This window comes from Psychrobacillus sp. FSL H8-0484 (genome assembly GCF_038005325.1).
Taxonomy (GTDB): domain Bacteria; phylum Bacillota; class Bacilli; order Bacillales_A; family Planococcaceae; genus Psychrobacillus.
Genome location: NZ_JBBOSZ010000001.1, coordinates 3,347,501 through 4,138,003, shown reverse-complemented (window position 1 = coordinate 4,138,003; position 790,503 = coordinate 3,347,501). Strand labels below are relative to the sequence as shown.

The following is a 790,503-nucleotide window of genomic DNA, read 5'->3' as shown; positions in this document are numbered from 1 at the left end:
TAATCTTATCTCCTTTTTTACAGATTGATAAGAAAAAATTTCTTATCTATTTCTGTTTCTCCTCCAAATACATCAGACGATGTTTTAATATTGGTCGAAGCCTTTAAAATAATTAATATGTATAAATTATAAGGACATATACACAAATCCACTAGCTGTGGATAAATATTATAAACGTAAGTGGAAAAACTTATCCACAGATTACTAACAGTTGTGGATAAAGAAAAACAGGGAATTTCGTTTGAAAAAGTAAAACACAAACATCGTATCAAAAAACCGTTGTAATTACAAGCGTTTTTAAGGTTATCCACAATAATTAAATTATTAACAACTCAAGTTGTCCACAGTGTATGAGTATGTTTAAAACATGTTCATAAGCTATGTGGATAATTTTTGTGTGCTATTTTTTTATACACAGGTAAAAAAGTAATGAAGATATTTTTTGTGGATAAAGTAGAGTGCTGTTCCAAAGGGAGGATTTAAAAAAAAAATTGACAAAAGCGTACTAATTTATATATAATATCGGAGACTGTCTAAGGAACATTTTAAGATGATCAACTCAGGAGGTGTCATATAGATGAAACGTACATTCCAACCAAATAGCCGTAAACGTGCAAAAAATCACGGTTTCCGCGCACGTATGAGTACAAAAAACGGTCGCCGCGTATTAGCAGCACGTCGTGCAAAAGGAAGAAAAGTATTATCAGCATAAGTCCACTGACCATTTCAGTGGTCTTTTTTTTCTTTTAATACAACGATTAGTTGGAGCAGGTGAATGGATGAACAAGAAACAACGGATAAAAAAGAACGCAGAGTTTCAAACGATCTTTAAAAGAGGGAAATCATTTGCTAATAGACAATTTGTTGTTTATTGCTTAGATAATGAAGAAGACTTTTTCCGAGTTGGGCTATCTGTTAGCAAGAAAGTTGGTAACGCAGTAGTTCGTAATCGCATTAAACGGTATATACGTCAAACTTTTTTAGAATTAAATGATTATGTATATACAAATAAGGATTATATTATTATCGCCAGAAATCCGGCGGCCAAGTTAGACTTTCATGAAACAAAGAAAAGTCTTGAGCATGTATTTAAGATTGCAAAAGTAATGAAAAAGAAAAGCTAGTGTGAAGTCTTTATTTGAAGTGGTAAGATTAAAACTAGATATATTAGTTATAATAGGGGGAAAGAAGGTTGAAAAAGAGATTATCATTAGTACTTTTACTAATAGTTACAACCGCTTTACTTGCTGGATGTAATGAATTTAATGAGCCAATCTACTCTAATTCAAAAGGCTTTTGGAATGAATATATTGTTTGGCCGTTAGTCTCAGCTATTACTTATTTTAAAGGTTTATTAGGCACGTATGGATTAGGAATTATAATGGTAACAATTATTATTCGATTAGCAATTCTACCATTAATGATTAAGCAAACAAAAAGTTCTAAAAATATGCAGGAAGTTCAGCCAGAACTAAAAAAACTTAAAGAAAAATACAGTTCTAAAGACAGCGCAACGCAGCAAAAATATCAGCAAGAAATGATGGCACTATTTAAAGAAAGAGGAATTAATCCAGCTGCTGGATGTTTACCTGTTTTTATTCAAATGCCAATATTAATCGGCTTCTACCATGCAATTAGTCGAATGAATAACACACCAGAAATTAACTTGGGTGATTTCTTAGGCCTTACATTAGCGGAACCAAGTATTTTCTTAGCAATTCTAGCAGGGGTTATGCAATTTATCGTTTTACGTACAGGTCCAGCAATGGATAATCCGCAAATGAAAATAATGATGTATATTATGCCGTTTATGATTATGGGATTTGGTATTGCTTTACCTTCAGCACTAACATTATATTGGGTTATCGGAAATATTATCTCTATTATTCAAAATTTATTCATTTATAAACCTTGGAACAAGCGAAAAACAGAACCTGTTAAATCGGGAGGGGCAAAAAAATGAATCAGATTACGCAAACTGCACCTACAAAAGAAGAAGCTATAAATATTGCACTAGAAAAGCTTGGAGTTTCGAGAGAAGATGTGTCAATTACAGTAGTGGAAAAAGGTAAAAAAGGTTTTCTGGGATTTGGAGTAAAACCTGCAGTTGTTGAAGTAACTGTTTTAGAGAAAGAAGAAATAGTCGATGTAGCTTCCGAGGAACAAGAAGTTCAAAGAGTAGAAGTAGATGAGATGAACGATTTAGAAAAAGTAGTCGAAGTAGAATCAACACCACTACTTTCAGTAGAGAAAGCAGATCATCTTAAGAACACAAATGACTTAGCTGTAAAAGAAACCATTCAATATATTAATGAAATAGCTAAAGAGATGAAAATTGATGATTTAGTAATAACTGAGAAAAAAGAAGGGAAGTTTATCCACCTTCACTTAAATAGCGAGAAAGCAGCTCTACTAATTGGAAAGCGTGGACAAACATTGAATGCGTTAGAAAATTTATCTCAGCTAGTCGCGAATAAGTTTTCTCATTCATTTATTATTATTAAGTTGGATGTTGGAAATTACCGTGAGCGTAGACAAGAATCATTAGAACAACTTGCTGAAAGAATGGCGGACAAGGCTGTCCGTACTGGTAATAAAGTAGAGTTTGAACCAATGTCTTCTTTTGAAAGAAAGATAATTCATAATGCATTGTCTGTTCGCGTGGATATTGAAACATACTCGGTAGGTACAGATCCAAATCGTTATTTAGTTATTGAATCAATAAAATAAAGTAAACGGATTTTAGCTATTTATTAGCTGAAATCCGTTTCTTACTTTTAAGAATGATCGTTAAGTAGCTGCTACTTTTTGTTCAGATAAATAAAAGCTTCTATACTTCTGATTTTATATAATTTATGTTATTGTTATATGTTAGATAGTCATGTTCGTTTTAGTTATACACATGTGGATAACTAAAAAATTGTAAGGAGGTGGACACTTGTGGAATTTGATACAATAGCTGCTATTTCTACTCCTCTTGGAGAAGGGGCAATTGCAATAGTAAGACTTAGTGGAACTAGTGCAGTAGCAATAGCAAACAAAGTTTTTCAGTCACCAAATGGAAAAGATTTATTTAACCAAGCTTCTCACACGATACACTATGGACATTTAGTGGATCCCAGATCTAATGAAGTAGTAGAAGAAGTAATGCTATCCTTAATGAAAGGACCAAAAACTTTTACTAGAGAAGATGTAGTAGAGATAAATTGTCATGGTGGACTTGTATCAGTTAATCGTGTTCTACAACTAGTATTAATAAATGGTGCGCGACTTGCAGAACCTGGGGAGTTTACAAAACGTGCATTTCTAAATGGAAGAATTGATTTATCACAAGCTGAAGCAGTTATGGATTTAATAAGAGCAAAAACAGATAAAGCGATGAATGTTGCTTTAGGGCAAATGGATGGCCGATTATCTAGACTTATTAAAACTTTGAGGCAGGCACTACTTGAGACATTAGCGCAAGTTGAAGTGAATATTGATTATCCAGAGTACGATGATGTAGAAGAAATGACCATCCCACTTATGATAGAGAAAGGTTCTTGGGTGAGGGAAGAAATTGAAAAATTATTACTTACTTCATCTCAAGGGAAAATACTGAGAGAAGGCCTTTCCACTGCAATAATTGGAAGACCTAATGTAGGAAAATCATCTCTATTAAATAGTTTAATTCAAGAAAATAAAGCAATTGTTACAGATATAGCAGGAACTACAAGAGATATTATAGAAGAATATGTAAATGTACGTGGAGTTCCATTAAAATTAGTGGATACAGCTGGAATTCGCGAAACTGAGGACATTGTAGAACGGATTGGAGTCGAGAAGTCACGACAGGTATTAAAAGAAGCAGATCTGATTCTACTTGTATTAAATAACGCAGAGCAGCTGACGGAAGAAGACCGAAGACTGTTTGAAGCAATCGAAGGTATGGATTACATTGTTATTATTAATAAAACTGATTTACCAAATAAATTGGATTTTGACGAAGTAAAACAATTATCCGGAGATAAACGATTAGTCACGACTTCATTACTACTAGAAGAAGGAGTCGACGAATTAGAAGAAGCAATTGCATCTTTATTCTTTGAAGGTTCCATTGAAGCATCCGATTTAACCTATGTTTCAAATGCACGCCATATATCGTTATTGCATTTAGCGAAAGCAACAATAACGGATGCTATAGAAGCAGCATATATCGGAGTGCCAGTCGACATGATTCAAATAGATGTGACTAGAACTTGGGAAATATTAGGTGAAATTATTGGAGATACAATAGAAGAAAGCTTAATTGATCAGTTATTTTCACAATTTTGTTTAGGAAAATAAAAAATGAGAGGAAGTTACGAACATGCCAAACTTTGAAGCAGGCAAGTTCGATGTGATTGTTGTTGGAGCAGGACATGCAGGAGTGGAAGCGGCACTAGCATCAGCTAAAATGGGCGCAAAAACGCTTGTTTTGACAATTAATCTTGATATGATTGCATTTATGCCATGTAATCCATCCATCGGAGGGCCAGCAAAAGGAATTGTTGTGCGTGAAATTGACGCATTAGGCGGTGCCATGGGGAAAGTAATTGATAAAACACATATTCAAATGAGAATGCTGAACACAGGGAAAGGTCCTGCTGTTCGAGCACTTCGTGCGCAAGCAGATAAAGTATTATATCAACATGAAATGAAGCGTTTGTTAGAAGAGCAAGAAAACTTAACAATCCATCAAGCTGTAGTAGAAGAATTAATTGTTGAAGACGAAAAAATTGTAGGCCTCGTTACACAAGTAGGGGCTATATATAGAGCTGATGCTGTAGTCATTACAACAGGTACATTCTTACGCGGGGAAATTATTATTGGAGACCTGAAGTATTCAAGTGGTCCAAATAATCAACAACCATCGATTAAATTAGCAGATAGTATTCGAAACTTAGGATTTGACCTAGTGCGATTTAAAACAGGTACTCCTCCACGTGTTAATAGTAAAACAGTGGATTATAGTAAAACAGAAATCCAACCTGGAGATGATGTTCCAAGAGCATTCAGTTTTGAAACAACTGAGTTTATCATGGATCAATTACCATGTTGGTTAACATATACAACGGAAACAACTCATCAAATTATTAACGAAAATTTACACCTATCTCCTATGTATTCAGGTATGATTAAAGGAACTGGACCAAGATACTGTCCTTCCATCGAAGATAAAATAGTGCGTTTTAGTGATAAACCTCGCCATCAAATCTTCCTAGAACCAGAAGGAAGAAACACAAGAGAAGTATACGTTCAAGGACTTTCAACTAGTCTTCCAGAGCACGTACAACGTCGTCTGATTGCTTCTGTTCCAGGTCTTGAAAAAGCAGAGATGATGCGAGCTGGTTATGCAATCGAGTATGATGCAATGGTTCCAACGCAACTTTGGCCAACTCTTGAAACGAAAAAAGTTAAAAATCTTTATACAGCAGGACAAATTAACGGAACTTCTGGATATGAAGAGGCTGCTGGTCAAGGATTAATGGCAGGTATAAACGCAGCGTTACGAGTACTCAAAAAAGAAGAAAAAGTATTAAGTAGATCTGATGCGTACATTGGAGTATTAATTGATGATCTAGTAACAAAAGGAACAAATGAACCATACCGTTTATTGACTTCCCGTGCAGAATATCGTTTGTTATTACGTCACGATAATGCTGATTTACGCCTTCTCGAGGTAGGGTATGAAATAGGGCTTGTTCCACAAGAACGTTATGAAAGATTTTTAGAGAAAAAACAACGAATTGAAGATGAATTAAAACGTCTTCGTTCTTTCATGATAAAACCAAATGAAGCAACACAAGCACTAATTCGAAGTGTGGAAGGTAGCGAATTAAAAGATGGAATTCGTGCTGCAGACCTGCTTAAACGTACAGAAATGAACTACGATTTAGTTGTTCAACTAGCTCCTTCTGATGTAGAGTTAACGATTGAAGAGAAGGAACAAATTGAAATTCAAGTAAAATATGAAGGGTATATTGAAAAATCTCTTCAGCAAGTAGAAAAACTTAAAAAAATGGAAGACAAAAAAATTCCTGATCAAATTGATTATAATGCGATCTCTGGAATTGCAACGGAAGCGAAACAGAAATTAATGGAAGTACGTCCGTTGTCGATTGCACAAGCATCACGTATTTCAGGAGTAAATCCAGCGGATATCTCTATTCTACTTATTTATATTGAACAAGGAAAAATAGCTAAAATTACTGGATAGTCTAAAATGATGAGGAGAACTACATGAACGAAGAACAATTTAAACAAGCCCTTCATGAAAAAGGAATTGACCTAACTGGTACACAGTTGCAACAATTTAAAAAATACTTTGAACTATTAGTTGAATGGAACGAAAAAATGAATTTGACCGCAATTACTGATGAAGCTTCTGTCTATTTAAAACATTTTTTCGATTCAATTAGTGCTTCTTTTTATGAGGATTTTACTGGCTCTTTCTCCGTATGTGATGTTGGAGCAGGAGCTGGTTTTCCAAGTATTCCATTGAAAATATGTTTTCCAAATTTAAAAGTTACGATAGTTGATTCATTGAATAAGAGAATTCAATTTTTAACCCATTTGAGCAAAGAATTACAATTAACTGATGTACATTTTGTTCATTCTCGTGCAGAAGATTTTGGACAAAATAAAGATTATAGAGAACAATATGATATTGTAACTGCAAGGGCTGTAGCAAGACTTTCTGTTTTAGCTGAACTATGTGTTCCTCTAGTAAAAGTAGGAGGAAGATTCATAGCAATGAAAGCTGCTAGCGCTTCAGATGAGTTAAAAGATGCTAAAAAAGCACTAAATATTTTAGGTTCTGAAAAAAGTGCAGAATATTCTTTTCTTTTACCTATTGAAAACAGTGAAAGAACGTTATATGTCTTTTCTAAAACAAAAAGCACACCGAAAAGATACCCTCGAAAACCAGGTATTCCAAATAAAACACCTATTATTTAATGAGGAACGTTCCACGTGAAACATTATAGTATTGTCTTCTTTATCGTGAATATGAAGTATAAAGAGTTTCTAAAAGGTGGTGCTTGTTAGATGAAAAGTCCTTTTTCACGTTTTTTCGGAAGTTCTGAAAAGCAAGGACAAGATGATATTGTGGAGACTACACAAAATCATTTAGAAGAAGTAGTTAATGTGGCGATTGAAAAAATAGTGCCTAATAGATATCAACCGAGAACTGTTTTTGATGATGCAAAAATAGAAGAACTTGCACGCACTATTCATACGCATGGTGTAATTCAACCTATCGTCATTCGTAAAATGGACGATGAAAAATACGAGATAATTGCTGGAGAACGTCGTTTCCGTGCGATGACTAAACTAAAATGGACGGAAGTACCAGCAATAATTCGTAATTTGAGTGATAAAGAAACAGCTTCTATTGCATTAATTGAAAATTTACAACGGGAAGAGTTAACAGCTATCGAAGAGGCAGTTGCTTATCAAAAGTTATTAAAACTACACGAACTAACGCAAGAAGCGTTAGCTCAACGACTTGGTAAAGGGCAATCGACTGTTGCGAATAAACTGCGGTTGTTAAAATTACCTGAAGAAGTCCAGGATTCAATTATGAAAAAACAGCTGTCAGAAAGACATGCACGTGCACTAATGCAAATTAAGGAAAAAGAAGCACAAATAAAGTTGATGAATATGTCCATAGAGTATCACTGGAATGTAAAACAGTTAGAAGATAAAGTGGAGGAGATATTAAACCCTCCAACTAAAGATGAAAAGAAATTAGTAAAACCAAAAAGAAAAGCAGTTAGTAAGGATGTAAGAATTGCATTAAATACTATAAAGCAATCTTTATCTATGGTAACGAAAAGTGGAATAAATATTAAGACTGAAGAAGAAGATACGGAAGAATTCTATCAAATTACCGTAAGAATACCTAAAAAGAAATCATAATATTATATTTTAATGAAACTCTTACATGTTTTTGTAAGAGTTTTTTTTTGTAACAATAATAACATTCATTTTTCTGTAAAGTTTGATAGAATGGAATAGAGTTAATAAATTTTGATGAAAGTAGGTGCAAGAGTGGGAAGAATTATTGCAATAGCCAACCAAAAAGGGGGTGTAGGCAAGACAACTACATCCGTTAACTTAAGTGCCTGCCTTGCATACTTAGGGAAGAAAGTATTGCTTGTTGATATAGATCCACAAGGAAATGCTTCTAGTGGTGTAGGGGTAAATAAAGGTGATGTAAACCAATGTATTTATGATGTTTTAATAGATGATGTAAGTGTAATAGAAACTATTCAAGAGACAAAAGTAGAAAACTTATATATTGTTCCAGCTACCATTTCGTTAGCAGGCGCAGAAATAGAGCTAGTTTCTACAATTTCACGTGAAGTTCGTTTAAAAAAAGCATTACAAGAAGTTCAAAGTCAGTACGATTATATTATTATTGATTGTCCCCCGTCACTTGGCTTATTAACGATTAATTCACTAACAGCTTCAGATGCGATCATTATTCCAGTGCAATGTGAATTCTATGCTTTAGAAGGTTTAAGCCAACTATTAAGTACTGTTCGCCTTGTTCAAAAACACTTAAATAAGAACCTTGAAATTGATGGAGTTTTATTAACAATGTTTGATGCTCGAACTAATTTAGGCATTCAAGTAATCGATGAAGTAAAAAAATATTTCCAAGATAAAGTGTATAAAACAATTATTCCGAGAAATGTTCGTCTAAGTGAAGCACCAAGTCATGGTGAACCAATTATTATTTACGATCCGAAGTCTAGAGGAGCCGAAGTATACTTAGAACTAGCAAGGGAAGTGATTCGTAATGGCTAAAGGATTAGGAAAAGGTATTAATGCACTTTTTCCAGGGGAAGATTCGGTACAAGAAGAGAAAGTGGAACAAATTAGTTTAACCGATATTAAACCAAACCCTTTTCAACCGAGAAAGATTTTTGATGAAGAGGCGATGAAAGACCTTTCCGAATCTATTAAAGAACACGGGGTATTACAGCCTATTATTGTTCGAAAAAAGGGTTCGAAATATGAAATAGTAGTTGGTGAGAGAAGGTTTAGAGCCTCTCAAAAGGTTAGTTTGGATCTAATTCCTGCTGTCATTCGTGAATTTAATGATCAGCAAATGATGGAATTGGCTATTTTAGAAAATTTACAACGGGAAGATTTAACACCAATTGAAGAAGCAGAAGCATATCAAAATTTAATGGAACATTTAAATTTAACACAAGAGCAGCTTGCATTTAGATTAGGAAAGAGTCGTCCACATATTGCTAATCATCTTCGGTTACTGACTTTACCAGAAGTTGTTAAAAAAGCAGTTTCTAATGGAGTTTTATCCATGGGACATGGAAAGGCGTTACTTGGATTAAAAAAGAAAAAAACAATTCCTTTAATTATGCAAAAAACAATTAAAGAAAATTTAAATGTCCGTCAACTAGAGGCCTTAGTCCAACGATTAAACGAAAATGTTCCACGTGAAACAAAAAAAGAAGAAAAAGATATTTTTACAATTGAAAAAGAGTCTGAATTAAGAGATTTATTTGGCACAGCCGTCTCTATTACTAAAAATAAAGAAAAAAATAAAGGTAAAATTGAAATTGAATTTTACTCTAATGATGATTTGGAGAGAATTTTAAAATTATTAGAAGATTAAACCAACCTATTTCTAGGGTTCCTAGGAATAGGTTGTATTTTTACAATTGGAATGAGGAATAGAGATGGTATTGTTAGGTACACTTGTGAATGCAATATTAATAGTAGTCGGATCGATTATTGGGAGACTTTTAAAAGGGATCCCAGAGAACATGAAACAAACTGTTATGTACGCAATTGGTATTGCAGTAATAGTATTAGGAATTCAAATGGGAATAGAAAGTAAAAATTTTGTACTAGTTATTGTTTGTCTCGTATTTGGAGGAGTAATTGGAGAATGGATTGATCTGGATAAATGGCTAAATAGGCTAGGTCAATTTGTAGAAAGTAAGTTTGACACTAAAAAGCAAGGTGGTAGCCTTGCTCAAGGGTTTGTTACAGGAACACTAATATTTGTTATTGGAGCAATGGGAGTAATAGGAGCACTAAATGGCGGCCTTCAAAATGATCATGAGTTGTTAATTAGTAAAGGAATAATAGATGGATTCACTTCTATTATACTTGCTGCAACTTTAGGGATAGGTGTTTTATTGTCAGCGATTCCAGTATTTATTTATCAAGGTTTGATAGCCCTATTTGCAACACAAATTACAAAGTTAATACCAGAAGCTGCACTTGAATTGTTTCTGCAAGAAATGACAGCTACTGGTGGAATTATGATTATAGCAATTGGATTAAACTTATTGGGCTTAACGAAAATTAGAGTTGCTAATCTTTTACCAAGTTTAGTTGTTGTAGGTATCGCTGTTGCGATTATTTATAACTTTTAAATTGTAGCGATGCCAAGCTAAGAGAAGTGAACGCGAAATTACTTTCCCCATTTCGAATGTTAAATTGAGACGTGTACTTTGCAACACGTTATACTCCATAAAACCACCAATATTAACAATTGCTTTAATAGATACTTCCCCAATTGGAGGTAACTCTTTTTTAACTGCTTTACCTGGATAAAGCGGGCCAGGGTGTACAATAATTTGTCCAATATTGTTAGCATTTCCTAAACATGCATCAATGGCAATAATATAAGGCTTTTCTGGAGAATTAAGAAGTGCTTTTGTTGTTTCCTCCAGATTTAAAGCGTGCAACGGCGTGTCTAAAGTACCGACAATTTCGAATGGAAAAGAAACGAGTTGAGTTAAAAAAGAACCTGTCATTGGTCCAAGCGCGTCTCCAGTAGAGCGATCTGTTCCAATACAACAAAAAACAAGATTGGGATGATCAAAAGGAATTTGCTCTAAAAAAAAGTTACTTAATCGCCAAATAACACCTGTTTCTTTATAATAGATAGTAGATGTAGGTTGAACTGTAGTAGCTTGAGTATTCATACATAAGCTCGCTTTCTTTTTAGCATAGTATATGCATCTGTGAAATTATTTATTCAGTGAGGGTGATAAGGAATCTATGAACAAAATATTAGAAGGAATACAAAAATTCTTTTTTAACGAAGATACTTGGATAGCATTAGGAAAGACTTCTCTAAAAATAGTCGTTATTTTATTACTTACAGGGATTCTTGTAAAAGTTGGTGGGCGGGTAATCGAAAAAGTCTTTTTAATGAGGCAAAGAAGCCCGTTAGCATATTCAGAGAGAAGACAAAATACACTTTTGAAATTGATACAAAATATTTTGACATACGTTGTGTACTTCACAGCTATTATAACTATCTTATCAACGCTTGGTATAAATGTAGCTGGTCTATTAGCCGGTGCTGGTATTTTAGGGTTGGCAGTTGGTTTTGGAGCGCAAAGCTTAGTAAAAGATGTAATTACCGGTTTCTTCATTGTCTTTGAAGATCAGTTTGCTGTAGGGGATCAAGTACAAATTGGGCAGGCTATAGGAGCAGTGGAGGAAATAGGACTTCGCACGACAAAAGTGAAGAGTTACACAGGAGAACTTCATATCATTCCAAATGGGAATATTGCGGAGGTTATTAATTACTCCATTCATAATTCGCTCGCTTTAATCGATGTTAGTGTCTCTTATGAATCGGATATCCCAGTAGTTGAAAAACTAATAGAAGGATATTTGAAAGATTTATCAATTAAATATGAAGAACTTGTAAAGGATCCCGTTTTACTTGGAGTGCAAACCTTGGCTGCATCTGAAATAATTTTGCGAGTAGTGGCGGAAACAAAGCCAATGCAACAACATGGGGTAGCGAGGAATATTCGTAGAGATTTGAAAGAGTTCTTAGAGAAAAATGGTATTGAAATTCCATATCCGAAGATGGTTGTTTACCAAAGTAAATAATAAGTAGGTGAGTGAAGTGGGAAGCAAGCAATTTCAACTAAATGATATCGTTGAAATGAAAAAACAGCATCCATGTGGCACGAATGCATGGAAAATTATTCGTATGGGAGCCGACATTCGTATAAAATGCGAGGGGTGTCAGCATAGTGTAATGATTCCTAGAAATGAATTTGAAAAGAAGATGAAAAGGCTATTAGTTCAAGCAAATCCTGAGCAAGGATAGACTTTTATACGTAAAATCAATATAATGAACAGGTTATATAGAAAGAAAATGCTTTAAAAAATTGAAGGGTTGTGACATATATGGCTTTAACGGCAGGGATTGTAGGATTACCAAATGTAGGGAAATCCACATTATTTAATGCAATAACAAAAGCGGGTGCACTTGCTGCAAACTACCCGTTCGCTACAATTGATCCAAACGTCGGAATAGTAGAAGTTCCTGACGCTCGTTTAGATAAATTAACTGAGTTAGTAGTACCAAAGAAAACAGTTCCAACTGCATTTGAATTTACAGATATTGCAGGAATTGTAGAAGGTGCAAGTAAAGGAGAAGGTCTTGGAAACAAGTTCTTAGCTCATATTCGAGAAGTAGATGCAATATGCCAAGTAGTACGATGCTTTAATGATGAAAATATTACACATGTATCTGGTAAAGTAGATCCAATTTCTGATATTGAAGTAATTAATCTAGAGTTAATCTTAGCCGATTTGGAAAGCGTAGATAAACGTTTAGCACGTGTAGTAAAAATGGCTAAACAAAAAGATAAAGATGCAATGGTAGAAGAACCTATTCTTACTCGTTTAAAAGAAGCTTTTGAAGAGGGTAAATCTGGTCGTTCTGTCGACTTTACAGAAGAAGAGTTACGTGTAGTAAAAGGCCTTCATTTATTAACAGTAAAACCAATGCTTTACGTTGCGAATGTGTCGGAAGATGATATTATGGCTTCGGAAGAAAATGAATATGTACAAAAAGTACGTGCATTTGCTACAGAAGAAGGGGCACAAGTAATTGTTGTTTGTGCGAAAATCGAAGAAGAAATGGCTGCACTTGAAGATGAAGAAAAACAGATGTTCTTAGAAGAATTAGGAATAGAAGAGTCTGGATTAGATCAACTTATTAAAGCTTCTTATTCATTACTTGGACTTGCTACTTACTTTACAGCTGGTGTACAAGAAGTAAGAGCTTGGACATTCCGTAAAGGGATGAAAGCACCTCAATGTGCAGGAGTAATTCACTCTGATTTTGAAAAAGGATTTATCCGAGCAGAAACAGTTGCATATGATGATTTAGTTGCTACTGGATCTATGACAGCTGCAAAAGAAGCGGGTAAGGTTCGATTAGAAGGAAAAGAATACATTGTACAAGATGGCGACGTTATGTTGTTCCGTTTTAATGTATAAATCCTGTTAAATTAGGCTGTTGTTTTTTAGAAACATATATTTTGTGACGAAATCCATGCGACTCCTTCGAAAAAACGAGTCGCCAAGACCCCGGAACGAGCTTATAGGAACAAATCCTGAGTTTGCCACAAGGTGGCTTGGCAGTTCGTCCGCGAAAAGCAAGCGGTTTTTCGACAGGTAAAATATGATTGTTAACAATGCCAATATATAAAAACATCAGATTTGCAATTTTGCGAACCTGATGTTTTTTCATATTATTTCATAACGTATAATTTTGGTTTAACGGGATCATCCTTTATTAATATGTTGGGCGGGTATTTTCTTAAATCTTTATACATTGCAAAATCTCCTGCTGCACCAGCAATCAGCCAAGCCCCTAAAAGTACAAGCATAGGTGATTGGATGGAGTACCCAATGATTACTGGGAGTACACCAGTTGTCCAAAAAGGTAGTAGTAATGCTTTTTTCATAGCTCTATTAGGCAAAGGAATAGAAGTAGTTGCATATGCAATCCCCATTTTAAGATTTACTCCGTAGTTCATGCTACTCCAGGGAACTTTTCCAAAGAACCAAAACCCGACTAGATGAAAACATTCATGCAAAATAATAAGTAGTACATATCCGAAGAAGAATAATAGTAAATCCACGAATGAAAAAGTTATTTGAAAGCTACCGTACAAGGAAATATAAATGATCATTCCAATAATGGAAAATGAAAAAGTCATAATTAAGCTTGACCAAGCCACTTTTTTTAAATCAATTTCAATGACAGATAAGATATCTTCCTGTTCATAGTTTTCCATGAATAATCCCTCCAATATAATAAATATACATGAATTAACTTAATATAACACTCTGTTCTTGATACATAGATTATTATATGGTACAATTCATTGATGTGAGTAATATAATTACTTGCTCCTTGTCGGCTTTTCATAGTCGGCCAAAGACCATAGGGAGGTGTAAATAGATGAGAAAGTACGAATTAATGTACATTATCCAACCAGCAATTGAAGAAGATGCTAAGAAAGCTTTAGTTGAGCGTTTCCAAGAAATCTTAACTTCAAATGGTGCAGAAATCATCGAAGCAAAAGAGTGGGGTAAACGCCGCTTAGCTTACGAAATCAATGACTTACGTGAAGGTTTCTACCAAATCGTTAAAGTAAACGCTGATTCAAAAGCAATCGATGAGTATACACGTTTAGCTAACATCAATGAAGACATTATCCGTCACATTGCTGTTCGTATCGACGATATTAAAGTTAAAGCAAAAAAATAAAAATGACTAACAAAGCTGAACGAGGGAGGTTAAATACTGATGATTAACCGTGTCGTATTAGTTGGAAGACTAACAAAAGATCCGGAACTTCGCTACACGCCAAGTGGTGTTGCAATGGCAAGATTTACACTAGCTGTAAATCGCACATTCTCCAACCAGCAAGGCGAAAGAGAAGCTGATTTTATCAACTGTGTCGTTTGGAGAAAGCAAGCTGAAAACACAGCTAACTTTTTGAAAAAAGGAAGTTTAGCAGGTGTTGAAGGGCGTATTCAAACGGGTAGTTATGAAGGACAAGATGGGAAACGTGTTTATACGACGGATGTTGTTGCAGACAGCGTTCAGTTCCTAGAACCACGTAGTAGCTCTGGTGACCGAAGCCAAGGTGGACAAACACCATCATTTGGCGGCGGTGGACAGCAGCAAAACTCATATCCGACATATCAGCAAAACCAACCAATGAATCAGCAAAATTATACACGTGTAGATGAAGATCCTTTTGCAAATAGTAGTGGACCAATCGAAGTATCGGATGACGACCTACCGTTTTAAAAGAATCACACGCATGTTTACTTTAATCGAAAAGGAGGCAACCTATTATGGCACCACGTCGCGGAGGCAAAAGACGTCGTAAAGTATGTTACTTCACAGCAAACAACATTGCACACATCGATTATAAAGATGTAGATTTGTTGAAAAAATTCGTGTCAGAACGTGGAAAAATTCTTCCACGTCGTGTGACAGGAACAAGCGCGAAGTACCAACGTAAGTTAACACGAGCTATTAAAGTATCTCGTATCATGGCTTTACTTCCATTCTCTTCTGAAGAGAGATAAGTATAAATTGAAAGGACCGGGAAACCGGTCTTTTTTTGTTCCTCTTTTATATATAGGCTCTGTTAGATTAAGTCGTTGTTTTTTGGAAGAATATATTTTGTGACGAAAATCCGCGAGACTCCTTTGGAAAAACGGGGTGCCAAGACCCCAGAGCGGGCTTATAGGAACAAATCCTAAGTTCGCCACACCAAGGAGGAAACGGCTTCGTGACCAACATCCTGTTGCCCCGAGGAGGCTAGACAGTTCGTCCGTGGAAAGTGAGCGAATTTTCCTCCATAAAAACATTTATATAAAATACCAATGACCAATAGAAGGAATTTTAGTTGTAGTAGGAAATCTGTTACAATGGATAGATGATTACAACAAAGGAAGGTCCTGCATGCAAAAAAATAAAACAAACAATATAACATATGGATCCATGATGATTGCACTATTTGCTATTCTATTAGGCCTGACTTTCTATATACCATTTGTAGGTTTTATAACAGCTTTTATAGTGCTATTACCGATTGCTTGGTATAGTGCAAATTTTGAAAGAAAACAAGCTATTCTTGTAACTACCATTTCAATAATAATCTCTTTTATTATTGGAAATATTGGTGGTTTAATATTTGGACTCCTAATTGCTCCGCTTGGATTTATAATAGGAGACTCCATTCGAGGTAATAAGTCAAAGCTATATATGTTAATGGCTTCCACGATTTTTATATTATTCATGACGGCTGTTCAATACATAATTTCGATTTTAGTATTAAATATTAATGTTTTGGAGCAATTTTTAGAGAACATTGAAATATACTACGAACGACTAGGGAATATGATGTCCTCGGTAGGACAGTTGCCAGAAAATTACGATGCAATGGTTAATAAAAGCTTACAGCTTATTGAAGCAATTATGCCTACTTACTTTATTGGTGGAGCATTTATATTAGCTTTTATTTACTTAAGCATTAATTTACCTTTGTTGAAGAAGCTTAAATTAGACGTGCCAAAGTTTTCAAAATTCGTGGATTTTCGACTTCCAAAAGCAGTGTTATGGTATTATTTAATCGTATCCGTTATCACATTGATTGTGTCATTTGAAATAGGAACTTTTGGTTATTTACTCTTTATAAATGCAGCTTTGATTTTAAGAACTCTTTTGTTTTTACAAGGGGTTTCGCTTATTCACTATTATTTTTATGTGCGAGGATGGCCAAAATGGGCTGCTATTCTGGCAACATTTTTGGCAGTTCCACTTTATACGTTTACAATAATACTTGGTGTGTTAGATTTAGGATTTAACTTACGAGGATTTTTAAAAGACAGGTACAAAAAATAAGGAGCTGATCAAGTGGCGTCTTTTTTTAGAAAACGACCAATTCGATATCCACTCGTTTTATTTATGCTCCTTGGTGGAGTTGCGTCTTATTTACTTCTTTCGAACAATGTTTTAGTTGGATCGTTATTTCCTCTGTTGGTTATTGGAGTATCCATATATGCATGGAAGCTAGAACAGCGAGTATATGAAGAAACAGAAAAGCATATCGAAACTCTTTCTTACCGAATGAAAAAAGTAGGCGAAGAAGCTCTGTTAGAGATGCCTATTGGAATTATATTAATAAATGATCAATATATCATTGAATGGGCTAATCCATATATGATGCAAAAGCTTCCATTCGATACCATTATTGGTGAGGAGCTTGTTTCTATATCTAAAGATTTTCAGCAGCTTTTAAAGCAAGAGGATTCAAAGGAATTGGTTATATCCCTGGATGATAATAACTATAAAGTGTTCTACAAGGCGGAGGAAAAGCTACTTTACTTTTTCGACATAACGGAACAAGTAGAGATGGAGTCTTTATACTACGGTGATCGAACGGTAATTAGTGTGCTTTTTATTGATAATTACGATGAAATAGCACAAGGCATGGATGACCAAACACGTGGTCAGTTAAACAGTATCGTGACATCCTGTGTGAATAATTGGGGCGCGAAGTATGGAATATACGTGAAAAGAATTTCTTCCGATCGCTTTTTAGCGGTATATAATGAGTCTATTTTAGTTGAACTAGAGAAAAATAAATTTTCCATTCTAGATGATATAAGAGAAACAACTTCCAAATTTGGATTTTCTTTAACGTTAAGTGTTGGAGTAGGTGTTGGTTCTACTTCACTGGTTGAACTTGGAGAGTTAGCGCAGTCTAGCCTAGATTTAGTATTAGGTCGAGGCGGTGATCAAGTTGCTATAAAACAGCCAAATGGAAAGGTGAAGTTTTATGGTGGAAAGACAAATCCAGTTGAAAAAAGAACTCGTGTTAGAGCAAGGGTTATCTCACATGCACTTCGAGATTTAATACAAGATAGCGATAAAGTATTTGTAATGGGACATAGAATGCCAGATATGGATGCTATTGGTTCAGCTGTCGGAGTGAGAAAAATGGCGGAGATGAACAAAGTTGAAGGCTACGTTGTTGTTGATTTTAATGAATTCGATAGTAGTGTGCTTCGACTAATGGATGAAATTAAAGAAAAGCCGGACCTATATAATCGTTTTATTAGTCCAGAAGAGGCTATAAATAAAATGACAGATAAAACGTTGTTAGTTGTGGTGGATACACATAAACCTAGTTTAGTTATAGACGAGAAATTGCTTCAAAAAGCAGAAAAAATAGTTGTAATAGATCATCATCGACGGGGAGAAGAATTTATTTCAAATACAATGCTTGTGTATATGGAGCCATACGCATCATCTACTTCAGAACTTGTAACGGAATTAATCGAATATCAACCCAAAAATGAAAAAATATCCATGCTCGAAGCTACATCTATGCTTGCTGGGATAATAGTAGATACAAAAAGCTTTACGCTTCGAACAGGAGCCAGAACCTTTGAAGCAGCCTCTTATCTTCGGACACATGGTGCAGATACCATACTTGTTCAAAGTATATTGAAAGAAGACCTAGACACATATATTGAGCGATCTAAAATCGTGCAGACTGTTGAATTTTTTAAAAAAGGAATTGCGATAGCTCACGGAGAAGAAAGTATTTCATATAGCCAAGTACTACTTGCTCAAACCGCTGATATTTTATTAACAATGAACAACGTTACTGCTTCATTTGTAATAGGGCGGAGAAGTGAATCTACAATAGGAATTAGTGCAAGATCGCTTGGGGATGTAAATGTACAGTTGGTAATGGAAAGGCTTAATGGCGGAGGGCATTTAACTAATGCGGCATGCCAATTAGAAAATAAAACAATAGAAGAAGCAATTACACTTTTAAAAGATGCCATAATGGAAATAATTGAAGGAGGAAATGCAGAATGAAAGTAGTATTCTTAAAAGACGTAAAAGGAAAAGGTAAAAAAGGAGAAATTAAAAACGTAGCAGATGGGTATGCACATAATTTCTTATTAAAAAATAACCTTGCAGTTGAGGCAAACGCTGCAGCAATAAGTGCATTAGAAGGACAAAAGAAAAAGTCCGAAAAAGAAGCGGCAGAAGAGTTAGCAGAAGCAAAAAAACTAAAAGAAGTACTAGAACAACTAACAGTTGAATTAAAAGCAAAATCAGGAAGTGATGGCCGTTTATTTGGTTCTGTCACTACAAAACAAATTGCAGGACAATTAGAAAAATCACATGGTATTAAGTTAGATAAACGTAAAATGGAGTTAGACGATGCTATTCGTGCGTTAGGATATACGAATGTTCCAGTTAAACTTCATCATGAAGTAGTAGCGACACTAAAAGTTCATGTAACAGAAGAAGCGTAAGGAGAGAGGTCAATGAGCGATCCATTGTTGGACCGTGTGCCCCCACATAACCAAGAAGCTGAACAATCCGTCATTGGAGCAATATTTTTAGACCCGCAAGCATTAATAACAGCTGCGGAAATTGTAATGCCAGAGGACTTTTATCGAGTAGCTCATCAGAAAATATTCCAAACGATGCTACGACTAAGCGATCAAGGAAAAGCGATAGATGTAGTAACTGTTACAGAAGAGCTATCTTCCAAAAAAGAGTTAGAAGATGTAGGTGGTATTTCTTACATCAGTGAAATTGCAAATACAGTCCCTACGGCAGCGAATATTGGACATTATGCAAAGATAGTGGAAGAAAAATCGATATTACGTCGACTAATTCGAGTAGCTACAACAATCGTAGAAGATGGGTTTACTAGAGAAGATGAAGTAGAAGCCTTACTGTCAGAGGCTGAACGAAAAATGATGGAAGTTGCCAACAGAAAAAATGCTGGTGACTTTAAGCATATAAAAGATGTTTTGGTGGAAACATATGATAACATCGAAAAACTTCATACAAGAAAAGGCGATGTTACAGGTATTCCAACAGGGTTTCGTGATTTAGATAAAATTACTGCTGGCTTCCAGCGAAATGATTTAATCATTGTAGCCGCACGTCCATCTGTAGGGAAAACGGCTTTTGCACTTAACGTTGCACAGAATGTGGCGACGAAGACGGATGAAAATGTAGCTATCTTTAGTTTGGAGATGGGTGCGGAGCAATTGGTCATGCGTATGCTTTGTGCTGAAGGGAACATCGATGCTCAAGTACTTCGAACGGGTGCCCTTACAACAGAAGATTGGCGTAAACTTACAATGGCAATGGGTAGTTTATCAAATGCAGGTATTTTTATCGATGATACTCCTGGTATTCGAGTGAATGAAATTCGTGCGAAATGTCGCCGATTGAAGCAAGAACATGGACTTGGAATGATTTTAATTGATTATTTACAGCTCATTCAAGGGAGTGGTGGAAGTCAAGCAAATCGTCAACAAGAGGTATCTGAAATTTCTCGATCACTAAAAGGTTTGGCTCGTGAACTTAAAGTTCCAGTAATTGCACTTTCTCAGCTTTCACGTGGAGTGGAGCAACGTCAAGATAAAAGACCAATGATGTCCGATTTACGTGAATCTGGTTCTATTGAGCAAGATGCCGATATCGTATCGTTTTTGTACCGAGAAGATTATTATGATAAAGAAACTGAAAACCAAAATATGATTGAAATTATTATTGCAAAACAGCGTAATGGTCCTACTGGAACAGTGACGCTTGCATTTGTAAAAGAATTTAATAAATTTGTGAATATTGATTGGAGCCAGCATCAAGCCCCGCCAGCATCATAATTCAAACACGAACATATTAATGTTTATCCCATTAATCGTTCGTGTTTTTAACTGTTATTGGTTGACTCAGAGCTTGGTGCTTGGTACAATTACAATGTTTGAATCAGGACATAAAAATGTCTGACGGAGGTGTTGGCAATGCCATCAGTAGTAGTAGTAGGAACACAATGGGGAGACGAAGGTAAAGGGAAAATTACAGACTTTCTCTCTGAAAATTCTGAAGTAATCGCTCGTTATCAAGGCGGTAATAATGCAGGACATACCATTATTTTTGGAGGAGAAACATATAAACTTCACTTAATTCCTTCAGGGATTTTTTATAAGGACAAGATCTCAGTTATTGGAAATGGTATGGTAGTAGATCCAAGAGCTCTTGTGAAAGAATTAAAAGGTTTACATGATCGTGGAGTATCAACAGAAAATTTACGTATTTCCAATCGTGCACACGTAATTTTGCCATATCACTTAAAACAAGATGAAGTGGAAGAAGCGCGTAGAGGTGCTAACAAAATTGGTACTACAGGTAAAGGAATTGGTCCAGCTTACATGGACAAGGCTGCACGTGTTGGTATTCGTATGGCAGATCTTCTTGATTACGAAGTATTTAAAGAAAAATTAGAGCGTAATTTAGAAGAAAAAAATAGAATGTTCGAGAAATTTTATGAAACAGAAGGATTTACTGTTGAAGAAATTTTAGAAGAGTTCTATGGCTACGGTAAAGAAATTGAAAAATATGTTACAGATACTTCAAAAGTATTAAATGATGCTTTAGATGAAGGCCGTCGCGTACTTTTTGAAGGTGCCCAAGGTGTTATGTTGGATATTGATCAAGGTACATATCCATTTGTTACATCTTCTAACCCTGTGGCTGGTGGAGTAACAATTGGTGCTGGTGTGGGACCAACGAAAATTTCGCATGTTGTTGGTGTTTGTAAAGCCTATACTTCTCGTGTAGGAGATGGTCCATTCCCAACGGAACTATTTGATGAAGTTGGAAATCAAATTCGTGAAGTTGGTAAAGAGTATGGGACAACTACAGGACGACCACGTCGTATAGGCTGGTTTGATACAGTTGTAATTAGACATGCTCGTCGCGTTAGTGGTTTAACTGATTTAACGGTTAACTCCATTGATGTTTTAACTGGTTTAGAAAAAGTAAAAATTTGTACTGCGTACAAATACCAAGGTGAATTAATTACAGAATATCCAGCAAACCTTCGTACTCTTGCAGAATGTGAACCAGTATACGAAGAACTACCAGGCTGGAGTGAAGATATTACATCATGTAAAACACTAGATGAGCTTCCTGAGACAGCACGTCACTATTTAGAGCGTATTTCACAGCTTACAGGTGTACCAATCTCTATTTTCTCAGTAGGACCTGATCGTACTCAAACAAATATTATCTCAAGTGTTTGGAGATAAATTAAGTTAATAAATAAAAAACCGTCAAGAAATGCAACATTCTTGGCGGTTTTTTGTTATTTAATGACAAAAAAATTAATGTCATAGCAATATTAATCTTCTATTATTACAAATATAACAAAGACCATATGCAGACTTATGTATAAAAAAAGGATATTTTGGTGAAAACTAAAACAATATAAAAGCAAATATGAAACAGAAGTATAATATTTTACAAATTAGTAACGTTAATAGGAAATAATGGGACTTAAAATACATTTTGTTTACAAGATTGATTATTAGTACACTTCGCCATTTCAAATATGTTAAATTTAATTAAAGTGACGTTAATAAAGAGTGAAATATTTTAATTGTTTTGGAAGGGGCTTTATCATGTTTTGGAAAAGAATGAATGAGGAACAAAAGCAACTAATTGTTTCTTCAAACAGAAAGTCAAATATGGTTAAAAAAGCAGCCGTATCAGTTTTACTAATTTCAAGTGTTTCTTTTAATATGGCTTTTGCTAATGAACCTGAAAATACTACATTAAAAGAAATTTATCATATATATTCAAATGGGCAGTACATAGGTGCATTAGCTGATAAAACAGAAATGCAAGCAATAATTGATCAAAAAGTTAAAGATTCGAGCTCCCAGTATGAAAACCTCCCTTTAAAAGCAGGATCTAACTTATCAGTGGTGTCGGAACAAGTTTTTACACCATCTACAAATGATGAGGCAACACTTCAAAAGCTGGATGAATTAATTGAAGTAGAAGCAACTGCATTTGCACTGTTGGTTAATGACGAGATGGCGGTCTACGTCAAAGACCTGGATGCTTATCAAGAAGTTATTCATAAACTAAAATTACATTTTGTTTCAGAAGAAGAGTTAAACGTACTGGAAGCTCAAAAGAGTTCTACTGAAGTTTTACCCGAATTAAAAGAAGATGAAACACGTATTGCGGATTTAATATTAAAACAAAAAGTATCTGGCGTTACAGTAGATGTGGATCCAAATAAGATTGTATCACCAGACGACGCAGTTAAACTTCTACTAGATGGTACATTAGAACAAGAAACATATAAAGTAGCTGAAGGAGATGTATTGGGGACAGTTGCAAGTAAGTTTAATCTAACATCTTCTGAGCTTTTAGCGATTAATCCTGACATTACGGAGTCTAGTGTTTTGCAAATAGGTCAAGAGTTAAATGTAACTGTCTTAAAACCACTTATTAATGTAGAAGTTCATTATGAGAAAAAAGCTGTAGAAGAAATAAAACATACGAAAAAAGTAATAGAGATAGATGAGATGTATAAAGGTGATACAAAGGTAAAACAAGAAGGTTCTGACGGTAAAAAAGTAGCAACTTACTTAATACGTAAAGAAAATGGGGTTCAAGTAGGCCAATCTGTTAAAGAAGAAACGATACTTGTTCAACCAACAGATCATATTGTGCTAAAAGGAACAAAAGTGATTCCTTCTCGTGGTTCTGGTGTATTTACATGGCCTGCTGAAGGTGGATATATATCTAGTAAAATGGGACACCGCTGGGGCCGACAGCATGAAGGAATAGATATTGCTCGTCCTAATGGATTTAATATTAAATCTGCTGATAACGGCACTGTCGTAGCTGCTGGATGGGATGGAACATATGGTAAACGAGTGATTATAGACCATAACAATGGCTACAAAACAACATATGCTCATCTTTCTTCTATAAGTGTGGATGTAGGAGATGTTGTACCTCAAGGTTCCAAAATAGGTGTAATGGGAAGTACTGGCCGTTCAACAGGCACTCACTTACATTTTGAAGTGGATAAAAACGGGGTAACGATTAATCCATTAACTGTGTTAGACTAATATTATGTTAGAGACGGTCACTTGTTTGGCTGTCTCTTTTTTATATAGTTTACATAATGTTCTAGACAGATTATTTACCTACATAAAATTTCCTGGGAAATAATTCGACAATCGTCGACTTTATGAATTCTATCATGTGCCTATTTCCTTTAAGGATGCATAGAGTCTAAAAGCATGATAGAGTAAATATATATTATTTGTTTCAAAAAAATTATTTAAATAAAGGCTCTGTTATATTTTACTGATGTGTTTTAGCATATAATTTGCGGTAGAATTCGCGCAGACTCCTGCGGAAAAGCAATCAGATTCTACCAAATAACAACAATGTAGTTTAACAGCTTCTAAATAAAAGATAGACTATGAGTGCGAAAGGGGTTCTATACATGAGTAAAAAAATATTAGTAGTAGATGATGAGAAGCCAATTGCAGATATACTTCAATTTAATTTGAAAAAAGAAGGATATCAAGTGTTTTGTGCCTATGATGGCGATGAAGCTTTGAAAAAGGTAGAAGAAGTACAGCCTGATTTAATGTTACTAGATATCATGCTTCCAAATCGAGATGGTATGGAAGTTTGTAGAGAAATTCGCAAGAGATACGATTTTCCAATTATTATGCTTACAGCAAAAGATTCGGAGATCGATAAAGTACTTGGTTTGGAACTTGGAGCAGATGATTATGTAACGAAACCATTTAGTACAAGAGAGTTAATAGCACGAGTGAAAGCAAACATGAGAAGACATCAAACATTACAAGAAGATGCTGAAGTGGTAACGAATGACATAACTATTGGGCCACTAACTATTCAGCCAGATGCATATTTAGTGTTAAAAAGAGATGAAACAATAGAATTGACTCATCGTGAATTTGAGCTATTACATTATTTATCGAAACATATAGGACAAGTCATGACACGTGAACATTTACTACAAACAGTATGGGGATACGACTATTTTGGGGATGTCCGAACAGTGGATGTAACAATACGTCGTTTACGTGAGAAGATTGAAGATAATCCTAGCCATCCTACTTGGATTGTAACTAGAAGAGGCGTTGGTTACTATTTACGGAATCCTGAACAGGAGTAAAAAGAATGCAAAAGGTTGGTTATTTTAAATCCATTCACGTAAAAATTGTGTTTATATATATATTATTAATAATCATTGCGATGCAAATTATTGGTTTATATTTTGTTCGAGAACTTGAGCAAACATTACGAGAAAACTTTCAAGAGTCTATTTCCGATCGTATAAGCTTATTGGAGTTTAGCGCGAGGGAAGAGATATTAAAAGTAAGAAATGAGGAAGATGACGCAACTTTAGAGCAAAGCTTGCGTTCTATTTTGTCTGGTTTAAATTCTTACGATATAAAAGAAGTTCGTGTTATCGATGCTAAAAATCAAATTCTAGCAACATCCGATATAAATAATCAATCGATTGTCGGACAGAGGTCAACCGATGAACTCGTGAGATTGTCGATAAGTGCAGAAACACCCTTTGATAACATTACACTTGATTCTGATAGAAAACGCATATGGGTTTTAGCAACACCAATTAAATCTCAAGGGGAAGTAATCGGTTCTTTATATATTGAATCCAATATAGAAAATGTATTTGGTCAAATGAATGAGATTAACCTAATACTTGCTGGTGGCACAGCCGTTGCACTTGTTATTACGATTGTACTCGGGATATTGATAGCGCAAACCATTACTCGTCCCATTTCCGATATGCGAAAACAAGCACAGGCTATGGCAAAAGGTAACTTCTCGCGTAAAGTACGTGTTTATGGAAACGATGAAATTGGGCAGCTTGCAATAGCTTTTAACCATTTAACAAATAGATTACAAGAAGCTCAATCTACAACAGAAGCAGAAAGAAGAAAGCTTGCATCTGTCCTTACTAATATGACAGATGGAGTTATTGCAACTGATCGGAAAGGTAGAGTAATTTTAATAAACGATCCTGCCGTAAGATTATTGCGTATTCCTCGAGAGATGGTATTAAATCGCCCAATCATATCGGTATTAGGTATTGATGCAGCGCATTCTTTTGAAGACTTAATTCATTCCAAAGAATCGATGACACTTGATTTTAGTACTCATGAACGACCTTTTATTTTGCGCGCAAACTTTTCTGTTATTCAAAAGGAAACAGGATTTGTAAACGGCTTAATAGCAGTTTTACATGACAATACGGAGCAAGAAAAGATTGATATGGAACGAAGAGAATTTGTTGCAAATGTTTCGCATGAACTGCGTACTCCACTTACGACGATGAGTAGTTATTTAGAAGCACTTGCCGAGGGTGCTTGGAAAGATGAAGAAATTGCACCATCATTTTTACAAGTAACACAAACCGAAACACAACGAATGATACGATTAGTAAATGATTTGCTTCAATTATCTAAAATGGATAGTAGAGATTATGATTTAAATCGCGATATTGTTAACTTTAATCAGTTTTTTAATCGAATTATAGATCGATTTGAACTATCTAAATCTGAGCATGTATCGTTCCAACGGATGTTTGCAGATACGCCCTATTATGTTGATATTGATACGGATAAATTAACACAAGTAATTGATAATATTATTTCAAATGCTATTAAATATTCGCCAGATGGTGGAAACATTCGTTTTGGAGTTGTGGTAAAAGATAATTTACTGAAAGTCATGATCTCCGATGATGGAATGGGAATACCATCCGAAAATATAGACCGAATTTTTGATCGTTTCTACCGAGTGGATCGTGCAAGAGCAAGGTCAATGGGGGGAACTGGACTTGGTCTAGCAATTGCCCGGGAAATGATTGAGGCGCATGGAGGTACTATTTGGGCTGAAAGTGAAGAGGGTAACGGAACAACTGTATTTTTTACACTCGAAATTGAAATGGACGAGGAAGGTGAGTGGGATTGAAGTATATTGAACAAGTAAAATCAGTTATTTTACTCTTACTCATCCTACTTAGCCTTTCGCTGACTTTTACCATATGGACATATTCTCCATCTTATGACACGAATGAACCACCTATTGTTGACATTTCCATTGCGGAAAAAAAGAAAATTGAAGATGTGATAAAGCCATATCGATTAATACTTAGTCAAGAACACACGATAAATGGAACTATTAAAACTGTGAATATAGAAAGAGTATTAAATTCAATGAAAAGCTGGGAAATACAAACGGTAGAACTTCATAATAATAAAGTAAGTCCCAAACAAATAAACGAAATGATTAATACGCCTAATCGGGCTACTTTTTTCTATCAAGCAGAAGTTCCAATCGAAATCTTTGGTAGTATTTTAACTTTTGCCGATCATAATTTTCCGGATGCTTCCTTTAATCGTTTAGTGGTTGATTGGTCAGACTCATCCAATGGCATTAACTTGTATTTTCTTAATACGGTAAAACAAAAAGTGTATACTACCTCTGTCGAAAAGGTTGATAAGGAAGGTTTTACCGAACGCATCATTCAACAATCCGCTAATATGCCAGTGTATAATGAAATAGAAAGACCAGGTAGATTATCTTTATATGTTTCAACAATTCCTGAGGATACAGTAAAGTATACGTATTATTTAGAGGAGATTGCACCAGAAAGGTTTAAAAATGCTCTGTTTAGTAACCCAAGTTTAGTACGTAGTAATCCGGTAGGTACTAGTCAACAAGAATATACAGATGATACCGCACTAATGAAAGTGGATTTTCTATATAAAAGGCTTAATTTTGTTAATCCAGCGTCTGAAAGTGAAAGTGCCATTGATCCTGCAGACCTCATTTTAAATAGTGTCAATTTCGTAAACGAACATAACGGATGGACAGATGATTACCGTTACAGTAAGATCAACGCGACAACAGCTCAACAAATTCATTATCAACTGCACTTTCTTGGGTTGCCTGTGTTTAGCAATGATACTGAAACGGAAATTATTCAAAATTGGGGTGTTAATCAAGTATATCGGTATACAAGACCGTACTACACGTTGAATGCACTACCTATCAAACCGAGAGATGTACAGTTGCCGTCAGGACAGGCGACATATGATTTACTCACTTCCATTCCTGAATTAAATGTATTATCGTCTGTTGACGAAATGGTTCCAGGGTATTATTTATCACGTGATGATAATCAACCATTATTAACACTAGAACCATCTTGGTATTATTTAATAAATGGATCTTGGGTTCGCGTATCTCCAGATCTACTCGGAGGTGGCAAATTTGGATTGGAATAAAACAAAAACAATATTTATTATTGTATTTTCTATTCTAAACGTGTTTTTATTCTCTCTTTATTTAAATAGATATAATGAAGCCTCGGATGTTGTAGTTCCCAGGGATACACCTATTGAGGAACGACTAGTCTTAGATAATATAAAAGTTGAAAAAACAGAAGGTATTATTCAAGAAGCTTCTTATGTTTCTGGTAGTGTTCATATATTTAGCACAGAAGAATTAGGACAATTAACGAATCAGACCGTAGAAGTGAAAGAAGACTATCAGCTAATAGGTACCTTTAAAGAACCACTTCAAATAACGGAGGAAAATACATTAGAAAAACTACTACAGGAAAATATTATTCGTGGATCTTCTTATGAATTGTGGAAAGTAGATGAAGAAAATCAGTCTGCTACATTATTTCAAACAGTAAATAATCGACTAGTTTATTATAATCAAAATGCAAAAGTCGTTGTTTACTGGAATGATGAACAAGAAATTATTCGATATGAACAAACAATATTGGATAATTTAGAGGACTACAATGAGTCGAAAAAACTATTGCCTACTATGCAGGCGATTAATCTTTTATATTCCCGAACGTTAATAAAACCTGATTCTACGGTAAAAGAAATTAATTTGGGATACTCCACCCTAGCCCAACAGGCAGAAACGCAAGTATTTGCACCAACGTGGCATATTTTAGTAGAGCTTTCAAATGGAACAATAGAAGAACACTTTGTAAATGCAGTAGAAGGAAGAATTATTGAAATTCCCAAAAAAGAGGTAGAACAAGCAGTTGTAGAGTAAGGAGTTTTAACTATGAAGTTCAGTGTATTAGCTAGTGGAAGCAGTGGGAATGCAGTTTACGTGGAAAATGAAGAGCATTGCTTCCTAGTAGATGTAGGGCTAAGTGGCAAGAAAATGGAGCAACTATTCCATGAAATTGACCGAGACATGAAAAAACTGTCAGGTATTTTTGTTACTCATGAGCATAGCGATCATATTAAAGGTCTAGGAGTGGTTGCAAGAAAATATGGTATTCCTATTTATGCAAATGAAAAAACTTGGTTTGCCATGGATTCCCTTATTGGAAAAGTACCGGTAGAGCAGCGATTCCAATTTGATATGGAAACGGTTAAAACATTTGGTACAATGGATATCCAGTCCTTTGGAGTGTCTCACGATGCGGCAGATCCAATGTTTTATATCTTTCATGAAAATGGTCGCAAGCTTGTCCTGATTACAGATACAGGCTATGTAAGTGACCGAATGAAAGGCCATATAAAAGGAGCAGATTCGTTTGTCTTTGAAAGTAATCATGATGTCAGTATGCTTCAAATGGGACGCTATCCCTGGTCGGTAAAACGTAGAATATTAAGCGATGTAGGTCATGTGTCTAATGAAGATGCAGCTGTTGCAATGAGTGAAGTAATAGATTTAAAGAATACACATATTTATCTCTCGCATTTGAGTAAAGATAATAATATGAAGGATCTTGCACGAATGAGTGTTACACAAACTCTACAATCGTGTGGGATAGTTGCGGGGGAATATGTGCATCTACATGATACAGATGCCAATCATCCAACTGAGTTAGTCCTTGTCTAGTAAATGAAGTTCCAAAAGCTACTTATTAGCTTTTGGAACTTTTTTTATTTAACTTTTAAATAATTTTCATTTAATTTTAATGTGAAATGGGTAAATTAAAGACACGAACATATTGTTAAATGAAAGGGAGATGAACAATGGGCTATTATAATCCATACGAACCGCAAGAAGAACCAAAGAAAGAAAAGAAAAGGGGATTACCAGGATACTTCTTAAGCGCTTTAGCTGGTGTAATGGTCGGAGCACTTCTTGTATGGTTTCTAATACCATCTGTTGTAACAAATTTACCATCAGCTAAAACGGCGAAAAATGCAACAGAAACAAAACAGCTTTCAGTTGATATTACAACAGATGTTACGAGTGCAGTAGAAAAAGCATCGGCAGCAGTTGTTGGGGTTACAAATATTCAGTCCGTTACTAATTTTTGGAGTCGGTCACAATCAACACAAGAAGCTGGAACGGGTTCAGGAGTTATTTATAAAAAAGAAGGCGGAAAAGCTTTTGTTATTACAAATTATCATGTAATTGAAGGTGCAAAATCGTTAGAGGTAACATTAGTAGATGGAACAAAAGTACAAGCAAATCTCGTAGGAAGTGATATTTGGACGGACTTAGCAGTTCTTGAAATTGATGATAAAGGAGTAGATACTGTCTTAGAGTTTGGTGATTCAGATGCATTAAAGCAAGGGGAGACAGTTATCGCAATTGGTAATCCGCTTGGTTTAGATTTCTATGGATCGGTTACAACAGGTGTGGTATCTGGTAAAGATCGTGCAATTCCAGTGGATCTTAACCAAGATGGTGTAGAAGATTGGCAAGCAGAAGTATTACAAACGGATGCAGCGATTAATCCAGGAAACAGTGGTGGTGCACTGATTAACTTAGCCGGACAGCTTATAGGAATAAACTCGATGAAAATTTCTGAAGCGACTGTAGAAGGAATTGGGCTTGCAATTCCCATCAATTCGGCAATTCCAGTTATTGAGGATTTAGAGGTTAACGGACAAGTAAATCGACCATCTATGGGTATTACAATGATTGACTTGACGAATGTACCAGCAGTACATCAACGTGATACATTAAAATTACCGGCGGAAGTGACAACTGGGGTAGTAGTCGACCAAATAGTAGAAAATTCGCCTGCAGCTTTAGCGGAAATGAAAACATACGACGTAATTGTCGAAATGGATGGTCAAAAAATAGAAAACTCTATTGATTTAAGAAAGCATTTATACAATGAAAAAGAAATCGGAGACGAATTAAAAGTAAAAGTATATCGCCAAGGAGAATTGGTAGAGTTAACACTTACTTTAAAGGAAACAACTGAATTATAAACATGTGGATAACTTCGAATTGTAAATAAAACATTTACACAGCGAGTAGGTAAAGAAAAGCTTGTCTTTCCTACTCGTTTTTACTTTGGTAAAATAGGTTGTGGATAAGAACGAATCATTTGTGAATAACTACATTAATTATTCGGAAAAAGAAAGGATGTTAAAAATTGAGAATATTCAGTTGCGAAGTCCATATAAATCAAGCTTTAGACATGTTTGTTGCAGAACAAAAAACCTTCCCAATGATGGAAGAACTAAAAGAAGATAAAAAGTTATCCACAAAGTGTACATACTGCGATGGATCGGCAATATATATTGTGGCAAATGAAAATGACGACACAATATGTAGATAAGTGTTGTGGATATGTGGATAAATTATGTGTATAACTTGTTTGTAAATGAATTGTAAAGGTGGATAACCTGTGAATATACAAATTGTATCAGTTGGAAAGTTAAAAGAAAAGTATTTGAAAATGGGGATAGAGGAATACACAAAACGTTTAGGGGCTTACGCAAAAGTAGATGTAGTGGAAGTACCGGATGAAAAAGCTCCAGAACAACTAAGTCCAGCAGATATGGAAATTGTGAAGAAAAAAGAAGCTGACCGTATTCTAGCGAAAATTGGAGCCGATACGTATGTCATTGCTCTGGCTATTGAAGGAAAAATGAAATCCTCGGAGCAGCTTGCAAGTGATTTAGAATCACTGATGACTTATGGACGAAGCAAAATCGCATTTGTTATTGGAGGATCACTTGGTCTGCACGAAGATGTAATGAAGCGAGCGGATGAAAAGCTTTCATTTAGTAAAATGACTTTGCCACACCAGCTAATGAAGTTAGTACTGGTAGAGCAGATCTACCGAGCCTTCCGAATTATTAAAAACGAACCGTACCATAAGTAAGTGCGTTTTATGAAAAGGACCACCTAGAACGTTGATATGACAACGTTCTAGGTGGTTTTGTGATTTATTAAATTTTTATTTGGGAATGTTATTTAGGTTAAGGATACAACAATCATATAATGTTGGAGTAAAACGTGAGTAATTAACCTAAAATAAGAACTTTTATACAGATGTGATAAACTAACCATGAAAATACCTGGGAGGATTTTTCATGAAAAAAGTTTGGAGATGGATTGGTTCGTTTTTTATCATTCTATTTGGTGTTTTTCTTAGCTTAAGTTCTAGCACAAATCTTTTTACTTTCGGAAGTATCAGCTTAAATACAGTGAAAATCGAAAAGAATATAGAAAGATTAAAAGCTTTTTCATGGTTTAATGAGTTATATGAAAAAGAAGAACATAGACGTTCTTTTTTCATGAGTTTAAAAGTCAGAAGATATTTAGAAAGTTCTATTCGTGTCTCTAGGCTAATTAGAAGTGAGCGAGAAAAAGAAAGGTTAATCCTTTTGTTAGAAGAAGTTGCTCGACTGCGAAATAAAGCGTAGCATTTATATAATTTCAAAACCGCATATAGTCTAGTTACGGAGAGCCGTATCACAAGTAAATGAGGCTAATCAGACTTAAAAGCAGAAATATACAAAGTTGTATTTCTGCTAAAATTATGAAAAAATCTTATATTTTCTTACCAACTCTTTAGCGATTACCCTTTTTCATACAAATACCCTGACCTGTTTTATGATTAGTGAGACATCGATGCATTAAACATAGGTGCCTGTCCTGTCACCACCAGCATTTTGTCGAATCCTTCGACATAAATATATCTTATATTTTGGAAGTCTATGCTGATAGACAGTTCATATATGGGACTAGGAACATAGAGGGACATATAAAAGTATATCGTTTAATATATTATATTTATAAAAAATAAACAATTGTTTTAGTTATAAACAATTGTTTATTTTTTTATTGACGATACTTTAAATTGTTGCTATGATAAATGTAAATTTAATGTAGAATTATGTCGTATAATATTGGGAATATGGCCCAAAAGTTTCTACCAAGCTGCCGTAAAGGGCTTGACTACGAGGTAAGTGTTAAATGAAAGAGGGAGTCTCTTTCTTATTTACTCACGCCCTAGTCAAACGCTCCGGTAGATATCGGAGCGTTTTTTTATCGTTTAAGCAATATTTAATTCTAGATTTTATTATGCAAAGTGACATACCAAGAAAGTTTTCTTCGCTCTTAATGTGTAATAAAGTGTGATCCATTCCAGCGCTGGGAAAACAGTTGGATCAATTCGTAAGCTATAAATAAATTCAATGTGAAGGATTGAGAAAGAATGAAAAAGAAAATTTACTTTAATCATGATGGCGGTGTGGATGATCTAGTTTCTCTATTTTTATTACTACAAATGGATACCGTTGAACTAACTGGTGTTTCCGTCATTCCAGCTGATTGTTATTTAGAACCAGCTATGTTTGCAAGCCGAAAAATCATTGATCGCTTTGGAAAAGGCAGTTTAGATGTAGCAGAGTCAAATTCTCGCGGAAAAAATCCTTTTCCTAAAGATTGGCGTTTGCATGCTTTTACTGTGGATGCCTTGCCAATATTAAATGAATCCGGAAAGATTGTTACACCGGTAGCGGAGAAACCAGCCCATCTTCATATGATAGATGCAATTCACGCTTCAGATGAAAAAACTACTCTTTTATTCACCGGTCCACTTACGGATCTTGCTCGTGCACTTGATGAAGACCCTTCTATTGAAGAAAAAATCGATCGACTCGTATGGATGGGTGGCACATTTCGTGATGTAGGAAATGTAGAAGAGCCCGAACATGATGGGACAGCGGAATGGAATGTGTTTTGGGACCCTGAAGCAGCTGGTCGAGTATGGAAAAGTAGTATAGAAATTGATTTAGTAGCGCTTGAAAGCACTAGCCAGGTACCTCTTACAGTAGATATACGTAATCGTTGGGCATCTGAACGCAAACACCTCGGTGTTGATTTTATTGGCCAATGTTATGCGATGTGCCCGCCGTTGGTTCATTTTACAACAAACTCAACATATTTTTTATGGGATGTCTTAACAACAGCGTTTGTTGGTAATAGTGATCTTGTAAAAGTGAAGAGAATTAATAGTATCGTGCATACAGATGGGCCGAGTCAAGGGCGTACAGAAGAAAAAGACAATGGTCGCCCAGTAAATGTGGTTTATGATGTAAATTCTAGTGATTTCTTCGATTATATTACTGAATTATCTAAAAAAGCTTAAAGAACATTCGTGTTTGTGAACCATTGATCGTAGTACATTTAGAGAGAAGTTCTTAATGTATTACGATCAATACAATTGATAGTATTTTTTATAGAAAAAATTATAGAGTGAGTAAGTCAAATACTAATATTATAGATATAATTAACAGAATTTTCGGATAATTAATACATAGCTATAATTTAATATCAAGATTTTAAAAAAAGAGTTTAGAAAGTTTAGTTTCATCACAAAAAGCATTGTTGGAGGAAAAAATGACTATAAAATCACGACTTAAAATTATGATGTCTCTTCAGTTTTTTATTTGGGGATGTTGGATTGTTACACTTGGCTCATATATGTTCAATACTTTGCAATTTTCCGGCACACAAGTTGGAAGTGTTTATAGCACAATAGGGCTTGCTTCTCTTCTAATGCCAAGTCTTGTAGGGATTATTGCAGATCGTTGGATAAAGGCAAATAGATTATATGGAATTTGCCATTTCCTTGGAGCGGTTTTCTTATTTTCAGCAGCGGGGATTTCAGAACCTAATCTTATGTTTTGGGCTATGCTTTTTAACGCAATGGTTTACATGCCGACGATTTCTCTATCTTATACGATTTCATATTTTTGCTTAGAAAAAGAAGGGCTTGATACAACGAAAGGCTTCCCTTCTGTTCGTGTTTTTGGAACAATTAGTTTTATTCTTGCAATGTGGGTAATAAGTCTTGGTGGATTTGAGTTAAGCAACATCCAGCTTTATATAGCTGCGGGGGCTTCCTTCTTACTTGCACTTTATTCATTTACACTGCCAGATTGTCCAACATCAAATGTCAAAAAGGATAAGTCGTTAGTAAGTCTTTTAGGTCTAGATGCTTTCGTATTATTTAAGCAAAAGAGAATGGCTATCTTTTTCATTTTTGCTATGCTGTTAGGTGCTGCGTTGCAAATTAACATTGCATTTGCTGACCCATTTTTACATGATTTTGCGTCAATCAGTAATTATAAAGATAGTCTTGTTGTTAAATATCCAGCAATTTTATTATCAATGGGACAAATTGCTGAAGTATTCTTTATTCTTGCCATTCCTTTTTTCTTACGTAAATTTGGAATTAAGACGGTAATGTTGTTGAGTATGGTGGCGTGGACATTACGCTTTATTCTTTTCGCCTTTGGCGACCCATCTAATGTAGGAATCATTTTATTGCTATTATCAATGGTTGTATATGGTGCTGCATTTGACTTCTTTAATATTTCCGGATCTATGTTTGTTGAAAAGGAAGTGGATCATCGAATTCGTGGAAGTGCACAAGGCTTATTCATGACAATGGTTAACGGAATCGGTGCCTATGTAGGCGCTGTTCTTAGTGGGAAACTGGTGGATTATTTTACAATTAACGGAGTGAAGGATTGGCAAAATATCTGGTTAGTTTTTGCAGGATATACATTCGTCCTTGCAATCGTTTTTGCTGTAAGTTTTAAATACAAGAATGACCGTGATGCAATTAAGAATGTAAATAATGTTGCTTAATAGATATTCTTTATCATTTTTGTTTCTGCTTTGAAACGATATTTGGTTTGGAATGTAATAAAAAATATTACTAAAAATTGCATAAGAAACACAACCATTAGTAAGCACATAGTCAGTTTTTTTAATAGAAGTATCAAAGAACAACTAAACGTTCTTGATACTTCTTTTTTTAATTTTGTATAAAGGGATAACTGTAATCTCATTAATTATGCCATAGGAAGATTTTTGTTCTTCTGGGGATACAATAGGAAGCATGCCAAGCTTATGTTGCTTCCCTTTTCTGATGATTCTTTTAAACGATTTTCTTAAATGGAACTCGTGTATTTCTTCTTTTTTATAAATCTTTGTCCCAATAAATACTGTAAAACTTAATCCATAATATTGTCTGATTAATATGATATTATGTGAATAGAATGATATCAACGTAAAAGAGGGATAATATGACGATAGTACCTAAGCTAGCTTCGAAGTTACAACGTCGTGATGAAGAACCAAATATGGAACTAGCACAGGAGTTAGTTAGCGATCATAATCTTGAAGGTATAAAAGAAGTTATACAAAACTTATCTAATAAGGATAAAGGAATTCAGCAAGATTGTATTAAAGTAGCATATGAAATTGGAGAAGTTAAACCAGAACTTATAAGTGAATTCGCTTTAACCTTTATAAATTTACTAAAAAGTAGAAATAACCGTTTAGTTTGGGGGGCAATGACAGCATTATCTAGCATTGCAACAGTGTCATCTACGATTATGATGGAGCATCTTGAAACGATTTTTTCAACTATAAAAACTGGATCTGTTATTACTGTTGATAAAGGGGTATTAACTTTAGCAAAGTTAGCATCCGCAAGCAAGGAAAACAATGAACGAATTTTTCCTTTCCTGCTTCATCATTTAGAAACTTGCAGATCTAAAGAACTCCCACAACACGCTGAGAGTACTCTAATAGCTGCTAATAATGATAATAAAGAAGCATTTTTAACTTTGTTAAAGCGAAGAGAAAATGAACTTACAGCACCTCAATTAAAAAGAATTAAAAAAAATTATAAAGTACTAGGGCAGAATGGATAAAATGTGGAGGAACTATGATGAAAGAATATAAAAAATGCCAAAGCTGTTCCATGCCAATTAAGAAATCAGAAGATAGAGGTACTGAAAGAAATTCTGAAACCGTCATAAGATAACCTCATATTGATTTATAACGGGGAACAGTACCACAAGTAAGTGAGGTTTTTTGTTTGATTTAGTATTCTAGGAAGGAACTGAATGATATAAAGCCTGAAATAAACGGATTAGAATCAACAATAGCTAAACCTAGGTAATCTAATACTCTACGCTTTTCTATTAGAAAGAGTTAAGGTAAATTATAACCCAAGTTCATTATCCTATTTTTTGTAGTCTGTCCATAATCATTTCTCAAATATAGGATATCCAATAATGTTAGATATCCTGGGAAGGGATGTTCAGGTCCGGTTTTTTGTTTATTAGCTGTCCCCTTGTAGATAAAGGTATTTTCTCTTGCTAATAGCATCTTCACCTTTTTCTGACTTAAAGCATCAGTGGCTTTATATATTAGGAGGACTTAGAAATGAATTCGATTAAAACTACTATGTATTATCTCAAATGTACCCTCATGAACAGCAGCTAATTTTGTTCTAAAGTATATTTATCCATAAAAAACTACACCTCCAATTGATAGATGTGTCTAAAAATTGGGGTGCAGTTCATTTATTAGAGGAAAAGTGTCTGTTTTTTAATGTTATCTATGCCCTTTTTTATTTAAAAATCAAAGTTGTCAGGGTCTGGCCCTACTCGATGATTTTGATTTAGCTCATCAATTCGCTGCATCTCTTCTTTTGTTAGTTCGAAGTCAAATACAGTTGAGTTCTCAACAATTCGATATTCCTTCGTGGATTTTGGAATGGTTACAACACCATTTTGTAAATCCCATCGTAAAATAATTTGGGCAATGGTCTTGTTATACTTATTTGCAATTTCTTGTAATACTAGATTATCTAATAATTGACCTTGCATTAAAGGTGACCAAGCTTCTAACTGAATTCCATGTTCTTGACAAAAGGCTTGAATTTCTTTCTGAGTTAAACGTGGATGGTATTCTACCTGGTTGACCATCGGTTTAATTTCAGCATCCTTCATTAAGTCCTCTAGATGGTGGGCTTGGAAGTTACTTACTCCAATAGCCTTTACTCTTCCTTCTTTATAAAGAGTCTCTAATGCACGCCAAGCTTCCTTATATTTTCCTTCTACTGGCCAGTGAATAAGGTATAAATCTAAATACTCAAGATCAAGTTTCTTTAGGCTTGTTTCATAAGCTTCTATAGTTGATTCGTAACCTAAGTCAGAATTCCAAACTTTCGATGTTATAAATAGTTCTTCTCTTGGGATACCAGCTTCATTTATCCCTTCTCGAATAGCTTGTCCAACTCCTTCTTCATTTTCATAAATAGCTGCTGTATCAATACTACGATACCCATGTTTAATTGCAAATTTAACGGCATTAACCAGTTCAGGACCTTCTTCTACTTTAAACACCCCAATTCCAAACCAAGGCATTTTTACACCATTATGCAAAGTAGTTGTATCTTGTATGTTTTTAATCATTATAAATAAACCTCCAAATTTTTATTATGAGAAATGAGATCGTTCTATATTTGGTGATTTCACACATTTATTACTTAGGAAACCACCTCCTTCAATTTATCCCCTTTTTGGTCTTTTCTTTCCAGGGATGCACTCCAACCTGCAAGGATGGCAGCTATCAGTACCATAAGTGCTCCTACCCAAGAGGTGTGAATCAGTCCAATAGAGTCTGTGATAATACCACCTAAGTAGGATCCAATTGCAATTCCAGCGTTAAATGCAGCAATATTGATGGCCGACGCCATATCTACTGCAGTAGGTACAAATCGTTCTGCTAACATGACCACATACACTTGTAATCCCGGCACATTCATAAAAGCTAGAACCCCCATTAAGAAAATGGTAATCAATCCTGCTATTTTAAATGGTGCCGTAAACGTCAGGATAAATAGTATCACCGCTTGTACAATAAACATGTAAAATAATGCTCTAATCGGATTGTGATTAGACAGCTTTCCACCTACCATGTTGCCAATAGCGATCGCAATACCATATACAAGAAGAATCACAGCAACTGTTCCTTCTTTATATCCTGTTATTTCCTGTAGCATCGGTGATAGATAAGTAAAGACAACGAATGTTCCTCCATAACCTAAGGCAGTAATCATAAATAAAAGTAATAAGCGACCATTTGTCACTAATTTGAACTGATCACGAAACGTTGTACGAGTACCTTTTTGTAAACTAGATGGAATCAGGATACTATTCGCGATTAAGGCTATAACTCCGATGACAATGATGATGATAAAGGCCATTCTCCAACCAAATTGTTGTCCAATAAATGTTCCCAATGGTACACCTGTTACAGTGGCTACCGTGAGTCCTGAAAACATAATGGATATGGCACTAGCTCTTCGATTTTCTGGTACTAAATCTGCAGCGATGGTAGAGCCAATGGACATAAAAACTCCATGTGAAAAGGCAGAAATAACACGAGCAACAAGTAACACACCAATGCTTGTCGCACTAGCAGCAATACTATTGCCTATAATAAAAATAACCATAATCCAAAGTAGTAATGATTTTCGTGACATACTAGAGGTAATGGATGTTAGAATCGGTGCCCCAAATGTTACTCCTAATGCATATAAGGAAACTGTTAAGCCTGCTGTCGTAACAGATATTTGTAAATCATTCGCTATTAATGGTAATAGACCTACACTGATAAATTCTGTTGTTCCTATTGCAAATGCACTAATAGCTAAGGCTAACAGCGCTAATGTACTTTGTTTTTTATCTACAGACATTTTTCTCCTCCTTAATAATTGGGTAATGTATGAACGATCTTGTTTTAAGTAAACTAAAAAATAATTACATTAAAACTCAACCGATAAATGCTATTATGATACATATGAAATAAATAGAGAAGTACGCACTTAAAAGTACTATAGGTACTTTTAAGTTCCTATACATGAGGAGGAAAAATATATGAAGAAAAAGAAATACAATATTTCAGTAGAAGCGACGCTAGAAGTGATAGGAGGAAAGTGGAAATGTGTGATTCTATGCCATTTAACACACGGTAAGAAACGAACAAGTGAATTGAAACGTCTTATGCCAGATATTACACAGAAGATGTTAACCCAACAATTACGCGAATTAGAGGAAGATGGAGTCATTAATAGAATTGTTTATCACCAAATTCCTCCAAAAGTGGAGTATGAGCTAAGTGAATATGGATGGAGCTTACAAAGTATCTTAAATTCGCTATGTACATGGGGAGAAAAGCATATTATCAAAGTGTATGGCGATACATTTGATGTCCTGGAAGAGAACGTTCTAAATGAACATCTAAAATAATGAACTAGGGAATTTGAAAATATTTCTTTCCTATTCTGTATATAACAACCTATCAGGTGGCTGCTGTATCAGAATTGTTCCCTGCTTTGCTATCCTTCTATGGTTCAGGAGCGATCCTGATAAACATATGTTTCGAAAAAATTGTGCTACCAATAGGAAAAACGTTTAGGGTTTTTAAAAAAGGCTGTTTTCTAAATGATTGTTGTTTTTGAATGGGGTAGAAGCCTGAATATGTTAAAGTTATTGGTTGATTTTGAATAAACCATAATTTGTTTCATAGGCAAATAAAAATTCACATAAAAATAAGCTAGGAAATGTATCTCCAAGCTTATTGTATTTTCCTATCCATTTCCTTAACGAAGAATGGTCTTGACAAAGACCTTACTATTAATTGTCCCACTAAAAAAACAACTGCAACAATGATTACTGCAACATCTCTACCTACTGGCTTAAACCAGCCACCGTCGTTAGGGATAAAATACATAGCCAAAAACATTGATAATAACCCCGTTATAACATTAACCAAAATAACGTAACGAATTCTTATTTGACCCGATAAAAGCCCAATTATAATAACAAAGATTACAGAACCTAAAAATAGAAAAGATGCTTCTTCACGCTTAACATGTTGACCATATTCATAAAAGTGAAACAAGAATGGAGCAGGTATTAAAGTAAGTATTAACCACAAGGTCTTCATGTCGTCCTCCTTTGGATATATATAATTAATTGAACCTTTACTTTTAATAATTTCATATTGTGATTTTTAGGAAAAACTATTCAACTCTATTTCAGCGTTAGTTAAAATAGGTTCCTTCACAATCTTTTTCTTATTTTAATATTATTATCCAATTAAGCTAACCCATTTATTAATTTATGATAAATCAACCTTTTCATTTAACATAACCTTAAATTTTAAGTTGATGGAGATGGAGTCCCGCCCACATTTTAACGAAAACATACGCTAAACAAATTTCGATATAAAATGAGTCGAATCTTCTGCTCTAAGAGAGATTCAGCTCTGATTTTTTAGTCTACTAAATCCATAATTATTTTTTCCCCCATTTTGATTGAATAGGAAATTTGCTGCTAAAAATACTGAAGCTGCGTTAATTACAATGGCAACAATATTTAAAAAGTCAGTTGTCGGCATAAATACAATAATCAATGATGTTGCTGCGACAAATAATGGAATTACCTTATTTGTGCTTGTGACTAGTTGTTGCTTGTGAAAATGTCTTAGCATGAAATATATACCTATTAAGATTGGTGCAGTAAGGAATACACCTAAATATCCCCATGCATCTTCAATAAACCAAGGGAAAAAGCGCATACGTGAAGTAAAGATAAAAAGATTTAGTATGATAGTACCTACTAATAGTATGTTTAATATAACGACTTTCTTGTTTTTCTCCATTTTAATTACTCCTTAAAAATTTAATTACTCATTAGTTAATTCGTGAAAATGATTCATGACTTCTTCTACTTCAAACGTGCTATACCAACGATAATCACTATCATCTAAAATACGATAATGTTGGCTGATCACATTTTGTTGTACTCGAAATTTTCCTTTTTTCGCAATCTCATTCCAAAACATTTTTCCTCCTAATGTTTTTACTTTTGGAGTATTCATACCATCGTGAGCTAGTGTTTCAATTACTTCAAAAGGTTCTTCTCCTAAAATGTGTTCTAGGATTTGACTATCCTTAAATAAGGCACAAACTACAACTGCATTCGTCCAACCAATTGATGTTCTTTCTTTTTCAACTTGAACCAGTGTCTTTTTAGAAATTCCTAGAACAGTAGCCATTTTTTCTTGAGAATATCCTTTTTCAAGACGAATTAGTCGAACATTCTTAGAAATCAAAGCAATTACAGTTTCTTTATTCAATTAACATCACCTCCATTTAATAGTGTTAAATTCTACTAATAGTGTAATATTACACCGTTATTTACCTTTTGTAAATAGCGCATAACATATTAAAGGATGTTTTCTTAATTTTGATAACAACCTTCTTTTAGTTGTACAATGTGTGGAACAGATATAATCATTGGCTAAAAAATGAATCGAATAAAATTAATAGTATAGAAAAGGTCAGCTATTACCATAAAGTTTTAGACTGTTATGGTAATAGCTGACCTTTTTATGTCATATTAAATTGGTTAAAAGAAAATATTTATATTGTTGTGCATTTTTCTAATATGAGTTAATTTCATAAATAGTACTTTGTCATTAAAATACGAACATTTATCACTTCGTTCACCCCGCGGAAAGCGTCCGCCTATAGCGGGAATCAATTATGAAATTGACTCAACTATTTAAAAACAGAAACTTTTTTCAACAAAACACAAACTGGAATGGCTATAATGATCCCCACAACATTTTGAACTATGTTTCCAGGTATAGAAGCCACTGGTATAATCCAACTACCATATAGAACCCGTTCACAAATGTAATAAACAGCTAACATAAAGGGAATCGAAACGATGGTAGCTACTAAATTAAAAGCAATACTGTTTCCTTTGTGGCCCATCGACCAAGCAATTTTTCCAACTAAATATCCTTGCAAGCCACGTGCCACAATGGTGAAAGGTGCCCACAATGTCCAACCAGATACTAAGTCAAATAAACCCATACCAATAGCACCAGCGAGTGCTCCTTTTTTAGGACCAAAAAGAATAGATGCGATAAAGAGCATGGCTGTTCCAAGATGAACCAACCCGCCATTTGCAGCGATAGGTAGTTTGATATTTAAAGTGAGAGTTGCAACGAATACGAGTGAAATTAACATTGCTGTTATGATCAAATCAAAAGTGTGTGATTTTGAGTAACCTGTTGTTGTTTTCATAGTCATAAACCATCCTTTATTTTTTCTGTATAGGCATCAAGGAATAGTTATGCAAGGTTGACTTTTCCATTGAAATCCTTAGTTTGTAAATCAGTTTTTGAATTTACTGATTATCTTAGCAAAGGGTTGGTGTTTTTAAAAGTGTCAATTTAGCAAAAAACTTAGGTGTCAGTTTGTAGAAGAATCGGAAATTAGCTTAACAATACTCGGAAGTGTAAAATTACAAGAAATAGGGCAGAAACGCGCAGAGATGTGTGTTTAGGACGTTAGAAATTGATAAAAGTGGGTAAGTGCCTAAGGAAGGAAATAAAAATGAGCTTTGTGTTAAGTGAAACAAAGATTAAACAATTGTGTGGAGACATAGCTTTTAAAAAAGGGAAATCATATCATCAAGCTGGAAAAGTAAATATCCAGAATTATAGAGAGAACGAGTCTATTGTAGAAGCTAGTGTCAAGGGTGGGAGTATCTTTCATGTTCGTGTAAAACATGATATGGATGAGGAAGTCCTAGCAGAATGTAATTGCCCACCTTTAGTCTCTATTCAAACTTATTGTCAACATGTCGCTGCAGTTCTTCTGTCTATCCAAGAATTAGAACGTCAAGAGAGTAAGAAGGAAAGTCAGTTAGCGAAACAGGTGCTTGGCTTATTTAACAGTGAAAAAAAACGTCCCAGTGAAAGTCAAACCCTTTTTGATACAAGAAAAATTCTTACCGTTAAATTTATTTGCAAACCAATTTATACAAAAAGTGAGGGCTATTTAATTGGAGTTCAGTTAAAAGCAGGTCTTCAAGAGTTATACAACATCTCATCATTAAAAGAATTCTTAGAAAAAGTGGATAGTGGGGAAGTATATAATAGCTTTACTGGTTTTAGTTATAACCCTCTTATTCACAGCTTTCAGCAGACTACCAATATAGTACTAAAAGAATTAAGGGAAATTGTTGAAGATAATCATTCTGTAGAAAAAGATACTGTAATAATATCACCGTATAACTGGAAGTATCTTATGCCAGCACTTTTAGCTTGTCCATTCGTCAATGTTGAACAAGCTGGTGTTACTTATAAAGGTCTGCAAGTATCAAATGAAACATTACCTTTAGATTTTAAGTTGGAGGAAACAAAATCAGGACATTTCCAATTAGGAGTAAAAGGTCTCCAGCATATATTGATATTAAATGCATATGGATATGTTCTGTATAAAGGGGAAATGATTAAACTATCAGCAAAGGATTGTAAAAGGTTAGCAGATCTAAGTGATATGTTGAATCAATCAGGAACGCATCAGCTACTTATTCCAGTGGAACAGCTAAATCAATTTATGGATACAGTTATACCTGGTTTAATGAAGTTAGGACACGTACAGATTGCAGAGGAAATATCAGAAAGGTTTGTGAAAACACCCCTTAGAGTTAAATTATTTTTGGACAGAGTAAAAAATCGTCTGCTTGCTGGATTAGAGTTTCAGTATGGCAACCTAGTGATAAATCCTTTTGAAGAAATGGATAAACAGTTTCTATACAACCCTACCCTAAAAAGAGAAAGTGAAAAAGAGCAGCTCATTATGAAGATAATGAACGATAGCTTGTTTACTCAAACAGAGGGTGGCTTTTATATGCACGATGAAGAATCCGAGTATCATTTCTTACGTCACGTTGTCCCAACATTTGAAAAATGGGTAGTAATCTATGCAACTTCCGCTGTAAAATTGAGAATCCATAAAGGTTATATGGGTCCTAAAATCAAGGTAAATATGGATGAGCGAACGAACTGGTTAGCATTTACCTTTGATATGCAAGGTATACCTGAATCAGAAATCAAAAAAATATTGGTAGCGCTAGAAGAAAAACGAAAATTTTATAAATGGAGGAATGGTACTTTATTATCTTTAGAAACGAAAGAGTTTCAAAACCTCCTTCAATTTATACAAGAATTAAACATTTCCATAGAAGATATTAATAGAGGAGAAACCCAACTACCTTTAATAAGTGGATTACAATGGATAGATACACTTCAAGAAGGGAATATAGTTACAAAGGGGAAGGCTATACAAAAACTAGTGGAGAATTTAAAAAATCCTCACAATCTAGACTTTTTAATACCAGACAGTATAAGTCACGTACTTCGAGATTATCAGAAGGTTGGATTTCAATGGTTTAAAATGCTTGCTCAGTACAAATTCGGAGGTATACTTGCAGATGATATGGGACTAGGGAAAACTCTGCAAAGTATAGCTTATATTGTATCCGTCCTTCCAGAAATACGAGACCGTACCAAACCAATATTAATTGTTTCTCCATCCTCTCTTGTCTACAACTGGATGAATGAATTCAAAAAATTTGCACCTGAAATACAAGCATGCATAGTTGATGGTAGTAAAGAAAAAAGAAGTTCCATTCTAAAGGACGTGTTGGATTTCGATGTAATAATTACTTCATATCCATCGTTACGTGTCGATGCTACTTTGTACATGAAGCATTCTTTTCATACATTATTCCTAGACGAGGCGCAGACATTTAAAAACCCTGCTACGCTGACTGCAAAAGCAGTTAAAAAAATTAAAGCAAATCACCACTTTGCCCTAACTGGAACTCCAATAGAAAATTCCTTAGACGAACTATGGTCCATTTTTCATGTGGTCTTTCCAAAGTTATTGCCAGGTAGAAAAGACTTTAGCGAATTAACTAGAGCGCAAGTAGCTAAACGAGTACGACCTTTTATCTTACGACGTTTAAAAAAAGATGTACTAAAGGAACTGCCAGAGAAAATTGAAATAATTCAATCATCAGATTTAAATTTGGAACAGAAAAAATTATATGCAGCTTATCTAGCAGAACTAAAAGAGGATACCTTGAAGCATTTAAAAAAAGGCGATTTTCAAAAAAATCGTATAAAAATTTTAGCTGGTTTAACTAGGCTACGACAATTATGTTGTCATCCAGTTCTATTTGTTGAGGGGTATAAGGGGCGCTCAGCAAAGTTTGATCAACTAATGAATATTATAGAGGAATGTCGAATTGCTGGAAGGCGCGTATTAATCTTTTCACAATTCACTATGATGTTAGATATTATCGGAAGAAACTTGGGCTATCATGGAGTACCTTATTTCTATTTAGACGGTCAAACGCCACCTTCTGAACGGGTAGATTTATGCAATAGGTTTAATGATGGAGAAGGAAACTTGTTTCTGATCTCTTTAAAGGCTGGTGGGACTGGACTAAATTTGACTGGAGCAGATACTGTCATTTTATATGATTTATGGTGGAATCCTGCCGTAGAGCAGCAAGCAGCAGATCGTGCCTATCGAATGGGCCAGAAAAATGACGTACAAGTAATAAAACTTGTTGCACGTGGAACTATTGAAGAAAAAATGAATGACCTTCAAGAAAAAAAGAAAAACCTAATTGGAGAGGTACTTCAAGATGGAGAAGAAAGCTTATCTTCTATAACGGAACAGGATATCAGAGAGATTTTACTAATTGATTAATTCTATTAAAAGATTATGTTGTTACCTGCTGAAAATCCGCTTGCTTTCCACGGACGAACTACCAAGCCTCCTCGGATCAACAGGATGTTGGTCACGAATCCGTTGCTACATGGATGTGGCGAATTTAGGATTTGTTCCTATTCTCGTATTGTATTTTCTTGCCGTTGAAACTTAAGAATGAATGTAAAAATGTTATATAGGAGAATTCCATGTTTTCTACAAATAAGGTTGTACGACAAAATATATTCAATAAAAGTGGGTTGGCTCTAGTATTAACTGTTTTTCTAACAGTCATAGCAAGTGAGTTAAAAGTAGTTCCCTTTAATGGAGAAGCCTTTCGGTTTGGATTAGGAAGTATTGCTTTCTTTCTACTAATTTTAACTTTTCCTCCTGCTTCTCTCCTTTTAACTGGCTGCATAACGGGTATAGCGGTTGTTAGTGTACGAATTGCAGAAGATCTCCTCTTTCATCTAGATCCTTTTTGGACAAGTGTAACCAATCATGCTCCCGCATTTTTATTTTATTTTTTGTTTGCACTTGGATTTAGTATTGTAAAAATAGAAAGGTATAAAACTCTTCCTTTTGTCCTTGGGGCTTGGGCTATTGGATTTGAATTTATCGCAAATAGCGTCGAACATTTTATACGTTACTGGTTTCTAAATCATGAGATTATAGGGATTCGAGATTGGGCATTATTAATAGGGGTGGCTATATTTCGAGGTTATTTTGTAGTTGGCTTGTATAGCTCCATTACCATAACAGAACAAAAGAAACGCGTGGAGGAAATGCTTGGCGTTGGTGCTGAACTATATTCAGAAACCCTTTATTTACAAAAGTCGATGAATCATATAGAGCAAATTACAGCTTCCAGTCATGATTTGTATCGCCAATTAAAAAAGCATGAATTGCATTTGTTAAGTGTTCAGGCATTACATATCGCACAGGAAATTCATGAAGTAAAAAAGGATTCTCAGCGAATTTTAGCTGGATTACAAAAAATTACTGAAATAAAAAAAGAAACACCTCTTTTGCTTTCAGATGTACTGCAGCTTGTTATTCATGCGAATGAAAAATATAGTGAACTATTGAAGAAAGATATTTCCTTTCAACTTTCTATGTCTGTAGATTTTGAAACAGATCAACAAATCCCACTTTTAGCTTTATTGAATAATATAACTGCCAATGCGGTAGAAGCTATTATACAAAAAGGGAAAATTGAAATCGATGTTTATGAAGAATCGGTCAATACGTTGTTCATCATAAAAGATTCTGGAATAGGTATTACGAAAGAAGATATATCGATTGTTTTTGAACCGGGCTATACGACAAAATTTAATGAAAAAGGAGTAGCTGCAACGGGCATTGGCCTCTCTCATGTAAAAGAGATCATTCATACGTTAGCAGGTAAAATAGAAATTGAACCTTGTAAGCAAGGAACAGTTTTTCGTATTCATATTCCAACCAACCATATAAGAAAGTGAGTGGAAAAATACTGCGTTACTTTATTGTAGATGATGATACAGCGAGCAGAACGATGCTGAAAAGGATAATAGAAGAAGGAGAGCTCGGTTTAGTAATAGGGGAAGCAGAAAGTGGAGTAAAGAGTATTACGCCTATCCTTACAATGGACCCAGATGTTGTCTTAATAGATTTGTTAATGCCGGAGCTAGATGGTATGGAAACGATAGAAGAGTTAATTAAACAAAGATATCAAGGTAAATTTATTATGATATCACAAATTGTAAATAAAGAAATGGTCGGGGAAGCTTATGAAAAAGGCATTGAATTTTTTATACATAAGCCAATTAATCGGGTTGAGGTTCAAAGTATTTTAAAAAAAACAACGGAACAAATACGACTAAAGGATTCTTTATTAGCAATTAGAGAGTCCTTAGCAAAGATTGATCCTGCTAAAACAACTTTTAGAAAACAAAGCATAAAAGAGATTGTTCAACCCATATTAAGTGATATGGGAATTATAGGTGAAGTGGGTAGTAATGATATTATTGCTATTATCCAATATCTGATCAATCAAGATGAACATGATACTCAATTGCCACCATTAAAAGATTTATACAGAGCAATTGCAAAAAAATATGCCTTCAGTGAAGCAGATATAAAAAAAGAAAGTAAAGCAATAGAGCAACGATTACGTCGAACGATCTCACTAGCAGTTAATAATATAGCTTCCTTAGGTGCCATTGATTACACAAACCCTGAGTTTGAACATTATGGTCCAAGATATTTTGATTTTCAAGAAATAAGAACTCAAATGTTTCATATTCAAGCAGGTCAAAAGAAGCTTTTAAATGTAAAGATTAACAATAAGAAATTTCTACAAGTACTGTATTTAGAGGTTTTAGAAAAATATAAACAAAACTAAATAATTTCAAATTGTAAAATGATTAATTTAATAAAATGTCGGATTTTGTCGGATTATGTAAGTCTCCTTTAAAATGTTATAAAAGCTCTTCTGGATGTTAGAAAGCGTTTTCAATATTAAAAAGGGGTGACTTATTGATGAAGAAAAAATTTAAATTTTCATTGGCCTATCAAATTCTAGTCGGGTTAGTACTAGGAGTTGTTGTGGGAGCAATCTTTTTCGGAAATCCTGCAGTGGAAACCTATTTACAACCGATAGGTACAATTTTTATAAATATGATCAAAATGATTGTAGTCCCAATTATAGTTTCTACTTTGATTTTAGGGGTTGCAGGGACTGGCGATATAAAGCAGTTAGGTAAACTGGGTGGAAAAACTCTTTTATACTTTGAAGTTGTTACTACTATTGCTATTCTTGTCGGGTTACTAGCGGCGAATATCTTCCAACCTGGGGTAGGTGTAGACATGTCTACCCTTTCTAAAACGGATATTCATCAATATGTAGAAACGTCTGAAGAAGTACAAAACCATGGTTTTGCAGATGTAATTGTAAATGCTGTTCCAAGTAATGTTGTCCAGGCAATGGCAGAAGGAAATATGCTAGCCATTATCTTCTTTTCTGTACTATTTGGGCTAGGTATTGCTGCAATTGGTGAAAAAGGTAAACCAGTACTTGCCTTCTTCCAAGGTACAGCAGACGCGATGTTTTGGGTGACAAATCTTATTATGAAATTTGCTCCATTCGGTGTATTTGCTTTGATTGGCGTTACCGTGTCAAAATTTGGTCTAGAATCGTTAGTACCTCTAGGTAAGTTAATGGCATTAGTCTACCTTGCAATGATATTTTTCATTATTGTTGTATTAGGTGGAATTGCTAAACTAGTTGGCATTAATATTTTCCATCTTATTAAAGTATTAAAAGATGAATTACTATTAGCATATTCGACTTCAAGTTCAGAAACTGTATTGCCAAAAGTAATGGAGAAGATGGAGAAATTTGGATCACCAAAAGACATTGTTTCTTTTGTTATCCCGACTGGCTATTCTTTTAATCTGGATGGGTCAACACTATACCAGGCTATTGCGGCAATTTTTATTGCACAGATGTATGGGATTGATTTAAGTATTATGGAGCAAATTACTTTAGTTGTAGTATTAATGGTGACTTCTAAGGGAATTGCTGGTGTACCAGGAGTTTCGTTCGTTGTCCTATTAGCTACTTTAGGAACTGTAGGTATTCCAGTTGAAGGTCTTGCATTCATCGCTGGTATTGACAGACTTCTTGATATGGCTCGTACCGTAGTAAATGTAGTAGGTAATGCATTGGCTACAGTTGTAATGGCTAAGTGGGAAGGTAGATTTGATAAAGAAAAACAAGAAGCGTACTATGCTTCTTTAGACGAAATAGCATAAAACCAAATAAAACATGAAAAACCGGCTACTATCCATTGGGTGGCCGGTTTTATTGTGTCATTTATACATTGGGTGGAAGAATAGATTCAGTGGAAGTGGAGGTAGTTTTGACCTTCAGCATGCAGACTAATGCAAAAAGCATACTCCCTGCAGTAGCATTAAATAATATTCCAAAGCCAAATAAATCAATTAAAAACCCGAGAGCCGGTGGGGAAATGATGGCCGCTAATGAAGAAACTAAATAATATAGGCCAGTTCGTGTTCCAAAACTGTGTTCACTCCCAAGAGAAATAATATAAGGATAGGAATTGATATTTATACAAGCCCAAAACATTCCACCAGCTAATAGAATTGCGCGTAACGAAAAGACAGATTCTACCCAATTTAATAGAAAGAAAACGAAGAATAAACCGATGATCCCAATTAATATTACTTTTTTCTTTCCAAAATTTGCACCTAATAGCCCGCTTGGTATGGCGGAAAGCACAAAACTTAATGAAAAAAAAGCTAATGAAAATGCAGAAGCACCTTTGGATAATCCAAGCTCGTTTACTCCATATAAAGTAAATAAAGCCTCCATTCCCTGTATAGCCATAAACCAAAAAAAGATTGCAGCTAACAAGAAAACGGTAGGAGTATTTAATTCTACTTTATAGTTGATTTTTGGTGTGGTCGAGATGGGAAAAGGAATAGCATCTTGGTTTTCCTTAATATTTTTAAAAACAACTACTAAAGCTACTAAGAAAATAATTGAAACCACTAAGAATGGTAACGATTCTTCCATACTGAATAAGAATGAACCAGCACTAAACGCTAATATGCCGCCGCACCCACCCATGAAATTAATAACTCCATTTGCTTTTGTACGTTCTGGTTCAGGGGTAATATCTGGCATTAAGGATATTGTTGGGGAACGGAAAATGGCCATAGATAAATTCATACAAACCATAAAAATGATTAACGTAAGTAAACTAGTATGAAAAGGAATAAGACCATAGAATAAAGCGGTAATGGGGAGACCAATAAGCAAATAGGGCATACGTCGACCGAAACGTGTACTCGTTCGATCACTGCGGTTTCCGATATATGGCTGTAAAAAAAGGGCAAAGTAATTATCAATTGTCATCAGAAAACCAATTAATGCAGTACTTGTAATATAATTATCTAGAAAGAATGGAACAAAGCCGTTATACAATGACCATCCTAAACTTATGCTAAAAAAACCAAAACCTAAAAACCAGATTTTTTTCAACGCAGTTCTCCTTCGAATAACAATTTTTATGAATAAATCAACAGGATTTAATCAGTCGATAATACACTGGCATAACCGAATTCTTTGAAATAACTTAATCCATTAAAAAATGAAGTATACTTTTATATATATGGATTTGCTGAGGGATTGAGTCCTTTATCATACTCGGTCAGAGAAGTGTTTAATCTAGATAGATTGACAGAAAGAAATTGATATTGTAAACTATGAACAATAATTGAATATGACCTCACTTAGTATAGGTGAGGTAGAGGCGCGATATTTAACAGTCTTTAGTGGAGTTTGAGAAGCTATGATGCTAAAGAGAAGGGAATGTCGCCGAAGTTTGTAATATTTCTCCGTATTACTTGCTGGGTCTGTAGTTAAGAACTGCAGGACTGCCGTTATAATCTTCCCGGTTTATAATGGTGTGCTATCTCATTTGGGAAAAGTAGAGGATTTAGGGCAACTATACATATTGCGACCTGAGTTCATCTCAGGTCTTTTTTTGTACAAGTTGTCCTTTTTTAGATTTCATACGCATAGACTGAAAATAAAAGGAGAGTAATAGAAATGAAAAACAAACTATTATTATTATCAATATTTCTTACCGTAATTTTGGTATTAGCAGCATGTGGATCAGACAAAAAGGAAAACAGTGGATCTTCATCAGCTACAGATAAGGACAATACATTTACAGTAGGTTTAGAAGCAGGCTATGCACCTTTTAACTGGACGCAATTAAACGACTCTAACGGGGGCGTGAAAATTGATGGTAACTCAGAATATGCAGGTGGATATGATGTAGAGATTGCAAAAAGAATTGCAGATGGATTAGGAAAAGAATTAGTAATTGTAAAAACAGAATGGGACGGATTAGTACCATCATTAACTTCTGGAAAGATTGATGCAATTATTGCTGGGATGTCACCGACAGAAGAACGTAAAAAGACAATCGACTTCTCTGAGAACTACTACACATCTAACTTTGTAATGGTAGTAAAAAAAGGTGGACCTTTTGAAGGAGCTACTTCTATCCAAGATTTTAGTGGTGCAAAGGTAACTGGACAATTAAATACATCTCATTATGGTGTGATTGATCAAATTGAAGGCGTAAAGAAACAACCTGCATCGGATAATTTCCCTGCAATGCGAGTTGCTCTAGAATCAGGTGTGATTGATGGATACGTATCCGAACGCCCAGAAGGAATTAGTGCTTCTTCAGCCAATGATAAGTTTGCAATGGTTGAATTTACAGACGGATTTGTTGCACCAGAGGAAGAAACAGCGGTTGCAGTAGGACTTAAGAAAAATAGCGATTTAACTGAAAAAATAAATGAAATTTTAGCAAAAATCTCTGAGGAAGATAGACAAGAGATTATGGATGCTGCTATTCAAAATCAACCAGCGGCAGAATAAAGATGAAGTGACACGACACCGGCTGCATCTATTTGCAGTCGGTTTTAATGTTTAAGGAGGAAAAGTATGAGCTTAGAGTGGATTTTATCAATAATAGTAAATAACTGGCCAATGTTCCTTCGTGGAGCAGGTATGACACTTTTAATCTCCATAATTGGTACGATAATAGGAGCTGTTATCGGTTTATTAGCAGGCGTTATACGTACAATACCAGTGCCTGAAAGAAAAGCAAAACGAATTCTTTTGAAAATAGTTAATTTAATTCTTTCCATATATATAGAGTTTTTCCGTGGAACGCCAATGATCGTGCAAGCGATGGTCATTTTTTATGGGTCTGCTTTAGCATTTGGTATAGATATGGATCGAACCGTTGCAGCAATCGTTATCGTATCTATTAATACAGGTGCCTACATGGCGGAAATCGTTCGTGGTGGTGTAATTTCCATTGAAAAAGGGCAATTTGAAGCAGCTCAAGCAATTGGTATGAATCATCTACAAACTATGCTACAAGTTGTATTACCACAAGTTATTCGAAATATTTTACCAGCGACCGGCAATCAATTTATTATTAATATTAAGGATACGTCCGTACTGAATGTAATTGGTGTAACGGAGTTATATTTCCAAACAAAAACAATTGCAGGAATAAACTTTACGTATTTTGAACCATTTTTTGTTGCATGTATGTTGTACTTCATCATGACTTTTTCGGTAACATTAATTTTACGATATTTTGAAAGAAAATTAGAAGGTCCGACTAACTACAGTATGATTGGTCAACCTACACAAATAACTCTTCCCCCAAAAAATGAGGGAATTTAATAGCGAAGGAGGAAAACAAATGGAAAAAGTAATCGATATACAACATTTAAGCAAATCCTTTGGTAATCATGAAGTGCTAAAAGACATTGATTTCTCTGTGAATAAAGGAGAAGTTGTTTGCATCATTGGTTCCTCTGGATCTGGTAAATCCACTCTTCTTCGTTGCGTTAATCTTTTAGAAAAACCAAGTGGTGGTCAAATCATTTATAATGGAGAAAATATTCTAGAAAACATGCACGATATTCATGCTTATCGAACTAAGCTAGGGATGGTTTTTCAGCAATTTAACTTGTTTAATAATCACAATGTCCTAAGTAATTGTGTCGTGGGACAAGTCAAAGTATTGAAACGTTCCAAAGAAGAAGCGGAAAAAATAGCGTTAAAGTATTTAAAAGTTGTTGGAATGGATCAATACGTGAACGCGAGACCAACTCAATTATCTGGTGGTCAGAAGCAGCGTGTAGCGATTGCTCGAGCACTCTCGATGGAACCAGATGTCATGTTGTTTGATGAACCAACTTCCGCCCTTGATCCAGAGATGGTAGGAGAAGTTCTAAAAGTGATGAAAGAACTAGCAGCATCAGGACTTACAATGTTAATCGTCACACATGAAATGGAGTTTGCGAAAGAGGTTTCAGATCGTGTGGTATTTATGGATAAAGGCGTAATTGCAGAAGAAGGGCCTCCAAACCAAATCTTCAATAATCCGACGCAAGAACGAACGAGAGAATTTTTAAAACGCACGTTAAGATAACGTAAAATATTTTGATGGTCGTATTATCTCACGCATTGTATGCAGGAAATGAGGAGATACACAGGTGAATCTTTTTAGTCTGATAAAAAAAGACCGAGAGTACTGGCTTGTTGATCAAGTAAAAGGTGTCAAGAAGAACAACGAAGATTACTTAATTGCTTTTACAACTCTTTTAGATGAATGGAATGCAGAAAAGGTAGGGTACTTGTCCTTACTAATGGACGAAGAAAACGAAGACTGGCTCTTAAAACGTGGGTTTAATAAAGTTTCTTCTATTGTAGAGTATACAAGAAATTTAGAGGAGACATTTAACCCTACCATGGAAATTAAGGTAGATACACTCTCAGAAAGCCATTTAAGTGATTCAGCCTTCGCGGAGTTATATGAATCTTGTAGAAGTGGTTCCGCCAACAAAAATAAACTATTTTCTATTGACCAAATTATGGAGTCCTTTGTAAATGAACTTGGTTCTAAATGGCGTGAGCATTGTTATATATTTTCGAATGGTAAACAAGCTCTAGGTATTAGTATTCCCCATATAGAAGAGGGAACAAGAGATGAAGGAAGACTCTTTTATTTTGGTGTAGTTCCAGAACAGCGAGGAAAGGGTTACGGAACAGTGTTTCATTTACTTTCATTAGAAATAATGAAGCGTTTTGGAGCAAAATCTTATGTGGGAAGTACCGATGAAAATAACCAACATATGATTCGTATTTTTGAAACGAATGGATGTACGTTGCGAGATAAAAAAGGAATTTATCGTATAAATCGAAAACAATAAAAAAAAGTGGGTGGCTCAGAAAACGAGTCATCCACTTTTGTGTATTTAAATTATTTAGCTGGGATCGCTTCTACGGAAGCAGCGACTTTGGAAATAATTAATTGGCTTCCTAAGATTGGAGACTCCTCTGCAGCTTCAGCAGAACCTGGTTCTGGGCGTTTATGAGCTTGTTTAAAAATGTCGCTGTCTTTCCACGCTTGGAAGTTTTTTTCATTATCCCAATACATGTTCACATTCATTTCATCATATTCCGTAAGACCTACTGTAATTGCTACTTCTACCTTAATAAACCCTTCCATTTCTTGAAGAGGACTTGGCTTTGCAAAGGCTGGTGCCATTCTTTCCGCAAAACCTGATTTAGTTTTAATGCGATTCGTTACAATAATCATTGGTCATTCTCCTCTGTAAGATTTATTTGTTAATGTTAGTATACCATCTTCCATTTGGTATATCTTCCATTCACCATAAGTCACTATAATGGTAGTTATGTTCCTGTTCTTCACTTCTTTAGAAATAAGTTGTACCCCATTTTTATCAATGCTTGCAGTTGGTTCATCTGCTAAAATAATTGAAGTACGATTGCGGTACGTTGACGCTCCTCTCTGATAATTGATCACGAAGTCACAGAGTTCTACTGAAGGAAAAAATATACCTATTTCTAGTTTTCTAAGAAATTATTTAATTTCACTATTTTTGGTTGTTTTTTAATAGAACTTAATTGAATTTTATCGTCAAGTACTTCATTATTAACAATAGACAGTCTTTTAGTAATCAATGAATATAGGATTACGTAAAAGAAATACATTCTATGAAGGAAGTAGTTTATGTCGGAAGAAAATATTACTCGCATATATTTAGATGGCAAGGAAATTATTTTAATTGGAACGGCTCACGTTTCCAGACAAAGTGCAGACCAAGTAAAAGAAGTAATTGAAAGAGAAAATCCAGATTCGGTTTGTATAGAATTAGATGAACAAAGATATCAGTCTATAATGGATAACAATAAGTGGAAAGAGACGGACATCTTTAAAGTAATTAAAGAAAAGAAAGCCACCCTATTGTTGATGAATTTAGCTATATCTTCGTTCCAAAATCGAATGGCAAAACAGTTTGATATTAAGCCAGGACAGGAAATGATTCAAGGGATTGCAAGTGCGAAAGAGGTTGGAGCAGAAATAGTCCTAGCGGATCGAAATATCCAAGTAACGTTCTCTCGTATTTGGCATAATCTTGGTTGGATAGGTAAATCACAATTACTTACTTCAGTTTTCTTTAGTATTTTCAGCAAAGATACTATTTCGGAAGAAGAACTAGAGAAGATGAAGACACAAGATACATTGAATGCTGTACTTGCCGAATTTACGGCATCCTTTCCAAAGCTAAAAACACCTTTAATTGATGAGCGCGATCAATACTTGGCTCAAAAAATTAAAGACGCACCAGGAGAAAAGGTAGTGGCAGTATTAGGTGCAGCCCATGTTCCAGGCATTACAGTAGAAATTCATAAAGAGCAAGATTTAGAAAAACTTTCTGCTGTACCCCCAAAGTCGATTGTGCCGAAAATAATTGGCTGGTCTCTTCCTGTGTTAATTGTTGTATTAATGATATTTACATTTTCCGCTAATCCCTCTGCAGGATTGGACCAAGCAATTAGTTGGATTTTATGGACTGGTACGATGGCAGCGATTGGAGCAGCAGTTGCATTAGGTCATCCACTAGCTATCTTGTCAGCCTTCATCGCAGCACCAATTACGGCTTTACATCCTATTTTGGCGTCTGGTTGGGTATCAGGGCTAGTACAGGCCTTTATGAAACGACCAACGATAGCAGATTTTGAAACGTTGTCAGAAGACGTATTCACTATTAAAGGTTTTTGGAAAAACAAAGTGACTCGTGTATTACTAGTAGTAGTTTTAACCAACTTATTTGGATCCCTAGGTACTTTTATAGGTGGGGCAGATGTTATTCGAGTATTCTTAAAGAACTTTTAAATATGGTCCCCCCTTCCAATGGAAGGGGGGATTTTTTAGATAGAAGCAATTGAAATTTTAGAGATACAGTGGATCGGCGAAGTTAATTAATAAGGAGCAGCTAGTTTGTTATTATCAATCAATTATGCAAAATGGCTGCGGTTAGATATGCAGCTCCATTAAGAAAAAGGGTCTGTCCCTAAAGTCATATAGTGACTGAGAGATGGTCCCTTTTCCAATGTATTGATTACCGTTCCAGACGGACGCTTTCCGCGGGCATGGCTTCAGTCACCTCAGGCCAACACGATGTTGGTCACGAAGGCGTTGCCACATGAGGTGGCGTTCTTAGCCTTCGTTCCTTTGTTCGATCCTGCGGGGCCTTCAGCTCATGCACCTGCAGCTTCGCTTTCGGTGCAGAAAACATTTGCTATTCCCGCTGGAGTCGCCGTCCTCCACTACAATTAATTGCCTACAAAAAATAGTAGTTTAATGAACGGTATACAAAAAACAGGTGTAGAAAAAACTCGTTTTTCTACACCTGCTTCAATTTATGGGCTTATTGACAGCCCCTATACATAATTAGCGAATTGTTTTTAAAGCGCCGCTCCAAGCAATAACTTGATCAAGCATAGCATTAGCGTTACCTGCATGATAATCAGCTGGTTTAAATACGCTCATGTTTTCAAAATCAGACATTAGGGAGAATGTAACAGCAGTACGTACATCCGCAACTTGAAGTTCACCTAAGATTAGACGTAAGTTTTCGTGTGCACGAGTTCCACCTAAGCTACCGTATCCAACGAAGCCAGCAGCTTTGTTGTTCAATTCTGGGTTTAAGAAATCAAGTGCATTTTTAAGAGCACCACCAATTGCATGGTTGTATTCTGGAGTTACGAAAATAAAGCCATCAAAAGAAGCCATTTTATCTGACCAAGCTTTAATTGCAGCATTTGCAATTTCTTGTTCTGCTGAAGCAAGCTCTTCACCTAAGAATGGTAATTTAAATTCAGCAAGATCTACTACTTCATAATTAGCGTCATTACGTTTTGTAGCAAAGTCGTACATCCATTTTGCTACTGCATCTCCGTTACGACCTTGACGTACACTACCTTGAACTATAGCGATATTTAACATATTATTTTCCCCCTAAAATCTTATTTTCAAAATTACTTTTATGCAAAGAATCTTGAATTCAAAGTAAGTATAAAGCAATAAGTACTCTCTAGTCAACAAACATGTTTTAGAAACAAAAAAACCAGCTATTGTTTAAAATAGCTGGTTTAAGATATTATATTTTCTTTTTAGAATCCGCTTCTTTATCATCTAATTTAAATTCATCTGCTACTTCATCTACGATTTCTTTCGTAGAATTTCTGAATTCTTTTAGTGTTTGCCCAGCTGCTTTACCTAACTGTGGTAGTTTAGATGGTCCGAAAACGATTAAAGCAATGATTAAGATAATGATTAAACCTGGTACGCCGATGTTTGGCATAGGAAGTTCCTCCTCTAAGTTGTTTTCTATATAAGTCAAGTGGCGAAAGTTCATGAGTAGTTTACTATTTTATTATAACACGAATAAAAAGCAAAATTTATTCTTCTAAATTTTCTTGCTGAAGTGCTTGTTTTGCTTGCTGTTTTTTATAAGACCAGCTAGAAACGAGTATGCTTATTTCAAACAACAGTAGTAATGGTACTACGATGATAAAGTCTGAGATAAAGTCTGGAGGTGTAATAGAAACTCCAACAATTACTAGTATAAAGTAGGAAATCTTTCTCATCTTACGTAATCTATCCGGTGTGACAATTCCTAGTTTTGTTAAAAAAAGAATAATAACAGGTAATTCGAAAACGATACCTACAGGAATAATTAAATTAAACATAAACGTAAAGTATTGTTGCATACCGTAAGTTTCTAAAGCACCAATAGAATCATTAATGTTGGACATAAAGTTCAACATTAAAGGAAATAAGATAAAGTAGCTAAAACTGATACCAGCCAAAAATAGTAGAAAAGAAACAGGGATAAAATAAATCGTTCCTTTTGCTTCTTTATCCAATAAACCTGGTTTCACAAATAACCATAATTGGTACATTGCAATTGGTAAAGTAATTAATATAGCTAACACTAAAGCACATTTAACATAAATCATTAGTCCATCTGTGTAGCCAAAGACATTCCACTCGACATGGGCAGCTGTAGGTTGTTGTTTTAAGAAGGTTAATGTTTTTGGAGCCATCCAAAACCCTAAAGCAAGGGATAGGATAAAAGTTGTTGCTACAATAATGAGCCTTTTTCGAAGCTCGGTTAAATGTTCGACGAGCGTCAATTCCGGTTCTTGTGCCATTTTGTTTACCACCCCATCTAATCAAAAAAAGTGAAGCTTGTTTATTTTTATAAAGAAAATAAATATGTCTTTCTTGTATTGTTTTTGTAATCCCATACATCCTATCTTATGAGACATAGGATGTGAACAGAAATGTTGTATTGTATTACCTACACATTATACTCTTTCCAATGAATTTGTAAATAAAAGTAGTTTATATTTACTTATTTAAACTATAGTATATAATCAATTTGAATCTAATAAATGTATTTAAAATGTGGGAAGCTGAAAACGTTTTTGTTGTCGGTGCATCTGCATTTCCACATAATAGTTGCTACAATCCTACTGGTACACTCGGCGCGCTATCTTACCGTGCAGCAGAGGGTATTCAAGCTTATTTAAAACAAGGTGGATTACTTGTTAAATAATTTAATAAAAAGGGGCTGTCCCTAAATTCATATAAAGACTGAGAGATGGTCCCTTTTCCAATGTATTGATTTCCGTTCCAGACGGACGCTTTCCGCGGGCATGGCTTCAGTCTCCTCGTCGCTTTCGCTCCTGCGGGGCCTTCAGCTCATGCACCTGCCGCTTCGCTTTCGGTGCAGAAAACATTTGCTATTCCCGCTGGAGTCGCCGTCTTCCACTACAATCAATTGCCTACAAAAAACAGGTGTAGAAAAAGTGATCTGACCCAAAAAAGTTAGACATATATAGTTAAGCAACTTCTAAGACCTTAGTTCGGTACTCCACCGGGCTTAGGTCTTTTAATTTTTCCTTCATTCGTTTGTGATTGTAATAGTGAATATAGTCTTTGAGTTCCTGTTCAAAATGTGCCATGGATTCAAACTCTTGTAGATACAGGAGTTCAGATTTTAATAAGCCAAAGAAATTTTCAATGACTGCGTTGTCCAAACAATTGCCCTTACGGGACATACTCTGCATTATCCCATGTTGTTTTAATGTTTGTCGATACTTTTTCATTTGATAGTGCCAACCTTGATCCGAATGAAGAATGACTTGATCACTTGATTGAAGGCGCTCCAATGCTTGTTCTAGCATATCATGGACTAGTTTGTACACTGGACGACTCATTACTGTGTATGCAATGATTTCGCCATTGCATAAATCAAGGACGGGTGATAAATAGCGTTTCTCACCAAATAGATGGAACTCTGTCACGTCTGTTACCCATTTCTCGTTCATTTTTTTCGCTGTAAAATCGCGTTGTAATATGTTTGGGGCAATTTTTCCGACGTTTCCTTTATACGAACGGTATTTCTTCATGCGGACTTCACATTTTATGCCAATGGCATTCATCAAATAATTAATCGTTTTAGGATCATAATGAAAGCCGTATTTTTTCAGTTCTTTGGCAATCCTACGATAACCATAACGTCCCTTATGTTCAAGATAAATGGACTGAATTGCGACTTTCACTTCAGCGTATTTATCAGTACGATTCAAACGCTTTTCCCAGTAATAATACGTACTACGTGGAATATCAGCGACTTTGATTAATTCCACTACTTCATAGATTTCCTTTAGTTCATAAATTACTTGCGCTTTGATTTGATTGGTAATTTTTCTTGCATTTGAACTAAAGTATTCAACTTTTTTAAGTACGCATTCTCCATTTCTAATTGTTTAATACGTGCCTCTAATGCCTCAACAGATCCTTCAATTGGTGTTGGTTTCGTTGTTCTTTTTGTTTCTTTTTTCATGGATGGACGCCCCTTTTTCTTAGAAACAAGGGCATCATAACCACCAACCTCAAACTTCATTTTCCAATTCCGAATCATGCCAGGAGATGAAATATTAAATAATGCAGCTGTATTAATCGAAGATGTACCTGTCTCGTTCATATAATTAAGTACATTCATTTTATAGTCAGCTGAATATTTTGTATAGGACTTTAAGAAAGTCTCTACACCATTTTTTTGATAACGGCGAACCCATTCATTTACAACCCGGTCTGTCACTCCGATATCTTTTGCGATTTCAATCATAGATTCATTCCATTTAAGTATCGTTGAACTGCTTGAATACGTTGTTCAGCCCTTACTTTTGCCATAAAAAACCCCCGTAAAAGTTAGATTGGTGTCTAACTTTTACGGGGCAGTTCAAAGACTAGTTTTTCTACACCTGCTTCAATTTATGGGCTTATTGGACAGCCCCGTTTTTGTTTTTTATAGATTTAGCTTTGAGCAACTTCATCTTGATAAACTGGTACCCAACCTTCAGTAGTTACAAAGATTCGAACTGCAACAACTTTACGATCTTCCGCAAGCGTGAAGTAATGCGTAATGTTTTCTGGTACTGATATTAAGTCTCCTGGAGATAAATGCACTTCAAAGAAATTTTCGTCTTTTCCTTGGATAATAAAGACTCCATGGCCACTAACGATATATCGAACTTCATCATCTGTATGAAGATGTTTGCGCTCGAAGTTTTTCAATAATTCATCTAAGTTAGGGTTAGAATCAGATAAAGAAATTAAATCTGCTGCTTCATAGCCACGACGCTCTGAAATGTCATCAATTTCTGTTTTGAAAGCATTTAGAATTTCTTCTTTTTCTGCATCGCTAAGGTCGAATTTTTCGCGAAGATGTCCTGGTAATTTTTCGATATCCCAATGCTCATAAATAACTTCTTGTTTCTCTAAAAATGCTGCAACCTCGTTTTGTGCTTCAATTGTTTCGTTCGTTCCTTGAATTTTAATGATAGCCATTTAAATTTTCCTCTCTTATTTTGATTTTAGTTGATGTAATGCCAATTGATACTGAAATAAAAACTCACAAGCTTCTAGTAGCTTTTTGGCTTCGAATCCATCACTACCCCAAACAGTAATACCGTGGTTACGAATTAATACGGCACCTTTCTCAGCGAGTATATGAGACTTAAATTCTTCGGCAAGACTAGGAATGTGCGCATGGTTTGGAATGATAGGAATGGAGAGTACATCATCTTCCTCCCACAGTCCAAAAGCTTTAATGAGTTCTTGACCTTGAAAGTCGATTTTCCCGTTATCACCGTATAATTCAGAGATGACGTTATTTGCAACTGTATGGACATGGAGGCTACATCTAGCGGATGTCTTAGAATAGATGGCACAGTGCAATAATGTTTCTGCTGATGGCTTTAAATCCGTTTTTTCAACGGGATTTCCACTTGCGTTTACGAGTAAAAAGTCTTCTGGCGTTCTCTTCTTCTTATCTTTACCGCTAGCTGTAACTAGAAATTCTATTGGATTATCGTGCACTTTTATAGCCAAATTTCCACTAGTCCCCATAAACCAGTCCCGATCAGCTATTTCATCTTTTATGTCTGCTAACTCTTCCCATTTACTTTGGAGTGCGGTCATATTTCTACACCTAACTTTGCGTCAATAATATTCATGACATCTCGGAAATTTTCGAAAGGTTCATAAGGGATGTTCAATTCCTCACACTTTGTAATGAGAAAATCTCTTGCTATAACGAGATCTGCCATTTTGGCAGCTTCTAAATCTGTTATCGAGTCTCCAATTACAACACTTAGCGCATTATTATCTTGGAGTTGGCGAATGATGGAGGGCTTACAGCACCCGCAGCCTTGGCTGGTACATTGTTCATCACATCCATGTGGGAACTCGATTTGTATTGTCTCTCCTGAAAAATTGGATGCATTACAATAAACATCCGAAAATGGACCGAACTCTTTAAGCATCGGTTCTACAAAGAAATCAATACCACCACTAACGATATAGAGTGGTAGGTTGTGTTTTCTCGTATATGAAACAAATTCAGCAAATCCTTCTCGAATTTGTGCTTGCTCTAACAAATAGGAAACGATTTGATCCTTTAAAGAAGCGGGTAACAGAGCAAACATTTCTGCTACACCTTCACGGATAGATTGCTTTTGTCCTAAAATATTCTCTTTGATCGGCAAGTATTCGGGAGGAGCGAATTTTTTCATGATAGAGATAATATTGTCTTGAATTGTAATAGTGCCATCAAAATCACAAAAGATGACTAGCTTGCTCATAATGCTTACCCCCACAGTTCAATTGCTTTTTTTAATTCACTATATTGTTTTGCAGCTTCTGAAAGAGGAATTCCGTCAAGTACAGCCGATACAGCTTGCCTAAAAGCGAGTCCTCCTCCAGTAGCACCTGCAGGATGACCATGGACGCCTCCACCAGCATTAATAATGCTATCGATTCCATAGTCCTCGATTAATAGCGGAACTAAGCCGGGGTGAATACCTGCAGAAGGTACTGGAAAGCTTCGTTTTACTGTACTTACTTTGGTCAATTCTTCACCAAGCGAGAGTGCAGCTGTTTTTTCTAGTGCAACGCTACCATAAGGTGAAGGGAATAATGAAAAATCTGCTCCTGCATAACGTGTTAATTTTCCAAGTAGTAGTGGAGTCGCAACCCCGTAAAATGGGGAAGATGTGAATGCACCGCTATAAGCGGGATGCGCCATAAACGGTAATTGGATATTCGGGTCTTCCACTAGTTCTTGAAGTACATCAAGGCCATATGCATGGACGTTAAATAAAAGAGCATCTGCTCCAAGTTCTTTTGCTTTTTGTGCTTTTGCTTTTAATCCGGATGTTCGTCCAGATAAGTTAACGGCATAGAGCGTTCGGTGTCCGGTTTCTTCATACACTTGATGCAATACTTCTTGAGCAGTTGTGACACGTTTCTCAAAAGGAGTAAGCGGATTGTCAAAAAGAATTTCATCATCTTTTACGAGATCAACTCCTCCGAGCGCTTGGTGTCGAAGTTGATCTGCTAAGTAATTAATATCTCGACCAATTACTCCCTTGAATATACTCATGATGAGGGGGCGGCCATACACCCCTAGTAGCTCACGGATACTATCAATACCGAATCTTGGTCCTGGAAAGTTAGTCAAAAGCTCTGGAGAAAATTCTAAATCTAAAAGCTTCACTTCACCATCGAGCGATAGTTTGCCAAAAACAGTTGTTAAAATGGCTGGTAAATCTGCCGAGAAATTAGCACTAGGATATTCTATTTTTATTTCCGCTTTGATTTGGTCTGGTTTGAGCGGATGGTGAATATGCTCAAATTCTGTAATCGAAACAACATTTCCTTTATGCTGTTTTAATTGTTCCTGTTCAAGTAATGGTAAGTCCGTCCAGGATCCAACTGTTAAACCAAGTGCGATACCCTCTGCTTTTTTTTCAAAAGATCCGGGCTTACCGTACACCTGATAAAGAGAGGTTACACTACTCATTATTCATCACAATCCTTTAAGATAAAATCAACTTCACTTTGGCTCAAGGGCTTCTGCAAAGCTCGTCGCAGTTGCGGGCTAAGCCGGAGCCTTTCGCTTTTCTAGAAATAAAAAACCTCTTCAAATAAGAAGAGGTTAAAGGTTTAACGACTTCTTATTTCCCAGTCAATGGACTGCAAGAATTAGCACCGTGTCTAGTAACTAGACCGGTTGCCGGGTATCATAGGGCTTGTCCCTCCACCTGCTCTAAATAAGAAAAATTTATTCAATTGAGATTAGTTTTGTCAAATTAATTATGATTATTTCATGCAACAGAAACATTGTCAATAGAATTTTTAGAATGTTTTTTTTATTGAATTAAATTATTGACAACTCTTTTTCTAATATGCTAGGATTCATTTCAAATAGCATAAATTTGTAAGTAATAGCACTCTTATCAAGAGCAGGCAGAGGGTAATGGCCCGATGAAGCCCAGCAACCGACCATAATACCGTTGTGAAACGGGGCGCTTTTCGCGCTGAGATGAATATTCTCGTAAGGCACGGTGCTAATTCCATCAGAAAGGTAACTTTCTGAAAGATAAGAGGCGAGAAGTCTCTTATTCTACGCCTCTTTCTTTTGAAAGAGGCTTTTTATTTTGTAAATGAAAGGTAGAGAAGAATGATGATAACTACAAAAAATCAATATGAATCATTAACAGAAGATCGTGCAATTTTATATGCGAAAGAACTGAATTTCTTTCCAAAGGACTCGGAGTTAGATTGTCGCGAAATTGGGGATGGTAACCTAAATTATGTGTTTCACATAAAGGAATGTAATGGAGAGAAAAGTCTCATTATCAAACAGGCATTGCCATATGCAAAAGTGATTGGAGAAAGCTGGCCACTAACGTTAAAACGTGCCGTAATTGAAGCAAATGCATTAAAAAAACACGGTGAATTTGCGACTGGATTGGTTCCGACTGTATACGCGAGCGACGAGGAACTTGCAATTACGGTTATGGAGGATTTATCCCATTTAAAAATTGCACGGGAAGGATTAATTCATTATGAATCTTATCCGAAGCTATCAAAGGATATTGGGGAGTATCTTGCTCAAACGCTTTTCCATACATCTGATTTTGCATTACACCCGTTTGAAAAAAAACGACTAGTGTCCGAGTTTTCAAATCCAGAGCTATGTAAAATTACAGAAGATCTTATTTTCACGGATCCATTTTTTGATCACGATACAAATGACTATGAACCTTCGTTGAGAGAAGAAGTGGAAGCTATTTGGAATAATGGGCCCTTAAAATTGGAAGTCGCGAAATTGAAGAAAAGTTTCTTGACGGAAGCGGAAGCATTACTTCATGGAGATTTACATACAGGAAGTATTTTTGCTAGCGAAACTGAAACGAAGGTGATAGACCCAGAGTTTGCTTTTTATGGACCTATGGGATTCGATGTTGGGTTATTTTTAGCAAATATTATGGTGCAATCCATTACAAGAGAAGCGGAAGAGCGAATTGTGATTCTCGATCATATCGAACAAACGTGGAAAGTGTTTTCATCCAACTTTTCTACACTATGGAAATCAAAAGGTATTGAATCCTATAAAGATACTGAGGGATTTGAAGAGTACGTAGTGGATAAAATTTTCACCGATACACTAGGCTTTGCTGGTTGTGAATTAATTCGACGTACAATCGGGTTAGCACATGTGAAGGATTTAGATGGGATTGCAGATGACGAAAAACGAATCCTTTTCAAAAAACAGGCTTTACAAATAGGGGAAGCACTCATATTAAAACGCAATGAAATTAAATCTATTCATGCAGTAATTGCATTACTTGAGGAGTTACACAAATGAGTATTCCGTTATCGATAGAGTGGACCAATAAGAAACTTAGAATTATAAATCAGCAGAAATTACCTCTTGAAGTTGACTATTTAACACTAGAAACAATAGAAGATGTGTACGATGCAATTGTTACTTTAAAAGTACGAGGGGCTCCTGCTATTGGTATTACAGCTGCATATGGCTTAGCTAGAGCTGCTCAGCATTACGAAACAAATACATTGGAAGAGTTCTATCAGCATTTGGAAAAGGATGCCTTGTATTTAGGGGAATCAAGACCAACAGCCGTCAATTTAGTTTGGGCGTTAGATCGTTTGCAAAGAGTAGCTAAAGATGCAGCAACTATACAAGAAGCGAAGGAACTGTTGTTAGAGGAAGCTATCGTCATTCATAAGGAAGACGAAGCATCATGCCGAAATATTGGTGAATTTGCCCTCTCCTTACTTGAAAATCAGACGAAAGTTTTGACTATATGCAATGCAGGATCTATTGCAACAGCAAAATATGGAACTGCGTTAGCCCCTTTCCATCTTGGAAGCGAACGAGGAAAACGGTTTGAAGTATTTGCTTGTGAAACTAGGCCAGTATTTCAAGGTTCACGACTGACTGTTTGGGAACTTCAGCAATCAGGTGTTGACGTTACGCTGATAACAGACAGTATGGCCGCACATACAATCGGTGCAAAAGGAATTGAAGCAATTATAGTTGGAGCAGACCGAATAGTTGCAAACGGTGATACTGCTAATAAAATTGGAACACTTAACTTGGCTTTATTAGCGGCTGCATATCAAATTCCGTTTTATGTGGCTGCACCGTCTTCCACTTTTGATTTAACTATTGAAAATGGAAAAGAAATACCGATTGAAGAACGTCCATCAGATGAAATAACACATGTTGCAGGAAAGCAAGTAGCCCCATTAAATACAAAAGTATTTAATCCTGCATTTGATGTCACACCTGGCAAATACATTACAGCAATAATTACAGAAAAAGGAATTATCTATCCGGAATACACTAAAAATATTCCCGCTTTATTGGGAACAGAAAAAGGAGAAAGATCATGAAAACAAAAATACATTGGATCTTATCAGTACTATTAATAATTGGTGTCTTTTTAACAGGATGTCAACCAAAAGGAGAAACAAAGGAAGAAGCACCCGCTTCCATTAAATCGGCGGTTTCCGATAATCCATTAGCAGGTAAGAAAATTGCATTAGTTATGCAGCAAAACCTCGGTACTTTCTCGGCTCAGTACATTGAAGGTGTAAAAGAGCAAGTGGAGAAATTTGGTGGAACTGTCACGGTGTTTACTTCTGAAGGGGATCTAGCTAAAATGGCTTCCAACCTTGATGCAGCAGTAAACCAAGGTATGGATGGAATATTAATCGATCATGGAACAAAAGAAGCGCTTAACCAAGGAGTACAAAATGCTGTTGATAAAGGAATACCAGTAGTAGCTTTTGATGCAGGCGTGGAAGTGGAAGGAATAACAGTATTAGAGCAAGGTGATCAAAAGATGGCTGAAATGACTTTAGAAAAATTAGCAAACGATGCAAATGGAGAGGCTAACATAGTAAAAATATGGGTAGCAGGTTTTGCTCCAATGGAAAGAAGACAAGTTGCGTATGAGCAATTTTTAAAAGAAAATCAAGGGATTAAGGAAATTGCAACTTTCGGTGCAGCTACACAAAATACAGCACTAGACACTCAAGCGCAAATGGAAGCAATTTTAAAACAATATCCAAATGAGGGAGAAATTACAGCTGTTTGGGCGGCTTGGGATGAATTTGCAAAAGGTGCAGTACGTGCTATTGAACAAGCAGGTAGAACGGATATAAAAGTTTATAGTATTGATATGAGCGATGAAGATTTACAAATGATTCAAAAAGAAAATAGTCCATGGGCTGCTTCAGCTGCTGTAGATCCAATGGATATAGGGCGTATTCAAGTTCGCTATTTATTCCAAAAAATAAATGGAGAGACTCCAGAGGAAAGAGTTGTCCTAGAACCAGTTTTTGTTGACGCAGAAAAACTACCAGCAGAAACGGTGACAACAAATGACTTACATGAGTTTATCGAAGGCTGGGGAGCAAGCGAACAAGGTTACACAGATGCATTAAAAGAGTTAGAAAATCAATAACCTCAACTAATTGCAGCTGTCCTTAAAAGTGGACAGCTTCTTTTTTAGAAAGGAGTGTATTTATGGCAAATCCTTTTCTTTCAATGAATTCAATACGTAAATCATTTGGAAATGTGACAGCACTTGAAAACGCAGAGTTTCATCTAGCAAAAGGCGAAGTGCATGCATTGCTCGGTGTAAATGGTGCTGGTAAAAGTACGCTTATAAAAATTTTATCAGGCGTGTACGAACAAGACGAAGGTGAAATTCTAATAGACGGTGAAAATGTTCGACTCCGATCACCAAAAGCAGCAAAAGACCAAGGGATTTATTGTGTTTACCAAGAAGTGGATACAGCAATTGTTCCTGAATTATCCGTTGCTGAAAATATTATGCTAGATACAATTGCTACTACCAACCGTTTGTTCATCTCAACCTCGAAGTTATTCAAAGAGGCGAGCCATGCTCTGAAGCAACTGCAGGTGGAAAACATTGCAGTACAACAACCAGCATTTAAACTTACTTTAGCTGAAAAACAATTAGTATTAATTGCAAGAGCCCTTGTTAGCTCAGCAAAAATAATCATTTTCGACGAACCAACTGCCCCTTTGTCACTTCATGAATCAGATAAGCTTTTTTCGGTAATTAACAAACTGAAAACGCAAGGTGTTAGTTGTATATTTATTTCACATCGACTTCCAGAAGTGTTTGAAATAAGTGACCGAATTACCGTAATGCGTGATGGTAAGCTAGTTGAAACTTTTCATACAATAGATGCAGATCCAGAAATTATTATAGAAGCAATGCTTGGTGCTTCTTTTGATCAAGAGCGGGTAACGAGAAATTATACATTAGGAGAAACAATACTCGATGTAAAAGGATTATCAGATGGTCAAAAATTAAAGGATCTTTCCTTTACTGTTTCAGAAGGAGAAATTGTCGGCATTGTTGGACTCGTAGGTGCAGGTAAAACGGAGTTGGCCAAAGTCTTGTTTGGCTCAGGGGCAATAAAAAAGGGAAGTGTAATGCTTTCAGGTAAAAACTTAAACATAAAACATCCCGAGGATGCAATACGTGCCGGCATGGCACTTATTCCAGAGGAACGCAGAAAAGAAGGCCTTTTTGTGCATGAGTCTTTACAAACGAATTCTTCTTTTCCGAACTTAAAAAAATTTTCAGGCCTATTATTTATGAATAAAAGAGTCGAAAAAAGTTTTGCAAAGGATATCATTAATCGACTAAAAATTAAAACGGATCACACAGAAACACCGCTTGTCCATTTAAGTGGGGGAAATCAACAAAAAGTAGTTATTGGAAAATGGATGTCACGTAATTCCAAAGTCTATTTATTTGATGAACCGACCAAAGGTGTTGATATCGGTGCAAAAAAGGACATTTTTAAGCTAATTCGTGACCTAGCGGAGGACGGGAAAGGTTGCCTATACTTTTCTAGCGAGATACAAGAAGTAATCGGTATTTCGGATCGTATTTTAGTTATGTATAATGGTCAATTCGTGAAGGAGTTTTCACGTGCAGATGCGACCCAAGAAAGGATTTTGCTGTATGCAAGCGGGGGAAAAGAAGAATAATTTACAAGAGCAAAGTATTCAATTTATTTTTAAATACGGGGCCATCGTTTTATTATTTATGATTATTTTATATTTTAGCTCCATCAGTAATGCATTTTTTACATATGGAAATTTTACAGATATATTACGTTCCATTTCTATCGTTACTCTCTTAGCATTAGGTGTGACCTTTACACTAGTAGTAGGGGGTTTTGATTTATCTGTAGGTTCAACCATGTCTCTATCTACGGTCATAACGGCTTCTCTAATGGTATGGTATGAAATGCCACTTTGGCTTGTGTTAATTTTACCAATATTAATTGGTGTGTTAGTCGGATTACTCAACAGTTTTCTGATCGTCGTAATAGGAATTCCTGATCTACTCGCCACGTTAAGTATGATGTACATTGTTGCAGGTTTTCATCGCACGTACACAGAAGGCTATTCGATTTATAATAATATGCCTCTTACTGCCGGTGGAACTGCCCCAGGTCAATTGTCAGATGCATTCCTGTGGATTGGTCAAGGAAGAATGCTGGGATTACCAGTTCCGGTATGGATTATGCTTGTAATGGTGTTGCTCGCTTATGTTGTACTCCATCATACTCGTTGGGGACGTGTGCTATATATGACAGGTGGAAATGCGGAAGCAGCAACCTTGTCAGGAGTGAATATCCGAAAAGTAAAATGTGCGGCATACGTGATTTCTGGTATTTTTGCTTCTATGGCAGGTATATTGTTTACTGCACGTGTTGGTTCTGGTCAAATTGACGCTGGTGCACCGCTTTTAATGGAAGCTGTAGCTGCTGTCTTTGTAGGATATTCCGTCTTGGGAGCCGGAAAACCAAATGCAATTGGCACATTTTTTGGAGCCGCTGTTATTGGTATCTTACTAAATGGATTAACCATTTTAAACTTGCCCTATTATGCTTTTGATATTATTAAAGGAATGGTACTAGTTTCAGCTCTTGCTGTTACGTATGTTTATGCCAAAAAACGATTCACCCAAATATAATAAATTTTGTGTCTCGAAGTACTTGTTTTCTGTGCGTGCAAGTATATAATTCTAGCATATCCACTATTATTTATTGAATGGGCTGACAGAATGAGACCGTATAATGAAAAGGTTAGTATTTACCACGGCATGGCATCTACTATTGCACTTAACTTTTCGAATAATTTTTTTCCAATCTTCGCGATTACAATATTAGGCGCAACCAATTATCAAGTTGGGTTAATTAGTTCATTACCCCCTTTGATTGCTTTGCTAATGACAATTCCAGCAGCTATTTTACTAAACCGAGCGGAAGCTCAAAAGAAACTAGTTGCAATGTCTGTTTTACTTGCTCGACTCATGTTTTTGTTGATTGTAATCGTTGTTTATTTACCGTCACCTACGTTACAAGCTTGGGCATTTTTAGGTACTATTGCATTCATTAGTGTTCCGAACACGGTAGCCACTATTGGATGGCAAACTTTAATTAGTGGAATGGTCAGTGAATCTAGAAGAGGGCAATTCTTCAGTGATCGAAATCGTCTACTAACGATGGTTGGGCTTGTATCGACATTACTTATTGGTATCTTAATGAAAGATGCCTCTGAAAATGTTACTGCGTATCAAATTCTTTTTGCAATAGCTTTTGGTTTTGGATTGTTAGAGGTTTTATTCTTATTGAAGCATGAAGAAGATGTCGTGCCAGTAGAGAATAAACTAGTGAAAAAGAAATCCATGGACTGGAGCATTTTTAAACATGCCAACTATGTTTGGTTTTTAGCAGCTGCGTTATTTTTTAATTTTGCGTGGCAAATGGCATGGGGGTTATTCAATATATATAATGTACGGGTAGCAGGGGCAACAATCTTTTGGATTAGTATGTTTTCGGTTGGTAGTCTGCTTATGCAGTTTTTAACGTTTCCTTTATGGAAGAAGTGGGCGGATAAAAAGTCCAATATGCTTGTTTTTATATGGGCGGCAGTTGGAATGGCTACAACTCCTTTTTTAACTGTGTTATCTACAAACTTATATTATTTAACATTTATCCAAACGATATCTGGATTTTTCTTGTCGGGTACTGTGTTGATATTATTTAATTTATTATTGGAGCAATCACCGGAACAATCACGAACGTATTGTATTACGACCTATAATGTATTGCTTGCTTTTGTTGCATTCATCGCTCCACAAATAGGTATTTGGTTATTGGATCACTTAAGTATGGAAATAGCGATGGACATTAGCTCTGTATTACGACTTTTAAGTGCAGGTGGATTTCTTTTTGTATATCTACGATCAAAAAAGGTATGAGTGCGTATACTCATACCTTTTTATCTTTATCTTGGTAACGTATCCTTATATTTCTTCATCAATTCATTTAAATCTTCCAATTTTGATATAGAATGTTCTTTTTTACTCATGATGCAATGGTGTGCTCACAAGATAAGGGTGTGCACCAATTTTTATCATGTGTTTTTATTATCTTTTCCCTATCCCATGTAGGATAAATTGGACGGTACGCTCTGTCTCCAATTCATCATCCCATTGACTATCAGGGAATAAGATGTAACGAGAAATTAGGTAACCAAGAATACTGGTGGCGGCAAGTCTAGCCATACTTGCAGAAGGCATTTCAATTAATTGACCTTTATTTTGATAATCTTTAATGACAATCAAAATTCGATCGAATGTTTTTTTCGCAATCTGTTCTAGGAATTGCTCTTTCAATTCAGGATGAAAAGGGATTTCCTGAATCATTATTTTGATAACGGGAAGAAGCTTTTTAATAACCTCTCTTCGGTTTTCAATCGTTGCTCTTAAAAAGTCTTCGGCATTTTCATAAGGTTGATCTAGTACTTTGTGAAAATCTTTTACAATGAATGGACCAATTAGTGTTGTCATGAGTGGAGCAACAATGGAGACGAGCAATTCTTTTTTCGTTTTATAGTGTCGGAAAATGGTGCCTTCAGCGACTCCAGCTTTTTTAGCGATTTCACTTGTAGAAGTAGCAGCATACCCTTTTTCTGAAAATGATTCTATAGCAGCAAGGATAATCTTTTTTTGCTTATCAGTTAATTTTTCTTCGTCAAATAGTTGTTGTAACAATATTTCTTCTTCGGACATTGCTGACTCCTTTCACTCGATACTTCTTATCTTTAGATTTTTCGATACTTCTTTAAAGCAACTATATTTAACACGATAAAAACGAGTGCGAATCCTAACAATACAAATAGGTCACTCTTAATACTATCTAGCCCTAATCCTTTATACATAACGTCTACTAACGCATTTCCACCATAGTACATGGGCACACATTTAGCAATCATTTGCATCCATTCCGGCATTCCTTCTATTGGAAGAATACCAGCAAAAAAGACTTGAGGAATGATTGCGATCGGTATAAACTGCATCATCTGGAATTCTGAATTTGCAAAGGCGGATAATAAAATACCAAGTAATAATGCAACAAGCGCTAGTGATAAATTAATCAAGACAACATTCCATAGAGAACCGACAAGCATAATATCTAAAACCTTCACTGCATAAAAAACAACGATAAGTGTTTGAATAATAGCAAATAGTCCGTAACCGATTAAATAACCAAAAACAATATCTCTCCTTAGAATAGGTGTTGCCATTAATCGATCTAACGTGCCCGTAGTACGTTCTCGTAATAATCCAATTCCAGAGATGAGAAAGACAAAGAAGAAGACAAAGAAACCGACTAAAATAGGACTTAACTGATCAAAAAACGTTGTTTCGCTACTTCCATAAATATACGAAGTATGCATATCTGGTGTTTTCGTGTTGCCCAAATTTACTGGGATGTTTGGAAGGTCACTTTGAATATCTTGTAGAAATTTGGACAAGTTATTTGCTTGTTCCTTTGCACTTTCAAAGGAGATGGCCTGTAACACTTTTGTTTGTAAAACCTTGGATGTAGAAGGTTGATCATTTGTAAGTGTTAGATGGATTTCTTCTCCCTCTATTTGAAGAAATCCATCTAAGTGATCATGCTTCATGACTTGATTTGTATTTTTTAGTTGATCATACTGGATAACTTCAATTTCTTTGTCATTTAATTGTTCCACTAACTCCTCTTCAATCCCATTTACCCCTAGTCTAGGAGAGGAGGTATCAGCAGAAAGTAAGTAATGCAATAGAGTTAAAATGACTAATGGTGCAATCATCATTAAAGCAAGTGTTCGTTTATCTCTTACCATTTGGATACAAATTCGTTTAACTAATGCGATTGTTCTCATCTTTGTCACCTCCAGCTTTTAAAAATACCTCTTCTAAACTATGAATTTGGTAATGGTCTTTCAATTCGAACGGAGAACCACTTGATATTATTTCTCCCTCTCTAACCATGGCAAGTTGATCACATTTTTCTGCTTCGTCCATCACATGGGTTGTAATTAAAATAGTTTTACCTTCCTTTTTAAGACGAGTAATCTCTGCCCAAATAGACTTTCTAAGCTCCGGATCGATCCCTACAGTTGGTTCATCTAATATTAATATTTGTGGATCGTGAATTAATGCAACCGCTAGAGATAACCTTCTCTTCATTCCACCTGAATAATTCTGAACTTTTTTTGTTAAATGAGGAGTCAAATTAACTAAATTAGCAGCATATGCAATTCGCTTTTTTTGCACATCTTTGTTTAATTTATAGAGGGAAGCAAAAAAAGTAAGATTTTCTAGTCCAGATAAGTCATTGTATAAAGCATCTGCCTGCGCCATATACCCAATTTTTTGTAACAGATTCAAATTCGGAACTGGAGTATTTAGTACGTGAACTTGACCGCTGGAAGGTAGATCCATTCCTACGATAATTTTCACCAATGTTGTTTTACCAGAACCAGATGGACCGATTAAGCCGAATATTTGACCAGAACCTACTGAAATACTAATGTCATTTAACACATTTTTATTTCCGAAACTTTTACTTACTTGATGCAATACAATGGTTGAGTTCATATTTAGAAACCTCCTCATTAGTTTGAGAGTGAGTAATCACTCATCTTGTTTTTATTATATGCATTACGAAACAAAGTTCAATGGTGTATGCTTCTTATAAAAGAATAATATAATTTATGTATGCAATTAGGATTGTATAATCACTATGATTAAAGTAAATGATTGCAAGGGGGGATTTTGAATAAAAACTCTAATTTCATTCTTAGTATTATTGATTTCGGTCTTATTATATTTTAATTTGCAAATTACTACAGAACCTTTTAAGAAAGAGTTCCACGGGAAACAATTTTCGACATTTTATTTGGATTATGAAGAAAGTAAAATCGAGATTGGTATGATTGGAGATATTTTGTTGCATCTTCCATTATACAATTATGCAAGTTTTCTTCCTTCTTTTGAACCGGTAAGGGATGAACTGGAGTCATTAGATATTTTATTGGCCAATCAAGAATCTATTCCAGCTGGTGTTGAGTTTGGATTATCCGGATATCCTAACTTTTCAAGCCCTTCACATATTATTGATGATTTACAAACAGTTGGTGTAGATATAATATCGATGGCAAATAACCACACACTTGACCAAAAGGAAGCGGGTGTTTTGGCAGCCATAAACCATATGAAAACATACGATATGCCTTATATTGGCGCTTATGAATCGTTCGAGGATTTACAAACAGATCGTATCATTCAAGTGGATCATATTGACTTTGGATTTCTCAGTTATACTTACGGTACGAATGGTCATGAAACGCCAAGTGAAAAGGGTTATTTGGTGAACCGAATCGATGAAGAAAAAATTGCAAAGGATATTCGTTCCTTGAAGCCAAAAGTGGATTTTGTTGTAGTAAATATGCATTGGGGAAATGAGTATGAGCTTGAACCAACCGACAACCAGAAGCAACTAGCAAGTGCAATTGCGGATGCAGGCGCAGACATTATCTTTGGTCATCATCCTCATGTTATTCAGCCTTATGAGGTGATAACGACAGATAGTGGTCACCGAACGCATGTGTTTTATTCGTTAGGGAATTTCTTTTCAGCACAAAAAATGGAGAACACGAACGTCGGTGGAATTGCAAAGTTAGAGATTTTGAAAAAAATCATCAACGGCAAGCAAGTGTTAAGTATCGAGAATCCTACTTTCATATCAACAGCTGTTGTGAAGGGAGAACCTTATACGGTGAATTTGCTTGTAAACGTGGAAAATCAGATCGGCAAAACGGATAAATGGGTGCAGCAACATGTATTTGGTAATTGTAACTGCCAATATGAATGATTCTAAAAAAGGTTGTAGAAGCAAAACTCTGGCATGGTTATGAATGCTAGAGTTTTGTTTTTTGTCGTAACATATCTCTAAATGCCATTACATGTCGTTTGTTTTCCATCACAGGTGAGCATACACAGGAAAACAATCGCTTGAAGGCTGGATGATTAAGGGGAAGTATAGAAAGATTATGTTGCCGAACATCTCTGTCTATTGTGTGAATGGACAAAAGTGACAACCCTTGCCCGCTATGAATAATCGTTTCTTTAATCGCTTGGTTACTACTAATAGTAAGTATAGATTTCACCTTCAAACCATTGGAACGAATCATATGTTTTAAATATTCTCGTGTCCCAGAGCCTTCTTCCCTCATGAACCATGTTTGGTTTTGAAGATCTGCCATATTTACTGACTCTTTTGAAGCTAACTCATGCTGTATTGACCCAACGATGAATAATTCATCCTCCATGAAAGGCTCTACTAGCAATTCTCTATCATTTGTTTGACCCTCTATCAATCCAATATCGACATTAAGTAGTCGAACCGATTGCACAATTTCTTCCGTATTTCCTATAAATACTTCTAGTTCAAGATTTGGATACTTCGCATGAAGTTCCACGAGTAATGGCGGAAGAACGTATTCACCTATAGTAAAGCTTGCACCAATGACGAGCTTTCCAATAATGTCATGGTGATGTTCGAGAATATCTTTTTGCGTTTGTTCATACATGGAAAGTATTTGTTTAGCTCGCTCATATAAAATTTCACCAGTAGGGGTGATCTTTAATACCTTTGGTGAACGTATAAACAGTTCCGTTTGAAATTCGGCTTCTAAGTTTTTTATATGCACACTTACACTTGGTTGTGAGATGTGAAGGAACTCAGCTGCTCTTGTAAAATTTTTTGTTTCTACTAGCGTTACAAATGTTTTAAGGGCATCATAGTACACTTTCTCACATCCAATCATTAAAAATATTAATAATATCGATTATATATATGTATTTTACTAATAATAGAAAGTTCCGTAAAGTGAACTTCACATAGGGGGGATTATGGAAGATGAAACAGAAAGCTAATACATTTAAAATGAATCAGTCATTTTTTTACGGTATAGGTATTACACTGGTTATTGCTATATTAGCAAAATTATTATCCGGAGTTCCGTTTTTATCTATCATGGGACAATTAGTGATTGCTATTATACTAGGTGTGGTTTGGAGCGCAACAATTGGTGTACCAACGCAGTTTCAAAGCGGTGTTTCTTTTTCAAGTAAAAAGTTGTTACGATTAGGAATTATTTTATTGGGTATGCGGTTAAATTTAGCGGATATTTATCATGCTGGATTAAGTGTATTTTTAATTGCTCTTATTAATATTCTTTTTGCTTTATTTGTTGTATATGGATTTTCTCGTTTGTTTGGAGTAGATAAGAAGTTAGGTATTCTAACGGCTTGTGGGACAGCGATTTGCGGAGCGGCAGCAGTTGTAGCGATAGCACCGCAAGTGAAAGCGAATGACGAAGAAACTGCCATAGGGGTCGCAACAATTGCTATACTTGGTACGTTATTTACGTTAGTATATACTTTTCTTTATCCTATCATGAATTTAACTTCTAGCGGATACGGTGTATTTGCTGGTGGGACATTACATGAAATAGCACACGTAATAGCTGCAGCGGACCCAGGAGGAAGCAATGCTGTGGATCTTGCTGTAATTGTGAAGCTCACACGAGTAGCACTTTTAGTACCAATTGCTTTAGTTATAGGTTTTATTGTGCAAAAAGGAGAAAAAGGTGACTCGAAAAGTAAGTTTTCTATGTCCAGTATTCCTTGGTTTATCATTGGATTTTTAGTAATGAGTGGTATTCACACGCTAGGGATTATTCCTGAAGAACTTGCTAGTTTTATTGTTTCAGTTGCATATCTACTTATTGGAATGGCAATGGCAGGGCTTGGGCTGAATATTGACATAAGAACATTTAAAAAGTTGGGTGTAAAGCCTTTTGCTGCTGGTCTGATAGGCTCTATTTTATTATCTATTCTAGGGTACGCACTTGTTTTCGCATTTCATTTAAATGTTTAGAAGGGGGTCTCCATGAGAGAACAAGATCATGATCGATTACTACGTATTAAAACAGCAGGAATTCGTGAGTGGCAGCATCAATCTGCACATTACAATCGTTACGAAGCAACCCCTTATATGGCACTCGAGGCACTTTTTGATGAGTATATGTGTACAAATTCAGACAGATTTGTAGATTTCGGATGTGGTAAAGGTCGATTCCCATTTTACATCCATCACCATCTTCACGTTTCTGTAACTGGAGTTGAAATGAGTGGGCAGTTGTATCAAGAAGCACTGGAAAACCAAGGTAGATATATGGAGAAGGTAAAACACTCTAGAGCATCGATTAGGTTTGAACAAATTCTTGCAGAGGAGTATGAGGTTGAATCGAAAGAAAATCGGTTTTATTTTTTCAATCCATTTTCCATTCAAATTTTTCAAAAGGTCATCAGTAATATTCTTCTGTCGGTTGAAAATCATCCACGTTCAGTCGATGTAATCTTGTATTATCCTACTCCAGAGTACATCCAGTTTCTCGAAGTGAATACTGCATTCGAAATACTGAGAGAAGTAAGAGTGCCTGAGTTATATGACCAAAATAGCAATGAGCGATTTTTAATATTTAGATATGAATAGTTGAAAGCCCCCTACAATATAGAAAACTGTTGTAGGGGGCTTTCACGCCCCGCAGGAACTCAGTGACTGAAGTCATGCCTGCGAAAAGCGTCCGCCGTAGCGGAAATCTACGGTATTTCTATGGTTACCCTTCTTAAAAGGACCGGGCGTCTTTTTGCCCGGCTTTTCTTAACCCTTCCAGAAGCTCCTCGTATTTCACATACCAGGCTTTCCACTGATCTTTTCTAGACGCTATTGTGCGACCATCTAAAATGGCTTCAATGACATCTAGACATACATGCCAGCCAGCTAAATCTTTTACTGTTTGCTCGGAGAAAGATGAGATAGTTTCGATGAAGGTTAATTGACAACCGTTGTTAACAGACGATAATTCAAACCTGGCGATATCTTCTCCCCATTCAAAAGCCAAGACCTTGAAAGCTTCATAATCTAGAATTTTCATATCAATGAAAGTCCCGTCTTGCATATCAAATTTGATTAAGCCACCATTGCGTAAATCGACCACTTGAAGTTCTGTAAACCATTGTTGCAACTTCTCATTATCGGTCAACATCGACCAGACTTCTTCAACTGAATGATGGAAATGACGTTCATAACGAGCGGTATAGATTTCACTTTCTTTTTGAATCGTTGCAATCATTAGCAATTCCTCCTTAAAATTTCATTACAAGCAATGCATCGCATCTTCTGCTTCGTCCCAAGGAACTTTATAACCTTTTCCTTTTGCACAGAATATAGAAGTGGATGTGTATTCAGGGTCTGCTTCTTTATTATAACCAATTTTTTCTATGACATCTTCTGTGTTATGGCAACGATCGTATCCACCAAATAGTAAACTTAGCGTTCCTTTGCCATGTGTGAAAAAAGCAAAAGTCGTACTATAATTCATGAATGTTGCGACGGGTACCCTTCCTTTTACAATTACTTTGTCCCCAACAGTTTCTGGAGATTCAAAGGTTCCGTGCGCTTGTTGAATATCAGATAAGACTCGCCCGATGAGATCCATATCTACTTTTATCTTATAGTCGTAAAATGGTTCGAGTAGCACATTCTCTGCTTTTTCTATACCTTGCCGTAAAGCACGGTACGTTGCTTCCCTAAAGTCGCCACCAGATGTATGTTCGTTATGGCCACGTCCAGTAAGTAAAGTAATTTTCACATCTGTTAATGCAGAACCCGTTAGTAATCCATGATGATCTCGTTCCAATAAATGATGACGGACTAAGTTTTGATTGCCAATCGATAAATCATTTGCATGACATACATTTTCAAATGAAATACCGCTATCTCTCTCATTTGGTTCAATTAATAGATGCACTTCTGCATAATGTTTTAAGGGCTCAAAGTGACCATATCCTCGAATTGCACTGTCTATTGTTTCTTTATAAAGAATTCTAGGTTCACCAAAAGATACATTGAAGTGGAAGCGCTGTTGCACGATTTGTTCGAGCACTTCGAGCTGAATCACACCCATCACATGTACAAGTATTTCTTGGAAATGCTCATCCCAATAAACGCTTAGAGAAGGATCTTCTGCGTCTAATAGCTTAAAGCAACGCAATACTTCTTTGACATGGACAGAGGTGTCAAAAATGACTTTAGATTTTAGTGTTGGAATCATATCAAATGTTGTCTTGTCAGTGATAGCACCAAGGCGGTCACCGATAGAAGGTATTGTGAGTCCGGTTACAGCTACTAGTTCACCAGCAACTGCTTGGTCCACTGTTTTATATTTATTTCCACTATATATTCGAATTTGTGTTATTTTTTCTGATTGTTCTTCGTACTTCACTTCATCTCGAACTTTCAAAGTTCCACTCAAAACTTTTAGGAAGGTAACTCGATTTCCGCTTTCATCATGGCGAATTTTATATACTTGAGCAGCAAAATCACCTGATTTACTATAGGAAGTCTCTGTTAACATATCGAGTTTATCCAAAAACTCAATGATCCCTATGTCTTTCAGTGCAGAACCGCTAGAACAAGCAAAGATTTTATTTTCCTGAATCATGCATTTGAATGTCTGTATCCATAAATCTTGATCATAGCCAGTGTCCATATATTTTTCTAAAAGGTCTTCATCGCGCTCAGCAATAAATTCGATGAATTCATCGTTAAACGAATTCGTCAAATCATATACATCTTCGGATAAATTTGTACGAATTTCTTCTAAAACACTTGCTGCATTGGTTTCTTCATAATCGGTTTTGTTAATAAAGAAAAAAGTTGGGACTCGGTGTTTTCTAAGTAGCTGCCAAACGGTTTCCGTATGACCTTCTACGCCATCAACGGCACTAATAAGAATAATAGCGTAATCCATTACTTGAATCGCGCGTTCCATCTCTGGAGAGAAATCGACATGTCCAGGTGTATCGATTATATAATAGGTGGAATTGTTATAAGGGAATATTCCTTGATCTGCAAAAATCGTAATGCCTCTAGTTTTTTCTATTGAATGACTATCGAGGAAAGAGTCTTTATGATCCACACGACCTCTTTGTCTAATTGTTTTTGTATGATAAAGCAGTTGCTCGGAAAAAGTTGTTTTCCCGGCATCCACATGTGCAAGAATTCCAATCGTTTTGTGCATATTGTCACCTCTTGGCTCCATTATAGCAAATGAAAAGCCATCGGCATGCTATACTAAAAGGACAACTTTAGAATCAAGGAAGGAAATAAACCATGCAATATTCCAAAACAAAGATGCAAGAATTAGTAAAGTACAGTCCTGAACTTACTAAACGATTGAAAGAAGTAATGAAGGAACATGATTTGGAAAAAAGTTTTGCCTTAAAAGCTTTATACCACTCAGAAGTAAAAGACGGTGGAAAGTACCAAAGAGATTACCAAGATTTATAAAAAAAACTGCGATCAATATGATCGCAGTTTTTTTACGTATTAGAGATGGTTCTATAGTTATTATTGCAGGTTAAATTAACAGATAATTGAGGTTTAATAACACACTAGGAACTCTATGTATAGGCGCTTTTGGAGTGCTTGGAACTGAACGAGTTCTACACCATTATCGAGATTTCTTGATGCGGAGGGTAATCGTGTGGTAGTCATTCGTCCGTCGCTCTCCAAAAGCGATAGTAATAGAAGTGCCAAAGCTTTTGAAAATGAAAGAATAGCCACTTTCCTATTTATACAGTAAGCAGCCAAAGATGCAATTTTGGCTGCTCAGCCCTTCTCTATCGCATTTCCGCCTTTTCGATTGGAAGGAAGTGTCCTTTTTCTAAATAGCATTAGCCTATTGCCGGCATTAACTTTGCCAAAATAAGTAAGGAACGCATGCTAGAAAACGATAAAGTGCCCGAAATTGCATCTTCGGAGGCCCGCACGATGCGGGTTAGGCAGTCGTTGCGACACGATGTCGCGTACTTAGACTGTGCTCCTTTAACTATCCACAACAGGATAATCGAAAATAGTGTAGCAGGAAGTGACGCAGTCACTTCTTGCTACACTTAGCTCCTTGCGCATTTCTTGTGAAATAATAATGGAGAGAATTGGATAATAAGTAGCCGTGATTTAATAATAAATGACTTTAAATTCCAAAAAACTAAATATAAAGATAACAAATAATTTACAAAACTATCATACTATTTTAACAATTAAAAATTAAACTACGTATTGGAGATGTTTATTTTATGCAAGAGAGGAGAATTCCTGGGCGAGGAAGGTTTGATGAATAAAAGTACACTACTAAATGGAGGAATAGAAATGAAACGTAAAATTTCAAGTTTAGTTATGGCTACTGCTGTATTATCAGGAAGCGTCTTTACTCCTGTGGCAGTAACTAATGTAAGTGCAGCAACTATACAACAGCAGCAAAGTGCTCAAAAAGAAACAATTATTGTAAATGGCCAGGAAAAAGTAATCTCTTTTACACAAGTAAACAAGAAAAAGCTATATTCCATTGATCAATTATCTCAAATTATGGTTGCTACTGTGAAATACAATAGCAAAACGAAGGCATATGAAGTTTCCAAGAAAAGCGGTAAGCAAGTCAAAAAAATAGACTATAAAGCAAATGCTGCAGATGTAGTTATTAATGGTAAAAAAACCAAGCTAAGTACACCAACTAAAATGGTAGGGAAAACATTATTTGTAGAAGCGGATTCCTTTGTTAAAACATTTGGTGGTGATCTACTAATAGATAAAAGTCTTTTAATTACAGTTGCAGGAACTATTAATCTAGCGGAAAAATCATTAACTGTTGATGGAAATGATAAAAAGGTAAAAGGTCTAAGTATCAATGGAAAACAATTATACTCGGTACAAGATATTGCAAAATTATTTTCTGCTACTACAACAGTTAATAAAAATAACGAAGTATTAGTTACGAATAAAGATAAAACGATTAAATTGAAATTATCAAACAAAGCTATGACAGTAAATAATAAAGTGATCAATTTAAAAGAAAATCCTATTTTAGTTAAAAATGTGGTGTATGCGGATGTTTCCGATTTAGTTCATGCATTCAATGGAGACATTCTTCCAACTCAAAACAGCTACTTTGTTTCAACAACAGGACTAGTAAGTGGAGATACATTTAAACCACAATGGGTTGACAATAGTTCTATTCTTGTAACAAATGAAACGGAAACAGAAAGTCGTTCTATGGTTGTCAATACTTCTTCTAAAAAAGGATTATTTACAGTAAATGCAACCGAATTAGCGGTATCTCCTAATGGAAAACAAGCTATTTATTCAGACGAAAACGGTTATGTATACTTAGTGGATTTAGTTACTAAAAAAATAAATGGAATTAACTTGTCTGATGATTCTGTTAAATTGGAATTTGTTTGGTCACCAGATGGTCAAAAAGTTTATTTCTTACAAGGCGATAAGAGCGAGAAAGTTTCCTATATTAATGTGGTAGATGGTTCTATTAAGAAGGTCTTTGAAGACAAACTAATTTACAAAACGGATCTACGTTTGTCAATGGACGGTAAAAAAGTTCTTTATATTGTAGCTAAAGAAGGAATAACAAAAAATACTGAAGGTGAAAATCCAGAAGTAGATAGCATCGATTTAACAGACACAGAAGAACAAATATATGTAGTGAACTTAGAAGATGCTGAACCAAAGGCAATTCCAGTTACTATCACAAAAGAAAACAAAGTTTTCCCTAGCTTTTTAGCAGATGGAAGTATTGTGTATGTAAGCGCAGACCCTGAAAGTGACAAACTTCCAGATGTAAAAATGATAAGTGTAGATCAATCTGTTTCAACGCTTATTTCAAATAAAGACATTAATAATCTCGTTGTAACTTCTAAAGGAGAAGTAATGATTTTGGTAAGAGAAAGTAATGGGAATTCGGTTATTTATGAATGGAACAATGCAACGAAAAAATTAAAGAACATTGTTCAAACAAAATTAGAATTAACATCTTTCTCGGTTTCAAATGATGGAAAATCCATCGTGGCAACAACACCTGGAACAAATGGTGAAACATTGGTTTTATTTAAAAATGGTGTAATGGAATTATTAACAAAATAGGATAAGGGGTAGATTATAAATGAATATTATTAAACGTGTAGCGATTTTAACACTGTCATTAATTGTGGCTGTCAGTTTTGCATTCAGTGGTATTGCTTCTGCAGCAACAAAGGGAAAAATTATTGTAGCTGGATCAACAGCGTTACTACCATTGACACAACAAGCTGCTAAGGAATTTAAAAAGCTTAATCCTAAAGTGTCTGTATCAGTTTCAGGTTCATCCTCTATTGCTGGCCCACAATCCGTAACAAAAGGGGCTGCAACAATTGGCGCAGTCGATTGGGATGCTACGACAGACGTTCCAGGATTTAAAGCATTTTCAGGACTGAAAGCACACAAAATAGCAGTTATTCCTTTTGCAACAATTATTCATAAAGAAAATCCTGTGAAAAATTTAACAACAAAGCAATTACAAGATATTTATTCTGGAAAAATTAAAAACTGGAAAGAAGTTGGCGGAAAAGATGCAGCAATTGTTGTTGTAAACCGCAAACACGGTTCTGGTACACGCGTAAACTATCAGATGAAAGCATTAAATGGAGCAGCTTTTATGACGAAAGGCGATAACTATAAAGAAGTAGGGAAAAGTGGAGAAATGGTTACTGGCGTTGATTCCAATCCAAATGCTATTGGTTACGTAGACCTTGCTTATGTAAAAGGTGATATTAAAGCAGTTGATATCAATGGGGTAGCTGCTACAACGAATAACGTTATTAATGGAACGTACAAAGTTTGGAGTTATGGTTATCTAGTAACAAAAGGTGAGCCAAAAGGTGCTGATGCGGAGTTCATTAAGTATATCCAAAGCAGTAAATTTCAAAATGGTTCTTTAACTAAATTGAAGTTTATCCCAATAGCTAAAATGAAGTAAGTTCTAATTAATTTTAATAAGTCAAAATGCCAGCCGATTAACAGGCTGGCATTATGTTAGTATCTGGAGGATATTATGACAAAAATAGAGCAGGAGCTACTGGGATTACATACGTCAACAAACAAGAAGGAAAAAAGAATAAAGAAGAGTACTTACTTTTATAATCGATTGTTTCAGCTTTTTTGTTTATTAAGTGTCGTAATTTTAGGACTAGCCCTATTATCAATTATTATTTTTGTAGGTCGTACTGGATTATTAGTATTTTTGGATGTATCTTTTCAAGAATTCTTTTTTTCAACCATTTGGGAACCGTATGATGATAAATTCGGTGCAGCTACCTTTATATTAGGAACACTTGCTTTAACGGGTTTAACTTTACTATTTGCAGCACCCATTTCCATAGGAGTTGCAATATTTACTGCTGAAATTGCTCCCGATTGGCTAAAGCGAATATTACGTCCAGTACTTGATTTGTTAGTAGGAATTCCATCTATTGTTTACGGATATTTAGGATTAACAATACTTATTCCTTTTCTAAGAAATATAACGGGAGCTACTATGGGTGATGGGCTACTTGCTGCAGCTATTGTATTAAACATTATGGTGTTACCTACAATTTCAAGAATTAGTGATGATGCCATTTCTTCTGTCCCTATGGAGTTAAGAGAAGCAAGTTATGCACTTGGGAGTACGAGGATGCAAACGATTATAAAAGTGATTCTACCTGCCGCATCACCCGGACTCTTCACTGCTGTTATTTTGGGAATGGCACGTTCAATAGGCGAAACTATGGCAGTTGTTATGGTCATAGGTAACACTCCTCAACTACCATCCAATTTATTGACTCCAACTGCAGTATTAACAAGCAATATTGTAAATCAAATTATTGATGTAGAATTCGACTCAACTTGGAATTACGCCCTTTATATGATGGCATTTTTATTACTAATTATTTCAAACTTACTAATAATAATTATTAGAAAGCTTCGAGTAAAAGGAGCATGAGCATGAATGGAAGTTCGTCTAACAGATTATATAAAAAATTTAAAAAAACCAGTGATCAAGTATTCACATTAGGTTTATGGATCATTACGACACTTATCTTAGTGCTCATTTTTGGATTACTCCTATATATTTTATCTAAGGGATTACCTAAAATTTCTTTTAGTTTTTTAGTAGATCTACCTAGTGAAATTGATGTTGGTGGAGGAGTTGGTCCTTTTTTAATTAACTCTATTTATGTATTAATCATTTCGCTATTAATCTCCATTCCAATTGGAATTGGATCAGGAGTATATTTAGCAGAATATGCACCAAACAATAAAATGACGGATTTTATTCGAACTTGTGTGGAAAGCTTAGCATCAGTTCCTTCTATTGTTATTGGTTTATTTGGTTACATGTTATTTGTTGATATATTTAATGTTGGTCTGACCATAATTGGTGCAGGTATTACACTTTCTCTTTTAAACTTACCTGTTATAACTCGAGTTACCGAGGAAGCAATCCAGGCTGTACATAATGATTTAAGGGAAGCTTCCTATGCTCTAGGAGCAACCAAATCACTAACGATTACGAAAATAGTGATATCTGCAGCTTTAAATGGAATTGTCAGTGGAGTAAGTCTTGCCGCATGTAGAGCATTTGGTGAGTCTGCCTTAATACTATTAGTAGGAGGTACAGGAACTTCCGGTGAAATGTGGGATTGGAATTTCTTGTCTCAGGGAGGAACTTTACCAGTACACTTGTGGTATGTACAATCGGAAGCACTGGTAGAAGATGCATCCGAAATTGCTGAAAAAACTTCTGCTTTGTTAGTATTAATTACCCTTTTATTGAGTTTATCCATGAGACTTCCATTATGGATAAGAGATTTTCGCTTTCATTCTAAATCTAAAAAAGGATAAGCCCTTCATATAATGCATTTTCTTCTAAATAACCTTATAGTGTAGACTGTTTTCAAGTGTCTACGCTATAGGGTGCTTTTTATTAATGGTAGACTTTATTATTCACAATATTTATTATTGTTTGATTATAATGTTTTATAATTAAACAATAAGATACCAGGGAAAAGGGGGATATATAGTGAAAACACTTGTAAGTAGAATCGAGAATTTGATTGAACAATCAAAAGGTACATGGGGAATTGTTTTGGAAGATTTGGATTTAGGGGAGAAGTGGGAATTAAATGGAGATGAACTCTTTTACGCAGCAAGTGTTATTAAGTTACCTATAATGGTTGCAGTTTTCTCCGCTGTTGAACATGGGGAATTAGCGTTAACTGATCCAATTATTCTAAAGCAAGACGGCTTCGTAGGTGGTTCTGGTGTTCTTCAACACTTGACCCCGGGAACGTCTCTATCCATTCAAGACATTATTATGCTGATGATTATCCAAAGTGATAACACTGCAACGAATATACTGATTGATCTTGTTGGAATGGATAACATTGTACAGTCGATGAAAGAAGAGGGTATGGAGAAGAGTACAATTTATCATAAGCTAATGATGTATAATCCAAATCCAAAAGGCTTCAATCAAATTACAGCGAATGATATTGCAAAGGCTTTAAAACAGATGGCTACAGGGGGTCTAGTGTCTTTAGATGCTAGTGATCAAATGATTGATATGATGAAAAAGCAACAAATAAAAGATTGCTTACCAGAAAAACTACCTTCCCCATACTCCAATTTTAATAATGGCATGACTGCTTGGGAGTTGGCTCATAAAACAGGATGGATACCGGGTACTCGCCACGATGTTGGCATCTTTTTCGTTGGACAACGAAAACTAGTTGTAACAGTTCTATCAAAGGACGAAGACGACTTAATTTCCAAGCAAATCATATCTGATATCGGAGAAGAGATATATCACTATTTGCGATGAACGGAGGTTGTTCGGTGAAAAACCTGTAAATATGCTTCTTTTTCGTGTTATTAAAACAGTAGAAAGTCATTTCTAGCTCTCCTGAAACTTACTGTCATACTATTTTTTTGATGAATAACTATTCAGTTCTTGGTTCTGACTTAGAAAATATAGCGTGTTATAATGGAAGTAATATTGGAGGGAATACTTTGATGAATAATAGCCGCCAACCGGCATTTATCTATACATTTGCATACAATGATGCAGAACGCTCTCTATGTCACTTAGAGATGCGCTCTTTTTTTGGAAAAGACACAGAGGTAAAAATTATAAAGAGTAGTATAAAAATTGATCCAAGTAGAAGTCCATTTATGAAAGGAAGAGTGGAAGTTCTAGCAGAGGGTGACACTGTAGAGGAAATTGTTGCACAGGCTCCCGCTTTTGGATCGGAAAATGAAACAAACAAAGTGATCTTTTTAAAGATTAACGATCGACAAGGAAAAGATAAAATTGAAAATAGCGAACGTCTTCAAATAGAAAGAGCTATCGGGACTGAAATGCAAGGAGATTTCGATTTACATAATCCGAACCAACTTTACGCAATAGTTCCATACGAAGGTCGTTGGTATTTTGGTATGTATACAAAAAGTGAGCCAGTATGGTTTGCGCATATAAAAAAGCCGCGGGAGTATTCTACTGCACTTAGCACCCGAGTAGCACGTGCAGTAGCAAATATTGCGGTTCCTCATCCAGAGGGTGTTCGAGCAATTGATCCTTGTTGTGGTATAGGAACGGTTCTGGTAGAAGCGTTATCCATGGGTATCCATATTGTAGGGAGAGATATTAATCCACTCGTTTGCGATGGCTCTAGAGAGAATATTGCATACTTTGGTTTAACAGGAGATGTAAAGAAGAGCGCCATTGAAGAGATTACAGAGACGTATGATGTGGCAATTATAGATTTACCTTATAACTTATATACACATGTGTCGTGGGAAGATCAATTTACGATTTTAAAACATGCGAGAAGAATTGCGAAAAAGGTAGTTATTGTAACGATTGAATCAATGGACGACCGATTAGAGTCCGTAGGGTTACAGATCAAGGATCGCTGTATTACAAAAAAACAACAATTTACGCGTGAGATAGTTGTTTGCGAGTAGGTTAAGGGTAAGGGGGAACGAAGGATGAAAGACTTATCCATTGTTGCGCTATTAGATGTGATTGGTGAATTATTTTCAGATGAAATATCCATAGCAGTTTCTGACACGGAAAAATATATTTACTATCGGTCAAGTAAACGAGTTGATTTGAAAATATCTCCTGGGGATCCAGTAAAAGAAGGAACACTTGCTTATAAAGCCATGAAAAGTAAGCAAAATGTATCGGAATTTATTGATCGAGAGGTGTTTGGTGTCCCTTATCATGGAATGGCTGTGCCTTTTCAGCATAATGGCGAGTTAGAAGGCTGTGTATTAGCTATTCATCCTGCGTTTACCGATGGAAAATCTGTAATAACGATTAAAACACAAGACGGTTGGGTTCCTATTCCTTTTTCTGATGTTATTTATCTAGAAGCGAAAGATCGTAAAACACATATTGTAACGAAATCTTTCTCTGGAACCCATACTAGTTCCTTGCAAGACTTTGAATATCGGCTTCCAAGGGATTTGTTTATTCGTTGTCATCGTTCTTTTATCGTAAATGTTCATCATATAAAAGAAATCTATCCGGATACGCATTCTACGTTTGTGTTAGCGATGAATAATGAAGAAAAAATATCAGTAAGCCAATCGTATTCTAGTTATTTTCGAAAGTTATTAGGATTTTAATAAATGGCACTTGAATAAGGGGAAAACTCACCGCTATTCAAGTGTTTTTTTAAATTTACACAATAAATATAACGGGTAAAAAAATATAATAAAAAACAAATGCTGTTTTGGCATTTGTTTTTTCTGTTTCATTCAAAAAATAAGTAAGTTTATCAAGTTTTTTCGAAATTGTGACAAAACGCGATAAAATTATCTAAATGCACTTTTTCAAGGGGGATGAAATAAATGGAAAAGAATATTGGGCGTATTAAAGATACAAGTTTACATAGCTTTGTTGTTAGCGCAGAAAAGGCAGCTTCTTGGATTCAAGATGGAATGACCTTAGGTTTAAGCGGATTTACACGTGCAGGTGACGCGAAAGCAGTTCCATTTGCATTAGTGGAAAGAGCGAAAAAAGACCATTTTAAAGTGAATATATTTACAGGAGCATCTTTAGGTTCCGATCTAGATAAAGTGTTATCAGAAGCGGGTATTATAAATAAGCGTTTACCATTCCAAGCAGATGCAACTATGCGAAAAAATATTAATGCTGCTAACCACTTATTTGTCGATCAGCATCTATCACAAACAGCGGAAATGATTCGAGCAGGCGCTTTACCTGCAATTGACTTTGCAATTGTGGAAGCGGTTTCAATTACGGCGGATGGAATGATTATTCCAACTACATCTGTTGGAAACTCTTTAACATTTGTATCGCAAGCAAAAAATATTATTGTAGAAATAAACTTGGAGCACCCTGAATCGTTGGAAGGGCTACATGATTTGTATGAGCCAGCAGAGCAAGGGAAGAGAGAACCGATTCCTTTAACAAAAGTAGATGATCGAATTGGTACTGTTGGTATTCCATTTGATCTAGACAAAATAAAAGGAATTGTGTTTACAAAACAAGCAGATTCTCCTTCCACAATTATTCCTCCAGATCATGAAACAGGGGAAATAGCCGAGCATTTAATTTCATTTCTTCGAGAAGAAGTGAATGTTGGTAGATTGACTGAAAAACTCGCACCTATACAAGCAGGAATTGGTTCTGTGGCAAATGCTGTATTACATGGAATGATAGACTCTGAGTTTAAAGATTTACAGGTTTACTCGGAGGTTTTACAAGACTCTGTTTTCGAGCTAATAGACATAGGAAAGGTAAACTTTGCTTCTGGATGTTCTATTACACTTTCAGAAGAAAAAATGGAGCAAGTATATGGTGACTTTGATAAATACCGCGATAAATTAATCTTAAGACCACAAGAGATTACGAATCATCCAGAAATTATTCGTCGACTCGGCTTAATATCTATTAATACAGCTTTAGAATTCGATATTTATGGTAATGTCAATTCTACACATGTGTCTGGAACAAAGATGATGAATGGTATTGGGGGTTCTGGTGACTTCGCTCGTAATGCACGAGTAGCCATTTTTGTAACAAAATCAATTGCTAAAGGCGGCAATATTTCAAGTGTTGTTCCTTTCGTCGCGCATGTAGACCATACTGAGCATGATGTGGATGTAGTCGTAACAGAGCAAGGTTATGCCGATCTTCGTGGATTAGCGCCTAGAGAACGAGCAGAGTTAATTATTAATAACTGCGTACACCCTTCTTACAAGGAGCAACTACGAACTTATTACGAAGAAGCGCTAACTAGAGGTGGGCAAACACCGCATGTATTGGAAAAGGCATTTTCATTCCACACAAATTTAGCGAATAATGGAACCATGCTAGAGAAAGTAACAGTATCTTTGTAGAACCCATAAAAACCCGATTTCATCACTTGATGAAATCGGGTTTTTACGTCTGTTATTAGTGTATATCTTTCTTCTTAAATCTACCGCCTTGAACCTCTGCGACATTACCTACAGCTAAGAATGCATTATCATCAATTTCTTCCACAATGGATTTTAATTTAGCTTCTTCTAATCGTGTAATAACGGTAAAGATAACTTTTTTATTGTCACCTGTATAAGCCCCTTCACCATGTAAATACGTTACGCCACGTCCTAAGCGATCCATAATAGCATCACCAATATCTTCCACGGTATCACTAATGATGAAGACAGATTTAGACTCATCCAGCCCTTGAATAACGATATCGATTGTTTTAAAGGCTACAAAATATGCTAAAAATGAATACATTGCTTGTTCCCATGTAAATACAAAACCGGCAACAGAAAATATGACTAAGTTAATAATCATAATAATTTCACCAACAGAAAAAGGTAGAGCTTTGTTAAATAAGATAGCCAATATTTCAGAGCCATCCAAAGATCCGCCATTACGAATAACAAGACCCACTCCCATACCAAGAGTTACCCCACCAAATACAGTAGAAAGTAATAAGTCGGAAGTAAACGCATCAATATTATGTAAAAGTGACGTAAAGATAGATAGAACAGTTATACCAAAGAGTGTAGAGAGTGCGAAGGTTTTCCCTATTTGCTTATATCCTAGGAAAAAGAAAGGAATGTTAAGGATGAAAATAAAAACTCCAAGAGGGAGGCCTGTTAAGTGAGAGATGATAATGGAGACCCCAACAACACCGCCATCAAGAATTAGGTTTGGTACTAAAAATAGTTCTAAACCGATGGCCATTAATATTGCGCCTAGGGCAATCATAAAAGTACGTGCTACCACTGTTTTTTTGGGGGCTCTCTTATGTGGGGTTTTGACAGATTTAAGTTCGTTCGCTATGTCACTCAATAGAAATCTCCTCTTTTCTAAATTAATCTACTTATTATTTTATAGAATAATTCTAAATAATCAAAGAAGAAAGCTTTGAATTTTAAAAAAGTAGGAGAATTTGATGATAACTGTTATCTAAACGTTATCATTTACTTAATATGATAGGATTATTACAAAGTCTTAATAAGCATTGTAAATCATGCAATCTTTTTTATTGACAAAAATAACGGATGTAATTATGATGGTTACATCGGAAGGTGATAAGACATGAAAATCAGTAGTCGATTTACAGTGGCAGTTCATATACTTTCTTTAATAAATTTAGATAGAAATGTCATTTGTACATCTGAGTGGATTGCAGAAAGTGTTAATACAAATCCGGTAGTAATCCGAAGAGTAATGGGTAAACTAAAAAATGCTGGGATCATAGAGATTCGTCGTGGTCTAGGTGGAGCAACTCTTATAATGCCTTTACATGAAATAACATTATTAGATGTGTATCGTGCGGTAGAAGTAATGGATACAGGAGAGCTTTTTCAAATGCATGAAAACCCAAATCCTAATTGTCCTATCGGTGCCAATATTCAAGGTGTACTGGAATTAATCTTATTCCGTGCACAAGATGCAATGGAAGCGGTATTAAAAGAAGTTACGATGGAAGAACTTGTTCATGTATTAAATCAAAAAATTGGATAGGTATATTCAATTTTTTTGATATAGTTGTAACTAAAATGATTACAACGAATTTAAATTAGAATAATAGGAGGAAATAATAATGAAAATAGGCGTAATTGGAGCAACAGGTAAAGCAGGAAATATAATTTTTAAAGAGGCAGCAGACAGAGGGCATGAAGTAACTGCAATTGTAAGAGATGCTTCGAAATTGAATGACCGCAATATTCATTTTTTAGAAAAAAGCATATTCGATCTTTCATCAGATGATGTAAAACAGTTTGACGTAGTCGTAAATGCTTTTGGTGCTCCTCTTGGTGAAGAACAAGCACATGTAGATGCTGGGCATGCTTTAATTGAAGCGATTAAAGGAACAGATACAAGAGCAATTGTTGTAGGTGGCGCAGGAAGTTTATATGTGGATGAAGCGAAGACAATTCGTATAATCGATACACCTGATTTTCCAGACATATTTAAACCAACAGCAACAGGTCAAGGAAGAAACTTAAAAGAATTACAAGAAACAGCTGATATTAAATGGGCATTTGTTAGCCCTGCTGGCCACTTTGATCCGGAAGGTAAAAGAACAGGGTCATACCAATTAGGTAAAGATAATCTAATTTTAAACTCAAAAGGCGAAAGCTATATCAGCTATGCAGATTACGCAATTGCCATTGTAGATGAAATTGAAAATCCTAAGCATATCAATGAACGTTTTTCAGTTGTTTCAGAAGCGGAGTAAACAATGGAAATTGGAATTTACACATTAGGCGATTTAGGTCCTAATCCGCATACTGGAGAAACAATTAGTACAACGCAGCGTTTAAGAGAAATAATAGAACTAGGGAAATTGGCTGATGATGCGGGTCTTGATATTTTCGGAATTGGAGAACATCATCGACTAGATTACGCTACATCTTCTCCAGCAATTGTTCTTTCTGCCATTGCCCAAGTAACAGAGCGCATCAAACTAACGAGTACAACGTCTGTTTTAAGTACATTGGATCCTGTTCGCTTGTTTGAGGATTTTGCTACCTTAGATCAAATTTCTAAAGGAAGAGCTGAAATAATAGCTGGACGAGGAGCATTTGTGGAGTCTTTTCCCCTTTTCGGGTATGATTTGAACGATTACGATGCTTTATTTGAAGAAAATATTAAATTGCTCCAACAATTGAACAGGGAAGAAATAGTAACATGGCAAGGGAAATTTCGTTCTAACCTTAAAAATGCAATGATCTCTCCTAGGCCGATTCAAGAGGAGCTTCCTATTTGGATTGGTGTCGGTGGTACTCCGGAAAGCGCAGCTAGAGCTGGGAGACTTGGAACAGGATTAGCTTTAGCTATACTTGGTGGAAATCCAATGCATTTTAAACCGCTTGTAGATTTATATTATCAGGCTGCAATAGAAGCAGGCCATTCTCGTGATAGTTTACGTGTTGCAGTAACGGGGCACACATATATCGCCAAAGATACACAACAAGCAAAAGACGAGTTTTATCCATATTACTCAAATTATTGGGCTTACGTAAATAAACAAAGAGGAATGGGAACAAGAATGTCTCGTTCCGATTTTGAACATATGGCAAGTCCAGAAACTGCGCTATTTGTAGGTAGTCCACAGCAAATTACTGAAAAAATTCTTCATCAACATGAGCTATTTGGACACCAACGTTTTATTGCACAAATGGATATTGGTGGGCAATCATTTAGTGATGTTGCAAAAGGACTTGAACTTTTCGCTAATGAAGTTGTTCCTATTGTAAAAAGAGAGACAAGTAAATAGCCTTTTCACACGTGTTGATTAACCAAAAGTATCCAGTAAATTGCTTATTAAAATGGTGATAACACACTAGGCACTCTATATATAGGTGCTTTTGGAGTGCTTGGAACTGAACGAGTTCTATACCATTATCGAGATTTCGATGCGGAGGGATGCGAAAAAGTCGCATCCCTCCGCATTTTTTCGATAATCAACAGCCGTGTAGCTTTTTCTAAATGACTTGGGAACATTAAGTGTACTCAAGTCATTTTTAAAAATATAGTTAGAATAATTGAAATTATTAATAAATTATGCAAATATTAATATGAAGCTATTTTTATTTAAGTAGTTTTGTAAGCGCATACATAAATGCTTGTTTGCATAAGATGTGGAATGCGCGCAAAAAGATCCAAGGGGAGGAATTTTAGAATGGTTTATGCATTTCCTAATACAGAAGGCTCGAAGGTTTCGTTTAAGGACAAGTATGAAAACTATATTAATGGCGAGTGGACACCCCCGGTAAATGGTCAATATTTTGAAAACGTTACACCAGTAACAGGAAAAGTATTTACACAGGTTGCACGTTCAACTGCAGAAGACATTGAGCTTGCTTTAGATGCAGCACATGCTGCAAAAGATGCATGGGGCAAAACTTCAGTAGCTGAAAGATCAAATATATTAAATAAAATTGCAAATCGTATAGAAGAAAATTTAGAAGTGCTTGCAGTAGCAGAAACATGGGATAACGGGAAAGCCGTTCGCGAAACATTAAATGCAGATTTACCACTTGCTATTGATCACTTCCGCTATTTTGCAGGTGCTATACGCGCACAAGAAGGCGGACTTAGTCAGATTGATAACGACACGGTTGCATATCACTTCCATGAGCCACTAGGTGTTGTAGGACAAATCATCCCTTGGAACTTCCCAATTCTTATGGCGGTTTGGAAACTGGCTCCTGCTCTTGCAGCAGGTAACTGCGTTGTGTTAAAGCCAGCCGAACAGACACCAGCATCTATTTTAGTACTCATGGAGTTAATTGGTGACTTATTACCACCAGGTGTTGTGAATATTGTCAATGGCTTTGGTTTAGAAGCAGGGAAGCCACTGGCATCTAGTCCGCGAATAAGTAAAATTGCATTTACAGGTGAAACGACTACTGGTCGCTTAATCATGCAATATGCTTCTCAAAACTTAATTCCAGTCACATTAGAACTTGGAGGGAAATCACCAAATATTTTCTTTGAAGATATTATGGATGAAGACGATGCTTTTTTAGATAAAGCAGTAGAAGGATTTGTTCTGTTTGCTTTAAATCAAGGGGAAGTATGCACGTGTCCATCTCGTGTGCTTATTCAAGAATCTATTTATGACAAATTCATGGATCGCGTCCTAGCGCGTGTAGAAGCGATTAATATAGGAAACCCACTAGATCCATCTGTCATGATGGGTGCACAAGCATCTACCGAGCAGATGGAAAAAATCTTGTCTTACTTAGATATTGGGAAGCAAGAAGGAGCAGAGTGTTTAATTGGTGGTGAACGTAATACACTAGATGGTGAATTGGCAGATGGGTATTATATTAAACCAACCGTATTTAAAGGTAATAACAGTATGCGTATTTTCCAAGAAGAAATTTTTGGACCAGTAGTGTCCGTAACTACGTTCAAAACGAAAGAAGAAGCACTAGAAATTGCAAATGATACTTTATATGGTTTAGGATCTGGTATTTGGACACGTAATATGAACACGGCATACCGTTTTGGACGTAGTATCCAAGCAGGACGTGTGTGGACAAACTGCTATCACCAATATCCAGCACATGCAGCATTTGGTGGTTATAAAATGTCTGGTATCGGCCGTGAGAACCATTTAATGATGTTAAGTCATTACCAACAAACAAAAAATTTACTAGTAAGTTACAATGAAAATAAACTAGGATTCTTTTAATAAAGAGAGGGTGAGTGTAGATGGTTGAACGCGTTATCGCAACAGACGCCGCACTGAAACTCATTGAATTATTAAAAACTAAACATGGACCACTTATGTTTCATCAGTCAGGGGGCTGCTGCGATGGTTCTTCTCCCATGTGTTATCCAGATGGCGATTTAATCGTGGGAGACCAAGATGTATTATTAGGTTGTATTGGTGAAGTGCCCTTTTATATGCACAAAAATCAGTTTGATTACTGGAAGCATACACAATTAATCATCGATGTTGTGGATGGACGAGGTGGAATGTTTTCCCTTGAAGGAGTAGAAGGTAAACGTTTTTTAACAAGATCCCGTGCATTTACCACAGAAGAAAATAATCAATTACAAGCCTAAATAAAAGCGGATTAGAGGGTCTATTTGGACTTTCTAGTTCGCTTTTTATTACTTCGTTTCGTTAGATTCCGTTATACTATATATAAAATCTTGGGAATAAATGAGGGGATTTAAAATGGTTCAGGAATTGTTACGAGCTCATGCATCTGTTCGAAAATACAAAGATTATTCGTTATCGAGAGAAGAAGTTTCAGAATTAGTTAAAACTGCTCAACATGCAGCAAGCTCTCATTTTGTACAAGCATATAGCGTTATTTGGGTGACAGAAGTAGAGAAAAAAGAAGAGCTTGGCAGACTTTCTGGAAACCCTAAGCAATTCGAGACAGCAGGAGCAGCTCTATTACTTTGCGCGGATTTTCATCGTCTACAAGTAGCAGGTCAGTTACATGATACGAAGATTGAAATGGATACTACAGAAAACGTATTAGTTGGTACAGTAGATGTTGCTTTATTTGCACAAAATCTAGTCATTGCAGCGGAGTCTAAAGGTTTTGGAATATGCTACATAGGTGGTGTACGCAATGAACCAGAAGAAATCAGTCGTTTGTTTGATCTACCAGAAGGTGTTTTTCCGTTATTTGCAATTACTCTAGGGGTTCCCGACCAGGAAAATGAAGTAAAGCCGCGTCTACCGGTGGATGCAATATTACATGAGAACATATACGATAGCTCGAAATACGAAACCTTGTTAAAGGAATACGATCAAACAATGGAAGAGTATTATGCAAGTCGTGGTTCTAACCAAAAAGTAGCAAATTGGACAAAGCAAATGGCTGATTTCTTAGAAAGTCCTCGTCGCCCGCATATGGCTAAGTTCCTTGCGAGTAAAGGATTTCAATTGAAATGAGGGTTATGTATGAAATCTAATTGGACAACAGAGCTTGTAAAAAGCTATATGGAGCCGCATCGAAATGAGGAAAATGCAATACCAATGGCAAAATATATGAAAAACAAGTTCCCGTTTTTAGGAATTAAAACTCCTGAACGAAGAATGTTATTTCGTGCACTAATAAAAGAAAATAAGCTTCCTCCATATGAAGAGTTATATGAGGTAGTATGGGCGCTTTTTCAATTAGAGGAGCGAGAATATCATTACGTGGCAATCGAATTATTAGGTAAATATAAAAAGAACCTAACAGTAGAGGATTTACCTTTTTGCTTAAAGTTAATGGAGAGTCACTCATGGTGGGATAGTGTGGACGCTATTGCACCAACTATTGTTGGAGACATTGTGAAATCCAATAGAGTAGAAGGAGAAACAGTGATGCTTGAGTGGGCTAAGTCTTCAAATATGTGGACAAACCGGGCATCTATTTTACATCAGCTAAAATACAAAAATGCTACGAATGAAGAGTTATTATTTGCAACAATTGATCGCCACCATGCTTCCAAAGAATTTTTCATTCAAAAAGCAATAGGTTGGGTGTTAAGAGAATATGCAAAAACAAGTCCAGAAGTTGTTCGCCATTTTGTTGAAAGTACTCAACTTGCTGCTCTGAGCAAACGAGAAGCTTTGAAGCATATTAAATGAGATGCTCAGTTAGATTATCATGTTGTTACCTGCAAATACGCTCGCTTTCCGCGGAAGAACTGCCAAGATAACTGTTGCCTAAAGTTGTAGGAAGGCGGAAAGACAAAAGTCACAAAATTACCGAAAAAAGAGAGGAGGATCGTAACAGTTACGATCCTCCTCTCCTAAAAATCACACGGTAAAATGTAGCTAAAGTACATTCCATACCAATCAGGAACGTCTGTGAACAGGTTTTGCACTTAAAGGGCGCTATGCACTTTTTTTATTTTGTATAAAAGTTTTCCGTATAGTATGGAGTGGACTGTTCATTAAACGCAGTGCCTACTCCTAAGTTACGATAATCAGCACTTAGAATATTTTTACGGTGCCCAATAGAATTCATAAGTCCTTCATGAGCAAAGATGCTACTCGTTTGTCCGTAAGCTAAATTTTCTCCTGCATAGGAGAAGACTAAACCATCTTCTTCGAGACGATTGAATGGAGATTTGCCGTTTAAATTTTCATGACTAAAATAATTATGAATCGCCATATCCTCGCTATGTTTGCGAGCAGTGTCGCTAACTGCCTCATCGTATGTGAGTACAGAGAGTCCACGAAGAACTCGAGCAGCATTTGTTAGATCAAAAAGTTGAAATTCAAATCCTTTTTTTAGTTCCTCGGAAGGTATTCCGAATGTACTTTGATGGTTGTTCTCTACTGATTTTTTTACAATTTGGATTGCAGTAATCGTGTTATTTTCATGTAGGTCATAAAAGAATGTTACATAGTTTTCATCGATTAGAAACAAATCATACTCCCCAGCATCGGGTAGTATATAGATAATATTTCCTTTCTTTAGTTTCTTTATAGGCTCTCCAAGTTTAGAGAGAATATCATCTCTCGTACTATCCATGTTTAAGCCTAAAAAAGAAGATTCAGAAGGTTGATTTGTAAACATTGCATTCACTGTATTGTTTTTATCATACGAAACCATCATGAAATTTTGGTAATTTTCATGATACGTATGCCACACTAAATTATATTCATTCAAACTTACTCGTTTGGCATTCCCATGAATTTTTTCAATTTCACTTTTTTTCATGCCTATTGTCATTTGATCTAATTCAATGCCGATTCCAGGGAGTTTTTCTTGATTGGAGGAAATTTTAGTGGCTGGCTCATCCTTAATTTCCATCCAGTATGCTTTTGCTTCATTCAAATATTGAGCTACTTCAATAGAATCGATCCATTCATCTATAGGCTCGAGAAAAGAAAGGTCAACATATTTAACAGAATACTCTTCCCAAAGTGGCCTAGAGAAGAAAATCGCTAAAACGAAAAGGAGAAGCCAGCCTATTTTTCTCATAAGATTTAACCTCCAAACTATTTACTAATTTCCCCACATACAATTCGCTTTCCAGAATTCCCAGCGGGATCTGTTTTATAATCATCAGCATTTTCATGAATAATAATAGCGCTGCCATCTGCATCTAATAATGAATTACTTTTCCCTGCAGCTAATACAACTGCTGGTGAAATAGTTTCTAACTCTACTTTACCATCTTCGCCAACTTCTATGTTAGGCAAATCTCCAGCGTGATAGCCTTTTTCGTTTTGAAACCCATGCTCTTTTCCTTCGGGATTAAAGTGTTTTCCAGCTGTTTCAAAACTAGGCTTTTCACATTTAGCCGTTTCATGGAAATGAATACCCTTTACACCAGGTGTTAATCCCTCAGCTTTGAGGAGAATATGGACTCCCTTTGGGTTTTCTGTAAGTGTTGCTTTTCCTACTTCTTTCCCTTCTGTATTAATCAATGAAACTTGCACTTGTTCATTTAAATTGGCATCTACAGATGGAAAATTACAACCACTTAGTAGACCCAATGCCAAAACTAAAATAATCATATATTGCTTTTTCATATTGTTCCCTCCCAAAATATTTGTCCTCTCAAGTCTTACCAAATACAGGGTTTATATACATACATACACAATAAAAATAACTCTTCTATTAAAAGAAATTGTAGAAGAGGTTTAGTTTATGGGATAAAAAAACACAACGTCAGACTTAAGCCGGACGTTGTGTTATTCTTTGACGCAATATAAAAATTACGAGAGTAACTGCTATTATTACACTAGATACTAAATACAAAATTTGATAGCCAAGCTGAGTAGCAATGATGCCGAGTACATAAGAGCCGATAGCTAGTCCCGTATCAAATAGTGTGAAAAACGTTGCCGTTGCATAGCCACTTCGTTCGTTCTTGGTAGATTGAATGGCAAGTGTTTGAAAGCTCGGTACAACTGCTCCATACCCTAAGCCGATAAAGGCCCCAGAAAGTAAGAACATAAATGGACTATTCATATACGCAAGTAAAATTAAACCAATAATAAACGAAGCTAAACCGGGAATGACTATATACTTTGGTCCTTTTTCATCAAAAATTCTTCCGGTGAATGGTCTTGTTAAAAGCATAACCGCAGCAAAAACTGCAAAAAAGCTACTTGTGAGATGCAAGACCTCTTTTTCTTGTGAGTAGATCGATAAATAGGACAAAATACTTGCATAAGAAAATGCAACTAGACTTGCAATCAATGCAACTGGTACAGCTTTTTTCTCAAACAAGTCATTCCAAGTCATTTTCGTTTTAGCGGGAGGAACAGCAGGTTTGTTTTCCGCGGGTATGAATAACGAAGTCAATGCACCAATGACAAGTAAAATACTCATTGTTAGAAACAATGCGTCATACGAGAAATATTGTACAACGGTTAAAGCGATAAAAGGTCCAACTACAACTGCTAAATTTGTAGACATTGTAAAATAGCCTAATCCAGCTCCGCGTCTAGAGACAGGGATATTATCAGCTGCAAGAGAACCACTTGCTGTTGTGACAATACTAAACCAAATCCCTTGTACAAAACGTAAAACTAATAAAATACTAAAAGGTTCGATAAAGTAATATAGAACTGTACAAACTAAGTAGAAAAACAAACTAATCCATAGCATTTTTCTCTTTCCAGCAATGTCTAATAGCTTGCCGGTAAAAGGTCGCATAATGATGGCGGAAATTAAAAAGATGGTCATAAGTAAACCAGCATCTTCATCTGAACGAGACAGGATGTCTGTTGCATAAAGAGGAAGTACGGAAACTAGACCATAGAAAATAATAAATATGGTGAAGTTTGTGCTAAACAAACTTATAAAAGGTTTGGTCCAGATTGGTTCTTTCTTGTTCAACTGCGTAACTCCTTACCTAATTTTTTGTAAAAGCTCTAATAAGAGTTTCTCCTCTTCATTTGAAAGATTAGAGACCATTCGATCTTCAAACTCCATCACAGATGCTTTAATTGCTGGGAAATCTTGTAAAGCTCTTGCGGACAATTGAACAAATTTTTCACGTCGATCTTTTCCAGGTGTAATTTCTAACCACCCAAGATCAGCCAATCGATTAACTGTTCGAGTAATAGTGGGAGCTTCCACGTTTAAATATTTCCAAATTTGAGTTAAAGTCATTTTCCTATGTATTTGAATACAATTTAAAACTGACCATTGGGAAGAGTATAGGTCGTGTTTTTTTAAAGTGATATTTACTTCATAGGATAAAAAACGTGATTTCTGAAAAAGTTCATGAATAAGTGGATTCATTGTCTAATTGACCCCTCTAACAAGAATTATATTTACCTAGCTAAATTTAATTCTACTTCGCGACTCGAATATTGTAAAGTAAAATAGAAAAAAGTGGTATCGATTTCAGGATACCATACTTCATACAACCTCTAGTATTGACTATTGAAATTTTGTACATACTAAATAGAAAAATGTGAAAAGGGGAAAGTTAATAAAATGACAGAATTTCCTATTATACATACAAATATATGGGACTCAATTTGGGCTGTACCGGTCATCATAATTTTGACTGAAATTTTTAAAAAAATATTACCTATTCGACCCCAATACGTATCAACAGTTGCAACAATTATTGGACTAGTTATTTCGATTTTTATTAGCCATCCACATAATTTACCTGCTGGTATTTTTATGGGCTTTTTTTATAGTGGTGCAGCAGTTGGACTTTATGCTTCCCTAAAAACTTCTCTTAGAGCGTATCGAAATAGGCCATGAAAAAAGCGTACTAAAATGTTTAGTACGCAATTGCGCTTTTCCTAGAAGCATTGAAAAGATGAAATTCTATTTAAATCTGTTCCATAATAAGTCCATCTACGTCCAGTCCATCTAAAGCCTGCTACAGATTGTCTACCGACAAACGTAGGGAAGAACCAGAAAGAGTTTCCATTACGGAGCCAGATAAAAGTATTACGGAATAAGCAGCCTCTTATGGAACCAGGATCAACAGCGAAAGCACTTACAGATTGTTGCGGGACGAAGGATGGAGGTGGGCTGGTTGGAGCATTTCCTTCTGGGCTTTGCTGACCCGGGAACTGTCCTTGACCCGGGAATTGCCCTGGGAACTGCCCTTGACCCGGGAACTGACCTGGGAACTGCCCTTGACCCGGGAACTGACCTGGGAACTGCCCTTGACCCGGGAACTGTCCAGGAAACTGTCCTTGACCTGGGAATTGCCCTGATGGTGGCATCCCTGGCATTCCAAAGGGAGGTCCTTGTTGGCCTTGGGGAAACGGAAATTGATTAGTCATAGTTATTATTCCTCCTTTCACTACACATTCAACATAGTATATGTGAGGAGGATTTTTGTGGAACGGTTATTATGAGTGAATAAACTCGAGCGATTTTGCTAATAGTTGTTCGCTAGATAATAGAGCTTCTCCGCCGCCTTGAGCCATCGTATCATTGCCGCCACCTTTTCCATTGAAGAGAGGAAGCAAGCTTGTTATAAGTTCCTTCATACTTTGTTCCACAGAATTTCCTTTAGCCGCGACTATTTGTATGCGTCCATCATTTTCTGAAACAAGTAAACACAGTGTTTCGGGGGATTCTGCTACAAGTATTTTTGCTAATCTTTGAAGTTCTTGAATAGAACGATTCTGGAAAGCCGACGTAATGATTGACCCTTCTTCTTTTTCAATTAATTCTTTTGCTTCGTATTGTAGAAGTACTTCCTTCAATTCTGATACTTGCTTATCTGTTGATTTCCCATTTTCTAATAAAGTTCTTACTGCCCCACCTAACTTTTCTTCAGGCGAGCTTAATGCGCTAATTAAATCTAGGATCACTTGTTGTTTTCGATGTAAATGTGTAATAACTCTCTCACCACATACGAATTCCACTCGAGTCAATTGTTTTTGCTTCTCTGTTTGTAAAATCTTAATGAGACCGACTTGTCCTGTTTCTTTTGGATGTGTACCTCCGCAAGCATTGTAATCGAATTCTGGAATAATGACGAGTCGGATATCTTCCTTCACAGTTGTTGTTTTTCGAAGTGTAAATTGGTCGAGCTCTTTTTCTGTAACCCACTTTGTTTCGATAGGATGATTTTCCAAAATGATTTGATTAGCGTGTAGTTCCACCTCTTTTAATTGTTGCTCTGAAACTGCACTAATATCTAAATCAATGGTCGCACTATCTTTTCCTAAGTGGAAACTAACTGTTTTAAATCCAAAAAGATTGTCAAAAGCAGCGGTTAAAATATGTTGACCTGTATGCTGCTGCATATGGTCAAAGCGTCTTTTCCAATCGATTATTCCTTCCACTTCAAAGGTATTCTCAGGTAGCGCCTCTACAAGAAAGTGTCTTATCTCCCCATCTACTACCTCTACGTTCGTAACTGCAACACCATTTAGGTGGCCAAAATCATTAGGTTGACCTCCACCCGTAGGATAGAAAGCTGTATCTGAAAGGACAACATAATTCTGTTTCTGATCCACTATTTTTGCTGAAAATGATTGTAAATAAGCATCTTTATAATAAAGTTTATTTGTCATTAGATTCTCTCCTCTTTGGATTGGATAGTTTTATACATTCGTTTAAAGCTTTTCATCAATTTAGAAGATACTTCTATATCAAATAGAATACCATTTTGATTTTGAAAATACTTCATGACATGCAGTAAATTTTCTTCAGCCGTTTATTTTTTTTGTTCTTCTAATTCTTCATACATAGACAACGTATTGATTAAGTATTTGTTGAAAAGCTCTCGTGCAATTCTTAATAAGTCCACAATAGCCGGATCTCTCAAAGAATATAAAAATTTTTCCCCTTCCGCAATAATTTCTAGAATCCTTATTGGTAAAGGGTGGGAAAGTGCTTTAAAAAAATCTGCTTTAAATTGTTGTAAATCGCTCCACATAAACTTCACTCCTGTAATTAACATATTAAAATATTTGAATATGTTAATATCGTTTTTGTAAGATTTATTTTAATAATTATCAATAGTATTTTTAGATGTTGTTTACTATACTTTAATTATCTAAATTTTTAATGAATGAGGTATACTCTATGAATCAACAAGCACAAAATTATTGGAATAGTTTTTGGAAAGGAAAAGAAAAACCGTCATTTGTTACAGCATGGCAGTTTGGTGGAAATCCAGATGAACTAGCGCAGCTTGTTATGAATGGAGTGAAATCTGCGACGTGCTCTGGGCATATATTTTACGAAATAGAAAAAGAGCCTCTACCTAAAGTAGATGACTATAGTATTATCCTTAATAGCAAAGATGAACCTATTTGTATGATTCGAACTTCCGAGGTAACCGTAATTCCTATGAACGAAGTACCCGAAGAATTCGCATACGCAGAAGGTGAAGGAGACCGTACATACAATTATTGGAGAAATGTACATATTAAATTTTTTACAAAGGAACTAGAAGAAGTAGGGTTGGAGTTTTCAGATGATATGCTTCTCGTTTGTGAACGTTTTGAATTGATTGACATCAAATAATGGGGTGAGACCATGTTTAAGACGGTTACATTATATACAAATCAACTGAAACAGTTAAAAGGCTTTTACGCAAATGTGCTGGAGCTTACTATTCTTGCATCTAGTGATATTCATTTTGAGGTATCGATTGGCACCTCCACGCTCATCTTTCGCGAAACTACTCAAGCAACCTTGTATCACTTTGCTGTTAATATTCCTGGTAATCAGTTCACTCTAGCGAAACATTGGGCAAAAGAGAGAGTTTCTCTAAATAGAGAAGATGCAGTAGACGAAACCTATTATGCTCGTTTTGAAGCGGATGCCTTTTATTTTGAAGATCCTTCTGGAAATGTAATAGAGCTAATTGCAAGAAGGAATGTAGATAAATGGAGTGATTTTAGTGTAGATTCCTTGCTTAACTTAAGTGAGGTTAGTATTACAACGCCTTTTGTAGATGAGGTGGGCGAGCAGCTGCAGGATATAGGCATTCCTGTTTCAGGTCATGTGAGCATAGTGCCAGAAGAACTAAACTTCTTAGGAAGAAAGGATACATTTATATTGTTAGTTCCTCCTCAGCGGAGATGGTATTTTTCAAAGAGAATGAGTGAAACATCTCCATTAAAAATAGAGCTAATACATGGCCCAGAGATTATAGTATTGAAAGATGGAAAAGTAATAATAGAGAAAAGCGACTAATTTGCCTTTATTAAGTGCAATAGTCCCTTTTTATTTATTTTGCATGAATCTTTAAAGCATGCATCAAGGGGGAATAAATTTTTACATTATTCATTTCTATACCAAGAGGAACTGTAGTTTGTATCTACAATTCTATTAATTCATTGATAGTTTTAATTCTAGTGAGGTCTTTTTTAGTTAAGAAGGACACATATATAAATAGATTACAATTGAAATGTGGAAAGAAAATACATGAAAAAAGCAGGAGAAATTTGATTTGATGTGGAAGAGAAAATCTAAAGAAGTAATAATTATAGAGCTCGCATTTATTACTTAAGTTTTTCCTGATCAATGGAAAATGAGAAGCTATACAAGGGGGAATATGAATGGGAAGTAAATTAGTTGAGAATATAGTCAATACACAAAAAGAAATTCAATTTTCGGGGTCTACTTTTGTTAAACAGGGGAAAACAGTACTTGCTCGGTCTAGTTTTGGTTATGCTAATCGTGCTGATCAAATTGAAAATGTAGTGGGAACGCGATATGGAATTGCTTCGGGATGTAAAATTTTTACTGCGGTTGCTATAGGCCAGCTAGTAGAGAAGGGGAGATTATCTTTCGAGACAAAGTTAAATGAATGTTTAGATTTATCGTTTCCTCATTATCATGAAGATATTACTGTACATCATCTTTTAACGCATACTTCAGGTATTCCAGACTACTTTGACGAAGAGACTATGGATGACTTTGAAGAGTTATGGATAGAAAAACCAATGTATCATATGCGACGACTTCAAGATTTTCTGCCGTTATTTCAAAACGAACAGATGAAATGTAATCCAGGGGAAAAATTTCACTATAATAATGCAGGGTTTATTGTGTTAGGTTTAATTGTTGAAAAGTTAAGTGGACTTGTTTTTACAGACTATATACAAAAGTATATTTTTGAAAAAGCAGGAATGGAGAATTCAGGATATTTTGCTTTGGATTCTCTACCTGGAAAAACGGCAATTGGTTATATTGATAACGAAGATGGTAGTTGGAAAACAAATATGTATTCACTTCCAATACAAGGTGGATCTGATGGTGGAGCTTTCGTAACTGTTGAGGACATGGAGTCATTTTGGGACTCTCTTATTAATCATAAACTCCTAAGCAAATCCACGACAAATAAGTTACTCACTCCTTATGCACAGGAAGAAGATGGGGACTATTATGGTTACGGTGTGTGGATAAAGAAAAAAGAAGAGAACGTCTATAAGTATCACGTAATGGGATATGATCCAGGAGTAAGCTTTCACTCCGCGTATTACCCTACTTCAGACATCAGAGTTGTAGTATGTGCAAACAAATCCAAAGGTGCCTATAAAGTTATGAGTGAAATAGAAAAATCCTGCTGACATATGCAGGATTTTTACTTTCGATTTTTTCGCTCATTTCGTTGCTTTCGTAATAAAGAAAATGCGAGATATAGCATCGTAATTCCAAGTACAAATGAAAAAACGGAATAAAGTATAGTATTAAGTCCTTGTCCAAATACTAATAACAAAAGATAGAGTGGTACAATGATGTAAATAATTTTTTCAGCACTTAGTTTCAATATGTCCTCTCCTTTACAACCGTTTCTTTATTCATTATAACAAGAAAGATCTGTTAAATTATGCTGTTGTTCTTTAGAAGAATATATTTTGTGACGAAAATCCGCGGAAAGCGAGCGGATTTTCGTCCATAACAACATAATCATCTAACAGAGCCAACAAGAAAAAAAGAAAATGGATTAATTTCTATTTAAAAATGCTAAACTGTATAAACGGAGGTGGACTTTGTGAATATAACATCCTACGAGGTTGAAAAAATAAAAGATCCGACAGGTATCATCTTGGGAGATCGATATGAACTATTATTGGGTATCGAAGTACCGGAAGATGACGAGTTATTTGACGAACAAAATTCATTAGATTTACGCGTTATTTTAGCAGTAGTAGAGACAGAAGAACGTATCGTGCAATACCATTTCTTAAACCGAAGCAACGGCAAAGTATTAGATTTTGCCTTAGAAGAGGAAGAAGAAGCAACCATACTTGCTTTTTGTAAACAGCATTATAACGAAGCAATATAATAGAAAAATCGAGAAGGCTAATCTTCTCGGTTTTTCTATTTTTTTAAAGTAATCCAATTCATTTTCAGGGTGTCGCACATAAAGTGTTCAAACTGGGCTTTTAGTTCCCTTCTTTTCTGAATTGAGGTAAACTTGATTGAAAAGATTTTACAATAAAAGGTGGCTATTTTGATGGAAATTACAAAATTAATGAAGCATATACCTATTTTAGAAGCCAAAAATGCTCAACATATAAATATCACAGGACTCGCATACAACTCACGTAAAGTAGAAAAAGGACAAGTATTTGTATGCGTAAAAGGATTCAAAACGGATGGACATCAATATGCTGGACAAGCAGTTGAAAGTGGAGCAGTAGCACTTGTTGTAGAGGACTTTATAGAAGGTTTAGCAGTTCCTCAGTATAAAGTGGAAAGCGGGCGTCTTGCACTTGCAACACTTGCAGATGCGTTTTACGATCATCCAACTCGAAAATTAAAAACAATTGGAATTACTGCAACAAACGGAAAGACTTCTACTTCCTTTATGACCAATGCTATTTTAGAGAATCATGATCTGAAAACCGGATTAATGGGAACGGTTGTTGTAAAAATCGGTGATTATGCGGAGCCTTCTGAACTAACAACGCCAGAATCACTTGATTTGCAACGCTTTTACGCGCAAATGGTAGAAGAAGGGGTCACTCATGCAACGATGGAGGTATCTTCTTCTGCACTGGAATTAAATAGAGTAGGTTGTGTCGATTTTGATATTGTCACTTTAAATAATATCAGCCGTGAGCATATCGATTTACATTCGTCGTTTGAAAATTATTTTGAACATAAATCCAGTTTAATTCGCAATGCTGGAGCAGATAAAATTGCTATATTAAATCTAGATGATGCGTATTCAGCTTCACTTGTGAATCAAACAAAAGCGAAAGTTATTACAGTTGGTGTAAAAGAACAATCTGCAGATGTTATTTGTACAAATTTAGATTTATCCACGGGACGAGCAAAGTTTACAGTAAATATCACGAAGGACTTAGCAACAGCAGACGTGGTTATTCCAAAACAACAATTTAACATAGAGCTTTCTACACCTGGTTTCCACTCTGTGTATAATTCAATGGTTAGCATCGTCATCGGACTACTATGTGAAGTGCCAGTGTCAACAATCCAAAATAGCTTATCTGAGTTTGTCGGGGTTGAACGTCGTTTTGAAATCATTTTTGAGGACGATTTTAAAATCATTGATGATCACTTCGCAAACAGTGGGAATATAGATATCACGCTTGGTACATTAGAAAAAATGGATTTTAACCGTGTTTCACTTGTGTATGCAATTCGTGGTGATCGTGGAGTTACGGTAAATAAAGAAAACGCAGAGGCAATTGCAAGATGGGCTCCTAAACTAGGAATTCATGAAGTCATTGCAACGCTTAGTCGGTCTCATGTTACACAAAAGGATGTAGTTTCAGATGCGGAGCTTGCTATATTTAAAGAGGTAATGGATGAAAAAGGAATAAGTGTTCATTTATATGAAGAATTGCCAGAAGCAATTGAGCATAGCCTGAACGAAATAGCGGATGGGGATCTTTTACTGCTAGCCGGTTGCCAAGGAATGGACTATGGTGCAAAAATCGCATTAGAACAATTAGAAACCATTCGACCGAACATGGACAAAAAGAAATTATTCCAACCACTTCAAAAGCGTGTAGCTGGAAATTCTTAAATATAAAAACGGGGCTGTCCAATAAGCCCATAAATTGAAGCAGGTGTAGAAAAATGAGTCTTTTCTACACCTGTTTTTTGTATACTTTTTATTAATACTACTATTTTTTGTAGGCAATTGATTGTAGTGAAAGACGGCGACTCCAGCGGGAATAGCGTGAGCTGAAGGCCCCGCAGGAGCGAACAAAGGAACGAAGGCTAAGAACGCCACCTCGTGTGGCAACGCCTTCGTGACCAACATCGTGTTGGCCTGAGGAGACTGAAGCCATGCCCGCGGAAAGCGTCCGACTGGAACGGAATCAATACATTGGAAAAGGGACCATCTCTCAGTCAATGTATGACTTTAGGGACAGTTTAGTTAAAGTCATCTTCACTATCCTTCTCTACAACATGTTTAAGAATAGAAAGTTTGTTATTCCAAAATTGTTCGTAATAGGAAAGCCAGTCTTTTAATTCTTTAAAAGACTCTGGGTGAAGGCGATATCTTTTTTCTCTACCAACCTTATGCCCAGACACTAATTCAGCTTCAGATAGAACATGAAGATGCTTTGCAATTGCGGTACGGCTCATTGAAAAATGAGAAGTAATCTCGGAAATAGGTAACTCTTTTTCCGCAAGTAATTTTAAAACTTCTCTCCGAGTGGGATCTGCTATTGCCTGAAAGACATCATATTTCTGTGCAGAAGAAGACACTTAGTTTTCAACAACCTTTCTTAGACGACCTTGAACAATACCTTCCCAGCCATAAGCCATTCTTTCACGAATTACAGCACTATCCTCATTGGGTTTTGTGATAATGTCAGTTGATTGTTTCCAACCACCATGAATAAGAGTGAACTCCGTTTTGTCACCGATCTCTTTTAAAATAAATGATACAATCCAACCATCTGTGTCCCAAATAAAAGAAAGTTTATTTGGAGGGTTTACTTCTGTTACTTTACAAGGTGATGGACCAAAAGGTGATTGAATGTGAAATTCATGTCCCAATTCTAGTTGGAAGTCATTTGGCATAAACCAGTTTGCTATACCTTCTGAAGTCGATACGGTTTCCCACACTTTTTGAATTGGTGCATTTATTAGAACGGTTTGTATAATATCTTCTAGTTTATTTTCCATTAACACGCCTACTTTCTTAATAAAATAAAACCAAATGGTTTCGTTAAATTAATAATACGAAACCATTTGGTTCTATGTCAAGTGTCGCAGACATTCTGTTACCACTCGATATGTTCTGGATATTCTATATCTAGTCGTAAATCATGTATAGAGCATTTCGTTTTACTGGCTTCTGTCAGTACTTTTCTTTTAAAAGAATCGTATTCATTGTTATCGACAACAATATTATGAATGATAGCGGCAAAAGAGTTCGAACGCTGCTCTCTTGGCATTTCTATGTAAGATAAATTCAACGTATCAATATATTGAACGGCGTATTCCTGCACAGATGCATTTCGTGAAGAAACGGAGGAAAGGAAAAAGGTATACTCCTCTTTGGACATATTCTCCTTTAATCCTTTCGCGATAATGGCTTGAAACTTACGAGCATTTACGACATTTATATCATAATCTGTAGCTTCCTCCTCCTTTTTATAAAGTTTAATAAAATCATTAATTGCAACAAATGCGAAAGCAAGCTCAGGCCAGAGTATCTCCGCGGAATAATATATATTATTTTCAGGTGCGATAAAATCATGTGCTTTCATGGTTTCTTTATGTAACCCATTTGCAACAAATTCTACATTGCGTTCCCCTTGGTATGCATGACGCAAATCGTAGGCGATACTAAGTAGACGAATTTGAGCACCTTGCCATTCTAAATTTCGATCTTGGTTTCTTGTAAGATGATAGATCGTCGTACAAAGCTCATCTAAGTCCCAAAAATCCCCACTGATTAATGCTCCAGTTAGGTTTTCCGTATTTTTTAAAGCTAACATCCAATCCCCCCTCTTTGCTATTTCCGTTTTGGTGAATAGTTAAGCGTCGTAAACAATTCTTCTTTTTCTGTTGCTGTTAGTTCTCTCCATTCCCCAATGGCAAGACCTTCAATTGTAATGTTCATGATTCGTATGCGTTGTAACCTTTTCACGGTAAAGCCGAGTGCAGAGCACATTCTTCTGATCTGGCGGTTTAAACCTTGTGTTAACGTAATGTTAAACGTATTTGGACCTACTTTTTTCACTTTACAAGGTAGTGTTTTCGTCCCTAATATGTTTACACCAGCAGCCATTTTTTCTAAGAATGTAGCTGTAATTTTTTCATTGACTGTCACGACATATTCTTTTTCATGACTATTTTCTGCTCGTAGTATCTCATTTACGATATCACCGTCATTTGTTAGTAAAATGAGCCCATCCGAGTCTTTATCAAGACGGCCAATATGGAAAATACGAAGCGGATGATTAATGTAGTCAACAATATTACCTTTAATATGACGTTCAGTTGTGCTCGTAATACCTACGGGTTTATTTAATACAAGGTAAACTAAAGGCTGTTCCACGACAATTGGTTTTCCGTCAACCCGTACATCGTCGCCAGCCTGAACTTTACTTCCTAACTCTGCTACTTCGCCATTTATCGTTACTTTTCCTTCTATAATCCATTTGTCCGCTCCACGTCTTGAAATAATTCCTGCTTCACTTAAAAATTTATTAATACGCATAATCGACACCTACTTTTCTTGTTGTAATAATTATAACAAAAATTGAAACTATTTTAGAGGAAAGAGCGTAAAAAAGAAAAGGAGTGAGCACATATGATCAATCAAAAAATAGAAGAGACATTCAGCTTACTAAAAAAAGCAGTAGGTTGGGGTGTGGACAAACGAGTGACATTATCGCTCGCAGGATATTACGTAATTTTAGAGAAAAAGTTTGATGAAAAAAGATTCAAGGACATGGAAGCCTGTATTAAAAAGAAAGCAGGAATATTTTCACCGTTGCGTTCTCATTTACATCCACTTTTTGTTGCTATACTAGATGTAGGGGGTCTAGATCCCGAGCAAGCAGTTGATCTTTTATTGGAAAAAGTAGAGGCGTTAAAAAAGTCTTCCTTTAAAGTAAATAGCTATACGTATCTCGCTGCTTTACTGATGTCCGATGAGAAAGAAGCTTGGGCAGAAGAGATGACACGTGCGCAGCAACTGATGACGGACATGAAAAAACATCATCGATTTTTAACTTCCAGCGATGATTATCCATATGCGATGTTTTTAGGAAAACTAGATGGAGATACTGTAGTTCGTGCAGAATCGATGAATCGCTATTATCAAGATCTGCGAAATCATAAGTTTTCTTCAGGAAACGAATTACAGTGGATGTCACAAGTCTTAACATATTCAAGTCCTGATTACGATGAAGAATTGGTGGCAAGAGCTGTCATTATTCGAGAAGGCTTAAAAAGCGTCAAAATAAAAACTAATGGACCCCAGTATCCAATGATCGGATTTATGGCAGTGTTAAAAATGACTGAAGAACAACTAAATGCAATCGTTTCAACCTATGAATCATTAGCGAGTATGAAATTATTTGGGTGGTACAAGGAAAGCGCATTCCCAATAGCGCTAGGATGGGAAATGAGATCGTCAAAAGATACCTATACAACAGCAGCAATCTCAATGGCAACTTCCCTTGAAATGCTTCTTCAAGCGCAGCAAGCAATGATGATTTCTGCTATTGCCGCAACAAGTGTGGCAGCTACGTCTTCGGACTAAAACTAACCATCATGGTATACTCAAAGTAATGAAGGAAAGACTAATGATATTGAGTTTGAGGAGCGACATCGCAAGGGGTTAAAATTGTAGTCAGCCGGTAGTTTGTGATACGGACACTCACATCAACTATATTAACAAATGTGAAACAGGACATGACTATAGTGTTCAAAGAAGTTTTTGCACCGATATTCTCCATTATGCCTTATAATAATTAGAGGAAGCAATAGCACTTGTAAATAATTCAGAGTCTGGATTACATGCAGAGATTTAGACAATAATATTTATAGTAGAGATTGAATTAAATAAGAACAATCAACTAGAGGAGTTATGCATAATGAATACAAATCCGATGAGCCAATCAAGAACTATCCAAACCCATTTAATTCTTCCACCAGACACGAACCATCATCAAACAATCTTCGGAGGAAAAGTACTAGCATATATAGATGAAATTGCAGCAATTACATCGATGAAACATGCAAAGACAGGAGTAGTTACTGCTTCTATTGATTCCGTTGATTTTTTATCACCTGCAAAAGTGGGAGATGTTATTGAACTAGATGCGATTGTTTCTTCAACAGGTCGTTCTTCCATGGAAGTATATGTTCGAGTAACATCGATGAACCCCTTAACTGGTGAAGAGAAGTTAACAACCGAATCTTTTGTAACGATGGTTGCAGTAGATGAAAGTGGTAGACCGATTCCTGTAGCCGGTATTCACCCCGAAACAGAAGAAGAAAAACGTCTATTTGAATCAGGTCCTGCTAGACGCACACACCGAAGACAACGCTTAGATATGAAATACTAACCAAGTGGGAAGTGACTAAGTGCTAAAACTGGATGAACTGTATAAGTATCTGATGATTATGTTACTTGCTATTTATCTAATCAACTCTATCTATTTACAGGAAGTAACCATTACTTTCACCGCAATTATACTTGTTATTATTTTAGAACTAATAAAAAACCGACACCATATTAAAAAGTTATCTAATTCATTGCTAGCAATTATAGGAATTGTGTTATTAGCGGGAATCACAGGAATTATTTATTTGCTAGTGATGTTTCAAATTTTTTTAGATACATTTGGCTTGCCGCAAGCGTTCGAGACAGGATTAATTATCCTGTTTATGCTCATGGGCCTATATGTGCTCTGGTATTTCTTGAAAAAGATTTTTGATCATGCAGTAATAAAATAATAAAAACCCTTCCAAAGTTATGTATGTAACTTTGGAAGGGTTTTAAGCTTTTCTATGAAACTATTTGATCGTTTGCCCGTAAGCATATGAAGAGGTGATGAACATGAAACATCTATACGAACGAAATGCAAAATACGTAAAGGTTGGATCCTTAATTGGGCTGGTAGTATACATAGCGATATTATTTGTTTTTAGGGATAGCATGTGGAAGGACTATGAAACGCATCTTGTATTGGGGATAACTTTATTTATTATGTATAGTTCTTCTTTTTTCTTTCAAAGTGCGGCGGACAAATTACCGGACGAGCAAATAGTCGATAGCCAGTATTTTTCCGCTGATTTTCCTGTTAAAGAACTTAACTTTCAACGAGATATATCGTTCATTCCTCAAAGTTACTTAGTCTCTGGCATGGGAGAACGACTGTACAAAATTACACCTTCAGAAGATCATCTACTTATTCGAAATTTATCTGCGTTTGCTATTTTTCAAGGAGGTATGTTCTTTCCTATTACATATGAATTAAAAACAATAGATGGTAAGCTTGTAAGTCAATTTACTTTTAAAAATAAATTAAAGTTTATTCAGCTAAAAGTGTATGATCATACAAAAACTCATATATCTACTGTCGTTATGCCTACTGTATCTGTTAAAAATAGAGCTATTATTTTTGATGCAAACAATGAAAAAACGCATCAAATGGAGGCAAAAAGTATGTATGGGGATATTGATGTCAATGATTCTAGTGGGAAACGGTTAGCGACATATCGTTTTGGTATATTTCCGTACGCCACTCATCCCGCATTTGAGATACAGGCGCATAACGTCCACGTATCGCTTTCACACGATTTGTCACATACAGAAAAACTAACTTTTGCAGCTTTATTTTACAGTTGGACGGGCAATCAATAAATAAAAAAGGGAAAAAGCTGGTGAAATTCATAAATAGTTCGGTTGTGGAGTAGAAAAAGTGATTTAACAAGGTAATGAACCAATAAAACAGCACACGTTTTAGTTACTAAATCGCACAATAAAACGCAGGGGTTTTGAACTCCTGCGTTATTTTATGTTGTTAAATTAACGCGTCCTTTACTTGAATAACAGATGCGATCCAATACTTTGTTTACAAATGCTTGCATTCTTCGTTACTCCCACTTGGTTGACTGCTCATTATTGATGCTGTATCTCAGCTTCTCCAAAGGAATGTTCCATGTCTAACAAGCGTTTTCTTTCAGTCTGAAATTCTTTTGCATTACTACTTAATCTCGATTATCTTTTAGGAAGGTAATTTATCATAAAAAGTACCATTAAAAAGTAACGTGATGTCACCTATTACACCTATACAAAAAAAGATGAAATAATAACTTGCTTTTGTAACTTCTTTGTTGAAAAGCTCTTGAAATGCTTGAATAAATATTTGTTCAAATTTAAACCAGCTTAGAATCCAAGCAATAATAAGAAAGATAACGATGGTCATTATTAATATACCTCCAATTCCTTTCCTCTAACCGATGCAACAACTGTTCTTGCTTGTGAACGGCTCATCAATCGCCTTGCACCATGTGGGCCAGAATAATTCCAGTCAGGAGTTCCTTTTCCACGACATATGAGCGAACCATCTCGCATATTCATCGGAATAATGACGATTTCCCCTTCTTGAGCTGAAATAGCACCTTTACGTAATATCATATGATCTAAATCAATGTAACTATGAATGGTGTCGAACTCAGATTCTATATCCCAATTCATGCCTCTGCAAATTACTTCAACCATTGTTTTTCGATTATATGTTTCATACTTCTGCACGATAGAGAGATCGAATAAGTAATCTTTCATCTTTTCTCCCTCTACATACGTTTGTTTTTTAGAGGCATATATTTTGTGATGAAAATCCGCGAGACCCCTGCATTATAGACATTCAACGGTTAACCTGTTTTAAAAATTAGTTTTTAAACAAATTAAACCAGCCTTTGTATTTAAACCAAGCAAGCATGGATAAAGCAATGACAATCATTAGTGCCAACACCGCAAAATAACCGTAATGCCATTTCAATTCCGGCATATGCTCAAAATTCATCCCATACAATCCAACGATAAACGTCAAAGGAATAAACACAGTTGAAACTATCGTTAGAATCATCATTATTCGGTTCATGCGACTAGCATTTATAGACACATGACTGTCTCGTATATCAGCAGTTAACTCTCGGTTAGATTCAACCATTTCCGTAAGCTTTAGTAAGTGATCATATATGTCCGCAAAATAAGTTCGTTCCGATTGCTGTAAATTTACCCGCTCCGAGTTCATTATTCGATATAGCAGATCTCGCATGGGAATGATAGTACGGCGCAATCGAAGTAAATCACTTCGAAGATCGAACACTTGATTCATGGATAAGTGGCGCATATCAAATGTTAGCTGATCTTCAACTTCATTTAAATAATCTTCAATTTTATAAATGATAGGAAAGTATGCATCTACGACTTTGTCTACAATATGATAAGTTGCATGAATGGCACCACGTTCCCATCCTTTTGGACTTTTAATTATTCGTTCCCGTGCCTCCTCTAATTCATGCATATGTGGAAAATGGAACGTTACAACATAATCTTGGCCCACAAAAATATCTAGTTCTTCTGCTTCTAACGTTTCTTCATTAAAAGTATGTAAAACGAAAAAGGCATACCCATCATAATAATCCACTTTAGGACGTTGAAGTCTTAGTAAGGAGTCTTCAATTGCCAATGGATGAAAATGAAAAAACGAACTAAGTAACGATTCCTCTTCCTTCGTTGGTTCACTAATATCTACCCAATACCATTCAAACGTCTTTTCCTTAATCTGTTCTAAAGGAAAATCATTTATTATATCGAAGTTAGCTGTAATCCCAAGTGTTCGAATCAATTCTAAAACCTCCCTCTTACCAAATCTTCTACTTCTACTTCTATTATCCCATAATTTCTATGTTATAATAACGAAAAAAATAAGGTGGTCTAACTATGTCTGAAAAGAATTATGAAGCACTTATTGCCGACAGGATTTTTGTTGGGGGAGTAGACGGAGTAGAGCCTCTTTTAGAAAATGAAAAAATTGATGTCATCTTTGATTTAAGAATGGCGAAAAAAGAGCATCCAGCAGAAGAAGTATGTATACACCAACCAATAGCAGACGAAGAGCCACATCAAGACAAATCGATAAAAGCTGCAGTTGATGAAGTAGTGAAGGCGTATAAGGAAGGGAAAAACGTATACTTTCACTGTACATCTGGGGGAGGAAGAGCAGGCACTATAGCAGTAGCAACTTTAATGGAATTAGGCTTGGCGAAATCCATTGAAGAAGCAGAAATAAAAGCAAAATCGATTCGTCCAAAAATTAATGTCAAAGCAGATCAAAAAGCAGCTTTAAAAAGAATTTACAGTAATTAAACAATGAAAATGCCAAGAGAATGTCAATTCCTCCTTGGCATTTTTAAATGCTTTATATTAATTCAGTGGAGCAAGTCTCATTGTAGGCATTTTTTTCGAGTCTAAGGAAACAAGCAATATTTATTTGCAATGAACTGAGGTGTTTGTCTAGCTTGTAAGGCTGATTTCTGCATTTACTACTATAAGTGTAAGAAGGAGGTGATTTTATCATGAACCAACGTCCATGTCATTCATGCGGGCATCAAAGGGTAGGGGGGCAATCATGTCATTGCCAGCAAGTACCTTGGCAACAACCAGCTGCTCAACCAATAGTATGTCCACCACAATATCGAGTTCGGGATACTTTTTTACCGAGAATGCAACCTGTTATCCATCCGTTTGTGAATGTGAATAGAGAACATGTTGTCAATGTCCCTCAGCATTTCTATACACAAACCAACGAAACCGTCCGTGTACCAGGATCTCAACAAGCTTATCCTATGAACTATCCTCAACAAGGTGGATTTCAACAGCCGTATCCACAACAACAAATGTTTCCTCAACAACAAATGTTTCCAGGTCAACCTCGATACTAAATACAATATGCAAAAGCATGTCGTAGATTGCAAATGCCCTTTTTATAAGAGCATTTGCTTTTTTATTTGGCTGTGTAAAGTTACGCTGTCGTTTTTTAGAAGTATATATTTTGTGACAAAAATCCGCGAGACTCCTGCGAAAAATGGGCTGCCAAGACCCCATAGCGGGTTTATAGGAACAAATCCTACATTCGCCACATCCATGTGGCAACGGATTTGCGTCTATCGGCTACGCCTTTCGACGTAGAAAGGGCATTGTGACCAACATCTGTTGCCTCGAGGAGGGCTTGGCAGTTCGTCCGCGGAAAGCGAGCGGATTTTTCGTCTATAACACCCTTATGGATCTTTTATTTTTATATTTTAATAAATAAATCCACTTCAACTTTTCGGAGATATTGTAATTTTCGGTATATTTTGATAAAGTGATAGTTATTCCATATGTGGAAATAATTGATGAAAAAAAGATGAATAGGGGGCGTATTATGAAGCTTTTTCTTTCAGTTGATATGGAAGGGATTACGGGATTACCAGACCACACCTTCGTAGACTCCAGTAAGCATAATTATGAACGTGCAAGACGTATAATGACACAAGAAGCAAACGCTATCGTGGAAGGTGCTTTATCGAAAGGTGTAAAAGAAGTGTTGGTAAATGACAGTCATTCTAAAATGAATAATATTTTAGTAGAGGAGTTACATCCAGAAGCTTCTTTAATCACAGGAGATCTAAAACCGTATTCAATGGTACAGTCTCTAGATGAAACATATATAGGAGCAGTTTTTGCAGGTTACCATTCAAGAGCTGGACAACCAGGAGTAATGAGTCATTCCATGATTTTTGGCGTTCGGAATATCTTTATAAACGAAGTAGTCATTGGTGAGCTTGGATTTAATGCGTATGTCGCAGGTTATTACGGTGTGCCTGTCATTATGGTTGCAGGAGATGACGGAGCTTGTAGAGAAGCAGAAGCGCTTATACCTGGTGTAGTGATTGCAGCTGTAAAACAATCTATTTCAAGGTCGGCGGTTAAGACATTGCATCCTCAAAAAGCCCAAGCGTTATTAAGAGAGAGAATAGCAGAAGCAATAAGTAAGCGTGATCAGATTCAACCACTCACTCCACCAAAAAATCCAGTATTGCGTATCGAGTTTGCAAACTATGGACAAGCAGAATGGGCAGCCCTCATGCCTGGCTGTGAAATTATTGAAGGGACGACGATAGTAAAGTTTGAAGCAATCGATATATTAGAAGCATATCGAGCGATGCTTGTCATGGTAGAGCTAGCAATGCAAGCGAAATTCTGTTAGGAGGAAGCTTTCTGATGACAAAGTATATTATTAAACGTTTTCTCATGATGATTGCAACGATCCTTATCATTTCCACTTTAACTTTTGGGTTAATGCACTCGATTCCTGGTTCTCCGTTTGACGGGGAACGAACCTCTAATCCTACCATTCAAGCAAACTTAGAAAAGTTTTATAAACTAGATGAGCCGATGTATATTCAATATTTATATTATTTAAAGTCCATTGTAACGTTTGACTTTGGTCCTTCTATTAAAAAGCCAAATGAAACAGTAAATGAATTACTTGCAAGAGGATTCCCTATTTCCTTCGAGCTTGGAATGGTTACGATCCTTGTAGCATTACTATCTGGAATAATATTAGGTACACTAGCAGCGCTGCGGCATAACGGCATTATTGATTATTTAGCCATGACCTTCGCGGTTGTTGGCATATCTGTACCAAATTTTGTACTTGCAACGTTATTAATTCAACAAGTGGCAGTGAACTTGGAGTGGCTTCCTGCAGCTACCTGGAGCAGTCCGTTACATATGATATTACCTACACTTGCACTCTCTACGGGGCCAACCGCAATTATTGCTCGTTTAACAAGGTCCAGTATGCTCGAAGTGCTGACACAGGATTATATTAAAATGGCCCGTGCTAAAGGACTTTCACCACTAAGAATTGTAGGTAGGCATGCACTAAGAAATGCGCTTATGCCTGTCGTGACGATTATGGGTACGATGCTTGCTGGTATACTAACTGGAACCTTTGTAATTGAACGCATTTTTGCAATCCCAGGCATGGGGAAATATTTTGTGGAGAGTATTAATAACCGGGATTATCCAGTAATAATGGGTACTACAGTATTTTATAGTGCATTCCTAGTATTCATGCTATTTCTAGTGGATATTGTCTATGGCCTTCTAGATCCACGAATAAAATTACATCGAAAAGAGGGGGATGCATAATGACGAGCCCACAAGATGTGGTATCCCCACAACATGTAAAGGATGAATGGTTTCGTCCAAAACTAAAAGAACAGGGAAAGGCAGAGTCTGTAGTAAGACCTTCTTTATCGTATTGGAAGGATGCGTGGAGAAGGTTGCGGAAAAACAAGCTAGCGATGGCCGGACTTATATTCCTTATACTACTCACGCTGTTTGCTATTTTAGGTCCAATGTTTTCTCCATATGCTATTGACGAAACTAACTATCCAAATCAAAATAAAGCTCCATCAAGTAGCCACTGGTTTGGTACAGATGAGGCTGGACGCGATGTTTTTACGAGAACATGGTATGGTGCTCGAGTTTCCTTATTTGTAGGTGTAATGGCAGCGCTAATCGATTTTTTCATTGGCATTATTTATGGTGGTATCAGCGGCTATAAAGGTGGTCGAGCGGATGCAGTGATGATGCGAGTAATAGAGGTGTTATATGGGCTTCCACATTTACTAGTTGTTATTTTATTGATGGTTGTGATGGGGCCAAGCTTAACGACCATTATCGTTGCGCTGACCGTGACTGGATGGGTAGGAATGGCTCGAATTGTGCGTGGGCAAGTATTGCAAATAAAGAACTATGAATTTGTGACAGCGTCCAAATCATTTGGTGCAAAAACGTCCAGAATTATTCGTAAAAACTTACTACCAAATACGATGGGGCCTATCATTGTACAGATGACGCTTACCGTTCCAAGTGCCATTTTTGCAGAGGCATTTCTTAGTTTCTTAGGGCTAGGAATTCAAGCGCCTTTTGCAAGTTGGGGTGTAATGGCAAATGATGCATTACCCGTTATTTTATCTGGTCATTGGTGGCGTTTATTCTTCCCGGCATTCTTTATCTCCTTAACGATGTTTGCATTTAATGTGTTAGGGGATGGTCTGCAAGATGCACTTGATCCGAAGCTTAGGAGGTGAGAATTTATGAATGAACATCCATTAGCTAATTCTAAAGAGCTCAATAGTGGAAAAGTAGACGAAGTAGCAATAACTCTTCAAACAGATGACTCAGTCAAGATAAAAAATAAGGTGAGAGAAAAGAAAATAATATCTGCTGAAAAAATGTTACAAGTAGATAATTTACATGTTTCATTTCGCACATATGGCGGGGAAGTAGAAGCGGTTAGAGGAGTTAACTTTGACCTGTACAAAGGAGAAACACTTGCGATAGTTGGAGAGTCCGGATGTGGTAAAAGTGTCACTTCTAATGCAATTATGGGGTTAATTCCAGAGCCAGCTGGGATGATTAAGAATGGAAGTATTTTTTTTAAAGGAAAAGAATTAACTAAAATGTCTAAAGCGCAGATTAGGAAAATCCAAGGCGTCGACATTTCCATGATATTCCAAGATCCAATGACTGCGTTAAATCCAACGTTAACAATTGGAGAACAGTTAACAGAGGGACTTCGTACTCATAAAGAAATTGGAAAGCAAGAAGCTAAAAGGAAAGCGATAGAGATGCTGAGTTTGGTAGGAATACCAAATCCAGAGGAGCGATTAAAGCAATTTCCTCATCAATTCTCGGGAGGGATGCGTCAACGTATTGTAATTGCTATTGCACTTATTTGCGACCCAGAACTATTAATAGCAGATGAGCCCACAACGGCGTTAGATGTCACAATTCAAGCGCAAATTTTAGAGTTGTTTGAAGAAATACAACGAAAAACAGATATATCCATTATATTAATCACCCATGATTTAGGGGTAGTTGCAAAAATCGCGGATCGAATTGCTGTTATGTATGCTGGGAAAATTGTAGAAATTGGCGATAAACGAGAAATCTTTTATACTCCTGAGCATCCATATACAAAGGGCCTACTAAATTCTGTTCCACGATTAGATTTAGTAGATGAAGAACTGCAACCAATTGATGGAACTCCGCCAGATTTATTCTCCCCACCAACGGGATGCCCATTTACCGCTCGTTGTCAGTACGCAATGGAAGTGTGTGATCATGTTTATCCTTTTACAACAAAAGTATCAGAAACACATGCAGTAGATTGTTGGCTCCAAGATGAAAGGGCTAAAGTATTACAAGTACAAATCTAAGGCTGGATGAACGCGCGCAAGTGCATTCACATATAGAATATAAAGGGGGATTTAGGATGAAGAAATGGTTATCATTAATCTTTGTAGCATTTTTTGTTCTTGTGTTAAGTGCATGTACAGCTACTAAAGACGCGGGAGAAAAGACAAATACAGAGAAAGAACCAGAGACAGAAGGGGAAGAAAAAGAAGAGCCAGTTACAAAAGCTGAAAAAGTACTTTACTTAAACAATGGAAATGAACCAACCTCATTTGATCCATCAATAGGATTTGATGCAGTATCTTGGAGTGCATTAAATAACCTTATGGAAGGCTTAGTAAGACTTTCTAAAGATCATGTAGCAGAAGAAGCTACTGCAGAGAAAATAGATATATCAGAAGACGGCTTAACGTATACATTTACGATTCGTGATAATGCAAAATGGTCTAATGGAGACCCCGTGGTAGCGAGTGATTTTGTATATGGTTGGTTGCATATGTTAAATCCAGAAACTGCTTCTCCAGCAGCGTTCCTAGCGTATTTCATTGAAGGAGCCGAAGCATACAATAGCGGAGAAGGTACTGCAGATGCAGTAGCTATTAAAGCGTTAGAAGAAAAAGTTTTTGAAGTAAAATTGGCTGCTCCAACCGAGGCCTTTTTAAATATTATTACCAACCCAAGCTTTTTCCCAGTCAATGAAAAAGTAGCAACAGCAAATCCTACTTGGTTTACAGAAGCGGAATCTTTCGTAGGGAATGGTCCATTTAAATTAACTGAGTGGAAGCATGATGTAAGTTTTACATTTGCTAAAAATGAAAACTATTGGGACGCTGGCACAGTAAAGCTTGATAAAGTACAATGGGCAATGATTAATGACTCCAATACAGAATACCAAATGTATCAAACAGGTGAACTAGATACCTCTGGAGTACCATCTGAACTTGCAGAAAGTTTAATAAATGACCCAGAACTAAAAAATGAAGATCAGGCTGGTTTATATTTCTATCGATTCAACACATCAATGGAACCATTCACGAATAAAAAAATTCGTCAAGCATTTGGTTATGCTGTTAATCAACAGGAAATCGTTGATTTTGTAACGAAAGTCGGGCAAAAACCAGCTGAGGGCTTTGTTCCTTATGGATTTATCGGTCCAGATGGAAAAGAATTTAGAGATACTGCTGGCGTATTAATAAAACATGATGCAGAAAAAGCGAAAGCATTATTAGCAGAAGGTATGAAAGAGGAAGGTTATTCTGAATTACCTGCAGTTACGTTAACATATTCAACAAGCGATTCACATAAGAAAATTGCAGAAGCACTTCAAAGTAAATTTAAAGAAGTTCTAGGTGTTGAAGTAGCTTTACAAAATGTAGAGGCAAGTGTTTTTGCTACGGAACAAAAAGAGTTTAAGTACCAAATGTCGCGTTCCTCTTTCTTATTTGACTATGCTGATCCAGTGAATGCATTAGAAAGCTTTATCACAGGTTCTTCTATGAATCGTACAACTTGGTCTAATGCAGAATTTGATAAATTAATTGCGGATATCAAGAACGAGAAAGATGCAACTAAACGTTGGGAATTATTAATACAAGCAGATAAATTATTAATGGATGAAATGCCTATATTCCCACTTTATTATTACAACCAAGTAACACTTGAAAAACCATCTGTTTCAGGAATTGTTAGACATCCAGTTGGATATATGGATTTAAAATGGGCTGATAAAAACTAAAAAAGAAGCGGCACTTGCTAAAGGTGCCGCCCCTTTTCATTATGGTGCTGTTAAACTCCATTGTAGTTATTTGGTAGAATCCGCGTGCATTCTGCGGGCGAACCGACTAGCCTCCTCGGCTGCGCCTGCGGGGTCTCGTCTGGTTCGCTTTCCCGTAGAATTCTGCGCGGATTCTACCACAAATTATATGCTAAGAGCAACAGCCTAATTGAACATAACCTTCATAATAAAAGGAGGAAAATTACATATGAGAAAACGTCCAAAAAGATTGCGAAAAGGGGACACGATTGGAATTATTGCTCCTGCAAGTCCACCTAACCTCGAACAACTTAAACGCTCTCTATCGTTTTTAGAGGAGTTAGGATTATCTTATCAAATGGGGAAAAGTATAGAAAATGTATATGGTTATCTTGCTGGTACAGATGAAGAGCGTTTAGAAGATTTACATGAGATGTTCGCTGACCCGAACATAGCTGGGATTATTTGTGCTGGTGGAGGCTACGGTTCTGGTAGGTATACGGATAAGATAGATTTTCAATTAATGAATGAATGCCCGAAAATTTTCTGGGGCTATTCAGATATTACTTTTTTACATACAGCTATGAATTTATATTCTGATATCATTACTTTCCATGGTCCTATGTTAGCTTCAGATGTAGGAAAAAGCTCGTTTGAAGAGCTATCCAAAAAGATGTTTTTGCAATTGTTTCAACCAATGGAGCTTCACTATACAGAAGCCGTTTCTCCTTTAACACAAGTTTCATCTGGAATTGCAAGAGGTGAGTTGACAGGCGGAAATCTTTCACTCCTTGCAAGTGGAATTGGAACCAAATACGAGGTAGATACAAAAGGGAAGTTGTTATTAATTGAAGATATCGGAGAAGAGCCATACCGAGTAGATGGGATGCTTAATCAACTACGGCATGCAGGGAAATTAGATGCAGCAGCTGGTTTTGTAATTGGTGATTTTCTAGACGCTGATCCTAAAAAACGGAAGGTTTCATTATCATTGGAAGAGGTATTTAACCATTACTTAGGGAATCTAGGAAAGCCCGCTGTAAAAGGTTTTAAAATAGGACATTGTCAACCGCATTTTGCCGTTCCACTTGGAGCAGACGCTCTGTTGGACGCAGATAACTTATCGCTTGTTATTTTACCAGGAGTTGAATAAAGGGGGAAATCCGTTGATAATTCAGTCCATTGAAACATTTGATGTCGCTGTACCACTTACAAAGCCTTTTAAAACCGCACTTCGAACGGTTACAACAGCCTATTCTGTTTACGTAAAGCTAACTACAAAGGAAGGCTCTACAGGGTATGGTGAGGCACCTCCTACGCATGTAATTACCGGAGAGTCCATGGCGAGTATTCGGTATGCGATTAATGAAATTATTGCTCCACAGCTTATAGGGCTTGATGTAATGGACAGTGAGCGCGTTTTCCAAAAATTGAATGCTTCTCTTGTTAGAAATACAAGTGCTAAAGCCGCTGTTGACATGGCCATTTATGATTTAATTGCCCGTCAGTCCGGATATCCTTTGTTTCAATATCTTGGCGGATATCGAGATACGCTAGAAACCGATTTTACAGTGAGTGTAAATGGCCCAGTTGAAATGGCAGATGATGCGGAACGTTATGTCAAAAACGGGTTTCATGTGCTGAAAGTAAAAGTGGGTATAGGCGATATTAAAGAAGATATTGCCCGTATACAGGCAATTCGAGAACGAATAGGAAATAAACCAAAATTAAGGCTTGATGCCAATCAAGGATGGAATGCTAAAGAAGCTGTACGAGCAATTCGAACGATGGAAGATGCAGGGTTCGAGATTCAATTAGTGGAACAACCAGTTCCTGCTCATGATATCGAAGGGTTAAAATATGTCACAGATTGTACAGATACTCCCATTATGGCAGACGAAAGTGTATTTTCTATCCATGATGCAAAACGAGTTTTAGAGATGCGAGCAGCTGATTTGATAAATATTAAACTCATGAAATCAGGTGGTATTTATAATGCTAAAAAGATAAATACGCTGGCAGAAGCAAATGGGGTTGCTTGCATGGTAGGGAGCATGATTGAAACAAAGCTGGGAATTACTGCGGCTGCTCATTTTGCCGCTAGTCAACCAAATATTCGATATTACGATTTTGACGCCCCGCTCATGCTCGTCAGCGATCCTTTGATTGGTGGGGTCATATATGAAGGAAGTAAGATTATGTTTTCAAAAGAACCTGGTCTTGGCATTTTACGTTTGAAAAGAATTGGGGGTTAGTAGATGACAACAAAAGCGAATGAATGGGTGTGTTCGGTAAAAGTTGCAACTGTTTGGACAGAACCGACTTCTATGAGAGAGTTGGATGCACCAGGAGTTGCAAACCCAGTACTGATGGCAGAATGGCTTGAAGCATTGACGTACAATGAACGACTTGCACTATGCAATGAAAATCGTGTACAAACGCAACTCCTTTACGGAGAGCCAGTGCTAGTAGAAGAGATAGAAGGAGAATGGGCAAAAATCATTGCTATGTGGCAACCTTCTAAAAAAGATAGTCGAGGCTATCCTGGGTGGGTCCCTTTAGCACAATTAAAAAAGTCGGAGCAGTTGAACTCTATTGGGGTTGTACGAGTATCTTCTATAAAAGCACAACTATGGGACATGAAAGAGAAGCCTCTGTTAATTGTCCCTTTTAATACGACGCTTCCAGTTATTTCAGAAGAGGCACCGTATTTTAAAGTCCAAACACCTCATGGAGAAGCTTTGTTGCTAAAGAAAGATGCTGACTTTGCAGTATCCACGGAGCAGTATCCCAAACTCCTTGCAGAAGAGGTAGTAGCTTTAGGGGAGCTTTACTTAGATTTGCCGTATTTGTGGGGGGGAATGTCTCCGTACGGATACGATTGCTCTGGATTTTCATACAATATGCTGAAGGCTTGTGGATACTTAATTCCGCGCGATGCAAGTGATCAAGCTCGGAGTGGTGAAGAAGTTTCTATTGGCGATCCATCCTCTTGGAAAAAAGGGGATTTACTGTTTTTTGCAAATGATGAGGGTACTGGACCGGTGCGTCATGTGGGGGTTTATTATGGAAACGGGCAATTATTGCACTCCCCCTCTACAGGGAAAACAGTTGAAATTTTAGTGTTAGAAGGATCTAAGCTGGAAAAGGAAATCTGCGCAGTAAGAAGATATGCCGTTTAGGGGGGATTTACATGACGGAACAAGTTCTTTTGTCCGTACAAGATTTAAAACGCCATTTTGATCTTGGACACGGAAAAACATTAAAAGCCGTAGATGGGATTAGTTTTGATATCGTAAAAGGGGAAACGTTTGGTCTTGTTGGAGAGTCCGGTTGTGGAAAATCTACTGCTGGACGAACGATTTTAGGATTGTACAATAAAACAGAAGGTAATGTTCTGTTTGAAGAAAAAAATGTACATGAAATGAGCGAGAAAGAGCGAAAAGAGTATTTGAAAAAGATGCAAATGATTTTCCAGGACCCATATGCATCATTAAATCCGCGGTCCACTGTGCTTGAAATTATTGCGGAACCAATGGAAGTGCATAAACTGTATAAGTCTAAAGAAGAAGTAAAAACGAGAGTGTACGAGTTGTTAGAAGATGTGGGGCTCAATCGAGATCATGCCAATCGTTATCCACATGAATTTTCAGGTGGTCAAAGACAGCGTATCGGAATTGCTCGAGCACTAGCTCTAGACCCTGAGTTTATTATTGCAGACGAACCAATCTCAGCACTAGATGTTTCCGTTCAAGCACAAGTAGTAAAATTGCTACAGCGATTACAAAAAGAAAAAGGGCTAACGTATTTGTTTATCGCCCATGATTTATCCATGGTGAAATATATTTCCGATCGCATCGGAGTAATGTATTTGGGACATATGGTGGAGCTAACTACGAGCAATCAGTTATATGATAATCCTTTGCATCCGTATACACAGGCATTATTATCAGCAATTCCTATTCCAGATCCCGATATAGAGGAATCACGGGAACGAATACTATTGCAAGGTGAGTTGCCTAGTCCGATAAATCCTCCTTCTGGTTGTGTATTTCGAACACGTTGTGCACATGCAATGGATATTTGTACAGATAAAAAGCCGGTATGGAAGGAACAAGCAACTGGACATTTTGTTGCGTGTCATTTATATAATTAACTGGAAAAGCCGTTGTGCAGAAGCAAAACTCTTTTATTTAAAGAATAAGGAAGTAGATAGATTTTTATTAAATGAACAGGTTGATTCTCGCTACAGGCGGACGCTTTCCAGGGGGCAAGCATCAAGCCGCTTCCCTTGCTCCTGCGCAAGCTCGTCGCAAAAATTAATTTCGCTGCGCTCAGTACAGGGTCTTGATTTGCTTGCTAATCCCCTAGGAGTCGCCGCCTTCCGCTCCAATCAATGAACTGGTGTACTTCCTTTTGCTTATCAAGAAAGTGGAAATAGAGAAAAATAGGTAGTATCGTTTAATAAAGAAGGGGAGAGCGTCCGAAATTGTATCTTCGGACATCTTAAAAAAAGTAAGAAAGTATTTCTTCTTTCATTATCCAAACCAAATGATGCACCATGCCATTTCACAATCCAAGAGGGGGACGGACAAACATTCGCCATAAGATTACCGAAAAAGGAGGAGCTTGATGTGACGTAGTCACATCAAGCTCCTCTAAAAATCCCGCGGTAATAGTATAGCCAATGTTTCGTCCAAAGCACGCTGGAATTGGCGAAAGACAAGGTGTACTTAAAGGGCAGCACATGCTTCTTTTCTTACTTCTAAGCTTTATAACAAATCCAACCACCGAAAAGCGTAGTAGAGAAAAACTTTGCAATGCGTGTAAAACCTGCTTGTTGAAGTAATTGTTCAACCACATCTTCAGGTAAATAAGAAAGGGAAAGGATTTCCTTCTCCATTTCATCAACCTCTTCTACAGATAGTTTCGTCGTGTCTAGCCAGTAACTTTTCCAAAGTATTAATCGTTCTTGAAATTCATCACTGTTAGGATCGCCGTATTTACTTACCATAACAAACGGTGCATCAGGTTTTAAGCGGGTATGAATTTCTTGTAGTGTCTTTAACTTTTCTTCATATGAATGGATAAAATGCAAAACTAAAATACATGTAGCTGCATCAAACTTAGTTACAGTTACGACATTTTCCACAGTACCTTGTAGTAAAACGACGCGTTCGCTTAATCCCATATCCTTACATTTCTCTTTTGCTACCGCTAGCATCATTTCAGACGGATCTACCCCTATAAACGTCCAGTTGGGATTGTTCAAGCCGAAGTTAGTCACTTCATTGCCCCCACCTGCTCCAATAACCAAAATATGTGCATCCTCTGGCGAATTTGCTCGTAAAAATGTTTGGATTAACCGAATCATTGAATCATAAGTAGGTAGAGCTCTTCTAATTCCACTGTCATACTGCTTCGCAAGTGTAGCGTTGAATTCCATTTATATCCCCTCCTACCTGCACTTTATCATAGGAATAAAAATCACATAATGGAATTTATGAAAAATAATTGAAAAAAATAGAACTTTTCTCAACAATAAACGTATAACTTATAGGTCGCATTAGGAAAGGCAGAATACGAAATAGCAATGTGGACGACACATTTATTTAGGGAAGGTGATGTAAATGGAAAAGAAGCCAATCGTTAAGCTTCAAAATTTAACAAAAGTAATAGGCAAAAAGAAACTTATTGACGACCTTAGTTTAGATTTATATGCGGGTCAGATAACAGGATTTCTAGGGCCAAATGGAGCAGGGAAAACAACGACGATCCGAATGATGACAGGTCTTATGAAGCCAACTTCCGGAGAAGTATTTGTGGATGGACAGGCAATCTCTACTCATTTTGAAGAAGCAATCAGTAAAGTAGGGGTGATCGTAGAGAATCCAGAAATGTATAAGTTTATGAGTGGTTACAAAAACTTGTTGCATTTTGCGAGGATGAATAAAGATGTAACAAAAGCGCGAATTGATGAGGTCATTGCGCAAGTAGGTATGCAAAATCGAATTCACGAAAAAGTATGCACGTATTCACTTGGAATGCGCCAACGTTTGGGTCTTGCACAAGCACTTTTAAATCGTCCAAAATTCTTAATACTAGATGAGCCAACGAATGGACTAGACCCAGCAGGTATTAGAGAGTTCCGTATGTACTTACGCAAAATTGCGGAAGAAGAAGGCGTATCTATTTTTGTATCTAGCCATTTATTAGCAGAAATTGAGTTAATGTGTGATAGAATCGCAGTTATTCAAAATGGAAAACTTATATCTATTAGAGAAGTAAAAGAAGAGGAAGAATCACATTACTACATGGAAGTATCTCCAAAAGAGAAAGTAGAGGCGTTCTTGTCTTCCAAAAACATATCTACAGAGGTTTTGGGGAATGGTTTTGTCGTACAGCTTTCATCGGAAGATGTTCCTGTTTTAGTCGGTGAAATGGTAGCGAATAATTTACAATTATTCCAAATTAATCCGCACCGAAAATCGTTGGAAGATCAATTCTTAGAATTAACAGGAGGTGGGCAAATTGCTGAATCTCATAAGAAATGAATGGATGAAATTATGGAGTAAAAAAGCAACTTGGGTAATGGTGGTGTTAATAGTCCTATTAATGATTGGATCAGCTGGTTTGTTTAAATGGATTAAGAGCCCTATAGATGGGAGCCCTTCAGATGATTGGAAAATAGCTTCTCAAGAGCAAGTTAAGCTATTAGAATCACAATTAACCGATCCGAATTTGTCTAAAGAGGAGTCGCAGGATTTAAAAGATTCTATAGCAGTTGAAAAGCATCGTTTAGAGAAGGATATTGCTCCAATTACCTCAGAGAGTGTTAAAGGATTTATCAATGAAATTCCTGGTATGCTTTCCGTAATTACATTATTCACAGTTGTTGTTGCAGGAGGAATCGTTGCTTCAGAGTTTTCTCAAGGGACTATTAAAATGTTATTAACACGACCTGTGAGTAGGGGGAAGATTTTGACTTCGAAGCTGTTGACGGTCGGATTATATGCCGTTGTCATGGCTTCAATTAGTTTATTGGTAGGAATAATTGCTGCATATATTTTCTTTGATTCGTCACCTGGAACAAGTTTAGAAGTGGTGAACGGAAAAGTGGTAGAGGTTTCATTTTGGGGAAGACTACTACTTCTAATGGGACTTTCTCTAGTGAACGTGTTAGTTATTGGGATGTTGGCTTTTATGGTTGGATCTGTATTTCGTTCTAGTTCACTTGCAATAGGAATTTCTATATTTCTTATGTTCGCAGGGGTAAATTTTACGTTTATGCTAGCATTCAAATTCGAATTTGCTAAGTATATATTATTTGCTAACACTAATTTAACGCAATATATAGGGAATGGGCAACCGTTGATTGATGGGATGACGATGTCGTTTTCAATCGCAGTGGTTTCTGTCTACATGCTAGTATTTTTAGTTATTAGTTACTGGTCATTTATGAAACGAGACGTGACTGCGTAAAAATGTTATTGACATATCGCTAATACTTGTAGTATTCTGAAAATAACTTAAGGAAAGGAGTGAGGCATTATGGCTATTGTAAATACTAATCAACGAATCAGTAAGTTCATGATGTCCCACTCCGTATGTCTCTAATTGTAGAACGAATATGCTTTTCATTTGCTTGTATTAGACAATCAAATGTATTTCGCTATACTTTTTGAGATGCTTCTTTACTAATGACCGGGAAACCATGATTGCTGATTCGTGCAGTCATGGTTTTTTTATATGGAAATTAGGAGGAAGTTAAATTGAATTTAATCGAACAATATGGTTGGAATAATAAATGGGAAGAAAAAATGTTGAGTAAAGGGATCGCAGGTCGCGTTTTACTTGAGCATAAAAATTTGTATCGTGTCATGACTAACGAAGGGGAATGGTTATGCTCTCTATCAGGGAAATTCAAGTTTGACCATGGCCGCGAAGCATTTCCGGCAGTTGGAGATTGGGTTGTCCTTGAACAAATGCCGGGAGAAGAAAAAGGAATTATTCAAGACGTGCTTCCACGTAGTTCACAGTTTTCCAGAAAAGCTGCTGGCTTAACAACGGAAATTCAGTTAATCGCAGTTAATGTTGATTATGTATTTCTTGTTATGTCTCTTAATCACGACTTTAATGTACGTAGATTAGAGCGATATTTATTGGCCGCATGGGATTCGGGTGCAACACCAGTTGTTGTTTTGACGAAAAAAGACGCATGTGATGATTTGGCATTTTATATAAATGAAGTAGAATCAATCGCTTTTGGTGTAGATGTATTTGCAGTGAGTAGTGTAACAGGTGAAGGAATCGATCGCCTTGCAAATCTTTTATCTGGCAGTAAAACAGGTGCTCTTCTAGGATCTTCTGGAGTTGGCAAGTCCTCTTTAATTAATGCTTTGTCTGGTGAAGAAGTAATGGTAGTAAACAATATTCGAGAAGATGATAGCAAAGGACGTCATACCACGACGCATAGAGAACTTACTTTATTGCCGGAGGGTGGTTTATTAATTGATACCCCGGGAATGAGAGAATTCCAACTTTGGGATACAAGTGATGGGATTAGCGCTAGCTTCCAAGATATTGAAGAACTTGCGGATGGATGTCGCTTCCGAGATTGCAAACATGAAAAAGAGCCGGGATGCGCAATTCAAGAAGCTATTTATACAGGTGCATTGAAACAAGAGCGTTATAAAAGTTATGTGAAGTTGATGAGAGAGCTTGCACATATTGAACGAAAAAATGATCTAGTTGCCAAAAAAGCGGAAGTGAATAAGTGGAAACAACTAACGAAAATACACAGGAAGAAAAAATAAATGTATTAATATACAAATGAAAAAGTTTTTGGAATATAAGTTGGAATATTGATACACCCTTAAACTACTAACTGTTCTGGTTAGTAGTTTTTATGTGCCTTCCTAAGAAAATCATATCAATTGCACATGGATTATTTTCTCGATATAATATAGTCAAAGTTAGTCAAAGTCAGTTTGCTAAAGAGGTGAGAAGATGAAAAATATATCTGACATTATTGAAGGTTATTTGAAGTCGATTATCGAAGAAGAGAGTAAGGGGCAAATTGAAATTAAAAGAAGTGAAATTGCTGAAAAATTTCAATGTGTTCCATCTCAAATAAACTATGTTATTAACACACGGTTTACCCAAGATCGCGGTTACTTAGTGGAAAGTAAACGTGGTGGTGGTGGATATATTCGAATCCTCCGCGTTCGGGCGCATACGAAAGCAGAATTGATTGAGCATATAATACAAAGACTAGAAAATGGTGCAGCTGAATCAGTTACGGAAGACATTGTGTTCCGACTGCTGGAGGAAGAAGTGATTACAACAAGAGAAGCGAAGCTCATTTTAGCGGCGCTTAATCGAACAACACTTGCTATTCCACTACCAGCAAGGGATGAAATACGTGCGCGTATATTATGTGCCATGTTATTAACATTAAAATATCAAAAAAGTTAAAAATGAGCGGGGTGTGTTGAAAAGTGATTTGTGAAAATTGTAAGCAGAGACCGGCAAAAGTGACGGTTACACAAGTGCATAACGGTGAACACTTTGAACGACATTATTGTGAGGTCTGTGCAAATAGTCTCCACCCGTTTTATGTAGAGTATAAACAAGATCCATTATCTCTTCATCAACTACTATCCAATTGGTTTAACCATGCAGATCAGCAGCCAATGCAGCAAAGGCAAAAAAAGCCTCCATTAGAGTGTGAAGAATGTGGTTGGTCCATACAACGTTTTCTAGATGAAGGGAAATTCGGCTGTGCTTCTTGTTACGATAGTTTTCGACAACAACTACCGAATGTATTTAAACGTTTGCATAATGGAAATACAACCCATATTGGGAAAGCGCCGGGTGCAATTGGTGAAAAGATAGCATTGAAAAAACGTATTGAAGCCATTCGTTCTCAAATGAAAGAGGCTGTTGAAACCGAACAATTTGAAGATGCTGCAAGACTAAGAGATGAAGCAAGGGATCTGGAAAGTCAGCTTGTCACGGGAGGTGACGAAACGAATGTCGATTGAACGCTTTTTAGATAATTCTATTTCTAGTTGGATGGTTGGAAATGGAGAGCATTCAGATATAGTCATGAGTACAAGAATTCGATTAGCTAGAAACTTAAATGGGTATCGATTTCCACTTGCATTTACAGAAGATGAAGCGCATAAAATTGACCAATCCGTTTCCGCTACACTGGTGGATGCCGATGAAGAATTACAGATGAACTTTTCTTCTATACAAATTAAAGATGTGTCGGAACTAAATCGACAAGTGCTAGTGGAAAAGCATTTAATTAGTCCAAAACTTGCTAACTCGCCGATGACTGGATCTGTTTTATTATCCGAAGATGAATCTGTAAGTGTAATGGTAAATGAGGAAGATCATATTCGTATTCAATGCCTTTTCCCTGGCCTTCAAATTCAACAAGCATATGCACAAGCTGACACAATAGATCGATTATTAGAAAAAGAATTGCCGTATGCCTTTGATGAGCAATTCGGATATTTAACGAGTTGTCCGACAAACACCGGAACTGGCTTACGTGCATCCGTAATGATGCATTTACCGGCATTAACTAAGACAAAGCAAATCAACCGAATTGTAACAATCATTTCTAGATTAGGGATGGTTGTAAGAGGGATATATGGAGAAGGTAGTGAAGCGCTCGGAAATGTATATCAAGTGTCTAATCAAACGACACTTGGTAAGACAGAAGAAGATATACTTGCCGATCTTCAAAGTATTACAGAACAAATTATCCAAAAAGAAAGAGAAGCGCGAGATGCACTCTTAAAGCACTCAGCCAATACACTAGAGGATCGGTTGTATCGATCTTTAGGGACGTTGTCATATGCTCGTATAATGACAACCGAAGAGGCTGCTAGATGCTTGTCGGATGTTCGTTTAGGTATAGACATGGGACTCATTAAAGATGTAGATGTGACCATTTTGAACGAATGCATGGTGTTTATGCAACCAGGGTTTCTGCAAATGTATGCTGGAACGACGTTAAATACTTCGGAACGAGATATGTTTCGAGCGAAGTTGTTAAGGGAACGGTTGCAAAAGGGAGAAAAACCGAAAACAAAAGGAGAGGGTATTGCATGATGTTTAATCGATTCACACAAAGATCTCAAAAAGTATTACAACTAGCACAAGAAGAAGCTATACGTTTAAAGCACGAATCAATTGGTACAGAACATATATTACTAGGGTTAATTCGAGAAGGTAGCGGTATTGCAGCGAAAGCTTTAGAAGCAATTGAAGTAGATCCGAAAGTGATTGAAACAGGAATCGAGGAGTTAGTAGGAACTGGAGCAGAAGAAGTTGGTCCAATCGTTCACTACACTCCTCGCGCGAAAAAGGTAATTGAACTCTCTGTAGATGAGTCTCGAAAACTAGGGCATTCTTACATTGGTACGGAGCATCTATTACTAGCTCTAATCCGAGAAGGTGAAGGTGTGGCTGCTAGAGTTTTGAATAATGCAGGTGTTAGCTTAAACAAAGCGCGTCAGCAAGTACTTCAATTACTTGGAAGCACAGATCAATCTCACGGTAATGGTAACAACAGTGCTGCTCCTGCAAGCACTCCGACTTTAGATGGTTTAGCACGTGATTTAACACAAATTGCAAGAGAAGGTACACTTGATCCAGTCATAGGTCGTAGCAAGGAGATTACCCGTGTTATTGAAATTTTGGCACGTCGCACAAAAAATAATCCTGTTTTAATCGGAGAACCTGGTGTTGGTAAAACCGCAATTGCGGAAGGACTTGCACAGCAAATTGTACAAAACGAAGTACCAGAAATTTTGCGTGATAAACGTGTTATGACACTTGATATGGGGACAGTTGTTGCTGGAACGAAATATCGTGGAGAATTTGAGGATCGTTTGAAAAAAGTAATGGATGAAATTCGTCAAGCTGGAAATGTTATTTTATTCATTGATGAACTTCATACACTTATTGGAGCAGGAGGAGCAGAAGGAGCAATTGATGCTTCCAATATTTTAAAACCTGCATTAGCACGTGGAGAAATTCAATGTATCGGTGCGACAACATTAGATGAGTATCGTAAATATATCGAAAAAGATGCTGCACTTGAACGTCGATTCCAACCAATTCAAGTGGATGAACCATCTGTAGATGAAGCTATTCAAATTATTTACGGCTTACGTGATCGTTACGAAGCACATCACCGTGTGAAAATTACAGATGAAGCGGTAGAAGCTGCTGTTAAGATGTCCAATCGTTATATTTCGGATCGCTTCTTACCAGATAAAGCGATCGATTTAATTGATGAAGCTGGATCAAAGGTTCGACTACGCTCTTACACAACGCCACCCAATTTAAAAGAATTAGAAGCGAAATTAGAAGCGGTTCGTTCGGAGAAAAATGCCGCTGTTCAAAGTCAGGAATTTGAAAAAGCTGCATCTTTCCGTGACAAAGAGCAAAAGCTTAAAGAAGAGCTAGAAAAAATGAAAAACAACTGGAAAGAAAAACAAGGAAAAGAAGAATCAGAAGTAACAGTTGAAGATATTGCCTCTGTTGTTTCTATGTGGACTGGAGTGCCGGTCTCTAGACTTGCTCAAACAGAATCTGAGAAGTTATTGAAGTTAGAGGACAAATTACATGAAAGAGTAATTGGTCAAAAAGAGGCTGTAGATGCGATTTCTCGTGCAATTCGTCGCGCACGTGCCGGTCTAAAAGATCCTAAGCGTCCAATTGGTTCATTTATTTTCTTAGGACCTACTGGTGTTGGTAAAACGGAACTTGCTCGTGCATTAGCTGAAGTTATGTTTGGTGACGAAGATGCAATGATTCGTGTAGACATGTCTGAGTACATGGAAAAACATTCAACTTCACGTCTTGTGGGCTCTCCTCCAGGATACGTTGGATTTGAGGATGGTGGACAATTAACGGAAAAAGTGCGTCGTAAACCTTACTCTGTTATCCTGCTTGATGAAATTGAAAAAGCGCATCCAGATGTGTTTAATATTCTTCTTCAAGTATTAGAGGATGGCCGCCTAACAGATTCTAAAGGACGTACAGTCGATTTTCGTAATACAGTTGTCATCATGACATCCAATGTAGGAGCAGATGCGCTTAAATTCAATAAATATGTTGGATTTAATCTACAAGAGGGTGGGAAAACAGATTACAAAGATATGAAAGGTAAAATGCTAGAAGAATTGAAAAAAGCATTCCGCCCAGAATTCTTAAACCGTTTAGATGAGATGATTGTGTTCCATTCTCTAGAAAGAGAACATTTAAAAGAAATCGTTACTCTTATGATTGAGCAGTTAGCTAAACGCCTGAAAGAACAAGGTATAGATTTGGAGTTAACAGAAGCGGCTCAAGAAAAAATTACAACGGAAGGATACGATCCTGTGTATGGTGCACGTCCGTTACGTCGAGCATTGCAAAAACATGTAGAAGATCGTCTTTCTGAAGAATTATTAAAAGGTGAAGTATTAAATGGTCAGCACGTCGTATTTGATGTAGAAAACGATGAATTCGTTGTTCGTACAACAGCTGCAGTGACAGAAAACTAATATAGCGGGCATTCCGAACTTTACATGCGGAATGCCCTTTTTATACATAGGAGGATGAAATGGCGAAGAAGAAAACGAAATTTATGTGTAATTCATGTGGATACGAGGCAGCTAAATGGATGGGAAGATGTCCAGGGTGCGGTGATTGGAATACGATGGTAGAAGAGACGGAGATCGTGTCAAAAGGACCAAAACGATCATTTCAGCATTCTACAGGAGTAGCTCAGAAAGCAACGCCAATAACGGCGATTGAATCAGTAGATGCGCCGCGAGTAGCAACAGATCTTGTTGAGTTAAATCGTGTACTCGGTGGAGGAATTGTACCGGGGTCACTTGTGCTAATAGGTGGAGATCCGGGTATAGGAAAGTCGACTTTACTATTACAGGTTTCGGCGCTACTTGCAAACAAAGGGGAACGTGTTTTATACATTTCCGGTGAAGAGTCGATTAGACAAACGAAGCTTCGTGCGGAGCGCTTAGGTGTTATTTCGTCTGAGCTTTATATTTATGCAGAAACAAATCTTGAATTAATTAATGAAACAATTGAGAGTGTGGAGCCGCGATTTGTCATTGTTGACTCAATCCAAACAGTACATCACCCAGAAGTGACGAGTGCACCAGGAAGTGTCTCTCAAGTTCGTGAAAGTACAGCTGAACTAATGCGTATTGCTAAAACGAAGAACATTGCAATCTTTTTAGTGGGACACGTAACTAAAGAGGGGCAAATTGCTGGGCCTCGTATATTAGAACATATGGTGGATACTGTTCTATATTTTGAAGGGGAGCGACACCATACGTATAGAATTTTACGTTCACAAAAAAATAGATTTGGGTCTACAAATGAAATTGCTATATTTGAAATGGTTCAGCAAGGACTAAAGGAAGTATTAAATCCTTCTGAATTATTTTTGCAGGAACGGTCACACGGGGCAGCTGGTTCAGCTATCGTTGCTTCTATGGAGGGGACTAGGCCGATTTTAGTGGAAATCCAAGCACTCGTGACACAATCTAGTTTTAATTATCCTAAACGGATGGCTACCGGAATCGATCAAAATCGCGTATCTTTACTGATGGCAGTGTTGGAAAAACGTATGGGATTATTACTTCAAACGCAAGATGCTTATATAAAAGTTGCTGGTGGAGTCAAATTAGACGAACCTGCCATCGATTTAGCCGTCCTAGTAAGTATCGTTTCTAGTTTTCGAGATACAGGAGTAACGCCTACAGATTGTTTTATTGGAGAAATAGGGTTAACTGGAGAAGTGAGAAGAGTATCGAGAATCGAACAACGTGTACAAGAAGCAGCGAAATTAGGGTTTAAAAGAGCAATTATTCCAGCTTCAAATATGGGCGGCTGGGATTATCCAAAAGGAATTCAAGTCGTGGGCATAGAATCAGTAAATGAAGCAATGAAAGAGGCCTTTTCCTAACAGGGAGCTGATGGGGCTCCCTATCAACATAATAGACTTAATATGGAATTTGGAAGTATAATGAATTTTAGACGGAGGTGGAATATTTTGATGAAATGGATTATTCAAATTGCGTTTGTTTTAATAGGTGGTACATTGGGATTATTATTCTTACCGGCCTTATACGAATTCATTAATTTATCTGAAATCCCTTGGATGAACAATCCATATGTATCAGTTGTAATTGGGGCAATTTTGCTTTATGTTGCGGCATTATTTTTAACAGATTACTTGATGAATTTTATCAAATGGATGGAAGAGCGTCTTTTAAAAGCGCCAATTGGTGACTTGCTTTTTGGAACGCTCGGACTTGTCATTGGATTAATCGTTGCATTTTTACTTGGATCAGCGGTAAATAGTATTGAAATTCCTGTTGTACGCTCTGTTATCCCGGTACTTTTATCTATTATTCTTGGTTATTTAGGTTTCCAAGTAGGATTTAAAAAAAGGGACGAGTTACTTCATGTATTTACACCTTCAAAACAACAAACGAATAAGAAAAAAACAATCGATGAAGATGAAAAAGGCTTAACAATGGGCACTTATAAATTACTGGATACAAGTGTAATTATTGACGGCCGTATTTCAGATATTTCGGAAACAGGATTTATAGAAGGTGTATTGGTAGTCCCTCAGTTTGTACTTACAGAATTACAGCATATTGCGGATTCCTCAGATACACTTAAACGGACAAGAGGACGCCGTGGTTTAGATGTATTAAAAAAATTACAGACAGAGCGAGCTTCAGCGGTGTTAATCGTGGAAGAGGATTTTGAAGATATTCAAGAAGTAGATTTAAAACTTGTACGATTAGCTAAGAATATGAATGGGATTGTAGTTACAAACGACTTTAATCTAAATAAAGTATGTGATTTGCACAAAGTACGTGTTCTCAATATTAATGACTTGGCGAATGCAGTAAAGCCTGTCGTTATTCCCGGGGAAATAATGCATGTCGTGGTTATTAAAGATGGGAAAGAATATAATCAAGGTGTTGCTTACTTAGATGATGGTACGATGATTGTTGTAGAAGGCGGTAAATCATATATGGGACAAGCAATCAATGTAGAAGTGACTAGTGTATTGCAAACTTCTGCGGGGCGTATGATTTTTGCAAAACCACAAGAATCGAAATAAGGAAGAAGGGTTGTTTCCTAAGGTAATGTAGGAATACGCCCTTTTTCTATGTGATGTAGGGGGAAACGAAGTGACATATACAGTGTTATTACCTGCTGCTGGTAGCGGGAAACGAATGGGGGCTGGACAGAACAAGCTCTTTATTCAATTAAAGGATATCCCTGTTTTAATTCATACTTTACGCGTATTTGAGCAAGATCCTAGATGTGCCGAAATTGTATTAGCAGTGAAAAAAGAGGAACAAGTATTTATTGAAAACTTGCTTATAGAGTATCGTATTACTAAAGTTGCTGCTATTACAGAAGGTGGAGCAGAACGGCAGCATAGTGTGTATGCATGCTTAAAAGCTTCTCTATCTAAAGGAATTGTACTTGTGCATGATGCTGCAAGACCCTTTATTAAACAAGAAGTAATTCATCAGCTTGTGCAAACGGCGGAGAAATTTGGAGCTGCGGTAGCTGCAGTGCGGGCGAAGGATACGATGAAAAAAGTGGAAGATGGTATAATTCAAGAAACAGTCGATCGAGAAAGCCTTTGGATTATCCAAACACCCCAAGCATTTCAGTATGATTTGCTAGAAAAAGCGGAAAGACTAGCAGAAGAGGAACTTTTCTTAGGTACCGATGAAGCGATGCTTGTGGAAAGATTAGGTGAGCAAGTTCGTATTGTGGAAAGTACATATGATAATGTGAAAATGACAACAAAGGAAGATCTTCTATTTGGAGAGATACTATTAAATAAACGTGAACAGGAGAAACGATAAAATGATGCGAATTGGGCAAGGTTTTGATGTACATGAATTTGCGGATAATCGACCGTTAATTATAGGGGGAATCACGATTCCTTATGAAAGAGGACTTATTGGGCATTCGGATGCAGATGTGTTACTTCATACAATTACAGACGCGGCTCTGGGGGCGATTGGAGAAGGGGATATAGGGAGACACTTTCCTGATACAGATCCTGATTTTAAAGATGCAGATTCAGCGAAGTTACTGGACCATATTTGGAAACTAGTAGATGCTCGTGGATATAAATTAGGAAACATAGATTGTACAATTATTGCACAAAAGCCCAAAATGGCTCCTTACATTGAAGCAATTCGTACGCGCGTTGCCGAACTACTTCAAGCGGATGTATCGCAAGTGAATGTAAAAGCAACTACAACAGAAAAGCTAGGATTTACTGGTCGTGAAGAAGGAATTGCTTCTATGGCAACGATTCTTCTTTTGAAAAAAGACTAACTTTAAAAAACACAGTAGCAGTGGTAAAATAAATAAAGTTTATCCCACATTATTGGATGGTGGCCTTCCATTAGTGGGAAGTAATAACGATTTAATTAATTATACATGGGAGAAATTCCTTCATATTGAAATTGTATTTGATACGCACGAAAACTAGGAGGATTTACAATGACACAAGAAGTTCGCGTACGCTACGCACCAAGTCCAACAGGTAATTTGCATATCGGAGGAGCACGCACAGCATTATTTAACTATTTATATGCTCGTCATCATAACGGGAAATTTATCGTTCGTATTGAAGATACAGATATTGAACGTAATATCGAAGGTGGCGAATTATCGCAGCTTGAAAACCTACAATGGTTAGGGATCGACTATGATGAGTCTGTTGATATTGGTGGACCTTATGCACCTTACCGTCAAATGGAGCGTCTAGATATATATACAAAACATGCAGAAGAGATGTTAGAAAAAGGACATGCTTATAAATGTTTCTGTACATCGGAAGAGTTAGAAGCAGATCGTGAAGTTCAAAAAGAAAGCGGAGTAGCTGCTCCAATGTACAATGGTAAGTGCAGAAACTTATCTCCAGAAGAAGTGCAAGCAAAAGAAGCTGCGGGAACAGCTTATACGATTCGTATGCGTGTACCAGAAAATGTAACATATACATTTGAAGATTTAGTTCGTGGTACAGTGACGTTTGAATCGAAAGATGTTGGCGATTGGGTTCTTGTCAAAGCAAATGGGATTCCAACGTATAACTACGCAGTAGTACTAGATGATTATTTTATGAAGATATCACATGTATTCCGTGGAGAAGAACATTTATCTAATACACCAAAACAATTGATGGTATTTGATGCATTTGGATGGGAATATCCGAAATATGGTCATATGACGCTAATTATTAACGAAAGTCGTAAAAAGCTTTCCAAACGTGATGAGTCGATTATTCAGTTTGTCACGCAATATAAAGATCTTGGGTATTTACCAGAAGCAATGTTTAACTTCTTTGCACTTTTAGGATGGTCTCCTGAAGGGGAAGAGGAAATCTTCTCGAAAGAGGAGTTCATCAAAATCTTTGATGTTAACCGTCTATCCAAATCACCATCTATGTTTGATAAACAAAAATTAACATGGATGAATAACCAATATATTAAGCAACTTCCACTAGAAAAAGTAGTAGAGCTTGCGCTGCCACATTTACAAAAAGAAGGACTTCTACCTATGGAATTATCGGAAGAACAACAAACTTGGACTACAAACCTGATTGCTCTTTATCATGATCAAATGAGTTTTGGAGCAGAAATCGTTGAATTATCTTCCTTATTCTTTAACGATGAACTTGCATATAATGAAGAAGCATCAGAAGTGTTGGCGGGGGAGCAGGTTTCGGAAGTTATGGTAGCTTTTAAAGCACAATTAGAAAGTCTAGTAACTTTTGAAGCAACAGAAATAAAATCTTCCATTAAAGCGGTACAAAAAGAAACGGGTCATAAAGGAAAAAATCTATTTATGCCAATTCGTGTGGTTACAACTGGTCAAACACATGGTCCTGAATTAGCAGATGCTATCAGCTTAATCGGTAAAGAAAAAGTAATTGCTCGCGTCGCTAAATACGCAAAACAATAAGATTGACTTTCCGCTTGTAAGGTGTGAAAATGAGGGTACAAATTCCGAACGGAAATAATAGAAAAGCTAAGACGAGGAGAAGTAAGTAACGCATGTTCTTTAGAGAGGACCATCACCGGCTGAAAGTGGTCTGAGCCAATGAGTTACTGAAATGCACCTCAGAGTGCCATGCCGAACTTTATAGTAGGCTGGACGTATCATCTGCGTTAAAGATGCTAAGTGGGAAAGATATTTCTATGTTTCCAATCAGAGTGGAACCGCGCCTATTTGCGTCTCTGTCTATATTTATAGACAGAGACTTTTTTTGTTCAAAAAAAAAGGGGGAAATGCCATGTTTGCGCGTTTGAAAGAAGATATAGCTGTTGTTTTTGAACAAGATCCCGCAGCTACTAGTAAACTCGAAGTCATTTTAACTTACGCAGGCTTACATGCAATTTGGAATCATCGAGTTGCTCATGCTTTTTATAAGAAGAAGTTCTTTTTCCTTGCACGTGCAATCTCGCAAATAAGCCGATTTTTTACTGGCATCGAAATTCACCCAGGAGCAACAATTGGCCGACGTTTTTTTATCGACCATGGTTCAGGTGTAGTCATTGGAGAAACATGTGAAATTGGAGACGACTGTACCATTTACCAAGGCGTCACACTAGGCGGGACAGGGAAAGAGAAGGGTAAAAGACATCCAACCCTTGGAAATAATGTGCTTGTTGCAACAGGAGCGAAAGTATTAGGATCCATTACAATTGGGGAAAATAGCAAGGTAGGTGCAGGTTCGGTTGTATTAAAAGATGTACCGTTTAATTCTACTGTTGTTGGCATACCTGGCGTAGTAGTAATTCAAGATGGTGTGAAAGTAAAAAGAAATCTGGATCATCAAGATTTGCCAGATCCATTTGCCGATCGATGTAAAGAGATGGAAGCTAAAATTGCAGAGCTTGAACAGGAAGTTGATCGTTTAACAAATGAAAAGGAGAGACAAATGTCATGACAATTCAAATATTTAATACATTAAAACGTGAAAAAGAACCATTTATACCAATGGAAGAAGGAAAGGTAAAGATGTATGTGTGTGGACCAACAGTCTACAATTACATTCACATAGGGAATGCTCGTCCTGTAATTGTCTACGATACTGTACGAAAATATCTGCAGTACCGAGGATATGAAGTGACGTATGTATCGAATTTCACGGATGTTGATGACAAAATCATTAAGGCTGCAAATGAGTTAGGGGAAGACGTATCTGAACTAACAGCTCGTTTTATAGAAGCATATTTTGCTGATGTGGAAGCCTTAGGATGCAGTAAGGCTGATTCGCATCCACGTGTAACAGATCACATGAATGAAATAATTGAATTTATCGAAGCGTTAGAAGAAAAAGGATATGCCTATGAGTCTCAAGGAGATGTATATTATCGCACAAGAAAGTTTGATGGATATGGCAAATTATCGCACCAATCGGTAGATGATTTAAAAGTGGGGGCTCGTATTGAAACTGGTGTTAAGAAAGAGGATGCATTAGATTTTGCTCTTTGGAAAGCGGCGAAACCAGGAGAGATTTTCTGGGAAAGTCCATGGGGTCAAGGACGTCCGGGCTGGCATATAGAATGCTCTGTTATGGCACGTGAAATACTGGGTGATACGATTGATATCCACGCAGGTGGACAGGATTTAACTTTCCCACACCATGAAAATGAAATTGCACAATCGGAAGCAAGAACAGGCAAAACCTTTGCGAGATATTGGATGCACAATGGTTATATTAATATAGATAATGAAAAAATGTCCAAATCACTTGGTAATTTCGTGTTAGTTAATGATATTCGTAAGCAAATTGACCCACAAGTATTGCGTCTATTTATGCTTAGCGTACATTACCGTAATCCAATTAACTACTCTCAGGATTTAGTAGAGCAAGCGGAGGCAGGACTTGAGCGAATTCGTACTGCATACGCAAATGTCTTGCACCGCTTGGATGCAACGGCAGATTTAGGGGATCATCATGATGTATGGTTGCATAAAATCCAAGAGGTTAAAGTACAATTTGAAACAGCAATGGATGATGACTTCAATACAGCGAACGGAATTGCGGCAGTTTTTGAATTATCAAAGCTTGCAAATACGTATTTACTTGAAAAGCAAACATCTGAACAAGTGTTGAAACAATTCATCACTATTTTTGATGAGCTAACAGCTGTTTTAGGTCTATCTCTTGCGAAAGAAAAAGAAGTATTGGATGAGGAAATTGATGCGCTTATAGACGAACGTAATCAAGCGAGAAAGGATCGTAACTTTGCTCGTGCTGATGAAATAAGAGATCAATTAAAAGCTATGAACATTATTTTAGAAGATACTGCGCAAGGTATCCGATGGAAAAGAGGATAAACTTGTGGGAAACTTTAAGTTGTCAGACGTAAAACAATTAAATTCATTAGCTTTAGCCTATATGGGAGATGCTGTATTCGAACAAGTCGTTCGAGAGCATCTCATCCGATCTGGGCGAGTTAAACCGAATATTTTGCATAGAGAAGGTACAAAATATGTATCTGCAAAAGCACAAGCAACAATTGTACGTGAAATGTTGAATACGCAGTTTTTAACAGAAGAAGAGGAAGCCGTGCTGAGAAGAGGTCGAAATGCAAAGTCTGGTACAGTTCCGAAAAATACAGATGTCCAAACATATCATTATAGTACAGCGTTTGAGGCGGTTATTGGAAGCTTATACTTGAGTGAGCAGAAAGAACGTTTGCAAGAAGTACTTCAGTTTGCAATTCAGTATATTGATGAACAGAAAGAGGAGAAAAAGTAGATGGCAGAGCAAACAGAACAAACAGGAGAAATTATTGCGGGGAAAAATCCCGTAGTAGAGGCGTTACGTTCAGGAAGAGATATGAACAAAGTTTGGATTGCGGAAGGCGTTCAAAAAAGTGGTGTTTCTGAAATAATTCAATTAGCAAAAGATGCAGGAATTATTGTTCAATTTGTACCGAAAAAGAAATTGGACGGCTTAACGGACGCAAACCATCAAGGAATTGTCGCTTCTGTCGCTGCGTATCGCTATGCAGAACTAGATGATTTATTTAATTTAGCAGCTAGTAAGCAAGAGGACCCTCTTTTTATAATTTTAGATGAAATTGAAGATCCGCATAATCTTGGGTCTATCATGCGAACGGCGGATGCAGTAGGAGCGCACGGAATTATTATTCCAAAAAGACGGGCAGTTGGGTTAACCGCGGTTGTTGCAAAGGCATCAACAGGGGCGATTGAACACATTCCTGTATATCGTGCAGGAAACTTGTCGCAAACTGTAGATGAGCTAAAAGATCGTGGTGTTTGGATAGCTGGAACAGATGCATCAAAATCTACCGATTATCGAAATATGGATGCAACACTACCACTGGCTCTCATTATTGGTAGTGAAGGAAAAGGTATGAGTCGTCTATTAAAAGAAAAATGTGACTTTCTTTACCATTTGCCAATGGTTGGGCATGTAACTAGCTTGAATGCGTCTGTAGCTGCGTCCATACTTTTATATGAAGTATTGCGCGTAAGAAAACCGCTTAAAGGATAAGAAGATGCAGATTCTACTTGTCGATGGATATAATATCATCGGCGCATGGAGCGAGTTAAGGAAATTAAAAAGTGATAAATTACTAGACGCTAGAGACCGACTAATTGAGCTAATGGCAGAATATAAAGCATTTACAGGTATTCGAGTGATTGTTGTTTTTGATGCACATTTAGTGCCCGGTATAGAAAATAAAAAGAAACAAAATGATGTCGAAATAATTTATACGAGAGAAAATGAAACTGCTGATGAACGAATTGAAAAGCTAACGCTAGAATTAAGTAATAGAAGAACACAAATTTACGTAGCAACATCCGATATGACGGAGCAAAGAGTTATATTTGGGCAAGGAGCTCTAAGAAAATCTGCAAGAGAACTTGAAATTGAAATGTTTTCTATCTCATCGAATATTACGAAAAAAGTTAAGCATATACAAGAGAATAAGCCAACTTCGACCATCCCATTATCTGACGAAATTGCAGAAATTTTCGAAAAATGGCGAAGAGGAATGAAATGATTCATTGACGCTGTAAATTTTCTTCCTGTATACTTATGGTAAATATTCATAATTTAGCTGAGGTGACTTCATTGGAAAAGACAGAATTGGATCTACAACAATTGGATAGATTACTAGATGAAGAGCTTGTAGAGATGGTTCATCAAGGGAGCACTGAAGCGCTAGATTATTTAATTACCAAGTATCGTTCATTTGTTCGAATGAAAGGTAGGTCCTATTTTTTAATAGGAGCGGATAAGGAAGATATACTCCAAGAAGGAATGATTGGATTATACAAAGCGATCCGAGATTTTAAAGAAGAGAAATTAGCTTCTTTTCGAGCTTTTGCAGAGTTATGTATTACTCGACAAATTATTACAGCAATTAAAACAGCAACTCGTCAGAAACATATTCCGCTAAATTCATATGTTTCCTTGGATAAGCCTATCTATGATGAAGAATCTGATCGAACGCTTATGGACATGATTGCTGGTTCTGTTATCGACGATCCAGAAGAGTTAATCATTAACAGAGAGCATTATGATTACATGGAAGGTAAGATGGGTGAAATTTTAAGTGAATTGGAACAACAAGTACTTGCTTTATATTTGGATGGACAGTCTTATCAAGAAATTTCCGAGGAATTAAATCGGCATGTAAAATCAATTGACAATGCACTACAGCGAGTAAAGCGAAAGTTGGAGCGTTATATGGAGATTGGTAGTAATTATGTGTAAAGCCTGGGAATTTGTTGACACCGTTTCTCTAAGGTGATAATCTTGAAAAAGACTTATACGCCGAAAAGGTGATAAAATGACTAAGAAAATTGTCTTGAGTTGTATGCAATGTGGTAACCGCAATTATACGGTCCCTACTTCAAAAGAGAGCACATCTATACGTATAGAAAGAAAAAAATACTGCACGCATTGTAACGCTCATACACTTCATAAACAAACTTTATGAATATGAGAGTAAAATAGATTTTCCATGTGGAGGTTTAGCTAAATGGCTAATGTTGGTGGATTTTTTAAAAATGTAATGTCTGAAATGAGAAAAGTAAGCTGGCCAAGACGTAAAGAGCTAACGCGATATACGGTAGTCGTACTAGCTACAGTTGTAGTAATGGCTATATTTTTTGCTATTGTAGATTTAGGGATTTCAGAACTTTTCCGTTGGTATTTAGCATTATAAAACGTAGCATGTAAATATTTTCTAAAAATAGCCCGTCATAGTAATCGAACGGGTTTTTTCATTTGTCTAAGAAAAGGAGGGAAGGACGCTTAGTCCTGATGATATGGAGAAAAATTGGTATGTCGTTCATACGTACTCTGGGTATGAAAATAAAGTAAAAGCAAACTTGGAAAAACGAGTAGAAACTATGGGGATGCAAGATAAAATTTTCCGCGTATTTATCCCTGAACAAGAAGAAACAGATTTTAAAGATGGGAAAAAGCGTGTCGTCTTGAGAAAAACTTTCCCTGGATATGTATTCGTGGAATTAATTATGACAGATGACGCTTGGTATGTTGTTCGAAATACGCCAGGAGTAACTGGATTCCTTGGTTCTTCAGGTGGAGGAACAAAGCCAACACCTCTACCTCCAGAAGAAGTGGACTCCATGTTAAAACAAATGGGCATGAATGAAGGTAAAGTAGAAGTAGACTTTAGTGTTGGAGAATTAGTAGAAGTTCTAGAAGGTCCATTCGCTCATTTCCAAGGTAAAGTAGAAGTGATCGATGCAGAAAAAGGAAAAGTTACAGTATCGGTAGATATGTTTGGCCGAGAAACTAACATGGAATTGGACTTCGAGCAAGTTATTAAATTATAATTTTTATTGACACTTGCGAAAAAAACAGATAAGTGGTATCATTTCAAAGGTCAGACGTAAAAATACGTCTGCATGAATTTTCTAATGTTATCAGCGAAAAGCTGAGAGACAGATATTTGAGTGGGAGGGGCAACCCAATTACCACATCACGGACTTAAGGAGGTGTGTCTCGTGGCTAAAAAAGTGATTAAAGTTGTAAAATTACAAATTCCTGCTGGTAAAGCAAACCCAGCGCCACCGGTTGGTCCTGCATTAGGACAAGCGGGTGTTAACATCATGGGATTCTGTAAGGAGTTCAACGCACGTACTGCAGATCAAGCAGGTCTAATCATTCCGGTTGAAATTTCTGTATTTGAAGATCGTTCATTTACTTTCATTACAAAAACTCCGCCGGCAGCAGTGTTACTTAAAGTAGCAGCAGGTATTCAATCTGGATCAGGTGAACCAAACCGCGTAAAAGTGGCGACAGTGAAACGTGATAAAGTTCGCGAAATCGCAGAACAAAAAATGCCAGATTTAAATGCAGCATCTGTTGAAACAGCTATGCTGATGGTAGAAGGTACTGCACGTAGCATGGGTATTACGATCGTAGACTAATACTTAATGTGCATTTTGATATGACGCATTTGTTTTTTGGAAGGTTGTAGTTGTTCCTTAGGATGACTGCAACCTTTACACGTGGGAGGTTTATTCCGCTAAAACCACTTCAAGGAGGACATTTTAAATGGCTAACAAAGGTAAAAAATTACAAGAAGCTGCTAAATTAGTTGATATCAATACATTGTACTCAGCTAAAGAGGCAATCGAGCTTGCGAAAAAAACAAGCACAGTTAATTTCGATGCAACGGTCGAAGTTGCTTTCCGTTTAGGAATCGATACACGTAAAAATGACCAACAAATCCGTGGGGCAGTTGTGCTTCCAAACGGGACTGGTAAAACTCAACGTGTATTAGTATTCGCTAAAGGTGAAAAACTAAAAGAAGCAGAAGCTGCTGGTGCAGACTATGCAGGTGATGTAGAATACATTACTAAAATCCAACAAGGATGGTTTGACTTCGATGTAATCGTAGCTACTCCAGACATGATGGGTGAAGTTGGTAAAATCGGTCGTGTACTTGGACCAAAAGGCTTAATGCCAAACCCTAAAACAGGTACAGTTACATTTGACGTAACAAAAGCTATCGGAGAAATTAAAGCTGGTAAAGTAGAATACCGTGCTGACAAAGCAGGGATTATTCATGCTCCTATCGGAAAAGTTTCTTTTGAAGACGACAAATTAGTAGAAAACTTCTTAGCTGTATTTGATGTAGTTCAAAAAGCTAAACCAGCTGCTGCTAAAGGTATCTATATGAAGTCTGTAAATGTTACAACTACTATGGGTCCAGCTGTAAAAGTTGACGCTCAATCAGTGAAAAAATAATTGACAGCTAAAAGTCTATCTGTTAAGATGACTTTTGTTGTGAAATATACATTTGTACCGAAGACAGTAGGAGTGACATGTCACTTAATATCCTACCGAGGACAAGCAAATTCAGATTCTTTTTAGATGATGACTTTCTGCCTCTGTGTCTACCAGTAGATCAGAGGCTTTTCTTTTGTCGGTATAAATGGCCAATTCTTATAGGAGGTGCCAAAATGAGCAAAGCAATTGAAACGAAAAAAGTGCAAGTGCAAGATATTGCAGAAAAGTTTAAAGCTGCTGCTTCAGTAGTAGTAGTTGATTACCGTGGTTTAAATGTTACGCAAGTAACAGAACTACGTAAACAACTTCGTGAAGCTGGTGTGGAATTCAAAGTTTACAAAAACTCTCTTACACGCCGTGCTACTGAAATTGCTGGAATTGACGGGATTAATGAATATCTTGTTGGTCCAAACGCAGTTGCATTTTCTAACGAAGACGTAGTTGCGCCTGCAAAAATCATTAATGATTTTGCTAAAAAGAACGAACAGCTTGAAATTAAAGCTGGTATCATCGAAGGTATTGCAGCATCTGCTGAAGATGTGAAAGCATTAGCGGAACTTCCATCACGCGAAGGTCTACTTTCTATGCTTCTTTCAGTACTTCAAGCTCCAGTACGCAACTTTGCACTTGCAACAAAAGCTGTTGCAGAGCAAAAAGAAGAACAAGGCGCATAATTTATTACGCGGCTTAACGAGTAAAAAAAGGCTATTAGCCTAATAACTATCCAATTATAGGAGGAAAATAAAATGAATAATGAGCAAATCTTAGAAGCTATCAAATCAATGACAGTTCTTGAGTTAAACGACTTAGTAAAAGCAATCGAAGAAGAATTCGGTGTAACAGCTGCTGCTCCAGTAGCAATGGTTGCAGGTGGCGGTGCTGCTGCAGCTGAAGAACAAACTGAATTTGACGTAATCCTTGCATCTGCAGGAGACCAAAAAATTAAAGTAATTAAAGTTGTTCGCGAAATCACTGGTCTTGGCTTGAAAGAAGCTAAAGAAGTAGTAGATAACGCTCCAAAAGCAATTAAAGAAGGCGTATCTAAAGAAGATGCAGAAGCTATGAAAGCTCAACTTGAAGAAGTTGGCGCAAACGTAGAAGTTAAGTAATTTTTTGTACAGCTCGAAGAAAAAAGCTCGTCAGTAAACGACGGGCTTTTCTTCGTATGTATTGTGGAGGGTTATTCGGTGTCTGATCATTATTATTCTAGAAAACCTCAAACGGAAAGTAAGCCTCGCCATTGGAATTTCACATTGCTCGGTCATAATTTTCGATTTGAAACAGATGCTGGTGTATTTAGTAAGAGCGAAGTAGATTTTGGCTCCCGTGTATTAATCGATGCTTTTCAAGCACCTGATCTTGAAGGAGACTTTTTAGATATAGGTTGTGGATATGGGCCAATAGGTCTTTCCGTTGCAAAAGCAAATGAAGAAAGAACAGTTCATTTAATAGATGTTAACACACGTGCAATCCAACTTGCAGAAAAAAATGCTGCTGCTAACGGGATACAAAATGTACGAATCTATGAAAGTGATGGGTTGTCAGCAGTTAACACTGCAAACTTTGCGGCTATTATAACTAATCCACCGATTCGCGCTGGAAAAGAGACTATTTTCCGTTTTTACAAAGATTCCTATGAAAAGTTGGTTTCAAGGGGAGAATTGTGGGTTGTGATTCAAAAGAAACAAGGGGCACCATCTACTTTTAGTTTTTTAGAGGAGATTTTTGGTCAAGTAGAAGTTGTAAGCAAAGAAAAAGGCTATTGGATTATAAAAGCTTCAAAAGATTGACTTGACAAAATCGCTATGATATTATAATAAAATGCAAAAATATTATTTTGAGGACGTATGCCCTTTTGAATAAACGCTAGTAAAAATGGGTATACTGGCCGAGAAAAAGTTTGGTTAACCGAAAATGAGCTCTTATTAAGAACTCGTTTTCTTTTTGTCTTTCGATATCATACACTAAAATGTTCATATCGAAAAGACCTAATATCGCTTTAATTGAGGGGTGAATGAGTTGACAGGTCAACTAGTTCAGTACGGACAACACCGCCAACGCAGAAGTTTTGCGCGTATTAGTGAGGTGCTTGAACTTCCGAATCTAATCGAAATTCAAACAGCATCTTACGAATGGTTCCTTGAGGAAGGTTTACGTGAAATGTTCAAAGACATTTCACCAATCGAGGACTTTACAGGCAATCTATCACTTGAATTTGTCGACTATAGTTTGAATGAACCGAAATATTCAGTCGACGAATCAAAAGAACGTGACGCTACATACGCAGCACCATTGCGCGTAAAAGTACGTCTCCACAACAAAGAAACGGATGAAGTGAAAGAACAAGATGTCTTCATGGGTGATTTCCCATTAATGACTGAGACTGGTACTTTCGTTATCAATGGAGCTGAGCGCGTTATTGTATCTCAGTTAGTCCGTTCACCAAGTGTTTACTTCCATGATAAAACAGACAAAAATGGTAAAAAAGGTTTTGGAGCTACCGTAATTCCAAACCGCGGTGCATGGTTAGAATATGAAATCGATGCAAAAGACGTAGTTTACGTTCGTATCGATCGCACGCGTAAATTGCCAGTAACTGTTTTACTTCGCGCATTAGGCTTTGGATCAGATCAAGAAATCATCGACTTAATTGGTGATAATGAATATTTACGTAACACGCTAGAAAAAGATAACACAGAAACGTCTGAAAAAGCGTTACTTGAAATCTACGAGCGTTTACGTCCTGGTGAACCACCAACAGTTGAAAGTGCTAAGAGCTTATTATATTCACGCTTCTTTGACGCAAAACGCTATGACTTAGCCAACGTTGGTCGTTACAAAATGAATAAAAAACTGCATATAAAAAACCGTTTGTTTAATCAAACAGTAGCGGAAACGCTAGTGGATCCTGAGACAGGTGAGATATTAGTAGAAGCGGGTACGCTTATCGATCGCCGAGTATTAGATCGACTAATCCCTCATTTAGAAAATGGAATTGGCTTCAAAACATTCTCCCAAGTTGGTGGAGTTTTAGAAGACGATATTACTGTTCAATCCATTAAAATATATGCACCAAATGATGAAGACCAAAAAGAAATCAACGTTATTAGTAACGCGTATGTTGAAACTGAAGTAAAAAATATTACGCCAGCTGATATTGTTTCTTCTATTGGTTATTTCTTCAACCTTTTATTTAACGTTGGAAACACGGATGATATCGATCATCTTGGTAACCGTCGTTTACGTTCAGTAGGGGAGTTACTACAAAACCAATTCCGTATTGGTCTTTCTCGTATGGAGCGTGTAGTTCGTGAGCGTATGTCTATCAACGACACACAAGCAATCGTTCCACAACAACTGATTAATATCCGTCCAGTAATTGCGTCTATTAAAGAATTCTTTGGTAGTTCTCAATTATCTCAGTTCATGGACCAAACAAACCCACTTGCTGAACTTACGCATAAACGTCGTCTTTCAGCGCTTGGACCTGGTGGTTTAACGCGTGAACGTGCTGGTTTTGAAGTACGTGACGTTCATTACTCTCACTATGGTCGTATGTGTCCAATTGAAACTCCTGAGGGACCGAATATTGGTCTGATTAACTCACTTTCAAGCTTTGCTAAAGTGAATAAATTTGGATTTATTGAAACTCCATATCGTCGAGTTGACCCTGAAACAGGCTTAGTAACTTCACGAATTGACTACTTGACTGCTGATGAAGAGGATAACTATGTGGTTGCACAAGCTAACTCTCCATTATCGGATGATGGTGAATTCTTAAAAGAAGAAGTAGTAGGTCGTTTCCGTGGAGATAACACAGTATTTAAAAAAGAACAAATAGATTACATGGACGTTTCGCCGAAACAAGTAGTTTCTGCAGCGACAGCGTGTATTCCTTTCTTAGAAAACGATGACTCCAACCGTGCACTAATGGGAGCGAACATGCAACGTCAAGCTGTTCCTTTGTTAAACCCAGAAGCTCCTTTCGTGGGAACTGGTATGGAACATGTAAATGCACGTGATTCTGGTGCGGCCGTTATTGCGAAGTACCACGGAATCGTAGAGCACGTTGAAGCGAAAGAAATTCGTGTTAGACGCATTGAAGAAGTCGATGGTAAGGAAGTTAAAGGTGATTTAACATCCTATAAAGTACACAAATTCGAACGTTCTAACCACGGAACATCTATTAACCAACGTCCAATTGTTAAAGTTGGAGATCTTGTAAAACCTCTGGATATTCTTGCAGATGGGCCTTCTATGGAGCAAGGAGAACTAGCTTTAGGACGTAACGTGCTAGTAGCCTTCATGACATGGGACGGATACAACTACGAGGATGCTGTTATTATGAGCGAGCGTCTTGTGAAAGATGATGTATATACTTCAGTCCACATTGAAGAATATGAATCAGAATCACGTGATACGAAGCTTGGACCTGAGGAAATTACGAGAGATATACCTAATGTCGGGGAAGATGCATTACGCAACTTAGATGACCGAGGAATTATCCGTATTGGTGCAGAAGTTCGCGATGGTGACATTTTAGTAGGGAAAGTAACACCAAAAGGAGTTACAGAACTTACTGCGGAAGAACGTCTGCTTCACGCTATTTTCGGTGAAAAAGCTCGTGAAGTTCGCGATACATCTCTGCGTGTACCACATGGTGCTGGCGGGATTGTATTAGACGTAAAAGTCTTCAATCGAGAAGATGGCGATGAGTTATCTCCAGGCGTTAACCAATTAGTTCGTGCTTATATCGTTCAAAAACGTAAAATCTCTGTTGGGGATAAAATGGCCGGACGTCATGGTAACAAAGGGGTTATCTCGCGTATCCTTCCAGAAGAAGATATGCCATTCCTTCCAGACGGCACACCAGTTGATATCATGTTAAATCCACTTGGGGTACCTTCTCGTATGAACATTGGTCAAGTATTGGAGCTACACTTAGGTATGGCTGCTAGACTGTTAGGCGTTCATATGGCTTCACCAGTATTTGATGGAGCTAACGAAGAAGATGTTTGGAACACAATGGAAGAAGCTGGACTAAACCGTGATGGTAAAACGACGCTTTATGATGGTCGTTCAGGTGAACCATTTGATAACCGCGTTTCTGTTGGGGTTATGTACATGATTAAACTTGCCCACATGGTAGATGATAAACTTCATGCTCGATCTACTGGACCTTATTCATTAGTTACGCAACAACCTCTTGGAGGGAAAGCGCAATTTGGTGGACAACGTTTCGGAGAGATGGAAGTATGGGCACTTGAAGCATATGGTGCTGCTTATACATTGCAAGAGATCTTAACAGTTAAATCTGATGACGTTGTTGGACGTGTGAAAACATATGAAGCAATCGTTAAAGGAGAAAGCGTACCAGAACCAGGAGTTCCAGAATCATTCAAAGTATTGATTAAGGAATTACAAAGTTTAGGTATGGACGTTAAGATGTTAACAATTGACGAAGAAGAAATTGAACTTCGTGATTTAGATGAAGATGACGATATTCCTGCAGCTGATGCACTTGGGATTTTGCCTTTAGCAAAAGAAGAAGAAGAACCAGTTGGAACTGTGGAATAAAGAATAAAAATCGGACAGGTGATACCTGTCCGTATTTCCGTATAAAATTGCATAATGCAGAGCTACTTGGAAAGTCTTTTAACTTAAAAGACACAAGACTAAAGGGAGGTAGGCTCCTTGATAGACGTTAATAATTTTGAGTATATGAAAATTGGTTTAGCTTCACCTGATAAAATCCGTTCATGGTCTTATGGGGAAGTAAAAAAACCTGAAACGATTAACTATCGTACATTAAAACCTGAAAAAGATGGTTTATTCTGTGAACGTATTTTCGGTCCTACAAAAGACTGGGAATGTCATTGTGGTAAATACAAGCGAGTTCGTTATAAAGGTGTAGTATGTGATCGTTGTGGAGTCGAAGTAACGCGTTCGAAAGTCCGTCGTGAACGTATGGGACATATCGAATTAGCTGCACCAGTATCACATATTTGGTATTTCAAAGGTATTCCAAGCCGTATGGGTCTTATTTTGGATATGTCTCCAAGATCACTTGAAGAAGTAATTTATTTTGCTTCTTATGTAGTAATTGAACCTGCGGACACACCTCTTGAAAAGAAACAATTACTTTCTGAAAAAGAATACCGTGCATACCGTGATAAGTTTGGTACTAAGTTCCAAGCTGCTATGGGTGCAGAGGCTATTAAACGTCTACTTCAAGAACTTGATTTAGAAGGCGAAGCAGAAAGCTTAAAAGAAGAGTTAAAAACAGCACAAGGTCAACGCCGTACACGTGCGATTAAACGTTTAGAAGTAGTAGAATCTTTCCGTAACTCAGGAAATAGACCAGATTGGATGATTTTAGATGTACTACCGGTAATTCCACCAGAATTACGTCCAATGGTTCAATTAGACGGCGGACGCTTTGCTACATCTGATTTAAACGATCTATATCGTCGTGTAATTAACCGTAATAACCGTTTAAAACGTTTACTTGATCTTGGTGCTCCTAGCATCATTGTTCAAAACGAAAAACGTATGCTACAAGAAGCTGTTGATGCTTTGATTGACAATGGTCGTCGTGGTCGTCCTGTAACAGGACCAGGTAACCGCCCATTAAAATCACTTTCTCATATGCTGAAAGGGAAACAAGGCCGTTTCCGTCAAAACTTACTTGGTAAACGTGTAGACTATTCTGGTCGTTCGGTTATCGTAGTAGGACCAAACTTGAAGATGTATCAATGTGGACTTCCAAAAGAAATGGCGATTGAATTATTTAAGCCATTTGTTATGAAAGAACTAGTTGAACGTGGGTTGGCTCACAACATTAAGAGTGCGAAACGTAAAATTGAACGTATGCATTCTGAAGTTTGGGATGTATTAGAAGATGTAATTAAGGAGCATCCGGTTTTATTAAACCGTGCACCAACTCTTCACCGTTTAGGTATTCAAGCATTCGAACCAACATTAGTAGAAGGTCGTGCGATTCGTCTTCACCCATTAGTATGTACAGCTTATAACGCTGACTTTGATGGTGACCAAATGGCTGTTCACGTTCCTTTATCTGCAGAAGCGCAAGCGGAAGCACGTTTACTAATGCTAGCAGCACAAAATATTTTGAATCCAAAAGATGGAAAACCAGTTGTTACCCCTTCTCAAGATATGGTTTTAGGAAACTATTACTTAACGCTTGAACGTAAAGGTGCAGCAGGAGAAGGTTCTACTTTTTATGGTCCAGAAGAAGTGCTAATTGCTTACAATACTGGTCATGTACATTTGCATACTCGTATTGCAATTGCTGCATCATCATTAAATAATCAAACATTTACGGAAGAACAAAACAAGATGTTATTGTTAACTACTGTAGGTAAAGTAATTTTCAATGAAATACTTCCAGAAACGTTCCCGTATATTAACGAACCAACCGATTTCAATTTACAAATTGAAACACCGGCAAAATATTTTGTGTCTACAACAACTAATGTGAAAGAACACATTGAATCTATGGACCTTGTTCAACCATTTAAGAAGAAAATTCTTGGTAACATCATTGCGGAAGTGTTTAAACGTTTCCATATTACAGAGACATCTAAAATGCTAGACCGCATGAAAGCACTAGGATTTAAGTATTCTACTAAAGCTGGTATTACAATTGGTATCTCTGATATCGTCGTACTTCCAGACAAAGGTGAAATTCTTGAAGAAGCACAAGCTAAAGTAGATAAAGTCTTGAAACAATTCCGTCGTGGTTTAATCACGGAAGAAGAGCGCTACGCTAGCGTAATCGGACATTGGAGTAAAGCAAAAGAAGTTATTCAAGAAAAACTGATGAGATCTCTTGATAACTCGAATCCAATCTTCATGATGAGTGACTCAGGTGCCCGTGGTAATGCATCCAACTTTACTCAACTTGCAGGTATGCGTGGACTTATGGCCAATCCGGCTGGTCGAATTATCGAACTTCCGATTAAGTCATCGTTCCGTGAAGGGTTAACAGTACTTGAATACTTCATCTCCACACATGGTGCTCGTAAAGGTCTTGCCGATACAGCTCTAAAAACAGCCGATTCAGGTTACTTGACTCGTCGTCTAGTTGACGTAGCACAAGACGTGATCGTTCGTGAAGATGATTGTGGAACAGACCGTGGACTACTAATTGGCTCACTTATGGAAGGTACGGAAGTGATTGAAGAGTTTGGTGAACGTATTGTTGGTCGCCATACGAAGAAAACAATCTTCCATCCGACTACAAATGAAGTTATTTTAGAAAAAGACGGATTAATTACACAAGATGCTGCCCGTATTATCGAAGAAGCTGGTATCGAAGAGTTAACAATTCGTTCGGCATTTACATGTAATACAAAACACGGCGTATGTAAAAAATGTTACGGTCTAAACTTAGCAACTGGAGATACTGTAGAGGTTGGAGAAGCAGTTGGTATTATTGCAGCTCAATCTATCGGTGAACCAGGTACACAGTTAACGATGCGTACATTCCATACAGGTGGGGTTGCTGGAGACGATATTACACAAGGTCTTCCACGTATCCAAGAGATTTTCGAATCTCGTAATCCAAAAGGTCAAGCTGTTATATCTGAAATCTCAGGGATTGTTACTGAAATTGATGAAATTAGAGAAGGCCAAAAAGAAATTACAATTCAAGGTAATGTAGAAACTCGTAAATACCTTGCTCCATATAATGCACGTCTAAAAGTTCAACTGAATGATGTGATTGAACGTGGTCAGGTATTAACTGAAGGTTCTATTGATCCAAAAGAATTGTTAAGAGTAAAAGATGTATCTACTGTTCAAGTGTACTTATTAAAAGAAGTACAAAAAGTTTATCGTATGCAAGGGGTAGAAATTGGTGATAAACACATCGAAGTGATGGTACGTCAAATGCTTCGTAAAATTCGTGTTATTGAAGCAGGAGAAACGGAACTACTTCCGGGATCGTTGCTTGATATTCATCAATTTGCTGAAGCGAACAAAGATGCAGTATTACAAGGTAAAATCCCTGCAACTTGTCGCCCAGTTATCCTTGGTATTACAAAAGCTTCACTTGAAACAGAATCATTCTTATCTGCAGCATCCTTCCAAGAAACGACTCGTGTCTTAACAGATGCAGCGATTAAAGGAAAACGTGATGAATTATTAGGATTGAAAGAAAACGTAATTATCGGTAAACTAGTTCCAGCAGGTACCGGTATGCAACGTTATCGTCAAATTCAAATCTCTACTAATGAGCAAGATACTGAAAAAGAAGTAGTAATTGCAGAGTAAATAATTTAATATTAGGGAGAATTCCATAAAGATTCTCCCTAATATTTATGAAAACTATTGACACCTATTTCAAGGAATGATAATATATTTAAGGTTGATAGTTATCGGACTTGTAGCTTTGGAGGATATGAAAATGTCTTATGAAAAAGTAAAACAAGCGAAAAAAACAATCATAGGTACAAAGCAAGCAGTAAAAGCAATGAAAAAAGGGCTTGTCAAAGAAGTTTATATTGCACTTGATGTAGAAGAACAAATCATTGGACTAGCACGATTAACCGCTATAGAAAACAATGTTCTCATTCACTATGTTGAGTCTAAAATAGATCTTGGTAGGGCTTGTGGGTTGCGCCTAGGCGCATCGGTAGTAGCTATTACTGTGTAACAGTTTTTGTGTAAATCACAAAGACTTTGTTTTTACCCAAAAAATGAACCACCTGGATGTGTGGTATTAAAAGAACAAATGAAGGGAGGAATAATCGATGCCTACAATTAACCAATTGGTACGTAAGCCTCGTCAATCCAAAATCACGAAGTCAAAATCTCCAGCTTTAGGAAAAGGTTATAACAGCTTTAAAAAATCTGCTACAAATCTTAACTCTCCACAAAAACGTGGGGTTTGTACTCGTGTTGGTACTATGACACCTAAAAAACCTAACTCGGCACTTCGTAAATATGCGCGTGTACGTTTAACAAATACGTTAGAGGTTACAGCTTATATTCCAGGAGAAGGGCACAACCTACAAGAACATAGTGTTGTACTTATCCGCGGAGGAAAAGTAAAGGATTTACCAGGGGTACGTTATCATATCGTACGTGGTGCTCTTGATACAGCTGGTGTTACTGGTCGTATGCAAAGCCGTTCTTTATACGGTGCAAAACGCCCGAAAGTAAAAAAATAATTTAATTAATAATTAGACATTCGTCGAAAGGAGGAAAACACATGCCTCGTAAAGGTCCTGTTTCCAAACGTGACGTGTTACCAGATCCAATTTATAATTCGAAACTAGTAACTCGTTTAATCAACAAAATGATGGTGGACGGTAAAAGAGGTACTTCTTCAAAAATCCTATACGGAGCGTTTGATCTTGTAAAAGAACGTTCTGGTAAAGATGCTTTAGAAGTATTCGAAGCTGCATTAAACAATGTAATGCCAGTTCTTGAAGTACGCGCTCGTCGTGTTGGTGGTGCAAACTACCAAGTGCCGGTTGAAGTACGTCCAGATCGCCGTTCAACTCTAGGTCTTCGCTACTTAGTTAACTATTCACGTCTTCGTGGAGAAAAAACGATGGAAGAACGCTTAGCTAACGAAATTCTTGACGCATCAAACAACACTGGTGCTTCAGTTAAGAAACGTGAAGATATGCACAAAATGGCAGAAGCTAACAAAGCTTTCGCACACTATCGTTGGTAGGATTTATCTAAAAATCATACTTTAATCCGAATCGGAAGGAGAAATACAATATGGCTAGAGAGTTCTCCTTAGCAAAAACACGTAATATCGGGATCATGGCTCACATCGATGCTGGTAAAACGACTACTACGGAGCGTATTCTTTTTTACACTGGGAAAATCCATAAAATTGGTGAAACTCATGAAGGTGCGTCACAAATGGACTGGATGGAGCAAGAGCAAGAACGTGGTATTACAATCACTTCTGCTGCAACAACAGCTGCTTGGGATAATCACCGTGTAAATATTATCGATACACCAGGTCACGTAGACTTCACTGTTGAAGTTGAACGTTCACTTCGTGTACTTGATGGTGCGGTTACAGTACTAGATGCTCAATCTGGTGTTGAACCACAAACAGAAACAGTATGGCGTCAAGCTACAACTTACGGCGTACCACGTATTGTTTTCATTAACAAAATGGATAAAATGGGTGCAGATTTCCTATATTCTGTAGGAACTCTTCACGACCGTTTACAAGCTAACGCTCATCCAATTCAACTACCAATCGGTTCTGAAGATGACTTTAGTGGAATTATTGACTTAATAACAATGACAGCTACTATGTATCCTAATGATTTAGGAACTGATATGGAAGAGATAGAAATTCCAGAAGAATATAAAGCTCAAGCAGAAGAATACCGTGAAAAATTAGTTGAAGCGGTAGCAGAACTTGACGAAAATATGATGGAAAAATATCTAAACGGTGAAGAAATCACGAACGAAGAATTAGTTAATGGTATCCGTAAAGGTACATTAAACGTAGAATTCTATCCAGTAGTGTGTGGTACTGCATTTAAAAACAAAGGTGTTCGTAAAGTTCTAGACGCAGTTGTTGCATACCTTCCATCACCACTTGATATTCCAGCTATGCAAGGTATCGATCCAGATTCAGAAGAAGAAGTGGAACGTCATTCTGACGATTCAGAACCATTCTCTGCATTAGCGTTTAAAGTTATGACTGACCCTTATGTTGGTAAATTAACTTTCTTCCGTGTGTATTCTGGTACCCTACAATCTGGTTCTTACGTACAAAACTCTACAAAAGGTAAGCGTGAACGTGTAGGACGTATTCTACAAATGCATGCTAACTCTCGCGAAGAGATCTCACAAGTTTACGCTGGAGATATCGCTGCAGCTGTAGGCTTAAAAGATACAACAACAGGTGATACACTTTGTGATGAGAAAGCTCTAGTAATTCTTGAATCTATGGAATTCCCAGAACCAGTTATCTCACTTTCTGTTGAACCTAAATCTAAAGCTGATCAAGATAAAATGGGTGCTGCTCTTGTAAAATTAGCAGAAGAAGATCCTACATTCCGCGTTCATACTGACCAAGAAACTGGTCAAGTAATCATCGCTGGTATGGGTGAGCTTCACCTTGATATCTTAGTTGACCGTATGCGTCGCGAATTTAAAGTAGAGGCTAACGTAGGTGCTCCTCAAGTATCTTACCGTGAAACTTTCCGCTCTTCAGCACAAGTTGAAGGTAAATTCGTACGTCAATCTGGTGGACGTGGTCAATTCGGACACGTTTGGATTGAATTCTCTCCAAACGAAGAAGGAAAAGGCTTTGAATTTGAAAATGCTGTTGTCGGTGGGGTAGTTCCACGTGAATACATTCCAGCTGTTGAAGCAGGTCTTCGTGACGCGCTTAACAATGGTGTACTTGCTGGATATCCATTAATCGATATTAAAGCAAAATTATACGACGGATCTTATCATGATGTTGACTCGAATGAGATGGCATTTAAAATTGCTGCGTCTATGGCATTGAAAAATGCTGTATCTAAAGTAAACCCAGTAATTCTTGAACCACTCATGAAAGTTGAAGTTGTTATTCCTGAAGAATATTTAGGAGACATCATGGGAGATATTACATCTCGTCGTGGACGCGTTGAAGGTATGGACGCTCGTGGTAACGCACAAGTAGTACGTGCAATGGTTCCACTTTCTGAAATGTTCGGATATGCAACGGCTTTACGTTCTAATACGCAAGGTCGCGGAGTATTCTCAATGGTGTTTGATCACTATGAAGATGTTCCAAAATCAATTTCTGAAGAAATTATCAAAAAAAATAAAGGTGAATAATTGAATTTTCACCAATATTCAAGTATAACTAATTTGTAGTGTATAAAAGATAGGGGGACGTACGCCCTCTACCTTTTATCATAAAAAATCACACAATTACTGAGGAGGCAATCTATAATGGCTAAAGAAAAATTTGACCGTTCAAAAACGCATGCTAACGTTGGTACAATCGGACACGTTGACCATGGTAAAACAACTTTAACTGCAGCAATCGCTACAGTTCTTTCTAAAAAAATGGGTGGTACAGCTAAATCATACGCTGACATCGACAACGCTCCTGAAGAAAAAGAGCGCGGAATCACAATCAATACTTCTCACGTTGAGTATGAAACTGCATCACGTCACTATGCTCACGTAGACTGCCCAGGACATGCTGACTATGTTAAAAACATGATCACAGGTGCTGCACAAATGGACGGCGGAATCTTAGTAGTATCTGCTGCTGACGGCCCAATGCCACAAACTCGTGAACATATCCTTCTTTCTCGTCAAGTAGGTGTTCCTTACCTAGTTGTATTCATGAACAAATGTGATATGGTAGACGACGAAGAACTTCTTGAATTAGTTGAAATGGAAATTCGTGACCTTCTTTCTGAATACGATTTCCCAGGCGACGATATTCCAGTAATTAAAGGTTCTGCTCTTAAAGCTCTTGAAGGAGAGCCAGAATGGGAAGAAAAAATCGTTGAATTAATGGACGCTGTAGATAGCTACATCCCAACTCCAGAACGTCAAACTGAAAAACCATTCATGATGCCAGTTGAGGATGTATTCTCAATCACTGGTCGTGGTACAGTTGCTACTGGTCGTGTTGAACGTGGTCAAGTTAAAGTTGGAGACGTTGTTGATATCATTGGTATCAATGAAGATGCAAAATCAACTACTGTAACAGGTGTTGAAATGTTCCGTAAACTTCTTGACTATGCTGAAGCTGGAGACAACATTGGTGCTCTTCTTCGTGGTGTTGCGCGTGAAGATATCCAACGCGGACAAGTATTAGCTAAACCAGGCTCAATCACTCCACACACAGACTTCAAAGCTGAAGTTTATGTTTTATCAAAAGAAGAGGGTGGACGTCATACTCCATTCTTCACAAACTACCGTCCTCAGTTCTACTTCCGTACAACTGACGTAACTGGTGTTTGTAACTTACCAGAAGGCGTAGAAATGGTTATGCCTGGAGATAACATCGAAATGATCGTTTCTCTAATCTCTCCAATCGCTCTTGAAGAAGGTACTAAATTCTCTATCCGTGAGGGTGGACGTACTGTAGGCGCTGGTGTAGTTGCTACTATTACTAAGTAATCTATAAATCAAAAGCTAAAATCCATCTCGTGACGACGAGATGGATTTTTTTTGTGCAAAAAAATAGTGTAAACTAGTCTTATAGAGGTGATACTGTTGAATGCAAAAATATTATTAATTGAAGATGATCAGTCTATATTTGATATGATAAAAGAAAGATTTGTTCAATGGTCAATTGATGTTTGTAGACCATCTGATTTTCAAGAAGTAATCGATAGTTTTATTGATGAAAAGCCACAACTTGTTATTATTGATATTCAGCTTCCAGCATATGATGGATTTCATTGGTGCAGAGAAATTAGACATATTTCAAAAGTACCGATAATATTCTTGTCTTCTCGAGATCATCCAATGGATATGGTGATGGCAATGCAAATGGGCGCAGATGATTTTGTTCAAAAACCATTTAATATGGATGTACTTCTTGCGAAAGTGCAGGCTACTTTTCGCAGAACATATGATTATGGTGAAGAGCGTGTAGACATTACACACTGGAATAATTCGGTTATTGATTTCTCGAGGAGCCATATTACAAGAGGAAACCAGTCTGTAGAACTTACAAAAAATGAGTTGTTTATACTAAGAGTATTACTGCAATCTGTAAATAAAATCGTGTCCCGCGATGAATTAATGAGAAAATTATGGGACGATGAAAGATTCGTTAATGATAATACACTTTCCGTCAATGTAAATAGATTACGAATAAAACTTGAGGAAATAGGTTTAGTTGAGGTCATCTTGACGAAAAAGGGGTTAGGGTATATGGCGGTTACAAAGGAGGAATAGTCTATTTTGTTGTTATTATTTTTAAAAGAAAAGAAAGCGTGGATTCTATTTTTTATTATTTTACAAATATGGCTAAACTTTATATTGACTTTAGATATAACCTTTAGTCATGTTTCTATTCGATATATTAATAGTGTGAATATATTATTGTTCATCGTGTTCTTAACATGGCGTTTTTTTGCAGAAACAAATTATTTAAGAAAGCTCAATGATTTACAGAGGCAGGCAGAAAATGAAGTAGATAGTTTTCTGAGTGCTATTCCAGATGGAAATTCCCCATTTGAAAGGCTTATTTCTAAATCAATGGAAGAGATGATATTAAAGAGTAGAGAAGAGTTGAATGGTGTAAGAGTGGAGTTTTCAGAGGAATATGACCGTACACTTACATGGATTCATGAAGTGAAAACACCATTAACTGCGATGAAATTAATGATTGATTCACTAGACAATCCTTCTTCACAAAAAAAGCTGGAGCTACAATGGCTCCGTATTCACTTGCTTTTAGACCAGCAATTGCATCATACACGTCTTCCTGCTATTGAACGAGATAATATGATTGAATCTGTTGTGCTTCAAAAAATTGTACATAAAGAAATTAAAGAATTACAAGCATGGTGTTTGGAAAAGGGAATTGGATTTGACTTAGATAATTTGAATAAGGAAGTGCTAACCGATCAAAAATGGCTCTCCTTTATTATCCGCCAGCTATTGTCTAATGCAGTGAAATATAGCATGGAAAATGCGGAAATACATATTTTTTCGTCAAAAGAAGAAACGGGTCATGTTATTTTGCATGTTAAAGATGAAGGTATAGGGATTAGTCAGGCCGATTTACCCCGTATTTTTGATAAATCATTTACTGGATTAACAGGTCGTCTCACAACAGCTTCAACAGGAATGGGCTTATATTTAGCTAAAAATGCAGCAGAAAAGTTAGGTATAGTAATATTTGTTCAATCGGAGCAAGGTGTTGGTTCTACTTTCTCTTTACGCTTTCCCCTCAAAAATGAATTTCTTCAAATTTCGAGTAGGTGACAAAATTGTCATCTACTCTTTTCGTTTGTCATCTAAATCAAACGAAAGATGAAAAGTAAAACGGTACAATAGGTATATAAAGTGGTAGGAGGAACGGAAATGACGATATTATGTGGACGTAAAATTAAAAAAGTATATGGTAAAAAAGTAAATGCTCAAGAAGTGCTAAAGGGGATTGATCTGGAGGTGAAAGAGGGAGAATTTGTAGGGATTATGGGTCCTTCGGGTTCAGGGAAAACGACTCTCCTAAATGTTCTTTGTTCAATTGATCATGCAACCGAAGGCGTTATTGAGATTGCTGGAAACAATTTAAGAAAGATGAAAGAACGTGAGTTATCTAGCTTTCGTAGAGAGCAGTTAGGGTTTATCTTTCAAGATTACAACTTGCTAGATACATTAACGGTGAAAGAGAATATTTTACTGCCTTTATCTATAAGTAAAGTATCGAAAAAAGATGCTGAACATCGTTTTAATGAAATTACTAGATTACTTGATATAAAAGAATTAGCTTCTAAATATCCAAATGAAATTTCTGGTGGTCAAAAACAAAGAACTTCAGCTGCAAGAGCATTAATAACGAATCCCTCGATTGTTTTTGCAGATGAACCAACAGGTGCACTCGATTCGAAGTCTGCAACAGCCCTATTAAGTAATTTAGAAAAGATTAATCGAGATAAAAAAGTGACAATTATGATGGTTACGCATGATCCGGTAGCTGCGAGCTTTTGTAGTAGAGTTTTGTTTTTAAAAGACGGACAACTATATACGGAGCTTTATAAAGGGGAAAAGGATCGCAGGGTATTTTTTCAAGATATTATGAATACACAAGGTGTGCTTGGTGGTGATGGTTATGACGCTTAGTCAATTAGTTTTACGAAGTATGAAGAAAAACATTAAGCATTATTATTTGTATTTCTTTGCTCTGATTTTCAGTGTGACATTGTACTTTTCATTTATCACATTGCAATATAATCCAAGTGTGTTAGGTATTTCAGGTGGAGTCAAAATGACTGCAGGAATAAAAGCTGCATCGTATGTATTAATGTTTGTCGTTGTTTTCTTTGTTTTGTACGCCAATCATTTATTTATGAAGAGACGTAGTAAAGAGATTGGGTTGTACCAACTAATCGGTATGTCTAAAGGACTTGTTATTCGATTACTAGCTTTAGAGAGCGTTGTTTTATGGTGTAGTGCAATTGGAATTGGTGTTGGAATAGGATATTTAACTTCGCGATTATTTACAATGATTTTGTTGCGCCTTCTAGAAAAAGAGGCATTAGTGACAATGACATTTTCGACACAAGCACTCCAAATGACTTTGTCTGTATTTGCAATTTTATTAATTGTTGTGTTAATCCAAACGTCATTTATGATTCGTAGGTCTTCTTTGCTTAGCTTGTTTAATGCAAGCAAGACAGCAGATACCCGAGTGAAACGTTTTAATGCATTCCAAATGTTTCTTGGATTTATTGGTCTTGTATCCATTGCATATGGCTATTATTTGTCGACGAAGTTGTTTGAGATAGATAGTCCAAATGCGAATGCCTTATTCATTCGAATGATTCTTATATTAGGAACGACAATTGGAGGAACCTTTTTTGTTTTCCGTTTCTCTGTTGCGTTTTTGATGAATATAATAAGAAAGAAAAAAAGAGGCCACTTATCGCTTGTCGATGTATTGTCTCTAACGCCAATCATGCACCGTATGAAAGGAAATGCGAAGTCTCTTACACTCATAACGGTAATGTCGGCATTTGCACTGGCAATCTTGTCTCTATCGTACATTTCTTATTATTCAGCATCCGCAAATGCACAACGATCTGTGCCTAACGATTTTATCTTATTAAATGATCAAGGCCAAGCATTTACAGAACGTTTGAAGGAAGAAAAGATTGAATTCAAGCAAACGGATTTCTCTATTCTATCAGTACTATTTGATATGTCAGAGATCCTCGAGAAGGATATACCTGCAGGGGTAAATATAGATCCTAAATCTAGCGAAACGGTAGTTATGAAGCATAGTGAAGTTCAAAAGGTAATGCCAGAATTCAAGCTGAAAGAAGGAGAAGGCTATTTTGTAGGTTATTCTGGAGTGCTAGCAGAATTTATGCCGTTTCAGAACAATAAGCCTGTACACATAAAGACAAGTGCTGGTGATGTTACTGTACAAATCAAAAAACTAGATGAAAAGCCGTTATTAAGCTACAGAGTTACTTACGCTGGCCCAGTTCTTGTAGTAACAGATGAGCTGTTTGAGTTACTTACTAACGATCCAATTGTACAAAAACAGACGGGATGGACGAAACAAGTTGGAATTGACTTAGCAGATAAAACAAAAATAAAAGAGGTTCAATCACTGTATAAAGAATCGACAAATGGGGGGACTTTCAAGTATGTGAATGCTAATGGTGCAAGTGAAAGTGTATCTCAAGATTCACAAGAGTCTTATAGACAATCAACGCTAGAACTGTTTGGGTTAGTTATTTTCATTACAGGATTTTTAGGGCTTGCATTTTTAATGACGACCGGCAGCATTTTATACTTTAAGCAAATGACGGAAGCAGAAGAAGAACGTGCTTCTTATACAGTGCTTCGTAAAATTGGATTTTCAAAGAAAGATTTGATGAAGGGTATTTACATGAAGCAGGTATTTAACTTCGGCGTTCCATTAGTAATTGGACTTGCGCATAGTTACTTTGCTGTCAAATCTGGATGGATGATGTTCGGTACAGAGTTAGTTACTCCATTGCTTATTACGATGGGTGTATATGTAATCTTATACTCAATTTTTGCCCTGCTATCAGTAGGCTATTACCGCAAGGTTGTAAACGAATCATTATAAGAGGAAAGATATGCCCCGTAAAAGTCTAGAAAACTTAACATGGGGCAATTCTTTCTTTTTTTTTGAGGAATAAGAAGGATATGCTTTTCTACTCGGTACTTCTCTAATAAAACCACGATATTAGTATAGTGAATGTGTGTCCAAAGCACACTAGAATTGGCAAAGGACAAGAGGCGCTTAAAAGGAGCTATGAGCATTTCTTAAAGAATAAGAAAGTATATTATTTTCTACTCTACATTGTCCAACTCAGGTTTTCCGATGCTTACCGCTCGCTTTCCGCGGGCGAGCGCCGAGCCGCTTAGGCCAACACGATGTTGGTCATGAAGGCGTCGCCTCAGGATGAGGTGCCTTTAGCCTTCCTTCCTCTCTTACGCTCCATAGGGTCTCGTCTGTCTCGCTTTCCCGCAGGAGTCGAGCTGACACTTCTACAAACTAATAAAATGATCCTGCTACTTTGTTATTAGTTATTTTTAGATAGAGAATTTAAATGATTCATAGGCGTATTATAGTTGTCAGTGGAAATAGAGAAAATAATTAATGTCGATGGATAAAATAGCGGAGAGCGTCCGAAATTGTATCTTCGGCGGCTTTAACTGTATAGGAAAGGATCATATCTTTCATTATCCAAACCAAATGCACCACGCCATGCCCATTTCTTAATTTTCACTGTCTAAGTGAAAAGAACCATCTTTGTAATTTTAGCAAAGGTGCTTTTTTACATTGACATTTAGAAGAATAAGAATTAAACTTCTACATGTTAGCAATCTAGTGTGTGAAAGTGAGTGTTTAATTTGAATGCTGTATTATTGGCAGTAGGAGTTATGTTAGTGCTGAGTTTACTTCGAATTAACGTTGTATTCTCATTGATAATAGGAGCGCTTGTAGGCGGTCTGACAGCCGGTCTAACGGTCACAGAAACGATTGATGCATTTACGAGTGGATTAGGTGCTGGTGCGACAATTGCGTTAAGCTACGGGTTATTAGGGGGCTTTGCAGTTGCGATTTCTAAAACAGGAATACCTGAGTTATTAGTAGGAGCGATTTTGAAGCTTGTGAAAAGAGAAGGCGATTCTCAAAAGACAGGATTAGCAAAAGTTTTAGTCTTTTTATTGTTACTCATGATGGCTATTTTCTCCCAAAACCTAATCCCGATTCATATAGCGTTTATTCCATTGTTAGTGCCACCAATTTTGAAAGTCTTAAATATGTTACAAGTGGATCGTCGATTGATCGCGTGTATTTTAGCATTTGGTTTAATTACACCATATATGTTTCTACCATATGGCTTCGGTGCAATCTATCAAGAAATTGTAGCAACGCAAATGGGGTTATCTGGTCTAGAAATTGCGTTAGATGATATTCCAAAGGCAATGGTTGTTCCTGCATTAGGAATGGTATTTGGCCTAGTAATGGCATTTATTTTATATCGTAAACCAAGAAGCTATAAGCAAACAGAAGTAGAAGTAGAAGAGCTTCAGGTTAATGTGAAGAAAAGCAGTGTCATATTCACAATCATTGCGCTGATTGCAGCGTTATATGTTCAAATTGAAACGGACTCAATGATTGCAGGTGCTTTAGCGGGTATTACCGTTCTTTATGTTACTGGTGCTCTTAAATGGAGAGAAGCTGATCAATTATTAACAGAAGGAATGCGTATGATGGCGTTTGTAGGTTTTGTTATGATTACTGCGAATGGTTTTGCCGCTGTTATTAATGCAACGGGTCATGTAGAGAGTTTAGTGAAAGCTTCAGCAGAGTTATTAGCAGGCAACGTCAGCATAGCTGTTTTAGTCATGTTGATTATTGGCTTAGTTGTTACTATGGGAATTGGTTCCTCCTTTGCTACCATTCCGATTATAGCTGCTATTTTTGTACCACTTGCGCTTGAACTTGGATTAAGCCCGTTGGCAATCATTGCTTTAATCGGAACAGCGGGAGCTTTAGGTGATGCTGGTTCTCCTGCATCAGATTCAACGCTTGGTCCAACGGCCGGTTTAAATGTTGACGGACAGCATAATCATATTTGGGATACATGTGTTCCGACGTTTATCTGCTACAACATACCATTGATTGCTTTTGGATGGATTGCTATTGTATTTGTTCTATAGGAAGAAAAGGACGACTTTTTATAAAAGTTCGTCCTTTCTCTATTAGACTTGAAGTATGCCATAAATTACAAAGTACCATATCCGTTGAAATTATAGCAGGAATTGTATATAATAAAAAACAGCTAATAGATGCAGGTCTATGAATCAAGTGAAACGTATTTACAACAATTAAAAAGAATTTCGCGAAAACACTTGCGAAATCTTTTTTTATTGTTTATAATGTTGTAGTTGGTCTTTGACTGCGATGAAGCGAGAGGTTACCGACACACCCGGCCGCTTTGCCATGGCGAGTGTTCGGAAAATTTTCGTGGAGAATGTCTAGAAAATAGGCGAAAAGGAGGGAAAGTAATGGCAAAACAAAAAATCCGTATCCGTTTAAAAGCGTATGATCACAGAATCCTTGATCAATCAGCTGAGAAAATTGTTGAAACTGCTAAACGTTCAGGTGCAAGTGTATCGGGTCCGATTCCACTTCCGACTGAAAGATCTGTGTATACAATTCTTCGTGCCGTTCATAAGTATAAAGATTCTCGTGAACAATTCGAAATGCGTACGCATAAACGTCTTATCGATATCGTTAACCCAACACCACAAACTGTTGATGCGTTAATGAAGCTTGATTTACCATCTGGCGTTGATATTGAAATCAAACTTTAATGGTAAAAGATAAAAAACAATTAATTATTACAGGAGGTGTGACAGATGACCAAAGGAATCTTAGGTAGAAAAATCGGTATGACGCAAGTATTTGCTGAGAACGGTGACTTAATCCCTGTAACTGTAATTGAAGCTACTCCAAACGTAGTACTTCAAAAGAAAACAGCTGAAACAGACGGTTACGAAGCTATTCAGTTAGGTTTTGAAGATAAGCGCGAAAAGCTTTCTAACAAACCTGCGAAAGGGCACGTAGCAAAAGCAAGCACTGCTCCTAAGCGCTTCATCCGCGAATTCCGCGGCTTGGATACAGCTAATTACGAGGTTGGTCAAGAAGTCAACGTAGAAAGTTTTGCAGAAGGCGATGTAATTGATGTAACAGGTGTTACTAAAGGTAAAGGTTTCCAAGGTGTTATTAAACGCCACGGACAATCTCGTGGACCAATGGCCCATGGATCTCGTTATCACCGTCGTCCAGGTTCAATGGGGCCAGTTGCTCCGAACCGCGTATTCAAACAAAAGAAATTACCTGGTCAAATGGGTGGGCACACAGTAACAATCCAAAACTTACAAATCGTAAGAGTGGATGCTGAACGTAACCTACTACTTGTAAAAGGTAATGTTCCTGGTTCTCGTAAATCATTAGTAGTTGTTAAAGCTGCTATTAAATCGAAATAATTCTCTGAAGAAAGGAGGAAACAGGAATGGCAAAAGTATCTTTATTCAATCAAGCAGGATCTTCTGTTGGCGAAATCGAGTTAAGCGATAAAGTTTTCGGAATCGTACCAAACGAAGCTGTTTTATTTGAAGCTATCATTGCTCAACGCGCATCACTTCGTCAAGGTAATCACAAAGTGAAAAACCGTTCTGAAGTTGCTGGTGGTGGACGTAAACCATGGAAGCAAAAAGGAACAGGTCGTGCTCGTCAAGGTTCGATCCGCTCTCCACAATGGCGTGGCGGTGGTACTGTATTCGGTCCAGTTCCACGTAGCTATAGCTACAAATTACCGAAAAAAGTACGTCGTTTAGCTCTTCTTTCAGCTCTTTCATCGAAAGTGCGTGAAGAAAGTATCGTAGTACTTGAAGGTTTAGCTTTTGATGCACCAAAAACAAAAGAATTCGTGAAAGTGTTATCTAACCTTTCAATTAATAAAAAAGCGTTATTCGTAACTGCTGATCTAGATGAAAACGTAGCATTAGCTGCTCGTAACATCCCTGGAATCACAGTTGTGTCTGCAACAGGCATTAACGTATTAGATTTAGTTGGTCACGATAAATTAGTGATGACTAAAGCTGCAGTAGAAAAAGTTGAGGAGGTGCTAGGTTAATGGAAGCACGTGATATTATTAAACGTCCGGTCATTACCGAGCGTTCTTCAGAAGTAATGGCAGATAAAAAGTACACTTTCGAAGTGGACACTCGCGCTAACAAAACACAAGTTAAATATGCGGTTAAAGAAATCTTTGGAGTAGATGTTGAGAAAGTTAACATCATGAACTACAAAGGTAAATACAAACGTGTAGGTAAATTTGGTGGTTACACTAACAAACGTCGTAAAGCGATTGTTACATTAACTCAAGATAGTAAAGAAATCGAATTATTCGAAATCTAATCCTTATAACAAGGATTGAATAATCAAGAAGGAGGGAATAAAATGGCGATTAGAAAGTATAAACCAACGACAAACGGACGTCGTAACATGACATCGTTAGATTACGCTGAAATCACAACTGACAAGCCTGAGAAATCACTTCTTGCTCCTGTGAAGCGTAAAGGCGGCCGTAACAATCAAGGTAAAATTACTGTTCGTCATCATGGTGGTGGACACAAACGTCAATACCGTATCATTGATTTCAAACGAAACAAAGATGGTATACCAGGACGTGTTGCTACTATTGAGTATGATCCAAACCGTACTGCGAACATCGCATTAATTAATTATGTGGATGGGGAAAAACGCTATATCCTAGCTCCTAAAGGCTTAGAAGTTGGAATGACAATCGTGTCAGGTCCAGAAGCTGATATTAAAGTAGGTAACGCACTTCCTTTACAAAACATCCCAATGGGTACTACTATCCATAACATTGAAATGAAACCTGGTAAAGGTGGTCAGTTAGTACGTTCAGCTGGTACATCTGCTCAATTACTTGGTAAAGAAGGTAAATACGTTATCGTACGTTTACAATCTGGTGAAGTTCGCCTAATCCTTTCTGTTTGCCGCGCTACAATCGGTGAAGTAGGAAATGAACAACATGAACTTGTAAACATTGGTAAAGCGGGTCGTAATCGTTGGTTAGGTAAACGCCCAACTGTACGTGGATCTGTAATGAACCCGAACGATCACCCACACGGTGGTGGTGAAGGACGTACGCCAATCGGTCGTAAGTCACCAATGTCTCCATGGGGTAAACCAACTCTTGGATACAAAACTCGTAGCAAGAAAAACAAATCCGACAAACTTATCATTCGTCGTCGTAAAAAATAATGTGGTTTTACTACGGTTCAAAGAACGAGCCGTGGTGCAATCACGGAGGGAGGTTTCAGCATGGGTCGTAGCTTGAAAAAAGGACCTTTCGCAGATGACCATTTACTTAAAAAGGTCGATGCTCAAAAGGACTCTGAGAAAAAACAAGTGATTAAGACTTGGTCTCGCCGTTCAACAATTTTCCCTACTTTTATCGGGTTAACAATCGCGGTATATGACGGACGCAAACATGTTCCTGTATACGTGACTGAAGATATGGTAGGTCATAAACTAGGCGAGTTTGCACCAACACGCGCTTATAAAAGTCATGGTGCAGATGATAAGAAAACAAGACGCTAATTTGAGAGGAGGTCATTCAAATGTCACAAGCAAAAGCTATTGCTAAAACAGTGCGCATTGCTCCTCGTAAAGTAAGATTAGTCGTTGATTTAATCAGAGGTAAGCAAATCGGTGAAGCTATTGCAATTTTACAACTTACTCCTAAAGCAGCATCACCTGTTGTTGAGAAAGTATTAAAATCTGCTGTTGCTAACGCTGAGCACAATTACGATTTAGATGTTAACAAACTAGTTGTTTCTGAAGTCTTCGTTGACGAAGGTCCAACATTGAAGCGTTTCCGTCCACGTGCTATGGGACGTGCAAGTGCTATTAACAAACGTACAAGCCACATCACATTAGTGGTATCTGAGAAGAAGGAGGGATAATCCGTGGGTCAAAAAGTTCATCCAATAGGATTACGAGTTGGTATTATTCGTGACTGGGAGTCAAAATGGTACGCTGGTAAAGACTATGCAACTCTACTTCACGAAGATTTAAAAATTCGTAAGTACATTGAAACTCGTTTGAAAGAAGCGTCTGTTTCTACTGTAGAAATTGAACGTGCTGCAAAACGTGTTAACATTTCAATTCACACAGCGAAACCAGGTATGGTAATCGGTAAAGGTGGTACTGAAGTTGAAGCACTTCGTAAACACTTAAACGATATCACTGGCAAGCGTGTACACATTAACATCGTAGAAATCAAAAGAGCAGACCTGGATGCTAAATTAGTAGCAGAAAGCATCGCACGTCAACTAGAAGGCCGCGTATCTTTCCGTCGTGCTCAAAAGCAAGCAATTCAACGTACAATGCGTTCTGGAGCTAAAGGTATTAAAACTCAAGTATCTGGACGTCTAGGCGGCGCTGACATTGCACGTGCTGAACATTACAGCGAAGGAACTGTACCACTTCATACATTACGTGCTGACATTGATTATGCACATGCTGAAGCTGACACTACTTATGGTAAGCTAGGCGTTAAAGTATGGATCTATCGTGGTGAAGTCCTTCCAGTTAAGAAGAACTCTGAGGAAGGAGGCAAATAATATGTTAATGCCTAAACGCGTTAAATATCGTCGCGAACACCGCGGAAAAATGCGTGGTGAAGCAAAAGGCGGTAAAGAGATAGCATTCGGTGAGTTTGGTTTACAAGCAACTGAAGCTAGCTGGATTACAAGTCGTCAAATTGAATCAGCTCGTATTGCTATGACACGTTACATGAAACGTGGCGGTAAAGTATGGATTAAAATTTTCCCGCATAAACCTTATACGAAAAAGCCTCTTGAGGTTCGTATGGGATCCGGTAAAGGTGCTCCTGAAGGATGGGTAGCAGTAGTAAAGCCTGGGAAAATTATGTTTGAAATTGCTGGCGTAACTGAAGAGGTAGCTCGTGAGGCTTTACGTTTAGCATCACATAAGCTTCCTATTAAGTGTAAAATAGTTAAACGTCAAGAAATTGGTGGTGAATCTAATGAAAGCTAATGACATCCGTGACCTTACTACTGCAGAAATAGAACAAAAGGTAAAATCACTGAAAGAAGAGCTTTTTAACCTTCGCTTCCAATTGGCGACTGGTCAATTAGAAAACACAGCTCGCATTCGCGAAGTACGTAAAGCGATTGCGCGTATGAAAACTGTGATTCGCGAAAGAGAAATCAGTGCAAACAACTGATAAAGGAGGTTTTCAGGCATGACTGAGCGTAACCAACGCAAAGTATACACAGGCCGTGTAGTTTCTGACAAAATGGATAAAACTATCACTGTTTTAGTTGAAACTCATAAAAAACACAAATTATACGGTAAACGTGTTAAATACTCTAAGAAATTTAAGGCTCATGATGAGCAAAATGAAGCCCAAATCGGCGACATCGTCCGCATCATGGAAACTCGTCCGCTATCAGCTACTAAACGTTTCCGTTTATTAGAAGTTACAGAAAAAGCGGTTATTATTTAATAATAAATTTCGGAACTAATAAATTCCGAAGGGAGGTAACCTAAGTGATCCAACAAGAGACTCGTATGAAAGTTGCTGACAACTCAGGTGCACGTGAAGTTTTAACAATTAAAGTACTTGGTGGTACTGGACGTAAAACTGCTAATATCGGCGATATCGTTGTATGTACAGTTAAGAAAGCAACACCAGGTGGCGTTGTCAAGAAGGGTGACGTCGTTAAAGCTGTAATCGTTCGCACTAAAAGCGGCGTACGCCGTAAAGACGGTACTTATATCAAATTCGATGAGAACGCATGCGTTATTATCAAAGACGATAAAGGACCGCGTGGAACTCGTATTTTCGGACCTGTTGCTCGTGAACTACGCGACAGCAATTTCATGAAAATCGTATCTTTAGCTCCAGAAGTTCTTTAATTTACATGAAAGTGCCAATCAAGGAGGTGCGACAGAATGCATGTTAAAAAAGGTGACAAAGTTAAGGTAATCTCAGGTAAAGATAAAGGTAAAACAGGAGTTATCCTTACTGCTTTCCCTAAGAAAGACCGAGTGTTAGTTGAAGGTGTAAACATCGTCAAAAAACATATGAAACCAAACCAAGCTAATCCGCAAGGCGGAATTGTAAGCCAAGAGGCTGCAATTCACGTATCGAATGTTATGTTAATCGACCCAAAAACTGGCGAGCCGACTCGCGTAGGTTCTAAAGTAGAAGATGGCAAAAGAGTTCGTGTTGCGAAAAAATCTGGTGAAATTATTAAATAAGTAAAGAGAAGGGAGGTACACACATGAACCGCCTAAAAGAAAAGTATCTTAAGGAAGTTTCTCCTGCTCTAATGAGCAAGTTTGAATATAACTCAGTGATGCAAGTTCCTAAAGTTGATAAAATTGTTATCAATATGGGTGTGGGTGATGCTGTATCAAATACAAAAGCACTTGACGCTGCTGTTGAAGAATTACAAATTATCTCAGGTCAAAAACCTGTAGTTACGAAAGCTAAAAAATCGATCGCTGGTTTCCGTCTTCGTGAGGGTATGCCAATCGGTGCTAAAGTTACACTACGTGGAGAGCGTATGTATGACTTCTTGGACAAATTAATCGCTATCTCTCTTCCACGTGTACGTGACTTCCGCGGTGTTTCTAAAAAAGCATTCGACGGTCGCGGTAACTACACTCTTGGAGTTAAAGAGCAATTAATCTTCCCTGAAATCGATTATGATAAAGTTTCGAAAGTACGCGGTATGGACATCGTGATTGTAACAACTGCGAACTCTGACGAAGAAGCTCGTGAGTTATTAACACAATTCGGTATGCCATTCCAAAAGTAAAATAAGGGAGGCGAAAACGTGGCTAAAAAATCAATGATCGTTAAACAACAACGTACGCCAAAGTTCAAAGTGCAAGAATACACACGCTGTGAGCGCTGTGGACGTCCGCACTCTGTATATCGTAAATTCAAGCTTTGCCGTATTTGTTTCCGTGAACTTGCATACAAGGGACAAATTCCTGGCGTTAAAAAAGCAAGCTGGTAATCCCCTATAACTGGGAAGGAGGTAAATGTAATGACAATGTCAGATCCAATTGCAGATATGCTAACACGCATTCGTAATGCTAACATGGTTCGTCACGAGAAATTAGAAGTTCCTGCTTCAAACCTGAAAAAGGAAATCGCTGAAATTTTAAAGCGTGAAGGTTTCGTACGTGACGTTGAGTATGTAGAAGATAGCAAACAAGGAATCATTCGCATCTTCTTAAAATATGGTCAAAACGACGAACGCGTTATCACTGGTTTGAAACGTATTTCTAAACCAGGTCTACGCGTTTACGCTAAAACAAACGAAGTACCTAAAGTATTGAACGGTTTAGGAATTGCTTTAGTTTCTACTTCAAATGGTTTATTAACAGATAAAGAAGCTCGCGCTAAACAAGTTGGCGGAGAAATCGTAGCTTACGTTTGGTAATAATCAACAAACGAATGGAGGTGCAACAAAATGTCTCGAGTAGGTAAAAAACCAATTGAGGTTCCTGCAGATGTTACTGTAACAGTTAGCGCTGAAAATACAGTAGTAGTAAAAGGACCAAAAGGTGAATTAACAAATTCATTTAATCAAGATATTAAAATTGAACAAGAAGGTAATGTAATTACTTTAGTTCGTCCAACAGATTCGAAAGAACACCGCACAATCCATGGTACAACTCGCGCTTTGCTAGCTAACATGGTAATTGGTGTTTCTGAAGGATATGCACGTGGACTTGAATTAGTTGGAGTTGGTTACCGTGCACAACTACAAGGTAATAAACTTGTACTTAATGTAGGGTACTCTCATCCAGTTGAATTCACTCCTGAAGACGGATTAGAAGTTGAAGTTCCTTCTAATACAAAAATTATCATTCGCGGTATTAACAAAGAACGCGTTGGTGCTCTAGCATCTAACATTCGTCAAGTTCGTCCACCAGAGCCTTACAAAGGTAAAGGTATTCGTTATGAAGGCGAAGTTGTACGCCGCAAAGAAGGTAAAACAGGTAAATAATGCATCCCGCATTAGAAAGGAGTGACCACTGTGATTACGAAACAAGACAAAAATCAAGTTCGTAAAAAACGTCATGCACGTGTTCGTACAAAAATCACGGGTACTACTGAACGTCCTCGTTTAAATGTATTCCGTTCTAATAAACATCTATACGCACAACTTATCGATGATTCACAAGGTGTAACAATCGTAAGTGCGTCTTCTATGGACAAAGATTTTACTGGTACAGCTGGAAACGTTGAAGCTGCTATTTTAATCGGTGAAACAATCGCAAAACGCGCTGTCGAAAAAAACATTAAATCTGTTGTATTCGACCGTGGCGGTTACTTATATCATGGACGTGTTAAAGCGTTAGCTGAAGCTGCACGTGAAAACGGCTTAGAATTTTAAGAAGAAGGAGGGACATATTTCATGCGTGGTATTGACCCAAACAAACTTGAACTTGAAGAACGCGTAGTAACGATTAACCGTGTTGCTAAAGTTGTAAAAGGTGGACGTCGTTTCCGTTTTACAGCATTAGTGGTTGTCGGTGACAAAAATGGACATGTTGGATTTGGTACTGGTAAAGCTCAAGAGGTTCCAGATGCAATCCGTAAAGCGGTTGAAGATGCTAAGAAAAATTTAGTAGAAGTACCAAGAGTTGGCGGAACTACTCCTCACTTAGTAATTGGTGGTTTTGGAGCTGGATCTATTCTAATTAAACCTGCAGCACCTGGTACAGGTGTTATCGCTGGTGGACCGGTTCGTGCGGTTCTAGAATTAGCTGGTATTACAGACATTCTTTCTAAATCACTTGGATCTAACACACCAATTAACATGGTTCGTGCTACAGTACAAGGTTTAACTCAACTAAAACGTGCTGAGGACGTTGCTAAATTACGTGGTAAATCAGTAGAAGAACTGTTAGGATAAGGGGGGAAATTACAATGGCAACTAAATTAGAAATCACCCTTACTAAAAGCTTGATTGGTTCAAAGCCAAATCAACGCAAAACAGCAGAAGCTCTTGGATTACGTAAAATGCATCAAACAGTTGAGCACCAAGACAATGTCGCTATCCGCGGGATGGTTGTTAAAGTAGCTCACTTGGTAACTGTCAAAGAAATTTAAGGTTTATTTTAAGAATAAGGAGGTGCCACCATATGAAACTTCATGAGTTAAAACCAGCAGAAGGATCTCGTTCTACACGTAACCGCGTAGGTCGTGGTATCGGTTCTGGTAATGGTAAAACTGCAGGTAGAGGTCATAAAGGTCAAAATTCTCGTTCGGGCGGTGGAGTTCGTCCAGGATTTGAGGGCGGTCAAAACCCATTGTTCCGTCGTCTACCAAAACGTGGATTCACGAACATTAACCGTAAAGAATTTGCAATTGTGAACCTTGATACATTAAATCGTTTCGAAGAAGGCACAGAAATAACACCTGCTTTATTAATTGAAACAGGTGTTGTGAGTAGTGAAAAATCTGGTATTAAGATTCTAGGTAATGGAACTCTTGACAAGAAGTTAACTGTAAAAGCTCACAAATTCTCTGCGTCAGCTAAAGAAGCTATTGAGAATGCTGGCGGACAAACCGAGGTGGTTTAATGTTTCAGACGATCTCAAACTTTATGCGTGTTAGAGATATTCGAAATAAAATCATTTTTACTTTATTAATGTTAATCGTGTTTCGTATTGGGACATTTGTTCCAGTACCTCACGTTGATGCAAATGTTTTAAGACAAGCAGATCAATTAGGTTTGATTGGTTTCTTAAATACATTTGGTGGCGGTGCTTTAAAAAACTTCTCCATTCTAGCGATGGGAATTATGCCATACATTACTGCTTCCATCATTGTACAATTGTTACAAATGGATGTTGTACCGAAGTTTACTGAGTGGGCAAAACAAGGTGAAGTTGGAAGACGGAAACTTGCACAATTCACTCGTTACTTCACAATTGTGTTAGCTTTTATTCAAGCATTTGCAATGTCATATGGTTTTAACCGTATGTACGGCGGTTCTTTAATAAAAGATGACGGTGTAATGACGTATTTCGTTATTGCAGTAGTATTAACTGCAGGTACTGCATTTTTAATGTGGTTAGGTGAGCAGATCACAGCTAAAGGTGTTGGTAATGGTATTTCTATCATTATCTTCGCTGGTATCGCTGCTGCAATTCCAAATGCAGTAAACCAAGTGTATGCACAACAAATAGAAGGTGCTGGTGAAGCACTGTTTATCAATATTGTGATTATTGTATTGCTATTATTGGCTATTATCGCTGTGACAGTAGGAGTTATTTACGTTCAACAAGCGTTGCGTAAAATTCCTATTCAATATGCGAAACGTGTTGCTGGCACTTCTCAAACAGGTGGTCAACAAACACACTTACCTCTAAAAGTTAATGCTGCGGGAGTAATTCCTGTAATCTTTGCATCTGCCTTCCTTATGGCACCGCAATCAATCGTTTTATTTTTCGGTCAAAATGATGTTACTGATTTTATAACGAAAGCATTAGATTATACACACCCTGTTGGTATGACGATCTATATTGCTCTAATCATTGCGTTTGCTTACTTCTATGCATTCATTCAAGTGAATCCAGAAAATGTAGCTGACAATTTGAAAAAGCAAGGTGCGTATATTCCAGGGATTCGTCCAGGAATAAATACACAAAACTATTTAACAAACGTATTGTACCGATTAACTTTTGTTGGATCTATCTTCTTAGCTCTAATTGCAATCATGCCTCTACTATTTGTTAAATTTGCGGGCCTACCGCAATCTGCGCAAATTGGTGGAACAAGTTTGCTAATCATTGTAGGGGTTGCACTCGAAACAATGAAAACGCTAGAATCCCAACTAGTTAAGCGTCACTATAAAGGCTTTATGAAATAATGTCGGTTTTTAGGAACGTTAATGTTCCTAAAAATCAACAATTAGTCCTGAGGGGGCATTTTCGTATGAATATCGTTTTAATGGGTCTGCCAGGTGCTGGTAAAGGCACACAAGCTGATAAAATTGTTGAGAAGTACGCAATCCCTCATATTTCTACAGGCGATATGTTTCGTGCAGCAATAAAAGATGGCACGGAGCTAGGTTTAAAAGCAAAATCGTTTATGGATGAAGGTGCATTAGTACCTGATGAAGTTACGATTGGTATTGTTCGTGAAAGACTAAGTAAACCAGACTGTGAAAAAGGATTCTTACTTGATGGTTTCCCACGTACAGTTCCTCAAGCAGAAGCACTTGATGCTTTACTTGTAGATCTAGGAAAATCAATTGAGCATGTGCTTAATATTCAAGTAGCCCAAGAAGACTTGATTAAACGTCTAACTGGTCGTCGCATTTGTAAAGAATGTGGCACTGCGTACCATCTAGTTTTCAACCCACCTGCTAAGGATGGGGTATGTGACAAAGATGGTGGAGAGCTTTATCAACGTGCGGATGATAATCCGGAAACGGTGACGAACCGTCTGGAAGTAAATATGAAGCAAACGCAACCTTTGCTTGATTTTTATGACAACAAAGGTGTTTTAACTAATATTGATGGACAGCAACATATCACGAAAGTGTTTGCTGATCTTGATGCTCTGTTACAGGGCAACCGCATCTAAAAGCCCGGTGCCTGTCGCAGACGACTGAATACCCGGGCATTATGCAAAGAACGAAAACGTTTTTTTCGAGAGCTGCAAAAGCATATTGCGCCCGGTATACGAACTGGAAGAAAAGAAATGCATCAAAAGCGAGGACCCCCTAGTCCACGTGCATTTTATAATCTGAAGGGGTATAATGGGTTTCGTGGAAGCATCTATGTAACGAACGGGTACTATGGAACTCATCCAACACATTCGTACGAACATGTTGACATGAGGGAGACGGGTTTCAACCAGTCAGTCTACTCCGTGGATTGCCACAAACGAAACCTTACGAGTGTCTTTCGAACATCTCTCATGATTTCCAAACATATGCTTAAAACGAATAGTTTCGTTCTTGATGAGGCTATACTAACAGCAAATTACGTTTGAATATTGATGAGAACCTGATTTGTATATAGAAGGGAGACAGGGTTGATGGCGAAAGATGATGTAATTGAAGTCGAAGGAACAGTTGTTGAGACTTTGCCAAACGCGATGTTTAAGGTAGAATTAGAAAACGGTCATACGATACTTGCGCATGTATCGGGTAAAATTCGTATGCACTTTATCCGCATTTTACCTGGAGATAAAGTCACAATTGAACTTTCTCCTTACGATTTAACTCGCGGTCGTATCACGTACCGTTTTAAATAATCTTTTGCACTCCGGACTACTAAGGAGGTTGGGTTAGATGAAAGTGAGACCATCTGTGAAACCGATCTGCGAAAAATGTAAAGTAATTCGCCGACGCGGTAAAGTAATGGTAATCTGTGAAAATCCTAAACACAAACAAAGACAAGGATAATAAGAAGGAGGTGCACGACACATATGGCACGTATTGCTGGTGTTGACATTCCACGCGATAAACGCGTTGTTATTGCATTAACATACATTTTCGGTATTGGTAAAACTACTTCACAAAAAGTACTAGTAGAAGCTGGTATCTCTGAAGAAACTCGCGTTCGCGATCTTACAGAAGACGAGTTAAACAAAATCCGTGAACAAATCGGTGTATACAAAGTAGAAGGTGACCTTCGTCGTGAAGTATCACTTAACATTAAACGCTTGATGGAAATCGGTTCATTCCGTGGTATCCGTCACCGTCGCGGCTTACCTGTACGTGGACAAAATACGAAGAACAATGCTCGTACTCGTAAAGGTCCTCGTAAAACAGTTGCTAACAAGAAAAAATAATCGGTAAAGGAGGTTTCTTCTTAACATGGCACGTAAACAACAAACACGTAAGCGTCGTGTGAAAAAGAATATCGAATCCGGTATTGCTCACATTCGCTCAACATTTAATAACACAATTGTGACTATCACAGACATGCAAGGTAATGCACTTTCTTGGTCAAGTGCTGGAGCTCTTGGATTTAGAGGTTCTCGTAAATCTACTCCATTCGCTGCACAAATGGCTGCAGAAACAGCTGCAAAAACTTCTATGGAACATGGTATCAAAACTTTAGAAGTAACAGTTAAAGGTCCTGGTGCTGGACGTGAAGCGGCTATCCGCGCACTTCAAGCTGCAGGTCTAGACGTTACAGCAATTAAAGACGTTACACCAGTACCACATAACGGTTGCCGCCCACCAAAACGTCGTCGCGTGTAATAGGTGATACTCAACATGTTTGAGAACATCATTTATTGTACAGACTGAGGTTGTGCGAACAGCAATCAGTTAAACGATCGAATTCATGATGGAAAGAACCTATACATTCGATGTTTTGAGGGAGGGTAAATTGGAATGATCGAAATTGAAAAACCAAAGATTGAAAGTGTAGAAATCAGCGAAAATGCCAAGTTTGGTAAATTTGTTGTAGAACCGCTAGAACGTGGCTATGGAAATACTTTGGGTAATTCTTTACGTCGTATCCTTCTGTCTTCTTTACCAGGAGCTGCAGTTACTTCTATTCAAATCGATGGCGTTTTACATGAGTTTTCAACTATTGAAGGCGTAGTGGAAGATGTTGCATCTATTATTATGAATGTGAAAAAACTAGCTTTAAAAATCTACTCTGATGAAGAAAAAGTCATTGAGATTGATGTAAAAGGAGAGGGAACGATTACAGCTGCTGACATTACACATGACAGTGACGTTGAAATTTTAAATCCAGAACTCTATATTGCAACAATCGGCAAAAATGGTCATTTCCGTATGCGTATGTACGCAGGTCGAGGCCGTGGCTACACTCCTGCTGATCAAAACAAACGTGAGGATCTTCCTATCGGCGTAATCCCGATCGACTCTATTTATACTCCAGTTTCACGCGTTAATTTTCAAGTGGAAAATACTCGTGTTGGACAATTGTCTAACTACGATAAATTAACTCTTGATGTGTGGACAGATGGCAGCACCGGTCCTAAAGAGGCGATTTCGCTTGGAGCAAAAATACTAACAGAGCACTTGAATATTTTTGTAGGGATGACGAATGAGGCACAAACTGCTGAAATCATGGTCGAAAAAGAAGAGGATCAAAAAGAAAAAGTTTTAGAGATGACTATCGAAGAACTTGATCTTTCTGTTCGTTCTTATAATTGCTTAAAACGCGCTGGTATTAATACAGTACTAGAACTTGCAAGCAAATCAGAAGACGATATGATGAAAGTAAGAAACCTTGGACGTAAATCTTTAGAAGAAGTAAGAGCGAAGTTAGATGAGCTTGGCTTAGGATTACGTAAAGAAGACTAAGCGAATTTTGATATAGCTAGATATGAACTATTCACCAAAGGAGGGAAACATCCATGGGTTACAGAAAACTTGGACGTACAAGTTCTCAACGTAAAGCGATGTTACGTGACTTAACAACGGACCTAATTATCAATGAGCGTATTCAAACTACTGAAGCACGTGCAAAAGAATTACGTTCTGTTGTTGAAAAAATGATCACTTTAGGTAAACGCGGAGATTTGCACGCACGTCGTCAAGCTGCTGCTTACATTCGTCGTGAAGTAGTAACTTCTACTGATGAAGAAGGTAATGAATCAACAATTTTTGCATTACAAAAATTGTTTGATGATGTAGCACCACGCTATGCTGATCGCCAAGGCGGTTATACTCGTATTATGAAAGTTGGACCTCGTCGCGGAGACGGAGCACCAGTTGTAGTAATTGAGTTAGTTTAATCAATACAAGTTGAAGAGGGAGATTGGTGTTTCTACCACCCTCTTCTTTTTTCAAACAGATTTATACGACATTATAAAAGCAGAGTGTTATGATGAGCGGACTTTTAGTTGCGTCTCGTCTAGCTCTACGCACCTCATTTTTCAGATTGGTCTTGAGCAACCAGTCTAGAAATAAGTTATAGAAGAGCGCATTTCTCAAAATGAGGTGCGCGCTTTTTTAATTTATCGTAAAATAGTGTAATACTTAGTTAAGCAGAGATGAGTTAGAGGAGGTAAAGGATGAAACGCGAGATTATTTCTTTACAAGAAGTTACTTTTACATATACGGAAGAAGATACAAATGTACGTCCAGCTGTAAACAATGTGTCGTATACAGTTTACGAAGGTGAATGGGTTGCGATTGTCGGTCATAATGGTTCAGGAAAATCGACTCTTGCACGTTTAATGAATGGTCTTCTATTTCCTCAGACGGGAAAGGTACAAATTTTTGGAGAAGCACTAACAGAACAGAATTTATGGGAAATACGCTCGAAAATGGGCATGGTGTTTCAAAATCCAGATAACCAATTTGTTGGAGCTACTGTGCAAGATGATGTAGCATTCGCATTGGAAAATAACGGAATCCCATTTGAGGAAATGGTAGAACGAGTACAACAGTCTTTAAAAAAAGTGAAAATGAGCGATTTTATGAATAGTGAACCACATCATTTGTCCGGCGGGCAAAAACAGCGTGTTGCTATTGCAGGAGCAATTGCTCTACAACCCAGAATATTATTATTGGATGAAGCTACCTCTATGCTAGATCCACAAGGCAGAGAAGAGGTGCTTTCTACAGTTCATCAACTAAGAGTAGAAACGGATTTGACTGTTATATCGATTACGCATGATTTAGAAGAGGCGCTGCTTGCAGATCGAGTTATCATGATGAATCAAGGTGAAAAATATGCAGAAGGTACACCTCAAGAAATATTTCAACGGGGACAAGAGTTAGTTGACCTTGGGCTAGATCTACCTTTTGCAATGAATATGTCAAGATTATTAAGAGAGCAAGGGACTGCTATCGTTGCAGACCATATGTCAGAAGAAGAACTGGTGAATGATTTATGGACATCACACTTCAACAAGTAAGCTATGCTTATGCGAAAAATACTCCGTTTGAAAAAAGAGCTTTATTTAATGTCGATTTAAACATTCCATCCGGATCATATCAAGCGATTATTGGACATACCGGTTCAGGAAAATCGACCGTTTTACAACATCTAAATGCGCTACTAAAACCAACTGAAGGCACTATTAAAATTGGACAAGTAGAAGTAAAAGCAGATAAAAAAAGTAAAATGTTACGTGAAGTAAGGCAAAAGGTAGGGATCGTTTTTCAATTCCCAGAGCATCAATTATTTGATGAGACCGTTTTAAAGGATATTATGTTTGGACCTATGAATTTTGGTGTAGGAGAGGAAGAAGCAAAACGTCGTGCAATTGAATTAGTAGGATTACTAGGGCTACCTGAAGAAGTATTGGAAAAATCGCCTTTTGACTTATCAGGGGGACAAATGAGACGAGTAGCCATTGCAGGTGTTCTTGCAATGAATCCCGAAGTACTGGTACTAGACGAACCGACTGCTGGACTGGATCCAAGAGGACGAAAAGAAATAATGGATCTGTTTTACCGACTGCATAAAGAAAAGGGATTAACGACGGTACTTGTTACACACAGCATGGAAGATGCATCAAGATATGCCGATCGAATTGCCATTATGCATAAAGGGAAATGTGTTTTAGAAGGGACACCGCAAGAAATCTTCTCAGATGAAGATCGACTTCTGGATTATCAATTAGAACTCCCTCAATGTATAAAGTTTCAAAAGAAGGTAGAACAAATGATGGGGAGGAAGTTACCTTCGATTTGTTTAACTGAAGAGACTTTAGCAAAAGAACTAGCGCACCTTATTAAAAAGGAGCGTGACGAATAATGTTAGAAAAAATGATATTTGGACGATTTATCCCTGGAGATTCATTTATTCATAGATTGGATGCACGAGCAAAACTAATTTTTGTGTTTTTATTTATCGCAATTGTTTTCATTGCAAACGACTGGATTACATATGGGATATTACTTGTATTCACTTTCCTCATTATTCGACTCTCTAAAATCAGACTTTATTTTTTAATTAATGGGTTGAAGCCGGTCGTAATATTAATCGTTTTTACGTTCTTATTGCATTTGATATTTACGAGAGAAGGACCGATTATTTTTGAGTGGAAGTTTATTAAGATATATGAAGAAGGATTGCGCCAAGGGATATTCATTTCCATTCGCTTTTTTGTCCTAGTTATTTTAACATCTATTTTAACACTCACTACTACACCTATTTCGATTACCGATGCATTAGAAATATTATTAAACCCATTAAAGAAATGGAAGCTTCCAGTACATGAACTAGCGCTGATGATGTCGATTTCGCTACGATTTATTCCAACTTTAATGGATGAAACGGATAAAATTATGAAAGCACAAATGGCAAGAGGCTCCGATATGACGACAGGTAGTATGAAGGAGAGAATGAATGCCATTGTCCCTCTTCTCATTCCTTTGTTTGTAAGTGCATTTAAACGGGCAGAAGATTTAGCAACAGCAATGGAAGTACGAGGTTATAAAGGTGGCGAAGGTAGAACAAGATATCGTAAGCTAGAGTGGGCGCGTAGAGACACTATAAGCATTCTCTTGCTTGTTGTATTGGCTGCAGTACTTATATACTTTAGAAAGTAAATGGAGGTGTGAGTGTGCGACTACGAGCGATTATCAGTTATGATGGTAGTCAGTTTTCTGGTTATCAAGTACAGCCAGAAAAACGAACCGTTCAATTGGAGATAGAACGCGTGTTGCAGACTATTCATAAAGGCACCATTGTAAAGGTTGTGGCGAGTGGAAGAACTGACGCAGGTGTGCATGCAACAGGACAAGTAATCCATTTTGATAGCCCATTTATGCTGGCGATGGATCGCTGGCAAACAGCATTAAATGTTCAGTTACCAAGAGATATTCGCATTTTATCGGTAGAACAAGTACAGGGTGACTTTCATGCGAGGTACAACGCCACTGGCAAGACATATCGGTATATTTGGTCTTTAAATGAAGTGCATAGCCCGTTTGAACGTAATTATAGTGTGCATGTCGATCGGTATAAACCGGATATAGAATTAATGCAAGAAGCTTCTGCGCACTTAATTGGCACACATGATTTTTCGAGTTTTTGTGCGGCTAAAACGAATGTAAAAGATTTTGTGAGAACGGTTCATTCGATAACTTTTGAAGTGAAAAAAGAGTCCAATCAGCTTCATATGGTGATTAGCGGGAATGGATTTTTATATAACATGGTTCGAATTATTGCAGGTACTTTATGGGAAGTTGGAATTCAAAAAAAAAATGTGAGCGACTTGCCTAAAATCTTGCAATTTTGCAACCGTAAATATGCCGGTAAAACCGCGCCAGCACACGGTTTGTACTTAGAAAAAGTAGAGTATTTACAATGAAGCAACTTCACCTGGTGTTTTTGGGAAAATGCTTGACTATATCGTATATCCGGGTTATGATGATGTATGGTATTTTCATTAACCCCACAATATAAGCCCCGAAACTTATTGGTATGAGGATATAGAAAATTTTAGATCGATTATGATTGAATTAGGAGGACAAAATACATGCGTACAACATTCATGGCTAAAGGTCACGAAGTAGAACGTAAATGGTTAGTAGTAGACGCAGAAGGCCAAACTCTTGGTCGCCTTGCTTCTGAAGTAGCAGCTATTTTACGTGGAAAAAACAAACCAACATTTACACCAAACGTTGACACAGGTGATCACGTTATCATCATCAACGCTGAAAAAATTCATTTAACTGGGAACAAGTTAAATGACAAAATTTACTACCGTCACACTCAATTTGCTGGTGGACTTAAACAACGTACAGCTTTAGAAATGCGTACTAAGTACCCAACTAAAATGCTTGAATTAGCAATCAAAGGAATGCTTCCTAAAAACTCTTTAGGACGTCAAATGTTTACTAAACTTAACGTTTACGCTGGAGCAGAGCATCCACATGCAGCACAAAAACCAGAAGCATACGAGCTTCGCGGATAATTATTATTAAGAGGAGGACATACACTTGGCACAAGTTCAATATATCGGCACTGGTCGCCGTAAAAGTTCAGTAGCACGCGTACGTTTAGTACCAGGCGAAGGAAATATCGTTATCAACAAACGTGACGTAGAAGATTACGTACCATACGAAACTTTACGTGAAATTATTAAACAACCATTAGTAACTACTCAAACTTTAGGTAGCTACGATGTACACGTAAACGTTAACGGTGGTGGATTTACAGGTCAAGCAGGAGCAATCCGTCACGGTATTGCACGTGCACTACTTACAGTAGACCCTGATTTCCGTCCAGCTTTAAAATCTGCAGGATTCTTAACACGTGACCCACGTATGAAAGAACGTAAAAAACCAGGACTTAAAGGCGCTCGTCGTGCACCTCAGTTCTCAAAACGTTAATTTTATATTATCAGTTCAAAGCACTTCTCGAGACTTCTCGAGGAGTGCTTTTTTTGTACTCAGAAGAGTGAGTGATGGGAAACTGCCGGGTGAGGAGTTAAGTGAGTATTCGAGTGAGTAATATTGGTTAAAAAAGGATTGTGCCCGGTTTGGGAGAGGTGTATATTAAATATTTATGAAATACAAAAAAATGAGGAAGTTTTGATTCTTATATGACTATATAAGGAATTTTACGGGGAAACGAGGTACTATATGAAAAGTAAATTTAATGTCGTGACTTCTACGATTTTAGTTAGTATTTTTATTGCACGATTTGGAACTTTTTTGGTGTTACCATACTTGACGCTGTTTTTACTAAATGAATTTCATTACTCAGGTGTTCAAATAGGAACGATTATTTCGACGCTAGCGTTATCCAATTTAATAATGAGTTTCTTTGTGGGGCCATATATTGATAAGTTTCCAAAGAATAAAGTGATTATCACTGGATTAATTGGTTATTTGGGATGTTATTTGTATTTCCCTTTTATTGATCAGTATGCTGGGTTCATAGTGTTCGCTGCGATACTTGGGGCCAGTCAAGCAATTGTTGAGCCTACATATAGAGTGCTCTTAAGTCTATACACGGAACCAGAAAACAGACGATTAATATTCAACATCCGATATTTTTTAATTAACATTTCGGCTGCAATTGCTCCACTTACATCTGTGTACTTCCAACAATTCGGGATGGAGAAGCTATTTTTTGCAGTTGGGTTTATTTTCTTTATTAATATCCTTACCTTTGCAATTATTTTTAAAAAATATCCAATTAAACAAGTAGCTCCGAATCCAAATAAGTCTTCCATCTTTCAATCGTTCCATGTATTCAAGAAAGATTATGCATTTGGAATATTTGTGTTAGCACTGATCTTCATTAGCTTTGGTTACAGTCAATTTGATTCTACATTTAGTCAGTACTTAGGAAAAACATTTCATCACGAGCTGGCGATTCAATATTTTGCGTGGCTCATCACAACAAATGCCATTACCGTATTAGTCATTCAATATTTCGTTTATAAGCTTGGAGAAACAATAAGTACAACGACTTCCTTGATGATTGGCAGTGGGTTATTATCCGTAGGTTTGTTTTTCTTTGGGCTGAGTGAGCACATTTTTATCTTAATTATTTCTATGATCATTTTTACTACTGGAGAAGTATTAGTCTTCACGATGGTGGATATCCATCTGGATGGAATGTGTGCTGATCATGAAAAAGGAACGTATTTTGCTCTATCGGGGGTGAAGTCTATCGGAGGGATAGCTGGGCCAATTTTAGGCGGGGTTCTTTTAGACAGCTTGGATAGCGGAGTACTTGTCTTTACAATCATAGGATTTATCACGTTACTTGCTATTCCATCCTTTTATTTTAGCTCCAAAATACAGAAACAATTATAATCATACTCTTTGTCCCTCATACGTATAATGAGTGAAAAAGGAGCGATGAACCTGAAAAAGTGGCTAACTATCAGCGTATTGTTTTTGATTTCCTTACTTGCAGTTGTATACGGAACTAGAGCAAGTGATGTTGGTTTTTTCCTACCTGATCCATTAAGTGGAGTTAAAATTGTCATTGATCCAGGACATGGTGGGATTGATGGTGGTGCAAGCCATGGAGAAACAGTTGAACGAGATATTACACTAGCCATGTCTCTCAAATTACAGAAACAACTAAAAGCGCAAGGAGCAACAGTTGTGATGACTCGCACAAAAGAAGGAGATGCGTTATCCGAGCACACTCCTGATGAAGATTTCCCAACTACACGTGCTAGGAAGCGTGCGGACTTGCTTCTTCGTGAAGAAATTATGAATAACTCGGAAGCAGATATTGTTTTAAGTTTACATGTAAATGCCGTTCCTGAAGAGAGATGGAGAGGTGCGCAAGTATTTTATCACGCACAAGGACACGAGGGCGGAGAGCTATTAGCTAAATCCATTCAAGGTTCCATCCGAAAAAATATAGGTAACACGGAAAGAGAAGCTCTATCGATTAAACAGGTCTATATTCTGAAAAAGGCAAAGGCACCGGCAGTATTAGTAGAAACAGGGTTCTTAAGTAATAATGAAGAAAGAGAACTGTTAAAATCAGACAAATACCAAAATCAAATGGTTGATGCAATTGCAGAAGGTGTACGCCGTTTCGTAGAAGATAATATGTACTGAGCCAATGATTAGGATTGTAGACACTCGTGTATGGTATACTATAATGCGAATAGTTTATCTAAAAAGGGAGTGTCTACAAATGATTAATGAGCAACAAGTTCGTACGTTACTTGGGGAATTAAATGATCCATTTTTACATAGAACTCTAGATGAAACAAACGGAATTTCAGAAGTATCGATAAAAGAAGAAAAAAATCATGTTAGTGTGAAATTAGCTATCGCTAAGATTAACTCTGCGGAACAAATGCAATTGCAAGGAAAAGTAGTGGAAGTGTTAAAAAACGCTGGAGCTGCTACAGTTGGTATTCGTTTTGAAGAACTTTCAAAAGAGGTATTGGAACAATTCCGAGGTCAAGCAAAAGAAAGTGACAATGAAAGTATTCTTTCTCCAAATAGCAAAGTGAAAATTATCTCTATTGCATCTGGTAAAGGTGGAGTTGGTAAATCAACAGTATCTGTAAATTTAGCTGTAGCACTTGCGCGTTTAGGAAAAAAAGTTGGTTTAGTAGACGCAGATATTTATGGCTTTAGTGTGCCAGATATGATGGGGGTAAAAGATACACCACAAATTAAAGAAGATCGAATTATTCCTGTAGAACGAAAAGGAGTAAAGGTTATTTCGATGGGATTCTTTGTGGAAAATAATACACCAGTCGTATGGCGTGGACCAATGCTTGGAAAGGTATTAGACCAATTCTTTAAAGACGTAGAATGGGGCGAATTAGACTTTTTACTATTAGATCTTCCTCCCGGTACAGGTGATGTTGCATTAGATATTCACCAAATGTTACCGGCATCTAAAGAAATTGTTGTAACAACACCACATCCGACAGCGGCTTTCGTTGCTGCTAGAGCAGGGGCAATGGCTCTACAAACAGACCATGAAATTCTTGGGGTTATAGAAAATATGTCGTGGTATGAGGCTAAGTCTACAGGAGAACGAGAATTCGTCTTCGGTAAAGGTGGCGGACCAAAACTTGCGGACGAACTGCGCACAGAATTAATTGGACAACTTCCATTAGGTCAACCAGATTGGAATGATATTGACTTTGCACCTTCTGTATATGCAGAGACGCATGAAATAGGAAAAATTTATTTAGAAATTGCTCAGAAAGTTATTGAAAAAGCATAAGAAAAAGGCCGTTTCCAGAAATGGAGCGGCCTTATTTTGCTGAATCACCTTGTTTATCCTTTGAGGAATCACCACCAGAAGAAGATCCACCTCCGCTTTGTGAGCCAGCTTCTTCAATCAATTTCTGCCACTTTGTTTGCAATAAAGGGCTTTTAATTGTTTCTTCTACCACTTTTTCCATTTCTTTTCGCATATCGGTGGATTTAAGAATTTTTTCTAATTCCTTTTTCATATCGGCTGAACCAAAAAAGCTTTCTAAATCTTTTAAGTAAGTTGGGTCCTTCATTAAAGATTTCATCAACTCTTCTTGTTGTTTCATCATACTTTTTGCCATTGTCTCTGTAAATTTAGGGTCTTGGTAAATTTCCTTCCAAAAATCTTCTGCTTCTTTGGACAACATTGTTTTCTCAACAGATTTCTTCACTTGCTCGCTATCAATGACTAACAACTCTTTAAATTTGGGATCTTCTAAGAGTTTTTGGATTGCCTTTTTTCCATCCTCTGATTGCAAAGCGTCAATCATCATTTTTTTATTCTCCTCATAGGAAGGAGGAGTAGAAGGAGTGCCGCTACAACCAGCAAGAAGCCCAAGACTCAATAAAATAAGGGCGAAATATTTCATTTATATCACCATCCTTTCGATTATTGTTCACATCTGTTACAGAAATATGTATAGCATCTACGAAGAAATAGATTTTTGGTGAAATGGTTGTTACAATTTAAAGAGGAAATAGAGAAGATGGAGGAAATCTTGCTGTGACTATACGAAATTGGTTTAAATTCTTTATGAATGCCATGCTAATTGGTGGCTTAATAACAGGTGTTTTAGGTTTATTTATACGTTGGGATGACGCCTTCGCGAAATATTATGAAGCAGGACAATGGAGTGAGTTTTTTGCTGCTCTCGCGTTTATGGTAGTAATGGGCTTTACAGTAAGTGTAATTGCACAAATGGGTTACTTTGCTTATTTAACCATTCATCAAATGGGTGTTAATATTTTTAGAACTCTCACCCTATGGAATTGGGTTCAGTTACTAATTATTGCATTCGTGATTTTTGATTTAATTATGTTTCGATTTAGACCTAATGCGGAAACAACAGAGCAAATATGGCTATACGTAATTTTACTTGCGGTTTTAATCATCACCTCAGTAGTGGTTGCGATAGTAAAAGCCAATATGACAAAAAAACATGCTCTTATATCTGCTTTATTCTTTATGGTTGTTGTTTCGACACTTGAATGGTTACCTGTACTTATGGTAAGAGCTGACAATGTAGATAGCTGGGTAACATTATTACTATTCCCGATTCTTGCAGTAAATGCATTCCAATTATTAGCTTTGCCAAAATATAATGCAAAATCGGATGAAGACCGTTCAAAGCTAGAAGCTCGCAGAAAAGCAAGAAGAGAAGCAGCCGCTGTAAAAACAAAATAAAAGAAAACTGCCCTGACTAAATGTCGGAGCAGTTTTTTCTTATTCAGGATATGACTTCTTTTTCATATTTAGTGCAAATAAATTTTGTTCAATCGTAATAAATGGTTGTGATTTCAGAAATTTTGTGAGTTGGTCTATTTCTACTTTTTCCTCTTGATGCATTGGAACTGAGAGAATATCTCCTTTTTCTAATACTAGGTTCCCTTTTCCCCAATACTTACTTGAGCCAAGTAAATTCACTTCCTCTTGCCAAGCACTCTGTTGGAGCTCCATTGGAAATTCATAATCTTTTGTTCGAAACCAAAGTGGCTTTTCCCCAATAGCACGCTCAAATCGCTCGATCTCTTTTTTGAATAAAACAGGATTCTCTATATAGTTAGAACCTTCTTGGCCTAAAAGTCCAATCGGCATATGCTTTTCTTTCATAAGTTCTAAAATGGTTTCAGATCGTTCAATCCATTCTATACTCATGAAAAACTGTGGATAAGGAGCTTCTAAACTGTTTAAGAGTGTCTCTATTTCTTCTTTACCAAAGGTCAAATCAATCGTAGCTGTGTTCCCATATGTCCCTTTTGAAATAACACTTGGTTTTTCTGTAACCTGAAAAACAGGAAGTATAGAAGAGTAATTACTTGGAATAATAAACAACAGAAGAACAAATAAAAGCATTAATGGCCCTACTAACAACAACTTCTTATTCAACTGAACACACACCTTTTCCAATCGTTTTAATTTATTTTATGATTTAGTGTTGACATTCATGTTAAAACGATGTTAAGATACAAAGGTCGCCAAAACAAAGCGGCAACATCAACAACATGAACATTGAAAACTGAACATGCAAAACGTTAAGACATATAGCTTGAAAGACTAACTTCGGTTAGTTTGATAGCAACAATTTTTGACATCATTTAATGATGATGCCAGCAAAAAAAATGAGCTTTTTAAGTTCTCTATTATGGAGAGTTTGATCCTGGCTCAGGACGAACGCTGGCGGCATGCCTAATACATGCAAGTCGAGCGAATGACGAAGAAGCTTGCTTCTTCTGATTTAGCGGCGGACGGGTGAGTAACACGTGGGCAACCTGCCCTGTAGATTGGGATAACTCCGGGAAACCGGGGCTAATACCAAATAATCCATTTCCTCACATGTGGAAATGTTAAAAGACGGTTTCGGCTGTCACTACAGGATGGGCCCGCGGCGCATTAGCTAGTTGGTAGGGTAACGGCCTACCAAGGCGACGATGCGTAGCCGACCTGAGAGGGTGATCGGCCACACTGGGACTGAGACACGGCCCAGACTCCTACGGGAGGCAGCAGTAGGGAATCTTCCACAATGGACGAAAGTCTGATGGAGCAATGCCGCGTGAGTGAAGAAGGTTTTCGGATCGTAAAACTCTGTTGTAAGGGAAGAACAAGTACGAGAGTAACTGCTCGTACCTTGACGGTACCTTATTAGAAAGCCACGGCTAACTACGTGCCAGCAGCCGCGGTAATACGTAGGTGGCAAGCGTTGTCCGGAATTATTGGGCGTAAAGCGCGCGCAGGCGGTCCTTTAAGTCTGATGTGAAATCCCACGGCTCAACCGTGGAAGGTCATTGGAAACTGGGGGACTTGAGTACAGAAGAGGAAAGCGGAATTCCAAGTGTAGCGGTGAAATGCGTAGAGATTTGGAGGAACACCAGTGGCGAAGGCGGCTTTCTGGTCTGTAACTGACGCTGAGGCGCGAAAGCGTGGGGAGCAAACAGGATTAGATACCCTGGTAGTCCACGCCGTAAACGATGAGTGCTAAGTGTTAGGGGGTTTCCGCCCCTTAGTGCTGCAGCTAACGCATTAAGCACTCCGCCTGGGGAGTACGGTCGCAAGACTGAAACTCAAAGGAATTGACGGGGGCCCGCACAAGCGGTGGAGCATGTGGTTTAATTCGAAGCAACGCGAAGAACCTTACCAGGTCTTGACATCCCGCTGACCGTTCTAGAGATAGATCTTTCCCTTCGGGGACAGCGGTGACAGGTGGTGCATGGTTGTCGTCAGCTCGTGTCGTGAGATGTTGGGTTAAGTCCCGCAACGAGCGCAACCCTTGATCTTAGTTGCCAGCATTTAGTTGGGCACTCTAAGGTGACTGCCGGTGATAAACCGGAGGAAGGTGGGGATGACGTCAAATCATCATGCCCCTTATGACCTGGGCTACACACGTGCTACAATGGACGGTACAGAGGGTCGCAACCCCGCGAGGGTGAGCTAATCCCATAAAACCGTTCTCAGTTCGGATTGTAGGCTGCAACTCGCCTACATGAAGCCGGAATCGCTAGTAATCGTGGATCAGCATGCCACGGTGAATACGTTCCCGGGCCTTGTACACACCGCCCGTCACACCACGAGAGTTTGTAACACCCGAAGTCGGTGGGGTAACCCTTACGGGAGCCAGCCGCCGAAGGTGGGACAGATGATTGGGGTGAAGTCGTAACAAGGTAGCCGTATCGGAAGGTGCGGCTGGATCACCTCCTTTCTAAGGATATATTACGGAATACAGATTTTTATCTGTATCTTAACGTTTTGCAGTTCAGTTTTGAATGTTCATTTTTATGAGCATTTGAAAACTTGTTCTTTGAAAACTGGATAAAACGACATTGAAAGAAACAAATTCAAGAAATTCAATTTATAATCACTTCGGTGATTATATGTTGTGTAGTACTTTTAACTACTAATTTTGAATGGACTCCAAGTAATTGGAAGCCATATTAGGTTAAGTTAATAAGGGCGCACGGTGAATGCCTTGGCACTAGGAGCCGAAGAAGGACGGCACTAACACCGATATGCTTCGGGGAGCTGTAAGTGAGCTTTGATCCGGAGATTTCCGAATGGGGAAACCCACTGTTCGTAATGGAGCAGTACATTTACGTGAATACATAGCGTATCTGTGGCACACCCAGGGAACTGAAACATCTAAGTACCTGGAGGAAGAGAAAGAAAAATCGATTCCCTGAGTAGCGGCGAGCGAAACGGGAATAGCCCAAACCAAGAGGCTTGCCTCTTGGGGTTGTAGGACACTCTACATAGAGTTACAAAGGAATGAGCTAGACGAAGCGATCTGGAAAGGTCCGCAGGATAGGGTAAAAGCCCCGTAGTCAAAAGTTCATTCTCTCTTGAGTGTATCCTGAGTACGGCGGAACACGTGAAATTCCGTCGGAATCTGGGAGGACCATCTCCCAAGGCTAAATACTACCTAGTGACCGATAGTGAACCAGTACCGTGAGGGAAAGGTGAAAAGCACCCCGGAAGGGGAGTGAAATAGATCCTGAAACCGTGTGCCTACAAGTAGTTAGAGCCCGTTAATGGGTGATAGCGTGCCTTTTGTAGAATGAACCGGCGAGTTACGATTACATGCAAGGTTAAGTTGAGAAGACGGAGCCGCAGCGAAAGCGAGTCTGAATAGGGCGAATGAGTATGTGGTCGTAGACCCGAAACCAGGTGATCTACCCATGTCCAGGATGAAGGTAAGGTAACACTTACTGGAGGTCCGAACCCACGCACGTTGAAAAGTGCGGGGATGAGGTGTGGGTAGCGGAGAAATTCCAATCGAACCTGGAGATAGCTGGTTCTCTCCGAAATAGCTTTAGGGCTAGCCTCAAACGTTAAGAATCTTGGAGGTAGAGCACTGTTTGGACTAGGGGCCCATCCCGGGTTACCGAATTCAGACAAACTCCGAATGCCAATGATTTATGTTTGGGAGTCAGACTGCGAGTGATAAGATCCGTAGTCAAGAGGGAAACAGCCCAGACCACCAGCTAAGGTCCCAAAGTATTTGTTAAGTGGAAAAGGATGTGGCGTTGCTTAGACAACCAGGATGTTGGCTTAGAAGCAGCCATCATTTAAAGAGTGCGTAATAGCTCACTGGTCGAGTGACGCTGCGCCGAAAATGTATCGGGGCTAAACAAATCACCGAAGCTGTGGATTGATACCTTTGGTATCAGTGGTAGGAGAGCGTTCTAAGGGCGTTGAAGTCAGACCGGAAGGACTGGTGGAGCGCTTAGAAGTGAGAATGCCGGTATGAGTAGCGAAAGACGGGTGAGAATCCCGTCCACCGTATGACTAAGGTTTCCTGAGGAAGGCTCGTCCGCTCAGGGTTAGTCGGGACCTAAGTCGAGGCCGATAGGCGTAGACGATGGACAACAGGTTGATATTCCTGTACCACCAAACCACCGTTTGAGTAATGGGGGGACGCAGAAGGATAGGGTAAGCGTGCTGTTGGTTATGCACGTCCAAGCAGTAAGGTGTGAATGTAGGAAAATCCGCATTCTATAACATTGAGCTGTGATGGCGAGGACTTAGTCCGAAGTTCCTGATTTCACACTGCCAAGAAAAGCCTCTAGCGAGGTGATAGGTGCCCGTACCGCAAACCGACACAGGTAGTCGAGGAGAGAATCCTAAGGTGAGCGAGAGAACTCTCGTTAAGGAACTCGGCAAAATGACCCCGTAACTTCGGGAGAAGGGGTGCTCTTTTGGGTGAATAGCCTAGAAGAGCCGCAGTGAATAGGCCCAGGCGACTGTTTAGCAAAAACACAGGTCTCTGCAAAACCGTAAGGTGAAGTATAGGGGCTGACGCCTGCCCGGTGCTGGAAGGTTAAGAGGAGTGCTTAGCGCAAGCGAAGGTGCGAATTGAAGCCCCAGTAAACGGCGGCCGTAACTATAACGGTCCTAAGGTAGCGAAATTCCTTGTCGGGTAAGTTCCGACCCGCACGAAAGGCGTAACGATCTGGGCACTGTCTCAACGAGAGACTCGGTGAAATTATAGTACCTGTGAAGATGCAGGTTACCCGCGACAGGACGGAAAGACCCCGTGGAGCTTTACTATAGCTTGATATTGAATTTTGGTGCAACTTGTACAGGATAGGCAGGAGCCTTAGAGCCCGGAGCGCCAGCTTCGGAGGAGGCGTCGGTGGGATACTGCCCTGGTTGTATTGAAATTCTAACCCATACCCGTAACCCGGGTAGGAGACAGTGTCAGGCGGGTAGTTTGACTGGGGCGGTCGCCTCCTAAAGTGTAACGGAGGCGCCCAAAGGTTCCCTCAGAATGGTTGGAAATCATTCGAAGAGTGTAAAGGCAGAAGGGAGCTTGACTGCGAGACCTACAAGTCGAGCAGGGTCGAAAGACGGGCTTAGTGATCCGGTGGTTCCGCATGGAAGGGCCATCGCTCAACGGATAAAAGCTACCCCGGGGATAACAGGCTTATCTCCCCCAAGAGTCCACATCGACGGGGAGGTTTGGCACCTCGATGTCGGCTCATCGCATCCTGGGGCTGTAGTCGGTCCCAAGGGTTGGGCTGTTCGCCCATTAAAGCGGTACGCGAGCTGGGTTCAGAACGTCGTGAGACAGTTCGGTCCCTATCCGTCGTGGGCGTAGGAAATTTGAGAGGAGCTGTCCTTAGTACGAGAGGACCGGGATGGACACACCGCTGGTGTACCAGTTGTTCTGCCAAGAGCATCGCTGGGTAGCTATGTGTGGACGGGATAAGTGCTGAAAGCATCTAAGCACGAAGCCCCCCTCAAGATGAGATTTCCCATTACGCAAGTAAGTAAGATCCCTCAAAGACGATGAGGTAGATAGGTTCGGGGTGGAAGCGTGGCGACACGTGCAGCTGACGAATACTAATCGATCGAGGACTTAACCAAAATAGAATTTGAAGAATTCAATGTCTTTTATCCAGTTTTGAGTGAACAACTCAAGGTCTAGTGATGATGGCGAAGAGGTCACACCCGTTCCCATACCGAACACGGAAGTTAAGCTCTTCAGCGCCGATGGTAGTTGGGGGTTTCCCCCTGCAAGAGTAGGACGTCGCTGGGCATCAAGAAGTCGTTACCGAGTAATCGGTCGCGGCTTTTTTTGTATTCGAAAAAGAAGACCGAAGGCAACATGTACTTTATTTATAGAGAAGTGTGCGAGAAAGTGGAGAGGCAAAAAGTTCGAAGAAGCAAGAAGAGAGTCTCCGAGCGTATAGCCTACGTGAGAACCGAATGACTACGGAAGATGAATAAATCTACCGTCCATCTGCTTTCGCAGCCTGAACACAGAAGTTAAGCTCTTCAGCGCCAATGGTAGTTTGGGGTTTCCCCCTGCAAGAGTAGGACGTCGCTGGGCACTAAGAAGTCGTTACCAGGAAATCGATCGCGGCTTTTTTTGATGTTTTTTTATTTGGTTGGATTGGTCTTAGTTATGCGTCATTTGGTCTCGCTTCATCTCAGGATATAGTCTTGTTCATACATTTACGGTAAGAAAAGCTACTTATTTTTAAAAAATATTTCCTTAAGGGGTACTATTTCAATAGGTTTTATTCAAAAAAGAGTTCATAGTCATCCCTTCAACGGACCAGTTTATCCTTCTTTTTCACTTTAATTAATTTCACACTATAAATTAGGAAAAAAATATAAAAATTAGCTTGAAATTTATAGTGGACTTGCTATAATTATATTTGTACTTTAATTAGATAATACGTTCCGAAGTAGCTCAGTGGTAGAGCAATCGACTGTTAATCGATTGGTCGTAGGTTCGAGTCCTACCTTCGGAGCCATTTTTTTTGCTTCCATAGCTCAGTAGGTAGAGTGCTTCCATGGTAAGGAAGAGGTCACCGGTTCAAATCCGGTTGGAAGCTTTCTTAAAAAAAGTAAAAAAGTGTTTTAAAGTACTTGTCCTTAAGGGAAAAGTATGTTATTATCATTATTGTCCGGTTTTTCTTATTGGACAATTAATAAAACCCAGGAGGATTAGCTCAGCTGGGAGAGCATCTGCCTTACAAGCAGAGGGTCGGCGGTTCGAGCCCGTCATCCTCCACCATATTATTTTTATACTTAGCTTTGGAGGGGTAGCGAAGTGGCTAAACGCGGCGGACTGTAAATCCGCTCCTTAGGGTTCGGCGGTTCGAATCCGTCCCCCTCCACCAGTTTATTGGGGTATAGCCAAGCGGTAAGGCAACGGATTTTGATTCCGTCATGCCCTGGTTCGAATCCAGGTACCCCAGCCATGACCTTACAAAGCTTTTATGATTTAGGGGCCTTAGCTCAGCTGGGAGAGCGCCTGCCTTGCACGCAGGAGGTCAGCGGTTCGATCCCGCTAGGCTCCATAATTTTATATTAAAGTAACCCTTTCCTTAGTACTTGGAAAGGGTTTTTTCTTGCCTTCTAACGGAGTATTCCTTGTTTCTCAAAAAAAAATTTCTTTTCAATAGTACCTACTTATCGTTATGATGAAATAAAAAATGCGAGGTGTTGAGTTTTGGGAGAAAAAATTATCTATGGGGACGTAACCCTTCGACCATTAACACAAATGGATTTTCCGTTCTTATGGGAACTTTATGAACCTGAAATTTTTGAATTTATGTTGAATAAAATTGAAAATCTAGAGCAACTTGAGAAATGGCTGCAAGTTGGTATTAAGCAAATGAGAATCGATAAAACTGCGTTTGCATTTGTGGTGGAAGACACAAATACAAAAGAAATAATGGGTACTACTCGTATTTACGGAATAGATCATACAAATCATGCTTGTGAAATAGGCTCCACTTTTTACGCAAAAAAATTTCAGCGCACGCATGTGAATACGGTATGCAAATACTTGCTTTTGAAATATTGCTTTGAGACGTTAGGAATGTTTCGTGTCCAATTTAAAACAGATGAGCAAAATATAGCTTCACAACGAGCAATAGAACGAATAGGTGGTATAAAAGAAGGGATACTTCGTAATGAACGAATACGATCTAATGGTAATATGAGAAATGCGGTCGTTTATTCCGTTGTAGATAGCGAATGGTCCGAAGTAAAAGGTCAACTTGTTCAATTAATGAATAAATACTCATAATATTGTGAGGTTGAGCCAACTACCTATTGGGGATTACAATAGATGTATGAACTGAAAGGGGTAATAATAATGAATAAGTTAAATCTATCTATTATTGGAGTACCAATGGACCTTGGACAAAATAGACGTGGCGTTGATATGGGGCCAAGCGCCATCCGTTATGCAGGGGTAGTCGAACGTCTAAAAGATCTTGGTCATTCTGTGAAAGATGAAGGCGATATTCCGATAAGTCATACTAGAAAAGAACAATCTCCTAATACCCATTTACGTAACTTAGAAGAAGTTATTGAGGGGAATGCTGCATTAGCAAATAAAGTGCACGAAGTTTTAGTAGAAGGGCAATTCCCACTAGTACTTGGTGGCGATCATAGTATTGCTATTGGGACACTTGCTGGTCTTGCGGATCGCTTCAAGAACCTTGGTGTTATTTGGTATGATGCACATGCGGATTTAAATACTGCGGAAACTTCTCCATCAGGAAATATACATGGGATGCCGCTTGCAATAAGTATCGGATTAGGTCATGAAGATTTAGTAAACATTCGTAATTATTCTCCAAAAGTTAAACCAGAAAATATCGTAATCATTGGTGCGCGTTCTGTGGATCCAGGAGAGCGAGAATTAATTAAAGAAAAAGGCATCAAAGTCTTTTCCATGCATGAAATCGATAAGCTTGGGATGACAGAAGTGATGAACCAAACGATTGCGTATTTTCAAGAACGCGAAGTAGATGGTGTACATCTTTCTTTAGACTTGGATGGAATAGACCCACTTTATACACCAGGTGTCGGCACTCCTGTCCCAGGAGGCATCAGCTATCGCGAAAGTCATTTAGCAATGGAAATGCTGTACTCGTCCAATCTCATTACATCTGCTGAATTTGTAGAAGTAAACCCAATATTAGATGAAAAAAATAAAACAGCAGATGTTGCAGTTGCTCTTATGGGCTCTTTGTTTGGGGAAAGTTTAGTTTAAAGCCACTTACTTTTGAATATAAATTTTGTTTTTAATCTAGAAGCAGACACTTGTCTGCTTTTTCTTTTTTTTATTATCAACACAGAGTTCCAAATTTTTGATAAAATTGAAATAATGAATACATAAAAAATGAAACCTGTTGAAGCCTTTATCCGTATAGGTAAAGACAGCCGCATGGAGCGGAGGGGAAATCACGATGGATGCGTTAGTGAACAAACGAATAAAACAAGTGTTAAAAGGCGATAAAGACGCATTCGCGGAGATTGTCGACCTGTATCAACATAGACTATTTCAAGTGTGTTATCGCATGCTAGGAAATCGTCATGAGGCAGAAGATATATCGCAGGAAGCATTTGTGCGAGCCTTTATAAACATACACACGTTTGATCAGAAAAGAAAATTCTCAACTTGGCTGTACAGAATCGCGACGAATTTATGCATCGACCGTATTCGTAAAAAAAAGCCTGATCTTTATTTAGACGCAGAGGTAAAGGGTACTGAGGGTCTAGATATGTACTCACAAATAGCTGCTGCAGAAGAACTTCCTGAAGAAGAACTGATGAAGCTCGAATTGCAGGATCGAATTCAATATGAGATAAGTCGACTTCCTGATAAATATAGATCGGCCATCGTACTGAAATATATGGAGGAATTATCTTTACAAGAAATAAGTGAGATATTAGAATTACCACTTGGAACAGTAAAAACAAGAATTCATAGAGGTCGAGAAGCGCTTAGAAAACAATTAAGCAAACAACCGAATTTTTAATAGGAGGGAATCACGATGAATGCGTGTCCAGAACGAATTGTTCACTTTATGCATGAATATTTAGATGGCGAAATTAGCCGTGAACATGAGCTGGAACTTAAATCTCATTTGCAATCATGCGTGGATTGTCAGAAACATATGCATGAGCTAAGCGATGTAGTTGCTTTTATCAAAGGAGCAGCTCATATAGAGGCACCAAATGCCTTCACTCATTCAGTAATGGCGAGACTTCCGAAAGAAAAGTCCCACGCTGGTGTTAGCAGATGGTTGCGTCATCATCCAGTTCTTACTGCAGCAGCATTATTCTTCTTGTTTATGAGTAGTGCGCTTTTTACCAATTTTAATGATGAGCAGCAATTTTCTTTTACCAAGCAAGCAAACGTCATCGTCGAGGGTGAAACAGTTATTGTTCCCGAAGGACAAGTCGTAAAAGGTGATCTTGTTGTGAAAAATGGAAATGTTAGGATTGACGGAGAATTAGATGGAAATTTAACGATCATTAACGGATCAAAGTATATGGCTTCTACAGCTGTTATTACGGGAAAAACGGAAGAGATTAACAAAGTATTTGACTGGCTTTGGTTCCAGATAAAAGATGGCGCTAAAGAGGTCATGTCATTTTTCGATAAGGAAGAATCGAAATAAGAAGAAGTCTATCCGGAACTTTGGATAGACTTTTTTCGTCCCAAAAGGTAGAGAATTCCGTAACTGTGTTATACTTACTGTATATGGATTCGTGATGAAAAGTGGGGGATGCCACATGTCGTTTATGGAGCAATTTTCAGACTTAATGCCAGTAAACGTTATTGTAAACATTTTGGATGTTCTATTTGTCTGGTTTGTTATTTATAAAATTATAACCCTTATTAAAGGAACAAAAGCTGTTCAATTATTAAAAGGGATATTTGTCATTGTCATTGCTCGTGTCGTGACTGACTTTTTAGGCTTAAATACGCTTGGTTGGATGTTAGAGCAAGTTATTAATTTTGGATTTTTAGCAATCATTATTATTTTCCAACCTGAAATTAGAAGAGCACTGGAACAAATAGGTAGGGGTAAACTATTCTCGAGAAGCTCGATGCAAGTAGAAGAAGAGCAAAGCCGTTTAATAGAGGCCATGACTAAATCCGTCAGCTATATGGCGAAACGCAGAATTGGAGCACTAATCTCTATTGAAAGAGAAACCGGTTTAACAGAATATATTGAAACAGGAATACAATTAAATGCACACCTTACTTCGGAATTAATGATTAACATTTTTATTCCAAATACACCACTACATGATGGTGCAGTAATTGTTCAAAAAAATAATATTACTTCGGCAGGATGTTATTTACCATTATCTGAAAGTCCCTTTATCTCCAAGGAGCTAGGAACGAGGCATCGGGCTGCAATAGGTTTAAGCGAAGTGACAGACGCTATTACAATTGTCGTATCGGAAGAAACCGGAGCAGTCAGCTTAACATCTAATGGGGACCTCCATCGAAATTTATCCATGGAAGAATTTAAGGTTCACTTAAAACGTCTTTGGTTTGGACCAACGGAGGAACAAGTAACTTCTTCTAAATGGTTGTGGAGGGGGAAACAAAATGGATAAAATGATGGATAATCCATGGTTTTTGCGAATAATTGCACTTACTTTAGCCATATTGCTGTTTGTTTCTGTAAAATCTGAAATGGAAAAAGATAACATGAATACAAGTGGCACAACAGTAGATGTTCTTCGTGATGTGCCAGTGGAAGTATATTATGATGATGATAGTTTAGTCGTAACAGGTGTACCCGAGACTGTAAATGTAAATATAGAAGGACCTTCACCACTTGTCTTGTCTTCAAAGGTGATGAAAGACTATAAAGTGTTTGTAGATCTTAGGGATTTATCCATTGGGAAACATCGGGTTGCTGTATCCAATGAGAATTTTTCTGAAAAGCTAAAGGTACGTACGGATCCGCTCTATGTAGATGTAGTCATAGAAGAACGTATTTCGGAAGAGTTTAATGTAGAGATAGATATGAATGAGGGCTTATTAGCAGAGAATTACGTGGTAAAATCCTATGACGTTGAACCTAAAAAAGTAACGATTACAGGAGCAAAGAGTATCATTGAAAGCATAGACTATGTAAAAGCTACGATTGTGGGAGATCAAGGGATCAGTAAGTCCTTTGAACAAGATGCAAACGTTCGAGTTCTTGATGCTGATTTAAATAAATTAGATGTATCGGTCGAACCGAAAACTGTCCAAGTAAAAGTGAAGGTTGAAGAATATAGCAAAGACGTTCCAGTAGTCCTCTTAAAACAAGGTACACCTAAAGAAGGTGTAACGATTAATGGTTTATCAACTAATGTGGAAACGGTACGTTTGTATGGACCTCGTCCAGTGTTAGATAAAATAGAGCAGTTAAATGTAGATGTAGATGTAAGTAAAATAGAAGATGCGGGTAGTTTTGATGTGAAGTTAGTAGTTCCTGAAGGTGTAACGAAATTATCGTTAGATAAGATTAAAATTATAGGAGATGTCATACCGGCTCCTCCTCCACCTGAACAACAGGGAGAAGAAGAAGAAGAAAAAGATGTAACTTCTGGTGTGACAGAGAAATCATTTGAGCAAGTGACAATAGCTGTAAAGGGTCTGCCGGAGCAGTTACAAAGTAATTTTAATACGCCTGTAGATGGAGTTATCTCTGTTGTAGCAAAAGGGACACCCGAAGCTTTAGAAAATGTCCAGTCTGACAATTTTTCAGTATACGTAGATGCTCAAAATTCAGAAGTTGGAGAAGTAGCTCTCCCTATTCAAATTGATGGCCCAGCTGGTGTAGAATGGGTAACATCTGAAACAGAGGCAAAACTAACGATAAAAGAAGCTTAATACACAGGATAACAGGTAGTTAAGGAGAGAAGATTAAATGGGAAAATATTTTGGGACAGATGGCGTTAGAGGAGTAGCAAATTCAGAGTTAACACCAGAGCTTGCGTTTAAATTAGGTCGTATTGGCGGTTATATTTTAACAAGAGAAGCTAAAGAACGCGCAAAAGTATTAATAGGCCGTGATACACGCGTATCAGGCCATATGCTAGAAGGAGCACTTGTTGCAGGTCTTTTATCAGTTGGAGTAGAAGTAATGCGTTTAGGTGTTATTAGCACACCTGGTGTTGCTTATTTAACAAGAGTGATGAGTGCAGAGGCAGGAGTAATGATCTCAGCTTCTCATAATCCAGTAGCAGATAACGGAATTAAATTTTTCGGAGCTGATGGATTTAAGCTTTCAGATGAGCAGGAGTTAGAAATAGAACAATTAATTGATGCTGAAGTGGATGAGCTTCCACGTCCTACTGGTGAAGGTGTAGGGTCGGTGTCTGATTACTTTGAAGGCGGACAGAAATACATTCAATATTTGAAGCAAACAATTGACGAAGAGTTCATAGGAATTCATGTTGCATTAGATTGTGCAAATGGATCAACTTCTTCCCTTGGAACACATGTATTCGCTGATTTAGATGCTGATTTATCAACAATGGGTTCATCTCCAAATGGCTTGAATATTAATGAAGGCGTTGGATCTACACATCCAGAAGGCTTAGCGAAATTCGTTTTAGAAAAAGGAGCAGATGTAGGTCTTGCCTTTGACGGAGATGGTGATCGTCTAATTGCAGTAGATGAAAAAGGCCAAATTGTAGATGGCGATCAAATTATGTATATATGTGCAAAATATTTAAATACGAACGGTCGTTTAAATAAAAATACAGTAGTGTCCACTGTCATGAGTAATATGGGCTTTTATAAAGCATTAGAAGCACATAACATGACAAGTGTGAAAACGGCAGTAGGAGATCGTTACGTGGTAGAAGAAATGAAAAAGAATGGCTATAACCTAGGTGGGGAACAGTCCGGACATATCGTATTCTTAGACTACAATACAACAGGCGACGGTTTATTAACTGGTTTACAACTCGTGAATATCATGAAAGTAACAGGAAAAAAACTTTCAGAGCTGGCATCTGAGATGACAATTTATCCTCAAAAGCTAGTAAATGTACGCGTGACTGATAAGCATGCAGTTACTGAAAATGAAAAAGTAGCAGCTATTATAAATGAAGTAGAATCCGAAATGGCTGGCAATGGTCGCATACTTGTGCGTCCTTCTGGCACAGAACCTCTTGTACGAGTAATGGTAGAAGCAGCGTCTGCAGAAGACTGCGAAACCTACGTAAATCGTATTGTAGAAGTAGTAAATGCTGAAATGGGCTTAGCAGAATAAATAATACGGAAATCCGGCATATTGCCGGATTTTTTTATTTGGAGGGTTTGTTAAATGATCATGCTGTTATGGACGAAAATCCTCTCGCTTGCCGCGGACGAACTGTCAAGCCTCCTCAGGGCAACAGGCTGTTGGTCAGGAATCCGTTGCCACATGGATGTGGCGAACCTATGCCCGCTTGGGGGTCTTTGCAGTCCGTTTTTCCACAGGAGTCTCGCGGATTTTCGTCACAAAATTTATTCTTCTAAAAAACAACAGCCTAATTTAACAGAGCCTATTTGAACAAAGTTTCTGCACTCTTTTTTATGTTTATTCTACTTCGATAAGTGGAATAGTATGAAAGAACAAACAGATAAGGAGTGAGTAAATGGCTAAAGTAGCAACATTAATCACAAATATGTTTGAGGACGTGGAATACACAAGCCCTGCACAAGCATTAAACGATGCTGGACATGAAGTATTTATTATTGAAAAAGAAGCAGGAAAAGAAGTGACAGGTAAACATGGGGAAGCTAATTTGAAGGTAGACTATGGAATAGATGATGTAAAGCCAGAAGACTTTGACGCATTATTTATACCTGGAGGATTTTCACCAGACATTCTACGTGCCGATGATCGATTTGTTCAATTTGCTAAATCATTTATGGATGCAAAGAAACCGGTTTTTGCAATCTGTCATGGACCCCAATTACTGATTACAGCTAAGACATTAAAAGGTCGAGATGCAACTGGTTATAAGTCTATTCAAGTGGACCTAGAAAATGCAGGAGCAAATTTTCATGATGAAGAAGTATTCGTTTGCCAAAATCAGCTTGTAACAAGCCGTACACCGGATGACCTCCCTGCTTTTAATAGAGAAATCGTAAAACTGCTTGGCTAATAGTAAATTGACAAAGCACCTTCCATTAATCGAAGGTGCTTTTATTATGGTGAATTTTAGAATTTTGTCTTGGTTATTGAAGCTAATTAATGCTGTTCCCTTTACATTTATATGAATATTCTATATTTTTAATATAATTAAAAATATACTGTTTTACACGACAAAAATATAGAATGCTAGGGTTAAAAATAAAAGGGGGGTCAACATGGATTATTTATATCACCCATTTCCAGCTAAAAGGCATACCGTTTTTGCCAAGAAAGGGATGGTTGCAACATCACAACCACTTGCAGCGCAAGCTGGATTAGAAATTTTAAGAAATGGTGGAAATGCGATCGATGCAGCAATCGCAACAGCAGCAGCACTTACAGTTGTAGAACCTACTTCGAATGGGATAGGGGGAGATGCCTTTGCATTAATTTGGACAAAAGATAAGATTCATGGGTTAAATGCATCGGGTCCAGCGCCTCAGTCTATTTCAGCAGAAGAACTTAGAACAAAAGGGTATGAGAAAATGCCTATGCACGGGGTTATTCCAGTTACAGTACCCGGGGTACCAGCAGCGTGGGCTGCATTGTCAGAGAAATTTGGAAAGTTACCACTTAAAGAGGTACTCCTTCCAGCTATTCGCTATGCAGAAGAAGGATATCCGTTAACACCTATACTAGGGAAGTATTGGAAGTTGGCTTACCATAAGTTTAAGACTTCATTTACGTCGGAAGAATTTACATCCTGGTTTGAAACTTTTGCTCCGAATGGAAAAGTACCAGAGGTTGGCGAGATGTGGAATTCTCCATGTCATGCCAAAACGCTTCGAACAATTGGAGAATCAAATGCAAGAGACTTTTATGAAGGAAAAATAGCGGATCAAATAGATACGTTCATGAAAAAACACGGTGGATACTTATCAAAAAGTGATTTGTTGTCCTACAAACCTCAATGGGTAGAGCCCATTTCTGTAAATTATCGAGGCTATGATGTATGGGAAATCCCTCCTAATGGTCAAGGGATGGTGGCGCTAATGGCACTTAATGTGTATAAGAATCTTGAAAAGCCTAAGTGGCAATGTGCGGATACCATTCATCAACAAATCGAGGCGATGAAAGTAGCATTTATGGATGGCCAAGCGTTTATTACGGAGCCAGAAGAAATGCCTATCAGTGTAGAGTATTTATTATCCGAAGAATATGCTAAGAAAAGATCGATCACTATTAAAGATGAGGCTAGTAATCCTGAACCATATGATTTACCTAAAGGTGGCACAGTATATTTAGCTGCAGCGGATGAAGAAGGAAATATGATATCTTATATCCAAAGTAATTATATGGGGTTCGGCTCTGGTATTGTCATTCCCGATACAGGTATAGCATTACAGAACAGAGGCCATGATTTTTCTTTAGATGAATCCCATCCGAATGTCTTAAAACCAGGTAAAAGAACGTACCATACCATCATTCCGGGTTTCTTATCCAAGGATGGAAAAGCGGTAGGACCGTTTGGGGTAATGGGGGGATATATGCAACCACAAGGCCATTTCCAAGTAGTTACTAATACAGTAGATTTCTTATTAAATCCTCAAGCGACACTAGACATGCCGCGCTGGCATTGGTTGAAAGGAAAAACGGTTCAGGTAGAACCAGAGTTCCCGAACTATCTCGTACAAAGTTTAGTGAGGAAAGGGCATACCATTCAAGTAACAACGGATGGTGGTAGTTTTGGACGTGGTCAGATTATTTGGAGAAACGCTGAAACAGGAGTTCTCCAAGGTGGTACTGAATCTCGTACGGATGGAGCAATAGCAGCTTGGTAATAACAAAATATATTTTGCGTTATCTATGGGGAGATAGACGTATGAAGAAGAGGCTCTAATTTAGGTCTCTTCTATATTTATGTCTCTAGCCCCAAGGCGTAAAATTGACTTGAATATACTGAGAGTATATAATTAATAAGTTGCTTAATAGTCTTTGAGTAAGCAACCGCGTAGAAATGGAGGGAAAGAAAACGCGTTAAAACAAGGAAAACAATTAAAGCGCCAGAGCTGAAGAAATTGGACGGAAATGTATCTTCAGCAGACGAGGTGGAGGTTATCGATTATTCGGCGGATGCCTCCCGACCGTAATATGCCCGGTTGTAATTCTTTTCCATAAACTATTCGAGCGATCGAATGACAAAGGGAAAAGAAGGCATTCTTAGCTTAATGAGCTACTGCACTTTAAGTGTAGAGAGCTTATTTTGACTTGAATGTATATAAATGGAGGAATAGATTATGTGTGGAATTGTAGGATATATTGGTGAGTTAGATGCAAAGGAAATTCTATTAAAAGGTTTAGAGAAATTAGAGTACCGTGGATACGATTCAGCGGGAATCGCTGTACTGAATGAAGATGGTGTAGTAGTTTTCAAAGAAAAAGGTCGTGTTGCTGATTTACGTGACGTAGTAGACGAAGACGTAGATGCAAAACTAGGGATTGGTCATACTCGTTGGGCAACACATGGTGTTCCAAACCAGTTAAATGCGCACCCGCATCAAAGTACAACACAACGCTATACACTTGTGCATAATGGTGTAATTGAAAACTACCACCTAATGAAAAAGGCATATTTAGCTCATGTAGAAATGGCTTCTGATACAGATACAGAAGTAATTGTACAGCTTATCGAAAAATTTGCTAATGATGGTTTATCGACTGTCGATGCACTTAGAAAAACATTGCATCTTATTCACGGATCATATGCACTAGCATTAATTGATAAAGAAGATGAAAATACAATTTATGTAGCAAAAAATAAATCACCACTTCTTGTAGGACTTGGTGAAGGCTTTAACGTAGTGGCATCAGATGCAATGGCGATGCTACAAGTAACAGAACAATATGTAGAGCTTCATGATCAAGAAATTGTGATCGTGCATAAAGATTCTGTAGAAATTCAAAAGCTTGATGGAACAAAAGTAGAACGTGCTCCATACAAAGCAGAGCTAGATATGAGTGATATTGAAAAAGGAACATATCCTCACTACATGCTAAAAGAAATGGATGAGCAGCCAGCTGTAATCCGTAAAATAATTCAAGCGTACCAAAACGAACAAGGTGAGCTTACAATAGATCCAGCTATTTTAAAGGCACTACATGAAGCAGATCGTCTATATATTATTGCTGCAGGAACTAGTTATCATGCGGGTCTAATTGGAAAAGAATACTTTGAGAAAATTGCAGGTATTCCAGTGGAAGTGCATATTTCGAGTGAATTCGGATACAACATGCCACTTCTGTCTGCAAAACCATTATTTATGTTCATTACACAATCAGGTGAAACTGCAGATAGCAGACAAGTACTAGTGAAAATAAAAGAAAAAGGTTACCCAACGCTTACAATGACAAACGTACCTGGGTCTACTCTTTCTCGTGAAGCAGATCATACTTTGTTACTTCATGCAGGTCCTGAAATCGCAGTTGCATCAACAAAAGCGTATGTTGCACAAGTGGCAGTACTAATGGTGACGGCTTCTGTGTACGCGCAATCGCAAGGCAAATCATTAGATTTTGAAGTTGTGAAAGAACTAGGTATTGTAGCAAATGCAGTACAAACAATTGTAGATTCCAAGGAAGAAATGGAACAAATTGCAAAAGAATTCCTAGCAACAACAAGAAATGCATTCTTCATCGGACGCAATATCGACTTCTATGTAAGTTTAGAAGGTGCATTAAAACTAAAAGAAATCTCTTATATCCAAGCAGAAGGATTTGCTGGTGGGGAGTTAAAACACGGTACAATCGCACTTATTGAGGACGGTACACCAATTTTCGCTCTTGCCACTCAACAAGCGGTTAGCCTAAACATTCGTGGTAACGTAAAAGAAGTAGTAGCACGTGGCGCAAACCCATGCATTATCGCAATGGAAGGTTTCCAAGAAGAAGGAGACCGCTTTGTACTTCCAAAAGTACACGATCTATTCGCACCACTAGTAGCAGTAATCCCATTACAGCTGATCAGCTACTACGCAGCATTGCATAGAGACTGTGACGTTGACAAACCAAGAAACTTAGCGAAGTCAGTTACGGTTGAATAAGTAAAAAAGATGCGATGCTTCACCTGTGGATTTGAAATAAAGATTGATAATTTATAACAAAGTTCGATAATTTCTAAAAAAGATTGATAATTTATAATAAAGATTGATAAGAAATGACCTCTTAGGATAATATATCCTTAAGAGGTTTTTTTATTTTTCAGATAATTATTGGAGTGAAAATTCGGCAAGGGGGATTTGAATTGTCTAAAGATAATGGGATACAGTATGGTAAATGGAAGGTAATGGGCTGTGATACATGGCTAAATGGCATACTTGAAATTAATCATAAAGAAAAGATATATTTACTGAAGCTCTATAGTGAAGAAGCCATCGAACTACCGTACTTCTCATCGGTTGTATATGGTAAAACACATAAGGGAACATCTTTTACATTGGTTGATTGTAGTGTAGGGCAGAGTGTTTCAATGTCTTTTGGAAATAATTATTCTAATCGCTATGAAATTATTATTAGAAGTAGATATGTATTGGAAGACGTTTTATTTAAAAAATCCGAAGATATACTTGTTACAGAGGTTTATTTTAAACTGAGTAACATGGATATATGGGCACATCAAGAAGCTATTGAGATAGAATTTGATAAAGAAAAAGGACATTTAATCACAGCAAAAACTCTCAAAAATATTGACTGTAAACATGAAGATTTTCTGTTCAGCGTAGTTTATTATGTTGAACCAGATTACGGGTCCCAGTATTCCCATGAATTTAAAATAAATACAGTTTGTCAATTTAAATTAGAATTCAATAAGCCTACCCCCTTAGAAAACACTCTAAATATAATTAATCAAGTAAGAGATTTCCTTACACTCTGTACATCAAATCGTACTTACATTGAAAAAGTTATTGCTTCTCCAATACTTGACGATCAAGCTGAATTTACTTTGCCCTTTGTGGTTTATGGACCTGGCATTGAAATTGGGACATTAGAAAATATACCTAAATTGAGATTTGTAGACATTACTATAAGACTTGATAAAATAGTTAACAATTTTGAGAGGTGTATGCAAAACTGGTTCTCTAAAAATGAACTTTTACTGCCTGTAATTGAATTATATATAGGGATTAACTATCAACGAACATCAAATGAAAGACACTTTTTAAATGCAGTTCAAGCATTGGAAGCGTATCATCGTCTGACTAGAAAAAATGAGGTGCTACCTAAAATTGAACATAAGGTGAAAATAAAAAGTATTATTTCGTCAGTACCTGAAGAGGATAGAGCGTGGTTACAAGGTAAATTGAATTTTTCTAACGAACCTTCTTTACATGAACGTTTAGACGATTTATTGCGACCAGTGAAAGACACCTCTCATCCAAACTATAGTCGATCATATGATTTATTTAAACCTCAAGGTATCAACTTTGAAGATTTAATAAAGGATATAAAGAATACTAGAAACTATAATACTCATTTTGATGAAAAGTTGAAAAACAAAGCAGTAAAAGGTGATGAACTACTTCAATTAACAACGCTCTTAATAATAATGATTGAATATTATTTAATGACAGAGCTAGAGCTAAATGAAGACTTAGTTTTAGATATAACCAATGATAAGGTTATGAAAATATCTAATCATCGTTCGTATCTTAAAGCTCTTCATAACACAACTATGAATAGAAAGAGGTGATACCCTATCGCAAAACGTAAACGCTCATCTTCAACTGAAAAGAAACTTAAAGACGGTCGTGGACAAGGTGTCGAAATAGATTATAAACCATGGTTAGCTATTCAGGATGTATCTTCACTTGGACGTTCAACACGCCTTAAGGGCATTAAAATAAAAAGGCAGTATGAATTTCTTTCAGACTTAGAAAGAAACTACTTTTATTTATTGGAATATTCTGATTCTATAATTGATATACGTGAGCAGTATCCCCTACTCCCTATAGAAGAAACGTTACTAATTGCAAAAGAATTAGGGATTAAACACCCTAGAGATCCAAGGACACAAGAACCTGTAGTAATGACAACAGATTTTATTGTTTCGGTATTGAAAGATGGGCAGCATGTTGATGTAGCACGAACACTCAAGTATAAAGATGATTTAGTTAATGAGCGATTGTTAGAGAAATTTGAAATTGAGCGTGTTTATTGGGAACGGCAAGGTGTTAATTGGGGTATTGTAACTGAAAATGAAGTTCCTAAGACAATAGCGACAAATATAGCATTTGTGCATGGCTATGCAGATTTAAGTTATATAGAAGACTTCCAAGATATTAAGGAATCGGAGTTAGACGAGTTCAGTGTATATCTGATAGGTAATCTTCTGTCCGAGGAAATGACAGTTCGGGAGTGTGCGCAGCAAATCGAAATGGTGTACGGATTATCGGCTGGTTGTGGGCTTACATTGTTCAAACATCTCATCATCACCAAAGCGATTGAAATTAACTTAAAAGATAAGTTGGATGTGAATCAAATAATTTCAATAAAAGCAGTTAGAACTGACTTTTCGGAGAAGGTGACGGCAATATGATTTTTTATAACCAAGTGTATCAGTACGTCAATAAAGAAGAAAAAAATCGTTTGCGAGTTATAGAAATTGACAATTCAATAGCTTACTACGTAGAACTACATTGTGGTGATACGGCAATGCCTAAGCGAATTGATATAGGCACTCTTGAAGCTGAAGTACAAGCAGAAGTATTATTAGCTATTCCAGATCCGTATGTCAAAAGTTACTCAGATGGTGATTTAACCAAAAAGCAAATTGAAAAGCGTGATGAAGATTGGGCAGTTGTTTCGAGTGGCTGGGCGAATCATAAGGATGCACTGTTAGAGAAGAAGACTCGTGAGGGGGCATTTTTAGAAATAACAAAAAATTCGAATGTAAGTAAATTAAAAGTAAAACGTGCATTCACTCGCTTTTGGCAACGTGGTTTAAATAAGAATGCATTGTTGCCAGACTACATGTACTCTGGTGGAAAAGGCAAGGAGCGTGACCTTTCTAACTCAAAAGTAGGTCGTCCAAGAAAATATGCTCTATCTGATTATGGTCAGCAAGGCATTAACATCACTGAAGAAGTAAAAACGCAATTTGCCTATGTTATTAAGAAATACTATCGTAAGAAAGAACAAATTACATTGGCAGAGACATATGATCACCTTCTGCGGGAATTTTATTCAGAAAAATACTACGAAAATAATACAGTTAAGCATAAGGTATGGGATTCTTCTAAAATACCCACTTATAATCAGTTTTATTATTGGTTTAAGAAACACGAAGATCCAAAATTAGATATTACTTTACGTAAGAGTGCTAAAGAGTTTGATTTAAAACATCGTCCAATTTTAAGTAATTCTACTCAAGAAACAGATGGTCCAGGTACTCGTTTTCAAATTGATGCAACGATTGCTGATATTTACCTAGTAAGCTCATTTGATCGATCATTAATTATTGGTCGCCCTATTGTCTATGGCATTATAGATGTTTACTCAAGAATGATTACAGGTATCTATGTGGGTCTTGAAGGACCATCTTGGATTGGTGCGATGATGGCGTTAGATAACATGATAATTAATAAAGTCGAATACTGTGAGCAATTTGATATTAACATCAAGAGTAGTCAATGGCCTGCTAATCATTTGCCGGAAATCATTATTGCGGACCGTGGTGAGTTTGAAGGCTATTCGGTAGAAAATCTAATTAATAACTTAAATATCAAGATTGAAAATACCTCCGCATATCGAGGTGACTTAAAAGGTATAATTGAGCGTCAATTCCGTACGATAAATGGCAAAATTAAACGTAAGACACCAGGATCAATTCAAAAGGAATTTCGTGAACGAGGAGATAGAGATTATCGTTTAGATGCTAGTTTGAGTATAAGGGAATTCACAAAAGTGGTGATCCATTTAGTACTGCAGCATAACCAAAAATTCATTGAAAAATATCCACTTGAAAAAGGTATGATCACAAGCGGTTTAACAGCTACACCTATTAACTTGTGGGAATGGGGCATTGCAAATAAAAAAGGTCGTTTGCAAATTGTAACGGATAATAATGTATTTAGATTAAATTTATTACCGAAAGGAAAGGCACGAATTACACGTGCTGGACTTAAGTTTAAGGGATTATTTTATGGCTCAGAAAAAGCGATAAATGAACAGTGGTACGTGAAGTTAAAAAGTTCAAGTATTGAAGTATTATATGACCCCCGTGAAATGAATCAAATCTATATACCACACGCTGACGGTAGAAATTTTGATTCTTGCTATTTATTAGACACTAGCTTGGAATATAAAAGCGATACGTTAGAAGAAATAGGGTTCTATCGGGAACTTCTCCAAGAGGTAAAAGCTGAAGAACAGGCTAAGCAAAGAGAAAACACTATTAATGCAGATTTAGCGATTGAGGAAATTGTAAAAAAAGCCATGAAAGAGAAAAAGCAAACTGTATCGCAAACACTCAATAAAGCAGAAAAATTACGAGATATAAGAGTTAATCGAAAAGTAGAGAAAGCGTTAAACCGAGAAGATGAAAAGTTTGATTTAGTTAATAAACCAAATGACCTACGAGCAGATGTAATAGATTTTGCAACGAAAGAAAAAATCAACGACATACCTACCAAAAAAATCAAGCTCACGCCTTATGGATAAACTAAAGAAGAAGCGAGATGAGGAGTTTGGAAAGAAATAACGACATTGTTGTTTTAAAAGGTGATTTTGAAAAAGCGAGCTATAAAAAACAAGATCTATGCGAATACGATAATAATCCGTTTATTGAAGCCCTTCCTCCTATCTTTGATGAAGATGATGTACTTAGTCGTTTTCTAGTAACACCAAATATTAGTAGACAAGATAAACTAAGTGAACCAAATATTCGTTACCATATGTTAAAGCGAGTGAAAAACTTCATTCAGCCTTTACCTGTTCATTTTGAAGTGGAACGAAGATTATCTACATTAATTAGAAGAGGGTATTTAGCTAGAAATCCTTTAGATAAAACTTTCTTTGAACGTATTAGGGTATTACATGAACTAAGGGAAGCAGAAGAACCTTCTCTAAAGAATATAGATGAGAGATTGAATTATATTCGCTCTACAGCCGATAGCCTATCTATTATTGGAATATCAGGTATTGGGAAAACAACTGCAATTGAACGATTACTTTTGATGTATCCTCAAGTCATTAAACATGAGGAATATGCTCAACAGCCTTTTAATCGCACGCAAATTGTTTGGCTTAAAATCGATTGTCCTTATGATGGTAGTCTATCTACACTATGTAAAAGCTTCTTTAAAGCTACTTGGGACACGCTATTTAGAAAAATTCGGATACTTAAATCGCGTTACTTCCACAATGCTTTTGCATATGACATCACTAGCAAGTATGTATGGGATTGGTGTACTAGTTATTGATGAAATTCAGCACTTACTCCATTCCAAAAATGACCAAGAAGAAATGTTGAATTTCTTTGTAACACTCTCAAATACGGTAGGTATTCCGACAGTATTAATCGGTACTTCTAAAGCGCAAAAGCTGTTTAAAGGAAACTTTAGACAAGCGAGACGTGCTGCAAGTGATGGAGCAGTTATTTGGGATCGTATGGCTGAAGAAAGCGAGGAATGGCAGTTTTTTTTAGAAACACTTTGGGAGTTGCAGTGTTTGAAAACACATTCTGAACTTACGGAAGACGTTAAAAAAGCGTTTTACTATGAATGCCAAGGTGTTACGGCTATTGCTGTAAACTTATTTATTTTAGCTCAAGAAAGAGCATTATTTGATGAGAATAATACAGATGAAATCATAACACCGCAAGTGTTGAAAAAGACTGCTAAAGAAGATATGCAAACGATTCAACCAATGATTAAAGCTATTCGTACTAATAATTTAGCCGATATGATGAAATATGAAGACATCATGATTAACTTAGATGAAGTGATGATTAATCATAAACGAAATACTGAGATTACAGGGCGAATTCAGGAGGCATTTAAAGAACGGCAAAATACTATTGAGTATAAACGTCAAGATATGATTGAAAATTTAAGCGTTGAAGTAGCGGCACTTGGTATTTTTGATATCTTAAACATTACTGAAATAAAAAAGTTAGTGACGAAATTAGTCGAGAAAAGTCCGTTAGATACAGATATTAATCTACTTAAATCAGATGCTATCCAGCAGTCTATTTCGTTAAATCAACAAAAAAAAGAGCAGAAAAATAAGGCCAAAGTGCAAAGAGCGGAGATTTTGCCATTACTAGCATTAAGAAAACGAGCATTAGAAAAGAAACAGCACCCATATGAATTGTTAAAAGCAAAGGGTTATATTAAAAATCCGTTGGAAGAATTCTATTATTAGTAATCGTACAGATATATATTTAACCAACATCGAGCGTTAAAATCATTTTAGAGAAAGTGAGGGGAAAATATGCGAGAAAACTATTCTATGAATCAAGGGACTTTTGATTTCATCTTGGAGTATGAAAAGTCTGTGTCTCCGGGAGAGCAAGTTATTGTTGATGAGTTAGTTAAACTATTTGAACAAAGTCGTCATTATAATGAAATTATTAGAACGTATGTAAAGCCACCGAATAGCTCAATGTGGTATGCGCTAAAACGTAGTGAAAAATGGAAACGTGTAAAACCAGGGGTTTATAAAAAAGTATAGATATCTAACATGTTTGTAGTAAGAGAATAGCTATTGTCTAAAAACCTAGTTATATCGACATTATAAAAATATGTCGAGTTATAACTAGGAGGCAATTAAGATGCTATCATTTTTTACAGAACCATATTCAGATGAATTAATTTATTCTGCAATTGCCCGTTATCATTTCTATAGTGGAAATATTGATTGCAAGGATACGCTAGAAGAAGTGTTTCAAAGTCGTAATGTGATTCCGAGTGTAGAGATTGGTAGCCATTTTAATACATTGGCTCAACAAATGGGTGCGCATTATTCAGTAGCCAGTTTATTAGCCAAGCATACAATTTATCCATTCTATGCTCCTTTTCTCTCTAAAAAGAGGCAACAAGAAGTTTTTCGGGATGTGCAAGGTGACGGTAAAGCATTATATACAAGGCTAGGGTTTGTGGCAGGCAGCATTTGTAAGAAGAATGGGCTTTACTACTGTCCCAAATGCGCTAAGTCTGATCTTGAGCGATACGGAGAGCCATATATTCATCGTGAACATCAACTACAAGGAATTGATATATGCGCACATCATGAGCTACGTTTAAAGAAGTATCCAGTTGATTTTTCAATGCAAAGTAGAATTGAATTTGTTCGATTTGATGCGAAACGAATGAACTTTTCAGTATTGCAAGAAGTGGAATCATACGAGTATTTCGAGATTCAAATTCAATTAGCAAAGATGGCGTACCAGTTGTTGCATATAACAGCGTTTTCAAGAGAAATTATTAATCAAAAATATCGTAGCCTACTAAGAGAACGTAATTTAGTCACTGTGTTCAATCGTGTAAGACAAGCTGAGTTGTATCAAACTTTTCATTCAAAGTTTCCAAAAGAATTATTAGAAAAATACGAATCCGCAATTAATGTTGCGGATGAATATAACTGGTTAAAAGTTATAACACGTAATTCAATACGTCATGTACATCCGATTCGACACCTACTCTTCTTCTACTATTTAGACCTAGATGTACCACAACTAATCTTAGTGAAAGAAAACCAAGGTCCATTTGGGAAAGGTCCATGGCCTTGCTTAAATAAAGCAGCTATTCATTATAAGAAACATGTAATTTCAAGGGTAACTGTTACAAGAGATTTTAAATCAAATGCTTCTATAGGGACATTTAATTGTTCTTGCGGCTTTATTTACTCAAGAAAAGGTCCAGACAAGCTTGGTGAAGATCAATTCCGGATTGGGCGTATAAAAGCGTTTGGAGATGTCTGGGCAGATAAACTACGTACTTTAGCAAATGAGGGAGAACTAAGTACTAGAGGGATGGCTAAGATACTTGGCGTCGATTCTAAAACCGTTAAGAAGTATTTAAATGTACATGAAAAAGAAGGAGAAGTATTTAATATAAGCCATTCTTTATTGTTTAAGCAGTACCGAGAGCAACTAATTATAGGGATACAACAATATCGTGATTATACAAGAACACAAATCCGCAATAGTTTCCCGAAACAGTATATGTATTTGTATCGACATGATAAAGAATGGTTGTTTGAACAATTACCAAAGAACAGTAAGAACGGGATTCCTAATATGGTTGTTGATTGGTCGAAGCGTGATGATGAATATTATGAAAAAGTGAAGCAACTATACAAAGAACTGATTGTTTTAGAAAAGCCAATTAGAATTACTAATTCTCTTATTGGAAAACGTCTTGGAATATTAGCAAACCTAGATAAGCATATCGATAAAATTCCACGGACTAGAAAGCTATTAAATGATATTAAAGAGTCTACTCAACGGTTTCAAATTCGACGTTGCTGCAAGATTATAGATCGAATGTTACTGGAACAAGAACCAATTGAATTGTGGAAAGTGCAACGCCTTGGCGCAGTAAAGTCAAACCATTTTCATGAGATAAAGTCTGATTTGGAAGCGTATATACGGATGAAACAGGAAGTGAAAAATCATGAGCAAACACAAGGTTAAAATTGCATGGCCATTTACTGAAGGGGTAAAAGCACAATTAATATGGATAGGAGAACCTTTCCGTATGGAAAATAAAATGATGATTCATGCATATTTTCGTTCACGTGGATTCACCGAAAAAATACTTATGGACTGGGGGACGTTACCGTCCCTGGCAATTCAACATTTCTATAGCAATGGTGTGATTACAGCAAGCCAGCCACCTCAGGGTGTGAAAGAGGTAGATATGACTATTTATCCTAATGGAGTAAAATGTCATGAGAAACCTTGGAAGATTCAAGGAAGTAATGATCCTGCAACTTCTCGTAGTTTTGTCTTCTCCTTTGATGGTAAGAATATTATTTTGCCAGTCATTGAAGTGTTGCGTAGTATATTAGCTCCAAATGGCTTTCTTTTGTATCGTTTGTTTGAGTCTAATTCTTTTCCTCAGTTCTTCACTGAAGTATATGAACCAAATAAAGTGCATCTTAGCTTAACATCACAATATGAGTTGAAATACACGAAGTCAGCGTTTATTTATCAATTGGTGTGGCTGTTAACAAATCGAGATTTACGACAAGCATACGAAAGTATTGCATATACTTGGTTGCAAGGAAAGGCTTTGAAATTCGTATGGAATTTTACACAACCCATTACAGTTAAGGCTCGTGTAAAGGAGGTTAACAATACGTGGACTGTACTACAAATTGTTCATATGAAAAATAAGCATATTTCATATGAACATATTTCAATTTCACATCCAGAAATAAAAGACCAAGAAAAATCTGATGAGGCGAAGAAATACACTTATCGTTCTTTAAATAAAGATGGTAATGATGAGGGATTCACATTAGATGAACAAGTAGATGGCTCAACAGAAGACTTTGATCTTGTACAAATGAATCAGTTGAAACATGAATATACATCAGTACCTAGAATTAAACGTATTAAAAATAGTTCTGCAAAACAGCGAACGAGAGAGGATGAGAATACAAAGAAATACTATGGCAACAATGAATCTATTCGCTCTACTGCAGATACTGGCGGTCAACATTTAGCAAGAGGGTTAGAGCATCAAATGCTGCATGAAATCCAAGCACAAGGTGAGCTACAAGATTTTATTAATGTTTAAAAAATATTGGAACAGTATCCACAAGTGAAAGCGATTCGAGTATTTATTGATGAATTGACGGAAGGTTTAGGAGAACGTAAATTTACTAAGCTAAGCGATGGTATAACGAAAAGGCGTTATGTGATTGCAGAAGTTTTTCTTGCATTAGGGGAACGATTTAGTATTATCGAAGTTGAACGGGAAACTAAATCGCTATCGACACTTATGCTATTTTCATCCACTATTCGTATTTGGGAGCCTATTTATGAAAAATTACTCGAAAATCTTGTAAATGACAGTGGTACATGGGCAAGTAAGTCATTGGAAATGTTTGAGTATCAAGGTATCATAATAAAGAAATCGAAACATAATTCTAAAAGTATTTATGCGAAGGCACAAGTTTTATATGAAAAGTGGATTAAGTTTTGATTAACTCTAAAAGGAAAAGTATTCTGTTTTTACTTCCTCATTTACATAAAATGTTTATGCTATAATCAATTTTTCTTTTTGTTTCAGTATTAATTAGACTGAAGTATAATTTAAATAGGGAAAATTTAGTCCGTGACCGAATTAATTAGTGTATTTGCTATTAATAAGCAAATAAATAGAATTCTAAAGGATAAGGAGTGGATTTGAATGAATAAAAAATGTCAAGTATTTACTCCTGCTAATACAGTAATTGAAATGTTGGATAGGGTAGGATATTTATCAAACTTACACGGAAAAAAAGTCATTGAAAATGCTTGTGGCGATGGGAATATATTAAAGGAAATTGTTCGAAGATATATAGAAGTTAGTTTGCTTGAAAATATTTCTTTAGAAGAAATAAAACATGGATTAGAAGCAGACATATATGGGGCAGAGATAGATGAAGCTCATTTCCTAAATTGCTTAGAAAATTTAAACATGCTAGCTGCTAACTATGATATATACAATGTGTCTTGGAATATCTTAAATGTTGATATATTGAGAACAAAATTAGATATGAAGTTTGATTTTATTATTGGGAATCCACCCTATATTACTTATAGGGACTTAGATGAAGAGACTAGATTATTTGTAAAAGAAAATTATCAGTCTTGTATAAATGGGAAATTCGATTATTGCTATGCATTTATTGAAGCTAGTTTAAACAGTTTAAATGATACAGGAAAACTAGCGTATCTAATTCCAAGTAGTATTTTTAAAAATGTATTTGCTCAAAATTTAAGAAACATAATGTTGCCCTATTTGACAAAAATATATGATTATACAACACTAAAAATATTTAATAATGCATTAACTTCGTCTGCTATTTTGATCTTTGATAAAGGGAATATAAAGGATGAAATAAAGTATTTTGATATTCAAAATAATAAATCGAATATAATAATTAAAAAAAATCTTAATAAGAAATGGATATTTTCTCAACAAGTTGAATGTTCTTCCCACAAAATGTCTAAGTTCAGTGATTTTTTCACTGCTTCAATTAGTATTGCAACATTACTAAATGAAGCATTTGTTATTAGTGATTTTGAAGAAGATCTTGATTATGTTAACGTTGGAAACTTGAAAGTAGAAAAAACTTTACTGCGAGAAACAGCAAGTCCGCGTGGGTTAAATTACAACAAAAAAGAGTTGATAGTTTTTCCATATGTATATAAAGATGGAATGTTATGTAGATTTTCACTTGAGGAATTTGAAAATAACTTCCCGGAGGCAGTGAAATATCTAAAAACATTTAAACATAAATTAAAAAAAAGACAATCAGATAAAAATGTGCAATGGTATGAGTATGGAAGAACGCAAGCACTTGCGCATTTGAATCAAGATAAACTTTTAACATCTACTATTGTAACGAAAAAAGTGAAAGTATATGAACTACAGAAAGAATGTATTCCTTACTCAGGTATTTATATTGTATCTAAAGGAGATTTGAAAATAGACAAAGCGAAGGAAATTTTAGAAAGTGATTCTTTTTATCAATATGTGAGATCAATTGGGATTAATGCTAATGGTAGCTCATTAAGAATAACTCCAGGAGATATAAACAACTTTGAGTTTTTAAAACAGGAGGTGTTAAGTTAATGGAAAAAATGAAATATAAGATTTCATCACGTGCAACAATATTATTAGGCCGAGAAAGTGTTGCTAAAGTTGACGGGGCAATTATTGAATTGGTTAAAAATACATATGATGCAGATGCGACCATCTGTTTAATTTGCTTTGATATTGAAAATGACTGTATTTATATTTTAGATAACGGAGTTGGTATGACTAAGGAGATAATTGAAAATTATTGGATGATGATTGGAACTGACAATAAAAGAGAAAATTATAAATCAGTTAAGAATAGAATAAAGTCAGGTGAAAAGGGAATAGGTAGATTTGCATTGGATCGCTTGGGAAGTCAATGTGATATGTATACCAAAAATAATAAAGAAGGATTAATACTGTGGAGAAACGATTGGTCAAAGTTCGAAGAAAGAGGTAAAACGATTGATGAAATCGAAGCAGACTTTTCTTACATTAATAAATCCTTCAAAGATATTATTCCGTTCGAGATATTAACGAGCATTAGTGAGATAGGGGAAAAAGAAGAGGGAATAAATATAAATATTGAAACGGGGACTCTTTTAAAAATAAGTAATCTACGGGATGAATGGAAGGAAAAAGAAATCAATAATATTTTTAATTCATTAGGATTTCTAATACCTCCTAACGAGCAACGAGAATATATAATTTGTGCAAAAAAATCATTCTCGGATACTTATTTTATAATAGAGAACGAGATCTCAGAAGAATATGACTATAGAGTATCTGCGGAATTTAATGGTGAAGTATTTAAAGTTACTCTAAAAAGGAATGAATTTGATTTAAATCTCATGCCAAAAGAATTGTTTAAATTAGATGAGTTTAGTAAGTATCCGTATAGGTATGAGGACTTTGAAGACAAATCAATATATTATGAATTTACAGCAGCTGAGCTAATGCGTAATAAAGGTGAAACTTATTTGAATGCAATAAAAAAAATAGGTCCTTTTAAGATGGATTATACTTTTATGAAATTATCACTTTCTGAAGACGATAAAGAAAGTTTTTACTATAAGCAAATTAGCAAGAAACGAAGAATTTGGCTAGAACAACATAATGGAATAAAGATATATAGGGATAATTTTTTAGTTAGACCATATGGAGATTCTAACTCAGAATCCTTTGATTGGCTAGGTATAGATGCAAGACGGGCTAAAAATCCAGCTGCAGTGAGCCATCCTTCTGGCAATTGGCATGTCAGAAATACACAAGGACAAGGAACCGTCTTTATATCTAGAATAAATAATGATTGCATATTAGATAAGTCTAGTCGAGAGGGTATTATTGAAAATGAATATTTTAAATACTTTAAAGACGTAATAAAAAATATTATTTCAGTGTTTGAAAAAGATCGAGCTCATATAGCAAGGTCAATAAAAAAATATAAAGATATAATAAATGAGAAGAATAAAACTAAACAGACAGGTAAGGAAATAGCAGACAAAATTCTTAATAAAAAGGGCAATAGACAAGAAAAATATACTTCAGATCAAATGAAAACAGAGCGAACTGAACAGTCAGATAAAGTTGAAACACTAGCGAAAGCTGTGCAGTATTTCCAGGAGGAAAGGGAAGAATTAATTTCAGAGATCAAATTACTTAGGGAATTATCTACAAACGGACTTATTACGACATCGATAGTGCATGATTTAAAAAGTATAAACGCCATACTCGTCAATAGAGTAGATGCTTTAAAATTTGCTATTGATAGTAATAATGAAGTATTAATAAACCGCTGCTTACAAGATTTAAAGAAAAATGATATTTATCTTAACTCATGGATAACTGTTATAACAAATCAAAAGAAAGATAAAAGAAAGAGAGTGAAAAAAAATATTTATGAGACAATAAAAAATCTTATAAATGTTTTAGATCCTATTCTAGTTCAAAAAAATATTACAGTAAATATTCAAGATGATAATAAAGAGGTTTTTAAAAAGATATATGTTTCAGATTTTGAAAGTATAATCTATAATCTAATCATTAATTCAATTGAATCTTTTGAAAAGATAAGACTTGAGGAAAGAAATATTAATATTAAAATGGAAACAAATTCAGAATTTATTTTACACTATGAAGATAATGGGAGTGGATTATCGGATATATTTAAAAATCCATATGACATTTTCACCTATGGAGTAACTAGTAAGAATGATAGAAACGGAGAGCCAGTAGGGACTGGATTAGGCATGTACATAGTTGAATCAACACTCAGAGAATACAATGCAAAATATGAAATAACTAAGTATATTTCTGGTTTTGGTTTAGATTTAAAATTTTCAATATAGGAGGTTGCTGATGGAAAAAGTGTTTAACATAGGGATAATCGATGATGATTCATCTAAAGTAACCCAAATAATGGTTAAATTATTTGAGGGGTTTGGTAAGGCAACGTCTGAAAAACAAGAAAAATATTCTATGTATAAATTTTTTCCAATAGAACTTGAGATAAAAGATGAACTTGATGAAATGATACAACAAGTCTTAGAGGAAAAGCTTGATTGTGTCCTAGTGGATTACAAATTATCATCATATAAAAATGTAGGTTATTCAGGTGTGGAATTTGCAAAAATACTTGGGGAAGCACTTTTTGATTTTCCAATATTTATTTTAACCTCTTACGAAGACGATCTTTTTTTGAATGAAATATTCAATGCGTATCAAGTATTTGATTTTGGAAGATATTTAAACGAAGAATCAGAAAGAATTGAATTAAATTATAAAATTATTGAACAAATATTAAAGACAAAAAAACAAAAGCAAAAATGGGAAGAAGAAATAAAAAAATTATTACCTTTAGCTGGTCAATCGCAAGAAATTGATTCTCAATTACTGGATTTAGATGCGAAATTAGAGAAGTCGATAAATGGCAAAAATGCTATTCCTGATAAAATAAAAAAAGATTTAGATTCTAATAAACTAACCGAATTATTAAATAAAATTGATGATATTTTAGGGAAGGAGTAATACTTTGGATAGTCTGAAGGGGAAAAAACCTATTAGATCACTAACAGGAGAAGTTTGGCGAACCAATAAAATGAATAAAAAAAAGTTGGCTGAGGATTTTGATAATAAATGTGCCTACTGCGATGATCTCGACATTTATAGCGGAGGTTATAATGTATATCATGTAGAACATTTTGCACCCAAGGATAAATTTAAAGAACTTGAGTTTACATATGAAAATTTGTTATATAGTTGTCCTTATTGCAATATATCAAAATCTAATAAGTGGGTAGGAAGTACTTTTAAAGAAAATGTTGTTGGAGAGCAAGGATTTGTAGACCCTTGTACAGACGAATATTACATTCATCTTGGAAGAGATGAACACGGTAATATTGTTTATAGAACGTTATTAGGCCAGTATATATACGAAGAGTTAAAGTTATTTCTCAAGAGACATAGAATTCTTTGTAATTTAGAGAAAATACGACTAAAAAAAAATCTATTGAAGGCAAAAATTGATGAAAAAAAATATAAAAATGAAGATTATGTAGAATTAGATGAGTTTTATAAAGATTTGTGTGTTGTTTTTTGCGAATATTATGATTTAATATTTGAGGAAGAATTTGCACATACAAGCTAGTAATTAAGCTTATCATTTTTTTATTTCTTATTGTGAATTTTAGTACTTAGATTTATAGATAAATATAAATATTAATATCTTAATATTTATGCACTAAGTGAGAACATAAATGTTATTTAATATTTATTCCACCACGTAATTATATTTTTAGTTCTTTTATATTTTGATCAAACTTTTTTATAAAAACTACATATAGATTTCTCATCTAAGAAATCATTTTGATCAATCTTTTTTCAAAATGTGTGAGTTTCTTCTATTATATAATCAACATTTGTAGCAAACTTTTAATCAAACTTTATTCCAAACCTACATCACCTGTTTGCATACAACTCAATCGTGACGTAAAAACTGGTTAGATTACTAACCAGTTTTTTTATTTATTGCGTGAGTTGTTGACCTTTTGAAAAGCGATATGTTAGAATCATATCTGAAAATGATTCTCGTTATCAAGAAAAGATAATGAAAATGTGCTAATAAGTGCTGTCTCGATGAAAAATAACAGAATTATTGATTTGAATAGTCCATAATGGTTGCGCATTTTGTCCATTATTTCTTCCATCGATATTCTAAATATTTTTCTTCGAGCTAGAGTGCTTTTTTCAGTACTTAATAAAATCGGGCTAAAGTGTGCATTATCCTCGACAAAAAAGTATAACTTCAGACAGATCTAATATGGATTAGGTTACCGAAAATTTGAGGTGCATCATCTTCAAGATGTGGTTGCTGAACCCTAGAAAATTTGTCAGATATAGATACTGTTTGAGCTAACAAGTTCTTCACACAGATACAGGAGAAAGTAATTATTGAAAGGGTGTAAATTATGAGAAATATCGAAAAATATAGAAATGCATTTATCAATGCGCTAGATTTGGAGGAAGATGATGTATGTGAAAATTTAGCACTTGGAGTAACAAGAGAATGGGATTCAATTGGACTTATGACACTCATTTCTGAGATTGAGGAAGTTTTTGATGTCTCATTAGATTCTGAATGGATTACAGAGTTCGATTCTTACCTGTCAGGAATGGAGCTATTGAAACGTTTGGGAGTGGACTTTATTAATGAATAGTTTCAAAAAATTTGAGGAGTTTGGGAACCGCACCGCTGTATATGCTGAACGAGAATATTCTTACTCTGAAATGTTAGAAATCGCTGACGCTATCTGTGGTCAAGTAGGTGAAAGAACGCTCGTTTTTTGTTTATGTTCAAATAATAAAGAGTCTTTATTTGGCTACGTGGGCTTTATTAGAGGTGGCGTTGTACCTGTACTTTTGGATGCATCCATCCATATTGATCGGTTGCACAGACTGATTAACCTTTATAAGCCTACATACATTTGGGCGAGTAGTGAAAATCAAGACCTATTAAAAGAAATGGATAGTTCATTTGTGTTTGGAGATTACACATTATTTAGATGTCCGACATTTTTCCAACATGATCTTGATGAACATCTTGCGCTCCTTTTAACAACCTCTGGAAGTACTGGCAGCCCAAAATTTGTTCGCTTAAGTTATGAAAATATTTTCAAAAATGCTGAATCCATAGTGAAGTACCTTGACATCAATGCAGACGATAAACCTATAACAACACTTCCAATGAATTACTCCTATGGTCTTTCTATCATCAATAGTCATTTCATATGCGGGGCGACAATAATTGTAACGGATGCATCTATCATGAAAAAAGAGTTTTGGGAATTATGTAGAGAGCAACGGGTAACAACTTTTGGAGGAGTTCCTTTCGTGTATGAGATGCTTAATAGGCTGAAGTTTGAAGAGTTTAATCTTCCAAGTTTAAAAAAACTAACTCAAGCAGGTGGAAAATTAAGCACAACTCTATCGTACAAATTTGCCAAATTATGTAATCAGAAAGGGATTCAATTTTTCACCATGTACGGTCAAACTGAAGCAACGGCTCGGATGACCTATTTACCATGTGAAAAAAATCTTGAAAAAGTCGGTAGTATTGGTATTGCCATTCCAGATGGAGAACTGATTCTGCATGATGACAATGGCAACAAAATTACAGCGCCTAATGTTATCGGCGAATTGATATACAAAGGAGCAAATGTTTCTTTGGGGTATGCTGAGTCGTTATTCGATCTTTCGAAAAAAGATGAGAACAACGGTATTTTGCGCACAGGTGATATGGCTTACTTTGATCAGGATGGTTATTTTTTTATAGCCGGCCGAATCAAAAGAATGATTAAAGTCTATGGAAACCGTATCAGCCTGGATGAAGTTGAAGGACTTTTAAATGAGCATGGTCATGTTTGTATCTGCGCTGGGACGGATGACCAAATGTATATTTACACATTAAAAGAAGATCGTGTTCAAATTAAAAAAATAATTAAGGAAAAATTAAACTTAAAGGGCTTTGAGATTATGAAAATTGAGGATATCCCACGTAATCATTTTGGAAAAATCCTCTATTCCGAGTTACCTAAATATGGATAATCGATAATCGCCTGAATCCATAACAGGAAATGTGATACACGTGACAAAACCTTAAATACTGAGATCTGAAACTGAGTGTGCCACCTTCTAGGTGAAACATTGAAATGCCGTGAAACTACATTAGTACATGGTTTATTATTTCTTAAGCGTTTCGTCGACACATTTCAGGGTTTCACGCAACTTGGACAACTTTAGGGTTGTTTTTTGTCTCGTTTTATGAAAAATCTTAAGTTTATTTTTATCAGGTGATTGGATGACATTTATATCAATTGAGTTTCTTCTATTTCTCGCAATAATCGTTTTTACTTATTATTTAATCCCACATCGATTGAGATGGATTCTTTTATTAGTAGCAAGTTACGTTTTTTACGCTATCTTGAGTATCCAATTTATACCGTTACTACTTGCAAGCACAGCTTTTACTTATTTTACTGGAATTATAATTGAAAAACAGGAGACAAGAAAACAGAAGAAAAAAGTCATGCTATTTGGTATTTCTGTATTATTGTTTTTTCTCGGTTGGTTTAAATATTTTAATTTTGTAAATGACTCACTTCGAGCGATTGCAAAATACATGGATTGGAATTATACCGTACCATACCAAGAAATTGTCCTACCATTAGCCATTTCTTTTTATACATTTCAGGCAGTAAGTTATCTTGTGGATATCTACTATGGAAAGCAAAAGGCAGAAAGACATTACGGCTATTTTTCAATATTTTTTGCATTTTTTCCACAATTGGTTGCTGGGCCGATTGAACGTGCTAAGAAATTGCTTCCGCAATTTAAAGTTGAACAGAATTTTAATTATGAAAATTTAAGCTATGGGATGAAGCGAATCGCATGGGGTTTTTTTAAGAAGACATTAATTGCAGATCGACTAGCCCCAATTGTATCAAGTGTTTTCGATAGTCCTAACCCGACTGGTTCACAAATCGTACTAGCTACTATTCTATTCTCGTTACAATTGTTCGCTGATTTTTCAGCATGCAGTGACATTGCCATCGGTTGTGCAAGAATGCTAGGGATAAATTTGACAGAAAACTTTAAGCAACCGCACTTTGCTGTTTCGATATCGGATTTTTGGAGTAGATGGCATATAACGCTCTCTACATGGCTCAGGGACTATGTCTTTGTCCCGTTATGTAAGGGCAAAAAGAAGAGAAGTGAAATTTATTTAGCAATTCTTATTACTTTTTTAGTAAGCGGCATTTGGCACGGAGCCGCTTGGAATTTTGTTTTATGGGGTCTAATTCATGGGTTTTATCGCGTGTTTGGAGATTATACAAAACATTTTCGTGCAAAAATGGCTTCATTTATTCAATTGGATAGAAGTCCGGTGCTGCATAAATGGGTGAAAATTGCAATAACTTTCCTACTAGTTTGCTTTTCTAGAGTTTTTTTTCGATCGGATTCCGTTACACATGCATTTGAAAATGCACAGCTTTTCTTAACAATTAACTCCTGGAGACCATCAGAAATTGTTAAAGCATTTGAAATATTTTCGTTACTAGATTTAGTGATTTTCATTTTTTTCTTTATTATTGTACAAATTTTTCAATATATCGAAAGAAAAAATGTTTCAACATGGGAATGGCTATCGCAGCGCTCGATATTCGCTAGATTTGCATTTTATATTTTTATCATTGTTTCAGTCCTTATATTCGGTGTTTCGGGAAATGGGTTTGTTTATGGTGGATTTTAATCTAAATACAAATTACATGGAAAATTTGGTTGAGTTTTATTCGTGAGCCATTCAGTAATTTTAGTAAAAGAAGCACTGTATTGAAAGGATTTGCTATGCGACGTTTATTCATTAAGTTAACTATTATCATTACTGTTGTTTTACTACTGTTTATGCCGGTAAATAACTTTGTAAAGCATTCTCATGATTACAACATAGACCATGCAATACTGGCGTTTAAGAAACATCCATATCCAGTTGATATCATCAATCTAGGTGCATCTCATTCAATGTATGGTTATTATTTTAAGCCTACTGGTTTGTCCCATCTGGACTTAGCACTTCCTGGTCAGACGATTCAGTACGACTATAAATTGCTGAGAGAGTATGGCAAGTATCTTAAACCTGGTGGTGTAGTCATCGTTTCCATCTCTCAAATTACTTTCGCAAATTCTGAGACCAAGAACGTAGGAAATTATTATAAAATTTTGGATCGTACCGAAATTGAACCGTTTCGTTTAATTGATTATTACAGTTACTTGTACTTACCTGGGTCAAATAGTGGGAGTTTTAATTCTGCGCTCTCGGGTAAATTGAAAAACTTTAAATGGAATTCTCATCAACCTTGGGCAAATAACGGTAAAAACTATTCGGAAAGAAAGTATGCGAAAGTAGAAGCACAATATAGAGAAGCGGTTGAAAACGATAACATTGAACGAAATGTGAAGCAGTTAAAAGAGATAGTAGATTATTGTAATGAGAAAGGCTACCGAGTAATATTAACCATGGAGCCAGCACATCAGTCTTATCAAGAATATTTCAATGAAGAAGTAATGAATAGACTTGTTTTTCAGTACTTAAATGCTCTTGAATTAGATGTCCCTTTTTTAAATTATATGAGTGATCAAAGATTCGTAGACAACAGAGATTATTTTATCGATCCAGATCATTTAAACAGCGAGGGAAGAAAAATTTATTCTTGGATAGTTTACAAGGACCTCAAGAAATTGGGCTATTTGTGAGTGATTTAAATTACTTGATATTAACTTATTTAAACGTGGAAGATTTATTTTCAATTGATGCCCATTTAAACGGGGTGTAACATAGTTTGTGCTATCATCTCCTGGAAGACAAGAATTGAAATACAATTCTTAGTTAAAAGGGAGATTTTTTTTATGTCTACAATGACAAAAGATGTGATTAAAATTAGGTGAAATCCAACATTTTTATGGAATCATGTCAAAAAGCAATACTTTCAATATTTTTCGATTTAATTAGAGAAAAAACCCTGAATAGGGCACTTTTTTTTAAGTGTCTACTATTCGGGGTTCAGTTCAAATAATTGAATGTCTCCTTTTTTTTACATAAATTATAGCGATAATCTCTTTTTTTCATTTGACCAAATAGTGGTATTTCTTGTGCGACTAAACTGCCAGTTAGTCCAATAAAAAAGACTACCAAAGTAGAACCCCAGAAATCCAAAGGTCTCTGGGGTTTTATTATGTATTTTTCTCTTTTTGCCTTTTGGTTTGTTTATGTCTATAAAGGAATTTACGACCTGTTAGAGAAATAAGTAATAAGATCAGTACTAGTACTAAAACTTGCATATATGATAAATTAAAATATTTAGCACCTGTAACAATTAAAAGTGTAGAAATTGTACCTTTTACAGTGAAAAAAATAATAATCCATAATCCGCCCTTTTTCCAGTTCATTTTTATTTTACCCCTTCCTAGTTTAAATTCATAATATAAAATCAGTGATACTTCTTGAAAGTGATATCTTAATGGAGATATATTACATTAATAAATAAAAAAGTAGATTTTTTAACAAAAATCATGTCAAATTAAATGTGAAGACTGTGACGACTTCATGTTAATGAAATTGATATTCGTTGTCAATTAGTTTGTAAAATTTTTATTCTAAACTTAATTTTCAAAAAAATGTTTCTGATAATCTAAATTTGAGCCACTTTTCAGTTTGAAGAGAAAGGAAAACTATTTTTCAAGTAAAAGATGGCTTTAGTAGGGGATTGTAGAGTTACCAAAGGCAGCTCTTTTTTCTTATAGAACTAGCGTGGAAGGTTGATTAAAGATGATATTATCTATTAACGTGATAATCAGGGAGGTAATAGATATATGGCACATCCATATGAAATATTTGAAGGGACACCTTTATGGGACGTTATTAATAAAGGAATTGATGACCTTGTAGAAAGTAATGACATTGAAGAAATGATTCCAAGAGAATATATCGTTGGCTATCTTTGTAAGTTAATAACAGAATTAGAAACAGAAAAATGAGTAGTCCTTATTGAACTACCATGAAAATAAGTTTCTTCAATAAAAGAAAAGTGACAACAGTTAAGAAGACCCTGCTCAATCGTTAAAAAAAAGAGGAGGGCGTACATTAATAAGTCTATGGATTTCGGTGGACTATTAGTATTGACTACTCTTAACGCAAACAAAATGAAATAACGAAAGGAGAAAAAAACATGGCATATACATTTAAAGATTTGCAAAGGGATTCGCAAGATGAATTCAAAGAGTGGATTGACGAACTTGAAATAAAATTGAACTACACCAAGAAAATTGTAAAACATAACACGATAAAGAGAGAAATCATGTATTGGAAAACACAGATCCTCGAGAACGAAAAGATCAATAAAGTTCGCTGGTTCCTTGAACGTTATCTGCTTGGGGGACAAAAAGATAATGCAAACTTCTAAAAGGTATTCTTTAAAAGGAGGTACAGATATTGTTCGTACTTAGGAAGTTGTATTTTAAGATGACAAGCATTTCCTGGTTGGTATTAACGACATTTACGGTTGGCTTGATTTTATTAAGTACTATTATCTTGCCGTTAATAGAACCCTACACGTTTAGTTCAAATATGGATTCATTTTGGTTTACGATGACAACTATGTTGACAGTTGGGTATGGAGATTTATCGCCTTCTTCAACACTTGGAAGAATCTACACGATTATCTTCCTTTATGTTATAGGAATTGGTTTGTTCGCTACCTTTATTGGAAAGGCAATGGAGAGTTTAACTATCTATAGAAAACTAAAAGAGAAGGGTGATTTAATGTTCGAAGGTGAAAATCATATCGTCATTATTGATTGGTCTCATAAAGCTGAAATCGCAATAAAGAACATCTTGTCGAAAGATAAAAAAGTAGAAATTGTAGTAATAGATACAAATGAGAAGGCATTGGAGATCCATGAAAGAATTCACTATGTCCGTGGGTATGCAACGAATAACGGAACGTTAGAACAGGCAAATATTCAAAAAGCGAAAGCAATTTTAATTTTTGCGGATGATAGAGTAAGTGACCAAGTTTTAACTGATGGAAAATCTCTAATGATTGCATGTGCAGTGGAGAGAATAGCCCCACATGTTAGAACGATTGTAGAGGTTGAACGTGAAGAACACATTGAAAACTTTTCCCATATTAACATTGATAAATTCTTATTGTCTGACGGAACCATTGCTCAATTAGCTGTAGATTCTATCGAATAAACCTTACTAACAAATCTAAATATGTAGTAAAAATAAAGAAAATGGGATGAATAATTGAACTGAACAAATTTAACTTTTATGGAAATTCGTTTAAGGCACTAGTTGCGCATTCCGACCAAAATGTGCAGTAGAAGAAGAGATATAATAATTGTGTAGAAATAGAAGTCAAAAATAGGGAGTAGAGTATGCGTTGGACAAAGACAAAAATGTTAATAGAAAATTTAATATGCGAAAAACTTAACAAACGGTTAAAAATCAATGCAACAAGTTACAATACCTCTCTAGGTGAACATAGAAGAATTTGGATAACTCTAGATAAGAAAGAGATCTTTAATGCTTCATCAGCACATTTTTTATATGCACACGATAAACTTTGGGATGAAGTTCGTAATAGAACAAGTAAACCCTTTCCCGATTGTTTGTATGATTGTTTCCCAGAGTTAGTTGGGAAGGTAAATGATTTAGACTTCTCACTGATGATTTTAGAACAGCGTAATATTTTTAATGTTAACCGTGCATACGATTCATTAGTTCAATACTCTAATTTTTCAATTGAAGATGCTTTAATTTCCAAAGATGTTATTGTTCAAGCTCTTGCATTGATTGATAAAAGGCTGGGTAAAAGGAGATTGGAAAATTTGGAATTTAATTCGGATACTCACCCCTTGGTAATAAAATTCTTCCAAATCAGATGTGAGGGAGAAGGGATTTCTAATTCTAATTTCTTAACAAATTAAATAAAGTCAATAGTTCCTTATTTAACTAATGGTGTGCTTTAGTTAAAGAACGGTAAGTTACTTTGGTAACTCTTCTTTACACTTACGAAACAATTAAGCTCATCGTATAACATTTAAGAACTGGGCAAACTACCTTAAGTTATAAATAAGGTGGAGAATTATGAAAACCCAAAAAAATATTTTTATGTTGGTTTTATTCGTTTTAGTATTAACATTTTCAATTAGTTGGATTGCAAGCAAAGATAAAGAAGAATCTGAGAAAGTCATTGCTGAAGAAAAACGCGAACGAGTTGTTTTACTAAGTGTCCTTTCAGACATAAGGCATCAAATGATTTACTTAATGGCAGATAAAATCACTTGGATGGACTATGAGAACTTTGTTATTCAAGTGGGTGATAGTACACAAGAAGCGTTGTATCGCTTCCCTAAGTGGTATCACGGAAAGTATCCACCTGATCTATTTTACCATGATGTGAATGGCGACACCTTTGGTGACATCATCATTGTACTTAATAATGATAAGGTTGGTAGGGGGAATCCTCGAGAGGACATTCATATTTTGAATTTTATCAAAGAGCGAGAAGAATATGAAGAAGCCCTTATCGAGTCCATTGAAAAGACAAAAAAACGATTAATTCGATAGTGACACTAGAGAAACAGGGCAACATCGTGACGATTCATGTAGACGGTGAGAAGTACACCAACGACATCTCCAAATACAATTTCAGGAACCCACGCGAACCATTTGGCATCGGTTTCGAGCAGATAACCTACTCTGTTGAAAATGGACAACTGTTTGGAAAAGTGCCTGTTTATATTGATCAAGATAGTTTCTCCGGAGGATTAATTGGTTTGCTCAAACTTGCGTACGATTGGAATGGAAAAGAGTATGTTGTCAAGCAGATAAAGTTTTTATTTTATAAATCTGATGATGAACAATTTTTCTTCCCATCCAATCTTCAACTATCGGAGTGTTTTAGTATAGGGGCTATGATTTTCTATTAGAATCAGCATTTGTAGCTAACTTTTTACCCAAACTCTACTGGAAAATAAAAATAATCGTATTCAAGAAAATCATTCCTTAAATACGATTTTATAAAATTATTATATAAGAATATGTCTATATTGGTATTTTTCATATAAACTCATCCTTCTTGATAATACATTGAATACAAGTCATTTAATGTTACTTTTCCAAAACTAAACTCTGCTATTTGATTTTCTTTAAGAAATTCTACAATATTTCCTAATTTCCCTGAATCATATCCGCGGACATCTATTAGAGTAACGCCATTTGGCAATGATCGTACGTTTGTTTCTGGAAACTCTTTTGAAAACTTTTCTTTTATCTTATCTGTCACTTCTGTTACTCGAACGGTTGTGATTTCTTTTTCTTCAAACCCTGGGGATATGTCATTAACAAGTATTAACTCTCCATTTTTCATAAAGAAAATGCGATTTGCATACTTTTCTAAATTATCTAATAAATGAGAAGCTACAATAACCGTTTTTCCTTCAATTTTCTTTTTAACTAGTATTTGCGAAATAAGTTCGACATGAGTAGGGTCCAATCCATTCATCACTTCGTCCATTAACATAACTTGGGTATCTGACACAATTTGCATCGCAAAACAAAGTCTTTGGCGCATACCCAAAGAATACATTCCAGTACTCTTATTTATATATGATGCCATTCCCAGTTCTTTTATCGTACTGTCAATCAATTTTGGATTACTATTCCACATAGAAGAAAAAATTTTTAAATGCTCTTTTCCGGAAATCTGATTATATAAGTCACTTTGATCTGGCATCATGGATACTAGTTGATGAATTTTCACTTCATTATTTTTATTTGTATATTCTAACTTGTGATTTAAAATGACTTTCCCGCTATTTGGATTGATATAATTCATAATTACATTCATAAGCGTCGACTTCCCCGTTCCATTGGGGGCTACCAAACCAATTATCTCTCCTGGATTGAACATCACAGAAACATCTTTTAAAATATCTCTACCTGAAAACTGAACACCAATATTTTTTAATTCAATCATATCTTCCCTCCATTCCTATGAAACTAAAATAACTTAAACTTTCTTCGATGACTGATCAAAAAAGTGAAGAACAGAAAAATACACGTACTCAATCCCAGTACGGAGAGTCCAGTTCCAAATGTGAGTGCTTCAGAACCATAGAGGTAGTTCCGATACCCCGAAATAATCTGTCCTGCCTGAACATAACTCGTGGGATACCATTGAACATTTCGAATGGCACCAATTCCTCTACTGAAGTACATAAATTCAGCAATAACAAACACGCAACCTACCAATAGATTTGCAAACTCGTTTTTTAACGTCACACTTACAAGTAGTAGCAATGTAATGATGAATAAAAACCAGAAAACAATGAATAGCATGTTCTGAATGAGATATTCGCCCATCATTATATTTAAAAATAATTTTTCACCAACAAAATAAATCGGAACAGGCAAATCAAAATCACCAAACCCATTTCGTGCCCCTATTATTAATAGACCTACGGAAAGCGGGATAATTGCCAGGAAGCTTCCCAGTAAGGAAACTCCTCCTTTAACTATCAACTTTCTCCAATCTGAAAGTGGTAAACCTTGTAACAGTGTTGGATTCCGCCGATCCTTCAACACAACATCCACTGTGAAGAGTATACAGCTAACAATGAGAATTAGCGGCAGGTAAGTATGTAACAGACGCTGCAATGTTTGTAACGCTGTCCTTTCCTCGAAAACATTTACAGATAAATCTGATTTCCCATCTGCATATCCTTCGTAACGACTTGCAGAATATAAATACGCATAATGTCCGTCCATCACTGCGTAAATGTTTCCATAGGTGTAATACCCCGGATTGTAGAATAGGACATCACCTCCATAACGATAAATGATTGTATCAGAGTACGTATACCACTTAAATGTAGCCTCAGCATACTTTTTCAGATTGTGCTGTTTGATAGCGTCTAATCTGTCTTTATCGTATTCATTCCATTCTGGGAATATTGCAGCAGCAAATCCGGTTAAAGGGTGCGTCCCTTCATTAATCACAACATTATTTAGAAATTCTTCCCTAGTTAAATACCTTGCCTCTATTTCACTTACCTCTACTTTTTCAATAGGATCATATTCTGGAGCTATTTTTAGTGCATAATAACATGAGAAGAAAAGTAGAATGACATAAATTGCGATATTCTTTTTATTGCTCATAAATTGAAAAAACTCCATCTTAAAATAAGCCCGCATTACCTCACTCCCCTATACCTTTTTTAGTTTCCCAGTAGTCAAAAATAACTTTACAGCGACTACCATTATGACAATACTTATCCCGATATAAATAAGTCCATGCGTGCTATTTAAGGCGACTGGGTTGGCAAGGTCGAGCGTCTGTCCATTCAATAGGCTAGAAAAGTTCAAATAGTTAAATGGATTAAATGGAATAAGGTTCATCATGTTTGGAAATAACATAGGGAAAACATACAATAACAATTCCAAAAACAGCGTCAAGTACATATTCTTCAATAAAACATTTAAAATTACTGACAGTAGTATTGTAAAAATGGAAATACAAATCATATAAAGTATAGATATACCTAGGTATTTGTATATTGGATAAACATCAAAAATACCATCAAAAATAGCAATTGGATAGGAAGGGTCCCCTAATCCCTTAAAATAAACCAATGGCAGGCTGCAAACAAATAACTCCAAGAGAAATACAACAACTAGGAGCATGGATGAGATACATTTAGCTATAACGTACTTATCAAACGTTATTGGATACCCCTTAATCAAAGACGTATGTTGGAATTCTTCTACCATGATCCCACATGAATAAATGCTCATGAAAATAAACCAAACGGAGCCAAGCATACCAAATAGATAAACGAGAAATGGAAAAAAAGAAAAGGAATTAGTGGATAATGGAATTCCTGTTTTCTTTATGTATTGATAGAATGCACTGTCCAATTGATTTTCTGTTTTGGTAGGTAGATTACTCGCAACCTTATCAAATCCCTCCATATCAAAGGAATTAGCTCTTAAATTGGTAAGATCTATTGCTGTATCCAAAAACAATTCCGGTCGATCCATTTTTACTGCCATTCTTTGCTTAGATACAAATTGTTGCTGAAGTACTAAATTTTTATATAAGTCGCTGCCATTCCCACTATCAGTAGCGTCTACAATTTGAAATTTGGTCAACGCTGAAGAAAGCGATTGATATTCACCCGATTTTCCTTTTATCGAGTTTCCTAAATCCTCCGTTTTCACAAATAAAATCAAGCCAAAAACAAATACTGCCACGATAATACAAGTAAATATATTTTTTTTATTTGATTTCTCTAGGATAAATAAGGTCTTTAAAATTTTCCACATAGGCATCCCCCGAATATAGAAATTCTTGAAGAAAACAGCTTACTCTAATCTCTGTAATAAATAAGTACCTATCGCAATAATCATAGATATAGCTAATGTTCTGTGCCATCCTCTTATCGATTTCCTCTCAATCTCAAACTCTTCCAACACTCGTTCATCCAATAATTTGTCCTTCATTTTAATCGTTTGAGCAACCTCAAATACACCTTGCCCTTTATTCACTGTTAACACGAAATCCATTGTCATCACAATTGGTTCATCCAACGGTAATAAAGGAAACTGCTCTCAAATGCAGATGGAATCATCAGAAAATTCAGTCATATGAAAATAGTCTTGTTCCAAATCTGATTAAAACTAATACTGTCTACTAGTCTTAATACCTTTTAATCTCGTTAACAGACCTTTTAAAGAATGTCTTGAGTTTTCAACCAAGGTGTTAATCTGCTCCAATACCTGAACCACGACCTTGCTTAAGCACTTATCTATTTCAGATGTTCTTTTCTTTAGGATATAAAAATACCACTTTATACAATATTATCCAAATGGGTAAAAAGATGCAACTTTATTACAAACAGTTAAACTTTATTCAAAACCAGTGCCGCGATGATTATTGCTCTTATTAATAAAGCTTGTTGAAAAAAACGGTACTTCCTTAACAAGCTAGGTACCTGCGAAGGAACACCTTTATTTATTCTTCACCAGACTAATTTTAAATAGATTTATGAAACTTTCTAACTATTTTGTAATTATAATCAAACCGTTTACAGTTTCTCTTCGTTTCCTTTGATAGTACCGTTAAAAAACATGTATGAAATGGAGGAGGAATCATGAAGAAGACCGTGTTTCTATCAGCTTTACTGCTCTTTGTCATTACGGCTACCGGATTGTCAGCCTATGCAAAAATGGACCGTAAGCCGGCGACCCAGGCGACACCAAGTTCCAGCCAAAGTGATGATCAAGTCATCAGGGTGTACGGACCAGGCGGACCACTTGGACCGATCAAGGAAGCAGCTGAACATTTTTCAGCTGAAACGGGAATCAAGGTGGAAGTAACAGCCGGACCAGAGGCCAATTGGATCAGCCAGGCAAAGCAAGATGCAGATATTATTTTCGGTGGTTCCGAGTATATGCTGCAGGACTTCATCTTTAACCACCCTGAAATGATCGACACTAAATCACGTACGGAGCTTTACATGCGTGCTGCAGGAATATTGGTGAGGAAAGGAAATCCTAAGAAGATTAAAAGCCTGGAAGATTTAACGAAAAATGGAGTCAAAATACTCGATGTGAATGGGGCTGGCCAGCTAGGCCTGTGGGAAGACATGGCAGGCAGAAAAGGGCTAATCGAAGGGATTTCTCAAAATATTAACCTTTCTGTAAAGTCGAGTGCTGAAGGCATTGAACGATGGAAATCGAATTCTAGCCTAGATGCTTGGGTTACCTATGAATCATGGCATTATCGTCTCAAAGATGTGACCGACCTGGTCGAACTGCCTGAGGAAGAGAAGCTCTATCGTGGAACACCGATTGCCATGACCAACATTACAGATCAGAAAAAAGAGGCACAGCAATTTATTGACTATTTAAAAACAGAAGAAGGTCACCAAATCTTTCAAAAATGGGGCTGGAAATAAGGATGAGCCTTGAATCTAATAAATTACTAGGAGGAACAAACATGAAAAAAGGAATTTTTACCCTCGCTTTACTATCGATTATTTTTGTTTTAGCTGCCTGCGGAACAGCCAAGGAGGAAAAACTAGAGACGAGCCAAACTAATCAAACACAAACGAAACAAGAACCAGCTGTCATTCTTCAGCTTTTGAAGAATGACAAAGTTGGAGAATATCTAGCAGATTCACAAGGAAAGACGTTGTATTACTTTACAAAGGACGAAGCTGGAAAAAGCAATTGTAGCGGAGATTGCCTGGCAAACTGGCCAGAATTTACTGAGGAAGATTTCGCCGTCCCAGAAGGTTTTGACAAAAAGGATTTCGGTACAATCACAAGAGCAGACAACTCTAAGAAGCAGGTTACGTATAAAGGCTATCCTCTTTATTATTTTGCAAAAGACCAGCAAAAAGGGGATGTAAACGGACAGGGAGTAAAAGATGTGTGGTATATCGTAAACAGCAAAACTGAATTTAAGTAAGCCTGTCCAGGGAACGATCAATTGCGGTCGTTCCCATTCTTACTTTTACATTAGTATAATGGTAATATATTTTTATCCAATAACAGGGAGTGCCACATGAAAGAAAAACACGATGCGGAATTAATGAGATTGGTAAACGAAAAAAACCGACAAGCATTTGAGGAGCTTTATGATAAGTATATTAAGCTTGTCTACAGCTTCGTTATGAAGTTTTGCAATGGGAATGAGGATAAGGCGAAAGAGATGATTCAGTTGGTCTTTTTAAGGCTATGGACAACAAACAGTCATTACGATCCCGCTCAAGGAAACTTTGTAAATTGGCTCCTCACGATTACTCGTAATATATGCATTGACTACCTCCGCAAAGAGAAGAGGCATATTGAGCACCATCAAGAGGAACATGTAGAGATTGCGGACCCTGCCAATCCAATTGATCAACGAGTAGATATGAATGATATTGCAACAGCGAAAAACAAATTGACGACGGCGCAAAGAAAATTAATCGATTTGCTTTATTGGAAAGGGTATTCTCTCTCAGAAATCGCCAAACTGGAGCAAGAGCCGATCGGAACGATTAAAAGCAGGCTTCACCAGGCTCTTAAAGGATTGAGGAAACATCTGGAACTGGAGGATATAAAATGAGAAGAGATTGTGATCATTTGATTCCATATATAGCAAATGAGCTCAAGGAGAGCGAACACATGGCCTTTGAAAAACATTTAAAGAATTGTAAGGAGTGTAAGAAAGAATTTAAGGAATTGTCCGAGGTGTGGCATGCTTTGCCATTTGATAATACCGAGATCGAGGTACCTGAATCGCTAAAAAGCGAGGTAATGGAGTTTGTTTTTGATCATAAAGAGCAAAGCGGTACTGAAACATTCATGGCTAAGATGAGTATGCTTGTCACGATGTTCAAAAGTCAGTTCACTCCAGTTTCAGCTAGTATCGTTGGTGCCTTGTTGCTCGCGATTACTGTCCTTGGAATAGCGAATGTACAGGAAAAAAATCTCCAGGCCGAAAGTATGCCTATTGAAATATTAACTACTATTCCTTTACAAGCAACCAATCAAAGCCAGACTGGAACAAACGGCATCGCCTATATTGTCCAACAGGGATCAGAGAAAAATTTGGTGGTGCAGGTTAATGACTTTCCAGAAGTCGAAGGTTCACAAGTTTACCAAGTTTGGCTGCTAAAAGATGGCAAGAGAGAAGATGGAGGCATATTTAAGCCAGACGGCAACGGCTCCGGAATACTTACCTACCAGCTCGCTGAAGGGCAGACTTTTGACCAAATCGGTATCACCGTTGAACCAGACGCCAATAGTAGCCAACCAAGGGGAGAAAAAATAGTTGGGTCATAGATGGTAACAGAAAAGGACAGATACATTTTAAATATCTGGCTAACTTTATATTACGAACGTGTGCTAATGTTCAAGAAACTTACCCAAAAATGATCAAGCTTTTTTATGAAAATTTTATCGGGATTCTTTGAAATTGCCGCAATAAAGCAGGTTCATGCGTTATTTTTGATCAAACATTATTCTAAAGCTACAAATTTGTTGAATGACAACAAAGTCGGGTACCGATAAAAATATCATCATAAAAAAAGATGGGGATGTCCAATAAGCCCATAAATTGAAGCAGGTGTAGAAAAACGAGTCTTTTTCTACACCTGTTTTTTGTAGGCAATTGATTGTAGTGAAAGTCGGAGACTCCAGCTACCGGGATCCCATTAAGAAAATAAAAGATGATGAATTGGACAAATAAAGAACTGATTTACAAACCCTTAACATCTAATTAATGTGGGATTAATATTCACTGATTATGATTAAGCCGTAACAAACAGTAGCAAACGTTAAAAATCCCACATTAAATGGAGGAACTTTTTATGAATTACACATTCAAGAAGAATTGTTACAAGTCTATTCAAGTTTTGATGTTAGGAGCTAGTGTACTAGGATTAGCTGCTTGTGGTGCTACTAAAGAGGAGGCTACTCCAGTTGTTAAGGATCCGAGTACGTTAACCCTGAAAGAAATTGAAACAAAGGCAAAAGAAGAGGGAACAATTAATAGTGTCGGTATGCCTGATTCATGGGCTAACTGGGGAGAAACGTGGAATGAAGTGATGGAAAAATATACACTGGAACACAATGATACAGATTTATCCAGTGCCGAAGAGATTGCCAAAATGGAATCTGAAGGAGAGAATGCAACAGCTGATATCGGCGATGTAGGGATTTCCTTTGGGCCAATCGCAGAACAAAAAGAATTAACGATACCATATAAAACTTCCTATTGGGACGAGGTACCTGACTGGGCAAAAGATGACAACGGAGATTGGGTTGTTGGCTACCAAGGAACGATCGCATTCTTTACTAATAAAGAATTAGTAGATAACCCGCCAAAATCTTGGGATGACATATTAAATGGAGATTATAAAGTAACAGTTGGAGATGTTCAGCGTGGTACACAGAACCAAATGGCCGTTCTTGCTGCTGCTATCGCTTACGGCGGTGATGAAACAAATCTCCAACCAGGAATTGACTTTTTTGCTAAGCTTGCCAAGCAAGGTCGCCTTAGCTTAACGGATGCCAAGCCGGCTAACATCGAAAAAGGGGAAGTGGAAGTTGCCCTTGTTTGGGATTTCAATGCTCTTGGTTATGCTGACCAAATTAACCGTGATCAATTTGAAGTATCCATTCCAAGTGAAGGTTCAGTCGTAAGCGGCTACGCAACTATTATTAACAAATATGCAAAACATCCGCATGCGGCGATGGCAACTAGAGAATATATCTTAAGCGATGAAGGACAAATTAACTTAGCTAAAGGATTTGCCCGTCCAATTCGCGATGTAGAACTTCCGAAAGAAGTAGCTGAAAAAATGGTTCCAGAAGAACAGTACAAAAATGCAGAACCAATTGAAGATTACAAAGCTTGGGAAGAAACAGCGAAAAATTTACCGCAGCTTTGGCAAGAAGAGGTGTTAGTCCATGTCAAATAAAGTAATAGCAATTGTTGTTGATGGTATGAGATACGATAAAGCATGTGAGGCTCTTGGATTTATTCAACATCTAGTTGAAACAAATCAGGCAGCACTTTACAAAGTAAAGTCGGAACTCCCAAGTCTTTCTCGTCCATTATATGAAGTGTTACTAACGGGTACACCGGCATCAATGAACGGAATTACGTCCAATCAAGCCGTTCGCTTATCTACTGAGAAAAGTCTCTTTCATCTTACGAAAGAAAACGGCTTAAGAAATGGAACAGCATCTTATTACTGGGTAAGCGAACTTTATAATCGCGCGCCATTCCATTTTATTGAAGATCGCGAGCAAGAGGATGAGTCTAAGGCGATTCAATATGGAAAATTTTATTGGGATGATGACTATCCAGACAGTCATGTGTTAATGGATGCAGAAGCTTTACGCAGAAAGTATGACCCACACTTTCTATATATTCATCCGCTCGGTGTAGATGTAAAAGGTGAAATTTTCGGTTCGGAATCGAAAGAATATCGTGAACAAATCTTAAAAATGGGAAGCTTGTTGGCACAACTTTTGCCAATTTGGATCAAAGAAGGTTACCACATTTTAATTACATCTGATCATGGCATGAGTGAATATGGCAACCATGGCGGCATAACTGATGGTGAGCGTGATGTACCGCTCTTTATCATTAGTCCAAAAGTCGAACCTGGCGTTTACAGTGAAGTGGTTCCGCAATTAGCTTTTGCACCGCTTGTTTGCGAACTTTTAAATATTGAGCCTTCCAATAAAATGATTTCATATCAATTGCCAGGTCTCAAAGAAAAAACTAACCTTTAAAAAAGATACACACTATTCAACATTAAAATGAAGAATGACAGTTGATAGGAATTGGTTTAATGGACGTACTGTTAAACCAATTCCCAAATTGTTGGAGAACATAGAGGAGCGAGAAGTCTTGCGAAAAATTAAAAAACAAAAAATTTACTTATTAGCTCTTTTACTGCCATTTATTTTGTTTGTGATTGGATTTGAAATAGCACCATTAGTGGCAATGATTAAAAATAGTTTTTATGCAGACGATGGAATTCAAGTTACGATAAGTCAATATATCACCATATTTAAAAGTAAGTTTTACTTACAGGCCATTCAAAATAGCCTTGTCATTTCCTTATTTTCTGCTGTTACTTCTGTGATTATAGCAGTCATTGCAGCCTATTCGATTACAAAGTTCTCACAAAAAGTACAAAATCGCTTTTTAATGATTACCAATATGACTTCGAACTTTGAGGGGATTCCCCTTTCATTTTCATATATTATTTTACTTGGAAACAATGGGTTGTTTACGTTGCTTTTTTCAAAGATTGGTTGGGATTTGTTTGCGGATTTTAATTTGTATTCATGGACAGGCCTCATTCTTGTTTATGTATATTTTCAAATTCCGCTTGCTGTTATGCTCATCTACCCTTCTTATCAAGGAATTAAGAAACAATGGAAAGAAGCCTCTTCATTATTAGGAGGGTCAACAGTATCATTTTGGACTCGCATTGGGATTCCAGTTCTTTTACCAAGTATTGTAGGAACATTCAGTATTTTGTTTGCTAATGCGATGGGAGCTTACGCTACAGCCTATGCATTAGTCGGCAGCAACTATAACTTATTGTCATTGCAAATTGCCTCTCTGGTTGCTAGTGACGTTGCACTAAAGCCGCAGTTAGGTAGTGCGTTGGGAGTTCTTCTAGCAGCGACTATGATAGGGGCGATGTGGTTTAATGGACGAATGATGCGTCGCATTAGGAGGGATTTACGATGAAATCTTCATTGACTATTCATAAAGTGATTGTTGGGTTATTAGTTATCTATTTATTAATTCCTCTTGTAGGAACATTTTTATTCTCGATTGCCGGTAAATGGGATCATACCATTTTACCTGAGAGTTATACAATGAAATGGTATATTGAATTATTTCAAGATGAACGGTTTTATGATGCTTTTCAACGAACGCTGTTTTTAATTGTCATGACTGTAGGTCTTAGTGTTGTTATTATGATTCCGACTATCTTTATCATCACGGTATATTTCAGTAAATGGGAAGGATTACTTCAAGCAGCAGCTATGCTTCCTTACGGAATTCCACCCATTGTTGGAGCTGTTGGATTAATCAAGATATATTCAGATGGACCGATTCAAATTGCCGGTACACCTTGGATTTTAATCGGTGCTTATTTCATAACGATTCTTCCATTTATGTATCAAGGCATTCGTAACAGTCTTCGTACGGTTAATGCTGTACAACTTGTTAATGCAGCTGAACTACTCGGTGCTACAAAATTCCAGGCGTTTCGCACGGTGGTGTTTCCAAATATTACATCTGGTATTTTAGTTTCTACCTTATTATCAGTCGCTCTTTTATTTAGTGAGTTTGCTTTTGCCAATTTGCTTGTCGGGGGCCGATTTGAAACTCTTCAAATTTATCTTGCCGACAAACTAAATAGCAGTGGTCACTTAACAAGTGCAATTGTTATTACTTATTATTCAGTGATTTTGCTTTTAACGGGGGCTGTATTAAAACTTACGTTTAGAAACGAAAAAAAACCTGTCGTGTCAAATAAGAAGCGAATTCTTTCTTTTCATAAAAATACTACTTTAGAAGGTGAAAAATAATGAGCTATGTAACCATTGATCAAGTGACTAAGGGGTATGAAAATCAAGTCGTTTTAAATGACATTTCTATCAAATTAAAAAAAGGAGAATTTGCTACACTTCTTGGGCAAAGCGGATGCGGAAAAAGTACATTATTACGTTCTATTGCGGGGCTTGAAGACGTAGATTTAGGAAGAATCTTAATTGATGGAAAAGATATTACTAATTTATCACCGCGTCAGCGTGAAGTCGGTATGGTATTTCAGTCTTATGCGCTTTTCCCGAATATGAGCGTTTTTGACAATATCGCGTACGGCCTCAAAATGAAGAAGGTAAAAGATATTAAATCAAGAGTGAAAAAGATGATTGATATGGTTGATTTAATAGGAAAAGAAGAGTCTTATCCTCATCAGTTATCTGGTGGGCAACAGCAGAGGGTTGCTCTTGCCCGTGCGCTTGTCATGGAGCCGAAAGTACTGCTTTTGGATGAGCCGTTAAGTGCATTGGATGCGAAAATTAGAAAAAGTTTGCAAAAAGAATTAAAGAGAATACAGAAAGAATTAGATATTACAACTATTTTTGTTACTCATGATCAGGAAGAAGCAATGACGATGTCTGATCGAATTTTTGTCATGAATAAAGGACAAGTTGTACAATCCGGTTCTCCATCAGAAATTTACACTTCTCCAGTCAATACATTTGTTGCAAAATTTATTGGAAATTATAATGTTTGTGATTTGGAAGTTTTCCGTAAACTTGTTCGCAGCACAGAAATAAAAGGGAATGAAGTCGCGATTCGTCCTGAGGTTTTACAATTAGTTTCTGTTGGTCAGGATAGTTTGGATTTACAAGAGAACTGGGTAATTAAAGGGGTTATTAAAGATGTTTCCATGATAGGGAATGTTTTAAGGTATGAAGTAGAAACAGAGGAGTCCGCTTTCCTTGTAGACTATCTTCACCACCGAGGGAATATGTTTGAGCAAGGAGAACGCGTTCATATTCTTGTACCGAAGAAAGAATGCATTATTTTATAAAATGATCACGGGGGAAGAAATATGTCTGTTTTTCCAGAAGAAAGAAAGAGTGAAATTTTAAAAGAGCTTAACATAATGGGAAAAGTAAAATTGATGGAATTAGTTGAACAATTTAATGTTTCAGAGGAAACGATTCGACGCGATTTGATGATATTAGAGGAAAAAGGACTTTTAAAAAGGGTTTACGGTGGAGCGATTAAAACAGTCTTTGAATTTGAGGAGCCTCCATTTGCACAGCGTACGACGGTGAATCAAGAAGCGAAAGTCAAGGTTGGGAAAAAAGCAGTAGAACTCATTTCTAACGGAGATGTGATTGCCATCGATGTAGGGACAACCATGCTTGAATTTGCGCAGTGTATTGAAAATAAAAAAGACATTACGATTTTAACCAATTCTCTTCCTGTGTCGTCTGTGTTATCCGAAAAGCTCAATCAAAATAAGTTTACAGGTCAAGTTCTATTATTAGGGGGACAAATTGATCCGAAGCATCAATCTATAAGCGGCGGTCTCACTGAGCAAATGTTAAATCAATTTAATATTGATAAAGCGTTTATTTCAGCTGGTGGTGTTTCCATTCAAAGTGGTGTTAGTAATTATCATTTACATGAAACATTAGTTTCACGAAAGATGGTAGAGGTATCAAAGCAAGTTATATTGCTAACGGATTACTCTAAAATTGGTGTCGACACATTTTGTAAAGTTTGTCCTATAGAAAAAGTCGATGTGATTGTCTGTGAGCAACCATTTCCAGAGGAATGGAGAAATCATTCAAAATTAGAGGAAATCAATTGGAATCTAGCATAGTCAATCTATAAAAGGACATATTGAGAAGGAAGAGTGATTTCTCTCTTTTTTGATTAAATTTTTATTGATAGTAGGTAAAAAAGCTAAAAAGATAATTTAATAGCTAGAATGAGAAAAGGAGCTATATATCATGAGTTTCATTGCGATCGATTTAGACGGAACGTTATTAAACAACAAGAATGAAATTAGTGAAGAAAATATAAAGGCTATTCAATATGCCCAAGATAGAGGCATTGAAGTAGTTATTTCAACTGGACGGGCTTATTTTGATGTTCAAACAATTTGTGAAAAAGCCGGGATTTCCCCATTTGTTATCGGGACAAATGGCGCAACCACTCATTCAAAAAGCGGAAAGTGCATTTCTTCTATTACGATAACTAAAGAATGTGCCCAATCTATTCTCCAATGGTTAGATGAACGGAATTATTATTACGAAGTGTTTACTGATAAAGCCATTTATTCTCTTAAAAAGGGCAGAGAACATTTCCAGAATGAGATTAATAGTTTGAAAAATGCAGATTTGAATACAGATATGAAAGAATTAGTTGAAGTAGCAGAAAGGCAATTTGATCAGTTTGGATATGTTTTAGTTGAAAACTATCATGATATCTTAAAACAAGAGGAAGAATTCTATAACATTTTAGCGTGTTCTTTTGATAAAAAGAAGTTAGAGGATGCATGGAACCAATTCAAAAAGTTTGATGAGTTGATGGTTGTTTCATCTGCTGATCATAACATTGAAATTACTAGTGAAAGAGCTTCAAAAGGAATGGCCCTTGAAAAATTGGCTATCCTGATGAACGGCTCCTTAGATCAGTCTATGGCAATCGGGGATAGCAACAATGATTTATCCATGTTCCAGAAAGTTGGATACAGCGTAGCGATGGGAAATGCGAAAGATGTCATAAAAACTGTTTGTACAACGACAACCCTTAATAATGACGAGAATGGGGTTGCTCATGCAATTTATCGATATATGGAGAACTTCGTGGTTCAAAAATAAGTGTCAATGCCAAAGAAGAAAGCGATAAAATGGCATGGATATATTATAATGGCAGGAGACCAAGCGAAGCCTTACGTGTCTGACTTGGTCTTTTTGCATTTCATGGAGAAAAGCAAATATCATAGAAGCAGACCTATAAACACTTTTTCCCCAACTGTGTACTAAATCTACAAAAGTTGTGCAACAACTATCTATATAGCATACGTTCTCCACAGGTTACACACATAATCATTTTGTTCACACTCAATAACAATGAAATTAACCGAAATTCATCAAAAGTTACACACATATACACAACTATTGTTCATCACTTCGAAAAACCCTCTATAAGTTATCCCCACAATGACAGTAAATTATTTAAAATAAACATCGAAACAAATGGGCATATTCATTGGATCTAGGAACTAAAAATCAATCCTTGTAGAGGTTAGCATAAACCAAACTAAGATGGAATCATAGAAATAGCATTAGTTGTTGTATGGCAAAGACTATTATATTAGAATGGACAATAGCGAACGAATGGAGGAAATATAATTATGTCTGCTTTCCCAAATTGCCCAAAATGTAATTCAGAATATACGTACGAAGATGGAAGTCTTTTTATTTGCCCAGAATGTGCCCATGAGTGGACAGCAGTGGCAGACCAAGAAAGTAATGAAGATCAAAAGATTGTTAAAGATGCTAATGGAAATGTCTTAAACGATGGTGATTCTGTATCGATCGTTAAAGACCTTAAAGTAAAAGGAAGTTCATCTACTTTAAAAATTGGAACGAAAGTAAAGAGCATTCGTTTAGTGGATGGAGATCATAATATCGACTGTAAAATTGATGGTTTTGGAGCGATGAAATTAAAATCGGAGTTTGTTAAAAAGATCTAATTTTGTCTTCATCAAAATACAACGTAAATAAGGGGCTGTCCAATAAGCCCATAAATTGAAGCAGGTGTAGAAAAAGGAGTCTTTTTCTACACCTGTTTTTTGTATACTTTTTATTAAACTACTATTTTTTGTAGGTAATTGATTGTAGTGGAAGACGGCGACTCCAGCGGGAATAGCGTGAGCTGAAGGCCCCGCAGGAGCGAAAGCGACGAGGAGACTGAAGCCATGCCCGCGGAAAGCGTCCGTCTGGAACGGAAATCAATACATTGGAAAGGAGACCATCTCTCAGTCACTATATGACTTTAGGGACAGCCCATTTTTTCATATTTATTACGGGTATAAAATGGTTATACATAAAGGCTCTTTTAAACGATAATGCTGTTAAAGCCGAAAATCCACTCGCTTTCTGCGAAATTAGGATTTGTTCCTATAAGCTCGTTGTGGGATCTTGGCAGTCCGTATTTTCGCAGGAGTCTCGCGGATTTTCGTTACAACCCTAATTTAGCAGAGTCTACATAAAAGTAAATTACGATTCCTTCGTTGGAATCCTAACATTGCTCATTTGACGTTCTTGTTCTTGCTCTGCGATGATTTCGTTATCCTCCGCATTATCACGTGTGACTTTTTGTGTAAGGATCGCCCCAACCGCCACTAAAATCATAACCGCAATATAATATCCCTTTTCATTTAGCTGTAAGTTATCCGCATTATAAAGACCAATACTGAACATAAATACACCTGCAAAAAGTGTGAAATAAGCTAATACTGTAAATGCTACTGTATTACGTCTTCTGTGCTTCTTTTGAATCGTGGTGATCTCTCCTTTTTTATTTATTTCTATTGTTTATTATATGAATTCAATGAACTTTCTAGGCATCTAATTCCTTGATTGATCTATTTTGTAGAGAGAAAATTTTCTAAACGAAAAAGCTTGCAGACAATTTAGAAGGAATTATGAAATATACGGCAAATTATAGGGGGAAGGGGTCGTTGTTACTGATAGAAAAAGCGCTTTATATTAACACTCTACTAGCCCTAGTCGGTCCTTGTATTTTAATCATTACGACTGGAATAGCATTATTTTTTTCAAATACTCTCCTGCTGTTTCCATTCTTGCCCCGTACCAAAACATTTCGCCTTCTACTAATACGATTTTGGTGTTTGGTAGAAAAGCTTGAAATTCCGCTATATGTTTTTGTTGAAAAGGAAATGGTTCGGAAGCGAGCAAAAGGACATCGAGATTTGCATCTGCTAGTTCCTCTTTCGTTACCGTGGGATATCTCGATACTTCTTTTGCAAAGGGATTATGCAAACCAAGCGTATGTAATATATCATTAATATAAGTAGTTCTGCCAACGACCATGTATGGTTTTCGCCAAATTACATAAGCAGCATTTCCACTCTGAACATGTGGAGAAGGAAATACTGCTTTACAAGAGTCAATGAGTCGCTCTGCTACCTGTTCCTTATTTGTCAGAAATCCGAGTGTATGGATAAATCGATAAGCCTCTTTAATTGAACGAACCTCTAAGACGAAAACAGGTGCAATTTGTTCAAGTGCTTGCACGATTGCTTCTGTATTTTCTTCTTTTTCAGCTAGAATGAGGTCTGGTTGTAAATCACGAATTTTTCCCTCGTTTACTTCCTTTGTCCCTCCAACAATCGCCACGTTTTCGACTATTCCCTCGGGGAAAATACAATATTTTGTGCGACCAACTATTTCACTTTCGAGACCTAGAGCAAAGAGTGTTTCTGTAATCGCTGGGCAAATCGAAACGATGCGTTTTGGTGGAATGGAAATGTTCACTTGTCTTCCAACATGATCGGTTATAATGTGTGTCATCGAATTCCTCCTTTGATGTTAAAATATCTACAAAATCCTAATAGTATTTAATTCGCTGTTAGAGGAAAGTTCTCCTTCTCCTTTTCGAATAGAGCTTTAGTGGTCTCACACGTGCTTCTTTACTAGTAATCTTTTCATTGGATATTTATACCTACGGAAACCTGTAACAGCTATTACTGCAAATTTTATGGGGTGTTGGATTAGTTCGTATTCGTTTTTAATCCTAAATGACACAAAATATCCATATTTAGCTTTAACTCCTATTTCATCGCAATATTCCACCTTGTCCCTCATCTGGAAATGTGTTAATTTGCCCTTTTTTATACATTTTATAGTTTTTTAAAAATTGATGGTTAAAAATTTCCTTATTATTGTCGATATAAGATTTGCTAAAAAAAAGGGAGATTTTCTATGAATATATTTAAAAAACTATCTTTTGTGACAAAATCTATTGCTACAACAACCGCATTAATTCTCTTAGTGGGAGTCGTACTTATCGTTTCCAGCCTAAAAGTTCAAAATGGTGTATTAACAACTGAAATGGAAAAACAAGCAACAGAAATTGCAGTTCTTTGGGGAAAGGCTATTGATCCTAAGTTAGTAGAAGATGCAGCCAATGAGAAGGATTTTGATGATAAGGCTCAAACAGAGTTGATAGCTATGTTCGACAATATATCTAAAACTAACCCAAATGTTGCCCAAGGATATCTTTTTACTTCTGAATTAATAGAAGGAAATAAATCAGCTATTATTGCTAACCCAACGCACATTGTGAATGTATTGAAAGAAAACAACATGAAAATAGGTGACTTGAACGAGCATCCTAAGGCAACCGCTGAAGCTATTAGAGAAATGAACGAAACAAAAGAAATTACGGCATCAGAAATTTATGATGATCTATTAGGAACATGGATTACAGTTATGTATCCAATCAAAAATTCTTCCGGTGAAGTCTTTGCTTTCTTCGGAGTGGATGTTGATGCAAGCATGGTCAAGACCGGAACAAAAGAGTTCTTGTTTAATTCATTACTGATCCTTATTCCTGCAATGATAATTATCGTTCTTTTACAAGTGTTTTTTACACGAAGTAGTTTCAAGCCATTGAAACAATTATCATTTGGTATTAACGAAATGAGAAATGGAAATCTTGATATCAAGTTACCTACAAGAGAAGATGATTTAGGGAAAATAAATGAAGCTTTTAATGAGATGGCGTATGAATTAAAATCGATGATTCAGAGTATAAGAAAGACTTCTGACACAGTATTACAATCATCTGAATTAGTTACAAAAGTTACAGATCAATCAAAAGACCATTCTATAAAAATCAGTGAAAACATTAAAGAAATGACAGCGGGAATACAAGCACAAGAAGTGTCTGTTACTGAATCAGCAAGCGCCATCGAACAAATCGCGAATGAAATCGGTTCTATAGCAAATTCTTCTCAAGACGTTACTGTTATATCGAAAAATATGGAAGATTACGCAGAGCAGGGTCTCGACGCTATAAGTAAAGTAGTTTCTCAAATGGAAATCATCAATGACACTGTGCAGAACTCAAGTAACATTATTGGTTTATTAAAAGAGCGTTCCGATGAAATTACAAGTATTCTAGATGTAATTACTGGTATTTCTAACCAAACGAACTTACTAGCTTTAAATGCGGCAATTGAAGCAGCTCGTGCTGGAGAACACGGTAAAGGGTTTTCTGTAGTAGCGCAAGAAGTTAGAATATTAGCGGAAGAGTCTAGCAAATCTACAGAGAAAATTTCGAAAATTATTGAAGAAATTCAAAATGAGACAAAGAATGCAGTTTCATCTATGAAAATCGGTACGATTGAAACAGAAAAAGGTACAAAAATTGCTCAAACAACAGGCGAAATGTTCGTTAAAATCAAAGAAATAGCAGACCAAATTTCAAATCAAATAGAAGGTGTTTCTGCTGCATCACAAGAGATCTCAGCAGGAACAGAAGAAGTATCTGCCTCTGTTAATGATTTAACAGCAATAGCGCAGAAAAACTCAAATTCTACGTATGAAATTGAAGGTAGCACAATGCAACAAGTAGAATCTATTAATCAATTATCTGATGCGGCAAAAGAACTAAATGTACTAGCATACGAATTACAATCAATGATAACGAAGTTTAAAGCATAATTGATAAGGCAATATAAAACACCTTCGAAATGTACTTTTTAATAAGTACATTTAACGAAGGTGTTTTTTTAGGATATTATTAAATCAAAACAAGTGATTTGTTATGAATATCCATATGTTCTTTTAAGAACGATATATATCTGTGTACTTCTTCTACAGTTGAGTAAGGAGAGGTAGTATAGAATTTGTGGACATATACTGGCAAACGTTTAGAAGAATCTGTAACAGATATAAGTCGTTGTTTCTTTGTGTTACCAAAGAAAATGACATCTCTATCCAATCCGATTAATTCAGCAAAGTCCTCATTATATTGATTAATTTCCGTTACTTCTGTTGTTGTTAGATTTCCATCAAGCTCATCACGCCATTTAACATTTTCTGGATAAAATCTAAAAGTAGTAACCGGAGATATTCCATTCGTCAGTTCCACATTAGAAAATTCCTTTTTCAAAGCATTTCTAAAGGAAATATTCACAAGCAAATAATTTGCTAATATTTGCTGATAACCCTCTAATCCAAATGCTAATAAAGAGGTGTAAATAGAAATTGAACTTCCCATTCTAGAGCATTCTAATGTATAGCTTGTATGATAGCTGCCATATCCGCGGCTACCAACATATGGAGTTTCGGAAGCATCTAAATCCAAGTATTGTAGATCCGTTTTATCTTTCATAAGGAACAAGCTTGTAATGTATGGAGTTTGACCTAACTTATGAAAATCAAAAACCATACTGTCAGCAATATTCATATGTTGGAAGTGAACTTGATATTGTTTTAATACTGCACATACTTCCTCTTCAAATTGAAGTGGGTTATTTTTAAAATCGTAATCATTAAAGAATGTATACATCCCACCCATTGCTGAATCGGCATGTATATAAATAGGATTTAGGTTGTGGCGTTGTTCAATATCTTTCAATATTTGTTTAATACCATATAGGTCGTCAATACCAAATGTATCTGTTGTACCCATTGTTGCTAAAACATAGACAGGAATTCCACCATTCTCTATTACTTCTTCCATTTTTTCGATTAAATCATTTAAATCCATAGAATGATCGTCATTTGCTTTTACACGCACCATGTTATTTACACCAATGCCTGTTGCTTCTGCGGATTTATAAAGACTAAAATGAGAGAGTTCAGAACAGAAACAATAGAGGTTACTTGGAATACCTTCTTTATTTGATTCCGGAAATTGGCGTGCAATTGCTAAGCGTAAAGAGTTAAATACTGCACCTTGTCCTCCCCATGTAGTATACCCTGCGCTTTCATTTGGGTCATAGCCAATTAATTTCGATAACATACTCGTTACTCGTACTTCTGCATTGGCAGCAGCTGAACCATCTACATCCCAAAGATTGTTACCGTTTAAGAGAACCATTACTAAGTTCCCAAGTATACTAGCGATGTTAGGTAATGGCGTTGCATTGGCTACGTAGTTACTATTTAAGAAACGATGACCTTTTACCAAGTCCATTAATTTTTCTATCGTTACATCCATAGAAACACCTTTTTCAGGTACTAATGCACTTTGAATGATTTGATTGTAGTAATCCTCAGTATAATTAGGCATTTCACCTAAAGTTAATTTAGAAGGATCCTTTAATTCATCCATTTTTGTTAATATTGTTCTAAAATGGCCTAATAGTTCATCTCTTTGTTGTTGATTTCCATCAGCACTTGGAAATAATTGTTGTAGTTTATTCATAGTTGTCATATTGAAAAGCCTCCGTATAATATGTAAAATAGTTGTTTGTTACTTTGTAAATAAATCTAATAACCCTAGTACGTCAAGAAACACAATAATAATGGCAATTGGAGTTAAATATCTTAATAGATAGTACCAAACGTTAAAGAATAGTTTACCCACTTTAGAACCTTGTTTCATTTCTTCAAATAGCTCTTCTTTAGAAATTTTCAAAGAAATAAATAGAGAGATTAGCAATGCTCCTAGAGGCATCATTATATTACTCACTGCATAATCGACTAAATCAAATATCGTTTTATCGAATAATTTAACATCTGCCATTAATCCATATGATAGACAAGATGGAATCCCAATAACAAAAATCAACATACCAAAAAGCCATGTGTGTTTCTTTCGCTTAGAAGGATCATTTTTGGCTGTTGTTGAAACAGCAATTTCAATCATTGAGAAAGCAGAAGTTAAAGCAGCAAATAAAAATAAAATTAAAAAAGCAGTAAAGAAGAATATCCCGAAGGACATTTGGCTAAACACTGCTGGTAATACAGCAAAAACCAATGGTGGTCCTGCATTTGGTTCTATGCCAAATGAAAACACACCTGGAAAAATCGCAAGTCCCGCTAATAAAGCGATAAATAAGTTCAACATAATAATTGAAAAAGCAGACCTAGGTAGATTTTGTGTTTTCGGTAGGTAAGAAGCATAAGTAACCATTACTGAAGCACCTAAAGTAATTGTGAAAAATGCTTGTCCTAGAGCAAACAAAATCGATTCGGATGTTAATTTTGTAAAGTCGGGTACAAGTAAGAATTTAACCCCTTCCATAGCCCCATCTAAACTAAGTGAACGAATAACGATAACTATAAATAATATAAAAAGAATAGGCATCATTATTTTACTTACTTTTTCAATACCCTTTTGAACCCCTTGAGCAACGATAAGTACTGTGATTAAAATAAAGAGAAACTGACCCAGTAGCGTTGAAAATGGATTTGAGATAATTTCTCCAAATAAAGCTCCGTACTGTTCTTGCGAAAGTCCGTTAAGTCCTCCAGTAAGTGCTTTAAATAAATAGAGAATAATCCAACCTCCAACAACACTGTAAAACGATAAAACTAGGATACCTATTAATACTCCCATTCTGCCTAAAAGGTGCCATTTCGAATTAGGAGCTAGCTTCTTATAGATAGAAATGGCATCACTTTGCCCTTTGCGACCTACAATGAATTCACCGACTAATAGCGGGTATCCTAATAAGAAAGCAAACAACAAAAAGATTAGGAAAAATGCTCCACCTCCACCCGTTCCAGCCACATAGGGGAATTTCCATATTGCTCCCAACCCAATTGCAGAGCCTGAGGTAGCTAATATGAACCCTAGTTTTGATTTCCATTGTTCTTGCTGTGACATACATTCAATCCTTTCTTTTCTTATAAAAATTATTCTGGTGGTTATTCCCTTCATTAGTAAAATTACCGATTTAAGATCATAGAAAATCAGGAATATCAAGTGAGGAGAGACCACCTGGATTATTATCGGTTTAAACGTTAACAGTTTTTATCTATTTTTCAATTTTTTGTTGAATATATGTATATAGGCGCATTTCACTAGAAGAAACGGTGAAGTAATTGATGAAAATAGTAACAATGAACTAGTGTTGTTGTGTGATAATTTATGCATTTATTATCCAATAAGCATCGATTAGTAGATCTCTAGTAATGAAATGATTATTAAATTGCTACATAAAATTAGTGAAAGAAGAAATAATAGGAAAGTGAATCCGTAGTTAAAGAGAAATCCCAATTGAAGCTGTAGGAATTCTAATTCATAGACTTTCAAAACATCGAAAGTTAATAAAATAGTGGCTGAAATTGAAAAAATCCCGTGTTGATATATACACAGGATTTTCTAATATAGATACTTTAAAATGTTGCAGTTTTTAACGCTTCCCCTAATTGCTCAATAGAGTCTACAATCACACCATTTTGTTTGATCAAACCAACGACAAACAAATTGCGATACATAAATTGGTTTTCAGTTCCATCTGCTACTAAAGCATCAATTTTTTTCGTGTTGTCACGGCCTTGTTGACGTGTATCTGAATAGAGCGCGAAAATAGGACGATTCAACATGGAAAATGCACCAATTTCAGCAGCAACCCCAGCATCAATTTCAACTCCATCAATAATGGCAACTAAAAAGTCGCTCTCCTTTAATGCTTTAATGTCTGCACTGGCTATTGCAAGACTATCTGCATAAGCCGATTTGTCATTAATGGACATATTTTCTTGTGGTACATATAAATCCACTCCAGGAATCGTAGCACGTACCTCTTTTGCAACTAATTCATTAACCAATCTATCTCCTAAACCAAATAACCCATTTGCTAAATAACCTTTTTTCATAACCATTCCTCCAATTCAATCTATATTATTTTAGGGAAAAATAAAGACAAATACAATGTTTGATTTGCACATAATCAGTATGAAAAAAAGAATTTCGTTCATACTATGTCGTAGTTAATAGATGTTTGTGAATCTTTACGTTAATTTTATTATTATGAATAAGGGTTAATGTATTGATTATTGAAAAGGGAACGAGTAATATTTCTTCATATCAATTGATACAATAAAATTTTTCTTGTATATGATCAGAAATATGGCCTGATTGTTTCTACCTAGTAACCGTAAAATACTAGACTACAGAAAAGTTTGATTAAATTTTGTATGAAGAAGGGGGTAGTGTACTACTCCTTCTCTAAATCCCTTATTTTTCATTCTTTTTCTTTTGACAGAAATTATGAAAAATAAGGGATTTTTTATTGTTTAAATTCACATCTAGGGGCTGCTTACATGTACTTTTTATTAAATATTTTGGGCGTTTTTGTAGTGATAGGCGCCGTATTTTTATGTTCTCCGAAAAAGAAAGAAGTGAAATGGAGAGCGATTGCTTCTCTAATCATTGTCGAATTATTTATTACATGGTTTATGCTAGGAACAGACATTGGCGGTTTGGTCATTAATAAAATCGCTTCTTTCTTTACGTGGTTAATTGCCTGCGCGAACGAAGGAATTTCCTTTGTATTTCCAACTGCTATGGCAAATGAAACGGTAGACTTTTTCTTTAGTGCACTGCTACCGATTATTTTCATCGTAACCTTTTTTGACATTTTATCTTATTTCGGTATTTTAACGTGGATCATTGATAAGGTGGGCTGGGTTATTTCCAAAGTGTCACGCTTGCCTAAACTAGAAAGCTTTTTCTCCATTCAAATGATGTTCTTAGGTAACACGGAAGCATTAGCAGTTATTCGTGATCAGCTTTCTGTCTTAAAGGATAATCGTTTACTCACCTTTGGAATTATGGGGATGAGTAGTATAAGTGGATCGATTATTGGGGCTTATTTAACCATGGTTCCTGCAGAATATGTATTTACTGCAATTCCGTTAAACTGTTTAAATGCACTGATTTTAGTTAGTCTTTTAAATCCTGTTCATGTACCTAAGGAAGAAGATATCGTATATGTTCCGCCAAAATCGGAAAAAAAGGACTTCTTCTCAACTATTTCTAATAGCATGTTAGTCGGTATGAATATGGTGATCGTTATTTTAGCGATGATCATTGGATATGTAGCTCTTACTGCTGCTTTAAACGGAATTTTAGGTGTATTTGTAGATGGTCTTACGATTCAAAAAATCTTCTCATATGTCTTCAGTCCATTTGCCTTTTTACTTGGTTTAACGGGGAATGATGCGATGTATGTAGCACAATTAATGGGAATCAAAGTAGCTACGAATGAATTTGTTGCCATGATGGATCTAATGAATCACTTAGATACACTGCCACCGCATACCATTGCTGTAGCAACGACCTTTTTAACGTCATTTGCGAATTTTAGTACAGTTGGTATGATTTATGGAACTTACAGTTCAGTTTTATCAGAAGAAAAAGCATCAGTTATTGGCAAAAATGTTTGGAAGCTTCTTGTAAGCGGCATTGCTGTTTCATTATTAAGTGCAATGATTGTTGGATTATTTGTTTGGTAATAGAATAGAGAATAGAGGCAGAAAACATCAAGTGGAGATGTTTTCTGCCTTTTTAATATGATTCGAAGTAGAGATTATTGGGATATTAACATTTAATATCTTAAAAAACAGGGGAATAATTGGAATGTACAATTGAATCCAAGATTTTTAATAAAGCCCTATACTCCATCTAGTGAGTTATTTCTTTGCGTAATGAACGAATAAAAAGGTAAATTCCAATTTCTGTCGAATTAATTTTATAAAAGAAAACACATTAATTTGGAGTGATAACAATGATTAATGAAGTGAAAATCGAACAACTAATAACCACTGAAGAACAGATGGAGGAACTTTCAGAGCTTCTAATTCAAGTAGTAGATGATGGGGCATCAGTAGGATTTTTACCACCTTTGGAACTGCTGGATGCTATGACATATTGGGAAGACGTTTTAAATCCAGAAGTCATTCTTTTTGTCGCTAAAAGAAACAATCGGATAGTTGGAAGTATCCAGTTGCATTTATGTGCGAAACAGAATGGTATTCATCGAGCTGAAATTGCCAAATTAATGACTCACCCTAGTTATCGCCGTAATGGAATTGGACGTTTATTAATGAAAGCGGCAGAAGAGAGAGCTGTTAAAGAAGGAAGATCGTTACTCGTTCTGGATACAAGAGAAGGAGATCCTTCTAATCAGCTGTATACTTCATTAGGCTTTATTTCAGCAGGGAAAATTCCCAACTATGCAAAATCCGCAACTGGCGAATTACATGCCACGATTTTCTATTATAAGACTATTTAATATGTTGAAGGAACGTAAATTGAATTGAAATGGAAGCTAGTATAAGTCGAATAATGAGCACCAGGTCCATCACAAATCTTAGATTGTGTATGAACCTGGTGCTTTTATTACGCAAATATAATTTTAAGTGTAAATATTTTTACTTTTCAAAGAAATAAAAATTGCTTTTTAGAGTAAAATAAATTACTATTAAAAGTAAGGAGGGAGAAATGTTATGGATGACATTCGATTAAACGTGGCTTTACTAAGAAGAAAGGTACCAAATTTAACGACTGCAGCAAAATCAATAGGGATTCGACCTGCCACAGTATCAAATTTGTGTACAGGAAAAATTGATTTAGGAAAAGCAGAGGTAAGGACACTTGTGGGTCTAGCGACATTAGCAAATTGTACGGTGGATGAATTAATCATACGAGGGGAGAAGTTGAATATGATTGAAACGCAAATTAAAACGTTGGATTTCTTTGCACCACTAGTTAAAGGAGGAACAACTGGAGTGGTTGCTCGCCCAGGTATGGGGCAACTTGTTATTCTGGCTGAACTGATGCATCGTTTTAAAGAAAGTGATTATACAACGGTCTTTTTATTACCAAAGACTGAACATAGTGAGTTAGATGGGACGACAGAGTTAGCTGACCATATTACTACGTCGATTGACGATACGTTTGAGAAATTATCAGAGCTATCCGGAGACATCATTTTTATAACGGATAAGAGCTATATTGAATCTGGTGAGCTTCTAGATCTACAAGAAAAATTAGTGGCTGAAAGAATGCATAACATCACGACTATTTTATTAGATCTTTCAGGTGAAGTGGTTGATGAAGATATGCCTTATGGTCCTTTAGAAACAGTCTGGCAATTAGATGCAGATTTAGCTTCGCGTCATCTATTTCCAGCGGTTCACCCAATCTATTCCACGTCATCTATTATAGAAGGTGTGGATTTAGATCAACGTCACTTTAATTTGAGACAGCGTGCGCAAAAATTACTTCGTCGATATAGAGAATTACGTTCGATAGTAACTGTTCATGGGATTAAAAAAATTCCGGATACTGAATTAGAAACGTATGCACGTGGGGAACGCTTAGAAGCTTATTTCACACAACCATTTTTTGTTGCAGAAGCTTTTTCTAGAAAAGAAGGAAAAGCAGTATCCATGTCACAAACATTACTAGACGTAGAGTCCATTTTAGAAGGAAAAGCAGATCAGATGAAAGTAAAAGAATTAGCATACAAAGGCAGTCTAGCGTAATTATCAATAAAGTGAGTGGATGTATATTTCTACTCGCTTTTTTGATTTGGCTCAGTTCTTTGATTTACATGTATGACTTTTTTTCTTTAGGTTAATCTAAGTTTTCATTAATCATGAAGAAAGGAGATGACATAAATGAAAAAGAACCAATCCAATTATACGGTTGCTGGAACAGATATCGAGGAAGTAAAAAGACAAAATGCAAATTCAGGTCTTAGCTATAGCGAATTAAACGAATGGTTTGCCCAAAAATATAAAGAAGAAAATGGCTCTAGTCAAACGGAGTTCGGTAAGGAAGTTGACTTTAAAAAAATTAAGAAATAAATCTTATGAATGCAGTGCTTCCAAAGCGAGTATAGGAAGTACTGCATTTTGTTTGAATTCCTTTCGATGGTGGTATAAACAATTATCTAGAACGATAACTATGGGGGTACTCAATTATGGTGAAGCAGGTCAAAATCCAACCTCTTGATATCACCAAGGCTTACATGACATACTTATTTCCATTTTCTTTTCACGAGAGGGAACGTACGAAACTAATGGAGCAGCTGGAAAAACATCAATTTACCTTCTTTAACTTGGAGAAAGAGAAGCTTCAAGATCTTTACTATGGGGAAGATATAAAAATACGACATGAAGAATTGGATCAATTTTTTCTGCCGTTTATTGAAGATAAATTATTTCCTTATTCAACGAAAAAAAGAGGATTTATACGTTATTCTAAAGGAATAAAAGAATCCTTTCTATGGGAGTTAAATGACAATGAAATAGACTTCTTCGTGAATAGTGTAGATATTACATTATGTCCTTTTGGAATTGGTCTTCTTACAATTCGTACAGAAATGAATAAGGAACAAGAAACTTTAACAAATGTATTAGATTTTATGTCTCATTTTCGAGTATTAGTGCCTAAGCTGGAAGAGGAAAAAGGAGGACAGATTTATCAATCTGATCGGACGTTTACTACTACGAATGAGCTTGTACTAGACTATCTCTGTTCTCCTTTAAAGCCGTTTATTATTCGAAATAAGAAACTAGAAGGCTACTATGGAAGTCTCCCGTTTTTTGAAGATGAGCGTATGTTGTCATCAGCGTTTTTAATAAGTGATAGTCAAACTATTACAAACGATCAATTATTTCGAATGGGCCAATTAGACGGAAAAGATTTAAACGGAGATGATTTTATATCTAGTACTAATTCGGACTATATAGAACGTTATATACAAAAAAGAGTGCATGACCGATGGGCGCCGAATACATATACGATAACTTCCGAGCATACACAAACGACTATATCTATAAAAAAAACACATCAATTAAACAAGGAAGTATCTCAATTTATGAGCATTCATTACTATAATTTAATGCTCCATTACTATTATAAAATAATTTTATTAAAGCTTTCCTTCGAACATAGTGAAGTAAGTTGGAGAAAAGATAAAGAATATGTGGAAGAATTGATTGAGCTTATTTCCAAGTTCTATTCCAGGTACTATTTTGAAGAAGTATCGGTTCGTACAGAGGGGAAGGAATTTACGCATATATTGAGGGAGTCATTTAATTTAAATCACCTGTTTGAAGAAGTAAAACGTACTGTGGATGATCTTTATCGTGCGCAGGATAATCAAACAAATAAGCGGCATAATATGCTGTTGTTTATGCTAACCGTTTACACAGTTATATCAGGAATATTTGGTATGAACTTAGTAATAGAAGATTGGAAAGGTAAGACGGATTGGTCCAAAGTAACAGGGTATTCCTTTTTTGAATGGATTTCTCTCATTACGGCTCTGACTGGTATCGTGCTGTCTGGCATTTTACTTGCCACTACAGGAGGAAAAGGAGTTTTGAATAAATATAGAAAGTGGAAACGAGATCGTTAAGTAACTTCTTATCAATAGATGAGAAGTTTTTTATTGTTTAGCAAATAAAAAGACGAATTTAACATAATTGAGTTAATTTCATAAGTAGTACTTTGTCATTAAAATACGAACATATCTCATTGTTGATTGGAGCGGCAGGCGGCGATTCCAGCGGGATGAGTGAGACAGATAAGACATCACAAACGACGCGTAGCGGCGGTGATGGCTTATCGCTCACCCCGCGGAAAGCGTCCGCCTATAGCGGAAATCAACTATACTTTATTCCGTGTAAAATATATATTTCTTTAGTTTCCTTTAGAGGAAGGACATCATCCAGAACCAATTTACTGTTTGAAAATAAAGTAATTGATTATTAAAAGTCAACTGTTCTTTAGTTGACTTTTTTCTGTTGTCTTTAAATGAATGTTTGTTACAATAATCTATTGTAAATAGTTATAATATAAATTACGAAAGTAATGAGAATGGGGTAAAAAAGTGATTCAAGGAAATGCATCAAAGTCCATAGTATTACCATTAATCATTTCTATTATTGCAATTTCCTTTGCTGCAATTTTTGTGAAATGGTCTAATGCACCGGCAACAATCTTAAGTATGTATCGCATGATATTAGCGTGTTTACTATTAGTACCAATTGTTTGGTTTAAACGAAAAGAGTTTCCAAAGATCTCGAAAAGAGAGTGGTATTTGCTGTTCTTCGCGGGAATGTTTTTAGCTTTACATTTTGCACTTTGGTTTGGTTCATTAAAGTTAACCACAGTAGCTAGTTCGACTATTATCCTTGCTTTACAGCCTATTATTGCTCTAATAGGAGGCGTTTTTTTATTTAAGGAACGAACAACTACTTCTGCCTTGTTGACGATGGGTATTGCTGTCATTGGAGCAGTGATGGTTGGTTGGGGTGATTTCGGGTTAAGTAAGAATGCTATTATAGGAGATATTTTGTCCTTTTTAAGTGTGATTGCCGTTGTTGGATATTTACTCATTGGTCAAAGTGCAGTGAAAAAAGTATCCCACTGGATCTATAGTTTTTGTGTATTTGGTTTTGCAGCAATTGCATTAATTATCTATAACGTAGTAGCAGGAGTTACACTTGGGGGATATGAAGCAAAAGAATGGGGTATTTTTATTTTGCTTGCTGTCGTTCCGACCATCTCCCATCTGATCAATAACTGGCTATTAAAATATGTAAATGCAACGACAATTTCCATGAGTATTTTAGGAGAACCAGTAGGTGCAACGATTTTAGCAGCTATTATTTTGGGAGAACGTCTGGTTACTTCGCAAATTATTGGAGGTTTTATTGTACTGCTTGGTGTATTTTTCTTTTTGATGCAGCAAGTAAAAGGCTATAATAAAGTTACACAAAAAACTAAAAACCTTTAGATGACCATTGTCTAAAGGTTTTTAGTATAGGGGGAAGGTTGAGTTAGCATGAATGGAGCAGCAATGCTAAAGATGACATTGTCGATGGCAATTTTCGGTTCTATCGGCTTTTTTACTGGGAAGACGGGTATTCCAGCAGCAGAATTAGTATTTGTTCGATGTATTTGTGCCACATTTTTTTTAGGTTTATGCTGGGTACTCACTGGGCAACACAAAGTAGAAGTTTGGAAGAAGCGGGAAGTCATCCAAACGATGATTTGTGGTGTCTTCTTAGTGTTAAACTGGGTGTTTTTATTTAAAGCATTTGAGGAGATGTCTATTACGGTTGCCATCTCTATTTATAATCTAGCGCCTATTTTTGTTTTAATATTAGGAAGTTTGTTCTTAAAGGAAAAGATGACAATAGCATCTCTTCTAGCAATTCTTGTGTGCTTTCTCGGAAGTATATTTATTATAGGAGTTCAGAACTTCACTTCATTAGCTGACTTCATAGGTTCTGGATTTGTATGGGCTTTACTGTCTGCATTATGTTACGCAATGACGATGCTACTTGGAAAAGGTATAAATGGGCTAAGTGCGTATGCAATGACGTTTGTTCAGACGACAATTGGTATCCTCGTGCTATTTCCATTTATGAACTTTGATGTATTTCAAGGCATAAACACTTCCAATTGGCTCTATATATTAGGGACAGGCTTAATACATACAGGATTTGTTTATTATTTGTTTTTCGATAGTTTAAGAAAGTTATCGACGATTGTCATTTCGGCATTAGTATTTGTCGATCCTGTTGTTGCGATTTTACTCGACACAATTATTTTAGATTTTCGTCCTTCTATTTTACAATCAGTCGGGATTCTGCTTATTTTCGGAGGAATTATTTATACATTAATCAAACCAAATGAGCAACAACTGACCAATTAATACTATTAAAAGCAAAAGACTTGAGTGATATTCTGAACTCAAGTCTTTTGCATATATTAGTTATGTAGATTTTTTTACGTATTAGATTTAAACTGTATGTGTAAAAATGGATAGTATTCATGTTACAGCGAAAATCGTGCTATTATTACACTTAGTAAGTGCTTAGCGCCAATGCTTAAAGGAGAAATAAATATGCACACCTACACATATAAACAACCAATAGCTATAGACATAACTCCCATGACCTCAGTCTTAAATGAAGAGGGTATTGTTACTTATAAATTCCAAAGATATTATTCCAATGGATTAAAAAAATTCGCGGATAAGTTATGGGACTACCGCTACTTTCTTCATTACAATGTATATGACACAAACGATCAACTGGTGTTCATGTGTAAGAAAGTTTCGCGAAAAGGTAGAGTCTATTATGAAGCAGTTGACTACTTGCACGAACGAAAATATATGATTGCATATGATAAGTGGAAAGAATTAATTCCAGATCTCATGATTACAGATGGTAATATGACCATTATGATAGACAAAGAAATGGATGACTGGTCTCGCTTTATGCATAACGACCAAGAAATTGCTCGTTGGAAAGCGGAAGTTGGAGAAGAGTTCTCGCTACAGTTAGAAATTAAGGAAGATTCCCCTATTACAAATGCAGCATTTTTTATTGCGATTAGCCAATGTGCGTTATTTATTGGAGCTTAAAGGGGAAAGAAGGTAACTCTTCATTTGCAAAGAATATGGAACCTCGATTAGAGTTAGGGAAAATAGAAAAAGCCATAGATAAATTTACGAGTTGCAATATTTTAGATATGAATGTGCAAACACTCATGTCTCATATAAAAAATCTAAACACCTTTTTGTCAAAAATAGAGGAGTGAATGAAAATGAGTATTTATGAGATTAAAGTAAAAAAATCCAATGGTGAAGAATATGAGTTAAGTGAGTATAAAGGAAAACCTATGTTAATAGTTAACACGGCTACGAAATGTGGATTCAGCAATCAATTCGATAGTTTAGAAAAGTTATATGCGAAGTATAAAGAAGATGGGCTAGTTGTACTAGGCTTCCCTTCCAATCAATTTCATCAAGAAGTAAGCAATGCAGAAGAAGCTGCACAAGCATGTCGTATGAGCTATGGTGTAACGTTCCCAATGCACGATATGGTGAAATTGAACGGCAAGGATGCTCATCCATTATTTAATTATTTGACTAGCAATAGTAAAGGTTTTTTATCGGATAGCATTAAATGGAATTTCACTAAATTTCTAGTAGATAAAAACGGCAATATTGTTGAAAGATACGCTCCAAAAGATCATCCTGAAACCTGTGAAAAAGATATTCAGCAAGTACTAAGTGAATAGATAAAATGACCTGAATGGAAAGTCGATTCAGGTCATTTTTATGTTTAGAAGTATGAAAGAAGGAAATAAGGATGAAAAAAGGGAAATGGGGATTAAATAAATGGGCAATTTAACGAGAACAGAAGAAGCGCTACTGGCTTATTATATTTGTAACTTTTTGGAGGATAAAGAAGAATCATTCGGGGAATTAGGAGAAGTATTAAAAAAGGGATTAGGCGGAGAAGTGAATCAAATTAATGAAAAGCTTAATAATGCTGGATTAGTTAGTAACATCAATTATCAAATAACAAATGAGGGGATATTGTATATCGATAATATTTTACACATTCAGTCGTATGCGACTGAAAGAGATAAATTAGATTATGTAAAAAATAGTCTATTAATTAATGAAATGCATATTTCTGTGGAGGAACTGAAAGAATACATCCATAAACATGTGGGAATCGAATAGTTGCTACACAATACGTGTTTAAACACGTTTGAATGCACACAAGTAATCAAACGTGTTTTTATAGGAGACATTATTGTCCGATATGTTCAATATTACATGCACTTAGATAATTTCCATCGAGATCTTTAAATCCAAAACCGCCAATACCTTCTTCGTTGATATTAAGAGGTCCAATTTCTACCTTGTTTTTCTTCAGCCAATGATAGAAATCCTTTAAAGTTGGAGTATAGAAATCAATTACACTATGCATTACATTTGAATTAGTATTGGTAAAAGAAAGCGGATGAATTTCTTCTGTTTCTACTAAATATATAGTAGGGACACCTTTTTGATGAAATGAAAGCATAGCTGTTTTTTCCATTTTAGATTCAATATGGACACCTAGTACCTTTATATAAAAATCAATCGAGCTATCCAAATTACTTACCGGTATTTCTACGGTTGCGATACGAGAAATAAAATGGGACATCTGCATTTCTAACCTCCTTTTTTGTAATGAGTACTCTATTCGACAATTCCCTAGTTTAATCCTGCTAGTAAATATAATTTAACAAATGGTAGCAGATTAATAGCGTTAAAGTCCGACATTATTCTACGAGTAAAATAATTAGACTGACCAATTTTGTATCTTTATAATTGAGTTAATTTCATAAATAGTACTTTGTCATTAAAATACGAACATCAATTTCATAATTCTAATTTACATGAAAAAACACGAACAATACTAAAGGAAACTAAAGAAATATAGGTCTACACGGAATAAAGTATAGTTGATTTCCGCTATAGGCGGACGCTTTCCGCGGGGTGAGCGATAAGCCATCACCGCCGCTCACGCGTCGTTTGTGATGTCTTATCTGTCTCACTCATCCCGCTGGAGTCGCCGGCCTGCCGCTTCAATCAACACAGTAATCAATTAGTAAATTAAAAACGATAGGAGAATTATATGGGAGATAGAAAATTATTAGCGGCATTTTTAACTTCTTTGCTTACTTTTTTTCTATGGCGGATCATTTTAATGGAACCATATAATGCTTATTTTGAAGTTGGCTTAGGGGTAAGTATAGTAGCGGTTCCTATAATCTTCACGTATGGTATTTTCTCTTCCATTTGGGCCGAGCGCATAGCTAATAAGCGGGAAAAAGGGATTGAACTTGTTAAGTTTCTTTTGCATATTGTTTTCGGAATTGGCTTTACTGGACTATTATTTATTCTTATTTATCCTTTTTGGAGTATCGACTTTTTTATCTATGGAAAAACATTGTTGATAGGTGGGTTATTTTGTTCCATGCTCTATTATCTATTTGATCTGTTCATTAGAATAATATTTATTAAAAAGGAGTTATAAAATGATTTCTTATTTTCAGAAGAAAAGTTAATGAAGGAACTTGTGCTATAGTATGATATCTGTTTCTATGGTAAGATTCTTTTTATTGTAAAAATGCATACGTAAAGAAGGTAAAGATGTGGCAATTGATAAGAAAACGTTAGGGGAGAAGTTGAGTTTATTTCACTTAACTTGGCCCATTTTTTTAGAAGTATTTTTGTTTATGTTAATGGGTATTGCGGATACGTTTATGCTAAGTAGCCTATCAGATGATGCGGTGTCTGGGGTTGGAGCGGCAAATCAATACATACATATAGCTATATTAATATTAGAGGTAGTAGGAAACGGGGCTGCTATCGTAGTATCACAGTATTTAGGTTCCAAGCGATACATAGAGGCCTCGAAAATTTCTGGATTAGCGGTGACGTTGAATTTAGGAGTCGGAATTGTTCTAAGTATTGGGTTCCTACTATTTTCTAAGGGCATGATGACAGCGATGAACCTGCAAGGAGATGTATTACTCCATGCACAGCAGTACTTGTCTATTGTAGGGGGAGCGATTTTTTTACAAGCAGTCATCAATGCTCTAGCAGCGATTATTCGGGTGCATGGTTATACAAAACAGACGATGTTTGTTTCATTAGGGATGAATATTATTCACGTCATCGGGAACTATGTATTAATATTTGGGAAGTTTGGATTCCCAGAACTAGGTGTACAAGGAGCAGCTATTTCATCTGTGGTTAGTCGTTTTATCGCTTTACTTGTATTCTTTTGGCTGCTCTATCAAGTGATGGAATATCGAGTGAAAGTCCATTATTACTTTACGATCTCCAAAGAGTATATTCGTAAGATATTGCAGATCGGTCTTCCATCCGCATTCGAGCAAATTTTATATCAAGGCTGTCAGATTGTGTTTTTGTATTATGCTACTTATTTAGGTGCAGAGTCATTAGCGGCTAGACAATACGCGGTGAATATATCGATGTTCACGTATTTATTTGCGGTTGCGATTGGGATGGGAACAGCTATTATTGTCGGTAGATATGTAGGGGCAAATGAAAAAGACGAAGCATATAAATCCGTGTGGTCGAGCGTCAGATGGGCCCTATTATTCACGCTGATTATGGTAACGATCGTAACGTTATTCCGAATCCCGTTAATGAGTTTGTTTACGGATAATGAGCAAATTATTAAAATTGGGACATCCGTTCTAGTTCTAAGCCTTTTACTTGAAACTGGCCGTACGATGAACATTGTCATCATTAATTCCTTGCGAGCTGCAGGAGATGCAAGCTTTCCAGTAGCCATTGGCGCTTTATCAATGGTGATGATGAGCTTGCCGCTAGGTTACTTTTTAGTATTTGTATTAGATTGGGGTCTGCCGGGGATTTGGCTAGCCATTGCAGCGGATGAATGGACTCGTGCAATTATTATGTACTTTAGATGGAAAAGTAGACGATGGGAAAAGTTTGCTCTTGTACATCCTCAAGAAAAAGAAACAAGATCAAGTGAAAGTTAGACATTTTTTAACAATAAAAACGTTTCTAAGGAGTCTTGTCACTTAGAAACGTTTTTTGTTTGGGATTATTTTTGTGAAATCCTACTTAGAAAGCAGTAGGGACTTCTATTTTTAATTTCTTCAATTGTTCCACAGCTTTTTTAAGGATCTCCACATCGTGCACGAGGGCAACTCGAACGAAGCCAGCACCTGCAGAACCAAATACGGTACCTGGTACCATGACAACTCCTGTTTGATCAATTGCTTTAAAGGCAAATTCTTTATCATCCATGTCGTACGGATATTTTGCCCATACAAACATTCCACCTGTTGAAGGGGTTACGGTCCAACCGATATCTTCCAAACCTTGCGATAATACTCTGTGTCGCTCAGCGAAAATTTTTCGTAAACGATCTGTAATTTCTTCCGCATTATGCAATGCAGTAATTCCAGCTTCTTGAATTGGTTCGAAAATACCGAAGTCCAAATTCGATTTAAGCTGTTTCATTATATGAATCATTTCCGCATTTCCAACGATATACGCAACACGCGTACCAGCTAGACTAAAGCTTTTGGATAATGAATTGATTTCCATTCCTACTTCCATAGCTCCTGGTGTCGTTAAGAAGCTGCTCGGAGAATCGCCAGAAAAGTAGAATTCTGAATAAGCGGCATCGTGAAGAATAATGACATTGTATTTATTGGCAAATGCAACAGCCTTTTCAAAAAAAGCTGCGTCAGGCATTGCCGGAACAGGGTTTCCAGGTAAGTTCAATATCATTAGCTTTGCTTGATAAGCTACTTCTTCTGGAATTGCATCTAAATCAGGTAAAAAATTATTTTCTTCTAATAGATTCATATAATATGGAACTGCACCAGCCAGCTTAATACCTGCATCGTATGCAACATAGCCAGGGTTGGTTGTTAATACATAATCTCCTTCATTACAAAAGGCAATTGGAAGATGGACAAGCCCTTCTTGAGAACCCATTGTTTGTACAATCTCGGTTTGTGGGTCAAGGATAACATTCGAACGTCGTTTATAATAATCAGCCACTGCTTCATAAAAACGTTGAGTACCATTAAGTGTATAACCGTATGAAGTCGCTGAATAACTTTGTTCTGATAATACTTTTCTTACTTTTTCATCGGGTGGCAAGTCAGGGCTGCCTAAGCTTAAATCATATAGTTCAAAGCCTGCTGCTTTTTTTGTCGCGGCGGCTGCTTTTAAATCACCGAAAATAGCAGGTTCAAATATGGACATTTTTCTAGATGGTTCGATATTCAATTAAAAGCACTCCTCGCTAGCTTAAATAAATTTATCACCTATTCTATCATAAATTAAAGTAATATTGTGAAAAATAATGAATGCAATATATTAGATATTTCGACTATTTTGTGAATCTATTTTAATAAAAACTTGTTTTTCCTAAATAAATGTAAAAAGCTACAAATACTCTAGAATGAGAGTGCTGGTAGCTTTTTGTTGTTGGCAATTCTATGAATAGATGTTTTTTGTTTTATTAAATAAGTGATCCGCCTTTTTCCATATACTTAAGAATACCTTCAGCAGCACGGTAAGATAATGCACCTATTGTACCAGTTGGGGTGTATCCAGCATTTTGTGGGAAAGAAGATGCCCTACAACAAATAGATTTTCTACATCCCACATTTGGGAGTAGTTGTTTACTGCTGATGTCTCAGGATCATCACCCATTATTACACCACCAGTATTATTAAAAATAGGGTGTAACTGAAAAATTATAATCATTTTATAACTTTCCACATCAATGTATTTACAAATTTCGACAGAGGAGTATAATGTGTAATTGATACAAAACAACCATTATTTTTAAAAGAAAAACAACTATTGCACATAAAGCCACATGATCAATATATATATATCCAGTTATGAGGAGGAAACACCATGCCAAATATCGGCGTACCAGGTTTAATAATCATTTTAGTAATTGCATTAATCGTATTTGGACCATCTAAATTACCTCAATTAGGTAGAGCAGTTGGACAAACTCTAAAAGAATTCAAAAGTTCTACGAAAGATATAGTGGATGATGTAACAGAAGAGTTTAAATTAGAAGATAAAGATGCTGTAGATCAAAAGAAAAACTAATACGAAAAGGGGCTGTCCAATAAGCCCATAAATTGAAGCAGGTGTAGAAAAAGGAGTCTTTTTCTACACCTGTTTTTTGTATACTTTTTATTAATACTACTATTTTTTGTAGGCAATTGATTGTAGTGAAAGACGGCGACTCCAGCGGGAATAGCAAATGTTTTCTGCACCGAAAGCGAAGCGGCAGGTGCATGAGTTGAAGGCCCCGCAGGAGCGAAAGCGACGAGGAGACTGAAGCCATGCCCGCGGAAAGCGTCCGTCTGGAAACGGAATCAATACATTGTAAAAGGGACCATCTCTCAGTCAATGTATGACTTTAGGGACAGCCCCTTTTGTTTATAGAAATAGATAATTGGATTGCTAATACATAGTACAACAGAAAGGATTATGGTAAGATAAAATTAGTAACTGGTACTAATAATAGGTATAGTATATTTGGATAATAAATGGGAGGTTCATATGAAAGATTTAATTCAATTAAAAGATAAAAATATTGTCGTTATGGGTGTTGCAAATGAACGAAGCCTTGCATGGGGAGTTGCAAAATCACTTTTTGAAGTAGGCGCAAATATCATTTTTACTTATCGTAAAGAGCGTTCTTTAGGAAAGATTGAAAAGTTATTAACAGATAATGATTTGGAAGCAAAGCTAGTTGTTGAATGTGATGTAAACAGTGATGATAGCATTAAAGCTGCATTTGAAACGATTGGGAAAGAAGTGGGCGTTATCCACGGAGTTGTACACTCTGTTGCTTTTGCTAATTCGGAAGATTTAAAAGGAGATTTTATTAATACATCTAGAGATGGTTATGCATTTGCACAAGATACAAGTGCCTATTCACTTATTGCTGCAGCCCGTGAAGCAGCACCTTTCATGACAGAAGGTGGCTCTATCGTTACGATGACGTATTTAGGAGCAGAGCGTGTGTTAGAAGGATATAACGTAATGGGTATTGCCAAAGCATCCTTAGAGGCTTCTGTTAAATACTTAGCGTTAGATTTAGGGAAAAATAATGTTCGAGTAAATGCCATTTCAGCTGGCGCTGTTCGAACACTTGCTGCAAAAGGAATTTCTTCATTCAATACAATTCTGCACAAAATTGAAGAAACAGCCCCACTGAAACGAAATGTTACACAAGAAGAAGTAGGGGACATGACAGTTGCATTGCTTAGTAATCTATCCAGAGGCGTAACGGGAGAAATAGTTTACGTAGATTCTGGGTATAATATTATGGGATAATCTCCAAAAAGAGGAGAGTGTGCAATGACAAACCAAAGCGAATTTCAAAAAATACTTGCGAAACCAGGTCAACGTGCACTTGCAGGAGTAGGTATCGAGAACTTCGAACAATTAGCAAAATTTACGGAAGCTGAGATTATGGAGCTTCATGGCATTGGGAAAAATGGTATGAATCGACTTCAAATTGCCCTTGCAGAAAAAGGGTTGTCTTTCGCTACCACAAAATAAAGAAAACCGGATGAAGAGGGGAAATCTTCATCCGGTTTTTTTATTGGCACATCCTATTCCGGAATGCTCAGTGCTTTATCCATGTTTTTAGTTATAGGGGATTTTTATTTAGTTTTAACAGGTCGAGGCCATATAAAATAAGAGATAGTAATAACAAAGTCGATACCAAGAATTATTCCCCAAACTCTAAGCGTATTCCATAACACTTCTGAACGAGACGAGTCATCGATAAAGAAAATTAATGCGAGAAGAAGGACCCCTCCAATGATATAGGCAAGGAGATGTTGCAAAAATCCTTTCATTGTATGACGAGCATACTCTATTCCTGTTTTGCGAACTGGTTTGGATCCTTGTTTTTGGACATAATACAGAAATTTTTCATCCGCCCATTGAATCATACTTTTCCCAAAGGCAATGGATACACCCAGAAAAATGGCTGCTATTGCATGCGCTAGAGTAGCAATTGCTCCGTTATATAAATCGATTGCTGTGATAGCGAGTAAAACTAAATCAATAACTGGTGTAAGGGCAAGAAAGAAAAGTCCTAGTTTTTCCCGTTTAAAAATATATCTAGTAATGAGACCAAGCAATATAACGACCCAAAATCCAACTTCACAAGCAATAATCGTCCAAGCAATAAAATTCAATACAGCACCTCTTTATGTGTAGAAGATTTATTACTATAAGTATAATCTATTAGAAAATGGAATGTCTCTCATAAAAGTAAGAATAATGAAATAAAAAAGATAGTTTGGAAGCGATGCAGTTGTATTGAGAAAGACAATCGTATTTGTTTGGAAAGATCGGGCTGTTCCCGTTACCCAAAAAAATAGAAAAGTGTTGACCATTCGGAATCTATTGAATATAATAGAAAAAATATTTATAAAGCATTGAAAGCGAAGAAAAGGACACGAATCATTATTTATTTCTTATCAGAGAACAGGGTGAATGGCTGAGAGCCCTGAAGAAAAAAGAATGATTTACCACCTTGGAGCTATTATGGGGAAAGCGAAACTGTGATTATCCATAATCGGGAGAACCCGTTATCTTTTTTATGAGAGCAATACGATTTTTTTGTATTGCAAAATTAGGGTGGAACCACGACCACACTCGTCCCTTTACTGGGATGGGTGTGGTCTTTTTGTATTTAAAATAAATAAAGTAAATAAGCGAAGAACAGGACATGAATTATCTAATATTTTCTTATCAGAGAACAGGGTGAAATGCTGAGAGCCCTGAAGAAAAAAAGATGATTTACCACCTGGGAGCTATTATGGGGAAAGCGAAACTGTGATTATCCATAATCGGGAGAACCCGTTATCTTTTTATGAGAGCAGTACGATTTTTTGTATTGCAAAATTAGGGTGGAACCACGACCACACTCGTCCCTTTACTGGGATGGGTGTGGTCTTTTTGTATTTAAAAATAAATATAGTAAAATAAGCGAAGAACAGGACATGAATTATCTAATATTTTCTTATCAGAGAACAGGGTGTAATGCTGAGAGCCCTGAAGAAAAAAAGATGATTTACCACCTGGGAGCTATTATGGTGAAAGCAAAACTGTGATTATCCATAATCGGGAAAACCGTTATCTATTATGAGCGCAATGCATCTTTGTGTTGCAAAATTAGGGTGGAACCACGACCACACTCGTCCCTTTACTGGGATGGGTGTGGTCTTTTTTAATATAAATTTAGGAGGAATTAAAATGTCAGCAAAAGCAGAAGAAAGAATAAGTCATCAGAAGTTAGGTCAACAATTAGAGTTATTTATGTCTAGTGAAGAAGCACCGGGAATGCCGTTTTATTTGCCGAAGGGCATGGTGTTGCGCAATGAGCTTGAAAATTTATGGAGAATTAAGCATCAAAGGGCGGGATACCAAGAAATTAAAACTCCCATTATGATGAAGCAAGAACTTTGGGAGCAATCAGGTCATTGGGATCATTACCATGAAAATATGTATTTCTCCAATGTCGATGAACAAAAATATGCGATTAAACCAATGAGCTGCCCAGGTGCACTACTCATTTTCAACAGTAAGAGAAGGAGTTATAGAGAGTTGCCTGTTCGTTATGCAGAGCTTGGCTTAGTTCACCGTCATGAGTTATCTGGATCGTTAAATGGCCTTTTAAGAGTTCGTGCATTTACACAGGATGATGCGCATCTTTTCGTGAGGGAAGATCAGATCGAAAGTGAAATAGATAAAGTGCTCGATTTAGTAGATGAATTTTATTCAGAGTTTGGTTTTAGTTACAAAATAGAGCTCTCCACTCGACCAGCAGATTTCATGGGTTCGGTCGAAGTCTGGGATCAAGCAGAGCAAGCACTTGAATCAGTATTAAAGAAAAAACAGCTAGATTATCAAGTAAATGAAGGAGACGGGGCATTCTACGGACCGAAAATCGATTTTCATATTTTAGATTCACTTGGACGCAGCTGGCAATGTGGCACAGTGCAACTAGATTTCCAAATGCCTGAAAAGTTTAGCTGTCAATATATTGATGAGGACAATCAATTGAAACAACCAATAATGATTCACCGAGCGATTTATGGATCTATCGAACGTTTCATAGCAATTCTGTTAGAACATTTCCAAGGGAGTTTCCCTCTTTGGTTAGCACCTGTTCAAGTGAAAATTTTACCAATCGCAGATGCGCATGTTTCGTATGCAGAAGAAGTAAAACGCAAGCTTGAACAAGATGGATATCGAGTAGAAATTGATAATCGAGTGGAGAAAATCGGCTTGAAAATTCGAGAAGCCGCACTCCAAAAGCATCCATATATGCTGATTGTGGGAGATCAAGAAATGGAGAAAGATGTGGTCTCTGTGAGAAAACATAAAGTAGGTAGTATTGGGGAAATGAACATGAGTGAGTTAATTGAGCATTTAAAAGTTGAAAAAAGGGTTTAATCTAATAAAGGATCGCCCCCTAATTTATGATATTGAAAAGGATTTTTTACCATCCTTAACGAATGAAACTAAATGGGGGGGATTTTGTGAGAAAGTGGATCCTTTTATTTATAGGGGTTGCTGTGTTAGCCGGAAATAGTTGGGCGATATATGACATGTATCAACCGAGAGTGGGACCAATTGGGAATGAAAAAGTTGCTACTCATGTATGGGTGTCCATCATAATAAATATAGTGATAGGAGTTTTTGCAATTGCTCAATCTATCGGACTATTTGTATATGAAAAGAAGAATGCTACCTTACTAAAAAAATTTCCACACTTAGAAACAGAGCGTTTTCTACTGCGCCGCATAGAAGTGAGCGATGCGAATGAAGTGTTTCAATATTTTTCACATGACGAAGTAACAAAGTATTATGATTTGGATACGTTTAAGGATATTAGTGAAGCGACTCGATTAATTGAAAACTGGCAAAAACGCTTTGCTAAACAGGAAGGTATTCGATGGGGAATTGCGACTAAAAGTGATAATAAAATAATCGGCAGCTGTGGTTTTCACAACTGGGAAAAAGAGCATTCAAAAGCAGAAATAGGGTTTGAAGTGACACCGGAATATTGGCAACAAGGGGTCATGACGGAAGTATTAAAGGTTGTACTACCATATGGATTTGAAATAATGGGGCTGTATCGAATTGAAGCTTTTTATGACCCTCAAAACACAGCCTCTAAAATGACGCTCGAAAAAGTTGGATTTATATATGAAGGTAATTTGAGGAAATCATCCTTTGAGAAAGGCCGTTACTGTGATGCAGCAGTCTGCTCTATATTAAAAGAAGAGTACGTTTAAACCTGTACTCTTCTTAATAGATATTTGGCTAGTATCTCACCCAGCTCAGGCCAGTTGTGCCCTCGCCAGCGTGTACCCCTACGCAAGCGCTAAGTGGGATGACTAGAACTTTTAGCTTTGGAAATTCTTGCAATAGCTCATCTCTCCAGCTTTCAGCGTCTTTTGTGTTATTGCAATTAATGACTGCGACCTCTGGAATATCAGCCTTTTTCATGTCGTCGCGAAGTAAATCAGTCACATATTTCTTTGCTTTTTTATCAGCACGGACCTTTTCTTTCATAACTACTTTTCCGTTATCAAAAGAGATAATGACTTTGATGTTTAATAAGTTACTTAAGAATGCTTTCGTACCCGATACGCGACCACTTTTATGCAACTGGTTTAGGCTTGACGGAATGAAGGATAACTCAGAGTTCTCTGTCATTTTATTTATATGTGCAACTACATCTTCTACGTTATGACCCTTTTCAATAAGTTCTTTTCCTACTTCAATCATTTTGACCATCGGGAACGAGCCGATTTTCGAATCAATGGAGTAGACTTTGAAATTAGCCATTTGAGAAGCGGTTTGCGAACTATGAAATGTACCAGATAAATCACTAGATACATGGATGGCCACCGCACAATCATAGCCATTTGCTTTTAGTTTTTCGTAAAGCACGACCATCTCTCCAATAGCAGGCTGACAGGTTTTTGGATGATCTTTTGCAACTCGTAATTTGTCATAAAACTCATCGTGTGTCATATCAATGGTTTCTCTGAAAGCGCCTTCAGCAAACACGATATTTAATGGTAAAACATGTATGTTATGTTTCTGAATAAAAGACTCATCTAATAAGGCAGCAGTATCCGTAATCCAAGCAATTTTCTTAGTCATAGTTAAATAATCTCCTTCATTTGTTTTAACGTAAAAAGGTCATCTATAAGCGCTAATGTACACTACCCATTACATAAGCAATAGTGTTAGTTGTCATGTTTAGTCGATGTTTCGAATACTGTGACATAATTTGAACATATCTAGTGGAAGACGAAAATTAGTTAGGAGATGAGTAATCTGAAAAACGCATTACCGGTTAGTGTTACTCGTTTTATGCAAACGTATTTACAAGCATTAAATGTAAACTTATCTGATAGATTAATAGAAGGTGTTTATATTTACGGGTCCATTGCTTTAGGAGCTTTTAACGAAGAGAAAAGTGATATCGATTTTATTGTTTTACTGAAGAGGCCTGTTAATGATCAAGAAGTGGAGATCATGAAGGGGATACATTCCCAAATGTGTAAGTCTAATTATGGAAGTCGAATGGATGGGGTATATGTTCAAGTTAACTCTTTAGGAAAAACCAATGAGGAGCTTTCACCGTATCCATATTGTGCAGAAGGAAATCTAAGTATAGGGCATTGGGATGTTAATCATATTACTTGGTGGGTATTAAAGCAGCATGGAATTACTTTACAAGGGACGCCGATTGGAGAATTGGATATTCCTACTAAATGGGAAGACGTCTTGAAAACGTTGAACTATAATATCAATCATTATTGGTTCAATCATACAAAAGATGTAAGTAACTTTTTATCTGATGAAATGATCGAATTCACAACTACTACAATATGTAGAATCATTTGCTCACTTGAACTACAACATATTTTGTCGAAAGACGGAGCGGTAGTAGAATGCTTAAAAATGCTACCGGAAAGATGGCACCCCTTGATAAAAGAAGGTAATCGAATCCGAACGGAAATTAGTTCAAAGTCCTTCTATGAGAGCGATGTAAGGAGAGCAGAAGAATGTCGAGATTTTGTTTTATATGCACATCAGGTATGTAATGAAAACTTTTTTATGGAGGATTAAGTTATGGAAATAAAATTATTAACGCCCGACGATGCTAGTGCTTATTGGGAATTAAGGTTAGAGGCCTTACAACAAAGTCCAGAAGCATTTGGTACCAGCTACGAGGAAGCATTACAACGAATCAATCCAATTGAACGAGTTGCAAATAATCTTCAAACGGAAGGAAACTATACAATTGGAGCATTTGATCAAGACAAACTAGTTGGGGTGGTTACACTGTCTCAAGAGAGTAGCTTAAAAATGAAACATCGAGCAAATATTCTAGCGATGTACGTGAGTCCTCAAATTCGGGGTAAAGGCGTTGGGAAAGCTGTCCTTAAAGAAGCAATTCATCAAGCTAAAAGGCTGGGAGGTATGGAGAAACTTAATTTGTCCGTAGTATCTAGCAATGAAACAGCAAAGAATCTTTATACACAGTTAGGATTTAAAGTTTTTGGCGTAGAAGAAAAAGCATTAAAAGTGGCAGATACATACTACGATGAGGATCATATGGTATTGTTTTTGAACTAGGTGTACTCACTTACCTGGGGTCTTAACGCTAATTACGATATGCACGTTTGGAATTGTATTCCTATTAAAGAAAATCCGCTAAAGGTTTATCCCTTAGCGGATTTTCTTTGTTTTATCCATTGAATCCATGTTAATAGCAAAAGTGCTGTTATTGCCCCAGCTGTATCAAGTATAACATCTTGAGCAGTAGCTGTTCGACCACTTGTTAACGATTGGTGGAACTCATCAGCAATGGCAAATAGCATTGTAATGGAAGCTGCAGTCAGTACCCTAAATTTGAATTTTGGTAATGCGGCGTAAATAGCAAGTGCTATTAGTCCAAAATAAAAAAAGTGAGTACCCTTTCGAATTAAAAATTCAACAAACCGATAGTAGCCACGTTCTTCAATAGAAACTAAAATGCCCCAGTAAGGAATTTGAAATATGGAAAGGAAAGATTCTAGCGGTTTATTTGGTAAGACTTTTTCCAATGTTGCTACAAGTGACTGCTGTTCTGATGTTTGTCCGGATGAAATGAATACAATAATCAGTAAAAATAGAAGAGGAATGATTTTTTTCATATAAAAACAGTAGCATAAAATGAGATAATTTACATGTTATAAAAAGGTTCACGTAACAAACAGGTTGCAATGAGAATTATGCACATGTGGATAAGTTATTTGGACATAATGAAGATTGTGTCTTTCTAGCTAAAGAGATGTTTTTTCATGTATATATCGAGGGATTATTTAGATAGTTATGGTAAAATGAATTAAAAATGGGAGGTGCGCGAATGGGAAATGAATATGAATTAGTATTGACTCGAGAGTTTAAAGCACCGCGTGATGTTGTGTATAAGATGTGGAAAGAAGCTGAGCATTTAGAGAAATGGTGGAGTCCTAAAGGATTTGGAATGGAGGTTCATCAGTTTGATTTTCAACCAGATGGAATTTTTCATTACAGTCAAACCTCCCCAGATGGACAAAAACTGTGGGGGAAATTCGTGTATGAAGAAATGAAGGAACCCGAAAAATTGAATTTCCGAAATGCCTTTTCGGATGAGGAAGGTCGTACGATTCGTGCTCCATTTAGTTCTACTTGGCCTTTAGAAATTCGTAATACATTAATCTTTGAAGATAATGGGAACCATACAATTGTGAAAGCTGTTGGAGTTCCAGTGAACGCATCAGAAGAAGAACTAGAAGCATTTAAAGCGATGCACGAGAACATGAAACAAGGTTTCGGCGGCACTTTTGATCAATTAGACAATTATTTAGCGGAAAGAAATAGAGGTGAGTAATATGACTAAAATTACCCCATTTTTAATGTTCGAAGGAAAAGCTGAAGAAGCAATCAATTTCTACACATCGATTTTCAAGGATTCAGAAATAATTCGTCTTGCTCGTTATGGTGCAGGTGAACCTGGAAAAGAAGGAGAAGTTTCACTAGCAACATTTTCGATTAATGGACAAGAATTTATATGCACAGATAGTTTCGTCCAACATGCATTCACGTTTACCCCATCGATATCTTTATTTGTGGATTGTGATTCGGAAGAAGAACTTGATGACGCCTATGCAAAGCTTTCGGAAGGTGGACAACTATTAATGCCTTTAGACAAATATCCTTTCAGTAAAAAATTCGGTTGGGTACAAGATAAGTTCGGAGTCTCCTGGCAATTAAATCTAGCCAATTAATCGACAATCGGATAATAACTAGTGATAATTGGATAATAAAGCAATAGAATCGGATAATAACTGGTCATCATCGGATAATAAAGCAATACTATCGGATAATACCCCTATAAAATGGGATGATAAGTACAAAACAACCGAGGAGTATATTAATTACTCCTCGGTTGTTCATTTTATTTAATTGGAATCCAAATTTCCGAATAATAATCCGGATTAGACGGATTTTCGTTAGAATACACTTCTAATTCTGGTGTTCCTGCATGCTCGTAGGAGTTCGACGGGAACCATTCAGAGAAAATTTGTTTCCATGTGTCTTGCATTGCATGAGGCATCGGACCGTGTACTTCGAATATTACCCATTTCGATGCAGGTATTTCCATTGCTAATAAATTTTCTGGTACGTCACCTACATGATCTGCCCCAATCCAATAATCAATCAAGCTGTTCTCTTTATAAGCCTCGTCTGCAACGCAAACTCCTAGCACACCTTTAATTTCGCCATTGTTTAGTTGGCATAATAAATCATCTGTACCGTCTGTGTTCACTTCATCCCAGAATACTGGGATACCTTGTGTATTTTCCCCATTTTTGCAATTGTACGTTCTTTTCACACCAACTACTTGAAAACTTTCTTTTTCCATAATTTTGTACTTCATCGGTTCTGCTCCTTTCAAGCTTACCTGGATCATCAGGCGGTTGTATGATTTTAATTTGCCAAGCTTCTTTCTTGCTTCACTAGGCGTTATGTTGTGTTGCTTACGAAACGCTTTTGTGAAAGCTTCGGGAGTGTCGTAGCCATATTTGTAGGCGAGATCAATAATTTTGTTATCTGTATTCATTAGTTCTTGCGCCGCTAACGTTAAACGTCTTCGCCGGATATAGTCTGCAATAGAAATATCGGTTAAAATGGCAAACGTTCGTTGGAAATGAAATACTGAGGAATTTGCTTCTTTCGCAATTCGTTCTATCGTCAAATCATCTAGTAAATGCTCTTCGATATAGTTAATTGCTTGTTGAATCGACTCAACCCAACCCATTGCCCTCACTCCTTGAATTTATTATAAGCAATGCCGATTATCTAATCCTGTCATTTTGTGCTCACTTCGGACTGCTTAGTTAGAAAGAAGAATTTCTACAATTTCCTTAGGCCGTACATCGAATGTAGGAAGATCGTCGATATCCATCCAGATTGGTTCATAGCCACCTCTTGAAACCGAGGTTTGGTTATATTCTTCTCCTGTACCGGTTCCAAAATTACCTCCTATAATATCGGCAAGATAGTAATATTGCATTCCACTATAGTTTAAAACTTTCAGCAATCGCTGAATTCTTACATGTACACCTATTTCTTCATAAGTTTCTCGAATAGCAGTCTGTTCAGGTGTTTCACCCACCTCCATACCTCCACCAGGAAATACATAATAAGTCATATGGGGTTTTGTTCTTTTGATTAACGCAACACGACCATTTTCAATAATGACGGTTGCTCCTCGGTTTCTCATGTCAATTCACCATCCTAGTTTTAAATAGTAGACAGAACATTCTAACTCATACTATGATTAGTATATATTAAACTATCAGTCAATGGGCCCAACTAATCTAAATAATAAGGAGTGTTTAATGTGAAAGAAGATCACAAAAATGAATTCATGTCTTGGGTTAAAACGATTATCTTCGCATTTATTCTTGTTTTTGTCTGTCGACAATTTTTATTTACTCCTATTACCGTTAAGGGAGAGTCCATGTCTCCAACGTTTGAAGATAATCAAAAAGTAGTAATTAGTAAGACAAGTAAAATAGAACGATTTGATATAGTCGTTTTTAAAACGCCCAACATGAAAGATAACTACATTAAAAGAGTTATTGGTTTGTCGGGTGATAAAATTGAAGTAAAAGACGACGTTCTCTATATAAATGGAAAAGCATATGAGGAACCCTATTTAAAAGCGAATAAAGAAAAAATTCTGTTTGGCCAATTAACAGAGGACTTTACCTTGGAACAAAATACAGAAAGTTCGCGAGTACCAGAAGGCTACTATTTTGTGATGGGGGACAATCGTCTGCAAAGCTATGATAGCAGAATGTTTGGCTTTATCGCGAAGGACGAATTGTTAGGTGAAGTTAAATTGCGAGTTTACCCTTTAGGTCGTTCAGGTATTATCAAATAAAAAAACAACAGTCTAATTTAATTGAGCCGAGAAATAAAGAGGTCGATGAATGACCTGGTGAGTGAAGTTACCAAGCCCTTTTAGAAAAAATAAAAATGGAACAGGGAGAGCTATCGAGTTGATGGCTTTTTTTGTTATATGTAAAGGGAATATTACATTAAAGGAACGTTGAACCTAAGGAGAAATAAGAGGTGGAGAAATGCCGGTAATAAAAAACCAAACGTATATAGATGAACCCATAAATAAGTGTTTTGACCTTGCAAGAAATGTAGCAATTCACACTCAAACAACTGTTAAAACAAACGAAAGAGCGGTTGCAGGTGTCACAACTGGACTGCTCAATTTAGGCGATAGCGTTACTTGGGAAGCGACTCATTTTGGGGTAAGACAGAGGTTAACAGCTAAAATTACCGAAATGGTTATACCCTTAAAGTTTACAGATGTAATGATTAAAGGTGCCTTTCATTCCTTTACGCATACTCATGAATTTATCGAATTTAACAGCGGAACGGTGATGAAGGATACGTTTGAGTATAAAGCGCCTTTTGCTATTTTAGGAAGATTAGCAGATAAACTATTTTTAGAAAGATACATGAGAAGCTTTATTATTTCTAGAGCAAACGAGTTAAAAAAGATAGCAGAAATGGACAGATGACTTTAACTATAAGGGGGAAAGAACTTGGAATTTTTATATTATCAAGAAATACCAGAACCTGATGTACTTGCTGGAGTAATGGAACTGCATAAGCATGTTTTTGAGGGAGCAGAGCTAGGTTTAGAGAAGTTAGTGGAGAAAAATAATTTAATTACCTTAGTTGCAAGAGAGAATGGGCAAGTAGTAGGTTTTAAGATTGGATATGAATTCAAGGAACACACATTTTATAGCTGGCTAGGCGGCGTCCATTCCGATTATCGTGGAAAGGGAATAGCATCCGAGCTGATGCGACGCCAGCACGAACTAGTAAAGACTTTAGGTTATAAGAAAGTTCGAACTATTTCTCGAAATGAAAGAAGAAAAATGCTCCTATTAAATATTAAAGTTGGTTTTGATGTAATCGAAACTTTTACGAGTGAAAAAGGGAAGCATAAGATTATTTTGGAGAAAAAAATAAGGGAAGATTAAAATGGATAGCATATAGTTTATTAATTATTATTATATGCTTATTAATATAAGTACAGATAGAAAAAATACATGAAATTTCATGTATTTTTTTGTAATTTACGGAGTATTTTTGTCGTTATATTATCCTAATATTAATGTATGTGGAATAATTTAACTTTTATATGGTATTTATTACAATTAAAAGTTGTTTATATTATCTGAAAGATGTGATTTAATTTTGAAGGGGTAACAGTATTTAAAGCAGTTACAAAAACAAATAGTACATAGTGTTTGTTCCATTTGTATCTTTCTTTAAAGTTATATTAGAATATTAAATGATGGGAACGGAGAAATGTAGAATGGGATTTTTACGAAATTTAAAGGTTACTCAAAAATTGTTGGTGTTAATAGCAATTGGTGCGTTAGCCTCATTATGTATTGGAATAACAGGATTTAAATATGTGAAAGAAATGGCCGGAAAATCAGAGATGATATTTAACGACATATTGAAACCAAATAAATGGCTTGGTGATGTACAATATGAAAACGGAAGAATTGAAAGCGCCCTATTGAGTTTAACTTTAACTGATGATGAAACTGAAAAAACACAACTGAAAGAAGATATAAAAGCTTCTGTTGAGATTATTATTGTTCAAATGGATCAGTACAGAGCGATTGATTTATTTGATCGTGAAAGAGAAGCTTTAGAGGAATACGATCGTAGTGTAGCTGATTTAAAAGTATTAAGGGATAAAATGATTGAATATGCTATGAAAAATGAAAATGCAAAAGCATTTGAGATTTATAAAAATGAAGTGAGCCAAAAAAGAGAGCAAATCGATGAGATATTAGTGACTCTTCAACAATATAACCTCGAATATGCGAAAGAAACAAATCAACAAAACGAGAAAGATATTAACACGGCAACAATAATATTAATTGCTATTTTAATCATTGGTATAGCTATTTCGATTTTCGTGGGACTTGTTATTATGAAAATGATTGTGAAACCGACTAATGAAATGAAAGAACTTCTTTCAAAAGCTGAGAAGGGAGATTTTACCGTTCAAGGAAGTTATCAATCGAAAGACGAGTTTGGAGCATTAACCACATCTTTTAACAAAATGATTAGTGGGGTTAGAGAAATTATTCAAACGGTTGCAGAGACGTCACAACAAGTAGCGGCAGCATCTGAGGAGCTTACTGCTAGTGCTGAGCAAACTTCAGCTGCTACGAATCACGTTGCTTCTGCTATTGAAGAAATTGCGACGGGAGCAGAATATTCTACAACTAAATTGGAGAAAAACTCAAGTGAATTACAAGACGTTTTAAAAGGTATTAACGTAATTGCAGATGGTTCGAGTCAAGTTTCTGAGCTAGCTAGAGAAACATCAAGAGAAGCAGAAGAAGGCAATAAGATCGTCGAAGAAAACCTATTTCAAATGAGCAATATTCAAGCGTCTGTTCAGAAGTCACATGAAGTTATTTCTTCTCTGTCCCATCGTTCTAATGAAGTAGGGCAAATTTTAGATGTAATTAATGATATTGCAGCCCAAACAAATTTACTGGCGCTAAATGCAGCAATTGAAGCTGCACGAGCAGGTGAGCATGGAAAAGGTTTTGCAGTTGTTGCAGACGAAGTAAGAAAGCTTGCAGAACAATCCTTGTCTTCAACAAAATTAATAGCAGAAATTATTACCAGTATTCAGCACGATTCAAGCCAGTCGGTACAGTATATGGGTGAAGTAATGACGAATGCTAAAGAGGGTATGGAAATTACTACAGAAACAGCAAATAAATTTGTGAAAATACTGGAAAAAACGAGAAGTATTACTCCTCAGATTGAGGGAATTACGTCAACAGTTAAAGACATTGCAGGGAATATACAATCTGTATCTGATGTTGCAGAAGAGCTTGCAGCATTTGCACAGGAAAATGCTTCTAGCTCAGAAGAGGTTGCCGCATCAACAGAACAGCAATTAGCTTCTATGGAAGAGATCAGTAGCTCTTCTAAATCTTTAGCGCAAATGGCCGAAGAATTGAATGAGTTGGTTGGTAAATTTAGAATATAAATTTTATAAAAGTGTTGATCAGGGATGAGACTATTATGTCTTATCCCTTTTCCTTTAATGAGAATTGTGACAAGTGTATATGGTATTCTAGAAATATAATTGATGGGAAGTGGAAAGGATAATATGGAAAATTGTTCGGAATGTTCTTTAGCGAATAAAGAGCAATCTGTCCATTCCATATTTTATTCCAAATGAAATAGAGGAATTACATTCAATAGCTAGAAGTAATTTAAAAGAAGCTATGTAAATAAACAAATTTCTGAAGGGGGCTACAAAGAATGGCTAAATATGAGCAAAAGATGAAGGAAACCGATCATGATGTTGTAGAATTTATTGAGAAAGTGGAAAGTCCGAAAAAACGAGAGGATGCTTATAAGCTTCTAGAGATTTTTGAGGAGACGTCTGGTTATGAGGCTAAAATGTGGGGACCAAGCATTATAGGTTTTGGGTCGTATCATTATAAGTATGCGTCAGGTCACGAAGGAGATGCGCCGCTAGTTGGTTTCTCTCCAAGAAAAGCGAAAGTTAGTTTGTATTTTGCAACAGGTGATACGTCACGTGAAGAAAGTCTAAAGCGATTTGGGAAGTATACTTCAGGGAAATCATGTGTCTACATTAATAAAGTAGAAGATATTGAAGTAGATGTTTTAAAAGAAATGATTACACAATCTATTTCGTTTCTACAAAATTTATATCCTAATAACTAATAAATATTGGAAGTTAATGTATTAATTTTGCTACATAATACGAATTTAATGTATAATGTTACAGTAAAATTCAAAGTAGAAACTTAATCGAAAGAGAGTGGGACTTTATGGGTCGTAAGTGGAATAATATCAAGGAAAAGAAAGCTTCCAAAGACGCAAATACTAGCCGTATTTATGCAAAATTTGGACGTGAAATATATGTAGCTGCAAGACAAGGTGAACCAGATCCTACCTCCAACCAAGCATTAAAAGTAGTATTAGAACGTGCGAAAACGTACAGTGTGCCTAAGCATATTATTGATAAAGCGATTGAAAAAGCAAAAGGTGGATCAGAAGAAAGCTATGACGAGCTTCGTTATGAAGGCTTTGGTCCAAGCGGTTCAATGGTAATCGTGGACGCGTTAACAAATAACGTAAACCGTACTGCATCCGATGTACGTGCTGCATTTGGTAAAAACGGTGGTAACATGGGTGTCAGTGGTTCGGTTGCTTATATGTTCGACGCAACTGCTGTTATTGGTTTAGAAGGAAAAACAGCAGACGAAGTGTTAGAACTATTGATGGAAGCAGACGTAGATGTTCGTGACATCATTGAAGAAGATGATTCTGTTATCGTTTATGCAGAACCAGATCAATTCCATGCAGTACAAGAAGCGTTAAGAGCTGCTGGAGTTACAGAATTTACAGTAGCTGAGCTAACAATGCTAGCTCAAAACGACATCTCATTGGATGCAGATGCTCAAGCGCAATTCGAAAAAATGATCGATGCAATTGAAGATTTAGAAGATGTTCAACAAGTTTACCACAACGTAGACTTAGGAGAATAATAGAGATACAGCCTTGGACTTCGGTTCGAGGCTTTTTTTTATTGGGATTTCGAATTTGGTTACATTAAACCAATATAAGTAAAAAATGGAACTGAAAAAAATGTAAAACGTCCAATATCTTATAAAGAGGTGGTTTCGTATTGAAAAAGTACTTATTTTCTTTTGGAATTGTTTCTATTTTAAGTGTTTCGATTTTATTCCCAGCGAAAACGCTAGCATCTTGGGCATATTCCTTTGTTGTTTGGGATGGATATGTGTATGTCATAACGAATGAAACGGTAAATGAGGTAGATGAAGAAATTGGTCATGTGACGAAGTATTCCGATAGGGAGGGGACATACTCAGGTAACTTTTCAAATTTCTTTCCGAAAGGTACTAAGTATTATTCAATCGTTGGGGTAAGTACAGATGAAGCTATATCGGTAGAAGATGGAAATGGAGCATATATAAAAGCAAACAGAAGTGGAGAATATGCTGGCAATAAAAATGATAGATGGACAGTTAGTTTTACAATTATTATTGTATGGATTTTAATATTTGTAATCATTGCTATTATGGGGATTTACTTTACTAATAAAAGGAGAGGTTAACTTGATAAATGAATATCCAAAGCATATTATTGCAGTTTCTGCTTACGTCACGAATGAAAAAGGGGAAGCTTTATTAGTTCAAACGCATTGGAGATCGGATACTTGGGAACCCCCTGGAGGTCAAGTAGAGATGGGAGAACCTTTAGATCAGGCAGTGTGCAGAGAAGTGCTAGAAGAGACAGGTATTAATGTACGACCTTTAGGCATTACAGGCGTGTATTATAATGCAACAAAACATATTTTATCAGTGGTTTTTAAGGCGGAATATATTAGTGGAACACTGGAGGTCCAACCGGAAGAAATAAAAGAAGTGCAGTTTATTAAGTTAACAGAGGACAATATAGACCAGTTCATCACACGTCCAAATATGAAGTCTCGAACGTTAGATGCAATGAGATCTGAGAATTTCATTCCTTATGAAACATGGGAAACAACCCCATACAATTTACTTGGAAGATTAGAATAGTGGAAAGAGAGGTTTTCTATGAAGAAACTACTTATATTTATTTCTATACTTTTATTTTTAATGGGTTGTAGTAATAACGAAAATGAGGGTCAGTTGACTAGAGTGGATGTCTTTGAAGTAACTGGAGGTGGAGATTATGAAGATGAAATGATAATCGCCAATCAGGATTCAATAGAAGTATTATGGCAAGTGTTTGAGCAAATAGAATGGGAACAAAATGTAAAAGCAGAGATGTCGAGAATCGAAGATGTAAAAACGGTTTTGTTTATGGAAGTTGATGAGAATATGCCGGAGCGATTAGTGGAATACTATATTTGGTTTGAAGGAAATGGAACTTCGACCTTTATAGATCGAGATACTAACTCGCTTGGAAAACTAAATGAAGAAGGCACGGATATATTAAAAAGTGAATTCGAAATGAAATAACATAATAGAAAAAACAGCCTCTCCATTTTTCTGGAAAGGCTGTTTTTCTTAGTGTGCGGCTGAATTTTTTCTTCGATAATTCCACTGTTGGTATTGGAATCGCACAAAACATCCAATGCAAAACCCAAGGATTGCAACAAGTGCAGCTAGACCGACCATAACTGTTGCGATATTAAATAATACTGACCAATTTAATAAAAAACTTATGCTTGCAACGAATAAGAAGCTGACTGCTAGCCATTGGTTAAATCTTAACTGAGCGTAATCTTCTTGGATATATTCATTTGCAGGTTTAGATAAGAATTGTTTTACTATAACTAAAATTGGGTGAAACCCAGTTAATAAGCTGGAAAGGTTTGCGATAAGTGGAATGAATAGTATCCACGCTGATTGTGTAATAAGAGCAATGATAACCGACAATACAATCGTCCATTGATTTGCCATGACTAGAGGTTTTGGAATTGTATTCATTTTAAAACCTACTTTTCTTATTGGATTTATTTTATTATATGTTCCATGCTAAGAAATGTAAATAAAAATGAAACTTAAACATGAAAATGGCTACCCATGGAAGGTAGCCATTTTCATGATCTAATTTGTCATCATGCCGATATTAGCCTTCCTCTATTTAGAGAAGGCTCATATCGAACAATCAATTAGTAACATTGGAGAAAAATGAAGGGAGTAGATATCCTTAAGATTGTTTTTCAAATTCACAAATATCGATCCATTTCTGTAAAGACAAAATCACGTCCTTGAAGGCTATTCCATTTGCAGTTAGCTCATATTCTACTTTTTTTGTCGAGGAATCTAGTAGTTTTTTATTGACTAATTTGGCGTTGACTAAATCGTTTAGTCTTTCCGTAAGTAATCTGTCAGAAATACCGGGTATATTTGTTAGAATTTCATTATAGCGTTTGGAGCCCGATAATAGTGTGTAAATGATCATCCCCATCCAACGTTTACCTATAAATTCAATTGCTTGATGATAGTTACTGCATATATGTGAATCACTCGGTCTATCCAATAAAAAAACCTCCATTAATTCTTTAGTTTTCTTTTATTGTAGCATACAGGCTTTTTTTATTGACGAATAAACTTACTAATGGTAAGATTCTTTGGGTAAATAAACTTACTAATAGTAAGTTTCAGGAGGGATAATATGTCGACAGAAAAAGATTCAGAACTATATACTGTTATGCATGCTAGAAAATCAGTGAGAGTGTACGATCCTAATTATAAAATTTCACAGAATGATTTAGAGGGAATTATTAAAGAGGCGACAACTGCACCTTCCTCTAGTAACCTTCAAGCATGGAAATTCATTGTCATTCAAGATGACAAAACAAAAAAAGAACTTCGTACGATAGCGAATAACCAAGAACAAGTTGAAACATCTTCGGCTGTTATTGCAGTATTAGGAAATGCGGAGATGTATAAAAATGTTGAACAAATATATACTCAAAATGTAGCAGAGGGCTATATGGATGAAGCCACAAAGGATCTAATGATTAACAATACAAATCGCTCTTATCCTTTTGCTTCTATGGAAACAAGAAAAAATATTGCTACCTTTGATGCAGGTCTAATTTCAATGCAATTGATGTTAGTTGCAAAAGAAAAAGGATTCGACACCGTAACGATGGGTGGATTCGATAAGGTGAAATTTGCAGAAAGATTCGAACTACCTGAGCACATTTTTCCGATAGTACTTATTGCTATTGGAAAAGCGGCTGCGCCGGCATACGGTTCATCACGTTTACCACTAAAGGATATCGTTCAATTTATTTAAATTATTTAACTGGGTAGTAGATGTACTTACCAAAAAAACTCTAAGTGAATCAATTTCATAATTCTAATTTACATGAAAAAACACGAACAATACTAAAGGAATATATATTTTACACGGAATAAAGTATATTTGATTTCCGCTATAGGCGGACGCTTTCCGCGGGGTGAGCGATAAGCCATCACCGCCACTACGCGTCGTTTGTGATGTCTTATCTGTCTCACTCATCCCGCTGGAGTCACCGCCTACCGCTTCAATCAACGAATTGATAAATGTTCGTATTTTAATGACAAAGTACTATTTATGAAATTAACTCAATTTAAAGTTTTAAATTTCAATATATCCGCAATTTCCCGGGAAATTGACAAATCGAGACTGAAATCAACAAAAAAAGAAAGCTATCTTTAGGATAGCTTTCAATTTTACTTTTTCTTGAAACTGTTAATCTGCTTTGTCAGTGAAATAAATTTTTGGTCCAACTCACTGTATTTAAGATCATTTTTTTTCAAGTAGCTTAGTTCACCTAACACGGCTTGTAGCTCAGTTTCTAATTTCAATAATTCTTTTTCGAGGGATGATTCTTTGTATTTATTCATCCATTCTTTGTAGTTCATTTCTACTTTTCGAATGGTTTTATTTTCAAAAATGAGCATTTTATTTGTAAGTTTTTCTAAAAAGTAACGATCATGCGTCACTAATAAAATAGTGCCAGGATATGTGGAGAGGGTTTTCTCCAATTGCTCACGAGAAGGGAGATCTAAATGGTTTGTTGGTTCATCTAAAAGTAAAACGTCCTTTTGATTTAACATAAACTCCATTAGCTTTAACTTTACACGTTCCCCCATACTCATTGTGTGAATAGGACGAGACCAGTGATCTTTAGAAAACCCTAAATTCATCATAAGTGTCTGAAGTTGACCCCTTTTGTCAAAATCAGTTGGTCCAAAAAATTCAAAAGGTGTTTTTTCCTCTGGTAAGTCAAATACGGTTTGACGTAAATAACCAATATTCATCGCTTCCGATCTCCAAAGCTCTCCTTGTACGCTTTCTTCTCCGAGTAACATGCGGAAAAATGTCGATTTGCCACTTCCATTAGGACCTAGAAGTCCAACGCGTTCTTGAGACTGAACTGTGAAGGATACATTTTGGAATAGTAGCTGATCTTCGAAGCTTTTACACATATTTTGTGCTTCTATTACGCGTTTTCCTTTTTTCTTATTTCCCTCAATAGAAAAATTGACTTCTCTTTCTTGTTCGGGTTTATCTATTGTATTTTTGGAGAGCTCGAGTTCTAGTCGTTTCTTTTTAGAACGAATTTGAACATCCATTTTCTTCGCCTTAACTCGATAATATTCTTTATTGAACTCATGTTTTGTCGAATCGGCATGTGCTTTAGACGACCAATTTCGAAGCTCTGTTATTTGCTTCTCCACTTGAAGCATTTTAGATTGTTGAGCATCATAAAGTCTTTGTTGCGTAAGCTTTGCTTCTTCTTTTTTTTGTCGAAATGCAGAATAATTCCCTGCATATACAGCTAATTTTTTATTTTCAACTTCCCATATCCAATCAGTTACTTCATCCAAGAAATAACGATCATGAGATACTAAAATAATCGTTCCAGGATAGGAGTTAATTTGTTTTATAAGGAAAGATAAACTTTCTTGATCTAGGTGATTAGTTGGTTCATCTAATAAAAGAAGCTGAGACTTCTCTGCAAACACTCGAGATAATCTTCTCTTCATTTTTTCTCCACCACTTAAGTTGATGAACTCGCGCCCATGGGGGACGGACCATTTGCTAAAGTACGTCCATTCATCCTCCATATAATCGGATTTACTAAATTGTTCATCTTCTTGTTTAAAGTAACCGATGGAAGGTGTATTACCGAACCATTCTATTTTCCCACTAGAGGGCAGTGTCTCATTTGCTAGGATAGAAAGAAGTGAGGACTTTCCTTCACCATTTCCTCCTACGATGCCTATTACTGTACCTGCGACTATGTCTGCTTTTATATTTCCTAAAATAACTTTATCTCCAAATGTGATACATATATCTACTAACTTACCGTGTAATGTCATACAATCCTCTCCCTTTGGAGGAATAAAAAAATCCCTCCGAAATGTATCGGAAGAATTGCTGACCATTAAATGAATACGAAAAAACCACTACAAATTCAGAGCATTGTAGAGAATTATCCGTATTAAATTGAAAAATGGGCAGACTAATCCTATTTCCGATTTCGTAAAGTTTTTAATTTGTTACTGCGAAAATGGATCGCAGAAAAACTTCTACTGAGAAATAAGATTATAAATCCATTGTCCACCCATCGTCCCTTCAAATATGTTATCTGAATTATACCACATATCTTTCTGATTGTTACAAAAATATTGCGGGTGCCTGGCACCAGTAACAATGTTGTTTAAAGACATAGGATTTATTTGCTAATAGTGTGAAAATATATAATTTTTAAATACAAATTAATGAAATGTATTATAATTCGTGATTTTTTATAATAATTCGTATACAATAAGGACATATTTTGAGGAGGTATGGAGAATGAAACAACTTGATGCGTATGAAATTATTTCGTATATTCAACATGCAAAAAAATCAACACAAGTGAAGGTATACATAAAAGGAAATGGCATTGATCAGCTTTCCTTTGGTGAACATACAAAGGTATTCGGTGAAGGAAGTTCTCTTGTTTTATTCGGAGAGTGGTCTGAAATAGAACCATTACTAAAAGAACATAAAAATAAAATTGAAGATGTAGTTGTGGAGAATGAAAGCAGAAACTCCGCTATTCCACTTTTAGATTTGAAAGGTATCAATGCTCGTATCGAACCTGGTGCGATTATTCGTGATCAAGTGAGTATTGGGGATAACGCTATAATTATGCTTGGTGCAGTTATCAATATCGGTGCAGTTATTGGTGAAGGTACGATGATCGATATGGGAGCAATTCTGGGTGGTCGTGCGACTGTCGGGAAAAACTGTCATATCGGTGCAGGAGCAGTGCTTGCTGGTGTGATTGAGCCACCATCCGCAACTCCAGTAATCGTGGAAGATGACGTTTTAATTGGTGCAAATGCAGTAGTGCTAGAGGGTTGTCGAGTTGGTAAAGGATCCGTTGTTGCAGCTGGAGCAGTTGTGACCAAGGATGTTCCTCCGTACACAGTAGTTGCTGGAACACCTGCTAAAGTAATCAAAGAAATTGATGATAAAACAAGATCTAAAACAGAAATCATGCAAGAACTACGTCAACTATAAGAGGTGGCAGATGAAATCTTTACTCGATATTCGCCGTGATCTGCATCGTATACCTGAACTTGGTTTTCAAGAAGTAAAAACACATGCTTATCTATTAGAACAAATTAATGCCCTACCGCAGGAAAGACTAACCATTTTAACGTGGAGGACAGGAATTGTTGTGAAAGTAGAAGGTATTCAAGCAACAAAGACAATTGGTTGGCGTACAGATATAGATGGATTACCAATAAAGGAAGCAACAGATCTTCCTTTTACATCGGAGCATGCAGAAAAGATGCATGCTTGTGGACATGATGTGCATATGACAGTGGCGTTAGGTCTCTTAAGAACTTTCACGATGAATCCAATAAATGATCATGTCGTATTTCTTTTTCAGCCAGCGGAAGAAGGACCAGGCGGAGCTTTTCCGATGAAAGAGTGGTTGAAAAAAGAGCATCCCAAACTTATGCCTGATCAAATATTCGCTTTTCATATTGCACCTGAGTATCCCGTAGGAACTGTTGCAACTCGACCAGGTTTGTTATTTGCCAATACATCTGAGCTTTATATTGATTTGATTGGAAAAGAAGGCCATGCAGCATACCCACATCAATCGAGAGATATGTCGATTGCTGCTGCAACACTTCTATTGCAATTACAAACGATTGTAAGTAGAACGTTGAATCCAATGGAGCCAGCGGTTGTAACTATAGGGAAAATGACTTCAGGTACGGTTCAAAATATTATTTCAGGGAAAGCACGGTTAGAAGGTACATTGAGAACAATGGATGCAGAGACAATGACGATTATTAAGCAAAAGATTGAGTCATTATGTCGGGCTACTGAAATCGCATTCGATTGTGAAGTTCAACTTGATTTTGGTTTTGGCTATTATCAAGTGAAAAATGATGCAAAATTGGCAAATGAGTTTTTAGCATTTGCAGAGGAAGATGCATCGACTATAGCTATTTTATGTGACGCGGCGATGACAGGAGAAGATTTCGGTTTCTTCCTGCAAGAAATTCCAGGAGTATTATTTTGGGCAGGAGTAGATTCTCCTTATGGCTTACACCATGCCAAGCTAAATCCGGATGAAGCAATCATTGATTATCTTGTCCCATTCGTAGAATCCTATTTTCGTATGCTTTCAAATAAATAGTAAGAAGGGGCTGTCCAAAAAGCCCATAAAGTGAAGCAGGTGTAGAAAAAGGAGTCTTTTTCTACACCTGTTTTTTGTATACTTTTTATTAAACTACTATTTTTTGTTAGCAATTGAATGTAGTGAAAGACGGCGACTCCAGCGGGAATAGCGTGAGCTGAAGGCCCCGCAGGAGCGAACAAAGGAACGAAGGCTAAGAACGCCACCTCGTGTGGCAACGCCTTCGTGACCAACATCGTGTTGGCCTGAGTAGACTGAAGCCATGCCCGCGGAAAGCGTCCGTCTGGAACGGAAAACAATACATTGGAAAAGGGTCCATCTCTCAGTCACTATATGACTTTAGGGACAAGCGACAATCCAAAATCTATATCAATTAATCCACAAGCTGTACTTGGTAATCCTTAAACCAAATATGCATCTGCGCCAAATATGCTAATAGCTGAGGGCCTGACATCAATTGACCAAACCATGGAACTTTAAAAGCATCTCCATTCGTTTCAAGTAAATTAGAAAGACGCTTCGCATCAAATAGTTCATGAAGAATGGAGTTTTTATCTAGCAATTGTTCCTTAAGCATGCTTTGGACTTTCTCTGAGTAAACAGGGTTATGCGTTTTAGGATAAGGGCTTTTTTTACGATATAGTACGTCTTCTGGAAGAATCCCAGTAAGAGCTTTTCGCAAGATTCCTTTTTCTTGATTGCCAACCATTTTATAATCCCACGGAATATTCCATGCGTATTCTACTAAGCGATGATCTGCAAATGGTACTCGTACCTCTAGGCTGGCACCCATACTCATGCGATCTTTCCGATCCAATAAAGTTGTCATAAACCAAGTCATATTCATATAAAAAAGTTCACGCCGTTTAGCGTCCAGTGCAGATTCACCTAATAATTGAGGAGTTTCTGCAATAGTAGTTGCATATGCATTTTGAACATAGTCATCTATGTGCAGCTTCTTTTGCCAGCTATCATTAAGTAGAGAATTTCGTTCATTTTTGGAACGAATCCAAGGGAATCCGTTTTCGAAATGGCCTACTTGATGAAACCAAGGGTAACCACCAAAAATTTCATCTGCACATTCGCCAGATAATCCAACTGTGAAATCCTGTTTTATTTCTTTACAGAACCACAGTAAGGAGGAATCAATGTCCGCCATTCCTGGGAGATCCCGAACGTGTACAGCTTCAGTTAAGTAGTCGACTAGTTGGTTTTGACTAATGATGGAATAGTGGTGAGTGGTATTTAAATTACTAGATACTTTTTGAATCCAAGGGCGGTCGTCACTTGGCTGAAAATCGTTCCCCTGAAAGTGCTGTTGATTGTTTTCATAGTCAATGGAATAAGTATGGAGAGGTCCTTTAGCATCTTTGGCATATGCACTTGCTGCGATAGCTGTGATGAGGCTAGAGTCTAGACCTCCTGAAAGGAATGTGCAAAGGGGTACGTCTGATACGAGTTGACGCTCCACAGCATCTGTTACGAGGTAACGTACTTTTTCAGCAGTTTCATCTAAGGAGTCTGTATGCTCCTTGCTTTCTACATTCCAATAACGCCAGATGCGAAGACCATTACGAGAAAAAGTGAGAGCATGAGCTGGTCGTAATTCCTGGATTCCTTCATAAACACCGAGTCCAGGGGTACGTGATGGGCCTAAGCCGATTATTTCCGATAATCCTTCTCTGGTAATGTTCGTTGGAACATCTGGGTGAGCAAGAAGTGCTTTTAATTCAGAGCCAAAAAGAAAACCCCCATTTCTTTCTGTGTAAAAGAGTGGTTTAACACCCAAACGATCGCGCGCAATAAAAACCTTTTGTTCTTTTTCATCCCAAATGGCAAAAGCAAAAATCCCATTGAAATAATCTACACATTTTTCTTTCCATTCAATATAAGAGGTTAATAAAACTTCTGTATCCGAATGTCCTGAAAAAGTATGACCCCGTTTTAACAATTCCTTCCGAAGGTCTTCGGTGTTGTATAATTCCCCATTATACGAAAGGATATATTGGCTAGACCGAAAATTTTTTACCATCGGTTGCTTTCCGCCAATAGGATCGACGACAGTTAATCGTCGATGACCAAGTAATGTATGTGCACTGCTCCAAATATTGTTGTCATCTGGCCCACGTTTCTTTAATGTTTCCGTCATTTTTTCAACAGTTGACGTTTCGTTTCTTAAATCCTTATTAAAATGAATCCATCCAGTAATTCCACACATTTATTCGCATCCTTTCTTTCATGGATTTATTTTATGCAAGAAGTTCCCGGTTGAATCAAAAAAAACAATCGTGAAAGGGTATCCCTGCACGATTGTTTGACGTAGTCATGTTAGATTTTAAATTTATTAATTTCTTCTTGAATCATCATTGCACCTTGTCTAAGTGATTTAGCAACGGCATAATTTCATGGATGCTTGCAGTCTTTTATTAAGTTGTTACCTTTAAAACAGTTTTGATTTTTTGTATAATTCCTCCTGAACTATACGTTAGAACGCTGCGTTTGTAGAAGGATAGACTGATCAAGAACAATACTATTACGGTACCAACTAAAATGAGCATGGATAACATTGGTTCAAAAGACGAGATATCAGTTGCTCCGATACGAAGGGGCATTACCATTCCAGATGTAAAGGGAATGTATGAGAATACTTTTATAAGCATCGTATCAGGACTAGACATTCCTGCAATTAACACGTAGAACCCTAGAATCCCTACTAACATAGCAGGCATCATTGCTTGGCTAGATTCCTCTACTTTAGAAACAAGAGAACCTAGTAGTGCCCCTAAAATTAAATATAGGAGAATGGTTATCAGTAAAAATGATACAGCATAACCAATGTAAACAAAGGATAGTTCTTGACTAATTTCAATCACCATATCCCATTTGGAACCGCCGTCAATGAACAAAAATAATAATCCTTGAATCAGAAGTAACGCCCCAATTTGTGTTATGGCAAGCAAGAAAGTCCCAGTTAATTTGGCCATGAAATGCGTAGCTGGTTTTACACTTGCAAGTAATACTTCTAATACTCGCGACCCTTTTTCAGACGCTACATCTGTTGTAATCATGGATAAAAATGTCATGACAAATGAGTAAATTAAAAATCCAACTAAGAAAGAAGCGCCCATTCCAGCTGCTTTTTCATTTTCACTTTTTCCGGTTGTGGATTGCTCGTTTAGGTTTTTCATTGAAATAACTGTTTCGGATTGAAGAATTTTATCAGCTTGCTCTGCGGTAAGATTCAGTTGCTGTACTTCATACAATTTACCCGCATATTGAAGTGTAGAAGACAAACTCTGTTGATTGTTAAATGTCAGTGGTTCGAAGGTAGCGATTTCTGCAGCTAGAGAGTTATCTTGGTCTTTGATGAAAATAGCCGCGGCATAATCACCTTCCACTACTTGTTGCTCTACTTCTGCTATTTCTGCAGATGGAAATGTAAACTCTAGGTCATTGTTCGATTCAAACAAAGCTTCAATATCAGCATCTGTTTCGTTAATCAAGGCAATTTGAAGTGCTTCATCTTCAAAAAATGCTTCTTTTATATCTGACCAAAACATAACTCCGCTAATTACAGCGATATACAGGAAGATGGAAAGGATAAAAGATTTTGCTTTTACTTTTTGAATATATAGCTGTTTGACTAGAAGCCAGAATTTAGACATGTGTACCACCGACCTTATCTTTGAATATTTCATCTAATGTCAAATAATCTAAGCTGAACTTCTCGATATATTTCCCATTAGAAACAAAGTCAAAAATAGACTGTGCGTATGATTCATTCGTTAAAGTAAGGATATATTGATCTTTCCCAATGTGTATATTCTGCACACCATCTAAGTTTTCGAGAACTTCCATTGGGACATCTGTTCGAATGGTCAATTTCGTTTTCCCATATTGTTTTTTCAAATCTAATAAACTACCGGAAAATAAAGAGACCCCTCGCTTCAATAAACAAAGATGATCACATAGCTCCTCAACATTATCCATTTGATGACTTGAAAATAAAATGGTCGTACCTTTTTCCTTTAACTCTAAAATCGCAGTTTTTAATAAATCCTTATTGACAGGATCCAGTCCACTAAATGGCTCATCTAATATGAGAAACTCAGGTTGGTGGATAAAGCTCGCAATAAGCTGTACTTTTTGTTGATTTCCTTTTGACAATGTTTCCGCTTTTGCTTTTCGCTTATCTTCTAATTCAAAACGTTCAATCCAGTAATTTACTTCTTTTCGTAAATCCTTACGTAGTTTCCCTCTTAATTCACCGAAGAAATACAATTGATCTTCCACTGTCATGGAAGGAAATATGCCTCGTTCCTCTGGTAAATATCCGAGAACATCTCGGTTAATGGAATTAATATGTTTCCCATTCCACATAATTGTACCCTCAGTCGTTTCCTGAAGATCTAAAATCATACGAAACGTAGTTGTTTTGCCGGCACCGTTTTGTCCGATCAATCCAAAGATTTCACCTTTTTCAATGGTGAAAGATAGATTATCGACGGCTACAAAGTCTTGATATCTTTTAGTTACTTGATTGATAGATAACGTCATATGTAGGCTCCATTCTATGATTTTTTGCTCACCCTCATGTATACGTTTTAATTGGGGGAATGTTTCAAATTTTTATGTAACGTTTTTTTTAGAGGAACGTCTAAATTAAAGATATGCCAAAAAGAGGGAGCGAGACTATGAAGAAAATAAGTATATTGGTAATGGTATTATTAGTAGCATTGATGGGCGATTATTCATCAGTAAGCGCACAAAGTGGGGATGAAAAAATGGATAGTACGAATTATGTCCAATTTTCTGGAGTCATCACTGATGTGAAATCACAAGACGACAAAGTTATTTTAACAGTGGAAACGAAGGAAAAGGAACCAAGCATCACCCTATTTACCTTAACAAACGATACGCTTTTGTTTAATAGTGGTTCGGCAAAAACGGTGAAAAAAGAAACGTTCCAAAAAGGGCAAGAAATTGATGCGTATTTCGATAAACTTAAACCGATGATTCTCATTTACCCAGCACAAATTACCCCAGAATTAGTAATTGTTCATGATCAACAACAGCTAGGTTTTGTAAAAGTAGGTAAGTTCGATAAAAACTTTGTTAGTTTAGATAATGAATTGAAGCTAAATATTGCAAAAGATACTGCTTTAGTAAATGAAGAAGGCGAAAAAATTGGACAACAAGACTTAAGTGGCAAGGAACTCGTTGTATTTTATACAATTACAACAAGGAGTATTCCACCCCAAACAACACCGAGTAAAATTGTAGCGCTCAACTATCTTTCAGACGAAATGAAAGAAGTTCAAACGATAATTGAAAATGATCATTTTATGCAAAATGGAGTGAAAATGATTCCACTGCGTAAAGTAGCAGAAGAACTTGGCTATAAAGTACAATCTAATTCAAAACATAATGGAGCATTAGTAACGATAGGGAATAGCTCTTTTTCTATTACACGTGGTGAAAAAACGTATAGTTACAATAAGAGCTTGCGACAATTCGTAGAAAAACCGGTATTAAAGAACAATAAAACATATGTATCTGAAGACTTTTTAGACTTATTGATTCAACCATAAAAAAATCCCGTCCAACTCGAAGTGAGGAGGACGGGAATTTTTTTGTTTTTGGTAAAATGATCCTGAACGAGATCTTTAATACAAAAACCTCCACAAATAGAAAGTCGCGTACGCTTCCCAGCCATTCCATGGTTGAGCGAGTTGCAATATTTCTTCCTTCAAAGGCTTTTGCTCAGATCCGGTCACATGCTTAATCGCATTATGTAGGCCGACATCATCTATCGGAAATGCGGAAGGATACCTTAAACAACGCATTAGCACATAGTTAGCCGTCCAAGGACCAATACCACGAATCTTCGTGAGCATTTTCTCTGCTTCTTTTACATCATTTGTTTCTATGAGCATTTCTTTTGTAAGGAAACCCATTTGTATTAATTTCGCAACATCTATTAAATACTCACATTTTTTCACGGTCATCTTTAAATCCGCAAGATCTTCTACAGTGAGTTTCGCAATGTCATTTGGAGTTGGGAATAACCAATATTGATGTCCTTCCAATTCAATGGATCGCCCAAATGTTTCGACCAAACGTCTCTTTAAGGTGTAAGCATATGTGAGATTGATTTGTTGGCCTAGTACACCCCAAGCTATCGCTTCGAATAAATCCGGAATCCCCATAATCCGTAGCCCGTTAAAATTCTTTACAGCTTGTTGAAGCACCGAATCCTTTTTAGCTAACTCATAAAATGGCTTTAGGTCGGTTTTTAGATCAAACCAATCCATCACGTAAGTAACCACTTGTTCACGAGCAGATTTATATGCAGGTCTTGTATTACCTAAAAACTCTACAACTAATACCTGGTTATCTCCTTCGCTAATTTCAACAAGCGGCGTAAATTCACCCAACGGTATCGCTTTTCTTACTTTATTTTCGTGGATATGGAATAAGCATTCATTTGTGGACCGAGACAAATATTCAAGGTTGTGTTTAAAACTAAAATTGGATGGTGTTTTTATCATAATCTGTTTTCCTTGTTCTTCCCATAACATGTTGCGATCACCCCTTTATTTATCCATTATATATAGAGAGAATTTCGTTATCTTGCTATTATGCTCACAAAATAAGCGATGATTGTAGAAATAAAAGTATACTAAAGTGGAGGTGATTCCATGAAAAACGAGAAAATATCCGATGAGCAGTGGCAAGCAATTATTGATAATAACTCAGCTTACGACGATGTGTTTTATTATGCAGTCAAATCGACGGGCATATTTTGTCGACCTTCTTGTAAATCACGACCACCAAAGAAAGAAAATGTCCGAATTTATCAAGAAGCAAAAGAGGCAATAGAGGATGGCTTTCGTTCGTGCAAACGTTGTAAACCAAGTGGATTATACTTGCCAGACGAGGAATGGGTCACACAAATTATGGAATACATGGATAGGCATTATGATGAGCAATTAACGCTAGAAAATCTGGCGGATATATGTCATGGTAGCCCGTATCATTTGCAGAAAACGTTTAAAAGAGTGTTGAGGATTTCACCTGTAGAATATTTGCAACAAATTAGAATAACGAAAGCAAAAGAATTGCTCACAACTACAAACAAACCACTTGTGGAAATAGGTTCTACAATTGGGATGCACAATATCCCATATTTCATTACACTATTCAAAAAGATAACAGGGAATACCCCAAACCAATATAGAAAAAAGGAGACTCCAACAAATGAATAAAATATACTGGACGCTTTTCATTCATCATGAATGGCAATTATATATGGCAACAACAGAAAATGGGCTATGTTATGTCGGTTCGCAAGGTAAACCATATGAAGAAATGGAAGTTTGGCTAGCAAAGCGTTTTCCAAAATATGAGTTAGTGGAAGAGGAAGAAGAAGAAGCTTTATCTCCATACAAAAATGAAATAAAAGAATATCTAAACGGAACACGTCGAGAGTTCACAGTACCAGTGGAGTTGAAAGGAACAGCATTTCAATTATCCATTTGGGATTCACTGTCCAAAATTCCTTATGGAGAGAAGAAATCATACTCGGAAATTGCAAATATAATTCAAAATCCCGCTGCCGTAAGAGCGGTAGGAGCAGCAATTGGAGCAAACCCAGTATTAATAACCATTCCCTGTCACCGAGTAGTCGCGAAAAATGGCGCATTAACAGGTTACCGTGGCGGATTAGAAATGAAAGAAAGGCTATTAACATTAGAAAATGGAGATTTGTAAATGAAAACGAAAAGAATAAAGGAAGCATATCCGATGGATCTATTATTACTCGCGGACCCTTCCCGCAAGCTTATCGAGCAATATATACAAAGAGGAGAATGTTACATTGCTGAAAAAAATAGTGAAACAATTGGAGTATATGTATTGCTACCGACTAGACCTAAAACAGTTGAACTTGTCAATATTGCAGTAGCAGAACAGTACCATGGGAAGGGAATCGGCAAAGCGCTTGTACTGGATGCAATAGAGAAGGCAAAACAAAAGGGCTATAAACTGATTGAAGTAGGTACAGGCAATTCGAGTATCGTACAGTTGGCCCTCTATCAAAAATGCGGTTTTCGTATTACCGGTGTGGATAAAGACTTTTTCAAGATTCATTATGAGGAAGAGATTGTGGAGAATGGAATCATCTGTGTTGATATGATACGACTAGCTCGGCAATTATAGATGGTATTAATTTTTTTTTTTTCAAATTGAATAGCCAAATGTACTAAGAAATGTAATGTAGCAAATGGTTTTTCTTTACATCTTGGCTATACCAATTTACAGATTACAAACTAAGAATTGTTCACAGTTTGAATCAATTTCATAATTCTAATTTACATGAAAAAACACGAACAATACTAAGGAAAATAAAAAAAATATTTTTTACATGGAATAAAGTGTAGTTGATTTTCGCTATAGGCGGACGCTTTCCGCGGGGTGAGCGATAAGCCATCACCGCCGCCTGCCGCTTCAATCAAAGAAGTGATAAATGTTCGTATTTTAATGACAAAGTACTATTTATGAAATTAACTCAATTTGTTTATGATTTTTGATTATTAACAAACAATACTAAAGGATATAAGAAAGGTATAAATCACTGCAATTAGCCAAAAGTAATCAAAGGTTGGTGATAAAAAAGATTGGAATGTGATGATATGAAAAATAAACATTTATTCTTGTTATTATTACTTTTTGTTGGATTTATGTTTGTACTTAGTGCAAGTTATACAACATCAGCAGAAAAAGGTCGACGTTATTATGAAAAAACTGGTGAGGTGGTTTGGGAAATTGATACGGAAGAAAAAGTGGTGGCGCTTACATTCGACGATGGCCCACACCCTAAATATACAGCAGAGATATTAGACCTTTTAGCTAGTTACAATGCAAAAGCTACTTTCTTTATAGTTGGTGAAAATGCAGAAAAAAAACCAGAGCTCATATTACGACAATACAACGAAGGTCATGAAATTGCTAATCATACCTATACGCATCCTTTAAAAACTACCCTACCTAAATTAGAGGTTGAGATAAAAAAAACAAATGATTTAATTTATAGTATCACAGGTTATTATCCAGAGCTCTTCCGACCGGTAGAAGGGCAATATACAGATAGTCTGGTTCAAAGTTTAGTAAAAAACGGTTACAAGGTTATTATGTGGTCTTGGCATCAGGATACAGAGGATTGGAAAAATCCTGGTGTTCATCGAATAGTAAAAACGGTGTTAAATGGAACAGAGCCAGGGAATGTAATTCTATTTCACGATGGCGGAGGGAACCGGAGCCAGACTGTTAAGGCTTTAGAGAAGATCTTGCCGGAACTTCAAAAACAAGGGTATGAATTTGTGACGATATCAGAACTTCTTAAGATGAAAAATGAAAGCGGTAAATAACTTCACTGCTTTACTCCCCTTTTATGAAGGGTAGTAAAGCAGATGGTAACAATAATAGTTGCATAAGTGCATATTCCCTACTTTATTTTTATTCGGAAGTTAATTTTCGTTAGTATGCAATATTTCTAACATGTTTCTGAGCTCTGCTGCTGGTATTTGTCCAGGAGCAGAAGCTTCGATTCCCGCGCCAAATGTTGCGGCAGAACCAAAAGTCTCTCCAGCTAGCCGACTGATAACACCAGTGGATGCCATCGACATTGTAATAATCGGTCGGTCTGCATGCAGGGAATACATAGTGTAAGTAGCATCAAGTAATGTGAGTACATCTGTGGGATTTTTAGGCATCACAGCGATTTTCGGTATGTGTGCACCAAGCTCCTGCATTCGTTGCAGTCTCCAGATAATTTCTTCTTTCATGGGTGTTTTTTCAAAATCATGATTAGACATGATGACAAATACATCTTTGGCTTCTGCAATCTCTACAATTTCGCTTACATGCGGTGAAAATAACTCCACGTCAATTAAGTCAATTTCCTTTGTAAGTATGACTGCCTCTAAAAGCCGCTTATAATAAGCATCTTTGATTTCTTTATTTCCACCTTCACGATGACTTCTAAATGTGAATAAAAGAGGAGTAGGAAAAAGTGCTTTTCGAATAGCGGAAAGTGTTTCTTTAACTGCCTCTATATTTTCAATATCTACTAGCACATCTGCGCGCCACTCGACAATATCAGGACTTACCTGTTGAATTGTTTTAATTTCCGTAAGTAGTTGATCCTTATTTTTCCCCATGAGTGGAACTATAATTTTCGGTACACCTTCTCCTATATGAATATCACGAATAGAAACAATTTTCATAAAACTATTCCCCTCCAACTATGTTTTACGTTATATTAACATACAAAGATACAGAGAGGGATGTTCACATGATATTTCAACGATATGAAAATGCAGATGATTTTGAGAAAAAAGCAATGCCTTTTTTAGTTCAACATGAGGATAAGTTCAGTTTGTTCTTAGGAGTACTTCAAGGGATAAAAGAGGGGAAATATGAAAATCCATTTATGGCGACAATCGAAGAAAATGGTGGGTTACTTGCACTTTTTCAAATGACACCACCACATCCTCTCAATATCATTTTTGTAAATGAAGATCAAAAAGATGCATGTATCCATTTGAGCATCGACGAGTTTATCAATCAATCTTTACTTATAGAATCTATTATAAGTGTAAAAGAATGGGCGTATCAATTTGCTGAAAAATGGAAGGAGAGAACAGGTCAAAGCTTCTCTATTTTGATGGACCAAGGATTATACCGACTAGACCAAGTGGACGAGTCGCTAGAAATGAGCCCTGGTGCATGGCGTTACGCTACTGTGGAAGACGCACTACTTATTGAAGAATGGTATAGCCTATTTGAAAAAGATACTGGGCTTCCTAAAACAGATCCATTGGAAATAAAGAAGAGAGTGAAAATAATGCTAGATGCAAAGGAAGCCTTCTTATGGGAGAACGAGGGCAAAATCGTATCTATGATGAAAAAAGCAAGGCCATCAGCGCATGGAGTTACCGTTTCACTTGTATTCACGCCAAAAGAGGAACGGAAAAAAGGATACGCGCGCACAATGGTAGCAGCTGGAAGTAAAGAGCTCTTAAAAGAATTTCAATTTTGTGTACTTTACACAGATATGCTCAATCCAACATCCAATAAAATCTATCAAGAAATTGGCTATAAAAAAGTGGTAGATTCAGTTCATTTAAAGCTTGATAAAAGTGAGGGAAACTGATGAAATTTGAAATTATGCGCCATCGACTATTAGATGCATTAAACGATGTAATGAAAGCTGTAAGTTCCAAAACAACTATACCTATTTTGACTGGGATAAAACTAGAAGTGACGGAAGCTGGATTACGCATAACAGGTAGTGATTCAGATATAACTATTCAAACGTTTATCAAAGCAGTAGAAGATGGGGACCAAGTGATTCGTGTTATGGAAGAAGGGGCGATTGTATTACAAGCTCGTATGTTTAATGAAATCGTTCGGAAGCTTCCTACCAGTGATGTGGAAATTGAAGTGACGGAAAAATATGATACACATATTCGTTCTGGTAAATCAGAGTTTCATTTAATAGGATTAGAGCCTTCTGAATATCCTTTGCTTCCAGACATTCAGGATGACCGCCATTTTGAAATTCCAGCGGATTTATTAAAATCTATTATTCGTGAAACCGTATTCGCCGTTTCACCTTCTGAAAATCGTCCTGTACTAACTGGTGTTCACTGGCAAGCGAAAAATGGGGAGCTTGTTTGTGTAGCCACAGATAGTCACCGTCTTGCTCGTCGCAAAGTGACTTTAGAACAATTACCGGAAAAAGAATATAGTGTAGTTATTCCTGGAAAGAGTTTAAACGAGTTAAGTAAAATTATTGGGGACTCATCAGAACCTGTTCAAATTGTGATGACGGACCAACAGGTGTTATTTAAAACAGAAGATGTATTGTTCTATTCTCGATTATTGGAAGGGAATTATCCAGATACATCTCGCTTAATTCCTACCGAATATAAAACATTTGTCACGATGAACGGAAAAGCATTATTTCAAGCGATAGATCGGGCATCTTTATTAGCGCGTGAAGAACGTAATAATATCGTTCGCTTCTCTTCATTAGAAGAAAATATTGTAGAAATATCATCGAGCTCTCCTGAAATTGGGGAAGTAGAAGAAGAAATTCAAACAACCTCTATCGAGGGAGAACAGCTAAAGATTTCATTTAGTGCAAAATATATGATGGATGCCTTAAAAGCGTTTGATGGACAAGATGTTACCATTCAATTTACTGGAGCCATGCGTCCGTTCATTTTGAATTCTGTTAAAGATAATGAAGTTTTACAATTAATTGTACCGGTTCGAACGTACTAGTTAGGGATTAAAAGCAGGATTTCACCCTTCTTTGTAATTTACAAATATTAAATTACAAAGAAAGGGGGGATATGTCTTGAATAACAGCTGTTTTTTATGAAAGAAAATCCTGAACGCGACATAAATGGAAGAGGAGAAAACAAAAAGGGGCTGTCCAATAAGCCCATAAATTGAAGCAGGTGCAGAAAAACGAGTCTTTTTCTAGACCTGTTTTTAGTATACTTTTTATTAAAACTACTATTTTTTGTAGGCAATTGATTGTAGTGAAAGACGGCGACTCCAGCGGGAATAGCAGATGTTTTCTGCACCGAAAGCGAAGCGGCAGGTGCATGAGCTGAAGGCCCCGCAGGAGCGAAAGCGACGAGGAGACTGAAGTCATGCCCGCGGAAAGGGTCCGTCTGGAACGGAAATCAATACATTGGAAAAGGGACCGTCTCTCAGTCAATGTATGACTTTAGGGACAGCCCCAACCTTAGAATCATTTCAAGTTCTTACTCTGCTGCAGAAGCTTTGGTTCTCCTGTACGATCCCAGTTTTCACCTGTTTCATACAAGGAAGAATTGTGTCTTGGTTTTACAAGTTTGAGAAAGTACTGCTCCAACGATTAAAGAACCCCAGGAGCACTTTTCTTCGCCACCGTTATTTTTCCGTTATCGGAAGAGAGGTGTACAGTGTTTGAACCACTTCCAAATACTGTACGGGAATTGTTTTCACCAAATACACTAATCCTACCATGATCCACCTTGGCATGAATGGATACATCAGTTGGTTCATTTTCTGTTTCCACCAGAATGCTTCCGTTATCTGTATCTAATCGAATAGTGCGATCCAGACTGGCTGTTAGAAGTGAAATTCTACCGTTATCGGTTTTCCCAATGATATCCCCATTCACGTATTCCATCATGATTTGTCCGTTATCTGTTTCGGTACGAATTTGCTCAGCATCTATATGTCGAAGATCGATTCGTCCATTATCCGTTTCAGCGGAAAGTTTATCAACTTGAACTTTATCAATTTCAATACGACCGTTATCGGTCTCTACCTCTAAAATAGTAGTGGCAAATTCTTTTAAGCCAATGCTCCCGTTATCAGATGTTGCTTTGATGTTCTTACCAAGTATTTTTTCTGCACGAATGCGTCCATTATCTGTTTTCATAATAATGGTTGTGTACAGTTTTTTAGGAAGTGCTACATTTACTTTCATTTCTTTAAACAAGAATAAGAAGCTAAACAACTTGAATTTCTTCGTTTTTAATTGGATGGATAATGTATCATTCCTGACTTCAGCAGTTAGCTCTAATTTTTCATTTTCTCCTATTAACTCAATAATTGTTTCTTCTGTCTCAGAAGGGAAAACGTTCAGAGAACCGTAATCAATATTCATTAACACGTTAGAAAAGTTAGGGTTAGGAATATTTATTACTTTATTATTTGTTTGGATTTTCTCCGGAACATAATTTTCGAGTAGTTCTTGCGCAATTTCCTTTGGAGAACCAAGAGAAGCAGCTATGTCGCCATCCGATTTACCATCTTCACGGCCAATAGAGAAATATTCTCGTATATCTTGAAGGATATCGTTTCTTTCGTCAGCTGTCATTCGGGTTAACGCAGTTTCTAATTCACTAATAAATTGTTGTTCAGTCATGTTTTACACCCTCTTCGATTAGATTATTGACGCCATTGGTGAAGCTTTTCCATTCATTTAACTGTTCATGTAAATAAGTTCTGCCTAGTTCCGTCAGCTTGTAATATTTCCGAGGTGGACCTTCCGTTGACTCCTGTAAATAGGTCGTAAAGTATCCTTCCTTCGTTAAGCGACGTAATAATGGATAGACAGACCCTTCCGAAATCGAGATTTGGTTTGATATTTTTTGTACAAGCTCATAGCCATATCGATCTTGCTTATCCAATAAAACCAACACGCAAAGATTCAACACACCTTTTTTAAATTGGATATTCATTTCCCTGTCACTCCTTTCACTACTATTCAATAAACAGTACCTTTGATAGCAATATATCATACACTATTATCTTATGCAAGGTACTGAATAAAATATACATAATCAGTTATAATCGAAGTAATGAAAGGATGAAGCGTGATGAACCCTTTTACGGAAAGAGTTATTCAAATTATAAAAGCGATACCGCAAGGAAAAGTCATGACATATGGGCAAATTGCAAAAGAAGCCGGAAGTCCACGTGGGGCAAGGCAGGTCGTACGTATACTTCACGCAATGAGTGCAAAACACAAATTACCGTGGCATCGAGTGATCAATATAAAAGGAGAAATAGCTATTCCGGATGAAGAAACTGCCTATTCTCAAAGAGCGATGCTAGAAGCTGAAGGCGTTTGTTTTCGTTCCAATGGGCTCGTGGATCTAAAAAAATCAAGATACGTACCCGAAATTAATGATGTAGATTTAATTTAACTTTATTCATCCTGCGTTTGGACGCAGGATGAATAAAGTTAAAGCCTCCGGCGGATGTCACAGATTTTGAAAGGAGTTAATCGTGCAAGCACGATTCAAAATCTGGACGCAAATACGCCAAGGCGAATTTGATTAAATGAAGTGGGGAATAAAAATGTTCAAATGGCAAGGCGCAGCAGGTATTTGTATAAATGAAAATAAGGAAATATTAATGGTCCTTCAAGCAGCTCCGGGAGAAGAGAAGAAATGGACGGTTCCATCGGGGACATTAGAAGAAGGAGAAACATTAGAAGAATGTTGCGTAAGAGAATTTTGGGAAGAAACTGGCTTTACAGTTCGTACTATTGAAAAAGTACATAGTAAAAGTGGCACTATTAGTGAACACGGAATTTCTTATAATGTGGAATACTTTTTAGTAGAGATAGTAAGTGGGGAAATAACTATTCAAGACCCAGATGAATTTATTCTTGAAATATCTTGGAAGTCGTTAGAAGAAATTGAAGAGCTTCCTTTGGCTTATCCAGAAGATATCCACATAATCGAACAAACGTTAAAAAACTAGAAGGTACGAACCTTCTAGTTTTTTGTATAAATAAGAACGGCATCTCTTAAAAACTCCGCAGCACCTGGCTGTATTTTGTCGTAGTAAGCAGTGAAACGTTCATCATCTACATACATTTGTGCAACGCTAGCATGTGCTTCTTTCGTATACTGATCCCAGTAAAAGCATAACCATTGGCGGTGCAAGTCTGCTGTTTTTTGCGCAAGTTCCCCTGCTGGATCACCGGTTGTTATTGCTGCTTTCAAGCTCTTAGCAATTTTCTCTGCTAAGTTAGTTACTTCTTCATGTTGTGCTTGTGTCATACCTTTTACTTTTGCATTTGATTTATTTACAGCATCCTCTCCATATTTTTCTCGAATTTCTTTTCCGTACTTATCCTCATTGTTATCCACAAGTTTTTGTTTAAACCCTTCAAACTTCTCTTTATCTGACATTGTAATGCTCCTTTCTGTTAGTTGAATGGACTTATCCACATTTTCAATCAATAAATCCAATTGTGCTCTTTTCTCGAGCAATTTTTCCCGATGTTCCTTTAATGCAGTTGCTCCGTTGAATGTCTCCGAAGTCATGATTTCTTTAATACTATCCAAATTAACGCCGAGTTCCCGATAGAATAGAATTTGCTGTAGCCGATCTACTTCAACAGAACCATAAATACGATAGCCAGATGAATTGATTCGTGCTGGTTTCAGCAACCCAATTTCATCATAATAGCGAAGTGTTCGCGTACTTATTCCCGCCAGTTGACCAAGCTTTTGCACGGTATATTCCATAAAATCACCTCCTAGTAACTACAGTCTAAACCTTTACGCAACGTCAAGGTCAATAGGGAATTAAGAAATTGTTCATTTTGTTTTATTTCATTATAATGGATGAATATGAAGGGATTTTTTCTCATGTCGATGGATAAGAAAATGTAAGGGGGAAAATAACATGACGACTATTGGTTTTGTAAGACATGGTGTGACAGCTTGGAATAAAGAAGGAAGAGCGCAGGGGACAACAGATGTGCCGTTGGATGATGAAGGAATTGAAATGGCGGAGCATGTTGCTGATAGAATTCAGTATGAAGAATGGGATGTCATTTATACGAGTCCTTTAATTCGTGCGAAAAAAACTGCAGAGATTATTGCGGAAAAACAACCGGAGATCGATTTTTTTGTAGATAAGCGTTTAGGGGAAATCGGTGGAGGTATTATTGAAGGAACAACGGAAGAAGAACGGGTAGCAAAATGGGGGACTGATTGGAGAAGTAAAGATATGGGGTTTGAACCAGAGGATGTTATTATTTCTCGTGGCATGTCCTTTATAGAAGATGTGAAGCAAGCGCATCCTGGTAAACGCGTGCTAGTAGTTAGTCACGGAGGTTTCATTAGTAGACTAATAAATGTACTCGTACCAAAAGGTGAATTTTCTAGTGATATAGGAAATACTTCTGTTACAGTTATTGAAATGCAAGATAATGAAAATTTATGTCACTTATTCAACTGTATGAAGCATTTAGAAATGAGGGAAGTATAGTGCAGAAGGATGCAAATTATTACATACAACATCTTGGATTAGAGCCTCACCCAGAAGGTGGGTATTTTAAAGGTACATATGCTTCTGAGCAATCAATGGATGCTTTTGGCACGACTCGAAAGCTGTACACAAGTATTTATTTTCTACTAGGAGAAGGAGATGTGTCCCACTTTCACCGCTTAAAATCTGACGAACTATGGTATTTCCACGGAGGAAGCCCCCTATTAGTGCATGTTATTGACGAAGAAGGAAATTATTTAGAACATAAGCTAGGTCTAGATATAGAAAATGGGGAAATCCCACAAGTGCTTGTACCAAAAAACTCTATTTTTGGCTCATCCGTTATCGAAAATGGGTCATTTTCTCTTGTTGGCTGCATGGTTGCTCCTGGCTTTGATTTTGAAGACTTCGAACTCTTCACACAAAAAGAGCTACTAGAAAAGCATTCACAGCATGAACAAATTATCCGTAAATTGGCTTATGAGAAGTTGCCGGAATAAAGGTGAAAAACGCCTTCAAGCATCCAGTGCCTGAGAGCGTTTTTGTATTATTTATTCATTTTAATATATTTCTCTCCAAGAACTTCTTCAACAACATAACTGTCTGCAGCTAATTCTTTTTCAACGAAAGAAACAACATCTTTTTGTTCCAAACCGTATAAGTCCTCAATCTCACGAGAGAATAATAGCTCCTCTTTTTGCGACACCTTTAGTAATGTTGGTATTGCTTTTGGTTGGATGATTTCTTCTGGAAGCATTTGTTTCAGTGCTTGCACATAGTCATCATACGGGCGAGATCCGACCACTTTTACGCCTTTTTGTTCTTCGTTTAAGAAAATAATTGTAGGAAATCCACGAACGCCTAAACGACCAGCCATCATGAAGTCTTCTTCTAAGCTGTTTTGAGCTGCTGGAAGATGTGATTCTTTTACAATCTCTTCTCCATTTAATCCAATACTGTTTACGATATCGATTAATATTTGGTCACTACTGATGTTCTTATTGAAAGGAAATACCGCTTCTCTTGCTTTACGTAAAAAAACGGGTGCTAACTCAGCTTTTTGTTGTTGGATTACTTTGTATACACGTGACGGAATATACGAAGAAGAAACTGGATCTTCTAACCAAAACGAACCGTCGATTGGCATACGAGTATGATCCCCTACTTCTCTCCAGTGTCCTGCAACATCTTCAGGACCGGAAATTCCGTTAGAAACATCTGCAAAACCATCCCATTTTTCAAGTAGACCACCCATTAATGTATGCATATTAAAGTATTGGCCATATTCTTCTACGAATTTACGTAATGTTGGCTCTAAAGCCCAGCAATGCGAACAAATTGGATCGGTTACATAGTATAGGTCGATCTTTTTGCTAGGTGCAGATAAATCGATGAATCCCATTGCAGTGTTTTCTTCTCCAGCTGGTCCACAAATGCCTGTTTCTAAATCACACATCATTGCATTTTTATTTGTCATATCCTTTATCCTCTTTTCTTTAATTTTCTAAAGTAATATGTTGTTTTGCCCAAGCATGTACAGGCTTAAGTGCTTCTGCAAGTTCCTGACCTGCATCGGTTAAGTGATAGGAGATGTTGACAGAAGCTTCTACTGTCATTTTTTTCTCAACTAAACCGTGCTCGGCAAGTTCAGTCAACTTTAGCGATAAAGCACGGGGAGTAATATCGGTTAAATCCTTTTTCATGGCCGAAAAATTTGCTGTATAATCTGGGCAGTTCGATAAGTAATGAACGATTAACCCGTTCCAACGTCTTCCAAGTATTTGAAATGATGATTCTAAATATGGACAAATCTTCATCTTATTTATCCCCCGTTTCTAATTATAGAATAACTTAATATAAAAAATATATCAAGTATAATTTTTATATCTTAATTTAAAATAAAGGAATAACGGTCATACTTATGGAAATAAAAAATAAGTATTATCAATAGTCCGGAGGCTCTTATATGATGAAAAAAGTAGGGGTATTTCTCTTTATATTTTTAGTTCTAGGAATTGTGGAAGTGTATTTAGAGATGCAAAATGAATTGGGAGAGAGAGTGGAAACATCCATGGAAGTAGAACAGCCTGCAGAAGTGGAATCTCTAGTGCAACTCATTTTTGAGCATGCAAAAAAAGGGCAGGTATTGGATATCCCGTTTATTGTGGGAGAAACAGATATGGAACAAATTCATGAATTATGGGGCAACCCCGATGGAAAAAGCGAGAATTCAAAGAATTTTTACGATACTTATTTTTCTAAAAACGCGACAATTGGTCATCGTTCCGAAGTGGTTTTTGATATTCGTTCCAATTCTATGCCTATCCAGCAGATTCGGTTGGAAGATATTAAAGAAATTGGTGGAGAACCTGATGAAATACGTGTTTATCAAGACGAGGAAGTCAATCAAACAATCCTCTTGTATGAGGTTACACCTATTTATCAACTAAAATGGATCTTACCAAAACCAACAGAGAATGAACCAAACCCAGCGGTCGATCATATATCCATTTACACCAAACTTAAGGTAGCTAGAAAAGAAGAAAACCTGATTATTACTGAGATGAGCTTGGAAGAAAAGATTGGCCAAATGATTTTTGCAGGAATCACAGGAACTAGCTTATCAAAGGAAACTAAGCAACTTGTGTCAGGTGATAAAGTAGGGGGGATAATCTTTTTTAAAGATAATTTACAAGATGTGAACCAAGCGGTTACATTAATAAACTCGATAAAAGCAGAAAGTAGTGACAATAAAATTCCGTTGCTATTAGGTGTAGATCAAGAAGGGGGCAGAGTTTCTAGATTACCCAAATTAACTAGTCTACCAACAAATCAAGAAATAGGAGAACAAAACAACGAGACTTTATCCTATAGAATAGGAAATCTATTGGGACAAGAATTAAATGCCTTTGGTCTTAATATTAATTTTGCACCTGTACTTGATGTGAATAGCAATACAAACAATCCGGTTATTGGAGATCGGTCTTTCGGAAACAATGCAGGTATTGTAAGTAAACTTGGTATTCAGACGATGCAAGGAATACAGAGTCAAAATATTATTTCAGTTGTAAAACATTTTCCTGGGCATGGTGATACCGGAGTAGATTCCCATCTAGAACTTCCAGTTATTCAAAAAAGTATAGAAGATTTAAATGCATTGGAATTAATTCCATTTAAAAATGCAATTGCAGATAGTGCAGATGTAGTGATGATTGCTCATATTCTATTGCCGAAGATTGATCCTAACTTTCCATCTTCTCTGTCTCATGAAATTATTACAGGCATCTTGAGAGAGCAGCTACAGTTCGATGGAGTTGTCATGACAGATGATATGACGATGAATGCAATAATAGGAAACTATGAAATTGGTCAAGCAACGGTTGAAGCGGTGAAGGCTGGAAATGATATGGTGTTAATAGCACATGAGTACACAAATGTGAAGCGAGCTATCGAATCAATTCTCCAAGCAGTAAACTCTGGTGAAATAACAGAGGAAAGAATAAATACAAGTGTAGATAGAATTCTGTCGTTGAAAGAAAAATATAAGGTGAGTAATGATCAAGTGAAAGAGGTAAACATAGAGCAGATAAATCAATCTATAGAGCAAACAGTAGGGAGCTGATGGGTTATTGATTAATGAAAATAGAAGGACTTCCATGTAAAGGAAGTCCCTTCAGACTGTAGACAAACTCAATGTTGGATGTATAGAGTTGTATATAAAATTCGGCATGGACCACCACTTCGCTTTCCGTGGGCTTGACTTCAGCCTCGGGCCAACACGAGGTTGGTCATGAAGGCGTTGCCGCAGGACGCGGCGTCCTTAGCCTTTCTTCCTCAAGCGTTCCTGCGGGGTCTTCAGCTCAAGCTGTTCCCACAGGAGTCTTCGTGGTGGTCCATGCCTAATAAACAATTCCTTCAAAATAGATATCCACTATCTTCTCTTTTAAATGGAAAAAGCAATCTCTATAAGAAGATTTATTAGCTATTCATAACAGTTTATAAAAATAATTTTGTCGTAAAACTGAAAGGACTTCCATGAAAAGGAAGTCCTTTTATTCGATTTCTTTTCTTAGGTTTATATACAGAGATCCATTTGTTTGCAGCTGAGCGTAAAATACATCTTCAACGGAATCAATCCCCTGTTTCCGTAACTTTCTCATTACCCATTCTTCATCTAAATCAAGTTCTAGTAAGTTTTTCTGAACAATTTTCCCGTCAGAAATGATTTCACGAGGCATGTAAACTGGAAGAGAAACATCGGCTTTTACGTCCTGCTTTGTGGCTTCTTGTTGATTAGGCTTTTTAAAGACGCTTAACTCGCCATTTGTTTCAAGGACTGCATAATGGACATCTTGAATCGAGAAAATAGATTGTTCTCTCAGCATCATCAGTAAATCATCCATATGCATACGTGTTGATTTTAAAGATTTTACAGATAGTTTGCCGTCTTTAATAAGAATTGTCGGTTCATCATCTAATAACACTCGTGCTCTAGAAGATTTCAAAGAAATCCAGCTCATAAGAATTGTTAGAAGGGTCCACCAAATAAGTGAGAGGAGACCGTCGATAAAAGGAGTTTCCTTTTGCGAGGCAATTTCAGCGGCTATGGATCCGATTGTTATGCCTGTAATGTAATTGAAGAATGTGAGTTGACTTAGCTGTTTTTTGCCCAACAGACGCGCCAAAAATAGTAATACGGCAAATGAAATAGTTGTTCTTAAAATCATTTCCCAAAAATTCACTTCGAGACCCATATTACGATCAATACTCCTTTTATAAGATATCTTCATCCTATTGTCTCCTAAAACACTGTAACTATTCTTTTTAATTGTCGACTTTCTTTTTAAAGAATATGTCGAACTTTGCGTTATACTAAGATTATTAATATTTATTTTAATATTTGAATAAATGACTCTTTTAAATTGGTATGTTGTTTTTTAGAAGAATATTTTGTGTGACTGACCAACATCCTGTTGCGCCGAAGAGGATTGAAAGTTCGTTCCCGGAGAGCGAGCAGATTTTCAGCAGGTGACAACATGATCGTTTAACACCAAATAAAAAGAAAGAATGTGAAGAAGAGATATGTCTACAGTCAATACCTCACATAAGTTGGGGAATCCGATTTATCCAATTATGTTCGCAATTGGAATTTGCCATTTGTTTAATGATTCGTTACAAGCAGTTATTCCGGCAATGTTTCCAATATTAGCAGATGAAATTGGTTTGAATTTTACTCAGCTAGGGTTAATTTCGTTTACATTAAATATGGTTGCCTCACTTTTACAGCCGGTAATAGGGTTTATTAGTGATAAAAAGCCGATGCCCTATGCACTTCCTCTAGGGATGAGTAGTTCTTTTATTGGAATGGCAGGCTTAGCATTTGCACCAGAATATTGGATGATTCTTGTGTCTGTGATTTTTTTAGGGCTAGGTTCAGCAGTTTTTCATCCAGAAGGTTCACGTGTTTCTTTTATGGCAGCTGGATCAAAAAGAGGGCTTTCACAATCAATTTATCAGGTGGGAGGGAACACTGGACAAGCACTTGCACCTCTTATTGGTGCATTTATTCTTGCACCCCTTGGTCAAAAAGGAGCTGCACTCTTCTTATTGGTCGCAGCTGTAGGAATTTTTATGTTATCAAAAATTTCTGCTTGGTATAAGAAACAGTTAGAAGAAAGTGTATCGAAAAAGAAAAAAACACTTCTATCTTCGTTACCGTCTTTATCGAAAAAACAAATAGGCTTTGCATTGATCCTGTTAATGATCATTATTTTTGTTAGATCCTTTTATGTAACCAACATGACTAATTTTTATGTTTTTCATTTGATAGAGAATTATGATTTTACGATAAGAAAAGGGCAATTATTTATATTTATCTTTCTTGCATTAGGAGCAGTGGGAACACTTTTTGGAGGCCCGATGGCAGATCGACTAGGCAGAAGAAATGTCATTTTACTTTCTACAGCTGTGCCAATACCTTTATGTTTAGTCTTACCGTATGTTCCAGTTTGGGCAGTCATATTACTGCTAATTTTCATTGGTTTTTTCATCATGCTAAGTTTTTCGGTGACAGTAGTTTACGCACAGGAACTGGTCCCAAGTAAAATTGGAACAATGGCTGGACTAACAGTTGGACTAGCATTTGGTATGGGGGCAATAGGCGCAGTGTTGATCGGAATTTTCATGGATCACTTAGGTGTTTACACAACAATGATTATCGTTTCCACATTACCGATTTTAGGGCTAGTGGCAATTGCTTTGCCGAAGGATAGAAGAGGTACGGTTCAAAGTTAATGGAGCGAGTGACTTGCCTGTAAAGAGAAGAAAGTATTATTAATAAATAGGCTGAGTTAATTTCAAAAATAGTACTTGTCTTCATTAAAATGCGAACATTTATCACTTTGTTGATTGAAGTGGCAGGCGGCGACTCCAGCGGGATGAGTGAGACAGATAAGACATCGCAAAAGACGCGTAGTGGCGGTGATGGCTTATCGCTCACCCCGCGGAAAGCGTCCGCCTATAGCGGAAACCAATTAAACTTTATTCCGTATAAAATATATATTTCTTAATAAAAAAAGGAGACTCTACTCTAAGAGTTTCCTTTTAGGTATGTTATCGAATTTTTACGCTACAGTCATCTGGAACTTGTGAGGGATCCGTTACTAAATTATCTTGGATATGGACTTGTTGCATTTTGTTGTTATGCATAAATTTAAAGATTCCATTGTCGAAATCTGTTCCAATTTCTTTAAAGAAAATGCCTTCTTGGCACATATTTTTGGCACAAGTAAAAGAAACTTTATAGGAATCTTCATCTGTCACTAAGTAAGCGCGGACCCCTTTTTCAAAAATGCCATCTTCTTCAGCCTTGACGGACCTTTCAACAGAAACAACATGGAAGTCCACAAATGGGATTTCTTTTAATAAAACATTCATAAAAGACCCTTTTGTAATTTCTTCCCATCTACTTTGGGCGGTTTGTCCAATAATGATTTGCGTAATATTTAATTGGTGCGCAACTTCCTTAATTACCTTTGGGGAAGGACGTTTTTCGTTATCACGAATGATAAACTCTTCTACTTCCAATTCCTCCGAAAGGGTTTTCCATTGTTCAATATAACCAGATTTTTCGGCATCGAATGCATCAAATGGAAGTGGATCAACTGTTAAAATGTAAAGTGGACAATCCAACATACTTGCCATTTTATGTCCTCTTTTTATCAGTCGCTCTCCATTAGGTCCAAAGTATACGCAGACAAGTATACTTTCATCCATTCTACCTTTAGCGTGTTTCACGGTTGTCTACACCTCTTTTTATTAGTTTCATCTATTCTATAAACGTGTTGAAATCATTGCGAATAGTTTAGTTATAAATCACTAAAAGTGCAGTATATCGTTATATAGTGTATAATTTACTACGAATATACGTGCATTTATACATTACAAATGAGAATCATAAAAGCACTTTCCTTGTAATTAAACAATGTTAAAGACCCCTAAATCTTCTGAACTACATCAGGACCCCATATGGAATCCTATTATGCTACTAGTTATTGGGATAGTCAAGTGTCCCATTCAAATGAAATAATTCTTTTAAAACTGAAATTTCATAGAAAACGTTTTGGAAATAGGAGGTTACAATTTGTTTTCAGTTAATTTCGCTATTATTATCCCATTTATAATAGCTGCACTCGTACCACTCATCTATAGGCGATTCAAATTCTTCCATATTGGTTGGTTTGTTATGCTAGTACCCATTACGTTGTTTATCATACTTGCTAGGCTAATTCCCTCGATAGCAAGTGGTAAAACATTTGTCCATACATATAAATGGATTCCCGCATTAGATATTAACTTCACTACTTATTTAGACGGTTTAAGTATGATATTAGGATTACTCATTACTGGTGTAGGTAGTTTAGTAATTTTATATTCCATTTTTTACCTTTCTACTAAAGAATCTCTACAACACTTTTACTGCTATTTATTATTATTTATGGGTGCGATGTTAGGTGTCGTTTTTTCAGATAATCTAATGGTCTTATATGTTTTTTGGGAATTAACAAGCGTTTCTTCTTTCTTATTAATTGCCTTTTGGCATCACCGTAAAGGTTCTAGACAAGGTGCTCAAAAAGCTATGCTAATTACGGTAAGTGGCGGAATTGCCATGCTTGTTGGTTTTATTATGCTCCATACGATAACTGGTTCCTTTAGTATTCGGGAAATTGTAGCTACTATCGGGAATTTTACAGAGCATTCCTTATTTATCCCAGCAATGATTTTAGTATTACTAGGGGCATTTACAAAATCTGCACAGTTTCCTTTCCATATTTGGCTGCCAGATGCAATGGAAGCACCGACTCCAGTAAGTGCATACTTGCATTCTGCAACAATGGTGAAAGCTGGTATATATTTGGTTGCTCGCTTTACACCTGTTTTTGGTGGAGATCAAATCTGGTTCTGGACAGTAAGTGGAGTAGGAATGATTACATTATTCTGGGGATCTTTTAATGCAGTTCGGCAAACAGACCTGAAGGCATTATTAGCTTACTCTACTGTCAGTCAGCTGGGTCTTATTATGAGTCTACTTGGGTTAGGTTCGATTGCGCTGCAGTTTGGATATTCAAACAATTCTATTTTGTATACGCAAGCTGCTTTTGCAGCATTGTTCCATTTAATTAATCACTCCACATTTAAAGGTGCTTTATTTATGGTCGTAGGGATTGTCGATCATGAGCTAGGTACACGGGATATTAGAAGATTAGGCGGTTTAATGGCTTTCATGCCATTTACGTTTACTGTAGCTGTTATTGGAAGTTTATCAATGGCAGGATTGCCACCGTTTAATGGTTTTTTAAGTAAGGAAATGTTTTTTACAGCCACTGTTCAAATAATGAAGGCAGATGTATTTTCAGTGCAATCAATCGGTATTATTTTTCCTGTCGTTGCATGGGTAGCAAGTGTGTTTACGTTCGTTTACTGTATGATTATTATCTTCAAAACATTTCTGGGACCTGCCCAGCCTGAAAAATTGGACAAACCTATTCATGAAGCACCGATTGGTATGTTGATTGCTCCCATGATTTTAGCTGCGTTTGTGGTAGGTATTTTCTTCTTCCCAAACCTTTTGGGAGCGTATATACTTCAACCGGCAATGGCAAGTATTTATCCTACCTTTGGAAATCCAGCAAATCTCACACCTTCCATCTCTGCGTGGCATGGCCTTAATATAGAGCTGCTTATGACAGTTGGGGTTATATTAATTGGATTTATTTTGTTTAGTTTGCTCAAGAAGTGGAAGCCAATTTATGGTTTACTATCTTCCAAATACACATTTAATGCCTATTATAATAATTTATTATCTTTTGCTGAAAAGCAATCTACAATTGCAACAAACGGCTATATGACAGGTCTCCTAAGAGACTACTTAGTATATATTTATGCTTTCTTTATTTTAACTGTTGGGGGCTTCTTTATTTACTCGGGGGCATTTTCTTTTGACCCATCTACGAATGCATCCATTCGAGTATATGAAGTCATTTTAGTTGGTGTTATGGCGATTGCAGGGGTAGCTATGCTATTTGCCAAATCACGCATGACCGCAACATTGTTAAATGGAGTTTTAGGATATTCTATCGCAGTCTTCTTCGTTATCTTCCGAGCCCCGGATTTGGCACTGACACAATTAGTTGTAGAATCGGTGACTACTGCGTTATTTCTTTTAGCCTTTTCACATCTGCCTGATTGGAAGAAAGAGAAAGTCTCTACTAAAACAAAAATGACCAATGCAGTTATTTCAGTAGGGGTTGGATTGGTTGTTGTGTTAGTTGCAATATCGGTATTAAACTACGATCAATTCGATTCTATTTCCGTGTATTTCGAAGATGCGTATAAATTAGCTGGCGGTGCGAATATCGTCAATGCGATCTTAGGAGATTTCCGTGGATTTGATACGATGCTAGAAGTGGTCGTTCTCTTTATAGCGGGGTTAGGTGTATATACTATGATAAAGTTAAAGGCCAAAAAGGAGGATGCAGATAGTGAAAATTAATGATGTCATCCTACGTACAGTTACAAGAATTGTCGTGTTTATCATTTTGACCTTTGGTGTGTATTTATTCCTGTCTGGTCATAATACGCCTGGTGGGGGATTTATAGGCGGATTAGTGTTAGCATCAGCCATTGTACTTTTATATTTATCAACTGATATTGAAACGGTTCAAAAAAGTCTACCATTAGATTTCAAGCTTGTTGCAGCTTTTGGTGTGCTATTAGCTACATCTACAGGCTTTGGTTCACTATTTTTTGGTGTACCATTCATGTCTCAAACATTTGCTTATTTTGAACTACCTATTTTCGGTGAAACAGAGCTAACAACAGTAACTATCTTTGAAGCAGGGGTAGCTTTGGCTGTCGTTGGAGTAGTGGTAACAATAATTTTAAGTATAAGTGAGGATGTATAGCCTATGGAAACGTTAATTGTAATATTAATAGGAATATTAGTTGCCGTTGCTACCTATTTAATCCTCTCTCGAAATATTATACGAGTAATATTAGGGACAGCTGTACTTTCTCATGCGGTCCACCTACTTATATTAACAATGGGTGATTTGAAAAGAGGAAATGTTCCTTTGTTAAAGGAAGCAGATGCTCCTTATACAGATGCACTGCCACAAGCGTTAATCTTAACTGCTATTGTTATTAGTTTTGCAGTAACAGCGTTTATCCTTGTGCTTGCGTATCGAGCGTATCAAGATATTGGTACGGATGATCTTGATGCATTGAGAGGAACAAATGATGAATAATATAATTGTTTTACCTTTAATAATTCCCATTATGGTAGGAGTTTTCCTCGTATTTCTTCGACCATATGTGCGTGTGCAACGTGTTATAAGTTTATTGACGATGATTGGAATTGCAGGAATTAGTGTATATATTTTAAATGAAATTCAACAAGAAGGAATTCTACGATTGGATTTTGGTGGCTGGGAGCCTCCTTTTGGCATACTCTTTGTAGCAGATTCCTTTGCTATGCTATTCGTGTTAACTGCTAGTATAGTTACGGCAATTTGTTTGATCTACGCTTTTTCTACTATTGGAGAAGACCATGAAAAGATGTTCTTTTATCCATTTGTTTTATTTTTAGTAGCTGGAGTTAATGGTTCATTTTTGACGGGAGATTTATTTAACTTATTCGTTTGTTTTGAAGTAATGTTACTAGCTTCTTATGTCTTAATAACATTTGGTGGAAAGAAAGCGCAGTTAAGAGAATCTATTAAATATGTAGTTATTAATGTACTTTCGTCATGGTTTTTCTTAGTTGCTCTTTCTTATCTGTATGGTACTGTTGGTACCTTGAATATGGCCCACATATCGGAGAGAGTTGCAGAAGCGGGACAAGGTCCTTTGCTTACTACTATCAGTATTTTATTTTTAATTGTCTTTAGTTTAAAAGCAGGGTTGTTACTGTTCTACTGGCTTCCTGGATCTTATAGTGTTCCTCCAACAGCTATTGCCGCATTGTTCGGAGCGTTGTTAACGAAGGTAGGTATCTATGCACTTTTCCGTACATTTACATTAATTTTCTATCATGAACCAGCTGTTACCCACACGTTAATCGGAATAATGGCTGGAATTACGCTCATTGTCGGATGTATTGGGGCGATAGCATATAAAGATGTTCGCATAATTGCTTCCTATAATGTCGTCATTGCAGTCGGGTTTATTTTAATTGGTTTAGCGGTTGCCACACCAGTATCGATAGAGGGATCGATTTACTATGTGATTCACGACATGATTGCGAAGGCTATGCTTTTTTTACTAGCTGGAACAATGATTGTATTAACAGGAAAAACAAAAATCACGGAAATGAGTGGGCTAATACGAAATTACCCTATATTTGGTTGGATGTTTTTCATTGTCACTTGCTCTCTTGCCGGTATTCCACCGCTTAGTGGGTTCGTTGGAAAAATATTAGTAGGACAAGGTGCAATAGAGTCGGGCTCCTATGTTTTATTAGCCCTTGCGTTTATCTCCAGTATTGTGGTGTTGTATTCGCTCCTTCGTATTTTCTTAAACTCCATTTTTGGGGAAACGATCATTAGTCCAGAAGATGAAGTCCCATTGAAGGCAGGAATGATTATACCAATTGCGCTACTTGGAGTAGGGACAATTTTTCTTGGACTTGGTGCAGAATTTTTATCAGGTTATGTAAGTAATGCTGCATACACACTATCCAATCCAACTGTTTATATTGATGCAGTTTTAGGTGGAAATAAGTAATGGGAGAGGTGAAAATCCATGTCAGCACAGTTTTTACTTAATTTATTTATAGCATTCCTTTGGATGCTTTTAAAAGATGAAGACGAGCTGAAGCTTACCACCTTTTTCAGTGGATTCATTGTTGGGATTGTAATTGTCTTCTTAATGCACCGTTTTTTCGGTAGTCAATTTTACTTGAGAAGATTATTTTCCATTATTAAGTTAGTTTTCATATTTATTTCGGAATTAGCTACTTCGAGTGTGCTTATCAGCAGACAGATTTTAAGTCCAAAGTTAAATATAAAGCCTGGTATTTTTACATATAAAACAGAACTACGGGGTGATTGGGAAATAACGACTCTTGCGATGTTACTTACATTGACACCAGGATCAGTAGTAATGGAAGTAAGTCCTGAAGGTAATATGTTTTATATTCATGCAATGGATATAGAAAAATCAAAAGCGGATGTCTTACGATCTCTTACAAAGTTTGAAAAAGCGATTATGGAGGTGACTCGTTAATGGTAGAAAAAATACTTTTGATCTCCCTCGCATTGTTTTCTTTATCTATAGCAATTGCCCTTTATCGAATTATTAAAGGACCTTCTATGCCAGACCGAGCAGTCGCCTTGGATGTGATAGGTGTAAACTTAATCTCGATAATTGCTCTTGTATCGATTGTATTAAAAACAAAAGCCTTTTTGGAAGCAATTCTCATTTTAGGAATTCTCGCTTTCATCAGTACAATTGCTATATCAAAGTATATTGAAAGGGGGGTTATCGTTGAGCGTAAATCAGATAATTGAGCTAATGGCAGCTCTTACTGTATTGTTAGGAAGTATAATGAGTGTCATTAGTGCTTTTGGGATTATTCGACTTCCTGATGTGTATACTCGCTCACATGCTGCTACAAAAAGCTCTACGGTGGCAGTGTTATTATCTCTTTCAGGAGCATTTGTATACTTTTGGGTTCATGAAGGATTTATAAGCATTCGATTAATACTTGGTATATTATTCGTATTCTTAACTGCACCAGTTGCGGGACATCTTCTTATACGAGCGGCTTATCGCTCCAATGTAAAGCTTACTGAAAATTCCTCTGATGATTCCCTATAAAAACCTTTTTTCAGATGAGAAATAGGTATTGAAATCAGCTAGTTACTTGGATGTAATTCCAGTAGTTGGCTGTTTTTTTATACTTTATTATTTTAATAAAAGAAATGTTCAATTAATTTAGATTAATATATTGCATTCTACTGAATTCCGTAGTATTATCAGTTTTGATATATTGTATACAAAAGTGATGATAGAAAATCATTGTATAGCGCATGTATTTAAAACAACTAGAACAAAATACAAGAAATGATTATTTCTTATATCACAGGAGGCAATAAAATGAACAATAAATTATCATTTTCCAATCATTTAGTGATTGGAGTAATGCTATTTGCATTGTTTTTTGGAGCGGGTAATTTAATTTTTCCTGCAAGCTTAGGACAAAATGCGGGAACAAATGTGTGGATAGCAGTAATTGGATTTTTAATTACAGGAATAGGATTACCTTTTTTAGGGACACTTGCAATGGGGTTTTCCGGAAGCAAAAATTTGCAGGAGCTATCGAGTAGAGTTCATCCTAAATTTGCAGTTATCTTTACATCATTACTGTACTTAACAATCGGGCCATTTTTTGCAATGCCAAGAACAGGTGCGGTTTCATTTGAAATAGGTATTTTACCATTTATGAATGCAGATTATGCACAGATTGGACTATTGGTATTCACCATTATTTTCTTTGGAGTTACGTTATGGTTATCATTGAATCCATCTAAAATTGTAGATAATGTAGGGAAGTATTTGTCTCCTGGTATTTTAATCGGTCTATTCATCTTATTATTTTTTGTAGTGATAAAACCAATGGGAGACTTTGGACAACCTCAAGGAAACTATGTAGACAATGCGTTTATGACAGGATTCACAGATGGTTACAATACAATGGACGCATTAGCTTCCTTAGTTTTTGGGATTATTGTTATTAATGCGATACGTTCGATGGGTGTGACGTCAACGAAAGGTATTCTTGTAGCAACAGCTAAATCAGGTGCGATTGCCGTATTTTTCCTTGGTGTAATCTATGCTGGTATTGGTTATCTAGGAGCAACAAGTGTAAATCTCTTTGGTCTGTTTGACAATGGAGGTCCTGTTTTAAGTAGTGCTTCTGGGCATTATTTTGGATCCTATGGAGCGGTACTTTTGTCCGTTATTATTTTGTTAGCTTGTTTAACAACTAGTATTGGTTTGTTGACTGCTTGCGGGGAGTATTTTCATACGTTAATGCCGAAGATTAGCTATAAAGCATTTGTTATTTTTTTCAGTGTATTGACTTGTGTGATTGCAAACTTCGGTTTATCTAATATTATTACGTATTCCATCCCAGTATTAATGTTGTTGTATCCATTAGCGATCGTTTTAATCTTTTTAACATTCTTGTCTCCACTGTTTAATCACGCGAGAATAGTATATGTTACTGTGGTATTTGTAACCTTTTTAATAAGCATTGTAGACGGATTAAAATCTCTTTGCGATTCACTTGGATTAGAGTATTTCAGCTGGTTAAAACCTATAGTATCTTTTTATGATGGATTCTTACCGTTTTATGGAGTTGGTTTAGGGTGGTTAATTCCCTTCATCATTTTAACGCTAATTACTGGCTTGATTGCAAGAATTCAAAAAGCATAATGCTAAACTTGACATTACGAACAGAAAAAAGCCCTTTGACTAAACGTCAAAGGGCTAGTTTTTTAGTAGCCTTCAATTGAATAAATCCAGTTAGAACGCATTATTTCCGTTAATTTTTTTGTATCTTTTTCTCTAAATAAACGAATAATCTCCGCGTGCTGTACGATTGAGTGTTCTCTTAAGATATTACTTTCGTAATAAAATAATCTACGTACGTGTGCTTGAAGCATTTCAACCATAGAAATTATGTATGAGTTGTTCGCGCGGTCAACGATTATTTTATGGAATTCCTCGTCAAAATTCAGAGCAATTATATATTGTTTAGCATAAATTGCATCAGCAAACTCCTTGTTTTTTTCTTCTAATAATTGTAAAGTAGTCTCATCCATATTTGGAGTAGCAAGCTCTGCAGCAAGCGCCTGTAATACTGCTAATGGTGGTAATAAATTATGAATATCCTCTTTTTCTACTGCTGTTACTTGTGTAGCTCTCCCTGGTTGCATCGTAACAAAACCATGGGATTCTAAAAGTTGTAGTGATTCACGAATAGGAGTTCTACTGACCCCTAATGCTTGTGCAAGTTCAATATCATTAATTTTCTCATCCGGTTGAAGTGTACCATCTATAATCCACTGTTGTATTTGATTGAACGCATGGAGCTTTGCGGTAGTACGGACAGGTTTTGTGTGATTAACTGGTATAGGCATGAAACAACCCCCCCTCAATTATCTTAATAGTTTAACAATATTATACACTAAGTTATATAATATATTGCAATTTAATAAATAAAAACTTATTCCACTAAAATTTGTAAAGTAATGGATTTTACATCTATCACAGAGTCTTCCGCCATAATGTCTTGAAGCATGACATCTTTGAAATAAGATATACTTTTTTCAAGAGGGATGTGAAGAATTTTTCTTAATGCATTCTCATACATTTTCACAAATTCAGCATCCGTATTGCCACGTTGCAGCTCTGCAAAAGCTTCATATACTTGATCTAGCTTATCAGCAAGTTCTAGTAAGCGCCCCTCAATTGTCTCGTCTTTTCCCTCTTTCATACGGTCAAAAAATACAGGCTGGAACTCTTTTGGAATTTCGTCTAAAATAAATTTTTCCATCATTTTTTCTTCTACATGTGTGAGCATTAGTTTCAGTTCTGGGGATGCATGTTTAACGGGTGTTTTTATGTCACCGATAAAAATTTCGGCAAAGTCATGGTTAATCGTCTTTTCGTAAAGCGACTTCCAGTTAACAGTCGCACCATTATTCTCTTCGATCGTTGCAAAAAACATCGCATATTGTGAAACCTTCCATGAATGCGCAGCAACATTATGGTCCTCAAACTTAAAACGTCCTGGGGCACGTATAATTCTTTCTAAATCGTTCATGCTCATAAAAAATTTATGAATACCCATGGATAACCACTCCTTTTTATTTTATCATACTTGAATTTACGAAAATAATGTAATGATAGCTATATTGTAAGTTAAACAAAAAATAAGGTACTATGAATGAAAAATGAAAGTAGGGAAACAAATTTCTGAAATTCATTCGATTTAAAAAAACTAAAATGGAAAGAAACGGGGAAAGCTGTACTTGTTTTGAATGCTCCAGCGTCATATGAGGAGACTACTACTGCTTTTGAGGGAAGAGGGATGTTTAGTCAGTATCTCCTGTCATTAAAAGTATCGAGTTATTGTTTCTAAATCAAGATGTACATTTTGTTTTATTTCGCTGAAATGTGGGAATCCTTATATTAATGAAGGAGGAATTCTTATGACGAAATACGACAAATTAAAAGATACGTTACAAAAGCGTTTAGATGAACTGGAACATAGTATAGAGAATGATGAAGAGTTTGAAACAACCGAGTTATCCAACTACGATAATCATCCTGCAGATAATGCAACCGATTTAGCGGATAAACATACACGACTAGCATTACGAAAACATTCTGAAGATGAGATAGAAGATATTAAAGACGCTTTAACAGCAATGGATAATGGCACATACGGCAAATGTACGGAATGTGGGGCAGAAATTCCTTTAGCTAGATTAGAAGCTGTGCCGAGTACATTAACTTGTGTGGAACATGCACACCAAGAGGTTGACGAGTCGATTCGTCCAGTGGAAGAATCTCTTTTAAATTCAACGACGGATCAACCAGTGGAGAATGAAGATTCTAGGCTTCGCGATTATTCAAACAGCTTCGAAATTTTAGAAGAAGTCGGTTCTTCTGATACACCTTCAGATAAACAGTAATTTGGATGTCCTTTAAGTTATTTTTGACTTTTAGGACGTCTTTTTTCTTATAAGCTCTGTTAAATTAGGTTGTTGTTTTTTAGAAGCATATATTTTGTACATAACATAATCGTTTAACAGCGCCTTTAATATAAGATAAGAATCAACAAATGATTCGTTCTGTAGTAAACTGGAAGAAAGGGGGATTCATATGACTGCAGTTGTTTTGTTTGACGGAGAATGTAACTTTTGCGATGCAAGTGTCCAGTTTATTATTGCAAGAGATCCACTTGGGTATTTTCATTTCGCAGCTTTGCAAAGTGAAATAGGGGAAGAGCTCCAAAAGAAGCATCAAATACCCGCAAATTTTGATGGCGTTTTGGTCATTGAAAACAATACAGTATATCATTCCTCTGATGCAGCATTGTACATTTGTAAGCATTTAAAAGGAATGTGGAAGGTTTTTTATATCTTCAAGATTGTCCCAAAGACATTCCGAAATGCCTTGTATAAAATTTTTGCTAAAAATAGATACAAGTGGTTTGGGAAAAAAGATAGCTGTATGATTCCATCACCAGAAGTCCGAAATCGATTCTTGTAAGAATCAAATGACTACTTTGTTTAGATTCCAAAAGATCTCATTAAGCCAAAGCACAACCCAAGCATTTTGGAAGTAGTGAAATAAAAAAATCCCATGTCACTAAGTAAGCGACAGGGATTTGTTCTTATTTAAAAAATGCTTTATCGATGTTATATTTTGCTTTTAAAGTATTAATTGCGTATGTTTCATAAATTTCACGATCCATTGCTTCTTCCACGATAGATACGCTGATTTTGTAAACTTCTTCACGATGTTTAATCATCGGTGAAACATTGTCTTCAAAATGCTTTTTAATACGTTGTCTAATTTTACGTGCTTTTCCTACGAATAATAGCTCATCATTTTTGTTGAAAAACATAAAGATGCCGCCTTTATCACGTGGGATTTGGTGGAAGTCAATAAATCCATAAATTGATGGGATTTCAAGATCACCTTCGTTGCGTACTTGTTCACGTTGGGTAATGGTTACAGTTGGTTTTGGTAATTCAATTTTAATCAATTCGCTCACGTCCTCTTATTGTCTATCCTGTAGTCTACCATATTTGTGGATTAATATCTATTCAGAAGAAAATTGTTGGAAAGCAGGATTCCACATATTAAATAACGAAATATAACTTATAATCTAAATGGAGGAATTAAAATGATTAGAAAACTAGAAGACTTTTTAACGAACTGGAAACATGAGAGTGATTCTACCTTTAAAATTTTTAATACATTAACAGATGAATCTTTAAAACAAAAAGTATATGAAGAAGGTAGAACATTAGGGAAACTTGCGTGGCATCTAGTTGTTACAATCGATGAAATGATTGGAAAAACAGGATTACAATTCTCTGCAACTCCTCATGACGCACCTCAACCAGCAACTGCTCAAGAAATGGCAGAAGCTTATATAGAGTCTAGTAATGCGATGGTTCAAGCAATAAAGGAACAATGGACGGACGAAACACTTCTAGAAGAAAAAGATATGTATGGTCAAATGTGGACGGTTGCAAATATTCTACACATTCTAACATCCCATCAAACACATCATAGAGGACAGATAACTGTACTTATGCGTCAAGCAGGATTAACTGTTCCAGGAATGTATGGACCGTCGAGAGAAGAATGGTTGGCTTTTTCTGGAGAAGCACCTGAATAATGTTTAAGATTGAACCGGACACTCTTTGATAAGGGTACCGGTTTTATTTGAGGAGGACAAAAATTTGAAAGTATATGATTTGCATTGTGATGTACTGTACAAATTAGCTAGAGCAGAGTCTCCATTATCTTTTACGAATTCTCCCTTGTTACAAGCAAATAAAATCGCTTTAGAAGCAGGAGAAGTGGCTCTTCAATTGTTTGCAGTGTTTGTTTCGGAGGGCTTTCCGAAAGAAAAGCTATTTCTAGAGGCTATGCGTCAGATCGAGTTTTTTCATACAGAGATTGTAGGGAAGCATGAAAATGTTGTTGCGATTTACGAGTGGGAACAGCTTGAAACATTAAAAGAGGGACAAATTGGGGCTGTATTATCCTTAGAAGGTTTAGATATGATTGACGGAGATATGCTAAGGCTTAAGTTTTTATTAGCTCATGGCGTAAAATTAGTGGGGCTAACATGGAATGGAGCAAATGAGGTGGCAGATGGTGCTTCGGAGATTTCTGGTACTGGCTTAACCTCTTTTGGAGAAGAAGTAGTAGAGTTTTTGAACGAACAAAATATTATTATTGATGTCTCTCATTTGAGTGAAAAGTCTTTTTGGGATGTGCTGCCGAAAGCAAAGTGGCTGATGGCAAGCCATTCGAATGCACGTGCAATATGTGATTCATCAAGAAATTTAACAGATAAACAAATAAAAGCATTAATCGAAAAAGATTCTCCTATTCATGTCGTGTACTATCCACAGTTTATTAACCATATTAAAAAGCCTGTAGAAATTCAAGACTTAGTGGAGCATATTGATCATATCACTTCTCTTGGGGGGAAACATCTGATAGGATTGGGTTCAGACTTTGATGGAATCGGAGAGTTTATCACAGGACTTGAGGATGCTTCTAAAACGCAAAACTTAGTGAAGCAGCTAATAAAGACCTATTCTACGAAAGAAGTAGAAGGATTTACAGCGCAAAATTTTGGACGATTTGTAAAGCGAATTAGCAAGGAGGAACAAAATTGAGTGGCTTACCAGAATGGTTTTTTGCAGTTGCGATTGCAGTAGTTATTTGCTTCATCATTGTTTCTGAATGGTGGACTCGAAGAGGGTAGAGAGTATGGTATACTAGACAAATGAAAAACAACGTAAAGAAAGAGGAATCACATGCTAACATTTGAAGAAAAAGAAGCAATTATTCAAGAATTTCCAGAGTTAACTCGTAAAGAAGTATCCCTGAAACGAGTGAATTACCATTATGAAAAGAGTTTATATGAAAAAACAACGGTGATTTATCATCTTCATCCAAATGGGAACGGGTTTGTATATGTTGGAGATCTTCCACAATATGAAGAAGCTGATGACAAAGGGCTTTTGAATATCCGTGAAGCTTCTGCTGATGAATTAAGAAAATTGGTTAAAGACTCAATTGCTTATTTAGCTACAGAGGAAGAAGAACTTGTAGATGAAGAGATTGAAGAAGAGTGGAAAAACAAAGAAGATTCGAAGCTAACATTATTACAAGAGGATACGTTATGGAATATCTATCATGGCTACAACCTAGAAGAAAGCTTTGGTTCATATGATGAAGCAAAGGCATATCTATTAGCAGAAGGTTTCCGCCGAGTTGGTATAAGATAAGGAGGTTCCAGTATGAGAGGGAAATACACTGTAGGAATAATTTTAGCAGTTCTCTTCATTGCTATTGGAGCCACGTTTTATTTTATTATGCAGTTTTTCGAAGACAACCCAACCCAAGCTAAGCCGACTGGCTACATTACAGGTCTTATTGTAGATATGGACGATAACGGAAGTATTTTAGTCGTGAGTGATTTGACGGTAGAGGAAGCAAAAGACCTTTCAGTCCAAGAAGCAATTGACACCGGAAAAGAGGCGACTTGGTTTTCATTGACGATGGATCAACGGAATAAGTTAGAGCTTTATGATGAAGTAAAAGTAGGGTATGAATCACTTGCAGAGTCTTATCCAATGCAAGGAACAGCAAAAACACTTGAAAAACTAAATGAATAATAATAAAGGAACCGAAGTAACGGGATAACTCATTCTTGTTACTTCGGTTCTTTTCATTTAAGCTCTGTTAAACGATCATGTTATTATGGACGAAAATCTGCTTGCCTTCCACAGGAGTCTTGCTGATCTTCGTCACAAAATATATTCTTCTAAAAACAACAGCCTCATTTACCGGAACCAACATTTTATCTATGAATACTCTATTATTTGTGTAACGTAAGAATTAGTTAGATTTTTTGGAGTAATAGTCATCAGATTGTTGTTAAGAGCGTAAAACCATGTTACTCTGTTCCAAGCATGTTAGTTTTTTGAATAGGAGTAGTTATATGACAAGCGATCAAAGAAAGAAATTGTTTATACTGATGATCAATATGTTTATTGCAGTGGCGAGTTTTGGGATTATCATTCCGATTCTGCCTGCTTATCTAAAATCAATTGGGCAAGGCGGGACTGCTGCTGGGCTTATGATAGCGATATTTGCCGGAGCGCAGCTAGTAATGTCGCCCATTGGAGGGAAATGGGCAGATAAATACGGAAGAAGAATCATGATTATTGCAGGTCTAAGTGGGCTCGCCTTATCTATGTTTGTTTTTTATCTCTCCGATACGGTCAGTATTTTATATATATCACGTGTAATAGGTGGTGTTGGAGCAGCATTATTAATTCCCGCTATCTTTGCTTATGTAGCAGATATTACGACAATGGACCAACGTGCAAAAGGAAATAGTTATATTTCTGCTTCGATGTCACTTGGTATTGTTATTGGTCCCGGTATTGGTGGATTTTTAGCAGAGTACGGATTGAAAATGCCGCTCCTTATTTCGGCCATTGTAGGAGTTGCGGCTGTAATCTTTTCGACGTTCTTACTAAAGGAAAGTAAACCGGAAGACAGTCTAGTTACTGAAACTAAACCAGAGCCAATGGTAAAAGAGATCGTTCAATCATTTAAGAAGCCATATTTTATCCCGCTAGTGATTACACTAGTGATGAGTTTTGGTTTAATGGCGTATGAATCGGTTCTTGGACTGTTTGTAGATAATCAATTTGGAGCGTCTCCACAAGACATCGCTTTGATGGTTACAGCTACTGGAATTGTCAGTGTAATTGTGCAGCTATTTGCTGTTGATTGGGCTGTTCGTCGATTCGGCGAAGCAAATGTATTAAGAATATTTTTAGGTGTCGCAGCTTTTGGATTTTTACTTTCCATTGTAGTTTCTAGCTATACATTTTTCTTTGCGATTACAATGATTATCTTCCTATCCACTTCTATTTTACGCCCTGTGCTTACGACGCTAATATCGAAGTTAGCAGGGAAGGAACAAGGATTTGCCATGGGAATGAATAATGCTTATATGAGTATTGGAAATGTATTAGGCCCATTACTTGCCGGATTATTATATGATGTGCATATTATTTATCCGTTTATTTTAGGATTAATTATCCTGGTTATTACGATGATTGGGTCGATAATGTGGAAGGGTACGAAGAATATAATATAAAAAATGGGGTTGCTCATAAAAGTCGGTGTACATTGATTTTTGTGAACAGCCCTTTATTTATTTGTCACAGTTTTATCGAATTTTTCAGAATGTTATACTGGCGTCTTAAAAATACAGAAAGTTATAATAGAAGTATGAATTAAGAAGGGAGAATTTATGATGGTATACCGTAAAACGCGTGTAGCCAATTTAGCTATTGCTTTTCTTCTTCTAGTACTTGTAACTAATTTTCTTTTGTATCAATCAAGCGTTCCAGACTTTTTATCTCTTCAAGTAACAAGTGGTGCAGCGATTGGCTCCCTAATAGACTTAGCAATTATAGCACCACTCCTCTTTTATGCTGCATTTAAAATCTCTGTTAAACAAACGATCGGACTAATGGTCGCTGGGTTAGTAATTGCTCGGTTTTTAATTCCATCCGAATTGTTTGCACCTTTTGCAGGAATCCTTTATGCAGGAATTGCAGTGGAGGTTTTACTGGTACTAGCAGAACTTGGGTTGTTATTTTTAGTCATTTGGAAAGTCCCGCTAATTCGTAAACAAATGACAGAAATGAATGAGGGCGCTATATACAGTCTGCTTCCTTCCGTAGAAAAAGTAGTTACGAAAAATGTTTTTATTCGAATTGTCATGTCCGAATTTCTAATGATGTATTATGCGTTTTTTACTTGGAAAAAGAAAGCACCGAGCCACGCTGGTGTAGTAACCATGCATGTAAAGACTAGTGCTGTAGCGTTCAACATAATGCTGATCCACGGAATTGTGATTGAAACAATTGGTCTTCATTGGTGGCTGCATGAAAAATCAATCGTCCTATCAATTATTCTACTTATTTTTAATATATACTCGGTCTTTTTCTTTCTAGCAGATATTCAAATTACTAGACTGCACCCATTAGAAATAAAGAATGGTAAACTCTACATTACAAAGGGTCTTACAGCTCGAATGGTTGTTCCACTCAACATGTTGAAAGAAGTAGAGTGGGGTGCGGCACTTCCAAGTAAAGATACACTACAATTTATGTACCGAGATTTTGAAGATGTAGTACCACAAGCGATTATCCATTTACAAGAACCAATAGAAGCAACGATATTTATGGGAATGAAAAAAAGTGTAACAGAATTTGCTATTCGTGTGGATGAACCTCAGAAATTGAAAGAACTCCTTACAAATAGTTAAGTCCTCTTTAATTGACCTAGAAAATGATTCACGTTATAATTATCTCAAATTCAAGATAATTAAAAGGGAGTTTTAACATGAAGCATGTTTTTTATAAAGGCCAAGATTCAACACGCCCAACATTATTGCTTTTACATGGCACAGGTGGGAATGAGCATGATTTAGTAGGATTGGGTAAAGAAATAGACGGGGCAGCGAATATTTTAAGTGTTCGTGGAAACGTATTAGAGAACGGAATGCCTCGTTTCTTTAAACGTCTGGCTGAAGGTGTATTTGATATGGAAGATTTGAAGTTCCGAACAGAAGAATTGAAAAATTTCATTGATGAAGCGGCAGAGAATTATGAGTTTGATCGCGATAATGTAGTAGCCATTGGTTATTCTAACGGTGCAAATATTGCTGGAAATCTTTTATTCGAATATGAGTATGTATTAAAAGGTGCGATTTTACATCACCCAATGGTTCCGAGACGTGGTGTGGAAATCCCTGCACTTTCAGGGTCCCCAGTATTCATTGGAGCTGGGAAAAATGATTTCATGTGCCCTGCTGCAGAATCTGAGGAATTGCGTGATTTACTACAAAACGCTGGAGCAGAAGTAGAGTTGTTTTGGCATGCATTCGGTCATCAGTTAACGCAAGATGAAGTGCAAGCAGCAAAAGACTGGTACAAAAAGAAATTTTGATAATTGGGATATCCAATAAGTCGAGGAATAGCCGACTTATTGGATATTTTTTGATATCGGATAATAAACTCGCAAAATCGGATAATAAATAGGAATAATCGGATAATAAGGATCAAAAATCGGATGAAAAGGGACGATAATCGGATGATTCCCTCGAAGTGAATAACAAAACAGCCAAGCAGAATATCAGTTCTACTTGGCTGTTCTCTATTTAATGCCATTTACTTGCTTTATATGGTCCTTTTCTAAACGGCATCCACCAATTCCATTTGCCGAGTAGCTTCATTAGGCTTGGAACTAATAACAATCGAATAATGGATGCATCAATAGCAACTGCAATAGCAATGCCGATACCAATTTGCTTCACGGGCATCACATCTGTAAACGCAAAAGCCCCTGTAATCACAATCATAATCAACGCTGCTGAAGTAATGATCTTACTTGTAGAGGTAAGTCCATCAATCGTTGCGGCCGTATTATCTAGATGCTTCGAATATTCTTCTTGAATACGAGATATTAAGAACACCTCATAGTCCATACTTAATCCGAATACTAAGCTAAATACAATGACCGGTATGATCAACGCAATTGTCGTTTCCTCTATTCCAAAATGTCCATATTGAAAAATGTACACAAGTATACCAAAAGTAGAAGCAAGCCCAATCACATTCATCATAATTGCCTTCAAAGGTATTAAAATGGAACGGAACGCAATCATTAGAATAACGAAAGTGGAGCCCAAAATGATTGCTAACAATAAGCCTACTTTATTAAAGATTTCATCGAAAATTTCTTGATTAAATTTCGGTTGGCCACCAACCAAAATCTCAACACCTACATCTTTTTCCGACCATTCCCGAGCCCAATCTTGTGCTTCAGTAGAAGAACCATTTAAATTAAGTGTCACTGGAACTAGCAATTTATCTCCCTGCACGAACGATTCCATTAAAGGTGTTAGCTGAGCTTTTACTTCAGGAACTTGCATGCTCTGCTCCCATTGTTCGACAGAAGAAATTTTACTGGCAGTAAAAATGCTGTTAACCGTATCCACATCTTTATCGGCTAATAATTGTGCCTCTAATTTTTTTATTTCTTCCAGGCCTTCTGTATTGTCCCAACCATCTTTTCGTTCTGCAATAATATATACAGTCGATTTTTCTCCTAACCCAAACTCTTTGTCCATTAATTCATAAGCTTGACGAGAATCGTACGTAATTGGTAATGAATCTACTTGCGGAATAGCTAGTTCCATATCTTTAATAGGGATAATCCCAATTCCTAAAATAATAAGTGCCACAACAATTAATGTCACAGGTCGTTTCATCACAAATGCGGCAAAGTTTCTCCATCTAGTAGTACCACCTGGTTTTACACGTAGAATAGTCCATTTATTAATACGATCTTTCAATATAAGAAGGATAGATGGCAATAACGTGATAGACGCTAGCACAGCCATGAACACGACAAGCATACCACCGAGTGCAATGTTTTGGAAAATCTCCACTTTCATGACAAGCATGGCACCTAGTCCGATAAATACACAAATTGCAGAGAAAATAATAGAACGTCCTGCAGTTTGAATAGCTGTTGAAACAGCCTCGTGTACGGATTGCTTCAAAAGCTCTTCTTTATAACGGTTGATCAGAAGTAGGGCAAAATCGATACTTAGCGCAAGGCCAAGCATGGGAACAATATTCATGACGAATATGGATAAATCCATCGTACTACTAAACAATGTCATCAACCCAAATGTAGAGACAACTGTTACAACTCCAACTAGTAGGGGAACAAAAGCAGCTACCACACTTCCAAAAGCAAGTAAAAGTACAATAACTGCTATGGGTAAACCGATTGTCTCAGCATTTACTAGATCTTTTTGACTTGCGCTATTAATGTCTTTATTAATTGCAGCACCGCCAGTTAATATGACTCCTTTTTCGTTATCAATTGTTTCACGTAACGTATCTACAACACCTGGCATATCCTTTGTATCGCCATTAAAATGCAACATGGCGTATGCTATATGATCTTTATATAGAGAAGGATCATCCAAAGGGGATTGAATGGATTCAGCAATATTTAGTCGCTCAATGTTTGCTAAAGTCTTTTCTATTGTGTCATCTGTTGTTTGGTCAAACACTACGAATAATGTTTCAGCTGGGAGATCAAATGTGTCTGTTAGCTCTGCCATCACTTGTTGATGCTCGCCATCTACTTTAAAACCGTCCCCTTCCAATAAACTAGGTAAACGAATAGCAAAAACGGCTAAAACAATGAACAATATTAGCCAAGCAAGAAGTATTGCTTTATAATAACGCATCACTATATTAGATAAAACCTTCACGATATTCCTCCTTAAGTGAAACCTATTTATATTGTAAAGGAAAAAGGAGTTAACATACTAATATAATGCTAGAATGGAATCATGATAAAATGGGGGGGAATACACAATGAAAATAACGGCACCTAAACTATCCAGCTCTTTAATGGAACTAAATATTAGTGAGGCACTTCTAGAAGACAATTTCGTTTCTGGAGGAATCGTGACATCTTTACATTTAGACGAAGAACAAGAGGATAAAATTATGTTTGACCAAATACATTTTCAAAATATTTCAATGGAAGGGGTTCGTTTTCATCAAGTTGAATTTATTGATTGTTTGTTTGAAAAATGTGATTTGTCTAACGTAGATTTTGGAGATGCTGTGTTTCACCGAGTAGAAATCCGTGGGTCGAAGTTGTTAGGTACAAATATTTCTCAAAGTAGACTAACAGAGGTGAAAATAGAAGACTCTGTTGCAAATTATGTAAATATGAGCTTTTCTAAACTCAAAAAAGTAGCGTTTAAACAAGTAACATTAAATCGTTCTGATTTCATCGAAGCTACTTTTGACAAAGTCAGTTTGGAAAAGTGTGAGCTAGATGGCGCAAACTTCACTGAAACCCCTTTAAAAGGAATAGATTTAAGCACCAACACATATGAGCAAATCACGGTTTCTCTGGACCAACTCACAGACTGTAAAGTATCTACCGAGCAAGCGATTGGCTTTGCAAAATCTTTAGGATTAATCATAGAATAATAAAACCCCTTGTCCAAAAGACAAGGGGTTTGCTATTTAAAAGAATAAGTTAAGTACTTGGAAGATGACTCCTGCAACTAAAGCAGAAATTGGTAAAGTAATAATCCATGTCAACACGATTTTTTTAGCTACTCCCCATTTCACACCTTTCACACGTTGTGCTGATCCAACCCCCATAATTGCGGAAGAAATAACATGTGTAGTGGAAACTGGTAAATGAATGGTTGTAGCACCAAAAATAATCATGGCAGATGATAAATCCGCTGCAGCTCCGTTGATAGGACGAATCTTCATGATTTTACCGCCAACTGTTTTAATGATTTTATAACCGCCAATGGAAGTACCTAGTCCCATTGCAGTTGCAGCAGCAATACGTACCCATAACTGAATGTCGTCAGTAGCTTGCAATTGTGCTGCAATTAACGCCATTGTGATAATTCCCATGGCCTTTTGTGCGTCGTTTGTACCGTGAGTAAATGATTGGAGTGCCGCAGTACCAATCTGGAATATTCTAAAGCGCTTATTTGTTCCGTATAAGCTACCGTTTTTAAAGACTATCTTAAATAGAGACATCATTAAGAATCCGACAGCAAATGCTAAAAATGGAGAGATGATTAGCGCTTGAATTATTTTAATGAATCCTTCCCAGTTTAATACGGAAAAACCAGCAGCAGATACAGCAGCACCGGCAATAGATCCGATTAGTGTATGTGAAGAACTGGAAGGAATTCCATAATACCAAGTGGCTAAGTTCCAAATAATAGCGGAAAGAAGGGCAGCTAGAATAATAAGCGATCCATTTTGTAATGTAAAAGGATCAACAATATCCTTTGTAATAGTTTTAGCGACTCCAGTAAAAGTTAGAGCCCCTACAAAGTTCATAGTTGCAGCCATTAATACAGCTACTCTTGGTTTTAAAGCTCTTGTAGATACAGAAGTAGCAATTGCATTAGCCGTATCATGAAACCCATTGATAAAGTCGAATACAAGGGCAAAAATTACTACTAGAATCGTTAGAATTAGAATAGAATCCATAATTACGAACTCCTATGCATTTCGCATGATAATTGTTTCAAGCGTATTGGCTACGTTTTGACAATAATCTGCGATGTCTTCTAATTGTTCATATATGTCTTTAAATTGAATAATGCGAATTGGATCTTTTTCGTTTAAAAATAATTGCTTGATAGATGAACGAAGAACTTCATCACATTTACGTTCATATTCTTTAATTAGAATGGAATGTTCATGCATTTTTAGAAGTTTTTTCTGTGAAAGAAGTACCATTGCCTTCACGATTTCATCTGTGCTCTTTACAATATATCCCAAGAATGTGCGCATTGATTCATCAATTTCGATTAGCGAAAACATTTCTAAATGAGCAGTAAAATTGTCGATGCCATCTAAGATATCATCCATGCGAATTGCTAGTTGAAGTATATCTTCCCGTTCGATTGGTGTCATAAAAGATTTATTTAACATAACGATTAATTCATGAATTAATGAATCTCCCGCCGTTTCATAATTTTTTAAATGAACACTAATTTCCTTTAAATCTGAAACAGTATTAATACGGAAGTCATCTGCATAATGAGCGCCATCACGTACGTTTTCTGCAATTTTTAATAAGGACAAGAAAAATGGATCTGGTTTTTTTGAACTAATCATAAAAGCCTCCTGGACTCTGAGAAATGTTTTTCATCGTTTTTCCTCAAATAGCATAACAAAAAAAATACAAAATCTACACACTTTTTACTCTAAAATTACGAAATTTACAATCCTGTAACATTTAACCCTAAAATAAGGATAGAAATTAGCTAAATTAGGGAGAATTATGTCGATATTTATCGAAAATTGAAACAACAATGTCGTTTTTAATAGAAAAACCTTCAATTATCTAAAAAAACAAAAAATATGAAACTTTCTAACTGAGTAACCGTATATATAGGTAGATGCAAAATAAGGAGTAAAGGGGTGAGAAAAATCGAGCAAATCTTTTTGTATGGATTAATAGTCATTGGGTTAATTACAATTTTATATGTGTTGTTTGCGGATGCGATAGAAGGAATAGATACAGGGATTTTAAATCCGACAACAATTCTTTCCTTCTTATTATTTATATGTGCCTCCGGTTTTATACTTCTTAAGTCAACAAATTGGAATGAGCAAATAGTGATTATAGTAGCACTTATTATTTCCAGTCTATTAACATTTTTACTATATTTCTTTGTACTTATTCCAATGGCTTCTGCAGAAGTTTCGACAGCATACACAAATGAGTCGCTACAAGGTCAAGTTGGAAGAGTGATTGTCCCAATACCTACAAATGGTTTTGGAGAAATTGTGATTGAGACAGTAAATGGACTTATTTCAAAAAGAGCTGCTGGTTACGATAATGAAGAAATTGACTATGACAAGCAAGTTCTGATTATTGATATCGATAATGGCACTTTTTTAGTGAAAGAATATGTACCTTTAACATAAATTATAGGGGGTTTGACCATGGGAATGGAAATGTGGATCGTTATTGGGATTGTAGCATTTGTTTTAATAGCTATATTAGCAGTGTATGTAACTAAATACAGAACAGTGGGACCAGATGAGGCACTTATCGTTACTGGTAGTTACTTGGGGTCGAATAATGTACATACTGACGACTCAGGAAACCGTATTAAAATTATTCGGGGTGGAGGTACTTTTGTATTTCCAGTATTTCAACAAGGAGAACCACTAAGTCTTTTGTCTAGTAAATTAGAAGTTACTACTCCAGAAGTTTATACCGAGCAAGGTGTCCCGGTAATGGCAGACGGAACGGCGATTATTAAAATTGGCGGTTCTATTTCCGAAATTGCCACTGCAGCAGAGCAATTTTTAGGGAAGTCCAAGCAAGACCGGGAGAACGAGGCGAAAGAAGTATTAGAAGGTCACCTACGTTCCATTTTAGGATCTATGACAGTAGAAGAGATTTATAAAAATCGAGATAAGTTCTCTCAGGAAGTACAACGTGTAGCTTCTCAAGACTTGGCTAAAATGGGATTAATCATCGTTTCCTTTACAATTAAGGATGTTCGTGATAAAAACGGATACTTAGATTCACTAGGAAAGCCGAGAATCGCACAAGTAAAACGTGATGCAGACATTGCAACAGCAGAATCAGAAAAAGAAACACGTATTAAACGCGCAGAAGCTTCTAAAGACGCACAACGAGCGGAAATTGAGCGAGCAACTGAAATTGCAGAAGCAGAAAAGGACAATCAGTTGAAGGTTGCCGAATATCGCCGTGAGTCTGATATCGCCAAAGCACGTGCTGACCAAGCATATGAACTGGAAACTGCACGCTCGAAACAAGAAGTAATGGAACAAGAAATGCAAATTCGAATTATTGAACGTCAAAAGCAAATTGAACTGGAAGAAAAAGAGATATTACGTCGTGAAAAGCAATACGATTCCGAAGTGAAGAAAAAAGCAGATGCAGATCGTTATGCAATCGAACAAAATGCAGCAGCGGCGAAGTCTCGTGAAATTGCCGAAGCAGACGCAGAAAAGTATCGAATTGAAGCAAAAGCAAAGGCTGATGCGGAAAAAGTACGTTTAGATGGGCTGGCAAAAGCGGATGCTCAGAGAGCGCAAGGGGAATCAGAAGCTGAAATTATACGCCTAAAAGGTCTGGCGGAAGCGGAAGCAAAACGTAAAATTGCAGAAGCATTTGAACTGTACGGTCAAGCTGCAGTATTAGACATGGTTGTTCGTATGCTTCCTGAGTATGCAAAACAAATTGCAAGCCCACTTTCCAATATCGACAAAATTACAGTGGTGGATACTGGAGGAGGAGAAGGTGGAGGAGCAAACAAAGTAACCTCGTATGCAACAAACCTGATGTCTACTTTACAGGAAACGCTAAAAGCATCTTCAGGAATTGATGTCAAAGAAATGCTTGAAAACTACGCAGGGAAAGGGAATATTCGTCCGAGCATTGATCAATTAACAGAGGAAGTAAGAAAAGGTATCAGCGTACCATAAATAAACATAAGAAAAAAGGTAGCCAAATTAATCCATTTGGGCTACCTTTTTAGGTTTAATTGTAATTACCTTAAGAGTTGTATATTATAAGAATATTATGTGTAATGCATTTAAAATGTATGGAGGACAAATGATACTTACAAAAGAGCAGGTACAGGACATAAAGAAAAAGCACTATTTACCTAGAGTTGTGACAGATCAAACGATAACTTCTTATATTGGAAGTGCAAATAATATTTCTTATTCTCTTTATACATTGCTTCCTAAAAGTACTTCATGGATTTATTATAATCCAAATGATTACATAGATTATTGTGAACGTTATACGGTTCTCAGTGGGAAATTACAAGTTGAATGGCCGAGTGGCATGGATGTCCTATATCCAGGTGATTACATTGATGCAAAAGTATATAATGCTTTATTAACCTGCTATGCAAAAGAAGAAGTGGAGATATTACTAGAAATGACAACTCCCTTTTTTGAGCGAGATTTTACAGAGCGGGAAATTATTCATCATGATGCAAAGAAAATACAAGAAGTAGATGGTTACACATATCATCATTGCGCACGAATTAGAGATTACTCGATTGGACTATGGAAAAGAATGAAGCCTCTGGGTGAGGGAGTTTCTACCTTAAGTACTGGCTCCTATTTTCATGACATTGGCAAGCTTGCAATTCCAATTGATATATTAAATAAAGTAGGAAAACTTACAGAAGATGAATGGAAAATCATTAAAATGCATACAACCTTAGGTGCTGAAATGATGCGAAATCATGAAATTGAAAAAATTCGTCGCGCCGCTTTTATTGTAGAAGAACATCATGAACGATATGATGGAAAAGGATATCCATATGGACTAAAGGGGGAAGAAATTTCATTAGAAGCTTCCATTGTTTCTGTTGTAGATGCTTTTGATGCGATGACAACTAATCGAGTGTATAGAGGTGCAATGAAGATTGAAAATGCTATCCATGAAATAAAAGGTGGAAGAGGCACTCAATTCAATCCGAAAATAGTGGATGAGTTTTTGAAAATGCTAGAAGAACAAAACAACGAGTGGTAATAATAAACTTGCTGGCAAAGCCAGACAATAAATAAAAAGGAGCAAGGAAATATGTCGTATCGTATTGAGTATGATTCTATGGGAGAAATTAAAGTTCCGCAAGATAGTCTTTGGGGAGCGCAGACACAAAGATCAAAAGAAAACTTTAAAATCGGAAAAGAAAAAATGCCAATTGGCGTAGTTCATGGACTTGCCCTATTAAAAAAATCTGCAGCTATTGTTAGTCATTCTCTTGGCAATCTATCTGAAGCAAAAAAAGATGCAATCTCCGCCGCAGCGGATGAAATTTTAGCAGGTAAGTTAGATGCACACTTCCCGCTAGTCGTTTGGCAAACTGGTAGTGGTACACAATCCAATATGAATGTAAATGAAGTAATCGCACATCGTGGCAATCAAATCCTTGATGAAAAGGGAAGTGAAGAGCGTCTACATCCAAACGATGATGTAAATAAATCACAAAGCTCAAATGATACATTTCCAACAGCACTTCATATTGCAGGAGTACTTGCAGTAGAAAAGCAACTATTACCAGCAATCGATGTGCTAAAGGGAACGCTTGGAAGTAAATCGGAACAATTCATGGATATCGTGAAAATCGGTCGTACGCATTTGCAAGATGCAACACCTCTTTCACTTGGACAAGAGTTTAGCGGATGGCATAGAATGCTTGAAAAATCGGCAAAGATGATTTCGCAAAGTGTGCAAGACATGAAGGAACTTGCAATTGGTGGGACGGCAGTTGGAACAGGCCTGAATGCGCCAAAAGGATTTGGTGATTTAGTTGCAGCTGAGATTTCTAATGCATTAGGGATTGAATTTACTTCAGCTAAAAACAAGTTCCATTCCTTAACAAGCTATGACGACGTCGTGTACGTGCATGGAGCAGTAAAGGCACTTGCCGCAGATCTAATGAAGATCGCAAATGATGTTCGTTTACTTGCAAGTGGTCCCCGTTCCGGTATAGGAGAAATCTCGATTCCAGAAAACGAACCAGGAAGTTCTATCATGCCAGGTAAAGTGAACCCAACACAAAGTGAGGCAATGACAATGGTCGTAGCTCAAGTGATGGGGAATGATGCAACGATTAGTTTTGCAGCAAGCCAAGGGAATTATCAATTGAATGTATTTAAACCAGTAATCATTCATAATTTCCTTCAGTCTGTTGGTTTACTAAGTGATTCGATTATCAGCTTTAATAATAACTGTGCTATTGGAATTGAACCAAATCTAGAAACAATTAAACATCATGTGAACAACTCGCTAATGCTCGTAACTGCATTAAATCCATATATTGGATATGAAAATGCAGCGAAGATTGCAAAACATGCACATAAAAATGGAACAACATTGAAGGAAGCAGCTGTCTCACTCGATTTACTAACTGCTGAAAAGTTCGATGAAATCGTACGACCAGAGAAAATGATCTAATTCGAAGAGGAAGTATAAAAATGAAAAAATTAATATTTATATTGGTAAGTGCTTTACTTGTACTTTCTGCATGTGGAAAAGAAGCTACTAAAGAAAATCACGAAGGACATAATGACCATACTGAACATATAGAAAATGGGGACATACAAGAGACAACGGTATCAGCAGATGTATTGCCAGCATTTTTAGACAATCAATCCGAGGATATGAAACTTGTCTACCAAGTATCTGCAAAAGCACAAGATGTGCTGAAATGGATGCCTTGTTATTGTGGTTGCGGAGATAGTGCTGGGCATATGAGTAACTTTAACTGCTTCGTTCATGAGATTAAAGAGAATGGTGAAGTTGTTTGGGATGACCACGGAACTCGCTGCGCGGCTTGTTTAGAAACTGCTGTTATGGCAATCAACATGACACAACAAGGCAAGTCCCTTAAAGAAGTTCGCAATGCTATTGATGAAGCATTTAAAGAAGGCTATGCAGCACCAACGGATACGCCAATGCCGTCATAAAAAAAGGGGGTTGTCCAATAAGCCCAAAAATTGAAGCAGGTGTAGAAAAAGGAGTCTTTTTCTACACCTGTTTTTTGTAGGCAATTGATTGTAGTGGAAGACGGCGACTCCAGCGGGAATAGCAAATGTTTTCTGCACCGAAAGCGTCCGTCTGGAACGGAAATCAATAAATTAGAAAAAGGACCATCTCTCAGTCATTATATGACTTTAGGGACAGCCCCTTTTTTATGGGGGAATAATCCTGAAGGCGACAAACTGCACATCGAGCGCAACAAAAGATAGCATGAACGCGGGCGAATAACCCGTCCAAAACGACATATCAACAAAAAGAAGCCCTCTGACTACAAACGTCAAAGGGAAATAACTTATTTTATATAATAATCACTAATTAAATGAGACTTAATCACTTCGGTTGGAATCTCAAATGTAACGACGCCCATATAACCAGGAGCGACTTCGTATTTATCAAAAGAAATTGTCAGCTTGTGATCTTTTGTAATAGAGAAAGTTTGATCTGGACGGATAGCTTCGAATTCGAAACCTATTCCTTCCTTATCATCGATCCAATATGTTTTATCAGAATCATTTGCCATTTGTTTTGCCATGTCATCTTTTAAATACGTAGAGATAGCTTCGATATAAGCATCATCTTTAAACAAACTAGGCAATGTAATTAATATTTCATTTTTCTTATCGATCGTATCTGTACGCATTGTAGTAGAAGATGACCCAACTGTATTTACTTCATAACGACTAATAGAAAGAATATCCTCTGTATCCGTCACGACTTCATACGTAGATGCTACTCCAAGGTGGCCACCACCTGCTTCCTTCAATTCTTCCATATCTTTTTGGAAATCTTTGTAAAGTGCTTCGTTTTCAGCTGTATATTTTTCATTTAGCCTATTTTCTAATTCTTTGTTATCTAATCCTGTTACACTTGGTATTTTTAGATCTGCGTTATAACTGTCTTCTGCAATTTTAATCTCTTGTATTGTCACAACTTGAACAATTGAACCAAGCACCGGTACAGAAGAAAGTGATTGTGCTAGTGCAGGACTTACATTCACACTTGCGATGAATAGGGATGCTGCAGCTGCCACACCGATTCCCCATTGTTTAAAAGGTGCATTTTTTATATGTTTTCTTCTTGCCTCTTGAATAGACTTTTCTACTACACTTTGTAACTCACTTGGAATTTCAATATCATCATACTGTTTTTTTGCATTTTTTAACCTCTTCATGCCTCCACCTTCTCTTCCATTTTTATTCGCAGTTTTCGAAGCGCTGCGTATAACCTCGTTTTGATCGTATTGGTGTTTTCGTTTTGAATTTCAGCAATTTCATCGATTTTTAAATCCTCGAAATAACGTAGGACGATTATGGTTTTATAAGGCTCTTTCAAATGATCGATTGCCTCATATAGGTCATAGTTTTTTTCAACATCTCTTTGTTCTGGCATGAACGAATGAAGTACATCATCGTCCATTACTTGCATGCGTCCATGCTTTTTGATGAAATCTAATGAAGTATTAATGACTATTCGATAAAGCCAAGTTTTCAAATAACCGATTTCATTTAAATAATCAATGGACTTCAATGCTTTAAAAATACTCTCTTGTACAATATCGAGTGCGTTTTCTTTATTTTTCACATAGCTGTATGCAAGTCGATATAATGTATTTTGATTTTCAATTATATAGTTTTCAACTAGTTGATATTTTTCCTTTTTAGTCATGACATGGGTATGCTCCTTTTTTCTTTACCGTATCGCGATTACGTAACACTTATTTGACGGACAGTCTTCGTGGAAAGTTTGCATAAATAAAAATATTATTTTGCTATGTTAGTTTCTTAAGAAATTCTTCATTTTTATCCTTCCAAAATGTTAAGAAACTATGGTTACACTATGAAAGTAGTAAAACGGAAGGAGAAAATAAATGATACAAGTTCAGAACGTCAATCATACATTTTCAATAGGAAAAAAAGGAAAAGAAAAGAAAGTGCCTGTTTTAAAAGGATTAAATTTTGAAGTTGAAAAAGGTGAAATTGTTGCAATTGTAGGGAAAAGCGGTTCTGGTAAGTCGACGTTACTTCATACCATAGCAGGATTTATGAGCCCGGAACAAGGCTCTATTACAGTGAATGGCCAAGAAACTGCTTATTTAAACGAAACCGAAAGAGCGAAGTTCAGACTCAATAATTTTGGGTTCATATTTCAAAATTTTCAACTCATGCCAGGTCTCACGGCATTTGAAAATGTAGAACTGCCATTGAAATTAAAAGGAGTATCTTCGAAGAAAAGAAAAGCTAGTGTGAATCAGTTACTGATGAAGGTAGGATTAGCCGAAGTTGCAGACCATTATCCGAACGAATTATCAGGCGGACAACAACAAAGAGTTAGTATTGCACGAGCACTAATTACGAATCCACCTATTCTTTTTGCGGACGAGCCAACTGGAAGCTTAGATTCGGAAACAGAGCAAGATATTTTGTTATTGATTCAAGACCTCAATCAATCTCTTGGAGTAACGTTTGTCATGATTACGCATGATGAAGAAGTTGCTAGTATCGCACATCGAAAGTTCCGAATGCACGATGGAGAACTAGTGAAAGGAGATGCAGGATATGTTATTTAAAGACCAAGTAGATTTTGTACGTCAACATATTAAGAAAAACAAATTACGTGTGTTTATGACGGTGCTAGCTGCAACAATGGGGTGTGCATTTTTAATCGTACTTGCTTCGATTGGATTTGGCATACAGGACACGATGCGGAAAGAAATATTAGAAGATCAAGCCATTACCGAAGTGGAAGTTTATACAAATGGTGGGGAAGAACTCGATATTTCCGAAATTGGAGCAGTCGAGCATGTAAATGCAATTGTGCAAAGAACAAGTATGGACGCAATGGCAGTTTCTCAAATAGAGAATCGTTCGCTTGAAGGGAATATGCTACTTACTAACTTTGCAGAAGAAGAAAAATCAAATCTTAAACTATCCGAAGGGCGTATGCCTAAAAAGGATAATGAAATCGTTGTAGGCTACCAGTTTGCAGAAAACTTATTAACGGATGCGGAACGTAAAGAAATGGAGCAAAGTACGGAAGAAGATGCTAAACCTATAGGGGGTTACAAAGAATCTTTAATCGGGAAAAAAGTTTCCATGTCTCTTCAATCTTACGAATCGGAAGATGCTTTCTCAGAAACATGGGATTTCACAATTGTAGGGGTAACGGAGAAACCGGCAAAGGATTGGTTTGTCGATACGAATATGTTGTTAGACGAATCATGGAAGGGCAAGTTTCAAGAAGTGTACGAGGCGAATGTGGAGGGGGAGAATACTGACTTATTCTACTCTAGCGCAAAAATCTATACTTCTAGCTTAGAACATGTTAAATCGGTAACGGAAGAGTTAAAAGAAATGGGGTATAGTGTGTATTCTGTTTCAGAACAATTAGAGCAGCTCGATGTCTTTTTCATGGCATTTAAAATCGGACTTATCTTTGTGGGAACGATCGCCGTGTTGATATCATCAATTGGTATTTTTAATACAATGACAATGGCGGTAACAGAAAGAACTCGTGAAATCGGTGTGATGAAAGCGATAGGAGCTAGTCCTAAACTGATCCAACGTTTGTTTTTGATGGAAAGTGCATGGATTGGTATTATCGGTACAGTGCTTGCAGTTATCATTTCGTATGCAGTGAGTTTCCTGGCGAACTGCATATTACCGATGGTAGTGGGAGCGGCACTAAATGAGGATGAATTCCAAGATTTATCGATTACCTTTTCCTTAATCCCTTGGCAGCTTGTTGTTATTGCATCTGTAATAAGCATTGGGGTTGCGATGATTTCCGGATGGAGGCCAGCGCGGAAAGCAACGAAAATTGATGTAATTCAGGCATTACGCCAAGAACTATAAAAGAAAGGTCGTCCCAATTGGAGACGACCTTTTAGTTTGCAATTGTAAAATAGGCGATAAATAGAACAAACACAACAAGTGCATTTAGTAGATTATACTTCGTTCTCGAAATTACTTGATCAAATTTCCCCGATTTATTAATAAATGTAATTCCTAAGAAAGTAATAAGAATTGCTAATAACAAAGCGGATATTGGGAGCATTTTATATATCTTTACATCAATGAAATGCACAATGATGATAGCAATAGACATCGCTACACCATAAGCTACTTTTTTCAGTGTCGGTTCTTTCATATCTTTCAACTCCAATCCACTTGCAAAATCGTAATTTAAGCATACTAAAAGAAGTGTTAGATTGTAAGTCATTCCATTAGATTGCACAGCCAAAACATCACTTGATTAACCGGAAGTAATCAGATATGGTATTATTTACTAAAAATGAGGAGGTAATAATGTGAAGAGATTTACAATCATGCTAGTTGTATTATTGCTGATGTTTACAGGAATGCCTATTACAAAAGCGGAAACAGAATACCCGCCTTATCAGGATCCTGTCCCCTTTTCAGATTTGAAGGGACTGAGTGGGGATATTATGTTTTTGTATAAAAAGAATATTATCGGCGGCTATCCAGATGGTACCTTTAAACCAAATGAGCCTATTACGCGTGGACAGGTTGCTGCGATGTTAGTAAAAGCATTCAATATCACGTTGAACGATAACCCAACTGTGGAGTTTAAAGACCTTTCGAATGCATCGAATTATTATCTGATCATGGCGACGATTAATGAAAAAGGCTTCATTCGTGGAGAGAATGGGTATATTCGCCCTGGTGAAAAAACGACAAGAGCACAAATGGCGGCAATCTTGCGTAGAGCTTTAGATTTACCGTTGGATGATCAGCCAACATTTGTCGATGTATCCCCAGCACATTGGGCTTATGGAGATATAAATAGTTTAGCAAAAAATCTGATTGGAGGGGGTTACCAGGACGGAACGTTCAAACCAGGCAATCCAGTAACACGGTCACAATTCTCTTCCTTCCTAGCTCGAGCTATCGACGATAAAATGAAACTGGCAGGTTACCATTCGGCTGTCAGCCAAAAAGGCGTGGAAATCCAACGAGCAGGTTGGTTATATACAATAAAGAATAACCAGCTTGTTAAGAATAATCTATCGACAAAAGAAGAGATTGTATTACTTTCACAAGATGATTTCAAAGGTATTGGTGGGTCCACTATGCATAGGCTTAGAGATGGCTTTCCAATCATTTTATATAATAATGAAATTTACATTTCTTATTGGAATGATAGTGGAATAAAAAATGGATTACCTACAATGTACGGGCTTATGGCAACACCAATAACGGGTGGAGAGTATCGAAACATAGGTCAAAAATATAGGGATATTAAGATGTATGGGATTCAGAGCAACAGTATTCGGAATGTAACTATTCAAAACTTTTCTATCTACTTCACGGTAGAGAAAAAAGAGCGTCATTTCGATAAAAGCTTTGATGAGAATGTAAAAATTGATGATACTTTAGTTCTTTATTCTGCTGACCAAAATGGTTCTGGAGTAAAGAAAGTATACGAGTTCGAAGCTCGTGTGGCTTTCGATGAAATAAAGGGATCCAATATGAAACCGGCAATAAGCCAAAATAATAAATCAGTTAAATATGACCCGATGAATATGTACTATTTTAATAATAAAGGTGTTTTTAAATACAGTTTGCTTAATGGGAAAACAACTAGAATGTCTACTATCCAGGCAAAGGAAATGACAGTAACCGATACAACGGTAGAAATTGTTGATACAAAAGGAAAGAAATACATGTTAAAGAAATGAATGTGTCTTTAAAAAAACACCTAACTTTATAAGAAATAAATAGTAACAAAAACGACAAGGAGAGTATAAAGCCTTGTCGTTTTTTGTTTTGGAAAGTCATAGATATAACAATACAATTGAATTTAGGCATTTTTCATACTGCAATAAATAGTTTTAGAATCTGATAACATTCATTATTAAATAAAATAGTCTTTCAGTTCATTCTCCAAAAACGGTTTTGCGTTTAACATCTGTTTAAACCGCTGATAACTTTCCAACTGTTCTGGAGCTACTTTTTTCCCCGTTTTATAAGCCCGTATTAAAATGTTTTTCGGTGTGTTTTCGATGTCGATAAACTCAACTAGTTGTGCTTCATAACCTACCATGTTTAAAATTTCAGCTCTGATAGAGTCTGTTGCAAGAGCTGCAAATCGTTCCTTTATAAGACCATGCTTTAACATAATATCTAGCCCAGGTGCATCTAGCTGTGTATTCAGTTCATGCTGACAGCAAGGCACGCTTAAAATAACACTCGCACCCCATTTTACCGCGCGACCTAACGCTAAATCTGTCGCCACATCACATGCATGAAGCGTTACGACCATATCAACAGAAGCTTCATCGTTGTAATCACTAATATCTCCTACTAAGAACTCTAGCTGATCATAGCCTAGATCATTTGCAATCTTGGCACATTCCTCAATGACTTCTTTTTTCAGGTCAAGACCGGTTACCCGAATATCGAGTCCCTTTTCAATTTTTAAATAATGATAAAGTGCAAACGTTAAATACGATTTTCCTGATCCGAAATCGAGAATTCGAACAGGTTGATCCTTTGGTAAGTGAACAAGTGTATCATCAATAAATTCTATAAAACGATTAATTTGTTTAAATTTATCATACTTCTGCTTCTTCACTTTCCCTTCCGCTGTTTGGACACCTAATCGAATTAGGAAAGGATAAGGCGTATTTTCATCTAAAAGGTAATTCTTTTTTCGGTTATGTGATAGGTCTACTGTTTTGGTAGAAGTTGTTTTCTCTGATTTCCACATTACTTTGTTTTTCTTGGATAGCTGTACATGTACTTTTTCCGATGTGAAATCCGCATGAACTTGACGGAATTGCTCTAACAACTCATCCAGTGTTTTTGTGAATTCTTCTAATGGTATATTTTCATGCTTTAAAATACGTTCGTATTGGTATTCTAGTTGAATATGATACATATTTTTTATTTCAATAGGCTTTAGTTTCACACGCTTTACTTCATTCGATTTAGCACGTGGTTGACTAATTGTTGCATGGATTAATTGTTTGTTTAGGATTTGCTCTAGTAGATATTCTTTCATTTCTTGAAATTCCATAAAATTCGCCTTCTTTTTCGTAAGATACTTGGAAATAGTGTATCACAACAACGACATTTTGGAGTAGAAGAAGGAATTGACGTTTGACGTATGGAATGTTTGGATAGTAGATAACAAATATTTGTACGCAAAAAGGAAGGGAATATATGATTAGACACTGTCAAGAGAAGGACCTAAATGATATTTTGGAGATCTATAATGATGCAATAATAAACAGTACAGCTGTTTATACCTATTCACCAAGCACACTAAAAGATAGAGGTTCATGGTTCAAACAGAAAATGGAAGATGGGTATCCAGTTTTAGTGTTAGAAGAGAATAATAAAGTAATTGGGTTTGCCACATTTGGCCCTTTTAGACCTTGGCCGGCATATAAATATACAATTGAACATTCAGTTTATGTACATAAAGATTATAGAAAAAAAGGTATTGGAACTGCGTTGTTAAAAGAAATAATTGAGATTGCAAATAAGGAGAACTATGCCACACTTATTGCTGGAATAGATGCTACAAATGTTCAAAGTATTAAAACACATGAACGATTAGGTTTTACCTTTTCAGGGACAATACAAAAAGTGGGGTTCAAATTTGATAGATGGCTTGATCTCTCTTTTTATCAACTGGAACTTAAAGGTCCTGAAACGCCAACAGAAAAGTAAAAAATAAAGCCTCATTACTAAAATAAATAGAATAAGTAATGAGGCATTAAATGTACAAGGCATTATTTTTCTTCGATGTAGGTCAATGTTTTTCCAGTAATTCCAGTTAAAATAGTAAGCACTGGACAGAGTAAGCAGAAGAATGCAAATGGCAAGTAGTCGAACGTTGGAACAGCTAATACATTCGTGATAAATATACCGCACACACTCCACGGAACAAGTGGATTAACGACTGTACCTGCGTCTTCCATTACACGTGCTAAGTTTTTATTTGCTAAACCGACTTTTTGAAACTGTGCTTGGAATGCTTCACCGGTCAATAAAATCGATAAATACTGCTCACCTACTAAAGTGTTTACTCCTATTGCGGTAAGTGCGGCTGCTGTAATGACAGATCCCACACTTTTTAATAAACTCTCCACTTTCATCAATAAGCTTTGTACAATACCAAGGGTAAATAAAAGCCCACCCATACTTAAAGCGAGTATAACGAGCCCTATTGTAAACATCATGCTATTAATACCACCTCTTGAAAGTAGGGAGTCAATTACTTCAATGCCTGTATGAGATGTATAGCCGCTAAATAATATGTTTAACACTTCTCCAAAAGTAAAGTGTTGATGGAAATAGGAAACGATTATGCCGGCAATAGATGTTAAAGCCAGAGCTATAATAGCAGGGGTCTTTTTGATTGATAGCACGATTAGTAAAACAAGCGGGAGCAATGTGTACCAATGAATCATCCCTGTTTCAAGGAGTCCTTCTTGAAAGACAGTGATCTGTTTCAGATCATGTACTTCTTTATTAGGCGATAAAATACCGTATCCAATTAGCGAAATAAAGAATGCAGGTATCGTTGTCCACCCCATATTCTTGATATGCTCGAATAGATCCACATGAACGATGGCGGATGCCAGACTAGTAGTATCAGATAGTGGAGACATTTTATCTCCGAAAAAAGCACCTGAAACAATGGCACCAGCTGTAATAGCTAATGAAATATCCATGGCACTCGCCATTCCAATAAATGCTACACCAATTGTAGCGACTGTTGTTAAAGAGCTTCCAATGGATAAACCAATGACACAAGTCACGATAAATACAATGGCGTAGAAAAAGTGTGGAGAAATAAACTGAAAGCCAAGGTAGATAAGTGTTGGAATCGTTCCACCCATCATCCAGCTACTAATCAAAATTCCAATAAAGAAAAAAATGAAAATTGCTCCAAGACCTGCCTTGGATCCTTCTACGAGTCCTTCTTCTAGTTTCTTGAAAGGTACTTTTTTAAAAAGCCCATAAGTGATGAGTAGAAGTATTGCCAGTAAAATAGGCATATGTGGAACTGCATTAAATTTAATGATACAAACTGCCATTAAAGTGATAATCATCAAAGTAAGCAGCACAGCCTCCAAAAATGAAGGCATTATCGTCGACCGAATACGAAACATTGTAAATCCTCCTAATAATAATTTTTAGGAATGAAAAAAATCCTTCCAATCCCTATAGATAGGGACGAAGGAAACTCCGCGGTACCACCCTATTTGTTGAACGAATTATTTGTTCAACCACTTCATTAAAAATGAGCTTTTCAAATTGTTGTAATTCATCCGACACACTACCTGAACTTTCACCAACCGTTCAGTCTCTTTTTACTGTACACATGTGGATTACTGAGACAATCACTCATATATTCCGCTTTCGCGATTCAACGCTTTGAAGCGCTGAAGTAATTAGAATTTTACCATGTTCCAGGGATCTGTCAAGAGTGAAATTCATTTTAGAAGACGTAAAATTAAACGTCAAAATTATTTGAATATCAAGATAAAACGATGTTAAATAGTCAATCAAAAAGGGGGGATTGGTTTGTTAAACGAAAAAACAGTTGGAGAAATTATGAAAGAAGCAGCGAGTAAGTTTCCAGACCAAGAAGCGTGTGTATATCCAGAGCATGATATTCGAAAAAAATATTAGAAATTTGATGAAGAAACGGATTAAAGCCTATTGCAAAGCTAAAATATCGAATTTATCGATGCTTAACAATGAAAAAAATACAGCAAAATTCAAAAGTTCCTTTTACGGGAAATGTCGAAAGAAAAGGTAGAGATTTAACTAGTAAACGACATATTTCCTGGGAAATAGACAACGTGGATGGCGAGTAAACTCATCATCCATTTTGCATTTGTTGTATACTTGAGGTAAAGGTAAATTATAGATATATTGAGAATTAGAGGTGCGGACATGTACTTAGATCATATTGTTCATCACATAACCAAAAAACCATTAGAAACAGCAGAAGATTGGAAAGCCAAAGGATTACATGCAGTTGTTGGAGGACGGCATACTCACTGGGGTACGTATAATGCACTTCTTTATACAAAAATTAGCTATATTGAATGGCTTGCCCTTGAGCATGAAGAGGTTGCAAACCATGCTAATCATCCACTCGTAGATTTATTATTACATGATTTGAAGACTGGTCCAGGGTTTGGAACAATCTGCATTCGGACGACGACAATTGACGAACTATGCAAGCAACTCGAAGAAAAAGGTATAGAAACATCCGGAGTTTTACATGCTGAAAGAAAAACAACAAGTGGCTTAGTACGTAAGTGGAAAATGCTTTTCGTGAAAGAAGAAGTAAGTGATGCGTTGCCTACTCCATTTTTTATTGAATGGCAAGAAAGTGACGAAGAGCGATATCGACTGCTACGAGAAGATGGCACAATCGAAGCGAGTAATTTGGAATTGACCATCTCTTCCTGTGAGTTTCATGTACATAACCCAAGGGAAGTAATGGATAAGTGGCAAGGCTATTTTGGTATGAAAGAACATGATGGGCGAACATTGCTATTATCTAATACACAATTAGTATTTAAACAGCTAGAAACTGGAACGAAAGAAAGGCTTGCAAGCATTTATATTAGTGGATCCGATAAAGAAGAGGATATCATTTACGAGCAAGCAGTTTATCGTTTTCGTTAAGAGGGGGAATCATTTTGGACGAATTAATAGAAAAAGCCGTAGTTGTAGCAGTCAAGCTTCAACAGGATGAGCATTTTGAATATGAATTAGAGGAATTGCACAACTTAGCAGAAGCGCTAAATGTTCAAGTTGTTGGGGAAGTGAAGCAAAATTTAACGAGAGTCACTTCCTCTCACTATGTTGGTACTGGGAAAGTGGAAGAGATTAAAAACTTCTACGAGGAAGCTGGTGCAAACCTTGTCATATTCAACGATGAATTGTCTCCTTCGCAAATTCGCAACTTAGAAAGAGATTTGGATTGCAAGGTAATAGACCGTACGATGCTAATCCTCGATATTTTCGCACGTCGCGCAAAATCGAATGAGGCGCAAATGCAAGTAGAACTTGCCCAACTTCAATATATGTTGCCACGCTTAGTCGGACTTCGTGCATCACTAGGTCGACAAGGTGGGGGAACAGGCGGAGGATTTAAAAACCGTGGTGCTGGGGAAACGAAGCTGGAGCTAGATAGACGTAAAATCGAGGACCAAATTGCCAAACTAAAACGTGAACTAGAGCATGTAAAGGACCAACGAGAAACGCAACGAAAGCAAAGAAAGAAGAGTGCTATACCAGTAGTCTCACTCGTTGGATACACGAATGCAGGGAAATCGACCATAATGAATCAGTTGCTTCGCAAAGTGGGCCAAGAAGATTCCAAGCAAGTTTTTGAAAAGGATATGCTATTTGCGACACTAGAAACATCGGTTAGACAGATTAAGCTTTCGGATCAAAAAGAGTTTTTATTAACAGATACAGTAGGATTCGTTAGTAAGCTTCCTCATCATCTGGTAAAAGCATTCCGTTCGACTTTAGAAGAAGCACGTGATGCGAATTTGCTCCTTCATGTTGTCGATGTTTCTAACGATGAGCATCGTTACATGATGGATGTGACGAATGAAACATTGCTTGCAGTTGGAGTGGAAGATGTACCGACTATCTATGTATACAATAAATCGGACCTAGCAGATTTGAAATATCCGCATGTTACAGGAGATAATATATGGATTTCCGCAAAAGAAGATGCTGGTTTAGATGAACTGCTAGACATGATCAAAAAGCATATTTTCTCTAATTACGTACATTGTTCCCTGCTCGTGCCATTTGAACGAGGAGATATTGTGTCCTATCTAAATGAGCACGCATCTGTTTTGTCTACTTCATACGAAGAAGAAGGTACACTTGTCAAAGTAGAAGTGAAAAAAGCCGATTACGATCGTTTTCAACATTTTGTATTTGTTCAATAAAAATGGAAGGCTACCCAAGTCGAAATTACATTTTCGATCTGGATAGCCTTTTATTTTTGGAATTAGCTTCTGTTACGAGTGAGTATCGGTGCTATCCGAGGGCAATTGCCGTCATTACGAGAGCAATCACTCCAGATGCGAGAGTACATCAAATCTAAATACAGAAAAGCTGCTCGCGTATCAGACGCGGAGCACTCTTCGAATTTAAACCTCTTGAAACTGTATATTGTGTAATCTTGCAAAAATACCATCTTGTGCAACTAACTCGCTATACGAACCATCTTCTGCGATTCCGTCTTCCGTTACGACAATTACTCTGTCCGCATCACGAATGGTAGCCAGTCGATGTGCAATAATAAGTGTTGTGCGATTTTCTGCAAGCTCCATAAGTGACTGCTGAATAATTTTCTCTGTCTCAGTATCGAGCGCTGAAGTAGCCTCGTCCAATATTAAAATAGGCGGGTTCTTTAAGAACATCCGTGCAATTGCTAAGCGTTGCTTTTGGCCACCTGATAGTTTAAGTCCTCGTTCGCCAATTTGTGTCTCATATCCATCTGGAAGTGACGTAATGAATCCTTCAAGATGCGCTTTTCTCGCTGCATCACGAATTTCTTCCTCTGAAGCATTCTTCTTACCGTACGCAATATTTTCACGAACAGTTCCTGTAAATAGAAACACGTCTTGCTGCACAATCCCAATTTGAGAACGTAATGACTTCGTGGTAATGTCTTGAATATTTAAACCGTCAATTGATATTGCCCCTTCATCGACGTCGTAAAATCGAGGGATAAGTGAGCAAATGGTTGTTTTTCCGGCACCAGATGGACCAACAAATGCAACGGTTTCACCAGCTTTGATGAATATATTAATATCCTCTAAAACTTTTTTATGCTCATCGTATCGGAAACTAACATCTTCGAATGAAATGTCTCCTTTTAAATGCTGAACTTGTAGCGCATTTGGGCGATCCTTAATCTCTGGCTCCTGCTCTACAAGCTCTAGGAATCGTTTAAAACCAGCCATTCCTTTAGGATACAACTCGAGAAGTGCAGTGATTTTGTCAACTGGTTTAATCAACACGTTCACATAGAGAATAAAGCTTACAAGCTCTCCGTTAGAAAGCGTTCCTTGAAATGAAAACCAAGCTCCTACAACAAGCACGATCAGCGTCACTAATCGAGTCATCATATAAATGCTTGAATTGGTTCCAGCCATCACTTTATAAGCAGCAAGCTTCGCTAAGCGGAACTGTCCATTATCTTCTTGAAAACGAGCCATTTCAAAATTTTCATTTGTAAATGATTGCACAACGCGAACACCGGATACACTATCTTCGACACGAGCATTTACGTCTGCAATTTTGCCGAACATGTTTTTCCATGCTTTATTCATCATGATATTCCCATATGTAGCAACAATCGATAAAAACGGCACCATAATAACTGCAATAACCGCAAGTTCTGGATTGATATTGAACATAATGATAAATGCTCCAATTAAGGTCATAATTGCGATGAATAAATCCTCTGGCCCATGGTGAGCAAGTTCGCCGATATCAAACAGGTCATTCGTAATTCGGCTCATAATATGACCTGTTTTCGTATTATCAAAAAAGCGAAAGGATTGTCGTTGTACATGGTTAAATAATTGCTGTCTCATATCCGTTTCAATATTTATCCCAAGTTTGTGACCTAGATAACTCACAACAAAATTCAGAAACGTACTTAAAATATAGACGAATAAAAGTAAAATACTAACTTGCACGATCATGCTCCAATTGCCAGTTGGCAATAACTCGTCGATAAACCATTGAACCGTTACTGGAAACGCAAGCTCTAATATGGCTACAAACACGGCACTACTAAAATCGATGATGAATAGACGTTTATGTGGTTTATAAAATGAGAAAAACTTTTTTAGCACATTTTGCACCCCTTTCCTTTGTCCTTACGTCTAGACTATTATAACTAAAAATTTTCGAAGTCGATATTAATCAAATTCGCCAGGCTTATTTTCGCTTAGATATTATCAAGTTTGCTCGATAAACTCATCTAAAAAACTGTGGCATCTGCCGGAGGCATTAACTTTATTCAACTGGGATTATAGAAGTGGAAGAATTTTGTTCCTGTAATTTCTAATTGAAGAAAATTTATGCTCCTGCGCAAGCTCGTCACAGAAAGTAATTGCTGAATTAAGTTAAATGGTTTTTGACATCAAAAAGAGGGAAGTAGTATAATATACTTTCTATTTAGAAAAGAGGTAAAAGTATGGTGTCAAGAGAAGAAGTAGTTAAATCGGTTCCTCAAAAGGGATTTTTTGGGCATCCTAAAGGATTATTATCATTATTCTTCACAGAATTTTGGGAGCGTTTTTCTTATTATGGAATGCGGGCAATATTTATTTATTATATGTACTACGAAGTGACCGCAGGCGGACTAGGGATGGAGCGTTCAACAGCTAACTCCATCATGGCTATCTACGGCTCGTTGGTTTATATGTCTGGGATTATTGGTGGTTGGATTGCCGATAGATTGCTTGGTACTACTAAAACCGTATTTTACGGTGGTGTCCTTATTATGTTTGGACATATCGTACTAGCGTTTCCAGGTGGAACGACGCCATTATTTATTTCGATGGCTTTAATCATTATTGGGACAGGTTTATTAAAACCAAATGTTTCAAGCATTGTCGGTGATTTATATTCAGAAAGTGATGTTCGTCGTGATTCAGGGTTTAGTATTTTCTATATGGGTATTAATATGGGGGCATTTATTGCACCTTTAATCGTAGGAACTGTGGGACTTGAGTACAACTTCCACTTAGGATTCGGACTTGCAGCTGTAGGTATGGCGATTGGGTTAATTGTATTTTTAATTACAAAGAAAAAATACCTAGGCTTAGCAGGTTCCTTTGTTCCAAATCCATTGGGGAAAGAAGAACGCAAAAAAGTTATAACCCGAATTGGTATTGCAGTCTTAGTAGTGCTAATCGTTGGTTTCATTTTGGTTCAACAAGGAATTATGACGTTCGATGTATTTACGATGACTGTTTCGATTTTAGGGATAGTTATACCAACCCTTTACTTCATCGTTATGTATAGAAGTGAAAAAACAACTGCAGATGAAAAATCAAGATTACTTGCGTATATTCCGTTATTCGTAGCAGCGATGATGTTTTGGGCTATTCAAGAACAAGGATCGAGCATCTTAGCTCAATACGCAGATGAACGTGTCGATTTAATGATCGGTTCGTTTGAGATTTCTCCTGCTTGGTTTCAATCATTAAATCCATTGTTCATCATTGCATTTGCTCCAGTTTTTGCTTGGTTTTGGGTCAAGCTTGGGGATAGACAACCATCTACACCGAAAAAATTTGCGTATGGTCTATTCTTTGCCGGTCTGTCGTTTATTGTTATGATTATTCCTGCATATGTAAATGGCACAGAATCACTTGTTAGTCCATGGTGGCTTGTGTTGAGTTTCTTCTTAGTTGTACTTGGTGAATTATTATTATCACCAGTTGGTTTATCTACTACAACTAAGCTTGCACCTGCTGCATTTGCTGCACAAACAATGAGTTTATGGTTCTTAACGAGTGCTTCAGCTCAAGCAATCAATGCACAAGTAGTTAAATTTTATTCACCAGAGAATGAAATTCTTTACTTCGGAGTCATTGGTGTCATCGCACTTGGATTAGGATTTGTACTATTCATCTTTACTCCGCTTATCCAAAAATACATGCGAGGAGTAAGATGATTTAGCAAATAACTGAAACTTTTCTGAAACTTCTTCGTAAAGTTACTATCTGAAAAGAAGGGATGGAACTAATATGAAGAAATGGACAACTCTATTAGCAGTAGCCACATTAACATTAGGTTTAGCAGCATGTAATGAGACAGCTGCCCCAGCAAATACAGAGGTAACGGAGAAAAGCGAATTAACGCTTAAAGAAGTTTATGAAAAATCGCTTAAAGTATCAGAGGAATTAAAAAGTGTAAAAGCACAAATTGATATGAAGCAAACGATGCATATGCCCACAGAAGATTTAAGTATAGATATTAGCTCTATAATGGACATGGAATATGTAGTAGCGCCGATGCAAATGCACCAAAAAGGAACTACTTCCATGAAATCTTCTGATGAAAGTATGCCAGAAGAAGCAATGGAAATAGAAACATACATTACAGAAGACGACTTTTATATGTTTGAAGGAACAACTGGTCAATGGATGAAATTTCCTCAAGAAATGATGGATCAATTAATGGGTGCGACAGATCAATCTAACCCTTCTGAGCAATTAAAAATGATTCAAGACTATTTGAAAGACTTTACATTTGAACAAGACAATGAAAATTATATCCTTCGGCTAGACGCCTCAGGCGAAGAATTTGCAAAGCTTGTTCAAACCCAAATAGATGAAGCTATGCAAAGCATGATAGGTGAAGGCGAAGAGTTGGATTTGGGCTTAGTTATTAACTCCGTAAGCTATTTAATTCATATCGACAAAGAATCGTTCCAAACAAATAAAGTAGATGTAGTGCTTGATATGGATATGGAATTAGACGGAGAAAAAATGAATATGAAGCAAAATGTTAAATCCGACTTCTCAAACTTCAATGAGGTTGATGAAATTGTCATTCCACAAGAAGTTATTGATAGTGCTATGGAAATCTAAACAAATATCCTTAAAATGACTGCTGTAATTGTTGCGAAAAATCGACAAATACAAGCAGTCTTTTTGTTTTTCTATTATTTTATAGTAAGATTAGGTAGGTAAATAAAAAAGATGAAAAGGCATAACGTATATTATCAATTGAAAATCATTTTCATTTAACCTTTGACTTGCTAAGGCAAGGTGCTATAATAAAAACTGTGAGTAAATGATAATGATTTTCACTATCATCTTTTCGCAAATAGAATGTTGAGGATAGTTATGAAAAAAAGATATCTTGTAATTGCACTAGTCGCACTTTCTCTCTTATCTCTTTTTGTTGGTGTTACGAGAATATCACCAATGGATTTGTTGGATTTTACTTCGGAAGAGACGCAAATATTTCTCATTAGCCGATTACCAAGACTAATTGCCATAATACTTGCAGGAGCAGGGATGAGTATTGCAGGGCTTATTATGCAGAGTCTTAGTAGAAATAAATTTGTATCCCCAACAACAGCTGGTACACTTGATGCTACTCGCTTAGGGATTTTGATCTCGATGATGGTATTTACAAATGCAACGTATATGCAAAAGATTTCGTTTGCATTTATTTTTGCTTTAGCAGGAACATTCCTTTTCATGCAAATATTAAATCGGATTAAATTTAAAGATGCAATATTTGTTCCGCTTGTTGGTCTGATGTTCGGAAACATATTAGCTTCCATTACGACGTTTTTTGCTTACAAAGCAAACATTATTCAAAATATTACTGTCTGGCTACAAGGAGACTTCTCCTTGATATTAAAAGGCAGATACGAACTGCTTTACATAAGTGTACCTGTACTTATAATTGCTTATTTCTATGCTAATCGTTTTACTGTCGCTGGGATGGGGGAGGATTTTGCAAGAAACCTCGGTCTATCTTACAATAGAGTGCTGAATTTAGGCTTGGTCCTAGTCGCTTTAATTTCTACCACTGTTGTTTTGACAGTTGGAATGATCCCATTTTTAGGTTTAATCATCCCAAACATTGTCTCTATTTATAAAGGGGACCATTTAGAAAAAACGCTACCACATACAGCATTGCTAGGAGTCATTTTTTTGTTAGTATGCGACATTTTAGGTAGGGTAATAATTTTCCCATATGAAATCCCGATTGGCATGACGGTTGGTGTAATCGGAAGTGCAATCTTCCTATTCTTGTTGTTTAGGGGGAAAGCATATGCGTAACAGAACAAAAATGCTCATACTATTGGCTTTGGTTTTGGTTTCCATCATACTTTATTTATTTCAAGGATTGAATGGAAGCTATGATTATGCACTTCCACGTCGTGCGATTAAAGTATTGGCGATGGCGCTTACAGGCGTAGCAATTGCATATTCAACCGTAATTTTCCAAACAATTACTCATAATCGAATTTTAACTCCAAGTGTAATGGGGCTCGACTCGTTATACATGTTAGTTCAAACTTGTATTTATTATTTCTTTGGGTCGATGTCGATTTTAGTTATTAACAAAAATTATAATTTCTTTATATCTGTTTTAGCGATGATCGTCTTTGCCCTTCTACTTTATCGCTTTTTATTCAACTCAGGGAAACGTCCAATCTATTTCTTGCTGCTTGTTGGGATTATTATGGGAACTTTTTTGGGAAGTATTTCAACTTTCCTTCAAGTACTAATAGATCCGAATGAGTTTACAAGCTTACAAAATAAGATGTTTGCAAGCTTTAATAACGTGAATGGTGATTTGGTTTGGATTGCAATGGTCATTATTGTGTTATCGATTATGTATGGATGGCGCACTATTCAAGAGTTGGATGTAATGTCATTAGGTCGAGACAATGCCATTAACCTAGGTGTGGATTACGACAAAATAGTAAAAAGAATGCTAGTTCTATCAGCTATATTAATTGCTACTTCAACCGGGCTTGTTGGTCCGATTACATTCTTTGGATTAATCGTTGCAAACTTATCTTATCAATTCTTTAACACCTATAAACATTCAGTACTCATCACGGGAGCAAGCTTAATGAGTTTAATTGCTTTAATTGGCGGACAGTGGATCGTTGAACGTATATTTACATTCGACACAACACTTAGCGTAATTATTAACTTTCTCGGTGGGATTTACTTCATTTATTTATTATTAAAGGAGAGTCGAGCTACATCATGATCCAAGTAAAAGAGGTAACCAAATATTTTGCTAAAAAGCCAGTTGTGGACAATGTTAGCGTGAATATCCAGTCAGGAAAAATTACTTCGTTTATTGGACCTAATGGAGCAGGGAAATCTACACTTTTGTCGATGGTAAGTCGTTTATTGGACGCAGACACAGGGGAAGTTTTACTAGATAAATCAAATGTTCGTAAATGGAAATCCGATGAGTTTTCAAAACGCGTGTCCATTTTAAAGCAATCGAATTATATGAATGTGCGTTTAACTATTCGTGAATTAGTGTCATTTGGTCGTTTTCCTTATTCAAAAGGCCGTTTAAACGCTGAGGATATTAAAATGGTCGATCAAGCAATTGAGTATATGAACTTAGCAGATTTAGAGAATAATTATTTAGATGAGCTTTCTGGTGGTCAACGCCAGCGTGCTTTCATTGCAATGGTTATCGCGCAAGATACAGAATTTATATTGTTAGATGAGCCATTAAATAATTTGGATATGAAGCATTCCGTTCAAATTATGAAGATTCTTCGCAAGCTTGTAGAAGAACTTGGTAAAACAGTTGTAATAGTTTTACACGATATTAACTTTGCTTCCGTTTATTCGGATTATATCGTTGCATTAAAAGATGGTCGTGTCATTAAAGACGGGCCAACACATGAAATCATTAATTCGGATGCGCTTAAAGAGATTTATGATATGGATATTCCTATCCAAGAAATGAATAGTTGTCGCATTTGTGTATATTTTAATTCATAAAAAAAGGGAGTAGTTTACAAATGAAAAAGTATAAATTTTTAGCAATTATGTTTGCACTACTGTTATTAGTATTAGCTGCATGTGGTTCAAATGATGAAACAAAAGAAGATGTGTCAACTACAGATGAAAAAGCAACTGAAGAAACAACTGAAGAAACAACTGGAGGGGCAGAAGAAGCTTCCGTTTACCCATTAACAATTGCACAACCAGAGGGATATAAAGAAGTTACGCTTGATGCAAAACCAGAAACAGTTGTTGTGTTTGACTATGGTTACTTAGATACATTAGATGCACTTGAAGTTGATGTAGCTGCGGTATCTACAAGTAGCCTTCCGACATACTTAAGCAAATATGCAGATGAAGCTACATACAAAAATGCTGGAGCATTAAAAGAACCGGATTTCGAAGCTATCAGTATGATGAACCCAGATGTCATTTTCATTTCTGGTCGTCAAGCAGATGCCTATGAAGAATTAAGTAAAATTGCTCCAACAGTTTATGTTGGATTAGATACTACTGACTATATGAACTCTTTTAAAGCTAATACAGAATTAGCTGGTAAAATGTTCGGTAAAGAAGCAGAAGCAACTGCAGCATTAGAAGAAATTGATGCAAAAGTTGCAGAATTAGCAGGGAAAACTGAAAGTATAGAAGAAAAAGCTTTAGTAGTACTTGCTTCTGAAGGAGAATTAAGTGCATACGGTCCTGGTTCACGTTTTGGTGTAATTCATGATGTCTATGGCTTTAAAGCGGTTGATGAAAACTTAGAAGTTTCTACACATGGTCAAAACGTTTCATATGAATATGTGCTTGAGAAAAATCCTGATATCTTATTCATTGTTGATCGAGATGCAGTAGCTATTGAAGGAGAATCTGGTACAAAAGCAGCGATTGAAAATGAAATCGTAAGTAAAACAAATGCCGTTAAAAATGGCAAAGTATATTACTTAGATCCAGAAGCTTGGTACTTATCAGGTGGTGGTATTGAGTCAGAAAACGCTAAAATTGATGCAGTTTTAGAGGCAATTAAATAATATGTTTTATCAAATTAGACGTATGATTGTTAAAGAAGGAACTTCCCAACTTGTCGTAGACCGTTTTAAAGGTGAAGGGCTTATCGAAAAGCAACCAGGTTTTGTAAAACTTGAAGTACTTGTAAAAAAGGTGCGTCGTGGTGAAGAAGAGGTTCTAGTCGTAGTGGCATGGGAATCAGAACAAGACTGGAAAAATTGGGAGAAGAGCCCCGAGCATATTGCGGGTCATAAAGCAAACCTTGGTAAGCCAAAACCCGATCATATTATTGAATCCAGCGGCGGTCTATACGAGTTAAAAGCAAGTAAATAATAGAAATCCACGAGGAATTGATTCTCGTGGATTTTTTTGTGGCTTAGGAAATTATAAGATTAATGTTATGCCAATAGTTTTCTCCAAACAACTTAAGTTATTCCACTCTTTAGAAATAATGCGTCGTAAGAAGTTTCCGCATAGGATTTCCGCTCCAGGGCGGACGCTTTCCGCCGGGTGAGCGATAAGTCATCGCCGACGCTTACGCGTTCGCCTGCGATGGCTTATCTGTCTCACTCATCCGGCAGGAGTCGCCGCCCTTCCGCTACAATCCACCGAAATTTCATACTTATTAGTATCGACTCGCTAAAACAAAATTTTATCCAGTTTTTCAAATGCATGAATCCAAAAAATGGCGTAGAGCAACAAATCGGTCATTGAAAGCAACCAATTTCTTAATCTAACAAGTTTACTTGAAGTGAGACGGCAATGGATACGCGAGATTATTACAATAAATGGCTGAATGAAATGAACTTTATGCTAATAAATGCTCCCCTTATTTGGAGACAGCATTTTCTAATCAGTTTGAATAAACAGTGCAAGTGGATCTGATCAATTTAAATCTCTGATAAATGCAGAAGCTAAATTAGCAAGAGGTACCCATTGATTGCAGCGGAGGCGGCGACTCCGGAGGGATCAAGTGAGACAGATGAGACTTCACACCGTACGCGAAGCGGCGGTGAAGGCCCATCGCTCACCCCGCGGAAAGCGTCCGCCTGTAGCGGAAATCCTAGCGGTCATATAACAGAGCTTATTAAGACGCATTATCTCTATATGGGGAACTTCATTATGCAAACTTCTTTCCATTGTACATAGTTATAATGTAGTCTATACTTTTGTCATGAATACGTTTGAAAGGAGTGGGGAACAGTGAAAAAATGGTTTTATCCACTTGGTTTGGTAACATTGTTAGGATTCGCGACATTATTTATAAACTTTACTAGAGATGAAATAATTCAGCTTGATCATAAAATGGCAAATTTATTAGGGGGCAATAAACTAATTATAGCCTTTCACTATTTAGGCGAAACAAAACTGGTTGTTGTAGTAATGCTAGTTTTGCTTGTCTATTTATGGGGACGTCAAAAAAATTATCGTGGCATGCTCTTTGTTTTATTTGCTGTTGGAGTTGGAAATGTTCTGAACCAATTAATTAAAAAATGGGTTCAGCGAGATCGACCAGATGTTCCTCATCAATTAGAAAGCTTTAGTTTTCCTTCTGGGCACGCAATGGTTGGATTACTCTATGTATTTACAATCGCTTTTTTTCTAACAGAGGAGCAGTCAAATAAAAAAATACGAGTGCTAGTATGGAGCGGAGCAGTCATACTTACGACTATGATTGGTTTGTCTCGTATTGCGGAATATCGTCATTATGCGTCTGATGTATTCGCAGGTTGGATGGTTGGTTATACTTGGTTTGTAATTGTTGCATTGTGGTATGAATACAGAAAGAGAATTTCTAAAACGAATAAAATCTAAATCCTTTCCTATATGGAGAGGATTTTTTATAAGGAGCGACATCAAATGTTTCAATTACCTAAGGAATTAATGGATCTATGCATAAAAAGAATAGATGGATTCCCGGTAGAAGGCTTTGTGAAAGGAAAAGGTCCGAAAAAACCAACTCTAATGTTAATTGGAGAGGCACCTGGAGAAAATGAGGCGATACAAGGAGTGCCGTTTATCGGAAGGGCAGGGGAAGAATTAAATAAATCACTTACTAGCATAGGATTATCAAGAGATGATGTATATATGACAAGTGCAGTGCGAAGTCGTCCGTATGTATGGAGAGAAAAAAAGACAAGAAACGGAGAAATAACGATAAGAAAATATAATCGTCCTCCTACAAAGCAAGAAATTGTAGCGCATGCCCCTATTCTAGATTATGAGTTACAACATATAGCTCCGATGGTAATTGTCACGTTGGGTAATGTAGGCCTGCAACGTTTACTTGGTAAAGGGGAAAAAGTATCCGAACTCCATGGTCAAATTTTGAATCGTCCTATACGACATCTAAAATCGCTCGACTCAACCGAATATGTCTGGTCCACAGAGAACTATGTTATTATTCCAACCTACCATCCTGCTTCTGTATTTTATCGTCCTTCTAATCGAGATTATTTAACAGAAGATTGGCTGAAAATAGGGAATTATATATTGACTCAAAAAAGTTGACAATTTCTTTAGTTGAAAAAAGTTGCGCAAGGGAAACAAGTTACTTATAATAGATTAAAATGGATATAGAAAGAAGTTGGGTCAATGGATGAAAATGTAATTTTTGCATTATTACTCACATTATTTGCTGGCCTCGCAACAGGTATTGGGAGTTTACTATCCTTGTTGACTTCGCGAACAAATACGAAGTTTTTATCTGTCGCATTAGGTTTTTCTGCGGGAGTTATGATATACGTATCCTTAGTTGAAATTTTTGTAAAGGCTAAAGATGCATTAGTAGTAGAGCTTGGAGCAACTAATGGTTATTGGATGACAATCGTTGGTTTTTTTGGTGGAATGATTTTCATAGCGGCAATAGACCGTCTATTACCTAAGCTAGGTAATCCTCATGAAGTGAAGAGCGTCGAGGATATGGATGTAGAGCCAAGCAACGCTGAGTATACCAAGCTGATGAAAATGGGTGTTTTTACAGCCCTTGCAGTTGGCATTCATAACTTCCCAGAAGGCATTGCTACATTTATGTCTGCACTGCAAGACCCTAATCTGGGGATAGCAATTGCTATTGCAGTCGCAATCCATAATATTCCTGAAGGGATAGCGGTTGCAGTTCCGATTTACTATGCTACTGGAAGTCGTAAAAAAGCATTTAAGTTATCCTTTCTATCAGGTCTTGCAGAACCAATAGGAGCTTTTCTCGCTTACTTAATATTAATGCCGTATTTAAATGGAGTTATGTTTGGAGTAGTATTCGCTGCAGTAGCAGGAATTATGGTGTTTGTTTCATTAGACGGTTTATTACCGGCCGCTAAAAAGTATGATGAAGCACATTCTTCTATCTACGGCGTTATCGCTGGAATGATGGTGATGGCTATTAGTCTAGTATTATTAGCATAAAGTAAAGGCAGTGCAATTCTCAATGAACGAGAACCGCACTGCCTTTTTTATTTTTTGATACAACAGTTCCTGTTCGATTGATCGCTACGGGTACAAGGTCAAAATCAGGGAAGATTCCGTTTAACTTGGAGACGAACTCTTCTTCTGTACCTTTTTGGACAAGAGATAGAAGCGTAGGTCCTGCTCCACTTATACAAGTGCCAAATGCTCCTGCTTTTTTTGCTTGAGCTTTTATCTCTCTACTTTGAGGAATCAAATCGAGTCGATATGGTTCATGAAATAAATCCTGCTCCATATAAATGCCAGCTTGTTCAAAGGATTGAGAAAGAAAAGCGGCTGTTAATAAGTTTGCCGTAGCACTTGCCTGTGCTGAAACTTTGCGTGTATAGCTTTCAGGTAGCACACTTCTTGCTGCTTCTGTTTTTAATTCAAAATTAGGAATGAATAAAACAAAAGATGCATCAATATGGTACGCATGAAAAACATGAATCTCTCCATTTTCTGCACTAGAAGAGATGGTAAAGCCTCCAAATATGGAAGCTGCTGCATTATCCGGGTGCCCCTCCATTAGAGTCGCTACCTTTAACTTATCATGCGAAGAAAGCTCGAGCGCTAGGACTTGATTTGCTAGTTCTATTCCAGCAACAATGGCAGAAGCGCTGCTTCCCATACCACGTGCAAGTGGAATTTCACTATTTGCTTTCACATGACACGCTGGTAAAATTATGCCGTGCATTTGAGCCGTTTTTTGAGCTGCTCGAACAATTAAATGGTCCTGTGGATTTGGGACAATAGGTAAATTTCCTGATAAGTTGTCAATCTTCCATTCAGTAGCTAATTCCACTTCAAGTTCTAGGTATTTATCTAATGCAATTCCGATTGAATCAAAACCAGGTCCTAAGTTCGCTGTACTTGCAGGTATTGAAATAGCCCATTTCTTACTCATAGTATTCCCTCAATATATTGACGAATTGCTTCCTCGTCATTTTGTAAAGATACTAAGTCAACTGTAGAAACTTGCATTGCGGTATCCGGATCTTTTAACCCATTACCAGTAAACACTGTAACTACTTTGCTGCCTGCGGGAATTTTTCCACCGTTTACAGATTTGATAACGCCTGCTAAAGAAGCGGCTGATCCTGGTTCTACAAAAATACCTTCACGACTAGCAATCAACTGATACGCGTTTAAAATTTCTTCATCTGTCACAGAATCAATAATACCGTGTGATTCGTCACGAGCTGCTTCCGCTAAAGACCAGCTTGCTGGATTCCCAATACGAATAGCAGTTGCCACTGTTTCAGGGTTAGCAATCGGTGCACCATGTACGATTGCAGCAGAACCTTCTGCTTCAAAACCAAACATTTTCGGTAAACCAGATTGTTTTACTTCATTATATTCTTTAAATCCTTTCCAATAAGCGCTAATGTTACCTGCGTTTCCGACTGGAATACATAAAAAGTCTGGGGAAGAGCCTAAAGCGTCTACAATTTCAAAAGCAGCGGTTTTTTGCCCTTCTATACGATGTGGATTGACTGAGTTAACAAGTGACACTGGAGTTGTTTCACTGACGTTACGAACAATTTGTAGTGCGTCATCAAAGTTTCCATCAATTTCAATAATCTTAGCACCATACATGCATGCTTGTGCTAATTTTCCAAGGGCTACTTTCCCTTTCGGAATCACAACGATGGATTTAATTCCTGCACGAGCAGCGTATGCAGCGGCGGCGGCGGAAGTGTTTCCTGTAGAAGCACAAATAACACATTCGCTTCCTTCTTCGATTGCTTTTGCAACAGCGAATACCATTCCTCTATCTTTAAATGAACCAGTCGGATTTGCACCTTCCACTTTTCCATAAAGCTCAATTCCAAGTTCTTTTGACAAGTTATCTAGTTTAATAAGAGGCGTATTTCCCTCGAGTAATGATAGTTTAGGTGTTTTCTCTGTTACAGGTAAATATTCTTTATACTGTTCAATAAGTCCTTGCCAAGCCATAATGTAATCCGCCTCTCTGTTCTCCTTGAATAAACATATGTATTTCTATAAAGGACATTTTACCTTAATAAAATTTAAAAAACAAGATTAATTTTCTATTGTAAGTTTACTATTCAATGCGTATACTAAACATGTAAACAAAAAACATTACAGGTGTAAAGACAGGAGTAAAAAATGACAACAGTGAAGCAACAAAAACCACTATCAAAAAATAAATTACTTGGAATTGCTGGTCTTGCATGGATGTTTGATGCGATGGATGTTGGTATTCTTTCATTCGTTATCGCCGCACTTGCAGTAGAGTGGAACTTAACGCCAGGAGAGATGGGGTGGATAGGTAGTGTTAACTCTATTGGGATGGCAGTTGGTGCTCTAGTATTTGGCGTTTTTGCTGACAAAGTAGGACGTAAAAAAATATTTATGATCACATTATTAATGTTCTCGATTGCAAGTGGATTATCTGCTCTTACCACTACCTTATTTGCATTTTTAATTTTACGATTTTTCGTTGGTATGGGGCTTGGTGGGGAACTGCCTGTTGCATCTACTCTAGTATCTGAAAGTGTGGAAGCAAAAGAAAGAGGGCGAGTAGTTGTATTATTAGAAAGTTTCTGGGCAGCTGGTTGGTTAGCATCCGCACTTATTGCATACTTTATCATTCCGGATTACGGCTGGAGAATCGCTTTACTTATTACTGCTTTACCTGCTTTTTACGCAATTTATTTGCGTATAAAATTGCCGGATTCACCTCAATACACTACCAAAAAAACAGAGTCTAGATCGATTCTACAAAATATAAAAGAAGTTTGGTCCAAAAAATATGCAAAACGAACATTTATGCTTTGGATTGTTTGGTTTACGGTTGTATTTTCTTACTATGGAATGTTCTTATGGTTACCGAGTGTTATGGTGATAAAAGGATTTACACTTATTAAAAGCTTTGAATACGTGTTAATTATGACACTAGCTCAATTGCCAGGTTATTTCTCTGCTGCTTGGTTAATCGAAAAAGCGGGAAGAAAATTTGTGTTAGTTACGTATTTACTTGGTACTGCAGCAAGTGCCTTTGTATTTGGCTCTGCAGAATCAACTACATTGCTCCTGATTTCTGGTATGCTTCTTTCATTCTTTAATTTAGGAGCTTGGGGAGCTTTATATGCATATTCGCCAGAACAGTATCCAGCTGTTATTCGTGCAACAGGCTCAGGAATGGCTGCTTCTGTAGGGCGTATTGGAGGAATTCTTGGACCATTATTAGTTGGTTCACTTGTTACTGCAGGATATGAAATTGGATGGATTTTCGGGATATTCTGTATTGCCATTGTCATTGGAGTGTTAGCAGTATTACTCCTTGGTACAGAAACGAAACAAGTCGAATTAGAATAAGAGAATAAGCCTGCTCCTTTTAAAGGAGCGGGTTTTTGTTTTGTCTCAGGAAGGAAACATAGTAATATGTAAGAATGGCCAATCAAAGGGGTGTAGGGTTTGGAGCAACTTAAACATAAACGAATACTAATTATCGGTTCAAGTGGTGCTGGAAAGTCTACTTTATCAACAAAGCTTGCTGAAAAGTGGAATTTACCTCTCGTACATTTAGATGCACTATTTTGGAACGCAGGATGGGTTCCTACTCCGAAGCCTGAGTTTCTGAAAAAAATTAAAATGACACTAGAAGAAGATGAGTGGATCATGGATGGGAACTTTGACTCTACTTTAGAATTAAGAGCGAAATACGCTGATTTAATAATCTTTCTAGACTTCCCAAAAGTCCTCTGTATGTATCGCATTTTAAAAAGAGCATGGGTACACAGAGGAAAAACTCGTCCAGATATGGCACCAGGCTGTAATGAAAAAATAGACATGGAGTTTGTCAAATGGGTGTGGCGTTTTCCAAAGGATGTCCGTCCTGGTACATTAAAAATATTAAGAGAAACAAAACAAGTAGATATATGCATATTGCAAAATCCAAAGGAAGTAAGAGCCTTTCTAGATACTGCGCCAACGATTCAAGCTGGGAAAATCTAATAGCAACAGGAGTACACCGACATGAAAAACAAACAACTAACAGATAAACAACTAATAGACTTCATTCCAAAAGATGCTGATATAATTCTCCCATTAGCAAACGGAGAACCACATAAATTATTAGATATTTTAGAGGAACATGCCGATGAATTAACTAATGTGAAGATACACCAACTATTAGCGTTACAACCTAGAAATTATATAGAAGGCGCATTCCCTGGAAAACTCAAGCATATTTCATATTTTTTAGGTGGGGCTACGAGAAAAATGTTCCATCAGGGGATGCTCGATCTTGTTCCCAACCATTTTCATGAAGTGCCGAGAATCTTGAAGAGCTCTACGAATCTTTCGATGATTATGGCGGTTGCGTCGCCAATGGACGAATTTGGCTATTTTTCATTAGGAACACAGGCGGACATCGTAAGTGAATTTATTGGATCGGTTCCCTTTATATTAGAAGTAAATAAGCATATGCCTCGGACGTTTGGGCAAAACCAAATTCACATTAGTCAAATCGCTGGTTTTGTAGAAAATAATCGTCCTTTATTGCAAGATATTGCAGCACCAATTGAAGAAAAGGATATCAAGATTGCAGAATTTGTGACAGAGACCATTCAAAATGGTGATACGTTGCAGATTGGGATAGGTTCAATACCAAATGCAGTAGTTACATTACTAAAAGATCATCGACACTTAGGTATTCACACAGAAATGTTTGTTGATGGAATCGTGGAGCTAGTAGAAGCTGGTGCTATTGACGGAACGCATAAGTTTACGAATAAAGGGAAAATTATTGCAACGTTCGCTTTCGGATCCAACAAGCTTTATAACTTTTTGCATAATAATCCGGCAGTGGAGTTTTTACCAGTAAGCATAGTCAATGACCCGCGTGAAATTGCCAAGGAAGAACGTATTGTTTCGATTAATGCTACAACAGAAGTGGATTTGTTTGGGCAATGTGCATCTGAAACAGTAGCTGGAAAGTATTATTCTTCTTCTGGTGGACAAGCAGACTTTGCTCGTGGAGTGCGGTTTGCAAAAGAAGGGAAGGGCTATGTTTGTATGACGTCTACAGCGAAAAATGATGAACTCTCCCGTATTAAGCTAAGCCTTACACCTGGTTCAGTTGTAACGACTTCTAAAAATGACGTTGATATGATTGTAACAGAGTATGGTGTGGCCAAAATGTTTGGGAAACCAATTTCAGAGCGTGCTAAGCAGCTTATATCTATTGCACACCCAAAATTCCGAGAAGAGCTTACATTCGAAGCAAAGAAAATGGGGTTTATTTAAAGTGAAACCTATTGATGTGTCCTTTTTTCATCAACCAACGTTAGAGCTTGCAGAAAAATTAATCGGAAAGTACATAGTGCACGAACATACCAGTGGCTTACTAATCGGAAAAATCGTAGAAACAGAAGCATATATGGGGGCGGAGGATAGAGCAGCGCATAGCTTTGGAAACAGGAGAACCAAACGTACAGAAGTAATGTTTGGAGAACCTGGACTTATTTACACCTATCAAATGCATACGCATACGCTCATTAACGTCGTATCTGGTGTAGTTGGGACCCCAAATGCCATTTTAATACGAGCAGTAGAACCAATAGAAGGACTAGTGCTAATGAAAGAGTTCCGTAATAATCTACCCATGAAACAGTGGACAAACGGACCTGGAAAATTAACAAAAGCGATGGCAATCTCGATGGAGTACTATGGTAAGTGTTGGAGTGAAAAGCCATTGTACATTGCAGAAGGTGAGCAAGTTACATCGATTTCAACTGGTCCAAGAATAGGCATCGAGAACAGTGGTGAGGCAGTGCACTATCCTTATAGATACTGGGAAACAAATAACACATATGTATCGAAAACAAGGTGAGGGGCTGTCCAATAAGCCCATAAATTGAAGCAGGTGTAGAAAAATTAGTCTTTTTCTACACCTGTTTTTTGTATACTTTTTATTAAAACTACTATTTTTTGAAGGCAATTGATTCTAGTGAAAGACGGCGACTCCAGCGGGAATAGCGTGAGCTGAAGGCCCCGCAGGAGCAAAAGCGACGAGGAGACTGAAGCCATGCCCGCGGAAAGCGTCCGTCTGGAACGGAATCAATACATTGGAAAGGGACCATCTCTCAGTCAATGTATGACTTTAGGGACAGCCCCTTTTTGTATAGGAAAAATGCTTAAGCGTAACATATAATCGTTTATTCGCAACATTCATTAAAATAGACTAACCACGGTCATGGTCGTCCCTACTATACTCTTAGATTTGTTTTCCCATGTAAAATTCATCAACAATTTGATCATTTATAACGAGTGCATTCTTTCTTGTGCCCTCGTTTTCAAAGCCCAGTTTTTTATAGAGCTTTTGGGCATTGATATTCTCTTTAATCACGGTAAGTTCTAGCTTTGAAATTCCCACTTCTTTTGCCCATTTCTCTCCATGAATCATGAGGGAAGAAGCGATGCCTTTTTTAGCAAACTGTTGTTTTACACCAATGACTACCGAGGCTCTATGCAAAGCGCGAGGAGCTGGTCCTCCTATGAACTTAACGTAACCAGCAAACTGTCCATTCATTATTGCTAAAAGTAAAATAGAATTTTGAGAGTTTTTCCATGAAGTCATACTTTTTCGGATGCTTTGAACGGTTAGTTGAATATCAGACTTCCCAAACAGCATGAAGTCCGTCTCGGCAAAAATTGTTTCTTGTAAGGTAATAAAAGCGCGCGCATCTTCATGTTCAGCTTCTCGAATAACTAGAATATCCTGTTGATTGTTTTCATCCGTAATTCGTTCATCTTTCTCATGTAAGGCACTATGGAAAAGAACGGATTTACCTAAATTAACATCCTTAATAGAATATCCATGATCTACCCATGCAAAGTAATGGAGAGCAGGTGGTTTTGTTTTTTTCCACCAACTACTGCTCAAGTATGCAGCATTTGGTAAAACATGTCCTATAATTGCTTCAATTTCATCGTAAGTTAAAGTAAGTTCTTTAAATGTAGATTGTTTAAAAAAAGTAGAAAGGGGTATGTATTTGCTCTCGAAGTGTTTGGACATTATGAATATTTCACTCATTTCTTCTTTTATTAAGAATTATAGGATAATTATAGCATTTCCAAATAACTATTAATACTACTAAAAGCATAATTATACATTAAAAAATTCCTATAAAAAAAACGTGTTACTCTATACAAAGTAACACGTTTTATCATATGAGAAATTTTAAACTAACTCTAATTGCATGGCAGGACCGAAGAATTCATAGTGAATTTGTTCATTTGCAAAGCCTATTTCTAGTAAATGATTAATCATTGCTTCCATAAACCCAACCGGTCCACAAACGTATACATCTCCACTTTGAATGGCATGAGTAGCTAATACATCTTTTGTAATAAATCCATCTTCAGTATCTGAGTAAAGCGTCACATATTTTGCATCTTCCATTGTTTCCATTAAAAAACGAATATCTTTGTCAAATGGATGTAGGCTCTCGTTACGTGCACTATAAATGAAAGATACTTTTCGAGAAGGTTGGTTTTTCGCGATAGTTTCGAACATACTCATCATAGGAGTGATTCCAACCCCACCACTTATAAATGTCACAGGAGTTGTTTTCTCTGGATCTAAAATGAAATCTCCAGCTGGTGCAGTAAGCTCTACTGTATCTCCCACGTTTACATTGTTGTGTAGGTGAACCGAAACTTTTCCTGCTGGATCATTTTCATCTTCTTTTTTCACCGAAATACGGAATGTTTCTACATCTGATGCTTTTGATAAGCTATATTGTCTGTTTAGTAAATACTCTTCACCTGGAACGCTTACTCGAATTGTAATGAATTGACCAGGTTCATAAGTAGGTAGCATGTTTCCATCTGCAGGTTTTAAGTAGAAAGAAGTAATATTGTCACTTTCTTTTTCTATATGGGCAACAGTGAAATCTTTAAAGAATCTCCAGCCACCTTGTTTTGATTCGGCTGCTACGTACATTTCTTCTTCAATACCGATGAATGCATTGGCGATTACTCCATAAGCTTCTGCCCATGCATTGATAATATCGTCTGTTGCAGCATCGCCAAGTACTTCTTTAATTGCACCAAGTAAGTGTTCACCAACGATTGGATAGTGTTCTGGTTTAATACCAAGACTTACGTGTTTGTGACCGATTTGTTTTACCGCTGGAATGATTGCAGCTAGATTATCGATGTGCACTGCTGCTGCATATACTGCATTCGCAAGAGCAGTTTGTTGGCGTCCTTTTGCTTGGTTTGCATGATTAAATATATTTAATAGTTCTGGATGTGCTTCGAACATATTTTTATAGAAAGTAGTTGTAATAGCAACTCCGTGAACTTCTAAAACAGGCGCTGTAGATTTTACGATATCAATTGTTTGTTGAGATAACATATTAATACACGTCCTTTTCTTGTTTTGTTATTTACAACTATTACGATACTCCTCACGATTCTTTAAAGCAATATTTAAAATACATCTTTAAATGCATTTTATATTTCATGTAATAAATCAGACACATTTCTTTCACGAATTTGTCATAGTCGTTATAATGAGAAGGTAGAATGGCGGTGGCAATATGAGATTAACTATGTATACAGATTTCTCACTTCGCGTGTTAATATACCTAGGTGCAAAAGAAAAAAACGAACTTTCGACGATTCAAGCGATTTCTGATGCGTATGGTATTTCGAAGAATCACTTGATGAAGGTCACCCATGAGTTAGGGAAACTCGGTTATATCGAAACGATACGAGGAAGAGGCGGAGGCATTCGTTTAGCGATGGAGCCGGAAGCTATTAATATAGGACAAGTAGTCAGGCATACAGAGGACGATTTTCATCTAGTTGAATGCTTTGATTGTAAAACCAATAGATGTGTAATAACGCCTGTTTGTGGATTGAAAGGTGCATTGAATCGAGCTTTGATTGCGTATTTAAAAGTATTGGATGCATATACACTGGCTGACTTTTTACAGCAAAAACATCAATTAGCAAATTTACTTTTCAATGAGCAGCATGATGTGTGATAAAATAAATTCGGAAATTGATTAACTTTTTTCAGCGGAAGTATTCCACTTCTATAAGTATGATGGATGCCAAAATGTTGACTATTTCAAACCCAGGCTGAAAAAAGTTAAAGCCTCCGGCGGATGTCACAGATTTTGAAAGGAGTTAATTGAGCAAGCTCAATTCAAAATCTGGACGCAATTACGTCGAGGCATAATTGATTAGGAGGATTATTCATGGAAAAAGTATTAGTTTTTGGACATAAAAACCCAGATACAGACACAATTACATCAGCAATCGTATATGCATATTTAAAAAATGCAATTGGCGTAGAAGCAGAAGCCGTTGCATTAGGTGAAGTAAACAATGAAACAAAATTTGCTTTAGAAAAATTCGGTTTTGAAGCACCAAGAATTATTGAAAACGTTGCAAATGAAGCGACAAAAGTAATCTTAGTCGATCACAATGAAAAACAGCAAAGTGCAGATGGCATCGAAGAAGTGTATGTAACAGAAGTAATTGATCACCACCGTATTGCAAACTTCGAAACTGCAGATCCTTTATACTACCGTGCAGAACCAGTAGGATGCACAGCGACTATTTTAAATAAACTCTATAAAGAAAAAGGCGTAGATATCCCAGCAAATATTGCAGGATTAATGCTTTCTGCAATTGTTTCAGATACGCTACTATTTAAATCACCAACATGTACAGAAGAAGATGTTGTAGCTGCACGTGAGCTTGAAAAAATCGCAGGCGTAAATGCAGAAGAGTATGGACTAGCCATGCTGAAAGCAGGAGCAGATTTAAGCGATAAAAGCTTAGAAGATCTACTTTCTTTGGACGCTAAAGAATTTGGTATGGGCGAGTACAAAGTAGTCATCGCACAAGTAAATGCAGTAGATGTAAACGATGTTATGGGTCGCCAAGAAGAACTAGAAGACTTAATCACACGTGAAATCCAAGAAAAAGAGTTAGATTTATTCTTCTTCGTCGTAACAGATATCCTTAACAACGACTCTGTAGCACTAGCACTTGGTAAAGTAGCGCTAAAAGCAGAAGCTGCATTTGGTGCGAAATTTGAAAACAACACTGCCCTATTAAAAGGTGTAGTATCTCGTAAAAAGCAAGTAGTACCAGCGTTGACAGAAGCATTATCTAACTAACTAACTCATAACAAGGGGGTTCCTTTCTCTCTTGGTATTTTTTATGGTTTTGGATGAATACCAGTGATTATTGGAAGAATAGTGTTGAGTTTTGGATGAATGTCACGGAGTTTTGGAAGAATACTCATGAAAGTTGGAAGAATAACTTTTCTAAGCAATTATTTTGAACTCAAGCGATGGACTCTATACAATGGGAGTGAGGTGATTGAGATGAAAATTGAAGTATGGTCAGATTTCGTATGTCCGTTTTGTTATATTGGTAAAAGACGTTTAGAAGAAGCTATAGAGCAAGCTGGTTTTGCAAGTCAGGCTGAGGTTGAATTTAAAAGCTTTGAGTTAGACCCGCATTCTCCTAAAACATCGGATAAGAGCATCTATGAATCGCTTGCTGAAAAATATGGTTCCACAATAGAAGCTGCAAAAGGAATGACAGCTCAAGTAGTAGAGCAAGCAAAAACAGTTGGGCTAGATTATAATTTTGATACAATGAAGCCAGCAAACACGCTAGATGCACATCGATTAGTGAAATGGGCATCTGCACAAGGGAAAGCGAAAGAGGCAAACGAGTTATTGCTTCAAGCATATTTCATTGAAGCAAAAGACATTGGAAAAGATGAGGTCCTTTTAGATCTAATCGAATCTATTGGATTACCTAGAGACGAAGCAGATAAAGTACTCAATTCCGATGATTATTTAACTGAGGTGCAAGCAGATATCGCAAGAGCTGGCCAAATCGGCGTTCGCGGTGTTCCGTTTTTTGTATTGAATGATAAATATGCCATTTCTGGTGCACAGCCTTTGGAAACATTCGTTGGTGCTTTGAATAAGATTGCAGAAGATGAAGGTATTTCCTCTTCCAAATAATGCTAGCTATTAGTATGCGGTAACAAATCCTTATCCAGAATTAAATGATAAAATCCTCTCCCAGTATCAATTGGAAGAGGATTTTTTTAATTTCTTCTCTCAAAGCTTAGAAATCTTGACCCTTGAAAAGCTATGATTCCAAGATCATCTTCTGCAAGCATTCCATACTCTCGACCACTTAGTTTTAGTTCCATTCGATCTCCACTGTCTACTTGAAATGTTACGAAATAGGAGGTAGAGGAAGAACTATTTCCAGACCCACCACTTGTTTTCGTGCGCTTCGTTACTACTTGAGCAGGTACAGATAGCTTGGGGGAGTTATTGTTTTTATTCCATTCGCCAATCCCTTTGATAAACGTAAAAATAATTAGTCCAAAAATAATAATAAAAAATATAGGTCCTATTGTACTCATTATATAAAATAAATCCATGGTATCCCTCCTTTACTTCTTTTATTTTATACGATTCCAATTGAATAAAGTTTCGTTAATAGATAGACACTGTAAAAAAAGGAGGAAATATAATGCCAGACACAATATTACCGAGTGAATCACAATCATATTGGCGAGCAACAAACGATTTTCCAATGTTTCCGAAATTAAGTGAAAGTATAGAGACAGATGTTGTTATTATTGGTGCAGGTCTTACTGGAATTACAGCAGCTTACATGCTGAGTAAAAGTGGGAGAAAAGTAATGGTAATAGAAGGAAGTAAAGTGTTAGAGGGGACAACCGGTTTCACTACAGCAAAGGTTACGGTTCAACATGGGCCAATCTATCAACAGCTGATCAATACATTCGGAGATGTGGATGCGAGATTATATTATGAAGCAAATAACGAAGCGAAACATTTCATTGAACAAACGGTGTCTGAATTAGGGATTCATTGTAACTATGAAAAGGTAGATGCTTTTTTATATGCGGATACAGCAGATGGTGTGGAAATACTTCAGAAAGAAATGGATGCCTACATCAGGCTTGGAATCGAGGGAGTAACCCTTACAAAAGATACAGGTCTTCCATATACCGTGAAAGAATCTCTAAAGCTAGAAAACCAGGGGCAATTTCATCCGCTAATATATGCGAAGGGATTAATGGAGAAAGCGATTGAAAATGGTGTTCAATTTTTCGAGGGATCACGTGCGAAATCGATTCATTCAAAAAATCTAGTGGAAATGGTAGATGGCAATGAAATACGTGCGAAGAAAATATTAGTATGCAGTCATTTTCCTTTTAATGATGAAGATGGTCTTTATTTTACTAGAATGTATTCAGAAAGATCGTATGTACTCGCGACTCCTACAGAAGCAAATTATCCAAAAGGAATATATATTAATGTAGAGAAACCAACTAGATCCATTCGAACAGCGTTAGGTTCTGATGGAAAAAGGTATATGCTGCTAGGTGGAGAAGGGCATATTACGGGTAGATTTCAAGGAGATACGATCGCTAATTTTGAGGCACTGGCGGCGTTTGGTCGAGAGCAATTCAAAATAAAAAGGTATGCCTATCGTTGGTCTGCACAGGACTTAGTCACACTCGATCAGATCCCCTATGTAGGGTCTATGACATCGGGGCTGCCTGATGTATTAGTTGCAACGGGATATGCCAAATGGGGTATGACAAATAGTACCGTAGCCGCCAAAATTATGGCAGACCATGTAATGGGGATAGACAATCGCTTTGCGGAGCTTTATGCTCCAACCAGATCGAAAATGAAAAAAGAAGATATCACTGCTTTTGCCAAAACAAATGCAAATGTAGCAAAAGAGCTTATTAAAGGTAAAACAGAAAACGTTAAGCTTACGCTAGAGGACTTACAAACAGGCACGGGGGATATTATCAAACTCAATGGCCAAAAAGTAGGCGCCTACAAAGATGATGCGGGCAAAGTATATTTAGTAAAACCGGTATGTACGCATCTCGGCTGTGATGTTGCATTTAACAATGCAGAAAGCTCATGGGACTGTCCTTGCCACGGCTCTAGATATACATACACTGGAGAAGTGTTGGAAGGTCCAGCATATGAGCCATTGGAGAAAATAGAATATACGGAATGAAAGACGCTCCTTATCCAAAGTGGATAGGGAGCGCTTCTGTTATATTGTGATCAACTTGTTGTAACAATTAAGATGACACTGACAATAGGAGTATTTGTATGAGAAAACGCTGATCTAATTTTAGTCAGTCATCATGGGGAACTGATCGTGTCTGGCACGCATCAAGAACTTTTGCAAAAGAAAGGCTTCTATGACGAACTATATGAGAGCCAGTTTAATATTTGAATGAAAAGAAGTTTGAAGTGCCCATAAGGGAATGCTGCAAGCTTCTTTTTATTTTATACTTCATTAAGTAATTTTACCTATACATCAAAGGTGTATTGAGTGAGTCAAATTATATATAAAAGGATAAAATGAATGGTATGAAAGTAGGAATGAAATTATGCGTTTAAGTGAGGTTTTCGACTGAGACTTTCTCAACTTAAAGATGTGGCTTTTTCCATGTAAATAAAGAATAATAGAGATAGGAAATGGAGGGAATAGGAGTGATCATAATGGAGAATACGTATTCGGTAAAACTTTTATTTGAACATATTTCTTCACCAGAGTCTATACCTCATAAAACATTTGAGGAAACGATTAATATCGTTCGAGCTTCTAATATGGAAGTTGTCGAAGGATTGGTAAAAGAACATTTCAAAGAAGTGACATATACAAATGCTAATGGGGAATTAACTACTATAAAGCTAGTGATGGTTTTAGATATTTTTGAGTTGGTAGATAGCATAGAAGATTCCATAGAGTTTGTAGAAGTTTATAGTAATCACATCAAAATGGATGAAGAGTTTTACGCTGATAGAGGTTACTGAAATTAAGAAAGGGTACAAGATTCAGTTATTGAATCTTGTACCCTTTTGTGATAAAAAAAGTATTTAACTTAATTAACGTTATAATTTGGTTTAACAAAAGTAATCTCCGGTTTTTGCACCGCAGTGTCCACTCCACGTACATCAATTACGATTAATAAACTTAATAAGCAAAATGTTCCGATTAAAATTTTTTTCATGATAATTCCTCCCAAATAGTTACTTTTGATTGTTTTAAATGATAATTAAATCCTATGTCATAATACATAGTAGCCAGTTTATATTGTTTATTGTCAGCTAATTTCTTCGCTAAAACATGGCAATAAATAAAGCAAGACATATATTCTTGTTTACCTTCAAAATAAAGCAATGCTTCTTTAAAAATGGAAACAAATTCTTTTTCATCCAATAAGATTGCTCTGTATATGGCGAAGTGATTTGAGTAATAAATTCTATTCTTCTCAGTAAGTTGATTCAATAGTTCAATTGCTTTTTCCAACCAAATTTTCGCGTTTTTATAATCACGAGTTTTATGATATTCCTTCACAATGGCAAAAATTGTGAGGATTTTGTCATTTGGGTTAGATTTCGTATCTAAAGCACTTTGAAAATGAAAAAGGGCTTTTTGTTGATCTTTTAGTAGGGAATAGCTTGAACCTAAATTATGCTCAATCATTCCATTAAATTTAGAAGAATCTATTTTAATGCTAATTTCTTTTGCTTTTTCAAATGTAGCAAAGGATTCTTTTAACAATCCAGTACTCTGATAGGCAATTCCTGAAATAATCAAACATTCAATGGAGCGTTCTATTAATATTTCTTGATTAAAATAGGAAACGGCTGCTTTCATATAGTCAATTGCAAGTATATATCGTGATTCAGACAAAAGCGTTAAACTAGATATATAGTAAAGCTCTGCCATCTCCCAGTCTTCCATACGGTAGCTTTTAATTAATGTAAACACTTCTGAGAAAATCTCTGATGCTTGCCGAAATTGATTGTTCTGATATGCTATTATACCTTGCATTGTATACAAGTAAAATAATTGTTCGGTATCCATTTCTTTTTTAAACTCTTCTAATATAGCCATATTAGTTTGTATTTCGATGGTATGTTCAGGCAGCATAAGCATCAATCTTGTTTCCATTAAAAGAAGTGTAAGTCGCTCAGGTTCAAGTGGATGTTCTTCTATATATATGTGAATATCCTGTAGAAGTTTTTCTGCTTTTACTTTATTTCGAGAGTTTATTACCGTTTTAAAGAGTGGTTTAAATGGATGTGATTTTTCCAGGTTTTCATCACTCTGTAATGCTTCTAATGGGATATTTAACCGCATAAGAATAAGCTGCTGAATATCTTCACTAGGTGTAACTAAACCATTCTCAATTCTACTTAAGTAAGAAGGAACGCAAATACCAGAAGCTAAATACTCTTGCTTCATATTCTGTCTCTGCCGTTCTAATTTAATTAGCTGCCCAAGTTTCACCTCATTACATACCTCCCCAAAAGACCTAAAAAGGATAATGAATCGAACTTACTATTAATAATATCACAAAATTATCTGAAAGTCAGATAAATAACTTAATAGGAAAGTGAAAATAGAAAACACTATAAAATCATCTGATTTTCACGGTTACTTTCTTAAGTATAAGTTATTAAACTATTGTAACAGAAATAACTAACGGAAAACTAGAAAGTTAGTAAAAAGTTCCAATGAACCAAGTCGATAGACTAAACCACTGGATTTTCTTTTTTCACGATAATCCCTGACCATGAGTAAATTCTTTATAAGGCTCGTGTTGAGCGATAAGCTCATCATGTGTTCCGGCACCTGTGATTTGTCCTTGCCTAGGAAGAATATTTGGTCGGCGTGAATAATTGTTGCTAGTCTGTGAGCAATGATTAGTGTAGTGCGACCTTTCATTAGACGTTATTAAAGCGTAGTGCAGTGACATAACAAAGTTACTTTACGATTCTATGCGTATAAAAAAGCCGCTCCTAGTAAGTAGAATAATTAGGGGCGGTTTATATATTCCAAACTTTTCTGAAAGAAAAGTTATTTTTAACTAAGTCTATTATGCTTCCAACTAATACATAACTCACAAAATGAATACAATATGCCCATCCATTGTAATGTAAAATAAAACTACCTGTTTCTTGACGTTGCAAACCGTTGTCGACCATGAAGTCGAATCTATTCCTAAATAGCATTTCTAAAATGGGATTTAACCTGAGTAGTAGATTTGCGTATTCAATCCAAACTATATTACAAATAATCGAAATTAAAGCTATCGTACCGAAAGCTAATGTCACATTAAATACTTTCATTTTTCTTTTCATATACATTACCTCCTATTTGTTATTATAGTTTGATAAGCGCTTTGTATTTCCCGATTCTTTTAGTGTCATAATATCATTTGATGGAAATGGCTGTAGATGCAAATACTATGTTATTGCGTCCACTTTTTTGTTAGAATGAGTAAGGATTAAGACCAAAGAGGGAGTATAAGTTACATGATCAAGAAAAATCAAAAAAAAATAGTAATCATTGAATATATGCAAATCATGTTGGGAGCAGCACTTGTCGGGCTTGCATACAATATGTTTCTTTTGCCAGCTAGACTTGCAGCTGGAGGAGTTTCAGGGATAAGCACCATTTTATACGAGCTTTTTCAATTTAACCCTGCATATGTACAGTGGCTGATTAATATTCCTTTGCTTATCTTAGGAGTTCTAATAGTTGGGAAAGATTTTAGCTGGAAAACCCTTGTCGGCACAACGTTTGTTCCATTGGTTATTTGGTTAACAACCGGTATCCATCTACCTATTGATAATCCTTTATTAAGCGCTATTTATGGAGGAATTATGTTAGGAGTAGGTCTTGGAATTGTTTATCGAGGAAATGGGTCAACAGGAGGCACTGCTTTAATCGCTCAAATACTAAAGAAATTCACTGGGATTTCGAGTGGCTTTTCACAACTGCTTGTAGACGGGCTAGTAGTAATCACGTCAGCTCTAGTATTTGACTTTGAGTTAGCACTGTATGCGATGATTTCCATCTATGTAACAAGTAAAGTAATCGATTTTGTTCAACTACAAACATCACCTACGAAATTAGTGCTGATTATTACCGATAAAGAAGAAGAAATCCAATCCATTATTAAACATGAGATAAATAGGGGCTTGACGAAGATTAAGACGCTTGGTGGTTATTCCAATCAAGAAAAAACTATGATTTTATGTGTAGTGGAACAATCTGAGGCTGTGTACTTCAAGAAGCTTTTATTAGAAAAAGAGCCTGCTTCTTTTGTCATTTTCTTAAATGCATCTGAAATACTTGGACGAGGATTTTCAAAAGCAAGATTTGATGAAAAGGAAGTAAAATAATACGCTATTGGACAAGCATGAAATAAACACCTCTCCATGTCGTTACTTTATACGTCAGTGAGAGGTGTTTTCAATTCATTCAAGACAACCCTTGCCCTTGTGTGAATTCTTTATAAAGCTCGTGATGTGTAATAAGTTCTTCATGTGTGCCTGCTCCTGTGATTTTACCTTGCTCAAGAAAAAATATTCGGTTGGCATGAACAATCGTTGCGAGCCTATGCGCAATAATTAACGTTGTGCGGCCTTTCATAAGCCGTTCTAACGCTTCTTGTACAGAAGTCTCCGAGCCACTGTCTAAGTTGGAGGTAGCTTCGTCCAATAATAATATTTTTGGATTATGCAAAAGTGCCCGTGCGATGGCAATTCGTTGGCGTTGCCCACCGGATAATTTGATGCCACGTTCGCCAACAAGCGTATCGTATTTATCTGGCAGTTCTTCGATAAACGCCTCTGCATTTGCTGCTTCTGCTGCTTCAATAATTTTCTCCATTGGAGGAATGTCTGACATTCCGTATGTCATATTCGATAGAATGGTACCGCTCATTAAAGGGCTCTCCTGTGAAACGTAGCCAATTTTAGAACGCCATGCACGTAATGATAGATCGGTGATAGGTGTTTGATTAAACAAAATTGTTCCTGAATTAGGCTCATAAAACCGTTCCAGCAAAGAAAAAATAGTTGTTTTCCCACCACCGCTTGGGCCGACAAATGCGGTGACAGTTCCTGGCCGAGCTTCAAATGATATCCCATCAATTACTTGTTTATCAGGACCATACGAAAAGTGAACATCTTCAAAAGCCACTACACCATCCGCTAATGGTTGTTTTGCTTCTAGCTCAACTGCTTCACTCTCCATATGAAATATTTCTTGAATTCTTTCCGTAGCACCCACGGCTTTTTGGAAAGAGGTAAAAAAAGTGGCCATTTGGGCAAAAGGAACAATAATTTGCACTAAATAAAAAATGATCGCAACTAAATCGCCGGCGGACAAGATTCCTTTGGATACTTGTAATCCACCATAGCCTAAAATGACAACTAAAATCGCCATCATGATAAGTGTCATGAAAGGGGAGATGAAAGCTTGTATTTTTGCTTCCTTCAATCCAAAACGATACAAGTTTTGGATAGCTTCATTTCCGCTAGCAGTTTCTGTCTTCTCTGCTTGGTAAGATTTAACTAGACGAATTTCAGATAACACTCGTCCAAGAAGCCCTGAAAAAGAAGCCATTTCTTTTTGGGTAGATTTCGATACCTTATGCATCATGGTGCCGAGTGGAATCATAATCGCTACACTAAGTGGAACGCTTATAAGCATGATCAACGTCATTTTCCAATCAATAAAAAATAATATAATGACGGACCCAATGATCGTAATTATTCCGGAAACAAAATTTACTAAATGGTCTGTAATGAGTGATTTTAACGTCGTAGTGTCTTGTGTAATGCGGCTCATCGTTTCGCCGCTTTCATTTTGATCATAGTAGGGAACAGGCAGATGAAGTACTTTACTCCAAAGCTTTTTACGTAAATCCGCAACAATATGTTCACCTATATAGGACAATAAATAATAGGAAAATCCACCGAAAATAGCCTGTAATAGAAATACTGCGAGTAAGACGATAATCATTTTCCAATTAAAAGCAGCAGATGTAAGTGTATCAACTAAGTCTTTTGTCACAAGAGGTACAATTAACCCGATAACAGTGCTTAAGAGAGAAAGAACTATGGCAAATATAGTGATTTTGACTGGCCAGCGAAGGCTCTTGAGTAATTGGAAAAATCCTTTGGTAGATGTTTGCATAGTAAACTCCCATTTCGATATGTAGGTTATTTCTATTGTAATGGATAGAATAGGAAAATGGCGACTGTGAAGAGGAATTACAAACTGTTACGAGAGCAATCCATCTCCATATGAGACCCACTCCGAATAATATACTCAAAAAACAATCGTGCGGAATAAACTCTGCACGATTGTTTAGGAAGATATAGCTTTTGTTTCAGCTTGCACCCGCTTTTGCAGGTCTAAAAGTATAGGATCAGAGCTTGTCTCTAGTAAGCTTGTTTGTTTTTGCTGTAGTTCGATGCGCATCTTTTCTGTTTCTAGTAAAAAGTTATTGTATTTGAGTTTTTCTAACTCTATTTCATCCTTTACAATTTGTGCTCGTACTTTTTGTGACTTTCTTAAATGAGTTGTCCATATTGCAGTAAGTGGTATAGAAAAAATCATTACAACAGCGACGAATCCAATACCGAGTCCCATTATTTCTTCCATTAATATCCCTCCATTTCCATTTTCTTAAGTATATACGAAAGTAACATAAAATAGTTTCGAAAAAGTAAACTAATCTGAAAAAATAATAAAAACAAAGAAGCCATCTCATCGAAGGTGAAATACCTACAGTGAGATAGCCCTAAAGCAAATTATTTATTTAAATAAGCCCAAGCATACTGCGCATAAAGTTCTGCCCCAGTAACAAGTGCATCTTCGTCGATATCGAAGTTCCCGTGGTGGTGAGCCCATTCGGTATCCTTTTCAGCGTTTCCGCTTCCTACAAGTGCAAAGCTACCTGGTGCTTTCGTTAAGTAAGCAGAGAAATCTTCGGCACCCATTGTTGGTTTTTCATCATATACCACATCTGCACCGAATGCTTCAGTAGCAACTTGTTGAACGAGTTTTGCACTTTCTTCCTCATTTACTACAGTATCTGTACCACGAATATATTCCACTTCTGCAGTAGCACCGTAAATAGCAGCAACACTTTCTGCATACTGCGTAAGACTTTTCTCGATATGTTCTCTTGTTTCTGGATGGAATGTACGAACTGTTCCTTCGATTTCCGCATTTTCAGCGATCACGTTAAATCTTGTTCCTACAACCATTTTCCCGATAGTGAGAACAGCGGGACTTTGTGGGTCGATCGTTCTAGAAACAACCGTTTGGACATTCATAACAAAAGAAGAAGCGACAATCGCAGCGTCGACACAAGCTTCTGGCATTGCCGCATGTCCACCTCTCCCTTTGAATTTCACTTTAATAATATCTGCAGCTGCAAAGGAAGGACCTGGTGTGCAGGCAACTTTATGTGTTGGCATTTGTGACCAAATATGAATACCAAATACATTGTCTACGCCATCCATCGCACCTTGATCGACCATTGCTTGTGCACCTCGTGCAACTTCTTCGGCCGGTTGGAAAAGGAAGCGAACATTACCTGGAAGTTCTTCTTTCACATCGTTCAAAGCCTTCGCAGCAATTAGCAACATAGATGTATGTGCATCATGACCACAAGCATGCATTTTTCCAACAATTTTAGATGCATAAGGTACATGTGTATTTAATTGTTCTACTGCAAGTGCGTCCATATCTCCACGAAGAGCAACTGTTTTTCCGCCTGGAACTGCTTGAATTTCAGCGATTACTCCAGTAGGCTCTGTTTTACGGTAAGAAATGCCAAGATTGTCTAGGTACTCACAGATAAACGCAGTCGTTTTGAATTCTTCAAATGATAACTCAGGTTCACTATGCAGTTTACGACGTAAAGCAGTTAACTCTTCACTATTAGTTGTAATGGATTCTTTTATTTTTTGGTTAATCATGATTCATTTCCCTCCGTTAATTGTAAAGCTGTTTGGAACTGGTTACACCAATACCAGGGGTAGCTGTAAATTGACTTAATAGTTCAATATGCTGTTCGATTCTTTGTTGATTGGCATACATACTATCACTCCCATTATTGCTAGATTATAATTTACTGTTGAATTTCACTCATTCTATTGATTGAAGTGGAGGGCGGCGACTCCAGCGGGAAAAGCGCGTCCAGGTGAGACCCCGCTGGAGTGAAGCGAAGAGGAGGCTCACGGACCGCCCGCGGAAAGCGTCCGCCCGCAACGTAAATCAACGGTGTAGTATTTTTATAAGAATCCTACGAATATACCTGCGAGAATAACAGAAACGATTGTTACGCTTATAAATCCACCTACAAGCATTGGAGCAAGCATATGGTCCGTCAATGCTTTTCGTTCCTTTTCATCTTGCGTTAACGAGTTAATCACTTCATTTGTAATAATATAATCTGCTGGGAAGCCATATAATGCAGTTAAAGAGATTGCGAAAGCCATATTTTTGCTTACTTTTAGCACTTTTCCAATGATGAAGGAGAAGATATACATTCCGATAACCCCTAATACTATTGTTCCGATTAGTGGATAAATAATTTCAAGGATCATAGACGGTGTAGCAGTTTTTAGTCCATCAAATACGAATAGCATTAAAACCATTACACATAGTCCAAAGCCATTTGCTTTTTGTAATACATGGCGCTCCAAAAAGCCGACGCTTTGCGCAATAATACCAAACAATAAACAAAGTACATAAGGACTTACTGTTACGATTGGTGCCAATAATGTAGAAACAAGATAAGCAAGGAAGCCTACGAGAGCAAGACGGAAAAATTTAAAGTATTCCGTATTGTATTGTTTAGGCATTTTACGGAACATTTTCAGCTCTTCTTCCGGTTCATCAGAAGAAGTGGACGCTTGTCCTGTTGCAGCTAATTCCCCTTTGCGAAACTTTGCAAGAAGCATTTTTCCTTCTTTTTTCAGTGCAATAGATGTTAAAGGATAGCCAGCAAATCCTTGCATTACATAAATCACGATTGCAAAAACAGATAGAGTAGTCAGCCCCGCATTAGCAGCACCTTCCGACATAATAAGGGCAGATACAATTCCTCCAACTAAAGGTGGTATAGCCACAATCACTGTTTCAACGCCAAATAAAAATGTTCCAATTCCAAATAGAGCGGCGATAATTCCTAAAATTCCGGCAAGGGAAATTAGGATTGTTTTCCATTGTTCTTTTAATTGTTGTAAAGAAAGCAATGTACCCATATTTGTAATGAGTAAGTAAATCATCATGGTAGCTACAACTGGTGGAACCCCCGCAGTTGATACAATATCTTGTGGAAAGAAAGTCCAGTATCCAATAAGGAAAAGAATAGCGGATATAAAAACAGATGGAATCCAAGCCTTCGTACGAGTAGAAACAAGATCTCCGATGAATAAAATAGCAATAACGATAACTAAAGCGAGCATTTGAGACATAATAATCTTTCCTTTCTGACAATAAAGAATTGTCAATATAATAACACGGATATGAAGTATGTAATATATTTCTGAATAATTAATTATTTTATTTGAAAATGTAAGTGTTTTCTTATTAGAAAGAATTTGATTCATTTTCTAAAACGCAAAAAAAAGCTACCCTGTGTATCTCGGGTAGCTTCAGAAATATATTGATTATTGAGCTGGGTTTAATTCAAGTTCAACAGAGATTTTGATATCTTCTCCAACAAGAACCCCTCCAGTTTCAAGTGCTTGGTTCCAAACTAAACCGAAGTCTTTACGGTTGATTTTAGTGTCAGCAGAGAATGCTACCACTTCTTGGCCCCATGGGTTTGTACCTTTACCACCGTATTCAGCTTCGAAAGTAACTGATTTAGTAACGTCTTTGATTGTGATGTCACCAGTTACATCGTATTCGCCATCATCTGTTTTTTTGATGTCTGTAGCAACAAATTTGATGCTTGGGAAGCTTTCTACATCAAAGAAATCTCCAGAACGTAAGTGGTTGTCACGATCTTCGCTGTTTGTATTAATAGATTTTACATCGATGTCAAAGCTAATTGTTGCACCGTTTAAGTCTTCTGCGTTACCTTCTAGTTCAGCAGTAAAGTTTGTGAAAGAACCTTTTACTTTTGAAACCATCATGTGTTTCACAGAAAAGTCGATACTAGAATGTGCAGCGTCAAGATTAAATTTTGTCATTTTAATTTCCTCCTAGTGATGTTTTGTTTTTTTAGTATAAAACATAATTATTTTGAAATCAAGATGTTTTATTTCAAAATAAAAATGTTTCATTTGAATCTTTAGTTACTTTATGTAAGTAGCTATAGAATAATAGTATGCTTACGTCAAGTAATTTAATTACTTTCATTTTACAAAAAAAAAAATAAGGAGTATAATCGTGACAAATAGAGGTGAATCAGATGAAGGAAACGTTATTATGTCCACGTTTATCGAAGGCGATGGAATTACTTGGGAAAAGATGGACGGCATTGATTGTTTATCAATTAATAGAAGGAGCAAAACGATTTAATGAAATTGAGTCGTCACTTCCTATTAGTGGTCGATTACTTTCTGAACGTTTAAAAGAGCTTGAAAAAGAAGGTATAGTAGAAAGAACCGTCTTTTCAGAGGTCCCGGTACGGGTCGAATATAACTTAACTGACAAAGGTCTTGCGCTAAAAGATGTAGTTGGTGAAATTGAATCTTGGTCTAAAGAATGGTTGTAATAATTTCACTTGAAAATTTAGGTGGGAGAAAGCATACTATGTAAGGATGTAAGGTTAATCTTATTCAGCAGTCTCCCACTTCTACAAGTGGGGAGAGGAAGGACCATGATCGCAGAATACAGTGTAGTGTATAACCGCCTGCTGAATAAGCTTAAAGCCTCCGGCGGATGCCACAGATTTTGTAGGGGAGTTAATCGTGCAAGCACGATACAAAATCAGGGCGTAAATACGCCAAGGCGTATTTGATTGAGAAAGGATTGTCTTCTTTTGAGTAAACAAAAATGGTTTCAAGATTTAATTACACAGTTAGATCCTCAGAATGTAAAAATAGATGAAGCACTAAACTTGCATACAATGACACGCATGGGTGGAGTTGCAGATTTATTTGTCACACCGGAAACAGAAGAGCAAGTAGCATTCGTTGTTCAATATGCATATGAAAATAAAATTCCTTTATTACTACTTGGGAATGGCTCTAATATGGTCGTTCGAGATGGTGGTGTTCGTGGTATTGTTCTTTGCTTAGAAAAGTTGAATAAAATTAAGATAGTAGGAAATAGAGTAATCGCTGAAAGTGGATCCGATATTATCGACGTTTCGAGAGCAGTAGCGAAGGAAACGCTATCAGGTTTAGAATTTGCTTGTGGTATTCCTGGATCTGTCGGTGGTGCTATGGCAATGAATGCTGGAGCATACGGTGGAGAAGTGCAAGATGTCATTCTGCAATGTACTGTGCTTACACCAAGTGGTGAAAAGCTCATTCTTTCAAAAGAAGAGTTAGAGCTTGGTTACCGAAAAAGTATCATTACAAAAAAAGGTTACTATGTATTGTCTGCTGAGTTTGAGCTTCAAAAAGGTAATCAAGAAGAAATTGATGCTAAAATTGCAGACTTAACATTCCAACGAGAATCCAAGCAACCGCTAGAATATCCTTCTGCAGGTAGTGTATTTAAACGACCTCCGGGTTATTTTGCTGGCAAACTGATTCAAGATAGCGGTTTACAAGGAAAAGGCTTTGGTGGAGCAGAAGTTTCGACGAAGCATGCAGGTTTTATTGTCAATAAAAACAATGCTACTGCTACTGATTATATCAGTACCATTGAAATGGTTAAAAAAACGGTTAAAGAAAACTTCGATATTGAGCTAGAACTAGAAGTGAAAATTGTTGGCGAGAACAAAGAATAATATACATGTGGACTTCTGAATATATATATTCGGAGGTCTTTTTTTTATGCGAAATGGAAATAAGTCTAACTAGTATCACGTTCAAGTAATGAAAGCAGAATAAGTTTTAATTGAGCGGCCACTTTAAAAAGAAGTGGTCCCTTTTGTGTAAAATTGGATGGTTTGACCGGAAAGTCGGTTGCTTCTGCTAAATAATCGGATGGCTATACAAATTAATCCGATGGTTCACCCACATAATCGGTTGGCTCCTCACATAAACATAAAAACATTCAAATATTTGTTTGAATGTAGTTGCATTTTGAATAGTTTGAACATATAATGACTTTAACAATCAAACGATCATTTGAATGAGGTGGAAAAATGCAATCGAAAGATATGTGTGAAGTAACGATAGTGCATGAAGAAATTGTTCAATCAATAAAAAAAAAATTGCCGGATGTTACGAAGGTTGCGCAAATTTTTAAGGCATTAGCAGATGAAACAAGATTAAAAATAGCGTATGCACTAACAATAGAAGAAGAGCTTTGTGTATGTGATGTGAGTGAAGTTATTGGTTCTTCTACAGCAACAGCATCCCATCATTTACGATTTCTCCGAGAGTTATCTCTCGCGAAATCTCGACGCAAAGGAAAATTAGTTTATTATTCATTAGCAGACCATCACGTCAATGAGTTAGTTAAAATCGCATATGAACATGCGGTAGAAAAGGGTGAGGAAAGTGGAGAATACAGTTAAAAAAGAATATCGCCTAGAAAATCTTTCATGTGCCAACTGCGCAATGAAATTTGAAAACAATATTAAAAGTCTCCCTGATGTAGAGGATGCAATTGTTAACTTTGGTGCATCTAAAGTTGCGGTCATTGGTAATGTAACTATTGATGATATTGAAAAAGCGGGAGCATTTGATGGTATTAAAGTAGCGCCTGCCAAGCAACGTAAAGAAGAAAAGGTTCCTTTTTTTAAACGAAAAGAAAATGTCGTGACAGTTATATCCTTTGTTTTTTTAGTAATTGGGATTATCACATCGTTTGTTTATGAAGAAACGCATCCAGCGGCAATCGGTTTGTTTGTTTTATCCATTGCTGTGGGTGGGTACGAAATGTTCAAAAGTGGGCTCATGAATTTATCTCGTTTTTATTTTGATATGAAAACACTGATGACGATTGCGATTATTGGAGCAGCAATCATCGGAGAATGGCGTGAAGGTGCGGTCGTTGTCTTTTTATTTGCGGTAAGTGAAGCGTTAGAAGCATACTCCATGAATAAAGCGCGTCAATCCATTAGTCAGCTCATGGATATAGCACCATCAACTGCTACGATTCGTCGAGGAGACAAATTGGTAGAAGTGGATACTGAATTTATTCAAATAAATGACTTGCTAATCGTGAAACCAGGACAAAAAATAGCAATGGATGGAATTGTGTTGAAAGGTACTTCTGCCGTAAACCAAGCATCTATTACTGGTGAGTCAGTTCCGGTGATCAAAACAATTGGTGACGAAGTATTTGCGGGTACGTTGAATGAAGAAGGTTCTTTAGAAATACAAGTAACGAAACGAGTAGAAGACACGACGATTGCAAAGATTATCCATTTAGTAGAAGAAGCGCAAGCAGAGAAAGCACCATCGCAGAAATTTGTCGATAAATTTGCCAAATATTATACACCTGTAATTATTGCAATCGCATTTTTAGTAGCAATCGTACCACCATTGTTGGGAGCAGATTGGCAAACGTGGATTTACCAAGGGCTTGCAGTATTAGTTGTAGGATGTCCGTGTGCTCTAGTTGTATCAACGCCCGTAGCGATTGTAACTGCAATTGGTAATGCCGCGAAGCAAGGTGTGCTCATTAAAGGTGGCATTCACTTAGAGGAAATTGGACGAATTCAAGCAATCGCGTTTGATAAAACCGGAACTTTAACGAAAGGATATCCGGAAGTAACAGCTGTGGACTCTGAATCCAAAAAAGACTTAATTCAAAAAGTAATGTCGATTGAAACATATTCACAGCATCCACTTGGGCAAGCCGTCGTGAAGTACGGAGCAAAAGAACATATACACGCAGTAGAAGTAGAAGAATTCCAGTCGATTACAGGTAAAGGTGCAGAAGGAGTAATCGACGGAAAGAAATGGTCAGTCGGTAGCGTTTCTTGGATTACTTCCATTAGCACCATTTCCACAGAGGTAATCGAACGTGTGGAGCAATTACAAACAGAAGGAAATACGGTTATGCTTGCTGCAGAAGATGGTCAATACAAAGGATTTATTGCAGTTGCTGACCCGATTCGTAAAACTAGCACCGTAGTGTTACAAGATCTTAAAAAAGCAGGTATTAAGCACACTGTAATGCTTACTGGAGACGACGCTCGAACTGCAAATGCCATTGCTGCTAAGCTTGGGATGACAGACGTTGAAGCCGGTTTAATGCCCGAACAAAAGCTAAATGCGATTAAAGTATTGAAAGAAAAATATGGTGCTGTTGCAATGGTTGGAGATGGAGTTAATGATGCTCCTGCTCTCGCCGCTTCTACAGTTGGTATAGCAATGGGAGGAGCCGGAACGGATGCAGCTCTTGAAACAGCAGACGTTGCATTAATGGCAGACGATCTAGAAAAATTACCATATACTATTCGATTAAGCCGAAAAGCATTGCATATTATTAAAGAAAATATTATGTTTGCATTAGGGTTAAAGATTATCGCACTCCTTCTCATCATTCCTGGATGGTTAACATTATGGATCGCCATCTTTGCAGATATGGGAGCGACATTACTGGTAGTGCTAAATTCCTTACGATTATTAAAAATAAACAAGTAATAGGTTCGGAGGGTTAAAGATGAAGCTTACAGAATGGACAATGGAAGAACAGGAACAACTAATTCATTTCATGACGACGAATACATGGCCATATCACGGGAATTCTCATCCCGCTAGAGAATTAATTGAAAAGACAATTGAAGAAGGCGGTTATCAATCTGATGAAGTAAAGACATTTTGGGTTGAAAATGAAGAGAGTGAACAAGTAGGTATAGTTAAAATTTATGATCTACAAGATGAGATTCCTTTATTCGACTTACGAATTGCAGATGAAGCCCGCGGGAGAGGCTATGGACCAAGTGCATTAAAACTGTTGGCTGAATATGTATTCCAATTGCCAGAAGCAAAAATACGCCTAGAAGGACATACAAGACAAGACAACTTTGCAATGCGTAAGACATTTGAACGTGCAGGTTTTGTCAAAGAAGCACAGCTTCGTCAAGCGTGGTTTTCTCCTAAAGAGAGCTCCTACTATGATGCTGTTACGTATGGTATGACGCGTGAGGATTTTATAAAAGGAACTGCAACACCCGTAAAATGGGATGATGTTTTTCATCCAATAGAGATTTCGAACAAAGAGCGTCCTTTTTCGGAGGAGTTCTATACAGATAGACTAATTATTCGGGCACCAAAAATAGAAAATGCAGAAATAGTATGGAAAGCTGTGATTGCTTCCCATGATGCCTTAAAGGAATGGATGCCGTGGGCGCAATCAAAGCAAACATTAGAGCAGACAACGACTAATCTGCGACAAGCAGTTGCTGATTTTATTACAAGAAAAGACCTAAGACTTCATTTGTTTTTAAAAGAAACAGGAGAGTTTATAGGTGCTTCTGGACTTCACCGAATTGATTGGGATGTTCGTAAATTTGAGATCGGATACTGGATTGATAGCAGGTTTGAAGGAAAAGGTCTAATGACAGAAGCAGTAGAACGAATTACTAAATTTGCTTTTGAGGAATTATATGCAAATCGAGTAGAAATTCGTTGCGATAGTGAAAATGTAAGAAGTCGATCAGTTGCGGAAAGACTGGACTATACATTAGAAGGAACCCTCCGCCACGATTCTTTATCCGCGGACGGGAAAAAATTACGTGATACATGTATTTACGCCAAAACAAAAGGTGCTATCCAATAAGCCCATAAATTGAAGCAAGTGTAGAAAAATGAGTCTTTGATCTGACCCAAAAAAGTTAGACATATTTAGTTAAGCAACTTCTAAGACCTGAGTTCGGTACTCCACCGGGCTTAGGTCTTTTAATTTTTCCTTCATTCGTTTGTGATTGTAATAGTGAATATAGTCTTTGAGTTCCTGTTCAAAATGTGCCATGGATTCAAACTCTTGTAGATACAGGAGTTCAGATTTTAATAAGCCAAAGAAATTTTCAATGACTGCGTTGTCCAAACAATTGCCCTTACGGGACATACTCTGCATTATCCCATGTTGTTTTAATGTTTGTCGATACTTTTTCATTTGATAGTGCCAACCTTGATCCGAATGAAGAATGACTTGATCACTTGATTGAAGGCGCTCCAATGCTTGTTCTAGCATATCATGGACTAGTTTGTACACTGGACGACTCATTACTGTGTATGCAATGATTTCGCCATTGCATAAATCAAGGACGGGTGATAAATAGCGTTTCTCACCAAATAGATGGAACTCTGTCACGTCTGTTACCCATTTCTCGTTCATTTTTTTCGCTGTAAAATCGCGTTGTAATATGTTTGGGGCAATTTTTCCGACGTTTCCTTTATACGAACGGTATTTCTTCATGCGGACTTCACATTTTATGCCAATGGCATTCATCAAATAATTAATCGTTTTAGGATCATAATGAAAGCCGTATTTTTTCAGTTCTTTGGCAATCCTACGATAACCATAACGTCCCTTATGTTCAAGATAAATGGACTGAATTGCGACTTTCACTTCAGCGTATTTATCAGTACGATTCAAACGCTTTTCCCAGTAATAATACGTACTACGTGGAATATCAGCGACTTTGATTAATTCCACTACTTCATAGATTTCCTTTAGTTCATAAATTACTTGCGCTTTGATTTGATTGGTAATTTTTCTTGCATTTGAACTAAAGTATTCAACTTTTTTAAGTACGCATTCTCCATTTCTAATTGTTTAATACGTGCCTCTAATGCCTCAACAGATCCTTCAATTGGTGTTGGTTTCGTTGTTCTATTTGTTTCTTTTTTCATGGATGGACGCCCCTTTTTCTTAGAAACAAGGGCATCATAACCACCAACCTCAAAATTCATTTTCCAATTCCGAATCATACCAGGAGATGAAATATTAAATAGTGCAGCTGTATTAATCGAAGATGTACCTGTCTCGTTCATATAATTAAGTACATTCATTTTATAGTCAGCTGAATATTTTGTATAGGACCTTAAGAAAGTCTCTACACCATTTTTTTGATAGCGGCGAACCCATTCATTTACAACCCGATCTGTCACTCCGATATCTTTTGCGATTTCAATCATAGATTCATTTCCATTTAAGTATCGTTGAACTGCTTGAATACGATGTTCAGCCCTTACTTTTGCCATAAAAAACCCCCGAAAAGTTAGATTGGTGTCTAACTTTTACGGGGCAGTTCACTTTTTCTACACCTGTTTTTTGTATACTTTTTATTAAACTACTATTTTAGGCAATTGAATGTAGTGAAAGACGGCGACTCCAGCGGGAATAGCAAATGTTTTCTGCACCGAAAGCGAAGCGGCAGGTGCATGAGCTGAAGGCCCCGCAGGAGCGAAAGCGACGAGGAGACTGAAGCCATGCCCGCGGAAAGCGTCCGTCTGGAACGGAAATCAATACATTGGAAAAGGGACCATCTCTCAGTAAATGTCTGACTTTAGGGACAGCACCATTCATCTAAAGTGATCTTCTTCCTGTAACAAGTTGAATTACAAAAATAATACCGGCAATAACTAGTAATGCGTGAATAAATCCTCCGCCGATTTTCAATACGATCCCTAGTAACCAAAGTACTATTAATACGACAATAATTCCCCATAAAATCCTACCCATTTCTACCATCCTTTCTGCTGAAACATGTTATTATTAGAGATACCCTTTAGAGAATGGTATTAAACATTTCATGATTGACATTGAAAATGAAAGAAGAGATATAATTGCTAACAAATGTAATGGAAGAAATTGTCGATAGTATAGTAAGAGTACTTATGAGAGGCCCAGAATATCAAACCTTTTGTAAATGTAACCAGTGTGAAATGGACATTATTGCGTTAAGTTTAAATACAATTCCATCACACTATGTAACAACGGATAAAGGAAGAAGTGCAGTTTTCGAGCGAATGAATACGACAGAAAACTTAGAATGGATTAATAAAAGAATTATTCACTCTATCCATGTCGTAGGGAAATATCCTCACAGAAATTAAGTGAACCTTGTCTATTATTAGATAAGGTTTTTTGTATGAATAATTATGAATAGGAAAAAATAGCAATAATTGTGATGGAACGCTCGATGTAGTAAAATAAACAAAGTAGCGATGAAAGGAAGTTATTTATGCCAACACCAAGCATGGAAGACCATATTGAACAAATTTATATGTTAATCGAGCAGAAAGGTTATGCTCGAGTGTCTGACATTGCAGAAGCATTATCTGTGTTACCATCTTCCGTAACAAAAATGGTACAAAAATTAGACAAAGATGGTTTCTTAATATATGAAAAGTACCGAGGCTTAACCCTGACAACTAAAGGTATGAAACTTGGCAAGAGACTAGTTAAAAGACATGACTTATTAGAAGACTTCTTACGAATAATAGGGGTAGAAGAAGGGAATATCTATGCGGATGTAGAAGGAATTGAGCATCATTTAAGCTGGAATTCTATTGACCGTATCGCAGATTTAGTGCTATTTTTAGAAGAAAATCCCTCACTTCAGTCCAAATTATTGGAGTTACGCCAAGATATAAACGAATAGTAAATTCAGAATTAGCAAGTAAATGAAGTTTGGAATGGACAAACTTCCTACAAAGCTTTTGCTTTTATTATATTAGTAAAATGGACATGTATTATTCAATCAGATAAAGCACTAATCAAAAAACAAGAAGGCAAAGACCAATATTATATATGGTCAGAAGGAGAGCGGTAAATTTGATAGGATCAGCATCAGGAGAAATAGTAACGTTACAAGTAATAGCGCAAGAAGGATCTAAATGGATTCTTTCTCATCACGAATTAGAAATACCATTGAATGCATCGGAAGCACCGGAAGATTTAAAAGTAGAAGATAAGCTCGAGGTATTTTTATTTGTAGACCGCAGAGGAAATTTATCTGCGACAACACAACTGCCATCCATTCAAAAAGGAACGTATGGTTGGGCGCGAGTGATTAAAGTATCTGATAAAGAAGGAGCATTTGTCGATATTGGCACGTCAAAAGAAGTCCAAGTAAAAGCAGATGACTTACCGAAGATTAAAGAACTTTGGCCAGCAAATGGCGACCATTTATACATCACACTTCGTACGGACAAAGATGGAGAGTTATTTGGACGATTAGCAACAGAAGATCGTGTGGAAGAACTGTATATCGACGCACCGACTACATTATTCAATAAAAACATACAAGCAAGACCTTATAGATTACTACCAATTGGCACGTTCCTCTTAAGCGTACCGGAGAACTACCGTATTTTCGTCCATCAATCAGAGCGTGTAGAAGAGCCAAGATTAGGACAAGACTTGACAGTGCGTATCATCGACACGAAAGAAGATGGCTCGCTAAACGGCTCCCTTCTACCACGTAGACACGAACGTTTAGGAGACGATGCAGAATCTATTTTCCGCTATTTAAATGATGTAGGTGGCAGAATGCCGTTTACTGATAAATCTGATCCAGAAGAAATTCAAGAAATGTTCACGATGAGCAAGGCTGCATTTAAACGTGCACTAGGTAAGCTTATGAAAGAAAGAAAAATTGTTCAAAACGATGGTTGGACAGAATTGAAAATGTAAACATGTGGAGTAAAAAGAATCGATTAGTCGGAACTTTTTACTCCTTTTTACGTACTAATGGGAGAACTGATAGAAAGGGGCTTCAGACATGAAAAGATTATTTCACGTAGTGATGACGGCTATTTTACTTATGGGAGTATTTATTGCTCCATCGATTACACTTGCAGATTCAAGCGGGACAACAGAAGCGATTAATGAAAAATTTGGTGCACCAATTGTTGTATATGGAGGTAACCTTACCGAAGAACAAAAGAATAGTGTGAAAACGAGCCTGAAAATCACCGAAAACTCGGATATACAAGAAATTGAAGTAACTGGACAAGATTTAAAAAAATATTTAACAGATGGAGATGCCTCCGCTCGAATGTTTTCTTCTGCTAAAATTACACGCAAGGATGCTGGAAAAGGCTTAGTTATCGATATCGTAACGCCGGATAATATTACGGAAGTAACGGCTGATATGTATGCAAATGCGATGCTGACTGCAGGAGTTCAAGATGCAGTCGTAGAAATCGCTGCTCCAAAACCGGTAACTGGTCATTCAGCTTTGGTCGGTATTTATAAAGCTTATGAAGTAAGTGGTGGAGAGCTAGATCCAGAGCGTACGGACGTAGCAAACGATGAACTATCTGTTGCTACTATTCTATCTAAAGAAGCAGGTATAGATGAAGCGAAAGTAAGTGAGCTATTAACAGAAATCAAAAAACAAATTGCTGAGCAGAATCCCGTATCTCGCGAAGAAGTTGAAAAAATTGTATCTGAGCAACTTGCAAACTTGAAAATTGAGCTTTCTGAAAAAGATCGCCAACTACTAATTGATATCATGGATCGTATTCGTCAACTTGATATCGATTTTAGCAAATGGTCAGATCAGCTAAATGATTTAAGTAAAACTATTGAAGAAAAACTTGGAAGTCTTGCAGACAATGAAGGATTTTGGCAAAGCGTGAAAACCTTCTTCAATGATTTAATCGATTCCATTCGTTCTATTTTCAACTAACTACGAAACAGGCATCCTACTTATTTATAAGTAGGATGTCTCAGACTGTAGACAAACTCAATTTTGTGTGTATAGAGTTGTATATTAAATTCGGCAAGGACCACCACTTCGCTTCGAAGATGCAATTTCGGGCACTCTATCGCTTCCTATCATGTGTTCCTTGCTTATTTTTGTAAAGTTCATGCCGGCAATAGGCTGATGCTATATAGAAAAGGGGCACTTCCTTCCAATCGAAAAGGCGAAAATACGAAAGAGAAGGACTGAGCAACCAAAATTGTATCTTTGGCTGCTTACTGTATAAATAGGAAAGTGGCTATTCTTTCATATCCAAAAAGCTTTGGCACTTCTAGTATAAGTAGTTATGGAGAGTGACGGACGAACGACTACCACACGATTATCGAAAAAATGCGAAAGGGATGCGACTTTGTCGCATCCCTTTCGCATCAAGAAATCAAGGTAATAGTGTAGAACTAGTTCAGTTCCAAGCACTCCAAATCACCTATACATAGAGTGCCTAGTGTGTTATCACCATTTTAATAAGCAATTTACTGGGTACTTTTGGTTAATCAATACGTGTGATGTTTTATATATAAATTGCAATATACTATTTTATTTTTTATATTATTACACGAATTTTAGGAATGCGTTTAGTCAAAAAAAGTGTGAACCAGGACAATACATCATCCTATCACTTGTTTTATGCAGATGCAGTAGGAACTCCTGGTACTGATATGATTTACTTTGACATACCTCATGCCGGAAAAACATATCCTGGTGTATCAAGTATTAGTAATACTGGCTTTCGTGTGAAAAGTGAAGATGCATTGCAGTTTTGGAAAGAGAGATTTGTACAATTCGAAGTGCCTTAGCAAGCTGACTCGAAATGAGATCATGACGTTTCTCTTGAATTTCAATCAAGTACCCAGAAGGTCCTTAATTTCAATACGCCCTTTGAGGTATTCATGAATTATCTGACCTGTTCGACTTGATTTGACAATTTTCAAAAGGTTAAGTTAATACGGAGTTCAAACAAACTGCTATCACGTTTTTATATTACTAATTATCATACAGGGGGAAATCTGACATTGGCTAATCTAAATACTGTGTCAGAAGTAACAACTTTATTCGAAACTTATTTTCCATCAGGCCTCAACTACAACTCATCACTAACACAAATCACTGGTCCTCGTTCATTACCAGTTGGAGAAACAAACGCAATGCGACTTGCAGAACAATTGCAATTCTTAGGCGCTTTCCACAACAAAGTTCCAGATACTAATACTGCACGTCAAGGCCGTATTAAAACTGAGATCGAAACATTAATAAGTATCCTTCAATCAGAGGGTTACATGACGGGCGATAAATTGCCGAATAGTAATTTTTTAAATGAGTCTTTCTTAATTATGGGTCTTTCCATTATTAAAAGTGGTACAGCTTACGCCAAGTTGAGCTTGACAAACCAAACTCGCGTGAACAATGGTTTAACTGCTTTGGTAGCGAAAGCAAAATCGATTCTTGCTGATTATTATCTTCCAGGTGGCTTGTGGGGTAACCGAGTTCCAACAACTTATTCAGAATACCAAACTGGTAATTCAATTAAAGTTCCTCTAATGAGTCTTAATAGTGCAGCTATCTTAATTGGTGCTTTAGGTATGTACGAAAACTTAGTAGCTAAATCTTCTGCTTCATCTACCCATCTGATTAACTATTCAGAAGCTCTTTTAGGATTCGAAAACAAAATTAATAACGGTGGTTACTTTGCTATTGGTGGAGGTCTAACTGTACCTCGACGTTTATTCGGTTCAACTGGTTATAACTCAGTAGTAGGCCAAGCTTTACTTTTAGCTTACCGTGGATTATCGCTGAAAAAATTTACTGTAACTCCAGTATCTACTAACAAGTATCAAGCAGCAGGCGAACGTATTGCTTCATACTACGAAAACTTGATTGATACTACTAATATTCTCTTAGATGAATTCCATAATTCTAATGGTGTTCCAGTAACTCAGTCGATTCTCGATGGTGCTCTTGCTACTGTTAATACAGCAAACTTTACACCAAACTTAGACCCTTATACTGCGAAAGCTCGATATGATGAAGCTATCGCTTTAATGAGTCCAGCACATAGACAATCATCAGTATATCTTTACTCATTAGCATGGGGTGCGCCACAATCATTCTTTGCAAAACTTGACAAACACATTGTTAAAACTGGTGAAGCTAATCCTAACTTACCAGGGGTTTCAGCGATGCGTGCAGCTATGAATGCTCCAGGCCCTACTAATTCTCACAATGCGACTTCAGGTCGTGTACTAACAGGTTTTGCTGCGTTAATGATGCGTGGCATTGATATTGTTACTGATGGTCATTAATATCAAACTGTTTCACAAAAGTTATTTTTGCAAACACTTTTTGGAAATTAAACTTGTAAATAATACTAACAGATTCAATGACATGGCCAAAATAATGAGGTGAATAGATAGGAGCATTCAAAGCTATTTATTTTAGAGAGCCAAATGGTATTCTATTAAAACTTTCTACGGATGAACCTGGTTTTGATACGGACGAACCGATAGAATCATTAGGAGAAAAACTTGCTTTACCACCTTTTTTAGAGACAAAAAGAGCGCAAATAGAAGCGAAGTTGCGTCCGTTGTCAATTAATAAATAAATATGATAAGATTCTAGAAAGGAGTGTTGAACAATGGATTTTCAATACAAAGAACTTGGTAATGATGTATTTGCCTATCAGTATATTCAAGATGGAGAAAAACTAGGGGAAATTACTTGGACATTACTTGGAGATGTTATGGTGATGGATCACACATATGTTTCTGATAAATTGAGAGGCCAAGGTGTAGCGAAAAAGTTGCTTGATACTGCCGCTTCTTATGCACGTGAAAATGATTTGAAAATGGAGCCTGTGTGCTCGTACGTCGTTGCTGCATTTAACAAATCTGATGAATATGATGATGTAAAAGCATAATAAAAGGCAATCCTCTTTTTCTCAGGTGGATTGCCTTTTATGTTTTGTGCATTATATTTGTGTAAAAAAGAATAATATACCTGTTAATACGGACGCACCTGCCAGTGTATAAAAGAAATCTGACTGACTAAAGATTAATTTTTCCTCCATGAAAATCATCCTTTCTTAATTGGTGTTAATTGTAAAATACCCCAGTTACAATATTATTAAACAGGTTTAACTTAACTTATGCAGGGAATTTGAAAAAAAGACGAAACTTTTACTTGAAGTTTTCGTATATTAACAATGGTAAATAGTTAAAGGGAGGTAAAATTATATGTCACGTACTGGAGAGATAGTGTTAGGAGTTATAAGTGCTATTATTAGTGTTATTTCAGTAATATCGCTATCATTATTAATTATTGGAGGAAGTGCAACATTCCAAGAAGCGGAATTCTCGAATATTTTAGAACAAGAAATATTAAATGATCCCACATTGGAAGATCCTGTGTTAGTTGCACAAGGCGTAGATACATTTATTAATTTGTTTACTGTATTAGGATGGGTATTTGTCATCGCTATTTTAATTAGTTTAGTTTTAAATATTTTTGGAATTGTATTTATAGCTAAAAATAAGAATGCCAAGCTAGCAGGGATTATGTTTATCTTAGCTGGAGTATTTGCAGGAATTATTTCTTTCACTTCCATTCTATTGTATATTGCTGCAATCCTGTGCTTTGTACGTAAACCACCAGTTCAATTGGAAGAAGAGTATTATTCACCAGAACAAACTCTATAAAGAAAACACCGACTTATTTAATAAGTCGGTGTTTTTAATAAATATACATATTTTGCAGTAGATAACGGATGTCCTTCAAAGTATTCATCAAATTCTTCTAAACACTCAAATCCGAAGTTTTCATAAAAAACACGTGCTCCATCATTTTTACTTTCTACATAAACAAACAATTGACGACCTGTATGTAGTTTTTCTAAACCTGCTTGGATTAGTTTTTTGCCGTATCCGTTTTGTTGAAACTCTGGCAACACATAGATTGCGGTTAGTTCAATATCTCCATCTTCGTCAACAAGAGTAAAATTAGCAAATCCAATTGGCTGTCCTTGATATTCAGCAAGTAAAAAAAGAGTTTTTTCTATTCGTTTAGCAAGCATCATCTTGGAATAAGCCTTCTCTAAAAATAGCTTTTGTATTTCTTCTGGGATAATATCTTTATAAGTATCGTTCCAACTGATCTTTGCGATTTGTTGTACAGTTGAAATATCTTCTAACGTCGTCGCCCTAATCATTTGAAATCACCTCTAAATTCTTTTTGTTATCATAACAAAAATACGAACAATCTTCTATAAATATATAAGATAATATAGAAAACAATTTTTTTATAATGTGGAGGAAACGATGACCTGGGATTTAAAATGATTCGAAATAAAAATTATAATAGGTTTTTATTTTGAAATTGCGGGTATGTATAACTATAGATACACATTACGATTAACTTGGAGGTAATAATTATGGCGAAAAATAAATCTCTATTATTAGCAGGTCTAGCAGCAGGTGCATATGCATACTTCAGTAAAAAAGAAAATCGTGATAAAGCTGTGATAGCATTCAATAATACAAAATCGAAAATAAATTCTTATATGGAATCTCAAAAACATAACCGTTCCGAATTAACGAAAGCAGGACACCCAGATCCACACGATATACCAGATAATAAAATGGTTGATGAAGGTGCAATGACGAGCGTGCAGTATTATAACGAGGAAATACAAGATAATACTAAAAAAACGCTTTGATTCTGTGCAGAGCTCTCAGTTCCTTACAGAATTCTCTAGTATAAGATTTAGAAGGTGTCTATTCCTAGACACTTTTTTTAGTGTTGTTAAACAAATCACGGTAATCTTCTACCGATTCAAGCAAAAGTATTTGAAAATATTGTTAATTTTGATAAAGTTAATGATAGAGTCCTACATGTTTTTTATAGGCTCTGTTAAATTAGGAAAGCATATATTCTGTGATGAAAATCTGCGAGACTCCTGTGGAAAAACGGGCTGCCAATACCCCACAACGAGCTTATAGGATCAAATCCTACATTCGCCACATCCGTGTGGTAACGAATTTGCGTCTGTCGGCTACGCCTTTCAACGCAGAAGGAGCGCTGTGACCAACATTCGTTTAACAAAGTCTTTTTATTAAAAGATTAGGACTTGAACGAATGTAAAAATCCCTTTTCAACATGAGTCAAGAATTGCATTAAAGCAGAAAGTAAGCACTGAAGATAATAATGCACAGTAAAAATGAAAAAAAGATAATATTAAAATAATATTTATTTATCTAAACTAAAATAGTTTTATTTTTCAATAAAGTGTTATAAAATGATTCTACAGAACTAGTTCCAGACGGATACAAAAGAACTACTTAAAGAAAGATGAGGTTTTTATGAAAAGCACAGATAAGATATTTTTAGAATACTTCGCAAAATCATATGCAAAAGAAATGGGCATTACTAATAGAGTAGAGGGATTAGACCAATTCTATGAACTAGAGAAAAAGCTATTTTTAGATATGTATTCATTTGAAATAGAAAAAGCGAAAAAAGTATTAAGAGAAATGATTGATTTAATAATTGCAACATCTGGAAAACAAATGATTTTAAATGTAAAAAACTATTATGTACAATTATCTGCTATTATGGCAAGAAAGCTTTTTGAAAATCAAGTACCTATAGATAAGGTTATGGCCTTTAATAGTGCAAGTTTAGAAGTTATTGAAACTAAAATGAATGACGCTCAATTTTTACAATGTGCGGACGAACTGGTAGAGTTTTTTGTATTGGTAATTACGGAAAGGAAAAAACCATCATTTGGACATCAAACCGTGAACAAAGTAATATTATTTATTAATGATGAAATTGAAACAAATCTCACGGTGGAAGATATCGCTCTGCACTTTAACATTAGTACAAGTCATTTATCTCGTATTTTTAGAGAACATACGGGTGTGACACTAGTGGAATATTTAAATATTCGTAAAGTTGAAGAATGCCAGTATTTCTTGAGACATACAAATAAAGGTATTTCAGATATTTCTAATTCGTTCCATTTTTGCAATCAAAGCTATTTCACTCGAATATTTAAAAAATACACTGGGTTAACTCCAAAGCAATTTAGAGATCAACAGGAGCACCCTAATTTTAAATATAATTTTCCCAAAGAACCTAATGCAATTTAAGTTCTTACGTTAAATTTGATAAATAGCTTCATATTAAGGTATACTCGTTATAGTTTGATAATTGAAGGTGAATCCATTGAAGAAGAAAATTAGATTACTTTCTATTCTTGTGTTTGCAGCTGTTGTTCTCAGTGGTTGTTCAGGAGTAGAAAACAAAGAAGGTACATTTTATAATATATTTGTTCAACCGTTTGAATTTCTCATTCATTTCTTTGGGGAAATGTTCAATGGTAGCTACGGATTAGCAATTATTGCAATTACCGTACTTATTCGTTTTGCCCTTATGCCGTTAATGCTTAAAAACTATAAGAATCAACAAGGCATGAAAGTAAAAATGGATAAGCTGAAACCAGAAATGGACGAAATCCAAAAGAAACTAAAAGAAAAAAACAACACGAAGGAAGAACAAGCCGCTTTACAACAAGAAATGATGGGATTATATCGTAAGCACGGAGTAAATCCACTGAATATGGGTTGCTTACCAATGCTTATTCAAATGCCAATTGTCATGGGATTATACTATTCCATTTTGTATTCAACCGATATAAAGACGCATCTTTTCTTATGGTTTAATCTAGGTTCTCCTGATATTGCGATGACACTTATTGCAGGTGTAGTTTATTTTATCCAAGCAAAAGTATCGCTGTGGACAGTACCTGAGCAACAAAAACAACAAATGAAAATGATGATTTATATTTCACCTATTATGATTATGTTTATTTCCTTTAGCTCAATGGCAGCATTGCCACTATATTGGACTGTTGGTGGGCTTATTTTAATATTCCAGACATACTTAGGACGTAAATTCTACTCGAATCATCCAGAAAAAGCGGAAGAATCTGTATAACAAAAAACGAAGCTTCTTATAGCTTCGTTTTTTTCATGAGAGGTGTAAGAAATGAATAGAAACTGGCTTTTTGGTTTATTAATTGTTGCAGTAAGTATTACTTCTTTAGTATTTATTATTATCGGAAATTTAAATATGGCAGTTCTGTTTATGACAGCTATATTTGCGTTAAGTAATGGACACCGTGCAATTAGCTTTAAAGAAAAAGGATTTGTCCGAGAAGCCAAATGGATGAAAGGTATGTCCATTGTCTTTGCTATACTATTTTTCGTAGTTCTAGGTCTAAACTTTTTTTAAGGCTCCGTTAAATTAGGCTATTGTTTTTAGAAGAGTAGACTTTGCATAACAACATTAGCTTTAACAACGCCTTTTAGAACCTTTTATCTCAGACTGTCTTAAAAATGCTTAGCTAGAAAGATGACCTAAGTTCATCGAATCCTTACGACAACGATTGAAAAGTCTTTTTTAGCTGTTACCTTCTTAAAGGTACCGGCTTTTTTTTATAACTTTATTTCTGTCGCGATAGTAGAATAATTATTAATCATATTGTTTGTATTGTTTTAAGGAATAGTTTAAGGAATAGTTTAAGGAAAAATGTTAAACTAGAAGTATCGTAATCAGAAAGAAGGAAGAGCAAGAGATGCAATCGAGATATAGTTTATTATCAAGAAAAAAGAAGAAAAAATGGCCTTATATTGTTTCGGGAACCATTGCAGTAGTATTAATAGGATTTATCGTTATATGGATAGGAATGAATGATTGGAATATAGATAAGAGTATTGCAACTTTAGGTATTTCCAATAAAGTTGAAGAACCTGTGATTGAAGAAAAAGTAGCAGAACCAGTAACAGAGGAAAAGGTAGAAGAAACTCCTGTAGTAGAACAACCACTTGAAAAAGTAGAGGAAATTGATATGTCAGGGGCAAAAGGATATGAAGGGCATGAGACGTTACCTGAAGTACCGACATATGTGGAGGGAGTTTTAATAGCGAGTAAAAAATATCCTTTACCATCCACGTACGCACCAGGAGAAAATAAAGAAGCGAGAGAAGCATTCGAGCGAATGGCAGCAGAAGCAGCACTTTCTGGCTATGAACTCGTAGCATTCAGTTCGTATCGCTCTTTTGATTATCAAATCCAATTGTATGAGAGATATGTAAATAATGATGGACAGGAAGAAGCTGATCGTTATAGTGCACGTCCTGGATATTCAGAACACCAAACAGGTTTAGCGTTTGATATAGGTGAGAAACTTTTCGAAGAACATTTTGCGAGGGTAAGCTTCGGAGAAACAGAAGCTGGTAAATGGGTGGCGGCTAATGCCCATAAGTATGGGTTTGTTATGCGCTATCCAAATGGCAAAGAGAAAATCACTGGGTATATGTATGAACCATGGCATTTCCGCTATATTGGAGAAGACCTAGCGCCAAAAGTGTATGAAGCAGGAATCACTTTAGAAGAATATTTTGACTTGTAAAATATAGGATCTGTTCCGAAAGTTTGCTCGCTTTCCACGGACGAAATGCCAAACCTCCTTGGGGAAAAAGGATTTTTTCCTATAAGCTCGTTACGGGGTCTTGACGGCCCGATTTTCCGTGGGAGTCTCTCGGATTTCGTTACAAAATATATTCTTTTAAAAAATAACGACCTAATTTAACAGAGCCAAATGATAAAAGAGAAGTTTCCATTTTTGGAAACTTCTCTTTCTATAATATAGGAGATATTAGGCGTGCCAGTGATTCTTTAAATTTAATCATTTTTGTTCTTTCCTCATAAAGCTCCCAAGTCATTTCGGTTGATAATTTCATATCTTCTTCGAAAAGCTCTGCTAATTGATGGGAAGTTTCGCGATCATATATAAATGCATTTACTTCAAAATTCAACTTGAAACTGCGGACGTCTATATTAGCTGTTCCTACTGTAGAAGCCTCATCATCAATAACAATCATCTTTGTGTGTAAAAATCCATTTTCGTAAATATACACTTTCGCTCCAGCCTTGATTAATTCTCCGACATAAGAATAAGTAGCCCAATAAACAAAAATGTGATCTGGCTTATTTGGAATCATTATACGCACATCAATACCGGATAGGCATGCAATTCGAAGTGTGTCCATAAAGCTCGCATCTGGAATAAAATAAGGGGACTGTATATAAATATATCTTTTCGCCATCATAATTAACTTCAGGTAGCCGTACTTGATTTGCTCCCATTCCGAATCTGGTCCACTTGAAATAATCTGTAAACCAACAGAACCTTTCATCGGAATGGCAGGGAAGAAACGATCGGAATATTCGATATCATGGTCAGTCGAAGCTTGGTTCCAATCGAGTATAAATCGCGTTTGAAGAGGGTGAACGGAGCTACCCTCAATGCGTAAATGTGTATCCCGCCAATAGCCAAATTTCTTGTTTAACCCTAAATATTCATCTCCCACATTAAACCCACCAATATAGCCAATGCGTCCATCTATAACAACAATTTTGCGGTGATTGCGATAATTCATTCGTGGATTAATTAGCGGTAAGATAGCTGGGAAAAATGCTTCTACTCGACCACCTAGCTCAATTAGCTCTTTAAAATGTCTTTTTCGTAAAGATCTTGATCCTGTATCATCATATAAAATTCGAACCTTTACCCCTTGTTTTGCTTTCTCTAATAACAACTGATAGATTTGCTGTCCAAGATTATCTAAACGAAAGATATAGTATTGGATGTGAATATGATCTTTAGCATTTTCTATGTCATGTATGAGTGCATCAAACTTCTCACGGCCATCATTAAAAATCTCTACTTTATTGTCCTGGGTTAAGACGGCTTGGTTATTGTGTAAATGCATTACAATTAATTCTTTAAATTGGCTTGCGTCATCTAAACGAAAATCGAACGAATCATCCTCAATTGCTTCCATTTGGAAATCAATGAGCTTATCAATCCCGATCTGATTCTTACCTTCCCATCGAAATAGCGTTTTTCTCCGTAATTTTCTTCCAAACAATAAGTAAATTCCGAAGCCTAAAATAGGGATAAAGAAAAGAATCATAATCCATGCCCATGTAGAAGAAGCGTCTCGTCGCTCCATGAAAATTAAAGCAATCGCAAGAAAAATATTTAAAATAAGTATGCCAGAAACAACGAAACTAAAGAAGCCTGTTGCCAAGTTTATCACCCCTATGCCTTTTCTTATAGTTAATCTTTAGTATAGCTGATTTAATGAAAAGAATGAAGAAAACCACATGCCAAAAAGAAAATAAAACCTACTTGACCAATAGGAATAAAAGTATTATTATATGATGAGAATGAGAGATGGAGGTATTTTATATGAATTTATTATTTATTATTCTCAATATAGCAGCTTTATTGCTGTTCGTTGGAATCTTAATCATAATGCAAAAAAAACATGTTACTTTTTCGAAGCGAGTATTTACGGCATTAGGGTTAGGGATAGCATTGGGTTTAGCACTAAACTTTATTTATGGGGCGACTTCAGAAGTATTAGCCGAGTCGGCAGATTGGTATAACTTAATCGGAACAGGATACATTAAGTTATTACAAATGATAGTTATGCCACTAGTATTTATATCGATTTTAGGTGCATTTACGAAGATAACGATTGGTAAAAATTTTGGGAAGATGGCAGCAATTATTTTAAGCTTCCTTATTGGTACGACAGCTGTAGCTGCACTTGTAGGAATTGGTTCAGCAGCAATCTTTGATCTAAACGCAGATCAAATTGTTCAAGGGGATGCTGAAGCAGCCCGCGCAGAGTACTATGAAGGACGTTCTGCGGAAGTAGCAGATAAAACACTTCCTCAGCAAATGCTTGATTTACTTCCAGCAAATCCATTTTTAGATTTTACTGGAGCACGCGGCACATCTACGATTGCAGTGGTAATTTTTGCGGCGTTCCTAGGATTTGCTTATCTAGGTGTAGCTCGTAAAGAAATAGAAACTGCTGCAACGATTAAAAAGGGAATAGATGCAGTTTACACACTTATCATGAGTGTAGTGAGAATCGTACTGAAGTTAACACCATACGGGATTTTAGCGATTATGGCAAAAACAGTCGCAACCTCTGATTTTGTTGCAATTTTAAGCTTAGGTAAATTTGTTGTAGCATCGTACGTTGCGTTAGCAATCATGTTTGCAATACACTTATTAATCATTACACTTTCTGGATTAAATCCAATAACGTATGTGAAAAAGGCAGCAGAACCATTAATTTTTGCTTTTACATCACGTTCAAGTGCAGGTACTTTACCTATTAATATTAATACGCAAACAACTAAGCTAGGCGTTTCGGAAGGTATTGCAAATTTCTCTGGTTCGTTCGGTTTGTCCATCGGGCAAAATGGATGTGCGGGCGTATATCCAGCAATGCTAGCATTTATGATTGCACCATCACAAGGGATTAATCCTTTAGATCCTATGTTTATTCTTACTGTAGTTGCAGTAGTAGCAATTAGCTCATTTGGAGTTGCAGGAGTTGGTGGCGGAGCAACATTTGCCGCAATTCTAGTACTCTCTGCTTTAAACTTACCAGTTGCTTTAGCAGGTTTACTTGTTTCTGTAGAACCATTAATCGATATGGGTCGTACAGCTGTAAACGTAAGTGGATCTATGACTGCTGGTGTCGCGACGGCGAAAATCACTGGAGAATTAGACAAAGACATTTACAATGCTCCACTAGAAACACAAACAGTAGAAGCATAATAATAAAACAGAAAAGCTGTCCTTGATGAGTCCACTGAAAAAAGAATGGTTTTAAAATAGTAAATTCTTTTTAAACTAAAATCCGGCACTTTTTGTTCAAGTTTGAACAGGAAGTGCCGGATTTCTTTGTCTATTTATCCTCTTTTTCGCTTCGATTTTAATGTCTAGGTGATTCCGTTGCAGGCGGACGCTTTTCGCGGGCGGTCCGTGAGCCTCCTCAGGCCGACAGGATGTTGGTCACAAAGGCGTTGCCACACGAGGTGGCGTTCTTAGCCTTTGTTCCTATGTGCGCTCCTGCGGGGTCTCACCTGGACGCGCTTTTCCCGTTGGAGTCGCCGCCTTTCACTCCAATCACCATAAAATAAATACGCTCTATCGCTCACCCCGCTGAAAGCGTCCGCCTATAGCGGAAATCAACTATACTTTATTCCGTGTAAAATATATATTTCTTTATTATTTGTTCGTGTTTTATTCATGTAAATTGGAATTATGAAATTGATTCAAACAAAGAACTCGCTAAGTAATGATGAATAGACTTTCTCAGTGTCCTCTCCTTTATAGGGCGGCTTTTTGCTGTTTACAATGAAAAAAAGCTTACGCCTTTCTCATGTGACTACCACTTAATTACAATGATCAAACCATACCCATCTATCCAATCTACATATTCCCTAGTGTGTCTACATAAAATTTATATGTAGTTTTACAAAATTTAGATACTAGTTTGATATAATGGAACTAAATTATTATCCAAATTTATACAATGTTCCCTACTTTTATGAGTGGTGTGATGGGTAAGTATTTGTAGGCAATTTAATAGATAAAGGAGATAGGACAATGCTACAAGCAATCAATCTTCATAAAAAATTTAAGACAAAAGAAGTGGTTCGCCAAATTAACATGCAATTAGATGCGGGGGAATCGGTAGGATTACTTGGACCTAATGGGGCTGGAAAATCAACAACTATTTCGATGCTCTCTTCATTAGTTACGCCAACGAGTGGGGAAGTATTGTGGAATACAGTATCTATCAATAAAAATCCAGAGGCGCTTCGTAAAACGCTTGGTGTGGTGCCCCAAGAAATTGCCTTATATCCAGAGCTTTCTGCACAAGAAAACTTAGCTTTTTTTGGCCGAATTTATGGGTTAAAAGGAAAACTATTATCAGAACGAATAGAAGAAATATTGATGAAGATTGGGTTATCTGACCGAAAAAATGATATTGTGAAAACTTTTTCTGGAGGAATGAAACGTCGTTTAAACATAGGAGCTGCTCTTTTGCATAAACCATCCATCCTAATCATGGATGAACCGACTGTAGGAATCGATCCACAATCTAGAGCGTATATTTTAGATACTGTCAAACAGCTAGTGGAAGAAGGGATGACCTTATTGTATACAAGCCATTATATGGAGGAAGTCGAGCTTCTCTGCGACAAAATTTACATTATGGATCAAGGGGAGATTATCGCATTTGGAACAAAAGAAGAGCTAAAATCTCTTGTTTCAGACAATCAAACAATCGAATTAAAAGGGCATCTACTGACAGCTGAATTTGAAAGAGAACTGGTGAGTCATTTTCCTACAGCAAGTGTTCGGAAAGAAGAAGAAATACTTTTGCTATCGATGCCTAAAAACGAAGAGCCGCTTGCTACTATTTTTGCTATTGCTGCTGAAAACGACGTAAATATTACATCGGTAATTGTGAAAGTCCCTTCTCTCGAAGATGTATTTCTACATTTAACTGGAAGAGCTCTGAGAGACTAGGGGGATGACAATGCTACTTACTTTAATTGGTAAACAAATGAAAATGCTCTTGCGTAACAAACAACCACTCATTATTTTATTAGTTATGCCTATGGTGCTAATTACGATTCTTTCCACTGCGCTTGCAGGCATTATGAATAGCGAAGGAGAGCCTGCTATTCAAGCAAAACTAGTTATCATAGATGAATCTAACTGGGAGCAGGAAGAGGCCACTATTTCAAGTTTCCTGAAAGAACAAGGAATTAGTGGACCTGCTTTAAATGCATTTAAAAACAATGATCCAATTTATATTCTAGAAAACTCTATTTTGGCTTCAAAAGATGTAAATAAATATATCACGTTAGAGAAGCGGCCAGCTAGTGAACTCGAAAGCATTCGGAAAGTGAAAGACATCGATGGAATTTTAGTGGTTCCAGCTAACTTTCGATTGAATTATATAAAAGCAGCTTATTTTGATGACAATCAATCACCTAATATTGATTTATTTTTAAGCCAAGAAAATGAAATTAGGGCTTCCATAATTCATTCTATAATCGATCAATGGCAAAATGGTTTTTCGAAGTCCCTTGCTCTTGCCAAAGCCGGAATTTCCCCAGATGAAGTTATGCAAAGTAATCAGCATGTTGAAAAAATAGAACAGATTCTAGAAGAAGGGGAACGAAAAATTCCTGCTTCTATTTATTACACAGTAGGAATGCTTGTCATGTTTGCTCTTTATATACCGTCTTTTTTATCAGGCTTTGCGTTGCAGGAAGTGCAGTGGAAAGTATATGATCGAATACTTTTAGCGGGTGTGTCGGCAACTAAGTATGCTCTTTCTATTTTTACTACAGGAACACTTGTAGCGATTATGCAGCAAATCATTATTCTACTCTTCGGTAAATTTGTGCTAAGAATTGACTGGATGGGATTAGAAGCAATGGCTATTATTGTTTTAAGCTATAGTCTATTTATAGGGGGGCTTGCAGCTTTACTAACAACCCTTCAATTTAGAACAAAATCAGGTGGAGCAGCTAATATTTTTAATGGTTTATTTGTTTCAGTTTTCGCTTTTCTCGGAGGATCATATTTCAATATTGGAGATGTATCTAGCTTACTAGCTAGTATCGGCAATTTCACACCGAATGGTGCGGTAATGACAGCTACATTATTCATTCAAAAAGGTCAACAATTAGATGTAATTTGGCCTTATATGACCGCTTTGTATGTAGCACTTATTCTTTGCGTATTGCTTGCTATTGTTTTATTTCCGAAAAGAGGGGTGACATCATGAAGGGGATATGGTTGGCAAGACTCCAAAACTTGAAGAGAAAGCCTCTTGTTCTTATTACGATGACAGTCATGACTGTTATTTTTGCTTATATACTAAGCGGTTCTGTTGGTAGTAAATTACCATTATTAGTTGCCACCGACGATACGAGCACGAGTCAGGAAATTCTAAAAAGCTTACAGAACGAAGATGATTATATAGTAACCATTTTAACTGAAAAAGAGCTTCAAAAAGTAATGAAGGAAAAGCGAGACACCATCGGGATATTGTTTCAAGAAAAATCGTATTCGGTTTTATCGGATACAGAATCAGATACAGTAAGAATGCTATCACTAGAAATCGAATCAATGTATAGTGAGCTTGCATTTCGCGATCAGGTATATGCTGCAGGTGGTGAAAGTAAGTGGGAAGAAGTAGAAAAGAGGATAAGGGAAGAACAAGCTTTCCAACTAACAAAATCCGCAATGGATGAGTCAAAAGTATTCCGATACGACGGTGCATTGCAAAGCTTATTTGGATTTATGCTCTACTTTGTTTTTTATACGATCTCTATTAATGTACAATTTATATTAGAAGATAAGCGAACTGGAATTTGGAATCGATTAAAACTCGCTTCTATTAGTAGATTCCAATTGTATTTTGGACATCTATCGTTTAGTTTTATGATTGGGTTCATACAGATGCTTTTAGTCATTTTAGTATTTCGTTTCATAGTAGGTACGAATATGTACGGAGGATTTTGGAAAGTAGTAACGATTTGTAGTTTCTATGTATTACTTGTGATGGCATTCTCCTTATTTATCATCTCGCTGGTTAAAACAGTGAGTCAGAGCAGTGTAATTATTTCATTACTCGCAGTGGCTTTTGCGATGATTGGTGGAGCATATTGGCCACTTGAAATCGTACAGTCAGATAGCTTGCTAGCAATGAGGTGGGTATCACCTATCTATTATGGCATGGAAGCTTTAAAGAGAGTGACCATTTATGGGGAAACCTTAGGAAATGTTTCTACGTATTTAATGTTGATGTTACTTCTAGCAATTTTACTGATAGCGATAGGGATTACTTTATTAGAAAAAAGAACAGAGCGGTATCATTCAAGTGAATAGATGGGGGAAACAAGGGTGTATTGGTGTAAAATTGCGCGTACGGAAAAAGAGTTTGAAGCTATTGCTAGATTAAATTACCAAACATTTGTGGAAGAAATTCCGCAGCACGAACCGGATCCAAGTGGAATGCGGGTAGATGCTTTCCATCATGAAAATGTGTATGTCATTGTATTAAAGGACCAGGAGCTTGCCGGAATGATTGCGTTTCGAGCTGCACGCCCCTTTTCCTTAGACCGAAAACTTGGGCCAGTAGAGGAGTTACTTCCTGAAGATGCGCTGAAGGGACTGTTGTGTGAAGTTCGATTAATGGCAGTTGATAAAGAACATCGAAATGGACGAGTATTTTATTATTTAGCACGAGCATTGTCTGATTATGCGTACGAAAATGGATACGGAGCGGCCGTTATATCTGGAACGGTTCGGGAACAAAAATTATATAACCAGCTAGGTTTTGAGCCATTTGCAGAAACAGTTGGAACAGGTGATGCTCTTTTTGTACCGATGGTGCTTACAAGAGAACGATTTGAACATTCCGTTGCGGCCCGTTTCAAGCAAAAAAGATATTCGTTTTATCCTGGGCCAGTACAACAATCTAAACCTATACAGCAAGCATTTTTAGAAAAACCAATATCTCACCGTTCGCATGAGTTTAAAGTGATGCTAGAGCGAGTGAAGACCCGACTTTTGACGATGAGTGGTGCGGCATATGTACATCTGTTAGTAGGAAGTGGAACGCTCGCCAACGAAGCGATGATTGCTCAATTACATGTGTTCGGTGAAAAGGGACTAATTCTTACAAATGGAGCTTTTGGAGAACGTTTGGAGAAACAAGCGAAAAGATGGAAGCTTTCATATGATGTAGAAGCATATGAGTGGGGAGCTTCTTTTGACCTAGGGTCTATTGAAAAAAAACTTGCAACAGGAAATTATAGTTGGTTGCTCATGACGCATGGCGAAACGTCTACAGGGATGTTAAATGATTTAAATAAGCTAGTAGAAATATGTAATCGGTATAATGTATTAGTCTGTGCAGATTGTGTGAGCTCTTTTGGGGCACTTCCTTTTCACATGGATGGGGTGTATTTAGCTACTGGAGTTAGTGGGAAAGCAATTGGCACAATGAGTGGATTAGCCTTTGTATTTTCCAATACAGAGATAATGGCTAGTGAGAGGATTCCAACTTATTTAGATATCGGGTTATCTTCGAATAATGCAGTGCCATTTACGGTGCCATCTCCATTTGTACAAAGTTTAGAAAATGCACTGATGGCATATGATAGGGGAGTTAGGTACGACCTTTTACATAATCGGTTGAAATTTATCGAAGAAGAAGTGGAAAAACATCAAATACAATTACTAGCAAATCATCCTTACCCGATGATTTTTACGTGGAAGGAAAATAGCTTTCCACATTTAGCAGAAGATGCGCGTATGTCGGGATTTGATCTTCATTATAAAAGTGATTATTTGCTAGAAAAAAACTTACTGCAAATTTCTTGTATTCAACCAGATTTCGAAGATGCTTGGACCAAGTTTATGAGTTGGTTTGAAAATTATCGCTCTTATCATAACGAATAATCGAATGAGTCGGAATGTAACCGGATAAAAATGATTCTGATCGTATAGAAACAAATCTGACCGGTTAAAAACTTATATGACCGCATAGCAGAAAAGGCCTTATCCAAGTCGATTTTGACTTAGACAACAGGCCTTTTTCTATGCATATCTCTCAAAAGATCCTTCTTCCGGAAATCTCTTGCGTATATTGTTTAAATACACGAGAAAAGATATTTCTACAATTAGGTAAAGTATGATAAGTAAAATAGATACTGGTAGCATTACGTCCATTGTCACATTCATTAAAAAGGATTGGATGAATAAAGAACTTAGTGTAACCGTCATATACCAATAAAACATCCGATTCGTGGATAATAAAGCACTATTGGAAGGAAGTAGTTTTGCAACCTCTCGTAGTAATTCAAATAAGAAATAAACAAGAATCACTTTTAGCAAACTAAGAAGTGTTGGGTAGTATGTTAACCAGCTAATCTGTTGAATAAATTGATCACTCATGAAGAAATTAGGTAGAGAAACGACTACTAAAATAATCGAAAGTACTTTCAAACTTTCATAGGATTGGGATGATATAGTGGCGATTTGTTTAATGCCATTGTAAATGAAAATATAGCCAATAAAGTCCGGGAGCAGGTCAACGATTATATGAATTTTAATAAATACTAAAAGGAAACCAATGAATAGTTGTTTAAATCCATTTCTCATTTCTCCTCACCTCTCGCTTTCTTCACGACGGTGTTCACTTGTTTTTGGGAAAAAATTGGGTCTACTTGAATAGAAATACCGTGTCTTATTGATTTTCCATGCGCATTGACTCCTGTCCAATCTTGCATAAGTGCTATTGGTTTTACGTCATCTATGTCATCTTTTGTATGAAAGAAAAGACCCACAGTATCTCCAACTTCTATTTGAAGTGGCCAATTTACATCTGTATATAGTGGAGCATCAATATCGGTCCAATTTTGCATGGATACTTCTTGTTCTTTTGAACTTCCTTTATTAGTATCTTTCCAAAGCATAATTTTGATATCTATATTTTGTTGTATTGCTTTTGGTAGCTCAAAAGCATTCATCGTAATTGCATCTTTTATATAAATTATCTCTCTTTCGGTCGTGTTGTTATAACTACCACCGCTCATATTAGCAAATTCAATGTCCTGTGGTTTATTCGGCTTAAAATTTAGCCTATCCACTTTTAGAGGAATCACTTGCCCATTTGTAAATCGTGCAAGAACGTTGTCTGTTTGAATACTTTCATGCAGGCGTTTTATATCATCTTCACTCAATGTGAAAAGTGCTTCCTTTAGAAAATGATGTGTGAATTCTTGCTTATATGATTGGGCGGAAGGTTCTCCAAACCATGGGAAATAGTTTCGTTCATTCGAGTAAGTGTATCCATCAACTAGTAGGCTATCTAATTCCACTACTTCGTTTTTATTCGTTATATAAAGCAGGGTGAAACTCGTATTCTCCGATGAAGGCACATCTATATACGTATTTAAAATAACTGGCTCTTTTAACTGCTTAGATTCAAAGTAGATGGTATTTCCAATCCAACTTATAAAAATGACGCTAACAACTCCCCAAAACCAATTCTTCTTCAATGATTAACCCCCTCTTTAGATAATCCTGTAGGAACGACAACAATTAATCAATAGACAAATTAGATTGTATCTTTTCATAAGTTTCTTGGATAAATGTTTTATACGGGGTATCTGGCATGACATTTATATGGTTTATAGCTGTTGTTGCTGCATCTAGTGCTTTTTCTTTTTGATTCATTTCCAAGTAACATAATGCAATATATGCATCCTTTCCATAGAAAATCGATAAATCAATTGGGTGATGAAGAACATCGGGAATCACAACATCATCTAGTTTGGCAATTGCTTCTTCATATTTTTGTAAACCAAATAAGGTTTTCCCTCTTTCTAGAAGAAAGAATGGTGCAAACAGTTTTTTGTTAATATCTTGCAGGGAGAATGTTCTGTATAAATGATCTGCTTCGATATACATTTTTTTAAATGAATTCAAGTAATGAATTTCGGCACAACGGATGAAAATTTTCGAATCCTCGTCATCTGCAAACTCACTATATGCAAGAAGTTTTTGTAAATAATAATCCATTTTTTCCTCATCCTCAGCCATCATCGCTTGAACAGCAGCTAATCTATATAAGTTATCCACTTGCTTAAATATTTTATTTTTATTTGAATACTCAATCGCTTTTTCCATTAAACGAATAGCGTCTTCATATTTGCCAACAGCAAAATATAATACAGCTTCTAAGTAGTCATAGTCTAATCGGGAGAGGGGGTCGATCCATAATGGGTTTGCTTCCAGTTTTGCACGTTCCGAAAGGAGAATATCTAGCGCTTCCTGATAGTTGTGATTAGTAAAAGGAATGACCGCAAGTACCGTTCCTATTTCTCCACGTTTTGCTGTCAAATTTAATTGTTCATACATTGTTGCAACACGTTTTAGGATAGTTTCAGATTCTTGTTGGTTATAACGTGATAAACATCTACTGTATAACTCGAGTAAACGTGCAGCCTCGTATCCTTGTGTAAGCTTTGGCACATAAGGCTCTACTAGATGAATTAATTGTTGGTGCTCATCTGTTAAGTCATCATATTTCGTATTAAAAAGTATTTCTGCTTTTTCTAAGACCTCTCTTAATTCATGACCACTTACCTCTTCCAAAAGCTCTGTCACATCTACGCTCAATTGATCTGCTATATAATTCAAACTTTCCATAGAAGGATTCGCTTTATTATTTTCAATTAAGCTGAGCATGCCTTTTGTAAGTTCTGTTCCAGCAAGGGATTCTAACGTCATTTTCTGTTGTTTTCTAAGTTTGCGTATACGTTCGCCCAATGTTGGCATATTCTTCACCTCATTTAATTAGTTTAATTATATTAAACTTTTTGTTGAAATGGAAGGTATAATATGGTATTATTTGTATAATTTTATTAAACTTTTCAAAGGGGAAATGAAAATGGAAGAAGTGTTTAAGCTTAAAAGGGCAACTTATCATTTGTGGACTTTTACAATAAGTAAGCTCGTATCAAGTTTTGGGGCGTCAGTATATTCATTTGCAATTAGTTTTTATATTTTACAATTGACTGGGTCAGCAACTAGCTTCGCAGCAAATTTAATATGTAGTATCCTACCAAGAACTTTAGTTGCACCTTTTGCGGGGTATGCGGCGGATAAGTACTCAAGAAAGATGATCGTTATTGTGGCACAAATTGCTACAACAATAGCGATAGGGGGACTGCTCATTGTAAGCTTAACGGCAGGATTATCGCTAGCAGCAATTTACACGACAACTGTCATCTTATCATTAACGTCATTATTTTCTGGGGTAACGTTTAGTTCGTCTATCACTGGGCTTGTAGATGAGACAAGAATTCAAAAAGCGATGTCATTAAACCAAATGTCTATTTCGTTTGCATCAATCGGAAGTCCAGCGGTAGGTGGGTTGTTGTACGGTACCGTTCCAATGCCTGTGTTTCTTATTATGTACCTAGTGGCATCAATCATAGCGGTTATTTTAGAATCCACGATGAACTTTAATTTATTTGCGAAACGAAAAGAGACAGTAGAAGGGGAAGAAAAGGAGCCAATGCTTCAGAGTATGAAAGCAGGTTTCAACTATGCAATGAAACAACCACTTTTAAAAATTTTGATCGTCATTTCGCTTCTTATTAATTTCCTTTTTGGTGCATTCCAAGTAGGATATTCCTTTATATTAATTGAAAAATTAAAAATAGGCGCACAGCATTTTGGATTTACAGAAGGTGCATTCGCAATAGGAATGTTACTCCTGTCGATTTATTTTTCAGCTCGTAAAGAGCTTAAATATCCTTTTTTAGTTTCAAAATGGAGTATTGTTACCCTAGGGGTGATTATGGGGTCTATAGCTATACCGTTATTAATTAATATGTCCTATGTTGTTACAGTAGGTTTTTATATTTTATTGATGTTTATTTTTGGAGCATCGATGATCGTTACGAATACGCCACTGCAAGTAATGATGCAAAAAATGATTGAAGATGATTATAAAGGCCGGGTTTTTTCCATTTTAGAAACCGGTGCTATGGCATTGATGCCTGTTGGAATGGTATTGTTCGGATTTTTATATGATGTTTTACCAGCGCAGATTATATTGATTGTGTCTAGCGTTTTATTAATCGGTGTTATGTTAATAATGGCGAGACCATCCGTAGTAAGATCTGCCCATCCCGAATTAGCAAAAGTAACTCCTCAACTTGAAATAAAATAGGAAAAATGCCAAGGAGACTATTAGTGAGGTCTTCTTGGCATTTGTTTTATGTTATGTCGTTAAATCATCAATCTCACGCGGCATCTTTCAAAGACTTCGTTGATTTGCGGTAGGCGAAAATCAATCCAATTGAAAGAACTGCTAGTACACCAGATAGTACATAAATATTATCTGGTTGTTTTGTAAATAACCATGCGAATAATAGTGGACCAATGATCCGGCCTAAATTATCCATCGAATACGTCATTCCAGCGGCAGTTCCATATCTTCCGCCAGATTCCTTCGAAGTAAGCGAAACAATCGTTGTTCTAGCAAGCGCATTACCCGCAGTGAATACACATAATGATAATCCAGCCCAGAAAATACTATTCGTAAATACTGTTAGGAATAGTCCGATAGCAGTAATGATTTGTGCGTACATTAGCCAAGTTGTCTCGGTACCATTTTTAATACGTCGCACAACTCCACCTTGAATGGCAGCGTCTACAAATCCACTAAACATGAATAGATAGCCTATTTGTAAAGGCGTAATTTCGACTCTCTCAATTTGAAACAGCTGGAACGTTGCTTCCAAGCCAGCAAGTAAAAACGTAACCATGAATGAAAACAGGAACAGGTATTTAATGCGGTATGACCAAAGACTTGCCGCACCTTTTGGAAGAAGCGCGCGTTTATTCGCTTCACCGGAACGTTCTGGTTCTTTTAAGATAATTAATGCGTATACAAAAATTATTAACAATAAAATGGCAGAAACTGTGAATGGAAGAGATAGGCTAACATGCCCTAGAACACCACCGATAGCAGGTCCGAAGATAAAGCCTAAACCAATGGACATCCCAAGGAATCCCATATACTTATTGCGATTTTCTTCATCTGATAAATCTGCTGCAAACCCAGTCACAGCTGCGTAAAGGGCACCAGAGAATAGTCCCCCAACTACTCGGGACAAGTAAAGCATAAATAACGAATCAACGAAGAGTGAAAATAGCCAGAAGCTTAAACTGAACCCAACGAGTCCAACTAAAATAAGTGTTTTTCTGCCAATTCGATCGGATAGCATCCCCCAAAGTGGAGCAGTAAAAAAAGATGCTAGTGAGTAAACCGTTAATAAACCGCCAACATGAATTTCATTGTAATTTTGCTGCAAAATAACCTCAGGTAACACTGGAATTATGATCCCGAAACCAAGGTAAACTAAAAATTGAATGGACATTAAAATGAAAATGGTCTTTTTCATGCATAACCCCGCTTTCTGCAAATCTTCTACTCTATATTAAGCGTTTCTGTTTAGTATAACACGTTGTAATCGCTCATTGTAAAAGACAGTATGTGCTCATAGCTAATATTTTCATCCATTAAATGGCCGTAAGCAACAAACCACCGCTCAAACGCGACAAAGGAGCCATCCTATTAATAAAAAAGGGATAGCTCCTATGATTAATAATGTCTTGGTTCGGATATGCTTTCCATAGCGTTTGAAATTTCCTGGACATGTGGGAAGGGGAATGCTAAATCAGCTAAAGACACAAAGCCTACAAGCGCACCATTTTCGACCACGGGCAGTCGTCGAACTTGATTGCGTCCCATTACGGTAGCAGCCTCGATTGTAGATTCATTAGGGGAAACGGAAATAACCGATTTGGTCATTACATCTTCTACTTTGCTTTTAACGTCTTTAGCAACGGACCTTATGACAATATCTCGATCTGTAATCATTCCCACTAATTTTTTATTACTCACGACGGGCAAGCAACCAATATCAAGTGTTCGCATTTGATCCGCAACTTCACTTACATAATCTTGTGGATTGCATGTAACAACTTCTTTACTCATCACATCTTTTACATTCAATGAAATCACTCCTTTAGGAGGTAGCTTGGTTTACATTTGCTTAAAATATGTAACACAATTGAAAGGTTTAAAAGTGTGAGTAAGTGGTATAATAGGATAGAAAAAATAAAAAAATAAGAAACTTTTTTTAATATAAATCGTATTAATAATTGGGAAGGACGAGGTGGAAAGAATGGCTAAGGAAGTTGATTTAAAGAAAATTGTAAGTAATCTAGCAAAACTTGGTGTGACTGTTACAATGACAAAATCGAGACTTGACATGCTTAAAGCGTTAGCACCACCAGCACAAAGTCCTCACGTGCACAGTTAAAAAAGGGAGACTGGAAGAACTCGTTTAAAACGAACTTTCTAGTCTCCTTTTTTCATGAATAAGAAAGTATATAATTTTCCGTTCCAGGCGGACGTTTTCCGCGGGGTGAGCGATGAGCTATCACCGTAGCTCACGCGTCCGTTGTGATGTCTCATCTGTCTCACTCATCCCGCTAGAGTCGCCGCCTTCCAATACAATCAAGTAAATGTTTTCAAATCTATCATAAAAGTGCATAAAGTCACTGGTACTTTGAACGATAGTAAAATGCAGAGGATTGTATACAAGGTAAGGTAGAGGGGATGGACCTGTTAGCTAGCAAGAATCTTTAAGAAGAGATTTGCTAATTTTCTTCTACTGAAGAGTATATGACCAAAAAATAGTTAGCATCTAATGTATAGAGGAGCACTAGGGCACACGAAATTGCATCTTCGGAGGCCCGCACGATGCGGGTCAGACAGTCGTTGCGAAATGTTCTTTTATTTTGCGACGAGCTTTGCGCAGGAGCACCACGATGTCGAGTTCCTAGACTGTCCTCCTTTATAAAAGGTTGGAAAGCATCTATTCACTCATTATCCAAAAAGATCTTAAACTTATTCGTACTGTTGAAGGAGGGCGACGGACAGACAAACGCCATAAGATTACAGAGAAAAGAGAGGCTGGTCGTGACGTCAGTCACGACCAGCCTCTCTTAAAAATCAATCGGTAATGATATAGCAATAAGTCTGTCCAAAGACCTCCGAAAACGATACAAAACAGGTTTTGTACTTAGAGCGCGCTTGTGCTTTTCCTATGTCAGATAAGAAAGTTTCAACTTCCCTATCTGACATCTGTCTAGTTTAATCATCTTCATTTTTAGCGAACATATACGTTTTATGATGGAACTTCATGCTAAATACTAAACCGATTGCAAGCATATTCCCCATGAGCGAACTACCGCCATAGCTAATAAATGGAAGTGGAATCCCTGTGATTGGTAGTAACTGAATCGTCATTCCGATGTTTTCGAATACATGGAATGTAATCATAGCAATTATTCCTGCACATACATACGTACTATACGCATCTTTTAACTGAAGCGTAATTTTTGTTAAATGAAAAATAAGTAAAAAGAAAATACTTATGACAATACTTGCTCCTACAAATCCATATTCTTCACCAATAACAGCGAAAATAAAATCCGTATGGTTTTCAGGAACATATACTTCCCGACCGCCATAACCTTTCCCAAAGATCTCTCCAGAACCAATAGCGTTCAAGGAGGTAATTAAATGCAGTCCTTCATCTGAAGCATAGGAATAGGGATCTAGCCAAGAGTAAATGCGGGCAAATTGATAAGGATCAAATCCGAATTTATCCTGCAAGAAATCTTGCATATAAAGAGCCATCCATAATAGTATTGCTCCTAGACCTGCTCCTCCCAAAAATACCGGGAGAATTATTTTCCATGTAATACCGGCTACAATTACTAATGCAGCTGTTATTGCAAGAAATACTAAGGAAGTACCGAGGTCTGGCTGAGTTAAGATAAACGCTAAAGGAATAATTAATGTGATACCAATTTTACCCAGTAATATAAAATCAGTTTTCAATGTTTTCATTAAGTACGTTTCGTTGTGCTTTGTTATTAATCGAGCAAGTCCTAAAATATAGAACGTCTTCATAAACTCTGCGGGCTGTATATCACCGACAGGTAAATGAAACCAACTTTTTGCACCATTTCGTGGTTCTACTAAAGCTAAAGAGTCAGGCAGGATAAAAAGGATAGCAAGAAGCAGTACGCCTATCCCGTAAATAAACCAGGACATCTTCTTATATTGTTCTGGTTCAAAAAACATAACAAACCCAATAATGACGGTTCCAACTATATACCAAAAAAGTTGTTTAGGAATAAAGTTTGTAGTATATTGACCAGATGTTTGCGCGGAAGAAATCGCCAACAAACTAATGATAAGAAATAATAATATTATAAAAGCGAGCGTCCAATCAAATCGATCGGCAAAGCTTTTTTTATTTTCCATGAGAGTCACCTATATTTCTTTCAAATTTCACCTTTTTTATTATAGCTTAAAAGATTGTTTTTTGCTTGTCGGTTATTAGAGACGTTATTAGAAAAACAGATGTTTCATTAGAAGAAATTATGCTAATATATAACATACGATGAAGGAGTGAATTCAGTGGCAAAAAAAGAGAAAGACATAGATGAATATTTGACTCATTTATATGTCCATGTAAATGAGGTAGAGCATTTTGCTTTGTTTAGTGGTATATCAGTTCAACGGTTTATAAGGTATTTCTCTGACCTGTCATCTCTTTTATTACTGAAACATCGATATGAAGATGCGTCTTTTAATATGCATACACAGTTAGAATTCATAGTGCCAGAAGAATACAATCGTTTCTTAAAGGATTTTGCGGAAAGACCGACAGCCTTATGCTTCTTAGATTTCGCGGATGAACGTAAATTAAATGTGCTTTCGCCACAGGAACAAGCAGAGCTCTTATACATAGCCCATAAAAAAGAAGCTTTTCGTTCACCTTTTTATCATCATCTGCAAAACAGATTTGTCTATTTAACAGATGAAGGGGAGCAAATAACAAAAATCTATTTCCGAGATATAGAAGATTTCAATAATTTGGTGGCTAGTATATTTAATCAGCAAATAAGTGACAAAACAAAATCTACAGCTTTTTGGCGTAAAAAGAACAATATTGTCTTGCCAGAGTTATCTTCGCAAAAAGTAGAGACATATGCTGATTGCTTTGAAGATGGCGTGCTAATGTCCTTATTTAAATTAGGAAAAACAAATTATGGAATTGAAATTCGAAGCTTACCCGAAAATATATTTCCAGACGAAGTGCTAAGTGATTTAAAACATCATTTAGATAAGCAGGCTGATTTTTTAATAGAAATATAAAAAGACGCTTTTGCTACGTTCAGTTGCAAAAGCGTTTATTGTGTGGTTGAGGTGATAGAAATGGCTTGGATTTTACTAATACTTGCAGGAATGACGGAAATAGTGTGGGCGATAGGATTAAAGGAAGCAAATGCTTTTACGGAGCTTCTTCCATCTATTGTAACAATTATCTTTTTAGTCATTAGTTTTTTCTTATTTGCACATGCGATGAAGACGATTCCTATTGGAACAGCATATGCTATATTTACCGGGATTGGCGCAGCAGGAACTGCGATAGTTGGTATTCTGTGGTTTAACGAAACGATAAGCTTCAGCAAAATATTCTTTTTATGTTTATTACTCTTTGGCATCATTGGACTGAAGTTGGTGGACGATGAACAGGAGGAAGAATAATGGAATGGCTCATATTAGTTGTTGCAGGTTTGTGTGAGGTAGCATTCGTGGTGAATATGAAGCTATCCGAGGGATTTAAAAAGGTGAAATACACGATTTTTACGATTATTTCTGCTAGTTTAAGCTTTTTCTTATTGTCCTTAGCATTAAAAGATATTCCTGTTGGTACTGGATATGCGGTATGGACAGGAATTGGAGCAGCAGGTAGTGTACTACTCGGCATGTACTTTTTTCAGGAGAAAAAGAGTCGGAAGAAAATCTTCTATTTAAGCTGCATTATTTTCGGAGTAGTCGGCCTAAAATTATTCGGTTAATTTTAGACTGTTGTAAAATGTAGCATTTAGTCTGAAGTAACAGCTTGGAATTTTGAGTTATTATTCAACTAATGAGATGGTCCGTGATAAACTAGTACTATCCAAAACATGGAGGTTATTGAACAAATGAAAATTAAATTAGGTTTATTATATGGTGGAAAATCTGCAGAGCACGAAGTGTCTTTATTGACAGCGAGAGCAGTTACACAAGCGATTAACTTTGATAAATATGAAGTCTACCCAATCTTTATCACGAAAACAGGCGAGTGGAGAAAAGGGAATGTCCTAGCAGGTCCTGCAAAAACGGTGGAATCATTGAAAATAGGGAATGAAACAAGCAAGCCAAATACAATAACGAGCTTCTTGCCAGTAGAAGGAGATGAGGCTTCGCATCTGGATGTTATTTTCCCTTTACTTCATGGTCCTAATGGAGAAGATGGAACCGTGCAAGGGCTACTAGAAGTATTGAACATACCGTATGTTGGGAATGGCGTTTTGGCATCTGCTGCTGGGATGGATAAAGTGGTCATGAAGCAATTATTCGCGCAAGCAGGCTTATCGCAAGTTCCTTATATGTATTTCATTCGCAACGAGTGGAAAAATAATCAAGAAGCCTTGGTCGATAAAATGCAAGAAAATTTGAAATGGCCTTTATTTGTGAAACCTGCAAACCTAGGATCTAGTGTAGGTATTACAAAAGCTGCAAACCGAGAAGAACTAATCAAAGCAGTGGAGTTTGCTTTTAAATATGATCGTAAAATCATTGTAGAGCAGGGCATTGTGGCGCGTGAACTAGAAATGAGTGTTCTTGGGAATGATTCACCGAAATGTTCGGTGGCAGGTGAAGTTTTGCCGACAAAAGATTTCTATGATTACGAAGCAAAATATGAGGATGGTACGACGAACTATGCTATTCCAGCTGTTGTTTCTAACGAGTTATTGAAAAAGATGGAAGACGCTGCAATTCGTGCGTTTAAAGTTTTAGATTGTTCTGGGCTTGTTCGTGCTGATTTCTTTGTTACGGACAATGAACAGGTAATTATTAATGAAGTGAATACGATGCCAGGATTTACGCCGATTAGCATGTATCCAAAACTTTGGATGGAATCAGGTTTGTCTTATTCAGAACTAATTGAAGAACTGATTACTCTGGCGATCGAACGCTACGAGGAAAAACAACAGCTTGAGCATTCAAAGGATGGAGAGTGACCAAGTTGAAAAAAAAATTATCAGTAATAGCTAACTGGTTACAACTAGAGCAATTACTTGAACATAATCCCCTTGTAACAGGAGTATCGATTAATACGAGAACATTGCAACCTGGAGATCTATTTATTCCTTTTCGTGGGGAGAGTGTAAATGGACATCAATTCGTACAGGATGCTTTTGAAAAAGGAGCAGCGGCTTCTTTATGGTTAAAGGATGAACCGAATCCTCCAAAGGACGTTCCGCTTTTATATGTGGAGAGTGGGGAAAAAGCACTTCAACAAATGGCGACCGCATATCGTGCGGAGTTACAGACTGTTTTTATCGGTATAACCGGCTCTAACGGGAAAACATCTACAAAAGATTTAGTTGCAGGTATGCTTTCTCCGTATTTCCGAGTGAAAAAGACAGAGGGTAACTTTAATAATGAATTAGGATTACCATTAACGATTTTATCGCTGGAAGAAGATACGGAGTTTGCAGTGCTAGAAATGGGTATGAGTTCCTTTGGAGAAATTGAGTTTCTCTCGAATCTAGCGAAGCCCACATACGCAGTCATTACAAACATTGGAGAAGCACATATGCAGGATCTTGGTTCTCGAGAAGGTATTGCAAAAGCGAAATTTGAAATTATCTCCGGTCTAAATGAGCAAGGGCAACTCTTCTATGATGGGGATGAACCGCTACTTCGTCCGTTTATTGAAAGCGTTCCTTCTATTAAATCGAAATCGTTCGGTGCAAAGGAAGAGAACGATTTACGTATTAGGGAAGTTAGGTTTACGGAACAAGGTAGTGCGTTCCGTGTAGAAGGGGAACTGAACGAAGAAATGTCGATTCCAGTTCTTGGAGAGCATCAAGTGAAAAATACATTATCGGCTTTATTAATTGGAAAAGAAGTTGGGTTAACTGCTGAACAAATGCGAGAAGCCTTAAAACAAATTGTTTTAACAGATATGCGTATGCAAGTGATAGAAGCCTCTAACGGAGGAATCTTTATCAATGATGCTTATAATGCGGCACCAACTTCCATGAGAGCAGCTATTTCCTTTTTGGAGAAATCATTTATTAAGCCGGATAAGTGGCTAGTCCTTGGTGATATGCTAGAGCTTGGTGCGAACGAAAAGCAATACCATGAAGAGATGAGTGCATCTATTTCAAATGAGGTATTTTCCGGGGTTTGTTTATTTGGACCACGAATGAAATGGTTATTTAACGAGTTAACAACGCAGTTTAACAAAGACCAGCTTTTATGGGTAGAAAATGATTATGACCAACTTATTTCGTTTTTAAATAATAAAATAAATGAACAATCCATTGTTTTAGTAAAAGGCTCACGGGGAATGAAGCTAGAAAAAGTGATTGAGCCTTTTCAAAAATAACTAATCAGAATGGGGTAGTGGCAACATGAAAACGGGAGTACTTTGTATTCATGGTTTTACTGGTGGACCATATGAATTGCAGCCACTTGTAGAATATTTGGAAGCAAATACAGACTGGCAAATTGTTGTCCCTACACTTCCTGGTCATGGAGAAACGCTGGAACTTAAAAGAGTAACAGCGGAAACATGGATGATGGCCGCTGAGCAGGCTCTTCGCCAACTGCAAAAAGAAGTGGATTGTGTATACGTGATTGGATTTTCAATGGGTGGAATTATTGCCATATATTTAGCGCTCCGCTATAAAATAGAGAAGCTAGTGTTATTAAGTGCTGCTGCAAAATATATTTATCCTACTCAATTACTTCAAGATGTTCGAGATATTGCAAAAGAAGCAATGACAGGAACACTAGAGGACAACACACTTTATCAATTGTATAGTGCAAAATTACGAAACACGCCTATTCATGCAGCAATTGAGTTTATGCGATTAGTTAGAATGGTTGAGCAGTATTATGGGCAAATAAATATTCCTGTCTGTCTAGTGCAAGGGAAGAAAGATGGAATTGTACCATTCACAACAGCCCCATATTTATTTGATCATATAAGTTCCGAAACGAAAAAACTTATTTATTCCGAAACAGGCAAGCATCATATTTGCTATAGTGATGACTGTAACGATTGGTTTCCTCAAACTTTTTCTTTTTTAATAGAGGATGAAGAAATACAAGGAACTAATTAACTAATTATTATAACAGTTGCGTATTATTTGCAACTCATTATAAGACATGGTATACTACGTTCAGAGCAATGGATACATTTTGTGTGAAGACTCTTCAGCTTTTTATTGAAGAGTACTTTTTTTTGAACATAACGGTTAGTTATTGTAGTAGGATGTTTCCTCTAATTAACGAACCGCTCGGCAAAAGACCGGGCTTTCCCTTTATATAAGACCCCTCTGATCTAAAACCACAGAGAATTTTAAGTAACGGAAACGTTCCTCGTATAGGCTCGAATTTGCCGCAATTTCATCTGAAAATGTAACCATTTGTCAAAACAGAACAAAAAGGAGATTAAATTTTGACAAATTTTTCAGAATTAAATATTAGTGCTTCTACATTAAAATCCGTTCAACGTATGGGATTTGAAGAAGCAACACCAATCCAAGAAGGTACTATTACACATGCTATGAGTGGTCGCGATGTTATTGGTCAAGCACAAACTGGTACTGGTAAAACTGCCGCTTTCGGTATTCCGATGATTGAAAAAATAGATACAAAAAACCCGAATATCCAAGCGTTAATTATCGCTCCAACTCGTGAACTTGCAATTCAAGTTTCAGAAGAGCTTTATAAATTAGGATACGACAAAAAGGTTCGTCTTTTATCTGTATATGGTGGTCAAGAAATTAGCCGTCAAATTCGTGCACTTAAAAACAAACCTCAAGTAATCGTTGGTACACCTGGTCGTATTCTTGACCACATCAACCGTCGTACGTTGAAACTTGATCAAGTCCAAACACTTATCTTAGACGAAGCAGATGAAATGCTTAACATGGGCTTCATCGAAGATATCAACACAATTTTAGAAAGCATTCCTGCTGAACGTCAAACATTATTGTTCTCAGCTACAATGCCAGGACCAATCCGTAAAATTGCTGATAAATTCATGAAAGAACCTGTTGAAGTAAAAATCAAGTCTAAAGAAATGACTGTTGAAAACATTGAACAGTTCTACGTAAAAGCTACTGAGCGTGAAAAATTTGATGTTCTTTCTAGAATCTTAAACGTTCACCAACCAGAGCTTGCAATTATTTTTGGTCGTACAAAACGTCGCGTAGACGAATTAGCACATGCTCTAAGCATTCGTGGTTACCTTGCAGAAGGAATCCATGGTGATTTAAGCCAAGCTAAACGTATGTCAGTATTAAAACAATTTAAATCAAATAAAATCGACATCCTTGTTGCAACAGATGTAGCGGCACGTGGATTAGATATTTCTGGCGTAACGCATGTTTACAACTTTGACATTCCACAAGATCCTGAAAGTTATGTTCACCGTATCGGTCGTACAGGACGCGCAGGGAAAAGTGGTATTGCTGTAACTTTCGTAACACCAAGAGAAATGGGTTACTTACGTATTGTAGAAGATACTACGAAAAAACGTATGACTGCTCTTACTCCACCAAGTTCAGATGAAGCATTGATCGGTCAACAACGTGTTGCAATTGATACTTTATCAGAAATCGTGAACAAAAATGATTTAGGTGATTACCGTACACTTGCTGCGGAAATGCTTGGAAAATTTGAAGCAGTAGACGTAATTGCTGCAGCTTTAAAATCATTAACAAAAGAGCCAAACGATACACCAATCGCTCTTTCTGAAGAACGCCCATTACCAGCTCGTAGAGAACGTAGCGGTGGAGGCGGACGCAGCGGTGGCGGTGGTTACAAAGGTAACCGTAGCGGCGGCGGCGGACGTAGTTCATCAAGTCGTGGAGGAAGCGATCGCGGATCATCTTCACGTTCAGGTGGCGGTTCTCGTCCAAGCGCTAGCGGCTCACGTCGTAGCAGTGGTCCACGTGACGGCTCTACACAACGTAGCACTAGAACTCGTTCAACACGTAGCGAAAACTAATAATACAATTCAAAGGATGAATCTTACATTTCGATGTAGGATTCATCCTTTTTTTATTGGATAGGCGCGGTTAAGGGCTGCCAAGACCGCAGAGCGGGCTTGAAGAGGGCACTGAAAAACTCTATTACAGAATTTTTTATGATAAATATTTGATGCGTCGATACTTTGTACTATAGGATTTAGCACGGCGGCGTGAGACTCCTGTGGGAAAGCGAGACAGCCGAGACCCCGCACGAAGCGTAGCGTAGGAGGAGGCTCGGCGCTCGCCCACGGAAAGCGAACAGAGCCGTGCTAAATCCAATTAGCGGATATTTATTAGGAATTTTATTAGAACACCACTTTTTTCAGTGCCCTCAGGCTTGCTAGTGAGGAGGCTTGGCAGTTCGTCCGCGGAAAGCGAGCGGATTTTCGTCTATAAAGCATGATCGTTTAACAGAGTTATTGAAGAAAAGAAGGATGTAACTTTGTAGTTGGAAAAACCGATTATTGTGTAATCGGATGGCACACTCGATAAATCGGATGGCTTCAAAAATAATCATACAAAATTGAAACATTTTGTCGTATATTACGTATACAATGAAAAGGGAAGAGGTGGTAAATATGAGAACTGAACCAATGAATAGAATCTCGGAAAAAGGACTACGCGTATGGCGGATATATGGGAGTCTACAAACACTTATTGCATTACTACTTGGAATTGGTGTTGGTGCAATCAATTTCTTTATTGATAACTATATGTGGATATACATAGTAGATGGATTGGTAGTGCTACTCATAGGGTATTTACTCATTTTTTTATTTCCAAAAGTGAGATGGACACGTTGGAAATATGAAGTGAGAGATCAAGAAATTGAACTGCAGCATGGCTTATTTGTTGTGAGACGTACGCTAGTACCAATGGTTCGCGTGCAACATGTCGACACAGAGCAAGGACCGATTTTAAGAAAGTATGATTTGGCATCTATTACGATTTCGACTGCTGCTACTAGTCATACAATTCCCGCACTTGTTACTGCTGAGGCAGATGAGCTCCGTGGGAGAATATCTGTACTAGCGAGGGTGGCGGAAGATGATGTCTAAAGAAAAGTATAAGCTTCACCCTATTTCTGCACTCATTAATTTTATAAAAGTGTTAAAAGACATGATTGTCCCGCTTGTTGTTGTCGTTGCAGTAAATGGATTTGGTGGCAGTGCTGATTCTGATGGCTGGTCATCTTATATAACGTATAGTATCTATGGAGTCGTTCTAATCTTTTTACTTGTTAGTGGCATTATCAAATGGAAACGATTTCGATATTGGTTTGAGGAAGAAGAGCTACGAATTGAGTATGGTCTATTCGTAAAGAAAAAGCGATATATTCCTTTTGAAAGAATTCAGAGCTTGAACTACACAGAAGGTATTTTCCATAGACCTTTTGGATTGGTGAAAGTAAAAGTGGAGACTGCTGGTGGTGGACCAACAAAAGAAGCAGATGCTGAGTTAACCGCAATTTCAAAATTAAAGGCCGATCAAATCAAAAAAGAAATGATGCAAGCAAAAAATAAGCAAACGACAGAGCTAGAGGAAACAGTCGTAGTTCAAGAACTCATCAAAGAAGAAACAAGACCAATATTCCATATGTCGATGAAAGACTTGTTTGTTTTAGCGAGTACTTCCGGTGGGATAGGAGTATTTTTCTCGGGTCTTGCCATTTTTGCCTCGCAATTTTCAAACATTATACCTTACGAATTGATATATGATGAAATAGTTGTTTTCATTCGATTTGGTGTACTAATGGTAGCGCTAGCAGTTTTCGCTGTCTTGTTAGTTGCTTGGGTTGTGTCTGTAGTACTAACGCTTATTAACTACTATGATTTTACGATTCGAGTAGAAGATGATGAAATAATTCTAACTAGAGGACTATTAGAGAAAAAGAAAATTACGATCCCGCTTTCTCGAATTCAAGGAATACGCGTAGTCGAAAATCCACTGCGTCAGCTCACAGGTTATGCGACTGTAATTGTAGACAGTGCTGGTGGTTCGATGGCCGAGAAAGATGAAAAAATTCGATTACTTCCATTAATTAAAAAAACGAAAATCAATCCAGTATTGATGCAAATATTCCCAGATCTACAATTTGAACCAAGCTTCAAAAAAGTGCCAAATAGATCGAGAAAATTTTTCTATCGATTAGATTTTTTATGGATGATTCCTGTTGCCGCAGCAGTTAGCTACTTTTTCTATCCATTTGGATTATTATCGCTGCTTTTATTTCCATTAAGTTATGTTTTAGGTATTTGGCAAAAGAAAACAGCAGGATTTTATATAGAGGAACAGCAACTAGTAGTGCAATATCGTGTTATTAATAAAGTAACCGTTTGGATGGAAAAGAAACGAATTCAAGCGATGACAGAACGAACAACTTATTTTCAAAAGAGAGCAAATGTATCGTCTATCATTACGACAATTAAATCCGGTGTAGCGGGGGCAGCAACAACGATTCCGCATATCGAAAAAGCAGATGCGGAAAAGCTTTTAGACTGGTACGAACCAATTAGGAAACCCAAAATAGACATAGAAAAAGAACAGCCTCTTACGTAAAGGCTGTTCTTTCTGTGTTAGACGGATTTAAATTTATTTCTACGTTTCTTCCAAGCAGCGATTCGTTTAGGATGGAAATAAATAATTCCGATAACAAATCCAGTAATTAAACCCGCGATATGAGCGGTTGTATTAATGCCTGGTTGAATAAAAGTCATGATAACTCCAATAACGATAATTGGTATAATGATTTGTTTTAACTGTGGTAAGAAATTTTTCGTATAATAAACTAAAGCAGCAAAAGCTCCGAGCATTCCATAAATTGCGCCACTTGCACCAACGCTCGTGTAATTCCAATCATGTATTAAATAAGTAGCCACGTTCCCAATTAGACCTGCTAACAAATAAATAGTTAAGAAACGTGCTTTTCCTGCAATTTGTTCAAGCTCTGGTCCAAAAATAAACAAAGAGAACATATTAAATAATAAATGTGAGAGAGAAGCGTGCAAAAATATTGGTGTAACTAAACGCCAGTATTCGCCTTCACTAATAAGTAAGTTAAAATGAACACCTAAGTTAAATAATTGATTTCCGATTACCGGCATACTTGTCAAAATATAAATAGCAATGTTTAATGCCAGCAAAGTAGAGACAACTGGATATAATTTAATGTATTGTTTAAAGCTTTCTGTTCTTGTAAACATCATTTCACCTCAAATTTTCTACTAATAGTATATCCTTTAATAAGGGTATTTGGAAAGGAGAAACAATCATGATTATTGGAATAGGTCTAGATATAACTGAAATGAATAGAATTAAATCAATTAAAGGAAAAACGTCAAAATTTGAAGAGCGTATTCTGACGGATAGAGAAAGATTACAGATGAACGATTTATCAGATCAACGACAAATAGAGTTTTTAGCGGGGCGATTTGCTGCAAAAGAAGCATTTTCCAAAGCAATGGGTACGGGCATTGGGAAGGAATGTAGCTTTCACGACATTGAAATTGTTCGAGAAATAAGTGGAAAACCATCTCTTTATTTTAAAGGTAAACAAGTAAATGGCTTCGTTTCCATAACACATACAAAAGAATATGCAGCTGCTCAAGTAATTCTGCAATCATAAACGGTCGTCCACCTACATACAATGAATGAACGCAGTGATAATAGAAAGGGTGGACTGATTGAAGAGCCGAGTGGCTAAACTGTTTTTTTTATTTGCAATGATCCTGGTACTATCTGCATGTGGAGCGGAGTCAAAAGAAGATGTCTTAAAGAAGTTGAGTAATAAGTGGGTGGATACAAAGGGATATGAATTAACTGCGCAAATGAGTATCCTTACAGGGCAAGAACCTAGAGTGTATGACGTGGAAGTATGGCATACAAAACCTGATTTTTACCGAGTAAAAGTGTCAGATGCAAACGCAGAAAACACGCAAATGATTGTCCGTAATACTGAAGGTGTATTCGTTGTAACGCCAGCTCTTAACAAAACGTATAAGTTCCAAAGTAAGTGGCCGACAGAAAATAGCCAGGCATATTTAATTGGCTCTCTAGCCCAAGATATTAAGAAAGATAAAAATTCTACATTTAAAGAAGAAGGAAACCAGTATATATTTGAAACGAAAACAACGAATAATCATAAAAATATGCTGCCTTCCCAAAAGATTTATATCGATAAAAAAACATTACTACCAACGGACGTTTCTATCTTAAATGAAAACAAAGAAGAACAAATTCATATTAAGTTTAACCAAGTTTCACTTGGGAAAACACGAGCAGCAGGGGAATACAAAATTGAAACGCCAGCTGCGAAAGCAGAAGGAAATACTGTAGAAGCATCTGCAGAGTTGGAAAACCCTGTATTTGAAACGCATTATCCAGTAATTAAATGGGACAATGTGCATTTAATTGATGAAAAAGTTTTGAAGGTAGAAGATGACAAACGAGTCATTTTAACATTTAGTGGAGATAAAGATTTTACCATCGTCCAACAGATAAGTAATCCAACTATGTCTTCAACGATTCCTGTATTTGCTCCTGGAGATCCGGTAGATTTAGGAGTTGCAATTGGGGCGGTAACTGATCAATCGCTTACTTGGGAACAAGATGGCATGTCCTTCTTTATAGCATCTTCTTCTTTAAGTAAAGAGGAAATGATTGAAGTGGCTTCATCTATGACCGTTACTGGCCTAAAATGATTATAAATTGACGCCTTCTAATCTCAAGTAGCATAATTAGTGTAAATAGATTAAAAAAGAGGGAAGTCATATGTCGCAGAAACACTATCGACCAACATTTATCGAAATAAATTTGCAAGCGATTGAATCGAATCTGAAACATTTGAAAGACACGCTTCCAAAGCATACCAATATCATCGCTGTAGTAAAAGCAAATGCATATGGACATGGGGATATTGAAGTTGCAAATGCTGCTCTACAGGCTGGTGCGATACAATTAGCTGTTGCTACTCCAGAGGAAGCTCTTCATTTAAGAGACGCGGGTATTACTGCGGAAATTCTTGTTCTTGGGGCATCACCAGCTACTTTTTTACAAGAAGCATTTGAACGAAATATTACATTAACAGCATATTCACTAGAGTGGCTTCTTGCCACTCGCCATTTTAACAATCCTTTGAAATTGCATATTAAAATCGATAGTGGTATGGGTAGGATAGGATTTACAGAGGCCGAAGAATTAACAAAGGCACTTGATTTTATACAGAAGCGAAATTGGCTGAAAGTAACGGGTGTGTTTACACATTTTTCTACTGCTGATGAAGAAGATCAACAGTACTTTATGGATCAAGTGACCAAATTTGAAAGACTACTCGATTTATTTAAAGAAAAACCAGCCGTCGTGCATACTTCTAATAGCGCTGCGGCTCTTCTATATCCAAGTCAAAGATGGGATGCGGTACGTTTTGGTATATCCATGTACGGAATTGCCCCATCCTCTTGGGTAAATAAACAACTTCCATTTCCTTTAGAAAAAGCACTCTCACTTCATACGGAAGTAGTGCATGTGAAGAAAGTCAATAAAGGCACAACTATAGGCTATGGAGCAATGTATATAGCAGATTCTGATGAATGGATTGCCACCCTACCAATTGGTTATGCAGATGGATTACTAAGAAAGCTGCACACTCAATCTGTTTTAATAAACGGGAAAAGAATGCCAATCGTGGGGAAAATATGTATGGATCAATGTATGGTACGTGTAGATGAAAAAGTTAATGTTGGGGAGAAAGTTGTGTTACTAGGGAACCAAATGAATGAAGAGATTAGCATAGAAGAATGGGCAAATACTTTAGATACAATACCTTATGAAATATGTTGCACATTTTCTACTAGAATCCCGAGAATTTACAGTAAATAATTATTCGACAAAACAAAAGTACTAATTGCATAATTTGTCTAACCATTTCTTATTATGTCTTTTATTTCAGCTCTAGTAATGGTAAGATGAAGTAAATTGTCAGATAGGGAAATGTTTTGTCGGAGGTGTTTGCTGTGGTAAGTGATAAAAAGAAAAAAGAAGCGGTTATTGAGCTTCCAATGCAAATGGTTAATGGAGGAGTAAAAACCATTAAACAATCATTAACTGGTAAGGAAAGCGTTGTTCGTGTCCAAGCAAATGAATATATGAAGAAAGGCCAGGCAAATCTCATAAGAGAAGCGATGATGAAAGGCTATGTTGAAATGTCTCATATAAATTTAACCATTTCTTCGGAATGTTTACATGCAGAATATGAAGCGCAACATACGACAGAGCGACTCGTAAGTGGAGGATGAAAACTTGATCGTAAAACGTGGGGACGTTTTTTTTGCAGATTTATCACCGGTAATCGGGTCTGAACAAGGTGGGACCAGACCCGTTTTGGTGATTCAAAATGATATTGGTAATCGATTTAGTCCAACTGTTATCATTGCCGCAATTACTGCTCAAATTCAAAAAGCAAAATTACCAACACATGTGGAAATTAATGCAAAAGAATATGATTTTGAACGTGATTCTGTTATTTTGTTAGAGCAATTACGAACGATAGACAAATCTAGGCTTACAGATAAAATTACGCATCTTGATGAAGATGTAATGGATCAAGTAGATCACGCATTAGGCATTAGCTTAGGTATCGTGAAATTTTAATACATAGACAAAACACAGTGTGATACGACAAATACACATTGTGTTTTTTTAATTTCAAAAAATACCACACTAGATACTCTATGTATAGGTGCTTTTGGAGTACTTGGAACTGAACGAGTCCTACATCATTACCTGGATTTCTTGCTGCAGAGGGATGCGACAAAGTCGCATCCCTCCGCATTTTTTCGATAATCGTGTGGTAGTCGTTCGTCCGTCACTCTCCATAGGCTACTTGTAATAGAAATGCCGAGCTTTTGGAAATGAAAGAATAGCCATTTTCCTATTTATACACTTTGCCCTCGGTAATGATGTAGCGATCATTTCGTCCAAAGCGAACCAAAAACGCACAAATGCAAAATGGGATCCTTACGCATTTCTTGTGAAATTTTAATGGGGCAAATTGGATAATCAGCAGCCGTAAAAAAATACTTCTTAATGAAAAGAATTCTTAGGAAAACTTAATAAGATGTAAATATCTCCAATATTCGTTACAATAAAACTACTATTATTTCAATTTTCAATAAGGAGATGTATATAAAACATGAATAGACTAATTGCAAGATACATTCACGAAAATATTGATGAGATACTAGAAAAATGGAAAATCAAAATGGAAGAAGAGAAAGATGATCGATTCTTTCAAGTAATGTCTGATCAAGTAATAGATCATACAGCTCGTGAGTTTGGAGAGTTAATGATTTCTAGTTTAACAGAAGAAAAAGAAACATACAGAGGAAAATTAAATGAGTTTTCCGTACAGATTGTTCGATTCGGCTGGTCGGTTTCCTTTGTTTTAAAGACGTTGTCTAATTTTACGGAAGTTATATATGAGAATCTAGAAATAGCCGAGTACTTAAATGAAAGTAATTATAAGTCATATAGAGAAATATTGAACAATTGGCTAACTCCAGTAACACATAGCATTGTAGATGCGTATTCAAAAGTCTGGGAAAAAACAGTAAGTTTACAAAAAATAGCGTTACAAGAACTATCTGCATCGCTAATTCCTGTTTTTGAGAAAATTTCAGTGATGCCTTTAGTTGGAACGATTGACACAGAGCGTGCAAAGTTAATTATGGAAAACTTATTACAAGGTGTTGTGAAGCATCGAGCAGAAGTAGTATTACTTGATATTACTGGTGTTCCAGTAGTAGATACGATGGTAGCCCATCATATCATTCAAGCAGCTGATGCCGTTCGTTTAGTTGGAGCTAAATGCATGCTAGTCGGAATTCGTCCAGAAATAGCCCAGACAATAGTAACGCTTGGTATAAATTTAAATGACTTTACAACAACAAGCACCTTACAAAGAGGTGTTGAACAAGCCCTTGCTCTTACAAATCGTGCAATTGTAGAGGTGAACTCATAATGATGACAAGGATTCCTATTTTAAAACTAAGAGATTGTTTAATTGTTTCTATTCAGTGGGAGTTAGACGATCAAACCGCTCTTGCTTTCCAAGAGGATTTATTGAACAGGCTACATACAACTGCAGCAAGAGGAGTAGTAATTGATTTAACACCAATTGATTTTATCGATTCATTCATCGCAAAAGTACTTGGTGATGTAATTAACATGTCGGGTCTTATGGGAGCTAAAGTCGTTATTACAGGTATACAACCTGCTGTTGCGATCACCTTAATAGAACTAGGTATAAGACTTGAAAATGTGGTAACAGCTCTAGATTTAGAAAACGGATTGGAAAAACTAGAACGAGAATTGGAGGCCTAATTCAATATGAACTTAAGGTCTTCAGTGGATATTATCAGCGAGTGGGACATAGTTGCTGCCAGACAACTTGGAAGAAATGAAGCGAAAGATATAGGTTTCGGTACAGTAGACCAAGCTAGAATTACAACAGCAATAAGTGAGCTTGCCCGTAATATTTATTTATATGCTGGAAAAGGAAATATAGAGATCAAACAAATTACAGAGAGCAAACTTAAAGGATTATTAGTAATCGCATCTGATAGTGGTCCTGGTATTCCTGATGTTCGCAAGGTTATGGAAGATGGCTACACTACATCAGGCGGACTTGGGGCTGGTTTACCTGGAGTAAAGCGTCTAATGGATGATTTTAAGATAGAAACAGTAGTAGGAGAAGGTACTACAATTAGTGCCACAAAGTGGCTTAGGTAGGAGGTCAACTGAATAATGCCACAAGAATTCAAAAAAGAATATAAAAAAATATTAGAACAATATACATTAAGACAAACAGAACATAATTTATATGAAGGACAAAATTTTAGTAGGCAACTTATTCAAAAGAATATTTCCCCAGAAGAAGTAATTAGTATACATAAGGCTTCTTTAGAAGAAATAATTCCTGACTTACCAGCAAATGTTTTGCATTCTTTTGATTTATTAATAGAAGTAATGGTTCGTTATGGACTAGCTCTTAAAGAACATCAAGCATTAATTCAAAAACAGCAAAACTTTAAAATGGAAATGGAATTAGCTTCTAATGTTCAACAAACTTTACTTAAAACAAAAGTACCGGAAATGCAGGGATTAGATATTGGTATGATTTCTGTACCAGCAAAAGAAATGAACGGAGACTATACGCATTTCCTACATAACGAAAAAACGGTAGGAGTAGCTGTGGCAGATGTTATTGGTAAAGGAATTCCTGCCGCCCTTTGTATGTCGATGATTAAGTATGGAATGGATAGTTTAGATGGTGCAGAAACAGATCCAATTATGGTGTTGGATGTTATAAACAGAATTGTGGAGAAAAGCGTAAGCGACTCCATGTTTATCTCTATGTTTTATGGAACATACGATACATTAAAAAGTGAGTTTACCTATGCTTCTGCTGGACATGAGCCACCACTTTTTTATTGTGCAAAATCTAGCAGTTTTGCAGAATTACAAGCAAAAGGCTTATTACTTGGTGTGATAGCAAACGTTGAGTACGAACAACATTCAATTGTCCTCGATAAAGGCGACTTCATTGTTATGATGACTGATGGCGTAACGGAATGTCGCTCGAAAGATGGCTTTATAGAACCACAAACAGTCATGGATATTATTGAAAGTGTAAGAGATCAATCTGCACAGGAGATGGTAGAGTTTGTGTTTCATAGATTAGAAGAGTTACAGGAATTTGAACAGCGAGATGATTTTACTCTTGTCATTTTCAAGAAAGTATAAAGAAAATGTTTATCATTAACTAGTATGTGGTATAGATTACTATATATAGTGAAGACGGGGGAGAAGTAAATGAATATTACGATAGAACTACAACAAGAGGATATGCAAGTAAAAGGGATTATTAAAGGAGAGATTGATGCATTTACAGCACCAATGCTTCGTGAGAGATTAGCAGAGATAGATTTAAAAGAAAATCGCCACGTGGAGTTAAATTTAACAGACGTAACCTATATGGATAGTACAGGATTAGGCGTATTTGTGGGCTTTTACAAAAGTGTGAATGAATCAGATGTGCATGTGGAATTAACTGGACTTTCATCTCGCTTGAAAAGATTGTTTGATATAACTGGCCTTGGAGATATTATGGATATTCAAACTGTGAGCGAAGAGGTGAAAATAGATGAAACCGTTTGATTATGTTGAAATCCGTTTGCCAGCAAAGCCGCAGTACGTTAGTGTAGCAAGACTTACTATTTCGGGTTTAGCAAATCGTCTGGGATTTACGTATGATGATATCGAAGATTTGAAGATTGCAGCAAGTGAAGCCATTACGAATGCAGTTCAACATGCATATACAGAAGATGAAGATGGTGTAATTGTTATTGGATGTGCATTATATAAAGATAAGATGGAAATTATGGTAGCGGATCATGGGAAAAGTTTTGACTTTGAAGAGACGAAAGCAAAAGTTGGTCCGTACCGTGAAATAGATGAGGTATCTTTTTTGCGAGAAGGCGGGCTTGGTTTATATTTAATTGAGACGTTGATGGATGAAGTAAAAGTCCACCACCAAGAAGGTGTAACTGTATTTATGACGAAGTATGTCGGAGTAGAGCAGGTGGATGAAAATGTCGAACACATCACTTCCTAACAAGCAATCTAAAGAAAAGATATTAGAATGGATTAAAGAATACCAACTGACGGAGTGTGAAGAGGCTCAGACCAATTTGGTAGTCAATTATAAAAGGTTGGTTGAGTCTATCGCTCGTAAATACTCAAACGGTAAATCTCATCATGAAGACATTGTGCAAGTAGGGATGCTAGGACTTCTTGGTGCAATAAGAAGATATGATCCATCCTTTGGAAGGAATTTTGAGGCCTTTGCAATCCCAACAATCATTGGTGAAATCAAACGATTTCTACGAGATAAAACATGGGCAATACATGTACCTAGAAGAATTAAAGAACTAGGTCCTCGTATTAGAGCAGCTGTTGAAACTTTAACAGTCGAATTTCAACGATCTCCATTAGTGCCAGAAATTGCGGACTACTTAAGTGTAGATGTAGAAGATGTACTAGAAGCAATGGAAATGGGAAAAAGTTATCAAGCGTTATCGATGGACCATTCATTAGATTCAGATTCCGACGGTAGTACAATTACGTTATTTGATGTAATTGGAAACGAGGATGGAGAATTTGAAAAAACAGATCAGCGTTTGCTTGTAGCCGATGCACTAAATGTACTATCCGAACGTGAAAAAGAAATAATTCAGCTTACATATATCGGGCAGCTGAGTCAAAAAGAAACTGGAGATAAACTCGGAATTTCTCAAATGCATGTTTCAAGAATTCAACGTAAAGCTATTAAAAAATTGCAACAGGCAATATTATCGTCAGGTGGCGTAATAAATTGAAGGATTTTTCAGATGAAAAAGTAGAGTTGCTAGTATATCAGGAAGCCAAAATGGGAAATTTAGAATCTGGAGATACATACTATGTATCTAAAAATGAAGACTTTATGCTTTGCGCTATTGCAGATGGACTTGGAAACGGTCCTGTGGCAAAAGAATCAGCAGATATTATACCGAAAATATTGGAGCAATACCCGGAAGAATCTCTTGATGAATTACTATTACGTAGTAATGAGCTAATGGTTCAAAAAAGAGGAGCGGCAGTAGCGCTTGTTAAAATAGATTATAACGCACAAACGATATCTTATAGCTGTGTCGGGAATATTAAATTTTACATGTACCAACGATCAACAGGTAAAATGATTTATCCTTTGCCAGTCATGGGTTATTTATCTGGTAGAAAACAAAAAATAAATACACAAACTTATGCCTGCACAAAGGAAGATTTATTTTTACTTCATTCTGACGGCGTAAACATGAAAAGTCCAAAAGCTACAATAAAGGAATCATGCAATGCCAAATATCTCTACGAATCTGTGTACAAGGAAATCGAACACGGAGACGACGCAACTTTTATAGTAGGAAGCTTACTCTAGTTAACTAGAGTAGGCTTTTTTTATTGAAACTGACACTTCAGACCGTTCACATTGATCGGAATGGCTGGAGTGTGGTCATTCTGCATGTTTAATGGAGTGGATGTGTTTGGTTCTGTTTAGACAGTTGATACCACTCCAGTTAGAAAAGCGCTCTAGCTCTCCGTATGTTAAAATAAAACTTATAAGGAAAGGATGTGTTTGTTTTGGAAATAAAGAAAATGCTCCAGCTCGTTTCTAAAGAAACAGGCGTAAAATCTTCACAAGCTGAACAAGTAATTAAATTATTAGAAGAAGGAAATACAGTTCCTTTTATCGCACGATATAGAAAAGAACAAACTGGATCTCTAGACGAGGTTCAAATAAAATCAGTAGAAGATCGATACAATTACATACAACAGCTAGAACAGCGTAAAGAAGAAGTCATTCGATTAATCGACGAACAAGGAAAACTTACCGACGAACTGTCTGCTTCTATTCATAATGCAACGGTACTTCAACGAGTAGAAGATTTATATCGCCCCTATAAGCAGAAACGCAGAACAAAAGCGACAATTGCAAAAGAAAAAGGGTTAGAGCCATTGGCAGATTTGGTAATGACTTTCCCGAAAGAATCAGTCCAAAAACTTGCAGCTGAATATTTGAATGAAGCATTAGAAGTTCATACCGTTGAGGATGCACTACAGGGAGCGAGAGATATTTTAGCAGAGCAATTTGCAGATGATGCGAAAATCCGCGAACAAATCCGAACTATCTCACGTGCAGATGGAAAGGTTATTTCCTCTGTTAAAAAAGAAGAACTAGACGAGAAAAAAGTATTTGAAATGTACTATGATTACGAAGAACCGGTAAAAAAGATTGTTCCGCATCGTATTTTAGCTCTTAACCGTGGAGAAAAAGAAGATGTTTTAAAAGTAAGTCTTCAAGTACCACAGGACAAAGTAATAACAGTGATGCAGGTGCACTGGATTCCCAATCATACGTCTAGTGATGCTGTGGAGCATGTAAAGGTAGCATTAGAAGACTCTTATAAGCGACTAATCCAGCCATCTGTCGAACGTGAAATACGAACAGAGCTTACAGAAAAAGCGGAAACACAAGCCATCCATATTTTTTCGGAAAACTTGCGTAACCTCTTATTACAACAACCTTTAAAAGGTAAAGTAATTCTCGGTGTAGATCCCGCGTATCGTACAGGGTGTAAGCTTGCAGTAGTAGATGATACTGGTAAGTTATTAGAGGTTTCTGCTATATATCCCCATGCACCAAAAATGGATATAGAAGGATCTAAAAAGAAAGTTCTTTCTTATATAAGTAAGTATCCAATTTCATTAATTGCTATAGGGAATGGAACTGCCTCTCGTGAAACAGAACAATTCATCGTAGATTGCCTAAAAGAAGTAGAAGGTGAAGTTGCATATGTGATTGTCAATGAAGCTGGTGCCAGCGTCTATTCTGCCTCTGAAACAGCAAGAAATGAATTTCCAGACTTACAAGTGGAGCAGCGTAGTGCGGTTTCAATTGCAAGAAGACTCCAGGACCCACTAGCCGAACTAGTAAAAATAGATCCTAAAGCGGTAGGAGTTGGCCAATATCAACATGATGTATCACAGAAAAAATTATCGGAATCGCTCACTTTTATAGTAGAAACTGCTGTTAACCAGGTTGGAGTAAACGTAAACACTGCATCTGCTTCTCTTTTACAATATGTTTCGGGATTATCTAAAACAGTTGCAGAAAATGTGGTGAACCTACGAAATGAACAAGGTAGATTTACTTCTAGAGCGCAATTAAAGAAAATTCCACGTCTTGGTGCGAAAACATATGAGCAAGCAATTGGGTTCTTACGTGTTCCTGATGCAAAAAATCCATTTGATGCAACAGGAATTCATCCAGAAAGCTATAAAGCAGCAGAGCAAGTATTAGAAATTGCCTGCTTGAAGAAAAATCAAATAGGCTCAAAAGAAGCAGAAGAAGCGTTAAAAAACATATCAATAGAAGAAGTTAGCAGAGAGTTAGAAATTGGTGAAATCACGTTAAAAGATATTGTAGACACTCTTATTAAGCCGGCCCGTGATCCGCGTGAAGCATTCCCGCAGCCTATATTGAAAAAAGATGTACTTAAGTTAGAAGACTTAAAAGCAGGAATGGAGCTCCAAGGAACGGTTCGAAACGTAGTAGACTTTGGTGCCTTTGTAGACATTGGTGTAAAACAAGACGGCCTAGTGCATATTTCCAAATTGAAAAAAGGTTTTGTCAAACATCCACTTGATGTTGTGTCTCTAGGAGATATTGTAACTGTATGGGTAGAACAGTTTGATGCGAATAAAGGAAGAATAGCTCTGACTATGCTTCCGCCAGAACAACAAGTGTAACTAATTAGAGTTGTCCAATGAACTTTTCGTTGGACAACCTCTTTTTAATAGGAGAGAGTGACATGACAGATGAAAAATTGTATGAACTAGTTTGTAATGTATCGAAAGAAATTTTTGGGAAAGACTTTCTGCATAGAGCTTTTTTTAATAAACGATTGCGCAGTACTGGTGGAAGGTACATGTTAAGAACACATGATATTGAAGTTAATCCGCTTGTTTTTGAAAAACATGGCATGGAAGAATTAGTCGGGGTAATCAAACATGAACTTTGTCATTATCATTTACATATAGAAGGAAAAGGATATAAACATAGAGATGCTGACTTCAGAGAGTTATTAAAGAGGACAAACTCTCCCCGATTTTGCTCCACGCTTATTGAAAGGAATAAGCAAGTAAGGGCCTCAAAATACACATATCAATGCGTAAAATGCTCGCTTTTATATAATCGAAAAATTCGGTTAAATACCAAAAAATTCAGGTGTGGCAAGTGTTTGGGTGAACTGTTTTTAATTCCTTTAGAAAAACTTAAATAAATTTCTAAAAAGTAGTTGACGTTTCGCAAAAGGCTCTTTATAATAATAAAAGTCGAGTAAAACAAACGACAAAAATTATTCCGAAGTAGCTCAGTGGTAGAGCAATCGACTGTTAATCGATTGGTCGTAGGTTCGAGTCCTACCTTCGGAGCCATTCATGGCCCCTTGGTCAAGCGGTTAAGACACCGCCCTTTCACGGCGGTAACACGGGTTCGAATCCCGTAGGGGTCATTTACCAAAATACATATTTAAAGGTCCCGTGGTGTAGCGGTTAACATGCCTGCCTGTCACGCAGGAGATCGCCGGTTCGATCCCGGTCGGGACCGCCATATTGGGGTATAGCCAAGCGGTAAGGCAACGGATTTTGATTCCGTCATGCCCTGGTTCGAATCCAGGTACCCCAGCCATTTCTTGTACGAGCCATTAGCTCAGTTGGTAGAGCATCTGACTTTTAATCAGAGGGTCGTAGGTTCGAATCCTACATGGCTCATCAATTATTGTTGACATTGTTGTTTGCTGATAGTATAATCAAACTTGTCCTATTTAATAACTATGCGGTCGTGGCGGAACGGCAGACGCGCTAGGTTGAGGGCCTAGTGGGGGATAACCCCGTGGAGGTTCAAGTCCTCTCGGCCGCACCAAGCAATGCAAAAAGATGCGCCCGTAGCTCAATTGGATAGAGCGTCTGACTACGGATCAGAAGGTTGTGGGTTCGACTCCTGCCGGGCGCGCCAATAAAACAATAATTTATATAATATATATGCGGGTGTAGTTTAGTGGTAAAACCTCAGCCTTCCAAGCTGATGATGAGAGTTCGATTCTCTTCACCCGCTCCATTATTTAATACCATGAACATTGAAAACTGAACATGCAAAACGTTAAGAAATATAGCTTGAAAGACTAACTTCGGTTATTTCGATAGCAAAACAATTTTTGACATCATTTAATGATGATGCCAGCAAAACAAATGAGCTTTTTAAGTTCTCTATTATGGAGAGTTTGATCCTGGCTCAGGACGAACGCTGGCGGCATGCCTAATACATGCAAGTCGAGCGAATGACGAAGAAGCTTGCTTCTTCTGATTTAGCGGCGGACGGGTGAGTAACACGTGGGCAACCTGCCCTGTAGATTGGGATAACTCCGGGAAACCGGGGCTAATACCAAATAATCCATTTCCTCACATGTGGAAATGTTAAAAGACGGTTTCGGCTGTCACTACAGGATGGGCCCGCGGCGCATTAGCTAGTTGGTAGGGTAACGGCCTACCAAGGCGACGATGCGTAGCCGACCTGAGAGGGTGATCGGCCACACTGGGACTGAGACACGGCCCAGACTCCTACGGGAGGCAGCAGTAGGGAATCTTCCACAATGGACGAAAGTCTGATGGAGCAATGCCGCGTGAGTGAAGAAGGTTTTCGGATCGTAAAACTCTGTTGTAAGGGAAGAACAAGTACGAGAGTAACTGCTCGTACCTTGACGGTACCTTATTAGAAAGCCACGGCTAACTACGTGCCAGCAGCCGCGGTAATACGTAGGTGGCAAGCGTTGTCCGGAATTATTGGGCGTAAAGCGCGCGCAGGCGGTCCTTTAAGTCTGATGTGAAATCCCACGGCTCAACCGTGGAAGGTCATTGGAAACTGGGGGACTTGAGTACAGAAGAGGAAAGCGGAATTCCAAGTGTAGCGGTGAAATGCGTAGAGATTTGGAGGAACACCAGTGGCGAAGGCGGCTTTCTGGTCTGTAACTGACGCTGAGGCGCGAAAGCGTGGGGAGCAAACAGGATTAGATACCCTGGTAGTCCACGCCGTAAACGATGAGTGCTAAGTGTTAGGGGGTTTCCGCCCCTTAGTGCTGCAGCTAACGCATTAAGCACTCCGCCTGGGGAGTACGGTCGCAAGACTGAAACTCAAAGGAATTGACGGGGGCCCGCACAAGCGGTGGAGCATGTGGTTTAATTCGAAGCAACGCGAAGAACCTTACCAGGTCTTGACATCCCGCTGACCGTTCTAGAGATAGATCTTTCCCTTCGGGGACAGCGGTGACAGGTGGTGCATGGTTGTCGTCAGCTCGTGTCGTGAGATGTTGGGTTAAGTCCCGCAACGAGCGCAACCCTTGATCTTAGTTGCCAGCATTCAGTTGGGCACTCTAAGGTGACTGCCGGTGATAAACCGGAGGAAGGTGGGGATGACGTCAAATCATCATGCCCCTTATGACCTGGGCTACACACGTGCTACAATGGACGGTACAGAGGGTCGCAACCCCGCGAGGGTGAGCTAATCCCATAAAACCGTTCTCAGTTCGGATTGTAGGCTGCAACTCGCCTACATGAAGCCGGAATCGCTAGTAATCGTGGATCAGCATGCCACGGTGAATACGTTCCCGGGCCTTGTACACACCGCCCGTCACACCACGAGAGTTTGTAACACCCGAAGTCGGTGGGGTAACCCTTACGGGAGCCAGCCGCCGAAGGTGGGACAGATGATTGGGGTGAAGTCGTAACAAGGTAGCCGTATCGGAAGGTGCGGCTGGATCACCTCCTTTCTAAGGATATATTACGGAATACAGATCTTTATCTGTATCTTAACGTTTTGCAGTTCAGTTTTGAATGTTCATTTTTATGAGCATTTGAAAACTTGTTCTTTGAAAACTGGATAAAACGACATTGAAAGAAATAAATTCAAGAAATTCAATTTGTAATCACTTCGGTGATTATATGTTGTGTAGTACTTTTAACTACTAATTTTGAATGGACTCCAAGTAATTGGAAGCCATATTAGGTTAAGTTAATAAGGGCGCACGGTGAATGCCTTGGCACTAGGAGCCGAAGAAGGACGGCACTAACACCGATATGCTTCGGGGAGCTGTAAGTGAGCTTTGATCCGGAGATTTCCGAATGGGGAAACCCACTGTTCGTAATGGAGCAGTACATTTACGTGAATACATAGCGTATCTGTGGCACACCCAGGGAACTGAAACATCTAAGTACCTGGAGGAAGAGAAAGAAAAATCGATTCCCTGAGTAGCGGCGAGCGAAACGGGAATAGCCCAAACCAAGAGGCTTGCCTCTTGGGGTTGTAGGACACTCTACATAGAGTTACAAAGGAATGAGCTAGACGAAGCGATCTGGAAAGGTCCGCAGGATAGGGTAAAAGCCCCGTAGTCAAAAGTTCATTCTCTCTTGAGTGTATCCTGAGTACGGCGGAACACGTGAAATTCCGTCGGAATCTGGGAGGACCATCTCCCAAGGCTAAATACTACCTAGTGACCGATAGTGAACCAGTACCGTGAGGGAAAGGTGAAAAGCACCCCGGAAGGGGAGTGAAATAGATCCTGAAACCGTGTGCCTACAAGTAGTTAGAGCCCGTTAATGGGTGATAGCGTGCCTTTTGTAGAATGAACCGGCGAGTTACGATTACATGCAAGGTTAAGTTGAGAAGACGGAGCCGCAGCGAAAGCGAGTCTGAATAGGGCGAATGAGTATGTGGTCGTAGACCCGAAACCAGGTGATCTACCCATGTCCAGGATGAAGGTAAGGTAACACTTACTGGAGGTCCGAACCCACGCACGTTGAAAAGTGCGGGGATGAGGTGTGGGTAGCGGAGAAATTCCAATCGAACCTGGAGATAGCTGGTTCTCTCCGAAATAGCTTTAGGGCTAGCCTCAAACGTTAAGAATCTTGGAGGTAGAGCACTGTTTGGACTAGGGGCCCATCCCGGGTTACCGAATTCAGACAAACTCCGAATGCCAATGATTTATGTTTGGGAGTCAGACTGCGAGTGATAAGATCCGTAGTCAAGAGGGAAACAGCCCAGACCACCAGCTAAGGTCCCAAAGTATTTGTTAAGTGGAAAAGGATGTGGCGTTGCTTAGACAACCAGGATGTTGGCTTAGAAGCAGCCATCATTTAAAGAGTGCGTAATAGCTCACTGGTCGAGTGACGCTGCGCCGAAAATGTATCGGGGCTAAACAAATCACCGAAGCTGTGGATTGATACCTTTGGTATCAGTGGTAGGAGAGCGTTCTAAGGGCGTTGAAGTCAGACCGGAAGGACTGGTGGAGCGCTTAGAAGTGAGAATGCCGGTATGAGTAGCGAAAGACGGGTGAGAATCCCGTCCACCGTATGACTAAGGTTTCCTGAGGAAGGCTCGTCCGCTCAGGGTTAGTCGGGACCTAAGTCGAGGCCGATAGGCGTAGACGATGGACAACAGGTTGATATTCCTGTACCACCAAACCACCGTTTGAGTAATGGGGGGACGCAGAAGGATAGGGTAAGCGTGCTGTTGGTTATGCACGTCCAAGCAGTAAGGTGTGAATGTAGGAAAATCCGCATTCTATAACATTGAGCTGTGATGGCGAGGACTTAGTCCGAAGTTCCTGATTTCACACTGCCAAGAAAAGCCTCTAGCGAGGTGATAGGTGCCCGTACCGCAAACCGACACAGGTAGTCGAGGAGAGAATCCTAAGGTGAGCGAGAGAACTCTCGTTAAGGAACTCGGCAAAATGACCCCGTAACTTCGGGAGAAGGGGTGCTCTTTTGGGTGAATAGCCTAGAAGAGCCGCAGTGAATAGGCCCAGGCGACTGTTTAGCAAAAACACAGGTCTCTGCAAAACCGTAAGGTGAAGTATAGGGGCTGACGCCTGCCCGGTGCTGGAAGGTTAAGAGGAGTGCTTAGCGCAAGCGAAGGTGCGAATTGAAGCCCCAGTAAACGGCGGCCGTAACTATAACGGTCCTAAGGTAGCGAAATTCCTTGTCGGGTAAGTTCCGACCCGCACGAAAGGCGTAACGATCTGGGCACTGTCTCAACGAGAGACTCGGTGAAATTATAGTACCTGTGAAGATGCAGGTTACCCGCGACAGGACGGAAAGACCCCGTGGAGCTTTACTATAGCTTGATATTGAATTTTGGTGCAACTTGTACAGGATAGGCAGGAGCCTTAGAGCCCGGAGCGCCAGCTTCGGAGGAGGCGTCGGTGGGATACTGCCCTGGTTGTATTGAAATTCTAACCCATACCCGTAACCCGGGTAGGAGACAGTGTCAGGCGGGTAGTTTGACTGGGGCGGTCGCCTCCTAAAGTGTAACGGAGGCGCCCAAAGGTTCCCTCAGAATGGTTGGAAATCATTCGAAGAGTGTAAAGGCAGAAGGGAGCTTGACTGCGAGACCTACAAGTCGAGCAGGGTCGAAAGACGGGCTTAGTGATCCGGTGGTTCCGCATGGAAGGGCCATCGCTCAACGGATAAAAGCTACCCCGGGGATAACAGGCTTATCTCCCCCAAGAGTCCACATCGACGGGGAGGTTTGGCACCTCGATGTCGGCTCATCGCATCCTGGGGCTGTAGTCGGTCCCAAGGGTTGGGCTGTTCGCCCATTAAAGCGGTACGCGAGCTGGGTTCAGAACGTCGTGAGACAGTTCGGTCCCTATCCGTCGTGGGCGTAGGAAATTTGAGAGGAGCTGTCCTTAGTACGAGAGGACCGGGATGGACACACCGCTGGTGTACCAGTTGTTCTGCCAAGAGCATCGCTGGGTAGCTATGTGTGGACGGGATAAGTGCTGAAAGCATCTAAGCACGAAGCCCCCCTCAAGATGAGATTTCCCATTACGCAAGTAAGTAAGATCCCTCAAAGACGATGAGGTAGATAGGTTCGGGGTGGAAGCGTGGCGACACGTGCAGCTGACGAATACTAATCGATCGAGGACTTAACCAAAATAGAATTTGAAGAATTCAATGTCTTTTATCCAGTTTTGAGTGAACAACTCAAGGTCTAGTGATGATGGCGAAGAGGTCACACCCGTTCCCATACCGAACACGGAAGTTAAGCTCTTCAGCGCCGATGGTAGTTGGGGGTTTCCCCCTGCAAGAGTAGGACGTCGCTGGGCACTAAGAAGTCGTTACCGAGTAATCGGTAGCGGCTTTTTTTGTATTGGAAAAAGAAGACCGAAGACAACTTGTATTTTAGTTATAGAAAAGCGTACGAGAAAGTGGAAGGCAAAGAGTTCGAGGAAGCAAAGAAGAGAGGCTCGGAGCTTATAGTCTCCGTGAGAACCGAATGACTACGGACGATGAAGGAATCTGCCGTCCATCTGCTTTCGCAGCCTGAACACGGAAGCGTTATCGAGAAATCAGTAGCGGCTTTTTTTGTCGTGTAAAAAATCGATAAACCTTTTGATAATGTGACAAAAAGATTTATTACACGATTGATGTTTGATCGACCATTCTATAAAAAGACATTTCCCGGGAAATAGTAGCATATGTCGACATAGATAAAAAAATTGAAATTGATTTTTAAAGCTTTATATAGGCTCAAAATGCAATTTTGGTACTTATTTATTGATTAAAATGAAATTGTCTTCTTATTAGTTCAATTTACAATTTTATCATATGTGGTATTATGCAAAAAAAAGGAGGGATGACATGATTATTAAAAAACGTTCAATTGACTATAAATACATAGGGTTGGAGATGTTATATCAGCGGCTGCCTGATGAACATCCGATGAAAAAAGTCATTAATTCGAAAATCTTGTCAGCAAAAGCAGGAATTATAGGAGAGAAAATAGTGGAAGAAGTTTTTAATAAATATAATTTCCCCTTTAACTACTGTGTATTGCATGACCTAAACTTGAGTTCGAATGGTAAATTTCAAATAGATACTTTGTTTATATGTCCGTACTATGCTGTAGTTTTAGAGTGCAAGAATATCGTAGGTGAGTTAAGTTTTGAGAAGGACCCGCCTTATTTAAAACGTGAATTAGAGAATGGTCAGAAAGATGGATTTGAGAGCCCAGAAGTACAGCTGGATCGAAATATATATTTGTTAAGCGAGTGGTTGAGTGTACGAGGTATAGATATACCGGTTATGGGAGTTGTAGTATTTAGTAGTACGAAATCTAGAATAGTTAAGCCTCCAGATCATACAGCTACCATCTACGCTAGAAGTATTCCTGTTTATTTGAGAGGTTTACCAAGAGAAAAAGAATATTTAACTCTCACGCAAATGAGTGACTTGGCTCATAGTATTGCAAAGGCTCATCAAGCTTATTTTCCTTATCCAATGTGCAAGAATTGGAGGATTGATCCAGAAGATTTGATTACAGGGGTTCTGTGTGGGAAATGTGGTAGATTTGGGATGGAACGTCTTAAAAGAACCTGGTTATGCCCAGGATGTAGTAATAGAGATGCAACTGCACATATTAATTCAGTTAATGAATGGTTTGTGCTCATTGGAGAACAAATATCAAACAGTGAATGCCGTAGATTTTTACACATTAATCAACATCAGACAGTAACTAGAATTTTACAGGGTATGGGGTTAATAATTGAAGGAGAGGGGAAAGCAACTAAGTATAAAATAAGTAAAAAAATGCTATCCGGTCATAAAATTTTCTATATGGACAAAAAAAATTTTATCCGGTCATAAATTTATTTATGCGGTCACATTTTTTTCTATCCGGTCAGAAATCTTTCTATCCGGTCACAAAACAAAAAAGCCCCTCTCTGAGAGGGACTTAGATATTAAATTTCACTCATTAGTGCATGTGTATTGCCTTCTGTATCTTTAAAGAATGCCATCCATGTTTCCGTGTCGCCCATTTTTGCAACCATATGCGGTTCATCTATGAATAGTGCGCCCGCTTCTTTCATTCGTGAAACTTCTTCCTGCAAATTATCAACTTGAAAATACAATACCGAGCCTGGGTGGTCAAACTCTTCCGTTTCCGGACGACTTAAAAGTAGTCTTGTATCTTCACATTGAAAAAAAGCCAATCCATTTGTTTCGAATAGTAGTGGTAACCCAATTACCTCTTTATAAAACACAACTGCGCGTTCTACATTTTCGACGTTTACTGCAACTTGTCCTAATTTCATTTTAAATAACCTCCATTTCACTTATTAATTCTATATTTAAACCAAAAATCCTTTACAGAACATAAAGTTTCGCAAAAAATGTCAAAATAAGTTTTTAAATGATTGTATAGATAACACATTCAAAAGTGGTTGGTTTTTAGTTCAAATTAATTAGACTTTTTACTAAATTTATTATATACTACATTACAACACTAATGCACTAGGTTTCAAAGGAAAGGAGAGTATCCTCATTGAATTTAAACGCAGATACAACGAAGCCTATTTACATTCAAGTAGCCGAATGGATAGAAAATGAAATAATAGCAGATCGATTTTTGAGCGATGAAAAAGTGCATTCGCAGTATCAATTAGCGGATCTTTTTAATATTAATCCAGCGACGGCCGCTAAAGGCTTGACGATACTGGTGGAAGAACAGATTTTGTATAAGAGAAGAGGACTTGGAATGTTCGTAACACCAGAAGCGAAAACAAAGATTCTGGAAAAACGACGGAGTGAAACGCTAACGCGTATGGCCATGGAGCTTGTATTAGAAGCAAGAAGGTTATCTGTATCAGAAGAGGAACTCATCTATTTAATAAAAAAGTGTGAGGGGGAACTACAGTGATGGCCATTGAATGTAAAAATCTAAAAAAACGCTATATGCGAAAAAATGCGCTTGAAGATATAACATTTCAATTAGAAGATCAAAAAATTACTGGATTGATTGGACGTAATGGTGCCGGAAAAACGACATTGCTAAAAATACTAGCAGGGTTTATCAAAGAAAGTTCAGGAGTGGTGAAAGTATTTTCTAACAAGCCATTTAATGATTTAACTGTATCCGCGAACAGTATTTTAGTGGATGATCAGATGAGTTTTCCAGATTCTTTGACGCTAGCAGAAATTTTACAAACTGCACCTAGTTTTTATTCGAAATGGGATGCGGAGCTTGCTAAACGATTATTTGACTATTTTCATTTGGATTCGAAGCAGCAGCACTCAAAATTATCTAAAGGGTCACAAGCCACGTTTAATATGATCTTCGGATTAGCAACTCGTTGTGAGTTGACTATGTTTGATGAGCCTACGAACGGGATGGATGAAGCAGTTCGAACGGATTTTTACAGAGCTTTGCTCAAGGAATATTTAGCGCATCCTCGATCGATTCTGATTTCTAGTCATCACCTAGCGGAAATAGAACATTTGCTAGAGGATATTCTTTTAATTCATAAAGGGAAAGTGGTATTTCATAAATCACTCGATGAGGTAAAGGAGTACGCGGTTGGAATTCAAGGTCCTTCAGAGATAGTAGAAAAGTGGACTACCGATGAAGAGATTCTTCATTCCAAACAGCTAGAAGATCAGCGTCGATATGTTGTTGTAAAAGCAAATCCTTCTCTTGAAAAAGTACGGACAGAAGGAGTTACTGTCCATTCTATATCCGCCAGTGATGTTTGTATGTATGTAACGAGTGATAGGAAGGGAGGAATCGATGATGTTTTTAAGTAATCGTACTTTAGGAGAAGTTGTTAAAGTTCAAGTGAAGTTTAAGTTAAATGCATATATGAGTGCATTTATGGGGCTTATTATTGTGCAGATACTAGGCATTTTCATTTCATTAGATGGAACAAATTCGATGGGAAGCGGTTGGAATAACATTTCGGTAAATGTATCGTTGGTATCGAATGATCTTATTTTTCTTTTTGTTGCAATTTGGGCGTTTTTTGTAGGTCATCTTATGACGACTAAAGCATATCTATACGATGATTTTTCGTTTGTCACAACTCGTCTAAGTAGTAATTTAGCTAATATAATTGTACTTTTTTTGATGAGCCTATTCGCAGGTGCAACGTCCATTTTAACGAATTACGTAGGGCGAGTCATCCTTCTTCTTTTTGATAAAGTCGATTATATGAGAAGTCCTGGCCTTTTGGATGATCCGCTTAGTTCCATTTTGAACTTCATCGTTGTGACGCTTCTAATATTAACGATAGCTTCGAGCGGTTACTTGGTAGGAATGCTTACGCAGAAGAATAAACTATTACTATTGTTTTTACCTGTTATTGTAATAGGTTTGTTGATGGCAGACTTATGGCCAACAGTTCTTCAGTTTTTATTTTATGAAAATGTGTCTATGTGGATTTTCCTTGTTAAGCTACTTATTATAACGATTACTTGTTTTGCTCTTGCCATTGTCAGTTCGAATAGATTGGAGGTTAGGCCATGAGTAATTGGGGGGTTGCCATCATTCCTATTCTTTTCATCCTAGTCATTTCTTGGGTTATTCAGCGAGGAGTGAAGAGAGCAGTAAAGAATATAGGCTGGAATCGAAGACTGAACAAATGGGTAATAGGTGCTTATGTAGCAATTCTTTTATTATCAGTTGTAGTGTATGAAGTTCTGCTCGTCGAAGGGGAAGAAACAATTACGACGAAAGAGTTTAAAAAGCTTGAAACTGAGAATGACGTTTTTGAGCAAGCATTTCTGAGCAAAGAAGTTAGCAAACTAAATTCAGCATTTTTAGTGGAGGAATGGACAAAGGAATTAGAGGGTGAGGAAGTAAATATAATATCTCCAGGCTCAGTTCACCCTACTGTAAAGGTATATGTAGAATGGACGGACTCTAAGGAAAAACTGGTGGAAGGAAAAGTGTATCGGACAAATTTAGTTATATATGGAATGAACCTAAAGGAGAAAATCCCAGTACCAAAAATGGAATGGGAAGGTGACCAACTGGTTATAAAAAATTCTGCTGAGCAGGAATTTACATTTTATAAGTTCTCCGATAAGTTGGCCGGCCTTTCATTTAATGACCATATACTAGAGAGCGAATTTGGACAATTACGTGGTGAAACGTATGTACACTTGAAAGTACCAAAACATATAAACGTAGTAGATGAATTGGGATTCCAACTGAATTAAAGATAAATGCCCTTACATCGATGGGAGGGCGTTTTATTTTTAGAAAATTTGCTATACTCATATAAAAAGGAGTTGAATACATGATTACGCTTACTAAGTATGAATCACAATATCGAACGGCATTAGAAAATTATCCACTTTCGGAAGAACATCTCACATTCACAGCACATCCACTTGCATTACTGAACCGAAGTGAAAACACACCTACGTACAATCCAATTGTTATATTGGAAGAGGATAAAGTGGCTGGCTTCTTTGTACTATGTACTGGAGACGATAAATTTAACTATACAGAAGAACAAGATAGCCTATTACTTAGAGGGTATTCGGTTCATCCAGACTTTCAAGGGCGTGGTATTGCTAAAAAATCGATTAGGCTACTACCTTCGTATACAGCAAAACATTTTCCTCATGTAAATCAAATTGTACTTGGTGTGAATGAAGCAAATAAAGCAGCACAATCAGTCTATCTACAATCAGGATTTATCGATGAAGGTAAGCGATTTACTGGAAGATCTGGTGTACAAATCGCTATGTGCTTGAAGTTGCCGATTCCAGTCGAATAAAGAAATCCCCCACAACTGAGACATCAATATAGTTGATTTCAGCTATAGGCGGACGCTTTCCGCGGGGTGATCGATAAGCCATCACTGCCGCGCTACACGTCGTTTGTGATGGCTTATCTGTCTCACTCATCCCGCTGGAGTCGCCGCCTGTTGCCTCAACCAACGAAGTCATAGATATATGTATTTTATTGACAAAGTACTATTTATGAAATTAACTTGAGCATTTATTTTATGGTGATTGGAGTGGAAGGCGGCGACTCCAGCGGGAAAAGCGCGTCCAGGTGAGACCCCGCAGGAGCTTGCGACGAGGAGGCTCACGGACCGCCCGCGGAAAGCGTCCGCCTGCAACGGAATCACTTAGAAGTTATATTTAATCAAGAACTCGCTAAGAGATGATTAATAGAATTTTTCAGTGGCCTTCGCAATTGGGGATCTCATTACTCATTTAATTTATATAACACATCGTCATCCGCGCTTGGTGACCCACGACCATCCGTATTATTCGTAATAAAGTAAAGGGATTCTCCGTCAGAAAATACATCCCGTACACGTCCGAATCCTGTGATCGAACGCTCGACTTTATTCGTGGATAGATCAATAACTTTGATTGCTTCACCCCTTAAAGTAGCAACATATAGTTTTCCTTTGTGGAAAGTAATACCCGAAGGAGCCCACGTTTCATTGTTACCGGAAGTAATAATTGGTGTCTCTAATCCCTCTTTTGTTTCAGTCCCTTGAATAATCGGGTAACCATAGTTTTTCCCCTGTTCGATTCGATTTATTTCATCATTAGCCGTTTGCCCATGTTCTGCTTCGTAAAGTGTGCCGTTCGCATCCCAAGCTAGTCCCTGTGGATTTCGATGTCCTGCGGAAAAGATTTCGAAAGAGCCATCCTCCTTCATTCGCAAAATCTTTCCGTTATAAGTTGTTTGATCCTGAGCGTTATTAGGATTACCTGCATCTCCAATCGTAACGTATAGAAGGCCATCGGGTCCGATTTCTAGTCGTCCGCCGTGATGGATATTGCCAGTAGGAATCCCGTCGAGGTGAATTGCTATTTCATGCCAAGCCCCATCTATCCGTTTTATTGTTACGACGCGATTGAAGGCATCCCCATTTTGATCGTAGGTGTAGTAAGCAAATGCTTCCTGTGAATTGGCAAAATTACTTTTCAATACAAATCCAAGCAAACCGGCTTCTGAAGCATTAGACAAATCATTAGAAAGCCTCACTTCCTCATGTACAACCTTCCCATCACTCGTTATCTTAGCAATCGTTCCTACACGTTCGGATATATAGAAGGTATCATCATATTGATTAATAGACCATGGAGTGTTTAAATTGGTAGCAACTTTTTCTGCAACTATTTCTTCATTCGTACAGCCGAATAAAATAAACGATAAGAGTAATAACCTTTTCATATAATCCCCCCTATAATAATACTTCCCTTTAATTTATACATTCACCTTCTAAAAATTGATAAGTTTTTCAAATGGCAATCGATACAGACAATCGAATTTACTTATCGATAATAGAGAGGTATGCTAAATCTACATTAGAACGTTTGGAAAGAAGGCTTTACGATGGAATTTATCCTCTTTTTTATGGTCGGAGTTGTAGGAAATGTCGTCGGCACATTAGTAGGAGGGGGAGGGCTTATTAGCTTACCAACGATGCTACTTATGGGCCTACCTGTTCACTCAGCAATTGGTGCGAACAAAGTATCCAATACAGTCAGTTCACTTACTAGCTTCCTTGTTATATTTAAACAGAAGGAAGTTACAACCAAAGAAGCGCTTTCGGTTGTGGCGTTATGTTTGGGTGGAGGTATTTTAGGCGGACTTATCGCCTCATTTTTGACCGGCGAAACATTGACCATAATCGCAATTGTACTACTCAGTTTTGCATTTATTACTTCCTTCATAGGAAAAGGAAACTTTGAAGGAACAGAATCTTTACGTGTGAATAAAAAATCAGGGCCCGCATTACTTGGAATTGGTATGTACGATGGTATGTTTGGGCCAGGGAGCAGTACACTTGCCATGTATTTATATGCAAGCCAAAAGATTGCCTATATTCGTGCGGTTGGTCTGGCTCGGATTGGAGTATTCGCCAGTTGCTTTGGTGCATCCATTACGTATATATCCACAGGTAAGATTATTTGGCCACTAACACTTGCTTTAATGTTAGGAGCAATTGTAGGTGCCCAGCTTGGAGTACGATTAGCAAGAAAATTAAAATCAGAACATGTTAAACCACTGCTTCGAATAGTTACAGTTCTTTTAATCATGCAAATTGTAATAGATTATTTTAAATAAATTGGTTGGAGAGTAGGGAGGATGAAAATGCGTTGTGCAGTTCTAGATGATTATCAACATGTAGCACTAAAAATGGCGAACTGGTCTATTATATCTGATAGGGTTGAGGTACAATCCTTCACGAATCATTTTGAAAGGGAAGATCAGCTAATCGAAGCAATTTGTGATTTTGACATAGTAGTTATTATGCGCGAGCGAACACCCTTTACTGCTTCTCTTATGGAGCAACTCCCGAAACTAAAATTACTTATCACATCTGGTATGAGAAATGCATCAATCGACCTCACTGAAGCAACAAAACAAGGTGTAATTGTCTGTGGTACTGCGAGTATGTCGGAGCCACCGACAGAGTTAACTTGGGCCCTGCTATTAAATCTTGCTCGCCAAATTACAAAAGAAAACAAAGAGCTTCGAAACAATGGTCCTTGGCAAAGTACGGTAGGGGCAGACCTATACGGCAAGCGTCTAGGAATACTAGGGCTTGGGAAAATAGGAATTCGAATGGCTGTAATCGCTCAAGCATTTGGTATGGAAGTTATTGCATGGAGTCAAAACCTAACGAAAGAGCAAGCAGACAAGTATGGTGTGCAGCTAGCAGCATCTAAAGAGGAACTTCTAGAGACGAGCGACTTTGTTTCGATTCATCTTGTGCTGGGTGATCGAACAAGAGGATTGATTGGTACAAATGAATTAAAGCTCATGAAAAACTCGGCTTATTTGATTAATACATCTCGAGCAGCCATTGTCCACCAAGAGGCATTAATAGAAGCACTACGTGAAAACTGGATTGCGGGAGCAGGGATAGATGTGTTTGACATGGAGCCACTTCCGGCAAGTCATCCTTACCGCACGCTCCAAAATGTGTTGGCAACTCCACATCTCGGCTATGTGAGTGAGGGAAATTACAACACATATTTCCGAGAAGCAGTGGAAGACATTCAAGCATTTCTTGATGGGAAAGTGATACGTCAACTAAACTAATTAGATTATGTGGTAAAGTCCCTAAAAAGCGTATGTCCTAGCCCAAAACTCGACAAACCATTATTAAAAAAAGCTGCCCCCGAGTCAAAAATCAACTCATGGGACAGCTTACTTTTTATTTCAACTTAGTTAGTTTGCCACTTTTGCATTAACTTCTTCTGTAACTGCTAGGGCGTTATCGATCTCTGCCACAAGCTCTTCCGAAGAAATGCCAGCTTGTATAAATATATCTCCGTCAATCTTTTCTTTCAATGCATGCAATCGAGTAGTGAAATCTACTGGGACAACTTCAGTTTTATCATAATGCATAGAAAGTAAGCCATATAAGTTTAAATGGAACTTGAAGGCGTCCGCATTGTAAGTATCTCTTTTAAACCCCATTTAATAAAACGTGTTCCTTTTTTGTACGTACATATTTAAAAAAGAGTAAAAGAGAGGCGCTTCATGGATGGCTAACGGGGGCTTTAGCGGAAGAGCATTGCGTTGTAATGCAACTCTTTTTCTTGTTCAACTAAAGGGCAGGTTAGTTGAAGGGAAAAGGGGTGAGGTATATGAGTGACCGATTTGAACTAAGTTTTTAAAATGCAGAAGAAGCCTTAACAAAGTAAAGTTCTTAATAAAGAAATCCGAGGCCATGGATTATGTTACTATACGTTCAAAATTCATAATTCATTCTTTTTGAAATTCTAAATCCGGACGAAATCAATAACAGTCGTTGCAATAAAATAAGTAATTATTGAAATTAAAGCGCCTTTCCATCCAAATAGGAGTAAAGCAAAAATAAAAATGAAGATATTAATTGCAAGAATGGATTCTCCCACAGAAAATGACGTTTTACTTGAGAAAAGTATTGCTAACACATCAGTACCATCTAAAGCCCCTCCATTACGAAGGACAATTCCTATCCCCATCCCCAGTAAAATCCCACCTATCATTATGATTAATATTGAATTCCCTTCAAGGTACAGTGGGAATTTTTCTAAAACACCTGTTGCAATCGTTAATGAAAAGATACCTAGTGTAGCTGAAAAAGCAAAACGTTTCCCTAAATGTTTATAACCTAAAAGGACAAAGGGAATATTTAAGAAGAAAAGTAAAATACTTAACGAAAATCCTAGTTTTTCAGAAAGCATAATGGAAATACCTGTAATGCCTCCATCAATCAAACCGTTTGGTAATAAAATTACTTCAAGACTAATAGCTGTAAGTATGGCTCCTGAAATTATCCATGGAATTTTAAAGAGGAGATCAAAAAAATATAGCTTATATAGTTTTATCGATTTCAAATAAGTTCTCCTTATGTACATAAGATGTATAGGCAAAGGAAGATGTTTAGTTGGCCGTAGTCATTCCTATATCATACCTATGAGTAAACATAGAAGAAAATACTCATTCTTTTAAATAAACTTTATTTTGTGGTGTAGAAAGTCAGTGTAGTGAGTGTTCTAATGTTTGGTTTGAATGGCAAAATAGAGCTTTCAGCACAATGTTGAGAGCTCTTGTTATGACCGGATATAAAAACAAAGATATGATTCTAGTTATAGCAAATCCAATTCTTCATTTAACTTCTTCGCTTGCGATTTGAAATATAGATAGAAAGATAGCCAATTTATGACGTAGACTGTAATGAAAAGGACGATTGCAACTAAAAAGCTAGTCAAATGAAATGGGATCCAGCCAATTCCAAAAGCTAACAGGAAGTATAGAATAACGGCTGTCATAAAATGAAGAGCAGTCTGTTGGGATAATCGTAGATTTGGTATTTCAAAGTAAAGAGAGGATACGGAGAATAGCCATCCACACGCGATACTCCCTAATGAGTTTTTTAAGAACAATTGACCATCGAGCATTTCTCTCCCACTAAATAGGACGACTGCATTTGTGGAAAGCACAGCAATGAATGCTCCGAAGAAAATGCCAATCATACTTCTAAATAGAAAGGTTTTCATTCATTTTTCCTCCTGTTCATCTTCAATGCCTCTTTAATAGCATTGACGTAAGTTCGGGAGACATATTCTTTAGCACCCGATTTAAAATACACACAAAGTGTTCCGTTAAACGATGCCTCAAAACGACTTAATTCATGTAAGTTTGCAATGACTGATTTCGAAAGGCGGATAAATTTATTGGAAGGAAGCATTTCCTCCAATTCGTACAGTTTCTCTTTTAATTTATAGGAACCAGAAGTAGTTATAGCGACAACTCCTTCATTTTCGGTATGGAAATAGTGAATTTCACCAGGTTTTAAAATGTGCTGCATTTCGCCAACTTTTCCAACAAGGAATTCGGTTTCGTGTCCCTTGATAAAGTCGAGAATCTCTTGCACAGAATCGCTTAACTCTGGAGTTTCAATCTTTACTTTTGTTTCTTTAAAATCACTATCAATGTTTAATGATACTTTCATTCACGGACACCCCTCTCTTTCATAGTGTAACCGTTTATTTTTTAATTGTCTGTCAATTTTTTCGTTTATTCATGATACGGATAACTACTAAAGAGATAATGACAAGTACAAGAATGTAGCCAATGGAGAGGAGTGTACTATTGTCTAATATTAGCTGACCATTCCATACAGCGATAAATAATGTATTCATATGATACAACGGATTAAAGTCTGCAATCACTTGAATAAACTTTGGCATTAGGTTAATCGGCATGGCAAAACCGCCCGTAAACATAACGACTTGGAAACTCACAATGGAGAACACTAAAGCACTATTCATATTTTTAAAGAAGGAATAAATGGCAGATGCCATAATGAGAAGCGCTGCATTAAGTAAGATGAAGAATCCATAAGAAGCGAGTGCCTCCATGAACCGGAACTGCAAATCATACATAACCATGCCGATTGCGTAAATAAGCACATATCCTAAGCTAGTAATAATAGTCGAACGGATGATACTAGAGAGCAAGAGTGTAGTTTTCGAAACAGGTGAAAGCCTAATTCGTTTCTCTACTCCCGTTGTGCGATGGGTCACTTGGTCAAAACCGTAAGCAAAGAAGACGACAGTAAACGTAATGAGCAAAATATAGGAAGGGGTGTACGTTTGTGCATAACTTAAGCCAGCATAACTTTGGTCCCCAAACAATTGCCCCATGAAAATATACGCTGCGGGCGGAACAAAAACGCTAAATACTAAATAAAAAATCTCCCTCGAGAACATTAATAAGTCATATTTTAATTGTGTGATTAACATGTTTTCTCCCCCTTAAATAGATACTTTCTTCAGATAAAATTCATGGATCGAACTATAACCAGATGCTAAAATTCCTGCTGTTGTATCGAACACTTCATTGACCCCGTTATTGATCAACATTACCTTATCGCAATAAAGCTCAATTTCATCCATATTATGTGTCGTTAAAATGACCGTGCTACCAGTACGCTGATTGTAATCCGTAATGTAAGACCAAAGAATGTTGCGCATATGTGGGTCTAGTCCGGTAGTTGGTTCATCCAGTATAAGCAGCTTCGGTTCAGATAAAAATGCGATAGCAAGACTCACGATTTGTTTCCAACCACCCGAAAGCTTATCGAAGTACTTCTTACGATGAGGCTCCAATTTAAAGTCATCCATAATTTGTTTAATATCGACCGATGATTTGTAATACGACTTAAATAGCTTCAACAATTCCTCCACTTTCAACATTTTATAAAACTGAGTTGGCTGCAATACGACAGAAATTTGTTTTCGGACTTCCTCTAATCGATTGGTCGATAAAGACTTAATATCCTTCTCCAATACAACGACTTCCCCCTCGTCGTACTGCTTAATCGTCATGAGAATTTCTAAAAAGGTTGATTTACCAGCCCCATTTTTTCCGATGACTCCAATTACTTCACCAGCCTTTGCTTGAAATTCCACCCCTTGTAACACATTGTTCGTGCCGTACGCTTTTTTAAGATTGCTGACTTCGATGATATTCACTGCGAACCCTCCAATAATTTTCTTTGTACTTCAAGTGTATGTCGGAAATGTATGGAGGTCTGCCGTTTTTCGGTGACTGGCAATAATGGAGGAGTAACTTGCAGAAAATGAGCGGTCAATTACAGGAGGGGAGTTAATAATAGGAGAAGGAGCTCCTGACTTCATGTTGGGAGCTTTATTGATGACCGGAAAATTAGAAATATGACCGGATAGAAAAAATTGTGACCGTATGGAAAAAAATACGTCCGGATAAATAAACTTGTGACCACATAAGCAAATATATGACTGTTCACCATGATTGCGGATGTAGCGCTTCATCCTGTCGGCATCATTCTACACAAAATGACGTATAGCAGAAAATTTGAAAGAATGCGATAATGTGGGTGGGTAGGTTTGAAAGGAGCAATTCGGATGGTATATTTGGGAATGGTGTTTTTTCAAGTAGTTGCCCCTATCCTGATTATGCTTGGGATTGGAGCAGGTCTGCAGCTGAAGTTTCAGTTTAACTTGAAGGCGTTATCAAATTTGATTACGTATTGTTTAATGCCGGCTGCTGTTTTTATTAATATTTATGAAACAAAAGTGAATGCAGGGGTATTGGGTGAAATTGTCATCTACTTGGTGATTTTCAGTATTTGTTTAATGGTATTGAGTTCTATCATTAGTAAACTCCTAAGATTAAATAGAAATCAATCTGCCATCTATAAAAATAGTATTGTATTAATTAACTCCGGTAATTATGGGATCCCTGTTAGCCAGATGCTATTCGCCGCGAATCCTCTTGGTACGTCTATTCAAATTATCATTGTGATTTTCCAAAACATTATTACGTATACATATGGCTTATATAATTTAATTTCTTCTACCAAGTCGGGGTTAGATATTTTGCGTAGCTTGCTTCGATTACCTATTGTTCATGCGTTGATTATTGGGGCAGTGATGAATTTTTGGGATATCGGTATTCCTAACTTTTTACGAATTCCGCTTGATTATTTAGCGAATGCGTTTATTTCAATTGCGCTAATTACGCTGGGTGCGCAATTAGCTCAACTCGATATTAGAACGATATTTAATAGGGTTATATTAACGAGCACGTTTGGTCGATTAATCTTAGGTCCGATCCTTGCGCTTGGGTTGATCCTGTTGATGGGCATTGAGGGAGTAGTGGCGCAATCTTTATTCATCGCAAGCGCATTTCCAACCTCTCGCAATAGCTCAACTCTTGCACTGGAGTACGACATAGAAGCCAATTTAGCAGCACAGATTGTGTTGTTTTCAACAGTCGTTAGCTGTATTACAGTAACGATTGTGATTTATATTTCGAATATTTTGTGGGGGTAGTATGAAAAAGAGTTCTTTACAAGCACGTATTTTCAGATTTGGAGCGCTTTTTGTAACTTTAGTGGCAATTGTGATCGGCATATCTTTTTACTTTATTATTTCAAATGCTATTGAACGGCAAATAGGGGAGAGAGCGCTAAGTATCGCTATCACAACAGCGGAACGACCGGATATTGTAGCTGGCTTTCAAGTGGAAAATCCAACAGAAGTATTGCAACCAATCGCTTCTGCTATTGAAGAGAGAACAGGAGCAGAGTATGTTGTTATTGGCAATAAAGACGGCATTCGCTATGCTCATCCCGTAGTGGAAAGAATCGGACAAAAAATGGTTGGCGATGATAATGAGCAAGCACTACAGTTCGGGAAGTCCTACATATCGGAAGCGACAGGTACACTTGGAACGGCTCTTCGGGGGAAGGCGCCGGTAATGGATGAAAATGGAGAAATTATTGGAATCATTTCAGTAGGTTTTTTAAAAGATAATATTTCTACCATATTTATGCAATATGTCGATAATATCGCATATATCGTTGTAATAGCTATATTGATGGGAATCATAGGCTCTAGTATATTAGCTCGCAATATAAAGAAAGAATTGTTTGATTTGGAGCCATCGGAGATTGCGAATTTATTTACAGAACGTAATGCATTAATAGAATCTGTTCGGGAAGGAATTATTATGGTTGATGCGAATGGCATTATTACCATGGTGAATCTAGCAGCACATGAAATATTATCGTTACCGGAACAAACAGAATTAGTTGGTCGAAACATCTGGGAGGTAATACCGAATACGAATCTTCCGCATGTGATGGCATCAGGGGAAGGGCAATTAGATCGTCCGATGGAAATCAGGGGGAAAAAGGCAATTGTCAATCGTATTCCGATTCGTGTAGGCGACGAAATTGTAGGAGCGGTGTCTAGTTTCCGTCTTCAGTCTGATATCGATCGTCTAGCGGAAGAGCTGTCACAAGTGAAGCAATATACGGAAGCATTACGTGCGCAAACACATGAGTATAATAACTTTCTATATACCATTTCAGGGCTTATACAATTAAATTCTTATGACGAAGCACTTAGTTTAATCCATGTGGAGACTGCGGAACACCAATCTTTAATTCAATTTATGACGAAGCGTTTGCGAGATCCGTTTCTCGGTGGGATTGTTATTGGTTTTTTAAATCGTGCGAAGGAATTAAAGGTGCGGTTTATTTTAGATGAAGATAGTTACTTAGAGAATTTACCAAAACATTTACAAAAGCATCTCTTTGTTTCCATTATAGGAAACTTAGTGACAAATGGGTTTGAAGCAGTAGAGTGTTTTCCAGAAGAAGAGCGTGTTGTTCGTGTGTTAATTTTCGATAATGGAGAAGAAATTTTAATTGAAGTAGAAGACTCTGGTAAGGGGATATCAGAGGAAGTACTAGATGTTGTTTGGAAGGAGAAAGTATCCACAAAAAGTGGTGAGAATCGTGGATATGGCTTAGTTAAGGTAAAGGAAAATGTGGATGATTTAGGCGGTTCTATTGCTCTTGAAAGAGGGGATCTGGGAGGAGCACTGTTTATCGTTTCTATTCCAAAAAGGGGGTATTTACATGACAAAGCAAATTGAAATATTAATAGTGGAAGATGATAAAAGGATTTCTGACATTCATAGACGATTTATTGAAAAGATAGAAGGGTTTCAGGTTATCGGTTCTGCCAATACAGGGGAAGAGGCAAAGGATTGGATTATTTCTTATATGCCAGACCTTGTCTTATTGGATGTGTACCTACCGGATACTTTAGGTACGGACTTATTATCTGTTATTCAGGAGCATAGTCCAGATACGGATATTATTTTCATCACTGCAGCTGCAGAGGCTGATATTGTGAAAAAAGCATTTCGAAGTGGCGTAGCGGATTATATGTTAAAACCATTAACGTTTGAAAAATTCAAAGAAAGTCTACACGCTTATAAGGCTAAAAGAGATATTCTTACGGGCAAAGGAAATGTCCAAGAAGTGTTTATCAAGTCACTTTGGAACAATACAGTAACGCCAACAAATCATACAGAGTCCATCCCTCCAAAAGGAATCGATCCAATGACAAAAGATAAAATAGTAAATCAGATTCAAACAATTAAGGAAGGGATTACGGCCGAATCACTTGGCTTACAAGTGGGGGTGAGCCGATCCACTGCAAGACGCTATTTGGAATATCTAGTATCCGAAAGGCTAGTTTATGCAGAGTTGACTTACGGAACAGTAGGCAGACCGGAACGGAGATATTTCATTCAGTCATCGTGAACAATATGAACAAAATGAGCTTAATCATCATTATCCAACTTATCACCAAAAGCATTGAGTTTGCTTAATTTTTTGATAAATTATATCTAAGCGTATGAAAACGCTATCATAATTAGGGGTTAAGGGGGATTTACGGTGAGAATGTGGAAGAAATTATCGTCTGTTGCTTTAGTAGCTTCATTATCAATCGGAATAGCAGCGTGTTCATCAGATGAAGGGGGAAGCGGAAGCTCATCTTCTGACTATCCAAAGAATAATATTACATTAGTTGCTCCATCTGGTGCTGGAGGCGGTTGGGACTTAACTGCACGATCCATTGCTAAAACAATGAATGATACAAAATTAATCGAAAAACCAATCACGGTTGAAAATAAACCAGGTGGCGGCGGAGCAGTTTACATGGCCGAGTTTGCAACAAAAGAAGTAAAAAATGATTATGTATTGATGGTAAAGTCACCACCAATTCTTATTAATAACAATAAAGCAGAGGGTAACAGTCCTTATGGTTACAAAGATACAACGCCACTTGCACAGTTAACTCGTGATTACGGGGCAATTGTTGTTAAAAATGATTCAGCATATAAAACGTTACAAGACGTGTTAGATGCAATCAAAAAAGATCCGACAGCGGTGACACTTGCAGGTGGATCAGCACCTGGATCAATGGACCATCTTGTAGGAGTATTACCTGCATTTAAAGCAGGAATCGATCCAAAAACAGTGAAGTATGTTTCGTATGACGGTGGTGGAGAAGCGGTTGCTGCTCTACTTGGTGGAAATGCGGATGTAATTGCGACGGATGCATCTACAATTGCAACGTATGTAAAATCAGGGGATGTACGTGTACTGGCAGTGAGCTCTTCAGAACGTCTAGAAGGTGACCTAGCAGAAGTACCAACATTTAAAGAGTCTGGTATCGATGCAGAGTTTACCATTTGGAGAGGTCTATTTGGACCGAAAGAAATGTCGGAAGATGCTAAAAAATATTGGTCTGAAAAACTTGGGGAAATGGTAGAAACAGAAGAGTGGAAGGCTGAGCTTACGAAAAACGGTTGGGCAAGTGAGTACCGTAATGCAGATGACTTTACTACTTATTTAGAAGATCAAGATAAAGTGATTGTTGAATTATTAACAGCACTTGGCATGCAGAAATAACATTATGTAGGCGGCCATAGTTGCCGCCTTTTCTGTTAGGAGGGAATAAAAACTATGAATAAAAAATTCGATCGATTTACCGGTGTCGCCTTTTTGTTAATAGGAATTATATTTTTGATAGAAAGTCAAAAAATTTCCGATAGCGCATATGGTTCATCCGTCGGTCCAAAGATATTTCCGATGGGCCTTGGGATTATTTTAATCGCACTGAGTATCCGGCTGTTATATGAAACATTTAAATATAAATCGGAAGACTCAAAGGAAGAGAAGCTTCAATATAAGAAGTTTTTAATCATTTTTGGGAGCGCAGTTTTATATGCATTTTTCTTAGAGAAAATTGGATATGTCGTATCAACTTTTCTATTTTTATTGATTGCATTTCAAACGATGGAACGCGGAAAAACAGTTACTTCAGTAATCATTGCAGGAGTTTTCTCTTTTGGCATTTATTATTTATTTTCGGAGCTTCTTGGTGGTTCATTGCCAGGGTTCCCACTGTTTTAGGAAGGAGGAGTAAGCAATGGATACATTACAATTTCTAGCGGACGGATTTGGTGTCGCTTTTCAATGGCATAACATATTGTTCGCATTTGTCGGTGTTGTCATCGGGACTGCAGTAGGGGTATTACCGGGTATCGGACCGATGAGTGGTGTCGCACTTCTTATACCAGTAACGGCAACAATCACTTCGGGGATGCCAACGGGAGCAGCAGCTGCGAGTTCGATAATTTTATTAGCAGGGGTATATTATGGAGCGATGTACGGAGGCTCTACCACTTCTATTTTGTTAAATACACCAGGGGAATCATCTTCTGTTGTGACGACATTAGATGGTTATCAAATGGCAAGACAAGGTCGTGCAGGTGCGGCTTTAGCAATATCGGCAATTGGGTCGTTTTGTGCAGGAATTGTTTCATTAATTGGGCTTGTGCTTCTAGCAGAACCTCTCTCCAATGTTGCCATAAAATTTGGACCGGCCGAATATTTTTCATTGATGTTACTAGGCTTAGCTGCGGTTAGCGGACTAGCGGGAAAATCAATGACAAAGGCATTAATCATGACGGTTTTTGGACTTATGTTAGGTACAATAGGGATTGATGCTGTGTCTGGTATTGCCCGTTTTACATATGATCAACCAATTTTATTTTCAGGACTCGAGTTTTTGACAATTGCTGTTGGTTTATTTGCACTCGGTGAAGTCTTTAAAACGATTTTAGAGCGTGATGAAGAATCGGGAGCGATTGCGAAGATACATCGAATTTTACCGACCAAGCAAGATATGAAGGATAGTGCAGTACCAATAGCACGTGGATCTCTTCTTGGCTTCTTTATCGGCGTTTTACCTGGAGCAGGTGCAACACTTGCATCGTTCTTCTCCTACATGACAGAGAAGAAATTCAGTAAAAACCCAGATAGTTTTGGAAAAGGAAACATTGCTGGTGTAGCTGGTCCCGAATCAGCTAATAACGCTGCTTCTGGTGGTGCAATGATTCCCCTTCTTACACTAGGGATTCCTGGATCAGGTACAACTGCAATCCTAATGGGCGCACTCATCATGTACAACATTCAGCCAGGCCCACTACTTTTTGACGAACATCCAGAAGTTGCATGGGGACTGATCGCAAGTATGTTCATCGGTAACTTGATGCTGCTCGTATTGAATATGCCATTGGTAAGAGTTTTCGCTAAAATTATTCAAACACCGAAAAAGTATTTAATCCCTATAATTGTCGCGATTTCTTTCTTTGGTGTTTATGCAGTACAGTATACAACGTTTGACTTGTACCTATTGTTAGGTTGCGGTGTCTTAGGTTATCTATTATCAAAGAACGATTACCCAGTAGCTCCTTTAGTACTTGCACTCGTATTAGGACCAATGATTGAAAACAATATGCGCCGTGCTTTAACAATCTCTAATGGAGACTTCAGCATCTTTGTGACAAAGCCATTATCACTCGTTTTCATTATTGCAGCTGTAGCGTGGTTGTTAGTTCCTTTATTACTCAAGCTTAGAGGACGAAAAGTTATAATAAATGAAGAAGGTTAATAGGAATGCAGACTCCGCTTGTGAGAGTCTGCATTTTTCTATTGAAACAATAATTTGTGACCGGATAGATAAAAATGTGACCGGATAAAAAAGTTTCTGACCGGATAAACGAAAATGTGACCGGATAGAGAAGTTTCTGACCGTATAAATGCAAATATGACCGGATAGAAAATTTTGTTACCATGTAAATCGAAACATGACCAGATTCCTCACGATCTGAGTCTGCATTTTTTAATTTCGTAGGTAAATAGATTTCAAGGGTGAATATTTTTGGCTTCTGGAGAATGGAATTTTTACGAGATTTTTCGAATATGGTGTACATAACGAGGAGCGGACAAGAATTCATTCAGTCTGCTCTTATATCATAAGGGGGTTGGATGGTGACAGAGAGGTATGTTGAAGTAAATGCAGGTGTAGAATTATTTGTTCAAGATGTAGGAAGTGGGGACCCGATTGTTTTCATCCCGGGCTTTACATTTACAACGGAAGTGTTTACCCATCAAGTCGAACATTTCTCCAAAACAAATAGAGTAATTGTTCTCGACCCAAGAAGTCATGGTCGTTCGTCGATTACACTAGAAGGAAACGATTATGTAACACATGGAACGGACTTGGCAAAGCTAATTGATGCATTAGAACTAAAGAACGTAACGCTAGCAGGCTGGTCGTTTGGTTGCTTAACTGTTTGGGAGTATCTTAAACAGATCGGCTATGACAATGTAAAATCACTAATTTTCATTGACATGTCACCAAAGGCGTTGTCGACAAATCATGAGGAAGATTGGGTAGAAGGTCCTCTCAATGACATTGGAGCAATCTATAACACCTATTTACGCAATACGGCAGGTCAACGGGAATTTATCAAGGCATATACAACAAGTGTCATGGTGCAACGTGATGTAAAAGAGGATGAGTTGAATTGGCTGGTGGAGCAATCTTTAAAAACACCATATTATATTGCATCGAATCTATTTGCTTCAGGTATGTTCTCTGATTATCGCGAAGTAGCGAAGGAAGCGGGCGAAACTGTACCAACAATGACGATCGTAGCAGATCATTGGGCGGATACAGCGGCTCGATTCACGCAAAAAATTTCCCCAAAATCCTCCATCGAAGTACTCGGTGGTCACCTGATGTTCTGGGAGCATAGTAAGAAATTTAACGAACTGGTAGAACAGTTTTTGTCTGTTGAAAACTAAGAATGAATATACTAAAAAGCTTATCAGTTAAATGGATAAGCATTTTCCTTCGTTAACTATGTTATCAATACAAAAGTATGAAGAATTATAGAAATGCAGACTCCGCGTGTGTTGGAATCTGCATTATTCTATTGAAATAATAATTTGTGACCGGATAGAGAAGTTTCTGACCGGATAAACGAAAATGTGACCGGATAGAATATTTTGTGACCATATTAACCAAAGCATGACCAGATTCCTCACGATCTGAGTCTACATTTCTTTGTTGAGATGGAGTTAACTCCATCTTTTAAAGTAAATATATAAAAAGATGGGAGAGATGAAAGTGGTCATGGTAACGTATGTATTAATTGGACTGTATGCAATATTAACAGGTGCTGCAGGAGTGATACAATGGAAAGAAACAAGGGTTCAAGTTCGTTCGTTCTTATTTGGACTCGTATCTACTGGAATGCTCGTAACTTTATTTCTTAGCGGATAATAAACTGGAGCAGTTACTTGAAAAGAATATTAACAAGGGGGCATTCAAATGAGGAAACTTCTATTAACAGGGTTTGAACCGTTTTTATCATTCACGGTGAATCCAACGATGAGAATTGTGGAAGAATTAAATGGACTGGAGATTAGTGGCTACCGGGTGTATGGAAGAGTACTGACAGTTGACTTTGCTTCCTCTGGAGCTGAACTAATTGCACATATGGAGCATATTAATCCAGATGCAGTTATCTCATTAGGATTAGCAGGGGGAAGATATAAAATCACCCCGGAACGTATCGCTATTAACGTGAAAGACGGAGCAGCTGACAATCAGGGGCGTGTTCCAGTCGACGAGTCTATTGATCTTGAGGGACAACCCGGCTACTTTTCAACGTTGCCCATTCGTCCAATGGTTAACAAACTTATCGAACAAGGCTATCCAGCTGAAATCTCTAATACAGCAGGCACCTATTTATGCAACAACGTGATGTACGAAGCACTCCACTTCGCACAAACACATACCGCCAACATGCGAGCAGGATTTATCCACATCCCAGCATCCCATGAACTAGCCATCCAACATGGGAAAATTCCAAGCTGGTCCCATGAAGACTTGAAGAGAAGTGTGGAGATTTGTATTGGGGTGTTAGGGGAGAATTAAACCTGTTATATGAAAATTCCCCTTGGATTGTGGAATGTGAAAGAACAAGGGCTAGATTAAGGAGGCAAGATGATGTATCGAAAAGAAGTGTTTGTATTACAAGAAGGTAGGCCTGTTTTAGCGGTTGTAAGAAACTATGAGAAAGCGGATTTCGGAGACTTAATTGCTATTCAGCAAGAAAGTTTTCCTCCTCCTTTTCCGTCTGAATTGTGGTGGAGTGAAGAACAGCTCGAAAGCCACGTGGAGCACTACCCGGAAGGTGCATTATGTGTGGAGATAAACGGAGAAGTTGTCGGCTCAATTACAGGTTTATTGGTTCATTTTAATCCAGAAAATCCTGTACATACATGGGAGGAAGTTACGGATCACGGGTATATCCGCAATCACGATCCCAAGGAGAGAACGTTGTATATTGTCGATATTTCTGTCAAACCAGCCTATCGCAAGCTGGATCTTGGAAAGTTGTTGATGCAGTCGATTTATGAGCGAGTCATTCATGATGGATTGGATAGAGTGCTCGGGGGAGGGCGGATGCCGGGGTATCATCATCATGCGGAGCAACTCACACCTGAAGAGTATGTGGAACGTGTCCTGACAGGAGACTTGAAAGATCCGGTGATTTCATTTTTACTCAGATGCGGACGGACGCCAGTTTGTGTGGTTCCAGATTACTTGGAGGATGAGCAGTCACATCATAATGCTTTGTTGATGGAGTGGAAAAATCCTTTCAAGCAAGAGTAGATGAATAATATGGTGTAAATTTTGCAGTGATAAGAAATAAAATGATATATACGTTGAAACTTTTCACTCGAATGAACAGTAAAGTAGATATCACTTAACTTGTTCGAAAAAGAAAAAGTGAAAAGGGGATGAAAGATGATGTTTTTGTTGAAAGCAATCGTATTTATATTGATTGTTATAGCAATTATAACTGTTTTTGAAATAGGTTTACGCAAATTTTTTCATATCGGAAAACGAGATAAGACGAAACAAAGGTATGTGAATGAGTTTCATAAACGGGGTGAAATTGGCCTAATTGTTGTGTTCGTATTGAGTTATATCTTCGTTTTAAATAATTATTCAGAAGCACAGTGGAGTTATTTATGGAGTGCCTTCTTCTTTACAGCGCTTCAATTATTTCGTGCATATATGGAATGGAAATATCCAATTAGACCACGTGAATATATCATTCATCTTTTTGCTGCGGTTGTTATCGTTGCGTTTATTCTTATTTCATTATACACAGATTGGCTTAATTGGTTATTTGGATTTTAAGAACGTCCTTCATGCTTATATTTCTTTCACAGAAGCTTTCGTTTGATATTCTTTCGGAGAAACTCCATATTTCTTTTTGAATTGCTGCAAGAAGGCGGACATGCTTTGATAACCGACTTGAAGTGCCACATTTGTTACACTTTGGGAAGGATTACGAAGCAATTGTGCTGCTTGCTCCATGCGAATCGCCGTAACACGTTCCATTGGTGATAATTGAAAAGTCCTTTGGTACATGCGGTTCAGCTGTGATTCACTAACATTCGTTACTTCCGTTAACTGCTTCATCCGAATCGATTGGTGATAGTTTTGTAATATATAGCTTTCTGCATCTCGAATAGGGTCTGGCAATAAATAATGATCGAGAACATAAGTGATTTTGGACAACATATGTTCATTTGGAAAAATATAAGCCATGACCTCCAGTAAAGAAAGATGAACGAAATATGGTTGGTTTTTGGAAACATGAACAAGGATTTTTTCGAGAAGTCCATTGATTTCCTCCGTCCACGACTCCTGTAAAATACATACGCGATTAGGATCCTCGAGCAAAGTGGGTGAAAAGCGATTGTGCTGCTGCAAGAGATGAACAAATTGCTCTGTTATAGAGATGGATAAGGGAAATAGTAGCGTACTGCTCATCTTCCCGATTTCAAAGCGAACATTTACACCTTGCGGATAAAACACATATTCCCCAACTTTAAGTATACGAGATTCGTCTTCTCCGATTTGGTAAGACAATCCTCCCTCCAGTAAAAAGAGGATTCCCGGCTCGGGAGACTTGAAATGAGAACTTGTTTTCTCTTGATGATGAGTAAATGAGACGGATTCAAGCACCACAAGATTTTCTTTTTTCAATATTTCCAGTACTTGTTTCAATTCGTCGCACCCCTCATCCTTTTTAGTCAATTAAAATAACTATAACGGAAAAACCCTCTCTAATTCAATAGAGAGGGTTTCAGAAATGTTGCATTATAAAGGGAGTAATTCGATCTCGTCTTTTGTTTCCAATTGTGCAATCATCGTGTGCCATGCTTCCGGTTTATGCGACAAAATCGCATAATATGATTTCAAAAAATCGGCGATAAAATGGGCATTTAACGTCTGGGCATCCTGATATGGCAAGAAACAGAAATCCAAATCCGTTACAGCATCCCCTTCATTTGTCCAAGAAGGATGTACATAAGAGAAATTCAATCGTTTGAAACCGAGATGAGCCAGCACTTCACGACGTACGAAAGGATTCATTGCCTTAATACCACCAAACGCATGATCACCAATTCGGTACGGATCGTAAATCTCCGCGAACACTCCGATTAACTCAACGTTATGCTCTTTGGAGAGCTGCATTAAATCATCGTGCCGTTTTTTTGCAAGGAACGGTCCGACTCCAATGCCTTCCTTTCCGATCATTGTAAAGTCCGTCATCGATAACATTCTGTCTGCATAGAAGCGATATTCAGTTGCACCTACAACTTCTCCATCTTCCACTGCAACAAACATACGAATAGTTGGATCAAGTAAAGGTTCTCTCCATAATTCGTACTCCAGTACTTCTTCAGCAGGAAACACCTCTTGCATCAATTGGTGCATCTTCGAAAACAAGGGGTCCTCAATGTTTTTAATTTGAATATATTCCAATACACGCACTCCTTCAAAAGTTATTTATAATGGAAAAGAAGTCTTTCTCATTTTGTCTTTTGCAATACCATTTCCTTTGTCATGGTTGTTTCCACTGTCAGTGTTCCAAGGTCTGGATATAAATCAAGTCGACGGTCTCTCCAAGTTGTGACAGAGCCGCGTTCACGTACTTCATGCAGAAGTGACAAATCAAGATCGGCAGAAATAACCATGTCGTTATTGATCTCTCCTTGGACTAAAATGCCATCTTGCGGGAAAGGAATATCGTTTGGTGTGATCACAGCGGCTTGACCAAAGTTTCCTCGCATAAAGTCTACTGTTGGAAGGGAGCCAACCGTTCCAGTTGTCACCACATACACTTGGTTTTCAATGGTACGTGCGTGACTTGTATAACGCACACGGTTAAAACCATGTCGGTTATCGGTACAAGCAGGGGAGAAAATCACATCTGCACCCATTCCACGAACCATTCGCACAACTTCCGGGAATTCGATATCGTAACAAGTCAAGAGAGCTACTTTTCCTTTCGATGTTTCGAAAATTCGAATAGATTCTCCAGGTGAAATGCCCCAATCAGAAACTTCAGTTGGTGTTAAGTGCAGTTTCGCTTGCTCGCCAATATGGCCATCCGGTGAAAATAAATGCGCGACATTGTATAAACGGTCGCCTTTACGAACGACATGTGTTCCACCAATAATGTAAACCCCCTGTTCTACAGCTAGTGTAGAAAAAAGACGATGATACGCTTCCGTGTAATTCGGTAGATTTTGAAATGGTTGACCTTCGCCATTCTCGGAAATGGACAGTAACTGTGTCGTTATAAACTCTGGAAATAAAATAAAATCAGTATTGAATTCAGCAGCTGTTTTCACATAATGTGTCACCTGTGCCGCGAACTCCTCAAAACTATTAATTGTATGAAGATGATATTGTACAGCAGATACACGTAATTTCATCTGTATACCCCCTTGGAAATGTATGTTATCTTTTTGAATAGTAGATGAATCATACCATAAAGTGTGAAATAATCCTTACGAAATTCCGTCATAAAATGATGTAATTCATTCATCCTGATTCTTTTTCAAGAGTAAAATCACCTCAAAGTGCTAGTGTGAGAACATCTTATTTTGTATATACTAGAAATAGAGCTTGGTAAATAGAGTAAACTAGTAGCCAATGAGACCAATTAGTCAACTGAACGAATATGTACAGGCTGTAACTTTGATTGCTAACACAACACGCATTTGGGAAAATAGGGGTTATACACTGGAAGAACTTGCCCAAATGAGTAGACATCACTTAAATCCACTACCGAGCACACCTTTTCATGTTATCGATGGTGGCAAAGTTGGACGAAACGATCCATGTACCTGTGGGAGTGGGAAGAAATATAAGAAATGTTGCGGGAAATAGGGAAAAGTACGGAGGAAACTATATGTACGATCCAACCATTTTTGAGAATTTAAAAGTAGCATTTGAAAATCACGTGTATGATTTAGATAATATAGATCGCAAAATAAATATTACAAACCGTGTGGATCAAATGGATTTTTCCATTATGGCGAGGAAGTTTGCCATCCAATTTACATTAGTAGATCAACAAGACGTAACAGCAGAGATTGTATTAAAGGCTTCTTTAGATGATCTAGCTGGGGAGATATTAGAGATTCCCGGAAAAAATCTAGGTTGTTCCTTGAAATTACGATTTTACAAGCGTGTTCAAAACGCAGCCGTACAGTGTAGAGAAATAGAGCAAGAACTAAATGCTATTTGGGAGAATGAAATCCAGTTAACTCAAACATTGAGCTTCGTGTATGAACAAGAAGCGCCAGGTTACCTAGACCTGATTGAAGTGCAGTTTGTCGAAAAAATTAATGAAGACCATATGGAAGAACTTGCAGATTTTCTTGAACATATACTAGAATCGTTGGAAATATTGCAAGGTATCTAGAGGTTTAATTAGTTTTGAAAAAGAATGGACTAATATTAAAATAGAAGAGTAGAAAGAAAGGAGATTCAATACGATGTTAAAAACTACAGTATTTGAAGAATTAAAACGTGCGATGAAAGAAAAGGACGTACTTGCAAAAGGAGTACTTACACTTCTAAAAGCAGCACTAGATAATGCCGAAAAAGAAAAAGGTTCAAGCCTTGCTCCAGAAGAAGAAATTGCTATTGTGAATCGCGAAGTGAAACAAACGAACCAAGCATTAGAAGGAGCTCAAAAAGCGAATCGAGACGACTTAATAGAAAAAGAAGAAGCAAAACTAGTATTACTAAAAAGCTTCTTACCAAAACAATTAAGCGAAGAAGAAATTGCAACGATATTAACGGAGGCAGGAATTGTAAAAGGTATGAATATGGGCGATGCAATGAAAATCGCAAAACCTTTACTAACTGGAAAAGCAGACGGATCAATTATGTCCAAAGTCGTGAAAAGTTTGATTTAAAAGGAGAGTGCCTTTGCGCTCTCCTTTTTTTTAAGGTCTTATATTTCCCCAATCTTAAACGCAAATCGATTTTCCACATGGAATTCCCCTTCATGAAAAGTCCGTTCCACAAATGTAACATTCTGTTCTTTATCCATTAGCATAACAGTCGATGAACGGGTACCATAGCTAGGGATTTTTATAAACAAAGGAGAAAGTACTCTCTCCATCTCTAAACCAACCCCAGTTTGCGGGAGTTCCTCATCCTCCGCCATTGTTCGATCTGAAATAATAGCAAATAATGATTCTATCTGCACTTCATCCTGATGTGATCGAACATGATCACTTAGTCTCTTCTTGCCTTTCGCCACTTTAGGCCAAGGTGTATTCAATGTATGATTGCTCAAACTATGCGTGCCAGATGGGATTACATTCATTTCATCTAATATATTATTATAGTGGAATAGTTGATTTCCATCCCCAACAACTACATTATAGCCACCATAATTTTCTCTGTTTTTCGCAAGCGTTTGAATAAAATCAGCAGGTGCTTCTCCATTGGACAAAAAATCACGCACAATATCCCCTCGAGAAAATCGTCCTGTCTTCTCCCTCGGATCACGATAATTCGTTAGCGCTGCAAAACGTCCAGTCTTTGTCACACCTAGCCAAGTACCCATCTGCAACAAATCACGCCCAGCTAAAATAGAGGGATGATCCTCCCAAAAATCAGCAACCGCGGTTGGTCGTTCATAGAACTCATCCCGATTTGCCACTACAATCAATTGATAAAGTGGATGCTCCTGAAAATGAAAATTCACCAAACACATTCCCAACTCCCCCTTTAAAAGTGATTACTAATTTTTCCTTCATCATAACATGTTCCAATAAATTAATATTCAGAATTGCATTCTTCTCAACAGCTTGCTATTTGGATCAACTCCATGGTTGGTTTCTGCATTTATTCGAACAAAGTGATAGGATATGGTATAGAGAATTAGCGGATGGGAATGAACAGAGATGAGCAATACACATATATTTACGAAGCGTGAAGAGGTTGCCAATGCGATTATTCACGGGATAGGTGCTCTTTTAAGTGTAGCCGCACTTGTGATTTTGATTGTATCTTCTGTCATGCACGGAACGGTGTGGCATGTGGTAAGTTTTACATTGTTCGGGGCGACCATGGTGCTTCTGTATGTGTCGTCTACACTTGTCCATGGGTTTCCGGCAGGTCGTGCAAAAGATGTGTTTGAGATATTCGACCACTCATCAATTTACTTTTTTATAGCAGGGACGTATACTCCTTTATTATTCCTCGCAGTAAAAGGGACGCTTGGCTGGACGTTGTTTGGAATTGTGTGGGGGCTTGCGATTGTCGGTACGGTGTTTAAAGCGTATTTTGTAAAGCGCTTTTTGCATATGTCGACGTTGATGTACATTTTAATGGGCTGGCTGATTGTGTTTGCATGGAATCCACTTGTTTCGAATATGTCGTCACAGGGGTTAATTTTGCTAGCGATTGGTGGTTTGCTCTATACGGTTGGAGCAGTTTTTTATGTCTGGCGCGGCTTTACGTATCATCATGCAGTCTGGCATATATTTGTCCTCGCAGCGTCCGTGCTACATTTCTTTGCAGTGATGACGTTATTACCATAACAAATAAAGAAGCGATTCTTGGAATGTAAAGATTCTCTGAATCGCTTTTTGTATTCACGATGAAAATTTCTCTACAGCTTCTAACACCAAACGATTATTTGATAGGGAGTGGTTTGGGCAGGGATACTTCTGGTGGTAGGTCCATAAATAACAATTAGGTTCCGGTTTGCAGGATTTTTTGTGAAGGCTTGCCCATTTGTTAATAATATTTGCGTATATGGTGAAATATTTAATTTTAATTGACCGTCACTACTCTCCAACTGTCCATTAAAATAGCCTACTTTTACATTTTGATTGACATCATCTTCTACCATAACAAGTGCCTGATATTGTGGTGGGTAAATAAGAGGAACAGGTGCATTTGCATCATAATATCCAGTTACCCGATCTCCTACAACCACCATAACGTGGTCTACAAAGTAAGTAGTGGGGGACACTACGAAATTTACTACATCTCCGTTTCCGTTAGCTACAGACATTAATGTATAACAACCTTCACCTTCTCCATTTTGTCCTATCATAAAATCACTAATCATGGTGACAGTACCCTGAAAAGATTGAAAATTTACCATTCAACTATCTTCCTTTCTACTTCATTAGAAACATTGGAAAGAATCAAAAGTCGTTTCCATTCCTATTAATTTATGTGAAGTGATCAGCAGTGGTGAATACTTATCGTATTCGTGCTCAAATTCACCTGTTTGTGCATATTTTATTAAAAAGCTGATTTTAAGACGGAAGTTGGTAAAATGAGGCGATTGCCGAGGAGGAAAGTATGAAAGCATATTTAATCATCACTCAAATTTTGTATTTCCTATTTTTGATGCCCTGGTTTCTCATTTGGGCCTTTTCATTTATGGTATTCGACAATGGCTTCGGTGTAGGGAATGTAACTTTTTTTCTAGTCATTACCTTTTATCCGATAGCTATCATACTATGTTCTATTTTGGCTTGGATTTTCCGAGTAAAAAAGCAACGATTTGCGATTGTGATCAACCTAGTTCCATCGTTATGGATAATTGCTTATTTGATTTTCATGACGTTTATATAGTTATAAATGATAAACCTAGTGTTACAGGGATTTTTGGTACACTAGGTTTTTTTTGTTCTTTTTAATAAACAGAGTAAATTGAGTATCAGAAGTTGCTATAGTCCATTTAACTCACCTCATGTCAATGTGTATATTCTCGAATAATGTATAACTTTGTCGAATATTTTAACATACAATTTACAGGGGTTGGTGGTTTTGTTAGGATGAAGGTATGGATAAGTATGGGAATTTAGAATGAAAGAGGATAGAACTTAAATTTACATTTATGGTTCTGAATAATTAGTTAGGAATTCCGACTGATTATTATTTGTATGGGGAAATTAAATAATTCTAACGAGTTATTCGTAAAATAAAAGATAGAAAGAAGATGTATCATTATACTTAGCATTTTTAGTTCTAAATGTGCAATATGCAAACGTAAAGCTAGTCCGTACCGTCTCTACAAAAATCCTAAAGGTAAAAAAGTAAAGCTTTGTCTGGAATGTACTGTATATGCTGAGAGGCGCGCATATCTAAAAGTAAAATAGTTAGTATTAAAGGGAGTTAGCTAGAATTGTAGAGTTGGTTTATTTCCCTATTTATTAAAAAGAAAAATGAATTAAATAATTAAGCAGAATAAGTCATGAATAAGGTTCGACGTAATTAGTCGTAGTTCATACATCCTCAACCTCTATCAAATATATCCCTTCTTCAAATCCACCACGTTTTTCTTTCTTGGCAATACGGATTTTTTCTAGTTCTTCATAAGTAGCTTCGTGGATGGGAAGGGCCGCATGGATTAATTCCAAGATATCAGCTAGTTCTTCTAGTGCATCTTGGCGATTACCTGTTTCTGCGAATTCTTTTACTTCTTCGTGTAGTTTATTTTTAATTTCTATTAGGTGTTCAGATGGATCTAAAACGCGTGTGGAGAACTTGCTTCCTGACTTTTCGATAACTTGTGGTATTAGATCTCGTACTAATTTGTTGTAAACTGGCATTGGACATCCCCCTTTTTCATTTATTATAGAGAAAATTAGATTTATTTGAAAGGAGGGCTCTAGGAAAATGCGGGAGCTGAAGGGTATTTGGATATTATAAAGCTGACTATTGCAGCCAGAGGAAGTCGTTTTTATTTTGCATAATGTAGCAGACAAAATTTGGTGCTCCCTAATATATCATGATAATATTGTGGCATCAGATGATAAGAAAGATTCTGAGAAAGAGGCTATAACCTATGGAGTGTAGAGTGATTGGTATGTGGGGAGGTTTCCCTAAAAAGAATGGTCCTTGTTCAGGATATTTAATTCAGCATGAAGGGTTTTCGTTATTAATTGATTGTGGAAGTGGTGTCTTAACGGAATTACAAAATTATATAGATTTAAATGATATAAATCATGTCATACTAACCCATTATCATTATGATCATTTTAGTGATATTGGAGCTTATTTATTCTCTAGACTGGTGAATACACATTTAGCTAGAGCTGACGAAGAGTTATGTGTTTATGGACCAGAAGACGAGGGGATGCAAAAGCAGGTGGAGGATGTTGCTTATTCCCGATTTACTTCTTTTAACGAAAAAAGTAAGTTAGAAATCGGACCATTCACTTGTATATTTATGAGAAATATTCATCCAGTAGAAGCGTATAGTGCAAAAGTTGTATGTGGCAATAAAAGTATTGTATTTACGTCTGATACTAGCTTTACGAATGACTTAATTTCATTTGCAGCAAATAGTGATCTTCTTATTACTGAATGTAGTTTGTATGAAGGAATGGACGGAGCAGCTTCCGGACATATGACGTCGGAGCATGCAGGAATACTAGCATATCAATCTAATGCAAAAAAGGTGTTATTAGCACATCTACCACACTACGGTGACTTAAACGATTTATTAGTTAGTGCGAAAAAACAAGGCAATGAAAACATTGAATTAGCAGAGTCAGGAATGTTGATAGAATTATAAACGCTGATAGAATGAATGTTCTTTGAAGTATTTGTTCTACCAGCTTTTTTTGTACCCTGTGCAAAAATAATTCATGTTTGTCTGCTACAAAGGGACAAACAAATTTTATTTTCCTATCTCCACTTCATACATCTTCGTTAAAGCTCCATAGAGCGCCGCATCAAAATCCTTCTGCCCGCGCATAAATTTTTCTTTCGTAAAAACATCCAGCCTTGATTTAAGTCAATGAATCATCTTAACTGTCCTATTACAATAAAATTAATACAAGAATAGGGGGGGATTTTATTATTAGCTCACAAAAGAACCTAACAAATTTAAGAAAAGCTGCTATTACTTCCGGTATATCGCTTATTATTATGGCCCTAGCTGCAGGATTTTCTTATGGTTATGTCCATGGTAGCCTTGTCGTACCTGGTGATATTAGCACAACCTATCATAATATCGCATCATCCATTATGCTGTTTAAAGCTGAAATAATTGGTTGGGTTGTTATCTTAATCCTTGACGTAATTGTCGCCTGGTCATTTTATATCTTCCTAAAGCCGGTTAATCAGGAGTTAGCATTGCTTGCTTCATGGCTTCGTCTTACTTATGCAGCTATATTGGGAATAGCCATTTTAAACAAGGTCTTTGTGCTACTGCTCTTAAATAATACAGACTATTTATCATTTTTGAAAACTGATCAGCTTCAAGTAAATATAGCGTTATACTTGGAAGCATTTAAAATGATTTGGTCTATTGGATTAATTGTTTTTGGTGTGCATCTACTAGTTGTGGGGTGGATTGCCTTCCAATCAAATAGTATCCCTAAAATTATTTCTATCTTGTTAGTACTTGCTGCAATAGGCTATATTGGTATTCACCTAGGCAAAACATTACTTATCGAACAAAATATCATTACAACACTAGAACTTATTTTTAATTTACCGATGATTGCAGGAGAATTAGGCTTTGGATTATGGCTGCTATTCAAAGGAGGAAGAGTCACGATTAAGTCGTGACTTCCGCTCACCTCCTATCTATATCTACACGTTTCTTTATTCTGCTTAATGACTCTGGAGTAATTCCGAGATAGCTTGCCAATTGATGTTGCGGTACACGATCTATTAGTTGAGGTCGTTTCAGTAATAGCGTCTTAAAACGTTCTTCAGGGGTAGAGGCGATAAATGTAGCAAATTCTTCTTGTACTTTACCAAAGCTTTCCTCTATCATCTTTCGTGTCATTATTTCTAATTGCGTATATTTGTTATACATGTTCTGTTCAATAGCTAAATCGCCTACAACCAATACAGAGTCTTCCAAACACGCAAAAGTGTATTCGGATGATTTATCTAGTTTATGATTATTGAAAACCGCAACTGCCTGTTCTTCTGTGTAAAAGTTGGACGTTACTTCCTTTCCTTTTTCATCTACCGAATATTGCCTTATGCACCCCTTTAGCACAAAATAACATTTAGTGGGAACGTCTCCTTGTCTAAGAAGGATTGTTCCTTTTTTAAATTCCTCGATCTTTATTTCATTAGCGATTGCCTGTTGTTGTTCTTCGGTAAGCGAAGTGAATTTAGACATATACTTAAACAATATACTTTTCATTTTGCTCTCCCTCCATCTCAGGCGCTTTCTTTTTATAATACTACAATTAATAATGGAGAATTATGTTCATTATTAAAGGCATTGTATTGTAAGAGGTTGGATACAGAAGAAATAATCTTTCCCTGTGTAAGAAACATTCCAGTTAGTTCGAACAAACGTGAACGTTTAAACTTTCGTGTTTGTTTGCTACATAGGTGATCGATGTTTACACCACTACATTTCAACCGTAGCCGCATTAATGATACGATAATAGTAGAGAAAAATTAGCAACGGGGGAGATTTCATGTTTTTGGATAAGCTGAAGAATGAGTTACATCACAGGCAGCCACTTTTTATAGGGGAGGACACGGCGCTGCGTTGCGCTATATTGATTCCGCTTGTGGAAGTGGATGGAGAATGGCATGTTCTATTCGAGGTGCGTTCATTAACGATGAGAAAACAACCAGGGGACATCAGCTTTCCTGGTGGCCGAATAGATCCCACTGATTCATCACCAATGGAGGCTGCTATACGAGAAACACATGAAGAATTAGGGGTAGATTTATCAAGCATTCAAGTCCTTGGCCAAATGAGTGCTTACATTGCCTCGCCAAGCTTTGTGGTCTACCCGTTTGTAGCAACAATCGACCACCATCAAATCCAAAACTTCAATAAGCAAGAGGTCGAAGAAGTATTCACCATCCCGATCAGCTGGCTACTAAACTATGAGCCCTATATGCACACAATCTCTGTCCAGCCAATGCCCACTATAGATTTCCCCTACGACAAAATCGTCAATGGTGACAAATACCAATGGAGACCTCGTGCAATAGAAGAGTGGTTTTATGATTACGAAGATTACACTATCTGGGGTTTGACCGCTAGAGTGCTGAAGCATTTCGTGGAGACGATTAACAAGCCAGAGATAAACAGGATCTAAAAGTCCTTGAGGATTTCAACCAACTATAAATCGTAATCGGCAAATTTTATCCATTACTTATGTTTTATTTCTGAAAATTCTAAATAAGGGGAATCCTTTTTATTATTTGCCTCGTATACTGTAGGAAATGGTACAAGGAGGAAGGTGTATGTTAGCGAGAATATCCACGACATTTCTTCATTATGTGAATGGACTTTTAAAAGGTCTTGCAGCACTTTTGATTTTTGGTGAAGAAAAAGAAGAAATGACCTCAGAGCGTAGTCGCAGAGCAGTACGTCATATGCGTAAACTCTATCAGTATGATTGGTATATGGAATTGAAAAACCAATACGAAAATAATTGGGATCACGATCCGGCTGTTTTGGATTTCATGAGTGACGTTAACTTTAAGCTACTGCATACAGAGGAAGGAAAGGGAACGTTTTTGACAAACTTTCAGATCCTTTTAGATTCTTTGAATTGGAAATAAAAAATAGTATATCCAGGTTAGAAACAGGGAAAGTGGTTTCTAACCTGGATTTTTTTGCCCTTCTACATATCTCGAAAACTGAAATAGAGAGGTCATTTTCTAAAACAGATTTTACTTGTTTTAGAGGGTGGCTTCTTTTTGTTTTATTAGAATGTTTGTTTTTCAAAGTTTTTGGGCATTACTGGAGAGAATTTTACAGATTACTTGCAAAGGAGGAACCTTATGTTGAAAGTTAAGACTTTATTGGTCATTGCCCTTTTAGCATTTTCAACGAATTCAGTAACGTATGCCGCTGAAATTTCAACTGCCGCCACAAATGCTGAAGATGTAGCCTTTACATCTACTACGGAAAACTATGTAGAATCTATTTTAGATAGCTCTGGGGAAATTGATATACACTTCCTGACCGCTTTTGAATTAAGGAAGGCTTTGGAGTTTCTGCGAGAGCCCACAGTGTATACGGTGGTTGAAGGAGATAACCTGTATCGGATTGCACTCGAGCACAATGTACCACTAGAAACGCTTATGAGTTGGAATGACCTTACGGGTAGTCTCATTCATCCAGGTGAAGAATTAGTGGTGAGTGGTGAGGGAGAAGAGGGTATTACGCACATGGAGTTTGATTCAGACAAAGTGGTAGCTACAACCTCACCAATCCAGCCACCCCCACCTGTAGATGATTCTGTAGAAGATTCAAATCAGGTGGTCAGTGCCCCTCCAGCTACGGAAGATTCAACAGAGATGCTTGTTACGGCGACGGCTTATACAGCTTACTGTGCTGGATGTTCGGGGACGACAGCTTACGGCATTGATTTGCGCGCTAATCCAGATCAGAAAGTAATTGCAGTAGATCCAAAGATTATTCCACTTGGTACAAAGGTTTGGGTGGAAGGATACGGAGAGGCAATTGCTGGTGATACAGGAGGAGCGATTAAAGGCAATAAAATCGATGTATTCATTCCATCACATGAGAGTGCGATGGAATGGGGAGTTAAAAAGGTAATCATTAGAGTGCTGGATTAGGTGAGAGAGTCTGTGCATAATTGCATAGGCTCTTTTCCATTTAATTGGTCTCGGATTGTCAGGAATTGGTCTTGCTTAGCGGTCATTTGGTCTCGAAGAGCCACTGATTGTAAAAATGTCCACTTGTTCGAGTAGTACTTGCTCTCACATGAGCCGATATTTCTAAGATAATTCGATTTGGTCTCGGTTACGGGGGAGATGGTTGCGTTTAAGGGTTTATTGGTCTCGGATTAATAGAAATTGGTCTTGCTTAGCAGTCAATTGGTCTCGAAGAGCCATTAATTGTAAAAATGTCCACTTGTTCGAGTAGTACATGCTCTCACATGAGCCGATATTTATTGGATTTTACGATTTGGTCTCGTTCAGCCTTTATTTCAAATTAATAACCCAATACATCTGTTAATTTAAAAAAACCAGGCTAAAAGCAGTTATAAATTGCTTCAAGCCTGGTTTTTTTATTTGATCACACGTATCTTGAATTGTTTGTAATGGCCATTGCTTCGCTGATTTTTTCAGCTGTTTCTTGTAGAAGAGGTAATAATTCTTCCCGTAGTGCTTCTTTGGTGATTCTTCCTGCATGGGCGGAGCAGTTGATAGCTGCAAATACTTTTCCGCTTGCATTTCGAAGTGGAACGGCGATGGAGCGTAACCCTTCCTCTAGCTGTTGATCGACGCCACCCCATTGTTTTTGGCGAACATCCTCTAATAGATTGGTTAATTGGTTTTTATCAATAATTGTTTTGTCTGTAAATCTTTCCAACTGAGTGGAGTCGAAGTAGGTTTCTAACTTGTCTTTTGGCAGGTTTGCTAGTAGTACATGGCCCATGGATGTTGCGTAAGCTGGTAAACGTGATCCAACATCTAAATTGATGGACATAATTCGTTTGGTGGAAACACGTGCTACATAAATAATATCCGTGCCATCTAAAATCGAAATAGAGCAGGATTCACCGGTTTTATTGACAAAATCACGCATGAACGTTTGGGCGATGCTCCACGTATTATTGGAAGATAGATAGGCGTAGCCAAGAGAGAGCGTTCGAGCCGTTAAGGAAAATACGCCATTTGTTGATTCGGCAAAGCCTAAATGCTCCAGTGTTAGTAAAATTCTACGGGCAGTTGGTCTGCTAAGCCCCGTGATTTGAGATACATGACTAACGGTTAGTACCTGGTTGTTTTGAGAGAAAGCTTGAATCACCTGTAGTCCGCGATCCAATGATTGTATGTAGTCTCCTGATTCTTTGAAATTATCTAATTTTTCTGTCGGCAAAGATATAACCCCCTATGGTAAGATGAGCTTGTACGGATAAAATATTAATGTACGTATATCGTACATTAAAAAAGTTAGATTTGCAAGTTCATGATCATAAGTTTTAATTTTTTTATTTACAATGCGTTTACATTTCTAATTTTATCAGAATGATGAATGCAATACAGGGATGAGAAATATCAAATTAAACTTGGGGAAATTGAAATGGCAGAAACAGCAGTAAAAACACACGTGTATTGGAAGCATATGAAGGCATTTCTAGATGAGCAACAATTTACTTTGAACTTTGTCATGCGAACTGAATAAGTTTTCAATTCTATAGCTGTCGAGGATATCTTGACGGCTTTTTTTATTAGACTTTTTCGATTATTTTGGTATGATAGAAATAAATAATGTACGTATAATGTAATGGTGTACGTAATGTGTACGATTTTAAGGGGTGAAAGAATGGATTTTTATCAAGTAAATGTGAACGGAAATGATATTCAAGTAGCAGATTATCCAGGAGAAAAAGGTCCGGTCATTGCGATTCATGGGTTGACTTGTACTCATAAAAACATGTTGGGAATTACATTACTCAGTTGCGGTTTCTTGGATTGAAAAAGCAAGAGCAGCTGGTGCCACTGAGGCAGATTTAGCGGATGTTGGCTATATCTGTATATTAACTGCAGGAATTACTTCTTGGTTTGAAATTAGCGATTCATTAAAACTAGCGAATAAATAAGGAGAGACATATATGTCTAAAATTACAAACAGTATTCAGGATGCTCTATCTTGTGTAGAAAGTGGAAATATGGTGTTAGTAGGTGGCTTCGGGCTAATAGGAGCGCCGCTTTCATTGATTGAAGGATTAACAGAAAAAGATGTAAAGGATTTAACGATTGTCAGCAATAACCTTGGAGAATCAGGGAAGGGTTTAGGCATTTTGCTAAATCAAAACAAGATTAAAAAAGGAATCGGTTCTTACTTTACGAGTAATCGTGATGTGGGTGACAAGTATCAAAAAGGGGAAATCGAGTTAGAGTTGCTTCCTCAAGGTACATTGGCCGAATCATTACGTGCTGGTGGAGCAGGTTTAGGTGGATATTATACGACCACTGCTGTTGGAACTGACCTTGCAAAAGGGAAAGAAGAAAGAGAAATCGATGGCGTGAAGTATATATTCGAAAAGGCGATTCGTGCAGATGTGGCATTGATTCGTGCGCATAAAGCAGATACGTTAGGTAATCTCGTTTATTACAAAACAGCACGTAACTTCAATCCACTCATGGCAACTGCTGCGAAAAAAGTAATTGTGGAAGTGGATGAAATTGTTCAGCCAGGTGAGTTAAATCCGGAAGAAATCGTAACGCCGTTTTTATATGTGGATGTAATCATCGAGGCACAACAAGTGTTGACGAAGGAAGGAGTTGTGAATAAATGACTACTTTAAATAAAGCAGATATGCAGCATGTTATTGCGAAGAGAGTAGCTCAGGAGCTAGAAGGACCTTGTGTTGTAAACCTAGGAATCGGTATTCCCACTTTGGTTGCGGAGTACATGGATGCAGCGGATATTTACCTACATACGGAAAATGGATTGCTTGGTGTAACGGATGTGGAAGAAGCAGATATCGATCCGAACCTTGTGAACGCAGGTAAGCTACCAGTTGGGGAAGCAATAGGTGCCTCTTATTTTAACAGTTCCGATTCATTTGCGATGATTCGCGGTGGACATGTAGACGTCGCTATTCTTGGTGCGCTTCAAGTAGAGCAGTCAGGTGTGATTGCGAACTGGGCAGTTCCTGGTAAGAATATTATGGGTGTCGGCGGTGCGATGGATTTATTAGTTGGTGCGAAAAAAGTGTTTGTAACGATGAGCCATACGTCCAAAGATGGCAGTAGTAAGATTTTGAAAGAGTGCACATATCCAATTACCTCAACTCGAAGTGTGGATATGATTTTCACGGAGTTAGCCGTATTTGAAGTGGTAAATAAACAATTGAAGCTGGTGGAATTAATGCCAGGTGCAACGATAGAGGAAGTACGCGAGAAAACGGAAGCTGATTTCACCGAATAAAGAGGGGCTGTGTCCAGGCTTTGGGATGGAAATCGACCGTGAAAAAGTGAAGCATTACGCTAGGAGATGACGAGTTGAAAAATGTAGTAATCGTAGATGCAGTGCGTACAGCAATTGGGAAACTAGGGGGCAGCATTGGTAATGAGACAGTGGATTTCCTTGGAGCTCACGTGATTTCGGAATTATTGCGTCGTAAAGAGTTGAATAAAGGTGCGGTAGAAGAGGTTATTTTAGGGCAAGCAAAACAGAGTGCGGATGCATCGAACGTAGCAAGAGTTGCGATGCTTCGCGCAGGGATTCCAGTGGAAGTACCTGGTTATACGATTCATCGCCAATGTGGATCTGGTGTGCAAGCAGTGAATTCTGCTACGCAACAAATTCAAACTGGATTAAGTGACATTATTATTGCAGGTGGTGCGGAGTCGATGAGTACTGCACCTTACTATGTAAATAGTGTGCGTTTCGGTACGAAATCAGGCGATGTTTTATTGAAAGACCCGAATACAGCGAGTCAGCCAGGTTCTCAGCCGCGAGAAATATATGGTGAGTTAAATATGGGAATCACTGCTGAAAATGTGGCAGTGAAGTATGGCATTTCGCGTGAAGCACAGGATGAATTTGCATTAAGTAGTCAGGAAAAAACGAAAAATGCTATTGAAAAAGGGTATTTCGAAAAGGAAATTGCTCCTTATCCAGTGAAAACGCGTAAAGGTATTGTGGAGTTTAAAGTCGATGAGCATCCGCGCGAAACGACTTTGGAGAAGTTAGCAGCGTTGAAACCTGTGTTTAAAGAAGGCGGAACGGTAACTGCCGGGAATGCGAGTGGTCGTAATGACGGAGCAGCTGCATTGTTAGTAATGTCCGAAGACGAAGCATTGAAACGTGGATTTAAGCCGAAAGCGCGCGTAATTGCACAAGCTTCCGTTGGCTGTTCACCAGAATTAATGGGAATGGGCCCTGTATATGCTATGTTAAAAGCATTGAAGCAGACGGATTTAACAATTGCAGATTTAGACGTAGTGGAACTAAACGAAGCATTCGCATCACAAGCAGTTGCTTGTGTTAACGAGCTAGGATTGGACTACAGTAAAGTAAATCCAAATGGAGGAGCCATTGCCATGGGTCATCCGATCGGTGCAACAGGTGCGATTTTATTAACGAAATTGGTGTATGAGTTAGAGCGTACTGGTAAGAAATACGGTGCAGTCACTTTGTGTATCGCCGGCGGTATGGGAATCGCTACAATTGTGGAAAATATGCAGGTTTGATTTTATGCAAAAATTGGTCTTACCTTTTCTATTGTTAACTCTTCTACAGATTAGTAAATAATATTAATAAAAATCCCTCTCAGAAACAATTTTAACTTGTTTCTGAGAGGGATTTTTTGTAAGAAAAGAGTCATTGAAGCATAAGTGGTTTCGAATTCAGCATAACCCGAAATGAATCCAGCATAAGCAATTTGAAATCAGCATAATCCCTCTAACAATCCCTCAACAATTTTTACCCTACTTTATTAAACTCTCCATACTTACTTAATGTTTGATTCGTATGCTTATTCCTGTAAACAAATTAAAACGAACAAAAACAAACAAATGGAGGTTCAATTTAATGTCTTTTAAAAGTGTCTGGAAAAAAAGCTTAGTTAGCGTATTAGCTGTATCCCTTTTTGCAGCTTGTTCGGAAAGTTCAGCGAAATCAACTGTAAGTGGAAATGATTTAACGTTGGATGAAATCACAGAGAAAGCAAAAGAAGAAGGTACGGTGAATTCGGTTGGAATGCCAGATACTTGGGCTAACTAGGTGAAAACGTGGGAAGAGCTTGGAGCCGAGTACAGCTTGAATCATGTGGATACAGATAACGAACGGTACTATTACTTGTGACACCATGAATAATTGGTGGAGTACCGGATCGATGTCCCGATGATTCTAGCTGTTTTAGGTGCTTATGTGATTAGTGTTTTACCATACATATATCAAGGAACATGCAATAGTTTGCGTAATGTAAATGCAAGACAGTTATTAGATGTTGCTGAGTTACTCGGTGCATCAAAAGTGTAAGCATTTTCCGAGGTTTTATTGCCAATGGTGTACCCAGGACTGTTTGCCGGTGTTGCTAAGTGGGTAACCATGGGATTATGTCATATCTTGTAGATTGTGATTGGCTTATTGAATTGTTGATAGGTGTGTATAACCAAGCCATTATTGACCAGGAATGAGTTGAATACAATTTCTATTCTGTATATAATTAGATGAGAAACATACAATGAAAAAGACTGGATACGACAATATCCAGTCTTACAATTTGCAGACCGCAGAAAGAGCGGTTGGCCCGAAGTTGGAAATAACCGTCAGACCTTTAGCTCAGGGGACGGTTATTTCTTTTTTATGAAGAAAATGATCAGTGTCACAACGATTGAAAAAGCTGCTAATAGGACAGCGCTGAGCTGAATTAACAAATTAATCGTCTCGTATATTGTCAATGGCATCACCGCCTTAAAGAAAGTAACCACCGCCCACCCTGTTATGCAATTGCCATTTTATTATAACATAAACGAGAACGAGTGTTCTCTTTCTTTTATTAATATGCTACTCATTAGAAAATTTAATACCTTTGAGAGAATATTGTCCTCTTTCTTGGAGAAGCGACAGTGTATATTGGATGATTCTTGAATTGGTCTCGGTTTGGAAGAGAATGGTCTCGATTTCGGGCAAATTGGTCTCGGATAGAGTTAATTTAGTCTCGGTTAGTCGACAATTGGTCTCAGAGAGCCATTAATTGTAAAAAAACGCCCCTTGGTGAGTAGTGGATATCTCACAAGGGACGGTTTTTCTATCTATTTTATTAGCCTGTCCATCTTAGATCCGTATTGGTTTTTTCGCGCGGACATCACCGAGGAAGAATTTGCCGTACGGTATTAGTTTTTGAATGATGATGGAGGCTATAATTGGGATACTTACGCCTAATGTTGTAAATCCAATTATGCCGTAATGGAAATAGTCGTTCAGTATAATATCCGTAAAAATATGCAAGTACATGATTGAAATCGAGTGTTTTTCGATTTGCGCTAACCACTCGAGTGGCAGCAGTTTCGTTAGCCTTTGGAAAATACCAAGGATGGCAATGATAAAGGCAAGGGGAATAATTAAGTCGAGTACAAAGTGATCGTAACGCAAAAATTTCATACTTAGATGATAATCCAGCGTTCCTACTTTGTCCGCATTAATCGCACTGAGGGCAACGAAGATCGAGCCGAGTAGCCAAGGTGTCGTTATGTGCATCCAAATCGATTTTGCGTAATAGCCAAGGGCAAAATAAACGATGGCCATTAATACGACATCTAAATTCCAAAGCATTGGAATTGTTTGCGCCGCTTTGTCTGGAGCACCGCTTATGACATGCATTGCGAAGATGCTTTCTAAATGGGCTACTAAATAGAAAATCACCAGTAGTGCAATTTGTTTAAATCTACTTAAATACTTTGTCATCCACAAGAATAGTAGATAAGTAAAAAATAACGTTGTTACAAACCAGAAGACTCCATATGCGCCTCGCGCAAAACGACCAGCGATTACGAGCTTCCAAAAGTCCTGTAGGTACCAAGAAAAGTCGAAGTTTCCTGTTGCGAGCTCCATACTATAACGTATGGTTGTGATGACAAAAAGGAAAAATACATATGGTACCATTAATTGCATAAATCTTTTTTTGATCGTGGAATTTGCACTTTCATTATCCTTCATTTCTTTAAAAAATATGCCGCTTAATAAGAAAAAAGCTGGCATATGAAACCAGTAAATATATTTTATAAGTGGGAAATCCAACTCTCCTGGATAATGGCCGATAACAACTAAGATCATTAAAAATCCCTTAGTCACATCCACCCATGCTAATCTTTTTTGAGCCATAATATTTCCTCCAAAGTATGCAAAAATGCTATATGTTTGTTTATCCATTATTACGTGAATATAAACTATATGGTAGTATAAATTATTTCCATATAGGATAGGAGCAAATGAAATGATGAAAGTAGTATGCTTCGGTGACAGTATCACCGCGCGAAAAGAAGGCTATCCTTCTCCCATTTTGACAAGTAAGCTTTCCGCTGAAATGACAGGCTATCAATTTATAAACGCTGGTATTTCAGGGAATACAACCGAACAGGCAAAGGAACGTTTTACAACAGACGTACTTAATAGAAACCCGGACATCGTGACTATATTATTTGGAGCGAACGATTCTGCTACGCATAGATTGGTAGATCTCGAGACGTTTAAACAAAATCTCTATGAGTTTACAAAGCGAATTGGTCCAGCAAAAACAATTCTTATTACCCCTGCTCCTGTAGATGAGGTACTTCAACCGAACAGATCGAATGAACGAATAAAGAAATACGCACAAGCAGTAGAAGAAGTAGCGAGTGAAACAGGTAGTCACTTGATTGATTTTTTCACTGAAATTTATTCCAAACCAGATTATACTACCTTTTTAAAAGGAGAAAAAGATGATGGACTACACTTTGGGGAAACAGGATATGCCATTTTAACGAGCTTAATTGTTTATAAAATAGAAGAAATAAATTCCATCCCTAAAAAAAGGGGATTCTTCGAAAGATTACTGAGGGTTTTTTTCACTGATTAATTTGCTCCACTTGGATGCTTCGTTTGTATTTTCTCGTCGAATTTTGGAAAGTATAAGATGGAGCATGATCAAAAGGAGTGGGTATCTTTGTTACAATTGCAAACGGAATTAGAAGGTAAAATGGCTTATTTTGGTGATATGCGAGAACGTATTGCTAGTCTTGGTTATTCAGTAGGTAGTAATTGGGAATATCATAAAGGGAGCTTTGATTCTGTCTTATGGCGTGAAGAAGGAGAGACCATCTATTTACGAATTCCCTTCGTTGTGATGGAGGGCGAACTGGATCAGTCTGAGGCACATATTAAATTCCAAACTCCTTATGTCATCAAGCATGTTATAAATATTGGTTTGGATAATGATGAAAACTCATTAACGAGTGCTACTGGATTTAATCAATTTCAAAAACCAATTGATAAAGACGGACATATCGAAAATAAAAATAGATGGGAGCACGCCGGAGAGCAAGAAGTAAAAAAGGTTCTTCGTTTAGTACAGTAATGAATAAGATCATTTCGCTAATTTGAGGCGAGGTGGTCTTTTTTGTCTTTTAGCCGTGGATAGTTGGAAAAAAGAAGAGTTTAGTTGGAAAACTACTATTTTAATAGCTCTTTAAATTAGGCTGTGTTGTTTTTGTGTTGTGCCGAAAATCCGTGAGACTCCTGCGCAGAGCCATTTTAATTAATATAGCTTTCAATACTACTAGGGAACTAGACCACATTTATCCTTTTTTAACGCATGAAAATTCACCTTAAGTACTGCATACTTACATTCCTTCGTGTATTTCTTTATAATAGAAGCAAATAGAATTGTACTTGAAAGGATAGCGACCGACGATGTATGAACGAATCATTAATTCGGAGCAAGAAACAGAACTACTTGCGCGACAGTTAGCAGATCAATTACAGCCTTCTGATGTGCTCACTTTAGAGGGAGACTTAGGAGCGGGCAAAACAACTTTTACGAAAAGTGTGGCAAAGGGCCTTGGCATTACACGAAATGTGAATAGCCCTACCTTTACGATATTAAAGCAATATGAAGGAAGACTACCTCTCAATCATTTAGATGTATATCGTCTAGCAAATAGTGAGGAAGATTTAGGTTGGGACGAGTTGTTTTACGGGGACGCAGTTAGTATTATCGAGTGGGCCCATTTAATACAAGACGATTTGCCTCCTGAGCGATTGGCTATTCAGATTCATCGCTTGGAAGACGATAAGCGCAAGTTTACGTTTGAGCCTTTTGGGGAACGATATGAACAATTATGCGAGGAGCTTTTTACATGATTTGGTTAGGAATAGATACATCAAATACACCGCTTGCAATAGCTGTTGTGAAGGATGGACAAGTGCTTGCAGAGTACAAGTCATCCCTTAAAATTACGCATTCGATCGGGACAATGCCTGCGATTGAAGAGCTACTAAAAAAAGCGGATATTAAGCCGAATGAGCTGGATGCAATTGCAGTTGCAAACGGGCCTGGTTCTTACACAGGTGTGCGAATTGGCGTGACGATTGGTAAGACACTTGCGTGGACACTAAATATCCCAATTGTTTCTGTATCAAGTCTGCAAGTATTAGCAGGTAACGCACCCTACTTCTCTGGTATTGTTTGTGCCATTATGGATGCACGCCGAGGTAATGTGTTTGCTGGAATTTACACGAACGGGGAAGTGGTGAAGGAAGCACATATGTCGCTTGTGGAGCTACTGGAAACAGTGGATGGAATGGGGCAACCGGTTTTATTCGTCGGAACGGATGTTGAGATACACTGGGGGCAAATAAAAGAAGTACTTGGGGATAAAGTGCAGCGAACAGATGCAGGATTCTCTTTGCCAAGTGCTGCTGTGTTAATTGATCTAGCGAAAAAGACTGAACCAACAGACGTACATGCGATCGTGCCAGAGTATTTACGCGTGACAGAAGCAGAAGCGAATTGGTTGAAAGAGCAGAAGAAAAATGAAAACTAAAACAATTACGTATCGCAAAATGACGCTGGAAGATGTCGATCAAGTCTTATTAATAGAAGAAGAAGCGTTCACGGTTCCTTGGACGAAAGAAGCATTCGAACATGAAATGACGACTAATCTGTACGCCTACTATATTGTGGCGGAAACAGAGGAAAAGGAAATCGTTGGCTACTGTGGCATGTGGCTTGTAATGGATGAAAGTCATATAACAAATGTAGCGGTTGCAGAGCGTATGCGAGGACACAAAATCGGTGAAGGCTTGATGCGTGAGGCAATTCGCATCGTGCTTGAGCACAAAGTGGTGCTTATGACGTTAGAAGTACGCGTGACGAATGACATAGCGAAAAACTTGTATTATAAATTAGGCTTCCAAGACGGCGGCATACGAAAAAACTATTATACAGATACGCAGGAGGATGCTCTTGTGATGTGGGTGGAATTTAAATGACAAAAGATCAATATATATTAGGAATAGAAACGAGCTGTGATGAAACGGCAGCTTCCATAGTGAAAAATGGCCGCGAAATCATTTCCAATGTGGTGGCTTCTCAAATCGAAAGCCATAAACGTTTCGGTGGAGTTGTACCAGAAATTGCTTCAAGACATCATGTGGAGCAAATTACGATAGTGATCGAAGAGGCGTTGAAGCAAGCGAATATGACGCCACAGGATCTGGATGCAGTAGCGGTAACAGAAGGACCAGGGCTTGTAGGTGCACTTTTAATCGGAATAAATGCCGCAAAAGCATTTACGTTTGCACACGGGCTTCCACTTGTTGGTGTTCATCATATTGCCGGGCATATTTACGCCAATGCATTAGTGCAGTCGATGGAGTTTCCACTTCTTGCGTTAGTAGTTTCAGGAGGACACACGGAACTAGTCTTAATGAAAGAGGACGGGCAATTTGAATTAATCGGAGAAACGCGAGATGACGCAGCAGGTGAAGCTTACGATAAAGTAGCGCGCGTGTTGAATTTGCCGTATCCAGGTGGTCCACATATCGACCGGTTAGCAAACGAAAGTGATGGTGCTGTGCCGTTTCCAAGAGCATGGCTTGAAGAAGGTTCGTATGATTTCAGCTTTAGTGGCTTAAAATCAGCGGTTATTAATTATCAGCATAATGCGGAGCAGCGAGGGGAAGCAATCAACCCCAACCATTTAGCAGCAGGCTTCCAGCAAAGCGTGATTGAAGTATTAACAGCTAAAACATTAAGAGCTGCACGTGAGTTTAATGTGAAGCAAGTCATTGCCGCAGGTGGAGTTGCCGCGAATAAAGGACTTCGTCAATCACTAGAAGAAACATTTGCAAAAGAAAACATTCCATTTTATGTGCCACCAATAAAATTGTGCACAGACAATGCAGCGATGATTGCTGCAGCAGGTAGCTCCAAGTTTTCGACAGGTAAAACAGGCGATATGTCGATGAATGCTCGACCAGGTTTGGAATTAAATAGCTGGAAATAAACGAAATCCTCTTTTCTTCGACAAGAAAAGAGGATTTTTTAAAATGGTTTTTTTAAAGTTGTCAAGAGAGAACATTCGTACTTATGCACAATGTGTGAATAACTTGTTAGTAACTTGTGGGATTTCAATATATTGTGTCTGTTTTACAAACAATTATGTGGACAATAAAGTTTTCAATCTGTGGACAATGTGGATAAACCTGTTGATATGTTGGTATTACGGTATTTATACTGTGAATAAATATGTGGAAAAAATATTTATTGAAATTTGCTCTTGACCAACATATATGGGCAAGAATCGACAAATAACTATTGCTCCTGTTTGACTAAATCTGTGGAATCGGATGGTTATACGCAAAAATCGGATGGTTCCCTCAAATAATCGGATGATTCGGCATGAAAATCGGATGATTATGAGTAAAAATCGGATGATTCACACAGATAATCGGATGATCACTTGTAAAAATCGATTCTTTTCAAAAAAAAGCAGTGTAAACCAATATCATGGTTTACGCTGCTTTTTAGTTTGCTTCTATTTTTTCTAGTTGTTCTTGTAGTTCAAGCCATTCATTCGACAAATCATCTTGTTTTTCTCTTAATTCGTCTAGTGTGTATTGGAATTGCTGCACGGCTTCATGATCTTGGAAGATTTCCGGATCACATAGCTTTTCTTCTATAGAAGCTATTTCTGCATCTACTGTTGGAATCTGACTTTCTAGCTCCTCTAGCTGACGTCGAAGCTGGCGTTCTTTTTTCTTCGCTTCCTTATCGATCGTAGAAGTGTTCGCCTTCGTGACAACTGTTTTTTCAACAACGGCTTTTTCTAGTGCAAGTTCTTCCAACTCTTCTTTCTTTTCTAAGTAATAATCATAATCGCCTAAGAAAAGACTAGAGTTATCCGAAGCTAACTCAATTACTTTTGTAGCAATTCGATTAATAAAGTACCGGTCATGGGATACAAAAATAATCGTGCCAGGGAAATCGAGTAATGCATTTTCCAATACTTCTTTACTATCTAAGTCTAAATGATTCGTAGGCTCATCGAGAACAAGCGTATTTGCTTTTAACAACATAAGTTTTGCAAGTGCAAGCCTAGCCTTTTCTCCACCGGATAAGGTAGAAACCGTTTTTTGCACATCGTCCCCTGTAAATAGGAAGCGACCTAATACCGTACGAACATCTTTTTCATTCATAAGTGGCCATTCGTCCCATAATTCTTTTAAGACGGTTTTATTGCCAGATAGAGCGGCTTGCTCTTGGTCGTAGTAGCCAAATTGGACGTTTGTTCCGTATTGGATCTTACCACCAGCATTGTCTAGCTGTTTCATAAGGGTTTTAAGTAAAGTAGATTTCCCAACGCCATTTGGTCCAACTAATGCAATGCGATCTTGTTTGTAAACGGAAAAGGAGATATTCGATGAAACGGTTTTGTTTGGATAGCCGACTGCAACTTCTTCTAGTCGCAATACATCATTTCCACTTGGACGATCGATTGTGAATCCAAAAGAAGCAGACTTTTCATCTCCATCTGGTGAATCCATCCAATCTGTTTTTTCAATCACTTTTCTTCGAGATTGAGCCATTTTTGTCGTGGAGGCACGAGCTAGATTACGACTAACGAAGTCTTCCAATTTCGCTTTTTCTTCTTGTTGCTTTTCGTATTTCTTTTTGTCTAGTTCATAGTTTTTCGCCTTTTGATCTAAGTAGGAACTATAGTTTCCAACATATCTTGTAACATTATGACGGGATACTTCGTAAACAAAATTCACTACTTGGTCTAAAAAGTAGCGGTCATGTGAAACGATTAAGATAGCGCCACTATAGTTTTTTAGGTAGTTCTCTAAAAAGCTCAAAGTTTGAATGTCCAAATGATTCGTCGGCTCATCGAGAATGAGTAAATCTGGCTTGCTAAGTAGCATTTTCGCTAATGCAAGTCTCGTTTTTTGGCCCCCGGATAACGCTTGGACAGGCTTGTCATAATCTTCTGGGAAGAACTGCATTCCGTGTAGAATCGAGCGGATGTCCGATTCAAATCGGTAGCCTCCAGCTTCATTAAAAGCGAGCTGTAATTCGTCATATGCAGCAGTTACACGTGCGTACGCATCTGCATTCTCATATATAGAAGGATCAGCCATTTGTGATTCTAATGAACGAAGCTCTTTTTCTGATTCAATTAAATGACTAAAAATGGACTTCATTTCCTCCCAAATGGAAAGCTTAGATTCGAGTCCGGCATGTTGTTCTAAATATCCTAAGCGAACATTTTTGGGCATAATAATATCGCCAGTATCATATGACATTTCGCCTGCAATTATTTTAAGTAAAGTAGACTTTCCAGCACCATTTCGACCAACGAGAGCAACTCGGTCACGGTCTTGAACCTCTAGCTTAACGTTTGTTAATATATCTTCCCCATTAAAGGATTTCGTTACTTGATTGACTTGTAAAACGATCACGATGATTCGCACCTCAATTCTACTCTTAAGTGTAATAGATAGGGCTGAACGTTGCAACGCTCTAGTCTTTACATTACATGAAATGTCTAGTAAGATAATAACAATTTGTTCGAATGAAATAGGAGGATTTTTATGAAACCTGAAGCACCGAGGATTCCTCAAGCAACAACGAAAAGACTTCCTCTATATTATAGATTTTTGCAAAGCTTTCATAATGCAGGACACAAAAGAGTTTCCTCACAAGAGTTAAGTGATGCAATGAAAATTGATTCCGCAACTATACGACGTGATTTTTCTCATTTTGGTGCACTTGGCAAAAAAGGATATGGATATGACGTACCTAACCTGCTCGAATTTTTTAGAAAAACGTTAGACCAGGATGAAGCGGCAAATGTGGCTCTTATAGGGGTTGGTAGTTTAGGAACTGCTTTTCTTAAATATAACTTTCAAAAAAACCACAATACTAAAATTGTCGTTGCTTTTGATACAAAAGCACCTGTAGAGGGAACAATTATGAGTGATATTCCCGTTTTTCATTCTAGTGTAATGGTAGAAAAGCTGAAAGAGTACGGAATAGAATTAGTCATTTTTACGTTACCAAGTCGTTCAGCACAAGAAGTGGCAGATCGTTTAACCGGCACGGCGGTTAAAGGGATACTAAACTTTACACCAGTGAGGTTAAGCACGTCTGATGCCATTCGTGTACATACTATTGATCTGTCAGTAGAATTACAGACGCTTATTTACTTGATTCGAAACGAGGATACAGAATAATGAAGAAAGCCTTCCACCGCATTTAAAATCGGTAGAAGGCTTTTCTTTATGGCATTTGCGAATAAGTTTCAAGGAATTTTTGTATGGTGTCTCCATAAAATTGGAAAACAGTCACAAATCCGTTTAATAACATATGAGACACAATCGAAGCGATGATTCGCTTAGTTTTATAATAAATATAAGCGAATATAAATCCCGAAACGGCATATAGTAGGATGTGCGTAAACTCAAAGTGAATAGCCCCAAACGCAATAGCACTAACGGAAGCCGCTACAAAGAAATTTGTTTTTGGTAATAACATACCGAATATAATGCGACGGAATATCAGCTCTTCTAATATTGGAGCAAAAATGACAATGGAAAAAATCACAAATGGCACACCGTGGGCGATTTCAATAAATTGTGCTGTATTTTGAGACCCAGGCTCCACCCCAAGTGCAAGCTCAATGTTTGCAGCAATGATTTGTCCTAAAAATACTAAGAAGAATCCGATTACTCCCCAGCCAATTGTTTTCGCTAAGCTAAACGGTGCTCCTTTAAGAGGTCGTAAAAATGCTTTATCTTTACGAATAATAAGCAAGGTTATGACTGTGGCAATCCCCATACTTAGAAATATCCACCAACCAGCAGCAATGAGTATTGGATTTTCAACATCTAACGAGGTAAAAAAATTGCGTAGAAGCGGTATAAAGAGGGCTCCTGATAGTTGCATCATGCAGTAAACGATTAATATGTATATAGCTGTCTTTTGTTGTTTCATGTAATTTAATACCTCTCCATTTATCTAGTTTCTTTTATTGTAAAGGAAATACAAAATAAAAGAAAAAATATTCTTCTCACTTGCAAAATGTTCTGTAATTAATTATTATTATAAGTGTGTTAGCACTCGAAGAGTAAGAGTGCTAATAATATTAAATTCTACTATTTTAGGGAGGTAGTTTCACTTGTTAAGACCATTAGGTGATCGTATTGTAATCGAATTAATCGAAGCTGAAGAAAAAACAGCATCTGGCATCGTACTTCCAGACTCTGCTAAAGAGAAACCGCAAGAAGGTAAAGTTGTTGCTATAGGAACTGGACGAGTACTTGATAACGGTACACGCGTAGACTTAGATGTGAAAGAAGGAGACCGTATCATCTTCTCTAAATATGCAGGTACAGAAGTGAAATATGAAAACAATGAATTTTTAATTTTACGCGAAAGCGATATTCTAGCTGTAATTGGCTAATAGGCTCATATAAAACGAGATAAAAATTAGGAGGTAACAGTTAACATGGCAAAAGAGATTAAGTTCAGTGAAGACGCTCGTAGTGCAATGCTGCGTGGGGTTGATAAACTTGCAGATGCTGTTAAAGTAACGCTTGGACCAAAAGGACGTAACGTTGTTTTGGAGAAAAAATTCGGTTCACCACTTATTACTAATGACGGTGTAACAATTGCAAAAGATATCGAATTAGAAGATGCATTTGAAAACATGGGTGCAAAATTAGTTGCAGAAGTTGCATCTAAAACAAATGATATCGCTGGTGACGGTACAACAACTGCTACTGTTTTAGCTCAATCTATGATCCGTGAAGGATTGAAAAACGTAACAGCTGGCGCAAACCCTGTAGGAATCCGCAAAGGGATCGACCTTGCAGTTGCAGCAGCAGTAACAGAATTAAAAGCAATTTCTAAACAAATCGAAGGCAAAGAGTCAATTGCTCAAGTTGCTGCTATTTCTTCTGGTGATTCTGAAGTTGGTGAACTAATCGCGGAAGCAATGGAACGCGTTGGGAACGACGGAGTTATCACAATCGAAGAGTCTAAAGGCTTCACTACAGAGCTTGACGTAGTAGAAGGTATGCAATTCGATCGTGGATATGCATCTCCATATATGGTAACAGATTCAGATAAAATGGAAGCTATTTTAGACAATCCATATATCTTAATTACAGATAAAAAAATCTCAAGCATTCAAGAAATTCTTCCTGTACTTGAGCAAGTTGTACAACAAGGTAAACCACTTTTACTAATCTCTGAGGACGTAGAAGGGGAAGCGTTAGCTACTCTAGTTGTAAACAAACTTCGCGGAACATTCAATGCTGTAGCTGTAAAAGCTCCAGGATTCGGAGACCGTCGTAAAGCAATGCTGGAAGATATCGCAATCCTAACTGGCGCTGAAGTAATTACAGAAGACTTAGGATTAGAATTAAAATCTACAGACATTACACAACTTGGACGTGCTTCGAAAGTTGTTGTAACAAAAGACAACACAACAATCGTTGAAGGTAACGGAGATTCAGATCGTATTGCTAGCCGCGTAGGTCAAATCCGTGTGCAATTAGAAGAAACAACTTCTGAATTCGACAAAGAAAAACTACAAGAACGCCTTGCTAAACTTGCTGGTGGTGTAGCAGTAGTGAAAGTTGGAGCAGCAACGGAAACAGAATTGAAAGAACGCAAACTTCGTATTGAAGATGCACTAAACGCAACTCGCGCAGCTGTAGAAGAAGGTATCGTTTCTGGTGGTGGTACTGCACTAGTAAATGTATACAACAAAGTAGCTGAATTAGCTGAAACAAAAGAAGGCGATGTAGCAACGGGTCTAAAAATTGTACTTCGTGCATTAGAAGAGCCAGTTCGTCAAATCGCAAACAATGCTGGTCTTGAAGGCTCTATCGTAGTGGACCGTCTAAAACGCGAAGAAATCGGTATCGGTTTCAACGCAGCGAACGGTACATGGGTAAACATGATTGAAGCAGGAATCGTGGATCCAACGAAAGTAACTCGTTCAGCTCTTCAAAACGCTGCATCTGTAGCTGCACTATTCTTAACTACAGAAGCAGTAGTTGCAGACATCCCAGAAAAAGGCGGCGCAGGAATGGGCATGCCTGATATGGGTGGAATGGGCGGCATGATGTAAGACTTTTTACATCATTTCTGTGAAGCTGTGTAATTCACAATTAATTAGTAAAGATATAACCACTTCTCATAATTAGAGAGGTGGTTATTTTTTATGCTTTTGAAATTTGCTTATCAAGATTTTTTAGCGGACAGAAAGTTTAAGAACACAACGCAAACAAACATTAAGAACTATGAGATGACGTTAGGACAGTTTATTAAATATTGTCTTGAACAAGGTGTCATCAACATTGAAGAGGTTGGTCAAAATCATGTGCGTAATTATTTGCTTGATTGTCAGGAGAGAGGGAATAAACCGAGCACCATTAACACGAAGATTCTGAGAATCCGAGCATTCTTCAATTACCTTCTAGAAGAAAAAATTGTAAGTGAAAATATGGCTCTAAAAGTAAAATTGCAAAAAGAAGACGTGAAAATTGATGTTTTTACAGATGAACAGATATATCAGATGTTAGCTTACTATCGAAGTTTAAGACGCAAGGAGAAGAGTTATTTTAGTTATCGTGGCTACCTGTTGATTATGCTTTTACTTGGAACGGGATTGAGGAGGAAAGAAGTCATAAATCTTAGATGGTCAGACATTGATATGCCGAATGAAACAATGAATGTGTACGGTAAAAGCCGTCAATACGAAACCGTATTTATTACTGAAAAGCTTGTTAAAGAACTTTCAATGTATAGAGTTTTTTGTGAAAATTATTTTGGCAAAGAAAATGAATATGTATTCTTGAAGCGTGATAATACACAGATGACAGATAACTCCATTATGTTGTTGTTTAAGAACCTACAGAAACAAATGGTGGCGGTTGTTTGTCCGTCGCCATCTTGGGATATGTAGAGACATGTTGCCTAAAGTTTGGATAATGAGTGATAAGATCCTGTCTTACTTTTTAAAAAGCGAATGAAGATACAATTTCGTCCGCTCAGCGCTTCTTTATAAATAGAAGCTATCTATTTTTCTAAAGGTCCACCAACTCTAATAATATTCCCACTGAATCATCAACAATAAAGACAAGCCCTAGAAAGATGATTTTTAAGCTATTGGCCTTATTAACAACCCCACCGCTAACAATGGTATTGAATTGAATGGCAGAGATATATATACCAAGTCCTCCCTCCCCACAACTTTAATACCCATTTAAAAATGAATATTTTTGGATTATATTGGTGATTATGTTAGAAGGATTAAATCAATAGAACTGTAAGGAGGAGCATGAAGTGGCAGATCAACCGAAGGATACGAACAAGATAAGCGATATGAGCCGACGCAAATTTTTGAAAAATTCAGGACTAGTTGCTGGAGGATTAGTTGGAGGTTCCTTGTTGGGTGGAATACTAACAAACCAGCTTCAAAAAAAGCCAACAACCAATCATACAACCGTTAGTGGTGGTCTACAAGAAGCACGAGTCTTTATCAATCGAGCCGAAGACTTCGATATTTTATCGGCTGCAACAGAACGTATTTTTCCGAAAGATGATTTAGGACCAGGGGCCATTGAATTAGGAGTACCTTACTTTATCGATAAGCAGTTAGCTGGAGAATGGGGGATGAATGCCAAGGAATATATGAAAGGGCCTTTTATTACAGATATACAAGCAGCGGGTAACCATAACAACAAACGAAATCAGGATAGTCAGGGACCAAATGCAGAAACACAAGTACCTACTCCTACGCCAAGATATCAATCCATATTAAATCGAAGTGAGATCTTTACTCTAGGACTACGGAAAATAGATCAAGTGGCTCAAAAAGATTTTGGAGCAAGGTTTGTTGATTTGGACCCAGACAAACAAGATGAAGTGCTGCGTTTGTTTGAGCAGGATAAAGTCGAAATGAAGGGGGTAGGATCCTCAAATTTCTTCTATTTACTTCTGCAGACTACGATTGAAGGGGCTTATGCAGATCCTGTATATGGAGGTAATAAAGATATGATGGGTTGGAAGATGAAAGACTATCCAGGTCCACGAGCGAGTTATTTGGATAAAATTGAAGAAAAAGAATTCATTAAAATGGAACCAGTAAGCTTACGAAATTATCAAGGGCATTAATGGGAGGAAGATAAGATGGTAGTTAAATTAGGTAAAGTAGATGTAGTAGTTGTTGGTACAGGTTGGGCTGGTGGTGTTGTCTCAGCTGAACTTTCGAAAGCCGGCTATAAAGTGGTAGCGTTGGAACGTGGTAAAAATGTAACTCGGTCTGATTACATGGGAGTAAAAGATGAACTGCGATATACGAATCGCTATGAGATGATGCAAAATCTAGCTCCTGAAACGATTACTTCCCGAAATTATATTGATGAAACCGCATTACCGGTAAGAACTCGTAAAGAAATGATGGCTGGCACAGATTTGGGTGGTGGAAGTGTTCATTGGGCAGGTGCAACTTACCGTTGGAAGCCATATGATTTTGAAATTAGAAGTAAAACAATTGAACGTTACGGGAAGGATAAAATCCCTAAAGACATGACGATACAGGACTGGGGAATCACATACGATGAGATGGAAAAATATTATGATCGTTGGGAAAAAACAGCGGGAATTTCGGGAGAGCCAGACCCTATTGGGGACAAGCGATCAAGTGACTATCCAAACCCACCGATAAAGGAATCACCGGCCGTTCGTTTATTTATGGACACTACCAAAAAGATGGGGTATCATCCGTACCGAGTCGCTGCAGGTAATTTATCACAACCCTATACAAATCCCGATGGGGAACAGATAAATCAGTGTATGTTTTGTTCATTTTGTACACATTATGGATGTGACTATGGAGCAAAATCCGATCCACTTGTGACAGTAATCCCGACTGCCATGAAGACTGGGAATTTTGAAGCGAGAACAGGAGCGTATGTTCGACGTGTCTTATATAAAGGTGGTAAAGCAACAGGTGTCCTATATACTGATACCATGACCGGTGAAGAATTTGAACAACCCGCAGATGTGGTTGTACTGGCAGCGTTCACATTTACGAACAATCGATTATTACTGTTATCTGGCATCGGACAACCTTATAATCCAAATACAAGAAAAGGTGTAATCGGAAGAAACTTTAATGCTCAATTCAATATTACTTTTCTTGGTGCAAGAGGATATTTCAAAGATAAGAAGTTTAATTATTATATGGGGGCAGGCGCTTTAGGCGGCACCTTAAGTGATTTTGCAGGAGATAATTTCGATCATTCGAAGTTAAATTTCATTAATGGCGGAGGAATTGAATTAAGGCAATATGGGGACGGAGCCATTGCGACGAATCACGTCCCAAAAGGCACGCCTGCATGGGGACCAGAATTTAAGAAAAACTCAATTAACTATACGAATAGCTCCCTTGTTGTATGGTATACAATGGCAACCATGTCTTATTGGCATAACTTCGTAGATTTGGATCCAACGTATACTGATAGTTTTAATGACCCACTTTTGCGTATAACTTATAAATATACGGATCAAGACCGGAACATGGCTAAATTCGGCATAGAGAAATCCCGAGAAATCATGGAAGCGATGGGTGCAGACATTGTGGATGAGGATGAGGTTCCACAAGAATTTGATCATATCTATGATGGCGGACATTACGCGGGAGGCGTCATTATGGGGGCAGACCCTGCAACGTCTGCAGTGAATAACTATTTACAAATGTGGGACGTCGATAACCTCTTCGTAGTGGGGGGGTCTGCCTTTCCGCAATTTGCAGGTCATCACCCGACTGCAACAATTGGCTCATTAGGATATCGCGCAGCGGAAGGAATTGAAAAATATCTAAAAAATGGTGGTCAATTAGTAAAAGCAAAACAGAAAAACACCATTGTTTAATTTTTTCCAAATGCAAAGCGTAAATGATTCTAAAAAAGGACTGTTTCATGCCATTTCTCAAATTTGGAGAGAAAGGGCTTTAAACAGTCTTTTTTATTGTCTAAAAGAATTGAAGAGTAAGTCAAGTATAACTCACCTCTAAACGACCTTCGTCTAACAACTAAGGAAGGACAAAATGTAGAAAAATGATTGGGATGGAGCTATCGCTGAACTATACGGCAAGAACCGTAATAATAAATAACTCATTAAAAGAGCATTACACTGTGAGTAAAAGTGTAATGCTCTTTTCGTTAAAATGAAAAAGCACCACCTCATTTGATGCTTTTTTGTCTTCATTAAATAGGGACGGCTGAACAACCAAATATTCCTCTACCTAAAAGGTTTTTTGCATCTTTTGTCGAATAAAGAGTGCAAAGAGAAAATGACAAACTAACTCAAAATTGATATTAGTCAATTAATCGATTAAGTGAATTTTGATTTGAACCCCAGAGAGTGAAGTAAAAGTCGAAAAGTTATCGTATGCCAACTGGAGAAATGAAACATTTTCTACTATGTAAGTGTGTGCATAGAGAAAGGACTCGGGGGAAAGTTTTATTGATATAATCCCTTAAAAGTTCATTTTTTTATGGAGAAGTTTATCTAGAAGGATCAAAGTCCTTAATTTGTTCATGCAATTAACAAGCAAATACTTTCGTTAAATAAAGAACTTTTGAAAATATCAATAGCAATTACATTATAAATTAAACCCACCAACACTCCTAACATGTTGAGTATGAAAATAACTGTTACAAATATCAGCTTGAGGTTGCTAACATTTTGCTAACGCAATGCAGTAAAAAATATAAATTATCGTGAAAGATGTTACAATCCGCATTTTTACAAACGTTGATTTACCGCACTTTTAAAACACATCGTAAAAGATATTACACACTTTCACCTTACGGGCGGCATGATGTAAAAAGATGTTAGAACCCTTTTAAAATAAGGGTTTTACATATCGATTTACATTGAATGACCACTTTTTGACCACTATATTGTGTGAAAAAATGCATATGACTAATTTTAGAAAAGGTCTTTCATCAGTTTACTAAACTGTTGAGAGGCCTTTTCTTCATGTTTGTTCGAAAATATGTTTTTGTTACGTGTAAACTTTTTTTATACGTATCGAAATCACTCCACTTCAACGCACATGGCGACTCTTATAATATTTGTCCAGGTTGCCCTAGCTGTCTAGCGATTATAACTCTACGAAAATAATTTTCCCTCTAACGGAGTTAGAACGTGATGGGAAAACATTTACTAAATACAAGGTTTAAATGTGACTTGAATTTCTGATGTATCGATAATAGTGAGCGACTAAAATATCCAGACTTATGAAACAATAACTATAAGTAGTATGATCAATGTGTTGGTTATTGTATTATGGATAATAGAACGACTGCCTCAATAAATATTAATAATATGAAAATTAAGGAGAATTACATGGCCTGGAGCAAATTGAAGCAAAATCTGGAGAGCTTTCTCTGTCCTGCATTATATGGAAGGGTTGAATACCGTGCAACCAGCTATCGTTATTTACCTGATAAAGCAGGAATTTGTTATATTGCGGTAGATAAAAAGAATGTACTCAATATGAGTGATAGTACTACCTTAATCAGATGGTATCAGACGGAGCTGGAAATTAAGAATGACTCAGATATCCAAATTCCTATCAGCAATGAGGAAATTGAAGCGGTAAGAAAAGAAACCAAGGGGATAGTGCCAGAGGATCGTCTACAAGTAATTGCAAGGGGTAGAAAATTATCAGAATATGCAAAGGAGCTTATGTCAGCGCAGTCATCATTAAGTAAATCAAATTTTATCGTTGTAGCTAATAAGTTTTTATCCACTTCTATAGAGGAAAGCATAGAGAGCAATGATATCCTATTGAATATTCTAGCATTGGTGGACAGGCGGGTTGGAAAAAAACGAATTTTAAACATGACTGAGAAGATGAAGTTAAAGCATCCAATTGTGCAGTATTTTTATGAACTACGGCTTAGTACGTTATGATAATAAATAACTCATCACCTGAACATCACTAAATTTGATGATCATTATTGTGATTTGAAATTAGTTCTATATTTATGTGCATAATTAATTACACTAAGCGAACCTTTCCTCAATTTTATCGAAGAAAGGTTCACTGTTTCTGTTGTATAATTTGCGTACTAATTTCAGGGGATATCCCGATGATTTCGAATCAAGAAATGTAAAGCCTTGGTCCGTATCATATTATGATAAGATAGATGGTTTAATAAACACGAGCTATATATTCCTTCACTTCTGTTGGAAGTGGTGAAACATACTGTTCGCCGTCCCGACGTTCAACTAACTCTGCCTTTGCCTTCTCAATAAGATCAGGACGATTAAGGACTTCTATTGCTGTAGCTGCCATCACTTTCCCGGCATGCAGCATACCTTTATGCGCAATAGAGGTTGTCCCTGTCGCAACGATCTGCCAAGTATGGAAGGGTGTTCCAAGTGCTTCGCATGCTGTCATACATTGTGCTGTAGGTACTACCCAACTAACATCCCCAACATCTGTTGAACCCGGCAATATTCCGTTTCCGGGAGTAAATGGATCGATAAGGTCTGATAACACTTTCCCAGCTAATTCTTTATTCACTTTCACTTCAAAACTTTTATCAGCTTCCGAAAGTGTTTCACGAATCTTTTGGGCAAATTGCAATTCATCTTCATTATGTTGTGGTGCTCCTAACGCAATGAAGTTATCATGCATCACTTTCTCTAACGTTGTATTCGGTATTACATCAGAAAGAGCGGATGCAAAGTCAATTTCCACTTCAGTTCCTGTCATTAATGCAGCACCTCTTGCAATGTCACAAACACGTTGATAAACTTCTTCAGTTTGTGATACGCGAGGTGCTCTTACAAAATATAACACTTCAGCTTCAGCTTGGACAACGTTTGGTGAAAAGCCGCCTGAATTTGTTACCGCGTAGTGTACCCTTGCTTCTGGAATAATATGTTCACGTAAATAGTTGACTCCGACATTCATGAGTTCAACTGCATCAAGCGCACTTCTTCCTAAATGCGGGCTACCTGCTGCGTGTGCACTTTTTCCTTTGAATTTAAAGTATACTTCGTAACACGCAAGTGAAGCCATAGACATTATGTTATTCCGAGTTCCAGGATGCCATGTTAATGCCACATCTACATCATCAAACAACCCTTCCCTTACCATGAAAGTCTTACCGCCGCCAATTTCCTCTCCAGGGCAACCATAATAACGAACTGTTCCTTCTATATTGTTTTCTTCCATGTAGTAACGAAGTGCCATAGCGGCTGCTAGTGAACCGGTTCCGAGTAAGTTATGCCCACAACCATGTCCATTGCCGTTAATTTCCTCTGGATTATATTCTGGTACGCCACCTGATTGACTTAATCCAGAAAGGGCGTCATACTCTCCTAGAAATGCAATAATAGGTTTTCCACTTCCGAAACTACCGATGAAAGCAGTTTTGATATTTCCCACACCTTTTTCGACGGAAAATCCTTCTTCTTCTAATGTTTCGCACAATAATTGGGAAGATTTATCCTCTTGAAAACCCATTTCTGCATAACTCCAAATTTTATCACTCACTTGAATGAGCTTTTGACGCTTTTCTTCTATTATTTCTGTTAATCTATGACGAAAATCCATTTTTATCACCTCTTGTTAGACTTGTAGTGAACTTTACCATATTGCTAAAAATTGTATCGAATGAATAGGGTTACTCTAGTTGAGATGAAGCGCTTTCAAATACACCGTCATTGTTTTTCGGAATTTTAAACATTAAAGAACAAATACTCGTTACCCCTAATGCTACAACGAGGAAGAAGAACGCAGCCTGATATGATCCAAACGCGTCGATCAATGCACCCATAACTGTTGGGGCAATAAATCCCGCTAATCCTCCAACAAAATACATTGTACCCATAAAAGACCCGACGATATTTTCTGATACGTGTTTTAAAGGAATAGATAAAATAGTCATACCTATCGCGGATCCTCCTATAGAGTAAATACTTTGATAGATAACAACCAATTGAATTGAGGGTGCATAATACATTAAAAGCAAGCAAATACTTGCAATAATTGTACCAAATAGGATAATATACTTCTCTTTTCCTGCTAGCGTTTTATCAATTAAATAACCTGTTATTATAGCAGAAGCTAGTCCAAATGCTTGCGGAATCATTGCAAGAGAACCTACTTCCTTTAAATTCAAATCACGTGAACTTTCTAAGTAAGACGGCATCCATGAAGAAAAACCCCATTGTGCAATACTCGAACCAAAATACATGATGACAACAATCCATAGCATTTTATGTTTATATAAGTCTTTCATTACTGTTTTGGTAATGTTGTTACCATCTCGAGTCGTTTTTACTACTTTTGGAGGATGGTAATAAATACTTAATAATAGAGTTACAACAAGACCAAGGCCACCAATAATATAAAACATAACGCGCCAGCCAAAAGTATCTGAGATAACCGCAGTAAGGTATAAAGCAAGGACCCCACCTAGTAACTGAGCTGCAAGTAACATTGACTTCGCTCTTGCACGAACTCCTTTTTTGTAAATTTCTGTAATAGCTACAGCGCTGCCTGTAGGTAATCCCCCATCACCTAATCCAAGAATCAATCGTGCCGCTAAAATAGCAACAAATGATCCTACCATACCTGTCAACAATGAAAATAAAGATATAATGAATAATGCTATTACAATAATTTTTCTCGAACCAAACTTGTCTGAGACCCACCCTGCAAGAAGAGTCATGCAGGCACTACTTAACCAGAAGCTGCTAATTACCATACCACTTTGTGTTTCGGATAAGTTTAATTCTTTACTAATTGGTATGATTGCAATATTCATACCAAACAACGTCAAGGAATCAACAATCCATCCCAAGAATAGTAATGAAAAGATAAAATGACGTTTCCCATTGCTCATCTGTACTTTTTCCATGGTCATCCCCCATAATTCAACTTTTAAAGAAAATTAACTGAACCTATAAAATATTTTTCCCTCCTTTAATTTCACTTTCGGTCCTCTTTAGGACTTGTCCTTTACTATATCATAATATTCAGAATGTGAAATAATATTCTGCGAAAATCAAAAGTATTTTTTTTGAATACCCAAATTCTGCTATAATAGATAAGGAAAGGGGCGAAAGATGTTGAATATATTATTGGGTTTAATTGGACCAAATGATTCAATTGAAGTAGTTCAACAATATTTGAAGAAATACAACGATATAACCTGTATTCCAATAGAGTGCCTAACTGAGGAGGATTTAAATAAACGTGTTTTACCCTGTAAGGCTGATATAACTATGTGGCTTTGTACTGGGCCAATTACATATGGTATTGTTCAAAAATGGGGAGGGATATCTGATCCTATTTTTCACATTCCATTCCACGGTTCAGCTATATATAGCGTACTCCTGCAACTATCACATGAACATCACATTAAAGTTAATGAAATAAGCTACGATTCAATCTCTCTTGAAGAATTTAAACAAGTGTTACAAGAAACAGGTATTAAAGAATCAATTGAATATATTGAATCAGAAACGATAGAATTGCAAAAATTAATCGACTTTCACTATCGTTGCTATGAAAAAGGATTCACGAAAATAGCGATTACAGGTCATCCAATTCAAGAGCAATTACAGCAACTTGGCCTACCGGCCTATCGAATATTTCCGACAGAAATTTCTGTGGATTCTGTTGTATCTGAAATTCGTAGAATGTATGAAATGCTTCATTTTAAAAGAGCTCAAATTGCTGTACAAATTATTGAATATGATGCTGCTTTTGTGGGGTTGCCTAATACAGCATTTACTAATGATAAGCTTCATGAACTTGAACTTGAATTTACGAAAAAATTGCGTACATATACTAAAAAAATTCAAGGATCCATTCTTACAATTGCTCCAGGCCGATATGTTATTTTTTCAACAAGAGGTTTTTTACAAGATATTACCCATGACTTCACAAGAAAAGCAGAGATAGCTTCGTTTAATGGATTGAATGAAGAAGAAAAGATTTGCGGGATTGGAATTGGTCATTCAGCATATGAAGCAGAAATCAATGCATGGAATGCTTTATTACAAAGTAGGGAGTGGGGAAAAGGTTCATGGGCGGTTTGCTTTGATGATAAGAGAATTACAGGTCCTCTGGGTCAAGAAGAACAACTTACGTATTCATACATATCCGACGAAATACAAGCAATTAGAGAAAAAACATCACTCAGTGTAGCTACACTGCATAAATTGAAATCTATAATAAAAAAGCGATCAAGCAAAGAAATAAGTGCCAGTGAACTTGCTCAATATATGCAAATAACAACGCGTAGTGCTCGACGTATATTGAGTGAGTTAGAAGTAAATGGACTTGCTCACGTTGTGGCAGAGGAAAGTCCACGTATGACAGGTCGTCCAAGAAAAGTTTATAAACTATTATTGTAATGGGATTATATAGAAAAGCGTGTTTCCTGCGTAAATGTAGAATCATAATTGCACGAGGCCACAGAAAAAGTCCATTTTGTTTAACTAAGCGAACCTTCCATCGATTTTATAGAGGGAGGTTCGTTTTTGTTGTATAACTAGTGTGCTAATTTTTATTAATGTAAAATTTATAAGCCTCACTGTATAGAGAAAGTCCTGTCAACATGAAGATAGAGACGCTGATCAAGCGCATTCGAAGTGAGATATGGATGTTATGCAAATTCTCTTATTTCAAAAAGGAGAAATAGAAAAAGACAGAGGACACCAAAGCAGAATAGAGCTGTTTGGTGTCCTCTTTTTTATTGTCCAACTAAGTGTAGCCTGTTCAATCTCCTTCACGGAATAAGTGAATAAACCTAATTGTAGAGAATTTTGAATTAAATAGAGTTAAACAATCGACTAAGAAGAGTTAATTACACGGGCAATGCTGTTTATAGATAATAAAGTTATTTTAAAAACATTTCTTTTGATAAAAAAACAATAAATAACAGGGCCTTTAGTCTAAAAGTGTTATTCGCTAACTATTATCGATACATCAGAAATTCAAGTCACACTTAAATCTTGTATTTAATATGATCGATGTGTTGGTTATTGTATTATGTATAATAGAACGACTGACTGCCTCAATAAATATTAATAATATGAAAATTAAGGAGAATTACATGGCCTGGAGCAAATTGGAGCAAAATCTGGAGAGCTTTCTCTGTCCTGCATTATATGGAAGGGTTGAATACCGTGCAACCAGCTATCGTTATTTACCTGATAAAGCAGGAATTTGTTATATTGCGGTAGATAAAAAGAATGTACTCAATATGAGTGAGAGTACTACCTTAATCATATGGTATCAGACGGAGCTGGAAATTAAGAATGTCTCAGATATCCAAATTCCTATCAGCAATGAGGAAATTGAAGCGGTAAGAAAAGAAACCAAGGGGATAGTTCCGGAGGATCGTCTACAAGTAATTGCAAGGGGTAGAAAATTATCAGAATATGCAAAGGAGCTTATGTCAGCGCAGTCATCATTAAGTAAATCAAATTTTATCGTTGTAGCTAATAAGTTTTTATCCACTTCTATAGAGGAAAGCATAGAGAGCAATGATATCCTATTGAATATTCTAGCTTTGGTGGACAGACGGGTTGGAAAAAAACGAATTTTAAACATGACTGAGAAGATGAAGTTAAAGCATCCAATTGTGCAGTATTTTTATGAACTAAGGCTTAGTACGTTATGATAATAAATAACTCATCACCTGAACATCTTTCATTACTTATTGATTTCCTTCGTTTTCAATCCAAGAGAATTTATACATTTGTTATTGAGTTTACTGTGCTAGCAATTTGAGTAATAAATTCGGGAAGATCAGTGGTTAACTCAGGAGGAAGACTCTAGAGCTTTTTATAAAAGTAAATGCAGAACTCAAGATGTAGTTTTAGTTGGGTTAACAAGACTACATCATTTAATACCTCTGTGACCTACAAGCAACACAGGAGGAGTGTGTGAATAGATGCTAACATTTTGCTAACGCAATCAAATGAAAAACGATAAAATTCCGTTAAAGATGTTACAATGAACATTTTACAAATGTTGATATAGCGCACTTTTGGAACACATCGTGAAATATATGACACACTTTCACCTTACTGGCGGCATGATGTAATAATTTGCACAACAATCCTTAAACAGTAGGCATTATAGGCTTTAATATTCTCTGAAAATAGACCAGGAGTAACAACTGGGTAACATTTTCTTAGATTTGGGTTTAATATTAGAGGTTTTCCATGAGTTCTTTGAACTTTTGGAAAGCCTCATTTTTTATATCTTTTGTTACATGTAAATAAACATTTTTTGTTGTGTCTTCATCTTTATGTCCTGAACATTCCATGATTTGTGGAAGACTTAGTTCTACCTCAGCTAAAAGAAAGAGCTCAAAGGTTGAACTATTAACCCACCAAGTCAGCCTTTAATGATCGGATTTTAATAGATTGGTATCTGAATGAAATGAAAGCAAAATATCCGCGACATATGAGTGATCAATTAAAGGTGATGGAAAACGTAATTAGAAATTACCCTGAGTTTATCCATCCGGGATTGGAGAAGGCGAAAATCCTAAACTTGATTAGAGCAAATGATTTTTGCGATATTGTTTTTTCACTACATAAAGAATCCCAAAGCGAAACTCCAACCGTCCGAGGGCTAGATAAAAGATACAGTCACTAGAAAGCGGTAGAAAGGGATACGAATCTTTAACCCAAAGTATTGGGGGGAATGAATTCATGACAAGTCCGGTGATCTCATTGCAAGACAAATTTAAGAACCTACGCCTAGTTATTCAAATTTGGAAATTAATACATACTATATGGGCCAAAAAACTTATTTCTGATTTGAAAATCCATTGTCCAGCATACTGTTCACAAACTGCTGAAGCCAAGTATAATATTCGACACCGTGTCGCAGCTTATTGAGGTCTCGAAGTGATTCCTGCCTCTCTTCATCGCTAAGGTCTTCAGAAAGTACGAACTCTGAAAGTTCGGGAAGCACCTTGTTAATTGCCCCGAGCATGACATCGATTTCCCTCTGTAGCTTCATTGTAAAAAAGACACGGAATGTTTGGAAAAAATCAGTCTCTGCCACATACAGATCCTTTCGGTCTTTTTTTTCCTCTAGTTTTGTGACCATTCTAGAATCAAGCAGTGAACGGATAGCATAGCTCATGTTGCTCTTGCTCATGTTCATATATTCTTTCATATCCTCAAGTGTCATCGGTTTATCTTCGAAAAACATGATGCCATAAAGTTTCCCGAATGAATAATTGGCTCCGTATAGATCCATCGTTTGCGCAATGGCATCAATGATATGATTTCTTAATTCTGAGAGGCGTAGAGACATCTCTTTCTCAGTTTGTGTAGTTGTCTTAGTCATGATACTCTCCTGTCCTTTATACAATTCTACGAGGCTACTTAACAAAAAATTTACCTAAGGTTAATACTTAGTTCACATTAAGATTTTATATTGAGTGTACAATATTTTTTGTACGCAAGCGTGTTACAAATCAATAATACCAAATATAAAATGCGAAATAAACATAAAATTGAAAATATTGTAAAATTTACAAATGAAAAAAAGATAAATCGAGGTTGTGTAGATTAGCTGCCAAAATTTTACTAAGGATTATTTGTTTTTACTTTTGTATTTCGGCTTCCTTAGGTGTGTAAGACGTGGCTTCAAAAGTCCAGTTAAAGTAATCGTTGTCGTGTAGCTGGAACAATGACGCCAACTATAAGAATTTGATGAGGTGATTTTTTAAGATGTCAACTATTACGTTAAAGTCATTGTCGAAACAATATACGAATGAAAAAAAAACACTGGATGATATAAGTCTGGATATTAAAGATAAAGAGTTCTTAGTGTTGCTTGGACCATCTGGATGTGGTAAATCCACTTTGCTGAGAATGATTGCTGGAATTGAAGATATTACACAAGGTGATGTATACATTGGTGATGTTTGTGTAAACGAAGTGGAACCGAAGGACCGAGGAGTAGCAATGGTTTTTCAAAATTATGCTCTCTATCCACATATGACTGTATTTGAAAATATGGCTTATGGTTTGAAAATAAAGAAGGTCAAAAAGATTGAAAGGGAAAGACGGATCAATAATGCGGCAGAGATATTGCAAATTACTTCATTATTGAAACGTTTTCCTAGCCAATTATCAGGAGGCCAAAAGCAGCGTGTTGCAATAGGAAGAGCTATTGTAAAAGAACCGAAAGTTTTTTTGATGGACGAGCCGTTATCTAATTTAGATGCAAAGTTAAGAAATGAAATGAGAATTGAAATTAAAAAGCTTCATGAGCGTTTGAACTCCACTTTTATTTATGTAACGCATGATCAGGTGGAAGCTGTTACTCTAGGCGATCGAATAGCGATTATGGCAGAAGGGGAATTTAGGCAAATAGGTACTCCTATGGAAATAATAAACTGCCCTGTAGATATGTTCGTAGCTAACTTTATCAGTTCACCTCCCATCAATTATTTAGATGCTATTCTAGTACATCAAAATCAACAAGTTCATGTCGATATCGACGGGGTTTTATTGGAGACAGACCTGCCATTAGAAACGATTAAAGATAATCCAAATGCTGTAGCAGGAATTAGACCCGAGCATTGTTACATTACAGAAGAAGAGCATAATGCATTAAAAATGGAGGTCTTGTTTACAGAAATTATAGGCACGGATGTGTTAATACACTTAAAATATAAGACACTCAATTTCCTTGTGAAAGAAAGCTTTACTCAAACCTATGAAAAAGGTCAAAAGTTAAATGTGAAAATGAAAGCGAACAATCTAAACGTGTTTGACAAAAATACTCAAAAAAATTTAAGGAGATTCCAATGAATGTTCTTATTTCAATAGATGGTTTAAGCTATAAAATTTTTGAGCGTTATTCACAGCAATTCACTAGTAACGGATTTTCGTATATCAAGAAAATCATCACAACGTTTCCTTCGGTTACATTTAATGCTCATGCTACAGCAATAACCGGGAACAATCATCATAAACATAGTGTGTTTGATAATATTTTATCTCGTTCCAAAACAATAGAAAGAATCCCGTTGTATGACGATCATGAAATCATTTGTAATGAAACTTTACATAGACAAACATTATTTCACTCACTTTCTATGAATAACTTGAAGAGTAGTTCCATCCATTGGCCGCTCACGTCTAGTAACCCATATATTAATCATTTAGTTACTGAATCAAGTAGTAAAAAAAAGATTCAAAAATCTGAATCTGTATACGAGATTGATAGAATCGCATTGCATGAAACGATGCAGTCGATTGAATCGAATTCTTATCATTTTATAGCTACAAGGTTCATTGGTTATGATGCCTTGTCTCATAAATACGGAAAGGACTCTTTAGAGGCAACTGAACATGTACAAATTTTATTTGAATATGTTAATCAAATTTTTAACATGTTAGAAAAATCCCGAAAATCATACAACCTGCTTGTGTTTTCAGATCATGGTCAAAGTGATGTTGAAACGTTCTTTTATCCAAATGAAGTATTGGCACAAACTCGTTGGAAGAAGCATTTGTTTGAGCAGGAAATAAGATTTATTACCGATGGAAGCGGCTCATTGTTGTTTTACAGCTTGTTGGACCGCCAGCAAAACAGAGAAATTATGGATTATTTCAATGATTTGAATGAAGTGAATCATTTCTATGAGGTAGAAGCCAAGTCTAATTCACAGTTTAAACCTGTTGGCATCTTGGATTTAAAACACACGGTATGCGGTGAAGATATTTTCACTCCAGAAGAACCGAAATACAAGGAATTGAAAAGCTTACATGGGTATCATCCTAATGCGGTTGATGAAATGAATGGATTTATGATATGCATTGGCGATCAAATTAAAAAAGGTAAGATAATCGAACAAGGGCGAATAGAAAATATTGCACCTACTTTAGCCAATTTGTCTAAAATCCAGCACGATTGCAATGGTGAGGAAATTAATGACATCATTAGGGAGTTTGAATAAATGAGTGGACTAACTAGCAGAAGTATAAAAGATAACTTATGGTCGTTCGCCCTGTTGCTGCCAATCCTAATTCCATTAGTTGTTTTTTGGATATACCCTATGGTTAAAACTTTTCACATTAGTTTTACAGATTGGAACTACATTTCCCCCGAATTTAATTACGTGGAAATGGAAAATTATAAAAACATTATAGGTGATTCATTTTTTATAAAAGTATTAATTAATACACTGGTGTTTACTACCTTCACAGTAGTACCACCAATCATTCTAGGATTGTACGTAGCTATCCTATTGAGCAAAATAAAAGCACTTCGAACTTTCTTCGTTGCTACTATTTTTTCATCATGGATTACGCCAACTATCGTTGTTTCGATGGTATGGGTTAGTGTATTCGATAAAGATACGGGAATCATTAATGCTATTTTAGGAGTAGTAGGCATCGCACCGATTGAGTGGTTGGGTGGACAAACTACCTCTATGTTTGTAGTAATCGTCGTAACTGTTTGGCAATATTTAGGTTTATCTATCTTGTTACTAACCTCTTCTTTGACAAAGTTAGACCCAGAAGTAGAGAAAGCAAATGATTTGGATGGGGGCAAAGGATTAAGAAAATTAACAAGAATCACCTTGCCGGCTATTTCGCCTATGCTTTTATTTTTGTTTATCTTATTTACTTTAGATTCGCTTAAAGCGTACGATCAAATTTATATTTTAACACAAGGCGGCCCTTCTGGTGCGACTTCCACGATAATGTACTATTTTTATGTGTTAGCTTTTGAGTGGTATGAAACTGGACCAGCTTCTGCTTTGGCAATAATATTCCTTGTGATTTGTCTTCTGATCAGCTCTATAAATTTTATCATATCCAAACTATTGTTTAATAAATGAGGTGGAGTTGTCTTGGCAAGAGTAAAGAAAGGCTTAAATTATCTAATACTATTTTTATTAATGTTCATTATGATATTTCCGTATATTTGGATGTTTCTTGTTTCTATCAAACCTAAAAACGAGCTTTACAGCGGAAATATTTTACCTTCAACTTTTCACTTTGAAAATTATCTAAGAGTATTTACTGAAACAAAGATGTTCCTTTTTTTAGGGAACAGTATTTATGTCAGCTTAATCATCATTGTGTTTCAGGTTTTATCAGCTATTTTAGCTGCTTATGTATTTGCAATGATTAAGAAAAAGTGGGTGCAGTTTTGTTTTGTTATTATATTGGCAACGTACATGCTGCCAGCAGCTATAACCTACATTCCCTCATTCATCCTTATTTCAAAAATGAATTTGTTGGATACTCATTTAGGTTATATCTTGAGTGAATTTATCAGTATTTTTGCTATTTTTTTCTTGCGACAAACATTCGTTCAGGTGCCTAAAGAAGTGGTTTACGCAGCTAAATTGGATGGGGCAGGTCATTTAAGGCTAATATTTACGGTATTTATTCCTTATTCAAAAAATGCGATTGCCTCATTAATACTGATTACTTTCATTTATAGTTACAACAATTATATGTGGCCTTCATTGTTAATCAAATCAGAGGACAGCATGTTCGTAACAATTGGCTTGAGAAGACTGTTCATGAGTCAGGCAGGGTATGGTATGGATTTACCTTTAGCTATGGCTGCCTCGGCTGTGTCGTTGCTTCCAATGTTTATATTATTGGCAGTTTCTAATAAGAGAATTATTAATTCAATGTCTAGTCTTTATGTTAATAAATAAAAGGTGGTGGTGAATGTTAACTATATCCTATTAATTGATAAGTTAGAAAAGTACTTGATAAAACAAAATTAATATATTTTCGGAGGGATCGTATTATGGGAAATCAGAATAAGAAAATGAAAAATCTATTGATCTATTTTATGATTTTAGTATTCATTTTGACTGGAGTGATTGGGTGCTCCAATGGTACTTCAGCTGGACAAGGTAAGAGTGATACATCCGAAAACAACGAAAAAATTAAGATTGAGTTTTACTATGGTCTTGGAGGAAAACTTGGAGATACGATGGCAAAAATCGTACAAGATTTTAACAGCAGCAATGAGCAGTATGAAATTGTACCAATTATCCAAGGAGATTATGGCGAAACTTTACAAGCTTTGCAAGCTTCACTAGCAGCTAAAAAGCCGCCCGCTTTAGCCATTAATCGATACCCTGAATTTATGAAGTTGGCAAAAAATGATGTTTTGCTTCCGTTAGACGAAAATATCAATAATCCAGAATATAACAAAGAAGATTTTCTCCTTCTGGATCAAGGAAAATATAATGATGCAATCTTAGGTGTCCCGGCATATATTGCGTCACCAATGATGTATTACAGAAAAGATATCTTTGAAAAATACAATATCGATTACGATTCTTTAGAAAACTTCGAACAATTAGCAGAAGCAACAAAACTTATCAAGGAAAAAGAAGGAATTAGTGGATGGTCCATTATGTGGTATGCAGAACACATGATAGATTATGCTCGTTCAGCAGGTGGAGATATAGTTAGCGAAGATGGTAAGACTGTTACTATCGACTCGGAAGAATGGATTTATGCTTGGGACCAGATTAGAAAATGGATTCATGAGGATAAAATCATGGATACCGTATACGGTGGAAATGGATGGGAATGGTGGTATAAAACGATTGACAATGTGATGAATGGGAAATCTGCAGGATACACGGGTTCTTCTGGAGATGGAGGAGATTTGGATTTCACTAAAGTTGCAACAGGAATGCAGAAAGGTTTTAAAGGAAGCGAGCCAAGACCTGTAGCTACTGCTGTCATGTTTAACTTATTCAAGGATACTCCTAAAGAACAACAACAGGGAGCTTGGGAGTTTGTGAAGTACTTTACGGAAGCGGAGCAAACAGCATACTGGGCTGTGGAAACTGGATATATCCCAGTAAGAGATAGCGCTGTGGATACGGAAGTCTATAAAAATAAGTTAAAAGAAAATCCATACTTATCAGTTCCATTGGAACAAGCAAAGACAAAAGGGATTGCTCCTTTTGTAGATCCAACGGGTGGTAAAATTTACAATGAAATAGAATTGGCGAAAGATAAGGTATTAATTGAAAATATACCAGCAGCAGAAGCCTTGAAAGAGGCGAAAATAAAAGCTCAAGAAGAGCTTGATAAAGCACTAAAAGAGTAACTTCTATAACTAAGACTCTCTGTGTAGAGTTACAGAGAGTCCTATATTAAATTATGAGAATTGGAGAGATTAATAATGAAAGAAAACATTGCATTAGCTATATTTGATCTAGCTGGAACATTGGTAGAAGATAATAATGGAGTAAGAGATTGTCTGCATAAAGCGGCTATTGAGTATGGGTTAAACGTAACTAAAGATGAAATCAGCACTCATATGGGAACGAACAAAATCCATTTATATCAATTTTTAATTGCAAGAGCAAATGGAAAAGAGATTGATTTCAAAAATTTCGAGGTAGATATTGACGATACAACACATGATGAAGCTGTAAAAATATATCATAAATATACAGAATACATGATTTCCTATTATAAAGAAAACTGCCGAGAAATTGAAGGTGCTACAGAAACCCTAAGATGGTGCAAGGAAAATGGAATAAAAGTAGCGACGGGAACAGGTTTTCATAAAGAGATTAACAGTGTAATTATGGAATCATTAGGTTGGGTAAAAGACGGTTTAATTGATTATGCAGTAGACCTTGATATGGTCCCAGAAGGTAAAGGGCGACCTGCACCTTTTATGGTTTTCAAAGCTATGGAGTATTTAAATGTTCAAAACATCAGACAAGTTATTAAAATCGGTGATACACCAGCTGACATGCTCGAAGGATATAATGCAGGTTGTCGAGCGGTAATTGGCGTGACCCAAGGGTCGACTCCAATTGAAGTGTGGGGTAAGTATTGGCACACTCATGTAATAAGTACTGTGAAAGAACTACCAGAGCTTATTGAGTCAGGTAAAATTGTGTAATGATTCCATATGAAAAAGCGGCAAGTATAGGCATTGTGTTACCTAAGTTATTTCCATTCTCTCAAAGCAAACCAGAAGAGATGATTTCAAGTCTTATTACTATACTGGAAGATCCCTTTTTTACGGCAGTTGAAGTCTCTTATATTGCTGATAAAGAGGCAAGAGAGATGGCTAAAAAATATTTAGATTATAGTTGTGTGGAAACCATTTTCAATGGTGGAGATGCTTTCAGAGAATTAAAGATTAATTTAAGTTCTTTAGATCCTGATATTAGAAAACAGTCTATTCTTCAGTGTCAAATGCTGGTTGACCATTGTTACGAGATGGGTGCAAAAATTATGCATATCGTTACAGGGAAATTTGAAGGAGAAGAAAGTAAACATCAGAATATAAATGCTTTTATTGATTCAACAATGAAATTGTGTAAGTACGCTAAAGATAAAGCCGATACATATGAGCTTAGCATCTCTCTAGAAATTGGCGATAGGCATGTTGACCGTAAATACTTGTTGGGTCCTACCCATGAGGCAGTAAACGTAGCAAGAATTATTCAAAGCGAATACAATAATTTCGGTCTCCTACTTGACCAAAGTCACCTTCCTATTATGGGAGAAGATCCGAATAAATCACTGTGGCTTGCCAAAGACTATCTAACTCACATCCATATAGGGAATAGTTACATTAAAAATAAAGAAGTCAGCTATTTTGGAGATAAGCACATTCCGTTTGGAGTTAAGGATTCTGAAGTTGGTGTTGTTGAGCTTACAAAGTTTATCACAACTTTGCATGATATAGATTTTTTTAAGAGTCCTAAACCAACAAGAAAGCCAGTTATTACATTTGAAGTCGGTTGTCTTGATAATGAGTCACCAAAGCTAGTAATTGCAAATTTAAAACGTACTTTCTTTGAAGCTTGGGCAAATGCATAAACTGATTGCAAGGAGTGTTATATAAATGAATGTTGTAATTACAGGTTACTTTAACGATCAATCTAAACAGAGAGTTATTCAGTCGTTTCCGGAGGATTGGAAGATTCAAATCGTTGAACCTCAGCAAATCGATGAATTCATTGGTGAAGCCGATGTGTTAATTCCAGAACATATCGAAGTAAACGAATCCTTATTAAATAAAGCACATCATTTGAAATTTGTTCAAACGGGTGCAGGTTTTGATAATGTTGATATTGAAGCGTGTTCTAACAGAAAAATTTGGGTAAGTAATGCGGCTGGAGTAAATGCTAATGCAGTCGCTGAACATATTTTGGCTTTAATACTCAATTATTATAAAAATATTTCATATCTAGATCGATTTATGAAGAATAGAGAAGATGAAACGAAACTGGAGTACGTTGGCGGAGAGCTGTTTGGAAAAACAATAGGTACAATTGGCTTTGGTGCGATTGGTTCCAGAGTAGCTGAACTGGCAAAAGCTTTCAACATGAAAGTGCTCGCTTATGATACAAATAAAAATATTCAAAGTGATGACGTTGAATTGGTTGATTTAGATACATTGATTAAAAACTCTGACGTTATTACAATCAATATTTTCCTTGATGATTCTACAAGAAATTTAGTAGATAAATCATTTTTAAATAAAATGAAAAACGATGCGTTGCTTGTGAATACAGCAAGAGGACCTCTTGTATGTGAAGACGATTTGATAAAAGCACTAAAAGATAATGTAATTGGAGGAGCTTGTCTTGATGTATTTACTGAGGAACCTTTGAGTTTAGATAATGGTCTGAGAAATTTAGGAAATGTAGTATTGACTCCTCATACGGCGGGTATGCCTGATGGAACGAAATTTCATGAAACAAGGTATCGTTTCTTTGTTCAAAATATATTGAGACTCCAAAATAATGAGATGCCGCTAAATAATTTAAATCAAATATAGTAAATTTTGAGGAAACAAGCTGGAATCAGTATTATCTGACTCCAGCTTGTTTCATTAGGTATTGTTTTCAATAAATATGCATACAACATTAATATTAAAAAGAAAATCTTATGTTGTTTTTTTCTAATAATATCTCCAAAATTAAAATAGCATTTGACCAGAAGTATGTAACTAATAATTTGGGAAGGCTTTATAAATAGTATTGCCAACCATTGCAATGATCTATATTACTATTCTTAGTATGTTTTTTTCGAAATACACTTATTTTTCATAGATGTTTATATCGTCAAGAATACTTCTTAGTTTCTTTTCACTTATTGGTACTATGTTATTTTCTCTAGAGGTTTTTTTTATTTCTAAATTCCTCAAACTTGTCATTTCTTACTTCCACAAACAAACAATATCAATGCAATATACTGTTTGAATCAGCACTCCATAACCGCTAAGGGCAATAGCATCCTTTAAATACCATTAAATTAATATAGACATACACAATCTACTTTTTCCTGCGATAGGTTATAGTATTCAGTGAAAAACATATGGATAGAAAAGGTAACGGCTCCTTTTCTAGAAGAATAATTATAGTGGAGGCTTGTAGATGCAAATTTTTTACACAGTCCGCCCAGGGGATACGCTGTATCAGATTGCGAAGCGATGGGAATTACCAGTAGAATCCCTTATTGCTGCAAATAATTTGAAAGCGCCTTACACGATTTATGTTGGTCAGCAGCTTTCCGTTCCTCCTGGAGTTGATGTCATACGAGTAAGGCCAGGTGATACTATTTTTGAAATTGCTCAATTTTTTGGTGTCCCACAATCCGTTATCATCGAAGCAAATCAACTTTTTCCTCCATTTATCATTCAAAGTGGTCAGCTTTTGAAAGGTCCACCAGGCAACCCTTATTACGTTGTTCAACCTGGGGATACACTATTTCAAATTGCTAGTCGTTATAACGTAATAACAAATGGGCAAAGTAAACCTGAACTGATTAGAGAGGTGAACAACCTTCCGTCCAATACTATATTCCCTGGGATGAAGTTACTCATACCTTATGCTCCTCCTGGGGGTCGAGGTTTAATTGCCTATGTATCCAACGTTGGAGGAATCTATGATTTATGGTTATATAACCCTACGAATGGGGATAATAGAAAAATTACAAATGGTTTAGGAGAATCCTCTTCGATTCCTTTTTGGTCACCCGACAGTAATAAAATAGCCTTTGTAGGAAAAAGTGAGATTCTTTATGTTCTACACTTAATGGAAGGTACCGTTACACGTATTGACCAATTTAGTGAAGGTTTAGGCATATATATAAGTTGGTCACCGGATAGTCAAAAAATAGCTTATACAAAACAGAATGATATTATCTTGTACAATCTCAACACACATCAATTCCAGAAAATGTCCCAACCGGCTGCCACTGATGTCCAATGGTTTCCAAGCGGAACAGAATTACTTTTCCAAGCTCCCGATGTGTCAGGGGTTAGTCAGCTTTACAGGATTCGAACCGATGCAACTAGTAAAAGGCAACTCACTCGTAACACTGGCGGACTGCTTAATAATGTACGCCTTTCCCCCGATGGATCGTATGTGCTTTATACAACCCCTGGTGCTAGCATCTCTATTATTTATACGTTAGAAATTTCCACTGGAAGCATATTTGAAGTAAGGGGCGGACCGCTTGCTAAAAACTATTTTCCAGTATGGTCTCCTAATTCATTGACCATTGCTTATAGTGCGACTGCTTTTGAAGATGTTGGATACTTCTCTCTAATCCGAACAACAGGAAGGCGAGGGGAGGACGACCTGACAAGATCTGTTTCGAATTGCTTTGCTACTCCTGTTACATGGTCCCCAGAGGGTCGGAAAATTGCCTATCTTTCGGGTTGTTATAACCAGGGAATGGCTAGTGAGATGTGGTTGATTGACCTATTACATCCTGTACCGATTCGATTAATAGAAGGAGCACTCATTACATCCTTGCAATGGTCACCTATGCCAATTTCACTTATGAATAAAACTTTTACCAGCCTTGTATACAACGTTCAACTTCAATATCCTTCACATTGGGATAGAGTAACAACCGACAGATATGAAGGACCAGATGGCTTTTTTCAAGTTTCAGCTATTTCTTCAGATGAACCAATTAATGAAGTTTGCCACAATGAAGCATTCCATCAACTATTACCATACGGTTCCGAACCTCGTATAAATAAAGCACAAATTCAACAACAAGAAGCATGTTTTATTTTCCCGTCAGATGACCAACCTCCAGAAATGAGAGGTCAAGCGGCTCTCATTGTGCGGTATCCAAATCCAATTTCAATAGAAGGAAGTACCTACAATTACTTTATTTTGTGGGCAGATCAAGACCACATAAATGAAATTAGTTCTTCCCTTGTTTTTCTATAAGACATATATTATTTCACTACGACTCTAGGCTTAGAAGTAAACACCACTAAGGTCCATTGGAATGATGTTCCAATGGGCTATAATAGAAGGTACGAGGAAATGTGTAGAAGGAGAAAGGTATATGGAAGATTATACAAAGGAAGTAGAACAAGAACTTTACTTTTGGAAGCACAAAATGACCAGACGATCTGGCCGCATTAGCCGTGCAGCCAAGAATGTACAAACAAAGATTAACGGTCTTATTCCAGAAAAATTTCATCAAGTGATGACAGAAAGTATCAAAAACATGGTGAAAGCAACGCTCGTAGGCTCAGATATTACGACGAAAAAACGGTTACCATTAGAACTTAGCCTCTATGAGCGTGACGAATTACTAAAAGAAAAACTTTCTACCTTCAGAAAAACGGCTGTTATGGAAGGCGCTGGAACAGGGGCAGGAGGTATACTGCTTGGGCTTGCTGATTTTCCATTGCTATTATCTATTAAAATGAAATTTCTTTTTGAAGCTGCTGCTGTTTATGGATTCGATACGGACGATTACGAAGAACGACTCTTCCTCTTGCATATTTTCCTATTAGCCTTTTCGAGTGAGGACAAACGAAAAGATACGTTATTTATCATTGAAAACTGGGAAGAACAAAAATATTTAATAGCCGATATGAACTGGCGGGACTTTCAACAGGAATACCGGGAATATATTGATTTAGTGAAAATGTTTCAATTATTACCTGGAATAGGAGCAGTGGTTGGAGCGTTTGCCAATTATAATTTACTAGACCAGCTCGGAGAAACAGCAATGAATTCCTACCGGTTACGTTTATTACACTCGGATGAAAAAAGGAGTTAATAGTATATACAAGAAAAAACACCCATTATCAGGTGTCCAGACTGTAGACAAATTCGTTTTACAATGAATAGAGATGTATAAGAGAATTAGCGGGGTCCGCCACTTCGCTTTCCGTGAGCTTGGCTTCAGCTCAAGCTATTCCCACAGGAGTCTTCGTGGCGGGCCCTGCCTATTTTTCAAAAGTTGAAAGTGGAAATTTAGACATTAAAGATAATACAAAGTTTAATGGAGATGACTCTGTTTCAAAAGGATAAGCGATAAAAATCATTATGAATTCTCTCACTTATTTTTATGCGGGTTACTATGATGAAAGAGAAAATATGAACCAAACTATAGGTCTTAAACACCCGTTATATCACCCGATAGAACGCGCAGTTGCAATGGGAATTATTAAGCCAACTAGTAAGAGCTTTGATGTTGACTCTCCGATTAAAAGAAAAGAAATAGCTGCTTGGTATGTACGTGTTCTAGGACTAGAGCAAGCAGCTAAACATAGTAGTATTTATAAACTGGATTTTGCAGATGCAAATAAAATTCAAAATGAATACATTGGTTATGTTACCTTAGCAAACTCATTGGAATTATTAAAAATTGATCAAAATCACTTTTACCCTGATCGAGAAGTGACGTATGCAGAGTTGGCAGTTTCAACTTTTCGCCTAGCTCATGAAATATCTGACAAAAGAAATAGCCAAAATTATTAAAGTAGAGACAACTAGGCACTTGTAATGAGGATGTAAAGCGGCCATTTAAAAGCCTCCACCGTATGAGAACTCAAACGTGGAGGCTTTTAATCTGTCCAATTGTTTACAACTGATTGTTTACATGTTATCGATACGGACTGGCATGGCGGTAGTAGTAGAGAGTTTTTCAACTCTTTCATTTACCCCATGCCTTTTTATGTTCTGTCCTTTATGATTGCGCAATATATATGAGTTATACGAATTTTTTATCTTCCCAACGATGTATACAAAGGAGCTAAGAACATGCTATCAAAATTATTTAATAAACGTAAATTACAAATTTATGCACCTGTCAATGGAGAAATATTTACACTTGACCAAGTTTCCGATCCAGTTTTTAGTCAAAAAATGATGGGAGAAGGAATTGCGATTATGCCTAAGAACGGTAATATTCATGCTCCTATAGAAGGTACTATCACTCTTATTTCAGAGACCAAGCACGCGATTGGCCTTCTCTCAAACGATGGTACAGAAGTTCTGATTCATATTGGTTTGGAAACGGTTTCACTAAAAGGACAAGGCTTTTCAGTTATTGTTAAAACAGGAGATCGAGTTTCTGTTGGGCAATTACTTATTGAAGTAGATTGGGAGTATATTCGTGAGCATGCCAAAAGCATTATCACACCTATTGTAATTACAAATAGTGCGGAAAAAAACGTTCAACATGAAGTCACAAAAGAATGTCTAATGGGAGAAACTGTGATAATGGTTACTTCATCAAAATAAATTACTGTAAACGAGCAGTATTAAGTTGAAATGCCTGTAGGCGAAGCCGCCTACGTCGCACTTCATTTCTATACGAAGAAACTACAGGGAGGTGGTTAACAGCAAACGGATCGAAAAACAGCAATCATTCTAGATAGGATTCAATTGTTCAAAGAACTAATTTAGCTACATTGCACTCCGTTTCGAACGTTTAATAAAGGAATTGCTATCATTTTATATCTTTTTAATTGATTACTAGAAAACTATGAATAGGAGTTGACAAACGATGATGAAATATTTACAAAAGCTCGGGCGTTCTTTAATGCTACCTGTAGCAGTATTACCAGCAGCGGCAATTTTGATGGGTATTGGGTATTGGATTGACAATGATGGTTGGGGGTCAGGGAATGTATTAGCTGCCTTCTTAATTAAAGCTGGAGCCTCGATTATAGACAATATCCCAATTTTATTTGCAGTTGGGGTTGCACTAGGAATGTCTAAAGCTAAAGACGGTTCTGCAGCAATAAGTGGGTTAGTTGCATTTTTAGTAGTCACGACTTTGTTGTCATCAGGTTCGGTAGCTATGTATCAAGGGATTGATGTAGCAAATGTTGACCCCGCTTTCGGTAAAATAGGGAATGCGTTTATCGGAATACTTTCAGGGATTGTAGCATCCATTATGTACAATCGATTTAGTCATGTGAAACTACCCGATTTCTTAGCATTCTTTAGCGGAAAACGACTCGTTCCAATTATGTCCGCTGTTTCTATGCTTGTAGTATCAGGTGTGTTATTCATCATATGGCCTATTTTCTTTGGTTGGTTAGTTTCTTTTGGAGAAACAATAAGTGGGTTAGGAACGGTTGGAGCAGGGTTGTATGGATTCTTTAACCGTTTGTTAATACCAACTGGTTTGCACCATGCTTTAAATAATGTATTCTGGTTTGACACCATAGGGATTAATGATATCGGTAAGTTTATGAATGGAACTGGTGTCAAAGGAGTCACTGGTATGTATCAGGCTGGTTTCTTTCCAATCATGATGTTTGGATTACCAGCAGCAGCTCTTGCAATGTATCATACTGCTAAAACAAATCGAAAAAAACAAATTGCAGCTTTAATGTTAGCAGCTGGATTTGCTTCGTTTTTTACAGGTGTGACAGAGCCTATTGAATTTGTATTTATGTTTTTAGCGCCAGCTCTTTATGTAGTGCATGCAGTATTAACTGGTCTCTCTTTGTTCATTGCCGCAACGTTTCAATGGACTGCTGGATTTGGTTTTAGTGCAGGGTTTATAGACTTTTCCTTAAGCTTAGCAAATCCACTCGCTAACCAACCTTATATGTTACTCGTACAAGGTTTAGTATTTGGAGTCATTTACTATTTCTTATTCCGATACTTAATAGTGAAATTCGACTTGAAAACACCAGGTAGAGGTGACGATGAAGATTATGAAGATCAGGGCGGAGAAACAAGCACTACAGCAGAAAATAAATTCTCTGCTATGGCATCTCAAATTTACGAAGGTTTAGGCGGAGACACTAACGTAGTTTCTGTTGACTTCTGTGCAACTCGTCTACGTGTGGAAGTAAAAAATATGGATGCAGTAGACCAAAAGAAGATCAAAGATACTGGTGTTCCTGGTATTAATGTTGTAGGATCACAAAGTATTCAAGTAATCGTAGGTACAAATGTACAATTTGTAGCAGATGAAATTGAAAAAATACGCAAATAATAGTATTTAGTTTTATATACCAGATTGAAAAAGCTGTTTAACAAGGATTATTCCTTCATTAAACAGCTTTTTATATAACTATTGGAGGTTGAATAATGGAAAAAACATTTAAAATTACTACTTCAGAAGGTGTACATGCCAGACCTTCTGCATTATTAGTTTCTGCTGTAACACCATTTACATCAAATGTAGAGCTTATTTATAACGGTAAATCTGCAAACTTAAAATCTATTATGGCTGTAATGACTCAATCTATTCCTACAGGATCAGTTATAACTATTTCAGCTGAAGGTGCAGATGCAGAAGCATTAATGAGTAAGGTGACTAATGTAATTATTTCTCAGGGGATTGGCGAAGAATGTTAGAAATTAATGGAATCGCTGTTTCTAATGGCATCGCAATTGCAAATGCTTATTGCTTAGTTGAGCCTGCTTTGTCTTTTGAAAAGGTTGAAATTAGTCAGATAGATGCTGAAATAGAAAGATTAAAAGATGCAGTTGCAAAAACAAAGCTAGAGCTAGAAGTAATACGCGAGTCAGCAAGGCTCAAGTTTGGAGAAGAGAAAGCAGCAATCTTTTCTGCACATTTGCTAGTATTGGAAGATCCTGAAATGTTTTCAGCAATTGTAGGGAAGATAAAACAACGAGTTAATGCAGAATTTGCTTTAGATGAAGTGTCTACGATGTATATTGACTTGTTTGAGTCGATGGAAAGTGATTATATGAAGGAACGAGCTGCAGATATTCGAGATGTTGCCAAAAGATTACTAGCTCATTTATTACATATAGAGCTTCCAGATTACAGTCGATTATCAACAGAGGTTATTATTGTTGCGGAGGATTTAACGCCTTCTATGACAGCACAACTAGATAAGCAATATGTGAAAGGAATTGTCACAAATATTGGCGGAAGAACCTCTCACTCGGCTATTTTAGCACGTTCAATGGAAATTCCAGCCGTCGTGGGTACAAAAACAGCGACGAAGAATATCAAGCATGGTTCGTCGGTTATTGTTGATGGAAAGAGCGGAAAGATTATTATTGATGCAACAGAAGAAGTGAAGGAATTTTATCTTGCTACACAAAAGGCTTTTGAACAGGAAGGGGAGTTACTCCATCAGTATATTTCGCTTCCAAGTGTTAGTGCAGACGGTCATCACGTTAAGATTGTTGGTAATATTGGTACGGCAGAAGATATTGATGCTGTTGTCGCAAACGGTGGGGATGGGGTAGGTTTATTTCGTACAGAGTTTTTATATATGGATCGACAAGAACTACCTACTGAGGAAGAGCAATTTACTGCTTATAAAAAAGTTCTGGAGAAAATGGAAGGTAAATCTACTGTCATTCGTACATTAGATATAGGAGGAGATAAGGAGCTGCCTTATTTAAACCTAGCAAATGAAATGAATCCGTTTCTAGGTTATCGAGCAATTCGATTATGCTTGGACCAACAAGATATTTTTCGTACTCAATTACGTGCATTATTAAGAGCAAGTGTGTATGGTAATTTAAAGATTATGTTTCCTATGATTGCAACGCTAGATGAATTTAGGTCTGCAAAGGCGTTACTGTTGGAAGAACAACAAAAGCTTATAGATAATGAAATTCCTGTTTCTGAAAAAATGGAAATAGGAATGATGGTTGAAACTCCTTCGGCAGCAATCATTGCAGATTTGTTTGCAAAGGAAGCCGATTTCTTATCTGTTGGTACGAACGATTTAATTCAATATACATTCGCGGCAGACCGTATGAATGAAAGAGTTTCCTATTTGTACCAGCCTCACCATCCTGCAATTTTAAGACTCGTTAAAATGGTTATAGATGCAGGGAATAGTAATGGCAAATGGGTAGGAATGTGTGGAGAAATGGCAGGAGATGAGATAGCCATTCCCATACTGTTAGTACTGGGATTAGATGAATTTTCTATGAGTGCATCATCCATTTTAAGTGCACGTTCTCAAATTGCACGATTATCTAAGGAAAAATTAAAACCTCATATGGAGCATATATTAAGTTTAATAACGGCAAGAGAAGTAGAGGAGTATGTAAAAAATAATCTTATTTAAGGACACTAAAGTTAGTTGAAAGAGGACCTTTCATTCTTGACAGGTCTTTTTCTATGTATAGATATATGTGTGAAAAATGCGCTGAGTATTTTCCTATCTTTGCTTGCATATTCAAGGATCAAATGCAGATTAATATACTTTTTTACTTGATGAAGGTAGCATATGGTGTTGGTGGGACAGTTGATGATGCGACTAGCTTTTCAACTAAAATGAAGGAAATTACAACTACTGAAAATCAAAACGTGACAATTCCATTACTAAACTTCATGGGAATTCCTACTGGAATTGATGTTCAAAAAGTAATTCAAACAGGAATTATGCCAATTATTAATACAGCGATTGCCCATAAAGATGCGGGAATTGGAATGATCGGTGCTGGTATTACGAATCCTCCAGTGGAAGCTTTTGAAAAAGCTAGTGAAAAGGCTTTAATTGTCCACTTTTCTGTTTATTGAAGTTAAAAATAAGAGGAAGGCGGCGACTCCCGCGGAAAGCGCCCGCCAGTAACGGAATCGCCTAGATGTTATATTAAAAAGCGAGTTGTTGAACGACTTGTCGTTCAACAACTCGCTAAGAGATGATTAATAAGCTTTTTCAGATGCCTCATTATCAGGTGTCTTTTTTATTGTAAAACACATTTATACAGTTGGTAAAAGTAGACGATTGGTTTCTTTAATATGCTCGGTTAGCAGTTCGATTTTATTCAATACATCAGAACTGTTTTTTTGTTGTTGGTCCAGTGTTGCTTTCACATTCGTCTCTAATTGAACTTGAGATTGTGTGAATAGATCTAACAAGACTTGGCTAGATGAAGCAGAGATAGCCTGTACGGAATGGTTAATTTCTTCGACTTGACTCATCCAACTGGACAATAATTGGCTAACTTGATCGTTATTAATTGTCTTGATCGTGTTTTGTAAATTTGCTTTCCATTGTCCTGAGATACTATTTTTTTCTTCTTCGATCTTACTTAACGCCTCTCTAGTAGAAGTTAGTACGTCTTTCTGGGTAGCGAAAGTTTGTAGAGATTTTTCGGCAAGTTCTGTTTGAAAAGTATGAAGTGCTTTAAAGCTGTTCACCCATCCATCCAAGATTAAATCTACTGCGTTAGGCTTTTGGTTTTTCGTTTCTTCATTACTCATAAAATCTTCCTCCTTTTAATTGTAAACACAAATTTTTTAGCTATATATGATGCATGCAACTAAGTGCATTGGTACCGTTTTTTACTGCTCCACATCCAAGTCATTTGAGGGCTGTTTGTAAGGAAATAATGGTTGATACAAATTGAAAAACTGATTAATCATATTTTGGTAACTTGCAAGAGAATTTGCCCAAACATCTAAATACTGTTCACCTGCCGTTGTAATCGAATAAATACGTTTGGCAGGTCCATCAGACGCTGTATCCCACTCAGATGTAACTTTTCCATCCTTCTCCAGTTGCCGTAAAATCCGATAAAGATTTCCTTGATCCACCGCATTGAACCCAAATTGTGTAATCTTTTGCATCAATTCATAGCCGTGGGAATTCAAGTCCCGAAGATGGAGAAGCATGATTGGAATAAGGAAATTTTTCGGTGTACCTAATTTAGAACTTTTCCCATCATTCATTGTCTCCTTGTTTATATCCACCTGTTATCACCACCAATCAAAAAATGATCATACATGTAATGTACACATAAGGACGGAAAAGTGTTCCTACATGTAATTTACACATAAGGTCAAAATAATATGACTTTGAAATTAAAAATAATAGATTAATTAATTTCTGTGCATAAGTAATAGCACATATTCATACAGTAGTAGAGTCGTTTAAGAGGAACGACGAAATAACCACTGAATATAAGTAGGGAGATGAGATTTTTGACAAAACCATTGCCATTTGATCCATTCACCATGTGGAAAACTTTTTATGAACAAACCGAAGCGAACTGGACAAGTGCAATCCATGAAACGTTGAAAAAAGAATCTTTCTCTGAAGGAATGGGAGAGACCTTAAACTATTACCTTCAAGCCCAAGAACTTAAAAATGATACAACTGAAACCTTCCTAAAAAATGTAAATATGCCAACGCGGAGTGAGGTTGCAGATATTGCATTGCTCGTCATTAACGTAGAAAGCAAACTGGATACACTAGACGATAGGTTTGATGAAGAAATGATTCAACTAAAAAAAGTTGTTTCCAATCTAGATGAAAAATTAGATAAGATATTGGAGCTTTTAAGTAATTGATAAAAAAAATAAAATTTAACGATTATTGGAGTGTGTGTCTATGACTATGAGTCTAGCTCAATTAACAGCATTAAATACAATAACAAAACCACTTGAAGGTAAAGTGGCAGTGGTAACAGGTGGATCACGTGGTATTGGGGCTACAATCGCTAAAGTCTTAGCAAAAAATGGCGCATACGTTGCAATCAATTATCAAACAAGTATCGATCGTGCAGAGGCTGTCGTAAAGGAAATTGAAGACCAGGGTGGTATTTCATTTGCAATCAAGTCTGATGTATCCAAACCGGACGACGTAAAAAGCCTGATGGAAGAAGTAAAAAATCGTTATGGTAAGATCGATATTCTTATAAATAATGCTGGAATTACAAGAGACCGTACATTCCGTAAACTGTCCAATGAGGAATGGAGCGAGGTTATCGATGTTAACTTAAGTAGTGTGTTCTATACAACTTCTGAAGTTATCAACCATATGTTGGAGCAGGGGTATGGTCGAATTATTAATATAAGTTCAATCATCGGACAAGTAGGAGGATTCGGGCAATCGAACTATGCAGCTTCAAAAGCTGGGATTATCGGTTTAACAAAGTCCTTAGCCTTAGAAACTGCTAAAAATGGAATTACAGTCAATGCTGTGTGTCCTGGATTTATTGAGACCGAAATGGTAGGAGAAATGCCTGAAAATGTTTTAGAAAATATTATTTCAAAAATACCGATGAAGCGATTAGGGCAAACAGATGAAATTGCAGAGGCGGTATTATTCCTTATCCAAGCCAACTATATTACAGGTCAGTCGATCAATGTGAATGGCGGCTTATATATGTAACCTGTAATTTTATATATATGAATAGGGGGTTCTCCAAAAGGAGACCCCTCTATAATGTGTTTACTTATGAGGAGGAAAACAATGGGGTATCCTAATAGTAAGGAAATGGATAGTTGGTTAAATACAATGCCGGAAGAGATAAAAACTAGTTATCAACGCTATCAACGTGTCATGGATGTTCTTACGAAAGAACCTGATCCACTTGTTGGTCAAACCCCAAAAGAAGTCATTTGGACAAAGAATAAAGCGAAACTTTATCGCTATCAACCTCAGATGAAGAAAACGAACAGCATTCCTATTTTAATGATTTATGCATTGATTAATAAGCCGTATATACTGGACTTATCTCCTGGTAATAGTTTAATTGAACATTTAACCAATCAAGGTCATGACGTTTATTTACTTGATTGGGGAACGGCTGGTTATGAAGATAGACATATGAAGTTAGATCATTATATTTTAGATTACATTCCGCGAGCAGTTAAGAAAGTGTTGAAAACGTCTGATGCAGCTGAAATCAGTTTGTTTGGTTATTGTATGGGTGGGACGATGACTTCCATTTTTGCAGCCCTACATCCAGAGTTACCGATTCGTAACTTGGTATGCATGACAAGCCCTTTTGATTTTTCAGATGCAGGATTATATACAAACTGGTTAGATGAACGTTACTTTAATCTTGATAAGTTGGTTGATACACTTGGGATAATTCCACCTGATATGATCGATTTTGGAAACAAATTGTTAAACCCAATCGGTAATTTCTACGGACCATATATTAGTCTAGCTGATCGAGTGGATAATGAGAACTTCGTTAACAATTGGAAATTGATGCAAAAATGGCTATCCGATGGAATCCCTTTCCCTGGCGAAGCATATCGACAATGGATAGGTGAATTTTATCAACACAATAAATTAATCAATGACGAGCTTTATATAAGAGGTCAGAAGGTTGAGTTAAGCAAAATTACAGCAAACCTTTTAAATATTGCTGGTAAGAAGGATGTCATTGCTGCTCCTAAACAAGTAGAAGCGCTTAACGCCAAAGTTTCCAGTAAGAATAAGACATATCATTTGGCGAACACGGGGCATGTTTCCATTGTAACAGGCCGTACAGCAGTTAATGAAATTCATCCTTTGATTGATAAATGGCTAACGGAAAATTCACATTAATTTTATTCCACAAAGGGTTTATCCCATTTGACTCTATTTTAAAATGATGCTATATTGAAAATATTCTAATTAAAGGTGTGGTGAAGTATGTCAGAAGTAGGTATGAACTAATACTATTTAGTTTAATAAGGCTTTGAATAACTGGTTTTATTCCAGTTTATTAAGATTGCCTTGTTTCGCAGTGTTTCATCACATTGCGAATACCTACCTTAAGACTGCTTCCTTTTCCATATATTCGTTTAACATGATGTGTTGACGAAGAGCGTGGCGGGATTTGTCCTGTCACGCTCTTTTTCATTCTCTATGCCACATTATGTTGACGATAAAAATGCCTTGTGACGAACAAGGCTAATGCCCACAGGAGCTTTCTACCCATTTTACGGTTGCCATTTTTTACCCGTCAAATGGAAAGGTAGGAGGAATCTTTGTGGGCATTTTTTTTCATTATTGGAGGAGGATTACACATGAATACAATGACATATGAAAAATTACAATATAACGAACTAAAAGAAATGGTGAAATCCCATTGTGTCAGTAGTTTAGGAAAAGACTTACTTGATAAACTACAACCAAGCACAAATAGTAAGGTTGTTAAAAATAGACTGAATGAGACATCCGAGGCAAGAAGTTTATTGGATGCAGAAAGTCATCTGCCACTGAAAGGTATTTCAAATATAAGCCATCAGATGGAGAAGCTAGAAAAAGGCATGATTTTAGGTCCATCGGAGTTAGTGGCTATATCTGACTTCCTAAGAGGCTGTAGAACAATAAAGAAGTTTATGTTTGATAAAGAATTCTTTGCTCCAGTATTACATTCGTATGCCTATTCCATGATGGAGTTTAATCAAATTGAAGAAACCATTAATTTCTCCATTAGAGGTAATAGAGTAGATTCGGAAGCAAGTAGAGATTTAAAGCGAATTAGAAATCACATGGCGAAGACAGAAGAAAAAATTGAAGAACGTTTAAATAAATTTCTCAAGAGTGGTGCTAATAAAGAGTATATTCAAGAATTCTTTATAAGTAAAAAAGATGATCGTTTTACGGTTCCCATTAAAGCTTCTTACAAAAATCAGGTGGAGGGAACAATTATTGAAGTTTCTTCTAAAGGATCCACTGTATTTATTGAACCAGCTGCTATATCCAAGTTAAATGCAGAATTAGCAAGTCTTAAGGCTGAGGAATCGATGGAGGAGTATCAAATTCTAGCCACTCTTTCAGGTAGTATTCTCGAGGAAACGAGACAAATCAACATCAATATTGAACTAATTGGGCAGTATGACATGATTTTTGCAAAAGCAAAGTTTAGTAAAAGGATAGATGGTATTGAGCCAAAGCTAAATAATCATGGCTATATCCAATTGAAAAATTGTAAGCATCCTCTTTTGTCTGGAAATATTGTGCCATTAGACTTTGAAATCGGAAAAGACTATCGTAGTTTAATTATTACAGGACCTAATGCTGGTGGTAAAACGGTGGTATTGAAAACAATTGGAATACTAACACTAGCCGTCATGTCAGGTTTTCATATTGCAGCCGATGAAGGTACGGAAATAGCAGTTTTTGATAACCTATTTGTTGATATTGGGGACAATCAAAGTATTGAAAATTCACTCAGTACTTTTTCCTCTCATATGAAAAACATCTCAGAAATTATGAGTGCATCATCGAATAACACACTTCTTCTTTTCGATGAAATCGGAAGTGGTACTGAACCCAACGAAGGCGCTGCTCTAGCCATTGCCATCCTCGAAGAATTTTATCAAATGGGATGTATAACAGTTGCGACAACTCACTACGGGGAGATTAAACGTTACTCCGAAATTCATAGTGACTTTATGAATGCTGCTATGCAATTTAACAGTGAAGTATTAGAACCGATGTATAAACTATTAATCGGTAAGTCAGGAGACAGTAATGCGCTTTGGATTTCTAAAAAAATGAATTTACGTGAAAAGGTACTACAAAAAGCACAACATTATATAAACAACAAGAATTATGACTTAGAACGTGTGAAAGAAAGTAAGATAAAAAGGCAAATACAGAATACTCTTAAAGAAGAAGCAACTTATGATTTCGAAGTGGGAGACAGAGTAAAGCTCCTAGAACAAAATGATTATGGAATTGTATATGAGAAAAAAGATAACCACCATAATGTTTTAGTATTCTATAAAGAAGAAATGGTAAAAGTTAATGTAAAAAGGTTGAAACTAGAAGGAAAAGCAACCGATTTATACCCAGAAGGATACGACTTGAATTCTTTATTTATAAGCTATAAAGAACGAAAATTTCAACATGACATGGAAAGAGGATCAAAAAAAGCATTGAAACAAGTTTCGAGAGATATAAAGAAAAGGCTTAGTGAATAGAGTGTTTGTTATAATTTAGCACTATAGCTGGGGTTGAGTATATCCAAGGAATTTTGGGTAAATAATAAGTATTGAAAATGAAAAAGGAGGTAGCTTCAATGAATGCACAACGAGCAGAAGAAATTGTTTTTTCAACAGATATGATTAATGTAACCTATAATGGAGAAAATATTTATATTGAGCACGTGGATAAAGATAAGGGATTAGCGACTATCCATTCCCTTGATGAACCAACTAATAAACAAAGTGTTTCAGTAACAAGCTTATATGAACAGTAATTTAGTCATGAATTTTCCTCTTAAATAGAAACATTTAATATTGCGCCTCATTGTTAGAGACAACCTAACATTAGAGGTGCAATTTTTATGATTACTGAATCAGAAAATTATGGTAAAAATAGATAGATATCTATTATCTAGTAATATATAATTATCTTGATAGGACAGGCATTTGTCCTATTCGAAAAAGGCAAATTCATTGAAAGATGAAGACGCAAAGTCTCAGACCTAACGCCGAATGGTTATGGTGGCTGGACTGCCGAAGAATATGAATGATAACTTAAAAAAGGTTTAATTCACCATTCTTCCTTGTATTTCTATTTTTAATAGGAGAGAGGAGTTTTTTTATGTCCATTTTTAAAGAGTTACGAAACGTTGTACTCACACCATTGGTTGTGGCATTCTTGGTGCTTGTTGTAGGAGTTAATCCTTCATTTGCAGATACGAATGATGCTTCAACTCTAGTTGAGGAAGATGCAGTAGTAGAATCTGAGGTTACTGAAGAAGAATCAATAGTAACGGATGAAACAGAAGAAGTAGAAGAACCTGTATTATTACCAGGTGATTTTTTCTATTTTCTTAAAACATTACAGGAAAGTGTGCAATTGGCTTTCACATTCGATGAAATGAAAGAAGCAGAGTTACTAAGCGCATTAGCTGAAGAACGAATTCTTGAAGCAACGGCATTATTTGAGCAAGGCGATGAAGAGAAAGCAATCGAAACACTTCAATTAGCGATTGATCAACAAAATGAAGCGTTATCTAAGTACGAAGAAACAGACTCTACTGAAGTAGTTTCGGATGAAGATAGTACTACGAATGAAGAAGGTACGGAAGAAGCAGTTCCAACCGAAGAAGATGGTACAACGGAGGAAGACGTTGCCATAGAAGACGAGCAGGAAGAAGATTCTATATATACTGAACTTGAAATAAAATTCTCATCAAATCTTCTTGCTTTACAAGCTGCTTTCGAAAAAGTAGAAAATCCTAAAGCAAAAGAAGCACTTGCGAAAAATGTTTTAAAAGCTCAGGAAAGATTGGTTAAAAAGATTGAGAAGAAGTTAGCGAAAATGGATAAAAAGTCAAATGAAGAAACAATAGAAAATGAAACTACCCAACCTGTAGAACCGATCAAAGAAGGAGAGTCTGATGCTACAGTTTCTGAAGAAGAAAACCCAACAGAAACAGCGACTGATGTAGTTCAAGAACAGGGAAATGTGGTAAACGAAGACTCGACTAAAAAAGGTGAAACTGCTTCAACAGTAGTACTACCTAAAGTCAAAGAAATTAAGACACCTGTTGCACCAAAAGTACATCCAGCAGTAAAAGTGGAAGATAAGAAAGAAGACGCGGAAGTAAAACAAAAGGAAGTAGCTAAAGCGGAAGAATCAGCAAAAAAAGCGGAAGAAAAGAAACAAAGAGCAGAAGCAAAACAAAAAGAAGCAGTAGCTAAAGCGGAAGAAAAGAAACAAAAAGCGGAAGCAAAACAAAAAGAAGCAGAAGAATCAGCAAAAAAAGCGGAAGAAAAGAAACAAAGAGCGGAAGAGAAACAAAAAGAAGCATCAGCTGAAGCAGAAGAATCGGCTAAAAAGACTGAAGAAAAGAAACAAGAAGCGGAAGCAAAACAAAAAGAAGCAGCGGTTAAAGCGGAAGAATCAGCCAAAAAGGCTGAAGTAAAACAGCAAGAAGCCGAGAACAAACAACAAGGAAATAAAGACAAAGAGAAATCTAATAATGGGAAAAAGGACAAGGAGGAATAAATTCCTCTAACAATTACGATTATAGCTGAATAACGGACTGTATGATGCAATACATCAGCATAAAAAGAGTCAAACCTTGATATAATATGAAGGTTTGATTCTTTTATTTTTGCTAAAAAACCTGTAATGTAAGATAATTCGTATGTAGGTTTAAAAGGGAAGTTTGAAGATATTATTTTAGGAGGAGATTGGAATGGAAGAGAAATTGGAGAAAATTGAAGTTGGTGCAATCATTACAGTGTTAGATGAAAACGATCAGGAGCAAGAAATGGAAGTGCTAGGATTGTTAACTGTCGATGGAGATGAATATGCTGCTGTCGGTTTTGTAGAGGATATACAAGGAGAGTCAGAAGAAGATATTGATGTATTCTTTTTCCGAGTGGAAAACGATGGAGAATTATCTTTTATAGAGAGTGACGAGGAATTTGAGAAGGTTTCTGGAGCTTTTAATGAAGCAGGAGAAGCGTAATAAGCGATAGAAAAGAGAGGGGAATTATTCTCCTCTCTTTTTCATATAAAATTAGGACGATAGGATGAAAAAAGTACGGAATAGTAAGTTTTATCGTCAACCTATGTTAGAATGAGCACTATAAAAAAGATGGGGAGAGGTAAAATGTTTAAAAAAATATTGAAACAAATCAAGCAACTTTCCCAAGGTAGCAGCGAGCGAAGACATGGTCATTATCATCGAGGTAGCAGTAGTGACCGAAGAGGAAGTTATTACAAACGTAGCAACAGCAGTAGCAGCAGAAAAAGTTATAAGCGATCACCACTGAGTGGAAGTAACTACTACAAACGCAAGGGGAGAAGTAGCAGTTAATCCTAATGTATCCCTTCGTCTGCTTGAAGTGCAGTTTGAACATCAGTTGAAATTTCGCTAATAGTTGAATAAGATTCCTTCACTTGTAGGAGTCTTTTCAGCAAATGAACGGTTTCTTTTTTTATCGTAAGCTCTTCCGTCCAAGGGAGAGCTTTTTTATTTTTGGAAGGGTAAGTTGTATAGAGTAAATATAAAAGGATTTCTCCTAAATCGTAGTGGTCCTGCTGTTTCATCTCGTAGGAACTTGCTGAATCCATGGAGATTCCCTGCTTCGACAAACCAAAGTCAATCAAATAAGGTTGGCCGTCTTTTAGTAAAATATTTGGGATACGTAAGTCCCCATGGTAAATATCCATGCAGTGCAGATAATCGACTAATTTAAGGAGATCAGCAATAAGAAGTAAAGACTCTTCCTCATTAAAAGATACCCTCTTATGAAATATTAAGTCTTCCAGATTGTCTCCTTCTATGAAATTCATGACATAAAACAAATACGCGTTATTGAAAAAAGTATCCATTAATACTGGCATATTTTTATGATTTGTCGAACGCAAAACAGTTATTTCATTTTCAAACAAAGCAACCTCTTTTTTGTTGTGATGCTTACTTGGACGAAGCTGTTTCAGCCCTCTGATTTCGTTCGTCTTTAAATCCTTGCAGCGGTAAAAAATACCGTAGCTTCCGGTTCCGATAACCCTTAAAACCTCGTATCGATCGTTCAGAACTTTTCCTTCTTTAATAGGTACATCCACAAAATACTGATAAATTTTTCGAATAGAACGCAAAATAGAAACTTTTCTCACCTCGTTTTTATTCTAATAGTAACAGAAGTAAGTAACTTAAAAACCATCTCCAATACTTCCGTCATCTGCTTTTTGTTTCTTTAAAAGTTTTTACCAATCGTTATGAGAAGAAAAAAGGCATGTTCCCTCTACATTAAACATAATATTTATAGAACTGTTTACAATTTCCAATAGAAAGGGTGGAGAGTAATATTCTAATACACATTGTAAAAGGAAGGTATCCCTAGATGCCAAAGGGGATTTTCATAAAGAGTATAAAATATAGATGAAACTAGCGTTCGTAATTTAAAGCATTTACTGTACCACACAAGTACTATTAATTTAGGGGGATTATTTTGGTTATTTTAAAGAAATTTGGTATTGTTTTAACCTCTTCTGCTTTATCTTTTGGAATGTTTGCTTCTATTGCTAATGCAAATACTTCAACCACAGTGATGGAGCAACCTGAAAAAGTACAAATTCAAATGGTTTCCAAAGAAACAGTTTTCACCAAAGCCGATTTAATTAAGAAGCTTAAATCTTTGTTTCCTAATAAGTTTGACCAATTATCGAATAGTGATTTTCAAATGGGCGGTGGTTACACTTACCCCAACGATGACACGGTACGTTATGATTTATATTTTTCTAAGACAATTAATGGAAAGCAATTAAACGGTAATGTTGTATTTGTCGGTAAAGATTTAGAAATCGAGCACTTTTCTTTTCAACCACTAAATCAAAAAGAGGCTTTATTTCCTGCAAAGGTTTCAAAAGATGAAGCAATGGATATTGCAAAAGGGTTCATGAAAAAAATTGTTGACGGGGAAGAATATCAATTAGAATCAAATAATCCCCTCTATTATTATTCGAAACAAATATTAACAGAACCAGTCCGTTACTCATTTTCTTTTACTCGTACGAAAAATAAAGTATCCATTGCGGAGCAAAGAGTAGAGGTAACTGTCCTTGGCAATGGTGAAATTGTGAGTTTATATATGAATCCTGTGAAGAAAAACTCGTCCACTTTTGAGGATATTAAAAAAATAAAAGAGAGTAAAGTAATATTAGATAAAGTAAAGGAAAACCTTACTGTTGATTTACAATATCAAATAGAAACAGATTACCAAACGGGTGAGCAACGTATTCAGCTTGTCTATCTGCCAACAACAAAATTGATAGGAGTTCAAGCAATTTCAGGGAAGTGGTTAACAGCAAATGGGTATACAACCGTCTTTCCTGAAAAGAGAAAAATTGAAAAGATAACAGCTAAACCACTACCGTCCAAAAATAATGGAGTTACTGTAGAAGAAGCTAAGAAAATTGCAGAAAAATTTCTTAAACCAAAATCGGATAAATTTAAAATAAACATTCATTCTGTAGAAGAAGTAGAAAATTTTAGTGGCCAGGAAGTAATTCGTATCGGATATATGGTTAACTATGGGAACGGTGGATCTGGGGCGAGTTTGGAAATAAATAAACTTACGGGCGAGATTATTCAATACTATGATGTAATGAACCAGCTTCTAAATCCACTTGGGGAGAAGCCAAAACAAGAGTCCACACTCACTCAAAAGGAGGCCGTCGCTCAAGCGCTTAAATATGTAAAACAATATGTTCCTTCTTATCTACACAATTATTCGATGCCTGTAGAAGACGCCTATTTTGATGAGTATTCAGGTAGTTATAATCTTACTTTTCCAAGAGTCGTGAACGGCATTATGGTATTAGGGGATCAAATAAATGTAGGTATTGCAGCTGATGGTTCTTTAAACAGTCTGTATGTCAATTATCAAGAGGTAGAAAAATGGCCATCAAGTGATAAGGTCATTTCTGAGGCTGACGCAAAAGCTATCTTGAAAAATTCACTAAGTTTAAAATTGCAATATATGAAACAAGACATAATGGATCAACATTATGATTTAGTCTATTTACCTGTATTTAACGAGAATTCTTTTGGCTTTTTAGATGCCACAACAGGCAAATGGAATAGCTTGTATCCAGAGACAAATCCAATTGTGATTAAACATCCTTGGGCAGAAGAAGAACTGAATTATCTTATTAGTGCTAAAATCTTAGAACCTAAAGATAACAAAGCCTTTAATGGAGATGCTAGTGTTTCAAAAGGAGAAGCAATAAAAGTTATTATGAGTTCCCTTACCTATTTTTATGAAGGTATGTATAATGAACAAAATGAAAACATGAACCAAACTTTTGAGAATATAGATCCTAAACACCCGTCGTATCAAGTAATTGAACGAGCGGTCGAAGCAGGCATTATTAAACCAAATAGTAAGACCTTCGATTTAGAATCTCCAGTAACAAAAGAGGAACTAGCAGCTTGGTATATACGGGTTCTAGGACTTGAGCAAGCGGCGAAACATAGTAGTATCTATAAACTTGACTTTGCGGACGCAAATAAAGTTCAAAAAGAATACACTGGCTATGTTGCAATCGCAAACTCAATGGGAATATTAACAACTGAGCAAAATCAATTTAACCCAGCTCGAGAAGTAACCTATGCAGATTTGGCCGTTTCGATTATTCCCCTAGCCCACGCGATTGCCGAAAAAGGATATGGCTTGAGGTATTAACCTATAAAAACTTGTTCCCATATGAAAACTCCAACACTGTGTGCACGCACAAAGTGGTGGAGTTTTCTTTATCGTTAGTAAACTGAAATTTAAAATGTTATTAATACGTATATATGGGATAATTAAGTAATAAAAAATGTGTTTATGTGGAGGTAGAATGAGAATATTTGTGGGTTCGTTATCAATCTTCTTTGGAATTTTCTTCACAGCTTTATCAGTAGATTCTTTTGGCACAGTAGGAAATTTGCTCATGCATGGTTATGGGTTTGTTCTTATAGTATTGGGTGCCCTCGTTCTTAGTAACAGGAAAAATAAAAAGGCAAGTGCATATGCAAGGCCAATGGGAATAGGAATTACCGGGATTATATTTGGGGTTGCATTGATACTAAAGACACTGCTAGTAACTTCTAGTGATGGGGGAAGATCATTTGGAATATTTCATATAACTATGGGTGTGATTATAGTATTAGTAGATTATCTTGAAGAACGATGATAGAAGCTAACACTTATAAATAGTGTTAGGGTCAGGCTTTTTTCTTGTGTAGGAAGCAAATTATTATACTTTATTATTTGGTGGGGTTAGCATATGTATGTAGGAATATATAGTAAGGAGAGAGAGACATATGCAAAATATTCATGGTAAGACTGCACTTATAACTGGAGCAGGTAGAGGAATAGGACGAGCAACAGCGATTGCATTTGCAAAAGAAGGTATTCATGTTGGATTATTGGGAAGAACGATGGAAAATTTAGAAGCAGTAGCTGCTGAGTTAAAAGAATTTGGCGTAAAGGTTTCATTAGCTACTGCAGATGTTTCCAATATGGAGTCCGTGAATGTTGCTGTTAATAAAATTCGCGGGGAGCTTGGCTCAATTGAGATTTTAGTGAACAATGCTGGTATATCTAAGTTCGGTCACTTTCTTGAGGTGGATCCAGAAGATTGGGCGAAAATTATTCAAGTAAACGTTATGGGTGTTTATTATGTAACGAGAGCGGTATTACCTGAAATGATCGAACGACAAGCAGGAGACATCATTAATATTTCATCTACTGCAGGTCAAAAAGGTGCTCCTGTAACAAGCGCGTATAGTGCGTCAAAAGCCGCTGTCATCGCATTGAGTGAGTCATTAATGCTCGAAGTAAGGAAGCAAAATATCCGTGTAAGCACGTTAACTCCAAGCACGGTTGCTACCGATATGGCGGTAGAATTAAAACTAACGGATGGCAATCCAGAAAAAGTAATGCAGCCGGAAGATATTGCAGACTTTATGGTTGCTCAGCTTAAAATGAATCCACGCATTCTACTTAAATCAGCGGGATTATGGTCGACAAATCCTTAACAATCGAAAAAAAACAAGGCTACCTCCTTTTTTATGAGAGTTAGCCTTGTTTTTTTTATTGGTGCTAATTGTAGTTGTGAATGAATTTTTATAGAATGCTCCATAACATTAAATAGAGGGTGGTTACGAATTTTTTATGTATAGACCAAAACTTGAGTGTCAAACTAATTAGTAAAGAAAGGATGAATGACAAATGGAAGAAAGTAAAATAGCACATCTGGATGTTGAGCAGCTGCAAGAACTGATGGAACTGGAGGACAGACTTGGGGTTACGCTCATTGCTTATGATACATCTATTAATAGTAGTTCAAGTGAAGTTTCAACTTAATTAGATGGGCCCTAATACCTTGTAGAGATGCAAGGTATTTTAATTTGGGCACTGTTAAAAAATTATGTTGTTATGGACGAAAATCCGCTCGCTTTCCGCTCCTAAAAAACATTAGCCAAATTAAATAGAATGTACTGAAAAACTAGAAATTAGTATTTTTGTAGGAACTATTTGCTGTATTTAATTTAAGAGAATTTAGCGCGACGCATGAGACTCCTGCGGGAAAGCGAGACAGACGAGACCCCGCACGAAGCGTTGCGAAGGAGGAGGCTCGTCGCTCGCCCGCGGAAAGCGAATGCCAAAGCGCTAAATTCTCTTAGCGGCTATTTGATAGAAAATTTATTTTAGAATGACACTTTTTCAGTGCCCTCATTAAATAGGCTAAGAGAATCTCTATACTAATGTGTACTCAATTGACATAAGAATATTAGTAAAGAAAATTCATTTTACTGGGTGAGGGATGATAGTTTATGGAACGAAATAATACGCTGGACTATGCAAAGAGTTTAGATGAACAGGATGTTTTAAAAAAGTATCGGGACGAATTTTATGTGCAGCCAGGTGTTATTTATATGGATGGTAATTCGTTAGGATTATTGTCAAAGAGAGCAGAAACTACTCTGTTGACAATGCTCGAGTCATGGAAGTCATATGGTATCGATGGTTGGACGAAAGGAGAGCATCCTTGGTTTTATTTTTCCGAAAAGTTGAGTGAAATGTGTGCACCACTTGTGGGTGCGACAAAAGAAGAAGTCATAATTACTGGCTCTACCACATCGAACCTACATCAGTTAATTGCTAGTTTCTATAAACCAAAAGGAACACGAACGAAAATATTGGCAGATGAATTGAATTTCCCCTCTGATTTGTATGCGATTAATAGTCAGTTAGTATTGCATGGGTATGATCCCGGAGAACATTTGAAACTTGTCAAAAGTAGAGACGGAGAAACGTTAGACGAGGAAGATATTATTGAAGCAATGACAGATGATATTGCAGTAATTGTATTACCTGGTGTTCAATATCGCAGTGGACAAGTTTTAGATATGGAATTGCTAACAGAAGAGGCGCATAAGCGAAATATTTTTATAGGTTTTGATCTGTGTCATTCTATTGGTTCCGTACCGCATAAGTTACAGGAGTGGGATGTAGATTTTGCTTTTTGGTGTAACTATAAACATTTAAATGGAGGTCCAGGAGCTGTTGCGGGTTTATATGTAAATCGCAAGCATTTTGGGCAACGGCCTGGCCTTACAGGGTGGTTTGGTTCGGATAAGGAAAAGCAATTTGATTTGTCTATTCACATGACACCAGCATCTAATGCGGGGGCTTATCAGATTGGTACACCACATATTTTAAGCGCTGCACCATTATACGGATCACTGCAAATATTTGCGGAAGCTGGGATAGATCAAATTCGTGATAAATCCTTAAGACTGACAGATTATATGATGTTCTTAATAGAAGAAGAGCTTAGTGACTATCTTTTTACAATTGGAAATCCAGGTGAAAAGGATCGTCGCGGGGGGCATATTTATATTGTGCATAAAGAGGCTGCTCGTATTTGTAAGGCGTTAAAAGAACTTCATGTCATTCCCGATTTTCGCTCGCCGAATGGTATTCGTTTAGCGCCGGTTGCCCTTTATAACACCTTTGAAGATGTATGGAATACTATTCAAATTCTAAAAGAGATTATGCAAGAGCAAACATATCTGAAGTATGAAAACAAGCGAGACGTCATTGCATAAAATAGGAGGGGTTACTTGATGGAGTCTAGTTCGAAATCGAATGAAAAACTAAAAAGCGAAAAAGGAATCTATACAGATTTCCGAAATGATATGACATATGGTGAATATCTGTGTCTAGACGATATTTTATCTAGTCAAAAACGTTTATCTGGTCATCACGATGAAATGCTTTTCATTATTATTCATCAAGTAAGTGAACTATGGATGAAGCTTTTACTTCACGAACTATCTAGTGCGATTCAAGCAATACAATCAAATAAAATGCAAGCGGCTTTTAAAATGCTTGCTCGTGTTACGAAAATCCAAACGCAGATTATTCAAGCCTGGGATGTGTTATCCACATTGACGCCAGCTGAATATTTAGAGTTTCGAGACAAGCTGGGAAAAGCATCTGGTTTTCAATCTTTTCAATACCGACAGATTGAGTTTGCACTCGGTTTTAAAACGAAACATATTCTTAAAATCTATGAGAAGGACGTAGTACTACATGAGCAATTAACAAAAGCATTCCATGCACCAAGTATTTACGATGTAGCGATACAAGCCTTAGCAAAAGCAGGGTTTGCTCTTAACACGGAAGTAGTGAAGCGTGATTATTCGATAACATATGGTGGAGATGAGAGCGTTGCCGAAGCATGGAAGGAAGTATATAGGAACGTCGATCAATATTGGGACTTATATCAATTAGCTGAAAAGTTAGTGGATGTAGAGGATTGGCTCCAGCAATGGCGATTCCGACATATGAAAACAGTCGAACGTATTATTGGCTTTAAAGTTGGGACAGGTGGCTCATCAGGAGTTAATTATTTGCGCAAAGTCCTCGATCATCGTTTTTTTCCAGAGCTATGGGATTTACGAACAAGTTTATAGAGGTGAATAAAGATGGAAAAACAATGGATCGATATATCGCAACCTTTATCCAATAAAATCGGTACTTGGCCAGGCGATACTGCCTTTCAATTTGACATAGCATTTTCAAAAGAACAGACTGGTTCTGTTAATATCGGTCGGTTCACGACAAGCGTGCATACTGGAACCCATGCCGATGCACCGTTTCATTTTGACAATGGCGGACCAACGATTGACATGCTCGACGTAAATATTTATATAGGCCGTGCCAAAGTGGTCGATGTGCTAGGAATTAATGCAATCGGACGAGAAGAACTAGAAGGATTTGAGCTAGATGGCGTGAAGCGTTTATTATTAAAAACAGCTGCTAATGTTTGTGTGGAGCAGTTTCCTAGTCAAATTCCCGTGCTGAAAGAAAATATAGGTGCTTTCTTGCAGGAAAAGGGTATTTTCTTAATCGGAGTTGATCGTCCTTCCGTCGATGCACTAGATAATAAAGACTTACCTGCCCATTACGCACTCTATCACCACGGCGTCCATATTCTAGAAAATTTATTACTCCAGGATGTGGAATCTGGCGATTATGAATTGATTGCCTTGCCGTTAAGGATTCAAGGAGCAGATGGCAGTCCAGTGCGTGCTGTACTTAGAAAGATTACTGACCCTTTATAAACTAATAAAGGGTCTTAGCTTGACGACAAAAGTATCTTTTTAAACGGTTATGAATAATAATAGATATTCCTAAAGAGGTTGCTTTATATAATTAAAAGTAAAGATAGTGGATATCTATAATGAATTGTTTATAAGGCTGGGACCACCACGAAGACTCCTGTGGGAACAGCTTGAGCAGAAGACCCCGCAGGAACGCTTGAGGAAGGAAGGTTAAGAACGCCGCGTCCTGCGGCAACGCCTTCATGACCAACCTCGTGTTGGCCCGAGGCTGAAGCCAAGCCCACGGAAAGCGAAGTGGTGGTCCTTGCCGAATTTAATATACAACTCTATGCATCAAAAATTGAGTTTGTCTACAGTGACCCTTTATAAACTAATAAAGGGTCTTTTTGTACGATTAGAAATTTGACAATCCTGAAAACTATTAGAGATTTTTTGCAGAAATACATTGGAAGAGTGAGAGAAATCATACTATATATTTTTATTACTGCTTATACTAGGGATAGTGAGTTATTCTTGATTACATAGAAGGAGTGATAATTTTGAAGAAGGTAGTTGTAGTAGGTGGAGGAATTACAGGACTGTCCACTATGCATTATTTACATAGACTTAAAATAGAAAAATCACTAGATGTCGAATTGGTTTTAGTTGAATCCAATGATTACTTAGGCGGGAAAATTTACTCTGTTAAAGAAGCGGATTTCATCATGGAAGTGGGAGCAGACTCCATTGTAGCTCGCAATACAGGCGTTATGCCATTGGTAGAAGAACTGCAACTACAGGACGAGCTTGTTTATAATGCAACGGGAATTTCCTATATTTATACAAACAATGAGCTACACGCAATACCAGCGGATACCGTATTCGGAATTCCTACTAGTGTGGAATCTTTAAATAGCAGCACATTAGTATCTGAGGCTGGAAAACAGGAAGCATTAAAAGATTTTGATTTACCAAATGAAAACTTTACGAAAGAGAGTTCCGTTGGTTCATTTTTAGAGCATTTTTTCGGAAAAGAATTAGTAATGAAACAAATTGCTCCAGTATTGTCCGGCGTGTATTCTGGGAATCTGGACAAGCTAACCATAGCTTCTACGTTACCTTACTTAGTTGATTATAAAAACAAATACGGTAGTATCATAAAAGGCTTAGATGAAAATAAATCACAGTTTCAGGCTGCTGCGAATAAAAAATTCATCTCTTTTAGAAATGGACTTTCGACGTTAATCGATCGTATGGAAGAAGAACTGAATGAATCTACTATTTTAAAAGGAGTCCACACAACGAAAATTGTGAAGAATGGGACAACATACGAAGTATCGTTATCAAGCGATGCGTACATTGAAGCAGACTACGTAGTGTTAACGACTCCACATAATGTTGCGCAAGCAATATTGCACAATGAGGAATTAGATAACGATTTTAATAAGCTGAAAAACTCGTCACTTATTAGTATTTATTTGGGATTTGATATTCCAGACGAACAGCTTCCTGCGGAGGGAACAGGTTTTATCGTTTCTGAAAATAGCGATGTGAAATGTAATGCATGCACATGGACAAGTCGTAAATGGAAGCACACATCCAAAAACAGTCATTTACTTGTGCGAATGTTTTATAAGAGCACTAATCCCGCGTATGAAGGCATGAAGCATATGAGCGAGGACGAGCTAGTAGAAGTGGCTTTACAAGATATCGAAAAGAGCTTGAAGCTAAATGGTGAACCCCAAGTGGTAGAAGTAACGAAATGGAATGATCTAATGCCAAACTATCATTTAGAGCATGGCGAAGCAATTAAATCGTTGAACGAGAAAATGGATTCACTGTTTCCTCACGTAATGCTTGCAGGATGTTCCTATTATGGAGTAGGTATAGGAGCTTGTATTAAAAATGGGAAAGAAACGGCTGAGTTAATAGCTGAAAGAATGTAAGAATTTAATTGTGAATGCAAATTTGGGGCCAAAATTTAATTTTGGTCCTTTTTTTAATATGGAAATGGAATTGTCGTTGTTTTAGTGAAATTTACATTTATTGTTCATGTGATACGATGCGAATGGGGGTGGTTTATTGATAGTGAAAACACGTTCGAATGAGTACAGTTATATTGGTTTAAAGTTGTTAGAAAGACGATTGCCAGAAATGCACGGCATGAAGGATTTGATTCATTCGAAAATGCATATGGCGAAGGCTGGAATTCACGGGGAAGTGCGAGTGGACGGGGTGTTTCAGAAGTATTCCTTTCCGTTTGAGTACGTGGTGTTGCATGATGTAAGTTTAGAATCGTATGGAAAGTTTCAGATCGATTCAGTATTTGTTACGCAGTACTATGCGGTTATTTTAGAGAGTAAAAATATAGGTGGAAGATTGCGTTTTAAGCAAAATCCTTTGCAACTAGAACGAGAAAATGATGAGGGGAAAGTGGATGTGTTTGAAAGTCCAGAGGGACAAATTGAGCGCAATATATATTTGCTCGATGACTGGTTGCAAGTACGCGGAGTGAGGATTCCTATTTATGGTGTGATCGTATTGACGAACTCGAAGGTATTGGTAGTGGAGTCATCTGTGAAATATCCTACGATACTTCATCAAACGATTCCTGTGTTTCTGAGGAATATTACTCGAGAGAAAGTGTGTTTAGAGGTGGATGAAATGCATGAGTTAGCAGCGAAAATGGTGGCGAGCCATCAATCGTATTTTCCTTATCCCATGTGTGATCGATGGGGCATCCATCCGAATGATTTGCTGACTGGGGTTTGTTGTGAGAAGTGTGAAAAGTTCGGAATGGTGAAAAGGAAAAATGGCTGGAACTGTTTGAGGTGTGGTTATGTGGATCGACTCGCTCACGAGAAGGCGATTTGGGAGTGGTTTGTATTAGTTGGGGAGAGTATTAATAATCGGCAGTGTCGATATTTCTTAAAGTTGGAATCTTTCCAATCCGTTTCACGTATATTGAATTCAATGGAGCTTATGAGAGAGGGAACAGCAAAAAGAAATACAATTTATAAGTGGAATTGGGACTTAAATAGGTGAATCGGATAATAAAGTAGGATTATCGGATAATAAACGATCATAATCGGATGATTACCCATGAAAATTGGATAATAAATAAAAAGAATCGGATAATAACCAATTACAATCGGATAATCTTCTCATCTCAAATCAGAATATCTAGAAAATTCTAAACACATCTTGACGCTATAGTTGAATAAAGGTAGTATAATCCTAATATTAAAAAACTGAATAGTGAATTCTTATCAAGAGAAGCTGAGGGACTGGCCCTTTGAAGCTTCAGCAACCAGCCGAAAGGTCAGGTGCTAAATCCAGCAGACATATTATGGTCTGAAAGATGAGAAGGTACGAATATTGCATACTCGTAAAGCCTTCTTTTTCATAGAAGGCTTTTTTTGTATTTTAGAGAGGATGAGAGCGAATGGGATTGTTAGAGAAATTGCAAAGAAATATGTTAACTGCAGACGGTGCAATGGGGACACTGCTTTATTCATACGGAATTGATTATTGTAATGAAGAATTAAACATACAGAAACCTGAGATTGTAGAGAAGATTCATCAAGACTATATTGCTGCAGGAGCAGATATTATCCAAACGAATACATATGGAGCAAATGCGATTAAGTTGGCGCGATACGGGTTAGAGCATCAAGTGAAAGAAATCAATGAAGCGGCGATGCAAATTGCGAAGAGAGCAGCTGCACCAGGAGGACAATTTGTGCTTGGGACGATCGGTGGCATCCGAGGAATACGTAAGAGTGATGCTTCCATCAGTGAAATTATTGCAACGCTTGACCAGCAAGCAACTCAACTTTTATCGGGAAATCCAGATGGTTTACTGTTAGAGACGTACTATGATTTGGAGGAGCTAACTACCACTGTGACTCATTTGCGCAAGATGACGGATACGCCAATCATTGCCCAAGTATCGATGCATGAGCCAGGTATCTTGCAAAATGGCTTATCGCTAAATGAAGCCTTGCATCAGCTAGCAGCAATTGGGGCCGACATTGTAGGAGTCAATTGCCGATTAGGACCTCATCATACAATCCAAGCGTTTGAAGGGGTCACACTCCCTGAAAAAGCGTTTCTTTCAGCTTATCCAAATGCGAGTCTGCTCGATATAGAGGATGGACGTATTGTATATGAATCCGAAGCAGATTATTTTGGTAAAGCAGCATTATACCTAAGGGAAGCAGGTGTCCGGTTAATCGGTGGATGCTGTGGAACGACACCTAAACATATAGAAGCGGTGAAAAAAAGAATCGGTAATTTACCTCCGATTACAAATAAAATAGTAAAGCCGAAAACAGCCATTATTATTCAAGAAGCAGAGCCAACAATCAATCAGCCACTCCATGAAAAAGCGAAGACGGAAAGAACGATTATTGTTGAATTGGATACGCCACGACATTTGGATACATCTACTTTCATGGAAGGGGCTGATAAGCTTTATGCCGCTGGAATTGACGCAGTCACGATGGCAGATAATTCACTAGCTTCTCCGCGAATTAGCAATATGGCAATGGGATCCATGCTAAAGCTGCAAAATAATATTCGTCCACTTGCACATATTACTTGTCGTGATCGCAACTTGATTGGCTTGCAATCACATTTAATGGGGCTTGATGCACTTGGCATCCATGACATACTGGCTGTAACTGGCGATCCAACAAAAATTGGAGATTTCCCAGGTGCAACAAGTGTTTATGATGTCTCCAGCTTAGAGTTGCTTCAATTAATTAAACAGCTAAATGAAGGTATTTCATTCTCGGGAAAATCGCTTCGAAAAAAAGCAAACTTCTCCGTTGCAGCAGCTTTCAATCCAAATGTTCGCGTACTCGATCGTGCTATCAAGCGACTAGAGAAAAAAATAGAATGTGGAGCAGATTATTTCATCACGCAGCCTGTTTATACAAAAGAGAAATTGCATGAAATATATGAAGCAACCAAACATCTATCTACACCTATTTTCATTGGCATTATGCCGCTCACGAATAGCCGTAATTCGGAGTTCTTGCATAATGAAGTACCTGGTATAAAATTATCAGACGAAGTGCTGGAACGTATGCGCTTATGTGGCGAAGATAGAGAGCGCGCGACTGCGGAGGGTATACAAATTGCGAAAGAACTAATCGATACTGCTGCAGAATTATTTAACGGTATTTACATTATTACGCCGTTTTTCCGATACGATATGTCACTGGAATTGATTCGCTATATTAAAGAGTTTGATGAAAAGAAAGCGAGAGAAAACAGCTATGTCCAAACATCTAATTGAGCAGCAGCTACAAAATAGAATACTTATCATCGATGGTGCGATGGGTACGATGATTCAAAATGCCAACCTTTCCCCAGAAGATTTCGGTGGAGAAGAATACGACGGTTGTAATGAATATTTGAACATTATAAATCCAAATGTTATTGAACAAATTCATCGAGAATACTTAGAAGCTGGTGCTGATATCATCTGTACAAATACATTTGGTGGAACTCCAGTTGTGTTGAATGAATACAATCTTGGGGATCAAGCACATGATATTAACTTTCGCGCAGCGCAGCTTGCGAAGAAATGTACGGAAGAACTTTCTACACCAGAATGGCCGCGTTTTGTAGCTGGAGCAATTGGACCAACGACGAAAACATTGTCAGTCACTGGTGGAATTACGTTTGATGAATTAACGCATGACTTTTACGTACAAGCAAAAGCTTTAGTCGAAGGTGGATCCGATGTTATCTTACTAGAAACGAGTCAGGATATGCTGAATGTGAAAGCTGCTACAATCGGAATAAAACAGGCATTTGAAGAAACAGAAATAGAACTTCCTATTATGATTTCGGGCACAATCGAACCAATGGGAACGACGCTCGCTGGTCAAAGCATCGAAGCCTTCTACATTTCCATTGAGCATATCAAGCCACTTTCTGTTGGATTGAACTGTGCAACTGGACCTGAATTTATGACGGATCATATTCGTACCCTTTCCGAGCTTTCAAAAGGATATGTAAGCTGTTATCCGAATGCAGGGTTACCTGACGAAGAAGGGCATTATCATGAGTCACCAGAATCGCTCTCTAAAAAACTAAGAGGCTTTGCAGAAAAAGGTTGGCTAAATGTAGTCGGTGGATGCTGTGGAACAACTCCTGCACATATCCAAGCAGTTCGCGAAGCAGTGAAAGACCTTGCACCACGTAAACGAGCGGAAGCAGGTCATGGCCATGTTGTGTCTGGAATTGAACCCCTTCAATATGATGAATCGATGCGTCCTTTATTTATTGGAGAACGTACCAATGTTATTGGGTCTAGGAAGTTTAAACGATTGATTGTAGATGGGAAATTTGAAGAAGCTTCTGAAATTGCGCGTGCCCAAGTAAAAGGTGGGGCACATGTAATTGATATTTGTCTTGCAAACCCAGACCGAGATGAGCTGGAGGATATGACACATTTCATGAAAGAAGTCGTAAAAAAAGTGAAAGTGCCACTTGTCATTGATTCGACGGATGAAAATGTTATTGAAGAAGCATTGAAATATTCACAAGGAAAAACAATTATCAACTCGATTAATTTAGAGGACGGAGAAGAACGATTCGACGCGGTTATGCCACTTGTGAAAAAGTATGGAGCAGCAGTTGTAGTCGGAACGATTGATGAAGTTGGAATGGCTGTTACACGTGAGCGCAAGCTCGAAATTGCTGAACGTTCGTATGATTTGCTTGTAAACAAATGGGGACTTGCGCCAGAAGATATTATTTTTGATCCATTAGTATTTCCAGTAGGTACGGGGGATCAACAATACATTGGTTCGGCAGTAGAAACGATTGAAGGTATTCGATTAATAAAAGAAAAGATGCCACGTACCTTAACGATTCTTGGTGTAAGTAATGTATCATTTGGACTTCCTCCAGTAGGGCGTGAAGTATTAAATGCTGTTTACCTATACCACTGTACACAAGCAGGACTTGATTATGCGATTGTGAATACAGAGAAGTTGGAACGATTTGCGTCTATTCCGCAACAAGAAGTGGAAATGGCGAATGAGCTTTTATTCACAACGACGGACCAAACACTTGCTGATTTTACAGACTTTTACCGAGATAAAAAGAAAGAAAAGACAGAAGATGATATTCCAAAAACTGTTCCTGAGCGTCTTGCTTATTATATTATCGAAGGAACAAAAGAGGGGCTGATTCCTGATTTGGAAGCTGCACTTCAAATGTATGAAACTCCACTGGAAGTCATTAATGGACCATTAATGGAAGGGATGTCCGAAGTCGGGCGTCTATTTAATGGCAATCAACTAATTGTTGCAGAAGTACTCCAAAGTGCGGGTGTCATGAAAGCATCTGTTGCCCATTTAGAGCAATATATGGAGAAAAAAGAAGATGACTCTGGTAAAGGGAAAATCGTGCTTGCAACTGTAAAAGGCGATGTACATGATATCGGGAAAAATTTGGTGGATATCATTTTAAGTAACAACGGATATAAAGTGATTGACGTTGGAATTAAAGTAACGCCTGCTACGCTAATCGAAGTAATTCGGAAAGAAAAGCCTGATATCATAGGCTTGTCCGGATTGCTCGTTAAATCGGCGCAGCAAATGGTTATTACAGCACAGGATTTTAAAGAAGCGGGCATTGACGTTCCGATTCTTGTAGGGGGAGCGGCTCTTTCTAGAAGATTTACTGAAACTAAAATTTCTGCGGAATATGATGGTCCAGTGCTGTATGCAAAAGATGCGATGCAAGGACTTGATCTTGCAAATCGTTTGCAAGATGAGGAAGATAAAGTGGTTTTATTACAGGAACTCGATGTACAGCAAGAAAAACGAAAAGTGGCAGAGGCTAATCGTGCTTCCAAACAAGCGGTTGCAGTTTTAGAGAAACCAGTGAAAACTGTCCGAGAGGATGTCCAGGTTTACCAACCGAAGGATCTTCGTCGACATGTGCAGAAAGATTATTCAGTTGCTCATCTTCATCCGTATGTAAATATGCGAACACTAATCGGGCATCATTTAGGGTTAAAAGGGTACAGTGAGAAGTTATTAGATGAAGGGGATGATCGTGCAACAGAACTTCATGAACTAGTAACAGGATTCTTAACTTCAGGTATTTTAAAACCACGAGGAATGTATCAATTTTTCCCGGCACAATCGGATGGAGACGATGTAATTATTTATGATCCGGCAGATTCTAAAGCTGAAATTGAGCGTTTCACATTTCCGCGCCAATCAGCAGCACCTTTCCTATGCCTTGCTGATTACTTGAAGTCCGTGGCAAGTGGTGAAATGGACTACGTTGCATTTATGCAAGTAACAGCGGGTCATGGCGTTCGTGCCGAAGCAACTAAACTAAAAGAACAAGGAAAGTTTTTAGAAAGTCATGCATTACAGGCTACTGCCTTAGAAGTGGCAGAAGGATATGCGGAACGAATTCACCAAGAGATTCGAGATCAGTGGGGCTTCCCTGACGCAACAGACTTTACGATGAGAGAACGTTTCGCAGCCAAATATCAAGGGCAACGATTCTCCTTTGGATACCCAGCTTGTCCAAATCTAGAGGACCAAACAAAACTATTTGGCTTGTTAAGACCGGAAGATATTGGCGTACAGTTAACAGAAGGATTCATGATGGAACCAGAAGCATCTGTTTCAGCAATCGTTTTCGCTCATCCAGATGCGAGATATTTTGTAGTGGATTAATTGTAATTAGCCATCCTTGTTTTCCGCTATAGGCGGACGCTTTCCGCGGGGGGAGCGATAAGCCATCACCGCCGCTCACGCGTCGTTTGTGATGGCTAATCTGTCTCACTCATCCCGCGCGCCGCCTGCCGCTTCAATCAACAGACTCATACTAGTAACCAGAGCATATAACAGAAAAATAGTTAGCATCCAATTTATTTAGCAGCGAAAGAGCTCCCGAAATTACATCTTCGGGAGCTTTTATTATAAGTAGGATAGAATTAATTCTATCATTATCCAGAATAGTACTACCATGTTGCCTAAAGTTGCAGGAGGGTGACGGAAAGATAAAGCCACAAGATTACCGAAAAAGGAGAGGAGGATCGCGACGCTAGTTACGATCCTCCTCTCCTAAAAATCGTGCGGTAATGGTGTAGCTAGAGTCTTACTCCAAAGCAATCCGGAAACGTCTGGGAACAGGTTTTGCTTTTAAGTGCGCGAATAGCGTTTTTCTTAGGTTACATATTCTTATTTAAAATTCTAAATATCTTTAAAGCAATTTGGATTCTAAGCAATTCTTCTGAGTTTTTTAAGTCCGTATTTAATATTTCCTTAATCTTTTCTATTCTATATATGAGTGTATTTCTGTGTAAGTACATTGCTTTAGAAGTTTCAGATACGTTTTGGTTATTGTTAAAGTAGTTTTCTAATGTTGAAATGTAACTTGTTGTATGCAATTTATCGTGTTCATATATTTTACCTAGACACTTCTGGAAAAAATCCTCCAACTCAGAGGAACTAATATTAGAGTCCAAAAGGTGATAAACAGAATAATCCTCAAAATGGGAGACTTCATTTTTTTCGTTCATATGTTGCATTAATCGGATCATTTCATTTGCTTCAGAAAAACTTTTATAAAGAGACTTTATTTCTTGGTATTGTTGACCAATACCTATTAAAAAAGTCTTCTTAATTCTTTTCCCAAGTTCGTCATGCAATTCAGTGGCGTATTGCTTTGCTTCACTAACAGAAATGGGTTGTCGTTCCTCATTTTGTCCGACTAGAACGATGATTCTATTGTTTCTATAAAAGCATGTAATTTCTCCGTTTGCTTTATAAGACTTTTCATAAACTATTTCCACACAACTTTGAGCAATATTATCCATTTTATATTTCCCGATAATCATGTCCTCAAATTTATCTACTTCCTTAACCTCAATATTAATAACCATACAATAGTACATATAGTTTGAATTTAGTCCATGTAAATCACATAACGTTTGTAATGTCTCTGAGGATGTAATTTTTCCAGAAAGTAAATCATCGTAGAAATCATGTCTGATTTTTAATTTAACTTCTTCAATCTCCTTCGCTTTAATCCTTTCAAGCGCGATGATGGTAGAAGCTTGTTGCAGAATAATATAGTCAAATTCAATTAGATTACGTACTGTTTGCCAAATGATGATATATCCATATAAGTCTTGAGAAACTGCGATTGGCAATACTCGACATATTATTTTCTTGCCATTTAAATTATAAATTCTTTTGATCGATTTCTTCATTTCATTTAGATTGTTAGGAATTGTATCAATGAATTCTTTTGTAAAGATGGGTTTATTTGATTTTAAGTCTAAGGATTCTTGTAACGAAAAATTGTTGTCTTCATGTTCTGAGTAATGCAAGAGTTTCCAATTTTTATCTACAATAAGAATTGGATTATTAATGGTTCCAGATAACATGGAGCTAATTCTTGATATTCCTCCGCCTTCAAGGGTGATGCTAAAGAATAAATTATGCATGTCCAACGTTTGTCTATTTAGCAAATCATATCTGCCAGATGCTTTTTCATTAATAATAGATATGACATTGGAAAGAGTATACCCAATAGGTAGTTCGAGAAGTGGTAAACCATATTTATTTGCTTCATCAATCATATTCTGAGGAAGCTTATCAAAGTATCGCTTCATTTTGATAACAAGTCCTGCACAGTTTATCTCCGAAAGCTCTTTTATGATTTTATTTTGAAGTTCCTCATTATCTTTAAAAATATATCCCGTCGATAGAAGTAATTCATTAGGTGAAAGCCAATCGAATGCATCTGGGTTCTCTAGAATATTGACAATAGATATGTGATTTTGAACTCCTTCCACCCCTGCAACAATCTTTAGACCATCTATTGCTTTGATCTCCAATAAGTCTTGAACTTTAAGCAATATTTCCACACTCCTAATACATAGATTGAATTATCTTGGTTGTATAACTTGCACAAATGGTTGTAGTCCTTTTTGGTTTCATTAAACGATGACCTTAAGGTGTATTTTACACTATATTGGGTATGTAAAGTTGGTTATATAAAAGTACTTGAAAATTAAGTTGTACGATGTAACCAATGAAAGCAATAATTTTCTTCTTGATTAATTAACCAAATTATCTACTTAATTTGGAGGTGTTCAATTAGCCAAGATGAAAAGCATTGGATTCAATTAGTGAAAATTTCCACTTAAGAGGTGAGTCTATTGGTAGTTGCGATATCTGGGGATGGTGAATTCATTCAACGTATTATTGAATCTGAGCTAAATGGATTTGTTCATAGTGTATTTAACCGAACAATTAATATTCAATGTGTTGATAATAATGAGCTGTACACCATTGCATGTAGAGAAATAGATAACGCTCCCAATACGCTAATTATTAACTTAGATAACTTTGAAGAAATGAATATAAGTATTGGGGACCAAGTAAATTCAGCTACTAATAGTATATCCATCGATCACAAAATGTCCATCCCAATTGATGGAGTAAGAAGTTGGAAAAGTACATGGTCAACTTATCCAACAAATACCGATGTTTTAAAGAAAAATTTAAAGCTAATGAAACAATACATCGATATTCATGGCCAAAGTGGCGGTATGAAAAACAAGTTGATAGGTGAAAGCCCTTTTGAACAGGAATTGTCCAAAATGATAAGTGAACGAACTAGCCTACTAATGACTGCTTTGTTCAACAAGCAGATACAACAAGCAGTTCGACATGCCATTTCTTTATTAGGGCTTGGCCCCGGATTGACACCATCTGGCGATGATTTTCTAGTTGGTTTATTCACCTCTTTTCATCTAGAAAACAGTCCTTTCTCTTCGTACAAATGGTTTTTGAAAGAAGTAGAAAAAGAAGCAAGAACCGCAACAAATGAAATTAGTTATATGGCAATAAAAACAGCAGCAAAAGGAAAAGTGCGTGAGTCAATCATTGCATTAGTTGATGCATTACTCGAAGAAAATGAAGAGCAATTGATACTCACATTAGTAAAAGTATTAAAAATTGGTTCTTCGTCTGGCACAGACATTGCTTTAGGAATTCTCGCTGGACTAGAAACGAATATAAAAATTGGAGGTACATCATGATTGTTCAAGTTGTAGTTAAAGCAAACACTTATATTGATTCGGTCTCTTTAATGTCACTGTCAACCAAAGCAAACCAAATTGAAGGCGTTGAGCAAGCAATTATTGCAATGGGTACAGAAATGAATAAAGAAGTAATAAGAAATGTTGGCCTAATGACACCAGAAGTAGAAGAAGCGAAAACAAGTGATTTGATGATCGTTGTAAAAGCGGAGAATTCGGAATTGTGTGAAAGCGCTTTCGGAAGTATTGAAGAATTATTCACAAAGAAAAATACTTCTACTAAAGGTACGAATGAAGTTAAATACTCCACTATTAAATCAGCAGCAGAAAATATTCCGGATGCTAATTTAGCTGTGATAGCTGTAAATGGTGCTTACGCAACTAGAGAAGCGAGAAAGGCTCTTGAAAACAATCTTCACGTAATGATGTTTAGTGATAACGTTTCGATTGAAGACGAAATTGAATTAAAGAAACTAGCACATGAAAAAGGCTTATTAATGATGGGCCCAGACTGTGGAACTGCAATTATCGGTAATGTTGCCCTATGTTTCGCAAATGCAGTTAGAAAAGGAAACATCGGTATTGTTGGCGCATCTGGAACTGGTAGCCAAGAAATAAGTGTTCGTATTCATGAATTTGGAGGCGGAATTACACAGCTTATCGGTACAGGTGGTCGTGATTTAAGTGAAGAAGTTGGCGGCATTATGATGCTTGATGGCATTAAAGCACTGGAAGAAGACGAAGCAACAAAGGTTATTGTCCTTATTTCAAAACCACCAGCACCAAGTGTGGAAGAGAAAGTATTGGCACAAATCAAACTTTGCACAAAACCGGTTGTCGTATGGTTCGTTGGCGGAGACGAAGAAAAAGTAACTAAAGCAGGCGGTCATTTTGCAAAAATGTCTAAAGAAGCTGCATTAAAAGCGGTATTACTAGCAGGTGCTGATGAAAGCAAGCTAAATAAACGCGCCTTAAACCTTCCACTTATTGATGAAGTTCGTGCAAAGTTAAAACCTGAACAAAAGTATATTCGTGGCTTATTCAGTGGTGGAACACTTTGTGATGAGGCTATGCATGTTGCAATGGAGAAATTTGATAATGTTTATAGCAACATTCAAAGAGAACCTGAATACCGCTTAAAAGATGTAAAGGTTAGTCAAGACCATACGTTTATCGATTTTGGAGATGATCAATTTACACAGGGTAAACCTCATCCAATGATCGATCCTTCGACTCGTATTGAACGATTCATTCAAGAAGCGAAAGATCCATCCGTAGGGGTTATTGTGATGGACTTTGTATTAGGATTTGGTGCACATGAAGATCCAGTTGGTGCAATGCTTCCAGCGATTATTGAAGCGAAACAATTGGCTGAAAGTGAAGGAAGACATTTAGAAATAATCGGTTATATTCTTGGTACAGAATTGGATAATCAAAATATAGAAGATCAAGTAAACAAATTATTAGCTGCAGGAGCAACACATGCTAGCAGTAGCCAAAACGCTGGTTTATTGGCAAGAGAATTTGTTGTGAAAGGAGAATAATCATGAGTAAAATAAACGAATTATTTATTGAAAAATTAAATGTAATTAACGTGGGAATTGAATCTTTTAAAGATGATATGTTAAAGCAAAATGCAGTAGTAACGCACTTAGAGTGGACACCACCAGGTAGAGGAAATCCAGAAATTATTGCTGCACTTGATAAATTAGAGAATCCTAATGTTGCGGAAAAAATTGAGGCAGCTAACAAGCTTGCAGTAGAGCGAATTGTTAATTCACAGCCTGTATTAATTGGTTTTGACCAAGCGATTAACGTTGTTCCTGGTATGACGAAAAAGACTATTCTACATGCAGGCCCTCCGATTACTTGGGACAAAATGAACGGCCCAATGAAAGGTGCAGTAACGGGAGCACTTGTATTTGAAGGTTTAGCTAAGGATATAGAAGAAGCAACTGAACTTGCAGCTTCAGGAGAAATTACTTTCTCTCCTTGTCATGAACACAACTGTGTAGGTTCAATGGCTGGTGTCACGTCTGCATCGATGTTTATGCACATTGTAGAAAACAAAACATACGGAAACATTGCGTATACGAATTTAAGTGAGCAACTATCTAAAATTCTTCGTATGGGTGCGAATGATGAAAGTGTTATCACTCGTCTAAATTGGATGCGAGATGTTTTAGGTCCAATGTTAAGAGATGCAATGAAGTTAAATCCAAATGGAATTGACTTACGCTTAATGCTTGCACAAGCACTTCATATGGGCGATGAGTGTCATAACCGAAATGTTGCAGGTACAACTTTACTTATTCAGGCTTTAACACCTTATCTTATTCAAACAGATTACACGACTGAGCAGAAAAAAGAAGTGTTTGATTTTGTAGCAAGCAGTGATTATTTCTCTGGTCCAACATGGATGGCTCTAAGTAAATGTGCGCTTGATGCTGCACATGGCATTGAGAACAGTACAATCGTGACAACGATGGCTCGTAATGGTGTAGAATTCGGAATTCGAGTAAGTGGAGTGTCTGGAAATACATGGTTTACTGGACCAGCTCAAAAAGTAATTGGACCAATGTTTGCTGGTTATAAACCAGAAGACTCAGGCCTTGATATTGGTGACAGTGCAATTACAGAGACTTATGGTATCGGTGGATTTGCAATGGCAACAGCTCCTGCAATCGTTGCGCTTGTTGGTGGAACAGTAGATGATGCGATTAACTTCTCAACTAAAATGAAGGAAATTACTACAACGGAGAATCCAAATGTGACGATCCCATTATTAGATTTCATGGGTATTCCAACTGGAATCGATGTTCAAAAAGTAATTCAAACTGGAATTATGCCAATTATTAATACTGCGATTGCACATAAAGATGCGGGAATTGGAATGATCGGTGCAGGTATTACTAATCCACCAGTAGAAGCATTTGAAAAAGCAATTCTAGCTTTAAGTGAAAATATCCAATAGTAGACAAGTCTAAATTCGAACGAAGGTATCGCCTTAGGCTGTTTTGCAAACGCTTGGCAGTCGAGGCGCACCAGTACGTTATAGGATCGCAATCTACGGACGCCGCAACGTACGGCACCGGTTGTCTGACTCACATCCTGTGAGCCCGCGAATAGAACTTAAATTCATAGCTTACAACGAAGTATAAGCAACGCTTTTCTGCGACGAGCTACGAAGAATGAAAGTGTTTGTCAACAGTCTGACTAAAGGAGAGATAAATTGTGGATAACCATTCCTTGGATATGGAACTATTGAAAGCGAGTGAATTAGGAGATCTTGTTACGATCGAAAAGCTATTACGCGATGGTGCAAGTGTTGACTTCAAAGATGAACTTGGACGTACTGCTCTAATGGTAGCTACTCAAAAAAATCAACAATCAGCTGCCAAGCTCTTAATTGAAGCTGGAAGTGACGTGAATACGAGAGATATTACACAACTTTCTCCATTTATTTGCTCCGCAGCAAATGGATTTTCTGAAATTTTGCGTCTAATGATTAACGGTGGTGCTGATTTACCTAGTGTGAATCGATTTGGAGGAACGGCTTTATTACCTTCGAGCGAAAAAGGGTATTTAAAAACCGTACAAATCTGTCTAGATGCAGGAGTTCCAGTGAACCATGTGAACAATCTAGGTTGGTCCGCGCTTCTGGAATCCGTTATTTTGGGGAACGGTGGCCGCTTATATTCGGATATCATTCAAACACTTGTTGGGGCAGGTGCAGATGTACATTTAGTGGATAGAGATGGCAAGTCCTCTCTTCAACATGCGATAGAGCTCAATCAACACAAAGTAGTTTCTATTCTGGAAAAGGAATGGAAAGAAAATAATGTGTACATCGAAAAAGCAAAGGCACTTGCTAAAATGGACAAATTCGAGGATGCAATCTCGGAAGTGGATAAAGCGTTAGAAGCAGACAATCAAAATGCGGATTTCCTTTATTACAAAGGTTATTTCCTACAAGAGTTAAAGCAGTATCAAGCAGCACTTGCACAATACAACAAAGCATTATCGATTAATCCGGATGATTTAGACTTCTATTTCTACACAGCTAATTGTTTGAGATTGTGGAAAAAACCGGAGGAAGCACTGGCAGAATACGATAAGGCGTGTGACCAGGAGCCGAATGAAACATTCTATCGTTACCATAAATCAAATTTCTTAAGAGAGCTTGGACGTCATGAAGAAGCAGTTATCGAAATGGATAAACTTTTAACACTTCAACCAAATAGATATGATTTCTCCTTCCATAAAGCAAACAGTTTAAGATCACTAGCTAAGCACGAAGAAGCTATTGAAGCTATTGAGAATGCTATTAAAAATGATCCAACAAATCCTTTATATCATGCGCACAAAGAACAATCGATTGAATTACTAGGTAAGTAAGGTAATTCATCACTAGGAGGAACACACGTGGGTGAAGTAACAATTGTTGCCATAGGAGGCAATGCGTTAGTAAAAGAAAATGGTCGAGATTCAATTCAAGATCAATTTGAAGCGGTACAAGAAACAGTTGGCCATATTGCTGATATGGTGGAAGCTGGATTTAAAGTAGTAGTGACACATGGTAATGGACCTCAAGTAGGATTCGGATTAAGAAGATCTGAAATTGCAAATGAAGTAGCGGGTATGCCAGCAATACCACTTGTTAACTGTGTAGCAGATACACAAGGTGGTATAGGGTACCAAATTCAACAAGCAATGACAAACGAATTTGCCAAAAGAGGACTTAACAAAAAAGTTGCAACCATTATTACGCAAGTCGAAGTAAGTTCAGAAGATCCAAATTTCAAAAATCCAACGAAACCAGTAGGATCATTCTTTACATTCGAACAATCCGAAAAAATGAAGGAAGAACATCCTGACTGGATTTTTATCGAAGATTCGGGTCGTGGATATAGAAGAGTTGTACCATCACCAAAGCCAATAAATATCGTAGAAAAAGATGCTATCAAACAATTAATTGATTCTGATTTTGTCGTTATTGCTGTAGGTGGCGGAGGAATTCCGGTTGTTAAATTAGACAACAACACGTACGAAGGAATCGATGCTGTAATTGATAAAGATTTTGCTACAAGTCTTTTAGCGGAGCAAATTGAAGCGGAGACATTAATTATTACAACTGGTGTTTCAAGAGTATGTATTAACTTTGGTAAACCGAACCAACAAGCATTAGAGAAAATTTCAATCGAAGAAACAAAACAGTTTATGGAAGAAAACCATTTCCCAGCTGGAAGTATGCTGCCAAAAATTGAAGCTAGCTTAAGTTTCCTAGAGAAAAAAGGGAAAAGAGTTATCATTACAAATCCAGAAAGTTTAAAAGAAGCTATTAACGAAAACGCAGGCACTCATATTATTAAATGATCGTTAGAAAGCGATAAGTTATTTTGGTGAATATTCCATTAAACTAAAAGGAGTACTTCACCTAATAACTAATCAAATGTTCAAATGGAATAGAAGAAAGTGTTGTTGTAGACAAATTTCTTACACTGTAAATAAAGATTGCATGAATCATTGTATAAAAAGCCTAACGATATCGTCTAATTTTGGTTCATTAATACAGTGTTTAATTAGCGAATTCTGTTAAATTTACAGTATAGGAAGTTGGTTAATAAGCTAGATGAAAACGCTATCAAATATGGATCCTAGTTTTAATTTAAACTAGGAAGACAAGGAGGCACTAACTTATGCAACAAGAAAAACTAGAACAAGCCTATGACAAATATCAATCCTATGGTTATGCAGAAGATTTATTACCTAAGAAACCTAATCAAAGAGATTGGGGTATGTCCAATTATGTAACTCTTTGGATGGGTGCTGTACATAATATAATGTCTTACATGACAGTGGCCGGATTCTTCCTGTTAGGACTTAATACCAAGCAGGTCCTATTAGCTGTTATGTTATCAGCAGTGATTGTTTCAACGTTTTATGTATTAAATGGTTACTCAGCATCTAAATACGGATTACCGTTTGCAATGTTGTTGAGGGATTCCTTTGGAGTGAAGGGATCTATTATTCCTGCATTATGTCGCGGTCTAATTGCGGGTATAGTATTTTTTGGAACAACAACCGTTGTAGGTGCAGAATCATTAAATGTTATTTTCGCAAGATTTTTCCCTAACTTTATGACTCTAGGTGGAGACTTTAACCTTCTAGGTTTAACTTTACCTACGATGATTTCCTATGCAATTCTGTGGATTGTTACAGTTCTTCTATTTTTAGGTGGTACGAGTTTCCTTGGTAAATTTGGTAACTGGTCTTCACCTGTAGTTTATGTTTTTATAATTGGTGCAGCAGTTTGGGCAATTAATATAGCAGGTGGATTTGGTCCTATTATGGATTACGTGCCACAAAATCCAAATGCAAGCATATTCGTTTTCATCGCGTGTGTAAGTGCATTAGTATCAAACTGGGCAGGTCCTGTTGTTAATATGTCCGATTTCACTCATCGTGCTAAAACACCAAAAGATATGATTATTGGATTACCACTAGGTTTCATCTTGTCGTATGTTCTATTTGCGATTACTTGTGTTGCTTTAATAGCAGGTACTGAAATTGCTTTCGGTGAGCCAATTTTTAATATCGTTCATGCACTTGATAAAATGGATAGCACATTTGCAGTTGTCGTATTAATTTTAGCTCTTAATGTAGGAGCAATTGCTTTCGTTGTATATGCTAATTTACTTCCATCAGGTTTACAAATGTCCGCACTTTTCCCAAAAGTATTTACTGTTAAATCAGCAGGTATTTTAACTGCGATCGTTGGAACTTTAATTTTACCATGGAAGCTTGTAGAAAGTGCTAATACGCTATTTTTCTTCTATAGCTTTATCGGATCAATCTTTGGTCCAATTGCCGGAATTATGCTTTCAAGTTTCTTCATACATCGTAAGAGAGTGTTAAATCTGGATAACATTTATGTACCAGAAGGAAGTAATGGAGAATATAAAAATGGATATAATCCAGTAGCAATGATTGTTTTAGGGATTAGCTTTATTCTTCCAATGTCAGGTGCTTTTCTTAAAGGTGTACCATTGTTAGTAAAAATGAATGATTTTGCGTTCTTCAGTGGTTTAATCGTTTCCTTTATCTTGTATACAATTTTCAGTAAAACATTGAAACAAAGTAAATAATTTTAAGTGAGAATTAGGAGGGTATTAAGATGGATTATATGAAAATGGCAGTAGACGCAACAATTGAAGGTATGGATAAAAAACATGGCGGTCCTTTTGGAGCAACAATCGTTCGCGACGGGGAAGTTATTGCAGCGGTTTCTAATACAATGATGAAAGATATAGATCCTTCTGCACATGCAGAAATGGTAGCAATCCGTGTAGCTTGTGAGAAATTAGAAACAATGGATTTATCAGATTGCGTTATTTATGCAACATGTGAGCCATGTCCAATGTGTATGGGAGCAATCATATGGTCAGGTGTGAAGGAAGTTCACTATTGCAGCACTAGAGATGATGCAGCTGAACACGGCTTTTCGGACATGCACCTACGCGATTATCTAGCAGGTAGAGATGATAGTGTAGTTAATATGATTAAAGTGGAAGACAGAGAAGACTGCGATTATTTATGGGAGCATTTTCATAAATTAAACGAAGAGAATTAAATTATTTCTCTATCTATACTAAAATATTTCATTGCAAAATCCGGCGCTATTTTTCTAGTGCTGGATTTTTCGCGTTTAGTTCTCTATGCAATATCCATATAAAATAAACCAACTTTTTTCAAAAAAATTATTGTATAACTTGACTAAAAGAAGAACCTATTTTTGGTCTTGGTAAACAGTGACTAGGGTGTACGAACTCTTTATAATTCTAATTGTAAGCGCTTACAGGTTAATTGTGGGAATTATAAGGAGCGGTAAAGATTATACTAATGATTTATTTGTATTTACGTTAATTTTTACCTCATAGCCATTCCCATAAATGATTAGAATCAATAAAAATAAGGGGGAGACAAGTTGGCTGAAACATTAAAGTACTGGAAGAAAGGTGACTGGGCTGCTTATTTTGGGTTGCTCGCTAACAATTTAACGAACCTATTAACAATGGTCTCATTATTACTATTTGTAGTTGGTTTTCCACCAGAAATTATTTATGGAAGGATTGTTCCAGGTTTTGGGCTTGGTATCTTTTTAGCAAGCTGTAGTTACTTTATTTTTGGACGTATGCTTATGAAAGAGACAGGAAGAACGGATGTAACGGCATTGCCGTCAGGTCCTAGTGCCCCTTCTATATTTACCGTTACTTTTCTCGTAATACTTCCTGTATTTAAGACAACGAACGATGCGGATTTTGCTTTTTCTATTGCTCTAGTTTGGTGTTTGTTTGAAGCATTCATTTTAATCGTAGGTGCATTTCTTGGGGACACTCTAAGAAGGATTATTCCAAGAACAGTTCTATTATCATGTTTATCTGGTCTTGGATTGTTATTACTAGCGATGAATCCAATGCTTCAATCATTTGAAACTCCTGTTGTAGCATTTGTCGTCCTTATTATTATTTTTCTTAATTGGTTTGGTAAATCACCCATATTCGCAAGAATTCCGACAGGATTTTTATTGTTAGCAGCTGGAACTATTTTAGCTTGGTCCTTCGGATTACAGAGCCCTGAGGCAATTACTGCTGCATTACAAACACTAGGATTTAATCCTCCTGAAGTGCATGTTAGCAGTCTGATTTCAGGAATTCCACATGCACTACCATACTTAGCATCTGCTGTACCATTAGGACTTGCAAATTATATTTTTGACTTAGAGAATATTGAAAGTGCACATGCTGCAGGGGATCCATATAAAACTCGCCGTGTCATGTTAGCGAATGGTATTTCTTCCAGCATTGGGGCTTTTGCAGGTAACCCATATCCAGTAACTGTTTATATTGGGCATGCTGGTTGGAAATCAATGGGTGCAGGTCTAGGATACACGCTAGCAACTGGTACATCCATGTTAATCATTTCACTCTTTGGAATTGGTGCCTTATTATTAGCAGTAATCCCTGTTGTCGCTATCGTACCAATTCTGGTATATGTAGGGGTTGTAACTGCCAATCAAGTAGTTCGAGAGACTCCAAAAATAGAAGTACCTGTTATATTTATTTGTTTATTCCCATGGATTGCAAACTGGGCATTATCGCTTGCTAATAATGTTTTAAGTGCAGCAGGGACAACGGGTCAAGCTGTTGGTGCGCAAGTTCTTGCGGCTAAAGGAGTATATTACAATGGGTTAGTTCACTTAGGTAGTGGTGCCCCAATAAGTAGTTTGATGTGGGGATGTTTAGCTATCTTTTCTATCAAAAATCAACCGATTCGTGCCGCTATTGCAGCTGTAATTGCGTCTACCCTTTCCTTGTTTGGAATTATTCATGCAAGTACGGTAGGATTTGCACAACCAGCATCCATGCAATTTGTTTATGCGTATCTGATGGTAGCGACTTTATTTATTATAAAGTATTTGATGGATCGCAATAAGCCACAAGAGAATGCTGCAGTGTAGTAGCTAATTAAAGGCTCTGTTAAACGACCATGTTGTTACCTGCTGAAAATCCGCTCGCGCTTTTCACGGACGAACCACCAAGCACCTCGGGGCAACTGGATTTGTTTCTATAAGCACGTTGCGGGCTCTTCGCAACCTGTTTTTCCGCAGGAGTCTCGAGGATTTTCGTCGCAAAATATATTCTTAAAAACAATAGTCTAATTTAACTGAGCCAATTTTAAAAAAACCTTTGTCCATCCTCAATATGTGGAAGGCAAAGGTTTTTACGTATTAATCAGCTAAGTGAACTTGCAGGAAATCTAAAACCTCTTGAAGCGCATTTTGAACGACTGGATGATGGAAATCCTTTTCAAATACATGTTCCCCATTTGGAATCGTAATTAACTTCGTTTGAACGCCTTCTTTTATTAATGCAGCTCTCATAAAAACAGATTGTAAATAAGGTACGTCTACGTCATTTGTTCCATGTAATAGTAATGTTGGTGGATAATCATTCGTAACGTTATGAATGGGACAATATTTTATAAGTGAATCCTTTTGAATGGATGGGTTAGTTCCTGTTATTTCTTGAATCCACTCACCGGTCTGTCTAGCATATAAATATAGAAGAAATCGTTCTTCTACAGATGCATTTGTTATAACATCGTCGGTAATGATACTATTTGCCACTTCTTTTGAGACTATATCTTTTTGGCAATAGTAACTATTTGGGCTAGTTGCCCATTCCGCACTAATATCTCCATAACCATAAAAAGAGACGATAGCACGTGGTTTATTTTTGAAAGTTCCTGTACTTAGAGCAAGAAAAGCCCCTGCCGAACTTCCTATTACGGCAATCTTTTTTGGATCAATAGAAAACTGGTTAGATCCTTCCGATTCTAACCATTGAAGGGCATCTTGAACATCCTCCAAAATAACTGGTAGTTTTGTTTCAGGGGCTAGTCTATAATCAATAGAAAACACTCCATATCCATTTTTGGTATATAATTGAATCATTTCTTCACTTAGTTCTTCTTTTGTTCCCCAAAGTAGGCCGCCTCCATGAATGTAAACAACAACTGGGGCACTAAGCTGGCTTGTACCATAATAATCAGCTTCTAATGTAAAACGTTCATCCTTTTTATAAATGATTGTTTCTCTCATCATTATTTTTCACTTCCAATCGCTAATATAACGAAATAAAGTATAGCACTAAAGGATATGTCCTTCATTGTATACCGTGCACAATAAATCATCACACATCTTGGTTTCCTTCCACAATGACAGTCTAGTTGAAACTGTATAAAATGAACATATATAGGCTAGTCGTTTCATTTTGAATTTTTCGCTCTTACGGAGTTTAAATAGATGTATGGAGTAATAGGACAGGGGGTACTTATATGGATAGTAAGAAAAGGTACGAGTTACTATTTAACAACATTAACCAATATAACTCCGGTGATAAAGGGATTACAAGAATTGCATACACAAACGAAGAGCAGACTTGTACGCATGCATTTATGCGTATGTGTATGGCAGAGCATTTAGATATTAGAATGGATCAATGTGGAAACGTTATTGCAAGAAGAAAAGGAAAAATGGATGAACTTCCACCTGTTGTAATGGGATCTCATCTTGATACCGTATACCAAGGTGGAAAATACGACGGTGTAGTTGGTGTCACTGCAGCGTTGGAAGTCATTAGACGTTTAAATGAAAAAGGTATTGAAACGGATCATCCCATTGAAATTATTTCATTTGCGTGTGAAGAATCTGCTCGTTTTGGTGTATCAACAGTAGGCAGTAAAGCAATGGCTGGCCAATTTGATCCGAGTAGATACAGAAACTTAAAGGACAAAGATGGAATTACAATGGAAAAAGCATTTGCACTATGTGCACTAGATATTAATAGCGTAGACCAAGCAAGTAGAGTGAACGAACAGTTTAAAGCATTTTTTGAATTGCATATTGAACAAGGTCCTGTATTGATCAATAACGATAAGAAAATTGGTATTGTTACAGGAATTGCAGCTCCCGTAAGGCTTCACGTAAAGATAATGGGGAAAGCATCTCATTCTGGCACAACGCCTATGAATATGAGAAAAGACGCCCTTCTTGGTGCATCAGAAATTTCGTTAGCCCTTGAAAAAGCGGCAAAGCGGGAAGAAGCATTTGGAACGGTTGCTACTATTGGAGTTTTAAATGTTCATAATGGTGCTATGAACGTTGTACCTGGAGACGTTGAAATTAAAATTGACATCCGATCAACTTCTCTACAATCACGACAACGAGTGCATGACCATTTAAACGAAACTATTACCTTAATTAAGCAAAACAGACAGTTGGATATAGAGAGTATAGAAATTAGTTCAGAAGAGCCAGTTCTTCTATCAGAAGAAATAAATGAAGTGCTAAAAAATATTTGTGCACAAAAAAATATCTCTAATCAAATTATGCAAAGTGGGGCAGGGCATGACGCAATGAATATGGCCAAGTTATGTCCTGTAGGTTTAATCTTTATCCCATCGATAGATGGACTTAGTCATCACCCAAATGAGTACACTCCGCTAGAGGATGTAATGTTGGGGATAGATATACTGGAAGAAGCAATTTTACAATATTCCATCCATAATTAGAAAAATGCCGAAGTAAGGGAAACATTCTAAAATTTTCAAATAAAAAAGAGCCAACTATTTTGTTATGACAGTTGGCTCTTTCTATATATTATTTCTTCTCAAGTTCTGTTTCTTTAACTTCTGATTTAACTTCCTCTTTTTCTTCATCATTTATAATATCTCGTGTAGAGGTTTTAAATTCTTTCAAGGTTTGTCCAACTGCTTTACCTAATTGAGGAAGCTTTGAAGGACCAAAGATAACTAAAGCAATTATTAATACGAGTATTAAACCCGGTATCCCTATATTTGGCATGGAATTTCCTCCATTTCTTTTTTGAATCATTACAAATATAACATACTTCGTAAGAAAACGAGAAGGACGAGCCTTGTACTTTCCAAATAAAAATGAGAGCAATTTTTTCCGAATATTAATGGATATCTATACCTGTACCTAATAATGCAAATCATTAAAATGAACCTAAATGATTACTCATCCAACAGTTTAATCCAATCTGTTGCGAATAGACTCTGTTTTTCCACCTACTAAACTACCAATTGCTCCCCCTAAAACTAGAACACCTACAGTTAATCCAGAGTTTTTGATAAAGGTACGTCTGAAAGAACGTTTATCTAAAATAGGACTTTTCTTTTCTTGTTCTGACACAAATAAAACCCCCTCAATTGAAATCAGTTTAATTTCATAAACTAGCAAGTTTTTTCTTAGTGGAAAATGGCATGCCAGTTATAAATAATAGAAAAAATAGCAGTACATACTAACAATTAAATTGAAGCAGGTGAGAAAAACGAGTCTTTTCTACACCTGCTTTTTGAATACTTTTTATTAAACTACTATTTTTTGTAGGCAATTGATTGTAGTGGAAGACGGCGACTCCAGCGGGAATAGTATGAGTTGAAGGCCCCGCAGGAGCGAAAAAAGGAACGAAGGCTAAGAACGCCACCTCGTGTGGCAACGCCTTCGTGACCAACATCGTGTTGGCCTGAGTAGACTGAAGCCATGCCCGCGGAAAGCGTCCGTCTGGAACGGAAATCATTACATTGGAAAAGGGACCATCTCTCAGTCACTATATGACTTTAGGGACAGCCCCTTTTTTAGTTCCCTACGTCTCTGGACCTACTTAATTTCCTTCTTTAGACCGTTTGGAAAAATTTGCATTTGAGAGATGATTAGAAAAGCAGATAAGGGGGCAAAATGCTTCTTATGAATGAGGTGGGGAATGGGAAAAACTATTTATATCGTGTTGAGTAATACAGGGACATTGTTTTCTAAAGCTATAGGTATGTATACAAGAAAAGACATGAATCATGCATCCATCGCTTTCGATGAAGAACTGAATGAGATGTATAGTTTTGGTAGGAAGAATAAACATAATCCTTTTAATGGGGGATTCATTAGGGAAGAACCTACAGGTGGACTTTTCAGAAGTGCAACATGTGCTATTTACAAATGCGAAGTAACATGTCAAGAATATAATCGAATGCGTAATAAGATTCGTCGTATGGAACAGTATAAAGAATTATTTAAATATAATTTAATCGGATTATTTGGGGTAGCTATGAATATTAAAATTGAGAGAGAGCATGCTTTTTTCTGTTCGCAATTTGTTGCAACGATGATGAATGAATGCCAATCCACTCAGTTACAAATCGCACCTTGCTTAGTGCAACCACATCATTTTGAACAACATTCTTCGTTAACCCTTTTATATAAAGGAAACTTACAAACATATGTATATGATAAAAGAGGAATTGAAGAGACAGTCCAAAAGAAAACTTGGAAACGTATTGCATTTCAAATGTAGCGAAGTGCTTTTTGTTACAGTAAATCACTATTAATTATCACTTGTTTATGTCATATTTATAATTGAGGTATTATATTGAATTTTGAGAAAAGTGATATTATGGGGGTTTGAAAATGGAAAAGCTAGTGGAAATAAGAAAAACGTTTGATGAATTAGGAATTGAGGGTGTCTTGGTAACAGATGGTATCAATCGAAGATACTTAACAGACTTTACTGGAAGTGCTGGAACTGTGCTTATTTCAAAGACGGAAGCGTTTTTATTAGTAGATTTTCGTTATACTAGTCAAGCAAATGCGCAGACAAAGGGTTTTACAGTAAAAGAAATAGATAGAGCCATTATTTATGAGGAAATAGCTAATCTTGCAGAAAGTTTAGGGATTAATAAGCTAGGATTCGAAAAACAACATGTATCCTATCATTACTATTCTCAGTTAAGTGAATATGTAAATGTAGATTTAATACCACTTTCTGGAGTGGTTGAAAAGTTGCGTATGATTAAAAGCGAATCTGAAATAGCCATTCTTAAAAAGGCCGCTGAAATTTCAGACGCTGCATTTTCGCATATTTTAACGGTTATTCGCCCTGGAATTACAGAGATTGAAATAGCAAATGAACTAGAATTTCATATGAGAAAATTAGGTGCTAGCTCTTCTTCCTTCGATATGATTGTTGCGTCGGGCATTCGCTCTTCATTACCACATGGTGTAGCAACCGAGAAGGTAGTGGAAAAAGGAGATATGATCACCCTTGATTTTGGTGCTTATTATAACGGTTATTGCTCCGATATGACGAGAACGATTGCTGTTGGAGAGCCAAATCCCAAGCTTAAAGAAATATACACTATCGTTCATGGAGCACTTGAAAATGCATTGAGTGGTATAAAGGCTGGAATGACAGGGAAAGAAGCAGATGCATTAACGCGTGATTTTATTTCTGAAAAAGGATATGGAGAGTATTATGGACATGGCATGGGTCATGGGATTGGTTTGTATATCCATGAAGATATTTTTATGAATCCCAAATGTGAACAGCTTATAGAAGAAGGAATGGTTTTAACGGTAGAACCGGGTATTTATGTTCCTAATCTTGGTGGGGTTCGAATTGAGGATGATATTCTCTTGAAGAAAGACGGAATAGAAATTATTACAAAATCCAATAAAGAATTAATTGTTCTATAACTGGCTCGTTTTATACTAAAAGCTTCTCTGACTTCCTAATAATCTAGGATGTTCAGAGAGGCTTTTATTAATTACTTGTTTATATAAATGGAAACTGGACAGAATATAGGTGGAAAGTAGAATCTATAAGATGTTTAGGAGGACAAAAAGTGACAAACGAGCAGTCTAACTTTGAAACAAATATGGAAGATGAGGATACATTAACGAATAGGCAAGGACATCCAATTACGAACAATCAAAACATAAGAACAGTAGGTAATCGTGGACCTGCAACACTTGAAAACTATGATTTTATCGAGAAGATTAGTCACTTTGACAGAGAACGTATTCCAGAACGGGTTGTGCATGCACGTGGTGCCGGGGCACATGGTTACTTCGAAGCGTATGGATCAGTTGGCGATGAAAAAGTCTCCAAATATACACGTGCAAAATTGTTTCAAGAAAAAGGGAAACAGACGCCAGTGTTCGTACGATTTTCATCTGTTATACACGGAGGTCACTCTCCAGAAACATTGCGGGATCCACGTGGATTTGCGGTGAAATTTTATACGGAGGATGGAAACTGGGATTTAGTAGGGAACAATTTAAAGATTTTCTTTATTCGTGATGCGATTAAATTCCCAGATATGATTCATGCTTTTAAACCAGATCCTGTTACAAATATTCAAGATTCCGAACGATTTTTTGATTTTTGTGCGAGTTCACCTGAATCGTTTCATATGGTTACATTCGTTTATTCGCCTTGGGGCATTCCAGCAAACTACCGAATGATGCAAGGCTCGGGAGTGAATACGTATAAATGGGTGAATCAAGAAGGAAAAGCGGTCTTAGTGAAATATCATTGGGAGCCTAAACAGGGCATTCGCAATTTAACCCAAATGGAAGCAGAAGAAATACAAGCGAAAAATTTCAATCATGCGACGCAAGATTTATATGATGCCATTGAAAAAGGCAATTTTCCTGAATGGGAGCTGCTCGTGCAAACCATGAGTGACGATGATCATCCTGAGCTGGATTTCGATCCATTAGATGATACGAAGCTATGGCCAGAAGATACGTTTCCGTGGAAGGCCGTAGGGAAAATGGTGTTAAACAGAAACCCAGAGGATTATTTTATGGAAGTGGAGCAAGTTGCCTTTGGGACTGGTGTACTCATAGATGGACTGGATTTCTCTGATGACAAAATGCTGCAGGGACGTACTTTCTCTTATTCCGATACACAGAGGCATCGTGTGGGAGCAAATTACTTACAGCTTCCAATCAATGCACCGAAAAAAAGAGTAGCGACCAATCAAAGTGGTGGTCAAATGGCATACAGATTGGATAGAGGTCCATTCCAAAATCCGCATATCAATTATGAACCTTCTATATTAGATGGATTACAAGAAGCGAAGCAGCATGGTACAGAATATACACCTATGATTAAAGGGCGTTTAGTCCGTGAATCCATTGAGAGAGACAACAATACAAAACAAGCTGGAGAGACTTATCGCAACTTCGAACAGTGGGAAAAAACTGAACTCATATCGAACCTTGTGAATGATTTATCCAAATGCGACAAACGAATTCAAGAAAAAATAATTGCTTTAGCAGAAGAAGCCGACGAAGACTATGGCCGACATTTAAGAGAAGGTCTGAAAAAAGCACCAAAGGGCGGTTCCAGTCAAGCTCCTCTAGGAAATAAAGACGGCGATCAAGCACCAAAAGAGGCAATTGATAAAAGCCACGAAGCAGATCCATACTAAAAACGAAGCCCCACTTTCCGATCTATCAGAAAGTGGGGCTTTAGTACAAGGTTTTTACTATCTGATTTCTGAAACAGCAGAAGTCTTATATTAGGAAGAAATACTGTATACTAAGTAAAAATCATTATGGAATGGGGTTCGAGATGAGTACCTATAAAGTAATTTTATTTGATTTAGACGGAACACTTTCAGATCCAAAAGTAGGCATCACGAAATCGGTTCAATATGCGTTAGGAAAAATGGGGATTATCGAGCCAGATATTGATAAACTTGATTGCTTTATAGGCCCACCATTACAAGTTTCTTTTGCGGAGTATTATGATTTGGATGACGTTAATTCGCATCAAGCAATCGAATTTTACCGTGAAAGATTTAAGGATCAAGGTATGTTTGAAAATGAAATCTATGCAGGTATCTCAACTTTATTGGAAATTTTAACGAATGAATCTATTAAGCTAGTAGTTGCTACTTCCAAGCCGACTGTCTTTGCAGAAGAAATATTAAAGTATTTTCAAATTGACCAGTATTTTGAACTTGTTGTGGGAAGTAACTTAGATGGCAGTCGATCGGCTAAAACAGAAATTATACAATATATATTAGATTCATATAAAGGCTATAAAAAAGAGGATTTTATCATGATTGGGGACCGTAAGCATGATATTATTGGAGCAAATAATACTGGTATTGCTTCTATAGGCGTTACTTATGGATATGGTTCAGAGGGCGAGCTCCAGGATGCTAACGCTACTTATATCGTGAGAAGTGTAAGTGAATTAAAGAGTTTTTTCGTTTAATGCCCCGTGAATCTCTAAATGATTTATTTTCTAAAGTGGAATAAATAGTATGTATTGACTCACAGGTGTACTGCTTTAAAATAAGTGGTATAGAGGGAGTGTTGAAGATGGGGTTACTTGGATTTGCAGCAATTTCACTAGTTATATTGTTTGGATTATTTGTACTGGCCATTGCGATCTTTGTTCTATTGAAAATGTCGAAAAAATAGGCTCTGTTAAATTAGGGTGTTATATTTTAGAAGAATATATTTTGTGACGAAAATCCGCAGGAATCTAGCGGATTTTCGTCGTTAACAACATGATCGGTAATAGATCAAAAAAATACAGAAAGGGGAATTCCAAATGAAGCACATTTGTATAATCGGTGGTTCAGGAATGTTGGCTGGGGTCACAAAGTGGTATGCAGACAATGATTATATTGTTTCGGTAGTCGCACGAAACGAAGAAAAAATGAACAGAATGAAAAATGCTTGTTCGAATCCCGAGAATATTAGAGGAATCTACGTTGATTATCGAGATTCTACCAAATTGGAAGAATCACTACAGCAAAATATAAATAGATATGGTCCATTTTCAGAGGCGGTTGTTTGGGTACACTCGGATGGGTTAAATGCACTGATAACTGTATTTGAATTATTAGAGGAAAAGACTGCAGTTTGGCATATAATTGGTAGTAAAGGTAATGCTCAAAACCTCCAAAAACAATATTACTCAACGAAAGATATCCAGTATAATCTGATACAGTTAGGATTTTTAAGAGTTAATAATAGTCAAAGGTGGTTAACTAACAAGGAAATCGCTGATGGGGTTATTTACTCTATTCGTTCGGGGGATAGCTATAATTTAATTGGTGAGATCTCTTAAACATGTTTTTTGCTTACTTGTTCTTGAACCAGTATAATTAATGAGATTTTACATAGAAACGTTAGCCTGGTCCTTGGATCGGGTTTTTATTTTGGGGGAGTGAATACAGATGAAGTTAGTTTCATGGAATGTGAACGGCTTGCGTGCATGTGTGCAAAAGGGATTTTTAGATTATTTTAATGAAGTGAATGCCGATATTTTTTGTGTGCAGGAGACGAAGCTACAAAAAGGTCAAATCGACTTGCAGTTAGATGGGTATGACCAGTATTGGAATTATGCTTTGAAAAAAGGTTACTCTGGGACAGCTGTGTTTACAAAAGTGAAACCACTTACGGTTAAATATGGAGTAGGAGAATTAGAAACAGAAGATGAAGGTAGAATACTTACATTGGAGTTCGAGGACTTTTACTTAGTTAATGTATATACACCAAATGCGAAACGTGATTTAACAAGACTTCCTTACCGACTTGAATGGGAAGATGAGATGCGTGCTTATTTAACAAATCTAGATGGAGTTAAGCCAGTCATCATGTGTGGCGATCTAAATGTAGCGCACGAAGATATTGACTTGAAAAATGCTAAGTCTAATAGAGGAAACTCTGGTTTTACATTAGAGGAATGTGGGAAAATGACTGATTTACTTGCAGAAGGATTTGTGGATACTTTCCGGTATTTTTATCCAGATCAAGAAGATGCCTATTCATGGTGGTCGTATATGAGTAAAGTAAGAGAGCGTAATATTGGATGGAGAATTGATTATTTTATTGCGTCCCAAAAAATGACGCCTATTTTGAAGGATGCATCAATTGATGCGCATGTAATGGGTAGTGATCATTGTCCCGTTATTTTAGAACTGAATTGAAAATTAGTGGTTAGCTCGTGAAATATTCAATATATAACGAGAAAAGGTATTATACTTTAGTGAAATAGAGTACAATATTTTTAAATCAAATATTCTGGAGGTACCAATAGATGAATACTTTAGCTTTGCAGTTAAATGAAAAAATGAAAAATGAAAACCCAGCAATCTTCGATATGTTATCCGATTTAGGACAAAATTTATATTATCCTAAAGGTATTTTAAGTCAAAGTGCAGAAGCAGGAAAAAAAGCACACCGCTTTAACGCAACAATCGGAATCGCAACAGAAAATGGAGAACCTATGCATTTCCGTCATATACAAGATAAATTAGGGTATGCTCCAAAAGATATTTACCCATATGCAGCCCCACAAGGAAAAGAATTATTACGATCAATATGGAAAGAAAAATTATTAGTTGATAACCCTTCTATGCAAAATAAATCAATTGGATTGCCAATTGTAACTAGCGCATTAACACATGGTTTAAGTATTGCAGCAGATTTATTTATGAATCCTGGAGACGTACTTATCACGCCAGAACAATATTGGGGTAACTACAATACAGTATTTCAAATTAGAAGAGGCGGTCGTGTAGAAACCTTTCCTTTGTTCAATGAAAACGGTGGTTTCCATGTAGATGCATTCCGCGAATCGCTTACAAAACAAAAAGAAAAAGCGATTGTCTTATTAAACTTCCCGAACAATCCAACTGGCTTTACCCCTTCTATTAATGAAGCAGAAGCAATTGTTCAAGTTTTAAAAGATGTTGCAGCTTCTGGAACTAAACTAGTTGTGTTATTAGATGATGCGTATTTCGGTTTGTTCTATGAAGATTCCATAAAGGAATCATTATTTGGTTTACTAGCAGAGAGTCATCCGAATATTTTACCTGTAAAAATCGACGGAGCAACGAAAGAAAATTACGTATGGGGACTACGCGTTGGGTTTATCACTTATGCAGCAACTCCAGATGTTTTAGATGCACTAGAACAAAAAACAAAAGGGATTATTCGAGGAACTATTTCGAGTGGATCTCATATTTCTCAAACGATTCTTCTAGAGTCATTACAATCAGAGGAGTTTTTAAAAGAAAAAGAAGAGAAATTCCAAATTATGCAAGGCCGTGCAGTGAAAACGAAACAAGTACTTGAAAACGAAAAGTTTGCTCCTTATTGGACTTACTATCCATTTAACTCAGGTTACTTCATGTGCTTGAAACTAAATCATGTAGATGCAGAAACACTTCGTTTACATCTGTTGGATGAATACGGAGTTGGCGTTATTGCAAGCAATAAAACGGATATCCGTGTAGCATTTTCATGTGTGGAAGAAAGTGATATTGAAGAACTGTTCGAAATAATTTATAAAGCGTGCGAAGACTTAACAAGATAATTGTAAAATAGTGAAACTATCTAAGAGAAAAGCTCTCTTAGGTAGTTTTTTTGTGAACACATTTCCTTCTTAGAATTATTCTCTTTTGAAAAGCATATTTTAATAGAGGTATAATCTCTCATTATATTTTGCCAACTGGTTAAATAAAGAAGGAGGAATAAATGATGCGAAGACACGAATCATCCTTTTGGCCAAAGATCATTATTGGCTCTTGTATTGCTTTCCTTGTATTAATCGGGCTTATTTTTATTGGAATCACTGGCGATGACGAAGAAGAAGTAAATCCTTATGCAGTATTGAAAGTAAAGGATGAAGAAAAACCGGTGGAAGTAAAGTTAGAAGGAAAGGAAACACAGAGTCCAGCAACTCCAAATGAGAAGGTGGAGTATGCGTCAACAGAGTGGGCATTCCATGGAGGAGATTATTACAACAGACGTTACTCCATGCTAAATCAAATTACAGGTGAAAATATTGGAGATTTAAAGCCGACGTGGGTGACGAGTCTAGGGTCAGGCGCGGAAGATAAATATTCTGGGGAAGCTACGCCACTTGTTGTAGATGGCATGATGTTTATTACAACCGGAGCAAACGACATTTTTGCACTTGATGCAAAAACAGGGGAACAAATATGGGCATATACCCCTGATATTCCACAAGAGATGGATACAGTATGTTGTGGATGGACAACTCGAGGAGTTGCAGTTGGGGATGGAAAAGTATATGCAGGATTATTAGATGCTCGTTTAATCGCACTTGATCAAAAAACAGGTGAATTATTATGGGAAACAAAAGTAGCAGAATGGGAAGAAGGATATACAGTGACAAGTGCCCCACTTTACTATAACGGTAAAGTTTATACCGGTGTATCTGGAGGGGAATATGGTATTCGTGGTCGCGTAATGGCTTTTGACTCTGACTTAGGTTTTGAGGTTTGGCGTTTCTATACAATACCTGGCCCAGGTGATATTAATGGCGATACTTGGCCTTCCGATAACGATGCATGGTTAACTGGAGGGGGACCAGTTTGGAATACTCCAGCAGTAGATCCAGAGCTTGGTTATATCTATTTTGCAACAGGAAATACAGCTCCTGACTTAGACGGTAGTAATCGTGAAGGAGATAATCTATATGCAAACTCTGTAGTGGCAGTAAATGCAGAGAACGGAGAATATGTGTGGCATTTTCAAGAAGTGCACCATGACATTTGGGATATGGATCCTACCAACCCCGTTATTTTATATGATGTAGAAATGGACGGAAAGATGCTTAAAGGTCTTGGGCAAGCGGGTAAAACTGGTTGGGTTTATTTATTAGACCGTACGGATGGAACACCGTTAGTAGGAATTGAAGAAAAACCAGTGCCGCAAGATGAACGACAAAAAACAGCTGCAACTCAACCGTTCCCAGTTGGGGATTCCTTTGTTCCTCAAACTATAACGGAAGAAGATATTGCAAATGATTTAGGACCTGAATTTACAGGAGAAGTTGGAAGTATCTTTACTCCGTTTTGGGATGTGCCAATCACACTTAAACCTGGACCATTTGGGGGGGCAAACTGGGCACCTTCCGCATACAATCCTGATACCGAGTATTTTTATGTATTAGGTAATGATCACTACATGTCATTTGAAAGAAGTGAATTAAGTGAGTTTAAAGAAGGAGACGCGTATTTTGGTAGCGTTTTTGGCCCAGTTTTAAATTCGCCAACAAGAGGGACAGTTACTGCAATAGATGTAAAAACAAATAAAATAGCATGGCAACAAAAATGGGATGCTCTAGCTTATAGTGGTGTGTTAACAACTGCTGGGAATCTTGTATTTGTAGGTCATAATGATGGTCGTCTCATTGCATTCGATGCAAAAACAGGTGATCAAGTGTGGGAATATATGATGGATGCAGGTGCAAATGCACCATCCATAACATATGAAATAGATGGAGAACAATATATTTCGATTTATGCGGCAGGAAATGCCCTTGCAGGTAGTAAGCATGGAGATAAGGTATATACATTTAAATTAGGCGGAACTTTACCAGAGGGGCAAGTAATCGACGGTTCAGCTAAAAGCAAAGTTAATGAGCCTACTGAAGAGAAATCAACAGAAGGCGAAACAGTAAGTAGTGCGGCTGCTGGTCTTGAAATATTTAACAACAGCTGTATCGCTTGTCATGGCGATCAAGGTGCAAATGGACACAATGGACCAAACCTGCAAAACAGTAAAATTGCCGAAAGTAAAGAAGATGTATTAGAACGCATTACAAATGGAAAATCTACCATGCCATCGTTTAAAGATACTTTAACTCCTGAAGAGATGGAAGCCGTTGCGGACTATGTAGTAACCGTAATTGCTCCGCAAGGTAAATAAAATAGTACAATAGTAAAACTGTCCAAGAGCAAGAGGTCCTGGACAGTTTTTTTGTTATAAAAATCTCTACTTGAGGATAAATGTTTACAAGTGTTTTTACGTCTAGATTCTTGCACAAACCTAGTATCAGAAAAGCTTTGTAGCGATGCTGATTAAAAACTATAAGTAAATTTCTATCTTAATAGATTTGAAAGCGGAAACATTTGAGTTTATTTCATAAATAGTACGTTGTCATTAAAATATGAACATTTATCACTTCGTTGATTGAAGCAGCGGGCGGCGACTCCAGCGGGATGAGTGAAGCAGATAAGACATCACAAACGACGCGTGAGCGGCGGTGATGGCTTATCGCTCACCCCGCGGAAAGCGTCCGCCCATAGCGGGAATCAACTATACTTTATTTCGCTTAAAATATTTATTTAGTTCCCTTTTATTGTTCGTGTTTTTTTATGTAAATTGGAATTATGAAATTGATTCATTTATTTTGAATTCGAATTAAAATTCATTGTAATGAGATTGAAGCGGTTGCAGAATATATTGTGACAGTGATTTCTCCAATGGATAAATAATGGTTTAATTGACGAGAACCAGCCATCATTTCGGTGGCTGGTTTCTTTGTGAGTTAATAGTCCAAGAATGTGAGGAAATAGTGTATACTAGGTTCAATTGTTATGGAGAAGGGGATCTTATCTTTATGAAAAAAATTTATCCAGACGACGGTTTAGCATTACATACTGATTTATATCAAATAAATATGGTCGAAGCTTATTGGGCTGATAATATGCATGAACGAAAAGCTGTATTTGAATTATTTTTCCGGAAGCTTCCATTTGGAAATGGGTACGGAATTTTTGCAGGGTTGGAAAGATGTCTTGATTATTTACGAGATTTTCATTTTACAGAAAGCGATCTAGATTATTTACAAAACGAGCTTGGTTATCGAGAGGATTTTATCGGTTACTTGAAGTCAGTACGTTTTACTGGTGATGTGTACTCAATGGTGGAAGGGGAACTAGTTTTTCCAAATGAGGCCATTATGCGTATTGAATCTACATTAGCAGAAGCTCAATTAGTTGAAACTGCATTATTAAATATCGTGAATTACCAAACATTAATTGCAACAAAAGGTTCTCGTATAAAACAAGTAGTGAAAGATGAAATTGCTATGGAGTTTGGTTCTAGACGTGCGCAAGAAATGGATGCGGCCATTTGGGGTACACGTGCTGCCTATATCGGTGGGATTGAAGCATCGAGTAATGTTCGTGCAGGGAAGTTGTTTGGCATCCCCGTCTCCGGAACACATGCCCATTCTTTGGTACAAGCATATAAAAATGAATATGATGCTTTTCATTCGTATGCTAAACGTCATAAAGATTGCGTCTTTTTAGTGGATACATATAACACCTTGAAAACTGGTGTTCCTACTGCTATTAAGGTTGCGAAGGAACTAGGTGACACGATTAACTTTATCGGGATTCGCCTAGATTCAGGGGATATTTCATTTCTTTCAAAAGAAGCTAGAAAAATGTTAGATGAAGCTGGTTTTAAAGATGCGAAAATTATCGTATCTAATGACTTAGATGAATACACAATTCTAAACTTGAAAGCTCAAGGTGCCAAGGTAGATAGCTGGGGTATTGGAACGAAACTAATTACAGGGTATGATCAGCCTGCACTTGGTGCTGTTTATAAAATAGTTTCTATTGAAAATGAAGCAGGAATAATGGAAGATACGATCAAAATTTCTTCTACAACCGAAAAAGTAACAACGCCTGGTCAGAAAAAACTGTACCGTATCATTGATAAAGAAAATGGAAAGGCAGAGGGCGACTATATTACAATGCACGATGAAGACCCTACGCATGAGGAACGCTTAAAAATGTTCCACCCTGTCCATACATTCGTATCCAAATTTGTAACCAATTTCGAAGCGAAAGATTTACATGTAAAAGTAATTGAGGGTGGACAAGTTATTTATGAAAATCCTGATTTACCAGACATTCGTCAATATGCGCATGATAATTTAGAATTACTATGGGATGAATATAAACGATCCCTTAACCCAGAAGAATATCCAGTCGATTTAAGTCAAAAATGTTGGGATAATAAAATGCGTAACATTCAAGAAGTGAAGGAAATGGAACATTATTTCATTGCTCAAAATGGAGGTCGTTAAAGATGTCATCAAAGCAACGAGAAATTATTGAAACGCTAAAAGTAAAGCCAATTATTGATGTAGATGAAGAAATTCGTTTAAGTATCGATTTTATGAAAGCATATTTAAAGAAGCATCCATTCTTGAAAAGTTTAGTTTTAGGCATTTCCGGAGGGCAAGATTCTACATTAGTTGGAAAACTTGCTCAACTGACAGTAGACGAATTAAATAAGGAAAATGGCGAAGAACAATATGTGTTTATAGCAGTAAGTTTGCCATACGGTGTGCAATTTGATGAAGCGGAACGTCAAGATGCACTTCATTTTATTAACCCGTCGCAACGCGTAACAATTAACATTAAAGAATCGGTGGATGCAAGTGCTCGTGCACTAGCCGAAGCGGGTATTACGCTATCAGATTTTGCAAAAGGCAATGAGAAAGCAAGAGAGCGCATGAAGGCACAGTATTCCATTGCTGCAATGCATAATGGAGTTGTCCTTGGAACAGACCATGCTGCAGAAGCAGTCACCGGATTTTATACAAAGTATGGAGATGGGGGCGTCGATTTAACGCCAATTTTCCGTTTGAATAAAAGACAAGGAAAGCAATTACTCAAGCAGTTAGGTTGTCCAGAGCATTTATATTTAAAGACACCTACCGCTGATTTAGAAGAAAACCGCCCTGCACTTCCAGACGAAGTGGCACTTGGTGTAACTTATGAGGAAATTGATGATTACTTAGAAGGTAAAATGGTATCGAAGGAAGCACAAGAAAAGATTGAAGGCTTCTATAATCGCTCGAAGCATAAACGTTTTATGCCGATTACTGTTTTTGATGATTTTTGGAAATAATAAAACGAAGTCGAATTGTCTCCAATGAGGTAATTCGACTTTTTAATTTGTATTTTTTTGTAATTTTCGGTATGCTTGTAAAGTATTAAATTAATATTCTAACTAATCTATCAATAGTGAGTGCTGGGGGAAAGCAGATGACAGAACAAAGTCAAATTCACGCAATTATAGCGAATATAGAAAAAGTAATGATAGGTAAGAAAAATATAGCGGAGCTTGCGGTAATTGCTCTCTTATCAGAAGGACATGTACTTTTAGAGGATGTTCCGGGAGTAGGGAAAACGATGATGGTTCGAGCTCTTGCAAAATCAATAGGTGCCGATTTTAAAAGAATTCAATTTACGCCAGATTTATTGCCATCGGATGTATTGGGGGTTTCCATTTACAATCCGAAAGAAATGGAATTTGAATTTAGACCTGGTCCGATTTTAGGAAATATTGTCCTTGCAGATGAGATTAATCGTACCTCTCCAAAAACGCAATCCGCTCTGTTAGAAGGAATGGAAGAAGCATCCGTTACGATTGATGGAGTGACTATGCCAATTCCAAAGCCGTTTTTCGTTATGGCTACGCAAAATCCAATTGAGCATGAAGGAACGTATCCTTTGCCAGAAGCTCAGCTGGACCGTTTTTTATTGAAACTAAAAATGGGATATCCACATCCAAGTGAAGAAATAGAAATACTAAATAGATTAGAGCACGCTTCTCCTATTGAGACTTTGGAGCCTGTCCTTTCTTTGGAGGAATTAATCCACCTACAGAAGCAAGTGAAGCTGGTAAAAGTAGATTACACGATGAAAGGATATATTGTAGATCTTGCAAATCGAACGAGACAAGATACTTATATATACTTAGGTGTTAGTCCTCGAGCTTCCATAGCATTAATGCGAGCTTCCCAAGCTTTTGCCATGCTACAAGGAAGGGACTATGTTACACCAGATGATATTCAGTATTTAACTCCATCTGTTTTTGGGCATCGTGTCATCCTTCGACCAGAAGCAAGATATGATGGCATTTCAACAGAGGAAGTATTATCTCGAATCGTGAAGCGAACACCTGTCCCTATTAAGAGGAAAGTAAGTCAATGATGCAATGGCTCAAACGATTAAAGAAGCTAAAAGGCTTTACAGGTATCTTGTTTCTTCTAATTGTGGCGTTTGTCTATGCAATGTTTCAAGGGGGATTTGTTAGTTGGTTTCTATTTTACCTCGTCGTTCCTCTTTTTATTTATTCGTTTCTATTATTCTTGTATCCATTATCTAAAGTAGAAGTGGAACGAACCATTGAAACGCGCAAGGTATATAGCGGAGGGAAATTTTCAGCAATCGTTCGAGTGAAACGAAATAATCGTTTTCCGCTTATGTATATTAAGTATAAGGAAAATGTAAGTTCTACGCTTGAGCCTACAACCTCATGGAAAAGGCTAGCTTTTTGGGGAATGAAAAAAGAGCTTACGTGGACGTTTGAAATCGAGCATATTCCTCGTGGAGAGCATGTCTTAGAGGGTTCAACCATTCAGGTAAGTGACTTATTCGGATGGATACAAAAAGAAACGGTTATATCAAACCAAAAGATAATCCTCGTATTTCCTAATTTAACGGAGATGGTATATATTCCGATTGAAACAAGATATGACCAAGGAGCAGCCGTATCTAGGATTCAAACGATGAAGGATACGTCCATGGCAACGGGAGTAAGATCTTACCAACCAGGAGATCGTGTTTCATGGATTCACTGGAAATCATTTGCCCGCACTCAAACACTTAAAACGAAAGAGTTTGAAGACCGCCAATCACAGGACTTGTTCGTTTTAATAGATAGAACTCCTTCTAATCTTTTTGAAGAAGTGGTCGATTTATCCGCCTCAATCATGCAAGCAGTTGTTCGACATCAAGCATCTAGTGCCTTTTTGTCTCTTGGGGAAAATCGTTTATTTCTTCCGTCTGTTCAAACGGAAGAACAGCTACAACGCGTGCTTTATCATCTAACAAAAGTTCAAGCCGATTTAACAAAGCCGGTCGAGCAAGTAGTCTTGCTTGATGGTGCATTAGCGCAAGCAACATCCCTCTTGTATATTACTAGTAGACTTACACAAGAATGGATCGATAGTATTCAAAAGACAGCAGGTAACTTACGTGTATGTACTTGCTTTGTTGTAAAACAAAAAAATGAGAAATCACTAAAAGAAGAAATTTCTCTGTACCGGTATGCAAGGAGCAGAGGAATTCAGGTTCATAATATAACTAAGGATCGGTTTGCCCAAGCATTTTTGGAGGTGAAGCGTTCATGAGTGCAAAGACACAAGAAATAATTTTATCCTTCATCATTTATTTTTTTGTTTATCTTTTAATGGTCGAATGGTTAAAGCCAGTTATTGAGTTAACTGATACGGATAATTTGAATTTATTTTGTTACTATTTAGCGTTATCTTTTTTACTCTACTTACTAAAGTTGAACTGGAAATATGCAACTCCATTAAAATTGCTATTTATTTGTTGGGTAATCGTGGCTCTTTACACGGACTTTTCCTTTTTATCAAGAGAGGCTTTTTCTTATTTATGGGAAAATCTCGTAGTAAATGTCCAAGCAATCGTTACGCAAGATTGGCAAAAAATAAATGACCCTTTTCGTACAGTATTGTTTTTTATCCTGTTATGGATGACTACGTATTTATTAAATTATTGGATTCGTGTTCGAAAAAATCTGCTCTTATTCTTTGTTCTCACTGTTTTATTTATAACGATTTTAGATACCTTCAGTGGGTATAACGGAGATAAGAGTATTGTGATCACATTAATTTCTGGGTTTATCGTAATGGGATTGTTATATGCACAAAAGCTTATAAGTGAAAATAAAGAGGAAATGAAAGGAACATTTTTATTCGCCTCAGTTACTAGTTTAGTAGGGCTACTTTTGATAAGTGGAGTGTTTGCCTACACTTTGCCAAAAGCAGGACCAAGCTGGCCAGATCCAGTGCCATTTTTCACATCTTCGAACCCTAATGCTTCTTTGGGAGAAGGTAGTAATGGAGTGACTCGGAAAGTAGGGTATGGGGAGAATGATGAAAAGCTAGGTGGGGGTTTTAGTAGCGATGATACACCAGTGTTTATGGCAAATGTACAAACAGAGCAATATTGGAAAATAGAGACGAAGGATACGTATACTTCGAAAGGGTGGATTCAATCCAGTATAGATTCTGAAATGAGAAGCTTTAATTCAGGGGAATCGATCATTTCAGACATTACTCCTGGTAATGAGGATGAGACATCTGTTGCAAGTATTATTATGCTACAAGAGTTTCCTTTTATCATGCAGCCTTACGGAATAAAAAGTGTAGATTCCATAAGCCAGGCACCTTTTCGGATGGACATGGACCCGATGAATCAAAAAATTTCTACTTTTATTGGGGAAAATACTGTACCCATTAGGAATTATGATGCCACATTTAGTGAGCCAGTTTACAGTTTAAAAGCACTTCGAAATGCAACCATTGAAGACGTAAATGCACTATCAAGTGAGTTTGATCGATATTTACAACTGCCAGAAAATTTACCAACAAGAGTAAGAGATCTAGCTACTTCTATTACGGAAGGTAACAGTAGTTTATATGATAAGGCAATATCAATTCAACGATACTATCGTCAAAATGGTTTTAGTTACAATCAAAACTTCTCGGCTATTCCAGAGGGTGACACCGATTATGTCGATCAGTTTTTATTCGATACGAAGGTAGGCTATTGCGATAACTTTTCCACCTCTATGGTCGTTTTACTTCGCTCGGAAGGAATTCCAGCACGTTGGGTGAAAGGCTTTGCTCCTGGTGAAGTTGTTGATCAGATAGATGGTGTGCCAGTATTTGAAGTAACGAATAATAATGCTCATTCATGGGTGGAAGCATATTTCCCTAACGTAGGGTGGATGACTTTCGAGCCAACTATTGGATTTTCCAATAATCCAACCGTAAATTATGACATTGACGCTCAATCAGATGAGCCAGAAGTACCCGAAGCTAGTCCAACTCCAACTCCCGAAAAACCAAAGTCTGAAAATGAGCAGTCAGAAATTTCTATAGGCTTCACGGAAATGATGAAAACTGTTGCAAAATGGGTATCTGAACGAAAGGCATTGATTATCTGGACGATAGTTGGAATAACTTTCTTCAGTTTGCTTGCATATCGACATAGAGGGAAGTGGCTATCAAAAGTGCTTATACCTGTATATCGAATGAGAAAAAATGATTGGAATACTTTTGAGAAAATGTACCACCAGTTATTAAAAGAACTTAATAGGTATGGTCTAAAAAGAGAGCAAGGACAAACTCTTATGGATTTTGCAAAACAGGTTGATATAAACTTTGGAGACCGACATATGAGAAGGCTGACAAGTACGTATGAAAATGGATTTTATGGTAACAATAAAGATGATGTAAATTACGCATTAATGAGAGAAAGTTGGGAAAATTTAATCAATCAGCTAAGCGGTTGATTTTAGGTTCGACAACCTGTAAACTGAAGTCAAATTAAATTGACCAAGTTGCCCTCGTATATGTCCGATAATATGGTTCGGATGTCTCTACCAAGTTACCGATAATAACTTGACTATGAAGGTGAATGCAGTCATGTCTTTTTTAGGGACATATGCATTCGCCTTTTTGATGTAGAGAACGTAAACGCGTAGAGAGAGTAATACTTTCATACGCGTTTTTTTAATCTTATTCCGTAAAACGTCCAAATACCAAGGCGAATTTGAATTGAGAGGCGCAACTTGGATTACTTATAAGAAGAGGTGGATGCTAATGTCTTCAACTCCATTGTTGATAGAACAAGAAAAGATCGTCGTACTAGATTTCGGAAGTCAATACAACCAATTAATCACGCGTCGTATTCGTGAATTTGGAGTATACAGTGAACTACATCCGCATACAATCACAGCCGAAGACTTAAAGAAAATGAATGCTACAGGTATCATTTTCTCTGGCGGCCCAAACTCTGTATACGATGAAAATGCATTTCATATTGACCCAGCAATATATGAAATCGGCGTTCCTATTTTAGGGATTTGCTATGGTATGCAATTAATGTCACAACATTTCGGTGGGAAAGTGGAAAAAGCTTCTCATCGTGAATATGGTAAAGCTGAAATTGATGTGAAAAATGCGACGGCTCTATTTGGAAAACTTCCTGCGAATCAAGTTGTATGGATGAGTCATGGTGACCATGTAACTGTAGCGCCAGAAGGCTTTGAAGTAATCGCAACTAGCCCATCATGTGAAGTAGCAGCAATGGCAAATGAAACGAAGAAATTTTATGCAGTTCAATTCCATCCAGAAGTAAGACATTCTGCTTATGGAATCGAATTACTTCGTCAGTTCGTATTTGACGTTTGTCATGCAACTGGTGATTGGACAATGGAAAGCTTTGTTGAAATGGAAATTGAAAAAATTCGTGCTGAAGTTGGCGACAAAAAAGTTCTATGCGCACTAAGTGGTGGAGTAGATTCTTCTGTAGTTGCTGTGTTAATTCATAAAGCAATTGGCGATCAATTAACTTGTATGTTTGTGGATCACAACTTAAACCGTAAAGGTGAAGTTGCACAAGTAATGAAGACTTTCACAGAAGGCTTCAACATGAAAGTTATTAAAATTGATGCACGTGAACGTTTCATGAATAAATTAGCTGGCGTTTCTGATCCAGAGCAAAAACGTAAAATTATCGGTAACGAATTCATTTATGTATTTGATGAAGAGGCGTCTAAATTAGAAGGTATGGATTTCTTAGCTCAAGGTACTCTTTATACAGATATTATTGAATCTGGTACTGCGACAGCTCAAACGATTAAATCTCACCATAACGTAGGTGGACTACCTGAAGATATGCAGTTCAAGTTAATCGAGCCTCTAAAAACATTATTTAAAGATGAAGTGCGTGCACTTGGTTTAGAGCTTGGTATTGATGAAGCAATCGTTTGGCGTCAACCATTCCCTGGTCCTGGTTTAGGTATCCGTGTACTTGGTGAAATTACAGAAGAAAAATTAGAAATCGTTCGCGAATCTGATTTCATCCTTCGTGAAGAAATTGCAAAAGCTGGTCTAGATCGTGACATTTGGCAGTACTTCACAGTGCTTCCGGACATCCGTAGCGTTGGTGTAATGGGTGACGCAAGAACATATGATTATGCAATCGGTATCCGTGCAGTAACTTCTATTGATGGAATGACTTCTGACTGGGCACGTATCCCTTGGGACGTTCTAGAAAAAGTAAGTGTTCGTCTTGTGAATGAAGTTCCACACATCAACCGCGTGCTGTACGATATTACGAGTAAACCACCAGCAACGATTGAGTGGGAATAGGACTGTTCAGTAATATAAACTAAACAGGTTATAAACGCAGTCATATCAATGTCTAACGTAGTTTGTTAAGAACTAAATCAATGATTAACGTACAACTATTTATATTTCAAAAATTAAACTCTCTTTTAGTTATTTATAACAAATAACTGGAAGAGGTTTTTGTTTTAGTTAAAATTAGCGACTTGATTGATGACTTTAAAATGAATCAGCAAATTTAAGGTCGTAAAGATAAGTATAATGAATACCATTTGGCTATGAATTATTTTACTAAGTTTTTACTAAAATATATGCAAGGTTAGGCGGTACACTAATAAAGTAAAAAGGTTTACTTCAGTAAAATAAGGTATATTATATTTGTTGAATAGATTCTCTTTAAAGACAAGAAAAGTAGGTGAACAAAGTGGGGAAATATCTATTGGATACCAAAGGTCAGGTGGCTGTGGCAAAGTATCATGAAAAACACAAGCCTGCCAAATTTGATAAAAAGCAGCAACTTGAAAAAATACGTGCGGAGTATTTGAAAAAAAAGCAAAAACAAACAGATAAATAACATGAATGAAAACATAGGAAGACTAAAATCTCCCTATGTTTTTCTTATTCGAAGTTCTTTTTTTCAATTGATGATAGAGTTTATTATTCTCCTAAATTTCAGATTCGGTGACAAAAAACTCGTCATCAGATATCCATTCCTCACTAATTGATTTTGACATTGAAACGACATAGCCATTATTCAAAATAATACCGTTGTTAAATAGGGGTTCACCAGCTACAATTGAAGACAAGAATTACATGAATTGAACGAAATATCCTGTTTTGATAAATAGCGTAAAACCCAATGGTATCAATGGTTGGTGAGTGTGCTGTATGAGATTGCTTCTAAGCCACCAGCAACGATTGAGTGGGAATAGGAAGTGAAGTTTAGCTAAAAGCGAAATAAAATAAACGCTGATATATCAATGTTTATCGTTAGTTTTTAGTTAGAGACATCACTTTTTACGTGCAACTATTTAATATGAAAAAAAATAAACTCTCCTTTATTCGTGTTTTGCGAATGTGGGAGAGTTTTTTATGTCTAAAATAATGGAACTAATAGAAGAGTTTCGTTTAAACAACAGATTCAAGGTAGGTATAGTCATTTCTTTGGGTTATTTACAACTTTATTAGGAGATGCTAATATAAGTTCTTGTGATTCATTTTAAAAGACACCTTTCTTTTAGTTTGTATTACCTTACAGGAAAAACCCTCGATTCTTTTTAGAATCGGGGGTTTTTTTGTTGCCTTCCATTTGGATATGCTGCTAAGTTTTAGCTATTAGAAACGGATAAATAGATACTTATACTTCCATCTGTTTTGTAAAGTTCGAAGTCATGATTGTATGTTCGAGGTAAATCACTCTTCCAAATCTCGTTCCAGGCTTTACCGACAGCTTCCATATCATTAGTAGCAACTTCCCAAACATAATATTCACCCTCGGGAATAGTAACGGTAGAGCTCCCAACCACTTCTTCTGTTCCGATTAAAAAGTCAAAGTCACCTGTATGATCACTTTGGTAGTTACTATATATTGCGTATACATCGCCTTCCACTTTATTCTTCAAAAATTCAACCCACATGTTTGAAAATACACGAATATCATTATTGTTTGTTCTAATTTTGTTTCCGTAGATTGCTTTAGTTGAAAATTCTTTTCGCACTTTACATCTCCGCCTCTCTACAGAAAATGTATCATGGAATATATGACAACTGAGTGTCACTATTTAATTTATTGTAGATTTTATTTAACTCATTGTAATAGTTACGTTTTAATGATTCGGGCTTAATTATCTCAACCGAGCTACTGAACATGAATAAAAAGGGTAACAGATTTCTATTATTATCAAACGAAAATATTACTTTGATATAGTTTTCGTGTATAGTAATTTCATCTTCTAAGAAAAAGTCATACAACTTACCTAATTGATCTCTTTGAAAAACTAATTCAGCGATCTCACAAGAAGGTGCTAAGTCAATTTCTTCTACGTTTGCCACAGCAAATTCTTCATCAAGTAATGTATAATTTCTTATTCGCGTTAACTTAAATAATCTTCTATCGTTTCTTTTTTCACAGTAAGCCTCTAAATACCAACTACCACCATTTAATACAATTTTATAAGGTGAAATAACTCTATGTGTGATTTCACCACTTTGAGAAACATATTCTATGTGCAACTTCCTATTCAAAGCTATCGCTTGTTTTAAAAGGATTAACTTGTCCTGAAGATTTTGTTCGATTTCTTTTCTATGTATAGTAGGGGAGTAAAAGGAAAAGTGCTCCGACATGTTATTGATTCCTCTTAAGCTCTCCAATTTATCTATAAGCATTTGGCTATCCTCATGTACCATGCTTGTTTGAATTTTTAGAGCCTCTATAATCTTTTGTTTTTCTTCATCGGAAAACAAATATCTATCCATTTTATAAGAAGCCATCAACCCAACTCCGCCATTTCGTCCATGAAATGTTACAACTGGAAGGTTAGCCAAAGCTAAAGACTCAATATCTCTATAAATGGTTCTTTTACTCACCTCAAACTTTTTAGCAAGTTCATCTGCTGAAACAATTTCGTTATTTAATAAAACAACTAGGATAGATAACAATCTTTCAATTTTCATAGTAAAAATCTCCTCTGTTGATTATGATGTTTAAAATAGATCATCACCAATTTAACTGCGAATGACTCTTCTAAATTTCATGTATAGCGCACACTTCCTCATTTTACTAAACTGTTTATGTAATATGTCAGATTTTTAAAAAAGCGAACTATTATATAATTAATTTAAAAAACGTTCGTGTTTAGTATTGATTTTAGAAAAAATCAATGGTATATTACTTACATAATTTAATTATGTCGTCGTATAACGTTGGGAATAAGGCCCAAAAGTCTCTACCGAATCACCGTAAATGATTCGACTACGATGAGAGGAAAGCATTGTTCTTTCCCTTATTGGAGATATTTAAAGCATACGACCGTAGTAATTGGTCGTATGCTTTTCTTTCGTTATCGCGACAAAAAAATGGAGGATCTCATGAAAAAGTATTTTCAGTTTGACGAATTAGGTACGAACTACCGCAGTGAGATTATTGGTGGTTTAACAACATTCCTAGCAATGGCTTACATCCTCGTAGTAAACCCAATGATTTTATCGCTTGAAACAGTAGAAGGATTACCAGACTCCATGCATATGGATAAAGGAGCTGTGTTTACAGCTACTGCTATTGCAGCTGGTCTCGGTTCTATTTTAATGGGGGTATTAGCAAAATATCCAATAGCACTAGCTCCTGGTATGGGACTAAATGCATTCTTTGCTTTTACAGTTGTATTGGATTTCGGAGTTTCTTGGCAAGTAGCTTTAACCGGAGTATTCGTTGCAGGTATTATCTTTATTCTTCTTTCATTAACCGGTATTCGTGAAACAATTATTAATGCAATTCCAACTGAGTTAAAATACGCAGTTGGTGCAGGAATTGGTTTATTCATTACTTTTGTTGGTTTACAAAATTCTAAGATTATCGTTAGTAATCCTGCAGTAATCGTTGGATTAGGTGACTTAACAGATCCAAATATTCTATTAACAATTTTCGGCCTAGTAATTACAGTAATTATGATGGTGAGAGGCGTTAAAGGTGGGATTTTCTATGGTATGCTAATCACGGCTATTGTTGGTATGATTTTCAGCCTAGTGCCAATTCCAACTGCAGTCGTGAGTAGTGTTCCAAGTGTGGGACCAACTTTTGGGGCAGCGCTTGATCCAATATTCAATGATCCATCTTCTCTTTTTAATCATCAATTTTTGATCGTAGTACTTACTTTCTTATTCGTTAACTTCTTTGATACAGCAGGAACATTGATTTCTGTAGCAAACCAAGCTGGATTGATGAAAGGTGAAAAATTACCACGTGCTGGTAAAGCACTACTTGCAGACGCAATCGCTACAACAGCGGGTGCAGTAGTAGGTACTTCTACTACTACTTCTTATGTAGAATCAACTGCTGGTGTTGCAGCTGGCGCACGTTCAGGTTTTGCAGCAGTAGTGACAGGGGTACTTCTATTATTGTCACTATTCTTCTATCCAATATTAAGTGTAGTTACTTCATATGTTACTGCACCGGCATTAATTATCGTTGGGGTATTAATGGTATCTTCCTTAGGAAATATAGAATGGAAGAAATTCGAAATTGCAGTACCAGCATTCTTCGTAATTATCGCAATGCCATTAACTTATTCCATTGCAACTGGTATCGCAATTGGATTCCTATTCTATCCAATTACAATGATCGTAGCTGGAAGAATTAAAGAAATACATCCTATTATGTATGGCTTGTGGCTAATTTTCCTTGGCTACTTTATATTCTTATAATGAAATGAATAAAAAGAGAGACTTCATGTCTCTCTTTTTCTATTAGGAAATCTATTTTTGGAGTGAAGTATGTTTCCGAAATGAAGTGTCAAACGTAGTAAGCAGAGGGTTCAGAAGCAAAGATTTAAAGCTAAGATTAATAATTGTATTTATCCGAATAAATCGTTATTATATATTTGTCGATATTTATCGTTTTATGTATTGACGGAATATCGAAAAGGGTGTTAAGATACAGAGGTCGCTAAAACAAGCGGCAACATCAACAACATGAACATTGAAAACTGAACATGCAAAACGTTAAGACATACAGCTTGAAAGACTAACTTCGGTTAGTTAGATAGCAAAACAATTTTTGACATCATTTAATGATGATGCCAGCAAAACAAATGAGCTTTTTAAGTTCTCTATTATGGAGAGTTTGATCCTGGCTCAGGACGAACGCTGGCGGCATGCCTAATACATGCAAGTCGAGCGAATGACGAAGAAGCTTGCTTCTTCTGATTTAGCGGCGGACGGGTGAGTAACACGTGGGCAACCTGCCCTGTAGATTGGGATAACTCCGGGAAACCGGGGCTAATACCAAATAATCCATTTCCTCACATGTGGAAATGTTAAAAGACGGTTTCGGCTGTCACTACAGGATGGGCCCGCGGCGCATTAGCTAGTTGGTAGGGTAACGGCCTACCAAGGCGACGATGCGTAGCCGACCTGAGAGGGTGATCGGCCACACTGGGACTGAGACACGGCCCAGACTCCTACGGGAGGCAGCAGTAGGGAATCTTCCACAATGGACGAAAGTCTGATGGAGCAATGCCGCGTGAGTGAAGAAGGTTTTCGGATCGTAAAACTCTGTTGTAAGGGAAGAACAAGTACGAGAGTAACTGCTCGTACCTTGACGGTACCTTATTAGAAAGCCACGGCTAACTACGTGCCAGCAGCCGCGGTAATACGTAGGTGGCAAGCGTTGTCCGGAATTATTGGGCGTAAAGCGCGCGCAGGCGGTCCTTTAAGTCTGATGTGAAATCCCACGGCTCAACCGTGGAAGGTCATTGGAAACTGGGGGACTTGAGTACAGAAGAGGAAAGCGGAATTCCAAGTGTAGCGGTGAAATGCGTAGAGATTTGGAGGAACACCAGTGGCGAAGGCGGCTTTCTGGTCTGTAACTGACGCTGAGGCGCGAAAGCGTGGGGAGCAAACAGGATTAGATACCCTGGTAGTCCACGCCGTAAACGATGAGTGCTAAGTGTTAGGGGGTTTCCGCCCCTTAGTGCTGCAGCTAACGCATTAAGCACTCCGCCTGGGGAGTACGGTCGCAAGACTGAAACTCAAAGGAATTGACGGGGGCCCGCACAAGCGGTGGAGCATGTGGTTTAATTCGAAGCAACGCGAAGAACCTTACCAGGTCTTGACATCCCGCTGACCGTTCTAGAGATAGATCTTTCCCTTCGGGGACAGCGGTGACAGGTGGTGCATGGTTGTCGTCAGCTCGTGTCGTGAGATGTTGGGTTAAGTCCCGCAACGAGCGCAACCCTTGATCTTAGTTGCCAGCATTTAGTTGGGCACTCTAAGGTGACTGCCGGTGATAAACCGGAGGAAGGTGGGGATGACGTCAAATCATCATGCCCCTTATGACCTGGGCTACACACGTGCTACAATGGACGGTACAGAGGGTCGCAACCCCGCGAGGGTGAGCTAATCCCATAAAACCGTTCTCAGTTCGGATTGTAGGCTGCAACTCGCCTACATGAAGCCGGAATCGCTAGTAATCGTGGATCAGCATGCCACGGTGAATACGTTCCCGGGCCTTGTACACACCGCCCGTCACACCACGAGAGTTTGTAACACCCGAAGTCGGTGGGGTAACCCTTACGGGAGCCAGCCGCCGAAGGTGGGACAGATGATTGGGGTGAAGTCGTAACAAGGTAGCCGTATCGGAAGGTGCGGCTGGATCACCTCCTTTCTAAGGATATATTACGGAATACAGATTTTTATCTGTATCTTAACGTTTTGCAGTTCAGTTTTGAATGTTCATTTTTATGAGCATTTGAAAACTTGTTCTTTGAAAACTGGATAAAACGACATTGAAAGAAATAAATTCAAGAAATTCGATTTATAATCACTTCGGTGATTATAGATTGTGTAGTACTTTTAACTACTAATTTTGAATGGACTCCAAGTAATTGGAAGCCATATTAGGTTAAGTTAATAAGGGCGCACGGTGAATGCCTTGGCACTAGGAGCCGAAGAAGGACGGCACTAACACCGATATGCTTCGGGGAGCTGTAAGTGAGCTTTGATCCGGAGATTTCCGAATGGGGAAACCCACTGTTCGTAATGGAGCAGTACATTTACGTGAATACATAGCGTATCTGTGGCACACCCAGGGAACTGAAACATCTAAGTACCTGGAGGAAGAGAAAGAAAAATCGATTCCCTGAGTAGCGGCGAGCGAAACGGGAATAGCCCAAACCAAGAGGCTTGCCTCTTGGGGTTGTAGGACACTCTACATAGAGTTACAAAGGAATGAGCTAGACGAAGCGATCTGGAAAGGTCCGCAGGATAGGGTAAAAGCCCCGTAGTCAAAAGTTCATTCTCTCTTGAGTGTATCCTGAGTACGGCGGAACACGTGAAATTCCGTCGGAATCTGGGAGGACCATCTCCCAAGGCTAAATACTACCTAGTGACCGATAGTGAACCAGTACCGTGAGGGAAAGGTGAAAAGCACCCCGGAAGGGGAGTGAAATAGATCCTGAAACCGTGTGCCTACAAGTAGTTAGAGCCCGTTAATGGGTGATAGCGTGCCTTTTGTAGAATGAACCGGCGAGTTACGATTACATGCAAGGTTAAGTTGAGAAGACGGAGCCGCAGCGAAAGCGAGTCTGAATAGGGCGAATGAGTATGTGGTCGTAGACCCGAAACCAGGTGATCTACCCATGTCCAGGATGAAGGTAAGGTAACACTTACTGGAGGTCCGAACCCACGCACGTTGAAAAGTGCGGGGATGAGGTGTGGGTAGCGGAGAAATTCCAATCGAACCTGGAGATAGCTGGTTCTCTCCGAAATAGCTTTAGGGCTAGCCTCAAACGTTAAGAATCTTGGAGGTAGAGCACTGTTTGGACTAGGGGCCCATCCCGGGTTACCGAATTCAGACAAACTCCGAATGCCAATGATTTATGTTTGGGAGTCAGACTGCGAGTGATAAGATCCGTAGTCAAGAGGGAAACAGCCCAGACCACCAGCTAAGGTCCCAAAGTATTTGTTAAGTGGAAAAGGATGTGGCGTTGCTTAGACAACCAGGATGTTGGCTTAGAAGCAGCCATCATTTAAAGAGTGCGTAATAGCTCACTGGTCGAGTGACGCTGCGCCGAAAATGTATCGGGGCTAAACAAATCACCGAAGCTGTGGATTGATACCTTTGGTATCAGTGGTAGGAGAGCGTTCTAAGGGCGTTGAAGTCAGACCGGAAGGACTGGTGGAGCGCTTAGAAGTGAGAATGCCGGTATGAGTAGCGAAAGACGGGTGAGAATCCCGTCCACCGTATGACTAAGGTTTCCTGAGGAAGGCTCGTCCGCTCAGGGTTAGTCGGGACCTAAGTCGAGGCCGATAGGCGTAGACGATGGACAACAGGTTGATATTCCTGTACCACCAAACCACCGTTTGAGTAATGGGGGGACGCAGAAGGATAGGGTAAGCGTGCTGTTGGTTATGCACGTCCAAGCAGTAAGGTGTGAATGTAGGAAAATCCGCATTCTATAACATTGAGCTGTGATGGCGAGGACTTAGTCCGAAGTTCCTGATTTCACACTGCCAAGAAAAGCCTCTAGCGAGGTGATAGGTGCCCGTACCGCAAACCGACACAGGTAGTCGAGGAGAGAATCCTAAGGTGAGCGAGAGAACTCTCGTTAAGGAACTCGGCAAAATGACCCCGTAACTTCGGGAGAAGGGGTGCTCTTTTGGGTGAATAGCCTAGAAGAGCCGCAGTGAATAGGCCCAGGCGACTGTTTAGCAAAAACACAGGTCTCTGCAAAACCGTAAGGTGAAGTATAGGGGCTGACGCCTGCCCGGTGCTGGAAGGTTAAGAGGAGTGCTTAGCGCAAGCGAAGGTGCGAATTGAAGCCCCAGTAAACGGCGGCCGTAACTATAACGGTCCTAAGGTAGCGAAATTCCTTGTCGGGTAAGTTCCGACCCGCACGAAAGGCGTAACGATCTGGGCACTGTCTCAACGAGAGACTCGGTGAAATTATAGTACCTGTGAAGATGCAGGTTACCCGCGACAGGACGGAAAGACCCCGTGGAGCTTTACTATAGCTTGATATTGAATTTTGGTGCAACTTGTACAGGATAGGCAGGAGCCTTAGAGCCCGGAGCGCCAGCTTCGGAGGAGGCGTCGGTGGGATACTGCCCTGGTTGTATTGAAATTCTAACCCATACCCGTAACCCGGGTAGGAGACAGTGTCAGGCGGGTAGTTTGACTGGGGCGGTCGCCTCCTAAAGTGTAACGGAGGCGCCCAAAGGTTCCCTCAGAATGGTTGGAAATCATTCGAAGAGTGTAAAGGCAGAAGGGAGCTTGACTGCGAGACCTACAAGTCGAGCAGGGTCGAAAGACGGGCTTAGTGATCCGGTGGTTCCGCATGGAAGGGCCATCGCTCAACGGATAAAAGCTACCCCGGGGATAACAGGCTTATCTCCCCCAAGAGTCCACATCGACGGGGAGGTTTGGCACCTCGATGTCGGCTCATCGCATCCTGGGGCTGTAGTCGGTCCCAAGGGTTGGGCTGTTCGCCCATTAAAGCGGTACGCGAGCTGGGTTCAGAACGTCGTGAGACAGTTCGGTCCCTATCCGTCGTGGGCGTAGGAAATTTGAGAGGAGCTGTCCTTAGTACGAGAGGACCGGGATGGACACACCGCTGGTGTACCAGTTGTTCTGCCAAGAGCATCGCTGGGTAGCTATGTGTGGACGGGATAAGTGCTGAAAGCATCTAAGCACGAAGCCCCCCTCAAGATGAGATTTCCCATTACGCAAGTAAGTAAGATCCCTCAAAGACGATGAGGTAGATAGGTTCGGGGTGGAAGCGTGGCGACACGTGCAGCTGACGAATACTAATCGATCGAGGACTTAACCAAAATAGAATTTGAAGAATTCAATGTCTTTTATCCAGTTTTGAGTGAACAACTCAAAGTCTAGTGATGATGGCGAAGAGGTCACACCCGTTCCCATACCGAACACGGAAGTTAAGCTCTTCAGCGCCGATGGTAGTTGGGGGTTTCCCCCTGCAAGAGTAGGACGTCGCTGGGCACTAAGTCGTTACCGAGAAATCGGTAGCGGCTTTTTTGTGTGTGGATTTTTAAATGGTAACTTTTGTCGATTATTTGCTAACTTTGCAGTTGATTAAGTTGTACTCAGTTTTGGAGATAGTGTTCTCAATTTTAACATGAGGTATCGTTAAGTTATTTAATGGATTTCAAAAGTAATCTTTGATTTCATTAGACGACAATAGATATGTTAATTTAAGAAATTAAATTTGAAATGACATTTCCCAGGAAATAGTGACATTTCTAGTCGAAAAAATGTTCATAGTAAAAAAATTAAAAATTAATTTTTGTTGCATTATATTGACATATAATTCAATTTTGAGTCATTCTGCGTTACCAAAATGCAATTATCGCCTTTTTAGTACAATTTACATTTTATTTATTTATGGTATTGTGCGAAAAAGGGGGGATAATATGATTATTAAAACGCGATCAATCGAGTATAAGTATATGGGGTTGCAGATGCTCTATCGCCGTTTACCAAGCGAGCATGCGATGAAAGCGGTTATTCATTCGAAGATGAAATCAGCAAAAGCGGGTATTATGGGAGAAACAAAAGTGGCGGAAGTATTTGATCGTTATTCATTTCCATTTAACTGCCGCATATTGCATGATGTAAGTTTATCTTCGAATGGAAAGTTCCAGATGGATACGGTGTTTATTAGTCCATATTATATTGTAATTTTAGAATGTAAAAATATTGTGGGAGAGCTGTGTTTTGAAACGGTACCACCATGTTTAACTCGTACACTAGAAAATGGAAAGAAAGAAATATTCGAGAGTCCAGAAGTACAGGTTTATCGAAATATGTATTTATTCAAGGAATGGTTGCATGGGCGTGGAATAGAACTTCCAGTTAAAGGGGTTATTGTTTTAAGTAATATGAAATCTAAGGTGGTTAAACCTCCAAATCATACAGACGTGATATATGCATCGAGCATTCCTGTTTACTTGCGAAATTTGCCGAGGGAGAAGAAATATTTATCCTCAACACAAATGGATGATTTGGCTCAGAGTATTGTGGCCGCTCATCAAGCTTATTTTCCTTATCCTATGTGTAAGAACTGGTCCATTGATCCGGCTTGTTTAATGACTGGGGTACAATGTAAAGGATGTGAACAGTTTGGTATGGTGAAGAAGAATATAGGTTGGATTTGTTCAAATTGTGGAAATATTGATAGAAATGCTCATGTATTAACAATTCAGGAATGGTTTACACTTATAGATGATCGCATTTCTAATAAAGACTGTCGAAAGTTTTTACAGATTAATTCTTCACAATTGGCATCAAGAATTCTTAATTCTATGAATCTCACCAGAGAACAGAAGGCCAAAAACACTGTTTATAGGTGGATGTGGTGAAAAAATTAGGAAGAGAAAATAAGGTTTTGGACGAATGTAAAGTAGAATTGGAAGAATACCTTGAAGTTTTGGAAGAATAACTATGAATATTGGAAGAATACCGTGTAGTTTTGGAAGAATAACTATGAATCGGAAGAATACCATAAAGTTTTGGAAGAATAATTATGATTATAAGAATACCGTGAAGTTTTGGAAGAATAACTATGCAAATTGGAAGAATACCGTAAAGTTTTGGAAGAATAACTATGAATATCGGAAGAATACCGTGTAGTTTTGGAAGAATAACTATGCATATTGGAAGTATACCGTAAAGTTTTGGAAAAATAACTATAATTATAAGAATACCGTTAAGTTTTGGAAGAATAACTATAGTATCGGAAGAATCCCCCGTGAAGTTTTGGAAGAATAATTATGAATATTGGAAGAATAAAGTGAAGTTTTGGAAGAATAACTATGAATATTGGAAGTATACTGTGAGGTTTTGGAAGAATAACTATGATTATTAGAAGAATCCCACATAGTATTGGATGATTAGCAAAAACAAATGGATGAATCCCTCCCTAACAGGTATACTCTCATGTTTATCTAGTCGCGCACATGATATACTGTAAATTATTATAGTCGATTACAAATACATAACTGTTCAAAAGAAGAGGAGGATGGATGATAAATCAAAAATCATCCTATATTAATAATGAAAAAAGAGACAGTCTGGTTTGAAGTGCAGGAAGATGAGAGCATCTCCACATGCATGGACAGAATGATAGAGCAAGGCTTTCAAGTAGTAGGAAGAAAAGAAGAGCCGATCTTTGCAGAGGTAGACGGACAGCCCGTGCCAGTTAAACAATTGATCCAATTAAAAGGTGTTAGAGATAAAAAAATGTAAAAATATTAACAAAAACCGAACGATATAGTTTTCTGAAAATTAATCGTTCGTATTTAAGCATTGACGTTACTGTGTGAACTTGTTAAAATTAAGATAGAAATAGACGATCATATCCCCATATATGCTAAAGAATTGGCTTTAGCGTCTCTACCAAGTCACCGTAAATGACAGGACTATGAGGGAAAGCAACTTTTGGATTATGCTAAAGGATGTGTTTGCATATGTTAGTTAAGACACAAATCCTGAAACTTAGTTCCTCAAGTAAACTGCTTTTCTTTCATAGAGAGAGTAGTTTATTTGGGGAATTTTTTATAGTTTGAGAAGGGACGAATATAATGAACGCAAAAATTGGTGTAATTATGGGAAGTTCTAGTGATTGGGAAACAATGAAATATAGTTGTGAAATACTTGATGAGCTTCATATACCGTATGAAAAACAAGTAGTCTCTGCGCATCGTACGCCTGATTTAATGTTTGAATATGCAGAGCAAGCGAGATCACGTGGAATTCAAGTCATTATTGCTGGTGCTGGCGGTGCTGCACACTTACCTGGTATGGTGGCGGCAAAGACGACTCTTCCAGTTATCGGTGTTCCTGTACAATCAAAAGCATTAAATGGACTAGATTCTTTATTATCAATAGTTCAAATGCCAGGTGGTGTGCCAGTAGCAACGGTTGCGATTGGAAAAGCAGGTGCAACGAATGCAGGATTGCTTGCGGCACAAATTCTCTCTATTCAAGATATAAAAATAGCTGAACGACTAGAAAAAAGAAGAGAAGACACGAAAAAACAAGTACTAGAAAGTAACGGTGAGCTTCAATGACTAAAGTAGTCTATCCAGGACAAACAATTGGTATTATCGGTGGTGGACAACTTGGTCGAATGATGGCATTAGCTGCAAAAGAAGCTGGATTTAAAGTAGCTGTACTTGAACCAACGATGGATTCACCATGTGGGCAGGTTGCTGACATTCGAATCGTAGCATCGTATAATGATGAAGCAGCGTTAGAGGAGCTAGCAGAAGTAAGTGACGTGATCACTTATGAATTTGAAAATATTGACTATGATGGCTTGAAACGATTATCGCAAATTGCTTATGTTCCTCAAGGGGCAGAGCTTGTAAGAATTACTCAGGACCGTATTATTGAAAAGACAGAGATTCAAGCTTCTGGGGCACCTATTGCGAAATTTGTCGAAGCTAATACATTTGAGGAATTAGAGCAGGCTATTGATGAAGTAGGATTTCCATGCGTAGTGAAAACTGCGAGAGGTGGATATGATGGAAAAGGGCAGCAAACGATTCAATCAAAAGAGGAGCTAGGGGTGGCAAGATCACTCTTTGACCATTCGGCATGTATTGCAGAAGCGTTTGTTTCATTTACAAAAGAAATATCTGTAATCGTCCAACGAAATGGGGAAGGACAAACGTATTGCTTACCAATTGGTGAAAATATTCATGTAAATCATATTCTCCATGAAACGATCGTTCCAGCTCGTATCGATGCATCTCTTGCAGCGAAAGCAATCGAAGCAGCAGAAAAGATTGCAAATCACTTAAATCTTGTCGGAACACTTGCAGTCGAAATGTTCGTACTAGAAGAGAATGACATTTTGATCAATGAATTGGCTCCAAGACCTCATAATTCGGGTCATTATTCTATCGAAGCATGTAATATTTCGCAATTCCATCAACATATTAGAGCTGTTTGCGGTTGGCCTTTACGTGATCCAAAGCTCTGGACAGAAACTGTTATGGTCAATGTTTTGGGGCAACATATTGTTCCATTAACCAATAACCTTTGTAAATACCCAAACTGGTCTGTTCACTTGTACGGCAAGAGCGAGGCAAAAACGAATCGGAAGATGGGACACGTTACCATCCTTTCAGCAAACATCGAAGAAACTTTAAAAGAAATCGAGCAATCTAAAATTTGGTCATAATACAGGAGGAAATTAAATGATAGAACGTTATACACGCCCTGAAATGGGAGCTATTTGGACAGAAGAAAACAAATACAATGCATGGTTGGAAGTAGAAATCTTAGCTTGTGAAGCGTGGTCGGAAATTGGCGATATTCCAAAAGAAGATGTTGTCGCACTTCGTAAAAATGCATCTTTCAATGTAGATCGTATTTTAGAAATTGAACAAGAAACTAGACATGACGTAGTGGCTTTTACTCGTGCCGTTTCTGAAACTTTAGGAGAAGAACGTAAATGGGTTCATTACGGTCTAACATCTACAGACGTTGTAGATACAGCTCTTTCTTATTTAATTAAACAAGCGAATGTTATTTTACGTAAAGATATTCAAAACTTTATCGAGATTCTGGAGAATAAAGCGAAAGAACATAAATACACCGTAATGATGGGACGTACGCATGGAGTACATGCAGAGCCAACAACTTTCGGACTTAAACTTGCTTTGTGGACAGAAGAAATGAAACGTAACTTAGAACGTTTTGAAGCAGCAGCTAAATCAATTGAAACTGGAAAAATGTCAGGTGCTGTAGGAACTTATGCAAACATCGATCCTTTTGTAGAGCAATATGTTTGTGAAAAATTAGGTTTAGCAGCATCACCAATTTCTACTCAAACTTTACAACGTGATCGCCATGCACAATACATGAGCACATTAGCTTTAGTCGCAACTTCTATTGAAAAATTCGCTACAGAAGTTCGTGGTCTGCAAAAATCAGAAACTCGTGAAGTAGAGGAGTTCTTTGCAAAAGGGCAAAAAGGTTCCTCTGCAATGCCGCATAAACGTAACCCGATTGGTTCTGAGAATATGGTAGGTTTATCAAGATTAATTCGTGGATATATGGTGACTGCATTTGAAAACGTAGCGTTATGGCATGAGAGAGATATTTCGCATTCATCAGCAGAACGTGTCATTTTACCTGATGCAACAATTGCACTTAACTATATGTTAAATCGATTCAGTAATATCGTGAAAAATTTAACGGTATTCCCAGAAAACATGAAGCGTAATATGGATTCTACTTTAGGATTAATTTACTCTCAACGTGTACTTCTTGCACTAATTGACAAAGGTCTTGCACGTGAAACAGCGTATGACACTGTACAACCACTTGCTATGCAAGCGTGGGAATCTCAAACTGCTTTCCGTACATTTGTAGATGCGGATGAAAAGATTACTTCATTATTAACAAAAGAAGATTTAGATGATTGTTTTGATTACAACTATCACATCCAACATGTAGACATGATTTTTGAACGCCTAGGACTAAATTAACCAACATTAATAACACCCGTAAAAGCTCGAATGGTTCAACTAACAATCAGTGGGGAAAAAACACCCCACTGATTGAAGTATTACTTTATCGGAGGGATTTTCATTGGAAAAAGGTCGTCTTTTATATGAAGGTAAGGCAAAACAATTATTCGCAACAGAGGATGAAAATATTCTATATGTTTCATACAAGGATAGCGCTACAGCTTTTAATGGAGAGAAAAAAGAAGAAATAGATGGTAAAGGGATATTAAACAATAAAATCACAACCATTCTATTTGATCAATTGAAAAAGCATGGAATTGAGTCTCATTTTGTGGAGCAAATTTCAGAGAATGAACAACTGGTAAGAAAAGTGGAAATTATTCCACTGGAAGTAGTTGTTCGAAATGTAGCAGCAGGAAGTCTTGCAAAAAGATTAGGTATGGAAGAAGGAATTCCTCTAAAACATACGATTGTAGAATTTTATTACAAAGACGATGCACTTGGGGATCCTTTACTGACAAATGCACATTTAGAATTACTTGCTCTTGCAACACCTGAAGAAATAGAGACGCTTCAAACTAAAGCATTGGAAATCAATAAAGTACTTCAACCTATTTTTAAAGAAATAGGTGTTAAGTTAATAGATTTTAAATTGGAATTTGGTAAAACTCCAGAAGGTGAAATCCTGCTGGCAGATGAAATCTCTCCTGATACATGTAGACTATGGGATGACGAAACGAACAACAAACTAGACAAAGATGTGTTTAGACGTAATTTAGGAAGCTTAACAGAAGTTTATGAAATAATACTTTCCCGCCTAGGAGGATTATCAAAATGAAAAAAGTTAAAGTATATGTAACATTACGTGAAAGTGTTTTAGATCCACAAGGTTCAGCTGTTATGGGTGCTCTTCACTCCATGAATTACAACGAAGTGAAAGATGTTCGTATCGGTAAGTTTCTAGAGCTTCAAATCGAAGAAGCAGGTAGTGATTTAGATACAGTTGTGAAAGAAATGTGTGAAAAACTTCTAACAAACACAGTAATTGAAGACTATCGTTACGAGGTTGAGGAGGTTACGAGCAAATGAAATTTGCAGTAATCGTTTTTCCAGGATCGAACTGTGATTTAGATATGTATCACGCGATTAAAGATGAGCTTGGAGAAGAAGTAGAGTACGTGTGGCATGATGCAACGGACTTAAGCGGATTCGATGGGGTATTATTACCAGGTGGCTTCTCTTATGGTGATTACTTACGTTGTGGCGCAATGGCTAAACAATCTAATGTAATGTCTGAAGTTGTGAAAGCAGCAGAAGCAGGTAAACCAGTTCTAGGTATTTGTAATGGATTCCAAGTGTTAACAGAAGCGGGTCTTCTACCAGGAGCTTTATTACGTAACAAAAACTTGAAATTTATGTGCCGTACAGTTGAACTTCAAGTTGTAAATAATGAAACTCAATTTACTTCAGCATATGAAAAAGACCAAGTGATTCAAATTCCAATTGCACACGGCGAAGGGAATTATTATTGCGACGAAGAAACGCTTGCTAGTTTAAAAGAGAATAATCAAATCGTATTTACTTATGCATCTGAAAATCCAAATGGAAGTATCGAAGACATTGCAGGTATCGTGAATGAAAAAGGAAACGTACTTGGAATGATGCCACATCCAGAACGAGCTGCTAATGACATTATGGGCGGATCAGACGGACTAGCTTTATTTAAATCAATTGTGAAACAGTGGAGGGAATCTCATGTCAATCATGCTTGAACCAAATCCAGAGCAAATTAAAGAACAAAAATTATACGCTCAAATGGGTATGTCAGATGAAGAATTTGAAATGGTAGAAAAGATTTTAGGTCGTCTTCCAAACTATACAGAAACAGGTTTGTTCTCTGTTATGTGGTCTGAACACTGCTCATATAAAAACTCGAAGCCAGTATTACGTAAATTCCCTACAAAAGGCCCTCAAGTACTACAAGGACCAGGTGAAGGTGCTGGAATCGTTGATATTGGTGACGGTCAAGCGGTTGTATTTAAAATGGAGTCGCACAATCACCCATCTGCAATTGAACCATACCAAGGAGCAGCTACAGGTGTTGGTGGAATTATTCGTGACGTTTTCTCCATGGGTGCTCGTCCAATTGCGATGTTGAATTCATTACGTTTTGGCGAATTGAAAACTCCAAGAGTGAAATACTTATTTGAAGAAGTTGTAGCAGGGATTGCTGGCTATGGTAACTGTATCGGGATTCCAACAGTTGGTGGAGAAATCCAATTTGACGACTGTTACGAAGGTAATCCACTAGTTAACGCAATGTGCGTTGGTTTGATTAATCATGAAGATATTCAAAAAGGGATTGCGGCTGGTGAAGGAAATACAGTCATGTACGCTGGAGCAAAAACAGGACGTGACGGTATCCACGGTGCGACATTCGCCTCGGAAGAATTAACTGAAGCTTCAGAAGAAAAACGTCCAGCAGTTCAAGTTGGAGATCCATTTATGGAGAAATTACTTCTGGAAGCATGTTTAGAAGTAATCAAATCAGATGCAATCATTGGTATTCAAGATATGGGTGCTGCAGGTTTAACGTCATCATCTGCTGAAATGGCATCTAAGGCTGGTCACGGTGTAGAAATGAACTTAGACTTTGTTCCTCAACGTGAAACTGGTATGACTGCATATGAAATGATGCTTTCTGAATCACAGGAACGTATGCTAATCGTTGTGAAAAAAGGGCGCGAAGATGAAATCGTACAGATTTTTGAAAAGTACGATTTAGACTGTGTTGCTGTAGGTAAAGTAACGAATGATAAAATGCTTCGTCTGCTTCATAACGGAGAAGTTGTAGCAGAAGTTCCTGCAGATGCACTAGCTGAAGAAGCACCAGTGTATTATAAACCATCTTCTGTACCTGCTTACTTTACGGAATTCCAAGCAATGGAGAACGTGGAGCCAGCAGTGTCAGATTATAAAGAAACTTTATTGAACTTACTTCAACAACCTACAATTGCTTCAAAAGAATGGGTTTATGATCAATATGACTATCAAGTACGTACAAGCACAGTTGTAACACCTGGTTCAGATGCAGCAGTAGTACGTGTTCGTGGAACGAATAAAGGATTAGCAATGACAACTGACTGTAACTCTAGATACATCTATTTAGATCCAGTAGTAGGTGGGAAAATTGCAGTAGCCGAAGCTGCTCGTAATGTAGTATGTTCGGGTGCAAAACCACTTGCTATTACAGACTGCTTAAACTTTGGTAACCCGGAAAACCCTGAAATCTTCTGGCAGTTAGATAAATCAGCTGATGGTATTTCAGAAGCTTGTATCGCATTAGATTCACCAGTAATCGGTGGGAACGTGTCCTTATACAATGAAAGAAGTGGTACAGCAGTTTATCCGACACCAACAATTGGTCTTGTTGGACTTGTAGAAGACTTGGCTCATGTAACAACTCAATCAGTGAAGCAAGCTGGAGATTTCATCTATCTAATGGGCGAAACCAAAACAGAATTTGGTGGATCTGAGCTTCAGAAAATGGTTGAGAAACGTATCTTTGGTCAATCGCCTACTATTGATTTACAAGTAGAAGCGGCACGTCAAAAAGCGTTACTTACAGCTATCAAGTCTGGTGTCGTACAATCTGCACATGATATCGCAGAAGGCGGATTTGCAGTAGCATTAGCAGAAAAAGCTTTTGGTGCGAATGGACTTGGAGTAGAAGTAACTATTAATGGTTCTGCAACAACAGCATTATTTAGTGAATCTCAATCACGTTTCCTTATAACTGTTAAACCTGAAAATGCAGCTAAATTTGAAGAAATCGTAAAAGACGCGGTTAAAATTGGTGCTGTAACAGATGCTAATAAAGTAGTGATTACTAACGAAGACGGAACTGAATGGATTAGCGGTTCTGTTGACGAATTCCGTTCCGCTTGGAAAGGAGCAATACCATGCTTGCTGACATCAGAGGCTTAAACGAAGAATGTGGTGTTTTTGGAATTTGGGGACACCCGGATCCTGCACCGATAAGTTATTATGGTTTGCATGCACTTCAACATCGAGGTCAAGAAGGCGCTGGAATTGTCGTAACAGACGGAAAAGTATTAAGAGCTGTCAAAGGTGAAGGTTTAGTAAATGATGTCTTCAGTAATGGCAAGCTTGAAAAACTAGAAGGAAAAGCTGGAGTAGCACATGTTCGTTATGCAACTTCAGGCGGATCTGGTCTTGAAAATGTTCAACCACTTCTTTTTAATTCGACTACTGGGAGTCTTGCAATCGCACATAATGGAAACATCGTAAATGCGGGTCGTTTAAAACGAAACTTAGAACAGCAAGGTAGTATTTTTCAAACGACTTCTGATACAGAAGTAATTGCACATTTATTGAAGAAAAGTCATCATAATTCGGTAGTGGATCGTGCAAAAGAAGCGCTAAGATTATTAGATGGTGCATTTGCAGTAATTATTTTAACAGAAGATAAATTATTAGTTGCCCTGGATCCACATGGCATGCGTCCACTTTCACTAGGTAAACTTGGCGATGCTTGGGTAGTAGCTTCGGAAACAAGTGCATTTGATTTGATCGGTGCAGAAGCTATTCGTTCTGTTGAACCAGGCGAGCTTATTATTATTAATGATGAAGGTTTACGTTCCGAACGTTTTTCGGAGCCAGCAGAACGTGCTATTTGTACAATGGAGTATGTCTACTTCTCTCGACCTGATTCGAATATCGATGGTATTAATATCCACATGGCAAGAAAACGCCTTGGAAAACAGCTTGCAAAAGAAATCCAAGTAGATGCAGATATTGTTACGGGAGTGCCGGATTCTAGTATTTCAGCGGCAATAGGGTTTTCGGAAGCATCTGGAATCCCTTATGAAATGGGACTTATTAAAAACCGTTATGTGGGTCGTACATTTATCCAGCCATCACAAGATCTTCGTGAGCGCGGCGTTAAGATGAAGCTTTCACCAGTACGTCAAGTCGTAGCGGGAAAACGCGTAGTAATGGTGGATGATTCTATCGTACGTGGGACTACTTCTAGACGTATTGTGAACATGTTGAAAGAGGCTGGAGCGAAAGAGGTACATGTTGTTATTAGCTCACCTCCACTTAAAAATCCTTGTTTCTATGGGATTGATATTAGTTCGGATGAGGAGTTAATTGCAGCTAATAATAGCGTGGAAGAAATGCGTGAACTCATTGGTGCGGACTCTCTTTCCTTTTTATCAGTAGAAGGCATGGTGGAATCAATTGGTCGAACGGATGAAGGGAAAAATTGTGGGCATTGCTTAGCTTGTTTTACTGGCGAGTATCCGACTCCAATCGCTCCGAATACCAAATTACCGCATGAAAAAGAGCTTGTTCGATAGGAGGATTTTACATGTCAAAAGCATATGAAAAAGCAGGCGTTAATATTGAAGCTGGTTATGAAGCAGTTCAGCGAATGAAATCACATGTCGAACGTACATCTAGAAAAGGGATCATGGGTACTTTCGGTGGTTTCGGCGGCATGTTCGATTTGTCTTCATTAAATTATAAAGAACCTGTCCTTATTTCTGGAACAGATGGTGTAGGTACGAAGTTAAAATTAGCGTTTATGACAGATTCACACGATACAATTGGGGTGGATTGTGTTGCAATGTGTGTGAATGATATTGTGGCACAAGGAGCACAACCATTATTCTTCCTGGACTATGTTGCAGTAGGGAAAGCAGTTCCTGCTCGTATTGAGCAAATTGTAAAGGGCGTTGCAGATGGTTGTGTACAATCTGGAGCAGCTTTAATCGGCGGCGAAACAGCGGAAATGCCAGGTCTATACGAGGAAGACGAGTATGACTTAGCTGGATTTGCTGTGGGTGCTTGTGAAAAATCAAAAATTGTAACAGGTGAGAATATTGCCGAAGGTGACGTGTTAGTTGGACTTGCATCTAGCGGCGTACACTCGAATGGTTATTCACTTGTTCGTAAAGTTATATTTGAAGAACAAGGTTACACTCCGGAAACGGTTGTAGAAGGTTATGAAGGCCTTGGCGAAATAGGAAAAGCTCTTTTAACACCAACTAAAATTTATGCGAAGCCGGTAATGGAAATGCATGATTCACTTTCTATTCATGGAATGGCACATGTTACTGGTGGAGGCTTCTATGAAAACTTGCCACGTATGATGCCAGAAGGTTTAGCAGTGGAAGTCGAATTAGGCTCATGGGAAGTGCTTCCTGTTTTCGATTTACTGAAAGAAAAAGGCGAGTTGACGGACCGTGATTTATATAATGTCTTTAATATGGGTGTAGGCTTTGTCCTAGCTTTATCTGCAGAAGAAGCGGAAAAAGCAATTGCAATTGCGGAAGCTCATGGAGAAAAAGCTTATACAATCGGTCGTGTTGTGAAAGGTGAAGGTGTTTTATTCAACGGAGCGCATGACGGGAGTTTAGTGTAATGATAGAAACTCCTAAGTTTGCAGTGTTTGCATCTGGGAGTGGCAGTAATTTTCAAGCCATTTACGATGCCATTCAAAGTGGGAAACTATGTGGTAGCATCCAGCTTGTTGTAACCGACAAGCGTGATGCTTTCGTTATTCAAAGAGCGAAAGAAGCGGGTATCGAAACTCTTGTTGTCATCCAAAAGGAATTCCCTTCAAAAGAAGCGTATGAGAAAGAAATATTGCGGAAGCTAATGGAGTTGAAGGTGGAATGGATTGTACTTGCTGGTTACATGCGATTAGTAGGCAATGTGTTACTAAATGCATATCCGAGTCGAATCATTAATATCCATCCTTCCTTACTTCCTTCTTTCCCAGGAAAAGATGCAATTGGACAAGCATTGGAGCACGGGGCGAAGGTTACTGGAGTTACAGTTCATTATGTGGATGCCGGAATGGATACAGGACCCATCTTAGCCCAGGCTGCAGTTGAAGTTGTAGTTGGAGATAGAGAGAAAACCGAAGAACGAATCCACACGCTAGAGCATTCATTATATACGAAGACTTTACAAGAACTATGGAGCCGGTAGCATTACCGGCTTTTCTTAAATAAGAGGAGGAATTATTGTGGCAAAACGTGCGTTAATTAGCCTTTCGGATAAATCAGGAATTCTTGAATTTGCAAAAGAGTTAGTTGAATTAGGGTATGAAATTTTATCAACTGGTGGAACGAAATCATTTTTAGAAGAAAATGGTGTGGCTATTACATCAGTAGACTCTGTAACAAACTTCCCAGAAATTTTAGATGGGCGCGTAAAAACATTAAATCCAATGATTCATGGTGGATTATTAGCGAAACATGATGATCCTTCTCACCAAGCACAACTAGAAGAACATAGTATTACACCTATACAAGTAGTATGTGTGAATTTATATCCTTTCCGTGAAACTATTTCAAAACCTAATGTTGCATTTGAAGATGCGATTGAAAATATCGATATCGGTGGTCCATCAATGTTACGTTCTGCTGCAAAAAACCATCAATACGTAACAGTGGTAACAGATGCTTCTGACTATGCGGAAGTATTAGCACAGTTAAAAGAAACTGGTGAAACGACACTAGAAACACGTCGCAAGCTAGCTGCAAAAGTTTTCCGTCACACAGCAGCATACGATGCTTTGATCGCTAGCTACATGACAGATTTAACTGGCGAAGAATTCCCTGAATTACTAACACTTACATATGAGCGTAAGCAAGCTTTACGTTACGGTGAAAATCCTCACCAAAAAGCAGCATTTTACCAACGTCCACTTGGATCTGATTTCTCGATTGCTTCTGCAACTCAATTGCATGGTAAGGAGCTTTCTTATAACAACATTCAAGATGCAAATGCTGCTATTCAAATCGTGAAAGAATTTGAAATTCCTGCTGCAGTAGCAGTAAAACATATGAATCCTTGTGGTGTTGGAACAGGCGAAACAATCTCTGCTGCTTTTAATAAAGCATATGAAGCAGATTCAACGTCCATTTTCGGAGGTATCGTTGCGTTGAATCGTGAAGTAGATGCAGCAACTGCAAAAGTTTTAGCAGGCATTTTCTTAGAAATCATCATCGCTCCTTCCTTCACAGAAGAAGCAATTGCTATGTTGACTGCGAAGAAAAACATTCGTCTTCTCACTATCTCTTACGAACAAACGAAAAAAGATGCATGGAACACAGTTTCTGTAGAAGGTGGACTATTAATTCAATCTCCAGATACTTATGGTTTAAAAGATGCAGACGTGAGAGTAGTAACAGACCGTGAGCCTACAGCAGAAGAGTGGAAAGCATTAGAGCTTGGCTGGAACGTAGTGAAACACGTGAAATCTAACGCAATTGTAGTGGCTACAGAAGATATGACAATTGGCGTTGGTGCTGGACAAATGAATCGTGTAGGATCTGCTAAAATTGCATTAGAGCAAGCTGGAGAACGTGCAAAAGGGGCAGGACTTGCATCGGACGCATTCTTCCCAATGAACGATACAGTAGAAACTGCTGCAAAAGCTGGTATCACAGCAATTATTCAAACTGGTGGGTCTGTAAAAGACCAAGATTCTATCGATAAAGCAAACGAATATGGAATTGCAATGGTATTCACTGGCGTTCGTCATTTCAAACATTAAGGGAGGCTTTGTACATGAAAATTCTCGTAATTGGTAGTGGTGGCCGTGAGCATGCCATCGTAAAGCAATTTAATGCTTCTCCTTCTGTCGATAAAGTATTTGTAGCACCAGGAAATGCTGGAATGGTAAATGATGCACAGATTATCCCAATCGATTCAATGGCATTTGAAGAGCTTGCACAGTTTGCTATAGAAAATGAGATTGATCTAACATTTGTTGGGCCAGAGCAACCACTTGTGGCCGGAATCGTTGATCACTTCACTAAGCACAATCTTCGTATTTTTGGACCTAACAAAGCTGCAGCACAATTGGAAGGAAGTAAATCGTTCGCTAAAGAGCTGATGAAAAAATATAATATTCCAACTGCTGCCTATGAAACGTTTACAGAAGTAGACAAGGCAAAAGCATATATTGAAAAGCTTGGTGCTCCAATCGTTATAAAAGCAGACGGTCTGGCAGCAGGTAAAGGTGTCGTTGTCGCAATGTCCGTGGACGAAGCGAATACAGCGGTCGAAGATATGATTGGCAATCAATTATTTGGTGAATCATCGTCAAGTGTAGTAATTGAAGAGTTTCTAGTTGGAGAAGAAATTTCCTATATGTCATTTGTGCATAACGGTCAAATTTATCCAATGGTTATTTCTCAAGACCATAAACGTGCATATGATGGTGACAAGGGGCCAAATACTGGAGGAATGGGTGCTTATTCACCAGTTCCTCAAATTGCAAGCGAAGTAGTAGAACTAGCTTACAATACAGTTGTGGTACCAACAGTGAAAGCAATGGAACAAGAAGGTACACCATTCACCGGTATTTTATATGCAGGACTAATAATAACTGATGATGGACCAAAAGTAATCGAGTTCAATGCTCGTTTTGGAGATCCGGAAACACAAGTAGTACTTCCTCGTATGACTTCGGATTTTGGACTTTTCATTACCGCTCTAATGAATGAAAAACCTTTTGAGTTGGAATGGTCTGATGCAGAAATGCTAGGTGTTGTCATCGCATCTGCTGGTTATCCAAGTGATGTACAAAAAGGTGCTCAGTTGCCAAATCTTGCTGTTCTAGAAGAAGCAGGTCTTCACGTGTTCCATGCTGGTACTAAAGCTGGAACGGAAGGTTTTATTGCAAATGGAGGCCGCGTTATTTTAGTAGTAGGAAGCGAGTCAACGTTGAAAGAAGCACAACAAAAAGTATATATAGGCCTATCTAAGTTAGAATGGGAAGGTTTATTTTTCAGAAAAGATATAGGCTGGAGAACGTTTCAATAGTTAAAAGAGGATGTCCCAGCGATTTGTTGGAGACATCCTCTTTTATAATAAGGATCTGTGGTCTTGGCAGCCCGTTTTTCCGTAGGAGTCTCGCGGATTTTCGGCACAAAATATATGCTTCAAAAAAACAACAGCCTAATTTAACAGAGCCCATAATATAATTTTTTTCTCAGAATTTACTAAAAATAGAATTCAACACTTTGCTTTACTAAAGTACTATGCTAATATTATTTCTAAGTACATATTTACAGGAAGGAGCATGGATGGTATGCAATATCCAATTTGGAAAATAGAAGAGATAAGACATCAAATAGATGTTGTGAATGGAACACAAGCACCAGATATTCTTATTACCAATGCAACTTATCTACACAGTCATTTAAAAAAATGGATTACCGGTAATATTTGGATTGTAAAAGACCGAATTGTATACACTGGTTCAGAAATGCCTCTTATTTCGGGTAAAACAGAAGTGTATGATGCAACTGGTCAAAAGATTGTGCCAGGCTATATTGAACCTCATGTACATCCATTCCAACTATATAATCCACAAACCTTTGCAGATTATGCAGCGCAGCTAGGAACTACTACATTCATAGCAGATAACTTAATCTTCTTTTTGATGCTTGAGAATAAGAAAGCGTTTTCAATAATGGGCCAATTAAAGGAATTACCCTTCGCGTTCTATTGGTGGGCTCGTTTTGATTCGCAAACAGAGCTTGAAAATGAAGAAGAATTATTCACTTCTAAAAAAGTCGGTGAATGGATAGAGAGACCAGATGTTATTATGGGGGGGGAGCTAACTGGTTGGCCGAGATTACTTTCTGGCGATGATCAGATGTTGTATTGGATGCAGCAAGCAAAAACGAATGGTATGAAAATTGAAGGTCATTTCCCAGGAGCATCGGAGCGCACGCTTGCACGCATGCGTCTTCTTGGAGCAGATGGCGATCATGAATCGATGACCATAGAAGAAGTGGAAAGACGAATTCTTCATGGTTATGCTGTGACGCTTCGTCACTCATCCATTCGTCCTGATTTACCCATATTACTAAAAGGTATACTAGAGAAGGATCTTCATATTTTTGATCATTTAATGATGACTACAGATGGTGCAACCCCTTCATTTCATACAGATGGAGTGATGGATAAGTGTATTCAAGTAGCTTTAGATGCTGGGGTAAATCCAATCGATGCTTATTTAATGGCTTCATTTAATGTAGCAAAATATTATAATTTATCTAATTTACACGGGGTAATTGCAACAGGAAGATTTGCCACACTTAACTTTTTAGTAGATGAGCAAAGTCCTGTACCAATAAGCGTTTTATCAAAAGGAGTATGGTTAAAACGAGCTAGTGAACAAGTGCATGCATTTGCTCCAATTGATTGGTCGGATATGCCAGATCTAAATATAGACTTCGACTTGTCGGAGTCTGACTTTCAATTTTCCATGCCTTTTGGAATTGAAATGGTAAACGATGTTATTACAAAGCCTTATTCAATCAGCGTCGATACGACAGACAATGAACTGTCGACGAGTCATGATGAAAGCTTCCTTTTGTTAATAGATCGCCATGGTAAATGGAAAGTTTCCACCCTGATTAAAGGGTTTGCTACGACCTTAAAGGGATTTGCATCTTCTTATTCTAGCACCGGTGACTTTTTATTAATCGGTAAAAATAAAAAATGCATGCTACAGGCATTTAACGAAATGAAGAAGATGAATGGAGGAATTGTCCTCGTTGAGAATGATGAAGTTGTTTGTTCTGTTAATCTTGCTATTGGTGGAGGACTATCTGATAAGCCAATGGAAGAGTTAATAGAAGAAGAGTTGCTTCTGAAGAAAGAGCTAGCTGCAAGAGGATTTAGGCATGGGGATGCTATTTATACTTTATCCTTTTTGCAGGCTACACATTTACCATATGTACGAGTTACACAAAGAGGTATTTTCGATGTCATGAAAAAACAAGTACTATTTCCAGCTGTTATGAGGTAGGGGGATATATGTGTTCAAAAAATGGGGATTTTTAGGTGTTATTTGTTTACTTCTTATGGCTTGTTCCAACGAGGAAGAAGTTAAGGAAGAAGTAAAACCAGTAGAAGAGCCTATAGAAGAGACAGTAGATGTAGTAGAAGAACCAGTTGTGTTACCATTTACCGCACCTTTTACAGGAGTCGGCTCAGAAATAGAATTAACACAAAGACCGATTCTTGTGACGATCAATAATCATCCACTAGCTAGACCACAGTCCGGAATTTCACAAGCAGATATCGTATATGAAATGCTAGCGGAAGGAAATGTCACGAGATTCCTAGCTCTCTATCAAAGTAGTATTCCGGAAAATATAGGACCTGTTCGAAGTGCACGTGACTATTTTATAGACATCGCAAAAGGATTAGATGCATTTTATATTGCACATGGATATAGTCCTGATGCACAGAAAATGCTAAATGCAAAAGTTGTTGATAATATTAATGGTATGCAGTATGATGGAATACTCTTTAAACGATCAAAGGATCGTAAAGCACCACATAATTCGTACATTTCAAACGAAAATATTTTTGCAGGTGCAGAACGAGTAGGAGCCTCGATGAATATCGATAAAGTTCCCACTTTCAGCTTCTACGATTCATTAGAAGGTGCAAAAATTGGAAATCCCGTTACTAACGTAAGCATACGATATGGTTCAGGATCAAGTTTTGAAAATGAGTATACGTATATACCAGAGGAAGGCCTATATGAAAGGAAAACAGCTGGAATCTTAACGATCGACAAAGAAACAGATGAACCTGTGAAACTTTCAAATGTCATTTTTATGGAAATGCCTCATAAAACCATTGATAATGCTGGCCGACAGCAAATCACTTTAACTGGTGGTGGGAACGCTTATCTATTCCAAGCTGGTGTAATGAAGGTCATTGAGTGGGAAAATGTTGATGGGGTTCTCGTTCCTATGGAAAATGGGGTTCCTGCAAAACTAGTGCAAGGGAAAACATGGATTAGTTTTGTTCCAATGAAACCAGGATTAGAAAGTATGGTAAACTTTTTACCTTGACAATTGATAGTATAGAGAGGAATGAAACGAATATGCAAATTGAAAAAATCAAAGGTCATCAAACGGACCAATTATTTCAAGCGATTTTACAATTAAAAGATATGGATGAATGTTATCGATTTTTTGATGACTTATGTACAATAAGCGAGATTCAATCCTTGGCACAGCGTTTTGAAGTATCACATTTATTACGCATGAAAAAAACATATGAAACTATTAAGAAAGAAACAGGTGCAAGTACTGCAACAATTTCACGTGTAAGACGCGCATTTGATTATGGCAACGGAACCTATGATGAGATGCTTGGTCGTCTTTATCCAGAGGAATTACCTATCCCAAATTCGAAAGAATAAGCTCAGACTTTGACATACTTTTTTTAAAAAGCCTGACATATTAACTATAAATATGTTTTTCACGATGGCCTTTACTGAACAGAGATATCTGTTCAGTTTTTTTGTTATAATGAATGAATGTAAATTAACTATATGTAGGTGAGATAATGGATTATAAAGAATGGCGACATATATTTAAATTGGATCCGGCAAAAACAATTGACGCTGAAGATTTAGAGAAGATTTGTGAATCTGGGACCGACGCAATTATTATTGGTGGTTCGGATGATATTACACTTGATAATGTTATTGATTTATTGATGCGTGTTAGAAGATATGCTGTTCCTGTAGCTCTAGAAGTATCTACAATCGAGTCTATTACGCCTGGCTTTGATTTTTATTTTATTCCAAGTGTCTTAAATAGCACGGATACCAAATGGGTGAAAGATTTACATCATGCTGCAATGAAAGAATTCGGTGAATTAATGAACTGGGAAGAAATTATTCCTGAGGGATATTGTGTCTTAAATCCTGATTGCAAGGCTGCTATGCTGACAAATGCTCAGCAGGTAGAAACAACAGATGATATTATTGCTTATGCTCAAATGGTCGAGCATATGTTCAAGTTCCCTATTTTTTATATGGAATATAGCGGGATGTATGGGGATGTAGAGGCTGTGAAACAAGTGAAATCCGTTCTTGTTCGTACACACCTTTTTTATGGTGGAGGAATACAAACGGAAGCGCAGGCAAAGGAAATGGCGGCCTATGCAGATACAATTATTATAGGGAATCAAGTGTATGAAAATTTAGAAGAAGCATTGAAAACAGTAAATGCAGTCAAGTAACATTTGAGAAAAGTAAGATTCAAATGTATAATGATAGGAACGAATGTTCTTGTAGAGGGAGTGTATTATGGAGCTTATAGCGAAAAATTTATTAAACGGTATGAACAAAGAGCAAGAAAAAGCTGTAAAAACAACAGATGGTCCTCTACTCATTATGGCTGGAGCAGGGTCTGGTAAAACACGTGTATTAACGCATCGAATTGCGTATTTAATAGTGGAAAAGGAAGTCTATCCTTCCAAAATACTTGCCATTACATTTACAAATAAAGCTGCACGTGAAATGCGTGAACGTATCAATAGTATCTTGGGTGCAGGAACTGGAGAGAGTATGTGGGTCTCCACTTTTCACTCGATGTGTGTTCGTATTTTAAGGAGAGATATTGATCGAATCGGTTTTTCGAAAAATTTCTCTATTTTAGATACGACTGATCAGTTATCGGTTATAAAAACTATTTTAAAAGAACAAAATATTGATTCGAAAAAGTATGATCCACGTTCGATGTTAAATGCAATTAGTAGTGCTAAAAATATATGTATTGACGCAGATACATTTAAAGCGCAGATGAACGAATTTAACCCATTTGAAAAAAACGTTGCTGAGGTATATAAAGGGTATGAAAAGCGTTTAAGAAAAAACCAATCCCTCGATTTTGATGATTTAATTATGACAACGTTGACCCTCTTTAAACGAGTGCCCGAAGTACTAGAGTTTTATCAAAATAAATTCCAATATATTCATGTAGATGAGTACCAAGATACCAATAAAGCACAATACGAATTAGTACAGATGCTTGCACAGAAATTCAAAAACATTTGTGTCGTTGGTGACTCCGATCAATCCATTTATCGCTGGCGTGGAGCAGATATTCAAAATATTTTATCGTTTGAAAAGGATTATCCAAATGCAACAGTGATTATGCTGGAGCAAAATTATCGCTCTTCACAAAGAATCTTACAAGCTGCTAATGACGTCATTGGTAATAACACGAGCAGATATCCTAAGGTGCTAAGAACAGAAAATAATGAAGGCGAAAAAATTCAGCTATTCCGTGCTTTTAATGAGCAACAGGAAGCTCAGTTTGTTGTGCAATCCATTCAAGAAATGATGGAAAAAGAAAACCGTACCTTGGACGATTTCGCTATATTATACCGAACAAATGCTCAATCACGTGTGATGGAGGAAGTACTCGTTAAATCGAATATGTCGTATACAATAGTAGGAGGGACTAAGTTCTACGATCGTAAAGAAATTAAAGACTTATTAGCCTATCTTCGTTTGATTGCCAACAACGATGACGATTTATCCTTAGCGCGAATTATTAATGAGCCGAAACGTAATATTGGCGCAACTTCTTTTGAACGTATGGCTATGTATGCGCTTGAACAAGATCGCTCCATTCTCGATGCATTGAATGAAGTAGATTTCATGGGATTACCTGCACGTGCTGTTAACTCAGTTGTGCAATTCCAAGGACTTATTCAAAACTTCACACAGATGCAAGAGTACCTATCGGTAACCGAGATTGTAGAGCAAGTGCTAGAAAAAACAGGCTACCGAACTATGTTGAAAAATGAAAAAACGATTGAAGCGGAAAGTCGCTTAGAAAATATCGAAGAGTTCTTGTCTGTTACAAAGGCGTTTGAAGAACAAAGTGACGATAAATCACTTGTCTCCTTCTTAACAGATTTAGCGCTTATTTCTGATATCGATAAATTAGATGAAGACCAGGATGTATCTCAAGGAAATATCATCTTAATGACGATGCATGCTGCAAAGGGACTTGAGTTTCCTGTAGTATTTATCATTGGAATGGAAGAAAATATTTTTCCTCATTCCCGTTCTCTTGGGGATGATGAAGAGATGGAAGAAGAACGTCGACTTGCTTATGTTGGTATTACTAGAGCAGAGGAAAGACTGATTATTACATGTGCACAATCTCGGACCATTTTTGGTCGTGGAAGCTTCAATAGTCCTTCCCGTTTTATTGCAGAAATTTCAGATGAGATTATCGAATCAGTTGGAGGGAAGAAAGAAGGAAAAATGAGTTCTTCTACCACTTCTATAGCAACCCCACAAACAAGAAGAGCACCAGTTGCTACACCCGCGTATAAACAATCAGGTGGAGATAAAATGGGCTGGAAAGTGGGAGATAAAGCTGCGCATAAAAAATGGGGAGAAGGTATGGTTGTTAGTGTTCGTGGTGATGGGGAAGATACGGAGCTTGATATCGCATTCCCAAGTCCGACTGGTATTAAGCGATTGCTCGCTAAATTTGCACCGATTGAAAAAGGATAATTCACTTAGTGGAGGAAAACCCCATGGATAAATTAGAACAACGAGTAAAAGAGCTGCATAAGCTTTTATATGAATATGGATATGCATACTACGTGTTAGACAATCCGATTGTTCCAGATGCAGTGTATGATCAATACTTACATGAATTGATATCACTAGAAGAACAAAATCCTCATTTAATAATGCCGGATTCTCCGACGCAACGAGTAGGACTAGTAGTAACAGAAGGTTTTAAAAAAGTGAATCATACAAATCCAATGCTTAGCCTTTCCAATGCATTTAACGAAGACGATCTTCGGGATTTTGATAAACGAATTGTTGGTATTATTGATGAAACACCATCGTATGTATGCGAATTAAAAATAGATGGATTGGCCGTTTCGCTTCTATACGAAGAAGGTCGCTTAGTAAGAGGAGCTACTCGTGGTGACGGAACGACTGGAGAAGACATAACGAGTAATATAAAAACAATCCGCTCGATCCCACTTCGTTTAAAAGACAACGTAACACTTGAAGCAAGAGGTGAAGCATATATGCCGAAAGCTTCGTTTGAAAAGTTAAATGAAGAACGGGCTGAACGCAGTGAAGAATTATTTGCAAATCCGAGAAATGCTGCTGCAGGATCTCTTCGTCAGCTAGATCCAAAAATGGCTGCAAGCAGGAATTTGGCTATGTTCGTATACGGCATGGGTGGTGACGGAGAAGGGCAGAATGTTGATAAACACTCCGAGGCATTAAAGTTTATGAAAGAACAAGGTCTGCCGACGAATAAGGAAGCAAGAGAGTGTTCTTCTATAGAAGAAGTACTTGAGTATATAGAAGAATGGACAGCTAGAAGAAACGATATACCTTATGAAATTGATGGTATCGTGATTAAAGTAAATGACTATGCTCACCAGGAGGAGCTAGGATTTACCGCAAAAAGTCCGCGCTTTGCGATAGCTTATAAATTCCCTGCAGAAGAAGTAGTTACAACTATACTTGATATCGACTTAACGGTTGGACGAACTGGAGTCGTTACACCTACTGCAATCTTAGTACCTGCACAAGTGGCAGGTTCTACGGTTCAACGTGCGACTTTGCACAATGAAGATTTAATCCGGGAAAAGGATATTCGCATTGGAGACCGTGTCATTATTCGAAAAGCTGGCGATATCATACCAGAAGTAGTATCGGTAATACTGGAAGAAAGAAAAGGCACAGAGATACCTTATGAAATGCCAACTCATTGTCCTGTTTGTGAGAGTGAATTGGTGAGAATAGAAGAGGAAGTTGCATTACGATGTGTGAATCCACAATGTCCCGCTCAAATTCAAGAAGGAATTTATCATTTTGCCTCTCGTAATGCGATGAATATTGAAGGTCTAGGGGAAAAGGTTGTCGTACAGTTATTTAGGGAGCAATTGATTAAAGACGTTTCTGATTTATACAAATTAACAATAGAAGATTTGATTAAGCTAGAGCGTATGGGATTGAAATCTGCCACTAATTTAGTGACTGCAATAGAAGCTTCCAAAGAGAACTCGATGGAACGAGTATTATTTGGTCTTGGCATTCGCCATATTGGAGAAAAAGCAGCGAAAATACTGTCCGAAACTTTTCATAACTTCGAAGCACTAATGAAAGCTACAAGAGAAGAGCTTATTACAATCAATGAGATTGGGGACAAGATGGCAGACTCCCTCGTTACGTATTTTGAGCAAGAAGAAGCACAACAGCTCATGCAACGATTAAGAAAAGTTGGATTGGTTCTTCAATATACTGGGAAAATTATTGATGTATCGACTTTAGAGAATAGTCCGTTTGCGGGTAAAACTGTTGTCTTAACAGGAAAGCTGATGCAATTATCACGTCCAGAAGCGAAAGAAAAAATTGAGTCATTAGGCGGCAAAGTTGCAGGAAGTGTAAGTAAAAAAACTGATTTAGTAATAGCAGGAGAAGAAGCAGGGTCTAAGCTAGAAAAAGCTACAAGTCTTGGAATCGAAATCTGGGATGAACAAAAGCTGCTAGACCAATTAGCGGAGTAAAGGAGTTCTAAGCATGGCAAAAAAATATATAGGTTTATCTACGCTAATTTTAGTGCTAATTGTTTCTGGTTGTACTCCTTCACTGAGAGAAGAACCAGAAGTCCTTCAGAATACTGAAGAAGAAGCTGCGAAAACAGTGATTATTCCTAGTTTACAATTAGATGAGAATTACTACCGTACAATTTTACCTTATGAGGAAAGTGCAAGTAGAGGATTGGTAGTCTCTAATCTTGCAACGAAATACGATATGAAAGAAGTAGAAACTGGTCTGCTGCGCATATCACAAAATGAGTTTTCCCCGGATAAGTATTTATTCCAAGAAGGACAATATTTAGAAGGCAGTACGATTAGTTCGTGGTTAGCAAGAAGCAATCAAACAGTTGATGGATTAAATCCAAGTGATGAAGGGCTAATTGGTGAAGAAAAAGCCAAAAATGCACCTGTTTATATTACGCATATTGTGGAGCAAAATTACTTAGAAAAAGTAGATAACACTGTAAAACTAGCGGGAGTTTCTGTAGGGCTTGCTTTAAATTCTATCTATTATTATCAAAAGGAAGCATATGGTGCGACATTTGAAGAGCCATTAACTCAAAAACAAATTGAAGAAAATGGGAAGAAAATAGCAGATGAAGTAGTAAATCGCATGCGTCAAATAGAAGGACTTGCAGATGTTCCAATCGTTGTTGGTCTTTTCAAACAAAACAGTAGAAATGCGGTTGTTCCCGGAACATATTTTTCGTATGGTGTTGCTCCAAGCGGGAAAAATGTGTCAGATTGGAAAGCAATAGATGAAGAATATATATTATTTCCAACGGCAGCTTCAGAAGAAAAATATCGTGATTTAGATACTATTTTCCGCAACTTCAAACAAGATGTGGAAACGTATTTTTCAAATTATACAAGCGTGATTGGAACTGGTTATTTTAAAGATCAACAACTCCAAAAATTGACCATTACAATTCCGATTCAATTCTACGGTACGGCAGAATTGATTGGGTTCACACAGCATATAGCTGGTTTAATCAAAACACACTTTAATCCTGCTATGAATATAGAGGTACAAATAAACTCTCTGGATGGAGCAGAAGCATTATTAGTGAAGAAATCTGGAGAAGAAGATGCCTATGTGCATATATACACCCAATAAGAGTGGAAAAAGTAACACTCTGTTCAACTAGAGTGAAAAATGATATGATATTGCTTATGGTTATTGAATTCGGAGGTGTGGAAATTGGCGAATATTTCAAAAGAAGAAGTAAAGCACGTAGCGCATTTAGCACGATTAGCAATCACAGAAGAAGAGGCTGAAAAGTTTGCAGTGCAGTTAGCAGCAATTACGGACTTTGCAGAGCAACTAAAAGAATTGGATACTACGAATGTAGTACCAACAACGCATGTCTTACCTTTAGTAAATGTTTTACGTAAAGATGAAGCAATTAAAGGATTAGACCGCGAAACGATGATGTTAAATGTAAAAGAACAAGAAGCAGGTCAAGTAAAAGTACCGTCCATTATGGATTAATAGTTGTTAGGAGGGAAAAGTATGACGTTATTTGAACGTTCAGCAAAAGAACTACAAGCGCTTTTACATAGCAATGAAATTACAATCGCTGATTTGACAAAAGAAGCTTATGAACGCGTAGAAAAACTAGATGGTGATGTAGAGGCTTTCTTAGCATTAAATAAAGAAAAAGCGACAGCAACAGCTGCAGAATTAGATCAAGTACCTTTTGCAGAACGTGGACCATTATTTGGTCTACCAATCGGAGTGAAAGATAATATTGTAACAGAAGGTTTAGAAACAACTTGTGCAAGTAAAATATTAAAAGGATTCAATCCAATTTATGATGCAACTGTTGTGAAAAAGCTACGCGCTGCAGGAATGGTCACTATTGGGAAATTAAACATGGATGAATTTGCAATGGGTTCTTCGAATGAAAACTCAGCATATAAAACAACAAAAAATCCATGGTCACTTGACCGAGTACCTGGAGGTTCTTCTGGTGCATCAGCAGCTGCAGTAGCAGCAGGAGAAGTTCCATTCTCATTAGGTTCTGATACAGGTGGTTCAATCCGTCAACCAGCATCTTATTGTGGTGTTGTTGGGATGAAACCTACTTATGGACGAGTTTCACGTTTTGGATTAGTTGCGTTCGCATCTTCCCTTGACCAAATCGGTCCGATTACTCGCAATGTAACAGATAATGCATTATTACTAGAAGCAATTTCTGGACTTGATCCACATGATTCTACTTCTGCAGACGTAGAAGTACCAAGTTTCGCATCAGCTCTAACTGGTGATGTTAAAGGTCTTCGAATCGCAGTACCGAAAGAATATTTAGGTGAAGGTGTTAGCGAAGCAGTTCGTCAATCCGTTCTTGATGCATTAAAAGTATTGGAGAATCTAGGAGCAACTTGGGAAGAGGTTTCATTACCACATTCGAAATACGCTTTAGCAACATACTATATTCTTTCATCTTCAGAAGCTTCATCTAACCTTTCTCGTTTCGATGGTATTCGTTATGGTTTCCGTGCAGAAAATGTACAAAACTTAATGGATCTTTATAAAGAAACTCGTTCTCAAGGGTTTGGGGATGAAGTAAAACGTCGTATTATGCTGGGAACTTATTCTTTAAGCGCTGGTACTTACGATGCTTACTATAAAAAAGCACAACAAGTTCGTACATTAATCAAAGAAGATTACGATAAAGTATTAGCAGACTATGATGTTATTGTCGGGCCTACTGCACCAACACCAGCATTTAAAATTGGTGAGAACGTAGAAGATCCATTAACGATGTATGCAAACGATATTTTAACTATTCCAATTAACCTAGCAGGTGTCCCAGCTATTTCTATCCCATGTGGATTTGAAAACGGCTTACCACTTGGCTTACAAATTATTGGAAATTACTTTGATGAGTCGACAATTTATCGTGTAGCTCATGCTTATGAGCAAGCGACTGATTTCCATACACAAACTCCTCAAATCTGGGAGGGAAAATAACATGAACTTTGAAACAGTTATTGGATTAGAAGTACACGTAGAGTTAAAAACTAACTCTAAAATCTTCTCTGCTGCACCAAATCACTTTGGGGCTGAGCCAAATACAAATACAACAGTAGTAGATCTTGGATATCCTGGAGTACTACCTGTGTTAAATAAAAACGTGGTCGATTTTGCTATGCGTGCAGCTCTTGCATTAAACATGGAAATCGAACAAAATACAAAATTTGACCGTAAAAATTATTTCTACCCTGACAATCCAAAAGCGTATCAAATTTCACAATTTGATAAGCCAATTGGTAAAAATGGATGGGTTGAAATTGAAGTTAACGGTGAGAAAAAGCGTATTGGTATTACTCGTCTTCATATGGAAGAAGATGCGGGTAAATTATCACATGCGGATGGATATTCTTTAGTAGACTTTAACCGTCAAGGAACTCCTCTCGTGGAAATCGTATCAGAGCCAGACATTCGTACTCCTGAAGAAGCTTATGCTTACCTGGAAAAAGTAAAAGCCATTATCCAATATACAGATGTTTCGGACTGTAAAATGGAAGAAGGATCTTTACGCTGTGATGCTAATATTTCTATACGTCCATATGGCCAAGAAGAATTTGGTACTAAAACAGAGTTGAAAAACTTAAACTCTTTCAACTATGTACGTAGAGGTTTAGAACATGAAGAAATCCGTCAAGCACAAGTACTTTCTTCAGGTGGAGTAATTGAACAAGAAACTCGTCGTTATGATGAGAAAACAGGTAAAACAATCCTTATGCGTGTTAAAGAAGGAACAGACGATTATCGTTATTTCCCTGAACCGGATTTAGTTGACCTTGTAATTGATGATGCTTGGTTAGAACGTGTACGCGCAGAAATTCCAGAGCTACCAGATGCACGTAAACAACGTTACGTCGAAGAGCTTGGTTTATCTCCATATGATGCTCATGTATTAACATTATCAAAAGACATGGCGAACTTCTTTGAAGCAACAACAACTGATGGAGCAGATGTCAAACTTTCTGCTAACTGGTTAATGGGCGAAGTTTCTGCTTATTTAAACGCTGAGCAAAAAGAGTTATCTGCTACTCCTTTAACTCCAGCTGGACTTGCTGGCATGATTAAATTAATTGAAGATGGAACAATTTCATCTAAAATAGCTAAAAAAGTATTCAAGGAGCTTATCGAAAATGGTGGCTCTGCAGAAGAAATTGTAAAAGCAAAAGGATTAGTACAAATTTCAGACGAAGGCGCACTTCGTGAAATTGTCGTAGCAACTTTGGATGCTAATCCACAATCAATTGAAGACTTTAAAAACGGGAAAGATCGTGCAATTGGTTTCCTAGTAGGTCAAATCATGAAAGCAACAAAAGGCCAAGCGAACCCACCTCTTGTAAACAAAATTTTACAAGAAGAGATTGTAAAGCGCTAAAAAACATAGACCGCCTCCAAATGTTCTTACATTTGGAGGCGGTCTATTTTTTGTGGAATGTATTCTACTTATGGAGAGGAACCATCCGATTATCTTTCCAGTGAAAAGCTGGAGTCAGCACACGTCAAACCCAAATTTTACTCTACGGAAGATTAACCCGTAAAAACCTGATCATACGGAAAGCGATAATTTACTTTTTTCGGTTTCGTCAAAATGAAAAATAATGTAAGCGGTCCGATTCTACCTAGGAACATAACGATACATATGAGGACTTCACCAACATCACTTAGTTGCGAGGTAACTCCCATCGATAAACCTACAGTACCGAATGCAGAAAATACCTCAAACATTAGAGGTAGTAATGGAAGTCTTTCACTAATCGTTAACGCAAAAGTAAATAAAAATACAATCATTAAACTAACAGTAGAAATAGCTAACGAACGAATAATTGTTTCCTTACGAATCGTTCTACCAAAAAGTATTGGCTCCTCTTGATAACGAAAGAAAGCAAATGTCGCTAATATTGCCACCATAAAAGTTGTTAACTTAATACCCGAAGCGGTTGATGCGCTACCACCACCTATGAACATTAAAAACATCGTAAATAATAAAGAAGCATCCTCCATTTGAGCATAATCTATCATATTAAACCCTGCAGTTCGAGGAGTTACTGCATTGAAATATGAAGTATAGATCTTCTCTAAAAACCCCATAGTACCGATTGTCTCGGTATTATGATATTCCAATAGAAAGAGAATAATAGTTGCAAAAATATTCATACCAATCGTTCCTACGACCATCAATTTCGTATGTAAAGACCAGCTATGAAAGGATTTCTTTTGAAAAATATCGACAACTACGACAAACCCAAGCCCACCGATAATAAACAAACTAGATAATAAGAAATTAACAATCGGATCATTCGTAAATCCCATTAAATTGTCAGGGAACAATGAAAAACCGGCATTATTAAAGGCTGATACTACATGAAATAAACTAAAATAAAAAGCATCTCCGAAGCCGTAAGTTGGAATCCAATGAAGTGTTAACAAAATAATTGCGACAGTTTCAACAGATAAGACAAATAGTAAGATTAGCTTTGTTAGTTTTACAATACCACCAATCGATTCCAGACTAAAAGACTCCTGTAAGTAAATTCTATGCTGTAAACCAATTTTCTTGCCAAGCAAAATTAGCACAGCAACTGCAAAAGTCATTAATCCAATTCCTCCACATTGGATAAGAAAGAGAAGGACAATCTCCCCAAAAAGCGTCAAAGTCGTTCCAGGGTCAAACACACTAAGTCCAGTAACCGTCGTTGCAGAAGTAGCAACAAATAACGCATCTACCCATGAAATATCAGTTGTCGTTGCAATGGGTAACTTCAATAAAATCGTACCTAATGAGATTAAACATAGAAAGCTTCCAGCAATAATAAGTGGAGCTGAAAACGTAATTCTTTTCTTCATATGTCTAAGCATTAAATCACTTCCTTTTTTTGTAATAACTAAAATAATAAATACTCTATGCCTCTTTTTATTTTGTGTCAACAACTTATTTGAATAAGCTATGAAAACACAGTATACTTAAAAAAAAAGGGGGTTTCTCAAATGCCAACAGAACAACAGTATTTTGAAGAAGCTAAATTATTTACCCAATATATGGATGACATGACAACTAAAAAAGATGAGTCTTTCTCCATTTATAATCAATTTGAAGTCCCTGCAGATGATGAGTTTATTACAGTATTAAAAGAACAGGCTCCACATATACTTGTTATTACAGAAGATTGGTGCGGAGATGCGATGATGAATAATGCGATTTTACGTAAAATTGCAGAAGCAGCAGATCTTGAGATGCGTGCAGTCTATCGTGATGAAAACTTGGAGTTAATAGACGAATACTTAACAAATGGTGGCCGCTCGATTCCAATTTACTTATTGTTAAATAAAGATGGTGAAGTGATCGCGAAGTGGGGACCACGTGCAGAAAAAGTGCAACAGTATGTAATGGAAAGTAGAGCGAAATTTCCACCAAAGGAAGATCCTACATTCGAAGAAGTACAGAAAGCATTTTTTGAGCAAATGACGAAAGAATTTACGGACAATAAAGAATTTCATTTATCTGTGTACGAAGATATACGTAGTAATTGGTTACAAGCTCTCCAAAAATAAATTCTTGCTAATTTAGCGATAGGGAGTCGGCAGCAGTCGGCTCTTTTTAGTGGTGAGTGGAAACCTTTTGATGAGGTGTATAGTCTTTTATAGGTATGAAAGAAATTGTAAAGCAGAAAGGAATACATCTGTATGAAACGAGCACGGATTATCTATAATCCAACTTCCGGAAGAGAGCTTTTTAAAAGGAACTTGCCAGAAGTGTTGGAGACTTTAGAGGTTGCTGGTTATGAAACATCATGCCATGCAACAACCTCTGAAGGAGATGCTATAGAAGCTGCGAAAAAAGCAGTTGTAAACGGTTTCGACATTATTATTGCTGCTGGCGGAGATGGAACACTAAATGAAGTAGTAGCAGGCGTAAGTGAGTTTGAGGACCGACCGAGAATTGGGCTTATTCCAATGGGAACAACAAATGATTTCGCAAGAGCAGTGCATATTCCTCGAGATATTCAAAAAGCAGTAGAGATCATTATCAAAGGAGATACTATTCCTGTCGACGTTGGACTAGTGAATGACCGTCGTTACTTTATTAATATTGCAGGTGGCGGAAGAATTACCGAGCTTACTTATGAAGTTCCAAGTAAGCTAAAAACAGTACTTGGCCAACTTGCATATTATTTAAAAGGTATAGAAATGCTGCCTTCGATTAATGCTACAAAAGTAAGGATTGAATATGACGGAGAAGTATTTGACGATGAAGCAATGATGTTCTTAGTCGGACTGACAAATTCTGTTGGAGGCTTTGAAAAGCTCGCACCAAATTCGAGTATTAATGATGGGAATTTTTCTTTATTCATTTTAAAGAAAGTTAATATTGCTGAATTTATTCGTTTAGCAACACTTGCTATTCGAGGGGAACATTTGTCGGATCCCCATGTGATTTATAAAAAAGCAAAGAATATAAAAGTGACTTCAGAAGACAAAGTATTACTTAATCTAGATGGCGAATATGGTGGAATTATTCCAGCAACGTTCCAAAATTTATATAGACATATAGAGGTTTTTGTACCAATCGATGAAATTCGAGAGCAGGACAGACCGTGAAAATGAACTCAGCATTCTTTAGAGAAAGCTGGGTTTTTGTTTAAATTTTGGGGGTATAACTATTCTAGTGAGTACCAATCTAGTCTTCATTTAATCTGTTTAAAATATTCCCTCCTCTTTCACCTTTTTGTTATATTTTCATCTTGGATATGTTACAAAACGGAAAAGAAAGGGAATAATAAAGTTTAACCTGTTGAATTAGGCAAAAGGAGTGGAAGGCATGTATAAGAAACAAGAAAAATACTTAATGTGGCTTGCTTTTGTTGTGGCAGGGATTATGATGCTATCCATTGTGGGAAGAATATTTGGAGGTTAAGGAGGTATAACATTTGGGAAATGAAGAAGCCGTATTTTTTAGTCGTGTGTTAACGGAATTGACCTTATCTTTTCATATTATTTATGCAACAATCGGTGTAGGTGTCCCTTTAATGATTATGATTGCCCAGTGGGTTGGCATTAAGAAAAATGATGAACACTACATATTACTTGCAAGACGATGGGCACGAGGATTTGTCATTACAGTTGCAGTCGGAGTAGTAACTGGAACTGCTATAGGGATGCAGCTATCTCTGCTTTGGCCTAATTTTATGGAACTAGCAGGTAATATTATTGCTCTTCCATTATTTTTGGAAACATTTGCGTTCTTTTTTGAAGCAATTTTCCTTGGCATTTATTTGTATACTTGGGATCGTTTTGAGAATCAAAAGAAGCATTTACTTTTACTAATACCGGTTGCCGTTGGGGCATCTTTTTCTGCGGTGTTCATTACTATTGTCAATGCCTTTATGAATGCACCCCAAGGTTTTGACGTTGTGGACGGCTCATTAGTAAATATTAGTCCGTTACTAGCGATGTTTAACCCAGCAATGCCAACGAAAGTTGCACATGTTGTAGTTACAGCGTATATGACTACAGCATTTATTTTAGCAGCCATTGCAGCTTTCCGGTTATTAAAAGGGTCGAATCATGTTTATCATAAAAAAGCGTTGTACTTAACAATGAAGGTAGGACTTGTCTTTTCAATTGCCACTGTTATTATTGGCGATTTCTCCGGTAAATATTTGGCAGAGTACCAACCTGAAAAACTAGCAGCTGCTGAATGGCATTTTGAAACAGGAGGAAATGCACCTTTAATTTTGTATGGAGTTTTGGATGACGGAGAAGTGAAATACGCGATTGAGATTCCATTTGCGTTAAGTATTCTTGCGCATTTCAATCCGACTGCTGAAGTAATAGGGTTAGATCAGTTCCCTGAAGATGAAGTGCCTCCTTTATATATTCACTATTTGTTTGACTTGATGGTGACGATAGGGATGAGCTTGGTCGGTCTTGCCGGATTATACTGGTTAGGGAAGCTTTTGAAATGGTCTTTCGTGGATTCAAAGCTTTTCCGCTGGTTGATTGTTTTAGGTGGCCCAGCTTCTATTATTGCCCTTGAAGCAGGCTGGTGGTTAGCGGAAGTTGGAAGACAGCCATGGATTTTAAGAGGAATTATGCGTGTAGAAGATGCTGCAACGACTAGTGCGCACGTAGATACGATGTTGCTTCTATTTGCAGGTCTTTATGTTGTGCTTGGAATTGGAACTATAGTTGTGCTTAGTCGTATGTTTAGAAAAAATCCAGTAGAACGTGAATTAGAAGATCGTCATATTGAAAGAGGCGGTGATATTTCATGACGTTAGAGATCATCGGGATTACAGTGTTATGGACGTTCTTGTTTGGCTATTTAATAGTTGCATCCATTGATTTTGGAGCAGGATTTTTTAATGCTTATAGCTTACTGACAGGAAGACAGCACATTTTGACGAATGTGATTCAGCGTTATCTATCGCCTGTTTGGGAAGTGACGAATGTGTTTCTTGTATTCTTCTTTGTAGGAATCATTGGATTCTTCCCGAAAACAGCATTTTACTATGGTACGACATTGCTTGTACCAGCGAGTATTGCTTTAATCTTACTTGCAATCCGTGGTTCGTACTACGCTTTTGAAACGTACGGCTCAAGAGGACATAAAGGATATTCGTTAATGTATGGATTAGCAGGATTGTTTATTCCGGCAGCATTGTCCATCGTATTGACCATTTCTGAGGGGGGTTTTATTACGATGGTAAATAATGCCCCTGTTTTAGATTATCGTGCGCTATTTACTAGTCCATTAACTTGGGCAATTGTTGTGCTTAGTCTTTCTGCAGTTCTTTATATCTCGGCTGTGTTTTTAACCTGGTATGCGAATAAAGCAGGAGATAAAGAAGCGACAATACTCATGCGAAAATATGCCCTTCTATGGTCGTTTCCTACGATTATTACAGCGGTGGGTATTATGGTAGAACTTCGCTCACATAACCCAGAGCATTACAGCAATATGCTCGATATTTGGTGGGCGTTTGGTTTATCGTTTTTATTATTTGTAGGAACGGTTTGGCTTTTGTATAAAAAAAGAAGTTATGGAGCAGCATTTGGTCTTTTAGTAGGACAGTTTCTCATTGCATTCTTTGCATATGGTTTTGCACATCGACCGTATTTGTTGTATCCGTACTTAACGATTTACGATAGCTTTACGAATGAAGCAATGGCGATTTCCTTAATCATTGCATTCCTTGCAGGCCTTGCTTTATTAATACCTTCTCTGTATTTATTGTTACGTCTTTTCTTGTTTAATAAAGACTATGTCCGTGGGAAAAAAGACAATCACGCATAAGGAGGAGCTCGCATGTCAGACTTTTTCATATTTTACGCACCATTCATCGTATTGATCGGATCAATTGTTGTAGCTTTTTGGGCTGCTTCCAAAGACGGTGTGATTAAAGACGAATAATACTGGAACCTCGGATATCCGAGGTTCTATTTTTATTAGTAATTGTCTAGCTTGAGCGCTACCCCTCGAGGTAAGATGTGAAAAAGCTCTTGTGGTTGGAGAACTACTTCCGAAGGCCGCGCGATGCGGGTCACGAATCCGTTTCTATAAATTGGCGTTAAGTAAGAAAATAGTAAGCCGGAGCAAGTAAATTCAATTTCCTCGTACATTCACAATTTAGATGGGTGTCACCCCACTGATTTGGTATGACTTACCTTCTCGTGATATGGCATATGCTTACTCCAAAGCATGCTAAAATAGAGCTGAACGAAATGAATACGCCTAGATAAATTTGATAATATGGTAAAATATATAGAATGTTAACAATGAAGGGGTGGAAAATGAATGAGATATGACGTTTTAATATTTGACTTGGATGACACGTTGTTCGATTTTGGAATGACCGAGAAAAATGCACTTCTTCATTTATTTATGGAATATGAATTACCGAATGGTATGGAGGATTACCTTCCAAGTTATAAAGATATCAGTAAAGTATTATGGGATGATTTAGAGCATGGTCGTACAACTTTAGCAAAGCTTAAGGTAGAGCGATTCAAGCGTTTATTTTTACAGCATGCAATGGACATAGATGCCGAAGCATTTGGACAAAAGTACTTAGATAAATTAGGAAAAGAAGTACATATGATTGACGGTGTAGAAGAAATGTTTGCGAATCTTTCAGGTTGTAGATTTGCATTATTAACTAATGGTTTTAAAGAGGTACAACATGCAAGAATAGGTGGATCTTCGCTAAAGAATTTATTTGAGGTTATAATAACTTCCGAGGAAACCGGTTTTCAAAAGCCGCAAACAGAGATTTTTGAATATACATTCGACAAACTAAATATTTCCGATAAATCACGTGTATTAATGATTGGAGATTCCCTTACATCAGATATTCAAGGTGGAAATAACTTCGGTATAGATACTTGTTGGTTTAATCCGCATTTGAAGAAGAATGTAACAGCAATTGAGCCAACACATGAAATTCAATCTTGGGAAGAATTAGTGGAAATAGTTAATAAGGAAGTTTTGGAAGTAAAATGAGCTAGATAGAAAGGTGAGTATTGATTTACTTTCCAAACGGACGCTTTCCGCAGGTATGGCTTCAGTCTCCTCAGGCCAACTCACAAAGGCGTTGCCACATGAGGTGGCGTTCATAGCCTTTGTTCCTTTGTTCGCTCCTGCGGGGCCTTCAGCTCATGCACCTGCTTCAATTTATGGGCTTATTGGACAGCCCCTCTTTTTGCTGAAATTTGGGTTAGTTGAAAAAATGATATTTATACAGTCGCTACATGGTATATATAGATTATCATGGACATACTTCATTTTAAACAGGCGCTTATTTTTGCTATAATGAAACAATCAAATAGGAACGGAGCAATAAAGTGAATACACCGGTAACGAAGAATGATCGCATTACAGTTCATATAGAGGATTTAACACACGATGGAGCAGGAGTAGCAAAAGTAGATGGATATCCACTCTTCATTCAAGGTGGTTTACCGAACGAAACAGCAGAAGTCCATATATTAAAAACATTAAAAAACTACGGCTTCGCAAAATTAAAGAAAATCGTAGAACCATCCCCATTTCGTGTAGAAGCTCCATGTCCTGTATTCTCCGAATGTGGCGGCTGTCAATTGCAGCATATGACATATGAAGGCCAACTTAAATGGAAAGAGAGCATGGTACGTAACGTCATGCAACGTATCGGAAAAATTGATGCACCTGTATTACCAGTTAAGGGTATGGACAAGCCATGGGAATATCGCAATAAATCACAAATTCCGTTTGATATAGAAAATGGACAAGTTGTTGCAGGTTTCTATCAAACGAAATCACATCGCATTGCAGATACAAATACATGTTTGATTCAAACAGATGAAGCAGATCGTTTACTACGTGCGGTGAAAGAAAAAGCATTAGAGCTCGATTTGGTTCCTTATAATGAAGAAACGAGAAAAGGACAGCTTCGTCATCTTGTCGTACGGAAAGGTCGCGCAACAGGGGAAGTAATGGTTGTACTTGTTACCAAACATCCGAAGTTATCGAAAAAAGATGCCATCATTGACCTTATACGAGAAGTAGAGCCAAATGTAGTTTCTATTATCCAAAACGTAAATACGCGCAATACAAATGTTATTTTCGGAGATGACACGAATGTCCTATGGGGCAAGGCAGTAATTGAAGATCTAATTGGAGATATTCGATTTGAAATATCTGCTCGTTCGTTCTATCAAGTGAACCCTGAACAAACAGAAGTGCTATATAAACAAGCACTCGATTATGCACAGCTTTCTGGAGAAGAAACGGTAATCGACGCTTACTGCGGTATTGGAACGATTTCTTTATTCCTTGCGCAAAAAGCAAAACAAGTGCTTGGTGTGGAAATCGTTCCACAAGCGATTGAAGATGCGAAACGCAATGCCGAATTGAATGGCTTCAACAACACATTCTTCGAGGCAGGTCCTGCAGAAGAAGTCATTCCAAAATGGTATAAAGAAGGCAAGACAGCGGATGTACTAGTAGTAGATCCACCGAGAAAAGGCTGTGACGAAGCACTACTTCAAACGATCTTAGAACAAAAACCGAAGCGCGTCGTGTACGTTTCCTGTAACCCAGCAACACTTGCGAGAGATCTACGCATCTTAGAAGATGGTGGCTACAAAACGCAAGAAGTACAGCCGGTTGATATGTTCCCACAGACGACTCATTGTGAAGCTGTCGCGTGGTTGGAGTTGGTATAATAGAAAAGCAGTTGATATAGAAAAAATCTATACCATCTGCTTTTTTGTTTATCCCGCATTAACGGGCAGTAAGACTCCCACTTCAAGATTTAAGAAAAGAGAAAAAGATAAGTGGGAGAACAACTGCCCGTAAAAGACCGATTGGTTCAACTAACAATCAGTGGAGGATGAAGAAAACCCCCACTGATTGAAGTTTCACTTTATAAAAATACCATTCAAGACCGATTTTCGTTAAAATAAACATTGTCGATTTTCACAATAGTATTTCACAAATTATTAATGTCCAAATGTACTTGTGTTTGATAATAAGTTATTAAGCATGATATAAGTGTAAAAGAAGTGGAACATTTGACTTGATATTTTTTGACCGAGAGTTTGAAGTTGTATCCATAGTGAGAGGATTTGAGTTTGAAATGATAGATAATTTTTGGCGTGATTTACCACGACCATTTTTTGTACTTGCACCAATGGAAGATGTGACGGATGTTGTTTTTCGTCATGTAGTAAGTAAAGCAGGTAGACCGGATGTATTTTTCACAGAGTTTACAAACTCAGATAGCTATTGTCATCCAGAGGGCATGAAAAGTGTGCGTGGCCGTTTGATTTTTACAGAAGATGAACAGCCAATGGTGGCACATATTTGGGGGGATAATCCCGAATATTTCCGTCAAATGAGTATTGGCATGGCAGAGCTAGGATTTAAAGGCATCGATATTAACATGGGCTGCCCAGTACCGAATGTGGCAACAAGAGGGAAAGGTAGTGGCCTTATTCTACGTCCAGACGTTGTGGCAGAACTTATTCAAGCAGCAAAAGCGGGAGGACTGCCTGTAAGTGTGAAAACAAGGCTTGGCTATAACGATGTAAATGAGATGGAGGAGTGGCTAACGCATATTTTTAAACAGGATATTGCGAACCTTTCTATTCATTTACGTACAAGAAAGGAAATGAGCCAAGTAGATGCGCATTGGGAGCTAATTCCGGAAATCAAAAAATTACGTGACCGTATTGCACCAAATACGCTAATAACAATCAATGGGGACATTCCTGACCGTCAAACTGGGCTACAGCTTGCTGAACAATACGGTATTGATGGCGTTATGATCGGGCGAGGTATTTTTAAAAATCCGTTTGCTTTTGAAAAAGAGCCAAAAGAGCATAGCAGTAAAGAATACCTTGATCTTTTAAGACTGCAGCTTGATCTTCAAGATCAATATGCGGAAGCACTGCCACGTTCAATCACAGGGCTTCATCGCTTTTTCAAAATTTATGTCAAAGGATTCCGTGGAGCTGGTGAATTAAGAAATCAATTGATGAACACGAAATCAACAGATGAAGTGCGTGCATTGCTTGATAACTTTGGAAAAGAATGTTGATGGGACGAGGACAGTGAAATGATGTAACTCTCAAAAGTTAGAGAAAAAATGAATCACATCAACTCATGTGTACTTATTTTATTCAGTTTGAAGTTCCTTTGAAACCGGCAATTTTTTTTAGATTTGATAATGTCTGTTTTCTGAAAGAAATAGTTTAGATTCCCAAGGAAACAGTTGGAACATATAATGGGAAATTATTTGAAAGGATGTATTGAGGTTAGTACGATAATATTAACTTTAATTGGAAATAATATCGTTACAACGGAGGTACATTACCAAAGGTGAAATTAGAGGAGGTTAAAATGGAGAAGCAAGATGATTTATTTCATTCATTAGAGGGTAAAAAAGTCTATTTCAAAGCACTAAGGATAGAGGATGTTCAAGAGATACATGATTATGCATCAGATCAAGAAGTTTCACGGTTTATTGGCTGGAATCTGATGAGTACTCTGGAGGAATCGCGTCAGCACATTGATATAATGTTAAAACGTGAGTTGGCAGGTACTCATTTATATTCCTCCATTGTTGAAAAATTAACTCAAGCAATTATAGGGACAGCCATGATTTTTAATTTTGATCAAGAAGCAAACCAAGCTGAAATTGGTTATGTGTTACATAAACAACACTGGGGTAAAGGGTATGGCACAGAGGTAGTTGCATTGATGAGTGATTTTGCATTTGAATCACTTAATCTTCATAAACTTCATGCTGTGGTAGTTCATGCCAATATTGGTTCTGCTCGGATACTGGAAAAGAACAGGTATGAGTTAGAAGGACGATTAAAAGACCACTATTTTATAGCGGATAAGTATTATGATGCATTACTTTTCGGCAAAATTTCTAACCTGGAAACTTAGCGTTCACCCAGGTAGAAAACTTGAGTTTAAAGAAACTGTGAAAGAGTGTAGCGAGTTCATATCGGACCACTTTTAATAGAGTAATAAAGAAGTGGTAGAATGAGATTATTATTGCTCTTTTACCGCTTTTTAGTCTACATATAGTTAATTCATGGATTGAATATGTCTGTCCTTGTTAAGTGCGACTAGAAATTTTTCAGAAGGATAAATGCTAAAATACAGAAAATATGGGCAATAAAGGTCCAACAGGTGATGAAATGATACATAACTACTCAGGTGAGACAATACAATTTCAAATAACATACAAAAAGCGGACAACCATAGGCATTACTATGGATCACTATGGAAATATTGAAGTTCTTGCTCCGAAAGGGACACCAGACGAAAGAGTTATTCAATTATTAGAGGACAAATGGGAACTCATTCAGCAAAAATCAAAAGAACAAAAGGATAGACTGCTTGGGCCACAAAAGAAGGTCTACGAACATGGTGAGAGCTTTCTTTATTTAGGAAACACCTATCCAATAAGAATTTATCATGATATCAATATCACGCAAGACCATGTGGTATTTGAAGGAGATAAGTTACATATATATGTGAAGCAGCTAGATGATGAAAAAATTAAACAAGCTCTAAAACGTTTCTATTACAAGCAGTGTAAAGCTTTAGTTGAGAAGAGTGTCGCCTCTTATCAAAGCAACTATAAAGTAAAGCCACGTTCTATCCGTATTACTGATAGCAAAAGTAATTGGGGAACCTGTGATTCTAAGCTGCAATTAACATTTAATTGGAGGCTGGCAATGGCACCTCTTAAGGTAATCGAGTACGTAGTCGTTCACGAAATGTGTCATATGGTCCATCTGAATCACGACCGATCCTATTGGCGCCTTGTAGGAAAAATAATGCCCGATTATAAGGAACAGGAAAAATGGTTAGAGTTATCAAGCTGGAAAATGACTATTTAGCAGAAACATCATCAAGGAAGACTCCAGTGCAAATGGATAGTCTACACTTAGTTGAACAATAAAATTAAGGGCAAGTAGAATAATAGATAACAAGTAAGGAGAATATATTCGAGAAATCGTCGGGTATAGCGTCGTTGAGAAAAAAGACGCAGCTCTAGTTCACCGTGCCTTCGCTTCTGCTAAGTATCCATTTGAACATGTGAAAGTCTTTCACACCGACCGTGGGTCTGAATTCAAGAACGTTGGAATAGATGAATTATTAAGTAAGTACAAGATTAAACGTTCTCTAAGCCAGAAGGGTAACACTTATGATAATGCGGTGGCAGAGGCGACATTTAAGTATTAAAAATAGAACTCATTAACGGATCGCACTACCCTACTCTTGAAATTGAATTTATCTAACTAAAAACACTTCCAACCCAATTTAAATCGTAAAACTATTCTGAAAAACAGGTTTTACCGTTATATGAAATTCATATATATATAGATAAAAGCTAATAGGAGTAGAAATCATTGGACAAACAAAATAGCAGATACAGATGGGGTGTATTTGTTGCTGTATTGTTTACTTATTTGTTAATGGCGAGCCAACGAACCGCTCCAGGATTGATTACAGACCAATTGATAAGGGATTTTAATGTAACTGCATCAACTATTGGGTTATTGACGAGTATACAATTTTTGGTATACACGAGTTTGCAAATTCCGATGGGGATTTTGGCTGATCGTTATGGGCCAAACTTTTTTCTAATTATCGGTGCCGCACTTATAGGTTTAGGTACAATCATTTATAGTCTTGGTACACATGAATTCGTCCTATTTTTTTCCAGAATATTCACTGGGATAGGGGATGCGACCATATGGGTAAATATGGTGCTAATTTTAGCCCAATGGTTTCATACAAAGGAATTTGTTCGATTAATTGGCATAGCGGGCATGACAGGAAGTCTTGGTTTCTTATTGGCGACAGTCCCTTTCTCCACATTGATAACTTTACTTGGTTGGAGGGCAGCATTTTTCTTAGCAGGGCTACTATTATGTTTATGTGGCTTTCTCCTTTATTTGGTACTTGTAAAAAAAGTGAAACGAATCTTTTTGGATGAACCGGTAGTTGTGACAGAAGAAGTTCAACGTGAAAAAACAACTGTATTACTACGAAGAATATTTTCAAACCGGCAAGCATGGGCTCTATTCTTTTGTCATTTTGGAGTAGTCGGAGGTTATGTAGGGTTTATCAGTTCTTGGGCAGTACCATATGGGATGAATTTGTATGAAATGACACGCTCAGATGCAAGCCAGATGATTATGATCGGTGTTATCGGGGCACTTATTGGAGCTCCTCTAACTAGTTGGATTTCAAGTAGATTAGAAACAATAAAAAGGCCATATATTGTCGTTCATATCACTGTTTTATTGGGGTGGTTTACTTTCCTTTTATTTAATGGGCATCCGTCATTTTTCTTGCTAATGATTCTATTCTTTATCATTGGCTTTGGATATGGGGCAAGTGCATTAACCTTCGCAGCTGTACGTCAATCTTTCCCTATAAAAGAATCTGGCATTGTTTCTGGGGTTGCGAATACGGGTGGCTTTCTAAGTGCTGTCTTGCTACCAATCATTTTTGGATATATATTGGATCATTTTCAAGCTACTTCAGGTAATCAAGTTGATGGATACTACTATGGTTTCATCACGCCAGTTATCTTCTCCATAATTGGCTTGATTGGAGTGATTTCATATAAGGAAAAGCGTCAGGGAACAGGAAATAAAGCAAATACCCGCATGTCTTAACTAGCATAATTAAATAGAAATATTTCTTGAACGAGAGCAATTGTTGAAATGTATTTTTTAGAAAATAAAATGCACGATTCTTAGTTGACCAATCCTTTTTGTATTAACTCACCAAAACCTCTTTGTTGCCACATACACCCCATACATTGCGAAGCTGTTGCGTGGTTGGAGTTAGAATAATGAAAAAGAACGAATTCCCGATGGAGGAATTCTTTCTTTTTTTTCTTTTTCAATTAATGGGTATAGTAAAGATAAAAGGAGGTAATTAACATGTTGCATTATAAGAGAAAAGGAAAAGGCGAAACTCTTGTGTTGATTCATGGTTTCTTAGGAGCAATGGAGATTTTTGATGATGTATACGAGAATTTTACCCATCAATTTGATGTGATTACGATAGACTTGCCAGGGCACGGTCTAAGTGAGTTAGAAAAATCAAGTTATTCCGTTTACGATTATGCGAAGGCTGTTGCAGATGTACTACAACATGAGGGGATTACTGAGGCAACGTGGCTGGGTCATTCTTTAGGAGGCTATATTGTATTAGCGGCACTCGAAGAAAAAATTGCTCCAATAAAACGAGTGATTTTAGCGTATTCTTCCGATTTGTCTGATACGGAGGAACAAAAAGAAAAACGTACGAAGCAACAAGAACAAATTCCTAAAATTGGGGTAAAAAGCTTTGTCAATCAACTGATTGGTGCCTTTTTTAGTGACAATGCAAAGGATGAAACAATTGATTTTGCCAAGAAAATTGCATATCGTGCTTCAGAGGCTGGCCTTATTGCCGCGCTTGAGGCCATGAAGTATCGACCGAATCAGCATCACTTTGTTGAAGATACAACCACACCAATTTTAGTGATAGAAGGTTCAAACGACAAAATTGTCAAACCAATAGAAACAAAAAATCCAAATGTACAGAAAATGAATACGAATACAGGTCATCTTGGTATGCTAGAAGATTCGGAAGCATTTATCAAGGCAGTACATCAGTTCATGTCTTAAATAAAATAAATCATTTGTATACAATACGGAACGTAGAAAAAGTACTTTAATAGATAAACCCACCAACACCCCATGTGTTGCAACATACACACGACACATTGCGAAGCGGTTGCCTGGTTGGTGTTAGCGTTAATAAAAGCCTTAGTTCCAATAAGATAGAACTAAGGCTTTTAGTTATGTCCCTTTATGTTTAGTAACTTCTTGTTGCTTGTTATTATGAATCACTTGATTTAACTCTTTTGAATACTCTTCGCGCACTTTAGGCTCTTTTTTTCCCTTTTTGAAGCCAGGTTCACTTTTCTTTGGCATCATTTTTCACCTCCGTTTTGTACTGTGAAAAAATTGACTATAGAGTCTAATCTAATGTGCGCAAAATCGTATATTTTATTCCAAGCGGTCATTAGGTCTGTGTTAGTAAAATTATTTAGAACGTTTTCCTGATGAGGAGTACGTTCTTTTTTATCATGTGGTTCTTTAAGATGATATCAATAAGTATTAAATTATTTCTTCAAAGACTATTTTGCGATTTTTAGGATTGGTTTAATTGTGATACCAGTTTTTAAATATTCAAATGCTTGATTGATGTCTTCAAAGTCATAGTGCCATGTTTGATCCAATTAGAGATTTCTAGATAAATGTAAAAAGCTTGAAGATTCAAAGTTGAATTTTCGAGCTTTTATTATTTCTGTTTTTAATAAGTCGAGTTTATTAATTAATAAGAAACAAAATAAACAACTTAGAATGATTGTGAAATAAATGGAAAGTATTATAAATTCATTTTCAACTCATCCTAAGTTATCTTGTCTAGCACCTATTCTTAACAATTTTTAACATAAAACATCTTGTTTTTAACGAAATTTACAAAACCTTTACAAAAGGCGTGTCGAAAATTTACACTATGCAATTATTCTAGTATTAGACAAAATACGTCATAGAAAAGTTCCTAACATATTTCTTGGAGGTAAGAAATGATCAGTTTGAAAAAAGTAAAAATGGGATTATTAATGCTGTCTCTGCTTACTGTACTATCAGCATGTACAAGCAATGATGATAATAGCACAAAAGCTTCAAAAGGTAGTCACGCTACAGTGTCTATTTCAGGATCAACATCTGTAGGGCCGCTTGCTGAAAAATTAGCGCACAAATATTCAGAGCAAGATAATACGAATATTGAAATAAATCAAATTGGTTCTTCTGCGGGTATTACCAATGCAATCAGTGGCGTGTCTGAAATCGGTATGTCTTCACGTGATTTAAAGGAAGAAGAAATAGCAAGTGGATTGAATGAGGTAGTTATTGCTTACGATGGAATTGTAGTAGTCACTCATCCAACTAACAAAGTAAAAGATCTTACGCTGGAGCAAGTAAAACAAATTTTTACTGGTGAAGTGACAAACTGGAATGAACTTGGTGGAGATGATATGGAAATCGTTGTTGTCTCTCGTGAGGATGGTTCAGGTTCACGTGATGCTTTTCAAGAAATTGTAGACTACAGCTCGGGTGAATTAGTAAGAAGTGCCATTATCGCAAGTGGTAACGGTAATATTAAAACAACAGTTGCGAACAATAAACATGCAGTGGGCTTTATTTCATTTGAATATATCGATGAATCCATTTCCACAATCGATATTAATGGCGTAGAAGCAAATGCAGAAAATGTTCTAAAAAAAGAATACAGTTTGTCTAGACCATTCTTATTTGTATATAAAGAAGGTCAATTAACAGATGCTGGACAACGTTTTATAGATTTTATCTTAAGTGAAGATGGACAACTCATTGCAGCAGAAGCAGGAGCAATCCCTGTAAAATAAAAGATTCTTAAAGGAAGACAACAACATAATATTGAACGTAATTTTGGAGGAATAAAGAGTGTCTATCCCAACAACTAACAAACAGGCAGTAGAAATCGGTAAAGCAAATAAAAGAAAGTATATGTTAGAAAAGGTGTCTTCAAGAATTTTCTTGATTTGTGCACTTCTTTCAGTATTATCTTTATTGTTAATCATTGGATTTGTATTTTATAAAGGAGCTCATCCCTTTGTAGCAGAGGGATATAGCTTTATAGACTTTATTTTTGGTACTGATTGGGTACCGAGTGAAGATAAATTCGGTATATTCCCAATGATTGTTGCATCCATTTATGCAACAATTGGAGCATTAATTATTGGGGTTCCTATTGGCTTATTTACAGCTATTTTCTTAGCAGAAATTGCTTCTAAAAGGGTAGCTAAAATTATTTCACCAGCAATTCAGTTGCTAGCGGGTATCCCTTCTGTATTATATGGCGTATTTGGACTTGCAATCATTGTTCCATTTTTACAAAATAGTTTAGGTTTAGTGAAAGGACAAAGCTTAATAGCTGTTATTCTTGTGCTAGCAATTATGATGTTACCAACAATTGTGACTGTAGCAGAGACAGCGATTCGTGCTGTCCCCCAAACATATCGTGAAGGATCATTAGCTCTTGGAGTATCCCAAATTGGGACAATTTTTAAAGTCATTGTACCAGCAGCTAAATCAGGTATAATGACGGCTATCGTATTAGGTTTAGGTAGAGCAATCGGGGAAACGATGGCAGTTATCTTAGTAGCAGGTAATAGTTTAATCGTCCCAATGAGCCTAACAGATAGTGTTCGTCCACTAACGACAAATATTGCATTAGAAATGGGTTATGCCTTCGGTACACATCAAGAAATGTTATTTGCAACGGGAATTGTTTTATTCTCATTTATATTAATTTTGAATTTTGTCTTAGCAAAAATAAGTGCGAAGGGTGGCAACTAAGATGAGACAATTTAAAGATAACTTGTTACGTGGACTTTTATGGTTATCAGCTTTCTTATCGGTTGCTGTCCTCGTCATGATTGTTGGATTTATCTTTTATAAAGGATTTAGTTTGATTAGTTTCGATTTCATCTTTGGCGATTATTCCCCAGAGGGAGGCGGAGGTATTTGGCCAATGATTGTAACAACAATCTACACAATCGTTATTTCATTAGTCATTGCAACGCCAATTGGGATATTAGCGGCAGTTTACCTGCAAGAATATGCTAAACAAGGCCGATTAGTAAAAATCATACGTTTTGCAACAGAAAGTTTAACAGGGATTCCCTCGATTATTTATGGTCTGTTTGGAGCAGTATTCTTTGTAACAACCTTGAAGTTAGGTATGTCTATTATTGCTGCTTCATTAACATTAACGATTATTGTTTTGCCAGTAATCATCCGTACAACAGAAGAAGCATTAAAAACAGTACCGCCTTCGTATCGTGAAGGTTCATTAGCACTTGGAAATACTAAGCTACAAACCTTATATAAGGTGATTTTACCTAGTGCAATGCCGGGGATTTTATCTGGTATCATCCTCTCTATTGGACGAATTGTTGGTGAATCAGCTGCAATCTTCTTAACTGCAGGTACTGTAGCTGCCATGCCAGAGAGTATCTTTTCATCAGCTAGAACTTTAACGGTTCATTCCTATTTAGTAACACAAGAATCTGGAGACATTGAACTTGCTGCTGCAGTTGGTATTGTCCTAATCGTAATTATTTTGGCAATCAATCTTTCAGCAACATATATATCGAAAAAATTAAACAAAGCAACCAACAAATAAGGAGTATGTCAATGAGTACATCAGTAATGGAACATGGTGAACTAACGACCAAACAAAACCAAGTAGGGAAGGTATTTTCACATATGGAGCTACGTAAAGAAGGTACATCGAAAATTAATGTGAAGGATTTAAATTTATTCTATGGTGAGAAACAAGCACTGTTCGGAGTCGATCTTGCTATTCATGAAAAAGAGGTTACTGCTTTAATCGGTCCTTCAGGTTGTGGTAAATCAACTTTTTTACGAACAGTAAACCGTATGAATGATTTAATTGATGGCGTGAAAATTACAGGTGAAATTGTCATTGATCATGAAGACATTTATAAAACAAATGATGTAATCAAATTACGAACAAAAGTGGGAATGGTATTTCAAAAACCAAATTTATTCCCAATGAGTATTTATGACAATGTTGCTTATGGTCCAAGAGGGCAAGGCATCAAAAATAAAAAAGAATTAAATAGAATTGTGGAAGAGAGTTTGCGCGGAGCTGCGATTTGGGATGAGGTAAAAGACCGTCTTAAAACATCAGCACTAGGTTTGTCTGGTGGTCAGCAACAACGTGTTTGTATTGCACGTGCGATTGCAATGAAACCAGATGTTATATTAATGGACGAGCCTACTTCCGCATTAGACCCAATTTCTACGTTAAAAGTAGAAGAACTAATCACAAACTTGAAAAAAGATTATACAATCGTTATTGTTACTCATAACATGCAACAAGCTGCACGAATCTCTGATAAAACAGCGTTTTTCTTAAATGGAGAAATCGTTGAATACGATGATACAGATAAAATTTTCTCTACGCCACAGGATCAAAGAACAGAAGATTATGTAACAGGTCGATTCGGATAAAGTGAAACTTCAATCAATGGGGGATTCTTCCCCCACTGATTGTTAATTGAACCATTCGGGCTTTTAGGGGCAGTTGATCTCCCACTTACGCTTTCTTGTGTTTCAGCCAAGCCTAGAAGTGGGAGTCTTACGACGTACAGGACATACTAGTGCCGATGTTGCCACAGGACGTGGCGATTTTAATCGGCCTGCGCATTAATGCTGGATAACAGGGGGATAACAAATGGTCATTCGTGAAAACTTCGAGAAAAATTTAGAGGAATTAAAAAGAAAAATCACCGAAATGGGTGAACTATCAATTATTGCCCTAGAAAGATCTTTTAAAGCCTTGAAAACACAAGACGTTGAGATTGCTTTAAAGGTCATAGAGGGAGATACAGCTGTTGATAATCTTGAAATGGAAATTAACCAGTTTGCAATCTGGATTATGGCAAAAGAAGCGCCTGTTTCAAGGGATTTACGCGAGATTATTGGTGTACTTAAAATTTCATCTGAAATTGAACGGGTCGCGGATTTTGCTGTAAATATTGCAAAAGCAACGATTAAGATTGGTAATACAATTTCTTTACTGGAAATTACACATTTAGAGAAGATGAAAGAAGTATCCATTGAAATGCTCCGAAAAGCACTACAATCTTTTTTAGAGGAAAATATCCTACTTGCTAAAGAAGTTGGTGACCTAGAGGATGAAGTGGATCAATATAGTGGTGAAACATATAAAAAACTTACTACTTATCTAAGTGAACATCCAGAAGAAACAAATCAGCTTGTACAATTATTATTTGTAAATCGTTTTCTTGAGAGAACAGCAGACCATATAACAAATATCGCTGAAAGTACAGCATATTTGATTAAAGGTCAAATATATGATTTCAATTCATAAAACTAAACAGATTTGTGTACAGATTACTTAGGAAACTGAATTGCTTATTAAAATGGTGATAACACAGTAGGCACTCTATGTGTATGTGCTTTTGGAGTGCTTAGGACTGAACGAGTTCTACAACATTATCGAGATTTCTTGATGCGAAAGGGATGCGACAAAGTCGCATCCCTTTCGCATTTTTTCGATAATCGTGTGGTAGTCGTTCGTCCGTCCGTCACTCTCCATAGCTACTTGTAATAGAAGTGCCAAGGCTTTTGGAAATGAAAGAATAGCCATTTTCCTATTTATACAGTAAGCAGCCAAAGATGCAATTTTGGCTTTTCCAAATCCATTTCGGTTTTCTTTTGAGCGTTGTAGGTACGTAACGGACAAATATCCACAACAGGATGATCGAAAATAGTGTAGCTGTCACTTCCTGCTACACTTAGCCCTCGGTTATGATGTAGTGATCATTTCGTCCAAAGCGAACCAAAAACGTACAAGTGCAAAATGGGATCCTTGCGCATTACTTGTTAAATTGTAATGGGGCAAATTGGATAATCAACGGCCGTGTAAAAATATTTAAGTATTTTGGTGGTTTACCTATAATAATTATCGCAAGTGCATTAGAGAATAATATATCTCACAAAAAAATGGATTACCTTTTTATTTTCGTTCTTTAGTTAGATAAGCTATACTTTTATAGCGATGAAGAACAAAATAGTAGAATTTATGAATATAAAAATCATTTGCAATGAGTGGTGTGGACTAAAAAATACATAGTAACAAAAAGAGAAATTAGTTTGAAACGGGGAATATAAATGAATAAAACTATAAAACAAAAACCAAATAAACTGAAGATACTTTCAAGAGTATTATTGATTATTATTGGGGCTTTTATAGCAGCATATGGATTAGAAGCAGTATTAATCCCAAACAACGTTTCAGATGGTGGAGTGACAGGTTTAAGTATCGTTGGCTCACAACTATTTGGATTACCATTAGGACTTCTAATTGCAGTCATTAACATCCCTTTTGTTTGGTTAGGATATAAGCAAATTGGTAAAAGTTTTGCTATTTATTCTGTTATAGGCATTGCATCATTAGCAGTCGGTACTATCGTTATGCACGAGGTACCAACGATTATTCATGGTGATACATTGTTAGTTACTGTTGTTGGCGGTATTATCATCGGTTTTGGTATGGGGTTAGCACTGCGTAATGGTGGCGCAATAGACGGGATTGATATGTTAGCTGTATTACTTTCTAAAAAATTACCTTTTGGGACAAGTGATTTAATATTATTCTTAAATATGTTTGTCTTTATTGTTGTTTCAACAGTATTTGGTCTACAAGGGGCTATTCTTTCAGCAATCGCTTACTTTATTGCTTCTAAAGTAATTCACATTGTTGAAGAAGGTTTAAGTGGTTCTAAAACCTTTAAAATTATCACAAATCAACCCGAATTAATGATAGAAACAATTCGCGATAGATTAGGTCGTGGAGCAACATATAATGATGTTTACGGCGGTTATTCAAATGAACATTTTAAGGAAATCACTTGTGTAATCAACCGATTGGAAGAAAGTAAAATGAAAGAAATTATTAATGAAATTGATGCAAATGCCTTTGTTACGGTTTATGACGTAGCAGAAGTTAAAGGTGGTAATTTCAAAAAGAAAGATATTCATTAATCCTATACATAAATCCAACGGTATTCAATGTGTTGCCATATACACTCTGCGCATTATGAAGAGGTCGCATGGTTGGAGTTAGCATAATTATTCAAGAACGAATTCCGAATGGGGGAATTCGTTCTTTTTATTTGCGTGTAGTAGCAAGTTAGTTGAGGAAGAAAATAGGAAAAATATTTTTAGATGAAATGAACCTTGAGTCCTAATCAACCTCTTTAAATGTGTCTAAATTGTGAAGTTGAATACGGTTAAAGTGCAAAAAAGTTCTTACATCATAGAAATTTTTTTTGTTATATTAAGAACAGACCAGTTGGTATGTTGGAGGTGTACTACGGCATGGATACAAAATCGTTAATAATCAACATCGTGACATCGCTTTTCCAACAAAAAGGATATAAAGGTGTAGGCCTAAACGAAATATTAAAAGCATGTAACGTTTCGAAAGGTTCCCTATAAAATTTTAAAGGAGTTTTAAACAAACATGGATAAGCAAATCAAGACAGGACCAATAATGGCTGCTCTTTTAGTAGCAGGATTTGTCGGACTATTTAGTGAGACAGCATTAAATATTGCACTAGGAGACTTAAGTGTAACATTTGATGTAAGATCAACAACGATTCAATGGTTGGCGACAGGTTACTTCTTAACTTTAGGGATTTTAGTACCGGTAACAGGTATTTTGATGCAAAAATTTACAACGCGTCAAATGTTCTTAACATCGGTTATTTTATTACTTGGCGGTACAATTTTAGCTGCAATCGCCACATCCTTTAGCATTTTATTAATAGGTCGTGTTATCCAAGCGGCAGGTTTAGCGATTAACTTACCTTTAACACAAAACGTTATCTTTACGATTTTCCCACCAAATAAACGTGGTGCGGCGATGGGTATATTAGGTTTAGTTATGCTTGCTGGACCAGCCCTAGGCCCAACAATTGCTGGTCTTATTTTAGATACATTATCTTGGGAATGGATTTTCTGGGTAACGGTGCCATTCTTATTATTCTCTTTAATTTTCGGTATTTTATATTTACCGAACGTCAACGAAGTGCGCAAAGTTTCAATTGATGCATTATCAGTTGTTTTATCTACCATTGGTTTCGGTGGTGTCGTATACGGGTTCAGCGTTGCAGGTGAACGTGGTTGGACAAGCACAATTGTCTTAACAGCGATTATTATTGGTGTCATTGGCGTAATCTTATTCTGCATTCGTCAAACAAAAATGACAGAGCCAATGTTAAACTTAAAAGCATTCAAGTACCCATTATTCGTACTTGGAGTTGTGATGAGCTTCATTACATTCTTCAACATGCTTTCTCTATTAGTTGTTTTACCAATGTTTATGCAATTAGGTTTATTAATGGCTGCATTTGCAACAGGGTTAGTTTTATTACCAGGTAGTTTATTAAACTGTATTTTAGCACCAACTATCGGTAAAATGTTTGATAAATATGGCCCAAAAGCAGTTATTACACCAGGTACTATATTAGTTGTAATCGGTTATGCCCTTTACGCTTCATTCGGTACTGATACAGCGACATGGATGATTGTAGTAACACACATCATATGGATGTTAGGTGTTGGTATGGTTCTTGCTTCAACACAAACAAATACGTTAAACTCATTACCTCGTGAGTACTATCCAGACGGTATCGCGTTAACTCAGACAGTACAACAAGTTGCTGGTGCGATGGGTATCGCAATCATCGTAGCTCTTTTATCAGCAAAACAAGAAAGTGGTTTAGCATTAGGAAATGAATTGACAGCAGCAACTGCGTCAGGATCATCTTTTGTATTCCTGATTGGTCTAGCTTTAGCAATTGTTAACTTTATTCTTTCTTTATTCATGAAAAAACCAGATCCAGTTAATATAAAAGGTTGAATACGGTTCTCCCAAAAATATTCTAACAAAAGAGCTTTCAAACTTAGTAGAAGCCGATTTAATTGTCTGTGGTGCAACGGGCCTAAATGCTGTGGAACGGTTCTTAATTGGTTCCGTAACTGAAGCGATTGTCCGTTCATCAAAATGTGATGTTTTAGTTATCCGTACACCTGAGTGAATAAAAATAATCAATACTTAAAGAATTAGCAGATTAAAGATGAGATGGACTCCTTTTAAGGGGTCCATTTTTTGTTACGTCATCATCCAATGAATGTATTTTTTATTTTGTTGTTGTAAAGTATAATGTTAAACTTAACAGGTCCATAATAAAAATTAGACTACACATTGTGAAGTATTAGCATAGTTTGAGTTGGAAGAATAAAGACCCGAGAATCTTTGAAAGATTCTCGGATTTTCATTTCCTTTTATTCTAAACCGTAAAACGGCAATAAAATGAGGAAACGACTATGCAATTAGCGAAAAATTATAAGGAGGTTTATAGATGGAGAATAATGATATATTAATTAGATTGAGATATGCTCTGGATATAAAAAATAAAGATATGGTAGAGATATTTAAACTTGGCGGGGTAGAAGTAACAAAAGAAGAAGTACTAAAGATTCTTACTAAATCAAAAGATGAGTACGATGATGAAGTAGATGTAGAGGAAGATGAAAATCGGATAAAATGTAATAATAAAATGTTCGAATCATTTTTAAATGGTTTAATCACGTATAAGAGAGGCAAACAGGATCCAAAACCAGGCCAATCTGAAAATCCTGAGCCTTCTGAACAGCATAAGGACCATGTGAATAATATGCTGCTGAAGAAATTAAAAGTAGCCCTCCAATTAACAACAGAAGATATGCTGGATATCCTTGATGAGGGGGGGATCGCTGTATCAAAAGGTGAATTAGGCGCTATTTTACGAAAAGCAGGACATCGAAATTATAAAGAATGCGGCGATAATTTCGCCCGTAAATTCTTAAAAGGCTTAGCTGTAAAACATCGAGAATAAACGAATAGCTAATTTATGGTGCCTGTTACCCAAAAGACTCAAGGAAAATCAATTACTTCTTCAAGGAGTTACACATAGCTAGAGCTTCTAATACAAACACTCCAGCATTATTTGTGTTACCACTTACACTCTACACATTTTCGAAATTGTCGCAAGCTTTGAGTTAAATAATATTGTATAGAAAAAGCCTGAAATTCTGTAGAGAATTTTCAGGCTTTTTAATGTGCGCCCGGCATGGGCGTAATCTATAGAGTGAAAGTCCCGAACTGTGAATTGGTGTATCCATCAAATAGAAAAAATGTCCAAATAGTAGTGAATATTTATATTGTTTGTAATATAATGAAATTTTGCGAGGGGGATAGAAAATGAACTTATTGAAAACTACTTTGGAGCATTTTAAACCATATTGGAGAAAACTGTTGCTCACCTTAATTTTTTCTTTAGTGGGAGGAGCATTTACGATAATGCCTCCCCTACTGGCAGGGAAACTGGTAGATAAAGTAATAGTGGAAAAAGAGATGACCCTATTACTATGGGTTGTCGGCGGTGTACTAGTTGCTTACTTAGGTAAGTCATTGTTTGAGACGTTGCAGGAATATGTACAGGTTAAAATCGGACTGGATGTGATTACCGACATGCAGATTCGGGCATTTAAAAAACTGCATAGCACACCGATGTCATTTTTTACAACCACACCAAGAGGTGATATGTTATATCGTTTAACTCATGATGTGGAGTCGATTCAAAACTTGAACAATACAGTCGTTCCCCGTATATTACAGCAAGTAATAGGAGCGATTGCAGCATTCTCCACGGTATTTGTTATATACTGGCCGGCGGCAATCGTTATGTTTGTTGTTTTCGCCATTTATATTTTCCCTTCATTTAAATTGGGCAAAACCATGAGGAAAATGAGCGCCGTCCAAAGAGACATGAGCGCGGATATGTATCAACATTTACAAGAAAGCATTGAAAGCAACCGATTAGTCAGGACATTTCAGACACAAAAGGAAGAAGTGGAGACACAGCAAAAAAAACTGTCAGACTGGAAAACCTTCTCTATTCGTGCGGCACTGATTGGAAAGGTCAATTGGCGTCTTGGAAATTTGTTCAATATAGCTACACCTGGCGTTGTCATGTTGATTGGAGGATTTGCTGTCTGGGAAGAAAATATTACAATTGGGACACTGGTGGCCTGCCTCAGTTTTATTCCAATCATGTTTTTGCCCGTCCGATCACTTGCTGAAAATGCTCTGACCATCCAACAGGCGATTCCGGCATTACAGAGAATCTATGAATATTTTGATTTACCAGAAGAACATGAAAAAAATTTGCCTTCCTTTGGATTGGTAGAAGGAAAAATAGAATTGGAAAATATCTGGTTTACGTATCCTTCTAGCGAAAAACAAATACTAAAAGGAATTTCGCTTTCTCTGGAGCCAGGGAACCACATAGGAATTGTTGGTACAAGCGGAGGCGGGAAAAGTACACTTGTACAAATTTTACTAGGATTGTATGAACCGGAGAGTGGCTCGGTCCTAATAGATGGAAAGAACCTTTTCTCATTCAATAGGAACAGCTTCAGGCAACAGGTAGGAGTTGTATCTCAGGAAACCTTTCTATTAAATAGTACACTCCGCAATAATCTTTTATATGGAAAACCCAATGCAACCATGGAAGAGTTGGAGCAAGCTGTCGAAGCAGCTGGTTTAAAAGAATTAATTGAATCACTGGAAGATAGGTATGAAACAGTGGTTGGCGAACGGGGATTAAAGCTCTCCGGGGGACAAAGGCAAAGGGTAGCGCTTGCTAGGGCTATTTTACGCCAACCGCCAGTCTTGATTTTTGATGAAGCTACTTCCTCCTTGGATGGGGAGACGGAAGAGAAAGTTCAGGAAGCTCTTGAACAATTAATTCCGGGAAGAACGACAATTACCATTGCCCATCGGCTTGTTACGGTCAGGAACGCGGATAAAATTCTCCTCTTAGATCAGGGAGTGGTAGCTGAACAGGGGACTCATGAAGAACTGCTTGCACTAAGGAGTCAGTACTATGAATTATACAGATCCCAATATAGAGAGTTGGAGAAGGAGCTGATTGGATGAGCATAAACACTGTCTCCCAACAAAAGAAAACTGGTGATGGGAAAAGGGTTCTGGCATTTTTAATGCCGTATAAAAAGTGGGTGATTGCCGACTCGGTCGTAATTGCCATCAGCCAGATCTTTTCTGCACTAATCCCGACATTGGCCCTTAGTTGGCTTATAGATACAATCATCCCGAATGAAAGCAGTCCCTGGCTTTGGGGGTTAATGTGGCTATTGGTCTTTTCAGCCGTTTTTGATTTAGTCATGATGGTCATCGACGAATATTTTTGCCATTACACCGCAAAGTCAGTCACCAATTGGCAAAAGCTCCGTCTTTTCAGTCATTTGCAAGTGTTGCCGTTCTCCTTTTACCATAACAATTCGTCAGGGGAACTGCTAGCAAGAGTCTCGGATGACCCTGATACTCTCCACAATTTTCTCGCTTGGGAAGGATCAACCTTTATGGCAAGCGTCCAGGGAGTCATTATTTATAGTCTCGTATTGTTTTGGATCCATCCTTATTTGATGATTACCAGTGTTATTCTAGGTGTTATCTTCTATTGGAGCTCCAATTATGTGGGAGCTAGGACGAGGGCCGCTTCCGCTAATGCGAGAGAAGAGGCCTCTCGATATCTTGAAAGGCTGAGAGAGTCAGTTACTGGAATCCATATGTCACGGGTTATGGGTGTTTCCGACAATGAGGTAGAGAGCGTGATTGCCATCAGGGACACATTTGTTAAGCATTCTATTAGGGAACTGAAGGCAAGAATGCAATCTGTAGTAATTATTGCCTGCTATAACGGATTTGCCTTAGGTCTTGTCTATTTAATTAGTACGCTATTAATTTGGAACGATGGTTTGACAAGTGGTCAAATGCTTACAGCGGGGGGACTAGTCACGATTGCCGCAAATGAAATGCAAAGATTGCTGCGTAACTGGCTTTCTGTCAGAAGAACGGGACCTGCACTAGATCGTTCGGACATTCTTCTTTCGCAACAGCCAGCGGAAGCAGAAATTCAAGAGGGCATTCGTGGTGAAAGGGCAAGGGGTAATATTAGATTGAAAGACGTAACGTTTGCTTATCCAGGAAAACAAGAAAATGTTTTGTTAGGCGTTTCATTTAACATTCACGCGGGTGAAAAAGTGGCTTTGGTTGGACCAAGTGGTTCGGGAAAATCAACGATTGTGGACCTACTTTTTAGATTATATGATAACCAAAACGGCCTGATTGAATTGGATAACAGGGACATTACCGAATGGGATACAGCTTGGCTCCGATCACAAATTGCGATTGTGACCCAGGATGTCCAAATGCGTAGTGGTTCATTGGCTGATAATTTGAGAATTGGAAAGCAGAATGCTACGGATGAAGAATTACTTAAGGCTTTGCATGATAGTGGGTTGGATGATTTGATTCAATCTCTTCCAGAAGGATTGAATACAAAGGTAGGAGAAAGAGGTGGGCTTCTTTCAGGAGGACAGAAGCAGCGATTATCGTTGGCAAGGGCCATCTTAAAAGATGCTCCAATCCTCATCCTTGATGAAGCAAGTTCAGCTCTCGATCCGATTACAGAAACAAAGATTAATGAGGTTGTTTTGAAAACAGCAAAAAAACAAACAATCTTAATTATTTCTCACCGTCTCTCCACTGTTCTTTCAGCAGATAAGATCATTGTCCTTGAAAATGGAGCAATAGTCGAAGAAGGAGAACATAAGGATTTGCTTGAAAGTAGCAGTGGTGTCTATGCAAGACTGTTTGGAAGAGAAGCTGAAATCGGAGAAGAAACGATCAAGGTAATATAAAAACAGGACCATGCGCTCATTACACACGTATGGTAGGACTTTCTTAAGCGAGCGGGTTTTCGGCAGGTAACAACATGATTGTTTACCAGAGATAATAACTAAGTTTATTTTAAAAAGCCTCTTTCTTCGGAAAGGGGCTTTTTATTTTCGATTATCCTTGTAGCAATAAAATCACGGATATTGAGAATCATTTATTAAAAATGTATGATTTAACTATGTTTAGATAAATCCAGAGCTTATGTAAATGAGGAGGCAATTATGATGGAAATTGGTATAACGACGTTTGTAGAAACAACGCCAGATGTTCAAACTGGTAAAGTGATTAGCCACGCGGAACGTATACGTGAAGTTGTGGAGGAGATTGTGTTAGCGGATAAGGTAGGATTGGATGTCTTTGGTGTAGGAGAACATCATCGCGAAGATTTTGCATGTTCTGCGCCAGCAGTTTTGCTTGCTGCAGCTGCATCACAAACGAAACAAATTAAGTTGACTAGTGCCGTTTCTGTATTATCATCCGACGATCCAGTACGTTTATACCAAGAGTTTTCAACAGTTGATGCCATTTCAAATGGACGTGCAGAAATCATGGCAGGTAGAGGTTCGTTTATTGAATCATTCCCTCTATTTGGTTATGACTTACAAGATTATAATGAGTTATTCGATGAGAAATTGGATTTATTATTGAAAATTAGAGAATCAGAAAAAGTGTCATGGAGTGGAAAACATCGCCCATCTATTAATAATTTAGGAATCTATCCTCGTCCTGTTCAGGAGCCGATCCCTGTCTGGATTGCAAGCGGTGGAACACCACAATCTGCCGTACGTGCAGGCGTTCTCGGGCTACCTCTTGTTCTAGCGATAATTGGTGGAAGCCCATTACAGTTTGCACCCATCGTCGACCTATATAAACGAGCGGCAAACCAGGCTGGCCATGACGTTACGAAGCTAAAGGTAGCTTCTCATTCTCATGGCTTTGTAGGCGAGACAACAGTGAGTGCAAAAGAGAAATTTTTCCCACCTACTGCGCAGGTGATGAATGTTTTAGCAAAAGAACGCGGTTGGGGACCATATACGCGTAAAACTTTTGATGAAGCGAGTAGTTTAGAAGGTGCTTTGTACGTAGGTGACGTATCTACAGTAGCGGAAAAAATCATCTTCCTTCGTAAAAATGTTGGCATTACACGTTTTATGCTCCACGTACCAGTCGGTTCAATGCCACATGAAGATGTGTTAAAAGCTATAGAGCTATTAGGAACAGAAGTTGCGCCGATCGTAAGATATGAAATTAACCGATGGGAAGCTGAAACGGAAAATACGTTATAGTTTTACGTGTTTCAGTATAAGTTCCCCACTCCTATAAGGGCGGGATAACGTCTTTTTTCTTGAGTAAGAATTAATAACTCAGCACCCCAGCTCATTGCGAGGTAGTTGCTTGGTTGGAGTTCGTATAAATATGGAAGAGCGAATTCCCGTTCAATCTGGAATTCGCTCTTCTTGTAAAAACATATCTTTTGTATAGGCGCTGTTAAATTTTACTCTTGTTTTTTAGTATATAATTTGCGGATTCTACAAAAAAGTAATCATTTTTCATGAAGTTACTTACTCTTGTACATTTAGTACTTGCTGCAGTGCGCTAAGTTGTTCATCGTTTAAAGGAACCATAGGTAATCGGACACCACCGACAGGGACGCCTTTTAAATTTAAAGCTGCTTTTACAGGCGTTGGATTTGGAGCAGCAAATAGTGCTTTCATTATTGGTAGTAGTCTACGATGTTCCTTAGCAGCCTCTTGGATATTACCAATTTTGAAATTTTTAATCATCGCTTGCATTTCATTCCCTATAACATGGGACGCTACTGAGATGACACCTGTTCCGCCTATTGATAACACTGGAATCGTTAAACCATCATCACCGCTGTACAATGAAAAATCTTCCGGTGTTTGGTCAATAATTTCGGCCATTATATCTAAATTACCACTTGCTTCTTTAATGGATACAATATTTGGTATTTTGGAAAGACGAATGACTGTTTCAACAAACATGTTGACAACACTGCGTCCGGGAATATTATATAGCATAATCGGTAATGATGTGACCTCCGCAATTGTCTTAAAGTGTTGATATAATCCTTCTTGGGATGGTTTGCTATAGTATGGGGCAACGAGCATAATGCCATCGACACCTGCATCTTCCGCAAGTTTTGTTAATTTCATTGATTCTTTTGTGTTGTATGATCCAGTTCCAGCAATTACCGGAATTCTTCCATTTACTACTTCCACTGTAAATTTGAATAACTTGACCTTTTCTTCTTCTGTTAGCGTTGGAGACTCTCCTGTTGTACCAGAAACCACTAAACCTTCTGTTCCATTAGCGATTAAATAATTAATTAAGTTTCTTGTAGCTTGGAAATCAATCTCCTCATGTTCATCAAAAGGAGTTACCATAGCAGTTAAAATTTGTCCGAAATTCATTACTTCTCCACATCCTATATTTTTTTATTAAAAACAGAGGGAGAAGGGCAGTTAGTAAATTAACGCAAAAAAGCAACAACGAGGGCTCGTTGTTGCAGTAGAAACAATAAATTATTTCTTTGCGTAAGATAGCCCTCCATACAGTTTCCTATATGACAATTCAGTGTTTATTCAACAACAGAACCAGCTTCAAGAAAAATGAGATTCTTTCCGCTTCGGCAAATTCCCCTTTCCACAATTGTCCCAGGATCTCATTATCCTCCATTTGTGTACTGATGGTCTTTGCGCCTCTATCCTTACTTCAAAAGTTATTGAAATAAGTGATTATTTAATTATAAAAATAGTACCTGTTTTCTTATGGAATTGCAATAGTTGACCTATTAAAATCTACAATTAATTTATTTTAGGATTAATATTTAGATTTTCAATCGATTGATTTGCTTGCTACTCTTAACTTTGTCCATTGATTAAGTAAAAAGCAACAGTTACTATCAATAAGTTTGACATATAAAAGCCATACTACTTTTGAGGTGAAGATGATGTATAAATTATTGTCTCATAATGATTTAGATGGGGTAGGATGTGGCATTTTAGCAAAACTTGCTTTCGGTAAACAAGTGAAGGTGCGATATAATTCGGTATCGTCTCTTAATCGAGAGATTGAATTCTTTTTGGAACATGATCATCCAGATACGTTTTTACTTATTACTGATTTGTCTCCGAATGAGGAAAATGAAAAAAGGCTCAACGATTTTTATCATGCAAAAGGGAAAATCCAACTACTTGATCACCACAAAACTGCTTTACATTTGAATGATTATGAGTGGGGATATGTTTTAGTGGAAGATAATGAAGGTAAATTAACATCTGCTACTTCATTATTGTATGAATATTTGGTTACACATGAATTGTTGGAACCAGCAGATGCTATAACAGAATTTGTAGAGTTAGTTAGGCAGTATGATACATGGGAATGGGAAAAGAACGAGAACCACCAAGCTCATTCACTAAACGCACTCTTCTTTTTAGTATCGATGGAAGAATTTGAAGAAAAAATGATGGAAAGACTTCGTTCAAGTGAACATTTTGATTTTGATGAATTCGAAAAGAAAATACTGAACATGGAAGAAGACAAGATTGAACGATATATTCGTCGGAAAAAAAGAGAGATTGTACAAGCAGAAGTAGAGGACCATATCGTTGGAATCGTGCATGCAGAATCGTATCATTCAGAGCTAGGAAATGAGCTAGGGAAAGAATATCCACATCTGGACTACATCGCAATTTTAATAATGGGTGGAAAAAGAATCTCATTTCGTACGATTCATGATCATATAGATGTTTCTGAAATTGCAGGACATTTCGGTGGTGGGGGACATCAGAAAGCATCAGGTTGTTCTTTAACAGAAGATGCTTACCAACAGTTTATAGTGGAAACATTCCACTTGGAGCCAATACAGGAAGATGCGAAAAGGAATCGATATAATTTAAAACATTCTTCATTCGGTTCTCTGTATAAAAATAAAAGTGAAAAAGTTTTTCTTCTTTATAAAAAGAATGATCAGGACTGGATGATTGAAAAAAATAAAACCGAAATGGAACAAACCTTTCCAAGTTTTGATGAAGGCGAACGATTTATAAAAAGAACTTATGAAGCATGGTTGGTGAGGGATGATTTGTTTGTAGAGTATTTAATGAATGAGGTGAAAAAAGATAGTCAGCATGAATAGTGTTGATCTATGTTACTTCCACACTCTGTGAAGCAATAGCATGGTTGGAGTAAGGGGCTGTCGACTGCCCCTTTTTTTTGCTTTATTTAAACACAAATCCGCACCTAACTCCTGCACAATAGCTTATCCGTTGTATAGGAGTAAAGGAGCAAGAGCATCCTCTGAAAGAAGGCAGTCATTGCTGAACTGCCCTACTTTTTCCAGTTATAATTTAGCTATATACTATCAGATTTTTATCGATCACTACCAGTTTCGAGGTTTTAATTCTGGACCAAGAATGTGCGCAACGTCCTCTCCACTTGTTTCATCATGTCTGAAATGTGCTGCATACCAAACCACTATATCCTGTCCGTTAATATTCTCCTTATTAATGAATTTGTCTAAATTAGCTCTTGCTTTATTTAAATCTGTTGTGAAACCCTGTCCATCATCTAACTCAGAACTACGGTAGCGAAGAAGCCATACATCCCCAACTCCAAAACTATCTGCTGAACCATCGTTCTTACCTGGGATCAAAGTATATCCTTCACCCGTTGATTTGTTAGAAATTAGCCATTGTCTATTATGAAAAGAATCACGGGACCTTCTAATTTCGTAATTCATAGTTCGAAAAATCGAAGTTCCAGTACTTGGCCGTTCGTTAATCTCTTGTATAACGTTGTTACCCGCAGTCCGAATATCAAAATCAAATCTCCAATATACGTGGTGAGTATGAGGGTTGCATGTACACGAATTGGCTATTGCACTAAATCCAAATCGTGGGCGAATCGTACCATCGTTGTGGAAACGCCATTCACTAATATATCGATACCAGCCAGCTTCCAATTCACTAACTAATACTATTTCTTCCCCATCCACATAGATGGCTACACCGAGAAAGTTACCAGTATCAGAGCCAGTATCAAGTATGGTTCGTGCAGGGGTGGAACACATACGGAATCCGGGCGCAATATCAGTTCCAATAGCTTCAAATCTCCCTTCCTGCCACTGCCAATCACGATAAGGGCCGCAAACATCATTATCGTAGCGAACATTAAGGATTGGTACATGAGCACGGGATAATACTTTTTTTCCACGATACAGCACATCTCGAAGTTCGATACCTGAACCAACTATACCTGAAGAAGCAGCCGGTCTCACTGCAAGGAAACTCCATACCTCAGTATCACCTTGCAACACTCTTACTTGGTATTGGCCCAAAGTTCCTCTTCTTACCGTAGGTTGATTGGCATCAGGCGGGGGCTCACAAATTTGATCCCTTGCTGTTGAAAATGGCGGTGCACCAGTTTCATATAATATTACTTCACGTCTAATCATATTAACTCCGACAATCTGATGTAAAGGTTCTCCGTTATTCTGTTTTCTATCCTCTGAATCTTCCTCAACAGGGAGAAGTCCAACCGCAAGGGTCCTTTCAATACGGCCGTCTGGAAGCTCTGTATCGATGAGTGCTGGCATTGCTCTGTAAGGACGCACAAGATTTTCTCGAATTAAGCAGCCGAGCTCAGGGTGATCTCGAACAATATTTACAGCTAACTCAAACTCCTCAGTACTTGGCAACGGTTGCGTATCTAACTGGGAGGCACTGATACATCCAGGATCATGAATGGGTCCCGTGGCTATTACTGTACGATTGTTGGTGTAGTCATAGTATGTGGCTAAAAAATTACTTGGAGGTGTAGGTTTAGAACTTTTCGGGGGGGTTATGGATTTGTTTCCTGGAATATCCTCAAGATCAAGCAATTCAAACGATAGCAACAGATGCCTGGTTCCACTTAAAAATGGTTGGATAGAAGGATGATTGTCACAGATACTTCTTAATTGTTTCAATGTTTCTTGGTCTGGTCCAAATGGAACTACTTCCACAATAAGTTTTGATCTTCCGGCCATTGAATCACTCTCCAATAATATTTATTGAGTAGATAACAACCACTCACCCTAACATCTTATGTTAATAAATAGCCAAATGAAACCGATTGTTTACCTATTTTTTATAGATCCTATCAAATTTTGTTAATCACTATGAAACGGAGGTTCTTTATCCAAAAATTGATCAGGACTGGAGGATTGAAAAAAATAAAAAGAAAATAGGCTTGGTTCTATTGAAATAGAATCAAGCCTATTTATTCAATATTCTTTGACTTTCTTTTTCCTTGTTTGTACTTCCAATTCACTATTTAGTCCTTTTAGTAAGGAGTAACACATGAAGATCATAATAATGGCAAATGGAAAGGCAGCTGCAATAGATGCTGTTTGCAATACGGTTAAACCACCAGATAAAAGTAAGACTGCTGCAACTGCAGATTGGATGATGCCCCATGTCATTTTGATTTTATTAGAAGGATTTAATGTTCCGCCTTCACTCAACATACCTAACACAAAGGTAGATGTATCTGCAACAGTTACGTAATAAATAGCTACGAGAGCAAATCCCATGACGCTTAAAATGGAACTTAACGGAAGATGATCAAAGAATGTAAAAATAGCCAGTGACACATTGTCCGCTATATAAGTGGCCAGTTCATGGTTTTCTGAGTTGACTACCATATCAAGCGCGGAGCCACCAAAGATAGACATCCATAAACATGTTCCAAGTGTCGGAACGATTAGCACGCCGATGACAAACTCTTTTACTGTTCTTCCCCTGGATATTCGCGCAATGAACATGCCTACAAACGGTGCCCAAGCAATCCACCATGCCCAATAAAATAATGTCCATGATGCAATCCATTCACCTTCCCCAAATGGTCTCATCCTTAAACTCATATGGATAAAATCATTGATATAGAGCCCAGTCGTATTAAAAAAAATTTTAATAATCGTCAAAGTTGGTCCAACCATTAATATTAGCAACAAAATTGCAACCGATAGGATCATTGCAGCGTTAGATAAGTATTGAATTCCTTTCTCCAAGCCAGTGTTAATCGAAATGAGGAAAATTACTGTAGCCACAACAATAACAATCAGTTGAACAATTAGCGTATTGGGAACACCGAATATAGAATGCATCCCGGCAGTAACTTGTAAGGCTCCAAGACCAAGAGATGTTGCAATGCCAAAGACAGTTGCAAATACAGACAGAATGTCAATCGTTTTACCAATAGGTCCATAAATTTTATCCTTCAGCAACGGATAGAAAACAGAACTTATGGCTGCAGGTAGTTTTTTGTTATATTGACAGAGGGCAAGAGCTAATCCGATAACGGTGTAAATCGCCCATGGATGTAGGCCCCAATGAAAAAAGGTATATTGCATGGCGACATTAGCTGCATCAGTTGTATAGGCTTCTCCATATGGGGGTTTCGTGTAGTGAGTGACTGGTTCAGCAACACTCCAATAAACAATCCCAATTCCCATCCCTGCCCCAAACAACATTGCTAGCCAGGACGCAGTATTGAAATCAGGCTGGTCTGTAGTTTTACCTAACCGAATATGACCATACTTAGAAAACAGTAAATAGATGGAGAAAATTACAAAGAAAAGGGTGGCGCCAATATAGACCCATCCAAGGTAATCAATAGATGTGGTATAAATGGTGTTCGTAACTTTTGTAAGAAGGTCTGTGAAAAAGACCCCCCATGCAATAAAGATAAGGGTCAGTATAAGTGAGATGATAAAGACACTGTTTTCTTTTAGCTTGTTAACATTCATGGAAACCTCCAACAGGATAAGTGTGAATAATTGAGAAGACTAGTAATATAAAAATTTCCAAATGTGAAGGTGAAATACAAAAATCATTTATCAAGAAGATTATAAAGAAATTCCCATTTTTCAGTGTTCATCAAATCTTCATCCGGTAACTCTAGTCCGCCTCCTAGAAATATCATATTGCCCTTTATACCGACTACCATTGCTTCCATTAAATCATCCTGGTCATTTTTTCTATACACGTCGCCTATTGTTGGTAACATGTCATTATTAACATCTGATTGTTCTTTTAAGTTGCTTTCATCCATGTTTTGAATATCTCGATATTCAATGGGGTTACTGTGTTCATGGCGACCAGGAACCATCAATAAATACTCATGATGCCTAATTCCGTTAGATTTATTTGTGATAACGCCTTTGTTTTCAACTGTGGCAACTACTTCAATTTCATTTAATGAATAATGATCGAGGTAATCGGGATTTGGGTTTGTAATTAAAATGAAATCCCCTTCCTCAGCTTTTCTATCTTTGCTCAGGGTATACACATTTTTATTGAAAATAAAGCTATCTAGTTCTTTTGGGTGGTATTTTTCTACTTCCGCCGCACTACTTAAATGCTGTGTTAAATCCCTCAGCCTCATAAGATGAACAGATTGTCTATACATCGCTTTTACTGAATAAACCCTGTGTAATTCATTCTTATAATATACAAATTGCCCTTTTCTTACTTGAAACAGTTTCACAGAAAACTCACCCTCCAAATAATTGCACATGTAATCATTTCTAGTTTTTTATAAACCATATTAATTTTAAAGGTTACTAAATTTCTGTTTCGTAGTTTTAGTATGCTACCGATTAAATAAAATTAATCAATAACATTGCTTAAATAAAAAACCGCCAGCACCTCATAGAATTGTACAAAAAACGACATAATTAATGATTTTTCAAATGAACTAAAGCTACACGTAAAGTACTTTCGTGTGGTATATAGGAATTTAGGGAATGAAAGAAGAATAGATTGTTATCTAGTATAATTAATTGTTAGAGGATATATAGCAATAAATTTAGTAGATGAAAACAAACATAAAGTGAAGGTGAATTATCGTATGAACAAGGAATTAATCATTAATCCCGATGCACGCTATCGGATAGCTGAGCAGAAGGCTACTAATTATTATAAATCACTTTATGAGCAGGTCGTGCAAAAGACGTATGTCCCAACCCTAATAGAAGATATACATATGTGGAAACATAACCATATTCGTCATCACTCATTCTTATCCTTTTTTTCGCGTGGAAAGGGAAAACCTGGTTCCAGGGGATACCACAATTATATCCAATGGCTAAATTACACTGGCAAACTAGATAATTACCTGGATCGAAGCATCTCCTATATTTTTATGAGGGATCTAGGTAAAGCTCTTGATTCACCTGATACACAGAACAGGATTCAGCGTATAGTAGATAGTTTGAAAACAAACCTAACAAATTCTAACGCAACAGATCGAGGAGACAATGATGGGATGTTTAGCATGGCCAGGTTGTACCGGACTGCCCAGAAGGAAGGCGTTGAATCGGCCATGATCTGGGTGGTAAACAAACTAAAGACTGTATCCTCCAACCTTCCAAAGGGGATGGATGCTGAGCAAGCTCAGCGAAAACTTATTAAAATCATTGCTGGGGTAATCATGCAAGAGATTGAAGAAATGGACGATGACATATCTTCGGAAGAACGTACTCTAAAACTTGATAAAGCTATTAGGCTTGGCTATTCCTATGGTCTAACTTATCCGTTTATTGACGATCTTCTCGATGCGAAAATTTTATCCGATAAAGAGGAAAAACAATATTCTGATATGATACGTACTACGCTTACCACAGGATCTGTGCCGGAATTTGGCGAATGGACTGGTGAAAACTTAGATCTAATGCGGTATGTTCATTCGGAACTCCGAGAAGCGTTTGAGTATATTAAGGAGCATCAGCGAAGAGAGACAAGACAAAATTTTTTCGAGCAATCTTATGTGTTTTTTAATTCGCAGGAAGTGGACCGTGTAAAGGATCTATCGAATGCAAATTACAGCAATGAAGAGCTTTATATACCGATCATTTTAAAATCCTCCTCTTCCCGATTGATTGTCCGTTCAGTAATAGGTGCTCCTGAGGATACGGATTTTGACAACCGAACATTTTTTTATGGCATATACAATCAGCTAGCTGATGATTTTGCAGATATGTTTGATGACATGAAGGATGGGGCGGTAACACCCTATACCTACTATATGAAATATCACGATACACGTAAGGATCTAATAAACCCCTTTGAATTGTACTGGACGGTTATTTCCAATTTGATACATAACGTGTATGACTCAGACAGTAAGACTCGTGAGGTGATTTTGGATCGGGCCATAAACGGACTGAAACGATTTAGAGAACGAATGGGTCCTGAAAAATACAATGAAGTTATGGGCCTATTTGCTTCAGGCATCCCTAAATTCAATAGACTTCTCCAAGACATGGTTCGAAAAGCAGATGATGTGGATTTCTTTGATAAACTGCTTCGGGACCATATGATTACCACTTTGAAAAATGAACGGAAAGAACAGGAAGACTTTATCAATACGAGCAAAACCTTACGCAATCAGATAAACCATATCTTAAATATCCCAAAAGTAGAGAATATGTCTTTGATGGAAGATACAATAATGGATGCCGCAAATTACAGTTTAGAAGGTGATGGAAAGCGTCTGAGGCCGATAGTGACCTGGTTCATGGGCGTAAACGCATATGGATTGAAAAGTTCAGCAATCGAGCCACTTTTGAGATCATTGGAATATATGCATACTGCGTCTCTTATATTTGATGATCTGCCATCCCAGGATAATGCATCCACTCGTAGGGGGCGTCCAACTCTCCATGAGATGCATAACATTGCCATATCAGAATTAACGGGTCTTTTTCTGACCCAGAAGGCTATTGAAGAACAAACATCACTAAATCAGTTTGATTCGAAGACTGTACTTAAACTAGTTCAATATTCAGCTCAAGTAACAGCGGATATGTGTAGAGGGCAAGCGATGGACTTGGATTCCAAAGGGAAGCAATTGACTCGGGAACAATTAAATATGATGTGCTTTTATAAAACTGGTTTAGGATTCGAAGCTTCTCTCATCATGCCTGCAATTCTTGCCCATGCAAAGGAATTAGAAATGGAAGCTTTGAAAAAATTTGCCCGCCATGCAGGAATTGCATTTCAGATTAAGGATGACTTGCTTGATGTTGAAGGAGATACAACCTTACTCGGAAAACCCATTGGCAAGGATGAGGAAAACAACAACTCAACTTTTGTATCAATATTGGGTCAGGCAGGTGCCAAAAAAGAGATGTGGGAAAATTACTGTATTGCGATGGAAGCATTACAACATATTCCACGCAATACCACTTTCTTGAAGCATTTTTTAAATTACATTATAAATCGTGACCATTAAGAAGTGGTTGCTACACATCGCGAACCTGTACTTGGTTGGATTTGATATAGAGTAAAAGTAAAAAAGCTCCAGAATCGGTTGTTGTAACCTGTTCAGTTCTCTGGTGAAAAAAAGAAATTAAACACGCAAATTGAGCCCAAATTCGCATATGAATTGGGCTCTTTTAAATACCACGTTCTACCATGATAGTTGAAGAAATTTGTTGTCTATCATTCTTGAGTTTCTTCATCACTTTTGTATTCTAAAATATCTCCAGGCTGACATTTTAAAGCCTTACAAATTGACTCTAAAGTTGATAATCGAATCGCTTTTGCCTTTCCATTTTTCAATATAGAAAGGTTAGCCATTGTGATTCCAACCCTTTCCGAAAGTTCAGTGACACTCATTTTCCTTTTAGCCAGCATCACATCAATATTGATTATTATCGCCATGTTATTCACCTCAGACCGTTAAATCATTTTCTGATTTTATATCAATTGCCTCTTTTAAAAGCTTTTGGAGAACGGCAGCAAAGACTGCAATTACAAGTGAAGCAAAGATGAGAACCATTCCGATTACTATAATACCTGGGGCATCGTCCATCTCCGCTATGAGATAGAAGAGTGGCATGCCTAATACATACAAGATACTGATTGTGATTGCACAATATTTGATCGTCTTTAAAGCCCTTACGGATAAATCCGAGAAAGCTTTACTCTTGTCAATATAGCTTAATAGTTTAAAAGCTTGATACAGAGCAAAGTAAAAAGGTATCGACGCCGCATAAAAATTGATGAAAACGAGATATTTAATATAAGTAATATCTGGATACAATTCTGCTGCAAAATTTGCAATCTCAGGCACCAAAAATATACACAAAGCAAGAACGGGGATACCAATAAGAATAACAGCTATCTTTAAAAAAAGTGTTGTTCCTCGTTTCACAAAAAGCACCTCACTTAATTAATGTTAATTTGATTTTAACACATATTTTATCGTTTTATAATAAAATGTTATTGTGTTTTATTGTATTATTATTGTTATATTTTTTATCCTTTTCATTTTTAAAAAAGATAAAAAGCATTCCTTATTACAAAGTAATGCTCTATAACTTTAAACTATTCAATTTATAACTTGTTCATCTAACCTGCGCGTTAGCCATCCATGAAGCCCTGCTTCAACACAGAATGTGGAAGTAGATTACGTTCTTCCTTGGGAGTTAAGAATTTAAACAAAAATAGCGAAAATCCTTGTTGGAATGCCCTGGATAAATGAAGATCATCGCGCAATGCGAGGCTAACTTTAGCATCTTACATGCTTGCGTTTAAAACCAATCTTTCCTTTATCGACTTCTTTTTGAATATTTTCGTAAGCATTTAGGAAACTGCTTTTTTTCTGGTCCCGTTTGACTTCGACAATTCCTATTGCCACTGCAGTCTCGACTGCCTTTTCATGGAGCGGCAAATAGGATGTCCCCACCGTGTATACAAAATTATTCATAGCGGATTTCGCTCGTTCTGGCGAATCATGAATCGCATTTTTCACCATATCAAGCATATTGGAAATATTACTTTCTGAAAATTCAACGTCTTTTCGATTTCCTAAAAGCCAACAGTAGCAGCTCCAGCCAGCTGACATTCTCAGCTCTTCACCGCTTGCAATCCATTTATCAGCAACTTCTTGTGCAATGTCTGACTCTGATAAAGTTACGGCCACTACATAATCAGACAGCATATAAAAATACGCCGCATCCATCCAGCGATCATAATCCGACTCCGTCATGGCTTTTGGGTCTGCAATAATGCCTGCAAAGTACATCGCATCGTAGTTCCCTGTGGCATACAGCTCTTCAGCTAAAGGCTGATTTATTTTTATTTTTTTTACGATTGGTTTCATAGCACCTGTTGCTACACCAAAAAGCGGCTCATGTGCACCATTGGACATGTACATTTTTTTAGATCGTTCCTTGCCAAGCACTTCAAGCTCATGCATAACTATTTCTAAATTCATCGTTTAGCACATCCTTTTTTTGGAGTTTTTCCCCTAATATTTTGTCCGTCAAATATATCACCATTATCCTATAACAAACACCATTTGTCAGCAAAACTACTGTCTCAGCGCATGAGTGATATACAGGAATCTGCTTAATGGATGGTGGCACTTTGTTCTCGAACTGGTGGTAAGAAAAACAATGTTTTACAATGCCTTCTGTTACAGTTGCTTACAACGCTTAGAATCAAGGTATTACTACATTAAATAATTGATTGAATTCTGCCAAGTTGTAACCCGATAAATCCTGAATAAATAAGTCCTAACAACCAATACAAGGCTACTACTCAACTGATCGGGTTACAGTTATTGATTCTTGAGCTTTTTGGCATTATGGAAGAAAAAAGCAGGAGAAAGAAAATTCCCCTGCTCTGTAAAAAATTAAATTTCCCCTTCTCTAAAATATTCAGATAGTTGGTTGTGTAAGCCTTCCAATTGAATGATTTGAGAGTGAGTGAATCCATCTCTTTTGGTTTTTCGTGAACACATCGAACAGGAACAATGCACTTTCCCTTTAGCAAATTGTCCAGCATAACGAACATTCCATTCGTATTGGTTGGCAATTTTTACTTTACGTTGAATGACTCTTTTCCGATGATGTCGATAATAAGATCGACTTCGATTTCTTTGTTGTGGCTTCATTGCCATCACACTCCTTGGGATAAGGCTCAGCCTGTAAATGTCCCCCAGAGATAAACTAAGACAATTACAGGCTGAGTATAGTGGCAACAAAGGTTATGAGAAGATACAAACTTCAATTCACCTCTTATAAAAATCTTTTCTTCTATTATACAATAATTGCTTTATTAGAATAACTGATTAATATGTTGTTGATCATAATTAACACTTATTTGAGTTAATTTCATAAATAGTACTTTGTCATTAAAATACGAACATTTATCACTTCGTTGATGAAGCGGCAGGCGGCGACTCCAGCGGGATGAGTGAGACAGATAAGACATCACAAACGACGCGTAGTGGCGGTGATGGCTTATCGCTCACCCCGCGGAAAGCGTCCGCCTATAGCGGAAATCAACTATACTTTATTCGTGTTTTATGTAAATTGGAAATATGAAATTGATTCATTTAATAGATTTAAAAATAATATTGAGAATATTAATATAGACCACCGAATAGTATCTCTTATATAAGTAAATAGATTTCTAGAGAGAAGATTATCTACAAGGTGGAATGTAAATGAAAATATTACTCATATACCTATTAAGTGCTGTTTATTTCTTTTTATCATTTTCCTTGCAAACTATGCGAGCTATTGGTATCTATCTAATCATTTCAGTTGGATTATTCTTCTGGGCTAATATGGAGTGGAAGCGTTCATTTGATAAAAGAAACGATGAAATTAGAAGGATAAGTGAAGAATGGTTGGAAGAAATTCCACATACTCAATTTATCTTATCCCCCAATTGTTTAAACTCCTTACTAATCAACGAAGTAACAAATATTCTTTATTTGGCTCAGAGAGAATCCCTGGAAGTAGAATTTGATATAGAAGACATTCCGTTCCATAAAATACTAGAAGTTGCCATTGTAGAAGATGAAAGTATTTTATCTTTATATCCCAAGGGTGGATTACTAGGAGATTCGTTAAAAGATAGGGATCTTGAGTATGAAGGTGATTCAGAAGAAGAGGATGAAGAGGAAGAGGAAGAGGAGGATGAGGATGAAGATGAAACTATAACAAAACTCAGTTTGAAAATTCTAGTCGATGATTTAACAAACCCCATTATAGAATATATTTTTATAGAAAATGAAGATTCTCTCGCTATAGACTCTGATGAATATATGGAAGCAATAAAACTATGTAATGATTGGTATCAAAAGTTAAGTATAATTATTAAACGGTATGAACATGACAAAGTGCTAGTTAGAAAATGGCAATAGGTTGTTTTCTAGGTTGCGCCTGCGGGGTCTCGTCTGGCTCGGAGGTGTCTGCGAGGATTCTACCGCAAATTAATTATATGCTGAAAAGACAACAGTAAAATATAACAGCCCAAAAGAAAAAGGTTGTGGCATAAAAATTTGAATCGAAAATTGAAGAAATAGGAAATTTGTGCGAAACTATATTTTAAATGATAGGAGGAAATAATATGCAAAGTAATTATAAAAACTGTCAAAGTTGCGGAATGCCATTAAAGAGGGATGAAAAAGGGGCGGGAACTGAAGCAAATGGAAAGAGTAGCATTATGTATTGTAGCCATTGTTATGAAAATGGGAAATTTACTTTGCCAAATTTAACAGTAGATGAGATGAAAGAAAGAGTAATGGATAAAATGACAGAGATGAAATTCCCTAAGTTTTTAGCGAAAATGTTTACAAGAAATATGCATAAACTAGAGAGATGGAAAGACTCGTGATTTATTAGATCCAGGTTCTAAAAAAATTCTGTATTCAATGAGAACCTGGAATCCAACACAATACTATACATATAATTTTTATAAGCAAAATAATTAGAGAACGAGAAGGAGCCCATGCTTAGAGCTCATGAGCTTCTTCGGTTAGGCCAAATTAATGGAAGGAGTCTTCCTCTTTCTTTTCAAATGTTTTACAATCTGTTTCTTCACTAGTTGTGGCCTCTTTATTCATACGACTTGTTACTACATAAATTGCTGTTGCATCACATTTGTTTCCAGAGGCCCAATAAGAACAGTTGTTAACCTCACAAAGAACATCAGTAGCCATAAAATATCACACCTCCTTTTTACTAATGTGGACAATTCAGAGAGGATTGATACTAACAGTTTAGTACAATTTAGGAATTAGTATCATTTCTACTATAAGACAATGACTTTTTGGTTAATTCCTCTTGAAATTATTCATATATAAAACCCACAGTTCCAATTCGTATACTACGTACTAATGTCTCAATTAGATTTCAATTATGATTGGAAGGATCATTGGCTTTTTCTTCGTTTGTTTAAATAAATATTGTCCCACTTCTTTTTTAATTGCTCTTTTCATGGCAAGAATATTTACTTCTTTAAAATTGTTAACGGTTGTTTTAGCTACGCTATTCAAGTTTCTTATGAGTTCCTGAGAATCCTTTGCATAGACGAACCCACGTGAAACGGTATCAGGTTCCGAAAACATTTTTCCATCTGTCTTACTAATCGTTAAAACAATCACCAGCATTCCATCTTCAGAAAGCTGCTTCCGGTCGCGCAACACAATCTCTCCAACTTCGTCACTCCCCATACCATCCACGTAAGTATCTCCAGCGGGTATCTTTCTAGTTTGACGAGCTACCGCGTTTTGAATATCAAGGACATCACCATTTTTAAGGATGAATGTGTTTTCTTTTGTTACGCCGACAGATTCTGCTAACAAACGGTGCTGATGAAGCATCCTATACTCACCGTGGATGGGAATAAAGTATTTTGGTTTCATTAATGTAAGCATGAGTTTCAAATCCTCTTGATAACCATGGCCGGATACATGCATCCCAGTTATGCTGGAAGATCCATAGATCACATTTGCTTCCAATTGAAACAAGTTGTCTACGATACGTGAAACATCCTTCTCATTACCAGGTATCGGTGATGCAGCTAAAATAACTGTGTCTTCAGGTAAAATCTTTATATCCCGATTGTTCCCACTCGACAAGCGAGAAAGTGCGGCCAAGGGTTCCCCTTGACTCCCTGTACATAAAATAACCACTCTTTCAGGCGGATATTGATTGACATCACGTGCATCGATCAGCATCCAATTTGGAACGGTTAAATACCCACGTTCTATAGCAACAGAAACGACATTCACCATACTACGTCCAAGCAATGCAACTTTCCGATTTGTGATTAATGCTGCATCGACCACTTGTTGAACACGATTGATGTTAGAAGCAAAAGTTGAGATAAAGATTTTGCGCTTAGCCTTCTTGAACGCATCTTCAATATGCCCACCTACAAGTTGTTCTGATGGGGTAGAACCAGGGCGTTCGGCATTCGTACTTTCTGATATTAGAGCCAACACCCCTTGTGTACCAATTTCGGCCATTTTATGGATATCAGAGTATTGATCGTTCACAGGCGTTAAATCGAATTTAAAGTCCCCTGTATGAACGACATTTCCTTCTGGTGTCTGAAATACTATCCCCAGACAATCGGGTATACTATGGCTAGTTTTGAAAAAGCTTACACCGATTTCACCAAAGTCCAAATTTGAATCAGAGTTGATTTCTACCAACTCTGTTTCCCTAAGAAGTTTATGCTCTTTTAATTTCAATTCAATTAATCCGAGTGTAAAACGAGACGCATAAATAGGAACGTTCAATTTTTTCAAGAGGTAGGGAATCCCTCCAATATGGTCTTCATGTCCATGCGTCACAACTAGTCCTTTGATTTTTTCCTTATTTTCCTGTAAATAAGTAATGTCAGGGATAATCAAATCAATTCCTAATAAATCTTTATCTGCAAATTTAGCGCCACAATCAATGATGATGATTTCGTTTGAATATTGAATGATATACATGTTTTTGCCGATTTCATTTATTCCACCTAAAGCAGAAATGGACAAATTATTCTCTTTCATGCTCAAAATTGATTCCTCCTATTTTCAATTCCTCATTTTTCTATTGCTGCTGAAATTGTTGAATATACTTTTTCCTCATTTGTTTCAACACTCACTAGTATAGCTACAAGCTTTTCACCCTATACAGAAACGTGCATTGATAATAAAAATGGTATGTGTTTATGTATAATCTAAGTGAGATGTTTTATTATGTAGGTAGAAATGAAGGATATAAAAGAACGAAATAACCGTCAAACCTAATGTTAATAGGTCTAATTTTATTTTTAATGTTTTATTTGGCAGTTCATTCGCGGAAAGCGATCGGATTTTCGTCTATAACAACATGATCGTTCAACAGATCCAAATAGAAAAAAGTATTCAATGACAAAAAAGTTTAATAAAGGAGAAATCATGACAGTAAACAAAATCACTTTTACATCAATTGATGAATATATATCAACCTTTCCTCCTGAGGTTCAGGAAATACTAAAAATGTTAAGAGCAGTGATTAAAGAGTCAGCACCAGATGCAGAAGAAAAGATAAGTTATCAGATGCCCGCTTTTGCTTTACATGGAAATCTGGTTTATTTTGCTGGCTATAAAAATCATATAGGGTTTTATCCAGGTGCAAATGGAATAGCTGTATATAAAGAAAAATTATCTGGATATAAAGGAGCAAAAGGTTCCGTGCAGTTTCCTATAGGAAAGCCAATGCCTTATGAATTAATAAGCGAGATAGTTAAATTTAGAGTGGCTGAGAATATAAAGAAAGCAGAAGACAAAAAGAGAACCAACAAATGATGGAATTATAGTAAAAGCATTTCGGATTAATTTTTATCTATATGGAACAATAAAAATCCTCTTTATTACAAATAAAGAGGATTTTAAAATATACTTAAATTAGGATTAAAGAGTGCTTGAACTTAATAATACATTGGAGGCGAAAAAAATGACTGATACGACATTTGTTTACGTTACTTACATCGCAACGACACCGGAAAAGCTGTGGGATGCTTTGACAAACACTGATTTTACTGAAAAATACTTTTTCGGAAGTACAATTCAATCTGATTGGCAAGAAGGCTCTAGCATTACCTACTCGAGAAATGGACAAGTTACCGACTACGGAATAATAATCAAGTATGAGCCGCATCATTTACTTTCTTTCACCTGGAATATGTTTGGAGATGAAACGTCGAGAGAGCAGTCGTCGCGGGTCACTTTTCAATTAAAACCAATAGATTCGGCTGTGAAATTAATGCTTAATCATGAATATTTGTCCCCAACCGACCTAGTGGATAAGGACGATACTTTTGTGGGATTTAATAATGGATGGCCGGCCATTCTTAGTAACTTGAAAACCTTGCTCGAAACTGGCAACACTTTACCGTCAATTGCAATAAACCAATTACAGGGGAGTTGATTTAGTATGAACAATCTTACAAGATTCAAAATTTTAACGCCAGCTAGTGAAGTCTTTGAAGCATTCGTAGACCCTTCGAAAATCGGGAACTTTTGGTTTTCATCCAGTTCTGAAAGATGGGAACAAGGAAAGACGATTACATTGAAATACGACGAATACAATGCAGTGGTGGATATAAAAGTAACTGGAATTGAAGTAAACGAGAAAATTATGTTCATATGGGGGTCACCTGAGGAAGAACATGTTGTAACAATTTCGATGAAAGAACTAGATGATAAGAGTACCATTGTAGAAGTGAAAGAAGAAGGTTTTAAAGAAAACGACGATGAGTTATTAAATATATTAGTAGACAATAAAGAAGGCTGGGTTTATATGTTGACCTGTTTAAAAGGTTATTTGGAATTTGGTATTACTACTCTGAGAGCAGGGATAGTGAAGTAACTTCATATTAATATTGGTTCCAGATTCTAATATTATTCTGATTTACATGAGAACCTGGAACCAAACACTTTGTACCTACCACTTTCTAAAAGAGTTACATGTGAAAGTTGTTTGTACCTTCATATAATTATAGAGTAGACGAGCGTGTCTTCCTTTTTGTGTATATCTATTTATTTTGGGATGTAGTTGGCGGAGAAATTCACGATCACATTCACATAGATTTCTGCCTCTACTATAGCACTCGTCATGTGCTTTGCAGGCTGCATCTACATCATTAATAGGAGCACCAGGTCCACTACAACCAGGCCCACACCAGTTATATCCTGGGAATATACAAAAGCGATTCCTACCATTTCTTCTCTGTTGCAAATTAAAAACCTCCATTCCATCTATTAAAAGTTTCTATTATAGGTTATTCAGTAGTCCGCGATAATGTATAAACTGTTACCTATAAGTTTCTAATAAAGATTTCAAAGCAACTAATATAGTTTAGAAAAAAAAGTCGAAGCTTAACAAAACTTAAAAATAGAAAAAGTAGTTGTACGAACCAAGACATTGGTTCCTCCAACTACTTCTTTTTGTATTAAACAAAAACAGAGGGATTTTGTTAAACGAGCACGAATAATAATAGAAGATATGAATGTTGGAGATGGGAGGGTGAGAAGGTGGAACCGTCGTTCGAGATGTTTTCAATGACACATTTCAGTTCAATATTGGTGCTAGTCTGTTTAATCTTTTTGCTATATTTGACACGAAAGAAATGGTCGATAAAAATGGAGAAAATGCTGCTCATTGAACGCCTTTTTGCCCTGTCCTTATTATTGATGGAAGTCCTTTATCACGTTTGGCTATTTCAAGCTGATAGGTGGAATTGGAGCAATTCGCTACCACTAGAATTATGCAGTATTAGTTTAGTTATGACGATTTTCCTTTTGTGTACGGGGAATAAGCATGTATATGATTTTGTCTTTTATGCAGGCATTGGAGGAGCCCTTCAAGCAGTAGCAACACCAGTTTTAGATCTCAGCTTTCCTCATTTCAGGTACTTCCATTTTTTTTATACGCATTTCGGAATAATAGCGACGGCCCTTTATTTTACGTGGATGAAAGGTTACCGTCCCACCTTTAAAGGAATCATTAAAACAATGGTTGCATTGAATGTACTGCTTCCGATTATTTATGGAGTAAACACTTTTTTTCAAGGGAATTATATGTTTTTACGCTCAAAACCGACAAATGGCAGTCTTCTTGATTTTTTAGGTCCATATCCATGGTACATCCTATCTCTAGAAATCGTCGCATTCTTCATTTTCGTTTGTTTGTGGCTTCTTTTTAGAAAAAGGTAAAGATAGTATCTGAAATATAGGTCTGTGCACGTTTGGATTTAACTGATACATAAAATAAGTAATAAGCATAAAAACTGATATATTTATAAGAAGATTTAAACAAAGGGGAAAGTATAAATGAGAATTGAAAAGTTGAAACAGGAAAGAGTTAATGAATTTGTTTCGTACTGCAAGAAGCATAAAATGGAACTGGATGATTCATTCTTGTATGAGGAAGATTTACAAGATTTTGAGCCGAATGATGAAAATCCTACTTATATTCTTACTAATCAGCAAGGAATTATTGTAGGAGCAGTTTCGCTCATGATAGATGATTATAGTAAACGAGGAAAAAAGGCGCGTTTTAGAATATTCCATTCAGAAATGGATAATATCGAGTGCTATACAAGGATGATGGAAGCAATTTTAAAACATACAGAAGGACTTGAGAAAGTTTACTTGTTTGTTCCGTTTACAAATAAAAAGTTAGTAGAATTCATGGAAGGGTTAAAGTTCGAGGTGGAGAGATATTCCTTCGTGCTTGTCAGAGAGGAATTGGAGGTTCCTGCGTTCCGTTTACCGCCGGACTATGATATTAGGCCTTTCCATTCGGGAAGCGATGAAGAAACTTGGTGCGAAGTAAGAAACGCTAGCTTTGCAAAGCTTCAAGGAAGTGAAACGCCAATCACACCCGAAATGGTGCAAAAGATGATGACAAGTGAGGATCACATAGAAGGTGGTTCAATGATCTTATATCATCAAAATCGTGCTGTGGGAGTCATTCGAGGTACCGACGATGAGTACGAGAATTCACCAATTATGAATATAGGTCCAATTGCAATATTACCTGAATACCAAGGTCAAGGATTAGGAAGAATTTTACTTAGAGCTTCCTTACAATTTGCTAAGGAAAAATCTTATTCAAAGACGATACTTTGTGTAAACGCAGATAATGAGCGTGCAAAAGCGTTATATATACAAGAAGGATTTGAACAGGTTGAGGCGGTCACCTGTTATAAATATGAATTAACGTGAAGAATAGATTGCTAGCATCTTCCTTTCATAAAGGTTGAGGTTATAATTATTACTCCATAAAAACGACTTTTCACTTGAAAGCTAGGGGAATAAGTAAGAATCAGAGACCTATCTCTGGTTCTTTTTTTTTGTAAACTAGTATAATAGGTTTATTAGTCTGAAAAGTTAATCTATACAATAAAGAGGTGTTTCAAATGGCAATCGAATTAGTACGAGATTATTTTGCAAAGTTTGATATGGAAGGTAAGATTCAAGAATTTGAAGAATCAAGTGCAACTGTGGAACTTGCTGCACAGGCACTAAACGTGGAGCCGGCTCGCATTGCGAAAACGTTGTCTTTTAAAAAAGAAGATAGTTGCATTTTAGTTGTAGCTGCAGGCGATACAAAAATTGATAATGCAAAGTTTAAAAGCATATTCGGAGTGAAAGCAAAAATGCTCTCTCCAGATGAGGTGCTGGATCAAGTTGGCCATGCAGTCGGTGGTGTGTGCCCTTTTGGTATCCCACAAGATGTATTAGTGTACCTAGATGAATCATTGAAACGATTTGATACTGTTTTTCCAGCATGTGGGAGCAGTAATAGTGCTATTGAACTCACTTGTGAAGAATTGTATACATATGCAAATGGCCTCCAATGGGTGGATGTTTGTAAAGGGAAGGATTGAGAATAATATGGATATCACATTTAAAACATCAGAAGGAAGATTTAACTATCGTGTAGCGGGATTACTTATTCATGAAGACAAGCTACTTATTATGCAAGACGAAAACCAACCATACTATTATGTTCCGGGAGGTCGAGTCATGCTGCATGAAAAAAGCGAAGATGCGATAAAACGGGAAATCAGAGAAGAGCTTTCAATAGATGTAAATGTTAAACGAATGCTATGGATGAATGAAAACTTTTTTGTGGAAGATACCTTGAAAGAAAAATTCCATGAAATATGCTTCTTCTTTTTATTAGAAATAAAAGACGAAGAAATCGTAGATCATGGCGAAGAATTTGTTGTAAATGAAAATGGAAAAATACACACCTATTACTGGAAACGTTTAGAAGAATTAAAGGATATTAATGTATATCCTCCATTTTTGAAAGAAAAAATAAAAGAGTTACCATTGCATGTGGAGCATATTATAGAAACATAAAAAGTAAATCTCGAATGTTGATTTCCGCTATAGGCGGACGCTTTCCGCAGGGTGAGCGATAAGCCATCACCGCCACTACGCGTCGTTTGTGATGTCTTATCTGTCTCACTCATCCCGCTGGAGTCGCCGCCTGCCGCTTCCATCAACAAAGTGATAAATGTTCGTATTTTAATAACAAAGTACTATTTATGAAATTAAATCACTTATTAATAGAAAAATAAATCCCGAATCACAGTTACGTGCTATGTTAGATATCACGGCTATGCAGACATAGATGGACTTATAACAAACACTGCTCAGCAGATAAGTTTAATTGCTGATTAATCCTGTTGTTTGCATTTATCAAGAATAGACGGCAAGATGCCATACTAACACAATAACCCCCAAATTCGCATTTCGGGGGTTACTTATTCTATTAATAAGTCGTTATTTTTAAAAATTGCTGTAGAGTGTAAATCCATCGCTGCCACCATGTATGGCTATTTTGAAACACTTCTAAATCTACTGTATACAAAGCATCTTCATTGTTCCAAATCCGCTTGAAATAGTCTTCCATTTCCGTAACAAGTTTACTATCATTTGGAGCAATAACTCGTAAATTGTTTTCTAAATTATAATCATCGAGTGTACGTTCGGTATAGTTTGCAGAACCACTTGAAATCACTGTGTGCTTGTCTGTTTGAATCCAAATGGCTTTCGTATGATATTGACCGATAACCGTGTTATACCAACGTACTTTCAACTTACCATCTGTATCCTTCACCATTTCTTGGGCAACTGGACGATTTGGTAAACCTGATTTTTCATGCCCAAAAGAGTTTTTATTTGGATCAAGGATGAGGTTTACATCAACGCCACGATTTGCAGCATCGATCAATGCATTTACAATATCTCGCTTTGCCAAGAAGAACATTCCAAGCCAAATTTTATCTCCATTTCTCGTCTCGGCCAAATCAGCCAGTAACGCGTCCAGTATCTTTTTCTCTGTTAAATACTGTATTTTATATTTTCCTTCAATTTCCTCCACGTTCACACGAGGGAGTTTAGGTCCTCCTGAGAATAAAGAAACAGCTTCTTCCGCTTCTAAAATGTCATTAATAATTGGGCCAGTTACTTTGAGAGCAATATTACCGTGAAATCCACTCGCGTCATGAGGGTTGGAGGATGTTATGATCGCTTCTTTCTCAGTTATTACTGCTTTACGATGATTTGCCTTTACATTTAGAAGTGTCGTATAAGAAGCAATGGTCATCTTTGGTGCATCACTCGCCATTGCATTTGCAATCCATCCATTTCCACTAAAGTCCCACCATTGTAAGAGCGTTCGATAAATACCAGAATAAATAGGAGTAGAGTCACGCAATGAATCTAAATCGGTATATATAATTTCTACACCAGCTACTCGCAATTTTTTTAACCATCTACTTTCATAGGAGCCATACCCACGATTTATTGGATCTGTAATAAATACGACAGGCATATTTGGATTATCTTTCTTTTTATTTGCCAATGTAGTTGATAAAGTGTCTGCAATGTTTGGGAAATCCATATCGCCATCGTAGTATCCATCAAACAAGAAAAAATCGACAACAACAAACTGATTAGCCTGTTCAATTGTTTTATATACTTCTTCAAATATATTATTTTCATGCACTGTGTCGGTGCCTTGTTGATCTTGTGCATAGGATAAATTACTGATAAATTTAACTTTATCAGTTGAATGTAATTTTCCTGCATATGAAACACCAGTTGGAAGAGGCTTAAGTGTATTCCACAACATAACGAAAAAATAAATTAAAGCGTATACTCCGATTGAGCCCATAATTATCTTCTTTCGGCTACTCCACTGCTTGCTTTGCTTTCTAGCCATGTTTATTTTCCCCCAACAAAACCGAGTTTTACAGTAGTATTCCCTAGGAGTATACAATGCAAACCAACACAGTTGGAGGACAAAAAATATTAATATTTGATAAACTAGTTAAGTAAAATGGATAAAAAGAATATTCGGAGGATTTTTATAATGGAATTAGTAGATATAACAAAGGAAAACTGGTTAACTACAGTCTTTTTAACGACCAATCAAAATGGGCGTGCCACGATTACAGAGACGTTTGTTGCGTCCAATGCATTATCGATTGTACAGTCGATGTTTGAAACGGGTTGGATTATTAAAGGAATTCAAGTAGATGATCAGTTAGTAGGTTTTACGATGTATGGATACTCTGAGGATACCTCGCAATATGAAATATGCCGATTTATGATAGATGCAGTCTATCAAGGAAGAGGTTATGGGAGAGCTGCTATCCCACTCATCATGGATGAATTGAAAAAGATGGATAACTGTAATGCGATTTATTTATCAACGGAGCCAGAAAATGATAAAGCGAGAAAACTATATGAGAGTTTTGGGTTTCAGGAGACTGGTAATATAGTTGAGGGTGAAATGGAATATTGTTTGAAGATAAAAAAGTAAACATTCTCTAACTGAATCAATTTCATAATTCCAATTTACATGAAAAAACACGAACAATACTAAAGGAACCAAAAAGAAATATATATTTTAAGCAAAATAAATTATAGTTGATTCCTGCTATAGGCGGACGCTTTCCGCGGGATGAGCGATAAGCCATCACCACAGCTCACGCGTCGTTTGTGATGTCTTATCTGTCTCACTCATCCCGCTGGAGTCACCGCCTGCCGCTTCCATCAACAAAGTGATAATCTTACAGTGGAGTCCGTTTTATTGGATGGATTCAACATTCAATCTCTTTGTTTTCTCTAAAATAGGTGGGCTTTGATCTGGAAAAGGGAAACATGCACAGAATAAATAGTGAACCAATGTAGTGAAAACGAAGTAAAAAAAAGTCATTTTTATCACCCAAAATAGAAGTAACGGGACTGTCCAATAAGCACATAAATTGAAGCAGGTTTAGAAAAACGAGTCTTTTTCTACACCTGTTTTTTGTAGGCAATTGATTGTAGTGGAAGACGGCGACTCCAGCGGGAATAGCGTGAGCTGAAGGCCCCGCAGGAGCGAACAAAGGAACGAAGGCTAGGAACGCCACCTCGTGTGGCAACGCCTTCGTGACCAACATCGTGTTGGCCAAAGGAGACTGAAGCCATGCCCGCGGAAAGCGTCCGTCTAGAACGGAAATCAATACATTGGAAAAGGGACCATCTCTCAGTCACTATATGACTTTTGGGACAGCCCCGTTACTTTTTTTGATCATACTTTTGAGGATACTACTAAAAATCGGACAGGTTGATCCGTTAAGTTATACCAATAGTGTATTTTATTCGCATCGAACATGATGGATTGTTGTTCCACTAAAACTTCTTTTTTCTCTTCTACAACTACAGTTAATGTTCCTTCAATGACAAATAGAAATTCATGTCCAGCATGTGAAAAAGCGTTTCCTTCATTTTCCCCTGGTTGTAGTGTAACTAGAATAGGTAAGTAAGACGCGTCTCGATTTCCATTAGATAAATCTTGGTAATAGAACTGTTGTCTTCTCTCTTCTAATTTAACTGACTGCGAATTCTCGGGAAAGAATACCGTAGGATTTACTTTTAATGCATCTGCTATTTTCTTTAAAGATTCTAATGTGACACTAGATTTACCACGCTCAACTTGAGAGAGGAAGCTAATAGAGACATCCGTTTGTTCTGCTAAATCTTTTAAGGTTAGTTTACGTTCTTTTCTTAATGTTTTTAGGATGTTACCAATCGAATTAGAAGACATACATAATTCTCCTTACTATTTATTCTATTAGTTAATCATACAGTACTTGAAAGAAAACACTCAAACTTAATATTTTTTACATAGGATTGACAGAAAATTTAAAACTATTTACAATAAACGTGGGAGATAATTAAAGTATCACTTCAATTTTGAAAAAGGGGAGATGTAAAAATGGATTCAAAACAAATGAGAAAAGTTTGGATTGCCAGTTTAGTAGGAAGTTCCATTGAGTGGTTTGATTATTTCTTATATGGAACGGTTGCTGCTCTTGTATTCAATCAATTGTTCTTTGTGACGGAAGATCCGTCCGTAGGTTTATTACTTGCTTATGCATCATTTGCTTTAGCATTCTTTATCCGCCCATTTGGTGGAATTATTTTTAGTCATATTGGAGATCGAATTGGACGTAAAAAAACACTTGTAATCACGTTAAGTTTAATGGGAGTTGCAACCTTTGGGATGGGGTTACTTCCAACTTATCAGGCCATTGGTGTGTGGGCACCTATTCTTTTAATTACTCTTCGCTTAGTTCAAGGATTGGGTATTGGAGGAGAATGGGGTGGTGCGCTTCTATTAGCGGTTGAATATGCACCGAAAGAAAAGCGTGGTTTATATGGAGCTATTCCACAAATGGGTGTTACAATCGGGATGGTTTTAGGAACGGTTGCACTATCACTTATGACGTTATTACCAGAAGGGTCATTTATGACTTGGGGATGGCGTATTCCGTTTATCTTCAGTGCATTGTTAGTTGTTTTTGGTTTATGGATTCGAAAAGGTATTGCAGAAACACCTTCTTTTAAAAAGGTACAAGAGTCAGGAGAAATTCCTAAACTGCCAATCGTAGATACATTAAAATATCATTGGCGTGAAGTGATTATCGCAGTAGGTGCAAAAGTAGTAGAAACCGCACCATTCTATATTTTCGGTACATTTGTCGTTTCTTATGCGACAACAAACTTAGGTTTCTCTCGTACAACAATTTTAAATACAGTAATGGTAGCTACAATTGTTACAACTATACTCATTCCAATTATGGGAAGCTTATCGGATAAGATTGGTCGTAAAAAGGTGTATGTAGCTGGGACAATTGGTATGATCATTTTTGCTTTTCCATACTTCTGGATGTTGCAACAACAATCCGTAGTATTATTAGTAATCGCAACTGTAATTGGATTAGGTATTATTTGGGCTCCAATCACAGCAGTACTAGGGACAATGTTCTCCGAAATCTTTGATGCAAAGGTACGATATACAGGGATTACACTAGGCTATCAAATTGGTGCTGCCTTAGCTGGAGGAACTGCTCCGTTAGTTGCAGCGAGCCTAATGCTGAAATTTAACGGTTCATATGTTCCCGTTGCCTTCTACATTATCTTCACGGCGGTTATTTCGCTACTTGCAATTTGGGCAGTAAAAGATCGCAGTCAAGAGAATTTAGATGATGTTGTAAAAGTGGAAACAGCCGATGCAAAATCGAACACTAAAAATACTAAAGGGCTATCTCAAGCTTAAATAGCTGCAAGTAAAATTGCTCGTCTTTCGTAAGAATAGGAAAGACGAGCTTTTCTAAAAAACGGAGGTATAGCATGTTAGTTATAAATGAACAAGAAATTATACGTACATATGGAATGAAGGAAGCAATACAAGACATAACAGATGTATTAAAAGCAAAAGAAGCGGAGAAGATTGCCAACCCACATCGGACAGTGATAGAATTTCCACAACATGAAGCTTCCGCACTATATATGCCAAGTGCTGATTTAGTCGACGAAGTAATAGCGGTTAAAGTTGTTACCATTTTCCCTAACAATCCATCTAACGGAAAACCTACTACACAAGGAGTAGTTTTACTATCGGATGCTCAAAATGGTGAACATCTTGCCATGTTAAATGCTTCTTATTTAACAAGACTTCGTACAGGAGCATTAAGTGGAATCGCAACAGATTATTTAGCGAAAAAAGATGCAAAGGTTGTTACCGTGATTGGAACAGGAGCAATGGCTTTTGAACAAGTGCTTGCTGTTCTCGCTGTTCGTAACATTGAACGTATTTTATTAGTTAATCGGACAGCTGCAAAGGCGCAAAAATTTGGGGAAAAACTAAAAGATTTTGGTATAGAAATTCCTTATGAAGTATTAGAAGACGTATCTTCAGCTGTTCGTCAGGCAGATATCATTTGTTGTGCCACACGTTCGAACGAACCAGTTTTTAATGGAGAAGATTTACAACCAGGTACTCATATAAATGGAGTAGGATCATATTTACCTCATATGCTGGAAGTAGATTTAGTGACTATTACACGTGCATCTAAAATTGTCGTAGATGACTTTGCTGGTGTAAAGGACGAAGCAGGAGAACTAATGCATGCAGAAAAAATCGGAAAGTGGTCTTTCGAGGATGTGCATGGGGAGATTGGGAAGCTTGTAATAGGAGAAATAAAAGCCCGTGAGAATGTAGAAGAAATTACATTTTTCAAATCAGTGGGTGCTGCTTATTTTGATTTAGCAGTAGCAAAAGGTGTCTATGTGAAAGCAAAGGAACAAGGTATAGGAACAGAAATAGATGTGTAAGGTGATCATATAATAAATTACCGGCTTCTACTAAAAAAGTCGGTATTTTTATTGTTGGCGCTGTTATTTAGAAAAATACCTCTCAGTAGTACTTGAATCTATTGGGAAGGTATTTTTCTTTTTTTTATGGGATAACTAGTATAAGCTTCTCCTTCTTGAGAGGGTTTATTTTTTCATTTGATTGACAAGGAATTTTATACATGATAAAATTATCTCGAATTAAAGATAACTAAATTAAGAGTAAAATATAAATTATGTTGGAGGAATATAAGATGAACCATTTAAAAGGTATTCACCATGTAACAGCAATTACTAGTAGTGCAGAAGAGAATTATAAGTTTTTTACGTATGTTTTAGGTATGCGTTTAGTTAAGAAAACAGTAAACCAAGATGACATTCAAACGTATCACTTATTTTTTGCGGATGATGTCGGAGGAGCGGGGACAGATATGACATTCTTTGATTTCCCTGGAATTCCAAAAGGTACACATGGAACAAACGAAATTTATAGAACAGGTTTCCGTGTCCCAACTGATGCAGCGTTACAATACTGGGTAAAACGCTTTGATCGCTTAGAAGTGAAGCATACAGGAATCCAAGATCAATTTGGTACGAAAGTACTTTCTTTTGTTGATTTTGATGACCAACAATATCAATTAGTTTCAGATGAGAATAACAAAGGTATTGCAGCAGGAATACCATGGCAAAAAGGACCAATTCCTTTAGAGTATGCTATTACAGGACTAGGGCCGATCCATATTCGAATTGCTCAATTTGATTATATGAAAGAAGTATTGGAAAAGGTTTTATTATTTAAAGAAATTGCACAAGATGGATCATTCCATTTGTTTGAAGTGGGAGAAGGCGGAAACGGTGCTCAAGTAATTGTAGAGAAAAACGTTATTCTTCCTCCAGGCCAACAAGGGTTTGGAACAGTTCACCATGCAGCATTCCGAGTAGAGGACCGCTCTGTATTAGATGAATGGACAACGCGTATGGAAAGCTTTGGCTTCCAAACTTCAGGTTTTGTGGATCGCTTTTTCTTCCAGTCGTTGTATGCAAGAGTTGCAAACGGTATTTTATTCGAGTTTGCAACGGATGGACCAGGATTCATGGGAGACGAGCCATACGAAACACTTGGAGAGAAACTATCACTACCTCCATTCTTAGAGCCTAAGCGTGAGCAAATTGAAGGACTTGTTCGTCCAATTGATACAGTTAGAAGCACAATAGATTTTGTGAAAGAATAATAAAACTTTATTACTGAGTCCTTTCCTCTTAGGGAAAGGGCTCGTTTTTTGTTTAAATGTATCTAATTGGTATATAAGTAAAAAGTTCCATAACCGAAAAAAATATAGTATTTAATTACCACTCAAATGTTAAAGATAATAAAAATTTAGTCGATAATATTTTGTGTAGTAAAAAATGCATATATATAATTTCTGTAAATGTACTGGTAATAGTTGAAATCGAGGAGGATTAGCAAGTGAAAATTCGTACAAAATTATTCATTATTTCATTATGTCTACTATTAATTCCAAGTTTAATAATTGGGGTAAGCAGTTACATGTCTGCTAAAAACAATTTTGATGAATTAGGAGAAAAAACACTTAAAAATGCTGTGGAGATGGCACTGTTGTTAATAGACTCAAAGAATAAGTCTGTTGAAAACGGGGAGATGACTTTAGAGGAAGCGCAAGAGCAAGTAAAGCAATACTTACTTGGTGAATTACAAAGTGATGGAAAACGTACATTAACGTCCAAAGTAGATTTAGGTGAAAATGGATATTTCAGCATCTATGGTAAGGATGGGGAACAAATAGCTCATCCATCCTCAGAAGGGGAAAATGGATGGGAAGATAAAGATGTTGATGGGAAATATGTCTTACAAGATATTATAAAAACTGCGGAAGCAGGCGGTGGTTTTTCGTATTATAAGTGGGATTTACCAAATCAGCCTGGCACTGAAGCGACAAAAATTACTTATAATAAAATAGATCCAAACTGGGGATGGGTTGTAAGTGCAGGAACTTACATGGAATCCTTTAATAAAGGATCTAATTCTATCCTAATAACAATCGCAATAACATTAGCAGTAGGCACATTGATAGGTATAGTTGTTATTATCTTGTTTTCTAGACATATAGGTAATCCAATTCAACAAATCGCACAAAATCTGAAAAAGATTGCAAATCAAGACTTATCTATTCAGAACATCAAGATTAAAAATAAAGATGAGTTGGGTGATCTTGCTAATGGGCTAAATACAATGACTACCAATTTAAAAGAGGTTCTAAATTTGGTCTCAAGTTCGGCTGAGCAAGTAGCTGCAACTTCTGAACAGTTAACTGCGAGTAGTGAGGAAACTAGTAAAGCTTCAGAAGAAATTACGGATTCAATTCAACAAATTTCATCTGGTCAAGAAAGTCAATTGTATGGAGTGCAGGAAGCAAAAAATTCTGTTTCCCAAATTTCTGCAAGCATTACGGAAATTACTGTGAATATTAAAGAATTAAATGAACTTTCTGTTGCAACATCGAAAGTTTCTCTTGCGGGAAATGAAGTAATTGCACAAACTGTGGAACAAATGAACCAAATCAATAGCCAAAGTACTCTAACTACAGAAGCGATGCTAATATTAGAACGTAAATCGAACGAGATTGGTGAAATCATTAATGTAATTACAGGGATAGCAGAGCAAACAAACCTACTTGCTTTAAACGCGGCAATTGAAGCAGCACGCGCAGGCGAGCACGGAAAAGGATTTGCAGTAGTAGCAGATGAGGTACGAAAATTAGCGGAGGAATCAGGTAATGCTGCTAAAAACATTTCTACTTTAATTGGTGAAATTCAAATGAATACAAAAGATACTGTTCATACTGTGAATGAAGGGAAAATTGTCATCGAGACTGGTATGAATTATGTTACAAATGCTGGGAAAACATTTGAAACAATTGCAGTTGATGTAAACTTGATAAACAATAAACTATCATTTATTACATCAGAAATCCAAGAAATTAGTAGTAATACAGAAGTTCTTGTTAATGAAGTAGAAAAAACAAAAGACGTTACGGAACAGTCAACTAGCTATACACAAAATGTAGTAGCAGCGGCAGAAGAACAATATGCTTCCATGATTGAAATGACGTCTGCTTCTCGTGCATTAGCAGAAATGTCCGAAAAACTTCAAGATATTGTTTCCGATTTCAAATTAAATTAAGTATCATCCTAACAAAAAAGTACCAACTTCGGATAATTAGAAGTTGGTACTTTTTCTACGATTAGATTAATGATTTAAAGTTTAATCGTTTATTTAAAGCACTCATAAGAGGAATGCCGACTGCTAATACAACAAATTCACCTGCTGCTACTGTTAACCATGTGTAGAAGAAAGGTAAATCAAACGCTAAGTTTAATTCGAATGCAATGATAAACGTCATAAACGTAAACACTATCGTATTAAATACCATTTGTTTAACTTGCCCTTTAATGAATTTCGCTGCAAATATGGTAATTAATAACGAAATAACAGTATGTGCTACCCCAAAAATAAGGTCATAAGCAGCCATTGGGGAAAACATATTAGTTATAATCACACCGAGTAAAATCCCAAAAAAGAATTTCTTGTTGAATACCACAAGGTGATTAAACATTTCGGCTATACGAAATTGTACTGCACCAAATGCAAATGGCGCCACTAATAAGGAAACTGCAACATATAAAGCAGCAATAATCCCGCTTGTTGCAATAGTTTTGATTTTCATAATTCATTTCTCCTTAGTTTTTTTACGTGGGAGGTTCTCGAACCACGCTATATTCACAATTGATAATTCTATGACAGGGACGAGAAACTGTCAAGGGAATTAGAAATCTACTAGCAAATAACTATGTTAAAATAAGAGCGGTAACCAAAAAGGAAGGTTTTAAATGAAGTATATATTATCCTCCATCATTACAATGATGATTTTTATGACATTCGGTTGCGCGATAGAAACGCAAACAGAAAACCAAGGGTCGAAAGTGGAGACATCTTCAACTAAAGAAAATGTTGGGAAAGAAATGAGTGTCCATTTTATTGACGTTGGACAAGGAGATTCTATACTTATTCAATCTCCGGAAGGCAAAAACATGCTCATCGATGGTGGGAAGAAGGATGCTGGTAAGCAGGTCGTTTCCTATTTAAAAAGTCAAGGAGTAGACAAACTAGATTACGTTATTGCTACTCACCCGGATGCGGATCATATTGGTGGACTACTTTCTGTGTTGAACTCCATTTCTGTTAAAAACTTTGTGGATTCAGGAAGAGTACATACTTCACAGACATATGAGGAAATGTTAGAGCTTATAGGTGATAAGAAAGTTCCTTTTATAGTGCCAGTGAAAGGGGATACGATTCCTTTAGATTCTACTATGGAGATCAATGTGTTGAATGCTGGGGAGAATTCCAATGACAATAATGAAGCTTCAATCGTCTTGAAAGTGCAATATGGAAAGATCTCATTTCTTTTAACGGGAGACGCGGATATTGGAGTAGAAAATAGTATGCTAAATCAGTATTACTTGGAATCTACTTTTTTGAAAGCCGGTCATCATGGCTCAGATACCAGTACTTCGGAAGCTTTTATTCGTGCGGTTAAACCTAAAGTTACAATCTTGAGTTATGGTAAAGATAACTCCTATGGTCATCCACAGAAAGAAGTGGTAAATCGAATAAAAAATATAAAGTCCCAGGTCTATGCGACGGCAGAGGTAGGAAATATTATAGTTAAAACTAATGGCGTAGATTATACTATTTCCACGCAAAATAGTCCTGATGAACAAATAGAAGAGACAGCTGTAACCATCACACCAGTAGTGATTTCAAGTAAAAACGTACAGGAAGAAATCGTAGGTATAACAAATGCAGGAAACAAAACGGTGAATTTAAAAGACTGGAAACTTGTTTCTATAGAAGGTAATCAAGTATATACATTTCCAAATAACAATTTAAGTGCTGGTAAAACAATTTATATCACGAGTGGTCAGCATGCAAAAGAGGGACAAGGTTACATTAAATGGAACAAAGGACAAATGTGGAAAAATGATGGAGACCAAGCGAGATTAGTAAACGAGAAAGGAGAGATCGTTAGTGAAGTGGAATAAATACACACTAGATCGATTTGAAGGTGACTCAGCAGTATTCTTGAAATATCCAAATGAAACAGAAAGCCTACTTATTCATTGCTCGGAGCTAACTGAAAACTTAAAAGAAGGGGACATCGTACGCATCTCTGGATGGAATGATACATATAAAGTCGAGCTACTCGAAGATGAAACGATGGAACAAAAAGATAAAGTGCGACGATTGCTTGAACAATTGAAAAAAGATTAATGTAGAAAGTAGATTCTCTATAAAGTAAAAAGAAGTGATTCACATGATAGTCCAAATTTCATGTGAATCACCTTTTTTGTTACAAGAGTGTTACTGGTGCCTGGCACCAGAAACACTCCTGTAACAATTGGTTAAAGGGATGTGTCATGTAGGAAGTTTTGGACGATGTGATGCTCTGGTGTGTATGTTTTGAGTGAATAGCCTTCTTTTTGTAACCATTCGATTATTTGTGGAAGAGCTAGTGTTGTTTGGCTTCGATCATGCAATAGGACGATGATGTCTCTGTCTCCTGATTTGTAGGCTTTTTCTACTCCAACTTTCACGTTTTTGACGATCTGGTCAGTTTGTTTGTCGGTGTATTTCCAATCGTTTGAATCAACGTCCCAATCCCATAGTTTATAGCCATTTTTGATCAGCTCATTTTTCATAGCGGATGTAATATGTGGTTTGCTTCCATATGGAGTTCGGACTAGTTTTGCATCAATACCAGTCATTTGTTTAACAAGTTTCGTTCCTTCATTTATCTCTTTGATGAAGGATTTGGATGATAAGTAAATTTTATTTTTGTCATGTGTCATACTATGTGTACCAATGTAGTGTCCATCATTAACAACTGAATTGATTATAGATGAGTTATTTTTCATATTATTTCCTAGAAAGAAGAAAGTTGCTAGGGTGTTATATTTTTTTAATGTGGAGTTGTTTATAGCTGTAAATTTATTTGGTCCGTCATCAAACGTTAAGTAAATAGTTGCTTTTGATTGTCCTTCTGGTTCTGCCGGTTGTGTTGATGTTTGTTTAGCATTCAAGATTTTGTTTATATAAGTTTCGTATTCTTCATGAGACATATGTTCGTAGTCATCTCTGTAAATACGCTGTGTTTTCTGTTTCTGAAAGTATTCTACTTGGAAGCCCATTTCACGTGCGATGTATTTAACACTAATAAAAAGTTTACCGTCCACTTTAACAATAGGGGACCAATTGAGTGGAGTGTCGTCTTTAGACGTTATATTCGAGACTTCATTATAACTAATTACCATTCCGCGTTTCCGAAGGTATGTGATTCCATTTTCTGTTTCAATAGGGATATATAAAAATGTGGAAATTTCTTCAAGCGGAACCTTCGTATCTCTATCTATGACTCTGACATCACTAAAATCTAGCAAGCGATCATGGAGTCCAACATGATGAGCTACTGAAATTGTTGCTGCTTGACTAGTAGTTGTACTAAGAATAGACATAAATAAAGCAGAGCATATGATGATAAACAATTTTCTAATGACAATAACCACCCGTTTATAATTTTAGATTTCTCATTATAGAAACATATGAATTTTGTAATCCTAGTATGCTTTTATTAAAATAGGTGGTATGAACGTCATTCATATTGTAGAACTTATCATAGGACTCTAAATTGCATGAAAAACCAAAACAAACGTGAATGTTTTAACATTCACGTTTGCTTTGGTGCCAGGCACCTGTAATATGAAAGTAAAACGCCAAAGCAGTTATCTATAATGCAAAATAGTATAATGAAATTTAAAAGTTATAAATATATAGAGCGATTGGAGGAACAATTAGAATGAAACAACCAAAATCATTAGATACTATTCCTTTGTCAGTATTAGATTTATCTGCTGTAGCGGAAGGATCGACTGTACGTGATGCGTTTCAAAATAGTATGAGTCTCGCTCAACATGCAGAAAAGTTAGGATATAAACGATACTGGGTAGCAGAACATCATAATATGCCAGGTGTTGCAAGTTCAGCTACTTCTGTTTTAATTGGATATTTAGCGAGTGGAACGAGTACGATACGCATTGGAGCAGGAGGCGTGATGCTTCCAAACCATTCCCCTTTAATAATCGCGGAACAGTTTGGTACATTGGAATCCATTTATCCAGGGAGAATTGATCTTGGGTTAGGAAGAGCGCCTGGAACAGATATGCTGACTGCTCGTGCTTTACGTAGAGATTTTAGTGCAGCGGATAATTTCCCAGAACTTGTGCAGGAACTGCAATCATACTTTGAGTCTATTGAAGAGAACTCTAGTCGACCAATTATTGCTGTACCAGGACAAGGATTAGAAGTACCAATTTGGTTGCTTGGTTCAAGTAATTTTAGTGCGAAGCTAGCCGGTATGATGGGTTTACCATACTCATTTGCAAGTCACTTTTCACCAGATTACTTAGAGGAAGCATTACATCTCTATCGTTCATATTTCAAGCCATCTAAGCATTTACAGGAGCCTTATGTGATTGCTAGTTTGAATGTAATTGCTGCAGAAACAGATGAAAAAGCTGAATTTCTTGCTACCTCGTTATTGCAACAGTTTTTAGGAATCATTCGAGGGAAGAGAGGAAAAATGCAACCTCCAGCAAATATGGGAGAACTCTGGACAGCGCAAGAAGAGATAATGGTAAATAAGTCTTTAAGAGCCCGGATTGTAGGTTCTCCAGAAACCGTGAAATCCAAGCTAGAAGATTTCCTTGCTACTACACAAGTAAATGAAATAATGATTAACTCACCAATATATAACCATCAAGAAAGATTAAAATCATTTGAGTTTATATTTAAGGCGGCTAAACAATAGTGGAAACGGAACAACTTAAAATATTCGATAGAGAGAAAAATCCTATAGGTGTTGCTTCGAGAGAAGAAGTGCATAGATTGGGACATTGGCATGAAACGTTTCACTGTTGGTTTATTAGTAGCGAAGAGGGAAGAGATTATGTTTATCTTCAGATGCGAAGTGATTACAAAAAAGACTATCCTGGGTTGTTAGATATAACCGCTGCCGGTCATTTATTGGCTAAAGAAACTGTGCACGATGGAGTAAGAGAGGTAGAAGAGGAGCTTGGGGTTAAAGTTGCTTTTCAAGACCTATCTTCACTTGGTATTATTGATTATTCGGTTTACAATGGAGAGCTTATTGATAAAGAATTTGCACATGTTTTCTTATATAATTGTTCTCTTCATTTCAATGATTTTAAACTTCAAGCAGGAGAAGTTTCAGGAATCGTCCGTACAGAATTTAAACAATTTGCTTCGCTTTGGATAGGTGAAACGGATGAAATAGAAGTCGAAGGATTTTATGTAGATAATGTAGGGAATAAAAAGAATATGACTAGAATAGTGACAAAGAATCACTTTGTTCCGCACGAAAGCTCTTACTACGAAGCTATAATTCATGGAATACGTACGAATATGACAAAAAACCAACTTCCGCTATAGAAAGTTGGTTTTTCTTCTATTCCAATATTTTTATCGTTACGTTTTTTCTTCCCCATTTGTAGGCCTCACTTGTAGAGGAGAAAAATACGTCGATTTTATTGCCTTTAATTGCTCCTCCCGTATCACCTGCAATTGCATAACCATAACCTTCCACATACACTTTCGTTCCAAGTTTAATAACACTTGGATCAACAGCAATTACTTTGAGATCTGGATTACTTTTTAAGTGAATACCGGTACTAGTGATACCAGAGCAGCCATTACAGTTTGCAGTAAATGCACTTGCAGATACAATAAATTCTTTTACCACTTTATCTTTTGAATCCGATCGAGAAGGATTTTTGGATTTCGCTTTCTGAGTAGAGGCAATCGTTAATTTTTGTTTTGGTTTAATCAGGTTACTATTTAGTTTGTTCCATGATTTTAAGTTATTGATTGATACATTATACGTTTTAGCAATTGAGTACAATGTTTCCCCTTTTTGAACAGTGTGTATAGGACTTGCGGCCACACTTTCATTTACTCCACTGACCAATAGTACTATTGAAATGATGAGTGTTCCAAGAATTTTCTTCAAATACACTATCCCCTTGCTATTTAGTCTAATCATATAGTAGCAGTATTTTATTACAGGAATATTACGACAATTTTCCAATAGCGTTACAAATAAAGATGGTAGATTCTAAATATATGTTTGAATAGATTAGAATATACTAAAGCCTTCCAACTTTATTAAATTGGAAGGCTTTCAGATTTAAAGTATTAAGTTAATCTTTCCATTCTATAGAGTTAATTTCATAAATAGTACTTTGTCATTAAAATGCGAACAGTTATCTCTTTGTTGATTGAAGCGGCAGGTGGCGACTCCAGCGGGATGAGTGAGACAGATAAGACACCACAAACGACGCGTGAGCGACGGTGATGGCTTATCGCTCACCCCGCGGAAAGCGTCCGCCTATAGCGGAAATCAATTAATTATGAAATTGATTCTATAATACCATCAAATACTTTTGTGGCAGGACCTGTCATATAAACACTAACGTCTGTATATCGGATAATAAGGTCTCCACCTCGGAGTTTTACTACTATATCCGTGTCTTTATCACAATGTCCGTTTAGAACAGCTGCGACAACAGCTGCGCAGGCTCCTGTTCCACAAGCTAATGTCTCTCCACTGCCGCGTTCCCACACGCGCATGTGTAAAGTATTTCGATTCTCTATTTGAATAAACTCTGTATTCACACTCTCCGGAAACATAGGATGATGTTCAAATTTAGGGCCGACAATAGGAAGATTGATAGACTCTATGTCGTCACTGAATATGACACAATGTGGATTTCCCATTGATACAGTTGTTATAGAATATGGAGTATCCTCTATTAAAAGAGAATAATTAATAAGCACCTCTTGTTCTTCTACAAGCACTGGAATTGTAGGAGGATCTAAAATAGGACTCCCCATGTCAACGGTAGCTGATATCATCTTCCCGTTTTCTACATGTAGTTCAATAATTTTAATGCCACTTAATGTATCAATTTCTAGGGTTTCTTTCGTAGCAATATTGTGATCATAGACATACTTTGCAACACAACGAATGGCATTTCCGCACATTTTTCCTTCGCTACCGTCAATATTGAACATGCGCATTTTGGCATCAGCCACATCAGAAGGACATATTAAAACAATACCGTCTCCACCAATGCCAAAATGACGATCTGAAATAACTCTGCTTAGTTGTTCTGGATGGTCAATGGGGTGTTCAAAGCAATTTATGTAAATATAATCATTACCACAACCATGCATTTTTGTGAAAGGTATACTCATTATGTCTTCGCCTTCTTCCATTTATAGGTACATTATGTTCTATTATAAATATACGTAAGTAAAAGGGTCAATGGAAACAAATATGAAAAAAATATAATATTTGAATTATAATGGAATGAAAAGGAGTGTTTGTTATGCTAATAAAACCAAAAATGCTTCAAGCCGGAGATAAAGTGGCTACGATTAGTTTGTCATGGGGTGGGGCTGGCGAGCCGGATATAAAGTGGAGATATGAACAGGGTGTTGAAAGACTGGAAAAAGTATTTCAATTAGAAGTTGTTTCTATGCCTAATAGCTTAATGGGATCTGACTATCTATATGAAAATCCAAAGACACGTGCAGAGGATTTAATGAATGCTTTTAAGGATCCGACGATAAAAGGAATCATTTCTAATATTGGTGGAAGTGATAGTATTCGACTTTTACCATATATTGATTTTAATGTCATTCGAGATAATCCAAAGGTGTTTATCGGGTATTCGGATTCTACTGTGACGCACTTGTTTTGCCATAAAGCAGGGATATCATCATTTTATGGTCCTTCTGTGTTAATGGACTTTGCTGAAAATGTGGAGATGGATCCATATACGGTGGAAGCTTTGAAAAAAACTTTATTCTCCAATGAAGTAATTGGTGAAGTAGAACCAGCACTTGAGTGGACAAGTGAACGTTTACTATGGGTTATTGAAAATAAAGACAAACAGAGACAAATGACTTCGAATAGGGGCTATGAGGTACTGCAAGGCTCTGGAGTAGTGCAAGGGAAATTAATCGGAGGATGTATTGAAGTGTTAGAATTTGCTAAAGGGACATCGCTTTGGCCAGAAAAATCTTATTGGAAAGATAGCATTTTATTCTTTGAAACATCGGAAGATATGCCGGAACCAACTTCTATTGAGTATTGGTTGCGGAATTACGGTTCCCAAGGAATTTTACAGCAAGCGAAAGGAATTATTTTTGGGAAGCCTCAAAATGAAAAATATTATGAGGAATATAAAGAGTCTATTTTGAGAATTATGAAGGAGCTTGATTTAAACGAGTTACCGATTCTTTATAATATGAACTTTGGACATACGGAACCTAAATTCGTTCTTCCTTATGGAGCGATGGCAGAAATAAATTGTGATCATGTAACATTTTCTATTTTAGATAGTGGAGTTGAGTAATAAATGTCTTCTTATATTGTTGTAGGTGGTGGGATTTTAGGTGCTTCCACTGCCTATCATCTTGCTAAGCATAATGTCAAAGTAACACTAATCGATCGTATGGATCGTGGACAGGCATCTGCAGCTGCTGCAGGAATTATATGCCCATGGATATCACAGCGAAGAAATAAAAAGTGGTATGAACTTGTAAAAAATGGTGCGAAATATTACAAGGAACTTGTCGAAGAGCTTGGAGCTTTAGGGGAAACATCCACTGGTTATAAAAAAGTAGGAGCAATTGCGCTTCACACGGATGAGAAAAAGCTACTAAAAATGTTAGAGCGAGCTTTAGTAAAGCGAACGGATGCACCGGAGATAGGGGAATTAAAAATACTTACACCTGCTGAGACGAAAGAGCTTTTTCCACTTATATCAGAAGACTTTTCTTCCCTCTATGTAGAAGGAGCAGCACGAGTAGATGGTCGAGAAATGCGTGATGCTTTAATTCGAGGGGCAAAAAAGCTAGGAGCAGAAATAATATACGGAAATGCGGAGTTTTCAAATGGTGTTTTATTAGTAGACGGAATCCCTTTAGAAGCGGAAGGGATTGTCTTAACTGCTGGGGCTTGGGGGAACGAACTACCTTCCAAACTAGGAGTCCACATGAAAGTAAGTTCTCAGAAGGCGCAAATTATGCATTTTAAAATAGAAAATGATGCGACCGGAGATTGGCCGGTAGTAATGCCACCGACAAATCAGTACTTACTTACATTCGATCATGGAAAAGTAGTAGCAGGTTCTACGTATGAGGAGAACACTGAATTTAATACCGATGTAACAGAAGAAGGGGAAAAAGAGTTGCTTTATAGTGCGAAAAGTATTGCTAATTCTCTAAAAAATGTAAAAATAGAAGAGGTGAGAGTTGGATTTCGACCATATACACCAGAATTTCTGCCAGTGATTGAGAAGCTATCTGGATTCGAGAATATTTATTTTGCCAATGGATTAGGTGCATCGGGGTTAACTGCTGGTCCTTTCGTAGGATCAGAACTTGCTCGGCTTGTGTTAGGGAAAGAGACTGTACTTGATTTGTCCGATTATGCATCAATTGAAACGATTTAGGGGGTAGGGGAAATGAATTATTCACAAGTAGAAGAAGTAAATGATATGTCAGTGGTAGAGGCACTGGAGAAAAATTTAGCGATTATTCGTTTTGACAAGAACCGACGAGTGGCTTATGTAAATGATAATTTTGCTACCGAGCTAGGGTATAAAGCAAGTGAAGTGATGGGCATGAATCACAAAGAGTTTTGTTTTCCACAGTTAGTTAATAGTATGGAGTATGAAAAGTTTTGGAAAGATTTATTTGCAGGAAAGTCATTTTTCAATAAAGTAGAAAGAAAAGATAAACAAGGAAATAGTGTTATGTTTGAAGCGTCCTATATGCCGATCTTTAGCGGGAGTGGCCAAGTATTAGGCGTAACAAAAGTAGCAACCAATGTAACGGAGCGTCATCAAATTTTGCAAGGTGTGACAGAAGAGCTAAAAGCAATGTCAGAGGGGTTAAGTACTCGAGCAGTAGCGGGAATAAAAAGAAATGAAGAACTTCTACAAAGAATTGATGAAATTGCTTACGGTTCTAATGAAAATACTGCTACTTTAGAAAGTTTAAAAGTACAAGCTGATTCTATTCGGGGTATTGTGCAAACGATAAGAGAAATTGCAGCACAAACAAATTTACTAGCTTTAAATGCTGCAATTGAAGCAGCTCGCGCTGGTGAACATGGACGTGGATTCAATGTTGTTGCTCAAGAAGTTCGCAAACTTGCAGGGAGAGTAGAAGCCTCTATAGTTGAGGTTCGTGAAAATATTGAAGGCATTACAAAACAAGTAGACAAAGTGACGACAAGTAATAGTAACTCCCAGGCTAGTATTGAAAAAAGCCAAGAGGAAATTCGCATAGCGTTAGAAGAATTTAAAGATATTTCAAGAGCGTCAGAAAAACTAGAAGCACAAACTGCCGATTTTAGTAAACTTATCTAAAAATTGGCTATGTTAAACGATCATGTTTGTTATCTGCCGAAACCCTGCTCGCACTCCGCGGACGACCTGCCAAGCCTCCTCGGGGCAACAGAGTGTTGGTCACGAATCCATTTCCACATGGATGTGCCGAATTTAGGAATTGTTCCTATAAGCCCGCTTGGGGGTCTTGGCAGCCCGTTTTTCCTAGGAGTCTCGCCGGTTTTAGGCACAAATTATATGCTTCTAAAAACAACCGCCTAGATTAACAGAGCCTAAAAATTAGTTTCTATTGCCGATATCTAAAAGGTTCAAATTAGGTTGCATCATTGGGATTGAGCATAATAGGTATAATTTCAGCAAGGTCGTCGATGATGTAATCAGCCTTTACATCATTCCACTGATCATCTTTTTTCCAGATAGTTTGTAAACCGACTTTTTTGGCAGCATCTATATCATTTATTGGGTGATCTCCAACGAAAATGGTTTCGATAGCCTGAACATCTAATTGTTGCAAAGCCTTTTGGAAAATGAAAGGATCGGGTTTTTTCATTTCTTCCCATTCTGAAATAAGAATAGTATCAAAGTATGATTGAATACCTAAAGCAACTATATTATCCATTTGAAATTGTCCTTTTCCATTGGTGATCATTCCAATTAAAATGGATGATTTTTTTAATGCTTCAAGCATGGAAATTAGATTTGGAAACGGCACACAATAAAGATGAAAGCATTCCATATAGTCTTCTAAAAGATCGCTTGTTGAAATTCCTTTTATATGAAAATACTTTATCAAACTTTCATAAACTAGATCTTTCCACACATAGCCTCTACAATCTAACTCGATAAACCTCTCACAAAATTGCTCTTTTGGAATATGGGAAAGGTGCATATAAAACCGATCATATTGCGCTGTAATAAACCGTTTTACTGATTCATCCCTATTTAATAATGTCCCGTCTAAATCGAATATAATTGCCTTCATACTAAATATCCCCCCTTTTCATTCTGAATAGATCTTATCAAAACATGTTACACTAGATAATGGTATAGGAGGTGCATTTTTTTGAGCGAATATTTAATTATTTACGTTGAAATTGAACGGAAAATAGATTTTTATTATCAAATGCAGCATATTGAAACACAATTTGAACTCCGAATGACTATGGACGAAATAATTTCAGCACGTAATCAGTTTGAACTTCAACATGTTTATGATATTTCACATAAGCCTTTTTCTTTTGGGGGCGGCATCTTATATTTACATACAAATCAAGGCGTCTTTTCTTATAAAATTCAAGATAATCCTGCAACCTTTATCCATGCATTCAAGTCGTTGAAGACGGAAAATTAGAAAGCCAAAAGAGAAAATAAAACATTCCCATTTGCTCAAACAAATGGGAATGTTTTATTTTTCGTCACACGTGTTGATTAACCAAAAGTACTCAGTAAATTGCTTATTAAAATGGTGATAACACACTAGGCGCTCTATGCATAGGTGCTTTTGGAGTGCTTGGAACTGAACGAGTTCTACACCATTACCTGGATTTCTTGATGCGAAAGGGATGCGACAAAGTCGCATCCCTTTCGCATTTTTTCGATAATCGTGTGGTAGTCGTTCGTCCGTCACTCTCCATAGCTACTTGTAATAGAAGTGCCAAAGCTTTTGGAAATGAAAGAATAGCCACTTTCCTATTTATACAGTAAGCAGCCAAAGATGCAATTTTGGCTGCTCAGTTCTTCTCTATATTTTTCCAAACCAATTCCGGTTTTCTTTTGAACGTTGTAGGGCGTAACGGACAAATCTCCACAACAGGATTATCGAAAATAATGTAGTGATCATTTCGTCCAAAGCGAGCCAAAAACATACAAGTGCAAAATGGGATCCTTGCGCATTTCTTGTGAAACTTTAATGGAGCAAATTGGATAATCAACAACCGTGGTTTTTCGTGTTTGTTTGGGTGCCAGTCACCAGTGGTTCGGACTGAATTTTATGAATCATTAGACATATTTTGTGGTCATTGTAATTGAAAATCGACATGCTATAATGAGAACTATTCTAATAGTATTTACTCATATAATCGCAGGAATATGGCCTGCAAGTTTCTACCGGCTTACCATAAATAAGCTGACTATGAGTGGCGATGAGATAATAGGATTGTGGCATCTTTGCCATGATTTCTTTTATTTCCATTCGATTTTACAAGCTCGAATGGCATTCAACCACTCAAAGTATGAGAGTGGTTGAATGTCGTTTGAGCTTTTTTGTTTATCAAAAATTATGATGGTGAAGGGATTGGCAATTATGAAATTATTAAAGGATAAGATTATCCAAGAAGGAAAAGTGTTATCAGAAAATGTGTTGAAAGTAGATTCTTTTCTAAATCATCAAATTGATCCTGTTTTAATGCAAGCGATAGGAGAGGAATTTGCTAATCGCTATAAAGATGCAGGAATTACAAAAGTATTAACGATTGAAACTTCTGGTATCGCCCCTTCCATGTTTGCTGCTTTAACATTTGGAGTTCCAGTTGTTTTCGCTAAAAAATCCAAATCGTTGACTCTATCAGATAACTTATATACTTCCAAAGTGCATTCCTTTACAAAGGGTGTAACAAATGACATTTCCATTTCGAAAGATTTCCTAGAAAGCGATGATGTCGTGTTAATCATTGATGACTTCTTAGCGAATGGACAAGCGGTACTTGGATTACTTGATATCCTTGAACAAGCAAATGCAAGAACTGCTGGAGTAGGAATTGTCATTGAAAAAGGATTCCAAACAGGTGGTAGCATTATTCGCGAACGTGGAATTCGAGTAGATTCACTTGCGAATATTAAATCGTTAGCAAATGGAAAAGTGGAATTTTTTGAGGAGAGTTCCTCTAAATGAACAACACCTTGAGAAATACGACACTTGGTATTCAACATCTCCTTGCCATGTATGCAGGAGCGGTAATGATTCCTTTAATTGTTGGTGGATCGTTAGGACTTCCACCCGATCAATTAACCTATCTAGTTGCTATTGATATTTTAATGTGTGGTATTGCAACAATATTGCAAGTAATGAGTAATCGCTTTTTTGGTATCGGACTTCCTGTCGTATTAGGATGTACATTTACTGCTGTAGGGCCGATGATCGGGATTGGACAACAATATGGCATTTCCTCTATTTATGGTGCAATTATTGTTTCTGGGATTATTGTTGTACTTATAAGTGGATTTTTTGGACAACTGGTGAAGTTCTTTCCACCTGTCGTAACTGGTTCAGTTGTTACTATTATTGGGATTACCCTTATTCCTGTTGCGATTAATAATATGGCTGGAGGCCAAGGAGAAAGTGACTTTGGATCGGCTTCAAATGTTACATTAGCGTTTGTTACATTACTTTTTATAGTGTTATTGTATCGTTTTTCTACAGGATTTATTAAATCAATTTCTATTTTACTAGGACTAGTTGCTGGAACGATTTTAGCGATCTTTATGGGAAAAGTAGATTTCATGGCAGTGAAAGAGGCGGACTTTTTCCATATGGTGTACCCTTTTTACTTTGGAACACCAACTTTCGACTGGTCACCAATTATAACAATGACTCTAGTAGCACTAGTTTCATTAGTAGAATCAACAGGTGTTTATTTTGCACTTGGAGATATAGTAGATAAGAAGATAACCAAAAAAGATTTGTCAAAGGGATATCGTGCAGAAGGTATTGCTGTACTACTAGGTGGTATTTTCAATTCATTCCCATATACAACTTTTTCTCAAAACGTAGGACTCTTGCAAATGTCAGGAGTTAAGTCGAAAAACGTTATTTATATTACAGGTGGTATGCTAATCGCCCTTGGGTTCATTCCTAAAATTGCAGCTATTACTACGATTATCCCTTCATCCGTATTAGGTGGAGCAATGCTAGCAATGTTTGGAATGGTAGTTGCACAAGGTATTAAAATGCTTAGTAAAATTGTGGCGGACTCCCAAGATAATTCTATGATTATTGCATGTTCAATCGGTATGGGGCTAGGGGTATCCGTAGTTCCAGATTTATTTGTATCTCTTCCAGCAGGAATTCAAATTTTGACAAGCAATGGGATTGTTGCAGGAAGTATGACTGCTATCATATTGAATATATTATTCAATATGCTACCTTCTAAGAAAGTAAATAAGGTTAATTAGTAGGAGCACGAAGGTACATATGCCTTCGTGTTTTTTTGTGCCTAGATTCTATTGTTCTATTAGCAGGTGTGACAAAAGTCACTGTATTAATATGGGAAATTTGCTAGCATAACAATTAGGGGTGGCTTTATTGCTAATAGAATATGTTCTAGAGAAAAGGGGAATGTTATGTTTACAAAAAAACGGTCAAAAGTTATTCCTGTGAAAAATTTGGGAAGTTTTGTATCAAAGTTTGAAGTGACAAATGAAGAGAGCTTGAAACAATTACAATTAATAAATTTACTAAAGGAAGATCTTTTATTGTTGAAACAAATGGAGCAACTAATGATAGTGCATACTCCTATAGCAGTGCACTCCTTTTATGATTCCATAATGGGAAATGAAAAATTAGTTGAAATAATAAATAAACATAGCTCTCGCATGCGTTTAGAACAGACATTAACACGTCATATTAGTGAATGGTTTCATGGAATAATCGACGATGAATACATCGATAGAAGAGGAAAAATAGCTAAAATGCATGTACATATTGGGTTGGAAACTAAATGGTATTTAGCAGCGTGTCATAATTTGCAAAGCAGCTTTATAAAGTGTATTTTGAAAATGGAACTACCTAAGGATCAAGAAATTGCTTTCATAGATTCTATTAGCAAAATAATGAATTATGAACAACAGTTAGTAGTGGAGGCATATGACATATATTCCGCAGAGCAAGCGAAGGAAAAAGAAGAAAATATTAAACGAATAATTAAAGAAACATTAGGCGGTATAGTAACTACTTTAGAAGTACAATCATTAGAAACCTCTACTGCTGTTGAAGAGCTAATAGCAACGTCTCAAGAATTAATGGATGAGGTTTCAAACGGAATTGAAGCTTCTATCCGAACTATTTCAACTGCTGAACAGGGTAAAGAAACCGTACAGATTTTAACTGATAATACAAAGGAAATATATAATAGAACATCCTCTATGTCTGGTATGATAAAAAAATTAAATCAATCATCCGATGAAATATTAAATGTAGTTAATATTGTGAAAGATATTGCTATAAAAACAAACTTGCTTGCACTAAACTCTGCGATTGAAGCTGCAAGAGCAGGTGAATACGGAAAAGGTTTTGCCGTCGTAGCTGATGAAGTGCGTAAGCTAGCAGTACAAACAAAAAGCTCCGTTGAACAAATAGATCTACTAGTTGGAGAATCTAATGAAGCACAAAAAGAAGTTGTAGGAGCAATTCATATTGTGCAGGAATTGGCCAATCTTGGTTTAATAGAAAGTGAACAGACTGCACAAGCCTTTTCTAATATTTCTACCATGATACAAGAAATTGCTGCTGATTCAAAAGTTGTAGGAACAGAAATAAATGACTTAACTGTTGCAATGAAGTCAATTGGAGAAGCATCTCTGCATGTTTTGGAATCCGCTAAGTTATTAGATGATACCATCAAGGAGATATAACAAGACTGCCATTACAAATCCTAATTGTTTAATTGAATGAAACTGAAAAGTCGTAAACCCTAGTTAAGGAGTTCGACTTTTTTTTGTTTTTCTCGATTGTGTGGAAATGTTCCCATTTATTGAAAAATGGTTGCGATTATAAGCAAATTTAGTCTCGTTGATCCATATATTTCAAATAAAAAGGGAATATTCTCGGTAAAATGTTTGTAAATATTTAAATATTCTATTTCGTATAACGAATTAATATGGTAGGATAGTTGAATCTAGAGATGTGAGGACAAGCTTATGAGAATTAGAGATTGGGATCGAAGTTTAAAGGTCCGCTTATTTGGAGAGTTTTTTAGTAATTTAAGTTTTTGGATGGTGTTTCCTTTTCTCGCAATATATTTTGCGGATGAATTTGGAACGAGTATGGCCGGGATATTACTAGTTATATCACAGGTGTTCTCGGTTGGCGCTAACTTAATTGGAGGATATTGTGCAGATAGATTTGGGCGTCGGACAATGCTATTCTTTTCGGCGACTGCTGAAGGGTTAGCGTTTGTTTTATTCGCATTTGCTAATTCCCCATGGTTGGATTCGCCGATGTTAAGTTTTGTGGCGTTTACGATAGCCGGCATGTGCGGATCATTTTATCATCCAGCAAGTCAAGCGATTGTTGCGGATGTAGTTCCAGAGAATGAAAGAAGTACCGTGTTTTCGGTATTTTACACATCTATCAATATTTCGGTTGTGATTGGTCCGATTGTTGGAGCAGTTTTATTCTTCAATCATCGCTTCCTACTTTTATTAGCTTCTGGTATTATTTTCTGTTTGGTTGGGATAGCCATTCGATTGATGACCGAAGAAACATTACCAGAAGATGTGAAGAAACAGCTTGCTAATAATGGAACGAATAATTGGATGCAAGTAGTTGTGAAGCAAGTAAAAGCATACGGCTTAATAGTAAAGGATAAGGTGTTTTTTCTATTTGTCATTGCCGGGATATTACTTGCCCAAACGTATATGCAGTTGGATATGTTAATACCTGTCTATATGAAAGATGTAATTGATCGTCAGGTTTTAGGAGAATTATTTAATCGGGAATGGGCCGTTACGGGGGAAGGCTCATTTGGTATTTTATTATCAGAGAATGGTTTGTTAGTCGTATTGTTTACTGTATTTGTTACAAGATGGATGTCCAAGTATCCAGAGAAATGGGTGTTTTTCTTCTCCTCGTTTTTATATGCGATTGCGATGCTTATTTTTCCAATGACCGCAAACTTTTGGGTTTTCCTTATTGCCATGGTGGTATTTACATTTGGAGAATTAGCGACGGTTGGTTTACAAGAAAGTTTTGTTTCTAAATTAGCGCCGGAGGATATGAGAGGACAGTATTTTGCTGCAGCCAGCTTGCGTTATACAATTGGACGCACAATAGCTCCGCTCGTGTTCCCGCTCGTCACGTGGATTGGTTTTACTTGGACCTTTGTAATTTTGGCTGTGTTGGCGTTAATTAGTGGATTTATTTATTTACTAACGTTTAAAGAATATAATAAAAGACAAAAAGAATTAACCACATAAATTGGACAAGGGGTGATCTCATAACGAGATCACCCCTTGATTTTTTTTATATGGTAACGCATAAGTTTTGAAGTCAAATATCATCCCGAAAAAATCGGAGAATAATTATCCATGAAAGACTCGTCTTTCAATGCCGCGGTAAATTGTTCCACTGGTTGCCTTCTAACCTAAGCAACGTAAACCCTACCTTCTTTTACGTCCTTGCGACCCTGTAGTCGCTCCAGTGTGAATAAGTATGTTCAAAAACACATAAAGCAGAATGCCAAAATTCTTAATTATGCACTACCAAAATTGTTAACAACCTTTATCTTCTCATATTATTAAGGTGTTGTCAATAATTTTATGATATACTAACTCAACCAAAATGAAATAAAGAGGGTGAGAGAGTGGAAGTTTGGGATATTTTTAATGAAAATCGAGAAAAGACAGGGAAGACCCATATTAGGGGAGAGGATATGCTACAAGGTGATTTTCATCAAGTTGTGCATGTTTGGATTATGAATGAAGAAGGGCAATTATTAATCCAGCAACGACAACCTTGGAAGAAAGGGTGGCCTAATATGTGGGATTGTGCTGCTGCAGGTTCTACTCTTACAGGTGAAACAACTGAAATGGCCGCAATACGAGAGACGAAAGAAGAGCTTGGCATCGATTTGCAGATGGAAAAAGCGGAAATATTATTTACAGTCAAGTTTTCAAGAGGGTTTGATGATAATTTCCTTGTGAAACAAAACGTAGATGCCTCCGAATGGAAGCTTCAATATGAAGAAGTTGCTGATGCTAAATGGGCGACAATGGATGAAATTAGAGCGCTAGTTCAAAGTGGAGAATTTATTCCGTATCATATACTGGACATACTGTTTGAAATTATACAGTCAAATATCTCATTGAAAAAAGCAACGACGCAAGATGCGGAAGAATTATATGCACTTCAGAAAAAAGTGTTCATGCCGCTTTATGAAAAGTACGAGGACCATGAAACAAGTCCTGTATTACAATCGTTTGAAAGGTTTACCGAACGATTGCAAACTGGGGATTTCTTTAAAATATATGAGGGAGATTCTTTAGCTGGAAGTGTCCATGTATATCGTAAATCGTCTGGATTCATGCGATTACATATGATAAATATTTTAGAGGAGTTTCAAGGGCAAGGTATTGCCCAACAGGTGATGAGCCGACTTGAAATTATGTACCCTGAAGCGAATAGTTGGGAATTGGACACCATATTACAGGAAGAAAAGAACTGTTATATATATGAAAAGATGGGCTATGTTCAAATGAACGACCCAAAGAAAATAAATAATAAAATGTCCATTGTTCACTACATTAAAAAAGCTAATTTGAATCATTTAAAAGCATTGTAAACAGTATTACAAAGGAAAAGTATGGAGTATGTATTTTATAGAAAAGCACGGGAGGGGTTGTCCTGTTCTTATTTGTTTTCCGGATGGTTTTGGACTGAAAATACTCATTTAATAGGGGCTGTCCCTAAAGTCATATAGTGACTGAAGAGATGGTCCCTTTTCCAATGTATTGATTTCCGTTCCAGACGGACGCTTTCCGCGGGCATGGCTTCAGTCTCCTCGTCGCTTTCGCTCCTGCGGGGCCTTCAGCTCACGCTATTCCCGCTGGAGTCGCCGTCTTCCACTACAATCAATTGCCTACAAAAAATAGTAGTTTTATAAAAAGTATACAAAAAACAGGTGTAGAAAAAGACTCGTTTTTCTACACCTGCTTCAATTTATGGGCTTATTAGGTGTTTTAATAATTGCACTTATAGTTTTCTATTATCTCACTGTAGCAGGTGCAAAAAATTCGTTATAAAGCTCTCGCAATATTTTATTTTCACTACTTTTATGAACACCAAAAGCTAAGCTGACTTCCGAGGAACCTTGGTTGATCATTTCTATGTTTGCACCAGTTCTAGAAATTGCCGTCGCTGCACGAGCAGCAAGTCCTGTGTTATTATTCATCCCTTCCCCTACTAAAACAATCATTGAAAAGTCATGACGGAAATGAACATCCTCTGCATGTAATTCTTCTATCACGCGAGTTAAAATTCTTTGTTCTTTTTCTGGGTTAAGCTGATGACTTCTAAAAATAACGGAAATATCATCTAATCCTGAAGGTGTGTGCTCATAGGAAATGTGTTCTTCTTCTAAAATTTGTAGTAGCTTTCTGCCAAACCCAATTTCTCGGTTCATCAAATATTTACTCACATAAAGAATAGAGAAACCACTATCAGCAGCTATTCCGGTAATAGGTCGGTGTTTCCCTTTTCTTTCTGCGACAATTCTAGTCCCAGGTGAAGAAGGGTTATTTGTGTTTTTAATACAAACTGGAATTCCTTTTTTGTAAACAGGCATTAGTGCTTCATCGTGAAAAACAGTGAATCCCGCATAGGAAAGCTCTCGCATTTCGCGATAAGTTATTTCTTCAATTTCTAATGGACTGTTTACAACTTTAGGATTTGCAGAAAAAACAGAGTCTACATCTGTGAAGTTTTCATATAGATCAGCTTGAACGGACGCTGCTAAAATAGATCCAGTGATGTCTGATCCACCTCTATCAAATGTACGAAGCAAACCATCCTTTGTATATCCAAAAAATCCTGGGAAAACGACAATTTCAGGAGTTTTCTTTAAGTTACTAAGGTTTTCATATGCTTCGGGTAATGCCATTGCTCGTTCTGGAAAGTCATTTACTACGAGTCCAGCAGCCTGTGGACTAACATACTGAGCGGATAATCCAATGCTTGTAAAATATGTAGAGATAAGTTTCGCGTTATTATCTTCGCCACTTGCTTTAATAGAATCTATAAATAATTCCATGTTTGACTGATCTTTTGAAATACGCACACGTAAGTCTTCCTCAATTACGTCACAGATCGTTTGATCTAAATTAAGTCCTGCTGCAATCTCCTTGTACCGATTTAATACATGATCTAGCTTTGATTCAACTTCTTTCTCATTTAGCACCGCATCAGCAAGGTCGATTAATAAATCCGTCACTTTTTTATCTGAGTCAAATCGTTTACCTGGGGCAGAAACAACAACAAACTTTCTAGTTGGATCCGCTTGGATAATTGCAGCTACCTTTTTTATTTGTTCTGCATTTGCCACCGATGTTCCACCAAATTTACTCACTTTCATCTCATCATATCCTTACTTTTAGATTGTTGATGTATTCCTAGGGGAAACAAATGATTTTATACAGTGTACAAATTATAAAGGTTGACGTCAATATTTTTTCATAAATAGTTAAAAGATATTTGCAGTTATTATGGATGATTTTTTTAAAAAATAGATTAAAGTTCGTGAATTACTACTCGTTTATAAATATTATCTATTTAATTATTCGAAATTACAATAAAAACACGAATGATATTTTTAAAAAAATAAATATAATTAACCGAAACTGCGTAATATCAGGCTTTTTTTTGATTCTAAAATAATGATAGCGTTTTCAAGTTTTTTAACTATATTGACAATTAAAAAGACAGTGCGTATGATGAATTTAATCAAATAAAACTTAAACAATTTTGACGGAGATAGGCTTACATTTTGAAATCTAAAGAGAGCTGATGGATGGTGCAAATCAGTGATTTTACATGTGAAGTAGCACTCTTGAATTGGTGAGCTGAATAACTAAGTAGGTTCATTCGTAAATGCGCGTTAAGCATATGAAATAAGAAGCTGCAGATTATTTGCAGTAAATTTGGGTGGTACCGCGTGAGTTTTTTACAAGCTCTTCGCCCCTTACATTTATGTAGGGAGTGAAGGGCTTTTTTTGTTTTTCCAAAATAAGGATGAACAAAGTTGGATTTGGCTAGAAAATGAAATAGGCAAAGTATCAATAGTAAAACAACAACAGAAGGAGAGAATAATAATGGCATATAATATTTTAATCAGTGATCCACTAAGTGAAGATGGTATTTTCCCTTTAAGACAAGCAGAAGGTTTTAACATTGTTGTAGATACAAACTTAACACCAGAGGAACTTGCAGAAAAAATTGGTGAATTTGATGCTTTACTAGTACGTAGTCAAACACAAGTAACTCGTGAAATTATTGAAAAAGGAACGAACTTAAAAATCATTGGTCGCGCAGGAGTAGGGGTAGATAATATTGATATACCTGCTGCCACTGAACGTGGAATTATTGTTGTAAATGCACCAGACGGTAACACTAACTCTGCTGCAGAACATACAATTGCGATGCTGATGTCCCTTGCTCGAAATATCCCTCAAGCTTTCCATGCATTGAAACATAAAATATGGGACCGTAAAACATTTATTGGGGTAGAAGTGAAGAACAAAACATTAGGTGTTGTTGGTTTTGGTAGAATTGGACAAGAAGTAGCTGCTCGTGCAAAAGGTCAGCGTATGAATGTTATTGCTTACGACCCATTCTTAACAGCAGAGAAAGCAGAAAAATTAGGTGTTCAATTCGGTACTGTGGAAGACGTAATCAAAGCAGCAGATTTTATCACTGTGCATACACCACTTTTAAAAGAAACACGTCATTTAATTAATAAAGAAGCATTTGAAAAAATGAAAGACGGCGTTCAAATTATCAACTGTGCACGTGGTGGGATTATCGATGAGGATGCACTATACGATGCGATTGTTTCTGGTAAAGTTGCTGGAGCAGCACTTGATGTATTTGAAGAAGAGCCATTTGTTGAGCATAAGTTACTGGAATTGCCACAAGTGATTGCTACACCTCACTTGGGTGCAAGTACTGTAGAAGCACAAGAAATCGTTGCAATCGATGTTTCTTATGATGTAGTTAGCTTCCTACAAAATGGAGTCGTAAAAAATCCAGTTAACCTTTCATCTGTGCCAAAAGATGTTTTAGCTAAAATTGAACCTTTCTTTAATTTAGGAGAACAGTTAGGTTCATTTTTAAGCGATTTAGCGGACGGAGTACCAGAAGAAGTAAACATTACATATTCTGGAGAGCTAGCAAATTTAGATACACGTCCATTGTCACGTAATGCAGTAAAAGGCCTTCTGAAAAGTAAGCTAGGGGAATCTGTAAACGACGTAAATGCTAAATTCCTTGCAGACCGCCTTGGTATTACAGTAAATGAACTGAAAACACCGAAATCAAAAGGATTTACTAGTTTAATAACAGTGGAAGTGAAAACTTCAACAGGAACAAGAAAAGTGTCTGGTACGTTATTAAATGGACTAGGAGGTCGAATTGTACGTGTTGATAACTTTATCGTAGACGTTGTACCTACTGGATATTTATTATTCATCCGACATAAAGACCAACCAGGGGCAATCGGACGCGTAGGAACACTTCTTGCGGAAGAAGGAATCAATATCGCAGCGATGCAAGTGGGACGTTCTGAAGTAGGTGGAGATGCAATTATGATGCTTTCTATTGATAAGCATGTAGAAGATACTGGCATCGAAAAGTTAAAAGGATTAGCTGATATCTATGATGCAACGCCGATAGCTCTATAATAAAATCAAGGGGCAGCCGCCAATAAGCCCATAAATTGAAGCAGGTGTAGAAAAACGAGTCTTTTTCTATACCTGTTTTTTGTATACTTTTTATTAAAACTACTATTTTTTGTAGGCAATTGATTGTAGTGAAAGACGGCGACTCCAGCGGGAATAGCGTGAGCTGAAGGCCCCGCAGGAGCGAACAAAGGAACGAAGGCTAAGAACGCCACCTCGTGTGGCAACGCCTTCGTGACCAACATCGTGTTGGCCTGAGGAGACTGAAGCCATGCCCGCGGAAAGCGTCCGTCTGGAACGGAAATCAATACATTGGAAAAGGGACCATCTCTCAGTCAATGTATGACTTTAGGGACAGCCCCTTTTGTTATAAATAAGGAAGTTCATAACCTTCCACAAATGCTTTTAAATTGGCTAACGATTGATCAAATCCATCCAAATTCATAGAAACTCTTATACCAGTGCTTTCTTTTTCTAAGAAAAAAGACAGTAACATCTGTTGTGAATCTAAGTAAAGAGTAAACTCTTTAAAAGGGTGTAACTTTTTAATTGTTAAAGTCATCGGAAGTTTTTCAGTTAGTTTATTATGAACACTTGGCATTAATGTGAAAATGACAATTTCTCCAACACTTAATTTTGGAATAACCCAAAAGGAACCAGGAAAATACCATTCAGAGAGTTTTTTTTTCGTCCGTAATCGCATCCCAAACGGTTTCTAAGTCTTCAATTATTAAGACTGTGTTAGTCACTAGTTTCCACCTTACTTAAGTAGGATTGGTAGCAATTCTCTTAAATTTTCAATTGTATAAGTAGGAATAACTTCTTCACTCACAGGTTTCTCTTCTCGGTTGATCCAAATAGATTGAATGCCTACTTTTGCAGAACCAAGAATGTCTGTCATTAAGTTATCTCCAACCATTAATACTTCTTCTGCATCCAATCCGACTATGTCTAATGCATACTCAAAAATAGAAGGGTCTGGTTTTCCTTTACCAAATGCCCCTGAAATAATAATATGATCGAAATAGGGAGCAATCTTCGGTGTAATTTCCAGTTTGATATTTTGTAGGCTTGGTGATCCATTAGTCATTAAGAGTAGTGTATATTTCCCTTTTAATTGATCTAGCACTTCAAATGTTTCTTCATATACAAATGGGCTTTCTTTTCGCATTTGTGGGAAGTACAGTGCGAGCTCACTTCCTAAATCTGCATCATCAATGCCTAGGTTTTTTAGTCCTCTTATCCAAGCTTCTCGTTGGTACTCCGAAATAATTGCTTTCATCTTCTGAAAACCTTCACCTGGATCATCAAAAGTTCCCCATAGTCCTTCAAAAGGGTTAATCCCAATCATTTGTGTAAATGGACGTGTTTCATATGTATCATACAATGCACTAGCTTCTGCACGTACGGCTTGTTCCAACTCAATTGAATCAATAGTTACTTTTGTTGCTGCATATTCACATGTTTTTTGAAAAGCAGCCTCAACACTTTTTTTGTCCCATAATAATGTATCATCTAAATCAAAAAAAATAGCCTTCATTTTTATATGCTCCCTTCACTAACTTATCTATTACTTTACCTCAGTGAAGGGAGGCTGTCACTAGAGTTAACAGATCTCAATTTAAAAAATAGTAAATGTACTATTAAACAAGTTTACTTAACCTTGGTTTGATATGAGTGTCTCTTCAAACATGTCAATAATATGAATAAACCTTTCTGCTTCTCTAAATACATGGTCGGCAAGAAGAGGATGAATATTGCTTTTAATCCGACAAGCTTCTATTAGATCTCTTGCTGCTTTTTTAAAGTCTCGAAGGGATACAACGGATACTCGGTTTTGATCCAGAAATTGATCCAGAATTGGTACAGTTTCTGATTGTGGGCGCATAGAATCTAAATCAATTGCTTGAAAAACAAGCTGGTCAAAGTCTTGACTGAATTCACGAGCTTGATCGACAAGTTTTCTTTCGGAAGGGTCTAATAGGTGACCGATAAATTTTGAATGATCTGCCATAATTTTAAGAAAGAATACATTTTCTTTAATAATGTCGTCGGCAGCTGGTTCCAACTTTCCTGCGTTCAAATCTTTTAATCGATGTACAAAATACGCAGCTTCTCTACTTGTATGATCTACTAATAAGGCATAGTTATTTGATCGGATTTCACATCGTAAAATGAGACCTAGCACTTTTCTTTTATAGGCCCATATCGCCGTAGCAGCTTGATATACTTGAACATTAAATTTTTTTATTTCCTCGGGATCTGATTGAAGAGAATAAGTACTTAATTTTTCTTCAATTTTCTCAAATAAAGTAACAAAATCTAGTGCTTCTTGAATGAGTTTTTTGTCATCGAAACTAAAACCAAGACTTAGAAACAATGCATGTTCTTTCATTATCCTGGACCAAAAACGTATCTCATCCAATGACCTTGCCACAAATTGATTGACTGAAATCACTCCTTTATTCTACAGTATTCGACCAGTAGAGTATAAATGATAACGAATAAATTTTATTTACTAAAAGGCTCTGCCCGAGGAGACTTGGCAGTTCGTTCGCGGATAGCGCGGATTTTCGTACATAACAACTTGTTCGTTTAACAGAACCTACTAAAAAGGAAGCATCTTATTTAGAGGCCCGTCCTGTCGAATGATATGCTCGATGTCTTTAATCGCAATCGGAAAATAAGGGAATCCATATACATAAGGAGTCCATTCATATATTTGAAAATAAATAATGAGGCTATGATCCGCAATATAAAAATCTTGGTCTGGACGTATACCGGTAAACTCTACTAATAGGGGGACATCCCACTCTACTATTTTCTTAGAAATAATTTTAGACAAGACATCAACGTAGTTACTACTTGGTTTAAATAAATCTTTTAAGGCATATTGCTTTCCGGTAGTAACATCAAAAGTTAAGGATTGAATGATTGTTAAACCATGAGCCCCCCCACTAAAAGAATAGACGGTTAATGTTAAACTTAATATTCCTCTTTCATTTGTCTTCACTTCATAGTTGCCTATTATCTCCACTAAGTTCTCATTGTAGAGGCCTTGTTCTATTAGCATTTTATTTAGATGTGTAATAATATCTCCATTAATCTTTTTTTCTATTGCCGGATAAGGTAAGTTAGTTACTATAGGATAAAGAACATTTAATTTAGGTGAGGATTTTTGGATTCGCTTTGTTTCCAATCGAACGGGAAGATCCATGGTTCACAACCTTTCATAGTCAATAGTAGATAGTATGAGTAGGGGGGGATTCATATGTTTTTGAAAAAAATAACGCTTTTAAGAAACGAGTCGGATATAGAGGACCAGTATCCTTTTACAATACCGACAATTAATAAGTTAACCGAGCTTGAATTAACTAATTGTGTCACGTTCTTGGTAGGAGAAAATGGGACAGGTAAGTCAACCTTATTAGAAGGAATCGCAGATAATTGTGAGTTCAATACAGCAGGTGGAAGTAGAAACAATTTATATGAAGTAGATGCTTCCGAAAGTGCACTTGGAAAACATCTTCGTTTATCCTGGATGCCAAAGGTGACAAATGGTTTCTTTTTACGAGCAGAAACATTTTATCAATTTGCATCACATGTTGATGATAGTGAGAGCACCCGATATTATGGTGGAAAATCGCTTCATGAACAATCGCACGGGGAATCCTTTTTATCCTTATTTTTAAATCGCTTTAATGGGCGGGCTATCTATTTACTCGATGAGCCTGAAGCTGCACTTTCTCCTCAAAGGCAACTATCTTTTCTGCGCATTATGCATGATTTAGTAAATGAAGAGGATTGCCAGTTTATAATTGCAACACACTCACCAATTATTTTAGGCTATCCCAATGCGACAATCCTTAGTTTTGACCATGGTGAAATTGAGGAAGTGGAGTATGAAATGACCGGCCATTATCAAATTACAAAGTATTTTCTTGATCATCGAGAAAAATTCTTACAAGAATTATTGGAAGGTGAATAATTTGCATGTAATTATCAACTATTTGGATGACATGTTCTTTTTTATTTGTCTAGCACTTCCGATCCTTATTATTTGGCGTCTAATCCGTTGGAAAAAGAGAGGGTTTCAGCTGAAAGAAGGCTTGCATGAGTTAGGCATACTTATTCTAATATCCATACTTATCGGAGTATTTTCTCAAACTATTATTCCTAAGCCTGGTGCTGCTAAAGTGTTTGGAACAGGTTTAAATTTAGAGTTATTCCGAGTCGTAAAAGAAACGTATAATGCAATTGTTTATTTAGGGTTTTGGCAGCCTTTTTATATTAACTTTCTTGGTAATATCCTGCTTTTTATACCAATAGGTTTCTTATTGCCGTTGCTCTTTAAAAGAATGGAGTTTTTTCCGAATACCGTAATCATTGGATTAGGTACTTCATTCTTCATTGAAATTGTACAGCTGCCTCAAAATAGAAGTAGTGATGTGGATGATCTTTGGTTAAATACACTTGGTGCTTTGTTGGGGTATTTATTGTATTTATTCATCCGAAAACGTTTTCCTGGTTTCTGCATGGCTTTTAAAAAAGTAGAAAAGTCTAGTTTATAATTTCCTACATTGGGTAAACATATAGTGGAATAACAATGTAAGGAGACAGCTAGAATGATGATATACAAAGATTCGAAAACGGAACAAAGACGAGATGATATGATAGAAGACCTTGTAAATAAAGGTGTATTTAAAATTGATGGAAGACAATTATATGAACTAAATTTTTATGAATTAATGAAGGAATATACAACTGAAGAAAAACAAACTAACTAGTGCCTTTTGTTTAAGGTACTTTTTTTAGTATTTTCTATCTATTTTGTATATGTAATGGTCGATAAGATAAATGTGGTACACTTGACTCAAACACAGATGAGGTGGAGAATAACTTGACTTTTATACAAAATTTAAATGAAACACTGCAAGAGAAATGGGCGAAATCAAATTTTGCTTTTGAGATGCCAATTCAAACTAAACTAATCCCACATATGCTAGATGGTTCAGATATAGTAGCGGAATCACCAACTGGAACAGGAAAAACACTTGCTTATGTTCTACCATTGTTGCAAAAAGTAGACCCTACTAAAAAGCAAACACAAGCATTAGTTATTGTTCCTTCACAAGAACTAGGAATGCAAATCGTAGAAGTATTTCGGGATTGGGTATCAGGTACGGATATTACCGTTGCACAGTTAATTGGTGGAGCAAATATTAACAGACAAATCGATGTGCTGAAAAAGAAACCAACAATTGTTGTGGGAACACCAGGACGATTACAAGAGCTTGTAAAAGTGAAAAAAATTAAAATGCATGAGATTAACATAGTTGTATTAGATGAGGGAGATCAACTGTTAAGCAGAGAGCATCGTACGACTGTAAAAGGATTAATCGACGCTACAGTTGAAAGACAGCTGGTAGTTTTATCTGCTACGATTACAGAGGAAATTGAGTTAGTTGCAGAAAGAATGATGAAAAATCCGGTGCGTATTCAAGTATCGGCCGAAGAGATTCCGATGAAAGGTAAAGTTATTCATAGTTTTGTGAAAACTGAACCAAGGGATAAAACGGAGCTTTTAAGAAGACTTTCCCATCTAGAAGGAATGAAAGGACTTGCTTTTGTAAATAGCCTTGATCAGCTATTAATGAAGGACTCGAAACTTGCTTATCGAAATGCACCAATTGTATCCCTTCATTCTGAAATGAAGAAAGAAGAGCGTAAACAAGCATTAGACGATTTCAAAAATGGAAAAGTGAGTATACTAATTGCTACAGATGTTGCAGCGAGAGGCTTAGACATTTCGGGGTTAACGCATGTTATCCATGTAGACGTACCTCATTCCATTGAGCCATATTTACACCGTTCTGGGCGCACAGGTCGTGCTGGAAAAGATGGAGAAGTATTAACGTTATTAACCTATTCAGATGAAAAAACATATAAAAAATGGACGAAAGAGCTTCCAAGTAAGCCAGTTCAGAAAGTTTGGTACCGAGGAGAATTGATCGAAGGATCATCGAAAACGATTGATAAAAAGGGGAAATAAAGCATGAATTTTCAACAAAAGCTAGAGGAATATGCAGAATTAATTGTGAAGGTTGGCTTAAATATACAAAAGAATCAACCACTCTTAATTAATACAACAACGGATACAATTGACTTTACAAGACTTATTGTAAAGAAAGCGTACGAAGCAGGGGCAAAGCGAGTGGATGTAAATTATACAGATGAAGTAAACGCTCGTTTGTTTTACGACTTAGCTCCAGATGAAGCGTTTCATGAATTTCCAAAATGGTCTGCTGTACAACGTGACGAGCTAATTGAAAACAAAGGTGCTTTATTATGGATCGACGCCGACAATCCAGATTTACTAGAGGGAGTTGCGATTGACCGCATTTCTAACTTTCAAAAAGCAAGTGGTAAAGCATTGGAAGGGTATCGCAAAGCAGTGATGAATGATGTTATTACATGGTCAATTGTTGCAATGCCTTCAGAGAAATGGGCAGCAAAGGTATTCCCTCATTTAGAAGGTGAGTATCAAATGCAAGCACTGTGGGACCTCATTTTCCAAGTAGTACGAATTGGAGAAGGTACAGCAGTTCAAAAATGGAAAGAGCATATTGATCATTTAGAAAGTCGAGCTGCTCTTTTAAATGCTAAACGATTTAAAAAGCTACACTATAAAGCAGAGGGTACGGATATTCAAGTAGAGTTGCCTAAAGAACATATATGGCTTTCTGGAGCTAGTAAAAATGCTCAATCTGTTCCTTTCGTAGCAAATATGCCAACAGAAGAGGTATATACTGCACCACTTAAATCAGGGGTAAATGGCTATGTAAAGAATACAAAGCCATTAGTATATCAAGGAAATGTGATTGACGACTTTACCTTAACATTTGAAGATGGTGCGATAACTAAAGTACAAGCTGCTACTGGTGAGAAACTGCTACAAGAATTGATTCAAACAGACGATGGAGCAAAGTATTTAGGAGAAATTGCATTAGTTCCTCATGAATCACCGATTTCTGCATCCAACGTATTATTCTTTAACACGTTATTCGATGAAAATGCATCCAACCATTTTGCTATAGGCGAAGCTTATCCTACATGTGTAGAAGGTGCTCGTGGTTTATCTCATACAGAACTTGAACAACTAGGTATCAATACATCGATTGTCCATGAAGATTTTATGATTGGTAGTGCTCACATGGATATAATGGGTGAATTAGAAGACGGTACAATGGAGCCTATATTCCGTAAAGGTGCATGGGCATTTTAAGGAGTTGATCTGCATGAAGAAGTGGATTGTCTTACTGGTAATCTCGTTGCTACCATTTACAACTTTGTCAGCAGAAGCAAGAGGAAAGGAAGTATATATTGCGCTTGGAGATTCATTAGCAGCAGGGCAAACGCCTTATCGTGCGATTGATGCTGGTTATACGGATTTAATTGCGCAAGAATTGACTCGCTCTAATCAGCTTGCTCTCTATTCGAAAGCATTAGCATTTCCCGGTTATACAACTGCAGATGTGCTATCAACTGTTCGGACAAAAGAAGCGAAAGAATTATTGAAAAATGCAACGCTTGTAACCATTTCTGTTGGTGCTAATGATTTACTTCGACTTGTACAAGTGAATCCATCAAACGGTTCAGTTGCCTATCAAAAAGTTCCTGTAGATTTTGCATTGAATAGCGCTAGGAAAAATGTAGAAGAAATCATTAAAGAAGTAAAAGTAATAGCACCGAAAGCCGAAGTCTATGTAATGGGCTATTATTTTGCTTATCCACATGTTCGCGAGTCCCAACAGGAAGGCGTGCGTAAAGAGTTAGACACATTGCATTCTATTTTAAAAGCGGAAGCAGAAGCAAATGGTGCGACTTTTATATCCGTTGCAGAGATATTTGAAGCCCAAGCAAAAGAATTGTTACCAAATGCTGCTGATGTTCATCCTTCATTGGAAGGTTACCGTCTGATGGCAAATGCATTCTTTTCACAATACAATAAAGGCTTACAAGTCTATCCAAATGAATTACCAGCTCCAAACCCTTTAACATTTGAGCAACTAATAAACAAAGAAAAAAAAGACTCTAAATCTCCAGTTTCGAAGATTGAAGGCCTTGATCACTATTTATCATTAACCGAATTAAAAACATATATCTAAGCAAAAAAAGGGGCTGTCGTTAAAGTCACATAGTGACTGAGAGATGGTCCCTTTTCCAATGTATTGATTTCCGTTCCAAACGGACGCTTTCCGCGGGCATGGCTTCAGTCTCCTCGTCGCTTTCGCTCCTGCGGGGCCTTCAGCTTGCACCTGCCGCTTCGCTTTCGGTGCAGAAAACATCTGCTATTCCCGCTGGAGTCGCCGTCTTTCACTACAATCAATTGCCTACAAAAAATAGTAGTTTTAATAAAAAGTATACAAAAAACAGGTGTAGAAAATGACTCTTTTTTCTACACCTGCTTCAATTTATGGGCTTATTGGGCAGCCCCATACTGTATAAGTTTATAGAAGTTATTCACTTATTATCCAAACCAAAAGAAACCTGATATACAAAAGTTGCAGGAGAGCGACGGACAGACGATCGACACAAGAAGACCGAAAAAAGAGTCGAGGGAAGTGACGCATGTCACTTCCCTCGACTGAAACTACACTTCGGTATTGATGTAGAAAAGTCTGCACTAAGCATTCCCGAAACGATTAGAACAATTTGCTCCGAAAAACCCTCTAATAAGTTGATAACCGAGTTAATTTCATAAATAGTACTTTTTTATTAAAATACGAACATTTATCACTTGGTTGATTGAAGCGGCAGGCGGCGACTCCAGCGGGATGAGTGAGACAGATAAGACATCACAAACGACGCGTAGCGGCGGTGATGGCTTATCGCTCACCCCGCGGAAAGCGTCCGCCTATAGCGGAAATCAACTATACTTTATTCCGTGTAGGATACATATTGATTAGCGCTTTTTTATTTTACCGTTTTTTTAGATTTTAATACTTTACGAACGATCGGATACACAATTGGTGCCCATTTAATCGCGATTTTAACTAAGTTTTTTACTTTCATTGCTATCGCTCCTCGTTTAAATCTCTATATTATTTTATTCCCTCAATTATAAATGAATAAACATTATCGTAACACTTTAATGCCTTGAATAATGTTCCATATGAGAATGATTATATAAACAATCATATACAAGAAAATAAATAATATCGGTGCGGATACTGTCCATAATGAAGGTTCTTCATACGGTAGAGCATTAAATAAAGGGAAAAAGTTTGCAAATATACTTATAAATAAAATAATAAGGAGAATAACTGGGACAACATGTGAGATTAATGACTTTTTCGCATGATACTTTACTTCTTTTTCTTGTGTAATAAAATAAACAATGATGGGAAGTATAAATGGCGCGAATAGTACACTGAAATAAGATAGTGCGCTTAGTAATTTGTTGTTATTCATTCAAAAAAATCTCCTTTCTAGCTTGTGATTTACTATATATACGGGCATCGATAGTTTCATGCTAACGCAAAAGAAACTAAGATGTTCTTATATTTTTCCACTGAAGAAATAGACACATATTCATTTTCTCCGTGCCAATCTGCTCCGCTTGGTCCAAACTCAATTGCACCAGCACCTTGCTCTGCATAGAAACGAGTATCCGCTGAACCATGCTGGCCAAATAGATTAGTAGGTCTTTCCATAATCTTAGAAGTAACGCCTTGGAGTTTTTCTACATAGCTATTATTATCCTCTGTCGTTACTGCAGGAGCAGTAGAATGAATAATCACTTCACTTTCAAAAAAATGATTAGCAGCATTTTGTATCTCATCAATAATAGCATCTTGATTTTGTCCTGGAACATAGCGAATGTCATAGCTTAGTACACATTCATCTGGAACAACATTATAACGGTCTCCTGCATGTATTTTTGCCAAATTTAGTGAGGGATAATCATAAAACATACTACTTGCCGTTAAAAAGGATAGTTTTCGCATTTCTTGATCAAATGCAAATGCTTTTTCAATTGCATTGACCCCTTCCCAAGGACGACTTCCATGACTGGATTTTCCTTTAAGCACGATATCTAATTGTACAATCCCCTTTGCTTGAAGTCCGATATGTAAATGTGTAGGCTCTCCGCAAATAACAAAATTACCGTTATAACCTTTGCTTACTAGATATTGAGAAGTATTTCCGCCTGTTTCTTCATCTGTTACTAGATGAAGTTGAATTTTTTTGGATAACTTCAGAGGATTTTTGGAGAGCTCATAAAATGCATCCATCATAGCAGCTACACCAGCTTTCATATCTGCAGAGCCACGTCCATATAAATAATCTCCCTCTACATATGGTTGAAATTGTGTTGGATTTCCAGGGACTACATCCACGTGACCATTCCAAACGATACATTCGTCACCGCTTCCTATCTCCGCAATAAGCATAAGCTGAGAGTCATGCTCATATATTATTGGAGCGATATCTCTTTCCTCGAGCCATGCTTTACAAAATAATAGTGCTTCGTTTGCTCCTTGTACGTCGTCACTCTTTATGCGAATTAGATTTTTCAATAAGTTAATCATTCCAAACACCCCTTATATTAAATTCATAATAGTATCACAATGATAACATAAGGGGTTGCATTGCTTACTTCATTCAGCTACAATGAACTCGAACTAAATAATTCATAACCACAAGGGGCGTCGCTTAAGCGGCTGAGATAGTACCCTTAGAACCTGTAAGTTCATGCTTGCGTAGGGATGTGGATGGAAACTGACAATCGCGCGATGTCTGGGTCTATCCCGGTGTCGTTTTTTTGTGGTCAAAAAAGGAGATTACAATGAAAAATCAACGTGTATTGTTATTGGTAGAAATAGCTATTTTTGCAGCACTTGGATATGTATTAGATATGTTAGGATTTGGAATGCCACAAGGTGGGACTGTTACCTTTGTACTTGTTCCAGTTATTTTAATAGCTTTTCGTCGTGGAATAGTAGCTGGCCTTATTACTGGTTTTTTAATTGGACTACTACAAGTAGTTACAGGTCGTTTTTATGCTGCACCGTTGTCTTTTGAAATCGTTATTATACAAGTAGCAATTGACTACTTTATTGCATTTATGGTAGCTGGATTTGCTGGATTATTAAGACCTGCATTTATGAAAGCGTTTGAACAAAAGGATAAGATGAAGATGGCTACTGCTGTAATTGCAGGAGCATTCATTGCAGCATTTCTTCGTTACCTTGCACATGTCCTTTCTGGGATACTGTTCTTTGGAGAATTTGCTGGTGATCAAAATGTAATTTTATATTCGCTAATATATAATTCTACTTATATGATTCCAGTATTTTTACTGGCGGCATTTATCTGTGTGATTTTGTTCGTAAAAGCTCCACGCCTGGTACTGCCGAATAAAGCATAAATATGATATGATTATTGTACAGTTAAGTGAAGAAGGGATCTTATAAGATGATTGTACAAACAAATGAAGAGTTAGAGGCGTTAAAAAAAATAGGGCGTATTGTTGCGGAAGTTCGAGAGGTAATGAAAGCTGCAACTAAACCTGGTATCACAACTAAAGAAATCGATGAAATCGGTGGCAAGCTCTTCAAAGAAAATGGCGCGATTTCAGGACCTATGGGAGAATATGATTTCCCAGGATATACTTGTATTAGTGTGAACGAAGAAGTGGCACATGGTATTCCAGGTTCACGTGTTATTAAAGAAGGCGATATGGTTAATATTGATGTATCAGGTTCTTTGGATGGGTATTTTGCGGATACAGGTATTTCTTTTGTCGTTGGAGAAGGTTATCCGGAAAAAGAAAAATTATGTGCAGTAGCAGAGAGTGCATTTAATCGTGCGATGTTAAAAGTAAAAGCAGGTGCCCGTTTAAATCAAATCGGGAAAGCTGTTGCAAGAGAAGCAAAGGATAATGGTTTACATGTAATCATGAATCTAACTGGTCATGGAATAGGGAAATCCCTACATGAAGCACCTCAACATGTATTGAATTACTACGATGCTTGGGATCCAACGATTTTAAAAGAGGGCATGGTACTTGCAGTAGAGCCTTTTATCTCTGAAAAAGCAGAGCATATTGTCGAATCGGGAGATGGCTGGACATTTGTGACACCAGATAAATCATTAGTTGCGCAAATTGAGCACACGATTATCGTTACAAAAGAAGCTCCGATTTTATTAACAAAATTAGATTAAATAGAAAAACGCCTTCGAACTTTAACGTTTCGAAGGCGTTTTTTTGATAAATAATATTCCTACTAGGAGGACACTACTTAAGAATATAGAAGCCGATGTAATTAATAAATCATCAAATTTGTGACGAGCAGCAATTCCAATAAAAGCCCATATGAAAACGAGGGCAATGGCCCGATCATTGTAATGATAGCGGAAATGAAGAGCGATGGCTGTAGCTATGGTCAAGAAAATAACGACCCATAGTGATGTAGTCATTCCAAATCCACCGAACTCATAATAGGTTAAAACAAAGTCAAGATTGGTAATTGTAGCAACAAAAGTCCAACCTAAGTAAATAGAAATAGGTACTCTACTCTTCCAGTTTTCTTGTTCTGTAGAATAAGTCATATAAAGAATAAAAAAAGTCCAAAGTAAGGCAATGATCGTAATGAGAGAATAACTAAATAGTTCATAATGCCAGAAAAAGATCCACGCAATATTAAAAATACAACTAGCTACGAATAATAACACGCGATTCCATGGAATGCTGGACGTAATTCTATACTCACGAATGACATTCCATAACCAGAATGCTAATAAGATATAGATAAGAATCAAAATGGAAAATGCATAATTAGCTGGCGTGAATAATGCAGGTATTCTATTTGATATAGCCTCAGAGGTTTGATTGTTTATAGGAAGTGTGTCTGCGAGTATATTCACAGTAACAGTAGAGATAAAACTGAAAATCAAAAGTATGATCTTTACCATGGATTCCCCTCCTTCTATTTAATAAGTATACCTTTGAAATATCCGTACTACAAATGACAATTATGAATGTTATGTGACTAAAAACAGAATAATTCTAATTATACAAAACATGATATAATAGACTTCTAAACTATCTTTATAGGAGGAATATCCACATGCTTGAACAAGCTTATCCATTAGTATGGGACTTAGACCGTTTTTTCAAAGGGGGGAGTAGTTCACCAGACCTTCGCACACATTTAGATGAAGTGAAAGCTAAATTGGCTGCTTTCGAAAGTAAACTACAAGAACTCTCTGTACCAACTTCCGTAAAAGATGTACGCCAAATTGAAGATACAATAAACGAAGTGAAGGATATTGCGTTGAATTTGTCTGAAGGAGGAGCAGTAATTGGCTGTTTCTTGGCTCAAGATACAACGGATAAACAAGCTACATTACTGCAAGGAGAAGTTGGTTCCATGTATGCAAAATTTTCTTCCCAAATGCTTGTTATTCAACAAGTCTTTAGTAAGACGGAAGAAACAATATGGCAAGAATTACTGCAAACAGAAGAACTCTCGGCATTTGCTTTTGTATTAAATGAATGGAGAGAAGAAGCAAAGAAAATGCTTTCAGAAAAAGAAGAAGATATGATTACTACACTTGGTGTAGATGGCTATCACGCTTGGGGTCAACTATATGATTTACTTGTTGGTGATATTCGTATCAAATTAACGATTGATGGAGAAAAGAAAGAGCTTTCTGTTGGTCAAGCAAATAACTTAAGCTCTCATGAAGATGCAACGATTCGCCAGGAATCTTTCGAAGCGTTAGAAGCTGCATGGACTGAAAAAGAGGAGTTCTTTGCAAAAACGCTAAATCATTTAGCTGGTTTCCGTTTAGCTATTTATGAAAAAAGAGGTTGGGATTCTGTCCTACAAGAACCACTTCAAATAAACCGTATGAAACAAGAAACACTGGATGCAATGTGGGGAGCTATTTCCAAAAATAAAGGACCATTTGTCGAATATTTAAATAAAAAATCGGCTATGCTAGGCGAGGATGGTATGCATTGGTATGACTTAGATGCGCCAGTGATTGCGTCAACAGAGAAGATGGACTTCCAACAAGGAGCAGCGTTTATTTTAAAGCATTTTAAAGAATTTGGTCCTAAGCTAGAAGCGTTCTCAAGAAATGCATTTGAACAAGGCTGGATAGAAGCCGAAGATCGTCCGAATAAACGTCCAGGTGGATTTTGTACGGGAATGCCGGTATCAGAAGAATCACGTATTTTCATGACGTATAGTGGATCCATGTCCAATGTTTCTACACTAGCTCATGAATTAGGACATGCATTCCATTCATATGCTTTAAGACCGGTACACTGGATGAATCGTCAGTACGCTATGGGTGTTGCCGAAACAGCTTCTACATTTGCTGAGATGATTGTAGCTGACGCAGCAGTAAAAGAAGCGAAGTCAAATGATGAGAAAATTGCTCTTCTAGAAGATAAAATTCAGCGAAGTGTTGCTTTCTTCATGAACATTCATGCCCGATTCCTATTTGAAACTAGATTCTATGAAGAACGTAAAAATGGAATAGTTTCTGCTACAAGATTAAATGAATTGATGGAAACTGCTCAAAGAGAAGCTTATGGCGATGCTTTAAAAACAACGCATCCTCATTTTTGGGCATCTAAATTGCACTTCTATATTACGGAAGTTCCTTTCTATAACTTCCCATATACGTTTGGGTATTTATTCTCCTTAAGCATTTATGCGAAAGCAATCAATGAAGGAACTAATTTTGAAGAAAAATATATTGCTTTACTACAAGATACAGCTGTAATGACCGTAGAAGAATTGGCAATGAAGCATTTAGAAGAAGATATTACGAAAGAAGCGTTTTGGATAAAAGGAATTGACCTTTGCATTCAGGATGTGAATGAGTTTATGCAATTAACTAATGCAAAAGGGTGAAGGTGTTTGATTTATTTAGAAGGGGATACTTGTTATTTAAGGACATTAAGCATAAAAGATGCACCAGGCCTTGCAAATATTGTGTATCGAAATAAGATGTATTGGTCCATCTTTGAACCATTACATCGGGATGATTATTATACGACAACTGTTCAACGAGAAAAAATCAGAGAATCTCTTATGCTCATGGAAGAGAAAAGAGAGTTTAGCTTTGGTATCTTTGAGCATAAAACAGATCAAATAATCGGCAATATTTCTTTATATAGTTTAAAGCGAATGCCATTTTCCAGCGGTCTTATTGGATATTCAATGGATCAACAATTTGTAGGAAAGGGTATTGCATCAGAGGCGGTTCATCTAGTTAAAGCGTTTGGATTTGAACATGTCCATTTAAATCGTATAGAGGCGTATGTATCTCCACGAAATTTTGGTTCTATTAAAGTATTAGAGAAGAATAGCTTTCTACGTGAAGGTTTGCTTCGAAGACTCTTATTTATTAACGGCAAATGGGAAGATCACTATATGTACGCTTCTATAAGTGAAGACCATTGAAAGGGTAAGAATATTTATAAAAAAATAAAAAGTTGGTTATTCAGTGATGAATAGCCAACTTTTTGTCAATTTCCCGGGAAATACTTTACTTTTTGTCGATATTCCCATCTGTCACTAAGTCCAAACGACCCGTATTAGGGTCAATAATTAATCCATGAACATGAACATCTGGAATCATAAGTGGGTGATTTCGAATCATGTCTACGCTATGTAAAACGCTTTTTTCGACATCTGAAAAGCCTTCAAGCCATTCTTCGACGTTGACACCAGAATACTTCATAATATCAAAAATGCGAGGGTCTACACCTCGTGCAGTCATCTTCTCCAAGATTTTATCTGTTTGAATTGAACTCATACCACAATCATGATGTCCTATTACATAAATTTCATCGGCTTGAAGTTCATAGACCGCAACGATTAAACTACGCATAATACCTCCAAATGGATGATTAATAACAGCACCAGCACTTTTCACAATTTTTACATCGCCGTTTTTAAAATTCATCGATTTTGGAAGCATTTCAACAAGTCGAGTATCCATGCATGTGAGAATAACTATACGTTTATCAGGAAACTTGGTAGTTAAATAAGGAGCATAAAGTTTATTTTTTACAAAAGATTCATTGTAAGATAATATTTCATTTAAATTAGGCACAGAAATTCCCCTTTCATTTTCTATATATTATTTTATATGAAATAAAAGAGAATTTCCTCTTTTAAATGATGTGTTAAGTAAAATTGATTATTCACTCTTTTTCATTACTTAGTTATTTTCTTACGTCCAGTAATAAATTGTGACTTACCAGTTCCAATTGCTACAGATTGTAAAGGTTCAGGTGCAAGATGAACAGGTACCTCAATAACATTCGTAAGCCACACTTCAAAATCTTTCAAAAGTGCTCCGCCACCTGTTAAGACAACTCCATGATCTACAATATCTCCTGAAAGCTCCGGGGGACATATTTCAAGAGTTGCACGAATAGCTTCGAGAATAGTTTCTAGAGATTCTTTCAACACCACTTGAATTTGTGTAGAAGAAAGAGTAATCGTTTTAGGTAAGCCGGTCACAAGATCTCTTCCTCGGATCTCCATATATTCTACTTCATGTGGTACCAAAGCATGACCTATCGTTTTCTTAATTAATTCTGCAGTAGGTTCGCCTATTATGACATTATACTCTTTGCGAACAAAATGAATAATGCCTTCATCCATCCGATCACCTGCAGCTTTTACAGTATTGGAAGCAACTACACCACCAAACGAGATAATCCCAACTTCCGTAGTACCACCGCCGATATCTATAATCATACTTGCCACTGGCTCATTAACTGGTAGTCCAGCACCAATTGCTGCCGCAACGGGCTCTTCCATTAGATATACTTCTTTTGCACCACTTTGGCGAACAGCATCCTGAATTGCTCTACGTTCCACTGATGTTGCACCAGAAGGAGTGCATACAACCACTGTTGGTTTTCGAAGTGCTGTACCGAGTTTTTTACTAGCTTTCTGCATGATTAGTTTCAATAGTTGTGTAGTAATATCAAAATCAGCAATTACCCCATCTTTTAAAGGGCGAATAACTTCGATTGAAGTAGGTGTTTTACCTATCATTTTTTTCGCTTCTTCACCGAAAGCAATAATTTCTCTTGTCTTGGTATTTACTGCTACTACTGTTGGTTCATCTATAAGTAATCCTTTGTTTTTAGTATAGACTAATGTATTTGCTGTTCCTAAATCTATTCCTATATGTGAGTTTGAAAACATTTTTGTCTTCCTCCATTCCAATGATACAAAGTAAGTATAATAGAAAAATCTCCACTTGCCATATGTAACATAATGGAACTTTACGTATGTTTCAGGCTAATACAGTTAAATATTCTCAAGAATAACTCGATAAATGATCCAATAGTACCTGCTTGTAATCATTTTGAAATACTTTTGTTCCATAAATGAAAGAAAAAAGAGATGTCATGACAAATAACTGACAATAAAAAAACAACCGCAAAATTTGCGGTTGCCTTGAATTAATATTTTTCAGATGGTTTTGGATCAATAATAATTGAATCATGTGAATTCATTGGTTTAGCAAAGTAATGCATAATTACATAACCAACAATACCTAAGCATGCTGTAAAACCAAGAACTGTAACTGTAAATAAGCCCATTATCAAACACCTCACTTGATATGCTACTGTTATTATAGCTTAATCTAAGTAGAAAAGTAAGTAGAAAAATATAGAATCTCTTAAGTTAGTTTTAAAATGCCCAGTTTCCATTACGGAAGACAGGTTCAGTGGTGCCATCTTCTTTAATTCCGTCGATATTCATTTTATCGGAACCAATCATAAAGTCGACATGTGTGATACTTTCGTTCAAGCCATTTTCTGCTAGCTCTTCTCGACTCATCTTCTTACCACCCTCTAAACAGAAAGCGTATGCACTTCCAATAGCTAAGTGATTAGAAGCATTTTCATCGAACAAAGTGTTGTAAAATAACAAATTAGAATTAGAGATTGGTGAATCATGTGGTACAAGAGCAACTTCACCTAAGTAGTGTGAGCCTTCATCGGTAGCAACTAGATTTTCAAGTACTTCTTGACCTTGCTCTGCCTCCACTTTTACTATGCGACCATTTTCAAAAGTAATAGTGAAATTATCAATAATGTTGCCACCATAGCTAAGCGGCTTACTACTAGCTACATAGCCATCTACACCTGTTTTTAGCGGAACAGTGAACACTTCTTCTGTTGGCATATTTGCCATGAAGTCTTCTCCTTTTTCATTCACACTGCTAGCACCACACCATAAATGTCCTACTGGGAGTTCAATTGTTAAGTCCGTGCCAGGAGCTGTATAGTGCAATTTTTTGTAGTTTTTATCATTTAAATAATCTACTTTTGTGTGTAGAAGGGAATCATGCTCTTTCCAAGCAGCAACCGGATCTTCTAAGTCAGCACGAACTGCTTTGAAAATAGCCTCCCAAAGTGCAGGTACTTGTTCTTCTTCTGATAGATTAGGGAACACTTTTTGCGCCCAATTTTTGGAAGGAGATGCAATAACCGTCCAACTAATTTTATCAGATTGTACATATTGACGATATTTACTCAAAGCTTGACCAGTTGCTTTTTGGAATGCAGCAATTTTTGATGGATCCATTCCTTTTAAAAGGTCTGGACTTTGACTCATGATACTCATAAATGCAGCACCTTGTTCTGCTAAAAGCTCTCTTTCTTGCACTTTCCATGAAGGGAAAAAGTCAAAGGATTCCTTTGGTGCTAAATCATAACGTAAACGAGTTATTTCATCATCAGAAAAGTCTACAAAAACTTGGTTAGCTCCTACTTCATAAGCTTTTTTTGTAACTAAGCGCACAAGTTCTACACTATCGATAGTGGCAGCAATATATAAATTTTGTCCAGGTTGAATGTTCACCCCTACTTGTACAGCCAATGCAGCATATTTTTCTAATTTCATATTAAAAGATGACATATTCATACTTCCTTTCTGTAATTAATTTAATAATATCAGTTTTCAGGCTATTTTATCAATGATCTTATGTGAAGAAATATGTAAAATATTGTCCTTTATTAGTGAATTTTTATTACAGGAGATAAAGTTTTATATTAAGAAATAATTTTTTTAGCCGAAATAAAATACAGAAATAGAATGTGGGGGTAAGTGAATGGATAAGTCTACAGTAATCGGTCTAATAGTAGGGTTTGTTGCTTTATTATCTGGGATAGTTATGAAAGGAGTAACACTAAGTGTTCTGTTAAATCCAGCTGCTATATTAATTATCGTTTTCGGGACAATTGCTACAATTGTTATCGGATTCCCAATGAATGAGTTAAAAAGAGTTCCAAAGCTTTTTGGAGTAATTTTCAAAGAGACTAAGCTAGTGCCTGATCACGAAGTTATTAAACTGTTCTCGAACTGGGCGGATTTGGCTCGAAGAGAAGGATTACTTGCTTTGGAAAGCAAGACGTCTGAAGTGAATGATCCATTTTTAAAAAATGGTTTAACATTAGCAATTGATGGTCAAAATGCCGATTACATTAGAGATGTATTAACAGAAGAGATAGACGCATTAGAAGAGAGACATGCAGGTGGAGCACATATTTTCTCACAAGCTGGTACATATGCTCCAACCCTAGGGGTACTTGGAGCTGTAGTTGGTTTAATTGCTGCTTTAGGTGACATGAATGATATTGATAAATTAGGACATGCCATTTCTGCAGCATTTGTTGCTACATTACTTGGGATTTTTACTGGATATGTACTTTGGCATCCATTTGCAAATAAATTAAAACGTAAGTCTAAACAAGAAATTCGTCAAAAAACGATGATGTTAGAAGGTATCCTATCTGTTTTAGAAGGAGATGCACCACGTGTCATTGAACAAAAGCTTGCTTCCTATCTATCAATGGCGGAACGCAGAAAAGTATTAAACGAAAGCGGGGAGGCTGGCCTTGGCAAAGAAGCATAAAAAACATAAGGAAGAAGAGGAAATGAGTGAATCATGGCTACTTCCTTATGCAGACATACTAACTTTATTATTAGCACTGTTTATTGTTCTTTTTGCATCTAGTACAGTAGATCAAGCGAAATTAGAGCAAATGTCACAAGTGTTTAATCAAATATTTGATAGTGGATCAGGTTTAATGGAACAGCCTTCACCGGTAAATGTACCAGTTACACCAAATGATTCTGATGTGGATAGTGAAAGTTCAGCTTATGTAGAGGATCAGCAAGCCTTGTCGAAGATTCAAGACAGTGTCGATGAATATATTGCGGTGAATGCTTTAGAGAAGCAATTTGCAACTAAGCTAACAGATGAGGGATTACTTGTAACGATTCGAGATAGTATTTTATTTGATACTGGAAAAGCAGAAGTGAATCCAGAATATAGACAAATTGCAGAAGATATATCGGATCTATTAGTATTTGATCCACCTAGAAATGTTGTCATAACTGGACATACGGATAATATACCGATAGCTAGTAGTGAATTTGCATCTAACTGGGAGCTCAGTGTGATGCGTTCTGTCAATTTTTTAAAAATCCTTGTAAGAGATAATTCAATAGACCCGCTTTATTTTAGTGCAAAGGGTTATGGAGAATTTAAGCCTGTTGCTTCTAATGATACAATAGAAGGTCGTGCTAAAAATAGACGTGTAGAAGTTTTAATCCAACCACGAGTACTAGAAGATGGCACTTTAAACGACGCTCCACAATAACTCGTACTTAAGCTGACAACTATAAAAAATAGTTGTCAGTTTTTAATTTGACTTTTTCAAACAAAAGTTTATAATTAAAACAAAAGTTCGTTCAAGGGAGGTGGGAATTAGATTGGACTCAAAGGAAATGAAAATCTTAAAGTACCTTAGAAAAAATCCATACGCATCTCAATTAGAAATTGCGAATGATCTGCAAATGTCTAGACCAGCTGTAGCTAATATTATTTCTCAGCTCATTAAGACTGGAAAAATAACGGGGAGAGCTTATATTTTACCCGAGAAAAAAGAAATTATTTGTATTGGTGGAGCAAATGTAGATAGAAAATACATTGTAAAAAATAAATTGCAAATGGGTACTTCTAATCCGACTACTAGCTTACAAAGCATTGGTGGAGTTGCAAGGAATATCGCCGAAAATTTAGGAAGATTAGGTCATACAGTACGATTACTATCTGTAGTAGGTAATGATATGGAGTATGAGTCTATTGAAAAAGCCTCTAGCCACTGGATGAATTTATTTTCTGTTGAAAAAATACCGAACCATTCGACGGGAACTTATTCTGCCATATTAGATTCTCAAGGAGAAATGCTGTTTGCATTAGCAAACATGGATATTTACGATCAATTTACAGTGGACTATCTGAAAAAACAAGAAGCTCATTTAACAAATGCACAGCTGTTAATCATTGATATGAACTGCCCTAAAGATGTCATTGAATATATACAAGCACTTTCTAGCGGTCATAAAATACCATTAGCTATTATTCCTGTATCGTCACCGAAGATGGAAAGAATGCCTCAATCCTTAGAAGGGATTGAGTGGTTAATTGCTAATAAGGATGAAGCAGAAACTTATTTTCAAATGAAAATAGAGGATGAAGCCTCTTGGAAAAAGGCTGCCGAACTATTCGTTCAAAAAGGTATTAACCATGTAGTTATTACGAACAGTAGTAAAGGAGTAATTTTGGCAGGACGAGATATGGAAACAGCTTTTGTTCCTGCTATAGTGGTGGATGATGTAATAGATGTAACAGGAGCAGGAGACGCATTTGTATCAGCCACACTCCATGCATGGTTAGAAGGTGCCGAGATACATCAAGCAGTAAGCACTGGTATGGTGAACGCAAGTAAAACTTTACAATCAGCGGAAACAGTTCGAACAGAGCTTTCTAAAGTAAGTTTAATTAATGAATTGGAGGAATATACAAGATGAAAAAATATATAACATACTCACAAGAGGTAGAACAAGGAATGGCAGCAGGAAAGGCGATCGTTGCTTTAGAATCAACTATTATCTCACACGGAATGCCTTACCCACAAAACGTAGAAATGGCAAGAAAAGTGGAGCAAATTATTCGTGACAACGGTGCTGTTCCAGCAACGATTGCGATAATGGACGGAAAGATTAAAATTGGTCTGTCAGAGGAAGAACTGGAGACGCTAGGTACAAGTAAAAATGCAAGAAAAACTTCAAGAAGAGATCTTCCATATGTAGTTGCCTCTAAAGAAATTGGAGCTACAACAGTTGCAACAACAATGATTTGTGCAGAGATTGCTGGTATTAAAATGTTCGTAACTGGTGGTATTGGTGGTGTGCATAGAGGTGCTGAAACGACAATGGATATTTCAGCTGACTTAGAAGAGCTTGCTTCTACAAATGTAGCAGTAGTTTGTGCAGGAGCAAAATCTATCTTGGATATTGGCTTAACTTTAGAGTATTTAGAAACAAAAGGTGTGCCAGTAGTTGGGTTCCAAACGGATTCATTCCCAGCATTTTATACAGCAACAAGCGCATTCGATGCAAACTTCCGTTTGGACGAGCCAAAAGAAGTTGCAGAAATGCTTAAAACGAAATGGGAATTAGGATTAAACGGAGGAGCTATTATTGCAAATCCAATTCCAGCAGAATTCTCATTAGATGAAGCTTATATCAATGACATCATTCATACTGCTTTAAAAGAAGCAGATGAAAACGGTATTAAAGGAAAAGACGTAACGCCATTCTTACTTGGAAAAGTAAAAGAATTAACAGAAGGTAAATCATTAGATTCCAATATTGAACTAGTATACAACAATGCAAGAGTTGGAGCTAAAATCGCAGTGGAATTAAATAATCTATAATAAAAATCCTTCCCTAGTTTAGTTGGGGAAGGATTTTCTTTTTCTATTTTCTCAAGTTTCCTAGCTCAGCTGCAATTGCTTGCATTTCGCTTGGACTGAATGTATCTCTTTTTTTCACCATTTCATATAAATAAACTAGATCATCGTATTCTGTTGCATTAAAATTTTCTGGCTTCATGGCATCAACGTTCACCATACGAAGCTTTTCTTTTATTGTTTCAATCATATACGTTACATTTTCAACAGAAGGTTCTGATAAATTCATCGTTCTGTACCTGCCTTTCAACATTAGAGCCTCAATTAACAATCAGTGGGATCACCGATTGAAGTTTCACTTTATCATTTCATGCTCCGTATAGATTGTCAATTACTAAATAGATTTTGCCGCTTTTGCTGCTTCTTTTTCTTCTTTCAATTTTTCTTGAATTCGTTTTGTTTCATAAATTACTACTCCAGAAAGACCAAGAAGTCCTATTAAGTTTGGAATAGCCATTAATCCATTTGCAATATCAGAGAAAGTCCAGATTAGATCTAAAGAAACTACTGAACCGATAAATACCATGATGACAAATGCAATACGATAAACGATTAATAAAGATGGGTTTTTAAATAAGTATTGGAAACATTTTTCTCCGTAATATGCCCATCCGAATATTGTAGAAGTAGCAAAGAAGATTAATCCAATTGCTACAACGATTGGTCCCCAATCCCCTAGGAAGTGACCAAATGAAGCTGAAGTTAACTCATTTGCTGCAAGGCTAGTGTTTTTATACATACCTGACATTACAATGGTAACACCGGTAATAGAGCATATTAGGAATGTATCTAAAAATACTTGTGTCATCGAAACAAGTGCCTGACGCCCTGGCAGATCCGTTTTTGCGGCAGCAGCGGCAATAGGAGCAGATCCAAGACCAGCTTCGTTGGAGAATACGCCTCGAGCGATACCATAACGGATAGCAGCACCGATTGCACCACCAGCAGCAGCCTCACCTGAAAATGCCATTTTAAAAATGGTAGCAAATGCGTCAGGTACAGCAGTTATATTCGTAACCATAACGATTAATCCTGCTAGTAAATAAAATATGGCCATAACTGGTACGAATATAGCGGTAACATTACCTATTGATTTAATACCACCTAGAATTACAAGCGCAGTAAATACTGTTAGTACAGCACCAGTAATCCAAGTATCTAGTCCAAATGTTGACTTGACTACACCAGCAACAGAGTTAGATTGAGTCCCATTTCCAATACCAAATGCAGCAATTGCACCAAAGATTGCAAATAAAACAGCCAACCATTTTTGCTTTAAACCATGTTCAAGATAGTACATAGGACCACCAGCCATTTGTCCTTTAGCATCTTTTACACGATATCTAACTGCTAAAATAGCTTCACTATATTTAGTAACCATTCCGAAGAAAGCAGAAAACCACATCCAAAATATTGCACCTGGCCCACCAAGTACAACAGCTGTAGCCACCCCTACAATATTTCCCGTTCCCACTGTTGCAGCGAGTGCAGTAGTTAGTGCTTGGAATTGAGAAATATCCCCTTCTGCAGATTTATCATGCTTTTTAGAGAATACTAGTCTTAAAGCAACGGGTAAAAGCCTAATCTGTAAAAAACCGACACGAACTGTTAAATATATACCTGTACCAACGATTAAGATTAGGAGAGGAATTCCCCAAAGAACACTTGAAATACTACCTAAGATCTCATTCAATTTTACCATTTTAATTTACCCCCATTTCAATTTTACGCCTACTATTTAAAATCACTCATTACAATATTCATAAAATTCTGTCTTATAGTCAAGGTAATTTTTAAAAATATAAATAATTAGTTTGATTCTTTTTTGTGGAGGGTATAATGGAATCATGTATATGTTAAATTTGGAGGTAATTTTATGAGTGAAAATAAATTTGTTAAAGGTATTATTTTTGGAGCTATAATTGGTGGAGCATTAACCATGTTTGATAGAAAGACAAGAGATTCTGTAATGAATAAAACTAGGTACGTAAGAAATGAAATTCAGTATTACAGTAAAAATAGAGAAGAGTTAAAAACTACTATTGAAGAACAAATAACAAAGTGGAAATCTGTTTATGATCAATTAGCTTCGGATGTAAGTTATATATCGCAGAAAGTTAATGAAGCGAAGGAAATCACACCTCAAGTGAAAAACTTAGTAACAGAAACGAAAGATACATTTGCCCATTCAAAAGAAGAGTACAAGTCAATTGTTGTTACCGAACAAGATGAATCGAGTATCTTTGAACACCAAAAGCAAAACTAGAAAAGAAAGGAGAGGATGAGGTGGTGGGTCAAAGAGATGAAAAAGATAATACCCCAAAAAAAAATGCTTCATCCTCTACTAGCTGGTTTGAAAAGTTAAAATTATTTAGTATCAAAAAGAAAGAAATAGAAACGGAAGAATCTCATGATTTAACGACATGGATGGGATATTTCAAACAACTATTATTAACTATACAAAAAACGGATATAACGGGTTTTGGAGCGCAGTTAGCATACTTTTTCTTGCTCTCCTTATTCCCGTTACTTATTTTTATCGTTACGTTATTACCTTATTTAAATTTGGACGAAGCACAAGTTTTTCGTCTTATAGAAAACTATGTTCCAATTGACGTTTTTATTCTGATAGAAAAAACGATTTCTGATGTATTAGTCAATCGAAATGGTGGGCTATTATCCTTAGGGATTATAGGTACAATTTGGTCTGCTTCAACGGGTATGAATGCTATCGTTAAATCATTAAATAGATCGTATAATTTGGTGGAATCTAGACCATCTTTTATCGTTAGAGGAATGTCGGTTATTTTCACCTTATTACTGATCATGTTGTTAATAATTGCGTTAGTATTACCTGTGTTTGGTCAACAAATCGGTTCAATATTATTTTCATATTTTGGATTTGAAAAGAGTTTTGTGGAATTTTGGAATAATTTAAGATGGACATTTAGTCCTCTCATCATGTTTATTGTGTTAGTTGCACTGTATTGGATTGTTCCAAATAAAAAACTCTTTTTAAGAAGTGTCATTCCAGGAGCAGCTTTTGCCGCAATTGGCTGGATTGTAGTTTCTCTCCTATTCTCCTACTATGTAAGTAATTTTAAGAGCTACTCTGCTACTTACGGAAGTATTGGGGGAATTATCGTCCTTATGTTATGGTTGTATTTTTCAGGAATTATTTTATTAGTTGGCGGACAAATAAATGCAGTTATGCACGAAAGAAAAATTGCTTTAAAACAAAAAAGGGGCTGTCCAATAAGCCCATAAATTGAAGCAGGTGTAGAAAAACGAGTCTTTTTCTACACCTGTTTTTTGTATACTTTTTATTAAAACTACTATTTTTTGTAGGCAATTGATTGTAGAGAAAGACGGCGATTCCAGCGGGAATAGCATGAGCTGAAGGCCCCGCAGGAGCGAAAGCGACGAGGAGACTGAAGCCATGCCCGCGGAAAGCGTCCGTCTGGAAACGGAAATCAATACATTGGAAAAGGGACCATCACTCAGTCAGTGTATGACTTTAGGGTCAACCCCTTTATATATTTCTATTTAACATTCTTAAACCATTTAGAATAACTAAGATTGTACTTCCTTCATGGCCAATAACACCTAGTGGTAAGTCGACGACTTGTAGGAAGTTGGAAATGATTAAGACGGCAATAATAGAAATAGAGAATACGATATTTTGTTTTACTATACGCTGCATTTTACGTGACATTTTCACTGCATACGCAATTTTCGATAAATCGTTCTTCATCAATACGACATCTGCAGTTTCTAGTGCTACATCGGTTCCTTCTCCCATTGCAAAGCCTGTCGTAGCGGTCGCAAGTGCAGGAGCATCATTAATACCATCTCCGACCATACCTACAAATTTATGCTCCTCCAACAGTTCTTTCATATGCTTCACTTTTGTTTCAGGAAGACATTCTGCAATGTATTGATCAATACCCGCTTCTTTTGCAATTACTTTGGCTGTTTTTTCATTGTCACCAGTAAGCATTACGGTTTTAATTCCTAAAGATTGCAAGAGTTTAATCGCATCTTTAGCTTCTTCACGCACTGTATCTTTTAAGGCTGCGGCAGCTGCAATTCCTTTTTCATCTCGCATAAAGATAACCGTTTTTCCTTCATCAGCAAGAGCTGCTGCAATTCCATCATAGAACGAGAAAGCATCCTCTTTATTAACAAATTCAGGTTTACCAACTAAAATCGTTTGTTCATCAATTATAGCTTGTAAACCAAATCCTGGTTTATCTTCTATATGAAGAAGTGGTAATTGATCAATACCTTCCGACTTAGCATAGGAAGTAATTGCTTGTGCAAGTGGGTGATTAGATTGTGCTTCTATGGTAGCTAACGTTGTTAATGTAGTTAAGTAATCCAAATCTTCCCGTACAAAGAAATCGGTTACGATTGGTTTTCCTTGTGTTAAAGTACCTGTTTTATCAAATGCGATTGCTTTCATTTCACTTACGTTTTCTAAATGCATACCACCTTTAAACAAAATACCACTTTTTGCACCATTTGAAATGGCTGCTAGCGTCGCAGGCATAATAGCTGCGACAAGTGCACAAGGCGAAGCAACAACTAATAAAACCATTGCTCGATAGAAAGTTGTATTCCAGTCCCATCCTAGTAAATAATGCGGCAGGAACATCATCAAACCAACTGTAACTAAGACTAGTTTTACATACCTACCTTCAAATCTTTCGATGAATTGCTGTGCTGGTGATTTTTCATCTTGTGCGCTTAGTACAAGATTAATGATCTTTTGGAAAAGCGTGTCTTCATTTGCTTTTGTCATTTCCATTGTAATGGCACCGCTAATGTTTACTGTACCAGCGAATAACTCGTCAGTTGATTGTTTAAAAACTGGGATTGACTCGCCGCTAATTGCGGATTCATCAATTGCTGTAGTGCCACTAATAATTTTTCCGTCCGCAGGTATTCTTTCTCCAGGTCTCACAACTAATTGGTCACCTAAAAAAAGATCGCTTACTGAAACACGAGTTGAGGAACCATCACTATTTAATCTCCACGCCTCTTCAGGTTGAAGCTTCATCAGTGATGAAATTTCTTTTCTGCTCTTATTCATTGTATACGTCTCTAATGCACCGCTTAAAGCAAAGATAAAGATTAATATAGCACCCTCAGTCCAGTATCCTATAATGGATGAACCAATAGCGGCTAATATCATAAGCATTTCCACGTTTAACTCTTTTTCTTGTATAGTTGCCTCCAAACCTTCTTTTGCCTTAGCAAATCCACCAATAACAAATGCTAACAAATAAAAAACGATAGAGGCTGTTTCATAATCGGATCTTCCAAGCCCCCATGCTACTAAAATTAATCCACCAGAAAAAAGTGCAGCGAATAATTCAATATGGGGAAGTAGCGATTTTAAAAATGATGGTTTCTCATCTTCGTGTATTTGAATAGTTGACATGTAATTTCCTCCTTGATAATGATATTCACTATTAATACTCGGTAAAATAGACTAAAACTGGATTTCTACAAGAGAAGATCCAGTTTTTATAGTTAATATTAATTTATAATTATTATAATCTAGAGGAGTTGTTACGTCAACAAATTAAAATTAATTAAATACACGTTCTTTGTACGCAGATAATTTTTCTAACGAAGATTTATCTACATCAGCATGTAAGCTGTTACCATGAGAGTCCATCGTTACAACTGCAGTAAATTTCTCAACTCGTAAATGCCACATTGCTTCTGGAATACCAAATTCCATTAAATCAACGCCTTCTACACCTTTAATGCAGTCTGCATAGTACTGAGCTGCGCCGCCGATTGCATTTAAGTAAACACCACCATGTTCAGAAAGTGCAGCAAGTGTTTTTGGTCCCATACCACCTTTACCAATAACCGCACGGATACCGAATTTCTTCATAATATCTCCTTGATATGGTTCCTCCCGAATCGAAGTAGTTGGACCAGCAGCGCGTACATGCCAATTGCCTTCATCATCTTTTTGCATAACTGGACCACAGTGATAAATAATTTGTCCGTTTAAATCAACTGGTGCATCATGGCTCATTAAATGGTGATGAATAGCATCACGGCCAGTATACATGCGACCTGTGATCGAGACAACATCTCCAACTTGTAGCGCACGAATTTGTTCTTCGGTAATAGGAGCTTGAAGTTCTACCACTTTTTGAGGTGCTTCTTCTTTTGAGTCTTCTTTAAACTCAATTTTTTCTCCGTCTTGGTAATGCCATTCCATAATTTCACCAGTAGTTGGATTGATATTGATCGCCATACGACGGTATGCCCAACAGTTGTATGCTACTGACACGTAGAAGCTTGCTGGAATACGGTGCATAACGCCAATTTTACAACCTAGTAAAGTTGCTTCTCCGCCGAATCCCATCGTACCTATTCCTAGTGTGTTTGCTTTTTCTACAATATACTCTTCTAGTTTTGCAAGTTCTACATTTGGATTAGTATCCTCAACTGATCGGAATAATTGCTCTTTCGCTAAATCATATCCAGAAGAACGATCTCCACCAATACCTACTCCGATGAACCCAGCGGAACAACCTTGCCCTTGGGCTTGGTAGACAGAGTGTAAAATACATTTACGAATTCCGTCTAAGTCACGACCTGCACGACCTAAGCCTTCCAGTTCAGTTGGTAAGCTATATTGAATATTTTTGTTTTCACAACCGCCACCCTTTAAAATAAGCTTCATTTCAATATAGTCGTTTTCCCATTGCTCAAATTTCATTACTGGGACACCTTCACCTAGGTTATCGCCACTGTTTGCTCCAGTTAATGAGTCAACAGAGTTCGGACGAAGCTTCGCATCCTTAGTAGCAGCGACAATTGCACGTTTAATCGCAGCTTTTATTTCAAGCTGATTGACGCCAATTGGTGTTTTAATCTTGAAAGTAGGTAAGCCAGTATCTTGGCAAATTGGTGAGACATTATCGTCTGCCATTTGTATATTATTTGTGATCGTATCTAAACTCATCGCTGCGCGAGTTCCAGCGTTTTCTGCAGCTTTTGCTTTCTTAATTGCACGTCGAACGTCTTTTGGTAAGTTCGTTGATGTTTCAGTTACTAATTCATAAATACTTTTTTCTAATTGGTCCAATTGCATTATATGTGTGCTCCTTTAGCTATGTAAGTAATAACTCTATTAGTATACTCTTTTCTATAAATGAAAAAAAGAGTGGCTCTTAAGCCACTCTAGGATTTCTTCTCAAACTCGTCACAAAATTATAAACACTTCTAAACGATCTGAGATCTATTCTTTTGAATTTTTAAACTGATCCATTTTAAGTTCTAAATCATCCATCATTTGAATAAGGCGGTCTATATCTTCTAATTCAGTCGTTTCAGGTTCAATTGTATCTAATACTTCTAAAAACATTTGTAATCGATCTTTTAAATAAGATACTTGTTGTTCTGGATTTGAAATTTGTTTACCCACAGAAAAACACCTCACTTTATATATTAAGGATAAAGGAAAATAAAAAGAAAAGATAGGTCCAAAGAGTTATTTTACTTATTGTTGTATTTAGAATATTTACATTATTCTGTTTATGTGTTAAAGTTACTTTAACGCATACATAGAAAGGAGGCCGTAGTGAATAGTCGAAACCATTCAACCAGTAGAAGGAGGGGGTTCAGACATTTCACCGGCAAGACTGCCGCAAATGCAATTATGAGTACTCACAAGGAGAATAGTTATATTTAAAGGTTCAGTCCTATCTTATACAGATATTGACTGAGCCTTTTGTTGTGTCAATTTATATATTAAATGCCCCTGTTAAAATAGGTTGTCGTTTTAGGGACGAAACTCTGTTAGACTCCTTCGGAAAAACGGGTTGCCAAGACCCTGTAACAAGCTTAGGAACAAATCCTAAATCCTCCACATCCATGGTGCAATGGATTTGCTTCTCTCGGCTCCGCGATTCGACGCAGAAAGGGTTGTGACCAACATTCTGTTACCCGGAGTTGGCTTGGCTGTTGGTTAGCAGGAAAGCAAGCGGTTTTTCGGTAGGTTACATCATAATCGTTTAACAGAACCTATTAAATAAGATGAACCTTTGATAAACTAATGAATATCAATAATTTTGAAAACAACAGAAGAGGTAGCTACCATGCAGCAGTTTACAAAAGTTGAACGAAATCGTTTTAGAATTTTAGTTTTGATTGTATCAATATCTGGATTTTCACAGGGTATGCTTTTACCGCTCATCTCTGTCATCTTTGAGCAAGACGGAGTAAGTGCGACAATTAATGGGCTAAGTGCGACTGGTTTATACATAGGTACATTATTAATTTCACCATTTATGGAACGCCCTCTACGAAAATTTGGCTATAAGCCCATTATCATTATAGGGGGACTAACTGTTATTGTATCCTTAATGCTTTTCCCTCTTTGGAAAAGTGTTGCGTTCTGGTTTATATTACGATTATTAATCGGAATCGGTGACCATGCGTTGCATTTTTCTACACAAACATGGATAACGAGTTTTTCTCCTCAGAATCGATTAGGGCGAAATATAGCTATTTATGGATTATCATTTGGAGTTGGGTTTGCGGTCGGACCATTATTTGTTCAACTCGTCGAGATTTTTGAAGGGTTACCTTTTATTATATCCAGTATTCTTTGTTTATGCGCTTGGATACTTGTGTTTTTTATTAAAAATGAAAAACCGGAAATCATAAAAGGGAACACGGCTTATTCAGGAACGTGGAAACGATTTGGTACAGCTTTTGCTGTAGCTTGGGTCGCTTTTATTCCACCATTTAGTTATGGCTTTTTAGAGTCATCTTTAAACGCTATTTATCCGGTATATGCATTACGCAATGCAATAGAAATCACCGATTTGTCCTATATACTAGCAGCCTTTTCGATGGGAGGGGTTGTTTCTCAACTACCTCTTGGCGTATTGAGTGACCAAATTGGGAGAAGAAAAGTACTTATCATCATGTTAGGGCTAGGGGCAGTAACATTTGGAGCAGCAAGCTTCTTTGAAACATCTGCATTAGCAATCGGTATTTTATTTTTTATTGCGGGTTCATTTGTTGGTTCCACTTTTTCTCTTGGAATTACGTATATGGCAGACTTAACACCGAAAGAACTACTTCCAACAGGTAATTTAATATGTGGCATATCTTTTAGTATGGGTAGTCTTTCAGGACCATTTTTGGGCGGTCTTTTTATTCAATTTTTTGAAGGAATAAGTTTTTTAGTACTGATCGCAATCCTACTCGGCATACTGTCGATAATTATTTTTATTTCCAATCCTCATAAAAACAGACGTTTAATCTGAAGCTACAGCATGGTGCATATAACTAGAATAATATAATTTAAAAGAGAGCGAGCCCTTCTTCATGGGGTTCGCTCTCTTTTGATGATTTCGGAAAACAAAATTGCACTCTATAGATTACTGAATTTTTAATCAATTATATACCACCTAACATATTATGGTTATAATGAAATGAAAATGTAAAAATTTGAGGGGGAGTTAAAATGGATTCAAAGTACTCGAAATTTGTATGGAAAATACTATGGCTTGTCGGTTTATTTGTATTTTTATATATTAGTAGCCAAATTGAAATGCGAGCAAGGAACATTTCAGCCACCACTTTTAACATGCTACCCGTTATTTGGATTCGATCCATCGCTCCTTTTGTATTTGGCATTTACCTAGCATTACTTTTTGTCAAAGGATGGTCGATTAAGTGGAATCCCGCAATCATTCTATGCATCACAGTTCCAAGTCTCATCATTACCTTATATTTTCCTGTTCTTATCACAATCATTCAATATACTAATTCTTTTTCCGTACCAATTCCATTTTGGATGAATTCTTCTTTTGATGTAATTGTTCCAATTGTAGCAGGGGTAACTTTAATGGTTGGTTTATTGGATAAGAAAGAGCTAGTGAATAAATAACCACCTTTTTAAATCCACTTCAATCTTTTGTAAAAAGTAATGCAATAAGCCCTCTGAGTAACTTGAATAGTTAAGGATAGGTTACAGTATTTTAAGAGAAATTAAGGAGAAAGAATTCACCCCATGTGCCCGCTATAGGCGGACGCTTTCCGCGGGGTGAGCGATAAGCCATCACCGCCACTACGCGTCGCATGTGATGTCTTATCTGTCTCACTCATCCCGCTGGAGTCGCCGTCTGCCGCTTCATCAACGATATGATAAATGTTCGTATTGTAATGACAAAGTATTATTTATGAAATTAACTCTATTATTAAAGTAAAAGGGGTCTAATAAGCCCATAAATTAAAGAAGTGTAGAAAACGAGTCTTTTTCTACACCTGTTTTTTGTATACTTTTTATTAAAAATACTATTTTTTGTAGGCAATTGATTGTAGTGAAAGACGGCGACTCCAGCGGGAATAGCAAATGTTTTCTGCACCGAAAGCGAAGCGGCAGGTGCATGAGCTGAAGGCCCCGCAGGAGCGAACATAGGAACGAAGGCTAAGAACGCCACCTCGTGTGGCAACGCCTTCGTGACCAACATCGTGTTGGCCTGAGGAGACTAAAGCCATGCCCGCGGAAAGCGTCCGTCTGGAACGGAAATCAATACATTAGAAAAGGGACCATCTCTCAGTCAATGTATGACTTTGGCATGACCAACATCGTGTTGGCCCGAGGAGGCTCGTCCCTCGCCTGAGGAAAGCGAATGCCAAAGCGCTAAATTCTCTTAGCGGCTATTTGATAGATAACCCTCGATATAATAGTGCCATTATTTTTTGTATCTCCAGCCGCCATCATCGTTATAAATCATTAGTTTGGACATGCCTCCATCAATAGTTATTGTTTCACCATTAATGAAATCATTGTTTGGATCACATAAGAAAATGGCAGCTCTTGCGATGTCAGTTGGAGTCCCAATTCGCTTGGAAGGATGTTGTAGGTGATCTTCTGCAGACGATTTATAGGTTTCTCCATTTTCATGATAAGCACTCGTGTCAATCCAACCAGGGCTAATAGCGTTTACTCTGACTTTTCCCGCTAAGCTAATTGAAAGTGCATGGGTTAGCGCAGATATGCCTCCCTTTGCTGCACTGTAACTTTCTGTATCTGCCTGAGACATAAATGCTCTCGTAGACGTCATATTGATGATAGCTGCATGTTTGTTAAAGTGAGATTGGAACAGCTTTGTCAGCATATAGGGAGCAGTTATTCCAACTTGCAATATTTCATTAAAATCTTCATAGCTACAATCGCTTAATATTCCTTTATTACTGAAACCCGCATTATTTATTAAGAAATCGATACATCCGTATTGTTGTATCACTTGATTTGTAAATAATTCGATATCTTCTTTTTTAGCAATATCTCCAGAGAAAAATAAATGATTGCCAGATAAGGAAGCGTGTACTTTTTGCCCAGTGGCCGCATCTTTATCTACAAAAGCAATGGTGCCTCCAAGCTTAGAAAACTCTTCCACAAGACATCTGCCAATCCCGTTAGCTCCACCAGTTATGACAAAAACTTTTCCTTGAAACATGACATCACCATTCTCTCTTATTAAAATATTAGCTTATCATTAAATAATAACGCACAAAAACGAGAGAATCGAGGATAAAGGTAAAAAGCCTTTAGTATAATATTTCTACATTTCGAGGTGAAAAAATGGAAACATTTAAAGTGAGAAGAATAGATACCTTAGTTACAAAAGATCTATTCCATTTAATAAAAGAAAGTAAGAAAGAGGGGTTTCGCTTTCTAGAAAGACTAATGATTGATTATGAAGATGGTACAAATACTTTCCATAGGGCTGGGGAATGTTTATTTGGTGTTTATACAAAGCAAGGAGTACTTATAGCTATAGGTGGACTTAATTTGGACCCTTTTTCTGATGATCAAAAAGTTGGAAGACTGAGAAGGTTTTATGTAGCAAAAGAATTTCGTAGAAGGGCTGTAGGGACATTATTGTTAAATGAAATAATTACGGAAGCAAGGAAATATTTTAACGTATTAGTGTTACATACAGATACAGTGCAAGCTGCTGCGTTTTATCATCATTTTGGATTTTTGGATGTAAATAATTACCCAAATTCTACCCATTATTTGAACTTGCAAAGTTAATAGGATTAACAGTAAAAGAGACCCCCCTAAATTCAATTTCTGATTTTAGGGGGGAGAAATTTATTATTTTAATTCCAACAAGGTAACGGCTTCAACATGAGCTGTTTGAGGAAACATATCTACTGGTTGAATGTATTTAATTTCATAAACTTTTGATAAGGCTTCTAAATCTTTTGCAAGTGTCGAAGGGTTGCAAGATGTGTAAACAAAACGTTTTGGCTTGATATCTAAGATTGTTTTTAATAATTCATCATCCAGACCAGCACGTGGTGGATCTACTGTTAATACATCTGGAACGAAGCCTTCGTTTTTCCACTTTTGTAGCCATTGCTTCGCCGTACCGTGCACATATTTTGTGTTGCTGAATCCATTGCGTTTTGCATTTCTTTTCGCATCTTTAATTGATTCTTCCACAATATCCATACCCCGAACTTCTTTTGCATTTTTTGCAAGCCAAAGTCCAATGGTTCCAACTCCACAATAAGCATCTACTACTGTTTCTTGTCCTGTAAGTGCAGCAGCCTTTTCGATTTCGTTATACAGATGCCCAGTTTGCTCCGGATTCAACTGGAAGAATGCTCGAGCTGATAAGTCAAAAGCAAGTTCTCCAAGTTTTTCATGAATCGTTTCTTTCCCATGCAAGTTAAATGTAGTGTCACCAAAAATAAGCGAGGTATCTTCTGCATTTATATTCTGACTGATGGACACAATATTAGGATCTATTGCTCGTATTTTTTGCACTAGTTCTTCTTTATGGTGCATTTTCTTTTGTGTTGTAACTAGTGTTACTTGTATTTGCCCGGTTTTCAAACCAGTTCGAACGACAATGGTACGGACGACTCCTTTAGAATTTCTACCATCGTAAATAGAGATGTTTAGTTCTTGTAAATATTTTTTTATTTCATTTGTAATATGTGTTGTAACAGGATGTTGTACGGAACATTCGTTAATGTCGACTAACATGTTAGATTCTTCGGCATACAAGCCTGCAATCACATTGTCTCCTAGTTCTCTTACTTGAAATTGACTTTTGTTGCGATAATGCCAAGGATTGTCCATGCCCATTGTTTGTTTCACTTCAATAGTTGGAGCTAAATCTTTCACGTAACGTTCCAGTGCTTGAATGACCAAATCTCTCTTTTCAATAAGCTGTCTTTCGTATGTCATATGTTGAAGTTGACAACCACCACAAGCTTCATAAATAGAGCATGGAGGATTTACTCGGTGTGGAGAAGCTTGTCGGATTTTTTTGATCGTTGCTTCTGCGTATTTTGGCTTTGCTGCCGTTACCTCTGCAGTAATTATCTCCCCAGGTAATGCACCTTTTACAAATACAGCACTGCGCTTGAAAAAGCCAACGCCTTCTCCATTAATTCCTAGTCTTTTAATCGTTAAAGGGAATTGTTGTCCCACTTGAATTGTATCTTGTTCTTTCATTCTTTCACGTCCTTTACAATCATCTTTCTATTATAAAGGAGATTACCGAGGAAGAAAAGAAAGCGGAATATCCAGTTTATTCATGTTTAAATCATTTAGTGTTCCAAATGTATATCCCATTTTTCTTGCATCTTTGATAAATGAAGGTAGCCCTTCTGCATTATCAGGTGAAACAGTATGCATTAAAATAATAGCTCCAGGGTGAATTTGTGACATTAATTGATCATAGGCGTATTTCCCACCTTTTTTCTGATCTCTATGCCAATCAATAAAAGCAATTGACCAAAAGAAGTGTTGGTGCCCAATTTCATTTGCCGCCTCTAGCACTTGCTCATTAAAAATACCTTCAGGTGGTCGAGTGACGGTTGTTCTTTCTAATGAAGTAAGCTCCTTTAAGCGATTATCAAATTTCTGCAGTTCTTTTTTAATTTCATCTTTAGAAAGTCTCGCTAAATTGGGATGCCCATATGAATGGTTGCCAATCTGGTGCCCATCCTCTATCATCCGTTTGACAAGCGGAGTTGCACTTTCTAAATAATGACCTGTTAAAAAGAATGTAGCTTTAATTTTCTCGGTCTTTAATGTATCTAGAATGCTTTCCGTATAACCGTTTTCGTATCCATTATCAAACGTTAAGTAGAGTACTTTTTTATCCGCAGGTCCTTTGTAAATAGCTCCATGTTTTTCGAGTAAAGCATCGAGCTCTGCACCAGCTTCTGCTTGTTTTTCATTTGTAGCCCTTTTTAATCCCCAATGAATTTCTTTTCCTTGAGCTGAGAACGGCTGATACGAGAAGCCAATACTTATTATTAATGCTGCTAAAACGATACCAACAATATGGTGTTTCCACATAAAAACGCAACCTTTCTTTTTTTAGTAGGTTGCGCCATTAAGGTTTGTTTATTCATGTATAAATATCAGTTAAAGCACTGGTTAGGTCAGGAAATTTAAAAGCAAATCCTTTTTCTTTTAACACTTCTGGAATGACATGTTGACCCTCTAGTACGAGTTGACTTTTCTCGCCGAGTGCAAATTTTAAGGCGAAAGAAGGAATAGGGAAGTAATGCGGGCGTTTTAAAACTTTAGCTAAAGATTTACCAAAATCACTCATTTTTTTTGCATTGGGAGCAGCCACATTAAAAGCGCCATGTATATCGTGTTCGATTGCAAAAAGAAGTGCATTCGCTACGTCTTCCACATGAACCCACGACATCCAGTTTTGACCGGCACCCACTGGACCTCCAACAAACATTTTATATGGAAGAGCCATGAGAGGCAGTGCGCCTTCGCTTTTTCCAAGAATGATTCCAAATCTACCAAAAGCTACGCGGATGCCTAATTGCTCTGCTAGCTTTGCTTTTTGTTCCCAATCATCTACGGTTTTTGCTAGAAAGTCTGTTCCAATAATCGTAGATTGTTCTGTATATATTCTCTCGTTGGAGGCTGGATAAATGCCAATTGCGCTTGCGTTCACAAGAACTTTGGGTTTATGGTGTAAAGCATTTACTATTCGAAGAATCTCATCTGTTGCTCGCATACGACTCTCATAAATTTTCTTTTTTTGCGCTTCTGTCCATCTGCCATTATTTATAGATTCTCCTGCTAAATTCACAATGGCGTCTATACCTTCTAAATCCTTTTCAGGCTGAGCATTATTTGTTAACCAGTTAATAATAGCTACGTTGTCTGTATTTTTATTAGCTGACCGAGATAAAATTAAAACGTCGTGTCCTCTTTGCATCAATAGTTCCGTTAATGCTCTTCCTACAAAACCAGTTCCTCCTGTAATTGCTATTTTCATATTTTCCAACCTCCCCTTTTATCAATATAATAGCAGTCCAATCATTTATCACCTACGAAGATATACGTTATAATTGAAGAAAGATGAATGGAGATGTCTAAATGCCGATTATTACAAGAATAGGTCGTCAAAAAAACAATAATGAACGGTATAATATATATTTAGATGAAAAGTATGCGTTTAGTGTGGATGAAGCAGTATTAATAAAATATCAGCTTACAAAAGGAAAAGTAATAGAGGCTTTCACACTAGATGAAATCGTTTTTGATGATGAAGTGAGAAAGGCTTATAATAAAGCGATTAACTTTTTGAGTTACCGTATGAGAAGTGAACATGAAGTGAAACAAAAACTATTAATGAGTGAGTATGGAGAAGCCGTCATTCTAGAGGCAATTCGAAAATTATATGAGCATGGTTTTTTAAATGACGAAAACTTTTCAAAAGCATTAATAGAAACTCAAAAGAAAAATAGCAAAAAAGGGCCCGGAGCAATTCGACAAGAACTAAAGAATAAAGGGATTGAAAAGGATTTAACCGAAGAAGTATTGGCTTCTTATTCGGAAGAAGAACAGCTAACAATTGCTCGAACCCTAACAGAAAAAATTATTAATCAATACCAGAGTAAGACTCCTAGACAAATAAAACAAAAAGTACAAGATACTTTACAAAGAAAAGGATATAACTTTACGATTATATCCCAAGCAATTGACTCATTTGAACTGGAAAAAGAAGAGGAAGAATGGGAAGCAATCATTGCTATACAAGGCGATAAAATATGGAGAAAGTATGCTTCCAAATATAGCAGTTATGATCTGAGAAGGCGTGTGAAACAAGCACTATATCTAAAAGGATTTCCTGCTGAGCATATCGATCTTTATATAGAAAAGAAGGAGCTGGAACAACAAGATGAATGAAAAAAAATATAGTCAGATGACTGAGCAAGAGCTTAGAACAGAAATTGCTAATTTAAAAGAGAAAGCACGAAAAGCAGAACAGCTAGGCATTGTAAATGAATATGCTGTATATGAACGGAAAGCAACGATGGCACAAGCGTTTTTAATAGATCCTGCATCTATTAAGCCAGGAGAAATGTATAGAATTACCGGCGATCCAGGTATGTTTTTTCAGGTAGAATATCTAAAAGGTCAATTTGCATGGGGATATCGTCTAGGTGGAGACAAGTTCGAGGAAGCATTACCTATTTCATTATTAGAGACAATTAAGGAAGGAAAATAAAATGCAGCATAAAATAGAAGCTTTAACAAACCAATTACTTGAAAAAAATGAGCAACTTTCAGCATCAAAGGCTAGAGCATGGATTGAATTACTTTGGTCCGATTTTGAATCATCTTATGCGCGTGCTGGTTACGATTACAAGGGAGCAGCAGTGGCTGAAATGGTAATTAAAAAATGGATTGATGGTTATGGTGGGCAACTTCATGAATTTGCTAGTACAAATGAAAAGTATAAACATCTCCTTGAAGTGGATGATTTTCTTCAGTAAAAAAGCTAGGACATTTTTTGTCATTGCATCAGTTTGACGACACAAGTATTTTTTTAAACGGTTATGAATATATGGCAAGGACCACCACGAAGACTCCTGTGGGAACAGCTTGAGCAGAAGACCCCGCAGGAACGCAGTGACGAGGAGGCTGAAGCCAAGCCCACGGAAAGCGAAGTGGTGGTCCTTGCCGAATTGACATTTTTTTGTCCTAGCATTTCTAAATTTTAATTGGATAAAAAATCTAATTTTTTTCGAAGCTTGTCCTCGCTAAAAATCCAACCTGTATAAGAGTTAAGGATTTCAAGTTCTTCATTTAAATGGACAACTGCAACGAAGGGGTAATAATCATTATTTCGATATCGTAAATCAATTAATCGAACTTCATGTATATGCTCAAATTTCGTAATTTCCCATCTGAAAATGGGGGAAAAGGATGTAAAAGCGCTTAAGTTTCTATCTTTTAATGCCGCTTTTACTAGAGCGGTCTCTGGTAAGGGAACTCGATCAAATTTATCATAAATCGTTATTGATCGTCCGTATGCCCTTCCGACATAATGATGTTTGTCTGAAATAGCGGCAACTCTCCATTGGAAAAACTTCATGGTTGGAGCTACAATAATTTCCTCTGCATCCGGAAGTGTATGTTTTACAGAATTTTTTACAGCACTTTGAACGGCAAATCGGGAAATGTAATAGACGACTATTACGACGTACATAATAAGAAAGGTCGTAACGGGATTAAAACCAAACATCCACAATAATAAACCTACTACATGAATACCGAAAATAATCGGATCAAAGGTATTAATAACGCCAAGCGCAACCCATTTTTTAGAAAATGGCCGTAATGCTTGTGTTCCATACGAGTTAAAAATGTCTACAAAAACATGTAAAAATACAGCTAAAAATGTCCAAAGCCATAAGTGTAAAAAGTTTGCTTCAGGTATGATGAGCCATAGAACACCCGAAATAAGCAATGGCCATAAAAGTACAGCTGGGATAGAATGTGTAATACCACGATGATGTCGAATATAAACTGCATTGTTACGTAACTTTAAAACGGTATCTATGTCAGGTGCTTGAGAACCAATGATTGTGCCTGCAATAACTGCAGTAGTAGTAAGGGAACTACTTGCTACGACAGGGTCTGCTAACGCTAATCCTCCAAGCGCAATACCCATAACGATATGTGTACCTGTATCCATGCTACACCAGCTCCTTTTTGGACAACAAGTTATCTTCATCATAAAATAAAATGGATAGATAACAAAGTACTTATTATTATATACCACGTATTTGTTAACAATAATCGTGAGGAAGGTTCTTACATTGAACGAATTATACAAAAAACAAGTTAGAGATGCACTAGTTTCCTGGTTTCTAGAAGAAAAACGTGATTTACCTTGGAGAAAAACAAAAGATCCTTATAAAATTTGGGTTTCTGAAGTAATGCTCCAGCAAACAAAAGTGGATACCGTTATTCCTTATTATGAAAGATTTATCGCAAAATATCCTTCCCTTGAATCACTTGCTACTGCAAAAGAAGGTGAGCTTTTAAAAGAATGGGAAGGTTTAGGGTATTATTCACGAGCACGCAACTTACAAGCAGGCGTAAAAGAGGTTGTCGAAGCTTACGGAAGTGTCGTTCCATCAACTCGGAAAGAAATTTCGAAGCTTAAAGGCGTCGGACCCTATACAGCAGGTGCTGTTCTTAGTATTGCATATGGCGTTCCAGAGCATGCAGTAGATGGTAATGTGATGCGAGTACTCTCTCGTCTTTTATTCATAAAAGAAGACATCGCGAAGCCAAAAACGAAGAAAATATTTGAAGAAGCAGTAATGGAGTTAATAGACGAAAATAATCCTTCTGCATTCAATCAAGGATTAATGGAGCTGGGAGCGGTAATATGTACCCCAACCAAGCCGAAATGTTTACTCTGTCCAGTAAGAGAATATTGCACAGCCTTTTTTGAAGGCAAGCAAGAAGAGTTACCAATTAAAACTATAAATAAAAAAACGAAATTACATAAAATGAAGGCTGTTGTTATAGAAAGAGATAACGGACAAATTTTATTGGAGAAACGCCCATCCAAGGGATTACTTGCGAATATGTGGCAATTCCCTATGGTAGAGCTTCCTACCGCTACTCACACAGTAGAAGAAGTAGTGGCGCACGATTATGGAATAACGATAAAAAAAGAGAATGAATTAATAGCCTTTAAACATATATTTTCTCATTTAGTATGGGAAGTGGAGAGCTTTGAAGGAGAATTAGTAACAGAGAAAGAACTGCCAGCTCCTTGTAAATGGTTCACAAAAGAAGAAGTAAGTAATCAACCAATGCCTGTTCCAGTAATTAAGATTTGGAATGCATGGAAAGAAAGGAAAAATATATGATGTCAACAAATAAAGTAGCATTAGTCACTGGAAGTAGCCGAGGATTAGGCAAAGCACTTGCCATTGAGCTTGCGAAAAACGGATACGATATCGTTGTTAATTATGCTCGAAGTAAAACAGCAGCACTTGAAACAGTACAAGAAATAGAAGCGTTAGGAAGAAAAGCACTTCTTCTTCGAGCAAATGTTGGGGATGTTGAAAAACTTCGTGCCATGTTCCAAACAATCAAAGAAGAATTTGGTCGCTTAGATATCTTCGTTAGCAATGCGGCTTCAGGCGTATTGCGTCCGATTATGGGGTTAGAAGAGTCACATTGGGATTGGACAATGAATATTAACGCAAAAGCAATGCTTTTTGGTGCGCAAGAAGCTGCTAAGCTGATGCCTGATGGTGGGAAAATATTAGGAATCAGTTCTCTAGGATCCATTCGTTATTTAGAAAATTATACAACGGTTGGAGTATCAAAGGCTGCAATTGAATCCATTACACGTTACTTAGCAGTAGAGCTTGCTGAAAAAGGAATTGCTGTTAACACCGTTTCTGGTGGAGCACTCGATACAGATGCATTAAAGCATTTTCCAAATCGTGAACAATTATTAGAAGATGCACGAGTAAATACTCCGGCAGGAAGAATGGTCGAAATAGAGGATATGGTGAAAACCGCTATGTTTTTATTGTCGGATGACGCCTCAATGATCAGAGGTCAAACAATTATAGTTGATGGTGGACGATCGATAAAAATGTAAAAAAAAAATGAATAATATTTCTTAAAGTACACATGATATATGTGTGCGGAGGTGAAATCCATGAAAAAGAATTTTGGTAAAGGACCAAACTCTACATCCAAAAATGCTGAGTTTGCATCTGAAACAAATGTTCAAGAGGTAAGAGAACAAAATCGCCAATCTCAGTTAGGTAAATCCCAAAAGCAACCCCAAAACACTGAGTTTGCATCTGAAACTGATGTTACAGAAGTGAGAGAACAGAACCGTCAAGCTGAAATGAAAAAACAACAAGCTAACGGGGCAAATAATTCTTCTAACCAAACAAAATAATTACATGGATTCACCAAAAGTCAGCGAAGGCAAAATGCCTTCGCTGATTTTTTTACTACAGTTTTTTCCTTTGGATTGCTATAATAAGTAAATAAGTATAAAATTCAATCTTGCGCTTGATGAAAAGGTGGCTAAGTCATGGCGATTCCAACAGAAGGAGAAATTATTCAAATTCACAGCTATAAGCATAATGGCCGTATCCACCGTGTCTGGCAGGAGACGATGGTTTTAAAGGGTACCAAAAATATTGTTATAGGTGCAAACGAACGTACACTTGTAATAGAGGCCGATGGTAGAACCTGGATTACAAGAGAGCCTTCTATTTGTTACTTTCATGCAGAACATTGGTTTAATATTATTTGTATGTTACGTGAAGATGGTGTGTATTACTACATCAACATAAGCTCACCATTTGTCTATAATAATCAAAGGCTAAAATACATTGATTATGATTTAGACGTGAAGGTTTTTCCAGATATGACCTACACGATTTTGGATGAGGACGAATACGAACAACATAAAAAAGAGATGAAATATCCAGATGAAATGGACGGTATTCTAGAACGGAATATTGAAAAACTACTTTCTTGGATAAAACAAAGAAGAGGCCCGTTCGCGCCTGACTTTATAGACGCATGGACAAGTCGTTATCATTTCTATAAAAAGTTGAATGAGTAGACGAAAAACCTGTTGAATACATACAACAGGTTTTTCCAGTGTTAGAAAGGAAGTAAATGTATGAGCTCGATGAAGCGATATATGCAATTTGTTAAACCATATAACTTACAAATATTTTTAACAATTGTCATAGGTATCATAAAATTTGCAATACCTTTATTTATACCGCTCCTTATTAAAATCGTGATTGACGATATTATTGGGGCAGAAGCATTAACTGATGCAGAGAAGATAAAGCAATTAGTGTATTGGTTAGGAGGTACGGCGTTAGTCTTTCTAATCGTTCGTCCACCTATTGAGTATTATCGACAATATTTGGCACAATTAGTGAGTAATAAAATACTGTACGATATTCGTCAAAAAATGTACATTCATCTGCAAAAATTAAGCTTAAAATATTATTCTAATACTCGCGCAGGGGAAGTTATTTCAAGGGTAATCAATGATGTAGAGCAAACCAAGAACTTTGTAATGATTGGGTTAATGAATGTGTGGCTAGATTTAGCAACCATTCTTATTGCAATTGGAATCATGTTATCCATGAATGTGAAATTAACAATCGTTACGCTAATTGCTTTTCCATTTTACGCATTCAGTGTAAAGTACTTTTTTGGGAGACTTCGCGATTTAACGAAAAAAAGATCGCAAGCATTAGCGGGTGTTCAGAGTTATTTACATGAACGTGTGCAGGGAATGAGCATTATTAAAACGTTCACATTAGAGAAGCATGAACAAAAACTTTTTAATGAAGCGAACGGTGAGTTTTTAGATAAAGCAGTCGATCAGACTATTTGGAATGCGAAGGCCTTTGCTGTTGTCAATACGATTACGGATATCGCGCCACTACTCGTAATAGCGTATGCAGGATATGAAGCGATAAATGGAAGATTATCGGTCGGAACGATGGCTGCATTTATTGCATATATAGAACGTTTATATAGTCCTTTAAGACGTTTGGTTAATTCTTCTACAACGTTAGTACAATCATTTGCATCGATGGATCGTGTTTTTGAATTAATGGATGAAGAATACGACATTGTCGATAAAAACGGAGCATCTACATTAAAAAATGCAACAGGAGAAGTTACGTTTTCAAATGTATCATTCCAGTATGAAAAAGATGGACATACCATTCTAAAAGATATGAATTTCTGTGTGAAAGCTGGCGAAACAGTAGCGTTTGTCGGCATGAGTGGCGGAGGTAAATCAACGATAATTAGTCTGATTCCACGTTTTTATGATGTTACTAATGGTAGCGTTCGAATAGATGGGAAAGATGTACGTGATATTACAATTGAGTCATTAAGAAGACAAATAGGTATTGTATTACAAGATAATATATTATTTAGTGACTCCGTTAAGTCGAATATATTAATGGGGAAACCTGATGCGACAGACGAAGAAGTTATCGAAGCTGCGACAGCTGCTAATGCCCATGATTTTATTATGGATTTACCAGAAGGATATGAAACAAAGGTTGGAGAACGGGGAGTAAAACTTTCCGGAGGACAAAAGCAGCGTGTAGCAATTGCACGAGTCTTTTTAAAAAATCCTACTATTTTAGTTCTAGATGAGGCTACTTCAGCATTAGATTTAGAGAGTGAATCTTTAATTCAAGATTCATTAGAGCGATTGGCAAAAAACCGTACGACTATTATAGTAGCTCATAGACTTTCTACAATTACCCATGCAGACAAAATATTTGTTATTGAAAATGGGGAGCTAGCCGAAGAAGGAAATCACCACGAATTAATGAACAGTAAAGGTGTATATTATAATCTTTTTCAAATTCAACAATTAGATCCTGAAAACTGAAAGAAGCACCCTATAAGTTGTCGACACACTTATAGGGTGTTTTTTTGGTGAAATAATATCTGAATTTTTAATTAATTTATTGTATAAGAATACTTAAATAAGGATATTCAATAAGAAAAAAGACTTATGATATTTCAAGAAAGTATTGCATATAGGATTTTTTTGTGTAGAATATCAATATACACTCAAAAAGATAGAAAATTTGAATTATTGAAAATGAAATGAGGGAGCATCATGACAGAACGTGAAATAATTTTAGAAGTGAAAGACCTTCAAACTTCCTTTTTCACAGATGATGGTGTTATTCCATCCGTAGATTACATTGACTTTCACATTAGAGAAGGAGAAATACTTGGAATCGTTGGAGAATCAGGCTGTGGTAAAAGTGTGACTTCCCTTTCTATAATGGGCTTAGTTCCTAGTCCTCCAGGTAAAATTACGAATGGTCAGATATTATTTAGAGGAAAAGACTTAACAAAATTATCCGAACGGGAAATGCGAAGCATTCGAGGAAATGAAGTGGCAATGATTTTCCAAGAGCCTATGACATCATTAAATCCTTTATTTACAATTGGTAATCAGCTGATAGAAGCAATAACACTCCATAAAAAAGACTGGAGTAAAAAACAAGTGAAAGCAAGAGCTATAGAAATGTTGAAGTTGGTTGGATTGCCTAGAGCAGAAGAATTGATGAAGGATTATCCTCACCAACTATCAGGGGGAATGAGACAGCGAGTCATGATTGCGATGGCGCTTGTATGTGATCCTCAAGTTTTAATAGCCGACGAGCCAACAACAGCATTAGATGTCACAATTCAAGCTCAAATACTCAAGCTTATGCGAGATCTGAATGAACGATTAAATACAGCAGTTATTTTAATTACGCATGATCTAGGGGTTGTCGCAGAAACTTGTGAACGAGTTGTCGTGATGTATGCGGGAAAAGTAGTAGAAGAGGGATCAGTGGAAACGATATTCAATAATCCGCAGCATCCATATACAAAAGGTTTAATTGCTTCTGTACCGGATATGCGCTTTAAAAAACAGCGATTGTATTCCATTCCTGGAAATGTCCCAAAGCCAGGTATGATAAAACAGGGATGTCGCTTTGCAGCTCGTTGTGACTTTATGTTTGGACGTTGTACAGAAGAAAGCCCGCCGCTATATGAAACCTCTAAAGGTCATCAAACGAGATGCTTCTTATACGATGAGAAGGAGGTGGTAGTTAATGACAAAACCGCTGCTACAAGTTGAAGGATTAAAAAAGTATTTTCCCATCCATTCAGGGGTGTTAGGAAAACAATCTGGTTATGTAAAAGCAGTGGACGATGTGTCCTTTTATGTCAATGAAGGAGAGACACTTGGGATTGTGGGCGAGTCTGGTTGTGGCAAATCTACTACTGGCCGAATGCTTATGAGGTTGCTAGAGCCAACTGAAGGTAAAGTAACTTTTGATGGAAAAGAACTTACAAGTGTTTCTAATACAGCAATGCGAAAAGCTAGAAGAGAAATTCAGATGGTATTTCAAGATCCGTATGCTTCTCTTAATCCAAGACATACAGTAGAGAAAATATTAATGGAGCCACTCATTGTTCATAATATTGGAGATAAAGAGAGTCGTAAAAAGAAAGTATATGATTTTCTAGAAATTGTAGGACTTAGTAGTTATCATGCGAAACGGTATCCACATCAGTTTAGTGGAGGGCAGAGACAACGTATTGGAATTGCTAGAGCACTAATGACAAATCCGAAACTAATTATTGCGGATGAGCCAGTTTCCGCGCTCGATGTTTCGATACAAGCGCAAGTACTAAATTTGATGCAAGACTTACAAAAAGAACTAAAGCTAACGTATATCTTTATCGCACATGATTTAGGGGTGGTGCGTCATATAAGTGACCGCGTTGGCGTGATGTATTTAGGTAAAATGGCTGAACTAGCTACGAGTGAATCTCTTTATGCAGAGCCACTTCATCCGTACACGAAAGCATTGCTTTCAGCAGTTCCAGTACCCGATCCAGCATTTAAAAGGGAGCAGATTATTTTAGAAGGCGATATTCCTAGTCCTTCAAATCCGCCAACTGGTTGTACTTTTCATACGAGATGTCCATTTAGAATGGACGTTTGTACAACGGTTGTACCGAAGTTAGAAGAAGTGAAAACTAGTCATTTTGTTGCCTGCCATTTATATAGTGAAGCAGTGCAGCATTGATAATATATTTTACGGAGGGGTAATATGGGGACAAAGAAAATATGGTCATTTTTATTAATGATGTTAGTTGCTCTAACTGTAGTCCTTGCTGCATGTTCATCTGAAAAAGAAACAGGTGGAGACAAAGAAACAAGCACAGATAAAGAGAACGAGGGCACTACAACTGAAGGGGCAACAGAAGAAGCTGGAGAAAAAGTACTTATCTTCGGTCGCGGTGGGGATTCTGTATTCTTAGATCCTATTGCTGCAACAGATGGCGAGTCTTTCAAAGTTACGCAAAACGTTTTTGAAACATTACTAAACTTTGGTGATGAAGATACAACGATCAACCCTGGTTTAGCAAAAGAGTGGGAAGCGTCTGAAGATGGACTTACTTACACTTTTAAACTTCAAGAAGGAGTTAAATTTCACGACGATACTGATTTCAATGCAGAGGCTGTTGTGAAAAACTTCGAACGTTGGGCAAATGGATCTGAAGATAAATTCCCATACTATGCTTCTATGTTTGGTGGATTTAAAGCTGATGAAGGTCATGTAATCGAATCTGTTACTGCAGATGGAGATTACACAGTTGTATTCAAATTAAAACGTGCACAAGCACCTTTCTTAAAAAATATCGCTATGAGTCCATTCGGAATTGCAAGTCCAACTGCATTTGAAGCAGCTGGCGATAAATTTGGAGATAATCCAGTAGGTACTGGACCATTCAAATTTGTAGAATGGAAACGTAATGATTCAATCACTATCGAAAAATTCGACGGTTATTGGGTTGATGGTCTTCCAAAACTTGATAAAGTCATTTTTCGTTCGATTCCAGATAACTCAGCTCGTTTAAATGATTTACTTGCTGGAGCAATTGATTTAGCAGATGGTGTTAACCCTGCTGATGGTGTAACAGTAGAAGGAGATTCAAGCTTACAATTATTTGAACGTCCATCTATGAACGTTGGATACCTTGGTTTAACGACTACTCGCCCTCCGTTTGACAATGTAAAAGTACGTCAAGCAATGAACTATGCAATTGACAAACAAGCGATTATAGATGCATTCTTCGAGGGTCGTGCTCAGGTTGCGAAAAACCCAATGCCACCTTCTATTAGTGGATACAATGATGATATTCCAGGGTATGAATACGATCCTGCAAAAGCAAAAGCACTTTTAGCGGAAGCAGGATTTGCAGATGGCTTTGAAATGGAATTATGGGCAATGCCTGTTCCAAGACCATATATGCCAGATGGAGCAAAAGTTGCAGAAGTTATTCAAAAGAACCTAGAGGATATAGGAGTAAAAGCAAAAATTGTTTCTTACGAGTGGGCGACATATTTAGAAAAAGCACGCAACGGAGAAGCTGATGCATTCATGTTAGGTTGGACTGGTGATAACGGTGATGCTGATAACTTTATCTATGTATTATTAGATCAAGACAATATTGGAAGCAATAACTACACTTACTATAGCAACGATGAACTTCACAAAATCTTAATTGAAGCACAAACAGAAGTGGACGAAGAAAAACGTAATGACTTGTATAAGCAAGCTCAAGAAATCATTTTTGAAGATGCACCTTGGGTTCCACTTGCACACTCAACTCCATTACTTGCTGGAAAAGCGAATATAACTGGCTTCATACCACATCCGACTGGATCTGATAAATTAACGAACGTAGACTTTAAGTAAAATGCTTGGAGGGGAGAGGTCTTCGAGATTTCTCCCCTTACTTGATTTCATAATGGAGAGGTGAAGACAATGCTTCACTATATCGGAAAAAGATTATTACAACTTATCCCTGTTTTGCTTGGCATGACATTTCTTGTTTTTATGATCATACGTGCTATTCCTGGTAACCCAGCTCAAGTTATATTGGGGCAGTTAGCATCGAAAGAAGCGGTAGAAGCTTTAGAAATTAAGCTAGGCTTAAACAATCCTTGGTATACGCAATACATTGATTATTTAATTGGCCTTTTTAAAGGGGATTTAGGGGAATCGATGCGAACGGTTCAACCTGTATCGAAAGAGATTTGGCCGTATTTAGCAGCTACTTTTGAGTTGGCGTTTTTTGCCATTTTGATAGCAGTCATTATTGGGGTTAATGCAGGTATTATATCTGCTTGGTTCCAAAATTCCTGGTTTGATTATTTTGCGATGGTATTAGCTTTAATCGGTGTGTCTATGCCAATTTTTTGGTTAGGATTAATGGAGCAGTGGATTTTTGGGATAGAACTACAATGGTTACCGACGAGTGGTCGAGAAGATGTGAGAAATCCTATTTCATCGGTCACGAACTTATATGTACTTGATACGATTATAAACGGTAGGTTTGAACAACTCGGTCAAGTGTTAAAACACTTGGTGTTGCCTGGGATTGCACTTGCTACCATTCCAATGGCCATTATTGCACGAATGACGAGATCCAGTATGTTAGAAGTAATGAGAGCAGATTACGTTCGTACTGCAAGAGCAAAAGGGCAAAAAATGTTTTGGGTTGTTTATAAGCATGCTTTAAAAAATGCCATTATTCCTGTATTAACAGTTATCGGGCTTCAAATGGGTCTGTTACTAGGTGGAGCGATCTTAACAGAGACAATATTTAGTTGGCCAGGCATAGGTAGATATATTTATGATGCTATTCAATTTCGAGACTATCCAGTCATTCAATCAGGAATATTAATCGTAGCGTTTATTTTTGTCATGATTAATCTATTCGTTGATATTTTATATGGTCTAATCGATCCTAGGATTAAATATGACTAAAAGGAGGAATAGATATGTCCGGAATAGTTCCGAATTTGATAAATGAAACAATTGCAGTAAAAGATCAGTCGACTGGTCCTTGGCGAGATGCATGGCGAAGCTTCCGTAAAAATAAATTAGCGCTTGTAGGAGCAGGGATTGTTCTTTTCTTCATCCTTTTAGCTATTTTTGGTCCACTATTTGCACCGCAAGGAATAAATGATCAGCTTTTAAAGGATCGATTGAAGCCTCCATCAAGTCAATATTGGTTTGGAACAGATGACTTAGGGCGAGATGTTTTTTCACGTATTATTCATGGGGCGCGGATCTCTCTTTGGGTAGGTACTTCCTCTGTAATTGGGTCAGTAGTAGTTGGTAGTATTTTAGGTATTATTGCAGGTTATTATGGGAAGTGGATAGATACGATTATATCTAGAATTTTTGATATCATGTTAGCTTTTCCAAGTATTTTATTGGCAATTGCTGTTGTCTCTGTTTTAGGACCTTCCTTACAAAATGCTTTAATTGCTATCGCTATTATCAACATTCCTAACTTTGGTCGTCTCATTCGTTCAAAGGTATTGAGTATTAAAGAAGAGGAATACATAACTTCTGCGAAAGCAATTGGAATGAGAGATATTCGAATATTATTTTCTCATATTCTACCGAACTCAATGGCTCCTGTGATTGTTGCGGGTACTTTAGCAATCGCTTCTGCTATTATTGAAGCTGCTGCTTTAGGGTTTCTTGGACTTGGGGCAGAAGCACCTGCACCAGAGTGGGGGAAAATGTTAGCAGATGCTCGTATGTTTTTACGAAATGCACCGTGGGCGATGATTTTTCCAGGGCTAGCAATTATGCTAACGGTTTTAGGGTTTAACTTAATGGGAGATGGATTACGAGATGCATTGGATCCACGAATGAAAAACTAAAAAACGTGCCGCCTAGTTATCTGGGTAGCACGTTTTTTTAAAAGATTAGAAAGTATATAATTTTGCGTTCCAGGCGGACGCTTTCCGCGGGGTGAGCGATGAGCCATCACCGTAGCTCACGCGTCCGTTGTGATGTCTCATCTGTCTCACAGAAGAACAAAGGCTAAGAGCGCCACATCGTGTGGCAACGCCTTCGTGACCAACATCCTGTTGGCCTCCGTTGGAGTCGCCGACTTTCACTACAATCAAGAAATGTTTCAAATCACTCATAAAAGAAAGGACAACTAAAAGATAAGGAAGTATATAGTTTTTGAGTGCATAAATTCACTGGTACTTGAGATAGGAAAATGCAGTGGATTGTATACAAGGTAAGGTAGAGGGGATGGATCTGTTAGCTGCAAGAATATTTAAGAAGAGCATTTCTGTTAATTTTCTTCTACTGGTAAAAGAGTATATGACCAAAAAATAGTTAGCATCTATTGTATAGAGGAGCATAAGAGCACCCGAAATTGCATCTTCGGGTGCTTCTTTTATGAGTTGGAAAGCATCTTTTTACTCATTATCCAAAAAGATCTTACCCTTATTCGTACTGTTGAAGGAGGGCGACGGACAGACAAACGCCATAAGATTACCAAGGAAAGAGAGGCTGGTCGTGACGTCAGTCACGACCAGCCTCTCTTAAAAATCAATCGGTAATGATATAGCAATAAGTCCGTCCAAAGACCTCCGAAAACGATACAAAACAGGTTTTGTAAATAGAGGGCGCTTGCGCTTTTCTTAGTAAGGAGTTTCTTCTATTTTCACAGTTAGTTCTTTGCTGTGGAAGTTTTGGTAGGAAGTAATTAGAGTATCCACATGTTCTAATTGTTCTTCGTATTTCAGTATGGATGATAAAAAGTGAAGCAAGTGATAGGTTGAAAACTCTTCTTCTTCTTGAGTTAATGCTATTTGTTGCACAAATATGTTCATTACTTCTTGTCTCTGAAGAAAGGCATCTGAACCGTCCCATTCCATATGTTCGGGTTTTAATTTTCCAAGGAATTTTAAATGTAACTGTTCGTGATACGTTAAAAGAGCATCCAAACGTTCTTTTATCATCATTCGAAAATGCTCTGGTAGCTCCATCAGCTCATTTTCATGAAGGTTGAGCCTTTTAAGTACGTCTAAGCTTTTATAAGAAGTAGAAATTAGTTCCCGGTAAACAACTATTTTTCTTCCCTTTGTATGCATTGATTTCTTGGTATAACCACGTTCTTCTTTAAAAAACAAATAAATTTGATCTATTCGACTAAGGCGGTCTTTTAATTGATTAATAGCTTGTTTTGTTGATTGATGATCTGAAGCACTTCTAACGGCAATTCGAATCCATCGGATAATTTCATCTTGTGTATAGTGAATAGCATTAAATAGTTTTGTTTCAAATTTAGGTGGTAAAAACACTAAGTTAACGACGAATGCGGATAAAACTCCAACAAGAATAGTTAAGAAACGAATTAATGCGAACATTAAAAAGTCATCACTTTGAATTTCCATAATCGCAATAACGGTTACAAGTGCTAAAGAAATCGTTTTTTCCAGTTTAAACTTAAGCATAAGTGAAATGGCTACAATTGCAGCGAATCCTACAGTAATATAATGATTGCCGAAAGCTAAAGCGAATAGCACTGCAATTGCTGCGCCAATTAAATTGGATTGCACTTGCTCGATAACTGTCAAATAGGATCTATAAATCGAAGGCTGAATGGCAAAAATTGCGGCTATTCCTGCAAATACAGGACTAGGTAGCTGAAGTAAGTCAGCCATAAATAATGAAAATACTATAGCTACTCCAGTTTTAAATATTCGTGCTCCCAATTTCATTTAATCCTATCCTTTCCTCATCGGAGATATACATGTTTTTAATAATAGGCTCTGTTAAACGATCATGTTCTAAAGAAACTACAGCCTAATTTAACAGAGCATAATAATAAGAAAGGATAACTATTCTACATAGTAACTCGTTCTTATATAAGCTGAGCAAAAGCTTTATTGACAGCAGTAATTGTTTCAATAATATCATTTTCTGTATGCGCAGTTGTAATAAACCAAGCTTCATATTTGGAAGGAGCAAGATTAATACCTTGTTGCAGCATTAGTTTGAAAAATTTAGCGAACATTTGACCGTCACTTGCTTCTGCTTGCTCATAGTTCTCTACTTTTACATCGGTAAAATACACAGAAAGTGCACCTTTAATACGGTTGATTGTAATCGTTATGTTGTTGTTCTTCGCTGCTTCTAAAATTCCTGCTTCTAATAAAGCTCCAAGTCTATCCAGTTCTTCATATAAGCCAGGGGATTGTAAAACCTCTAAACAAGCAATACCAGCCTGCATAGATGCTGGATTACCAGCCATAGTTCCCGCTTGGTAAGCTGGACCTAGTGGCGCAACTTGTTCCATTATTTCTTTTTTGCCACCATATGCACCGATTGGGAGACCGCCACCAATTATTTTACCCAGAGCTGTTAAATCTGGTGTTTCATTTAACATAGTAGATGCTGCACCATAGTGGAAGCGGAATGCTGTAATCACTTCATCATAAATGACTAGCGCACCTTTGTCTTGTGCCATTTTATGAACAAGTGGTAAGAATCCTTCGTTTGGCTCAACCATACCGAAATTTCCAACGATTGGTTCTACTAGAATACAAGCAAGTTCATGTCCCCATTTTTCCATTGCTTCTTGATAAGCTTTGGGATCATTAAATGGAATTGTTATTACTTCTTTTGCAATCGATTGTGGGACTCCTGCTGAATCTGGTATTCCAAGCGTAGCAGGACCTGAACCAGCCGCAACTAATACTAAGTCAGAATGTCCATGATAACATCCAGCAAATTTCATTACCTTTGTTCTTCCTGTATAGGCACGAGCAACACGAATTGTAGTCATGACAGCTTCTGTTCCAGAGTTTACAAAACGCACTTTATCCATAGAAGGGATTGCATCTTTTAACATTTTTGCAAAAGTAACTTCATGTTTTGTAGGAGTACCGTACAATAAGCCCGTTTGTGCTGCTTTTGTAATTGCCTCAGTTATATGGGGATGCGCATGACCAGTAATGATCGGACCGTATGCAGCTAAGTAATCGATATATTTATTTCCATCCACGTCATAAAAGTATGCACCTTCCGCTCTTTCCATGACGATTGGTGCACCCCCACCGACAGCTTTATAAGATCTCGATGGGCTATTCACTCCACCTACAATATGTTCTAGTGCTTCTACTTGTATTTGTTCCGATAATGTTTGTTTCAATTGTATTACCTCCGCGTAGTATTTCTTTATGTAAGGATTAGAAAGTATAACTTTTCTATATAGTACTGTCTAGTTTCGCCCTGCACTTTTCTTATTTTAGACAATATTGATGAAAAAGGCTAAAGAAAATTGAACATATACATAAAGTTCGTTACGATAGATGTAAATAGAGGAGGGATTTTGATGCAAATATTGGAAGGAATGGTTGCGCCAAAGTTTTCATTGAAAAATGAAAAAGGAGAGTTTGTATCATTAGAGAATTTTGCAGGTAAGCGATATGTCGTTTTATTTTTTTATCCAAAAGACTCAACTCCAAGTTGTACGACAGAAGCCTGTGATTTTCGAAATGCTTATACCGACTTCGCTGATTTAAATGCAGTTATACTTGGTGTCAGTGCAGATGACGAAAAAGCACATACGAAATTTATTGAAAAACATGGTCTTCCATTTTCATTATTAATTGATAAAATGCATGAAGTGTCAGAAGCATATGGAGTATGGAAGTTGAAAAAGAACTTTGGTAAAGAATATATGGGAATTGAACGAACTACGTTTTTAATTGATCCTACGGGTACAGTCGTAAAAGAATGGCGAAATGTGAGAGTAAAAGGCCATGTAGAAGAAGCATTACATACATTAAAATCAATAGCAAATAACGGAGAATAAAAGATGAATATATTATTTTCTTTTTTACCCAAAGAAGAGCAGCAAGCTAATTTAAGAAATGATTTTCCAAAAGCGGTATTTAACTTTCAAAAAGGCTTAGATAAAGAAGCGTTAAAAACAGCTGATATTTTTGTTACGTATGGTGAAGACTTACATGCAACTGACATCGAAACAGCTGAAGAGCTGAAATGGATTATGGTTGCATCGGCTGGAATGGAAAAAATGCCTTTAAAGGAAATAGCTAACCGTCAAATTGTTGTAACGAATGTTAGAGGAATTCATAAAACTCCTATGGCAGAGTCGATACTGGCACATATTCTCTCTATAAAAAAATCACTTCCAATGGTTGCTGAAAATCAACGTAAAGGTGAATGGTCTAAGCGGGTGCCTTCTTCAGAATTATTAGGCTCAAAAGCATTAATTTTAGGACCTGGTGCAATAGGTGGAGAGGTAGGAAGGATACTGCAAGCTTTTGGAGTTCAGACGATTGGGTGCAATCGTAGTGGACAAGCAGCACCATACATGGATGAAATGACTTCATTTGAAAATCTTACTAAGGCATTACCATTTGCAGATTTTGTGATTTCCATATTACCAAGTACAGAATTAACAAAAGGATTGTTGACGTATGAGCATTTTCAGTCTATGAAGCCTACTACTCTATTTATGAATTTTGGTAGAGGGGATGTTGTCAAGGAAGACGTGCTGCTTCGTGCAATAAGAGAGGAATGTATCGCTTTTGTAGTCTTAGATGTTTTTGAAAAAGAGCCGCTATACGAAGGTCATCCATTTTGGGAAATGAGTAATGTAATTGTATCGCCTCATATTTCTAGTCATTCCTCTCAATATGTTGTGCGGGCTCTTGAGATTTTTTCAAGAAATTTAACAGAATGGATGCGCGGTAGTAACCATTTGGAAAATTTAATTGATATGGAAAGAGGCTATTAAGGCTATTTCTTCATTTCATCTCTCTTTAAAAATTTGACAGCCATGCCTTTTCTTATTTATACTTATTATAAATTAACTTATAATAAACATGAAGAGAGGTGCATTGCGATGACGGAAGTACATTTAAGAGATGCTTTAGATACATTAAAATCAACTGGTGTACGTATTACACCTCAGCGCCATGCGATATTGGAATTCATTATTCAATCCATGTCACATCCCACTGCGGACGATATATATAAAGCACTTGAAAAAAAATTTCCAAGCATGAGCGTTGCGACTGTATATAATAACTTACGTGTATTTAGAGAAGCTGGGTTAGTAAAAGAATTAACGTATGGTGATTCATCTAGTAGATTCGACTTTATCACGAATGATCATTATCATATGATTTGCAATGCTTGCGGTAAAATAGTGGACTTCCACTATCCAGGATTAGATGAGGTAGAACATTTAGCTTCTCATTTAACTGGTTTTGATGTAAGTTCTCATCGAATGGAGATTTACGGAACTTGTCCTACATGTAAAGAGCATGCAACAAAAGTTCAATAAGAAAACCGAGCGTAGAAGTTTACGCTCGGTTTTTTATATGCTCTTTTTAAACTTTATATTAGCGAAAGTTTGGCTAGTAATCAGATGATTTTCGCTAGAATTTAAAACCGTATTAATAGGAAGTCAATTATTTTATTTATTTCTAGTCTCTCAATCAATGCTAGAAATAACACAGAATTGACCATCTTTATTTTCTCAATATTTTTGTAGACTATGTTAGTATAAAAAAGCAAAGTGCAAAATTATTTCTTTCGATTTAAATTGGCATCGAACTCTTGTCCTTCAAGAGATGGATCAAGCGTTAAAGGTTCTTTACAGTACATACACATATCTACTCTACCTAAAACTTTA

The 790,503-nt window shown here is 37.0% G+C and carries 765 protein-coding genes, 14 tRNA genes, 9 rRNA genes, 12 pseudogenes, 14 riboswitches and 6 other annotated features (1 of these 820 running past the window's edge); of the genes and pseudogenes, 611 read left to right on the top strand and 189 right to left on the bottom strand.

Annotation, left to right across the window (positions count from 1 at the left end; all coding sequences use genetic code 11):
- Positions 1-577: 577 nt before the first annotated feature.
- From rpmH to MHH81_RS20410, 11 genes are all read left to right on the top strand, one after another.
- Positions 578-712: a 50S ribosomal protein L34 gene (gene rpmH / locus MHH81_RS20460; protein ID WP_093275488.1), complete on the top strand. Its 135-nt coding sequence runs from the start codon at positions 578-580 to the stop codon at positions 710-712.
- 67 nt (positions 713-779) lie between these two features.
- On the top strand, positions 780-1,124 hold the full coding sequence (rnpA, locus tag MHH81_RS20455) for a ribonuclease P protein component (RefSeq protein WP_340925053.1): 345 nt from the start codon (positions 780-782) through the stop codon (positions 1,122-1,124).
- Positions 1,125-1,192: 68 nt separating this feature from the next.
- Positions 1,193-1,963, top strand: coding sequence for a membrane protein insertase YidC (yidC, locus tag MHH81_RS20450; protein ID WP_340925052.1), 771 nt, complete (start codon positions 1,193-1,195; stop codon positions 1,961-1,963).
- Entirely contained in the window at positions 1,960-2,730 is a 771-nt protein-coding gene (gene jag, locus MHH81_RS20445; RefSeq protein ID WP_340925050.1) for an RNA-binding cell elongation regulator Jag/EloR, read from the top strand. The genes yidC (MHH81_RS20450) and jag overlap by 4 nt, the downstream gene beginning before the upstream one ends.
- 210 nt (positions 2,731-2,940) lie before the next feature.
- Positions 2,941-4,326: a tRNA uridine-5-carboxymethylaminomethyl(34) synthesis GTPase MnmE gene (gene mnmE / locus MHH81_RS20440; RefSeq protein ID WP_340925048.1), complete on the top strand. Its 1,386-nt coding sequence runs from the start codon at positions 2,941-2,943 to the stop codon at positions 4,324-4,326.
- Between the two features lie 22 nt (positions 4,327-4,348).
- Positions 4,349-6,238, top strand: coding sequence for a tRNA uridine-5-carboxymethylaminomethyl(34) synthesis enzyme MnmG (gene mnmG, locus MHH81_RS20435; RefSeq protein ID WP_340925047.1), 1,890 nt, complete (start codon positions 4,349-4,351; stop codon positions 6,236-6,238).
- A 23-nt stretch (positions 6,239-6,261) separates the two neighbouring features.
- Positions 6,262-6,978 carry a 16S rRNA (guanine(527)-N(7))-methyltransferase RsmG gene (gene rsmG, locus MHH81_RS20430; protein WP_340925046.1) on the top strand — a complete coding sequence of 239 codons (717 nt, stop codon included), beginning with the start codon at positions 6,262-6,264 and terminating at the stop codon, positions 6,976-6,978.
- Between the two features lie 90 nt (positions 6,979-7,068).
- Positions 7,069-7,941 (top strand): nucleoid occlusion protein, encoded by an 873-nt coding sequence (gene noc / locus MHH81_RS20425; RefSeq protein ID WP_340925045.1) that lies wholly within the window; start codon positions 7,069-7,071, stop codon positions 7,939-7,941.
- A 132-nt stretch (positions 7,942-8,073) separates the two neighbouring features.
- Positions 8,074-8,835, top strand: a complete 762-nt coding sequence (locus tag MHH81_RS20420; RefSeq protein ID WP_340925366.1) for a ParA family protein — start codon at positions 8,074-8,076, stop codon at positions 8,833-8,835.
- Positions 8,828-9,670, top strand: coding sequence for a ParB/RepB/Spo0J family partition protein (locus tag MHH81_RS20415; RefSeq protein ID WP_340925043.1), 843 nt, complete (start codon positions 8,828-8,830; stop codon positions 9,668-9,670). Before MHH81_RS20420 ends, MHH81_RS20415 begins: the two co-directional genes overlap by 8 nt.
- A 64-nt stretch (positions 9,671-9,734) precedes the next feature.
- Entirely contained in the window at positions 9,735-10,439 is a 705-nt protein-coding gene (locus MHH81_RS20410; RefSeq protein WP_340925042.1) for a DUF554 domain-containing protein, read from the top strand.
- Here the strand turns inward: MHH81_RS20410 and yyaC are convergent.
- A complete protein-coding gene (yyaC, locus tag MHH81_RS20405; RefSeq protein ID WP_340925040.1) occupies positions 10,395-10,994 on the bottom strand; it encodes a spore protease YyaC in 600 nt (199 codons plus the stop codon). The two genes, MHH81_RS20410 and yyaC, sit on opposite strands and share 45 nt — an antisense overlap.
- A 76-nt stretch (positions 10,995-11,070) precedes the next feature.
- Between yyaC and MHH81_RS20400 the strand changes: the two genes are divergently transcribed.
- The 3 genes from MHH81_RS20400 (at position 11,071) to ychF (ending at position 13,323) form a co-directional block, all read left to right on the top strand.
- Positions 11,071-11,919, top strand: coding sequence for a mechanosensitive ion channel family protein (locus tag MHH81_RS20400; RefSeq protein WP_340925038.1), 849 nt, complete (start codon positions 11,071-11,073; stop codon positions 11,917-11,919).
- 16 nt (positions 11,920-11,935) lie between these two features.
- The gene (locus MHH81_RS20395) at positions 11,936-12,142 is read left to right on the top strand and encodes a DUF951 domain-containing protein (protein ID WP_340925036.1); all 207 of its coding nucleotides are present in this window, start codon (positions 11,936-11,938) and stop codon (positions 12,140-12,142) included.
- An 80-nt stretch (positions 12,143-12,222) separates the two neighbouring features.
- Entirely contained in the window at positions 12,223-13,323 is a 1,101-nt protein-coding gene (gene ychF, locus MHH81_RS20390) for a redox-regulated ATPase YchF (RefSeq protein ID WP_340925034.1), read from the top strand.
- Between the two features lie 254 nt (positions 13,324-13,577).
- Here the strand turns inward: ychF and MHH81_RS20385 are convergent, their stop codons facing one another.
- Positions 13,578-14,126 carry a DUF3267 domain-containing protein gene (locus MHH81_RS20385; RefSeq protein WP_340925032.1) on the bottom strand — a complete coding sequence of 183 codons (549 nt, stop codon included), beginning with the start codon at positions 14,124-14,126 and terminating at the stop codon, positions 13,578-13,580.
- Between the two features lie 167 nt (positions 14,127-14,293).
- Here MHH81_RS20385 and rpsF point away from each other — a divergent pair, with 167 nt between their 5' ends.
- From rpsF to MHH81_RS20280, 21 genes are all read left to right on the top strand, one after another.
- The gene (rpsF, locus tag MHH81_RS20380) at positions 14,294-14,602 is read left to right on the top strand and encodes a 30S ribosomal protein S6 (protein WP_090567343.1); all 309 of its coding nucleotides are present in this window, start codon (positions 14,294-14,296) and stop codon (positions 14,600-14,602) included.
- 39 nt (positions 14,603-14,641) lie between these two features.
- Positions 14,642-15,151, top strand: a complete 510-nt coding sequence (gene ssb, locus MHH81_RS20375; RefSeq protein WP_340925030.1) for a single-stranded DNA-binding protein — start codon at positions 14,642-14,644, stop codon at positions 15,149-15,151.
- Between the two features lie 47 nt (positions 15,152-15,198).
- Positions 15,199-15,435, top strand: coding sequence for a 30S ribosomal protein S18 (gene rpsR / locus MHH81_RS20370; RefSeq protein ID WP_093275428.1), 237 nt, complete (start codon positions 15,199-15,201; stop codon positions 15,433-15,435).
- Between the two features lie 379 nt (positions 15,436-15,814).
- The gene (locus MHH81_RS20365; protein ID WP_340925028.1) at positions 15,815-16,756 is read left to right on the top strand and encodes a YybS family protein; all 942 of its coding nucleotides are present in this window, start codon (positions 15,815-15,817) and stop codon (positions 16,754-16,756) included.
- 12 nt (positions 16,757-16,768) lie between these two features.
- Positions 16,769-18,745 (top strand): DHH family phosphoesterase, encoded by a 1,977-nt coding sequence (locus MHH81_RS20360; protein ID WP_340925027.1) that lies wholly within the window; start codon positions 16,769-16,771, stop codon positions 18,743-18,745.
- Positions 18,742-19,191 carry a 50S ribosomal protein L9 gene (rplI, locus tag MHH81_RS20355; protein ID WP_340925026.1) on the top strand — a complete coding sequence of 150 codons (450 nt, stop codon included), beginning with the start codon at positions 18,742-18,744 and terminating at the stop codon, positions 19,189-19,191. Before MHH81_RS20360 ends, rplI begins: the two co-directional genes overlap by 4 nt.
- Positions 19,192-19,203: 12 nt before the next feature.
- On the top strand, positions 19,204-20,562 hold the full coding sequence (gene dnaB / locus MHH81_RS20350; protein WP_340925024.1) for a replicative DNA helicase: 1,359 nt from the start codon (positions 19,204-19,206) through the stop codon (positions 20,560-20,562).
- A gap of 138 nt (positions 20,563-20,700) precedes the next feature.
- On the top strand, positions 20,701-21,987 hold the full coding sequence (locus MHH81_RS20345) for an adenylosuccinate synthase (protein WP_340925020.1): 1,287 nt from the start codon (positions 20,701-20,703) through the stop codon (positions 21,985-21,987).
- 372 nt (positions 21,988-22,359) lie between these two features.
- On the top strand, positions 22,360-23,829 hold the full coding sequence (locus MHH81_RS20340) for a M23 family metallopeptidase (RefSeq protein WP_340925018.1): 1,470 nt from the start codon (positions 22,360-22,362) through the stop codon (positions 23,827-23,829).
- A 383-nt stretch (positions 23,830-24,212) separates the two neighbouring features.
- Entirely contained in the window at positions 24,213-24,917 is a 705-nt protein-coding gene (yycF, locus tag MHH81_RS20335) for a response regulator YycF (RefSeq protein ID WP_340925016.1), read from the top strand.
- A gap of 5 nt (positions 24,918-24,922) precedes the next feature.
- Complete coding sequence (walK, locus tag MHH81_RS20330; protein ID WP_340925010.1) at positions 24,923-26,746, top strand: cell wall metabolism sensor histidine kinase WalK; 1,824 nt, start codon at positions 24,923-24,925, stop codon at positions 26,744-26,746.
- A complete protein-coding gene (locus tag MHH81_RS20325) occupies positions 26,743-28,065 on the top strand; it encodes a YycH family regulatory protein (RefSeq protein WP_340925006.1) in 1,323 nt (440 codons plus the stop codon). The genes walK and MHH81_RS20325 overlap by 4 nt, the downstream gene beginning before the upstream one ends.
- A complete protein-coding gene (locus MHH81_RS20320; RefSeq protein ID WP_340925003.1) occupies positions 28,052-28,858 on the top strand; it encodes a two-component system regulatory protein YycI in 807 nt (268 codons plus the stop codon). The genes MHH81_RS20325 and MHH81_RS20320 overlap by 14 nt, the downstream gene beginning before the upstream one ends.
- Positions 28,859-28,870: 12 nt before the next feature.
- Complete coding sequence (locus tag MHH81_RS20315; protein ID WP_340925000.1) at positions 28,871-29,659, top strand: MBL fold metallo-hydrolase; 789 nt, start codon at positions 28,871-28,873, stop codon at positions 29,657-29,659.
- 137 nt (positions 29,660-29,796) lie between these two features.
- Positions 29,797-30,993 (top strand): S1C family serine protease, encoded by a 1,197-nt coding sequence (locus MHH81_RS20310; protein ID WP_340924997.1) that lies wholly within the window; start codon positions 29,797-29,799, stop codon positions 30,991-30,993.
- A gap of 167 nt (positions 30,994-31,160) precedes the next feature.
- Complete coding sequence (locus MHH81_RS20305) at positions 31,161-31,346, top strand: CxxH/CxxC protein (RefSeq protein WP_340924994.1); 186 nt, start codon at positions 31,161-31,163, stop codon at positions 31,344-31,346.
- 69 nt (positions 31,347-31,415) lie between these two features.
- Complete coding sequence (rlmH, locus tag MHH81_RS20300) at positions 31,416-31,895, top strand: 23S rRNA (pseudouridine(1915)-N(3))-methyltransferase RlmH (RefSeq protein WP_340924991.1); 480 nt, start codon at positions 31,416-31,418, stop codon at positions 31,893-31,895.
- 211 nt (positions 31,896-32,106) lie between these two features.
- Positions 32,107-32,439: a nitrite reductase gene (locus tag MHH81_RS20295; RefSeq protein WP_340924989.1), complete on the top strand. Its 333-nt coding sequence runs from the start codon at positions 32,107-32,109 to the stop codon at positions 32,437-32,439.
- Positions 32,440-32,895: 456 nt separating this feature from the next.
- Positions 32,896-32,997, top strand: a riboswitch (purine riboswitch).
- Positions 32,998-33,233: 236 nt separating this feature from the next.
- On the top strand, positions 33,234-34,169 hold the full coding sequence (locus MHH81_RS20290) for a nucleoside hydrolase (RefSeq protein ID WP_211896116.1): 936 nt from the start codon (positions 33,234-33,236) through the stop codon (positions 34,167-34,169).
- Positions 34,170-34,420: 251 nt separating this feature from the next.
- A complete protein-coding gene (locus tag MHH81_RS20285) occupies positions 34,421-35,677 on the top strand; it encodes a nucleoside permease (RefSeq protein ID WP_340924983.1) in 1,257 nt (418 codons plus the stop codon).
- A gap of 440 nt (positions 35,678-36,117) precedes the next feature.
- A complete protein-coding gene (locus MHH81_RS20280; protein ID WP_340924980.1) occupies positions 36,118-36,750 on the top strand; it encodes a hypothetical protein in 633 nt (210 codons plus the stop codon).
- A gap of 708 nt (positions 36,751-37,458) precedes the next feature.
- Here the strand turns inward: MHH81_RS20280 and MHH81_RS20275 are convergent.
- The gene (locus tag MHH81_RS20275) at positions 37,459-38,301 is read right to left on the bottom strand and encodes an aldo/keto reductase (RefSeq protein WP_340924978.1); all 843 of its coding nucleotides are present in this window, start codon (positions 38,299-38,301) and stop codon (positions 37,459-37,461) included.
- 74 nt (positions 38,302-38,375) lie between these two features.
- Positions 38,376-39,587 carry an MFS transporter gene (locus MHH81_RS20270; RefSeq protein WP_340924975.1) on the bottom strand — a complete coding sequence of 404 codons (1,212 nt, stop codon included), beginning with the start codon at positions 39,585-39,587 and terminating at the stop codon, positions 38,376-38,378.
- A gap of 181 nt (positions 39,588-39,768) precedes the next feature.
- Between MHH81_RS20270 and MHH81_RS20265 the strand changes: the two genes are divergently transcribed.
- On the top strand, positions 39,769-40,140 hold the full coding sequence (locus MHH81_RS20265) for a winged helix-turn-helix transcriptional regulator (protein WP_340924972.1): 372 nt from the start codon (positions 39,769-39,771) through the stop codon (positions 40,138-40,140).
- A 328-nt stretch (positions 40,141-40,468) separates the two neighbouring features.
- Here MHH81_RS20265 and MHH81_RS20260 read toward each other — a convergent pair whose 3' ends face one another.
- From MHH81_RS20260 to MHH81_RS20245, 4 genes are all read right to left on the bottom strand, one after another.
- The gene (locus tag MHH81_RS20260; RefSeq protein WP_340924970.1) at positions 40,469-40,840 is read right to left on the bottom strand and encodes a hypothetical protein; all 372 of its coding nucleotides are present in this window, start codon (positions 40,838-40,840) and stop codon (positions 40,469-40,471) included.
- A 315-nt stretch (positions 40,841-41,155) separates the two neighbouring features.
- A complete protein-coding gene (locus MHH81_RS20255) occupies positions 41,156-41,557 on the bottom strand; it encodes a hypothetical protein (protein WP_340924967.1) in 402 nt (133 codons plus the stop codon).
- Between the two features lie 24 nt (positions 41,558-41,581).
- Positions 41,582-42,034 carry a helix-turn-helix transcriptional regulator gene (locus tag MHH81_RS20250; protein ID WP_340924964.1) on the bottom strand — a complete coding sequence of 151 codons (453 nt, stop codon included), beginning with the start codon at positions 42,032-42,034 and terminating at the stop codon, positions 41,582-41,584.
- A gap of 424 nt (positions 42,035-42,458) precedes the next feature.
- The gene (locus MHH81_RS20245; protein ID WP_340924961.1) at positions 42,459-42,992 is read right to left on the bottom strand and encodes an ECF transporter S component; all 534 of its coding nucleotides are present in this window, start codon (positions 42,990-42,992) and stop codon (positions 42,459-42,461) included.
- 312 nt (positions 42,993-43,304) lie between these two features.
- Between MHH81_RS20245 and MHH81_RS20240 the strand changes: the two genes are divergently transcribed.
- The 4 genes from MHH81_RS20240 to MHH81_RS20225 all read left to right on the top strand — a co-directional run bounded on the left by MHH81_RS20240 (position 43,305) and on the right by MHH81_RS20225 (position 50,273).
- Entirely contained in the window at positions 43,305-46,478 is a 3,174-nt protein-coding gene (locus MHH81_RS20240) for a DEAD/DEAH box helicase (RefSeq protein ID WP_340924959.1), read from the top strand.
- 209 nt (positions 46,479-46,687) lie between these two features.
- On the top strand, positions 46,688-47,959 hold the full coding sequence (locus tag MHH81_RS20235; RefSeq protein ID WP_340924956.1) for a sensor histidine kinase: 1,272 nt from the start codon (positions 46,688-46,690) through the stop codon (positions 47,957-47,959).
- Positions 47,960-47,970: 11 nt separating this feature from the next.
- A complete protein-coding gene (locus MHH81_RS20230; protein ID WP_340925364.1) occupies positions 47,971-48,861 on the top strand; it encodes a response regulator in 891 nt (296 codons plus the stop codon).
- Between the two features lie 137 nt (positions 48,862-48,998).
- Entirely contained in the window at positions 48,999-50,273 is a 1,275-nt protein-coding gene (locus tag MHH81_RS20225) for a cation:dicarboxylate symporter family transporter (protein WP_340924955.1), read from the top strand.
- A 61-nt stretch (positions 50,274-50,334) separates the two neighbouring features.
- Here MHH81_RS20225 and MHH81_RS20220 read toward each other — a convergent pair whose 3' ends face one another.
- Complete coding sequence (locus MHH81_RS20220; protein WP_340924953.1) at positions 50,335-51,525, bottom strand: SLC45 family MFS transporter; 1,191 nt, start codon at positions 51,523-51,525, stop codon at positions 50,335-50,337.
- A 258-nt stretch (positions 51,526-51,783) separates the two neighbouring features.
- Positions 51,784-51,966, top strand: a riboswitch (Lysine riboswitch).
- 129 nt (positions 51,967-52,095) lie between these two features.
- Between MHH81_RS20220 and MHH81_RS20215 the strand changes: the two genes are divergently transcribed.
- The 4 genes from MHH81_RS20215 to MHH81_RS20200 all read left to right on the top strand — a co-directional run bounded on the left by MHH81_RS20215 (position 52,096) and on the right by MHH81_RS20200 (position 55,298).
- Positions 52,096-52,941, top strand: a complete 846-nt coding sequence (locus MHH81_RS20215; protein ID WP_340924951.1) for a transporter substrate-binding domain-containing protein — start codon at positions 52,096-52,098, stop codon at positions 52,939-52,941.
- 66 nt (positions 52,942-53,007) lie between these two features.
- Positions 53,008-53,763 carry an amino acid ABC transporter permease gene (locus MHH81_RS20210; RefSeq protein ID WP_340924948.1) on the top strand — a complete coding sequence of 252 codons (756 nt, stop codon included), beginning with the start codon at positions 53,008-53,010 and terminating at the stop codon, positions 53,761-53,763.
- Between the two features lie 19 nt (positions 53,764-53,782).
- Positions 53,783-54,517 carry an amino acid ABC transporter ATP-binding protein gene (locus MHH81_RS20205; RefSeq protein WP_340924944.1) on the top strand — a complete coding sequence of 245 codons (735 nt, stop codon included), beginning with the start codon at positions 53,783-53,785 and terminating at the stop codon, positions 54,515-54,517.
- Between the two features lie 64 nt (positions 54,518-54,581).
- Positions 54,582-55,298 carry a GNAT family N-acetyltransferase gene (locus MHH81_RS20200; protein ID WP_340924941.1) on the top strand — a complete coding sequence of 239 codons (717 nt, stop codon included), beginning with the start codon at positions 54,582-54,584 and terminating at the stop codon, positions 55,296-55,298.
- A gap of 50 nt (positions 55,299-55,348) precedes the next feature.
- Here the strand turns inward: MHH81_RS20200 and MHH81_RS20195 are convergent, their stop codons facing one another.
- Together MHH81_RS20195 and MHH81_RS20190 are read right to left on the bottom strand one after the other, a co-directional pair.
- Positions 55,349-55,687, bottom strand: coding sequence for a heme oxygenase (locus MHH81_RS20195; protein ID WP_340924938.1), 339 nt, complete (start codon positions 55,685-55,687; stop codon positions 55,349-55,351).
- A 3-nt stretch (positions 55,688-55,690) separates the two neighbouring features.
- Positions 55,691-55,915, bottom strand: a complete 225-nt coding sequence (locus MHH81_RS20190; RefSeq protein WP_340924935.1) for a hypothetical protein — start codon at positions 55,913-55,915, stop codon at positions 55,691-55,693.
- A 207-nt stretch (positions 55,916-56,122) separates the two neighbouring features.
- On the opposite strand from MHH81_RS20190, the gene MHH81_RS20185 reads away from it, so the two are divergent.
- Positions 56,123-57,289, top strand: coding sequence for a TraB/GumN family protein (locus MHH81_RS20185; protein ID WP_340924932.1), 1,167 nt, complete (start codon positions 56,123-56,125; stop codon positions 57,287-57,289).
- A 558-nt stretch (positions 57,290-57,847) separates the two neighbouring features.
- Here the strand turns inward: MHH81_RS20185 and MHH81_RS20180 are convergent.
- From MHH81_RS20180 to tatC, 3 genes are all read right to left on the bottom strand, one after another.
- Positions 57,848-58,402, bottom strand: a complete 555-nt coding sequence (locus tag MHH81_RS20180) for an NADPH-dependent FMN reductase (protein WP_340924929.1) — start codon at positions 58,400-58,402, stop codon at positions 57,848-57,850.
- A 154-nt stretch (positions 58,403-58,556) separates the two neighbouring features.
- Positions 58,557-58,760, bottom strand: a complete 204-nt coding sequence (gene tatA, locus MHH81_RS20175; protein ID WP_340924926.1) for a twin-arginine translocase TatA/TatE family subunit — start codon at positions 58,758-58,760, stop codon at positions 58,557-58,559.
- A 97-nt stretch (positions 58,761-58,857) separates the two neighbouring features.
- Entirely contained in the window at positions 58,858-59,613 is a 756-nt protein-coding gene (tatC, locus tag MHH81_RS20170; RefSeq protein WP_340924923.1) for a twin-arginine translocase subunit TatC, read from the bottom strand.
- Positions 59,614-59,843: 230 nt separating this feature from the next.
- Here tatC and MHH81_RS20165 point away from each other — a divergent pair, with 230 nt between their 5' ends.
- On the top strand, positions 59,844-60,020 hold the full coding sequence (locus MHH81_RS20165; protein WP_445678148.1) for a hypothetical protein: 177 nt from the start codon (positions 59,844-59,846) through the stop codon (positions 60,018-60,020).
- Positions 60,021-60,306: 286 nt separating this feature from the next.
- On the opposite strand, the pseudogene MHH81_RS20160 reads toward MHH81_RS20165, so the two are convergent.
- The 5 genes and pseudogenes from MHH81_RS20160 to MHH81_RS20140 all read right to left on the bottom strand — a co-directional run bounded on the left by MHH81_RS20160 (position 60,307) and on the right by MHH81_RS20140 (position 64,835).
- A pseudogene (locus tag MHH81_RS20160) lies at positions 60,307-61,663 on the bottom strand (IS3 family transposase).
- A gap of 123 nt (positions 61,664-61,786) precedes the next feature.
- The gene (locus tag MHH81_RS20155) at positions 61,787-62,320 is read right to left on the bottom strand and encodes a 1,2-dihydroxy-3-keto-5-methylthiopentene dioxygenase (RefSeq protein ID WP_340924919.1); all 534 of its coding nucleotides are present in this window, start codon (positions 62,318-62,320) and stop codon (positions 61,787-61,789) included.
- 15 nt (positions 62,321-62,335) lie between these two features.
- Positions 62,336-62,953, bottom strand: a complete 618-nt coding sequence (locus tag MHH81_RS20150) for a methylthioribulose 1-phosphate dehydratase (RefSeq protein WP_340924916.1) — start codon at positions 62,951-62,953, stop codon at positions 62,336-62,338.
- Positions 62,950-63,615, bottom strand: coding sequence for a 2-hydroxy-3-keto-5-methylthiopentenyl-1-phosphate phosphatase (locus MHH81_RS20145; protein ID WP_340924913.1), 666 nt, complete (start codon positions 63,613-63,615; stop codon positions 62,950-62,952). Before MHH81_RS20145 ends, MHH81_RS20150 begins: the two co-directional genes overlap by 4 nt.
- Before the next feature lie 5 nt (positions 63,616-63,620).
- Complete coding sequence (locus tag MHH81_RS20140; RefSeq protein ID WP_340924909.1) at positions 63,621-64,835, bottom strand: 2,3-diketo-5-methylthiopentyl-1-phosphate enolase; 1,215 nt, start codon at positions 64,833-64,835, stop codon at positions 63,621-63,623.
- Between the two features lie 151 nt (positions 64,836-64,986).
- A riboswitch (SAM riboswitch) is annotated at positions 64,987-65,092 on the bottom strand.
- Between the two features lie 173 nt (positions 65,093-65,265).
- Positions 65,266-65,421, top strand: a riboswitch (SAM riboswitch).
- A 74-nt stretch (positions 65,422-65,495) separates the two neighbouring features.
- On the opposite strand from MHH81_RS20140, the gene mtnK reads away from it, so the two are divergent.
- The 6 genes from mtnK (at position 65,496) to MHH81_RS20110 (ending at position 72,666) form a co-directional block, all read left to right on the top strand.
- Positions 65,496-66,686: an S-methyl-5-thioribose kinase gene (mtnK, locus tag MHH81_RS20135; RefSeq protein ID WP_340924906.1), complete on the top strand. Its 1,191-nt coding sequence runs from the start codon at positions 65,496-65,498 to the stop codon at positions 66,684-66,686.
- Entirely contained in the window at positions 66,683-67,738 is a 1,056-nt protein-coding gene (mtnA, locus tag MHH81_RS20130) for an S-methyl-5-thioribose-1-phosphate isomerase (RefSeq protein ID WP_340924903.1), read from the top strand. Before mtnK ends, mtnA begins: the two co-directional genes overlap by 4 nt.
- Complete coding sequence (locus MHH81_RS20125) at positions 67,735-68,814, top strand: sugar ABC transporter substrate-binding protein (protein ID WP_340924900.1); 1,080 nt, start codon at positions 67,735-67,737, stop codon at positions 68,812-68,814. Before mtnA ends, MHH81_RS20125 begins: the two co-directional genes overlap by 4 nt.
- A 62-nt stretch (positions 68,815-68,876) precedes the next feature.
- Positions 68,877-70,382, top strand: a complete 1,506-nt coding sequence (locus tag MHH81_RS20120; RefSeq protein WP_340924897.1) for a sugar ABC transporter ATP-binding protein — start codon at positions 68,877-68,879, stop codon at positions 70,380-70,382.
- Complete coding sequence (locus tag MHH81_RS20115) at positions 70,357-71,376, top strand: ABC transporter permease (protein WP_340924894.1); 1,020 nt, start codon at positions 70,357-70,359, stop codon at positions 71,374-71,376. Before MHH81_RS20120 ends, MHH81_RS20115 begins: the two co-directional genes overlap by 26 nt.
- Positions 71,377-71,466: 90 nt before the next feature.
- Positions 71,467-72,666 (top strand): MFS transporter, encoded by a 1,200-nt coding sequence (locus MHH81_RS20110; RefSeq protein ID WP_340924891.1) that lies wholly within the window; start codon positions 71,467-71,469, stop codon positions 72,664-72,666.
- A 168-nt stretch (positions 72,667-72,834) separates the two neighbouring features.
- On the opposite strand, the gene MHH81_RS20105 is transcribed toward MHH81_RS20110, so the two are convergent.
- Genes MHH81_RS20105 through MHH81_RS20095 form a run of 3 tightly spaced genes read right to left on the bottom strand, consistent with a single transcriptional unit; the run spans position 72,835 to position 75,336 of the window.
- Entirely contained in the window at positions 72,835-73,479 is a 645-nt protein-coding gene (locus tag MHH81_RS20105; protein ID WP_340924889.1) for a TetR/AcrR family transcriptional regulator, read from the bottom strand.
- Positions 73,480-73,511: 32 nt separating this feature from the next.
- Positions 73,512-74,618, bottom strand: a complete 1,107-nt coding sequence (locus MHH81_RS20100) for an ABC transporter permease (RefSeq protein ID WP_340924887.1) — start codon at positions 74,616-74,618, stop codon at positions 73,512-73,514.
- Positions 74,596-75,336, bottom strand: a complete 741-nt coding sequence (locus MHH81_RS20095) for an ABC transporter ATP-binding protein (RefSeq protein WP_340924883.1) — start codon at positions 75,334-75,336, stop codon at positions 74,596-74,598. The genes MHH81_RS20100 and MHH81_RS20095 overlap by 23 nt, the downstream gene beginning before the upstream one ends.
- Before the next feature lie 238 nt (positions 75,337-75,574).
- Here MHH81_RS20095 and MHH81_RS20090 point away from each other — a divergent pair, with 238 nt between their 5' ends.
- A complete protein-coding gene (locus MHH81_RS20090; protein WP_340924879.1) occupies positions 75,575-76,612 on the top strand; it encodes a CapA family protein in 1,038 nt (345 codons plus the stop codon).
- A gap of 46 nt (positions 76,613-76,658) precedes the next feature.
- On the opposite strand, the gene MHH81_RS20085 is transcribed toward MHH81_RS20090, so the two are convergent.
- Positions 76,659-77,549: a LysR family transcriptional regulator gene (locus MHH81_RS20085; protein WP_340924876.1), complete on the bottom strand. Its 891-nt coding sequence runs from the start codon at positions 77,547-77,549 to the stop codon at positions 76,659-76,661.
- 110 nt (positions 77,550-77,659) lie between these two features.
- On the opposite strand from MHH81_RS20085, the gene MHH81_RS20080 reads away from it, so the two are divergent.
- Both MHH81_RS20080 and MHH81_RS20075 read left to right on the top strand, forming a co-directional pair.
- On the top strand, positions 77,660-78,682 hold the full coding sequence (locus MHH81_RS20080) for a YeiH family protein (protein ID WP_340924873.1): 1,023 nt from the start codon (positions 77,660-77,662) through the stop codon (positions 78,680-78,682).
- Positions 78,683-78,694: 12 nt separating this feature from the next.
- Positions 78,695-79,300 carry a class I SAM-dependent methyltransferase gene (locus MHH81_RS20075; protein WP_340924870.1) on the top strand — a complete coding sequence of 202 codons (606 nt, stop codon included), beginning with the start codon at positions 78,695-78,697 and terminating at the stop codon, positions 79,298-79,300.
- Between the two features lie 133 nt (positions 79,301-79,433).
- Here MHH81_RS20075 and MHH81_RS20070 read toward each other — a convergent pair whose 3' ends face one another.
- Positions 79,434-79,940, bottom strand: coding sequence for an SRPBCC family protein (locus tag MHH81_RS20070; RefSeq protein WP_340924866.1), 507 nt, complete (start codon positions 79,938-79,940; stop codon positions 79,434-79,436).
- Positions 79,941-79,964: 24 nt separating this feature from the next.
- The gene (locus MHH81_RS20065; RefSeq protein ID WP_340924863.1) at positions 79,965-81,890 is read right to left on the bottom strand and encodes a translation factor GTPase family protein; all 1,926 of its coding nucleotides are present in this window, start codon (positions 81,888-81,890) and stop codon (positions 79,965-79,967) included.
- A gap of 92 nt (positions 81,891-81,982) precedes the next feature.
- Here MHH81_RS20065 and MHH81_RS20060 point away from each other — a divergent pair, with 92 nt between their 5' ends.
- From MHH81_RS20060 to MHH81_RS20020, 9 genes are all read left to right on the top strand, one after another.
- Positions 81,983-82,159, top strand: coding sequence for a hypothetical protein (locus tag MHH81_RS20060; protein ID WP_340924860.1), 177 nt, complete (start codon positions 81,983-81,985; stop codon positions 82,157-82,159).
- Between the two features lie 861 nt (positions 82,160-83,020).
- Complete coding sequence (locus MHH81_RS20055; RefSeq protein WP_340924856.1) at positions 83,021-84,802, top strand: stalk domain-containing protein; 1,782 nt, start codon at positions 83,021-83,023, stop codon at positions 84,800-84,802.
- A gap of 19 nt (positions 84,803-84,821) precedes the next feature.
- Positions 84,822-85,673 carry a phosphate ABC transporter substrate-binding protein gene (locus tag MHH81_RS20050; protein ID WP_340924853.1) on the top strand — a complete coding sequence of 284 codons (852 nt, stop codon included), beginning with the start codon at positions 84,822-84,824 and terminating at the stop codon, positions 85,671-85,673.
- A 75-nt stretch (positions 85,674-85,748) separates the two neighbouring features.
- Positions 85,749-86,678, top strand: coding sequence for a phosphate ABC transporter permease subunit PstC (gene pstC, locus MHH81_RS20045; RefSeq protein ID WP_340924849.1), 930 nt, complete (start codon positions 85,749-85,751; stop codon positions 86,676-86,678).
- 2 nt (positions 86,679-86,680) lie between these two features.
- Positions 86,681-87,580, top strand: coding sequence for a phosphate ABC transporter permease PstA (gene pstA / locus MHH81_RS20040; RefSeq protein WP_340924847.1), 900 nt, complete (start codon positions 86,681-86,683; stop codon positions 87,578-87,580).
- 178 nt (positions 87,581-87,758) lie between these two features.
- The gene (locus MHH81_RS20035; protein ID WP_340924844.1) at positions 87,759-88,559 is read left to right on the top strand and encodes a serine hydrolase; all 801 of its coding nucleotides are present in this window, start codon (positions 87,759-87,761) and stop codon (positions 88,557-88,559) included.
- Between the two features lie 191 nt (positions 88,560-88,750).
- Positions 88,751-89,701, top strand: a complete 951-nt coding sequence (locus MHH81_RS20030) for a TRM11 family SAM-dependent methyltransferase (RefSeq protein WP_340925362.1) — start codon at positions 88,751-88,753, stop codon at positions 89,699-89,701.
- A 24-nt stretch (positions 89,702-89,725) separates the two neighbouring features.
- Positions 89,726-90,370 carry a LytTR family DNA-binding domain-containing protein gene (locus MHH81_RS20025; protein WP_340924842.1) on the top strand — a complete coding sequence of 215 codons (645 nt, stop codon included), beginning with the start codon at positions 89,726-89,728 and terminating at the stop codon, positions 90,368-90,370.
- 225 nt (positions 90,371-90,595) lie between these two features.
- Positions 90,596-92,110, top strand: a complete 1,515-nt coding sequence (locus MHH81_RS20020; RefSeq protein ID WP_340924839.1) for an acetyl-CoA hydrolase/transferase family protein — start codon at positions 90,596-90,598, stop codon at positions 92,108-92,110.
- Positions 92,111-92,165: 55 nt separating this feature from the next.
- Here the strand turns inward: MHH81_RS20020 and MHH81_RS20015 are convergent, their stop codons facing one another.
- The gene (locus MHH81_RS20015) at positions 92,166-92,978 is read right to left on the bottom strand and encodes a YitT family protein (RefSeq protein WP_340925360.1); all 813 of its coding nucleotides are present in this window, start codon (positions 92,976-92,978) and stop codon (positions 92,166-92,168) included.
- Between the two features lie 333 nt (positions 92,979-93,311).
- Between MHH81_RS20015 and MHH81_RS20010 the strand changes: the two genes are divergently transcribed.
- From MHH81_RS20010 to MHH81_RS19980, 7 genes are all read left to right on the top strand, one after another.
- Positions 93,312-93,740, top strand: a complete 429-nt coding sequence (locus MHH81_RS20010) for an Rrf2 family transcriptional regulator (RefSeq protein ID WP_340924837.1) — start codon at positions 93,312-93,314, stop codon at positions 93,738-93,740.
- Between the two features lie 79 nt (positions 93,741-93,819).
- Positions 93,820-94,458 carry an NAD(P)-dependent oxidoreductase gene (locus MHH81_RS20005; protein WP_340924834.1) on the top strand — a complete coding sequence of 213 codons (639 nt, stop codon included), beginning with the start codon at positions 93,820-93,822 and terminating at the stop codon, positions 94,456-94,458.
- Positions 94,459-94,461: 3 nt separating this feature from the next.
- Entirely contained in the window at positions 94,462-95,499 is a 1,038-nt protein-coding gene (locus tag MHH81_RS20000) for an LLM class flavin-dependent oxidoreductase (protein WP_340924831.1), read from the top strand.
- Between the two features lie 405 nt (positions 95,500-95,904).
- Positions 95,905-97,425 carry an aldehyde dehydrogenase gene (gene adh / locus MHH81_RS19995; protein WP_340924828.1) on the top strand — a complete coding sequence of 507 codons (1,521 nt, stop codon included), beginning with the start codon at positions 95,905-95,907 and terminating at the stop codon, positions 97,423-97,425.
- 20 nt (positions 97,426-97,445) lie between these two features.
- Positions 97,446-97,802, top strand: coding sequence for a DUF779 domain-containing protein (locus MHH81_RS19990; protein ID WP_340924825.1), 357 nt, complete (start codon positions 97,446-97,448; stop codon positions 97,800-97,802).
- A gap of 115 nt (positions 97,803-97,917) precedes the next feature.
- Entirely contained in the window at positions 97,918-98,649 is a 732-nt protein-coding gene (gene nfsA, locus MHH81_RS19985) for an oxygen-insensitive NADPH nitroreductase (RefSeq protein WP_340924822.1), read from the top strand.
- Positions 98,650-98,658: 9 nt separating this feature from the next.
- Entirely contained in the window at positions 98,659-99,333 is a 675-nt protein-coding gene (locus MHH81_RS19980) for a DNA alkylation repair protein (protein ID WP_340924819.1), read from the top strand.
- Between the two features lie 262 nt (positions 99,334-99,595).
- On the opposite strand, the gene MHH81_RS19975 is transcribed toward MHH81_RS19980, so the two are convergent.
- From MHH81_RS19975 to MHH81_RS19960, 4 genes are all read right to left on the bottom strand, one after another.
- The gene (locus MHH81_RS19975; RefSeq protein ID WP_340924816.1) at positions 99,596-100,678 is read right to left on the bottom strand and encodes a CAP domain-containing protein; all 1,083 of its coding nucleotides are present in this window, start codon (positions 100,676-100,678) and stop codon (positions 99,596-99,598) included.
- Between the two features lie 17 nt (positions 100,679-100,695).
- Complete coding sequence (locus MHH81_RS19970; RefSeq protein WP_340924813.1) at positions 100,696-101,232, bottom strand: superoxide dismutase family protein; 537 nt, start codon at positions 101,230-101,232, stop codon at positions 100,696-100,698.
- 145 nt (positions 101,233-101,377) lie between these two features.
- Positions 101,378-102,547: an MFS transporter gene (locus tag MHH81_RS19965; protein WP_340924809.1), complete on the bottom strand. Its 1,170-nt coding sequence runs from the start codon at positions 102,545-102,547 to the stop codon at positions 101,378-101,380.
- Between the two features lie 12 nt (positions 102,548-102,559).
- Positions 102,560-102,955 carry a MarR family winged helix-turn-helix transcriptional regulator gene (locus MHH81_RS19960; RefSeq protein ID WP_340924807.1) on the bottom strand — a complete coding sequence of 132 codons (396 nt, stop codon included), beginning with the start codon at positions 102,953-102,955 and terminating at the stop codon, positions 102,560-102,562.
- A 198-nt stretch (positions 102,956-103,153) separates the two neighbouring features.
- On the opposite strand from MHH81_RS19960, the gene MHH81_RS19955 reads away from it, so the two are divergent.
- Positions 103,154-103,432 carry a hypothetical protein gene (locus MHH81_RS19955; protein ID WP_340924804.1) on the top strand — a complete coding sequence of 93 codons (279 nt, stop codon included), beginning with the start codon at positions 103,154-103,156 and terminating at the stop codon, positions 103,430-103,432.
- Between the two features lie 41 nt (positions 103,433-103,473).
- Here MHH81_RS19955 and MHH81_RS19950 read toward each other — a convergent pair whose 3' ends face one another.
- From MHH81_RS19950 to MHH81_RS19940, 3 genes are all read right to left on the bottom strand, one after another.
- Positions 103,474-103,965, bottom strand: a complete 492-nt coding sequence (locus MHH81_RS19950) for a transporter (RefSeq protein ID WP_340924802.1) — start codon at positions 103,963-103,965, stop codon at positions 103,474-103,476.
- Positions 103,966-104,034: 69 nt separating this feature from the next.
- Positions 104,035-105,210 carry an alanyl-tRNA editing protein gene (locus tag MHH81_RS19945; RefSeq protein ID WP_340924798.1) on the bottom strand — a complete coding sequence of 392 codons (1,176 nt, stop codon included), beginning with the start codon at positions 105,208-105,210 and terminating at the stop codon, positions 104,035-104,037.
- Positions 105,211-105,353: 143 nt separating this feature from the next.
- Positions 105,354-105,575, bottom strand: coding sequence for a hypothetical protein (locus tag MHH81_RS19940; protein ID WP_340924795.1), 222 nt, complete (start codon positions 105,573-105,575; stop codon positions 105,354-105,356).
- Between the two features lie 149 nt (positions 105,576-105,724).
- Here MHH81_RS19940 and MHH81_RS19935 point away from each other — a divergent pair, with 149 nt between their 5' ends.
- The 3 genes from MHH81_RS19935 to MHH81_RS19925 all read left to right on the top strand — a co-directional run bounded on the left by MHH81_RS19935 (position 105,725) and on the right by MHH81_RS19925 (position 108,222).
- Entirely contained in the window at positions 105,725-106,168 is a 444-nt protein-coding gene (locus MHH81_RS19935) for an ASCH domain-containing protein (RefSeq protein ID WP_340924792.1), read from the top strand.
- 12 nt (positions 106,169-106,180) lie between these two features.
- A complete protein-coding gene (locus tag MHH81_RS19930) occupies positions 106,181-106,843 on the top strand; it encodes a glyoxalase (protein ID WP_340924789.1) in 663 nt (220 codons plus the stop codon).
- A gap of 365 nt (positions 106,844-107,208) precedes the next feature.
- Complete coding sequence (locus MHH81_RS19925) at positions 107,209-108,222, top strand: serine hydrolase domain-containing protein (RefSeq protein ID WP_340924787.1); 1,014 nt, start codon at positions 107,209-107,211, stop codon at positions 108,220-108,222.
- Positions 108,223-108,236: 14 nt separating this feature from the next.
- Here MHH81_RS19925 and MHH81_RS19920 read toward each other — a convergent pair whose 3' ends face one another.
- Positions 108,237-108,422 carry a hypothetical protein gene (locus MHH81_RS19920; RefSeq protein WP_340924784.1) on the bottom strand — a complete coding sequence of 62 codons (186 nt, stop codon included), beginning with the start codon at positions 108,420-108,422 and terminating at the stop codon, positions 108,237-108,239.
- Positions 108,423-108,647: 225 nt separating this feature from the next.
- On the opposite strand from MHH81_RS19920, the gene MHH81_RS19915 reads away from it, so the two are divergent.
- Positions 108,648-108,941 (top strand): DUF6509 family protein, encoded by a 294-nt coding sequence (locus MHH81_RS19915; RefSeq protein ID WP_340924782.1) that lies wholly within the window; start codon positions 108,648-108,650, stop codon positions 108,939-108,941.
- Positions 108,942-109,112: 171 nt separating this feature from the next.
- Positions 109,113-110,654 (top strand): Mur ligase family protein, encoded by a 1,542-nt coding sequence (locus MHH81_RS19910; protein WP_340924779.1) that lies wholly within the window; start codon positions 109,113-109,115, stop codon positions 110,652-110,654.
- A gap of 353 nt (positions 110,655-111,007) precedes the next feature.
- Here MHH81_RS19910 and MHH81_RS19905 read toward each other — a convergent pair whose 3' ends face one another.
- The 4 genes from MHH81_RS19905 to rluF all read right to left on the bottom strand — a co-directional run bounded on the left by MHH81_RS19905 (position 111,008) and on the right by rluF (position 113,312).
- Positions 111,008-111,346 (bottom strand): ArsR/SmtB family transcription factor, encoded by a 339-nt coding sequence (locus MHH81_RS19905; RefSeq protein ID WP_340924776.1) that lies wholly within the window; start codon positions 111,344-111,346, stop codon positions 111,008-111,010.
- Positions 111,347-111,775, bottom strand: a complete 429-nt coding sequence (locus tag MHH81_RS19900) for an SRPBCC family protein (protein WP_340924773.1) — start codon at positions 111,773-111,775, stop codon at positions 111,347-111,349.
- A gap of 92 nt (positions 111,776-111,867) precedes the next feature.
- A complete protein-coding gene (locus MHH81_RS19895) occupies positions 111,868-112,587 on the bottom strand; it encodes a DUF6904 family protein (protein WP_340924770.1) in 720 nt (239 codons plus the stop codon).
- Positions 112,588-112,604: 17 nt separating this feature from the next.
- A complete protein-coding gene (gene rluF / locus MHH81_RS19890) occupies positions 112,605-113,312 on the bottom strand; it encodes a 23S rRNA pseudouridine(2604) synthase RluF (RefSeq protein ID WP_340924767.1) in 708 nt (235 codons plus the stop codon).
- A gap of 93 nt (positions 113,313-113,405) precedes the next feature.
- Here rluF and MHH81_RS19885 point away from each other — a divergent pair, with 93 nt between their 5' ends.
- From MHH81_RS19885 to MHH81_RS19870, 5 genes are all read left to right on the top strand, one after another.
- Positions 113,406-114,362: a DUF4003 family protein gene (locus tag MHH81_RS19885; RefSeq protein ID WP_340924764.1), complete on the top strand. Its 957-nt coding sequence runs from the start codon at positions 113,406-113,408 to the stop codon at positions 114,360-114,362.
- A 104-nt stretch (positions 114,363-114,466) separates the two neighbouring features.
- Positions 114,467-114,577 carry an aldehyde dehydrogenase family protein gene (locus MHH81_RS21425; RefSeq protein WP_445678116.1) on the top strand — a complete coding sequence of 37 codons (111 nt, stop codon included), beginning with the start codon at positions 114,467-114,469 and terminating at the stop codon, positions 114,575-114,577.
- 119 nt (positions 114,578-114,696) lie between these two features.
- A complete protein-coding gene (locus MHH81_RS19880) occupies positions 114,697-115,170 on the top strand; it encodes an acyl-CoA thioesterase (protein WP_340924762.1) in 474 nt (157 codons plus the stop codon).
- A 19-nt stretch (positions 115,171-115,189) separates the two neighbouring features.
- Positions 115,190-115,561 (top strand): hypothetical protein, encoded by a 372-nt coding sequence (locus tag MHH81_RS19875; RefSeq protein ID WP_340924760.1) that lies wholly within the window; start codon positions 115,190-115,192, stop codon positions 115,559-115,561.
- Between the two features lie 103 nt (positions 115,562-115,664).
- On the top strand, positions 115,665-116,471 hold the full coding sequence (locus tag MHH81_RS19870) for a hypothetical protein (protein WP_340924758.1): 807 nt from the start codon (positions 115,665-115,667) through the stop codon (positions 116,469-116,471).
- Positions 116,472-116,835: 364 nt separating this feature from the next.
- On the opposite strand, the gene MHH81_RS19865 is transcribed toward MHH81_RS19870, so the two are convergent.
- From MHH81_RS19865 to corA, 3 genes are all read right to left on the bottom strand, one after another.
- Entirely contained in the window at positions 116,836-117,036 is a 201-nt protein-coding gene (locus MHH81_RS19865) for a hypothetical protein (RefSeq protein ID WP_340924755.1), read from the bottom strand.
- Positions 117,037-117,038: 2 nt separating this feature from the next.
- Positions 117,039-117,395 carry an RtcB family protein gene (locus MHH81_RS19860; RefSeq protein WP_445678115.1) on the bottom strand — a complete coding sequence of 119 codons (357 nt, stop codon included), beginning with the start codon at positions 117,393-117,395 and terminating at the stop codon, positions 117,039-117,041.
- Between the two features lie 106 nt (positions 117,396-117,501).
- The gene (gene corA, locus MHH81_RS19855) at positions 117,502-118,464 is read right to left on the bottom strand and encodes a magnesium/cobalt transporter CorA (protein WP_340924752.1); all 963 of its coding nucleotides are present in this window, start codon (positions 118,462-118,464) and stop codon (positions 117,502-117,504) included.
- 95 nt (positions 118,465-118,559) lie between these two features.
- Here corA and MHH81_RS19850 point away from each other — a divergent pair, with 95 nt between their 5' ends.
- The 11 genes from MHH81_RS19850 (at position 118,560) to MHH81_RS19800 (ending at position 129,781) form a co-directional block, all read left to right on the top strand.
- Entirely contained in the window at positions 118,560-118,985 is a 426-nt protein-coding gene (locus MHH81_RS19850; RefSeq protein WP_340924751.1) for a protein-tyrosine phosphatase family protein, read from the top strand.
- A gap of 209 nt (positions 118,986-119,194) precedes the next feature.
- On the top strand, positions 119,195-119,560 hold the full coding sequence (locus tag MHH81_RS19845) for a hypothetical protein (RefSeq protein ID WP_340924748.1): 366 nt from the start codon (positions 119,195-119,197) through the stop codon (positions 119,558-119,560).
- 482 nt (positions 119,561-120,042) lie between these two features.
- The gene (locus tag MHH81_RS19840; RefSeq protein WP_340924744.1) at positions 120,043-120,867 is read left to right on the top strand and encodes a M55 family metallopeptidase; all 825 of its coding nucleotides are present in this window, start codon (positions 120,043-120,045) and stop codon (positions 120,865-120,867) included.
- A gap of 14 nt (positions 120,868-120,881) precedes the next feature.
- Complete coding sequence (locus MHH81_RS19835) at positions 120,882-121,817, top strand: ABC transporter permease (RefSeq protein ID WP_340924739.1); 936 nt, start codon at positions 120,882-120,884, stop codon at positions 121,815-121,817.
- A complete protein-coding gene (locus MHH81_RS19830) occupies positions 121,817-122,764 on the top strand; it encodes an ABC transporter permease (protein ID WP_340924736.1) in 948 nt (315 codons plus the stop codon). The genes MHH81_RS19835 and MHH81_RS19830 overlap by 1 nt, the downstream gene beginning before the upstream one ends.
- Before the next feature lie 144 nt (positions 122,765-122,908).
- Entirely contained in the window at positions 122,909-123,895 is a 987-nt protein-coding gene (locus MHH81_RS19825; protein WP_340925358.1) for an ABC transporter ATP-binding protein, read from the top strand.
- A 56-nt stretch (positions 123,896-123,951) separates the two neighbouring features.
- Positions 123,952-125,607, top strand: coding sequence for a peptide ABC transporter substrate-binding protein (locus MHH81_RS19820; protein WP_340924732.1), 1,656 nt, complete (start codon positions 123,952-123,954; stop codon positions 125,605-125,607).
- A gap of 247 nt (positions 125,608-125,854) precedes the next feature.
- On the top strand, positions 125,855-126,778 hold the full coding sequence (locus MHH81_RS19815) for a S66 peptidase family protein (RefSeq protein ID WP_340924730.1): 924 nt from the start codon (positions 125,855-125,857) through the stop codon (positions 126,776-126,778).
- 13 nt (positions 126,779-126,791) lie between these two features.
- A complete protein-coding gene (locus MHH81_RS19810; protein WP_340924727.1) occupies positions 126,792-127,880 on the top strand; it encodes a dipeptide epimerase in 1,089 nt (362 codons plus the stop codon).
- A 3-nt stretch (positions 127,881-127,883) separates the two neighbouring features.
- A complete protein-coding gene (locus MHH81_RS19805; RefSeq protein WP_340924725.1) occupies positions 127,884-128,807 on the top strand; it encodes a C40 family peptidase in 924 nt (307 codons plus the stop codon).
- 11 nt (positions 128,808-128,818) lie between these two features.
- Positions 128,819-129,781: an ABC transporter ATP-binding protein gene (locus MHH81_RS19800; protein WP_340924722.1), complete on the top strand. Its 963-nt coding sequence runs from the start codon at positions 128,819-128,821 to the stop codon at positions 129,779-129,781.
- Positions 129,782-130,390: 609 nt separating this feature from the next.
- On the opposite strand, the gene MHH81_RS19795 is transcribed toward MHH81_RS19800, so the two are convergent.
- Positions 130,391-131,071 (bottom strand): class I SAM-dependent methyltransferase, encoded by a 681-nt coding sequence (locus MHH81_RS19795; protein ID WP_340924719.1) that lies wholly within the window; start codon positions 131,069-131,071, stop codon positions 130,391-130,393.
- 184 nt (positions 131,072-131,255) lie between these two features.
- Between MHH81_RS19795 and MHH81_RS19790 the strand changes: the two genes are divergently transcribed.
- From MHH81_RS19790 to MHH81_RS19415, 76 genes are all read left to right on the top strand, one after another.
- Positions 131,256-132,179: an ABC transporter ATP-binding protein gene (locus MHH81_RS19790; RefSeq protein ID WP_340924716.1), complete on the top strand. Its 924-nt coding sequence runs from the start codon at positions 131,256-131,258 to the stop codon at positions 132,177-132,179.
- Positions 132,157-133,107 (top strand): ABC transporter permease, encoded by a 951-nt coding sequence (locus MHH81_RS19785; protein WP_340924712.1) that lies wholly within the window; start codon positions 132,157-132,159, stop codon positions 133,105-133,107. Before MHH81_RS19790 ends, MHH81_RS19785 begins: the two co-directional genes overlap by 23 nt.
- 290 nt (positions 133,108-133,397) lie before the next feature.
- Positions 133,398-134,441, top strand: coding sequence for a ribosome small subunit-dependent GTPase A (gene rsgA, locus MHH81_RS19780; RefSeq protein ID WP_340924710.1), 1,044 nt, complete (start codon positions 133,398-133,400; stop codon positions 134,439-134,441).
- A gap of 193 nt (positions 134,442-134,634) precedes the next feature.
- The gene (locus MHH81_RS19775; RefSeq protein WP_340924707.1) at positions 134,635-135,102 is read left to right on the top strand and encodes a CtsR family transcriptional regulator; all 468 of its coding nucleotides are present in this window, start codon (positions 134,635-134,637) and stop codon (positions 135,100-135,102) included.
- A 23-nt stretch (positions 135,103-135,125) separates the two neighbouring features.
- Complete coding sequence (locus tag MHH81_RS19770) at positions 135,126-135,671, top strand: UvrB/UvrC motif-containing protein (protein WP_340924704.1); 546 nt, start codon at positions 135,126-135,128, stop codon at positions 135,669-135,671.
- On the top strand, positions 135,661-136,755 hold the full coding sequence (locus MHH81_RS19765) for a protein arginine kinase (RefSeq protein WP_340924701.1): 1,095 nt from the start codon (positions 135,661-135,663) through the stop codon (positions 136,753-136,755). The genes MHH81_RS19770 and MHH81_RS19765 overlap by 11 nt, the downstream gene beginning before the upstream one ends.
- Positions 136,752-139,199 carry an ATP-dependent Clp protease ATP-binding subunit gene (locus tag MHH81_RS19760; RefSeq protein WP_340924699.1) on the top strand — a complete coding sequence of 816 codons (2,448 nt, stop codon included), beginning with the start codon at positions 136,752-136,754 and terminating at the stop codon, positions 139,197-139,199. Before MHH81_RS19765 ends, MHH81_RS19760 begins: the two co-directional genes overlap by 4 nt.
- Positions 139,200-139,258: 59 nt before the next feature.
- Complete coding sequence (gene radA / locus MHH81_RS19755; RefSeq protein ID WP_340924697.1) at positions 139,259-140,629, top strand: DNA repair protein RadA; 1,371 nt, start codon at positions 139,259-139,261, stop codon at positions 140,627-140,629.
- A gap of 87 nt (positions 140,630-140,716) precedes the next feature.
- The gene (locus MHH81_RS19750) at positions 140,717-141,805 is read left to right on the top strand and encodes a PIN/TRAM domain-containing protein (protein WP_340924694.1); all 1,089 of its coding nucleotides are present in this window, start codon (positions 140,717-140,719) and stop codon (positions 141,803-141,805) included.
- A gap of 70 nt (positions 141,806-141,875) precedes the next feature.
- Positions 141,876-142,568, top strand: coding sequence for a 2-C-methyl-D-erythritol 4-phosphate cytidylyltransferase (ispD, locus tag MHH81_RS19745; RefSeq protein WP_340924692.1), 693 nt, complete (start codon positions 141,876-141,878; stop codon positions 142,566-142,568).
- Between the two features lies 1 nt (position 142,569).
- Complete coding sequence (ispF, locus tag MHH81_RS19740) at positions 142,570-143,049, top strand: 2-C-methyl-D-erythritol 2,4-cyclodiphosphate synthase (protein WP_340924691.1); 480 nt, start codon at positions 142,570-142,572, stop codon at positions 143,047-143,049.
- 168 nt (positions 143,050-143,217) lie between these two features.
- On the top strand, positions 143,218-144,681 hold the full coding sequence (gene gltX / locus MHH81_RS19735) for a glutamate--tRNA ligase (protein ID WP_340924690.1): 1,464 nt from the start codon (positions 143,218-143,220) through the stop codon (positions 144,679-144,681).
- A gap of 59 nt (positions 144,682-144,740) precedes the next feature.
- Positions 144,741-144,961: a binding site (T-box leader), on the top strand.
- A 51-nt stretch (positions 144,962-145,012) separates the two neighbouring features.
- Positions 145,013-145,669, top strand: a complete 657-nt coding sequence (gene cysE / locus MHH81_RS19730) for a serine O-acetyltransferase (RefSeq protein WP_340924689.1) — start codon at positions 145,013-145,015, stop codon at positions 145,667-145,669.
- Complete coding sequence (cysS, locus tag MHH81_RS19725) at positions 145,666-147,066, top strand: cysteine--tRNA ligase (RefSeq protein ID WP_340924688.1); 1,401 nt, start codon at positions 145,666-145,668, stop codon at positions 147,064-147,066. The genes cysE and cysS overlap by 4 nt, the downstream gene beginning before the upstream one ends.
- Before the next feature lie 4 nt (positions 147,067-147,070).
- The gene (locus MHH81_RS19720) at positions 147,071-147,490 is read left to right on the top strand and encodes a Mini-ribonuclease 3 (protein ID WP_445678114.1); all 420 of its coding nucleotides are present in this window, start codon (positions 147,071-147,073) and stop codon (positions 147,488-147,490) included.
- On the top strand, positions 147,491-148,252 hold the full coding sequence (gene rlmB / locus MHH81_RS19715; RefSeq protein ID WP_340924687.1) for a 23S rRNA (guanosine(2251)-2'-O)-methyltransferase RlmB: 762 nt from the start codon (positions 147,491-147,493) through the stop codon (positions 148,250-148,252).
- A gap of 4 nt (positions 148,253-148,256) precedes the next feature.
- Entirely contained in the window at positions 148,257-148,766 is a 510-nt protein-coding gene (locus tag MHH81_RS19710) for an NYN domain-containing protein (RefSeq protein WP_340924686.1), read from the top strand.
- Between the two features lie 71 nt (positions 148,767-148,837).
- Positions 148,838-149,482, top strand: a complete 645-nt coding sequence (sigH, locus tag MHH81_RS19705; RefSeq protein WP_445678113.1) for an RNA polymerase sporulation sigma factor SigH — start codon at positions 148,838-148,840, stop codon at positions 149,480-149,482.
- 76 nt (positions 149,483-149,558) lie between these two features.
- Positions 149,559-149,708, top strand: a complete 150-nt coding sequence (gene rpmG, locus MHH81_RS19700; RefSeq protein WP_340924683.1) for a 50S ribosomal protein L33 — start codon at positions 149,559-149,561, stop codon at positions 149,706-149,708.
- Positions 149,709-149,750: 42 nt separating this feature from the next.
- Positions 149,751-149,936, top strand: a complete 186-nt coding sequence (secE, locus tag MHH81_RS19695; protein ID WP_340924680.1) for a preprotein translocase subunit SecE — start codon at positions 149,751-149,753, stop codon at positions 149,934-149,936.
- Between the two features lie 103 nt (positions 149,937-150,039).
- Positions 150,040-150,573 carry a transcription termination/antitermination protein NusG gene (gene nusG / locus MHH81_RS19690; RefSeq protein ID WP_340924677.1) on the top strand — a complete coding sequence of 178 codons (534 nt, stop codon included), beginning with the start codon at positions 150,040-150,042 and terminating at the stop codon, positions 150,571-150,573.
- A gap of 171 nt (positions 150,574-150,744) precedes the next feature.
- On the top strand, positions 150,745-151,170 hold the full coding sequence (gene rplK / locus MHH81_RS19685; RefSeq protein WP_340924675.1) for a 50S ribosomal protein L11: 426 nt from the start codon (positions 150,745-150,747) through the stop codon (positions 151,168-151,170).
- Positions 151,171-151,297: 127 nt separating this feature from the next.
- On the top strand, positions 151,298-151,993 hold the full coding sequence (gene rplA, locus MHH81_RS19680; protein ID WP_340924672.1) for a 50S ribosomal protein L1: 696 nt from the start codon (positions 151,298-151,300) through the stop codon (positions 151,991-151,993).
- Between the two features lie 39 nt (positions 151,994-152,032).
- Positions 152,033-152,176: a sequence feature (ribosomal protein L10 leader region), on the top strand.
- Positions 152,177-152,208: 32 nt separating this feature from the next.
- Positions 152,209-152,709, top strand: a complete 501-nt coding sequence (gene rplJ, locus MHH81_RS19675) for a 50S ribosomal protein L10 (protein ID WP_340924669.1) — start codon at positions 152,209-152,211, stop codon at positions 152,707-152,709.
- A 72-nt stretch (positions 152,710-152,781) separates the two neighbouring features.
- Positions 152,782-153,144 (top strand): 50S ribosomal protein L7/L12, encoded by a 363-nt coding sequence (gene rplL, locus MHH81_RS19670; protein ID WP_340924666.1) that lies wholly within the window; start codon positions 152,782-152,784, stop codon positions 153,142-153,144.
- Positions 153,145-153,222: 78 nt separating this feature from the next.
- Positions 153,223-153,825, top strand: coding sequence for a class I SAM-dependent methyltransferase (locus MHH81_RS19665; RefSeq protein ID WP_340924662.1), 603 nt, complete (start codon positions 153,223-153,225; stop codon positions 153,823-153,825).
- 229 nt (positions 153,826-154,054) lie between these two features.
- Positions 154,055-157,612 (top strand): DNA-directed RNA polymerase subunit beta, encoded by a 3,558-nt coding sequence (gene rpoB / locus MHH81_RS19660; protein WP_340924659.1) that lies wholly within the window; start codon positions 154,055-154,057, stop codon positions 157,610-157,612.
- A 117-nt stretch (positions 157,613-157,729) separates the two neighbouring features.
- On the top strand, positions 157,730-161,332 hold the full coding sequence (rpoC, locus tag MHH81_RS19655; protein ID WP_340924656.1) for a DNA-directed RNA polymerase subunit beta': 3,603 nt from the start codon (positions 157,730-157,732) through the stop codon (positions 161,330-161,332).
- A gap of 133 nt (positions 161,333-161,465) precedes the next feature.
- Complete coding sequence (locus MHH81_RS19650; protein ID WP_340924653.1) at positions 161,466-161,714, top strand: ribosomal L7Ae/L30e/S12e/Gadd45 family protein; 249 nt, start codon at positions 161,466-161,468, stop codon at positions 161,712-161,714.
- A gap of 97 nt (positions 161,715-161,811) precedes the next feature.
- Positions 161,812-162,231 carry a 30S ribosomal protein S12 gene (gene rpsL, locus MHH81_RS19645; RefSeq protein ID WP_340924650.1) on the top strand — a complete coding sequence of 140 codons (420 nt, stop codon included), beginning with the start codon at positions 161,812-161,814 and terminating at the stop codon, positions 162,229-162,231.
- Positions 162,232-162,272: 41 nt separating this feature from the next.
- A complete protein-coding gene (gene rpsG, locus MHH81_RS19640; RefSeq protein ID WP_340924647.1) occupies positions 162,273-162,743 on the top strand; it encodes a 30S ribosomal protein S7 in 471 nt (156 codons plus the stop codon).
- A gap of 50 nt (positions 162,744-162,793) precedes the next feature.
- Positions 162,794-164,872: an elongation factor G gene (fusA, locus tag MHH81_RS19635; protein ID WP_340924645.1), complete on the top strand. Its 2,079-nt coding sequence runs from the start codon at positions 162,794-162,796 to the stop codon at positions 164,870-164,872.
- A 117-nt stretch (positions 164,873-164,989) separates the two neighbouring features.
- On the top strand, positions 164,990-166,177 hold the full coding sequence (gene tuf, locus MHH81_RS19630) for an elongation factor Tu (protein ID WP_340924642.1): 1,188 nt from the start codon (positions 164,990-164,992) through the stop codon (positions 166,175-166,177).
- A gap of 96 nt (positions 166,178-166,273) precedes the next feature.
- Positions 166,274-166,963 (top strand): response regulator transcription factor, encoded by a 690-nt coding sequence (locus MHH81_RS19625; RefSeq protein WP_340924639.1) that lies wholly within the window; start codon positions 166,274-166,276, stop codon positions 166,961-166,963.
- Between the two features lie 6 nt (positions 166,964-166,969).
- On the top strand, positions 166,970-167,998 hold the full coding sequence (locus MHH81_RS19620) for a sensor histidine kinase (RefSeq protein ID WP_340924636.1): 1,029 nt from the start codon (positions 166,970-166,972) through the stop codon (positions 167,996-167,998).
- Between the two features lie 99 nt (positions 167,999-168,097).
- The gene (locus tag MHH81_RS19615; protein WP_340924634.1) at positions 168,098-168,859 is read left to right on the top strand and encodes an ABC transporter ATP-binding protein; all 762 of its coding nucleotides are present in this window, start codon (positions 168,098-168,100) and stop codon (positions 168,857-168,859) included.
- Positions 168,849-170,840 carry an ABC transporter permease gene (locus tag MHH81_RS19610; protein ID WP_340924632.1) on the top strand — a complete coding sequence of 664 codons (1,992 nt, stop codon included), beginning with the start codon at positions 168,849-168,851 and terminating at the stop codon, positions 170,838-170,840. Before MHH81_RS19615 ends, MHH81_RS19610 begins: the two co-directional genes overlap by 11 nt.
- Before the next feature lie 791 nt (positions 170,841-171,631).
- Positions 171,632-172,948, top strand: a complete 1,317-nt coding sequence (locus tag MHH81_RS19605; RefSeq protein ID WP_340924629.1) for a Na+/H+ antiporter family protein — start codon at positions 171,632-171,634, stop codon at positions 172,946-172,948.
- 348 nt (positions 172,949-173,296) lie between these two features.
- The gene (gene rpsJ / locus MHH81_RS19600; protein ID WP_042478628.1) at positions 173,297-173,605 is read left to right on the top strand and encodes a 30S ribosomal protein S10; all 309 of its coding nucleotides are present in this window, start codon (positions 173,297-173,299) and stop codon (positions 173,603-173,605) included.
- Between the two features lie 45 nt (positions 173,606-173,650).
- A complete protein-coding gene (gene rplC, locus MHH81_RS19595; protein WP_340924626.1) occupies positions 173,651-174,280 on the top strand; it encodes a 50S ribosomal protein L3 in 630 nt (209 codons plus the stop codon).
- A 26-nt stretch (positions 174,281-174,306) separates the two neighbouring features.
- Positions 174,307-174,930: a 50S ribosomal protein L4 gene (gene rplD / locus MHH81_RS19590; protein ID WP_340924623.1), complete on the top strand. Its 624-nt coding sequence runs from the start codon at positions 174,307-174,309 to the stop codon at positions 174,928-174,930.
- Positions 174,930-175,214 (top strand): 50S ribosomal protein L23, encoded by a 285-nt coding sequence (rplW, locus tag MHH81_RS19585; RefSeq protein ID WP_340924620.1) that lies wholly within the window; start codon positions 174,930-174,932, stop codon positions 175,212-175,214. Before rplD ends, rplW begins: the two co-directional genes overlap by 1 nt.
- 42 nt (positions 175,215-175,256) lie before the next feature.
- Positions 175,257-176,087 carry a 50S ribosomal protein L2 gene (rplB, locus tag MHH81_RS19580; RefSeq protein ID WP_340924617.1) on the top strand — a complete coding sequence of 277 codons (831 nt, stop codon included), beginning with the start codon at positions 175,257-175,259 and terminating at the stop codon, positions 176,085-176,087.
- Positions 176,088-176,147: 60 nt separating this feature from the next.
- Entirely contained in the window at positions 176,148-176,426 is a 279-nt protein-coding gene (gene rpsS / locus MHH81_RS19575) for a 30S ribosomal protein S19 (protein WP_090567829.1), read from the top strand.
- Between the two features lie 20 nt (positions 176,427-176,446).
- Positions 176,447-176,791 (top strand): 50S ribosomal protein L22, encoded by a 345-nt coding sequence (gene rplV / locus MHH81_RS19570; protein ID WP_340924614.1) that lies wholly within the window; start codon positions 176,447-176,449, stop codon positions 176,789-176,791.
- A gap of 3 nt (positions 176,792-176,794) precedes the next feature.
- The gene (rpsC, locus tag MHH81_RS19565; RefSeq protein ID WP_340924611.1) at positions 176,795-177,451 is read left to right on the top strand and encodes a 30S ribosomal protein S3; all 657 of its coding nucleotides are present in this window, start codon (positions 176,795-176,797) and stop codon (positions 177,449-177,451) included.
- A gap of 1 nt (position 177,452) precedes the next feature.
- Positions 177,453-177,887, top strand: a complete 435-nt coding sequence (gene rplP / locus MHH81_RS19560) for a 50S ribosomal protein L16 (protein ID WP_340924608.1) — start codon at positions 177,453-177,455, stop codon at positions 177,885-177,887.
- Entirely contained in the window at positions 177,877-178,077 is a 201-nt protein-coding gene (gene rpmC / locus MHH81_RS19555; RefSeq protein WP_340924605.1) for a 50S ribosomal protein L29, read from the top strand. The genes rplP and rpmC overlap by 11 nt, the downstream gene beginning before the upstream one ends.
- 18 nt (positions 178,078-178,095) lie before the next feature.
- Positions 178,096-178,359, top strand: a complete 264-nt coding sequence (gene rpsQ / locus MHH81_RS19550; protein WP_340924603.1) for a 30S ribosomal protein S17 — start codon at positions 178,096-178,098, stop codon at positions 178,357-178,359.
- Between the two features lie 44 nt (positions 178,360-178,403).
- Positions 178,404-178,772, top strand: coding sequence for a 50S ribosomal protein L14 (gene rplN / locus MHH81_RS19545; protein ID WP_053591327.1), 369 nt, complete (start codon positions 178,404-178,406; stop codon positions 178,770-178,772).
- 36 nt (positions 178,773-178,808) lie between these two features.
- The gene (gene rplX / locus MHH81_RS19540) at positions 178,809-179,117 is read left to right on the top strand and encodes a 50S ribosomal protein L24 (protein WP_340924600.1); all 309 of its coding nucleotides are present in this window, start codon (positions 178,809-178,811) and stop codon (positions 179,115-179,117) included.
- Between the two features lie 23 nt (positions 179,118-179,140).
- Entirely contained in the window at positions 179,141-179,680 is a 540-nt protein-coding gene (rplE, locus tag MHH81_RS19535) for a 50S ribosomal protein L5 (protein WP_090567848.1), read from the top strand.
- 18 nt (positions 179,681-179,698) lie between these two features.
- Complete coding sequence (rpsN, locus tag MHH81_RS19530) at positions 179,699-179,884, top strand: 30S ribosomal protein S14 (protein WP_053591330.1); 186 nt, start codon at positions 179,699-179,701, stop codon at positions 179,882-179,884.
- Between the two features lie 30 nt (positions 179,885-179,914).
- On the top strand, positions 179,915-180,313 hold the full coding sequence (gene rpsH / locus MHH81_RS19525; protein ID WP_142643408.1) for a 30S ribosomal protein S8: 399 nt from the start codon (positions 179,915-179,917) through the stop codon (positions 180,311-180,313).
- Between the two features lie 30 nt (positions 180,314-180,343).
- On the top strand, positions 180,344-180,883 hold the full coding sequence (rplF, locus tag MHH81_RS19520; protein ID WP_340924593.1) for a 50S ribosomal protein L6: 540 nt from the start codon (positions 180,344-180,346) through the stop codon (positions 180,881-180,883).
- Between the two features lie 30 nt (positions 180,884-180,913).
- Entirely contained in the window at positions 180,914-181,273 is a 360-nt protein-coding gene (gene rplR / locus MHH81_RS19515; protein ID WP_340924590.1) for a 50S ribosomal protein L18, read from the top strand.
- 21 nt (positions 181,274-181,294) lie between these two features.
- Entirely contained in the window at positions 181,295-181,795 is a 501-nt protein-coding gene (gene rpsE, locus MHH81_RS19510) for a 30S ribosomal protein S5 (RefSeq protein ID WP_340924588.1), read from the top strand.
- Between the two features lie 14 nt (positions 181,796-181,809).
- The gene (rpmD, locus tag MHH81_RS19505; protein WP_340924586.1) at positions 181,810-181,992 is read left to right on the top strand and encodes a 50S ribosomal protein L30; all 183 of its coding nucleotides are present in this window, start codon (positions 181,810-181,812) and stop codon (positions 181,990-181,992) included.
- A gap of 32 nt (positions 181,993-182,024) precedes the next feature.
- Positions 182,025-182,465 carry a 50S ribosomal protein L15 gene (gene rplO / locus MHH81_RS19500; protein WP_340924584.1) on the top strand — a complete coding sequence of 147 codons (441 nt, stop codon included), beginning with the start codon at positions 182,025-182,027 and terminating at the stop codon, positions 182,463-182,465.
- Positions 182,465-183,757, top strand: coding sequence for a preprotein translocase subunit SecY (gene secY / locus MHH81_RS19495; RefSeq protein WP_340924581.1), 1,293 nt, complete (start codon positions 182,465-182,467; stop codon positions 183,755-183,757). Before rplO ends, secY begins: the two co-directional genes overlap by 1 nt.
- A gap of 65 nt (positions 183,758-183,822) precedes the next feature.
- Positions 183,823-184,476, top strand: coding sequence for an adenylate kinase (locus MHH81_RS19490; RefSeq protein WP_340924579.1), 654 nt, complete (start codon positions 183,823-183,825; stop codon positions 184,474-184,476).
- Positions 184,477-184,932: 456 nt separating this feature from the next.
- A complete protein-coding gene (infA, locus tag MHH81_RS19485) occupies positions 184,933-185,151 on the top strand; it encodes a translation initiation factor IF-1 (RefSeq protein ID WP_016429904.1) in 219 nt (72 codons plus the stop codon).
- A gap of 37 nt (positions 185,152-185,188) precedes the next feature.
- A complete protein-coding gene (gene rpmJ / locus MHH81_RS19480) occupies positions 185,189-185,302 on the top strand; it encodes a 50S ribosomal protein L36 (protein ID WP_003247619.1) in 114 nt (37 codons plus the stop codon).
- A gap of 23 nt (positions 185,303-185,325) precedes the next feature.
- A complete protein-coding gene (gene rpsM, locus MHH81_RS19475; protein WP_340924577.1) occupies positions 185,326-185,691 on the top strand; it encodes a 30S ribosomal protein S13 in 366 nt (121 codons plus the stop codon).
- A gap of 25 nt (positions 185,692-185,716) precedes the next feature.
- On the top strand, positions 185,717-186,106 hold the full coding sequence (rpsK, locus tag MHH81_RS19470) for a 30S ribosomal protein S11 (protein WP_340924575.1): 390 nt from the start codon (positions 185,717-185,719) through the stop codon (positions 186,104-186,106).
- A gap of 135 nt (positions 186,107-186,241) precedes the next feature.
- Complete coding sequence (locus tag MHH81_RS19465) at positions 186,242-187,186, top strand: DNA-directed RNA polymerase subunit alpha (protein ID WP_340924573.1); 945 nt, start codon at positions 186,242-186,244, stop codon at positions 187,184-187,186.
- Between the two features lie 53 nt (positions 187,187-187,239).
- On the top strand, positions 187,240-187,620 hold the full coding sequence (rplQ, locus tag MHH81_RS19460; RefSeq protein WP_340924571.1) for a 50S ribosomal protein L17: 381 nt from the start codon (positions 187,240-187,242) through the stop codon (positions 187,618-187,620).
- A 279-nt stretch (positions 187,621-187,899) separates the two neighbouring features.
- Complete coding sequence (locus tag MHH81_RS19455) at positions 187,900-188,748, top strand: energy-coupling factor ABC transporter ATP-binding protein (RefSeq protein WP_340924568.1); 849 nt, start codon at positions 187,900-187,902, stop codon at positions 188,746-188,748.
- Positions 188,724-189,593: an energy-coupling factor ABC transporter ATP-binding protein gene (locus tag MHH81_RS19450; RefSeq protein ID WP_340924565.1), complete on the top strand. Its 870-nt coding sequence runs from the start codon at positions 188,724-188,726 to the stop codon at positions 189,591-189,593. The genes MHH81_RS19455 and MHH81_RS19450 overlap by 25 nt, the downstream gene beginning before the upstream one ends.
- A complete protein-coding gene (locus MHH81_RS19445) occupies positions 189,593-190,390 on the top strand; it encodes an energy-coupling factor transporter transmembrane component T family protein (protein WP_340924562.1) in 798 nt (265 codons plus the stop codon). The genes MHH81_RS19450 and MHH81_RS19445 overlap by 1 nt, the downstream gene beginning before the upstream one ends.
- Positions 190,391-190,404: 14 nt before the next feature.
- A complete protein-coding gene (gene truA / locus MHH81_RS19440) occupies positions 190,405-191,154 on the top strand; it encodes a tRNA pseudouridine(38-40) synthase TruA (protein WP_445678112.1) in 750 nt (249 codons plus the stop codon).
- A gap of 168 nt (positions 191,155-191,322) precedes the next feature.
- Positions 191,323-191,760, top strand: a complete 438-nt coding sequence (gene rplM / locus MHH81_RS19435; RefSeq protein ID WP_340924556.1) for a 50S ribosomal protein L13 — start codon at positions 191,323-191,325, stop codon at positions 191,758-191,760.
- A gap of 25 nt (positions 191,761-191,785) precedes the next feature.
- A complete protein-coding gene (gene rpsI, locus MHH81_RS19430; protein ID WP_093537835.1) occupies positions 191,786-192,178 on the top strand; it encodes a 30S ribosomal protein S9 in 393 nt (130 codons plus the stop codon).
- A 252-nt stretch (positions 192,179-192,430) separates the two neighbouring features.
- Positions 192,431-193,615, top strand: a complete 1,185-nt coding sequence (locus MHH81_RS19425) for an MFS transporter (RefSeq protein ID WP_340924554.1) — start codon at positions 192,431-192,433, stop codon at positions 193,613-193,615.
- Positions 193,616-193,666: 51 nt separating this feature from the next.
- Complete coding sequence (locus MHH81_RS19420; protein WP_340925354.1) at positions 193,667-194,380, top strand: N-acetylmuramoyl-L-alanine amidase; 714 nt, start codon at positions 193,667-193,669, stop codon at positions 194,378-194,380.
- A gap of 79 nt (positions 194,381-194,459) precedes the next feature.
- Entirely contained in the window at positions 194,460-195,512 is a 1,053-nt protein-coding gene (locus MHH81_RS19415; protein ID WP_340924552.1) for an Mrp/NBP35 family ATP-binding protein, read from the top strand.
- Between the two features lie 31 nt (positions 195,513-195,543).
- Here the strand turns inward: MHH81_RS19415 and gerD are convergent, their stop codons facing one another.
- A complete protein-coding gene (gene gerD / locus MHH81_RS19410; protein WP_340924549.1) occupies positions 195,544-196,134 on the bottom strand; it encodes a spore germination lipoprotein GerD in 591 nt (196 codons plus the stop codon).
- A gap of 134 nt (positions 196,135-196,268) precedes the next feature.
- Here gerD and MHH81_RS19405 point away from each other — a divergent pair, with 134 nt between their 5' ends.
- Positions 196,269-196,949 carry a KinB-signaling pathway activation protein gene (locus tag MHH81_RS19405; protein WP_340924547.1) on the top strand — a complete coding sequence of 227 codons (681 nt, stop codon included), beginning with the start codon at positions 196,269-196,271 and terminating at the stop codon, positions 196,947-196,949.
- A gap of 39 nt (positions 196,950-196,988) precedes the next feature.
- On the opposite strand, the gene MHH81_RS19400 is transcribed toward MHH81_RS19405, so the two are convergent.
- On the bottom strand, positions 196,989-197,651 hold the full coding sequence (locus MHH81_RS19400) for a hypothetical protein (RefSeq protein WP_340924545.1): 663 nt from the start codon (positions 197,649-197,651) through the stop codon (positions 196,989-196,991).
- Positions 197,652-197,904: 253 nt separating this feature from the next.
- Here MHH81_RS19400 and MHH81_RS19395 point away from each other — a divergent pair.
- The 36 genes from MHH81_RS19395 to MHH81_RS19225 all read left to right on the top strand — a co-directional run bounded on the left by MHH81_RS19395 (position 197,905) and on the right by MHH81_RS19225 (position 236,253).
- Positions 197,905-199,458, top strand: a 16S ribosomal RNA gene (locus MHH81_RS19395).
- A gap of 235 nt (positions 199,459-199,693) precedes the next feature.
- A 23S ribosomal RNA gene (locus tag MHH81_RS19390) occupies positions 199,694-202,622 on the top strand.
- A gap of 56 nt (positions 202,623-202,678) precedes the next feature.
- Positions 202,679-202,794: ribosomal RNA gene (gene rrf, locus MHH81_RS19385) — 5S ribosomal RNA — on the top strand.
- Together the 16S, 23S and 5S rRNA genes form the textbook arrangement of a ribosomal RNA operon.
- A 649-nt stretch (positions 202,795-203,443) precedes the next feature.
- Positions 203,444-203,518 (top strand) — tRNA-Asn (locus MHH81_RS19380).
- 8 nt (positions 203,519-203,526) lie between these two features.
- Positions 203,527-203,599 (top strand) — tRNA-Thr (locus tag MHH81_RS19375).
- A 106-nt stretch (positions 203,600-203,705) separates the two neighbouring features.
- A tRNA-Val gene (locus MHH81_RS19370) sits at positions 203,706-203,781 on the top strand.
- A 22-nt stretch (positions 203,782-203,803) separates the two neighbouring features.
- A tRNA-Tyr gene (locus MHH81_RS19365) sits at positions 203,804-203,887 on the top strand.
- 6 nt (positions 203,888-203,893) lie between these two features.
- Positions 203,894-203,968 (top strand) — tRNA-Gln (locus tag MHH81_RS19360).
- A gap of 26 nt (positions 203,969-203,994) precedes the next feature.
- A tRNA-Ala gene (locus MHH81_RS19355) sits at positions 203,995-204,067 on the top strand.
- A 152-nt stretch (positions 204,068-204,219) separates the two neighbouring features.
- Positions 204,220-204,801 (top strand): GNAT family N-acetyltransferase, encoded by a 582-nt coding sequence (locus MHH81_RS19350; RefSeq protein WP_340924542.1) that lies wholly within the window; start codon positions 204,220-204,222, stop codon positions 204,799-204,801.
- A 69-nt stretch (positions 204,802-204,870) separates the two neighbouring features.
- Positions 204,871-205,776, top strand: coding sequence for an arginase (gene rocF / locus MHH81_RS19345; protein ID WP_340924540.1), 906 nt, complete (start codon positions 204,871-204,873; stop codon positions 205,774-205,776).
- Between the two features lie 196 nt (positions 205,777-205,972).
- Positions 205,973-206,545, top strand: a complete 573-nt coding sequence (sigW, locus tag MHH81_RS19340; RefSeq protein WP_340924537.1) for an RNA polymerase sigma factor SigW — start codon at positions 205,973-205,975, stop codon at positions 206,543-206,545.
- A 15-nt stretch (positions 206,546-206,560) separates the two neighbouring features.
- A complete protein-coding gene (locus MHH81_RS19335) occupies positions 206,561-207,190 on the top strand; it encodes a zf-HC2 domain-containing protein (protein WP_340924535.1) in 630 nt (209 codons plus the stop codon).
- Positions 207,191-207,305: 115 nt separating this feature from the next.
- On the top strand, positions 207,306-208,142 hold the full coding sequence (gene cdaA, locus MHH81_RS19330; RefSeq protein WP_340924533.1) for a diadenylate cyclase CdaA: 837 nt from the start codon (positions 207,306-207,308) through the stop codon (positions 208,140-208,142).
- On the top strand, positions 208,135-209,412 hold the full coding sequence (locus tag MHH81_RS19325; protein WP_340924531.1) for a CdaR family protein: 1,278 nt from the start codon (positions 208,135-208,137) through the stop codon (positions 209,410-209,412). Before cdaA ends, MHH81_RS19325 begins: the two co-directional genes overlap by 8 nt.
- A gap of 37 nt (positions 209,413-209,449) precedes the next feature.
- A complete protein-coding gene (gene glmM, locus MHH81_RS19320) occupies positions 209,450-210,802 on the top strand; it encodes a phosphoglucosamine mutase (RefSeq protein WP_340924529.1) in 1,353 nt (450 codons plus the stop codon).
- A 367-nt stretch (positions 210,803-211,169) separates the two neighbouring features.
- The gene (locus MHH81_RS19315; RefSeq protein ID WP_340924526.1) at positions 211,170-211,682 is read left to right on the top strand and encodes a type 1 glutamine amidotransferase domain-containing protein; all 513 of its coding nucleotides are present in this window, start codon (positions 211,170-211,172) and stop codon (positions 211,680-211,682) included.
- Between the two features lie 205 nt (positions 211,683-211,887).
- A complete protein-coding gene (locus MHH81_RS19310) occupies positions 211,888-213,492 on the top strand; it encodes a gamma-glutamyltransferase family protein (RefSeq protein ID WP_340924523.1) in 1,605 nt (534 codons plus the stop codon).
- Positions 213,493-213,948: 456 nt separating this feature from the next.
- Positions 213,949-215,751 carry a glutamine--fructose-6-phosphate transaminase (isomerizing) gene (gene glmS / locus MHH81_RS19305; RefSeq protein ID WP_340924519.1) on the top strand — a complete coding sequence of 601 codons (1,803 nt, stop codon included), beginning with the start codon at positions 213,949-213,951 and terminating at the stop codon, positions 215,749-215,751.
- A 200-nt stretch (positions 215,752-215,951) separates the two neighbouring features.
- Positions 215,952-217,397, top strand: a complete 1,446-nt coding sequence (locus tag MHH81_RS19300; protein ID WP_340924517.1) for an ApeA N-terminal domain 1-containing protein — start codon at positions 215,952-215,954, stop codon at positions 217,395-217,397.
- Positions 217,398-217,601: 204 nt separating this feature from the next.
- On the top strand, positions 217,602-218,243 hold the full coding sequence (locus tag MHH81_RS19295; RefSeq protein WP_340924515.1) for a TnsA endonuclease N-terminal domain-containing protein: 642 nt from the start codon (positions 217,602-217,604) through the stop codon (positions 218,241-218,243).
- Positions 218,240-220,366 (top strand): Mu transposase C-terminal domain-containing protein, encoded by a 2,127-nt coding sequence (locus MHH81_RS19290; protein ID WP_340924513.1) that lies wholly within the window; start codon positions 218,240-218,242, stop codon positions 220,364-220,366. Before MHH81_RS19295 ends, MHH81_RS19290 begins: the two co-directional genes overlap by 4 nt.
- A gap of 17 nt (positions 220,367-220,383) precedes the next feature.
- Positions 220,384-221,127: an ATP-binding protein gene (locus tag MHH81_RS21420; RefSeq protein ID WP_445678111.1), complete on the top strand. Its 744-nt coding sequence runs from the start codon at positions 220,384-220,386 to the stop codon at positions 221,125-221,127.
- Positions 221,081-222,070 (top strand): AAA family ATPase, encoded by a 990-nt coding sequence (locus tag MHH81_RS21415; RefSeq protein ID WP_445678110.1) that lies wholly within the window; start codon positions 221,081-221,083, stop codon positions 222,068-222,070. Before MHH81_RS21420 ends, MHH81_RS21415 begins: the two co-directional genes overlap by 47 nt.
- 69 nt (positions 222,071-222,139) lie before the next feature.
- On the top strand, positions 222,140-222,379 hold the full coding sequence (locus MHH81_RS19280; protein WP_340924511.1) for a hypothetical protein: 240 nt from the start codon (positions 222,140-222,142) through the stop codon (positions 222,377-222,379).
- Positions 222,380-222,479: 100 nt separating this feature from the next.
- Positions 222,480-224,342, top strand: a complete 1,863-nt coding sequence (locus tag MHH81_RS19275; protein ID WP_340924509.1) for a TnsD family transposase — start codon at positions 222,480-222,482, stop codon at positions 224,340-224,342.
- The gene (locus tag MHH81_RS19270; protein WP_340924508.1) at positions 224,323-225,453 is read left to right on the top strand and encodes a hypothetical protein; all 1,131 of its coding nucleotides are present in this window, start codon (positions 224,323-224,325) and stop codon (positions 225,451-225,453) included. The genes MHH81_RS19275 and MHH81_RS19270 overlap by 20 nt, the downstream gene beginning before the upstream one ends.
- Before the next feature lie 6 nt (positions 225,454-225,459).
- On the top strand, positions 225,460-225,861 hold the full coding sequence (locus tag MHH81_RS19265) for a Tn7-like element transposition protein TnsE (protein WP_340924506.1): 402 nt from the start codon (positions 225,460-225,462) through the stop codon (positions 225,859-225,861).
- A 207-nt stretch (positions 225,862-226,068) separates the two neighbouring features.
- A complete protein-coding gene (locus tag MHH81_RS19260; protein ID WP_340924504.1) occupies positions 226,069-227,499 on the top strand; it encodes an Eco57I restriction-modification methylase domain-containing protein in 1,431 nt (476 codons plus the stop codon).
- Positions 227,499-229,793, top strand: a complete 2,295-nt coding sequence (locus MHH81_RS19255) for an ATP-binding protein (protein ID WP_340924502.1) — start codon at positions 227,499-227,501, stop codon at positions 229,791-229,793. The genes MHH81_RS19260 and MHH81_RS19255 overlap by 1 nt, the downstream gene beginning before the upstream one ends.
- 10 nt (positions 229,794-229,803) lie before the next feature.
- Positions 229,804-230,472: a hypothetical protein gene (locus MHH81_RS19250; RefSeq protein WP_340924501.1), complete on the top strand. Its 669-nt coding sequence runs from the start codon at positions 229,804-229,806 to the stop codon at positions 230,470-230,472.
- Positions 230,473-230,476: 4 nt separating this feature from the next.
- On the top strand, positions 230,477-231,091 hold the full coding sequence (locus tag MHH81_RS19245) for an HNH endonuclease (RefSeq protein WP_340924498.1): 615 nt from the start codon (positions 230,477-230,479) through the stop codon (positions 231,089-231,091).
- 820 nt (positions 231,092-231,911) lie between these two features.
- Positions 231,912-232,160 (top strand): acyl carrier protein, encoded by a 249-nt coding sequence (locus MHH81_RS19240; protein ID WP_340924496.1) that lies wholly within the window; start codon positions 231,912-231,914, stop codon positions 232,158-232,160.
- On the top strand, positions 232,153-233,547 hold the full coding sequence (locus MHH81_RS19235) for an AMP-binding protein (protein WP_340924494.1): 1,395 nt from the start codon (positions 232,153-232,155) through the stop codon (positions 233,545-233,547). The genes MHH81_RS19240 and MHH81_RS19235 overlap by 8 nt, the downstream gene beginning before the upstream one ends.
- Before the next feature lie 253 nt (positions 233,548-233,800).
- Complete coding sequence (locus tag MHH81_RS19230; protein ID WP_340924492.1) at positions 233,801-235,252, top strand: MBOAT family O-acyltransferase; 1,452 nt, start codon at positions 233,801-233,803, stop codon at positions 235,250-235,252.
- Positions 235,253-235,281: 29 nt separating this feature from the next.
- Positions 235,282-236,253: a hypothetical protein gene (locus tag MHH81_RS19225; RefSeq protein ID WP_340924490.1), complete on the top strand. Its 972-nt coding sequence runs from the start codon at positions 235,282-235,284 to the stop codon at positions 236,251-236,253.
- A gap of 477 nt (positions 236,254-236,730) precedes the next feature.
- On the opposite strand, the gene MHH81_RS19220 is transcribed toward MHH81_RS19225, so the two are convergent.
- Positions 236,731-236,946 carry a hypothetical protein gene (locus MHH81_RS19220; RefSeq protein ID WP_340924487.1) on the bottom strand — a complete coding sequence of 72 codons (216 nt, stop codon included), beginning with the start codon at positions 236,944-236,946 and terminating at the stop codon, positions 236,731-236,733.
- Between the two features lie 423 nt (positions 236,947-237,369).
- Here MHH81_RS19220 and MHH81_RS19215 point away from each other — a divergent pair, with 423 nt between their 5' ends.
- The 6 genes from MHH81_RS19215 (at position 237,370) to MHH81_RS19190 (ending at position 240,495) form a co-directional block, all read left to right on the top strand.
- Positions 237,370-237,534, top strand: a complete 165-nt coding sequence (locus MHH81_RS19215; protein WP_340924484.1) for a hypothetical protein — start codon at positions 237,370-237,372, stop codon at positions 237,532-237,534.
- A 191-nt stretch (positions 237,535-237,725) separates the two neighbouring features.
- The gene (locus MHH81_RS19210) at positions 237,726-237,959 is read left to right on the top strand and encodes a hypothetical protein (protein WP_340924482.1); all 234 of its coding nucleotides are present in this window, start codon (positions 237,726-237,728) and stop codon (positions 237,957-237,959) included.
- 29 nt (positions 237,960-237,988) lie between these two features.
- Complete coding sequence (locus tag MHH81_RS19205) at positions 237,989-238,753, top strand: ion channel (protein WP_340924479.1); 765 nt, start codon at positions 237,989-237,991, stop codon at positions 238,751-238,753.
- Between the two features lie 185 nt (positions 238,754-238,938).
- The gene (locus MHH81_RS19200) at positions 238,939-239,490 is read left to right on the top strand and encodes an SF0329 family protein (protein ID WP_340924476.1); all 552 of its coding nucleotides are present in this window, start codon (positions 238,939-238,941) and stop codon (positions 239,488-239,490) included.
- 160 nt (positions 239,491-239,650) lie between these two features.
- The gene (locus MHH81_RS19195) at positions 239,651-240,133 is read left to right on the top strand and encodes a hypothetical protein (RefSeq protein ID WP_340924474.1); all 483 of its coding nucleotides are present in this window, start codon (positions 239,651-239,653) and stop codon (positions 240,131-240,133) included.
- Between the two features lie 26 nt (positions 240,134-240,159).
- Complete coding sequence (locus MHH81_RS19190) at positions 240,160-240,495, top strand: hypothetical protein (protein WP_340924471.1); 336 nt, start codon at positions 240,160-240,162, stop codon at positions 240,493-240,495.
- Between the two features lie 140 nt (positions 240,496-240,635).
- Here MHH81_RS19190 and MHH81_RS19185 read toward each other — a convergent pair whose 3' ends face one another.
- From MHH81_RS19185 to MHH81_RS19170, 4 genes and pseudogenes are all read right to left on the bottom strand, one after another.
- Positions 240,636-241,544 carry an ATP-binding cassette domain-containing protein gene (locus tag MHH81_RS19185; protein WP_340924468.1) on the bottom strand — a complete coding sequence of 303 codons (909 nt, stop codon included), beginning with the start codon at positions 241,542-241,544 and terminating at the stop codon, positions 240,636-240,638.
- Positions 241,545-241,567: 23 nt separating this feature from the next.
- Positions 241,568-242,761 carry an ABC transporter permease gene (locus MHH81_RS19180; RefSeq protein ID WP_340924466.1) on the bottom strand — a complete coding sequence of 398 codons (1,194 nt, stop codon included), beginning with the start codon at positions 242,759-242,761 and terminating at the stop codon, positions 241,568-241,570.
- A 12-nt stretch (positions 242,762-242,773) separates the two neighbouring features.
- Complete coding sequence (locus MHH81_RS19175; protein WP_340924464.1) at positions 242,774-243,892, bottom strand: ABC transporter; 1,119 nt, start codon at positions 243,890-243,892, stop codon at positions 242,774-242,776.
- Positions 243,893-243,962: 70 nt separating this feature from the next.
- A pseudogene (locus tag MHH81_RS19170) lies at positions 243,963-244,402 on the bottom strand (heteromeric transposase endonuclease subunit TnsA); the annotation flags it as partial.
- A gap of 317 nt (positions 244,403-244,719) precedes the next feature.
- Between MHH81_RS19170 and MHH81_RS19165 the strand changes: the two are divergent.
- The 12 genes and pseudogenes from MHH81_RS19165 (at position 244,720) to MHH81_RS19110 (ending at position 255,387) form a co-directional block, all read left to right on the top strand.
- Positions 244,720-245,526 (top strand): substrate-binding domain-containing protein, encoded by an 807-nt coding sequence (locus MHH81_RS19165; protein ID WP_340924462.1) that lies wholly within the window; start codon positions 244,720-244,722, stop codon positions 245,524-245,526.
- Positions 245,527-245,567: 41 nt separating this feature from the next.
- Positions 245,568-246,041, top strand: a complete 474-nt coding sequence (locus MHH81_RS19160) for a hypothetical protein (protein ID WP_340924460.1) — start codon at positions 245,568-245,570, stop codon at positions 246,039-246,041.
- A gap of 96 nt (positions 246,042-246,137) precedes the next feature.
- A complete protein-coding gene (locus tag MHH81_RS19155) occupies positions 246,138-246,683 on the top strand; it encodes an RNA polymerase sigma factor (protein WP_340924458.1) in 546 nt (181 codons plus the stop codon).
- Positions 246,680-247,402: an anti-sigma factor gene (locus MHH81_RS19150; protein ID WP_340924455.1), complete on the top strand. Its 723-nt coding sequence runs from the start codon at positions 246,680-246,682 to the stop codon at positions 247,400-247,402. The genes MHH81_RS19155 and MHH81_RS19150 overlap by 4 nt, the downstream gene beginning before the upstream one ends.
- Positions 247,403-247,929: 527 nt before the next feature.
- Entirely contained in the window at positions 247,930-249,042 is a 1,113-nt protein-coding gene (locus tag MHH81_RS19145) for an ABC transporter substrate-binding protein (RefSeq protein WP_340924454.1), read from the top strand.
- Positions 249,032-249,865 (top strand): alkaline phosphatase family protein, encoded by an 834-nt coding sequence (locus MHH81_RS19140; protein WP_340924452.1) that lies wholly within the window; start codon positions 249,032-249,034, stop codon positions 249,863-249,865. The genes MHH81_RS19145 and MHH81_RS19140 overlap by 11 nt, the downstream gene beginning before the upstream one ends.
- A 706-nt stretch (positions 249,866-250,571) precedes the next feature.
- Positions 250,572-250,694, top strand: a pseudogene (locus MHH81_RS21410) (ABC transporter permease); the annotation flags it as partial.
- Between the two features lie 140 nt (positions 250,695-250,834).
- On the top strand, positions 250,835-251,689 hold the full coding sequence (locus MHH81_RS19130; RefSeq protein WP_340924447.1) for an ABC transporter permease: 855 nt from the start codon (positions 250,835-250,837) through the stop codon (positions 251,687-251,689).
- Entirely contained in the window at positions 251,689-252,702 is a 1,014-nt protein-coding gene (locus MHH81_RS19125; RefSeq protein WP_340924444.1) for an ABC transporter ATP-binding protein, read from the top strand. Before MHH81_RS19130 ends, MHH81_RS19125 begins: the two co-directional genes overlap by 1 nt.
- 21 nt (positions 252,703-252,723) lie before the next feature.
- The gene (locus MHH81_RS19120; protein WP_340924441.1) at positions 252,724-253,506 is read left to right on the top strand and encodes a DeoR/GlpR family DNA-binding transcription regulator; all 783 of its coding nucleotides are present in this window, start codon (positions 252,724-252,726) and stop codon (positions 253,504-253,506) included.
- Between the two features lie 130 nt (positions 253,507-253,636).
- Positions 253,637-254,509 carry a Cof-type HAD-IIB family hydrolase gene (locus tag MHH81_RS19115; RefSeq protein ID WP_340924439.1) on the top strand — a complete coding sequence of 291 codons (873 nt, stop codon included), beginning with the start codon at positions 253,637-253,639 and terminating at the stop codon, positions 254,507-254,509.
- Positions 254,510-255,045: 536 nt separating this feature from the next.
- Positions 255,046-255,387 (top strand): zinc ribbon domain-containing protein YjdM, encoded by a 342-nt coding sequence (locus MHH81_RS19110; protein ID WP_340924436.1) that lies wholly within the window; start codon positions 255,046-255,048, stop codon positions 255,385-255,387.
- 526 nt (positions 255,388-255,913) lie between these two features.
- Here the strand turns inward: MHH81_RS19110 and MHH81_RS19105 are convergent.
- Entirely contained in the window at positions 255,914-256,195 is a 282-nt protein-coding gene (locus MHH81_RS19105; protein WP_340925352.1) for a YiaA/YiaB family inner membrane protein, read from the bottom strand.
- Positions 256,196-256,386: 191 nt separating this feature from the next.
- Between MHH81_RS19105 and MHH81_RS19100 the strand changes: the two are divergent.
- Positions 256,387-256,470 (top strand): annotated as a pseudogene (locus tag MHH81_RS19100) (DUF2619 domain-containing protein); the annotation flags it as partial.
- On the opposite strand, the gene MHH81_RS19095 reads toward MHH81_RS19100, so the two are convergent.
- Positions 256,448-257,230 (bottom strand): ABC transporter substrate-binding protein, encoded by a 783-nt coding sequence (locus MHH81_RS19095; protein WP_340924435.1) that lies wholly within the window; start codon positions 257,228-257,230, stop codon positions 256,448-256,450. The pseudogene MHH81_RS19100 and the gene MHH81_RS19095 sit on opposite strands and share 23 nt — an antisense overlap.
- A gap of 411 nt (positions 257,231-257,641) precedes the next feature.
- On the opposite strand from MHH81_RS19095, the gene MHH81_RS19090 reads away from it, so the two are divergent.
- Positions 257,642-259,387, top strand: coding sequence for a methyl-accepting chemotaxis protein (locus tag MHH81_RS19090; protein WP_340924432.1), 1,746 nt, complete (start codon positions 257,642-257,644; stop codon positions 259,385-259,387).
- Positions 259,388-259,466: 79 nt separating this feature from the next.
- Here the strand turns inward: MHH81_RS19090 and MHH81_RS19085 are convergent, their stop codons facing one another.
- The 3 genes from MHH81_RS19085 to MHH81_RS19075 all read right to left on the bottom strand — a co-directional run bounded on the left by MHH81_RS19085 (position 259,467) and on the right by MHH81_RS19075 (position 263,500).
- A complete protein-coding gene (locus MHH81_RS19085) occupies positions 259,467-261,098 on the bottom strand; it encodes a pyridoxal phosphate-dependent decarboxylase family protein (protein WP_340925349.1) in 1,632 nt (543 codons plus the stop codon).
- Positions 261,099-261,146: 48 nt separating this feature from the next.
- Positions 261,147-262,505 carry a sodium-dependent transporter gene (locus tag MHH81_RS19080; RefSeq protein ID WP_340924430.1) on the bottom strand — a complete coding sequence of 453 codons (1,359 nt, stop codon included), beginning with the start codon at positions 262,503-262,505 and terminating at the stop codon, positions 261,147-261,149.
- 512 nt (positions 262,506-263,017) lie between these two features.
- Complete coding sequence (locus tag MHH81_RS19075; RefSeq protein WP_340924427.1) at positions 263,018-263,500, bottom strand: nucleoside 2-deoxyribosyltransferase; 483 nt, start codon at positions 263,498-263,500, stop codon at positions 263,018-263,020.
- Positions 263,501-263,715: 215 nt separating this feature from the next.
- A riboswitch (purine riboswitch) is annotated at positions 263,716-263,817 on the top strand.
- A gap of 130 nt (positions 263,818-263,947) precedes the next feature.
- On the opposite strand from MHH81_RS19075, the gene MHH81_RS19070 reads away from it, so the two are divergent.
- The 10 genes from MHH81_RS19070 (at position 263,948) to MHH81_RS19025 (ending at position 273,189) form a co-directional block, all read left to right on the top strand.
- The gene (locus MHH81_RS19070) at positions 263,948-265,141 is read left to right on the top strand and encodes a NupC/NupG family nucleoside CNT transporter (RefSeq protein WP_340924425.1); all 1,194 of its coding nucleotides are present in this window, start codon (positions 263,948-263,950) and stop codon (positions 265,139-265,141) included.
- Positions 265,142-265,413: 272 nt separating this feature from the next.
- The gene (locus tag MHH81_RS19065) at positions 265,414-265,920 is read left to right on the top strand and encodes a GNAT family N-acetyltransferase (protein WP_340924423.1); all 507 of its coding nucleotides are present in this window, start codon (positions 265,414-265,416) and stop codon (positions 265,918-265,920) included.
- A 214-nt stretch (positions 265,921-266,134) separates the two neighbouring features.
- Positions 266,135-267,175: a hypothetical protein gene (locus MHH81_RS19060; protein ID WP_340924421.1), complete on the top strand. Its 1,041-nt coding sequence runs from the start codon at positions 266,135-266,137 to the stop codon at positions 267,173-267,175.
- A gap of 135 nt (positions 267,176-267,310) precedes the next feature.
- Positions 267,311-267,499, top strand: a complete 189-nt coding sequence (locus MHH81_RS19055) for a hypothetical protein (protein ID WP_340924420.1) — start codon at positions 267,311-267,313, stop codon at positions 267,497-267,499.
- A gap of 116 nt (positions 267,500-267,615) precedes the next feature.
- Positions 267,616-269,058, top strand: coding sequence for a hypothetical protein (locus MHH81_RS19050; RefSeq protein WP_340924418.1), 1,443 nt, complete (start codon positions 267,616-267,618; stop codon positions 269,056-269,058).
- A gap of 474 nt (positions 269,059-269,532) precedes the next feature.
- On the top strand, positions 269,533-270,441 hold the full coding sequence (locus MHH81_RS19045) for a DMT family transporter (RefSeq protein ID WP_445678109.1): 909 nt from the start codon (positions 269,533-269,535) through the stop codon (positions 270,439-270,441).
- Between the two features lie 48 nt (positions 270,442-270,489).
- Positions 270,490-271,365, top strand: coding sequence for a DMT family transporter (locus MHH81_RS19040; protein WP_340924415.1), 876 nt, complete (start codon positions 270,490-270,492; stop codon positions 271,363-271,365).
- A 192-nt stretch (positions 271,366-271,557) separates the two neighbouring features.
- Positions 271,558-272,079: a tubby C-terminal domain-like protein gene (locus MHH81_RS19035; protein WP_340924413.1), complete on the top strand. Its 522-nt coding sequence runs from the start codon at positions 271,558-271,560 to the stop codon at positions 272,077-272,079.
- 182 nt (positions 272,080-272,261) lie between these two features.
- Positions 272,262-272,738 (top strand): glutathione peroxidase, encoded by a 477-nt coding sequence (locus MHH81_RS19030; RefSeq protein WP_340924410.1) that lies wholly within the window; start codon positions 272,262-272,264, stop codon positions 272,736-272,738.
- Between the two features lie 100 nt (positions 272,739-272,838).
- Entirely contained in the window at positions 272,839-273,189 is a 351-nt protein-coding gene (locus MHH81_RS19025) for a hypothetical protein (RefSeq protein WP_340924408.1), read from the top strand.
- Positions 273,190-273,259: 70 nt separating this feature from the next.
- Here the strand turns inward: MHH81_RS19025 and MHH81_RS19020 are convergent, their stop codons facing one another.
- Positions 273,260-273,664 (bottom strand): VOC family protein, encoded by a 405-nt coding sequence (locus MHH81_RS19020; RefSeq protein ID WP_340924406.1) that lies wholly within the window; start codon positions 273,662-273,664, stop codon positions 273,260-273,262.
- 468 nt (positions 273,665-274,132) lie between these two features.
- On the opposite strand from MHH81_RS19020, the gene MHH81_RS19015 reads away from it, so the two are divergent.
- Both MHH81_RS19015 and MHH81_RS19010 read left to right on the top strand, forming a co-directional pair.
- Positions 274,133-274,534, top strand: coding sequence for a hypothetical protein (locus MHH81_RS19015; protein ID WP_340924403.1), 402 nt, complete (start codon positions 274,133-274,135; stop codon positions 274,532-274,534).
- 97 nt (positions 274,535-274,631) lie between these two features.
- On the top strand, positions 274,632-276,035 hold the full coding sequence (locus tag MHH81_RS19010; RefSeq protein WP_445678147.1) for an MATE family efflux transporter: 1,404 nt from the start codon (positions 274,632-274,634) through the stop codon (positions 276,033-276,035).
- Between the two features lie 85 nt (positions 276,036-276,120).
- On the opposite strand, the gene MHH81_RS19005 is transcribed toward MHH81_RS19010, so the two are convergent.
- Both MHH81_RS19005 and MHH81_RS19000 read right to left on the bottom strand, forming a co-directional pair.
- Positions 276,121-277,302, bottom strand: coding sequence for an aminotransferase class I/II-fold pyridoxal phosphate-dependent enzyme (locus MHH81_RS19005; protein ID WP_340924397.1), 1,182 nt, complete (start codon positions 277,300-277,302; stop codon positions 276,121-276,123).
- Positions 277,303-277,537: 235 nt separating this feature from the next.
- Positions 277,538-277,752 (bottom strand): annotated as a pseudogene (locus MHH81_RS19000) (GMC oxidoreductase); the annotation flags it as partial.
- Between the two features lie 189 nt (positions 277,753-277,941).
- Here MHH81_RS19000 and tatA (MHH81_RS18995) point away from each other — a divergent pair.
- From tatA (MHH81_RS18995) to MHH81_RS18985, 3 genes are all read left to right on the top strand, one after another.
- Positions 277,942-278,145: a twin-arginine translocase TatA/TatE family subunit gene (tatA, locus tag MHH81_RS18995; protein ID WP_340924394.1), complete on the top strand. Its 204-nt coding sequence runs from the start codon at positions 277,942-277,944 to the stop codon at positions 278,143-278,145.
- 459 nt (positions 278,146-278,604) lie between these two features.
- Complete coding sequence (gene fabI / locus MHH81_RS18990; protein ID WP_340924391.1) at positions 278,605-279,384, top strand: enoyl-ACP reductase FabI; 780 nt, start codon at positions 278,605-278,607, stop codon at positions 279,382-279,384.
- 24 nt (positions 279,385-279,408) lie between these two features.
- On the top strand, positions 279,409-279,612 hold the full coding sequence (locus tag MHH81_RS18985; protein ID WP_340924388.1) for a DNA-binding protein: 204 nt from the start codon (positions 279,409-279,411) through the stop codon (positions 279,610-279,612).
- A 104-nt stretch (positions 279,613-279,716) separates the two neighbouring features.
- Here the strand turns inward: MHH81_RS18985 and MHH81_RS18980 are convergent, their stop codons facing one another.
- Positions 279,717-280,259, bottom strand: coding sequence for a hypothetical protein (locus MHH81_RS18980; RefSeq protein ID WP_340924385.1), 543 nt, complete (start codon positions 280,257-280,259; stop codon positions 279,717-279,719).
- 243 nt (positions 280,260-280,502) lie between these two features.
- Positions 280,503-280,733 (top strand) — a binding site (T-box leader).
- Between the two features lie 42 nt (positions 280,734-280,775).
- Positions 280,776-281,005 (top strand) — a binding site (T-box leader).
- A gap of 44 nt (positions 281,006-281,049) precedes the next feature.
- Positions 281,050-281,275 (top strand) — a binding site (T-box leader).
- 47 nt (positions 281,276-281,322) lie between these two features.
- Between MHH81_RS18980 and thrS the strand changes: the two genes are divergently transcribed.
- Both thrS and MHH81_RS18970 read left to right on the top strand, forming a co-directional pair.
- Positions 281,323-282,525, top strand: coding sequence for a threonine--tRNA ligase (gene thrS, locus MHH81_RS18975; RefSeq protein WP_340924383.1), 1,203 nt, complete (start codon positions 281,323-281,325; stop codon positions 282,523-282,525).
- Between the two features lie 86 nt (positions 282,526-282,611).
- The gene (locus MHH81_RS18970; protein WP_340924380.1) at positions 282,612-283,370 is read left to right on the top strand and encodes a GNAT family N-acetyltransferase; all 759 of its coding nucleotides are present in this window, start codon (positions 282,612-282,614) and stop codon (positions 283,368-283,370) included.
- Between the two features lie 28 nt (positions 283,371-283,398).
- Here the strand turns inward: MHH81_RS18970 and MHH81_RS18965 are convergent, their stop codons facing one another.
- Entirely contained in the window at positions 283,399-284,247 is an 849-nt protein-coding gene (locus MHH81_RS18965) for a DegV family protein (protein ID WP_340924378.1), read from the bottom strand.
- A 168-nt stretch (positions 284,248-284,415) separates the two neighbouring features.
- On the opposite strand from MHH81_RS18965, the gene MHH81_RS18960 reads away from it, so the two are divergent.
- Together MHH81_RS18960 and MHH81_RS18955 are read left to right on the top strand one after the other, a co-directional pair.
- The gene (locus MHH81_RS18960; RefSeq protein ID WP_340924376.1) at positions 284,416-285,222 is read left to right on the top strand and encodes a nucleotidyltransferase domain-containing protein; all 807 of its coding nucleotides are present in this window, start codon (positions 284,416-284,418) and stop codon (positions 285,220-285,222) included.
- Between the two features lie 3 nt (positions 285,223-285,225).
- Positions 285,226-285,732: a GNAT family N-acetyltransferase gene (locus tag MHH81_RS18955; RefSeq protein WP_340924373.1), complete on the top strand. Its 507-nt coding sequence runs from the start codon at positions 285,226-285,228 to the stop codon at positions 285,730-285,732.
- Between the two features lie 86 nt (positions 285,733-285,818).
- On the opposite strand, the gene MHH81_RS18950 is transcribed toward MHH81_RS18955, so the two are convergent.
- On the bottom strand, positions 285,819-286,292 hold the full coding sequence (locus MHH81_RS18950; protein WP_340924370.1) for a VanZ family protein: 474 nt from the start codon (positions 286,290-286,292) through the stop codon (positions 285,819-285,821).
- Between the two features lie 212 nt (positions 286,293-286,504).
- On the opposite strand from MHH81_RS18950, the gene MHH81_RS18945 reads away from it, so the two are divergent.
- Both MHH81_RS18945 and MHH81_RS18940 read left to right on the top strand, forming a co-directional pair.
- Positions 286,505-287,011, top strand: coding sequence for an SRPBCC family protein (locus MHH81_RS18945; RefSeq protein WP_340924368.1), 507 nt, complete (start codon positions 286,505-286,507; stop codon positions 287,009-287,011).
- The gene (locus tag MHH81_RS18940; RefSeq protein WP_340924365.1) at positions 287,004-287,408 is read left to right on the top strand and encodes a VOC family protein; all 405 of its coding nucleotides are present in this window, start codon (positions 287,004-287,006) and stop codon (positions 287,406-287,408) included. The genes MHH81_RS18945 and MHH81_RS18940 overlap by 8 nt, the downstream gene beginning before the upstream one ends.
- Positions 287,409-287,578: 170 nt before the next feature.
- Here the strand turns inward: MHH81_RS18940 and MHH81_RS18935 are convergent, their stop codons facing one another.
- Both MHH81_RS18935 and MHH81_RS18930 read right to left on the bottom strand, forming a co-directional pair.
- Positions 287,579-288,442 carry an AraC family transcriptional regulator gene (locus MHH81_RS18935; protein ID WP_340924362.1) on the bottom strand — a complete coding sequence of 288 codons (864 nt, stop codon included), beginning with the start codon at positions 288,440-288,442 and terminating at the stop codon, positions 287,579-287,581.
- A gap of 75 nt (positions 288,443-288,517) precedes the next feature.
- Positions 288,518-288,907 (bottom strand): NUDIX hydrolase, encoded by a 390-nt coding sequence (locus MHH81_RS18930; protein WP_340924359.1) that lies wholly within the window; start codon positions 288,905-288,907, stop codon positions 288,518-288,520.
- Between the two features lie 120 nt (positions 288,908-289,027).
- Here MHH81_RS18930 and lepB point away from each other — a divergent pair, with 120 nt between their 5' ends.
- The 9 genes from lepB (at position 289,028) to MHH81_RS18885 (ending at position 295,763) form a co-directional block, all read left to right on the top strand.
- Positions 289,028-289,573, top strand: coding sequence for a signal peptidase I (gene lepB, locus MHH81_RS18925; protein WP_340924357.1), 546 nt, complete (start codon positions 289,028-289,030; stop codon positions 289,571-289,573).
- Positions 289,574-289,772: 199 nt separating this feature from the next.
- On the top strand, positions 289,773-290,228 hold the full coding sequence (locus MHH81_RS18920; protein WP_340924355.1) for an SRPBCC family protein: 456 nt from the start codon (positions 289,773-289,775) through the stop codon (positions 290,226-290,228).
- A gap of 24 nt (positions 290,229-290,252) precedes the next feature.
- The gene (locus MHH81_RS18915) at positions 290,253-290,696 is read left to right on the top strand and encodes a GNAT family N-acetyltransferase (protein ID WP_340924352.1); all 444 of its coding nucleotides are present in this window, start codon (positions 290,253-290,255) and stop codon (positions 290,694-290,696) included.
- Between the two features lie 338 nt (positions 290,697-291,034).
- Positions 291,035-292,747 carry a methyl-accepting chemotaxis protein gene (locus MHH81_RS18910; RefSeq protein ID WP_340924349.1) on the top strand — a complete coding sequence of 571 codons (1,713 nt, stop codon included), beginning with the start codon at positions 291,035-291,037 and terminating at the stop codon, positions 292,745-292,747.
- A gap of 278 nt (positions 292,748-293,025) precedes the next feature.
- Positions 293,026-293,454 carry a DUF1801 domain-containing protein gene (locus MHH81_RS18905; protein ID WP_340924345.1) on the top strand — a complete coding sequence of 143 codons (429 nt, stop codon included), beginning with the start codon at positions 293,026-293,028 and terminating at the stop codon, positions 293,452-293,454.
- Between the two features lie 107 nt (positions 293,455-293,561).
- On the top strand, positions 293,562-294,281 hold the full coding sequence (locus MHH81_RS18900) for a YebC/PmpR family DNA-binding transcriptional regulator (protein WP_340924343.1): 720 nt from the start codon (positions 293,562-293,564) through the stop codon (positions 294,279-294,281).
- 140 nt (positions 294,282-294,421) lie between these two features.
- The gene (locus MHH81_RS18895; protein WP_340924340.1) at positions 294,422-294,871 is read left to right on the top strand and encodes a hypothetical protein; all 450 of its coding nucleotides are present in this window, start codon (positions 294,422-294,424) and stop codon (positions 294,869-294,871) included.
- Between the two features lies 1 nt (position 294,872).
- Complete coding sequence (locus tag MHH81_RS18890; RefSeq protein WP_340924337.1) at positions 294,873-295,337, top strand: NUDIX hydrolase; 465 nt, start codon at positions 294,873-294,875, stop codon at positions 295,335-295,337.
- Positions 295,338-295,355: 18 nt separating this feature from the next.
- On the top strand, positions 295,356-295,763 hold the full coding sequence (locus MHH81_RS18885) for a hypothetical protein (protein ID WP_340924335.1): 408 nt from the start codon (positions 295,356-295,358) through the stop codon (positions 295,761-295,763).
- Positions 295,764-295,811: 48 nt separating this feature from the next.
- Here MHH81_RS18885 and MHH81_RS18880 read toward each other — a convergent pair whose 3' ends face one another.
- Both MHH81_RS18880 and MHH81_RS18875 read right to left on the bottom strand, forming a co-directional pair.
- A complete protein-coding gene (locus MHH81_RS18880; RefSeq protein WP_340924332.1) occupies positions 295,812-296,234 on the bottom strand; it encodes a DUF4395 domain-containing protein in 423 nt (140 codons plus the stop codon).
- Positions 296,235-296,457: 223 nt separating this feature from the next.
- Positions 296,458-296,790 (bottom strand): winged helix-turn-helix transcriptional regulator, encoded by a 333-nt coding sequence (locus MHH81_RS18875; RefSeq protein WP_340924329.1) that lies wholly within the window; start codon positions 296,788-296,790, stop codon positions 296,458-296,460.
- A gap of 135 nt (positions 296,791-296,925) precedes the next feature.
- On the opposite strand from MHH81_RS18875, the gene MHH81_RS18870 reads away from it, so the two are divergent.
- Complete coding sequence (locus tag MHH81_RS18870; RefSeq protein ID WP_340924326.1) at positions 296,926-297,555, top strand: nitroreductase family protein; 630 nt, start codon at positions 296,926-296,928, stop codon at positions 297,553-297,555.
- Positions 297,556-297,974: 419 nt separating this feature from the next.
- Here MHH81_RS18870 and abc-f read toward each other — a convergent pair whose 3' ends face one another.
- Positions 297,975-299,630: a ribosomal protection-like ABC-F family protein gene (abc-f, locus tag MHH81_RS18865; RefSeq protein ID WP_340924324.1), complete on the bottom strand. Its 1,656-nt coding sequence runs from the start codon at positions 299,628-299,630 to the stop codon at positions 297,975-297,977.
- A gap of 478 nt (positions 299,631-300,108) precedes the next feature.
- Here abc-f and dapD point away from each other — a divergent pair, with 478 nt between their 5' ends.
- Positions 300,109-300,822 (top strand): 2,3,4,5-tetrahydropyridine-2,6-dicarboxylate N-acetyltransferase, encoded by a 714-nt coding sequence (gene dapD, locus MHH81_RS18860; protein WP_340924322.1) that lies wholly within the window; start codon positions 300,109-300,111, stop codon positions 300,820-300,822.
- A gap of 10 nt (positions 300,823-300,832) precedes the next feature.
- On the top strand, positions 300,833-301,960 hold the full coding sequence (locus MHH81_RS18855; RefSeq protein WP_340924319.1) for an N-acetyldiaminopimelate deacetylase: 1,128 nt from the start codon (positions 300,833-300,835) through the stop codon (positions 301,958-301,960).
- A 373-nt stretch (positions 301,961-302,333) separates the two neighbouring features.
- On the opposite strand, the gene asnB is transcribed toward MHH81_RS18855, so the two are convergent.
- The 3 genes from asnB to MHH81_RS18840 all read right to left on the bottom strand — a co-directional run bounded on the left by asnB (position 302,334) and on the right by MHH81_RS18840 (position 306,517).
- Complete coding sequence (asnB, locus tag MHH81_RS18850) at positions 302,334-304,178, bottom strand: asparagine synthase (glutamine-hydrolyzing) (RefSeq protein WP_340924316.1); 1,845 nt, start codon at positions 304,176-304,178, stop codon at positions 302,334-302,336.
- A gap of 208 nt (positions 304,179-304,386) precedes the next feature.
- Entirely contained in the window at positions 304,387-305,625 is a 1,239-nt protein-coding gene (locus MHH81_RS18845) for an ABC transporter permease (protein WP_340924313.1), read from the bottom strand.
- The gene (locus MHH81_RS18840) at positions 305,618-306,517 is read right to left on the bottom strand and encodes an ABC transporter ATP-binding protein (protein WP_340924311.1); all 900 of its coding nucleotides are present in this window, start codon (positions 306,515-306,517) and stop codon (positions 305,618-305,620) included. The genes MHH81_RS18845 and MHH81_RS18840 overlap by 8 nt, the downstream gene beginning before the upstream one ends.
- A 137-nt stretch (positions 306,518-306,654) precedes the next feature.
- Here MHH81_RS18840 and MHH81_RS18835 point away from each other — a divergent pair, with 137 nt between their 5' ends.
- A complete protein-coding gene (locus MHH81_RS18835) occupies positions 306,655-307,551 on the top strand; it encodes a stalk domain-containing protein (RefSeq protein WP_340924308.1) in 897 nt (298 codons plus the stop codon).
- Positions 307,552-307,626: 75 nt separating this feature from the next.
- On the opposite strand, the gene MHH81_RS18830 is transcribed toward MHH81_RS18835, so the two are convergent.
- Positions 307,627-308,541: a DNA-3-methyladenine glycosylase 2 gene (locus tag MHH81_RS18830; RefSeq protein ID WP_340924305.1), complete on the bottom strand. Its 915-nt coding sequence runs from the start codon at positions 308,539-308,541 to the stop codon at positions 307,627-307,629.
- Positions 308,542-308,661: 120 nt separating this feature from the next.
- Between MHH81_RS18830 and MHH81_RS18825 the strand changes: the two genes are divergently transcribed.
- The 4 genes from MHH81_RS18825 (at position 308,662) to MHH81_RS18810 (ending at position 311,388) form a co-directional block, all read left to right on the top strand.
- The gene (locus MHH81_RS18825) at positions 308,662-309,228 is read left to right on the top strand and encodes a bifunctional transcriptional activator/DNA repair enzyme AdaA (protein ID WP_340924303.1); all 567 of its coding nucleotides are present in this window, start codon (positions 308,662-308,664) and stop codon (positions 309,226-309,228) included.
- Positions 309,221-309,733: a methylated-DNA--[protein]-cysteine S-methyltransferase gene (locus MHH81_RS18820; protein ID WP_340924301.1), complete on the top strand. Its 513-nt coding sequence runs from the start codon at positions 309,221-309,223 to the stop codon at positions 309,731-309,733. The genes MHH81_RS18825 and MHH81_RS18820 overlap by 8 nt, the downstream gene beginning before the upstream one ends.
- Positions 309,734-310,180 (top strand): GNAT family N-acetyltransferase, encoded by a 447-nt coding sequence (locus MHH81_RS18815; RefSeq protein WP_340924298.1) that lies wholly within the window; start codon positions 309,734-309,736, stop codon positions 310,178-310,180. It begins immediately after the preceding gene.
- A gap of 521 nt (positions 310,181-310,701) precedes the next feature.
- Entirely contained in the window at positions 310,702-311,388 is a 687-nt protein-coding gene (locus MHH81_RS18810; RefSeq protein ID WP_445678146.1) for a polysaccharide deacetylase family protein, read from the top strand.
- Between the two features lie 99 nt (positions 311,389-311,487).
- On the opposite strand, the gene aroD is transcribed toward MHH81_RS18810, so the two are convergent.
- Positions 311,488-312,246, bottom strand: a complete 759-nt coding sequence (gene aroD, locus MHH81_RS18805; protein WP_340924292.1) for a type I 3-dehydroquinate dehydratase — start codon at positions 312,244-312,246, stop codon at positions 311,488-311,490.
- A 68-nt stretch (positions 312,247-312,314) separates the two neighbouring features.
- Here aroD and MHH81_RS18800 point away from each other — a divergent pair, with 68 nt between their 5' ends.
- Complete coding sequence (locus tag MHH81_RS18800; protein ID WP_340924289.1) at positions 312,315-313,175, top strand: GNAT family N-acetyltransferase; 861 nt, start codon at positions 312,315-312,317, stop codon at positions 313,173-313,175.
- A complete protein-coding gene (dnaN, locus tag MHH81_RS18795) occupies positions 313,175-314,311 on the top strand; it encodes a DNA polymerase III subunit beta (protein WP_340924286.1) in 1,137 nt (378 codons plus the stop codon). Before MHH81_RS18800 ends, dnaN begins: the two co-directional genes overlap by 1 nt.
- A 604-nt stretch (positions 314,312-314,915) precedes the next feature.
- Here dnaN and MHH81_RS18790 read toward each other — a convergent pair.
- Together MHH81_RS18790 and MHH81_RS18785 are read right to left on the bottom strand one after the other, a co-directional pair.
- Positions 314,916-315,956: a DUF4097 family beta strand repeat-containing protein gene (locus MHH81_RS18790; protein WP_340924284.1), complete on the bottom strand. Its 1,041-nt coding sequence runs from the start codon at positions 315,954-315,956 to the stop codon at positions 314,916-314,918.
- Positions 315,949-316,272, bottom strand: coding sequence for a PadR family transcriptional regulator (locus MHH81_RS18785; protein WP_340924282.1), 324 nt, complete (start codon positions 316,270-316,272; stop codon positions 315,949-315,951). Before MHH81_RS18785 ends, MHH81_RS18790 begins: the two co-directional genes overlap by 8 nt.
- Positions 316,273-316,410: 138 nt before the next feature.
- On the opposite strand from MHH81_RS18785, the gene MHH81_RS18780 reads away from it, so the two are divergent.
- Both MHH81_RS18780 and MHH81_RS18775 read left to right on the top strand, forming a co-directional pair.
- Entirely contained in the window at positions 316,411-316,740 is a 330-nt protein-coding gene (locus MHH81_RS18780; protein ID WP_340924279.1) for an MGMT family protein, read from the top strand.
- Positions 316,741-316,894: 154 nt separating this feature from the next.
- On the top strand, positions 316,895-317,302 hold the full coding sequence (locus tag MHH81_RS18775) for an NUDIX hydrolase (protein ID WP_340924276.1): 408 nt from the start codon (positions 316,895-316,897) through the stop codon (positions 317,300-317,302).
- A gap of 14 nt (positions 317,303-317,316) precedes the next feature.
- Here the strand turns inward: MHH81_RS18775 and MHH81_RS18770 are convergent, their stop codons facing one another.
- On the bottom strand, positions 317,317-318,075 hold the full coding sequence (locus tag MHH81_RS18770) for a MerR family transcriptional regulator (RefSeq protein ID WP_340924274.1): 759 nt from the start codon (positions 318,073-318,075) through the stop codon (positions 317,317-317,319).
- 160 nt (positions 318,076-318,235) lie between these two features.
- Here MHH81_RS18770 and MHH81_RS18765 point away from each other — a divergent pair, with 160 nt between their 5' ends.
- Positions 318,236-318,823, top strand: a complete 588-nt coding sequence (locus MHH81_RS18765; protein WP_340924272.1) for a histidine phosphatase family protein — start codon at positions 318,236-318,238, stop codon at positions 318,821-318,823.
- Entirely contained in the window at positions 318,820-319,323 is a 504-nt protein-coding gene (locus MHH81_RS18760; RefSeq protein WP_340925345.1) for a cupin domain-containing protein, read from the top strand. Before MHH81_RS18765 ends, MHH81_RS18760 begins: the two co-directional genes overlap by 4 nt.
- A gap of 47 nt (positions 319,324-319,370) precedes the next feature.
- Here the strand turns inward: MHH81_RS18760 and MHH81_RS18755 are convergent, their stop codons facing one another.
- Both MHH81_RS18755 and MHH81_RS18750 read right to left on the bottom strand, forming a co-directional pair.
- Positions 319,371-320,300 (bottom strand): DsbA family protein, encoded by a 930-nt coding sequence (locus MHH81_RS18755; RefSeq protein ID WP_340924269.1) that lies wholly within the window; start codon positions 320,298-320,300, stop codon positions 319,371-319,373.
- Positions 320,301-320,319: 19 nt separating this feature from the next.
- Positions 320,320-320,640, bottom strand: coding sequence for a winged helix-turn-helix transcriptional regulator (locus tag MHH81_RS18750; RefSeq protein ID WP_340924266.1), 321 nt, complete (start codon positions 320,638-320,640; stop codon positions 320,320-320,322).
- A gap of 149 nt (positions 320,641-320,789) precedes the next feature.
- On the opposite strand from MHH81_RS18750, the gene nagZ reads away from it, so the two are divergent.
- A complete protein-coding gene (gene nagZ / locus MHH81_RS18745; protein WP_340924264.1) occupies positions 320,790-322,445 on the top strand; it encodes a beta-N-acetylhexosaminidase in 1,656 nt (551 codons plus the stop codon).
- A 430-nt stretch (positions 322,446-322,875) separates the two neighbouring features.
- On the opposite strand, the gene MHH81_RS18740 is transcribed toward nagZ, so the two are convergent.
- Positions 322,876-323,613 carry a DUF421 domain-containing protein gene (locus tag MHH81_RS18740; protein ID WP_340924259.1) on the bottom strand — a complete coding sequence of 246 codons (738 nt, stop codon included), beginning with the start codon at positions 323,611-323,613 and terminating at the stop codon, positions 322,876-322,878.
- Positions 323,614-323,905: 292 nt separating this feature from the next.
- Between MHH81_RS18740 and MHH81_RS18735 the strand changes: the two genes are divergently transcribed.
- Positions 323,906-325,117, top strand: a complete 1,212-nt coding sequence (locus MHH81_RS18735; protein ID WP_340924257.1) for an MFS transporter — start codon at positions 323,906-323,908, stop codon at positions 325,115-325,117.
- Positions 325,118-325,435: 318 nt separating this feature from the next.
- On the opposite strand, the gene MHH81_RS18730 is transcribed toward MHH81_RS18735, so the two are convergent.
- Positions 325,436-326,119 carry a universal stress protein gene (locus tag MHH81_RS18730; RefSeq protein ID WP_340924256.1) on the bottom strand — a complete coding sequence of 228 codons (684 nt, stop codon included), beginning with the start codon at positions 326,117-326,119 and terminating at the stop codon, positions 325,436-325,438.
- A gap of 346 nt (positions 326,120-326,465) precedes the next feature.
- On the opposite strand from MHH81_RS18730, the gene MHH81_RS18725 reads away from it, so the two are divergent.
- The 8 genes from MHH81_RS18725 to brnQ all read left to right on the top strand — a co-directional run bounded on the left by MHH81_RS18725 (position 326,466) and on the right by brnQ (position 333,820).
- Positions 326,466-328,874 carry a Na+/H+ antiporter subunit A gene (locus MHH81_RS18725; RefSeq protein WP_340924254.1) on the top strand — a complete coding sequence of 803 codons (2,409 nt, stop codon included), beginning with the start codon at positions 326,466-326,468 and terminating at the stop codon, positions 328,872-328,874.
- Entirely contained in the window at positions 328,864-329,286 is a 423-nt protein-coding gene (locus MHH81_RS18720; protein WP_340924251.1) for a Na(+)/H(+) antiporter subunit B, read from the top strand. Before MHH81_RS18725 ends, MHH81_RS18720 begins: the two co-directional genes overlap by 11 nt.
- Positions 329,287-329,289: 3 nt before the next feature.
- A complete protein-coding gene (locus MHH81_RS18715; protein ID WP_340924249.1) occupies positions 329,290-329,628 on the top strand; it encodes a Na(+)/H(+) antiporter subunit C in 339 nt (112 codons plus the stop codon).
- Positions 329,621-331,105 carry a Na+/H+ antiporter subunit D gene (locus MHH81_RS18710; protein WP_340925343.1) on the top strand — a complete coding sequence of 495 codons (1,485 nt, stop codon included), beginning with the start codon at positions 329,621-329,623 and terminating at the stop codon, positions 331,103-331,105. The genes MHH81_RS18715 and MHH81_RS18710 overlap by 8 nt, the downstream gene beginning before the upstream one ends.
- An 18-nt stretch (positions 331,106-331,123) precedes the next feature.
- Positions 331,124-331,606 carry a Na+/H+ antiporter subunit E gene (locus MHH81_RS18705; RefSeq protein WP_340924247.1) on the top strand — a complete coding sequence of 161 codons (483 nt, stop codon included), beginning with the start codon at positions 331,124-331,126 and terminating at the stop codon, positions 331,604-331,606.
- The gene (locus tag MHH81_RS18700; RefSeq protein WP_340924244.1) at positions 331,606-331,890 is read left to right on the top strand and encodes a Na(+)/H(+) antiporter subunit F1; all 285 of its coding nucleotides are present in this window, start codon (positions 331,606-331,608) and stop codon (positions 331,888-331,890) included. Before MHH81_RS18705 ends, MHH81_RS18700 begins: the two co-directional genes overlap by 1 nt.
- The gene (locus MHH81_RS18695) at positions 331,868-332,200 is read left to right on the top strand and encodes a Na+/H+ antiporter subunit G (protein WP_445678108.1); all 333 of its coding nucleotides are present in this window, start codon (positions 331,868-331,870) and stop codon (positions 332,198-332,200) included. The genes MHH81_RS18700 and MHH81_RS18695 overlap by 23 nt, the downstream gene beginning before the upstream one ends.
- 279 nt (positions 332,201-332,479) lie before the next feature.
- Positions 332,480-333,820 (top strand): branched-chain amino acid transport system II carrier protein, encoded by a 1,341-nt coding sequence (brnQ, locus tag MHH81_RS18690; RefSeq protein WP_340924240.1) that lies wholly within the window; start codon positions 332,480-332,482, stop codon positions 333,818-333,820.
- A gap of 62 nt (positions 333,821-333,882) precedes the next feature.
- Here the strand turns inward: brnQ and MHH81_RS18685 are convergent, their stop codons facing one another.
- Positions 333,883-334,527 carry a GntR family transcriptional regulator gene (locus tag MHH81_RS18685; protein WP_340924238.1) on the bottom strand — a complete coding sequence of 215 codons (645 nt, stop codon included), beginning with the start codon at positions 334,525-334,527 and terminating at the stop codon, positions 333,883-333,885.
- An 86-nt stretch (positions 334,528-334,613) separates the two neighbouring features.
- A complete protein-coding gene (locus tag MHH81_RS18680; RefSeq protein WP_340924237.1) occupies positions 334,614-335,240 on the bottom strand; it encodes a YfbR-like 5'-deoxynucleotidase in 627 nt (208 codons plus the stop codon).
- A 361-nt stretch (positions 335,241-335,601) separates the two neighbouring features.
- Between MHH81_RS18680 and MHH81_RS18675 the strand changes: the two genes are divergently transcribed.
- Both MHH81_RS18675 and MHH81_RS18670 read left to right on the top strand, forming a co-directional pair.
- Positions 335,602-336,087 (top strand): TraR/DksA C4-type zinc finger protein, encoded by a 486-nt coding sequence (locus tag MHH81_RS18675; protein ID WP_340924234.1) that lies wholly within the window; start codon positions 335,602-335,604, stop codon positions 336,085-336,087.
- A 190-nt stretch (positions 336,088-336,277) separates the two neighbouring features.
- Positions 336,278-336,667 (top strand): thiol-disulfide oxidoreductase DCC family protein, encoded by a 390-nt coding sequence (locus tag MHH81_RS18670; protein WP_340924230.1) that lies wholly within the window; start codon positions 336,278-336,280, stop codon positions 336,665-336,667.
- A gap of 124 nt (positions 336,668-336,791) precedes the next feature.
- Here the strand turns inward: MHH81_RS18670 and MHH81_RS18665 are convergent, their stop codons facing one another.
- Positions 336,792-337,166: a nucleotide excision repair endonuclease gene (locus MHH81_RS18665; RefSeq protein WP_340924227.1), complete on the bottom strand. Its 375-nt coding sequence runs from the start codon at positions 337,164-337,166 to the stop codon at positions 336,792-336,794.
- Between the two features lie 141 nt (positions 337,167-337,307).
- Between MHH81_RS18665 and MHH81_RS18660 the strand changes: the two genes are divergently transcribed.
- The 7 genes from MHH81_RS18660 to MHH81_RS18630 all read left to right on the top strand — a co-directional run bounded on the left by MHH81_RS18660 (position 337,308) and on the right by MHH81_RS18630 (position 343,189).
- Positions 337,308-337,808, top strand: coding sequence for a DinB family protein (locus MHH81_RS18660; protein ID WP_340924226.1), 501 nt, complete (start codon positions 337,308-337,310; stop codon positions 337,806-337,808).
- 64 nt (positions 337,809-337,872) lie between these two features.
- A complete protein-coding gene (locus MHH81_RS18655) occupies positions 337,873-338,823 on the top strand; it encodes a dipeptidase (RefSeq protein ID WP_340924223.1) in 951 nt (316 codons plus the stop codon).
- Between the two features lie 141 nt (positions 338,824-338,964).
- Positions 338,965-339,438, top strand: a complete 474-nt coding sequence (locus MHH81_RS18650) for a hypothetical protein (RefSeq protein ID WP_340924220.1) — start codon at positions 338,965-338,967, stop codon at positions 339,436-339,438.
- Between the two features lie 12 nt (positions 339,439-339,450).
- Positions 339,451-339,828, top strand: coding sequence for a DUF3221 domain-containing protein (locus MHH81_RS18645; RefSeq protein ID WP_340924218.1), 378 nt, complete (start codon positions 339,451-339,453; stop codon positions 339,826-339,828).
- A 326-nt stretch (positions 339,829-340,154) separates the two neighbouring features.
- Positions 340,155-341,327 carry an MFS transporter gene (locus MHH81_RS18640; protein ID WP_340924216.1) on the top strand — a complete coding sequence of 391 codons (1,173 nt, stop codon included), beginning with the start codon at positions 340,155-340,157 and terminating at the stop codon, positions 341,325-341,327.
- A 156-nt stretch (positions 341,328-341,483) separates the two neighbouring features.
- A complete protein-coding gene (locus MHH81_RS18635; protein WP_340924214.1) occupies positions 341,484-342,506 on the top strand; it encodes a beta-carotene 15,15'-monooxygenase in 1,023 nt (340 codons plus the stop codon).
- Positions 342,507-342,583: 77 nt separating this feature from the next.
- The gene (locus MHH81_RS18630) at positions 342,584-343,189 is read left to right on the top strand and encodes an alpha/beta hydrolase (RefSeq protein ID WP_340924211.1); all 606 of its coding nucleotides are present in this window, start codon (positions 342,584-342,586) and stop codon (positions 343,187-343,189) included.
- 211 nt (positions 343,190-343,400) lie between these two features.
- Here MHH81_RS18630 and MHH81_RS18625 read toward each other — a convergent pair whose 3' ends face one another.
- Positions 343,401-345,533 (bottom strand): MMPL family transporter, encoded by a 2,133-nt coding sequence (locus tag MHH81_RS18625; protein WP_445678107.1) that lies wholly within the window; start codon positions 345,531-345,533, stop codon positions 343,401-343,403.
- Positions 345,534-345,639: 106 nt separating this feature from the next.
- Between MHH81_RS18625 and MHH81_RS18620 the strand changes: the two genes are divergently transcribed.
- On the top strand, positions 345,640-346,269 hold the full coding sequence (locus tag MHH81_RS18620; protein ID WP_340924208.1) for a pentapeptide repeat-containing protein: 630 nt from the start codon (positions 345,640-345,642) through the stop codon (positions 346,267-346,269).
- A 36-nt stretch (positions 346,270-346,305) separates the two neighbouring features.
- Here MHH81_RS18620 and MHH81_RS18615 read toward each other — a convergent pair whose 3' ends face one another.
- Both MHH81_RS18615 and MHH81_RS18610 read right to left on the bottom strand, forming a co-directional pair.
- Positions 346,306-347,304: an inorganic phosphate transporter gene (locus MHH81_RS18615; protein WP_340924205.1), complete on the bottom strand. Its 999-nt coding sequence runs from the start codon at positions 347,302-347,304 to the stop codon at positions 346,306-346,308.
- A gap of 12 nt (positions 347,305-347,316) precedes the next feature.
- On the bottom strand, positions 347,317-347,937 hold the full coding sequence (locus MHH81_RS18610) for a DUF47 domain-containing protein (RefSeq protein WP_340924202.1): 621 nt from the start codon (positions 347,935-347,937) through the stop codon (positions 347,317-347,319).
- A gap of 306 nt (positions 347,938-348,243) precedes the next feature.
- Here MHH81_RS18610 and MHH81_RS18605 point away from each other — a divergent pair, with 306 nt between their 5' ends.
- From MHH81_RS18605 to MHH81_RS18585, 5 genes are all read left to right on the top strand, one after another.
- Positions 348,244-348,753 (top strand): hypothetical protein, encoded by a 510-nt coding sequence (locus tag MHH81_RS18605; RefSeq protein WP_340924200.1) that lies wholly within the window; start codon positions 348,244-348,246, stop codon positions 348,751-348,753.
- An 18-nt stretch (positions 348,754-348,771) separates the two neighbouring features.
- On the top strand, positions 348,772-350,289 hold the full coding sequence (locus MHH81_RS18600) for a flotillin family protein (RefSeq protein ID WP_340924198.1): 1,518 nt from the start codon (positions 348,772-348,774) through the stop codon (positions 350,287-350,289).
- Between the two features lie 130 nt (positions 350,290-350,419).
- On the top strand, positions 350,420-351,355 hold the full coding sequence (locus tag MHH81_RS18595; RefSeq protein ID WP_340924196.1) for an HD-GYP domain-containing protein: 936 nt from the start codon (positions 350,420-350,422) through the stop codon (positions 351,353-351,355).
- A gap of 51 nt (positions 351,356-351,406) precedes the next feature.
- Positions 351,407-352,783: a class II fumarate hydratase gene (gene fumC / locus MHH81_RS18590; RefSeq protein WP_340924194.1), complete on the top strand. Its 1,377-nt coding sequence runs from the start codon at positions 351,407-351,409 to the stop codon at positions 352,781-352,783.
- Positions 352,784-352,803: 20 nt separating this feature from the next.
- Positions 352,804-353,295 carry a PCYCGC motif-containing (lipo)protein gene (locus MHH81_RS18585; RefSeq protein ID WP_340924191.1) on the top strand — a complete coding sequence of 164 codons (492 nt, stop codon included), beginning with the start codon at positions 352,804-352,806 and terminating at the stop codon, positions 353,293-353,295.
- Positions 353,296-353,660: 365 nt separating this feature from the next.
- On the opposite strand, the gene MHH81_RS18580 is transcribed toward MHH81_RS18585, so the two are convergent.
- Positions 353,661-354,539 (bottom strand): DUF3298 and DUF4163 domain-containing protein, encoded by an 879-nt coding sequence (locus MHH81_RS18580; RefSeq protein WP_340924187.1) that lies wholly within the window; start codon positions 354,537-354,539, stop codon positions 353,661-353,663.
- Positions 354,536-355,033 carry a sigma-70 family RNA polymerase sigma factor gene (locus tag MHH81_RS18575; protein WP_340924184.1) on the bottom strand — a complete coding sequence of 166 codons (498 nt, stop codon included), beginning with the start codon at positions 355,031-355,033 and terminating at the stop codon, positions 354,536-354,538. Before MHH81_RS18575 ends, MHH81_RS18580 begins: the two co-directional genes overlap by 4 nt.
- A 202-nt stretch (positions 355,034-355,235) precedes the next feature.
- On the opposite strand from MHH81_RS18575, the gene MHH81_RS18570 reads away from it, so the two are divergent.
- Both MHH81_RS18570 and MHH81_RS18565 read left to right on the top strand, forming a co-directional pair.
- Positions 355,236-355,934: an ABC transporter ATP-binding protein gene (locus MHH81_RS18570; RefSeq protein ID WP_340924181.1), complete on the top strand. Its 699-nt coding sequence runs from the start codon at positions 355,236-355,238 to the stop codon at positions 355,932-355,934.
- Complete coding sequence (locus MHH81_RS18565) at positions 355,924-357,219, top strand: ABC transporter permease (protein WP_340924178.1); 1,296 nt, start codon at positions 355,924-355,926, stop codon at positions 357,217-357,219. Before MHH81_RS18570 ends, MHH81_RS18565 begins: the two co-directional genes overlap by 11 nt.
- A gap of 31 nt (positions 357,220-357,250) precedes the next feature.
- On the opposite strand, the gene MHH81_RS18560 is transcribed toward MHH81_RS18565, so the two are convergent.
- The gene (locus tag MHH81_RS18560; protein WP_340924175.1) at positions 357,251-357,514 is read right to left on the bottom strand and encodes a hypothetical protein; all 264 of its coding nucleotides are present in this window, start codon (positions 357,512-357,514) and stop codon (positions 357,251-357,253) included.
- Positions 357,515-357,674: 160 nt separating this feature from the next.
- Here MHH81_RS18560 and MHH81_RS18555 point away from each other — a divergent pair, with 160 nt between their 5' ends.
- Positions 357,675-359,066 carry an S-layer homology domain-containing protein gene (locus MHH81_RS18555; RefSeq protein ID WP_340924172.1) on the top strand — a complete coding sequence of 464 codons (1,392 nt, stop codon included), beginning with the start codon at positions 357,675-357,677 and terminating at the stop codon, positions 359,064-359,066.
- 176 nt (positions 359,067-359,242) lie between these two features.
- On the opposite strand, the gene MHH81_RS18550 is transcribed toward MHH81_RS18555, so the two are convergent.
- On the bottom strand, positions 359,243-360,406 hold the full coding sequence (locus MHH81_RS18550; RefSeq protein WP_340924169.1) for a class I SAM-dependent methyltransferase: 1,164 nt from the start codon (positions 360,404-360,406) through the stop codon (positions 359,243-359,245).
- 146 nt (positions 360,407-360,552) lie between these two features.
- Between MHH81_RS18550 and MHH81_RS18545 the strand changes: the two genes are divergently transcribed.
- A complete protein-coding gene (locus MHH81_RS18545) occupies positions 360,553-361,065 on the top strand; it encodes a GNAT family N-acetyltransferase (RefSeq protein WP_340924166.1) in 513 nt (170 codons plus the stop codon).
- A gap of 62 nt (positions 361,066-361,127) precedes the next feature.
- Here the strand turns inward: MHH81_RS18545 and nhaC are convergent, their stop codons facing one another.
- Complete coding sequence (nhaC, locus tag MHH81_RS18540; RefSeq protein WP_340924165.1) at positions 361,128-362,513, bottom strand: Na+/H+ antiporter NhaC; 1,386 nt, start codon at positions 362,511-362,513, stop codon at positions 361,128-361,130.
- Positions 362,514-363,303: 790 nt separating this feature from the next.
- Here nhaC and MHH81_RS18535 point away from each other — a divergent pair.
- On the top strand, positions 363,304-364,047 hold the full coding sequence (locus MHH81_RS18535) for a VOC family protein (RefSeq protein WP_340924162.1): 744 nt from the start codon (positions 363,304-363,306) through the stop codon (positions 364,045-364,047).
- Between the two features lie 14 nt (positions 364,048-364,061).
- Positions 364,062-365,333 carry a GTPase HflX gene (hflX, locus tag MHH81_RS18530; RefSeq protein ID WP_340924160.1) on the top strand — a complete coding sequence of 424 codons (1,272 nt, stop codon included), beginning with the start codon at positions 364,062-364,064 and terminating at the stop codon, positions 365,331-365,333.
- A 204-nt stretch (positions 365,334-365,537) separates the two neighbouring features.
- On the opposite strand, the gene MHH81_RS18525 is transcribed toward hflX, so the two are convergent.
- Entirely contained in the window at positions 365,538-367,256 is a 1,719-nt protein-coding gene (locus tag MHH81_RS18525; RefSeq protein ID WP_340924157.1) for an ABC transporter ATP-binding protein, read from the bottom strand.
- Positions 367,257-367,600: 344 nt separating this feature from the next.
- On the opposite strand from MHH81_RS18525, the gene MHH81_RS18520 reads away from it, so the two are divergent.
- The 10 genes from MHH81_RS18520 (at position 367,601) to zupT (ending at position 377,336) form a co-directional block, all read left to right on the top strand.
- The gene (locus MHH81_RS18520; RefSeq protein WP_340924155.1) at positions 367,601-369,088 is read left to right on the top strand and encodes a peptide MFS transporter; all 1,488 of its coding nucleotides are present in this window, start codon (positions 367,601-367,603) and stop codon (positions 369,086-369,088) included.
- Positions 369,089-369,161: 73 nt separating this feature from the next.
- A complete protein-coding gene (locus MHH81_RS18515; RefSeq protein WP_340924153.1) occupies positions 369,162-370,007 on the top strand; it encodes a DUF6612 family protein in 846 nt (281 codons plus the stop codon).
- Between the two features lie 258 nt (positions 370,008-370,265).
- A complete protein-coding gene (locus MHH81_RS18510) occupies positions 370,266-371,216 on the top strand; it encodes an ABC transporter permease (protein ID WP_340924149.1) in 951 nt (316 codons plus the stop codon).
- Entirely contained in the window at positions 371,209-372,162 is a 954-nt protein-coding gene (locus MHH81_RS18505) for an iron chelate uptake ABC transporter family permease subunit (protein ID WP_340924146.1), read from the top strand. Before MHH81_RS18510 ends, MHH81_RS18505 begins: the two co-directional genes overlap by 8 nt.
- The gene (locus MHH81_RS18500) at positions 372,159-372,920 is read left to right on the top strand and encodes an iron ABC transporter ATP-binding protein (protein ID WP_340924144.1); all 762 of its coding nucleotides are present in this window, start codon (positions 372,159-372,161) and stop codon (positions 372,918-372,920) included. Before MHH81_RS18505 ends, MHH81_RS18500 begins: the two co-directional genes overlap by 4 nt.
- A 20-nt stretch (positions 372,921-372,940) precedes the next feature.
- A complete protein-coding gene (locus MHH81_RS18495; protein WP_340924141.1) occupies positions 372,941-373,954 on the top strand; it encodes a siderophore ABC transporter substrate-binding protein in 1,014 nt (337 codons plus the stop codon).
- A 1-nt stretch (position 373,955) separates the two neighbouring features.
- Positions 373,956-374,264, top strand: coding sequence for an antibiotic biosynthesis monooxygenase family protein (locus MHH81_RS18490; protein WP_340924137.1), 309 nt, complete (start codon positions 373,956-373,958; stop codon positions 374,262-374,264).
- A gap of 870 nt (positions 374,265-375,134) precedes the next feature.
- Positions 375,135-375,746, top strand: a complete 612-nt coding sequence (locus MHH81_RS18485) for a phosphatase PAP2 family protein (protein WP_340924132.1) — start codon at positions 375,135-375,137, stop codon at positions 375,744-375,746.
- Between the two features lie 45 nt (positions 375,747-375,791).
- Positions 375,792-376,442, top strand: a complete 651-nt coding sequence (locus tag MHH81_RS18480) for a uracil-DNA glycosylase (protein ID WP_340924129.1) — start codon at positions 375,792-375,794, stop codon at positions 376,440-376,442.
- A gap of 84 nt (positions 376,443-376,526) precedes the next feature.
- Positions 376,527-377,336, top strand: a complete 810-nt coding sequence (zupT, locus tag MHH81_RS18475) for a zinc transporter ZupT (protein ID WP_340924127.1) — start codon at positions 376,527-376,529, stop codon at positions 377,334-377,336.
- Between the two features lie 19 nt (positions 377,337-377,355).
- On the opposite strand, the gene thrB is transcribed toward zupT, so the two are convergent.
- The gene (gene thrB, locus MHH81_RS18470; protein ID WP_340924124.1) at positions 377,356-378,282 is read right to left on the bottom strand and encodes a homoserine kinase; all 927 of its coding nucleotides are present in this window, start codon (positions 378,280-378,282) and stop codon (positions 377,356-377,358) included.
- A complete protein-coding gene (gene thrC / locus MHH81_RS18465) occupies positions 378,279-379,334 on the bottom strand; it encodes a threonine synthase (protein ID WP_340924121.1) in 1,056 nt (351 codons plus the stop codon). The genes thrB and thrC overlap by 4 nt, the downstream gene beginning before the upstream one ends.
- 174 nt (positions 379,335-379,508) lie before the next feature.
- On the opposite strand from thrC, the gene MHH81_RS18460 reads away from it, so the two are divergent.
- From MHH81_RS18460 to MHH81_RS18445, 4 genes are all read left to right on the top strand, one after another.
- Positions 379,509-380,720, top strand: a complete 1,212-nt coding sequence (locus MHH81_RS18460; RefSeq protein ID WP_340924118.1) for an MFS transporter — start codon at positions 379,509-379,511, stop codon at positions 380,718-380,720.
- Between the two features lie 99 nt (positions 380,721-380,819).
- On the top strand, positions 380,820-381,359 hold the full coding sequence (locus MHH81_RS18455; RefSeq protein ID WP_340924115.1) for a DNA topology modulation protein: 540 nt from the start codon (positions 380,820-380,822) through the stop codon (positions 381,357-381,359).
- Between the two features lie 21 nt (positions 381,360-381,380).
- Positions 381,381-382,652 (top strand): acetyl-CoA hydrolase/transferase family protein, encoded by a 1,272-nt coding sequence (locus MHH81_RS18450; RefSeq protein WP_340924112.1) that lies wholly within the window; start codon positions 381,381-381,383, stop codon positions 382,650-382,652.
- A gap of 1 nt (position 382,653) precedes the next feature.
- Complete coding sequence (locus MHH81_RS18445; RefSeq protein WP_340924109.1) at positions 382,654-383,238, top strand: DNA-3-methyladenine glycosylase; 585 nt, start codon at positions 382,654-382,656, stop codon at positions 383,236-383,238.
- 384 nt (positions 383,239-383,622) lie between these two features.
- Here the strand turns inward: MHH81_RS18445 and MHH81_RS18440 are convergent, their stop codons facing one another.
- Entirely contained in the window at positions 383,623-384,423 is an 801-nt protein-coding gene (locus MHH81_RS18440; RefSeq protein WP_340924107.1) for a GNAT family N-acetyltransferase, read from the bottom strand.
- A 165-nt stretch (positions 384,424-384,588) separates the two neighbouring features.
- Positions 384,589-385,770, bottom strand: a complete 1,182-nt coding sequence (gene hmpA / locus MHH81_RS18435) for an NO-inducible flavohemoprotein (protein WP_340924103.1) — start codon at positions 385,768-385,770, stop codon at positions 384,589-384,591.
- A 184-nt stretch (positions 385,771-385,954) separates the two neighbouring features.
- Here hmpA and MHH81_RS18430 point away from each other — a divergent pair, with 184 nt between their 5' ends.
- From MHH81_RS18430 to MHH81_RS18420, 3 genes are all read left to right on the top strand, one after another.
- Positions 385,955-386,404 carry an Rrf2 family transcriptional regulator gene (locus MHH81_RS18430; RefSeq protein WP_340924100.1) on the top strand — a complete coding sequence of 150 codons (450 nt, stop codon included), beginning with the start codon at positions 385,955-385,957 and terminating at the stop codon, positions 386,402-386,404.
- Positions 386,405-386,620: 216 nt separating this feature from the next.
- Positions 386,621-387,550 (top strand): manganese-dependent inorganic pyrophosphatase, encoded by a 930-nt coding sequence (locus MHH81_RS18425; RefSeq protein ID WP_340924098.1) that lies wholly within the window; start codon positions 386,621-386,623, stop codon positions 387,548-387,550.
- Between the two features lie 99 nt (positions 387,551-387,649).
- Positions 387,650-388,414, top strand: a complete 765-nt coding sequence (locus MHH81_RS18420) for a DsbA family oxidoreductase (protein ID WP_340924096.1) — start codon at positions 387,650-387,652, stop codon at positions 388,412-388,414.
- Between the two features lie 86 nt (positions 388,415-388,500).
- Here the strand turns inward: MHH81_RS18420 and MHH81_RS18415 are convergent, their stop codons facing one another.
- Complete coding sequence (locus MHH81_RS18415; RefSeq protein WP_340924095.1) at positions 388,501-388,845, bottom strand: DUF2500 domain-containing protein; 345 nt, start codon at positions 388,843-388,845, stop codon at positions 388,501-388,503.
- A gap of 92 nt (positions 388,846-388,937) precedes the next feature.
- Here MHH81_RS18415 and MHH81_RS18410 point away from each other — a divergent pair, with 92 nt between their 5' ends.
- From MHH81_RS18410 to MHH81_RS18400, 3 genes and pseudogenes are all read left to right on the top strand, one after another.
- A complete protein-coding gene (locus MHH81_RS18410) occupies positions 388,938-390,473 on the top strand; it encodes an FAD-dependent oxidoreductase (protein ID WP_340924093.1) in 1,536 nt (511 codons plus the stop codon).
- Positions 390,474-390,578: 105 nt separating this feature from the next.
- Positions 390,579-390,698 (top strand): annotated as a pseudogene (locus MHH81_RS18405) (ABC transporter ATP-binding protein); the annotation flags it as partial.
- Between the two features lie 269 nt (positions 390,699-390,967).
- Positions 390,968-391,282 (top strand): DUF4288 domain-containing protein, encoded by a 315-nt coding sequence (locus MHH81_RS18400; RefSeq protein WP_340924091.1) that lies wholly within the window; start codon positions 390,968-390,970, stop codon positions 391,280-391,282.
- A gap of 68 nt (positions 391,283-391,350) precedes the next feature.
- On the opposite strand, the gene MHH81_RS18395 is transcribed toward MHH81_RS18400, so the two are convergent.
- From MHH81_RS18395 to MHH81_RS18380, 3 genes are all read right to left on the bottom strand, one after another.
- Complete coding sequence (locus MHH81_RS18395) at positions 391,351-391,479, bottom strand: hypothetical protein (RefSeq protein ID WP_340924089.1); 129 nt, start codon at positions 391,477-391,479, stop codon at positions 391,351-391,353.
- Positions 391,476-392,765: a helix-turn-helix domain-containing protein gene (locus MHH81_RS18390; RefSeq protein WP_340924086.1), complete on the bottom strand. Its 1,290-nt coding sequence runs from the start codon at positions 392,763-392,765 to the stop codon at positions 391,476-391,478. Before MHH81_RS18390 ends, MHH81_RS18395 begins: the two co-directional genes overlap by 4 nt.
- Before the next feature lie 539 nt (positions 392,766-393,304).
- Positions 393,305-393,625, bottom strand: a complete 321-nt coding sequence (locus MHH81_RS18380; RefSeq protein ID WP_340924083.1) for a hypothetical protein — start codon at positions 393,623-393,625, stop codon at positions 393,305-393,307.
- Positions 393,626-393,793: 168 nt separating this feature from the next.
- Between MHH81_RS18380 and MHH81_RS18375 the strand changes: the two genes are divergently transcribed.
- A complete protein-coding gene (locus MHH81_RS18375) occupies positions 393,794-394,666 on the top strand; it encodes a YitT family protein (RefSeq protein ID WP_340924080.1) in 873 nt (290 codons plus the stop codon).
- Between the two features lie 79 nt (positions 394,667-394,745).
- Here the strand turns inward: MHH81_RS18375 and MHH81_RS18370 are convergent, their stop codons facing one another.
- From MHH81_RS18370 to MHH81_RS18350, 5 genes are all read right to left on the bottom strand, one after another.
- Positions 394,746-396,467: an ABC transporter ATP-binding protein gene (locus tag MHH81_RS18370; protein WP_340924077.1), complete on the bottom strand. Its 1,722-nt coding sequence runs from the start codon at positions 396,465-396,467 to the stop codon at positions 394,746-394,748.
- A 174-nt stretch (positions 396,468-396,641) separates the two neighbouring features.
- A complete protein-coding gene (locus tag MHH81_RS18365; protein ID WP_340924073.1) occupies positions 396,642-396,938 on the bottom strand; it encodes a hypothetical protein in 297 nt (98 codons plus the stop codon).
- Between the two features lie 149 nt (positions 396,939-397,087).
- Positions 397,088-398,263 (bottom strand): M20 metallopeptidase family protein, encoded by a 1,176-nt coding sequence (locus MHH81_RS18360; protein ID WP_340924070.1) that lies wholly within the window; start codon positions 398,261-398,263, stop codon positions 397,088-397,090.
- 315 nt (positions 398,264-398,578) lie between these two features.
- Positions 398,579-399,766 (bottom strand): hypothetical protein, encoded by a 1,188-nt coding sequence (locus MHH81_RS18355; RefSeq protein WP_340924068.1) that lies wholly within the window; start codon positions 399,764-399,766, stop codon positions 398,579-398,581.
- Positions 399,767-399,961: 195 nt separating this feature from the next.
- Positions 399,962-400,489, bottom strand: coding sequence for a YceI family protein (locus MHH81_RS18350; RefSeq protein WP_340924065.1), 528 nt, complete (start codon positions 400,487-400,489; stop codon positions 399,962-399,964).
- Between the two features lie 221 nt (positions 400,490-400,710).
- Between MHH81_RS18350 and MHH81_RS18345 the strand changes: the two genes are divergently transcribed.
- The 5 genes from MHH81_RS18345 (at position 400,711) to MHH81_RS18325 (ending at position 406,154) form a co-directional block, all read left to right on the top strand.
- Positions 400,711-401,016, top strand: a complete 306-nt coding sequence (locus MHH81_RS18345) for a winged helix-turn-helix transcriptional regulator (RefSeq protein WP_340924063.1) — start codon at positions 400,711-400,713, stop codon at positions 401,014-401,016.
- A 267-nt stretch (positions 401,017-401,283) separates the two neighbouring features.
- Entirely contained in the window at positions 401,284-402,201 is a 918-nt protein-coding gene (murB, locus tag MHH81_RS18340) for a UDP-N-acetylmuramate dehydrogenase (RefSeq protein ID WP_340924060.1), read from the top strand.
- 360 nt (positions 402,202-402,561) lie between these two features.
- Positions 402,562-402,936, top strand: coding sequence for an ArsR/SmtB family transcription factor (locus MHH81_RS18335; RefSeq protein WP_340924057.1), 375 nt, complete (start codon positions 402,562-402,564; stop codon positions 402,934-402,936).
- Positions 402,911-405,016 carry a heavy metal translocating P-type ATPase gene (locus MHH81_RS18330; protein ID WP_445678106.1) on the top strand — a complete coding sequence of 702 codons (2,106 nt, stop codon included), beginning with the start codon at positions 402,911-402,913 and terminating at the stop codon, positions 405,014-405,016. Before MHH81_RS18335 ends, MHH81_RS18330 begins: the two co-directional genes overlap by 26 nt.
- 19 nt (positions 405,017-405,035) lie before the next feature.
- A complete protein-coding gene (locus tag MHH81_RS18325; RefSeq protein WP_340924049.1) occupies positions 405,036-406,154 on the top strand; it encodes a GNAT family N-acetyltransferase in 1,119 nt (372 codons plus the stop codon).
- Positions 406,155-406,223: 69 nt separating this feature from the next.
- Here MHH81_RS18325 and MHH81_RS18320 read toward each other — a convergent pair.
- Together MHH81_RS18320 and MHH81_RS18315 are read right to left on the bottom strand one after the other, a co-directional pair.
- Positions 406,224-407,581, bottom strand: a protein-coding gene (locus MHH81_RS18320; RefSeq protein WP_340924045.1) for an IS3 family transposase whose coding sequence is annotated in 2 segments (ribosomal slippage) — positions 406,224-407,128 and positions 407,128-407,581 — 1,359 coding nt in all. Because the reading frame shifts where the segments join, the coding sequence is not laid out codon by codon here.
- Between the two features lie 325 nt (positions 407,582-407,906).
- On the bottom strand, positions 407,907-408,062 hold the full coding sequence (locus tag MHH81_RS18315) for a lmo0937 family membrane protein (RefSeq protein ID WP_340924042.1): 156 nt from the start codon (positions 408,060-408,062) through the stop codon (positions 407,907-407,909).
- Between the two features lie 104 nt (positions 408,063-408,166).
- Between MHH81_RS18315 and MHH81_RS18310 the strand changes: the two genes are divergently transcribed.
- The 9 genes and pseudogenes from MHH81_RS18310 (at position 408,167) to MHH81_RS18270 (ending at position 414,782) form a co-directional block, all read left to right on the top strand.
- Positions 408,167-408,436, top strand: coding sequence for a late competence development ComFB family protein (locus tag MHH81_RS18310; RefSeq protein WP_340924039.1), 270 nt, complete (start codon positions 408,167-408,169; stop codon positions 408,434-408,436).
- A 128-nt stretch (positions 408,437-408,564) separates the two neighbouring features.
- On the top strand, positions 408,565-408,984 hold the full coding sequence (gene mntR / locus MHH81_RS18305; protein ID WP_340924036.1) for a transcriptional regulator MntR: 420 nt from the start codon (positions 408,565-408,567) through the stop codon (positions 408,982-408,984).
- A 173-nt stretch (positions 408,985-409,157) separates the two neighbouring features.
- The gene (locus tag MHH81_RS18300) at positions 409,158-410,018 is read left to right on the top strand and encodes a CvfB family protein (RefSeq protein ID WP_340924033.1); all 861 of its coding nucleotides are present in this window, start codon (positions 409,158-409,160) and stop codon (positions 410,016-410,018) included.
- Between the two features lie 88 nt (positions 410,019-410,106).
- Positions 410,107-411,018 (top strand): DUF1002 domain-containing protein, encoded by a 912-nt coding sequence (locus tag MHH81_RS18295; RefSeq protein ID WP_340924031.1) that lies wholly within the window; start codon positions 410,107-410,109, stop codon positions 411,016-411,018.
- A 593-nt stretch (positions 411,019-411,611) separates the two neighbouring features.
- A pseudogene (locus tag MHH81_RS18290) lies at positions 411,612-411,881 on the top strand (ring-cleaving dioxygenase); the annotation flags it as partial.
- A gap of 222 nt (positions 411,882-412,103) precedes the next feature.
- Positions 412,104-413,390: a hypothetical protein gene (locus MHH81_RS18285; RefSeq protein ID WP_340924029.1), complete on the top strand. Its 1,287-nt coding sequence runs from the start codon at positions 412,104-412,106 to the stop codon at positions 413,388-413,390.
- A gap of 116 nt (positions 413,391-413,506) precedes the next feature.
- A pseudogene (locus MHH81_RS18280) lies at positions 413,507-413,689 on the top strand (ring-cleaving dioxygenase); the annotation flags it as partial.
- Between the two features lie 33 nt (positions 413,690-413,722).
- On the top strand, positions 413,723-414,004 hold the full coding sequence (locus tag MHH81_RS18275) for a GNAT family N-acetyltransferase (protein ID WP_340924027.1): 282 nt from the start codon (positions 413,723-413,725) through the stop codon (positions 414,002-414,004).
- 316 nt (positions 414,005-414,320) lie between these two features.
- Positions 414,321-414,782, top strand: coding sequence for a DUF4064 domain-containing protein (locus MHH81_RS18270; protein ID WP_340924025.1), 462 nt, complete (start codon positions 414,321-414,323; stop codon positions 414,780-414,782).
- A 17-nt stretch (positions 414,783-414,799) separates the two neighbouring features.
- Here the strand turns inward: MHH81_RS18270 and MHH81_RS18265 are convergent, their stop codons facing one another.
- Positions 414,800-415,291, bottom strand: coding sequence for a GNAT family N-acetyltransferase (locus MHH81_RS18265; RefSeq protein WP_340924022.1), 492 nt, complete (start codon positions 415,289-415,291; stop codon positions 414,800-414,802).
- Positions 415,292-415,513: 222 nt separating this feature from the next.
- Between MHH81_RS18265 and MHH81_RS18260 the strand changes: the two genes are divergently transcribed.
- The 5 genes from MHH81_RS18260 to MHH81_RS18240 all read left to right on the top strand — a co-directional run bounded on the left by MHH81_RS18260 (position 415,514) and on the right by MHH81_RS18240 (position 419,557).
- Positions 415,514-415,798 carry a hypothetical protein gene (locus MHH81_RS18260; RefSeq protein ID WP_340924020.1) on the top strand — a complete coding sequence of 95 codons (285 nt, stop codon included), beginning with the start codon at positions 415,514-415,516 and terminating at the stop codon, positions 415,796-415,798.
- Positions 415,799-416,441: 643 nt separating this feature from the next.
- Positions 416,442-417,233 carry an AraC family transcriptional regulator gene (locus MHH81_RS18255; protein ID WP_340924017.1) on the top strand — a complete coding sequence of 264 codons (792 nt, stop codon included), beginning with the start codon at positions 416,442-416,444 and terminating at the stop codon, positions 417,231-417,233.
- A gap of 76 nt (positions 417,234-417,309) precedes the next feature.
- Positions 417,310-418,080 carry a membrane protein insertase YidC gene (gene yidC / locus MHH81_RS18250; RefSeq protein WP_340924014.1) on the top strand — a complete coding sequence of 257 codons (771 nt, stop codon included), beginning with the start codon at positions 417,310-417,312 and terminating at the stop codon, positions 418,078-418,080.
- Positions 418,081-418,131: 51 nt separating this feature from the next.
- Entirely contained in the window at positions 418,132-418,377 is a 246-nt protein-coding gene (locus tag MHH81_RS18245) for a hypothetical protein (RefSeq protein WP_340924011.1), read from the top strand.
- 343 nt (positions 418,378-418,720) lie between these two features.
- Positions 418,721-419,557: a M15 family metallopeptidase gene (locus MHH81_RS18240; RefSeq protein WP_340924008.1), complete on the top strand. Its 837-nt coding sequence runs from the start codon at positions 418,721-418,723 to the stop codon at positions 419,555-419,557.
- A gap of 229 nt (positions 419,558-419,786) precedes the next feature.
- On the opposite strand, the gene cls is transcribed toward MHH81_RS18240, so the two are convergent.
- Positions 419,787-421,241, bottom strand: a complete 1,455-nt coding sequence (gene cls / locus MHH81_RS18235; protein ID WP_340924006.1) for a cardiolipin synthase — start codon at positions 421,239-421,241, stop codon at positions 419,787-419,789.
- Between the two features lie 161 nt (positions 421,242-421,402).
- On the opposite strand from cls, the gene MHH81_RS18230 reads away from it, so the two are divergent.
- From MHH81_RS18230 to MHH81_RS18210, 5 genes are all read left to right on the top strand, one after another.
- Positions 421,403-422,794, top strand: coding sequence for an L-cystine transporter (locus MHH81_RS18230; RefSeq protein WP_340924003.1), 1,392 nt, complete (start codon positions 421,403-421,405; stop codon positions 422,792-422,794).
- Positions 422,795-423,628: 834 nt separating this feature from the next.
- Positions 423,629-424,558, top strand: coding sequence for an ABC transporter ATP-binding protein (locus MHH81_RS18225; RefSeq protein ID WP_340924000.1), 930 nt, complete (start codon positions 423,629-423,631; stop codon positions 424,556-424,558).
- Positions 424,559-424,568: 10 nt separating this feature from the next.
- Positions 424,569-425,831: an ABC transporter permease gene (locus MHH81_RS18220; RefSeq protein ID WP_340923999.1), complete on the top strand. Its 1,263-nt coding sequence runs from the start codon at positions 424,569-424,571 to the stop codon at positions 425,829-425,831.
- Positions 425,828-426,937, top strand: a complete 1,110-nt coding sequence (locus tag MHH81_RS18215) for an ABC transporter permease (protein ID WP_340923996.1) — start codon at positions 425,828-425,830, stop codon at positions 426,935-426,937. Before MHH81_RS18220 ends, MHH81_RS18215 begins: the two co-directional genes overlap by 4 nt.
- Positions 426,938-426,952: 15 nt before the next feature.
- Positions 426,953-428,515, top strand: a complete 1,563-nt coding sequence (locus tag MHH81_RS18210; RefSeq protein ID WP_340923994.1) for an aminotransferase class V-fold PLP-dependent enzyme — start codon at positions 426,953-426,955, stop codon at positions 428,513-428,515.
- Between the two features lie 138 nt (positions 428,516-428,653).
- Here the strand turns inward: MHH81_RS18210 and MHH81_RS18205 are convergent, their stop codons facing one another.
- From MHH81_RS18205 to MHH81_RS18195, 3 genes are read right to left on the bottom strand one after another with little or no spacing between them, the layout of a single operon-like run.
- A complete protein-coding gene (locus MHH81_RS18205; RefSeq protein ID WP_340923992.1) occupies positions 428,654-429,217 on the bottom strand; it encodes a hypothetical protein in 564 nt (187 codons plus the stop codon).
- Positions 429,214-430,116 carry a hypothetical protein gene (locus MHH81_RS18200; RefSeq protein WP_340923990.1) on the bottom strand — a complete coding sequence of 301 codons (903 nt, stop codon included), beginning with the start codon at positions 430,114-430,116 and terminating at the stop codon, positions 429,214-429,216. Before MHH81_RS18200 ends, MHH81_RS18205 begins: the two co-directional genes overlap by 4 nt.
- Before the next feature lie 43 nt (positions 430,117-430,159).
- Positions 430,160-431,398 carry a helix-turn-helix domain-containing protein gene (locus tag MHH81_RS18195; protein ID WP_340923988.1) on the bottom strand — a complete coding sequence of 413 codons (1,239 nt, stop codon included), beginning with the start codon at positions 431,396-431,398 and terminating at the stop codon, positions 430,160-430,162.
- A 112-nt stretch (positions 431,399-431,510) separates the two neighbouring features.
- On the opposite strand from MHH81_RS18195, the gene MHH81_RS18190 reads away from it, so the two are divergent.
- Entirely contained in the window at positions 431,511-432,800 is a 1,290-nt protein-coding gene (locus tag MHH81_RS18190) for an MFS transporter (RefSeq protein ID WP_340923986.1), read from the top strand.
- A 73-nt stretch (positions 432,801-432,873) separates the two neighbouring features.
- Here MHH81_RS18190 and MHH81_RS18185 read toward each other — a convergent pair whose 3' ends face one another.
- The gene (locus tag MHH81_RS18185; protein ID WP_340923983.1) at positions 432,874-434,037 is read right to left on the bottom strand and encodes an MFS transporter; all 1,164 of its coding nucleotides are present in this window, start codon (positions 434,035-434,037) and stop codon (positions 432,874-432,876) included.
- A 200-nt stretch (positions 434,038-434,237) separates the two neighbouring features.
- Positions 434,238-434,651: a CBS domain-containing protein gene (locus MHH81_RS18180; RefSeq protein WP_340923981.1), complete on the bottom strand. Its 414-nt coding sequence runs from the start codon at positions 434,649-434,651 to the stop codon at positions 434,238-434,240.
- A 172-nt stretch (positions 434,652-434,823) separates the two neighbouring features.
- Here MHH81_RS18180 and MHH81_RS18175 point away from each other — a divergent pair, with 172 nt between their 5' ends.
- Positions 434,824-434,961, top strand: a complete 138-nt coding sequence (locus MHH81_RS18175; protein ID WP_340923978.1) for an Lmo0850 family protein — start codon at positions 434,824-434,826, stop codon at positions 434,959-434,961.
- 836 nt (positions 434,962-435,797) lie between these two features.
- On the opposite strand, the gene MHH81_RS18170 is transcribed toward MHH81_RS18175, so the two are convergent.
- Complete coding sequence (locus MHH81_RS18170) at positions 435,798-436,979, bottom strand: FtsW/RodA/SpoVE family cell cycle protein (protein WP_340923974.1); 1,182 nt, start codon at positions 436,977-436,979, stop codon at positions 435,798-435,800.
- 156 nt (positions 436,980-437,135) lie between these two features.
- Between MHH81_RS18170 and MHH81_RS18165 the strand changes: the two genes are divergently transcribed.
- From MHH81_RS18165 to MHH81_RS18125, 9 genes are all read left to right on the top strand, one after another.
- Entirely contained in the window at positions 437,136-437,876 is a 741-nt protein-coding gene (locus tag MHH81_RS18165; RefSeq protein ID WP_340923972.1) for a hypothetical protein, read from the top strand.
- A 60-nt stretch (positions 437,877-437,936) separates the two neighbouring features.
- Positions 437,937-438,269: a DMT family transporter gene (locus tag MHH81_RS18160; protein WP_340923970.1), complete on the top strand. Its 333-nt coding sequence runs from the start codon at positions 437,937-437,939 to the stop codon at positions 438,267-438,269.
- The gene (locus tag MHH81_RS18155; RefSeq protein ID WP_340923968.1) at positions 438,269-438,583 is read left to right on the top strand and encodes a DMT family transporter; all 315 of its coding nucleotides are present in this window, start codon (positions 438,269-438,271) and stop codon (positions 438,581-438,583) included. Before MHH81_RS18160 ends, MHH81_RS18155 begins: the two co-directional genes overlap by 1 nt.
- A gap of 126 nt (positions 438,584-438,709) precedes the next feature.
- The gene (locus MHH81_RS18150; RefSeq protein ID WP_340923964.1) at positions 438,710-439,792 is read left to right on the top strand and encodes a D-alanine--D-alanine ligase; all 1,083 of its coding nucleotides are present in this window, start codon (positions 438,710-438,712) and stop codon (positions 439,790-439,792) included.
- Between the two features lie 5 nt (positions 439,793-439,797).
- The gene (locus MHH81_RS18145; protein ID WP_340923961.1) at positions 439,798-441,168 is read left to right on the top strand and encodes a UDP-N-acetylmuramoyl-tripeptide--D-alanyl-D-alanine ligase; all 1,371 of its coding nucleotides are present in this window, start codon (positions 439,798-439,800) and stop codon (positions 441,166-441,168) included.
- A gap of 25 nt (positions 441,169-441,193) precedes the next feature.
- Positions 441,194-441,907, top strand: a complete 714-nt coding sequence (locus tag MHH81_RS18140; protein ID WP_340923957.1) for an alpha/beta hydrolase — start codon at positions 441,194-441,196, stop codon at positions 441,905-441,907.
- Between the two features lie 338 nt (positions 441,908-442,245).
- Complete coding sequence (locus MHH81_RS18135) at positions 442,246-443,802, top strand: DEAD/DEAH box helicase (protein WP_340923955.1); 1,557 nt, start codon at positions 442,246-442,248, stop codon at positions 443,800-443,802.
- Positions 443,803-444,402: 600 nt separating this feature from the next.
- The gene (locus MHH81_RS18130) at positions 444,403-444,882 is read left to right on the top strand and encodes a PH domain-containing protein (protein ID WP_340923953.1); all 480 of its coding nucleotides are present in this window, start codon (positions 444,403-444,405) and stop codon (positions 444,880-444,882) included.
- On the top strand, positions 444,872-446,383 hold the full coding sequence (locus MHH81_RS18125; RefSeq protein ID WP_340923950.1) for a PH domain-containing protein: 1,512 nt from the start codon (positions 444,872-444,874) through the stop codon (positions 446,381-446,383). The genes MHH81_RS18130 and MHH81_RS18125 overlap by 11 nt, the downstream gene beginning before the upstream one ends.
- A gap of 17 nt (positions 446,384-446,400) precedes the next feature.
- Here MHH81_RS18125 and MHH81_RS18120 read toward each other — a convergent pair whose 3' ends face one another.
- Positions 446,401-447,027, bottom strand: coding sequence for a rhomboid family intramembrane serine protease (locus MHH81_RS18120; RefSeq protein WP_340925338.1), 627 nt, complete (start codon positions 447,025-447,027; stop codon positions 446,401-446,403).
- A 68-nt stretch (positions 447,028-447,095) separates the two neighbouring features.
- On the opposite strand from MHH81_RS18120, the gene acpS reads away from it, so the two are divergent.
- The 27 genes from acpS to MHH81_RS17985 all read left to right on the top strand — a co-directional run bounded on the left by acpS (position 447,096) and on the right by MHH81_RS17985 (position 466,174).
- The gene (gene acpS, locus MHH81_RS18115) at positions 447,096-447,449 is read left to right on the top strand and encodes a holo-ACP synthase (protein WP_340923946.1); all 354 of its coding nucleotides are present in this window, start codon (positions 447,096-447,098) and stop codon (positions 447,447-447,449) included.
- A gap of 58 nt (positions 447,450-447,507) precedes the next feature.
- Positions 447,508-448,524 carry a LolA family protein gene (locus MHH81_RS18110; RefSeq protein ID WP_445678105.1) on the top strand — a complete coding sequence of 339 codons (1,017 nt, stop codon included), beginning with the start codon at positions 447,508-447,510 and terminating at the stop codon, positions 448,522-448,524.
- 70 nt (positions 448,525-448,594) lie between these two features.
- Entirely contained in the window at positions 448,595-449,701 is a 1,107-nt protein-coding gene (gene alr, locus MHH81_RS18105) for an alanine racemase (RefSeq protein ID WP_340923943.1), read from the top strand.
- A gap of 134 nt (positions 449,702-449,835) precedes the next feature.
- Positions 449,836-450,117 carry a transcriptional regulator gene (locus MHH81_RS18100; protein ID WP_340923940.1) on the top strand — a complete coding sequence of 94 codons (282 nt, stop codon included), beginning with the start codon at positions 449,836-449,838 and terminating at the stop codon, positions 450,115-450,117.
- 4 nt (positions 450,118-450,121) lie between these two features.
- Positions 450,122-450,472 (top strand): type II toxin-antitoxin system PemK/MazF family toxin, encoded by a 351-nt coding sequence (locus MHH81_RS18095; RefSeq protein WP_340923938.1) that lies wholly within the window; start codon positions 450,122-450,124, stop codon positions 450,470-450,472.
- Between the two features lie 541 nt (positions 450,473-451,013).
- Positions 451,014-451,841: an STAS domain-containing protein gene (locus tag MHH81_RS18090; protein WP_340923935.1), complete on the top strand. Its 828-nt coding sequence runs from the start codon at positions 451,014-451,016 to the stop codon at positions 451,839-451,841.
- Positions 451,841-452,203, top strand: coding sequence for an STAS domain-containing protein (locus MHH81_RS18085; RefSeq protein ID WP_340923931.1), 363 nt, complete (start codon positions 451,841-451,843; stop codon positions 452,201-452,203). The genes MHH81_RS18090 and MHH81_RS18085 overlap by 1 nt, the downstream gene beginning before the upstream one ends.
- 6 nt (positions 452,204-452,209) lie before the next feature.
- Complete coding sequence (locus MHH81_RS18080; RefSeq protein WP_340923929.1) at positions 452,210-452,611, top strand: anti-sigma regulatory factor; 402 nt, start codon at positions 452,210-452,212, stop codon at positions 452,609-452,611.
- A gap of 15 nt (positions 452,612-452,626) precedes the next feature.
- The gene (locus MHH81_RS18075; RefSeq protein ID WP_340923927.1) at positions 452,627-453,625 is read left to right on the top strand and encodes a PP2C family protein-serine/threonine phosphatase; all 999 of its coding nucleotides are present in this window, start codon (positions 452,627-452,629) and stop codon (positions 453,623-453,625) included.
- Between the two features lie 69 nt (positions 453,626-453,694).
- On the top strand, positions 453,695-454,039 hold the full coding sequence (locus tag MHH81_RS18070; RefSeq protein ID WP_340923925.1) for an anti-sigma factor antagonist: 345 nt from the start codon (positions 453,695-453,697) through the stop codon (positions 454,037-454,039).
- Complete coding sequence (gene rsbW, locus MHH81_RS18065; RefSeq protein WP_340923922.1) at positions 454,026-454,496, top strand: anti-sigma B factor RsbW; 471 nt, start codon at positions 454,026-454,028, stop codon at positions 454,494-454,496. Before MHH81_RS18070 ends, rsbW begins: the two co-directional genes overlap by 14 nt.
- A complete protein-coding gene (gene sigB / locus MHH81_RS18060; protein WP_340923919.1) occupies positions 454,474-455,259 on the top strand; it encodes an RNA polymerase sigma factor SigB in 786 nt (261 codons plus the stop codon). The genes rsbW and sigB overlap by 23 nt, the downstream gene beginning before the upstream one ends.
- Positions 455,256-455,852, top strand: a complete 597-nt coding sequence (locus MHH81_RS18055; RefSeq protein WP_340923916.1) for a PP2C family serine/threonine-protein phosphatase — start codon at positions 455,256-455,258, stop codon at positions 455,850-455,852. Before sigB ends, MHH81_RS18055 begins: the two co-directional genes overlap by 4 nt.
- Positions 455,853-456,055: 203 nt before the next feature.
- On the top strand, positions 456,056-458,224 hold the full coding sequence (locus MHH81_RS18050; RefSeq protein ID WP_340923914.1) for a Tex family protein: 2,169 nt from the start codon (positions 456,056-456,058) through the stop codon (positions 458,222-458,224).
- 62 nt (positions 458,225-458,286) lie between these two features.
- Positions 458,287-458,757, top strand: a complete 471-nt coding sequence (locus tag MHH81_RS18045) for a SprT family protein (RefSeq protein ID WP_340923910.1) — start codon at positions 458,287-458,289, stop codon at positions 458,755-458,757.
- 79 nt (positions 458,758-458,836) lie between these two features.
- Positions 458,837-458,911, top strand: a tRNA-Asn gene (locus tag MHH81_RS18040).
- Positions 458,912-458,916: 5 nt separating this feature from the next.
- Positions 458,917-458,988 (top strand) — tRNA-Glu (locus tag MHH81_RS18035).
- 22 nt (positions 458,989-459,010) lie between these two features.
- Positions 459,011-459,086: transfer RNA gene (locus MHH81_RS18030), tRNA-Asp, on the top strand.
- Positions 459,087-459,089: 3 nt separating this feature from the next.
- A tRNA-Gln gene (locus MHH81_RS18025) sits at positions 459,090-459,164 on the top strand.
- A gap of 10 nt (positions 459,165-459,174) precedes the next feature.
- A tRNA-Lys gene (locus tag MHH81_RS18020) sits at positions 459,175-459,247 on the top strand.
- Between the two features lie 64 nt (positions 459,248-459,311).
- A tRNA-Leu gene (locus MHH81_RS18015) sits at positions 459,312-459,398 on the top strand.
- Positions 459,399-459,414: 16 nt separating this feature from the next.
- Positions 459,415-459,491: transfer RNA gene (locus MHH81_RS18010), tRNA-Arg, on the top strand.
- A gap of 28 nt (positions 459,492-459,519) precedes the next feature.
- Positions 459,520-459,593 (top strand) — tRNA-Gly (locus MHH81_RS18005).
- A 151-nt stretch (positions 459,594-459,744) separates the two neighbouring features.
- Positions 459,745-461,298 (top strand): 16S ribosomal RNA (locus MHH81_RS18000).
- Between the two features lie 235 nt (positions 461,299-461,533).
- Positions 461,534-464,462, top strand: a 23S ribosomal RNA gene (locus MHH81_RS17995).
- Positions 464,463-464,518: 56 nt separating this feature from the next.
- A 5S ribosomal RNA gene (gene rrf, locus MHH81_RS17990) occupies positions 464,519-464,634 on the top strand.
- 535 nt (positions 464,635-465,169) lie between these two features.
- Entirely contained in the window at positions 465,170-466,174 is a 1,005-nt protein-coding gene (locus MHH81_RS17985) for a nuclease-related domain-containing protein (protein ID WP_340923908.1), read from the top strand.
- Between the two features lie 95 nt (positions 466,175-466,269).
- Here the strand turns inward: MHH81_RS17985 and MHH81_RS17980 are convergent, their stop codons facing one another.
- The gene (locus tag MHH81_RS17980) at positions 466,270-466,623 is read right to left on the bottom strand and encodes a VOC family protein (RefSeq protein ID WP_340923906.1); all 354 of its coding nucleotides are present in this window, start codon (positions 466,621-466,623) and stop codon (positions 466,270-466,272) included.
- A 230-nt stretch (positions 466,624-466,853) separates the two neighbouring features.
- On the opposite strand from MHH81_RS17980, the gene MHH81_RS17975 reads away from it, so the two are divergent.
- The 5 genes from MHH81_RS17975 (at position 466,854) to MHH81_RS17955 (ending at position 470,091) form a co-directional block, all read left to right on the top strand.
- Complete coding sequence (locus MHH81_RS17975; RefSeq protein ID WP_340923904.1) at positions 466,854-467,228, top strand: GntR family transcriptional regulator; 375 nt, start codon at positions 466,854-466,856, stop codon at positions 467,226-467,228.
- Positions 467,228-468,112: an ABC transporter ATP-binding protein gene (locus MHH81_RS17970; protein WP_340925334.1), complete on the top strand. Its 885-nt coding sequence runs from the start codon at positions 467,228-467,230 to the stop codon at positions 468,110-468,112. The genes MHH81_RS17975 and MHH81_RS17970 overlap by 1 nt, the downstream gene beginning before the upstream one ends.
- Positions 468,096-468,830 carry a hypothetical protein gene (locus MHH81_RS17965; protein ID WP_340923902.1) on the top strand — a complete coding sequence of 245 codons (735 nt, stop codon included), beginning with the start codon at positions 468,096-468,098 and terminating at the stop codon, positions 468,828-468,830. Before MHH81_RS17970 ends, MHH81_RS17965 begins: the two co-directional genes overlap by 17 nt.
- On the top strand, positions 468,827-469,525 hold the full coding sequence (locus MHH81_RS17960) for a hypothetical protein (RefSeq protein ID WP_340923899.1): 699 nt from the start codon (positions 468,827-468,829) through the stop codon (positions 469,523-469,525). The genes MHH81_RS17965 and MHH81_RS17960 overlap by 4 nt, the downstream gene beginning before the upstream one ends.
- 80 nt (positions 469,526-469,605) lie before the next feature.
- Complete coding sequence (locus MHH81_RS17955; RefSeq protein WP_340923896.1) at positions 469,606-470,091, top strand: GNAT family N-acetyltransferase; 486 nt, start codon at positions 469,606-469,608, stop codon at positions 470,089-470,091.
- A 437-nt stretch (positions 470,092-470,528) separates the two neighbouring features.
- Here MHH81_RS17955 and MHH81_RS17950 read toward each other — a convergent pair whose 3' ends face one another.
- Complete coding sequence (locus tag MHH81_RS17950; protein WP_340923894.1) at positions 470,529-471,512, bottom strand: PQQ-dependent sugar dehydrogenase; 984 nt, start codon at positions 471,510-471,512, stop codon at positions 470,529-470,531.
- Positions 471,513-471,674: 162 nt separating this feature from the next.
- On the opposite strand from MHH81_RS17950, the gene MHH81_RS17945 reads away from it, so the two are divergent.
- Together MHH81_RS17945 and MHH81_RS17940 are read left to right on the top strand one after the other, a co-directional pair.
- Positions 471,675-472,409, top strand: coding sequence for a sulfite exporter TauE/SafE family protein (locus MHH81_RS17945; RefSeq protein ID WP_340923891.1), 735 nt, complete (start codon positions 471,675-471,677; stop codon positions 472,407-472,409).
- 21 nt (positions 472,410-472,430) lie between these two features.
- Positions 472,431-473,390 carry a D-2-hydroxyacid dehydrogenase family protein gene (locus MHH81_RS17940; protein WP_340923888.1) on the top strand — a complete coding sequence of 320 codons (960 nt, stop codon included), beginning with the start codon at positions 472,431-472,433 and terminating at the stop codon, positions 473,388-473,390.
- Positions 473,391-473,519: 129 nt separating this feature from the next.
- Here the strand turns inward: MHH81_RS17940 and MHH81_RS17935 are convergent, their stop codons facing one another.
- From MHH81_RS17935 to MHH81_RS17910, 6 genes are all read right to left on the bottom strand, one after another.
- A complete protein-coding gene (locus MHH81_RS17935) occupies positions 473,520-473,771 on the bottom strand; it encodes a hypothetical protein (RefSeq protein WP_340923886.1) in 252 nt (83 codons plus the stop codon).
- Between the two features lie 305 nt (positions 473,772-474,076).
- The gene (locus tag MHH81_RS17930; RefSeq protein ID WP_340923884.1) at positions 474,077-474,676 is read right to left on the bottom strand and encodes a YitT family protein; all 600 of its coding nucleotides are present in this window, start codon (positions 474,674-474,676) and stop codon (positions 474,077-474,079) included.
- A 252-nt stretch (positions 474,677-474,928) separates the two neighbouring features.
- On the bottom strand, positions 474,929-475,339 hold the full coding sequence (locus MHH81_RS17925) for a DUF3021 domain-containing protein (RefSeq protein ID WP_340923880.1): 411 nt from the start codon (positions 475,337-475,339) through the stop codon (positions 474,929-474,931).
- Entirely contained in the window at positions 475,336-475,794 is a 459-nt protein-coding gene (locus tag MHH81_RS17920) for a LytTR family DNA-binding domain-containing protein (RefSeq protein ID WP_340923877.1), read from the bottom strand. The genes MHH81_RS17925 and MHH81_RS17920 overlap by 4 nt, the downstream gene beginning before the upstream one ends.
- A gap of 52 nt (positions 475,795-475,846) precedes the next feature.
- Complete coding sequence (locus MHH81_RS17915) at positions 475,847-476,587, bottom strand: ABC transporter permease (protein ID WP_340923875.1); 741 nt, start codon at positions 476,585-476,587, stop codon at positions 475,847-475,849.
- Positions 476,588-476,599: 12 nt separating this feature from the next.
- The gene (locus tag MHH81_RS17910) at positions 476,600-477,319 is read right to left on the bottom strand and encodes an ABC transporter ATP-binding protein (RefSeq protein ID WP_340923873.1); all 720 of its coding nucleotides are present in this window, start codon (positions 477,317-477,319) and stop codon (positions 476,600-476,602) included.
- A 411-nt stretch (positions 477,320-477,730) separates the two neighbouring features.
- Here MHH81_RS17910 and MHH81_RS17905 point away from each other — a divergent pair, with 411 nt between their 5' ends.
- The 11 genes from MHH81_RS17905 (at position 477,731) to MHH81_RS17855 (ending at position 487,762) form a co-directional block, all read left to right on the top strand.
- Positions 477,731-478,660, top strand: coding sequence for an AEC family transporter (locus tag MHH81_RS17905; RefSeq protein WP_340923872.1), 930 nt, complete (start codon positions 477,731-477,733; stop codon positions 478,658-478,660).
- A gap of 1 nt (position 478,661) precedes the next feature.
- Positions 478,662-480,272 carry a sensor histidine kinase gene (locus MHH81_RS17900; protein WP_340923869.1) on the top strand — a complete coding sequence of 537 codons (1,611 nt, stop codon included), beginning with the start codon at positions 478,662-478,664 and terminating at the stop codon, positions 480,270-480,272.
- Positions 480,256-480,948: a response regulator gene (locus MHH81_RS17895; RefSeq protein ID WP_340923866.1), complete on the top strand. Its 693-nt coding sequence runs from the start codon at positions 480,256-480,258 to the stop codon at positions 480,946-480,948. The genes MHH81_RS17900 and MHH81_RS17895 overlap by 17 nt, the downstream gene beginning before the upstream one ends.
- Positions 480,949-481,089: 141 nt before the next feature.
- On the top strand, positions 481,090-482,103 hold the full coding sequence (locus MHH81_RS17890) for a tripartite tricarboxylate transporter substrate binding protein (RefSeq protein WP_340925333.1): 1,014 nt from the start codon (positions 481,090-481,092) through the stop codon (positions 482,101-482,103).
- 54 nt (positions 482,104-482,157) lie between these two features.
- Positions 482,158-482,607, top strand: a complete 450-nt coding sequence (locus MHH81_RS17885) for a tripartite tricarboxylate transporter TctB family protein (protein WP_340923864.1) — start codon at positions 482,158-482,160, stop codon at positions 482,605-482,607.
- Positions 482,608-482,623: 16 nt separating this feature from the next.
- Positions 482,624-484,150, top strand: coding sequence for a tripartite tricarboxylate transporter permease (locus MHH81_RS17880; RefSeq protein ID WP_340923862.1), 1,527 nt, complete (start codon positions 482,624-482,626; stop codon positions 484,148-484,150).
- Positions 484,151-484,527: 377 nt separating this feature from the next.
- The gene (locus tag MHH81_RS17875) at positions 484,528-485,349 is read left to right on the top strand and encodes an alpha/beta fold hydrolase (RefSeq protein ID WP_340923860.1); all 822 of its coding nucleotides are present in this window, start codon (positions 484,528-484,530) and stop codon (positions 485,347-485,349) included.
- Between the two features lie 325 nt (positions 485,350-485,674).
- Positions 485,675-485,830: a hypothetical protein gene (locus tag MHH81_RS17870; RefSeq protein ID WP_340923858.1), complete on the top strand. Its 156-nt coding sequence runs from the start codon at positions 485,675-485,677 to the stop codon at positions 485,828-485,830.
- A gap of 48 nt (positions 485,831-485,878) precedes the next feature.
- Positions 485,879-486,487, top strand: a complete 609-nt coding sequence (locus tag MHH81_RS17865; protein ID WP_340923856.1) for a pyroglutamyl-peptidase I — start codon at positions 485,879-485,881, stop codon at positions 486,485-486,487.
- Positions 486,488-486,559: 72 nt separating this feature from the next.
- Positions 486,560-487,228, top strand: coding sequence for a GNAT family N-acetyltransferase (locus MHH81_RS17860; RefSeq protein ID WP_340925331.1), 669 nt, complete (start codon positions 486,560-486,562; stop codon positions 487,226-487,228).
- A 135-nt stretch (positions 487,229-487,363) separates the two neighbouring features.
- On the top strand, positions 487,364-487,762 hold the full coding sequence (locus MHH81_RS17855; RefSeq protein ID WP_340923854.1) for a DUF4181 domain-containing protein: 399 nt from the start codon (positions 487,364-487,366) through the stop codon (positions 487,760-487,762).
- 15 nt (positions 487,763-487,777) lie between these two features.
- Here the strand turns inward: MHH81_RS17855 and MHH81_RS17850 are convergent, their stop codons facing one another.
- The 3 genes from MHH81_RS17850 to MHH81_RS17840 form a co-directional block, all read right to left on the bottom strand.
- A complete protein-coding gene (locus MHH81_RS17850) occupies positions 487,778-488,638 on the bottom strand; it encodes an AraC family transcriptional regulator (RefSeq protein WP_340923851.1) in 861 nt (286 codons plus the stop codon).
- 93 nt (positions 488,639-488,731) lie between these two features.
- Positions 488,732-489,400 carry a GNAT family N-acetyltransferase gene (locus MHH81_RS17845; RefSeq protein ID WP_340923849.1) on the bottom strand — a complete coding sequence of 223 codons (669 nt, stop codon included), beginning with the start codon at positions 489,398-489,400 and terminating at the stop codon, positions 488,732-488,734.
- Between the two features lie 47 nt (positions 489,401-489,447).
- The gene (locus tag MHH81_RS17840; RefSeq protein WP_340923847.1) at positions 489,448-490,356 is read right to left on the bottom strand and encodes a carbon-nitrogen hydrolase family protein; all 909 of its coding nucleotides are present in this window, start codon (positions 490,354-490,356) and stop codon (positions 489,448-489,450) included.
- A 220-nt stretch (positions 490,357-490,576) separates the two neighbouring features.
- Here MHH81_RS17840 and MHH81_RS21405 point away from each other — a divergent pair, with 220 nt between their 5' ends.
- The 3 genes from MHH81_RS21405 (at position 490,577) to MHH81_RS17830 (ending at position 491,850) form a co-directional block, all read left to right on the top strand.
- The gene (locus MHH81_RS21405) at positions 490,577-490,813 is read left to right on the top strand and encodes an SEC-C metal-binding domain-containing protein (protein ID WP_445678104.1); all 237 of its coding nucleotides are present in this window, start codon (positions 490,577-490,579) and stop codon (positions 490,811-490,813) included.
- Positions 490,749-491,351 carry a hypothetical protein gene (locus MHH81_RS17835; protein WP_340923844.1) on the top strand — a complete coding sequence of 201 codons (603 nt, stop codon included), beginning with the start codon at positions 490,749-490,751 and terminating at the stop codon, positions 491,349-491,351. The genes MHH81_RS21405 and MHH81_RS17835 overlap by 65 nt, the downstream gene beginning before the upstream one ends.
- A 73-nt stretch (positions 491,352-491,424) precedes the next feature.
- On the top strand, positions 491,425-491,850 hold the full coding sequence (locus MHH81_RS17830; protein ID WP_340923841.1) for a GatB/YqeY domain-containing protein: 426 nt from the start codon (positions 491,425-491,427) through the stop codon (positions 491,848-491,850).
- 38 nt (positions 491,851-491,888) lie between these two features.
- On the opposite strand, the gene MHH81_RS17825 is transcribed toward MHH81_RS17830, so the two are convergent.
- A complete protein-coding gene (locus tag MHH81_RS17825; protein WP_340923838.1) occupies positions 491,889-492,659 on the bottom strand; it encodes an NRDE family protein in 771 nt (256 codons plus the stop codon).
- Between the two features lie 190 nt (positions 492,660-492,849).
- On the opposite strand from MHH81_RS17825, the gene trhA reads away from it, so the two are divergent.
- Positions 492,850-493,488, top strand: a complete 639-nt coding sequence (gene trhA / locus MHH81_RS17820; RefSeq protein ID WP_340923835.1) for a PAQR family membrane homeostasis protein TrhA — start codon at positions 492,850-492,852, stop codon at positions 493,486-493,488.
- An 80-nt stretch (positions 493,489-493,568) separates the two neighbouring features.
- Here trhA and MHH81_RS17815 read toward each other — a convergent pair whose 3' ends face one another.
- Entirely contained in the window at positions 493,569-494,060 is a 492-nt protein-coding gene (locus tag MHH81_RS17815; RefSeq protein ID WP_340923832.1) for a hypothetical protein, read from the bottom strand.
- A 203-nt stretch (positions 494,061-494,263) separates the two neighbouring features.
- On the opposite strand from MHH81_RS17815, the gene MHH81_RS17810 reads away from it, so the two are divergent.
- A complete protein-coding gene (locus MHH81_RS17810) occupies positions 494,264-494,539 on the top strand; it encodes a hypothetical protein (RefSeq protein ID WP_340923830.1) in 276 nt (91 codons plus the stop codon).
- A gap of 653 nt (positions 494,540-495,192) precedes the next feature.
- Here MHH81_RS17810 and MHH81_RS17805 read toward each other — a convergent pair.
- Positions 495,193-495,519: a nucleoside triphosphate pyrophosphohydrolase gene (locus MHH81_RS17805; RefSeq protein WP_340923828.1), complete on the bottom strand. Its 327-nt coding sequence runs from the start codon at positions 495,517-495,519 to the stop codon at positions 495,193-495,195.
- Positions 495,520-495,755: 236 nt separating this feature from the next.
- Here MHH81_RS17805 and MHH81_RS17800 point away from each other — a divergent pair, with 236 nt between their 5' ends.
- Entirely contained in the window at positions 495,756-496,487 is a 732-nt protein-coding gene (locus MHH81_RS17800) for an MBL fold metallo-hydrolase (protein ID WP_340923825.1), read from the top strand.
- Positions 496,488-496,771: 284 nt separating this feature from the next.
- The gene (locus tag MHH81_RS17795) at positions 496,772-497,488 is read left to right on the top strand and encodes a DUF4386 domain-containing protein (protein WP_340925329.1); all 717 of its coding nucleotides are present in this window, start codon (positions 496,772-496,774) and stop codon (positions 497,486-497,488) included.
- Positions 497,489-497,495: 7 nt separating this feature from the next.
- Here MHH81_RS17795 and MHH81_RS17790 read toward each other — a convergent pair whose 3' ends face one another.
- Positions 497,496-498,080, bottom strand: coding sequence for a Crp/Fnr family transcriptional regulator (locus tag MHH81_RS17790; protein ID WP_340923822.1), 585 nt, complete (start codon positions 498,078-498,080; stop codon positions 497,496-497,498).
- 283 nt (positions 498,081-498,363) lie between these two features.
- Here MHH81_RS17790 and MHH81_RS17785 point away from each other — a divergent pair, with 283 nt between their 5' ends.
- From MHH81_RS17785 to MHH81_RS17775, 3 genes are all read left to right on the top strand, one after another.
- A complete protein-coding gene (locus MHH81_RS17785) occupies positions 498,364-498,999 on the top strand; it encodes an NUDIX hydrolase (RefSeq protein ID WP_340923819.1) in 636 nt (211 codons plus the stop codon).
- Positions 499,000-499,147: 148 nt separating this feature from the next.
- On the top strand, positions 499,148-499,468 hold the full coding sequence (locus tag MHH81_RS17780) for a hypothetical protein (RefSeq protein WP_340923816.1): 321 nt from the start codon (positions 499,148-499,150) through the stop codon (positions 499,466-499,468).
- Between the two features lie 222 nt (positions 499,469-499,690).
- Positions 499,691-500,491, top strand: coding sequence for a 3D domain-containing protein (locus MHH81_RS17775; RefSeq protein WP_340923812.1), 801 nt, complete (start codon positions 499,691-499,693; stop codon positions 500,489-500,491).
- A 463-nt stretch (positions 500,492-500,954) separates the two neighbouring features.
- On the opposite strand, the gene MHH81_RS17770 is transcribed toward MHH81_RS17775, so the two are convergent.
- Positions 500,955-501,761: an IclR family transcriptional regulator domain-containing protein gene (locus tag MHH81_RS17770; protein WP_340923809.1), complete on the bottom strand. Its 807-nt coding sequence runs from the start codon at positions 501,759-501,761 to the stop codon at positions 500,955-500,957.
- Positions 501,762-502,208: 447 nt separating this feature from the next.
- Between MHH81_RS17770 and MHH81_RS17765 the strand changes: the two genes are divergently transcribed.
- From MHH81_RS17765 to MHH81_RS17740, 6 genes are all read left to right on the top strand, one after another.
- Positions 502,209-502,361: a hypothetical protein gene (locus tag MHH81_RS17765; protein ID WP_340923807.1), complete on the top strand. Its 153-nt coding sequence runs from the start codon at positions 502,209-502,211 to the stop codon at positions 502,359-502,361.
- A 136-nt stretch (positions 502,362-502,497) separates the two neighbouring features.
- Entirely contained in the window at positions 502,498-503,184 is a 687-nt protein-coding gene (locus tag MHH81_RS17760; protein WP_340923805.1) for a CoA transferase subunit A, read from the top strand.
- The gene (locus MHH81_RS17755; RefSeq protein WP_340923802.1) at positions 503,181-503,819 is read left to right on the top strand and encodes a 3-oxoacid CoA-transferase subunit B; all 639 of its coding nucleotides are present in this window, start codon (positions 503,181-503,183) and stop codon (positions 503,817-503,819) included. Before MHH81_RS17760 ends, MHH81_RS17755 begins: the two co-directional genes overlap by 4 nt.
- 74 nt (positions 503,820-503,893) lie before the next feature.
- The gene (locus MHH81_RS17750) at positions 503,894-505,087 is read left to right on the top strand and encodes a thiolase family protein (protein ID WP_340923798.1); all 1,194 of its coding nucleotides are present in this window, start codon (positions 503,894-503,896) and stop codon (positions 505,085-505,087) included.
- A gap of 340 nt (positions 505,088-505,427) precedes the next feature.
- Complete coding sequence (locus tag MHH81_RS17745) at positions 505,428-505,619, top strand: hypothetical protein (RefSeq protein WP_340923795.1); 192 nt, start codon at positions 505,428-505,430, stop codon at positions 505,617-505,619.
- Positions 505,620-505,715: 96 nt separating this feature from the next.
- Entirely contained in the window at positions 505,716-505,877 is a 162-nt protein-coding gene (locus MHH81_RS17740; RefSeq protein ID WP_340923792.1) for a hypothetical protein, read from the top strand.
- A gap of 798 nt (positions 505,878-506,675) precedes the next feature.
- On the opposite strand, the gene MHH81_RS17735 is transcribed toward MHH81_RS17740, so the two are convergent.
- Entirely contained in the window at positions 506,676-507,722 is a 1,047-nt protein-coding gene (locus tag MHH81_RS17735) for an acyltransferase family protein (protein ID WP_340923790.1), read from the bottom strand.
- 112 nt (positions 507,723-507,834) lie between these two features.
- Here MHH81_RS17735 and MHH81_RS17730 point away from each other — a divergent pair, with 112 nt between their 5' ends.
- From MHH81_RS17730 to tsaD, 6 genes are all read left to right on the top strand, one after another.
- On the top strand, positions 507,835-508,455 hold the full coding sequence (locus tag MHH81_RS17730) for a GDSL-type esterase/lipase family protein (protein ID WP_340923788.1): 621 nt from the start codon (positions 507,835-507,837) through the stop codon (positions 508,453-508,455).
- 87 nt (positions 508,456-508,542) lie between these two features.
- On the top strand, positions 508,543-508,953 hold the full coding sequence (locus MHH81_RS17725; protein WP_340923786.1) for a YugN family protein: 411 nt from the start codon (positions 508,543-508,545) through the stop codon (positions 508,951-508,953).
- A 335-nt stretch (positions 508,954-509,288) separates the two neighbouring features.
- A complete protein-coding gene (gene tsaE, locus MHH81_RS17720; RefSeq protein WP_340923784.1) occupies positions 509,289-509,738 on the top strand; it encodes a tRNA (adenosine(37)-N6)-threonylcarbamoyltransferase complex ATPase subunit type 1 TsaE in 450 nt (149 codons plus the stop codon).
- The gene (tsaB, locus tag MHH81_RS17715) at positions 509,735-510,421 is read left to right on the top strand and encodes a tRNA (adenosine(37)-N6)-threonylcarbamoyltransferase complex dimerization subunit type 1 TsaB (RefSeq protein ID WP_340923782.1); all 687 of its coding nucleotides are present in this window, start codon (positions 509,735-509,737) and stop codon (positions 510,419-510,421) included. Before tsaE ends, tsaB begins: the two co-directional genes overlap by 4 nt.
- Positions 510,411-510,869, top strand: a complete 459-nt coding sequence (gene rimI, locus MHH81_RS17710) for a ribosomal protein S18-alanine N-acetyltransferase (RefSeq protein ID WP_340923780.1) — start codon at positions 510,411-510,413, stop codon at positions 510,867-510,869. The genes tsaB and rimI overlap by 11 nt, the downstream gene beginning before the upstream one ends.
- Positions 510,866-511,885 (top strand): tRNA (adenosine(37)-N6)-threonylcarbamoyltransferase complex transferase subunit TsaD, encoded by a 1,020-nt coding sequence (gene tsaD, locus MHH81_RS17705; RefSeq protein WP_340923777.1) that lies wholly within the window; start codon positions 510,866-510,868, stop codon positions 511,883-511,885. The genes rimI and tsaD overlap by 4 nt, the downstream gene beginning before the upstream one ends.
- 520 nt (positions 511,886-512,405) lie before the next feature.
- Here the strand turns inward: tsaD and MHH81_RS17700 are convergent.
- Positions 512,406-514,340 carry an ABC-F family ATP-binding cassette domain-containing protein gene (locus MHH81_RS17700; protein WP_340925327.1) on the bottom strand — a complete coding sequence of 645 codons (1,935 nt, stop codon included), beginning with the start codon at positions 514,338-514,340 and terminating at the stop codon, positions 512,406-512,408.
- Positions 514,341-514,472: 132 nt separating this feature from the next.
- Here MHH81_RS17700 and MHH81_RS17695 point away from each other — a divergent pair, with 132 nt between their 5' ends.
- A complete protein-coding gene (locus MHH81_RS17695; RefSeq protein WP_340923774.1) occupies positions 514,473-515,114 on the top strand; it encodes a redox-sensing transcriptional repressor Rex in 642 nt (213 codons plus the stop codon).
- Between the two features lie 46 nt (positions 515,115-515,160).
- Here the strand turns inward: MHH81_RS17695 and MHH81_RS17690 are convergent, their stop codons facing one another.
- Positions 515,161-515,874, bottom strand: coding sequence for a CPBP family intramembrane glutamic endopeptidase (locus MHH81_RS17690; RefSeq protein ID WP_340923772.1), 714 nt, complete (start codon positions 515,872-515,874; stop codon positions 515,161-515,163).
- 184 nt (positions 515,875-516,058) lie between these two features.
- Between MHH81_RS17690 and groES the strand changes: the two genes are divergently transcribed.
- From groES to MHH81_RS17660, 6 genes are all read left to right on the top strand, one after another.
- Positions 516,059-516,343 (top strand): co-chaperone GroES, encoded by a 285-nt coding sequence (gene groES, locus MHH81_RS17685; RefSeq protein ID WP_340923769.1) that lies wholly within the window; start codon positions 516,059-516,061, stop codon positions 516,341-516,343.
- Positions 516,344-516,388: 45 nt separating this feature from the next.
- The gene (groL, locus tag MHH81_RS17680) at positions 516,389-518,020 is read left to right on the top strand and encodes a chaperonin GroEL (RefSeq protein WP_340923766.1); all 1,632 of its coding nucleotides are present in this window, start codon (positions 516,389-516,391) and stop codon (positions 518,018-518,020) included.
- Between the two features lie 93 nt (positions 518,021-518,113).
- The gene (locus MHH81_RS17675; RefSeq protein WP_340923764.1) at positions 518,114-518,857 is read left to right on the top strand and encodes a tyrosine-type recombinase/integrase; all 744 of its coding nucleotides are present in this window, start codon (positions 518,114-518,116) and stop codon (positions 518,855-518,857) included.
- 380 nt (positions 518,858-519,237) lie between these two features.
- Complete coding sequence (locus MHH81_RS17670) at positions 519,238-520,068, top strand: gluconate 2-dehydrogenase subunit 3 family protein (protein ID WP_340923762.1); 831 nt, start codon at positions 519,238-519,240, stop codon at positions 520,066-520,068.
- A 15-nt stretch (positions 520,069-520,083) separates the two neighbouring features.
- Positions 520,084-521,829 (top strand): GMC family oxidoreductase, encoded by a 1,746-nt coding sequence (locus MHH81_RS17665; RefSeq protein WP_340923760.1) that lies wholly within the window; start codon positions 520,084-520,086, stop codon positions 521,827-521,829.
- 1,482 nt (positions 521,830-523,311) lie between these two features.
- On the top strand, positions 523,312-523,881 hold the full coding sequence (locus tag MHH81_RS17660) for an SF0329 family protein (RefSeq protein ID WP_340923758.1): 570 nt from the start codon (positions 523,312-523,314) through the stop codon (positions 523,879-523,881).
- A gap of 241 nt (positions 523,882-524,122) precedes the next feature.
- Here the strand turns inward: MHH81_RS17660 and MHH81_RS17655 are convergent, their stop codons facing one another.
- Together MHH81_RS17655 and MHH81_RS17650 are read right to left on the bottom strand one after the other, a co-directional pair.
- Complete coding sequence (locus MHH81_RS17655; RefSeq protein ID WP_340923755.1) at positions 524,123-525,535, bottom strand: M20 family metallopeptidase; 1,413 nt, start codon at positions 525,533-525,535, stop codon at positions 524,123-524,125.
- 70 nt (positions 525,536-525,605) lie between these two features.
- Positions 525,606-526,844 (bottom strand): MFS transporter, encoded by a 1,239-nt coding sequence (locus MHH81_RS17650; protein ID WP_340923753.1) that lies wholly within the window; start codon positions 526,842-526,844, stop codon positions 525,606-525,608.
- 208 nt (positions 526,845-527,052) lie between these two features.
- Between MHH81_RS17650 and MHH81_RS17645 the strand changes: the two genes are divergently transcribed.
- Both MHH81_RS17645 and MHH81_RS17640 read left to right on the top strand, forming a co-directional pair.
- The gene (locus MHH81_RS17645; RefSeq protein ID WP_340923751.1) at positions 527,053-528,348 is read left to right on the top strand and encodes an ArsR family transcriptional regulator; all 1,296 of its coding nucleotides are present in this window, start codon (positions 527,053-527,055) and stop codon (positions 528,346-528,348) included.
- 701 nt (positions 528,349-529,049) lie between these two features.
- On the top strand, positions 529,050-529,619 hold the full coding sequence (locus MHH81_RS17640; RefSeq protein WP_340923748.1) for an SF0329 family protein: 570 nt from the start codon (positions 529,050-529,052) through the stop codon (positions 529,617-529,619).
- Between the two features lie 1,139 nt (positions 529,620-530,758).
- On the opposite strand, the gene MHH81_RS17635 is transcribed toward MHH81_RS17640, so the two are convergent.
- Positions 530,759-531,307: a GbsR/MarR family transcriptional regulator gene (locus MHH81_RS17635; RefSeq protein ID WP_340923746.1), complete on the bottom strand. Its 549-nt coding sequence runs from the start codon at positions 531,305-531,307 to the stop codon at positions 530,759-530,761.
- A gap of 386 nt (positions 531,308-531,693) precedes the next feature.
- Between MHH81_RS17635 and MHH81_RS17630 the strand changes: the two genes are divergently transcribed.
- The 16 genes and pseudogenes from MHH81_RS17630 to MHH81_RS17555 all read left to right on the top strand — a co-directional run.
- The gene (locus MHH81_RS17630) at positions 531,694-532,782 is read left to right on the top strand and encodes an ABC transporter ATP-binding protein (RefSeq protein ID WP_340923744.1); all 1,089 of its coding nucleotides are present in this window, start codon (positions 531,694-531,696) and stop codon (positions 532,780-532,782) included.
- The gene (locus tag MHH81_RS17625; RefSeq protein WP_340923742.1) at positions 532,779-533,933 is read left to right on the top strand and encodes an alkaline phosphatase family protein; all 1,155 of its coding nucleotides are present in this window, start codon (positions 532,779-532,781) and stop codon (positions 533,931-533,933) included. The genes MHH81_RS17630 and MHH81_RS17625 overlap by 4 nt, the downstream gene beginning before the upstream one ends.
- Positions 533,934-534,821, top strand: a complete 888-nt coding sequence (locus MHH81_RS17620; RefSeq protein ID WP_340923740.1) for a carbohydrate ABC transporter permease — start codon at positions 533,934-533,936, stop codon at positions 534,819-534,821.
- A gap of 12 nt (positions 534,822-534,833) precedes the next feature.
- Positions 534,834-535,655 (top strand): carbohydrate ABC transporter permease, encoded by an 822-nt coding sequence (locus tag MHH81_RS17615; protein WP_340923738.1) that lies wholly within the window; start codon positions 534,834-534,836, stop codon positions 535,653-535,655.
- A 95-nt stretch (positions 535,656-535,750) separates the two neighbouring features.
- Positions 535,751-537,076 carry an ABC transporter substrate-binding protein gene (locus MHH81_RS17610; protein WP_340923736.1) on the top strand — a complete coding sequence of 442 codons (1,326 nt, stop codon included), beginning with the start codon at positions 535,751-535,753 and terminating at the stop codon, positions 537,074-537,076.
- Between the two features lie 75 nt (positions 537,077-537,151).
- Positions 537,152-537,886 carry an HAD hydrolase-like protein gene (locus MHH81_RS17605; protein WP_340923734.1) on the top strand — a complete coding sequence of 245 codons (735 nt, stop codon included), beginning with the start codon at positions 537,152-537,154 and terminating at the stop codon, positions 537,884-537,886.
- Complete coding sequence (locus MHH81_RS17600) at positions 537,886-538,815, top strand: sugar phosphate isomerase/epimerase family protein (RefSeq protein ID WP_340923732.1); 930 nt, start codon at positions 537,886-537,888, stop codon at positions 538,813-538,815. Before MHH81_RS17605 ends, MHH81_RS17600 begins: the two co-directional genes overlap by 1 nt.
- A gap of 25 nt (positions 538,816-538,840) precedes the next feature.
- Entirely contained in the window at positions 538,841-539,779 is a 939-nt protein-coding gene (locus MHH81_RS17595; protein WP_340923730.1) for an NAD(P)-dependent oxidoreductase, read from the top strand.
- A 598-nt stretch (positions 539,780-540,377) separates the two neighbouring features.
- On the top strand, positions 540,378-542,192 hold the full coding sequence (locus tag MHH81_RS17590) for a LysM peptidoglycan-binding domain-containing protein (protein WP_340923728.1): 1,815 nt from the start codon (positions 540,378-540,380) through the stop codon (positions 542,190-542,192).
- Positions 542,193-542,313: 121 nt separating this feature from the next.
- Entirely contained in the window at positions 542,314-543,039 is a 726-nt protein-coding gene (locus tag MHH81_RS17585) for an EcsC family protein (protein ID WP_340923726.1), read from the top strand.
- A gap of 320 nt (positions 543,040-543,359) precedes the next feature.
- Positions 543,360-543,743, top strand: coding sequence for an S-layer homology domain-containing protein (locus tag MHH81_RS17580; protein WP_340923724.1), 384 nt, complete (start codon positions 543,360-543,362; stop codon positions 543,741-543,743).
- A gap of 282 nt (positions 543,744-544,025) precedes the next feature.
- Positions 544,026-544,508, top strand: coding sequence for a PTS sugar transporter subunit IIA (locus MHH81_RS17575; RefSeq protein ID WP_340923722.1), 483 nt, complete (start codon positions 544,026-544,028; stop codon positions 544,506-544,508).
- A gap of 265 nt (positions 544,509-544,773) precedes the next feature.
- Complete coding sequence (nagE, locus tag MHH81_RS17570; RefSeq protein WP_340923720.1) at positions 544,774-546,222, top strand: N-acetylglucosamine-specific PTS transporter subunit IIBC; 1,449 nt, start codon at positions 544,774-544,776, stop codon at positions 546,220-546,222.
- Between the two features lie 95 nt (positions 546,223-546,317).
- A complete protein-coding gene (locus MHH81_RS17565; protein WP_340923718.1) occupies positions 546,318-546,587 on the top strand; it encodes an HPr family phosphocarrier protein in 270 nt (89 codons plus the stop codon).
- Positions 546,581-548,290 (top strand): phosphoenolpyruvate--protein phosphotransferase, encoded by a 1,710-nt coding sequence (ptsP, locus tag MHH81_RS17560; protein WP_340923716.1) that lies wholly within the window; start codon positions 546,581-546,583, stop codon positions 548,288-548,290. Before MHH81_RS17565 ends, ptsP begins: the two co-directional genes overlap by 7 nt.
- Before the next feature lie 167 nt (positions 548,291-548,457).
- Positions 548,458-548,745, top strand: a pseudogene (locus MHH81_RS17555) (DUF1116 domain-containing protein); the annotation flags it as partial.
- Positions 548,746-548,928: 183 nt separating this feature from the next.
- On the opposite strand, the gene MHH81_RS17550 reads toward MHH81_RS17555, so the two are convergent.
- Both MHH81_RS17550 and phaQ read right to left on the bottom strand, forming a co-directional pair.
- A complete protein-coding gene (locus tag MHH81_RS17550) occupies positions 548,929-549,432 on the bottom strand; it encodes a hypothetical protein (RefSeq protein WP_340923714.1) in 504 nt (167 codons plus the stop codon).
- A gap of 81 nt (positions 549,433-549,513) precedes the next feature.
- Positions 549,514-549,900, bottom strand: a complete 387-nt coding sequence (gene phaQ, locus MHH81_RS17545; protein ID WP_340925325.1) for a poly-beta-hydroxybutyrate-responsive repressor — start codon at positions 549,898-549,900, stop codon at positions 549,514-549,516.
- A gap of 252 nt (positions 549,901-550,152) precedes the next feature.
- Between phaQ and MHH81_RS17540 the strand changes: the two genes are divergently transcribed.
- The 7 genes from MHH81_RS17540 (at position 550,153) to MHH81_RS17510 (ending at position 557,390) form a co-directional block, all read left to right on the top strand.
- The gene (locus tag MHH81_RS17540) at positions 550,153-550,521 is read left to right on the top strand and encodes a polyhydroxyalkanoate biosynthesis repressor PhaR (RefSeq protein WP_340923711.1); all 369 of its coding nucleotides are present in this window, start codon (positions 550,153-550,155) and stop codon (positions 550,519-550,521) included.
- Between the two features lie 46 nt (positions 550,522-550,567).
- The gene (gene fabG / locus MHH81_RS17535; protein WP_340925324.1) at positions 550,568-551,344 is read left to right on the top strand and encodes a 3-oxoacyl-[acyl-carrier-protein] reductase; all 777 of its coding nucleotides are present in this window, start codon (positions 550,568-550,570) and stop codon (positions 551,342-551,344) included.
- A gap of 81 nt (positions 551,345-551,425) precedes the next feature.
- Entirely contained in the window at positions 551,426-552,514 is a 1,089-nt protein-coding gene (gene phaC / locus MHH81_RS17530; protein WP_340923709.1) for a class III poly(R)-hydroxyalkanoic acid synthase subunit PhaC, read from the top strand.
- A gap of 464 nt (positions 552,515-552,978) precedes the next feature.
- Positions 552,979-554,883 carry an endonuclease MutS2 gene (locus tag MHH81_RS17525; protein ID WP_340923706.1) on the top strand — a complete coding sequence of 635 codons (1,905 nt, stop codon included), beginning with the start codon at positions 552,979-552,981 and terminating at the stop codon, positions 554,881-554,883.
- A gap of 98 nt (positions 554,884-554,981) precedes the next feature.
- Entirely contained in the window at positions 554,982-555,161 is a 180-nt protein-coding gene (locus tag MHH81_RS17520; protein ID WP_340923704.1) for a small acid-soluble spore protein H, read from the top strand.
- 179 nt (positions 555,162-555,340) lie between these two features.
- Positions 555,341-555,425: riboswitch (cyclic di-GMP riboswitch) on the top strand.
- An 83-nt stretch (positions 555,426-555,508) separates the two neighbouring features.
- Positions 555,509-556,921, top strand: coding sequence for a DUF5667 domain-containing protein (locus tag MHH81_RS17515; RefSeq protein ID WP_340923701.1), 1,413 nt, complete (start codon positions 555,509-555,511; stop codon positions 556,919-556,921).
- A 205-nt stretch (positions 556,922-557,126) separates the two neighbouring features.
- Positions 557,127-557,390, top strand: a complete 264-nt coding sequence (locus MHH81_RS17510; protein WP_340925323.1) for a DUF1292 domain-containing protein — start codon at positions 557,127-557,129, stop codon at positions 557,388-557,390.
- Between the two features lie 353 nt (positions 557,391-557,743).
- On the opposite strand, the gene MHH81_RS17505 is transcribed toward MHH81_RS17510, so the two are convergent.
- Entirely contained in the window at positions 557,744-558,544 is an 801-nt protein-coding gene (locus tag MHH81_RS17505) for a protein kinase domain-containing protein (protein ID WP_340923698.1), read from the bottom strand.
- Between the two features lie 335 nt (positions 558,545-558,879).
- On the opposite strand from MHH81_RS17505, the gene MHH81_RS17500 reads away from it, so the two are divergent.
- The 11 genes from MHH81_RS17500 to metH all read left to right on the top strand — a co-directional run bounded on the left by MHH81_RS17500 (position 558,880) and on the right by metH (position 574,753).
- Positions 558,880-561,114 carry a PepSY1/2 domain-containing protein gene (locus MHH81_RS17500; protein WP_340923696.1) on the top strand — a complete coding sequence of 745 codons (2,235 nt, stop codon included), beginning with the start codon at positions 558,880-558,882 and terminating at the stop codon, positions 561,112-561,114.
- Positions 561,115-561,271: 157 nt separating this feature from the next.
- Positions 561,272-561,607, top strand: a complete 336-nt coding sequence (locus MHH81_RS17495; protein WP_340923693.1) for a hypothetical protein — start codon at positions 561,272-561,274, stop codon at positions 561,605-561,607.
- Between the two features lie 130 nt (positions 561,608-561,737).
- Positions 561,738-562,454 (top strand): 3-ketoacyl-ACP reductase, encoded by a 717-nt coding sequence (locus MHH81_RS17490; protein WP_340923690.1) that lies wholly within the window; start codon positions 561,738-561,740, stop codon positions 562,452-562,454.
- A 193-nt stretch (positions 562,455-562,647) separates the two neighbouring features.
- Positions 562,648-562,782, top strand: coding sequence for a hypothetical protein (locus MHH81_RS17485; protein ID WP_340923687.1), 135 nt, complete (start codon positions 562,648-562,650; stop codon positions 562,780-562,782).
- A gap of 470 nt (positions 562,783-563,252) precedes the next feature.
- Positions 563,253-564,530: a kynureninase gene (gene kynU, locus MHH81_RS17480; protein ID WP_340923685.1), complete on the top strand. Its 1,278-nt coding sequence runs from the start codon at positions 563,253-563,255 to the stop codon at positions 564,528-564,530.
- 18 nt (positions 564,531-564,548) lie between these two features.
- Positions 564,549-565,400, top strand: a complete 852-nt coding sequence (gene kynA, locus MHH81_RS17475) for a tryptophan 2,3-dioxygenase (protein ID WP_340925321.1) — start codon at positions 564,549-564,551, stop codon at positions 565,398-565,400.
- A 12-nt stretch (positions 565,401-565,412) separates the two neighbouring features.
- Positions 565,413-566,051, top strand: coding sequence for an arylformamidase (gene kynB, locus MHH81_RS17470; protein ID WP_340923682.1), 639 nt, complete (start codon positions 565,413-565,415; stop codon positions 566,049-566,051).
- A gap of 539 nt (positions 566,052-566,590) precedes the next feature.
- A complete protein-coding gene (locus tag MHH81_RS17465) occupies positions 566,591-567,976 on the top strand; it encodes a protoporphyrinogen oxidase (protein WP_340923679.1) in 1,386 nt (461 codons plus the stop codon).
- A 142-nt stretch (positions 567,977-568,118) separates the two neighbouring features.
- On the top strand, positions 568,119-569,075 hold the full coding sequence (locus MHH81_RS17460) for a nuclease-related domain-containing protein (protein WP_340925319.1): 957 nt from the start codon (positions 568,119-568,121) through the stop codon (positions 569,073-569,075).
- 218 nt (positions 569,076-569,293) lie between these two features.
- Positions 569,294-569,398: riboswitch (SAM riboswitch) on the top strand.
- A 77-nt stretch (positions 569,399-569,475) separates the two neighbouring features.
- Positions 569,476-571,335 (top strand): bifunctional homocysteine S-methyltransferase/methylenetetrahydrofolate reductase, encoded by a 1,860-nt coding sequence (locus MHH81_RS17455; protein WP_340923675.1) that lies wholly within the window; start codon positions 569,476-569,478, stop codon positions 571,333-571,335.
- Positions 571,316-574,753 carry a methionine synthase gene (gene metH, locus MHH81_RS17450; RefSeq protein WP_340923672.1) on the top strand — a complete coding sequence of 1,146 codons (3,438 nt, stop codon included), beginning with the start codon at positions 571,316-571,318 and terminating at the stop codon, positions 574,751-574,753. The genes MHH81_RS17455 and metH overlap by 20 nt, the downstream gene beginning before the upstream one ends.
- Positions 574,754-575,250: 497 nt before the next feature.
- Here the strand turns inward: metH and MHH81_RS17445 are convergent, their stop codons facing one another.
- A complete protein-coding gene (locus MHH81_RS17445) occupies positions 575,251-576,945 on the bottom strand; it encodes a PucR family transcriptional regulator (protein ID WP_340923669.1) in 1,695 nt (564 codons plus the stop codon).
- Between the two features lie 303 nt (positions 576,946-577,248).
- Between MHH81_RS17445 and MHH81_RS17440 the strand changes: the two genes are divergently transcribed.
- The 8 genes from MHH81_RS17440 to MHH81_RS17405 all read left to right on the top strand — a co-directional run bounded on the left by MHH81_RS17440 (position 577,249) and on the right by MHH81_RS17405 (position 587,653).
- Positions 577,249-578,133, top strand: coding sequence for a DUF2877 domain-containing protein (locus MHH81_RS17440; RefSeq protein ID WP_340923666.1), 885 nt, complete (start codon positions 577,249-577,251; stop codon positions 578,131-578,133).
- On the top strand, positions 578,130-579,677 hold the full coding sequence (gene fdrA / locus MHH81_RS17435) for an acyl-CoA synthetase FdrA (RefSeq protein ID WP_340923664.1): 1,548 nt from the start codon (positions 578,130-578,132) through the stop codon (positions 579,675-579,677). The genes MHH81_RS17440 and fdrA overlap by 4 nt, the downstream gene beginning before the upstream one ends.
- A gap of 2 nt (positions 579,678-579,679) precedes the next feature.
- Positions 579,680-581,107 carry a YlbE family protein gene (locus MHH81_RS17430; protein WP_340923662.1) on the top strand — a complete coding sequence of 476 codons (1,428 nt, stop codon included), beginning with the start codon at positions 579,680-579,682 and terminating at the stop codon, positions 581,105-581,107.
- Between the two features lie 260 nt (positions 581,108-581,367).
- The gene (locus MHH81_RS17425; protein WP_340923659.1) at positions 581,368-582,531 is read left to right on the top strand and encodes an ankyrin repeat domain-containing protein; all 1,164 of its coding nucleotides are present in this window, start codon (positions 581,368-581,370) and stop codon (positions 582,529-582,531) included.
- 27 nt (positions 582,532-582,558) lie between these two features.
- Positions 582,559-583,509: a carbamate kinase gene (arcC, locus tag MHH81_RS17420; RefSeq protein WP_340923657.1), complete on the top strand. Its 951-nt coding sequence runs from the start codon at positions 582,559-582,561 to the stop codon at positions 583,507-583,509.
- Positions 583,510-583,832: 323 nt separating this feature from the next.
- The gene (locus MHH81_RS17415) at positions 583,833-585,281 is read left to right on the top strand and encodes a cytosine permease (RefSeq protein WP_340923654.1); all 1,449 of its coding nucleotides are present in this window, start codon (positions 583,833-583,835) and stop codon (positions 585,279-585,281) included.
- 29 nt (positions 585,282-585,310) lie between these two features.
- Positions 585,311-585,766 carry a nucleoside deaminase gene (locus MHH81_RS17410; RefSeq protein ID WP_340923652.1) on the top strand — a complete coding sequence of 152 codons (456 nt, stop codon included), beginning with the start codon at positions 585,311-585,313 and terminating at the stop codon, positions 585,764-585,766.
- Positions 585,767-586,120: 354 nt separating this feature from the next.
- Positions 586,121-587,653 carry a xanthine permease gene (locus tag MHH81_RS17405; protein WP_340923650.1) on the top strand — a complete coding sequence of 511 codons (1,533 nt, stop codon included), beginning with the start codon at positions 586,121-586,123 and terminating at the stop codon, positions 587,651-587,653.
- A gap of 270 nt (positions 587,654-587,923) precedes the next feature.
- Here MHH81_RS17405 and MHH81_RS17400 read toward each other — a convergent pair whose 3' ends face one another.
- The gene (locus tag MHH81_RS17400; RefSeq protein WP_340923648.1) at positions 587,924-588,799 is read right to left on the bottom strand and encodes an alpha/beta hydrolase; all 876 of its coding nucleotides are present in this window, start codon (positions 588,797-588,799) and stop codon (positions 587,924-587,926) included.
- Positions 588,800-589,032: 233 nt separating this feature from the next.
- On the opposite strand from MHH81_RS17400, the gene MHH81_RS17395 reads away from it, so the two are divergent.
- A complete protein-coding gene (locus MHH81_RS17395; RefSeq protein ID WP_340923645.1) occupies positions 589,033-590,268 on the top strand; it encodes a M20 family metallo-hydrolase in 1,236 nt (411 codons plus the stop codon).
- Positions 590,269-590,356: 88 nt separating this feature from the next.
- Here MHH81_RS17395 and MHH81_RS17390 read toward each other — a convergent pair whose 3' ends face one another.
- Complete coding sequence (locus MHH81_RS17390) at positions 590,357-590,560, bottom strand: twin-arginine translocase TatA/TatE family subunit (protein WP_340923642.1); 204 nt, start codon at positions 590,558-590,560, stop codon at positions 590,357-590,359.
- Between the two features lie 189 nt (positions 590,561-590,749).
- Entirely contained in the window at positions 590,750-590,911 is a 162-nt protein-coding gene (locus MHH81_RS17385; RefSeq protein WP_340923639.1) for a twin-arginine translocation signal domain-containing protein, read from the bottom strand.
- Between the two features lie 571 nt (positions 590,912-591,482).
- On the opposite strand from MHH81_RS17385, the gene MHH81_RS17380 reads away from it, so the two are divergent.
- The 15 genes from MHH81_RS17380 to MHH81_RS17310 all read left to right on the top strand — a co-directional run bounded on the left by MHH81_RS17380 (position 591,483) and on the right by MHH81_RS17310 (position 611,169).
- Entirely contained in the window at positions 591,483-592,067 is a 585-nt protein-coding gene (locus MHH81_RS17380) for a hypothetical protein (protein WP_340923636.1), read from the top strand.
- 113 nt (positions 592,068-592,180) lie between these two features.
- A complete protein-coding gene (locus MHH81_RS17375) occupies positions 592,181-593,245 on the top strand; it encodes a M24 family metallopeptidase (protein WP_340923633.1) in 1,065 nt (354 codons plus the stop codon).
- Positions 593,246-593,427: 182 nt separating this feature from the next.
- Positions 593,428-594,990 (top strand): catalase, encoded by a 1,563-nt coding sequence (locus MHH81_RS17370; RefSeq protein WP_340925317.1) that lies wholly within the window; start codon positions 593,428-593,430, stop codon positions 594,988-594,990.
- Between the two features lie 143 nt (positions 594,991-595,133).
- Positions 595,134-595,784, top strand: coding sequence for an HAD family hydrolase (locus tag MHH81_RS17365; RefSeq protein ID WP_340923630.1), 651 nt, complete (start codon positions 595,134-595,136; stop codon positions 595,782-595,784).
- 342 nt (positions 595,785-596,126) lie between these two features.
- On the top strand, positions 596,127-596,648 hold the full coding sequence (locus MHH81_RS17360) for a hypothetical protein (RefSeq protein ID WP_340923627.1): 522 nt from the start codon (positions 596,127-596,129) through the stop codon (positions 596,646-596,648).
- Positions 596,649-596,757: 109 nt separating this feature from the next.
- The gene (locus MHH81_RS17355; RefSeq protein WP_340923624.1) at positions 596,758-597,510 is read left to right on the top strand and encodes an exodeoxyribonuclease III; all 753 of its coding nucleotides are present in this window, start codon (positions 596,758-596,760) and stop codon (positions 597,508-597,510) included.
- 110 nt (positions 597,511-597,620) lie between these two features.
- Positions 597,621-598,901, top strand: coding sequence for an aminotransferase class I/II-fold pyridoxal phosphate-dependent enzyme (locus MHH81_RS17350; RefSeq protein WP_340923621.1), 1,281 nt, complete (start codon positions 597,621-597,623; stop codon positions 598,899-598,901).
- 161 nt (positions 598,902-599,062) lie between these two features.
- Positions 599,063-601,264 (top strand): outer membrane protein assembly factor BamB family protein, encoded by a 2,202-nt coding sequence (locus MHH81_RS17345; protein WP_340923618.1) that lies wholly within the window; start codon positions 599,063-599,065, stop codon positions 601,262-601,264.
- 694 nt (positions 601,265-601,958) lie between these two features.
- Positions 601,959-603,440, top strand: coding sequence for a nicotinate phosphoribosyltransferase (locus tag MHH81_RS17340; protein WP_340923616.1), 1,482 nt, complete (start codon positions 601,959-601,961; stop codon positions 603,438-603,440).
- A 2-nt stretch (positions 603,441-603,442) separates the two neighbouring features.
- Positions 603,443-604,270: an ammonia-dependent NAD(+) synthetase gene (gene nadE, locus MHH81_RS17335; RefSeq protein ID WP_340923613.1), complete on the top strand. Its 828-nt coding sequence runs from the start codon at positions 603,443-603,445 to the stop codon at positions 604,268-604,270.
- A 137-nt stretch (positions 604,271-604,407) separates the two neighbouring features.
- Positions 604,408-605,358 (top strand): AAA family ATPase, encoded by a 951-nt coding sequence (locus MHH81_RS17330; RefSeq protein WP_340923610.1) that lies wholly within the window; start codon positions 604,408-604,410, stop codon positions 605,356-605,358.
- Positions 605,355-606,560: a DUF58 domain-containing protein gene (locus MHH81_RS17325; RefSeq protein ID WP_340923607.1), complete on the top strand. Its 1,206-nt coding sequence runs from the start codon at positions 605,355-605,357 to the stop codon at positions 606,558-606,560. The genes MHH81_RS17330 and MHH81_RS17325 overlap by 4 nt, the downstream gene beginning before the upstream one ends.
- Positions 606,557-608,755 carry a DUF4129 domain-containing transglutaminase family protein gene (locus MHH81_RS17320; protein WP_340923604.1) on the top strand — a complete coding sequence of 733 codons (2,199 nt, stop codon included), beginning with the start codon at positions 606,557-606,559 and terminating at the stop codon, positions 608,753-608,755. Before MHH81_RS17325 ends, MHH81_RS17320 begins: the two co-directional genes overlap by 4 nt.
- A gap of 34 nt (positions 608,756-608,789) precedes the next feature.
- Positions 608,790-608,891: riboswitch (purine riboswitch) on the top strand.
- Between the two features lie 174 nt (positions 608,892-609,065).
- Complete coding sequence (gene guaA, locus MHH81_RS17315; protein ID WP_340923601.1) at positions 609,066-610,619, top strand: glutamine-hydrolyzing GMP synthase; 1,554 nt, start codon at positions 609,066-609,068, stop codon at positions 610,617-610,619.
- 415 nt (positions 610,620-611,034) lie between these two features.
- Positions 611,035-611,169 (top strand): hypothetical protein, encoded by a 135-nt coding sequence (locus MHH81_RS17310; RefSeq protein WP_340925378.1) that lies wholly within the window; start codon positions 611,035-611,037, stop codon positions 611,167-611,169.
- A gap of 754 nt (positions 611,170-611,923) precedes the next feature.
- On the opposite strand, the gene MHH81_RS17305 is transcribed toward MHH81_RS17310, so the two are convergent.
- Together MHH81_RS17305 and MHH81_RS17300 are read right to left on the bottom strand one after the other, a co-directional pair.
- A complete protein-coding gene (locus tag MHH81_RS17305) occupies positions 611,924-612,313 on the bottom strand; it encodes a GyrI-like domain-containing protein (protein WP_340923598.1) in 390 nt (129 codons plus the stop codon).
- Positions 612,314-612,344: 31 nt separating this feature from the next.
- The gene (locus MHH81_RS17300; protein WP_340923595.1) at positions 612,345-613,268 is read right to left on the bottom strand and encodes a helix-turn-helix transcriptional regulator; all 924 of its coding nucleotides are present in this window, start codon (positions 613,266-613,268) and stop codon (positions 612,345-612,347) included.
- Between the two features lie 219 nt (positions 613,269-613,487).
- Positions 613,488-613,589, top strand: a riboswitch (purine riboswitch).
- Positions 613,590-613,682: 93 nt separating this feature from the next.
- Between MHH81_RS17300 and MHH81_RS17295 the strand changes: the two genes are divergently transcribed.
- The 28 genes from MHH81_RS17295 to gatB all read left to right on the top strand — a co-directional run bounded on the left by MHH81_RS17295 (position 613,683) and on the right by gatB (position 648,682).
- A complete protein-coding gene (locus MHH81_RS17295; RefSeq protein ID WP_340923592.1) occupies positions 613,683-615,014 on the top strand; it encodes an NCS2 family permease in 1,332 nt (443 codons plus the stop codon).
- A gap of 406 nt (positions 615,015-615,420) precedes the next feature.
- A 16S ribosomal RNA gene (locus MHH81_RS17290) occupies positions 615,421-616,974 on the top strand.
- Positions 616,975-617,209: 235 nt separating this feature from the next.
- A 23S ribosomal RNA gene (locus MHH81_RS17285) occupies positions 617,210-620,138 on the top strand.
- A gap of 56 nt (positions 620,139-620,194) precedes the next feature.
- Positions 620,195-620,310, top strand: a 5S ribosomal RNA gene (rrf, locus tag MHH81_RS17280).
- Between the two features lie 431 nt (positions 620,311-620,741).
- Positions 620,742-621,689 carry a nuclease-related domain-containing protein gene (locus tag MHH81_RS17275; protein ID WP_340923589.1) on the top strand — a complete coding sequence of 316 codons (948 nt, stop codon included), beginning with the start codon at positions 620,742-620,744 and terminating at the stop codon, positions 621,687-621,689.
- Between the two features lie 694 nt (positions 621,690-622,383).
- Positions 622,384-622,575, top strand: coding sequence for an NETI motif-containing protein (locus MHH81_RS17270; RefSeq protein ID WP_340923586.1), 192 nt, complete (start codon positions 622,384-622,386; stop codon positions 622,573-622,575).
- Positions 622,576-622,670: 95 nt separating this feature from the next.
- A riboswitch (purine riboswitch) is annotated at positions 622,671-622,771 on the top strand.
- 139 nt (positions 622,772-622,910) lie between these two features.
- Complete coding sequence (purE, locus tag MHH81_RS17265; protein WP_340923583.1) at positions 622,911-623,399, top strand: 5-(carboxyamino)imidazole ribonucleotide mutase; 489 nt, start codon at positions 622,911-622,913, stop codon at positions 623,397-623,399.
- Positions 623,396-624,517 carry a 5-(carboxyamino)imidazole ribonucleotide synthase gene (gene purK / locus MHH81_RS17260; RefSeq protein ID WP_340923581.1) on the top strand — a complete coding sequence of 374 codons (1,122 nt, stop codon included), beginning with the start codon at positions 623,396-623,398 and terminating at the stop codon, positions 624,515-624,517. Before purE ends, purK begins: the two co-directional genes overlap by 4 nt.
- Positions 624,518-624,533: 16 nt before the next feature.
- Positions 624,534-625,829 carry an adenylosuccinate lyase gene (gene purB, locus MHH81_RS17255; RefSeq protein ID WP_340923579.1) on the top strand — a complete coding sequence of 432 codons (1,296 nt, stop codon included), beginning with the start codon at positions 624,534-624,536 and terminating at the stop codon, positions 625,827-625,829.
- A 103-nt stretch (positions 625,830-625,932) separates the two neighbouring features.
- On the top strand, positions 625,933-626,649 hold the full coding sequence (gene purC, locus MHH81_RS17250; protein ID WP_340923577.1) for a phosphoribosylaminoimidazolesuccinocarboxamide synthase: 717 nt from the start codon (positions 625,933-625,935) through the stop codon (positions 626,647-626,649).
- Positions 626,646-626,900, top strand: a complete 255-nt coding sequence (purS, locus tag MHH81_RS17245) for a phosphoribosylformylglycinamidine synthase subunit PurS (protein ID WP_340923576.1) — start codon at positions 626,646-626,648, stop codon at positions 626,898-626,900. Before purC ends, purS begins: the two co-directional genes overlap by 4 nt.
- The gene (gene purQ, locus MHH81_RS17240) at positions 626,897-627,583 is read left to right on the top strand and encodes a phosphoribosylformylglycinamidine synthase subunit PurQ (RefSeq protein ID WP_340923574.1); all 687 of its coding nucleotides are present in this window, start codon (positions 626,897-626,899) and stop codon (positions 627,581-627,583) included. The genes purS and purQ overlap by 4 nt, the downstream gene beginning before the upstream one ends.
- On the top strand, positions 627,567-629,798 hold the full coding sequence (purL, locus tag MHH81_RS17235; RefSeq protein ID WP_340923571.1) for a phosphoribosylformylglycinamidine synthase subunit PurL: 2,232 nt from the start codon (positions 627,567-627,569) through the stop codon (positions 629,796-629,798). The genes purQ and purL overlap by 17 nt, the downstream gene beginning before the upstream one ends.
- Positions 629,774-631,195 (top strand): amidophosphoribosyltransferase, encoded by a 1,422-nt coding sequence (purF, locus tag MHH81_RS17230; RefSeq protein ID WP_340923569.1) that lies wholly within the window; start codon positions 629,774-629,776, stop codon positions 631,193-631,195. The genes purL and purF overlap by 25 nt, the downstream gene beginning before the upstream one ends.
- Positions 631,196-631,206: 11 nt before the next feature.
- The gene (purM, locus tag MHH81_RS17225) at positions 631,207-632,262 is read left to right on the top strand and encodes a phosphoribosylformylglycinamidine cyclo-ligase (protein ID WP_340923565.1); all 1,056 of its coding nucleotides are present in this window, start codon (positions 631,207-631,209) and stop codon (positions 632,260-632,262) included.
- A complete protein-coding gene (gene purN, locus MHH81_RS17220; protein WP_340923563.1) occupies positions 632,262-632,834 on the top strand; it encodes a phosphoribosylglycinamide formyltransferase in 573 nt (190 codons plus the stop codon). The genes purM and purN overlap by 1 nt, the downstream gene beginning before the upstream one ends.
- 37 nt (positions 632,835-632,871) lie before the next feature.
- Entirely contained in the window at positions 632,872-634,407 is a 1,536-nt protein-coding gene (gene purH, locus MHH81_RS17215; RefSeq protein ID WP_340923561.1) for a bifunctional phosphoribosylaminoimidazolecarboxamide formyltransferase/IMP cyclohydrolase, read from the top strand.
- A 14-nt stretch (positions 634,408-634,421) separates the two neighbouring features.
- On the top strand, positions 634,422-635,681 hold the full coding sequence (gene purD / locus MHH81_RS17210) for a phosphoribosylamine--glycine ligase (RefSeq protein WP_340923558.1): 1,260 nt from the start codon (positions 634,422-634,424) through the stop codon (positions 635,679-635,681).
- 268 nt (positions 635,682-635,949) lie between these two features.
- Positions 635,950-637,680 carry an adenine deaminase C-terminal domain-containing protein gene (locus MHH81_RS17205; RefSeq protein WP_340925315.1) on the top strand — a complete coding sequence of 577 codons (1,731 nt, stop codon included), beginning with the start codon at positions 635,950-635,952 and terminating at the stop codon, positions 637,678-637,680.
- 10 nt (positions 637,681-637,690) lie between these two features.
- Positions 637,691-638,740, top strand: coding sequence for a DUF3048 domain-containing protein (locus MHH81_RS17200; protein WP_340923555.1), 1,050 nt, complete (start codon positions 637,691-637,693; stop codon positions 638,738-638,740).
- A 32-nt stretch (positions 638,741-638,772) separates the two neighbouring features.
- Positions 638,773-639,093 (top strand): YerC/YecD family TrpR-related protein, encoded by a 321-nt coding sequence (locus MHH81_RS17195; RefSeq protein WP_340923552.1) that lies wholly within the window; start codon positions 638,773-638,775, stop codon positions 639,091-639,093.
- 143 nt (positions 639,094-639,236) lie between these two features.
- On the top strand, positions 639,237-639,920 hold the full coding sequence (locus MHH81_RS17190) for a heptaprenylglyceryl phosphate synthase (RefSeq protein ID WP_340925313.1): 684 nt from the start codon (positions 639,237-639,239) through the stop codon (positions 639,918-639,920).
- 67 nt (positions 639,921-639,987) lie between these two features.
- The gene (gene pcrA / locus MHH81_RS17185; protein WP_340923550.1) at positions 639,988-642,216 is read left to right on the top strand and encodes a DNA helicase PcrA; all 2,229 of its coding nucleotides are present in this window, start codon (positions 639,988-639,990) and stop codon (positions 642,214-642,216) included.
- Positions 642,217-642,239: 23 nt separating this feature from the next.
- Positions 642,240-644,243 (top strand): NAD-dependent DNA ligase LigA, encoded by a 2,004-nt coding sequence (gene ligA, locus MHH81_RS17180; RefSeq protein ID WP_340923548.1) that lies wholly within the window; start codon positions 642,240-642,242, stop codon positions 644,241-644,243.
- A gap of 13 nt (positions 644,244-644,256) precedes the next feature.
- Entirely contained in the window at positions 644,257-645,393 is a 1,137-nt protein-coding gene (locus MHH81_RS17175; RefSeq protein ID WP_340923545.1) for a CamS family sex pheromone protein, read from the top strand.
- An 84-nt stretch (positions 645,394-645,477) separates the two neighbouring features.
- A complete protein-coding gene (gatC, locus tag MHH81_RS17170; protein ID WP_340923542.1) occupies positions 645,478-645,768 on the top strand; it encodes an Asp-tRNA(Asn)/Glu-tRNA(Gln) amidotransferase subunit GatC in 291 nt (96 codons plus the stop codon).
- A gap of 21 nt (positions 645,769-645,789) precedes the next feature.
- The gene (gene gatA, locus MHH81_RS17165; protein ID WP_340923537.1) at positions 645,790-647,253 is read left to right on the top strand and encodes an Asp-tRNA(Asn)/Glu-tRNA(Gln) amidotransferase subunit GatA; all 1,464 of its coding nucleotides are present in this window, start codon (positions 645,790-645,792) and stop codon (positions 647,251-647,253) included.
- Between the two features lies 1 nt (position 647,254).
- Positions 647,255-648,682, top strand: coding sequence for an Asp-tRNA(Asn)/Glu-tRNA(Gln) amidotransferase subunit GatB (gatB, locus tag MHH81_RS17160; protein WP_340923534.1), 1,428 nt, complete (start codon positions 647,255-647,257; stop codon positions 648,680-648,682).
- A gap of 152 nt (positions 648,683-648,834) precedes the next feature.
- Here the strand turns inward: gatB and MHH81_RS17155 are convergent, their stop codons facing one another.
- Positions 648,835-650,196 (bottom strand): TrkH family potassium uptake protein, encoded by a 1,362-nt coding sequence (locus MHH81_RS17155; protein ID WP_340925311.1) that lies wholly within the window; start codon positions 650,194-650,196, stop codon positions 648,835-648,837.
- A gap of 96 nt (positions 650,197-650,292) precedes the next feature.
- Here MHH81_RS17155 and MHH81_RS17150 point away from each other — a divergent pair, with 96 nt between their 5' ends.
- The 13 genes and pseudogenes from MHH81_RS17150 to MHH81_RS17095 all read left to right on the top strand — a co-directional run bounded on the left by MHH81_RS17150 (position 650,293) and on the right by MHH81_RS17095 (position 663,501).
- Complete coding sequence (locus MHH81_RS17150; RefSeq protein WP_340923531.1) at positions 650,293-650,856, top strand: thioredoxin family protein; 564 nt, start codon at positions 650,293-650,295, stop codon at positions 650,854-650,856.
- Between the two features lie 132 nt (positions 650,857-650,988).
- Entirely contained in the window at positions 650,989-651,903 is a 915-nt protein-coding gene (locus tag MHH81_RS17145) for a diacylglycerol kinase (RefSeq protein ID WP_340923529.1), read from the top strand.
- Positions 651,904-652,232: 329 nt separating this feature from the next.
- Positions 652,233-653,579, top strand: coding sequence for a cytochrome ubiquinol oxidase subunit I (locus tag MHH81_RS17140; RefSeq protein WP_340923525.1), 1,347 nt, complete (start codon positions 652,233-652,235; stop codon positions 653,577-653,579).
- Positions 653,576-654,601 carry a cytochrome d ubiquinol oxidase subunit II gene (locus MHH81_RS17135; RefSeq protein ID WP_340923522.1) on the top strand — a complete coding sequence of 342 codons (1,026 nt, stop codon included), beginning with the start codon at positions 653,576-653,578 and terminating at the stop codon, positions 654,599-654,601. Before MHH81_RS17140 ends, MHH81_RS17135 begins: the two co-directional genes overlap by 4 nt.
- 12 nt (positions 654,602-654,613) lie before the next feature.
- Positions 654,614-654,718 (top strand): cytochrome bd oxidase small subunit CydS, encoded by a 105-nt coding sequence (cydS, locus tag MHH81_RS21400; protein ID WP_445678103.1) that lies wholly within the window; start codon positions 654,614-654,616, stop codon positions 654,716-654,718.
- Positions 654,719-655,102: 384 nt separating this feature from the next.
- Positions 655,103-655,807 carry a YjjG family noncanonical pyrimidine nucleotidase gene (locus MHH81_RS17130; RefSeq protein WP_340923519.1) on the top strand — a complete coding sequence of 235 codons (705 nt, stop codon included), beginning with the start codon at positions 655,103-655,105 and terminating at the stop codon, positions 655,805-655,807.
- Positions 655,808-656,148: 341 nt separating this feature from the next.
- A complete protein-coding gene (gene rlmD, locus MHH81_RS17125) occupies positions 656,149-657,510 on the top strand; it encodes a 23S rRNA (uracil(1939)-C(5))-methyltransferase RlmD (RefSeq protein WP_340923518.1) in 1,362 nt (453 codons plus the stop codon).
- 413 nt (positions 657,511-657,923) lie between these two features.
- Positions 657,924-658,886, top strand: a complete 963-nt coding sequence (locus MHH81_RS17120; RefSeq protein WP_340925310.1) for a tRNA dihydrouridine synthase — start codon at positions 657,924-657,926, stop codon at positions 658,884-658,886.
- Positions 658,887-659,188: 302 nt separating this feature from the next.
- Positions 659,189-659,743, top strand: coding sequence for a GNAT family N-acetyltransferase (locus tag MHH81_RS17115; protein ID WP_340923516.1), 555 nt, complete (start codon positions 659,189-659,191; stop codon positions 659,741-659,743).
- Positions 659,744-660,000: 257 nt separating this feature from the next.
- Positions 660,001-660,708 (top strand): M48 family metallopeptidase, encoded by a 708-nt coding sequence (locus tag MHH81_RS17110; RefSeq protein ID WP_340925308.1) that lies wholly within the window; start codon positions 660,001-660,003, stop codon positions 660,706-660,708.
- A gap of 103 nt (positions 660,709-660,811) precedes the next feature.
- A pseudogene (locus MHH81_RS17105) lies at positions 660,812-661,048 on the top strand (DDE-type integrase/transposase/recombinase); the annotation flags it as partial.
- Positions 661,049-661,221: 173 nt separating this feature from the next.
- Positions 661,222-662,499, top strand: coding sequence for an MFS transporter (locus MHH81_RS17100; RefSeq protein WP_340923513.1), 1,278 nt, complete (start codon positions 661,222-661,224; stop codon positions 662,497-662,499).
- Between the two features lie 270 nt (positions 662,500-662,769).
- Positions 662,770-663,501 carry an alpha/beta fold hydrolase gene (locus tag MHH81_RS17095; RefSeq protein WP_340923511.1) on the top strand — a complete coding sequence of 244 codons (732 nt, stop codon included), beginning with the start codon at positions 662,770-662,772 and terminating at the stop codon, positions 663,499-663,501.
- A gap of 174 nt (positions 663,502-663,675) precedes the next feature.
- Here the strand turns inward: MHH81_RS17095 and MHH81_RS17090 are convergent, their stop codons facing one another.
- Positions 663,676-663,813 (bottom strand): hypothetical protein, encoded by a 138-nt coding sequence (locus MHH81_RS17090; protein ID WP_340923508.1) that lies wholly within the window; start codon positions 663,811-663,813, stop codon positions 663,676-663,678.
- 656 nt (positions 663,814-664,469) lie between these two features.
- Here MHH81_RS17090 and MHH81_RS17085 point away from each other — a divergent pair.
- From MHH81_RS17085 to MHH81_RS17025, 13 genes and pseudogenes are all read left to right on the top strand, one after another.
- Positions 664,470-665,312, top strand: a complete 843-nt coding sequence (locus tag MHH81_RS17085) for a phosphate ABC transporter substrate-binding protein (RefSeq protein ID WP_340923506.1) — start codon at positions 664,470-664,472, stop codon at positions 665,310-665,312.
- Between the two features lie 58 nt (positions 665,313-665,370).
- Positions 665,371-666,285, top strand: coding sequence for a phosphate ABC transporter permease subunit PstC (gene pstC, locus MHH81_RS17080; protein WP_340923503.1), 915 nt, complete (start codon positions 665,371-665,373; stop codon positions 666,283-666,285).
- Between the two features lies 1 nt (position 666,286).
- Positions 666,287-667,114, top strand: a complete 828-nt coding sequence (gene pstA / locus MHH81_RS17075) for a phosphate ABC transporter permease PstA (RefSeq protein ID WP_340923500.1) — start codon at positions 666,287-666,289, stop codon at positions 667,112-667,114.
- Between the two features lie 83 nt (positions 667,115-667,197).
- Positions 667,198-667,968, top strand: a complete 771-nt coding sequence (pstB, locus tag MHH81_RS17070) for a phosphate ABC transporter ATP-binding protein PstB (RefSeq protein WP_340925307.1) — start codon at positions 667,198-667,200, stop codon at positions 667,966-667,968.
- 223 nt (positions 667,969-668,191) lie between these two features.
- Complete coding sequence (phoU, locus tag MHH81_RS17065) at positions 668,192-668,851, top strand: phosphate signaling complex protein PhoU (protein ID WP_340923498.1); 660 nt, start codon at positions 668,192-668,194, stop codon at positions 668,849-668,851.
- A gap of 803 nt (positions 668,852-669,654) precedes the next feature.
- Entirely contained in the window at positions 669,655-670,527 is an 873-nt protein-coding gene (locus tag MHH81_RS17060; RefSeq protein ID WP_340923495.1) for a YitT family protein, read from the top strand.
- Between the two features lie 315 nt (positions 670,528-670,842).
- Positions 670,843-670,983, top strand: a complete 141-nt coding sequence (locus MHH81_RS17055; RefSeq protein ID WP_340923492.1) for a TetR/AcrR family transcriptional regulator — start codon at positions 670,843-670,845, stop codon at positions 670,981-670,983.
- 25 nt (positions 670,984-671,008) lie between these two features.
- Entirely contained in the window at positions 671,009-672,409 is a 1,401-nt protein-coding gene (locus MHH81_RS17050) for a DHA2 family efflux MFS transporter permease subunit (RefSeq protein WP_340923490.1), read from the top strand.
- Positions 672,405-672,587 (top strand): annotated as a pseudogene (locus tag MHH81_RS17045) (universal stress protein); the annotation flags it as partial. The gene MHH81_RS17050 and the pseudogene MHH81_RS17045, both read left to right, overlap by 5 nt.
- A gap of 324 nt (positions 672,588-672,911) precedes the next feature.
- A complete protein-coding gene (locus MHH81_RS17040) occupies positions 672,912-673,427 on the top strand; it encodes a YehS family protein (RefSeq protein WP_340923488.1) in 516 nt (171 codons plus the stop codon).
- 365 nt (positions 673,428-673,792) lie between these two features.
- A complete protein-coding gene (locus MHH81_RS17035) occupies positions 673,793-675,532 on the top strand; it encodes an ABC transporter ATP-binding protein (RefSeq protein ID WP_340923486.1) in 1,740 nt (579 codons plus the stop codon).
- A complete protein-coding gene (locus MHH81_RS17030) occupies positions 675,529-677,316 on the top strand; it encodes an ABC transporter ATP-binding protein (protein ID WP_340923483.1) in 1,788 nt (595 codons plus the stop codon). The genes MHH81_RS17035 and MHH81_RS17030 overlap by 4 nt, the downstream gene beginning before the upstream one ends.
- Before the next feature lie 261 nt (positions 677,317-677,577).
- Positions 677,578-678,639 carry an LLM class flavin-dependent oxidoreductase gene (locus tag MHH81_RS17025; protein WP_340925303.1) on the top strand — a complete coding sequence of 354 codons (1,062 nt, stop codon included), beginning with the start codon at positions 677,578-677,580 and terminating at the stop codon, positions 678,637-678,639.
- 276 nt (positions 678,640-678,915) lie between these two features.
- On the opposite strand, the gene dapA is transcribed toward MHH81_RS17025, so the two are convergent.
- Positions 678,916-679,788 carry a 4-hydroxy-tetrahydrodipicolinate synthase gene (dapA, locus tag MHH81_RS17020; protein ID WP_340923480.1) on the bottom strand — a complete coding sequence of 291 codons (873 nt, stop codon included), beginning with the start codon at positions 679,786-679,788 and terminating at the stop codon, positions 678,916-678,918.
- A 121-nt stretch (positions 679,789-679,909) separates the two neighbouring features.
- Positions 679,910-680,089: riboswitch (Lysine riboswitch) on the bottom strand.
- A gap of 238 nt (positions 680,090-680,327) precedes the next feature.
- On the opposite strand from dapA, the gene MHH81_RS17015 reads away from it, so the two are divergent.
- Entirely contained in the window at positions 680,328-681,518 is a 1,191-nt protein-coding gene (locus MHH81_RS17015; RefSeq protein ID WP_340925301.1) for a DHH family phosphoesterase, read from the top strand.
- Positions 681,519-681,761: 243 nt separating this feature from the next.
- Here MHH81_RS17015 and MHH81_RS17010 read toward each other — a convergent pair whose 3' ends face one another.
- From MHH81_RS17010 to MHH81_RS17000, 3 genes are all read right to left on the bottom strand, one after another.
- Positions 681,762-683,408 carry a copper amine oxidase gene (locus MHH81_RS17010; protein ID WP_340923477.1) on the bottom strand — a complete coding sequence of 549 codons (1,647 nt, stop codon included), beginning with the start codon at positions 683,406-683,408 and terminating at the stop codon, positions 681,762-681,764.
- 237 nt (positions 683,409-683,645) lie between these two features.
- Positions 683,646-685,169, bottom strand: coding sequence for a glycine betaine uptake BCCT transporter (locus MHH81_RS17005; protein ID WP_340923474.1), 1,524 nt, complete (start codon positions 685,167-685,169; stop codon positions 683,646-683,648).
- 83 nt (positions 685,170-685,252) lie between these two features.
- On the bottom strand, positions 685,253-685,909 hold the full coding sequence (locus MHH81_RS17000; protein ID WP_340923472.1) for a hypothetical protein: 657 nt from the start codon (positions 685,907-685,909) through the stop codon (positions 685,253-685,255).
- Positions 685,910-686,272: 363 nt separating this feature from the next.
- On the opposite strand from MHH81_RS17000, the gene MHH81_RS16995 reads away from it, so the two are divergent.
- A complete protein-coding gene (locus tag MHH81_RS16995; RefSeq protein ID WP_340923469.1) occupies positions 686,273-688,657 on the top strand; it encodes a polyprenyl synthetase family protein in 2,385 nt (794 codons plus the stop codon).
- A gap of 209 nt (positions 688,658-688,866) precedes the next feature.
- Here the strand turns inward: MHH81_RS16995 and MHH81_RS16990 are convergent, their stop codons facing one another.
- From MHH81_RS16990 to MHH81_RS16975, 4 genes are all read right to left on the bottom strand, one after another.
- Entirely contained in the window at positions 688,867-689,088 is a 222-nt protein-coding gene (locus MHH81_RS16990; RefSeq protein WP_340923467.1) for a helix-turn-helix domain-containing protein, read from the bottom strand.
- 10 nt (positions 689,089-689,098) lie between these two features.
- Entirely contained in the window at positions 689,099-689,581 is a 483-nt protein-coding gene (locus tag MHH81_RS16985; protein ID WP_340923465.1) for a DUF2975 domain-containing protein, read from the bottom strand.
- A 357-nt stretch (positions 689,582-689,938) separates the two neighbouring features.
- Entirely contained in the window at positions 689,939-690,646 is a 708-nt protein-coding gene (locus MHH81_RS16980) for a DNA alkylation repair protein (protein WP_340923463.1), read from the bottom strand.
- Positions 690,647-691,066: 420 nt separating this feature from the next.
- Complete coding sequence (locus MHH81_RS16975; RefSeq protein ID WP_340923461.1) at positions 691,067-691,327, bottom strand: hypothetical protein; 261 nt, start codon at positions 691,325-691,327, stop codon at positions 691,067-691,069.
- 555 nt (positions 691,328-691,882) lie between these two features.
- Here MHH81_RS16975 and MHH81_RS16970 point away from each other — a divergent pair.
- Both MHH81_RS16970 and MHH81_RS16965 read left to right on the top strand, forming a co-directional pair.
- Positions 691,883-692,587, top strand: a complete 705-nt coding sequence (locus MHH81_RS16970) for a hypothetical protein (protein WP_340923459.1) — start codon at positions 691,883-691,885, stop codon at positions 692,585-692,587.
- Between the two features lie 206 nt (positions 692,588-692,793).
- A complete protein-coding gene (locus tag MHH81_RS16965; protein ID WP_340923457.1) occupies positions 692,794-693,060 on the top strand; it encodes a zinc ribbon domain-containing protein in 267 nt (88 codons plus the stop codon).
- Between the two features lie 151 nt (positions 693,061-693,211).
- On the opposite strand, the gene MHH81_RS16960 is transcribed toward MHH81_RS16965, so the two are convergent.
- Together MHH81_RS16960 and MHH81_RS16955 are read right to left on the bottom strand one after the other, a co-directional pair.
- Entirely contained in the window at positions 693,212-693,385 is a 174-nt protein-coding gene (locus tag MHH81_RS16960; RefSeq protein ID WP_340923455.1) for a DUF1540 domain-containing protein, read from the bottom strand.
- Positions 693,386-693,571: 186 nt separating this feature from the next.
- Positions 693,572-695,236 (bottom strand): ribonuclease J, encoded by a 1,665-nt coding sequence (locus MHH81_RS16955; RefSeq protein WP_340923453.1) that lies wholly within the window; start codon positions 695,234-695,236, stop codon positions 693,572-693,574.
- A gap of 384 nt (positions 695,237-695,620) precedes the next feature.
- On the opposite strand from MHH81_RS16955, the gene MHH81_RS16950 reads away from it, so the two are divergent.
- The 3 genes from MHH81_RS16950 (at position 695,621) to MHH81_RS16940 (ending at position 697,073) form a co-directional block, all read left to right on the top strand.
- On the top strand, positions 695,621-696,010 hold the full coding sequence (locus MHH81_RS16950) for an iron chaperone (protein WP_340923450.1): 390 nt from the start codon (positions 695,621-695,623) through the stop codon (positions 696,008-696,010).
- Between the two features lie 148 nt (positions 696,011-696,158).
- A complete protein-coding gene (locus MHH81_RS16945) occupies positions 696,159-696,632 on the top strand; it encodes an SRPBCC family protein (RefSeq protein ID WP_340923448.1) in 474 nt (157 codons plus the stop codon).
- Between the two features lie 6 nt (positions 696,633-696,638).
- A complete protein-coding gene (locus MHH81_RS16940) occupies positions 696,639-697,073 on the top strand; it encodes an SRPBCC family protein (protein ID WP_340923446.1) in 435 nt (144 codons plus the stop codon).
- Between the two features lie 75 nt (positions 697,074-697,148).
- Here MHH81_RS16940 and MHH81_RS16935 read toward each other — a convergent pair whose 3' ends face one another.
- Positions 697,149-697,457, bottom strand: a complete 309-nt coding sequence (locus tag MHH81_RS16935) for a phospholipase (protein ID WP_340923444.1) — start codon at positions 697,455-697,457, stop codon at positions 697,149-697,151.
- Between the two features lie 281 nt (positions 697,458-697,738).
- Here MHH81_RS16935 and MHH81_RS16930 point away from each other — a divergent pair, with 281 nt between their 5' ends.
- The 4 genes from MHH81_RS16930 to MHH81_RS16915 all read left to right on the top strand — a co-directional run bounded on the left by MHH81_RS16930 (position 697,739) and on the right by MHH81_RS16915 (position 700,579).
- A complete protein-coding gene (locus MHH81_RS16930) occupies positions 697,739-698,419 on the top strand; it encodes a YwaF family protein (protein ID WP_340923441.1) in 681 nt (226 codons plus the stop codon).
- Positions 698,420-698,536: 117 nt separating this feature from the next.
- Positions 698,537-699,433 carry a GNAT family N-acetyltransferase gene (locus tag MHH81_RS16925; RefSeq protein WP_340923438.1) on the top strand — a complete coding sequence of 299 codons (897 nt, stop codon included), beginning with the start codon at positions 698,537-698,539 and terminating at the stop codon, positions 699,431-699,433.
- Between the two features lie 194 nt (positions 699,434-699,627).
- Positions 699,628-700,098, top strand: coding sequence for a YbaK/EbsC family protein (locus MHH81_RS16920; RefSeq protein WP_340923436.1), 471 nt, complete (start codon positions 699,628-699,630; stop codon positions 700,096-700,098).
- A 7-nt stretch (positions 700,099-700,105) separates the two neighbouring features.
- Positions 700,106-700,579, top strand: a complete 474-nt coding sequence (locus tag MHH81_RS16915) for an NUDIX hydrolase (protein ID WP_340923433.1) — start codon at positions 700,106-700,108, stop codon at positions 700,577-700,579.
- 415 nt (positions 700,580-700,994) lie between these two features.
- Here MHH81_RS16915 and MHH81_RS16910 read toward each other — a convergent pair whose 3' ends face one another.
- Positions 700,995-702,449 carry a phospholipase D family protein gene (locus MHH81_RS16910; RefSeq protein WP_340923430.1) on the bottom strand — a complete coding sequence of 485 codons (1,455 nt, stop codon included), beginning with the start codon at positions 702,447-702,449 and terminating at the stop codon, positions 700,995-700,997.
- 150 nt (positions 702,450-702,599) lie between these two features.
- Here MHH81_RS16910 and MHH81_RS16905 point away from each other — a divergent pair, with 150 nt between their 5' ends.
- Positions 702,600-703,052, top strand: coding sequence for a GNAT family N-acetyltransferase (locus tag MHH81_RS16905; protein ID WP_340923428.1), 453 nt, complete (start codon positions 702,600-702,602; stop codon positions 703,050-703,052).
- Positions 703,053-703,805: 753 nt separating this feature from the next.
- Here MHH81_RS16905 and MHH81_RS16900 read toward each other — a convergent pair.
- Positions 703,806-704,321, bottom strand: a complete 516-nt coding sequence (locus tag MHH81_RS16900; protein ID WP_340923426.1) for a helix-turn-helix domain-containing protein — start codon at positions 704,319-704,321, stop codon at positions 703,806-703,808.
- A gap of 171 nt (positions 704,322-704,492) precedes the next feature.
- Here MHH81_RS16900 and MHH81_RS16895 point away from each other — a divergent pair, with 171 nt between their 5' ends.
- From MHH81_RS16895 to MHH81_RS16880, 4 genes are all read left to right on the top strand, one after another.
- The gene (locus tag MHH81_RS16895; RefSeq protein WP_340923424.1) at positions 704,493-705,836 is read left to right on the top strand and encodes an MFS transporter; all 1,344 of its coding nucleotides are present in this window, start codon (positions 704,493-704,495) and stop codon (positions 705,834-705,836) included.
- Between the two features lie 74 nt (positions 705,837-705,910).
- Entirely contained in the window at positions 705,911-706,894 is a 984-nt protein-coding gene (locus MHH81_RS16890; RefSeq protein ID WP_340923422.1) for an ornithine cyclodeaminase family protein, read from the top strand.
- 272 nt (positions 706,895-707,166) lie between these two features.
- Positions 707,167-708,144 (top strand): ring-cleaving dioxygenase, encoded by a 978-nt coding sequence (locus MHH81_RS16885; protein WP_340923419.1) that lies wholly within the window; start codon positions 707,167-707,169, stop codon positions 708,142-708,144.
- A gap of 236 nt (positions 708,145-708,380) precedes the next feature.
- On the top strand, positions 708,381-710,114 hold the full coding sequence (locus MHH81_RS16880) for a methyl-accepting chemotaxis protein (protein WP_340923418.1): 1,734 nt from the start codon (positions 708,381-708,383) through the stop codon (positions 710,112-710,114).
- A 61-nt stretch (positions 710,115-710,175) separates the two neighbouring features.
- On the opposite strand, the gene MHH81_RS16875 is transcribed toward MHH81_RS16880, so the two are convergent.
- On the bottom strand, positions 710,176-710,658 hold the full coding sequence (locus MHH81_RS16875) for a QueT transporter family protein (RefSeq protein ID WP_340923416.1): 483 nt from the start codon (positions 710,656-710,658) through the stop codon (positions 710,176-710,178).
- Positions 710,659-710,665: 7 nt separating this feature from the next.
- Positions 710,666-710,710: riboswitch (PreQ1 riboswitch) on the bottom strand.
- Positions 710,711-710,821: 111 nt separating this feature from the next.
- Here MHH81_RS16875 and MHH81_RS16870 point away from each other — a divergent pair.
- Together MHH81_RS16870 and MHH81_RS16865 are read left to right on the top strand one after the other, a co-directional pair.
- A complete protein-coding gene (locus MHH81_RS16870) occupies positions 710,822-712,036 on the top strand; it encodes an MBL fold metallo-hydrolase (RefSeq protein ID WP_340923414.1) in 1,215 nt (404 codons plus the stop codon).
- Positions 712,023-712,265, top strand: a complete 243-nt coding sequence (locus MHH81_RS16865) for a DUF3006 domain-containing protein (RefSeq protein WP_340923412.1) — start codon at positions 712,023-712,025, stop codon at positions 712,263-712,265. The genes MHH81_RS16870 and MHH81_RS16865 overlap by 14 nt, the downstream gene beginning before the upstream one ends.
- Before the next feature lie 131 nt (positions 712,266-712,396).
- On the opposite strand, the gene MHH81_RS16860 is transcribed toward MHH81_RS16865, so the two are convergent.
- Positions 712,397-713,506, bottom strand: coding sequence for a polysaccharide deacetylase family protein (locus MHH81_RS16860; protein ID WP_340923409.1), 1,110 nt, complete (start codon positions 713,504-713,506; stop codon positions 712,397-712,399).
- Positions 713,507-713,847: 341 nt separating this feature from the next.
- Between MHH81_RS16860 and MHH81_RS16855 the strand changes: the two genes are divergently transcribed.
- Entirely contained in the window at positions 713,848-714,858 is a 1,011-nt protein-coding gene (locus MHH81_RS16855; RefSeq protein ID WP_340923406.1) for an LLM class flavin-dependent oxidoreductase, read from the top strand.
- Complete coding sequence (locus tag MHH81_RS16850; protein ID WP_340923403.1) at positions 714,858-715,499, top strand: NUDIX hydrolase; 642 nt, start codon at positions 714,858-714,860, stop codon at positions 715,497-715,499. Before MHH81_RS16855 ends, MHH81_RS16850 begins: the two co-directional genes overlap by 1 nt.
- Positions 715,500-715,515: 16 nt before the next feature.
- On the opposite strand, the gene MHH81_RS16845 is transcribed toward MHH81_RS16850, so the two are convergent.
- Together MHH81_RS16845 and dapF are read right to left on the bottom strand one after the other, a co-directional pair.
- Positions 715,516-716,076, bottom strand: coding sequence for a 3D domain-containing protein (locus tag MHH81_RS16845; protein ID WP_340923400.1), 561 nt, complete (start codon positions 716,074-716,076; stop codon positions 715,516-715,518).
- A gap of 398 nt (positions 716,077-716,474) precedes the next feature.
- Complete coding sequence (dapF, locus tag MHH81_RS16840; protein WP_445678145.1) at positions 716,475-717,326, bottom strand: diaminopimelate epimerase; 852 nt, start codon at positions 717,324-717,326, stop codon at positions 716,475-716,477.
- 131 nt (positions 717,327-717,457) lie between these two features.
- On the opposite strand from dapF, the gene MHH81_RS16835 reads away from it, so the two are divergent.
- The 3 genes from MHH81_RS16835 to MHH81_RS16825 are packed head-to-tail and all read left to right on the top strand — an operon-like array spanning position 717,458 to position 720,511.
- Positions 717,458-718,489, top strand: coding sequence for a S66 family peptidase (locus MHH81_RS16835; protein WP_340923394.1), 1,032 nt, complete (start codon positions 717,458-717,460; stop codon positions 718,487-718,489).
- A 3-nt stretch (positions 718,490-718,492) separates the two neighbouring features.
- Entirely contained in the window at positions 718,493-719,590 is a 1,098-nt protein-coding gene (locus MHH81_RS16830; protein ID WP_340923390.1) for an NAD(P)/FAD-dependent oxidoreductase, read from the top strand.
- Between the two features lie 12 nt (positions 719,591-719,602).
- Entirely contained in the window at positions 719,603-720,511 is a 909-nt protein-coding gene (locus MHH81_RS16825) for a methyl-accepting chemotaxis protein (protein ID WP_340923388.1), read from the top strand.
- A gap of 292 nt (positions 720,512-720,803) precedes the next feature.
- Here the strand turns inward: MHH81_RS16825 and MHH81_RS16820 are convergent, their stop codons facing one another.
- Complete coding sequence (locus MHH81_RS16820; RefSeq protein ID WP_340923385.1) at positions 720,804-721,472, bottom strand: HAD family hydrolase; 669 nt, start codon at positions 721,470-721,472, stop codon at positions 720,804-720,806.
- Positions 721,473-721,553: 81 nt separating this feature from the next.
- Here MHH81_RS16820 and MHH81_RS16815 point away from each other — a divergent pair, with 81 nt between their 5' ends.
- The 7 genes and pseudogenes from MHH81_RS16815 to MHH81_RS16785 all read left to right on the top strand — a co-directional run bounded on the left by MHH81_RS16815 (position 721,554) and on the right by MHH81_RS16785 (position 729,045).
- Positions 721,554-721,841 carry a hypothetical protein gene (locus MHH81_RS16815; protein WP_340923382.1) on the top strand — a complete coding sequence of 96 codons (288 nt, stop codon included), beginning with the start codon at positions 721,554-721,556 and terminating at the stop codon, positions 721,839-721,841.
- Positions 721,842-722,540: 699 nt separating this feature from the next.
- Positions 722,541-722,642: riboswitch (purine riboswitch) on the top strand.
- A 150-nt stretch (positions 722,643-722,792) separates the two neighbouring features.
- Positions 722,793-723,380 (top strand): xanthine phosphoribosyltransferase, encoded by a 588-nt coding sequence (locus MHH81_RS16810; protein WP_340925299.1) that lies wholly within the window; start codon positions 722,793-722,795, stop codon positions 723,378-723,380.
- Positions 723,377-724,660, top strand: coding sequence for a nucleobase:cation symporter-2 family protein (locus MHH81_RS16805; protein ID WP_340923380.1), 1,284 nt, complete (start codon positions 723,377-723,379; stop codon positions 724,658-724,660). Before MHH81_RS16810 ends, MHH81_RS16805 begins: the two co-directional genes overlap by 4 nt.
- A 168-nt stretch (positions 724,661-724,828) precedes the next feature.
- Positions 724,829-726,118 (top strand): globin-coupled sensor protein, encoded by a 1,290-nt coding sequence (locus tag MHH81_RS16800; protein WP_340923377.1) that lies wholly within the window; start codon positions 724,829-724,831, stop codon positions 726,116-726,118.
- 285 nt (positions 726,119-726,403) lie between these two features.
- Entirely contained in the window at positions 726,404-727,681 is a 1,278-nt protein-coding gene (locus MHH81_RS16795; RefSeq protein WP_340923374.1) for an MDR family MFS transporter, read from the top strand.
- Between the two features lie 386 nt (positions 727,682-728,067).
- Positions 728,068-728,550: pseudogene (locus MHH81_RS16790) on the top strand (NUDIX hydrolase); the annotation flags it as partial.
- A gap of 78 nt (positions 728,551-728,628) precedes the next feature.
- On the top strand, positions 728,629-729,045 hold the full coding sequence (locus tag MHH81_RS16785) for a GNAT family N-acetyltransferase (RefSeq protein WP_340925297.1): 417 nt from the start codon (positions 728,629-728,631) through the stop codon (positions 729,043-729,045).
- Between the two features lie 423 nt (positions 729,046-729,468).
- Here MHH81_RS16785 and MHH81_RS16780 read toward each other — a convergent pair whose 3' ends face one another.
- Positions 729,469-730,833: an aspartate kinase gene (locus tag MHH81_RS16780; RefSeq protein WP_340923371.1), complete on the bottom strand. Its 1,365-nt coding sequence runs from the start codon at positions 730,831-730,833 to the stop codon at positions 729,469-729,471.
- Positions 730,834-731,213: 380 nt separating this feature from the next.
- Positions 731,214-731,443 (top strand) — a binding site (T-box leader).
- 126 nt (positions 731,444-731,569) lie between these two features.
- Between MHH81_RS16780 and serA the strand changes: the two genes are divergently transcribed.
- Positions 731,570-733,156 (top strand): phosphoglycerate dehydrogenase, encoded by a 1,587-nt coding sequence (gene serA, locus MHH81_RS16775; RefSeq protein ID WP_340923368.1) that lies wholly within the window; start codon positions 731,570-731,572, stop codon positions 733,154-733,156.
- 364 nt (positions 733,157-733,520) lie between these two features.
- Here the strand turns inward: serA and MHH81_RS16770 are convergent, their stop codons facing one another.
- From MHH81_RS16770 to MHH81_RS16755, 4 genes are all read right to left on the bottom strand, one after another.
- Positions 733,521-733,856, bottom strand: coding sequence for a hypothetical protein (locus MHH81_RS16770; protein WP_340923366.1), 336 nt, complete (start codon positions 733,854-733,856; stop codon positions 733,521-733,523).
- A gap of 57 nt (positions 733,857-733,913) precedes the next feature.
- A complete protein-coding gene (locus tag MHH81_RS16765) occupies positions 733,914-734,693 on the bottom strand; it encodes an HAD family hydrolase (protein ID WP_340923363.1) in 780 nt (259 codons plus the stop codon).
- Between the two features lie 117 nt (positions 734,694-734,810).
- Positions 734,811-735,608 (bottom strand): DUF2935 domain-containing protein, encoded by a 798-nt coding sequence (locus MHH81_RS16760; protein WP_340925295.1) that lies wholly within the window; start codon positions 735,606-735,608, stop codon positions 734,811-734,813.
- Between the two features lie 153 nt (positions 735,609-735,761).
- Positions 735,762-736,370 (bottom strand): DUF3298 and DUF4163 domain-containing protein, encoded by a 609-nt coding sequence (locus MHH81_RS16755; RefSeq protein ID WP_340923360.1) that lies wholly within the window; start codon positions 736,368-736,370, stop codon positions 735,762-735,764.
- A gap of 54 nt (positions 736,371-736,424) precedes the next feature.
- Here MHH81_RS16755 and MHH81_RS16750 point away from each other — a divergent pair, with 54 nt between their 5' ends.
- The 6 genes from MHH81_RS16750 to MHH81_RS16725 all read left to right on the top strand — a co-directional run bounded on the left by MHH81_RS16750 (position 736,425) and on the right by MHH81_RS16725 (position 741,321).
- Complete coding sequence (locus MHH81_RS16750; RefSeq protein ID WP_340923357.1) at positions 736,425-737,141, top strand: AAA family ATPase; 717 nt, start codon at positions 736,425-736,427, stop codon at positions 737,139-737,141.
- Position 737,142: 1 nt separating this feature from the next.
- Positions 737,143-737,724 carry a VanZ family protein gene (locus tag MHH81_RS16745; RefSeq protein ID WP_340923354.1) on the top strand — a complete coding sequence of 194 codons (582 nt, stop codon included), beginning with the start codon at positions 737,143-737,145 and terminating at the stop codon, positions 737,722-737,724.
- 54 nt (positions 737,725-737,778) lie between these two features.
- Complete coding sequence (locus MHH81_RS16740) at positions 737,779-737,940, top strand: Fur-regulated basic protein FbpA (protein ID WP_340923351.1); 162 nt, start codon at positions 737,779-737,781, stop codon at positions 737,938-737,940.
- Between the two features lie 113 nt (positions 737,941-738,053).
- Positions 738,054-739,205 carry a DEAD/DEAH box helicase gene (locus tag MHH81_RS16735; protein WP_340923348.1) on the top strand — a complete coding sequence of 384 codons (1,152 nt, stop codon included), beginning with the start codon at positions 738,054-738,056 and terminating at the stop codon, positions 739,203-739,205.
- A 3-nt stretch (positions 739,206-739,208) separates the two neighbouring features.
- A complete protein-coding gene (locus MHH81_RS16730) occupies positions 739,209-740,438 on the top strand; it encodes an aminopeptidase (RefSeq protein WP_340923345.1) in 1,230 nt (409 codons plus the stop codon).
- A gap of 13 nt (positions 740,439-740,451) precedes the next feature.
- A complete protein-coding gene (locus tag MHH81_RS16725; protein ID WP_340923342.1) occupies positions 740,452-741,321 on the top strand; it encodes an SGNH/GDSL hydrolase family protein in 870 nt (289 codons plus the stop codon).
- Between the two features lie 970 nt (positions 741,322-742,291).
- Here MHH81_RS16725 and MHH81_RS16715 read toward each other — a convergent pair.
- Together MHH81_RS16715 and MHH81_RS16710 are read right to left on the bottom strand one after the other, a co-directional pair.
- Positions 742,292-742,627 carry a DUF4870 domain-containing protein gene (locus MHH81_RS16715; protein WP_340923336.1) on the bottom strand — a complete coding sequence of 112 codons (336 nt, stop codon included), beginning with the start codon at positions 742,625-742,627 and terminating at the stop codon, positions 742,292-742,294.
- Between the two features lie 56 nt (positions 742,628-742,683).
- Positions 742,684-743,748, bottom strand: coding sequence for a M20 family metallopeptidase (locus MHH81_RS16710; protein WP_340923332.1), 1,065 nt, complete (start codon positions 743,746-743,748; stop codon positions 742,684-742,686).
- A 103-nt stretch (positions 743,749-743,851) separates the two neighbouring features.
- Positions 743,852-743,943: riboswitch (TPP riboswitch) on the top strand.
- A 62-nt stretch (positions 743,944-744,005) separates the two neighbouring features.
- Between MHH81_RS16710 and thiT the strand changes: the two genes are divergently transcribed.
- Together thiT and map are read left to right on the top strand one after the other, a co-directional pair.
- Entirely contained in the window at positions 744,006-744,587 is a 582-nt protein-coding gene (thiT, locus tag MHH81_RS16705) for an energy-coupled thiamine transporter ThiT (protein ID WP_340923329.1), read from the top strand.
- 47 nt (positions 744,588-744,634) lie between these two features.
- The gene (gene map, locus MHH81_RS16700) at positions 744,635-745,384 is read left to right on the top strand and encodes a type I methionyl aminopeptidase (protein WP_340923327.1); all 750 of its coding nucleotides are present in this window, start codon (positions 744,635-744,637) and stop codon (positions 745,382-745,384) included.
- Between the two features lie 21 nt (positions 745,385-745,405).
- Here the strand turns inward: map and MHH81_RS16695 are convergent, their stop codons facing one another.
- On the bottom strand, positions 745,406-746,134 hold the full coding sequence (locus MHH81_RS16695) for a tryptophan-rich sensory protein (protein ID WP_340923324.1): 729 nt from the start codon (positions 746,132-746,134) through the stop codon (positions 745,406-745,408).
- 155 nt (positions 746,135-746,289) lie between these two features.
- Between MHH81_RS16695 and MHH81_RS16690 the strand changes: the two genes are divergently transcribed.
- Both MHH81_RS16690 and MHH81_RS16685 read left to right on the top strand, forming a co-directional pair.
- A complete protein-coding gene (locus MHH81_RS16690) occupies positions 746,290-748,092 on the top strand; it encodes a M3 family oligoendopeptidase (protein ID WP_340923321.1) in 1,803 nt (600 codons plus the stop codon).
- Positions 748,093-748,098: 6 nt separating this feature from the next.
- The gene (locus MHH81_RS16685; RefSeq protein ID WP_340923318.1) at positions 748,099-748,644 is read left to right on the top strand and encodes a GNAT family N-acetyltransferase; all 546 of its coding nucleotides are present in this window, start codon (positions 748,099-748,101) and stop codon (positions 748,642-748,644) included.
- Positions 748,645-748,729: 85 nt separating this feature from the next.
- On the opposite strand, the gene MHH81_RS16680 is transcribed toward MHH81_RS16685, so the two are convergent.
- The 4 genes from MHH81_RS16680 to MHH81_RS16665 all read right to left on the bottom strand — a co-directional run bounded on the left by MHH81_RS16680 (position 748,730) and on the right by MHH81_RS16665 (position 752,133).
- Positions 748,730-749,299 carry a beta-class carbonic anhydrase gene (locus MHH81_RS16680; protein ID WP_340923316.1) on the bottom strand — a complete coding sequence of 190 codons (570 nt, stop codon included), beginning with the start codon at positions 749,297-749,299 and terminating at the stop codon, positions 748,730-748,732.
- Positions 749,300-749,403: 104 nt separating this feature from the next.
- Positions 749,404-750,408 carry a rod-share determining protein MreBH gene (gene mreBH, locus MHH81_RS16675; RefSeq protein WP_340923313.1) on the bottom strand — a complete coding sequence of 335 codons (1,005 nt, stop codon included), beginning with the start codon at positions 750,406-750,408 and terminating at the stop codon, positions 749,404-749,406.
- Positions 750,409-750,668: 260 nt separating this feature from the next.
- The gene (locus MHH81_RS16670; protein WP_340923311.1) at positions 750,669-750,809 is read right to left on the bottom strand and encodes a hypothetical protein; all 141 of its coding nucleotides are present in this window, start codon (positions 750,807-750,809) and stop codon (positions 750,669-750,671) included.
- Positions 750,810-750,900: 91 nt separating this feature from the next.
- Positions 750,901-752,133, bottom strand: a complete 1,233-nt coding sequence (locus MHH81_RS16665; protein WP_340923308.1) for an aminopeptidase — start codon at positions 752,131-752,133, stop codon at positions 750,901-750,903.
- A gap of 193 nt (positions 752,134-752,326) precedes the next feature.
- On the opposite strand from MHH81_RS16665, the gene motA reads away from it, so the two are divergent.
- The 4 genes from motA (at position 752,327) to MHH81_RS16645 (ending at position 756,002) form a co-directional block, all read left to right on the top strand.
- Positions 752,327-753,130: a flagellar motor stator protein MotA gene (gene motA, locus MHH81_RS16660; RefSeq protein WP_340923304.1), complete on the top strand. Its 804-nt coding sequence runs from the start codon at positions 752,327-752,329 to the stop codon at positions 753,128-753,130.
- Positions 753,114-753,881 (top strand): flagellar motor protein MotB, encoded by a 768-nt coding sequence (gene motB / locus MHH81_RS16655; RefSeq protein WP_340923300.1) that lies wholly within the window; start codon positions 753,114-753,116, stop codon positions 753,879-753,881. The genes motA and motB overlap by 17 nt, the downstream gene beginning before the upstream one ends.
- A gap of 112 nt (positions 753,882-753,993) precedes the next feature.
- Positions 753,994-755,094: a PfkB family carbohydrate kinase gene (locus MHH81_RS16650; RefSeq protein WP_340923297.1), complete on the top strand. Its 1,101-nt coding sequence runs from the start codon at positions 753,994-753,996 to the stop codon at positions 755,092-755,094.
- Positions 755,091-756,002, top strand: a complete 912-nt coding sequence (locus MHH81_RS16645; protein WP_340923294.1) for a pseudouridine-5'-phosphate glycosidase — start codon at positions 755,091-755,093, stop codon at positions 756,000-756,002. Before MHH81_RS16650 ends, MHH81_RS16645 begins: the two co-directional genes overlap by 4 nt.
- Positions 756,003-756,045: 43 nt before the next feature.
- Here MHH81_RS16645 and MHH81_RS16640 read toward each other — a convergent pair whose 3' ends face one another.
- Together MHH81_RS16640 and MHH81_RS16635 are read right to left on the bottom strand one after the other, a co-directional pair.
- A complete protein-coding gene (locus MHH81_RS16640) occupies positions 756,046-756,267 on the bottom strand; it encodes a DUF1128 domain-containing protein (RefSeq protein WP_340923292.1) in 222 nt (73 codons plus the stop codon).
- A gap of 105 nt (positions 756,268-756,372) precedes the next feature.
- Entirely contained in the window at positions 756,373-757,740 is a 1,368-nt protein-coding gene (locus MHH81_RS16635; protein ID WP_340923289.1) for an alanine/glycine:cation symporter family protein, read from the bottom strand.
- A gap of 174 nt (positions 757,741-757,914) precedes the next feature.
- Here MHH81_RS16635 and MHH81_RS16630 point away from each other — a divergent pair, with 174 nt between their 5' ends.
- Both MHH81_RS16630 and MHH81_RS16625 read left to right on the top strand, forming a co-directional pair.
- Complete coding sequence (locus MHH81_RS16630; protein ID WP_340923286.1) at positions 757,915-758,304, top strand: YtxH domain-containing protein; 390 nt, start codon at positions 757,915-757,917, stop codon at positions 758,302-758,304.
- A 20-nt stretch (positions 758,305-758,324) separates the two neighbouring features.
- Complete coding sequence (locus tag MHH81_RS16625) at positions 758,325-759,305, top strand: YihY/virulence factor BrkB family protein (protein ID WP_340923283.1); 981 nt, start codon at positions 758,325-758,327, stop codon at positions 759,303-759,305.
- A 265-nt stretch (positions 759,306-759,570) separates the two neighbouring features.
- Here MHH81_RS16625 and MHH81_RS16620 read toward each other — a convergent pair whose 3' ends face one another.
- From MHH81_RS16620 to MHH81_RS16610, 3 genes are all read right to left on the bottom strand, one after another.
- On the bottom strand, positions 759,571-761,484 hold the full coding sequence (locus MHH81_RS16620) for a heavy metal translocating P-type ATPase (RefSeq protein ID WP_340923280.1): 1,914 nt from the start codon (positions 761,482-761,484) through the stop codon (positions 759,571-759,573).
- Between the two features lie 150 nt (positions 761,485-761,634).
- Positions 761,635-763,164 carry a fumarate hydratase gene (locus tag MHH81_RS16615; protein ID WP_340923278.1) on the bottom strand — a complete coding sequence of 510 codons (1,530 nt, stop codon included), beginning with the start codon at positions 763,162-763,164 and terminating at the stop codon, positions 761,635-761,637.
- 147 nt (positions 763,165-763,311) lie between these two features.
- A complete protein-coding gene (locus tag MHH81_RS16610) occupies positions 763,312-763,497 on the bottom strand; it encodes an SE1561 family protein (protein WP_340923276.1) in 186 nt (61 codons plus the stop codon).
- A 673-nt stretch (positions 763,498-764,170) separates the two neighbouring features.
- Here MHH81_RS16610 and MHH81_RS16605 point away from each other — a divergent pair.
- Positions 764,171-765,349, top strand: coding sequence for an MFS transporter (locus tag MHH81_RS16605; protein WP_340923274.1), 1,179 nt, complete (start codon positions 764,171-764,173; stop codon positions 765,347-765,349).
- Positions 765,350-765,549: 200 nt separating this feature from the next.
- A complete protein-coding gene (locus MHH81_RS16600) occupies positions 765,550-765,975 on the top strand; it encodes a hypothetical protein (RefSeq protein ID WP_340923271.1) in 426 nt (141 codons plus the stop codon).
- A gap of 808 nt (positions 765,976-766,783) precedes the next feature.
- Here MHH81_RS16600 and MHH81_RS16595 read toward each other — a convergent pair.
- On the bottom strand, positions 766,784-767,551 hold the full coding sequence (locus MHH81_RS16595; protein ID WP_340923268.1) for an SDR family oxidoreductase: 768 nt from the start codon (positions 767,549-767,551) through the stop codon (positions 766,784-766,786).
- Positions 767,552-767,676: 125 nt separating this feature from the next.
- Between MHH81_RS16595 and MHH81_RS16590 the strand changes: the two genes are divergently transcribed.
- The gene (locus MHH81_RS16590) at positions 767,677-768,132 is read left to right on the top strand and encodes a GNAT family N-acetyltransferase (RefSeq protein ID WP_340923265.1); all 456 of its coding nucleotides are present in this window, start codon (positions 767,677-767,679) and stop codon (positions 768,130-768,132) included.
- Positions 768,133-768,195: 63 nt separating this feature from the next.
- Here MHH81_RS16590 and rlmD (MHH81_RS16585) read toward each other — a convergent pair whose 3' ends face one another.
- From rlmD (MHH81_RS16585) to MHH81_RS16575, 3 genes are read right to left on the bottom strand one after another with little or no spacing between them, the layout of a single operon-like run.
- Positions 768,196-769,569, bottom strand: coding sequence for a 23S rRNA (uracil(1939)-C(5))-methyltransferase RlmD (rlmD, locus tag MHH81_RS16585; RefSeq protein ID WP_340923262.1), 1,374 nt, complete (start codon positions 769,567-769,569; stop codon positions 768,196-768,198).
- A gap of 42 nt (positions 769,570-769,611) precedes the next feature.
- A complete protein-coding gene (locus MHH81_RS16580; protein ID WP_340923258.1) occupies positions 769,612-770,421 on the bottom strand; it encodes a polysaccharide deacetylase family protein in 810 nt (269 codons plus the stop codon).
- A gap of 52 nt (positions 770,422-770,473) precedes the next feature.
- A complete protein-coding gene (locus tag MHH81_RS16575; RefSeq protein WP_340923255.1) occupies positions 770,474-771,370 on the bottom strand; it encodes a TIGR01777 family oxidoreductase in 897 nt (298 codons plus the stop codon).
- A gap of 101 nt (positions 771,371-771,471) precedes the next feature.
- Here MHH81_RS16575 and recX point away from each other — a divergent pair, with 101 nt between their 5' ends.
- The 3 genes from recX to MHH81_RS16560 are packed head-to-tail and all read left to right on the top strand — an operon-like array spanning position 771,472 to position 772,874.
- Positions 771,472-772,284: a recombination regulator RecX gene (gene recX, locus MHH81_RS16570; protein ID WP_340923253.1), complete on the top strand. Its 813-nt coding sequence runs from the start codon at positions 771,472-771,474 to the stop codon at positions 772,282-772,284.
- Positions 772,277-772,606, top strand: coding sequence for a YfhH family protein (locus MHH81_RS16565; protein WP_340923251.1), 330 nt, complete (start codon positions 772,277-772,279; stop codon positions 772,604-772,606). The genes recX and MHH81_RS16565 overlap by 8 nt, the downstream gene beginning before the upstream one ends.
- A 1-nt stretch (position 772,607) precedes the next feature.
- Positions 772,608-772,874: a YfhJ family protein gene (locus tag MHH81_RS16560; protein ID WP_340923248.1), complete on the top strand. Its 267-nt coding sequence runs from the start codon at positions 772,608-772,610 to the stop codon at positions 772,872-772,874.
- Positions 772,875-773,098: 224 nt separating this feature from the next.
- Here MHH81_RS16560 and MHH81_RS16555 read toward each other — a convergent pair whose 3' ends face one another.
- Positions 773,099-774,079 (bottom strand): metal-dependent hydrolase, encoded by a 981-nt coding sequence (locus tag MHH81_RS16555; protein WP_340923246.1) that lies wholly within the window; start codon positions 774,077-774,079, stop codon positions 773,099-773,101.
- Positions 774,080-774,203: 124 nt separating this feature from the next.
- Between MHH81_RS16555 and mutY the strand changes: the two genes are divergently transcribed.
- The 10 genes from mutY (at position 774,204) to MHH81_RS16505 (ending at position 784,693) form a co-directional block, all read left to right on the top strand.
- A complete protein-coding gene (gene mutY / locus MHH81_RS16550; RefSeq protein ID WP_340923242.1) occupies positions 774,204-775,271 on the top strand; it encodes an A/G-specific adenine glycosylase in 1,068 nt (355 codons plus the stop codon).
- Positions 775,271-776,017, top strand: a complete 747-nt coding sequence (gene fabL, locus MHH81_RS16545; RefSeq protein WP_340925293.1) for an enoyl-[acyl-carrier-protein] reductase FabL — start codon at positions 775,271-775,273, stop codon at positions 776,015-776,017. The genes mutY and fabL overlap by 1 nt, the downstream gene beginning before the upstream one ends.
- 60 nt (positions 776,018-776,077) lie before the next feature.
- Positions 776,078-776,326: a gamma-type small acid-soluble spore protein gene (locus MHH81_RS16540; protein WP_340923240.1), complete on the top strand. Its 249-nt coding sequence runs from the start codon at positions 776,078-776,080 to the stop codon at positions 776,324-776,326.
- 138 nt (positions 776,327-776,464) lie between these two features.
- Positions 776,465-777,004, top strand: a complete 540-nt coding sequence (ntdP, locus tag MHH81_RS16535; RefSeq protein ID WP_340923237.1) for a nucleoside tri-diphosphate phosphatase — start codon at positions 776,465-776,467, stop codon at positions 777,002-777,004.
- 60 nt (positions 777,005-777,064) lie between these two features.
- Positions 777,065-778,819 (top strand): ABC transporter ATP-binding protein, encoded by a 1,755-nt coding sequence (locus MHH81_RS16530; protein WP_340923234.1) that lies wholly within the window; start codon positions 777,065-777,067, stop codon positions 778,817-778,819.
- A 234-nt stretch (positions 778,820-779,053) separates the two neighbouring features.
- Positions 779,054-780,073, top strand: coding sequence for an ABC transporter ATP-binding protein (locus tag MHH81_RS16525; protein WP_340923229.1), 1,020 nt, complete (start codon positions 779,054-779,056; stop codon positions 780,071-780,073).
- A complete protein-coding gene (locus MHH81_RS16520) occupies positions 780,048-781,031 on the top strand; it encodes an ABC transporter ATP-binding protein (protein WP_340923226.1) in 984 nt (327 codons plus the stop codon). The genes MHH81_RS16525 and MHH81_RS16520 overlap by 26 nt, the downstream gene beginning before the upstream one ends.
- 24 nt (positions 781,032-781,055) lie before the next feature.
- On the top strand, positions 781,056-782,708 hold the full coding sequence (locus MHH81_RS16515; RefSeq protein WP_340923224.1) for an ABC transporter substrate-binding protein: 1,653 nt from the start codon (positions 781,056-781,058) through the stop codon (positions 782,706-782,708).
- Positions 782,709-782,777: 69 nt separating this feature from the next.
- Positions 782,778-783,782 carry an ABC transporter permease gene (locus tag MHH81_RS16510; RefSeq protein ID WP_340923220.1) on the top strand — a complete coding sequence of 335 codons (1,005 nt, stop codon included), beginning with the start codon at positions 782,778-782,780 and terminating at the stop codon, positions 783,780-783,782.
- Between the two features lie 14 nt (positions 783,783-783,796).
- Entirely contained in the window at positions 783,797-784,693 is an 897-nt protein-coding gene (locus MHH81_RS16505) for an ABC transporter permease (protein ID WP_340923216.1), read from the top strand.
- A gap of 777 nt (positions 784,694-785,470) precedes the next feature.
- On the opposite strand, the gene MHH81_RS16500 is transcribed toward MHH81_RS16505, so the two are convergent.
- Together MHH81_RS16500 and MHH81_RS16495 are read right to left on the bottom strand one after the other, a co-directional pair.
- Positions 785,471-786,553 (bottom strand): FUSC family protein, encoded by a 1,083-nt coding sequence (locus tag MHH81_RS16500; protein ID WP_340923213.1) that lies wholly within the window; start codon positions 786,551-786,553, stop codon positions 785,471-785,473.
- Between the two features lie 143 nt (positions 786,554-786,696).
- Complete coding sequence (locus MHH81_RS16495; RefSeq protein WP_340923209.1) at positions 786,697-787,986, bottom strand: glutamate-1-semialdehyde 2,1-aminomutase; 1,290 nt, start codon at positions 787,984-787,986, stop codon at positions 786,697-786,699.
- Between the two features lie 183 nt (positions 787,987-788,169).
- Between MHH81_RS16495 and bcp the strand changes: the two genes are divergently transcribed.
- From bcp to perR, 3 genes are all read left to right on the top strand, one after another.
- The gene (bcp, locus tag MHH81_RS16490; protein ID WP_340923208.1) at positions 788,170-788,652 is read left to right on the top strand and encodes a thioredoxin-dependent thiol peroxidase; all 483 of its coding nucleotides are present in this window, start codon (positions 788,170-788,172) and stop codon (positions 788,650-788,652) included.
- Positions 788,653-788,655: 3 nt separating this feature from the next.
- Positions 788,656-789,600, top strand: a complete 945-nt coding sequence (locus tag MHH81_RS16485; RefSeq protein ID WP_340923206.1) for a D-2-hydroxyacid dehydrogenase — start codon at positions 788,656-788,658, stop codon at positions 789,598-789,600.
- A gap of 108 nt (positions 789,601-789,708) precedes the next feature.
- Positions 789,709-790,152: a peroxide-responsive transcriptional repressor PerR gene (gene perR, locus MHH81_RS16480; RefSeq protein WP_340923204.1), complete on the top strand. Its 444-nt coding sequence runs from the start codon at positions 789,709-789,711 to the stop codon at positions 790,150-790,152.
- A 242-nt stretch (positions 790,153-790,394) separates the two neighbouring features.
- On the opposite strand, the gene MHH81_RS16475 is transcribed toward perR, so the two are convergent.
- Positions 790,395-790,503, bottom strand: the final stretch of a protein-coding gene (locus MHH81_RS16475; RefSeq protein ID WP_340923202.1) for a YgzB family protein. Its footprint extends 236 nt past the window's final position; 109 of the gene's 345 nt are visible here — the last part of the coding sequence; the start codon falls outside the window, past its right edge; its stop codon occupies positions 790,395-790,397.

Excerpts from the sequence above, each read along its gene's own strand:
- rpmH (WP_093275488.1), top strand. The coding sequence starts at position 578 with ATGAAACGTACATTCCAACCAAATAGCCGTAAACGTGCAAAAAATCAC.
- rnpA (WP_340925053.1), top strand. The coding sequence starts at position 780 with ATGAACAAGAAACAACGGATAAAAAAGAACGCAGAGTTTCAAACGATC.
- jag (WP_340925050.1), top strand. The coding sequence starts at position 1,960 with ATGAATCAGATTACGCAAACTGCACCTACAAAAGAAGAAGCTATAAAT.
- mnmG (WP_340925047.1), top strand. The coding sequence starts at position 4,349 with ATGCCAAACTTTGAAGCAGGCAAGTTCGATGTGATTGTTGTTGGAGCA.
- rsmG (WP_340925046.1), top strand. The coding sequence starts at position 6,262 with ATGAACGAAGAACAATTTAAACAAGCCCTTCATGAAAAAGGAATTGAC.
- noc (WP_340925045.1), top strand. The coding sequence starts at position 7,069 with ATGAAAAGTCCTTTTTCACGTTTTTTCGGAAGTTCTGAAAAGCAAGGA.
- MHH81_RS20415 (WP_340925043.1), top strand. The coding sequence starts at position 8,828 with ATGGCTAAAGGATTAGGAAAAGGTATTAATGCACTTTTTCCAGGGGAA.
- MHH81_RS20410 (WP_340925042.1), top strand. The coding sequence starts at position 9,735 with ATGGTATTGTTAGGTACACTTGTGAATGCAATATTAATAGTAGTCGGA.
- yyaC (WP_340925040.1), bottom strand. The coding sequence starts at position 10,994 with ATGAATACTCAAGCTACTACAGTTCAACCTACATCTACTATCTATTAT.
- MHH81_RS20400 (WP_340925038.1), top strand. The coding sequence starts at position 11,071 with ATGAACAAAATATTAGAAGGAATACAAAAATTCTTTTTTAACGAAGAT.
- ychF (WP_340925034.1), top strand. The coding sequence starts at position 12,223 with ATGGCTTTAACGGCAGGGATTGTAGGATTACCAAATGTAGGGAAATCC.
- MHH81_RS20385 (WP_340925032.1), bottom strand. The coding sequence starts at position 14,126 with ATGGAAAACTATGAACAGGAAGATATCTTATCTGTCATTGAAATTGAT.
- rpsF (WP_090567343.1), top strand. The coding sequence starts at position 14,294 with ATGAGAAAGTACGAATTAATGTACATTATCCAACCAGCAATTGAAGAA.
- ssb (WP_340925030.1), top strand. The coding sequence starts at position 14,642 with ATGATTAACCGTGTCGTATTAGTTGGAAGACTAACAAAAGATCCGGAA.
- rpsR (WP_093275428.1), top strand. The coding sequence starts at position 15,199 with ATGGCACCACGTCGCGGAGGCAAAAGACGTCGTAAAGTATGTTACTTC.
- MHH81_RS20365 (WP_340925028.1), top strand. The coding sequence starts at position 15,815 with ATGCAAAAAAATAAAACAAACAATATAACATATGGATCCATGATGATT.
- rplI (WP_340925026.1), top strand. The coding sequence starts at position 18,742 with ATGAAAGTAGTATTCTTAAAAGACGTAAAAGGAAAAGGTAAAAAAGGA.
- dnaB (WP_340925024.1), top strand. The coding sequence starts at position 19,204 with ATGAGCGATCCATTGTTGGACCGTGTGCCCCCACATAACCAAGAAGCT.
- MHH81_RS20345 (WP_340925020.1), top strand. The coding sequence starts at position 20,701 with ATGCCATCAGTAGTAGTAGTAGGAACACAATGGGGAGACGAAGGTAAA.
- MHH81_RS20340 (WP_340925018.1), top strand. The coding sequence starts at position 22,360 with ATGTTTTGGAAAAGAATGAATGAGGAACAAAAGCAACTAATTGTTTCT.
- yycF (WP_340925016.1), top strand. The coding sequence starts at position 24,213 with ATGAGTAAAAAAATATTAGTAGTAGATGATGAGAAGCCAATTGCAGAT.
- walK (WP_340925010.1), top strand. The coding sequence starts at position 24,923 with ATGCAAAAGGTTGGTTATTTTAAATCCATTCACGTAAAAATTGTGTTT.
- MHH81_RS20315 (WP_340925000.1), top strand. The coding sequence starts at position 28,871 with ATGAAGTTCAGTGTATTAGCTAGTGGAAGCAGTGGGAATGCAGTTTAC.
- MHH81_RS20310 (WP_340924997.1), top strand. The coding sequence starts at position 29,797 with ATGGGCTATTATAATCCATACGAACCGCAAGAAGAACCAAAGAAAGAA.
- MHH81_RS20295 (WP_340924989.1), top strand. The coding sequence starts at position 32,107 with ATGAAAAAAGTTTGGAGATGGATTGGTTCGTTTTTTATCATTCTATTT.
- MHH81_RS20290 (WP_211896116.1), top strand. The coding sequence starts at position 33,234 with ATGAAAAAGAAAATTTACTTTAATCATGATGGCGGTGTGGATGATCTA.
- MHH81_RS20285 (WP_340924983.1), top strand. The coding sequence starts at position 34,421 with ATGACTATAAAATCACGACTTAAAATTATGATGTCTCTTCAGTTTTTT.
- MHH81_RS20280 (WP_340924980.1), top strand. The coding sequence starts at position 36,118 with ATGACGATAGTACCTAAGCTAGCTTCGAAGTTACAACGTCGTGATGAA.
- MHH81_RS20275 (WP_340924978.1), bottom strand. The coding sequence starts at position 38,301 with ATGATTAAAAACATACAAGATACAACTACTTTGCATAATGGTGTAAAA.
- MHH81_RS20270 (WP_340924975.1), bottom strand. The coding sequence starts at position 39,587 with ATGTCTGTAGATAAAAAACAAAGTACATTAGCGCTGTTAGCCTTAGCT.
- MHH81_RS20265 (WP_340924972.1), top strand. The coding sequence starts at position 39,769 with ATGAAGAAAAAGAAATACAATATTTCAGTAGAAGCGACGCTAGAAGTG.
- MHH81_RS20260 (WP_340924970.1), bottom strand. The coding sequence starts at position 40,840 with ATGAAGACCTTGTGGTTAATACTTACTTTAATACCTGCTCCATTCTTG.
- MHH81_RS20255 (WP_340924967.1), bottom strand. The coding sequence starts at position 41,557 with ATGGAGAAAAACAAGAAAGTCGTTATATTAAACATACTATTAGTAGGT.
- MHH81_RS20245 (WP_340924961.1), bottom strand. The coding sequence starts at position 42,992 with ATGAAAACAACAACAGGTTACTCAAAATCACACACTTTTGATTTGATC.
- MHH81_RS20240 (WP_340924959.1), top strand. The coding sequence starts at position 43,305 with ATGAGCTTTGTGTTAAGTGAAACAAAGATTAAACAATTGTGTGGAGAC.
- MHH81_RS20235 (WP_340924956.1), top strand. The coding sequence starts at position 46,688 with ATGTTTTCTACAAATAAGGTTGTACGACAAAATATATTCAATAAAAGT.
- MHH81_RS20225 (WP_340924955.1), top strand. The coding sequence starts at position 48,999 with ATGAAGAAAAAATTTAAATTTTCATTGGCCTATCAAATTCTAGTCGGG.
- MHH81_RS20215 (WP_340924951.1), top strand. The coding sequence starts at position 52,096 with ATGAAAAACAAACTATTATTATTATCAATATTTCTTACCGTAATTTTG.
- MHH81_RS20210 (WP_340924948.1), top strand. The coding sequence starts at position 53,008 with ATGAGCTTAGAGTGGATTTTATCAATAATAGTAAATAACTGGCCAATG.
- MHH81_RS20205 (WP_340924944.1), top strand. The coding sequence starts at position 53,783 with ATGGAAAAAGTAATCGATATACAACATTTAAGCAAATCCTTTGGTAAT.
- MHH81_RS20195 (WP_340924938.1), bottom strand. The coding sequence starts at position 55,687 with ATGATTATTGTAACGAATCGCATTAAAACTAAATCAGGTTTTGCGGAA.
- MHH81_RS20185 (WP_340924932.1), top strand. The coding sequence starts at position 56,123 with ATGTCGGAAGAAAATATTACTCGCATATATTTAGATGGCAAGGAAATT.
- MHH81_RS20180 (WP_340924929.1), bottom strand. The coding sequence starts at position 58,402 with ATGTTAAATATCGCTATAGTTCAAGGTAGTGTACGTCAAGGTCGTAAC.
- tatA (WP_340924926.1), bottom strand. The coding sequence starts at position 58,760 with ATGCCAAACATCGGCGTACCAGGTTTAATCATTATCTTAATCATTGCT.
- tatC (WP_340924923.1), bottom strand. The coding sequence starts at position 59,613 with ATGGCACAAGAACCGGAATTGACGCTCGTCGAACATTTAACCGAGCTT.
- MHH81_RS20155 (WP_340924919.1), bottom strand. The coding sequence starts at position 62,320 with ATGGCTATCATTAAAATTCAAGGAACGAACGAAACAATTGAAGCACAA.
- MHH81_RS20150 (WP_340924916.1), bottom strand. The coding sequence starts at position 62,953 with ATGACCGCACTCCAAAGTAAATGGGAAGAGTTAGCAGACATAAAAGAT.
- MHH81_RS20145 (WP_340924913.1), bottom strand. The coding sequence starts at position 63,615 with ATGAGCAAGCTAGTCATCTTTTGTGATTTTGATGGCACTATTACAATT.
- MHH81_RS20140 (WP_340924909.1), bottom strand. The coding sequence starts at position 64,835 with ATGAGTAGTGTAACCTCTCTTTATCAGGTGTACGGTAAGCCCGGATCT.
- mtnK (WP_340924906.1), top strand. The coding sequence starts at position 65,496 with ATGATGATAACTACAAAAAATCAATATGAATCATTAACAGAAGATCGT.
- mtnA (WP_340924903.1), top strand. The coding sequence starts at position 66,683 with ATGAGTATTCCGTTATCGATAGAGTGGACCAATAAGAAACTTAGAATT.
- MHH81_RS20125 (WP_340924900.1), top strand. The coding sequence starts at position 67,735 with ATGAAAACAAAAATACATTGGATCTTATCAGTACTATTAATAATTGGT.
- MHH81_RS20120 (WP_340924897.1), top strand. The coding sequence starts at position 68,877 with ATGGCAAATCCTTTTCTTTCAATGAATTCAATACGTAAATCATTTGGA.
- MHH81_RS20115 (WP_340924894.1), top strand. The coding sequence starts at position 70,357 with ATGCAAGCGGGGGAAAAGAAGAATAATTTACAAGAGCAAAGTATTCAA.
- MHH81_RS20110 (WP_340924891.1), top strand. The coding sequence starts at position 71,467 with ATGAGACCGTATAATGAAAAGGTTAGTATTTACCACGGCATGGCATCT.
- MHH81_RS20105 (WP_340924889.1), bottom strand. The coding sequence starts at position 73,479 with ATGTCCGAAGAAGAAATATTGTTACAACAACTATTTGACGAAGAAAAA.
- MHH81_RS20100 (WP_340924887.1), bottom strand. The coding sequence starts at position 74,618 with ATGAGAACAATCGCATTAGTTAAACGAATTTGTATCCAAATGGTAAGA.
- MHH81_RS20095 (WP_340924883.1), bottom strand. The coding sequence starts at position 75,336 with ATGAACTCAACCATTGTATTGCATCAAGTAAGTAAAAGTTTCGGAAAT.
- MHH81_RS20080 (WP_340924873.1), top strand. The coding sequence starts at position 77,660 with ATGAAACAGAAAGCTAATACATTTAAAATGAATCAGTCATTTTTTTAC.
- MHH81_RS20075 (WP_340924870.1), top strand. The coding sequence starts at position 78,695 with ATGAGAGAACAAGATCATGATCGATTACTACGTATTAAAACAGCAGGA.
- MHH81_RS20070 (WP_340924866.1), bottom strand. The coding sequence starts at position 79,940 with ATGATTGCAACGATTCAAAAAGAAAGTGAAATCTATACCGCTCGTTAT.
- MHH81_RS20065 (WP_340924863.1), bottom strand. The coding sequence starts at position 81,890 with ATGCACAAAACGATTGGAATTCTTGCACATGTGGATGCCGGGAAAACA.
- MHH81_RS20060 (WP_340924860.1), top strand. The coding sequence starts at position 81,983 with ATGCAATATTCCAAAACAAAGATGCAAGAATTAGTAAAGTACAGTCCT.
- MHH81_RS20055 (WP_340924856.1), top strand. The coding sequence starts at position 83,021 with ATGAAACGTAAAATTTCAAGTTTAGTTATGGCTACTGCTGTATTATCA.
- MHH81_RS20050 (WP_340924853.1), top strand. The coding sequence starts at position 84,822 with ATGAATATTATTAAACGTGTAGCGATTTTAACACTGTCATTAATTGTG.
- pstC (WP_340924849.1), top strand. The coding sequence starts at position 85,749 with ATGACAAAAATAGAGCAGGAGCTACTGGGATTACATACGTCAACAAAC.
- pstA (WP_340924847.1), top strand. The coding sequence starts at position 86,681 with ATGAATGGAAGTTCGTCTAACAGATTATATAAAAAATTTAAAAAAACC.
- MHH81_RS20030 (WP_340925362.1), top strand. The coding sequence starts at position 88,751 with ATGAATAATAGCCGCCAACCGGCATTTATCTATACATTTGCATACAAT.
- MHH81_RS20025 (WP_340924842.1), top strand. The coding sequence starts at position 89,726 with ATGAAAGACTTATCCATTGTTGCGCTATTAGATGTGATTGGTGAATTA.
- MHH81_RS20020 (WP_340924839.1), top strand. The coding sequence starts at position 90,596 with ATGGAAAAGAATATTGGGCGTATTAAAGATACAAGTTTACATAGCTTT.
- MHH81_RS20015 (WP_340925360.1), bottom strand. The coding sequence starts at position 92,978 with ATGATTGCCCTAGGCGCAATATTAATGGCCATCGGTTTAGAACTATTT.
- MHH81_RS20010 (WP_340924837.1), top strand. The coding sequence starts at position 93,312 with ATGAAAATCAGTAGTCGATTTACAGTGGCAGTTCATATACTTTCTTTA.
- MHH81_RS20005 (WP_340924834.1), top strand. The coding sequence starts at position 93,820 with ATGAAAATAGGCGTAATTGGAGCAACAGGTAAAGCAGGAAATATAATT.
- MHH81_RS20000 (WP_340924831.1), top strand. The coding sequence starts at position 94,462 with ATGGAAATTGGAATTTACACATTAGGCGATTTAGGTCCTAATCCGCAT.
- adh (WP_340924828.1), top strand. The coding sequence starts at position 95,905 with ATGGTTTATGCATTTCCTAATACAGAAGGCTCGAAGGTTTCGTTTAAG.
- MHH81_RS19990 (WP_340924825.1), top strand. The coding sequence starts at position 97,446 with ATGGTTGAACGCGTTATCGCAACAGACGCCGCACTGAAACTCATTGAA.
- nfsA (WP_340924822.1), top strand. The coding sequence starts at position 97,918 with ATGGTTCAGGAATTGTTACGAGCTCATGCATCTGTTCGAAAATACAAA.
- MHH81_RS19980 (WP_340924819.1), top strand. The coding sequence starts at position 98,659 with ATGAAATCTAATTGGACAACAGAGCTTGTAAAAAGCTATATGGAGCCG.
- MHH81_RS19975 (WP_340924816.1), bottom strand. The coding sequence starts at position 100,678 with ATGAGAAAAATAGGCTGGCTTCTCCTTTTCGTTTTAGCGATTTTCTTC.
- MHH81_RS19970 (WP_340924813.1), bottom strand. The coding sequence starts at position 101,232 with ATGAAAAAGCAATATATGATTATTTTAGTTTTGGCATTGGGTCTACTA.
- MHH81_RS19960 (WP_340924807.1), bottom strand. The coding sequence starts at position 102,955 with ATGAATCCACTTATTCATGAACTTTTTCAGAAATCACGTTTTTTATCC.
- MHH81_RS19955 (WP_340924804.1), top strand. The coding sequence starts at position 103,154 with ATGACAGAATTTCCTATTATACATACAAATATATGGGACTCAATTTGG.
- MHH81_RS19950 (WP_340924802.1), bottom strand. The coding sequence starts at position 103,965 with ATGACTAATCAATTTCCGTTTCCCCAAGGCCAACAAGGACCTCCCTTT.
- MHH81_RS19945 (WP_340924798.1), bottom strand. The coding sequence starts at position 105,210 with ATGACAAATAAACTTTATTATAAAGATGCTTATTTACAATCATTTTCA.
- MHH81_RS19940 (WP_340924795.1), bottom strand. The coding sequence starts at position 105,575 with ATGTGGAGCGATTTACAACAATTTAAAGCAGATTTTTTTAAAGCACTT.
- MHH81_RS19935 (WP_340924792.1), top strand. The coding sequence starts at position 105,725 with ATGAATCAACAAGCACAAAATTATTGGAATAGTTTTTGGAAAGGAAAA.
- MHH81_RS19930 (WP_340924789.1), top strand. The coding sequence starts at position 106,181 with ATGTTTAAGACGGTTACATTATATACAAATCAACTGAAACAGTTAAAA.
- MHH81_RS19925 (WP_340924787.1), top strand. The coding sequence starts at position 107,209 with ATGGGAAGTAAATTAGTTGAGAATATAGTCAATACACAAAAAGAAATT.
- MHH81_RS19910 (WP_340924779.1), top strand. The coding sequence starts at position 109,113 with ATGGAAATTACAAAATTAATGAAGCATATACCTATTTTAGAAGCCAAA.
- MHH81_RS19895 (WP_340924770.1), bottom strand. The coding sequence starts at position 112,587 with ATGTTAGCTTTAAAAAATACGGAAAACCTAACTGGAGCATTAATCAGT.
- rluF (WP_340924767.1), bottom strand. The coding sequence starts at position 113,312 with ATGCGTATTAATAAATTTTTAAGTGAAGCAGGAATTATTTCAAGACGT.
- MHH81_RS19885 (WP_340924764.1), top strand. The coding sequence starts at position 113,406 with ATGATCAATCAAAAAATAGAAGAGACATTCAGCTTACTAAAAAAAGCA.
- MHH81_RS19880 (WP_340924762.1), top strand. The coding sequence starts at position 114,697 with ATGAATACAAATCCGATGAGCCAATCAAGAACTATCCAAACCCATTTA.
- MHH81_RS19870 (WP_340924758.1), top strand. The coding sequence starts at position 115,665 with ATGAAACATCTATACGAACGAAATGCAAAATACGTAAAGGTTGGATCC.
- MHH81_RS19865 (WP_340924755.1), bottom strand. The coding sequence starts at position 117,036 with ATGACCATCGTTATCTTTCTTATTATTGCTTGGATTCTAAGCTGGTTT.
- MHH81_RS19860 (WP_445678115.1), bottom strand. The coding sequence starts at position 117,395 with ATGAAAGATTACTTATTCGATCTCTCTATCGTGCAGAAGTATGAAACA.
- MHH81_RS19850 (WP_340924751.1), top strand. The coding sequence starts at position 118,560 with ATGTCTGAAAAGAATTATGAAGCACTTATTGCCGACAGGATTTTTGTT.
- MHH81_RS19845 (WP_340924748.1), top strand. The coding sequence starts at position 119,195 with ATGAACCAACGTCCATGTCATTCATGCGGGCATCAAAGGGTAGGGGGG.
- MHH81_RS19840 (WP_340924744.1), top strand. The coding sequence starts at position 120,043 with ATGAAGCTTTTTCTTTCAGTTGATATGGAAGGGATTACGGGATTACCA.
- MHH81_RS19835 (WP_340924739.1), top strand. The coding sequence starts at position 120,882 with ATGACAAAGTATATTATTAAACGTTTTCTCATGATGATTGCAACGATC.
- MHH81_RS19830 (WP_340924736.1), top strand. The coding sequence starts at position 121,817 with ATGACGAGCCCACAAGATGTGGTATCCCCACAACATGTAAAGGATGAA.
- MHH81_RS19825 (WP_340925358.1), top strand. The coding sequence starts at position 122,909 with ATGTTACAAGTAGATAATTTACATGTTTCATTTCGCACATATGGCGGG.
- MHH81_RS19820 (WP_340924732.1), top strand. The coding sequence starts at position 123,952 with ATGAAGAAATGGTTATCATTAATCTTTGTAGCATTTTTTGTTCTTGTG.
- MHH81_RS19815 (WP_340924730.1), top strand. The coding sequence starts at position 125,855 with ATGAGAAAACGTCCAAAAAGATTGCGAAAAGGGGACACGATTGGAATT.
- MHH81_RS19805 (WP_340924725.1), top strand. The coding sequence starts at position 127,884 with ATGACAACAAAAGCGAATGAATGGGTGTGTTCGGTAAAAGTTGCAACT.
- MHH81_RS19800 (WP_340924722.1), top strand. The coding sequence starts at position 128,819 with ATGACGGAACAAGTTCTTTTGTCCGTACAAGATTTAAAACGCCATTTT.
- MHH81_RS19795 (WP_340924719.1), bottom strand. The coding sequence starts at position 131,071 with ATGGAATTCAACGCTACACTTGCGAAGCAGTATGACAGTGGAATTAGA.
- MHH81_RS19790 (WP_340924716.1), top strand. The coding sequence starts at position 131,256 with ATGGAAAAGAAGCCAATCGTTAAGCTTCAAAATTTAACAAAAGTAATA.
- MHH81_RS19775 (WP_340924707.1), top strand. The coding sequence starts at position 134,635 with ATGAAAAATATATCTGACATTATTGAAGGTTATTTGAAGTCGATTATC.
- MHH81_RS19765 (WP_340924701.1), top strand. The coding sequence starts at position 135,661 with ATGTCGATTGAACGCTTTTTAGATAATTCTATTTCTAGTTGGATGGTT.
- MHH81_RS19760 (WP_340924699.1), top strand. The coding sequence starts at position 136,752 with ATGATGTTTAATCGATTCACACAAAGATCTCAAAAAGTATTACAACTA.
- radA (WP_340924697.1), top strand. The coding sequence starts at position 139,259 with ATGGCGAAGAAGAAAACGAAATTTATGTGTAATTCATGTGGATACGAG.
- ispF (WP_340924691.1), top strand. The coding sequence starts at position 142,570 with ATGATGCGAATTGGGCAAGGTTTTGATGTACATGAATTTGCGGATAAT.
- gltX (WP_340924690.1), top strand. The coding sequence starts at position 143,218 with ATGACACAAGAAGTTCGCGTACGCTACGCACCAAGTCCAACAGGTAAT.
- cysE (WP_340924689.1), top strand. The coding sequence starts at position 145,013 with ATGTTTGCGCGTTTGAAAGAAGATATAGCTGTTGTTTTTGAACAAGAT.
- cysS (WP_340924688.1), top strand. The coding sequence starts at position 145,666 with ATGACAATTCAAATATTTAATACATTAAAACGTGAAAAAGAACCATTT.
- rlmB (WP_340924687.1), top strand. The coding sequence starts at position 147,491 with ATGGCAGAGCAAACAGAACAAACAGGAGAAATTATTGCGGGGAAAAAT.
- MHH81_RS19710 (WP_340924686.1), top strand. The coding sequence starts at position 148,257 with ATGCAGATTCTACTTGTCGATGGATATAATATCATCGGCGCATGGAGC.
- rpmG (WP_340924683.1), top strand. The coding sequence starts at position 149,559 with ATGACTAAGAAAATTGTCTTGAGTTGTATGCAATGTGGTAACCGCAAT.
- secE (WP_340924680.1), top strand. The coding sequence starts at position 149,751 with ATGGCTAATGTTGGTGGATTTTTTAAAAATGTAATGTCTGAAATGAGA.
- nusG (WP_340924677.1), top strand. The coding sequence starts at position 150,040 with ATGGAGAAAAATTGGTATGTCGTTCATACGTACTCTGGGTATGAAAAT.
- rplA (WP_340924672.1), top strand. The coding sequence starts at position 151,298 with ATGGCTAACAAAGGTAAAAAATTACAAGAAGCTGCTAAATTAGTTGAT.
- rplJ (WP_340924669.1), top strand. The coding sequence starts at position 152,209 with ATGAGCAAAGCAATTGAAACGAAAAAAGTGCAAGTGCAAGATATTGCA.
- rplL (WP_340924666.1), top strand. The coding sequence starts at position 152,782 with ATGAATAATGAGCAAATCTTAGAAGCTATCAAATCAATGACAGTTCTT.
- MHH81_RS19650 (WP_340924653.1), top strand. The coding sequence starts at position 161,466 with ATGTCTTATGAAAAAGTAAAACAAGCGAAAAAAACAATCATAGGTACA.
- rpsL (WP_340924650.1), top strand. The coding sequence starts at position 161,812 with ATGCCTACAATTAACCAATTGGTACGTAAGCCTCGTCAATCCAAAATC.
- rpsG (WP_340924647.1), top strand. The coding sequence starts at position 162,273 with ATGCCTCGTAAAGGTCCTGTTTCCAAACGTGACGTGTTACCAGATCCA.
- fusA (WP_340924645.1), top strand. The coding sequence starts at position 162,794 with ATGGCTAGAGAGTTCTCCTTAGCAAAAACACGTAATATCGGGATCATG.
- tuf (WP_340924642.1), top strand. The coding sequence starts at position 164,990 with ATGGCTAAAGAAAAATTTGACCGTTCAAAAACGCATGCTAACGTTGGT.
- MHH81_RS19615 (WP_340924634.1), top strand. The coding sequence starts at position 168,098 with ATGACGATATTATGTGGACGTAAAATTAAAAAAGTATATGGTAAAAAA.
- MHH81_RS19610 (WP_340924632.1), top strand. The coding sequence starts at position 168,849 with ATGACGCTTAGTCAATTAGTTTTACGAAGTATGAAGAAAAACATTAAG.
- rpsJ (WP_042478628.1), top strand. The coding sequence starts at position 173,297 with ATGGCAAAACAAAAAATCCGTATCCGTTTAAAAGCGTATGATCACAGA.
- rplC (WP_340924626.1), top strand. The coding sequence starts at position 173,651 with ATGACCAAAGGAATCTTAGGTAGAAAAATCGGTATGACGCAAGTATTT.
- rplD (WP_340924623.1), top strand. The coding sequence starts at position 174,307 with ATGGCAAAAGTATCTTTATTCAATCAAGCAGGATCTTCTGTTGGCGAA.
- rplW (WP_340924620.1), top strand. The coding sequence starts at position 174,930 with ATGGAAGCACGTGATATTATTAAACGTCCGGTCATTACCGAGCGTTCT.
- rplB (WP_340924617.1), top strand. The coding sequence starts at position 175,257 with ATGGCGATTAGAAAGTATAAACCAACGACAAACGGACGTCGTAACATG.
- rpsS (WP_090567829.1), top strand. The coding sequence starts at position 176,148 with ATGGGTCGTAGCTTGAAAAAAGGACCTTTCGCAGATGACCATTTACTT.
- rplV (WP_340924614.1), top strand. The coding sequence starts at position 176,447 with ATGTCACAAGCAAAAGCTATTGCTAAAACAGTGCGCATTGCTCCTCGT.
- rplP (WP_340924608.1), top strand. The coding sequence starts at position 177,453 with ATGTTAATGCCTAAACGCGTTAAATATCGTCGCGAACACCGCGGAAAA.
- rpmC (WP_340924605.1), top strand. The coding sequence starts at position 177,877 with ATGAAAGCTAATGACATCCGTGACCTTACTACTGCAGAAATAGAACAA.
- rpsQ (WP_340924603.1), top strand. The coding sequence starts at position 178,096 with ATGACTGAGCGTAACCAACGCAAAGTATACACAGGCCGTGTAGTTTCT.
- rplX (WP_340924600.1), top strand. The coding sequence starts at position 178,809 with ATGCATGTTAAAAAAGGTGACAAAGTTAAGGTAATCTCAGGTAAAGAT.
- rplE (WP_090567848.1), top strand. The coding sequence starts at position 179,141 with ATGAACCGCCTAAAAGAAAAGTATCTTAAGGAAGTTTCTCCTGCTCTA.
- rpsH (WP_142643408.1), top strand. The coding sequence starts at position 179,915 with ATGACAATGTCAGATCCAATTGCAGATATGCTAACACGCATTCGTAAT.
- rplF (WP_340924593.1), top strand. The coding sequence starts at position 180,344 with ATGTCTCGAGTAGGTAAAAAACCAATTGAGGTTCCTGCAGATGTTACT.
- rpsE (WP_340924588.1), top strand. The coding sequence starts at position 181,295 with ATGCGTGGTATTGACCCAAACAAACTTGAACTTGAAGAACGCGTAGTA.
- rpmD (WP_340924586.1), top strand. The coding sequence starts at position 181,810 with ATGGCAACTAAATTAGAAATCACCCTTACTAAAAGCTTGATTGGTTCA.
- rplO (WP_340924584.1), top strand. The coding sequence starts at position 182,025 with ATGAAACTTCATGAGTTAAAACCAGCAGAAGGATCTCGTTCTACACGT.
- secY (WP_340924581.1), top strand. The coding sequence starts at position 182,465 with ATGTTTCAGACGATCTCAAACTTTATGCGTGTTAGAGATATTCGAAAT.
- MHH81_RS19490 (WP_340924579.1), top strand. The coding sequence starts at position 183,823 with ATGAATATCGTTTTAATGGGTCTGCCAGGTGCTGGTAAAGGCACACAA.
- infA (WP_016429904.1), top strand. The coding sequence starts at position 184,933 with ATGGCGAAAGATGATGTAATTGAAGTCGAAGGAACAGTTGTTGAGACT.
- rpmJ (WP_003247619.1), top strand. The coding sequence starts at position 185,189 with ATGAAAGTGAGACCATCTGTGAAACCGATCTGCGAAAAATGTAAAGTA.
- rpsM (WP_340924577.1), top strand. The coding sequence starts at position 185,326 with ATGGCACGTATTGCTGGTGTTGACATTCCACGCGATAAACGCGTTGTT.
- rpsK (WP_340924575.1), top strand. The coding sequence starts at position 185,717 with ATGGCACGTAAACAACAAACACGTAAGCGTCGTGTGAAAAAGAATATC.
- MHH81_RS19465 (WP_340924573.1), top strand. The coding sequence starts at position 186,242 with ATGATCGAAATTGAAAAACCAAAGATTGAAAGTGTAGAAATCAGCGAA.
- rplQ (WP_340924571.1), top strand. The coding sequence starts at position 187,240 with ATGGGTTACAGAAAACTTGGACGTACAAGTTCTCAACGTAAAGCGATG.
- MHH81_RS19455 (WP_340924568.1), top strand. The coding sequence starts at position 187,900 with ATGAAACGCGAGATTATTTCTTTACAAGAAGTTACTTTTACATATACG.
- MHH81_RS19450 (WP_340924565.1), top strand. The coding sequence starts at position 188,724 with ATGGACATCACACTTCAACAAGTAAGCTATGCTTATGCGAAAAATACT.
- MHH81_RS19445 (WP_340924562.1), top strand. The coding sequence starts at position 189,593 with ATGTTAGAAAAAATGATATTTGGACGATTTATCCCTGGAGATTCATTT.
- rplM (WP_340924556.1), top strand. The coding sequence starts at position 191,323 with ATGCGTACAACATTCATGGCTAAAGGTCACGAAGTAGAACGTAAATGG.
- MHH81_RS19425 (WP_340924554.1), top strand. The coding sequence starts at position 192,431 with ATGAAAAGTAAATTTAATGTCGTGACTTCTACGATTTTAGTTAGTATT.
- MHH81_RS19415 (WP_340924552.1), top strand. The coding sequence starts at position 194,460 with ATGATTAATGAGCAACAAGTTCGTACGTTACTTGGGGAATTAAATGAT.
- gerD (WP_340924549.1), bottom strand. The coding sequence starts at position 196,134 with ATGAAATATTTCGCCCTTATTTTATTGAGTCTTGGGCTTCTTGCTGGT.
- rocF (WP_340924540.1), top strand. The coding sequence starts at position 204,871 with ATGAATAAGTTAAATCTATCTATTATTGGAGTACCAATGGACCTTGGA.
- sigW (WP_340924537.1), top strand. The coding sequence starts at position 205,973 with ATGGATGCGTTAGTGAACAAACGAATAAAACAAGTGTTAAAAGGCGAT.
- MHH81_RS19335 (WP_340924535.1), top strand. The coding sequence starts at position 206,561 with ATGAATGCGTGTCCAGAACGAATTGTTCACTTTATGCATGAATATTTA.
- cdaA (WP_340924533.1), top strand. The coding sequence starts at position 207,306 with ATGTCGTTTATGGAGCAATTTTCAGACTTAATGCCAGTAAACGTTATT.
- MHH81_RS19325 (WP_340924531.1), top strand. The coding sequence starts at position 208,135 with ATGGATAAAATGATGGATAATCCATGGTTTTTGCGAATAATTGCACTT.
- glmM (WP_340924529.1), top strand. The coding sequence starts at position 209,450 with ATGGGAAAATATTTTGGGACAGATGGCGTTAGAGGAGTAGCAAATTCA.
- MHH81_RS19315 (WP_340924526.1), top strand. The coding sequence starts at position 211,170 with ATGGCTAAAGTAGCAACATTAATCACAAATATGTTTGAGGACGTGGAA.
- MHH81_RS19310 (WP_340924523.1), top strand. The coding sequence starts at position 211,888 with ATGGATTATTTATATCACCCATTTCCAGCTAAAAGGCATACCGTTTTT.
- glmS (WP_340924519.1), top strand. The coding sequence starts at position 213,949 with ATGTGTGGAATTGTAGGATATATTGGTGAGTTAGATGCAAAGGAAATT.
- MHH81_RS19290 (WP_340924513.1), top strand. The coding sequence starts at position 218,240 with ATGATTTTTTATAACCAAGTGTATCAGTACGTCAATAAAGAAGAAAAA.
- MHH81_RS21420 (WP_445678111.1), top strand. The coding sequence starts at position 220,384 with ATGAGGAGTTTGGAAAGAAATAACGACATTGTTGTTTTAAAAGGTGAT.
- MHH81_RS21415 (WP_445678110.1), top strand. The coding sequence starts at position 221,081 with ATGACATCACTAGCAAGTATGTATGGGATTGGTGTACTAGTTATTGAT.
- MHH81_RS19280 (WP_340924511.1), top strand. The coding sequence starts at position 222,140 with ATGCGAGAAAACTATTCTATGAATCAAGGGACTTTTGATTTCATCTTG.
- MHH81_RS19275 (WP_340924509.1), top strand. The coding sequence starts at position 222,480 with ATGCTATCATTTTTTACAGAACCATATTCAGATGAATTAATTTATTCT.
- MHH81_RS19270 (WP_340924508.1), top strand. The coding sequence starts at position 224,323 with ATGAGCAAACACAAGGTTAAAATTGCATGGCCATTTACTGAAGGGGTA.
- MHH81_RS19260 (WP_340924504.1), top strand. The coding sequence starts at position 226,069 with ATGAATAAAAAATGTCAAGTATTTACTCCTGCTAATACAGTAATTGAA.
- MHH81_RS19255 (WP_340924502.1), top strand. The coding sequence starts at position 227,499 with ATGGAAAAAATGAAATATAAGATTTCATCACGTGCAACAATATTATTA.
- MHH81_RS19250 (WP_340924501.1), top strand. The coding sequence starts at position 229,804 with ATGGAAAAAGTGTTTAACATAGGGATAATCGATGATGATTCATCTAAA.
- MHH81_RS19240 (WP_340924496.1), top strand. The coding sequence starts at position 231,912 with ATGAGAAATATCGAAAAATATAGAAATGCATTTATCAATGCGCTAGAT.
- MHH81_RS19235 (WP_340924494.1), top strand. The coding sequence starts at position 232,153 with ATGAATAGTTTCAAAAAATTTGAGGAGTTTGGGAACCGCACCGCTGTA.
- MHH81_RS19230 (WP_340924492.1), top strand. The coding sequence starts at position 233,801 with ATGACATTTATATCAATTGAGTTTCTTCTATTTCTCGCAATAATCGTT.
- MHH81_RS19220 (WP_340924487.1), bottom strand. The coding sequence starts at position 236,946 with ATGAACTGGAAAAAGGGCGGATTATGGATTATTATTTTTTTCACTGTA.
- MHH81_RS19215 (WP_340924484.1), top strand. The coding sequence starts at position 237,370 with ATGGCACATCCATATGAAATATTTGAAGGGACACCTTTATGGGACGTT.
- MHH81_RS19210 (WP_340924482.1), top strand. The coding sequence starts at position 237,726 with ATGGCATATACATTTAAAGATTTGCAAAGGGATTCGCAAGATGAATTC.
- MHH81_RS19200 (WP_340924476.1), top strand. The coding sequence starts at position 238,939 with ATGCGTTGGACAAAGACAAAAATGTTAATAGAAAATTTAATATGCGAA.
- MHH81_RS19195 (WP_340924474.1), top strand. The coding sequence starts at position 239,651 with ATGAAAACCCAAAAAAATATTTTTATGTTGGTTTTATTCGTTTTAGTA.
- MHH81_RS19185 (WP_340924468.1), bottom strand. The coding sequence starts at position 241,544 with ATGATTGAATTAAAAAATATTGGTGTTCAGTTTTCAGGTAGAGATATT.
- MHH81_RS19180 (WP_340924466.1), bottom strand. The coding sequence starts at position 242,761 with ATGCGGGCTTATTTTAAGATGGAGTTTTTTCAATTTATGAGCAATAAA.
- MHH81_RS19175 (WP_340924464.1), bottom strand. The coding sequence starts at position 243,892 with ATGTGGAAAATTTTAAAGACCTTATTTATCCTAGAGAAATCAAATAAA.
- MHH81_RS19165 (WP_340924462.1), top strand. The coding sequence starts at position 244,720 with ATGAAGAAGACCGTGTTTCTATCAGCTTTACTGCTCTTTGTCATTACG.
- MHH81_RS19160 (WP_340924460.1), top strand. The coding sequence starts at position 245,568 with ATGAAAAAAGGAATTTTTACCCTCGCTTTACTATCGATTATTTTTGTT.
- MHH81_RS19155 (WP_340924458.1), top strand. The coding sequence starts at position 246,138 with ATGAAAGAAAAACACGATGCGGAATTAATGAGATTGGTAAACGAAAAA.
- MHH81_RS19150 (WP_340924455.1), top strand. The coding sequence starts at position 246,680 with ATGAGAAGAGATTGTGATCATTTGATTCCATATATAGCAAATGAGCTC.
- MHH81_RS19145 (WP_340924454.1), top strand. The coding sequence starts at position 247,930 with ATGAATTACACATTCAAGAAGAATTGTTACAAGTCTATTCAAGTTTTG.
- MHH81_RS19140 (WP_340924452.1), top strand. The coding sequence starts at position 249,032 with ATGTCAAATAAAGTAATAGCAATTGTTGTTGATGGTATGAGATACGAT.
- MHH81_RS19130 (WP_340924447.1), top strand. The coding sequence starts at position 250,835 with ATGAAATCTTCATTGACTATTCATAAAGTGATTGTTGGGTTATTAGTT.
- MHH81_RS19125 (WP_340924444.1), top strand. The coding sequence starts at position 251,689 with ATGAGCTATGTAACCATTGATCAAGTGACTAAGGGGTATGAAAATCAA.
- MHH81_RS19120 (WP_340924441.1), top strand. The coding sequence starts at position 252,724 with ATGTCTGTTTTTCCAGAAGAAAGAAAGAGTGAAATTTTAAAAGAGCTT.
- MHH81_RS19115 (WP_340924439.1), top strand. The coding sequence starts at position 253,637 with ATGAGTTTCATTGCGATCGATTTAGACGGAACGTTATTAAACAACAAG.
- MHH81_RS19110 (WP_340924436.1), top strand. The coding sequence starts at position 255,046 with ATGTCTGCTTTCCCAAATTGCCCAAAATGTAATTCAGAATATACGTAC.
- MHH81_RS19095 (WP_340924435.1), bottom strand. The coding sequence starts at position 257,230 with ATGACACACATTATAACCGATCATGTTGGAAGACAAGTGAACATTTCC.
- MHH81_RS19090 (WP_340924432.1), top strand. The coding sequence starts at position 257,642 with ATGAATATATTTAAAAAACTATCTTTTGTGACAAAATCTATTGCTACA.
- MHH81_RS19085 (WP_340925349.1), bottom strand. The coding sequence starts at position 261,098 with ATGAATAAACTACAACAATTATTTCCAAGTGCTGATGGAAATCAACAA.
- MHH81_RS19080 (WP_340924430.1), bottom strand. The coding sequence starts at position 262,505 with ATGTCACAGCAAGAACAATGGAAATCAAAACTAGGGTTCATATTAGCT.
- MHH81_RS19075 (WP_340924427.1), bottom strand. The coding sequence starts at position 263,500 with ATGAAAAAAGGTTATTTAGCAAATGGGTTATTTGGTTTAGGAGATAGA.
- MHH81_RS19070 (WP_340924425.1), top strand. The coding sequence starts at position 263,948 with ATGTACTTTTTATTAAATATTTTGGGCGTTTTTGTAGTGATAGGCGCC.
- MHH81_RS19065 (WP_340924423.1), top strand. The coding sequence starts at position 265,414 with ATGATTAATGAAGTGAAAATCGAACAACTAATAACCACTGAAGAACAG.
- MHH81_RS19060 (WP_340924421.1), top strand. The coding sequence starts at position 266,135 with ATGGATGACATTCGATTAAACGTGGCTTTACTAAGAAGAAAGGTACCA.
- MHH81_RS19055 (WP_340924420.1), top strand. The coding sequence starts at position 267,311 with ATGAAAAAGAACCAATCCAATTATACGGTTGCTGGAACAGATATCGAG.
- MHH81_RS19050 (WP_340924418.1), top strand. The coding sequence starts at position 267,616 with ATGGTGAAGCAGGTCAAAATCCAACCTCTTGATATCACCAAGGCTTAC.
- MHH81_RS19040 (WP_340924415.1), top strand. The coding sequence starts at position 270,490 with ATGAATGGAGCAGCAATGCTAAAGATGACATTGTCGATGGCAATTTTC.
- MHH81_RS19035 (WP_340924413.1), top strand. The coding sequence starts at position 271,558 with ATGCACACCTACACATATAAACAACCAATAGCTATAGACATAACTCCC.
- MHH81_RS19030 (WP_340924410.1), top strand. The coding sequence starts at position 272,262 with ATGAGTATTTATGAGATTAAAGTAAAAAAATCCAATGGTGAAGAATAT.
- MHH81_RS19025 (WP_340924408.1), top strand. The coding sequence starts at position 272,839 with ATGGGCAATTTAACGAGAACAGAAGAAGCGCTACTGGCTTATTATATT.
- MHH81_RS19020 (WP_340924406.1), bottom strand. The coding sequence starts at position 273,664 with ATGCAGATGTCCCATTTTATTTCTCGTATCGCAACCGTAGAAATACCG.
- MHH81_RS19015 (WP_340924403.1), top strand. The coding sequence starts at position 274,133 with ATGGGAGATAGAAAATTATTAGCGGCATTTTTAACTTCTTTGCTTACT.
- tatA (WP_340924394.1), top strand. The coding sequence starts at position 277,942 with ATGCCAAATATCGGCGTACCAGGTTTAATAATCATTTTAGTAATTGCA.
- fabI (WP_340924391.1), top strand. The coding sequence starts at position 278,605 with ATGAAAGATTTAATTCAATTAAAAGATAAAAATATTGTCGTTATGGGT.
- MHH81_RS18985 (WP_340924388.1), top strand. The coding sequence starts at position 279,409 with ATGACAAACCAAAGCGAATTTCAAAAAATACTTGCGAAACCAGGTCAA.
- thrS (WP_340924383.1), top strand. The coding sequence starts at position 281,323 with ATGTCAGCAAAAGCAGAAGAAAGAATAAGTCATCAGAAGTTAGGTCAA.
- MHH81_RS18965 (WP_340924378.1), bottom strand. The coding sequence starts at position 284,247 with ATGACTAAGAAAATTGCTTGGATTACGGATACTGCTGCCTTATTAGAT.
- MHH81_RS18960 (WP_340924376.1), top strand. The coding sequence starts at position 284,416 with ATGAGTAATCTGAAAAACGCATTACCGGTTAGTGTTACTCGTTTTATG.
- MHH81_RS18955 (WP_340924373.1), top strand. The coding sequence starts at position 285,226 with ATGGAAATAAAATTATTAACGCCCGACGATGCTAGTGCTTATTGGGAA.
- MHH81_RS18950 (WP_340924370.1), bottom strand. The coding sequence starts at position 286,292 with ATGAAAAAAATCATTCCTCTTCTATTTTTACTGATTATTGTATTCATT.
- MHH81_RS18945 (WP_340924368.1), top strand. The coding sequence starts at position 286,505 with ATGGGAAATGAATATGAATTAGTATTGACTCGAGAGTTTAAAGCACCG.
- MHH81_RS18935 (WP_340924362.1), bottom strand. The coding sequence starts at position 288,442 with ATGGGTTGGGTTGAGTCGATTCAACAAGCAATTAACTATATCGAAGAG.
- MHH81_RS18930 (WP_340924359.1), bottom strand. The coding sequence starts at position 288,907 with ATGAGAAACCGAGGAGCAACCGTCATTATTGAAAATGGTCGTGTTGCG.
- MHH81_RS18920 (WP_340924355.1), top strand. The coding sequence starts at position 289,773 with ATGCCGGTAATAAAAAACCAAACGTATATAGATGAACCCATAAATAAG.
- MHH81_RS18910 (WP_340924349.1), top strand. The coding sequence starts at position 291,035 with ATGGGATTTTTACGAAATTTAAAGGTTACTCAAAAATTGTTGGTGTTA.
- MHH81_RS18905 (WP_340924345.1), top strand. The coding sequence starts at position 293,026 with ATGGCTAAATATGAGCAAAAGATGAAGGAAACCGATCATGATGTTGTA.
- MHH81_RS18900 (WP_340924343.1), top strand. The coding sequence starts at position 293,562 with ATGGGTCGTAAGTGGAATAATATCAAGGAAAAGAAAGCTTCCAAAGAC.
- MHH81_RS18885 (WP_340924335.1), top strand. The coding sequence starts at position 295,356 with ATGAAGAAACTACTTATATTTATTTCTATACTTTTATTTTTAATGGGT.
- MHH81_RS18880 (WP_340924332.1), bottom strand. The coding sequence starts at position 296,234 with ATGAATACAATTCCAAAACCTCTAGTCATGGCAAATCAATGGACGATT.
- MHH81_RS18870 (WP_340924326.1), top strand. The coding sequence starts at position 296,926 with ATGTCGACAGAAAAAGATTCAGAACTATATACTGTTATGCATGCTAGA.
- abc-f (WP_340924324.1), bottom strand. The coding sequence starts at position 299,630 with ATGACATTACACGGTAAGTTAGTAGATATATGTATCACATTTGGAGAT.
- dapD (WP_340924322.1), top strand. The coding sequence starts at position 300,109 with ATGAAACAACTTGATGCGTATGAAATTATTTCGTATATTCAACATGCA.
- MHH81_RS18855 (WP_340924319.1), top strand. The coding sequence starts at position 300,833 with ATGAAATCTTTACTCGATATTCGCCGTGATCTGCATCGTATACCTGAA.
- asnB (WP_340924316.1), bottom strand. The coding sequence starts at position 304,178 with ATGTGTGGAATTACTGGATGGATTCATTTTAATAAGGATTTAAGAAAC.
- MHH81_RS18845 (WP_340924313.1), bottom strand. The coding sequence starts at position 305,625 with ATGTCTAAATTCTGGCTTCTAGTCAAACAGCTATATATTCAAAAAGTA.
- MHH81_RS18840 (WP_340924311.1), bottom strand. The coding sequence starts at position 306,517 with ATGACGTTATCTATCAATCAAGTAACTAAAAGATATCAAGACTTTGTA.
- MHH81_RS18835 (WP_340924308.1), top strand. The coding sequence starts at position 306,655 with ATGAAGAAAATAAGTATATTGGTAATGGTATTATTAGTAGCATTGATG.
- MHH81_RS18830 (WP_340924305.1), bottom strand. The coding sequence starts at position 308,541 with ATGTTATGGGAAGAACAAGGAAAACAGATTATGATAAAAACACCATCC.
- MHH81_RS18825 (WP_340924303.1), top strand. The coding sequence starts at position 308,662 with ATGAAAAACGAGAAAATATCCGATGAGCAGTGGCAAGCAATTATTGAT.
- MHH81_RS18820 (WP_340924301.1), top strand. The coding sequence starts at position 309,221 with ATGAATAAAATATACTGGACGCTTTTCATTCATCATGAATGGCAATTA.
- MHH81_RS18815 (WP_340924298.1), top strand. The coding sequence starts at position 309,734 with ATGAAAACGAAAAGAATAAAGGAAGCATATCCGATGGATCTATTATTA.
- MHH81_RS18810 (WP_445678146.1), top strand. The coding sequence starts at position 310,702 with ATGTTTGTACTTAGTGCAAGTTATACAACATCAGCAGAAAAAGGTCGA.
- aroD (WP_340924292.1), bottom strand. The coding sequence starts at position 312,246 with ATGAAAATTGTTTCTATTCGTGATATTCATATAGGAGAAGGTGTACCG.
- MHH81_RS18800 (WP_340924289.1), top strand. The coding sequence starts at position 312,315 with ATGATATTTCAACGATATGAAAATGCAGATGATTTTGAGAAAAAAGCA.
- dnaN (WP_340924286.1), top strand. The coding sequence starts at position 313,175 with ATGAAATTTGAAATTATGCGCCATCGACTATTAGATGCATTAAACGAT.
- MHH81_RS18790 (WP_340924284.1), bottom strand. The coding sequence starts at position 315,956 with ATGACTGAACAACAATTTATTAGTGAATTAGAAACTGCGTTAACCCGA.
- MHH81_RS18785 (WP_340924282.1), bottom strand. The coding sequence starts at position 316,272 with ATGAATATCCAATTTAAAAAAGGTGTGTTGAATCTTTGCGTGTTGGTT.
- MHH81_RS18780 (WP_340924279.1), top strand. The coding sequence starts at position 316,411 with ATGAACCCTTTTACGGAAAGAGTTATTCAAATTATAAAAGCGATACCG.
- MHH81_RS18775 (WP_340924276.1), top strand. The coding sequence starts at position 316,895 with ATGTTCAAATGGCAAGGCGCAGCAGGTATTTGTATAAATGAAAATAAG.
- MHH81_RS18770 (WP_340924274.1), bottom strand. The coding sequence starts at position 318,075 with ATGGAATATACCGTGCAAAAGCTTGGTCAACTGGCGGGAATAAGTACG.
- MHH81_RS18765 (WP_340924272.1), top strand. The coding sequence starts at position 318,236 with ATGACGACTATTGGTTTTGTAAGACATGGTGTGACAGCTTGGAATAAA.
- MHH81_RS18755 (WP_340924269.1), bottom strand. The coding sequence starts at position 320,300 with ATGACAAATAAAAATGCAATGATGTGTGATTTAGAAACAGGCATTTGT.
- MHH81_RS18750 (WP_340924266.1), bottom strand. The coding sequence starts at position 320,640 with ATGAAGATTTGTCCATATTTAGAATCATCATTTCAAATACTTGGAAGA.
- nagZ (WP_340924264.1), top strand. The coding sequence starts at position 320,790 with ATGATGAAAAAAGTAGGGGTATTTCTCTTTATATTTTTAGTTCTAGGA.
- MHH81_RS18740 (WP_340924259.1), bottom strand. The coding sequence starts at position 323,613 with ATGAAGATATCTTATAAAAGGAGTATTGATCGTAATATGGGTCTCGAA.
- MHH81_RS18735 (WP_340924257.1), top strand. The coding sequence starts at position 323,906 with ATGTCTACAGTCAATACCTCACATAAGTTGGGGAATCCGATTTATCCA.
- MHH81_RS18715 (WP_340924249.1), top strand. The coding sequence starts at position 329,290 with ATGGAAACGTTAATTGTAATATTAATAGGAATATTAGTTGCCGTTGCT.
- MHH81_RS18710 (WP_340925343.1), top strand. The coding sequence starts at position 329,621 with ATGAATAATATAATTGTTTTACCTTTAATAATTCCCATTATGGTAGGA.
- MHH81_RS18705 (WP_340924247.1), top strand. The coding sequence starts at position 331,124 with ATGTCAGCACAGTTTTTACTTAATTTATTTATAGCATTCCTTTGGATG.
- MHH81_RS18700 (WP_340924244.1), top strand. The coding sequence starts at position 331,606 with ATGGTAGAAAAAATACTTTTGATCTCCCTCGCATTGTTTTCTTTATCT.
- brnQ (WP_340924240.1), top strand. The coding sequence starts at position 332,480 with ATGAACAATAAATTATCATTTTCCAATCATTTAGTGATTGGAGTAATG.
- MHH81_RS18685 (WP_340924238.1), bottom strand. The coding sequence starts at position 334,527 with ATGCCTATACCAGTTAATCACACAAAACCTGTCCGTACTACCGCAAAG.
- MHH81_RS18680 (WP_340924237.1), bottom strand. The coding sequence starts at position 335,240 with ATGGGTATTCATAAATTTTTTATGAGCATGAACGATTTAGAAAGAATT.
- MHH81_RS18675 (WP_340924234.1), top strand. The coding sequence starts at position 335,602 with ATGACGAAATACGACAAATTAAAAGATACGTTACAAAAGCGTTTAGAT.
- MHH81_RS18670 (WP_340924230.1), top strand. The coding sequence starts at position 336,278 with ATGACTGCAGTTGTTTTGTTTGACGGAGAATGTAACTTTTGCGATGCA.
- MHH81_RS18660 (WP_340924226.1), top strand. The coding sequence starts at position 337,308 with ATGATTAGAAAACTAGAAGACTTTTTAACGAACTGGAAACATGAGAGT.
- MHH81_RS18650 (WP_340924220.1), top strand. The coding sequence starts at position 338,965 with ATGCTAACATTTGAAGAAAAAGAAGCAATTATTCAAGAATTTCCAGAG.
- MHH81_RS18645 (WP_340924218.1), top strand. The coding sequence starts at position 339,451 with ATGAGAGGGAAATACACTGTAGGAATAATTTTAGCAGTTCTCTTCATT.
- MHH81_RS18640 (WP_340924216.1), top strand. The coding sequence starts at position 340,155 with ATGACAAGCGATCAAAGAAAGAAATTGTTTATACTGATGATCAATATG.
- MHH81_RS18635 (WP_340924214.1), top strand. The coding sequence starts at position 341,484 with ATGATGGTATACCGTAAAACGCGTGTAGCCAATTTAGCTATTGCTTTT.
- MHH81_RS18630 (WP_340924211.1), top strand. The coding sequence starts at position 342,584 with ATGAAGCATGTTTTTTATAAAGGCCAAGATTCAACACGCCCAACATTA.
- MHH81_RS18620 (WP_340924208.1), top strand. The coding sequence starts at position 345,640 with ATGAAAATAACGGCACCTAAACTATCCAGCTCTTTAATGGAACTAAAT.
- MHH81_RS18615 (WP_340924205.1), bottom strand. The coding sequence starts at position 347,304 with ATGGATTCTATTCTAATTCTAACGATTCTAGTAGTAATTTTTGCCCTT.
- MHH81_RS18610 (WP_340924202.1), bottom strand. The coding sequence starts at position 347,937 with ATGATTAGTTCAAAAAAACCAGATCCATTTTTCTTGTCCTTATTAAAA.
- MHH81_RS18600 (WP_340924198.1), top strand. The coding sequence starts at position 348,772 with ATGGGAATGGAAATGTGGATCGTTATTGGGATTGTAGCATTTGTTTTA.
- MHH81_RS18595 (WP_340924196.1), top strand. The coding sequence starts at position 350,420 with ATGATACTTACAAAAGAGCAGGTACAGGACATAAAGAAAAAGCACTAT.
- fumC (WP_340924194.1), top strand. The coding sequence starts at position 351,407 with ATGTCGTATCGTATTGAGTATGATTCTATGGGAGAAATTAAAGTTCCG.
- MHH81_RS18585 (WP_340924191.1), top strand. The coding sequence starts at position 352,804 with ATGAAAAAATTAATATTTATATTGGTAAGTGCTTTACTTGTACTTTCT.
- MHH81_RS18580 (WP_340924187.1), bottom strand. The coding sequence starts at position 354,539 with ATGAAGAGGTTAAAAAATGCAAAAAAACAGTATGATGATATTGAAATT.
- MHH81_RS18575 (WP_340924184.1), bottom strand. The coding sequence starts at position 355,033 with ATGACTAAAAAGGAAAAATATCAACTAGTTGAAAACTATATAATTGAA.
- MHH81_RS18570 (WP_340924181.1), top strand. The coding sequence starts at position 355,236 with ATGATACAAGTTCAGAACGTCAATCATACATTTTCAATAGGAAAAAAA.
- MHH81_RS18565 (WP_340924178.1), top strand. The coding sequence starts at position 355,924 with ATGTTATTTAAAGACCAAGTAGATTTTGTACGTCAACATATTAAGAAA.
- MHH81_RS18560 (WP_340924175.1), bottom strand. The coding sequence starts at position 357,514 with ATGAAAGAACCGACACTGAAAAAAGTAGCTTATGGTGTAGCGATGTCT.
- MHH81_RS18550 (WP_340924169.1), bottom strand. The coding sequence starts at position 360,406 with ATGGAATTTCAAGAAATGAAAGAATATCTACTAGAGCAAATCCTAAAC.
- MHH81_RS18545 (WP_340924166.1), top strand. The coding sequence starts at position 360,553 with ATGATTAGACACTGTCAAGAGAAGGACCTAAATGATATTTTGGAGATC.
- nhaC (WP_340924165.1), bottom strand. The coding sequence starts at position 362,513 with ATGTTTCGTATTCGGTCGACGATAATGCCTTCATTTTTGGAGGCTGTG.
- MHH81_RS18535 (WP_340924162.1), top strand. The coding sequence starts at position 363,304 with ATGTACTTAGATCATATTGTTCATCACATAACCAAAAAACCATTAGAA.
- MHH81_RS18520 (WP_340924155.1), top strand. The coding sequence starts at position 367,601 with ATGGTGTCAAGAGAAGAAGTAGTTAAATCGGTTCCTCAAAAGGGATTT.
- MHH81_RS18515 (WP_340924153.1), top strand. The coding sequence starts at position 369,162 with ATGAAGAAATGGACAACTCTATTAGCAGTAGCCACATTAACATTAGGT.
- MHH81_RS18510 (WP_340924149.1), top strand. The coding sequence starts at position 370,266 with ATGAAAAAAAGATATCTTGTAATTGCACTAGTCGCACTTTCTCTCTTA.
- MHH81_RS18505 (WP_340924146.1), top strand. The coding sequence starts at position 371,209 with ATGCGTAACAGAACAAAAATGCTCATACTATTGGCTTTGGTTTTGGTT.
- MHH81_RS18500 (WP_340924144.1), top strand. The coding sequence starts at position 372,159 with ATGATCCAAGTAAAAGAGGTAACCAAATATTTTGCTAAAAAGCCAGTT.
- MHH81_RS18495 (WP_340924141.1), top strand. The coding sequence starts at position 372,941 with ATGAAAAAGTATAAATTTTTAGCAATTATGTTTGCACTACTGTTATTA.
- MHH81_RS18490 (WP_340924137.1), top strand. The coding sequence starts at position 373,956 with ATGTTTTATCAAATTAGACGTATGATTGTTAAAGAAGGAACTTCCCAA.
- MHH81_RS18480 (WP_340924129.1), top strand. The coding sequence starts at position 375,792 with ATGTTTCAATTACCTAAGGAATTAATGGATCTATGCATAAAAAGAATA.
- zupT (WP_340924127.1), top strand. The coding sequence starts at position 376,527 with ATGGATGAAAATGTAATTTTTGCATTATTACTCACATTATTTGCTGGC.
- thrB (WP_340924124.1), bottom strand. The coding sequence starts at position 378,282 with ATGAGTAAGAAATGGGCTATTTCAATACCTGCAAGTACAGCGAACTTA.
- thrC (WP_340924121.1), bottom strand. The coding sequence starts at position 379,334 with ATGGCTTGGCAAGGACTTATTGAACAGTATAAAGAATATTTACCTGTA.
- MHH81_RS18460 (WP_340924118.1), top strand. The coding sequence starts at position 379,509 with ATGACAACAGTGAAGCAACAAAAACCACTATCAAAAAATAAATTACTT.
- MHH81_RS18450 (WP_340924112.1), top strand. The coding sequence starts at position 381,381 with ATGAAAAACAAACAACTAACAGATAAACAACTAATAGACTTCATTCCA.
- MHH81_RS18440 (WP_340924107.1), bottom strand. The coding sequence starts at position 384,423 with ATGTCCAAACACTTCGAGAGCAAATACATACCCCTTTCTACTTTTTTT.
- hmpA (WP_340924103.1), bottom strand. The coding sequence starts at position 385,770 with ATGTTATCTCAACAAACAATTGATATCGTAAAATCTACAGCGCCTGTT.
- MHH81_RS18430 (WP_340924100.1), top strand. The coding sequence starts at position 385,955 with ATGAGATTAACTATGTATACAGATTTCTCACTTCGCGTGTTAATATAC.
- MHH81_RS18425 (WP_340924098.1), top strand. The coding sequence starts at position 386,621 with ATGGAAAAAGTATTAGTTTTTGGACATAAAAACCCAGATACAGACACA.
- MHH81_RS18420 (WP_340924096.1), top strand. The coding sequence starts at position 387,650 with ATGTCACGGAGTTTTGGAAGAATACTCATGAAAGTTGGAAGAATAACT.
- MHH81_RS18415 (WP_340924095.1), bottom strand. The coding sequence starts at position 388,845 with ATGGATTTATTTTATATAATGAGTACAATAGGACCTATATTTTTTATT.
- MHH81_RS18410 (WP_340924093.1), top strand. The coding sequence starts at position 388,938 with ATGCCAGACACAATATTACCGAGTGAATCACAATCATATTGGCGAGCA.
- MHH81_RS18400 (WP_340924091.1), top strand. The coding sequence starts at position 390,968 with ATGGAGAATACGTATTCGGTAAAACTTTTATTTGAACATATTTCTTCA.
- MHH81_RS18395 (WP_340924089.1), bottom strand. The coding sequence starts at position 391,479 with ATGAAAAAAATTTTAATCGGAACATTTTGCTTATTAAGTTTATTAATC.
- MHH81_RS18380 (WP_340924083.1), bottom strand. The coding sequence starts at position 393,625 with ATGTATATGAAAAGAAAAATGAAAGTATTTAATGTGACATTAGCTTTC.
- MHH81_RS18375 (WP_340924080.1), top strand. The coding sequence starts at position 393,794 with ATGATCAAGAAAAATCAAAAAAAAATAGTAATCATTGAATATATGCAA.
- MHH81_RS18370 (WP_340924077.1), bottom strand. The coding sequence starts at position 396,467 with ATGCAAACATCTACCAAAGGATTTTTCCAATTACTCAAGAGCCTTCGC.
- MHH81_RS18365 (WP_340924073.1), bottom strand. The coding sequence starts at position 396,938 with ATGGAAGAAATAATGGGACTCGGTATTGGATTCGTCGCTGTTGTAATG.
- MHH81_RS18360 (WP_340924070.1), bottom strand. The coding sequence starts at position 398,263 with ATGATTAACCAAAAAATAAAAGAATCCATTACAACTAATAGTGAAGAG.
- MHH81_RS18355 (WP_340924068.1), bottom strand. The coding sequence starts at position 399,766 with ATGTCTCAAATGCTCGCTTTAGTTATCGTTATTGCTATTTTATTCATC.
- MHH81_RS18350 (WP_340924065.1), bottom strand. The coding sequence starts at position 400,489 with ATGACAAAATTTAATCTTGACGCTGCACATTCTAGTATCGACTTTTCT.
- MHH81_RS18345 (WP_340924063.1), top strand. The coding sequence starts at position 400,711 with ATGAAGGAAACGTTATTATGTCCACGTTTATCGAAGGCGATGGAATTA.
- MHH81_RS18335 (WP_340924057.1), top strand. The coding sequence starts at position 402,562 with ATGCAATCGAAAGATATGTGTGAAGTAACGATAGTGCATGAAGAAATT.
- MHH81_RS18325 (WP_340924049.1), top strand. The coding sequence starts at position 405,036 with ATGAAGCTTACAGAATGGACAATGGAAGAACAGGAACAACTAATTCAT.
- MHH81_RS18315 (WP_340924042.1), bottom strand. The coding sequence starts at position 408,062 with ATGGGTAGGATTTTATGGGGAATTATTGTCGTATTAATAGTACTTTGG.
- mntR (WP_340924036.1), top strand. The coding sequence starts at position 408,565 with ATGCCAACACCAAGCATGGAAGACCATATTGAACAAATTTATATGTTA.
- MHH81_RS18295 (WP_340924031.1), top strand. The coding sequence starts at position 410,107 with ATGAAAAGATTATTTCACGTAGTGATGACGGCTATTTTACTTATGGGA.
- MHH81_RS18275 (WP_340924027.1), top strand. The coding sequence starts at position 413,723 with ATGGATTTTCAATACAAAGAACTTGGTAATGATGTATTTGCCTATCAG.
- MHH81_RS18270 (WP_340924025.1), top strand. The coding sequence starts at position 414,321 with ATGTCACGTACTGGAGAGATAGTGTTAGGAGTTATAAGTGCTATTATT.
- MHH81_RS18265 (WP_340924022.1), bottom strand. The coding sequence starts at position 415,291 with ATGATTAGGGCGACGACGTTAGAAGATATTTCAACTGTACAACAAATC.
- MHH81_RS18260 (WP_340924020.1), top strand. The coding sequence starts at position 415,514 with ATGGCGAAAAATAAATCTCTATTATTAGCAGGTCTAGCAGCAGGTGCA.
- MHH81_RS18255 (WP_340924017.1), top strand. The coding sequence starts at position 416,442 with ATGAAAAGCACAGATAAGATATTTTTAGAATACTTCGCAAAATCATAT.
- MHH81_RS18245 (WP_340924011.1), top strand. The coding sequence starts at position 418,132 with ATGAATAGAAACTGGCTTTTTGGTTTATTAATTGTTGCAGTAAGTATT.
- MHH81_RS18240 (WP_340924008.1), top strand. The coding sequence starts at position 418,721 with ATGCAATCGAGATATAGTTTATTATCAAGAAAAAAGAAGAAAAAATGG.
- MHH81_RS18230 (WP_340924003.1), top strand. The coding sequence starts at position 421,403 with ATGAATTTATTATTTATTATTCTCAATATAGCAGCTTTATTGCTGTTC.
- MHH81_RS18225 (WP_340924000.1), top strand. The coding sequence starts at position 423,629 with ATGCTACAAGCAATCAATCTTCATAAAAAATTTAAGACAAAAGAAGTG.
- MHH81_RS18220 (WP_340923999.1), top strand. The coding sequence starts at position 424,569 with ATGCTACTTACTTTAATTGGTAAACAAATGAAAATGCTCTTGCGTAAC.
- MHH81_RS18215 (WP_340923996.1), top strand. The coding sequence starts at position 425,828 with ATGAAGGGGATATGGTTGGCAAGACTCCAAAACTTGAAGAGAAAGCCT.
- MHH81_RS18205 (WP_340923992.1), bottom strand. The coding sequence starts at position 429,217 with ATGAGAAATGGATTTAAACAACTATTCATTGGTTTCCTTTTAGTATTT.
- MHH81_RS18195 (WP_340923988.1), bottom strand. The coding sequence starts at position 431,398 with ATGCCAACATTGGGCGAACGTATACGCAAACTTAGAAAACAACAGAAA.
- MHH81_RS18190 (WP_340923986.1), top strand. The coding sequence starts at position 431,511 with ATGGAAGAAGTGTTTAAGCTTAAAAGGGCAACTTATCATTTGTGGACT.
- MHH81_RS18185 (WP_340923983.1), bottom strand. The coding sequence starts at position 434,037 with ATGAAAAAGACCATTTTCATTTTAATGTCCATTCAATTTTTAGTTTAC.
- MHH81_RS18175 (WP_340923978.1), top strand. The coding sequence starts at position 434,824 with ATGGCTAAGGAAGTTGATTTAAAGAAAATTGTAAGTAATCTAGCAAAA.
- MHH81_RS18170 (WP_340923974.1), bottom strand. The coding sequence starts at position 436,979 with ATGGAAAATAAAAAAAGCTTTGCCGATCGATTTGATTGGACGCTCGCT.
- MHH81_RS18160 (WP_340923970.1), top strand. The coding sequence starts at position 437,937 with ATGGCTTGGATTTTACTAATACTTGCAGGAATGACGGAAATAGTGTGG.
- MHH81_RS18155 (WP_340923968.1), top strand. The coding sequence starts at position 438,269 with ATGGAATGGCTCATATTAGTTGTTGCAGGTTTGTGTGAGGTAGCATTC.
- MHH81_RS18150 (WP_340923964.1), top strand. The coding sequence starts at position 438,710 with ATGAAAATTAAATTAGGTTTATTATATGGTGGAAAATCTGCAGAGCAC.
- MHH81_RS18140 (WP_340923957.1), top strand. The coding sequence starts at position 441,194 with ATGAAAACGGGAGTACTTTGTATTCATGGTTTTACTGGTGGACCATAT.
- MHH81_RS18130 (WP_340923953.1), top strand. The coding sequence starts at position 444,403 with ATGAGAACTGAACCAATGAATAGAATCTCGGAAAAAGGACTACGCGTA.
- MHH81_RS18125 (WP_340923950.1), top strand. The coding sequence starts at position 444,872 with ATGATGTCTAAAGAAAAGTATAAGCTTCACCCTATTTCTGCACTCATT.
- MHH81_RS18120 (WP_340925338.1), bottom strand. The coding sequence starts at position 447,027 with ATGTTTACAAGAACAGAAAGCTTTAAACAATACATTAAATTATATCCA.
- acpS (WP_340923946.1), top strand. The coding sequence starts at position 447,096 with ATGATTATTGGAATAGGTCTAGATATAACTGAAATGAATAGAATTAAA.
- alr (WP_340923943.1), top strand. The coding sequence starts at position 448,595 with ATGTCGCAGAAACACTATCGACCAACATTTATCGAAATAAATTTGCAA.
- MHH81_RS18090 (WP_340923935.1), top strand. The coding sequence starts at position 451,014 with ATGAATAGACTAATTGCAAGATACATTCACGAAAATATTGATGAGATA.
- MHH81_RS18085 (WP_340923931.1), top strand. The coding sequence starts at position 451,841 with ATGATGACAAGGATTCCTATTTTAAAACTAAGAGATTGTTTAATTGTT.
- MHH81_RS18080 (WP_340923929.1), top strand. The coding sequence starts at position 452,210 with ATGAACTTAAGGTCTTCAGTGGATATTATCAGCGAGTGGGACATAGTT.
- MHH81_RS18075 (WP_340923927.1), top strand. The coding sequence starts at position 452,627 with ATGCCACAAGAATTCAAAAAAGAATATAAAAAAATATTAGAACAATAT.
- MHH81_RS18070 (WP_340923925.1), top strand. The coding sequence starts at position 453,695 with ATGAATATTACGATAGAACTACAACAAGAGGATATGCAAGTAAAAGGG.
- rsbW (WP_340923922.1), top strand. The coding sequence starts at position 454,026 with ATGAAACCGTTTGATTATGTTGAAATCCGTTTGCCAGCAAAGCCGCAG.
- sigB (WP_340923919.1), top strand. The coding sequence starts at position 454,474 with ATGTCGAACACATCACTTCCTAACAAGCAATCTAAAGAAAAGATATTA.
- MHH81_RS18045 (WP_340923910.1), top strand. The coding sequence starts at position 458,287 with ATGACAGATGAAAAATTGTATGAACTAGTTTGTAATGTATCGAAAGAA.
- MHH81_RS17985 (WP_340923908.1), top strand. The coding sequence starts at position 465,170 with ATGATTATTAAAAAACGTTCAATTGACTATAAATACATAGGGTTGGAG.
- MHH81_RS17980 (WP_340923906.1), bottom strand. The coding sequence starts at position 466,623 with ATGAAATTAGGACAAGTTGCAGTAAACGTCGAAAATGTAGAACGCGCA.
- MHH81_RS17970 (WP_340925334.1), top strand. The coding sequence starts at position 467,228 with ATGGCCATTGAATGTAAAAATCTAAAAAAACGCTATATGCGAAAAAAT.
- MHH81_RS17965 (WP_340923902.1), top strand. The coding sequence starts at position 468,096 with ATGATGTTTTTAAGTAATCGTACTTTAGGAGAAGTTGTTAAAGTTCAA.
- MHH81_RS17960 (WP_340923899.1), top strand. The coding sequence starts at position 468,827 with ATGAGTAATTGGGGGGTTGCCATCATTCCTATTCTTTTCATCCTAGTC.
- MHH81_RS17955 (WP_340923896.1), top strand. The coding sequence starts at position 469,606 with ATGATTACGCTTACTAAGTATGAATCACAATATCGAACGGCATTAGAA.
- MHH81_RS17950 (WP_340923894.1), bottom strand. The coding sequence starts at position 471,512 with ATGAAAAGGTTATTACTCTTATCGTTTATTTTATTCGGCTGTACGAAT.
- MHH81_RS17945 (WP_340923891.1), top strand. The coding sequence starts at position 471,675 with ATGGAATTTATCCTCTTTTTTATGGTCGGAGTTGTAGGAAATGTCGTC.
- MHH81_RS17940 (WP_340923888.1), top strand. The coding sequence starts at position 472,431 with ATGAAAATGCGTTGTGCAGTTCTAGATGATTATCAACATGTAGCACTA.
- MHH81_RS17935 (WP_340923886.1), bottom strand. The coding sequence starts at position 473,771 with ATGGGGTTTAAAAGAGATACTTACAATGCGGACGCCTTCAAGTTCCAT.
- MHH81_RS17925 (WP_340923880.1), bottom strand. The coding sequence starts at position 475,339 with ATGAAAACCTTTCTATTTAGAAGTATGATTGGCATTTTCTTCGGAGCA.
- MHH81_RS17920 (WP_340923877.1), bottom strand. The coding sequence starts at position 475,794 with ATGAAAGTATCATTAAACATTGATAGTGATTTTAAAGAAACAAAAGTA.
- MHH81_RS17915 (WP_340923875.1), bottom strand. The coding sequence starts at position 476,587 with ATGTTAATCACACAATTAAAATATGACTTATTAATGTTCTCGAGGGAG.
- MHH81_RS17905 (WP_340923872.1), top strand. The coding sequence starts at position 477,731 with ATGGTATATTTGGGAATGGTGTTTTTTCAAGTAGTTGCCCCTATCCTG.
- MHH81_RS17900 (WP_340923869.1), top strand. The coding sequence starts at position 478,662 with ATGAAAAAGAGTTCTTTACAAGCACGTATTTTCAGATTTGGAGCGCTT.
- MHH81_RS17895 (WP_340923866.1), top strand. The coding sequence starts at position 480,256 with ATGACAAAGCAAATTGAAATATTAATAGTGGAAGATGATAAAAGGATT.
- MHH81_RS17890 (WP_340925333.1), top strand. The coding sequence starts at position 481,090 with ATGTGGAAGAAATTATCGTCTGTTGCTTTAGTAGCTTCATTATCAATC.
- MHH81_RS17885 (WP_340923864.1), top strand. The coding sequence starts at position 482,158 with ATGAATAAAAAATTCGATCGATTTACCGGTGTCGCCTTTTTGTTAATA.
- MHH81_RS17880 (WP_340923862.1), top strand. The coding sequence starts at position 482,624 with ATGGATACATTACAATTTCTAGCGGACGGATTTGGTGTCGCTTTTCAA.
- MHH81_RS17875 (WP_340923860.1), top strand. The coding sequence starts at position 484,528 with ATGGTGACAGAGAGGTATGTTGAAGTAAATGCAGGTGTAGAATTATTT.
- MHH81_RS17865 (WP_340923856.1), top strand. The coding sequence starts at position 485,879 with ATGAGGAAACTTCTATTAACAGGGTTTGAACCGTTTTTATCATTCACG.
- MHH81_RS17860 (WP_340925331.1), top strand. The coding sequence starts at position 486,560 with ATGTATCGAAAAGAAGTGTTTGTATTACAAGAAGGTAGGCCTGTTTTA.
- MHH81_RS17855 (WP_340923854.1), top strand. The coding sequence starts at position 487,364 with ATGATGTTTTTGTTGAAAGCAATCGTATTTATATTGATTGTTATAGCA.
- MHH81_RS17840 (WP_340923847.1), bottom strand. The coding sequence starts at position 490,356 with ATGAAATTACGTGTATCTGCTGTACAATATCATCTTCATACAATTAAT.
- MHH81_RS21405 (WP_445678104.1), top strand. The coding sequence starts at position 490,577 with ATGAGACCAATTAGTCAACTGAACGAATATGTACAGGCTGTAACTTTG.
- MHH81_RS17830 (WP_340923841.1), top strand. The coding sequence starts at position 491,425 with ATGTTAAAAACTACAGTATTTGAAGAATTAAAACGTGCGATGAAAGAA.
- MHH81_RS17825 (WP_340923838.1), bottom strand. The coding sequence starts at position 492,659 with ATGTGTTTGGTGAATTTTCATTTTCAGGAGCATCCACTTTATCAATTG.
- trhA (WP_340923835.1), top strand. The coding sequence starts at position 492,850 with ATGAGCAATACACATATATTTACGAAGCGTGAAGAGGTTGCCAATGCG.
- MHH81_RS17815 (WP_340923832.1), bottom strand. The coding sequence starts at position 494,060 with ATGGTAAATTTTCAATCTTTTCAGGGTACTGTCACCATGATTAGTGAT.
- MHH81_RS17810 (WP_340923830.1), top strand. The coding sequence starts at position 494,264 with ATGAAAGCATATTTAATCATCACTCAAATTTTGTATTTCCTATTTTTG.
- MHH81_RS17805 (WP_340923828.1), bottom strand. The coding sequence starts at position 495,519 with ATGCCAGTTTACAACAAATTAGTACGAGATCTAATACCACAAGTTATC.
- MHH81_RS17800 (WP_340923825.1), top strand. The coding sequence starts at position 495,756 with ATGGAGTGTAGAGTGATTGGTATGTGGGGAGGTTTCCCTAAAAAGAAT.
- MHH81_RS17790 (WP_340923822.1), bottom strand. The coding sequence starts at position 498,080 with ATGAAAAGTATATTGTTTAAGTATATGTCTAAATTCACTTCGCTTACC.
- MHH81_RS17785 (WP_340923819.1), top strand. The coding sequence starts at position 498,364 with ATGTTTTTGGATAAGCTGAAGAATGAGTTACATCACAGGCAGCCACTT.
- MHH81_RS17780 (WP_340923816.1), top strand. The coding sequence starts at position 499,148 with ATGTTAGCGAGAATATCCACGACATTTCTTCATTATGTGAATGGACTT.
- MHH81_RS17775 (WP_340923812.1), top strand. The coding sequence starts at position 499,691 with ATGTTGAAAGTTAAGACTTTATTGGTCATTGCCCTTTTAGCATTTTCA.
- MHH81_RS17765 (WP_340923807.1), top strand. The coding sequence starts at position 502,209 with ATGGATTTTTATCAAGTAAATGTGAACGGAAATGATATTCAAGTAGCA.
- MHH81_RS17760 (WP_340923805.1), top strand. The coding sequence starts at position 502,498 with ATGTCTAAAATTACAAACAGTATTCAGGATGCTCTATCTTGTGTAGAA.
- MHH81_RS17755 (WP_340923802.1), top strand. The coding sequence starts at position 503,181 with ATGACTACTTTAAATAAAGCAGATATGCAGCATGTTATTGCGAAGAGA.
- MHH81_RS17745 (WP_340923795.1), top strand. The coding sequence starts at position 505,428 with ATGTCTTTTAAAAGTGTCTGGAAAAAAAGCTTAGTTAGCGTATTAGCT.
- MHH81_RS17735 (WP_340923790.1), bottom strand. The coding sequence starts at position 507,722 with ATGGCTCAAAAAAGATTAGCATGGGTGGATGTGACTAAGGGATTTTTA.
- MHH81_RS17730 (WP_340923788.1), top strand. The coding sequence starts at position 507,835 with ATGATGAAAGTAGTATGCTTCGGTGACAGTATCACCGCGCGAAAAGAA.
- tsaE (WP_340923784.1), top strand. The coding sequence starts at position 509,289 with ATGTATGAACGAATCATTAATTCGGAGCAAGAAACAGAACTACTTGCG.
- tsaB (WP_340923782.1), top strand. The coding sequence starts at position 509,735 with ATGATTTGGTTAGGAATAGATACATCAAATACACCGCTTGCAATAGCT.
- rimI (WP_340923780.1), top strand. The coding sequence starts at position 510,411 with ATGAAAACTAAAACAATTACGTATCGCAAAATGACGCTGGAAGATGTC.
- tsaD (WP_340923777.1), top strand. The coding sequence starts at position 510,866 with ATGACAAAAGATCAATATATATTAGGAATAGAAACGAGCTGTGATGAA.
- MHH81_RS17695 (WP_340923774.1), top strand. The coding sequence starts at position 514,473 with ATGAAACCTGAAGCACCGAGGATTCCTCAAGCAACAACGAAAAGACTT.
- MHH81_RS17690 (WP_340923772.1), bottom strand. The coding sequence starts at position 515,874 with ATGAAACAACAAAAGACAGCTATATACATATTAATCGTTTACTGCATG.
- groL (WP_340923766.1), top strand. The coding sequence starts at position 516,389 with ATGGCAAAAGAGATTAAGTTCAGTGAAGACGCTCGTAGTGCAATGCTG.
- MHH81_RS17675 (WP_340923764.1), top strand. The coding sequence starts at position 518,114 with ATGCTTTTGAAATTTGCTTATCAAGATTTTTTAGCGGACAGAAAGTTT.
- MHH81_RS17665 (WP_340923760.1), top strand. The coding sequence starts at position 520,084 with ATGGTAGTTAAATTAGGTAAAGTAGATGTAGTAGTTGTTGGTACAGGT.
- MHH81_RS17660 (WP_340923758.1), top strand. The coding sequence starts at position 523,312 with ATGGCCTGGAGCAAATTGAAGCAAAATCTGGAGAGCTTTCTCTGTCCT.
- MHH81_RS17655 (WP_340923755.1), bottom strand. The coding sequence starts at position 525,535 with ATGGATTTTCGTCATAGATTAACAGAAATAATAGAAGAAAAGCGTCAA.
- MHH81_RS17650 (WP_340923753.1), bottom strand. The coding sequence starts at position 526,844 with ATGGAAAAAGTACAGATGAGCAATGGGAAACGTCATTTTATCTTTTCA.
- MHH81_RS17645 (WP_340923751.1), top strand. The coding sequence starts at position 527,053 with ATGTTGAATATATTATTGGGTTTAATTGGACCAAATGATTCAATTGAA.
- MHH81_RS17640 (WP_340923748.1), top strand. The coding sequence starts at position 529,050 with ATGGCCTGGAGCAAATTGGAGCAAAATCTGGAGAGCTTTCTCTGTCCT.
- MHH81_RS17635 (WP_340923746.1), bottom strand. The coding sequence starts at position 531,307 with ATGACTAAGACAACTACACAAACTGAGAAAGAGATGTCTCTACGCCTC.
- MHH81_RS17630 (WP_340923744.1), top strand. The coding sequence starts at position 531,694 with ATGTCAACTATTACGTTAAAGTCATTGTCGAAACAATATACGAATGAA.
- MHH81_RS17625 (WP_340923742.1), top strand. The coding sequence starts at position 532,779 with ATGAATGTTCTTATTTCAATAGATGGTTTAAGCTATAAAATTTTTGAG.
- MHH81_RS17620 (WP_340923740.1), top strand. The coding sequence starts at position 533,934 with ATGAGTGGACTAACTAGCAGAAGTATAAAAGATAACTTATGGTCGTTC.
- MHH81_RS17610 (WP_340923736.1), top strand. The coding sequence starts at position 535,751 with ATGGGAAATCAGAATAAGAAAATGAAAAATCTATTGATCTATTTTATG.
- MHH81_RS17605 (WP_340923734.1), top strand. The coding sequence starts at position 537,152 with ATGAAAGAAAACATTGCATTAGCTATATTTGATCTAGCTGGAACATTG.
- MHH81_RS17600 (WP_340923732.1), top strand. The coding sequence starts at position 537,886 with ATGATTCCATATGAAAAAGCGGCAAGTATAGGCATTGTGTTACCTAAG.
- MHH81_RS17595 (WP_340923730.1), top strand. The coding sequence starts at position 538,841 with ATGAATGTTGTAATTACAGGTTACTTTAACGATCAATCTAAACAGAGA.
- MHH81_RS17590 (WP_340923728.1), top strand. The coding sequence starts at position 540,378 with ATGCAAATTTTTTACACAGTCCGCCCAGGGGATACGCTGTATCAGATT.
- MHH81_RS17585 (WP_340923726.1), top strand. The coding sequence starts at position 542,314 with ATGGAAGATTATACAAAGGAAGTAGAACAAGAACTTTACTTTTGGAAG.
- MHH81_RS17580 (WP_340923724.1), top strand. The coding sequence starts at position 543,360 with ATGAACCAAACTATAGGTCTTAAACACCCGTTATATCACCCGATAGAA.
- MHH81_RS17575 (WP_340923722.1), top strand. The coding sequence starts at position 544,026 with ATGCTATCAAAATTATTTAATAAACGTAAATTACAAATTTATGCACCT.
- nagE (WP_340923720.1), top strand. The coding sequence starts at position 544,774 with ATGATGAAATATTTACAAAAGCTCGGGCGTTCTTTAATGCTACCTGTA.
- MHH81_RS17565 (WP_340923718.1), top strand. The coding sequence starts at position 546,318 with ATGGAAAAAACATTTAAAATTACTACTTCAGAAGGTGTACATGCCAGA.
- ptsP (WP_340923716.1), top strand. The coding sequence starts at position 546,581 with ATGTTAGAAATTAATGGAATCGCTGTTTCTAATGGCATCGCAATTGCA.
- MHH81_RS17550 (WP_340923714.1), bottom strand. The coding sequence starts at position 549,432 with ATGAGTAATGAAGAAACGAAAAACCAAAAGCCTAACGCAGTAGATTTA.
- phaQ (WP_340925325.1), bottom strand. The coding sequence starts at position 549,900 with ATGAATGATGGGAAAAGTTCTAAATTAGGTACACCGAAAAATTTCCTT.
- fabG (WP_340925324.1), top strand. The coding sequence starts at position 550,568 with ATGAGTCTAGCTCAATTAACAGCATTAAATACAATAACAAAACCACTT.
- phaC (WP_340923709.1), top strand. The coding sequence starts at position 551,426 with ATGGGGTATCCTAATAGTAAGGAAATGGATAGTTGGTTAAATACAATG.
- MHH81_RS17525 (WP_340923706.1), top strand. The coding sequence starts at position 552,979 with ATGAATACAATGACATATGAAAAATTACAATATAACGAACTAAAAGAA.
- MHH81_RS17520 (WP_340923704.1), top strand. The coding sequence starts at position 554,982 with ATGAATGCACAACGAGCAGAAGAAATTGTTTTTTCAACAGATATGATT.
- MHH81_RS17515 (WP_340923701.1), top strand. The coding sequence starts at position 555,509 with ATGTCCATTTTTAAAGAGTTACGAAACGTTGTACTCACACCATTGGTT.
- MHH81_RS17495 (WP_340923693.1), top strand. The coding sequence starts at position 561,272 with ATGAGAATATTTGTGGGTTCGTTATCAATCTTCTTTGGAATTTTCTTC.
- MHH81_RS17490 (WP_340923690.1), top strand. The coding sequence starts at position 561,738 with ATGCAAAATATTCATGGTAAGACTGCACTTATAACTGGAGCAGGTAGA.
- MHH81_RS17485 (WP_340923687.1), top strand. The coding sequence starts at position 562,648 with ATGGAAGAAAGTAAAATAGCACATCTGGATGTTGAGCAGCTGCAAGAA.
- kynU (WP_340923685.1), top strand. The coding sequence starts at position 563,253 with ATGGAACGAAATAATACGCTGGACTATGCAAAGAGTTTAGATGAACAG.
- kynA (WP_340925321.1), top strand. The coding sequence starts at position 564,549 with ATGGAGTCTAGTTCGAAATCGAATGAAAAACTAAAAAGCGAAAAAGGA.
- kynB (WP_340923682.1), top strand. The coding sequence starts at position 565,413 with ATGGAAAAACAATGGATCGATATATCGCAACCTTTATCCAATAAAATC.
- MHH81_RS17455 (WP_340923675.1), top strand. The coding sequence starts at position 569,476 with ATGGGATTGTTAGAGAAATTGCAAAGAAATATGTTAACTGCAGACGGT.
- metH (WP_340923672.1), top strand. The coding sequence starts at position 571,316 with ATGTCCAAACATCTAATTGAGCAGCAGCTACAAAATAGAATACTTATC.
- fdrA (WP_340923664.1), top strand. The coding sequence starts at position 578,130 with ATGATTGTTCAAGTTGTAGTTAAAGCAAACACTTATATTGATTCGGTC.
- MHH81_RS17430 (WP_340923662.1), top strand. The coding sequence starts at position 579,680 with ATGAGTAAAATAAACGAATTATTTATTGAAAAATTAAATGTAATTAAC.
- MHH81_RS17415 (WP_340923654.1), top strand. The coding sequence starts at position 583,833 with ATGCAACAAGAAAAACTAGAACAAGCCTATGACAAATATCAATCCTAT.
- MHH81_RS17410 (WP_340923652.1), top strand. The coding sequence starts at position 585,311 with ATGGATTATATGAAAATGGCAGTAGACGCAACAATTGAAGGTATGGAT.
- MHH81_RS17400 (WP_340923648.1), bottom strand. The coding sequence starts at position 588,799 with ATGATGAGAGAAACAATCATTTATAAAAAGGATGAACGTTTTACATTA.
- MHH81_RS17395 (WP_340923645.1), top strand. The coding sequence starts at position 589,033 with ATGGATAGTAAGAAAAGGTACGAGTTACTATTTAACAACATTAACCAA.
- MHH81_RS17390 (WP_340923642.1), bottom strand. The coding sequence starts at position 590,560 with ATGCCAAATATAGGGATACCGGGTTTAATACTCGTATTAATAATTGCT.
- MHH81_RS17380 (WP_340923636.1), top strand. The coding sequence starts at position 591,483 with ATGGGAAAAACTATTTATATCGTGTTGAGTAATACAGGGACATTGTTT.
- MHH81_RS17375 (WP_340923633.1), top strand. The coding sequence starts at position 592,181 with ATGGAAAAGCTAGTGGAAATAAGAAAAACGTTTGATGAATTAGGAATT.
- MHH81_RS17370 (WP_340925317.1), top strand. The coding sequence starts at position 593,428 with ATGGAAGATGAGGATACATTAACGAATAGGCAAGGACATCCAATTACG.
- MHH81_RS17365 (WP_340923630.1), top strand. The coding sequence starts at position 595,134 with ATGAGTACCTATAAAGTAATTTTATTTGATTTAGACGGAACACTTTCA.
- MHH81_RS17360 (WP_340923627.1), top strand. The coding sequence starts at position 596,127 with ATGAAGCACATTTGTATAATCGGTGGTTCAGGAATGTTGGCTGGGGTC.
- MHH81_RS17355 (WP_340923624.1), top strand. The coding sequence starts at position 596,758 with ATGAAGTTAGTTTCATGGAATGTGAACGGCTTGCGTGCATGTGTGCAA.
- MHH81_RS17350 (WP_340923621.1), top strand. The coding sequence starts at position 597,621 with ATGAATACTTTAGCTTTGCAGTTAAATGAAAAAATGAAAAATGAAAAC.
- MHH81_RS17345 (WP_340923618.1), top strand. The coding sequence starts at position 599,063 with ATGATGCGAAGACACGAATCATCCTTTTGGCCAAAGATCATTATTGGC.
- MHH81_RS17340 (WP_340923616.1), top strand. The coding sequence starts at position 601,959 with ATGAAAAAAATTTATCCAGACGACGGTTTAGCATTACATACTGATTTA.
- nadE (WP_340923613.1), top strand. The coding sequence starts at position 603,443 with ATGTCATCAAAGCAACGAGAAATTATTGAAACGCTAAAAGTAAAGCCA.
- MHH81_RS17330 (WP_340923610.1), top strand. The coding sequence starts at position 604,408 with ATGACAGAACAAAGTCAAATTCACGCAATTATAGCGAATATAGAAAAA.
- MHH81_RS17325 (WP_340923607.1), top strand. The coding sequence starts at position 605,355 with ATGATGCAATGGCTCAAACGATTAAAGAAGCTAAAAGGCTTTACAGGT.
- MHH81_RS17320 (WP_340923604.1), top strand. The coding sequence starts at position 606,557 with ATGAGTGCAAAGACACAAGAAATAATTTTATCCTTCATCATTTATTTT.
- guaA (WP_340923601.1), top strand. The coding sequence starts at position 609,066 with ATGTCTTCAACTCCATTGTTGATAGAACAAGAAAAGATCGTCGTACTA.
- MHH81_RS17300 (WP_340923595.1), bottom strand. The coding sequence starts at position 613,268 with ATGAAAATTGAAAGATTGTTATCTATCCTAGTTGTTTTATTAAATAAC.
- MHH81_RS17295 (WP_340923592.1), top strand. The coding sequence starts at position 613,683 with ATGAAAAAGTATTTTCAGTTTGACGAATTAGGTACGAACTACCGCAGT.
- MHH81_RS17275 (WP_340923589.1), top strand. The coding sequence starts at position 620,742 with ATGATTATTAAAACGCGATCAATCGAGTATAAGTATATGGGGTTGCAG.
- MHH81_RS17270 (WP_340923586.1), top strand. The coding sequence starts at position 622,384 with ATGAAAAAAGAGACAGTCTGGTTTGAAGTGCAGGAAGATGAGAGCATC.
- purE (WP_340923583.1), top strand. The coding sequence starts at position 622,911 with ATGAACGCAAAAATTGGTGTAATTATGGGAAGTTCTAGTGATTGGGAA.
- purK (WP_340923581.1), top strand. The coding sequence starts at position 623,396 with ATGACTAAAGTAGTCTATCCAGGACAAACAATTGGTATTATCGGTGGT.
- purB (WP_340923579.1), top strand. The coding sequence starts at position 624,534 with ATGATAGAACGTTATACACGCCCTGAAATGGGAGCTATTTGGACAGAA.
- purS (WP_340923576.1), top strand. The coding sequence starts at position 626,646 with ATGAAAAAAGTTAAAGTATATGTAACATTACGTGAAAGTGTTTTAGAT.
- purQ (WP_340923574.1), top strand. The coding sequence starts at position 626,897 with ATGAAATTTGCAGTAATCGTTTTTCCAGGATCGAACTGTGATTTAGAT.
- purL (WP_340923571.1), top strand. The coding sequence starts at position 627,567 with ATGTCAATCATGCTTGAACCAAATCCAGAGCAAATTAAAGAACAAAAA.
- purF (WP_340923569.1), top strand. The coding sequence starts at position 629,774 with ATGCTTGCTGACATCAGAGGCTTAAACGAAGAATGTGGTGTTTTTGGA.
- purM (WP_340923565.1), top strand. The coding sequence starts at position 631,207 with ATGTCAAAAGCATATGAAAAAGCAGGCGTTAATATTGAAGCTGGTTAT.
- purN (WP_340923563.1), top strand. The coding sequence starts at position 632,262 with ATGATAGAAACTCCTAAGTTTGCAGTGTTTGCATCTGGGAGTGGCAGT.
- purD (WP_340923558.1), top strand. The coding sequence starts at position 634,422 with ATGAAAATTCTCGTAATTGGTAGTGGTGGCCGTGAGCATGCCATCGTA.
- MHH81_RS17205 (WP_340925315.1), top strand. The coding sequence starts at position 635,950 with ATGCAATATCCAATTTGGAAAATAGAAGAGATAAGACATCAAATAGAT.
- MHH81_RS17195 (WP_340923552.1), top strand. The coding sequence starts at position 638,773 with ATGCAAATTGAAAAAATCAAAGGTCATCAAACGGACCAATTATTTCAA.
- pcrA (WP_340923550.1), top strand. The coding sequence starts at position 639,988 with ATGGAGCTTATAGCGAAAAATTTATTAAACGGTATGAACAAAGAGCAA.
- ligA (WP_340923548.1), top strand. The coding sequence starts at position 642,240 with ATGGATAAATTAGAACAACGAGTAAAAGAGCTGCATAAGCTTTTATAT.
- MHH81_RS17175 (WP_340923545.1), top strand. The coding sequence starts at position 644,257 with ATGGCAAAAAAATATATAGGTTTATCTACGCTAATTTTAGTGCTAATT.
- gatA (WP_340923537.1), top strand. The coding sequence starts at position 645,790 with ATGACGTTATTTGAACGTTCAGCAAAAGAACTACAAGCGCTTTTACAT.
- gatB (WP_340923534.1), top strand. The coding sequence starts at position 647,255 with ATGAACTTTGAAACAGTTATTGGATTAGAAGTACACGTAGAGTTAAAA.
- MHH81_RS17150 (WP_340923531.1), top strand. The coding sequence starts at position 650,293 with ATGCCAACAGAACAACAGTATTTTGAAGAAGCTAAATTATTTACCCAA.
- MHH81_RS17145 (WP_340923529.1), top strand. The coding sequence starts at position 650,989 with ATGAAACGAGCACGGATTATCTATAATCCAACTTCCGGAAGAGAGCTT.
- MHH81_RS17135 (WP_340923522.1), top strand. The coding sequence starts at position 653,576 with ATGACGTTAGAGATCATCGGGATTACAGTGTTATGGACGTTCTTGTTT.
- cydS (WP_445678103.1), top strand. The coding sequence starts at position 654,614 with ATGTCAGACTTTTTCATATTTTACGCACCATTCATCGTATTGATCGGA.
- MHH81_RS17130 (WP_340923519.1), top strand. The coding sequence starts at position 655,103 with ATGAGATATGACGTTTTAATATTTGACTTGGATGACACGTTGTTCGAT.
- MHH81_RS17120 (WP_340925310.1), top strand. The coding sequence starts at position 657,924 with ATGATAGATAATTTTTGGCGTGATTTACCACGACCATTTTTTGTACTT.
- MHH81_RS17115 (WP_340923516.1), top strand. The coding sequence starts at position 659,189 with ATGGAGAAGCAAGATGATTTATTTCATTCATTAGAGGGTAAAAAAGTC.
- MHH81_RS17110 (WP_340925308.1), top strand. The coding sequence starts at position 660,001 with ATGATACATAACTACTCAGGTGAGACAATACAATTTCAAATAACATAC.
- MHH81_RS17095 (WP_340923511.1), top strand. The coding sequence starts at position 662,770 with ATGTTGCATTATAAGAGAAAAGGAAAAGGCGAAACTCTTGTGTTGATT.
- MHH81_RS17090 (WP_340923508.1), bottom strand. The coding sequence starts at position 663,813 with ATGATGCCAAAGAAAAGTGAACCTGGCTTCAAAAAGGGAAAAAAAGAG.
- MHH81_RS17085 (WP_340923506.1), top strand. The coding sequence starts at position 664,470 with ATGATCAGTTTGAAAAAAGTAAAAATGGGATTATTAATGCTGTCTCTG.
- pstA (WP_340923500.1), top strand. The coding sequence starts at position 666,287 with ATGAGACAATTTAAAGATAACTTGTTACGTGGACTTTTATGGTTATCA.
- pstB (WP_340925307.1), top strand. The coding sequence starts at position 667,198 with ATGGAGCTACGTAAAGAAGGTACATCGAAAATTAATGTGAAGGATTTA.
- phoU (WP_340923498.1), top strand. The coding sequence starts at position 668,192 with ATGGTCATTCGTGAAAACTTCGAGAAAAATTTAGAGGAATTAAAAAGA.
- MHH81_RS17060 (WP_340923495.1), top strand. The coding sequence starts at position 669,655 with ATGAATAAAACTATAAAACAAAAACCAAATAAACTGAAGATACTTTCA.
- MHH81_RS17055 (WP_340923492.1), top strand. The coding sequence starts at position 670,843 with ATGTTGGAGGTGTACTACGGCATGGATACAAAATCGTTAATAATCAAC.
- MHH81_RS17050 (WP_340923490.1), top strand. The coding sequence starts at position 671,009 with ATGGATAAGCAAATCAAGACAGGACCAATAATGGCTGCTCTTTTAGTA.
- MHH81_RS17040 (WP_340923488.1), top strand. The coding sequence starts at position 672,912 with ATGGAGAATAATGATATATTAATTAGATTGAGATATGCTCTGGATATA.
- MHH81_RS17035 (WP_340923486.1), top strand. The coding sequence starts at position 673,793 with ATGAACTTATTGAAAACTACTTTGGAGCATTTTAAACCATATTGGAGA.
- MHH81_RS17030 (WP_340923483.1), top strand. The coding sequence starts at position 675,529 with ATGAGCATAAACACTGTCTCCCAACAAAAGAAAACTGGTGATGGGAAA.
- MHH81_RS17025 (WP_340925303.1), top strand. The coding sequence starts at position 677,578 with ATGGAAATTGGTATAACGACGTTTGTAGAAACAACGCCAGATGTTCAA.
- dapA (WP_340923480.1), bottom strand. The coding sequence starts at position 679,788 with ATGAATTTCGGACAAATTTTAACTGCTATGGTAACTCCTTTTGATGAA.
- MHH81_RS17015 (WP_340925301.1), top strand. The coding sequence starts at position 680,328 with ATGTATAAATTATTGTCTCATAATGATTTAGATGGGGTAGGATGTGGC.
- MHH81_RS17010 (WP_340923477.1), bottom strand. The coding sequence starts at position 683,408 with ATGGCCGGAAGATCAAAACTTATTGTGGAAGTAGTTCCATTTGGACCA.
- MHH81_RS17005 (WP_340923474.1), bottom strand. The coding sequence starts at position 685,169 with ATGAATGTTAACAAGCTAAAAGAAAACAGTGTCTTTATCATCTCACTT.
- MHH81_RS16995 (WP_340923469.1), top strand. The coding sequence starts at position 686,273 with ATGAACAAGGAATTAATCATTAATCCCGATGCACGCTATCGGATAGCT.
- MHH81_RS16990 (WP_340923467.1), bottom strand. The coding sequence starts at position 689,088 with ATGGCGATAATAATCAATATTGATGTGATGCTGGCTAAAAGGAAAATG.
- MHH81_RS16980 (WP_340923463.1), bottom strand. The coding sequence starts at position 690,646 with ATGAATTTAGAAATAGTTATGCATGAGCTTGAAGTGCTTGGCAAGGAA.
- MHH81_RS16975 (WP_340923461.1), bottom strand. The coding sequence starts at position 691,327 with ATGAAGCCACAACAAAGAAATCGAAGTCGATCTTATTATCGACATCAT.
- MHH81_RS16970 (WP_340923459.1), top strand. The coding sequence starts at position 691,883 with ATGAAAATATTACTCATATACCTATTAAGTGCTGTTTATTTCTTTTTA.
- MHH81_RS16965 (WP_340923457.1), top strand. The coding sequence starts at position 692,794 with ATGCAAAGTAATTATAAAAACTGTCAAAGTTGCGGAATGCCATTAAAG.
- MHH81_RS16960 (WP_340923455.1), bottom strand. The coding sequence starts at position 693,385 with ATGGCTACTGATGTTCTTTGTGAGGTTAACAACTGTTCTTATTGGGCC.
- MHH81_RS16950 (WP_340923450.1), top strand. The coding sequence starts at position 695,621 with ATGACAGTAAACAAAATCACTTTTACATCAATTGATGAATATATATCA.
- MHH81_RS16945 (WP_340923448.1), top strand. The coding sequence starts at position 696,159 with ATGACTGATACGACATTTGTTTACGTTACTTACATCGCAACGACACCG.
- MHH81_RS16940 (WP_340923446.1), top strand. The coding sequence starts at position 696,639 with ATGAACAATCTTACAAGATTCAAAATTTTAACGCCAGCTAGTGAAGTC.
- MHH81_RS16935 (WP_340923444.1), bottom strand. The coding sequence starts at position 697,457 with ATGGAGGTTTTTAATTTGCAACAGAGAAGAAATGGTAGGAATCGCTTT.
- MHH81_RS16925 (WP_340923438.1), top strand. The coding sequence starts at position 698,537 with ATGAGAATTGAAAAGTTGAAACAGGAAAGAGTTAATGAATTTGTTTCG.
- MHH81_RS16920 (WP_340923436.1), top strand. The coding sequence starts at position 699,628 with ATGGCAATCGAATTAGTACGAGATTATTTTGCAAAGTTTGATATGGAA.
- MHH81_RS16915 (WP_340923433.1), top strand. The coding sequence starts at position 700,106 with ATGGATATCACATTTAAAACATCAGAAGGAAGATTTAACTATCGTGTA.
- MHH81_RS16910 (WP_340923430.1), bottom strand. The coding sequence starts at position 702,449 with ATGGCTAGAAAGCAAAGCAAGCAGTGGAGTAGCCGAAAGAAGATAATT.
- MHH81_RS16905 (WP_340923428.1), top strand. The coding sequence starts at position 702,600 with ATGGAATTAGTAGATATAACAAAGGAAAACTGGTTAACTACAGTCTTT.
- MHH81_RS16900 (WP_340923426.1), bottom strand. The coding sequence starts at position 704,321 with ATGTCTTCTAATTCGATTGGTAACATCCTAAAAACATTAAGAAAAGAA.
- MHH81_RS16895 (WP_340923424.1), top strand. The coding sequence starts at position 704,493 with ATGGATTCAAAACAAATGAGAAAAGTTTGGATTGCCAGTTTAGTAGGA.
- MHH81_RS16890 (WP_340923422.1), top strand. The coding sequence starts at position 705,911 with ATGTTAGTTATAAATGAACAAGAAATTATACGTACATATGGAATGAAG.
- MHH81_RS16885 (WP_340923419.1), top strand. The coding sequence starts at position 707,167 with ATGAACCATTTAAAAGGTATTCACCATGTAACAGCAATTACTAGTAGT.
- MHH81_RS16875 (WP_340923416.1), bottom strand. The coding sequence starts at position 710,658 with ATGAAAATCAAAACTATTGCAACAAGCGGGATTATTGCTGCTTTATAT.
- MHH81_RS16870 (WP_340923414.1), top strand. The coding sequence starts at position 710,822 with ATGAAGTATATATTATCCTCCATCATTACAATGATGATTTTTATGACA.
- MHH81_RS16860 (WP_340923409.1), bottom strand. The coding sequence starts at position 713,506 with ATGTCTATTCTTAGTACAACTACTAGTCAAGCAGCAACAATTTCAGTA.
- MHH81_RS16855 (WP_340923406.1), top strand. The coding sequence starts at position 713,848 with ATGAAACAACCAAAATCATTAGATACTATTCCTTTGTCAGTATTAGAT.
- MHH81_RS16835 (WP_340923394.1), top strand. The coding sequence starts at position 717,458 with ATGCTAATAAAACCAAAAATGCTTCAAGCCGGAGATAAAGTGGCTACG.
- MHH81_RS16830 (WP_340923390.1), top strand. The coding sequence starts at position 718,493 with ATGTCTTCTTATATTGTTGTAGGTGGTGGGATTTTAGGTGCTTCCACT.
- MHH81_RS16825 (WP_340923388.1), top strand. The coding sequence starts at position 719,603 with ATGAATTATTCACAAGTAGAAGAAGTAAATGATATGTCAGTGGTAGAG.
- MHH81_RS16820 (WP_340923385.1), bottom strand. The coding sequence starts at position 721,472 with ATGAAGGCAATTATATTCGATTTAGACGGGACATTATTAAATAGGGAT.
- MHH81_RS16810 (WP_340925299.1), top strand. The coding sequence starts at position 722,793 with ATGAAATTATTAAAGGATAAGATTATCCAAGAAGGAAAAGTGTTATCA.
- MHH81_RS16805 (WP_340923380.1), top strand. The coding sequence starts at position 723,377 with ATGAACAACACCTTGAGAAATACGACACTTGGTATTCAACATCTCCTT.
- MHH81_RS16800 (WP_340923377.1), top strand. The coding sequence starts at position 724,829 with ATGTTTACAAAAAAACGGTCAAAAGTTATTCCTGTGAAAAATTTGGGA.
- MHH81_RS16795 (WP_340923374.1), top strand. The coding sequence starts at position 726,404 with ATGAGAATTAGAGATTGGGATCGAAGTTTAAAGGTCCGCTTATTTGGA.
- MHH81_RS16785 (WP_340925297.1), top strand. The coding sequence starts at position 728,629 with ATGCCGCTTTATGAAAAGTACGAGGACCATGAAACAAGTCCTGTATTA.
- MHH81_RS16780 (WP_340923371.1), bottom strand. The coding sequence starts at position 730,833 with ATGAAAGTGAGTAAATTTGGTGGAACATCGGTGGCAAATGCAGAACAA.
- serA (WP_340923368.1), top strand. The coding sequence starts at position 731,570 with ATGGCATATAATATTTTAATCAGTGATCCACTAAGTGAAGATGGTATT.
- MHH81_RS16770 (WP_340923366.1), bottom strand. The coding sequence starts at position 733,856 with ATGCGATTACGGACGAAAAAAAAACTCTCTGAATGGTATTTTCCTGGT.
- MHH81_RS16765 (WP_340923363.1), bottom strand. The coding sequence starts at position 734,693 with ATGAAGGCTATTTTTTTTGATTTAGATGATACATTATTATGGGACAAA.
- MHH81_RS16755 (WP_340923360.1), bottom strand. The coding sequence starts at position 736,370 with ATGGATCTTCCCGTTCGATTGGAAACAAAGCGAATCCAAAAATCCTCA.
- MHH81_RS16750 (WP_340923357.1), top strand. The coding sequence starts at position 736,425 with ATGTTTTTGAAAAAAATAACGCTTTTAAGAAACGAGTCGGATATAGAG.
- MHH81_RS16740 (WP_340923351.1), top strand. The coding sequence starts at position 737,779 with ATGATGATATACAAAGATTCGAAAACGGAACAAAGACGAGATGATATG.
- MHH81_RS16730 (WP_340923345.1), top strand. The coding sequence starts at position 739,209 with ATGAATTTTCAACAAAAGCTAGAGGAATATGCAGAATTAATTGTGAAG.
- MHH81_RS16725 (WP_340923342.1), top strand. The coding sequence starts at position 740,452 with ATGAAGAAGTGGATTGTCTTACTGGTAATCTCGTTGCTACCATTTACA.
- MHH81_RS16715 (WP_340923336.1), bottom strand. The coding sequence starts at position 742,627 with ATGAATAACAACAAATTACTAAGCGCACTATCTTATTTCAGTGTACTA.
- MHH81_RS16710 (WP_340923332.1), bottom strand. The coding sequence starts at position 743,748 with ATGATTAACTTATTGAAAAATCTAATTCGCATAAAGAGTGACGACGTA.
- thiT (WP_340923329.1), top strand. The coding sequence starts at position 744,006 with ATGAAAAATCAACGTGTATTGTTATTGGTAGAAATAGCTATTTTTGCA.
- map (WP_340923327.1), top strand. The coding sequence starts at position 744,635 with ATGATTGTACAAACAAATGAAGAGTTAGAGGCGTTAAAAAAAATAGGG.
- MHH81_RS16695 (WP_340923324.1), bottom strand. The coding sequence starts at position 746,134 with ATGGTAAAGATCATACTTTTGATTTTCAGTTTTATCTCTACTGTTACT.
- MHH81_RS16690 (WP_340923321.1), top strand. The coding sequence starts at position 746,290 with ATGCTTGAACAAGCTTATCCATTAGTATGGGACTTAGACCGTTTTTTC.
- mreBH (WP_340923313.1), bottom strand. The coding sequence starts at position 750,408 with ATGTTTTCAAACTCACATATAGGAATAGATTTAGGAACAGCAAATACA.
- MHH81_RS16670 (WP_340923311.1), bottom strand. The coding sequence starts at position 750,809 with ATGGGCTTATTTACAGTTACAGTTCTTGGTTTTACAGCATGCTTAGGT.
- MHH81_RS16665 (WP_340923308.1), bottom strand. The coding sequence starts at position 752,133 with ATGTCATCTTTTAATATGAAATTAGAAAAATATGCTGCATTGGCTGTA.
- motA (WP_340923304.1), top strand. The coding sequence starts at position 752,327 with ATGGATAAGTCTACAGTAATCGGTCTAATAGTAGGGTTTGTTGCTTTA.
- MHH81_RS16645 (WP_340923294.1), top strand. The coding sequence starts at position 755,091 with ATGAAAAAATATATAACATACTCACAAGAGGTAGAACAAGGAATGGCA.
- MHH81_RS16640 (WP_340923292.1), bottom strand. The coding sequence starts at position 756,267 with ATGAATTTATCAGAACCTTCTGTTGAAAATGTAACGTATATGATTGAA.
- MHH81_RS16635 (WP_340923289.1), bottom strand. The coding sequence starts at position 757,740 with ATGGTAAAATTGAATGAGATCTTAGGTAGTATTTCAAGTGTTCTTTGG.
- MHH81_RS16630 (WP_340923286.1), top strand. The coding sequence starts at position 757,915 with ATGAGTGAAAATAAATTTGTTAAAGGTATTATTTTTGGAGCTATAATT.
- MHH81_RS16620 (WP_340923280.1), bottom strand. The coding sequence starts at position 761,484 with ATGTCAACTATTCAAATACACGAAGATGAGAAACCATCATTTTTAAAA.
- MHH81_RS16615 (WP_340923278.1), bottom strand. The coding sequence starts at position 763,164 with ATGCAATTGGACCAATTAGAAAAAAGTATTTATGAATTAGTAACTGAA.
- MHH81_RS16605 (WP_340923274.1), top strand. The coding sequence starts at position 764,171 with ATGCAGCAGTTTACAAAAGTTGAACGAAATCGTTTTAGAATTTTAGTT.
- MHH81_RS16600 (WP_340923271.1), top strand. The coding sequence starts at position 765,550 with ATGGATTCAAAGTACTCGAAATTTGTATGGAAAATACTATGGCTTGTC.
- MHH81_RS16595 (WP_340923268.1), bottom strand. The coding sequence starts at position 767,551 with ATGTTTCAAGGAAAAGTTTTTGTCATAACTGGTGGAGCTAACGGGATT.
- MHH81_RS16590 (WP_340923265.1), top strand. The coding sequence starts at position 767,677 with ATGGAAACATTTAAAGTGAGAAGAATAGATACCTTAGTTACAAAAGAT.
- rlmD (WP_340923262.1), bottom strand. The coding sequence starts at position 769,569 with ATGAAAGAACAAGATACAATTCAAGTGGGACAACAATTCCCTTTAACG.
- MHH81_RS16580 (WP_340923258.1), bottom strand. The coding sequence starts at position 770,421 with ATGTGGAAACACCATATTGTTGGTATCGTTTTAGCAGCATTAATAATA.
- MHH81_RS16575 (WP_340923255.1), bottom strand. The coding sequence starts at position 771,370 with ATGAAAATAGCAATTACAGGAGGAACTGGTTTTGTAGGAAGAGCATTA.
- recX (WP_340923253.1), top strand. The coding sequence starts at position 771,472 with ATGCCGATTATTACAAGAATAGGTCGTCAAAAAAACAATAATGAACGG.
- MHH81_RS16565 (WP_340923251.1), top strand. The coding sequence starts at position 772,277 with ATGAATGAAAAAAAATATAGTCAGATGACTGAGCAAGAGCTTAGAACA.
- MHH81_RS16560 (WP_340923248.1), top strand. The coding sequence starts at position 772,608 with ATGCAGCATAAAATAGAAGCTTTAACAAACCAATTACTTGAAAAAAAT.
- MHH81_RS16555 (WP_340923246.1), bottom strand. The coding sequence starts at position 774,079 with ATGGATACAGGTACACATATCGTTATGGGTATTGCGCTTGGAGGATTA.
- fabL (WP_340925293.1), top strand. The coding sequence starts at position 775,271 with ATGTCAACAAATAAAGTAGCATTAGTCACTGGAAGTAGCCGAGGATTA.
- MHH81_RS16540 (WP_340923240.1), top strand. The coding sequence starts at position 776,078 with ATGAAAAAGAATTTTGGTAAAGGACCAAACTCTACATCCAAAAATGCT.
- ntdP (WP_340923237.1), top strand. The coding sequence starts at position 776,465 with ATGGCGATTCCAACAGAAGGAGAAATTATTCAAATTCACAGCTATAAG.
- MHH81_RS16530 (WP_340923234.1), top strand. The coding sequence starts at position 777,065 with ATGAGCTCGATGAAGCGATATATGCAATTTGTTAAACCATATAACTTA.
- MHH81_RS16525 (WP_340923229.1), top strand. The coding sequence starts at position 779,054 with ATGACAGAACGTGAAATAATTTTAGAAGTGAAAGACCTTCAAACTTCC.
- MHH81_RS16520 (WP_340923226.1), top strand. The coding sequence starts at position 780,048 with ATGACAAAACCGCTGCTACAAGTTGAAGGATTAAAAAAGTATTTTCCC.
- MHH81_RS16515 (WP_340923224.1), top strand. The coding sequence starts at position 781,056 with ATGGGGACAAAGAAAATATGGTCATTTTTATTAATGATGTTAGTTGCT.
- MHH81_RS16510 (WP_340923220.1), top strand. The coding sequence starts at position 782,778 with ATGCTTCACTATATCGGAAAAAGATTATTACAACTTATCCCTGTTTTG.
- MHH81_RS16505 (WP_340923216.1), top strand. The coding sequence starts at position 783,797 with ATGTCCGGAATAGTTCCGAATTTGATAAATGAAACAATTGCAGTAAAA.
- MHH81_RS16500 (WP_340923213.1), bottom strand. The coding sequence starts at position 786,553 with ATGAAATTGGGAGCACGAATATTTAAAACTGGAGTAGCTATAGTATTT.
- bcp (WP_340923208.1), top strand. The coding sequence starts at position 788,170 with ATGCAAATATTGGAAGGAATGGTTGCGCCAAAGTTTTCATTGAAAAAT.
- MHH81_RS16485 (WP_340923206.1), top strand. The coding sequence starts at position 788,656 with ATGAATATATTATTTTCTTTTTTACCCAAAGAAGAGCAGCAAGCTAAT.
- perR (WP_340923204.1), top strand. The coding sequence starts at position 789,709 with ATGACGGAAGTACATTTAAGAGATGCTTTAGATACATTAAAATCAACT.